The 922,746-nt window shown below is 67.9% G+C and carries 823 protein-coding genes, 2 tRNA genes, 1 other RNA gene, 3 pseudogenes and 5 riboswitches; of the genes and pseudogenes, 512 read left to right on the forward strand and 317 right to left on the reverse strand.

Going from position 1 to position 922,746, the window contains the following annotated elements; genetic code table 11:
• The first annotated feature begins 1,127 nt into the window (after positions 1–1,127).
• From OHA70_RS25525 to OHA70_RS25550, 6 genes are all read left to right on the forward strand, one after another.
• Complete coding sequence (locus tag OHA70_RS25525; protein WP_328321874.1) at positions 1,128–1,919, forward strand: class I SAM-dependent methyltransferase; 792 nt, start codon at positions 1,128–1,130, stop codon at positions 1,917–1,919.
• 423 nt (positions 1,920–2,342) lie between these two features.
• Positions 2,343–2,612 (forward strand): hypothetical protein, encoded by a 270-nt coding sequence (locus tag OHA70_RS25530; protein ID WP_328321876.1) that lies wholly within the window; start codon positions 2,343–2,345, stop codon positions 2,610–2,612.
• Entirely contained in the window at positions 2,555–3,463 is a 909-nt protein-coding gene (locus tag OHA70_RS25535; RefSeq protein ID WP_328321878.1) for a tyrosine-type recombinase/integrase, read from the forward strand. Before OHA70_RS25530 ends, OHA70_RS25535 begins: the two co-directional genes overlap by 58 nt.
• Complete coding sequence (locus OHA70_RS25540; protein WP_328321880.1) at positions 3,460–3,810, forward strand: helix-turn-helix domain-containing protein; 351 nt, start codon at positions 3,460–3,462, stop codon at positions 3,808–3,810. Before OHA70_RS25535 ends, OHA70_RS25540 begins: the two co-directional genes overlap by 4 nt.
• Positions 3,803–4,567: a hypothetical protein gene (locus tag OHA70_RS25545; protein ID WP_328321882.1), complete on the forward strand. Its 765-nt coding sequence runs from the start codon at positions 3,803–3,805 to the stop codon at positions 4,565–4,567. The genes OHA70_RS25540 and OHA70_RS25545 overlap by 8 nt, the downstream gene beginning before the upstream one ends.
• 182 nt (positions 4,568–4,749) lie before the next feature.
• A complete protein-coding gene (locus OHA70_RS25550; protein WP_328321884.1) occupies positions 4,750–5,259 on the forward strand; it encodes a hypothetical protein in 510 nt (169 codons plus the stop codon).
• Between the two features lie 152 nt (positions 5,260–5,411).
• On the opposite strand, the gene OHA70_RS25555 is transcribed toward OHA70_RS25550, so the two are convergent.
• On the reverse strand, positions 5,412–5,987 hold the full coding sequence (locus OHA70_RS25555) for a TetR/AcrR family transcriptional regulator (protein ID WP_328321886.1): 576 nt from the start codon (positions 5,985–5,987) through the stop codon (positions 5,412–5,414).
• Positions 5,988–6,028: 41 nt separating this feature from the next.
• On the opposite strand from OHA70_RS25555, the gene OHA70_RS25560 reads away from it, so the two are divergent.
• Positions 6,029–6,427, forward strand: coding sequence for a nuclear transport factor 2 family protein (locus OHA70_RS25560; protein ID WP_328321888.1), 399 nt, complete (start codon positions 6,029–6,031; stop codon positions 6,425–6,427).
• A 415-nt stretch (positions 6,428–6,842) separates the two neighbouring features.
• Here OHA70_RS25560 and OHA70_RS25565 read toward each other — a convergent pair whose 3' ends face one another.
• On the reverse strand, positions 6,843–8,186 hold the full coding sequence (locus OHA70_RS25565) for a TolB family protein (protein WP_328321890.1): 1,344 nt from the start codon (positions 8,184–8,186) through the stop codon (positions 6,843–6,845).
• A 193-nt stretch (positions 8,187–8,379) separates the two neighbouring features.
• Between OHA70_RS25565 and OHA70_RS25570 the strand changes: the two genes are divergently transcribed.
• Positions 8,380–9,348, forward strand: coding sequence for a hypothetical protein (locus OHA70_RS25570; protein ID WP_328321892.1), 969 nt, complete (start codon positions 8,380–8,382; stop codon positions 9,346–9,348).
• A 175-nt stretch (positions 9,349–9,523) separates the two neighbouring features.
• Here OHA70_RS25570 and OHA70_RS25575 read toward each other — a convergent pair whose 3' ends face one another.
• Entirely contained in the window at positions 9,524–9,892 is a 369-nt protein-coding gene (locus OHA70_RS25575) for a hypothetical protein (protein ID WP_328321894.1), read from the reverse strand.
• Between the two features lie 390 nt (positions 9,893–10,282).
• On the opposite strand from OHA70_RS25575, the gene OHA70_RS25580 reads away from it, so the two are divergent.
• Positions 10,283–10,570: a YrhB domain-containing protein gene (locus tag OHA70_RS25580; protein ID WP_328321896.1), complete on the forward strand. Its 288-nt coding sequence runs from the start codon at positions 10,283–10,285 to the stop codon at positions 10,568–10,570.
• A 229-nt stretch (positions 10,571–10,799) separates the two neighbouring features.
• Here OHA70_RS25580 and OHA70_RS25585 read toward each other — a convergent pair whose 3' ends face one another.
• Genes OHA70_RS25585 through OHA70_RS25595 form a run of 3 tightly spaced genes read right to left on the reverse strand, consistent with a single transcriptional unit; the run spans position 10,800 to position 14,030 of the window.
• Complete coding sequence (locus OHA70_RS25585) at positions 10,800–11,687, reverse strand: hypothetical protein (RefSeq protein WP_328321898.1); 888 nt, start codon at positions 11,685–11,687, stop codon at positions 10,800–10,802.
• 54 nt (positions 11,688–11,741) lie between these two features.
• The gene (locus OHA70_RS25590; RefSeq protein ID WP_328321900.1) at positions 11,742–12,980 is read right to left on the reverse strand and encodes a multidrug effflux MFS transporter; all 1,239 of its coding nucleotides are present in this window, start codon (positions 12,978–12,980) and stop codon (positions 11,742–11,744) included.
• A 30-nt stretch (positions 12,981–13,010) separates the two neighbouring features.
• Positions 13,011–14,030, reverse strand: a complete 1,020-nt coding sequence (locus OHA70_RS25595) for a zinc-dependent alcohol dehydrogenase family protein (protein WP_328321902.1) — start codon at positions 14,028–14,030, stop codon at positions 13,011–13,013.
• A 184-nt stretch (positions 14,031–14,214) separates the two neighbouring features.
• Between OHA70_RS25595 and OHA70_RS25600 the strand changes: the two genes are divergently transcribed.
• From OHA70_RS25600 to OHA70_RS25610, 3 genes are all read left to right on the forward strand, one after another.
• Positions 14,215–15,102 (forward strand): helix-turn-helix transcriptional regulator, encoded by an 888-nt coding sequence (locus tag OHA70_RS25600; protein WP_328321904.1) that lies wholly within the window; start codon positions 14,215–14,217, stop codon positions 15,100–15,102.
• Positions 15,103–15,283: 181 nt separating this feature from the next.
• Entirely contained in the window at positions 15,284–16,300 is a 1,017-nt protein-coding gene (locus OHA70_RS25605; protein ID WP_328321906.1) for a ScyD/ScyE family protein, read from the forward strand.
• Between the two features lie 261 nt (positions 16,301–16,561).
• Positions 16,562–16,930: a methyltransferase family protein gene (locus tag OHA70_RS25610; RefSeq protein ID WP_328321908.1), complete on the forward strand. Its 369-nt coding sequence runs from the start codon at positions 16,562–16,564 to the stop codon at positions 16,928–16,930.
• Here the strand turns inward: OHA70_RS25610 and OHA70_RS25615 are convergent.
• The 8 genes from OHA70_RS25615 to OHA70_RS25650 all read right to left on the reverse strand — a co-directional run bounded on the left by OHA70_RS25615 (position 16,888) and on the right by OHA70_RS25650 (position 22,936).
• Complete coding sequence (locus OHA70_RS25615) at positions 16,888–17,679, reverse strand: phosphotransferase (protein ID WP_328321910.1); 792 nt, start codon at positions 17,677–17,679, stop codon at positions 16,888–16,890. The genes OHA70_RS25610 and OHA70_RS25615 overlap by 43 nt on opposite strands.
• Positions 17,680–17,716: 37 nt before the next feature.
• On the reverse strand, positions 17,717–18,208 hold the full coding sequence (locus OHA70_RS25620; RefSeq protein ID WP_328321912.1) for a pyridoxamine 5'-phosphate oxidase family protein: 492 nt from the start codon (positions 18,206–18,208) through the stop codon (positions 17,717–17,719).
• Positions 18,209–18,218: 10 nt separating this feature from the next.
• Positions 18,219–18,881, reverse strand: coding sequence for an alpha/beta fold hydrolase (locus OHA70_RS25625; protein ID WP_328321914.1), 663 nt, complete (start codon positions 18,879–18,881; stop codon positions 18,219–18,221).
• Between the two features lie 7 nt (positions 18,882–18,888).
• Entirely contained in the window at positions 18,889–19,380 is a 492-nt protein-coding gene (locus OHA70_RS25630; RefSeq protein ID WP_328321916.1) for a hypothetical protein, read from the reverse strand.
• The gene (locus OHA70_RS25635; protein WP_328321918.1) at positions 19,377–19,943 is read right to left on the reverse strand and encodes an AAA family ATPase; all 567 of its coding nucleotides are present in this window, start codon (positions 19,941–19,943) and stop codon (positions 19,377–19,379) included. Before OHA70_RS25635 ends, OHA70_RS25630 begins: the two co-directional genes overlap by 4 nt.
• A gap of 77 nt (positions 19,944–20,020) precedes the next feature.
• Positions 20,021–21,229 carry an MFS transporter gene (locus OHA70_RS25640; protein WP_328321920.1) on the reverse strand — a complete coding sequence of 403 codons (1,209 nt, stop codon included), beginning with the start codon at positions 21,227–21,229 and terminating at the stop codon, positions 20,021–20,023.
• The gene (locus OHA70_RS25645; protein ID WP_328321922.1) at positions 21,226–22,218 is read right to left on the reverse strand and encodes a LacI family DNA-binding transcriptional regulator; all 993 of its coding nucleotides are present in this window, start codon (positions 22,216–22,218) and stop codon (positions 21,226–21,228) included. Before OHA70_RS25645 ends, OHA70_RS25640 begins: the two co-directional genes overlap by 4 nt.
• A 121-nt stretch (positions 22,219–22,339) precedes the next feature.
• Positions 22,340–22,936, reverse strand: coding sequence for a TetR/AcrR family transcriptional regulator (locus OHA70_RS25650; protein ID WP_328321924.1), 597 nt, complete (start codon positions 22,934–22,936; stop codon positions 22,340–22,342).
• A 108-nt stretch (positions 22,937–23,044) separates the two neighbouring features.
• Between OHA70_RS25650 and OHA70_RS25655 the strand changes: the two genes are divergently transcribed.
• Positions 23,045–23,596 (forward strand): hypothetical protein, encoded by a 552-nt coding sequence (locus OHA70_RS25655; protein WP_328321926.1) that lies wholly within the window; start codon positions 23,045–23,047, stop codon positions 23,594–23,596.
• On the opposite strand, the gene OHA70_RS25660 is transcribed toward OHA70_RS25655, so the two are convergent.
• Positions 23,552–26,386 (reverse strand): helix-turn-helix transcriptional regulator, encoded by a 2,835-nt coding sequence (locus OHA70_RS25660; RefSeq protein ID WP_328321928.1) that lies wholly within the window; start codon positions 26,384–26,386, stop codon positions 23,552–23,554. The two genes, OHA70_RS25655 and OHA70_RS25660, sit on opposite strands and share 45 nt — an antisense overlap.
• 124 nt (positions 26,387–26,510) lie before the next feature.
• On the opposite strand from OHA70_RS25660, the gene OHA70_RS25665 reads away from it, so the two are divergent.
• Positions 26,511–27,113 (forward strand): dihydrofolate reductase family protein, encoded by a 603-nt coding sequence (locus OHA70_RS25665; RefSeq protein ID WP_328321930.1) that lies wholly within the window; start codon positions 26,511–26,513, stop codon positions 27,111–27,113.
• Between the two features lie 112 nt (positions 27,114–27,225).
• Entirely contained in the window at positions 27,226–27,579 is a 354-nt protein-coding gene (locus OHA70_RS25670) for a VOC family protein (RefSeq protein WP_328321932.1), read from the forward strand.
• Here OHA70_RS25670 and OHA70_RS25675 read toward each other — a convergent pair.
• Together OHA70_RS25675 and OHA70_RS25680 are read right to left on the reverse strand one after the other, a co-directional pair.
• Positions 27,576–28,703, reverse strand: coding sequence for a winged helix DNA-binding domain-containing protein (locus OHA70_RS25675; RefSeq protein WP_328321934.1), 1,128 nt, complete (start codon positions 28,701–28,703; stop codon positions 27,576–27,578). The two genes, OHA70_RS25670 and OHA70_RS25675, sit on opposite strands and share 4 nt — an antisense overlap.
• Positions 28,700–29,965 (reverse strand): alpha/beta fold hydrolase, encoded by a 1,266-nt coding sequence (locus OHA70_RS25680; RefSeq protein ID WP_328321936.1) that lies wholly within the window; start codon positions 29,963–29,965, stop codon positions 28,700–28,702. The genes OHA70_RS25675 and OHA70_RS25680 overlap by 4 nt, the downstream gene beginning before the upstream one ends.
• A 47-nt stretch (positions 29,966–30,012) precedes the next feature.
• Here OHA70_RS25680 and OHA70_RS25685 point away from each other — a divergent pair, with 47 nt between their 5' ends.
• Positions 30,013–30,879 carry an exodeoxyribonuclease III gene (locus tag OHA70_RS25685; RefSeq protein ID WP_328321938.1) on the forward strand — a complete coding sequence of 289 codons (867 nt, stop codon included), beginning with the start codon at positions 30,013–30,015 and terminating at the stop codon, positions 30,877–30,879.
• 1 nt (position 30,880) lies between these two features.
• Complete coding sequence (locus OHA70_RS25690; protein WP_328321939.1) at positions 30,881–32,011, forward strand: hypothetical protein; 1,131 nt, start codon at positions 30,881–30,883, stop codon at positions 32,009–32,011.
• Here the strand turns inward: OHA70_RS25690 and OHA70_RS25695 are convergent.
• On the reverse strand, positions 32,004–32,504 hold the full coding sequence (locus tag OHA70_RS25695; protein WP_328321941.1) for a mycothiol transferase: 501 nt from the start codon (positions 32,502–32,504) through the stop codon (positions 32,004–32,006). The genes OHA70_RS25690 and OHA70_RS25695 overlap by 8 nt on opposite strands.
• A 67-nt stretch (positions 32,505–32,571) precedes the next feature.
• Between OHA70_RS25695 and OHA70_RS25700 the strand changes: the two genes are divergently transcribed.
• Positions 32,572–33,603, forward strand: coding sequence for an aldo/keto reductase (locus OHA70_RS25700; protein ID WP_328321943.1), 1,032 nt, complete (start codon positions 32,572–32,574; stop codon positions 33,601–33,603).
• Between the two features lie 12 nt (positions 33,604–33,615).
• On the opposite strand, the gene OHA70_RS25705 is transcribed toward OHA70_RS25700, so the two are convergent.
• Positions 33,616–34,188, reverse strand: a complete 573-nt coding sequence (locus OHA70_RS25705) for a hypothetical protein (RefSeq protein WP_328321945.1) — start codon at positions 34,186–34,188, stop codon at positions 33,616–33,618.
• Positions 34,188–34,892, reverse strand: coding sequence for a M50 family metallopeptidase (locus tag OHA70_RS25710; protein ID WP_328321947.1), 705 nt, complete (start codon positions 34,890–34,892; stop codon positions 34,188–34,190). The genes OHA70_RS25705 and OHA70_RS25710 overlap by 1 nt, the downstream gene beginning before the upstream one ends.
• A 112-nt stretch (positions 34,893–35,004) precedes the next feature.
• Here OHA70_RS25710 and OHA70_RS25715 point away from each other — a divergent pair, with 112 nt between their 5' ends.
• Together OHA70_RS25715 and OHA70_RS25720 are read left to right on the forward strand one after the other, a co-directional pair.
• Positions 35,005–36,900, forward strand: coding sequence for a S41 family peptidase (locus OHA70_RS25715; RefSeq protein WP_328321949.1), 1,896 nt, complete (start codon positions 35,005–35,007; stop codon positions 36,898–36,900).
• 177 nt (positions 36,901–37,077) lie between these two features.
• Positions 37,078–37,926 (forward strand): phosphatase PAP2 family protein, encoded by an 849-nt coding sequence (locus OHA70_RS25720; RefSeq protein ID WP_328321951.1) that lies wholly within the window; start codon positions 37,078–37,080, stop codon positions 37,924–37,926.
• Here OHA70_RS25720 and OHA70_RS25725 read toward each other — a convergent pair.
• The 3 genes from OHA70_RS25725 to OHA70_RS25735 form a co-directional block, all read right to left on the reverse strand.
• Positions 37,866–40,157, reverse strand: a complete 2,292-nt coding sequence (locus OHA70_RS25725; RefSeq protein WP_328321953.1) for a bifunctional SulP family inorganic anion transporter/carbonic anhydrase — start codon at positions 40,155–40,157, stop codon at positions 37,866–37,868. The genes OHA70_RS25720 and OHA70_RS25725 overlap by 61 nt on opposite strands.
• A gap of 78 nt (positions 40,158–40,235) precedes the next feature.
• The gene (locus tag OHA70_RS25730) at positions 40,236–40,643 is read right to left on the reverse strand and encodes a nuclear transport factor 2 family protein (protein ID WP_328321955.1); all 408 of its coding nucleotides are present in this window, start codon (positions 40,641–40,643) and stop codon (positions 40,236–40,238) included.
• The gene (locus OHA70_RS25735; RefSeq protein WP_328321957.1) at positions 40,640–41,536 is read right to left on the reverse strand and encodes a zinc-binding dehydrogenase; all 897 of its coding nucleotides are present in this window, start codon (positions 41,534–41,536) and stop codon (positions 40,640–40,642) included. The genes OHA70_RS25730 and OHA70_RS25735 overlap by 4 nt, the downstream gene beginning before the upstream one ends.
• Positions 41,537–41,626: 90 nt before the next feature.
• Here OHA70_RS25735 and OHA70_RS25740 point away from each other — a divergent pair, with 90 nt between their 5' ends.
• The 4 genes from OHA70_RS25740 (at position 41,627) to OHA70_RS25755 (ending at position 45,548) form a co-directional block, all read left to right on the forward strand.
• Positions 41,627–42,019, forward strand: a complete 393-nt coding sequence (locus OHA70_RS25740) for a winged helix-turn-helix transcriptional regulator (RefSeq protein WP_328321959.1) — start codon at positions 41,627–41,629, stop codon at positions 42,017–42,019.
• Positions 42,016–42,798: an SDR family NAD(P)-dependent oxidoreductase gene (locus OHA70_RS25745; protein ID WP_328321961.1), complete on the forward strand. Its 783-nt coding sequence runs from the start codon at positions 42,016–42,018 to the stop codon at positions 42,796–42,798. The genes OHA70_RS25740 and OHA70_RS25745 overlap by 4 nt, the downstream gene beginning before the upstream one ends.
• Before the next feature lie 422 nt (positions 42,799–43,220).
• Positions 43,221–44,729 carry a lysyl oxidase family protein gene (locus tag OHA70_RS25750; RefSeq protein ID WP_328321964.1) on the forward strand — a complete coding sequence of 503 codons (1,509 nt, stop codon included), beginning with the start codon at positions 43,221–43,223 and terminating at the stop codon, positions 44,727–44,729.
• Between the two features lie 120 nt (positions 44,730–44,849).
• Positions 44,850–45,548 (forward strand): SRPBCC family protein, encoded by a 699-nt coding sequence (locus tag OHA70_RS25755; protein WP_328321966.1) that lies wholly within the window; start codon positions 44,850–44,852, stop codon positions 45,546–45,548.
• Here OHA70_RS25755 and OHA70_RS25760 read toward each other — a convergent pair.
• Positions 45,542–47,059: an MFS transporter gene (locus OHA70_RS25760; protein ID WP_328321968.1), complete on the reverse strand. Its 1,518-nt coding sequence runs from the start codon at positions 47,057–47,059 to the stop codon at positions 45,542–45,544. The two genes, OHA70_RS25755 and OHA70_RS25760, sit on opposite strands and share 7 nt — an antisense overlap.
• Positions 47,060–47,180: 121 nt before the next feature.
• On the opposite strand from OHA70_RS25760, the gene OHA70_RS25765 reads away from it, so the two are divergent.
• Positions 47,181–48,056: a LysR substrate-binding domain-containing protein gene (locus OHA70_RS25765; protein WP_328321970.1), complete on the forward strand. Its 876-nt coding sequence runs from the start codon at positions 47,181–47,183 to the stop codon at positions 48,054–48,056.
• Between the two features lie 62 nt (positions 48,057–48,118).
• On the opposite strand, the gene OHA70_RS25770 is transcribed toward OHA70_RS25765, so the two are convergent.
• A complete protein-coding gene (locus OHA70_RS25770; RefSeq protein WP_328321972.1) occupies positions 48,119–48,934 on the reverse strand; it encodes a UbiA family prenyltransferase in 816 nt (271 codons plus the stop codon).
• 18 nt (positions 48,935–48,952) lie between these two features.
• Between OHA70_RS25770 and OHA70_RS25775 the strand changes: the two genes are divergently transcribed.
• The 3 genes from OHA70_RS25775 to OHA70_RS25785 are packed head-to-tail and all read left to right on the forward strand — an operon-like array spanning position 48,953 to position 51,587.
• A complete protein-coding gene (locus tag OHA70_RS25775; protein ID WP_328321974.1) occupies positions 48,953–49,999 on the forward strand; it encodes a type III polyketide synthase in 1,047 nt (348 codons plus the stop codon).
• Positions 49,999–50,526 (forward strand): isoprenylcysteine carboxyl methyltransferase family protein, encoded by a 528-nt coding sequence (locus OHA70_RS25780; RefSeq protein WP_328321976.1) that lies wholly within the window; start codon positions 49,999–50,001, stop codon positions 50,524–50,526. The genes OHA70_RS25775 and OHA70_RS25780 overlap by 1 nt, the downstream gene beginning before the upstream one ends.
• Positions 50,523–51,587 carry an NAD(P)/FAD-dependent oxidoreductase gene (locus OHA70_RS25785; RefSeq protein ID WP_328321978.1) on the forward strand — a complete coding sequence of 355 codons (1,065 nt, stop codon included), beginning with the start codon at positions 50,523–50,525 and terminating at the stop codon, positions 51,585–51,587. The genes OHA70_RS25780 and OHA70_RS25785 overlap by 4 nt, the downstream gene beginning before the upstream one ends.
• Before the next feature lie 255 nt (positions 51,588–51,842).
• Here OHA70_RS25785 and OHA70_RS25790 read toward each other — a convergent pair whose 3' ends face one another.
• On the reverse strand, positions 51,843–53,396 hold the full coding sequence (locus OHA70_RS25790) for a PucR family transcriptional regulator (RefSeq protein ID WP_328321980.1): 1,554 nt from the start codon (positions 53,394–53,396) through the stop codon (positions 51,843–51,845).
• Between the two features lie 91 nt (positions 53,397–53,487).
• On the opposite strand from OHA70_RS25790, the gene OHA70_RS25795 reads away from it, so the two are divergent.
• A complete protein-coding gene (locus tag OHA70_RS25795; protein ID WP_328321982.1) occupies positions 53,488–54,756 on the forward strand; it encodes an NAD(P)/FAD-dependent oxidoreductase in 1,269 nt (422 codons plus the stop codon).
• Positions 54,757–55,532: 776 nt separating this feature from the next.
• On the opposite strand, the gene OHA70_RS25800 is transcribed toward OHA70_RS25795, so the two are convergent.
• Positions 55,533–56,414: an oxidoreductase gene (locus OHA70_RS25800; RefSeq protein WP_328321984.1), complete on the reverse strand. Its 882-nt coding sequence runs from the start codon at positions 56,412–56,414 to the stop codon at positions 55,533–55,535.
• A gap of 47 nt (positions 56,415–56,461) precedes the next feature.
• Between OHA70_RS25800 and OHA70_RS25805 the strand changes: the two genes are divergently transcribed.
• On the forward strand, positions 56,462–57,064 hold the full coding sequence (locus OHA70_RS25805) for a helix-turn-helix domain-containing protein (RefSeq protein ID WP_328321986.1): 603 nt from the start codon (positions 56,462–56,464) through the stop codon (positions 57,062–57,064).
• Positions 57,065–57,204: 140 nt separating this feature from the next.
• On the opposite strand, the gene trxA (OHA70_RS25810) is transcribed toward OHA70_RS25805, so the two are convergent.
• Positions 57,205–57,594: a thioredoxin gene (gene trxA / locus OHA70_RS25810; protein WP_328321988.1), complete on the reverse strand. Its 390-nt coding sequence runs from the start codon at positions 57,592–57,594 to the stop codon at positions 57,205–57,207.
• An 89-nt stretch (positions 57,595–57,683) separates the two neighbouring features.
• Positions 57,684–58,559 carry an aldo/keto reductase gene (locus OHA70_RS25815; protein ID WP_328321990.1) on the reverse strand — a complete coding sequence of 292 codons (876 nt, stop codon included), beginning with the start codon at positions 58,557–58,559 and terminating at the stop codon, positions 57,684–57,686.
• Positions 58,560–58,965: 406 nt separating this feature from the next.
• Between OHA70_RS25815 and OHA70_RS25820 the strand changes: the two genes are divergently transcribed.
• The 8 genes from OHA70_RS25820 to OHA70_RS25855 all read left to right on the forward strand — a co-directional run bounded on the left by OHA70_RS25820 (position 58,966) and on the right by OHA70_RS25855 (position 69,262).
• Entirely contained in the window at positions 58,966–60,282 is a 1,317-nt protein-coding gene (locus tag OHA70_RS25820) for a conjugal transfer protein (RefSeq protein ID WP_328321992.1), read from the forward strand.
• 49 nt (positions 60,283–60,331) lie between these two features.
• Positions 60,332–60,619 (forward strand): hypothetical protein, encoded by a 288-nt coding sequence (locus OHA70_RS25825; RefSeq protein ID WP_328321994.1) that lies wholly within the window; start codon positions 60,332–60,334, stop codon positions 60,617–60,619.
• Positions 60,619–61,194, forward strand: a complete 576-nt coding sequence (locus tag OHA70_RS25830; RefSeq protein WP_328321996.1) for a hypothetical protein — start codon at positions 60,619–60,621, stop codon at positions 61,192–61,194. The genes OHA70_RS25825 and OHA70_RS25830 overlap by 1 nt, the downstream gene beginning before the upstream one ends.
• A complete protein-coding gene (locus tag OHA70_RS25835) occupies positions 61,194–64,058 on the forward strand; it encodes an ATP-binding protein (RefSeq protein WP_328321998.1) in 2,865 nt (954 codons plus the stop codon). Before OHA70_RS25830 ends, OHA70_RS25835 begins: the two co-directional genes overlap by 1 nt.
• Positions 64,059–64,243: 185 nt before the next feature.
• Positions 64,244–66,070, forward strand: coding sequence for a hypothetical protein (locus tag OHA70_RS25840; RefSeq protein ID WP_328322000.1), 1,827 nt, complete (start codon positions 64,244–64,246; stop codon positions 66,068–66,070).
• A 6-nt stretch (positions 66,071–66,076) separates the two neighbouring features.
• A complete protein-coding gene (locus OHA70_RS25845; RefSeq protein WP_328322002.1) occupies positions 66,077–66,946 on the forward strand; it encodes a hypothetical protein in 870 nt (289 codons plus the stop codon).
• Positions 66,947–66,967: 21 nt separating this feature from the next.
• Entirely contained in the window at positions 66,968–68,107 is a 1,140-nt protein-coding gene (locus tag OHA70_RS25850) for a hypothetical protein (protein WP_328322004.1), read from the forward strand.
• A 321-nt stretch (positions 68,108–68,428) separates the two neighbouring features.
• Entirely contained in the window at positions 68,429–69,262 is an 834-nt protein-coding gene (locus OHA70_RS25855; protein ID WP_328322006.1) for a M48 family metalloprotease, read from the forward strand.
• Positions 69,263–69,443: 181 nt separating this feature from the next.
• Here the strand turns inward: OHA70_RS25855 and OHA70_RS25860 are convergent, their stop codons facing one another.
• Positions 69,444–70,550 (reverse strand): winged helix DNA-binding domain-containing protein, encoded by a 1,107-nt coding sequence (locus tag OHA70_RS25860; protein WP_328322008.1) that lies wholly within the window; start codon positions 70,548–70,550, stop codon positions 69,444–69,446.
• Between the two features lie 210 nt (positions 70,551–70,760).
• On the opposite strand from OHA70_RS25860, the gene OHA70_RS25865 reads away from it, so the two are divergent.
• From OHA70_RS25865 to OHA70_RS25900, 8 genes are all read left to right on the forward strand, one after another.
• Entirely contained in the window at positions 70,761–72,245 is a 1,485-nt protein-coding gene (locus OHA70_RS25865; RefSeq protein ID WP_328322010.1) for a M4 family metallopeptidase, read from the forward strand.
• Between the two features lie 46 nt (positions 72,246–72,291).
• A complete protein-coding gene (locus OHA70_RS25870) occupies positions 72,292–73,209 on the forward strand; it encodes an oxidoreductase (protein WP_328322012.1) in 918 nt (305 codons plus the stop codon).
• A gap of 95 nt (positions 73,210–73,304) precedes the next feature.
• Complete coding sequence (locus OHA70_RS25875) at positions 73,305–74,891, forward strand: CocE/NonD family hydrolase (protein WP_328322014.1); 1,587 nt, start codon at positions 73,305–73,307, stop codon at positions 74,889–74,891.
• Positions 74,892–74,982: 91 nt separating this feature from the next.
• Positions 74,983–76,092 (forward strand): lactonase family protein, encoded by a 1,110-nt coding sequence (locus tag OHA70_RS25880; protein WP_328322016.1) that lies wholly within the window; start codon positions 74,983–74,985, stop codon positions 76,090–76,092.
• Between the two features lie 160 nt (positions 76,093–76,252).
• The gene (locus OHA70_RS25885) at positions 76,253–78,748 is read left to right on the forward strand and encodes a LamG-like jellyroll fold domain-containing protein (protein ID WP_328322018.1); all 2,496 of its coding nucleotides are present in this window, start codon (positions 76,253–76,255) and stop codon (positions 78,746–78,748) included.
• A gap of 74 nt (positions 78,749–78,822) precedes the next feature.
• The gene (locus OHA70_RS25890) at positions 78,823–79,713 is read left to right on the forward strand and encodes an aldo/keto reductase (RefSeq protein ID WP_328322020.1); all 891 of its coding nucleotides are present in this window, start codon (positions 78,823–78,825) and stop codon (positions 79,711–79,713) included.
• Positions 79,714–79,779: 66 nt separating this feature from the next.
• Positions 79,780–82,074 carry a right-handed parallel beta-helix repeat-containing protein gene (locus tag OHA70_RS25895; RefSeq protein ID WP_328322022.1) on the forward strand — a complete coding sequence of 765 codons (2,295 nt, stop codon included), beginning with the start codon at positions 79,780–79,782 and terminating at the stop codon, positions 82,072–82,074.
• A 12-nt stretch (positions 82,075–82,086) separates the two neighbouring features.
• Positions 82,087–82,156: riboswitch (guanidine-III (ykkC-III) riboswitch) on the forward strand.
• A 20-nt stretch (positions 82,157–82,176) separates the two neighbouring features.
• Entirely contained in the window at positions 82,177–82,449 is a 273-nt protein-coding gene (locus OHA70_RS25900) for a CBU_0592 family membrane protein (protein WP_328322024.1), read from the forward strand.
• Here the strand turns inward: OHA70_RS25900 and OHA70_RS25905 are convergent.
• Positions 82,446–83,327 carry a hypothetical protein gene (locus tag OHA70_RS25905; RefSeq protein WP_328322026.1) on the reverse strand — a complete coding sequence of 294 codons (882 nt, stop codon included), beginning with the start codon at positions 83,325–83,327 and terminating at the stop codon, positions 82,446–82,448. The genes OHA70_RS25900 and OHA70_RS25905 overlap by 4 nt on opposite strands.
• A gap of 196 nt (positions 83,328–83,523) precedes the next feature.
• Between OHA70_RS25905 and OHA70_RS25910 the strand changes: the two genes are divergently transcribed.
• The 3 genes from OHA70_RS25910 to OHA70_RS25920 are packed head-to-tail and all read left to right on the forward strand — an operon-like array spanning position 83,524 to position 86,500.
• On the forward strand, positions 83,524–84,558 hold the full coding sequence (locus OHA70_RS25910) for an AAA family ATPase (RefSeq protein WP_328322028.1): 1,035 nt from the start codon (positions 83,524–83,526) through the stop codon (positions 84,556–84,558).
• Positions 84,559–84,587: 29 nt separating this feature from the next.
• On the forward strand, positions 84,588–85,547 hold the full coding sequence (locus OHA70_RS25915) for a DUF58 domain-containing protein (protein WP_328322030.1): 960 nt from the start codon (positions 84,588–84,590) through the stop codon (positions 85,545–85,547).
• A complete protein-coding gene (locus tag OHA70_RS25920) occupies positions 85,547–86,500 on the forward strand; it encodes a VWA domain-containing protein (RefSeq protein WP_328322032.1) in 954 nt (317 codons plus the stop codon). Before OHA70_RS25915 ends, OHA70_RS25920 begins: the two co-directional genes overlap by 1 nt.
• Before the next feature lie 94 nt (positions 86,501–86,594).
• On the opposite strand, the gene OHA70_RS25925 is transcribed toward OHA70_RS25920, so the two are convergent.
• A complete protein-coding gene (locus OHA70_RS25925) occupies positions 86,595–89,681 on the reverse strand; it encodes a glycoside hydrolase family 9 protein (protein WP_328322034.1) in 3,087 nt (1,028 codons plus the stop codon).
• 304 nt (positions 89,682–89,985) lie between these two features.
• Here OHA70_RS25925 and OHA70_RS25930 point away from each other — a divergent pair, with 304 nt between their 5' ends.
• The 3 genes from OHA70_RS25930 (at position 89,986) to OHA70_RS25940 (ending at position 92,852) form a co-directional block, all read left to right on the forward strand.
• Positions 89,986–91,017: a LacI family DNA-binding transcriptional regulator gene (locus OHA70_RS25930; RefSeq protein ID WP_328322036.1), complete on the forward strand. Its 1,032-nt coding sequence runs from the start codon at positions 89,986–89,988 to the stop codon at positions 91,015–91,017.
• A 250-nt stretch (positions 91,018–91,267) separates the two neighbouring features.
• A complete protein-coding gene (locus tag OHA70_RS25935; protein ID WP_132193951.1) occupies positions 91,268–91,765 on the forward strand; it encodes a DUF3145 domain-containing protein in 498 nt (165 codons plus the stop codon).
• Positions 91,766–91,994: 229 nt separating this feature from the next.
• Positions 91,995–92,852, forward strand: a complete 858-nt coding sequence (locus tag OHA70_RS25940; RefSeq protein WP_328322045.1) for a patatin-like phospholipase family protein — start codon at positions 91,995–91,997, stop codon at positions 92,850–92,852.
• A 50-nt stretch (positions 92,853–92,902) separates the two neighbouring features.
• Here OHA70_RS25940 and OHA70_RS25945 read toward each other — a convergent pair whose 3' ends face one another.
• The 8 genes from OHA70_RS25945 to OHA70_RS25980 all read right to left on the reverse strand — a co-directional run bounded on the left by OHA70_RS25945 (position 92,903) and on the right by OHA70_RS25980 (position 101,683).
• Positions 92,903–93,775, reverse strand: coding sequence for a hypothetical protein (locus tag OHA70_RS25945; protein WP_328322047.1), 873 nt, complete (start codon positions 93,773–93,775; stop codon positions 92,903–92,905).
• A 103-nt stretch (positions 93,776–93,878) separates the two neighbouring features.
• Complete coding sequence (locus tag OHA70_RS25950; RefSeq protein WP_328322049.1) at positions 93,879–95,303, reverse strand: acyl-CoA carboxylase subunit beta; 1,425 nt, start codon at positions 95,301–95,303, stop codon at positions 93,879–93,881.
• A gap of 113 nt (positions 95,304–95,416) precedes the next feature.
• The gene (locus OHA70_RS25955) at positions 95,417–96,652 is read right to left on the reverse strand and encodes a beta-ketoacyl-[acyl-carrier-protein] synthase family protein (protein ID WP_328322051.1); all 1,236 of its coding nucleotides are present in this window, start codon (positions 96,650–96,652) and stop codon (positions 95,417–95,419) included.
• A gap of 146 nt (positions 96,653–96,798) precedes the next feature.
• Positions 96,799–97,047 (reverse strand): acyl carrier protein, encoded by a 249-nt coding sequence (locus tag OHA70_RS25960; RefSeq protein WP_270131318.1) that lies wholly within the window; start codon positions 97,045–97,047, stop codon positions 96,799–96,801.
• Positions 97,048–97,145: 98 nt separating this feature from the next.
• Positions 97,146–98,144: a beta-ketoacyl-ACP synthase III gene (locus tag OHA70_RS25965; protein ID WP_328322056.1), complete on the reverse strand. Its 999-nt coding sequence runs from the start codon at positions 98,142–98,144 to the stop codon at positions 97,146–97,148.
• A 1-nt stretch (position 98,145) separates the two neighbouring features.
• Positions 98,146–99,336 (reverse strand): acyltransferase domain-containing protein, encoded by a 1,191-nt coding sequence (locus OHA70_RS25970; RefSeq protein ID WP_328322058.1) that lies wholly within the window; start codon positions 99,334–99,336, stop codon positions 98,146–98,148.
• A gap of 79 nt (positions 99,337–99,415) precedes the next feature.
• Positions 99,416–100,630, reverse strand: a complete 1,215-nt coding sequence (locus OHA70_RS25975) for a PucR family transcriptional regulator (protein WP_328322060.1) — start codon at positions 100,628–100,630, stop codon at positions 99,416–99,418.
• Between the two features lie 129 nt (positions 100,631–100,759).
• On the reverse strand, positions 100,760–101,683 hold the full coding sequence (locus tag OHA70_RS25980; protein WP_328322062.1) for a LysR family transcriptional regulator: 924 nt from the start codon (positions 101,681–101,683) through the stop codon (positions 100,760–100,762).
• A 104-nt stretch (positions 101,684–101,787) separates the two neighbouring features.
• Between OHA70_RS25980 and OHA70_RS25985 the strand changes: the two genes are divergently transcribed.
• Entirely contained in the window at positions 101,788–103,002 is a 1,215-nt protein-coding gene (locus tag OHA70_RS25985) for an MFS transporter (protein ID WP_328322064.1), read from the forward strand.
• On the opposite strand, the gene OHA70_RS25990 is transcribed toward OHA70_RS25985, so the two are convergent.
• Positions 102,992–104,140: a GDSL-type esterase/lipase family protein gene (locus tag OHA70_RS25990; RefSeq protein WP_328322066.1), complete on the reverse strand. Its 1,149-nt coding sequence runs from the start codon at positions 104,138–104,140 to the stop codon at positions 102,992–102,994. The genes OHA70_RS25985 and OHA70_RS25990 overlap by 11 nt on opposite strands.
• A gap of 47 nt (positions 104,141–104,187) precedes the next feature.
• Here OHA70_RS25990 and OHA70_RS25995 point away from each other — a divergent pair, with 47 nt between their 5' ends.
• Genes OHA70_RS25995 through OHA70_RS26005 form a run of 3 tightly spaced genes read left to right on the forward strand, consistent with a single transcriptional unit; the run spans position 104,188 to position 106,912 of the window.
• Complete coding sequence (locus OHA70_RS25995) at positions 104,188–104,757, forward strand: TetR/AcrR family transcriptional regulator (RefSeq protein ID WP_328322068.1); 570 nt, start codon at positions 104,188–104,190, stop codon at positions 104,755–104,757.
• Positions 104,758–104,796: 39 nt separating this feature from the next.
• On the forward strand, positions 104,797–105,846 hold the full coding sequence (locus OHA70_RS26000) for a PHP domain-containing protein (protein ID WP_328322070.1): 1,050 nt from the start codon (positions 104,797–104,799) through the stop codon (positions 105,844–105,846).
• Positions 105,847–105,856: 10 nt separating this feature from the next.
• A complete protein-coding gene (locus OHA70_RS26005; protein ID WP_328322072.1) occupies positions 105,857–106,912 on the forward strand; it encodes a pirin family protein in 1,056 nt (351 codons plus the stop codon).
• 35 nt (positions 106,913–106,947) lie between these two features.
• Here the strand turns inward: OHA70_RS26005 and OHA70_RS26010 are convergent, their stop codons facing one another.
• Both OHA70_RS26010 and OHA70_RS26015 read right to left on the reverse strand, forming a co-directional pair.
• Complete coding sequence (locus OHA70_RS26010; protein WP_328322075.1) at positions 106,948–107,505, reverse strand: hypothetical protein; 558 nt, start codon at positions 107,503–107,505, stop codon at positions 106,948–106,950.
• Positions 107,506–107,578: 73 nt separating this feature from the next.
• A complete protein-coding gene (locus OHA70_RS26015; protein ID WP_328322077.1) occupies positions 107,579–109,042 on the reverse strand; it encodes a peptide MFS transporter in 1,464 nt (487 codons plus the stop codon).
• Positions 109,043–109,223: 181 nt separating this feature from the next.
• Between OHA70_RS26015 and OHA70_RS26020 the strand changes: the two genes are divergently transcribed.
• Positions 109,224–110,435, forward strand: coding sequence for an acyl-CoA dehydrogenase family protein (locus OHA70_RS26020; RefSeq protein ID WP_328322079.1), 1,212 nt, complete (start codon positions 109,224–109,226; stop codon positions 110,433–110,435).
• Positions 110,435–111,544 carry a dimethylsulfone monooxygenase SfnG gene (gene sfnG / locus OHA70_RS26025; protein WP_328322081.1) on the forward strand — a complete coding sequence of 370 codons (1,110 nt, stop codon included), beginning with the start codon at positions 110,435–110,437 and terminating at the stop codon, positions 111,542–111,544. Before OHA70_RS26020 ends, sfnG begins: the two co-directional genes overlap by 1 nt.
• Before the next feature lie 54 nt (positions 111,545–111,598).
• On the opposite strand, the gene aceE is transcribed toward sfnG, so the two are convergent.
• Complete coding sequence (aceE, locus tag OHA70_RS26030; protein WP_442913844.1) at positions 111,599–114,370, reverse strand: pyruvate dehydrogenase (acetyl-transferring), homodimeric type; 2,772 nt, start codon at positions 114,368–114,370, stop codon at positions 111,599–111,601.
• A gap of 279 nt (positions 114,371–114,649) precedes the next feature.
• Here aceE and OHA70_RS26035 point away from each other — a divergent pair, with 279 nt between their 5' ends.
• From OHA70_RS26035 to OHA70_RS26050, 4 genes are all read left to right on the forward strand, one after another.
• Complete coding sequence (locus OHA70_RS26035) at positions 114,650–115,096, forward strand: DUF3052 domain-containing protein (protein WP_328322083.1); 447 nt, start codon at positions 114,650–114,652, stop codon at positions 115,094–115,096.
• Between the two features lie 7 nt (positions 115,097–115,103).
• On the forward strand, positions 115,104–115,583 hold the full coding sequence (locus tag OHA70_RS26040; RefSeq protein WP_328322085.1) for a peroxiredoxin: 480 nt from the start codon (positions 115,104–115,106) through the stop codon (positions 115,581–115,583).
• A 33-nt stretch (positions 115,584–115,616) separates the two neighbouring features.
• A tRNA-Val gene (locus OHA70_RS26045) sits at positions 115,617–115,688 on the forward strand.
• 274 nt (positions 115,689–115,962) lie between these two features.
• On the forward strand, positions 115,963–126,852 hold the full coding sequence (locus tag OHA70_RS26050) for a non-ribosomal peptide synthetase/type I polyketide synthase (protein ID WP_328322087.1): 10,890 nt from the start codon (positions 115,963–115,965) through the stop codon (positions 126,850–126,852).
• 148 nt (positions 126,853–127,000) lie between these two features.
• On the opposite strand, the gene OHA70_RS26055 is transcribed toward OHA70_RS26050, so the two are convergent.
• A complete protein-coding gene (locus OHA70_RS26055) occupies positions 127,001–127,555 on the reverse strand; it encodes a hypothetical protein (protein ID WP_328322089.1) in 555 nt (184 codons plus the stop codon).
• 345 nt (positions 127,556–127,900) lie between these two features.
• The gene (locus tag OHA70_RS26060; protein WP_328322091.1) at positions 127,901–128,866 is read right to left on the reverse strand and encodes an ROK family protein; all 966 of its coding nucleotides are present in this window, start codon (positions 128,864–128,866) and stop codon (positions 127,901–127,903) included.
• A 235-nt stretch (positions 128,867–129,101) separates the two neighbouring features.
• Between OHA70_RS26060 and nagZ the strand changes: the two genes are divergently transcribed.
• Both nagZ and OHA70_RS26070 read left to right on the forward strand, forming a co-directional pair.
• A complete protein-coding gene (gene nagZ / locus OHA70_RS26065) occupies positions 129,102–130,559 on the forward strand; it encodes a beta-N-acetylhexosaminidase (RefSeq protein ID WP_328322093.1) in 1,458 nt (485 codons plus the stop codon).
• A 66-nt stretch (positions 130,560–130,625) separates the two neighbouring features.
• On the forward strand, positions 130,626–131,198 hold the full coding sequence (locus tag OHA70_RS26070) for a GNAT family N-acetyltransferase (RefSeq protein WP_328322095.1): 573 nt from the start codon (positions 130,626–130,628) through the stop codon (positions 131,196–131,198).
• 103 nt (positions 131,199–131,301) lie between these two features.
• Here the strand turns inward: OHA70_RS26070 and OHA70_RS26075 are convergent, their stop codons facing one another.
• Positions 131,302–132,498 (reverse strand): ROK family protein, encoded by a 1,197-nt coding sequence (locus tag OHA70_RS26075; protein WP_328322097.1) that lies wholly within the window; start codon positions 132,496–132,498, stop codon positions 131,302–131,304.
• An 86-nt stretch (positions 132,499–132,584) separates the two neighbouring features.
• On the opposite strand from OHA70_RS26075, the gene OHA70_RS26080 reads away from it, so the two are divergent.
• From OHA70_RS26080 to OHA70_RS26105, 6 genes are all read left to right on the forward strand, one after another.
• The gene (locus OHA70_RS26080; protein WP_328322099.1) at positions 132,585–134,246 is read left to right on the forward strand and encodes a glycoside hydrolase family 13 protein; all 1,662 of its coding nucleotides are present in this window, start codon (positions 132,585–132,587) and stop codon (positions 134,244–134,246) included.
• A gap of 827 nt (positions 134,247–135,073) precedes the next feature.
• Entirely contained in the window at positions 135,074–137,515 is a 2,442-nt protein-coding gene (locus OHA70_RS26085) for a DUF222 domain-containing protein (protein ID WP_328322101.1), read from the forward strand.
• Between the two features lie 642 nt (positions 137,516–138,157).
• Positions 138,158–139,291: a Nif3-like dinuclear metal center hexameric protein gene (locus tag OHA70_RS26090; RefSeq protein WP_328322103.1), complete on the forward strand. Its 1,134-nt coding sequence runs from the start codon at positions 138,158–138,160 to the stop codon at positions 139,289–139,291.
• A 61-nt stretch (positions 139,292–139,352) separates the two neighbouring features.
• Positions 139,353–140,078 (forward strand): zinc ribbon domain-containing protein, encoded by a 726-nt coding sequence (locus OHA70_RS26095; RefSeq protein WP_328322105.1) that lies wholly within the window; start codon positions 139,353–139,355, stop codon positions 140,076–140,078.
• The gene (locus OHA70_RS26100) at positions 140,075–141,220 is read left to right on the forward strand and encodes a bifunctional RNase H/acid phosphatase (protein WP_328322107.1); all 1,146 of its coding nucleotides are present in this window, start codon (positions 140,075–140,077) and stop codon (positions 141,218–141,220) included. The genes OHA70_RS26095 and OHA70_RS26100 overlap by 4 nt, the downstream gene beginning before the upstream one ends.
• A 220-nt stretch (positions 141,221–141,440) precedes the next feature.
• Positions 141,441–142,877 (forward strand): RNB domain-containing ribonuclease, encoded by a 1,437-nt coding sequence (locus OHA70_RS26105; RefSeq protein ID WP_328322109.1) that lies wholly within the window; start codon positions 141,441–141,443, stop codon positions 142,875–142,877.
• On the opposite strand, the gene OHA70_RS26110 is transcribed toward OHA70_RS26105, so the two are convergent.
• A complete protein-coding gene (locus OHA70_RS26110; RefSeq protein WP_328322111.1) occupies positions 142,866–143,432 on the reverse strand; it encodes a TetR/AcrR family transcriptional regulator in 567 nt (188 codons plus the stop codon). The genes OHA70_RS26105 and OHA70_RS26110 overlap by 12 nt on opposite strands.
• A 51-nt stretch (positions 143,433–143,483) precedes the next feature.
• Here OHA70_RS26110 and OHA70_RS26115 point away from each other — a divergent pair, with 51 nt between their 5' ends.
• On the forward strand, positions 143,484–143,963 hold the full coding sequence (locus tag OHA70_RS26115) for a GNAT family N-acetyltransferase (protein WP_328322113.1): 480 nt from the start codon (positions 143,484–143,486) through the stop codon (positions 143,961–143,963).
• Here the strand turns inward: OHA70_RS26115 and OHA70_RS26120 are convergent.
• The gene (locus OHA70_RS26120; protein ID WP_328322115.1) at positions 143,960–144,694 is read right to left on the reverse strand and encodes an AraC family transcriptional regulator; all 735 of its coding nucleotides are present in this window, start codon (positions 144,692–144,694) and stop codon (positions 143,960–143,962) included. The genes OHA70_RS26115 and OHA70_RS26120 overlap by 4 nt on opposite strands.
• Before the next feature lie 51 nt (positions 144,695–144,745).
• Between OHA70_RS26120 and OHA70_RS26125 the strand changes: the two genes are divergently transcribed.
• The gene (locus OHA70_RS26125) at positions 144,746–145,861 is read left to right on the forward strand and encodes an MFS transporter (RefSeq protein WP_328322117.1); all 1,116 of its coding nucleotides are present in this window, start codon (positions 144,746–144,748) and stop codon (positions 145,859–145,861) included.
• A 73-nt stretch (positions 145,862–145,934) separates the two neighbouring features.
• Positions 145,935–146,615 (forward strand): DUF899 domain-containing protein, encoded by a 681-nt coding sequence (locus OHA70_RS26130; protein WP_328322119.1) that lies wholly within the window; start codon positions 145,935–145,937, stop codon positions 146,613–146,615.
• Here the strand turns inward: OHA70_RS26130 and OHA70_RS26135 are convergent.
• The 3 genes from OHA70_RS26135 to OHA70_RS26145 form a co-directional block, all read right to left on the reverse strand.
• Positions 146,612–147,454 (reverse strand): 1-aminocyclopropane-1-carboxylate deaminase/D-cysteine desulfhydrase, encoded by an 843-nt coding sequence (locus tag OHA70_RS26135; RefSeq protein ID WP_328322121.1) that lies wholly within the window; start codon positions 147,452–147,454, stop codon positions 146,612–146,614. The genes OHA70_RS26130 and OHA70_RS26135 overlap by 4 nt on opposite strands.
• A gap of 26 nt (positions 147,455–147,480) precedes the next feature.
• Positions 147,481–147,884: RNase P RNA component class A (gene rnpB / locus OHA70_RS26140), an RNA gene on the reverse strand.
• Positions 147,885–147,892: 8 nt separating this feature from the next.
• Positions 147,893–148,261, reverse strand: a complete 369-nt coding sequence (locus tag OHA70_RS26145) for a DUF952 domain-containing protein (protein WP_328322123.1) — start codon at positions 148,259–148,261, stop codon at positions 147,893–147,895.
• 167 nt (positions 148,262–148,428) lie between these two features.
• Here OHA70_RS26145 and OHA70_RS26150 point away from each other — a divergent pair, with 167 nt between their 5' ends.
• The 6 genes from OHA70_RS26150 to OHA70_RS26175 are packed head-to-tail and all read left to right on the forward strand — an operon-like array spanning position 148,429 to position 158,116.
• Positions 148,429–151,293, forward strand: coding sequence for a fascin domain-containing protein (locus OHA70_RS26150; protein ID WP_328322125.1), 2,865 nt, complete (start codon positions 148,429–148,431; stop codon positions 151,291–151,293).
• A gap of 14 nt (positions 151,294–151,307) precedes the next feature.
• On the forward strand, positions 151,308–154,124 hold the full coding sequence (locus OHA70_RS26155) for a carbohydrate-binding protein (RefSeq protein ID WP_328322127.1): 2,817 nt from the start codon (positions 151,308–151,310) through the stop codon (positions 154,122–154,124).
• A gap of 13 nt (positions 154,125–154,137) precedes the next feature.
• Positions 154,138–155,283 (forward strand): ThuA domain-containing protein, encoded by a 1,146-nt coding sequence (locus tag OHA70_RS26160; protein WP_328322129.1) that lies wholly within the window; start codon positions 154,138–154,140, stop codon positions 155,281–155,283.
• A gap of 50 nt (positions 155,284–155,333) precedes the next feature.
• Positions 155,334–156,809, forward strand: a complete 1,476-nt coding sequence (locus OHA70_RS26165) for a S10 family peptidase (RefSeq protein WP_328322131.1) — start codon at positions 155,334–155,336, stop codon at positions 156,807–156,809.
• Positions 156,806–157,633, forward strand: a complete 828-nt coding sequence (locus tag OHA70_RS26170) for a hypothetical protein (protein WP_328322133.1) — start codon at positions 156,806–156,808, stop codon at positions 157,631–157,633. Before OHA70_RS26165 ends, OHA70_RS26170 begins: the two co-directional genes overlap by 4 nt.
• Positions 157,634–158,116, forward strand: coding sequence for a GNAT family N-acetyltransferase (locus tag OHA70_RS26175; protein ID WP_328322135.1), 483 nt, complete (start codon positions 157,634–157,636; stop codon positions 158,114–158,116).
• A gap of 67 nt (positions 158,117–158,183) precedes the next feature.
• Here OHA70_RS26175 and map read toward each other — a convergent pair whose 3' ends face one another.
• A complete protein-coding gene (gene map / locus OHA70_RS26180; protein ID WP_328322137.1) occupies positions 158,184–159,032 on the reverse strand; it encodes a type I methionyl aminopeptidase in 849 nt (282 codons plus the stop codon).
• A gap of 53 nt (positions 159,033–159,085) precedes the next feature.
• Between map and OHA70_RS26185 the strand changes: the two genes are divergently transcribed.
• The gene (locus OHA70_RS26185) at positions 159,086–159,274 is read left to right on the forward strand and encodes a hypothetical protein (RefSeq protein ID WP_328322139.1); all 189 of its coding nucleotides are present in this window, start codon (positions 159,086–159,088) and stop codon (positions 159,272–159,274) included.
• A 79-nt stretch (positions 159,275–159,353) separates the two neighbouring features.
• On the opposite strand, the gene OHA70_RS26190 is transcribed toward OHA70_RS26185, so the two are convergent.
• Positions 159,354–159,989, reverse strand: a complete 636-nt coding sequence (locus OHA70_RS26190) for a histone H1-like repetitive region-containing protein (protein WP_328322141.1) — start codon at positions 159,987–159,989, stop codon at positions 159,354–159,356.
• A gap of 314 nt (positions 159,990–160,303) precedes the next feature.
• On the opposite strand from OHA70_RS26190, the gene OHA70_RS26195 reads away from it, so the two are divergent.
• Both OHA70_RS26195 and OHA70_RS26200 read left to right on the forward strand, forming a co-directional pair.
• Positions 160,304–161,041, forward strand: coding sequence for a helical backbone metal receptor (locus OHA70_RS26195; RefSeq protein ID WP_328322143.1), 738 nt, complete (start codon positions 160,304–160,306; stop codon positions 161,039–161,041).
• A gap of 63 nt (positions 161,042–161,104) precedes the next feature.
• Positions 161,105–161,281 carry a hypothetical protein gene (locus OHA70_RS26200; RefSeq protein WP_328335323.1) on the forward strand — a complete coding sequence of 59 codons (177 nt, stop codon included), beginning with the start codon at positions 161,105–161,107 and terminating at the stop codon, positions 161,279–161,281.
• 6 nt (positions 161,282–161,287) lie between these two features.
• Here the strand turns inward: OHA70_RS26200 and OHA70_RS26205 are convergent, their stop codons facing one another.
• A complete protein-coding gene (locus tag OHA70_RS26205; RefSeq protein ID WP_328322145.1) occupies positions 161,288–161,788 on the reverse strand; it encodes an NUDIX hydrolase in 501 nt (166 codons plus the stop codon).
• A 136-nt stretch (positions 161,789–161,924) separates the two neighbouring features.
• Between OHA70_RS26205 and OHA70_RS26210 the strand changes: the two genes are divergently transcribed.
• Positions 161,925–162,827 carry an aldo/keto reductase gene (locus OHA70_RS26210; RefSeq protein ID WP_328322147.1) on the forward strand — a complete coding sequence of 301 codons (903 nt, stop codon included), beginning with the start codon at positions 161,925–161,927 and terminating at the stop codon, positions 162,825–162,827.
• Here the strand turns inward: OHA70_RS26210 and panB are convergent.
• The 4 genes from panB to OHA70_RS26230 all read right to left on the reverse strand — a co-directional run bounded on the left by panB (position 162,824) and on the right by OHA70_RS26230 (position 168,432).
• Positions 162,824–165,415: a 3-methyl-2-oxobutanoate hydroxymethyltransferase gene (gene panB, locus OHA70_RS26215; RefSeq protein WP_328322149.1), complete on the reverse strand. Its 2,592-nt coding sequence runs from the start codon at positions 165,413–165,415 to the stop codon at positions 162,824–162,826. The two genes, OHA70_RS26210 and panB, sit on opposite strands and share 4 nt — an antisense overlap.
• Positions 165,416–165,591: 176 nt before the next feature.
• Positions 165,592–167,379, reverse strand: a complete 1,788-nt coding sequence (locus tag OHA70_RS26220; protein ID WP_328322151.1) for an NAD+ synthase — start codon at positions 167,377–167,379, stop codon at positions 165,592–165,594.
• Positions 167,380–167,466: 87 nt separating this feature from the next.
• Positions 167,467–167,829 (reverse strand): nuclear transport factor 2 family protein, encoded by a 363-nt coding sequence (locus OHA70_RS26225; RefSeq protein WP_328322153.1) that lies wholly within the window; start codon positions 167,827–167,829, stop codon positions 167,467–167,469.
• A gap of 9 nt (positions 167,830–167,838) precedes the next feature.
• On the reverse strand, positions 167,839–168,432 hold the full coding sequence (locus OHA70_RS26230; protein ID WP_328322155.1) for a dienelactone hydrolase family protein: 594 nt from the start codon (positions 168,430–168,432) through the stop codon (positions 167,839–167,841).
• A 70-nt stretch (positions 168,433–168,502) separates the two neighbouring features.
• Between OHA70_RS26230 and OHA70_RS26235 the strand changes: the two genes are divergently transcribed.
• The 3 genes from OHA70_RS26235 (at position 168,503) to OHA70_RS26245 (ending at position 170,710) form a co-directional block, all read left to right on the forward strand.
• Complete coding sequence (locus OHA70_RS26235; RefSeq protein ID WP_328322157.1) at positions 168,503–169,084, forward strand: ArsR/SmtB family transcription factor; 582 nt, start codon at positions 168,503–168,505, stop codon at positions 169,082–169,084.
• 208 nt (positions 169,085–169,292) lie between these two features.
• Complete coding sequence (locus OHA70_RS26240) at positions 169,293–169,778, forward strand: hypothetical protein (RefSeq protein WP_328322159.1); 486 nt, start codon at positions 169,293–169,295, stop codon at positions 169,776–169,778.
• Entirely contained in the window at positions 169,775–170,710 is a 936-nt protein-coding gene (locus tag OHA70_RS26245; RefSeq protein WP_328322161.1) for an HTTM domain-containing protein, read from the forward strand. Before OHA70_RS26240 ends, OHA70_RS26245 begins: the two co-directional genes overlap by 4 nt.
• Here OHA70_RS26245 and OHA70_RS26250 read toward each other — a convergent pair.
• Positions 170,636–171,040, reverse strand: a complete 405-nt coding sequence (locus tag OHA70_RS26250; protein WP_328322163.1) for a hypothetical protein — start codon at positions 171,038–171,040, stop codon at positions 170,636–170,638. The genes OHA70_RS26245 and OHA70_RS26250 overlap by 75 nt on opposite strands.
• Positions 171,041–171,057: 17 nt before the next feature.
• Complete coding sequence (locus OHA70_RS26255; RefSeq protein WP_328322165.1) at positions 171,058–171,441, reverse strand: thiol-disulfide oxidoreductase DCC family protein; 384 nt, start codon at positions 171,439–171,441, stop codon at positions 171,058–171,060.
• A 147-nt stretch (positions 171,442–171,588) separates the two neighbouring features.
• Between OHA70_RS26255 and glnA (OHA70_RS26260) the strand changes: the two genes are divergently transcribed.
• Positions 171,589–172,929: a type I glutamate--ammonia ligase gene (gene glnA / locus OHA70_RS26260; RefSeq protein WP_328322167.1), complete on the forward strand. Its 1,341-nt coding sequence runs from the start codon at positions 171,589–171,591 to the stop codon at positions 172,927–172,929.
• 18 nt (positions 172,930–172,947) lie between these two features.
• Here glnA (OHA70_RS26260) and OHA70_RS26265 read toward each other — a convergent pair whose 3' ends face one another.
• Positions 172,948–173,427: a hypothetical protein gene (locus tag OHA70_RS26265; RefSeq protein WP_328322169.1), complete on the reverse strand. Its 480-nt coding sequence runs from the start codon at positions 173,425–173,427 to the stop codon at positions 172,948–172,950.
• 264 nt (positions 173,428–173,691) lie between these two features.
• On the opposite strand from OHA70_RS26265, the gene OHA70_RS26270 reads away from it, so the two are divergent.
• From OHA70_RS26270 to trmB, 4 genes are all read left to right on the forward strand, one after another.
• The gene (locus OHA70_RS26270; protein ID WP_442913911.1) at positions 173,692–176,616 is read left to right on the forward strand and encodes a bifunctional [glutamine synthetase] adenylyltransferase/[glutamine synthetase]-adenylyl-L-tyrosine phosphorylase; all 2,925 of its coding nucleotides are present in this window, start codon (positions 173,692–173,694) and stop codon (positions 176,614–176,616) included.
• Positions 176,617–176,686: 70 nt separating this feature from the next.
• Positions 176,687–177,001, forward strand: a complete 315-nt coding sequence (locus OHA70_RS26275) for an ArsR/SmtB family transcription factor (protein WP_328322171.1) — start codon at positions 176,687–176,689, stop codon at positions 176,999–177,001.
• Positions 176,998–177,432 (forward strand): SRPBCC family protein, encoded by a 435-nt coding sequence (locus tag OHA70_RS26280; protein WP_328322173.1) that lies wholly within the window; start codon positions 176,998–177,000, stop codon positions 177,430–177,432. The genes OHA70_RS26275 and OHA70_RS26280 overlap by 4 nt, the downstream gene beginning before the upstream one ends.
• A 30-nt stretch (positions 177,433–177,462) precedes the next feature.
• On the forward strand, positions 177,463–178,164 hold the full coding sequence (gene trmB / locus OHA70_RS26285) for a tRNA (guanosine(46)-N7)-methyltransferase TrmB (protein WP_328322175.1): 702 nt from the start codon (positions 177,463–177,465) through the stop codon (positions 178,162–178,164).
• Here trmB and OHA70_RS26290 read toward each other — a convergent pair.
• From OHA70_RS26290 to OHA70_RS26310, 5 genes are all read right to left on the reverse strand, one after another.
• Positions 178,145–180,805, reverse strand: a complete 2,661-nt coding sequence (locus OHA70_RS26290; protein ID WP_328322177.1) for a family 78 glycoside hydrolase catalytic domain — start codon at positions 180,803–180,805, stop codon at positions 178,145–178,147. The two genes, trmB and OHA70_RS26290, sit on opposite strands and share 20 nt — an antisense overlap.
• A 92-nt stretch (positions 180,806–180,897) precedes the next feature.
• A complete protein-coding gene (locus OHA70_RS26295) occupies positions 180,898–181,635 on the reverse strand; it encodes an SDR family NAD(P)-dependent oxidoreductase (RefSeq protein WP_328322179.1) in 738 nt (245 codons plus the stop codon).
• Positions 181,636–181,660: 25 nt separating this feature from the next.
• Positions 181,661–182,890, reverse strand: a complete 1,230-nt coding sequence (locus tag OHA70_RS26300) for a cyclopropane-fatty-acyl-phospholipid synthase family protein (protein WP_328322181.1) — start codon at positions 182,888–182,890, stop codon at positions 181,661–181,663.
• A complete protein-coding gene (locus tag OHA70_RS26305; RefSeq protein WP_328322183.1) occupies positions 182,887–183,546 on the reverse strand; it encodes a DUF1365 domain-containing protein in 660 nt (219 codons plus the stop codon). The genes OHA70_RS26300 and OHA70_RS26305 overlap by 4 nt, the downstream gene beginning before the upstream one ends.
• A 101-nt stretch (positions 183,547–183,647) precedes the next feature.
• Positions 183,648–184,907, reverse strand: coding sequence for an NAD(P)/FAD-dependent oxidoreductase (locus tag OHA70_RS26310; RefSeq protein WP_328322185.1), 1,260 nt, complete (start codon positions 184,905–184,907; stop codon positions 183,648–183,650).
• 185 nt (positions 184,908–185,092) lie between these two features.
• Here OHA70_RS26310 and OHA70_RS39800 point away from each other — a divergent pair, with 185 nt between their 5' ends.
• From OHA70_RS39800 to OHA70_RS26335, 6 genes are all read left to right on the forward strand, one after another.
• Positions 185,093–185,179: a putative leader peptide gene (locus OHA70_RS39800; RefSeq protein ID WP_363818422.1), complete on the forward strand. Its 87-nt coding sequence runs from the start codon at positions 185,093–185,095 to the stop codon at positions 185,177–185,179.
• A 133-nt stretch (positions 185,180–185,312) separates the two neighbouring features.
• Positions 185,313–186,392, forward strand: coding sequence for an ABC transporter substrate-binding protein (locus tag OHA70_RS26315; RefSeq protein ID WP_328322187.1), 1,080 nt, complete (start codon positions 185,313–185,315; stop codon positions 186,390–186,392).
• A 52-nt stretch (positions 186,393–186,444) separates the two neighbouring features.
• A complete protein-coding gene (locus OHA70_RS26320) occupies positions 186,445–187,251 on the forward strand; it encodes an ABC transporter ATP-binding protein (RefSeq protein WP_328322189.1) in 807 nt (268 codons plus the stop codon).
• Positions 187,238–188,122, forward strand: a complete 885-nt coding sequence (locus OHA70_RS26325; RefSeq protein WP_328322191.1) for an ABC transporter permease — start codon at positions 187,238–187,240, stop codon at positions 188,120–188,122. Before OHA70_RS26320 ends, OHA70_RS26325 begins: the two co-directional genes overlap by 14 nt.
• 70 nt (positions 188,123–188,192) lie before the next feature.
• Positions 188,193–188,564 carry a PLD nuclease N-terminal domain-containing protein gene (locus tag OHA70_RS26330; RefSeq protein ID WP_328322192.1) on the forward strand — a complete coding sequence of 124 codons (372 nt, stop codon included), beginning with the start codon at positions 188,193–188,195 and terminating at the stop codon, positions 188,562–188,564.
• 90 nt (positions 188,565–188,654) lie between these two features.
• Positions 188,655–189,473 carry an SCO6745 family protein gene (locus OHA70_RS26335; protein ID WP_328322193.1) on the forward strand — a complete coding sequence of 273 codons (819 nt, stop codon included), beginning with the start codon at positions 188,655–188,657 and terminating at the stop codon, positions 189,471–189,473.
• A gap of 1,061 nt (positions 189,474–190,534) precedes the next feature.
• On the opposite strand, the gene OHA70_RS26340 is transcribed toward OHA70_RS26335, so the two are convergent.
• Positions 190,535–190,828 (reverse strand): WhiB family transcriptional regulator, encoded by a 294-nt coding sequence (locus tag OHA70_RS26340; protein WP_083933465.1) that lies wholly within the window; start codon positions 190,826–190,828, stop codon positions 190,535–190,537.
• Positions 190,829–190,991: 163 nt separating this feature from the next.
• On the opposite strand from OHA70_RS26340, the gene OHA70_RS26345 reads away from it, so the two are divergent.
• Positions 190,992–191,963 (forward strand): MerR family transcriptional regulator, encoded by a 972-nt coding sequence (locus OHA70_RS26345; RefSeq protein ID WP_328322195.1) that lies wholly within the window; start codon positions 190,992–190,994, stop codon positions 191,961–191,963.
• On the opposite strand, the gene OHA70_RS26350 is transcribed toward OHA70_RS26345, so the two are convergent.
• The 3 genes from OHA70_RS26350 to OHA70_RS26360 all read right to left on the reverse strand — a co-directional run bounded on the left by OHA70_RS26350 (position 191,960) and on the right by OHA70_RS26360 (position 193,574).
• Entirely contained in the window at positions 191,960–192,496 is a 537-nt protein-coding gene (locus tag OHA70_RS26350) for a histidine phosphatase family protein (protein ID WP_328322197.1), read from the reverse strand. The two genes, OHA70_RS26345 and OHA70_RS26350, sit on opposite strands and share 4 nt — an antisense overlap.
• Positions 192,497–192,505: 9 nt before the next feature.
• Positions 192,506–192,886 (reverse strand): hypothetical protein, encoded by a 381-nt coding sequence (locus OHA70_RS26355; RefSeq protein ID WP_328322199.1) that lies wholly within the window; start codon positions 192,884–192,886, stop codon positions 192,506–192,508.
• A 160-nt stretch (positions 192,887–193,046) separates the two neighbouring features.
• Positions 193,047–193,574 (reverse strand): GNAT family N-acetyltransferase, encoded by a 528-nt coding sequence (locus OHA70_RS26360; protein WP_328322201.1) that lies wholly within the window; start codon positions 193,572–193,574, stop codon positions 193,047–193,049.
• Positions 193,575–193,829: 255 nt separating this feature from the next.
• Here OHA70_RS26360 and OHA70_RS26365 point away from each other — a divergent pair, with 255 nt between their 5' ends.
• Together OHA70_RS26365 and OHA70_RS26370 are read left to right on the forward strand one after the other, a co-directional pair.
• Complete coding sequence (locus tag OHA70_RS26365) at positions 193,830–194,915, forward strand: 3-deoxy-7-phosphoheptulonate synthase (RefSeq protein ID WP_328322203.1); 1,086 nt, start codon at positions 193,830–193,832, stop codon at positions 194,913–194,915.
• A 65-nt stretch (positions 194,916–194,980) separates the two neighbouring features.
• Complete coding sequence (locus tag OHA70_RS26370; RefSeq protein ID WP_328322205.1) at positions 194,981–197,053, forward strand: phosphocholine-specific phospholipase C; 2,073 nt, start codon at positions 194,981–194,983, stop codon at positions 197,051–197,053.
• Here the strand turns inward: OHA70_RS26370 and OHA70_RS26375 are convergent.
• Positions 197,043–197,660, reverse strand: coding sequence for a TetR/AcrR family transcriptional regulator (locus OHA70_RS26375; protein ID WP_328335214.1), 618 nt, complete (start codon positions 197,658–197,660; stop codon positions 197,043–197,045). The genes OHA70_RS26370 and OHA70_RS26375 overlap by 11 nt on opposite strands.
• Before the next feature lie 52 nt (positions 197,661–197,712).
• Here OHA70_RS26375 and OHA70_RS26380 point away from each other — a divergent pair, with 52 nt between their 5' ends.
• Positions 197,713–198,663, forward strand: a complete 951-nt coding sequence (locus OHA70_RS26380) for an NADP-dependent oxidoreductase (protein WP_328322207.1) — start codon at positions 197,713–197,715, stop codon at positions 198,661–198,663.
• A 3-nt stretch (positions 198,664–198,666) separates the two neighbouring features.
• On the opposite strand, the gene OHA70_RS26385 is transcribed toward OHA70_RS26380, so the two are convergent.
• Entirely contained in the window at positions 198,667–199,677 is a 1,011-nt protein-coding gene (locus OHA70_RS26385) for a LacI family DNA-binding transcriptional regulator (protein WP_328322209.1), read from the reverse strand.
• Between the two features lie 72 nt (positions 199,678–199,749).
• Between OHA70_RS26385 and OHA70_RS26390 the strand changes: the two genes are divergently transcribed.
• Together OHA70_RS26390 and OHA70_RS26395 are read left to right on the forward strand one after the other, a co-directional pair.
• Positions 199,750–201,108, forward strand: coding sequence for a glycoside hydrolase family 32 protein (locus OHA70_RS26390; protein ID WP_328322210.1), 1,359 nt, complete (start codon positions 199,750–199,752; stop codon positions 201,106–201,108).
• Between the two features lie 73 nt (positions 201,109–201,181).
• Positions 201,182–202,303 (forward strand): epoxide hydrolase family protein, encoded by a 1,122-nt coding sequence (locus OHA70_RS26395; protein ID WP_328322212.1) that lies wholly within the window; start codon positions 201,182–201,184, stop codon positions 202,301–202,303.
• Positions 202,304–202,312: 9 nt separating this feature from the next.
• Here the strand turns inward: OHA70_RS26395 and ybaK are convergent, their stop codons facing one another.
• Together ybaK and OHA70_RS26405 are read right to left on the reverse strand one after the other, a co-directional pair.
• Positions 202,313–202,801 (reverse strand): Cys-tRNA(Pro) deacylase, encoded by a 489-nt coding sequence (gene ybaK, locus OHA70_RS26400; RefSeq protein WP_328322214.1) that lies wholly within the window; start codon positions 202,799–202,801, stop codon positions 202,313–202,315.
• A 9-nt stretch (positions 202,802–202,810) separates the two neighbouring features.
• Entirely contained in the window at positions 202,811–203,482 is a 672-nt protein-coding gene (locus OHA70_RS26405; protein WP_328322216.1) for a helix-turn-helix transcriptional regulator, read from the reverse strand.
• A gap of 83 nt (positions 203,483–203,565) precedes the next feature.
• Between OHA70_RS26405 and folE the strand changes: the two genes are divergently transcribed.
• Positions 203,566–204,222 carry a GTP cyclohydrolase I FolE gene (gene folE / locus OHA70_RS26410; protein WP_442913845.1) on the forward strand — a complete coding sequence of 219 codons (657 nt, stop codon included), beginning with the start codon at positions 203,566–203,568 and terminating at the stop codon, positions 204,220–204,222.
• A 32-nt stretch (positions 204,223–204,254) separates the two neighbouring features.
• Here folE and OHA70_RS26415 read toward each other — a convergent pair whose 3' ends face one another.
• On the reverse strand, positions 204,255–204,572 hold the full coding sequence (locus OHA70_RS26415) for a hypothetical protein (RefSeq protein WP_328322218.1): 318 nt from the start codon (positions 204,570–204,572) through the stop codon (positions 204,255–204,257).
• Between the two features lie 304 nt (positions 204,573–204,876).
• Here OHA70_RS26415 and OHA70_RS26420 point away from each other — a divergent pair, with 304 nt between their 5' ends.
• On the forward strand, positions 204,877–206,343 hold the full coding sequence (locus OHA70_RS26420) for a 3' terminal RNA ribose 2'-O-methyltransferase Hen1 (protein ID WP_328322220.1): 1,467 nt from the start codon (positions 204,877–204,879) through the stop codon (positions 206,341–206,343).
• Positions 206,343–208,868, forward strand: a complete 2,526-nt coding sequence (locus OHA70_RS26425; protein WP_328322222.1) for a polynucleotide kinase-phosphatase — start codon at positions 206,343–206,345, stop codon at positions 208,866–208,868. Before OHA70_RS26420 ends, OHA70_RS26425 begins: the two co-directional genes overlap by 1 nt.
• 29 nt (positions 208,869–208,897) lie before the next feature.
• On the opposite strand, the gene OHA70_RS26430 is transcribed toward OHA70_RS26425, so the two are convergent.
• The 3 genes from OHA70_RS26430 to OHA70_RS26440 all read right to left on the reverse strand — a co-directional run bounded on the left by OHA70_RS26430 (position 208,898) and on the right by OHA70_RS26440 (position 211,416).
• Complete coding sequence (locus OHA70_RS26430; protein WP_328322224.1) at positions 208,898–209,476, reverse strand: TetR/AcrR family transcriptional regulator; 579 nt, start codon at positions 209,474–209,476, stop codon at positions 208,898–208,900.
• A 12-nt stretch (positions 209,477–209,488) separates the two neighbouring features.
• Positions 209,489–210,352 (reverse strand): aldo/keto reductase, encoded by an 864-nt coding sequence (locus tag OHA70_RS26435; RefSeq protein ID WP_328322226.1) that lies wholly within the window; start codon positions 210,350–210,352, stop codon positions 209,489–209,491.
• Between the two features lie 83 nt (positions 210,353–210,435).
• Positions 210,436–211,416, reverse strand: coding sequence for a carbohydrate kinase family protein (locus OHA70_RS26440; RefSeq protein WP_328322228.1), 981 nt, complete (start codon positions 211,414–211,416; stop codon positions 210,436–210,438).
• A 108-nt stretch (positions 211,417–211,524) separates the two neighbouring features.
• Here OHA70_RS26440 and OHA70_RS26445 point away from each other — a divergent pair, with 108 nt between their 5' ends.
• From OHA70_RS26445 to OHA70_RS26465, 5 genes are read left to right on the forward strand one after another with little or no spacing between them, the layout of a single operon-like run.
• Entirely contained in the window at positions 211,525–212,166 is a 642-nt protein-coding gene (locus OHA70_RS26445) for an O-methyltransferase (RefSeq protein WP_328322230.1), read from the forward strand.
• Positions 212,163–212,804 carry an ABC transporter ATP-binding protein gene (locus OHA70_RS26450; protein WP_328322232.1) on the forward strand — a complete coding sequence of 214 codons (642 nt, stop codon included), beginning with the start codon at positions 212,163–212,165 and terminating at the stop codon, positions 212,802–212,804. Before OHA70_RS26445 ends, OHA70_RS26450 begins: the two co-directional genes overlap by 4 nt.
• Entirely contained in the window at positions 212,801–214,342 is a 1,542-nt protein-coding gene (locus tag OHA70_RS26455; protein WP_328322234.1) for a DUF6297 family protein, read from the forward strand. Before OHA70_RS26450 ends, OHA70_RS26455 begins: the two co-directional genes overlap by 4 nt.
• A 50-nt stretch (positions 214,343–214,392) precedes the next feature.
• Positions 214,393–214,734 carry a PadR family transcriptional regulator gene (locus OHA70_RS26460; RefSeq protein ID WP_328322236.1) on the forward strand — a complete coding sequence of 114 codons (342 nt, stop codon included), beginning with the start codon at positions 214,393–214,395 and terminating at the stop codon, positions 214,732–214,734.
• A complete protein-coding gene (locus tag OHA70_RS26465) occupies positions 214,731–215,279 on the forward strand; it encodes an HAAS signaling domain-containing protein (RefSeq protein ID WP_328322238.1) in 549 nt (182 codons plus the stop codon). The genes OHA70_RS26460 and OHA70_RS26465 overlap by 4 nt, the downstream gene beginning before the upstream one ends.
• A 116-nt stretch (positions 215,280–215,395) precedes the next feature.
• On the opposite strand, the gene OHA70_RS26470 is transcribed toward OHA70_RS26465, so the two are convergent.
• On the reverse strand, positions 215,396–217,630 hold the full coding sequence (locus OHA70_RS26470) for an RICIN domain-containing protein (protein ID WP_328322240.1): 2,235 nt from the start codon (positions 217,628–217,630) through the stop codon (positions 215,396–215,398).
• A gap of 253 nt (positions 217,631–217,883) precedes the next feature.
• On the reverse strand, positions 217,884–218,840 hold the full coding sequence (locus OHA70_RS26475; protein ID WP_328322242.1) for a peptidoglycan recognition protein family protein: 957 nt from the start codon (positions 218,838–218,840) through the stop codon (positions 217,884–217,886).
• Positions 218,841–219,064: 224 nt separating this feature from the next.
• On the opposite strand from OHA70_RS26475, the gene OHA70_RS26480 reads away from it, so the two are divergent.
• Positions 219,065–219,451, forward strand: coding sequence for a DUF4234 domain-containing protein (locus OHA70_RS26480; protein WP_328322244.1), 387 nt, complete (start codon positions 219,065–219,067; stop codon positions 219,449–219,451).
• Between the two features lie 28 nt (positions 219,452–219,479).
• On the opposite strand, the gene OHA70_RS26485 is transcribed toward OHA70_RS26480, so the two are convergent.
• A complete protein-coding gene (locus tag OHA70_RS26485) occupies positions 219,480–220,538 on the reverse strand; it encodes an LLM class flavin-dependent oxidoreductase (protein WP_328322246.1) in 1,059 nt (352 codons plus the stop codon).
• Between the two features lie 116 nt (positions 220,539–220,654).
• Positions 220,655–222,079 (reverse strand): type I glutamate--ammonia ligase, encoded by a 1,425-nt coding sequence (gene glnA / locus OHA70_RS26490; RefSeq protein ID WP_328322248.1) that lies wholly within the window; start codon positions 222,077–222,079, stop codon positions 220,655–220,657.
• A gap of 168 nt (positions 222,080–222,247) precedes the next feature.
• Here glnA (OHA70_RS26490) and OHA70_RS26495 point away from each other — a divergent pair, with 168 nt between their 5' ends.
• Positions 222,248–222,712 carry an RDD family protein gene (locus OHA70_RS26495; RefSeq protein ID WP_328322250.1) on the forward strand — a complete coding sequence of 155 codons (465 nt, stop codon included), beginning with the start codon at positions 222,248–222,250 and terminating at the stop codon, positions 222,710–222,712.
• Here OHA70_RS26495 and OHA70_RS26500 read toward each other — a convergent pair.
• The 3 genes from OHA70_RS26500 to lipA all read right to left on the reverse strand — a co-directional run bounded on the left by OHA70_RS26500 (position 222,709) and on the right by lipA (position 225,812).
• Positions 222,709–223,992 carry a cyclopropane-fatty-acyl-phospholipid synthase family protein gene (locus OHA70_RS26500; RefSeq protein WP_328322252.1) on the reverse strand — a complete coding sequence of 428 codons (1,284 nt, stop codon included), beginning with the start codon at positions 223,990–223,992 and terminating at the stop codon, positions 222,709–222,711. The two genes, OHA70_RS26495 and OHA70_RS26500, sit on opposite strands and share 4 nt — an antisense overlap.
• Before the next feature lie 143 nt (positions 223,993–224,135).
• Entirely contained in the window at positions 224,136–224,831 is a 696-nt protein-coding gene (locus tag OHA70_RS26505) for a DUF4191 domain-containing protein (protein ID WP_328322254.1), read from the reverse strand.
• A 36-nt stretch (positions 224,832–224,867) separates the two neighbouring features.
• A complete protein-coding gene (gene lipA / locus OHA70_RS26510; protein ID WP_328322256.1) occupies positions 224,868–225,812 on the reverse strand; it encodes a lipoyl synthase in 945 nt (314 codons plus the stop codon).
• Between the two features lie 61 nt (positions 225,813–225,873).
• Here lipA and OHA70_RS26515 point away from each other — a divergent pair, with 61 nt between their 5' ends.
• The 5 genes from OHA70_RS26515 (at position 225,874) to OHA70_RS26535 (ending at position 231,235) form a co-directional block, all read left to right on the forward strand.
• Positions 225,874–227,259: a sensor histidine kinase gene (locus tag OHA70_RS26515; protein WP_328322258.1), complete on the forward strand. Its 1,386-nt coding sequence runs from the start codon at positions 225,874–225,876 to the stop codon at positions 227,257–227,259.
• Positions 227,256–227,930 carry a response regulator transcription factor gene (locus OHA70_RS26520; RefSeq protein ID WP_328322260.1) on the forward strand — a complete coding sequence of 225 codons (675 nt, stop codon included), beginning with the start codon at positions 227,256–227,258 and terminating at the stop codon, positions 227,928–227,930. The genes OHA70_RS26515 and OHA70_RS26520 overlap by 4 nt, the downstream gene beginning before the upstream one ends.
• Before the next feature lie 129 nt (positions 227,931–228,059).
• A complete protein-coding gene (locus tag OHA70_RS26525) occupies positions 228,060–228,992 on the forward strand; it encodes an ABC transporter ATP-binding protein (RefSeq protein ID WP_328322263.1) in 933 nt (310 codons plus the stop codon).
• A complete protein-coding gene (locus tag OHA70_RS26530; RefSeq protein WP_328322265.1) occupies positions 228,989–230,161 on the forward strand; it encodes an ABC transporter permease in 1,173 nt (390 codons plus the stop codon). The genes OHA70_RS26525 and OHA70_RS26530 overlap by 4 nt, the downstream gene beginning before the upstream one ends.
• Positions 230,162–230,269: 108 nt before the next feature.
• The gene (locus OHA70_RS26535; RefSeq protein WP_328322267.1) at positions 230,270–231,235 is read left to right on the forward strand and encodes a LysR family transcriptional regulator; all 966 of its coding nucleotides are present in this window, start codon (positions 230,270–230,272) and stop codon (positions 231,233–231,235) included.
• A gap of 48 nt (positions 231,236–231,283) precedes the next feature.
• On the opposite strand, the gene OHA70_RS26540 is transcribed toward OHA70_RS26535, so the two are convergent.
• A complete protein-coding gene (locus OHA70_RS26540) occupies positions 231,284–232,819 on the reverse strand; it encodes a hypothetical protein (RefSeq protein ID WP_328322269.1) in 1,536 nt (511 codons plus the stop codon).
• A 109-nt stretch (positions 232,820–232,928) separates the two neighbouring features.
• Positions 232,929–233,648 carry a lipoyl(octanoyl) transferase LipB gene (gene lipB, locus OHA70_RS26545; RefSeq protein WP_328322271.1) on the reverse strand — a complete coding sequence of 240 codons (720 nt, stop codon included), beginning with the start codon at positions 233,646–233,648 and terminating at the stop codon, positions 232,929–232,931.
• A 132-nt stretch (positions 233,649–233,780) separates the two neighbouring features.
• Here lipB and OHA70_RS26550 point away from each other — a divergent pair, with 132 nt between their 5' ends.
• Positions 233,781–235,157, forward strand: a complete 1,377-nt coding sequence (locus tag OHA70_RS26550) for a protein kinase domain-containing protein (RefSeq protein ID WP_328322273.1) — start codon at positions 233,781–233,783, stop codon at positions 235,155–235,157.
• 92 nt (positions 235,158–235,249) lie between these two features.
• Here the strand turns inward: OHA70_RS26550 and OHA70_RS26555 are convergent, their stop codons facing one another.
• From OHA70_RS26555 to lpdA, 3 genes are all read right to left on the reverse strand, one after another.
• Complete coding sequence (locus OHA70_RS26555) at positions 235,250–236,137, reverse strand: TIGR01777 family oxidoreductase (RefSeq protein ID WP_328322275.1); 888 nt, start codon at positions 236,135–236,137, stop codon at positions 235,250–235,252.
• A gap of 102 nt (positions 236,138–236,239) precedes the next feature.
• Positions 236,240–238,207, reverse strand: coding sequence for a 2-oxoglutarate dehydrogenase, E2 component, dihydrolipoamide succinyltransferase (gene sucB, locus OHA70_RS26560; RefSeq protein ID WP_328322277.1), 1,968 nt, complete (start codon positions 238,205–238,207; stop codon positions 236,240–236,242).
• Positions 238,208–238,327: 120 nt separating this feature from the next.
• Positions 238,328–239,716 (reverse strand): dihydrolipoyl dehydrogenase, encoded by a 1,389-nt coding sequence (gene lpdA, locus OHA70_RS26565; RefSeq protein ID WP_328322279.1) that lies wholly within the window; start codon positions 239,714–239,716, stop codon positions 238,328–238,330.
• A 135-nt stretch (positions 239,717–239,851) separates the two neighbouring features.
• On the opposite strand from lpdA, the gene OHA70_RS26570 reads away from it, so the two are divergent.
• Positions 239,852–240,169 (forward strand): hypothetical protein, encoded by a 318-nt coding sequence (locus OHA70_RS26570; RefSeq protein WP_328322281.1) that lies wholly within the window; start codon positions 239,852–239,854, stop codon positions 240,167–240,169.
• A gap of 256 nt (positions 240,170–240,425) precedes the next feature.
• Here the strand turns inward: OHA70_RS26570 and OHA70_RS26575 are convergent, their stop codons facing one another.
• The 3 genes from OHA70_RS26575 to OHA70_RS26585 are packed head-to-tail and all read right to left on the reverse strand — an operon-like array spanning position 240,426 to position 242,432.
• Positions 240,426–240,956 (reverse strand): nucleotidyl transferase AbiEii/AbiGii toxin family protein, encoded by a 531-nt coding sequence (locus OHA70_RS26575; protein WP_328322283.1) that lies wholly within the window; start codon positions 240,954–240,956, stop codon positions 240,426–240,428.
• Between the two features lies 1 nt (position 240,957).
• Positions 240,958–241,593 (reverse strand): type IV toxin-antitoxin system AbiEi family antitoxin domain-containing protein, encoded by a 636-nt coding sequence (locus OHA70_RS26580; RefSeq protein WP_328322285.1) that lies wholly within the window; start codon positions 241,591–241,593, stop codon positions 240,958–240,960.
• Positions 241,594–241,634: 41 nt separating this feature from the next.
• Positions 241,635–242,432 carry a carbon-nitrogen hydrolase family protein gene (locus OHA70_RS26585; RefSeq protein WP_328322287.1) on the reverse strand — a complete coding sequence of 266 codons (798 nt, stop codon included), beginning with the start codon at positions 242,430–242,432 and terminating at the stop codon, positions 241,635–241,637.
• 28 nt (positions 242,433–242,460) lie between these two features.
• Between OHA70_RS26585 and OHA70_RS26590 the strand changes: the two genes are divergently transcribed.
• Positions 242,461–243,102, forward strand: coding sequence for a GntR family transcriptional regulator (locus OHA70_RS26590; protein ID WP_328322289.1), 642 nt, complete (start codon positions 242,461–242,463; stop codon positions 243,100–243,102).
• A gap of 31 nt (positions 243,103–243,133) precedes the next feature.
• On the opposite strand, the gene OHA70_RS26595 is transcribed toward OHA70_RS26590, so the two are convergent.
• Positions 243,134–244,453, reverse strand: coding sequence for an MFS transporter (locus tag OHA70_RS26595; protein ID WP_328322291.1), 1,320 nt, complete (start codon positions 244,451–244,453; stop codon positions 243,134–243,136).
• A gap of 88 nt (positions 244,454–244,541) precedes the next feature.
• Between OHA70_RS26595 and OHA70_RS26600 the strand changes: the two genes are divergently transcribed.
• Positions 244,542–245,225 (forward strand): DUF2848 family protein, encoded by a 684-nt coding sequence (locus OHA70_RS26600; protein WP_328322293.1) that lies wholly within the window; start codon positions 244,542–244,544, stop codon positions 245,223–245,225.
• Positions 245,222–245,545, forward strand: coding sequence for a cupin domain-containing protein (locus OHA70_RS26605; RefSeq protein ID WP_328322294.1), 324 nt, complete (start codon positions 245,222–245,224; stop codon positions 245,543–245,545). Before OHA70_RS26600 ends, OHA70_RS26605 begins: the two co-directional genes overlap by 4 nt.
• Here the strand turns inward: OHA70_RS26605 and OHA70_RS26610 are convergent.
• Positions 245,542–247,035 carry a leucyl aminopeptidase gene (locus OHA70_RS26610; RefSeq protein WP_328322296.1) on the reverse strand — a complete coding sequence of 498 codons (1,494 nt, stop codon included), beginning with the start codon at positions 247,033–247,035 and terminating at the stop codon, positions 245,542–245,544. The two genes, OHA70_RS26605 and OHA70_RS26610, sit on opposite strands and share 4 nt — an antisense overlap.
• Before the next feature lie 170 nt (positions 247,036–247,205).
• Here OHA70_RS26610 and gcvT point away from each other — a divergent pair, with 170 nt between their 5' ends.
• The 8 genes from gcvT to OHA70_RS26650 all read left to right on the forward strand — a co-directional run bounded on the left by gcvT (position 247,206) and on the right by OHA70_RS26650 (position 259,260).
• Positions 247,206–248,312, forward strand: coding sequence for a glycine cleavage system aminomethyltransferase GcvT (gene gcvT, locus OHA70_RS26615; RefSeq protein WP_328322298.1), 1,107 nt, complete (start codon positions 247,206–247,208; stop codon positions 248,310–248,312).
• A gap of 267 nt (positions 248,313–248,579) precedes the next feature.
• A complete protein-coding gene (locus OHA70_RS26620; RefSeq protein ID WP_328322300.1) occupies positions 248,580–249,854 on the forward strand; it encodes an AfsR/SARP family transcriptional regulator in 1,275 nt (424 codons plus the stop codon).
• A gap of 430 nt (positions 249,855–250,284) precedes the next feature.
• Positions 250,285–251,292, forward strand: a complete 1,008-nt coding sequence (locus OHA70_RS26625) for an ABC transporter permease (RefSeq protein ID WP_328322302.1) — start codon at positions 250,285–250,287, stop codon at positions 251,290–251,292.
• A 41-nt stretch (positions 251,293–251,333) separates the two neighbouring features.
• A complete protein-coding gene (locus tag OHA70_RS26630) occupies positions 251,334–253,088 on the forward strand; it encodes an ABC transporter substrate-binding protein (RefSeq protein WP_328322304.1) in 1,755 nt (584 codons plus the stop codon).
• A gap of 93 nt (positions 253,089–253,181) precedes the next feature.
• Positions 253,182–254,174 carry an ABC transporter permease gene (locus OHA70_RS26635; RefSeq protein WP_328322306.1) on the forward strand — a complete coding sequence of 331 codons (993 nt, stop codon included), beginning with the start codon at positions 253,182–253,184 and terminating at the stop codon, positions 254,172–254,174.
• Positions 254,171–255,283, forward strand: a complete 1,113-nt coding sequence (locus tag OHA70_RS26640) for an ABC transporter ATP-binding protein (RefSeq protein WP_328322308.1) — start codon at positions 254,171–254,173, stop codon at positions 255,281–255,283. Before OHA70_RS26635 ends, OHA70_RS26640 begins: the two co-directional genes overlap by 4 nt.
• A gap of 8 nt (positions 255,284–255,291) precedes the next feature.
• Positions 255,292–256,341, forward strand: a complete 1,050-nt coding sequence (locus OHA70_RS26645; RefSeq protein ID WP_328322310.1) for an ABC transporter ATP-binding protein — start codon at positions 255,292–255,294, stop codon at positions 256,339–256,341.
• Positions 256,342–256,401: 60 nt separating this feature from the next.
• The gene (locus tag OHA70_RS26650; protein ID WP_328322312.1) at positions 256,402–259,260 is read left to right on the forward strand and encodes an AfsR/SARP family transcriptional regulator; all 2,859 of its coding nucleotides are present in this window, start codon (positions 256,402–256,404) and stop codon (positions 259,258–259,260) included.
• 39 nt (positions 259,261–259,299) lie between these two features.
• Here the strand turns inward: OHA70_RS26650 and OHA70_RS26655 are convergent, their stop codons facing one another.
• The 13 genes from OHA70_RS26655 to OHA70_RS26715 form a co-directional block, all read right to left on the reverse strand.
• The gene (locus OHA70_RS26655) at positions 259,300–260,514 is read right to left on the reverse strand and encodes a low temperature requirement protein A (RefSeq protein WP_328322314.1); all 1,215 of its coding nucleotides are present in this window, start codon (positions 260,512–260,514) and stop codon (positions 259,300–259,302) included.
• A 183-nt stretch (positions 260,515–260,697) separates the two neighbouring features.
• Positions 260,698–261,993 (reverse strand): sugar ABC transporter permease, encoded by a 1,296-nt coding sequence (locus OHA70_RS26660; RefSeq protein ID WP_328322316.1) that lies wholly within the window; start codon positions 261,991–261,993, stop codon positions 260,698–260,700.
• A complete protein-coding gene (locus OHA70_RS26665) occupies positions 261,990–262,802 on the reverse strand; it encodes an ATP-binding cassette domain-containing protein (RefSeq protein ID WP_328322317.1) in 813 nt (270 codons plus the stop codon). Before OHA70_RS26665 ends, OHA70_RS26660 begins: the two co-directional genes overlap by 4 nt.
• A 122-nt stretch (positions 262,803–262,924) precedes the next feature.
• Complete coding sequence (locus tag OHA70_RS26670) at positions 262,925–264,004, reverse strand: ABC transporter substrate-binding protein (protein WP_328322318.1); 1,080 nt, start codon at positions 264,002–264,004, stop codon at positions 262,925–262,927.
• Between the two features lie 103 nt (positions 264,005–264,107).
• A complete protein-coding gene (locus OHA70_RS26675) occupies positions 264,108–265,298 on the reverse strand; it encodes an ROK family transcriptional regulator (RefSeq protein WP_328322319.1) in 1,191 nt (396 codons plus the stop codon).
• A gap of 545 nt (positions 265,299–265,843) precedes the next feature.
• Positions 265,844–266,830 (reverse strand): adenosylcobinamide-GDP ribazoletransferase, encoded by a 987-nt coding sequence (locus OHA70_RS26680; RefSeq protein WP_328322320.1) that lies wholly within the window; start codon positions 266,828–266,830, stop codon positions 265,844–265,846.
• A 134-nt stretch (positions 266,831–266,964) separates the two neighbouring features.
• A complete protein-coding gene (locus tag OHA70_RS26685; RefSeq protein WP_328322321.1) occupies positions 266,965–267,666 on the reverse strand; it encodes a bifunctional adenosylcobinamide kinase/adenosylcobinamide-phosphate guanylyltransferase in 702 nt (233 codons plus the stop codon).
• Positions 267,659–268,465, reverse strand: a complete 807-nt coding sequence (locus OHA70_RS26690; RefSeq protein WP_328322322.1) for an ECF transporter S component — start codon at positions 268,463–268,465, stop codon at positions 267,659–267,661. The genes OHA70_RS26685 and OHA70_RS26690 overlap by 8 nt, the downstream gene beginning before the upstream one ends.
• Complete coding sequence (locus tag OHA70_RS26695) at positions 268,462–270,072, reverse strand: ABC transporter ATP-binding protein (RefSeq protein ID WP_328322323.1); 1,611 nt, start codon at positions 270,070–270,072, stop codon at positions 268,462–268,464. The genes OHA70_RS26690 and OHA70_RS26695 overlap by 4 nt, the downstream gene beginning before the upstream one ends.
• On the reverse strand, positions 270,069–271,169 hold the full coding sequence (locus OHA70_RS26700) for a CbiQ family ECF transporter T component (RefSeq protein WP_328322324.1): 1,101 nt from the start codon (positions 271,167–271,169) through the stop codon (positions 270,069–270,071). Before OHA70_RS26700 ends, OHA70_RS26695 begins: the two co-directional genes overlap by 4 nt.
• Positions 271,170–271,880 (reverse strand): SCO2322 family protein, encoded by a 711-nt coding sequence (locus tag OHA70_RS26705; protein WP_328322325.1) that lies wholly within the window; start codon positions 271,878–271,880, stop codon positions 271,170–271,172.
• A gap of 48 nt (positions 271,881–271,928) precedes the next feature.
• Positions 271,929–272,138: a hypothetical protein gene (locus tag OHA70_RS26710; RefSeq protein WP_328322326.1), complete on the reverse strand. Its 210-nt coding sequence runs from the start codon at positions 272,136–272,138 to the stop codon at positions 271,929–271,931.
• Positions 272,135–273,148, reverse strand: coding sequence for an aldo/keto reductase family protein (locus OHA70_RS26715; RefSeq protein WP_328322327.1), 1,014 nt, complete (start codon positions 273,146–273,148; stop codon positions 272,135–272,137). Before OHA70_RS26715 ends, OHA70_RS26710 begins: the two co-directional genes overlap by 4 nt.
• Before the next feature lie 101 nt (positions 273,149–273,249).
• Here OHA70_RS26715 and OHA70_RS26720 point away from each other — a divergent pair, with 101 nt between their 5' ends.
• Positions 273,250–273,576, forward strand: a complete 327-nt coding sequence (locus OHA70_RS26720; protein WP_328322328.1) for a YciI family protein — start codon at positions 273,250–273,252, stop codon at positions 273,574–273,576.
• Positions 273,577–273,585: 9 nt separating this feature from the next.
• Here OHA70_RS26720 and OHA70_RS26725 read toward each other — a convergent pair whose 3' ends face one another.
• Positions 273,586–274,176 (reverse strand): DUF3043 domain-containing protein, encoded by a 591-nt coding sequence (locus OHA70_RS26725; protein ID WP_328322329.1) that lies wholly within the window; start codon positions 274,174–274,176, stop codon positions 273,586–273,588.
• Positions 274,177–274,343: 167 nt separating this feature from the next.
• Between OHA70_RS26725 and OHA70_RS26730 the strand changes: the two genes are divergently transcribed.
• The 7 genes from OHA70_RS26730 (at position 274,344) to OHA70_RS26760 (ending at position 281,374) form a co-directional block, all read left to right on the forward strand.
• Positions 274,344–275,153, forward strand: a complete 810-nt coding sequence (locus tag OHA70_RS26730; RefSeq protein WP_328322330.1) for a PspA/IM30 family protein — start codon at positions 274,344–274,346, stop codon at positions 275,151–275,153.
• Positions 275,153–275,428, forward strand: coding sequence for a PspA-associated protein PspAA (gene pspAA / locus OHA70_RS26735; protein WP_328322331.1), 276 nt, complete (start codon positions 275,153–275,155; stop codon positions 275,426–275,428). The genes OHA70_RS26730 and pspAA overlap by 1 nt, the downstream gene beginning before the upstream one ends.
• 336 nt (positions 275,429–275,764) lie before the next feature.
• On the forward strand, positions 275,765–277,348 hold the full coding sequence (locus OHA70_RS26740; protein WP_328322332.1) for a sugar transferase: 1,584 nt from the start codon (positions 275,765–275,767) through the stop codon (positions 277,346–277,348).
• Positions 277,348–278,325: a GDP-L-fucose synthase family protein gene (locus tag OHA70_RS26745; protein ID WP_328322333.1), complete on the forward strand. Its 978-nt coding sequence runs from the start codon at positions 277,348–277,350 to the stop codon at positions 278,323–278,325. Before OHA70_RS26740 ends, OHA70_RS26745 begins: the two co-directional genes overlap by 1 nt.
• Positions 278,322–279,353, forward strand: coding sequence for a GDP-mannose 4,6-dehydratase (gmd, locus tag OHA70_RS26750; RefSeq protein ID WP_328322334.1), 1,032 nt, complete (start codon positions 278,322–278,324; stop codon positions 279,351–279,353). Before OHA70_RS26745 ends, gmd begins: the two co-directional genes overlap by 4 nt.
• A 3-nt stretch (positions 279,354–279,356) precedes the next feature.
• Complete coding sequence (locus OHA70_RS26755) at positions 279,357–280,124, forward strand: WecB/TagA/CpsF family glycosyltransferase (RefSeq protein ID WP_328322335.1); 768 nt, start codon at positions 279,357–279,359, stop codon at positions 280,122–280,124.
• Positions 280,121–281,374 (forward strand): hypothetical protein, encoded by a 1,254-nt coding sequence (locus OHA70_RS26760; RefSeq protein ID WP_328322336.1) that lies wholly within the window; start codon positions 280,121–280,123, stop codon positions 281,372–281,374. Before OHA70_RS26755 ends, OHA70_RS26760 begins: the two co-directional genes overlap by 4 nt.
• Here the strand turns inward: OHA70_RS26760 and OHA70_RS26765 are convergent.
• Both OHA70_RS26765 and OHA70_RS26770 read right to left on the reverse strand, forming a co-directional pair.
• On the reverse strand, positions 281,371–282,285 hold the full coding sequence (locus OHA70_RS26765; protein ID WP_328322337.1) for an NAD-dependent epimerase/dehydratase family protein: 915 nt from the start codon (positions 282,283–282,285) through the stop codon (positions 281,371–281,373). The genes OHA70_RS26760 and OHA70_RS26765 overlap by 4 nt on opposite strands.
• Positions 282,286–282,288: 3 nt before the next feature.
• Entirely contained in the window at positions 282,289–283,227 is a 939-nt protein-coding gene (locus tag OHA70_RS26770; RefSeq protein ID WP_328322338.1) for a ScbA/BarX family gamma-butyrolactone biosynthesis protein, read from the reverse strand.
• A 258-nt stretch (positions 283,228–283,485) separates the two neighbouring features.
• On the opposite strand from OHA70_RS26770, the gene OHA70_RS26775 reads away from it, so the two are divergent.
• Genes OHA70_RS26775 through OHA70_RS26790 form a run of 4 tightly spaced genes read left to right on the forward strand, consistent with a single transcriptional unit; the run spans position 283,486 to position 287,860 of the window.
• Positions 283,486–283,962: a cupin domain-containing protein gene (locus tag OHA70_RS26775; RefSeq protein WP_328322339.1), complete on the forward strand. Its 477-nt coding sequence runs from the start codon at positions 283,486–283,488 to the stop codon at positions 283,960–283,962.
• Between the two features lie 49 nt (positions 283,963–284,011).
• Positions 284,012–285,658 (forward strand): FAD-binding oxidoreductase, encoded by a 1,647-nt coding sequence (locus OHA70_RS26780; protein ID WP_328322340.1) that lies wholly within the window; start codon positions 284,012–284,014, stop codon positions 285,656–285,658.
• Positions 285,655–287,106 carry an MFS transporter gene (locus tag OHA70_RS26785; protein ID WP_328322341.1) on the forward strand — a complete coding sequence of 484 codons (1,452 nt, stop codon included), beginning with the start codon at positions 285,655–285,657 and terminating at the stop codon, positions 287,104–287,106. Before OHA70_RS26780 ends, OHA70_RS26785 begins: the two co-directional genes overlap by 4 nt.
• The gene (locus tag OHA70_RS26790) at positions 287,099–287,860 is read left to right on the forward strand and encodes an SDR family NAD(P)-dependent oxidoreductase (protein WP_328322342.1); all 762 of its coding nucleotides are present in this window, start codon (positions 287,099–287,101) and stop codon (positions 287,858–287,860) included. The genes OHA70_RS26785 and OHA70_RS26790 overlap by 8 nt, the downstream gene beginning before the upstream one ends.
• 100 nt (positions 287,861–287,960) lie before the next feature.
• Here OHA70_RS26790 and OHA70_RS26795 read toward each other — a convergent pair whose 3' ends face one another.
• Positions 287,961–288,269 (reverse strand): ArsR/SmtB family transcription factor, encoded by a 309-nt coding sequence (locus tag OHA70_RS26795; RefSeq protein ID WP_328322343.1) that lies wholly within the window; start codon positions 288,267–288,269, stop codon positions 287,961–287,963.
• A gap of 127 nt (positions 288,270–288,396) precedes the next feature.
• Between OHA70_RS26795 and OHA70_RS26800 the strand changes: the two genes are divergently transcribed.
• The 8 genes from OHA70_RS26800 (at position 288,397) to OHA70_RS26835 (ending at position 297,841) form a co-directional block, all read left to right on the forward strand.
• A complete protein-coding gene (locus OHA70_RS26800; RefSeq protein WP_328322344.1) occupies positions 288,397–289,878 on the forward strand; it encodes an FAD-dependent monooxygenase in 1,482 nt (493 codons plus the stop codon).
• Between the two features lie 93 nt (positions 289,879–289,971).
• Positions 289,972–290,592 carry a ScbR family autoregulator-binding transcription factor gene (locus OHA70_RS26805; RefSeq protein WP_328322345.1) on the forward strand — a complete coding sequence of 207 codons (621 nt, stop codon included), beginning with the start codon at positions 289,972–289,974 and terminating at the stop codon, positions 290,590–290,592.
• Between the two features lie 125 nt (positions 290,593–290,717).
• Complete coding sequence (locus OHA70_RS26810; RefSeq protein WP_328322346.1) at positions 290,718–291,911, forward strand: IS701 family transposase; 1,194 nt, start codon at positions 290,718–290,720, stop codon at positions 291,909–291,911.
• Between the two features lie 205 nt (positions 291,912–292,116).
• A complete protein-coding gene (locus tag OHA70_RS26815) occupies positions 292,117–293,343 on the forward strand; it encodes a 3-deoxy-7-phosphoheptulonate synthase (protein ID WP_328322347.1) in 1,227 nt (408 codons plus the stop codon).
• Positions 293,340–294,110: a 2,3-dihydro-2,3-dihydroxybenzoate dehydrogenase gene (locus OHA70_RS26820; RefSeq protein WP_328322348.1), complete on the forward strand. Its 771-nt coding sequence runs from the start codon at positions 293,340–293,342 to the stop codon at positions 294,108–294,110. The genes OHA70_RS26815 and OHA70_RS26820 overlap by 4 nt, the downstream gene beginning before the upstream one ends.
• Positions 294,111–294,120: 10 nt before the next feature.
• Positions 294,121–294,774, forward strand: a complete 654-nt coding sequence (locus OHA70_RS26825; RefSeq protein ID WP_328322349.1) for an isochorismatase family protein — start codon at positions 294,121–294,123, stop codon at positions 294,772–294,774.
• Positions 294,771–296,642 (forward strand): anthranilate synthase family protein, encoded by a 1,872-nt coding sequence (locus tag OHA70_RS26830; protein ID WP_328322350.1) that lies wholly within the window; start codon positions 294,771–294,773, stop codon positions 296,640–296,642. Before OHA70_RS26825 ends, OHA70_RS26830 begins: the two co-directional genes overlap by 4 nt.
• A complete protein-coding gene (locus tag OHA70_RS26835) occupies positions 296,639–297,841 on the forward strand; it encodes a 3-hydroxybenzoate 6-monooxygenase (RefSeq protein WP_328322351.1) in 1,203 nt (400 codons plus the stop codon). Before OHA70_RS26830 ends, OHA70_RS26835 begins: the two co-directional genes overlap by 4 nt.
• On the opposite strand, the gene OHA70_RS26840 is transcribed toward OHA70_RS26835, so the two are convergent.
• The 4 genes from OHA70_RS26840 to OHA70_RS26855 all read right to left on the reverse strand — a co-directional run bounded on the left by OHA70_RS26840 (position 297,828) and on the right by OHA70_RS26855 (position 305,530).
• Positions 297,828–299,330, reverse strand: a complete 1,503-nt coding sequence (locus OHA70_RS26840) for a fibronectin type III domain-containing protein (protein WP_328322352.1) — start codon at positions 299,328–299,330, stop codon at positions 297,828–297,830. The two genes, OHA70_RS26835 and OHA70_RS26840, sit on opposite strands and share 14 nt — an antisense overlap.
• A 49-nt stretch (positions 299,331–299,379) precedes the next feature.
• On the reverse strand, positions 299,380–301,563 hold the full coding sequence (locus OHA70_RS26845; RefSeq protein WP_328322353.1) for a LamG domain-containing protein: 2,184 nt from the start codon (positions 301,561–301,563) through the stop codon (positions 299,380–299,382).
• Between the two features lie 73 nt (positions 301,564–301,636).
• The gene (locus OHA70_RS26850) at positions 301,637–303,160 is read right to left on the reverse strand and encodes a fibronectin type III domain-containing protein (RefSeq protein ID WP_328322354.1); all 1,524 of its coding nucleotides are present in this window, start codon (positions 303,158–303,160) and stop codon (positions 301,637–301,639) included.
• 156 nt (positions 303,161–303,316) lie between these two features.
• Positions 303,317–305,530, reverse strand: coding sequence for a LamG-like jellyroll fold domain-containing protein (locus OHA70_RS26855; protein ID WP_328322355.1), 2,214 nt, complete (start codon positions 305,528–305,530; stop codon positions 303,317–303,319).
• A gap of 276 nt (positions 305,531–305,806) precedes the next feature.
• On the opposite strand from OHA70_RS26855, the gene OHA70_RS26860 reads away from it, so the two are divergent.
• Both OHA70_RS26860 and OHA70_RS26865 read left to right on the forward strand, forming a co-directional pair.
• Positions 305,807–307,453, forward strand: coding sequence for a Wzz/FepE/Etk N-terminal domain-containing protein (locus OHA70_RS26860; protein ID WP_328322356.1), 1,647 nt, complete (start codon positions 305,807–305,809; stop codon positions 307,451–307,453).
• A 10-nt stretch (positions 307,454–307,463) separates the two neighbouring features.
• Positions 307,464–308,759, forward strand: coding sequence for an O-antigen ligase family protein (locus tag OHA70_RS26865; RefSeq protein ID WP_328322357.1), 1,296 nt, complete (start codon positions 307,464–307,466; stop codon positions 308,757–308,759).
• A gap of 80 nt (positions 308,760–308,839) precedes the next feature.
• Here OHA70_RS26865 and OHA70_RS26870 read toward each other — a convergent pair whose 3' ends face one another.
• From OHA70_RS26870 to uxaC, 3 genes are all read right to left on the reverse strand, one after another.
• Positions 308,840–310,378 carry a right-handed parallel beta-helix repeat-containing protein gene (locus OHA70_RS26870; protein ID WP_328322358.1) on the reverse strand — a complete coding sequence of 513 codons (1,539 nt, stop codon included), beginning with the start codon at positions 310,376–310,378 and terminating at the stop codon, positions 308,840–308,842.
• Between the two features lie 47 nt (positions 310,379–310,425).
• Positions 310,426–310,908, reverse strand: a complete 483-nt coding sequence (locus OHA70_RS26875) for an SRPBCC domain-containing protein (RefSeq protein WP_328322359.1) — start codon at positions 310,906–310,908, stop codon at positions 310,426–310,428.
• A 91-nt stretch (positions 310,909–310,999) separates the two neighbouring features.
• Positions 311,000–312,406: a glucuronate isomerase gene (gene uxaC, locus OHA70_RS26880; protein ID WP_328322361.1), complete on the reverse strand. Its 1,407-nt coding sequence runs from the start codon at positions 312,404–312,406 to the stop codon at positions 311,000–311,002.
• 173 nt (positions 312,407–312,579) lie between these two features.
• Between uxaC and OHA70_RS26885 the strand changes: the two genes are divergently transcribed.
• The 3 genes from OHA70_RS26885 to OHA70_RS26895 are packed head-to-tail and all read left to right on the forward strand — an operon-like array spanning position 312,580 to position 315,961.
• Entirely contained in the window at positions 312,580–313,575 is a 996-nt protein-coding gene (locus OHA70_RS26885; protein ID WP_328322363.1) for a LacI family DNA-binding transcriptional regulator, read from the forward strand.
• A 2-nt stretch (positions 313,576–313,577) separates the two neighbouring features.
• On the forward strand, positions 313,578–314,519 hold the full coding sequence (locus OHA70_RS26890) for a sugar kinase (protein WP_328322364.1): 942 nt from the start codon (positions 313,578–313,580) through the stop codon (positions 314,517–314,519).
• Positions 314,516–315,961, forward strand: coding sequence for a mannitol dehydrogenase family protein (locus OHA70_RS26895; RefSeq protein ID WP_328322366.1), 1,446 nt, complete (start codon positions 314,516–314,518; stop codon positions 315,959–315,961). Before OHA70_RS26890 ends, OHA70_RS26895 begins: the two co-directional genes overlap by 4 nt.
• 84 nt (positions 315,962–316,045) lie before the next feature.
• Here the strand turns inward: OHA70_RS26895 and OHA70_RS26900 are convergent, their stop codons facing one another.
• Complete coding sequence (locus OHA70_RS26900; protein ID WP_328322368.1) at positions 316,046–317,746, reverse strand: right-handed parallel beta-helix repeat-containing protein; 1,701 nt, start codon at positions 317,744–317,746, stop codon at positions 316,046–316,048.
• Positions 317,747–318,039: 293 nt separating this feature from the next.
• A complete protein-coding gene (locus OHA70_RS26905) occupies positions 318,040–319,683 on the reverse strand; it encodes a right-handed parallel beta-helix repeat-containing protein (RefSeq protein ID WP_328322370.1) in 1,644 nt (547 codons plus the stop codon).
• Positions 319,684–319,871: 188 nt separating this feature from the next.
• Between OHA70_RS26905 and OHA70_RS26910 the strand changes: the two genes are divergently transcribed.
• The 5 genes from OHA70_RS26910 to OHA70_RS26930 all read left to right on the forward strand — a co-directional run bounded on the left by OHA70_RS26910 (position 319,872) and on the right by OHA70_RS26930 (position 324,015).
• Positions 319,872–321,083, forward strand: coding sequence for a glycosyltransferase (locus tag OHA70_RS26910; RefSeq protein WP_328335218.1), 1,212 nt, complete (start codon positions 319,872–319,874; stop codon positions 321,081–321,083).
• 160 nt (positions 321,084–321,243) lie between these two features.
• On the forward strand, positions 321,244–321,663 hold the full coding sequence (locus OHA70_RS26915) for an adenylyltransferase/cytidyltransferase family protein (RefSeq protein ID WP_328322372.1): 420 nt from the start codon (positions 321,244–321,246) through the stop codon (positions 321,661–321,663).
• Positions 321,660–322,409 (forward strand): CDP-alcohol phosphatidyltransferase family protein, encoded by a 750-nt coding sequence (locus OHA70_RS26920; protein ID WP_328322373.1) that lies wholly within the window; start codon positions 321,660–321,662, stop codon positions 322,407–322,409. The genes OHA70_RS26915 and OHA70_RS26920 overlap by 4 nt, the downstream gene beginning before the upstream one ends.
• On the forward strand, positions 322,409–322,825 hold the full coding sequence (locus tag OHA70_RS26925; protein ID WP_328322374.1) for an adenylyltransferase/cytidyltransferase family protein: 417 nt from the start codon (positions 322,409–322,411) through the stop codon (positions 322,823–322,825). Before OHA70_RS26920 ends, OHA70_RS26925 begins: the two co-directional genes overlap by 1 nt.
• Positions 322,825–324,015, forward strand: a complete 1,191-nt coding sequence (locus tag OHA70_RS26930; protein WP_328322375.1) for a glycosyltransferase family 4 protein — start codon at positions 322,825–322,827, stop codon at positions 324,013–324,015. Before OHA70_RS26925 ends, OHA70_RS26930 begins: the two co-directional genes overlap by 1 nt.
• A 118-nt stretch (positions 324,016–324,133) precedes the next feature.
• Here OHA70_RS26930 and nadA read toward each other — a convergent pair whose 3' ends face one another.
• Positions 324,134–325,315, reverse strand: a complete 1,182-nt coding sequence (gene nadA, locus OHA70_RS26935; RefSeq protein ID WP_328322377.1) for a quinolinate synthase NadA — start codon at positions 325,313–325,315, stop codon at positions 324,134–324,136.
• 114 nt (positions 325,316–325,429) lie between these two features.
• Here nadA and OHA70_RS26940 point away from each other — a divergent pair, with 114 nt between their 5' ends.
• Entirely contained in the window at positions 325,430–326,638 is a 1,209-nt protein-coding gene (locus OHA70_RS26940; RefSeq protein WP_328322379.1) for an NAD(P)/FAD-dependent oxidoreductase, read from the forward strand.
• Here OHA70_RS26940 and OHA70_RS26945 read toward each other — a convergent pair.
• Positions 326,628–327,224 (reverse strand): endonuclease V, encoded by a 597-nt coding sequence (locus tag OHA70_RS26945; RefSeq protein ID WP_328322381.1) that lies wholly within the window; start codon positions 327,222–327,224, stop codon positions 326,628–326,630. The two genes, OHA70_RS26940 and OHA70_RS26945, sit on opposite strands and share 11 nt — an antisense overlap.
• A 365-nt stretch (positions 327,225–327,589) precedes the next feature.
• Between OHA70_RS26945 and OHA70_RS26950 the strand changes: the two genes are divergently transcribed.
• The 3 genes from OHA70_RS26950 to OHA70_RS26960 all read left to right on the forward strand — a co-directional run bounded on the left by OHA70_RS26950 (position 327,590) and on the right by OHA70_RS26960 (position 331,286).
• The gene (locus OHA70_RS26950) at positions 327,590–328,684 is read left to right on the forward strand and encodes a glycerate kinase family protein (protein ID WP_328322383.1); all 1,095 of its coding nucleotides are present in this window, start codon (positions 327,590–327,592) and stop codon (positions 328,682–328,684) included.
• A 289-nt stretch (positions 328,685–328,973) separates the two neighbouring features.
• The gene (locus OHA70_RS26955) at positions 328,974–329,351 is read left to right on the forward strand and encodes a HesB/IscA family protein (RefSeq protein WP_328322385.1); all 378 of its coding nucleotides are present in this window, start codon (positions 328,974–328,976) and stop codon (positions 329,349–329,351) included.
• Between the two features lie 258 nt (positions 329,352–329,609).
• Positions 329,610–331,286, forward strand: coding sequence for an L-lactate permease (locus OHA70_RS26960; RefSeq protein WP_328322386.1), 1,677 nt, complete (start codon positions 329,610–329,612; stop codon positions 331,284–331,286).
• A gap of 47 nt (positions 331,287–331,333) precedes the next feature.
• Here the strand turns inward: OHA70_RS26960 and OHA70_RS26965 are convergent, their stop codons facing one another.
• Positions 331,334–332,773 (reverse strand): DHA2 family efflux MFS transporter permease subunit, encoded by a 1,440-nt coding sequence (locus tag OHA70_RS26965; RefSeq protein WP_328322388.1) that lies wholly within the window; start codon positions 332,771–332,773, stop codon positions 331,334–331,336.
• A 109-nt stretch (positions 332,774–332,882) separates the two neighbouring features.
• Between OHA70_RS26965 and OHA70_RS26970 the strand changes: the two genes are divergently transcribed.
• Positions 332,883–333,587, forward strand: coding sequence for a TetR/AcrR family transcriptional regulator (locus OHA70_RS26970; protein WP_328322390.1), 705 nt, complete (start codon positions 332,883–332,885; stop codon positions 333,585–333,587).
• Here OHA70_RS26970 and OHA70_RS26975 read toward each other — a convergent pair.
• The 8 genes from OHA70_RS26975 to OHA70_RS27010 form a co-directional block, all read right to left on the reverse strand.
• The gene (locus OHA70_RS26975; protein WP_328322392.1) at positions 333,570–334,385 is read right to left on the reverse strand and encodes a MerR family transcriptional regulator; all 816 of its coding nucleotides are present in this window, start codon (positions 334,383–334,385) and stop codon (positions 333,570–333,572) included. The genes OHA70_RS26970 and OHA70_RS26975 overlap by 18 nt on opposite strands.
• Positions 334,386–334,408: 23 nt before the next feature.
• On the reverse strand, positions 334,409–335,725 hold the full coding sequence (locus OHA70_RS26980; RefSeq protein ID WP_328322394.1) for an amidase family protein: 1,317 nt from the start codon (positions 335,723–335,725) through the stop codon (positions 334,409–334,411).
• On the reverse strand, positions 335,722–336,216 hold the full coding sequence (locus OHA70_RS26985) for a TIGR04222 domain-containing membrane protein (RefSeq protein ID WP_328322396.1): 495 nt from the start codon (positions 336,214–336,216) through the stop codon (positions 335,722–335,724). Before OHA70_RS26985 ends, OHA70_RS26980 begins: the two co-directional genes overlap by 4 nt.
• Positions 336,217–336,282: 66 nt before the next feature.
• Complete coding sequence (locus tag OHA70_RS26990; RefSeq protein WP_328322398.1) at positions 336,283–336,924, reverse strand: response regulator transcription factor; 642 nt, start codon at positions 336,922–336,924, stop codon at positions 336,283–336,285.
• Complete coding sequence (locus tag OHA70_RS26995) at positions 336,909–338,156, reverse strand: sensor histidine kinase (protein WP_328322400.1); 1,248 nt, start codon at positions 338,154–338,156, stop codon at positions 336,909–336,911. The genes OHA70_RS26990 and OHA70_RS26995 overlap by 16 nt, the downstream gene beginning before the upstream one ends.
• 185 nt (positions 338,157–338,341) lie before the next feature.
• A complete protein-coding gene (locus OHA70_RS27000; RefSeq protein WP_328322402.1) occupies positions 338,342–339,598 on the reverse strand; it encodes a M20 family metallopeptidase in 1,257 nt (418 codons plus the stop codon).
• Between the two features lie 86 nt (positions 339,599–339,684).
• Entirely contained in the window at positions 339,685–340,623 is a 939-nt protein-coding gene (locus tag OHA70_RS27005) for an NAD-dependent epimerase/dehydratase family protein (protein ID WP_328322405.1), read from the reverse strand.
• Between the two features lie 77 nt (positions 340,624–340,700).
• On the reverse strand, positions 340,701–342,098 hold the full coding sequence (locus tag OHA70_RS27010) for a serine hydrolase domain-containing protein (RefSeq protein WP_328322407.1): 1,398 nt from the start codon (positions 342,096–342,098) through the stop codon (positions 340,701–340,703).
• Between the two features lie 38 nt (positions 342,099–342,136).
• Between OHA70_RS27010 and OHA70_RS27015 the strand changes: the two genes are divergently transcribed.
• Complete coding sequence (locus OHA70_RS27015; protein ID WP_328322409.1) at positions 342,137–343,024, forward strand: diacylglycerol/lipid kinase family protein; 888 nt, start codon at positions 342,137–342,139, stop codon at positions 343,022–343,024.
• Between the two features lie 75 nt (positions 343,025–343,099).
• Positions 343,100–344,083 carry a serine hydrolase domain-containing protein gene (locus OHA70_RS27020; protein WP_328322411.1) on the forward strand — a complete coding sequence of 328 codons (984 nt, stop codon included), beginning with the start codon at positions 343,100–343,102 and terminating at the stop codon, positions 344,081–344,083.
• Here OHA70_RS27020 and pulA read toward each other — a convergent pair.
• From pulA to OHA70_RS27035, 3 genes are all read right to left on the reverse strand, one after another.
• Positions 344,069–349,801 carry a pullulanase-type alpha-1,6-glucosidase gene (gene pulA / locus OHA70_RS27025; RefSeq protein WP_328322413.1) on the reverse strand — a complete coding sequence of 1,911 codons (5,733 nt, stop codon included), beginning with the start codon at positions 349,799–349,801 and terminating at the stop codon, positions 344,069–344,071. The two genes, OHA70_RS27020 and pulA, sit on opposite strands and share 15 nt — an antisense overlap.
• An 83-nt stretch (positions 349,802–349,884) precedes the next feature.
• Positions 349,885–350,607, reverse strand: a complete 723-nt coding sequence (locus OHA70_RS27030; protein ID WP_328322415.1) for an SIR2 family NAD-dependent protein deacylase — start codon at positions 350,605–350,607, stop codon at positions 349,885–349,887.
• Positions 350,604–351,164, reverse strand: coding sequence for a GNAT family N-acetyltransferase (locus OHA70_RS27035; protein WP_328322417.1), 561 nt, complete (start codon positions 351,162–351,164; stop codon positions 350,604–350,606). The genes OHA70_RS27030 and OHA70_RS27035 overlap by 4 nt, the downstream gene beginning before the upstream one ends.
• A gap of 64 nt (positions 351,165–351,228) precedes the next feature.
• On the opposite strand from OHA70_RS27035, the gene OHA70_RS27040 reads away from it, so the two are divergent.
• Entirely contained in the window at positions 351,229–351,843 is a 615-nt protein-coding gene (locus OHA70_RS27040) for a hypothetical protein (protein WP_328322419.1), read from the forward strand.
• A 2-nt stretch (positions 351,844–351,845) separates the two neighbouring features.
• Here the strand turns inward: OHA70_RS27040 and OHA70_RS27045 are convergent, their stop codons facing one another.
• Complete coding sequence (locus tag OHA70_RS27045; protein WP_328322421.1) at positions 351,846–352,052, reverse strand: sulfurtransferase TusA family protein; 207 nt, start codon at positions 352,050–352,052, stop codon at positions 351,846–351,848.
• Positions 352,049–353,176 carry a cysteine desulfurase family protein gene (locus OHA70_RS27050; protein WP_328322423.1) on the reverse strand — a complete coding sequence of 376 codons (1,128 nt, stop codon included), beginning with the start codon at positions 353,174–353,176 and terminating at the stop codon, positions 352,049–352,051. The genes OHA70_RS27045 and OHA70_RS27050 overlap by 4 nt, the downstream gene beginning before the upstream one ends.
• A gap of 94 nt (positions 353,177–353,270) precedes the next feature.
• Here OHA70_RS27050 and ctaC point away from each other — a divergent pair, with 94 nt between their 5' ends.
• From ctaC to OHA70_RS27070, 4 genes are all read left to right on the forward strand, one after another.
• Positions 353,271–354,170 (forward strand): aa3-type cytochrome oxidase subunit II, encoded by a 900-nt coding sequence (gene ctaC / locus OHA70_RS27055; protein ID WP_328322425.1) that lies wholly within the window; start codon positions 353,271–353,273, stop codon positions 354,168–354,170.
• The gene (gene ctaD, locus OHA70_RS27060) at positions 354,167–355,945 is read left to right on the forward strand and encodes an aa3-type cytochrome oxidase subunit I (RefSeq protein ID WP_442913846.1); all 1,779 of its coding nucleotides are present in this window, start codon (positions 354,167–354,169) and stop codon (positions 355,943–355,945) included. The genes ctaC and ctaD overlap by 4 nt, the downstream gene beginning before the upstream one ends.
• Positions 355,942–356,337, forward strand: coding sequence for a cytochrome c oxidase subunit 4 (locus tag OHA70_RS27065; protein ID WP_328322427.1), 396 nt, complete (start codon positions 355,942–355,944; stop codon positions 356,335–356,337). The genes ctaD and OHA70_RS27065 overlap by 4 nt, the downstream gene beginning before the upstream one ends.
• 157 nt (positions 356,338–356,494) lie before the next feature.
• Positions 356,495–357,748, forward strand: coding sequence for a L,D-transpeptidase (locus OHA70_RS27070; RefSeq protein ID WP_328322429.1), 1,254 nt, complete (start codon positions 356,495–356,497; stop codon positions 357,746–357,748).
• Positions 357,749–358,269: 521 nt separating this feature from the next.
• Here the strand turns inward: OHA70_RS27070 and OHA70_RS27075 are convergent.
• From OHA70_RS27075 to OHA70_RS27085, 3 genes are all read right to left on the reverse strand, one after another.
• A complete protein-coding gene (locus OHA70_RS27075) occupies positions 358,270–359,805 on the reverse strand; it encodes a serine/threonine-protein kinase (RefSeq protein ID WP_328322431.1) in 1,536 nt (511 codons plus the stop codon).
• Between the two features lie 11 nt (positions 359,806–359,816).
• Positions 359,817–360,047, reverse strand: coding sequence for a hypothetical protein (locus OHA70_RS27080; protein ID WP_328322433.1), 231 nt, complete (start codon positions 360,045–360,047; stop codon positions 359,817–359,819).
• A 111-nt stretch (positions 360,048–360,158) separates the two neighbouring features.
• Positions 360,159–360,809, reverse strand: coding sequence for an RBBP9/YdeN family alpha/beta hydrolase (locus OHA70_RS27085; protein ID WP_328322435.1), 651 nt, complete (start codon positions 360,807–360,809; stop codon positions 360,159–360,161).
• Positions 360,810–360,869: 60 nt separating this feature from the next.
• Between OHA70_RS27085 and OHA70_RS27090 the strand changes: the two genes are divergently transcribed.
• Complete coding sequence (locus OHA70_RS27090; protein ID WP_328322437.1) at positions 360,870–361,235, forward strand: MerR family transcriptional regulator; 366 nt, start codon at positions 360,870–360,872, stop codon at positions 361,233–361,235.
• Here OHA70_RS27090 and OHA70_RS27095 read toward each other — a convergent pair.
• The 5 genes from OHA70_RS27095 to ctaE form a co-directional block, all read right to left on the reverse strand.
• A complete protein-coding gene (locus OHA70_RS27095; protein WP_328322439.1) occupies positions 361,232–362,461 on the reverse strand; it encodes a serine hydrolase domain-containing protein in 1,230 nt (409 codons plus the stop codon). The two genes, OHA70_RS27090 and OHA70_RS27095, sit on opposite strands and share 4 nt — an antisense overlap.
• Positions 362,462–362,562: 101 nt before the next feature.
• Positions 362,563–364,245, reverse strand: a complete 1,683-nt coding sequence (qcrB, locus tag OHA70_RS27100) for a cytochrome bc1 complex cytochrome b subunit (RefSeq protein WP_328322441.1) — start codon at positions 364,243–364,245, stop codon at positions 362,563–362,565.
• Positions 364,242–365,267, reverse strand: coding sequence for a cytochrome bc1 complex Rieske iron-sulfur subunit (gene qcrA, locus OHA70_RS27105; RefSeq protein ID WP_328335222.1), 1,026 nt, complete (start codon positions 365,265–365,267; stop codon positions 364,242–364,244). Before qcrA ends, qcrB begins: the two co-directional genes overlap by 4 nt.
• A gap of 26 nt (positions 365,268–365,293) precedes the next feature.
• Positions 365,294–366,160: a cytochrome bc1 complex diheme cytochrome c subunit gene (gene qcrC, locus OHA70_RS27110; RefSeq protein WP_328322443.1), complete on the reverse strand. Its 867-nt coding sequence runs from the start codon at positions 366,158–366,160 to the stop codon at positions 365,294–365,296.
• Positions 366,157–366,870: an aa3-type cytochrome oxidase subunit III gene (gene ctaE / locus OHA70_RS27115; RefSeq protein ID WP_442913847.1), complete on the reverse strand. Its 714-nt coding sequence runs from the start codon at positions 366,868–366,870 to the stop codon at positions 366,157–366,159. The genes qcrC and ctaE overlap by 4 nt, the downstream gene beginning before the upstream one ends.
• 31 nt (positions 366,871–366,901) lie before the next feature.
• On the opposite strand from ctaE, the gene OHA70_RS27120 reads away from it, so the two are divergent.
• The 3 genes from OHA70_RS27120 to trpD are packed head-to-tail and all read left to right on the forward strand — an operon-like array spanning position 366,902 to position 369,389.
• Positions 366,902–367,819, forward strand: coding sequence for a cytochrome c oxidase assembly protein (locus OHA70_RS27120; protein ID WP_328322447.1), 918 nt, complete (start codon positions 366,902–366,904; stop codon positions 367,817–367,819).
• Positions 367,820–367,876: 57 nt separating this feature from the next.
• Complete coding sequence (locus tag OHA70_RS27125) at positions 367,877–368,293, forward strand: Rv3143 family two-component system response regulator (RefSeq protein ID WP_328322449.1); 417 nt, start codon at positions 367,877–367,879, stop codon at positions 368,291–368,293.
• A gap of 10 nt (positions 368,294–368,303) precedes the next feature.
• A complete protein-coding gene (trpD, locus tag OHA70_RS27130; RefSeq protein WP_328322451.1) occupies positions 368,304–369,389 on the forward strand; it encodes an anthranilate phosphoribosyltransferase in 1,086 nt (361 codons plus the stop codon).
• Positions 369,390–369,456: 67 nt separating this feature from the next.
• Here trpD and OHA70_RS27135 read toward each other — a convergent pair whose 3' ends face one another.
• The 5 genes from OHA70_RS27135 to OHA70_RS27155 form a co-directional block, all read right to left on the reverse strand.
• On the reverse strand, positions 369,457–370,164 hold the full coding sequence (locus OHA70_RS27135; protein ID WP_328322453.1) for a hypothetical protein: 708 nt from the start codon (positions 370,162–370,164) through the stop codon (positions 369,457–369,459).
• A 1,456-nt stretch (positions 370,165–371,620) separates the two neighbouring features.
• On the reverse strand, positions 371,621–374,947 hold the full coding sequence (locus tag OHA70_RS27140) for a hypothetical protein (RefSeq protein ID WP_328322455.1): 3,327 nt from the start codon (positions 374,945–374,947) through the stop codon (positions 371,621–371,623).
• A 58-nt stretch (positions 374,948–375,005) separates the two neighbouring features.
• Positions 375,006–375,293 carry an Lrp/AsnC family transcriptional regulator gene (locus tag OHA70_RS27145; RefSeq protein WP_328322457.1) on the reverse strand — a complete coding sequence of 96 codons (288 nt, stop codon included), beginning with the start codon at positions 375,291–375,293 and terminating at the stop codon, positions 375,006–375,008.
• 76 nt (positions 375,294–375,369) lie between these two features.
• Positions 375,370–375,822: a hypothetical protein gene (locus tag OHA70_RS27150; RefSeq protein ID WP_328322459.1), complete on the reverse strand. Its 453-nt coding sequence runs from the start codon at positions 375,820–375,822 to the stop codon at positions 375,370–375,372.
• 157 nt (positions 375,823–375,979) lie between these two features.
• Positions 375,980–377,746 carry a DEDD exonuclease domain-containing protein gene (locus OHA70_RS27155; RefSeq protein WP_328322461.1) on the reverse strand — a complete coding sequence of 589 codons (1,767 nt, stop codon included), beginning with the start codon at positions 377,744–377,746 and terminating at the stop codon, positions 375,980–375,982.
• Positions 377,747–377,962: 216 nt separating this feature from the next.
• Here OHA70_RS27155 and OHA70_RS27160 point away from each other — a divergent pair, with 216 nt between their 5' ends.
• From OHA70_RS27160 to OHA70_RS27165, 3 genes and pseudogenes are all read left to right on the forward strand, one after another.
• A complete protein-coding gene (locus OHA70_RS27160) occupies positions 377,963–379,270 on the forward strand; it encodes an NYN domain-containing protein (RefSeq protein ID WP_328322462.1) in 1,308 nt (435 codons plus the stop codon).
• A 37-nt stretch (positions 379,271–379,307) separates the two neighbouring features.
• Positions 379,308–379,436: pseudogene (locus OHA70_RS39805) on the forward strand (YSIRK-type signal peptide-containing protein); the annotation flags it as partial.
• A 4-nt stretch (positions 379,437–379,440) separates the two neighbouring features.
• The gene (locus tag OHA70_RS27165; RefSeq protein WP_328322464.1) at positions 379,441–379,626 is read left to right on the forward strand and encodes a hypothetical protein; all 186 of its coding nucleotides are present in this window, start codon (positions 379,441–379,443) and stop codon (positions 379,624–379,626) included.
• A 124-nt stretch (positions 379,627–379,750) separates the two neighbouring features.
• Here OHA70_RS27165 and OHA70_RS27170 read toward each other — a convergent pair whose 3' ends face one another.
• The gene (locus tag OHA70_RS27170; protein ID WP_328322466.1) at positions 379,751–381,997 is read right to left on the reverse strand and encodes an ATP-binding protein; all 2,247 of its coding nucleotides are present in this window, start codon (positions 381,995–381,997) and stop codon (positions 379,751–379,753) included.
• 367 nt (positions 381,998–382,364) lie between these two features.
• On the opposite strand from OHA70_RS27170, the gene OHA70_RS27175 reads away from it, so the two are divergent.
• The 5 genes from OHA70_RS27175 to OHA70_RS27195 all read left to right on the forward strand — a co-directional run bounded on the left by OHA70_RS27175 (position 382,365) and on the right by OHA70_RS27195 (position 389,283).
• Positions 382,365–383,432, forward strand: coding sequence for a C40 family peptidase (locus OHA70_RS27175; RefSeq protein ID WP_328322468.1), 1,068 nt, complete (start codon positions 382,365–382,367; stop codon positions 383,430–383,432).
• 101 nt (positions 383,433–383,533) lie between these two features.
• Positions 383,534–385,087: a hypothetical protein gene (locus tag OHA70_RS27180; protein WP_328322470.1), complete on the forward strand. Its 1,554-nt coding sequence runs from the start codon at positions 383,534–383,536 to the stop codon at positions 385,085–385,087.
• Complete coding sequence (locus tag OHA70_RS27185) at positions 385,080–386,324, forward strand: M48 family metallopeptidase (protein WP_328322472.1); 1,245 nt, start codon at positions 385,080–385,082, stop codon at positions 386,322–386,324. The genes OHA70_RS27180 and OHA70_RS27185 overlap by 8 nt, the downstream gene beginning before the upstream one ends.
• Positions 386,321–387,442 (forward strand): glycosyltransferase family 4 protein, encoded by a 1,122-nt coding sequence (locus tag OHA70_RS27190; RefSeq protein ID WP_328322474.1) that lies wholly within the window; start codon positions 386,321–386,323, stop codon positions 387,440–387,442. The genes OHA70_RS27185 and OHA70_RS27190 overlap by 4 nt, the downstream gene beginning before the upstream one ends.
• A 686-nt stretch (positions 387,443–388,128) precedes the next feature.
• A complete protein-coding gene (locus OHA70_RS27195; RefSeq protein ID WP_328322476.1) occupies positions 388,129–389,283 on the forward strand; it encodes an alanine--tRNA ligase-related protein in 1,155 nt (384 codons plus the stop codon).
• Here OHA70_RS27195 and OHA70_RS27200 read toward each other — a convergent pair.
• From OHA70_RS27200 to OHA70_RS27215, 4 genes are all read right to left on the reverse strand, one after another.
• A complete protein-coding gene (locus OHA70_RS27200) occupies positions 389,272–390,747 on the reverse strand; it encodes a carboxylesterase/lipase family protein (protein ID WP_328322478.1) in 1,476 nt (491 codons plus the stop codon). The two genes, OHA70_RS27195 and OHA70_RS27200, sit on opposite strands and share 12 nt — an antisense overlap.
• A complete protein-coding gene (locus tag OHA70_RS27205; RefSeq protein ID WP_328322480.1) occupies positions 390,695–391,708 on the reverse strand; it encodes an EamA family transporter in 1,014 nt (337 codons plus the stop codon). The genes OHA70_RS27200 and OHA70_RS27205 overlap by 53 nt, the downstream gene beginning before the upstream one ends.
• A gap of 147 nt (positions 391,709–391,855) precedes the next feature.
• A complete protein-coding gene (locus OHA70_RS27210) occupies positions 391,856–392,527 on the reverse strand; it encodes a hypothetical protein (RefSeq protein WP_328322482.1) in 672 nt (223 codons plus the stop codon).
• Positions 392,528–392,541: 14 nt separating this feature from the next.
• Positions 392,542–393,438 (reverse strand): ArsR/SmtB family transcription factor, encoded by an 897-nt coding sequence (locus OHA70_RS27215; RefSeq protein WP_328322484.1) that lies wholly within the window; start codon positions 393,436–393,438, stop codon positions 392,542–392,544.
• A gap of 520 nt (positions 393,439–393,958) precedes the next feature.
• Here OHA70_RS27215 and OHA70_RS27220 point away from each other — a divergent pair.
• Positions 393,959–395,146, forward strand: a complete 1,188-nt coding sequence (locus OHA70_RS27220) for an MFS transporter (RefSeq protein ID WP_328322486.1) — start codon at positions 393,959–393,961, stop codon at positions 395,144–395,146.
• On the opposite strand, the pseudogene OHA70_RS27225 reads toward OHA70_RS27220, so the two are convergent.
• A pseudogene (locus OHA70_RS27225) lies at positions 395,143–395,319 on the reverse strand (hypothetical protein); the annotation flags it as partial. The gene OHA70_RS27220 and the pseudogene OHA70_RS27225 sit on opposite strands and share 4 nt — an antisense overlap.
• 498 nt (positions 395,320–395,817) lie before the next feature.
• On the opposite strand from OHA70_RS27225, the gene OHA70_RS27235 reads away from it, so the two are divergent.
• From OHA70_RS27235 to OHA70_RS27245, 3 genes are all read left to right on the forward strand, one after another.
• A complete protein-coding gene (locus OHA70_RS27235) occupies positions 395,818–396,375 on the forward strand; it encodes a DinB family protein (protein WP_328335224.1) in 558 nt (185 codons plus the stop codon).
• 77 nt (positions 396,376–396,452) lie between these two features.
• Positions 396,453–397,130, forward strand: coding sequence for a hypothetical protein (locus OHA70_RS27240; protein ID WP_328322488.1), 678 nt, complete (start codon positions 396,453–396,455; stop codon positions 397,128–397,130).
• 51 nt (positions 397,131–397,181) lie between these two features.
• Positions 397,182–398,678 (forward strand): PepSY-associated TM helix domain-containing protein, encoded by a 1,497-nt coding sequence (locus OHA70_RS27245; RefSeq protein ID WP_328322490.1) that lies wholly within the window; start codon positions 397,182–397,184, stop codon positions 398,676–398,678.
• 116 nt (positions 398,679–398,794) lie between these two features.
• Here OHA70_RS27245 and OHA70_RS27250 read toward each other — a convergent pair whose 3' ends face one another.
• The gene (locus tag OHA70_RS27250) at positions 398,795–399,226 is read right to left on the reverse strand and encodes a VOC family protein (RefSeq protein WP_328322492.1); all 432 of its coding nucleotides are present in this window, start codon (positions 399,224–399,226) and stop codon (positions 398,795–398,797) included.
• Positions 399,227–399,335: 109 nt separating this feature from the next.
• Positions 399,336–399,698 (reverse strand): nuclear transport factor 2 family protein, encoded by a 363-nt coding sequence (locus tag OHA70_RS27255; RefSeq protein WP_328322494.1) that lies wholly within the window; start codon positions 399,696–399,698, stop codon positions 399,336–399,338.
• A gap of 58 nt (positions 399,699–399,756) precedes the next feature.
• Here OHA70_RS27255 and OHA70_RS27260 point away from each other — a divergent pair, with 58 nt between their 5' ends.
• The gene (locus tag OHA70_RS27260; protein ID WP_328322496.1) at positions 399,757–400,644 is read left to right on the forward strand and encodes an RNA polymerase subunit sigma-70; all 888 of its coding nucleotides are present in this window, start codon (positions 399,757–399,759) and stop codon (positions 400,642–400,644) included.
• Positions 400,645–400,737: 93 nt separating this feature from the next.
• On the opposite strand, the gene OHA70_RS27265 is transcribed toward OHA70_RS27260, so the two are convergent.
• Positions 400,738–402,126 (reverse strand): S8/S53 family peptidase, encoded by a 1,389-nt coding sequence (locus OHA70_RS27265; RefSeq protein WP_328322498.1) that lies wholly within the window; start codon positions 402,124–402,126, stop codon positions 400,738–400,740.
• A gap of 55 nt (positions 402,127–402,181) precedes the next feature.
• Between OHA70_RS27265 and OHA70_RS27270 the strand changes: the two genes are divergently transcribed.
• A complete protein-coding gene (locus tag OHA70_RS27270) occupies positions 402,182–404,839 on the forward strand; it encodes a CHAT domain-containing protein (RefSeq protein ID WP_328322500.1) in 2,658 nt (885 codons plus the stop codon).
• Between the two features lie 5 nt (positions 404,840–404,844).
• Here OHA70_RS27270 and OHA70_RS27275 read toward each other — a convergent pair whose 3' ends face one another.
• The 3 genes from OHA70_RS27275 to OHA70_RS27285 all read right to left on the reverse strand — a co-directional run bounded on the left by OHA70_RS27275 (position 404,845) and on the right by OHA70_RS27285 (position 407,988).
• Positions 404,845–405,324 carry a hypothetical protein gene (locus tag OHA70_RS27275; protein WP_328322502.1) on the reverse strand — a complete coding sequence of 160 codons (480 nt, stop codon included), beginning with the start codon at positions 405,322–405,324 and terminating at the stop codon, positions 404,845–404,847.
• A complete protein-coding gene (locus OHA70_RS27280; RefSeq protein WP_328322504.1) occupies positions 405,321–405,869 on the reverse strand; it encodes an RNA polymerase sigma factor in 549 nt (182 codons plus the stop codon). Before OHA70_RS27280 ends, OHA70_RS27275 begins: the two co-directional genes overlap by 4 nt.
• A gap of 325 nt (positions 405,870–406,194) precedes the next feature.
• Positions 406,195–407,988: an AMP-dependent synthetase/ligase gene (locus tag OHA70_RS27285; RefSeq protein WP_328322507.1), complete on the reverse strand. Its 1,794-nt coding sequence runs from the start codon at positions 407,986–407,988 to the stop codon at positions 406,195–406,197.
• A gap of 105 nt (positions 407,989–408,093) precedes the next feature.
• Between OHA70_RS27285 and OHA70_RS27290 the strand changes: the two genes are divergently transcribed.
• The 6 genes from OHA70_RS27290 (at position 408,094) to OHA70_RS27315 (ending at position 413,852) form a co-directional block, all read left to right on the forward strand.
• Positions 408,094–408,993, forward strand: a complete 900-nt coding sequence (locus OHA70_RS27290) for an SRPBCC family protein (RefSeq protein ID WP_328322509.1) — start codon at positions 408,094–408,096, stop codon at positions 408,991–408,993.
• Between the two features lie 4 nt (positions 408,994–408,997).
• Positions 408,998–410,314, forward strand: a complete 1,317-nt coding sequence (locus tag OHA70_RS27295; RefSeq protein ID WP_328322511.1) for an ArsA family ATPase — start codon at positions 408,998–409,000, stop codon at positions 410,312–410,314.
• Complete coding sequence (locus OHA70_RS27300) at positions 410,311–410,796, forward strand: hypothetical protein (RefSeq protein ID WP_328322513.1); 486 nt, start codon at positions 410,311–410,313, stop codon at positions 410,794–410,796. Before OHA70_RS27295 ends, OHA70_RS27300 begins: the two co-directional genes overlap by 4 nt.
• The gene (locus OHA70_RS27305; RefSeq protein ID WP_328322514.1) at positions 410,787–411,758 is read left to right on the forward strand and encodes an ROK family glucokinase; all 972 of its coding nucleotides are present in this window, start codon (positions 410,787–410,789) and stop codon (positions 411,756–411,758) included. Before OHA70_RS27300 ends, OHA70_RS27305 begins: the two co-directional genes overlap by 10 nt.
• Positions 411,759–411,843: 85 nt before the next feature.
• On the forward strand, positions 411,844–413,022 hold the full coding sequence (locus OHA70_RS27310; protein ID WP_328322515.1) for an ROK family glucokinase: 1,179 nt from the start codon (positions 411,844–411,846) through the stop codon (positions 413,020–413,022).
• Positions 413,019–413,852 (forward strand): endonuclease/exonuclease/phosphatase family protein, encoded by an 834-nt coding sequence (locus OHA70_RS27315; protein ID WP_328322516.1) that lies wholly within the window; start codon positions 413,019–413,021, stop codon positions 413,850–413,852. Before OHA70_RS27310 ends, OHA70_RS27315 begins: the two co-directional genes overlap by 4 nt.
• On the opposite strand, the gene OHA70_RS27320 is transcribed toward OHA70_RS27315, so the two are convergent.
• Entirely contained in the window at positions 413,839–414,582 is a 744-nt protein-coding gene (locus tag OHA70_RS27320; RefSeq protein ID WP_328322517.1) for a phytanoyl-CoA dioxygenase family protein, read from the reverse strand. The genes OHA70_RS27315 and OHA70_RS27320 overlap by 14 nt on opposite strands.
• An 85-nt stretch (positions 414,583–414,667) precedes the next feature.
• On the opposite strand from OHA70_RS27320, the gene OHA70_RS27325 reads away from it, so the two are divergent.
• Positions 414,668–415,432: an SDR family oxidoreductase gene (locus tag OHA70_RS27325; RefSeq protein ID WP_328322518.1), complete on the forward strand. Its 765-nt coding sequence runs from the start codon at positions 414,668–414,670 to the stop codon at positions 415,430–415,432.
• Positions 415,433–415,667: 235 nt separating this feature from the next.
• Here OHA70_RS27325 and OHA70_RS27330 read toward each other — a convergent pair whose 3' ends face one another.
• The 5 genes from OHA70_RS27330 to OHA70_RS27350 form a co-directional block, all read right to left on the reverse strand.
• Positions 415,668–416,417, reverse strand: a complete 750-nt coding sequence (locus tag OHA70_RS27330; protein WP_328322519.1) for an enoyl-CoA hydratase-related protein — start codon at positions 416,415–416,417, stop codon at positions 415,668–415,670.
• An 18-nt stretch (positions 416,418–416,435) separates the two neighbouring features.
• The gene (locus OHA70_RS27335; protein WP_328322520.1) at positions 416,436–416,822 is read right to left on the reverse strand and encodes a VOC family protein; all 387 of its coding nucleotides are present in this window, start codon (positions 416,820–416,822) and stop codon (positions 416,436–416,438) included.
• A gap of 474 nt (positions 416,823–417,296) precedes the next feature.
• The gene (locus tag OHA70_RS27340; protein ID WP_328322521.1) at positions 417,297–418,526 is read right to left on the reverse strand and encodes an ornithine cyclodeaminase; all 1,230 of its coding nucleotides are present in this window, start codon (positions 418,524–418,526) and stop codon (positions 417,297–417,299) included.
• Between the two features lie 55 nt (positions 418,527–418,581).
• The gene (locus OHA70_RS27345; RefSeq protein ID WP_328322522.1) at positions 418,582–419,376 is read right to left on the reverse strand and encodes a hypothetical protein; all 795 of its coding nucleotides are present in this window, start codon (positions 419,374–419,376) and stop codon (positions 418,582–418,584) included.
• Complete coding sequence (locus OHA70_RS27350; RefSeq protein ID WP_328322523.1) at positions 419,369–420,133, reverse strand: alpha/beta hydrolase; 765 nt, start codon at positions 420,131–420,133, stop codon at positions 419,369–419,371. Before OHA70_RS27350 ends, OHA70_RS27345 begins: the two co-directional genes overlap by 8 nt.
• 208 nt (positions 420,134–420,341) lie before the next feature.
• Here OHA70_RS27350 and OHA70_RS27355 point away from each other — a divergent pair, with 208 nt between their 5' ends.
• Positions 420,342–421,130 carry a lysophospholipid acyltransferase family protein gene (locus tag OHA70_RS27355; protein WP_328322524.1) on the forward strand — a complete coding sequence of 263 codons (789 nt, stop codon included), beginning with the start codon at positions 420,342–420,344 and terminating at the stop codon, positions 421,128–421,130.
• A gap of 10 nt (positions 421,131–421,140) precedes the next feature.
• On the forward strand, positions 421,141–421,548 hold the full coding sequence (locus OHA70_RS27360) for a DUF2237 family protein (protein ID WP_328322525.1): 408 nt from the start codon (positions 421,141–421,143) through the stop codon (positions 421,546–421,548).
• On the opposite strand, the gene OHA70_RS27365 is transcribed toward OHA70_RS27360, so the two are convergent.
• The gene (locus tag OHA70_RS27365; RefSeq protein ID WP_328322526.1) at positions 421,541–422,698 is read right to left on the reverse strand and encodes a type IV toxin-antitoxin system AbiEi family antitoxin domain-containing protein; all 1,158 of its coding nucleotides are present in this window, start codon (positions 422,696–422,698) and stop codon (positions 421,541–421,543) included. The genes OHA70_RS27360 and OHA70_RS27365 overlap by 8 nt on opposite strands.
• Before the next feature lie 214 nt (positions 422,699–422,912).
• Here OHA70_RS27365 and OHA70_RS27370 point away from each other — a divergent pair, with 214 nt between their 5' ends.
• The 3 genes from OHA70_RS27370 to OHA70_RS27380 all read left to right on the forward strand — a co-directional run bounded on the left by OHA70_RS27370 (position 422,913) and on the right by OHA70_RS27380 (position 426,468).
• On the forward strand, positions 422,913–424,286 hold the full coding sequence (locus OHA70_RS27370) for a class II 3-deoxy-7-phosphoheptulonate synthase (RefSeq protein WP_328322527.1): 1,374 nt from the start codon (positions 422,913–422,915) through the stop codon (positions 424,284–424,286).
• 82 nt (positions 424,287–424,368) lie between these two features.
• Entirely contained in the window at positions 424,369–425,391 is a 1,023-nt protein-coding gene (locus OHA70_RS27375; RefSeq protein WP_328322528.1) for a threonine aldolase family protein, read from the forward strand.
• Between the two features lie 99 nt (positions 425,392–425,490).
• Positions 425,491–426,468, forward strand: a complete 978-nt coding sequence (locus tag OHA70_RS27380) for a ribose-phosphate diphosphokinase (protein ID WP_328322529.1) — start codon at positions 425,491–425,493, stop codon at positions 426,466–426,468.
• Between the two features lie 10 nt (positions 426,469–426,478).
• Here OHA70_RS27380 and OHA70_RS27385 read toward each other — a convergent pair whose 3' ends face one another.
• Both OHA70_RS27385 and OHA70_RS27390 read right to left on the reverse strand, forming a co-directional pair.
• A complete protein-coding gene (locus OHA70_RS27385) occupies positions 426,479–427,093 on the reverse strand; it encodes a GNAT family N-acetyltransferase (protein ID WP_328322530.1) in 615 nt (204 codons plus the stop codon).
• The gene (locus OHA70_RS27390) at positions 427,090–427,635 is read right to left on the reverse strand and encodes a mycothiol transferase (protein ID WP_328322531.1); all 546 of its coding nucleotides are present in this window, start codon (positions 427,633–427,635) and stop codon (positions 427,090–427,092) included. Before OHA70_RS27390 ends, OHA70_RS27385 begins: the two co-directional genes overlap by 4 nt.
• Before the next feature lie 57 nt (positions 427,636–427,692).
• Between OHA70_RS27390 and OHA70_RS27395 the strand changes: the two genes are divergently transcribed.
• Positions 427,693–428,646, forward strand: coding sequence for a helix-turn-helix transcriptional regulator (locus OHA70_RS27395; RefSeq protein ID WP_328322532.1), 954 nt, complete (start codon positions 427,693–427,695; stop codon positions 428,644–428,646).
• A gap of 49 nt (positions 428,647–428,695) precedes the next feature.
• On the opposite strand, the gene OHA70_RS27400 is transcribed toward OHA70_RS27395, so the two are convergent.
• Together OHA70_RS27400 and OHA70_RS27405 are read right to left on the reverse strand one after the other, a co-directional pair.
• Positions 428,696–429,559 carry a GNAT family N-acetyltransferase gene (locus OHA70_RS27400; RefSeq protein WP_328322533.1) on the reverse strand — a complete coding sequence of 288 codons (864 nt, stop codon included), beginning with the start codon at positions 429,557–429,559 and terminating at the stop codon, positions 428,696–428,698.
• A gap of 15 nt (positions 429,560–429,574) precedes the next feature.
• Positions 429,575–432,694, reverse strand: a complete 3,120-nt coding sequence (locus OHA70_RS27405; protein WP_328322534.1) for a DPP IV N-terminal domain-containing protein — start codon at positions 432,692–432,694, stop codon at positions 429,575–429,577.
• 139 nt (positions 432,695–432,833) lie between these two features.
• Here OHA70_RS27405 and OHA70_RS27410 point away from each other — a divergent pair, with 139 nt between their 5' ends.
• Complete coding sequence (locus tag OHA70_RS27410) at positions 432,834–433,382, forward strand: hypothetical protein (protein ID WP_328322535.1); 549 nt, start codon at positions 432,834–432,836, stop codon at positions 433,380–433,382.
• 7 nt (positions 433,383–433,389) lie between these two features.
• Here OHA70_RS27410 and OHA70_RS27415 read toward each other — a convergent pair whose 3' ends face one another.
• Together OHA70_RS27415 and OHA70_RS27420 are read right to left on the reverse strand one after the other, a co-directional pair.
• On the reverse strand, positions 433,390–434,601 hold the full coding sequence (locus OHA70_RS27415; protein WP_328322536.1) for a hypothetical protein: 1,212 nt from the start codon (positions 434,599–434,601) through the stop codon (positions 433,390–433,392).
• Positions 434,591–435,097, reverse strand: a complete 507-nt coding sequence (locus OHA70_RS27420; protein ID WP_328322537.1) for a SigE family RNA polymerase sigma factor — start codon at positions 435,095–435,097, stop codon at positions 434,591–434,593. Before OHA70_RS27420 ends, OHA70_RS27415 begins: the two co-directional genes overlap by 11 nt.
• 142 nt (positions 435,098–435,239) lie before the next feature.
• Between OHA70_RS27420 and OHA70_RS27425 the strand changes: the two genes are divergently transcribed.
• Entirely contained in the window at positions 435,240–436,313 is a 1,074-nt protein-coding gene (locus OHA70_RS27425; RefSeq protein WP_328322538.1) for a glycoside hydrolase family 172 protein, read from the forward strand.
• Between the two features lie 30 nt (positions 436,314–436,343).
• Here OHA70_RS27425 and OHA70_RS27430 read toward each other — a convergent pair whose 3' ends face one another.
• The 3 genes from OHA70_RS27430 to OHA70_RS27440 all read right to left on the reverse strand — a co-directional run bounded on the left by OHA70_RS27430 (position 436,344) and on the right by OHA70_RS27440 (position 439,796).
• On the reverse strand, positions 436,344–437,603 hold the full coding sequence (locus OHA70_RS27430; RefSeq protein WP_328322539.1) for a glucoamylase: 1,260 nt from the start codon (positions 437,601–437,603) through the stop codon (positions 436,344–436,346).
• A gap of 13 nt (positions 437,604–437,616) precedes the next feature.
• Positions 437,617–438,498, reverse strand: a complete 882-nt coding sequence (locus tag OHA70_RS27435) for a DMT family transporter (RefSeq protein WP_328322540.1) — start codon at positions 438,496–438,498, stop codon at positions 437,617–437,619.
• 566 nt (positions 438,499–439,064) lie between these two features.
• A complete protein-coding gene (locus tag OHA70_RS27440; protein WP_328322541.1) occupies positions 439,065–439,796 on the reverse strand; it encodes a sulfite exporter TauE/SafE family protein in 732 nt (243 codons plus the stop codon).
• Positions 439,797–439,941: 145 nt separating this feature from the next.
• Here OHA70_RS27440 and OHA70_RS27445 point away from each other — a divergent pair, with 145 nt between their 5' ends.
• The gene (locus OHA70_RS27445; RefSeq protein ID WP_328322542.1) at positions 439,942–441,006 is read left to right on the forward strand and encodes an ABC transporter substrate-binding protein; all 1,065 of its coding nucleotides are present in this window, start codon (positions 439,942–439,944) and stop codon (positions 441,004–441,006) included.
• A gap of 271 nt (positions 441,007–441,277) precedes the next feature.
• Here OHA70_RS27445 and OHA70_RS27450 read toward each other — a convergent pair whose 3' ends face one another.
• Together OHA70_RS27450 and OHA70_RS27455 are read right to left on the reverse strand one after the other, a co-directional pair.
• Entirely contained in the window at positions 441,278–442,039 is a 762-nt protein-coding gene (locus tag OHA70_RS27450) for an ABC transporter permease (RefSeq protein WP_328322543.1), read from the reverse strand.
• Complete coding sequence (locus OHA70_RS27455) at positions 442,036–442,815, reverse strand: ABC transporter ATP-binding protein (protein WP_328322544.1); 780 nt, start codon at positions 442,813–442,815, stop codon at positions 442,036–442,038. Before OHA70_RS27455 ends, OHA70_RS27450 begins: the two co-directional genes overlap by 4 nt.
• A 572-nt stretch (positions 442,816–443,387) precedes the next feature.
• Here OHA70_RS27455 and OHA70_RS27460 point away from each other — a divergent pair.
• Both OHA70_RS27460 and OHA70_RS27465 read left to right on the forward strand, forming a co-directional pair.
• Positions 443,388–444,383 (forward strand): glutathione S-transferase family protein, encoded by a 996-nt coding sequence (locus tag OHA70_RS27460; RefSeq protein WP_328322545.1) that lies wholly within the window; start codon positions 443,388–443,390, stop codon positions 444,381–444,383.
• A gap of 68 nt (positions 444,384–444,451) precedes the next feature.
• Complete coding sequence (locus OHA70_RS27465) at positions 444,452–445,519, forward strand: hypothetical protein (RefSeq protein ID WP_328322546.1); 1,068 nt, start codon at positions 444,452–444,454, stop codon at positions 445,517–445,519.
• Here the strand turns inward: OHA70_RS27465 and OHA70_RS27470 are convergent.
• The 6 genes from OHA70_RS27470 to thiO all read right to left on the reverse strand — a co-directional run bounded on the left by OHA70_RS27470 (position 445,489) and on the right by thiO (position 452,078).
• Positions 445,489–446,445 (reverse strand): alpha/beta fold hydrolase, encoded by a 957-nt coding sequence (locus OHA70_RS27470; protein ID WP_328322547.1) that lies wholly within the window; start codon positions 446,443–446,445, stop codon positions 445,489–445,491. The genes OHA70_RS27465 and OHA70_RS27470 overlap by 31 nt on opposite strands.
• 212 nt (positions 446,446–446,657) lie before the next feature.
• Complete coding sequence (pknB, locus tag OHA70_RS27475; RefSeq protein ID WP_328322548.1) at positions 446,658–448,661, reverse strand: Stk1 family PASTA domain-containing Ser/Thr kinase; 2,004 nt, start codon at positions 448,659–448,661, stop codon at positions 446,658–446,660.
• A gap of 87 nt (positions 448,662–448,748) precedes the next feature.
• Positions 448,749–449,735 (reverse strand): LysM peptidoglycan-binding domain-containing protein, encoded by a 987-nt coding sequence (locus tag OHA70_RS27480; protein ID WP_328322549.1) that lies wholly within the window; start codon positions 449,733–449,735, stop codon positions 448,749–448,751.
• A 205-nt stretch (positions 449,736–449,940) separates the two neighbouring features.
• Entirely contained in the window at positions 449,941–450,717 is a 777-nt protein-coding gene (locus OHA70_RS27485) for a thiazole synthase (RefSeq protein WP_328322550.1), read from the reverse strand.
• 9 nt (positions 450,718–450,726) lie between these two features.
• Positions 450,727–450,927, reverse strand: a complete 201-nt coding sequence (gene thiS, locus OHA70_RS27490; RefSeq protein ID WP_328322551.1) for a sulfur carrier protein ThiS — start codon at positions 450,925–450,927, stop codon at positions 450,727–450,729.
• A complete protein-coding gene (gene thiO, locus OHA70_RS27495) occupies positions 450,924–452,078 on the reverse strand; it encodes a glycine oxidase ThiO (RefSeq protein ID WP_328322552.1) in 1,155 nt (384 codons plus the stop codon). Before thiO ends, thiS begins: the two co-directional genes overlap by 4 nt.
• 42 nt (positions 452,079–452,120) lie before the next feature.
• Here thiO and thiE point away from each other — a divergent pair, with 42 nt between their 5' ends.
• The 3 genes from thiE to OHA70_RS27510 are packed head-to-tail and all read left to right on the forward strand — an operon-like array spanning position 452,121 to position 453,633.
• Positions 452,121–452,786 carry a thiamine phosphate synthase gene (gene thiE, locus OHA70_RS27500; protein WP_328322553.1) on the forward strand — a complete coding sequence of 222 codons (666 nt, stop codon included), beginning with the start codon at positions 452,121–452,123 and terminating at the stop codon, positions 452,784–452,786.
• Positions 452,783–453,208, forward strand: a complete 426-nt coding sequence (locus OHA70_RS27505) for a ribonuclease (RefSeq protein ID WP_328322554.1) — start codon at positions 452,783–452,785, stop codon at positions 453,206–453,208. Before thiE ends, OHA70_RS27505 begins: the two co-directional genes overlap by 4 nt.
• Positions 453,205–453,633, forward strand: a complete 429-nt coding sequence (locus OHA70_RS27510) for a barstar family protein (RefSeq protein WP_328322555.1) — start codon at positions 453,205–453,207, stop codon at positions 453,631–453,633. Before OHA70_RS27505 ends, OHA70_RS27510 begins: the two co-directional genes overlap by 4 nt.
• On the opposite strand, the gene OHA70_RS27515 is transcribed toward OHA70_RS27510, so the two are convergent.
• Together OHA70_RS27515 and OHA70_RS27520 are read right to left on the reverse strand one after the other, a co-directional pair.
• Complete coding sequence (locus tag OHA70_RS27515) at positions 453,611–454,312, reverse strand: YqjF family protein (RefSeq protein ID WP_328322556.1); 702 nt, start codon at positions 454,310–454,312, stop codon at positions 453,611–453,613. The genes OHA70_RS27510 and OHA70_RS27515 overlap by 23 nt on opposite strands.
• Positions 454,284–454,631: a DUF4180 domain-containing protein gene (locus OHA70_RS27520; protein WP_328322557.1), complete on the reverse strand. Its 348-nt coding sequence runs from the start codon at positions 454,629–454,631 to the stop codon at positions 454,284–454,286. Before OHA70_RS27520 ends, OHA70_RS27515 begins: the two co-directional genes overlap by 29 nt.
• A 65-nt stretch (positions 454,632–454,696) precedes the next feature.
• Between OHA70_RS27520 and OHA70_RS27525 the strand changes: the two genes are divergently transcribed.
• Positions 454,697–455,104: a helix-turn-helix domain-containing protein gene (locus OHA70_RS27525; RefSeq protein ID WP_328322558.1), complete on the forward strand. Its 408-nt coding sequence runs from the start codon at positions 454,697–454,699 to the stop codon at positions 455,102–455,104.
• Positions 455,105–455,143: 39 nt separating this feature from the next.
• Here OHA70_RS27525 and OHA70_RS27530 read toward each other — a convergent pair whose 3' ends face one another.
• On the reverse strand, positions 455,144–456,214 hold the full coding sequence (locus OHA70_RS27530) for a polyprenyl synthetase family protein (RefSeq protein ID WP_328322559.1): 1,071 nt from the start codon (positions 456,212–456,214) through the stop codon (positions 455,144–455,146).
• Between the two features lie 57 nt (positions 456,215–456,271).
• Here OHA70_RS27530 and metF point away from each other — a divergent pair, with 57 nt between their 5' ends.
• Positions 456,272–457,186, forward strand: coding sequence for a methylenetetrahydrofolate reductase [NAD(P)H] (metF, locus tag OHA70_RS27535; protein WP_328322560.1), 915 nt, complete (start codon positions 456,272–456,274; stop codon positions 457,184–457,186).
• 17 nt (positions 457,187–457,203) lie between these two features.
• On the forward strand, positions 457,204–457,734 hold the full coding sequence (locus OHA70_RS27540) for a SixA phosphatase family protein (protein WP_328322561.1): 531 nt from the start codon (positions 457,204–457,206) through the stop codon (positions 457,732–457,734).
• A 3-nt stretch (positions 457,735–457,737) separates the two neighbouring features.
• Here the strand turns inward: OHA70_RS27540 and OHA70_RS27545 are convergent, their stop codons facing one another.
• The 3 genes from OHA70_RS27545 to OHA70_RS27555 form a co-directional block, all read right to left on the reverse strand.
• Positions 457,738–459,957, reverse strand: a complete 2,220-nt coding sequence (locus tag OHA70_RS27545; protein WP_328322562.1) for a HelD family protein — start codon at positions 459,955–459,957, stop codon at positions 457,738–457,740.
• A gap of 72 nt (positions 459,958–460,029) precedes the next feature.
• The gene (locus OHA70_RS27550) at positions 460,030–461,337 is read right to left on the reverse strand and encodes a phytoene desaturase family protein (protein ID WP_328322563.1); all 1,308 of its coding nucleotides are present in this window, start codon (positions 461,335–461,337) and stop codon (positions 460,030–460,032) included.
• On the reverse strand, positions 461,337–461,948 hold the full coding sequence (locus OHA70_RS27555) for a DUF4126 domain-containing protein (protein ID WP_328322564.1): 612 nt from the start codon (positions 461,946–461,948) through the stop codon (positions 461,337–461,339). The genes OHA70_RS27550 and OHA70_RS27555 overlap by 1 nt, the downstream gene beginning before the upstream one ends.
• Positions 461,949–462,087: 139 nt before the next feature.
• On the opposite strand from OHA70_RS27555, the gene OHA70_RS27560 reads away from it, so the two are divergent.
• Both OHA70_RS27560 and OHA70_RS27565 read left to right on the forward strand, forming a co-directional pair.
• On the forward strand, positions 462,088–464,013 hold the full coding sequence (locus OHA70_RS27560) for an N-acetylmuramoyl-L-alanine amidase (RefSeq protein WP_328322565.1): 1,926 nt from the start codon (positions 462,088–462,090) through the stop codon (positions 464,011–464,013).
• 2 nt (positions 464,014–464,015) lie between these two features.
• On the forward strand, positions 464,016–464,759 hold the full coding sequence (locus OHA70_RS27565; protein WP_328322566.1) for a hypothetical protein: 744 nt from the start codon (positions 464,016–464,018) through the stop codon (positions 464,757–464,759).
• Here OHA70_RS27565 and OHA70_RS27570 read toward each other — a convergent pair.
• From OHA70_RS27570 to OHA70_RS27585, 4 genes are all read right to left on the reverse strand, one after another.
• Positions 464,756–465,034 (reverse strand): DUF1905 domain-containing protein, encoded by a 279-nt coding sequence (locus OHA70_RS27570; RefSeq protein ID WP_328322567.1) that lies wholly within the window; start codon positions 465,032–465,034, stop codon positions 464,756–464,758. The two genes, OHA70_RS27565 and OHA70_RS27570, sit on opposite strands and share 4 nt — an antisense overlap.
• A gap of 83 nt (positions 465,035–465,117) precedes the next feature.
• Entirely contained in the window at positions 465,118–465,588 is a 471-nt protein-coding gene (locus OHA70_RS27575; protein WP_328322568.1) for a YbaK/EbsC family protein, read from the reverse strand.
• A gap of 10 nt (positions 465,589–465,598) precedes the next feature.
• The gene (locus OHA70_RS27580) at positions 465,599–466,633 is read right to left on the reverse strand and encodes a DUF4037 domain-containing protein (RefSeq protein ID WP_328322569.1); all 1,035 of its coding nucleotides are present in this window, start codon (positions 466,631–466,633) and stop codon (positions 465,599–465,601) included.
• Between the two features lie 129 nt (positions 466,634–466,762).
• Positions 466,763–467,386, reverse strand: a complete 624-nt coding sequence (locus tag OHA70_RS27585) for a DM13 domain-containing protein (protein WP_328322570.1) — start codon at positions 467,384–467,386, stop codon at positions 466,763–466,765.
• Positions 467,387–467,735: 349 nt separating this feature from the next.
• Between OHA70_RS27585 and OHA70_RS27590 the strand changes: the two genes are divergently transcribed.
• From OHA70_RS27590 to OHA70_RS27600, 3 genes are all read left to right on the forward strand, one after another.
• Positions 467,736–468,095, forward strand: a complete 360-nt coding sequence (locus OHA70_RS27590; protein ID WP_328322571.1) for a DUF6504 family protein — start codon at positions 467,736–467,738, stop codon at positions 468,093–468,095.
• Positions 468,092–468,565, forward strand: a complete 474-nt coding sequence (locus OHA70_RS27595; protein ID WP_328322572.1) for an SAV_6107 family HEPN domain-containing protein — start codon at positions 468,092–468,094, stop codon at positions 468,563–468,565. Before OHA70_RS27590 ends, OHA70_RS27595 begins: the two co-directional genes overlap by 4 nt.
• 1,570 nt (positions 468,566–470,135) lie before the next feature.
• The gene (locus OHA70_RS27600) at positions 470,136–471,302 is read left to right on the forward strand and encodes a serine hydrolase domain-containing protein (RefSeq protein ID WP_328322573.1); all 1,167 of its coding nucleotides are present in this window, start codon (positions 470,136–470,138) and stop codon (positions 471,300–471,302) included.
• 11 nt (positions 471,303–471,313) lie between these two features.
• On the opposite strand, the gene OHA70_RS27605 is transcribed toward OHA70_RS27600, so the two are convergent.
• Positions 471,314–471,769: a pyridoxamine 5'-phosphate oxidase family protein gene (locus OHA70_RS27605; RefSeq protein WP_328322574.1), complete on the reverse strand. Its 456-nt coding sequence runs from the start codon at positions 471,767–471,769 to the stop codon at positions 471,314–471,316.
• 66 nt (positions 471,770–471,835) lie between these two features.
• Between OHA70_RS27605 and OHA70_RS27610 the strand changes: the two genes are divergently transcribed.
• Together OHA70_RS27610 and OHA70_RS27615 are read left to right on the forward strand one after the other, a co-directional pair.
• On the forward strand, positions 471,836–474,673 hold the full coding sequence (locus OHA70_RS27610; RefSeq protein WP_328322575.1) for an ATP-binding protein: 2,838 nt from the start codon (positions 471,836–471,838) through the stop codon (positions 474,671–474,673).
• Between the two features lie 82 nt (positions 474,674–474,755).
• The gene (locus OHA70_RS27615; protein ID WP_328322576.1) at positions 474,756–475,334 is read left to right on the forward strand and encodes a dihydrofolate reductase family protein; all 579 of its coding nucleotides are present in this window, start codon (positions 474,756–474,758) and stop codon (positions 475,332–475,334) included.
• On the opposite strand, the gene OHA70_RS27620 is transcribed toward OHA70_RS27615, so the two are convergent.
• The gene (locus OHA70_RS27620) at positions 475,331–477,136 is read right to left on the reverse strand and encodes a right-handed parallel beta-helix repeat-containing protein (RefSeq protein WP_328322577.1); all 1,806 of its coding nucleotides are present in this window, start codon (positions 477,134–477,136) and stop codon (positions 475,331–475,333) included. The genes OHA70_RS27615 and OHA70_RS27620 overlap by 4 nt on opposite strands.
• Positions 477,137–477,215: 79 nt before the next feature.
• On the opposite strand from OHA70_RS27620, the gene OHA70_RS27625 reads away from it, so the two are divergent.
• The 3 genes from OHA70_RS27625 to OHA70_RS27635 all read left to right on the forward strand — a co-directional run bounded on the left by OHA70_RS27625 (position 477,216) and on the right by OHA70_RS27635 (position 479,669).
• Entirely contained in the window at positions 477,216–478,154 is a 939-nt protein-coding gene (locus tag OHA70_RS27625; protein ID WP_328322578.1) for an aminoglycoside phosphotransferase family protein, read from the forward strand.
• A gap of 71 nt (positions 478,155–478,225) precedes the next feature.
• Positions 478,226–478,972, forward strand: a complete 747-nt coding sequence (locus OHA70_RS27630; protein WP_328322579.1) for a class I SAM-dependent methyltransferase — start codon at positions 478,226–478,228, stop codon at positions 478,970–478,972.
• Between the two features lie 232 nt (positions 478,973–479,204).
• On the forward strand, positions 479,205–479,669 hold the full coding sequence (locus OHA70_RS27635; RefSeq protein WP_328335228.1) for a DUF3040 domain-containing protein: 465 nt from the start codon (positions 479,205–479,207) through the stop codon (positions 479,667–479,669).
• A 202-nt stretch (positions 479,670–479,871) separates the two neighbouring features.
• On the opposite strand, the gene OHA70_RS27640 is transcribed toward OHA70_RS27635, so the two are convergent.
• The 3 genes from OHA70_RS27640 to OHA70_RS27650 are packed head-to-tail and all read right to left on the reverse strand — an operon-like array spanning position 479,872 to position 484,466.
• Positions 479,872–482,226, reverse strand: coding sequence for a transglutaminase family protein (locus tag OHA70_RS27640; RefSeq protein WP_328322580.1), 2,355 nt, complete (start codon positions 482,224–482,226; stop codon positions 479,872–479,874).
• On the reverse strand, positions 482,223–483,509 hold the full coding sequence (locus OHA70_RS27645; RefSeq protein WP_328322581.1) for a DUF58 domain-containing protein: 1,287 nt from the start codon (positions 483,507–483,509) through the stop codon (positions 482,223–482,225). Before OHA70_RS27645 ends, OHA70_RS27640 begins: the two co-directional genes overlap by 4 nt.
• A gap of 3 nt (positions 483,510–483,512) precedes the next feature.
• Positions 483,513–484,466, reverse strand: coding sequence for an AAA family ATPase (locus tag OHA70_RS27650; RefSeq protein ID WP_328335230.1), 954 nt, complete (start codon positions 484,464–484,466; stop codon positions 483,513–483,515).
• Between the two features lie 304 nt (positions 484,467–484,770).
• On the opposite strand from OHA70_RS27650, the gene mraZ reads away from it, so the two are divergent.
• The 13 genes and pseudogenes from mraZ to ftsZ all read left to right on the forward strand — a co-directional run.
• Positions 484,771–485,202: a division/cell wall cluster transcriptional repressor MraZ gene (gene mraZ / locus OHA70_RS27655; protein ID WP_328322582.1), complete on the forward strand. Its 432-nt coding sequence runs from the start codon at positions 484,771–484,773 to the stop codon at positions 485,200–485,202.
• A 230-nt stretch (positions 485,203–485,432) separates the two neighbouring features.
• Positions 485,433–486,413, forward strand: a complete 981-nt coding sequence (gene rsmH / locus OHA70_RS27660; protein ID WP_328322583.1) for a 16S rRNA (cytosine(1402)-N(4))-methyltransferase RsmH — start codon at positions 485,433–485,435, stop codon at positions 486,411–486,413.
• On the forward strand, positions 486,413–487,075 hold the full coding sequence (locus tag OHA70_RS27665) for a hypothetical protein (RefSeq protein ID WP_328322584.1): 663 nt from the start codon (positions 486,413–486,415) through the stop codon (positions 487,073–487,075). Before rsmH ends, OHA70_RS27665 begins: the two co-directional genes overlap by 1 nt.
• Before the next feature lie 340 nt (positions 487,076–487,415).
• The gene (locus tag OHA70_RS27670) at positions 487,416–489,422 is read left to right on the forward strand and encodes a peptidoglycan D,D-transpeptidase FtsI family protein (RefSeq protein ID WP_328322585.1); all 2,007 of its coding nucleotides are present in this window, start codon (positions 487,416–487,418) and stop codon (positions 489,420–489,422) included.
• Between the two features lie 50 nt (positions 489,423–489,472).
• Positions 489,473–491,014: a UDP-N-acetylmuramoyl-L-alanyl-D-glutamate--2,6-diaminopimelate ligase gene (locus tag OHA70_RS27675; RefSeq protein ID WP_328322586.1), complete on the forward strand. Its 1,542-nt coding sequence runs from the start codon at positions 489,473–489,475 to the stop codon at positions 491,012–491,014.
• Positions 491,011–492,405 carry a UDP-N-acetylmuramoyl-tripeptide--D-alanyl-D-alanine ligase gene (locus OHA70_RS27680; RefSeq protein ID WP_328322587.1) on the forward strand — a complete coding sequence of 465 codons (1,395 nt, stop codon included), beginning with the start codon at positions 491,011–491,013 and terminating at the stop codon, positions 492,403–492,405. Before OHA70_RS27675 ends, OHA70_RS27680 begins: the two co-directional genes overlap by 4 nt.
• On the forward strand, positions 492,402–493,478 hold the full coding sequence (gene mraY / locus OHA70_RS27685; protein WP_328322588.1) for a phospho-N-acetylmuramoyl-pentapeptide-transferase: 1,077 nt from the start codon (positions 492,402–492,404) through the stop codon (positions 493,476–493,478). The genes OHA70_RS27680 and mraY overlap by 4 nt, the downstream gene beginning before the upstream one ends.
• Positions 493,475–494,914, forward strand: coding sequence for a UDP-N-acetylmuramoyl-L-alanine--D-glutamate ligase (gene murD, locus OHA70_RS27690; RefSeq protein WP_328322589.1), 1,440 nt, complete (start codon positions 493,475–493,477; stop codon positions 494,912–494,914). The genes mraY and murD overlap by 4 nt, the downstream gene beginning before the upstream one ends.
• A gap of 15 nt (positions 494,915–494,929) precedes the next feature.
• The gene (gene ftsW, locus OHA70_RS27695; protein WP_328322590.1) at positions 494,930–496,207 is read left to right on the forward strand and encodes a putative lipid II flippase FtsW; all 1,278 of its coding nucleotides are present in this window, start codon (positions 494,930–494,932) and stop codon (positions 496,205–496,207) included.
• Between the two features lie 5 nt (positions 496,208–496,212).
• Positions 496,213–497,301, forward strand: a complete 1,089-nt coding sequence (gene murG, locus OHA70_RS27700; RefSeq protein ID WP_328322591.1) for an undecaprenyldiphospho-muramoylpentapeptide beta-N-acetylglucosaminyltransferase — start codon at positions 496,213–496,215, stop codon at positions 497,299–497,301.
• On the forward strand, positions 497,298–498,737 hold the full coding sequence (murC, locus tag OHA70_RS27705) for a UDP-N-acetylmuramate--L-alanine ligase (RefSeq protein ID WP_328322592.1): 1,440 nt from the start codon (positions 497,298–497,300) through the stop codon (positions 498,735–498,737). Before murG ends, murC begins: the two co-directional genes overlap by 4 nt.
• Positions 498,738–498,764: 27 nt before the next feature.
• Positions 498,765–499,505 carry a cell division protein FtsQ/DivIB gene (locus OHA70_RS27710; protein WP_328322593.1) on the forward strand — a complete coding sequence of 247 codons (741 nt, stop codon included), beginning with the start codon at positions 498,765–498,767 and terminating at the stop codon, positions 499,503–499,505.
• Between the two features lie 246 nt (positions 499,506–499,751).
• Positions 499,752–500,747: pseudogene (ftsZ, locus tag OHA70_RS27715) on the forward strand (cell division protein FtsZ); the annotation flags it as partial.
• Positions 500,748–501,408: 661 nt separating this feature from the next.
• On the opposite strand, the gene OHA70_RS27720 reads toward ftsZ, so the two are convergent.
• The gene (locus OHA70_RS27720) at positions 501,409–501,933 is read right to left on the reverse strand and encodes an ArsR/SmtB family transcription factor (protein WP_328322594.1); all 525 of its coding nucleotides are present in this window, start codon (positions 501,931–501,933) and stop codon (positions 501,409–501,411) included.
• Positions 501,934–501,991: 58 nt separating this feature from the next.
• Here OHA70_RS27720 and OHA70_RS27725 point away from each other — a divergent pair, with 58 nt between their 5' ends.
• The 6 genes from OHA70_RS27725 to OHA70_RS27750 all read left to right on the forward strand — a co-directional run bounded on the left by OHA70_RS27725 (position 501,992) and on the right by OHA70_RS27750 (position 506,360).
• Positions 501,992–502,966 carry a S41 family peptidase gene (locus tag OHA70_RS27725; protein WP_328322595.1) on the forward strand — a complete coding sequence of 325 codons (975 nt, stop codon included), beginning with the start codon at positions 501,992–501,994 and terminating at the stop codon, positions 502,964–502,966.
• A gap of 109 nt (positions 502,967–503,075) precedes the next feature.
• Positions 503,076–503,804, forward strand: coding sequence for a peptidoglycan editing factor PgeF (pgeF, locus tag OHA70_RS27730; protein WP_328322596.1), 729 nt, complete (start codon positions 503,076–503,078; stop codon positions 503,802–503,804).
• Positions 503,801–504,511, forward strand: a complete 711-nt coding sequence (locus OHA70_RS27735) for a YggS family pyridoxal phosphate-dependent enzyme (RefSeq protein ID WP_328322597.1) — start codon at positions 503,801–503,803, stop codon at positions 504,509–504,511. The genes pgeF and OHA70_RS27735 overlap by 4 nt, the downstream gene beginning before the upstream one ends.
• Positions 504,512–504,549: 38 nt before the next feature.
• Positions 504,550–505,059, forward strand: a complete 510-nt coding sequence (locus tag OHA70_RS27740; protein ID WP_328322598.1) for a cell division protein SepF — start codon at positions 504,550–504,552, stop codon at positions 505,057–505,059.
• A gap of 38 nt (positions 505,060–505,097) precedes the next feature.
• On the forward strand, positions 505,098–505,403 hold the full coding sequence (locus OHA70_RS27745; protein WP_328322599.1) for a YggT family protein: 306 nt from the start codon (positions 505,098–505,100) through the stop codon (positions 505,401–505,403).
• A gap of 186 nt (positions 505,404–505,589) precedes the next feature.
• Positions 505,590–506,360: a DivIVA domain-containing protein gene (locus tag OHA70_RS27750; RefSeq protein ID WP_328322600.1), complete on the forward strand. Its 771-nt coding sequence runs from the start codon at positions 505,590–505,592 to the stop codon at positions 506,358–506,360.
• A 149-nt stretch (positions 506,361–506,509) separates the two neighbouring features.
• On the opposite strand, the gene OHA70_RS27755 is transcribed toward OHA70_RS27750, so the two are convergent.
• Positions 506,510–506,983 (reverse strand): pyridoxamine 5'-phosphate oxidase family protein, encoded by a 474-nt coding sequence (locus tag OHA70_RS27755; protein WP_328322601.1) that lies wholly within the window; start codon positions 506,981–506,983, stop codon positions 506,510–506,512.
• Positions 506,984–507,029: 46 nt separating this feature from the next.
• Between OHA70_RS27755 and OHA70_RS27760 the strand changes: the two genes are divergently transcribed.
• Positions 507,030–507,509, forward strand: a complete 480-nt coding sequence (locus tag OHA70_RS27760) for a MarR family winged helix-turn-helix transcriptional regulator (protein WP_328322602.1) — start codon at positions 507,030–507,032, stop codon at positions 507,507–507,509.
• 361 nt (positions 507,510–507,870) lie between these two features.
• Here OHA70_RS27760 and ileS read toward each other — a convergent pair whose 3' ends face one another.
• Positions 507,871–511,023: an isoleucine--tRNA ligase gene (gene ileS, locus OHA70_RS27765; RefSeq protein ID WP_328322603.1), complete on the reverse strand. Its 3,153-nt coding sequence runs from the start codon at positions 511,021–511,023 to the stop codon at positions 507,871–507,873.
• A gap of 504 nt (positions 511,024–511,527) precedes the next feature.
• Here ileS and OHA70_RS27770 point away from each other — a divergent pair.
• The 7 genes from OHA70_RS27770 (at position 511,528) to OHA70_RS27800 (ending at position 520,668) form a co-directional block, all read left to right on the forward strand.
• Positions 511,528–512,142: a TraR/DksA family transcriptional regulator gene (locus OHA70_RS27770; protein ID WP_328322604.1), complete on the forward strand. Its 615-nt coding sequence runs from the start codon at positions 511,528–511,530 to the stop codon at positions 512,140–512,142.
• On the forward strand, positions 512,115–512,858 hold the full coding sequence (gene lspA, locus OHA70_RS27775) for a signal peptidase II (protein WP_328322605.1): 744 nt from the start codon (positions 512,115–512,117) through the stop codon (positions 512,856–512,858). The genes OHA70_RS27770 and lspA overlap by 28 nt, the downstream gene beginning before the upstream one ends.
• A complete protein-coding gene (locus OHA70_RS27780) occupies positions 512,855–513,787 on the forward strand; it encodes an RluA family pseudouridine synthase (RefSeq protein ID WP_328322606.1) in 933 nt (310 codons plus the stop codon). Before lspA ends, OHA70_RS27780 begins: the two co-directional genes overlap by 4 nt.
• A gap of 174 nt (positions 513,788–513,961) precedes the next feature.
• Positions 513,962–517,507, forward strand: a complete 3,546-nt coding sequence (gene dnaE / locus OHA70_RS27785; protein ID WP_328322607.1) for a DNA polymerase III subunit alpha — start codon at positions 513,962–513,964, stop codon at positions 517,505–517,507.
• Between the two features lie 22 nt (positions 517,508–517,529).
• Positions 517,530–518,195, forward strand: a complete 666-nt coding sequence (locus OHA70_RS27790) for a hypothetical protein (RefSeq protein ID WP_328322608.1) — start codon at positions 517,530–517,532, stop codon at positions 518,193–518,195.
• 46 nt (positions 518,196–518,241) lie between these two features.
• Complete coding sequence (locus OHA70_RS27795; protein WP_328322609.1) at positions 518,242–520,140, forward strand: DUF3352 domain-containing protein; 1,899 nt, start codon at positions 518,242–518,244, stop codon at positions 520,138–520,140.
• Positions 520,141–520,224: 84 nt separating this feature from the next.
• A complete protein-coding gene (locus tag OHA70_RS27800) occupies positions 520,225–520,668 on the forward strand; it encodes a hypothetical protein (protein WP_328322610.1) in 444 nt (147 codons plus the stop codon).
• Here OHA70_RS27800 and OHA70_RS27805 read toward each other — a convergent pair.
• Positions 520,661–521,194 carry a dihydrofolate reductase family protein gene (locus OHA70_RS27805; protein ID WP_328322611.1) on the reverse strand — a complete coding sequence of 178 codons (534 nt, stop codon included), beginning with the start codon at positions 521,192–521,194 and terminating at the stop codon, positions 520,661–520,663. The two genes, OHA70_RS27800 and OHA70_RS27805, sit on opposite strands and share 8 nt — an antisense overlap.
• Positions 521,195–521,323: 129 nt before the next feature.
• On the opposite strand from OHA70_RS27805, the gene OHA70_RS27810 reads away from it, so the two are divergent.
• From OHA70_RS27810 to OHA70_RS27820, 3 genes are read left to right on the forward strand one after another with little or no spacing between them, the layout of a single operon-like run.
• Complete coding sequence (locus OHA70_RS27810; RefSeq protein ID WP_328322612.1) at positions 521,324–521,686, forward strand: VOC family protein; 363 nt, start codon at positions 521,324–521,326, stop codon at positions 521,684–521,686.
• Positions 521,687–521,714: 28 nt separating this feature from the next.
• Entirely contained in the window at positions 521,715–522,584 is an 870-nt protein-coding gene (locus tag OHA70_RS27815) for a LysR family transcriptional regulator (RefSeq protein ID WP_328322613.1), read from the forward strand.
• Entirely contained in the window at positions 522,584–522,976 is a 393-nt protein-coding gene (locus OHA70_RS27820) for a DUF1801 domain-containing protein (protein WP_328322614.1), read from the forward strand. Before OHA70_RS27815 ends, OHA70_RS27820 begins: the two co-directional genes overlap by 1 nt.
• On the opposite strand, the gene OHA70_RS27825 is transcribed toward OHA70_RS27820, so the two are convergent.
• The 5 genes from OHA70_RS27825 to OHA70_RS27845 form a co-directional block, all read right to left on the reverse strand.
• A complete protein-coding gene (locus OHA70_RS27825) occupies positions 522,973–523,692 on the reverse strand; it encodes a class I SAM-dependent methyltransferase (RefSeq protein ID WP_328322615.1) in 720 nt (239 codons plus the stop codon). The genes OHA70_RS27820 and OHA70_RS27825 overlap by 4 nt on opposite strands.
• Positions 523,693–523,742: 50 nt before the next feature.
• The gene (locus tag OHA70_RS27830) at positions 523,743–524,804 is read right to left on the reverse strand and encodes a hypothetical protein (protein ID WP_328322616.1); all 1,062 of its coding nucleotides are present in this window, start codon (positions 524,802–524,804) and stop codon (positions 523,743–523,745) included.
• 65 nt (positions 524,805–524,869) lie between these two features.
• Complete coding sequence (recQ, locus tag OHA70_RS27835; RefSeq protein ID WP_328322617.1) at positions 524,870–526,717, reverse strand: DNA helicase RecQ; 1,848 nt, start codon at positions 526,715–526,717, stop codon at positions 524,870–524,872.
• Positions 526,718–526,743: 26 nt separating this feature from the next.
• The gene (locus tag OHA70_RS27840) at positions 526,744–527,190 is read right to left on the reverse strand and encodes a VOC family protein (protein WP_328322618.1); all 447 of its coding nucleotides are present in this window, start codon (positions 527,188–527,190) and stop codon (positions 526,744–526,746) included.
• Positions 527,187–528,029: a helix-turn-helix domain-containing protein gene (locus OHA70_RS27845; RefSeq protein ID WP_328322619.1), complete on the reverse strand. Its 843-nt coding sequence runs from the start codon at positions 528,027–528,029 to the stop codon at positions 527,187–527,189. The genes OHA70_RS27840 and OHA70_RS27845 overlap by 4 nt, the downstream gene beginning before the upstream one ends.
• Positions 528,030–528,199: 170 nt before the next feature.
• On the opposite strand from OHA70_RS27845, the gene ilvD reads away from it, so the two are divergent.
• Positions 528,200–530,050, forward strand: coding sequence for a dihydroxy-acid dehydratase (ilvD, locus tag OHA70_RS27850; RefSeq protein ID WP_328322620.1), 1,851 nt, complete (start codon positions 528,200–528,202; stop codon positions 530,048–530,050).
• A 24-nt stretch (positions 530,051–530,074) separates the two neighbouring features.
• On the opposite strand, the gene OHA70_RS27855 is transcribed toward ilvD, so the two are convergent.
• The 7 genes from OHA70_RS27855 to OHA70_RS27885 all read right to left on the reverse strand — a co-directional run bounded on the left by OHA70_RS27855 (position 530,075) and on the right by OHA70_RS27885 (position 534,524).
• Positions 530,075–530,383 carry a type II toxin-antitoxin system PemK/MazF family toxin gene (locus OHA70_RS27855; RefSeq protein WP_328322621.1) on the reverse strand — a complete coding sequence of 103 codons (309 nt, stop codon included), beginning with the start codon at positions 530,381–530,383 and terminating at the stop codon, positions 530,075–530,077.
• Positions 530,383–530,619 (reverse strand): ribbon-helix-helix domain-containing protein, encoded by a 237-nt coding sequence (locus OHA70_RS27860; protein WP_328322622.1) that lies wholly within the window; start codon positions 530,617–530,619, stop codon positions 530,383–530,385. The genes OHA70_RS27855 and OHA70_RS27860 overlap by 1 nt, the downstream gene beginning before the upstream one ends.
• 32 nt (positions 530,620–530,651) lie before the next feature.
• Complete coding sequence (locus OHA70_RS27865; protein ID WP_328322623.1) at positions 530,652–531,242, reverse strand: dihydrofolate reductase family protein; 591 nt, start codon at positions 531,240–531,242, stop codon at positions 530,652–530,654.
• Positions 531,239–532,084 (reverse strand): metalloregulator ArsR/SmtB family transcription factor, encoded by an 846-nt coding sequence (locus tag OHA70_RS27870; protein WP_328322624.1) that lies wholly within the window; start codon positions 532,082–532,084, stop codon positions 531,239–531,241. The genes OHA70_RS27865 and OHA70_RS27870 overlap by 4 nt, the downstream gene beginning before the upstream one ends.
• 64 nt (positions 532,085–532,148) lie before the next feature.
• Positions 532,149–533,084: an SDR family oxidoreductase gene (locus OHA70_RS27875; RefSeq protein WP_328322625.1), complete on the reverse strand. Its 936-nt coding sequence runs from the start codon at positions 533,082–533,084 to the stop codon at positions 532,149–532,151.
• A 51-nt stretch (positions 533,085–533,135) separates the two neighbouring features.
• A complete protein-coding gene (locus tag OHA70_RS27880; protein ID WP_328322626.1) occupies positions 533,136–533,759 on the reverse strand; it encodes an NADPH-dependent F420 reductase in 624 nt (207 codons plus the stop codon).
• A 30-nt stretch (positions 533,760–533,789) separates the two neighbouring features.
• Complete coding sequence (locus OHA70_RS27885) at positions 533,790–534,524, reverse strand: SDR family NAD(P)-dependent oxidoreductase (RefSeq protein ID WP_328322627.1); 735 nt, start codon at positions 534,522–534,524, stop codon at positions 533,790–533,792.
• A 137-nt stretch (positions 534,525–534,661) separates the two neighbouring features.
• On the opposite strand from OHA70_RS27885, the gene OHA70_RS27890 reads away from it, so the two are divergent.
• Positions 534,662–535,555 carry a LysR family transcriptional regulator gene (locus tag OHA70_RS27890; protein ID WP_328322628.1) on the forward strand — a complete coding sequence of 298 codons (894 nt, stop codon included), beginning with the start codon at positions 534,662–534,664 and terminating at the stop codon, positions 535,553–535,555.
• A 14-nt stretch (positions 535,556–535,569) separates the two neighbouring features.
• Here the strand turns inward: OHA70_RS27890 and OHA70_RS27895 are convergent, their stop codons facing one another.
• The gene (locus OHA70_RS27895) at positions 535,570–536,238 is read right to left on the reverse strand and encodes an LON peptidase substrate-binding domain-containing protein (protein WP_328322629.1); all 669 of its coding nucleotides are present in this window, start codon (positions 536,236–536,238) and stop codon (positions 535,570–535,572) included.
• A 92-nt stretch (positions 536,239–536,330) separates the two neighbouring features.
• On the opposite strand from OHA70_RS27895, the gene hisD reads away from it, so the two are divergent.
• From hisD to OHA70_RS27925, 6 genes are all read left to right on the forward strand, one after another.
• Positions 536,331–537,644 (forward strand): histidinol dehydrogenase, encoded by a 1,314-nt coding sequence (gene hisD, locus OHA70_RS27900; protein WP_328322630.1) that lies wholly within the window; start codon positions 536,331–536,333, stop codon positions 537,642–537,644.
• On the forward strand, positions 537,644–538,762 hold the full coding sequence (locus tag OHA70_RS27905) for a histidinol-phosphate transaminase (RefSeq protein WP_328322631.1): 1,119 nt from the start codon (positions 537,644–537,646) through the stop codon (positions 538,760–538,762). Before hisD ends, OHA70_RS27905 begins: the two co-directional genes overlap by 1 nt.
• Positions 538,759–539,358 (forward strand): imidazoleglycerol-phosphate dehydratase HisB, encoded by a 600-nt coding sequence (gene hisB / locus OHA70_RS27910; protein ID WP_328322632.1) that lies wholly within the window; start codon positions 538,759–538,761, stop codon positions 539,356–539,358. Before OHA70_RS27905 ends, hisB begins: the two co-directional genes overlap by 4 nt.
• The gene (gene hisH / locus OHA70_RS27915) at positions 539,355–539,993 is read left to right on the forward strand and encodes an imidazole glycerol phosphate synthase subunit HisH (protein ID WP_328322633.1); all 639 of its coding nucleotides are present in this window, start codon (positions 539,355–539,357) and stop codon (positions 539,991–539,993) included. The genes hisB and hisH overlap by 4 nt, the downstream gene beginning before the upstream one ends.
• On the forward strand, positions 539,993–540,553 hold the full coding sequence (locus OHA70_RS27920) for a YciI family protein (protein ID WP_328322634.1): 561 nt from the start codon (positions 539,993–539,995) through the stop codon (positions 540,551–540,553). Before hisH ends, OHA70_RS27920 begins: the two co-directional genes overlap by 1 nt.
• Before the next feature lie 80 nt (positions 540,554–540,633).
• Positions 540,634–542,031 (forward strand): alkaline phosphatase PhoX, encoded by a 1,398-nt coding sequence (locus OHA70_RS27925; protein ID WP_328322635.1) that lies wholly within the window; start codon positions 540,634–540,636, stop codon positions 542,029–542,031.
• A 72-nt stretch (positions 542,032–542,103) separates the two neighbouring features.
• Here the strand turns inward: OHA70_RS27925 and OHA70_RS27930 are convergent, their stop codons facing one another.
• Both OHA70_RS27930 and OHA70_RS27935 read right to left on the reverse strand, forming a co-directional pair.
• Positions 542,104–542,487, reverse strand: coding sequence for a YchJ family protein (locus tag OHA70_RS27930; RefSeq protein ID WP_328322636.1), 384 nt, complete (start codon positions 542,485–542,487; stop codon positions 542,104–542,106).
• Between the two features lie 12 nt (positions 542,488–542,499).
• Positions 542,500–543,279, reverse strand: coding sequence for an SDR family NAD(P)-dependent oxidoreductase (locus OHA70_RS27935; RefSeq protein WP_328322637.1), 780 nt, complete (start codon positions 543,277–543,279; stop codon positions 542,500–542,502).
• Positions 543,280–543,355: 76 nt separating this feature from the next.
• Between OHA70_RS27935 and OHA70_RS27940 the strand changes: the two genes are divergently transcribed.
• A complete protein-coding gene (locus OHA70_RS27940; protein WP_328322638.1) occupies positions 543,356–544,351 on the forward strand; it encodes a sigma-70 family RNA polymerase sigma factor in 996 nt (331 codons plus the stop codon).
• Here OHA70_RS27940 and OHA70_RS27945 read toward each other — a convergent pair.
• From OHA70_RS27945 to OHA70_RS27955, 3 genes are read right to left on the reverse strand one after another with little or no spacing between them, the layout of a single operon-like run.
• Positions 544,307–544,933: a lysoplasmalogenase gene (locus OHA70_RS27945; RefSeq protein ID WP_328322639.1), complete on the reverse strand. Its 627-nt coding sequence runs from the start codon at positions 544,931–544,933 to the stop codon at positions 544,307–544,309. The genes OHA70_RS27940 and OHA70_RS27945 overlap by 45 nt on opposite strands.
• A gap of 55 nt (positions 544,934–544,988) precedes the next feature.
• The gene (locus OHA70_RS27950) at positions 544,989–545,399 is read right to left on the reverse strand and encodes a ferritin-like domain-containing protein (protein ID WP_328322640.1); all 411 of its coding nucleotides are present in this window, start codon (positions 545,397–545,399) and stop codon (positions 544,989–544,991) included.
• Positions 545,396–545,977: a cell division protein FtsK gene (locus OHA70_RS27955; RefSeq protein WP_328322641.1), complete on the reverse strand. Its 582-nt coding sequence runs from the start codon at positions 545,975–545,977 to the stop codon at positions 545,396–545,398. The genes OHA70_RS27950 and OHA70_RS27955 overlap by 4 nt, the downstream gene beginning before the upstream one ends.
• Before the next feature lie 146 nt (positions 545,978–546,123).
• On the opposite strand from OHA70_RS27955, the gene rimP reads away from it, so the two are divergent.
• From rimP to truB, 6 genes are all read left to right on the forward strand, one after another.
• A complete protein-coding gene (gene rimP / locus OHA70_RS27960; RefSeq protein ID WP_328322642.1) occupies positions 546,124–546,645 on the forward strand; it encodes a ribosome maturation factor RimP in 522 nt (173 codons plus the stop codon).
• The gene (gene nusA / locus OHA70_RS27965; RefSeq protein WP_328322643.1) at positions 546,645–547,637 is read left to right on the forward strand and encodes a transcription termination factor NusA; all 993 of its coding nucleotides are present in this window, start codon (positions 546,645–546,647) and stop codon (positions 547,635–547,637) included. The genes rimP and nusA overlap by 1 nt, the downstream gene beginning before the upstream one ends.
• 96 nt (positions 547,638–547,733) lie before the next feature.
• Positions 547,734–547,958, forward strand: a complete 225-nt coding sequence (locus OHA70_RS27970) for a YlxR family protein (RefSeq protein ID WP_328335232.1) — start codon at positions 547,734–547,736, stop codon at positions 547,956–547,958.
• A 202-nt stretch (positions 547,959–548,160) separates the two neighbouring features.
• Positions 548,161–551,415 carry a translation initiation factor IF-2 gene (gene infB, locus OHA70_RS27975; protein ID WP_328322644.1) on the forward strand — a complete coding sequence of 1,085 codons (3,255 nt, stop codon included), beginning with the start codon at positions 548,161–548,163 and terminating at the stop codon, positions 551,413–551,415.
• 101 nt (positions 551,416–551,516) lie between these two features.
• Positions 551,517–551,954, forward strand: a complete 438-nt coding sequence (gene rbfA / locus OHA70_RS27980) for a 30S ribosome-binding factor RbfA (RefSeq protein ID WP_328322645.1) — start codon at positions 551,517–551,519, stop codon at positions 551,952–551,954.
• Positions 551,935–552,924, forward strand: coding sequence for a tRNA pseudouridine(55) synthase TruB (gene truB / locus OHA70_RS27985; RefSeq protein WP_328322646.1), 990 nt, complete (start codon positions 551,935–551,937; stop codon positions 552,922–552,924). Before rbfA ends, truB begins: the two co-directional genes overlap by 20 nt.
• Before the next feature lie 74 nt (positions 552,925–552,998).
• On the opposite strand, the gene OHA70_RS27990 is transcribed toward truB, so the two are convergent.
• A complete protein-coding gene (locus tag OHA70_RS27990; RefSeq protein WP_328322647.1) occupies positions 552,999–553,403 on the reverse strand; it encodes a PPOX class F420-dependent oxidoreductase in 405 nt (134 codons plus the stop codon).
• 86 nt (positions 553,404–553,489) lie between these two features.
• On the opposite strand from OHA70_RS27990, the gene OHA70_RS27995 reads away from it, so the two are divergent.
• Positions 553,490–554,056, forward strand: coding sequence for a TetR/AcrR family transcriptional regulator (locus OHA70_RS27995; RefSeq protein WP_328322648.1), 567 nt, complete (start codon positions 553,490–553,492; stop codon positions 554,054–554,056).
• On the forward strand, positions 554,053–555,333 hold the full coding sequence (locus OHA70_RS28000; protein WP_328322649.1) for a cytochrome P450: 1,281 nt from the start codon (positions 554,053–554,055) through the stop codon (positions 555,331–555,333). Before OHA70_RS27995 ends, OHA70_RS28000 begins: the two co-directional genes overlap by 4 nt.
• A 3-nt stretch (positions 555,334–555,336) precedes the next feature.
• Here the strand turns inward: OHA70_RS28000 and OHA70_RS28005 are convergent, their stop codons facing one another.
• Both OHA70_RS28005 and OHA70_RS28010 read right to left on the reverse strand, forming a co-directional pair.
• The gene (locus OHA70_RS28005; protein ID WP_328322650.1) at positions 555,337–556,056 is read right to left on the reverse strand and encodes a maleate cis-trans isomerase family protein; all 720 of its coding nucleotides are present in this window, start codon (positions 556,054–556,056) and stop codon (positions 555,337–555,339) included.
• A gap of 3 nt (positions 556,057–556,059) precedes the next feature.
• Positions 556,060–556,614, reverse strand: a complete 555-nt coding sequence (locus tag OHA70_RS28010; protein ID WP_328322651.1) for a dihydrofolate reductase family protein — start codon at positions 556,612–556,614, stop codon at positions 556,060–556,062.
• Positions 556,615–556,718: 104 nt separating this feature from the next.
• On the opposite strand from OHA70_RS28010, the gene OHA70_RS28015 reads away from it, so the two are divergent.
• Positions 556,719–557,624, forward strand: coding sequence for a LysR family transcriptional regulator (locus OHA70_RS28015; RefSeq protein WP_328322652.1), 906 nt, complete (start codon positions 556,719–556,721; stop codon positions 557,622–557,624).
• Between the two features lie 16 nt (positions 557,625–557,640).
• Here the strand turns inward: OHA70_RS28015 and OHA70_RS28020 are convergent, their stop codons facing one another.
• Positions 557,641–558,189 carry a hypothetical protein gene (locus OHA70_RS28020; protein ID WP_328322653.1) on the reverse strand — a complete coding sequence of 183 codons (549 nt, stop codon included), beginning with the start codon at positions 558,187–558,189 and terminating at the stop codon, positions 557,641–557,643.
• 83 nt (positions 558,190–558,272) lie between these two features.
• Here OHA70_RS28020 and OHA70_RS28025 point away from each other — a divergent pair, with 83 nt between their 5' ends.
• Entirely contained in the window at positions 558,273–559,217 is a 945-nt protein-coding gene (locus OHA70_RS28025; RefSeq protein ID WP_328322654.1) for a threonine ammonia-lyase, read from the forward strand.
• Between the two features lie 3 nt (positions 559,218–559,220).
• Here OHA70_RS28025 and OHA70_RS28030 read toward each other — a convergent pair whose 3' ends face one another.
• Complete coding sequence (locus tag OHA70_RS28030) at positions 559,221–560,642, reverse strand: serine hydrolase domain-containing protein (RefSeq protein ID WP_328322655.1); 1,422 nt, start codon at positions 560,640–560,642, stop codon at positions 559,221–559,223.
• A 38-nt stretch (positions 560,643–560,680) separates the two neighbouring features.
• Positions 560,681–560,932 carry a hypothetical protein gene (locus tag OHA70_RS28035; protein ID WP_328322656.1) on the reverse strand — a complete coding sequence of 84 codons (252 nt, stop codon included), beginning with the start codon at positions 560,930–560,932 and terminating at the stop codon, positions 560,681–560,683.
• 174 nt (positions 560,933–561,106) lie between these two features.
• Here OHA70_RS28035 and OHA70_RS28040 point away from each other — a divergent pair, with 174 nt between their 5' ends.
• Positions 561,107–562,270 carry a sensor histidine kinase gene (locus tag OHA70_RS28040; RefSeq protein WP_328322657.1) on the forward strand — a complete coding sequence of 388 codons (1,164 nt, stop codon included), beginning with the start codon at positions 561,107–561,109 and terminating at the stop codon, positions 562,268–562,270.
• Positions 562,271–562,279: 9 nt separating this feature from the next.
• Positions 562,280–562,924 carry a response regulator transcription factor gene (locus OHA70_RS28045; RefSeq protein ID WP_328322658.1) on the forward strand — a complete coding sequence of 215 codons (645 nt, stop codon included), beginning with the start codon at positions 562,280–562,282 and terminating at the stop codon, positions 562,922–562,924.
• 11 nt (positions 562,925–562,935) lie between these two features.
• On the opposite strand, the gene OHA70_RS28050 is transcribed toward OHA70_RS28045, so the two are convergent.
• The gene (locus OHA70_RS28050) at positions 562,936–564,861 is read right to left on the reverse strand and encodes a potassium transporter Kup (protein ID WP_328322659.1); all 1,926 of its coding nucleotides are present in this window, start codon (positions 564,859–564,861) and stop codon (positions 562,936–562,938) included.
• A 31-nt stretch (positions 564,862–564,892) separates the two neighbouring features.
• Positions 564,893–565,879: a GlxA family transcriptional regulator gene (locus OHA70_RS28055; RefSeq protein WP_328322660.1), complete on the reverse strand. Its 987-nt coding sequence runs from the start codon at positions 565,877–565,879 to the stop codon at positions 564,893–564,895.
• A gap of 71 nt (positions 565,880–565,950) precedes the next feature.
• Between OHA70_RS28055 and OHA70_RS28060 the strand changes: the two genes are divergently transcribed.
• Positions 565,951–566,901 (forward strand): NADP-dependent oxidoreductase, encoded by a 951-nt coding sequence (locus OHA70_RS28060; RefSeq protein WP_328322661.1) that lies wholly within the window; start codon positions 565,951–565,953, stop codon positions 566,899–566,901.
• Here the strand turns inward: OHA70_RS28060 and OHA70_RS28065 are convergent.
• Positions 566,882–568,075: an MFS transporter gene (locus OHA70_RS28065; RefSeq protein WP_328322662.1), complete on the reverse strand. Its 1,194-nt coding sequence runs from the start codon at positions 568,073–568,075 to the stop codon at positions 566,882–566,884. The two genes, OHA70_RS28060 and OHA70_RS28065, sit on opposite strands and share 20 nt — an antisense overlap.
• 109 nt (positions 568,076–568,184) lie before the next feature.
• Between OHA70_RS28065 and OHA70_RS28070 the strand changes: the two genes are divergently transcribed.
• From OHA70_RS28070 to OHA70_RS28095, 6 genes are all read left to right on the forward strand, one after another.
• Positions 568,185–569,069, forward strand: a complete 885-nt coding sequence (locus tag OHA70_RS28070; RefSeq protein WP_328322663.1) for an NAD-dependent protein deacetylase — start codon at positions 568,185–568,187, stop codon at positions 569,067–569,069.
• A 31-nt stretch (positions 569,070–569,100) separates the two neighbouring features.
• Complete coding sequence (locus OHA70_RS28075) at positions 569,101–569,964, forward strand: helix-turn-helix transcriptional regulator (protein WP_328322664.1); 864 nt, start codon at positions 569,101–569,103, stop codon at positions 569,962–569,964.
• A gap of 10 nt (positions 569,965–569,974) precedes the next feature.
• A complete protein-coding gene (locus OHA70_RS28080) occupies positions 569,975–571,270 on the forward strand; it encodes an FAD-binding oxidoreductase (RefSeq protein WP_328322665.1) in 1,296 nt (431 codons plus the stop codon).
• On the forward strand, positions 571,267–571,860 hold the full coding sequence (locus OHA70_RS28085; protein WP_328322666.1) for a dihydrofolate reductase family protein: 594 nt from the start codon (positions 571,267–571,269) through the stop codon (positions 571,858–571,860). The genes OHA70_RS28080 and OHA70_RS28085 overlap by 4 nt, the downstream gene beginning before the upstream one ends.
• The gene (locus OHA70_RS28090; protein ID WP_328322667.1) at positions 571,857–572,777 is read left to right on the forward strand and encodes an NAD-dependent epimerase/dehydratase family protein; all 921 of its coding nucleotides are present in this window, start codon (positions 571,857–571,859) and stop codon (positions 572,775–572,777) included. The genes OHA70_RS28085 and OHA70_RS28090 overlap by 4 nt, the downstream gene beginning before the upstream one ends.
• 114 nt (positions 572,778–572,891) lie before the next feature.
• Entirely contained in the window at positions 572,892–573,875 is a 984-nt protein-coding gene (locus OHA70_RS28095; RefSeq protein WP_328322668.1) for a phosphotransferase enzyme family protein, read from the forward strand.
• Here the strand turns inward: OHA70_RS28095 and OHA70_RS28100 are convergent.
• Together OHA70_RS28100 and OHA70_RS28105 are read right to left on the reverse strand one after the other, a co-directional pair.
• Positions 573,872–574,459 (reverse strand): Type 1 glutamine amidotransferase-like domain-containing protein, encoded by a 588-nt coding sequence (locus OHA70_RS28100; RefSeq protein WP_328322669.1) that lies wholly within the window; start codon positions 574,457–574,459, stop codon positions 573,872–573,874. The genes OHA70_RS28095 and OHA70_RS28100 overlap by 4 nt on opposite strands.
• A 289-nt stretch (positions 574,460–574,748) precedes the next feature.
• Positions 574,749–575,780, reverse strand: coding sequence for an SGNH/GDSL hydrolase family protein (locus OHA70_RS28105; RefSeq protein ID WP_328322670.1), 1,032 nt, complete (start codon positions 575,778–575,780; stop codon positions 574,749–574,751).
• Positions 575,781–575,901: 121 nt separating this feature from the next.
• Between OHA70_RS28105 and OHA70_RS28110 the strand changes: the two genes are divergently transcribed.
• The 9 genes from OHA70_RS28110 (at position 575,902) to OHA70_RS28150 (ending at position 586,819) form a co-directional block, all read left to right on the forward strand.
• Positions 575,902–576,864 carry a bifunctional riboflavin kinase/FAD synthetase gene (locus tag OHA70_RS28110; protein WP_328322671.1) on the forward strand — a complete coding sequence of 321 codons (963 nt, stop codon included), beginning with the start codon at positions 575,902–575,904 and terminating at the stop codon, positions 576,862–576,864.
• A 118-nt stretch (positions 576,865–576,982) separates the two neighbouring features.
• Complete coding sequence (gene rpsO, locus OHA70_RS28115) at positions 576,983–577,255, forward strand: 30S ribosomal protein S15 (RefSeq protein ID WP_164604166.1); 273 nt, start codon at positions 576,983–576,985, stop codon at positions 577,253–577,255.
• A gap of 293 nt (positions 577,256–577,548) precedes the next feature.
• Positions 577,549–579,780 (forward strand): polyribonucleotide nucleotidyltransferase, encoded by a 2,232-nt coding sequence (locus tag OHA70_RS28120; RefSeq protein WP_328322672.1) that lies wholly within the window; start codon positions 577,549–577,551, stop codon positions 579,778–579,780.
• The gene (locus OHA70_RS28125) at positions 579,777–581,087 is read left to right on the forward strand and encodes a M16 family metallopeptidase (protein ID WP_328322673.1); all 1,311 of its coding nucleotides are present in this window, start codon (positions 579,777–579,779) and stop codon (positions 581,085–581,087) included. The genes OHA70_RS28120 and OHA70_RS28125 overlap by 4 nt, the downstream gene beginning before the upstream one ends.
• A gap of 310 nt (positions 581,088–581,397) precedes the next feature.
• Positions 581,398–583,005 carry a peptide ABC transporter substrate-binding protein gene (locus tag OHA70_RS28130; RefSeq protein ID WP_328322674.1) on the forward strand — a complete coding sequence of 536 codons (1,608 nt, stop codon included), beginning with the start codon at positions 581,398–581,400 and terminating at the stop codon, positions 583,003–583,005.
• Positions 583,002–583,928, forward strand: coding sequence for an ABC transporter permease (locus tag OHA70_RS28135; protein ID WP_328322675.1), 927 nt, complete (start codon positions 583,002–583,004; stop codon positions 583,926–583,928). Before OHA70_RS28130 ends, OHA70_RS28135 begins: the two co-directional genes overlap by 4 nt.
• Entirely contained in the window at positions 583,921–584,814 is an 894-nt protein-coding gene (locus OHA70_RS28140) for an ABC transporter permease (protein WP_328322676.1), read from the forward strand. The genes OHA70_RS28135 and OHA70_RS28140 overlap by 8 nt, the downstream gene beginning before the upstream one ends.
• Complete coding sequence (locus tag OHA70_RS28145; protein WP_328322677.1) at positions 584,811–585,815, forward strand: ABC transporter ATP-binding protein; 1,005 nt, start codon at positions 584,811–584,813, stop codon at positions 585,813–585,815. Before OHA70_RS28140 ends, OHA70_RS28145 begins: the two co-directional genes overlap by 4 nt.
• On the forward strand, positions 585,815–586,819 hold the full coding sequence (locus OHA70_RS28150; protein WP_328322678.1) for an ABC transporter ATP-binding protein: 1,005 nt from the start codon (positions 585,815–585,817) through the stop codon (positions 586,817–586,819). Before OHA70_RS28145 ends, OHA70_RS28150 begins: the two co-directional genes overlap by 1 nt.
• 695 nt (positions 586,820–587,514) lie before the next feature.
• Here the strand turns inward: OHA70_RS28150 and OHA70_RS28155 are convergent.
• Positions 587,515–588,312 carry a hypothetical protein gene (locus OHA70_RS28155; RefSeq protein WP_328322679.1) on the reverse strand — a complete coding sequence of 266 codons (798 nt, stop codon included), beginning with the start codon at positions 588,310–588,312 and terminating at the stop codon, positions 587,515–587,517.
• Positions 588,313–589,402: 1,090 nt separating this feature from the next.
• On the opposite strand from OHA70_RS28155, the gene OHA70_RS28160 reads away from it, so the two are divergent.
• Entirely contained in the window at positions 589,403–590,578 is a 1,176-nt protein-coding gene (locus OHA70_RS28160) for a helix-turn-helix domain-containing protein (protein WP_328322680.1), read from the forward strand.
• The gene (locus OHA70_RS28165; RefSeq protein ID WP_328322681.1) at positions 590,575–591,117 is read left to right on the forward strand and encodes a hypothetical protein; all 543 of its coding nucleotides are present in this window, start codon (positions 590,575–590,577) and stop codon (positions 591,115–591,117) included. The genes OHA70_RS28160 and OHA70_RS28165 overlap by 4 nt, the downstream gene beginning before the upstream one ends.
• 55 nt (positions 591,118–591,172) lie before the next feature.
• On the opposite strand, the gene OHA70_RS28170 is transcribed toward OHA70_RS28165, so the two are convergent.
• The 3 genes from OHA70_RS28170 to OHA70_RS28180 form a co-directional block, all read right to left on the reverse strand.
• Entirely contained in the window at positions 591,173–592,177 is a 1,005-nt protein-coding gene (locus OHA70_RS28170) for a hypothetical protein (RefSeq protein ID WP_328322682.1), read from the reverse strand.
• 40 nt (positions 592,178–592,217) lie between these two features.
• The gene (locus OHA70_RS28175) at positions 592,218–594,143 is read right to left on the reverse strand and encodes a glycoside hydrolase family 76 protein (protein ID WP_328322683.1); all 1,926 of its coding nucleotides are present in this window, start codon (positions 594,141–594,143) and stop codon (positions 592,218–592,220) included.
• A 313-nt stretch (positions 594,144–594,456) separates the two neighbouring features.
• Complete coding sequence (locus tag OHA70_RS28180) at positions 594,457–597,057, reverse strand: glycosyltransferase family 4 protein (protein WP_328322684.1); 2,601 nt, start codon at positions 597,055–597,057, stop codon at positions 594,457–594,459.
• Between the two features lie 122 nt (positions 597,058–597,179).
• Between OHA70_RS28180 and OHA70_RS28185 the strand changes: the two genes are divergently transcribed.
• The 5 genes from OHA70_RS28185 to OHA70_RS28205 all read left to right on the forward strand — a co-directional run bounded on the left by OHA70_RS28185 (position 597,180) and on the right by OHA70_RS28205 (position 604,403).
• Positions 597,180–599,015 (forward strand): hypothetical protein, encoded by a 1,836-nt coding sequence (locus tag OHA70_RS28185; protein WP_328322685.1) that lies wholly within the window; start codon positions 597,180–597,182, stop codon positions 599,013–599,015.
• A gap of 57 nt (positions 599,016–599,072) precedes the next feature.
• Positions 599,073–599,819 (forward strand): 4-hydroxy-tetrahydrodipicolinate reductase, encoded by a 747-nt coding sequence (dapB, locus tag OHA70_RS28190; protein WP_328322686.1) that lies wholly within the window; start codon positions 599,073–599,075, stop codon positions 599,817–599,819.
• Between the two features lie 2 nt (positions 599,820–599,821).
• A complete protein-coding gene (locus OHA70_RS28195; RefSeq protein WP_328322687.1) occupies positions 599,822–600,262 on the forward strand; it encodes a hypothetical protein in 441 nt (146 codons plus the stop codon).
• Positions 600,263–600,345: 83 nt separating this feature from the next.
• Positions 600,346–602,892, forward strand: a complete 2,547-nt coding sequence (locus OHA70_RS28200; RefSeq protein ID WP_328322688.1) for an ATP-binding protein — start codon at positions 600,346–600,348, stop codon at positions 602,890–602,892.
• A gap of 161 nt (positions 602,893–603,053) precedes the next feature.
• Positions 603,054–604,403 (forward strand): hypothetical protein, encoded by a 1,350-nt coding sequence (locus OHA70_RS28205; RefSeq protein ID WP_328322689.1) that lies wholly within the window; start codon positions 603,054–603,056, stop codon positions 604,401–604,403.
• A 394-nt stretch (positions 604,404–604,797) separates the two neighbouring features.
• Here the strand turns inward: OHA70_RS28205 and OHA70_RS28210 are convergent, their stop codons facing one another.
• Positions 604,798–606,519 (reverse strand): alpha/beta hydrolase, encoded by a 1,722-nt coding sequence (locus OHA70_RS28210; RefSeq protein WP_328322690.1) that lies wholly within the window; start codon positions 606,517–606,519, stop codon positions 604,798–604,800.
• Positions 606,520–606,743: 224 nt separating this feature from the next.
• Between OHA70_RS28210 and OHA70_RS28215 the strand changes: the two genes are divergently transcribed.
• The 4 genes from OHA70_RS28215 to OHA70_RS28230 are packed head-to-tail and all read left to right on the forward strand — an operon-like array spanning position 606,744 to position 611,351.
• Positions 606,744–608,543: an ABC transporter ATP-binding protein gene (locus OHA70_RS28215; RefSeq protein ID WP_328322691.1), complete on the forward strand. Its 1,800-nt coding sequence runs from the start codon at positions 606,744–606,746 to the stop codon at positions 608,541–608,543.
• Positions 608,544–608,547: 4 nt separating this feature from the next.
• Positions 608,548–610,320 (forward strand): ABC transporter ATP-binding protein, encoded by a 1,773-nt coding sequence (locus tag OHA70_RS28220; RefSeq protein WP_328322692.1) that lies wholly within the window; start codon positions 608,548–608,550, stop codon positions 610,318–610,320.
• A 57-nt stretch (positions 610,321–610,377) separates the two neighbouring features.
• Entirely contained in the window at positions 610,378–610,917 is a 540-nt protein-coding gene (locus OHA70_RS28225) for a DinB family protein (protein WP_328322693.1), read from the forward strand.
• On the forward strand, positions 610,914–611,351 hold the full coding sequence (locus OHA70_RS28230) for a VOC family protein (RefSeq protein WP_328322694.1): 438 nt from the start codon (positions 610,914–610,916) through the stop codon (positions 611,349–611,351). Before OHA70_RS28225 ends, OHA70_RS28230 begins: the two co-directional genes overlap by 4 nt.
• 38 nt (positions 611,352–611,389) lie before the next feature.
• Here the strand turns inward: OHA70_RS28230 and OHA70_RS28235 are convergent, their stop codons facing one another.
• On the reverse strand, positions 611,390–612,172 hold the full coding sequence (locus tag OHA70_RS28235; RefSeq protein WP_328322695.1) for an alpha/beta fold hydrolase: 783 nt from the start codon (positions 612,170–612,172) through the stop codon (positions 611,390–611,392).
• Positions 612,173–612,260: 88 nt separating this feature from the next.
• Here OHA70_RS28235 and OHA70_RS28240 point away from each other — a divergent pair, with 88 nt between their 5' ends.
• A complete protein-coding gene (locus tag OHA70_RS28240; RefSeq protein ID WP_328322696.1) occupies positions 612,261–612,956 on the forward strand; it encodes a DsbA family oxidoreductase in 696 nt (231 codons plus the stop codon).
• Here OHA70_RS28240 and OHA70_RS28245 read toward each other — a convergent pair.
• Positions 612,953–613,339 (reverse strand): cupin domain-containing protein, encoded by a 387-nt coding sequence (locus OHA70_RS28245; RefSeq protein WP_328322697.1) that lies wholly within the window; start codon positions 613,337–613,339, stop codon positions 612,953–612,955. The genes OHA70_RS28240 and OHA70_RS28245 overlap by 4 nt on opposite strands.
• Before the next feature lie 52 nt (positions 613,340–613,391).
• Between OHA70_RS28245 and OHA70_RS28250 the strand changes: the two genes are divergently transcribed.
• Both OHA70_RS28250 and OHA70_RS28255 read left to right on the forward strand, forming a co-directional pair.
• Positions 613,392–614,402 (forward strand): GlxA family transcriptional regulator, encoded by a 1,011-nt coding sequence (locus tag OHA70_RS28250; protein ID WP_328322698.1) that lies wholly within the window; start codon positions 613,392–613,394, stop codon positions 614,400–614,402.
• 145 nt (positions 614,403–614,547) lie between these two features.
• On the forward strand, positions 614,548–616,068 hold the full coding sequence (locus tag OHA70_RS28255; RefSeq protein ID WP_328322699.1) for an HNH endonuclease signature motif containing protein: 1,521 nt from the start codon (positions 614,548–614,550) through the stop codon (positions 616,066–616,068).
• Positions 616,069–616,872: 804 nt separating this feature from the next.
• Here the strand turns inward: OHA70_RS28255 and OHA70_RS28260 are convergent.
• Both OHA70_RS28260 and OHA70_RS28265 read right to left on the reverse strand, forming a co-directional pair.
• Positions 616,873–617,487: a GNAT family N-acetyltransferase gene (locus tag OHA70_RS28260; RefSeq protein WP_328322700.1), complete on the reverse strand. Its 615-nt coding sequence runs from the start codon at positions 617,485–617,487 to the stop codon at positions 616,873–616,875.
• A gap of 87 nt (positions 617,488–617,574) precedes the next feature.
• On the reverse strand, positions 617,575–618,789 hold the full coding sequence (locus tag OHA70_RS28265) for a DUF418 domain-containing protein (RefSeq protein ID WP_328322701.1): 1,215 nt from the start codon (positions 618,787–618,789) through the stop codon (positions 617,575–617,577).
• A 199-nt stretch (positions 618,790–618,988) separates the two neighbouring features.
• Between OHA70_RS28265 and paaA the strand changes: the two genes are divergently transcribed.
• The 11 genes from paaA (at position 618,989) to OHA70_RS28320 (ending at position 630,756) form a co-directional block, all read left to right on the forward strand.
• Positions 618,989–619,918, forward strand: coding sequence for a 1,2-phenylacetyl-CoA epoxidase subunit PaaA (gene paaA / locus OHA70_RS28270; RefSeq protein ID WP_328322702.1), 930 nt, complete (start codon positions 618,989–618,991; stop codon positions 619,916–619,918).
• Positions 619,915–620,226, forward strand: coding sequence for a 1,2-phenylacetyl-CoA epoxidase subunit PaaB (gene paaB / locus OHA70_RS28275; RefSeq protein WP_328322703.1), 312 nt, complete (start codon positions 619,915–619,917; stop codon positions 620,224–620,226). The genes paaA and paaB overlap by 4 nt, the downstream gene beginning before the upstream one ends.
• On the forward strand, positions 620,223–620,963 hold the full coding sequence (gene paaC, locus OHA70_RS28280; RefSeq protein WP_328322704.1) for a 1,2-phenylacetyl-CoA epoxidase subunit PaaC: 741 nt from the start codon (positions 620,223–620,225) through the stop codon (positions 620,961–620,963). Before paaB ends, paaC begins: the two co-directional genes overlap by 4 nt.
• Complete coding sequence (paaD, locus tag OHA70_RS28285; protein ID WP_328322705.1) at positions 620,960–621,436, forward strand: 1,2-phenylacetyl-CoA epoxidase subunit PaaD; 477 nt, start codon at positions 620,960–620,962, stop codon at positions 621,434–621,436. The genes paaC and paaD overlap by 4 nt, the downstream gene beginning before the upstream one ends.
• A 35-nt stretch (positions 621,437–621,471) precedes the next feature.
• Positions 621,472–622,545: a 1,2-phenylacetyl-CoA epoxidase subunit PaaE gene (paaE, locus tag OHA70_RS28290; protein WP_328322706.1), complete on the forward strand. Its 1,074-nt coding sequence runs from the start codon at positions 621,472–621,474 to the stop codon at positions 622,543–622,545.
• A 101-nt stretch (positions 622,546–622,646) separates the two neighbouring features.
• Positions 622,647–624,248, forward strand: a complete 1,602-nt coding sequence (locus OHA70_RS28295) for an alpha/beta hydrolase (RefSeq protein ID WP_328322707.1) — start codon at positions 622,647–622,649, stop codon at positions 624,246–624,248.
• Between the two features lie 69 nt (positions 624,249–624,317).
• Complete coding sequence (locus tag OHA70_RS28300; protein ID WP_328322708.1) at positions 624,318–625,892, forward strand: alpha/beta hydrolase; 1,575 nt, start codon at positions 624,318–624,320, stop codon at positions 625,890–625,892.
• A gap of 84 nt (positions 625,893–625,976) precedes the next feature.
• Positions 625,977–626,771, forward strand: coding sequence for a metal-dependent hydrolase (locus tag OHA70_RS28305; RefSeq protein ID WP_328322709.1), 795 nt, complete (start codon positions 625,977–625,979; stop codon positions 626,769–626,771).
• Between the two features lie 329 nt (positions 626,772–627,100).
• Positions 627,101–628,015 (forward strand): 4-hydroxy-tetrahydrodipicolinate synthase, encoded by a 915-nt coding sequence (gene dapA / locus OHA70_RS28310; protein ID WP_328322710.1) that lies wholly within the window; start codon positions 627,101–627,103, stop codon positions 628,013–628,015.
• On the forward strand, positions 628,012–629,706 hold the full coding sequence (locus OHA70_RS28315) for a ribonuclease J (RefSeq protein WP_328322711.1): 1,695 nt from the start codon (positions 628,012–628,014) through the stop codon (positions 629,704–629,706). The genes dapA and OHA70_RS28315 overlap by 4 nt, the downstream gene beginning before the upstream one ends.
• 18 nt (positions 629,707–629,724) lie before the next feature.
• Positions 629,725–630,756: a LacI family DNA-binding transcriptional regulator gene (locus OHA70_RS28320; RefSeq protein WP_328322712.1), complete on the forward strand. Its 1,032-nt coding sequence runs from the start codon at positions 629,725–629,727 to the stop codon at positions 630,754–630,756.
• Here the strand turns inward: OHA70_RS28320 and OHA70_RS28325 are convergent.
• Both OHA70_RS28325 and OHA70_RS28330 read right to left on the reverse strand, forming a co-directional pair.
• Positions 630,698–631,570, reverse strand: a complete 873-nt coding sequence (locus OHA70_RS28325) for a hypothetical protein (RefSeq protein ID WP_328322713.1) — start codon at positions 631,568–631,570, stop codon at positions 630,698–630,700. The genes OHA70_RS28320 and OHA70_RS28325 overlap by 59 nt on opposite strands.
• A 37-nt stretch (positions 631,571–631,607) precedes the next feature.
• Positions 631,608–632,348 (reverse strand): alpha/beta hydrolase family protein, encoded by a 741-nt coding sequence (locus tag OHA70_RS28330; protein WP_328322714.1) that lies wholly within the window; start codon positions 632,346–632,348, stop codon positions 631,608–631,610.
• Between the two features lie 78 nt (positions 632,349–632,426).
• Between OHA70_RS28330 and OHA70_RS28335 the strand changes: the two genes are divergently transcribed.
• A complete protein-coding gene (locus OHA70_RS28335) occupies positions 632,427–633,014 on the forward strand; it encodes a TetR/AcrR family transcriptional regulator (RefSeq protein WP_328322715.1) in 588 nt (195 codons plus the stop codon).
• On the opposite strand, the gene OHA70_RS28340 is transcribed toward OHA70_RS28335, so the two are convergent.
• Positions 633,015–634,139 carry a fatty acid desaturase family protein gene (locus OHA70_RS28340; protein WP_328322716.1) on the reverse strand — a complete coding sequence of 375 codons (1,125 nt, stop codon included), beginning with the start codon at positions 634,137–634,139 and terminating at the stop codon, positions 633,015–633,017. It lies immediately after the preceding gene.
• Between the two features lie 106 nt (positions 634,140–634,245).
• A complete protein-coding gene (locus OHA70_RS28345; protein ID WP_328322717.1) occupies positions 634,246–634,854 on the reverse strand; it encodes an ANTAR domain-containing protein in 609 nt (202 codons plus the stop codon).
• Between the two features lie 132 nt (positions 634,855–634,986).
• On the opposite strand from OHA70_RS28345, the gene OHA70_RS28350 reads away from it, so the two are divergent.
• Both OHA70_RS28350 and OHA70_RS28355 read left to right on the forward strand, forming a co-directional pair.
• A complete protein-coding gene (locus tag OHA70_RS28350) occupies positions 634,987–636,513 on the forward strand; it encodes an alkaline phosphatase D family protein (RefSeq protein WP_328322718.1) in 1,527 nt (508 codons plus the stop codon).
• A 133-nt stretch (positions 636,514–636,646) separates the two neighbouring features.
• A complete protein-coding gene (locus OHA70_RS28355) occupies positions 636,647–638,704 on the forward strand; it encodes a prolyl oligopeptidase family serine peptidase (protein ID WP_328322719.1) in 2,058 nt (685 codons plus the stop codon).
• A 59-nt stretch (positions 638,705–638,763) separates the two neighbouring features.
• On the opposite strand, the gene OHA70_RS28360 is transcribed toward OHA70_RS28355, so the two are convergent.
• Complete coding sequence (locus OHA70_RS28360) at positions 638,764–640,128, reverse strand: aminotransferase class V-fold PLP-dependent enzyme (RefSeq protein ID WP_328322720.1); 1,365 nt, start codon at positions 640,126–640,128, stop codon at positions 638,764–638,766.
• A gap of 16 nt (positions 640,129–640,144) precedes the next feature.
• Positions 640,145–640,259, reverse strand: a riboswitch (SAM riboswitch).
• Between the two features lie 162 nt (positions 640,260–640,421).
• Here OHA70_RS28360 and OHA70_RS28365 point away from each other — a divergent pair.
• The 8 genes from OHA70_RS28365 (at position 640,422) to OHA70_RS28400 (ending at position 648,564) form a co-directional block, all read left to right on the forward strand.
• On the forward strand, positions 640,422–641,036 hold the full coding sequence (locus OHA70_RS28365; RefSeq protein ID WP_328322721.1) for a DinB family protein: 615 nt from the start codon (positions 640,422–640,424) through the stop codon (positions 641,034–641,036).
• A gap of 112 nt (positions 641,037–641,148) precedes the next feature.
• Positions 641,149–643,797, forward strand: coding sequence for an FtsK/SpoIIIE family DNA translocase (locus OHA70_RS28370; protein ID WP_328322722.1), 2,649 nt, complete (start codon positions 641,149–641,151; stop codon positions 643,795–643,797).
• A gap of 3 nt (positions 643,798–643,800) precedes the next feature.
• Positions 643,801–644,373, forward strand: a complete 573-nt coding sequence (locus OHA70_RS28375; RefSeq protein WP_328322723.1) for a hypothetical protein — start codon at positions 643,801–643,803, stop codon at positions 644,371–644,373.
• A 93-nt stretch (positions 644,374–644,466) separates the two neighbouring features.
• On the forward strand, positions 644,467–645,228 hold the full coding sequence (locus tag OHA70_RS28380; RefSeq protein ID WP_328322724.1) for a helix-turn-helix domain-containing protein: 762 nt from the start codon (positions 644,467–644,469) through the stop codon (positions 645,226–645,228).
• A 52-nt stretch (positions 645,229–645,280) separates the two neighbouring features.
• Positions 645,281–646,963, forward strand: coding sequence for a MiaB/RimO family radical SAM methylthiotransferase (locus tag OHA70_RS28385; protein WP_328322725.1), 1,683 nt, complete (start codon positions 645,281–645,283; stop codon positions 646,961–646,963).
• The gene (gene pgsA, locus OHA70_RS28390; protein ID WP_328322726.1) at positions 646,960–647,583 is read left to right on the forward strand and encodes a CDP-diacylglycerol--glycerol-3-phosphate 3-phosphatidyltransferase; all 624 of its coding nucleotides are present in this window, start codon (positions 646,960–646,962) and stop codon (positions 647,581–647,583) included. The genes OHA70_RS28385 and pgsA overlap by 4 nt, the downstream gene beginning before the upstream one ends.
• Positions 647,584–647,639: 56 nt before the next feature.
• Positions 647,640–648,110, forward strand: coding sequence for a CinA family protein (locus tag OHA70_RS28395; RefSeq protein ID WP_328322727.1), 471 nt, complete (start codon positions 647,640–647,642; stop codon positions 648,108–648,110).
• Between the two features lie 163 nt (positions 648,111–648,273).
• Positions 648,274–648,564, forward strand: coding sequence for a helix-turn-helix domain-containing protein (locus OHA70_RS28400; RefSeq protein ID WP_328322728.1), 291 nt, complete (start codon positions 648,274–648,276; stop codon positions 648,562–648,564).
• A 20-nt stretch (positions 648,565–648,584) separates the two neighbouring features.
• Here OHA70_RS28400 and OHA70_RS28405 read toward each other — a convergent pair whose 3' ends face one another.
• The 3 genes from OHA70_RS28405 to OHA70_RS28415 form a co-directional block, all read right to left on the reverse strand.
• A complete protein-coding gene (locus OHA70_RS28405; protein WP_328322729.1) occupies positions 648,585–649,004 on the reverse strand; it encodes a DUF4262 domain-containing protein in 420 nt (139 codons plus the stop codon).
• A 92-nt stretch (positions 649,005–649,096) separates the two neighbouring features.
• Positions 649,097–649,882 (reverse strand): Fpg/Nei family DNA glycosylase, encoded by a 786-nt coding sequence (locus OHA70_RS28410; protein ID WP_328322730.1) that lies wholly within the window; start codon positions 649,880–649,882, stop codon positions 649,097–649,099.
• A 3-nt stretch (positions 649,883–649,885) separates the two neighbouring features.
• On the reverse strand, positions 649,886–654,496 hold the full coding sequence (locus OHA70_RS28415; protein ID WP_328322731.1) for an ATP-dependent helicase: 4,611 nt from the start codon (positions 654,494–654,496) through the stop codon (positions 649,886–649,888).
• Positions 654,497–654,551: 55 nt separating this feature from the next.
• Here OHA70_RS28415 and OHA70_RS28420 point away from each other — a divergent pair, with 55 nt between their 5' ends.
• On the forward strand, positions 654,552–655,709 hold the full coding sequence (locus OHA70_RS28420) for an LppM family (lipo)protein (protein ID WP_328322732.1): 1,158 nt from the start codon (positions 654,552–654,554) through the stop codon (positions 655,707–655,709).
• Positions 655,709–655,903 (forward strand): DUF3046 domain-containing protein, encoded by a 195-nt coding sequence (locus tag OHA70_RS28425; protein WP_328322733.1) that lies wholly within the window; start codon positions 655,709–655,711, stop codon positions 655,901–655,903. The genes OHA70_RS28420 and OHA70_RS28425 overlap by 1 nt, the downstream gene beginning before the upstream one ends.
• A gap of 65 nt (positions 655,904–655,968) precedes the next feature.
• Here the strand turns inward: OHA70_RS28425 and OHA70_RS28430 are convergent, their stop codons facing one another.
• Positions 655,969–656,532, reverse strand: a complete 564-nt coding sequence (locus tag OHA70_RS28430) for a GrpB family protein (RefSeq protein ID WP_328322734.1) — start codon at positions 656,530–656,532, stop codon at positions 655,969–655,971.
• A 60-nt stretch (positions 656,533–656,592) separates the two neighbouring features.
• Entirely contained in the window at positions 656,593–657,387 is a 795-nt protein-coding gene (locus tag OHA70_RS28435; RefSeq protein ID WP_328322735.1) for a hypothetical protein, read from the reverse strand.
• Positions 657,388–657,637: 250 nt separating this feature from the next.
• Between OHA70_RS28435 and recA the strand changes: the two genes are divergently transcribed.
• The 3 genes from recA (at position 657,638) to OHA70_RS28450 (ending at position 660,757) form a co-directional block, all read left to right on the forward strand.
• A complete protein-coding gene (gene recA, locus OHA70_RS28440) occupies positions 657,638–658,714 on the forward strand; it encodes a recombinase RecA (protein ID WP_328322736.1) in 1,077 nt (358 codons plus the stop codon).
• A 127-nt stretch (positions 658,715–658,841) separates the two neighbouring features.
• Positions 658,842–659,933: a regulatory protein RecX gene (locus OHA70_RS28445; RefSeq protein ID WP_328322737.1), complete on the forward strand. Its 1,092-nt coding sequence runs from the start codon at positions 658,842–658,844 to the stop codon at positions 659,931–659,933.
• Positions 659,934–660,160: 227 nt separating this feature from the next.
• Positions 660,161–660,757, forward strand: coding sequence for an alpha/beta fold hydrolase (locus OHA70_RS28450; RefSeq protein ID WP_328322738.1), 597 nt, complete (start codon positions 660,161–660,163; stop codon positions 660,755–660,757).
• Positions 660,758–660,810: 53 nt separating this feature from the next.
• On the opposite strand, the gene OHA70_RS28455 is transcribed toward OHA70_RS28450, so the two are convergent.
• The gene (locus tag OHA70_RS28455; RefSeq protein ID WP_328322739.1) at positions 660,811–661,521 is read right to left on the reverse strand and encodes a hypothetical protein; all 711 of its coding nucleotides are present in this window, start codon (positions 661,519–661,521) and stop codon (positions 660,811–660,813) included.
• Positions 661,522–661,604: 83 nt separating this feature from the next.
• Between OHA70_RS28455 and OHA70_RS28460 the strand changes: the two genes are divergently transcribed.
• From OHA70_RS28460 to rny, 5 genes are all read left to right on the forward strand, one after another.
• Positions 661,605–662,189: a GrpB family protein gene (locus OHA70_RS28460; RefSeq protein WP_328322740.1), complete on the forward strand. Its 585-nt coding sequence runs from the start codon at positions 661,605–661,607 to the stop codon at positions 662,187–662,189.
• Between the two features lie 10 nt (positions 662,190–662,199).
• On the forward strand, positions 662,200–662,736 hold the full coding sequence (locus tag OHA70_RS28465; protein WP_328322741.1) for a hypothetical protein: 537 nt from the start codon (positions 662,200–662,202) through the stop codon (positions 662,734–662,736).
• Positions 662,737–662,765: 29 nt separating this feature from the next.
• Positions 662,766–663,050 carry a hypothetical protein gene (locus OHA70_RS28470; RefSeq protein WP_328322742.1) on the forward strand — a complete coding sequence of 95 codons (285 nt, stop codon included), beginning with the start codon at positions 662,766–662,768 and terminating at the stop codon, positions 663,048–663,050.
• A gap of 243 nt (positions 663,051–663,293) precedes the next feature.
• A complete protein-coding gene (locus OHA70_RS28475; RefSeq protein WP_328322743.1) occupies positions 663,294–663,908 on the forward strand; it encodes an antitoxin in 615 nt (204 codons plus the stop codon).
• Positions 663,909–664,472: 564 nt separating this feature from the next.
• Complete coding sequence (gene rny / locus OHA70_RS28480) at positions 664,473–666,176, forward strand: ribonuclease Y (protein WP_328322744.1); 1,704 nt, start codon at positions 664,473–664,475, stop codon at positions 666,174–666,176.
• A 3-nt stretch (positions 666,177–666,179) separates the two neighbouring features.
• On the opposite strand, the gene OHA70_RS28485 is transcribed toward rny, so the two are convergent.
• Positions 666,180–666,554, reverse strand: a complete 375-nt coding sequence (locus OHA70_RS28485) for a nuclear transport factor 2 family protein (RefSeq protein WP_328322745.1) — start codon at positions 666,552–666,554, stop codon at positions 666,180–666,182.
• 52 nt (positions 666,555–666,606) lie between these two features.
• Positions 666,607–667,518 carry a LysR family transcriptional regulator gene (locus OHA70_RS28490; RefSeq protein WP_328322746.1) on the reverse strand — a complete coding sequence of 304 codons (912 nt, stop codon included), beginning with the start codon at positions 667,516–667,518 and terminating at the stop codon, positions 666,607–666,609.
• A gap of 70 nt (positions 667,519–667,588) precedes the next feature.
• Here OHA70_RS28490 and OHA70_RS28495 point away from each other — a divergent pair, with 70 nt between their 5' ends.
• Complete coding sequence (locus OHA70_RS28495; protein WP_328322747.1) at positions 667,589–668,314, forward strand: SDR family oxidoreductase; 726 nt, start codon at positions 667,589–667,591, stop codon at positions 668,312–668,314.
• Here OHA70_RS28495 and OHA70_RS28500 read toward each other — a convergent pair.
• The 3 genes from OHA70_RS28500 to OHA70_RS28510 form a co-directional block, all read right to left on the reverse strand.
• The gene (locus OHA70_RS28500; RefSeq protein ID WP_328322748.1) at positions 668,311–668,595 is read right to left on the reverse strand and encodes a DUF6458 family protein; all 285 of its coding nucleotides are present in this window, start codon (positions 668,593–668,595) and stop codon (positions 668,311–668,313) included. The genes OHA70_RS28495 and OHA70_RS28500 overlap by 4 nt on opposite strands.
• A 79-nt stretch (positions 668,596–668,674) precedes the next feature.
• On the reverse strand, positions 668,675–669,838 hold the full coding sequence (locus OHA70_RS28505) for an acyl-CoA dehydrogenase family protein (RefSeq protein WP_328322749.1): 1,164 nt from the start codon (positions 669,836–669,838) through the stop codon (positions 668,675–668,677).
• An 84-nt stretch (positions 669,839–669,922) separates the two neighbouring features.
• A complete protein-coding gene (locus OHA70_RS28510; protein ID WP_328322750.1) occupies positions 669,923–670,501 on the reverse strand; it encodes a DUF1707 SHOCT-like domain-containing protein in 579 nt (192 codons plus the stop codon).
• A 61-nt stretch (positions 670,502–670,562) separates the two neighbouring features.
• Here OHA70_RS28510 and dxr point away from each other — a divergent pair, with 61 nt between their 5' ends.
• The 14 genes from dxr (at position 670,563) to OHA70_RS28580 (ending at position 683,416) form a co-directional block, all read left to right on the forward strand.
• A complete protein-coding gene (gene dxr, locus OHA70_RS28515; RefSeq protein ID WP_328322751.1) occupies positions 670,563–671,789 on the forward strand; it encodes a 1-deoxy-D-xylulose-5-phosphate reductoisomerase in 1,227 nt (408 codons plus the stop codon).
• Complete coding sequence (locus OHA70_RS28520) at positions 671,786–673,099, forward strand: M50 family metallopeptidase (RefSeq protein WP_328322752.1); 1,314 nt, start codon at positions 671,786–671,788, stop codon at positions 673,097–673,099. Before dxr ends, OHA70_RS28520 begins: the two co-directional genes overlap by 4 nt.
• 22 nt (positions 673,100–673,121) lie before the next feature.
• Positions 673,122–674,273 carry a flavodoxin-dependent (E)-4-hydroxy-3-methylbut-2-enyl-diphosphate synthase gene (gene ispG, locus OHA70_RS28525; protein ID WP_328322753.1) on the forward strand — a complete coding sequence of 384 codons (1,152 nt, stop codon included), beginning with the start codon at positions 673,122–673,124 and terminating at the stop codon, positions 674,271–674,273.
• Between the two features lie 120 nt (positions 674,274–674,393).
• Positions 674,394–676,151 (forward strand): cytochrome c biogenesis protein CcdA, encoded by a 1,758-nt coding sequence (locus OHA70_RS28530; RefSeq protein ID WP_328322754.1) that lies wholly within the window; start codon positions 674,394–674,396, stop codon positions 676,149–676,151.
• A 16-nt stretch (positions 676,152–676,167) separates the two neighbouring features.
• On the forward strand, positions 676,168–676,716 hold the full coding sequence (locus OHA70_RS28535; RefSeq protein WP_328322755.1) for a nucleosidase: 549 nt from the start codon (positions 676,168–676,170) through the stop codon (positions 676,714–676,716).
• Positions 676,717–676,767: 51 nt separating this feature from the next.
• The gene (locus OHA70_RS28540; RefSeq protein ID WP_328322756.1) at positions 676,768–677,133 is read left to right on the forward strand and encodes a MerR family transcriptional regulator; all 366 of its coding nucleotides are present in this window, start codon (positions 676,768–676,770) and stop codon (positions 677,131–677,133) included.
• A complete protein-coding gene (trxA, locus tag OHA70_RS28545; protein ID WP_328322757.1) occupies positions 677,130–677,465 on the forward strand; it encodes a thioredoxin in 336 nt (111 codons plus the stop codon). The genes OHA70_RS28540 and trxA (OHA70_RS28545) overlap by 4 nt, the downstream gene beginning before the upstream one ends.
• Positions 677,466–677,549: 84 nt before the next feature.
• On the forward strand, positions 677,550–677,708 hold the full coding sequence (locus OHA70_RS28550; RefSeq protein WP_328322758.1) for a CopG family transcriptional regulator: 159 nt from the start codon (positions 677,550–677,552) through the stop codon (positions 677,706–677,708).
• Positions 677,709–677,710: 2 nt separating this feature from the next.
• The gene (locus OHA70_RS28555; RefSeq protein ID WP_328322759.1) at positions 677,711–678,364 is read left to right on the forward strand and encodes a VOC family protein; all 654 of its coding nucleotides are present in this window, start codon (positions 677,711–677,713) and stop codon (positions 678,362–678,364) included.
• Positions 678,361–678,834 (forward strand): GNAT family N-acetyltransferase, encoded by a 474-nt coding sequence (locus tag OHA70_RS28560; protein ID WP_328322760.1) that lies wholly within the window; start codon positions 678,361–678,363, stop codon positions 678,832–678,834. The genes OHA70_RS28555 and OHA70_RS28560 overlap by 4 nt, the downstream gene beginning before the upstream one ends.
• A gap of 48 nt (positions 678,835–678,882) precedes the next feature.
• A complete protein-coding gene (locus OHA70_RS28565) occupies positions 678,883–679,707 on the forward strand; it encodes a GNAT family N-acetyltransferase (protein WP_328322761.1) in 825 nt (274 codons plus the stop codon).
• Between the two features lie 87 nt (positions 679,708–679,794).
• Complete coding sequence (locus OHA70_RS28570) at positions 679,795–681,135, forward strand: M14 family zinc carboxypeptidase (RefSeq protein ID WP_328322762.1); 1,341 nt, start codon at positions 679,795–679,797, stop codon at positions 681,133–681,135.
• Between the two features lie 45 nt (positions 681,136–681,180).
• Positions 681,181–681,552 carry a DoxX family protein gene (locus OHA70_RS28575; RefSeq protein ID WP_328322763.1) on the forward strand — a complete coding sequence of 124 codons (372 nt, stop codon included), beginning with the start codon at positions 681,181–681,183 and terminating at the stop codon, positions 681,550–681,552.
• Between the two features lie 100 nt (positions 681,553–681,652).
• Positions 681,653–683,416 carry a proline--tRNA ligase gene (locus OHA70_RS28580; RefSeq protein WP_328322764.1) on the forward strand — a complete coding sequence of 588 codons (1,764 nt, stop codon included), beginning with the start codon at positions 681,653–681,655 and terminating at the stop codon, positions 683,414–683,416.
• Positions 683,417–684,269: 853 nt separating this feature from the next.
• On the opposite strand, the gene OHA70_RS28585 is transcribed toward OHA70_RS28580, so the two are convergent.
• Positions 684,270–684,713: a PaaI family thioesterase gene (locus tag OHA70_RS28585; protein ID WP_328322765.1), complete on the reverse strand. Its 444-nt coding sequence runs from the start codon at positions 684,711–684,713 to the stop codon at positions 684,270–684,272.
• 111 nt (positions 684,714–684,824) lie between these two features.
• On the opposite strand from OHA70_RS28585, the gene OHA70_RS28590 reads away from it, so the two are divergent.
• Positions 684,825–685,604: a sulfite exporter TauE/SafE family protein gene (locus tag OHA70_RS28590; protein ID WP_328322766.1), complete on the forward strand. Its 780-nt coding sequence runs from the start codon at positions 684,825–684,827 to the stop codon at positions 685,602–685,604.
• Between the two features lie 39 nt (positions 685,605–685,643).
• A complete protein-coding gene (locus OHA70_RS28595) occupies positions 685,644–686,393 on the forward strand; it encodes a class I SAM-dependent methyltransferase (protein ID WP_328322767.1) in 750 nt (249 codons plus the stop codon).
• On the opposite strand, the gene OHA70_RS28600 is transcribed toward OHA70_RS28595, so the two are convergent.
• Entirely contained in the window at positions 686,373–687,506 is a 1,134-nt protein-coding gene (locus tag OHA70_RS28600) for a cytochrome P450 (RefSeq protein WP_328322768.1), read from the reverse strand. The two genes, OHA70_RS28595 and OHA70_RS28600, sit on opposite strands and share 21 nt — an antisense overlap.
• Before the next feature lie 126 nt (positions 687,507–687,632).
• On the opposite strand from OHA70_RS28600, the gene priA reads away from it, so the two are divergent.
• The 5 genes from priA to OHA70_RS28625 are packed head-to-tail and all read left to right on the forward strand — an operon-like array spanning position 687,633 to position 694,466.
• Positions 687,633–688,406, forward strand: coding sequence for a bifunctional 1-(5-phosphoribosyl)-5-((5-phosphoribosylamino)methylideneamino)imidazole-4-carboxamide isomerase/phosphoribosylanthranilate isomerase PriA (gene priA / locus OHA70_RS28605; RefSeq protein WP_328322769.1), 774 nt, complete (start codon positions 687,633–687,635; stop codon positions 688,404–688,406).
• Positions 688,403–690,700 (forward strand): HAD-IB family hydrolase, encoded by a 2,298-nt coding sequence (locus tag OHA70_RS28610; RefSeq protein ID WP_328322770.1) that lies wholly within the window; start codon positions 688,403–688,405, stop codon positions 690,698–690,700. The genes priA and OHA70_RS28610 overlap by 4 nt, the downstream gene beginning before the upstream one ends.
• Entirely contained in the window at positions 690,697–691,896 is a 1,200-nt protein-coding gene (locus OHA70_RS28615) for a zinc-dependent alcohol dehydrogenase (RefSeq protein ID WP_328322771.1), read from the forward strand. Before OHA70_RS28610 ends, OHA70_RS28615 begins: the two co-directional genes overlap by 4 nt.
• A 57-nt stretch (positions 691,897–691,953) precedes the next feature.
• Complete coding sequence (locus OHA70_RS28620; protein ID WP_328322772.1) at positions 691,954–693,534, forward strand: lactate racemase domain-containing protein; 1,581 nt, start codon at positions 691,954–691,956, stop codon at positions 693,532–693,534.
• Complete coding sequence (locus tag OHA70_RS28625; protein WP_328322773.1) at positions 693,534–694,466, forward strand: lysophospholipid acyltransferase family protein; 933 nt, start codon at positions 693,534–693,536, stop codon at positions 694,464–694,466. Before OHA70_RS28620 ends, OHA70_RS28625 begins: the two co-directional genes overlap by 1 nt.
• Before the next feature lie 33 nt (positions 694,467–694,499).
• Here the strand turns inward: OHA70_RS28625 and OHA70_RS28630 are convergent, their stop codons facing one another.
• Positions 694,500–694,970, reverse strand: coding sequence for a hypothetical protein (locus OHA70_RS28630; RefSeq protein ID WP_328322774.1), 471 nt, complete (start codon positions 694,968–694,970; stop codon positions 694,500–694,502).
• A gap of 136 nt (positions 694,971–695,106) precedes the next feature.
• On the opposite strand from OHA70_RS28630, the gene OHA70_RS28635 reads away from it, so the two are divergent.
• From OHA70_RS28635 to OHA70_RS28645, 3 genes are all read left to right on the forward strand, one after another.
• Positions 695,107–696,009 carry an NADP-dependent oxidoreductase gene (locus OHA70_RS28635; protein ID WP_328322776.1) on the forward strand — a complete coding sequence of 301 codons (903 nt, stop codon included), beginning with the start codon at positions 695,107–695,109 and terminating at the stop codon, positions 696,007–696,009.
• Positions 696,010–696,082: 73 nt separating this feature from the next.
• Positions 696,083–696,844: an imidazole glycerol phosphate synthase subunit HisF gene (gene hisF, locus OHA70_RS28640; RefSeq protein WP_328322777.1), complete on the forward strand. Its 762-nt coding sequence runs from the start codon at positions 696,083–696,085 to the stop codon at positions 696,842–696,844.
• Positions 696,845–696,849: 5 nt separating this feature from the next.
• Positions 696,850–697,308: a MarR family winged helix-turn-helix transcriptional regulator gene (locus OHA70_RS28645; protein WP_328322778.1), complete on the forward strand. Its 459-nt coding sequence runs from the start codon at positions 696,850–696,852 to the stop codon at positions 697,306–697,308.
• A gap of 55 nt (positions 697,309–697,363) precedes the next feature.
• Here the strand turns inward: OHA70_RS28645 and OHA70_RS28650 are convergent, their stop codons facing one another.
• Positions 697,364–697,927, reverse strand: coding sequence for a TetR/AcrR family transcriptional regulator (locus OHA70_RS28650; protein ID WP_328322779.1), 564 nt, complete (start codon positions 697,925–697,927; stop codon positions 697,364–697,366).
• A 104-nt stretch (positions 697,928–698,031) separates the two neighbouring features.
• Between OHA70_RS28650 and OHA70_RS28655 the strand changes: the two genes are divergently transcribed.
• From OHA70_RS28655 to OHA70_RS28665, 3 genes are all read left to right on the forward strand, one after another.
• Positions 698,032–698,970 carry an NADP-dependent oxidoreductase gene (locus OHA70_RS28655; RefSeq protein WP_328322780.1) on the forward strand — a complete coding sequence of 313 codons (939 nt, stop codon included), beginning with the start codon at positions 698,032–698,034 and terminating at the stop codon, positions 698,968–698,970.
• Positions 698,971–699,096: 126 nt separating this feature from the next.
• Entirely contained in the window at positions 699,097–699,606 is a 510-nt protein-coding gene (locus OHA70_RS28660) for a MarR family winged helix-turn-helix transcriptional regulator (protein WP_328322781.1), read from the forward strand.
• Positions 699,606–701,192: an MFS transporter gene (locus OHA70_RS28665; protein ID WP_328322782.1), complete on the forward strand. Its 1,587-nt coding sequence runs from the start codon at positions 699,606–699,608 to the stop codon at positions 701,190–701,192. Before OHA70_RS28660 ends, OHA70_RS28665 begins: the two co-directional genes overlap by 1 nt.
• A gap of 3 nt (positions 701,193–701,195) precedes the next feature.
• On the opposite strand, the gene OHA70_RS28670 is transcribed toward OHA70_RS28665, so the two are convergent.
• Both OHA70_RS28670 and OHA70_RS28675 read right to left on the reverse strand, forming a co-directional pair.
• The gene (locus OHA70_RS28670) at positions 701,196–702,479 is read right to left on the reverse strand and encodes an MFS transporter (protein ID WP_328322783.1); all 1,284 of its coding nucleotides are present in this window, start codon (positions 702,477–702,479) and stop codon (positions 701,196–701,198) included.
• A gap of 46 nt (positions 702,480–702,525) precedes the next feature.
• The gene (locus OHA70_RS28675; protein ID WP_328322784.1) at positions 702,526–703,113 is read right to left on the reverse strand and encodes an ArsR family transcriptional regulator; all 588 of its coding nucleotides are present in this window, start codon (positions 703,111–703,113) and stop codon (positions 702,526–702,528) included.
• Between the two features lie 74 nt (positions 703,114–703,187).
• Between OHA70_RS28675 and OHA70_RS28680 the strand changes: the two genes are divergently transcribed.
• Together OHA70_RS28680 and OHA70_RS28685 are read left to right on the forward strand one after the other, a co-directional pair.
• The gene (locus tag OHA70_RS28680; protein WP_328322785.1) at positions 703,188–703,703 is read left to right on the forward strand and encodes an RNA polymerase sigma factor; all 516 of its coding nucleotides are present in this window, start codon (positions 703,188–703,190) and stop codon (positions 703,701–703,703) included.
• Entirely contained in the window at positions 703,696–704,301 is a 606-nt protein-coding gene (locus OHA70_RS28685; RefSeq protein WP_328322787.1) for a hypothetical protein, read from the forward strand. The genes OHA70_RS28680 and OHA70_RS28685 overlap by 8 nt, the downstream gene beginning before the upstream one ends.
• On the opposite strand, the gene OHA70_RS28690 is transcribed toward OHA70_RS28685, so the two are convergent.
• From OHA70_RS28690 to OHA70_RS28710, 5 genes are all read right to left on the reverse strand, one after another.
• Positions 704,298–705,248, reverse strand: coding sequence for a GNAT family N-acetyltransferase (locus OHA70_RS28690; protein ID WP_328322788.1), 951 nt, complete (start codon positions 705,246–705,248; stop codon positions 704,298–704,300). The genes OHA70_RS28685 and OHA70_RS28690 overlap by 4 nt on opposite strands.
• On the reverse strand, positions 705,248–706,201 hold the full coding sequence (locus OHA70_RS28695) for a GNAT family N-acetyltransferase (RefSeq protein ID WP_328322789.1): 954 nt from the start codon (positions 706,199–706,201) through the stop codon (positions 705,248–705,250). The genes OHA70_RS28690 and OHA70_RS28695 overlap by 1 nt, the downstream gene beginning before the upstream one ends.
• A gap of 40 nt (positions 706,202–706,241) precedes the next feature.
• The gene (dacB, locus tag OHA70_RS28700) at positions 706,242–707,825 is read right to left on the reverse strand and encodes a D-alanyl-D-alanine carboxypeptidase/D-alanyl-D-alanine endopeptidase (RefSeq protein ID WP_328322790.1); all 1,584 of its coding nucleotides are present in this window, start codon (positions 707,823–707,825) and stop codon (positions 706,242–706,244) included.
• A gap of 112 nt (positions 707,826–707,937) precedes the next feature.
• Positions 707,938–709,137: a hypothetical protein gene (locus tag OHA70_RS28705; RefSeq protein WP_328322791.1), complete on the reverse strand. Its 1,200-nt coding sequence runs from the start codon at positions 709,135–709,137 to the stop codon at positions 707,938–707,940.
• A gap of 9 nt (positions 709,138–709,146) precedes the next feature.
• Entirely contained in the window at positions 709,147–710,034 is an 888-nt protein-coding gene (locus tag OHA70_RS28710; protein WP_328322792.1) for a MurR/RpiR family transcriptional regulator, read from the reverse strand.
• Positions 710,035–710,159: 125 nt separating this feature from the next.
• Between OHA70_RS28710 and OHA70_RS28715 the strand changes: the two genes are divergently transcribed.
• The 4 genes from OHA70_RS28715 to OHA70_RS28730 all read left to right on the forward strand — a co-directional run bounded on the left by OHA70_RS28715 (position 710,160) and on the right by OHA70_RS28730 (position 715,209).
• The gene (locus OHA70_RS28715) at positions 710,160–711,473 is read left to right on the forward strand and encodes a family 43 glycosylhydrolase (protein ID WP_328322793.1); all 1,314 of its coding nucleotides are present in this window, start codon (positions 710,160–710,162) and stop codon (positions 711,471–711,473) included.
• A 214-nt stretch (positions 711,474–711,687) separates the two neighbouring features.
• The gene (locus OHA70_RS28720; RefSeq protein ID WP_328322794.1) at positions 711,688–713,850 is read left to right on the forward strand and encodes an alkaline phosphatase family protein; all 2,163 of its coding nucleotides are present in this window, start codon (positions 711,688–711,690) and stop codon (positions 713,848–713,850) included.
• Positions 713,850–714,611 carry an MBL fold metallo-hydrolase gene (locus OHA70_RS28725; protein ID WP_328322795.1) on the forward strand — a complete coding sequence of 254 codons (762 nt, stop codon included), beginning with the start codon at positions 713,850–713,852 and terminating at the stop codon, positions 714,609–714,611. The genes OHA70_RS28720 and OHA70_RS28725 overlap by 1 nt, the downstream gene beginning before the upstream one ends.
• On the forward strand, positions 714,601–715,209 hold the full coding sequence (locus OHA70_RS28730) for a DedA family protein (RefSeq protein ID WP_328322796.1): 609 nt from the start codon (positions 714,601–714,603) through the stop codon (positions 715,207–715,209). Before OHA70_RS28725 ends, OHA70_RS28730 begins: the two co-directional genes overlap by 11 nt.
• Positions 715,210–715,232: 23 nt before the next feature.
• On the opposite strand, the gene OHA70_RS28735 is transcribed toward OHA70_RS28730, so the two are convergent.
• Positions 715,233–715,874 carry a TIGR03085 family metal-binding protein gene (locus tag OHA70_RS28735; protein WP_328322797.1) on the reverse strand — a complete coding sequence of 214 codons (642 nt, stop codon included), beginning with the start codon at positions 715,872–715,874 and terminating at the stop codon, positions 715,233–715,235.
• Positions 715,875–715,973: 99 nt separating this feature from the next.
• Between OHA70_RS28735 and OHA70_RS28740 the strand changes: the two genes are divergently transcribed.
• Positions 715,974–717,827 (forward strand): ABC transporter ATP-binding protein, encoded by a 1,854-nt coding sequence (locus OHA70_RS28740; RefSeq protein WP_328322798.1) that lies wholly within the window; start codon positions 715,974–715,976, stop codon positions 717,825–717,827.
• Entirely contained in the window at positions 717,824–719,620 is a 1,797-nt protein-coding gene (locus tag OHA70_RS28745) for an ABC transporter ATP-binding protein (protein ID WP_328322799.1), read from the forward strand. Before OHA70_RS28740 ends, OHA70_RS28745 begins: the two co-directional genes overlap by 4 nt.
• A gap of 150 nt (positions 719,621–719,770) precedes the next feature.
• Here OHA70_RS28745 and OHA70_RS28750 read toward each other — a convergent pair whose 3' ends face one another.
• On the reverse strand, positions 719,771–720,091 hold the full coding sequence (locus OHA70_RS28750) for a Fe-S cluster assembly protein HesB (protein WP_328322800.1): 321 nt from the start codon (positions 720,089–720,091) through the stop codon (positions 719,771–719,773).
• Between the two features lie 137 nt (positions 720,092–720,228).
• Positions 720,229–721,278: a hypothetical protein gene (locus OHA70_RS28755; protein WP_328322801.1), complete on the reverse strand. Its 1,050-nt coding sequence runs from the start codon at positions 721,276–721,278 to the stop codon at positions 720,229–720,231.
• Between the two features lie 183 nt (positions 721,279–721,461).
• Between OHA70_RS28755 and OHA70_RS28760 the strand changes: the two genes are divergently transcribed.
• Positions 721,462–722,328, forward strand: coding sequence for a GNAT family N-acetyltransferase (locus tag OHA70_RS28760; RefSeq protein ID WP_328322802.1), 867 nt, complete (start codon positions 721,462–721,464; stop codon positions 722,326–722,328).
• Here OHA70_RS28760 and OHA70_RS28765 read toward each other — a convergent pair.
• Positions 722,325–723,440: a dipeptidase gene (locus OHA70_RS28765; RefSeq protein ID WP_328322803.1), complete on the reverse strand. Its 1,116-nt coding sequence runs from the start codon at positions 723,438–723,440 to the stop codon at positions 722,325–722,327. The two genes, OHA70_RS28760 and OHA70_RS28765, sit on opposite strands and share 4 nt — an antisense overlap.
• Before the next feature lie 67 nt (positions 723,441–723,507).
• Between OHA70_RS28765 and hisI the strand changes: the two genes are divergently transcribed.
• From hisI to OHA70_RS28830, 13 genes are all read left to right on the forward strand, one after another.
• Entirely contained in the window at positions 723,508–723,858 is a 351-nt protein-coding gene (hisI, locus tag OHA70_RS28770) for a phosphoribosyl-AMP cyclohydrolase (RefSeq protein WP_328322804.1), read from the forward strand.
• Positions 723,855–725,345 (forward strand): anthranilate synthase component I, encoded by a 1,491-nt coding sequence (locus OHA70_RS28775; protein WP_328322805.1) that lies wholly within the window; start codon positions 723,855–723,857, stop codon positions 725,343–725,345. Before hisI ends, OHA70_RS28775 begins: the two co-directional genes overlap by 4 nt.
• The gene (locus OHA70_RS28780) at positions 725,345–725,875 is read left to right on the forward strand and encodes a Trp biosynthesis-associated membrane protein (protein WP_328322806.1); all 531 of its coding nucleotides are present in this window, start codon (positions 725,345–725,347) and stop codon (positions 725,873–725,875) included. The genes OHA70_RS28775 and OHA70_RS28780 overlap by 1 nt, the downstream gene beginning before the upstream one ends.
• A gap of 55 nt (positions 725,876–725,930) precedes the next feature.
• Positions 725,931–726,191: an HGxxPAAW family protein gene (locus OHA70_RS28785; protein WP_328322807.1), complete on the forward strand. Its 261-nt coding sequence runs from the start codon at positions 725,931–725,933 to the stop codon at positions 726,189–726,191.
• 15 nt (positions 726,192–726,206) lie between these two features.
• On the forward strand, positions 726,207–727,013 hold the full coding sequence (gene trpC / locus OHA70_RS28790; protein ID WP_328322808.1) for an indole-3-glycerol phosphate synthase TrpC: 807 nt from the start codon (positions 726,207–726,209) through the stop codon (positions 727,011–727,013).
• 53 nt (positions 727,014–727,066) lie between these two features.
• A complete protein-coding gene (trpB, locus tag OHA70_RS28795; protein WP_328322809.1) occupies positions 727,067–728,275 on the forward strand; it encodes a tryptophan synthase subunit beta in 1,209 nt (402 codons plus the stop codon).
• Entirely contained in the window at positions 728,272–729,096 is an 825-nt protein-coding gene (gene trpA, locus OHA70_RS28800; protein WP_328322810.1) for a tryptophan synthase subunit alpha, read from the forward strand. The genes trpB and trpA overlap by 4 nt, the downstream gene beginning before the upstream one ends.
• A gap of 7 nt (positions 729,097–729,103) precedes the next feature.
• Positions 729,104–729,766, forward strand: a complete 663-nt coding sequence (locus OHA70_RS28805; protein WP_328322811.1) for an SCO family protein — start codon at positions 729,104–729,106, stop codon at positions 729,764–729,766.
• Positions 729,763–730,227 carry a MauE/DoxX family redox-associated membrane protein gene (locus OHA70_RS28810; RefSeq protein WP_328322812.1) on the forward strand — a complete coding sequence of 155 codons (465 nt, stop codon included), beginning with the start codon at positions 729,763–729,765 and terminating at the stop codon, positions 730,225–730,227. Before OHA70_RS28805 ends, OHA70_RS28810 begins: the two co-directional genes overlap by 4 nt.
• Positions 730,224–730,940: a DsbA family protein gene (locus OHA70_RS28815; protein WP_328322813.1), complete on the forward strand. Its 717-nt coding sequence runs from the start codon at positions 730,224–730,226 to the stop codon at positions 730,938–730,940. The genes OHA70_RS28810 and OHA70_RS28815 overlap by 4 nt, the downstream gene beginning before the upstream one ends.
• A gap of 72 nt (positions 730,941–731,012) precedes the next feature.
• Positions 731,013–732,029 (forward strand): prolipoprotein diacylglyceryl transferase, encoded by a 1,017-nt coding sequence (gene lgt, locus OHA70_RS28820; RefSeq protein ID WP_328322814.1) that lies wholly within the window; start codon positions 731,013–731,015, stop codon positions 732,027–732,029.
• Positions 732,022–732,738 (forward strand): VIT1/CCC1 transporter family protein, encoded by a 717-nt coding sequence (locus OHA70_RS28825; protein WP_328322815.1) that lies wholly within the window; start codon positions 732,022–732,024, stop codon positions 732,736–732,738. The genes lgt and OHA70_RS28825 overlap by 8 nt, the downstream gene beginning before the upstream one ends.
• Positions 732,739–732,748: 10 nt before the next feature.
• Positions 732,749–733,558 (forward strand): hypothetical protein, encoded by an 810-nt coding sequence (locus tag OHA70_RS28830; protein ID WP_328322816.1) that lies wholly within the window; start codon positions 732,749–732,751, stop codon positions 733,556–733,558.
• Here the strand turns inward: OHA70_RS28830 and OHA70_RS28835 are convergent.
• Positions 733,522–734,379 (reverse strand): phosphotransferase, encoded by an 858-nt coding sequence (locus OHA70_RS28835; RefSeq protein ID WP_328322817.1) that lies wholly within the window; start codon positions 734,377–734,379, stop codon positions 733,522–733,524. The two genes, OHA70_RS28830 and OHA70_RS28835, sit on opposite strands and share 37 nt — an antisense overlap.
• Before the next feature lie 250 nt (positions 734,380–734,629).
• Here OHA70_RS28835 and gltB point away from each other — a divergent pair, with 250 nt between their 5' ends.
• The 4 genes from gltB to pyk all read left to right on the forward strand — a co-directional run bounded on the left by gltB (position 734,630) and on the right by pyk (position 743,736).
• Entirely contained in the window at positions 734,630–739,153 is a 4,524-nt protein-coding gene (gene gltB / locus OHA70_RS28840; RefSeq protein ID WP_328322818.1) for a glutamate synthase large subunit, read from the forward strand.
• Positions 739,153–740,619 carry a glutamate synthase subunit beta gene (locus OHA70_RS28845; RefSeq protein WP_328322819.1) on the forward strand — a complete coding sequence of 489 codons (1,467 nt, stop codon included), beginning with the start codon at positions 739,153–739,155 and terminating at the stop codon, positions 740,617–740,619. The genes gltB and OHA70_RS28845 overlap by 1 nt, the downstream gene beginning before the upstream one ends.
• Before the next feature lie 49 nt (positions 740,620–740,668).
• On the forward strand, positions 740,669–742,219 hold the full coding sequence (locus OHA70_RS28850; RefSeq protein ID WP_328322820.1) for a metallophosphoesterase family protein: 1,551 nt from the start codon (positions 740,669–740,671) through the stop codon (positions 742,217–742,219).
• Between the two features lie 74 nt (positions 742,220–742,293).
• Entirely contained in the window at positions 742,294–743,736 is a 1,443-nt protein-coding gene (pyk, locus tag OHA70_RS28855) for a pyruvate kinase (RefSeq protein WP_328322821.1), read from the forward strand.
• 192 nt (positions 743,737–743,928) lie between these two features.
• On the opposite strand, the gene OHA70_RS28860 is transcribed toward pyk, so the two are convergent.
• Positions 743,929–744,612, reverse strand: coding sequence for a transcriptional regulator (locus OHA70_RS28860; RefSeq protein ID WP_328322822.1), 684 nt, complete (start codon positions 744,610–744,612; stop codon positions 743,929–743,931).
• 170 nt (positions 744,613–744,782) lie between these two features.
• A tRNA-Leu gene (locus tag OHA70_RS28865) sits at positions 744,783–744,856 on the reverse strand.
• 119 nt (positions 744,857–744,975) lie between these two features.
• On the opposite strand from OHA70_RS28865, the gene OHA70_RS28870 reads away from it, so the two are divergent.
• The 7 genes from OHA70_RS28870 (at position 744,976) to OHA70_RS28900 (ending at position 752,097) form a co-directional block, all read left to right on the forward strand.
• Positions 744,976–745,758 carry a transcriptional regulator gene (locus tag OHA70_RS28870; RefSeq protein WP_328322823.1) on the forward strand — a complete coding sequence of 261 codons (783 nt, stop codon included), beginning with the start codon at positions 744,976–744,978 and terminating at the stop codon, positions 745,756–745,758.
• A 15-nt stretch (positions 745,759–745,773) separates the two neighbouring features.
• Entirely contained in the window at positions 745,774–746,364 is a 591-nt protein-coding gene (locus OHA70_RS28875; protein ID WP_328322824.1) for an ANTAR domain-containing response regulator, read from the forward strand.
• Between the two features lie 192 nt (positions 746,365–746,556).
• The gene (locus OHA70_RS28880) at positions 746,557–747,798 is read left to right on the forward strand and encodes a branched-chain amino acid ABC transporter substrate-binding protein (protein WP_328322825.1); all 1,242 of its coding nucleotides are present in this window, start codon (positions 746,557–746,559) and stop codon (positions 747,796–747,798) included.
• 84 nt (positions 747,799–747,882) lie between these two features.
• Complete coding sequence (locus OHA70_RS28885) at positions 747,883–748,815, forward strand: branched-chain amino acid ABC transporter permease (RefSeq protein WP_328322826.1); 933 nt, start codon at positions 747,883–747,885, stop codon at positions 748,813–748,815.
• Positions 748,812–750,506 carry a branched-chain amino acid ABC transporter permease gene (locus OHA70_RS28890; RefSeq protein WP_328322827.1) on the forward strand — a complete coding sequence of 565 codons (1,695 nt, stop codon included), beginning with the start codon at positions 748,812–748,814 and terminating at the stop codon, positions 750,504–750,506. Before OHA70_RS28885 ends, OHA70_RS28890 begins: the two co-directional genes overlap by 4 nt.
• Entirely contained in the window at positions 750,503–751,384 is an 882-nt protein-coding gene (locus OHA70_RS28895) for an ABC transporter ATP-binding protein (protein WP_328322828.1), read from the forward strand. Before OHA70_RS28890 ends, OHA70_RS28895 begins: the two co-directional genes overlap by 4 nt.
• Positions 751,381–752,097 (forward strand): ABC transporter ATP-binding protein, encoded by a 717-nt coding sequence (locus OHA70_RS28900; protein WP_328322829.1) that lies wholly within the window; start codon positions 751,381–751,383, stop codon positions 752,095–752,097. The genes OHA70_RS28895 and OHA70_RS28900 overlap by 4 nt, the downstream gene beginning before the upstream one ends.
• A gap of 101 nt (positions 752,098–752,198) precedes the next feature.
• On the opposite strand, the gene OHA70_RS28905 is transcribed toward OHA70_RS28900, so the two are convergent.
• Entirely contained in the window at positions 752,199–752,939 is a 741-nt protein-coding gene (locus OHA70_RS28905; RefSeq protein ID WP_328322830.1) for a DUF554 domain-containing protein, read from the reverse strand.
• Between the two features lie 129 nt (positions 752,940–753,068).
• Here OHA70_RS28905 and OHA70_RS28910 point away from each other — a divergent pair, with 129 nt between their 5' ends.
• Positions 753,069–753,716 carry a GNAT family N-acetyltransferase gene (locus OHA70_RS28910; RefSeq protein ID WP_328322831.1) on the forward strand — a complete coding sequence of 216 codons (648 nt, stop codon included), beginning with the start codon at positions 753,069–753,071 and terminating at the stop codon, positions 753,714–753,716.
• Here OHA70_RS28910 and OHA70_RS28915 read toward each other — a convergent pair.
• Entirely contained in the window at positions 753,679–754,104 is a 426-nt protein-coding gene (locus tag OHA70_RS28915; RefSeq protein ID WP_328322832.1) for a hotdog fold thioesterase, read from the reverse strand. The genes OHA70_RS28910 and OHA70_RS28915 overlap by 38 nt on opposite strands.
• Positions 754,105–754,200: 96 nt before the next feature.
• On the opposite strand from OHA70_RS28915, the gene polA reads away from it, so the two are divergent.
• Genes polA through OHA70_RS28930 form a run of 3 tightly spaced genes read left to right on the forward strand, consistent with a single transcriptional unit; the run spans position 754,201 to position 759,164 of the window.
• A complete protein-coding gene (gene polA / locus OHA70_RS28920) occupies positions 754,201–756,912 on the forward strand; it encodes a DNA polymerase I (RefSeq protein ID WP_328335234.1) in 2,712 nt (903 codons plus the stop codon).
• 60 nt (positions 756,913–756,972) lie between these two features.
• The gene (locus OHA70_RS28925) at positions 756,973–757,398 is read left to right on the forward strand and encodes a MarR family winged helix-turn-helix transcriptional regulator (RefSeq protein ID WP_328322833.1); all 426 of its coding nucleotides are present in this window, start codon (positions 756,973–756,975) and stop codon (positions 757,396–757,398) included.
• Positions 757,398–759,164, forward strand: a complete 1,767-nt coding sequence (locus tag OHA70_RS28930; protein ID WP_328322834.1) for an ABC transporter ATP-binding protein — start codon at positions 757,398–757,400, stop codon at positions 759,162–759,164. Before OHA70_RS28925 ends, OHA70_RS28930 begins: the two co-directional genes overlap by 1 nt.
• Positions 759,165–759,166: 2 nt before the next feature.
• Here OHA70_RS28930 and OHA70_RS28935 read toward each other — a convergent pair whose 3' ends face one another.
• The gene (locus OHA70_RS28935) at positions 759,167–759,646 is read right to left on the reverse strand and encodes an NUDIX hydrolase (RefSeq protein ID WP_328322835.1); all 480 of its coding nucleotides are present in this window, start codon (positions 759,644–759,646) and stop codon (positions 759,167–759,169) included.
• Positions 759,647–759,800: 154 nt separating this feature from the next.
• On the opposite strand from OHA70_RS28935, the gene OHA70_RS28940 reads away from it, so the two are divergent.
• From OHA70_RS28940 to OHA70_RS28950, 3 genes are read left to right on the forward strand one after another with little or no spacing between them, the layout of a single operon-like run.
• Positions 759,801–761,558 carry an extracellular solute-binding protein gene (locus OHA70_RS28940; protein ID WP_328322836.1) on the forward strand — a complete coding sequence of 586 codons (1,758 nt, stop codon included), beginning with the start codon at positions 759,801–759,803 and terminating at the stop codon, positions 761,556–761,558.
• Between the two features lie 5 nt (positions 761,559–761,563).
• Positions 761,564–762,475: a carbohydrate ABC transporter permease gene (locus OHA70_RS28945; protein WP_328322837.1), complete on the forward strand. Its 912-nt coding sequence runs from the start codon at positions 761,564–761,566 to the stop codon at positions 762,473–762,475.
• Positions 762,476–762,480: 5 nt separating this feature from the next.
• Positions 762,481–763,455 carry an ABC transporter permease gene (locus OHA70_RS28950; protein WP_328322838.1) on the forward strand — a complete coding sequence of 325 codons (975 nt, stop codon included), beginning with the start codon at positions 762,481–762,483 and terminating at the stop codon, positions 763,453–763,455.
• 3 nt (positions 763,456–763,458) lie between these two features.
• Here the strand turns inward: OHA70_RS28950 and OHA70_RS28955 are convergent, their stop codons facing one another.
• A complete protein-coding gene (locus tag OHA70_RS28955; protein WP_328322839.1) occupies positions 763,459–764,724 on the reverse strand; it encodes a polysaccharide biosynthesis protein in 1,266 nt (421 codons plus the stop codon).
• A gap of 63 nt (positions 764,725–764,787) precedes the next feature.
• On the opposite strand from OHA70_RS28955, the gene OHA70_RS28960 reads away from it, so the two are divergent.
• Complete coding sequence (locus OHA70_RS28960) at positions 764,788–766,494, forward strand: hypothetical protein (RefSeq protein ID WP_328322840.1); 1,707 nt, start codon at positions 764,788–764,790, stop codon at positions 766,492–766,494.
• Between the two features lie 58 nt (positions 766,495–766,552).
• Complete coding sequence (locus OHA70_RS28965; protein ID WP_328322841.1) at positions 766,553–766,720, forward strand: DUF2613 family protein; 168 nt, start codon at positions 766,553–766,555, stop codon at positions 766,718–766,720.
• A 22-nt stretch (positions 766,721–766,742) separates the two neighbouring features.
• Here OHA70_RS28965 and OHA70_RS28970 read toward each other — a convergent pair whose 3' ends face one another.
• Positions 766,743–767,864, reverse strand: a complete 1,122-nt coding sequence (locus OHA70_RS28970; protein WP_328322842.1) for a glycosyltransferase family 4 protein — start codon at positions 767,862–767,864, stop codon at positions 766,743–766,745.
• 107 nt (positions 767,865–767,971) lie between these two features.
• Between OHA70_RS28970 and OHA70_RS28975 the strand changes: the two genes are divergently transcribed.
• Both OHA70_RS28975 and OHA70_RS28980 read left to right on the forward strand, forming a co-directional pair.
• A complete protein-coding gene (locus OHA70_RS28975) occupies positions 767,972–768,730 on the forward strand; it encodes a class I SAM-dependent methyltransferase (RefSeq protein WP_328322843.1) in 759 nt (252 codons plus the stop codon).
• On the forward strand, positions 768,727–772,806 hold the full coding sequence (locus OHA70_RS28980; protein WP_328322844.1) for an alpha-(1->3)-arabinofuranosyltransferase: 4,080 nt from the start codon (positions 768,727–768,729) through the stop codon (positions 772,804–772,806). The genes OHA70_RS28975 and OHA70_RS28980 overlap by 4 nt, the downstream gene beginning before the upstream one ends.
• On the opposite strand, the gene OHA70_RS28985 is transcribed toward OHA70_RS28980, so the two are convergent.
• On the reverse strand, positions 772,695–773,921 hold the full coding sequence (locus OHA70_RS28985; RefSeq protein WP_328322845.1) for an acyltransferase family protein: 1,227 nt from the start codon (positions 773,919–773,921) through the stop codon (positions 772,695–772,697). The genes OHA70_RS28980 and OHA70_RS28985 overlap by 112 nt on opposite strands.
• Positions 773,918–775,717 (reverse strand): hypothetical protein, encoded by a 1,800-nt coding sequence (locus OHA70_RS28990; RefSeq protein WP_328322846.1) that lies wholly within the window; start codon positions 775,715–775,717, stop codon positions 773,918–773,920. The genes OHA70_RS28985 and OHA70_RS28990 overlap by 4 nt, the downstream gene beginning before the upstream one ends.
• Positions 775,718–775,828: 111 nt before the next feature.
• On the opposite strand from OHA70_RS28990, the gene OHA70_RS28995 reads away from it, so the two are divergent.
• A complete protein-coding gene (locus OHA70_RS28995) occupies positions 775,829–776,938 on the forward strand; it encodes a DUF3068 domain-containing protein (RefSeq protein ID WP_328322847.1) in 1,110 nt (369 codons plus the stop codon).
• Here OHA70_RS28995 and OHA70_RS29000 read toward each other — a convergent pair.
• From OHA70_RS29000 to OHA70_RS29010, 3 genes are read right to left on the reverse strand one after another with little or no spacing between them, the layout of a single operon-like run.
• Entirely contained in the window at positions 776,935–777,726 is a 792-nt protein-coding gene (locus OHA70_RS29000) for a class I SAM-dependent methyltransferase (protein ID WP_328322848.1), read from the reverse strand. The genes OHA70_RS28995 and OHA70_RS29000 overlap by 4 nt on opposite strands.
• Positions 777,727–777,735: 9 nt before the next feature.
• Positions 777,736–778,284: an SRPBCC domain-containing protein gene (locus tag OHA70_RS29005; RefSeq protein ID WP_328322849.1), complete on the reverse strand. Its 549-nt coding sequence runs from the start codon at positions 778,282–778,284 to the stop codon at positions 777,736–777,738.
• Positions 778,281–778,859 (reverse strand): TetR/AcrR family transcriptional regulator, encoded by a 579-nt coding sequence (locus tag OHA70_RS29010; RefSeq protein ID WP_328322850.1) that lies wholly within the window; start codon positions 778,857–778,859, stop codon positions 778,281–778,283. The genes OHA70_RS29005 and OHA70_RS29010 overlap by 4 nt, the downstream gene beginning before the upstream one ends.
• A gap of 143 nt (positions 778,860–779,002) precedes the next feature.
• Between OHA70_RS29010 and OHA70_RS29015 the strand changes: the two genes are divergently transcribed.
• The 9 genes from OHA70_RS29015 to uvrB all read left to right on the forward strand — a co-directional run bounded on the left by OHA70_RS29015 (position 779,003) and on the right by uvrB (position 789,504).
• Positions 779,003–779,908, forward strand: coding sequence for an SGNH/GDSL hydrolase family protein (locus OHA70_RS29015; RefSeq protein ID WP_328322851.1), 906 nt, complete (start codon positions 779,003–779,005; stop codon positions 779,906–779,908).
• A gap of 97 nt (positions 779,909–780,005) precedes the next feature.
• On the forward strand, positions 780,006–780,911 hold the full coding sequence (locus tag OHA70_RS29020; protein WP_328322852.1) for a phosphotransferase family protein: 906 nt from the start codon (positions 780,006–780,008) through the stop codon (positions 780,909–780,911).
• Positions 780,912–781,119: 208 nt separating this feature from the next.
• Complete coding sequence (gene rpsA / locus OHA70_RS29025; protein ID WP_328322853.1) at positions 781,120–782,613, forward strand: 30S ribosomal protein S1; 1,494 nt, start codon at positions 781,120–781,122, stop codon at positions 782,611–782,613.
• Positions 782,614–782,696: 83 nt separating this feature from the next.
• A complete protein-coding gene (gene coaE, locus OHA70_RS29030; RefSeq protein WP_328322854.1) occupies positions 782,697–783,311 on the forward strand; it encodes a dephospho-CoA kinase in 615 nt (204 codons plus the stop codon).
• 80 nt (positions 783,312–783,391) lie between these two features.
• Entirely contained in the window at positions 783,392–784,570 is a 1,179-nt protein-coding gene (locus OHA70_RS29035; RefSeq protein WP_328322855.1) for a PrsW family glutamic-type intramembrane protease, read from the forward strand.
• Positions 784,567–785,598, forward strand: a complete 1,032-nt coding sequence (locus OHA70_RS29040) for a hypothetical protein (RefSeq protein ID WP_328322856.1) — start codon at positions 784,567–784,569, stop codon at positions 785,596–785,598. The genes OHA70_RS29035 and OHA70_RS29040 overlap by 4 nt, the downstream gene beginning before the upstream one ends.
• Entirely contained in the window at positions 785,595–786,521 is a 927-nt protein-coding gene (locus OHA70_RS29045; protein WP_328322857.1) for a hypothetical protein, read from the forward strand. Before OHA70_RS29040 ends, OHA70_RS29045 begins: the two co-directional genes overlap by 4 nt.
• A gap of 13 nt (positions 786,522–786,534) precedes the next feature.
• Complete coding sequence (locus OHA70_RS29050) at positions 786,535–787,299, forward strand: hypothetical protein (RefSeq protein ID WP_328322858.1); 765 nt, start codon at positions 786,535–786,537, stop codon at positions 787,297–787,299.
• 99 nt (positions 787,300–787,398) lie between these two features.
• On the forward strand, positions 787,399–789,504 hold the full coding sequence (gene uvrB / locus OHA70_RS29055) for an excinuclease ABC subunit UvrB (protein ID WP_328322859.1): 2,106 nt from the start codon (positions 787,399–787,401) through the stop codon (positions 789,502–789,504).
• Between the two features lies 1 nt (position 789,505).
• On the opposite strand, the gene OHA70_RS29060 is transcribed toward uvrB, so the two are convergent.
• Positions 789,506–790,414 carry a nitrilase-related carbon-nitrogen hydrolase gene (locus OHA70_RS29060; RefSeq protein WP_328322860.1) on the reverse strand — a complete coding sequence of 303 codons (909 nt, stop codon included), beginning with the start codon at positions 790,412–790,414 and terminating at the stop codon, positions 789,506–789,508.
• Between the two features lie 73 nt (positions 790,415–790,487).
• On the opposite strand from OHA70_RS29060, the gene OHA70_RS29065 reads away from it, so the two are divergent.
• From OHA70_RS29065 to OHA70_RS29075, 3 genes are all read left to right on the forward strand, one after another.
• Positions 790,488–791,225, forward strand: a complete 738-nt coding sequence (locus OHA70_RS29065; protein WP_328322861.1) for an SDR family NAD(P)-dependent oxidoreductase — start codon at positions 790,488–790,490, stop codon at positions 791,223–791,225.
• A gap of 10 nt (positions 791,226–791,235) precedes the next feature.
• Positions 791,236–791,580 (forward strand): MmcQ/YjbR family DNA-binding protein, encoded by a 345-nt coding sequence (locus OHA70_RS29070; protein WP_328322862.1) that lies wholly within the window; start codon positions 791,236–791,238, stop codon positions 791,578–791,580.
• Positions 791,581–791,853: 273 nt separating this feature from the next.
• Positions 791,854–792,978: a TerC family protein gene (locus OHA70_RS29075; RefSeq protein ID WP_328322863.1), complete on the forward strand. Its 1,125-nt coding sequence runs from the start codon at positions 791,854–791,856 to the stop codon at positions 792,976–792,978.
• Positions 792,979–793,211: 233 nt separating this feature from the next.
• On the opposite strand, the gene OHA70_RS29080 is transcribed toward OHA70_RS29075, so the two are convergent.
• The 3 genes from OHA70_RS29080 to OHA70_RS29090 are packed head-to-tail and all read right to left on the reverse strand — an operon-like array spanning position 793,212 to position 795,951.
• Positions 793,212–794,078 (reverse strand): C40 family peptidase, encoded by an 867-nt coding sequence (locus OHA70_RS29080; protein WP_328322864.1) that lies wholly within the window; start codon positions 794,076–794,078, stop codon positions 793,212–793,214.
• A complete protein-coding gene (locus tag OHA70_RS29085) occupies positions 794,075–795,142 on the reverse strand; it encodes a mandelate racemase/muconate lactonizing enzyme family protein (protein WP_328322865.1) in 1,068 nt (355 codons plus the stop codon). Before OHA70_RS29085 ends, OHA70_RS29080 begins: the two co-directional genes overlap by 4 nt.
• A complete protein-coding gene (locus OHA70_RS29090) occupies positions 795,139–795,951 on the reverse strand; it encodes a serine hydrolase (RefSeq protein ID WP_328322866.1) in 813 nt (270 codons plus the stop codon). The genes OHA70_RS29085 and OHA70_RS29090 overlap by 4 nt, the downstream gene beginning before the upstream one ends.
• A 62-nt stretch (positions 795,952–796,013) precedes the next feature.
• Between OHA70_RS29090 and OHA70_RS29095 the strand changes: the two genes are divergently transcribed.
• Genes OHA70_RS29095 through OHA70_RS29105 form a run of 3 tightly spaced genes read left to right on the forward strand, consistent with a single transcriptional unit; the run spans position 796,014 to position 798,570 of the window.
• Positions 796,014–796,952: a cobalamin biosynthesis protein gene (locus OHA70_RS29095; RefSeq protein ID WP_328322867.1), complete on the forward strand. Its 939-nt coding sequence runs from the start codon at positions 796,014–796,016 to the stop codon at positions 796,950–796,952.
• Positions 796,943–797,623: a phosphoglycerate mutase family protein gene (locus OHA70_RS29100; protein WP_328322868.1), complete on the forward strand. Its 681-nt coding sequence runs from the start codon at positions 796,943–796,945 to the stop codon at positions 797,621–797,623. The genes OHA70_RS29095 and OHA70_RS29100 overlap by 10 nt, the downstream gene beginning before the upstream one ends.
• A complete protein-coding gene (locus tag OHA70_RS29105) occupies positions 797,614–798,570 on the forward strand; it encodes a DUF3500 domain-containing protein (protein WP_328322869.1) in 957 nt (318 codons plus the stop codon). The genes OHA70_RS29100 and OHA70_RS29105 overlap by 10 nt, the downstream gene beginning before the upstream one ends.
• A gap of 192 nt (positions 798,571–798,762) precedes the next feature.
• Here the strand turns inward: OHA70_RS29105 and OHA70_RS29110 are convergent, their stop codons facing one another.
• The 6 genes from OHA70_RS29110 to OHA70_RS29135 all read right to left on the reverse strand — a co-directional run bounded on the left by OHA70_RS29110 (position 798,763) and on the right by OHA70_RS29135 (position 811,168).
• Positions 798,763–801,699, reverse strand: a complete 2,937-nt coding sequence (locus OHA70_RS29110) for a CHAT domain-containing protein (protein ID WP_328322870.1) — start codon at positions 801,697–801,699, stop codon at positions 798,763–798,765.
• Positions 801,700–801,721: 22 nt separating this feature from the next.
• Positions 801,722–804,154, reverse strand: coding sequence for a CHAT domain-containing protein (locus OHA70_RS29115; protein ID WP_328322871.1), 2,433 nt, complete (start codon positions 804,152–804,154; stop codon positions 801,722–801,724).
• Positions 804,155–804,179: 25 nt separating this feature from the next.
• Positions 804,180–805,202: a hypothetical protein gene (locus OHA70_RS29120; protein WP_328322872.1), complete on the reverse strand. Its 1,023-nt coding sequence runs from the start codon at positions 805,200–805,202 to the stop codon at positions 804,180–804,182.
• A gap of 185 nt (positions 805,203–805,387) precedes the next feature.
• The gene (locus OHA70_RS29125; protein ID WP_328322873.1) at positions 805,388–805,612 is read right to left on the reverse strand and encodes a hypothetical protein; all 225 of its coding nucleotides are present in this window, start codon (positions 805,610–805,612) and stop codon (positions 805,388–805,390) included.
• Positions 805,613–805,683: 71 nt separating this feature from the next.
• Positions 805,684–808,209: a caspase family protein gene (locus OHA70_RS29130; protein ID WP_328322874.1), complete on the reverse strand. Its 2,526-nt coding sequence runs from the start codon at positions 808,207–808,209 to the stop codon at positions 805,684–805,686.
• Positions 808,210–808,234: 25 nt separating this feature from the next.
• Complete coding sequence (locus tag OHA70_RS29135) at positions 808,235–811,168, reverse strand: helix-turn-helix transcriptional regulator (RefSeq protein ID WP_328322875.1); 2,934 nt, start codon at positions 811,166–811,168, stop codon at positions 808,235–808,237.
• A gap of 114 nt (positions 811,169–811,282) precedes the next feature.
• Between OHA70_RS29135 and OHA70_RS29140 the strand changes: the two genes are divergently transcribed.
• From OHA70_RS29140 to OHA70_RS29185, 10 genes are all read left to right on the forward strand, one after another.
• Positions 811,283–811,606 (forward strand): hypothetical protein, encoded by a 324-nt coding sequence (locus OHA70_RS29140; RefSeq protein ID WP_328322876.1) that lies wholly within the window; start codon positions 811,283–811,285, stop codon positions 811,604–811,606.
• A gap of 44 nt (positions 811,607–811,650) precedes the next feature.
• Positions 811,651–812,358 (forward strand): vWA domain-containing protein, encoded by a 708-nt coding sequence (locus OHA70_RS29145; protein ID WP_328322877.1) that lies wholly within the window; start codon positions 811,651–811,653, stop codon positions 812,356–812,358.
• Positions 812,355–813,167: a protein phosphatase 2C domain-containing protein gene (locus tag OHA70_RS29150; protein WP_328322878.1), complete on the forward strand. Its 813-nt coding sequence runs from the start codon at positions 812,355–812,357 to the stop codon at positions 813,165–813,167. Before OHA70_RS29145 ends, OHA70_RS29150 begins: the two co-directional genes overlap by 4 nt.
• A 263-nt stretch (positions 813,168–813,430) precedes the next feature.
• Positions 813,431–814,315: a hypothetical protein gene (locus OHA70_RS29155; RefSeq protein ID WP_328322880.1), complete on the forward strand. Its 885-nt coding sequence runs from the start codon at positions 813,431–813,433 to the stop codon at positions 814,313–814,315.
• Between the two features lie 2 nt (positions 814,316–814,317).
• Positions 814,318–814,944: a 4Fe-4S single cluster domain-containing protein gene (locus OHA70_RS29160; RefSeq protein ID WP_328322881.1), complete on the forward strand. Its 627-nt coding sequence runs from the start codon at positions 814,318–814,320 to the stop codon at positions 814,942–814,944.
• 16 nt (positions 814,945–814,960) lie between these two features.
• Positions 814,961–816,181 (forward strand): hypothetical protein, encoded by a 1,221-nt coding sequence (locus tag OHA70_RS29165; protein ID WP_328322882.1) that lies wholly within the window; start codon positions 814,961–814,963, stop codon positions 816,179–816,181.
• Positions 816,181–818,082, forward strand: coding sequence for an AAA family ATPase (locus tag OHA70_RS29170; protein ID WP_328322883.1), 1,902 nt, complete (start codon positions 816,181–816,183; stop codon positions 818,080–818,082). The genes OHA70_RS29165 and OHA70_RS29170 overlap by 1 nt, the downstream gene beginning before the upstream one ends.
• The gene (locus OHA70_RS29175; RefSeq protein ID WP_328322884.1) at positions 818,079–819,260 is read left to right on the forward strand and encodes a hypothetical protein; all 1,182 of its coding nucleotides are present in this window, start codon (positions 818,079–818,081) and stop codon (positions 819,258–819,260) included. The genes OHA70_RS29170 and OHA70_RS29175 overlap by 4 nt, the downstream gene beginning before the upstream one ends.
• Positions 819,261–819,267: 7 nt before the next feature.
• Positions 819,268–821,841 carry a hypothetical protein gene (locus tag OHA70_RS29180; protein WP_328322885.1) on the forward strand — a complete coding sequence of 858 codons (2,574 nt, stop codon included), beginning with the start codon at positions 819,268–819,270 and terminating at the stop codon, positions 821,839–821,841.
• 67 nt (positions 821,842–821,908) lie between these two features.
• Positions 821,909–823,528, forward strand: a complete 1,620-nt coding sequence (locus OHA70_RS29185) for a vWA domain-containing protein (RefSeq protein WP_328322886.1) — start codon at positions 821,909–821,911, stop codon at positions 823,526–823,528.
• A gap of 6 nt (positions 823,529–823,534) precedes the next feature.
• On the opposite strand, the gene OHA70_RS29190 is transcribed toward OHA70_RS29185, so the two are convergent.
• Complete coding sequence (locus OHA70_RS29190; RefSeq protein WP_328322887.1) at positions 823,535–824,326, reverse strand: class I SAM-dependent DNA methyltransferase; 792 nt, start codon at positions 824,324–824,326, stop codon at positions 823,535–823,537.
• Positions 824,327–824,441: 115 nt separating this feature from the next.
• Here OHA70_RS29190 and OHA70_RS29195 point away from each other — a divergent pair, with 115 nt between their 5' ends.
• From OHA70_RS29195 to OHA70_RS29205, 3 genes are all read left to right on the forward strand, one after another.
• Positions 824,442–825,062 (forward strand): dihydrofolate reductase family protein, encoded by a 621-nt coding sequence (locus tag OHA70_RS29195; RefSeq protein ID WP_328322888.1) that lies wholly within the window; start codon positions 824,442–824,444, stop codon positions 825,060–825,062.
• A gap of 275 nt (positions 825,063–825,337) precedes the next feature.
• On the forward strand, positions 825,338–825,883 hold the full coding sequence (locus tag OHA70_RS29200; protein ID WP_328322889.1) for an RNA polymerase sigma factor: 546 nt from the start codon (positions 825,338–825,340) through the stop codon (positions 825,881–825,883).
• Positions 825,880–826,485, forward strand: a complete 606-nt coding sequence (locus OHA70_RS29205; RefSeq protein ID WP_328322890.1) for a hypothetical protein — start codon at positions 825,880–825,882, stop codon at positions 826,483–826,485. Before OHA70_RS29200 ends, OHA70_RS29205 begins: the two co-directional genes overlap by 4 nt.
• Positions 826,486–826,488: 3 nt before the next feature.
• Here the strand turns inward: OHA70_RS29205 and OHA70_RS29210 are convergent, their stop codons facing one another.
• Entirely contained in the window at positions 826,489–828,483 is a 1,995-nt protein-coding gene (locus tag OHA70_RS29210; RefSeq protein WP_328322891.1) for an AAA family ATPase, read from the reverse strand.
• Between the two features lie 99 nt (positions 828,484–828,582).
• On the opposite strand from OHA70_RS29210, the gene OHA70_RS29215 reads away from it, so the two are divergent.
• A complete protein-coding gene (locus OHA70_RS29215; protein ID WP_328322892.1) occupies positions 828,583–828,909 on the forward strand; it encodes an ArsR/SmtB family transcription factor in 327 nt (108 codons plus the stop codon).
• A 2-nt stretch (positions 828,910–828,911) separates the two neighbouring features.
• A complete protein-coding gene (locus OHA70_RS29220; protein ID WP_328322893.1) occupies positions 828,912–829,334 on the forward strand; it encodes a hypothetical protein in 423 nt (140 codons plus the stop codon).
• On the opposite strand, the gene OHA70_RS29225 is transcribed toward OHA70_RS29220, so the two are convergent.
• On the reverse strand, positions 829,331–830,758 hold the full coding sequence (locus OHA70_RS29225; protein ID WP_328322894.1) for a DHA2 family efflux MFS transporter permease subunit: 1,428 nt from the start codon (positions 830,756–830,758) through the stop codon (positions 829,331–829,333). The genes OHA70_RS29220 and OHA70_RS29225 overlap by 4 nt on opposite strands.
• Before the next feature lie 53 nt (positions 830,759–830,811).
• Between OHA70_RS29225 and OHA70_RS29230 the strand changes: the two genes are divergently transcribed.
• From OHA70_RS29230 to OHA70_RS29290, 13 genes are all read left to right on the forward strand, one after another.
• On the forward strand, positions 830,812–831,510 hold the full coding sequence (locus tag OHA70_RS29230) for a TetR/AcrR family transcriptional regulator (protein ID WP_328322895.1): 699 nt from the start codon (positions 830,812–830,814) through the stop codon (positions 831,508–831,510).
• Between the two features lie 4 nt (positions 831,511–831,514).
• Positions 831,515–833,977 (forward strand): excinuclease ABC subunit UvrA, encoded by a 2,463-nt coding sequence (locus OHA70_RS29235; RefSeq protein WP_328322896.1) that lies wholly within the window; start codon positions 831,515–831,517, stop codon positions 833,975–833,977.
• 58 nt (positions 833,978–834,035) lie between these two features.
• Positions 834,036–834,171, forward strand: a riboswitch (cobalamin riboswitch).
• A gap of 34 nt (positions 834,172–834,205) precedes the next feature.
• Positions 834,206–837,925: a cobaltochelatase subunit CobN gene (cobN, locus tag OHA70_RS29240; RefSeq protein ID WP_328322897.1), complete on the forward strand. Its 3,720-nt coding sequence runs from the start codon at positions 834,206–834,208 to the stop codon at positions 837,923–837,925.
• A gap of 44 nt (positions 837,926–837,969) precedes the next feature.
• Positions 837,970–838,725, forward strand: a complete 756-nt coding sequence (surE, locus tag OHA70_RS29245; protein ID WP_328322898.1) for a 5'/3'-nucleotidase SurE — start codon at positions 837,970–837,972, stop codon at positions 838,723–838,725.
• A gap of 337 nt (positions 838,726–839,062) precedes the next feature.
• Positions 839,063–839,192, forward strand: a riboswitch (cobalamin riboswitch).
• A 233-nt stretch (positions 839,193–839,425) separates the two neighbouring features.
• Positions 839,426–841,597 carry a magnesium chelatase subunit D family protein gene (locus OHA70_RS29250; RefSeq protein WP_328322899.1) on the forward strand — a complete coding sequence of 724 codons (2,172 nt, stop codon included), beginning with the start codon at positions 839,426–839,428 and terminating at the stop codon, positions 841,595–841,597.
• Entirely contained in the window at positions 841,597–842,211 is a 615-nt protein-coding gene (gene cobO, locus OHA70_RS29255) for a cob(I)yrinic acid a,c-diamide adenosyltransferase (RefSeq protein ID WP_328322900.1), read from the forward strand. The genes OHA70_RS29250 and cobO overlap by 1 nt, the downstream gene beginning before the upstream one ends.
• Positions 842,208–843,563, forward strand: coding sequence for a cobyrinate a,c-diamide synthase (locus OHA70_RS29260; protein ID WP_328322901.1), 1,356 nt, complete (start codon positions 842,208–842,210; stop codon positions 843,561–843,563). Before cobO ends, OHA70_RS29260 begins: the two co-directional genes overlap by 4 nt.
• Positions 843,560–845,029 (forward strand): 5,6-dimethylbenzimidazole synthase, encoded by a 1,470-nt coding sequence (gene bluB, locus OHA70_RS29265; RefSeq protein ID WP_328322902.1) that lies wholly within the window; start codon positions 843,560–843,562, stop codon positions 845,027–845,029. Before OHA70_RS29260 ends, bluB begins: the two co-directional genes overlap by 4 nt.
• Positions 845,026–845,640, forward strand: coding sequence for a hypothetical protein (locus OHA70_RS29270; protein ID WP_328322903.1), 615 nt, complete (start codon positions 845,026–845,028; stop codon positions 845,638–845,640). The genes bluB and OHA70_RS29270 overlap by 4 nt, the downstream gene beginning before the upstream one ends.
• A gap of 127 nt (positions 845,641–845,767) precedes the next feature.
• Positions 845,768–846,880, forward strand: coding sequence for a LolA family protein (locus OHA70_RS29275; protein WP_328322904.1), 1,113 nt, complete (start codon positions 845,768–845,770; stop codon positions 846,878–846,880).
• 128 nt (positions 846,881–847,008) lie between these two features.
• Complete coding sequence (locus tag OHA70_RS29280; protein WP_328322905.1) at positions 847,009–847,881, forward strand: ABC transporter ATP-binding protein; 873 nt, start codon at positions 847,009–847,011, stop codon at positions 847,879–847,881.
• A complete protein-coding gene (locus OHA70_RS29285; RefSeq protein WP_328322906.1) occupies positions 847,868–848,755 on the forward strand; it encodes an ABC transporter permease in 888 nt (295 codons plus the stop codon). Before OHA70_RS29280 ends, OHA70_RS29285 begins: the two co-directional genes overlap by 14 nt.
• 12 nt (positions 848,756–848,767) lie before the next feature.
• Positions 848,768–849,163, forward strand: a complete 396-nt coding sequence (locus tag OHA70_RS29290; protein WP_328322908.1) for a DUF4260 family protein — start codon at positions 848,768–848,770, stop codon at positions 849,161–849,163.
• A 9-nt stretch (positions 849,164–849,172) separates the two neighbouring features.
• Here OHA70_RS29290 and OHA70_RS29295 read toward each other — a convergent pair whose 3' ends face one another.
• Positions 849,173–850,000 (reverse strand): alpha/beta fold hydrolase, encoded by an 828-nt coding sequence (locus OHA70_RS29295; protein ID WP_328322909.1) that lies wholly within the window; start codon positions 849,998–850,000, stop codon positions 849,173–849,175.
• A gap of 73 nt (positions 850,001–850,073) precedes the next feature.
• Here OHA70_RS29295 and OHA70_RS29300 point away from each other — a divergent pair, with 73 nt between their 5' ends.
• Positions 850,074–850,667, forward strand: a complete 594-nt coding sequence (locus OHA70_RS29300; RefSeq protein ID WP_328322910.1) for a TetR family transcriptional regulator — start codon at positions 850,074–850,076, stop codon at positions 850,665–850,667.
• Between the two features lie 9 nt (positions 850,668–850,676).
• Positions 850,677–851,510 carry a putative RNA methyltransferase gene (locus OHA70_RS29305; RefSeq protein ID WP_328322911.1) on the forward strand — a complete coding sequence of 278 codons (834 nt, stop codon included), beginning with the start codon at positions 850,677–850,679 and terminating at the stop codon, positions 851,508–851,510.
• 46 nt (positions 851,511–851,556) lie between these two features.
• Here the strand turns inward: OHA70_RS29305 and OHA70_RS29310 are convergent, their stop codons facing one another.
• Positions 851,557–852,225: an FMN-dependent NADH-azoreductase gene (locus OHA70_RS29310; protein WP_328322912.1), complete on the reverse strand. Its 669-nt coding sequence runs from the start codon at positions 852,223–852,225 to the stop codon at positions 851,557–851,559.
• A 122-nt stretch (positions 852,226–852,347) separates the two neighbouring features.
• Here OHA70_RS29310 and OHA70_RS29315 point away from each other — a divergent pair, with 122 nt between their 5' ends.
• A complete protein-coding gene (locus OHA70_RS29315) occupies positions 852,348–852,875 on the forward strand; it encodes a MarR family winged helix-turn-helix transcriptional regulator (protein ID WP_328322913.1) in 528 nt (175 codons plus the stop codon).
• 1 nt (position 852,876) lies between these two features.
• Here OHA70_RS29315 and OHA70_RS29320 read toward each other — a convergent pair whose 3' ends face one another.
• Together OHA70_RS29320 and OHA70_RS29325 are read right to left on the reverse strand one after the other, a co-directional pair.
• Positions 852,877–853,530 (reverse strand): response regulator transcription factor, encoded by a 654-nt coding sequence (locus OHA70_RS29320; RefSeq protein ID WP_328322914.1) that lies wholly within the window; start codon positions 853,528–853,530, stop codon positions 852,877–852,879.
• A 3-nt stretch (positions 853,531–853,533) separates the two neighbouring features.
• A complete protein-coding gene (locus tag OHA70_RS29325) occupies positions 853,534–854,790 on the reverse strand; it encodes a sensor histidine kinase (RefSeq protein WP_328322915.1) in 1,257 nt (418 codons plus the stop codon).
• 396 nt (positions 854,791–855,186) lie between these two features.
• Here OHA70_RS29325 and OHA70_RS29330 point away from each other — a divergent pair, with 396 nt between their 5' ends.
• The 13 genes from OHA70_RS29330 (at position 855,187) to OHA70_RS29390 (ending at position 866,342) form a co-directional block, all read left to right on the forward strand.
• Positions 855,187–856,236 carry an ABC transporter substrate-binding protein gene (locus tag OHA70_RS29330; RefSeq protein WP_328322916.1) on the forward strand — a complete coding sequence of 350 codons (1,050 nt, stop codon included), beginning with the start codon at positions 855,187–855,189 and terminating at the stop codon, positions 856,234–856,236.
• 1 nt (position 856,237) lies between these two features.
• Complete coding sequence (locus OHA70_RS29335) at positions 856,238–857,035, forward strand: ABC transporter ATP-binding protein (protein WP_328322917.1); 798 nt, start codon at positions 856,238–856,240, stop codon at positions 857,033–857,035.
• Positions 857,032–857,811, forward strand: a complete 780-nt coding sequence (locus tag OHA70_RS29340; RefSeq protein ID WP_328322918.1) for an ABC transporter permease — start codon at positions 857,032–857,034, stop codon at positions 857,809–857,811. The genes OHA70_RS29335 and OHA70_RS29340 overlap by 4 nt, the downstream gene beginning before the upstream one ends.
• On the forward strand, positions 857,808–858,896 hold the full coding sequence (locus OHA70_RS29345) for an Ldh family oxidoreductase (protein WP_328322919.1): 1,089 nt from the start codon (positions 857,808–857,810) through the stop codon (positions 858,894–858,896). The genes OHA70_RS29340 and OHA70_RS29345 overlap by 4 nt, the downstream gene beginning before the upstream one ends.
• Complete coding sequence (locus OHA70_RS29350) at positions 858,896–859,291, forward strand: RidA family protein (protein WP_328322920.1); 396 nt, start codon at positions 858,896–858,898, stop codon at positions 859,289–859,291. Before OHA70_RS29345 ends, OHA70_RS29350 begins: the two co-directional genes overlap by 1 nt.
• A 58-nt stretch (positions 859,292–859,349) precedes the next feature.
• Positions 859,350–860,222, forward strand: a complete 873-nt coding sequence (locus OHA70_RS29355) for a fumarylacetoacetate hydrolase family protein (RefSeq protein ID WP_328322921.1) — start codon at positions 859,350–859,352, stop codon at positions 860,220–860,222.
• Complete coding sequence (locus OHA70_RS29360; RefSeq protein WP_328322922.1) at positions 860,219–860,926, forward strand: GntR family transcriptional regulator; 708 nt, start codon at positions 860,219–860,221, stop codon at positions 860,924–860,926. Before OHA70_RS29355 ends, OHA70_RS29360 begins: the two co-directional genes overlap by 4 nt.
• Positions 860,923–861,654 (forward strand): SDR family NAD(P)-dependent oxidoreductase, encoded by a 732-nt coding sequence (locus OHA70_RS29365; RefSeq protein ID WP_328322923.1) that lies wholly within the window; start codon positions 860,923–860,925, stop codon positions 861,652–861,654. Before OHA70_RS29360 ends, OHA70_RS29365 begins: the two co-directional genes overlap by 4 nt.
• A 3-nt stretch (positions 861,655–861,657) precedes the next feature.
• Positions 861,658–863,238 carry an FAD-dependent monooxygenase gene (locus tag OHA70_RS29370; protein WP_328322924.1) on the forward strand — a complete coding sequence of 527 codons (1,581 nt, stop codon included), beginning with the start codon at positions 861,658–861,660 and terminating at the stop codon, positions 863,236–863,238.
• Positions 863,238–863,630 carry a cupin domain-containing protein gene (locus tag OHA70_RS29375; protein WP_328322925.1) on the forward strand — a complete coding sequence of 131 codons (393 nt, stop codon included), beginning with the start codon at positions 863,238–863,240 and terminating at the stop codon, positions 863,628–863,630. Before OHA70_RS29370 ends, OHA70_RS29375 begins: the two co-directional genes overlap by 1 nt.
• Before the next feature lies 1 nt (position 863,631).
• Positions 863,632–864,540 (forward strand): amidohydrolase family protein, encoded by a 909-nt coding sequence (locus OHA70_RS29380; RefSeq protein ID WP_328322926.1) that lies wholly within the window; start codon positions 863,632–863,634, stop codon positions 864,538–864,540.
• 79 nt (positions 864,541–864,619) lie between these two features.
• The gene (locus OHA70_RS29385; protein ID WP_328322927.1) at positions 864,620–865,582 is read left to right on the forward strand and encodes a quinone oxidoreductase family protein; all 963 of its coding nucleotides are present in this window, start codon (positions 864,620–864,622) and stop codon (positions 865,580–865,582) included.
• A gap of 67 nt (positions 865,583–865,649) precedes the next feature.
• Positions 865,650–866,342, forward strand: a complete 693-nt coding sequence (locus OHA70_RS29390; protein ID WP_328322928.1) for a GntR family transcriptional regulator — start codon at positions 865,650–865,652, stop codon at positions 866,340–866,342.
• Positions 866,343–866,348: 6 nt separating this feature from the next.
• On the opposite strand, the gene OHA70_RS29395 is transcribed toward OHA70_RS29390, so the two are convergent.
• Positions 866,349–866,810, reverse strand: coding sequence for a PPOX class F420-dependent oxidoreductase (locus OHA70_RS29395; protein ID WP_328322929.1), 462 nt, complete (start codon positions 866,808–866,810; stop codon positions 866,349–866,351).
• 73 nt (positions 866,811–866,883) lie between these two features.
• Here OHA70_RS29395 and OHA70_RS29400 point away from each other — a divergent pair, with 73 nt between their 5' ends.
• Together OHA70_RS29400 and OHA70_RS29405 are read left to right on the forward strand one after the other, a co-directional pair.
• Positions 866,884–867,690: a hypothetical protein gene (locus OHA70_RS29400; protein WP_328322930.1), complete on the forward strand. Its 807-nt coding sequence runs from the start codon at positions 866,884–866,886 to the stop codon at positions 867,688–867,690.
• Positions 867,690–869,270: a DNA polymerase Y family protein gene (locus OHA70_RS29405; RefSeq protein WP_328322931.1), complete on the forward strand. Its 1,581-nt coding sequence runs from the start codon at positions 867,690–867,692 to the stop codon at positions 869,268–869,270. Before OHA70_RS29400 ends, OHA70_RS29405 begins: the two co-directional genes overlap by 1 nt.
• A gap of 198 nt (positions 869,271–869,468) precedes the next feature.
• Here OHA70_RS29405 and OHA70_RS29410 read toward each other — a convergent pair whose 3' ends face one another.
• Entirely contained in the window at positions 869,469–870,059 is a 591-nt protein-coding gene (locus OHA70_RS29410) for a TetR/AcrR family transcriptional regulator (protein ID WP_328322932.1), read from the reverse strand.
• 99 nt (positions 870,060–870,158) lie between these two features.
• Between OHA70_RS29410 and OHA70_RS29415 the strand changes: the two genes are divergently transcribed.
• The 6 genes from OHA70_RS29415 (at position 870,159) to OHA70_RS29440 (ending at position 877,881) form a co-directional block, all read left to right on the forward strand.
• On the forward strand, positions 870,159–871,184 hold the full coding sequence (locus OHA70_RS29415; protein WP_328322933.1) for an aldo/keto reductase: 1,026 nt from the start codon (positions 870,159–870,161) through the stop codon (positions 871,182–871,184).
• Between the two features lie 17 nt (positions 871,185–871,201).
• A complete protein-coding gene (locus OHA70_RS29420; RefSeq protein ID WP_328322934.1) occupies positions 871,202–872,044 on the forward strand; it encodes an LLM class flavin-dependent oxidoreductase in 843 nt (280 codons plus the stop codon).
• 70 nt (positions 872,045–872,114) lie between these two features.
• On the forward strand, positions 872,115–872,954 hold the full coding sequence (locus tag OHA70_RS29425) for an SMP-30/gluconolactonase/LRE family protein (RefSeq protein WP_328322935.1): 840 nt from the start codon (positions 872,115–872,117) through the stop codon (positions 872,952–872,954).
• A 57-nt stretch (positions 872,955–873,011) separates the two neighbouring features.
• On the forward strand, positions 873,012–876,446 hold the full coding sequence (locus OHA70_RS29430; protein ID WP_328322936.1) for an error-prone DNA polymerase: 3,435 nt from the start codon (positions 873,012–873,014) through the stop codon (positions 876,444–876,446).
• A gap of 21 nt (positions 876,447–876,467) precedes the next feature.
• Positions 876,468–877,073 (forward strand): acyltransferase, encoded by a 606-nt coding sequence (locus OHA70_RS29435; RefSeq protein ID WP_328322937.1) that lies wholly within the window; start codon positions 876,468–876,470, stop codon positions 877,071–877,073.
• Positions 877,074–877,104: 31 nt separating this feature from the next.
• Positions 877,105–877,881 (forward strand): RibD family protein, encoded by a 777-nt coding sequence (locus OHA70_RS29440; RefSeq protein WP_328322938.1) that lies wholly within the window; start codon positions 877,105–877,107, stop codon positions 877,879–877,881.
• A 99-nt stretch (positions 877,882–877,980) separates the two neighbouring features.
• On the opposite strand, the gene OHA70_RS29445 is transcribed toward OHA70_RS29440, so the two are convergent.
• A complete protein-coding gene (locus OHA70_RS29445; RefSeq protein ID WP_328322939.1) occupies positions 877,981–878,919 on the reverse strand; it encodes an aminoglycoside phosphotransferase family protein in 939 nt (312 codons plus the stop codon).
• 73 nt (positions 878,920–878,992) lie between these two features.
• Between OHA70_RS29445 and OHA70_RS29450 the strand changes: the two genes are divergently transcribed.
• The 5 genes from OHA70_RS29450 (at position 878,993) to OHA70_RS29470 (ending at position 882,664) form a co-directional block, all read left to right on the forward strand.
• On the forward strand, positions 878,993–879,265 hold the full coding sequence (locus OHA70_RS29450; protein WP_328322940.1) for a VOC family protein: 273 nt from the start codon (positions 878,993–878,995) through the stop codon (positions 879,263–879,265).
• A 128-nt stretch (positions 879,266–879,393) separates the two neighbouring features.
• A complete protein-coding gene (locus OHA70_RS29455) occupies positions 879,394–880,383 on the forward strand; it encodes a hypothetical protein (RefSeq protein WP_328322941.1) in 990 nt (329 codons plus the stop codon).
• A complete protein-coding gene (locus OHA70_RS29460) occupies positions 880,373–881,431 on the forward strand; it encodes a hypothetical protein (protein WP_328322942.1) in 1,059 nt (352 codons plus the stop codon). Before OHA70_RS29455 ends, OHA70_RS29460 begins: the two co-directional genes overlap by 11 nt.
• A 55-nt stretch (positions 881,432–881,486) precedes the next feature.
• Positions 881,487–882,059, forward strand: coding sequence for an RNA polymerase sigma factor (locus OHA70_RS29465; RefSeq protein ID WP_328322943.1), 573 nt, complete (start codon positions 881,487–881,489; stop codon positions 882,057–882,059).
• Positions 882,056–882,664: a hypothetical protein gene (locus OHA70_RS29470; protein ID WP_328322944.1), complete on the forward strand. Its 609-nt coding sequence runs from the start codon at positions 882,056–882,058 to the stop codon at positions 882,662–882,664. Before OHA70_RS29465 ends, OHA70_RS29470 begins: the two co-directional genes overlap by 4 nt.
• Here the strand turns inward: OHA70_RS29470 and OHA70_RS29475 are convergent.
• Entirely contained in the window at positions 882,661–883,851 is a 1,191-nt protein-coding gene (locus OHA70_RS29475) for an RNA polymerase sigma factor (RefSeq protein WP_328322945.1), read from the reverse strand. The genes OHA70_RS29470 and OHA70_RS29475 overlap by 4 nt on opposite strands.
• Complete coding sequence (locus OHA70_RS29480) at positions 883,851–884,219, reverse strand: YciI family protein (RefSeq protein ID WP_328322946.1); 369 nt, start codon at positions 884,217–884,219, stop codon at positions 883,851–883,853. Before OHA70_RS29480 ends, OHA70_RS29475 begins: the two co-directional genes overlap by 1 nt.
• A 162-nt stretch (positions 884,220–884,381) precedes the next feature.
• Here OHA70_RS29480 and OHA70_RS29485 point away from each other — a divergent pair, with 162 nt between their 5' ends.
• The 18 genes from OHA70_RS29485 to OHA70_RS29570 all read left to right on the forward strand — a co-directional run bounded on the left by OHA70_RS29485 (position 884,382) and on the right by OHA70_RS29570 (position 902,863).
• Complete coding sequence (locus tag OHA70_RS29485; protein WP_328322947.1) at positions 884,382–884,978, forward strand: CDP-alcohol phosphatidyltransferase family protein; 597 nt, start codon at positions 884,382–884,384, stop codon at positions 884,976–884,978.
• A 10-nt stretch (positions 884,979–884,988) separates the two neighbouring features.
• Positions 884,989–885,852: a DUF881 domain-containing protein gene (locus tag OHA70_RS29490; RefSeq protein ID WP_328322948.1), complete on the forward strand. Its 864-nt coding sequence runs from the start codon at positions 884,989–884,991 to the stop codon at positions 885,850–885,852.
• Complete coding sequence (locus OHA70_RS29495; RefSeq protein ID WP_270130514.1) at positions 885,849–886,181, forward strand: small basic family protein; 333 nt, start codon at positions 885,849–885,851, stop codon at positions 886,179–886,181. Before OHA70_RS29490 ends, OHA70_RS29495 begins: the two co-directional genes overlap by 4 nt.
• Position 886,182: 1 nt before the next feature.
• Complete coding sequence (locus tag OHA70_RS29500; protein WP_328322949.1) at positions 886,183–886,989, forward strand: DUF881 domain-containing protein; 807 nt, start codon at positions 886,183–886,185, stop codon at positions 886,987–886,989.
• A 54-nt stretch (positions 886,990–887,043) separates the two neighbouring features.
• Positions 887,044–887,424, forward strand: coding sequence for a glycine cleavage system protein GcvH (gcvH, locus tag OHA70_RS29505; RefSeq protein ID WP_328322950.1), 381 nt, complete (start codon positions 887,044–887,046; stop codon positions 887,422–887,424).
• Between the two features lie 127 nt (positions 887,425–887,551).
• Complete coding sequence (locus OHA70_RS29510) at positions 887,552–888,073, forward strand: FHA domain-containing protein (protein ID WP_328322951.1); 522 nt, start codon at positions 887,552–887,554, stop codon at positions 888,071–888,073.
• Positions 888,060–888,752 (forward strand): transcriptional regulator FtsR, encoded by a 693-nt coding sequence (gene ftsR, locus OHA70_RS29515; protein WP_328322952.1) that lies wholly within the window; start codon positions 888,060–888,062, stop codon positions 888,750–888,752. The genes OHA70_RS29510 and ftsR overlap by 14 nt, the downstream gene beginning before the upstream one ends.
• Positions 888,753–888,798: 46 nt before the next feature.
• The gene (locus OHA70_RS29520) at positions 888,799–889,290 is read left to right on the forward strand and encodes a bifunctional nuclease family protein (RefSeq protein WP_328322953.1); all 492 of its coding nucleotides are present in this window, start codon (positions 888,799–888,801) and stop codon (positions 889,288–889,290) included.
• Positions 889,291–889,469: 179 nt separating this feature from the next.
• The gene (locus OHA70_RS29525) at positions 889,470–890,063 is read left to right on the forward strand and encodes a MerR family transcriptional regulator (protein ID WP_442913912.1); all 594 of its coding nucleotides are present in this window, start codon (positions 889,470–889,472) and stop codon (positions 890,061–890,063) included.
• 21 nt (positions 890,064–890,084) lie between these two features.
• A riboswitch (glycine riboswitch) is annotated at positions 890,085–890,182 on the forward strand.
• Positions 890,183–890,255: 73 nt separating this feature from the next.
• Positions 890,256–893,105, forward strand: coding sequence for an aminomethyl-transferring glycine dehydrogenase (gene gcvP / locus OHA70_RS29530; protein ID WP_328322955.1), 2,850 nt, complete (start codon positions 890,256–890,258; stop codon positions 893,103–893,105).
• Positions 893,106–893,124: 19 nt separating this feature from the next.
• Complete coding sequence (locus OHA70_RS29535; RefSeq protein ID WP_328322956.1) at positions 893,125–894,426, forward strand: serine hydrolase domain-containing protein; 1,302 nt, start codon at positions 893,125–893,127, stop codon at positions 894,424–894,426.
• Between the two features lie 162 nt (positions 894,427–894,588).
• Positions 894,589–896,079, forward strand: a complete 1,491-nt coding sequence (locus tag OHA70_RS29540; RefSeq protein ID WP_328322957.1) for a pyridoxal phosphate-dependent decarboxylase family protein — start codon at positions 894,589–894,591, stop codon at positions 896,077–896,079.
• Complete coding sequence (locus OHA70_RS29545; RefSeq protein WP_328322958.1) at positions 896,076–897,734, forward strand: IucA/IucC family protein; 1,659 nt, start codon at positions 896,076–896,078, stop codon at positions 897,732–897,734. The genes OHA70_RS29540 and OHA70_RS29545 overlap by 4 nt, the downstream gene beginning before the upstream one ends.
• The gene (locus tag OHA70_RS29550; protein WP_328322960.1) at positions 897,715–898,269 is read left to right on the forward strand and encodes a GNAT family N-acetyltransferase; all 555 of its coding nucleotides are present in this window, start codon (positions 897,715–897,717) and stop codon (positions 898,267–898,269) included. Before OHA70_RS29545 ends, OHA70_RS29550 begins: the two co-directional genes overlap by 20 nt.
• 1 nt (position 898,270) lies before the next feature.
• On the forward strand, positions 898,271–899,563 hold the full coding sequence (locus tag OHA70_RS29555; RefSeq protein ID WP_328322962.1) for a lysine N(6)-hydroxylase/L-ornithine N(5)-oxygenase family protein: 1,293 nt from the start codon (positions 898,271–898,273) through the stop codon (positions 899,561–899,563).
• A complete protein-coding gene (locus OHA70_RS29560) occupies positions 899,560–901,293 on the forward strand; it encodes an IucA/IucC family protein (RefSeq protein ID WP_328322964.1) in 1,734 nt (577 codons plus the stop codon). Before OHA70_RS29555 ends, OHA70_RS29560 begins: the two co-directional genes overlap by 4 nt.
• A gap of 86 nt (positions 901,294–901,379) precedes the next feature.
• Complete coding sequence (locus tag OHA70_RS29565) at positions 901,380–901,925, forward strand: hypothetical protein (RefSeq protein WP_328322966.1); 546 nt, start codon at positions 901,380–901,382, stop codon at positions 901,923–901,925.
• A gap of 287 nt (positions 901,926–902,212) precedes the next feature.
• Positions 902,213–902,863: a Mom family adenine methylcarbamoylation protein gene (locus tag OHA70_RS29570; RefSeq protein ID WP_328322968.1), complete on the forward strand. Its 651-nt coding sequence runs from the start codon at positions 902,213–902,215 to the stop codon at positions 902,861–902,863.
• 15 nt (positions 902,864–902,878) lie between these two features.
• On the opposite strand, the gene OHA70_RS29575 is transcribed toward OHA70_RS29570, so the two are convergent.
• From OHA70_RS29575 to OHA70_RS29585, 3 genes are all read right to left on the reverse strand, one after another.
• The gene (locus tag OHA70_RS29575) at positions 902,879–903,034 is read right to left on the reverse strand and encodes a hypothetical protein (RefSeq protein ID WP_328322970.1); all 156 of its coding nucleotides are present in this window, start codon (positions 903,032–903,034) and stop codon (positions 902,879–902,881) included.
• 174 nt (positions 903,035–903,208) lie between these two features.
• Entirely contained in the window at positions 903,209–904,690 is a 1,482-nt protein-coding gene (locus OHA70_RS29580) for a PfkB family carbohydrate kinase (RefSeq protein WP_328322972.1), read from the reverse strand.
• 125 nt (positions 904,691–904,815) lie between these two features.
• Entirely contained in the window at positions 904,816–906,594 is a 1,779-nt protein-coding gene (locus tag OHA70_RS29585; protein WP_328322974.1) for an SCO7613 C-terminal domain-containing membrane protein, read from the reverse strand.
• 338 nt (positions 906,595–906,932) lie between these two features.
• On the opposite strand from OHA70_RS29585, the gene OHA70_RS29590 reads away from it, so the two are divergent.
• Together OHA70_RS29590 and OHA70_RS29595 are read left to right on the forward strand one after the other, a co-directional pair.
• Positions 906,933–907,607: a class I SAM-dependent methyltransferase gene (locus OHA70_RS29590; protein ID WP_328322976.1), complete on the forward strand. Its 675-nt coding sequence runs from the start codon at positions 906,933–906,935 to the stop codon at positions 907,605–907,607.
• Between the two features lie 119 nt (positions 907,608–907,726).
• Positions 907,727–908,152: a DUF805 domain-containing protein gene (locus OHA70_RS29595; RefSeq protein WP_328322978.1), complete on the forward strand. Its 426-nt coding sequence runs from the start codon at positions 907,727–907,729 to the stop codon at positions 908,150–908,152.
• Between the two features lie 65 nt (positions 908,153–908,217).
• Here OHA70_RS29595 and OHA70_RS29600 read toward each other — a convergent pair whose 3' ends face one another.
• Complete coding sequence (locus OHA70_RS29600) at positions 908,218–909,627, reverse strand: metallopeptidase TldD-related protein (protein WP_328322980.1); 1,410 nt, start codon at positions 909,625–909,627, stop codon at positions 908,218–908,220.
• Positions 909,624–911,141: a TldD/PmbA family protein gene (locus OHA70_RS29605; protein WP_328322982.1), complete on the reverse strand. Its 1,518-nt coding sequence runs from the start codon at positions 911,139–911,141 to the stop codon at positions 909,624–909,626. The genes OHA70_RS29600 and OHA70_RS29605 overlap by 4 nt, the downstream gene beginning before the upstream one ends.
• A 101-nt stretch (positions 911,142–911,242) precedes the next feature.
• Here OHA70_RS29605 and hrpB point away from each other — a divergent pair, with 101 nt between their 5' ends.
• From hrpB to OHA70_RS29650, 9 genes are all read left to right on the forward strand, one after another.
• Positions 911,243–913,864 carry an ATP-dependent helicase HrpB gene (hrpB, locus tag OHA70_RS29610; RefSeq protein ID WP_328322984.1) on the forward strand — a complete coding sequence of 874 codons (2,622 nt, stop codon included), beginning with the start codon at positions 911,243–911,245 and terminating at the stop codon, positions 913,862–913,864.
• Positions 913,865–913,873: 9 nt separating this feature from the next.
• Positions 913,874–914,470, forward strand: a complete 597-nt coding sequence (locus OHA70_RS29615; RefSeq protein WP_328322986.1) for an RNA polymerase sigma factor — start codon at positions 913,874–913,876, stop codon at positions 914,468–914,470.
• Positions 914,467–915,156, forward strand: a complete 690-nt coding sequence (locus tag OHA70_RS29620) for a hypothetical protein (protein WP_328322988.1) — start codon at positions 914,467–914,469, stop codon at positions 915,154–915,156. Before OHA70_RS29615 ends, OHA70_RS29620 begins: the two co-directional genes overlap by 4 nt.
• A gap of 58 nt (positions 915,157–915,214) precedes the next feature.
• On the forward strand, positions 915,215–915,880 hold the full coding sequence (locus OHA70_RS29625; RefSeq protein WP_328322990.1) for a hypothetical protein: 666 nt from the start codon (positions 915,215–915,217) through the stop codon (positions 915,878–915,880).
• Positions 915,881–916,030: 150 nt separating this feature from the next.
• A complete protein-coding gene (locus OHA70_RS29630) occupies positions 916,031–916,960 on the forward strand; it encodes an ABC transporter permease (protein WP_328322992.1) in 930 nt (309 codons plus the stop codon).
• Complete coding sequence (locus tag OHA70_RS29635; protein WP_328322994.1) at positions 916,960–917,958, forward strand: ABC transporter permease; 999 nt, start codon at positions 916,960–916,962, stop codon at positions 917,956–917,958. Before OHA70_RS29630 ends, OHA70_RS29635 begins: the two co-directional genes overlap by 1 nt.
• Complete coding sequence (locus OHA70_RS29640) at positions 917,951–918,952, forward strand: ABC transporter ATP-binding protein (RefSeq protein WP_328322996.1); 1,002 nt, start codon at positions 917,951–917,953, stop codon at positions 918,950–918,952. The genes OHA70_RS29635 and OHA70_RS29640 overlap by 8 nt, the downstream gene beginning before the upstream one ends.
• Positions 918,949–919,968 carry an ABC transporter ATP-binding protein gene (locus OHA70_RS29645; protein ID WP_328322998.1) on the forward strand — a complete coding sequence of 340 codons (1,020 nt, stop codon included), beginning with the start codon at positions 918,949–918,951 and terminating at the stop codon, positions 919,966–919,968. Before OHA70_RS29640 ends, OHA70_RS29645 begins: the two co-directional genes overlap by 4 nt.
• Positions 919,965–921,638 (forward strand): ABC transporter substrate-binding protein, encoded by a 1,674-nt coding sequence (locus tag OHA70_RS29650; protein WP_328323000.1) that lies wholly within the window; start codon positions 919,965–919,967, stop codon positions 921,636–921,638. Before OHA70_RS29645 ends, OHA70_RS29650 begins: the two co-directional genes overlap by 4 nt.
• 1 nt (position 921,639) lies before the next feature.
• Here the strand turns inward: OHA70_RS29650 and OHA70_RS29655 are convergent, their stop codons facing one another.
• Entirely contained in the window at positions 921,640–922,137 is a 498-nt protein-coding gene (locus OHA70_RS29655) for a phosphatase domain-containing protein (RefSeq protein WP_328323002.1), read from the reverse strand.
• Entirely contained in the window at positions 922,130–922,687 is a 558-nt protein-coding gene (locus OHA70_RS29660) for a GNAT family N-acetyltransferase (RefSeq protein ID WP_328323004.1), read from the reverse strand. Before OHA70_RS29660 ends, OHA70_RS29655 begins: the two co-directional genes overlap by 8 nt.
• Positions 922,688–922,746: the final 59 nt, after the last annotated feature.

Below are 922,746 nucleotides of genomic sequence, written 5' to 3' on the forward strand. Positions count from 1 at the left end.
GCTTGCCCGGCAGCCCTCGGCGAGGGGACCAGGGATATGTCGCTAGTCCCGCCCGCACGCCCCGCGGCCAACAGGCGGCGTGACATGGTTCGTGACATGAACTCGCGTCAACTGGAGGTGATCAAGGCGTCTAGCGGGGTACGTTCTGCACCTGCTGGAGGCTGAAGGTGGCCAGTGTTGGTGATGGCATGGCTCTCATAATCCCTGGGTCGTGGGTTCGAGTCCCACCCGCCCCACAAGCACCACCCACCCGAAGAACCCCCACGCGCCCTCCGCCGCAGGCTCCTACGTCGCCCGCCGCTCCGCCCGCTCCCACCCACCCTTGTTTGCCGCTCCTCTGTCGCGGTGACCACTCGAGTTCTCCCCGGGTCGCCCGCCTCACCCACTCCGACTTGCCGCTTCCCGTGTCGCGGTGAGTACCCGGCTGCGCCTCGTCCCTGCCGATCTATCGCAGACGACCCTGAGGCACGGCTACGGCACGCTAAAGCGATCGCGCCCCGGATGGCGCCGGAGCAGCCCTGGACGCGTTTGCACAGCAGGTCGACGAGAAGCGTGTTTCACCGGGCCGACGACGCAGGCGAGGGACTCGTTGGATGCGGTCTTGGCGGTGCCGGCGCCCAGCCGACGCGGCCAAGGCTGATCATGTGGCTCTACTGCCAGCCAGCCCGGAGGCACCGAGCGCGTCGAAGGCCACCCGTGGGTGCCCGTTAGTGATCTCGCCACATGTTGAACTGCTCGGAACAGCTCTAGGGGATCTCGTCGATGGTGCTGCAGACCTGGACTCTGATTCGGTCGATGCCATCGGGAAGGCTGGAATCGCCCATCAAGAAGTGCAAGTCCAGGTTGCTCCAGACAACCCCCACGGGAGGAGTTGAGGACAAGCCCCGAGATCTTTTGCTGGACGCTCCACGTGTCGTGGTCCCAGTGAGTCGTGGCATTCGCCGGCAGTTGACCGACAGCCGTCAGACTGATTGCTGCGGCCGATAGTGCAATACCGGGGTCCGCTTGAGCCAGGCGAGGTGCTGGACTCGAGCACGGTCAGCGGTCAGCTTCCAAACGGCCGACAGGCGTTATGCCAGTGGCAGAAGCCCTGTCGGATCGTCGACGTGAGGAGGCATTCTGAGACGATGGATCTGGGGTTTGGCGGCGAGGTTGCTGATCTGTATCACCGATACCGCCGCGGTTATCCGTCAGGGTTGATCGGCGCGTGCGTCGATGGGTTCTCGTTGACGGGCGACGATCTCGTGATCGATCTCGGTTGTGGCACGGGGCAACTGGCGACACCGATCGCCCCGCATGTTCGGGCCGTGATAGGGGTCGATCCCGAACCAGACATGCTGGTCCACGCCCGCTCAGCCGCCCAGGACCAGGGCGTCACGAGTGTGGCGTGGATGGTCGGCAGCGACTCTGACCTTCCACTGCTGCGATCACTGTTGGCTGATCAGTCGGTTGGTGCTGTGACGATCGGACAAGCACTGCACTGGATGGACCATGAGGCGCTGTTTGCCGCGGTCGGTCCGCTCCTGCGTCCTGGAGGTGGTGTCATGGTCGTGGCCAACGGGATCCCGCTGTGGCTGCAGGACTCGGACTGGTCACGGGCGTTACGCGAATGGCTGTCCGACTGGTTGGGCGGGCGTCCAACCGACAGCTGCGGCACCGACAACGCAACGCAACAGCGCTATCGCCAGAGCCTGACGGCCAATGGCTTCGAGGTCAGCAAGGTCGAGCTCGACTATTCCGACGAGCTCGACTTCGATCATCTACTCGGCGGGGTCTACAGCGCGCTACCGGTCGACCGCCTTCCTTCGCCCAAGGAGCGTCCACAGATCGCAGCGGAGCTCCGGGAAGTGCTTCATCCCTATCGGCCGTACATCGAGCAGGTCCCGGTGCGAGCCCTCCTCGGCACGAAGGTCGCGTGAGCAACCAACCAGCCATCTCCTCCCATGGGTATTTTGTCGGCTCCGCCAACTGGACATCTCCGCGGCAGGTGCCCGGTGATTGATCCCTGTCCCGGCACACGTAACAAGCTGCATCGGATGATCGATGATTCATCAGCTGCGCCCATCCGGCGCCTTCGCAGCAGGGGAGCCCTGTCGCGGTTGATTCATCTGATGCGATGCGAAGTCAACTAGCGGACATAGCGACTGTTATCGGTGGTGGACTCACGGGAGTTGCATCTAATGCAAGAACTCCCGCTCCTGGGCGATTCGGGCATCTGCGCAGGTCAGAGCGCAGTTGCTGTTGAGGTCGGCTGCCAGTTGGTGTGTCGTTCCATCCCGCGAGTGCGCTGGTCGGCATAGGGTTCGTGCGTTTAATGCAGGTTTCCACGCTGGGAGTGGCTGGTGGATGGTGTTCCGGGCTTCGTGCCGCGGGTTCTGCGGGATCCTGATGTCAGCCTGTTCCGGGCCGACGACCGGGTGTTCGAGGCGATGGTTGACGGCTGGCGCAGCCAGATGCTCGCCCGCGGCCTGGCGGTCGACACGATCAAGGCCCGTACCGGGGTCGTCGGGCGGTTCCAGGCTTTCACCGGCGACTATCCGTGGACTGGCGTCCGGTGGACATCGAAGACTTCCTCGCTGAGCTCCGCTCCCGAAGCCGGCCGATCGGGCTGACCACGCTGCGCTCCTACAGCAACGCCGTATCGATGTTCTGCGCCTACCTGACCCATCCCGGCTACGGGTGGGGCGACCTGTGCGAGCGTACCTTCGGCAACGTCCCGACCCAGATCTGCTTCGACTGGAACACCCCACGCCACACCACCGACGACGCCGTACCGCCAGCACGGCGATCGTTCACGCAAGCCGAACTGCAGCACCTGTTCGACCACATCGACGACGTCGTCGACCGCGAGTACGCCGCCGGGTCGAAGCGGTGGTTGCCGGCGATGCGGGACTCGATCGCCTTCAAGACCTGCTATGCCTACGGCCTGCGCCGCCGCGAGCTGACGATGCTCGACCTCAACGACTTCGGCCCGAACCCACACTTGCCCGACTACGGGCCGTTCGGCGCGACAACGGTGCGCTGGGCCAAAGGCACCACCGCCTCCGGACCCCGACGCCGTACGGTGCTGACCGTTCCCGAGTTCGCCTGGGTCGTCCCACTCCTGGAGTACTGGGTCAGTCCCGAGGGGCGTGGCCGGTTCCAGACCGCCGAGCGCTCGAGCGCACTCTGGCCCAGTGAGCGGTCCCACCGGGTTCATCTCGGCAGCCTCGGTGACTCCTTCGCCGGGTTCCGGCGAGCCGCCGGGCTGCCTGAAGAGCTCGGACTTCTTTGCCTGCGGCACTCCTACGTGACCCACCTGATCGAGGCCGGCTACGACCCCGCGTTCGTCCAGACCCAGGTCGGTCACGCCTACGCCTCGACCACCGGCCTCTACACGTCGGTCTCGGCCGACTTCAAACAGCGCACCGTCCGGCAGATGATCGCCCGCCGGCTCGGACAACCCGAAGGACACCGCGCATGACTGAACAGCGCAGGATCGGCTTCAAGTGGCACCTGCGTCACCTGATGGCCCAACGCAACCTCTGGAAGAGCACCGAGTTGCACGCCCTGCTCAAGTCCCGCGGCATCAACCTGTCCGAGAGCCAGGTCTACCGCCTCGTCACCGGCACCCCCGAGCGCATCCCCGCGCGCACCTTCGCCGCTCTGTGCGACATCCTCGACTGCGCCCCCGGCGACCTGTTCGAGCCCTTCGTAGAGATGCGAGCTGCGGCCACCGCCGACGCCCCGCGGCGCAGCGAAGACCTCGGTGTCCGGCCGGGCGACCCGATCGCACGCCGCGTCCGGATCGTGCCGAGCGACGATGACTAGACCCCGCACCCCGAGCAATCCGCAGCGCTGGCCCAACCCCTGCGCTCGCTGCGCCGAGCACCACGAACTCGTGGCGAACTGGCCCGATGGCCAGATCTGCCGCTACTGCTACCAGAAGGCCAAACGGACTACAGGCACCTGCGGCTGCGGCCACACCGGCATCCTGCCCGGCCTCGTCGATGGCGCGCTGGCGTGCCGGGCCTGCTCGAGGCTGCAGCACCTCAACCTCGACTGCCGAGTCTGCGGAGAAGAGGGCGAGCTGAGGTCCAAGGGCAGGTGCTGGCGCTGCGACCTGGCCCACCTCGTCGACGATCTGCTGACCAACCCCGCCACCGGGGCAATCTCCGAGCAACTGAAGCCGTTGGCCAGAGCCCTCAAGGCAATGGGACGGCCAAACAGCGGCATTACTTGGATCCGGCAGCCCCACGTGAAGCAGACCTTGCGCGCGATCGCGGCCGCCGACAAGCTGACGCACGAACTTCTCGATCAAGTGTCCGCCCCGGAGCAGTCGAAGACCTATATCCGGGGGCTGCTCGTGGAGTACGGCGCGCTGCCACAGCGCGACGAGTTACTCAGCCGCTTCGGCACCTGGTCGACCGAAGCGATCGAACACGCAACTGACCCAGCCCACCGCGACGTCATCCGCCGCTACGTCACCTGGCACCACGAACGCCGGTTCCGCAGCTCGCCGGCCGCCGTCACCCACGGAGCCTTCCTGCGGGCCAAGCAGCAGGTGACCGTCGCGATCACCTGCTGAACTGGCTCACCGAGCACAACGGCACTCTCGTCGAGCTCACTCAGACCCAGCTCGATCGGTGGCGCGCCGGCGGCAACACCACTCGGGAACTGGCCAATCCGTTCCTGCACTGGGCGATCAAGGCACAGCTGACCACGTCCACGCTGATCCTGCATCCACGGCCGGACCGCGTCGCGCCGCGCATGCCGGCGCTCGAGCAGGAGCAGCTAGTCACCGAGGTCAGCTCCGGGACTAAACTCACCACCCGCGACCGAGCCGCCGCGATCCTCGTCGTCGTGTTCGCCCAGCAGATCGAGGACGTCGTCGCGCTGACCTGGGACCACGTCGACATCAAGCCCACCAAGGTCGCCATCACGCTAGGCAAGACCGTCATCGACATCCCGCCACCCCTCGACAAACCCTTTCGTGACCTCGCCGCCACCGCGCCCAGCAACACCGCCGCCCAGCCGAACAGCAACTGGGTCTTCCCCGGCTACCGCCCCGGCGGCCACATCAATGCCGCCTCGCTCAGAGAACGGCTCCAGCGGCTGTTCAGCCCGCGCGCGGCCCGCCTGGGAACCCTTCACGAGCTGACCAAGCTCGCCCCCATCGCGATTATCGCCGACGCGCTCGGCTACACCACCCAGACCATCGAACGCCATGCCCGCGACGCAGCCTCCACCTATTCCCAGTACGTCGCCACCCGGCAGTGAACCCCCGTGACTCCAGCCTCTGGCGGTACCAGCTCGCTGTGGGTTCAGCACCCCACCAGCAGACGGGCGCTAGAAGGAGGACCTGTGACCGGGACAGCTTCCTTCAGCACTGGGTGAGCAATGGACTCAACTGGCATGCCGAGGCGGCGACGCTAGTCGAGTGCGTGCAACACGAGCATCATGGCGCGCTCGCCGCCTGTCGGGTGGACGTACGCCGCGTGAGCGGCGGCAACGATCGCCGCTAGGTCGCGGTCATCGAGGTCGTGACGGACGGTCCCCGCATCGCGGGCGCGGGACAGGAGCAGGCCCATCGCGCGGTCGAGCTCGGCGACCGGCCCAGACACCGCGGCCTCGACACCGCTCGCATCAACCTGCAGCCGTGCGGCGAGTTCGTGGGCCGCCGCTCCGTCGGTGACCAGCTGCACCAAGAAGTTCCGCAGTGCTACGCCTGCATCGTCGGCCGAAACATACGAATTCGCCGCGACCACAAGGTCTTCAACCGCTGCGGCGAGGACCGCGTCGACGAGCTCGGCTTTGGTCCTGAAGTGCCGGTGAACCGTCCCCGCGCCGACGCCAGCCCGCCGAGCGATCTCGTCAAGGGAAGCAGCGAAACCCTCCGTCTCGAACGCCTCACGAGCCGCAGCCATCACCTTGGCGCGATTGGCGACAGCATCAGCCCGTTTGGGCTCACTTGAAGCGGGGCGCTCGCCCCGTTTAGAGTTAGTCATCATCCCTATCCTTCCTCATCACTCATCTCCCAGGAGCCCCGATGCCACTGACCACCGCAGACCGGTTAGCCATTCACGAACTGGTTTCACTGCACGGGCATCTCGCTGATGACCGGCGATCCGACGACCTCGGGCTACTGCTGACGCCGGATGCGTCTTATGACGTGACTGCCTATGGTCTGGGAATTGTCCGGGGGCTGGATGCGCTCATCGAGCTGTTCAGTTCGGCGCCCGGAGACCAGCCCGTCGGGCACCACGTGACCAACGTGGTAGTCACGGCCGACCCTGATCTCGACAGCCGAGCCCGAGTGCGTTCAAAGGGGCTCTCGGTGATGGCGGACGGACGAGCGGGCAGCGTTGTGTACGAGGACGAGGTGGTGCGGACAACGAACGGGTGGCGAGTCAGCGCCCGCGTGGTCGTGCCGTCGCGGCGTGCCTGACCCGTCACCCCAATGGCCGGCCAGGACAGCGGTGACCCCTCTCCGGAGATCCGGCGCCGCGCTGCTGATCGTGCCGCGATGGGCCAGTCGAGGCGTCGCGCGGCGAACGGAACTCCCGCTACTCCAACATCCGGCGGCACCAGTTATCCAACCGGAGTAGCAGCGGATGCGAGAGCTCCGGGCTGAGGGCGATTGAGTTGTTCGCGCAGGTCGCGCGGCGATTGCTGTGGCGTTCCCTTCTGTCCGTTGGGCGTGCTGTGGTGATCGTTGCTGCAGGCACCTGAGGTTTCGTGCATTAGATGCATGATTCCGCGTCCTGGCGGGTGGCTGAATGGACGTTGTGCCTGCCAGTGAAGTGCTGGCTGAGTAGGCCGTTGACGGGAGACCGGGCTGCAGAGGGCCCGGTCTGCGGTTGTCACCTGGGGCGGGTGGCGTTCCAGAGGTATTTCTCGTAGCCGGAGGGGCCGACGTCGCCGGTCAGGTTCTTGTCGTCGGAGTCGAACGCTATGTGTTGTCCGTCGTCGGAGATTGCGGGGGCGAAGCTGCCGAGGAGGCCGCCGCCCCAAGGGTCGGTTTGGTTCTGGCGGTGCGTGACCCAGACGAGGGAGCCGGTCTTGCGGTCGAGCCGGTACACGTCGCCGAGGCTGCCCTGATCCGCGCTGGAGGTACGGCCCTGCGTCGAGAACGTCACGTACCTGCCGTCGGCCGAGATGGTGCCACTGGCACCGTTGAACGCGGTTGAGGGGTTGCCCTGGTAGTCGGCCGAGATCAGTTGCGCTCGGTTGGTGCGGAGGTCGCGGAGCCAGACGTTCGCAACCACGTCGGTGCCCATCATGCTGTAGACCGAGAACACCGCGAACCGGCCGTCACTGGAGACGTCGGCGGTGCCGTACTCGATGATGGGGGACCGCGGATCGCCCGGTACGCCGTCCGAGACCGAGCGCGTCGTGCCCTTGTCGCGGTCACGGACCTGGATGGCCGTGGGGTCGCCGCCGATGGCGGTGAAGGCCACTATGCGTCCGTTCCCGGAGATGGCGGGCTCGAGGGACGGCAGGTCTGACTGGAGTCCCGCGGCGGTCAGTGACACCCGTTCGGTGCGGCCGGCCCGGAAATTGCGGACGAAGATGTCTTGGGTGGCGTTGGTGTCGCCGGGCACGACGTTCGTCGAACTGGACTGGAAGGCGACATGGTTCCCGTCGGCGGAGATATCGGGGAAGACCGCGCCTTGGTCCGCTGGACCGTCCAGGCCCACCGAGACCAGCGCCGTACGACCGGTCCGCAGATCGCGCCGGAAGACGTCGGGGCTGTCGTTGCTGTCACCTGGGACCAGGTTCGAGGCGAACGAGTCGAAGGCGACGTACCGTCCGTCGGCCGAGATCGAGGCCTCTCGGCTGTCGCCGTTGCCCTGCACTCCATCCGGGCCGACCGAAGCCAGCGTCGTACGGCCGGTCACCATGTCGCGGACGAAGATGTCCTGCTGGCCGTTGATGTCGTTCGCGATGAGATCGCTCGCGGACGAGGCGAAGACGACGTAGCGCCCGTGTTCCGACGTCCCGGAGGCGTTGCCGTTCGCTCCGGAGGCACCGTCTCCACCGGTCCCGCTCAGTCCGACCGAGACCAGACTGATCGTGCCTGGCTGCCGATCACCACTGGCTGTCGCCGTACCACCGACCGCTCCCGCCGATGCCGCGGCGACGACGATCACGGCAAGCGCGGTTCGGATCGGCTTGTGGACGTGGGTGCTGGGAATCAGCTTCATGGTGTCTCCCTTGGACACCAGTTAGATGCACCCCGAGGGCAGGAAGTTATCTGACGAGCGCGACGGAGAGACACCGTGAGGTGCCCGTCATGCACTCGTTGCTCTTGCTACGACCGCTCTCCACACCCAGCACCGTAAGAAGAGCCGCCGACAGGTTCGGCAACAATCGAGCTCCGGCTCGCATCGTGCAGGTATGAAACCCAACCAGAACACAGCAATCCTCAAGCGCACCACGACCGTGATCGGCGGCCTCGCAATCCTGAGTACAGCTCTGGCCACAGGACCGCCGGCGCACGCATCCTCAACGGGATCGACACCGCAGGCGACGGTCCAGGCTACGGTCTGCGGCATCAAGATCGGAGAAGTGACAGCCGCCGGCGGTCTGGTGGCAACGAACTACGCCGCGACCAGACCGCCGACCCAGACGGCGTACCAGTGGGGCCCGAGCAGCCTCTACCCGGCAGGCAAGGCGCGCCTCGCGAGCTTCATCGACTTCCGGGATGCCAACGAACGCCAGGTCCTCGGCTACGTCATCCTCGGCGACGCTATGTACTTCAGCAGCTACTTCGCGAGCGCGTCCGGCGATCTCGATCCCGAGGCCGGGCCGCCGACTCTTACGCGGGTCGGCGGTGGCTGGGCGAACTACACCGCCTTCGACGTGTCCCGCTGGGCGAACTCGACCTCACACCGCACGTCCGCCTACGCGGTGCGCGACGACGGCGTACTGTCCCGTTGGACCATCGACGACCACGGCGCCTGGCGCAATCGCTGGTCGTACTCCGGTCTCAAGGGCGTGAAGTCGATCGCGGTGATCAGCAAGACGGCGACGTACGACACCCTGCTGGCAAACACCGTGACGGGCGTCCTCAAGACCATCCACATCCCGGTCAGCACTTCGCCCAAGCCAGTGATCAAGGTCGTGCGAAGCGGCACCTGGCAAGGGTTCGAGTCGCTCATCGTCACCAAGTGCGGCACCAGCGGGACGCTGCTGCTCGGCATCGACAAGGACCTGCAGAAGGGCTACCTGTACGCCGTCGGCCACGCCACCGGCACCTCCACGGTGATCCAGAGCATCGGCCTGGTCCCGGCCATCAGGTTCTACGCCCCGGTGTACTTCCGCTGGGGTGTGCCGGCGATGGACGACCCGATGAACGGCGAATGATCACCACCGTGGCCGTACTGCCGGACGGCTACACCGTACGTCCACGACACGAGTGGGCCGGAGGCTCTTAAGAACCTGTCGGCCGAGCTCGCGCCGACAGTTGCTGCCGCGATCCGCTCAAACCCGCGCTACGACGCTCTTCGAGTCCACGCTTTACGACCGGAGATGCCACCGGTTAGTGGCAGGTGAAGAAGAACCTGTCCACGTTCGCTGAGATCTCGTCCGCCTGTGGCACGCCGTCGCCGTTCAGATCGCGATAAGTGATGTGGCTACCCCCATGCAAAACCACCTGGGCTACAGGCGTGCCATCCGAGGCGTAGATCGTGCGGGGTTCTCGGCCCCCCTGCGTATTCACCGTCAACGGTCCGTTGGCGGTGAAGGAGAAGTGGGAGGTGCTGGTTCCGTAGGAGTACATGCCGTTGGGAAAGTCCACCCGGTAGGCAAACACATCGGTGCCGCTGATGTGGACGATGCCGCTGGATGTCACAACGGACTGGCCTGTGACGGTCTCGGTGGCAACGTTGGTGCCGACCAGATCCGGCAAGGAAGCACTCGGCCAGCGGACCCTCGAATGTCTCGGTTGACGTGGCAGTGAACCGGGTGACCTCCGCCGAGTTGTCCATGGCGTAGGCAGATGTGGCACCCACTAGGGACGATCCGCCCACACAACTCGCGGCCACCAGCGCGAACGCACTGCCCGCAGTCAGCACGCCTGGTGCTCGCTCAGCAAGATTTCCCAGTAAGAACAAGCGTCTGGCTCCCATGAGCCCCTCAATTAGCCGCACTGTACGCCCGAACAGGCAATCGTCCTAGGGGGCTGATCCGCTGCTCACGTCACGCAGCCCGCTGTACTGCGAAGCCGAGGGCCACCGGGATGAGTTTCAAACCGGCGGCTACTCGGACCGCCAAGGCGAGGGCTAACGAGCATAGGATCATGACAGTGACCGATGAAGAGGCTCGCGAGCTCGCATTTGCCTTCCTCGCAGACGGCAGTGACCACGTCCGCACCGGTGAGTGGGTGATCGTGGGTGCGGAAGAGCACGAGATCGCGTGGTCCGTGAGCTACCAGTCCCGCGCCTTCATCGAGTCGGGCGACATATCCCGTGCGTTGGCGGGCAACGGACCTGTCGTCGTGCCCAAGTCCGGTGCGGATCCATGGCTAGCGTGGTCGGGTCGCCCAGTGGAAGAACAGATAGCTGAGGGGCGGCCGACCCACGGCTGAAACGTACTGATCTGACGCGAGGTCAGGCTAAGACCCTATGGGCTGGGCACGGTCGGTGACTGGCCACAGCTCACCCCCGTACGACGGAGTTCCTGGCGCCGGGCCCTCGCGCGCGATCCGCGGTACGAAGATCGGGCGTCGGACCGACGGGCCACCAGTGCGAGGAGCACGGGGAAACCGTTGCCACACAACAATCCTGAGGGCCGTGGTCGTTGCCCGACCGAGGAGGTCAGTTGTTGAAGGTGGCGAGCCGCTGGTGGTGGGTGTCTCTGCGGCGTTGGGCTATGGCCGCGGTGTGGGTGGCTCGGTTCAGTGTGCGTTCGAGTTTTGTTGCGTCGCGCTGGGTGGACTGGAGTTGTCGTCTGGCGTGTTCTAGTTCGTCGGTCAGGCGGTCGATCGTGGTTTGGAGGTCTGCGGCGTGGTGCTGGGTCGCGTCGAGAGCTGATTCGGCTTCGGTGCGCGCCTGTTCGGCTTCGCGGTAGTCGGTCTCGAGCTTTTCCGTGCGGGCTTGTAGTTCTGCCCGGTGCCGCTGCAGCGTCTGGCCAGTTCTGGAGGGGGCCGGCTTCGCGGCTACTTTGGTCGCCTTCTTGGCGGGTGTGCTGCGTACGGCGCGGGGCTTTATTGGGGGGAGCTTGGCGGGGTGGCCGGTTTCGTCTATGACGCCGAAGCCGATGTGTCGTAGGGCGCTCGTCAGTTGGCCGCTGCGGAGGAGTAGGGCGGCGCCGGGGTCGATGAGTGCTGCGTCGAGGGTTTCGGTGAGGCGGTCGGTGACTGATGGGGTCACGGTTCTGCCGAGTTGCTTGGCCTGCTTCTTGGCAGAGGTGACTAGTTGCTTGATTAGGGCATGTCGCTTCGGGGTCAGGGCGCGAAGCTGGGCGCCGTCTGCGGAGAGGTGGGCTGCTCGCAGAGCCTCGCCGAGTTCGGTGAGGTCGTTGACGCCGTTGGGGTCGGTACGGACGAGCAGGTTGGCCAGCCATGCCGCGAGTGTCGGTTTCCGCAGAGCCCTGATCGCGGCGGCGGTTGCGCCGTCGGCGTTCTTGGCCAGTTGATTGCGGGCAGCGGTGAACTCGTTTGGTGTCAGGCCGTACAGCTCTATGGCCGCCGTGTCGAGATCCACCTCTCCACAGTGCCCCGGCTAACCACTGATAGTCCAGGCGTGAGAGCACGCGAATTACGTTTTAATCGAACAAAGATTCGATCTTGCAATGAGGAGGCCGGCCATGGAGACTGCGGCGCCTGCGGTGATCAGTAGGGCCATGGGGACGGCGGTGGTGGAGCCGCCGAGGCCGGCGATGGGGGCGATTGTTCCGGCGGCGACCCATTGGACGAAGCCTTGGACGGCGGATCCGGTGCCGGGGTGTTCGGGGACGGCGGCTGATGCGAGTGCGCCGCCGTTGGGAATCATGAGGCCTTGCGCGGTCATGAGGACGAAGAAGCAGGCCATGGTCAGAATCAGTGGTGTCCCGAACCACATTGCGCCGGCCAGCATGGCGATGCCCGCGGCGAGGGCGGCGATCTGCCCGGTCAGGATGATCTTGCGGGTGGAGACTCGCCCGGCAAGCCGGGCGGCGATGAGGGCGGCCACGGTCATGCCGGCGGCGTTGGCGGCGAAGTCGATCGAGTAGGCGATCGGGGAGAGCCCGTTCATGGCCTGCAGGACGAACGCCGAGGTGGCGACGTAGGCGAACAGCGCTCCCATCGCGGCACCGGCGACTATCAGGTACCCGACGTATTCGCGGTTGCCGAGGACGATCCGCCCGGCGGTGAGGAAGGTTCTCAGGCCGCCTGCGTGGCGGCGTTCGCGGGGGAGCGATTCGGGCACGGCGATCAAGACCGCCACGATCATGGCCAGTCCGAGGGCAGCAACCACCCAGAACGAGACCCGCCAGTCAGACAGTTGCAGGATGGCGGCGCCGACGAGAGGACCGACGATGGGGGCGAGACCGCCGACTCCGGCGATGATGTTGAGCACCCGTACGAGCTGGGCGCCGGTGGCGAGGTCGACGATGACCGCCCGGCCAATCACCATCGCCCATCCACCGGCGAAGCCCTGGACGAACCGGGCAGCCGTCATCACCGCGATGGTGGGCGTGAGGGCGCACGCGATCGAGGCTGCGGCCATGACGGCCAGCGCCAGGATCAGCGGCGTACGACGGCCGCGCTGGTCCGAGACGGGGCCGCCGACGAGTTGCCCGAGCGCCATACCGACGAAGAATGTGGTCAGTGTGAGCTGGACCTGCGTCGCTGTACTGGACAGGTCGCCGGCGACCTGTGGGAAGGCCGGGACGTACATGTCTGTAGCCAATGGAGCGATCGCGGTGAGGAACACGACCGTCGCCACCAGGCCCGCTGTGAGGCGGGCCTGACGACGGTCCGTGAGCCCGGTCAGTGCCGCCGTGGTGCTGCGCACGATTCCTCGGTCCTCTCGTGACAGGTGCAATCAGACGGTCAGCAGCACCTTTGTAGCGGTGCGCTGATCCATGGCTCGGTAGCCCTCGGCGGCCCGCTCCAGCGGCAGGGTGAGGTCGAAAACCCTGCCAGGGTTGACTTTGCGGTCCCAGATGAGCTGGACGAGTTCTGGCAGGAACCGGCGGACCGGAGCCGGCCCGCCGTGGAGATGGACGCCGGCCATGAACAGTTCGTCACCAGGGATCGCGACATCGTGAGAGACGCCGACGAATCCGACGTGGCCGCCAGGCCTGGTGGAGTGGATGGCCTGCATCATGGCTTCCTGCGTGCCGACGGCCTCGATCACCGAGTGGGCTCCGAGCCCGCCGGTCAGTTCCTTGACCCGGGCCACGCCGTCATCGCCGCGTTCTTCGACGATGTCGGTGGCGCCGAACTCCTTGGCCAGGGCTTGGCGGTCGGCATGGCGGCTGAAGGCGATGATCCGCTCCGCGCCGAGTTGCTGTGCGGCGAGGATGCCCAGGAGCCCGACGGCGCCGTCTCCGACGACCGCGACCGTCTTGCCCGGGCCGGCCTGGGCCGCGACGGCGGCGAACCAGCCGGTACCGAGTACGTCGGAAGCCGCCATCAGCGACGGGATCAGGTCGGGGTCGGGCATTGCCGGGGTGGCCACGAGGGTGCCGTCGGCAAGCGGGATCCGCGCCCGCTCGGACTGGGTACCGATGGTTCCCATCAGGACGCGGTGCACGCAGTAGGCCTGGTATCCGGCCTGGCAGATCTCGCAGGTGTTGTCCGAGGCCCAGAACGAGCCGACGACGAAGTCACCGACCTTGACGCTGCGCACCTGATCGCCGATCTCCTCGACGACGCCGACGTACTCGTGGCCCATCACCTGGTGGTCGACCGGCTCGGCGCCCCGGTAGGGCCAGAGGTCGCTGCCGCAGATACAGGTCGCGGAAAGGCGGATGATCGCGTCGGTCGGTTCCTGAATGGTCGGGTCGGCGAGGTCCTCGACACGGACATCGCCGGGGGCGTGCATGACAACTCCACGCATGAAAGGTCTCCTTGAACAGGTCAGATACTCGAACGGGACTGGTTGACGGCGGTCGCCGCGCGGGTCCGTCCGAGGAAGGTCATGTCTCCAGCACATCCGGTACGCCGTGCGCGGGGAAGTCACTGCTGATGGGTGTACTGCCAGTACATCCCTCCTGCGCGCTGAGCGTCGTACTGTCGATCTTGTGGACAATCGAGTCGAAGTGCGCGAGTTCCTCACCACCAGGCGCGCCAAGATCAGCCCCGACCAGGCCGGCCTGCCCGCCATCGGGCCACGGCGTGTCCCAGGCCTGAGGCGCAGCGAAGTCGCCTCGCTGGCCGGAATGAGCGTCGAGTACTACGCGAAGCTCGAGCGCGGCACCTTGGCCGGTGTCTCCTCCGGCGTCCTCGAGGCCCTGGCCCGGGCGCTGCAGCTCGACGACGCCGAACGCGCTCACTTGCTCCGCCTTGCGCACGAGGCCGACGGCAGCAACGCTGTCCTGCGCCGCCCGCGACGTCCGAAGCCGGTACCGGTTCGGGCCAGCCTGCAGTGGACGCTCGACGCCATCACCACCTCGCCCGCGATCATCGGCAACGACCGCCTCGACCTGCTCGCTGCCAACCAGCTAGGGCGCGCCATGTACTGCGACGCCTACACAGACCCGGCCAAGCCGCCGAACTTCGCCCGGTTCACCTTCCTGGACAGCGCAGCACACCGGTTCTACCCCGACTGGGAACTCGCCGCCGACATGACCGTGGCCAACCTGCGCACAGCCGCCGGCAAAGACCCCCACGACAAAGCCCTCCACGACCTCGTCGGCGAGCTGTCCACCCGCAACGACGACTTCCGGCGCCGCTGGGGCGCCCACAACGTCCGCACCCACGGCGCCGGTGTCAAACACTTCCACCACCACACCGTCGGCGATCTCACCCTGGCCTACGAAAGCATGGACCTACGCGCCGACCCCGGCCTCACCATGACCATCTACGCCGCCGAACCCGGCTCCGCCACCGAAGACGCCCTCAAACTCCTCGCCAGCTGGGCCGCCACCGCACCCGAGCAAACCCCCGCCCAAGAACAACAGCCCTCCTAGCCGGGCTACCGGACGCCGTCTGGTGTGGGTGGGGGTTGTCTCTTGACGGGGCTGGGGTGCGGGTGGAGGGTGGCGAGGTCGGTACAAGATGGTTCCCGGGTTGGCGCAGTGGGCTGTCAGATCAGGCCACCGCAGTGCGGCGACCGTTGTAGGTACTGAAGTTTTCCCAGGGGAGTACCCCATGTTTGCCGTGCGTCGGGTTGTTCTGTTCATTGCTGCCTTCGGTCTGGTGAGTGGGGTGATCGCGCCGACCGCGAGCGCGCATCACGGGCTAGGGCCGGTGGTGACTCGGCTTGCCAGCTTCGGTACTGGTGGGCTCGTGACGGGGAGCACGATCGGGCCCGATGGGGCGTTGTATGTCACGGACGGGAACGCCGGCAGCGTGTTGCGGATCGATCGTCGGAGCGGGCGGGTGAGCACCTATGCCACGGGGTTGCCGAAGACGGTATTGCCCGGTGCCATTGGTGGACCGGTTGACATCGCATTTGTTGGCCGTACCGCCTATGTGCTGGTCACCTTGGTCAGCGGTGTCGTCGCCGGTACGCCGTTCGGGGACAGCAACGACAAGAACGGCATCTACCGGCTCAAGCGGGGTGGCGGTTACACCGTTGTGGCCGACATCGGCAGTTGGTCGGTGGACAACCCGCCGGTACCGGCGATCTTCATCGACACCGGCGTGCAGTACGCGATGGAGCCGTACCGTGGTGGGTTCCTGGTCACCGACGGGCATCACAACCGGGTGTTGCAGGTCCGGCAGAACGGCTCGATCAACGAGGTCGCGACATTCGGGAACGAAGTGCCGACCGGGCTTGAAGTTGCCAAGGGCAAGGTCTTCATGACTCTGGCCGGCCCGAACCCGCACGCACCGGAAGACGGAAAGGTCCTCGCGCTCCGTCGCGGCTCGGGCCCGGTCGAGGTCGGCAGCGGAGCAAGCATGCTGATTGACGTCGAGCGTGGACCGGGCGGCAGGTTGTACGCCCTGTCGCAGGGGCAATGGAACGGTGTAGGCGAGGGCACCCCCGCCTTGCCCGACACCGGCCGGCTGGTTGTCGTCAAGCACAACGGAAGCCTGGCGCCCGTCGTCGACGTCCACGGCCATCAACTGATCCTCGACCGCCCGACCTCGATGGAGTTCGTCGGCCACACCGCGTACTTCGTGTCGGTGGTCGGCGTCGTCTACAAGATCGACAATCTCTGACCGGTACGAGACCCCTGGCGATCCCCCAAGAGCGGTCATTGTGGCTACGGTGGGCGTATGGGCAACTTGTCGGCGCTGGTGCGGGTGTCGATTGGGTGTTGGGTGGGGTTGGAGGTTGTGCTTGCGGTTCGGGATGTTGTGCGGCGTAAGGCTGGGGCGCGGCGGGATCGGGGGACTCGGGTAGTTGTTTCGCTGAGCCTTGTGGCTGCGTTTGGTGTTGGGTGGTTGATGCGGATTCGGGTGCAGGGGTTGGCTACACCTGTGCCTGAGGTGTTCGCTGGTGCAGGGGTGGTGGTGATCTGGGCCGGGCTGCTTGTCAGGGTGTGGGCGGTTTTGGCTCTGGGCAGGTCGTTCAGTACGTATGTGCAGGTGGATGATGAGCAGGCTGTGGTTACTGGTGGTCCTTACCGGTGGGTTCGGCATCCGTCGTACAGCGGGCTGCTGCTGATTTGTCTGGGGTTCGGCGTTGCTCTTGCCAACTGGTTGTCGATTGTGGTTTGTCTTGTTGTGCCTGCGCTGGGATTGTTGCCGCGGATTGCTGTTGAGGAGGCTGAGCTTGTTCGGGTGCTTGGTGAGCGCTATCGCAGCTACCAGAAGACGACACACCGGCTCGTCCCGGGATTATGGTGATGGCGATGGTGCGGAGGCGGTCTACTCGGTTGGGTAGGTCGTACAGCAACTCCTCGATGCTCTCCTCGATCGCCTGGCTGTTGCCCATCCACCAGGTGGCTGGGGTTCGGTCGAGGGAGACCAGGATGGGTTTTGAAGTCGCCGTGGGTTGTGACTGGGTCGGGGGCGATTTCGCAGAGTTTCTCGATGCGGGTCGAGAGGTCGAGGACAAGCGGTAGGCGGTCGCGGGCGAGTGAGGACCAGGGGCGGTTGCGGTACTCCGCTTCGGCGGTCCATTCCTCCCAGGTCGTGCGGGGCCAGATCGGGCCTCGCCACCAGTGTGGGAGGCCGACGTGGTTCGTTGGCTCGAGTTGGTGGATTCGAGCCATTGTCCGGCCCAGCCACTTGGAGAGGTCGTCGTCGGGGCGTAGTGGGCGGTGCTCGATCCAGGGGTAGACGCGGAAGAGCCGATCGTTGATGAGGGCAACGCAGCCCAGCCAGGGGTCGATCGGGGGGATCGGGGATGGCATGTCGATGCCGGCCTCGAGGGCTCGGAGTTCGAAGGCCATTGCGGCGGCGAGTTGGTCGGGCAGGCCACCTGGGGTGAACTCGCGGCCTCGCTCGGCCCATGCTCCCTTGACGAAGTAGCTGCCCTGGTTCGTGTCGAGGCGCCAAGTCTCGGTGGCGCCGCGTCTGACGAACTGCAGGTCGCTCAGCGGTCGGCCGAGATCGAAGGCGTGTGCGATGGCCTCGGGAGACGGTGCGTCCATGGTTCGCCAACGGGTGTCGCTGGCGCTGAGTTCCGAGTTACCGGGATTCCTGCCAGGCGTGTTCGGCGAAGCTGAAGAGGCGGTGGGGGGTCATTCTGAGCCAGGCTGTTGCCCAGTCGAGGGTGCCGTCGTTGTTGCGTTGTTTGGTGAGGGCCTCGACTTCTGGTGGGGCTGTTGGCAGGACTTCGGCGGGGCCTTCGGTGAGGACGGCGGCGTGGGTGTCGTGTTCGCCTTCTAGTACTGACAGGGCTAGCCAGGGATTGGCCTGTACGTTGCGGAGGCGGATCGCTGCGCCGAGGGTGGGGAGCCAGAAGGCTCCTGCGTAGGGCGTGAACAGGGTGGGGGCGGCATGGGCGCGGCCGTCGGCGCGGGTGGTGGATGCGAGCGCGTAGCTGCGACGGGTCAGGTACTCGGCCAGTTGGGGACCGGTGAGGCGGCGCTCCGGTGGGTAGGCATTGCGTACTGCCTGTCCGCCCTTGTCGAAGGACGCTTCTTGTAGCTGGCCTAGCCAGGTCGCCAGATCATCCATGGGTCGGATCCTAATCAGCCAGGGTGTCGAGGAGGGTTGCGAGGCTGTGGGGGTCGCGGCGGGCGATGTTGTGGCCCACGGGGATTTCGTGGAACTGCCAGGTGGGGTCGGTGCGTAGGCGTTCGGTCAACAGCGCGAACGGGGTGCCTGGCCATGGGCCGCCGCTGATGAAAGTACGGGGGAGTGTGGGTACCCCGGCCAGGGTGATGGATTGGAGGAAGCTCGGTAGTGGGTGCGGGCGGGCACGGGGGTCGAGGCCGTCGGGGACTGCTACCCAGCGGCCGTCGGTGCGGGCGCCGGCTATGAACAGGTCACGGAAGGCGTCGCTGGTCAGCGACCAGCAGGAGTCGCCGTCTTCGGGGACATAGGCGTCGATGAAGACCAAGTGGTCAAGGCGATCAGCGAGGCGGTCTGCGACTCCCGCGATGACCAGCCCGGCGTAACTGTGGCCGCACAGGGCGATGCGTGCTTCGTCGTCGCTGTTGATGATCTCGGCCACTTGGTCGATGTGGGTGTCGAGGTTCGGTGGATTCTCCAACGAGGCTGGGCCGTCCAACTCCAAGCCTGACAGGGTTACTGCCTCGACTTGGTGGCCGCTAAGGCGGAGCTCTTCGGCCACCTCGTCGAATACCCACCCGCCTTGCCAGCCGCCTGGCACCATCACGAATTTCATTGCGTCATCAGTCCCAGAGAGTTAGGCGTTGCCACGTGTGGTTGGTGATGAAGTCGCGGCGGTGCTCGGACCATTGGGACAGGGCTTCGGTGACGTCGCCGAGGTCGACTCCCTGGACCTGGTAGTGCTGCTGCGGTGAGCCGTCGCGGTACTCGAGGGAGAAGGTTCCGTCGTCGTTGCGCGCCTGGGCGAAGTAGTCGTCCCGGGCGGTGTCGACGATGACGTAGTTGCCGATGTCGCGCAGTTCCTGTGAGAGGAAGAGCGGCCAGCGCTCGGGGATGGCTGCTCGCCCTTGCGAGGTGGTGATGGCCACCACTCCGTCGTCGCTCTCGTGGTCCGGGAAGTGGGCGGCGAGTGCTTCGGAGTACAGCTGGATTTTCTCCGTGGGTGCGACGAGGGCGCCCTCAAGGTAGTGGCTGAACAAGGCTTTGAAGGTGGCAGCGGCGTTGTGCCCGCTGGTTGGGGCGTCGCCTTCCCAGATCGCGAAGTCGTAGCTCACTCGGGGGAGTATGCCGTAGAGCGGGGGCCGTACTGGTTGGGTAAGGAAGGCCAGCGTTGGGAGGCCCAGTGGGACCAGGTGGGGTGGTTGGGTGGGACGGGCGGGATGACGGAGCCTAGGAGTTCTTCGTCGTCGGGGGGTTCGAATTGGGTTCGCCAGGCTGCCAGTTCGGCGTCGGTGATGTGGAACGTTTCGTGCGGGGTGGTGCTGAAGCGGCTGGTGATGCGGTGGCGTTGTTCTTCGTGGTCTATCGGGAGGTAGACGACTTGGCTGTGGGCGCCGATGGTGGTGGCGATCCAGCGGAGGGCGGAGCGTTCGGCTTGGGACCAGAAGCCGAAGTCGAGGATGACGTTGGTGCCTAGTTCGGCGGTGCGCATGCCGACCTGGATGAGCCTGCCTTCGACGAGGTCGCGTTTGTCCGGTGGGTTCTGGTCGCCGAAGAGGGCGATCTGCCATTCGTCGGTGGTGAGGCGCAGGGCCGGGGCGGTGAGTTCCAGCTGTTTGGCGTGGGTTGTTTTGCCGGCGCCGGGGAGGCCGACGATCAGGTAGACGGTTGCGGGCATGCAGTCAGGTGTACCAGCGACGACCTTCGCCGGCGTGGCCACCGTGTCGAGCTACGTCACCATGAAGACACTCTGACTCACAGGTTGTGGGCGGCTGAGCGGGTCATCGCGGCCAGGCCAATGACGGCGAAGAGGCCGAGCGCGGCCGGGATGAGAAACACCTGGGGGAGTCCGAGAGTCGCGGCTCCGATGCCTCCGGCAGCTCCGCCCAGGGCAGAGGCAAGAGCGGTCGAGCTGACGAAGACGGCTGAGGCGGTGGCGACGGTTGTCGGCAGAAGGCGTTGGGCGACGATGATGCCGAGCGCGGCGAAGACGCCCCACGCGCCACCCATCAGGATCTGTCCCGCGAACAACCCGGCGGCGGTACCGGTGGTGGCGAAACAGATGTTGGCGCCGACCCCGAACGCAGCGCCGACGACCATCAGCCGCATCGTCCCGACCCGGCGCGCAGCGAGTACGGCCAACGGCATCAGGACGATCTCGACCAGCGGCTGAATGCCGATGATCGCGCCGCTCAATCCGGAGGGGAAATCCAGCTGCTCGTTCATGTAGATCGGCAGATATGCGTACTTGATCGGTTCCCCGGCGTAGACGAGAACGTAGAGCGCGGTGAAGGCGAGCAACGGCACCATCGCCCGTATGCCGGGTCGGCGACTACTCGATTCGGTCGTCGACCAGGCCTTGGGTGGAGTCCTGAGAACGCCCAGCGGGAGTACCTGGGCAAGGGTGCAGATCGCCGTCGCCAGCAGCATGATGCGCAGCGAGGTGTGGGCGGCCAGGAACGATCCAGCGACCGGACCGACCACCCAGCCGCCGGTCAGCGCCATCCGGACAACGGCCACCACGCCGTCGTTGCCGGGATTCGGATGCGCCTCCAACTCATCGTGGATCGCGGCGAAGAGCTGAGAGGTCGCGGCGCCGGCGAACCCGAGTACGACTGCGCTGATGAGGTACGGCATCCAAAGCTGGGTTGAGAAAGCGATCCCTGTCCACCCGGCGAATCCGGCGACGGCGCAGATGCGGAACAGGCCGAGGCGTGCGCCGGTGCGATCGGACCTTGAACCGACCAGATAGCCGATCACCGGTGCGGTCAGGCTCGTGAGATAGAAGAGTCCGGCGGCGCTGAGCGAGGCCCCCAACTCGTTGACCAGGAACGACGCGATCTGGGGTGCGGCCGCGGAGAAGCCGAGGCCGGAGAGGAACAGCGCGATGGTCGCGCCCCGGTAGAGCGGCGACGCGAGGGTCAGCCGCCAGGCCGGCGTACGGACGACCGGCTCAAGGGTCATCCGCGAGTGCTCTGCCGGACGACGAGCTCGACCGGAAACTGCTGGCGATGCCCCGGTACCAGAGAACCTTCCAGCAATAGCCGGGTGGCGGCCGCGGCCATCTCCTCGACGGGCAGGCGCATCGTGGTCAGGGGCGGGTTGGCGCAGACGGCGGCGATGCTGTCGTCGAAGCCGATGATGCTCACCTGATCGGGCACCCGCCGGCCGGTGGAGGTGATGGCCTGTACGGCGCCAGCGGCCATCAGGTCGCAGGCGATGAACATCCCGTCGATGTCCGGGTCTTGGTCGAGCAACTGTTGCGCTGCCCGGTACCCGCCAGCTTGGAGGAAGTTGCCGTCGGCGCTCAGGTCCGCGAGGCCAAGGCGTTGCACGGCACGCAGGTACCCGGTCCGTCGGTCGATGGCGCACGGGTTGAGGGCTGGTCCGTTGATGGCGGCGATCCGGCGACAACCGAGTTCGTGCAGGCGGTTCACCGCGGAGTACGCGCCGCCGATGTTGTCGGCCTGCATACCGGGAACTGATGGGTCGGTGGGCACCAGCGAGACGACTCGGCGGCATCGATGGTGGAACCTGGCCGCGAGTTCGGGAGTGATGTCGGCGAGCACGGCGCCGAGGGTGGCGTTCGCGGCGAGCTCGTCGATCGCTTCGGCGGCGTTCTCCTGGCCGATGGCGTGCAAGCGCAGTTGCGCGTTGACGCCTTCGAGGACGGGCATCATGCCGGCCAGTACCCGGCTGAAGTACGGATGGGTACCGAGCCAGCCGATGCCCGCGCCATAGCTCACCGCGATGACGTCGATGGCGCGCTGACGTCCGGTGGCCAGTGCTCTGGCTGTCTCGTTGGGTTGGTAGCCCAGCTCGCTGACGGCTGCGCGAACGCGCTCTCGCAGGGGCAAGGACGCGCCGGGCTCGTTGTTGATCACGCGGGACGCGGTCGCCCGGGAGACCCCGGCCACGCGCGCGACATCTGCGATTGTGGGCTGGAGGCTCATCGGCGGATCTACTCTCCGTTAGGGGCGTGTTCGGGCGGCGTACCGTCTCGAACGGTAGACCCGAGAGCGCTCTCAGGCGAAGAAGTCCCGCGCTCCCGCCGGCGGCAGCGTGGGGAGTCTGTTAGGCGGGTTTGGCTGTGGTGGCCGTGCGATACGTGAGGAGGCCTTCTACGCCTTGGAGGAAGGTTTCGCAGACTTGGGTGGGGTCTGTTAGGCAGCCGGTGGCCATGGCGCCGTCTCGGAGCATGATGAAGTGGCGGGCTGGGGGTTCGGGGGAGGCGTCGCCTAGTTGGGTGAAGAGGGTGGCGATGGTGGTGGCGAACCAGTCGCGGTGGGCCAGGACTGCTTGGTGGACAGGGTGTTCGGGGTCGGGGTACTCGGCGGCGGCGTTGAGGAAGGCGCAGCCTCGGAAGCCGTCGGAGGTGATGCCTGCGGTGATGGATTTCGCGACCGCCCGGATGCTGTCGGCGGCTGAGTCGGCGCCGGCGATGGCCTGGTCGAGTTGGTCGCGTTCGAGCTGGGAGACGCCCTCTAGATAGGCGAGGACCAGCTCTTCCTTGCCGGCGAAGTGCCGGTACAACGTCGCCCGCGTCACCTGGGCCTCGGCGACGATGCGGTCGATGCCGACGGAGTGGATGCCCTCCGTGTAGAAGATGCGCGTCGCCGTGCCGAGCAGCCGCGAGCGCGCCTCGGACACCCGTCCCTGAGTCTTCACCATCTGCCCGAGCGTAACAGAAAGGTAGAACGTTCTGTCTTGACAACACCGCCGGTCAGCACTCATCGTGGTGAGAGGTAGAACGTTCGGTCTCTTTCGAAAGGCTCACCCGTGACCACCATCGAAGCCACCCCGCACACCATCGCCCCAGCCCTGCGCCGCCTGTACTTCGCACGCGCAGCGTTCGCCATCGTCTGGGCCGGGCTGATGTTCGCCACCAAGTCACACCTCGGCCCGATCAGCGTCGCCCTGATCGTCCTGTACCCGTTGTTCGACGTCGCCGCCGCAGTCGTGGACACGCGTTCCACCGGCCCGTCCCGCGGCCTCTACGTCAACATGGCGATCAGCCTGCTCGCCGCGATCGGTCTGGCCATCGCCTGCTCCTCCGGAGTACCGGCGGTCCTGCGAGTCTGGGGTGCCTGGGCGGTCGTCGCCGGCCTGATTCAGCTGATCGTCGGCGCCGGCCGTCGCAAGCTGGGCGGCCAGTGGCCGATGATCCTCAGCGGCGGCATCTCCGTGCTGGCAGGGCTTTCGTTCATCGCCGGGGCTTCCGCCGACAACCCCAAGCTGACCAACGTGGCCGGGTACGCCGTACTCGGTGGCATCTTCTTCCTGATCTCAGCGATCCGCCTCGGCCGTCAACAGCCCGGTGCTGTGAGCTAAGGCGGCTGCCTCCGTGCGGGTCGTGACGGAGAGCTTGCGGAGGACTCGGGCCACATGGGTGGCAACGGTGTTGGAGGAGACGAAGAGTTCTTGGGCTATCTCCGCATTGGAGAGGCCTCGGGCCAGGACCTTCAGTACTACGAGTTCGCGGGCGGTCAGGCCATAGGAGTTTGCCTCGACCGGCGTCTCGGTCAGGCCGGCTCGCGTCGTCAAAGCGGCGATGTCCGCCAGCAAGGGCGCGGCTGACAGTTCGGTGGCCAGCGTGTGGGCCTCGGCCAGGCGGAGGCGGGCGCCAGGTTTGTTGCTGGTGGCAAGGGCTGCCGCGGCTGCGGCCGTGAGGGCCATGGCCAGGTCGAACGGCTCGGAGAGCGCGCGCCAGGCGGAGACAGCGAGGTCCCAGGACTTCATGGTGTTGGACTCGGCGGCTTCGGCGGTGCGGAGCGCGGCGGCGACGGTGGGCCAGCGGGATTCGCCGTCGGCCAGCAGGGCCCGTACTTCGTTGAGACGGGTCGTGGGCTGCCTGCGGTGGGAGCGGGAGTGGCGTTCGAAGTAGACGCCGACCAGCAGTACCCAGGCCGTTTCGTAGTACAGGACGTCCCCGCCGGCCAGAACTCGGTCGAAGTGGTCGGAGAGGATTTTCTCGGCGCCGTCGAGGTCGCCTTGGCCGGCCAGCACCAGGACGCGGAGGCTGGCGAAGAAGTGTTCGAAGGCGGCGGGGCGGCGGTCGCCGAAGGTTCGCTCGGCGATGGCGATCAGCTCGGCGGCGTAGTCGAGATCTCCACGCCTGCAAGCGATCTGGGCGACCAGGAAGCGCAGGGCAGCGTCGCTGCGAGGAGGCGGACCGTCGGCGAGGGCATCGTCGATGACGTCCAGGGCCTCGTCCCAGCGGCCGAGGTAGAACAACGCGTAGGCGCGGTTCTGCGCGAGCATGCTGCCGCGGGCGCGGCCGAGTCCCCAGCGTTCGGAGGTCTGCTGACCTGCCGCGATCAGTGCGACTGCCTCCTCGCGGCGGCCGTCCTTGTTGAGGGTCAGGCCGGCCCACTGCACGGCCGTCAAATACGTGTAGTGGTCGCCGCCGGCTTCCGCTGCCGCGCGGCAGTCGGCGTACTGCCGCAGGGCGGACTCGACGTCACCGCTGCGGTCGTCGACCCAGCCGAAGACCAGCAGTGCCGACGCGCGAAGGGCAGCATCTCCAAGCGCAAGCTCGTACGCCTCCGTGGCACAACTGGATGCGCGCGACTGCAGTCCGTCGATGCAGTGCAAGTAGGCCAGTGAGGAAAGCAGTCTGCTCCGCAGCGCATCGTCGGCACCGGCCGGGATGAGCTCGACAGCGCTCGTCAGGTCGTCGATCCCGCTGTTGTCGATCCGATTCCGCAACAGCCCTCTGGTCCCGAGGAGCCGAGCAGCCATTGCGGGCTCCTCAGCGAAGGAAACGATGGCCAGCGCCTCGGTCGCCGAGGCAACGCCTGACGTCGACTGCCCGGCCGCGTAGGCCGCTTCGACCGCGGCCAGGAGGACCTTGACCCTGGAAGCCCCGATCAGGTCAGCAGAGTCCGCGTCCCACAGGCGGAGGACTCGCTCGAGCAGGTTCAGTTGCTCGTCGTAGGCATGCTGCTGCAAGGCGATCGCAGCCGCCTGCCAAGCGGCCTGCAATGACAACGCTGGTTCGCCCGCCGCGGCCCAGTGCTCTGCCAGCGCCGCCGCTGAATCCGTACGGTCCGCAAGCGCTCGCGCATAGCCGGCATGGAGCCGACGCCGGCGCCCGGGGAGCAGCGACCCGTAGACAGCCTCGCGAATCAGATCGTGCCGGATCGCATAACCGTCGGCCGTCGCGATCAACTGGTTCCGCGCGATCAGTTCGCGCAGCGCCTCGTCCGGCGGGCCGTCGCAGACCTCGGAGAGCAGCTCGTCGGTCACTCCGGCCCCGGCGACCGCGATGGTCTCCAGTAGCTGCCGCGCTTCTGGAGACAGGTCCGCGACCCGGTCCAGTAGGAGTGTGCTGAGGTTGGCGAGCCCGGCAGGCGAAGTACCGGAGGCTCTTAAAGCCTCTACGAATAAGGGGTTTCCGGCGCTGCGTCGGTGGATCTCGGCGCTGACCACGGGATGCGCGGGCTGCCCCTCGATCGCGGAGAGCAGCGCGCCGACCTGCTGGCGGCTGAGCGGTTGCAACTCCAGCTGGACGACCTCGGCCCGGCGCCCGAGCTCCCCGAGCAACTGCCGGGTCGGATGCCCGGCCACCAGATCGCCGGTACGGACCGTGCCCACCAACAGCACCGCCCGCGGCCCGAGGTTGCGGGCCAGGTAGACGAACAGCTCCCGACTCGACGCATCAGCCCACTGCAGGTCTTCGACCAGTACTACGACAGCCCGGTCGCTCGCCGCCTGGTCGAGCAGCGTCGCCAACTCCTCGAACAGCCGGATCTGGCCGCCGTCAGCAGGAGTCAACCCGAGTTCCGGGAGCCAGGCGGCCAGCGCAGTACCGTCCGACGGGAGTGCTGCGCGCAACCGCTCAGGGCCCCAGGTACGGAGCAGGTCACGGAGTACGGCGACGAATGGGACCCATGGCGTACCGCCCGCGCCGAGCTCGAGACAGCCGCCGGACAGTACGAGCGGGTCGCCGGGCAGCGCGCTGAGCGCGGTCGACGTCAGGCGGGACTTGCCGATGCCCGCCTCGCCCGAGACGAGCACGGTGACCGACTCGCCCCGGGCAGCTTTCTCGTACGCCGCCAGGATCTCGGCCAGTTCGTCGCTCCGCCCGACCAGCTCCGGGCTGACGATTGTCGTCGGCATGCCGCCCATGGTCGCACCTGAAGGGATCGGGACCGGATGTCACCAGATCAGGTGACGACCGGGACGGGGGGCGGCGGCGAGGGTTGAGCCATCGGAACAACAACCCCTGACGGAGGAACCCGAAATGACCGACACCTCGCACCGTACCGTCGTAGCGAACATCTCCCTGACCCTCGACGGACGGGTGAACGGCCCCGGTGGCGACTACGACCAGAGCTGGGTCGTACCGCACGTGATGACCCACGTCGCACTGGCGCACATGACCCGGGTGACCGGGCCGGCGACCACGGCGCTGCTCGGCCGGAAGAACTACGAAGGCTTCGGTGGCTACTGGCCGACCGTCGCCGATGACGAGACCGCGCCGGCCGAGAGCCGGGAGTTCTCGCGCTGGCTCAACGAGGTCGACAAGGTCGTCTTCTCGACCACACTGCGCGACGCAGCCTGGCAGAACACCCGGATCGCGACCAGCGACCCGGCCACGACGGTGAAGGAGCTGCGAGGGCAGCAGGGCGGCGACATCGTCGTACTGGCGAGCACGAGCGTGATCAAGGCGCTGCTCGCGGCGGATGAGGTCGACCGGCTGTCGGTGACGCTGTGCCCGGAGCTGGTCGGCGGTGGCGTGCACCTGTTCGACGAGACGCTCACCCGCGGCTCGTGGACGCTCGCCGACTCCACCCCGACGGACAGCGGCGCCCTCTGCCTCCTGTACGACCGCAAGCGCGACTGACCGGTTCGCTTTGACGGGGTGCGCACGGTTGGGTTCTTCGTACGGTCCGACGTACTGGTGAAGCTCTGCTACCCGGACGTGATTCGTCCGGGTAGCTGGGTACCGTGCCGGCATGGCTATTGGAAAGTACCCAAGTTTCGCGCTCGACTGCCCGGATCCGGTTGCCCTGGCGGAGTTCTACGGCGCAGTGCTGGGCTGGGAAGTAACGAAGGACGACAAGTGGAGTGAGATCCGCGGCGACGGCCAATGCATCTGCTTCCAGCGCGTCGACGACTACCGCGCGCCGGTCTGGCCAGGTCAGGACGTGCCGCAGCAGATGCATCTCGACGTCATGGTCCTGGACCTCGACGTCGCCGAAGCGGAAGTACTCGAGCTCGGCGCGACCAAACCGGACCACCAGCCCGGTACTACCTTCCGCGTCTTCCTCGACCCGGCCGGCCACCCGTTCTGCCTCTGCGTCGACTAACCGTTGAGCAAGCGGGTGTCTCCGGCGGGGAGTTTGGACCACCAGTTGTTGTAGCGGGAGTAGACGGCTGGGTCGCGGTCGGCGAGGAAGGTGGTGAGCGACTCGGCCTCGGTGCGAAGGGCCTTCCAGACCTTGGCGGGTAGGCGGTGGAAGGCTGTGGCTTCGATGCCTGCGGGCGTTGGGCGCCAGAGGCCGGCGACGTGGCCGTCCACGAGGAGAGTAGGCAGGACGTCGCCGTTGGTGCGGGTGACGATCGACTTGTACTCCGTGGGCACGATGCGCGAGCGGTCCTCGTAGGCGAGCAGGGTGCTGTCCCACATGGCCATCAGGCGTGGGGGAGCGGGTGTGTCCGCCGGGGGCCGGGGAGCATCCGGTACGTCGTACAGCTCCTTGCCGTCGGGCCCTTCGAGAACGACCAGCTTGTCTCGCAGTGTTGCAATGGCGGTCTTGGCGCGGCTCCGGTGGACGGAGGCGAACTGGGCGACGTCGGGCATCGACGCCGGGCCGAATCCTTCGAGGTAGCGCCAGACGAGTGTCTCCAGGGCGCCGGTCGCCAGGTCTTCGGAGTACGGGGAAGGCTGGGGCGAGGCGACGTACAGGGGGCGTTGGCCGAAGGACCAAGGGCCGCCGGTCGGCGCGTGGAGGACGGGGACGAAGCTGCGGAGGCCCCACCACACGTCTTTGCCGGGGATGTCGCAGTGCCCGCCGATCCATTGCTCGATCTCCGCGTTGGTGCGCGGCTTGGCGGTGAACTCAAGCAGGCCGGGGATGAGTTCATGCGCGTCTCCGAGCGGCAGGCCGCCGGCGCGTGCTTGCGTCAGGCGCATCCGCAGGGTCGCCTGCATGGCGGTGTGCAGCGGTGGATGATCGTCGCGATGCACAGCATGCAAGGTGAAACGCATCAGTGTCGCCTTCACCACCTGCCCGTCGAGGAACGCGGCGTCGAGGTCGGCGGCTTTGAAGTCGAGGAGACGGTTCCAGAGCGCGACGTACGGCGAGGCCGCATGCTGCGCCTGGATGGCGACGATGCGTCGGGTGCCCTCGACGGCGCTCAGGGCCTCCCGCTTGAGCAACAGCTGCCGCGCCAGGGTGGCCCGATTGAGCTCCTCGGCACTGATCTTCATGTGCTCGGCGGGAGGTCTGCGGCGATGGTGAGCAGGCGGTCGAGGACCGAGCCGCCGGACGCGCGGCCGCCGTCGTGCTCCCACTCGTTGGTGATCCAGGTCTTGAGGTTGCCGACGCGGGCGGCCGTCTGGAGTGAGAGCCCGGCGTCGACGTACATGTCGTCATGCCAGACCGCGGCGGCGACCGGGACGCGATTGCCCTGCAGGCGCTGTACGTCGTACAGGGGGGTCCAGTCGGTCGCGCTGGCGAGGAGGTCGGCGGCCTCCTTGAAGGGCTTCAGCAGGCCGATCTCCTCGAGCATCCAGGGATAGATCATCTCGCCGGTGAAGAGGAAGTGCTCGGCGTCGCCGTCGAACTCGGCCGGACGGAGGCGCTCGGCGGACCAGTTCGTCGGCCGGTCGTCCTGGGCGTAGATGAGCTCGTGCAGGACGCTGAAGAGCGGACCAGTTCCGAACTGCGAGTGGTTCATGGCGCCGTAGAGGAACTCCGCGCCCAGTTCGTCGCCGTCCCAGGCGCTGTCGATCAGCCAGTGCAGGGTCTCCGCGTAGTCGCCCATGCCGAGGTCGAGGCCGAGCAGCTGGAACCGCCGGACGGTCAACGGGTCGCCGTCGGGGAGCCGTACTTCGTTGTCCCGCAGGTGATCCACGATCCGGCGGACCCGTTCGACGTCCTCGGGGTAGCGCTGGTAGAACGCCTCCACCTTGGCGCGTACTCGCGGATACGTCTGGCTGTAGACGTCGTCGGCGGTCGTGTCTAGACCGGGCAGACCACCCGTGATCAGGCAGGTCTTGAGGCCCTCGGGCGCCAGCGACAGGTAGGTCAGCGTGATGAAGCCGCCGTAGCTCGTACCGAGCGTCGTCCACGGCTTGTCGGGGCTGAGTTGCGCTCTGATGAACTCCGCGTCGCGCACGATCGAGTCGGCGCGGAAGTGCCGCAGGTACGCCGCTAGCTCGGCCGGGGCGAGCCTGGACGCAGTACGGGCTGTTACGGCAGTACTGCGACCTGTGCCGCGCTGGTCGAGGAGCAGCACGCGGTAGTCCTGGGTTGCCCGGCCGATCCACCCACTGGCCCCCGTGGGTCGCGGGGACGCGCCACCCGGGCCGCCCTGCAAGTAGATGAGCCAGGGCAGGTCAGCATCGACCTTGGCCGCCGCAACGACCTCACGGGCCAGCACCTCGATGGTCGACCCGTCCGGCTGCGAGTGATCGAGCGGCACGGTGAACACGTGGTCGGTGACGACAAGTCCTGGAAGTCTGGGCACCCGCCCATTGTCCCCAGTCGAGCTGAACGAGAGCTAACGTGGGGCGGGTGCGAGTAGCTACCTGGAATGTGAACTCGGTCAAGCAGCGGATGCCGCGGTTGTTGGAGTGGCTGGATGAGCGGCAGCCTGATGTCGTCTGCTTGCAGGAGACGAAGCTGGCGGACGATGCCTTCACGAAGCTGCTGGGGGACGAGCTGTCGGGGCGCGGGTATGAGAGCGCTGTGTATGGGCAGGCGCAGTGGAATGGGGTCGCGCTGCTGTCCAAGGTCGGGCTGGAGGATGTCGTCACCGGGGTTGCCGGGGCGCCTGGATTCCCTGACCCTGAGGCGCGGGCGATCGCGGCGACGTGTGGTGGGGTGCGGATTCATTCGCTGTACGTGCCGAACGGGCGGGAGCCTGACTCGGACCACTACCAGTACAAGCTGGCCTGGCTTGCTGCGTTGAAGGATGTCATCGCGGCCGGGCCGGCTGAGCAGATCGTCTGCGGCGACATGAACATCGCGCCGACCGATGCTGACGTGTTCGACCCCGCGGCGTTTGTCGGGTCGACTCACGTGACCGCGCCGGAGCGGCAGGCTCTTGCTGAGCTGATGTCGACCGGGCTGCACGATGTCGTCCGCGATCGCTGGCCGACCGAGCGGGTGTTCAGCTACTGGGACTACCGCGCCGGGATGTTCCACCAGGACCTCGGGATGCGGATCGACCTGATGCTCACCTCCGAGCCGGTCGCCGAACGGGTCAAGGCGGCCTGGATCGATCGCAAGGCACGCAAGGGCACCGGCCCCAGCGACCACGCGCCGGTGATCATCGACCTCGACACCGCCCCCGACGGCGACATCGGTCCGGTCGTACCACCGCCGTCCGCACCACGCGGCGCCAAGAAGAAGACCACCAAGCTCCCGCAGAACCGCTGACGTGAAAGGCCTCCGCCTGGCCGCGTTCGTCAGCGCGCTCTCACTGGTGATGGCAAGTTGCTCCTCAGAGGACAAAGCAGCGCCGCCGCAGGCTGTGGTGTGGACGCAGGTTGAGGTGCCGGCCGAGCCCGTAGTACTGACTGGGCATGGTGACGAGTTGCTGATCGGGCTGCGGGATCGCAGTGCGAAGCTCGTGCCGAGGTTGTTGCTCCAGCAGGCGGACGGCAGTCGGCAAGAGATCAAGGTCGAGGGCAAGAGCCCGTACGGCGTGCTGGCGACCTGGCAGTCCATCGCGTACGACGGCCAGCGGCTGGTCGCCCTCGGTGGCGCCTCGGGTGGGGCGCACTCCAACACCCGGTGGACGGTGTGGACCGGATCGAGCAAGGCGCTGACGGAGTACCCGCAGGAGTTCAACACCTTCGGCGGGCAGAACGCGGGCGGCCTGTACTCCGCGATCATCACGCCCGCCGGTGAAGCGCTCGCCGGCACCTGGGGGAGTGCGAACACCGGGCTGGACGGCGCGATCTGGTTGCCGCAAGGGCCCACCAAGTGGGTGCGCCAGTCATCGGCGAAGACGCCGTTGGAGAGTGTGCCCAAGCTGCTGCTCAGCCCGAGCTACGGCACCGCGCTCGGCGACGGAATCCTGCTGGTCGGTTCCCAGGTCCGGCTCGATTCCAAGGTCAAGCAGGAGGCCGCGGTCTGGCGCTCGACCAAGGTCAACCAGGGCTGGAGCCGGATCGAGCTGCCGGAGCTGGGGGATCGCAGTCAAGGCAACACGGCGACCTGTACCAGCGCGACGGCCTGCACCATCTCCGGCTTCGTCGACGCCAAGCTCGCGATCTGGCAGCTCGACGGTGATCAGGGCAAGCGGCTGGCGAACGTACCGGCGATCGCGGTCGGCGACAAGGACAATCTGCCGCCGCCGCTGTCCGTCGACGGGCGGATCTACCAGCTGATTGCCGAGGGCAACAAGGTGAAGGTGGTCAGCGGGCGCGACGGCAGCTGGACGGTGCAGGAGTCGACCGGACCGGAGGGCGTCGTGAAGGACGCCGCCCTGGTCGGCAAGACCCTCTACCTACTCGCCGGCCCGGCCGACAAACCTGCGTCCCTGTGGAAGACGACCCTCAGGTGAGCAGGCCGCGGACGTAGGCGGCTTGGCCTGCGTGTTGCAGGTCGTCGGAGAGCACGCTGATCAGGCGGACTCCGAGCGTGACCGGTGGGTTCCACCGCTTGTCGACGACCCTGTTGAGCTCATCGTCGGTCAGTGTCGTCAGGTACTCGACGCTGCGGTTGTGGACGGCGTCGTAGTACCCGAGAAGCTGCTCGCCGGACAGCTTGACCGCGGCGACGTCGTCAGCTGAATGCCCGTACCCGGTATCGGCCGCGTCGAACGGCAGCCCGAGCCGCTCATGCCAGCCATCGGCCGTGTAGGTCTGCTCATATCCACCCGCATCCGCCAGGTGGTCGTCCTGGATCCGGCTCAGATGCCAGACCAGCCACGCGATCGAGTTGCCGGAATCCTGCGGCCGCGTCGCGAGCGTCTTGTCGTCCAGCCCCTCGACGGCCCCGTGCACGACCTCCTGGATCCGGCCGAAGGCGTCGAGCAACAGTTCACTGGTGTTCATCGAAATCCCTTCGTCACACGGAGTCTAGTCTGGTCAGGACATTAGGTTTCTCGAGCGAGGAGCAGTCGTGGAATACCGCACTCTGGGTAGCAGTGGCACGGTCGTGTCGACGTACGCGCTGGGCACGATGACGTTCGGCAACGAGACCGACGAGGTCGGCGCGCACGAGCAGCTCGACCGGTATGTCGAGGCCGGCGGCAACTTCGTCGACACCGCCGACGTGTACACCCGTGGCGCCTCGGAGAACATCATCGGGCATTGGCTGTCCAAGTCGGGCGCCCGCGACAACGTCGTACTGGCGACCAAGGGCCGCTTCCCGATGGGGGACGGGCCGAACGATCTCGGTACGTCGCGGCGGCACCTGCGGCAGGCGCTCGACGCGTCGCTGACCCGCCTTGGCACCGACCATGTCGACCTCTACCAGCTGCACGCCTGGGACCCGATCACCCCGCTGCAGGAGAGCCTGAGCTTCCTGGAGGACGCAGTACGGGCCGGCAAGATCCTGTACGGCGGACTGTCGAACTTCACCGGCTGGCAGCTGCAGAAGGCGTGCGACCTGATCGACCGGCGCGGCTGGTCGCCACTGGTCACGCTGCAACCGCAGTACAACCTGCTGGTGCGTGAGATCGAGTGGGAGATCATCCCGGCGGCTCAGGAGAACGGCCTCGGGCTACTGCCCTGGTCGCCGCTCGGTGGTGGCTGGCTGACCGGCAAGTACTCCTTCGACGAGGAGCCGACGGGTGACACGCGGTTGGGCGACGACCCGAACCGCGGCGTCGAGTCGTGGCACCGCCGCAGCAAGAACCAGCGGGTGCGCGACGTGGTGGATGCGGTCCGCGCGATCGCCGAGGCGCGGGGCGTCTCGATGGCTCAGATCGCGCTCGCCTGGCTCGTCGACCGGCCGGCGATCACCTCGGTCATCCTCGGCGCTCGCACGATGACGCAACTCAACGACAACCTTGCGGCGGCCGGCCTGCACCTCACGGCCGAGGAGACCCAGCAACTCGACGAGGCGAGCGACCCGGGCGCGGCCGACTACCCGTACGGCGGTCCGGGCGTCGACCAGCGCGACCGCACGATCACAGGCGGCCGGGCCTAGTCCCGGTCGGGGCTAGTCCCCAACAGCTAGTCGAAGAGCGGCGTACGAGGAAACCAAAGCCCGCCGCTCTTCGACCAGCAGGCGGTCGTCGAGGTTGCGGCCTGCGGCGACCCAACGGTCGGAGTAATCCATCGCGTCGACGCGATGCGCCGCCGCCGGTCGTACCGCGTCCTTGTCAGCTGTATAGACATAGGAATAGAGGTCGACCAGCGCATCTTCGAGCTGCGCGCGGGTGACGCTGTCGTCGTGCTGATGCGCGCGATGGATCCGCCACCACTCGACCTCGAGCCGCGCGGCCTTGGCCGGATCCAAGTCCTCGGACCCGGCGACCAACGTGTAGAAGCGGCGCATGTACGCCCGCGCGCCATCCGGCTGATTGTCCGGGAAGGGCGCCCAGAGCTGGTTGGCCTTGAGTACGTACCAGGCGCCGGCGAGCGTCCGCGCCCGACTCATCCCAAACCCCGCGGCGACCATCCCGACGGAGCTGCGCAGGAACTTGATCCAATCGTGTCGGTAGTACGCCACCCAGGCATCGGTCTCGCGATTGCCGACGACGACGGGGTCGAACGACCGTGGCCCGGTCATCAGCTTGGGAGGAGTCCGGACCACACCACGCCGAGCGCGAGGCAGGCGAGCGTGAGGATGCCGAAGAAGCCGACCCAGAGAATCGCCGGTACGCCGGTGAGCCGCCGCAACTGATCTGCGTCAGAACTCCACCCGCCGCCGTGCCGCCGCGACCGTTGCAACTCCAGTACCGCACGTGGCGCCGCCAGCAACAGGAACCAGGTCAGCAGATGCGCGAACCCGGACTGCACCTGCTCCGACCCCCACCACGACACGCCGAACACGATCGCCCCGAAGGCAAGTACCGACCAGAGCCCGAACAGATTGCGGATCTGCAGCAACAGCAGAAGCAGCGCCGCGAGCAGTCCCCACAGCAACGCAACGGCGTACCCCTGCTTCAGCACGAAGGCCGCGGCGATCCCGAAGAGAGCCGGCCCCGGGTACCCGACGAGCAGCACGGCGATCATCCCCACGCCGTCGGGCTTGCCGCGCGACACGGTGACGCCGGACGTGTCCGAGTGCAACCGGATCCCGGCCAGCTGCCGCCCGACGAGCAACGCGATCAACCCGTGCGCGCCCTCATGCGCGATCGTCACGACCTGCCGCGTCTGCCGCCAGACCGGCCGCCACGCGATCAGCAGCAACGCGACGATGCCGGTCACGATCACGACCGTGCCTGAAGCACCCGGCTGCGTGCTCGTGATGTTGTCCCAAACCTCGCCCATCGCCCCATCCTTGCAGGCACCTGGTGAGGTCAGCTCCAGGGGATGTGGACGGACAGCGAGCCGTTGACAGCGATCAGGCCGGGCAGGACGGTGAGTACAAGGGGGAGAGACCATGAAGGCTGCTGCTGTTGTACCGCTGTCGCAATTTCTCGACTCGGCGGGGACGCTGACACTTGATCAGCGCAAGCTGCTCGTCGACCAATCGTTGCTGCTGCTCGAGCAGAACTACGTGCACCTGCCGCTGAAGGTCGCGATGCACGCCGTCAACCCGCTGCAGCGCCTGCGGGTGATGCGGGCCCGGATGGAACGCCACACCGCCGACACGATGGAGGCCGAGTGGCTCTTCCATCGGCAGATGTCGAGCATCTTCCACTCGGTCAGAGACCTGCATACCAACTACCTGCTGCCGGCGCCGTTCGCGGGCAAGATCGCGTACCTGCCGTTCATGATCGAGAAGTGTTCCGACGACGGCGGTGACCACTACCTCATCACCCGGACCGTCACCGGCTACACCGCGCCGCAGTTCGGGGCCGGTGCCGAGGTGACGCACTGGAACGGTACGCCGATCGCACGCGCCGTCGCTCTCAACGGCGCCCAGTTCGCCGGCAGCAACGAGGCCGCGAACCTCGCTCGCGGCCTCGAGTCCCTGACGTTGAGGCCCTTGGTGATCCAGTCGCCGCCGGACGAGGACTGGGTGACGTTGACCTACGTCGGCCTCGACGGCTCGGACCAGGAGCTGCGCGAGCAGTGGAAGGTGACGACCAACCTGCCGCCGATGACCGACCTCGACGCGCTCACGCCGGCCTCGGCGTCGATGGGTCTCGACCTGGATTCGGACGAGAAGTCGCGGGCCAAGAAAGCTTTGTACGTCCGCGAGGTCGTCGACCTGGAACGCGGCCAGAGCTCGGCCGAACTGGCCAAGCCCAAGGCAGTCGGCGGCGAGGACCTGCCGACGACGATGCCTGGCGTGTTCCGCGCCCGCGAGGTGGTCACCGCGGCCGGCACCTTCGGCCACCTGCGGATCTTCACCTTCAGCGTCACCGACCCGATCGCTTTCCGCGACGAGTTCGTCCGGCTGGCCGCCGCGCTGCCGCAGAACGGCCTGATCGTCGACGTGCGCGACAACGGCGGCGGGCACATCTTCGCGAGCGAGTTCACCCTGCAGACGATGACGCCGCGGCACATCTCGCCGGAGCCGGTGCAGTTCATCAGTACGCCGCTCAACCTGCGCATCTGCCGTCGCCACAAGGACAACCCGGCCGGTATCGACCTCGGCCCCTGGTTCGACTCGCTCGACCTCGCCACCGAGACCGGCGCCGCGTACTCCGCCGCGAAGCCGATCACCCCCGAGGACGGCGCCAACGCGATCGGCCAGACGTACTACGGTCCCGTCGTCCTCATCACCGATGCCCGCGTCTACTCGGCGACGGACATCTTCACCGCCGGCTTCGCGGACCACCAGATCGGCCAGATCCTCGGCGTCGACGACAACACCGGCGCCGGCGGCGCAAACGTCTGGACCCATGGCCTGCTGGCCACCCTGCTCAACGAGCCGCCGCCGCCGGACGAGACCTCGCCCTACGTCGCGCTGCCCAACGGGGCCAACCTGCGGGTCGCGATCCGCCGCACCCTGCGCGTCGGCGAACTGTCCGGCACTCCCGTCGAAGACCTCGGCGTCCGGCCGGACTCGACCCACCAGATGACCCGGCGAGATCTCCTCGAAGGCAACCTCGACCTGCTCGACGCAGCCGGCGCACTCCTGTCGGCGATGCCGGTCCGCCGCCTTGACGTCTCCACCAAACTCGCCGGTACGACGCTCAGCGTCACCCTGGACGTGGACGGCCTCGACCGCATCGACGTCTACCTCGACGACCGCCCGATCAGCTCCGAGGATCTCGCCGCAGACCCGATCAGCATCGACATCGTCGACGTCACCGCCGGCCAGATCCTCCGCACCGACGGCTACTCCGCCAACACCCTCACCGCCTCCCGCCGCACGGTCGTCTGACCGGCCGATCCCGCTGTGATCTCCTTCATATTCTTCGCAACTATCAGCAGATTGCGATAGTTTCGAAGATGTTAGTGAGATCACAGCTAAAACGAATGACCGTTCTTGATCTTCACCGGCCCGCAGGCGCAGGGTGGACGGTAGAGAACGAGCGTTCGGTTTCCAGGGGAGGGCGACATGGCGCAGGCAACTCTTTGCCGACCACTAGAGGACCTGCCCTCGCTGTCCCCGCCCGACGACCACCACGCGAAGCTGAAACGGGTCGTCCGGGAGATCGCACTGCTGGCCGTGCTGTTCGGCATCTACAACCTGGGCCGGCTCATCTCGGCCCATCACGCCGGCTCGGCCTTCATCCACGCGGACGAGGTGCGGCACTTCCAGGTCTGGCTCGGCCTGCCCACCGAGGCGCAGGTACAGCAGGTCGCCTTGCAGGTCCCCGACCTGGCCCGAGCCGCCAACCGGTACTACGCGATGGTGCACTTCCCGCTCACCGCCACCGTGCTGATCTGGCTGCTGATCCGTCGGCCGGCGGAGTACGCGAAAGCGCGCTGGGCGCTCGCGTCGCTGACCGGGCTGGCGCTGATCGGGCACCTCGTCTTCCCGCTGGCACCGCCGCGGATGTTCCCGCAGTACGGGCTCGTCGACACGGCGCAGCTGCTCGGCCAGTCGGTCTACAACGCTGACGCCGAGAGTGGGCTGGCGAATCAGTTCGCGGCGATGCCGAGCTTGCATGTCGGGTGGGCGTTCCTGGTTGCCGTGTTCCTGGTCCGGGCCACGAAGTCGCGCTGGCGGTGGCTGTGGATCGCGCATCCGGTGATCACGTTCGCGGTGGTCGTCGTGACGGCCAACCACTACTGGCTCGACGGGCTGGTCGCGCTCGGGTTGGCGATCCCGCTGGTGCTGATCTTCGACAGCCGGCGGGTGCGCCAGGACAGCGCACCCGCCGATGTCGCCCCGATGTCGACTCAGTTGTCTGCTGGCGGGGGAGCAGTCGTGGCGAGCTCCTCGTCGGCGCGTACCAGGTAGGGCTCGCGTTCGAGGACCAGCCGGGCGGCGGCTGCGCCGATGTCGAAGTACAGGCCGACCAGTTCGAGCCGGCCGGCCTCCTCGGCCTTGCGGACGCAGGCGAAGCTGCGGAGGTTCTCCAGTTGCACCGCCACGTTCGTGACGGACAGCTTGTCAGCCGGTGACAGTTTGATGCCTGTCACCGGGTCGATGATGTCGGGCAGCGCGGCGGACCGGCGTACCGACAGCTCGAGATGCTTCAGCCAGGTCCGCAGCGCGGAACCGTCGTTGCCGGAGGCATCGAGCGCGGCCGCGGCCGCACCGCAGTGTGAGTGACCGCAGACCACGATCTGGGCGACACTCAGTACCTCCACCGCGTACTCGACCGCCGCGTCGACAGAGTTGCTGTTCGACCCGTACGGCGGGACGAGGTTGCCCACGTTGCGGACGCAGAACTGGTCGCCCGGCCCGCTGGTGGTGATCATGTTCGGCACGATCCGCGAATCGGCGCAGGTGATGAACAACTGCGTCGGCTTCTGCCCATCGGCCGCGAGCCGCGCCATCATCGGCCGGATCGACTCGGCCGACTCCTCGAACTCGCGGATGCCGTTCAGCATCGCCGCGCGCTGGTCCACCTCCGGTACCACCTGGCGTTGCGGTTGCCAGGGGATGATCCGGCGGCCGGTGTCGCCACGCATCGCGGCCCGGAATGCCGCCCGGTTGAGGACGACCGAGCCGCCGCGCGCGAGGTGCCCGCGCCGCCAGTCCTCGATCGCCTCGTACGCCGCGTGGTCCAGGTGATCGACCTGGAGGTCCACCCGGACAGGAGCGCCCACCGGGATCGTGCGCAACGTCCTTACCAGGGAGGCGACTCCGAGAAAGACCAGCGTGCCGCGGATCCGGACGATCCACACGCCATCCTCCTCGGTCGTGGTGACCGTTGCCCTGGCCAACCGATACAGCACCCGGCCGAGCGCAAGGATGAGCCCGGCGAGCACGCCCTCGGCCAGTCCCAGGACGGCTACGCCTGCTGCGGTTACGACGTACACGAGAAGTTCGTCGTGGCGCCGGAGAGTGCGGATGTGGGCTAGCTGGACGAGTCTCAAGCCGGTGACCAGGAGGACGCCGGCCAGGGCGGCCATCGGGATCAGTTCGAGCATCGCGCCCGCCGCGAGTACGAAGACCGCGATCCAGACACCGTGCAGGATCGCCGACGCCCGGGACCGGGCACCGGCGGCGACGTTGGTGGAGCTGCGCACGATCACGCCGGTGACGGGCATGCCGCCGAGTGCACCGGAGATCGCGTTCGCGGCGCCCTGGCCGATCAGCTCGCGGTCGAGGTTGCTTCGCTTGCCGCGGTGAAGCTTGTCCACGGCAACGGCCGAGAGCAGTGACTCGACGCTGGCGACCAGGGCGATGGTCAGGACGGCCGTCGCGATCTCGAGCGGGCCGCCACCGGGCAGCGTGGGTGGGATGAGTTCCTTCAGCGGAGCGTCCGGCAGGCTGACGCGGGTGACGTCGACCATGAACGCGGCGGCCAGCGCGGTGACGGTAACCACCGCGACGAGTGGCGCGGGAACCATACGGACCTTGGGGATCCTCGGCCAGACGAGCAGGATCACCACGGTCAGGATGCCGACCAGCACGGAGCCCGCGTGATGGGCCACCAACTGTGCGGGAAGCCCTGCCACGTTGGCGATCAGGGAGCTTTGTGCTTGCCCGCCGAGCACCACGTGTAGCTGTTGCACGGCGATGGTGACGCCGATGCCGGCCAGCATGCCGTGCACCACGGCGGGGGACAGGGAGAGCGCGAGCCTGCCGATGCGGGTGACGCCCAGCAGGATCTGCAGAAGGCCGGCCGCGCAGGTGATCCCTGCGGTGGCGGCCCAGCCGAATTGCGTGGCCAGACCGGCCACGACGACCGTGAGGCCGGCGGCGGGACCGCTGACCTGCAAGGGGGAGCCGCCGAGCGCGCCGGCGACGATGCCACCGACGACGGCGGCGACGAGCCCGGCGATCAGCGGGGCTCCGGATGCGGCGGCGATCCCCAGCGAGAGCGGGATCGCGATCAGGAAGACGACCAGCGAAGCGGGTACGTCATGACGGACGATGGACCTCCACGAGCTGCGCTCGGGCGCAGCCTCGGACGGTGGCGGTGAGTGGTTGGGTGAGATGGTCGGCACGGGTCCTCCGGCGTTGGGTGCTGACAGCAACAGAACGTCGAAACAAAGGGTGTCGATCTGAGCACTCATAGTAACGGGCAGTTCAAGGCTGGACGAAGCGGTAATTCCAATTCGTTGCCTGCTGCCCTTTGACGGTTGCCTTGCCACCTAACCGGGGAAGAGCACCTGCCGGGCGTGGTCGGTGTCGAGATATTCGCGGACGGCGACGATCACGCCGTCCCGGACGGTGAAGACGCCGCCGCAGCGGTTGTCGTAGGCAACGCCGGACTTCGCGGTCGCCTGTGCGGTCCATTCGGCGAAGACCTGGTCGCCGTCGGCGAGGATGTTGGTGAGCTTGATGACCACCGGTTGGGTGGTGTCGAAGAGCTTCCCGGCGGCCGCGCCGAGGAAGTCGTCGACCACGGTGTCCCGTCCGCGCCAGGTGCCGGACAGCGGCAGGTCACCGGGGTAGGTCCACTCGACGTCGGGTGCGAAGCTCGCCCGGATGGCCGGCAGATCACCGGCCGCCACCGCCTCGACGTACCGGGTCACGACGGTCTTGGGGGTGTTCGTCACTGGTGTTCCCTTCCGAGAGTCAGTACTGCGTTACCGCGGATCCGCCGGTCGCGGAGGTCGTCGAGCACCGCGCCGGTCGTGGTCCAGTGCTCGATCCTGCCGAGCTCGGGATGCAACCGCCCGGTCGCGACGAGCCGGACGAGGGTCGCCAGGTCGGGGCCGTCGGCCGGCTCGGAGTCGTAGTGGAAGTGCTTGATGACGGCAGCCTCTGGGCCCTTGAAGAAGTCGAAGAAGTCCAGCGTCGATGCCTCGCGACTGGCCTGCCCGAACCAGATCAGCGTGCCGCCTGCCCGCAGTTTGGTGAGTGCTGCCGGAAGGCTGCGCCCACCAACCGACTCCAGCACGAGATCGAAGGGGCCGGTCGCGTCGGCCACGTCGTACGCGAGAGTCTCGGCACCGAGTTCCAGGAGCCGGGCGCCGCGTTCGGGTGAGGAGACAACCGCGGTGACCTCGGCGCCGGCGGCCGCAGCGAGTTCGGTGACGTAGTGGCCGACACCACCCGAGGCGCCGGTCAGCAGGACTCGACGGCCGAGGATGCTGCCCGCAGTACGGAGCAGTCGAACTGCCGTCAGCCCGGCCAGCGGTAGCGCGGCCGCTTGCTCGAAGGAGATCGCGTCGGGAAGTACGGCGGTCTGATGGGCCGGTACGACGACGCGCTCGGCCCAGCCGGAGTGAGGGAGGTGCGCGACGACCCGAGGGCCACCTTGGATGATCGTGCCGGCGATGTCCTTGCCTGGTCGCCAGCCCGGCCGGTCGGTCTCGAGCTGGAAGGTCTCGCCGCGGTTGACCGAGAAGGCCGCTACCTCGATCACCAGCTCGTCCGGACCCGGTTGGACCTCGTCGACCTCGGCCAGTCCGACTTCGCCGGGTCCGGTCGGTACCACTGCCAGCACTGCCCTTCTCCTTAACTAGACTCAAGGCTGAAGCTACGGATCCCGCCGGGGTTCGCGGAAGACGGCACTTTCTACTGCTATAGGCACCAAATGGATACCGACCAGGTCAGCGGCAGGTGGGACGCCAACAAGGGCGCCTGCCCGACCCGGCAGGTCCTCAGCCGGATCGGCGACACCTGGACGATGCTGGTGATCAGCACGCTCGAGCGCCACGGCACGATGCGGTCGGGGCAGCTGAAGGCGGCGATCGAGGGAATCACGCAGAAGATGCTCACCCAGACGCTGCGTCAACTCGAGCGCGACGGGGTGGTCCGGCGCGACGTGGTTCCTACGGTGCCGATCTCGGTCAGCTATACGCTGACCCCGCTGGGTCAGAGCCTGGGTGTCGCGGTCGCCACGATGCGCACCTGGGCCTACGACCACATGGACGAGATCGTTGCCGCTCGCAACGACTATGACGACCGACCGACCGCGGAGGAATGACACCAGTGGATCTGCAACTGTCCGGGAAGATCGCGGTGGTCACGGGAGCCAGCAAGGGGATCGGGCTGGCCTGTGTCGAGGCGCTGGCCTGGGAGGGGGTGCAGGTGGTTGGCATCTCACGTGATCCCGGCAACCTGGTTGCCGCCCAGAAGCTGCTCGCGGAGAAGGAGCTCGGGTTCGATGCCGAGGCGGTCGATCTGACGGATCCGGTGGCGACGGCCGGGGTGTTCGAGCGGATCGGGATCCCGGACATTTTGATCAACTGTGCCGGCGCAGCCCGGCGTACACCGCTGGCGGAGCTGGACAGCAAGGCGTTACATGCGGCGATGGAGGCGAAGTACTTCACCTATATGCATGCGACCGAGGCGGTCGTCCGCGGGATGGCCGCGCGGGGGTCGGGTTCGATCGTGAACATCGTCGGGCAGGGTGGCAAGGCGGCCAATCCGCTGCACATCGGCGGCGGTGCGGCGAACGCGGCGCTGATGCTCGCGTCCGTCGGCTATGCCAAGGCGTACGCCGATCAAGGGGTCCGGGTGAACGTGATCAACCCAGGAATGACCCGCACCGGTCGCGTCGACGAAGGCCTCGACGCCGCAGTCCGCGCCACCGGTCGCCCCAAGGAAGAACTACTCGCCGAGATGGTCGCCGAGATCCCGCTAGGCCGAGCCGCCGACCCCGCCGAGGTCGCCAACCTCGCCATCTTCCTCGCCTCGCCCAAAGCCAGCTACGTCACCGGCGCAGTCATCCCGATGGACGGCGGCGTCACCTCGGTCATCTAGGCCTCGTGACGCTGCGCGTCACCTCGGCCGTTCAAGTGCGGGGGACGTGAGAAGAGGACGGATCGCGGGCAGGCGGTCCGTCCCCTTCGCACGGCTCGGGGCTAGACGGTGATCCAGTCGATGTCGGCGATGTAGCCCGATGGGTTGGAGATCTTGAGGGAGGGTCCTCCGTGTGGGCGGAACGTGGACCGAGCCTAGGGTTGCTTAATTTACTTGGTCAAGTAATAAGCGTCGGTAACTTTAGGTGACGGATGTCTTCGCAGGCTGTAACACAACTGCCGTCCAACTGAGATCAACCTTGGCGGGGGTCTGCGGGTCTCTCTCTACGTAAGGGATCGATGACCCGTGTGAGGCGGGTCTGCCCGAACGGGAGGGGATTGATCATCAACATTTCACGGAAGTTCGGTCGTACGGCGGTGGCCGTGACCGGAGCCGCGACACTCGTCGCGCTCGCGGCGGGGGCCGCGGGCGCAGCGACGTCCACACCGCAGGCGGCGGCCCAGCCGCAGCTGAAGCTGGTGGCCGGCAGTACCGATGTGACGCTCGACCGGTACCCCGAGGGTGGCGGGGTCGTGCTCGACCTCGGCACCCACATGGTGGCCGGCGCCAAACCGATCGAGATCCGGGCGACGCGCAAGTCGTACAACGACCCGGTCGTCGGCAGCCAGATCGTCGACGGCAAGCCCAAGGCGCTGCCGGCCGGCTCGGTGACGGACTTCGGCGGCCTGGCGAAGTTCCTGCACCTGACCATCACCGATGCCACCGGCAAGAAGGTCTACGACAAGGACCGCAGCTTCTGCCTCAACGGCGAGGGCTCGCGGACCCGGCCGGACGCGCCGGCCACCTCGCCGTACCCGGAGGGGTGCAGCGCGAACCCGTTCACGCTCGGCGCGGTCTGGGGTCTGCAGGCCGGCTGGTCGTCGAACACCACCAGCTACTACGGCAACGACGAGGACGTCGACCTGCCGGAGGGCAAGTACACGGCGAAACTGACCGTCAACAAGGCGTACAAGGACTTCTTCAAGATCGGCGCGTACGACTCGGCCGTGACGCTGAAGGTGACGGTCAAGAACGTCGAGAACTGCGGCCATGGCGTCGCCGAGGGCTGCAAGCAGGCCTTCGCGAAGGCTCAGGCAGCGGCGCTCACCAAGAACGGTGTCGCGGCCAAGTCGGCGAAGATCGCGGCCAAGCCGCACACACAGCGGCCGGTCGGCAAGGCAGCGGTTCCGGCGGGTCCGAAGCCGGACCTGCGGTCGGTACCGGCGTGGGGGATCCAGGTCACCACCGGTGAGGAAGGCACGCCGGAGGCCGACAAGGACTACCTGGCGTTCTCGGCAACGGTGTGGAACGCGGGCCCGTCGCCGCTGGTGCTGGACGGTTTCCGGCAGCAGGGCAAGGACCTGATGGACGCGTACCAGTACTTCTACGACGCGAACGGCAAGGAGGTCGGGTACCAGAACACCGGCACGATGGAGTGGGACCCGCGGGAAGGCCACACCCACTGGCACTTCACCGACTTCGCCCGCTACAGCCTGCTGAGCTCCAAGCAGACCGAGGTCGTCCGCAGCCAGAAGGAAGCCTTCTGCCTGGCCGCGACCGACGCCATCGACTACACGGTCAAGAACGCCAACTGGCACCCGTCGAACACCGATCTGCACACCGCGTGCGGCAACCACGGATCGCTGTCGGTCCGCGAGGTGCTGGACGTCGGATCGGGTGACACCTACGAGCAGTTCCGTCCCGGCCAGTCCTTCGACATCACCGGCCTGGCGAACGGCACGTACTACATCCAGGTTCAGGCGAACCCGGAGAAGCGGCTGATCGAGTCGAGCACGGCGAACAACGTCGCCCTCCGCAAGGTGATCCTGGGCGGCACGCTGCACCACCGCACGGTCAAGGTTCCGCCGGTCGGTCTGATCGACGTTCCGTGATGACGCGTTAACTGCTGAACGCTGAGGCGGCCCTTCCTGGGGGAGGGCCGCCTTTGCGTTGTCCGGGTCCTGGGTACAGGTGGTGGAATGGCAGCAGCCGACACCGCAGGGAGAGCGACGATGACCGAGGAACGCCGGATCGAGGCCGAGATCCCGCTGGACGCGACTCCCGACGAGGTGTGGGAGGCGATCGCGACCGAGGCCGGCCTGACCGCGTGGTTCGCGCCGATGGACCCGGCGCCGGACGAGAACGGGGTGTCGGCCGACGGCGTCGTACTCCGCTGGGAGCCCGGTATCGGGTTCGCGATCCAGGCCGAGACGAGCGCTTTCGAGTACCTGATCGAGCCGCAGGACGACGGCTCGTCGATCCTGCGCTTCGTCCAGACCGGATTCCTGGGGGACGACTGGGAAGCGGAGTACGAGGCGACCGCGCGCGGCTGGGACCTCTACTTCCATACGCTGCAGCTGTACGTGTCGGGCTTCCATGGCGCGCCCGCCACCTATGTGGTTGCTGAAGGCCCCGCTTGGTCGGGCACGCCTGAGGCCTGGCAGAAGCTGCGCGACGCGGTCGGCGGCGAGGTCGGTACGAAGGTCGAGCTGGACGTCTACGGGCTCGGTATCGTCGTCGGAGAGGTGGACTACGACGGCCCAAGTCATCTCGGGATCACCACCGAGTACGCGATGCTCCGCTTCCACAACCGGAGCCTGCTCGGCATGCCCGTTGCCCTCGGCCACCATTACTACGGCCCCGGCCAGGACGCCAAGCGCCTTGAGGACGCCTGGCAATCCTGGCTCACGGAGTTCTACCTAGCTCAGTAGTGCAACGGCTTCTTCCTAGTACGCCGGGGTCGCGGGTGCTCAACGTCCTGCTGATGGTGCCTCCGAGCGATCGTGCGCGGCCGCTCGATCCGCGGCGCCGCCGGCCGCTCGACCCGTACTTCGGTCTGCTTCAGCCCGAGTCGCGGCGGCTGCAGCCACGGTGAGCGGGTGTCCGAGCGGACCACGACGACCCGGAACCGGCCGGTCCGGGCGAGCTTGATCCCGATCGCGATCGTCGCGATGGCCGGGATCATCCCGGCCAGCAGCAGACCGAACCGGGCACCCCAGTGCTGGGCGATCCAGCCGACGGTCGGTCCGCCGATCGCTCCACCGCCGATGAAGACCAGGTTGTAGATCCCGGCGACCCGGCCGCGGAGTCCGTCGGGAGTGGTGAGCTGAACCATCGACTGCGCAGCCGTGAGGAACATCAGCGTCGCCATACCGAGCGCGGCGAGCAGCGGCAGGAACGTCCAGAGCGACGGCTGGATCGCGGCCACCATCTCGGTCACCGCGAGGATCGAGGCGATCGCGACGAGGTTGCGCAGCCTGGTCGGCCGGACTCTCCTTGCCGACAGCAACGCTCCGGTCAGTGAGCCGACCGCAACGACGGAGTTCAGTACGCCGTACCCGGTGGCGCCGGTGTGGAAGACGCGATCCGCGAACGCGGTCAACGTGACCGGCAGGCTGATCGTGAACATGCCGTAGACACCGACCAGCGCGATCGCCCACCGGACAGCGGGCTCGTGGAACGCGTACTTCACGCCTGCTTTTAATCCATCACGGATCTTGATCCCCGCGCCGGCCTTGCGGGCAGCCTGCAGGCCGGGCATTTCGCTCTCGCGCATCATCGTCAGCGCGGTGATCGAGCCGAAGAAGGTCAGCGCGTTGAGCGTGAAGGCCCAGCCGGTGCCGACGGTGCCGAGCAGCGCGCCCCCGAGGGCCGGGCCGATCAGGCTGCCGAGCTGGAACGTCGACGAGACCATGCTGATCGCGTTGCGGAGCCGCTGCTTGCCGACGAGCTCGGTGACGAAGGACTGCCGGGTGGGGTTGTCGACGGCGGTCGCGAGGCCCAGGAAGAGGGCCAGTGAGTAGACCTGCCAGACCTGGACCTGGCCGGTGAACGCGAGGGTGGCGAGGATCGCGGCCGCCAGACCCATCGTGGACTGGGTGACCAGCAAGATCCTGCGCTTCGGGAAACGGTCGGCGATCACCCCGCCGTACAGGCCGAGCAGGAGGGTGGGCAGGAACTGGAGGGCGGTCGTGATGCCGACCGCGGTGGCGCTGCCGGTCAGTGTCAGGACCAGCCAGTCCTGGGCGATGCGCTGGACCCAGCCGCCGGTCGAGCTGACGAACAATCCGCTCACCAGGAGGCGGAAGTTACGGACCTGCAGAGCGCTGAAGGTGTCTCGGAAACCCGGCCTCTTGAGAGCGTCTTCGGGTTTCGCGGTGATGGTGCGGTGGGTGTGGAAATCGGCGACGGGGTGGACAGAACCGGTGGCCCGGGTGGTCAAGAGTCATCCCTACGGAAGTGGACTAGTCAGGGGAGGTCTCCTCCATCCTCACGGGGTGAGACCGGATTCCGACAGCGAATTACTCCTATTAGTCTTATTGCGTCCCGCAATGAGAGGTGTGATGGTGGCCTACGATCCGGACCAGTTGCGCACGTTCCTGGCGGTCGCGCAGTCGCTGAGCTTTACCCAGGCCGCGGAACGGCTGGGTATCCGGCAGCCGACGGTCAGCCAGCACGTTCGCAAACTCGAGACGGCGGTCGGGCGGCCGCTGTTCGTCCGCGACACGCGGACCGTGACGCTGACCGCGGACGGTGAGGCGATGGCCGGGTTCGCCCGGACGATCCTCGCGGCGCACGAGGAGGCGGCCGGGTACTTCACCGGCTCGGAGCTGCGTGGGCGGCTACGGTTCGGGGTGACCGACGATCTTGCGCTGACTCCGTTGCCACGGATTCTGCGGGACTTCCGGCAGTTGTACCCGCGGATCGACCTCGAGCTGACCGTTGCCCAGAGCCCCAATCTGTTGCGGCGGGTGGAGTCGGGTCATCTCGATCTGGCGTACGTCAAGCACAGTATGGGCGGTGGGTACGAGCCGAACGGGCGGGTGGTCCGGCGGGATCCACTCGTCTGGGCCGGGATCGCCGGCACCCGGATCGCGCCTGATGGGCCGGTTCCGTTGGTTGCTTATCAGGCGCCTAGTCTCAGTCGCTCGCTCGGCGTTCAGACGCTCGAGCAGGCTGGGCGGTCGTGTCGCATCACTTGCATCGTTCGCGGGGTCAATGGGGTGCTGGCCGCGGTCCGGGCGGGGTTGGGGATCGCGATCTTCGCGCGGTCGCTGATGCCGGCCGACCTGGTCGAGCCGCCGCCGAGTGCGGGGCTGCCGGAGTTGCCGGCCATCGACCTGGTCCTGATCACCAACCCACGAGCAGCCAAGGAACCCGCCGAGGCACTCACCTCGGCAATCCTCAGCAACAACGCTCCGCTCAAGCCAGCCGACTAGCCGCCCCGCGCTCCGCCTCGCCCGGCGCCCGCACACCGCGCCCGCGCCCCACCCCGGCCGCGCTAGCGGATCAGGGCGTCGCCTCGGAGGACCAGGGCGAGGATGCTGATGGCAGCCACGGCGATCGTGACGAGGAATGGCGCGTTCTTCCACAGGACGATCACGGCGAGCAGGGCGGCGACCACGATCAGGGTGAGCCAGCCGATCGCGCCCAGCGGGCCTGGCGGGGCGATCACCAGGAGGGCCGTGGCGACGGCGAGGGGTAGCGGAGCGGCGTACCGGGCTAGTTTGCCGAGGCGTTGGGGCCAGCCTTCGACGCCGGTGGCCAGGTCGTCAGCCAGATCCGGTACTACGTTCGCGAGATGGGCGCCGACTCCGAGTAGCGCCGTAGCGGCTGATGCCCACCAAGGGGCCCAGCGGTCGGCGGTGCCGAGCGTGACGAAGGACGGCAGCAGGCCGAAGGCCACGGCGTACGGGAGCCAGGAGATCCGGGTCGACTTGAGGCCGAGGTTGTAACCCCAGGCGGCCGCCACGCCGACCAGATGCGCCAGGCCGGCCAGCACGCCGCTGGCGAGCGAGAGTGGGACGCAGGCAACTACCATCGAGATCGCGCCGATCCACAGGGTCCGGCGACTCACCAGTCCGAGCACGATTGGTTTGTCGCTCCGGTGGACACTGGTGTCGCGGGGTGCGTCAATCGCGTCATTGCTCCAGCCGATCGAGAGGTGGCCGGTGAGGATTGCTGCTGCGACTAACAGGCACCCGGAGGCGTTGCGGCCTGCCGACCAGGCGACGACGGTGACCAGGGTGGTGACGGCAACGGTCGGGCCGGGATGGCTCGCCATCGCGAGCCCCTTGAGTACTCTCAGCCCGCTCACCGACCCAACGATGCCACGATGACCCGGATCGCCGCGGTGCAGGCGGCGTTGCCGCCGCATCGGTACGCGCAACAGGAGCTGACCGACGCCTTCGCCGAGATCTGCCTCCCGGACGGCAAGGGGATCGGGCTACTCCGCCGGCTGCACGCGAACGCCGGGGTGTCGCATCGGCATCTGGCGCTGCCGCTGGAGCGGTACGCCGTACTGAAGGACTTCGGCGAGGCCAACGACGCGTGGATCTCGGTGGCTGTGGACCTCGGTGCCGAGGCGGTGTCGGGTGCGCTCGCTGCTGCTGGGCTGACGGTGGATGACGTCGACGTTTTGATGTTCACGACCGTGACCGGGGTTGCGGCGCCGTCGATCGACGCTCGGGTCGCGATGCGGCTCGGGTTGCGGGAGGACGTCAAGCGGCTGCCGTTGTTCGGGCTGGGGTGTGTCGGGGGAGCGGCGGGGATCGCGCGATTGCATGACTACCTCAAGGCCTGGCCGGGGCAGGTCGCAGTACTGCTGTCTGTGGAACTTTGTTCGCTGACGCTTCAGCGGGACGACTCGTCGCTGCCGAATCTGGTGGGTGGCGCGTTGTTTGGGGATGGGGCGGCGGCCGTCGTGCTGACTGGGTCGGAGCATCCCGCCGCGGCTGGGCCGTCTGTTGTGGCGACGCGCTCGCGGCTCTACCCGGACTCGGAGCGGGTGATGGGGTGGGATGTGGGGTCCGGCGGGTTCCGGATCGTGCTGGGTGCGGATGTACCGCAGGTGGTTCGGCAGTACCTCGGTGGTGATGTGACCGCGTTCCTGGCGGCTCATGGACTGACCATTCCCGAGATCGGTACTTGGGTGAGTCATCCGGGCGGGCCGAAGGTGCTCGAGGCCGTCGCGGAGACGTTGGAGTTGAGACCTGGTGCGCTCGACCTGACCTGGAAGTCGCTCGACGCCGTCGGCAACTTGTCCTCGTCGTCGGTGCTGCACGTGCTCGGTGACACCCTCCGCCTGGATCCTTCGGGTATGGGCGTATTGCTCGCGATGGGCCCAGGCTTCTGTTCCGAGCTCGTACTCCTGGAGTGGTGATGGACTCGTCGTTGTGGTGGTACGTCGCGCTGGTGCTCGCGGTCGGGCTCGAGCGGGTCGCCGAGCTGGTCGTCTCATTGCGCAATGCGGCCTGGAGCTTCAAGCAGGGTGGAGTGGAGTCGGGCAAGGGGCACTACCCGTTCATGGTGGTGCTGCATACCGGGTTCCTGGCCGGGTGTCTGGTCGAGGCGATCGTGGCGGACCGGCCGTTCATCCCGGCGCTCGGGTGGTCGATGCTTTTGATTGTGCTCGCGGCGCAGGGGTTGCGGTGGTGGTGCATCACGGTGCTCGGGCATCAGTGGAACACCCGGGTGATCGTCGTACCGGGATTGTCGTTGGTTGCCGCTGGCCCCTATAAGTTTCTGCGGCATCCCAACTACGTCGCCGTGGTGGCGGAGGGGGTCGCGCTGCCGCTGGTGCACACGGCGTGGGTGACGGCCGTGGTATTCCTGCTGCTGAACATCCCGTTGCTGACCGTCCGGATCCGCGCGGAGGAAGCGGCGTTGGACTCTGCGCTGACAAAGTGATCGACCTCCTCGTCGCCGGCGCCGGCCCGGCTGGTGCGGCCACCGCAATCCGAGCCGCCCTAGCCGGCCTGTCGGTGGTCGTCGTCGAGCCACGCTTGATGCCGATCGACAAGGCGTGTGGCGAGGGGATCTCCTTCACTGCTGTCGAGTATCTCCAGCGCTTGGGTGTGGAACTGGACGGCCGACCGTTCCACGGCATCCGCTACCTGGACTCATCGCATGTGGTCGACGCCCGCTTCCGCCTCGGCCCAGGCCTAGGAGTACGCCGCACCACCCTCCAACGAGCCCTGGCCAACCGCTTGGCTGACCTCGATATCCCGGTCATCCCCACTCGAATCTCCACGATCACCCAAAACCAGCACTCGGTAACAGCAGCCGGCCTAACCGCCCACTACCTAGCCGCCGCCGACGGCCTCCACTCCCCAACCCGCCGCCAACTAGGTCTGGCTACCACCCCACCCCAGCGAACTCGGCAGGCGCCTCTCCGCCTTTCAGCAGCCCGCGACGCGGCGCAGCCGCGTCGCGGGCTGCGGCGGCATTACACCGTCCGACCGTGGTGTGACTTGGTGGAGGTCTACTGGTCTCGCCTTGGCGAGGCGTACGTAACTCCCGTGGCCGACGACCTCGTCGGGGTTGCCATCCTCACCTCCGAGCGCGGCTCCTTCGACAGCCATCTGGAGGCATTTCCTGCGTTGAAGCGTCGCCTGGCCGGGGCCACCGAGGCGACCTCCGTCATGGGAGCCGGTCCGCTTCGTCAGCGAGTGCGTGGTCGGGTGGCTGGCAGGGTGATGCTGGTTGGAGATGCGGCCGGTTATGTCGACGCGCTGACCGGCGAAGGGATAGCAGTGGCTTTGCGGACCAGCGCCGAACTGGTCCGGTGCGTCGAGCGCGACGACCCAGCGGCGTACGACGCTGCCTGGCGCCGGGTCTCCTGGGAGTGCCGGTTCCTCACCGGATCGTTGCTCTGGGCCCGCAACAGATCGTTGCTGGCTCCCCATATCGTCCCGGCGGCCACACGGCTGCCGAAAATTTTCGGTGCCATCGTCAACCAACTCGCCTGACGCCTGCCCCAGAACGCGCGTTGGCCCGGCGATCGCTCAGACAATCGCCGGGCCCACACGCGACCGAGCATCCTGGTGAAATGCTCGCTCGGGTTGCTCCAGCTCCCTGGTGAAGAGCTGGAACGGTCTGCCCCAGCCTCCTGGTGAAAGGCTGGGACAAGTTCTCGGTGTTTCTGAGTTAAAGATTGCCAGCCGCATGTTGCCCATCCATTGCCGGAATATGAAGCCTTGTTACCTGGCCCGGTGACCTACGTCTCAGTGCTCGGTGCGCACGGCCGCGATCTGCAGCTGGAGAGCCAGCCGTTCGCGCGGACTGGTCAGGTCGAGCCGGGCGATCTCCCCGATCCTTTTCATCCGGTGCCGCAACGTGTTCGTGTGCAGATGCAGCTCTCTGGCCGCCTGCTGCGGCTGCCCGGGATAGTTCAGCCACGCCTGCAGGGTGTCGACGAACGCGGTGTCGTGCTCGATGTCATGCCGTAACAAAGTAGCCAGCGGCCCATCGAGCTTCGTCGTATCAAGCGAGGTGACCGCCCGGTGAACAGTGAGGATGTGCCAGGCCTGTTCCACTCGCAGCGCGGGGCCGGGCGCGAGCTCACGGCGTACCAGGCCCAGCAGCTCGACCGCCTCGGCTCGGGAGCTCGGGAGGTCCGCTGCGCCACGTGCACGCCCGCCGGCGGCCGCCGTAGTACCGGGGAAGTCTTTGGCCAGGTCTATGACCAGCTTGCGCAGCCAGCGCCACGAGCCCGGCCCGTCGCCGTCCGAGACCACTGCCAGGACTGTGCCGTCCAGGTCAGCCAACTGCGGCTCACTCCAGCCATGGCGGCGACCAGTGGACTCCCAGAGATCCAGCTCTTGCGGTACGTCGTACGCAGCCGGCGAACCGAGCGCAACCACCCGCCACGGCGCCGGGGGCAGCCGTACGTCCAGGGGAGTGTCAGGGGAGAACTGCCGCAGGACAGTGCGCAGCCGGTCGATCGCACTGCGCCTGGCGACGTCCGCCTGAGCCCTGAGCCGCAGCATGTGCAGCGCAAGCACCGAGGCCGCGTTGCTGAGCTCAGTAGTCACCTCTGGACTCACTGGCCCATCCACCACGGCCCAGATAGACCCCAACCACTCACCACCGGCCCTAACCGGTACTACTAGCCGTGGCCGAATACCGTTCGGCCCGTCCGGTACCAGGAAGGGCTCACTCGACCGGGCCAACCGCCTGAAGATCCCTCGGGCCCGGAAGTGCGCGATGACCTCAGCAGGCACCCGCCTGCCGACAATCGTCGATACCCGGGTCGGGTCCGTGTCCGACACGTCATGGAGGCTCGAATACGCCAGTACGCGCGACTGGTTGTCCTCGATGGTCACGGGCGCGTCGACGATGGCTGCGGCGGCATCTGCCAGCGCGAAGAGCTCCTGGTGCACACCGGCGTCTCCAGCGGCGGGGGAGTCGGGGGCAGCGGCCCTGTCGATGACACCCCGCAGTAGCCACACCACGTGCGCCCAGGTGACCGACGGCTGCAGGGCGACCAGAGTGAGGCGCCGCTTCTCCGCCTGGGCCACTACAGCCGGGTCCTGGGCGAGTGTGGTGCGCAGGATGATGCCGGAGGCGTTTCCGACGGCACAGCGCTCCACCAGCTCTACCGCCTCCTCCGGGCTCCCGAGGCCGAAGCCCAGGACCAAGTCACCCGGCTGGCCGGTCGACTCCTCCTGCGGATCGGCGAGGAAAACGTCGCGTACCTCGCCGTCACCCTGCCCGGCGACGACGATCTCGAACAGGGCGGGTCCGACGGCGACGACCAGGTCGGGGACGGTGATCATGGAAGTTATTGTGCTCTTGCCACTGTCATCAGTGCCAGCTGTGGTGCGATCGCACCATGACAGCGGTTCCGGGCGGCCGCACCATCGATACATGGTCGCTTCCGTGCAAGGCACTCACATCGTCCCGGACCGGGTAGCCGTAGTCGGCGCCGGCATGGTCGGTCTCGCCACCGCCTGGTTCCTCCAGGAGGCCGGCATCGAGGTCACTGTGCTGGATCGCGAAGGCGTCGCCGCCGGTGCCTCCTGGGGCAACGCGGGCTGGCTGACCCCCGGCCTGGCGACTCCGCTCCCGGAGCCGGCCGTTCTCAAGTACGGCATCGGTGCGGTGCTGAGCCCCTCCTCGCCGGTCTATGTACCGCCGACGGCGAGCCCGCGGCTCATCTCGTTCCTGGCCCGCTTCGCTCGCAACAGCACCGCCTCCCGCTGGAAGACCGCGATGGAGGCGCTGGTGCCGATCAACCGGCAGGCGCTGAACGGGTTCGACGCGCTGGCCAAGGCCGGTGTCGAGGCCGAGACGTACGAGGCCAAGTCGTTCCTGGCGGCGTACCGGACCGAGGAAGAGCGCACGGTGCTGCTCGAGGAGATCGAGCACATCCACGCGGCCGGTCAGGGCATCGAGTTCGAAGCCATCACCGGTGACGACGCCCGCGAGATCGAGCCGTCGCTGTCCGACGAGATCGGTGCGGCGATCCGGCTGCACGGCCAGCGCTTCATCAACCCGGGCGAGTACGTGAACATGCTCGCCGACTCGGTCCGCGCCCGCGGCGGCAACATCGTCACCGGCGTGACGGTGAAGGACATCGTGGACGAGATCCGCGGCGTCCGGATCGTCACGGCCGACGGCGAGAGCACGGCGTACGACGCGGTCGTGATGGCGACCGGCGCTTGGCTCGGAGATCTGGCCCGGCAGTTCGGCGTACGGACCGTCGTGCAGGCAGGACGCGGCTACAGCTTCAGCGTCCCGATCGCGCACGTACCGGCCGGACCTGTGTACTTCCCGGCGCAACGGATCGCCTGTACGCCGCTGGGCGACCGGCTCCGCGTTGCCGGGATGATGGAGTTCCGCAAGCCCGACGCGAAGCTCGACCCGCGCCGGATCGACGCGATCGTGGAGGCGGCCCGGCCGCTGCTGCGGGACGCGGACCTGGACGCCCGCACCTTTGAGTGGGTGGGACCGCGTCCGTGCACCCCGGACGGCCTGCCGCTGATCGGCGCTACCGCGTCGCCTCGCGTCTTCGCCGCCGGCGGCCACGGCATGTGGGGCATCACCCTCGGCCCGATCACCGGCCAGCTGCTCGCGGAGACCATCACCACTGGTCGTACTCCGGTCGAGCTGGCCCCCTTCAACCCTCTTCGCTGAGCTTAAGAGCCCAGCCGGGCTCCTCTCCACCCGACCACCCATGAACTCCCGTCGCGGCCGAGCCGTACCCCAGCCGCCTCTTCCGCGACGGGACCAGACGGCCTCCACCCTGCAGGAGACCAACCGGCCGGCCCCGCCATCTCCCGGGGCTCCGGCAGCACCACCCCGGGCCCGCGACTCCGCGGTCCCCGGCAGCAGTACCGGGCCTGTGACCCCACAGCCCCGCAGCACCACCCCGGGAACCACAGGCCCGGGCGTACCACCCCAGGACCCCTCACCAAGGTCCCGGCGCACCACCCGGATCGCTCACCACGAGCCGGTTGCACCATCCCGGAGCCACAGACCCGGGTAGCACCAAGGGCGACGTCCCGGCCCCTGTCGGGAAGCCGCCCGGCACCACCGGCGGCCGCATCCAACGGCCGGCCAGTAGTACCGGCGAATCTTCCGCAGCAACCGGCAGATCCGCCAGCACGACCCGGTATCCGTAACGGCGCCTGCTCTGCGGATACCGGTAGCACCGCCCGCGGCTCCCACCCTGCTGGGAGACCCGCGCTGAAGTACCCGGTTTCCGAGGAGCCTTACCCACGGAACCCGGCAGCGATCCACACCCGAGCGCCTGGCGGGATCGCTACAGCAAGACCCGGCTCCCGCGATGCCGCGCGGGAGCCGGCCGCACCACCCAGCGGTCCTCGGGCGGAGGACTGCCGCACCACCCGGCTCGGCCAATGAAGCCCGAGCTGGAAGAGAGCGTGGCTCCCTCGGGAGCCACGCTCTATCTAATTCCGGGCCACCGCATCCGCCGTCGCCTCGGCTGCCTCTGGCCGCAGCGCCGTGTCCGCCCCGATCGGCTCGGCTTTATCAAGCTCTGTGAGCCTTCCGCTCAGATAGCCCCGGATCCACTGGTAGGCCTCGGCCCCCAACGGCACCCTGAGCGGTGAATCAGCCCGCTCGACGGCGTCGATGATCGCCTCAGCACCCCGCATCGGATCCCCGCTCTGCGTCCCGTGTGACGCCTCGAAAGCAGCCCGAGCCGGCCCGATCAGCGCCGCATAGTCCTCCATCGGCTGCCCCCAACTCAACGACCGCCCACCGAAGTCCGTCCGGAACGGCCCCGGCTCAACGATCGTCACCCGGATCCCCAGCGCCGCGACCTCCGCCGCCAGCGCCTCCGACATCGCCTCCAACGCAGCCTTCGGCCCCGCGTACGCCGTACCGCCCGCGCCCGACGTCACGCCCACGACCGATGACATCTGCACCACATGCCCCGACCGCCGCGCCCGCATCCCGGGAAGCACGGCCCGGGTGACCGCCAGCGCCCCGAACAGATTCGTCTCGAACGCAGCTCTCAACTCCTCGTCCCCATGCTCCTCGAACGCCCCGAGCAACGCGGACCCCGCGTTGTTCACGAGTACGTCGATCCCGCCGAACGCCTCCTCCGCCTCTGCAACAGCTGCCCCAATGCTCGACCCATCCGTCACATCAAGCCGAGCGGTCCGCACTCGCCCAGGTGCTAGCGCCTCGAGCTCAGCGATCTGGCCAAGCTCTCGAGCAGTAGCCATCACCCGATCGCCCCGCGCGGCCGCCGCCTGAACCAGTGCCCGGCCGAGCCCACTGCTCGTCCCGGTGATCAGCCAACTCCGTCCATCCTTCGCATCCATGCGGCCCAGCTTGGCGAAAAGATCGCATGGTTGTAAAGTTTTATTCGATGGACGGATTGCGTGAGCGAAAGAAGGCGGCTGCCCGCCAGGCGATGTCGGATGCCGCGACCCGGTTGTTCGAGCAACGTGGATTCGACCACGTCACGTTGAGCGAGATCGCCGCGGCGGCCGACGTCTCGGTGAAGACGATCTTCAACTACTTCGGCAGCAAGGAAGACCTGTTCTTCGACGCCGAGCCGCAGGCTCTCGAGAACCTGCTGACGGCCGTTCGCGACGGTCCCGAGGTGTCTAAGGCCCGCGCGGTCCGCAGTCTGCTTCTCGAAGGGCCGATGCTCGACCTGGGCTGCCCCTGGTCGGTTGTCGATCAGACCGTCTACGAAGGCCTTCGCGCCTTCCATGTCTGCGAGAACGAGTCGCCGACCCTCAGGGCCCGCCGGCTGGTCATCATCAACTCCTGGGCCGCGCCGCTGGTCGCGGCCACCGGCTCACCAGGCTGGGCCGCGATGCTCGTCGGTTTGCTGGCGTTCCGTCATCAGTTGCTCGTCACCGGACTGGTCGAGGCTCAGCCGATCGGCGCCATCGAAGAAGCCATCCGGGTCGATATCGGTGCCGGCCTCGACGCTCTCGACCGCGCCTACCCATCGAGCTGAGCCCGGGCGCACCGCAGTACGGCACAAGCCGGCGCGGGTCGGTGCCGGAAACTTCGGTACCGGCAAATGCAGAAACGGCCCAGACCCGGCGTACAGGTCTGGACCGCTTCCTTTATCTATAGGTGCTCAGTGCTCAGTGCTCAGTGCGTGTGCGGCTCGGTGCCGTGCTCGGCCTCGTGGGCCGCGATCTGGGCGCGAACCTCTTCCATGTCGACCGCGCGAAGCTGCTTGATCAGGTCCTCCAGCGCCGGGGCCGGCAGCGCGCCCGGCTGCGAGTAGAGGACGACACCGTCGCGCACAGCCATCAGCGTCGGGATAGAGCTGATCTGGAACGCCTGGGCCAGCTCGACCTGGGCCTCGGTGTCCACCTTGCCGAAGGTGATGTCCTCATGCGTCTCGGACGACTTCTCGAACACCGGCCCGAAGCTCTTACACGGACCACACCACTCTGCCCAGAAGTCCACCAGGACGAGCCCGTCGGAACCGACGACCTTGTCGAAGTTCTCCTGGGACAGCTCGACCGTTGCCACTACGACCTCCGAAGTTAGACGAATTCGTCATGCATAACAGCGCGGACCCCGTCAGTGTTCCCCGGTGCCGCGCGGAGCAGTACTGGGGATCAGATGGGAATGTCGATGAACGGCGACTGGTAGTCCTGCACCTCGTCCAGGATGGCAGCCGCGTCGTCAGGGCTGAGCTCGGCCCGCTCCTTCTCCGCCTGGACCATCTGTTGCAGCAGGCGGGTCTCGCCGGCGGTCGCCAGGCCGGTGATCTCCGGATGCCCGTTCAGCAGCCAGGCTGTGGCGGCCGTCACATACCGTTGCTCGTCGAACGGCCGGTACCAGGTGTCGTACGCCTTGGCCTCGCCGTCCTGCCAGTTCCGCCGGGCGATCATCTTGATCGTCATCAGCGCGGCGTCGCTGGCCTTGACCGCCTCGACGAGCGCTGCGTAATCGGCGGCGTACTTCGGATCGGTGGACAACTTGTAGTTGAGCGGCGTCAGCACGCTGTCGAAATCGAACCGGCGCAGGCCCTCGAGATGAACAGACGGTGCCTCGGCGGTGTGCCCGGTGATGCCGATCGCCGACACCATGCCCTCCTCCTTGGCCCGGATCGCGGCCTCGAGCGAACCGCCCTTGCCGGTCACCAGGTCGAGGTTCTCCAGATCGCAGACGGCGTGCATCTGGATCAGGTCGACCCGATCGGTCTGCAGCCGCTCCAGCGACCGGTTGATCTCCGACCACGCCTCGTCGTACGTGCGCCGTCCGGTCTTGGTGGCCAGGAAGATCCGGTCCCGGATCTCCGGCATCCGCGGCCCGAGCCGCAGCTCGGCGTCGCCGTAGTCGGCGGCCACGTCGAAGTGGTTGATCCCGGCGTCGAGGGCCTCCTGGATCGACGCGTCGGCACGATCCTGGTCGACCCCACCGAGTGATGCCGCGCCATAGATCAGTACCGAGCTCTGGTGCTCCAGCCGCCCTAGTCGACGAGTCTCCATCGCATGTCCTCTCAAAGGTCCTCGGATGCGTCAAACACTAGTACTTTGACCCCGCGCCACGGGAGAGTTTTCCACAGGGCGTACCGGGCGATCGGTTACTATCTGTGATCAGTTGGTTCGTTCTGTTTACCATGGTTGTTCGTACGGATATTCGAACGTCGGTTCCGTGTGGCATGGTTTGCGCTGCCTGATCGAGTGGGCGGGCATGAGAGAGGAGCTATGGCGACGGTACCGAAGGTGTCACGCTTCACCTGTCGAGGTGCAGCGGACGCAGAAGCGGGTAACAGTATGGCTGCGGGGAGCGATGGAGCTTCCGGGACCTGGGCTCAGGTCTCCCGGTGGGCAGTTGCTTGCCGTATCCTCCCGGCTACTGTCCGCGTAACTGCTGTCTGAGGGGCGGGTAGCGATGAGTTGGTGGCGAACGTTGCTGAATCTGCCGCCAAAAGGTGAGCACTGGGCGGACCAGCGGCGCACGAAGAAGGCGGGCCGGCAACGCCCACAGAACACCGCACCGGAGTGGTGGTCCCACCCCGATGGCCCGGTGTCACCTACGCCTCGCCAGGCGCAGGGGGTGGCAGCGCAGTACAGCCAACCCCAACCACCGAACTCGGGTGGTGTGATGGCGCCGCCGCGCCGCCCACAACAGCCCGGCACACAGCCCCCTGCGGGGCAGACGCCTCCGGGTGCTCCTCCTGGCCAGCCGCCGGCAGCAGCCCGTAGTACGGGTCAAGCGCCGGAGGACAGGACCAGGCCGCCCGAGCGACTCCGGCAGCGGTCACCGCACGGCGCCCACGCGGCGCCCGGCCCGGTCCGCGAGCCGATCCTCGAGCCCAACCAGACACCGTGGGCCACCGAGCCCGAGTCCTCCTTCTCCACCTGGGCGCGGCGGTTCTTCCGCGGCCTGGTGGTGGCCGTCCTGCTGCTCGCCGCCATCAGCGGCGTGCGGTCGTGGGTCCGGCCGAACACCTCCACCACCACCGGCGGCCAGACCACCCAGTCCGGCTTCCCGGCGGACGAGGCCCGCGCGGTCGCGACCCGGTACGCGGTCTCGTACCTGAACTGGGACGAGACCAACCCCGACGCCCGTCCGGCCTCGATCAGCCTCGACCTGGCCGACAAGCTGGACGCCAGGGCCGGCTGGAACGGTCAGGGCAAGCAGACCGCCGACAAGGCCTACCCGGGTGAGGTCAAGGTCGACCCGTCCGGCGTGACGGCGGTCGTCGACGTCCGGGTGCAGGTCCGGGCGTTCACCAAGTCCGGCCGTACCTTCGTGCCCGGTCCGTACACCTGGCAGCGAGTCTCCGTGCCGGTGGCGCGGACCGCCTCACGGGTCGTCGCCAGTGGCCCGCCCACCTTCGTCGCCGACGAGCGAGCTGCGTTGCCCGACAACATGCCGGGGGCCGGCCAGCCGGACGACGACCTGACCGCCGCCACGCTCAAGGACGCCGAGGCGTTCTTCAGCGCGTACGCCGAGTCCGACGAGAAGGTGGAGGCGGTAGCGGCGCCGGGTGCCGCGATCCACAGCCTGAACGGGGTGGTCAAGCTGGACGACCTGGAATCGTGGCAGGTCTACACCGGAGACGACAACGAGCGCCGGGCCAGCGCCACCGTCACCTGGGACGGGGCGGGGACCGCGACCCTCAAGCAGACCTACACGCTCACTCTTCGGCGTACTGTCGCCGCGGACGGGGCACAGCGATGGCAAGTGGCTGCCGTCGGATGACCACAGCAGACTGCCGTCCGATGACCGGAGCACCAAGGGAGATACCGCAATGATGACGCACCAACTCGTCGCGAGCGTGGCGGAGCTCACCGCGCCGATGGCCGACAGCAACGTCCCCACGGGGGCGGATTTCAAGGACTGGGTCCTGGTCATCGCGGGCAACATCTTCATCGCGATCCTCGTGTTGCGCGCGATCGGCCACTACTTCAAGCGGGAGTGGGGTGAGCTGTTCGGTCACATCGCGGCCGGCGTCCTGGTCGGTGGGCTGATCTATGCCAACAACCAGACGATCAACGTGCTCAAGGGCTTCTGGGGATTGCTGGCCGGAGGTAATTGATGCGTGTCGGCCGCACCCTGACCCACCACTTCGAGATCGAGACCCGGCAGTACGACCTGCTCGGGATCGATCTGGGAGAAGGCGCCCGCCGGCGGATGATCATCTTCGGCGCGGTGATCATCCTGGTCTGGATCGCCCTGCTCGTCCCGTTCATCGGGGTGCCGCAGAAGGCCACCGTCAGCCTGTACATCGTTCCACCGTTCGTGATAACCGCCTTCGGCTGGCGGGCGGGCAAGCACCATGAACGCCGCCGCCGCGTGACCGAGTGGGCGCTCGCCGTCCGCTACGCGTTGCGCGCCCATCGCCCGGTCATCGGACTCGGCGCCCGGGCCGCCGACAAGACGGAGTACCTGCCCTGGCGTGAGCGCGTCGCGACCCAGAAGGTGGCCAACTTGGCGAAGGCCAGAGTGACGCCTGAATGGGAACGCGAGGACGTGGTGGAGCTCGACCCGCAGGTCCGGGCCGGCGCGGAGATCACCGTGAACCAACGGGCCCGCCTGCTCGGAGCGGACCACGTGCAGAGGGTCAGCCGCAGGACATCGTCGGGACTGCATCGTTCGAATAAGGGGCACTGATGAAGATCGCTGACAAGCTCCTGAACCTGGTCGGTGTCGGCCGCGAGCGCGGCTTGCCGCCGCCACGCCTGGTCGCCATCGCCGACGGTCTGCTGGTGACCGAGCGCAGCGCCGAGGCGTGGTTCCTGATCTCGGTCGCGAACACCGACCTGGCCACCGAGGGCGAGCAGGACGCCGCGCTCGATGCCGCGGTCAGTGCCGCCGCGACCATCCTCGGCGACCGGCTCAGCCACCTGAAGGTCGTCTGGGGCCGGTCCACCGGTCAGGACTACATCGACAGCGTCACCGGCCACTACCGGATCGGCGACCACGAGGGCTGGGCGCAGACCCGCGCCGACCGGATCGACGAGATGCGGATGCCGGAGCGGTACGTCGCGCTCGGCGTGCACCTCAGCGACCGCGACCCGCGCGCGACCGCGCAGGTCCGCGGCTCGATCAGCGACGCCCTCGGTACGACCTCGTGGCGGGTGAGCGCGCGCGAGCTCGCCCACCTGGACGAACGCGTCCACAAGCTCGCCCGTCAGCTCGGCTCGACCGTCTGGCGCGCGCACACCGCCCCGGCCGAGGTGATCTCCTGGCTGATCAGTCGCGAGATGCATCGCGGCGCGGTCGCCGCACCCCGTCGCGGCCTGATCACCGGCGCATCGCTGGCCCGGCTGACCTCCGGCCGGGTCGTGCCCTACACCGACCACCTGCGCATCTACGACACCCGCGGCCAGATCGCGGCGTACACGAGTGTGCTGGCGATGACGGACTTCCCAGAGGAGCTCGAGACCCCGGGCGCGGGGGAGTGGCTGCGGACGCTGTCCGAGATCAAGGCGATCGACGACGACGGCGACGAGATCGACGTCACCGTCGAGGCCTCGGTCCGGTTCCGGGTACTGACGAAGAAGACCGCTCGGCACCTGGTCGACGAGACCCGCAAGTCGGCCAAGGAGCAGCGACGGTCGGCGGCGAAGGGTACCGCTGAAGAGACCGCCGACGAGATCGTCGAGACCGAGCGGATCATGCGCGAGGTCAAGCGCGATATCAACCGCAGCGGCCTGACCCTGGTCGAGGACCACCCACGCCTGCTGGTCAGCGCGGACACCCGCGAGGATCTCGACGCCTACGTCGATGCCGTCATCGCGCATTACGCCGACCGCGGCATCACAGTGGCCGCCGGCGCGGACGAGCAGCGGGACCTCTGGCTGGAATCGCTGCCAGGGGACCAGCTCCGGGTGCCGGATCTGGGGCATGTCCGGGAGTCGACGGCGTTCTTCGGGTCGTGGTTCTGGGGCGGGGCGTCGATCGGCGATGCGACCGGTCCGGCTATCGGTTATTTGACCGGCTCGACGCCTGGGTTGGTGCGCTTTGATGCGGCTGCCGGTTCGGCGTTGGGCGACGCGACGACGACGCTGTTCCTTGGGCGTTCGGGTCGAGGCAAGACGACTGCTGCCATGTTGGGCGGGCTTGACTCCGCTTTTGCCGGCGCTTGGGTTCCTCTCCTGGATCTAAAGGGTGATGCTGCTGGGGTGTCGGCGGTAGCCGCGGAGTACGGCGTACCGACTGCTGTCATCGAGATCACGGCCCAGTTCTCCGGTGCTGCCGATCTGCTGCGCGTACTACCTGTCGACGACGCTTTGCTGCAGGCTCCGTCGCAGCTCATGTTGCTGCTGCCGCCGCATCTGCGGGGTGCTGCCGAAGCTCCCGTCATGGCGGCGACGCGGGCCGAGATCCAATCGCCAGATCCGTCCTCCTGGGGTGTCATCCAGCGGCTGTGCGCTGCTGAGTCAGAGACCACACGGACCGTCGGCTTCGCCCTGCGCGACCTCGTCGAGACGGGTCTCGGCTCGGTCGTCGCCGGCCCGCCGTCCGGTCTGTCCTCATTGACGACGAACCCAGGCCTTTGGGTCGTCCAGATGCCCGGCCTGACCCTGCCTTCGCCGGAGTCCGCGCCTGAGTCGTGGTCCCCGATCGAACGCGTCGGCATGGCCTGCCTCCGCGGCTGCCTCGCCTGGATGGTCCGTACCACCGGCCGCCGCGAGTTCCGTGGCCGCTCGAAGGTCGTCATCGTCCCCGAGGTCCATCTGCTGACGAAGACACCCGACGGCGCCAGCTTCCTGGACTACATCGCCCGAGTCGGCCGTGCCCTCGGCGCCTCCCTGGTCCTGGACACCCAGGACCCGGCCTCGATCCTGAAGCTCCCCGGCCTGGTCGAGCAGATCACCACCCTGTTCGCCTTCAGCCTGCGTTCCCGCGAACAGGTCGACTCGCTCCTGGAACTGCTCGGCCGCCCGCAGACCGCGCCGTACCAAACCCTCGTCCGAGGCATCAACACCGCCGCCAACGGCAAGAGCATCCGCCACGGCCACTGCATCATGCGAGACCGCTGGGACGAGGTCGCCACCGTCCAGATCGACATCCCCAGCCAACGGGTCGCCGAGCTCCTCCGCACCACCCCTGAGTCCGAGCACGACCTAGAACCCACCCAGCCGATCCTCCCGCCCTACGAGGACCCCGACCCCTTCGCCGAAGACGACGAAGACCGCGCCGACGCCCTACAACCCGCCGCGGCCGCCGCCTCCCAAGCCGAAGCCCACACCCAAGAACCCGTCCAAGACACCCCCCTCCCGTCAGTCCCAGTAGTAGAAACCTCCGCTCACCACGCCCCCGAGCCCACCGCCCCCTCCAACGGCTCCTCCTCTTCCAACGGAGTGGATCACCACCACCCACCCCGCTACGAAGAACCCATCGGCCCCAACGAGGTCTACGACCAAGAAGCCGACGAAGCCGCCTACAACGAAGCCATGTACCCCGCCAACGAACCAGACCCGTCAAAGTCCAACGGCAACGGCTCCGGCAAGAAGGAGCACGTCGCATGAGATGGTCACGCCGTCTCCGCACGGCGTTCACCGTCCTCGCGATCTCCTTCATCGTCACAGCCCAGGTAGCCCTGGCCGCCGACCCCCACACCGGCCCCACCAACCCGACCGGCTTCGGCGACCTCCTACCAACCCCCGACCTGACCCACGGCGACTCCCGAACCCTCTTCGAGTCCTACAGCCCCATGCTGTACACGCTGGACTTCGATTCGGGTATCAGTGACACCTTCAACATGATCTTCAACGGTTACGCGTTGCTCGTCATGATGTTCGTCACCGCGATCACCCGTGCGGCCATCTCAGTTGGATGGTGGCTGTTCTCGTTCACTGACGTCACCTCATTGACGAGCGCTACATCGGCAACCGTCGGAGCAACAGGTACTCAGCTGGCCGGTTGGCTCCTCCCGTCCGCCTTGGCCTTCGGAGCAGTGGCTGCGTACACGCAACGGAAGACCTCGGGTAGCGCTCTTGGCCAGTTGGTGTGGGTGTTCGTGGCGGGACTGCTCAGCATTAGTTTTGCGCTGGCGCCCGGAACGTGGATCCGTGGCGTCGATGGTGCTCGGCAACTTGGTGCCGGCGCCGTGATGACCGCCTCGTCAGATGCGATGGGGCCCACGATGCAGACCCCTGTCGCGTGGCCTGAGCCAGGTTTCACCGGAACACCGAAGGACACCCTGCTCCGCAAGTCTGCTGACGCGAGCTGGCGGGGATTCGTCGTGACGCCATGGTGCATCGCCGAGTTCGGATCAATCGCCGCGTGTGAGCGTTATGGCAAGGGACTCCTCGACGTCGGCACCGATAGGGACGCCAGAACGAAGTACGTCAACGATGTCGTCGCGCCCGCTGAAGGCGGCAACGACGCGCCGACAGTCAAATGGCTCAAGGGCGACAACCCGTTCGGTCGAGTCGCCGTGGTGATGATCGCGGGCATCGCCGCGACCCTTTTCGCCTTCTTGAACATCGCGTTGGCTTTTACGGCATTGATGGCGTTCATAGGCTGCTTGCTGCTTTTGGTCGTAGGGGTGTTCTTTGCCTGTCTCTGGATCATCCCGGGCAGACCGCGTCAGTGGGGGCTGAACTGGTTCGAGGCTTTGATAGGCCTTGTTCTGCAGTCCTTCCTGGCGATGCTCATCTTCGGTACGGCGTTGACGCTGCTCACCGCCGTCTTCAGCTTGAGCGCAAGTCTTGGCTGGCTGCCCGTCACAGGTCTCGCGATTTGTGTCTTGATCGTGGGCGTCCGGGTCCGCCGTCTACTCGACAGCCTGACCAGCATGATGCGCCCGGGGACCGGAAGCATCATGCTGGGCAACCTTGCCCGCCGCGGCGCGACCGGAGCCATCCAGCGTTTGACGAGCGCGATCAGCAACAGAGGTTCGACCTCACCGACGCCATCGGAACGACCCCGCGAGGGAGCCAATCAGCCCGGCACCGGCACGCAGCGCGTTTCTACGGTTCGCGTCTTCCGGCAGGCTCCGGCAGTCGGTGCACTTGGGCGATCGACGTCATCCGGTGGAAGCCCGTACGAGTTGACGACCGGCGCGGAGCGACGGAAGCCGGAGACTGTGAGCGCCGCCGCTGCAAGTGGACCCGGTGCCAGCACCGGAACCGCCGCTCCCGAAGCAGGTGGTGTCGCTGGCGGCGGATCCGGACGCAAGTCGTCTGCCTTGAGCCTTTCGCGGACTCGGACGCGGACACAAGCGCGCGGTGAGGCTCGCCGCACCATCTCGGTCGGCACGAGCTCGGCGGGCGTCAGTACCTCAGCCGCCAAAGCGCCACGTGCTGCCTCGTCGGAGACCCAGCGCGCGCCGCGTCACTCGAAGCGGGTTCAGGCCTCCCCGGTCAGCGAACCTCGGTACGAACCGCGCTCCTATGTCCAGTCCGCCAGCTTGCGCGAAGGCCCGCCGAAGGGGGGCCCACGCCGCCGGACCACGACCGCGAAACAGCGCCGGTTCAGGGAGTACTCGCAGTTCACGAAAGACGGCGTGACTGTGCACGTACCGAAACGTCGGTGATGGGCGATGGCAGGTAGAAAGCGCGACAGAGACCCGGATGCGCGGCGGCCCGGTCAGCGTCCCCTTCCGCCGGAGCCGGACAGCTGGCGCTCCGTCGTCAACAACGACTACGACTATCCCGAGGAACTCGACGAGCTCAGCCGTCGTGAGCGGCGGCAGGCGAAGAAGACCTGGCGTCGCGACGATCATGCTGCGCGGATGGCCTGGCTGCGTAGTCAGCGGCAGGCGGAGCCGGTTTCGCCGGCCGCGATCGTTGTCCTCGTGATCATCGTGATGGTGGTGATTCTCGGTCTCGGTGGAGGCCTTCCGCGGATCCTGGGCGGAGGCGATGACAAAGAGCAGCCGGTCGGACTGCTGACCCCTGGCCAGCCGATCTCGCAGCCGACCGCTCCCGGCGCGACATCGGCCTCGACCTCGGAACAGCCAACCACCACGCCGACGCAGTCGACGCCGCCGCCGGAGACCCATCGTCCGCCGCCGACAGCGATCACCGGTGCGGTGAAGGTCGTCGAGACCTGGGCGCGAGTGTTCTACACCCGTGATCCGGCGGTTGAGAGCTACTCGCAGCTGATCAACAAGACCGCTGACTATGTCACCCCGGGACTGGCCGGCAGCTTCGCTGCTGCAGGTGATTCAACGTACGACGCATTGAAGGCAAGCAACGGGCGGTCGACGGTGGTGGCGGCAGTGGTCAGCGTTCCGCGGGCCGATGTCGCTCCGGTCGACACGGATACCCGGGTCACGCGTCTGGTGAAGGTGACCATCCAGACGACCGGCACGAAACCTCAACGATTCGATGTTCCGCTCCTGGTCACCGTGATCGCCGTAGAGGGCAAGTGGCTGATCAGTGATGTCTCCGGCGGTACCGGACCATGAGCATCGCGGGAGGAGGCCGAGATGTTCGACGCTCGTAATGCGTCTCGCGCCGGCGGCTTGATGAGCGCCGGCCTGGTTCTCAAGGCCGTCTCGGCGATGGCACTGGTCGGGGTGGTCGGCCTCTTGATGCTCGCGCCGTTCGGAGCCGCCGGCAAGCCACAGGCAGCTTGTCTGCCGCTCGCGCCGGGGCAAGCAGGTGATCCGAACACCAGCGTGAAGTTGCGTCAGAACCAGATCGCCTTCGCCAGGATCATCGACGACGTGGCCACGAAGCGAGGACTACCCGGCCAGGCCACCTTGGTTGCTCTGATGACCGCATTGCAGGAGTCTCAGCTGCAGAACCTGTCTTATGGTGACCGCGACTCGGTCGGCCTCTTCCAGCAGCGACCGGCCGCCGGCTGGGGCACCGTGGAACAGATCATGGACCCTCGCTACGCGGCGGAGGCATTCTTCGGTGGGGTCAACCCGCCGGATCCGCCAGGTCTGGTCGATATCAACGGTTGGCCGTCGATGTCCTACAACGATGCGGCTCAAGCAGTACAGGTCTCCGGCTTTCCGGATGCTTATGGCCAGCATGAGGAGGCGGCCAAGAACATCGCTGCGTCGGCGGGGATCAATCTGAATCGTCCCGGTGATCCGTACGCCGGTCGCGCAGGTGCACCACCCGGTGGTGGCGACGATGCCCAGGCGCTGACCGACAACAGCCAATGCGGACAGGGACTGGTTTCAGGCCAGCCCATCAATGGCGTGTGGCCACCTGAGCAGCAGACGATCGCCGACCCGACCGGAACTGGCGGACTGGTGACGCCGCGGACCGCCGCATGGGTCGCCCTGGCCCGCAAGTCGCTGGGAGCGCTCAGCATGAGCTGCTGGGACGCGCACGCGTGGAACCCCACCAGCGACCATCCACGCGGAAAAGCCTGCGACGTCATGGTCGGAGGCGACTCCCGCCAGTCCGCACCGATCAAGGCAGAAGGAGACCGGATCGCCAACTGGGCCGTGCAGACGGCGGCGCAGACCGGCGTCCACTATGTGATCTGGTACGGAAAGATCTGGTCCGCCAAACGCGGCACCTGGATCCCGTACAACGGCGGCGGCGTCTACGTACCAACCGACGTCACCGGCGGCCACTTCGACCACGTCCATGTGTCGCTCTACTGAGACAGTTCAAGACGTGCAGCACACTGAGATCCCACGGCTACGCCCCGATAAGGAGAGCACCTCATGAGCGGCCCGCCCGACTCGTTCGATCCGCGAGGGCCAGTTGGTGGTGACCAGCCGTACCAAGGTCCGCCCGTTCCGTACGGATCCCAGAATCCGCCGTGGCCTCCTGCCGGAAATCAGCCGTGGGGACCGCCGCCCGCGAGTGCGGACTGGCAACAGCTCTCTGGGGGGCAGCAACTTCCACAACTTCCCGGCGGAGATGACGCGCGCGGGCCTCTACGGATCGATTCTGGCATTGGAACTGCATTGGCAGCTGCGGTGCCGTGGTTCTTCTGGAGCCTCTGCGTTGTCGCCTGGTTGGGCGGCTTCTTGGGGTTCACTGCAGGCTGGATCGTGGTAGCCGTTTGGATCCTCTCAGGCGCGGTCGTCCTCGTACGGCCGGTCGAGCCGCTGATTGCCCGGCATCTGCTACGCCTGCGGTTACCCACGCTGGTGGAACAACAGCGGTTGGCACCGGCTTGGTATCAGCTGGCGCGACGGGCAAACGTCGATCCGGGCCGCTTCACTCTCTGGATTCAGGAATCAGATGACGTGAATGCGACGCCGACCCCAGGGCACACGATCGCGGTGACTCGCTGGGCGCTGTACACCCTTCCTCCCTCGCACCTGGAAGGTGTTCTGGCTCATGAGCTGAGCCATCATCTCAGCGGACGAGCATGGCTTAGCCTGCTCACCTTCTGGTATTCGATTCCTGCTCGCGTCACACTCATCGTCGTTCGGGCGCTCGGCCGGCTGATGCGCAGGGTGCCGGCCCTTGGATGTGCGGTCGTTCTCTTTGGTCTGCTCGGGTATGTCGGGATCTTGTTAATGGTGCTGATCTTCCGGCATGGCTACCTCTGGCCGTTCCTGTTCCTAACGCCTTTCGTCGCTCCACCCATCCTCGCCTGGCTAAGCCGGTGGCAGGTCAAACAGGCTGACCGCAGGGCGGCGCAACTCGGCTACGGTCGCTCCCTGGTGCAAGTGCTGTACGGATGGCAGGTACAACATCGGGAGACTCTCGGACAACGTGGTAGCCGTCGCGACGAATTCATGTCGGGCCGGCCCACCTTGACCGATCGGATTCATGTTCTTGAGACGACCTCAACCATCTGAATCCCGCCCGGGTATTGCCAGTCCGGCGACTGTCGACCTCAGAGCATAAGCAGACCGCGGCGCACGGAGTCGGATCCGAAATGCGCCGCGGTCTCATCAGCTTCAACGGTGTTCGCGCACCTCGGCCGACACGGGGAGCATATCGCTGACATTGGGGCGTTCTCTCCCTAGGTTCGTGCGTTCAGGGGAGGAAGTGGATTTCGGTGGTGGTGGCGGTGGGGGTGGTGAAGGCCAGCAGGTTTTGGGCTTCGGTTTCTATGGTGGTTCGGGTGGTGGGGGTGAGGTGGGTGAGGGGTTCTATTTCTAGGGTTGCGGTTGTTTTGGTTCGTTTGGGTTGTCTCCAGAGGGCGGTTGCGTAGCCGTTGTGGAGGACTGTGCCTTTGCTGAGGGTTTCTAGGAGGGGGCGGGGGTTGGGGGCGGGGGTGGGGTGGAAGCGGGATCGGTTGGCGTGGGAGAGGAGGAGGTTGTCGTATTCGGGGAGGAAGCGGGTGGGGACTTCGCTTTGCTCGTCGGGGAGGACCAGGTCGGGGAGGTCGTAGAGGGGGCGGTTGGTTTCTGGGTCGGTGTAGGTGCGGAGGTCCAGGCGGGCGAAGACTTCTGCTAGGTGAGTTAGGCCGGACCAGTTTTGGGCGTCGGCGACTGTGGCGGGGCCGTAGGCGGCTAGGTAGCGGAGGACCAGGGCGTCTACGTCGGGGGTGGGGGTGATGGGGGTGTTCAGCCAGAGGTCGGCTGTGGTGAGGGTGGGGTTGCCGGATTTGCCCCAGACTCCTCGTGGAGGGATTTGGATGGTGGGGAGTAGGCAGCGGACTGCGTGAGCTAGGGACGGGGCGTCTCGGTCTGGCCAGAGGGGGGCCAGGTGGTCGCGGAGTTCGGCGGCTGTGGCGGGGGCTTCGGCTAGGCGGGCTAGGCCGGCAGCGAGGACGGCTTGCATGTCCAAGCCCTCCAGGCGTTTGCCGCCGTAGGTGGTGTTGGAGTAGACCTCGCGTTCCAGGCGGGGCTGGATCAGGCCGCGCAGGGCCAGGAAGTCGCGGCTGGAGACCAGGTGGATGGTGGCTCGCATGAGGGAGCCGCGGACGGCCTGGCGGGTTTCCAGGAGGCTGGCCAGTTCCATCGGGTCGAAGTCGACCAGGCGGGTCCACAGGCCGACGTAGGGGGCCAGGGGGATCTGGGCCTGCATGCCGACCAGGTGTTCGATCGCTTCCAGAGCGGTTGCCGGGTGGCGTTCGATCAGCCACTGGCGGTCCAGGGTGGCGCGGTTCTGGGCTCGCAGGCTCAGCTTGGTGGTCATGGGAGATCCTCTCCCGGCCCAGAGGTCAACGCCACCAGTTGCCGGGAGCTTGCCCTGTGCAAACACCGGCGCCCGAGGCTAGATGTTTTCCCTTGCCGAGGCGCGGTTACGCAAAGTTTTGCTTCCCACGAAGGTGCCGGGCGAACTAGGGTCGCGACGGATCGTAGTCGTTTCACCACGGTCGTTCGCCCACCTTGGGAGGGAATGAGTATGAGGGAGCAGTCGCGTCGCCGAAAGGCGATCGCAGCCATCACCACCACTGGAGTGGTGCTGGCACTCGGAATGTCGTTCACCAGCGCGGCGGGGGCAGCGCCGGCGAGCAGTCAGGCAGCCAGCGCGGTGCCGGCGAACCTGAAGCTGATCAAGACGAAGACGTCGCTGCTCGGCAAGCACTACTGGTACCAGCAGACCTTCAAGGGTCTGCCGGTCGTCGGCGGGTACTACGCGCAGCACGTCGACAAGTCGGGCAAGGTGCAGGTCACCGACGGCCGCGACGCCGTACCGGCGAACCTCGACGTCAGTGCGAAGGTTGCCTCGGCCACCGCGACCAAGAGCGCCAACACCGCCGTCACCGCGCGCGCGGCCCGGAGCCGGACCACCGGCGGCAAGGATGCCACCCCGGCGCCGGCAGCGGCCCAGGGCGCGGCCCAGCTGGCCGTGCTCGGCGGACCGAACGCCAAGCTGGTCTGGAACGTCACGTCGCGGTCGACCGAGGGCGTCAGCCGCTCACTCGTCGACGCCAAGACCGGTACGGTCGTGGAGTCGAAGGTGATCAGCGACAACATCGACGGCACCGGCTCGGTGTTCGACCCGAACCCGGTCGTCACGCTGAAGAACGAGGACCTGACCGACCAGGACGACAAGAACCAGAACGCCTTGTTCCTGGCGCAGAAGAACGTCATCCTGCGCAACCTGGACGGCTCCGGCAAGCTCAACGGAAAGTACGTCAACATCGCCGAGGCCAAGGGCGGAGTGGCGGTCAACAAGAACAACCACTTCGTGTACCAGCGCGCCAACGACAAGTTCGAGCAGGTGATGGCGTACTACCAGGTCAACCAGACCCAGGAGTACATCCACTCGCTCGGCTTCAAGGACGTGAACAGCGAGTCGCAGGACTTCTCGATCAACACCTTCGAGGGCGACAACTCGTTCTACGACCCGTCCACCGACGTCATCACGATGGGCGAGGGTGGCGTCGACGACGCCGAGGACGCCGAGGTGATCTGGCACGAGTACGGTCACGCGATCCAGGACGACGTCGTCCCGGGCTTCGGTGAGTCGGAGCAGGCCGGCGCGATCGGCGAGGGCTTCGGCGACTACTGGGCCGTGCAGCAGTCCATCCCGGTCAGCAAGGGCTACGACATCCCGTGCGTGATGGACTGGGACGCCACGTCGTACACCGACGGCCCGAAGCACTGCCTGCGTCGCACCGACACCGGCAAGACCACCGACGACATCGACGGTGAGGTGCACGACGACGGTGAGATCTGGTCGAACGCGCTCTGGGACATCCAGAAGGCACTCGGCCGGAACAAGGCCAACAAGGTGATCCTGCAGGGCACGTTCTTCTACGCGCCGGACACCTCGTTCGCCGACGCTGCCCGGGTGACCGTGCAGTCCGCTCGCCTGCTCTACGGCAAGGCGGCCGCCGCCCAGGTGACCACAGCCTTCAAGGCGCGCAAGATCCTCTCGTAACACCAGTACTCGCTACAGCTCATGCGCTCACGACTACTGTGGGCGCATGAGCTGGAGCACCAAGGACATCCCTGACCTGAGCGGCCGTCGGGCCCTGGTCACCGGCGCGACCAGCGGGCTCGGTCTGGAGACCGCCCGCGAGCTGCTGACGCACGGCGCCGAGGTGACGATCGCGGCCCGCAACCCGGAGAAGTCCGCGCGGGCGGCAGCGAAGCTGAAGGACGCTACCGGCAAGGACGCGAAGATCCTCGACCTCGACCTGGCCGATCTGGCCGGTGTCGAAGCGGCCGCCAAGAGCTTCAGCGCGACGCACGAGACGCTCGACCTGCTGGTCAACAACGCCGGCGTGATGGCGACGCCGTACCGGCAGACCGTGGACGGGTTCGAGCTGCAGGTGGGCACCAACCACCTCGGCCACTTCGCGTTGACCGCCCGCCTGATGCCATTGCTGCTCAGGGCAAAGAGCCCGCGGGTGGTGACGGTCAGCTCGTTCATGCACAAGACGGTCAGCACCATCCGCGAGTCCGACCTCCGGGCAGAGAACGGCTATGCCAAGTGGGACGCCTACGGCAAGTCCAAACTCGCCAACGTGCTCTTCATGCTCGAGCTGGACCGCCGGGCCAGAGCAGCCGGTACTACGCTGCTGAGCGCAGGCTCGCACCCCGGCTACGCCCGGACCCAGCTGCAGACGTCCGGTCCGATGCTCGGCGGCGCCAATCTCGAGGCCCGGATCATGGGCATCGGCACCAAGATCGTCGCCCAGTCGGCGGCGGCCGGCGCCTGGCCCAGCCTGTACGCCGCGACGTCGCCCGACGTGCGGCCCGGTGCGTTCTACGGGCCGTCGTTCTTCGAGTTCCGGGGCAAGCCGAAGCTGGTCCACCCGACCAAGGCCGCCCAGGACCCGCACCTGGCCGAGCAGCTCTGGGCCTGGTCGGTCGAGGCCACCGGGGTCAGCCCGTTCTGACCCAGAGCACTCACCTAGTGACACACCGGTAACTTCGTGGTTACCCTTCGGTAAAACCGAGGAGTAACCTCGCCCTGCCCCGCCGGAGGTCATCGATGCGCAGACTCGTCGTCGCCCTAGCAGTCCTCGTCGCGAGCATCGGCCTCGCCCCGATCCCGACCCAGGCAGCTCCAGCGGGTTTCAGTACGTCGTACCAGCGCATCCCCGGCGCCGGCGGGACCGAGATCGGGGCCGTCGTACTCACCCCGACCGGCCAGGGCGCGGGCCCGTTCCCGCTCGTGGTGATGCCGTCGAGCTGGGGCGTGCCGAACCTCGAGTACGTCGGCCAGGGCAGCAAGCTGGCCACCGCAGGGTTCCAGGTGATCTCGTACAGCAGTCGCGGATTCTGGGACTCCGCCGGCGGCATCGACATCGCCGGTCCGCCGACCGTTGCCGACGTCACCGAAGTGATCGACTGGGCCGCCGACCACACACCGGCCGACACCAGCCGGGTCGCCTCCGTCGGCATTTCGTACGGCGCCGGCATCTCGCTGCTCGCCAGCGCCCAGGACCCCCGGATCAAAGCGGTTGGCGCGCTCAGCGGCTGGGCCGACCTGATCGCCTCGCTGAACCCCAATGACACGGTCAATCTGCAGGCCGTCGCCGCACTCCTTGCGCTGGGCAACATCACCGGCCGGCCCGGACCCGAGATGCAGTCGCTGCAGACCAAGTTCGTCACCGGCGACATCGACGGAGCGATCAATGAGGCGACCGCGCTCGCGCCGGTCCGGTCGGCGAAAACGGTGGTCGACCAGATCAACGCGAACCACCCCGCCGTCTTCCTGGCCAACGCCTTCGAGGACTCGATCTTCCCGCCGACGCAGTACACGGACTTCTTCACCCAGCTGACCGGCCCGAAGCGGCTGTTGCTCGCGCACGGCGACCACGCGACCCCCGAGGTGACCGGCGCGATCGGCCTGCCCAACGAGGTCTGGGACGAGCTCGCGCCCTGGCTCAAGCACTTCCTCACCGGCGCGGACAATGGCGCCGACCAAGAGGCTCCCGTCCAGCTGAAGTCGCAGCGGAACGTCTGGCGCGGCTACCCCAGTTGGGCCGCGGTCGGGACACCGACCACCTCGTACCTCACCAAGCCCACCGGCCTGTCGCGGACCGGATCCCTGCAGGGCCAGGCCTCCACCGGCTGGTCCAATGGCATCGGCGCCGGCATCCCGACAGTCGCCGACAGCGGCGTGGTCCTCATCTCGGGTGCGCTCCAAGGGCTGCTCTCGATCCCGGTAGGCGTCGCCACCCCACTCGTCGATCGCACCTTCGCCGGGGTCTGGTCGGGTCCGGCGTACAGCTCCAAGACGATCGTCAACGGAGCGCCCAGGCTGCATGTGACTGTCACGCCGAGCAAGGCCGACACCTCGCTCTTCGCCTACCTGTACGACGTGGACGCGCTCGGCGCCGGATCGCTCATCGCCCACAAGCCGTACACGTTGCGCGGGGCAACGGCCGGGCAGCCCAAGACCGTCGACCTGAGGCTCGAGGCGACCAGTTGGGAGGTGCCGGCGGGCCATCACCTGGTACTCGTCGTCGACACCGTCGATCCGCGCTACCTCGGCCGCAGCAGCGTCGGCAGCACGGTCACCTTCAGCTCACCCGCCGGCAACCCCTCATCCCTCACGATCCCGGTTGCGTAATCTGCAACATCCGTTGTGCCTCTTGCCACAGAAGCCGAGCTGGGCCACTCTTTGTGGTCGGATCATTACCTAAATGCTCGGAGGATGTGTCATGGGTACGAGCCGCCGCCAATTCCTCGGACTCACCGCCGCTGCCGTCGGCAGCGCAGCAGTAGGGGTCACGCCAGCCCTGGCCAACGCGAGTTGTCAGGCCACGGGCACCCTGTACCTCGGCACCTACACCTCCGAGCCGGGTGGTGGCACGGGCATCGGGATCGCCTCGTACGACGTAACGACCGGCCAGCTCACCTCCACCGGCGTACTGGCCGGCGTTCAGGACCCGTCGTTCCTGATCCTCTCTCCATCCGGCCGCAACCTGTACGCCGTGAACGAGCAGTCGACCGGCGGCGTAACCGCCATCGCCGTCGACTCACCCGGCCAGCTGCGCGTGCTCAATCGCCAGCCCAACGGCGGAAACGCGCCCTGCCACCTGGCCCTGGTTGCCAATGGCAAGTACCTGCTGAGCGCCAACTACGGCTCCGGCGACATCTCCGTCCACCCGGTCAAAACGGACGGCAGCCTCGGTGCCCGAACCGACCTGGTCAAGCACACCGGCACAGCACCGCATGCCCACCAGGTCCTCCAGGACCCGACCGGCAACTATGTCCTGGCCGTCGACCTAGGCACCGACACGATCTACACCTACACGATTGCCAACGGCAAGCTCTCCCTGAAGAGCCAGGCAAAGGTCAAGGCAGGCGCCGGACCGCGCCACCTCGCGTTCCACCCCAACGGCCGCTACGCCTACGCCGCCGCCGAGCTGAACAGCACGATCACTGTCTGCCAGTATGACGGCGCGACCGGCAAGGTCACCCCGGGAGCGGCCCAGGCAACGGCTCCGAGCGGCGGCCCGACGAACTACCCGGGCGAGGTGATCGTGTCGCCGGACGGCCGCTTCGTGTACCTCACTAACCGCGGCCACAACAGCGTCGCCATCTTCGCCGTCGAGTCCGGGGGAGCGAGCCTGCGGCGCATCGGTACGCCGTCCTGCGGCGGCGACTGGCCGCGGCATGTGACGCTGGACCCGACCGGCAAACTGCTGCTGGTCTCCAATCAGCGGTCCAACAACGTCACCACCTTCGCGGTCGACACCCAGTCAGGCGCCCTGACCCCGAAGACCTCCTTCACCGCCCCCATCCCGGTCTGCGTCCTGCCGGGCTGACCCCAATGACCACTACCGGTCACTCAATGTTCGATTCTGACTGAACTCTTGCCTTTTTGTTCTGGCGCGCCTTGAATGACGGGCGTGTCCGACCGGTCACGCCCCGTCACGGGAGCGTTTCCAACGGACTGACCTTTCACCGCCCACGAGAGGGAAGCCCATGAAGTTCAGACGACGTGCGGTGGCGGCCGCGGTCGCAGGCCTGCTGGCCGCGACCGCGCTCGCCTCCGGCACTCAACAGGCAGTCGGACAACCGGCCGCGCAGACCGGTTGGCACAAGGGGACCCCGCCACTGACCACGCCATGGACCGACGACGTGTCGCCCACCAACGCGCTCCCGGAGTACCCGAGGCCGCAGCTCACCCGCAAGAAGTGGCAGAACCTCAACGGACTGTGGGAGTTCGCGCCGGCCGCCACGGGGGAGGCCCCGCCGTTCGACAAGACGCTGGCCGAACAGGTGCTGGTCCCGTACCCGATCGAGTCGGCGCTGTCCGGAGTACAGCGGCATGAGGACCGGATGTGGTACCGCCGGACCTTCACCGTGCCGAGTAGCTGGAAGGGTCAGCGCCTGCTGCTCCACTTCGGCGCCGTCGACTACGACGCGAAGGTCTGGGTGAATGGCCGCCAGGTCGCCACCCATCGCGGCGGCTACGACGGTTTCGACGTCGATGTCACCAACGTGCTCAAACGATCCGGTCCGCAGGAGCTGATCGTCTGGGCCGAGGACCTCACCGACGAGACGTTCCAGCCGATCGGCAAGCAACGCGAGGTCAGCGACCACGGCATCTTCTACCAAGGCAGCTCCGGCATCTGGCGGACCGTCTGGATGGAGCCCGTCGCCACCTCCTCGATCGACCGGCTGCAGCTCACCCCCGACCTGCCGAGCAGCTCGCTGAAGCTCACCGCCGACACCAGCGGCCCGGCCGGACTTGACGTCGAAGCCACGGCGTACGACGGCAGCAAGATCGTCGGCCAGGTGAAGGGCAAGGCCGACACCGAGCTCAAGCTGCCGATCAAGAACCCCAAGCTCTGGTCGCCGGACAGCCCGTTCCTCTACACCCTCAAGGTCAAGCTGATCGACCGCGGCAAGACCCAGGACGAGGTCGGCTCGTACTCCGGAATGCGATCGGTCGGCAAGATGAAGGGTGCCGACGGCAAGCTCCGGCTGGCCCTGAACGGCAAGATCCTCTTCAACCTGTCGACCCTCGACCAAGGCTTCTGGCCGGACGGTCTGAACACCGCGCCGACCGATGAGGCCCTCGCCTTCGACCTCGTCCAGCACAAGAAGCTCGGCTTCAACACCGTCCGCAAGCACATCAAGGTCGAGCCGGACCGCTGGTACTACCACGCGGACCAATTGGGCCTGATGGTCTGGCAGGACATGCCCGCCGCGAAGCCCGACCCGATCCCGGCCGGACCCTGGCGTGACCAGTTCAAGGCCGAGCTGCGCGAGATGGTCGACGAGCACAAGAGCTTCACCTCGATCACCACCTGGATCCCGTTCAACGAGGGCTGGGGTGAGTGGGACCTGGCCGAGACCGGCCGGATCGCGGACAGCGTGAAGGCACAGGACCCGTCCAGGCTCGTCAACGCGCACAGCGGCATGAACTGCTGCGACTCGCTCGGTGACTCCGGCCGCGGCGACATGATCGACCATCACGCGTACCTCGGCCCGGCTACCTCCACCCCGGCTGGTGATCGGGTGGCGGTCGACGGCGAGCACGGCGGATTCGGCCTCAAGACCACCGACCACATGTGGTTCGGCGACGGCTTCGCGTACGAGATGACGCCCGACAAGACGACGCTCACCCGCCGGTACGTCGAGAACCAGCGCGACGTACTGCGCTCCGCCAACTCCTGTGGCATCAGCGGCTCGGTCTACACCCAGATCACCGATGTCGAGGGCGAGCTGAACGGCTTCTTCACCTACGACCGGCAGATCCCCAAGATGGACTTCGCCCAAGTACGGGCCGTCAACCAGGACATCATCAAGGGGGCCGACGGCACCGGTACGAGCGGCCCGCCGCTGCCGCCGGGCACACCAGGTGCCGACGGCATCCATTTCTACCCGCTCGACGGAACCGCGGAAGATGCCGTCGGCACCAATGACGCGACGCTGCAGAACGGCGCGGTCTTTGCCCCCGGCAAGAACGGCCAAGGCGTTGCGCTGAACGGATCCAACCAGTTCATCGACACCGGCGCGCAGCTGCTCGACACGTCCGGCAACTACACCGCGATGGCCTGGGTGAAGCTGAACAAGGCGGATGGCTCGTTCCAGACCGTCGTCAGCCAGGACGGAGATCGCGACAGTGCCTTCTTCCTGCAGTACTCCGGCGCCGACCAGCGATTCGCGATGAGCTTCCCCGGCCAGCGCGCACTCGCGCCGACCAAGCCCAATCCGGATCAGTGGTACCACCTGGCCGGCGTACGGGATGCCGCGAAGGGTGAGCTCAGGCTGTATGTCGACGGTGAGCTGGCCGCGACCAAGAGCGCGTGCAGCCTGGATTCCACCTCGACCGGGCACTCGGTGATCGGCCGGGCCAAGTTCGGTGGCAACTCGGTCGACTACCTGGACGGCACGGTCGACCAGGTGCACTTGTTCGACCGGGCCCTCGGCGATGCGGAGGTGCGCGCGCTCTACGCCTCAGGACGCTGAGAACAGATTCAAGATGCGAGGCGGTCGCAAACCCCGCATCCTGGTAGTGGTGCCGACCAGGGAGGGCCAGTCAGATGACCGCTCCGAGCCACGTTCTCAGCCCCAAGACCGCGACCAAGTTCCGGCTGCCCCGGTTCGGGCTCGGCGGATCGCCGATCGGTGATCTGCCCGGCCCGGACGGGGATGCGGTCGCCACGGCCACCATCGACGCGGCGTACCAGGCCGGCATCCGGTACTTCGACACCGCACCACGCTACGGCGGCGGGCGCTCAGAACGGCGCTTCGGTACTGCGCTGGCCCGCCGCCCCCGCGAGGAGTTCCTGCTCTCGACGAAGGTCGGCCGGACGATCGACGGCACCGCCGACTTCTCCGCCGAGGGCATTCGCCGATCCCTGCTCGAGAGCGGCGAGCGGCTCGGCCTGCGCATCGACCTGGCCTTGCTCCATGACCCGGGCGAGCATTTGCAGCAGGCAATCGAGGAGGCCTACCCGGTCCTCGACGAGCTGCGCTCCGAAGGCGTGATCGGCGCCGTCGGAGCGGCTGCCGACGACTGGCGGCTGCTCGACCGGCTCGTCCGTGACACGGAGCTTGTCGCGGTTCTGCTGGCCGGCCAGTACTCGTTGCTCGACCGCTCAGCGGCACCTCTGCTGGATCGCTGTCAGGCCAGGGGAGTACTCGCGATCGTTTCCGGCGTACTGAGCAAGCAGGTTCTCCAGATCGATCAATCCAAACAAACGACTGACCCTGCAGTCGTCCTCGCACGACGGATCTCGGCCGTCTGCGAGCGGTACGGCGTATCGCTGCCGCAGGCCGCCTTGGCCTTCCCCGGCAGGCATTCGGCGGTCGCCTCGGTGCTGATCGGCGCAGCCAGCCAGGCCGAGATCCGGGCCGATGCCGCCCTGGTCCGGCAATCGGTTCCCAGTGAGCTCTGGCGCGACAAAGAACTGCTCAGACTCTTGGACTAGCTACCTCTTGTCACTGACCCCTCCCTAGGTGATTCTGGTCGTCCGATTCCTGTGGGGGGATGTCACATGTCCAGAATCACCGTGTCCTGTCTGCGCGCCGCCGCGCTGGCCGGGCTGCTCGGCTCCGGCCTGGTCGCGGTGGCCGCGCCGATCGCCTCGGCTGCCACCATCACCGTCACCACGACGGCCGACGTCGTCAATCCGGGCGACGGCCTGACGTCGCTGCGGGAGGCGTTCACGACGGCCGGTACGAACGGAGCCGACGACACCATCGCGCTGGGCGCCGGGCTGACCTACTCGCTGACGAACTGCGCCGGGCCACTGACCCATGCCGACGGCCACCAACTCGTTGTGCAGGGCAACAATTCGATCATCGACCAGAGCTGTGACGCGGTCGGCATCATCGACAGTACGAACCACGCGGGCCGGCTCGAGCTCCAGGACCTGATCATCGACGGCGGCCCGAACGCGGCGTCGGTCGGGCTGGAGGGTGCCGCGGTCCGCTCGGACAGTGAGTTGCTGCTGTCCAATGTCGAGATCCGCAACGTGCTCTCGCCCGGCGGGTCGGTCGTCTGGTCAAGCTTCGACCATGGCATCACGCCGTACCGGCTGACCTTGAACAACAGCAACCTGCACAACAACACCGGCAGCGTCGTGAGTTGCGACAACTGCTCGGCGCATCTGGACGGTACGACGATCACGAACAACATCGGCTCGGGCATCTCACTCGTCGACGGCTACCCGCTGACGCTCGACAACTCGACGATCTCGAACAACACCCGCGCCGGGATCAGCAACACCGGCCAGGGCTTCCCGGCCAACAAGACCGAGCTGAACTTCACCCAGGTCGAGAACAACGGCCGGGTCGGCATCCGCTGTGTGAACTGCGGCCGACTCAACATGTACTCGAGCGGAGTCGCGAACAACGGACTGACCGCGGTCGACGCCCTCGGCGGCATCTCGATCTCCATGTCGCAACGCAGCGGCACCCCGGCGTCGGGGATCAACATCATGCTGTCCGGCATCTCGGGCAACAAGAGCACCGTGTCCGGCGGCGGCCTGTCCGTCACGCCGGTACTGGTCGAGGACGGCGGCAACACCGCATCGACGTATATCGACCGGACACCGATCGACAACAACATCTCGGCCGGTGACGGTGGTGGCGCGGCCATCAGCGTCGGCGACTTCAGCGACTACAAGGGCAGCTTCATCGGCAACACGGCGGCGCAGCGCGGCGGCGGCCTGGCCTTCCTCACGGTTGGCCCGGACGTGGTTCCGACGTCGTCGATGTCTCTGGACTCGAACGAGATCCAGAACAACACGGCCGGTACCGACGGAGGCGGCGTGTACGCCTTCAGCGCCGGCTCGGTCAGCGGCTTCCAGCCGATCATCTCCGGCAACACCGCGACCGGCAACGGCGGCGGCGTCAAGGTCGGCTTCGCGTACCAGGCCGCGTTCGACGGCGGCAAGTACTACGGGAACCACGCGGCCAACGGCGCCGGCCTCGACCTGGCCGCGGAGTCGGTCAAGTTCGACAAGGCGACGATCAACGACAACTCCGTCGTACCGGCGGCCGGTACCGGTGGTGGCGCGCGGATCTCGGCGATCGCGGCGAGCCTGCTGAACAGCACCGTCAACGGCAACACCGCGACCACGGGCGGCGGACTGAACTTCACCACCGCGACGAACGTCGACCTCACCCACGTGACGATGGCCGACGACAAGGCGACGACGGGCGCGCACATCGCCGCCGTACCGTCCGCCACGGTAGCCATCAGCCGCAGCGCCCTCGTCCTACCGATCACCGGTACTGCGTGCGCCGGCGTCGGCGGCGCCTTCCATGGTGTGTCAGGCGGCTTCTCCGTACTACGGGACGCCACCTGCAGCACCATCGCCTCCGACCTCGTCACGACCGCCGATCCGCAACTCGGCGCCTTGTCGAACGGCTACCCGGAAGGCCGGCTGCCCGCTGCGACCAGCCCACTCGGTGGACGAGTACCGGTCGCGAACTGCACGACCTTGGACGACCAAAGGCTGCAGCCCCGGCCGCTCGGCGCGAACTGTGACGCGGGGTCGGTCGAGTTCGCCGAGACCGTCGCGCCGCCGAGCCCGGACAAGATGCTGACGAACCTGATCGCCGACGTGAAGGCGCTGCACCTGCAGAAGGCGCTCGAGACGTCGCTGGTACTGAAGCTGGAGAAGGCCCGGACCGCGATCAAGGCCAACAACAAGCCGGTGGCGAAGGTGCTGCTGATCGCGTTCGTGGTCGAGGTGAAAGCAGCTCAATCGGTGAAGAAGATCTCGCCGGCCGCGGCCACCCAGTTGGTGACGAAGGCAACTGCGATCCGGCTCGCGTTGTAGGTACTCTGGACGGAGGCCCGCCGATCCGGTGGGCCTCCGGACGAGAAGGCGCCGTACCCGGTTCCCGACAAGACGACGCCGGTCCCTGGAGGGGCCGAGCTGATGCATGTCGTCGATGTGATCGAGATCGTTGGTGCCCTGACCGTGCTGGTGGCCTTCGCGGCCGCGCAGGCGGGACGGCTCGAGCAGAAGACCCTGTCGTACCAACTGCTGAACCTGATCGGTTCGGCGGTACTGGCGGTGATCGCCGCCGTCGAGAGCTCCTGGGGCTTCCTGCTGCTGGAAGGCAGCTGGGCGGTCGTCAGCCTGATCGGGCTGGTGAGCCTGCTCCGGCCCGCGAAGCCCAGCCCCGCGAGCCAGAACCGGTCGAGCTAGAACCGGTCGCCGGGCTGCGGGGTGCCGCCGGGGGAGCCCGTACCGGGTGAGCCTGGCGGCGGAACGGTGGTGCTCTCCGACGGACTGCCACCGGGCGTGGCCGGGCTTTCCGTGCCGCCCGTGCCGGGTGGCGGGGTGGTCGGCGTGACCGTGACCGTGAAGGTGCGGTCCGGCGGCGGAATGAGCGGTTCGGGGTCAACCTCGGGCGCGTGGCGGAACATCAACCACGCGACCAGGATCGCCACTGCCATCAGTACAGCCATCGTCAGCAGCGAGAGCGCCACCGCGAGCCAGGAGGCGGGCTTCAGCGCAGATGGCCAGGGCAGTGGCCAGAGCCGGAACAGGCCTGGGCGGCGGCGGTTCTCCCAGTAGTGCCGGAAGTCCGGCCCGCGGACCCGGCCGATCGGCGGGACCCGATCCATCAGGACCGCCGAGAGGATGTCCTCGCCGCGGCGCTCGGCGATCAGCTGCTCGTCGGCGGCCGCACTCGACCCGTCGTCCTCGCGGACCGGTCCGATGGCGGCCCAGAGCGCCACGTCCTCGTCGTCCTCGTCGTTGTGCGCGAGCACGATGCCGTCCGGCAGCTCGTCGACCGCGGTGATGAACCGGTCGCGGGCTGCCGCGTCGTCGGAGGAGCCCTCGGTCATCATCGCGACCACAGCTCCGCGTCCGGACTCGTCGGCGGCGATGTAGAGATAGCCAGCGGCGTTGGCGCCCAGTCGGCCCCGGAGCCAGAAGTCGCCGACCCGCGGCGGGTCCTCCGGCAGCAGCGGCAACGGCTCCGGCACGGCCCGCGCGGGAGCCTCGGCGGGCACCTCGGCGGGAGTGTCGGGCTCCGCCGGTACCGCCGTGTCGGTCTGGGAGTCGGTCGCGGTCATCACCTCCAATCCCACCACATCCCCGGTAGCCGTGTCGCCGCAGGCCGGAGTACGGGAGTGTTCGGATTTGAGCGGCTGGGCAGGATAGGAGGGGAGCGGGGCGGGGCGCGCGCGTGCCCAGGTCCGGCGATCTGATGGAATGGGTGGCAGTTCCCGTGCGCAGACATGGTCCACCGTGGACCCCGGAAGGACAGGCATGACCGAAACCACTGTGCCGACCGGGTCGGTGGCCCAGCAGTCGCACCTGGTCAGCGAGGCGATCAGCGAGATCAAACGGGTGATCGTCGGCCAGGAGCACATGGTCGAGACGCTGATGGTGTCGCTGCTCGCCAAGGGTCACTGCCTGCTCGAGGGTGTGCCCGGCGTCGCCAAGACGCTGGCGGTGCGCACCTTCGCGTCGGTGGTCGGTGGTTCGTTCGCCCGGATCCAGTTCACTCCCGACCTGGTGCCGTCCGACATCGTCGGCACCCGGATCTACCGGCAGACCCGCGAGGCGTTCGACATCGAGCTCGGCCCGACCTTCGTGAACTTCGTCCTGGCCGACGAGGTGAACCGGGCGCCGGCCAAGGTGCAGTCGGCGATGCTCGAGCTGATGGCCGAGCGGCAGGTGTCGATCGGCGGCCAGACCTTCCCGATGCCGAAACCGTTCATCGTGATCGCGACCCAGAACCCGATCGAGTCCGAGGGCGTCTACCCGCTGCCCGAGGCGCAGCGGGACCGGTTCCTGGTCAAGATCGACGTACCGCACCCGCGCGGGCACGAGGAGTTCGAGATCCTCCGCCGGATGAGCGTCGACCCGCCGCAGGCGCGCCAGGTGCTCAAGCCCGAGACGATCATGGAGCTGCAGCGCTCGGCCGAGCAGGTCTTCGTGCACAACCTGGTCGCGGAGTACGCCGTCCGCCTGGTGATGGCGACCCGGACGCCGGCCGACTTCCACCTGCCCGACCTGGAGCCGATCATCGAGCTCGGCGTCAGCCCGCGGGCGACCCTCGGCCTGGTGTCGGCCGGCCGGGCGCTGGCGCTGATCCACGGCCGCGACTACCTGCTGCCGAGCGACATCCAGACGATCGCCCTCGACGTGATGGGACACCGGCTCGGGCTGACCTTCGACGCGGTCGCCGACAACATCGACCCGCGCGCCGTGGTCGAACGGATCCTGGCCACCGTCCCGCCGCCGCAGCCGGTCTGGCGCGACGGTACCGACGGCAGCGGACGCCCCGAGTTCGTCTAGTGGCCAACCGACCAGACCCGCGGGCTGCGATGACGATCTCGCAGCTCGCTCCCGAGCGCGCGCTGCGCCGGCTCGAGCTGACGGTCGTCCGCCGGCTGGAAGGCTTCCTGCACGGCGAGCACCTCGGCCTGCTGCCCGGACCGGGCACCGAGCTGGCCGAGGCCCGCGAGTACCAGGTCGGCGACGACGTCCGCCGGATGGACTGGGCAGTGACCGCCCGTACTACGGTCCCGCACGTCCGCGACCTGATCGCGGACCGGGAGCTGGAGACGTGGGCGATGGTCGACCTGTCCGCCTCGATGGACTTCGGCACCTCGCAACTGGAGAAGCGCGAGCTGGCCGTGGCGGCCGTCGCCACCGTCGGCTTCCTGACCCACCGGCTCGGTGACCGCTTCGGTGGGCTGATGCTGCGCGACTCGAGCCTGCGCCGCTGGCCGGCCCGGTCCGGGCGGCTCGCCCTCTACGGTCTGCTCCGGGCATTGCTCGCGGAGACCGATCACGGAGAGCACCAGGCACGCAGCGATCTGGCCGGCGCGCTGGACTCGATGGCCCGGACCCAGCGCAAGCGCGGCCTGCGGGTGATCGTGTCCGACTTCCTCACCCCCGAGGACGGCGAGATCGACAAGCGGATGGAACCGTCCTGGGAGCGCTCGATGCGCAAGCTGACGGCCCAGCACCAGGTGCTCGCGGTCGAGATCGTCGACCCGCGCGAGCTGGAACTGCCGAACATCGGCGTCGTCCTGATCGGCGACCCGGAGACCGGAGCGATCCGGGAGATCGACACCCGCAAGCGCAGGGTGCGCGAGGAGTTCGCCGCGGCCGCGCTGGCGCAGCGGGAACGAACCAGGACGGCCCTGCGTAGGGTAGGAGCCGGACATCTGGTCCTGCGGACCGACCGTGACTGGGTCGCCGACACCGTGCGGTTCGTCCTCGCCTACCGGCGAATGGCGCCCCGCCTGCACCAACCGCCGAAGGGAGTGGCTCGCTGATGGAGTTCCTGTCTCCGGCCAGACTGTGGTTCCTGCTGTTCATCCCGGTCGTTGTCGCCGGGTACATCTTCCTGCAGCACCGGCGCGCGCAGTACGCGCTGCGGTTCACCAACATCGCGCTGCTCGACCGGGTTGCGCCGCGCCGGCCGCAGTGGCGCCGGCACCTGGCCGTCGTACTGGCCCTGTTCGCGACGGCGTCGTGCATCATCGCGTTCGCGCAGCCCAAGGACGAGGTGAAGGTGCCGCGCGAGCGGGCCACCATCGTCGTCGCGATCGACGTATCCCTGTCGATGATGGCGACCGACATCGATCCGAACCGGCTCGAGGCGGCCAAGAAGTCGGCGAAGAACTTCGTCAACCAGCTGCCGACCAAGTTCAACGTCGCGCTGGTCAACTTCGCCGGGACGGCGTCCATCATCGTGCCGCCGACGACCGACCGGGCGACCGTGCTCCGGTCGATCGACGGGCTCGAGCTCGCCGAGTCGACCGCGACGGGTGAGGGCATCTTCACCTCGCTGCAGGCGCTCACCCAGGTCCCGGCGGACCCGGACCACCCGAACGACCCGGCCCCGGCCAGGATCGTGATGCTGTCCGACGGCAAGCGGACGGTGGGCCGGACCGCGCAGGAGGGCGCTCAGGCGGCCAAGGCGAAGCACACGCCGGTCTACACGATCACCTTCGGTACGGACTCGGGCTTCATCGAGATGGACGGCATCCGCCAGCGCGTACCCCCGGACCGCGCCGAGCTGCGCAGCGTCGCCGAGATCAGCGGGGGAGAGGCCTACACGGCCGAGTCCGCGGGTGAACTCGAAGACGTCTACAAGGACATCGGCTCCTCGGTCGGCTACGACAAGGTCGACAAAGAAGTAACCTCCCGCTTCGCCGGCATCGCCATGCTCTTCACGCTGGCCGCCGCCGGCGCCTGCATAGCGTTGGCCTCCCGCTTCCCCTAACCCCGGCCGAAACTGGCGACCTTGAACACCAAACGGCGACCTCGGACAAGATATTTCCTGTCCGAGGTCGCCGTTTGGTGTTCAAGGTGACTGCTTATGTCCCGTTGATCAGGCGAACTGCCAGGTCTGGGTTGAACTGGCCAGCCGGAGTGGTGGGAGCAATCCCGCACGGACCATCCGAATCACCGGGCACCTTGATCCAGAGCAGCATCTCGGCGCCGCCACCGATTTGGCTCGGAGTGCCGAGCTTGCGGCCGGCTGGGTTGCACCACTCGCCGTTGGAGCCGTTGCCGTTCCGGCTGGTATCGATGACGAACGGTTTCGCCGTACCGAGGCTGGACCGCACGTTGTTGGCGTACGTCACCGACGCGCTGGTCGTGTAGTAGTTCGACACGTTCACCGCGAACCCACGCGCATTAGCGATCCCCGCCCCCTGCAGCCGAGCAGCCATCGTTGCCGCCGGCACCCAACCCGCGTTGCCCGCGTCGAGATACGCCCAGGTGTTAGGCGCCCGATCGTGGAACTGCTGGGTGGCGAAGGCAAGCATCCCGTTGCGCTCGGCAATCTGCGCCGCCGTCATGCACTCGAAATCACCCAACGCGTCCGGCTCGATCACCACGACCGCCGGCCGAGCACCGATCGAGTCAGCGAACGCAGCGATCCAACTCCGGTACGCCGCCGGCGACCCCGCGCCCCCACCCGAGTGCCCACCACACGCATCCCGCCCGGGCAGGTTGTACGCGACCAGTACCGGCAATTTGTCCGCGTTATCGGCGGCCCCAACGTACCCACCAACCATCGCGCCGATCGTCGTACCGGCCGGCGGATTGCCGAACCACTTCGCCGTCGGCCTGCTCGCGATATTGGTGTTGATCGTCGAAGCCCGCGAGTCACTCCCGTGGCTGTTCACCCACGCCTTGGGCGTCGAGTCAGGATTGACGTAGAACCCACTCGTCAGGTCAACCGGACTCGCAAGCAGAGCCTGCGTCTTCTGCTGCCTGGGTGACTGGCTGTCTGCGAAGGCCGTGATCCACGCCAGCGCCGAATTCCAGTTCACCGCGACTTCGTTGGTCGAGTAGGAACCGATGTTGTCGAGATAACAGGTCGCCGGCGCACACCCTTGAAGCCCGCGCTGCGCCACCGGATCCTGCAGCCCCGAGTTCGGCCCGCCCGCCATCGCTCCAGGAGCAGGCGACGGCAGCGCCGGGTCGAGCGACTTCGCCCAGAACCGGTGATGCTGGTTGTGGCTGTCCCGCTCGCCGTACCCGGTCACGTACGACTGGTTGATCGCGTTCCGCCCGAGCAGATAGTCCAGCGACTCCAACGCGCCGTCCCGGTACTTCGGCAGCCTAGTCAGCGAGTATGCCGTCGCCATGATCATCGCGTTGTTGGCGACCGCGCTGTTCGACCCCCAGACGTACTTGCCGTCCGCCGGGAGGTACGGGTTGGCGTATCCCTGCGATCGCAGATCAGCCAGGTACTTGTCCGCGACCCTCGCAATCCGGATGACCAAGCCCAAGTACTCAACCGGAGAGAGCCGCCGCGGCACCCGCGCGAGTGCGAGGTCGGCCAGCCCGCCCGTCTCCTGCCACGAGAAACCGTCCGCCGCCTTGAGATGCGTCGTGATCGCCTTCTTGTACGACTGCTTGCCGGTCGTCGCGAAGAGCTCGGCCGCGGCCCAAGAGAACTCGTCGGTGACCTTCACATCGTCGTACGCGCCACCGCCCTCGCCGCCAGCGGGCGCATAGACAGCCGGGTTGGCCTTCGCCGCACTCCATGCCTTGGTCGCTGCTGTGAGGCATCGCGCGGCCAGGTCCTTGTCCCACTTCGCATAGACCCGCGCGCAGCGGGCACCGACCGCGGCGACGTTCAGCGTGGCGGCCGTCGACGGCGGGTAGAGGTAGCGCTGCTGCGGATCGTCGGCCGGCTTGAGTGGCAGCCCGGTCCACTTCTCGTCGTGGATCTTGTGGTGCACCATCCCGGACGGCGCCTGCATCCGGAGCAGGAAGTCGATCTCCCACTTCGCCTCGTCCAGCACATCGGGAATCTTGTTGCCTGCTTCAGGAATCTTCAGCGTCTCGTCACCGGACTGCTCGTACTGATCGAGCAACTGCCACGCCGCCAGCGCCCCGTTGACGACGTACTTGCCGTGGTCACCCGCGTCGTACCAGCCACCCCGCACGTCGAGGCTGTACGTGCAGGTCCCGGGGAAACAAGGGACTGAGGTGTCACCCTTGTTCGGCGCGACGCCCAGATGCCCGGCATCGCGAGCGTGTTCAGCACCGACGTACTGGGCCTCGATCGGGATGCCGCTGCGGTTGTTGTAGAAGTACTCGAGCGCGTCCTGGGCCAGCGGTTTGTAGATGCCGTTGCCGATAGCAAAGGGCTCGCTGAGCTGGTCACCGACTGCCAGGCGATAGCCGTCGCCGGTGCCGCGGTACCGGTTGAAGTCGATCAGCTGGACGTTGGTACCGGACATCGCATCGACGCCATGCGGCTTGGTCTTGCCTTGGGCAACGACGCTGCCCGCGGTGTCGAGCAGTCGCCAGTCGAGCGGGCTGGTCTCGTCGGTGACGTAGGTGGCCCGCTTGGGCCCGCTCTGCAGGTAGCCGAGCTGGTTGACCCGGACCGGAGAGCCGAAGTCCCGTACCCCACCAGGTGGCACGACACCGCCGACGAACGAGATGTTGTCCAGACACAGCGTGTAGGGCGTGCTGCCGCCGCCGGCCTGGAAGGTGACCTGGGTGTGCTCCGCGGTGGTCGGCGACGTCCCGGTGAAGGTGAACGTCTGCGCGGTGGTCGTCACGTTGACGGTCTCGTTCAGCACGGTCGCCGTTGGCTTGGACGCGGTCTGGACGACCGCCCGGAACATGGTCGCCTCGCTGGCCGATGCCTCGAAGCGCAGTGTGTAGGGCTGGCCGCTCTCCACCGGCACGTCGTCCTGGCCGATCATCGAGTCCCACACGTTCACGGTGCCGCCGGGGACCTGCGCGCACAGCCGCCCGTCGGTGACGGCCGACGGCGTGTTCCCGCTGGTCCACCACGGACTGTTGACGCCGCTGTCGAAGTTCCCGTTCAGAATCCGCTCGTACTGCGGGCCGTCGGCCGCCGCGGCCTGAACGGCGAGGGTCGCCGGGACGAGAGTCGCTGGAAGGAGAAGGAAGGCGGTCAGGGTGGTCACTGAGCGCCTTCGGAGTGTGGTCATGCAGCTGCCTCCGGAGGGATCGCGCTGGGAGCGCTTTCAGATTTGGCCAAAGGATCAGCGGCGTCCCTGTGCATGGTGCCGAGGCCGTCTGGGCGTGTCAAGACTGAAACAAGCGGTAAACCTGCTCTTCACAACGGCCGCTCGGAGGCCTATGGTCGGCTGGAAGCGCTCCCAGTTTCCCGCCCGACGCTGACTCAGCGGCGTCACCGAGGCCTCGGCGTCCATGGGACTGGGAGCGCTCCCAAATCTCGTGACGGAGATACAGTCTCGATCAGGCAAGGTGAAGGAGAACGACCAGGTGACGATCGAGACGCCCAGGCGGCAACCGACCCTCGACGAGGTCGCCGAGCGCGCCGGGGTGTCGCGATCGGCGGCGTCCCGGGTGATCAACAACGCGCCGCACGTCAGCCGCGCCAAGCGCGAGGCGGTACGCCGGGCCGTCGACGACCTCGGGTACGTGCCCAACGCCACGGCCCGCGCGCTGGCGACCCAGCAGGCGGGGTCGGTCGTGCTGGCGATCTCGGGTGACGATCCGGCGATGTTCGCGGACCCGTTCTTCGCCGAGGTCGTCGTCGGCGTCAACTCCGTACTGGAGGAGACCGAGCTGGAGCTGATGCTGTCGCTGGCCACGTCTTCGCGGGGCCAGGCGCGACTGGAGCAGTTGCTGCGTACCAGGCAGGCCGACGGCGTGATGCTGATGTCCCTCCACGGCGACGACCCGCTCGCGGCGATCGCCGACAGCGCCTCCGTGCCGGTCGTCTTCGGCGGCCGCCCGCTGAACTTCGAGCCGCGGTACTACGTAGATGCCGACAACCGCGGAGGCGCCCGACTCGCCACCGAGCATCTCGTCCAGGCCGGCCGCCGCAAGATCGCCTCCATCACCGGCCGACTGGATGAAGGCGCAGGCATGGCCAGACTGCAGGGCTACCAGGACGCACTAGCCGTGGCCGGCCTCGGCAGCGGCTTGACCGAGGACGGCGAGTTCAGCGAAGACGGCGGCAACGCCGCGATGACCAGGCTGCTCGACCGTGCCCCCGACCTGGACGCCGTCTTCATCGCCTCTGACCAGATGGCCATCGGCGCCCTCCGCGTGCTGGCCCGCGCAGGCCGCTCGGTCCCCGGCGACGTCGCCATCGTCGGCTTCAACGACATCTCCAGCGCCCGCCACACCGACCCACCCCTCACCACAGTCAACCAACCCATCCACGCCCTGGGCCGAGAAATGGCCCGCATGCTCCTGGCCCTGATGGCCGGCGACCACCCCACCCCCCTCATCCTGCCGACCCAGCTGGTGATCCGCTCCTCGGTCTGACGCCTGTGGACAACTTCCTCCGATCCGGGCGAGCCGCGGATACGCTCAAGTTGGAAGGACAGGGCGGCGCGGCGGTGCGATGGTTGCGGACCGCATGGTTCCGGATCGCGACACGATGGTGATGTGGTTGACGCGGCGAGGTTGCTGGTGTTGGCGGGGTGGGTGGTGCAGTATGGACCTCGCCGTCCGGGATCGACGGTGGTTGTTCGAGAACGCTGGGGAAGGCGCAGCTCGAACACAGGAGGTCCCGGTGGCGACGACTCGTGGCGTTCTATACGTCCACACCGTGCCGTCAGCGTTGTGCCCTCATGTTGAGTGGGCAGCGGGCGGCATCTTAGGCGTGCCCGTGAAACTCGACTGGACGCCACAGCCCGCGGCGCAGGGAACGTACCGGGCAGAGCTGTCGTGGCAGGCCGAGGCCGGTACGGCGGCGAAGCTGGCGTCCGCTCTGCGCGGGTGGCAGAAGCTGCGCTTCGAGGTCACCGAAGAACCCAGCAACGGGGTCGAGGGCGAGCGGTACTCCTTCACGCCGACGCTCGGCGTCTTCCACGCGACCACCGGGGTGCACGGCGACATCATGGTGCCCGAGGAGCGGCTGAAGGCAGCGATGCTGAAGGCGGCCAGCGGCGAGGCGGATCTGACCGAGGAGGTCGAGCGGCTGCTCGGCCGGCCGTGGGACGACGAGCTCGAACCGTTCCGGTACGCCGGTGACGGGGCTCCCGTGCGCTGGCTGCATCAGGTGGTCTGAGCGGAACCTGAGAAGTTCAGAAGAAAGCCCGTGAGGGCAGGACAACTGGCTCGATTTGCACGATGCTATGAACAAGCTTCCCGATCATCGGGAGATAGAAGTGGCCGCTGGGCCACCGGGTGTCGGGACACCCCCGGTTGTCACACACAGCGGCCGCACCACGTGAAAGGGCGCGGACCCCAGGGTCCGCGCCTTTTCGTTTGCGCCGATTCGATGAAAGGCGACTCTCATGCGTGCATTGGTACTCGGTGGCGGGGGATCGGCAGGCAACGCCTGGCTGATCGGCGTTGCCGCCGGGTTGTTCGAGGCCGGGGTGGATGTGACCGACGCCGACCTGATCATCGGTACTTCTGCAGGCGCGACCGCTGCGGCTCAGCTCACCAGCACCAATCCAACCCAACTGCTGGCAGACATTCTCACCGCCACACCCCAGCAACGTCCGTCCAACGCTGGTGGGCCGCCGCGGGTTGACCATTTGCAGCGGACGGGCGAGATCATCGCCACGGCTGAGGGGCCGGCTGACATGCGCCGTCGGCTTGGCGCGTCGGCGCTTGAGATCGATGCCGCGTCGGATGGTTCGTGGTCGACGCAATGGCGCGCTACCGTCGCCGCGCGGCTGCCCAGCCAGGACTGGCCGCAACAGTTGGTGCACGTCACGGCAGTTGACGCTCGTACCGGCGAACCGGTCGTGTTCGACCGACACAGCGGAGTCGACCTAGCCGACGCCATCGCCGCAAGCACCGCCAGCGGCCCGCCGTACGCCATCGGCGACAGCCGCTACATCGACGGCGGCTACCGCCGCTCCAGCGAGAACGCCGATCTAGCAGCCGGCTACGAAGGCGTGCTGGTGCTCTCACCCTTCGGTGGCAGATCCCGAGCGCCGGAAGAGTGGAACATGCACCTGGCAGCCCAGATCGACGAACTACAAGCCGGTGGCAGCACGGTGGAGACCATCCTCCCGGACGCCAACGCCCTCGAAGCATTCGGCAGCAACATGATGGACCTCTCGAGACGCCCACCCGCCGCCCAAGCCGGCTACGACCAAGGCAAAGCCGCCGCCGAGCACCTCACCACCTTCTGGCACTGACCGCACCCGAGCTGGGCGCGGACCCCAGGGTCCGCGCCCTTCGTGTTGACCTACTGGCCGTAGCTCTTGGCCGTCCAGCCCAGCGAGCCGAGCGACCCGCCCTTGATGTCGGTGCCGATTCGATCGCTCTGGTTCGCGTCGAAGTAGATCGACGCCGCCCCCGCGGTGGTGATGCCGATCAACGGCCGCCCCGCCTGGTGCGACTGGCAGTAGCCACTGCTCAAGCTGCCGAACCCGGCCCACCCAGTCGACTGCAGGACGGTGGAGCCGATCGTGGCCGGGTTGGCCAGGTTGATCCGCCACTCCTTCAGCTCACCGTTGGTCTTCGTGCCGATCAGTACGTCGACCGCCGCGCTGCCGGTGCCTTCGGTGCGCTCGTAGGTCAGCGTCTTGACCGAGTCCCAGCTGGTCGTCCGCAGCGTGGTCGGCGCGGACACCACGTACTTGCCGTTCGTATAGCTGACCTTGTAGCGGTAGAGGGAGGTACCCGCGACGCGGTACAGATAGGTGCCGTTGGTGAGGATCCGGGTGCCGGCGAAGCCCGACGCCATCCGGGTGGCCGTGTTCTTGGTCATCTTCCAGACGCCGTTCGTCCGCTCACCCTGGCGCTCCAGGTCGTACAGGTAGCCGTCGGTCGGGTGCGTGACCAACTCGCTGCTGACGAAGAAGTCGGTATCACCGGCCGCACCGATCTGCTGCTGCGCGGACGGCACCCAGGCCAGCTTGTCGCCGGGGTACGAGGTAATGCTCGTCTTGCGGGCGTCATACCCGTAGGACAGTCGCTGGCCGTCGGAGCGGTAGGCGGTGGTGTACACCGCGCAGTCGGTCGGTACGTCTCCTACCGCCGCGCCGGCAGGCAGGGCGACGAGAGTGGAGCCGACGACCGCAGCGGTGACGGCGGCGGCGAAGAAGGGTTTGCGCATGGGCGGTGGTTCCTCCGTGAGTTCAGTCGAATGCTCGCCTGTGTCGACGCAGGCGATGGCACCGCCGGTTCCCTCAGGAGGCCGGCGGTACACAAGCGCTGAACTACAGCGGGATGTTGCCGTGCTTGCCGCGGACGCGGCCGCCGGACTCAGCGGCTGCGATCGCGGCGGCCAGCGCTGACCGGGTAGCACTCGGCTCGACGATTTCGTCGACGACGCCGATCTGGCGGGCTCGTTCGATGCCGCCGGCGATCTTCTCGTGTTCGGCGGCCAGCTCGGCCTCGACCTGCGGGCGCAGGTCTGGCTCGACCTCGGCCAGCCGGCGGCGGTGCAGGATGCGGATCGCGGCGACCGCGCCCATCACGGCCACCTCGGCGCGCGGCCAGGCGAACACCCGAGTCGCCCCGAGCGAGCGTGCGTTCATCGCGATGTACGCGCCACCGTAGGTCTTGCGGGTCACCAGCGTGACGCGCGGCACGACCGACTCGGCGAAGGCATGCAGCAGCTTGGCTCCCCGGCGTACGACGCCGTCCCATTCCTGACCGACACCCGGCAGGTACCCCGGTACGTCGACCAGCACCACCATCGGCACCCCGAACGCATCGCACATCCGCACGAACCGGGCAGCCTTCTCCGCCGACAACGCGTCCAGACATCCACCCAGCCGCAGCGGGTTGTTCGCGATCACCCCGACCGTACGACCGCCAAGCCGCCCAAGGGTCGTGACGATGTTCGGCGCCCACCGCTGATGCAGCTCGACACCGGACTCCTCGTCAAGCACCCCGCCGACCAACGGATGCACGTCGTACGCACGCTTGGCCGACTCCGGCAACAACCCCGACAGATCCGTGTCCGAGACCTCAGCCGATACCGACCCAGGGTTAGCGAACAGATCCGCCAACCGACGAGCCTTCTCGATCGCCGCAGCCTCGGAGTCCGTGGTGATGTGCACGACCCCAGACCGACGCCCGTGCGGCTCAGGACCGCCCAGCCGCAGCATGTCGACGTCCTCGCCGGTCACCGACCGGACCACATCCGGCCCGGTGACGAAGATCCGCCCCTCCGGCCCGAGGATCACGATGTCGGTCAAAGCAGGCCCGTACGCCGCGCCGCCGGCGGCCGGGCCGAGTACGACGGAGATCTGCGGGATCTTGCCGGAAGCCTGCGTCATCTCGTAGAAGATCTTGCCGACCGCATGTAGCGACAGCACACCCTCGGCCAGCCGCGCCCCACCGGAGTGCCACAACCCGATGATCGGCAGCTCCTCCTCGCGAGCCACCCGATACGCCTCGACGACGACCTCGCAGCCCTCGTCACCCATCGCGCCGCCCATCACGGTGGCGTCCGAGCAGAACGCGATCACCGGGGCGCCGGCGATCGTGCCCCGAGCCGCCAGCATCCCGGACAGATTGTCGGGAGTGATCAGCTCGAGCGTGCCCGGGTCGAACAAGGCGGTGAGCCGGGAGACCGGATTGCGGGGATCCTCTTCGCGCGGCAGCTTGGCCGGCTTCACAGGGGCGGTGGTCATGGGCATCTCCCGGGTCAGAAGGGTGCGGACTGCATCCGGGCTCAGGGCCGCGGACCTGAGACGAGCCGGGGCGGAAAGCCCCGGCCCGTCGTGAATCAGACCGACTTACTGCATCAGATTGATTTGAAGGCAAGGGCGACGTTGTGGCCGCCAAAGCCGAAGGAGTTGTTCAGTGCCGCGATGTCCCCGTCAGCCAGCTTGCGCGGCTCGGTCGCGATGTCGAGTTCGACACCGTCGTCGACCTTGTCCAGGTTGATCGTCGGCGGTACCAGCCGGTGGTGCAGGGCGAGCACGGTGGCGATCGACTCGACCGCTCCGGCCGCGCCGAGCAGGTGGCCGATCATCGACTTCGGCGCGGTCGCCACGGCGGTGTCGGCGACCTTGCCGAGCGCCTTGCGGATCGCGATCGCCTCGGCGACGTCACCGGCCGGGGTCGAGGTCGCGTGCGCGTTGATGTGCACGATGTCGCCGGTGGCCAGGTCGCCCTCGCGCAGTGCCTGCAGCATCGCGCGCTCGGCGCCCGAACCGGTCGGGTCCGGCTGGACGATGTCGTGGCCATCGGCGGTGATGCCGGCGCCTGCGAACTCGGCGTAGATCTTGGCGCCACGGGCGACCGCGTGCTCGTACGACTCCAGTACCAGCACACCGGCGCCTTCACCGAGCAGGAAGCCGTCGCGGTCGACGTCCCACGGCCGGGACGCGCGCTCGGGGTCGTCGTTGCGCTTGCTCAGCGCCATCATCTGGCCGAACGCGGCCAGCGGCAGGCCGGCGATCGAACCCTCGGCGCCACCAGCGACGACGATGTCGGCGCGGCCCAGACGGATCTGGTCGGCGGCCAGCGAGATGGCCTCGTTGCTCGACGCGCAGGCCGATACCGGAGTCTGTACGCCGGCCAGCGCGCCCAGCTCGAGACCCACGTTGGCGGCCGCCGAGTTCGGCATCAGCATCGGGATCGCCAGCGGTGAGACCCGGCGCGGGCCCTTCTGCAGCAGGTCGTAGTTGGCCAGCGTGGTCATCAGGCCGCCGATCCCGGTGGCGATCGCCACGCCGAGACGGGTCTTGTCCAGCTCGACGTCGGCCAGGCCGGAGTCGGCCCAGGCCTCGCGGGCGGCGACGACGGCGAACTGCGCGTTGCGGTCCAGCCGGCGGGCCTTCACCCGCTCGATGATCTCGGTGGGCTCGACAGCGGCGGGAGCGGCGATCTTGACCGGCAGCTCCTCGACCCAGTCGGCGGTGAGCAGCTTCGCCCCGGACTTGCCGGCCAGCAGCGCCTCCCAGGTGCTGGCGACGTCGCCCCCGACCGGGGTCGTCGCTCCGAGCCCGGTGATGACGACTCGGGTCTTCGACATGGTTACCTCATCCTTCGGCGTGTCAGCGAGTGGGGGAGACCGGTACGGCGTACCGGCGGGGGCTGCTGGAGCGGCGGCTCACCGGACTCTGAGGTCCGGTGAGCCCGCGACGGCTGCCAGCACGATCGAATCCTGAAGGGACTCGATCAGCCGTTCTGCGCGCGCTCGATGAACGCGACGGCGTCACCGACGGTCTTCAGGTTCTTGACCTCGTCGTCGGGGATCTTGACGCTGAACTTCTCCTCGGCGGCCACGACGACCTCGACCATGGAGAGCGAGTCGACGTCGAGGTCGTCGGTGAAGGACTTGTCCAGCTGGACGTCCTCGACCGGGATGCCGGCGATCTCGTTGACGATCTCGGCGAGGTCGGAGCGGATCTCTTCGGTGCTGGCCATCTGTGTGTTTCCCTTTCAGCTACGTGCTCTGTCGGTACTGCGAACCGGAGTCGGCCACCTGAGCCGCCCCGGACAACTATGGGCTACTACGTCCCGTACTACGGGAGCCGGACCACCTGAGCGGCGTACGTGAGTCCCGCGCCGAAGCCGATGATGAGCGCGAGGTCCCCGCTCTTCGCCTCGCCGTTCTCGCGCATGGTGGCGATCGCGAGCGGGATCGACGCGGCCGACGTGTTGCCCTGCCGCTCGATGTCGCGGGCCACCTTGACGCTGTCCGGCAGCTTCAGCGTGCGCCGCATCGCGTCCGTGATCCGCATGTTCGCCTGGTGCGGGATGAACAGGTCGAGGTCCTCGGGCTTCACGCCCGCGACGTCGAGCGCCTGCTGCGCGGTCTTGGCCATCTCGAAGGACGCCCAGCGGAAGACCGGGTTGCCGTCCATCGTGAGGTTCGGCCACTGGTAGCTGCCGTGTGCCTCGACCCAGGACTCCTTCTGGCTGATCACCAGGTGCTGGGTGCCGTCCGAACCCCAGACGACCGGGCCGATGCCAGGCTCGTCGGACGGTCCGACCACGGCCGCACCGGCGCCGTCGGCGAAGATGAACGCCGTCCCGCGGTCGGTCCGGTCGGTGATGTCGCTGAGCCGCTCCACGCCGATCACCAGCACGTACTTCGCGCTGCCGCCGCGGACCAGGTCGTTGGCCATCGCGATGCCGTAGCAGAACCCGGCGCAGGCGGCCGACACGTCGAACGCGGCAGCCGTCGGGGCGCCGACCGCGACGGCGATCTGGGTCGCGATCGCGGGGGTCTGGTACAGGTGCGTGACGGTCGCGGTGATGACGCAGCCGATCTGCGCGGGGTCGATACCGGAGTCGGCGAGGGCCTCCTTGGCCGCGTTCGTCGACATCATCAGGATGGTCTCGTCCTCGGACGCCCAGCGCCGCTCCTTGATCCCGGAGCGGGTCTGGATCCACTCGTCGCTGGAGTCGATCTGCTCCAGGATCTCCGAGTTCGGCACCACTCTGCGCGGCCGGTACGAGCCGAGGCCCAGTACTGCGGCGTGCGCCGCTCCGGTCGACTCTGCGATCTGTCCGCCCATGTCAGTTCACTCCACTCGGGTGCAGCCGCACGAGCGGCTGTCCAGGGGCGACGGGGTCGCCTTCTTCGACCAGCCACTCGACCACGCTGCCACCATGCGGCGCGCGGACCTCGACCTCGTCGCGCAGGCTCTTCACCAGCGCGACCACCTCACCGGCCTCGACGGTGTCGCCCGCCTCGCGGGTGATCTGACCCTCACGGGTGAAGGTGCCCTTCATCGGCGAGACCAGCAGCCGCCAGGTCGGCGACGCGTTGATCTCGGACGGGCTGCCGTGCTTGTCCACGAACGCGCGGGCGTCGTCGAGCTGGTCCGGCGTCTTCAGCGCGAACACCTCGACCCCCTTGAGCGCGCGCCGGGCGATCCCGGTCAGCGTGCCTGCCGGGGTCATCTCCAGGATGCCGGTGACCTGCAGGTCGGCCATCGTCTGCATGCACAGGTCCCAGCGGACCGGCGCGTTGACCTGCTGGACCAGCCGGCGCAGGACGTCGCGGCCGTCGTGCACGATCTGGCCGTCACGGTTCGAGATCAGCCGGGTGCGCGGGTCGTGCGTGGTGATGGAGCGCGCGTAACCGGCCAGCGTCTGGACGGCCGGCTCCATGTGCTTGGTGTGGAAGGCGCCGGCCACTGACAGCGGGATCAGCCGGGTCTTCTCCGGCGGGTCGGCCTGGAACGCTGCCAGCTCCTCGACCGTACCGGCGGCGACGATCTGGCCGGGGCCGTTGTCGTTCGCGGCGGTCAGCCCGTACTTCTCGAGCTTGGCGAGGATCTCCTCGCGGTCGCCGCCGAGCACAGCGGTCATCGAGGTCGGGGTCAGCGCCGACGCGGCTGCCATCGCCTTGCCGCGTTCGCGGACCAGCACCATCGCCTGCTCACCGGTGATGACGCCCGCGCCGACGGCGGCGGCGATCTCACCGACGCTGTGGCCGGCCAGCGCGCCGATCTTCTCGAAGGAGTCGCCCGGGTGCGGGAACAGCGCCAGCGCGGACAGCATGCTGGCGGCGACCAGCAGCGGCTGGGCGATCGCGGTGTCCCGGATCGTCTCGGCGTCGGCCTTGGTGCCGTAGTGGGCGAGGTCGAGACCGGCGACGGCCGACAGCCAGTTCAGCCGGTTCTCGAAGACGGGGTCGGCCAGCCACGGCTCGAGGAATCCTGGGGTCTGGGCGCCCTGTCCGGGCGCAGCGATGACGAGCACGAGAACAACTCTCCCTGAGGCAGCCGGATCGTGGAGCACAAAGCAGCACGAATTCTACCCGCAGGACTTTGTAGGGTTCCTACAAAAACGCGGATCCGGGCTCCGGGTTGAGCAGGCGCCCGAGGGTCAGTGCGACACGTAACGTGAAAGCGTCGCGGGGATTCGACGGCAGGTAGCCCGTGAGTTCGCCCACACGCTTCAACCTGTACCGGACGGTATTGGCGTGGATGAACATCGCGCGGGCCGTCGCCTCGATCGAACCGCCCGAGTCAAGGTAGGCCGAAACGGTGTCGAGCAGTACCCCGTCGCCCATTGTGAGCGGGCCGTAGACGTCCGAGGCGAGTTGCCGGCGGGCATGACCGTCGCCGGACAGCGACCGCTCGGGTAGCAGTTCGTCGGCCTGGACCGGCCTCGGAGCGCCCGGCCAGGCGGGTGCCGCGCGGAGGCCGGCGACGGCTGCCCGGGCACTCGTGACGGCCGACATCAGGTCCTTCACGACCGGCCCGACGACGATCGGTCCGGGTCCAAACCAGCCCGCCAGTTTTTGTACGATCTCGACAGGTTTGCTCGTACCACCGAGTACCACCACCAGCCGGTCGCCTTGCATCGCGCACAGGGCGTCGGCTCCCGCTTCACGGGCCGCATGCCGTACTGCGTCCGCCACGTTCGCGCTGCCGGACTCGGCCTCGAGGGCCCGCCCGACGACCACGGCCACCTCCGACGAGGTGCCTCCGGTGGTACTGGTGCCGGTCCAGCCGAGGGCGGAGGCGCGGGATCGTACCGACTCGTCGGCCTCGCCGCGGATGACCGAGTCGACGACGAGTGCTTCGAGGCGTGCGTCCCAGGCACCGCGCATCTCGGCGGCTTGGGCGTAGATGGTGGCGGCGGCGAAGGCGACCTCACGGGCGTACCGCTGCATCGACTCGCGGACGGCCGGTACGTCGTCTGCCGGGAGCAGGTCGCCGATCGTCTGCTCGATCATCTCGATCGTGGTGCGGAGCAGATCGACGGTCTGATGCAGCGAGATGACCCGGGTGAACTCACGCGGCGCCGACCCGAACATCCTGGTCGGCATCGAGGAGTGCGCCTCGGGATCGCGGAACCAGTCGACGAACGCGGTGATCCCGGACTGCGCGACCAGCCCGATCCAGGACCGATCCTGCGCCGACAACTTGCCGAACCACGGCAGCTTCTCGTCCATCGCAGCGATCGCGGCCGTCGCCAGCGCCCCGGTCGCCCCTTGCAACCGAAGCGCCCGCGCCTCATGCGCGCTGATCCTCCGCTTGGTCGCCACGCCCCGACCATACGTCGGGCAGTCAGTCGGCGATGGCCCCCACCCCACCGCACGACATTTGGGTGGTTAACCCCTCAAATGGTGGGTTGCCACCCCGGAATCAGGGGTGACAACCCACAAGCTGAGGGGTTAACCACCCAAATGGGGAGGGGCCGGCCAGGTCGGGGGCGGGGTGGGATGGCGGGTGTGGAGGAGGTGGGTGCGGAGGGTGGTGAGGGAGGGGTGGGGGTTGGTGGTGCGCCAGATGAGGGAGTGGGGGTAGACGGGGGTGGGGTTGTGGAGGTCCATGCGGCGGAGGTCGTAGTCGGTCGGCCAGCGGAAGCGGGTAAGTTCACCGACGAAGGTGGCGCGGTCGGGTTGCTCGGCCATCGCGTCGAGCATGGCGTCGAGGCCGAAGTTGGGTCCGGCCGTGTCGATCGTGAAGCCGAACTCGGCGGCCAGGTCGTCGTAGTACGCGGCCCACTCGGTGCCGGCGATGTTGCCGGGCATCCAGATGCTCTGGCCCTTCAGATCCGTAGGACTGAGTGCGGCGGCGTCTGCTTGGGGGTGGGCCGGTCCGGTGAGGAGTTGGAGCGGTTCGTCGAACACCCGCACGCTGCTCAGGCGGGCATCAATCGGATTGTGGAGGGCTCGGAAGGTGGCGTCGATGGTGCCTTCGCGGACTGCTTCGATGGCGGCGGCGCCGTTGGGGAGGTTGACGATGTCGAGGGCGACCGTCGGGTGTTCGCGGTGGAAGTCACGGACCAGGACGGCGGGGGCGAGGAAGCCGCCGATCACGTCGACGCGCAGTGGGCGGTTGCCGGGTTTCACCGACGCGAGCGCCTGCTGCTCAGCGTGCAGGAGTGCCTGGGCGTGGGGGAGGAACGTCTGGCCGTCGAGGGTGAGCTGGGCGCCACGCGCAGTACGGGTGAAGAGCTTGACGCCTAGGTGCTTCTCGAGGGCAGCGATGCGTTTGGAGACGGCCTGCTGGGTGATTCGGAGGTCGTCGGCGGCTTCCTGGAATTTGCCTGCGGACGCGGCCGCGACGAAGGTACGGACGGCGTCGAGATCCACGCCGTCTGTTCTACAGCCTCCGAGGTCCCGCACAACGCCGGGTTGTGGCTCGCCGGATCGGCGGTTGTTTGAGGCGGGGCAGGGTGACGCGGTTTGATCCTCCGGTGAGTGAGCGCGGGTTGGGGCGGCAGTTCGGCTGGTTGTGGACCTCGTACGCCGTGAGCACGGTCGGCACCTGGTTCGCCTTCGACGCGTTCCCACTGATCGCGATCCTGGTACTGCATTCCGGGCCCGGCCAGGTGTCGTTGCTGGCGGCTGCGGGTCTGGCCGTCGGGGCTGTGGTCGCGGTGCCGCTCGGGCCGTGGGTGGAGTTCCGCCGGAAGGTACCGGTGATGATCGGGATGGATCTGGTGCGCTTCGCCGCCCTGGCGACCATCCCGCTGGCGTACTGGCTCGGTTGGCTCAGCTTCGTCCAGCTGGTGGTCGTCTCGGTCGTGGTCGGTGCGGCCGACAATGCGTTCACTGCCGCGACCGGCGCGGTGATGAAGGCCGTCGTGCCGCGGTCGCAGCTGGTGGTGGCGACCGGCCGGTTCGAGTCGACGACCTGGACGGCGACGATGATCGGGCCGCCGTTGGGCGGCGCGTCGATCGGGTTCTTCGGGCCGGTGATCACGGTGGTCGTCGACGCGGTCAGCTATCTGTTCTCGGCGGTAAGCGTGCGGGCGATGCGGTTGCGGGAGAGTCCGCCCGTGCGGCGGGGTGAGCGGCTTCGGGTGGCGGATCTGCTGGACGGCTGGCGGTACATCCTCGAGCACTCGTCGTTGCGGTTGCTGTTCTTCAACGGCGTACTGACTAGTGGCTTGATCATGGCGACGGCGCCCCTGCTGGCTGTGCTGATGCTGGGGGAGCTCGGGTTCGCGCCGTGGCAGTACGCGTTGGCCTTTGGTCTGCCGTGTATCGGTGGGCTGATCGGGTCGCGGTTGTCGGCGCCGTTGGCTGATCGCTTCGGGTCGCATCGCGTCTTGATGGTGACGGGATGGCTGCGGGCTGTCTGGCTGGTTGGGCTGGTGTTCGTCCAGCCGGGGCTGGTTGGGCTGGTGACGGTCATCGCGGTGGAGCTTGGGTTGATCACTTGCATGGGGATCTTCATGCCGTTGTTCGCTGCGTACCGGTTGACCGAGACGCCTGACGATCGGGTTGCCCGGACGCTGTCGGCCTGGTCGATCTCCAGCAAGGCGGTCATCGCAGTGATGACCGCCCTGTGGGGAGTGCTGGCCGCCGTGACCAGCCCGCGGATCGCGGTACTGGTTGCCGGATTGTTGATCCTGGCAACGCCTTTGCTGCTTCCCCGGCGAGCGCTCGTCAGTTCTACGCGCTGAACGGGCCCTGTACGCCGAACGCGTGGCCGGCGAAGCGTTTCGCCATCTCGTGGTGCGTCGCGTTGTCGGGGTGCAGCTGGTCGGGCAGCGGTCGGACGGCGAAGTCCTTCTCGCCGTACAGTTCGCGCCCATCGAGGTAGGTCAGGTTGGGATCGTCCTTCGCCCTCGCCGCCGTCAGGTTCTCCAGCTCCTCGCGGATCCAGTTGAGCGTCAGGCGGCCGGGTTCGTTCGGATCGCCGGTCGCCTTGAACTGCACCTTGCCGTCGACGAAGTCCGGTGCGCCCGGCCCGGGAGTGTCCTCGTGGATCGGGCAGTAGATGGACGAGATGACGAGCAACGGCGTGGTCGGATGCCCGTCCCGGATGGTGTCGAGGAATCCGTGGACCGCCGGCCCGAACGCCCGCTGCCGCATCAGGTCGGCGTTGACCACGTTGATGCCGATCTTCACGCTGATCAGGTCGGCCGGCAGGTCGCGCATCGTCCGGGCGGTGAAGGGATCGAGCAGTGCGCCGCCGCCGAAGCCGAGGCTGGACAGCTCGACGCCGCCCTGGGCCGCAGCCAGCGCCACCCAGGTCTGGGTCGGGCTGTCCGCGTTGGATCCGTGACTGATCGAGCTGCCGTGATGCAACCAGATCCGCTTGTCACTGGTCGCCGGCTCCAGCGGGGCATTGGTGCGCAGGGCAACCAATTCGGTGCGCTCGCGGTGCGGCAGCCAGATCTCGACGACCTTGTCGCCGGGTCGCAGCTCGACGAAGCTGACCGTGGTCGGCTGGCCGGGCGTGAACTCGGTCGACCCGGTCGTCATGTCGATGGTGAAGACGTTCCCGCCCAACGCATTCGCCTGGGCCGCGAGGTTGCCGTCGACGAGCAGGTCGTAGACGCCATCAGGCTGCGCGGGCGCACCGGCGTACCGGAGCTTGGTCGGTAGTACGTCCAGCTCGATCGCGGTGGCGGTCGTCCGGAACGCGAGCCGTACTCCGGAGGGCTGCGCCTCGACCATCGCGATCTGGCCGTCGCTGGTCTGGGCCCGTGCCCAGGCGGGCAGGCGATGCGGCAGTACGCCGTACTGGGTGTGCTCCAGCTCGACCGCTCCTCGGACGAGCTGCTGATCGATCGGGGTGGTGATCCATGGACTCATAGGTACTATCCTAGAGGTCCTAGGCAAATAGATATCCGAGGAGCCGTATGCCGCGCGTGGGAATGACCGCCGACCGCCTGACCCAGGCGGCGGCCGAACTGGCCGACGAGATCGGCTTCGATAACGTCACCGTCTCCGCCTTGGCCCGCCATTTCGGCGTCAAGGACGCGAGCCTCTACTCCCACATCAAGAACGCGAAGGACCTCAGAGCCCGAGTAGCCGCCCTCGCGTTCACGGAACTGGCAGACCAGGTGGCAGCCAACATGGCCGGCCGCTCCGGCAAAGACGCCCTCTCCGCCTTCGCCAATTCCTACCGCGACTACGCCACTCAGCACCCCGGCCGGTACGCCGCCATGCAACAAGACCTAGACGCCGACGGCCCCGCCGCTCCGCCCGCCCGCCGCCACGCCGAGCTCACCCGCGCCATCCTCCACGCCTACGACCTCACCCCCGAAGCCCAAATCGACGCCATCCGCCTCCTGGGCGCCACCCTCCACGGCTACATAACCCTCGAACTACAAGGCTCCTTCCGCCACACCCCCCGCCCCACCACCACCTCCTGGCAAATAGCCCTATCCGCCCTCCACACCCTGCTGTCCAACTGGCCCGAGGACTAGCTGAGGTTGCTTGTCCGTGGGAGGCGGCATGATGGGGGGATGAGTGATCGGGCGGGTGTTGAGGCTGCGGTGGAGGCGTTGCGGCAGATTGGGTATTTCCTCGAGCGGGAGCGGCAGCCTACGCATCGGGTGAAGGCTTATCGGCGGGCGGCGGACACGATCGAGGGGTTGCCGGCGGCTGAGGTGCGGGCGCGGCGGCGGGCCGGGACGTTGACCGAGCTGGCGGGGATCGGGCCGAAGACGGAGGCCGTGATCATCGAGGCGATGGACGGCGAGACACCGTCGTACCTGGTGAAGCTGGAGACGGCGGCGGGAGAGTTGACCTCGGCCGGTGCCGGTACCAGCCTCCGCGCCGAGTTGAAGGCGGATCTGCATCTGCACTCCGACTGGTCGGACGGCGGCAGCCCGATCGAAGAGATGGCCCGTACTGCGGCCGGCCTCGGCCACAAGTACATGGCGTTGACCGATCACTCGCCGCGGCTGACCGTCGCCAACGGACTGTCCCGCGAGCGGCGGCTGCAACAGCTCGACGTGGTCGCCGAGCTGAACAAGAAGCTGGCCGACGAGCTCGACGGGTTCACGATCCTCAACGGGATCGAGGTCGACATCCTCGACGACGGCTCGCTCGACTGTGACAGCGAGATCCTCGCCCGCCTCGACATCGTGGTGGCGAGCGTGCACTCCAAGCTCCGGATGGAGGCGGAGGCGATGACCGAGCGGATGGTGCGCGCGATCGCCAACCCGCACGTCGACGTACTCGGCCACTGCACCGGCCGCCTGATCACCGGCGAACGCGGCACCCGCCCGGAATCGCAGTTCGACGCCGAGGTGGTCTTCGAAGCCTGCAAGCAGTTCGGTACCGCCGTGGAGATCAACTCCCGGCCGGAACGCCTCGACCCGCCGCGCCGCCTGCTGTCGATGGCGGTGGAGACCGGCTGCGTCTTCTCCATCGACACCGACGCCCACGCGCCCGGCCAGCTCGACTGGCAGATCTACGGTTGCGAACGAGCCGAGGAATGCGAGGTCCCCGCCGACCGCGTCATCAACACCTGGGACGCCCCGGCCCTGCTGGAGTGGGCCGCCGGGTGATACTCGGAGCATGAGCAACCTGGACGAGCATCCCACTGAAGGCGTGTGTGGTGGCGAGGGCGCCGAGGGGCCGGTGGTCGAGCGGCTCGAGGCCCGGGAGGTCGTACTCGGGCGGACGACTAAGGTACGGCGGTTGCTGCCGAACAAGAACCGCCGGATGGTCGGCGCCTGGTGCTTCGTCGACCACTACGGGCCCGATGACCTGACGGCCCGCGTCGACTCGTACGACGTACCGGGGGAGCGCGGCATGCTCGTGCCGCCGCATCCGCACACCAGCCTGCAGACGGTGAGCTGGCTGTTCGAGGGCGAGATCGAGCATCGCGACAGCGCCGGCTCCCACGCGATGGTCCGCCCCGGCGAACTCAACATCATGACCGCAGGCAACGGCATCGCCCACTCCGAGGTCTCGCTACCCGACGGCCCACCAATGCTCCACGGCGCCCAACTCTGGGTCGCTCTCCCCGACTCCCAGCGCACCACCGTCACCCCACACTTCAATGCCTACGCCGACCTGCCGACGCTCGACCTCGACGGTGCTCACGGCACGGTCATGATCGGTACGGTCGCCGGCATCACCTCACCGGCACCCGCGTACACCCCCCTCGTCGGCGCCGACATCCAACTCGACGCCGCCCGCCCCGACGACTCCGGCCGCACCGACGCCGGCCGCTCCACCACCGACCCGGGCCGCGTCGTCACCATCCCGCTCACTCCAGCCTTCGAGTACGCCGTCCTGGTGGTCGCCGGCTCATTGACCACCGGCGACCTTACGGCCGGCTTCGGCGAGATGCTCTACCTAGGCGCCGGCCGCGAAGCCATCGACCTGACCGGCGACGCCCGCTTCCTCCTCCTCGGCGGCGAGCCCTTCGAGGAGCAACTCGTCATGTGGTGGAACTTCATCGGCCGCTCCCACGAGGAAATCGTTGCCGCCCGCAACGACTGGATGGCCTCGATCGACGCCCACGGCACCGACCGTTTCCCCGCCGTCCCCGGCTACGACGGCGACGCCCTCCCCGCACCGCCGCTGCCGGCCACCCGCCTCAAACCCCGCCCGCGCTCCCGCTAGCCCGGACCGCCACCACACACCAACCCCGCGCAGGCTCAGTCGGCTGAGCGCGGGGAGGCAGAAACCGGGTGCCCCGAGGGAGGTTGGTGAGTGCTGGCGGTCCGGCGCCGCCAGTAGGCCCAGGTGAGTACCAGCAGCGCGGGACCCCAGAGCTGCAGCGGCGCATAGCAACTGATCATCAACGCCGCCGCGGCGTCACTCGAGAACGGGATGAAGTCGCGGCTGAAGACGTCCCGGAAGCCATAGGTCCAGATCGCGATCAGCGCCAGCCCACCGAGCGTCGCCGGGATGATCGCGGCGTACGGCGCCACCCGCCGCCCACCAATCCACGGAATCCACCGCGGAACCACCTCACCCCACCCCTTGACCATCCCGAAGGCAGTCAGTGCGACCGCCTCCGAGAACAGCGTCAGACAAACGATGTAGACGCCTTGGCCAACGCTCTCCACCTGCGCCGGCCGCCGGTTGTCATCCAGCATCCCCATCGACGACCCGGCGACGAGGCCGAGCCGCCACAGCCCGGACGGCAGCGTCAACAGCGGGATCACATGCGCCAGGCGGTAGGCCCAGCGTGGTACGGGATGCTCGGTCATGACACCGAGCATCCCGGGCCAGGCGGCTCAGGTCCTCACTCCGCAAAGGGATTCGGCTCCCTCCGGAGAGGGGTCAGCGTCCCGCGTGGCGGCGGATCCAAGGGGCTAGGAAGTAGAGGACGATCGCGAAGGCGATGGTGACGATCGCCAGGCCGCCGAAGTAGGCGGTGTCCGAGGAGCCTTCAGTCGCCTGCACGAGCTGGGCGGTGATCGCCTGTCCGGCTGCCGGCGCAAGGAACCACAGCGCCATCATCTGGCTGGTGAACGCCTTCGGTGCCAGCAAGGTCGTCGCAGCCAGGCCGACGGGGGAGAGGAACAACTCACCGAGCGTCTGGATGACGTAAACAAGAACCAGCCACAGCGGTGACGCCAAAGACTCTCCCGCGACCGACGACGCCAGCGACATCACCGCGAAGGAGATGCCGGCGAAGAGCAGGCCGGTGGCGAACTTCTGGCCGATGCTGGGACCGCGGTCGCCAAGCTTGATCCAGATCACCGCGAACACCGGCGCCAGCACGATGATGCTGAACGGGTTCACCGACTGGAAAAACTCGGGCGTGATCGAGATGCCGAGCACCTCGAGACGAGTCCGGTCAGCGGCGAAGGTGGTCAGCGTGGTCGCGGCCTGCTCGAAGACCATGAAGAACAGCATCGCCGCGATGAAGAGCGGGATGTACGCCCGCACCCGGCGGCGCTCGTCGGGCTCGACCAACGGGCTGCGCAGCAGCATGGTGAAGTACGCGATCGGCGCCAGGAAGCACAGGTACGAGATCGCGTCGACCACCGGCTTCGGCCCGACGCCGCCGGAACTCCAAGCGGACAAGGCGAAAACGATCCCGAGCAGGGCCAGCACGGCGACGGTGATCTTGATCATCGTCGGCCGGTCCTCGACCGTGAGCGGGTTCGGCGGGGTGTCGCCGCGACCGTGCAGCGTGCGGCGGCCGAGCAGGTACGCGATCAAGGCCAGCGTCATACCGACCGCGGCCGCCGCGAAGGCGACGTGGAAGCCGAAGTTCCGGCGCAGGAAGCCGACCACGAACGGCGCGCTGAACGAGCCGATGTTGATCCCCATGTAGAAGATCGAGAACGCCGAGTCGCGCCGGCTGTCGTCCTTCGCATACAGACTGCCGACCATCGTCGACACGTTCGGCTTCAGCAAGCCGGTGCCGAGGGCAACCAACGCGATACCGACGTAGGCCAGCCCCTCGACCGGGATCGCCAGGCACAGATGCCCGGCCACGATCACGGTACCGCCGTACAGCACCGTCCGCCGCGCCCCGAACACCCGGTCGGCGAACCAGCCGCCGAGCACCGAGAGCAGGTAGACCGACGCCCCGTAGATCGAGACGACCGCCTGGCCGAGCGACTCCCCGAGCCCGAGCCCGTGCGCCTTGTCGGTCAGGTAGAGCAGCAGGATCGCGCGCATCCCGTAGTAGCTGAACCGCTCCCACAACTCGGTGGTGAACAGCGTCATCAACCCTCGCGGATGCCCGAAGAACTGCTTCTCCTCGGACTCCACCTGTTGCGTTCCCGACACGCTCGGCTACTCCTTGTCACTCGAAAACCTTGCCCTTGACGGTAGTCGGTTGGCTTTGCCAACGACCAGTCGGGGAGTGTCCAGCGGTTGAGACGCCGTCGACGGAGCGTAAATGTCCAGTAACTTCATAGACATTGAGGTAATAGCCATCAGCCCCCACACCCGGAACGAGGACCCTTCCATGAGCACCGAGACACATGCACTTTCCACCATCACCCCGACAACGCCCGAGCAATGGATCCAGCGGGCCGCCGAGGTCGCCGCGATCCTGGCCGTCGACGCTGTCGAACGCGACCGGGCCGGCGCCACGCCGTACGACGAAGTGCGGTTGCTCAAGGAGTCCGGGCTCGTCACGCTGCTCGGGCCGACCGAGCACGGCGGTGGTGGGCAGACCTGGCCGACGGCGTACCAGGTGATCCGGACGGTCGCCACCGCCGATGGGTCGATCGGGCAACTCCTCGGCTATCACCTGCTCTGGTTCTGGGCCGCGCGGCTGGTCGGTACGAAGGAACAGATCGCGCACGTCGAGGCGGAAGCCACCAAGAACAAGTGGTTCTTCGGGGGAGCGGTCAACCCGCGGGACTCCGATGTCGTGGTGGCCGACGAGGGCAGCACGATCGTCTTCAACGGCCGCAAGAGCTTCTCGACCGGCAGCAAGGTCTCCGACGTCACCGTGCTCGAAGGAACTCTGCTCGACAGTGGGACGCATGTTTTCGCGATCGTGCCGTCGGACATCGAGGGGCTGACCTTCCACGACGACTGGGACAACCTCGGCCAGCGGCTGACCGAGAGCGGCAGTGTGAGCCTCAACCATGTCCGCGTCGGCTGGGACCAAGCGGCCGGCTTCGTCGGCAAGACCTTCGAGCCGCGCGTCTACAACACCCTGAACGTCCCGACCATCCAGCTCGTGTTCGTGAATTTCTACCTCGGCATCGCCCGGGGCGCGCTGGAAACAGCGCTCACCTACACTCGGGAGAAGAGCCGTTCCTGGCTGCACGGCGGTTACTCGACGGCGGCCGAAGAGCCTTATGTCATTGACGTGTACGGCGATCTGCAGGCGAAACTCTGGGCCGTCGAGGCACTCGCCGATGCCGTCGCGCTGGAGGGCCAACGGATCCACGAGAACGCCTGGGACGTGACTGCCGAGCAGCGTGGCGAGCACGAAGTACGGGTGGCGGCGGTGAAGGCTCGGGCGACTGAGGTGGCGCTCGAGGTGACGAACCGGATCTTCGAGGTGACGGGGGCGCGGTCGACGGCATCGCAGGAGGGGCTTGACCGGTTCTGGCGCAACGTGCGGACGCACACCCTGCACGATCCGGTCGCCTATAAGCGGCGCGAGGTCGGGCGGCACCTGCTGACCGGCGAGCTGCCCGAGCCGACCTGGTACTCCTGATGACGACGGAGCGGGTGTCGGATCAGACCAAGTTCGCGTACTGGGTGCCGAACGTCAGCGGCGGCCTGGTCACCAGCGACATCGAGCAGCGGACCGGCTGGGACTACGAGTACAACAAGTTGCTGGCGCAGACGGCTGAGCGAGTCGGGTTCGAGTATGCGCTGAGCCAGGTTCGCTACATGGCCAGCTACGGCGCGGAGTACCAGCACGAGTCGACCACGTTCAGTTTGGCGTTGCTGCTGGCAACCGAAAAGCTCAAGGTGATCGCGGCGGTTCATCCGGGGTTGTGGCAACCCGGCGTACTGGCGAAGCTCGGGGCGACGGCGGATCACCTGTCCAACGGGCGGTTCGCGGTCAACGTGGTCAGCGGGTGGTTCAAGGGAGAGTTCACCGCGCTGGGGGAGCCGTGGCTGGAGCACGACGAGCGGTACCGGCGGTCGGCGGAGTTCCTGCAGGTACTGCGCAAGATCTGGACCGAGGACGACGTGGAGTTCGCCGGTGACTTCTACCGGTTCCGCGACTTCACGCTGAAACCCAAGCCCTTGGTGGTTCCCGAGCTCTTCCAGGGCGGCAACTCGGCCGCGGCGCGCGACAACGCGGGCAAGTACTCCGACTGGTACTTCTCCAACGGCAAGGACTTCGACGGCGTCACCGAGCAGCTGCTCGACGTCCGGCGGACCGCGCGGGCGGCCGGACGGGAGGTGAAGTTCGGGCTGAACGGGTTCGTCATCGCCCGGGACACCGAGAAGGAAGCGCGCGAGGTGCTCCGCGAGATCGTTGCCAAGGCCAACAAGCCGGCCGTCGAGGGGTTCCGTCAAGCCGTCTCCCAGGCCGGCGCGTCGTCGCCCGAGGGCAAGGGGATGTGGGCGGACTCGTCGTTCGAGGACCTGGTCCAGTACAACGACGGCTTCAGCACCCAGCTGATCGGCACGCCCGAGCAGATCGCCGAACGCATCGTCGCCTACCGGCGCCGCGGCGTCGACCTCATCCTGGCCGGCTTCCTCCACTTCCAGGAGGAGATCGAGTACTTCGGCAGCCGGGTCCTCCCGCTGGTCAGAGAACTCGAAGCGGCCGCCGCCCAACCCGAGCTGGAACTCGCTACGGTGTGAAAAGAAGCGGGCCACCCCTGTCGGAGTGGCCCGCTTCGCTGTGTCCGGAGCTGACTAGGCGCCGGCGCCCTCTTGCTTGACTCCGGCGACCGCGGTCGGGTCGTCGATCCGGTACTTGCGGGCAGCCTCGGCGGCGACCTCGCGCTTGACCTCGCCGCGCTTGGCGAGGACCTCCAGGGCGGCGGCGACGATCGACTCGGCGTCCACCTGGAAGTGCCGGCGAGCCGCCGCACGGGTGTCGGCCAGGCCCCAGCCGTCGGTACCCAGCGACGTGTAGTCGTTCGGCACCCAGCGGGAGATCTGGTCCTGGACCGCGCGCATGAAGTCGCTGACCGCGACGACCGGGCCCTTGGTGTCCTTCAGCTGCGAGGTGATGAACGGGACCCGCTCGTCCTCGTCCGGGTGCAGCAGGTTGTACTGCTCCACCGCGATGGCCTCGCGACGCAGCTCGTTCCAGCTCGTCACCGACCAGATGTCGGCGGCGACCGAGTACTCCTCGGCGAGGATCTGCTGCGCCTTGCGGATCCACGGCAGCGCGACACCCGAGCCGAGCAGCTGGACCCGCGGTACGTCGTCGCCCGAGGCCGTCTCGTACTCGTTGAAGCGGTACATGCCCTTGAGCAGGGCCGCCACGTCGAGGTCGGCGGGCTCGGCCGGCTGCGCGACCGGCTCGTTGTAGACGGTGAGGTAGTAGAAGACGTCCTCGCCGTACGGCTTGTCCTTGTCCAGCCCGTAGCCGTACATCCGGCGCAGGCCGTCCTTGACGATGTGCGCGACCTCGTAGGCGAACGCGGGGTCGTAGTGCACGGCCGCCGGGTTCGACGAGGCGAGCAGCGGCGAGTGGCCGTCCGCGTGCTGCAGACCTTCACCCGTCAGCGTCGTCCGGCCCGCGGTCGCGCCGATCAGGAAGCCGCGGCCGAGCTGGTCGCCGAGCGCCCAGAGCTGGTCGCCGGTGCGCTGGAACCCGAACATCGAGTAGAAGATGTAGAACGGGATCATCGGCTCGCCGTGCGTCGCGTACGCCGTACCGGCGGCGATCATCGAGCCCATCGCGCCGGCCTCGCTGATGCCCTCGTGCAGCAGTTGACCCTTCTCCGACTCCTTGTAAGCGAGGAGCAGGTTGCGGTCGACGGCCTCGTACGTCTGCCCGTGCGGCGAATAGATCTTCGCCGTCGGGAACATCGAGTCCATTCCGAAGGTCCGGTACTCGTCCGGGGCGATCGGCACGATCCGGTGCCCGATCTCCGGGTCCTTCATCAGGTCGCGGAACAGCCGGACGAGCGCCATCGTGGTCGCCACCGGCGTCTTCTCGTTGCCCTTGGCCAGCGGCTTGTAGACGTCGTCACCAGGCAGCTTCAGCGTCTTCGGCCGGACCCTGCGCTCGGGCAGGAAGCCGCCGAGCTGCGAACGCCGCTCCATCATGTACTGGTACTCCGGCGAGTCCTTGCCGGGGTGGAAGTACGGCGGGTTGTAGGCGTCCTCGAGGTCCTTGTCCTCGATCGGCAGGTAGAGCCGGTCGCGGAAGGTCTTCAGGTCGTCCGAGGTGAGCTTCTTCATCTGGTGGGTCGCGTTGCGGCCCTCCAGCGCCTCGATCGTCCAGCCCTTGACGGTCTGGGCCAGGATGACGGTCGGCTGGCCGACGTGCTCCTTGGCGCTCTTGAAGGCCGCGTAGACCTTGCGGTAGTCGTGCCCACCACGGGGCAGCTTGCGCAGGTCCTCGTCCGACAGGTTCCGGACCATCGCCTGCAGCCGCTGGTCGCCGCCGAAGAAGTTGTTCCGGATGTACTCGCCGGACTCGACCGAGTAGGTCTGGAACTGGCCGTCCGGGGTGGTGTTCATCTTGTTCACCAGGGCGCCGTCGTGGTCCTGCGCGAGCAGCGCGTCCCACTCCCGGCCCCAGACCACCTTGATGACGTTCCAGCCGGCGCCGCGGAAGTACGCCTCGAGTTCCTGGATCACCTTGCCGTTGCCGCGGACCGGGCCGTCCAGCTGCTGCAGGTTGCAGTTGACCACGAAGGTCAGGTTGTCGAGCTCCTCGCGGGCGGCCAGGCCGATCGCGCCGAGCGACTCCGGCTCGCCCATCTCGCCGTCACCGAGGAACGTCCAGACGTGCTGGTCGCTGGTGTCCTTGATGCCGCGGTTGTGCAGGTACCGGTTGAAGCGCGCCTGGTAGATCGAGTCCAGCGCCGCCAGACCCATCGAGACCGTCGGGTACTCCCAGAAGTCGGGCATCAGCCGCGGGTGCGGGTACGACGACAGGCCCTGGTGCGGGCCGCGGGAGACCTCCTGGCGGAAACCGTCCAGCTGGTCGGCCGTCAGCCGGCCCTCGAGGAAGGCGCGGGCGTACATACCGGGGGAGGCGTGGCCCTGGATGAAGATCTGGTCGCCACCGCCCGGGTGGTCCTTGCCCCGGAAGAAGTGGTTGAAGCCGACCTCGTACAGGCTGGCCGCCGACTGGTAGGTGGCGATGTGGCCGCCGACCTCCAGGCCCTTGCGGTTGGCCTTGCTGACCATCACCGCGGCGTTCCACCGGATGAAGGCCCGGATCCGCCGCTCGATGTGCTCGTCACCGGGGAACCACGGCTCGCGCTCGGGCGGGATCGAGTTGATGTAGTCCGTGCTCCGCAGCGCGGGCACCCCCACCTGTCGCTCCCGGGCTCGCTCGATCAGCTTGAGCATCAGGTAGCGCGCTCGCGCCTTGCCGCGTTCGTCCAGCACGGCGTCGAGCGACTCGACCCACTCGCGGGTCTCGTCGGGGTCGATGTCGGGGAGCTGGGTGGGCATCCCCTCGGTGATGATGGCTGGTGGTTCGTGTCCGGAAGCCACGGGTGTCCTGCCTGTCTGTCTAGTCGGTCCTACTCCAGTGCTGAGTGATCGGAGCACTGGTAATCCTGTCACCTGACCGGAATGCGTTCTACCTGGCCTCCACAACCTCCCCCGATCTCGCCTGATCGGGTGGGTCCTACCGGACACGCGCCGTGTCCGACATGCGGATACCGGACACGCCACGGAACCCTCGTGCATACTTGCGCGACGCGGTAGGCCACGATGGACTACTGCTACTGACGCCTACCCCCGCACACCGGGGACGACGGAGGAGGACACGTGAGCGCGACCGCGGACCACGCGGACGGCAAGAGCGGCGAGCCGAACATGGCGAGCCGCCTCGGCTTCGAGAGCGGCACGGTCGTGCTGGAGCTCGGCTACGACGACGACTGTGACGACGCCTTCCGCGACGCCATCGTGGAACTGACCGGTGAGGAATTCACCGGCGACGACCCGGACGACGCAGTCGATGTCGTCCTGCTCTGGTTCCGTGAGGACGACGGGGATCTGGTCGACGCCCTGTTCGAGACGCTGACCGACCTGAAGGCCGGCGGAGCCGTCTGGCTGATGACTCCCAAGGTCGGCCGGGAGGGCTATGTCGACGCGGCGGAGATCGCCGAGGCGGCGCCGACGGCCGGGATGCAGACCACCAGCAGCCTGAGCGCGACCCCGGACTGGTCGGCGACGAAGTTGGTGCTGCCGAAGTCGCCCAAGGTCAGGAAGTGACTGCACGGTGACTGGCGTCGTCGTCCCTCGGGTCGGCAGCCAGGCACCGGACTTCACCGCCCGTAACCAGCACGGCGAGCAGTTCCGGCTCTCGGAGTACCGGGGCCGGCGCGACGTCGTCCTGGTGTTCTACCCGTATGCCTTCAGCAGGGTGTGCACGAGCGAACTCGGCGCGCTCCGCGACCGGCCCGAGCTGCTGGCCGGCGCGGAGTTCGTGGGGATCTCGTGCGACCCGATGTTCACGCTCCGCGCGTACGCCGAGGCGGAACGGCTGGAGTTCGGGCTGCTCAGCGACTTCTGGCCGCACGGTGCGATCGCCTCGGAGTACGGGGTGTTCGACAGCGACCGGGGCTGCGCTCTGCGCGGGACGTTCGTGGTCGACCAGGCCGGCCTCGTGCGCTGGTCGGTGGTGAACGAGATCGGCGCGGCCCGCGACCCGGACGAGTACGCGGAGGCGTTGGCAAGTCTTCGCCCCGATCTCGGTTAGACTTTCCGCTCCGCCTTTCACCCGGCGGAACGAGGGCGCTTAGCTCAGCGGTAGAGCGCTTCCCTTACAAGGAAGATGTCGGGGGTTCGATCCCCTCAGCGCCCACCCCTCATCCCTGCTGACTTTCTTAACAGTCAGCTGCCGGAACTGCTTCGGCCAGGTCACATTTCGGCTGGTAAGGTTCCCGTTCGTCGGCTCACGCGATGACGCACCGGGACCACTCGGTCACCCTCTTCGCGCGGCGCCGGCAACGGGGCTTTCTGTCGATACCAGCGAGACGGGCATGCCCTGAGCCCGGCTCCGTCCAGTTGGGGAGGCACGTGTTCGTGGGTCGCCTACTGACTGGCGCCTCGGTGCTCCCCGGTGTCGGGCTGGTGCGATGAGGAGCGGTGTGGACCGGCCGGCGATCAGTACCGGACCGGCGCTGATGATCCCGGCGGGGTACCCGCGCGATCTGCCCAGCGCCCTGCTGCGGGCTGCCCGCGACTTCGGTACCGCCGGCGTCGTCGAGATCGGCCCGGACGGTCGCGAGACCCGGCTCGACTTCCCGACGCTGCTCGAGCTGGCCGCGCGGATCCTGGCCGGCCTGCGTGCGAACGGCGTACGGGCTGGAGATCCTGCTGTCGTGCACTGCACCGAGCCGGTGGGGTTCTTCGCCGCGTTCTGGGCCTGCACGCTGGGCGGCATCCGGCCGCTGCTGATGTCGCCGTCGCCGGAGGGGGACACGACGGAGGAGGGGCGCGAGCGGCTGCGCAAGGTCACCGACCTGCTCGGCTGGACCGTACTGATCGGCCGCCCGTCGGACCTGCCGAACGACCTCGGGCTGCCGGTGCTCGACCCGGACGCTTTGGCCGGGCACGAGCCGACCACCGAGTTCCACCGACCCGCCGCGGACGACGTCGCAGTACTGATGATGACGTCGGGTTCGAGTACCGGTACGCCGAAGATCATCCAGCTGACCCATCGCGGGCTGGTCGAGTTCGCCGCCGGTACGCCGGCCATGCTGCCGGTGCGACCCGGGCAGACCACGCTCAACTGGCTGCCGCTGGACCACAGCGGCGCGTTCCTGCTGTACCACCTGCTGCCCGTGTTCACCGGCTGCACCAACATCCACGTCGCCACCGACTGGGTGCTTGCGGACCCGCTGCGCTGGCTGGACCTGATGGATCAGCACCGGGTGAACCACTCGTGGTCGCCGAACTTCGGCTACCGGCTGGCGGGCGCGGCGATTGCCGGCGAGCCCGATCGGCACTGGGACCTGTCGGCGCTGCGCAGCCTGGTCAGCGGTGGCGAGCAGATCACCGTGCCGGTGGTGAGCGAGTTCCTGCGGCTGACGAACCGCTTCGGCGTCGTACCGGAGACCTTCGTCGCGGCGTGGGGGATGACCGAGACGGTCACCGGCATCACCTTCGGGCGGCCAGGCCTCACGCCGAACGTGCATCGCGTACGGATCTCGCAGACCGGTGTGGTCGAGTGGGTCGACCAGCGGACCAGCGCTGGCAAGGTCGCGGTTGCCCGGCCGGGGAAGGGGCGCACGGACGCTCCCGGCGTACTGAGCCTGGTGTCGGTCGGGGCGCCCGCTCCTGGGGCGACTGTGCGGATTGTGGGTCCCAACGGCGCGGTACTGCCGGAGGGGCGGATCGGGCAGCTGCAGATCGCGTCCGCTCGGGTGACGCCGGGGTATCTCGGCAATCCGGAGGCGGACCGCGCGGCGTTCCCGGCGGGGAACTGGCCGGCGCGCAAGTGGCTGGCGACTGGGGACCAGGGGTTCATCTCTGGTGGGCAGGTGGTCATCACCGGTCGTGACAGTGAGCGGATCATCCTCAACGGCCAGACGTACTACGCCCACGAGCTCGAGGCGATCGCCGCGACTGCTCCGGGCGCCGTCGCGGGCTTGGTCGCGGCCTGCGGCGTTGCGGACGTAGCCCTTGGCACCGAACGACTCCTGATCTTCTACGCCCTCTCCTCAGAGTCAGCCGAAGGCGTCGACGAGGCGATCCGCTCCGCCATCCGCGGCCGCCTAGCCCTGGACGCCCGCGTGGTCGGCGTTCCGCGCCGCCATTTCCCCACCACCCCCGGCGGCAAGATCCTCCGCCCGCTGCTGAAGCAACGCTGGCTGGACAACACCCTGGAAACAGCCCCCGGCCCCTACGCGACCCCTCCGGTCGCTTCCCCCTACGGCGACCCCGTACGCCCCGGCTCGGTCCCTGTTTCCCGCTCCGATTACGACGAAGACCCCAGCGAACAAACCACCGAACTCCCCATAGTCCGCCTAGCCTGGCGCCGCACCCTCCAAGACTCCATCCCCCACCCACCCGAACGCCCCACCCTCGGCGCCAACCGCCACCCCGCCCCCACAGAGCCGGACACCGAAACCCACGCCAGCGGTTCTGCTACAGAACCGCCCGCCACCGCCACCGCCGGTACCACCGCGTCCACCGGCACCACCGGTACCACCGCCTCCGCCGGTACCACCGCCAGCGCCGGTACCACCGCGTCCACCGGCACCTCCGCGTCCACCGGTGCCTCCGCCGCCGACTCCATCAGCGCGGACTCGCTCACGCGAGCCGCCGGTGTCGAGTCGCCACCGGAGGCGCTCGAAGCCAACACACCCAGGCGAACCGGCGGCGCCGAGTCGACGGAGCCAACTACCGCTGAAACGCCCGCGGACGCAGACTCCGCCGCCGACCCAACACCCGTCGCCACCAGCACGGACTCGCCTGCGCGAGCGACTGCCGCCGAGCCGCCGACCGAGGCACCCGAAGCCACCACACCCAGGCGAACCGGCCGCGCCGAGACGCCAGCGCGAACCACCGCCGACGCGCTCGCGGACGCGGACGCGGACGCGGAGTCTGCCACCGACTCAACAGCCGACTCCACCAGCGCGGACTCGCCCGCGCGAGCGACTGCCGCCGAGCCGCCGACCGAGGCACCCGAAGCCAACACACCCACGCCAACCAGCGGTGCCAAGACGCCAGCGGAACCCCCTGCCGATGCACCCGCGGATGCCGCCTCCGCCTCCGACCCCGCAGCCGACTCCACCGGCCCGGACTCGCCCGCGCCCACCGGCATCGAGTCGCGGGCCGACGACGAGGCCGCCCACGACGCGGCTGCCGACTCAACCGCCGGGCCAACTGGCGTGGACCTATCGGCTGATTCCGACGGTGCGGGGACGCACGGCGGTAGGACCGGTGTCGAGTCGCGGGCTGACGATGCAGGTGTCGACTCGGCTGCCGGGTCGACTGGGGCGGAGCTGTTGGCTGATTCCGACGGCGCGGGGACGCGCGGCGGTCCGACCGGTGTCGAGGTGTCGGAGGCAACCCCGACGGACGGCCTCGCCGAGCCCACCGGCGCTGAGCCGCGGTCCGATGCCGCGGACGCCGACCCGACCGCCGGGTCGACTGACGTGGACCCGGCGGCTGAATCCACCGATGCGGAGTCGCGTGGCGGTACTACAGCTGCCGAGCCATCAGCGGGAACGCCGACTCCCGAGCCAGCGGCAACAACTACTTCCGATGTGGTTGCAGGTACCGACTCGACTGCCCGGTCCACTGGGGTGGAGCCGTTGGATGAAACCACTGGTGTCGAGTCGGGCAGCGGTACTGCCAGTGTCGACTCCCTGGCCGACGACGCAGGTGCTGACTCGGCTGCCGGGTCTGCTGGCATCGAGCTGTTGGCTGCATCGGACGGTGCGGCGCCGCACGGCGGTACTACAGCTGCCGAGCAGTCGGCGAGAACACCCACTCCGGAGCCGTCGGCGGGAACAACTACCGCCGGTGAGGTTGCGAGTGTCGACTCGGCCGTCGGGTCCACTGGCGTGGAGCCGTTGGCCGAATCCAGCGGTGCCGAGTCGCGCGGCGGTACCGCCGATGTCGAGTCGCCGGCCGGCGAGGCAGGCGCCGACTCGGCGGCGGAGTCCGCTGGCGTGGACTTGTTGGCCGAATCCGACGGCGCGGAGCCGCTCGGCGGTACTACCGATGCCGAGCCACCGGCGGAGACGCGCGGCGGTGCGACTGGGGAACTGTTGGCCGATTCGGACGGCGCGGAGTCGCGCGGTGGTACCGGCGGTACCAAGCCGAAGACCGAACCTGCGAAGACCGAACCTGCGGGGACCGAGGCTGCGGGGGCCGGTGCGCTCACCAGCGGTGCTGCTGTCGAGTCGGCGGCTGAGTCCGTTGGTGCTGAGTCGCTTGCTGGACGGGTGGTTGCCGAGACGGTCGGCGACACCGACGGTGCGGAGCTGGGCGAGACTGCTGGTGTCGAGGCGGTTCCTGCTGCGGATGTTGCTGAGTCCGAGGCTGAGGCCGTGGTCGACGTGGCCGGTGCTCCGGTGGAGGCGGCGGGACGACGTACGAAGTCTTCCGATCCTGAGGCGGAATCCGCAGTTGTAGCTGCAGCTGACGAGGCACCGACGTCCACCACCCCGGGCGGCGATGTAGCCGCCGAGCCAGCAGCAGCCGCACCCGTTGCAGCCTCGCAGCAGGCCACTCCGGACCTCGACCAAGAAACAACCCAGCTACCCGCGATCCGCGTCTCCGTCGACTCGGGTGACGCCGAGCCACCGACTGCTGACTCCGATAGCCCCGAGCGACCAACTGCCGACCTAACAAACCCTCAGGCCGACGCCGCCGACCAAGCTGAGCCCATCGAGCCGCAGACCAACGCTGCCGGGCGACCTGAGGTCGCCGAGCCGCAAGCGAACGCTGCCGAGCAAGCTGAGGTCACTGGGCCGCAGGCGGATGCTGCCGAGCAAGCGGAGGCCAACGAGCCCCAGGCCGACGTTGGTGAGCGAGCTGAGGTCGCCGAGGCGCAGACCGATGACGGCGAGCGCGCTGATCTCTCCGACCCACAGTCGGACGATGCTGAGGTCACCGAGCCTCAGACCGCTGAGGGCGAGGCTGGTGAGGTCGCTGGGGCGTCGGGGGACGATGGCGAGTCGGCCGAGGGCGGCGAGCTGCAGGTAGACGGCGTGGCGGCGGAGGTACAGGCCGTTGATGCTGAGGGCGCGGGCGTTGAGGCCGCGGATGTTGAGGCGGCCGAGGAGCGGGCTGGCGATGCCGGAGGTGCTGGTGCGCCGGCGGTTGACGGTGCTGACGGCGTACAGGCTGGGGATGCTGCTGCCTCGCCGGATGTAGCTGGAGAGGCTGCTGCGCAGGCGGGCGAGGTAGAAGCTGCCGATGCCGATGCCGATGATGCTGGCTCGGTTGCCGAGGCTGGATCGGCGGTGGTTGCTGAGGCGAGTGCTGAGGAGTTGTTGGCGGGCGACTACGTGCGCATGCTGCCTGGCGTGGTGAAGGCAGCGGGCGGGGGCGGTGTGGCCTCGGAGGCTGCTGCTGGCTCGGTGGTTGCTGAGGCGAGTGCTGAGGAGTTGCTGGCGAGCGCCTACGTTCGGATGCTGCCTGGTGTGGTCAGGGCTGGTACTGAGGGCCGGGATGCTCAGGCTGTTGAGATAGCCGAGGATGTCGACGCAACTTCTGTAGAGGTTGCGAAGGTTGGTGAGGTCGTAGCGCCTGTCGGCGAGTTGGTTGAGGCTGCCGCCGCCGAGCCTGCACCCGCGAAGGTTGTTGGGGAGCGCGCGCGGAAGAGTGGGAGACCGGCCACGAAGGCTGGTGTGGTGGAGCCGGTGGCTGTGGTTGGGCTGGCGGGGCGGTTCCCGGGGGCCGGGTCGGTGGATGAGTTCTGGGAGAATCTGCTCGGCGGAGTGGAGAGTGTCCGGCGGTTCAGCGATGAGGAGCTGAAGGAGGCCGGGGGGACTGACGCGTTCGGTGAGGAAGAGCTGGTCGCCGTCAGCGGTGCGCTCGATGACGTCGAGTTGTTCGACGCGGAGTTCTTCGGGCTCAGTGATCGTGAAGCGGAGCTGACCGACCCGGCGCAGAGGCTGTTCCTCGAGGTTTGCCAGCAGGCGCTCGAACACGGCGGGTATGCCGGAGCGTCGGGGCGGGTTGGAATTTTCGCCGGCTCGGGGATGAACCTCTACACCCAGCAGAACCAGCCGCCGGACTATCTCGCGACGCGCGTGGCTTATCGACTCGGCCTGACCGGCCCGGCCATCGGCGTACAGGCCGCTTGGTCTTCGTCCTTGGTCGCGGTTCACCTTGCCTGCCAGGCGTTGCGCAGTGGGGATGCGGATCTCGCGCTCGCCGGCGCCGCCGCGGTTCACGTGCCGCAGGCAACGGGCTACCACGCGAGCGCCCGCTCGATCCTCTCGCCGACCGGCCACGTCCGCGCCTTCGACGAAAAGGCTGACGGCACGGTCGGCGGCAACGGCGTCGCGGCGGTACTGCTCAAGCGGCTCGACCAGGCGGTGGCCGACGGCGACACCGTCTACGCCGTGATCAAGGGCTCTGCGGTCACCAACGACGGCGGCCCCGACGGCCAGGTCGAGCTGGTCGAGCGCGCGCTGGAGAAGTCCGGCGTACCGGCCGCTTCCCTCAGCTATGTCGAGGCCAACGCCACCGGTACTGCGGAAGACGACACCGTCGAGTTCCGCGCCCTCACCACGGCGCTGCGCAAGCACACCGACCAGACCGGCTTCATCACGATCGGCTCGGTGAAGCCCAACATCGGGCACCTCGACAGCGCCGCGGGCATGGCCGGCCTGATCAAGACCGTGCTGATGCTGCAGCACCGCACCCTCGTCCCGACCATCAACTACAGCAGGCCGAACCCGGCCCTACAGGTTGCCGACAGCCCCTTTGTGATCGGTACCGAGGTCCGCGACTGGGAAGCCGGTACGCCGTTGCGCGCCGGCGTCAGCGCACTCGATGCCAAGGGCACCAGTGCGCACGTGATCCTCGAAGAGGCCCCGCGCCAGATCCGTCGCGGCGAGGACGGCCCCGTCGTCCTGCCGATCTCAGCGCCCGACCCGGACGCACTGGCCGACCTGGTGACGCTGTTCCGTACCGAGCTCGAAGAGGGCACTGGGCAACGACTCATCGACCTCGCCGGTACTGCGGCAATCGGCCGCCCCGCACATCGCCACCGCATCGCCGTCGCAGGCTCCTCCGAATCCGAGCTGGCCGAAGCACTGGCGTCCGCCGCGACCGCCGAGGTACCGCGTGGCGGACCCGGCCCCCTCGGTTTCGCGTTCACCGGCCAAGGCGCTGCCCGGCGTGGGATGGCTGCAGGTCTGGCCGTGCGGTTCCCCGTTTTCCGCGCAGTCCTCGACGAGTGCGACAAGGTCTACGAAGAGGAGGTCGGCGGCAGACTGCTCGAGCTGCTCCTGACCCCGGCCGGCACTGACGACGGTGTCTGGCCGACCGAGACCGCGCAGCCAGCGCTCTTCGCCTTCGAATTGGCGCTCGCCCGCTTGTGGCAGTCGTTCGGAGTCCAGCCCGCGTTGGTGGTCGGGCACAGCGTCGGCGAGTACGCCGCGTTGTGCGTGGCCGGTGCGTTGTCCCTGGCCGACGGCGTGAAGTTGACCGCGCAGCGCGGAGTACTGATGCAGCGCGGGACCGTGCCCGGCGCGATGGTCGCCGTACGGGCCGATGCCGACCGCGTTCGCGAGCTGGCCCAGACGCCCGGTGTCGAGATTGCCGCAGGCAACGGTCCGCAGAACTTCGTACTGACCGGGTCCGAGGTGATCGTCGGGCAGCTGGCCGAGCAGCTCGACCGCCTGGAGCTCAAGTGGCAGCGGCTGGATGTCGATCGCGCGTTCCACAGCTCGCTGGTCGATCCGATCCTGGCCGACTTCGCCAAGGTCGTTGCCCAGATCAAGCTCAAGCCGTTGCGGATGCCGATGGTGTCGAGCTGGTCGGGCGAGTTGCTGGAGAGCGGTACTGCGCTCGACGGCGACTACCTGGTCGGACAGCTCCGGCAGCCGGTCCTGTTCGGTGACGCCGTCGAGGCGTTGACCGCGGCCGGGTGCCGGCGGTTCCTGGAGCTCGGACCGGATGCGGTACTGAGCCCCGCCGGCCGTCGGATCGCGCCGAACAGCACGTGGATCCCGGCGCAGCGGCTCGGCCAGGACCCGGTGCTGGCGACGATGAACGGGCTGGCCGAGCTGTACGAGCAGGGCACCGAGATCGCGTGGGCGAAGGTGTACCCGGAGAGCGGTCGCGTGCCGCTGCCGACGTACCCGTTCCGTCGCGTGCATCACCCGGTCGACGCCTCGGCGCGGCCGGTGGCGTTGGCGCAGGCGCCGGTGGTCGAGGAGGAGCGTTCGATCGAACGGAGCGGAGCGGCGCTGAAGCGCATTCCGCTGGACCCGCCGGCTTCCGACGGCGTGGTCGTGCCCATGGTCGAGGAGATCGATCTGTCGCCGTTCGCGATCCCGGCCGAGGACGATCCCGACCGGCTGAGCACGCTGACGATCGAGACCCCGGAGCCGGAGCCCGCGCCAGTGCAGCCGATCACCGAGGCTGAGCCTGTTGAAGAACAGGACGACACCCCGGCACCAGTCGCCTCAGCCGCAGACCTCTACCGGGCCTCCCTGGAGGTCGTGCTCGATCTGACCGGCGAGCAGCTGGGCCTGGAACCGTACGACCTGACGGTAGACCACACCTTCGCCGAACTCGGCGCGGACTCCCTGTCGATGCTGCGCGTCGTCGAGGAGGTCGGCCAGCGCTTCGACGTCGAGATCGCCGTCAGCGAACTCTTCGACGACCTCAACACCCCCCACAAGCTCGCCACAGCCGTTGCTTCCCGCAACCAACCCGGCGACGACGAGGTCGACCCGCTCGACCTGCTGCGCCCCGCCGAGGAGCCCGTCACCAACGCAGACCCCCGTACTGCGCTCGCCGTGCTCGGCTCAGGCCTGGCCGAACTCGCCGCAAAGGTCGACGCCGCCGCAGCCGCCACGAGCGAAGCGGAGCTCCCCGGTTCGGGAATGGCCGCGCTGATGTCACAGCAACTGCGGGTCGCCGGCCAGCTCGTCGACGGCGTCACCAAGCTGATGCACGAGCAACTCGCGCTGCTCAACGACACGGCGCAGCGGCTCGAGACAGCGCAGCAGCTCGAGGCGAAGCAAAGCGCCGCGACTCTCGAAGTACCGAGTAAGCAGGACAAGGCGGAGGCCGAGAAAGCCAAGCGGGCAAGGGATCTGGAGTACTGGCAGACCGCCCTCGAAGGCGCCCAGCCGCTCGTCCTCCCGACCGATCGCCCGCGCCCGGCCAGCGACGACGTGATCGGCACCGTCACGCACGAGCTGAACTCGGAGATCGGCGACGCTGTCTTCGCGTTCAGCCGCGACCGGCGGGTCAGCCCGTTGATGACGATGCTCGCCGCCGTCGGCACCGTGCTCGGCCGCTTCGCCGACCAGGACGACCTCACCATCGGTACCGCGGCCCTCCGTCGCCCCGGCGACTCCGCGCGGCAACCGGCCCTGCCGCTCCGCCTCGACCTCACCGGCGAGCCCGACCTGGGCGATCTCGCGCAGCGCGTCCGCGAGATCACCACCACTGCGGTCGACCACTCGACCGCCGACCTCGCCACGCTCGAGCAGGACCCGCTGTTCCAGGTGCTCGTCGAGTTCGAGGCCGGCGACGAGGAGCTCGCGCCCAGCCTCGACCTCCGCTTCCGCCTCGCGTACCACGGCGGCGGCATCACCTGTACTGCGGACTACCGCGCCGGCCTCTTCGACCACCAGACCGTCAAGCGCCTGCTCGCCTACCTCGAAGCCGTCCTGCGCCGGGCGATCGAGGACCCGCGCCTCCCGCTGCCCGACCTGATGCTGCCGATCGAGGCCGACCAGAAGATCCTGGCCGAGTTCGAGGGCGAAGCGCCGCAGACCGGTCCGATCGGTCGGCTCCGCCGGGACGCCGTCGTCGCCGGTGAGCTCAGTGGCCTGCACACCCTCTTCGAGCAGCAGGTGGCCAGGACGCCGGATGCGATCGCGCTGATCCAAGGCGACCGCGAGATCTCGTACGTCGAACTCGATCGCCGCTCGAACGCGGTGGCCTGGCAACTCGTCGACCTCGGCGTGAAGCCCGGCCAGCTCGTCGCAGTACGGGTTGCCAGGGGAGCGGAGCTCGTCGTCGCAGTACTGGCCGTGCTGAAGTCCGGTGCTGCGTACCTGCCGCTGGACCCCGGCGTACCGGAGTCGCGCTGGGCGTTCATGACCGCCGATGCAGGAGCAGTCGCGCTGGTCGGCGACGACGCGGCGCTGGCCGACAGGCTCGGGCTGCGACTGGTGCCGGTGGCAGCGGTCGACGGCGACCTGCGGTCGAAGCAGGCGCCGCCGGTACGGGCCGCGGCCGACGACATCGCCTACTGCATCTACACGTCGGGCTCGACCGGCAACCCCAAAGGCGTCGCCGTACCGCACCGCGGCCCGGTCAACCTCATCCGGCACTACCTGCGCACCAGGCGATCGCTCCGCACGCTGCAGTGGACTTCATTCGGCTTCGACGTCCACGTGCAGGAGATGTTCACCACGCTGGCCTCGGGCGCCGCGCTGGTACTGATCGGCGAGGACGACCGGTACGACCCGGACGCCGTCATCGCGGCGCTGAAGGATCACGGGGTCGAGCGGATGTTCATGGCGTTCACGCCACTGACCGCGCTGCTCGCCACGATGCGCAAGGTGCCCGAGCTGCCCGCGCTGCGCGAGATCGTCGCAGGCAGCGAGGCGATGGTCGTCACGCACAAGATCCGCGACTTCCTCGAGGCACATCCGGAGTGCACGCTCTACAACGAGTACGGCCCGACCGAGGCATCCGTGGTGACCACGATCCACCAGGTCGACCCGGACGAGGACCGGCCGTCCATCGGCCGGCCCATCGACGGCGTCGTGGTGCGCCTGCTCGACGAGGCGCTGCGGCCCGTACCGGTTGGTGCGATCGGTGAGATCCACCTGGGCGGCGTGGCCGTTGCCCAGGGCTACCTTGGCCGTCCTGACGAGACCGAGACCGCGTTCGTGAGCGACCCGGCGCATCCGGGCGGACGGTTGTACCGGAGCCGTGACCTCGGGCGCTGGCGTGCCGACGGTTCGCTGGACTACCTGGGTCGCGCTGACGACCAGGTAAAGATCCGCGGGCACCGGGTCGAGCCGGGGGAGACGGAGCACGTACTGGCCGACCTGCCCGGCGTGATCGACGCCGTGGTGGTGGCCTGTGCTGACCCGGCCGGCGACACGTGCTTGATCGGGTACGTCGTACTTGAGGACAGCGATCCCGCAGTACTGGCGAACCTCCTGCTGGAGCTCACCAAGGAGCTGCCGATCTACCTGGTCCCGGCCGACCTGATCCCGGTCGAGGACCTCCCGCTGGACGCGTCCGGCAAGCTCGACCGCGCACGGCTCCCCGAACCCGAGTGGCTCAAGGGCAGCTGACTACGTCAAAACCCCACGCACTCCTCTGCGTGGGGTTCTTTCGTTCCGGTGAAGTCGGTTCTGCACCGTGTACGGGGTTTGTGTGCCGGCGGCTACCCTCCCGCAACCTCCGGCCTACCGTCCACGATGCAGAACCCGCGCTCGATCCTCATCCCTCCTGAGGATCGACCGCACCTACCTCTGCCGCTCTCCGGCGCAGCAGCGCGTACGCGCTGATCACGCAGATGAGCAGGGAATAAACGGCCCAGACGGGTCCGACGTTGCCGAGCTCAGGTCCGTTCCCCCGGGACCCGAGTACGACCACGGCGGTGACCGCGGCGAGCGCGATCAGTGGGCCGGTCCAGCCCAGCACGCCCATCCGCACCGGCTGCTCGGCCTCGGACAGTTCGTCCGATTCCGAGGCGGCGGAGATGGCGCGTCCCCGGAGGGACTCGTGCAGGGCCGCGACGCCGCACGCGGCGGCGACGTTCAGGAGCAGCAGGCGGCCGGCCACCTCGCCGATGACGGCACCACCCGGGCCGACCGTGCCGTACACGACGGCGTACAGGTCGACCGGGACGGTGGCCGCGGTGGCGAGGACGACGACGGTCTGGAACAGCCGCGGGCGGCGTACGGAGGTACGCAGCACGCCATGGCTGACCGTCGTGGCGACCACGAGCGCGGTGAAGAAGAGTGCGAAGACGATCAGAACGGCAGCGTCCATCAGGACCTATCCCTACGGTCGAGCGTTGCCCCGGACAACGCTGGTGGACGTGCGTACATCGGTGCTGCGGTTGCCCGCGAGAGCGGCGAGGAGTCTCCTCCTCGCCGCTTACGCAAGCGGTCAATCCCTGGCATGCAGGTCCCCCCTGATTGCCCTCGGACGACGTGCCCCCACCCCGTCCATCCGTTGCATCGGAGCAGCAGGGGTCACCGTTACAAGGTTTTGGGCAATTGCGTAAAAAATGCGCAAATTTGCTCGGGAGACCCCTTTCCGCACGCCACATCTGTGTGTGAGGGGTCGCAGACCGTCAGGAGACGGTTACGGTGGCGCCAACTGCCCGGTGAACTACCTCAGCGCGATCCCCGATGGGGTGGCCGCGGGCAACAGATCCCAGCCGAGCCGGGCGGCGCCGATCAGGCCGGCGTTGTCGAGCTGGGCCGGCTCGACGGTCAGGTCGGTGACGAAAGGGAGCTGCGCCAGGCGCTTCACCCAGCGCTGGACCGGGTCGAACAACACCGGTCCCGCCTTGGCCACCCCGCCGCCGATCACGACGGTCGTCAGGTCAACGGTCACAGCGGTGGCAACGATGCCCGCCGCGAGCGCCTGCGCTCCGTCGTCGAACACCGCCAGGGCGATCTCGTCCCCGGCGGCGGCGTCCGCGGACAGTACCGCCGCGTCCACGTCCTCGGTACTGCGCCAGCCGCGACGCTTGGCCCGGGCAACCATTCTCGGGCCGCTCGCGTACGTCTCGACGCAACCGTACGACCCGCACGCGCACGCCTCGCCGTCGAGGTCGACCACGACGTGCCCGAGGTGCGCCGCATTACCGGACTGACCGAGCAGCGGCCGTCCGTCGACCACGATGCCGGCCCCCACGCCGGTCGAGACGACGATCCCGAGCAGGCTGCCGACATCGCGCCCGGCGCCGGTCCAGAACTCCCCGAGCGCGAAGCAGTGCCCGTCCACGCCCAGCGTCACCGGTACGTCGCCGACGAGCGCGCGGACCCGGTCGACCAGGGGGAAGTTCCGCCAGCCGACGATGTTCACCGGCGAGACCAGACCGTGCTTCTGGTCCAGCGGCCCGGCCGAACCGATGCCGACCGCGGCCGGCTCGGTGTCGCCCTTCACGCGGGTGATCAACTCGCCGAGCGCGGCGAACACCTGGTCGGCGTCGCCGGGCGGGGTCGCGATCCGGTCCTTGGTGAGGATCTCGCCGTCGGCCGAGACCAGCGCGGCGGCGATCTTGGTGCCGCCGATGTCGATGCCGAGCACCGTCACTGCTTCGTCGCCCATGGTCCCCCTGTCAGTCACGGTGCGGATGGCGGTCAGGTCGGGAGACAACGTTATCTGTAACCAGCCAATCCGGCGAGAGGTAGCTGGTGCTAATCATCCATGAACCCGCAGGCCAGCGCTTGAATCAGGCACGGATGAATTCTGACAACGATGGCCTTCCAAGTGCTTCAATCGGCAACAACGAGGGCAATCCTTCGCTGTCCGTGACGGGTTCAGGTAGCGATCCGGCCGTCGGCACGAGAGGGTAGGGCGCATGAGTGACCAACTGGACCGCGACGCCGCCGGCGCCCTCGTCGTCGGCTTCAACGGAACCACCGCCCCCGACGAGCTCCGCCGCGCAGTCGCCGCCGGACTCGGTGCCGTCATCCTGTTCACCCGCAACGTCGAGAGCGCCGAGCAGGTCGCGGCGCTGACCGCCTCGCTGCGCGCCGAGCGGCCGGACCTGGTGATCGCGATCGACCACGAGGGCGGCGAGTTCAGCCACCTCGCGCCCGCCAACCCCTGGCCGCTGTCCTCGCCGCGCTCACTCGGCGAGCTCGACGACGTGGACCTGACCCGTTCGGCTGCTCGCGACGCGGCGGCCACCCTCGCCTCGCTCGGCATCGACCTGATGCTCGCGCCCTCGGTCGACGTGAACAGCAACCCGGCCAACCCGATCATCTCGACCCGCTCGTTCGGTACGACGGCCGACGTCGTCTCCCGGCACGGTGTCGCCTTCGTCCAGGGTGTGCACGACGCCGGCATCGCCGCCTGCCCGAAGCATTTCCCCGGCCACGGCGACGTCACCGTCGACTCCCACCTCGCGCTGCCCCGGGTGGACCGCTCGATCGAGCAGGTGAACGCGGTCGAGCTCGCGCCCTTCAAGGCGACCATCGAGGCCGGCGCGGACGTCATCATGAGCGCGCACATCATCTTCTCGGCGTACGACGACCAGCCGGCCACCCTGTCGCGGCGGATCCTGCACGGGTTGCTGCGCGAGGAGCTCGGGTTCACCGGCGTCATCACCACCGACGCGCTCGAGATGCAGGCGATCACCGCGACCCAGTCGATCGAGGACGCCACGGTCGCCTCGATCCGGGCCGGCGCCGACCTGGCGATGATCGCGATCGGCGAGGCGGATTCGCGGGCGCTGACCGCTCGGCTCGTACAGGCGGTCAACGAGGGGACGCTTGACGCTGCTCGTCTGGCGGACGCTGCTGGGCGGGTACGCGCCTTGGCCGCGACGCTCGCGGCTCGACCTCGCCTGCCAGGGCTGGATGGAGCGCCGACCCGCGAGGTGGCTGCACGCACGGTTACGCGGCAAGACTTCCCGGGGCTCGGCGGTTCGCCGTACGTGGTGGATCTGACGCAGGGGCTCCACCCGGCCTGGAACCCGTACTTCAGCGGTCTGCCTGAGGTGTTCGCGAAGGTCGCGCCGGGCTCGGCAGGCGTAGTACTGCGCGGCGCGGATCCCGCTGCGCTGTCGGAGGCCCAGAATGCGGCTATCGGCCGGCCGCTGGTGGTCGCAGTACAGGACGCCGTCCGTACGCCGTGGATGCGCGCGGCTCTGCAGGAGTTGCTGGAGAGCCACGAGGGCGATGTCTTCGTACTGTGCACCGGCATCCCCGAGGACCGGGCGCTCGTACCGGCGGCCGTCCCCACGGCCGTCACCTACGGCCGCAACCTCGTCGTCCTGGAAGCGGCCGCCCAGCTCCTCACCCGGGTTCCTTAAGAGCTTGATCAATTCGATGGGCTAAGTTCCGGCTACGCAATCGTTTCCAGGTCTAGCGTGGCTCGGGTGAACGCTCTCGACCTGTCGAAGATCACGCTCCGGCCCCTCCAGCAGGGCGACTGGCCACGGATTCACGAGTGGGCCTCGCTGGAGGAGTCGGTCCGGTACCAGCCGTGGGGTCCGAACACGGAGGCGGAGACGGAGGCCTTCGTCGCGGCCGCGATCGCGTCCGCCCAGGTGGAACCGCGTACCCGATACGCCTGGGGCGCCACCCATCCGGTGACGGGTGTGCTCGGCATCGGCGAGCTGAACATCCGCCAGGCCGTCTGGAAACGCGGCGAGATCAGCTACGCCGTCCATCCCGACCACTGGGGCCAGGGCGTCGCCAGCGAGATCGCCCGCATCCTCCTGCACTTCGGTTTCGAGGACCGCCAGCTGGAACGCATCGAAGCCACCTGCGACCCCCGCAACTCTGCCTCAGCCGCGGTGCTGAAGCGCATAGGCATGACCTACGAGGGCGTCCTCCGCCGCACAGTCCTCATCCGCACGGGTTGGCGAGACTCCAAAATGCACAGCATGATCCGCCCCGAGTGGACCCCGCCACCGCCCACCCTGGAGCCCCGCTGGACTCTGGCCTAGCCGCCAGTCACATCTGGCGACCTTGAACACCATCTGGCGACCTTGAACACGTTATTTCTTGTCCGAGGTCACCGCTTGGTGTCCGAGGTCGCCAGTTGTGTGCCTAGCCCCGGCAGTTGAGTTGGAGGTCCAGCGCGTGTTGCTCGACGTAGTTCAGAGCGTGCCGGACTGCGCCGACCGACACGATCGTGTCGCCGAGTGACGAGACTGCGACCTGCGGTGGGGTAGTGGTGAAGGTTGCGAGTTGCTTCTCGATCTCTGGGAGCAACGCTTTCGCTGCCGTGGCGACGGCGCCGCCGATAACCACCAGCTCGGGGTTGAAGAGGATGGCCAAAGTCGCAACCACCCGCGCGGTACGACCGGCGACGTGCTGAAGGATGCTCAGGGCAACCTTGTCGCCATCGGCCGCCGCGGCGAACACCAACTCCGCAGTGACTGGGGCGCTGCCCCGCAGGCTTGTCTCCACAGCGCGATCGGCGACCGCCTTCGTACCTAGCTCGCGAGCCGTCCGGGCGATACCGGCCGTATCTCCGACGCCCTCGACGAGTTTGAGATAGACCATTTCGCCAGCCCCGCCGCGACTGCCGTGCAGCAATCGCCCGGAGTCCATCAGCCCGGACCCGAACCGCTCGCCCGCGAGGAGCACGACCAGATCGTCGACGTCACGGGCCTCACCTCGCCAGTGCTCGCCGAGCGCGGCCAGGTTCGCATCGTTCTCCAGCAGCACCGGCCAGCCGTGCAGCTCGGTGAGCCGCGTCGTCAGCCCGGCGTCGAAGCGTCGCCAGAACTCGTCGTCGACCAGGATGTTGCCCTCCCGATCGACCGGCGCGGCGACCCCGACCCCGGCCGCGAGCACCTCGGCGTCGGTCACCCGGGCCTCGCTGAGCACCTGCAGGATCGCCTCGTTGACGACCTGGGTCTGCTCGGCCGGTGTTTTCACGGCCTGGAACGAGCGACCGGTCTTGGCGACGGTCTCACCCCGCAGGTCGGAGAGCAGCACCGTGGTCTTGGATGCGCCGACGTCGATACCGAGCACGTACCCGGCCTGGCTGTTGAACTCGAATCGGCGCGAGGGCCGGCCCACCGGCGTACCGGGAGCGTCGTGACCGGGGTCGAGCTCGACCACCCAGCCCATCGCGATCAGGTCGTTGCAGACCGCGTGCACGGTGGCGCGGGTCAGGCCGGTGGCCTCGATCAGGCCGGTACCTGTCATCACGCCCGCTGTGGACAGTACGCCGAGTAACTTGCCGGCATTGACCCTGCGCAGCAGCGGCGGCGTGGCCGCGGCGGTATTCGCCATATTCCCTCTTGACCTCCTCGCGAGTACCCGCGCACAATACTGCAGAATCTAAATTTAGAGTCTATATAAACCAGAGTGAGGCGCTCTTGACCAGCACCGAGACCCAGGTGATCCGACCCGGTGACCCGACCGATGCCGACTGGTGGCGGCAAGCGGTCGTGTACCAGATCTACCCGCGGAGTTTCGCCGACTCCAACGGCGACGGCGTCGGCGATCTGCCGGGCATCATCAGCCGCGTCCCGTACCTGACCTCGCTCGGCATCGACGCGGTCTGGCTGAGCCCGTTCTACCCGTCCGCGCTCGCCGACGGCGGGTACGACGTGGACGACTACCGCGACGTCGACCCGCGGCTCGGCACGCTGAGCGACTTCGACGACCTCGTCGCTGCGCTGCACGGGGCGGGGATCAAGCTGATCGTCGACATCGTCCCTAACCACACGTCGAACCTGCACGCGTGGTTCCAGGAGGCACTGGCGTCCGGTCCCGGTTCCGCTGCCCGGGATCGGTACATCTTCCGCGACGGCGCGGGTGTGGACGGGTCCGAGCCGCCTTCGGACTGGGACTCGGTCTTCGGCGGATCGGCCTGGGCGCAGACGCCGGACGGGCAGTGGTACCTGCATCTGTTCGCGGCCGAGCAGCCCGACCTCAACTGGGACAACGCCGAGGTTCGCGACGACTTCCTCACCACGCTGCGGTTCTGGTCGGACCGTGGGGTGGACGGGTTCCGGGTGGATGTGGCGCATGCGCTGATCAAGGATCTGACCGAGCCGCTGCCGTCGAAGTCTGTTCTGCCTCGGCAGTCGGAGTCGCTTGGCGCGCACCCGTTGTGGGATCGCGAGGGCGTGCACGAGATCTACCGCGAGTGGCGCAAGGTGCTGAACTCCTACGACCCGCCGCGGTCGGCGGTCGCGGAGGCGTTCGTACCGGCTGCGCGGCGGGCACGGTATGCGAGTGCCGACGGGCTCGGGCAGGCGTTCAACTTCGATCTGCTGCAGGCGGACTGGGACTTCGGGCGCTTCCGCCAGGTGATCGAAGAAAACCTCGCCCTGGCCGAGGAGAACGGCTCGTCGTCGACCTGGGTCTTCTCCAACCACGACGTAGTCCGCCACGCCACCCGCTACGGACTGCCTCGCGATCCGGAGGGCTTGTGGCAAGACGGCAAAGCGTGGCTACTGAGTAACGGCACCGAGCCGACCGTCGATGTCGAGCAGGGGTTGAGGCGGGCGAGGGCCGCTGTCCTCCTCATGCTTGCGCTGCCGGGTTCGGCGTACCTGTACCAAGGTGAGGAACTCGGCTTGCAGGAAGTCGGCGAGCTACCGGCCGCCAGCCTGCAGGACCCGGCGTACTTCCGCTCCAAGGGCGCCGAGAAGGGCCGCGATGGCTGCCGGGTCCCACTGCCCTGGACGATCGGCGGCCTCTCCTTCGGCTTCGGCTCCGGCGGCTCCCATCTACTCCAGCCGGCCTGGTTCGGCTCGTACTCGGTAGAAGCCCAAGAGTCCGACCCAACCTCAACCCTCAGCCTCTACCGCAAAGCCCTAGCCGTCCGCCGAGGCCTGCAAACCACCGCCGGCCTCGAATGGATCGACGGCGTCGAATGGTCCCTCCACTTCACCCGCCCCGGCGGCTGGCAATCAGTAACCAACTTCGGCGCCGCCCCCATCGAACTCCCCGAAGGCGCAGTAGTCCTCTCCAGCGCCCCCCTGGACGGCGACAAACTCCCCACCGACACCACCGCCTGGCTCATCTAACCCACCCCCGACAGACCCTCCGACTTACACGGAGGGTCTGTTGCCATAAGCAACAACCAAGAGTGACAGTCAAGAGCGACAGGCAGTCCCTGCGCCGCTGTGGCTCACGCGGTGCCAGGGTGCGAGGGCGCGCTGGGGACGTGGTGCTGCGAGAGACGTCGCGGTGCTGCCGGCAAGAGCTGAGAGCAAGAGACAGTCCCCGCGGCCGCTGTGGTTGACGCGGTGCCGGGGTGACAGGTGGAGCTGGGGTCGGAGTGCTGCGGGTGACGACGCCGTGCTGACAGTAAGGGCAAGAGCTAGGGGCAAGAGCTAGGGGCAAGAGCTAGGGGCAAGGGCTAAGAGCAACGGACGGTCCCCGCTGGCGCTGTGGTTGACGCGGTGCCGGGGTGGCAGGTGGTGCTGGGCTAGTTGTGGGCAGGTTCGGTAACGACAGGTGCGGTAGTAGCTGTTCGGTTCGCGATGCGAGCAAGGGCCTCGGGACATCCGACCACCGCCGAGGCTGAGTCGTGCCCGGGGGATGGCCGGTGTTGGGTCAACTGGGTACTGGTTCGTCAGCGGCGGCTAGGGCACCTACCTGCAGGAGATGCGGGCAAGCCTCGCCAGTACGGGCTGAGCGCTGCGTGCCTGAGTGGCCGACTTGCACTGCATGGCCTGGGGTGGATTGGTCGCCGGGCGAGCAGCCAAAGCCTGGCGCTTACGCCGAGCTGCGGTGTATCGGCCCATTCAACCTACAGGTGTTCGGTCGGTTTGAAGTGGTGAGGAATTCACGTTGTGGATAAGGGGATTCCGGCCCGAAACTGTCGGCGGCCTCGTCTAGCCTTTGGGGTATGGACGATCGTGACGTGGAGACGATGAGCGACAGCGAGCTGCTGTCCGATCTCGATGTCACGCGCGCGAAACTGGGCGCTCTGGAGTCGCGCGAGCTCAAGATCTTGGACCGGTTGGAACAGAACAAGTACGCCAAGACCCTCGGCGCGCACGACCTTCCCCGGCTACTCGCCCACCGGTACCGCCTCGACCTGGCCGACGCCACCCGGCGCGTGAAGCTAGCCGTCGACCTACGCAAGTACCCGGCCGTGGCCGCCGCGCTGCCCACCCCGGGCAACGTGATCCCCGAGGACGGCGTAGTGCTGAACCTGGCCCAGGCACGCGCCATCATGTCGGCCTTGGAGCAGATCCCGAAGTCGGCGAATGTCCCGGTCGAAGAACTCGACGCGGCTGCGGCACAGATGGTGCAGGCGGCGCGCCACATGAAGCCGAACGAGTTGCAGTCGATGGGGGTGCAGGTCCGCAACATCCTCGACACCGACGGCCCCGAACCCCGCGAAGACGCCGCCCGCCAGCGTGAAGAAGTGTGGGTGACGAAAGCCGAGGACGGGGTGAAGTTCGGTGGCTACCTCGCGGGTGAGAACGCCGAGAAACTGCAGACGGTCCTGCAGACCGGCGCCAAACCCCACAAAACCGAAGACGGCGAGCTGGATCCCCGGTCGCGGGGCAAACGCCAGGCCGACGCACTAGTGGATGCCCTCGACATCGCCCTGGCCTCCGGTGACCTGCCCGCTAGGGGTGGTGTCAAGCCGCACATCACCGTCACCATCGACCTGGACGACTTGACCGATGCTGGGAAGCAGGCGACCGGTGACCTGACCTACGGCGATGGCCTGTCCGCGTCGGCGATCCGCCGCCTCGCCTGCGACGCCGGGATCATCCCGGTGGTTCTGGGTTCGGATAGTCAGCCGTTGGATGTTGGCCGGGAGAAGCGGTATGTCACCGACGGCCTGCGTAACGCCCTGAACCAGCGCGACCGGGGCTGCGTCGTCTGCCACGCCCCACCGATCTACTGCGACGCCCACCACCTGATCAGCTGGGCCGACGGCGGTGCCACCAGCCTCGCGAACCTGGTGCTGTTGTGCCGGGTCGACCACACCTCGCTGCACGACGGCCACTGGACCATCACCATCATCGACAACCAGGTCCAGGTCACCCGCCCCACCTGGGCCGACCCACCCCGACCAGACACCGGGCGAAGACTCGACTCGTCCAGCAGTACTCCCGCCACCGCACCCGCGACGACGGCCACTACCCCCTGGCCACAGTCAACCGGCACGGCCGCACCACCTGCCACACCCACACCCACACCCACACCCACGTCGGCAGATGCTGACCCCTGGCCTTCAGAGGCCACCGCCGAGGGATCCGCGCCGGCTGACGCTGAGCCCCGGCCGCCACGAGCGTCGGCGGCCGCTGACCCCTGGCCTGCGCCGACCGCCACGGGTGGACCACCTGCTACACCCGCACCCACGTCGGCAGATGCTGACCCCTGGCCTTCAGAGGCCACCGCCGAGGGATCCGCGCCGGCTGACGCTGAGCCCCGGCCGCCACGAGCGTCGGCGGCCGCTGACCCCTGGCCTGCGCCGACCGCCACGGGTGGACCACCTGCTACACCCGCACCCACGTCGGCAGATGCTGACCCCTGGCCTTCAGAGGCCACCGCCGAGAGATCCGCGTCGCCAAACGCTGAGCCCTGGCCGCCACCCGCGAAGACTGCCGCTGCCCCCTGGCCTGCACGGACTGCCGCCGAGGGATCCGTGTCGGCGGACGCTGAGCCCTGGCCTTCAGAGGCCGCCGCCGAGGGACCCGCGTCGGCGGACACTGATCGCTGGCCGCCACCCGTGTCGGAGGCCGCTGACCCATGGCCCTCAGAGGCCACCGCGGAGGGCGCCGCGTCCGTGGAAGCTGACTCTTGGCCGCCAGTCGCGACGACGGGCGCTGACTCCTGGCCTGTTCCGACCGCTGCGGGCGCAGATCTTGCGGTGGCGGATGGGAGTACCGATACCAAGTCTGCAACCATCCCCGCTCCGCCCACTCGGCCTGCTCCGCCTGCTCGGCCTGCAGCGGCTTCGGGTCCTGGTGTAGCAGCGAGATTGAACTGGCCCTACAACGACGATGCTGCTTGGATCTCCGCCGAGGAGGCGGCCGAGCTAGACCCCTGGGGTGACAACTCAGTAGACGCGGGTTTACCAGCGATGCCTGGACCGACGAGCGGATCCACTCGGGGCCGGTCTCGGGTGGGCGGCGCGCCTTGGAGTAATCCGGAGGAGGCTGCGGCTCTCGATACTTGGGGTGACGGGCCCGTCGGTGCGGTGATACCTCCCGGTGTACCCGCGCCGGCAGACACTTCCGGGGGTGGACTTGCGTGGGTCGACGAAGATTCTTGGGCCACGCCCGACGAGGCGGCCGACGTCGATCCCTGGGCCGACAGTGCGTGATACAGGCAGGTAGCTGAACGCCACAAAGCTGGCTGCCGTTCGTCGTGCACCACTCTGCTCAAGGGGAGTCTGGCTTGTTTCTGTGAGGGGAGTCCGGCTCGTTCTTGCTTGGCGGGAGTCTGGCTCGTTCTTGCTTGAGGGGTACGGCTTTTGGCCTCCGCTCTCGGTTGGTCTCCGCGGGTCATGCTCAGGTGCCCGAGCGGGTCCGTGTCGCTGGTCGCTGGTCACTCGTGGCTGGTCGCTGTTGCTGTGGCGCTGGTCGTTGTGCCTTCCAGCCGGTCAGGTCCGCCTGTGCCTGGTCTCGGCTGGCCTCCGCGGCCTGCGGGCCCGCGGATGGGGTGAGGACGCCAGTGGGCTGTGGATGACCGGTCGGGTGGCTGGTCGGTGATGGGCAGGTCGACGGGGATGGTCGGCGACGGGCGGGTCGACGGGGCTGATTGGCGATCGGCGGGTCGATGGGGGTGGTCGGGGGTGGGCGGGTCGGCTGGGGGCGGCGCCTTCTTGTGGGCGGGGATGAGCGGCTACTCGTGGTCGCGGTCGTCGTGTGGTCGCCTGACCGGTGAGAAGGTGCGTGGCTCGGTGGCCGGGGACGTTCGCAGGTACCTCGCTCGCTAGCCGTGAGGGGTGCGGCAGGATAGGGCTGTGGATGCGACGCTTGCTGATGTGCTCAAGGTTCTGGATCGGTTGTACGACCCGGCGTGGGCTGAGAGTTGGGATGCCGTCGGGCTGGTGACGGGGGATCCGGAGCAGCCGGTGCGGCGGGTGTTGTTTGCGGTGGATCCAATGCGCGAGGTGGTCGACGAGGCCATCAGCGGGGACTTCGATCTGCTGGTGACGCACCACCCGTTGCTGCTCAAAGGGGTCAGCAGTGTTGCGGCGACGACGCCCAAGGGGCGGGTGATTCACGACCTGATTCGGAGCGGTACTGCGTTGCACGTCTGCCACACCAATGCGGACAACGCGAACCCGGGAGTCAGCGACGCGTTGGCCGCGGCGCTTACGCTCACCGAGACCCAGCCGTTGAAGGCGATGCCGGGCGAGCCGATGGACAAGGTTGTCGTTTACGTGCCGGTGGGGGAGACGCAGGCGATGATCGATGCGTTGGGGGTGGCGGGCGCCGGGCGGGTCGGGTCGTACGAGCGGGCCGCGTGGAGTGCTGCTGGGGAAGGTACGTTCCGGCCGCTGGAAGGGGCCGACCCGGCGATCGGGCGGGTTGGGGAGATCGAGCGGGTGGCTGAGGATCGGGTCGAGATGGTGCTTCCGCGGGGGCGGCGACGGGCAGTCGTGGAGGCCTTGCGGGCGGCGCACTCCTACGAGGAGCCTGCGTTCGACCTGTACGAGATGGCGGCGCTTCCGAGCACGCGAGGCGGCGGGCGGGTCGGCGTACTGGCTGAGCCTCTGTCCCTCAAGCAATTCGCCGAGCTCGTCGCCGAGCGGTTGCCGCGGACGGAGCACGGCGTACGGGTGTCAGGTGATCCGGAGCGGTTGATCGAGACGGTCGCCGTGGTCGGGGGAGCCGGCGACTCGGAGTTCGACCGGGTCCGGGCGGCCGGGGTCGACGCCTACGTCACCGCCGACCTCCGGCACCACCCGGCGACCGAGGCTCGCGCGTACGACGAGGGCCCCGCGCTGGTCGATGTCGCCCACTGGGCCAGCGAATGGCCGTGGCTCAAAGACGCGGAGCGACTCCTGATCGCGGGCTTGGCAGAGCAGGGCAGTACCGTGGACACTCACATCTCGACGCTGTGTACCGATGCGTGGACCTTCAGGCTCTGAGCGGTGCATGGCTGACAACTGAACGCGATCTAAGGAGCCGACCCTGAACGCCGAGCCCGCCGTGCAACGCCGGTTGCTGGATCTGCAGGACCTCGACCTGCAGCTGGATCAGGTCGCGCACAAGCGCAAGTCCTTGCCCGAGCACGCCGCGCTGGCCGAGCTGGCGACGGAGAAGTCGGGGGTCGACCGCGAACTCGTCAGCGCCGACACCGAGGTCAGCGACCTCAAGCGCGAGCAGAAGAAGGCCGACAGCGATGTCGACCAGGTCCGCCAGCGCAAGGCCCGCAACCAGCAGCGGATGGATTCCGGTCAGGTCACCTCGCCGCGCGACCTGGAGAACCTGCAGCACGAGATCGGCTCGCTCGACCGCCGGATCTCCGACCTGGAGGACGCCGAGCTCGAGGTGATGGAGAAGCTGGAGGCCGCTGAGGTGGTCCAGGCCGACCTGCAGGGCCGCGCGGACGCGTTCGCCGGCCGGCAGTCCGAGCTGGAGGCGACCCGCGACGCCGCGCTGAAGGAGCTCGACGAGCAGCGCGCGAAGGTCGGCGAGGAGCGCGCCAAGGTGATCGCCGAGCTGCCGGACGCGCTGGTCGCGAACTACCAGAAGCTGCGCGAGCGCAACGGCGGCATCGGCGCCGCGCCGCTGGTCGGCAAGCGCTGCATGGGCTGCCGGATGGAGCTGGCGCCCTCGGACCTGGGCGCGATCAAGGCCGCCGCGGCCGATCTCGTCCTGCACCACGAGGAGTGTGGCCGGATCCTGGTACGGACCTCGGAGAGCACCCTGTGAGCAGTGGCCCGTCGCACGTCATCGTCGAGGCCGACGGCGGCTCCCGGGGCAACCCGGGGCCTGCGTCGTACGGCGCGCTGGTGCGTGACCCGGAGACCGGTGCGGTGATCGCCCAGGCCGGCGTCACGATCGGGATCGCGACCAACAACGTCGCGGAGTACAGCGGGCTGATCGCCGGGCTGGAGCTGGCCCGGGAGTATGCGCCGGACGCGTCGATCGAGGTCCGGATGGACTCCAAGCTGGTCATCGAGCAGATGGCCGGCCGCTGGAAGATCAAGCACCCGGACATGAAGCCGCTCGCGATCAAGGCGCAGGGGCTCGCGCCGTTCGGGACCGAGTGGACTTGGGTGCCGCGCGCCCAGAACGCGGCCGCCGACGCGCTCGCCAACATGGCGCTCGATGGCAAGCCGGTACCGCTCCGCCCTACTGAAGGGCCGGCGGCTGGTGGGTCGGCCGCGCAATCCGTAGTACCGGCTGAGCCTTCGGATCAGCAGAAGGCCATGCAGGGTTGGGGTGCGCAGACCGAGCCGCCGACCCAGCTGATCTTTCTGCGGCACGGGCAGACGCCGCACACTGTCGACAAGCGGTTCTCGGGGTCCGGTGGGGATGATCCGGCGTTGAGTGAGCTTGGCGAGCAGCAGGCGGTTGCGGCCGCGCAGTACCTGGCAAGGCGGGGCGGCATCGACGCGATCGTCAGTTCCCCGATGGTACGGACGAAGCAGACGGCTGCTGCCGTGGCGGAGACGCTCGGGCTCGATGTGAAGGTCGAGAAGGGCTGGGTGGAGTGCTCGTTCGGTGACTGGGACGGGCACACCTTCGCCGAGGTCCAGCAGAAGTGGCCGGAGGCCCTCAATGAGTGGATGGGATCGACCACGGTTGCCCCGCCTGGTGGCGAGTCCTTCGACGCCTGCGCCCGACGCGCACGGTCCGCGCGCGACGGCGTGCTCGCGGCGTACCCCGGCAAGACCGTCCTCGTGGTGACCCACGTGACCCCGATCAAGCTGATGGTCCGCTCGGTGCTCCAGGCCCCGATGAACTCCCTCTTCCGGATGGAGCTCGCCCCCGCCACGCTGACCGAAATCCACTGGTACGCCGACGGTCTCGCCTCACTTAAGTCCTTCAACGTCCAACCCGCACAGTAGTGCGCTGACCGGCGCCGAGGCACGCATCTCCGGCGCCCAGGCAGGCGCCTCGCTGCGTTGGAGGGCGGGGCACGATGAACACCGCATCGAGCCCCGCCCTCCGCCTTGCGATCCACCAGCCTGGACACCGGAGCTACGCACCTCAACACCGGTCAACGCACTAGTCTGACCTCAGAGCCAGGGCACGACGGGGTGCCTGGCGGATGGACGGAGTGGTCGCGTGCCGTTGCAAAGGGTGCATTTCGCCGAAGAGGTTCCGGAGGTCTTCCGGACCTCGTTGCAGGCGATCCGGCGGGAGCTCGAGGTGCCGGCGGAGTTTCCGCCGGCGGTCGTCGAAGCGGCGCTGGCCGCGGCGGCCAATCCACGGCTGCCGGAGCTGGACCGGACCGAGATCGAGTTCGTCACCATCGATCCGCCGGACTCGATGGACCTCGACCAGGCCGTGCACATCGAGCGCGCGGGCGCCGGCTACACGGTGCACTACGCGATCGCTGACGTCGCCGCGTTCGTCCAGGCAGGGGATCCGATCGACGTCGAGGCGCGCAAACGCGGCGAGACGCTCTACGCGCCCGACAAGCGCACGCCGCTGCACCCGCCGGAACTTTCCGAGGGCGCGGCCTCGTTGCTCGCCGACCAGGTTCGGCCGGCGATCCTGTGGACCATCACGGTTGACGCATCCGGCGAAGGTACCGACGTGAAGTGCCAGCGGGCGTTGGTGAAGTCGCGCGCCAAGCTCAACTACGCCGGCGTGCAGAAGGACCTCGATGCCGGTACCGCCTCAGAGTCGCTGCAGTTGCTACGTGAGGTCGGTAAGCTGCGCGAGCAGCGCGAACTCGAGCGCGGCGGCGTCAACCTGCCCATCCCGGACCAGGAGGTCGTCACCGCCAACGGCGAGTGGTCGCTGGAGTTCCGCGCTCCGCTGCCGGTCGAGGGCTGGAACGCGCAGATCTCCTTGCTCACCGGGATGGCTGCCGCGCACCTGATGATGTACGGCGAGATCGGCATCCTCCGCACACTGCCCGAGTCGCACGACGACCTCCGGCGCAAGCTGGAGAACACGGCGAAGGCGCTCAACATCCCGTGGCCCGTCGGCACGTCGTACGCCGCCTTCATTCACGGCCTCGATCCCAAGGTGCCCGCGCACGCGGCGATGCTCGCGGCCTGCACCGTACTTTTCCGTGGCGCCGGCTACACGTCCTTCTCCGGTGGGGTTCCGGAGCAACCGGAGCACGCCGCGATGAAGTCGGAGTACGCCCATGTCACCGCGCCGCTGCGCCGGCTGGTCGACCGCTGGACGAGTGAGATCTGCGTGGCGTTGTGCGCCGATGCCGAAGTACCGGCCTGGGTGCGCGAGTCGATGGACGAGATCCCCAAGATCATGGAGGACTGCGACCGCAAGGCGCACGCCTACGAACGCTCGATCGTCAGCATGGTCGAGGCCGGCCTGGTCGCCGATCACGTCGGCTCAACCTACGACGGCGTCATCACCGACGTCGACGACCGCGAACCCACCCGCGGCATAGTCGCCCTCTCCACCCTGGCGATCGAAGGCCGAGTCACCGGCACAGCCGCCCTACCCCTAGGCCAGCCAGTCCGAGTCAAGCTCACCGAAGCCGACATCACCAAGCGCACAGTCGCCTTTGAGCTAGCGCCCTAGTTGAGCGATCACCGCTGCTGTCACCCGAGTGGTATCGCCGGTAGCGAGTAGGTCGAGCAACCCGCCGCGTAGGACCGCCAGTACTTCGGTACGCCGGGCCTGCGCGGCCTTGCTGTCTTTGCCGGGTTGGACGGATTTGAAGAGGGCTAGCCAGTCCTCGACGGTGGAGCGGGCGAAGTCGGACCAGGGGCCGTCGGGGGATACCAGGGAGCGGCCGTAGGCCTCTACCCAGAGTTTCATCAGGGGGCGGCGTTCCTCGGCGGCCAGCCAGGTCCAGAGTTCTCGGGCTACTACGTCCAGGCCGGGCGGTTCGGAGTACTGGCTGGTGATTTGGTGCAGGAGTTCTAGTTCGTCGCTGCGGGCGCGCGCCAGGAGGGCACGGATCAGACCGTCTTTACTGCCGAAAAGGAACAGCAACACCCGGGGGCTCGAGCCGATCGCGGTCGCTAGTGGGCGGAGCGAGAGGTCGGCCAGCCCGTGGGTGAGGGAGTACGCGTAGGCGCGCTCCAGCAGTTCCGTCTCCCGGGCGGAAGGGGTTGGCTTCGTGGTCGTCACCGCACTAGTATCTCCTACTGAAACACTCGTGTCAGTAGATCGAGGTGGCAGATGGAGATCAGGCGGGCGGATCGGCCGGGGGATCTCGGCTGGGTGGTGCAGGCGCATGGCGAGCTGTACGCCGCGGAGTACGGCTGGGGGATGGAGTACGAGGCGCTGGTGGCGCAGATCGTCGCCGACTTCGGCAAGAACTTCGACCCGGACCGGGAGGCGGCCTGGATCGCCGAGCGGGACGGTGAGCGGATGGGCAGTGTCTTCTGCGTACGAGGCCCGGACGAAGCGACCGCCAAGCTGCGACTGTTGCTGCTCCACCCGTCGAGCCGTGGCCAGGGTCTCGGCGCCCGGCTCGTCGATACCTGCATGGCCTTCGCTCGCGAGCGTGGCTACAAGCGGATGGTGCTCTGGACGAACGACCCGTTGGTTGCCGCTCGCAACATCTACCTGGCCCGCGGCTTCAGGCTGACCGGCGAGGAGCCGCACGATCTCTTCGGCGAGGGACTGCTGAGCCAGACGTACGAACTCGACCTCTAGAACTGCTTGCCCGGCGTCTGCCCGAAGGTCCGGCGGAAGACGTCGATAAAGGCACTCGGGCTGGACCAGCCACAGCGGTACGCGACAGTGGTGACCGGTTCGCCGTCGGCCAGCAGGATCAGGGCGTGGTGCAGGCGGAGTTGCGTGCGCCATTGCGGGAACGTCATCGCAAACTCCTGCCGGAACAGACGAGAGAGCGTCCGCTCGGCGGCTCCCACCGCATGACCGAGCTGGGAAAGTGCGCGGCCGTCGGCGGGGTCGGCGTACAGGATCGCGCAGACCGCGGCGAGCCGGGGATCCGTTGCTACAGGCAACCGGATTGGTTGCTGTGGTGACAGCTCGAGTTGATCGACCAGTACGCTGCGGAGGCGTCGGCGCGCGTCGCTGGTGTCCGCGGGATCGGCCGTGTAAGCGATGATCAGCTCGCGCAACAGCGGCCCGACGGCCAGTACTGCGGGCGCGTCCAGCCCGACCGGATTGATGGGCAGCCCGACCAGATGCAGGTCGGTCGGACCGTACGCGCGATGCTCGTGGACGGTCCCGGCCGGCACCCAGATCGCCCGGGTCGCGGGCGCGATCCAATGTCCGCGATCGGTAGTCACCGAGAGCACACCACTAGCGGCGTACGCGATCTGGTGATCGTCATGCCGGTGCGCGTCGATGCCCGCGCCGGAGGCGGGCCTGCGGAGCGCGGTCGGCGCGATCGGAGCGTGGCGGGGAATCGACATCATCTGTCAGATTATCGGAAGCCGGTCAGTCGGAGGCCAGCCAGGCTGGAAGGTGTGAAGCGAAATACCGCCTTGTTGTCCGCCGGCCACGGCAGCGTCGACCTGTACCAGGGAATCGTCCCCGTGCTCCTACCGTTCCTGGTCGCCGAGCGCGGCTACGACTACCTGGCCGTCTCCGGGTTCGTCCTCGCCGCGACGCTGCTCTCCTCGGTGGTCCAGCCGGTCTTCGGCCTGCTGGCCGATCGCTGGTCGATGCCGTGGCTGATCCCCGCGAGCATGATCACGGCCGGTCTGGGCGTCGCGCTGATCGGCGTCTCCTCGTCGTACCCGTTCGCGCTCGCGGCGATCGGCCTGACGGGCATCGGCGTCGCCGCGTACCACCCACAGGCCGCCCGCACCGCGCGGTCGGTGACAGGTGGCAGCCACGTCGGGATGAGCTGGTTCTCCCTCGGCGGCAACCTCGGCTTCGCGGTCGCACCCGCCGCCGGTCCACTTCTCGCGTACTCCGGCCTGACGGCAACGCCACTCCTCCTGATCCCGGCCGTAGTGGGCGCGGCGATCACGGTCCCTTTGCTGCGATCGGGTGGCGCGGCCCGCCTGCGACCTCGCGAACTGCGAGGGGTGGACGACTGGCCGGCCTTCCGCACGCTGACGGCGATCATCGTCCTGCGCTCGATCACGTACGTCGGCCTGAGCACCTTCCTCGGCCTGTACGTCGGCCAGCGACTCCACCTCAGCACCGGAGCCAGTGCGACGACTCTCTTCGTGCTGTTCGGCGGGGGAGTGATCGGCACTCTCCTCGGCGGCCGCCTAGCCACCCGCGACGGCCGACTAGTCACCATGCGCTGGTCGTACGCCGTCGCTGCGCTCGCCCTGGCCGGAGTCGCCCTCGTCCCGACAGCCGCCCTCTTCGTCTTCGTAGCCGTGAGCGCCGTGGCCCTGTACGTCCCCTTCTCCCTCCACATCACCCTCGGCCAGGACTACCTCCCGACCCGAGTCGGCACAGCCAGCGGCGTCACCCTCGGCCTGGCGGTCAGCGCAGGCGGCGTGCTCGCCCCTGCGTTGGCAGCGGCCGCCAAAGCCACCTCACTCCAACTGGTCCTGGCTTGCCTAGCCGTCCTGCCCGCCCTTGCCGTCCTCCTCACTCGACGCCTCGCCGAACCCACCTGAGCCGCATGTCGAGCCCGCAAGCGCGGCTCCGACGTACCGGTGCGAGGTCGGCTCACCAAGAGGAGTTGTGCAGATGGAACTGCCCGAGATCGTGTCGCGGGACGAATGGCTGGTGGCGCGAAAGCAGCTGTTGGCTGATGAGAAGGAGTTCACCAAGCGCCGGGACGAGCTGAACGCGAAGCGCCGCCTCTTGCCGATGGTGAAGGTCGACGAGGACTACGTCTTCGAAGGCCCGGCTGGTGAGGTACGGATGATCGATCTGTTCGAGGGCCGGCAGCAGTTGGCCGTCTACCACTTCATGTTCCAGCCCGACTGGGACGAAGGCTGCCCGAACTGCACCTGGTTCGCCGAGGACATCGGGCAGTTGAAGGGACTGCACGAGTTGACGACCACATTTGTCGCGGTGTCGAGGGCGCCGTACGAGAAGCTCGCGGCCTACAAGGAGCGGAAGGGGTGGACCTTTCCCTGGTACTCGTCAGCGGGCAGCACCTTCAATTACGACTACCACGTGACGCTGGACGAGTCCGTCGTCCCGCTGTCCTACAACTACCGCACCAAGGCGGAGTGGGATGCGTTGCCGACCGGCGGTCTGGTCCAAGGTGAGCAGCCGTTCGACCTGCACGGTCTGAGTTGCTTCCTGCGGGTGGAGGACGACGTGCACCACACCTATTCGACATACGGGCGTGGCTGTGACTCGATGGGATTCACGACCAACGTCATCGACCTGACCGCTCTCGGGCGGCAAGGGACCTAGTTGATCAGCGCCACGATCGTTGTGCCGGGCGGGAAAGCGCGTCGGTGGACCTGGTCGAAGAGGGCGTACATCATCTTGGCTTCGTAGATCCAGTCGAGCAGGAGGCCGTGCCGGGCCTTGAAGTCGTCGATGAACGAGGTCAGGATCGGCGTCCGCTTGGCGTAGCCGCCGAAGTGGTAGCCGTCGAGCAGGCGCCAGTTGCCGACGCGCTCGCCGAAGGTTGCGTGCTGGAGAGCGACGACGTCGTCTTCCAGAGGTGCCTTCAGGACCGGTACGCCGATGGTGGGGTGGGGACCTGCGGCGAGACCCGCGAGAGTGCCACCGGTGCCGACGGCGCAGAAGAGTGCGTCGACAGGGGTGGTGAGTTCGGCGGCCAGTTCAGCGCAGCCGCGGACGGCGGCCGGATTGCTGCCGCCCTCCGGCACTAGGTAGAAGTCGCCGAACTCTTGATGCAGGCGACTTAGAACAGGAGAGGACGTCTTCAGCCGGTACGTCGCTCGGTCGAGGTACGTGAGTCGCATCCCGTTGGCGACGGCGGCGGACAGCGACGGGTTGAGCGGGAGGTGTTCCTCGCCGCGGACCACGCCGATGGTGTTGAAGCCGTAGTGACGGCCCGCCGCGGCGACAGCGCGGAGGTGGTTCGAGTACGCGCCGCCGAAGGTGAGCAAGGTGCCGGCTTCGAGAGCAGCAGGCAGGTTGTATTTCAGCTTGCGCCACTTGTTGCCCGGGATCTCGGGATGCACGAGATCGTCCCGCTTCAGCAGCACCCGGACACCGGCGCAAGCCAGCCGGTCGTCGTGCAGCTCGGAGAGCGGTGAGGGCAGCTGGACGTCGAGCACGCGTCCAAGCTTGGCACGGGTGAAGCGGAAGGGGCTGATCTGTAAGCCGGATCCTGTAATCGGCGACCATCTATCTACGGTGACCGTTGCCGGGCACCTCTAGCAGCCTACCCGTGAGCTCGGGCGGGCAGCCCTCGAACGCTCACGCGGACGACGGTTGCCCATCGCCCTTCTTGGCCTTGCTCCACGTGGGGTTTACCTAGCCTCCGCAGTCGCCTGCGGAGCTGGTGGTCTCTTACACCACCGTTTCACCCTCACCCGCACCTCGATGAACCACGGGGTCCATCCAGGCCGCTGGCGGTCTGTTCTCTGTGGCACTGTCCCGCGGGTTGCCCCGGGTGGGCGTTACCCACCACGTTGCCCTGTGGAGTCCGGACTTTCCTCGGCGCCCACCGTTGCCGGCGAACGACGCGATCGCCCGATCAGCCCCTTCCACCCTCAGGATAGGGCCTGCGCGCCCACTTCCGGCCATCGGCCGTCGGCGGCCCGCTCGTACGGGCGGACCTCGACGACGGCGTCCAGGTTCAGCGGACCGTACAGGTGCGGGAACGAGATGCCGATCGCGTCCAGATCCTCGTCGCACAGGGCCGACACCAGCAGCGAGGTGTCGATGACGAGCAGGCAGAGCGGCTCGGTCACATCGGCGTAGAAGGAGTTCGCGACCATCGCGACCTGGTCCGGGCGGGAGCAGTGGATGAACGGCGCGCCGTCGTCGAGCGACTTGCCCCGGGTGGAGATCCGGTAGCTGCCGGCCGCGCGGGCCGCTTCCCACTCCGCGACGAAGGCCAAATGCAGGATCAGAGCCATGCGCCCGAGATTATCGGTGCGGCGCCGCGCGGGCCGGGAGCGGCGCGAGTGGTTCCGGAACCAGTAGCCCCTTGACAGCACAGCGTGAGCACAGAAAGATCCGATGTCTACTGGTGATCCTCTCCGCCCCCAGGTCACCAGTCCGCTCCATCTCCAGGAGAGATCCGATGAACGACCTCCTGCGATCCCGCCTGCCTGAAAACCTGCCGAAGGTCCGCCCAAAGTCCCGTCCAAAACTCCTGCCCAGACTGCTGCTGGTGACAGCGGTCGTCGCAGGATCACTGGTCACCAGCGGTCCGGCGACAGCACTACCAGCCGCCGGTACGACGGCCTGGCAGAACGGCTCCTTCGTCGTCGACCGGCCGAACCTGGTCCGTCGCTCCGACATCATCCTCGGCCGCGCCAACCCGGCGCCGGCCGAATCACTGCCGCTGGGCAATGGCGCCCTCGGAGCGGCCGTCTGGTCCGCCGGCGGGTTCACCGCCCAACTCAACCGCACCGACACCTTCCCCGACCGCAAGTCGCTCGGCCAGGTCGTCATCCCGGGCCTGTCCCGGATGACGAGCGCCGCCGACTTCACCGGCCGGCTCGACCTGTACGACGGGATGCTCCGCCAAAGTGGTGGCGGTATGACCCTGACCGCGTTCATCCGCGCGGACACCCAGCAAGTGGTCGTCGACGTCACCGGCGCCGACCCCAACGCGACTCAGACCGCCCAGGTCAAACTCTGGACCGGCCGCAACCCGACCGCGCGCGCATCCGGCGCGGTCGCCGCACTCGCCGAGACCTGGGTCGACAACAATGGCGCCGGCGCCTCGGGCCGGACCTTCGGCTCGCTGGCCGGCGTGACGGCCGGCGGTCGCAACGTCGTCGGCTCGACTCCGAACAACCTCACCGCTCAGGTCGCCTTCCAGCCCAACACAGACGGCTCGTTCCGGGTCGTCGTCGCGGCACCCACGTGGACCGGCGGCGACTCGATCGCCACCACGAACGCAGTACTGAACGGCGCTGCCACCAGGCCCGCGAACGAAGTACGGGATGCGCATCTGCAGTGGTGGCACAACTACTGGAGCCAGGCCGGCCTGATCAAGATCAGCTCGGCCGACGGGACCGGTGACTATGTCGAGAACCTGCGAACGATCTTCCTGTACGCGAGCGCGGCCCAGAGCCGGGGCGTGCTGCCGGGATCGCAGGCCGGAGTCGCCGACCTGTTCACCTTCTCGCAGGACAAGCGCGACTGGTATCCGTCCGGCTACTGGTTCTGGAATCTCCGCATGCAAGTCGCGGCGAATGCCTCGGCCGGGGTGCCGAATCTGAACGACCCGATGTTCCGCCTCTACCAGGACAACGTCGACGCGATCGCGTCCTGGACCTCCGCGCACATGCCCGGCCGAACGGGTCTGTGTGTACCGGAGACGATGCGCTTCAACGGCAACGGCACCTACAACGGCGGCACCGACAACTCGTCGTGCGACTCGACCATCACCCCGCAGTGGAACTCGCTCACCGTCACCACCGGAGCGGAGATCGGGTTGTGGGTCTGGGAGCACTACCGGATGACCGACGACCAGGCGTTCCTCCAGTCGCACTACTCGTTGATCAAGGGTGCGGCGCAGTTCCTGCTCTCGCACGCGACCACCGGTTCGGACGGCAAACTGCACACCAGGTCGAACGCGCACGAGACGCAGTGGGACGTCACCGATCCGACCACCGACATCGCCGCGATGACGGCCTTCTTCCCAGTCGCGGTGAAGGCCGCGCAGACCCTCAATGTCGACTCGGCCCTGGTCAGCCAGCTCAATGCGGCGATCCCGAAGCTCCAGGCGCTTCCGCGCACGGACACCGCGACGCAGACCCAGCTGCTGACCCCGGCGAACGATGCCAATGGCAACACCATGATCGGGCTCTCCACCCAGCCGACGGCGGCCCGGCACAACAGCGAGAACCTCGGCCTGGAAGCGGTCTGGCCGTTCAACCTGATCGGCGACAGCGGGGCGCTGAACGCGGTCGGCCGGCGGACCTACACCTCGCGCAGCTACGTCAACGCCGCCGACTGGAGCTACGACGCGCTGCAGGCCGCCCGGCTCGGGATGCCGAGTGAGATGAAGACGGCACTGCTCGCGGCGATCAGGCAGTACCAGGTCTACCCGTCCGGGATGGCGAGCTTCACCGCCCAGCCGGCGCAAGAGCCTTACATCGAGCAGTCCGGCGTACTCGCGGCAACCGTGCCCGAGGCGCTGGCCCAGGACTACGACGGCGTACTGCGAATAGCCCCGTCCTGGCCCACGGACTGGTCCGGCGAAGGAACAGTTGCCATCGGCCACAAATCGCGCGTCCACGTCCAGATCGCCAACGGCAGCCCCACCACCGTCGCCATCTCGTCAGGCGCGAATCAGCAACTCGTCGTCCGGAGCCCCTGGCCTGGCCAGAGTGTGACGGTGCTCGACGGTCAGACCCGCGCGACCGTGGTCGGTCCGCAGACCAACGCCACCTTCACGATCCCGGCGGTGTCGGGCAAGTCCTATCTGGTCGAGAAGACGGGGACAGCGGTACAGCCGTTCCAAGCCCTCACCGGTACGCCGGCCACGGCCGCCCGCCGTTGGGACAGGGCGACCATCGGGTTGCCCAAGGCAACCTCGGGCGCCGGGACGATCAGCCTCAAGGCGCGGGCCAACGGCAAGTACGTGACAGCCGGCACCGGTACGCCGCTGATCGCCGACAGTACGACGAACGGCACGGCTCAGCAGTACGAGCTGACCGACCTCGGCGGCGGCAACGTGTCGCTCCGGGCCAAGGCCAACAACCTCCTGGTGGCAGCGGACAACGCGGGCGCCGCGCCGTTGCTGGCCAAGAACCAGGCGGTCGGATCCTGGGAGACCTTCCAGCTGATCCGCAACGGCGACGGCTCGGTCAGCTTTCGGGCCGCGGTCAACAACAAGCTCGTCTGCGCCGACAACGCCGGTACCGCCCCACTGATCGCCAACAGAGATGCGATCGGCCCGTGGGAACAATTCGACTTGATCAACAACTGAGGAGTACCACCGATATGAAGAAGAAAGGCGTCCGGCGGCTCTCGTTGTTGATCACCGCCGCACTGACCGCAGCACTCGGCCTCAGCGTCCCGACAGCCCAGGCCGGATCCACCATCCCGCCCGGCGACTATCAGCAGGTATCACTCGCGACCGGGTCGGGTGAGCTCGGCGAGGCGATGTCGCTCGCGATCCTGCCCGACCGCTCCGTCGTCCACACGGCCCGCGACGGAACAGTACGGATCACCGACGCCGCCGGTACGACGACCGTCGCCGGCCGGCTCAACGTCTACACCCACGACGAGGAAGGCCTGCAAGGCGTCGCGGTCGACCCCAACTTCGCCACCAACCGCTTCGTCTACCTGTACTACTCACCGCGACTCTCCACCCCGGACGGTGACGCGCCGACCGACGGTACCCAGGCCGACTGGGACCGGTTCAAGGGCGAACTGCATCTGTCGAGGTTCATCCTGAAGACGGACAAGACCCTCGACCTGGCCAGCGAGAAGGTCGTGCTCGCGGTCCAGAACGACCGGGGCCAGTGCTGTCACGTCGGTGGCGATCTCGACTTCGATGCCGCTGGCAACCTTTATCTGACCACCGGCGACGACAGCAACCCGTTCCAGTCGGACAGCTACACGCCGATCGACGAGCGGACCACCCGCAACCCGCAGTTCGACGCGCAGCGGACCGCGGGCAACACGAACGACCTGCGCGGCAAGCTGCTCCGGATCAAGCCCCAGCCGGACGGCAGCTACACGATCCCGAGCGGCAACCTGTTCCCGCCCGGCACCGCGCAGACCAGGCCGGAGATCTACGCGATGGGCTTCCGGAACCCGTTCCGGATGAGCGTCGACAAGCCGACCGGCATCGTCTACCTCGGCGACTACGGCCCGGACGCCGGCGTCACCAACCCGAACCGCGGCCCGAACGGCCAGGTCGAGTTCGACCGGATCACCGCACCGGGCAACTACGGCTGGCCGTACTGCACGGGCACCAACACGAGCGTCGAGACCTACAACGACTTCCAGTTCCCGAGCGGCCCGTCCGGCGCGAAGTTCGACTGCGCCGGCGGCGTCACCAACAATTCGTTCCGCAACACCGGCCAGACCAAGCTGCTCCCGGCCAAGCCGGCCTGGATCCGGTACGGCGGTGACGCGGGCACCCCGCCCGAGTTCGGCAACGGCGGCTCCGAGTCCCCGATGGGCGGCCCGGTCTACCGCTTCGACCCGAACCTCAACTCGGCGACGAAGTTCCCCCAGTCGCTCGACGGCCGGTACTTCGCCGGCGAACTCGGCCGCCAGTGGATCAAAGCCATCGAGGTGACCTCGAGCGGAGGCGTCGGCGACATCGGCGCTTTCCCGTGGACCGGCACCCAGGTGATGGACATGGCCTTCGGTCCGGAGGGAGCGCTCTACGTCCTCGACTACGGCACGGGCTCGAACAACCAGGCCCTGTGGCGGATCGACTACAAGGGCAGCACCAACCGGAACCCGATCGCCAAAGCAGCCGGTACGCCGACCTCCGGCGGCCGACCGCTGACAGTGGCGTTCTCGTCGGCGGGGAGCTCGGACCCCGAGGGCGGCGCCTTGACGTATCGCTGGACCTTCGGCGACGGCGGTACGTCGACGCAGGCCAACCCGTCGTACACGTACAACACGGCCGGCAACTTCACGGCGACGTTGACCGTGACCGATCCGGCCGGGCTGACGGGGTCGGCCAATGTCGCGATCAGCGTAGGCAACACGGCTCCGTCGGTGACGTTGCAGACACCTACCGACGGGCAGTTGTTCTCCTTTGGCGACACCGTGCCGTTCCAGGTGAACGTGACGGATCCTGAGGACGGCACGATCGACTGCAGCAAGGTGAAGGTCACTTACCTCCTCGGGCATGACGTGCACCAGCACCAGATCACCTCCAAGAACGGGTGCAGCGGGTCGATCGCAGTACCGATCGATGGTGAGCACGACCCGGCGGCCAACGTTTACGGCGTCTTCGACGCGGAGTACACGGACAACGGCGGGCTCGTCACGCACAGCGTGCGCAAGCTGCAGCCGCGCCACCGGCAGGCCGAGCACTTCAGTGCGCAGCAGGGCATTCAGCTCGCCGATCATGCTCCGGCAGAAGGCGGCAAGACAGTCGGGTACGTCGACAACGGCGACTGGATCTCGTTCACGCCGTACGCGGTGAGCAACGCGACGTCGGTCAGCGCGCGGGTGTCCTCGGGTGGCATCGGCGGAACGATCGAGATCCGGGCCGGATCGGCGACCGGGACGTTGATGGGCACGATGACGGTCGCGCCGACAGGTGGCTGGGACACGTTCACCAACGTGTCGGTCAACCTGAGCAACAAGCCGGCTGGGACGACGAACCTGTTCTTCGTCTTCAAGGGGGCGACGGGGCAGGGCAACTTGTTCGACCTAGACGCCTTCACCTTCGCGACGTCGGGGTCTACCGGCACTACGGCGGAGGGGGAGGCGTTCACGTCGCAGTCCGGAGTACAGGTTGCCGCGCACAACGGTGCGAACGGTGGGCAGACGCTCGGCTTCATCGACAACGGTGACTGGGCGGGCTACTCGCAGGTGAGTACGGCCGGCAAGACCAGCTTCAGCGCGCGGATCTCGTCGGGTGGGCCGGGCGGCACCTTGCAGGTGCGGTCCGGTTCGCAGACGGGGACGTTGCTGGGGTCTGTCGCAGTACCGGCGACCGGTGGCTGGGAGAACTTCCAGACGGTCTCCACGGCGCTGACCGGCAATGTCACCGGTCCGCTCTTCCTGAGCTTCACCGGCGGATCCGGGTCGCTCTTCGACGTCGACACCTTCACCATCTCGTGAACAGGACTCAACAATGACTACTTTTACGCGTCGTGAAGGCCTGGTGGGCGGTGCGCTGCTCGCCGTCGGCGGAGCTCTCGGCTGGCAGCCGCTAACGGCTGCCGCAAGGGCTGCGGCTCCGTACCAGGTGCTCGTCTTCAGCAAGACGGCCGGCTTCCGGCATGACTCCATCCCGGCCGGCATCCAGGCGATCCGGGACCTGGGGGCCGCGAACGGATTCACCGTCACGGCGACCGAGGACAGTGCCGTCTTCAATACCGCTCAGTTGGCGGCGTACAAGGCCGTCGTGTTCTTGAGTACGACCGGCGATATTCTGAATGCCGCGCAACAGACGGCGTTCGAGACGTACATCAACGGCGGCGGCGGGTACGTCGGGGTGCACGCGGCCGCCGACACGGAGTACGACTGGCCGTACTACGGGACGCTGGTCGGCGCCTGGTTCCACAGTCACCCGGCGATCCAGCAGGTGACCGCCAGGGTCGAGGACCGCACGCATCTGTCGACCTCGCATCTGGGCACGACCTGGGTCCGTACGGACGAGCTGTACAACTACCGCACCAACCCCAGGCCGAACGTGCACGTGCTGATCAACCTCGACGAGTCCACCTACACCGGCGGCAACATGGGCGATCACCCGATCGCCTGGTACCACCCGCAAGGCTCGGGCCGTTCCTTCTACACCGGCTTCGGGCACACCATCGAGTCGTACTCCGATCAGGCCTTCCGCAAACACCTGCTCGGCGGCATCCAATACGCCGCTGGTGTCGGAGCGACTCCACCGGTCACGTCGATCGAGGGGGAGGCGTTCACGTCGCAGTCCGGAGTACAGGTTGCCGGGCATGGGGGAGCGAGTGGTGGGCAGACGCTCGGCTACATCGACAACGGTGACTGGGCGGGCTATTCGCAGGTGAACACGAGCGGCAAAACCAGCTTCTCCGCGCGCATCTCGTCGGGCGGCGCCGGTGGCACGATCCGGATCCGCTCGGGCTCGGCAACGGGCACGGTTCTCGGCACCGTCACGGTGCCGGTCACCGGCGGTTGGGACAACTTCCAGACCGTCTCCACCACGCTGACCGGGTCGGGCAGCGGTCCGCTGTTCCTGACCTTCAGCGGCGGTTCGGGCTCACTGTTCGACATCGACACCTTCACCATCAGTTAGCCGTCGTCAGCGCCCGGGGCCTTGCTCCGGGCGCTGATAGGTTTTCGCGCATGGCTACCCCTGAGCAGACTCCGGAGACCAAGCCGCCCGCGAAGGCCGAGCCGGTCGACGACTTGGTGAGCACGCAGCACACGCTGACGGCCGGGCGGCGGAAGCTGCAGTACACGGCGACCACCGGGCGGGTCGTGCTGCGGCAGGAGGTGGTGACGGACGGGAAGTCGGACGGGCATGTGCCCAAGGCCGAGGTGTTCCTGACGGCGTACACGCTGGATGACGCCGATCCGGGGAGCCGGCCGGTGACGTTCGCGTTCAATGGTGGGCCGGGGTCGTCGAGCATCTGGCTGCATCTCGGGCTGCTCGGGCCGCGCCGGGTGGTCTCTGGCGACGCGGGCGAGCTCGCGCCACCGCCGTACGGGCTGGTGGACAACGCGGAGACCTTGCTCAAGGACAGCGACCTCGTCTTCATCGATCCGGTGTCGACCGGCTACTCGCGGGCCGTCGAGGGGGAGAAGCCGGGGGACTACCACGGCTTCACCGCCGATCTGGAGTCCGTCGGTGAGGTGATCCGGCTGTGGACGTCGCGCAACGGACGCTGGATGTCGCCGAAGTTCCTGGCGGGGGAGTCGTACGGTACGACGCGCGCCGCCGGGCTGGCCGCGCATCTGCAGAACCGGCACGGGATGTACCTGAACGGGATCATGTTGATCTCGGCGGTACTGGAGTTCGGCACGCTTGAGTTCGGGCCGGGCAATGACCTGCCGTACACGATGTTCTTGCCGTCGTACGCTGCTGCCGCGCACTATCACGGGTTGATCCCGGATCAGTCGCTGGAGGAAGTACTGGCCGACGCGGAGCGGTTCGCGGCCGGGCGGTATCCGAATGCGCTTGCTCAGGGCAACCGTGTGCCGGAGGACTACCGCGCTGAGGTGCTCGGCCGATTGGCGGCGCTGACCGGGCTGTCGGAGGATTACCTCGACCGGGTGAATCTGCGGGTCGAGCACACGCGGTTCTTCGCCGAACTGCTGCGGTCACGGCGTCAGGTTGTGGGGCGGCTGGACGCGCGGTTCACGGGCTGGGATCCGGACTCGGCCGGCGAGACCTCGACGGACGACCCGTCGTTCCGGGCGATCATCGGGCCGTACACGGCGGCGCTGAACCATTACCTGCGTGCGGAGCTCGAGTACCAGAACGATCTGCCGTACGAGTTCCTCAGCAGCCAGGCGGCGAAGGACTGGTCGTACAAGGAGTTCGAGAACAACCACGTCAACGTCGCGGAGAAGCTGGCCGAGGCGATGCGGGCGAATCCGCACCTCAAGGTGCACGTCGCGTCGGGGTACTACGACTGCGCGACGCCGTACTTCGCCACCCGGTACACGCTCGGCCGGTTGCAGATCCCGGCAGAACTTCAGGACAACATCGAACTTTGCGACTACCCGGCGGGTCACATGATGTACGTGCACGAACCGACCCGGCGGCAGCAGTCCAAGGATCTGGCCGCTTTCCTCAAGGGAGCCAGTAACCGATGACCCAACCCGCACCGGAAACCACCTACCTGACGCTGCCGGCTGATGGTGGAGGTCCGGTGCTGCCGGCGGAGGTCAGCGGTACTACATCGAAGTACCTGCAACTGATCGACCAGGCGCTGCCCGGCCAGGTGAGCGGTCTCTACCTGACCGGCTCGATCCCACTCGGCGACTACCGGCGGGGGTTCAGCGACATCGACGGGGTGGTCGTCGTCGCGTCGCCGTTGACCGACGTGTCGCTGGTACGCGAGGTGCACAAGCAGTTGCCGTCATCACCAGCTTTCGACGTCACGTACCTGACCGCCGCCGACCTCGCCGTCGCACCGGACGCCACCAAGCCGGTCGTCTTCACCCTCGACGGCGAATTCAAAGAAGCCCCCTTCGGCGGCCCGGTCTCGCCGGTCCTCTGGTCCGAACTGGCTCGCCAGTCGACCGCACTACGCACGGCCCCCGACCTCGACGTGCACGACGACCAAGAGGCCCTCGAAGCCTTCACCCGCGACAACCTCACGTCGTACTGGTCGGGCCGCTTCGACGCCCTCGAATCCGCCTTCGCCGACCACCCCGACGACGAGGTCGTAGACGCCTGGATCCTCCCGTGGGTCATGCTCGGCGTCCCCCGCCTCCACGCCCTCCTTGCCACCGGCAACATCATCTCCAAAACCGCCGCCGGCGAACACGCCCTGATCGCCTTCCCCGAATGGGCTCCTCTACTCCACCGCTGCCTGGACCACCGCTCCGGCAAACCAGAAACCTTCACCGTGGCCGACGCCAAATCAGCCATCCCCTACGGCCACAAGGTAATCACGGCCGCTCTCGCCCTGTAGATGCTGTACATCCGCGAGCCCGCCGCCGTCGCAGTCGTCCCGCCACCACCAGGCGTCTTACTACGAGAGCCGTCGCCAACCGACACCGAAGCACTCGGCCGCCTGTACTACGAGGCCTACAACCCACCTGTCGTCGACAACGAGACGGCAGGCATCGAAGACATCCGCCTCACCTTCGAAGGCACCTACGGCCCACTCAGCCTCGCAGGCAGCCGTCTGGCCTTCGCCGCCGGCGCATCCGACGAAGCGCCGACGCTGATCGGTGCGGTGCTCGTTGTAGATCGCGCTCCTTGGCCGGGCACGCCTGACTGCCCGTTTATCATCGAGGCGTTCACCTCACCCGCCTGGCGCCGCAAGGGGCTCGCCACGGCTCTGCTCACCGAGTGCATGACGCAGTCGCCGGTGCGGTACGCGTTGAATGTGCTGCCGGACAACACGGCCGCGGTGAAGCTCTACGAAGTACTGGGCTTTCAGCCGGGATAGACGCGGAAGCCTTCGAAGGTGCGGTGGTCGGGGGCTGTGGGGGTGGCGTGGGTGTACGGCGTCAGGGTCACGGCAGGGTGAGGACTTCGGCGCCGGTTTCGGTGACGAGGAGGGTGTGCTCGAACTGGGCGGTGCGGGACTTGTCCTTGGTGGTCGCGGTCCAGCCGTCGGCCCAGAGGTCGTAGTCGTAGGTGCCCAGGGTGAGCATCGGCTCGATGGTGAACGTCATGCCGGGCTCGATCACGTCGTCGAAGCGTTCGTCGTCGTAGTGCGGGATGATCAGGCCGGAGTGGAAGGCTGTGGCGATGCCGTGGCCGGTGAAGTCGCGGACGACGCCGTAGCCGAAGCGCTTCGCGTACGACTCGATCACCCGGCCGATGATGCTGACCTGACGGCCGGGCTTGACCGCCTTGATGCCGCGGTTCAGCGCCTCGCGGGTGCGCTCGACCAGCAGCCGGCTCTCCTCGTCGACATCGCCGACCAGGAACGTCGCGTTGGTGTCGCCGTGCACGCCATCGAGGAATGCGGTGATGTCCACGTTCACGATGTCACCGTCCTCGAGCGGACGGTCGTCGGGGATGCCGTGGCAGATCACTTCGTTGACCGACGTACACAACGACTTCGGGTAGTTCCGGTAGCCGAGCGTCGACGGGTACGCGCCACGCTCCACCAGGTACTCATGCCCGACCCGGTCGAGTTCGTCAGTGTTGACACCCGGCTTCGCGGCGGCGCCGACGGCTTCGAGCGCCTGCGCGGCGAGTTTGCTGGCGACGCGCATCTTCTCGACCAGTTCGGGGGACGTGACATAAGAACCGTCGTACGGTGTCGGCGCGGGCTTGCCGACGTACTCGGGACGGGGAATGGACGCGGGTACCGGACGGCGAGGCGAGATGATGCCAGGAGTGAGAAGCGACATGGTGAGATCATTCTAATGAGCCGATAAAACACTTCAGGAGGTGGTCAGCCCTTATGAGCGACGATCACAGCAACGAGTGGTACTACAACACCAAGACCGGCAAGGTCGAGCCGTACCAGGGTGAGAAGTCGGCCGACCGGCTCGGGCCGTACAGCTCTCCGGAGGAGGCCGCCCGGGCGCTGGAGAAGGTCCAGGAACGCAACGAGGCCTGGGACAACGACCCGAACTGGAACGACGACTGAGTCACCGCCTGAACACATGACCGAGGGGCGCCACCGTTCACGAACGGTGGCGCCCCTCGGCTTTAGTGCGCTGGTGCGATCAGGCCTTCTTCGCGGCGGCCTTGCGCGCCGGTGCCTTCCGCGCCGTCGTCGCCCGCTTGGCGACAGCGGTGCGCGCGGGCGCCTTCTTGGCGGCGACCTTGCGGGCCGGGGCCTTCTTCGCGGCGACCTTGCGGACCGGGGCCTTCTTGGCCGCGACCTTGCGAGCAGGTGCCTTCTTGGCGGCGACCTTCTTCGCGGGAGCCTTCTTCGCGACGGTCTTCTTCGCCGGGGCCTTCTTGGCCACGGTCTTCTTGGCCGGAGCCTTCTTCGCAACGGTCTTCTTCGCGACCGTCTTCTTCGCCGGGGCCTTCTTGGCGACCGTCTTCGTGGCGGTCACCTTCTTGGCCGGGGCCTTCTTCGCGACCGTCTTCGTGGCGGTCACCTTCTTCGCCGGAGCCTTCTTGGCCACGGTCTTCTTGGCGACGACCTTCTTCGCCGGCGTCTTCTTCGCGGCGACCTTCTTGGCCGGTGCCTTCTTCGCCGCTGTCACCTTCTTCGCCGTCGTCTTCTTCGCAGCAGTGACCTTGCGTGCGGTCGTCGTCTTCGCTGCACTGGCCTTCTTGGCGACGGTCTTCTTGGCGGGAGAAGCCTTTTTGGCTGTCGCCTTCCCTGCGGCTGCCTTTGTGGCTGGCACTCTGCCTCCTTGGTGCGCTGAGGAAAACCACGGTGGATTCCTCGTCGTCCTGATGATGACAACACTTGTGCCATACGTAAAGCACCCGAAACGTCTACACCTTAAGGCGTCCCGAAGTTGTCCGGACGTGATTTGTCTGGAATCCCTTGCAGCGTTGGGTTTTGACCGTGGTTGTAGCCTGCCGGACAGCGGGAAAGAAATGTTGGCGACACGCGCGCCGAGTTGCCGTCCAAGCACCGATTCGCTGTGCTTTCGGCACAGTGTTGTCATCGGCAACGTCTGCTCGTTGCACGTGTGAAGAGGGGTGGGAACGCATGTATGACGACCTCGGAAGGGTGGTCGAAGTACCGTCGCGAGTACGTCGTGTGGTCAGCATCGTGCCGTCTTTGACGGAGGCGATCGCGGCGACGCACGCAACTCTTCTCGTCGGTGCGACGGACTGGTGCACGCATCCCGCGGACCTCGACGTGACGCGCGTTCGCGGTACCAAGAATCCTGATATCGATCTCATTCGCGAGCTCGCGCCGGACGTCGTGATCGCGAATGAGGAAGAGAATCGGGCCGCCGATCTCGACGCGTTGCGCAGCGCCGGACTGGCCGTCTGGGTGACCGCTCCGACGACCGTCGACGAATCACTGAACTCACTGACGCGAATGCTCGGCGCGGTCGTCGGCGAAGTACCGGAGTGGCTGATCGAAGCGCGCCAAGTGTGGAGTACGCCGTACGACGGACCGCGCCGGCGGGCCCTCATTCCGATCTGGCGGCGGCCGTGGATGGCGTTGGGCCGGGACACCTTCGCGGGTGATCTGTTGCAAAGACTCGGGGTCGACAATGTGCTCGCGGAATCGCCCGAGCGCTATCCGAAGATCGACCTGACGCGCATACCGGAGTACGACCTGGTGGTACTCCCGGACGAGCCTTATGCGTTCTCACCCGAGGACGGCCCGGAGGCATTCGAGCTGCCCGCGTATAACGTCAGCGGCCGGCACCTGACCTGGTACGGACCGTCACTCGTGCAGGCACGCGCGCTGCTCACCGAACAGCTCGCGTGACCTGCGACACGATTCCTGAGCTCTCAGGTAGACGGTTAGGGAAGCCTCACCTACGCTTACGCCGTGCCGTCCATGAACGCGAAGAAGAAATGCTGCAAGGACAAGCCGAGGTGCAAGAAGTGCCCGGTGGTCCTCAAGCGGCTGGCCGACGCAGGCTGCGCGGAGCGCCTCGACCTGCGGCACTACGTCGTGGACAAGAAGCTCCCGAAGAAGGTCCTGAAGGCCGCTCGCGCTCGCTGACGCCGGCTAGGAGGCCTCGCGGTACCGGATCGCCTCCACCGCTCGCCGCAGCAGGTCGGGGATGGTCTCGTGCGCGGCCTGACCGGTCGCCTCCAGTTCGTCGGCATGCCACCAGCCGTGCGCGCTGATCGTCTCCAGTTCGAGCTGCTCCTGGTTGGCGAAGCTCACCTCGACCGTGTCGACGCCGACCGCGAAGAACGTCTGGTGCTGGATGATCGGGCAGCCGCCCCACTCGAACTCGATCGTGTTCGTCGCCACCGGCGCACCGAGCTGCTCGGCCGGCCAGACGATGCCGACCTCCTCGCGCAGCTCCCGGCTGCCGGCCTGCTCGACCGTCTCACCCGCCTCGACGCCGCCGCCGATCGTGAACCAGTACGGCGTCTGCGGTTTCAGCGGATCCCAGCCGTGCAGCAGCAACACCTTGCCGTCCGGGCGGACGGGCAGGACGCGGGCCGTCGTACGCCGGACGACGGTGCCGGGCGGTGGCAGGCGAGGGGATTCGGTCACACCTCAAAACGCTAGACGACACAGCCGGTACTACGACGCGCTGCTCGGCGCGTCACGTTGCGCCATCCGAAATCCGGCACAGTCCGAATGCGGGCATGGGGCAACGGCTGTTGAGTCGTGGTGAGAGCATCGAAACATGACTGCACGCATCGGCCTCGGACTCGCTGCGCTCGGGCGGCCCGGGTACATCAATCTCGGTCACGACCAAGACCTTCCGCGCGGCCGTGAAGTCGACGACCTGCGCAGCCTCACGCACGAGCTGCTGGAGCAGGCTTGGCAGGCCGGCGTCCGGTACTTCGATGCGGCGCGCTCGTATGGTTTGGCCGAGTCGTTCCTGGGGGAGTGGCTCACGCCCGAGCGACGCAGTCAGCTCACCATCGGGTCGAAGTGGGGCTACACCTACGTCGCCGATTGGAAGCACGACGCCGACACCCATGAGGTGAAGGACCACACGCTCGGTACGTTCGAGCGGCAATGGCCCGAGACGTTGCGCGCACTGGGTGGTCCGCCGGACTTCTACCTGGTGCACAGCCTTACGTCGGACAGCCCTGCGCTCGACGACCCGAAGCTGCTCAACCGCCTCCGCGAGCTCGTGGACACCGGCGTACGCGTAGGCCTTTCAACCAGCGGCCCGCGCCAAGCAGAGACGTTGCGCAAGGCCCTGTCCCTGAACACTCCCTTCACTGCGGTCCAGTCCACTTGGAATGTTCTCGAGCCGTCGGCAGGTCCCGCGCTGGCCGAAGCGCATGACGCCGGCTGGTTCGTCGTGGTGAAGGAAGCGGTCGCCAACGGTCGCCTGACGGCGAAGGCCGGCGAGACACCATTCAACGTCTTCGCCGAGAAGCACGGCGTAGCCCCCGACGCCCTCGCCATCGGTGCTGCCGCTGACCAGCCATGGGCCGACATCGTCCTCAGCGGCGCGACCACCCCCGAGCAACTCGAGAGCAACCTCGCCCCCGTAGTACAAGGGCCCCTGAACGAGTTCGCCCAGGAGCCCTACGAGTACTGGTCAGAGCGGTCCGCGCTGCCTTGGATCTAGAAGGTGTGCTCGTCGCTGGGGAAGGTGCCTCCGGTGACGTCGGCGGCGAAGTTGGTGGCGGCGTTGGTGAGGATGCCTCGGAGGTCGGCGTACTGCTTGACGAAGCGGGGCATCTGGCCTGAGCGCATGCCGGCCATGTCTTGCCAGACGAGGACCTGGGCGTCGGTGTCGCGGCCGGCTCCGATGCCGATGGTGGGGATCGAGATGCGCTTGGTGATCTCCGCGGAGACGTCGCCGGGGACCATCTCGAGGACGACCGAGAAGGCACCGGCATCGGCCAGGGCGACCGCGTCGTCGATCAGCGTGGCTGCCTGGTCGCCGCGGCCTTGGACGCGGTAACCGCCGATCGTGTGCTCGCTCTGCGGAGTGAAGCCGATGTGCGCCATCACCGGGATGCCGGACTGGGTCAGCTTCTCGACGGCCGGCACCATGTTGCGCCCGCCTTCGAGCTTCACCGCGTGCACGCCCGCTTCCTTCATGAACCGGACGGCGGTGTGGAAGGCCTGCTCGGGCGATGCCTGGTACGAACCGAACGGCAGGTCGGCCACCACCAGCGCACGCTCGACAGCACCCGCTACCGCACGCGACAGCGGGATCAATTCGTCGACGGTGACGCGCAGAGTCGATTCGTAGCCGAAGACGTTGTTCGCGGCGGAGTCGCCGACCAGCAACACCGGGATGCCGGCCTGGTCGAAGATCTCGGCGGTGTACTGGTCGTACGCCGTGAGCATGGCCCACTTCTCGCCGCGGTTCTTCATGTCCCGCAGGTGATGGATCCGGTACCGCCGCGGCCGCTTGCTCGCGTCTGCCGGCGTACTACCGCCGGCCGACCCGAGTGCGGAGCTCCCGCCGGCAGCACCGAGGCTGTTGCTCACGGCACTCGCCTTGGCCGCTTCCTTCGGCGTACTGGTCTCAGCAGCCGGCTCAGCGGCCGCTGCACCTGCCCGCCGGGCGCGGTGTGAACTCACGGGTGCCTCGGGCACCTGGCTCGGCGCATCCTGCTGTACGTCGGCTCGCCGCCGCGCGCCCGCGGGCCTCGACGGGGTCTCCGGCTTGATCACCGGCAGAGCACCGCTGGAAGTCGGTGCAGCACTCAACGGCGCGTTGCTCTCGTACTCCGCTGATGGATCCGACGGGTAGCCATTGGCAGAGCTGGACGCACTAGCCGGCGGTGCCGAAGCAGGCATCGGTGCAGCGCCAGTCCATCCAGTAGCTCCTTGGCCAGTGCGGTTGGCCGGACCTTCGCCAGTACTCGGGGTCGGCCCTTGGCTGGCTGCCGCCGGACGACCCGCGACGGGGCCGTTCTGCACGGGGAGCGCTCCGGTCGTACCGACCCCATTGGAGTTGGTGCCGGGAGGGCGCGAACCATTCGACGGAGGTTGAGGCGTCGAGACTCCATTGGAAGCTGGCCCACGCGACGTAGGACCGGCTTGAGTCCAGTTGGTGCTTGCTGCAGAGCTCCCGTTGGAGCTTGGGCCGCGCGACTCGGGACCGGCCTGGGTCCAACCGTTGCTCGCAGCCGAACCGTTGGAGGAGTGCGGTGTAAGGCCGTTGCCGCTCGGGCCGACGGGTGAGCCAGCGCCGGCGGCACCAGGACCCGCTGGACCCGGCCGCGTGCGCCCGCCCGGTCCTGCGGCCCCTGCGGGCCCGGCCGGGCCTGGGGGAGTGCCTGGCTCTGGTTGTCCTGGCCGGGGTGACAGAGGGCCGGTCGTGCCGTTGCGGCCGGGGCCGAAGGGTGCCTGCGGCGTTTGCTGTGGTGCACCGGGAGGTTGTTGCCGGAAGGGACCCTGCTCGGGGTACCCGCGCTCCTGGTACCGCTCTTGCTGTTGCCGTTCCAACGCCTGCCGCTCCTGAGTGGCTCGCTCCTGCGCTGCGGCACGTTCCTGTGTCGCCCGCTCTTGGGCAGCCCGCTCCTGAGCCGCTCGCTCTGCTACTGCTCGCTCCTGCGCAGCCCGCTCGGTCGCAACTCGTTCTGCCGCAACACGTTCGGCAACAGCCCGTTCCTGCGCGACCCGCTCGGCAGCAGCCCGTTCCTGCGCCGCCCGCTCCGCAGTGGCGCGCTCCTGAGCCGCACGTTCAGCAGTAGCCCGCTCAGCGGCAGTCCGCTCAGCCGCAGCACGTTCCTGCGCGGCGCGCTCTTGCCCAGCACGGTCCTGGGTCGGCCTGTCTTGGTACGGAGGGCGGGGAGCGAAGGGAGACCCTTCCTCAAACCCACCAGGCTCCGGGTACGTCTCCCGCTCACCCCAGGCAGGTGCGCCACCGTACGCCGGCGACTCGGCCTCCTGCGGATACCCGCCGGCCGGGTAGTCGCGCTCCGGCAGGAACGGGGGCTTCGGGACATACGGCTGCTGCGGCACCGGCCCGCGCTCGTACGACCGCGGCGCGTTCGGCAGCGACGGCGCAGGGTCGAGCCCGTCCAGCGCGGTCGAGCGATCCCGCCACCCGCCGTCGCCGGAGCCTGCGGCGTAGCCATAGTCCGAGCGGTGCTGATCCTCGGTTGTCCGGTTCTTCGGTCCGGTCCCGTACGGCGCCGGCAGCTCCTCATCGGCGTCGCCGTTGGTACCGGCCGACATGAAGTTGTCAACCATGGGTTCATCGTCCCACCGTCGCGGAGGGTGAGCGCTACCGGCCGACGCTGAGGGATCGCTCACACCTGACGCGTCAGGCTTCCGGCGTTCGGGCACGCTGAAGGAATCAGCCTGCTCGGGATCCTCGGGCGGAAAGAACGGACTGTCGTTGAAAGGGCGGTTTCGCCACGAGCCACTCAGGTCTCTGTCGCCTTTCTACTGACAACACGGGTCGCGTCCTCACGCCATGCATTGGTGATCGGCAGTCGCCGGTCTCTTCCGAAGGCCTTGTGGGTGATCTTCGGACCCGGAGGATACTGCCGTCGCTTGTACTCCGCTTTGTCGACCAGCTGGATTACCTTGCTGACCAGTTCGGTGTCGAAGCCGGCCGCCACCAATTCCGCCGTACCCCGATCCTGCTCGACGTAGTCGTCGAGCATGTCGTCCAGCAGGTCGTACGGCGGCAGCGAGTCGGTGTCCTTCTGGCCCGGCCGGAGCTCGGCCGACGGCGGCTTGGCGATCGCGTTCTCCGGGATCGGCGGCTGCTGGCCGCGTTCCTTGGCGTCCGCGTTGCGCCATTTCGCCAGCCGCCAGACGACGGTCTTCGGTACGTCCTTCAGCGGCGCGTACCCGCCGACCGCGTCGCCGTAGATCGTCGAGTACCCGACGGCCAGCTCGGATTTGTTGCCACAGGCAAGTACCAGGTGACCGTCGGCGTTCGACAGGCCCATCCAGATCACCGCGCGGACGCGGGCCTGCAGGTTCTCCTCGGCCAGCCCGGTCAGCCCGAGCGTGTCCAGGAACGGCTGCACCATCGGCTGGATCGGTACCACGCGATAGTTCAGTCCGGTCCGCGCGGCGAGCTCGGCCGCGTCGTCCTTGGAATGGTCGCTGGAGTAGACGCTCGGGTTGGAGATGCCGAATACGTGCTCCGAGCCGATCGCGTCGCAGGCGATCGCGGCGACGAGCGACGAGTCGATGCCACCGGACAGCCCGAGCAGGACGGACTTGAACCCGTTCTTCCGGACGTAGTCGCGCAGCCCGAGCACGACAGCGCCGTACATCTCGGCCTCGTCCGACAATCGCGGCGCCTGCGCCGACGCGATCGGCTCGTACGCCGGAAGCGCATCCTCCTGCAGCACCGTGTGCTCGATCCGGATACCTTCGTGCTCACCACCCGGCGTACCGGTTGCTGCCGGCAAGTCGAGGTCGACGACCATGCTGCCCTGCTCGAACTGCGGAGCGCGTGCGAACACCTTGCCCTGGGCATCGGCAATCAGCGAGTCGCCGTCGAACACCAACTCGTCCTGCCCGCCGACGAGGTTCACGTACGCGAGTGAGCAACCCGCCTCGCGGGCTCGCCGGGTGACGAGCTCACCGCGGACGTCGTCCTTGTTGGCCTCGTACGGCGAACTGTTGATGACGAGCAGCAGTCCCGCGCCGGCCGCCCGGGTCGCGGCCACCGGGCCGCCGTCCTGCCAGAGGTCCTCGCAGATCACCAGCGCGACGTCGACGCCGTGGATCCGGATCACCTGCAGGCTGTCGCCGGGTACGAAGTGCCGGAACTCGTCGAAGACACCGTAGTTCGGCAGGTGGTGCTTGACCGCCGACGTGACGACCTCACCGCGATGCAGCACCGCGGCCGAGTTGGTCGGCGAACCCTTCGGGCGGCCGAGCCGGTCGACGCCCATCGCCGTACCGGAAGCGCGGTCGAGGTAGCCGACGACGACCACCACCTCGCCGAGTCCCTCTTCGGCCAGCCGTCGTGCGAGCTTCTTGATCTTGGCCTGCGAAGCGTCCACGAACGACGCCCGCAACGCGAGATCCTCGACCGGATAACCGGTCAGCGCCAGCTCGGGAAAGGCCACCACATGGGCGCCCCGCTCAACGGCGTTCCGGGTCCAGGTGACGACTTTTTCGGCATTGCCGTCGACATCACCGACCGTCACGTTGAGCTGAGCGAGAGCAACCCGAAGCTGAGGCACGGCAGCACCCTACTGGTTACCGGCGCCCCCACCCCGAACCCGCCCGATTTCGTTGGCGGGCCTTTACATAGGTGCCGAGTATCCGGGCTAGGGAAGATCTTCCGGTTCGATGGCCGCGGTGTAGCTGGTGATGGCGGTCAGATAGCCCTGGGTGAATTCGTAGACGTCGCAGGAGCGGACGAAGGACGTGTTCCATTTGGCGTCGACGTACTTCGCGACGGTGTCGATGGCGACCGCGTCCGGGCCGACGATCGTCTTGAAGCGCAGGAACTGGGTGGTCGTCCGCTCGAGTTGGTCGAGCGACTGCTCACAGGCGGCCTGCACCTGATCGGTGCCCTCGAGTCGCGCCGCACCCACCAAGGTCCACTCCACCTGGGGATGCAGGAACTCGTACGTCTCCCGGAACCGATGGCTGGAGAACGCCTCAGCCACCTGCTGAATCGTCGGCATCCGCCGATGCTACTTCTTCAGGAAGTCCAGCACTCGGGTGATCAACAGGGCGGTCGCGGCTTCGTCGTACGCCGGAAGCGAAGAGTCGGTGAAGAGGTGTTTCTTGCCCGGGTAGAGGAACAACTCGGCATCGTCAGGGCTGGCGGCGATCAGAGCCTTGGCCGAGTCGAGGTCGCCGTCCTCCTCGATGAAGAACGGGTCCTCCTCCATCGCGTGCACCTGGACGGGAAGACCGGCCGGCCAGCTCTCGCTGAACTCCGACACCGGGATGCAGCCGTGCAGCAAGAGCGCGCCGCGGGCAGCCGCACTCGTCTGGGCCAACTGCTGGGCCGCCATCACCCCGAGCGAGAAGCCCGCGAAGACCAGTCCGTTGCCCAGCTCGCCTTCGCCGAGCTTCTCGCCGGCAGCGACCGCGCGATCCTTCACCACCTCGAACCCGGTCTGCCGCGCATAGTCGAGCCCCTCGTCGAGAGTGCCGAAGACCTTGCCTTCATACACATCAGGCAGATGCACGGTATGGCCGGCCTCGCGCAGCGTGCCCGCGAAAGCGCGCACCCCGTCGGTCAGTCCCTGCGCATGGTGGAACAGCACTACCTCAGCCATCGTCAAACCTCTCCAGAAGGTGAATGATCCAAGAATGTCGAACGTTCTGCGATGTTAGTCTGATCCGACCATGACAGGCAATCCCCAGGGCAATCCCCAGACCCCGGACTACGAGCTCGAGGACACCATCGAGCTGACCACGGCCGAGCAGGTGAAGGCACTCAGCGATCCGCTCCGGACGTCGATCCTGCAGTTGCTGCACGAGCGGGCCGCGACGGTGACCGAGCTCGCGGCCGCGGTGAAGCGCCCTAAGAGCACGGTGGCGCACCACGTCAACGTGCTCGCCGCTGCCGGCCTGCTCAAGGTGGTCCGTACTCGCCGGGTCCGCGCGATCGAGGAGCGGTTCTACGGCCGCGCCGCCCGGGTGTTCTTCTACGAGATGGGCCGGACCGGAACGCTGGACTTCAACGACTTCGAGGTCGCGGCGAAGGAGTCCGTCACCGCTTTCGAGGCCGGGCAGTTGCGCTCCTTCATCCGCCACGCGCGGGTCCCGGACGAGCGGGTCGGCGAGTTCTGGGCGCGGGTGCACGCGTTGGTCCAGGAGTTCGACAAGCTCCCGCGGTCCGGCGATTCGACGTACGGGTTCGTCGTCGGCGCGTACCCGGTGAACGACTATCCGGCGCTGCCGCCGCGCGAGGACGACGCGGACTGATCAGTCGAAGGAACGAGGACCCCGGTCGCGAAGTGTCCCGTGATTGCTGTGGCTTGACGCTATCGGCGCCCAGGCACGCACCTCGCGGCACTTGCCCAGCGCCCACGATGCTCCGCATCGAGGCCACTGCTCAAGCACCACGATGCACGCACCTGGACACCGCTATCGTTCAAGCCACAGCAATCACGGGACACTGGCTTGGTGTGTAATGGCGGGCGTGGTGACGAAGCAGCAGGAGTGGGCTGGGGACGTCCGGCTGGGCCCGGTGGGCAAGAGCGTCCGGGTGGTCGTGGCGCTGATCGGGATCGGCTTGCTGATCAACGGGTCGGTGCGCGCGAGTGACGACGCCTGGCCGTTCGGGCCGATGTCGCAGTACGCCGGATCGGTCGCCGACGACGCGTCGATCACCTACACCCGGATCAGCGCGCAGACCGATGCCGGTACGACGGTCGACGTGCCGCTCAACATCGAGGGCGCCGGTGTGGCCCGGGCGGAGATCGAGGCCCGTACCGGCGAGATCGTGAAGGATCCGTCGTTGCTGCAGTCGGTCGCCGACGGGTGGGCGCGCAAACACCCCGACAAGCCGAAGTACGTGAAGCTCGAGTTGATCCGCGACACCACCACGCTGGTCAAAGGCCGCGTCGAGGGCGATCCGGTCCCCGAGGTCCTGGCGACGTGGCAGGTGCGCAAATGACCAAGGTCGCCAATTGGTTCACACCCAAGATCGCGCTCGCCCGGATCGCGTGGCTGCGGACGATTCTCTATCTGTTCGTCATCCTCGACATGCACGCGTTCGTCCGCGACACCCGCCTCAAGGGCGAGCACCCCGGCCTGTACCAACCACTCCTGCTGGCCCGGCTCCTCGACCTCCCGAAGCCGTCCGTCGCCAACACGACCACCCTGTACTTCGTACTGATCGTGTTCTGCCTGATCGGCGCGAGCAACCGACTGCCCAGGCTGGCCGGCTGGATCGTCGCGCCGGCCTTCACCTGGTGGGTGCTGATCGGGATGAGCGACGGCAAGGTCGACCATGACCATCTCGCCCTCGTCGTCGCCCTCTGGGTGCTGCCGACCGTTCGGCCGCGGGTGACCAGCTGGAACCGGCGCTGGCGGCACGATGTCTCGGTCTACGCCGATCAGACCCGTTCCGAGGCGGCCGGCTGGGCGATCCGCTGCGTCCAGATCGCCGTCATCGCGACGTACTTCCTCTCCGCGATCGCCAAGCTGCGGGGCGCGGGCTGGACGCTCGCCTGGCCGGGCAGCGCGATCCTGACCTGGGCGATCGTGCGTCGCCCGCACCCGGTCGGGGAGTGGCTGCTGCACCATCCGTGGATGCTGCACGTGATGCAGTGGGTCGGGATCATCGGAGAGTTCTGCTCGCCGGTCATCCTCTGGCTCAAGGGCCGTTGGCAGCTGATGGGGGCGCTGTTCTTCATCGGCTTCCACGTCGCGAACACGGCGATCCTGCTGATCCACTTCCTGCCGACAGTCGTCTGCTGGCTGGCGTTCGCGCCGCTCGAGCGGATCGTGCCGTGGTTCCGGAAGCGCAGGTCAGACCGCGACGCCGGACAAGCCGAAGACCAGACCGAACAGGGCCGGCAGGCCAAGCAGCAGGCTGGCGCGTAGCCGGAACCGTCGCCCGCCGGGACCGGGAGTACGGACGACCCGGGAGAGCACCGCACCGGCGTACCCGAAGATCAGCGCGGCGAGCAGGATCTGCTTGGTCGGCAGACCGGCGTCGGCGTGCCGCAGGCCGAGCGTGACGAGCCCGGGGCAGCAGAACGCGAACATGCCGAACCCGAGCTCCGGGATCGGCAGCCACCGCCGTCCCAGCACATCCAGCTCGGCCGGCCGACGACGCTGGACCGACCGGATGAAGCGACCGGTGCTGAGCAGTAGGTCGGCCGCGCAGAGGATCGCAGCTATCACTAGCGCCGCATGGAAGATCGTCTGCACCAGAGGAGACTAGAGCCTCACGGCGTTTCGTGGGGAGGGAGGGCGCAGGCTGGCGTGCCGCCGGGCATCTTCTCGCGATTGTTGGCGATCAGGCGGTAGACGCCGGCGGCTACCCACCGGATCGGTGGGAGCGTGACCATCACTCCGAGCGGCCGCCATGGGCCGCCGCTGTGGATCAGCCAGCGCGCGAACGCCTGCGCCCCGCCGTGGATCGTGCCGCGTTGATCCACCCACAACACCTCGTACTGCGCCCGCTCGGCGGTCGTTCCGTACGCCGCCAGATCGGTGAACTGCCACGGCTCGACCGGCACTGCGCCGCCGAGCTTGCGCTGCAGCCAGCGGGCGCTCGTAGTACAGAAAGCGCAGTCGCCGTCGAAGATCAGAATGGGGGTGGTCGGCACGCCACCAATCTACTGCGGGCCGGATGCGCGCTATCTCTCCTTCAACACGTAACGTCTGCTTAACACGCTCGGGGCAGACTGTGTGAGGCCCTGGCTGTGCCGGTCGAATGGGCAGTCGTTTGAGACACATGAGAGGTGGACTCGCCGATGGACAAGCAGCAGGAGTTCGTGCTGCGCGCGCTCGAGGAGCGCGACGTACGGTTCGTGCGGCTCTGGTTCACCGATGTGCTCGGGTTCCTCAAGTCGGTGGCGGTGGCGCCGGCCGAGCTGGAGGGCGCGTTCGCCGAGGGGATCGGGTTCGACGGTTCCGCGATCGAGGGCTTCGCCCGGGTGACCGAGGCGGACATGCTGGCCAAGCCGGACCCGTCGACGTTCCAGATCCTGCCCTGGCGGGGCGAGACGATGGGCACCGCGCGGATGTTCTGCGACATCAACATGCCGGACGGCTCGGCCTCGTTCGCCGACCCGCGGCACGTGCTGAAGCGGACCCTGTCGAAGGCGGCCGACCTCGGCTTCACCTTCTACACCCACCCCGAGATCGAGTTCTACCTGTTCAAGTCGCTGACCGGCGCGCCCGGTACGTACCCGGAACCGGTCGACTCGTCGGGCTACTTCGACCACACCCCGCAGGGCATCGGCAACGACTTCCGCCGCGAGGCGATCACGATGCTCGAGTCGATGGGCATCTCGGTCGAGTTCAGCCACCACGAGGGCGGGCCGGGTCAGCAGGAGATCGACCTGCGGTACGCCGATGCGCTGAGCACCGCGGACAACATCATGACGTTCCGGGTGGTGGTGAAGGAGGTCGCGCTGTCGCAGGGCATCTACGCGTCCTTCATGCCGAAGCCGCTCAGCGAGCACCCCGGCTCGGGCATGCACACCCACATGTCACTGTTCGAGGGCGACCGGAACGCGTTCTTCGAGGGCGGCGCGCAGTACGGGCTGTCCAAGACCGGGCGCGCGTTCATCGCCGGGCTGCTGCACCACGCGGCCGAGATCACCGCGGTGACGAACCAGTGGGTGAACTCGTACAAGCGGCTCGCCGTCGGCGACGAGGCGCCCTCGTTCATCTCGTGGGGGCACAACAACCGCTCCGCGCTGGTCCGGGTGCCGATGTACAAGCCGCACAAGGGCCAGTCCTCGCGGGTCGAGTTCCGCTCGCTGGACTCGGCGGCGAACCCGTACCTCGCGTTCGCGCTGATGCTCGCGGCAGGGCTGAAGGGCATCGAGGAGGGCTACGAGCTGCCCCGCGAGGTCGAGGAAGACGTCTGGTCGCTGACCAGCCGGGAACGCAAGGCCCTCGGCATCAAGCCGTTGCCGAGCAGCCTCGCCGAGGCGATCTCGGTGATGGAGGACAGCGAACTCGTCGCGGAGACCCTCGGCGAGCACGTCTTCGACTTCTTTCTGCGCAACAAGCGGGTCGAGTGGCAGGACTACCGCCGCCAGGTCACCCCGTTCGAACTGAACAAGCTGCTTCCTGTCCTCTAGCCGATCCGGCTGGCGGATTCAGCTGGCTCCGGCGCGTTCGTGCGAGCTCCATCGGTCAGTTGCCGTGGAGTGGCGGTACGGCGCGTCGGTGTCTGGCGTTCTGATGGCGGTCAGGCCCGTGATTTCTACCTCGGGGGCCCGCTCGATGACGGCTGAGCCGTCGGGGGCGAGGGCGTGGACTTCTTCCACCGTGAGCAGGCCTACCGGGCGGATGCCTTCGGTGATCACCACGATGTTGCCGGGGACCACTTGTTGGGCGCGGTGGCCCTGGGGTGGGACCAGGATGCCTTCCGCGGGGGTGCGCCAGGCGCCGGGGGCGAAGCGGCGTAAGGAGAGGCCTGCTTGGCCGTCTTCGGCTGACCTTGGTGGGAGGTAAGCGGTTGCGGTGTAGTCGTAGTCGTAGTCCGGCTCGGGCGGCCCGGACACTCGCCCACCCTGCTGGGGCGTCAACCAGACCACCGTGCCCCGGACAGCGAGCGACCCCGTCATCATGACCATAACGAGCCATCATGCCGACTACAGCCCGAATATGCCAAGCCACTCCGTGTGTTGACCGCAATCCGACCGCAATCCACCCGAGATCTGACCCAACGGCCGCTTGAGGCGCCGCCCGGCAGCGCCCGCTCGACACCCCAACACGGCGGCCGACGGAGAGCATGAGCCACGCCAACTAGGCTGGCAGGCGTGGCTGAGGTGCGGAGGGTTTCCGGTGCGGGACGGTTGGCGCGGGCTGGGTTCGCGGATTCGGCGCGGGCCGGTGGGATGCTCGATCAGCTGGACGCGCTCGACGCGCTGAGCGGGCCGGACGAGCACAGTCCGATGGCCAGTGATCAGCTGATCGCATCGCTGGGGGAGTCGGCCGATCCGGATCTCGCTCTGACCGGTCTGCTCGGTATCGCCGAATCGCTGCACGCCAACGGCTTCGACCTCGCCGCGTTCGCGCGGTGTCTCGACATGGACCCCGACTTCCGGCGCCGGCTGATCTTCGTACTCGGCGCGAGTGAGGCGCTCGGACGGCATCTGAGCGTGCATCCACGGCACTGGTACGACCTGGCCGACCCAGCCCTGGCGGCGTCCCGCCCGACGCCGGACGATGTCGCCGCGTGCCTCGCGACCGCGGTCGATGCCGCCAACCCTGTCGATGCGCTGCGGGTGGAGTACAGGCGGCTCTTGCTCCGGCTGGCGTCGCGGGATCTCGCCGAAGGACTGCTCGTCGACGAGACGGCGGCCGTACTGGCCGATCTCGCCGGCGGTGCCCTGGAGACGGCGTTGCAGATCGCGCGCAACGACTATTTCACCGCGCACCCGAAGGCAGCCGACTGCCGGCTCGCGATTGTTGCCATGGGCAAATGTGGCGGGCGCGAACTGAATTACGTGAGCGACGTCGACGTACTGTTCGTCGCCGAGCCGCTCGAGGGTGAACCCGAGGCCCCGGCCCTCAAGACCGCGACCGCGTTGGCGTCCGCAACGATGCGGATCTGCTCAGCGCACACCGCCGAGGGCACGCTGTGGCCGGTCGACGCCGCGCTCCGCCCGGAGGGTAAGGCCGGACCGCTGGTGCGCACGCTCGATAGCCACCTCGCGTACTACCAGCGCTGGGCCAAGACGTGGGAGTTCCAGGCGTTGCTGAAGGCGCGTCCGGTCGCCGGTGATGCCGAGCTCGGGCAGGAGTACGCCGCGAAGACGCGCGAACTCGTCTGGTCGGCCGCCGACCGCGAAGGCTTCGTGGGTGACGTCCAGGCGATGCGGCGGCGCGTGGTCGACCACATCCCGGCGGCCGACGCGGATCGCCAGTTGAAGCTCGGTCCTGGTGGATTGCGGGACGTGGAGTTCGCAGTGCAGTTGCTGCAGTTGGTGCATGGGCGCAGTGATGAGTCGGTACGGAGCGGTACGACGCTGGTGGCGCTGGAGCAATTGACCAGCTCTGGGTATGTGGGACGGACCGACGGCGCAGTACTGGCCGATGCCTATAGGTTCCTGCGGTCGATGGAGCACCGGATCCAGCTGTACCGGCTGCGGCGTACTCATCAGGTCCCCGACGATGACGACGATCTGCGCCGGTTGGGGCGGTCGCTGGGGTTCACCAAGAATCCGATCGACGATCTGACGGCGGCGTGGAAGAAGCACGGGCTCGAAGTACGGCGGTTGCACGAGAAGCTCTTCTACCGACCGCTGTTGGCCGCGGTGGCGCGGATCCCTGGCGGTGAGGTGCGGCTGACGCCGGAGGCCGCCAAGCAGCGTCTGACCGCGCTCGGGTACGCCGATCCGGCGTCGGCGTTGCGACACATCGAGGCGTTGTCGGAGGGGGTTTCGCGGCGGTCGTCGATCCAGCGGGCGTTGCTGCCGGCGATGCTCGGGTGGTTCGCCGAGTCGCCTGATCCCGATGCCGGGTTGCTGGCTTTCCGGACGATCTCCGATGCGCTCGGGTCGACGCCCTGGTACTTGCGCCAGTTGCGGGACGAGGGCGCGTCCGCCGAGCGGCTGGCGCACTTGCTCGCGAGTGGGCGGTACGCCGTCGATCTGTTGCAGCGGGCACCCGAAGCGACGGCGATGCTCGCGGATGAGCGGGAGTTGATGCCGCGTTCCGCCGAGTCGCTGCTGACGGAGATGTCGGCGGCCGGGCGGCGGCAGGATGAACCCGTGGCCGCGGTCGCGGCGATTCGTGGGTCGCGGCGGCGGGAGTTGTTCCGGGTCGCGGCGGCGGATCTGTCCGGGTTGCTCGAGGTCGAGGCGGTCAGCGAGGCGCTGACGACGGTGTCGATGGCGACGCTGACGGCTGCTCTGGAGGTCGCTCGCCGGACGGTGGCGAAGGGCGAGCCCGAGCCGACGCGGATGTCGATCGTCGCGATGGGCCGGTTCGGCGGGCATGAGTTGAGCTACGGCTCCGATGCGGACGTGATGTTCGTGCATGACCCGTTGCCGGGTGCTTCGGAGAAGGCGGCGACGGACTTCGCCACGCAAGCGGCGACCGAGTTGCGGCGCTTGCTGGCGCTGCCCGGTGCCGACCCCGCGGTGGCAATCGACGCCGACCTGCGCCCGGAAGGCCGGCAGGGGCCGTTGGTACGGACGCTTGCTTCTTACGCCTCGTACTACGCGCGCTGGTCGGCGGTGTGGGAGGCGCAGGCGTTGCTGCGTGCGGATCCACTCTGCGGTGATCCTCAACTATGCAAGGCCTTCCGTGACCTCATCGACCCACTGCGCTACCCGGAGGGTGGAATCTCCGAGCGCGACGTGATGGAGATCCGGCGGATCAAGGCGCGGGTGGATGCCGAGCGACTGCCGCGCGGAGCCGACCCGGCAACCCACACGAAGCTGGGTCGCGGCGGACTGGCCGACATCGAGTGGACGGTGCAACTCCTGCAGATGCGGTACGCCCACCAGGTCGAAGGTCTCCGGACAACCCGCACCCTGGGTGCACTCCGAGCAGCCGTTGACGTCGGGCTGGTCCAGCCGCCCGATGCTGACATTCTGGGCCGCGCGTGGGAGATGGCCACCCGGATCCGCAACGCGATCATGCTCGTCCGCGCCCGCCCGAGCGACTCCCTTCCCAGAGACCCCCGCGACCTCGCCGCCGTGGCCCAGATCTGCGGATACAACGCCGGCGAGACCAGCCGCTTCTCCGACGACTACCTCCGCCGAACCCGTCAGGCCCGCAACGTGGTCGACCGCCTCTTCTGGGGCGACTGAAACCCGGGCGCTCACTCTCGTTCCTTCCGCTTGGTTGACAGGCAACCTTTTAGTTGCCTATTTTGGAGTGGTGGAGCTGGTGTTCAAGGCGTTGGCGGACGGGCAGCGGCGAGCGCTGCTGGATGCCTTGCGCGAAAGGAACGGGCAGACCCTGCTGGAGTTGTGCGAGCTGCTGCCCGATCTGACCCGGCAAGGGGTGACCAAACACCTGCGGATCCTCGAGGACGCGGGGCTGGTGGTCACCGTCAAGCGGGGGCGGAACAAGTACCACTACCTGAATCCGGTGCCGATCAACGAGATCGCCGAGCGCTGGATCGGCAACTACGAACGCGACAAGCTGCGCGCCCTCAGCGCGCTGAAGGCAGCACTGGAGGAGAAACCATGAGCAGTCCCGCGATGATCCACGTCACCTACATCGAGACCACGCCGGAGAAACTCTGGCAGGCGCTCACGTCCGGCGCGTTCACCCAGCTCTACTGGTTCGGCCGCCGGATCGAGTCCGACTGGACGGTCGGCTCGCCGGTCCGTTTCTACGACAGCGCCGACGACAGCCTGACCGACTCCGGTGAGGTACTGGTCTACGACGAGCCGAAAACCCTCGCCTACACCTTCAAGAACGAGACCGTCGAAGGCGAGGTCCCCGGTCGGGTCACCTTCACCATCACCCCGGCCGGCGACTCGGTCGTCAAGCTCCAGGTCGTCCACGACCAGATCACCGAGGACTCCGTAGAAGGCTGGCGCAACGGCTGGGGCCCCATCCTCGCCAACCTCAAGACCTACCTGGAAACCGGCCGCACGCTGCGGATCGAATTCTGACCAACCAGGTGGCTCGCCTACGATTGGCGGGTGGAGACGGTGGAGCAGGTGCGGCAGGCGGGGGTGTTCAGTACCGTCCGGCGGAGTGTTCGGATGACGGTGGGGCAGCAGCGGGTCTGGGAGACCAACTGGGGTCAGTTGGGGCGCAAGCTCGAGGAACTGCCGGCTGGGCATGTCGATCTGGCGGACTGGTTCGGGCGGGAAGCGCCTACCGTGCTGGAGATCGGGTCGGGGATGGGCGAGGGGACCTCGCAGCTGGCCCGGCAGGCTCCGGAGGTCAACCACATCGCGGCCGAGGTGTACCCGGCCGGCCTCGGGCAACTGATGTTGTGGGTGGAGAAGTACGAGCTCGACAACGTCCGGCTGCTGCACGGTGACGCGCTCGAGTTTCTGACGGACCACCTGCCGGCTGATTCGCTGGCCGGAGTACGGGTGTTCTTCCCGGATCCGTGGCCGAAGAAGCGGCATCACAAGCGGCGCCTGATCACGCCGCCGTTCGTGCAACTGCTCGCCTCCCGGTTGCAGCCGGGCGGAAGGTTGCATCTGGCAACGGACTGGCAGGACTACGCCGACGACATGCTCGCGATCTGCTCGGCGGAGCCGCAGCTCGTCAACGAGTACGACGGCTGGGCGCCGCGACCCGACTGGCGGCCGATCACCAAGTTCGAGTCACGCGCGCATGCTGAAGGCCGGAGCTGTCACGACCTGATGTTCACGAAGTCCGCGACGTGAAGTTCCAGTGACCTGACGGAACGGTGAAAACGCAGTACCCGTCGACGGCGACCGGCTCACCCGCATAAGGCGCCGGTACCACCGCCACGTCACCCACCGCCTCAGCCGGCACGTGCACCTCGGCCGTAGCACCAACAGGAACCTGTACTTCGAGTTGGAACACCCTCCCAACCCGCTTCCAACTCACGGCCACCCGCCCCCGCACGGTATCGGTCCGCAACGAGGCCGAATCAACCTGCGCCCGCCCGTCAGGCCGAACCAGAATCCGCTCCCACCCACCACCCAGATTCCGCAGCCCAGCCACGTTCTCCAGCAACCACTGCACCACCGTGCCCTGGAAGTAGTGATTGCGCGACCGGGTGTCCGTCTCCCACATCTCCCACATCGTGTCGGCGCCGTTGTCGATCCAGTACCCCCAACTGGGATACGACCGCTGCAAGGCAACCTTCGCCGCCACGTCGGCATGACCAAAAGCGGTGAGCACAGGCAGCAGTACGCCGACCCCGAGACACCCCGTGTTGAGATGGAACCCCCGCGCCTCGATGTCCGCCACCAGATTCGCCACCACCGAGGGAACCAGCTCATCGGGCACCATCCCGAAAGCCAGCGGGGCCGCATTGGACGTCTGCCGATAATCCGGATCCTCTGAGCTCCGGTAGACCCCATCCGAGCGGTCGAGAAATGCCCTGTTCAGTCCATCGGCCAACTCGCCGGCGGCCTTGCGCAACCGATCGACCTCGGCCGACTTGCCCAGCAACTCAGCGATCTCGGCGACGGCAAGGACAGCGCGATACAAGTACGCAGTACCGGTTAGCCGCCGGTCCTCGGGGGGCGGGCCGTCCTGGTAGCCGGGCGGGAGCCAGTCGCCGAGGACGCTCAGCGACAGCCCGTCGGACACTCGATCGAGTTCGTAGTCGACGTAGCGGAGTACGGCGTCCCAGTGGTCGGCCAGCAAGCGCTCGTCGCCGTACCAGCGGTGCATCTCGCGCAGGATGAACGGATAGACCGTCGACCATTCGGTGGCGGGGGAGAGTTCGGTGTAGCCCCAGTCACCCGTCGGCACGATGACCGGCAGCCGGCTAGTCGAATCCTGGCTCTCGCGCAGATCGCCGAGCCACTTGGTGAAGAAGCGCGCCATCCCGAGCGTGCCGGCCATCGTCGGCGCACCGACCTGGGCGTCGCCGGTCCAGCCGTTCTTCTCCATCTTCGGGGTGTCGGTCGGGATGCCGTGCAGGTTGTTCAGCACGGTCCGCCGCATCGCCTGCTCGAGTTGCTCGTAGAGCGGCTGGCTCGCACTGAAGCGACTGACCGACGGTACGTCTGAGTGCACCACCCGCATCGTCACCGAGTCGCGAGTCGGCGAGCCCGGGAAGCCTTCGAGCTGCACGTACCGGAAACCCTTGTACGAGAAGCGCGGCTCCCACTCCTCGACTCCGTTGCCCGAGGCAATGTATTCGTCCCGCTGGAAGCGGTCCTTCTTCACGTGCTGGTTCTCCGCGAAAACGGTGCCATCGGCAAGCAACCACTCGCCGTGCGTGAGGCTGATCGTTGTACCGGCCGGCGCGGTCACCCGCAGCTTGGTCCACCCGGCGGTCGTCCGCCCGAAGTCCGCGATCCATACCCCCGGCTTCGGCTGCGCAAACGAGACCGGCGCGACGTCCTCGATCACCCGGATCGGCTCATGCTCCTGAGCCCGTACCTGACCACGCGGCCCTGGTACTACGAGAGCCGCGGTCCATCCCGAGTCGTCGAAACCGGCCGCGTCCCACCCCGCCGGGTGCAGCCGCGCGTCATAGGTCTCGCCGGAGAACAACGAGTCCGACCGAGTCGGCCCGTCCGTCACCCGCCAGGCGTCATCCGTGACGATTTCGGTCACATGGCCGTCGGGGTGCTCGATCACCAACCGCGCGAGCAGTCGCGGCTCAGCGGTCCACGGCGTCTGGTGCCAGCGCCAGACGTTCGGCGTGGACATCCCGAAGAAGCCGCGCCCGAGCTCACCACCGAGCACGTTGTCGCCGGACCGCAGCAGCTCAGTCACGTCGTACGCGACCGACAGCACGGTGTCCTCATAGTCGGTGAACCCAGGATCGAGCACCGAGTCGCCGACGCGCTGCCCATTGATCCGCAGCTCCTGATAAGCCAGCCCGCTGGCATAAAGCCGCGCCCGCTCGACAGCCCCATCCAGCGCAAACGCCCGCCGCAGCAAAGGCGCCGGCACATCCTCATCCCGTACTTCGGAATCCCGCGCGCCGATCCACTGCGCCCCACCGAACCCCTCGTCGAGCAGCCCCGTCTCGAACCAGCTCGCCGTACTCCAGCGCCCCACCCGCTCCAGCCCGTCCCACAACCGGACGGCCCAGTGATAACGAGTCCGCGGCGCCAACGCCGGCCCGTCGTACTGAACGCCGAAGCTCTTTGCGGAGACAACCTGCCCGGAGTCCCACACGTCGGCGGTCTCCGGCGTAAGCAGCTCAGGTGTCGAGGCGACCAGCACCTGGTAGGCCGATTGCGTCGCGCCATACCCCGGCGCGGTCGCGATCCACCCCAACCGGGGCCGCCTGACGTCAGTACCGAGCGGGCGGTCGGCGTACTCGGTGGTGAGCTTGTCCGCGGTCAACGGTCCACCAGGGGTCCAGCTCATCAGGCAAGCTCCTCACACGGCCGGGTTGGTCCCGGAGGACCGTATGCACCCCTCCGACACCTGAGCAACCACCATGTCCTGATCTGGACAGTTCACGACCGAGGCGTGAGAGCCAAGGCCCAGAGCCGGTCGGGGACGAAGCGGGAGATACGCATCAGGAGTGACATCTGCCACGGGAAGACGATCCGGGTGGACTGTCGCTCGATCCCGTCGGCGATCGCTCGCCCGGCCTCTTCCGCGGAGACGATGAAAGGCATCGGGAAGGTGTTGTCCGAGGTCATCTCCGTTTCGACGAAGCCGGGACAGACGGTGAGCACGTCGATCCCGTCGGGGCGGAGGCGGACCCGCAGGGCTTCGAGCAGGTTGATCTGCGCCGCCTTCGTCGCTCCGTACGCCTCCGAGCCGGGCAGCCCGCGATATCCGGCGACCGAGGAGATACCGACGATCATGCCGGCGCGCTGCTTCTTCATCCGCGGGATCAGCTCGCCCAGGCAGTTCGCCATCCCGCCGAGGTTCACCTCGAGATGCTTGTTGAACGAGTCGACGTCGAAGTCGTCGCCCATCTGCTTCCAGTAGCCGGCGCTCAGTACCGCGATGTCGATCCCGCCGAGCTCCGACGCGACGACACCGGCCGCCTGCCGAACCTCGTCGGCGTCGGTGATGTCACACGGCACGGCTGTCATCCACTCGCCGGCGACCTCTTTCAAGGCGTCTGCGCGACGCGCGGACACCGCGACCTGTGCACCCCTGAGGCACAGCTCGCGGGCCAGCGCCGCGCCGATGCCCGAAGAGGCGCCGACGACCCAGATCCTGCGGCCAGTGAGTTTCATGAGTGGTTCTTCCTCGTCGGAGCCATCAGTTCTTCCTCACCAGAGCCAGTTGCGAGACCCCCAGGTACCCGGCGCGGAAACCGGCCTCGGAGTACGCCAGGTAGAACTCCCACATCCGCCGGAAGACGGCGTCGAAGCCCAGGTTCGCGACCTCGCCGGCGCGAGCGGTGAAGCGCTCCCGCCAGAGCCGGAGCGTGTGGGCGTAGGCAGGCCCGAGGTCGCGGCGATGTGCGATCTCGAGCCCGCCGGCCGCGCCCGCGACCTGCTCGATCGCGGTCAACGAGGGAATCAGGCCGCCGGGGAAGATGTACTGATGGATCCAGCCCTGGGCGTGCCTGGTGGCGAGCAAGCGGTCGTGCGGCATCGTGATCGACTGCAGCGCGAACCGTCCGCCGGGTGCCAGTAGCTGGTCGATCGTCGCGAAATACGCCGGCCAGTACTGCGCTCCGACGGCTTCGATCATCTCGACGCTGACCACCGCGTCGAACTGGCCCCGCACGTCGCGGTAGTCGCGGAGCTCGACCTCGGCGCTGACGCCGGCCTCGGCGATTCGCTTGCGGGCCAGGTCTCGTTGCTCGGCGGACAGCGTCACCGAGGTGACGGTCGCGCCGCGTTCGGCGGCCTGGATCGCGAGTTGTCCCCAGCCGGTACCGATCTCGAGGACCCGGCTGCCTTCGCGGACCCCGGCGTAGTCGAGGACGCCGTCGATCTTGCGCCGCTGCGCCGTCTCGAGGTCTTCGTTCGGGGACTCGAACCAAGCCGACGAGTAACTCATCGTCTCGTCCAGGAACGTGGCGAAGAGGTCGTTGGACAGGTCGTAGTGGCGGGCGATGTTGTTCTTGGCGCCTGCCCGGTCGTTGAGCTCGGACGACGGCATCCGCTGCTCGATCAGCTTGCGGAAGCGCTGCAGAGCCGGCGGAACGAGGTTGGTGAGGTGGTTGGCGAAGACCGTCAGCAGCTCGGCCAGGTCGGTACCGTCGGCGGCTCGCCAGTCGCCGGCCATGTAGGCCTCGCCGAAACCGATCTTGAGATCCACGCCGATCCGGTGGAAGAAGGTGTCCGAGACGATCTCCATCACTGGAGCGCCTGCTCCACCTGCACCGAGTCGGCTGCGGTTGGGGAGTAGGACGACGAGCGGGAGGTCGCGGACCGCTCTACGCAGGATCAGCCGGGCCGCGGCGGCTCGGAGTGGGCTGTACGGGGTACGGGCGATGCCTGGCCAGCGCTCGGCGTCGACGAGGGGCAGAGAGCTCATCGGACTCCTTCGGGTGGGATGTGGGGCTCGCGGTGGATCACCGGCAGGCGGCGAAGCCAGAGCACGACACCATGCATTCGGATCAGCGCCCACACCTGATAGGTGACGAAGGGTGTGAGCAGTGCCGCACTCAGCACGGTTCGCCGGGTAGCGGGGCGCGGTCGGCCGGTGAAGGCGGCAGAGAAGACCCGGCGCTCGTGCTGCACCAGGTCGATGGCTACTGAGACTCGCTCGGGGGCCAGGCGCAGCGTGACGTCGTACCGGCCGTCGACTGTGAAGAACGGCGAGACGTAGAACTCCTTGCCGAGCGTGAACCGCCCTGCGTCGTCAGGCCTCGCCAGCTGGGCGTGGCGCTCGCCGTAGGTGTTGTGGATCTCCAGCACTACGCAACGCAGCTCACCGGTGGAGGTGAGGCACCAGAAGACGCTCAGCGGGTCGAAGACGAAGCCGAACGGGCTGCGTGCGTTGGCCAGCATCAGTACGCGGTCGTCTGGGCGGAGTTGGATGCCATGGGCGGCGGTGAAGGTGGCGATGTTGTCGCGTAGGGATGGGCCGAGGCCTAGGTGGTCCTTGGCCGAGAAGCGGCGCCGGGGGAGACGGTCGACATCTACCAGCCACTGGTACGTCCGGTAGCGGAATCGGTGGCGCAGGGGCATCCGTCGCGAGTGGCTCACATGCCCCGACACGATGGCGGGCAACTGCGGGAGACCCGGCCGCTGTTGCGAGACGCCTACAGCCGATCGCTGCTGCGACTGGCTCACCACTTGGCGCCCAAGCGCTCGGCTGCTTCGACTCCGGAGCGGCAGCCGTCTTCGTGGAAGCCCCAGCCGAGGTGTGCCCCGGCAAACGCGAGGCGTGGGCCGCCGGCGGCGCGTAGTACGGGCGCTGCGGCTACTGACTCGGGGGTGAAGATGGGGTGGGCGTAGGTCATCTGAGCGATCACCTTGGTGGGGTCTACCCAGCCCTGCGGGTTCAGAGTGACCAGGTGCTCGTCGGGGCTCTGCAGGTCTTGCAGGCGGTTCATCCAGTAGCTGACCAGTACCTGTGGCTCGGCTGTGTGGCAGTCGCGCATGCGGTAGTTCCAGGAGGAACGGGCGTTGCGTGACTGCGGCAGTACTGCGGTGTCGGTGTGCAGCCAGGTCGGGTTGACCGAGTAGTCGAAGGCACCGAGCAGGGCCTTCTCCGCGGGCGTCGCATCGTCGAGCAGGTGGAGTGCTGTGTCGGCATGCGTGGCGACGACGACCTGGTCGAACTCCTCGGACCTGTCCGTGATCACCTCGACGGCGTCGTCGTGACGCAGTACGGCGCGGACCGGGGTCGAAGTACGGACTGCCTGGAGTCTGTTAATGACGGCGTCGACGTAGGTGCGTGAACCGCCGGTGACCGTGCGCCACTTGGGGGAGCCGGTGACCGTGAGCATGCCGTGGTGGTCGAGGAAGCGGAACAGGTAATGCGCCGGGTAGCGCTCAGCGTCGGCCGAGCCGGACGACCAGACGCAGGCGACCAGCGGGATGGCGAAGTGCCTGATGAAGTACGGCGTGAAGTGATGCGTGCGGAGAAAGTCGCCCCAGGTCAGCCCGTCGTCACCAGTCTCGATGACCGCCTTCGCCTCGCGGTGGAAGCGCGGTACCTCGGTGAGCATCCGCAGGAAGCGCGGATCGGCCGCGCGGCGGGGCTGGCTGAACAGCGCACGGGCACCACGACCACCGGCGTACTCGAGACCGCAGCCGTCGCAGTGCACGCTCATGCTCATCTCGGTCGGCTGGGTCTGGATGCCGAGCTCGGCGAAGAGGCGGAGCAGGCTCGGGTAGGTGCGCTCGTTGTGCACGATGAAGCCGGTGTCGATCCGCAACATGGTGCCGGCGGAATCCTGCACGTCGTGCGTGTGGGCGTGGCCGCCGGGCCGGTCGTCGGCCTCGAAGACGGTCACGTCATGGGTCCTGCTCAGCAGGTGGGCCGCGGTCAGGCCGGAGACTCCCGAGCCCAGGACCGCGGCGGTCGGACGGTCGCCGGTCATATGAAAGCCTTTCCCGCTGCATAAGTTCTGAACAAGTTCAGTGCTCTTTCGGGAGTACTTCGGAGCGGCGGCCGGATCTGATCGGTCGAGGGGTCAATCGCTTGAAATGTCTCAGATCGTGATTTGTCGTCTCACATCGCGAAACCAGAGCCCGTTGATCGACTTTCTCCGGTTTCATGGTGTGCATGCAGGTCACCGCCAACCGGCCAGCCGACGCGCTCACGCGCCGTCGGCACGTCGACCTGCTCCGCGTCGCCTCCGCAACCTGTTGACCTTCGGCGCTCTCTTCAGTGCTCTCTCTGGGCACGCCTGACCGCATCCGGTCGGGCCGGCTTCTTTCCGTCCAGCCCGCTCTGAATTTCCCGCCCGCGGCCGCTCGGCCGCCCGCATCCCGAAGGTTCTCCTGTGAGCATCACGAGCTTCCGTCCTGCCCGTGTCCTGGCCGCTTCGGCCGCCGTCCTGTCCCTGATCGCCGCCGTCGCCGGCTGCTCCCGCGCCGACGAGGGCCAAGCTGCCCCCGCCGCCGCGTCCGACAAGGGCCCGGCGACCGAGCTGCGGCTCGGCTACTTTCCGAACGTCACCCACGCGGCCGCCCTGGTCGGCCTCGGCAAGGGGCTGTTCACCAAGGAGCTGGGCAGCACCAAGCTGGTACCGACCAAGTTCAACGCGGGCCCGGAGGCTGTCGGCGCGCTGCTCGGCGGTTCGCTGGACGCGTCCTTCATCGGTTCCGGCCCGGCCATCAACGCCTACGCGAAGTCGAACGGCGAAGCCGTCCGGCTGATCGCCGGTACGACGTCCGGCGGGGCCCAGCTGGTCGTCAAGCCGACGATCACCAAGCCGGAAGACCTGGTCGGCAAGACCATCGTCACGCCGCAGCTGGGCAACACCCAGGACGTGTCGCTGAAGAAGTGGCTGGCCGAGAAGGACCTGACCACGAAGGTCAAGGTCACCAACCTGGAGAACGCGCAGACGCTGGACGCCTTCAAGAAGGGCGATGTGGACGCCGCCTGGCTGCCGGAGCCCTGGTCGTCGCGGCTGGTCCTCGACGCCGGCGCGAAGGTGCTGCTCGACGAGGCGTCGCTGTGGCCGGACGGCAAGTTCCCGACCACGGTGCTGATCGTCCGTACCCAGTTCCTGCAGGAGCACCCGGAGTCGGTCAAGCAGTTGCTGACCGGTCTGGTCGCGGCGATCGACTTCACCAACTCGGATAAGACCGCGGCCAAGACCGAGGTCAACAAGCAGCTGCTCGACCTGACCGGCAAGGCGCTGAAGCCGGCCGTGATCGACCGGGCCTTCGGCAACATCACCGCCACCGTGGACCCGATCGCGGCCCAGTTCCCGCAGCTCGCGAAGGACCAGGTCACGGCCGGCATCGCCAAGACGGCGCCGAGCGTCTCCGGGTTCGCCGACCTCGGCCCGCTGAACGACGTACTGACCAAGGCAGGCAAGCCCGCTGTCGACGCAGCCGGGCTCGACACCAAGTAGCTCGCCCCGAAGTGCCCACAGGTACGACGGTTCCGCAACGAGGAGGCAGACGATGACTGCGACAGTCGAAGCCAGCGAGACGCGCACCAGCAAGGGAGTACGGCCGGTGCGGTTTCACCAGGTCGGGAAGGCGTTCGGGCAGGGCCGCAAGTCGGTGGTCGCGCTCGACGGCGTCAACCTGGAGGTACAGGCTGGTGAGTTCGTCTGCCTGCTCGGTGCGTCCGGCTGTGGCAAGACGACGCTGCTCAACCTCGTTGCGGGGCTCGACAAGCCGACTACCGGCCGGATCGAGCTGAGCTCGTCGCGGCCCGCCGTTGTGTTCCAGGAGGCTGCGCTGATGCCGTGGCTGACTGCTGCGGGCAATGTCGAGTTGCCGCTGCGGATGGCGGGTGTGTCGAAGTCTGCGCGTCGTGCGAAGGCTGCTGAGCTGCTGGAGCTGGTACGGCTCGGTGGGGTCGGCGACAAGCGGCCGCACGAGCTGTCGGGTGGTATGCGGCAGCGGGTCGCGCTGGCTCGGGCACTGGCCTCTACTACCGACAACACCGGCTCTGATGCGGGCAAGCCTTCGCTGCTGTTGATGGATGAGCCGTTCTCGGCGCTGGACGCGATCACGCGCGACGTACTGCAGGGTGAGCTGCTGCGGATCTGGCGGGCGACCGGTACTGCGATCTTGTTCGTGACGCATGACGTACGCGAGGCGGTGCGGCTCGGGCAGCGCGTCGTACTGCTGTCGTCGCGGCCTGGCCGGGTCGTCAGCGAGTGGGATGTCGACGGGCTGTCGGGTGCGGGCGAGACCGGGGCCGTCGACGAGATCAACGGCGCTCTGCGGAAGGTGATCAGCAGTCATGCCGCAGCCTGACGTCCAGGACCGGTTGGAACCGGGGTCGGTCGAGGCCGGCCTCGACGCGCTCGACACTCCGGTCAACGCGCCGGACGGGAGCCTGCTGCGGCGGACCCTGTCGAAGGTGTGGCCGCCGATCGCGGCGATCGTGCTGTTCGTGGTCATCTGGCAGGTGCTCTGGGCGGCGGCGTTCTGGCCCGAGTTCAAGCTGCCGGCGCCGGTCGACGTCTGGTCGCAGATCTGGCAGCTGGTGACGTCGGGCAAGATCGTCGAGCTGTTCTGGGTGTCGGTGCACCGGGCGGTGATCGGGTTCGCGCTGTCGCTCGTGATCGCGGTGCCGCTCGGGCTGGCGATCGCGAACTTCAGCGTCGTCCGCCGGGGGATCGGGCCGCTGGTGTCGGGGCTGCAGAGTCTGCCGTCGGTCGCGTGGGTACCGGCGGCGATTCTGTGGTTCGGCTTGAACGACCGGGCGATCTACTGGGTCGTGCTGCTCGGGGCGGTGCCGTCGATCGCCAACGGGCTGGTGTCCGGCCTTGACCAGGTACCGCCGATCCTGCCGCGCGTCGGGAAGGCGCTCGGCGCTGGCCGGTGGGGTGGCATCCGCTACATCCTGCTGCCGGCCGCGCTGCCTGGGTTCCTGGGCGGGCTGAAGCAGGGCTGGGCGTTCTCGTGGCGCTCGCTGATGGCAGCCGAGCTGATCGCGACCTCGCCCGATCTAGGCGAGGGACTGGGCCAGTACCTGCACAACGGCATGTCGCTGTCGGACATCTCGATGGTCTTCGCCGGCATCCTGCTGATCTTCATCGTCGGCGTCGGTATCGAGCTGCTCGTCTTCCGCCCGTTGGAGAACTCGGTACTCCGCGCCCGCGGCCTCACCGGCGCCAACTGACCGCATCCCGTAACCGGCTGTCCGGCGCGAACTGGCAGCACCGATCCTCCGGTGCCCGTACTGTTGGAGCGTGGTCCGATTTCTGCCGTTCCTGATCAGCCTGGTGCTGAGCGTCTACGCGCTCTTCTCCTGCATCCAGACACGCGATGAAGACGTTCCGTACCTGCCCAAGCTGGTCTGGATCGTCCTGATCGTCTTCGTGCCGTTCGTCGGCCCGATCGTCTGGCTCCTGATGTCCCGTACCGAAGCGGTCCGCCGCGAACGAGCCGCGGTCCCCAAGGCGAAGAGGCCCACCGAACGACCGGTGGCCCCCGACGACGACCCGGACTTCCTGAGGTCGCTGGACCGGTACCGAGACCCGCGGACCACGATGAAGCCGCCGGAACCGGAACCTCAGGACAAGATCCCTGAGGACGACGACCCAGAACCCGGCAAGCCGTAGCGCCAGATTTGTCGGATGGTGTCTGGCCAGTTCGTAGCAAGGGTGAGAGACCGGCAGCGGGCCGGTCGGTCACCGAGCTGAGGTCAGATCATGGAATCCCTGGCGCGTCGCCTTTGTCAGCAGTTGCTCGAGCCGTTCCACCTCGTCGCGTACATGTCCGACGAGCCGAACGAGACGCTCGAGGCCCTCGGGTACGAGAACTACTGGCCGGGCTACTTCGCGTCGCGGTCCGCACCGCTGGGCAAGGTCCCGGCCGAAGTGGTGGACGCGATCTTCTACAACTTCGCCCCGGGCGAGGTCGCCGCCTGCGTCCCGAGCTGCTGGGAGGTCGCCACCCCGGAGGCCGCTCTCGCTGCGCGTGAAGAGGGCTGCGTGAAAGCGCTCCGGCGCATCCTCGGCGACCAGGCCGACAGCCCGGAACTGGCCCGGGCCGCTGACCTCGCCGTCCGGATCGCGCTGAGCGCGCCGATGGAAGGACGGATCCTGTACGCCGGACTGCGGTCGCTCCCCGTCCCGACTGAGCCGGTCGCGCGGCTCTGGCATGCGGCGACGCTGCTGCGTGAGCACCGCGGCGATGGACACAACATCGCGCTGGTCGCCGAGGGGATCGACGGGCAGGAGGCGCACGTGTTCGCGGCGCTCTGGATGGCGATGAAGCCCAGGGATTACGGGCGGATCAGCCTCAGCGACGAGCGACTGGCTGTGGTGATGGATGGGTTGCGTACTCGCGGCCTGCTCGACGCGGCGGGCGAGTTCACTGCCGCTGGACGTGAGACCAAGGAACGCATCGAGGCGACGACCGATGCGCTCGCGGCACCGGCGTACGCGGACCTGAAGCCGGATGAGGTGGAGCAGTTGGTCGCCGATCTCGAGCCGCTAGTGGCGAGGATCAACGCCGTCGGGTACTAGGCGTCGCAGCGACATAGATGCTCGCGTGGTCCGGCTCGCGACGCCTGCTCCGCTTCGCTCCGCCGACGCCTTCGCCGGAAGACCACCGTGGTCGCGTTGAGCGTGAAGGTGCGGTTGAAGGCGGGGTGTGGACGAAGGCCATGCCAGGCCAGCGCTCGTGTAGTCCGGCTCGCGACGCCTGCTTCGCTTCGCTACGCTGGCTGCATCGCCGGGTGGATGGCGGCGCTGGCGCGGCGTACCTGTGTGGGGCGCGGCGCGGCGTACTCGTGTCGGGTGGGCGTGGGTCGCTCGGGGCGTCAGGCGCATTGTGGGGATGGAGTACGGCGGAAACTTTTCGTCGGGTGGTGCAAGTTTGTTACCGCCGTGGGTGGCTGTGCACGCACAACCCCGTGGGTCTTCGTGGGCCGCGGCGTAGGTGGAGGCCGTTGGTGGACTTTGGTGTGCGTGGACGGGCGGGCGGCCGATGGAGGTGCAGCCGGCGGGCGCACCTCGGCTGTCGGCGTGGGCTGGCTCTGCTCGCCTGAGGGCCTCTCGGGCGTTGGTGGACGCCTTTGCACTGAGGCGCACCTCGGCGCCCATCCGCAGTACAGGGCATCTGACGCGATGCATTTGGCGTAGCGGAGCAGGCGTTGCGAGGCATTTGCCGCGCGCGTCTGAGAGCACCTTGTGGCCCAGGTAGATGCCGCCGCGGGCTGCGTGTCGACAGCTGTCTGCAGCGACAGGCGTCGACAGCTGTCGGCTCGTACTCCGAGCAGCCGATGTCGCAGGCCAGCGCCGGTGGCTGCCTCCGACTCGGTCGGCGAAGCGCAGCGGAGCTGGACTCGCGAGTTGTCTGCTCGTGCCTGGCGCGGAGTGCCGCCGGCCAGCGGGTGCTGGGGCGGCGGAGCGGTGCAGCTTGTCGCTAGCTGGGCAGGCGACAAGCTGCAATCGTTGCCAGGTGACGAGGGCCTGGGGCGAGGTGTTGCCCGATCTCATCGCGGATGAGGCCGCTGGGGGATCGGGGGCCGGGTCCGGCGGCAGGGCCGGACCCGGGTGGGTCGGGGTGGTTCACCCGGCGGCCGTCAGGCGGACTTCCTGTGTTCGGCGAGTACTACGTTGTCCCGCTCGGATTCCGTGGTCCCACCCCAGACGCCGTACGGCTCTCCGACGGAGAGGGCGTGCTGACGGCATTCGGGCTGGACCGGGCAGGTACCGCAGAGCGACTTGGCCACCATCTCGCGAGCGCGTTTGCGAACGCCACGCTCCGATTCGGGGGAGAAGAACAGCTCCGGGTTGACGTCGCGGCACGCAGACTGCGACTGCCAGTCCCACAGATCCATGAGCGGGCGGGGTAGGCGAGGCATCCCTCTCGACATGGCAACCTCCTATGACTCACCGTGAGCGCGGACGGGCGCTCGGTGAAAACTATGCTCAACTCATGCGCAGTTCAACCCTTGTTGTCCCGAAACTCCGTCGAGTTGTTATCCGCGAGCGCCCAGTTCCTCCGTTTCGGGACGTCGAGCGGGCATCATGAACGCCGTGCCGACCACCTCCGAGACCCTCACCGTCGGGGCCGCCGCGCGCCGTCTCGGAATCGCCGCGCCGACCTTGCGGAGCTGGGAGCGCCGGTACGGATTGAGCCCAAGTGCCAGGTCAGCGGGCGGTCACCGGCGCTACAGCCCGGAGGATCTGGCCCGGCTCCGGGCGATGCTGCGGCTGGTCGACCAGGGCGTTCCGACGGCCGAGGCGGCGGCCGCGGTTCGTGACCGGATCTACTCCGCCCAATCACCCACTGTGACATCCGCCACTTCCGTTGCCGAGGGCACCCTGGAGCGGTCACATGCAGTGCCCAAGCCTCTGCCGGTACGCCGATCAGCCCGGTCTCGCACGGACGGTCCGGGCAAACTGGCCGACCTGTTCGAGTTGGCGAACGCGATGGACGGCGACCGGCTCACCCATGAGGTCGCGCGCAGTCTGGACAAGTCCGGTGCGGTCGAGGCCTGGACCAGCCGGCTGATGCCGTTGCTGGTGGACGTGGGCAACCAGTGGGAGCGGACCGGCGCCTGCGTCGAGGTGGAGCACCTGGCCTCGGATGCTGTCGCCGGCGGGCTCAGGTACCACACCCGCCGTGCACTCGAGCGCCTCAAGCCCGACGACAGCGAGCGGGCGGTGGTACTGGCCTGTCTCGAGCGGGAGGACCACGCGTTGCCGCTGCTGGCGGTGGCGGCTGCACTGGCCGAGCGCGGCATCAGGGTGCGGACTCTGGGTGCAGCGACCCCGGTCAACTCGCTGTCTGACGCTGTACGCCGGATCCGCCCGGCAGCCGTCTTCATCTGGTCGAGTGCGCCCGCGACGGCCGACCGGGACGCCCTGCGCAGCCTGGCGCGCACCAGGCCGTCGTACCAGCTAGTGGTCGGCGGACCCGGCTGGGAGACGCTGGGCAAGCCCGACGGCTGGGTGAGCTCCCTAGCCGAGGCGGTCACCGCCCTGGTGACAGCGGTACGCCCCTAGCCCTCGTACCGGAAGTACACATGCCCGCCGTGCTCAACGCCGCGTTCCCCGGTCAGCGCACGGATGACCATCGCGTGCGTGATCGCCAGCACCGGCCCGTCCGTGCTCGCCGTATGCCGGGCCAGCGCCTCCCGAGCCCGTGCCCGTACTACGGACAGCGGCTCCCACGCCCGGCGGATCCCCTCCGGCCACTCGCCGTCGTACTCGTCCAGCTCCGCCTCAGCCGCCCGTACGTCGGCCACCCCTCGCCACAAGCCGCTGCTGTCCGGCAGCCAGTCGCGGAGGTCGTAGTCGACCCGTACTCCGAGCGCCAACCGGTGCCCGATGATCGCGGCACTGTGCAGCGCGCGGGTGAACGGGGAGCTGACGAGGTACGTGGCACCGATGCCACTCAGGAGGTCCGCGACCGCCTCGGCCCGCTTGGCCCCCTCTGGGGTCAGCGGAGCGGCGTCAGCGGCCATTCCGGGCCAGCCACGGCTATCCACCGGCGCATAGTCCGGCTGGCCGTGCCGAACCAGGTAGATCTGGGTCACGGGAACCTTCTACCTCAGATGTCGGGCCCCCGCCCAGCCTCTGGCGCGGCTCGGCGGAAGCGCGGAAGGATCGGACAGCGAACTCGGCGGCCGCACGTTGTGCTGCCCCCCGAACAAATGCTCCAGCTCAACCTCAGCTGGTTCGGGCCAGCCGTCGGCGTCCGCGGGGGAGTCCTCACCCTCGAGCCAGCGGACCTCGGTCGCACCCTGGTGGCCGTGGACGGCCAGTACCGACTCCAGGTCGGGCCAGACGGCCGTCGCCGGGTTCGTACCGCGCCAGCGCAGCGCCACCGACCCGTCGGTGAACACACATCCCTCGGCGACCACGCCGGTACCGGACACCCCGCTGAGGTCGCGATAGCGGACCAGTTCGAAAGTCCGCGGCCTCACCGCCCGGCCCTGCCGTGGCGCATCAGCAACCCCAAACCCCCGAGCGGACCTGCCACCGTGCTTGCACCCCTTTGAGATCAGTCCTCAGTGAAGTCCTCAACCTGTTGCGACCCTCAACGACCCACGCCCACCCCCGGTTACACCGCGAAAATCCCCCGTCTCACCCAGTGACACCTTCCGTCTCGATCTCCCGTCGCATGAAGATCCGTTCCGCCGGGTCCAGCCCCATCGCGGTCTCCTCCCGCTGGATCTCCGCCAGCCCCGGGGTGATCTCCACCAACTCCCGGAACCCCAGCCGCGCGTAGTACGGCCCGTTGAACGCGACATTCCGAAACGTACTGAGCGTCAACGCAGCCAAACCCTGCTCAGCACCCCACCGCTCAACCGCCGAGATCAGCAGCCGCCCGATGCCCTGCCGCCCATGCGCGGGATGAACGCTCACCTGCTCGATATGCGCGCAGCCGTCAACCAGCTTCACCAGCACAAAGCCGACCGCCTGACCAGACAAGTCCGCGGTCCACGCCAGCCCGGCCCGCTGGTACGCCGCGAACGCCTCGAGCGACGGCGGCGGATGCTCGGCGACGTCCGTCATCCCGATCTCGTGGAACAGCACGCCGGCTGCCTTCTCGATCGAGCGGAGCAGGGGGAGTTCGTCCACCCGGGAGAGGCGGATAGTGGTGGAGGTCATGGCCAGAGGCAACCATGACGGCCGGCCCGGTGCCACTCGATTGCGGTGGGTGATATCGTCGGCGACGTGAAGCGTTGCTATTGGCGATTTTTTGAGTGGCCGGCTGTGGTGCCGGGCAGCTCAGCCGATCGCTGACGCCTGACCAAGAACCACCAGCCGGCTCTCGAGGCAAGGACACTCGTCCTTGCCTTTTCTCATTCCCAGCCGGCGCTGACCTCGGGATCACCGCGGAGTACCGGCGGAAAGGTCCCCACCATGAACACCCTCCCGCAGCAGGCCCAGCAAGGCGCAGTCGTCGACAGACGGATCGAGAAGACCGTCCCGTTGATCACCCCGCTCGCCCTGCACGAAGAGTTGCCGCTGACCCAGCAGCTCGCCGAGACCGTCGTCGCCGGCCGCCAAGCCGTCACCGACGTCCTCAACGGCACGGACGACCGCCTGCTCGTTGTCGTCGGCCCCTGTTCCGTGCACGACGCGAAGGCCGCGCTCGAGTACGCCGAACGCCTCGCCCCGATCGCCGAGCGACTCTCCGACGGCCTGCTCGTGGTGATGCGCGTGTACTTCGAGAAGCCCCGCTCAACCCTCGGCTGGAAAGGCCTGATCAACGACCCCGGCCTCGACGGCTCCGGCGATGTGAACACCGGCCTGCGCACCGCCCGCGCGTTGCTGCTCGAAGTACTGGCCAAGGGCCTGCCGGTCGGTTGTGAGTTCCTCGACCCGATCACCCCGCAGTACATCGCGGACACCGTCGGGTGGGGCGCGATCGGCGCGCGGACCGTCGAGAGCCAGGTGCACCGGCAGCTGTCGTCCGGCCTGTCGATGCCGATCGGGATGAAGAACCGCCCCGACGGCAGCATCGCGACCGCGGTCGACGCGATCAAGGCGGCCGCCGTCCCGCACGTCTTCACCGGTATCGACCACGACGGCGCACCCGCGATCCTGCACACCCGCGGCAACCCCGACTGCCACCTCGTACTCCGCGGCTCCGACGCCGGCCCCAACTACGACGCCGACTCGGTCGCCGGTGCCACCGAACTGCTGCAGAAGGCCGGCCTGGCCGAACGCGTCGTCGTCGACGCCAGCCACGGCAACAGCCGCAAGGACCACCACCGGCAGCCGATCGTCGCGGCCGAGATCGGTCAGCAGGTCGCCGACGGGAACAAGGCGATCGTCGGCGTGATGCTGGAGTCGTTCCTGGTCGAGGGACGCCAAGAGCTCGACCCGACGAAGCCGCTCGTCTACGGACAGTCGATCACCGACGCGTGCATGAGCTGGGAAACGACCGAGACCGTGCTGGAGGGCTTGCGCGACGCCGCGATCAAGCGTCGTACGGGCGCGTGAACTTCTGAAGAAGGAACGCTCCGGGGCATCCCCGGACGGCTAGGTCCTGACCTACTGTCCGGGGCATGACTGAGATTTCCCGCCGCACTGTTCTCGGCTCCGCGGCCGGTGGGGTAGCGCTCTCGCTGCTCCCGCCGTCGCTGCACGCGGCGATGGCGCAGCCCATTCGCCCCGGTGGTCTCGACGCGATCGAGCACGTGATCGTGCTGATGCAGGAGAACCGCTCCTTCGACCACTACTTCGGCATGCTGCGCGGTGTCCGCGGGTACGGCGACCGCCTGCCCCTGCGGCTGCGCAACGGCAAGACGGTCTTCCACCAGCCGGTGACCGGTGGCGGCGAGGTGCTGCCGTTCTCGATCCGCAAGGCGGCCGCCGACGCCGGCCGGAACCCGGACGACATCCAGTACCTCGGCGCCCTCGCGCACGGCTACACCGACGCGACCCAGGCCTGGGGCAACGGCTGGAACGACGACTGGGTGCAGGCCAAGACCGCGGCGACGATGACGCACTACGACCGTCGCGACATCCCGCTGCAGTACGAGCTGGCCGAGACCTTCACCATCCTCGACGCGTACCACTGCTCGGTGAACGGCTCCACCAACCCGAACCGCAACTACCTCTGGTCCGGTACGACCGGCTACGAGCCCGGTACTACGCAACGAGCCGTCACCAACGCGGCGTACTCCTACGACCACAAGGGCTACGACTGGACGGCGTACCCGGAGCGGCTCGAAGCGGCCGGCGTGTCCTGGCAGATCTACCAGGAGTGGGACAACTTCACCGACAACGCCGTCGAGTACTTCAAGACGTTCAAGGAACTCGGCCACCGGATCCTCGCCGACGTGCCGGGCTACCGGACCACCGAGGAGTTCTACGACAAGCTCTTCGAGAAGAACCCGGCCGAGCAGGCGGCCGCGCTCAAGCTGCTCGCCGACGCGGTCGCGAAGCAGCCCGAGGCCGACCAGAAGCTGTTCTTCAAGGCGATGCACCGCAGCGAGCCCGAGTCGCTCGTACCGCGCGTGCGCGCCGACATCAAGGCCGGCACGCTGCCCGCCGTCAGCTGGCTCGTCCCGTCGGCGGTCGACTCCGAGCACCCCGGATCGTCCACGCCGGTCGGCAGCGCGAACCTCGTCTACGACCTGCTCGACGCGATCGCCTCGGACCCGGAGACCTGGTCCAAGACCGTGCTGCTGATCAACTTCGACGAGAACGACGGGTACTTCGACCACGTACCGCCGCCCGTCGCACCGCGACCCGTGTCGGGCGAGGGCGACGACTGGTACGCCGGCCGCCCGATCGGCCTCGGCCCGCGAGTCCCGATGACGGTCATCTCGCCCTGGTCTGTCGGCGGCCACGTGAACTCGCAGGTGTCCGACCACACATCGGTGATCCAGTTCCTCGAGAAGTGGACCGGCGTCAAGGAACCGAACATCAGCTCCTGGCGGCGAACAGCCTGTGGCGACCTCACCTCGGCCTTCGACTTCAAGCGCTCGCACAAGCAGCCGACGACGGACGCGCCCGGTCCGGTGCCGGCTCCCATCTCCCGCTGGAAGCCGACGCCGCCGGTGAACCAGGCGCTTCCGGTACAGGAGCCCGGCCGTCGCCCGGCTCGCGCATTGCCTTACCAGCCGACGGTTTCCGGCTTTGTTGCGAAGGGCAAGCTTAAGTTGGCCCTGGGCAACGATGGTGACAAGGCCGCGCACTTCGCGATCTACCCGTACGGCGGTGAGCTGCCCGCGCCGGCCCATCTCGACGTCGCGGGTGAGTTCGAGCAGGACCTCGCGGTCAGCGGTCCGTACGAACTCGCCGTCCAGGGTCCGAACCGGTTCTGGGCCGAGCTGGCCGGTACCTCCGATGGCGCCGCGGCCGGTCTCGACGTACGGATCAGCGTGTACCGAGGCGAGCTGCACGTCGAGCTGGAGAACACCGGCACGAAGCCGCTCACCGTCAAGCTCAAGGCCCGCGGCTACGGCAGCCGGACGATCAACCAGGACGTCCGCGGCAAACAAACCCGCAAACTCACCTGGCCGACCGACCACGGCTGGTACGACGTCGAGCTCACCACCACCGAAGACCCGACCTACCGCCGGCGTTTGAGCGGCCACCTCGAAACCGGCGCTCCGAGCATCACCGGCTGAGCGGTAGTCGTACTGCGGGAGGGAGTGGCGTCGCGACCGGGCTTGCCTGGAACGACTGCAAGATCAAAGCGGCGAACCGCCGCGACGCCGCAACCCTCAACTGTGGTGACTCTGCCCGGATGCCCTCGTTCGCCATCAGCGCGAGGGCGACATCCTCCAGCACGAGATCCTTGCGCAAGCGGCCGGCCTTCTTGGCGCGCCGGATCAACTCGAGCAGCAGCTTCAGTGAGCGATCGCGTTCGGCGGCGAAGCCCTCGGTATGCGGGAGCTGTGAGGTGAAGGCGCGAGCGAACCCGCGGTCGAGCGCATGCATCGCCATCACCTTCTCGATCACCAGACTGAATCCCTGCCACGGATCCTCGGCCGCCAGACCTTCCTCGACGACCTGCGAGCACAACTCCACCTGCTCGGCGAAGGCTGCGGTCAGCAAGTCCTCCTTGGTCTGGAAGTGCCGATAGACAGTCGCGACGCCAACCTCGGCCCGTCGCGCGATCTCCCGGATCGGTACGTCGAGACCGTCGGCGGCAAAGGCGATTCGGGCCACCACCAGGATGCGGTCCCGGTTGTCGCGGGCGTCCGAGCGGAGCTTCGTTCCCACTTGTGCCATCACTTCTCTCACTTTAGCCAAACGGACGGGGTGCTCCGTTACGTTCGGCGACATGAGAGCAATCGAGTTCAGCGAATACGGTCCGCCCAGCGTTCTTCGCGTCGCCGAGGTGGCTGAGCCACAAGCCGGTACGGGGGAGATCCGGATCGCAGTCCGGGCATCCGGAGTCTCGCCCGGGGAGACGTACATCCGCTCCGGCAGGCTGCGCGAGCTGGTACCGATCACCTTCCCGTACCGGACCGGGTTCGACGCGGCCGGTGTGGTGGATCAGGTTGGCGCGGGCGTCACCGGCGTACGGGTTGGTGATGAGGTCTTCGGGATGACGAGCATGACCGGGCGGTCAGCCAATGCCGACTTCGCAGTACTGGCTGAGTGGGCGGCCAAGCCGCCCGCCTGGAGTTGGGAGGAAGCCGGGGGAGCGGCGGGCAGCGTCGAGACCAGCACCCGGGTGCTTGACCTGTTGGGCGTCAGTTCCGGGCAGACGGTACTTGTCCAAGGCGCGGCTGGAGCGGTGGGAACGGTCGCCGTGCAACTGGCCGCCGCTCGGGGTGCGAGGGTGATCGGGACGGCCAGTGAGCGCAACCATGAACTCCTGCGGTCATTGGGCGCTGAGCCGACGACGTACGGGGACGGGCTGATCGAGCGGGTTGCCGAATTTGCGCCTGGCGGGGTCGATGCGGTGTTCGACTGCGCGGGTGGTGCGCTGCCTGAGCTCATCGCGATTGCCGGTGATCCAGCGAAGGTGGTGACGATCGCGGACTTCGGGGCGGCGGCGCACGGCGTACACATGTCGCACAGTGCGCCGGCTGACGAGACGGGGTCATCGTTGGGAGCGGCCGCGGACTCGCTCGCCGTGCACGGTCTCGAGGTGGCGGTGAAGCTTGTTGCCGAGGGCAAGTTGCAGGTTCCGGTCGCTGCCGCGTTCCCGCTCGCAGAGGTCGCCGCCGCGCACGAGCTGAGCGAGACCCGGCACGCCCGCGGCAAGATCGTCTTGCTGCACTGAGGATCAGGCGGCCGGCGGGCAGCCGCAGGAGTCGCGGTGCATGATCTCCGCCGGGAGGCGGACCGTCTGAGGCGGCGCCTCGCTGTCTGTCATCCGGCGGAGCAGGAGCTGGACCGCGCGGGCGCCGATCGCCGCCGACGGCTGGGCGATCGCAGTCATCCCAGGGCTGAACAGGTCGGCCCACGCGAAGTCATCGAAGTGCACCATGGCAAGGTCGCGAGGCACCTTGATGCCGGCTGCTTTGAAGGTGGCCATCGCGCCGATGGTCATGTCGTTGTTCGCGGCAAAGATCGCGGTCGGCGGCTCGGCCAGGTCGAGCAGTGCGAGCGCGGCGCGGCGGCCGCCTTCGCTGGTTGACGCGCCGTCGACGATCAGGTCGGGATCGACGGGGAGGTCGGCGCGATGGTGAGCCAGCCGGAAACCGCGCAGCCGCTCGGCACTTGTTGCCAGGCCGGCGATACCGGCGATCATTCCGATCCGGGTATGACCCACCGAGATCAGGTGGTCGATCACCGCCGCGGTCGACGCCTCGTTCTCGACGCCGACCTGGTCGGCGCGCAGGTCGGGGTCGATCCGGTCGACGATGACGTACGGGACCGGGTGGTCGCGGAGCAGCGGCAGGGTGAGGTCGCGCCAACCGTCGGCGGGCGCGATCACCAGGCCTTCGATGTGGTGGGCAAGCAGGTTGGCGACGGCGGCCGCTTCGTGCCGGGCGTCGTCGCGGGTGTCGACGATGAGCAGGTTCAGGCCGGCCCGGGTCGCCTCGCCGTCGATGCCCTGGACGAGATCGACCCAGTACGGATTCGAGGCGGCGGTCAGGGCCAGGCCGATCGTCTGGTTCGAGCCGGCCGCCAGCGAGCGCGCGATCGGGCGGTGCTCGTAGCCGAGCAGCAGCATCGCGTGCAGCACCTTCTCCCGGGTCGCGGCGGCGACCAGCCGGGTGCCGTTGACGACATGCGAGACCGTGCTCACCGATACGCCGGCGCTGCGGGCGACCTCGGTCATCGTGACCATCCGTCGAATGGTCGTCGCTCACCGTGCTTTGCGCAACCTTTTGCGCAAAGGCTGCGGGAGCATACTTTGGGCGTGGACAACACGGCAGCTGGTGAGTACCCGAGCTTTCCCTACCCGGCGACGAACTATCAGGAGGAAAACCGCGGGCAGTTCCACTTCAGCTCGCGCAGTGGCTGGATGAACGACGTGAACGCGCCGCTGTACTACCGCGGCGTCTACCACCTCTACTACCAGCACGCCCCGAACAGTCTCGTCTGGGACACCATGCACTGGGGTCACGCGACGAGCACCGACCTGGTGCACTGGCAGCAACGGCCGATCGCCCTCGACCCGAGCGTCCATCCCGGCGACCTCTGGTCCGGTGGCGGCGTCGTTGACACCGGCAACGTCACCGGTCTGAAGAGCGACGACGACGATCCGATCCTTGTGTTCTCGGGGACGAACGGCGTCCAGGTCTTCTACAGCCTCGACGGCGGCAACACCTTCAAGACGTTTGCCGACGGCAAGAAGGTGGCGAAGCCGAACGCCCAGACCAGCCGCGACCCGAAGGTCTTCTGGGACCCGGTCGCCAAGCACTGGGGCATGGTCGTCTGGTCCGACGAGGGCGGCAACGGCGCCGATTTCTACACCTCGTCGAACCTGCTCGACTGGACCTTCGGCTCCCGGTACCAGGCCGATTGGCTGTTCGAGTGCCCCGACATGGTCCGGATGCCACTCGACGGCGGCTACAAGTGGGTACTGAGCGCTGCCGGCGGCGAGTACGTCGTCGGCGACTTCGACGGCACGACCTTCCACCCGCTCTCGCGGACGCAGCAGAAGGTCAACCAGACCGATACCCACGCCGGCGGCCCGTACTACGCGGCTCTGACCTTCGCCAACCTGCCGGTCAAGGACCGCGTGGTCTCGATGGCGTGGCAGGGCGAGAACTTCGGCACGATCTGGACCGGCAACGCGACCTTCCCGGTCGACCAGCGGCTGAAGCAGACCGCTGACGGGCCGCGCGTCGTGAGCACCCCGATCCCCGAGATCGCGACCATCCGGACCGCGACCCGGACGTGGCAGGACCGCACCCTCGACGGCGCGAGCGCGAAGCAACTCCTCACTGACGTGAAGGCCGACACGTACGAGCTGGAGGCGACGATCGACGGACAGGACGCGAAGCGGTTCGGCTTCCGCCTGAAGTCCGGCCGCGAGGTCGGGTACGACGCCGAGGCTCAAACGCTTGACGGTGCCGCGCTGAGATCCGAGCAGGGCAAGGTCAAACTCAGGCTGCTCGTCGACCGCGGCCAACTGGAGGTCTTCGGCAACGACGGCGAGGTGTACCAGAGCTACAACGGCAACTTCGACGGCAACGACCTCGAGTTCTTCGTCGACGGCACGGTGAAGCTCGAGTCGCTCCAGCTCCATCACCTCGGTTCGATCTGGACCTAACCTCTGGTAGTCGAACGCAAGATACGCAAGGGTGGGGAGTGTTCGGGGCGATATCTGGGGAGGGATCGTTCGCGTGGATGTGCTTGCTGTGCCTGAGGACGAGTTGGATGATCTGCGGACGCGACTGCGGCGGACGCGATGGGGGACGAGTTGGCCGGGGACCGGGTGGGAGGCCGGGACCGACGGCGGTGAGCTCCGCAGGCTGGTGGACTACTGGGCAACCGGTTTCGACTGGCGCAAGCAAGAGGCCGCGATCAATGCGCTGCCTTCGTACTTCGCTGACCTGGACGGCGTGCCGGTGCACTACCTCCGGTACGACGGTGAGCACCCGGGTGCGCTGCCGATCGTGTTGACGCACGGCTGGCCGAGCTCCGTACTCGAGCTGACCGAGCTGGCGCATCGGCTCGCCACGCCCTCGCAGTACGGAGGTACGGCGGTGGACTCGTTCACCGTGATCGTGCCGTCGTTGCCCGGGTTCGCGTTCTCGCCGCAGCGGCCTTCGTTGCCGCCGGCAACTTCGACGCACGAACTGTGGCATCGATTGATGCACGACGAACTGGGCTTCGAACGGTACGCCGCGCACGGTGGCGATCTCGGCGCCGGGATCAGCGCGTTGCTCGGCCAGACCTATCCCGAGTCGGTCGTCGGCATCCACGTGCTCGCCGTCGCGAATCCGGCCGGCTACGACCCGGACGAGGTGACGCCGGAGGAGCAGACCTATCTCGACTCCGAGGCCGAGTGGTACGCCGAGGAGGGCGGCTACGAGCACCAGCAGATGACCCGGCCGCTCACGCTGAGCGCCGGGCTGTCCGACTCGCCTGCCGGACTACTCGCGTGGCTGCTGGAGAAGTACCGGGCGTGGACCGATTGCGACGGCGAGCTCAGCACCCGCTTCACCGACGACTTCGTGCTGACCCAGGCGTCGCTGTACTGGTTCACGAACTCGATCGGGACGTCGTTCCGCCCGTACTACGAGTTCCACCGCGGCCAGCGTGAGCGGGTGACCTCGGTGACGGTGCCGACCGCGATCGCCGTCTTCCCGGAGGATCTCGTCCGCCCGCCGCGCAGTTGGGCGGCTCGGACGTACAACGTCACCAGGTACACGGCGATGCCGCGCGGCGGTCATTTCGCTGCCTGGGAGGAGCCCGATCTGCTGGCCGACGACCTGATGGCCTTCTTCCACAACCTCCGCTGACGGCGACGATCAGCGCGCGATGGGAGCGGTCCGGGCCGAGGTGAGCTTGATCAGGTCGGCGGGGGAGAGGCCCAGGTCGAGGCCTCTTCGCCCGCCGGAGACGTAGACGGTCTCGTGGTCGGTCGCGCTCGCGTCGACGACCGTCGGCAGCGGCCGCTTCTGGCCGATCGGGCTGATGCCGCCGACGACGTACCCGGTGATCCGCTCTGCGGCGGCCGGGTCGGCCATCGCCGCCTTCTTGCCGTTGAGCGCGGCGGCGACCGCCTTCAGATCCAGTTGCTTGTCGACCGGTACGACGCCGACCGACAGCTTGCCGTCGACCTCGACGAGCAGCGTCTTGAACACCTGCTCCGGCTGCAGCCCGAGCGCCTCCGCGGCCTCCAGCCCGTACGACTTGGCGGCCGGATCGTGCTCGTACGAATGCGTCGTGAACGTCATGCCGGCCTTCGTCAGCGCGACCGTCGCGGGCGTGCCCTGACCACTCTTGCTCTTTGCCACGGTGGCAGCCTACGACTTCCGGGCCGGCATCAGGCGCACGCAGCAGTGGGCGGGTTGGGGCTCGAGGACGGCCTGCAAGCCGGTACCGCCGAGGCCGTCGAGCAATCCGCCGAGCAGGTGCAGGGTCATGTTGCAGACGAGGCCGGTGTGCTCCTTGGCCAGCGCCTTGAACGGGCAGTTGGCGAGGTCGAAGGCGGCGCCGTTGCGTCGCGGCTCGAACCCGTGCGCCTGCAGTACCTCGGCCAGCGGCGTACCGGGGTGAGCGCGGCCGGCGGATTCGCCGTACTCGCGGGCTCGTCGCTCGAGTGCCTGCTTCGGAGAGCCGCCGGAGGTCTCAGCGTCCTCCAATGCGGATGCCAGGAGCTGCCCGGCTACGTCGTACTGGCGCTCCGGGAAGGAGACCCCGATCTCCCGATCCGAGCGGCGGTAGAGCTTGGCCGGTCGTCCCGCGCCGGGTCCGGTACGGCCTGTACGCCGCTCGAAGACGACCGTCAGCAGGCCTTCCTCGACGAGCTTGTCGAGATGGAAGGCGGCCGTGGTCCGCGGTACTCCGAGCGCCGCGGCGGCCTCCTCGCGACTGACCGGAGCCGGCTCGGCGACGACGTGGTCGTAGAGCCGTCGTCGGGTCGGTTCGTCGAGCGCGGCGACCGCCTGGATGCTCGCGTCCGTCGGCTGGTCCACGGGATGATTCTATCGCCAACTCCCGTTGACGAAATAGTAGGCTGGCTTTTAAGGTCAGTCGTTCTCACTGCAGGAGGCGCCAAGTGACATCGATTCGTACAGAGCTCGATCCCGCCGGGCTCGACGAGCCGGCGGCAGTCCTGCGACCCGTGCCGTTGCACGTCGTCGGCGGGCGGCCGGAGATCGATCTGGACGCGGCCGAGCGTGCGGTCGCCGACCTGCTGGTGGCGCTCGGGCGGGACCCGCACAGCGCCCACCTGGCGGAGACGCCGCGGCGGGTGGCGAACGCGTACGCCGAGATGCTGACGCCGCGTGAGTTCGAGCTGACGACGTTCCCGAACGACGAGGGGTACGACGAGCTGGTACTCGCCCGGAACATCCCGGTGCAGTCGCTGTGCGAGCACCACATGCTGCCGTTCCAGGGGGTGGCCCACGTCGGGTACCTGCCGGGGGAGCGGATCCTGGGGCTGTCCAAGCTGGCGCGCGTCGTGGAGTTGTTCGCGCGTGACCTGCAGGTGCAGGAGCGGCTGACCAAGCAGGTCGCCGACTGGCTGCAGGACCAGCTCGCGCCCAAGGGGGTGGGCGTCGTGATCGAGGCCGAGCACCAGTGCATGTCGTTGCGTGGTGTGCGCGCGATCGGGTCCAAGACGGTCACGTCGGCGCTGCACGGCATGCTCCGCGACAGCCCCAGCTCACGCCAGGAGTTCTTCGCGCTGACCGGGATCTCGTCGGCCACCTGAGTTTCGGGGGGCGCGGCGTACCGGCGTACGGGTCAGGCTGAGGCCACCGCCTGGTGGTGCGTGTGGCGGCCGGTCGCCAGGATGTGCGCGACCTCCCCGGGCAGCAGGTCGGTGCCGGGGACCGGTTCCATCTCGGAGACGTCGAGCCAGCGGACGACGGTCGCGCCGCAGTGGCCGTGGACGGCGAGGATGGAGTCGAGGTCGGGCCAGACTGCGGTGGACGGGTTCTGGCCGTGCCAGCGCAGCGCCACCGATCCGTCGGTGAAGACGCAGCCTTCGGCGACCGTTCCGGTGCCGGAGACACCGCTGATATCGGCGTACCTGACGAGTTCGAACGTCTGGGGTTTCACCGGCGGACCTCGTCGGTCCGTGCTGGCCGCTGACTGGTACTGGGTCTGAAACTGGGACGGCTTGAGGGAGTTGCCATGGTCCTTTCCCCGGTGTCGGCGTGGTTCAGGGCAGTTTCGCCACAAACCGGGGACCGGTACGGACTGTCAGCGGGGAAGGACGGTCTGTAGCGACTCATCTACTGCAAATCAAGGTAGAACCAACCGCCCGGACGCGCCAGTGGTCAGCGGGCGTGTCTCATTCTTCGATCCTGATTCCTCAACAAACCAGGCGATTGATGGCCGTCGGGCGTGATCGAATACGGAAGTGTTCCTGACCATCGCCACGCGTTCCTCGGTGCCTGACGTCCCCGCGACCGATCTCGGATTCCTGTTGCACAAGAATCCGGCGCGACCTCAGTCGGTCGAGGTCGCCGGCGGGACGGCGCACGTGCTCTACCCGGAGGCGACGGCGGAACGCTGCACCGCGGCGGTACTGCTGGAAGTCGACCCGATCGGCCTGGTCCGCTCCGGCCGCGGCCGGCCTTCGGAGGGTTTCACCCTCGGCCAGTACGTGAACGACCGCCCGTATGCCGCCTCCAGCCTGCTCGCCGTCGCTCTCGGCAAACTCTTCCGCACCGCCATGAACGGCCGCTGCGACGCCCGCCCGGCCCTGGCAGCCACCGCGGTCCCCCTGGAAATCCACATCCCCGCCCTCCCTTGCCGCGGAGGGCCCACTCTGGCGACCCGCTTCTTCGAGCCCCTCGGCTGGACGGTAGACGCCCGCCCCATTCCCCTGGACCCAGAAATCCCATCCTGGGGCGACTCCCGCTACGTAGACCTCCGTCTAACCGGCACCCTCCGCCTGGCAGACGCCCTGAACCACCTGTACGTCCTCATGCCGGTCCTGGACGACGCCAAGCACTACTGGGTAGACACCGAAGAGATCGACAAACTAATCCGAGCCGGCGATGGCTGGCTCGCCGCCCACCCCGACAAAGACCTGATCTCCCACCGCTACCTAGCCCACCGCCGCAACCTCACCGACACAGCTCTCGACCGCCTGACGGAGGCCGAAGGTGACCTCCTCGAAGACGAGCCGGCCACCGAGGTCGGCGATGACCTGCCCGGCCCCGCCACTTCCGCGCCCCACGTGTCGTCTGGCGGCGGCTCTGCCTCCTCCTCGCCGTCGCTTGCCGCGCAGCGGCGGGCGACGGTGCTCGAAGTGCTGCGCGAGATTGGTGGGCACCGCGTGGGCGATCTCGGCTGTGGGGAGGGCGTTCTGGTTGCCGAGCTGCTCAAGGACGGGCGGTATGACTTGGTGGTGGCGACGGATGTGTCGTCGCGGGCGCTTGCGCAGGCTGAGAAGCGGCTGCATGTGCGGGAGATGTCGGAGCGGCAGCGGGAGCGGTTGCGGTTGTTTCAGTCGTCGGTGACTTATGCGGATGGGCGGCTGAGTGGGCTGGATGCTGCTGTGCTGATGGAGGTGGTCGAGCACGTGGATCCGCCTCGGCTGCCGGCGTTGGCGAAGGCTGTTTTCGGGGCCGCGAAGCCCGGTGCGGTGGTGGTGACCACGCCTAATTCGGAGTACAACGTGCGGTTCGAGGCGCTCAAGGCCGGAGGGTTCCGGCATGCGGATCACCGGTTCGAGTGGACCCGGCAGGAGTTTCGCGAGTGGGCTGAGGGTGTGTGTGCGACGTACGGGTATCTAGTTGAGTTTCGGCCGGTGGGGCCGGTCGACCACGAGGTCGGCGCGCCTACCCAGCTGGCGATCTTCAGGAAGGGGGAGGTGTGATGGCGACTATCGGCGTACCAGCGTTGAGTTTGGTGGTGCTGGTCGGGGCTAGTGGGTCGGGCAAGTCGACGTTTGCGCGCAAGCACTTCCTCGGCACCGAGGTGATCTCGAGTGATGTGTGTCGCGGGCTGGTGTCGGACGACGAGAACGATCAGGCGGCGACCAAGGACGCGTTCGCAGTGCTGCATTTCATCGCGGGCAAGAGACTCGCGGCGGGCAGGCTGACGGTGATCGACGCGACCAACGTTCAGCCCGACGCGCGCAAGGAGCTGGTCGCGCTCGCGAAAGAGTACGACGTGTTGCCGGTGGCAATCGTTCTCGATCCGCCCGAGGCAGTCTGTGTCGCGCGCAACGAGCTGCGTCCGGACCGGCAGTTCGGCAAGCAGGTCGTCGTCCGCCAGCGGTCGCAGCTCCGGCGCCGCCTGAAAAGCCTTAAACGCGAGGGCTTCCGGACCGTCCACACGCTATCGACCGTCGAGGAGATCGATGCCGTCAGCATCGAACGTACGAGACTCTTCAACGATCTCAAAGACCAGACCGGCCCGTTCGACATCGTCGGCGACATCCACGGCTGCCGCGCCGAGCTCGAGCAACTGCTCACCGCCCTCGGCTACACGATCACCCGCGACGCCGAGGGTCGCCCAACAGACGCGCACCACCCGCAACGACGCGCGATCTTCGTCGGCGACCTGGTCGACCGCGGCCCGGACACCCCCGGCGTACTCCGCCTGGTCATGGGAATGGTCAACAAAGGCAACGCGTACTGCGTGACCGGCAACCACGAGGCCAAGCTGCTCCGCTCGATGCAGGGCAAGAAGGTCCGCATCAACCACGGCCTCGCCGAGTCGCTGGAGCAGTTGGCCGAAGAGTCCGACGAGTTCCGCGCCGAGGTCGCCACCTTCATGGACGGCCTCATCTCGCACTACGTCTTCGACAGCGGCAACCTGGTCGTCTCGCACGCCGGCCTGGTCGAGCGGATGCACGGCAGAACCTCAGGTCGTGTCCGTTCCTTCTGCCTGTACGGCGAAACGACCGGCGAGACCGACGAGTTCGGCCTGCCGATCCGCTACCCGTGGGCCAACGAATACCGCGGTCGCGCGATGGTCGTCTACGGCCACACGCCGACCCCGGAGCCGGAGTGGATCAACAACACGATCTGCCTCGACACCGGCGCCGTCTTCGGAGGCTCGCTGACCGCCCTGCGTTACCCCGAGCGCGAACTCGTCCAAATCCAGGCTGCCGAGCAGTACTACAAGCCGGCGAAGCCACTGCACGTCCCGGCCGCCCCCGAGCGCGAGCCGGACGTCCTCGACATCACGGACGTCGTCGGCCGGCGCGTGATCGAGACCCAGACGCACGGCCGGATCAGCGTCCGCGCCGAGCAGGCCGGTGCCGCGCTCGAGGTGATGAGCCGGTTCGCGATCGACCCGCGTCTCCTCCTGTACCTGCCGCCGACGATGAGCCCGGTCGCGACCTCACCGGTACCAGGTCTGCTGGAGCACCCGGCGCAGGCGTTCGAGGCCTACAAGGGTCAGGGCGTCACCGAGTTGGTGTGCGAGGAGAAGCACAGGGGCTCGCGTGCCGTCGTCCTGCTGACCCGGGACGACGACGTCGCCGAGAAGCGTTTCGGCCTCGCCGGTCGCGGCGCCGTACACACCCGCACCGGCCGCTCGTTCTTCGACGCGATCCTGACGGACGACCTGCTACTCCGGCTGCGCAAGGTCGCCGAAGAGGCCGGCCTGTTCGAGGAGCTGGACACCTCGTGGTTGCTGCTCGATGCCGAGCTCCTGCCGTGGAGTGCGAAGGCCGGCGAGCTCCTGCGCAACCAGTACGCCGCTGTCGGCGCGGCCGCTCGAGCTTCGTTGCCAGCAGCAACGGCTGCACTCGAAGCGGCCGCCACGGCAGGGCTTGACGTGGGGGAGATGCTCGACCGGACAAAGCGTCGTACTGCGAACGCGGATCGCTTCACCGAGGCCTATCGCCGGTACTGCTGGCCGACCGAGGGACTCGACGGGGTCCGGCTGGCGCCGTTCCAGCTGCTCGCCTCCGAAGGAGCGACGTACCAGGAGAAGCCGCACGCCTGGCACCTCGCCCTGGCCGACCGGATGGTTGCCGCAGGCCCCTCTCTCGTCACGCCGACCCGACGGCTCTACGTCGACCTCGAGTCGTGGGACGCCGGGATCTCGTGGTGGGAGGAGCTGACCGGCGCCGGTGGCGAGGGGATGGTGGTGAAGCCCGCGGCCAACCTCGTCCGTACTCCGAAAGGCCTCGCGCAACCCGGGTTGAAGGTCCGCGGCCAGGAGTATCTCCGGATCATCTACGGCCCCGACTACACCGAGCCGGAGAACTTCAGCCGGCTCCGCGATCGCAAGCTCGGCCACAAGCGCTCGCTCGCACTCCGCGAGTACGCCGTCGGCCTGGAGGCGCTGGAACGAGCCGCCCGGGGTGAGCCGCTTTGGCGCATCCACGAATGCGTCTTCGCTGTACTGGCCCTCGAATCAGAACCGGTAGACCCTCGGCTCTAGCGCCCGCGTAAGCACTAGAGCCGAGGGAGTCAACCGGCGAGCAACCCGTGGAGGGCGGCCGACGAGATCTTGTCGGCCTCCTCCAGGGTCAGCTCCGCGTGGTCGGTCATCAGCCGGAAGATGAGCGGACCGAACAGCACATCGGTCGCCGTCTCCGCGCTGATCCCCGGCTTCACCTCGCCACGATCGAGTGCGCGTCGCCAAAGCTCGGCCACGGCCTCCCGTCGCTTGTCCAGGAAGTACTCCCGGAAGTACGGCGAGGCGGCCGGGTCGGCGACCGATGCCGCGAGCAACTGAGCGAAGATCGTCCCCTGCGGCCCGGCGTAGAACGCGCTGACCCGCCGAACCTGCTCGGCCAGATCGTCGGCTGCGTTCCCCTTGTCAGGAAGGGGAATCGCCGCCGCCATCTGCTTGCCGAAGGCCTCGGCCGCGATCGCCGTCCGGCACGGCCAATGTTTGTAGATCGTCGCCTTGCTCACCCCGGAGCGGGCGCTGATCGCATCAACCGTTGCGGCCGGCAACCCACCTTCTTCGAGTAACTCGGTGGTTGCCGTGAGCACCGAATCCATCGCCCGCAGACTGCGCGGGTGCGACGACTGCTCAGGCATCGTCGTGATCGCTCACTTGATCGCGTCTGTCAGGCGGGCGAACTCGTCCTCCGTCAGCTCTAGCTTCGCCGCGGCGACGTTGTCCTCGAGGTGGGCGACCGATGAGGTGCCGGGGATCGGCAGGACGACGGGGGAGCGCTTGAGCAGCCAGGCCAGGGCGAGCTGCGACGGGCTCGCCTGGTGCTGCTTGGCGATCGCGTCGAGCGGGCCGCCGGCCTTGGCGAGTTCACCGGTCGCGAGCGGGAACCACGGGATGAAGGCGAGGTTGTTCTTCTCGGCGTACTCGAGAACGTCCTCGTCGTCGCGCTGGCTGAGGTTGTACAGGTTCTGCACCGAGACGATCGTCGCGGTCTTGGCCGCTTCCTCGAGCTCGGCGACGCTGACCTGGGACAGGCCGATGTGCCGGATCTTGCCCTCGGACTGCAGGTTGGCGAGCTCGCCGAGCTGGTCCGCGACCGGGACCTCGGGGTCGATCCGGTGCAGCTGGAGCAGGTCGATCCGCTCGAGGCCGAGGTGGCGCAGGCTCAGCTCGACGGCCTGGCGCAGGTACGCCGGCCGGCCGACGGGCGACCAGGCGCCGGGACCCTGACGGGTGAATCCGGCCTTGGTGGCGATCACCAGGTCGTCGGCGTACGGGTGCAGTGCCTTCTTGAGCAGGAGGTCCGCGGTGAACGGGCCGTACGCGTCGGCGGTGTCGATGAAGTTGACGCCGAGCTCGACGGCGCGGCGTAGTACCCGGACCGCCTCGTCGGGATCGCGCGACTCGCCCCAGACCCCGGGGCCAGGGAGCTGCATGGTGCCGTATCCGAGCCGGCGCACGGTGAGGTCGCCGCCGATCGTGAACTCACCGGATGCCGCTGCGACTGCTTCGGTCATGATCAAATCTCCTAAGTGAACTGAACGTACAGTTCACTTTAGGGCGCGATCAGGCTCACGCAAGGCCGCAGCAGGCGCGGACCTCAGCCGAGTTTGAGGGTGCTGGCTGCGGTGCTGGAGGCTTCTGAGCCGTACGCCGACGCGAGGCGCTCGAGGAAGACCGTCTGGTCGAGGCTGTACTCCTGGGTGCCGACTGTCTCGAGGACGGTGGTGGCCAGGGTGCAGCCGATCTGGGCGGCGGCTTCGTGGTCGAGGCCGGCCGCGCGACCGGTCAGGTAGCCGGCGCGGAAGGCATCGCCGCCACCGGTCGGGTCGACGAGTCCGGGCGCAGGTACGGCCGGGATCTTCGCCAGGATGCCGCCGGCGTTCTCGATGACGACGCCGTCGCCGCCATGCGTGGTGACTCGGACTCCCACCCGGGACAGGATCTCGTCGTGGCTCCAGCCGGTCTTCTGGACCATCAAGCCGGACTCGTACTCATTGCTGAACAGGTACGTCGCGCCGTCGACCAGTTCGCGGATCTGCTCGCCGTCCATCCGGGCCAGCTGCTGCGAGGGGTCGGCGGCGACGTCGATCCCGTTGGCCTTGGCGAGCGCGGTGTGCCGCAGCATGCCGTCCGGGTCGTCGGCGCCGATCAGGACCAGGTCGATCCCACCTGTCGACGCGTGGATCGCGGCCAGGTCGATCTCCCGGGACTCTGCCATCGCGCCGGTGTAGAAGGACGCGATCTGGTTGGCGTCGAGGTCCGTAGTACAGGTGAAGCGGGCGGTGTGCACGTTGTCGCAGATCCGTACGTGCGAGATGTCCACGCCGGCCTTGACCAGCGCTTCGCCGTACTCCGTGAAGTCCGCTCCGACCGAGCCGACGAGCAGCGACCCCTGGCCGAGCTGGGCCATCCCGTAGCAGATGTTGGCGGCGACCCCACCGCGGTGCACGACCAGCTCATCGACCAGGAAGGACAGCGAGACCTTGTGCATCTGCTCTTCGAGGAACTGATCCTTGAAGCGCCCGGGGAACGTCATCAGGATGTCGGTCGCGATCGATCCGGCGACGGCGATGCGCATACGGGGGTCTCCTCGGAGGGGTGGTGTCGAGCGGCTGGGCAACCCGATAGAGACTACAGCCGGGCGCTATTGCCGAGATCACGACGACAGTCAGGATGGCGGGTTTCGATGGGTAGTCAGGTACAGGTCACCGACGAGCTGCACGAGTACATGGTCGCGCACGGAATGCCGCTGGACGAGGTGGCGAGCGATCTGGTCGCCGAGACCCAGGCACTGGGCGGCGTCTCCGAGATGCTGACCACCGCTGACCAGGCGGCGCTGCTGACGACGCTGACCCGGCTGGTGGGCGCCCGCCGCGCGGTCGAGATCGGTACCTTCACCGGGTTCTCCGCGCTGGCGATCTCCCGCGGGCTGCCGGCCGACGGCGAGCTGATCTGCCTCGACGTGAGCGACGAGTGGACCTCGATCGGGCGCCGGTACTGGGAGCGGGCCGGGGTCGCGGACAAGATCGACCTGCGGATCGGCGACGCGCACGACTCGGCGGCCAAGCTCGAGGGCGAGTTCGACCTGGCCTTCGTGGACGCCGAGAAGCCGGGCTACATCGACTACTTCGAGCAGCTCGTACCGAAGATCCGGCCGAACGGGCTGCTGCTGTTCGACAACACGCTGGCCGGCGGCCGGGTGGTCGGCGAGCACGCGGACGACCCGGTCGACCGCAAGGAGTTCAACGCGCACATCGCCGCGGACCAGCGGGTCGACGTGGTCATGCTCGGCATCGGCGACGGCCTGACCCTGGTCCGGAAGCGGTGACGAAGGCCGCACCCCGGTTGGCCGTCAAGGGCCTTCGGCACCTGTACGCCGAACGCCCGGTGATCGAGGACCTCACCTTCACGCTCCGAGCCGGCCGGGCGATCGCCCTGGTCGGCCCCAACGGCGCGGGCAAGACGACCGTACTCAAGTGCATCGTCGGCTCCGCCGAGCCGGCCGCGGGTCAGATCCTGCTGGACGGGTCGCCGATCGACGAGCGCGCTGAGATCGTCCGTCGCGACGTCGCCTCGCTGCTCGACGACCTCGACTTCTTCCCGGACCTGACCGCCGCCGAGCACCTGGACCTGCTGGCCCGCGCGCACGGCAACGGGACGCCGGAGGACCTGGTCGACACGGTTCTGGATGATGTCGGCCTGCTTGGCGCCGCGGACCAGTTGCCTGGCTCGCTCTCGTCGGGTCAGCGGCGGCGGCTCGCGCTGGCCACGGCGCTGGTCCGGCCGCGGAAGCTGCTGGTGCTCGACGAGCCCGAGGCCCGGCTGGACTCGGAAGGCGTCGCCTGGCTCGCTGAAATGCTGCTGGCGGAGAAGAAGCGCGGTACGTCGATCCTGTTCGCCAGTCACGACGCGGCGCTGGTGGACGCCGTCGCCGACGAGACCGTCACGCTCACCCCGCTCGCATGAGCACGGCGGACGGCCCGGTCGTCTTCGACCCGGCGGACTTCGGGGCGATCCCGTCGTCGCGGTCGTTGCGCGCGTGGATGCGGAAGGTCCGGCGCGGCAAGGCGGATCGTACGGTCTGGCAGCAGCTCGAGGACATCTACGTGATCGTCTTCGCCATCGCCATGCTCGGCGCGACCGGCGGCAACGTACTGGTCAACCTCAACGACAAATCAGCGGCCTGTACGTCGGGCTCGTGCTCCTGGCTGCTCGACACAGTCCCGTACATCCTGGTGCCGCTGCTCGTCTCCTCGATGTTGCGGGCGCTACTGAGCATCGGGCCGGTCTCGGCGTCTCGGGCCACTGCCTTTTGGCTGCTGGCGACACCAGTCGACCGGGGGTCGCTGCTGCGACCGTCGTACCGGCTGGTGATCATCGTGGCGGCCGTAGTCGGCGCGCTGGCATCTGCTGTGGGCTGGGCGCTCTTCGGGGCCGCTTGGTCGACTGTGGCCGAGGCGGCACTGCTGACGACGGTTCTGCTGCTCTTCACGACCTGTGCGACGGTGTGGGCGCAGCAGACGGCTGGGCGCTCGCGCTGGGCGTTGCGGATTGCTGACGGGCTGCTGGTTGTCGCGGCAGTGCCTGCGTTGCTGCTGGCGTTCCGACAGGAGCAGCCGAGCCAGACGGCCGGCGTCGCCATCCTGGGCTTCGACGATGTGAAGGACTCCACGCTGTCTGGCGCACCTTGGCTGTTGGTGGCTGGGTTGGCTGCGCTGCTGGTCGCGGCGGTGCTGATCTTCTTCACCAGCCGGACGCTTGGCCGACTCGATCGGCGGACAGCTGTCGCCGGGGGAGACCTGCTGGCTGGGCTTGCGGGTGCTGCGATCACGCTGGACGTCAGCTTGCTTGCTGATGTGGTTGCTGGTCGCCACTGGCGGTTGAAGGGACGTCTGCGGTCGCGGCGCGGGCGTGGGGCCAATGCGGTCGCGATGATCCACCGGGAGTTCCTGCGGGTACTGCGGTGGCCGCGGCGGCTGGTGATCGCCTTTGCTCTGCTGGTGGTTCCTTATGCGGTCGCTGGTACCGGGTACGACGTACTGGTGCCCATTGCAGCGGGTCTGGCCGGCTTCGGCGCTGTACGGCCGCTGATGGATGGCCTGCGGTCGGTTTGCCGCTCCATCGGGCTCGTCAGAGCGCTCGGCTTCGAGCTGCGCGAGTTGCGGGTGATCATGTCGGTGGTACCGGGTGCCTTTGCTGTCATCTGGGCGACCCTCGCCGAGCCTGCCCTGGGGAGCCCCTCGGTGGCGTTCGCGGTCGCGGCCGGGATGCTCACGGGTGCTGTCCGCCAGGCTTCGGCGCGGCCTCCGTCGTACAGCGGGCCCTTGGTTGCCTCCCCGATGGGCGCCATCCCGCCTGGCCTCTTCTCCACTCCGATGCGTGGCTTCGATCTGCTGCTGATCTGCCTGGCGCCCGTGCTGCTCGGCCTGAGTAGTACGTGGATCTTCGTGATCCCGGCGATCATCCTGATGCTGCTCTTCGCGATCCCGCCGAAACAGAACTGAGCGCTCAGCGTGCTTTGCGATTACTGGCGTGCACAGGTACCTTGTATCGCATGGTAGCGGAGAAGGTCTTCACCCAGCTGCGCCGCGGAACGCTCGAGTTCTGTGTGCTCGCGTTGCTGCAGGGCGAGGAGCGCTACGGGTTCGAGCTGGTCAAGGAGCTCGGTGAGGTCGACGGGCTCGTCACCACGGAGGGGACCATCTACCCACTGCTGGCGCGACTGCGGCGGGAGGGGCTGGTGGACACCACCTGGCGCGAGTCGGGGTCGGGGCCGCCGCGGCGCTACTACAAGACAACTGACCAGGGGCGGCAGGCGCTGGCTGCGTTCACCGCGGACTGGGAGCGGTTCCGGAACTCGGTCGACACCGTACTGGGGCGAGGGAGACAGGGATGAACGTACAGAACGACGCGGACCGCTTGGTGGATGACTACCTGCTCCGGTTGCGCAAGGAGGCCGAGCCGCTGCCGGAAGGCCGGCGTACCGAGCTGGTCGCCGAGGTCACCGCACACATCGCCGAGGCCCGCGCCGAGGGAGCGGTCAGCGAGAGCGAGGTCCGCGACATGCTGGCCCGGCTGGGAAGCCCCGAGGAGATCGTCCTCGCCGCCACCGACGGCCTGGTCCTCGTAGACGAGCCGAGGCTGCGCAAGCGGGACGCGGCGGCGGTGCTGTTGCTGCCTCTCGGCGGCTTCGTCGTCTTGTTCGGCTGGGTGATCGGGGTCGTGCTGCTCTGGACCTCCGACCGCTGGACCCGCAACGAGAAGCTGATGGGCACCCTGATCTGGCCCTTCGGCTACGCCATCTTGGGCGTCCTGGTCGACCACTTCGTCCCAACGGACATGCCGTCCTGGCTGGCCTGGACCGGCTGGATCATCATCATCGTCGCCCAGACCGCAACCATCTCCATGCTGTTCAGAAACGCCCAACCCCGCCGCGGCTGACCAGCTCACTCGCGGGACCGACACTCAACGCCCTGCCGCCCCTGACAGCTGCAGGGCGTTGAGTGGGAGGGGCCGGCCGCGGGGCAGATCGCGGCCGGTCCCCGATCAGTCAGGCGTTAGGGGTAACTGGTTACCTGCGCCTTGTTGTTGGCGGAGTTGGAGGGGCCGCCGGTGTTGTTGATGACGTGGGCGATGGTGCCCTTGCCGCCGAGGGAGACCGTCACCATGCTGTGGAACTTCACGCCTGGCTTGTTCGGTACTTCGAAGGCCCGGTCCGCCACGATGCTCGGATCGTCGTTGAAGACGCAGTAGCTGCCCAGCCCCCACGCCTCGTGGGTGGTGACCGAGTCGGCCACCTTGTACGCCGCATAGCCGCGGGTCGAGCCGTTCATCCACGACCCCTGGTTCGGCGGGTCGTACGGCATCTCGTTCTGGTAGAAGTACGTCCGGCCCCCGTTCCCGTTCCAGATCGTCTGGTACTTCTGGTAGTGCTCGACGAACAACCCGTACGCCGTCACGTCGTTGCCGTTGACAACCAAACCGGTGGCCGCGGTGTTCGAGTTCCAGCCGACGCCGTAGGTGTGGTCACCACGCCACAGCCAGGTGTGGTCGATGATCACGTTGTTGCTGTTGATCCGCAGCGTCTCGGTCGCCTTGCCGACGGCCGCGCCGCCGATCCGGAAGTACACGTCGCTCAGCGAGGTCGGGTTCGCCGAGTGGTTGGCCGACGAGCCGGTCGGGCCGAGCTCCATCAGCAGCGGCGAGTTGGTCGGCGCCGCGTCGATCAGCAGGCCGGCGAGCTTCACGCCGTCGACATCGGCGACGGTGATGGAGGAGGTCCCGCTGGTCGGCATCAGCGTCGCGAGTCCGAGACCCAGTACGACGGTGTTGGCGCGGTTGATCCGCAGCGTGTCACTGAGCCGGTAGACGCCCGGGGTGAACAGCAGATCCTTGCCGGCGGCAAGCTGCGCGTTGATCGTCGCCGCGGAGTCGCCCTGCTTGGCGATGTAGAACTGGCTGATCGGCAGCGACTGGCCGGCCGGGTTGCCGCCGACCCAGCCGGGGCCGGCCGAGTTCGACTTCAGGGCCGGGACGAAGACCTGGTAGTTGCCCGCGGCATCGACGTACAGGTAGGGCTTCTCGCGGACCACCGGGGTCTGTGCGACCTTGGTGTACGGCGGGTCCGGGAAGGTACCGGCCGGTGCGTTCTGCGCGCCGACGAAGACCATGTTCCAGTTCTGGCCGGTCCAGCTGCCCCAGTTGGTGTTCCGGGAGATCCACTGCTGCTGGCTGCCGGAGCGGACCTGCCCGTCGACCAGCGTGTCGGCCATGAAGCCACCGCTGGCCCAGCCGCCGTCGTCCAGGGCGAGGTTGCCCTTGAGGTGGTTGCGCCGGTACGACGCTGCCTGCGAAACCGCCCAGCGGTCGAGCCCACCAGGCGGGGTGATGGTCAGGCCCTCGGCGCCGCGCCAGAAGTTCTGGGTCGCGTTCTGCGGCGGCATCCAATCGGCCTCGACGTGCACCGCGCCGTTGATGTTGACGCTGTCCGGCGTCAGGCCGAGGCCGGCGACCTGGGTGTAGAAGCCGACGTTCGCGCTCACGTTGTAGGTACCGGGCTTGAACAGCAGCGCGATCCGCTGCTCGCCGAACTGGTTCTGCTCCTGCTGGCTGAAGACCGAGTTGAGCTTGTTCTGGATGCTGCTCTGCGACATCGACGGGTCGAAGATCGACACGTTCGGGCCGAAGTCGGGCTGACCCGCGGGCGGGTCGGTCGGGGGAGTGCCGTCCACGGGGTTGATCCTGAACGATTGGGCAGCGGTCCCGTTGCAGGTGTACTGCTGCAGCTGGAGTCCGTCAGCGGTCGAGGCACCCGGTACGTCGAGGCACTTGCCGCTGTTGCGGTTGACGAGGTGGTACGCGCCGTCGCCTTCCTCGACCGGCAGCCACTGCTGGTTGAGCCCGTTGCTGTAGGACCACAGCTGGATCGGCGCGCCGTCAGCGGTGGAGACGTTGGTGACGTCGAGCGCCTGCGCCGCGTTGCTGAGCGCGTTGACGCGGACGTACCCGTTGGTCGTCGGCTGGAACTGCCACTGCTGGGCGTTGCTGCTGTTGCACGCCTGCTGCTGGACGGCCGTGCCGTTGGCGGTGGCGGCTCCGCGGGCGTCGACGCACTTGCTGCTGTTCTTGCTGACGACCGTGTTCCAGCCGGTCGGCGAGATGGCGGCGGTGGCGTCGGAGGAGTTCGCAACGGTCAGACCGGTTGCGACCACCGCGGCCACCAGAGCCGCGGCGATCGCGGCGAACCGGCGGGTTCGCGGGGGAAGGCGGAGTGGGGCGTCTCCTGGAGTCATCGACTCTCCTGATGCAGTTCTGGGGGGCGGGAATGCGCATTCAACCGCTGCGCTCCCTAAGGAAAGCTAACTTCCCTACTTAATTCAAGAGTCAGCCTAAGTAAGCCGGAGATCCGGAACCGCTCCCGGTACAGCTACGGCGACCTCGAACCCCAAAGCGCGACTTTGAACACCAAAGGGCGACCTTGAACAAGAAATACCTTGTCCGAGGTCGCCCTGTGGTGTCCGAGCCCACCAGTGGTGGGCTCGCCGGTCAGTTCTCCGGGGTGGGTGCGGCCGGGCTGGCCGGCGTACTGGCGGCCTGGGGTGGCAACGGCGGGAAGGGGTCGAGCGGGAGGTCGTTCGGGTCCTTCGGGTCGCCCTGGTCGGTGGGATCCGCCGGGTCGACGGGATCCGCGGGGTCGGCCGGGTCCGTGGGGTCGGCGGGGTCTGTCGGGTCCGTGGGATCCGTTGGGTCGGTGGGGTTATCGGTGGGCTTGGGCTGGGTGGCCCAGACGGCGGCCGCGGCCCGGGCGGCGTCGGGGCCGTCCATCTGCCGCTCGTAGTTCTTGATGTCGAGGGCGTACTTCTTGCCCACCTCCTCGACCTGGCGGGACAGTTGCTTCTGGACCCAGAGCGCATAGGCCTGGGTGCGGGCCTCGATGAAGTTCTTCAGTTCCTGCATCTGGGCGGGAGTCATCTCGTCCTCCGGTGAGCCGCTGGGGTTGAAGTCCCCGCGGGTGATGGCGGCGCGTGCCGCCGGTCCTGGGCAGTCGGTCGGGTCGGGGCGGATCGCGGAGTGCGGCACGATCGCCGTACCGCGGGAGTACAGCCGGCGGAAGTCGGCGACGACGGCACGGGTCGTCGCCTTCATCGCGGCCGTCGGCTGCTCGCCGGTGACGAGCACCAGCAGGATCGCGCCGTACTGCTGGTTGACGGCGACATCGCCGTTGGCGCCGGACTGCTCCCGCAGGCCGCGCAGCGTCCAGGCCCGGCCGGACTGGTCGACGGCGACCTGGTAGGCGATGTCGGACCAGCCGCGATCGTCCATGTGGAACGCCTGCCAGCCGCGCAACGCCGACGCGACCGCGGCCATGCTGTGGATGGGCGTCGTCGTACCGGTCCCGGGCCAGTGGATCGCGACGCCCCGCACCCGCGAGGCGAGCAGGTTGCCAGGCCCTGGTTTGGGCGCTCGGGCACCCCACGCGGAACGTGGGAGGTAGTCGACCATCGGGACTCCTTACAGCATGTGGCGGTGCGAGTCCCACCCCTCCGGCGACAGGGAGTGGCGGTTCCCCTACTTTCGGTGATATCCACCGTACTCCGGCTTCAAACCCTCAGGGAACCTACCCATCCACACCCCACCCAGTCGAGCACTATTGCCTCTTCGCATCGCGCAACGATCCGGTGACGGGTGTAGGACGGGCCGGCACGCCGGTGGCCTACAGACTGCAGATGAAGAGCCGCAATCCTGTCGGGGTATGGCTCGGTCTGCCGTTGATCACGCTCGGCATCTACCACCTCGTCTGGTACTACAAGATCCACGCCGAGATGGCGCAACTCGACCGCCGCCGGGTCGTCCCGGTGGCCGGCCCGATGCTGGTCCTGCTGCTGCTCAGCTGGACGTTCGTCGCGCCGCTCGTTTCGTACTTCAACACAGGCAAGCGGATCGCCAACAGCCAGCGGTCGGCCGGCATCCCGGTCACCTGCAGCCCCGGCGTCGGCCTGCTGCTGATGTTCGTCTTCGGCCTCGGAATCCTGTACTACCAGTCGGAACTGAACAAGGTCACCGCCTCGTACGGCGCAACGCCGGTCGGCGCGCAGGTGGATCTGTACGCGTAGTCAACTGACGGACAAGAAGTGCGGATGGTCAGCTGGCCAGCAAGGGGAGTAGCTGGTCGCCGATGCGGATGATTTCTTCGCGGTAGGGGGTGTCGCTGAGGATGAAGTGGGTGATGCCGAGGTCCTGGTACTTGCGGATGGCCTTGGCGACGTCCTGGGCGGAGCCGACCAGCCAGGTGGTGCCGGCGCCTCCGCCGCCGTACTTGCCGGGGGCGGTATAGAGGATGTCGTCGAGGACCTCGCCGCGGTCGGCCAGTTCGAGTAGGCGTTGCTGGCCCACTGCCTTGAAGCGGCGTTCGTCGCGGTAGGTGCTGGACTCGGCCATCTTGGCGACCTTGGCCTCGGCGTCGGCCCAGGCCTGGTCGGTGGTGTCGCGGACCAACGTGGTGATGCGCAGGCCGAATTCGAGCGGCGCGTGCTCCCGGCCCAGCTCGGCGGTCAGCCCCTTCAGCCGGTCGATGCGTTCGGCGATACCGTCCAACGGCTCGCCCCAGAAGAGTTGTACGTCGGCATCGGTGGCGGCGACGCGCTCGGCGGCGGGGGATGCGCCACCGAAGTACAGGCGAGGATGCGGTCGGCCCTCGCGGACGACCGGGCGCGTTGCGACGGTCGATCCGGTGACGGAGAAGTGCTCGCCGGTGAAGGTGACGTCCTCCTCGGTCCACAGCCGCCGCACGAGCTGCAGGAATTCGCGCGTACGCCCGTACCGCTGCGCCTGGTCGCCCTCGCTGTCCCCGTACGCCGCCAGGTTGTCCTGCCCCGACACGATGTTGACCAGCAACCGCCCACCCGACAACTGATCCAGCGTCGACGCCGCGGACGCAAAATGCGCCGGCTGCCAATACCCCGGCCGAATCGCCACCAACGGCTGAAAACTCTTCGTCCGAGCAGCCAGCGCGGTCCCGACCGTCAACGTGTCAGGCCGCCCCCATCCGGTACCAAGCAACGCCCCACCCCACCCATGCTGCTCGGTGAGCTCAGCCAGCTCGGTCAACCGATCCAAGCTGTTGTGATCCCGCACCGCATCGTCACCACGATGCCCGGGCTCGACCTGATTCGGGATGTACCACAGGGTTTCGAGGCTCATACCCAGTAAATCTATTTCAATGAACTTACTCGACTTAGGCCGTCTCATCAGGTGGTAACAACGCGACGAGCCCCACCCGGAGATCCGGATGGGGCTCGTCGAGCTACAGCTGAAACTCAGACGTCGTAGTAGAGCTCGAACTCGTGCGGGTGGGGGCGGAGGGCGATCGGGGCGATCTCGTTCTCGCGCTTGAAGTCGATCCAGGTCTCGATCAGGTCCCCGGTGAAGACGTCACCCTCGAGCAGGAACTCGTGGTCGGCCTCGAGGGAGTCGATCACGGCCGGCAGTGAGGTGGGGACCTGGTTGACCGACGCGTGCTCCTCCGGCGGCAGCTCGTACAGGTCCTTGTCGATCGGGTCCGCGGGCTCGATCTTGTTGCGGATGCCGTCCAGGCCGGCCAGCAGCTGGGCCGAGAAGGCCAGGTACGGGTTGGAGGACGGGTCGGGGCAGCGGAACTCGATCCGCTTGGCCTTCGGGTTGGACCCGGTGATCGGGATCCGGATGCAGGCCGAGCGGTTGCGCTGCGAGTACACCAGGTTGACCGGCGCCTCGAAGCCCGGCACCAGGCGGTGGTACGAGTTCACCGTCGGGTTGGTGAAGGCGAGCAGCGACGGGGCGTGCTTGAGGATGCCGCCGATGTACCAGCGGGCCATGTCGGACAGGCCGCCGTAGCCGGACTCGTCGTAGAACAGCGGGTCGCCGTTGCTCCACAGCGACTGGTGGCAGTGCATGCCCGAGCCGTTGTCACCGAAGATCGGCTTCGGCATGAAGGTCGCGGTCTTGCCGGCCTCCCAGGCGGTGTTCTTGACGATGTACTTGAACTTCATCAGGTCGTCGGCCGCGGTGAGCAGCGTGTCGAAGCGGTAGTTGATCTCCGCCTGGCCCGCGGTGCCGACCTCGTGGTGGGCCCGCTCGACGGTCAGCCCGCTGAGCTCGAGGTGCTTGGTGATGTCGTTGCGCAGGTCGGCGAAGTGGTCGACCGGCGGCGCGGGGAAGTACCCGCCCTTGTACCGCACCTTGTAGCCGCGGTTACCACCCTCTTCGACCCGGCCGGTGTTCCAGGCGCCGGCGACGGAGTCGATGTGGTAGTAGCTCTCGTTCTGCTTGGTCTCGAACCGCACGTCGTCGAAGACGTAGAACTCGGCCTCGGGCGCGAAGAAGGCGGTGTCGGCGATGCCGGTCGACTTCAGGTACTCCTGCGCCTTGCGGGCGATGTTCCGCGGGTCGCGGCTGTACGCCTCGCCCGTCAGCGGGTCGTGGACGAAGAAGTTGATGATGAGCGTCTTGTCCGCACGGAACGGGTCGAGATACGCCGTCGTCGGGTCGGGCAGCAGGGACATGTCCGACTCGTGGATCTGCTGGAAGCCCCGGATCGACGAACCGTCGAACTGGAGGCCGTCTTCGAAGACCTCCGGACCGAAGGACCCGACCGGGACGGTGAAGTGCTGCATGATGCCCGGCAGGTCACAGAACCGGACATCGATGAACACGACGCCCTCGTCCTTGACGTAGGCGAGCAGCTCCTCAGCGCTGGAAAACATACATACTCCTCGGGGTGGCTCAGAGATTCATCTGAACGTAGGCCCTGCCGATTACTCGGTCGTGACCCCAGTGTTTCGCGGATGTTACGCCCAGCGTGTCCGCGCTGACCCACTGGTAGAGGGCGGGCGGGGAGTGAGATCCTCAACCGCCGCACTAGCCTGGTCATCATGGCATCATCTGCGCAATCCGGGGCAGGACCCACCGGAGATTTCCGATATCCGGGCAATCGGCTGGGTCTGCCCGAGTCCGGTCAGGGCTCCGTCGCGGGCTGGGGCCGCCGCCTCGCCGCCCTGTTCGTCGACTGGCTGGTGGCCGGTCTGATCGCCTCCGCGGTGGTCGGCAAACCCATCTGGGCCGGGGGCAACGACTTCAACACCGCACAGCTGGTGATCTTCTTCGCCATGTCAGCGATCCTGGTCGGCCTGGCCGGATCCACCATCGGCCACCGCCTGCTGGGCCTGCGGGTGATCCGTACCACGCCCGGCGGCGAGGGCTACGCCGCCCAGGTAGGCCTGCTGGGCGGCGCGCTCCGTACTCTCCTGCTCTGCTTGGTACTTCCGGCCGTCGTCTTCGACAAGGACCACCGCGGCCTGCACGACCTGGCCGCCGGCACGATCGTCGTACGCCGCTAGCCGAACCGCTTGGTGAGCAGGATCTGTACGTCGTCGAGGTACCCGGCGCGGAAGCCTGCTTCGGAGTACGCGAGGTAGAACTCCCACATCCGGCGGAAGGTCGCGTCGAAGCCGAGGTCGGCGATGGCCGGCCAGTGTTCGATGAAGCGGTTGCGCCAGATCCGGAGCGTGCGGGCGTAGTCGAGGCCCATGTGCCGGAGTACTTCGGTCTGCAGGCCGGTGTGTTGCGCGGTGACCTGCTCGATCACGTCGACCGACGGGATCAGGCCGCCCGGGAAGATGTACTTCTGGACCCAGGTGAACGTGTTCCGGGTGGCGAGCATCCGGTCGTGCGGCATCACGATCGCCTGGATGACGGCCTTGCCGCCGGGCGCGAGCCGTCGCTCGATCGCATCGAAGTACACCGGCCAGTACTTCTCGCCGACCGCCTCGATCATCTCCACGCTGAGGACCGCGTCGAAGACCCCGATCTGGTCGCGATAGTCACGCAGCGCGACCTGGACGCGATCACTCACCCCCGCGTCGGCGATCCGGCGCTGCGCGAGCAACGCCTGCTGCGACGCGATCGTGATGGCCGTCACCCAAGCGCCACGCTGCGCGGCACGGATCGCCAGGCTCGCCCAGCCGCAGCCGATGTCGAGCACTCGCGAGCCGGAAACCACGCCGGCCGCGTCAAGGATCGCGTCGAGCTTGCGCAGCTGTGCGTTGGAGAGTTCGTCGTACGACGCCGTCGCCAGGTCCGACTCGGGTTGCTGGTCGAACAGCGCTGCCGAGTACGTCAGCGACGGATCCAGGAACTCGGAGAACATCGCGTTGCTCAGGTCGTAGTGGCGGCTGATGTTCTCCCGTGCGCCGGCCCGGTCGTTCTCCTGGTCACCAGGCTGTGACCGGGTCACCAGCCAGCGCAGCGACCCGGCCCACTTCGGTAGCAGATGGCGGTCCTGCTCGGAGCTGAACCGCTGCGCGAACGGCAGCAGCAGGTCGGCCAGGTCGGTGCCCGGCTCCGGGTCCCAGTCACCGGCCAGGTATGCCTCGCCGAAGCCGGAGCCCGCGTCGTGCCCGAGCCGGTCGAGGAACGGGCCGGTCCGGTGCACCTGCATCGCCGGACCGCCCATGCCGTAGCTGCGGTTGTCGAGCGTGATGGTGGCAGGCAGATCCCGCGCGATGAAGCGCAAGGCGGCGTGCGCGCCGGCCCGGCGTACCGGATTGGAGCGCGGGGCCGCCAGGGACGGCCACGTCTCCACCGCCGGCTCGTGCACCGCGGTGAATAGATCGGTCATCTGTCTCTACCCCTGGTTTCTCATCCCGTCCCTGGTCGCACCCTAAGGCCGATCACCGGCTTCAGGGCGCGACACGAGGCACAAGAAAGTCCTCACGCCAGGGAAACGGCCGTGGGGCCGGTTACGTTACGGTCAGCGGCTCTTCAGCGCCCTTTCATGGCCTGCCGGGCGCCCTTCATGCTGCTCGGCATCGGGCCCTTGGGCATCGGTACCTGCGGGCGGACGGCGTCGAGCGCCTTCAGCCGCTGCAGCAGGTCGGTGATCTCGGACGGCTGGAGCGCCTGCGGGAGCTTCATCACGTGCTTGGTCAGCTTGCGGATGTCGATCTCGCCCTCGCCCTTGCCCGCGACGATCTGGGTCACCGGAGCGCCACCGGCGACCCGTTGGTGCTTCTTGCCCTCGGCGGCGAGCAGGTTCTTCACCCGGCTCGCCTGGCCCTCGCCGACCAGCACGATGCCCGGCCGGCCGACCACCCGGTGCACGATGTCGGCGTTCTTGGTGACCGCGACGGCCGGCGTCACGTTCCAGCCGCGGCGCAGCGTCTGCAGCGCCGAGGCGGCCGCACCCGCCTGGCCCTCGATCTGGCTGTACGCCGCCTTCTCGACCCGGCGACCGAAGATGATGGTCGCGGCCAGGAAGCCGAGCGCGACGCCCAGCGGGATCCAGACCATCAGCGGGCCGACCAGGAGGCCGAGCACGACGAACACCGCGACGACGGCCAGGAAGATCCCGGCCAGGATCAGCCCGATCCGTGGGTCGGACTTCTTGGTCAGCTGGTACGCCGACCTGATCTGCTGGAGCCGGCCGGTCTTCTCTTCGGGTGCGTCGTTCTTGGCCATCTCTACCTTTGTCCGTGTGTTCTTGTGCGGTCTGTCCTAAGCATCCTGGGTGGCGGAGGTCATCCGCGACTCCACAGCCTGACGGTACAGCCGACCGGCCCGGTACGACGAACGCACCAGCGGACCCGACATGACGCCGGCGAAGCCGATCTCCTCGGCCTCCTCCTGCATCTCGGCGAACTCCTCCGGGCGGACCCAGCGCTCGACCGGGTGGTGCCGCACCGAGGGGCGCAGGTACTGGGTGATGGTGATGATCTCGCAGCCGGCGTCGTGCAGGTCGGTCAGCGCCTGGCTGACCTCCTCGCGCGTCTCGCCCATGCCGAGGATCAGGTTGGACTTGGTGACGAGTCCGTAGTCGCGGGCCTGGGTGATCACGTCGAGCGACCGCTCGTAGCGGAAGCCTGGCCGGATCCGGCGGAAGATCCGCGGCACGGTCTCGACGTTGTGCGCGAACACCTCCGGGCGGGACGAGAACACCTCGGCCAGCTGCTCCGGTACCGCGTTGAAGTCGGGCGCGAGCATCTCGACGCCGGTGCCCGGGTTCATCGCGTGGATCTGGCGGATGGTCTCGGCGTACAGCCAGGCGCCGCCGTCCTCGAGGTCGTCACGGGCGACGCCGGTCACGGTCGCGTAGCGCAGGCCCATCTTGACGACGGACTCGGCGACCCGGCGGGGCTCGTCGCGGTCCAGGTCCTGCGGCTTGCCGGTGTCGATCTGGCAGAAGTCACAGCGTCGGGTGCACTGGTCGCCACCGATCAGGAAGGTCGCTTCGCGGTCCTCCCAACACTCGAAGATGTTCGGGCAACCGGCCTCCTGGCACACCGTGTGGAGCTCCTCGGACTTCACCAGTTTCTGCAGCTTCTGGTACTCCGGGCCCATCTTGGCGCGCGTCTTGATCCACTCGGGTTTGCGCTCGATCGGGGTCTCCGCGTTGCGCACTTCGAGCCTGAGCAGCTTCCGTCCTTCTGGGGCGATCGTCACGCCCACCAGAGTACGCGGCGCTCCGACACGCCCGGCGGCCCCACCCGTAGGCTGGGCAACCATGTCCCCCTCACAGCCCGTACTGCGCTCCGCCACGGCGGAGGCTCAGCCGCAGCCTGTGACGAACACCACCGAGTGGCGGCGGCCCGGGCCGACCCGGCGTCAGCTCCGGCAGGACGTGTTCCTCGGGCTCGGGATGGCCGTGGCCGGCGTCATCGGCACCGACCTGGCCCGGAGTACTTCGGGGTTCCCGGTCAAGATGGGGTTCGGCGGGGTTGGGGCCTACCTGCTGAGTGCGGCCGTGGCGCTCCCACTGTGCCTGCGCCGGCGGTACCCGCTGTCCGTGCTGGTCGTCGTCTCGGTGCTGTTCTTCGTCAACGGCGAGTGGAACACGTTCGCCTTCGCCGGCAACCTGGTCACCCAGGCGACCCAGTTCATGGCGATCTACGCGGCCGTCGCGTGGGCCCGGGACCGGCGCCGGATGAAGCTGACGATGATCATCGTCTTCGTCGGCATGTTCGGCTGGCTCGGCTGGGGCTTCGTCAAGGCGCTCAACGACGACTCGATCAAGGGACCGGGCGGCGGCGTGCTCTCGCCGTACGTCTCCTTCGTCCTGATGAACTTCGCGCTGAACGTCCTCTACTTCTTCGGCGCGTACTTCTGGGGCCGGACCGCGTGGGGCGTCGCCCGGCAGCGGCACGAGCTCGAGCAGCAGGCCGTCGAGCTGGCCACCCAGCAGCAGGCGAACGCGCGGCGGGCAGTGATCGACGAGCGGCTGCGGATCTCGCGGGAGTTGCACGATGTGGTCGCGCACCACATCAGCAGCATCGGAGTACAGGCCGGCGGCGCTCGGCGGGTGATGGACTCGGATCCGGACGCGGCCAAGAACGCGTTGAGCGTGATCGAGAACTCCAGCCGGACCGCGGTCAACGAGATGCGCCAGTTGCTCGGCATGCTGCGCGCGGCGGATCCGGACCTGGACGACGATCTCGGCGTACCGGCTGGGAAGGCTCCGCAGGCCGGTGCGGACCGGTTGCCCGCGCTGGTCTCGACGGCGAACGTCGAGGGGCTGTCGGTCGGCTTCCATCAGATCGGCCAGCCCGTGAAGTTGCCGGAGACCGTCTCGGTGTCGGTCTACCGGATCGCGCAGGAGGCGCTGACCAACGTCCGGCGGCACTCGACCGCCCGGAGCGCGCACGTGACGTTGCGCTATCTCGCCGACACCGCGGTCGAGGTCGAGGTGATCGACGACGGCCGGCCGAAGCATGCGCCGGTCGGCAGCCGGCTGGGTCATGTCGGCATCCGTGAGAGGGTCAGCCTGCTCGGCGGCGAGAGCGAGATCGGCCCCCGTCCGGTGGGTGGCTTCCGGGTCCGCGCGCGGATCCCGCTGCAGCCCAGCTCCGTCCCCAAGCCGGCAGAACAGCCTGAAGGAGAAGTACAAGCATGACTGAGGCCGGTACGCCGATGCGCGTCCTGCTCGTCGACGACCAGGACCTGGTCCGGGCGGGCTTCCGGATGATCCTGTCCGTCGAGCCCGACATCGAGGTGGTGGGGGAGGCCTCCGACGGCGAGAAGGCGGTCGAGCTCGCCCTCGAGCTGCGGCCCGATGTCGTGCTGATGGACGTCCAGATGCCCGGCCTCGACGGCATCGCCGCGACCCAGCGGATCGTCTCCGCCGACGCCGGCAAGGTGATCATCCTCACCACCTTCGACCGCGACGACTACCTCTTCGAGTCCTTGGGTGCGGGCGCGAGCGGCTTCCTCCTGAAGAACACCGCCCCCGAAGACCTGGTCGAAGCCATCCAGGTAGTCCACTCCGGCCATGCGCTCCTGGCCCCGGAGGTGACCCGCCGGGTGATCAAGCGATTCACCGGCGGCGGCGAACGCGTCTACCGCCCCGACCTGGTCGCCGACCTCACCGAACGCGAGCGCGAGGTCCTAGGCCTGATCGCCCGAGGCCTCACCAACACCGAAATCGCCACCTCCCTCTTCGTCGGCGAAGCCACCGTGAAGACCCACGTCTCCCGAGTCCTGCTCAAACTAGGCCTCCGCGACCGAGTCCAGGCCGTCGTCTTCGCCTACGAATGCGGCCTCGTAATCCCAGGCGACGAGCACTGAGCGTCAGCCCTGTGGGGCGGCTCGTCCCCCGTGGGGATGAGGTGGGTGATCACACTGCGGGGCGACGTGCTGCGGGGTGGTGAATCGTTAGCGTGGTGACTACTCCTGGTGATGGAGTGGATCGGGTGGATGCCTGGTTCAGGGGGCCGGAGTAGTAGAGGAACGGTGAACGGGATGCTGAGCGTTGCTGGGTTGACCCGGCGGTTCGGTGAGCACCTGGCGCTCGACGACGTCAGCTTCGACGTACTACCGGGTCGGATGACCGGGTTCGTCGGGGCCAACGGAGCCGGCAAGACGACGACGATGCGGATCATTCTGGGGGTGCTGGCGCCCAGCGGTGGCGTGGTGACCTGGAACGGCGAGCCGTTGTCGGGCGGGGTACGCCGCGACTTCGGGTACATGCCCGAAGAGCGAGGGCTGTACCCGAAGATGAAGATCCGCGAGCAGTTGATCTTCTTCGGCCGGCTGCACGGACTCGGGTCGCGTGCCGGCGAGCGGGCCGACAAGCTGCTGTCCCGGCTCGGGCTGACCGAGCGGGCGGGGGACACCCTGGAGACGCTGTCCCTGGGCAATCAGCAGCGGGTGCAGATCGCGGCTGCCTTGATCCACGAGCCGATCGCGTTGGTGATGGACGAGCCCTTCAGCGGCCTAGACCCGCTGGCCGTCGACGCCATGGTTGATCTGCTGCGCGAAGAGGTCACTCCGGAGGTACCGGTGCTGTTCTCCAGCCACCAGCTGGAGCTGGTCGAGCGGCTCTGCGACGACCTCGTGGTGTTGTCCCGGGGCAAGGTGGTTGCCGCGGGCCCCGTCTCCGAACTGGCTGCCGGGCCGACTATGACGTACCGGCTGGTCGTCGGTGGGGATGCGGGCTGGCTGCGCGATGTACCGGGGATCAAGGTGCGCGATGTCGCCGGTGCGACGGCGCTCTTCGATGTCGGGTCCGATGACGATGGGGGCCTTGTGCAACAAATTCTGCAGCAGGCGATGGGCCGTGGGCCGGTGCTCGAGTTCGCGCCCGAGCGGCAGGCGCTGAGCGACGTCTTCCGGGAGGCGACCCGATGAACAACGAGACCCTGCAGCGCCCGTGGCAGCTGGTGGCCGAGCGCGAGATCAGTACCAAGCTCCGCGACAAGACCTTCATCGGCTCGACCGCGTTCATGCTGTTCGTGGTGCTGGCCGCGACCATCATCCCGGCGCTGATCTCGGGGATGGGTGGCAAGGACAAGATCGCCGTACTCGACGATTCCGGCGCCAAGATCGTCGCTGTCGCGGATGCGATCAAGGGCGGCGACAGCTACGAAGCCACCCGTACTACGGACGTCGCGTCGGCTGAGAAGCTCGTGAAGGACGGTGACGTGAAGGCCGCGTTGCTGCCGGGCAAGGACGGGTACGAAGTACTGGGGAAACAGCGCGTCGACTCCGAGCTGCAGAACAACCTGCGCGAGGCGACCGTCAACCTCGGGATGGAACAGAATGCGGGCCGGGTCGGCCTGACGCCCGAGCAGTTGCGGGCCGGGACGCAGGTACAGGAGCGGTTGCTCGATCCGGGGCCGTTGCCTGAAGTCGTGGCCGGCTTCGTCAACATCGGGCTGGCGCTGATCTTCTACATCACCGCGCTGAGTTTCGGGATGATGATCGCGCAGAGCGTCGTCCAGGAGAAGGAGAGCCGGGTGGTCGAGATCCTCGCCGCCGCGATCCCGATCCGGGCGCTGCTGTGGGGCAAGGTGATCGGCAACACGGTGCTCGCGCTCGGGCAGATCGTGGTGATCGCGGTCGCGTCGCTGATCGGGCTGATGGTGACCGGCCAGGCGGACATCCTCAAGGTGATCGCGCCGGTGGCCGGCTGGTTCGTGGTGTTCTTCGTACTCGGCTTCGTCGCGCTGGCGGGGTTGTGGGCGGTCGCCGGGTCGCTGGCGACGCGGCAGGAGGATCTCGGCTCGACCACGTTGCCGGGGCAGATGATCCTGATGATCCCGTTCTTCTTCTCCGCCTTCGCGGGCGCCGAGGCCAAGACGGTTGCCTCGTTCGTCCCGATCGCCTCGTCGATGTCGATGCCGGGGCGGATGCTGACCGAGCACGTGCCGCTGTGGCAACCGCTGGCGGCGATCGCGATCCTGGTGGTGACGACGGTGCTGATCATCCGGCTCGGCGCTCGGCTGTACGAGCGGACGCTGCTCCAGACCGGGCGGAAACTCGGTTACCGAGAGGCGATCTCGCTGAAGTCATCCTGACTTATCGTGATAATCGGGCTGGCGTTACAGGAATTTAGTGGCCTGTGACGCAATCGCAACACGTGACGACTGTGTACCTGCGCGTGAAGTGGACTACGGTCACAACGCATGAACGTCGAGCTGCGCCACCTGCGGGTGGTGGTCCTGGTGGCAGAAGCGGGGTCCGTCGGTCGGGCCGCCCGCTGGCTCAAGGTGAGCCAGCCGAGCCTGACCGCGCAGCTCAAGCGGATCGAGTCGGCGTTCGGCGGTGAGCTGTTCGAGCGCTCCCGCACGGGTGTCACACCGACCGCACTGGGCCGGTACGCCGTGGATCGGGCGCGGGCGATCCTGGTGGATGTGGACCACTTGTCCGCGACGGTGTCGGCGATGACGGCGGTGGAGTCGAGCGCGGTGCGGCTCGGTGGGTTCCCGACGGCGCCGATGTCGGGGATCGCGAGCCGGCTGCGCGATCACGGTGAGATCGAGCAGGTGAGTATCGAGGTCGAATGGGCCACCAGCGTGCTGCTCCAGCAGTTGGAGAGTGGGCGGTTGGACTTCGCGTTGCTTCGTGAGTTCCCGGGATTCGAACTGCGGTTGCCCGGCGGGGTCGAGGCTTGCACGATTGTTGAGTCGGAGTCGGCTTACGTAGTACTGGCGGCTGATCATCCGACGGCGGTGGCGACTCGGCATCGGTCCGAGATCGACCTGGCCGAGCTGGCGGACGAGGAGTGGATCGGGGAGCCGCCGGACGACAGCGGGTTCCATGTGTTGTTCCGGGCGGCTTGTGAGCAGGCCGGGTTCCAGCCGCGGGTCGAGCATCACTCGGTGGACACGTCGGTGCTGATGGGGTTCGTGACTAGTGGTCAGGGCGTGGCGTTGATTTCGCCTACGTCGTACCGGATGTTGTCGTCCGACGTCACCACGCGGCCGTTGGCGGGGGATCCGATCCACCGGCGGCTGATGCTTGCCTGGAGCACCGAATCTCCGCGGGCGCAGATGGCGGCGGACGTGTGCCAGATGGCGATCCACGCGTATGACGAGGCGTTTGCCGAACATGCGCGGTGGGGGCAGCACCAACGCATGCACGTCGCCTGACAAACGAAAGAGCCTCCGCCGGTGGCGGAGGCTCTTCTGTTTGTTCTGCTAGCTCCTGAACTGGCCGGGGAGCTCCATCCGCTGCGTGGTGTGTTCCGGCGGGTTGTCGAACGATCCGACGAAGAACTCACCGGTGTCATCCACGTCCGGCGGATCCATCCGCTCCCGGTACTGCTGCCCCATCTCTTCCTTCCGCAACTGAGCCCGCGGCGCCTCAACCCGCGGCGCCTCGGCCTGCGGAGCTTCGGCCTGCGACGCCTCCGCGTGCGGGGCCGCAGCCTTGGGTGCCGCCGGGCGTGCGATCGGCATCGGCTGTGTCGGCTCGCCACCGTCGTCCGCCTGCGAAGGCGCACCCTGCGGTCCACCAATCTGCGGCGCGGCAGCAACGGCCCCGCCGGCAACCCGCGGCGCGACAGGCTTAGGAGCCTCCGGCTCGGGCACCGGCACCGGCTGAGCAGCGGTCTCCTCAACCTGCGACACAGGCTCCTCAACCGGCGCTTGCTGCGTGGGAGCTTCTTCAACCGGCAGGTGCTGCGGCGCGGCCTCCGCGACCGCTTCCCGCTGTGCGGGGGCTTCTTCTGCCGGTACGTGCTGCGTGGCAGCTTCTGCCGGTACGTACTGCGTGGGTGCTTCTGCAACCGGTACTTGCTGCGTGGAGGCGTCTTCTGCGGCTACCTGCTGGGTGGGAGCGTCGTGGGTGCTGACTGCTTGGGTGGCGACCTCGTCCGGTGCCTCTTCGGCCTCCGGCTCGGGGTGCTCCTCGGCCGGCACGTGCTGCGTGGCTGCCTCTTCCGCCGGTACGTGCTGGGCGGCAGCGTCTTCCGGGGCCGGTGCCTCGTCGGAGCCGTCGGCAACTGCGTTCTCGCCGGTGGGGACCATCACGGTCTCGTCGGCGTCCGTGGGGACGAGTCTCGTGTCGTCGCGATCGTCGTCGTACTCCATCGGAGCCTCGGAGCGGGAGAACTGCGCCGTCTGCTCGTCCGCCTGACTCCGCGGCCTGAACGGTGCCGGCTCCTCCTCGAACAGGTCGTCGTAGTTGCTGTTCCCGAAGTTGTTCCCGAACCGGTCGTCCGGCTGGTAGTCGCCCTCGGCAACCGCATACGCCGCCGGCTGCGGTGGTACCGGCATCTGCTGCGCCTGCACCGCGGCCTCCTGCTCACGCTGCCGGCGGTCCGCCTCGACCCGCTCGCGCTTGCGCCGTTGCACCGACCGCACGATCGACTGGATCCCGAAGATCAGCGAGATCACCGCAAGAATCGGCACCACACCGTTCCCCGTGTACTGCTTGACCCCATCGATCATCCCCGTGGTCACCCCGGGAACGTCGTTGAGGAAGTTCGTCATCCGGTTGGGGATCCAGTGCACGGTGTAGATCATCGCGCCGAAGGTCAGCGCCGCCCCGAGCGCCGCGGCGCCGGAGAAGTACGACACCACGGCCCAGAAGATCAGCGCACCGATGCCGTAGGCAAGCGCCATCTCCTTCGCGTTCAGCTTGATACCGCCGTCCGCCGCGAGGACGCCGAACATGGCCGGCCCGACGAGCGCTACCGCGATGCCAAGGAGGAAGCCGAGAAATTTGGACACATCCCCACCGTAGCGACGTTTACGCTCCGCACAGCGCAGACACTTCGCTCAATCTTTACGCTCCGCTCCGACGGTCACACCGCCGAACCGCTTGTTGCGCCCGTACGGGTCAGACAGTGAGGCCGTACGTGATACCCGCCGGGGCCGGGGTTTCCTCGTGTTCGAGGTTCGGTGTGCGCTCGTAGTCCTGCCAGGAAAGCAGCACATCGAGGTGCCGCCGAACAGGCTCGAGCACCTCGGCGATGGACACGTCCCGGCCGAGCTCCTTCGACAGCGTGGTGACGTCGGCATCGGAGATCCCGCACGGCACGATCCGGTCGAACCAGGTCAGATCGTTGTCGCAGTTCAGCGCGAATCCGTGCATCGTGACGCTCTGCGCCACCCGGATCCCGATCGCCGCGATCTTCCGCTCCCGCCCGCGATCGTCCGCCGGCACCCACACTCCGCTGCGACCCTTGACCCGCCCGGTCCGTACGCCGAGGTCGGCGCAGACCGCGATCAGCGCTTCCTCCAGCCGGCGAACGTAGTCCACGACGTACACATGTGAGGCGAGCTTCACGATCGGGTACCCGACCAATTGGCCGGGGCCGTGCCAGGTGATCTTGCCGCCGCGGTCGACGTCGACCACCGGCGTACCGTCCACTGGCCGCTCGTGTGGCTCGGTGCGCTTGCCCGCGGTGTAAACCGGTGGGTGCTCCAGCAGGATGACCGTGTCGGACCCGGTGCCGTCGGCAACCTGCGCGTGCAGGCGCCGTTGCTCGGCCCACGCCGTCTCGTAGTCGACCGCGTCGGCGCCGAATCCGGCCTCCACATACTTGATAGCCCTCACGCCTTCGAGTGTAGGCGGCCCGTCCGGCGGCTGTTCGCCGCCATCCACAGGACCCTGGCCCAAGCGGTGGCTCTGGCGGTGGCTGTGGATAACTTCCGGGGCGCCGGCGCCGATCCGGGCACTCTCTTGGGTATGGCATCCGAAGACATCTCCGGCTACAGCTTGCGCCGTGGGCTCGGGTCTGGTTCGGCCGGCACTGTCTGGCTGCTCCGGGACCTGGCCACCGGGCGGCACGCTGTGCTCAAACGCATCCCGAAATCCGCCGCCGTGGCGACGAACGAGTTCCTGGGCGACCTCGAACTCGCCCGCGGCATCGACCATCCGCATCTCGCCCGACTGCTCGAGGTCAGAGAGTCCGACCGAGAGTGGCTCCTCTTCAGCCAGTACGTCGCCGCAGGCACGCTCACGTCGCTGCTGGAGCGCCGCGGCGCCCTCTCACCAGGCGAACTGGTCACTCTCATCAGCCCACTGGCCCAAGCCCTCTCCGCCTTACACGGAAGGGGTCTCACCCACGGCCACTTGGACCTCAACGACATCATGTTCGACGCCGATGGCCGCCCGGTCATCACCGACGCCGGACTCCGCGCCTTGTCGTCGCCGACCACGCCCCAAGCCGACCTCTCAGCCCTAGGCGCTATTGCTCATCAGGCAGGCGGCACCGCCAAGACCTTCCCACCGTCCCTCTTCACCACCACGCCCGAGGTCCTCGCCCAACAAGCCCTCCATCGGGCGACTCCACTCCCCATCTCCCTCAACTTCACCCAAGACCCCGAGCCCGCCACCAAAACCTCACCCGTCACGCCGGCCACTACACCGGCGCCCGCTACGCCTGCCTCACCAGTTGCGCCTGCCATCAGCCTGCGGCGATCACAGCCACCCACCCAACAGCGCGGAAGCATCCGTGAGACCGCGCTCAAGTTCCTGCGCACCAAACGCGCCGCCTACGGCATCCTCGCTGCCTGCGGAGCCGGCGCGGTCACAACCCTCGTCATCGGCCTCCTCACCGTCGGCGTCCTCGGCCACCCCGCCCCGAACTCCACCGCCAACGCGGCCCAACCCACCCAACCCACAACCCCACACCAGTCGACAACTCCACGGCAGCCCGTGACCCCGAAACAACCGGCGGCGGATGGCAAGAAGTGGTTGCAGACCTTGCAGGCTTTGGATGTACGCCGCTCCCAGGCGTTCGCCACGCTCGACCCGACCGTGCTCAACTCCGTCTACGTACCCGGCAGCTCGCCCTGGTCCGCCGACCGAGAACTCCTCGCCACCTACCGAAAGCAGCAGCTCCGGATCGAAGGACTCCGCCTGCAGATCCAGTCCGTGACCGTGGAAAACCCCGGCCCGACAACCGTCGTACTCCGAGTCGTCGACCGCTTCGTCGCAGGCGCAGCGATCACCTCGACCGGCCAGCGAACGATCTTCCCGCCCGGAAAACCGACCACCCGCCGCGTGACTCTCACGGCAGCCGCCACATCCTGGCGCATCTCATCGATAGCCGAAGCATGACCACCCGGAGTCGCCCGCACGGGTACACATCAAGCATCGGCGCGTCAGGCAGGGGAGTCTCTGGCTGGGGAGTGTCAGGTGGAGGAGGCGCGTCAGGCGAGGGCGGACTCGAGCGCGGCTTCCGCCGTGGGGTGTTTGAAGGTGAAGGAGGAGGACAGCAGCGCGTTGGGGAGCGCGCGCTTGCTGCCGATCAGTTCCCAGGCGAACTCGCCGAGCACCGTGGTGAGCACGAACGACGGGACGGGTACCAGCGTCGGTCGATGCAGCGCGGCGCCCAGGGCCTTCGTGAACTCCTGGTTGGTGACCGGCTCCGGCAGCGTCACGTTGACCGGCCCGGACACCTGATCGTTCTCGGCGCAGTGCCGGACGGCGCCGAGCCAGTCGTCCAGCGAGACGACCGGGAAGTACTGCTTGCCAGATCCGAGCCGTCCACCGACGCCCACCCGGAACGGCAACGAGAGCAACTGGAAGGCAGGTGCCGAGCGATTGAGCACGACGCCCGTGCGCAGGGCGACGACCCGGCAACCGGCCTCGCGCGCCGGATCGGCGGCGCCTTCCCAGACCCGCACGACATCGGACAGGAATCCCTCGCCGAGTTCCGACTCTTCGGTGAGGATCTGGTCGCCGCAGTCCTTGCCGTAGCCGCCGATGCCGCTCTGGGTGATGAACACCGGCGGCCGCTCCAGCGTCGCGGCGGCCTCCGCGAGCGTGGCGGTGGTACTGACCCGGCTCTCCCGGATCGCCAGCCGGTACTTCGGAGTCCAGGGCCGGCCGATGTTCGCGCCGGCCAGGTTGATCAGCACATCGGCGTTCTCGAGAGCGACCGGATCCAGCTCTCCACGTGTGGGATCCCACTGGACCTCGCTCGGCTGCGACGGCTCACGCCGTACCAGCCGGGTGACCTGATGGCCGTCGGCCACCAGGTCACGCGCCAATGCCTTACCGAGGAAGCCGGACGAACCGGCGAGCACATATTTCACGAAACACAGCTCCGGCTTCTCGGTGAGGCCGCGTCCGGCCTGACCATGGTCGATTCGGTCAGGCCGGGGCGGCGGCCTCTGTTACTTCTGTCCGATACCGGATCAGACGTCGAACTGGGCTTCCTCGAGCCGCTGCTTGACCGCGGTCAGGTAGCGGGCCGCGTCGGCGCCGTCGACCAGGCGGTGGTCGTAGGTCAGCGCCAGGTAGACCATCTGCCGGATCGCGATCGTCTCGCCGAGCTCCGGGTGGGTGATGACGACCGGACGCTTGACGACCGAGCCGGTCCCGAGCATGCCGACCTGCGGCTGGTTCAGGATCGGGGTGTCGAACAGCGCGCCCCGGCTACCGGTGTTGGTGATGGTGAACGTGCCGCCCGCCATCTCGTCCGGCAGGACCTTGTTGGTCCGCACCCGCGCGGCCAGGTCGGCGATCTTCTTCGCCAGGCCGGCGATGTTCAGGTCGCCGGCGTTGTGCACGACCGGGACCATCAGGCCCTTCTCGGCGTCCACGGCGATGCCCAGGTGCTCGGCGGCGTGGTAGGTGACCTCACCGGCCTCGTCGTTGATCGAGGCGTTCAGCTTCGGGTACTGCTTCAGCGCGTCCACCGCGGCGAGCGCGAAGAACGGCAGGAAGGACAGCTTGACGCCCTCGCGGGCCTCGAACTCGGCCTTCTTGGCGTTCCGGAGCTTGGAGATCTCGGTGACGTCGACCTCGACCACGGTGGTCAGCTGCGCCGAGACGTGCAGCGAGTTGACCATATGGCTGGCGATGGCCTTGCGGATCCGGCTCATCTTCTCGGTCGTGCCACGCAGCGGGCTGATGGCCGCGGCCTTCGCCGCAGGGGCCGAGGCGGGAGCGGCGGCTGCTGCCGGAGCTGCGGCGGCCGCGGCCTTCTGGGCCTCGGCGGCAGCGAGTACGTCCTGCTTGCGGATGCGGCCGCCGACGCCGGTGCCCTGGACGGCGCCGAGGTCGACCGAGTGCTCAGTCGCGAGCTTGCGGACGAGGGGGGTGACGTAGTTCGGGCCCTCTGACGAAGAACCGTTCGACGACGCGGCCGGTGCCTGAGCTGCGGGCAGGGCCGGGGGAGCCGCCTGCGGCGCGGGAGCCTGGGCCGACTGCGGGGCAGGTGCCTGGTTAGTCGGTGCCTGGGCCGCGGGGGCCTGGGCGGCCGGAGCCTGGGCGGCCGGAGCCGGTGCCGACTGCGGAGCCGGAGCCTGAGCGGGCGCCGACTGCGGGGCCGGGGCCTGCGCGGCGGGGGCCTGCGGGGCCGGAGCTGCGGCGGGTGCCGGGGCTGCTGCCTGCGGGGCTGCTTGCTCGGCTGCCGGGGCGGCCGGGGCCGGGGTGGCTGCGGCGGGGGCTGCGTCGCCTGAGCCGACGATGGCTAGTTCGGCGCCTACCTCGACGGTTTCGTCTTCGGCGACCTTGATCTCCAGCAGCTTGCCGGCGACCGGCGAGGGGATCTCGGTGTCGACCTTGTCGGTGGAGACCTCGAGGAGCGGCTCGTCGACGGCCACGTCGTCGCCGACCTGCTTCAGCCAGCGGGTGACGGTGCCTTCGGTGACGCTCTCGCCCAGTGCGGGCAGCGTTACCGACGTACCGGTCGCGGAACCTGAGGACGCCTGGCCGGCGTCCGCTGCGGGCGCGGCCTGCGCCTGCGGGGCGGCCTCGGCCGGAGCAGCCTGTGCTGCCGGGGCTTCCTGGGCCGGTGCGGCCTGGGCCTGCGGCGCGGCTTCGGCGGGTGCCTCCTGGGCTGCGGGGGCTTCCTGGGCCGGGGCTTCCTCAGCCGGGGCAGCCTGGCCGTTGGAAGAGGAGTCGGGGGCGGTGGATTCGCCGGCGTCGCCGATTACTGCTAGTTCGGCGCCTACCTCTACGGTTTCGTCCTCGGCGGCCTTGATCTCCAGGAGAGTGCCGGCCACGGGGGAGGGGATCTCGGTGTCGACCTTGTCGGTCGAGACCTCCAGCAGGGGCTCGTCGACGGCAACCGTGTCACCGACCTGCTTGAGCCAGCGGGTGACGGTTCCTTCGGTGACGCTCTCCCCGAGGGCCGGCAGGGATACAGAGGTCGGCATGACGGTCGTTGCTCCTTCGTCTATTCGGTTCGAGTTCAGCCTACGGTGCCGCCCGAACCGGCGGGATCTGGGTCAGCAGGACCCGCCGGTGGGGAGGCCAAAACTTATTCGTGCCTGTGTTTACTCATGAAAGTGCAAAGGCTTACCGGCCAGCGCCATGTGCGCCTCGCCGAGGGCCTCGTTCTGGGTCGGGTGGGCGTGCACCAGCGGCGCGACGTCGGCGGGGAAGGCCTCCCAGTTGTAGATCAGCTGGGCTTCGCCGATCAGCTCGCCGACCCGGGAGCCGACCATGTGCAGGCCGACCACCGCGCCGTCCTTGGCCCGGACCAGCTTCACGAAGCCCTGGGTCTTGAGGATCTGGCTCTTGCCGTTGCCGCCGAGGTTGTAGTTGAGGATCTCGACCTCGCCGTACTTCGCCTTGGCCTGCTCCTCGGTCAGGCCGACGGAGGCGACCTCGGGCTCGGAGTAGGTGACGCGCGGGATGCCGAGCTCGTCGATCGGGGCCGGGTTCAGCCCGGCGAGGTGCTCGGCGACGAAGATGCCCTGCTGGAAACCGCGGTGCGCGAGCTGCAGGCCGGGCACGATGTCGCCGACCGCGTAGACGCCCGGCACGCTGGTCTGCAGGTGCTCGTCGACGGTGACGAAGCCGCGATCGAGCGCGACCCCGACCTCCTCGTACCCGATCCCGGCCGTGTTCGGGCCGCGGCCGACCGCGACCAGCAGCACCTCGGCCTCGATCACCTCACCGCCGGCGACGGTCACGCGGACCCCGTTGTCGTGGGTGTCGACGGACTCGAACGGCGTACCGGTCTTGAAGTTGATCTTGCGCTTGCGGAACGCGCGCTCGAGCGTCTTGCTGCAGTCGGCGTCCTCGGCCGGTACCAGCCGGGGCAGCGCCTCGACGATCGTCACCTTGGTGCCGAACGAGGTCCACGCGCTGGCGAACTCGACGCCGATCACGCCGCCGCCGAGGATCACCGCGGACTCGGGCACCCGGTCCATCGTCAGCGCGTGCTCGCTGGCGATCACCCGGTTGCCGTCGATCTCCAGCCCGGGCAGCGAGCGGGAGTACGAGCCGGAGGCGATGATGATGTTGCGGCCGGTGTACGTCGTGCCGTTGACCGCGACCGTGGTCGGCGAGGTCAGCCGTCCCTCGCCCTCGATCACGGTGATGCCGCGGGACTTGATCTGTCCCTGCAGGCCCTTGAAGAGCCGGTCGACGACGCCGTCCTTGTACTTGTTCACGCCGCCCATGTCGACGCCCTCGAGCGTGGTCCGGACACCGAACTGCTCACCCTCACGGGCCGAATCGGCCACCTCGGCCGCGTGCAGCAGAGCCTTGGTCGGGATACAGCCGCGGTGCAGGCAGGTGCCGCCGAGCTTGTCCTTCTCCACCAGAGCAACCGACATCCCCAGTACTGCGGCGCGCAGCGCGGCGGCATAGCCACCACTGCCACCGCCGAGGATCACCAGGTCGTACGTCGTGTTGCTGTCTGCCGTGTTCGTCACGAGTTCCTCCGTGGGGCGTCAAGGTCGGCGGGCGGCCCCGGATCGCGGAGTTCCGGCCCGGGCGTCATCTTGTCACCGTCAGCGGTCCGGCTCGCCTCCGGGCCGGATTTGCGGGAATGGTGGACACTTGCTCCCATGAAGTGGTTCGGTCGCCGGCAGAAGCCGGGCACGATGCGCAAGTCGGACAACCCCGACCAGGCGCACCTGCGGGAGTTCGCCCAGACACGGCAGGGTGTCGAGGGATTCGTCGAGCCGCGCACCGCGGTGACCGACTACACGCTCCTCCTGGTCGCCATCGACGGCGAGTGGACCCGCCGCCGGGTCCCCTCGGTCGCCTGGGCCCACCAGTTCGCCAACAAGATGGGCGTCCCCTCCTACGACGCGGCAGTAGTCGGCTACCCACCCCGCATGCGCGAGTACAACGCCCGCATGAAGAAGAACGGCCTCGCCTAGCCGCTCCGTGGCCAGCGGATACCGCCGGCTACAGAGCCGCGCGTGCCTTGGCCCAACCGGCTTTGACTACTGCCAGTGCGTCTGCGGCGCTGATCTCCAGCCGCAGCTGACCGCCAATGTCCCGAGTCCACTGGGCCTGGTCAGGCGCCACTGAGAACATCCGGTCGTCTGGTGGTCTGTTGGTTGGGCCGTACCGAACGAACAGCCTTGCCGCCTCGGCAATGAGATGACCGTTGGTCGCCAGGGCCCATAGGTCTTACAGATCTCGCGCAGCTGCACGGTCGAACCAAGCAGCGGTCTTCCAGGCAGCGAACGCAGGCGGGGTCGGCGTGGTCAGGCGAGCCGGTGGCGCGTCGCCGTACCGTTGAACCAGATCCACGGCGGTCACGGGCCATTTCGGGTATCCGACGGAATCGAGCAGTTGAAGTCGAACCGTCAGTCCGTCGGGCGAGCGGAGCAGGGCTGACTCCACGTCCCGTACGTCGGTGAGCGACGGATCCCAGATCAACCGCGGGTACTCCCGCCGAAGTGCCCGTGGGAGGACCACGGTCAGGAGCTCAGCCAGTTCGCTCCGGGAACCCACTGCGATCAGATCGATGTCCTCGGAAAGCCTGCCGTCGGGCAGCAGCGTGCGCGACAGTGCCGTGCCACCGAAGAAGATGACGCGATCGGCGACATGCTCGCTCAGCGCCGCCAGCAGGTGAGAGATCAGGTGGTCACGTCTGATCTGGTTGTCGGAGGCGCCGAAGCGGTCGGCGACCGCGCGGGCATCGGTTTGAGTCAGCACGTCATGGCCTTGCTTTCAGGGCTCGCTCGACCGTGCTGCGGCGGTGTTGCTGGTCGGCCAGGCGACGGAGCAGATCGAGGTCGGATCGGATCAGCAGGGCGCTGACTGCCTCTTCGGCTGCATCAGGTGCGCCGCCGAGATCCGGTCGAGAGATCAGGTCGAGAACCGTCTGCTCGATCGTCGTCACCCAGCCGTCGGCGAGTTCCGTGTGCTGGCGCTGAAGGTCCAGCCGGTCGAGGTCCCTGCGGACGAAGAAGATCTCGGCGTCGCGATCGGTGAGTTCGAGATTGCGGCGGTGGTGGGTGACCGCGACCGTGGCGACATTGATGGTTCTGGGGATAGCGGAGTGGACCCGCGCCGCACTGATTCCCATCAGCGCGGCCGCGTTCGAACGCCCGCCAGAAATCGCGACTCCCAGGGCGACCGACTCGAGGTCAGGTAGCCAGTGGGTGCCGACCAGATCGTCCGGTACTACGGCGTACAGACCGCTCGCCAGGCGTCGCAGTGCACCGCCTTCTTCCAGACGCCGGAACTCCGGGCGCGGGTGGGCGTAGATGCCCGCCGCATCTGCGGGTCGAAGTACGCGCCCGCGGCGGATCAAATCTCCCGGAACACGAGGCGCTGCGTAGGATGGCATTCAGTGTCACAACCGTAGGGTATTTGCCTACGGTAGTGACACTAGAATTCCGAGTCAATTCCCGGCTTCCCGAGGATCGGGATTCGTGCTCGCACCGTACTCACCAATTCCGTGTCCGCCGTGCCCAGCAGCAGATCCGGCGTCGCGGCCAGACGGGCGCGGGTGTGCCCCAGTGGATCGATCAGGGTGCTGCGGCCGATACCCAAGGGGTCTGTGCCCTGGGGTGGCGTCCATGCCTGATCGCAGGCCAGTAGCCACGCCTGTGCGTCCGATGCCCGTGCACGGGTCAGTAGGTCCCACTGCTCTTCTTTGCCGGGTCCTGCGCCCCAGGACGCCGGTACGACGATGAGCTCGGCGCCGGCTCGGCCGAGGTCGGTGAACTGGGAGGCGAAGCGCAGGTCGTAGCAGGTTGCCAGTCCGACCCGTACGCCGTTGACGTCGATCGTCACCAGGTCCTGGCCGGGGGCGACCAAGTCGGACTCGCGGGAGCCGAAGGCGTCGTAGAGGTGGATCTTGCGGTACGAAGCCTCGACGCCAGGCCCGGTCGCGAGCAGCGTGTTGTGCACCCGGCCGTCGTCGGACGGCTCGAACAAGCCGGCGATCACCACTACGCCCAGGTCGGCCGCGACCTTGCGCAGGCCGGTCGCGAATGGGCCGTCCAGAGGCTCGGCGACGGCGCGTAGGTCAGTGCCGAAGGCCGCCAGGGTTGCCTCGGGCAGAGCGACCAGGGACGCGCCGGCGGCAGCGGCCCGGCGTACTGCTTCGGTGGCGGTGGCTAGATTGGCCACTGGGTCCGGGCCGGTGCTGATCTGCGCTGCCGCAACACTGAGAGATGTCATCAGCCCTCCAAGGCTGTATACATTGAGTATGCAATTGAGTGGGGACTCCGGCCGAGACCGTGCCTACCAGTACCTGCGGGGGACCGTGCTGAGCGATCCAGCGGTCTCCGGGACGTTCATCAATGAGCAAGCCGTCGCCACCGAGGTCGGCATCTCCCGTACTCCGGTACGCGAAGCCCTGCTCATGTTGGCCGCGGAGGACCTGGTGCAACTCGTCCCACACCGGGGCGCCTTCGTCGCACCCGTGCCCGGCCGGGAGATCGCCGAGATGATGCAGGCCCGTGGCGTCATCGAGTCCTGGGCGGCAACTACCTGCCTGGCCTCACCCGATGGCGCACCCGTGGACGCCATGTCCGCAGTGCTCGGGCAGCAGCGTGCCATTGTCGAGGCCGGTGACGCCAAGGAGTTCATCGAGCTCGATAGCCAGTTCCACGCGCTACTGGTGGAGGCGGCCGGCAATGCCGTGCTCGGCCGGCTATACGACAGCCTGCGCGCTCGACACGTGCTGCTGGGCGTAGTGGCCTTGCAGCGGAGCACCACCAGGCGGCAGGACGTACTGGCCGAGCACCAAGCGATCGTGGACGGCCTTGCCTCCGGGGACGCAGCCGAGGCCGAGAAGGCGATCCTGCGCCACCTCGACACCACCGGCTCCATCCTTATGCAGGGCTGAATCATGCTGGGCTGAATCACGCAGGGCTGAATCATGCAGGGCTGACAGCAGTCGCGGAGATCGGCGCCACGTCGTCCTGTACCGCCCGGCCGAGCCTCAAGCCGACCAGGGTGACGACACAGGCCACCACGATGTACAGCGCGATCACATAGCCAGTACCGGTCTTCGCCAGGAAGTAGGTGAATGCCAATGGCGCCAGCGCGCCCCCGATGATGCCGGCGAAGGTGTAGGCCAGGGAGCTACCCGTGTACCGCAGCCGTGCCGTGAACTGCTCCGACACAAAGGCTGCCTGCGGTCCATACATCAGCGAGTGGAACACCAGCCCGATCACCACACCAGGCAGCACAGTCGCGAGCGAGGACGCCATCGCGAAGAACACCACACTCCAGATCGCCCCGCCGACAGCGCCGATGGCATAGATCAGCCTCCGCCCATACCGGTCGGAAAGCCAACCAGACAAGGGGATCAGCCCCACCTGGAACGCAGACCCGACCAGTACCGCCGTCACCGCCTGGCCGCGACTCATCCCCAGGTTCTTGGTCGCATAGGTCAGCACGAAGACAGCGAACATCGCATAGAGCACGTCAGGCCCAACCCGCGACAGGATGGCCGCGACGAGTCCGCGCGTCTGCGTACGCAGTACCTCGGTCACTGGCGCGGTCGGCCGATCGCCACGGGCCTCCAACTCCTTGAATACAGGAGTCTCCTCCAGCTTCGTCCGGATCAGCAGCCCAAACGCAACCAGTACTGCGGACAACAGGAAGGCAACCCGCCAACCCCAGCTCAGGAACTGGTCCTCGGACAGCAATCCGGCCAGTACCGCCAGCACGCCGTTGGCCATCAACGTGCCGAGCGGCGGGCCCACCTGAGCGGCGGAGGCCCAGAAGCCCCGCTGCCCAGCCTGGCTGAACTCACTGCTCAGCAGGACCGCTCCACCCCACTCGCCGCCAACCCCTACGCCTTGGATGAACCGCAGGAACACCAGGAGGGTCGGTGCAAGAGCCCCGGCCTGCGGGTGGGTCGGCAGTAGCCCGATGAAGAAGGTGGCGATGCCGATCAGCAGCAAGGTCGCGACCAGCACCTTCTTGCGGCCGATCACGTCACCCAGTCGGCCGAAGATGATGCCGCCGAGCGGCCGGGCGATGTAGCCGACCGCGTACGTGCCGAAGGCCTGCAGTGTGCCGGTGAGCGGCTCGCTGCCCGGGAAGAACAGGTCACCGAAGACGAGCGCCGCGGCGGAGCTGTAGACGGCGAAGTCGTACCACTCCAGCGACGTGCCCGACAGGCTCGCCGCGAAGGCTTTGTACAGACTCCGGCGATCACCGGCGACTGGGGCGGTGGGATTGGACATCGGGGTGGACCTCCTCGCGTCGTTGCTCCATACTTGCTGTATACAACGTGTTCACGCAAGCCCTGACTCGAATTCAGTGGAGGTTCCAGTGCCCGAGACCCTGCGATTCACGCTCCCGGACGGCTCCGAGCGGCAGATCGACGTCCGATATGCGCTCAACGCGGGCTACGCCGGCCGTGACACCCAACAGGTGCAGCACCACGTCGACGAGCTCGCGGAGCTGGGTGTGCCAGCCCCGACGCGGATCCCGACCCTGTACCCGCTGCCGGCCAGCCTGGTGAGCCGGCCGGACGTAGTACAGGTGCCACACGGCAAGACGTCGGGTGAGGCGGAGTGGGCGCTGGTTGTGGGGGATGGGCCGGATGACCTGCTGCTCACGGCCGCCTGCGACCACACTGACCGGGCGCTGGAAGTACACGGGGTCGCATGGAGCAAGCAGTCGGCACCTGATGTGCTCGGCGACGTGGCATGGCCGCTCAACGCGATCGAGGGTGAGCTGGACGAGTTCACGCTCAAGGCGTGGGTGCGGCACGGCGATACCGAGCAGCTGATCCAGGACGGCACGCTCGCGCAGTTGCTGCCGCCGTCGTACTGGGTGAAGGAGCTGAGCGACCGACTGGTGCCGGGCACGGTGGTGCTGAGTGGGACGATCCCGATGATCGCCGGCGTCGACCAGTTCGCCGACGCGTGGCGGGTCGAGCTGACCGACCCGCGCGGCGTGACCAGCCGGATCGACTACAAGGTCGAGCAACTTGCGGAGGCGTGGGAATGAAGGCCGAGCACGAGTTCTTCGCAACAGCCGGAGTGCCCTGGACGGACGCCGCCCCCGGCATCACTCAACAGCTGCTCACTGAAAGCGCCACCGACGGCACGCTGACCAGGATCGCTCGATGGGCTCCAGGGACCACGACAGGCGACGAGGTGATCAGGCACGAGTACTTCGAGGAGGTCTACCTACTCGAGGGCTCGCTGACCGACCTCACCCTCGGCAAGACCTTCACCAAGGGCGACTACGCAGCTCGCCGGCCCGGTATGCCGCATGGGCCGTACCGGACCGACGAGGGCTGCACAATGCTGGAGACCCGCTATTAGCTAGCGGCAGCGGCGAGCTCGACCAGGGTGCGGACCGAGTAGCCGGTACCACCGCTGGTCGTGTAGCCCGTCGGCCCGCCGTCGTTGAAGGCCGGGCCGGCCACGTCGAGGTGCACCCAGTCGATGCCCTCGGCAACGAAGTCGCCGAGGAAGGCGGCCGCTGCCAGAGCGCCGCCCCAGGGCTCGCCGGTGATGTTCGCCAGGTCGGCGATCTTCGAGTGCGAGCGCAGCTTGTCGAGCATCTCCGACGGGATCGGCAGCGGCCACATCGCCTCACCCGCGGCGACGGCGGCGTCGACCACCCGGTCCCGGGCGACGTCGGTGTTGGCGAACGCACCGGCCACCTTGGTGCCCAGGGCAACGACACACGCGCCGGTCAGGGTGGCCACGTCGACGATCAGGTCAGGCTGGTCTTCGGAGGCCCGGACCAGCGCGTCACCGAGTACGAGGCGGCCCTCGGCGTCGGTGTTGAGCACCTCGACCGTCTTGCCGCCGTACATGGTGAGGACGTCGGACGGGCGGGCCGCCGAGCCGGACGGCATGTTCTCGGCCATCGCGGCGTACGTGGTCACCTGGACCGGCAGTTCGAGCCGCGCGATCGCGACGGTGGCGGCGATCACCGCGGCGGCGCCGGCCATGTCGGACTTCATGCTGATCATCCCGCTGGCGGTCTTCAGCGACAGGCCGCCCGAGTCGAAGGTGATGCCCTTGCCGACGAAGGCCAGGTGCGTGACCGGCTTCTTCGGCGTGTAGGTCAGCTTGACCAGCCGCGGCGGGTTCGTGGAGCCCTGGCCGACGCCGAGGATGCCGCCGTACCCGCCCTTGGCGAGCGCCTTCTCGTCCAGTACCTCGACCTTGACGCCGTACTCCTTGCCGAGCTTGACCGCGTGCGCGGCGAACTCGGCCGGGTGCAGGTCGGACGGGGGAGTGTTCACCCAGTCGCGGACCTGGTGGACCGCGTCGGCCGTCACCTCGGCGCGCTCCAGCGCTGCCTTGGCCTCCCGGCTGCGGGCCAGGTCGGTCAGCACGACCACGTTGCCGGGGGCGTCGGTGCTCGCCTCGGACTTGTACGCGTTGAAGGTGTACCGGCCGATCAGCGCGCCCTCGGCGATCGCCCGGACGCACTCGGCGTCCGGCGTCGGCAGCGCGAACGCGATCGACTGGCCGGTCTTGGCGGCCCGGACGCCGATTCCCGCGGCGACCCGCAGATCCTCGGTCTTCAGCGCGCCGTCCGGGGCGGCGCCGAGGCCGACCGCGATCACGATGGCGGACTTGCCGGGCTTCGGGCCGGGGACCTTGGTGACCTCGCCGGACTTGCCGGTGGCGCCGAGGCCGGCCAGCACCTCCACCAGCTTCCCGCCGTACGCGGCGTTCAGCGACTCGGTGCCGGCGGGCAGAGTGACGCCGCCGTCGAGCTTGACCACGCCGATCACCAGGACGTCGGTCTTGACGCCGGCCGGATCGGACTTGCTCAGGGTGATGGTGCTCACGAAATCCTCAGTCCTCCTTGACCGGGTGGCAGATGCCGGTCGTGACGTTACGTGAATGCTGCCTCCGCATGCTACGCGTCACAGCTCCATGAAACAGACACAGCATCCGACTCTCAGGCAGTGATGTCGGCCGCATGCGGCGTAGCCGCTCGTCCGGTAGGTTCCGGTTCATGACCGAGTCGCAGCCGTTGAAGAAGTCCCCGTTGCACGAGCGGCACGTCGCCCTCGGCGCCAAGTTCGCCGAGTTCGGCGGCTGGGAGATGCCACTGGAGTACAGCGGGGTCGTCGCCGAGCACACCGCGGTCCGGACCTCCGTCGGCGTCTTCGACGTCAGCCACCTCGGCAAGGCGACGGTCAAGGGCCCGGGCGCCGCGGCGTACGTGAACTCCTGCCTGACCAACGATTTGGGCAAGATCACCCCCGGCCAGGCGCAGTACACGCTGTGCTGTGCCGAGGACGGCGGCGTGGTCGACGACCTGATCGCGTACCTGCATGCAGACGACGACGTGTTCCTGATCCCGAACGCTGCCAACACCGCCGAGGTCGTCCGCCGGCTTGCCGAGCAGGCGCCGGACGGCGTCGTGGTGACCAACACCCACGACGACTACGCGATCCTGGCCGTCCAGGGCACCGACAGCGACGAGGTGGTCAAGGCGATCGGCCTGCCGACCGGCCACGACTACATGTCCTTCGCCGTTGCTGACTTCTCCGGTACGCCGGTAGTCGTCTGCCGCACCGGCTACACGGGTGAACGCGGCTACGAGCTGGTAGTGCCCAATGAGGCAGCGGTTGCCGTCTTCGACGCGCTACTGAAGGCAGGGGAGCAGTACAACCTCGTACCGGCCGGGCTGGGCGCTCGCGACACGCTCCGGACCGAGATGGGCTACCCGCTGCACGGTCAGGACATCTCGCCGGAGATCACGCCGGTCCAGGCGCGTTCGGGCTGGGCCGTGGGCTGGAAGAAGGAGCACTTCTGGGGCGACGAGGCACTGCGTGCGGAGAAGGCGGCCGGCCCGGCCAAGATCCTGCGTGGCCTGCGTGCAGTCGGCCGTGGCATCCCGCGTCCTCACATGACGGTCGTGAACCCCGAGGGCACCAGCCTGGGTGAGGTGACGTCCGGGACGTTCTCCCCGACGCTCAAGAAGGGCATCGCCCTGGCGCTGCTCGACGCAGCGGTCAAGGAAGGCGACCAGGTCGCAGTAGACATCCGCGGCCGGCAGGAGGCCTTCGAGGTCGTCAAGCCCCCCTTCGTCACCGTGCACGTCCGCGAAAGCTGACCTACCCGCCTGCGGCGGCGAACCCGGGTCACTGAGACCCGCGGTTCGTCCCGCACCCGCGGAGCCGCAGTACCACGACAATGAGCCTGTACTCCGTACGCACTCACGCACCATCCCCGCCCCGGCTGCGAAGCGGGCGTGAGCAGGCTGGACACCAGCCCAAGCAAAGCTGTTGCCAGTACTACCGGGTGACTCCTCCACGAGCGCATAAGCGCAGCCTGTGCCAGATCTGTTACCCACCGCCTACCACCGAGCTACTCTGCGCAGGTGGATTACCGCTTGCTGGGTCCGGTGGAGGTCTGGGCGGCTGGGCGCAAGGTGGAGCTCAAGCGGAGGCAGGAGCGGTTGCTGCTTGCCGTCTTGCTGCTGGAGCCGGGGAAGGTCGTACCGACTGACCGGCTGATCGGGTTGCTGTGGCCCGAGGAGCAGCCGGGGAACCCGAAGCGGGCACTGCAGGTCTATGTGTCCCGGCTGCGCGCAGTACTGATGGATGCCGAGCTTCTGGGCGAGGCCGGCGGGTACGTGCTCAAGGGAACCGCTGGTCGGACCGATGTCGAGAAGTTCGCCGCGCTGGTCGAGCGGGCCCGGGTGCTGCCGGATCTGGCGCGGCGCCGGGAGGTACTGGTCGAGGCGTTGGCGCTGTGGCGTGGACCGGCGCTGGCGGATGTCGCCTCTGAGGATGTCCGGCGCAGGCTGTGCAGCGGGCTCGACGAGTCGCGGTGGGCGGCGCAAGAGTTGCGGCTGAAGACCGAGCTTGCGCTGGGACGCCACCAGGAGTTGCTCCCCGAGCTGGCGGAGCTCACCAGTGCCGAGCCGACGCGCGAAGGCCTGGCAGCGGCCCGCATGCTGGCGCTGTACCGCTCCGGAAGACAGGCCAACGCCTTGGCTGTCTATGCCGAGCTGGTACGCCACCTGGACGAGGAGTTGGGCGTCGAACCCGGCCAGGAGATCCGTGACCTCCAGGTCGCCATGCTCCGCCAGGACGAATCCCTGAACCTCACGCCACCCGAGACCGGCCCGCGAGAGCTCCCCGCCGACGTGAGCCTGCTGGTCGGCCGTGACGAACTGCTGGACGAGTTGGCCAAGGTACTGGCGAGCGCGGGCCGGGGGAGCGGCGTACCGGCTGTTGTCTGTCTCTATGGCGCCGCCGGGACCGGCAAGTCGGCAACTGCTGTCCGGCTCGGCCATCGGCTTGCTGACGACTACCCGGGCGGACAGCTCTTCGCCCGGCTGCAGGACGTCAACGGCGAGGCCGTACCTCCGAGCACCGTCCTAGTGCGACTACTGCGCTCACTGGGCGTCGACCCCAAGACCTTCCCCGATTCCCTGGAGGAGCGGTCGTCCCTGCTCCGGAGCACGCTGGCTGGCCGCTCCGTCCTCCTGGTCTTCGACGACGCACTAGATGCCGGCCAGTTGCGGCCACTCATGCCCGCCGACGGCCGGTGTGCAGTCATCGCCACCTCACGCCAACCGCTGCTCGGTCTCGAGGACGCTATTCACCGCGAGATTAATCCGGCCGATGACCAGAAAATTCTGGATTAGACCAGATCGAATAAATGTCCGGACCTGACCGGCCGGGAATTCATAGCCGGCTGGAATTGGTGCACCGATATGACAATTCTGAGACATTTCACTCCGCAGTAGGTCGGGCACGCTGTGTGAAAATGTGGCACAGAATGGTCAGTGACGGCGCTGTGCCGACGCTATTCGCGTAGGGGTGTGCGCGGAGCGTAACTATTGGGTGCAAATGTTCCGGTCCGGTACGCGCTCCGGTAACGATTTGTGCACTGGTGGCGGAACCCGCTGGTTTTGGTGTCGGAGTGTCGGGCAGGCTAGCGCGCGGCTCCGGACGATCCGGCCTTGTCAAGCGAATTTGACTGCATGGCCCTCCGGAGCAAAGGCTCGGCACGATCTACAGACCGCCGCCGGGCCTGAACCCCGGAATTCTGGCTGACCAGCTGACGGAGCACGCATGAGTATTGGGTCACCCGACTCGACCGTAGGTGTCGAGGACAACCCGTCGTCGGCCGAGCCGGTCCGCCCGGCCTCGGTGGCGCACGGCAAGTCCCCGACCCGGATCGCGATGGACCGGCTGCGCAAGGACAAGGTCGCGATCGTCTGCGCCGCCCTGGTGCTGTTCTTCATCCTGATCGCGATCTTCGCGCCGCTGCTGACCAAGCTCGAGGGCGCCGACATCGGCACCTTCAACACCGACCTGGTCGACGAGTTCGGCTACCCGACGATCCTGTCGAACGCCCAGCACTGGTTCGGGGTCGAGCCGAAGACCGGCCGGGACAACTTCGCCCGCTGGGTCTACGGCGCCCGCCCGTCGCTGATCGTCGCGTTCGTCGCGACCGTGATCGGCACCGTCGTCGGTGTCGTGGCCGGCCTGCTGGCCGGCTTCCTCGGCGGCTGGGTGGACCGGATCATCTCCTGGCTGATCGACTTCGTGCTCAGCCTCCCGTACCTGCTGTTCGCGATCGCGATGGTGCCGATCGTGGAGTCGCTGCGCGGCGGTTCGTTCAACCTGAGCCCGGACCAGCAGGCCTCGACCCGGTTCTTCGTCCTCATCTTCGTGCTCTCGTTCTTCGGCTGGGCCGGCCTGGCCCGGATCATCCGCGGCGAGGTGCTGTCGCTGCGCGAGCGCGAGTTCGTGCTGGCCGCGAAGGCGATCGGCGTACCGACCAGCCAGGTCCTGTTCAAGGAACTGCTGCCGAACCTGGTCGCCCCGATCGTCATCTCGGCCTCGCTCGCGCTACCGGCCTACGTCACGGCGGAGGCGGGCCTGTCCTTCCTCGGCGTCGGGCTGATCGAGCCGATCCCCTCGTGGGGTCAGACCATCTCGAACGCCACCAACTGGTTCAAGGCGGACCCGCTCTACCTGTGGCTGCCGGTGCTGGGCATCACCATCCTGGTGCTCGCGCTGGCCCTGCTCGGTGACGCGGTGCGCGACGCCTTCGACCCCAAGACTCGTCGGTAGCCCGGCGTTTGCCCCAGCGGCAGAAAAGGAGAAACACGACAATGCAGTGGAAACGGATCACCGCGGTTTCGGCGACGGTCATGCTGGCCGTCGCGGCCTGCGGCAGCCCGTCGGCGACGAACAAGCCGGGTAGCAACGCCACCATCGGCGGTGCGCAGGTCAAGGCGACCGACGCGACCGCGAAGGGCCCGGCGCCGGAGGTAGCGGGTGCCAAGAAGGGCGGGACGATCTCGATCCTGTCCGACGTCACCCCGGACAGCTTCGACCCGACGAACACCTACTACGTCGACGGCAACCAGATCGAGAAGCTGTACTTCCGGGCGCTGACGCAGTACAAGCTGGACGACAAGACCCAGAAGCCGGTCCTGGTACCGGACCTCGCCGAGGACCTGGGCACCAAGTCGGCCGACGGCCTGACCTGGACGTTCAAGCTGAAGAAGGGCATCAAGTACGACGACGGCACGCCGGTCAAGGCGGTCGACTACGCGTACGCGATCAAGCGGTCGTTCGCGCACGAGCTCTACGATGCCGGACCGGCCTACCAGATCCAGTTCTTCAAGGACGGCGACAAGTACAAGGGCCCGTACGACGCCAACGGCAAGAACTACGCCGGTGTCGAGACGCCGGACGACTCCACCCTGGTCATCCACCTGGCCAAGAAGTTCGACGACCTGCCGTTCTACGCGGCGTTCCCGATGTTCACCCCGATCCCGGAGGCGGCCGACACCAAGAAGGAGTACGAGCTCAAGCCGAAGTCGACCGGCCCGTACAAGGTCGTCTCGCTGACCCCCGGCTCGGAGCTGAAGCTCGTCAAGAACACCAACTGGGACCCGGCCACCGACCCGGTTCGGCACCAGTACGTCGACGGCTTCGACTTCAAGTTCTCGCAGGACCTGGTCAAGGTCCAGCGGCAGATCCTGGCCAGCTCCGGCACGGACGCCAACGCGCTGAACTACAGCAACCTGGACGCTTCGCTGCTGAACGAGGTCAAGGACCCGACGCAGATCATCAAGGGCGACCAGCCGTGTGTGATCACCTTCTCGATGGACACCCGGAAGATCCCGTTCGAGGTCCGCAAGCTGATCGGTGAGGCGTACCCGTACAACGACTGGCGCAAGGTCGCCGGCCTGACCCCGGACACCGCGGTCCCGGCCTCCACCTACCTGCCGCCGGCCGTCCCGGGCTACGAGAAGTACGAGCTCCCGGGCCTGAACGGCACCGGCAAGGGTGCTCAGGACCCGGCCATCGCGCAGAAGGTCAAGGACAAGCTGAAGGAGCTCGGCAAGGAGAACTTCGAGCTCAGCTGGTACTACTCCAACGACAACCCGATCACCACCCAGGTGAACGCGCTGCGCACCCAGGCCTTCCAGAAGGCCGGCTTCAAGGTCCGCACGATCGGTGTTCCGTCGGCGAAGATCCGGACCCTGATCGGCAAGCAGGACGCGCCGGTCAACATCGGCAAGTCCCCGGGCAGCTGGTGCTCCGACTGGCCGACCGGTACCAGCTGGTTCCCGGTGCTCTACAAGTCCGATGCGATTGCCCTGGGCAACAGCCAGGGACAGCTGCAGGACCCGAAGCTGGACGCTGAGATCGACCGCGTCGCGGCCCTCAGCCCGGAGGAGCAGCTGAAGGAGTGGAGCAAGGTCGACAAGATGATCATGCAGGACTACCTGCCGTCGATCCCGCTGTACTACTCGGCCAGCGCCTTCCCGGTCGGCAAGAACATCGGTCACGCGGTCAACGACCCGACGCAGGGTATGCCCGAGTTCACCTCGTTGTTCCTGAAGCAGCCCTGATCGGTGCTGCCGCAGGCAGCTGTCTGATCTGAATGAAGGGGTGATGACCGGACCCAGGTCCGGTCATCACCCCGACCGGTGAGGAGAAACCTCGTGCTCTACTTCGTGGCGCGTCGGCTGGTGAGCGCGCTCAGTGTCGTGCTGGTCACGCTGGTCGCGACCTTCGCGTTGTTCTTCGTCGCCCCGACCGACCCGGCCGCGGCGATCTGTGGTGAGCGCAACTGCACCCAGGAGCGCTACAACGACATCAAGGAAAACCTGCACCTCGACAAACCCAAGGTGCAGCAGTTCGCCGAGTACACGGTGGGGATCTTCGCCGGCCGGACCTTCACGACCTCCGGGGTGGTGCAGGAGTGCAGCGCTCCCTGCCTGGGTTTCTCCTTCAAGAGCAACCGGCCGGTCACCGACATGATCAAGACCCGGCTCCCGGTGACGGTCTCGCTCGTTCTCGGGTACGCCGTGATCGTGCTGACGGTCGGCGTCGCGATCGGGTCGATGGCCGCGAAACGCCGCGGCACGACCGGTGACCGGGTACTGATGAGCAGCACCCTGATCCTCAGCTCGATCCCGTACTACATCGTCGCGCTGATGTTGTCGCTCTACCTGACCGTGCTCTACCCGATCCTGCCCAGAGGCGGCTACACACCGCTGACTGAGAACCCGGCCAAGTGGTTCACCGGGTTGCTGACGCCCTGGCTCATCCTCGGGATCTACAGCTGTACCCAGTACGCCCGGTACTCGCGCGGATCGATGGTGGAGACGCTGAGCGAGGACTACATCCGGACGGCGCGGGCCAAGGGCCTGTCCGACCGGGTGGTCACCTACAAGCACGCGCTGCGGTCGGGCCTGATCCCGGTCGTGACGATCTTCGGTCTGGACATCGCCGGCAGCCTGGCCGGCGCCATCTTCACCGAGCGGATCTTCGACCTGCCCGGGCTAGGCAACCTGGTACTGGAGAGCCTGAAGAACTACGACCTGCCGGTCATCATGGGCACGGTGCTGATCTCTTCGGTGATCCTGGTCGCGATGAACTTCCTGGTCGATGTGACCTACAGCGTGATCGACCCGAGAGTGAGGCTGGCGTGACGACACAAGACCCAGTCCGCAACGACGCCGTTCGCAACCCTTCGGTCGCGACCCGGGAACGCCGTTCGGGCCTGACGCCGAGCGGCGAGACGCCGTACCTCGAGGTCGAGAACCTGACCGTCCGGTTCCCGACCGCCGACGGTCTGGTGAGTGCCGTGAACGGGCTCAGCTACGCCGTACCGCTGGGCCGGACGCTCGCGATCGTGGGCGAGTCCGGTTCCGGCAAGTCGGTGTCGAGCATGGCCGTGATGGGCCTGCACGACCCGAAGCGGACCCAGATCACCGGCTCGATCCGGCTCGGCGGCGACGAGCTCGTCGGGATGCCGGAGTCGGAGCTGATGAAGGTCCGCGGCGACGCGGTGGCGATGGTCTTCCAGGACCCGCAGTCGTCCCTGCACCCGCTCTACACGATCGGCGCGCAGATCACCGAGGCGTACCGGGTGCACCACAAGGTGTCCAAGGACGTCGCGAAGAAGCGCGCCCTGGAGATGCTCGACCTGGTCGGCATCCCGAACCCGATCCGCCGGTTCAAGCAGTACCCGCACGAATTCTCCGGCGGTATGCGGCAGCGCGCGATGATCGCGATGGGCCTGGTCAACGACCCGAAGCTGGTGATCGCCGACGAGCCGACCACCGCGCTCGACGTCACCGTGCAGGCGCAGATCCTGGACCTGCTGAACACCCTGCAGAAGGAGTTCGGCTCGGCGATCGTGCTGATCACGCACGACCTGGGCGTGGTGGCCGAGATGGCCGACGACGTCCTGGTGATGTACGCCGGCCGCTGCGTGGAGTACGGCACGGCCGAGGACGTACTGGCCCGGCCGCGGATGCCCTACACGTGGGGCCTGCTGGAGTCGATCCCGACGGTCTCAGCGGCCAGCGAGAAGCTGCGCCCGATCAAGGGTCTGCCGCCGTCGTTGCTGGCGCTGCCGGACGGCTGTTCGTTCAACCCGCGTTGTCCCTACAAGGACCGGGTCAAGGGCGACCGCTGTACCACTGACCTGCCCGAGCTGCTTCCGGTCGACGGTGCCGGCGCGCACACGTCCCGTTGCCACCTGCACGACAAGGCCTCGATCTACGAGGCCGAGGTCGCGCCGAGACTGGGCTGAGGAGAGAGATGAGCGACACGACGCGTCCGGCGGACGCAAACACCAGCCCGCTGCTGCAGATCCGCGACCTCAAGATGCACTTCCCGATCAAGGAAGCCGCGGGGCTCGGCCGGACCAAGAAGGTCGTCCAGGCTGTCGACGGGGTGAGCTTCGACCTGAAGCCGGGCAGGGTCCTGGGCCTGGTCGGTGAGTCCGGTTGTGGCAAGTCGACGACGGGCCGGATGATCACCCGGCTGCTGACCCCGACGGCCGGCCAGATCCTGTTCAAGGGCACGGACATCGCCCGGATGAAGGAGAAGCAGCTGCGCCCGTTCCGGCGGCAGCTGCAGATCGTCTTCCAGGACCCGTACAGCTCGCTGAACCCGCGGCAGACGGTCAGCAACATCCTGACCACCCCGCTGCGCGTGCACAACCTGGTCCCCAAGGGCCAGGAGCTGGCCCGGGTCCAGGAACTGCTCGAGCGGGTCGGGCTGAACCCCGAGCACCACAACCGGTACCCGAACGAGTTCTCCGGTGGTCAGCGCCAGCGGATCGGGATCGCCCGGGCGCTCGCGGTGGAGCCCGAGGTGATCATCGCCGACGAGCCGGTCTCCGCGCTCGACGTCTCGATCCAGGCCCAGGTGATGAACCTGATGGAGGACCTGCGCCGCGATCTGGGCATCGCCTTCGTCTTCATCGCGCACGACCTCGGCGTCGTCCGGCACTTCTGTGACGAGGTCGCGGTGATGTACCTGGGCAAGATCGTCGAGCAGGGCCCGCGGGACCAGATCTACAACGCTCCGCAGCACCCCTACACCCAGGCGCTGCTGTCGGCCGCTCCCGATCTGGGCACCATCCGTGGTACCCCGCCGAAGGAGCGGATCCGGCTGGTCGGTGACGTGCCGTCGCCGATCGACCCGCCGAGCGGTTGCCGGTTCCGGACCCGCTGCTGGAAGGCCGAGGACATCTGCGCCACCCAGGAGCCGCTGCTGATCGCCAAGCCGAAGTCCGGCCCCGGCCACGCGGCCGCCTGCCACTTCGCCGAGCCAAAGGTCGACCTGACCGCAGCGACTGCGTAGTTATCCACAGGAACGCCCTGCTGACAGAACTTTGTCAGCAGGGCGTTCTACTGTTCACCCATGGACTTCCGTTTGCTGGGGGCAATCGAGATCTCCGGCCAGGCGACCGCCCTGCGCCGGCAGGAGCGGTCGTTGCTGGCGATCTTGTTGCTGAGGGCAAATGAATCGGTGCCGCTCGCGGAGCTGGTCGATCTGTTGTGGCCGGATGATCCGCCGGCCGATGCGCGTGGGTCACTGCAGGTCTATGTCTCCCGGCTGCGCAAGGCGTTGCCAGGCATCACGATCAGCAGCAACGCCGTCGGGTACGCCGTACAAGTGGAGGCTAAGTCGGTTGATGTAGAGCGCTTTCGGCGTCAGGTGGCTCTGGCGCGCAATGAGCCAGACCCGGTACTGCGGGGTGACGGCCTGCGGCGGGCGCTTGAGGTTTGGCGTGGGGAGCCGTTGGCTGACCTGGTGCCGCAGGAGACCCGTGAGCGGTTGATCGCGGGGCTGGTCGAGGGGCGTGCGGCTGCAGTCGAGGATCGAGTCGAGGCGGATCTGCAAGCGGGGCGGCATGAGCAGGTCGAGGGTGAGCTGGCCGGTCTCGTTCGCGAGCACCCGCAACGCGAGCGGTTGATGGCGGCATGGATGACGGCGCTCTATCGTGCCGGCCGCAAATCCGAGGCGTTGCGGGCGTACCAGGAGTTGGCCGGACGGCTGGCCGAGGAGTTCGGGCTGGATCCCGCTCCTGCGCTGCGCAGGCTCCATCTGGCCATCTTGCGCGACGATCCGAGCTTGCGACCGGAGACGGCGATCCGGGCCGAGGGCACCGTGCCGCGAGAGTTGCCGGTGGACATCTCGCTGCTGATCGGGCGTGACGACCTGCTGGCCGACGCCGGACGGGTGCTGACCCAGGGCGATCGTGCTCAGCCTGCCGTCTACTGCCTTTGGGGTGGCGCCGGCGTTGGGAAATCGGCGGCCGGAACGCGGATCGGCCATCTGGTGGCGGCGTCGTTTCCCGACGGACAACTGTTCGCGCGGCTGCAAGACGTCGGGGGAGAGGCGGTGCCTGCCGGCGCATTGCTTGGGCGGATGCTGCGCTCGCTCGGGGTCCAGCCTGGCGCGGTACCGGCCTCGGCCGCCGACCGGGCGACGATGTTCCGCGAACGGACCGAGAGCCTGGCTGTTCTCGTGCTGCTGGACGATGCGCTGGATGCCGGGATCGTTGCCCAGTTGCTGCCTACTGGTTCGCGTTGTGCCGTGCTGGTCACCTCACGCAAGCCGTTGCCGGAGCTGACCGAGGCAGTACATCGCCAAGTCACGCCGCTGGACGCAACGACGAGCCACGCCCTGCTGACCCGGCTGATCGGTCGAACGCTGCGCGACCGTTTGACTCTGGACTCGGTGGCCGAGCAATGTGTCGGTCTCCCGTTGGCACTGCGCATCGTCGGCTCGCGGTTGGCGTTGTCCGGCGACGATGCGCTGCAGTCGATCGCCCACGCGCTGGCCGACGACGACCAGCGGCTCGACTCGATGGTGGCCGGGGACCTCGCAGTACGGACGAGCCTGGGTCGCACCATGACGCTCGCCGACCCGCAGGCCCGGCAACTGCTTGAACGCCTCTCCCTGGTGGGCATCACCGAGTTCCCGTCCTGGGTGGCCGCGCCGCTGCTGGACTGCGACGAAGCGACCGGCGCTGCCGTCTTCGAGCGCCTGGTCGACCTGGGCCTGGTCGAACTCGTCCACGACCAGCGGTACAAGATGCACGCGCTTGTCCGCGCTTACGCTGCAGAACAACTGGCGTTGGCCGGCGACCGTGACGAACCACTTGGGAGGTATCTGCAGGCCGTACTGCGCCTGGCCGGCCTGGCGGACAACAGCCTCCCGCACGGACTCACCCTCACGCTCCGCTTGGCGGTGCCGGACCGGCCACGACTACCGGCCGCGGAGGCGGATGCCATCGCCGACCCAGGCCCGTGGATGGACGGCAACTGGCCGTTGATCCGGGCGGCGGTCTTCACGGCTCTCCAAGCCGGCCGACAGGTCGAGGCGGCCGAGTTGGCGCTCCGGCTGAACGGCTACAGCGTGATCGCGGCGCTCGATGATCTCCGGGCGGAGGTGCTCTCAGCAGCCAGGGAAGCGGTCAAGGAGTCCGGCCCGCTGGAGCTCTACGTCCGGCTGGCGTTCGGCCTGCTTCCGGCGTTGGAGCTGTCGCCCGCAGAACGCCTGGCGGCAGGTGAGGAACTGCTGGAACTGTCCGAGCAGCTCGGCTCCACCGAGCTCCAGGTGCGGGCGATGTTCCACATCAGCATCGGCGCCAACCAGAGCATGGATCTCGATCGGGCCCAGGAGGTGACGACCAAGGCCCTCGAGCTGACCGAGCAGCCCGACGGGCCGGTGGACCTGCGCGTCTTCGTCCTCCAGCAGTTGTCGATCATCGCCGCCGAGCGGCACGACTTCGAGGCCGGGGCCGGGTGGGCGCGCGAGCTGCACGCGATGGCGCCGCCGGGCACGATCAGCGAGGGCGACGGGCTGTTCCTGCTCGGCGAGAACGAGCTCGAGCTGGGCCGGTACGACGACGCGATGGCGACCCTCACCCGCGCGGCGGACATCTATGGTGCCGTGGGCAACGACTTCACCGTCGCCCGGGTGCGGACCATGATGGCCCTGGTGGCCAGCCGGACCGGTGACACGGCGCTCGGCCGGGAGCTGCTCGACCAGGCGATCGACTGGGACCGGCACCACCCCGGAACCAATCTGATGGAGGTGGTCGAGTTGATCGAGGCCGATCTGGCGATGGCGCTCGGCGACGTCGAGGGCAGCCGGCGGACCAGGCTGCGCCTGATCGAGGAGGCCGGGGCGAGCGGCAAGACGACGCTCCAGCAACAGATCCAGCACATCCTGGACACCGATCCCAGGGACCCGGCCAACCACAGCTGATCGCAAAGTCAGGCCTGCTCGCCGTGCCGGAGGGCAAAGTCAGGCGTGCTCGCCATGCCGGAGGGCTTCGCGTTCCTGGGCGAAGCGGACGGACTCGAAGGCGACCAGACCGGTCAGAAGGACAGCCAGTACTGCGAGTTGGCCGAGCGCCGGCACGTGGAGGAGCAGCGGCAGGGCGGCGACGCAGAGGGCGGCGGTGATCAGGCGGCTGATGCCGAGCTGATGGGTGGTACGCCATTTGAAGCCGACGTGGCCGAGGAGGTAGAGCACGACGCCGAAGAACAGCGCGTACAGGCCGATGCCCTTCAGCGGGTCGTCGAGGTGGTGGTGCTCGGTGTCACCGACGTATTCCAGGACCTTCTTCAGGCCCAGCGCGAGCAGCACGATGCCGGCCACCATCGGGAAGTGCAGGAAGGTGTACGCGTCGCGGGCGAGCTTGGGCCGGGTCTCCGTCGGCTCGGCCGCGAGTGCCCGCTCGCCGTAGATGACGGTCGCGTCGAAGTAGATCCACCACAATGCGGCGGCGACGATCAGGCCGAGCACCGAGGCGACCAGGATCGGCCAGGAGATCGGCAGGTCGGTGACGCCGACGCCGATCGCGACGATCGACTCGCCCAGCGCGATGATGACGATCAGCCCGTGCCGCTCGGCGAAGTGGGCCGCAGAGCGCAGCCGCCAGCCACGGGCGTCGACAAGGTAGGTACCGCCGTAGTCCGCAGCCAGTGCGGCCGCCCAGATCAGGGTCTGCGTGGTGCCGTGGAACTGGGACGCGACGAGCAGCAGCGCCGTAGCGGAGACCATCGCCGGGGCGAACCGTGCGAGCGTCCGGCGCAATACCGGGTCGCCGTCGGCTATCAGCCAGAACAGCCACAGGTGCATCGCCCGGAAGACGAAGTATGCGACCGCGATCACCACTGGACCGGGTAGTCCACCAGGCAGGTCGTGGAAGGCCTCCGGGATGGCCAGCGCGATCACGAACATCGCCCCCATCGCGGCCAGCATGACGCCCCGGATCGAGCCCTCGTCGGCTTTGACCAGGTTGCACAGCCAGGAGAACCCGATCCAGCTCCACCACAGCAGGCCGATCAGCAGCACGCCCCGGATCACCCCGGACCAGGTCAGGTCGTGCGCCATCAGCGCGGTGATCTGGGTCAGCGCGAAGACGAAGACCAGATCGAAGAACAACTCCAGCGTGGTGACCGAATGGTTTTCCGAGGTGGCCTGGGCCTTGATCGGCGTCCGACGTGTGTTCATGCGCCACATTCTGCACAGCAAAGGGCCCGTGGCAACCACCCTCGGCCGCCACGGACTCGGAAGGCGATAACCGCTGGTACCGGGAAAGAGAAACGGATCGCCACCCCGGGCGGGGAGTGGCGATCCGTTCGTTGGAACGGCGGGCTGCTACCGAGGCAGGGGTCAGGTAGCAGCCCACCGGGTCTAGGCCCTGCCGTGCGCCTGACGGCTGCGGCGGCTGAGGGAGTCGATCGTGACGGCGATCAGCAGGACGCCGGCGGTCACCATGAAGCGAACGCTGGAGTCGAGGCTGAGCAGGGCCAAGCCGTTGGCGATCGACATGATCACCAGCGCGCCGAGCAGTGCGGAGTACGCCGAGCCACGGCCACCGAAGAGGCTGGTACCACCGATGACGGCGGCGGCGATCGCGTTCAGGTTGGTGTCCGCGCCACCGCTGCTCTGGTTGACGGCGATCAGCCGGGCCGCGCCCAGGATGCCGCCGACGGCAGCGAAGGTCGAGCAGGCGGCGAAGACCGACAGGTAGATGAACCGGACGTTGATACCGGCACGGCGAGCTGCCTCGACGTTGCCGCCGACCGCCAGCACCGAGCGGCCCCAGCGAGTCTGCCGGATCATGAAGTCGGCGGCCACCACGAGAGCGACGAACAGCAGGAACATCGCCGACACACCGCGGTCGCCGTTCAGCACGAGGACCGGGACGAACAGCACGAGCGCCAGCGCGACCGCCTTGATCGCGATCATCGACGTCGGCGCGGCGGACAGCCCGGCCTTCGTCCGGGAGCTGCGCGTCCGCAGCCGGCTCAGGACGTACAAGGCGACGACCACAGCGACCAGCACGTAGGCGACGGCCGGCGGCAGGAAGTCCTGGGTCGCGAACTTCACGATGCCCGAGTCGAACGGGATGTTCAGCGTGCCTTCCTTGCCCAGCACCAGCAGTTGCAGACCGAGGAAGCCGAGCAGACCGGCCAGCGTGATCACGAAGCTCGGTACGCCGAATCTGGTGAAGAGCGCGCCGTAGAACAACCCGATCACCAGACCGAGCAGGGCCGCGACGACCAGCGACAGCACCAGCGGCCAGCCCTTGTTGACGAACGTCACGCCCAGCACCGCGGCGGCCAGACCGCTGACCGAGCCGACCGAGAGGTCGATCTCGCCGAGCAGCAGGACCAGAACGATGCCGAGGGCAATGACTCCGACCGAGGTGGTCTGCAGGGTCAGGTTGACCAGGTTGCGGCTGGTCAGGAAGGAGCTGTTGGCGATCTGGAAGACCGCCCAGATGATGATCAGGCCGATCACGACCGGGACCGAGCCCAGGTCGCCGGAGCGCAGCCGCGAGGTGAAGGCGGAGACCGCGCCGCCGATGCCGTGGCTGGCGATCAGGCGCTCGTCCTGGAGATCGGCGGGCAGTGCGGCCGCGTCGTGCGTCTCGGGCACAGCGTCCTGCACGGGTGCCTGCGATCCGTCGACCGGGGTGGTCATGATGCGGAACCTTCCTGCTGGGTCCGGCGCGCCGCGCGCTCGGAGACTGCGTTGTCCGTGGCACCGGTGATCGCGGCGATGATGTCCTGGGACTTCGTCTCGGCGACGTCGAAGACCCCGTTGTTGCGGCCCAGGCGCAGGACCGCGACCCGGTCCGCGACCGCCATCACGTCGGCCATGTTGTGGCTGATCAGGATCACCGCGAGGCCACGCTCGCGGAGGCGCTCGACCAGGTTGAGTACCTCGGCTGTCTGCGCGACACCGAGGGCGGCGGTCGGCTCGTCGAGCATCACGACCTTCGGCTGGCCGAGCAGGCTGCGGGCGATCGCGACCGTCTGGCGCTGACCGCCGGACAGGCTGGCGACCGGGATCCGGACGCTGGGGATCTTGGCGGACAGCTGGCGGAGCAGTTCCCAGGAGGAGCGTTCCATCTCGACCTCGTCGAGCACCTTGCCCTTGCGCAGTTCGCGACCGAGGTACAGGTTCGCGACGACGTCGAGGTTGTCGCACAGGGCCAGGTCCTGGAACACGGTGGCGATGCCGAGCTGCTGAGCCTCGGCCGGGCTGTGCACCCGTACCTCCCGCCCGTCGAACACCATCGTGCCGTCGTCGGCGGTGTAGACGCCGGCGATGGTCTTGACCAGCGTCGACTTGCCGGCGCCGTTGTCGCCGACCAGGGCGAGCACTTCACCAGCGCGCACGTCCAGCTCGATGTTCTTGAGCGCCTGGACGGCGCCGAAGCGCTTGGAGACACCCCGTAGCGCCAGCACCGTGCCGGCGGCCGTGACAGGGGTGGGTGTGACAGTCATCGATCAGCCTCCTGAGGGCTTGCTATCCGGCTTCGGTCCGGGTGGGCACTGGGTGCCCACCCGGACCTCGGCTCTGCTTGGTCACGGCCCGGGGGCGGGCCGGTATCCGTTGAGGCCGGGAGTTACTTGAGGCCGGCGGCAGCGCAGGCCGCGGCGAACGACGCGGTGCAGATGTCGGAGACCTTGTAGATGCCGTCCTTCACCACAGTGTCGTTGATGTTGGCCTTGGTGACGGCGATCGGGTCGAGAATCGTGGCCGGAACACCCTTGAAGTCACCGGTCGACTCGGCCTTGCCGCCGTTCGCGAGGGCAACGGCTGCCTTGGCGGCGGCGGTGGCCTGCGGCTTGACGGCCTTGTAGATCGTCATCAGCTGGTCGCCGGAGACGATCCGCTGGATCGCGGCGAGCTCGGAGTCCTGACCGGTGACCGGCGGCAGCGGCTTCACGCCACCACCCTTGAGGGCTGCGATAGCGCCACCAGCGGTACCGTCGTTGGCTGCGTACACGCCGATCAGGCCGGACTTGATGGCGCTGAGCTGCCCTTCCATCCACGCCTGGGCCTTGTCCGGGCTCCAGTCCGGGGTGTCGAACTCAGCGGCGATCTTGAAGCCGGAGCTGTCGAGCACGCTGTGCGCGCCCTTCTTGAAGTCGGCCGCGTTCGGGTCGGTCGGCGAGCCGTTGATCTCGGCGATGTTGCCCGACGTCTTGCCGGCCGCCTTGAGGGCGTCGACCAGGGTCTGCGCCTGCAGCTTGCCGACGGCCTCGTTCTCGAACGAGACGTAGTAGTTCGCGCCCTCGATGAAGCGGTCGTAGGCGATGACCGGGACGTTCTGCGCCTTCGCGGCGGCGACGACACCGGCGGCGGCCTTGCCGTCGACCGGGTCGAGCACGAGGACCTTGGCGCCCTGGGTCAGCGCGGCCTCGGCCTGGGTCTGCTGCTTGGCGGCATCCTGGTCGGCGTTGCTGTAGATCAGCTCACAGCTCGCGCACTCGGCCTTGAGGGCCTCGGTGAACAGCGGGCGGTCGAGCGCCTCGTAGCGAGTCGTCTTCGACTCGGGGAGCAGCAGGGCGATCTTGCCGCCCTTGCTGTCACCGCCGCCAGCGGTGTCGGACTTGTCGTCCGACCCACAGGCCACCAGTGAGAGGGCAAGGGCCGATACGGCGATGCCGAGGCCGACAAGACGGGTTGGTGAGACGGACATAGAGCGACTCCTTGACGTGAGGGCCCGAGTAGGCCTGAGCAGAGTCAAGACCCAGAACCGACTTGACGTCAAGGCTTGAATTCAAGAAATAGACATATCGTTGTTACACGGTTGTCTCGAGCGCCCTGGCTGTCCGGGCATGGCTCAGCACGGATGCCAACTGAATGGCACCGAGCACATCCGCATCGTCACCGAGCTCGGCCGGCCGGAGCTCGACGGTGGCGGCGGCGCTCGGGATCGCGCATCGGTCGAGGGCCTCGCGCAGCGGCAGCATGATCAGCTCGCCGGCCTCGGCCATCTTGCCGCCGACCACGATCACCTCAGGGTTGAACAGGTTCACCAGACCCGCGATCGCGACCCCGACCCGGCGGCCCGCGTCCTCGATCACCCTTCTGCAGCCGAGATCACCGGCCAGGGCCCGGGTGACGATGTCCCGGAGTCTGAGTGCTCCGTGGGAGGCCTGCAGGCTCGCCAACAGCGCGCGGGAGCCGACGAAGGTGTCGAGGCAGCCGCGGTTGCCGCAGCGGCAGATCGGGCCGTTCTCGTCGATGGTGAGGTGGCCGATCTCGCCCGCAGTACCGGCTGAGCCGCGGAAGACCTCGCCGCCGAGCACGATGCCGGCGCCGACGCCGTAAGAGAACTTGATGTAGCAACCGTGTTTCACGCCGCGCAACGCGCCTTCGCGGAGTTCACCTAGTGCAGCCAGGTTGGCGGTGTTGTCGAGCGCGACCGGGGCGCGCAGGTGGCCGGCCATCGCCTCGGCGACGTTGACGCCGCGCCAGCCGGGCAGTACCGCGTCGGAGCCGGCCTCGCCGCTGACCGAGTCGACCGGCGCGGGCAGGCCGAAGCCGATCGCGCCGATGTCCTCGACGCTCGCGTTGACCGTCTCGCAGAGATCGGCGAGCAGCCGGGCGGCGCGCTCCATCCCGTCGTCGGCGACGTGGTCGGCCTGGAGCGGCATCAGTTGCTGGGCGAGGATCTCGCGGCTCTCGGAGGCGATCGCGACCCGGACGTCCCGCTCGCCGAATGCGACCCCGGCCAGCAGCGCTCCGCCGGAGGCCAGCGACACCAGTACTGCGCGGCGGCCGTTGCGGATGCTGCGGGACAGCCCGACCATGCCGGCCTGGTCGAGCTCCTTGACCATGTTCGACACGGTCGCGGCGGACAACCCGGAGGCCGCGGCGATCTCGACCTGCGTGAGCGGACCGTGCTGCCGGACAACCCCCAGGACGCGCTCGCGGTTGGCTTCGCGGAGCGAAGCCTGCGAGCCAGGCGCTGGGCGGGTTGCGTTCATTACATAAAGATAACGGATCGCGGGCGATTCGTTCCCGAACTGCCGTAATGGAATCTCCGGGTAACCGTCACGTGTCCTCACCGTTACGCGTAGTGCTGCCCACCCCCGTGCCGGAAAGGACACTAATGCACGCCCCCCTGCCCTGATCCCGGCGACCCGCGCCAGCCACCGATGAGAGCGCACACACCCGCCACCCACCACTCACCACCCGCCACTCACCACCCGCCCGAGTCCCACCCGCCGCCTCACTCCGCCGCCATTTCGGTGGACAACCCCTGAGATTGTGGGTTGCCCGCCGGGATTCAGGGGTGGCAACCCACCAATTCAGGGGTTAACCACCGAAATGGTGAGCGAGCTGCCAGCCGCCGCGTGCTGCCGGTGGGCCTTGGCTCTCTGCTTCGCCGGCACCTCAACTCCTGCGTGCGGATTTCTTACGGTCGGGAGTGAGTACCTTGAACACCATCTGGTGGGTGTGGACAAGGTGTGCGGTGTCCGAGGTCACCAGATGGTGTTGAAGGTCGCCAGTGCGGGGTGGGTTGGGGCGGTTAGGTGGTGAAGGCCAGCACCAGGAGCGTCGTGGGGAGGGCGAGTTCGACGGTGGCGCCGAGGGTGTCGCCGGTGATGCCGCCGAGGGATTTCCTGGTACGCCGGGTCGCGGCGAAGCTCAGCAAGACGGCTGCCAGCACCGCGATGGCGGCACCGAGGATGGTGAGGTCGAGCGTGGACAGGCCGAGCCAGTGCGCCAGTTGGGTATTGCCGGGGGAGTAGTTGAAGGTGCTGTCGTACGGCCGGCTGGTGGGCGGGTAGGACTGGCCAGTGACGATGCTCAGGGTCTCGTGGGCTCGGTCCTGCGAGGAGCCGCCGCTGAAGAGGCCGCCGACTGGGATGCTGCCCTCGTCGCTGTACGACCACCAGCCGAGGGCCGTGGAGCGGGAGGCGAGCCAGCCGACGGTGGCGGCGCCGGCGGTGGCCACGAGGGTGAGTAGCAGGGCGGCGTACGGGCGGACTGTGCCGGCGACCATGGCGCCGAGGCCGTCGGGGCGGGCGGACGGTACCGAGGTGCGGCAGGACCAGGGGAGGGTGAGGCGGCTGGCGACGCCGGCAATCAGCAGTGCTTGCCAGCCGAAGCCGTTCTGGACGCAGGCCTGCAGCGCGGCGACGTCGATCAGCAGCACGGCCGCAATCGAGACGACACCGAACGGCCCGATATCGCTCTGCTTCATGATCCGCAGCTTGGTCTCGCGATCACGCCGGCTGCCGAACCCGTCAGCGCTGTCCGCCAGCCCGTCCAGATGCAATACACCTGATAAGGCCATCAGCACGATGACTCCCAGTACCGCCGCCAGCAACGGCGCATCGGGCTTCACCCGGTGGGCCCCATAAACCACCAGCCCGGCAATCCCACCCAGCACCAACCCCACCAGCGGAGCCAGCGCCATCGCCCGCCCGGCCACCCGCCGATCGACGTTCCCCGGCGTCCCCGCAGGCAGTACCGACAACGTCCCGAACGCCAGCCTCAACCCATCAACCATCTAGCGACCCTCCCAGCCGACGCAGAAACCATCCGATCGCTCACCTAGCTGACCCCCACCACCCGGCCGCGCTTGCGGCCAGCCCTCACCACCCGGCCGCGCTTGCGGCCGACCGCCACCCGCGCGGTCGGCGGTCAGAGCGCGACGGTCCGGCCAGCGACGCACCACAGCACCGTCTCCGATCGTCTGGCGAGGGTAGCGTTCACGCGGCCCATCAGGTCGCGGTAGAGCCGGGTGCCGGCGTCGGCGGGTACCACCCCGGACCCCACTTCGTTGCTCACGGCAACCACCAGCCTGGTGGTTGCAGACCAGGCGTCGGCGAGGCGCTCGATGCGTTTCTCCACCTCGGCTGCCCGGCTGTAGTCGCTCCAGACCTCGCACTCGTCCATCGTGCGGGCGAGCCAGAGCGTGAAGCAGTCGATCAGCAACGGCGGTCCGGCCGTCTCCAGCAGCGGGACGAGGTCGATGGTCTCGACCAGCCCCCAGGACGCGGGTCGCCGGGAGCGATGGAGAGCGATTCGCTCAGCCCACTCCGGATCAGCAGACCCGTCTCCTCCGGTAGCCACATAGATGGTGTCAGCATGGTCGGCCAGTAGTCGCTCCGCTTCGGTTGACTTGCCAGAGCGAGCACCGCCGAGCACCAGCATCCGTTGCGCCGCCATTGGCGCCGTCCACGACAACTGCTCGCCCGCAGGCGTCAGTACGTCGTACCGGAGGCCGCTGACTGTCCTGGTCGTCGTCACCTCGTAGCCGGCCGCAGCGACGACTCCGTCGGCGCCGAGGCGGAGTACGCCGTCGACCACCGCGCCGTCGGGTCCAGTGATCAGCTCAGCCACGAGGACCCCTCTCGAAGACGACCGGTACGTCGAAGGCGGCCTTCCGGGCGGTTCGGCGGAAGGCGTTGAGGATCGGCCGACCGAGTACCAGCACCAGTACCGCGCAGAGCACTCCGCGCGGGATGTCCCACCCCAGCGACGTCGCCACCACGAACAGCCCGTACCGATGCAGGTTGTCCACCAGCGAGTCGCCCGGGATGAAGGAGAAGTCGCTGCCGAAGGTGGCGTAGGGCCAGAACCAGAGGTTCATCACCAGCCCGTAGAGCACCCCCGCGACCATCGAGTACGCCGCCAGCAACAGCAACTCCAGCCGGCCACCTACCCGCGGCAGCAACCCGGCAAAGCAGCCCACCCACGCGCAGGCGAACATCTGGAACGGCATCCACGGCCCGACCCCGCCACTGACCAGCGCTCCGGCCAGCAACGACACCGCCCCCAGGACGAACCCGAACCCGGCACCGAACGCCCGCCCCGCCAGGATCAACAGAAAGAACCCAGGCTCAAGCCCTGCCGTCCCAGGCCCGAGCGCGCGCAACGCAGCCCCCACTGCAGCGAGCATGCCGAGCAGCGAGATCACCTTGGCGTCGATCCCGTCCTCGGCCAGCTCAGCCAGTACTACCGCCACCAGCAACGGCAGCAGCAGGACAAAGAGCCAAGGCGCATCAGTCGTATGCCCAATAGCCGACTCCCCGCCCTGCGAGGTAGACCAGAGCAGCGGCCACCCAAACGCCAGGACGCCTACAACAGAGGCGAGCACGAGGGTCGCCGTACTGCGGGGCTTGAGCTGGACGAGTCTCACGACGCCCGTTCCAGCGCAGTGGCGACCTCGCCGACGGTCAGGAACGGCAGTGGCGCCAGGATCTTCGCCACCTGCGGAGCAAAGGCCGGAGAGCCCGCGATAACCGTCGCAGTCTCGCCATCACTCACCAACTCGCCCTCAGCCAGCACCAGCACGCGGGTAGCCACCTCAGCCACCATCTCGACGTCATGCGTCGACAGCACGACGGCGTGCCCGGCCAGTGCCAGCTCCCGCAGGATCTCGACGAGCCGATGCTTGGCGCCGTAGTCCAACCCGCGAGTGGGTTCGTCCAGGAGCACCAGGGGAGGAGCGCCGCACAGTACGACGGCCAGCGCCAGGCAGAGCCGTTGTCCCTCGGACAGGTCGCGTGGATGCAGCTGGTCGTCAATGCCAGGCGCAAGCCGGTCCAGTACTGCCCGACAGCTCCCCGCCGCCACCCGAAAGTCCCTGTCGGCCCCTGCGCATTCATCAGCCACCGTGGCGGCGTACAGGAGGTCGGCGGGCTCCTGCGGCACCAAGCCGACCGCCTTCACCAACTGCGCCGGCCTAGTACGCCGTGGGTCGGCCCCGGCCGCACTAGCGCTGCCAGAGCGCGGTTGGACGAGTCCGACGAGTGCATTGAGCAGTGTGGACTTCCCTGCACCGTTCCGACCCATCAGTGCGACGACCTCGCCGGACCTGATGCTCACCGACACCCCACGCAGCGCAGGCGTGTTGCCGTAGGACACCACCAGGTCCTTGCACGAAGCCAGCTCCCGCCCCTCGACAGCGACGGGCCTCAGCGGTGCCAGGTTGGTCAGGCGGGATCGCAGGGCCACTGCAGCTCGACGGGCGTCCCGCACCGACAGCGGCAACGGTGACCAGCCGGCAAGGCGGCCTAGCTCGACCACGGGTGGTGCTACCGGCGCAGTGATCATCTGGTCGGCCGGGAGCCCAGTAGAGACAGCCCCGGAGCCCCCAGGCACCTCGATCACCCGGTCGGCGTACTGGATGACCCGCTCGAGCCGGTGCTCCGCCATCACGACAGTGACGCCCAGATCGTGCACCAGCCGCTGCAGTGCGGCCAAGACCTCTTCTGCGGCCTGCGGGTCCAGCGCCGAGGTCGGCTCGTCCAGGACGAGGATCGCCGGGTGAGAGGTGAGCGCAGCCCCGATAGCCGTCCGCTGCCGCTGCCCGCCCGACAACGAGGTCAGTGCCCGGTCCCGTACGTCGGCAAGCCCCAGCAAATCAAGGGTTTCCTCGACCCGCCGCCGCATCACGTCCGGTGCGATCCCGAGCGACTCCATGCTGTACGCGAGTTCGTCCTCGACCGTGTCGGTGACGAACCCGGCCATCGGGTCCTGCCCGACGATGCCAACCACGTCGGCCAGATCGCGCGGCCGGTACTCGCGGGTGTCCCGGCCGTCGACGAGCACTCGTCCGGCAAGCGTCCCGCCGGTGAAGTGGGGGACCAGCCCGTTGATGGTCCGCAGCAGCGTGGACTTGCCGGAGCCGGTCCGGCCGATCACCAGCGCCAGCTCGCCCTCCGGGATGGTGAAGTTCACGTCCCGGACAGCGGGCTCGGTAGCGCCGGCGTAGGTGACCGTCACGCGGTCGAACTCAATCATGCCGGCACCAGCTCACGTGGTCGTCGGGTCAGCGGCGGTGCGGCCACCGCTGGAGCGAGGCCGAGCAGCAGGCCGATCACCGGCAGCACCGGCACAGGCGGAACCACCAGGGGACCCGGCAGCACCAACCCAGCAACTCCGCGAGCGGAGGCGACGATCATCACCGCGGCCGCCAAAGCGCCGGACAAGACAACCAGCCACTCAGGCAAGGCCCAAGGATCCGGGCGGTAGCGGGTACGAGTCACCCGCTGGCGCCCGACGGCCATGGCTCCGACCGCGAGCAGCAACCCAAAGGCCAACGCACCTGCGGCGACAGGGAACGCCATGGCGTCAGTGAGCAGCGCGTAGACACCCAGAGCGATCCCGAGCAGCCCAAGGAGTACGGCACCACCAGTGATCCGCCGCTGCCGTCGGGGGACCTGCGCTGTTCGCCCGTAGCCACGGGAGTCCATTGCGGCGGCCAACTCGACCGACCTGTCGAGAGCGCCTTCCAGGACGGGCATGGCGGTCGTACGGAAGGAACCACGAGTGCGGCCGCGGAGGCGTCGAGCGGCCCGGATACGGCGGGCATCGGTGACCAGTTGCGGCGCGAAGGTCAGTGCGACCACGCAGGCCACACCCATCTCGTACAGGGCACCCGGTAGGGACTTGAGCAGCTTGCGCGGGCTGGCCAGCGCATTGGCCGCGCCGATGCAACAGAGCATCACCGCGAGCTGGCCACCGTCGTACAGGGCGGTGAGTACTGCTTCGGCGGTCACCTCGCCGCCGAGCTTCACGCCGTTTGCCCAATCAGGTAAGGGGATCTGCGGCAGTGTGAACAGGACGGTGTTGCCTTGCGAGCGGGTCGACAGCAACGCCTGCAGCACTACCCGGATGCCGATGACGACCAGGCCGAGCTTGAGGAACGCCACATAGCTGTTCGCCCAGGGAGCGTCGCTACGCCGGGCAGCGACCACGAAGCCGGCTATCACCAGGATGAGGAGCAGCAAGACAGGGTTGCGGGTCCTGCTGGCGGCTACGGCCAGCCCCAGGGCCCACAGCCACCAGGCCCCGGGGTGCAGAGCCCGGGGCAGGTCGGGACGATTGACAGCGCGCACCTATTGCTTCAGGAACTTCGTACGGCGGCGGCTGGTGAGGTACCCGCCGACGGCGATGAGCAGAATCAGAATCCCACCGGCCCACCCCACCTTACTGCCCTTGGCCGGCTGGGCGTCAGCCGAAGGCGACGGCGTGGCCGAGGGGGCAGGGGCGGCTCCGACCGCCGGGCCGATCTCCAGCTTCACCTGCTCGTCCGTGGCCGGCACCTTGATGTTCTTGACCTGGTCGCCGCAGCCCGTCGCCGGGTAGCCGCCGATCCCGCAGGTGAGGCCCTTCTCGATCCGTACCGGCTTCACCGCGGCCAGGACCTTCGCCCCGGTCGCCTTGAGGTCGGTGACGACACAGGTGCCGCTGGCCGGGGGAGGAGTCGCACCGGCGGTCGAGTCGGCCGCAGTACCGGGGTCGATCACCAGGGCTACCCGCTTCTTGCCGGTCTCTGCCGGTGTGGACCCACAGATGGTCGTGAAGTCGCCAGCAGCCCGGGGCACGCGCGGCTTGGCGCCACCCACGGCGAACCGCCAGCCCTCTACAGCGCCGTCAGTCGGTACTACTGCCTCGGAGCCCTTCTGCGCGAAGGCCCATTGTCCGCCCGTGTACTGGTAGTAGCCCCAGAAGCGGTACCCGTCCTCGGCGTGGGCTGTGGTGGTGACCGTGCCCGCGAGTAAGAGGCCGGTCATGAGGGTGAGGACCAGTCGCTTAACAGCAATCATGGCCCGGAGCCTATCTCCCAGGTTCCGGGCCACGACTGCTACAGCTGGTTACTCCTGGGCGGCCAAGCTCATCGGGCCGTAGACCTCGCGGCCGTCCTCGAGCAGGTAGACCTGCCCGACACCCTTCTCGGCCAGCTCGCGCCAGATCTCGCCCAGCCAGCTCTCGGCGTCGCCCTGGGCGGAGAACTCCGTGCCGGTCAGGTCACCCGGGTCGGCGGCCTCACCGGTTGCGGTCTCGAACCGCCACGTCCAGCTCATCGGCCCGGCCGAGTCTGCGGGGAGTTCTGCGCGGTCTTCGCCGGATCCCGCTCGACGATGCCGCCAAGGGTTTCGTCGATCCGCTTGAGCAGCCCGTCGTCGAGCTTCACGCCGGCGGCCTTCACGTTCTCGGTGACTTGCTCGGGCCGGGAGGCACCGGTGATCGCCGAGGAGACATTCGGGTTCTGCAGCACCCAGGCGATCGCGAGCTGGGACAGCGACAGCCCGGCCTCGGCCGCGAGCGGCTGCAGCTCCTGCACCCGGGTCAGCACGTCGTCGTTCAGGTAGCGGCTGATCATGTTCGAGCCACCCTTGTCGTCGGTCGCCCGCGACCCGGCCGGCAGCTCGGCGCCCGGCTTGTACTTCCCGGTCAGCACTCCCTGCGCGATCGGCGAGAAGACCACCTGACCGATGCCGAGCTCCTCCGAGGCCGGTACCACCTCGGCCTCGATCGTGCGCCAGAGCATGCTGTACTGCGGCTGGTTGGAGACCAGCGAGATGTGCAGCTCACGAGCCAGCCGGTGGCCCTCCTGGAGCTGCTCCGCGGTCCACTCCGAGACCCCGATGTAGAGCGCCTTGCCCGAACGGACGACGTCCGCGAACGCCTCCATCGTCTCCTCGAGCGGCGTCTCGGTGTCGTACCGGTGGGCCTGGTAGACGTCGACGTAGTCCGTCTTCAGCCGCTTCAGCGACGCGTTGATCGACTCGTGGATGTGCTTGCGGGACAGCCCGACGTCGTTCGGTCCGCCCGGCCCGGTCGGCCAGTACACCTTGGTGAGGATCTCCAGGGACTCGCGCCGCACGCCCTCCAGCGCCTCACCCAGGACGGTCTCCGCCTTGGTGTTCGCATAGACGTCCGCGGTGTCGAACGTGGTGATCCCGGCCTCCAGGGCCGCCTTCACACAGGCCTTGGCCTGTTCGTTCTCCACCTGCGAACCGTGCGTGAGCCAGTTCCCGTACGAGATCTCGCTGACCTTCAACCCACTGTTTCCGAGATACCGAAAGTCCATGCCCTGACCCTACTGCGAGAAACTCTGGGACGCGGTGTCGATCCGGGCGGGTCCGCATCGTGTGAGTGGTGACCCGTACGACGGAACGAGAGGTGAGCGCCATGACGCAGTACCTGCTGGGAGTGGTCCACGTGGACGGCGAGTCCGACGAGCACGAGCGTGGTGACGTCGCGAAGCTGAACGAGGAGATGGTGGCCAAGGGCGTCTGGGTCTTCGGCGGCGGCCTGGACGCCCGGACGACCGCGTCGGTGGTCCGCGCCCACCAGGGCGACGTGCTGATCACCGACGGGCCGTTCGTGGAGAGCAAGGAGTACATGGCGGGCTTCTGGGTGATCGAGGCGCCCGACCTGTCCACGGCGCAGGAGTGGGCGACCCGGGCGAGCAAGGCCTGCGCCCGCCCGATCGAGGTCACCCCGTTCGACGCCTGATCCGACGAGTTACGCGGGCTTCTCGCCGCGGGCGACCATCGGCTTCGGCAGCCGCCAGCGGCGCATCTGCATCGTCCGGCGGACCGCGTAGAAGCCGATGCCCTTGGCCGACTCGTTCGGGAACTTGACCTTGACGGCCCGCTTCAGGCCGCCGGTGACCAGGAACCAGTCGCCGGCGATCGCGACGATCATCAGCAGGAAGAGGATGTTCACCAGGCCCGGCAACCAGGGGAAGGCCTGAGAGAAAACGACCCCGACCAGGGAGATCACCAGCAGCACCGGCAGGGCGAACTCCATCACCGACCAGCGGGCGTCGACGTAGTCGCGGGCGAACCGGCGGACCGGGCCCTTGTCGGCGGCGGGCAGGTACCGGTCGTCGCCGGTCTTCATCGCCTCCTGCATCTTGCCGCGCTCGGTCCGGACCTTCTCCCGCCGGTACGCGGCCGCCTCCTTGCGGTTGCGCGGCTTCTTCAGCGCGGCCTTGCGGGACGCCTCGGCCTCGCGCCGGGTCGGGGTCGGACGGCCCTTGCCCCCGACCTTCGGCTGGGGGGCCGCGGCCTGCGTTTGGGACGATGTCTCAGACTTGGTACGACGGAACACGGGGACTGAACCTCATTCGGGAACTGGCGACGCCGGTCTCGGGGTGGTCCCCGGACCTTTGGTCCACTTTATCCGGGCCGGTCCTGATGGTGTGGTGACCCGCAGGGACATAGGGTGGTTGACACGCACGCCGGGTCACCTCCGGCACAGAAGGGGTACGGATATCGATGAGCATCTTCAGGCGGGTGTCGACGATCTTCAAGGCCAAGGCCAATTCGGCTTTGGACAAGGCTGAGGATCCTCGCGAAACCCTTGACTACTCGTACCAGAAGCAGCTCGAACTGTTGCAGAAGGTGCGCCGGGGTGTGGCCGACGTGGCCACCAGCCGCAAGCGGGTCGAGTTGCAGGCGTCGCAGCTGCAGTCGCAGTCGCAGAAGCTGCAGGACCAGGCCCAGAAGGCGCTCTCGATGGGCCGGGAGGACCTCGCTCGCGAGGCACTGACCCGCAAGTCCGGGCTGCAGGGCCAGATCGACGACCTGACCACCCAGCACGCCCAGCTCCAGGGCGAGGAGGAGAAGCTCACCCTCGCGTCGCAGCGGCTGCAGGCCAAGGTCGAGTCCTTCCGCACCAAGAAGGAGACGATCAAGGCCACCTACACGGCCGCCGAGGCGCAGACCCGGATCAACGAGGCCTTCTCCGGCATCTCCGAGGAGATGAGCGACGTCGGTCTGGCGGTCCAGCGGGCCGAGGACAAGACCCTGCAGATGCAGGCCCGGGCCGGCGCGATCGACGAGCTGCTCGCCTCCGGCGCGCTCGACGACGCCTCCGGTTCGTCCAAGGACAGCATCACGCTCGAGCTCGAGCGGATGTCGACGGGGTCGGACGTGGAGTCCGAGCTCGCCGCCCTCAAGGCGCAGATCGCCCCGACCGAGGCGCCCAAGCAGATCGCCCAGGACGCGCCCGGCGCGGCCCAGCCCCAGCAGCCGGCTCAGCAACCCGTGCAGCAGCCGGTCCGACCGCAGGATGGAGACGCGTGATGATCGTCCGGATCATGGGCGAAGGTCAGTACCAGCTGGCCGACGAGAAGCTCGACCAGCTCAACCTGGTCGACGCCGACCTGGAGAAGGCCGTCTCGGCCGGAGACGAAGAGGGTTTCAAGACCGCCTTCGCCGCGCTGCTGGCGTTCGTCCGGGCCGGCGACAAGGTGCCGGACACCGAGCTGCACGACTCGGACGCGATCCTGCCTCCGGGTGACAGCACGCTGGCCGAGATGCGTGAACTGATCAGCGGAGACGGCCTGATCGCGGGCTGACCTCTGCTTGCTTACCCCTTCGTGATCCGCGGGTCCGCTCAGGCGGTCCCGCGGATCTGCGCGGAGGCCCTGCCCCAGGCGAGGGAAATCCTTTGCCGAGAGCAGGAAAACCCTCGGACGGAGCGTTGGAAAAACCCTGTGCGTAACGCTTCCCAACACTCCGTAGTTACTACTGTCGGACCTGCTGTGCGCGTAGTACCCTCGGTGAACTGCCGTCGACGGGACGGTGTACTTCACGGCTTTGCGCTTCTGGGTCCACTGGAGATTGTGACAGAGTGTGACTCAAACCGCGGCCGGTTCACCGGGGGGTGACTAAGGGTGACGGATCATGCCGTCATGGGGGAAGCCGCGTCTGATGCAGACGCGACCATTACTACGGGCCTGTCGTCGACAGGCCTGCCATCAGCGACGTTGCAGACCACTGTGGTGCCGTCGGAGTACTTCGATCGGCGCCGCCCGGTCTGGGTGGTGCCGGACTCGGTGCCCGCGATCGTGCCGCGGTCGGCCCGGCTCACCGAGCCGCAATGGGTCGCCGTCTACCGCTGGGCAGCTCTCGGGGGAGACCTGCTCGCGGCCGTGATCGGCGTCTCGATCGCCTTGCTGACCAGGTTCGGCTACCAGGTCGGCGGCGCCTACCTGGTCTTCGGCAGTTTGTTGCCGTTGGCATGGGTCGCGGCGGTGGCGATGTCGAAGGGCTACGAGCCACGGTTCTTCGGCGCCGGTCCGGACGAGTTCCGCTCGATCCTGCGCTCGGGCGCCGGGCTGACGGCCGTCGTCGCGATCGTCTCGTACGCGACCAGGACCGAGATCGCCCGCGGCTTCGTCGTCCTGGCGATCCCCGCGACCGTGCTGCTCGCCCTGCTGCTGAGGTACGGCCTGCGCCGCGACCTGAGCCGCCACCGGTACCGCGGCCGCTGCATGCGCCGGGTGCTGGTCGTCGGCCGCAACGGTCAGGCCTCGACCTTGAGCGAACACCTCGAGAAGCGTCCCTCGGACGGTTTCCGGGTGGTTGCGACCTGTCGCCCGCGTGGCGACGGCAGGCCGCATCGCGAGCACGATGCCTTGCTGCTGGGCCCGGACGAGCTGGACGAGGCGGACATCATGGCCGCCGTCGACCGGCACGCCGTGGACGTCGTCGCCGTCGCCTCCGATCCTGACCTCGCCGGTCAGTCCCTGCGCCGGCTGTCCTGGGCCCTGGAACAGCGCGGCGTCGAGCTGATCGTGTCGCCAGGCATCATCGAGGTCGCCGGTCCGCGGATCTCCGTCCGTCCGGTCGCCGGGCTCTCGCTCCTCCACCTGGAGCGCCCGTCGGTCAGCGGTGGACCGCACCTGCTCAAGGGTGTCTTCGACCGGATGCTCGCGCTGATCCTGGTGATCGTGCTGTCGCCGCTGATGCTCGGCCTCGCCGTCGCGGTCCGGTTGAGCAGCAAGGGACCGGTGCTGTTCAAGCAGCGCCGGGTCGGCCGCTCGGGCGAAGAGTTCTCGATGCTGAAGTTCCGCAGCATGTTCGTGGATGCCGAGCAACGACTGGGCGACCTGCACGCGCTCAGCGACGGCAACGGGATGCTGTTCAAGATGCGCGACGATCCCCGCGTCACCGGCCTCGGCCGGATCCTGCGCCGGTTCTCACTCGACGAGCTGCCCCAGCTCATCAACGTGCTGCGTGGCGAGATGTCGCTGGTCGGCCCGCGTCCGCCGCTGCCCCAGGAAGTCGCCCTGTACGCCGCCGACGACACCCGCCGGATGCTGGTGAAGCCGGGCCTGACAGGGCTGTGGCAGGTCAGCGGCCGCAGCGACCTGTCGTGGGAAGAGTCCGTCGTTCTCGACCTGCGCTACGTGGACAACTGGTCGATGACGCTGGACCTGCTGATCTTGTGGAAGACGGCCCGCGCGGTGATCCGCGGGTCAGGTGCCTACTGATGGGGAATGCAATGACGAGTGTCGACCGGGAGGGCCGGCTGGACCGGAACGCCCGCGTGTACGTCGCGGGACATCGCGGCCTGGTCGGCTCGGCCATCTGGCGCAAGCTGGAGGCGGAGGGCTTCGCCGACCTGATCGGTGCGACCTCTAAGGAGCTGGACCTGCGCGACCGGGACTCCACCTTCGCGTACTTCGCCGAGCACCGCCCGCAGGTGGTGATCGACGCGGCCGCGAAGGTCGGCGGCATCCTGGCCAACCGGGACCATCCGACCGAGTTCCTCAGCGACAACCTGCGGATCCAGGTCAACCTGATGGACGCGGCGCTCGACGCACGGGTGCCGCGGTTGCTGTTCCTCGGGTCGTCCTGCATCTACCCGAAGTTCGCCGAGCAGCCGATCAAGGAGTCGAGCCTGCTCACCGGTGAGCTCGAGCCGACCAACGACGCGTACGCGATCGCCAAGATCGCCGGCATCATGCAGGTCCAGGCGGTCCGCCGCCAGCACGGACTGCGCTGGATCTCGGCGATGCCGACCAACCTGTACGGGCCGAACGACAACTTCGACCTGACCAGCTCGCACGTGATGCCGGCCCTGATCCGCCGGTTCCACGACGCGAAGCAGACCGGCGCCGAAGAGGTCGTCCTGTGGGGGACGGGCACGCCGCGCCGGGAGTTCCTGCACGTGGACGACCTGGCCGACGCGAGCCTGCACCTGCTCGAGCAGTACGACGAGCCGGGCCCGATCAACGTCGGTGTCGGCACCGACGTGACGATTCGTGAACTCGCCGGCATCATCGCCAAGGCGGTCGGCTACGAAGGCGCCATCGGCACCGACCCGTCGAAACCGGACGGCACGCCGCGCAAGCTGCTCGACGTGAGCAAGCTGAGCGCCCTGGGCTGGAAGCCCGGTATCGACCTCGAGGAGGGCGTGGCCAGTGTCTACGCCTGGTACCTCGCCAACGGGAGGAACGACGCATGACCACTGGGGGACACACACCAGAGCACGCCGCAGCAGGGGGTACTGCGAAGAAGGCTCTGATCACCGGTATCACCGGCCAGGACGGTTCGTACCTGGCCGAGCTGCTGCTCAGCAAGGGCTATGAGGTGCACGGCCTGATCCGCCGGGCGAGCACGTTCAACACGCACCGGATCGACCACCTCTACACGGATCCGCACGAGCAGGACAAGCGCCTGTTCCTGCACTACGGCGACCTGACCGACGGCTCGCGGCTCGTCACGCTGCTCGCCTCGATCCAGCCCGACGAGGTCTACCACCTGGCCGCGCAGAGCCATGTCCGGGTCAGCTTCGACGAGCCGGAGTACACCGGTGACACCACCGGGATGGGCACCACCCGGTTGCTCGAGGCGATCCGGATGATCGGGCTGAACTGCCGCTTCTACCAGGCGAGCAGCTCGGAGATGTTCGGCGCGACGCCGCCGCCGCAGAACGAGGAGACCCCGTTCTACCCGCGCTCGCCGTACGGCGCGGCCAAGCTCTACGGGTACTGGATGACCCGCAACTACCGCGAGGCGTACGACATGTTCGCGGTCAACGGGATCCTGTTCAACCACGAGAGCCCGCGCCGGGGCGAGACGTTCGTGACCCGGAAGATCACCCGGGCAGTCGCGCGGATCAAGCTCGGCCAGGAGAAGCGGCTGTACCTGGGCAACCTGGACGCCTGCCGCGACTGGGGCTACGCGCCGGAGTACGTCGAGGGCATGTGGCGGATGCTGCAGCACGACAAGCCGAGCGACTACGTGGTCGCCACCGGTACGTCGTACTCGGTCCGCGACTTCGTCTCGATGGCCTTCGAGCACGCCGGGATGGACTGGGAAAAGTACGTCGACTACGACCAGCGCTACGAGCGGCCGACCGAGGTCGACTCGCTGATCGGCGACGCGTCGAAGGCGCACGCCGAGCTGGGCTGGAAGGCCCAGGTGCACGTGCCGGAGCTCGTCCGCATCATGGTGGACGCCGATCTCGCCGCCCTGACCCGCGAGGACTGACCGATGACCGCTGAGACACAGGACCGCGTCGACGTACTGGGCATCCATGTCAGCGTCACCGACATGGAGCACACCGTCGGTACGTTCGCTCGCTGGATCGACGGCGGCGAGCGGCACCTGGTCTGCGTCTCGGACATGAACGCGCTGCTGCACGCCCGGGCGGACAAGCAGCTCACCGAGGTCTACAACACGTCCGGGATGACCCTGCCCGACGGCATGCCACTGGTCTGGGCCGGCAAGAAGGCCGGCTTCGACCGGATGGACCGGGTCTGTGGGCCGGACCTGATCGAGCGCGTGATGGCGGAGGCCGAGCAGCGTGGCTGGTCGCAGTACTTCTACGGGGGTGCCGATGGCGTCGCGGAGAAGCTGCGGGACACCTTCACCGCAAAGCATCCCGGGCTCAAGGTGGCGGGCGTCTACTCACCGCCGTACCGGGCCCTGACGGCCGAGGAGGACGACGAGATCGTCGCCCGGCTGAACGAGGCGAATCCGGACATCATCTGGGTCGGGCTCGGCGCGCCGAAGCAGGAGCGCTGGATGGCCGAGCACCGCGACCGGCTGGACGCGGCGATCCTGATCGGCGTCGGCGCGGCCTTCGACTTCCACACCGGCCGGCTCGACCGCGCGCCGGACTGGATGCAGCGAGCCGGACTCGAGTGGAGCTACCGGCTCTACAAGGAGCCGCGCCGGCTCTGGCGCCGGTATGTGCTGGGCATCCCGAGGTTCGGGGTGGGCATCCTGCGGAAGCCGCCGAGGCCCGTCTCATCTTGAAATTGTCGAAGCTGGCCGGTCCTGCCGGCCGGGCGGGCTGGGGGCTCGGCGACCAAGCGCTGTCCAGCCTGAGCAATCTGGCGGTCGGAGTCCTGGTCGCACGCAGTGGCACCGTGTCGGACTTCGGGATCTACGCGCTCGCCTTCGGCGGGTACACGATCGCGCTCAACGTCTCCCGGGCCGTCGCCACAGAACCCTTGTCGGTAAGGCATTCCGGCGACCGCAGCCCAGCCTGGGAGCGAGCCGTCCGGGCCAGTACGGCGACAGCGCTGTTCGCGGGGCTGATGGGGATGGTGGTCGGCCTGGCGATCGCGTTGTTCCCCGGCGTACCGTCCAAGGGCGTTCTGCTCGCATTCGCCATCACCCTGCCGGGGCTGCTCCTGCAGGACGCCTGGCGATGGGCCTTCTTCGTCGTGGGGGAGGGGCAGAAGGCTTTCCTCAACGACCTGATCTGGTTGCTCGCGATGGGCGCGATCTTCGGCGGGCTTTACCTGGCCAACGCGGACACGGCCTTCTCGCTGACACTGGGCTGGGGCCTGGGTGCCGTGATCGCCGCGGTGGCCGGCCGATTCCAAGCTGGGGTGAGCCCACGGCGGCAGTTGATCAAGGAGTGGCTGCTCACCCATCGCGATCTCACGCCCAAGTACGTCGGGGAGATGCTGGCCGTGAGCGGCACGATCCAGGTGTACATGCTGGGTATCACCGTGGCCGCCGGACTGGTCGCCACGGCCGGTATCCGTGGTGCGCAGGTACTGCTCGGCCCGGTGAACGTGCTCAACCAGGGGATCCGCATGATCGCGGTGCCCGAGGCAGCGCGTGCACTGAAGCACTCGTACCGGCGTCTATGGCTGGTAGGCCTGGCGATCTCGCTAGGGGTCGGTGCTGGTGCCCTGGCCTGGGGAGCTGTCTTCTTGCTGCTCCCGGAAACCGTGGGGGAGCACCTGCTCGGCCCTGGCGTCTGGACTCAGGCCAGGACGGTACTAGTGCCAGTGATCCTGCTGCAGGCGCTGGGAGCGTCCAACGCGGGCGCCTTCGCGATCCTGCGTGCGTTGACGGCCGCTACCCGGGGACTGCGGGTCAGGCTGATCTCGTCGATCATCCTGATCACCATCGGCGTCGGTGGAGCCTTCCTGGAAGGACCCAAGGGTGCTGCGTGGGGTCTCGCCGTCGCCTCTTTCTGCACGCTCCTGCTGTGGTGGAACGAAGCCCACCGAGCCATCGCCGCCCACCGAGCGGCGAACCCGCGCTAGCTCTGGCGGTACCAGTCGAGGCTGCGCGGGAACCGGTCGGTGAAGCCTGGGCCGGGGTCGCAGGCGGTGTCGCGCCAGAGGCTGGCGCTCTCGAACCAGTGGTCGGTGGCGATCATGTCGAGCGCGTGCGTCGAGCCGCCGATGGCGGTCAGCTGCGCGGCAGCCTCGTCGTACGTGAGACTCGAAGGTCCGCCGGAAGTCGTTGGCAGCAAGGCGGAGACGGCCTGCATGAGCTCGGCCACGGGCACGGGCAGTGGGTGATTCCCGTGGTAGATGGTCGAGGTGAGTGCCGGGGCCAGAGCCAGGCCGGCGAGACCCTGCGCGAGGTCCTCCACCTCGACCATCGACACTCGCGCCGGCCAGCCGTCGACGTCGGCGCGCAGCGTGCCGAGCAGTTTCACCAGTCCGGGAATGACCCAGCGGTCGCCGTCGCCATAGACGAGATAGGGCCGTACGACGACACCACCTGCAGCCAGGACCTCGTGTTCCGCGGCGAGCCTCGTGCGGCTGGCCACGGACAAGGGTGCTGGTACGAGCTCGTCGGGTGAGGCGTTGCGGTACACGCCACGGCCGTACACGCTCGCGGTGCTCAGGTAGATCACCCGGCTGACGTTGGCCCTAGCCGCCACCCGGAGCAGCGCCTGGGTGCCTTCGACGTTCACCGCGTTGCTCGCCGCGGGCGTGCCGCCGATCAGGGACGCGCAGTGGATCAAGACGTCAGCACCGTTGCACAGCCTGGCCAGCGACCCCGGGACGGTGAGATCGACCGGTAGCACGACACTGCCGTCCGGTGCGTCCGGTATCTCCTTGCGATGACTGGCGAGACGGAGACTGACGTCAGGCCGGGTGAGTGCCCGAACGACTTGTCTGCCGACGAATCCGGTCGCGCCGGTGATGCTGACCGTCGTCATCTGTCAGTGGACCGGCTGGACGATCACGGTCGAGGTGAAGACGGCTTCGCCCTCCTGGGTCGCGGTCACCTCGATCGGCGTCCGGCCGTCGTCGCCGGTCTCGCCGCGTGCGGTGCTGACCACACACGGCTGGTCCAGCTCGGTGTAGCGCAAGAACTGGATGTCCAGTGCGACCGGGAGCACCGACTCCGGGAAGGACGCGGCGATGGCGGCCTGCCGAGCCGCTTCCAGTAGCAGCATTCCCGGTACGTGGTCGAGCGGATGATCGAACAGCGCCGGGTGCGAGAGGTCGACCCGCAGTTGACGGACGCCGTCGTCGAACGGGGTCAGTACGACGTCCCGCGGGTCCGTCCGGCCGACGGCGACCGGGCACTCCGGTTCGAGCTCGGGGAGCGGGCCCAGGACCCGATCGGCCCGGAGCCGGCGGTAGACCGAGGGCGAAGTACAGGTGTACTTGGCGTGGCCTGAGCCGGCCAGGACACCGTCGCGGAGGAACTTCACCTCGTAGCGCATGCCGGTGAGGCGGTCGCCGCGGCGGACGATGTCGTGACAACTGACCTGGAGCTCGAGGTCTGTCGGCGTGGTGGAGACGCGCAGGGCCTCCGGGGTCGTCTCGAAGGACAGTTCGGAGACCAGGAACTGGTGGCCGAGCGGTACTCCGAACTCGGTGTGCGCCAGCAGAAGCCCTGCCTGGCGGACGGTTTCGGCGCCGAGCATCGGATCCTGGCAGCGGTGCCCGGCGACCGGTGTGTAGAAGGAATGGCAGCGCGGCCATTGAGCCGTGACGGTGAAGTTGTCCGGGCCGTCGGCGTGCCAGGAGGTGAGCAGCACCTCGGCGACGGCGGCGCGATGGACGTACTGGCTCGGCACGGTGCTGGTCAGCACCGGGATCGAAGCCGTCAGCGGGCCGCGATCCGCGGCGATGGCGATCGGTGTGGACATGCTCGTCGGACCCCTCTATCGAGTCGGCGGCGCGAGGCCGCCCGACTCCCCTCGGTACCGGCCAGGCGGGGCCGGTGTCTAGCAAGATACATACCGGCCGGTCTGCTCTCCACCCGGGGACTCGTTGTCTCACGGACGGCGTCCCGGTACCCGGATTGGACCTGACTAAGTACCGGAGCGCTCGTTGTCCGGCTCAGCGGCCGCGTGTGACCGTGGCGACGGCAGTAGATCCCCGCGACGACCCGCATTGGAACGACCATGACCACACCAGTCCCAGCCATCGTGCCGACGGACCCGAGCCGCTCACGGCTGTGGGGCGTCGGCTCGATCGTGACCACCTGCCTGACCGCGGAGGAGTCCGCGGGGGCGCTCGGGATCACGCACTTCGCGGCCAAGGCCGGTGAGCGGGCACCGAAACACATCCACACCCTCGAGGACGAGATCTTCATGGTCCGCGGTGGCCACGTCGTGGTGACCGCGGGAGAAGAGACCTCGAAGATCGAGGGCGCCGGGGTGGTCTTCCTGCCGCGCGGTATTCCGCACTCCTATCTGGTCGAGTCCGACACGGCCGACTTCTACGTGATCACCACCCCCGGCGGGTTCGAAAGGTTCTTCGCCGAGGCCGGTTACCCGCTCGACCTGGGGGCAGCGGCACCGGTAGGCGATCGCTGGTCACCCGCCCGCACGCAGGACTTCGCCGAGCAACTCGGCCTCGGCCTGCTGTGGCCGAGCTGACCTCATCCACCCTTCGTTCCCGCCCGAACCCAGGAGAGACCGAAACACCATGCTGAACAGACGACGCTTCCTCGCCAGCGGCGCTGCCGCCGCGGCGGGTACTGCTGCGCTTGCCACCCAGGGCGCCCCGACGGCGGAGGCACTGCGCACGACAGACGCTGTCACCGTGCTGCCCAGTGATCCGCGGTACGCCGACCTGGTGGTCGGCAACAACTCCCGCTGGGTCGGCCGACCCGAGTCCGTCCGACTCGTCACCACCACCGCCCAGGTAGTCCGGGCCGTCCAGGAGGCGGTCAGCGCCGGCAAGCGGATCTCGGTCCGCGGCGGCGGCCACTGCTACGCCGACTTCGTCTTCAACCCGGCCGTCCAGGTCGTCATCGACACCTCGCAGATGACCGCGGTCAGCTACGACGAGGACCGCAAGGCGTTCTCCGTCGAGGCCGGCGCGACGCTGCTGCGGGTCTACGAGTCGCTGTACAAGGGCTGGGGAGTCACCATCCCCGGCGGTATGTGCTACTCGGTCGGCATGGGCGGCCACATCAGCGGTGGCGGCTACGGGATGCTCTCGCGGCGCCACGGCCTGACCGTCGACCATCTTCAGGCCATCGAGGTCGTCACGGTCGACGCCAGCGGCCGGGCCCGCGCGGTCATCGCGACCCGCGAGTCCAACGACCCCAACCGTGAGCTCTGGTGGGCCCACACTGGTGGTGGCGGCGGCAACTTCGGCATCGTCACGCGGTACTGGTTCCGTACACCCGGCTCGACCGGGTCGGATCCCGCGCAGCAGCTGATCCACCCGCCGCGCGAGGTACTGGTCAGTGGTGTCGGTCTGCCCTGGAGCTCGCTCACCCCGGCCGCGCACAAGTCGCTGGTGCGCAAGTTCGGCGCGTTCCACGCCCGCAACAACACACCCGACAGTCCGTACGCCGCGCTCTGCAGCTTCCTGATGATGAACCACAAGTCCAATGGGTCGATCGGTCTGCTGACCCAGATCGACGCCGGCGTACCGAACGCGGAGCGCCTGCTGCAGGACTACCTCACCGACCTCACCGCCGACCTGGACATCCAGCCGCTGCACTCGCCGGCCGGTGAGCTCGGGCCGCTGCCTGAGTTCTTCACGCCGCAGCGCCTGCCGTGGCTGTCGTCGGTCAAGCTGCTGGGCACCAGCAACCCGACCCTGACGAACCCGACCCTGCGGGGCCACCACAAGTCGGCGTACCTGCGTCAGGGGCTGACCGATGACCAGATCGCGGCGATGTACCGGCACCTGACCCGGGAGGATCACCACAACCCGGCGTCAATGGTCGTGCTGCTGTCGTACGGCGGCAAGATCAACAGCGTCCGCTCCGACGCGACCGCCTCGGCGCAGCGGGACTCGCTCTTCAAGGGCCTGTTCCAGAGCTTCTGGGGCGACCCGGACGACGACGCGGTCAACCTCGCCTGGACCCGCGACGTGTTCCGTGACGTCTTCGCGAGCACCGGTGGCTACCCGGTTCCGACGCCGACCGGCCAGACGGACGGCTGCTACATCAACTACCCGGACAGCGACATCACCGACCCGGCGCAGAACAGGTCCGGCGTTCCGTGGCACACCCTTTATTACAAAGACAATTACCCACGGCTTCAGCGGGTCAAGGCCGCATACGACCCGCGGAACATCTTCCGGCACTCCCAATCGATCGGCTTGCCATCATGACCTCAAGATCCAGCAGCGTCCAATCAACAGGTGGCGCTTTCGCGGTCCTGGCCTCGGTCCAGTTCGTGCTCATCCTCGGGATGACCGTGCTGAACGTGGCGCTGCCCGACATTCAGCAGGAGTTCGGCCTGAGCCGGGCCGAGCTGGTGCTGTTGAGCGCGTCGTACGGGATGTCCTTCAGCGGCCTGCTGCTGCTCGGCGGCAGGCTGTCGGACCTGTACGGCGCTCGCCGGGTCTTCATCGTGAGCACCGCCCTGTTCGCGATCAGTTCGGCCGCCGCCGGTCTCGCGCCCGGGTTCGGGGTGCTGCTGTCGGCCAGGTTCGTCCAGGGGGTCGGTGCTGCGTTCGCGGTGCCCGCAGCGATGGCACTGGTCGGCCTCGTGTACTCCGAGCCGGCCAGGCATGCCCGGGCGATGGCTGTCTGGGGTGGGCTCGCGGCGTTCGGTGGTACGGCGGGCATGTTGCTGTCAGGCGTTGTCGCCTGGTGGGACTCGTGGCGCTGGGCGTTCGTCGTACCGGTAGCGGTCTCCGTGGTGGCGGTGGCGCTCGCGTCGCGGATGCTGCCGCAGGGTGAGACCGCGCCGCGTGAACGGGTCGACATCCTCGGCGCGATCTTGGTCACCGCGGGCATCACCGTCCTGGGCTACGGCCTGGTCGAGGCTCCCGAGCGTGGCTGGACCTCGCCCCTGGTGCTCGTGACGTTGATCGGCGGCGTGGTGCTGCTCGGGCTGTTCGTCCTGGTTGAGACTCGGGTGAGCCGTCCGCTCCTGCCGCTGGCCTTCCTCTCGTCGCCGCGCCGGGCAGTGGCCCTGCTTGCCGTCTTCCTCGGCGCTGCCGGCATCACGACGATCTTCTTCATGCTGTCGCTGTACTTCCAGGAAGTACTGGGCTACTCGCCCCTGAAGGCCTCCGCGGCCTTCGTCCCGTTCGGTCTCGCTCTGGTAGCGACCGGTTCGAACGTCGGACGCCTGGTGGGCCGCTTCGGCCCGCGCGTCATCACGCTCGCCGGTCTGGTCGTCTGCGCGGCCGGACTTGGTGCGCTGAGCCTGATCAGCACCACCACGCCGTACGTCGGGCCGGTACTGGTCGGCCTGATCGTCTTCCCGGTCGGCGTCGGCATGGTGTTCGCCGGCGCGACTGTCTCGGCCACAAGCGATGTGCCCGCTGGACAGGCTGGTCTGGCCGGTGCGGTGGCGACGACCGCACTGGAGATGGGGCCTGCCGTCGGACTTGCCATCCTGGTCACAGTGGCCGCCGCCCGGACCGACGGGTTGACCGCCAACGGGACGGCCGGCGCCTCGGCGCTGACGTCCGGCTACAGCTTCGCACTGGCCATCGGGGCCATTGCGTTCCTGCTCGCGGCCGCCGGGTTCGCCGTACTGCGCGGACCGCGGGCGGTTGGTACCGAAATTCCCACGCTACAAGAAGAAGGAGCAGTACATGACTGATCGTTTCGGGGGCAAAGTCGTTCTGGTCACCGGTGCCGGTAGCGGCATCGGCCGGGCCAGCGCCCTCGCGTTCGCGCGCGAAGGGGCCACCGTGGTGGCAGCGGCGCGCGGTAGTGAGGGAATCAAGGAGACGGTCGCGCTGATCGAGGCGGCCGGCGGCAAGGCGAGCGCCGTCGAGGCCGACGTCAGCAAGGCCGACGACGTCGCCAACCTGGTCCGGACCGTGGTCGAGCAGCACGGTGGACTCCACATCGCGCACAACAACGCCGGTGTCTTCCCCAAGCCGGGACCGGTCGGCGACATCGACCTCGAGGTCTGGCAGCCCGCCATCGACATCAACCTGACCGGGCTGATGCTCTCGCTGAAGTACGAGATCCAGCACATGCGGGAGAACGGTGGTGGCGCGATCGTCAACACCAGCTCGAACATCGGTGCCCACGGCCGCCGTCCCGGGATGGCCGCCTATGCCGCCTCGAAGGCCGCCGCGAGCACGCTGACCCGGGTCGCCGCGCTGGACCACATCAAGGACGGCATCCGGATCAACGCCGTCAGCCCCGGTGCGACCGACACCTCGATGTCGCTCCGTCCGGGCGAGGACGCCGAGGGTCGCGCCGAGCGGCTCGCGAGCGTCGTGCCGATCGGCCGCGTGGGCGGTACCGAGGAGATCGTGTCGGCCGTGCTCTGGCTGGCCTCGGACGAGGCCGCGTTCGTGGTCGGTCACGACCTGGTCGCCGACGGCGGTGTCACCGCCTAGCACTGAGTAGATGGTAGACGCATTCGTTGCGTCCTAGGACGATCGGCGGGGCAGAGTAGCAGCTGTCCCGCCGATCTTTTTGCCCTGTAATACAAGGGTTTCACGACGAGTGGTGCGCCGTCAGGATCGTGGCGACCAGGCCGGGGAAGCGGGCGTCGAGGTCCTCGCGACGCAGCGACAGCAGCAGCTCCCGCCCGGAGGCGCGCTGGTTGATCACGCCGCTCTCGCGCAGCACCCGCCAGTGGTGGGTGAGCGTCGACTTCGAGACTCCCTCGACGATCGCGCCGCACGGGTACTCCCCGCCGCCGGCGAGAACCTGCAGCACTGTCATCCGCAGCGGGTTGCCGAGAGCGGCCAGGACGTCCTCGAGGCGGATCTGGTCACGGGTCGGGTGATGTGGCTCCAGCACGGCAGAAAGTGTACGCGGACAACCGTACTGACTAACTCCGTCAAGCCTGGTTGACACCCGTTGTGGGCGAACTGTACGACTATCCACGTACGGTCATTCATTCCACGGCTTTCTCTGGGGGAGTCTCATGCCGATCACCGCCTATGACTTCGATGTAGTTGTGGTGGGAGCCGGCCCAGTCGGCTCCCTGCTCACCGCTGAGCTGGCGCTGCAGGGCGTCCGCGTCGGTCTGCTCGAGGCGCTCGTCGCGCCCACCGGCCGGTCCAAGGCCGGCACGCTGCATGCCCGCACTGCTCAGGTTCTCGAGCGGCGCGGGCTGCTGGAGCTGGTGGCGGTGAACCAGTCCGGTCGCGGTCCGGTCCCGTTCCACTTCGCAGGCATGTTCGACCTCGATCTGGCCGAGGTCGTCGACGAGGGGCCCGCGATCGTGGGGAGCCCGCAGGCGTACGCCGAGCGCGTCTTCGCCGAGCAGGCCATCGGTCGCGGGGCTGAGGTCTTCCGCGGCGAGGAGGTCGTCAACCTCACCGATCACGGCGACCATGTGTCGGTGCAGACGGCCGAGGGCCGCTTCACCGCTCGGTACGTGGTCGGGTGCGACGGCCCGCGCAGCGCAGTGCGGAAGAGTGCGGGGATCCCTTTCACCGGTACGGAGGCGACCGTCGCCGCGATGCTGGGGGAGGTGCAGCTGCTGGATCCGTACAACGCTCCGCAGGGCTGGCAGCGCAACGAACGTGGCTGGACGATGGTGTCGGCCTCGCTCCGTGGACCGAGCCGGATCTTCGCCTACGACTTCCGTGGGCCGCACGAGAACCGGGACGCTCCGCTGACGCTGGAGGAGTTCAGTCAGACCGTCGACTACATCGCGGGCCGGCATGTGCCGATGACCGACGCCGGCTGGCTGACCAGGTTCGGCGACGCGGCGCTGCAGGCAGAGCAGTACCGCAAGGGCAATGTCTTCGTGGCCGGTGATGCCGCGCACGTGCATTTCCCGGCCGGCGGCCAGGGCGTCAACCTCGGTCTGCAGGACGCGCTCAACCTGGGCTGGAAGCTGGCCGCGGCGGTGCACGGCTGGGCGCCACCCGGTCTGCTGGACACGTACCACTCCGAGCGGCACCCGATCGGCGCGCGGGTGCTGTGGAACGTACGGGCGCAAGTCGCCCTCATGCAGCCCGACCCACGAGTCGACTGGCTGCGTGACCTGTTCCGCGAGCTGATGGGACTGGATCAGGTGAACGAGTACCTGGGCCGGATGATCAGCGGTATGGATGTCGCGTACGACGTGGGCCTCCCGGATGCGCCGCTGGCCGGTGAGCTGGCGCCGGATCTGCGCTTGAAGACCAGCGAAGGAATCATCACCGTGGCGCGGCTTCAGCACGAGGGGAAGGCGTTCTTGCTGGATCTCGCCGCGCGGGCGGACCTGCGAGCCGTGGCGGCCGGACGGCCGGACCAGCTGGAGGTGGTGAGTGCCACTGCCGACTCCTGGGTCGGCACTGACGCGCTGCTGGTGCGACCCGACGGCTACGTGGCCTGGAGCGCTCGCGGCCGCGACGACGACCCCATCACCCTCGACCGGGCCATCGCCCGCTGGTTCGGTCCAGCGCTGGTCTGATAGAAATATACAGACCTTACGGTCTGGTTTCACGCTGGTTTGCCCTGGTCTTACCCTGGGGCGAACCCGTCGGACCGAGGGAGGATGGATTCAGTGGCCCAGCAAGAGCGCGCGATCAGGACCCGGCAGGTGCTGCTGCTGGCGGCCGCGTCGGTCTTCGACGAGGTCGGCTACGACGCGGCCAGTATCAGCGAGATCCTGAACCGCAGCAAGATGACCAAGGGTGCGCTGTACTTCCACTTCGCCTCCAAGGAGGCGCTGGCCCTCGGCGTGATCGACGCCCAGACGGTCGATCTGGAGCTGCCCGAGACCGGGTCGAAGCTGCAGGATCTGGTCTGCCTGACCCAGCTGATCGCCACCCGGCTGCAGACCGACGTAGTGCTTCGAGCGGGGGTCCGGCTGACCGTCGAGGAGCGCACCTTGAACCTGCTGGGCGCCAGCCAGGCGAGCCCGTACGCCAAGTGGATCGAGATCTGCGGCGGGCTGCTGGCCGAGTCGAAGGAGAACGGCGAACTGCTCGGGCACGTCCAGCCCGCGGCGGTCGCGGAGCTGGTGGTGGCGTCGTTCACCGGCATCCAGCTGGTCTCCCAGGTCTACAGCCGGCGAGACGACCTCGCCGAGCGCCTGAGCACCTTCTGGCGGTACCTGCTGCCGGGGATCGCGGTGCCCGGAGTACTGCCGCATCTGGCCACCGAGCTGTCGCTCGCGCGCTGACGCCCCTGCCGTCTCAGGCAAGTTAGTTCCAAATTTGGGCGCTGGACAGAAACCGACCCTTTGGTTTGTTATGCTTTCGTATCCGACGGCAAGTGAGGCTCTGTCGGTGTGGAGGGGACGGGATTGTGTCAACGCGTTCGGTCATTCAACCGGCCTCGTCGATCGGTCAGCTCGAGGACCCGGTCGGTGAGTTCTACGGTCCGTTGTTCGCGTCGCTGCCGCGACGGGGGCAGCGCGCCACCGCGATGCGCTACGTGCATGGTCTGTTGACGGTCCAGGGGCGCAAGACGATGCGCTCACTCGCCGAGCAGTACGGCGGTGACGCCGAGCAGCAGCGGATGCAGCACTTCATCAGCAACTCTCCCTGGGACTGGATGCCGGTTCGCCAGGCACTGCGGGCCCAGTTGCAGCACAGCCTGGAGCCGCAGGCCTGGGTGGTCCGGCAGATGATCGTGCCGAAGGCAGGCAACCACTCCGTCGGGGTGGGGCAGGCCTTCGTCCGGATGCTCGGCCAGACCGTCAACAGCCAGCAGGCGTTCGGCGCGTGGGCGGCTTCGGAGACGGCGAGTACGCCGATGAACTGGCGTCTGCAGCTGCCCGAGGCCTGGGTGACCGACACCGATCGGCGTCGCCGGGCAGGGGTTCCGGAGCAGCAGGCCGAGACGTTCCCCGGTGAGGCAGCCTGCCGGTCGGTGCTGGATCTGGTCGACGGCTACCGGGACGCAGATCCGCTGCCGGCCGTACTGAGCGTAGGGTCACTCGACCTCGTCGCCGCCTTGCGGGAGTTCCGCGCCGCCGGAGTACCGGTGATGATCCAGGTCGGGGCAGGTCTGCAGTTGGCCGGAGCGGATGCCCGGCTGCAGAACCAAGCTGGTGAGTTGATCTCCGCCAGCAGGCTGGCGGATTCGGCCGGCGTCCTGCGCCGGCAGGTCTACTGGCTGGACCCGCAGCTCAGGTTGAGCCGAAGCTGCGCGGCGGCCATCCGGGTGATGCTGCCGACCCCGCAGGGCCGGCTGTCGCTGCTACTGCTGGCCGAGTGGGACAGGCCAGGCCCCAAGCCGGACAGATTGTGGCTGACCGATGTGACCAGCCGGTCGACGGCGGAGCTGCTGCGGTTGTCCAAGCTGGTCCCGCGGGTGGACCAGGATTTCGAGGCGATCGCCAAGGACGTCGGCATCCAGGACTTCGAGGGCCGCAGCTTCCAGGGCTGGCACCGGCACGCGACCCTGGCATCGATCGCACATGCCGTCCGCGCGCTGGCCGAGGCGGGCCAGACGCGTGTGGGGCTTGACGAAACGGCCTTGCGAGCAGTGTCCTGACGTACTGACCCAGCAGCACTCCGAACCCCTGATCCGCAGCCGCGGGTCAGGGGTTTTTCGTTGCCCCATTACAACGCTTGCTTGAGGAAGTGACCAAGTAACGGTGAGGTGACGAAGTCCGGTCGAATCCCTACTTCGCACCGCCCGGCCAAGCGATCTTTGTCCAGGCAGACAAGAGACTTTCGTTCGTTCTGAGGAGGATCCAGTGAGCGGTGCGACAGCCGGATACAGCAATCTCGCAGCGGACCCGCTGGCGGAAGCCGGGGTGGATCGTGAGTTTCTGCGATCGCTGCCGGCCGTTCAGCAGCCGGAGTGGCACGACGCCGCCCAACTGGCGGCGGTGACGAGCGAGCTGGAGGAGGCCCGGCCGCTCGTCGACGGGACCGAGATCGACACCCTGAAGGCGTTGCTCGCCCGGGTGGCGGCCGGCGAGCTGAACGTCCTGCAGGCAGGGGATTGTGCCGAGGACCCGGCCGAGTGCACCCCGGAGGCGGTCGCTCCGAAGGCGGCACTGCTCGACGTACTGGCTTCCGTGATGTCTTTGAACGCCGGCCGCCGCGTGCTCCGCGTCGGCCGCATCGCCGGCCAGTTCGGCAAGCCCCGGTCGAAGCCGACCGAGCACGTGGACGGCCAGGAGCTGCCGGTCTTCCGTGGCCACATGGTGAACGGGCCCGAGGCGGACCCGGTGTCGCGCCGGGCGCAGCCGGAGCGGCTGCTCGCGGGGTACCACCTTGCCGCAGCGGTATCCGGTGCGCTGCGGGACCGCGGTGCAGCCGGCGATCCTGTCGCGCACGCGCCGATCTGGACGAGCCACGAGGCGCTGCTGCTTGACTACGAACTGCCGATGATCCGTCGCGACTCCGACGGCCGCGCGCTGCTCACCTCCACGCACTGGCCCTGGATCGGCGACCGCACCCGTCAGGTGGACGGCGCGCATCTCACCATGCTCGCGATGGTGGCGAATCCCGTTGCCTGCAAGGTCGGACCGAGTACGACGGCAGACGACCTGCTGGCCATCTGCGAGCAACTGGACCCCGACCGCGAGCCCGGCCGGCTGACGCTGATCAGCCGGATGGGTGCGAACGCGCTGACCGACCGGCTACCGCCGCTGGTGGCTGCGGTGCGGGCCGCCGGACACCCGGCCATCTGGATGTGCGACCCGATGCACGGCAACACGATGAGCACGCCCAGTGGGTTGAAGACCCGCCTGGTCGAGCGGGTCATCCAGGAGGTACGGGACTTCCAGCGCGTAGTACCGGCTGCTGGTGGTGTGGCTGGTGGGCTGCACCTGGAGACGACGCCGACGGGCGTGACCGAGTGCGCCGATGACCTGAACCGCCTCCACGAGGTGGGCGACGTGTACACGAGCTTCTGCGACCCGCGGCTCAACCCGAACCAGGCGATCACCGTCGCCAAGGAGTGGCAGTCATGAAGGGCAAGGTAGCTCTCGTAACCGGCGCGGCCGGCGGCATCGGCGCTGCGGTGATCGAGTCGCTCGCCCGCGAAGGTGTCATCGTCGCGGCGGCCGACCGGTCCGAGCAGGTGCTGAAGGAGCAGGTCGAGCTGCTCGTCGCGGACGGGCTGCGGGCCGAGGCGTTCGGGCTCGACATCACGTCGAGCCAGGATGTCGCCGCTGTGGTGGACGAGGTCGAGCGCAGGCTCGGTCCGATCGACTACTTGGTCAACGGCGCCGGCGTACTACGGCTCGGCACCACTCGCGAGCTGACCGACGAGGACTGGGCCAGCACGTTCGCGGTCAACGCCACGGGCACGTTCTACGTCTCGCGAGCCGTGATCGAGCGGATGGCCGGCCGTCGTTCCGGGGCGGTCGTCACCATCGCGTCGAACGCAGGCAACACGCCCCGGACCGAGATGGCCGCGTACGCCGCTTCGAAGGCCGCCGCTGCGATGTTCACCAAGTGCCTCGGGCTGGAGGCCGCGGAGTACGGGATCCGCTGCAACGTGGTGGCGCCGGGTTCGACCGACACCGCGATGCTGACCAGTCTCTGGAAGGACGGCGCCGGCCCGGAGAGCTCGATCGCGGGCACCCCGTCGGCGTACAAGCTCGGTATCCCGCTGCGCAAGATCGCCCAGCCGGCCGACATCGCGGCAGCAGTGCTGTTCCTGCTGTCGGACCAGGCCGGACACATCACGATGCACGACCTCACGGTCGACGGCGGCGCAACCCTAGGCGTGTAAGGAGGACATGATGGCTGGAATTCCCCTGATCGAGACGTACGAGATGCCGGTGGCGAGCGAGTTGCCGGACAACATCGCCGGGTGGCAGGCGGACCCGGCGCGTGCGGTGCTGCTCGTCCATGACATGCAGCGGTACTTTCTCCGGCCGTTCGGCGACGCGGCACCGGTGAAAACCCTGGTGCACAACGCCGCACGGCTTCGCAAGGCGGCCGCCGAGCTCGGTATGCCGGTGGCCTACACCGCCCAGCCGGGCGGGATGACCGTGGAAGAGCGCGGCCTGCTCAAGGACTTCTGGGGTCCCGGCATGACGCCGTCGCCCGAGGACCGTGCGCTGGTGCCCGAGCTGGCTCCGGCCGAGGGCGACTGGGTGTTCACGAAGTGGCGGTACAGCGCCTTCCACAAGAGCGATCTGCTCGAGCGGATGCGTGCCGCGGGCCGCGACCAGTTGATCGTCTGCGGCGTGTACGCGCACGTCGGTGTGCTGATGAGCCTCTGCGACGCCTTCACCAACGACATCGAGGCCTTCCTCGCCGCTGACGCCGTCGCCGACTTCAACTCGGCGTACCACCAGACGGCTCTCATGTACGCCGCCGAGCGCTGCGCCGTCGTCGCGCCGACCGACGTGTTGCTCGGGTCCCTGGTCGCCGAGGAGGTCCTGGTATGACCGCCCTGCTCGACCAAGTACTTGCTGATGGCAACGGTGTACCGCCGTTCGCGCTGCTCTACCGACCGGAGACAGCCGGCCGTGATCGGGTCGACCTGATCGTGGGGGAGTCGGGCGCGGTCGAGACGCTGGCCGACATCCCGCTGGCTGCGGACGCACCTGCAGGGCAGCACGAGACGCTGGTCCTGGTGCCGTACCGCCAGCTCGCCGAACGTGGTTTCCAGTGCACCGACGATGGTGCCCCGCTGCTGGTGCTACAGGTCGCCGAGCAGGCCGTCGTACCGCTCGACGAGCTGATGCGACGGTTGCCGAACCTGCCGACGCCGCTGGTCAACGGGCGGTTCGACGTCGAGGACGAGACGTACGCCGAGATCGTGCGCCGGGTCGTCGAGGACGAGATCGGTACCGGCGAGGGCGCGAACTTCGTGATCAAGCGGTCGTTCACGGCCGAGATCACCGGGTACGGCGTCGCCCACGCGCTGTCGTTCTTCCGCCGGCTGCTGAGCTCGGAGACGGGCGCGTACTGGACCTTCGTCGTGCACACCGGCGACCGGACCTTCGTCGGCGCCACCCCGGAACGGCACGTCAGCGTCTCCGGCGGTACCGCCGTGATGAACCCGATCAGCGGCACCTACCGTTATCCGGCCTCCGGCCCGACCCTCGACGGCGTGCTCGGTTTCCTTGCTGATGGCAAGGAGACCGACGAGCTCTACATGGTTGTCGACGAGGAACTCAAAATGATGGCCCGCGTCTGCGACGGCGCCGGCACGGTCGTCGGCCCGTTCCTGAAGGAGATGGCCCGGCTGGCCCACACCGAGTACCTGATCGAGGGCCGGACCAGTCGCGACGTCCGCGAGATCCTGCGCGAGACCCTGTTCGCGCCGACCGTCACCGGTAGCCCGCTGGAGAGCGCCTGCAAGGTGATCAGCCGGCATGAGCTCAATGGCCGCGGCTACTACAGCGGCGTGGTCGCGTTGATCGGCTCGGACCCGGCCGGTGGCCGGACGATGGACTCTTCGATCCTGATCCGGACCGCCGAGATCTCCAGCGCCGGCCGGCTCTCGATCGGCGTCGGCGCCACGCTGGTCCGGCACTCGGACCCGTTGTCCGAGGTGGCCGAGACGAGGGCGAAGGCGGCTGGGCTGCTGGCCGCGCTGGCCGGCGGTACCGGTTCGCGGTTCGCGGATCATCCGGAGGTTCGTAGCGCCCTGCAGGGTCGCAACGCCGGTATCTCCGGCTTCTGGTTCAACGACCGGTCGTTGCCTTCGGCAAGGCCTGACGATCTGGCCGGCCGGAGCGTGCTGGTGATCGACGCGGAGGACACCTTCACGTCGATGATCGCGCACCAGCTGAGCTCGCTCGGCTTGACGGTCACCGTTCGGCGGTACGACGAGCCGTACCGGATCGAGGATCACGACCTCGTCGTGGCCGGTCCTGGGCCTGGCGATCCGGGGGAGTTGCAGCACCCGAAGATCGCGCACCTGCAGGGCACGATCAAGCGGCTGATCGCGGAGGAGCGCCCGTTCCTGGCGGTCTGCCTGAGCCACCAGGTGCTCTGCGGTGTCCTCGGGCTGGAGGTCGAGCGCTGCCCGAAGCCCAACCAGGGTGTGCAGAAGGAGATCGACCTGTTCGGCCGTCCGACCCGGGTCGGCTTCTACAACACCTTCGCCGCACGCTCCGCGACGGACCGGATCGGCGACGTCGAGATCAGCCGGAACCCGGTGACGAACGAGGTGCACGCGCTGCGCGGACCGCGGTTCGCGTCGATGCAGTTCCATGCCGAGTCCGTGCTGACCGAGGAAGGCGTGCTGTTGCTGCACGACGCCTTCAGCCGGTTGCTCGCCAGCAATGTGCTGGTGTCCCGATGAGCACGATCCTGGTCGCCGGGGGTGGCATCGGCGGACTCGCGACGGCGGTGTCGCTCGCCGAGTGCGGCCACCGGGTCGTCGTCCTCGAACGGCAAGCGGCTTTCGCCGAGCTCGGCGCCGGTATCCAGATCGGCCCCAACGGGTTCCGGGCGATGGACCTGCTCGGCATCGGCGACGAGGTCCGCGAGCGGGCGGTCTACATCGACGAACTGCGATTCATGGACGGTACTACCGGGCAGCGCGTGCAGAGTCTGCGACTGGACGACGACTACCGCGCCCGCTTCGGCAACCCGTACGCCGTAGTCGCCCGCGCCGACCTGTATGCCCCACTGCTCGCCGCGGCCCAACGGTCACCGCTGATCGAGCTGCGGAGCGACTGCGCGGTATCGGGCTATCAGCAGGACGCGGACGGCGTCACCCTGCAGCTGGCCAAGGGCGAAAGTATCCGGGGCGACCTGCTGGTCGGTGCCGATGGCATCAGGTCCACGATCCGGCGGCAACTGGTCGGCGACGGCGAGCCGCGGGTGTCAGGGCACACCATCTACCGGTCCGTCATCCCGATGGAGCTGGTCCCCGAGGACCTCCGCTGGCACGCGGTCACCCTGTGGGCCGGGCCGAAGTGGCACTTCGTGCACTACCCGATCGCCGGTGGGACGCTGCTGAACCTGGCAGCCACTCGAGACGACAGCGCGTCAGTGGCGGTGGCAGGTCAGCCGGCCGAGCGTTCACACGTGCTCGGGCAGTTCCCGGATCTGGGCGAGACAGCCCGGCGACTGCTGGAGCTCGGGGCCGACTGGCGGGTCTGGGTGCTCTGCGACCGGGACCCGATCACGGAGTGGTCCGATGGCCGGGTAGTCCTCCTCGGCGATGCTGCGCACCCGATGCTGCAGTACGCGGCTCAGGGCGCCTGTATGGCCCTCGAGGACGCCGTGCTGCTGGGTGAGCTGCTCGACTGCCCGGACGGCGAGGCGCAGTACCAGCTGGAGCGGTTCGTCGAGGCCCGGCGCGATCGCACTGGGCAGACGACCCTGGTCGCGCGGGAGCTCGGGACGCAGCTGTACCACCCTGCCGGCGAGGCCAGGGTGGTACGCAACGACATGCTGTCCGGGCTGTCGGTCGAGCAACTACAGGACAAGGTCGCCTGGCTGCACGGGTTCGACGCCGCCCGGGTACCAGATCTGAGTTCTAGCGGACGGTGACGGTCGCGAAACCGCCTCGGACGGTGTTGTTGCCGTCGGAGACCTCGATCCGGTACATCTGCGAAGTACCGGACGGGGCCGTGGTGTCGGTCAGGGTGACGTTCGGGCGGCTCCAGAAGGTGGAGTTCGCCGTCGTGGTCGCGACGACCGTGTTGGAGCCGCTCCGCAGCAGCCGGTAGGTCAGGGTGATGTCGTCCTTGTCCAGCGACGTCTGGACGGTCGCCTGCACCCGGCCGGCCGTCGTACTGGACAGGGTCGGCAGGACCGGGCCTAGCGGCGCAGCGCCCGCACCCAGGTTGGTGAAGCGGGTCAGGCCCTGCTGGCCTGCTCCGTTGACCGTGGTGAAGTCGCCACCGACCCACAGGTCCGAGCCGCCGGTTGCCGAGACGAGCGGGCCGACCTCGGTGGGCGGGCCTGCGTTCGTGTTCGGGAACCAGGGACCGAGGCTGCCGTCGGCTGGGTTCTGCAGGAGCAGGAAGTGGGCTCCAGTGCCGTCCGGGAAGGCCCCCGGGCAGCTGTGCGCGTGCGAGCCCTTGAACAGCCAGCCGTTGACCATCGTGATCGTCTCGGTGGCGCCGAGGCAGGTGTTCTTCCAGACCAGGTTGCCGGTGGCGATGTTCGCCGCCCAGGTCCCGTCGAAGCAGCCGCCGCCGTCACCGGCGTTGGAGAAGTACACGACCCCGCCGCTGGTCTCGATGTCCTTGACCCGCGTCGTGCAGCCCGGCTTCGGCACCGGCACCGCGGTAGAAGCCGCGAACGGCAGCAGTGCGCCGGTCGAGTTGTCGACGCTGGCCACGGCCCAGTGGGCCACGCCGCCGACCTTGGCGAAGGTGCCGCCCAGGTAGACCTTGGAGTTGTCGTCGGCCGCGTCGATCGCGTAGACATCTGCGTCGGCGTTCGGGTTCCACGGCAACAGACTGCCGTCGACCATGCTGATCGCCGCGGCGCGGTTGCGCGCGACGTTGTTGACCAGGCCGAACGAGCCACCGAAGTACAGGCTGGTACCGCCGACAGCCAGCGTCTTGACCCGGTACGAGACGTTCGGCTTGATGTTGGGCAGCAGCGCTCCCGTGGTCGCGTCGAAGGCGGCGATCCGGTTGCGGACCTGGCCGTCGACGCGGGTGAAGTCGCCGCCGATGTAGATCTTCGAGCCATCGGGCGACGCCACGATCGACCAGACGAAGTTGTTCACGTCGTGGTTGAAGGTGGTGTCGAGCGCGCCGGTGGTCTGGTTGAAGGCCGCCAGGTAGGTCCGGACGGTCTGGCTGGTGCCGGGTGCGGCGCCAGGCGGGCGGACCCGGGTGAACCGGCCGCCGACGAACGCCTTGCCCTTGGCCACCGCCAGACCGAGCACGCTCGCGTCGGTCTGCCAGGTGGAGCCCGCCACCGCGGTGAGCGAGGCTCCGGTACCAGGTGCCGGCAGCGCGGGCAGGATGGCCAGCGCGAGCCCTGCCGCACCGAGTGCAGCAGTGATTCTTCGTAATCTCATGTGTGTTCCCCCCTTGGGAGTGCCGGACCCCCTCCGGCACTCCCTTTATCTAGCGAGCGTCGTAATGCGTTACGACTTGGTCCGCATCCAGCGCGATCGGGTAGACGGCGACCTCGTCGACAGTGCCGTTGATGCCGGCGTTGGACGGGCCGTTCGGCCAGCCGCCCAGGTTGTCGGCGCCGATCCGCCAGTAGCCGGTGTAGCCCTCAGCGGCCGCGGTGTTCTGGGTGCCCTGCAGGACACCGTCCAGGTAGAAGTTCTGCGCACCCGGCGAGAACGTGCCGACCACGTGGTGCCACTGGCCGTCGTTGGTGCCCGGCGCCGAGCTGATCGTCCGGGTCGAGCCGTCGTACAGGCCGAACACCACCGTGCCGTCGTTCTGCAGGTAGATGTGCCGGTCGTACTGACTGCTGGTCCCGTTCGCGCTGTTGCCGAAGCCAACGATCTTGCCGCCGCCGGTCGAGGTGGTCTTGTACCAGGCCTCGACGCTGAAGTTCTGCGGCTGGCTGAACACGGTCTGCCCGATCATCCGGCCGGACCCGTCGAAGTCACCAGCGGTGTTACCGCCACTGGTCAGTACGCCGGGAACGCCCAGCGTCACCCCGGAGTACGGGCCGGTGTTGCCCTGGCCGGACGAGTCGGTCGCGTTGGCCGTCCCATTGGCCTCACCGAGCCGCCAGTACGCCGTCGGGCCGTCCGCCATCACCTGCTGGTCGTACGGGGCGTCCACGCTGGCCACGGTCACCGCTGCCGAGTAGTCACCGCGCAGGGTGTTGTTCCCGTCGGTCACCTCGATCCGGTAGACCTGCGAGGAGCCTGGGGTCAGCCCGGTGTCGGTGAAGGACAGCCAGGGCCGGTTCCAGAACCGCGAGTCGGCCGTGTACGTGGCAACGACGGTGTTGCTGAAGCTGCGCAGTACCCGGTAGGTCAGCGTGATGTCGTCGTTGTCGACGACGGTCTGGAAGTTCACCTTGACCTGGCCGGCCTTGTAGCTGACCGGGACGACCTTGGCCGGCTTGGCCGGGGCCGCGCCTGCTCCGGTGTTGGTGAAGCGCGCCAGACTCTGCTGACCGGCTCCGTTGACCGTGGTGAAGTCGCCGCCGACCCAGAGGTCGGTACCGCCGGTCGCGGACACCAGTGGGCCGACGACGGTCGGGCCGCCGGTGTTGGTGTTCGGGAACCAGGGACCGAGTTCACCCGTGTCGAGGTTCTGGGTGAGCAGGTAGCGACCTGCTCCCTGCGGGAACCCGTTGCCGCCCTGGTAGCTGCAGTCGTGGGCGTGCGAGCCCTTGTAGAGCCAGCCGCTCACGACGGTGACCGTCTCGGTCGCGCCGAGGCAGTTGCTCCGCCACACCAGGTTGCCTGAGGCGACGTCGGCCGCCCAGGTCCCGTCGAAGCAGCCGCCACCGTCACCGGCGTTGGCGAAGTACACCCGGTCGCCGCTGGTCTCGATGTCCTTGACCCGCGAGGTGCAGCCGGCGTTCGGAGCCGGTACTGCGCTCGCCGCCGCGAAAGGCTGCAGGGAACCGTCAGTCGGGTCCAGACTTGCCACGGCCCAACTCGAAGTACCGTTGATGGTCGCGAACGTGCCGCCCACATACACCTTGCTGCCGTCGTCGGCCGCGTCGATCGCGTAGACGTCGTTGTCCGCCTGGGGAGCCCAGGGGAGGAGCGCGGCAGTGCTCGTGGTGACCGCCGCCAGGCGCGGCCGGGCGATGTTGTTGACGAGCCCGAACGAGCCGCCCAGATAGACCGTGCTGCCGGAGACGGCGAGCGCCTTGACCCGGTACGACACCGACGGCTTCCAGTTGGAGACCAGGGCGCCGGTCGCGGTGTCGAACGCGGCGACCCGGTTGCGGGTCTGGCCGTCGACAGTGGTGAAGTCGCCGCCGACGAAGACCCGGGAACCGTCGGCCGTGGCCGCGATCGCCCAGACCATCCCGTTCAGGGTGTGGTTGAACCCGGTGTCCAGCGCGCCGGTGCTCTGGTTGAACGCGGCCAGATAGGTCCGCGCGGTCTCACTCGTGCCGGCTGCCGCACCCGGTGGCCGGACTGTGGTGAATCGTCCCCCTACGTACGCCTTGCCGTTCGCCACCGCGAGTCCTTGCACGCTGGCGTTGGTCTGCCACGCCGGACTCGTCAGAGCCGACAGCGAAGCGCCGATGCTCTGGGCCGGTGCTGCTGGTGACAGCAACGCTGCCACCAGCAGTCCGCCCAGCGCGAATATCCCCACCTTCTTCAAGACATCCCCCCTCAAGGATGTACTCCCAGGCCGCCTGGTGCGGCCGGGAGTCACATGCCCGGGCTCACTTCACCTTCACGGCGATCGCCGGGCCCTTCATGATGTTTCTTCCGTCGTGGATCTCGACGTGGTAGCTGACCGACTGGCCCTTCTTGACGCCCTTGTCGACGACCGTGATCGTCTTGCGCGTCTGCCAGTAGTACGTGGTGAACTTCTGCGAGCTGATGTTGGTCGCCCCGCGGAACACGTTGTAGGTCAGAGTCAGGTTGTCCAGGTCGTAGCTGTCCTTGAAGCTGATGGACACCTGGTTGGTCACTGCGGTCGACAGGGTCGGGACCTTCGGTGCCGCCGGCGCCGCGCCCCCCGCGGCGTTGGTGAACCGGGTCAGGCCCTGCTGGACCTTGCCGTTGACGTGCAGGAAGTCGCCGCCGACCCACAGGTCGTTGCCACCGGAAGCGAACGCCAGCGGGCCGACCTGGGTGGTGCTGTTCGGGTTGGCGTCGGTGTTCGGGAACCACGGCCCGATCTTGCCGTCGATCCCGCTCTCCACCAGCAGGTAGTGCGTGCCGGTCCCGTCCGGGAAGGCGCCGCTAGAGCTGCAGTTGTGGGCGTGCGAGCCCTTGTAGACCCAGTTGCCGATCGCCTTGATCGCCTCGGTCGCGCCCAGGCACTTGTTCTGCCAGAGCAGCTTGCCGGTCGCGGCGTCCGCGGCCAGCACGCCGTCGTAGCAGCCGCCGCCGTCGCCGCCGTTGGAGACGAAGACCTTGGTACCGAGCGTGTCGATGTCCTTGACCCGGGTGGTGCATTTGAGCGTCGGCTTCGGGATCGCCGCCGCGGCCGGGAAGGCGAACGCGTTGCCGCGGCCGTTGTCGACCATCGCCAGCGAGTAGTGGTCCTTGCCGTTGATCGTGGTGAACGGCCCGCCGACGAACACCCGGGTGCCGTTGTCGGACAGGTCGATCGCGTACACGTCGTCGTCGGCGTTCGGGTTCCACGGCAGCAGGTCGCCCTGGATCAGCCGGACCGCGGCCAGGTGGTTGCGGACGGTGTTGTCGACCCGGCCGAACGAGCCGCCGAAGAAGACGCTGTTACCGAAGATCGCGATCGCCTTGACCCGGGTCGCGACGGACGCGTCCCAGGCGGAGACCAGCTTGCCGGTGGCAACGCTGAACATCGCGATGTGGTTGCGCTTGATCCCGTTCACGGTGGTGAAGTCGCCACCGATCACGACCCACTTGGCGTCCGGGCTGGTCGCGATCGCCCAGACGGCGCCGTTCAGCTTCGGCGCGAACGCCAGCGGCGCGCCGGTGGTCCGGTTGAAGGCGGCCACATAGGTACGGACCGCCTCACCCTGGCCGGCCGCCTTGCCGGGCTGCCGGATCCGGGTGAACAGGCCGCCGGCATAGACCACATTGCCGGCGGTCGCGAGCGCGTTCACGCTGGAGTTGGTCTGCCACGACGTCTGCTTGATCGCCGACACGGCCGAACCGAAGCCGCCGTTGGCGGCTTGGACCGGTGGCCCGGACGGGATCAGCGCCGCGGCGAGCACCGCGGCGACCGTGACAACTGCCAGAACTAACTTCTTCATCAACTTCCTTAGGACTGGGCGGGGGGAAAGTCCATTAGCGTCCGTAACCTAGCGCCGGTGGGAACCCGACTGGAAGTCAGGCTCCCACCGGCGTTATGACTTTGTGCTATGAAGCTTTCGCCGTCCGCTCAGCGTGCGCTTCCGCGTGGCTGCTGGTCAGCCGGCGTTGTAGTGAGCTGTGACCTGGCCGGCGGTGAGCGCGTACGGGTAGACCGCCGCTTCGTCGATGACCATGCCGGTCTGGGTCGCGCCGCCACCTGACCAGCTGCTGGTGGTGTCGTTGCCGACTCGCCACCAACCGTAGTACAGGGAGGCCTGCCCGATCGTCTGGCTGCCGGCCAACACGCCGTCGATGTAGAGCTTCATCGCGCCGTTGTCGTAGGTGCCGACCGCGTGGTGCCACGCGCTGTTGTTCTTGTTCGACACGCTGTTGATGGTGCGCTGGGTGCCGTCGTTGATACCGAACGTGACCTGGCCGTTCGAGCGCAGGTAGAGCATCCGGTCGTTGGCGCTGCTGTTCCCGGTCTTCGAGTTGCCGAAGCCGATGATCCGGCCGCCGCGGGTGATGCTCTGCTTGAACCAGGCCTCGACGGTGAACTGCTGCGGGAACGAGTAGGCCTTCTCGCCGATCATCCGGCCGGTGCTCGAGCTGGTCGTCGCCGCCGTGTTGCCGGCCACCTTGCCCGCGGTGCCCAGCGTGATGCCGCTGAACGTGCCGTTGTTGCTCTGCCCGGAGGCGTCCACCGAGGTGGTCGTGCCGAGCGCCTCGCCGAGCCGCCAGTACGCCTGCGGCCCGTCGGCGTTGACGATCTGGTCGTACGCCGTGCTCGCGGTGCTCGCCACCGTCAGCGGGTCGGAGTAGTTGCCGCGGATCGTCGTACTGCCGTCCGAGACCTCGACCCGGTAGTTGGTCACCTCACCCGGCGTGACGTTCGTGTCGGTGTAGTGCAGCCAGGGCCGGTCCCACGGCGTCGACTTGGCGGACCAGGTCGCGATCGTGGTGTTGCTGAAGCCCTTGAGCAGCCGGTACGTCAGCGTGCTGTCGTCGTTGTCGTTGACCGTCGGGAAGTTGATCTGGACGACACCCGGCTGGACCGAGTACGGGAGCAACTTGGCCGGCTTGGCCGGCGCGGCGCCCGGGGTCGCGTTGGTGAAGCGGGTCAGACCCTGCTGGGCGACACCGTTCGTGTGCAGGAAGTCGCCGCCGACCCACAGGTCCGAGCCGCCGGTCGCGAACGCCAGCGGACCGACGTTGGTGGTGCTGTCGGGGTCCGCGTCCGTGTTCGGGAACCAGGGGCCGAGCTTGCCGTCGACCGGGTTCTGGCTGAGCAGGAAGCGGTAGCCGAAGCCCTGAGGGAAGCCGCCGGCGCCCTGGTTGGCGCAGTCGTGCGAGTGCGAGCCCTTGTACAGCCAGCCGTTGACCATCTTGAGCGCCTCGGTGGCGCCCAGGCACTGGCTCTTCCACTTCAGAGCGCCGGTCGCGATGTCGGCCGCCCAGGTGCCGTCGAAGCAGCCGCCGCCGTCACCGCCGTTGCCGAAGTACACGGTGTCGCCGCTGGCGTCGATGGTCTTGACCCGGGTGGTGCAGGAGCCGTTCGGCGGCGGGACCGCGGACGAGCCCGGGAAGGGCAGGACCGCTCCGGTCACCGGGTCCAGGCTGGTGACGGTGTTCTGGCTGGTGCCGTTGACGGTGCTGAACTGGCCACCGGCGTACGCCTTGGAGCCGTCGTCGGCCACGTCCACGGCGTACACGTCGCCGTTCACGGAAGGCGCCCAGGGCAACAAGGTGCCGGTGTCCGCGGTCACCGCGGCGAGCCGGAGCCGGTCGACGCCGTTGACGAGCCCGAACGAGCCGCCGAAGTACACGGTGCTGCCGGAGACTGCGATCGACTTGACCCGGTACGAGACCGAGGGCTTCCAGTTCGCGACCAGCGCGCCGGTGGCGGTGTCGAAGGCGGCGATCCGGTTGCGGGTCTGGCCGTTGACGGTGGTGAAGTCACCGCCGACGAAGATCCGGGACCCGTCGGCCGACGCGGCCACGGCGTACACCTGGCCGTCGAGGACCGGGTTGAACGACGCGACCAGGTTGCCGGTGGTCGAGTCGAAGGCCGCCAGGTACGCCTGGCCGACCTCGTTGCTGCCCAGCGGCGAGCCGGGCGGCCGGACGCTGGTGAAACGCCCACCGGCGTACGCCTTGCCCGCGGCCACGGCGATGCCCTGCACGCTGGCATTGGTCTGCCAGACCGGGCTGTCCTGCGCGGAGAGCGAGGCCTCGATGCTCTGGGCCGACGGTGCGAGCACCATGATGCCGGCCCCCGCCAGCAGCGCTCCGACTGCGCCCAGGCGCGCGAATAGCCATCTCTTCTTCATCCTGCGGTGTCCCCCCTCGGACAGGCGCCTACCCCGGCGCCCTACAAGTGATTCCCGTTGTTCGTGATCCCCAGAATTCCCCCGAGAACAGAGTAGGCCACAGAAAGTGAGCTTTGACCAGTCACCAAACGGTTATCGTCGGCGAGTTGCCAGCTTTCGTCACGTTGCGTGAACGTTACGGACGATTGCCGCTCCACCCTTGCGATGCCTATATCCTGGCCCCGGCAAGGAGCCGGTCACCTCGCGTGACCAGTGTTGGGAAATTGGGGGACCGGAATGGAACCGGGCACTGTCGTCTGGCGGGACACCGCACAGTCACTGCTGAGGCACAAGTGGCTGATCATCGGATGTGTCCTGCTGGGGATCGGCGGCGCCGCCTTCTTCTCGCTGTCGCAGACCGTGCGCTGGACCGCGTCGAGCCAGGTGGTGATCGGGCCGGCCGTACCACCGGCCCTGGTCGGCAATCTGCCGACCGGCACGGACAAGACCGGCCCGCTCGGCCTTGATCTGCCGGCCGAGACGCAGGCGCGGGTGATGGCCAGCCCGGCGATCCTGCGGGAGGTCGCCAAGTTCCTGCAGATGCCGACCACGGACGACTCGATCCAGTCGCTGGCGAGCGTGACCCGGGTCAAGGCGGTCACCGACAACGCCTACCTGATCACCATCGACGGCCCGACCGCCGAAGAGGCGGTCCGCCGGGCGAACGCGATCGCGCAGATCTACCTGGCGCAGCGCAGCCGGGAGGCCAAGAACCTGCTGGTCACGCTGGCCAGCCAGGCCACCGACCGGGCCAAGACCGCGAACGCCCAGTCGAAGAACCTGGTCACCCAGATCAACGAGGCGCAGGGGCGTGGCGACACGTCGGGCGCGAGTTCGCTGCGTGACCAACGGGTCGGCCTGGCCACCGAGGCTCGGCAGGCCGCTGACGAGGCAGCCGCGATGAACAAGGCGCTGACGGGTGTCGGCGCGAGCAGCACGCTCGTCACGCCGGCCACGACGGACACCGCGTCGTCGTCCCCGTTGGTAGCGCGCGACATCACCGTCGGCGCGATCCTCGGCCTCGTGCTCGGGTTCGGTCTGGCCTTGCTCAGCACGCATCTCAGCCCGTTCATCCTGACCCGCGACCAGGCTGCCCGCTCCGCCGGTGCGCCGGTCATCACCACGGCGATCGGCTTCCGGCGGTACCGGCTCGGTTTCCGGTTGCGGTTCTGGCTGCGGGCGACTCCACAGTTGCCGGCCGCGGAGACGATGGCGCTGGGCACCGAGGCGAGTGGCGCGCTGGCGCGGCGTGAGCTGAACCCGAAGGGCATTGGGGCCAGCGGCGCCGGTGCTCTGCTGGTCGTTTCTGCTTCGCCCAACAGGAATACCGCGGGGATCGCGCTGGCGATGGCCGAGGCGAGCGCGCGCGATGGTCGCGAGACGTTGCTGGTGCTGGCCGATCTGCGCAGTGCGCCGGTGCTTTCGCACGTGACCGACCACGAGGGTCTGAGCGACCTCGTCACGGAGCCGGCGCCGACTCGCGCGGTACGGGCTCGCAAGATGTTCCGGCCTGGCACAGTGGCCGACCTGTACGTCCTGCCTCCGGGGCTGAGCCACGACGAGTCGGCGCTCGCCGTCGCGCCGTCGCTGGTGCCCGGCATCGTGGCTGACCTGCCCCCGGGCTACTCGGTCGTCGTCCACGGACAGGCCTCTGTCGGCCGGCACGGGATCTCGCCGCTGGCCTCTGCCGTCGATGCGTCGGTGGTGGTGGTACAGGTCGGTCAGGACAAGGAGACCGAGCTGAGCCGTCTCACGGCGGCCCTGAAGTTCGCGGGGGCGCCGGTGCTGGGCGTCGTACTGATCGGTGCTTCGAAGCACGACGAGACGCTGGGCATCCCGGCGAACTTCACCCCGGCCGAGACCTCCGCTCTGCCGCTGCGCTGATGGGGCTGGGATGACGCTGACGGCACCGCCGGTGCCGGGAACGGTCGAGGAGCCGGACAGCACCAAGGCGAGCTGGCTCTGGATCGCCATGTGGTGCCTGCTGGTGCTCGGCGTGCAGCCCTGGTCCTCGCGCGCCGCGGCGCCACAGGGGTCGACGGGGTCGACCAACAGCCTGATGAAGGGTGTGCTGCTCGGCGGGATCTTCCTGATCTGTCTGGCGGCGACGAAGCCGGGGTTCCGGACCCGCTCGAGCCCGGCCACCACGATGTACGTGGTCTATGCGCTCTTCGCGACGGCGACGGCGTTCCTGCTCGCCGATCCGGGCGGCCCGCTGCTGCGGCTGGCGCGGCTGATGATCGGTCTGGTGCTGCTGCTGATGCTGTGGCGGCCGTTGATCCGGGTGCCGGAGCGGTTGATCCGCGCGCATCTGATCGCGCATCTGCTGCTGGCGCTGACGGTCGTGCTCAGCGTCATCTGGCGGCCGACGGTGGCCTGGAGGCCGCTGACTTCGTTCGGTAGCGGCTACCGGCTGCAAGGCGTGCTGATCCCGATGCTGCCGCCGCGGGTCGGGGAGGTCGGCGCACTCCTGCTGGGGTTGGCGATCATCGCGTTCTTCGCCCGCAAGCTGTCGTTCGTACCGGCCAGCGTGTTGATCGGCCTCGGCGTCGTACTCGTCGCTGCCAGCCGGACCCGGACGGCCGCGGCGGCGATCGCCGTCGGTCTGGTGCTGGCCTTGTTCCTGACGCGGAAGACCTGGTTCGCCCGGATCGCCTCGATCTCCGTACCGGCCCTGATGGGGCTGGCGTTCCTGGTGGTTCCGACGCTGCACAACTGGTTGCTGCGCGGGCAGGGGACCAAGCAGATCAGCTCACTGAGCGGCCGGACCACGAGCTGGCACTACGTGATCGACGAAGATGTCTCGCTGCAGACCGCCATCATCGGCCACGGCCTCGGCAACAAGCGCGTCCTGCTGCGTCGTGGCGAGGGCGACATCGACGTGATGGCGATCGACAACAGCTGGCTGAGCCTCTACTGGGAGACCGGCCTGCTGGCCGTCACCATCGTGGGGATCGCCTTCATCATCGCCTGGATCTCGGTCCTCCGAGCCCCTACGCCGTACGTGAAGGCCAGCGGCGCGTTGCTGCTCGGCTATGTCTCGGTGGCGTCGCTCAACGAGAGCGGCCTGTCCGACCTGAGCTCGATGACCCTGCACCTCCTGGTCGCCGCCGCGGTCTGCGACGCCGACCGGATGAGAGCCAGAGCCCATCCACCTCCACCGAAACCCCCCAAACAGCGCTGGGTCTAGCCGCGGCGACACCCAGCCCCGCCACCTGCTCCGGCTGGCGCCGCACCCGGCAACAGCGCTCGCCGGCCGCCGGTGTGCTCTCAGCTGGAGACGCTGTCCTTGTCGAAGCCGGCGGCCTGCCACTGCTCCCAAGTCATCGTCGCGCCGCGGTAGGCGAACCGCTCAGCCTGCCGATCGCCGATCCGGTAGCTGTTCCGGCTGAACCGGATCGCACCGTCCGCGGCCGGCGACTCCTTGTTCTCCACCACACCGGTGCTGGCGGACTTCTCGTCCATCACCACCTGGTTCGCCTCGATCAGCACGTCCTTCAGCACGTACTGCCCGCGCGGCCCGTCGCCCCGGGTCCGCGACTGGATCGCGATCCCGTTGCGGTTGTCCTTGATCAGGTTGCCCACCACGGTCACCCCGGCGGACGTGTTCACGTTGATCCCGCCGCCGTCCCACAGGCTCGGCCCCGACCCGCGCCCGGTCCCGAACCCGTTGCCCTCGACAACATTCTCCGAGATCTCCGCCTGGTAGCTGATCTCGTACCGGATCCCGTCGGCCGCGTTGTCCCGGATCCGGTTCCCGACGATCTTCCGGTCGTACTCCGCGATGTCGCTCCACATCCCGATCCCACGGTTCGCCACGATGTCGTTGCCCGACACCTCACCGGACGACCGCGTCGACTTGATCCCGCCCGACTCCCAGTCGGCGATCCAGAACCCATCGGTGTTGTTGCGCGTCACCAGATTCCCGGTCAGCTTCACGTCGGCCGAGTGGTACTGCCCGATCCCGAGCTGCCCGTTGTCGGCCACGGTGTTGGCACTGACCGTCGCCCGGTCGCCCTCGATCACCATCACCCCGACCGCATGGTTCCAGCGCACCTCGTTGGCGACCACCTTCCAGCCGGTACCAACCTGCAGCGCACCACCTTGCGGCAGACTCGCGAAGTGCTCGATCGTCAGCCCGCGGACAGTCACATCCTGCGCGGACACCTCGATCGCCGTCCGCGTCCGCGACATCTCCACGTCTTTCCCGGCCGGATCGTCAGCCAGGTAAAGGGCATTGGCCTGATAGTCGCCGTAGAAGGTGCCGGCTTTGAGCTCGTCGAGACTCATCACCCGCGTCAGATGCACGCCGCCGACGAAGACCTGCTCGCCGAGCTGGCAAGGATTGGTCTTCTCGTCCTCGCACTTGCCCTTCAACTTGTACTGCGCGGGCAACACGTTCCGTGCCACCCACTGTCCGTCGGCGGGCTGCCATTGGCTCAGTTGCACCGACCCGGTCAGGACCGCGCCTTCGCTGCTGGCCAACGTCGATCCGTCCGTCGGCCGGATCGCCCGCGCGATGCGATGCAGCCCCTTGCTGAAGCAGAAGGTCTTGCCGCCGGGACTGGCGTCGATCACCTGCTGCGGATCTGTGCCGACCGGGATCGCCACCCCGACGCACTTGGCCTTCGCAGCCGCCGGCCCGGTCGGTCCGAGCTTGATGCTCGCTGCCGCCGGAGCACCCGTCGGCACTGCGACGGTCGGCTGACCCGGGTCCGGATCCGGTGACGCTGCCTTGTCGTCGGTACATCCAGCCAGCAAGAAGACGGCAAGCACAACACCACTCGCCGACCTGAACCCGCGTCCCATCAATTCCCCCACACCCAGCCGACCCCAGAAGTTGCCCAACTATAGGTTCACCACGGATCGGGCAGTCCCGCGCCCGTGGTGATCAAGCTGTGCAGACTGCCGTTGACGTAATGCCGCCAGGCCGTCGAGCACGCCCCGAAGCACTCGACCTCGGGCACCAACCCGAGGTGGGTGAACCGGAGCTCGGCACCCGTGACGGCCGCGTGCCCAGGACCTCGTGGATCGGAACCGCTGCCGTCTGCTTCCGGCGTGATGTCGAAGACGATCTGGCTGCCGGTCCACTCGCTCGGCTCGGAAACGAACGCCAGCTTGCTGTCAACGACCTGCCAGACCACGCGACGCCCCGGCTCGAGCTCGACGACGCGCTGCAGGCTGAAGTGCTGGGGGAGATGCCGGTACGCGAACTCGGCGCCGACCTCGTCCGGTCGCCCCTCGATCTCACCGGTCCACCAGGCGCCGACGTTCAGGACGGCGGCGTAGACCTCCTCCGCGGACTGCGGAACGGTGAAGGTCGTCGAATAGTCAGCCATGGTGATCCCCTCTTTCTGCAACAATTGGTTGCATGAGAGTAGATCAGCTCTGACAGGATATGCAACCATCGATTGCAGATGCCGCGAAGAGTCAGCGTACGTACGTGGTGCGGGCGAGGTTGTAGGCGAGGTCTTGGGCCACCTGGAAGGCGTCGTCTTCCTCCAGGCGGTGTTCGACGACCAGCTTGGCCAGGTAGCCGGCGTCGATGCGGCGGGACAGGTCGTGGCGGGCGGGGATGGAGAGGAAGGCGCGGGTGTCGTCGACGAAGCCGGAGGTGTTGTAGAAGCCGGCCGTCTCGGTCACGAGGTCCCGGAACCGCCGCATGCCGTCGGGGCTGTCGAGGAACCACCAAGGTGCCCCCAGCCGCACCGACGGGTAGACGCCGGCGATCGGCGCAAGCTCGCGCGAGTACGCCGTCTCGTCGACGGTGAACAGCACCAGCCGGAACCCCTCGACATGCCCGAACCTCTCCAGCAGCGGCCGCAGCGATCGCGTGAACTCGGTAGCCACCGGGATGTCATGCCCTTGGTCCGGCCCGTACATCCCATGGATCTCCGAGTGATGATCGCGTAGGACGCCCGGATGGAGCTGCATCACCAGCCCGTCTTCAGCCGACATCGCCGCCATCTGGAACAACATGTGCCCAGCAAACGCAGCCGCGTCCTCAGCGGACACCTCGCCCTTTAGTGCCGACTCGTAGATCCGCGCGGCCGCCGACTCGTCGAGGGGCGTCGCAGCCGCGCTCAAGTGCCCGTGGTCGGTCGCCAGCGCCCCAGCCGCGATGAACGCCTGCCGCCGTTGCCGCAGCGCGTCCAGATACCCGGCGTACGACGAAGTGTCGACCTCTGCCCGTACGCCGAGGTCGCGCGCGAGCTGACCCCAGCCCGGCCGGTCGAGGTGGACGACCGCATCGGGCCGGAACGTCGGGATCACGCGACCCGGGAGGTCGGCCGCAAGCTTCGCGTGGTGCGCCAGATCGTCGCTGGCCGCATCCGTGGTGGAGATGACCTCGATCCTGAAGCGGTCGAGCAGCGCGCGCGGCCGGAACTCAGGCTCGGCCAGCCGTGCCGAGATCTCGTCGTACAACTCGTCAGCGGTCTCCGCCGACGGTGCGACCTTCAGCCCGAGCACCTCGGCGAACTCGTGCTCCAGCCAGTACCGGCTCGGAGTACCGAGGAACAGGTGCCAGTGCGAGCAGAACTCCCGCCAGATATCGCGCGGCTCCGCAGTCCGTACGCTGTCGCGCCGCGGCAGCCCGAGTCGGTCGGGGGAGACGCCCTGGGAGACCAGCATCCGGGTGACGTAGTGATCCGGCACCACCAGCAGGTCGGCCGGGTTGCCGAAGGCCTCGTCGGTCGCGAACAGCCCGGCGTCGACATGCCCGTGGAAGCAGAGCAGCGGCAGGTCTTTGGTGGACGCGTGGATCCGGCGGGCCACCTCACGTGCCTCGCCAGCGGGCAGGGCGCGGTCCGGGTGAGGTTGCAGGGCCTTCGGCATGAGTCCTCCGGGAGAGTCGGGCTGCAACAAACTTTGAAAAGCATTGCAGCCGGTGCAACGCAGGTCAACAAGGGGAAATGCTGATGAACGTGAGGGAAGTGGAGCCAGCTTGACACAGGATTGCAACCGATTGCAGACTCAGTCCACGGCCCGAGACCCCGCGGAGGTGGCAGATGCCGGCGACCATTCGCGACGTGGCCCGACTGGCCGGAGTGTCGCCGTCGACCGTGTCCCGCGCGCTCTCGCTGCCGGACGTGGTGAGCGCCGCGACCCGTAACCGGGTGCAGCAGGCCGCCGCGCAGCTCGGGTATCAGCCCAACAAGGCCGCGCGTGGCCTGATCACCGGCCGGACCGGCAACATCGGCCTGGTCGTCCCGGACCTGGCGAACCCGTTCTTCCCGAGTGTGGTGAAGGGGGTGCAGGCCCGGGCCCGGTCCAACGACCTCGCTGTCTTCCTCGCGGACACCGACGAGGACGCCACCGCCGAGGTCGGACTGGTGCACGCCTTGGCCAAGCAGGTCGACGGGCTGATCCTGTGCTCGCCCCGGGCGGGCGACGACGAACTGATCGCGGTGGCCCAGGAAACGAACGTCGTCCTGGTGAACCGGCTGGTCGAAGGAGTTCCCGCCGTTACCTTCGACAACGGTGGCGGGATGCGGCAGGCGATCGCCCATCTCGCCGCGCTCGGCCATCGCAGGATCGCCTGGGTCGGCGGGCCGGCCACGTCGTGGTCGAATTCGCAGCGCTTCATCGGACTGCACGCCGCAGCGGTGGACTGCGGGGTGGAGCTGGTCCCTGCCGGGCAGTTCGCGCCGACGTACGAGGGTGGCGTGGCTGCCGCGGACCAGGCGGTCGCGACAGGGGCGACTGCCGTGGTGACTTACAACGACCTGGTGGCGATCGGGTTGCTGGCGCGGTTGCACGCTCGCGGGATCGACGTACCGGGAGAGGTGAGTGTGCTCGGTATCGACGACATCGCGATGGCAGGCATGTCGCGGCCGGCGCTGACCACGGTACGGCTGCCCAAGCAGAAGGCCGGTGAGCTCGCCGTCGAACTGCTGCTGGAGCTCCTCAACAACCCGAACGAAGACCCCGACGCAAGCCCCGGTCGCCGTGTTCTGCCGGGTGAGCTGATGGTCCGGGACTCCACCGGCGTGAGAAGGGCGTAGCCATGGCGATTCCCGACGTACTCGTGATCGGCGAGATCCTCGTCGAGCTGAGCTCCACCGAGCCGCTCGACGCCGGCACCGCGCTGACCCTCAACTTCTCCGGCGACGCGCTCAACGCGGCGGCTGCGGCGGCCGCGGCGGGTGCGCACACGGCGTTGCTCGCACGGGTGCCCGACGACGAGCTGGGTGACCGGCTGCTCGAAAGAGTGGTTGCTCTGGGCATCGATACGTCGCAGGTCCTGCGAGTGGCCGGCCAGCACGGTCTGTACTTGCAGCATGCTGATCCGTCCGGGGCGCGCGAGTTCACGTACGTACGCCGGGGGAGCGCCGGCTCAGGATTGGGTCCCGGTGATCTGCCGCTCGACCTCGTTGCCAAGGCGGGCGCGGTGCTGGCGAGTGGAATCGCCTGCGCCATCTCCCCACTGTCGGCGAAGGCGGTGCGGGTCGCAGCCTCCACCTCGCGCTGCTTCGTCTACGACTCCAACTGGCGACCGCGCCTGGTCAGTGCAGCCGGCGCAGGCGATCACCTGCGGGCACTCGCGCAGTACACGCGACTCGTCACCCCTGGCTGGCCAAGCGAGGCGCAGCTGGTCACCGATGCGACGGACCCGGTCGCGGCTTGTGCGGCGATCAGAGCACTCGGCGTTGACGCAGTCGCGCTGACTCGCGGCGCCGACGGGGTGCTGCTGGACGATGGCGGCCGGATCGTTGAGGTACCGGTGATACCGGCGCCTGCGGTTGTCGATCAGACCGGCGCGGGCGACTCGTTCGCCGGCACGGTGACTGCGCGGCTCGCGCTCGGGGATGCGTTGGAGGAGGCGGTTCGGCTCGGTGTCGCGGCGGCCTCGCTCTCGGTCAGCGGCCTCGGCGGTACCGGCCACGTGGCAACCCTGGAAGAGATCCGCGCCCACGCAGCCAACGGAACAGCGGAGGTATCTGCATGACTGCCCGGCTCAGCCTGACAACTCTGCCCGCCGCCCAGCGACCCGCTGTGGTGCCGAGCAAGATCGGCGTCGTCCATCTCGGGCTTGGCGCGTTCCATCGGGCGCACCAGGCGGTGTTCACCGAGGAGGCGGCGATCCGCACCGGCGAGACCGGCTGGGGGATCAGCGGCATCAGCCAGCGGTCAGCCACAGTCCGCGAGCAGCTCGCTCCACAAGATGGCCTGTATTCCGTACTCACGCGTGGGCTGGGCGATCCCAGTCTTCGGGTGATCGGGAGCATTCGCGAGGTGCTGACCGCACCGGAGGACCCGGCGGCCGTGGTGGCGCGGATCGCGGACCCGGCTGTCTCGGTGGTGACGCTGACCGTTACCGAGAAGGGGTATCGGGCGGCGGCGCAGGGCGGGCTCGATCTGACCGATCCGGAGATTCAGGCGGATCTGGCCGGGCGGGCGCCGCGGACTGTGGTGGGGCAGTTGGCGGCTGGGTTGGTACGGCGTGCCGAGACTGGGGCTGGGCCGCTGACGGTGCTGTCCTGCGACAACTTGGTGGCCAATGGCCCCTTTCTCCGTCGGCTGATGGAGGACTACGCCGCTGCATCGACGGTCGGCAAGCTGTTGGTGGAGCAGTTGGAGGTCGCTCGGTTCCCGGCCAGCATGGTGGATCGGATCGTTCCGGCGACGACCGACGCCGATCGGGATGAGGCTGCGGCGCTGCTCGGAGTACGGGATGAGGCGGTGGTTGTTGCGGAGCCGTTCCTGCAGTGGGTGATCGAGGATGACTTCGCGGGGGCTCGGCCGGGCTGGGAGAAGGCGGGGGCCATTCTCACGGGTGATGTCGCGCCGTGGGAGCAGGCGAAGCTCCGGATGCTCAACGCGACCCACTCGATGCTCGCGTATCTCGGTGCTTTGCGCGGGTACGAGACGATCGCCGAGGCTGTGCGCGACGAGGAGTTGGCTGGGCTGGCCAACGAGTTGATGACTATCGACGTGATGCCTACGTTGACGCCGCCGGAGGGGCTCGATCTGACGGCGTACGGCGCATCTGTGCTGGAGCGGTTCGCGAATCCGGCGCTCAAGCACCGTACGGCGCAGGTGGCGATGGACGGTTCGGTGAAGCTGCCGGTCCGGTTGCTCGGTACCGTCCGCGATCGCCTCGCCGCCAACGCGGAGCCCAGGCTGGCCGGTCTCGCCGTCGCCGCGTGGATGGTCTACGTCGCCGGGGGAGTAGATGCCAAGGGCAACGTCCTCGAGCTCGACGACCCGCAGTCCGCCAGGCTCCAAAAAACTCTCGCCGAGTCCGGTGTCGGTCGAGGAACTCAGCTCAATGGACCTTCGGTCGTCGATGCGTTGCTGGGGGTCGAGACGATCTTCGGCGATGACCTGCGGGACAACACGGTCTTTCGTGAGTTGCTGATCGACCAGGTCGGAAGCCTCACCAGGTAAAGGCAGCGGCCGCCGCGAGATGCTGCTCGCGACGGCCGCCTCCTGTGCCCGGCAACCCCTGGGAGAAGCGGCCGGGTGATCGGGTCAGCCGGTGGTGAACTGGCTGTCGGTGTCCAGACCGGCGGCCTTCCATTCAGCGGCGCTGAACCATTGGCCGAACTTCTGGAAGCGATCGGCCGTCAGGCTGTCCAGGACGTACGTGTTGGCCTTCAGCAGGACCTCACCGGTGGGGATCGCGGCGCCCGAGTTCTGCACCATGCCGGTCGAGGTGGTGCCGCCGCGCATCGTCACCTTGTTGCCGGTGACCGTCACGTCGCGCAGGAGGTTCAGACCCCAGGGGCCGTTGCCGCGGGTCCGCGACTGGATCGAGATGCCGTTCACGTTGCCGCTCAGCGTGTTGTTGCGGACCGTCACGTTGGTCGACGTGTTGATGTTGATGCCGCCGCCGTCCCACAGCGACTGGCCCGACCCGCGCCCGGTGCCGAGCCCGTTCCCGGTGATCGTGTTGTTCTCGATCACGCCGTTACGGCCGATCTCGTAGCGGATCCCGTCCGCGGCGTTGTCGACGATCTGGTTGTCGCTGAACACCCGGCCGTCGTCGTACGCGTCGCTCCACAGCCCGACGCCGCGGTTCTCCTTGATCAGGTTGCCGCTGACGGCGCCGTTGGTCGACCAGGTGGTCTTGATGCCACCGGACTCCCAGTCGGCGATCCAGAACCCGTCGGTGTTGTTGCCGCTCACCTGGTTGCCGACGATCCGGCCGTTCGTGGTGCTGTACTGGCCGACGCCGAGCTGTCCGTTGGCCCGGATCAGGTTCTTGTCCAGCACCGCGCCGTCCGCGTTCACCAGCATCGCGCCGACCGCGTGGTTCCAGCGGATGTCGTTGGCGAACACCCGCCAGCCGCTGGCCAGTACGACCGCGCCCGACTGCGGCGCCGAAGCGAAGTGCTCGACCGTCAGGCCGACGATGGCGACGTTGGTGGCGCCCGACTGGATCGCGGTCGGCGTCTTGGACATCTCCACCGACTGACCGGACGGGTTGTCGCCCAGGTAGACGGCGTTGCCCGCGTAGTCGGCGTAGAAGGTACCGGCCGCAACCTTGTCGCGGGTCTTCACCCGGGTCAGGTGCTTGCCGTTCACGAAGACCTGCTCCCGCAGATAGCAGATGTTGGCGGCGTTGTCCTCGCACTGCCCGCTCATCCCGTACGCCGCGGGCAGCACCCCGCGCGTCACCCAGTCACCGTTGTCGGCGGCCCAATTGGTCAGCGGGATGGACCCGGTCAGAACGGCGCCCTGGTCGCTGGCGAGCGTCGAGTTCGCCTTCGGCTGCAGGGTGCGGTTGATCCGGTGGACGCCGGCCGAGAAGCAGAACGTCGTACCGGTCGGGGCCTTGTCGATCACGTCGGCCGCGTTCTGGTCGGTACTGATCGTGGTGCCCTTGCAAGCCGGGGCCAGCGAAGGACCGGCCGGGAACGAGCCAGGCGGCAGCGTCGTGGTCGGCGGCGCGGTCGGCGTCGGCGTGGCGGTGGGCTTCGTGGTGGTCGGCGTCGCCGTGGGGGTGGCAGAGGTAGCGGTGGGCGTCGGGGCGGGCGTGGTGGGCACGCTGGGGGTCGGGCGCGGGGTATGGCGGGGCGGCCTCGGTTTGTGGGGCTGATCGCCCGGCAGGATGCCGGACTTGTCCTGGCCGAATGCGGACGCCAAGTTGCTCCGCGTCCCGGCCACGATCCCCGTCAAGGCGACCGCACCGGCTGCCGCGACGCAGATGATGGTCACTGACTTCTTCACTGACGACCCTCCGGGGGTTGGGTACCTATTTCTGCACCCCCCTGGTGCGGCCTTCCCCAGAAGACTACTACCAGCAGTAGTCGTGGCACTACGCAAATGGTTGCGTTGGCCCCCCAATACCGACCAGGCCTCCCCGCAAGCAGGGAAATCGGCATTCTTCCGAGTCAGTTGCCCCAGGCGTGCAGAGGTTGATATCGGCACACTGTTGCTGGGTGCATCAATTGCGCTCTGTTATCGAAACTGCGCTCCGTGATGCTTGCCCGGGGCATCGGGCTCGGGAGTGTCGTACGGGCTCAGCTCGTCGAGAAGCTCCCTGAGGTGTCGAGGCCGGCACTGCGCCAGCCGATGGCGGTGAGCTTGGTACCGAACTTGCTGAACCGCTGCGCGGCCAGCTTGTCCAGCAGGTAGGTGTTGGCGCTGAAGGTCAGCTGCCCGGCCGGGACCTCGGCGCCGGAGTTCTGGACCATGCCGGTCGCCTGCGTGCCCCCGGTCATCCCGATCGTGTTGCCGGTGACGTGCACGTTGCGCAGCAGGTACCGGCCCCAGGGACCGTCGCCGCGGGTCCGGGACTGGATCGAGACGCCGTTGACGTTGCCGGACACGGTGTTGTTCCGGACCGTCACGTTCGACGAGGTGTTGACGTTGATGCCGCCGCCGTCCCACAGCGACGTACCGGAGCCGCGGCCGGTGCCGAAGCCGTTGCCGGTGACCGTGTTGTTCTCGATCACGCCGTTGCGGCTGATCTCGAACCGGATCCCGTCCGCGGCGTTGCTGACGATCTTGTTGGAGCTGATCGTCCGGCCGTCGTCGGCGACGTCCGCCCAGAACCCGACGCCCTTGTTCGAGCGGATCAGGTTGGCGCTGACGGTGCCCGACGAGCGCGTCGACTTCATCCCGCCGGATTCCCAGTCGGCGATCCAGAAGCCGTCGGTGTTGTTGTACGTGATCACGTTGCGGGTGACGTTCGCCTTCAGCGAGTTGTACTGGCCGAGGCCGAGCTGCCCGTTGTGGTGCACCAGGTTGCGCTCGACCTTGGTGTTGTTGGCCTTGACCAGCATCAGGCCGACCGACTTGTTCCAGCGGACCTCGTTCGCCTTCACGGTCCAGTTGGGGCCGGAGACCAGCGCGCCGGCCTGGGCCGGGCTGGCGAAGTGCTCGATGGTCAGCCCGCGGACGGTGACGCCGGGCTGGTTCGACTCGATCGCGGTCGCCGTCTTGGACATCTCGACCTTGTGTCCGGCCGGGTTGCTGCCCAGGTAGATCGCGTTCGCGGCGTAGTCGGCGAAGAACGTGCCGGCCTTGACCGCGGCCGCGGAGGCGACCCGGGTCAGGTGGGTGCCGTCCACGAAGACCTGCTCGCGCAGGGAGCAGATGTTCGCCTTGTTGTCCTCGCACTGCCCGGCCTTCCCGTACGCCGAGGGAAGCGCACCGTGGTTGACCCAGCGCGTACCTGACTTGGCCCAACTGGTGAGGGGCACCGAGCCGGTCAGTACCGCGCGGGCGGAGCTGGCGATCGTCATGTTCGCCTTCGGCCGGATCGTCTGACTGATCCGGTGCAGACCTGAGGCGAAGCAGACTGTTGAACCGGCTGGCTGCGAGTTGACCACTGCCTGGGCGTTCTGGCCGGGCTTGATCAGCACGCCGCTACAAGGACCAGCGACGGCTGGGCCTGCGTCGGTCTCGCCGATCGTGGGCTCGGTCTTGGCCGGCGGTGTCTCCGGCTCGGCCTTGGCCGTCTTGCTGGGAACAGGCTTCTTGCTCGGGACAACCTTCTTCGGCGGTGCGACCGTCGGGGGCTTGCTCGAGACGGTGCCAGGGGCCTGGGTCGGTTTCGCAGTCGGGTGTTTCGAGGGGAGGACTGCCGATCCGGACGGGCCGTTCTGGGCCGTTTCGCGTGACTTCTCGGCCGATGCCGCGTTCTTGAGATGAGAGATCACTGGGTAGGCGACTGTAACGACGGCCAGCGCCATGGCGATAAGGGCAGCGAATAGCACCCTTCTCGACTTAATCCTGCTCAAAGCACCCTCCGGGTGTCTCGGCGCGCGGTAGTTCATCCCCAGGTGCGGCCTGTCAAGTACCTGTTGTCACCACTACGAGACTTAAGGTGGTGTCCATGCGGGTCGCCATGTTGCACAACCGTTACCGTTCGGGTCAACCCAGTGGCGAGAACACCGTGGTTGATCAAACGGCTGATTTTTTGCGTAGTTCAGGACATGAAGTTGAGATCTATGCGCAGCACAGCGACGACATTGCGCAAATGAGCCGAAAAGATCGCGCGCTGTTACCGGTCCGCTCCGTTTGGTCATTCGCCGCCGAACGCGATTTAACATTCCGATTGCAATCCGCGCGTCCGGACATCGTGCATGTGCACAACACTTTTCCGCTGTTCAGCCCTTCGGTACTGCGGGCCGCGGCCCGCCAGGACCTTCCGATCGTCGCCACGTTGCACAATTTCCGGCTGATGTGCGCCAACGGAGTGCTGCAGCGCGACGGCGGCCCCTGCGAGTCCTGTGTCGGCAAGATCCCGTGGCGTGGCGCGGTCCACGGCTGCTACCGCGACTCGAAGGTGCAGAGCCTCCCGCTCGTCGCCGGGATCACCGTGCACAACACCCTCCATACCTGGCAGCGGTACGTCACCACGCTGATCGCGCCGTCGGAGTTCGTCCGGTCGAGATACATCGCTGGCGGGTTCGACGCCGATCGGATCGTGGTGAAGCCTCACGCGGTTCCACACGACGGCGTAGTACGGGAAGGTGCGGGGGATGGCGTCGTCTTCCTCGGACGGCTGACCGAGGAGAAGGGCTTCGCCGACCTGTTGAAGGCCTGGGACTCGTCGCTGGGGGAGCTCAAGGTCATCGGCGACGGTCCGCTCAGGGCTGAGGCGGAGGAGCGGGCCAGTCGCGACTCGTCGGTCAAGGTGCTCGGTGCGCTGCCGTGGGCCGAGTGCATGGAGGTACTACGGTCCGCGCGCGCCCTCGTAGTACCGGCTCGGTCGTATGAGACGTTCGGACTCGTGGTGATCGAGGCGTTCGCGAACGGAGTACCGGTGGTGGCGTCCCGAATCGGGGCGCTGGCGGAGCTCGTCGAGGACGGCGAGACCGGCGCGCTGGTCGCTCCCGGCGACACGGAGGAGCTCCGAAAGGCCCTGGGGTTGCTCACCGAGCCGGCGACTTCGATAGCCTTCGGCCAACGAGCACGTCAGGTCTATCTCGACCGCTTCACTCCGGAGCGCGACTTGACGGCCACGGAGAGGATCTACACCGATGCGATCGCGCGGCACGCGGCCGACCCACGGACCGGCCCGCGCAGCCAGGCACGCCGCCCGGCGAATAGCTAGGCGAGTGGCGATTACTCGGTGTAAGGTCAGCCCAGACGTGGGGGGTCACGTCGGTCATTGGTGGGACCCGGTTGTCGGTATGTTCACCGGGAGTTCGTCTTTCAACTCGCCCGGGGGGCGATGGGGCAGGGCCCGCGGGGGCTCAGTGGGGGAGTACAAGGTGCCGCAACGCATCGGTTATCTGATCGGGGTCTTCGACCTGTTCCACGTCGGCCATCTGGACGTGCTGGAGCGGGCGAAGCAGCAGTGTGACCATCTCGTCGTCGGTGTGCTCACCGACGACTGGGCGGTCGACGCCTGGGGTGCGCGACCGTTCGTGCCGATCGTCGAGCGGGCGCAGATTGTCGAGCAGTTACGCTGCGTAGACGAGATCGTCGTGGTGGACGGGGTCGAGGCGGCCCTCGAGTTCGCCGACGGCGTCGTCTTCGCCGCGGACGGTACCGACGGAGTGCTCGGTCCTGATGAGCTGGACGGGATTCCGGCCGGCCGGGTCAGCGTGCTGACGTCCGGACGCGGTTCCCGGAGCCAGATCCTGCGTGCCGCGATCGACCAGCGGCAGTCACGCAGTTCGGTCGCATGAGCCGGCGCTCCATCGGAGACGTCGTCGGCGAACTTTCGCGCGCCCAGAAGCCGTCCGCCGGCACCCCGGCGTACTCGCGCTTCGTGAACCGGCGGATCGGCCGGTACCTGGCCGCGGGTGCGTTCCTGGCCGGCCGGACGCCGAACCAGATCAGCCTGACCAGCGGGTTCTGCTCACTCGTCGGCATCGTTCTCATTGCCACCATCTCGCCGAGCCTCCCGCTTGCGCTTGCGGTGACCGTCTTGCTGGTGCTCGGCTACGCGTTCGATTCCGCCGACGGGCAGTTGGCCCGGTTGCGTGGTGGCGGCTCCCCGCTGGGTGAGTGGCTGGACCATATGATCGACTGCGTCAAGATCGCCTTGCTGCACAGCGCAGTACTGATCTCGTTCTACCGGTTCGATGCCTTCAGCAACGAGCTGGTGCTGCTCATCCCGCTCGCTTATCTGTGCGTTTCGGCGGTGCTGTTCTTCGGGCTGATCCTGATCGACCAGCTTCGCCGCCGGCATGGCGCGAGCACGGCCAACGTGCGCGGTGACTCCGTGCTGAAGTCGTTGTTGATAGCACCGACCGACTACGGCGTACTCTGCCTGGTCTTCCTGACCTTCGGCTGGCCGCGGCTGTTCACCACCCTGTACGGCCTGTTGCTGGTCGCGAACCTGCTCTTCCTGCTGGCCGCGATCGCCAAGTGGTACAGGGAAATGGCCGCGCTGCAGCCGGCTCCGCGCAGTACCGGGGTGAACGGCTGATGGGCGTCGTCGGGTATGCGCCCGGGGTCTACGACATGTTCCACATCGGCCACCTGAACATCCTGCGCCGGGCCAGCGAGCACTGCGACTACCTGATCGCCGGCGTGGTCGAGGACGACGTGGTGACCAGGATCAAGGGCCGTCGGCCGGTCGTCCCGCACGACGAGCGGATGGAGGTCGTCCGGGCGATCGGCCTGGTCGACGAGGTGGTCAGCGACTGGTCCAGCGACAAGTTCGAGATGTGGAAGCAGTTGCGCTACGACGTGCTCTTCAAAGGTGACGACTGGAAAGGCACCGAGAAGGGGCAGCGGCTGGAGAAGCTGCTCGGCGAGGTCGGTGCCAGCGTGCACTACTTCCCGTACACCGCCTCCACTTCCAGTACGGATCTCCGCAGGCTCCTGGAGGGGACGCTCTGATGTCGACCCGGCCGAAGATCCTGCTCAGCGCTTACGCCTGCCGGCCGAAGGGTGGGTCCGAGCCGGGGGCCGGCTGGGCCTGGGCGAAGGCCGCGGCCCGCGATCACGACGTCTGGCTGATCACCCGCGGCAAGTTCGCGCACGAGATCACCGAGGAGTTGGCCGCCCGGCCGATTCCGTCGCTGACGGTGGTACCGCTGGAGCTGCCGAAGTGGGTGCTCAAGCTGCGCCGTCGGCACGCGGACGTCTATTGGTACTACCCGCTTTGGCAGCGGCTAGCCGGCCGCACAGCCGAGCGGCTGCATGCCGAGCACTCCTTTGACGTCATCCATCACCTGACCTTCGCGACCGACTGGATGCCCGCGGGCGTCGTCCAGCTGTCGACCGCCAAGGTGATCTGGGGACCGGTCGGCGGCTCGACCACGGCGCCCTTGTCGATGGCCCACTGGCTGGGCTCGAAGGGCGTGCTCAACGAGCTGGTACGCCGCGGTTACACCGGCCTGATGCGCCGGCTCGTCGGCCGCAAGCACGCGCTGAACGCGGACCTGGTCGTTGCCCAGAACAAGGATGTCGCCGAGTACTTCGGCAAGTACGCGCGCGAGGTGACCGTCCAGCCGAACGTCGCGATCAGCCGGTTCGCCGCCGCTTCTGGGCCACGTGAGCCCTATGGCGCGCCTGGCGTGAAGACGGCTGTGTTCGTCGGCCGGATGATCCCGTGGAAGGGGCTGCTGATCGCGATCAGCGTCCTCGCCCGCCCGGAAGCCGCTAACTGGGAGCTCCGCGTCATCGGCGACGGCCCCGACTGGCGCCGCGCCGAACGGCTCGCGGAGGAACTCGGCGTACGGGACCGGGTCGAGTTCGTCGGCCAGCTCCCACGCGAAGAAGTCCTGACTGCATTCCTGCGCGCCGACGCGATGCTCGCCCCCGCCCTCCGCGAGGCGGCAGGCTGGGCCGTAGCCGAAGCCCTGGCCAGCGGCTGCCCGGTCGTCTGCGTCGACCGCGGCGGCCCCTCAGTCATCGTCTCTCCCGAAGACGGCGCCGTCGTCCCCTGGAAAGGCGACGTAGTAGGCGGCCTAGCCAAGGGTCTGGCGTCCCTGAACGGCCGCATCGACCCAGTAAACCGCTGGGCCCCCGAACGCCTCCCAGAAATCCTCGCCGACTGGTACAGCACCACCCGCGTCCCGCACTAGCCGCCACATCCGGCGACCCCCGGACACGAAACGGCGACCTTGAACACCTAACGGCGACCTTGAACACGAAATAACGTGTCCGAGGTCGCCGTTAGGTGTTCAAGGTCGCCGGAGTTGCTCAGTCCTTGGCGGTTTTGCCGGGGAGGGCGAGCATGCGGTCCAGGGCGATCTTGGCGTACTTGTTGGTGTCGGGGTCGACCTTGATCGGGTTGACGACGTGGCCGGCGACCAGGTTTTCCAGGGCCCAGACGAGGTGGGGGAGGTCGATGCGGTTCATCGTGGCGCAGTAGCAGACCGTCTTGTCGAGGAAGACGATGTTCTTGTCGGTGTGCTGCTTGGCCAGCCGCTGGACCAGGTTGAGCTCGGTGCCGACCGCCCACGACGTACCGGGCTCGGCCTTGGCGATCGTGTCGATGATGTACTCCGTCGAGCCGACCAGGTCGGCCTTCAGGACCACCTCGTGCTGGCACTCTGGGTGCACGATCACGTTGACGCCGGGGACGCGGCTGCGGACGTCGTCCACGGACGCGGCGGTGAAGCGGCCGTGCACCGAGCAGTGCCCGCGCCACAGGATCATCTTCGCCTTGGCGAGCTGCTCGCTGGTGAGGCCGCCGCCCGGCTTGTGCGGGTCGTAGACGACGCACTCGTCGAGGCTGATGCCCATCTTCTGTACTGCGGTGTTGCGCCCGAGGTGCTGATCGGGCAGGAACAGCACCTTCTCGCCCTGCTGGAAGGCCCAGTCGAGGGCGACGTCGGCGTTGCTCGAAGTACAGACCGCTCCGCCGTTGCGGCCGCAGAACGCCTTGATGTCGGCGCTGGAGTTCATGTAGGTGACCGGCACGGTGACGTCCGCGACGCCGGCGTCGGCGAGCGCGTCCCAGGCCGCCTCGACCTGCTGGATCCGGGCCATGTCGGCCATCGAGCAGCCGGCCGCGAGGTCGGGCAGAATCACCGTCTGGTTGTCGTTGGTGAGGATGTCGGCGGACTCGGCCATGAAGTGCACGCCGCAGAAGACGATGTACGGCGCGTCCGGCCGGTTCGCCGCGTCCCGCGCGAGCTTGAACGAGTCACCCGTGACGTCGGCGAACTGAATCACCTCGTCGCGCTGGTAGTGGTGCCCGAGGACGAAGACCTGGTCACCGAGCGCCGCCTTGGCCTTCAGCGCTCGCTCGACGAGATCGGGGTCGGAGGCCGGCGGCAGCGCGCCGGGGCACTCCACCCCGCGCTCCGAATGTGGGTCGGTGTCGCGGCCCAGGAACAGCAACGGGAGAGACTTCGAGCCCTCTGCAATGGTTGTCACGACACCCATCGTGCCACGCACCTGCCCTTCGATTTCATGGCCCACGTCACTGCTCAGCATGCGAAATCTTGTGCACGGAAGCACAAGCGCGAACGGTTGTGCGAGCATCGGCAGATGGCTGACGTGATCGTGGTTGGGGCAGGGGTGGCCGGACTCAACTGCGCGATCGGGCTGCAGCAGAAAGGCCTCACCGTCACGGTGCTCGAAGCGGCCGACGAGGTGGGCGGCCGGATCCGGACCGATCTGGTCGACGGTTTCCGCTGCGACCACGGCTTCCAGCTGCTCAACCCCAGCTATCCGGCCGTTCGCCGGTATGTCGATCTGCCCGCCCTCGAGCTGCAGTCCTTCGCCGCTGGGGTCGCGGTCGGGGGAGACGCCGGTACTACGACAGTCGCGGACCCTCGGCGCGAACCGGGACTCATCGGGCGCTCGCTCTTCAGCGGCTACGTCCGGCCGCTCGAATTGGCCCGCCTCGCCGCCTGGGCAGCTCCCGCGTTGGGTCCCGTGCCGCGTCTGCTCGGCGGCCGCGACATGACGTTGGCCGAGTCGCTGGATGACGCCGGGGTCGACGGCCGGCTGCGGTACGAGATTCTTGAGCCGTTCCTGGCCGGCGTACTGGCTTCGGATGACGGGTCGACGTCCGCTGCCTTCGTGCGGCTCCTCCTCCGCGCCTTCCTGCTCGGTACTCCGGGCCTGCCGGTCGCCGGCATGTCGGCGTTGCCCCGGCAACTGGCCGCTCGGCTGGCCGAGCCGGTGCGTACCGGCGTACGGGTGGAGGCGGTGACCGGGCGTTCGGTGAAGACCGCTGAGGGCGAGCTGACCGCCCGCGCTGTGGTGGTGGCTGCCAACCCGACCGCAGGCCTCACCGACGTGCGGCCTCCTCGGATGAAGGGGCTGAGCACGTACTGGTTCGCCACCGATGCGGCGCCCCGGGCAGACAAGCTCCTGGTCGTCGACGGCCTCCGCAACGGACCTGTGCTCAACACGGCGGTCATCTCTAACGTGGCGCCGTCGTATGCGCCGCCTGGACGCCACCTGGTCCAGGCCACCACCCTCTGGCCCACAGAGGCCACTGAGGCCGAGGTACGAATCCAACTGACTCGCCTGTACGGCCGCTCGGCTGGTGCATGGGACCTGCTCATCCGCCACGACATCCACGAGGCACTGCCCGAACAGCCCGCTCCACTCGCCGCCCGCCAACCCGTGGCCCTAGGCGACAACCTGTTCGTAGCAGGCGACCACCGAGACACAGCCTCAATCCAGGGCGCCCTAGTCTCCGGCCGCCGCGCAGCCAACGCAGTAGCCGCCACCCTCACCTCTTGAGCGCTGCCCTGCAGGCGTGATCAGCAGCCCGCGTCGTCTCGGGCAGACGGTAGGACGGCGTCAGATGCAGGGTGTGCGCGACCGCCGTCGGCAGATCCACCCGATGCCCCACCGACACAAAGACCGGCTTAACCGCCTCCCGCGTCCGAACGACCGCACCCACCACGTCACCGTCAAGCACCAAATCCGAACTGGCCCCACGCCCGGCCGCAGGCTCTGAGAACTCCCCGACAAACGCATTCTTGGCCACCCCGATCGTCGGCAGCCCCGTCAGCACCCCGAGATGACAAGCCAGCCCAAACCGCCGCGGATGCGCGAGCCCTTGCCCATCACAAACCAACAGATCCGGCGTGACGGACAACTTGCCAAGCGCCTCCAGCAACACCGGAACCTCCCGAAACGCAAAGAGCCCCGGCACATACGGAAACGTCGTCCGGCCCAACACAGTGGCCCGATCCACCTCGGCAAGGCTCTGCCCATCCAGCACAACCACGGCCGCTGCGAGCTCGTCCCCGTCGTAAGCAACATCCAGCCCCGCGACATACCGGGTGCTGCTGGGCGACGGGCCGGGCCCAGTTGTGTCCACCCACCCATGAAGCTCTTCCTGTACCGCAATCGCTTCAGACGCTGTCGTAGGCCAGTCCACGCCGCGGACGTTACCGCGCCCAGCGGGCGGCCTAGATGGTGTCCCGCACGACAGGAGGTACTCGGTTGGTGGGCCGGGATCGGCCGGTGGCTGAGCGTGGGGAGAGTGCCAGGCGGCGACTACCTCCTGTCGAGCGGGACACATGAGGTCTAGAGCCAGGGCCGGGTGGGCTCAACAGGTCGGCCGGCGTGGTGGGTAGGGGTGGGGTCGAGACGGTGGGCGAGTTACGAGTACGGGTGGGGTAAACGCTGTCCGGAGGTTGGTGGGTGACAGGGGAGCGGGTGGGGGTAGGGGAGGATGTGGGTATGCGCGTGCTGATTGCTCCGGACAAGTTTGCTGGGACGTTGACGGCTGTGGAGGCTGCGGCTGCGATTGAGGAGGGGTGGCGGCGGCGGGATCCGGGGGCTGTGGTGTTGGTGGCGCCGATGGCTGATGGGGGGCCTGGGTTCATTGATGTGCTGGCGGCGGTGGTTGATGGGACGCTGCTGTCGGTGACGGTGCGGGGGCCGTTGGGTGAGGACGTGCCGGCGACGGTGCTGGTTGCGGGGGAGACGGCGTACGTCGAGACGGCGCAGGCGTGTGGGCTGCATCTCGTTGAGCCGGGCGATCGCAGGCCGGAGGACGGGTCGACGTACGGGGTTGGACAGCTGATCGGCGCGGCCGTGGATGCCGGCGCCAAGCGGATCATCCTGGGGCTTGGCGGGTCGGGCACCAACGACGCGGGTGCGGGGCTGCTCGCGGCGCTCGGGGCGACCTCGGAGGGCGGCAGTCTCGAGGCCGGTGCGAAGGGGCTCGAGAAGCTGACCGCAGTGGATCTTGAGCCCGCGCGAACCCGGCTGGCCGGGGTTGAGTTCGTTGCCGCGAGCGACGTCGAGAACCCGATGCTCGGGCTGCGCGGCGCTACCAACATTTTCGGTACTCAGAAGGGCATCACCGATGAGCGCAAGCCCGCGGTCGACGGCTACCTGACCACCTTCGCGGAGCTCGCAGGGCGTAAAACCGCAGATCAGAAGGGTGCCGGGGCCGCCGGCGGGCTCGGGTACGCGTTGCTGTTGCTCGGGGCCGAGCGGGTCTCCGGGATCGATCTGGTCGCGGAGCTGACCGGCCTGGAGTCGAAGGCCAAGCAGGTCGACCTCGTACTGACGGGCGAGGGCGCATTCGACTTCCAATCCCGCGACGGCAAGGTGATCTCCGGAGTCGCGAAGGTCGCGAACGATGCGATGCGGCCTTGCGTAGTACTGGCCGGCAAGGTCCAGATCGGCGCCCGCGAGATGCGCACGATGGGCGTCGAATCGGCCTACTCGCTGGTCGACGCGGTCGGTGAGGAGCGCGCCTTCGCTGACCCGCACGGCTCGCTGGCCACCGTCGCCGAGCGCGTCGCCAAAACCTGGGCCCGCTGAGGCACGCTAGCCGCGCGAGAACCGGCTACCTCGGACACCCAACGGCTACCTCGGACATGAAATAACCTGTTCAAGGTCGCCGGATGGTGTTCAAGGTCACCGGAGGTGATCGGTACGCCGTGCGCCGGGCTGGTCTCAGGGGGGAGGCGTGGAGTTGATCCCTGAAAATGGTGTGCGACCATGGGAATGGTTCGGGATCAGCCGATGTTGCCCCGAATGACAGCGGACTTTCCGCGCGTGGCCGCCTGCCCAAAGCGGCCGGGCGCTCATGAGATGACTGGAGTCAGGAATGACTGAAGCGCAGACCGAGGCAGTGCAGACTGCGGAGGGCACCACGACGGGCAGCGGCATTCTGCTGACCGACGGCGCCGCCGCCAAGGTGAAGGCGCTGCTGGACCAGGAAGGTCGCGACGACCTGGCCCTGCGGGTCGCCGTACAGCCGGGCGGTTGCTCCGGGCTGCGGTACCAGCTGTTCTTCGACGAGCGTCAGCTCGACGGCGACGTGGTGACCGACTTCGGTGGCGTCAGCGTCGTCACCGACCGGATGAGCTCGCCGTACCTCAAGGGTGCGTCGATCGACTTCGTGGACACGATCGAGAAGCAGGGCTTCACGATCGACAACCCGAACGCGACCGGCTCCTGCGCCTGCGGCGACTCGTTCAACTGAGCTAACCCCACAAGCCCCGTTCACCGGTACTCCGGTGAGCGGGGCTTTGGCATGCCCGGAAGCGCCGATCCCCAGCGGCTCGAAGGCCGGATCCAAGGCCCGGGTGCAGGCCGTGTCGCGGACCTTCGCTGAGCGCAGTTCCATCCGGAGTGTGACCTGTGCAAGCGCTTGCCGAAAACTCTTCCCGGCCCCGGATACCGGGTGTTAGCGTCCCCTCGCTTGGTGTGACTTGCGCCATACCTACCTGGGGAGAATCACGTGGGCTGGATCCAGAACTATCAACCGGCCGGCCCCCTGTGGCTCTCGGCTTTGGTGGCCGCATTGCCGGTGGTCGTCTTGCTGGTCGCACTCGGAATCGTGCGGCTTTCGGCGCCGCTGTCGGCCGCGCTCTCGCTGCTCACCGCACTCGGAGTCGCGCTGCTCGCGTACGGGATGCCGGCCAAGCTGGCCTTCGACTCGGCGGCGATGGGCATCGTCTTCGGTGTCTGGTCCGTCGCATGGATCGCGTTCCACGCCGTCTACTTCCACAACGTCACCGTGGCCACGGGACGGTTCGAGCAGATCAAGGCGGTACTGGCCGGGTTCAGCGAGGATCGCCGGCTGCAGGCGCTGCTGATCGCGTTCGGATTCGGCGCGCTGTTGGAAGGCATCGCGGGCGGTGGCTCGCCGATCGCGATCACCGCGGCGATGATGGCGGCGCTCGGCTTCCCGTCGATCCGCGCGGTGGTACTGGCCCTGCTGGCCAACACCGCGCCGGTGGCCTTCGGCGGCCTCGGCAACCCGCTGATCGTGCTCGGCCGGCTGACGGCTCCGATCCTCGGCATGAAGCAAGATCAAGCCACCGACCTGTACTCCGCGATGGTCGGCCGGCAGCTCCCCTTCCTCGCCCTGATCGTGCCGGCGTTCCTGGTGATCGTCATGGCGGGCTGGAAGCGGATGCTCGAGGTCTGGCCGGCCGTACTGACCACCGGCCTGACCTTCGCCGTGATGCAGTACGTGACCTCGAACTTCATCAGCCCCAGCCTCGTCGACGTGATCGCGGCGCTGGCCGCGATGGGCTCGCTCTGGGTGCTCACCCGCTTCTGGGAGCCGCCGACAATCTGGCGCTTCGACGACGAGACCACCCCAGTGGAACAAAAAGTCGGGCTCAGTACCGGCGCGCTCACCGCCTGGATGCCGTACGTCATCCTGATCGTCGCGATCTTCGCCTCCCGGATCGGCTCCATCATCAAGAACCTGCCGACCTGGCTGGACCTGAGCGCGCTCCTCCACCGTGCCGACTGGAAGTTCCCCTGGCCGGGCCTGCACAACGAGGTCATCCAGCACGCCCCGATCACCGCCAAGGACGCCCCGTACGCCGCCACGATCACTATCGACTGGCTCTTCTCACCCGGCACGATCGCCTTGATCGCAGCCCTCATCGCCGGATTCGCCATGGGAGCCAAGCCGGGCCTCCTCTTAGCCACTTACCGCAAGACTCTCCACCAAATGCGCTGGGCCCTGCTGACCATCTTCATGATCCTCGCCATCGCGTTCGTCATGAACTACTCCGGCGCCACCCAAACCCTCGGCCTCGCACTGGCCACCGCAGGCGTGCTGTTCCCGGTGTTCTCGGCGTACATCGGCTGGCTAGGCGTATTCCTCACCGGCTCGGACGCATCAGCCAACAGCCTGTTCGGCCCGATGCAGGTGATCTCAGCCCAGCAACTCCACATCAGCCCGATTCTGGCCGGCGCCACCAACACCGCCGGCGGCGTAATGGCCAAAATGATCTCCCCGCAGAACCTGGCCATCGGCGCCACCGCGATCGGCCAGGGCGGCAAAGAAGGCCAACTACTCAGAATGACCTTCTGGTGGTCCCTAATCCTTGCCTTCGTAGTCGGCATCATCGCCTTGGTCCAGGCAACGGTCCTGACCTGGATGATCCCGGGCTGACAAAGCAACAGGCCGGCCCCAGCAAAGGGGCCGGCCTGCCGAGCGCATCAGTGAGCATGTACGCCTTCACGCGCCCGCTTGGGGAGGGCGAAGGTGACCAGCAGGCTGACGATGAAGAGTCCGACGGCGACCAGGACGGCCGTCTTGGTGGCGCCGAGGAACTGGTGTTCCGGCAGGAGCTGGAAGAAGATCGTGCCGATCACCGCGACGCCGATCGCCCCGCCGTACTGCTGCATGGCGGTCAGTACGCCGGAAGCCGAGCCCGCCGCCTGGTCGTCGATCGACGCCAGGATGATGTCGAAGAGCGGAGCGAACACCATGCCCGCGCCGATCCCGGTCGCCAGCGTGGCCGGTACGAGATTCCAGATCGTCGTCGCGTCGCCGTGCACGTGCAGGGTGAACCAGACTCCGACCATCGCCACCGTCATCACCACGATGCCCAGCTGCAGCGCGGTCCGGCCCAACTTAGGCGCCAGCAGCCCGCCGGACAGCGGCGCGCCGATCGCGATCCCGAGGGAGAACGGCACCATCGCGAGGCCGGCCTTCAGTGGGCTGTAGTGCAGTCCGAGCTGGGTGAAGAGGTTGAAGACCAGCATGAAACCGGACATCGCGAGGAAGAACGTGGAGATGACGCCGAGCCCTGCGACGTACCCGCGGTTGCGGAACAGCGACGGGTCGATCACGGGGTTGCCGGACCGGCGCTCACGCCAGCCGAACAGGGCGAAGACGGCGACGGACGAGATCAGCATCGCGATCGACCAGGCCGGCCAGCCGAGCTCACGGCCCTGCACCAGCGGGTAGATCAGGAAACCGGAGGCAAGGCTGATCAGGAGCACGCCGAGGGTGTCGAGGCGTCGTGCCCCCTTGGCTTTCACTTCCGGCATGTAGCGGAGAGCGCCGAAGAGCGCGAGGATCCCGATCGGGACGTTGATGAAGAAGATCATCCGCCAGCCGGCGTCGAACCAGTTCGCGTCGATCAGCACCCCGGCGATGATCGGGCCGGCCACCGCGGACAGCCCCATCACCGGACCGAACAGGCTGAACGCCTTGCCGATCTCGGCCGGTGGGAAGACCGCCTTCAGGATGGCGAAGCCCTGCGGGATCATCACCGCGCCCAGCAATCCCTGGGCGATCCGGCTGCCGATCAGCAGCTCCGGCGAGGTGGCGAACCCGCAGAGCGCCGAGGTGAGGGTGAAGCCGGCCGCGCCGATCAGGAACAGCCGGCGCCGGCCGACCAGGTCGCCGAGCCGGCCGAAGGTGACCAGCCCGATCGCGAAGGCGAGCGTGTAGCCGGCCAGCATCCACTGCATCGCCGCCTCGGAGCCGCCGAGGTCGGCCCGGATCGAGGGGGCCGCGATGTTCACGATGGTGGCGTCGACCAGATCCATGATCTCGGCGACCAGCACGGTGCCGAGCACGATCCAGCGCCACTTGTACGCCGGGGAGGTGGCCGGCGCGGCCGGTTCGGCCAGGGTTTGGGTGCTCATCGGTGGCGCCCCTTCCAGAAGTCGGTTGTCGAACGGTGTTCGCTCACGAACACTGTTCTACGCTCGTACGGTGTTCGTGTCAAGTACGGTGTTCGCTACAGTGGTCTCCATGAACCAGTCGCCGTGGCAACCCATCAGCCCCGAGAAGCCGGCCCGGCCGGTCCGCGAGCCGCTCAGCCGGGAGCGGATCGTCGACGCGGCGCTGAGCGTTCTGCTCGATCAGGGCTACGAGGCGGTCTCGATGCGCAAGGTCGCCCAGGTGCTGAACACCGGGCCCGCCTCGCTGTACGCGCACGTGGCGAACAAGAAGGAGCTCGACCAGCTGATGCTCGAGCGGGCGGCTCAGGGCATCGAGCTGGAGGAGCCCGATCCGGAGCGCTGGCAGGAGCAGCTGAAGGACTCGATGCGGCAGATGCTGAGGATGATGCGCGCCTATCCCGGGGTCGCGCGGGCGGCGATCGGTCAGGTTCCGCTCGGTGAGCGCGCGCTGGAGAGCAGCGAGAACATGCTCGGCATCCTCAAGGCGGGCAAGCTGCCGGACCAGGTCGCCGCCTTCGCGGTCGACCTGATCCCGCTCTACGTGACCGCCACGGCGTTCGAGGAGAGTGTCCAGCGGGCCGACGACTGGACTGAGGCGGACATCGCCGAGTTCGTCGGGGGGCTGCGCCGGTTCTTCGACGGGTTGCCGCGGGAGAAGTTCCCGCTGATGGTCTCGCTGGCTGCCGCGCTGACCGCGGGTACCGGCGGCGATGAGCGGTTCGAGTTCGGCGTACAGGTGATCGTGGCCGGCCTGGCCTCACTCGCCGAGAACTAAAGGCTCCTGTAGCTCCGTCACCCAGGCTGTTGGGTCGTCGGGGCAGTCCAGGTAGAGCTCGCGGGACGGACTGCTGGAGCGGTGGCCGTTGTCGTCGATCCAGCGGGCCAGGGCCTGCCAGGCCGTCAGTACCTCGTCGATGCGCCCGCGATGGACGAGCGTCGCGGCGCGGGTGGCCGGTAGGTCGACCACCGTCAATCCGTTGAGTGCGGCATCGGAATCGACGGCGGCCGGTACTGCGGCATGCACTATCACCTCATCGCCGGAAGCCTCGTAATAGCAGGTCAGTCGCCCGCCCGGCCGGACTCCAGTTGCCTCAGGCAACCGTTGTCCGAGCTCGGCGCAGAGCGGATGGACGACCAGCCCGATGTCGTCGGGCGTGAAGCTGGCGGCAGTACTGGACAACTCGACGAATCGGGACGCCGGCAGGTCCTTGACCACGACCGCGGGTACGTCGTCGCCTTGCTCGATACTGCGCAGCCGCGACTCGACCTGCGTCAGCCGCGCGGCGCTCTCGGCCACGGCGGACTCGAGTTCGGCCCGGCGCAGCGACAACATCGCCCGTACCTCCACCAGGCTGATCTCGTCGGCGAGCATCGTCCGGACCTGCTCGAGCGTGAAGCCCAGATCCTTCAGCGCGACGATCCGGTTGAGGTCGGCGAGCTGGGCCGCATCGTAGTTGCGGTACCCGGTCGCATCGTCGACGTGGGCCGGCCGGAGCAGTCCGATGGCGTCGTAGTGCCGCAGCATCCGCACCGACACCCGGCCGTGCCTGGCGAAGTCCCCGATCGCGAACATCGCTCTCCTTTCTCTGAGGGGAGTTAACCAGCCGCGAGCTCGGCGAAGGTGATCGCCGTGTCGTCCTCGTGGAACGCGCTGATCACTTGAGCCCCGACGGGCAGGCCAGCTGTGGGGATCGGCATACTCACCGCGGGCAGGCCGGTCAGCGAGGCATGCGAGATCCAGAACACCTGCGCGTCGTACGGCCGGCCGTCGATCGTCCGTTCCTCGAAGGGGCGATCGTCGTGCGGGAAGGCGGTCGTGAAGCTGGTCGGGCAGAGGAAGACGTCGATGTCTTGGAAGTACGCCTGCCAGGTCGCCCGGGCCGCCATCCGCCGGCGCTCCTGCTCGATGATCTGGGGGAGGGGCGCGAAGTCGGAGTCCTCGCCGTGCAGTGCGAAGAACAGCCCGATCTGGAAACCGAAGTCCTCGGCCTGGTCTGATGGATCGACGCCTTCCGGCCAGCCCTCGACGATCTTCACGCCTTGGCTCGCCAGCGCGTCGATCTTGTCGGACAGGGCCTTGCCGACCTCGTCGGTGACGGGCGCATCGGGGTGGTCGAGGACGACGCCGACCCGATAGTCGGTCAGCCTGCGATGCCTTGGCGGTTCGAGATGCCACGACATCGCTTTGCCGGTTGGGCCGCCGGTGACTTCCAGGGCTGTGCGGAGGTCGGCGGCTGATGATGCGAGGGGGCCGAGGCTCGATGGGTTGGGGAACTCGGTGATGGGGGCGGGTGGGCCCGGGGGCTGGAAGCCGTTCAGCGGTACTACGCCTGCGGTGGGCTTGAGGCCGTAGACGCCGCAGTAGGCCGCGGGGAGGCGGATGGAGCCGACCAGGTCGGAGCCGTACTCCAAGTACGTGAGGCCGGCGGCCAGTGCGGCGGCTCCACCTCCGCTGGAGCCTCCCGGAGTACGGGCGGGGTCGTGGGGGTTGTTCGTACGGCCGTAGAGCTCGTTGGCCGTCTGGCCGAAGTCGCCGAGCATGGTGTGGACGTTGCTCTTGCCGACGATGATCGCGCCGGCACTCTTCAACCGCTCGACCAGCGTGGCATCAGCGGGCGGGAGGTAGTCGGCAAAGGCCGGGTCGCCCCAGGTCGTGTGCAGGCCGGCCACGTTGATCGCGTCCTTCACGGTCATCGGTACGCCGTGCAGCGGGCCGAGGTCGGCGCCTGAGGCAACTGCCTCGTCGGCGGCGGTGGCTGCCTGCAGCGCGTACTCGGGGCGCGTCTCGACGATCGCGTTCACGGTCGTATCGGCGGTGATCCGGGCCAGCAGGTCTTCGGTGAGTTCGCGGGAGGAGGCCTGGCCGGCGCGGATCGCGGCGGCTGCCTGGTTCGCGGTACAGAGTCTGTTCATGGCGTCAGCTCTACGGTCTGACACGGTGTCAGGGTCAAGCGCTGCCGGTACGTCGGGTCGGTGAGCGTCCGTCGGAGCTGCGCGTCCTGGATCGCCTCCGCGCCGAGGACCGCAATCCGGCGGAGGCCTTCGGGCGGGTTGGTAAGTACCTCATGGCGTGCCCGGCGACCCGCCCCGGTGAGCCCTGGGAACCACCTCAGCGCCAACCCCCGAGCAGCAAGCATGCCGCGGGTTGCCCTCATAGCCTTCGACTCAGCGACCGCGTCGACGATGGATTCCAGCTCCAAGCCAGCGCTCGGCACGACGTCGAGCACCGCCTGCTCAAGCGCGTCACCCCAACCAACTTCGTCCAAGCGGTGGGCCCGGCCGTCCGCGCCGATCTCGAGCTGCTCCGACTGGCACAGGGCGAGTACGGCCGTCAGCACAGCCCGCCTCGGCCCGCCGCAAAGGTAGGACAACTCGTGCAGCGACAGCGCAGCCGCTCTCGTCATGACGCCCTCCCGTGGCTCTTTGGCCAGTTGGACCTGTTTCACGAGCCGCTGGTTCCCAAGTTCGGGCTAGGTCTTGTTCAGGTAGGCGAGGACGGCCAGGACCCGGCGGTTGGTGGTGGTGTCGTCGGTGATCGACAGCTTGGCGAAGAGCGCGGTGGTGTGTTTGCTGACCGCGCTTTCGCTGAGGAAGAGACGCTGGCAGATCGCCTGGTTGGACAGGCCTTCGGCCATCAGGGCGAGGACCTCGTGTTCGCGGTCGGTGAGCCGGCCGAGCCTCGGGGTTCGGTTGTTGAGGAGCTTGGCGATCACAGCGGGATCCATCGCGGTGCCGCCGGCGGCGACGCGTTCCAGGGCGTCGATGAACTGGTCGGCGTCGAAGACGCTTTCCTTGAGCAGGTAGCCGATGCCGCCGGTGCCGTCGGCAAGGAGTTCGCGAGCGTAGAGCTGCTCGACGTGCTGGGACAGGATCAGGACCGGCAGACCCGGTACTTCGTTGCGCGCGGCAAGGGCTGCGCGCAGGCCCTCGTCAGACTGGGTCGGCGGCATCCGGACGTCGACGACGGAGACGTCCGGCCGGAGCTCCAGCAGGGCGGTGAGCGTCTCGGGGCCGGTGCTCGTGGTCGCGACGACCTCATGCCCGTAGGCCTCGATCAGTCGGACCATGCCGTCGCGCAGGAGGTAGAGGTCTTCGGCTACAAGGATTCGCATGGCACCACCATTCTGACCATGGTCGGGCCGCCGGGTGGGCTGGTGATCTCGCACACGCCGTCGAAGACCGCCAGCCGGCGTTGCAGACCGTCGAGTCCGCCACCTCTGCGCGCGGAGGCGCCGCCCTTGCCATTGTCGGAGACTTCGACGATCAGGGTAGAGGTACGCGTGAGGTTGATTCGTACTGATGTTGCGCGGGCGTGTTTGGTCGCGTTGGTGAGTAGTTCTGCGACAGCGAAGTACAGGGCGGACTCGATCGGTGGGTCGAGGGTCAGCCGGCCGGCGGCGCTGACGGTGACCTCGAGTGGACTGTCGAGGGCGAGGGCCCGGACGGCGTCGACGAGGCCGCGTTCGTTGAGGACCGGTGGGTTGATGCCCTGGACCAGTTCGCGGAGCTCGGTCAGTGAGGTGGCGGCGCCGGCACGGGCCTCGCGCATGAGGGCTTTGGCCTGGTCGGGGTCGGTCTCCATCAGCTTCTCCGCGGTGGCCAGGGCGAGGCCGAGTGCGACCAGCCGGGCCTGGGCACCGTCGTGCAGATCGCGTTCGATCCGGCGGATCTCGGCGGCCTGCGCGACCGTGCTGTCGGCGCGCTGCGCGGTCAGTTCATCGACTCGCTCTGCCAGCACCTGCTCCTGCGACGGCTGCAAGAACCGGACGGCCACAGGCTCGGCGGTGCGCCATGCGTAGGGGGAGATGGTGAGGGCGGCGATCAGGCCGAGTACGCCGACCATGGTGAGCCCTGGCCGGATGATCGCGAGGACCACCAAGGCGATCCCGGCCGGTGGGACGGCGGCGACCAGGCCGATGGCGAACGGGGCGATCCCCAGGAACCGCAGGTCGCGCCAGGTTGCGGGGTCGCGCCACAGGTTCGCGAGTTCCTGGTCCTCCTTCGCTTCCTTACTCGTGGAGGAGTACGAGCGGCCGTTCCACCAGTAGCCGGTGGACATCTGCGTCACCGGCGCGGGCTCCAGGTAGCCGCCGGGGATGACGGTGCCGGTCCAGCGCGCGACGAAGTACCGGATCATCCGGCAGATCGGCCGCGCCAGCGTGAACGTACCGACGGCAGCCAGCACCACGGGCGCGATCAACGACCACGGATTCCCACCCCACCAGACCCAAACCACCGCCGCGACCGCCCAGACGGCCGGCACCAGCATGGTCACGCCCACCAGAACGCAGGCCCGCCCGAACCCCACGCAGAGCTTGGCCGCCCACGACGCCACCTGTCCCATGTACTCCTCCAACTGCCGGTACGACTTCCTGCCTCCACTCTGTACCGCCCGACCCCGGATCCCGACCGGATTTGGACGACAGTAGGTCTAGCCCCACCGCGTCGGACGGCCGGCCCCCGCGCGATGCTCGCGAACGCGATGCTGACCGGGTCGGCGTCCTCGCCTTGCCGATCATCAAGCAGTTCCTAGCCAAGGAGGCGTAACGCAGTCAGTGCGTACGCTCTCGCGGCGACCACGAGCTCATCGATGCCGACGGATTCGTCGGCTCGGTGGGCTTGGGTGGTGACTGAGCCAGGGCCGAGGACGACGACCGGTACGCCGAGGTCGCGGGCAATGAAGCCGCCGTCGCAAGCCGCGGTCCAGCCGCCGAGGGGGAGTTGCGGGCCGCCGGCATCGGTGAGGGCAGCGTCGGTGGTGGTGACCAGGTCTGCGTCGGCGGGCGTGAGGAAGGCGGGCATCTCCATCGGCATCTCCAACTCCACCGAGAGGCCGCGGGCCTCGAGGTTGAGGGCGGCGACCCGGGTCTTGAGATCGTCGAGGACAGCGTCGGGTGATTCGCCTGGGAGGAGGCGGCGGTCGGCGACGAGGACGCACTCGGCGGGAACGATCGAACCGCCGGTACCACCCTGGATCTGGCCGACGCTCCAGGTGGCCGCGCCGAGCAGCGGGTGCGGCGACTCGGCCAGCTCGGCATGCAACCGCTCGATCTCGGCCACTACGGCGGCCGCGCCGTAGATCGCGTTGGCGCCGTCGGCGGGGTTGCCCGCGTGGCAGGCCTTCCCGTGGATCTCGACGCGGAGGTACGAGTCGCCGCGCGCGCCGATGATGGTCTGCAGGTCAGTCGGCTCCGCCGTGATGCACCCAAGCCACGAGCCGCCGACGCCGCCGATGCCGGCCCCGCCGATGCGGTCCCTGCCGATGCCGTCGGCGCCGCCGCCGGTGCCGCTGGTGGTGCGCCCTGCGGCATCGACGTACGCGCGGATGCCCTTGCCGGTTTCTTCTTCGTCCATCAGGGCGGCCAGTTCGACCGGGCCGCTCAGCTCGACACCACGCAGGGCCGCGAGAGCTGCGAGCGCGGCTGCCAGACCGCCTTTCATGTCGGAGGCGCCGCGGCCGTAGAGGCGGCCATCGATGAGTTCGGCGCCGAAGGGGTCCTTGGTCCAGCCGTCGCCGATCGGTACGACGTCGGTATGGCCGAGCAGGAGCAGACCCGGTCCGTTGCCACCGGCAAGCGTGATGCTGACGTTGTCGCGGCCGGGCTCGACGCGGGTGGCGACGACGTCCAGGTCGAGCTCGATCGCGGCCGCGCTCAACGCGGCGACCGTCGCCGCCTCCTCGCCGGGCGGGTTCTGCCCGGTCGCCCGCAACAGGCTCTGGGTGATCCGGACGAGGAGCTCCTCGTCGACACGATCGAGGACGGACTGTTCGGCGGGAGTGATCATGAGCCCAGTTTCGCAGTGGAAGCCGCGCCCAGCCGGGACGCGGCTTCCGGGATCAGCTCAGTTGCTGATGGCGGCCGACCCGTGCGTCATAGGCCGTGCCGGAAGCCCTGTCGCCAGCTTGCGTAGCCGGGCTGCCAGCAGAAGGCGTCCTTTGCCTTGCTGTTGTCCGCGCCGCGGATCTGGGTGAAGGCCGAGACCGCCGCCTCGCCGGCCGCCAGTTTGGCCAGCCACACTGGGATGTGGCGGGGCGGCTTCGCGCCCAGGATGCGGGCAAGCTCGGGTAGCCAGACCGCTACGGAGGCCGGGTCGTCGTCGGCGATCTGGTAAATGCCCGGGTCGCCCATCGTGACCGCTCGGACTGTTGCGTCGGCCGCGTCGTCGTAGTGGATGAAGGACCAGATGCCCGACCCGTCGCCGATCAGCGGCAGCTTGCGCGCGCGGATCAGCTCGACCATTTCGCCACCCTTGCCGATCGCCCCGGTCGGGCCGTAGAAGCTCGCGTACCGGAGTACGAGACCCTCGAGAGCCTGGTCGCCGGTGACGGCCGCCTCGAGCTGGCGGATGCCGGCCATTGTCTTGGCAGTCGCCGCGACCGGTTCGGCATCCAGCGGGACGTCCTCGGTCTTGGTCGGCGAGCCACCACGCTGCAGGTTCCAGCCGGCGTAGCTCTGCACGATGATCCGCCGTACGCCGGCAGCGTGCGACGCGGCGAGCAGGTTGTCCGTGCCCTCCGTGCGCAGCCGATTGGTCAACGCGAAGCTCTCGTCGAACTTCTTGAAGTCGATCCCGGACTTCAACGCGGTCATCTGGTGCACGACCACCTCAGGCTGCACGGACCCGACAGCCGCCTTCACCGCGGCAGCATCCAGCCCGTCCGCCAGTACCACCTGAGCACCCTGCGCCCGTACGCCGGCCGCGCCCGACTCGGACCGGATCATCCCGGTCACCTCGTGCCCCGCCGCGATCAGCTTCGGCACCAGCGACCGTCCGAGCCCGCCGGTCGCGCCCGCCACCAACACCTTCATCTCATCCTCCGTCTCACTGTCTACGACCCAGGGACACGGCGGACGGCGGGCCTGTGACTATGACCCGCGTCACGTCCTCAGCGCGAGCGCAGCGTCAGCTCCGGTGGCCAGAACGAGACGTTGAAGCGCAGGTCGATCTGCAAGGCGTCGCCATCGACCCGGCAGCGCATCGTGACGACGTACGGGGTCTCGAGGTAGCGGACGATCGCGACGAAGGTGTCGCCATCGCCGTACGCGCTGGTGACCAGCCGTTGTGGCGTGTCCTGCAGCTTGTCGAGATCCTCCCGCCATGGGCCGGCGGCGAAGACCAGCTCCTGCGTCCTGCCCGCGGACACCTGGGCCTCGTCAGCCAGCGAGCCGGGCACGAGGGTGAAGGTGCCGGTGCCGTCAGAGTCGAGCTGCACAGCGGCGATCCCCATCGGGTTGGGGTCGAACTCGTACCTCCGCCCGTCGCCGCCAGGGGTCGGACCGGCCGGCGGTAGCAACTCCAGCCGCGGCGGTCGCGCAGTACCGTCGCCTGCCTCGCCCTGCAGAGCGGGAAGCAGGTGCTCCCAGATGATGTCCATGACGGCCTGCATGTTCGGCGAGGCGCTGGTGATGACGAGCGTCGTGTCGTGATCGGGGAAGACCAAGCAGTACTGACCGAAGGCGCCGTCACCGCGGTAGGCGTTGTTGCGGGCGCGCCAGAACTGGTAGCCGTACCCCTGCCTCCAGTCCGGGTTGACCTCGACGGAGTTGTCGACCTGCTTCTTCGTCGCCTCGTCGATCCAGGCGGCAGGTACGAGCTGCTTGCCGTCCCACTCGCCGCGCTGCAGCAGGAACTGGCTGAACCGCGCCAGCGACTCGGTGCTGATGCTCAGCCCCCAGCCGCCCAGCGTGACGCCCTCCTTGGACGTCGGCCAGGTCGCCTCGCCGATGCCGAGCGGCTCGAACAGCCGAGGCCGCAGGTAGTCGAGCAGCGTCTCGCCGGTGACCTTCTGCAGGATCGCCGACAGCATGTACGTCGCGCCGGTGTTGTAGACGAACGGAGCGCCCGGCGCATGCCCGACCTCCAGGCCGAGGAAGGTGCGGATCATCCGCTCGTCCCGGCCGAGCGCCTCGATGGTGTCCTGGGTGTGGCCGGTCGACATCGTCAGCAGATGCCGGATCTCCATCGCGGCCAGGTTGTCGCTGACCTCGGCGGGCAGCTCGTCCGCGCTGAAGAACGACACGACCTTGTCGTCGATCGAGAGCTTGCCGTCCTCGACGAGCAGCCCGATGCCCATCGAGGTGAAGCTCTTCGAGATCGAGAACAGCAGGTGCGGATCCTCGATCCGGTACGGCGCCCAGGCCTCCTCGAGCACCACCTGGCCGTGCCGGACGAGCATCAGCGTCTGGATCTCCTGCTCGGACGCGTCGAGCGCGCCGACAAAAGCATCCAGCGCGGCGGCGGATAGACCCTGGGCTTCTGGGGTAATGCGTGGAAGGCTGCTCACCCTGTGCACGCTATCTCGTCGAACGGACAAAAAAACACGTGACTACACGAGCGGCTGTGATCCTCAACCCGGTCAAGGTTCCGGACGGATTCCGCGACAAGGTCGACGCGGCGCTGACCGAGCGTGGGTACGCCGACACGGTCTGGCTGGAGACGACCGAGGAGGACCCTGGTTCGTCGATGGCCAAGGACGCGATCGCGCAGAGCGTCGACCTGGTCGTGGTGGCCGGTGGCGACGGGACCGTCCGGGTCGTCTGCACCGAGCTGGCCGGGGCCGGCATCCCGGTCGCGGTACTTCCCGCAGGTACCGGCAATCTCCTGGCCCGCAATCTCGGCATCTCCCTCGACCTCGACACCGCGTTGGCCCAGCTGCTGGACGGCAGCGAGCAGTCGATCGACAGCGTGGAGGTCAAGGGCGACGACCTGGCCGACCGCTTCGTGGTGATGGCCGGCCTCGGACTCGACGCCGCGATCATCGCCGACGCCCCCGACGGCCTGAAGAAACACGTCGGCTGGGCGGCCTACGTGGTCTCGACCGTGAAGAACCTCAACCACCCCTTCGTCCGGGTGGAGATCACCATCGACGACCGGCCACCGGTACGCCGCCGCGCCCGGACCGTCGTGATCGGCAACGTCGGCACTCTCCAGGCCAACATCCCGCTGCTCCCGGACGCGAAGCCCGACGACGGCAAGATCGACCTGGTCGTGCTGGCCCCGCGCCGGGTCAGCCACTGGCCCCGGCTCGCCCTGAGCCTGGTCGTCAAGCGGGTCCAGGAAGGCCGGCACATCGAACGCTTCACCGGCCAGACCATCCAGGTGAAGGCATCGACGACCGTCCGCCGCGAACTGGACGGCGACCAGATCTCCAACGGCCGCATCCTCACCGCGACGGTCGACCCCGGCGCACTGGTCGTCCGCGTGCCCTGAGTTGTCGACCTCTTCCCTGCTGATGGAAGGCAGCGGCCGGAGGCGGTCCGAGTATCCGCTCGTAGGGTGGCCGGCATGCAACGGATCCTGGATCGTCTTGTCGAAGCCGGTGCCACCGGCGTACTGATGCACTACCGCGGCCAAGGCCGCGAGTGGCGCGGCTCAGCCGGGATTGCCGACCTCGAGTCCCGTCAACCGGTCGACCCCGACGGCTGGTTCCGGATCGGCAGCGTCACCAAGACCTTCACCGCGACGGTCGTCCTGTCGCTCGTCGCCGAGGGCCTGGTCGACCTCGATCAGCCCATCGAGCACTGGCTGCCCGGCGTCGTACCGTCCGGCGACGGCATCAGCGTCCGCCGTCTCCTCAACCACACGAGCGGCCTCTACAACTACACCAACGACCTCCCCGACTCGGCGCGGATCGTGCGAGAGCGCTTCGACCACTGGGAGCCGCAGCGGGCGTTGGGCCTGGCGTTCGCGCACGAGCCGCTCTTCGCGCCGGGCGCGGAGTGGTCGTACTCGAACACCAACTACACACTGCTCGGTCTGCTGATCGAGGCGGTCACCGGCGGCTCGTACGCCGCGGCTGTGCGAGCAAGGGTGCTGGAGCCCTTGGACCTCGGCCGGACCAAGGTCCCCGGCGACGAGCCAGAACTGCCCGAGCCGCATGCGCACGGCTATCTACTGGTCGACGACGAGTCCGTTGATCTGGACGAGCTGAATCCATCGCAGGCCTGGGCGGCCGGCGGACTCATCTCGACCGCCGCCGACCTCAACAAGTTCTTCGCCGAGCTGCTGGCCGGTGAGTTGCTTCCTCCGGAACAGCTCGAGTCCATGCTCACCACAGTCGGCGACTACGGCCTCGGAATCGGGCGGAGGCAGTTGGCCGACGGGACGGTGCTCTGGGGGCACAACGGCGGGATCTTCGGGTATCTGACCAGCAGCTTCCACAGCCGCGGCGCCGACCGTCAGTGCACGATGTCGCGCACGACGGTCGACGCCGGATCACCCGATGGGGACGACCTGGTGGCCGAGATCTTCCTGTCAGGGCTGGACTAGTACTGCGACCGTCCGGGCCGGGACGGTTGCCGTGCCGGTCGCCGCGGTCCAGGTGGTTTGTTTGACGGTGGCATCCGAGCCGGCGGCTTGGACGGGGGAGAGGGACAGGTTCGCCCCGGTCAGCCCCGGGAGTTGCTGGGTGACTGGTGAGCCGGTGGTGTTGAAGACGACGACCAGGCCCTTCAAAGCCGGGTCGACGTTCGGGCCGACGGTGTCGTCGATGCGCATGACGACCACGCCCGGCTTGGCGGCCGGGGTGCCGCTCAGCGGATAAGAGAGCTTCTGGTTGATGAGGTCCGCGGAGCCCAGCCGGAACAGCGGTGTGGAGAAGCGGAGTTTCAAGAGATCAGCCGCGGCCGCGCTGGCCGTGGTCACGTCGGCCTGGGAAGGCTTCAGTGCGGGGTTGGCCAGGAGCGGCTTCATGAAGGGCCACTTGGCTTCGTTGTCCGCCTTCGGGGGCAGGCCGTGGCCGAAGCCGTTGTCCGCGCCCGTCCAGTCGAGGGTGTTGAACCAGTCGCCCGAGTCGTAGGAGTTGCGGTCGAGCGACTTGCTGCGCAGCAGGTCCGCGCCCGCATGCCAGAACGACGGTGTCTGGGCCAACGCGGTCGTTGCCAGCGACAACGTGTTCATCCGGACCCGGTCGGCCATCGGCAGCGTCGCGGGCAGCTTGTAGGTTAGCGAGTCCCACAACGTTTCGTTGTCATGGGCATCGACATAGCTGATCACCTCGACCGGCTGATCGGCGTACCCGGCGGGTGAGCCGTTGTAGTCCACCCCATCACCCCGTACTTCGGTCCCGCTGTCGGCCGAGCGGAAGGTGAACGACCGGAGGTTGCCCGCCAGCCCGAGCTGGACCAGGTCGGTGTCATGCGCGAGGCGCTTGGCCTGCTCGGCCGGTGTGCCGTTGATCGGAGCGCCGTTCGGGTCGCTCGCCGCACCGGAGCCGAAGCCCTGCACCCGTGGGTCGTCGTCGAACGGGCCGCCACCGCGGACCGCGTCGCGCATCCGGTCGGAGAAGGTGCCGATCCCGGTACCACCGAGGTTGCCCTGCGACGCCTGCACGAAGAGCGCGTTGTTCGCGACCTCGCCAAAGTTCCAGCCCTCGCCGTACAGGTAAATCTTCTTGCCGTCGACTCCGTCCTTGGCCAGGGTCAGCTTGTCCAGGGCCGCTCGGACGTTGAGCAGATTCGCCTTGCTGTGGTGGCCCATCAGGTCGAAGCGGAAGCCGTCGACGTGGTAGTTGCGGGCCCAGCTCACGGTGCTGTCCACCATGATCTTCTCCGCCATCGCGTGCTCGGTGGCGATGTTGCTGCAGCACGTCGACGTCTCCACGCCACCGGTCTTGTTCAGCCGCTGGTAGTAGCCAGGGACCACCTTGTCCAAGATGGACGTCGGCGCCTGACCGGCGGCCGGCGTGTGGTTGTAGACCTGATCAAGCACCACGCGCAGCCCGGACTTGTGCAGCCCGCCGACCATCGTCCGGAACTCGGAGACTCGCGAGATCCCGTCCTTCGCCGTCGCGTACGACCCCTCGGGCGCGAGCCAGTGGTACGGGTCGTAGCCCCAGTTGAATCCGTCCTTCGCGGCGACAGCGGTCACACACGCCTGCTGCTGGTCCGAGTCGGCCGGATAGGACTTGAGGTCGCAGGCCGGCGTCTGCTGCCCGGTCTCGGGGATCGAGGCGATGTCGAACGTCGGCAGCAGGTGCACCGTGTTCAACCCGGCCCGGGCGAGCGACCGGAGGTGCTTGGTGCCGTCACCTTCGTCCGCGAACGCCAGGTACGTCCCGCGATGAGCCGCCGGCACGGACGTGTCGTTGATCGAGAAGTCCCGCACGTGCAGCTCGTAGATCGTCGAGTCGACCGCCCGGGCCAGCTTCGGCGACGGCGTACTGGTCCACAGCGCAGGCTTGCCTGCCTGAGCTTCGAGATTCACCGCCACCGAGTACTCCGAATCGGTGCTGAGCGCAACGGAGTACGGATCGGTGACGACGTTCGTCTCCACCTTGCCCGTGCTTGGCGCATACACCTGCACCTCGAACCGGTAGAGCGAGTTCTCCCAGGTCCGCCGCCCGTCAGCGGTCCACGAACCATCCGTGTTGCGCTGCATCGCGATCCGCTGGGACCCGAGCAGCAGCGTCACGTTCTGCGCCGTCGGAGCCCACAGGTTGAACTGCGGAGTTCCACCCCGCCAGACCACGCCGTACGAGCGGTCCGCCGCAGCGCCGTACAGATCATCCAGTACTCCGGGGATCTGCACGCCCGTTGCGTCGAGCAACCGTCCGGCATCGTCGTACTGCGCCAGCCCGAGCTGCCCGGTGAGGATCTTCTTCGCGTCGCCGTGATCCAACCTCAGTGCGACGTACCCGGCCAGCGCTGGGAACTTCGCGAGCACCTTCGGGGGAATGCCCTTGGCGTCGACAGTCAGTCCGGCAGAGGTGCCGCCGATGTCGTCGGCGTCCACCGCGAGCGACCCGGTAGGCGACCAGTGCAGCCGCCAGCGCGACCGCTCCGGGTGTGCGACCGGCGGTACCGCGAGCAGGTTCTTGCCGAGCCAGTACGCTTTGGCCTGCTTGAGATCCGGCTGCGCGCCGGGCTTGGAGGTCGTCACCGTGAGCACGTGGGTCGCGAGGACGTACGAGAACGTGACGACCAGTCCGTCGCCGGGAACGGTGATCGGGATGTTGGCTCCGGTCGGGCTGCCCCCGGCGCCGTAGCTCTCGTCCCACGAAAGGCCGTGTGCGACCTTGGCCTCATAGCTGCCTGCTCCGATCTTGCTCGTCGACCAGGTGAAGGTACCGTCGCCGTCCTGATCGGTCAGCCAGGGACGCATGCAGTCCGGCGACCAGTCGGCCGGGCAGCCGAGCTCGGACTGGAACGACCCCGGCACGGTGACGATCGGGCCTTCGGCGGTCGAGGTGACGAAATGCCGTCCGTGCTCGTAGTAGAAGGTGACCGGGGTCGCCGGGGCGGTGTAGGAGATGTTGCCGCCATTGAGATTGCCGCCGGCGCCGTAGTTCTCGTCCCACGTCTTGTTGATGGCTGCCTTGTACGCGTGCTCGCCGGCCGGGATCGTGTAGGTGCCCTTCCAGACCTGGTCCTTCGGGTCCAGCGTCAGTTGCGCCTGGTCGCAGTCGGGCGACCAGTCCGCGGCACAACCCATCTCGCTGTTGTGATCACCCGGCACGCTGACGTTGGCCGGCTGCGACACGGGGTCCTGGCCGCCTCCACCGCTCGGCGGCGCTGGGGCGTCCCCGACGATTCCGTACGAGCCTGACACCGAGTAGTTGCCCGAGGCGTCCTTCAGGACTGCCCGGTACTCGAGCATGGTGCCCTTGGGGAGCTTGCTGACGTCGTGGAACACCCGGTACGGCGCGTTGTCGTCGGTCCCGAGGCGCTGCCAAGCCGTAGTACCGACTGGGCGGTAGCCGAAGGTCACCGTGACCGGGGTGTTCGCCGGGACGGCCGCTGCGATCTCTGCGCGGCCGCTGACCACTGCACCCGGCTCAGGCGAGCTCATGTACACCGGGGGAGCTGCGTGCCGGCGGGGGAGCTGCTCGGTCGCCTTGTAGACGTAGACCGACAGCGGAGGCACCGTAGCGACTACACGGCCTTCCTCATCGGCCCGGAGCTGCTGGCCGCCACCGTAGATCCACCTGAAGCGGCCGTTCTCCATGTACGTCGGGATCGTCGCCGTCTTAGCCGTCGTGGCGTTGTTGGCGATCACCAGGTACTCCGTGTTGTCCTTCCCGAACCGGCTGAAGGCGTAGAGCCCGCCGGTGTTGGAGGAGTAGCGGTGTACCTGGGTACCGTCGGCCAGCGTCGGGTACTTCGCCCGCAGCTCGGCCAGCCCCGCGATGTGCTTGTACATCGGGGAGTTGGTGTTGAAGCTGTCCTTGCTGCCGATCGTGGAGGTACCGGTGCCGTCCACGACCTCGTCGTCGGTGTAGTCGGCGGTCTTGGTCGCGAACATGTCCTGCCGCGCGTCCTTGTCGCCGCCCGGACCGGTGAAGCCCTGCTCGTCGCCGTAGTAGATCACCGGCTGGCCGCGGGTGAGGTACATCAGCGAGTGGGCCAGCTCGTCGCGCTTGAGGAGTTCGTTGCCATTGGCACCGGATTGCTTGATGAAGGTACCGACCCGGCCCATGTCGTGGTTGCCGAGGAAGGTCGGCAGTTGGTAGGCGTTCGAGTCGGCGTCGGTGTAGTAGTCGTCGTTCGCGTAGAGGTCGCGCAGCTTCGTGCTCGGGTCGCCCTTCGCGAAGGCGACCGCGTTCTGCTGGAACCCGAAGTCGAGGGTCGCCTGCAGCGCGCCGGCCGTCGTGTACGTCGACATGAACTTCGGATCGGCGTCGTAGACCTCGCCGAACATGAAGAAGTTCTTGGTGCCCTTCGCCTTGGCCGCCTCGAGGATCTTCGGCGAGAACTTCTGCCAGAACTCCAGGTTGACGTGCTTGACGGTGTCGATCCGGAAGCCGTCGATGCCCAGCTCGGCCCAGGTCTTGTAGACGTCGATCATCCCGTCGCGAACCTTCGGCTGCTCGGTGAACAGGTCGTCCAGCCCGACGAAGTCGCCGTACTCCGCGGACTCGCCGGCGAAGGTCGAGTCGCCGCGGTTGTGGTAGAGCGTGGGGTCGTTCAGCCAGGCCGGCTGCTTGACCGTCGCGTCCGCCGGGGTCTTGAAGATCGGCACGTTCGGGAAGGACGTCTGTGCGTCCAGCGGCGGGAAAGTGTCGGTGCCGGCGTACAGCTTGTCGTCGAAGACGTTGCCATTGGCATCCTTGTAGGGCGACGTCGACTTCGGGATGTAGCCGTACTGGCCGGACTGGTAGGCGATCACGTCGGCGGTGTGGTTGGTGATGATGTCGAAGAAGACCTTCATCCCCTTCTTGTGCGCCAGCGTGATCAGCTGCTGCATGTCGGCGTTGGTGCCGAGGTGCGGGTCGATCTGGGTGAAGTCGGTGATCCAGTAGCCGTGGTAGCCGGCGCTCACGTTCGCGCCCTCGCCCTGGACCGGCCGGTTCTTGAACGACGGGGTCAGCCAGATGGACGTCGTACCGAGGGACTTGATGTAGTCGAGCTTCTGCATCACGCCGGCCAGGTCGCCACCGTGGTAGAAACCCTTGTCCGTCGGGTCCAGGCCCGTGGTCAGCCGATCGCCGGTGAGGCCGCCGGAGTCGTTCGCCTTGTTGCCGTTCGCGAACCGGTCGGCCATCAGGAAGTAGAAGCGTTCCTTGGTGAGGTCCTGCCGCAGACTCGGCGACGCCAGCGCCTTATCGGCAGCCGTGACTGCAGAGCCGGCCAGCACGACAGGCTTCATCGAGACGACGTGGCTCGTGTCGTCGTAGCTGAACTCGACCTTGGCGGGCCCTTCCAGCCGCAGCGGGATGTTGGCGCCGTTGAGCACGCCGCCGGCGCCGTAGTTCTCGTCCCAGGCACCGTTGACGGTCACCTTGAACTCGTAGCTGCCTGCCGGGACGTCGAACACCTTCGTGTACGGCGCGGCGACTCCCAGACTGGTCGCGGCACAGCCCGGATCCCAGTCGCCTGGACAGCCCAGCTCGCTCTGCAGGGAACCGGCGACCGTGATCACCCGTTGCGCCTGTGCCGTCGCCTGTTGTGTCGCCGTCTGATGTGCAGTCGCGGTCGACGCTGTCCCCAGCCCCAGCGCGATCACCGCCGCCACTGTCACGCCTGCAGTCCATCGCCTGAAACCACGCATGTCGGTCCCCTCCCACGCCCATTGCGACCTGCCGGGGACGCTAACTCGCTCCCCAGCCCGAAGGAAGGCCTGGAAGGTCGCGGTCAGGTGACGAGGGCGGGGAGGGTTTCCTCGATCGGGGTGGTGAGGACGGCGGTGGCCTCTTCGTCGTACGGGGTGGGCTCGGCGTTGAGGATGATCAGGGGAATGCCTGCGCGGAGGGCCAGGTCGCAGAAGCCGGCGGCTGGGTAGACCTGCAGGGAGGTACCGATGGCCAGGAAGAGGTCGGCGGTTCGGGCGGCTGTCGAGGCGGCGTCGAGGACCGATTGGTCCAGGGACTGGCCGAAGGAGATGGTGGCGGATTTGAGGATGCCGCCACAGGCCTCGCAGGACGGATCGGGGTCGCCTGCCTCGAGGCGGGGGAGGACGTCGGCCATGGGGATGCGTCGTGCGCAGGTTAGGCAGCCGACGTACCAGACGGTGCCGTGGAGTTCGTGGACGGTTTTGGAGCCGGCCTTTTGGTGCAGGCCGTCGACGTTCTGGGTGATCAGGCCGGTGAGGCGGCCCTGGCGTTCGAGGTCGACCAGGGCGCGGTGGCCGGCGTTGGGCTCGGCGTCCCAGGCGGCGGCCATCCGGCGGAACTTCCACGCCTCGGCCCGGACCTCGGTCGAGGCGACGTACTCGTCGATGTCGAACATCGCCTGCGCGGCCGGATTCTTCGTCCACAGGCCCTGCGGACCGCGGAAGTCCGGGATTCCGGAGGCGGTGGAGATACCGGCACCGGTCAGTACGGCGATCCGCTGAGCCTTCGAGACGAGATCGGTCACGCCCCCGAAGGTAGCGCCTTCCAGTCGGGAGCCACTACCGCCATCACGATCTCGTCGACCCACTCACCGTCCCAGCGCAGAGCGTCACGCTTGACGCCCTCGGTGACGAAACCAGCCTTCTCGTACGCCCGCTGAGCCCGCGGATTGAAGGAATACACGCCGAGCTCGATCCGATGCAGCCCGAGCTTCTCGATCCCGTACCCGACGATCAGCCGGGTCGCCTCGGTGCCCAGCCCGCGCCCCTGTCCCGCCGGTCCGATCAGGATCCGGAAGTTGCAGCTCTCATCCCCCGGACTCCACTCATTGAGCACCGCCTCGCCGACGACGGTGTTGCTCGCCCGATCGACGATCGCCAGATCCAGCCGATCCGTCTGCTCGCCCCTGGTCCGGTACCACTTCCGCGCCGCCTCTTCCCCGATCTCCCCACGACTCCCGGTGAACCGCACCACCTCGGGATCGTCCATCGCAATCTGCATCGCCGGGTAGTCGTCCTCAGTCACCGGCCGCAGCTCGACCAGCTCACCAGTCAGCGTCGGCTTGAAGGAAAAGTCACTCATGCCCGGAAGCTTGCCCGGCCCGAAAAGGATGGCCAACCCATTTCCCCAAGCCCTACCCTGCGCCATGACAGCTTTCGGGGCGCGACTACTCACAGCCGTCCTGCTGCTGTCCCTCGTCGCCTGCGATCCCGATCCCACGATCCCGCGATCGGATCAGGCCCAGCGGTCGAGCCCTACGCCGACGCTGCCAGTGATGTCTGGGACCGCACCGGCGACAGGTGGAGCGGCGATCCCCGCGGCGTCCGGTACGGCGAGCTGTGCCGACCCCAAGGGTGAGGTGAAGGGCGTCGACCTCACCTCGGTCCGGATCAGCGGGGACGGCCACCGGCTGACGATCGTCTTCCAGCTCGCGCGTGCGCTACCGGCGAACGGCTATCTGAGCCTCGCGGCCACCGGGTCCGCTGATCTGTCGGCCATCTACTTTCTGAGCCCGGACAAGTCCGGAAAGCTCAAGCAGTTCTACTGGGACTTCAACCAGCCGCCCGTCTATGTGAACGACTTCCGGATCGTCGGCCCGACGATCACGCTGGTCTTCCCGGCCGAATCGATCAAGGGATTTCCGGTCCGCTGGGTCTGGCACGCGGCGGTCGGAGTCGTCCGAGCGGACTCAAGCAGAGTCGAGACCGACGCGTGCCCGGACGTCTCGAAGCAGATCGGGCTGAACAAGTTTCCCGGGTGAGGTCAGCTCAGGCGGCGTACGACGTACTTGTCGCCGGCCGCTGAGACGAGTTCCTGGGCGCGCATCCGGCACCAGGCGGGGATGTCGGTGGCGGCGGCTGGGTCGTCGGCCAGGACGGTGATGGTGTCGCCGATCTGGACGCTGGGGAACGCCTGGGCGAGCTTGATCACGGGGAGTGGGCAGAGCATGCCGCGGCAGTCGAGCGTCACATGCCCACCTCGGCTCGGATGCGGCTCACGATGCCGGGGAGCACAGTGGCGAAGCGGTCGACCTCGTCGTGGGTGCTGGTGCGTCCCAGGGAGATACGGACGTTGCCGTGGGTGAGGACGCCCATTGCCGCCAGTACGTGGGACGGGCGGAGCGTGCTCGCAGTACAGGCTGAGCCGCTCGACACGGAGAAGCCCTCGGCGTCCAGGGCGGTGACCAGCGCCTCGCCGTCGACGTACAGGCAGGAGAAGGTCAGTACGTGCGGCAGCCGGTCGTCCGGGTCGCCGACCACCTCGACATCGGTGATGTCTGCCGCGACCCGGTGGCGCAGCTCGTCGATCCACGCGCGGTGCTGCTTGTTGAGCTCAGCGGCCTCCAGTAGGCGTGCCTGCAGAGCTGCTGCGGCCGCTAGAGCAGCAGGGACGTTCGGGTGGCCGGGGGAGAGGCCGTCCTCCCGCTCATCCACCGGCCAGGCCGGAGCGAGCCGCGTGCCTTTCCGCACTGCGAGCAACCCCACACCCGCCGGCCCGCCCCACTTGTACGCACTCGCTGTCAGTGCGGACCACCCAGCCGGTACTACGTCATGCGCGACCGAGGCCGCCGCGTCGACGAACAGCGGCACCCGTGCGGCTGCACACGCCTCGGCCAGCTCCCCGATCGGCTGGCGAGTGGCAACCTCATGGTTGGCCGACTGGAGAGCAGCGACGGCTACTCCCGGTTGCTGGACCGCTGCCTTGAACGCCTCCAGGTCGACCCGTCCAAGGCTGTCGACAGCCACCTCGTGCGCAGTACCGGCCGCTGCCGCCGCGTGAAGTACCGCAGAGTGCTCGACCGCAGAGTGCACGACGATGTCGCCGACCCGACGCCGGGCGGCAGTCACAGCGAGCAATCCACCATGGATCGCGGCCGTCCCCGACGTGGTGAAGAACAGCTCGTCCACCCGTACTCCGAGGCCTTCGGCCAGCACCGCGCGGGCGTTGTCGAGCAGCAGTCTGGCGGTCCGTCCCTCGTGGTGAAGCCGGGCCGGATCGGCCCACCCGGAATCCAATGCCGAGAGCAACACTTCCCGCGCTGCCGGATGTAAAGGTTCGGCTGTCGCGGCGTCCAGGTATGCACGGTTGCTCACACGGGAAACGCTAAGCCCTACCTATGCGCGGAACCGCCGGAGGTGTCCAGTAGTGTTCTGTCGTCAGTCTCACCTGGGAAGGGAAAGGCGCCCCGTGGGTTCGAACGGCACGCCCGGAGTGGTGCGCGCAGCAGGTCTGAAGAGGGCCCGCGCCGCGGTACGTCCGGCGAAGCGACGCCTGCTGGTGGCGACGTCAGTAGCGGTGGGCACGTTGGTGCTGACCGGCTGCTCGTCGGAGACCACCGAGCAGTGGAAACGACTCGGTCTGCCCCCGGGCGCATCCGACCGTACCGAGGCGATGAAGAGCCTCTGGATCGGCGCCTGGATCGCCGCTCTGATCATCGGTGTCCTCACCTGGGGCCTGATCCTGTACGCCTCGGTCCGGTACCGCCGGCGCAACGAGGACGCGCCGCGGCAGACGCGCTACAACCTGCCGCTCGAGGTGCTGTACACGCTGGCGCCGTTCGCGATCATCGGTGTGCTCTTCTTCTACACCGTCGAGCACGGCAACAAGATCACCGCGATGTCCGACAACCCGTCGCACACCATCAACGTGGTCGGCCAGCAGTGGCAGTGGACCTTCAACTACAAGGACACCGTCGACGGGCAGGAAGGCGTCTGGGAGACCGGCACGCTGGACAACCCCGCGACGCTGTGGCTGCCGGTGAACGAGTCGGTGCACTTCGACCTGACCTCGCCGGACGTCATCCACTCCTTCTGGGTGCCGGCCTTCTACTTCAAGCTCGACGTCATCCCGGGCCGGACCAACAAGCTCGAGCTGACCCCGACCAAGACCGGCACCTTCGCGGGTAAGTGCGCGGAGCTGTGCGGCCTCTACCACAGCCGGATGATCTTCACCGTCAAGGTGGTCACGGCCGAGGAGTACCAGACGCACCTCAAGGAGCTGGCCGCCAAGGGCCAGACCGGGGCGGCGACCGGTGGCCAGGACGCGACGACCATTCCCGGCACCGGGAAGCAGGAGGGCGAGAAGTGACCGACATCGCCGAGCGCACAGGCGCCATCGGTGCGGCGACCGCACTGCCCAGGCGGCGCAGCAAGGGCCAGATCGCGGTCAAGTGGCTGACCACCACCGACCACAAGCTGATCGGGCACCTGTACCTGATCACGTCGTTCGCGTTCTTCCTGATCGGCGGCGTGATGGCGCTGCTGATCCGGGCCGAGCTGGCCAAGCCGGGTCTGCAGATCGTCAACGAAGAGGTCTACAACCAGCTCTTCACCATGCACGGCACGATCATGCTGCTGCTGTTCGCGACACCGCTGTTCGTCGGTTTCGCGAACGTGATCATGCCGGTCCAGATTGGTGCTCCTGACGTTGCGTTCCCGCGGCTGAACATGTTCAGCTTCTGGCTGTTCCTGTTCGGCGGCCTGATCACGATCAGCGGCTTCTTCACGCCGGGCGGCGCGGCCGACTTCGGCTGGTTCGCCTACGCGCCGCTGTCGAACGCGGTCCGTTCGCCGGGTGTCGGCGGTGACCTGTGGATCATGGGCCTGTGGATGGCCGGTCTGGGCACCATCCTGGGTGCGGTCAACTTCGTGACGACCATCATCACGATGCGCGCCCCGGGTATGACGATGTTCCGGATGCCGATCTTCACCTGGAACATCCTGGTGACGTCGATCCTCGTTCTGATCGCCTTCCCGATCCTGGCCGGCGCGCTGCTGATGCTGGAGGCGGATCGAGCCTTGGGGGCTCACGTCTTCGACGCGGCCAATGGCGGGCCACTGCTGTGGCAACACCTGTTCTGGTTCTTCGGGCATCCCGAGGTCTACATCATCGCGCTGCCGTTCTTCGGCATCATCACCGAGATCCTGCCGGTCTTCAGCCGCAAGCCCGTCTTCGGCTACATCGGCCTGGTCGGCGCGACGCTGTGGATCGCGGTCCTCTCGGTGGCGGTGTGGGCACACCACATGTTCGTCACCGGGGCGGTGAACCTGCCGTTCTTCTCGTTCATGACGTTCCTGATCGCGGTGCCCACCGGGGTGAAGTTCTTCAACTGGATCGGCACCATGTGGGGCGGCTCGGTGTCCTTCGACACCCCGATGCTGTGGTCGGTCGGCTTCCTGACGACCTTCCTGTTCGGCGGCCTGACCGGCGTCATCCTGGCGTCGCCGGCGCTGGACTACCAGCTGTCCGACTCGTACTTCGTGGTCGCGCACTTCCACTACGTCGTGTTCGGCACCGTGGTGTTCGCGATGTTCGCGGGCTTCTACTTCTGGTGGCCCAAGATGACCGGCCGGATGCTGGACGAGAAGCTCGGCAAGCTGCACTTCTGGCTGCTGTTCATCGGCTTCCACACGACCTTCCTGGTGCAGCACTGGCTGGGTGTCGAGGGAATGCCGCGGCGCTACGCGTCGTACGGGGCGAACGAGGGCTTCACCACGCTGAACGAGGTCTCCAGCGTCGGCGCCTTCATCCTCGGCCTGTCGATGCTGCCGTTCTTCTACAACGTCTACAAGTCGCGCAAGTCGCCTCTCGTCGGCGTCGACGACCCGTGGGGCTGGGGCCGCTCGCTCGAGTGGGCGACCAGCTCCCCGCCGCCGCGGCACAACTTCGTCAGCCTGCCGCGGATCCGGTCCGAGAGCCCCGCTTTCGACCTGCACCACCCGGAGATCGCGATGGCGGAGTACCCGGACAGCGGCGCTCCCCGGGACAACCTGCTGGATGCCGGCGAGGACCAGGGCCGGGTCGAGAACCTGGAACGCAACATCGCGGCCGGCAACGGCGCGGACGGAGAGGGTAAGGCATGAAGGCGGAGGCCTGGGTCTTCGGCATCCTGACGGTGTTCGTCCTGATCGTGACGCCGATCTACTGGATCATGTCCAACGACCCCACCGGCACCACCGCACTGGTGATGACGTTCTTCCTGTCGCTGCTGGTCGCGTTCTACCTGTCGATCACCGGCCGCCGGATGGACGCCCGGCCGGAGGATCGCAAGGAAGCCGAGATCGTCGAGGGAGCCGGTGAGCTGGGCTTCTTCCCGCCGTACTCGTGGTGGCCGCTGTACTGCGCCGGCACCGTCTCGGTGATCGTGCTCGGCATCGTCTTCGGCTGGTGGCTGTTCATCGTCGGCGCCGGCATCGGCATCGTCACCCTCAGTGGCTGGGTGTTCGAGTACTACCGGGGTGACCACGCTCACTAAGTCGGCGGATTCGTAAACTTTTCCGGCTTGCCGGACGTCACCAGTACAGCGGGCCGTGGGGGCTCCGCCGTGCTGGTGACGTATGCAGTGCGTGGTTAGGACCGTCCGGCGAGCTAGGCTTCGCCTGGCGGCTGACGTTATCTCAGGGGAGCTCAGGGTGTTGAGTAGTACGGTCCGTAAGCACGGCCTCGCCGTGGCGGGGATCTGCGCGGTACTGCTGGTCGGTACTGCCTGCAGCGACACGAAGGCGGCCGATCCAGCACCGTCCGCGGGGAACACGCAGGGCAGCACGAACCCGAGCGGCGCCCCGTCGACGCCCGGCTCGAGCAGCACGCCCTCCAACGACCCGGGCGCGGCAAACGTCCAGATCGTCCCGGCCAAGGGCGCGTCCGCGGTCAAGCCCGACGCGCCGGTAACGGTGACGAGTGCCGGTGGTGAACTGTCCGACATCACGCTGAAGGACTCCGACGGCAACAAGATCGACGGCAGCCTGAACGAGGACAAGTCCGTGTGGACCGCAGAGCCCGGCCTCAAGCCGGGCGCGAAGTACACGCTGTCCGGTACGGCGAAGGGCACCGACGGCGCCACCATCCCGATCAGCTCGGACTTCAAGACGATGTCCGCGACCGGCGGCAAGCTGAAGGCCTCGGTCGCGCCGCTCGACGGTGAGACGGTCGGCGTCGCGATGCCGGTGCAGATCTTCTGGAACAACCCGGTCAAGGACAAGGCCGCGGTCGAGAAGCGCCTCAAGGTGACCACCTCGGTCCCGGTCGAGGGCACTTGGTCCTGGCAGAACAGCAAGCAGGTCAACTACCGCCCGAAGACGTACTGGCCGGCCGGCACCAAGGTCACGGTCGACATCAAGACCCAGGGCGTCAACGCCGGCGGCAACATCTGGGGTTCGGCCAGCCGCAAGATCAGCTTCACCATCGGCAAGTCGGTGGTCAGCAACGTCAACGTCAAGAAGCACTCGATGACGGTCACGATCAACGGCAAGCTGGCCCGGACGATCCCGATCACCGCGGGCAAGGACGGCTTCACCACCCGCAGCGGGGTGAAGGTCATCATGGAGAAGTTCAAGACCAAGCGGATGGACGCCGCCACCATCGGCATCAAGCCGGGCGACCCGAACTACTACAACATCAGCAACGTCCAGTGGGCCCAGCGGGTGACCAGCTCCGGCGAGTTCGTCCACGGCGCCCCCTGGTCCGGCGGCGCCCAGGGCAGCGCGAACGTCAGCCACGGCTGCGTCGGCATGAGCCTCAAGGACGCCCAGTGGTACTTCAACCAGACCCTCCGAGGCGACCCGGTCGTAGTCACCGGCACCACCCGCCACATGGAAAAGGGCAACGGCTGGACCGACTGGAACGAAACCTGGGCCCAGTACAAGGCCGGCTCCGCCCTCGCCTGAACTTCTTAACAGCAGCCGACCGATACTCCGGTCGGCTGCTGTTTGCGTTGGTACTACGCCCCCACGCCAGCGCCCGCTCGCTCCTGCGCCGCTCACTCCCGCGCCGGCTCCCACCCACCCGTGCAGGCGCTCCTACGTCGCGCGGTGGGACCACCTGGGTGGCGCACCCTGATGGGCTCCAGCAGCTCCTGAGCGCCCGGGCACGGTGTACCCCACGTCGGCCACCCCGACCCACCCGTCGCCTGCCCCAAGCCAGCGCCCGCTCGCTCCTGCGTCGCTCACTCCCGCGCCGGCTCCCACCCACCCGTGTAGGCGCTCCCATGTCGCGCGAAACGCGACCACGCCGGTGGTGTCCCCCTACATGGCTCGAAGTCACCGATGAGTGAGGCGCCTCCGTGCCGACCACGTCGCTGACGGACTAGCAGCCAGCTTGCGTGGGACGCCGGCGTTGCCGCCTCTAATGCATCGTCGCCGTGCACCGGTCCGAGGTGTCCGCCGCTTGTCCAGGGCGGTCTAAACCGTCAGTCAAGCTGGCCAGGGTCATCGAAGATGCCTTCACCGCTGAACAGGTCCACGATGTGATGGGCTTTCAAAATCTGCATCCGGGCAAGCAATGGGATGAAACCTACCGTTTGGCCACTATTCATCCGGATGGCGCCTGCATCGACTGCCCCCCAGGTGGAAGGCGCCAGAGGTTCGTTTGGCCACGCGTCATTGTGGGCGAACTGTGCGATATGCCAGGTAATTGAGTCGTCGTCACCAGAGGTGGCGAGCAGATTCGCGAGGCGTGCGCCGGGCTCTAACTCTTCGTCAGTCGTCAATCTGAGCTCGCCGATGAGGAGCAGCGGCGCCATGTCGCCGGTGAAGACCTCCAGACTCGCGATCAGTTGCCGGTCGTCGAGAGTCATCCGCCACATCGCATTCTCATCGATGCCGGATGTGGTCTCTGGCACGGCCCGCTGGGCGAGGGACGTCGCGTCGTTCCAGATCAGGTTGAGAGCTAATGTCGCCTGGAATCTCTGAGCCTCCCGGGCAGAGATCTGCTCCATTCGTGCCTGCTGCTCCAGCTGGAGTCTCGTGGCCTTCGCATGGTGTTGCTGCATCCGCTGTTGGCCGGCGGTGAGTTGTCGATCACCGCGAAGGCGATCGAGCAGATCTTCGGCCTGCCTGGGCCGACTCCCTGGATCCTTTGCCAATAGTCGATAGATGAGGGCGCTCAGTACCGCGTCCAACTCATCTGGGAGCGCCGGTATCCCTCCAGCATGTTGCGCCGCGAAATCGGGTCCGGGGAAGGCGACATTCCCTGTCACTGCCTCGAAAGCTACGCAACCGAGAGCGTAGAGATCACTCGAACGGGTGGTCCGCGCCGTCCTGAAGACCTCAGGAGCTCGATATTCGAGGGTTCCCGTACCCATCCAGGTGTGAGTAGCAGTTGCGACATCGAGAATCCGCGAAATACCGAAGTCGGCAAGGCACCACCTGCCGTCGTGCTTGAGGATGTTCTGCGGCTTGATGTCGCGATGGACGATGCCTGCGGTGTGGATATCGACCAGGCCGTTCGCGACGTCAATCACCACTTGACGGACCTCGGCCAGCGCCAGGCCATCGGGATTGGCTGAGATGACCTCTGCCAGGCTCGGCGTTGCTACCGGCATGACGATCAATAGAGCGTCGTTGACATACGCCCAGTCGACGATCGGTACCAGGAAACGTGACTTCGAGCCGGCGAGCAGTTGAGCTACCTCAATTTCACGGTTGACCTGCTTTCGCTCGATAGCCTCACGTTGCGGATCATCCGTACGAATCTGGACCCGCTTGACGGCCACGGGCTCCCTGTTCTGATCCAGGCCACTGAACACCTGACCCTGGCTCCCCGGTCTGCCAAGAGGCGCGGTGGTGTCATACCAGAACCGGGCTCCAGTCAGCCCCTGGAAGGCTTCCAACCCCTCCAAGGCTTGCTCTGTGCTCTGCTGGCTAGCGGCCAGTGCCTTCCGGAGTTGCTCCCCTATCAATTGGCGTTCGGCATCGACCTCTCGATACAAGTGCTGAACTGGCACCTTGCCACCGACTAGATCGCGATGCCTCGGAGACTGCGATTGTGCGACAGATGTCCGGTCCAAACCCAAGGCGAAGAGAACGTCCTCAGCCGCCGAACGCCATCGGACATATCGCTGATAGAGATCCGTGGCGGCGTCGGCATTGGACCGACCTGCTGAAGGTTGTTCTGGCCGTCCTGGATCACACTTTTGACGCGACTGGCCAGATGGTCGAGCGCGCTCGGCTCTTCGCTGGTGCTCACCGACCAAGTTTGTCAGCCTAAATCGACAATTTGCGCAGCGTTCCGACAATCGCAGGCGCAGCCGAGACGACAAGCGCACGCTCTGGTCAGCGACCGCGACGAGCGGATGGCTCAAGTTGCCGGAGATTGCAGAGCAGACGGGGATGTACGGGGTACGCGCGAGCGAAATGGGTCCTGAGAGCGGCAAGTTCCACTCGGTTGTGATGAGAACGAGGCGAGGGCTTGGGGAAGGGTGGTGAAGCCGTCGGAGGTGAGGAAGTGGCCAGCCGCAGGAATGATCTTGGGGGTTGTGCCGAGGAGAGCCGCCAGGCGGTCGGTGTGGGGTGCGGGGACGTATGGGTCGGCGTCTGAGCGGATGAGTGTCAGCTGGTCGACGTTTGCGCTGACCCCACCCAGGGGGCAGCCGTCGGCTATGTAGTCGTCTAGTTCTGGGAGGGCGGGGAGGGGGTCTACGAAGCCGGCTACGAGGACCAGGGTGCCTAGGCGCCAGGGGGTGGGGAGCGCGTTTAGGTGGCGGAGGACGGTTAGGCAGCCGAGGCTGTGGGCGATGATGGTCGAGTTTTCGTCGGGGGTGCCTACGGCGGTACGGACGGCTGCTGCCCAGCGGGTGGGGTCTGGGTGTTGCGGGTCGGGGAGGCGGGGGATCGTGGTGGGGATTCCGTCGGCCTCGAGTTGATCGGCCAGCCAGCCGAACCAGTGGTCTTCGGGGGTTGCGGCGTAGCCGTGGATGATTGAGGCGCGGCGGTGGGTTGTTGCTGTCATGGTGCAGGACCGTAGGGGTTCACGTCAGCGTGAAGGTCAAGCGATGAGCGGGAGGCGGTAGTGCTGATCAGCGAGTTGGCTGAGATGACCGGGGTGAGTACGCGGGCGCTCAGGCACTACGAGGAGCAGGAGCTGCTGGTACCGGCCCGCAACAGCAACGGGTACCGGAACTACGCCGAATCCGACGTCACCCGGGTAGCCCAGATCAGGACGATGATCGCCGCCGGCATCGGAACGTCGACCATCCGGCAGTACCTGGATTGCGCTCGTACCGGCGAGCACGGCACAACCCTCGAGCTGTGCCCTCGCCTGCGGGCCGAGCTGGACTCCCTGGCGACCCGCCTCGACGCTAGACAAGCCGAACTCCGCGACACTCAACGACATCTGAGCGGTCTCGCATCGCGGAGTTCGTCAGCCAGCGGTTAAGCGCAGAAGACGGCCGTGAGGAGCTTGGGGAGGGCTGTGTAGAAGGCGGTCGGTACGTCGATCGCAGCGTCCCCGGACGTTACGGAGGCGGTCATTGTGCGGGTGCCGTCTGCGTTGCTGTACATGAGGGCGCCGTAGCCGCCAGGCGGGCTGCCGTTGTGTTGGTAGAAGGTTCCGCCGCACTGGGGGCCTAGGTCCTGGATGAAGAGGCCGTAGCCGTAGCCGAGGGTGCCGTAGGGAGTGCGCATCTGGGTCAGTAGTGGCTCAGGCACAAGCTTTCCAGTCATCAGGGCACGGATGAAGGTCTGCAGGTCGGCAGTGGTTGAGCGCATGTCGCCTGCCCCGGCTAGGAGCGACAGGTTCTGGCGGGTTACGTCGACAACCTTCCAGTCGGCGCCGTCCTGGTAGCGGTAGTAGCCGTGGGCGTGGGGTCCGGGTAGTTGCGGGCTGTTGCCCGGTACGGCGGTGTCGCGCAGGCCTAGTGGTCGCAGGATGCGGCGCTGGACCTCACCGGCGTACGAGTGGCCGGTGACCTTCTCGATCAGGAGTAGGGCGACCGTGTAGTTGGTGTTGGAGTAGCTCTGGCCGGTACCAGGCGCAAACCGGGCTGGCTTCGACAGCGCGAAGCGGACCAGCTCCTCCGGGCGGTAGCTCCGGTACCGGTTCTCCACCCAGTCCTTGCCGACCGCTGGGATCCCCAGCACGGTCGTACCGTTCTCGTAGAGCTCGCCGGTGTAGTTGAACAGGCCGCTGGTGTGCTGCAGGAGCATCCGCACCGTGATCCGCGGGTCGAAGCCGTAGCGGGGGAGGTAGCGGGCTACCGAGGCGTCCAGGCTGAGCTTGTGCTCGGCGACCAGCTGCAGCACCACGGTCGCGGTGAAGGTCTTCGTCACACTGCCGACCCAGAACCGCCCGTCGGTCGGCGGCTTCGCGTCGTCGCCCAGCTTCCGTACGCCGGCACTGCCGACCCAATCGCCACGCTGGTCATGCACCCGCAACTGGATCCCACTGAACCCGGCGTCCACGACGGCCTGCAACGCCGCCTGCAGCTCCGGCCGCTCCGTACCGGCTCCAGGAGCCCCCAGGACCGCAGACGAGCCTGTATCGCCCCCAGGCGCGCCTGTACGGGCCGCTGCCGCCCCTGGAGCGCCCAACCCGGCCAGGAGCCCAACAGCCAGCCCAGCCGCCGCTATCCGCCGTAAGAACCTGCTCTGTGATCTCTTCATGCCGCCAACGATCACGAACCGCCCTGACACCGCCCCGCCACCGCCCTGACACACAGAAAAGCCCCGGCCGGAGCCGGGGCTTTTCTGAGCGAAGCTGCTGATCAGTGGCGCGTGACCTCGTGTGCGGTGCCCTCGTCGAGCTCCACCGTGCCGGTGGCGCCCTCTACCGCCTCGTGCTCGTCGTGGTGACCGTGCGCGTGGGCTTCCGCGATCTCGGCGGCCGTCGGCTTCTGGACCGCGTCGGCGAAGTAGAACTTCGACAACCGGGCCCGGACCTTGTTGAGCGCCCGCTTCGGAGCCCGTACGCCGTTGTCGTCCGTCTCCGGGCCGATGTCCAGCGGGAGCAGCCGGTCGCGGGCCGTCAGCTCGTACGCCTCGTAGTTCGAGATCGGGGTGTGCTTCTCGTAGTACTCGCCCTCGGGGGTCCGGACGATGATGCCGGACTCGAGGCCGTGCAGGATCCGATCGGTGTCGGAGCGCTGCAGCGAGATCGCGATCCGCCGGGTGGCCCAGAACGCGAGCACCGGGCCGAGGAAGACCGCGAACCGCAGGAACCAGGTCACGTTGTTCAGCGAGACCCCGAAGTGGGTGGCGATCAGGTCGTTGCCACCGCCGATCCAGAGCAGGCCGTAGAACGTGATGAACGCGGCGCCGATCCCGGTCCGGGTCGGCATGTTGCGCGGCCGGTCCAGCAGGTGGTGTTCGCGCTTGTCGCCGGTGATCCAGCCTTCGATGAACGGATACAGGGCGACCAGGGTCACGAACGCCGGCGGGATGATCAGCGCCGGTATCAGCAGGTTCCAGCTGAGCGTGACTCCCCAGAAATGGCTCTCGAACCCCGGCATCAGCCGCACGGAGCCCTCCAGCCAGCCCATGTACCAGTCGGGCTGGGAGCCTGCGGTCACCTCGGCCGGGTTGTACGGGCCGTACAGCCAGACCGGGTTGATCTGCAGCAGCGCGCCCATCAGGGCGGTGATGCCGAAGACGACGAAGAAGAAGCCGCCGGCCTTGGCCATGTAGACCGGCATCAGCGGGTAGCCGACGACGTTCTTCTCGGTCCGGCCGGGACCCGGGTACTGCGTGTGCTTGTGGTAAACGACCAGGAACAGGTGGGCCGTCACCAGAGCCAGGATCAGGCCCGGGATCAGCAGCACGTGCACGGTGAAGAACCGGGAGACGAACTCGTCGCCGGGGAACTCGCCGCCGAAGATGAAGAAGGTCAGGTACGAGCCGACGATCGGTGACGCCTGGATCATGCCCTGGGTGATCCGCAGACCGGTACCGGAGAGCAGGTCGTCCGGCAGGCCGTACCCGATGAAGCCCTCGATGATGCCCAGGAACAGCATCCCGAAGCCGATCACCCAGTTGAGCTCGCGCGGCTTGCGGAACGCGCCGGTGAAGAAGATGCGGAGCAGGTGGACCATCATCGAGGCGACGAACAGCACGGCCGCCCAGTGGTGGATCTGCCGCATCAGCAGACCGCCGCGGATGTCGAACGAGATGTCCAGGGTGGAGGCGTAGGCCTCCGACATGTGCAGGCCCTTGAGCAGGCTGTACGAGCCCTGGTACGTGACGTCGGCCATCGACGGCTTGAACCAGAAGGTCAGGAAGACACCGGTCAGCAGCAGGATGATGAAGCTGTAGAGCGCGATCTCACCGAGCATGAAGGACCAGTGGTCGGGGAAGACCTTGCGCAGGTTCTTCTTCCCGATCTTCCCGATACCCAGCCGGTCGTCGACCCATTTGACCGGTGCCGGAAAGTCTTTGTCAGACACGGTTGTCACCCTCGTTCCCAGAAGCTCGCGCCGACCGGCTCGTTGAAGCCGCTCTGCGCGACAAGGTAGCCCTCTGCATCCACGGCCAATGGTAGCTGCGGCAGCGGACGGGCGGCGGGGCCGAAGACGACCTTGGCACCGTCGGCCAGGTCGAACGTCGACTGGTGGCACGGGCAGAGCACGTGGTGCGTGGTCTGCTCGTACAGGGAGATCGGGCAGCCCACGTGGGTGCAGATCTTCGAGTAGCACAGGATGCCGTCGATGCCCCAGTTCTCCCGGCCGGCCGGCGTCCGGATCTCCTCCGGCTTGATCCGGACCACGATCACGGCGGCCTTGGCCTTCTCGTTCTGGTAATTGACCGCGCTCTCCTCCTCGATCGGGGCGAGGTTGGCCGGTGCCGCGTTGACCAGCTGGCCGACGATCAGGTCGGAGGGCTTGATCGGGCGGAGCGTGACGTCGTTCACGACCCGGATGCCCTTGGCCCAGATGGTCGTGTAGAGGCTGCGGCCCGGCAGCGGGCCGAGGTCGCGCAGGAACACGATGGCCGGCAGCCCGAGCAGGCCCATCGAGGCGATCAGCGACCGGCGGATCAGCTTCCGGCGGGTGAAGCCCGACTCGGCGGCGCCGACCTGGAAGGCCTCCATGATCTCGGTCTTCTGCTGCGGCGTGGAGTGCGCGTCGTGCCGGTCCTCGGCGATCTCGGTGTCGACCATCAGCTTCTTGGCCCACTGGATCGCGCCGGCGCCGACCAGGAACAGTCCCACGCCGAGGCAGAGGCCGAGGGTGAGGTTGTTCGCGTTGCCCGACAGCGGCCCGAACTGCAGCGTCGCGTCGCGCGGGATCGCGAAGTACGCGACGCAGGAACCCAGGAAGAGCAGTCCGGCCAGGCCGAACATCGTCGAGACCTGACGCTCGACCCGGTCGGCTGCCTTCGGGTCGATGTCGGTGATGCGCAGTTCGTGCGGCTCGATACCCGGATCCGGGATCGGCTCCGCCAGGACGACCTGGCTGTCGTGCCCCTCCCCGCTCACCGCGGGGAGATTGGCCTTCTCGTCGCTCACTCTGCCTTCACTCCCTTGGCCTTGACGCCCTTGGCGCCGATCCAGACCGCCACGCCGACCAGCAGGCCGATACCGACCAGCCAGCCCCACAGACCCTCGGAGACCGGGCCGAGCCGGCCGAGACCGAAGCCACCCGGGTCCTTCTGCTCCTGCAGTGCCTTCAGATACGCGATCACGTCACGCTTGTCGTCCGGCTGCAGGACCTGGTCGGAGAAGACCGGCATCTGCTGCGGGCCGGTGAGCATGGCCTCGTAGATGTGCTTGGGGTCGACGTTCATCAGCGACGGGGCGTAGCGGCCGTTCGGCAGCGCGCCACCCTTGCCGGCGAAGTTGTGGCACGCCGTGCAGTTGGTCCGGAACAGCTCGCCACCGCGGGTGACCTGCTCGTCGGTGACCTTGCTGATGTCGTACGAGTCCTCGGCCGGTACCGCGGGGCCGGGGGCGAGGCTGGCGACGTACGCCGCGAGCGCCTCGATCTCGGCCGGGGTGTACGCCGGGGTCTTGCGCGGGATCTGCGCGCCGGGCTGCATCGCGGGCATCCGGCCGGTACCGACCTGGAAGTCGACCGCGGCGGCGCCGACACCGATCAGCGACGGGCCGGCGAACTTGCCCTCGCCGTTGCCACCGCCTTCGGCGTTCAGTCCGTGGCAGCTCGCACAGCCGACCGCGAAGAGCTTCTTGCCCTCTTCGATCTGCTGGGTCTGGGCCGAGGTGTCCGCCGTCGCGTTGTCAGGGGCGAACGCGGCGTACGCGGAGCCCACCGCCAGGAGGCCGAACAGGAGCACGACGAGGCCGGCTGACCGGTGCCGTCGTCGCGCGGAGAGGAAGCGCGCCGGTGACAAGGAAAGTCTCTTCTCACTCATTTGAGCAGGTAGATGGTCGCGAACAGGGCGATCCAGACCACATCGACGAAGTGCCAGTAGTACGACACGACGATCGCGGAGACGGCCTGTTCGTGGGTGAACTTACGAGCCATGTACGTCCTGGCGAGGACGAACACGAAAGCGATGAGACCGCCGGTCACGTGCAGACCGTGGAAACCGGTGGTCAGGTAGAAGACCGATCCGTACGCCGACGACGAGATCGTCACGCCCTCGTGGACCAGGGTCGCGTACTCCGTGACCTGGCCGGCGATGAAGACCGCGCCCATCAGGTACGTGAGGATGAACCACTCGCGCATGCCCCAGGAGCGGACGTTGCCGACCGAGCCGCTCCGGCCGACCTTGCCGTGCTCGGCGGCGAAGACGCCCAGCTGGCAGGTCACCGAGGACAGCACCAGGATCGTCGTGTTCACGGCCGCGAACGGGACGTTGAGCATCTCGGTGGAGACGTCCCACAGCGATGCCACCCCCTCGGTCGCCGCGGCGGTCGTCACCGACCGGATCGTGAAGTACGCCGCGAACAGGGCGGCGAAGAACATCAGTTCGCTCGAGAGCCAGACGATCGTGCCGACACTGACCATGCTGGGACGGTCGTGGTGTCCGTGTTCACGAGACGCTGGGAGCGCGGTTGCAGTGGCCACGGCGTCATTATGTCGGTCCAGGTATCTGACAGCACGCCCACCCCCATGCATGTCGCCGACTTCCTGTTTCTACTGTTGACAGGTGCTTCCCCTCCATGCCGGACCAGGCGACCAGATCGAGCCGTTCACCGCGGTCCGGCTGCTGACCGCCTGGACCTTCGAGCCGGTGCTACTCAGCGTGATCGTGGTCGTCGGCGCCCTGTACCTGTACGGCGTCCACCGGCTCAAGGCCCGCGGCGACAAGTGGTCGAAGGGCCGGACTTTCTCCTTCGTCGGCCTGGGGCTGGGCAGCGCGGTGATCGCCACCCAGTCGGCGCTGGGCACGTACGACACGGTGCTGATCAGCGTGCACATGGCTCAGCACATGATCCTGTCGATGCTCACCCCGCTGGCGATGGCGCTCGGCGCGCCGGTGACGCTTGCCCTGCGCACCCTTCCGCAGCGGCCCCGCGGATGGTTGCTCTCCGTATTGCATTCGCATGTCGCGAAGGTGCTCTGTTTCCCCCTGGTGGGCTTCGTCCTGTTCGTGCTGAGCCCGTGGGCGCTCTACTTCAGCGGCTGGTACGACGCGACGCTGCGGTCGACCGGCCTGCACGACCTGCTGCACGTCCACTTCATCGTTGTCGGTTCGTTGTTCTTCTGGCCGCTGCTCGGGCTGGATCCGGTGCCCGGCCGGGTGATCTACCCGTTCCGGCTGCTGCTGACCTTCCTGACGCTGCCGTTCCATGCGTTCCTGGGGATCACGATCATGTCCGCGAACCGACTGATCGCGGAGGACTGGTACACGAGCTTCGGCCGCTCCTGGCCGCCATCGCCGCTGCGCGACCAGTACATCGCCGGCGGGCTGCTGTGGGGTTCCGGCGACATCGTCGGGCTGGTCTTCTTCGGGGTGCTCTTCGTCCAATGGGTGCGCCAGTCCCAGCGTGAGGCCAAGCGTGAGGACCGCCGGCTCGACCGGTTGGAGGAACAGGCGCGCAGAGCCGGCCAGCCTCCCCGGTAGCATTCGCGGTGTTCGATATGGGTCCGTTGGTAACAGACAACAGCTTGGGATGAATCGATGAGTTCAGAGCGTCCGCTGAAGGTGCTGGTCTACAGCGACGACCGCACCACCCGGGAGTCCGTCCGGCTGTCTCTGGGCAAGCGGCCTGCCGCCGATCTGCCCGAGCTCGAGTACTTCGAGTGCGCGACCGAGCCGGCCGTCATCAAGCTGATGGACCAGGGCGGCATCGACCTGGCCATCCTCGACGGCGAGTCCGTCCCGGCCGGTGGAATGGGGATCGCCCGTCAGCTCAAGGACGAGATCTTCCAGTGCCCGCCGATCCTGGTACTGATCGGCCGCCCGCAGGACGCGTGGCTGGCCACCTGGTCGCGTGCGGAGGCAGCTGTCTCGCACCCGATCGACCCGGTCCGGCTGGCCGAGGCGACCGCGGGGCTCCTCCGCGAGCGGGTCGCCAAGCTGCCCGCGACCACCTGATCCCGGCGCTGTGTCCGCCCCGCTGGATACCCCCGCCGGTACTACGCCTGGCGGCCGTGCGCTGACCTGGTCGCAGGTGCTCAACCCGTTGCTCCGGCATGAGGACCTCGACGCCTCCGCGACCGCTTGGGCGATGGAGCAGATCCTGTCCGGCTCCGCCTCACCCGCCCAGCTGGCCGGGTTCGTGATCGCGCTGCGTTCCAAGGGTGAGACGGTCGCCGAGGTCGAGGGCATGGTCGCCACCATGCGCGAGTTCGCTACGCGCATCGACGTACCGGGCCGGACGCTCGATGTCGTCGGTACCGGCGGTGACCAAGCCCACACTGTGAACATCTCCACGATGTCGGCGATCGTCGCGGCCGGGGCCGGAGCGAAGATCCTCAAGCACGGCAACCGGGCGGCGTCGTCTGCTTGCGGTTCTGCAGATGTGCTGGAGGAGTTGGGGATTCCGCTTGATCTCACTGCGGCGCAGGTTGAGGCCGTGGGGGAGCGGGCGGGGATCACGTTCTGCTTCGCTCCCGCATTTCACCCGGCGCTGCGGCATGCGTCCGTACCGCGTCGTGAGCTCGGGGTGCCGACGACCTTCAACATCCTCGGGCCGCTGGCCAACCCGGGTAACCCGTCGGCGCTGGCCGTCGGCGTGGGGGACGGGCGTGTCGCAGGGCTGATGGCCGGTGTGCTGGCTCGGCGGGGGATCGATGCGTTGGTGTTCCATGGCGATGACGGGCTCGATGAGCTGACCACGCGGACGACGTCGCAGGTGTGGACGGTTGGGCGTGGGGCGGTCGAGGGGCCGGAGACGCTGGATCCGCGGGAGCTGGGGATCGCGCCGGTGCCGATCGAGGCGTTGCGGGGTGCGGATGCGACGTACAACGCGAAGGTCGCGCGGGCTTTGCTCGATGGCGAGACGGGGCCGGTGCGTGACGTCGTACTGCTGAACGCTGGGGCGGCATTGGCCGCGCATGAGGGGAGTACCGGGCCGTTGGTGGCGCGGATCCGCTCGGGGATGGACCGGGCGGCCGAGGCGATCGACTCCGGCGAGGCGAAGAACGTGCTGGACCGCTGGATCGACGCCTGCGTGGCTGTTCGTTCCTAGCTTTTGCTGGAGAGTTTTTGCTGAAGAGCCCGCCGCCCCGCTGTTGCTGGGGGAGGCGGGCTCTTTGTCAGCCGCCGATCTTGATCTCTTGGACCTTGGCGCGCCAGACCGGGATCCAGTTCGGCGTACTGCCGGCGATGTCGGCGATCACGAAGTCGGCGGTGCCGTCACCGCGGTCGATCACGGCAGCCATGATGTTGGAGTAGGTCTCCTTGAGCTTCGGCACCTTGACGACCACCTTGATGGTCAGCTCGTGGCCGGCATGCCCGTCGACCGTGATCGGGGTGTGGGTCGCCTTGCCGATCAGCTTCACGTTCGGGTCGTACAGCTTGACGATCGCCGCACTGGCCGCCTGAACGGTCGCTTCCTTCAGACCGACCGGCGTACTGACGACCTTGATCTTCGGGTTGAGCCCACCGAAGGCGACATAGTTGCCCCACCGCGCGTTCTTGCCGTCGTACTTGTCGTGCACGGTGAACCAGGTCGCCGCGCCACCGAGCAGGCCGACGCTCTCGCCACTCCCGTTGTCCTCCCAGTCGGTCCCCATCAACGGCATGGTGTCCTTGTTGAAGGCAACGATGTTCGACCCGAGCACCTGCCCCTCCGGCGGAGGCGGCGTAGTAGGCGCCGCCGACGGACTGACCGTCTGCAACGGCTCACTCTTAGCCGAAGGCAACGAAACCGGCGTGACGGCATCAGCCTTGTCCCAAATCCAATTCACACTGACCCCGGTCACCACCAGGGCGCCGACCACCAACGCCGCAACTCCAACCAACCGTCCGTTCCGCCCACCACCCCCGCCTCGCCCGGGATCAACAACCCCATACCCGTCATCCCCACCAGACAAGGCCTCATCAACAGGCGCACCCCACGCACCCACCGGCGCCCCGCCAGCCGCCTGCCCACCAACCGGCGCCCTACCAACTGGCGGTCCACCTACCGGTCGTCCACCCGTCGGTGAGCCACCCACCGACGGCAACTGCCCACCGCCCAAAGCCTGCGCTTGCCAGCCAGGTCCAGGGCCACGGGGCGGCCCTCCCGCCGAGCCATACGCGCCCGACTGATCACCAGGCCTGCCCGGCCCCCTCTGACCACCAGACCCCGGTGTTCCGGCCGGACCGTAGCCACCTTGTCCATAACCCTGCGGAGCCCCCTGCATAGGAGAATGCGGCTGGCCGGGCGATCCCGCTTGCCCATACGGCCCCGGCTGCCCCGGCGCCCCAACCTGCCCATGCGGAGCCGATCCACGAGACCCATACTGCCCCTGCGGACCTGCCTGCCCTGGGCCTGGCGTACTAGGCGCAACGATCTGACCGGACCGTCCTGGTTGAGTAGCAGCGCCATACGGCCCAGCCTGCCCAGACCCCTGCGACCCGCCCTGGCCCTCCTGGACACCCGGCCCACCGGGACCACTCGGCCCACTAGGAACGCTTGACCCACCAGGACCGCTTGCTCGACCCGGACCAACCGAGGCTCCCGGCCCCGGATGCCTTTGCGCCTGTACTTGACCAGGTTGGCCTTGCCGACCTGTTGGACGCATCGGCGGCCCGTAGCCACCTGCCTGCGAGCCTTGCCCAGGTACAGCTCCCTGCATGCCTACGCCCGGCTGCGGCTGCGGCTGGCCGGCTTGTGGGCGGCCGGGCTGTGGTGCTGGCGCGCCTTGCGCGATACCGGGCTGCGGTGCCGACCCGCTCTGCGGTTGACCTGGCTGCGAGGGTCCACCTTGCGGTCCAGTTGGCCTTTGCGCGTTCTGCGGGGGACCGGCCTGGGGCCCACCGAGGTGCGAGGTCGGAGCCTGCGGTCCGGGGGTGTACTGCGCACCCTGCTGGCTAGGCGCCGGCTGCGAATCCCGGAAGGACTGCTGCGGCTGCTGGTGAGCCCTCTGCGGCTGGCCAGCACTCTCGCCGGGTACGGCGGGCCGCTCAGCCGCAGTACCGGCTACTCCGGGAGCCGATGCCGAAGGTGATGCTGGAGCTGGCGCGCGAGTCGGAGTAGGAGCCGGTACTGGCTCCTGTGCTGATGCACGGCGTGGTGGGGGAGGTGGCGGCGCGGGCGCGCGGGACTGGCCCAGCAGCGGATCCGAGGCCTCCAACCCGTCCTCAGTAGCCAGCCTTTCCGCACCGCTGGGCGACGGTGGTTCTGCTTCCGCGAACCAGTAGTCAGTGGGGGACGGGTCGGTTGGGGGCGGGGGTGGGGCGCTGTGGCGGGCAGGGGGGCGGGGTGGTTCGTTTTCAGCCAACGTTGATTCCCTTGTAGACCTGGCTCTCGGCCGTCCTCAGATCCGGCCGGTTGGTGGGGATGTCACTGATGTAGGCGACCGCGGTGCCGTCGCCGAGGTCGAAGACCGCGACCGTCAGCAGGAGGACCGACTTGACCTTGGGTGACTTCGCCGTGACGGTCTCCTGGTAGTACCAGCCCGCCTTGTCCGAACGCTTGATCGCGCCGTTGCGGACAGCCTTGTAGGTGACCGGGATGTTGCCGTAGTTCCAGGTGTGCACCTGCCCGAGCAGTACCGCCGCCGTCGCCTTCGGATCGCCGCTGAACGGAGTCTTGTTGCCGAGGGCACCGACGAACATGTCCGCGTACCAGTCGTTGCTGCCGTCGAAATCGGCCTGCAGTGTGACGTACTGGCCGCTGGAGTTCAGCAGTTGCGGGATCAGCCGCTTGCGGTCGGACCAGCCGTTGCCCTGGCGCGGGAAGGAGATCGCGTCGGACGTGATCCGGTTGCCCTCGTGGAGCTTGGGGTCCTTCGACTGGCCCGGCTTGACGTTCGGGTTCGTCGGTGCGGTGCCGGTGGGCGTCGGGGTCGGGTCGGCCGTCTTCTTGTCGCCCTGGTTGGTGATCAGGAAGATCGCCGCCACGATGAGCAGGACGAGCGAGATCGCCCCACCGACGATCAGCGGCGTCTTACCGCCACCACTCTTGCGCGGCTCGCCACCCTGCGGTCCACCGCTCTGAGGTCCTCCACCACCGCCCTGCCAAGGCGAAGCTTCACCAGCCTGCTGCCCGCCCCACTGCGTACCAGCCTGCTGCTCCGTCGCCTGCGAGCCACCCCACTGATCAGTACTCGTCTGCTGCGCCGCAGAGCTACCCCACTGCCCCGCATCAGCTTCCTGTACTCCGCCCGTACCCCAACCATCATCACTCGCCGGCGCTGCCCCAGAAGTACTCCAACCAGCAGCCCCACCCTGCTGCCCGCCAGAACCCGCCCAGCCACCCTGCTGCCCGCCAGCCTGCCCCCAGCCCGCAGCCCCGTTCGCCTGTGCTCCAGCCTCACCCCAACCCGCGCCACCTACCTGCTGCGCGCCCGAGCCTGCTGCGCCAGCTCCCTGCGCGCCAGAGCCCCAGCCGTTCTCACCAGCCTGCGGCGAACCGGTACCCGCCTGCTGCACGCCACCCGAAGCCGAACCCTCACCACCGGCCGCCTGCGGACCAGTTCCCCAGCCCTCCGCACCAGACTGATGCGGGCCAGATCCCCAGCCTTCCGCGCCGGACTGCTGCGGGCCCGAACCCCAGCCCTCCGCACCAGACTGCTGAGCGCCGGAACCCCAGCCCTCCGCGCCGTTCTGGGTGCTTAGCGTGCCCCAGCCGGCGGCTGTTGTCTGCTGATTGCCCGATGCGCCTTCGGCGTTCGCCGTGCCATCTGGCGCGCCCTCGGTACCGGCCTGAGGCCCACCGGATGCACCCCAACCGTCAGCACCAGCCTGCTGCCCACCGGCCTGCTCCCAGCCGGCAGCACCAGCCTGCTGGCCACTTGCCTGTCCCCAGCCGGCAGTACCGGTCTGCTGGCCACCGGCCTGTCCCCAACCGGCAGCACCGGTCTGCTGGCCACTGGCCTGGTCAGAGCCTGCAGTGCCGGTCTGCTTGTCTTCGGCTTGCGTCCAGCCGTCTGTGCTGGCCTCCTGGCCAGCGGCCTGCGTCCAGCCGTCTGCGCCAGCCTCCTGGCCAGCGGCTTGGGGCCAGCCTCCAGCGGCGGTCTCCTGTGGGCCGGACTGGTTCCAGGCGCCTGCGGTCGACTGCTTGGTGGGGGAGGCGTTCTGCTGGTTGTTGCTGGTGTTGGATTGCTGACCGGCAGTCTGCTGTCCGCTTGAGGTCTGCGCCGAGGTCTGGTCGTCAGCACTCACCGACGAGTCAGCAGCGCCCTGAGACGTCGACGGCCCGTGGTCGGAGGCGGCCAGGTCGTCACCAGCTGCCCAGGGATTGCTTGCAGACTGCTCGCCGGACGGCTGACCGGTCTGCGACCAGCCGTCAGCAACCGTCTGGTCGTCGGTCGCTGGTCCGTTCTGGGACCACCCGTTGGCGGCACTCTGAGGCTCCTGACCCCAACCACCAACGGCTGCACCCTGGGTGCCGCCCGCTTGACCCCAACCGCCCTCAGTACCCGTCGAAGCACCCTGCTGCCCCGAGCCGTCCTCCTGCGTGGTTTCCGAGTCGCCCTGCTGGCCCCACGGAGTCACCGGTGTCGCGGCCGATTCACCCTGCTGGCCCCAGGGGGCGACCTGCGTCGTCTCCGAGTCAGCCTGTTGGTTCCACGGCGTGACCTGCGTGGCGTCTGCGTTGCCTTGCGGGGGCCACGCGTTGACCTGCGTCACCTCGGCGTCGCCGCTCTGCTGGCCCCAGCCGTTGTCGGTCGGTGCCGAATCGGGCTGCTGGCTCTGGCCGTTGTCAGGTGTGGAGGCGGCCTGCTGCCCCCAGCGGTTGTCGGCTGGCGTCGCAGCGGGCCGCTCGCCCCAGCCGTTGGTGGCGGGGATTACCTGGGTGGTGTCTGTGTCTGAGGTTGGTACCGGGTCCCTTGGAGTCGGCGCGACGGTCGGCGGCTCGGTCCAGTTGGTGTCTGACCAGGATTGCGCCTCCGGCTCAGGAGTCGCCGCTGGCGAAGTACTGGATGAGTTGGGCGCCAGCTTGAGGGTCCAGCCGGTCTGCTGGGCCGGCTCGGCCTCGGCTTCGGCCTGCTCCTGGGTGATGGGCTGGGCATCGTCCGGTACCGGGCGCTGGGTCCAGTGGTTCGCGGCTTCCGGTATCGGCGTCGGCGCCATCCACGTCGACTTCGCCTTCTCCGCCGGAGTCAGCCCCGCAGTAGCCGAACCCGTCGATCCGCTCGAGCCGTCACCGCCCGCCGAGTCATCCGATACGACCGAGTCATCCGGTACCACCGACACGCGGGGGGCTGCCGGGCCGTCCGCACTCGCCTTGAAGGCCGAAGCGGTGCTGGGTCCGGACTCAGCGGTAGCCGGCCAGAAGCTAGCCGTGCCGGACGCGGACGCGTTGGATGCAGAAGGCGTAGCACCCGACGCGGGGCTGGAAGACGTGCCACCGGAAGCAGCAGGCGTCCCGCCTGACACCGCGGCTGTGCCGTCGGATGCGCTCCGGAGCGTGGAGGCTGGGCCCTGGGACGCGCTACCTGAGGTGTCGGACGCGGCGTCCTCGTCCGCAGGAGCGGAGTCGGCGGCCGGCTCTTCCTTGTCGGTGCGGTTGGTCCATTGCGTCCCGTTCCACCAGCGGATGGTGTTGGGCTGTCCGGTGGGGTCCGGATACCAGCCGGCGGGAGGGTTGCTCATGCGTTCACCGTAACTTCAGCGCGTGTCAGTCAGACCGTGGAATTCCGCCCCGGAAACCTCAGAAACCCGATTCCTCGCCGAGGCTGAAGGCTGCCTCCAGGTCGTGCGTCGAGTAGGCGCGGAACGCGATGTGCGTCTCCGTGCTCAGTACGCCGGGCACCCGGTTCACGTGGTCGGGGATGACGGTCGCGAGGTCGTCGTGGTGGGCGACCCGGATCATCGCGATCAGGTCGAGCCCGCCGGTCACGGAGTACACCTCGCTGACGCCCTCGATCGCGGCCACCTGCTCGGCGACCTCCGGGATGCGCGCGACGTCGGCCTTGATGAACACGATCGCGGTGACCATGTCGTCCTCTCCTCGAAACCAGCCCCCTACCGCGCTGAAGCATAGTGCCGACCCCGCCTGTGCCGCCCAAGCCGGTTCAGAACTTGGGGAACCGTGGAGCCGACAGCACCCGGTAGTTGTACGTCCGCCCGCCGGCATGATCGATCAGCACCTTGAACCCAGCCTCGCGGAGCACCTCGCACAGCGCCCGGACGATGATCTCCGAGGCGTTCACCACGTACGAGAACAGCCCGCTCGTCACGTCCTGGGTCAGCACCTTCTCGACGTACTCCGGACTGCCGGTGACCGGCGGATCCCAGTCGATGGTGACCCCGAACGGCTCGACCGTGTTGACCCAGATGTGCGCGCCCGGCGGCAACCCCTGCGGATCACCACCCGGTACTACGGCAGCCGCGAACCCCATCCGCTCCAGCTCGCGCCGCACCTCCTCGGCCAGCTTCTGCCAACTCTCGATCGCATCGTCGGGCGCCCGATAGCCCGGGCCGCCGTGCCGATGCGAGGGCGTGAAGAACTGGAACGGATCAGTCACCCCCCAACTTTGCCATGACGCCCGACTGAGCAGCCGCCGCAAGCGATTCGTGGACAGGCGAGGGGCCGTCCTCGGACGACGCCTCGAATGTGGACGGCCGAAGACCGTCGTACCCGGTCGCTGTCGAGAGGATCAGGGAGCCGCAGCCGATGGCTGCCTAGCGGGCGGTGGCGCCTAGGGGGCGCATTCTGCGACGACGTTCGCTCGGGTGGTGGTGAGCCTCCGAGTGGGAATTGTCCAGCCGGGCCACATGCCGGCCGGCACCGCTGATCGGGCAGGTCCACGTGCCGTCCATCTCGACCAGCCGGATGCCGGGGGAGTCGAGCCAGCGCAGTACCAGCTCAATCTCCTCGGGTGAGGCCGAGGCGACAGGCCCGATGCCCGGCAGGACCGTCTCGGCCGAGGCGCGCAGCATCTCGAGGTACTTCCGGGGATCCGTTCCACGCGGGCTGATCCCGGCCGCCGCGAGCCGGCCGCGGCGGATCACGTGCAGCTCCCACCCACCGTCCTCGGTCCGCCGAGCTGCGCAGATCTCCGCGCACCCGGTGACGGACGCCATCCGCTGCATCTTCGCGCTGCTCCGGACGAACGCGCTCAACCGATCACGCTGCACGGCCGCATCCTCAAAACGCTCGTCCGCCGACAGCACATCGATCCGCCGATCGAGCGCAGCGACCACAGGCGCCGGATCCTCGGTCAGCGCCGACCGCAACCCGATCACGAGCGCCCCGTACGCCTCAGCAGAAACCCGCCCGTCGCAAGGCGCCACGCACCGACCCATCTCGGCCAGCACACACGGCGAACCCGCAGGCGACTTCGACATCCGATCCGTGCATTGCCGAATCGGGAACGCCTCGTGCAGCGCCGCCATCGCCCGCTCGGCCGTCTTGCGTGAACTGAACGGCCCGAGATACCCAGCTCCGTCATCCCGCACCTGCTTCACCAGCGACAGTCGCGGGAACGGCTCGACCGTCACCTTCAGCCAGTGCTGCCGCTCAGGAAACTTGGATCGCCGGTTGTACCGCGGCTTGTGCTCGGCGATCAGCCGCAACTCGCGTACCTCCGCCTCAAGCGCAGTACCGCACTCGATCCCGCGGACGCCGGATGCGATCCCGATCATCTCGCCGATCCGGGTCCGTTGCTCCGACGCGGTGAAGTACGACCGGACCCGGTTGCGCAAATCCTTCGACTTGCCGACGTACAGGACCTCGCCGCGATCGTCGGTGAACAGGTAGACACCAGGTGCATGCGGCAACGACTCGGCCAGATGTCGCTTGGCCCGTACCTGCGGCGCCACCCGGGACGAGAACGTCTGCAGGTCCTCCAGCGTCTGCACACCGAGCGATCCGACCCGCTCGAACAATCCATGCAGTACGTCGACCGTGGCGCGCGCGTCGGACAGGGCACGGTGGTTCGGCGTGACCGTTGTCCTGAACAACTTCGCGAGCGTGCCCAGCTTGCAGTTCGGCGTCTCGTCCGGCGTCAGCACCCGGCGGGCGAGTTGCGCGGTGTCGACGACGGCGAAGTCGGGCCAGTCGTACCCGTGCACCTGGGTGTCGTGCTTGAGGAAGCCGACGTCGAAGGGCGCGTTGTGAGCGACCAGCACGCAGCCCCGGGCGAATTCGAGGAAGGCCGGGAGTACCGACTCGATCCGCGGCGACGAGGCGACCATCCGGTCGGTGATCCCGGTCAGTACGGCGATGAACGGCGGGATCGGCTCGGCCGGATTGACCAGCGTCTGGAACTCCGCGACCAGCTCGCCGGCCCGGACCTTGACCGCGCCGATCTCGGTGACGCCCGACTCACCGGGCGCGCCACCGGTCGTCTCCAGGTCGACGACGCAGAAGGTGACGTCGCGCAACGGCGTACCGAGGTCGTCGAAGCTCGGCTGGACGCCGCGGATCGGCGAGCTTTGACTGCTCATGCCGACGACGCTAGAAGCCGCCACCGACAATTCCCTCCCGGGACACGCGACTTCGGTGAAGCATCAACAACAAACAGCGTGGCTGACGGGGGCGAACCGACTACGCTCTAGGCATGCGTACACAAGCGATCACTGCGATTCCGGGCCGCGCGCCCGGTCGTTGTGGTCTGCATCACTGGCTGTGCCAGGGGGCCGTTCCGACCGGACTGCGGACCGGTGGCTGAGGCAGGCACCGCCGCGAGCTCCGCTGCCACCACCTTGCCCGAACCCGTGCGGCAACGGGTTCTGACCTTGGCCGCCCAGGCGTTGGGGCAGTTGCCCGCGACAGACATCCCGGCTCCGCTGCGGCGGTTCGCCAGCTTCGCGCCCGGCAAGCGCGCGAAGCTCTCGGCGTCCGTACTCGGCCCGATCCTCGCGACCGACGACCATTTCCGCAAACTGGTCGCTTTCGAGGTACGCCGTGGGCACCCCGAATTGGGTGACGCAGTCGCCGACGGACTCGCAGTGCCGGCCGCCGAGCCGACGGAGGTCGCGGCACTCGCGTACCTGCTCAGGCCGGACGACTGGGAGCAGCGGGTCGCCGATGCCGCCCAGTTGCCGCCGGAGAAGCCCGGCGTCGACGAGGACGCCGTCACGCGCCTGCACGACCAGCTCGACCAGGCCCGCACCGAGACCCGCCAGGTGCGTGAACGCCTGCGCGAGCAGGTCACCGAGCTGAAGGCCGAGAATGTCACCCTCCGCCGCAAGCTGAACGAAGCACGCCAACGGATCACCGGCCTGCAGACCGATCTCGAACTGCGCACGACCGAGGCCGCGACCGCTGACGCACGGGTTGATGCTGCCCGGGCCGAGGTCGAGCGCGAGGTGCGCAAGCTCCGGGCCCGGATCACCGAACTCGAGGCGGTCGAGCACGCGGCCCGCCGTACTGCGGGGCAGGAAAAGGAACTGGCCTCGACCAGAACCCGCCTGCTGCTGGACACCTTGGTCGAAGCAGCGGGAGGACTCCGTCGCGAGCTGACCCTGCCGCCCGGGGGAGACCTCCGCCCGGCCGACACCGTCGCCGGCGTCGAACCCGCGACGGCGCCCGTCGGCCGTACCGCGCCGGCCGACGACCCGACGCTCTTCGACGAGCTGCTCGCGCTGCCGCAGGTACATCTGATCATCGACGGCTACAACGTCACCAAGACCGCCTGGCCGAGCACCCCGCTGCACTCCCAGCGCCAGCGCCTCGTCACCGCGCTCGGCGCCCTGGTCGCGCAGCGGCGGATCGAGGTCACTGTCGTCTTCGACGGCGCGGAGCTGTCCGGCCCGGTCCAACTGAACCCACCGCGCGGCGTCCGCGTCCGTTTCAGCCCCGCCGGCGTGATCGCCGACGAGGTGATCCGCCAGCTGGTCCGCGCCGAGCCGCCAGGCCGCCCGGTCGTGGTCGTCTCCACCGACCGCGAAGTTGCCGAGAGCACCGTCACGATGGGCGCCCGCGCCCTGTCCGCCACCACCCTGATCAACCGCATCGCCCGCGGCTGAAATCGGGGCCGTAGCGGGCCGGTGACACGCGGTCCGCAGAAAACTGTCGGTGGGGGTCTTTAGCGTCCTTCTCAGCCGGATGCAAGTCCGGGTGCTTCCCCACCTTGGAGGACGTTGTGCTGATCGACTGCGACGCGTGTGCGATGAGAGGCCCCGGCTGCCGTGACTGCGTGGTCACCGTGGTGCTCGGCATGCCACCCGAGCAAACCTCACTACGTATCGACGACGAAGAACTAGCTGCCCTGGACGTCCTCGCCCAATCCGGCCTGGTCCCACCACTACGCCTGGTGCACGCCGTCAGCAGCGTCGAGCCAAGTGTTGCTGGAGAAGGCGAAACGGCCGCCGACGCGGTCTGATTGCCTCAGAACTGCCGGTCAGCCGCCTGTTGCCGGCGATAGGCCGCAAATAGCGTTTCTCCCCGTCAGCAAGGACGAATCTGGGGAGAGAACGATGCAAGACGACACAGGGTGGGGCTAAGAGTCAGGTCGACGTGTGGGGCAGCTGGTCCAGCGCGGTCTGCAGCTCCAGCCGGCGGGGATCGCCGAGTTCATCGGCGACCCGCAGGGCGGCCAGATAGGCAGCTCTCGCCTCGCCGGTCCGGCCGAGTTGTACCAGTGTCCTGGCGACGGCTTCATGACCGCTGATCTGACCGTTGGGGTTGTTGGTCCGCTGCGCCAGGGCGGCGCTCTTGCGGAACCAGGCCAGCGCCTGCTCGGGCTCACCGCTGAGCCGCAGGATCTCCGCCCGGGCGCCGATACAGGCCGTCTCGACATCCGTCGCACGCAACCGCCGGCTCATCGGCAGCACCCGTTCGAACGCGGCTTCGGCCAGTTCGAGCTGCTCCCCGCGCAGGTGGATGAAGCCGGTGTTGAGCAGCGCGAGCATGGCGCCGTACTCGTCGCCGTCCTCGTCCGCGATCTGCACGCACGCCGCGTAGTACCGGACCGCGGCGGCGTCGTCGCCGCGATCGGCCGCGAGGATGCCGAGGGTGCTGAGGGCTCTGGCAAGCGGTAGCCGATGGTTGCCTTCGCGCGCGATCGCCGCGGCCTTCTCCAGCTGTTCCTGTGCCTGGTCGAACTCGCGCAACTCCCGGTACGCGACACCGAGACCGCAGTGGAGAATGCCTTCGCGTTCCTTGTCGCCGAGCCGCTCGGCCGCGACCAGCGCATGCTGGTGGGTCGCCAGCCAGACCGGCCAGACCTTCCTGATGCTGAAGAAGTCGATCATGCTCGTCGGCAACTGGACAGCATGCCGGTCCTGCCCTGACCAGACCGCCAGTTCCACCGCGTCCGCGATGTTGGCCAACTCGTCGGCGCACCACTGACCGGCGGCCTCGGGCGTTCCGAAGGACTCCGTGATCACGCCGTCCAGTGCGGGGTCCACCGGGGTGCGGACACGCGAGGGCCGAAGGGCGAGGTTGGCCGCCTCAGCTGCCTGGAGGTAGTAGTCGAGTGCCCGGCGCACAGCCGCCGCGTCCGGCTCCGCGCATCGCTGCGCGAAGAGCTTGACCAGGTCGTGCAGATCGAAGCGTCCGTCAGCTCGCTGCTGGACCAGATTGAGCGCTGCCAGCCGCTGCAACCGGCCCTCGGCCAGCTCGGTCGGCGAGGCCATCAGGGACGCCACCACGTTCGTGCCGAACGTAGTACCGGGGAGCATGCCCAGCCGGCCGAAGAGCAGCTTCAGCTCGTCGGGAAGCCGGTCGTAGGACAGGTGGAAGGCCGATAGGACGGACGCGGCCGGGTCCTCCGGCAGCGAGAGACGTTCGAGCCGGCCCGGTGCCGCCAAGGCGTCGGCCGACTCGCGCAAGGTGTTTTGCTCACCGAGTGCGATCCCCGCTCCGACCACCCGGATGGCCAGTGGTAGTCGGCCGCAGAGGTCGATGATCTCGGCCGCGGCCCCGCGATCGCCGTCCACCTCTTCGGCGCCCACGATCGCCCGGAGGAGTTGGCCCGCCTCGGATTCGGTCATGGCGTCGAGCAGCAGCGGCTTCGCTCCGTCGCGAACGACCAGCCCGGCCAGCCGCTCGCGACTGGTGATGACGGTCGCACAGCTGGGCGATCCCGGCAGCAGCGGCCGGACCTGTTCGGCGGTGGCCGCGTTGTCGAGCACGATCAGCAGCCGCCGATCGGCGACCAGAGAGCGGAAGAGCGCTGACCGTTCGTCCAGGGCTGCGGGCTGCTCGCCCGGAGCGACTCCGAGCGCGCCGAGCATCCCGCCGAGCGCCCGGGCGGGATCTAGCGGGGTGTGCCCGGGCGTGAATCCGTGCAGATCGACGTACAGCTGGCCGTCCAGGAATCGCGCCGACGCGCCGTGGGCCCAGTGCACTGCCAGCGCCGTCTTCCCGCTCCCGCCGATGGCCGTGATCGTCACGATCCGGGCCGACGGGCGGTCCGAGACGAGCTCGTCCAGCTGCCGCAGCTCGGCGAACCGGCCGGTGAAGTGCACGTCGGCGGCCGGCAGTTGGTGCGGCGCGTTCGACGGCTGCTGGCCGGTGGCCGGCGGGGGAGCGTCGGCGGCGACCAGCGCGAGCAGCTGCCGGGTCTCGTCGGCGGACAGATCGAGCGCGGTGGCGATCAGCCGGATCGACTTCGCCCGCGGCCTGGCCACCCGGCCGGCCTCGACCTCGCGCAGGGAGCGCGCGGACAGCGAGGCCTTCTCGGCCAGTTCCTCCTGGGTCAGTCCACCTCGCCGGCGGAAGGCCCGGATCTGCTGGCCGATCTCGGTCACGGGCCGTCCTCTCAGAGCCGACGACAGGTGCTGCCGCGCCATCTTAGTGACACCCGCTCACGCTCTGCATCAGCGGGCGTGGCCAGCAGTGTCGGGGGGAACGCTGCTGGGAAAGGCGAAACGGCGGCCTGCGTGGTGCGAACACGTCAGTACAAAGGGCGTTCGCGACGTTAAGTTTGGATCAAACCAGAGGGGCGAATTGCACCGGTCACGAATCGGTTACTACTGTTACCTCTCGTTGCCTCACAGTGTCGGTCGACCAGGCCGGACGGGCAGCGAAGATCTAGCCGAGGGGTGACCGACCGGCCGTACCGGCCAGGTGGGTTGACGGGGACGGCGTCGAGCAGAGGAAGGGACCGACCGGGCTGTGTCCATCGGCCGCACGAAGCGCTTCAAGGGAATTGCCCTCGCCGCCATCACCTCCACCGCAGTCGTCGCTGGAGTGATCTTCATCCAGAGCGGGGCGGACGCGGATCAGAAACCGACCTTGGAGCAGGCGAAGGCCCAGGTGGCCGCGCTGCAGACCAAGGCGGCGGACGCCGGTGAGGCGGCCAACGACCTTCGTGGCCAGATCACCGCCGCGCAGATCCGGGTCAAGGCGCTGCAGGCCGGGATCGCGAAGCAGCAGGTGCAGGTCGACGCGGTCAAGCGCCAGATCGGCTCCCTCGCGGTGGCCGGGTACCAGACCTCCGGGATGACGACGACGGCGCAACTGCTGCTGTCGACGAACCCCGACCAGTTCCTCAGCCAGGCCTCCACCGCGCAGGCGTTCGCCGGCCAGCAGAACTCGGCGCTCCGCCGGTTCCAGTCGGCCCAGGGCAAGCTCGCCGACCTGCAGGCCAGTCAGCAGAGCGAGCTCGCCGCGCTGCAGGCCGTGCAGTCCCAGCAGGACGGCCTGAAGAAGCAGCTGCAGGCCAACCTCGACGCCGCCGAGAAGGTGCTGAGCAAGCTCAGCGACGCCGAGCGCGACCGGATCAACCAAGAGAACGAGAAGGAAGCGCAGAAGGCCCGCAACGAGCGCCCGACCCGCAGCGGCGACCGGACCTCCGAGGACCCCGAGAACAACACCCCGGTACCGGCCAGCGGCCGCGCGGCCGCGGCTGTCGAGGCCGCGATGAACCAGCTCGGCGACAGCTACGTCTGGGGCGCCGACGGCCCGAGCTCGTTCGACTGCTCCGGCCTGACGATGTACGCCTGGGGCAAGGCCGGCGTCTCGCTCTCGCACTCCTCCAAGGCGCAGTACGGCGAAGGCCGCCACATCAGCCGCGGTGACCTCCAGCCCGGCGACCTGGTCTTCTACGGCTCGCCGATCCACCACGTCGGGATGTACATCGGCAACGGCCGGATGGTGCACGCGCCGAACCCGGGCAAGCCGGTCAAGACCGACGATCTCGACTACATGAGCGGCTACACCGGCGCGGTCCGCCCGGGCTGAGCCCACTCAAGGCATGCACTACGGCTCCGGGGGACCAACACCCCCGGAGCCGGCTCGTTGTTCACGCCCATGTTTGACTGTCGTCCCAGGAGGACACTGAAGTGACTCCTGTTACGGGGGCAGGCGAGCAGCGAGGGGCTGAGGTGGTCGACGAGCGCGGCAGTACGCTGCCCCCTGCTGGCCACGACGGTGCCGTCGACGAGTTCAGCGAGCATCGGGTTTCGCCGTCCGAGCAGACCACGATCCAGATCCCGGCGCAGCATGCGGTCGGGGAGGGCCCTGGGCGCCCGACCGCGATCCAGGTCGTGAGCAGCTGGTCGTCCGCGCACGGGCCGATCGTCAAGAAGGTCGCGCTCGGCGTCGCCGTCTGCCTGGTCGGTGTCGCCGGGTTCGCCGGACTCCGCAAGATCGCGGACGCTCCCGCCGCTCCCGATGCCCGGGGCAACAGTACGCAGGGCCCAGGCGCCGACAAGTCCACCCCGGACGAGGCGGCCGAGGGCGTACGCCGGGCCGCGGCGGGCCAGGCCGTCCTGCAGAAGATGGCCGACGCGATCGACGAGAAGCGCAAGGCGTCCTTCCTCGACACCATCGACCCGAAGGCCACCGCGTTCGACGCGCAGGCCCGGACGATCTACAGCAACCTCGGCAAGTTGCCGTTGGCCACCTTCCAGTTGCGTTATGTCAGCGACGATGTCGGCGCCCTGCCGCCCGACCGGCAGAGTGAGCTCGGCGGTACCGAGTCCTGGCTGGCTCAGGTCGAGGTGTCCTGGCAACTCAGCGGATTCGACGCCAAGCCGGCCCGCGAGACCCTGCCGGTCACCTTCGTCACGCGCGACGGTACGACGTACGCGGCATCCTTTAGCGAGCGCTTCGTGGCCGGCCAGCGGCGGCCGATCTGGGCGCTCGGCGGGATCGAGGTCGCCAAGGGTGAGCACAGCCTGGTGATCAGCCTCGACTCACAGGCCGACGCGGACGATTACGCGACCGTCACGGACCGCGCGGTCTCGTCGGTGACGAAGGTCTGGGGCAAGAACTGGAAGCAGAAGGCGGTCATCTACCTGCCCGCCAAGCAGTCCGACATGGAGTACGTGCTCGGCGCCCAGCCAGGCACCTACACCCAGATCGCCGCGGTCACGATGGCCGAGCTGGACACCCCGCTGACCGGCGCGCCGACCCGGATCGTCGCCAACCCGAAGCTGTTCGAGGAGCTCGGCCGGCAGGGCCGCCGGATCGTGCTGACCCACGAGACCACCCACGTCGCCTCGACCGCTACCGCCTCGCCGGTACCGTTGTGGCTGGCCGAGGGTTTCGCCGACTACGTCGCCTTCACCGCCGTGTCCGTCCAGGACGAATCGGCGGCGAAGGAGCTGTTCAAGGCGGTCCGGGCCGGCAAGACGCCGAAAACGCTGCCCACCCCGGAAGCGTTCGCCGCCTCGTCGGCCGACCTGCCCCAGGCCTACGAATCGGCCTGGTTGGCCTGCCGGCTGATCAGCGAGCGGGAGGGGCAGAGCAAGTTGGTCCAGTTCTACCGGGCCGTGCACGTGTCGAAGAGCCGCACCGGATTGGCCGATGCCTTCAAGACCGTGCTCGGCACCACCGAGCAGGAGTTCACGGCCGACTGGCAGAGGTACCTGAAGAGGCTCGCCGGTGTCTGAGCGAGCCGCCAAACTGGCTCCGGTCGGAGCTGCCCTGGTGCTCGCTGCCGCCCTGGTCGTCGTGATCGTCACGACCACGCCCTGGCACCTGATCGACCTGCCGAAGCCGGACGCCGCGCTCGACTTCAGCACCGCCGAGATCGACCAGCAGAACCAGTTCCGGCACGAGTTGTTGCCCTGGTCAACGGTCTCCTGGATCCTCTCGCTGCTGGTCCCGCTGACGATCGGCTTCAGCCCGCTCGGCCGCCGCCTGTACGCCGTGACGCGGATCCGCCGCTGGTACCTGGCTGTCCCCGTCGTGGTGCTCGGGCTGGGCCTGATCGCCAGCATCATCACGCTGCCGACGGACGCGATGGCTGAGCGGGTCACCCGGAAGTACGGGCTGTCCACCGAGGCGTGGGATCTGTGGCTGCGCGACCGGTTGGTCAATTGGTTGCTGATGTCACTGGCTTTGGTTGCCATCAGCCTCGGATTGATTGCCTTGGCCAAGCGATGGAAGACCTGGTGGTGGGCGCCGGCGGCGATCGCCTGCGCGGTCCTGGTGCTCGGTGTCTCGTTCGCCTACCCGGTGATCGTCGAGCCAAGGTTCAACGACTTCACTTCGATGCCGGCCGGTGCGCAGCGGGACGAGTTCATGCAACTGGCGCAGCAGGACGGCGTACCGGTCAAGGATGTGCTCGTCGCCGATGCGTCCAAGCGGACGACGACGGTGAACGCGTATGTGTCCGGCTTCGGGTCGACGCGCCGGCTGGTCGTCTACGACACGCTGCTCAAGGATGCGACGCCGGCGCAGGTGCGGTTGGTTGTCGCGCATGAGCTCGGGCATGCCGCCGAGGACGATGTCCTGCACGGGACTTTGGTCGGCGCGCTTGGCTCGGCCTTCGCGATTGTCCTGTTGAGGTTGTTGCTCGGGGCCCGGGTCTCCGATCCACGCCGTACTGCGCTGCTGCTCGCGCTGATCGTCGCCGGTACGACGCTCGCGTCGCCCGTGCAGAATCTGGTCAGCCGCAAGATCGAGGCTCGCGCGGACTACCACTCGCTGCAGCTCACCAAGGATCCAGCCGACTACATCGAGATGCAGCGCGAGCTCTCGGTGCGCAACATCACCGGGCTGGAGCCGAGTCGCTGGCGCTACTGGATGTTCGCCAACCACCCGACGCCGCCGGAGCGGATCGCGATGGGGCGGGCGTGGGCTACTGAGCACGGCGAGACAGTTCCTCCACTGGTCAAGAAGTGACGGTTCTCGTTGTCACCAACGACTTCCCGCCACGGCAGGGTGGGATCGAGACGTTCGTCCGGTCGTTGTGCTCGGAGTTGCCCGACCTGGTGGTGCTGACTTCGCGGATGCCGGGTGCCGCGTCGTATGACGCTGGGCTGCCGTTTCCGGTGGTCCGCGATCGGACGTCGATGTTGTTGCCGACGGCCCGCGTGACGCGGAGCGCGGTACGGGTGATGCGGGAGTACGGGGCTGATCGGGTCGTGTTCGGTGCCGCGGCACCGCTCGGGTTGATGGGGCCGGCGCTGCGGAGGGCGGGTGCGCGGCGGATCGTCGCGCTCACTCACGGGCACGAGACGTGGTGGGCCGGTACGCCGGGAGCGCGCCAGGCACTCCGACGAATCGGGGATGCGGCCGACACGATGACGTCGGTCTCGGGCTGGTGCGAGGAGCAGATCGCGCCGGCCCTCTCCGTCGATGCCGCTGCCCGGATGCGGCGGCTGACGCCCGGCGTCGACACGTCGAGGTTCTTCCCCGGCTGCGGGGGAGAGCAGGTCCGCAAGGGTCTCGGCCTGGAGGATGTCCCGGTCGTGGTGTGCGTCTCGCGGTTGGTCGCGCGCAAAGGCCAGGACACGCTGATCCAAGCCTGGCCCCGCGTACTCGCCGATGTCCCCGATGCCGTCCTACTCCTCGTCGGCGGCGGCCCCGACCGAGACCGCCTCGAAGACCTGGCCCGGCAGACCGGCGTGGCGCACGCTGTCCGCTTCACCGGCGCAGTCCCGTGGGAGGACATCCCGCCGTACGTCGATGCCGCCGACATCTTCGCAATGCCCTGCAGAACAAGGCGTTTCGGCCTAGAACCAGAGGCCCTCGGCATAGTCACCCTAGAAGCCTCCGCCACCGGCAAACCAGTCCTAGTAGGCGACTCCGGCGGAGCCCCCGACACAGTCCGCCACGGCCAAACCGGCTACCTGGTCGACCCCTACAACCCGGTAGCCACCGCAGTCCGCATCACCGAACTCCTCACCAACCCCGCCCGCGCGAAAGCAATGGGCGAGGCCGGCCGCGAATGGGTGCGGGAGACGTGGACCTGGTCGGGGTCCGGCCTGCTGCTGAGAGAGCTGCTGGACCTCCGCTAACCCAGCCCAGCCCCGTCCCGCCCCCCCCGCTCCGGCCCCGCTCCGGGCCTACGCCTGCCCCGTCCCCGGCCCCCGCTCCGGGCCTACGCCTGCCCCCCCGTCCCCGGCCCCGGGCCTACGCCTCGCCCTTCAGCCGCCCAGCCCCGGCCCACGCCCTCGCCGCCCCGTTTCGGTGGTTAACCCCTCACCTTGTGGGTTGTCACCCCGGAATATCGGGTGGCAACCCACAACCTCAGGGGATAACCACCCAAATGGGGCGGCGCCTCGAGGGCCCTCGCGCCCCCGGGGGCCCGCGGGTGAGAGGACGAGGGCGGAGGGGCGAAGGCGGAGCGGGCGGGGGCGTACGCCCTGGGCTGGGGACGGGGCGGAGCGGGCGAGGTGGGGCCGGCGGTCGGGCGGAGCGGGCGAGGTGGGGCCGGGGGACGGGGCGGAGCGGGTACTGCGGGGCGGTGCGACTGAGGGGGAGGGGCGGGTGGGGCTGGAGGTGGTGGACGGCGAGGGGTGATCATGTACTGTTGGTGACATGCATCAGATGTCTTTCGTCGCAGTAGCCGTACGAGCTTCGTGCTCTCCGGCTGCCGCTGCCTGACATCTTCTTCACCCCAACCGGCGACCGGAAACGGTCCGCCGGTTTTTTGTTGCCCCGGCTCGTTTCTGGTCATCTCACAGGACAAGGAACAACCGCGATGACCATCGACAAGACCTTCATCGACTTCTTCCGGCGCAACGGGCACATCCCCACCACGGGGTCCTCGCTGATTCCGCGCCCCGGCGACCCCGTGCTGTTCACGACCTCGGGCATGCATCCGCTCACGCCGTACCTGGAAGGCGATCCGCATCCACTCGGACGACGACTGGTCGGCGTGCAGCGATGTCTGCGGACGACCGACCTCGACGAGGTGGGTGATCCGACCCACCTGACCGTGTTCGAGATGCTCGGCTCCTGGTCGCTCGGCGACTACGGCACCGAGCAGACGCTGCGCTGGGGATTCGACCTGCTGACCGAAGGCTTCAAGATCAGCAAGGACCGCCTGTACGTGACGGTGTTCGGCGGCGACGACCAGGTCCCGCTCGACCAGGAATCACTCACTACCTGGCAGGACCTCGGCCTGCCGATCGAGCTGACCACCGACGACAACTGGTGGTCGAACGGCCCGACCGGACCCTGCGGCCCCGACTCGGAGATCTTCGTCTGGACCGGAGACGGCGACCCGGAGGGCACCCCGACCACCGACGACCGCTGGGTCGAGGTGTGGAACCACGTGATGATGCGGTACCGCCGCCTCGACAACCACGAGCTGCAGCCGCTGAGCCAGCAGAACATCGACACCGGCCTCGGCCTCGAGCGCCTGACCATGCTGCTGGAGGGCAAGAGGTCGGTCTACGAGACAACCCTGTTCGAGCCGTGGACGCGGATCATCCCTCAGCTGTGGAAGCTAGACGAGACCGACGAGCGGATCGTCATCGACCACCTGCGGTCGAGCATGGTGATCATCGGCGATGGCGTGCACCCGTCGAACACCGGCCGTGGCTACGTGCTGCGCCGGCTGATCCGCCGCGTGCTCACCCTGCTCTGGCGCTCCGACGACAGCCGGACGCTGTCCGATCTGCCGATGGAGCTGTTCGAGCACACCGGCGAGCACTTCCACCAGGGCGAGGTGCTCACCCTGGTTCGGCGGATCCTGATCGACGAGGAGATCCGATTCAGCAACCTGCTCGAGCGCGGCCGCCGGATCCTCAGCCACGAACGCTTCCAGAAGACCCTCGACGACTCCGACTTCGACTACCTCCACGAGACCCACGGCTTGCCCCGCGATCTCGTGCTCCAGTTAGTTGCTTGAAATCCAGAGCGCCAGCTCAGCAGCCCGCGGGTTCTCCACCAGTCGGGTGGGGAGGCCGAACGTCATCACCGGCCGGGTGGTCGTCTCGTACGCCGACCAGCCCGGCCGGCCCGTCGTCGCAAAGGACACCCACGCGGCATGCATCGAGTCGGCAACTGACTGCGGCGGCTCAGCGCCGTACAGGGGAGAGGTCGCCGTCGCCAACGTGTCGAACACGAACGGCAACTCAAGCGCATGGCACGCGTGCAGCCCATCGAGCGCCGACTGCCAGTCGAACTCGTACAGGTACGCCGTCGCATGCGCGCGCTGGGCTAGCGCGAGCTGGAGCGTCGGCAAGCTGAAGAACCCGTCGCTGACCACCGCGCTGAAGACCTCACCGGGCGACTCATCAGGCCGGTTCGCCGCGTATACCGCCGCGATCGCCGGATCGATCCCCAACCGGCTGAGCAGCACCGGCAACGCCTCGGCGGTGATCGCGGCTGCCATCCCGGACGGAATCGAGAAGAGCCGCATCTCCTCCGTCGTCGTACCGATCAACAGATCGACCCCGGCTGCGGAGCCGGCCGCGATCGCGTCCAGCGGCCGCGTTGGTACTGAGTCGTCGATCACCGGGAAGAACGGCATGATCCCGCCACCCGCGCTGACCACGGTCGCACCCCAGCGCGCCGGATCCGGGTTCTGCCGCAGCTCCGCCGCCACCACGCGTTGCGCGGCGAGCAGCTCCTCGATCGCCACCGAGGTGAACCCGGCCGCAGTCGAATCCACCCCGAGCCGCTTCGCCACCTCCGCGGTGATCACGGCGCCATCCGCAGCGAGCGCCGTCGCAGTCGCCGAACCACTCTGCACGATCGCCTGCTGGAACAGACCGGTCGCCGACGGCATCGACATCAGCGTGGCGACACTCATCCCACCCGCCGACTGACCGGCGATCGTCACGCGTCCCGAGTCGCCGCCGAACGCCGCGATGTTCTCCTGCACCCACCGCAGGGCCGCCACCTGATCGAGCAGCCCACGGTTGCTCGGGGCATCCTTCAGCACCCCGAAGCCCTGTACGCCGAGCCGGTAGTTGACCCCCACCAGGATCACGCCATCACGGGCGAAGGCGGTTCCGTCGTACGCCGGAATCGCATTGGACCCGTTGCGGAAGGCGCCGCCGTGGAACCAGACGAGCACCGGCAATCCGGTCCCGCCTGGCGTCCACACGTTGAGGTTGAGGAACTCCGGTCCTGCCGTCAGGGGGTTCGTCAGCAGTACGTCGTACGGGGGCTCGTACGGCGGCTGCGGTGCGGTCGACCCCAGTGTGATCGCATCCCGTACTCCGTCCCAGGCTGGCGGCGGCTCGGGTGCCTGGAAGGCCTTCGGGCCAGCCGGGTCGGCGGCGTACGGGATGCCTAAATAGGCGGTGATCCCGTCAGTGGTCGTGCCCCGGAGCTGCCCCGACGATGTCACCGCGATGGAGTCCATACAGGTCATCATCCCCTGCCGGCGGTACCTCCGGCGGTGCGACCTTGCCCACTGACGACTGCGCGACGAAGGCGCCGAGCAGCACGATCGCGCCACCGATGATCTGGTTGGTGGTGAGCGTCTCGTTGAGCAGAATCAAGGCGAAGATGCTCGCCGCCACTACCTCGAGGTACGCGACCGCGCCGCCGATCGCCGCCGACAGCCGCTGTACCGCCGCAGCGCCGGCCAGGTAGGCGACGACTGTGCTGACCACGATCAGCCAGGCCGCGAAGATCCAGCCCGGTGCGGACCGGTCGCCGATCGCGATCGTGTCGGTGAGGGTGTGCCACGGGATCGTCCACGGCACTGCCACGACGGTCAGCGCGATCGAGCCGACGACACTGCCGGCCGCCGTCATCACGAGCGGGTCGGCGATGCCGGTGAGCTTGTCGATCAGGATGAAGTACGTCGCCTGGCAGGCGGCCGCGCCGAGTCCGGCGAGCAGGCCGATCAGGTCGAGCTTGAGGCCGGACCAGATCTCGACGACTGTCGCCAGGCCGACGAGCGCGATCGCGACGCCCAGTACGGCCGAGCGCGGTACGGCGACCTTGCGGCCGAACTTGAGCCAGCCGACCACGAGCAGCGGGCCGGAGAACTCCAGCAACAAGGCGATCCCGACTGGGAGCCTGCTGGCAGCGACGAAGAACAGGGTCTGGCAGCCGGCGATCCCGGTCAGGCCGTAGAGAACGAGCTGCGGCCAGGAGCGTCGCGCGGCCGCAACGCCGGCGCTGCCGCGGAAGATCAGTACCAGCGGGACGAGGATGACGGTCGCGCCGAGAATCCGGATCCAGGCCGCCTGTTCAGGCGACATCCCGGCCTCGATCAGCGCCTTCGCGAACGGCCCCGATCCGCCGAACGTGATCGCCGAGAACACGGCGAAACCCAGTCCGACGGACTTGGTCCGCGCAGCGTCGTGTGCCATCCCTGTTCCACCTCCACGTGCTCTCCCAGCCTTCAGCAGGCCGGGAACCTGTACATGGGCGTAACACTCTCACACTCATTACAGGGCCGTCGAGAGCTTTGCCGAGGCGTGGACGGGCGCCGCCAGGGCATGTGGATGAAGAGGCGGTCAGAGCACGTTGACGGCGCGGGCCGCGACGACCGCGATGGTCAGCAGCGCCATCGCGGACTGGAACCCCATCAGCGTCTTGACTCGGGCGGTGAGCGGCATCGTGTCGGTCGGGCTGAACGCGGTGGACGCCGTGAACGCGACGAAGAGATAGTCGGTGAAACCGGGGAGCCAGCGTTCCCAGCCGGGGAGATCAACGGTCATCTGTGGAAAGAGCAGATCCGCGCGCTCTTCCTCGTGCTCATGCTCGGGCATCCGCGCGAACGGACCGCCCCGGTCGATCTCCCAGTACCAGAGCGCGAACGCGACCACGTTCGTCACCCAGATCAGCAGCGCGGCCTTCACCAGCACCCTGCCGTCCGCGGTCTCACCGGAGGCGAGCAGGACGATCAGGCTGATCAGGTAGACGGCGTTGATGGCGACGAGTACCGCGACCAGGACGAGCTCGATCCAGCGCAACCAGGTCTCGTCGCGGCGCAGGTGGAACGGATTCGTCCAGATCAACGGAATCAGCAGCGCGCCACCGATGGCCGGCATGATCCACCGCGGCGCTTCCATGATCTGCGCCGGCACCGCCAGTTGCAGCCCAAGCGCCACAATCACGGCCAACGAAGCCGGCCACCGCCGAGTGTGCCGATCACTGCGCGCAGGTGCTTTCGGGACCTTGCTCATCCAAGCATTCTCACTCACCCGATGGACGCATCGACCACGGCTTGCCCGACCTCGGTACGCCGATAGTGCACCTGATGCCCCGTACGCCGCCGAGTCGCCAGCCCGGCTGCGTGGAGGGCGGACAGGTGCTCGGCAACTGTCGCCAGGGCGAGCCCGTACTGCGCCGCTAACGCGGTGGTCGTCGCCGGCGGATCGAGTGCGACCAGCAGGGTGGCGCGGGTGCGGCCGAGCAAGGTTGCGAGCGGATCGGGTGGGGCCGGCGCGTCGGACCAGAGGCGAGCGGAGCCGCGGGCCGGGTACACGAGAGTTGGCTGATAACCGTCTGCGGTGACGACGACAAGGAATGGCCAGGCGAAGGCGCCGGGGATGAGCAGGAGACCCTCGCCGGTCAACTCGTGATCGGGGGAGTTGTAGCGGGAGGCAACCAGTTGGCCGTCCTGCCAGGTGAGCGTCGGATGGAGATCGTCGAAGAGCTTCGCCAGCCCGCCCGAGGTCAGTTGCGCGCCGCGGTGCGCGATGTCGTCGTCGAGCACGCGGCTGATCATCGCCCAGTCCGGCCGGATCAGCGTCTCCCACGCGCTCTCGATCTGATCCGCCATCCGCTCTCGCGTTCCCGAGAGATCAGAGAGCATTTTCTCGATCTCCGGAGCACCGGGGTTGTTCTGCCCGTCCCGCGACCAGATCAGCTCCTGCCGCACCCGCTCCAGCGGCGTACTCCGAACCCGCGCGATCTCCGTCGAGAACTTGGCCCGCGAAGCCCGCGGTGGCGGCGTCAAAAAGTCAGGCGTAAACCCGAACCGAGGCTGGACCGCCCGCAACAACCCCAATTCAAGGCCAGCCGCCAACTCCGCCTTACCCTCCACCCAAGGCGAGTACAACGGCCGATACCGATGCAGATTCAGCACCCGCACCGCCGACATCGTCTCCCACAACGGCGAAGTCCCAAACCGACACCGCAACGTGTCAGCCTGACTGAACCGCAACACCGTCATCTTTCGGTCACACCCGAAAACATACCCCGCCAAGAGCTACAGACAAGAGCAACTGGCAAGAGCAACTGGCAAGAGCAACTGGCAAGAGCAACTGGCAAGAGCAACTGGCAAGAGCAACTGGCAAGAGCAACTGGCAAGAGCAACAGACAGAGTCCCCAGTTGGCCTGTGGTTGCTGGAGGCGGGGGGCCGCCAGAAGTGCGGGGTGACGATGTGGTGGTTACGCAGGCGATCTAGCTCAGGTAGGTGTCCGGTGGGGTATTGGGCAGGCTCCCGGGGGAGACACGCAGGGAGACAGAGGTCGGCTACGGGACAGGCTGGCGCAGGTTGGGAGCGGCCAAGGGGCTTTGGGTTGGGTGGAGCTGAGTGATCCAGATGGCTTACTTTCGGTCACAGCCGATGGAATACTTTCCCCGTGCTGTCCGGCTTCACGCTCGGCGCGTGAGTACAACTTCTTCGGGCGTTGGGTATCGCGCTGTGCTGCGTGTGCCCGGGCTGACCAGCGTCTTCGTTGCCCATGCCGTGTCCATGGCCGGTACGGTGGCCGCGCAAGTCGCGCTTTCCATCCTGGTGTTCGAGCGGACGGGGTCGCCGCTGTTGTCGGCGCTCGTTCTGGTCTGCTCGTTCCTGCCGTATGCGCTCGGTGGGATCGCGCTCTCTTCGGTGTCTGATCGGTTTCCGGCGCGGCGGGTGTTGGTTTGCTGTGATCTGGTGAGTGCTGCTTGCATCGCGGGGATGTTGGTTCCGGGGCTGCCGGTGGGCGCTCTCCTGGGGCTTTTGTTGCTGACGGGGGTTGTGGCGCCGGTGTTTGCGGGGGCTCGGGCGGGGAGTTTGGCGCAGTTGCTGGATGCGGAGTTGTTTCCGGTGGGGCGGTCGTTGCTTAGGGCAATTGCTCAGGTGACGGTGCTGGCCGGGTTCGCGGTGGGGGCGGTGGCGGTTGCGGCGGTGGGGCCGACTTGGTTGCTGGCGCTTGATGTGGTGACGTTCGTGGCATCGGCGGCGCTGATCGGGTTCGGTACGCCGTACACGCCGGCGGTTGGGCGTACCGGGAACACCGTGCAGGACTCGCTGACTGGGTTGAGGTACCTGTGGGGCAACATCCCGTTGCGTCGGTTGATCCTGCTGTCGTGGGTGGTGCCGGCGTTTTCGTCGATGCCTGATGGGCTTGCCGTCGCCTACACGGCGCAGACAGGGGCGGCGACGACGGCCGCGGGAGCGCTCTTCGCCGGGTACTCCGTCGGAGGCATCCTCGGCGAGCTCGCCGCAGCCCGCCTCACGCCAGACACCCGCCGGCGACTAGTGATCCCGCTCATCCTGCTCAGCCAGACTCCAGCGATCGCCTTCATCGCCGAGCCGTCCGTCCCGATCGCCGCCGTCCTCCTGGCGATCTCGGGCAGCGGCTACGCGTTCAACCAGGGGATCGATCCGCTCATCCTCAACGCCACCGGTACGGAGTACCGGGGCCGCCTTTTCACCGTACAGACAAGCGGCCTGATGGCGATCCAAGGCGTAAGCATCGCCCTGGCCGGCGCGATCGGCACGGTACTTCGTCCGAACCTCACCATCTGCCTAGCCGGCCTCATCGGCACCACCGTCACCTTGCTCCTGGCCAGAAGAGCGCTGAGCTAGGCGCTCGACCGCACGATCAAAGGCGCGGTGACAAGGCGGCCGGGCTGGTCGGCACCGCCGTTGATCTCTGACAGGGCGCGAGTGAAGAGGCAGGCAGCGATGTCGCGCAAAGGAATCCGCGCAGTCGTCAGAGGAGTGTCGAGCATGCTGGCGAAGGGGAAGTCGTTGAAGCCGGTGACCGCTACCCCATCCGTGCGAGAGGCGGACCACGGTCAGGTCCGGCGCCTCCTCGATCCGGGTGACCAGGTGCGCGAGCTCCTCCACGGAGTCCGGATCGATCAGGTTCACCGGTCCGTTCTCGAACACCACCCGCCAGTACGACGCCGAGAGCTCATCCACGCTGAACTGAGTAGTACCCACCGATGAAGCCTCCTTCGACCCGGACCTCCAGCTTCCCGCCGATCGGCCCTCCGGCGCACCAGTGAGTCTCACTGGGGTTTCACCCGAAATGGTCCGTGCCCGATGTCAGACTGCCCGCCATGGACGACTTCGTACGGTCGGATGACTCCCCGAGGAACGAGTTTGTTGATACGGATCTTCGGGGCGCTCGGTTTGTTCGGGCTGATTTGTCGGGGGTGGTGATGCGGGCGGTGCAGGTTGGTGGGGCTGATATTGATGCGCCTTGGTTGCTTGAGGGGGGCGACAGGCTGCTGGTCAATGGGGTTGATGTGGTGCCGTTTGTGGAGGGTGAGTTGAATCGGCGGTTTCCCGGGCGGGCGTTGCGGCGGGCGGGGGATCCTGAGGGGTTGCGGGCGGCTTGGGCGGCGCTGGAGCGGGTGTGGGAGGGAACGCTTGAGCGGGCTGCGGGGATGCCGGCGGGGACGGTTGACGTCTCGGTTGATGGGGAGTGGTCGTTCGCGCAGACGTTGCGGCATTTGGTGATGGCGACTGATGTTTGGTTGCGGCGGGCGATTCTGGGGGTCGAGCGGCCGTTTCATCCGATCGGGCAGCCGAATGCGGAGTACGAGACCGATGGGAACGACATGTCGGTCTTCGCGACGGGTCAGCCGTCGTACGACGAGGTGCTGCGGGTCCGCGCCGAGCGGGTGGGGATGGTGCGGGCGTTCATCGACGGTGTCACCGCTGAGGAGCTGGCGACGGTCCGGGCGAATCCGCATGCGCCTGAATATCCCGAGAGCACGTTGTCGTGTTTGCACACCATTGTGGAAGAGGAGTGGGAACACCACCGCTACGCGGTGCGCGATCTGGACGCCATCGAGGGGAAGTAGCGCGGGAGAGTTCCTGATCTGGCTGTGGGTCTTGCCACAGGCGGGTGGGGCTCGCGGGATGTCACGATGTCCGCAGCATGGTTGAACAGGGGTGGTCTCGGGTGGTGCGGGCGGCGTTGTTCGCCGTTGTCTGCGTGCTGCTCACTGCGCTTGGTCACGTGCTGATGTCCGGTGCATCGCTGCCTTGGTGGGCGGTTGCCGGTGCGTTCGTCGGTGTCTGGACCTGTGGCTGGTGGCTGGCTGCGTACGAACGGGATGTCGTCTCGGTGACCGCGATCGCGGTCGCCGTGCAAGCTGTCCTGCACGTCGGCTTCACCATCGCCGAGCTGGTCGGCTCGGCAGGTCCCGTGGATCCGCAGCCGGCGATGGCGGCAACGAGTCCGGCCCTGCACGTCCACGGGATGACGCACGGCGACGCAATGGCGCAGGCCCAGGGAGTGGCCCACGCCCAGGGGATGGCGCATGGCGGCGGGATGATGCTCGGGGGCATGCTCGGGATGTTTGCTGCCCATCTTGTGGTGGCGCTGCTGAGTGGTCTTTGGCTGGCGTACGGCGAACGGGCGGTGTTCGGTGCCATCCGGTGCGCCGCGCAGCGGGTCCGGGCGTCGTTGACGCTGGTGAACCGGGTGTCCGCGCCGCTCGGGCTGCCTCGAATCCAACCGGGTCAGGTGTTCCAGGTCCGGACCATGCGACAGCTGCGTCTGGTCCACGCCATCGTTTCCCGGGGTCCGCCCGCCGGGGTCGCTGTCGTTTGACAGCTCGACCCACCCGTCGCTGAGCCCCCTGTGGCCGCGGCGGGTACGGCCATGCCTGCCCGGCGGGCCGTAGTGCGATCGGATCCGGCCGGACCGCCGGATCGTGGATTCCTGGAGAAGCAGATGCAACGTAGTGGTGATGTGGCAACAAAGGTCGGTAGCGCGCCGGAGAGGCGAACTGCCGGCGCCAGGGGAGCCGGGCTGTTCCGGGCCTTCTGGCGATGGCATTTCTATGCGAGTTTTCTGGTCATCCCGGTGGTGCTGGTGCTGGCGGTGACCGGTTTGATCTACCTGTTCCGGTTCCAGATCGAGCCGGCTCTGCATGCCGATCTGATGAAGGTGCAGCAGCCGGCCGGATTGCGGGCGCAGCAGTACGACACTCAGCTGGCTGAGGTGAAGAAGGCGTTTCCGGATGCGACCGTGCTGTCGATGACCGAGCCGTCCGGCCCCGATCGGTCGACCGTCTTCTCGGTGGAGACCGCGGACGGCGCCACCGAGGACGTGTTCGTTGATCCGTACCAGGGTCAGGTACTGGGGTCGCTGGATCCGGACTCGACGCTGTCGGGTGGTGCGATCCTGCTGCACGGCGAGTTGATGGCCGGTCGCTGGGGTGACGCGGTCATCGAGATCGGTGCCTGCTGGGCGCTGGTGATGGCGATCACCGGGTACTACCTGTTCGTCCGTGGGAGGGTCGCTCGGGCGCGGCGACGGACGGCCGAAGCCGCGGGCGCCGTACTCCGGTCGCGGCACGCGCTGACCGGGTCGGTGCTGGGAATCGGCCTGCTGTTCCTGATCGTGTCGGGCCTGCCGTGGACAGGAGTCTGGGGCGCGAAGGTGCAGCAGATCGCCACCAGCCAGGGCAGCTCCATGTGGGGCGAGGATCCTGGCGCGCTGTCGAATCCGACGTCGACCCTGGACGAGTCGCTACCGCACAGTCACGCGGTGCCCTGGGCGCTGGGGGAGTCGAAGGTACCGAAATCGGATCCGAACCAGGACCGTCGTTCGGTGGCCACCATCGACACCGCGGTGGTCGTTGGCGTCCAGAACGGTCTGGCGCGGCCGCTGACGATCGCGCTGCCCGCGGGCGAGGAGGGCGTGTACTCCGTGATCGGATACGCCTTCCGGAACCCGGCCAAGGAGCGGACGCTGCACGTCGACCAGTTCGGTGGGCAGGTGGTCTCGACGTACGGCTACCAGGACTACCCCTTGCTGGCCAAGACGGTCGCCCAAGGGATCGCGCTGCACGAGGGCCGGCGACTGGGCACCGCGAACATGGTTCTCACCACGGCGTTCTGCCTTGGGGTGATCTTCATGTGCGTCTCCGGCCCGCTGATGTGGTGGCGCCGTCGCCCGAAAGCGGCCGGGGCTGTCGGTGCGCCGCGGGGCCGGCTGCCCTTGAAGGCGACGCCGGTGCTCGCAATCCTCGTGGTCGCGCTGGCGTTGTTCCTGCCGATGTTCGGGATCACGCTGCTACTCGCCCTGCTGCTCGACCAGTTGGTGATCCGGCGAACCCCGAGACTGCGCGCCTGGTTCAACACCACCGACTGAAACGCTGAGCAGCAACGGCGCCAGCGACGGCGCCGTTGCTGCTCAGGTCGGGGTGTTCATCAACAGGGTGACGTAGGCGTCCGGCCGGGCTCTTTGGGAACTTCTTGTCGGCGGGGTCAGGGGCGGGTGCTGGACTGGCGGGCCTCGAGGATTTCCACGTAGTGGGGGTTGTGCATGATGCCCAGGACGTTGCCGAAGGGGTCTATCACCGAGGCGGTGGTGAAGGTGCTGTCGCCGTGGGTGGTGATGGGGGTGTATTCCTTGGCGCCCATGGCGAGGAGCTTTTCGAGGGTGGCGGGCAGGTCGTCCACGTGCCAGTGCATGACGGCGCCGCCGGGGGTGTTGGAGGCGCCGGGAGGGGCGTACTTGCGGTCGATGAAGCCGAGTTCGTCCTCGTCGTCGCCGATGCGGAACTCGAAGTACGCGGGCGGGGCGGGAGCGGGCGGGAACTGGAAGTACGCCTCCTGGCCGAGTAGTTCGGCGTACCAGTCGCGCGCGGCGGCGAGGTCGTCGGCATAGAAGCTGATGGTGGCGAATCCTCGGAACATCGGGCTCTCCCTGGGGTCTCGAGGTGGTTGTTCACCTCGTTGACACCAGCATGCCTGGCAAAGTGCTCACCAAGTGATCACTTTGATGAGGACTATCAGTGAACGGCTTCTAGGTGTTCGCCGCCGCGCGGGCCTGTTCGAAGGGGAGGCGGTCGAAGATGATGCGGAGTTCGGTGATCTTGCCGTCCCGGACGGTGTGGAGTTCGGCGCCGGGGGCGTCGGCGACCGGGTGGGTGCTGGTGCCGTACATCAGCATCGCGGTCGTGTCGTCGCCGTACGAACCCAGCAGCTCCGCCTTGACCAGGATCCGCGAGAACGGCTCCATGAAGGCGCGGAACGCCTCGGCGCCCTCCAGCCGTCCGGCCGGTGCGTGACAGACGAGGTCGTCGGCGAGGTAGGTCATCGCCCGGTCGAAGTCATGGCCGGTCCAGGCCTCGAAATAGGCGAGGACGGTCTCCAGTGGTGTTGTCATACAAAGGTAGACACCACGGCCGGACCGATCGGAACGGTCGGGCTGGCACGATGTGGGGATGCAGAGCTTCGAGGAGCTGACTTCGCGGTACCACCGTGAGCTGCACCTGCACTGCTACCGGATGCTCGGGTCGACCACCGACGCCGACGACGTACTCCAAGAGATCTTGCTGGCCGCCTGGCGAGGGCTGCCCGACTTCGAAGAACGCTCGTCACCGCGCACCTGGCTGTACAAGATCGCCACCAACCGCTGCCTCAACGCGATCCGCGACAGCAAGCGCCGCCCGCTGCCCGAGCCTCTGCCGCCGTTCGAGCCGCCGGAGCCGACCCGCCGCGGTGATGTCACCTGGCTCCAGCCTTACCCCGATGACCATCTGGAAGACCTGCTCGTCAAGCGCGAGCACATCGAGCTGGCCTTCATCACCGCACTCCAACGGATGCCCCCGCGCCAGGCCGCCGCCCTGATCCTGGTGGATGTTCTCGACTTCACGACCGCCGAAGTCGCCGACCTGCTGGACACCACACCGACAGCAATCAAAGGCGCACTCCAACGGGCTCGCGCGTCACTGCACAGCCCGCCCCCGCCGCGAGACGCCGAGACCGAACGGGACGTCGCCAAGCGCTTCGCCGAGGCCTTCATGGCCGATGACATCGAGACCATCACCACTCTGCTCACCGACGACGCCTGGCTGGCGATGCCACCGGCACCACACGAGTACGTCGGCCCGCCAGCGATAGCCGCCTTCCTCCAAGCCAGCGCCGCCGCCCGCACCGGCTGGACCCCATTGCTGGAACCCATCGGCGAGAACATGCACCCCGCCTTCACCCTCCTCTTCGTCAACAAGTCAGGCCGCCGGTACACGGGCTATCTCGTACTCACGGTCAGCGGCGATCGCATCAGCACCATCACCCGCTTCATCGACCGCTCTTGGCCCGACCTCGCATGACCCGAGTGGCGGAGTGGGCCTTGGGTGACGAACTCGAACTCGTACCAAGCGCCAACGAAATCGAGTTCGCCACCCTGCCGATGAGCTGAAGGACTACTCAGGCAGCAATACCGCCCCGACCCCGGGTTGGGCGTTCTGCTGCGCCTCCTTGATGAGCGCGGCCGCCGCCTCGGTGCCGTTCTCGCCGGTCTGGGTCATCCGGGCGGCGATCAGCCCCGCAACGATCGGCGTACTGAACGAAGTACCACTCCATCTGGCCATGCCGTAGAACCGCTCCACCCGAGGCGGCTGGTTCGGGACCACGTTCGGCGGTTCGTGGTACTGGTAGCTGCCGACCGGGAAGGCGTTGACGAGATCCTGGCCCGGCGCATAGACGTCCACCCAGCCGCCGAAGTTGCTGAACGGCGCCCGTCCCTGCCAGCTGGTGGAGAGCGCGCCGACCGAGACGCTGAACGGCGACGCGGCCGGCCAGAACGGCTTCCGGCTCGAATCGTTGCCTGCCGCAACAACCAGGGCGACGCCCTTGTGGTGGCTCAGCCGCAGTTCGTTGAAGACCCGGAAGCTGAGCAGCCCGGTCGCGTCGTAGGCGTGGGTACCGGCCGACATGCTGATGATGTCGGGGTAGTCCTGGTTGAGGACGGAGTCGAGCGCCATGACCAGGTCCGACTCCAGTGCCGAGCCGCCGAAGTTCAGCACGCCCCGGACCACGACCTCGGCCCGCGGTGCGACGCAGCGGATGAGTCCGGCGATGAAGGTCCCATGACCTGCGTACTTTTCCAGGGTGTCGCCGACCTGCGCGTAGTCGGCGTCACCGGTCACGCCCTCGAGCCACGGGCTGCGCAGCGGAGCGGCCGCGTCGAACCCGGTGTCGACCACGACGACCTTCACCCCGTCGCCGGCTCCGCGATCCGGGGTGTAACCGGGGTACGGCGAGCTGACGGCCGGTACCGGTTCGGGCTCGGTCGCGGGACATCCGGCACCGTTGCCACACAGTGGGACAACATGGTTCAGCGCGGCGCTGTCCCGGCCGGCGCCGTTGATCGACACCGACCGTCCGTTGATGTCCCGCCGGCCGCCGACGGTGACGTACTCCAGTACCTCGATCGTGTCGATGTCCCGTTCCGGCGACAACCGGACGAGCCGAAGGCCCGCGAGCACAGGCTCGACCAGTTGACGCTCGGCCTGAGCTTGACTGGCGTCCGCGTCCGTCCGGCCCTGTTCGCCTTCGGAGGGGAACAGTCCGAGCTCCACGAGGATGGCGCGCACCTCGTAGAAGTACTCCTGCCGGACGAGCAGAACGCCTTCCTCATAGAGGAACTCGGTATCCCCGGCACCGGTTCCGATCGCGACCCGCCAGGGCGCCTTGCCCCGTCCACGGCCGTAGCTTTCTTGAATGGTTCGTCGCTGCTCGGCCCACGGCGTATCGGGTACATCCTTCGCCTCGGCGGCCGCCGACTTTTCGCCCGAATTGTCTTGCTGCATTACCCCTCCAGAATTCGTCATGCAGTTTCAGTGCGCTGCAACCTAGACTCAACCCGTGTCAGTTGCCAGTGGCGACCCCCGTACAGGCCGTCAGCATGCTCCTGACGACCTGCTTCGACTCGCGGTGGCCCGGCCTGCCGAGGCGATGGCTGCGGCGAGCAAGCTGCTCAGCCAGTCGCTGGATCCGCGGAGCGCGTCGATCGCCCACCAGGCGAAGGGCATCGTGCTGCGCGACTCGGGGCAGGCGGTCGAGGCCATCGCGGAGCTTCGCCGGGCCGTTCGGTTGGCCGGCAGGTCCGGCGATCCGGAGCGGACCGCCGATGTCGAGGCGACCCTCGGGCTCACCTTGGGGCTGGCCGGGCGCGCGGCCGAAGGACTCGCGGCCCTGGACAAGGCCGTTGCGCTCAGCAATGGGATTCACGGTGGACGCGTCCTCATGCGCAGGGGATATCTGTTGCGGGTGCTCGGCCGGTACGACGAAGCGCTCGCCGACCTTCGCCGGGCAGTCAAGGTACTGCGCGCAGGGGGCGACCGCATCTGGGAGGCGCGCTCGCGCACCCACCGCTTCCTCGTGTACGCCGCTCTCGGGCAAGCGACCCGTGCGGACCACGACCTGGTGGTCGCCGAGCAGTTGCTGACCGCCGAGGGGCAGGACCTGGAGTCGGCGATGGCGATCCACAACCGGGCTGATCTGGCCTATCAGAGTGGTGATCTGCCAGAGGCGCTCGGATTTCTCGACGAGGCGGCGGCTCGCTATGCGGCGCTGCAGACGTCCTGGCCGAGCTTCGCCATCGACCGATCGGCGGTACTGCTCGCTGCGGGGCTGGCGTCCGAAGCCCTCTCGTGTGCGGAGGAGGCGCTGGCCAACGAGACGGGCATGGGAACCGCAAGGGCTGACCTGCTCTTCGCCGCGGCCCAGGCTGCGCAAGCTGCAGGACAGCCGGCTCTGGCCGGGGAACGCGCTGCGGGAGCTGCCGAACTCTTCCGGCGACAGGGCCGGCAGAGCTGGCAGGCTCGGGCATCCTTTGTCGTGCTCCAGTCGCGGTACGCCGCTGGGCAGCGTGGTGCTCGCCTGAGCACTCAGGCCGGCCGGCTGGCGGATCGGCTTGATGAGCTGCACTCCACTGAGGCGGCCTCCGCGCATCTGTTCGCGGGTCGGCTGGCCGCAGAGGTAGGTCGTCAGGATGAGGCGGATCGGCACCTTGCGACCGCTGCTCGCTTCCGTCACCGCGGGCCTGCGTACGGTCATGCTGCGGGTTGGCTCGCGCAGGCGTTGCGGGCGGAAGGTCGGGGCGCCACCGCTGCGACGCTGATCGCTTGTCGACGGGGGTTGCAGGCTGCTGGGGATCATCAACGTTCGCTGGCTGCGCCTGAGTTGCGCGCGCATGCGGCGGCGTACGGGACCGAGCTCGCGGCCCTCGCCCAGCGTCACGCCGTACGACGAGGCGACGCCCGCATGTTGTTGCGTTGGAGCGAACTGTGGCGGGCAGGTGCATTGGCCGTACCACCGGTGCACGGACCCGATGATCGTGAACTCGCCGAGGAGCTCGCCGCCCTCCGCAACGTCACCTCCCGACTCAACGAGTCCGAGCCAGGCCCCGCCACCGACCGCCTCCTCACCGACCGCACCCGCCTCGAATCCGCCATCCGCTCCAGAACCCGCCGCCTCGCCGCTCATCCGCCTACTACCCCAGCAGAAGCGGGGGAGGCGGGTGATCTCGAGGAGTTGCTGGGTGGCCTGGGGGAGTACCGGCTGGTTGAGCTGACTGAGGTTGATGGTGAACTGTTCGCGATCACCGTGATCGGTCGGCGGGTCCGGATGCATCGGGTCGGGCCGGTGGCCGGGGCTGTGCGGGAGATCGAGTTGGCCAGGTTCATGCTGCGCCGGCTGGCTCGGGGCCGACCGCCGGCCCGGGCGCTGGAAGCCCTTGAAGCAGCGGGCCAGCGCCTTCAGCAAGTGCTCCTCGGCCCAGCCGCCGCCGACCTGCACAGAGCGGACCCAGGGGGAGCCGACCTGGGCGGCGCTCCCGTCATCGTCGTTCCCCCCGCTCGACTGCAGTCCGCGCCCTGGGCGATGTTGCCGGCGTTGGGGGCGGTTCCGCTGACAGTGGCGCCCTCCGCGGCGTTGTGGCTGAAGGCCGGCCGCACGCAGGCCCCGTCGCGTCGCCGCGTGGCGCTGGTCGTCGGTCCTGGTCTGGACGGCAGCGGCAGCGAACTCGAACTGATCAACAAGGGCTACCCGGATGCGGTCACGCTGCTCGACGAGAGCGCGACCGCCGAGGCCGCGCTGACCGCGCTCGACGGTGCCTGGACCGCGCACATCGCCGCCCACGGCATCTTCCGCACCGACAACCCGCTCTTCTCCAACTTCACCCTGCACGACGGCCCACTGACCATCTACGATCTTGGCCGCCTGCGCCGGGCCCCACAAAGACTCATCCTGTCCAGCTGCGAGTCCGGCGTCGCAGCCGCCGTCGGCGCCGACGAGCTCCTCGGCGTCGTCTCCGCACTGGTCCCGCTCGGTACGGCCAGCCTGCTCGCCAGCGTCGTACCGGTGAACGACGCCGCCACCGCCGGCCTGATGGTCGACTTCCACGAACACCTGCGGGGCGGAGCATCCTTCGGTACTGCGTTGCACGCGGTCCGGGCGAGCATCGCCGACGATCCGGTCATGCTCGCCACCGCGTTGTCCTTCGTCGCGCTCGGGTGCTGATCCCGTCAAAGCATCACCCAGGCGGTACTGACCGAAGCACCCGTTGCCGACCGGCAGCGCACCCTGATCGGCCCACCGGACAGGCCGTCGACCATGAAGCGTCCGAGCTCGTCGGTGGGCAGCGCGACCCGGTGACTGTCGCCGTACTCGAGTAGGCAGTCCACTGGTGCGGTACCGATCACCTGGCCGATCAACGTGAGGTCGTCGCCATCCCGCACGACCTCGAGCTCGACCTGAAGGTCGCCGCTGTCGAAGGAGAGCAGGCGATCCTCGTCGGCATCGACCGCACCTTGCCGTACCAGCTCGAACTCCAGCTCCGGCTCGGTGGCCGCGGAGTCGGCAACCAGTTCGGCCAGCTCGCTGTCCAGGTCGCGAGTGCTGAGCGCTGCCCGGGCAGCGGCTGTGACGTGCTCCGGTACGGCGTCCAGCTCACCGGCCAGCCGGCTGAGCTGGGCCATCAGTTCGTCGTCATCGAATGTGTTCATGGCAAGGCCAATCGGCGAAGGTCAGCGATACAACGCTGGCGGGACGGGCCGATACTTCCGACCGGCATGTCGAGGGCGACCGCGACTTCGGCGTACGGCGGAGGTGGATCCGCCATCAAGACGCGCAGCAGAGCCTGGCAACGCGGCTTCAGTGCACGGAACGCTCGCCACAGAGCGGAGTCCTGCTCGGTCTTCAGCAACCCGGCGTCGAGTGGAGCGGCGTCGTCGTCCGGCAGGCTGTCCCAGTCGGTCTCGGTCGGCGTCGGCACCCGGCGTCGGAGGATCGCGAGGCACTCCCGGCGTACGGTCGTCGCCAGCCAGCTGCCCAGGTGTTCCGGATCGCGCACGGTGTCCAGCCGTTCGACCAACCGGAGCCAGGTCGTCTGGACGGCGTCGGCGGCATCGTCGTTGCCGAGTCGCATACTGCGGGCCACCGACCACAAAAGGTTGGTGTACCGCGCCGTCAGGGCGTTCCAGGCCGCTTGGTCAGTCGCCTGCGCTCGCTTGACGAGCTCGGCAGTGCTGACATCTCGCAGCAGATCCATTGCTAAGACTCCGGTTCTGTCGGCGGCCCCGCCAACCGCTCAGTCATTGTCGCGGTTGGGACGGGCTCCGTCCACGGTCTTCCTCTGTTGCCTCACAGGAGGCGACCGGCGACCCACAGATACCAAACCTGCCGAAAATATCCGGGAATCGGACGTATCAAGCGCGTATTCCGCCCCTCTAGTTCTACAAGCCGGTGATCACAAACGCGACCGGTAGTGCCTGGAGGGGGAAGGCGCGACTCTGCGGTGGCATCAGGGGGCCACCGCAACCCTGCGGTGGCGTTGGAGGGTGCGCCACCGCGGGGCACGGGTCGTTCAGCAGGAACTACTTCTGGTAGAGCGCCTCGACGTCGGCCTCGTGCTTCTTCATCACGATGTGGCGGCGGAGCGAGAGCTTCAGCGAGAGTTCGCCGTTCTCCTGGGTCCAGTCCTCTTCCAGGATGCTGAACTTCTTGATGCCTTCGGCCTTCGAGACGGCGGTGTTGGCGTCGTCGATCGCGGTCTGGATCTCGGCGATCAGGTCCTTGTCGTCCACCAGGACCGACATGTCGTTCGGCTTGCCGTGCTTCTCGGCCCAGGCCGGGATGGTCTCCGGGTCGATCGTGACGAGGGCGGCGATGAAGGGTTTGCCGTCGCCGACGACCATGCACTGGCTGACCAGTGGGTGCAGGCGGATCCGGTCCTCCAGCACCGCGGGGGCGACGTTCTTGCCGCCCGCGGTCACCAGGATCTCCTTCTTGCGCCCGGTGATCTTGATGAACCCGTCGGCGTCGAACTCGCCCAGGTCGCCGGTGTGGAACCACCCGTCCGAGTCGATCGCGGCAGCCGTCGCCTCGTCGTTCTTCCAGTACCCGAGCATGACCTGCCCGCCCTTGAAGCAGAGCTCACCATCGGCGGCCACCCCAACGGTCACCCCAGGCAGCGGCTTACCGACGGTCCCGACCCGGATGTCGTCCGGCAGGTTCACGGCCAGCGCAGCAGTCGTCTCAGTCAGCCCATAACCCTCAAGCACCGGTACGCCGATGCCGCGGAAGAAATGCCCGAGCCGGTTACCCAGCGGCGCCCCACCCGAGACCGCATACTCCACGCGCCCACCGAGCACCGCGCGCAGCTTGCCGTAGACGAGCTTGTCGTAGAGCGCGTGCTTGGCCTTCAGCCCGAAGCCCGCGCCACCCTTGTCCTGCGCCTCCGAATACGCGATCGCCGTCTCGGCAGCGGCGTCGAAGATCTTGCCCCGGCCGGCCGAGTGCGCGGTCTGCGAAGCAGTGTTGAACACCTTCTCGAACACCCGCGGCACGCTGAGGATGAAGGTCGGCTTGAACTCGCCGAGGTCCGGCACCAGGTTCTTCACGTCGGCGGTGTGCGCGACCTTGACCCGCATCAGCACGCAGCCGACCTGGATGATCCGGGCGAACACGTGCGCCAGCGGCAGGAACAGCAGCGTGGATGCGCCCTCCAGCTTGAACAGGTCGGGCAGCACCTTCGTGGCGGTGCCCAGCTCGTCCATGAAGTTGGAGTGGCTGATCTTGCAGCCCTTCGGCCGCCCGGTCGTACCGGACGTGTAGATCAGCGTCGCGAGATCGCCGGGCACGACCGCCGTACGCCGCTTGTCCAGCTCGGCGTCCGTGATCTCCTGCCCGAGGACCGTGAGCTGGTCGACCGCGCCCGACTCGATCTGCCAGACCTCCTGCAGCGACGGCGCCTCGGTCCGGGCGGACTCGACGACGACGCCGTGCGCCGGGTTCTCGACGATCGCGACGACCGCTTCGGAGTCGGTCAGGATCCACTGGATCTGCGATGCCGACGAGGTCTCGTAGATCGGTACGGTGGCCGCGCCGATGCTCCAGATCGCGTAGTCGATCAGGGTCCACTCGTACCGCGTGGCACTCAGCAGTGCGACCCGGTCGCCGTGCTTGACCCCGGCCGCGATCAGGCCCTTCGCCACCCCACTGACGTGCTGCGCGAACTCCGCGGCGGTGATGTCCAGCCAGCCGCCACCCTTGACCCGCCTACTGAACACCGCGGTGTCAGGATGGGACGAAGCGTTCGCCCAGACGGCATCGCTCAAGCTGCCGGTGGTCGGCGGCTCGATCACAGCAGGGGTGGTGAACTCACGCATTCGCGTCTCCTCAGACGGTTACGAATGGACAACTCAATCGCACGCTACCGTCAACCTACCCACAAGTAGTCAGATCTGTGACTCACTGGACACCAGGAATCAGGCATGCCGGCGCTAGACATAAGTTGCGACGATCTCCTCGTCGCCGAACCAGCCTACGTTGCCCAGCGACTCGGCGCGGACACCCTGTGGAAACAGTGGTGGCCGGACCTGAGCCTGATTCCGTCGGAGCGTCGCGGCCTGGAAGGTGTGCGCTGGGCGGTGACCGGCGAGGGCATCGGTACGGCGGAATGGTGGCTCGAACCGGTCCGAGACGGAGTGATCGTCCACTGGTACCTCCGGATCGACCCGGTCAAGGCGGTCGGTGAACGCCGGCTGGCGAAACTGCGGGAGCGGTACGTCGCGCAGTACCGGACCAACATCTGGCGGCTGAAGGACGAACTCGAGCAGGGCCGCGCCGCGGGTGAGGGCAGGACGCAGTCCGAAGCCGCGATAGTCTCATCGCTGGACCCCGAGGGCGTGGCCTCCGGTCAGTCCTGGCAGAACCCGTCCCGGCAGCGAAGAGGTGAATCGATGGCAGAGCAGACCACCTCGACCATCGTCGTGAACGCGACCCCGAAGGCGATCATGGCGGTGATCGCGGACTTCGAGGCGTATCCGGAGTGGGCGGACTCGATGCGCGAGACGCAGGTGCTGTCCACGGACGAGGCCGGCCGGCCCAAGCAGGTCCGGTTCAAGGTGGATGCCGGGGCGATCTCCGACGAGTACACGCTGGACTACGTCTGGTCCCGCAACGAGGTCACCTGGACGCTCGTCCAGGCCAAGATGGTCAAGGGCATGGACGGCTCGTACGTCCTGCGCGACCTGGGCGACCAGGGCACCGAGGTGACGTACCGGCTCGCCGTCGACGTGGCGATCCCGATGATCGGCCTGCTCAAGCGCAAGGCCGAAAAGGTCATCATCGACACCGCCCTGAAGGGCCTCAAGAAGCGCGTCGAGTCCTGATCCAGTGACTCGGATTCTGCTTTACACGGGTAAAGGCGGCGTGGGGAAGACCACCTCTGCTGCCGGTACTGCGACGCTCGCCGCGTTGCGGGGGCTGCGCACGCTGGTGCTGTCGACGGATGCCGCGCACTCGTTGTCGGATGCATTCGACAGCGAGGTCGGTGGCGAGCCGACCGAGATCGACAACCTGCTGTTCGTCCAGCAGATCGACGCGCAACGCAGGTTCGAGCGCTCCTGGGGTGACATCCAGGCGTACCTGCGCTCGGTGCTGAACGTGATCGGCGTCGACCCGATCGAGGCCGAGGAGCTGACCGTGCTGCCGGGCGCCGAGGAGGTGCTCGCGCTGCTCGAGGTGCGTGACCACGTCCGGTCCGGCCGCTGGGACGTGATCGTCGTCGACTGCGCGCCGACCGCCGAGACGCTGCGGCTGCTCGCGTTGCCCGATGCCCTGACCTGGTACTTGGGTCGCATCTTCAACGCCGAGCGCAAGGTCGTCCGCGCCTTCCGGCCGTGGCTCAGCAAGGCTTCGGGGCTGCCGATGCCCGACGACACTGTCTTTGACGCACTGCGCCGCCTGCAGGGCGACCTGGCCGACATCCGCACCTTGCTGACCGGCCCCGATGCCTCAGTACGCCTGGTACTGACCCCTGAAGCCGTCGTCGTCGCCGAGGCCAGGCGCTCGCTGACAACCCTGTCCCTGTTCGGGTATCGCGTCGACGGCGTCATCGCGAACCGGGTCTTCCCGACGGCCGGCGCCGACAACTGGCGACGGCAATGGGTCGCGGCGCAGCGGGGGATTCTCGACGATGTCGCCGATTCGTTTCGCCCGCTGCCGATCTGGGAGTCGCCGTACCGTGCCTGCGAGCCGGTCGGGGTCGAGGAGCTCGCGGCGTTCGCGGTCGAGATGTACGGCAAGGACGACCCGTTCACCCGGGCGACCGACGAGACCTCGTTGTGGGTGGACCGGCATATCGACACCGACGGCCGCACGTACACGCTGACCATGCCGCTGCCGCTCGCGTCGGCAAGCGACCTGGAGCTGGCGCGGCATGGCGACGAGCTGATCATCACGGTCGGTTCGTACCGGCGGGTGATTCCGTTGCCGGCTGCGCTCGCGCGCGGAGTTGTCGCGGGCGCAAGGCTGGATGACGGGCGGCTGCAAGTGCGCTTCGCTCCGCGTGAGCCGCTGCCGCGGGCGATGGACCTGCCGCCTGCGAACGGTTCGCTGGACTCGGTCGAGGGGCTGGCGCAGGAGATCCGTGAGCAGATGAGCCAGCAGTTCGACAACGAGCCGACGGCGATCTCGGAGGGCACCAGATGACCAAGGAGCCCGTCGGCTCGGTCGCCGAAGAGGCAGCCAAGCTGTTCGCGGTACTTCAGCAGGCCGCCCGCCACGACGAGCCGCAGCCTCGCCCGACCCGCGACGCAGAACCGGCCGATGCTGAGCCCGCCGACGCTGAGCCCGAAGTTGACGCGGCGTACGAAGTACCGGATGAACCGCCGGCCGCTGAAGAGCACCAGCACGGTACGTCGCGCAGCGGGCCTGAGTGCCAGTGGTGTCCGCTGTGCCAGTTGATCTCGAAGGTGCGAACCACCAGCCCTGAGACGATCGAGCAGCTGTCGACTGCGGCGGCCGGGGTGCTCGGATCGGTACGGTCGCTGCTGGAAGCCGCCGCGGACGCTGCGCGGCAGGCCCGGGAGGACGCAGAGTCGCGGACCGCCAAGGCCAAGGAACCCGAACGGCCCGCCCGGTCCCGGGTGGACCGGATCGACGTGAGTGAGGACCCCGAACCATGGGATTGAGCATCGGCATCGACGTCGGCGGCACCAAGATCGCCGCGGGCGTCGTCGACGCGGACGGCACGATCATCGCGCGCACGCACCGCGACACCCCGGCCGACTCGGTGGACGCGACGGCGGCGGCGATCATCGACGCGGCCGCCGAGCTGATCAAGGACCACCAGGTCGAGGCGGTCGGGATCGGCGCTGCCGGGTTCGTCTCGTCGGACCGCTCGACCGTGCTGTTCGCACCGAACCTGGCCTGGCGGGACGAACCGCTCGGGGCACGGATCGGCGAAGCGCTCAAGGTACCCGTGGTGGTCGAGAACGACGCCAACGCGGCTGCGTGGGGCGAGTTCGCCTTCGGCGCCGCGAAGGATGTCGAGCACATGGTCTGCCTGACGGTCGGTACCGGGATCGGTGGCGGCGTGGTGATCGGCGGCGAGTTGCTGCGCGGTGCTCACGGGGTCGCGGCCGAGCTCGGGCACATGCGCGTCGTACCGGGCGGGCATCGGTGTGGTTGTGGAGCTCGTGGGTGCTGGGAGCAGTACGCGTCTGGGCGGGCGTTGGTCCGTGAAGGGCGCGCGCAGGCTGAGTCTGGATCGTTGGCGGCGGCGCAGATGCTGAGCGTTTGCGGGATCACGGATCCGGCTGAGCTGACCGGGCCGATGATCACCGAGGCCGCGGCTCAGGGCGATCCGTGCGCGGTGGAGTTGCTGGACGACCTCGGGCGGTGGCTGGGCGAGGGGCTGGCGAGTATCGCGACGCTGTTCGACCCGAGCACGATCGTGATCGGCGGCGGGGTGAGCGCGGCCAAAGAGCTGATCATCACCTCGGCCAGGACCGCCTTCGAGAAGAACCTGCCGGCCAAGGCGAACCGGCCGCATCCGGCCTTCGGCCTCGCCGAGCTGGGCAACGACGCCGGCCTGATCGGCGCCGCCGACCTGGCCCGCAAACCGGCTCCGGCACCGGAGAAACAGCGTTGAGGCGACTTTGCGTTTTGGGGGCCGGCGTCTCGGCACTAGGTAGGCTTGCCGTGGAATCCGGGGGATTCATCAGGAGGGTCGAGCGATGGCTCTGACGCAGGCGCTGACGATCGGGATCGACATCGGTGGCACCAAGGTGGCCGCCGGGGTGGTTGATCCAGAGGGCAACATCCTGGACCGGTTGCGCCGGGACACACCCACCAAGGACCCGCGCGAGACCGAGGACGCGATCGCCGAGATCGTGCACGACCTCGAGTCGCGGCACGACGTGATCGCGGTCGGGATCGGCGCGGCCGGCTTCGTCGACGGCACCCGCTCGTCCGTACTGTTCGCCCCGCACCTGGCTTGGCGGCACGAGCCGCTGCGCGACGCCGTCGAGCGCCGTCTTGGGCTGCCCGTGGTGGTCGAGAACGACGCGAACGCGGCTGCCTGGTCGGAGTGGCGGTTCGGCGGGGGGCAGGGTGAGAGCCACCTGGTCTGCGTCACGCTCGGTACCGGTATCGGCGGCGCGATCCTGAACGACGGTGCTCTGCAGCGCGGCAAGTTCGGTATCGCCGGCGAGTTCGGGCACATGCAGGTGGTACCGGGCGGGCACCGCTGCGAGTGCGGTAACCGTGGCTGCTGGGAGCAGTACGCGTCGGGTAACTCACTGACCCGCGAGGCCCGTGAGCTGGCGCTTTCCGGTTCGCCGGTGGCGCACAACCTGTTGCGCGCGGCTGATGGCGATCCGCGCAAGATCAACGGGCCGATGGTCACCAAGCTGGCCAAGGACGGCGATCCGGTGGCGATCGAGTTGCTGGAGGATGTCGGCCGCTGGCTCGGCATCGGGCTGGCCAACCTCGCCGCTGCGCTCGACCCCGGCACGTTCGTGATCGGCGGTGGCGTGTCGGACGCGGGGGAGTTGCTGCTCGCTCCCGCGCGTGAGGCGTTCAAGCGGACGCTGACCGGGCGTGGGTTCCGGCCCGAGGCGCGGATCGTACGGGCAGTACTGGGTCCTGAGGCCGGTATGGTCGGAGCGGCCGACCTGGCTCGTGAAGAGGCGACCTGGCTGCGTCGGGTGCGGGTCAAGACGACTGCGGTGACGGCGAAGACGGCTGCCGCCCGGAGTGGACGATCGACCCGGTTGGAGCGGGCTGCCCGCAAGTCCGTCGGACGGCGTACCGGCATGCGAACCGCCGAGCCCGTCCTGAAGGAACCGGCACTGAAGGAATCGACGCTGAAGGAACCAGCGCCTGCCGAGCTGAACGGCGACACCGAGGCATGACGGAAGGCCCGGAGCCGGTTGCCGCAGGCAATGGCATGTCGGGTGGCCCCGAGCCGGTTGCCTCAAGCAATGGCATGTCTGGCGGGCCGGAGCCGGTTGCCGCAGGCAATGAAGGGCGTCCGGCCGGCCCGTCGATGCGGGTGCTCTCGTACAACGTGCACCGCTGGGGCGATGACCGGGAGGCGCTGGCTCGCGTCGTCAAAGCCTGCGCGCCGGACGTCATGCTGGTCCAGGAGGCACCGACCTGGTGGGGCACCCGGCGCAAGCGCGAGGCGATGGCCGCGACGTTCGGCCTGCGGTACATCGCTGCCTCGGCGCGCAACGCGATCTTGGTTGCCGATGGCATCGACCTCGCGGATCCCTTGCACTGGAGGGTTTGGCGGCCGTTCGTCCGCCGCCGCTTCCGCTTCATCGCGACCCAGCTCCCCGGCGGATCCGTCGGCGGCCGGACCTCCCTCGGCGGCGTACCGCTGGCCTTGATCGTCTGCCACCTCGGCCTGCACATCCGCGGCCGCCAGCACGAGCTCGAGCAGGTACTCCAGGGTTGCAAGTCCTTCAACTTGCCCTACCTACTGGTCGGCGACCTCAACGAGGAGCCCGGCGGCCCGGTCTGGGATCGCTTGGCCGCCGAGGGCCTGACCGACCTGGGCGTCGACGCGGGCAACACCTTCCACTCCGACAACCCGGTCAAGCGCATCGACGGAGCCCACCTCTCACCAGGCCTGGCCGGCCGAGTGATCCCCCTCGAAACCATCGAAGGCATCACCCGCCCCGACCTGGCAACCGGCTCCGACCACCTCCCGATGCTGGTCGAACTCACTCTGCCCTGAACTCGCTGAGCGGATCGACCACCACGTCGCGCCAGCGATGGCGGTGCCCATGGGCTTGCAGGCGGTAGTAGATCGTCTCGCGCCGATCCGGCCCGGTGTTGCCACCGATGTTGTGGCCCAGCAGGTAATGGGCGAACAGCACGCTCCCCGCAGTACCGAAGGTCTGGATCTGCTCGCCGAGCTCGATCTTCGGGTACGGCGCACCGCTGGTGTCCTTCGCCAGGTCGGTCAGGGCATCAGCTCCGTGCTCGGCCAGATACTCACCGAACCGCAGATGCGTGCCCGGCCATACGTGCAGATTGCCGTGGTACTCCTCCAGCTGATCGGTCAGCCAGACCCCGGCAAGCATCGAGAACGTGCCCGGCTGACCATCGTCCATGGGCGGACTCACCCCGTCGACATGCGGCGATCCGGGCCGATGCGACCACGGCGGGATCGTGGTCGCGATCTGTGCGAAGTCCGGCTCGTCGACGCCCAGCTCCGGCCTGACCAGCTCGGCCGCGAGCGGCGCGACCGTCTCCCGGTAGAGGTCGAGCAACGGATGCTCGCCGTCCTCGAACCGCGGCCAGGCGAAATGGAAGCCGACGTGCCCCGGCTCCGGCGGCTGCTTCGCCAGCTCGGCGGCGACCAGGTCCCGGCCGGTCGCGAGCTGCTCGTCGGTGAGTACGTCCGGAACCACCACAAAGCCCTGCTCGCGGAACGTCGTGCGTTGCGTCGCGGTGATCGTCATGACCTGCAGTGCAGCAGTCGTCGGCTGTCCACAGCAACCGAATAAAGCCTTGGTGAAACGGAGCAGCCGCCGCGAGGATGACGTCATGAGCGAGCTGAAGCGGCCGGTGGCGTTGGTGACGGGTGTGGGGCGACGGGCCGGGATCGGGGCGGGGCTGGCGGAGCGGCTCGCGGCGACCGGGTGGGACATCGCGTTCACGTTCCTCGGCCGGTACGACGACGACAAGCCGTGGGGGCCGGATGTGGAGGCCCGGGCGGAGATCACCGCCCTGCTGGAGAAGGAAGGCGCGCGGGTGTTCTCGGTGGAGGCCGACTTCGAGGATGTCGCCGCGCCGGCCGAGGTGTTCCGAGCGACCAACGAGACACTGGGATCCGTACAGGCGCTGGTGATGTCGCACTGCGAGTCGGTGGACAGCACGATCCGCGACACCACAATCGAGAGCTTCGACCGCCACTTCGCCGTCAACACTCGCGCCTCGTGGCTGCTGATCAAGGCATTCGCCGACCAGTACTCCGCGCCCTTCGGCGACGGCCGCATCGTCGCCCTGACCAGCGATCACACCGCAGGCAACCTCCCGTACGGCGCGAGCAAAGGCGCCCTGGACCGCATCGTCCTAGCAGCCGCCGCCGAACTAGCGGATCTAGGCACCACCGCCAACGCCATCAACCCAGGCCCCATCAACACCGGCTGGATGACACCGGAACTGGTCGACCGCTTCGCCACCGAAAACCCACTCAAACGCCCCGGCCACCCCCGCGACACCGCCAACCTGGTCGCCTTCCTCTGCTCCCCAGAAGGCGGCTGGATCAACGCCCAACTCCTCCACAGCAACGGCGGCTGGGGAGAGTAACCCCCACCCTTCGACACCGGCTGCCGCCACACCCATGCCCCACTTCCCCCGACCCATCGCCGTTCGTCACCACGTCCACCTCTTGCGGGCTTGAACACCAGCTGGCGACCTTGAACACGTAATAACTTGTTCAAGGTCACCAGTTGGTGTTCAAGGTCGCCAGTTCGTGTTGAAGGTTGCCGGGTGGTGGCAGAGTCCACAAGATGTGGCTCGGCACCTCGCTGTGGGTGGCGGGTTACTTCTTCTTGCGGTTCAGGAAAGCCAGCATGGCTTCCTGGGCTGCGGGGGAGCCGAAGAGGCTCGCGGACAACTCGGCCAACTCGGTGCCTCGGGCATCGATATCGGCGAGGAGTTCGCGGTTGAGCAACTTCTTCGACTCGCGCAGACCTTGCGGTGCGCCTTTGAGTAGCGACTTGAGGGTTTCGGAGAGGGCGTAGTCGACTTCAGCGTCGGGGACCGACTGGGTGACCAGACCTAGGTTGGCAGCTTCGACGCCATCGAAGCTGTCGCCGGTGAGGAAGGTGAGGGAGGCGGCGCGATCGGTCAGGCGGGGAATAACCGTCAGGGAGATCGTCGCGGCGGCCAGGCCGAGGCGTACCTCGGTGAGGGCGAAGGTCGCGCTGTGGCCGGCGATACTGATGTCCGACGCGGCAACAATGCCGATGCCACCGGCTCGTACCGGTCCGGCGACCCGGGTGACGATCGGCTTGGAGTTCGCGACGATCGCGCGCTGAACGTCGACCATCCGCTGCGCCCCGACCTTCATGCCGACCGACGTCGCCTCGGACAGATCAGCGCCCGAGCAGAAGACATCCAGCGCCGACCGGACCACGATCACGCGGACTGCATCATCCGAGTCGGCCGTCTCCAGGTGGGCCAGCAGTTCGCTGGTGAGCTGCTGAGAGAGCGCGTTCTTGTTGTGCGGCGAGTCCAGCGTGATCGTCGCGACGCCGTCAACAACCGCCAGGTGCACCAGTTCCGTCATGGAACCCATCCTGCCTGCTCAACCCAGATACAGGCAGAACGGATGCCCATCTGGGTCGAGCATCACACGCACGTTGTCCTGCGGCTGGAACTCCGGCAACTCCGCCCCGCACCCGACAGCGTGCGCAACCGCCTCATCGAGCGAGTCCACCTCCAGATCCAAATGGAGCTGCATCTGAGGCTTCCCCGCCTCAGCCGGCCAGACCGGACGCTCGTACAGCTCCTCACGCTGAAAAGCCAGGTTGTACCCAGCCTTCTCCGAAGGCGCCAAGCTGACAAAGTCGGAGTCATCATCCGAGGGATAAAGCGTCCACCCGAGCAGCCGCTGGTAAAACCCAGCCAACGCCGCCGGATCAGGCGAGTTGAGCACCACACCAAACCAATGAGCCTTCGTCCTGAGAACCATCCCACCACGATGGCACGCCCCACCGACACAATCCTCCCGACGAGTGCCCGACCGCCCCACCCGTACTCCCGTCGCGGGCTGAAGAATGGTGCCCACCCAAACTACTGCCGGTGAAGCGGCCAGCGCCGTGCGACTCGTGACGGTGCATATGCCAGAGGCCGTCGCGGGGCTGGTGTGATGGCCCAACCCTGCTCGCATGAGCGGCTAGAGCGTTGCGCCCGCCCGTACTCGCCCCAACTCGGCGTCGGGAGGAGCTCCCCGTGATGGGTTCGCATCGAGGCCGATCCCCGAGGCTGATCCGGTGCGTAGGGCCGCGAGAACGGCGGGCAATCACCCCGGCCGAGAAGGCGCGGCCGACCGGCGTGGCGGCGAGTCGTATGGCGCTGGACGGGTGCGCCGCATGTGGTTCGGCTGGGCACCATTCGCCAGCCCCGCAACGGGAGTACGGGTGGGGCCGACTACCTCAGCTCGGACCTACTTGGCGTCGGCGTACGTGGGGGAGAGTTCTCGGGCTAGGTGTTCGATGAAGAGGCCTACGTCGGTGACGATTCCGCGGGCTTGGGCGGAGCCGCGGTCGGCTAGTTTGGTGACGGTGGCCGGGTTGATGTCTACGCAGGTGAGCGGGACCGACGCAGGCAGGATGTTGCCGGTGGCAACTGAGTGGAGCATGGTGGCGGCCATCAGGCAGTAGCCGACGCCCTCGAGTTCGGCGCGCATCGCTCGCTGGCCGGCCAGTACGTCGGTGTAGACGTCCGGCAGCGGGCCGTCGTCGCGGACCGAGCCGACCAGGACGAACTTGTTGCCCTTCTTGACCAGCGCGTGCATCACGCCCGAGGTCAGTACGCCGGTCTCGACGGCCGCGGCGATCGAACCGGCCTTGCGGATCGTGTTGATCGCGCGGATGTGGTGCTCGTGCCCGTGCTCGACCCCGCGACCGCGAGCCAGGTCGACGCCGAGCGACGTACCGTACAGAGACGATTCGATGTCGTGGGTGGCGAGCGCGTTGCCGGCGAACATGACGTCGACGAAACCCGCCTCGACGATCGCGACCATCGCCGGCGCGGCGCCGGTGTGGACGATGCCCGGGCCGCCGACCCAGAGCACCTTCAGCCCGGCCGCCTTCGCCTCGCGCATGCCCTCGGCGACCTGCTTGACCAGGACGCCCTGCGGCTTCTCGCTGGACACGTCCGACTCCATGAAGCCGAACGACTCCTCGCTGCTCGCGACGATCGGGGGAGTGACCTTGACGCCCTGGGCGCTGGAGATGATCCGCATCCCGGCCTTGACCTCGGACATCGGGATGGTCCGGACGTCCTCGCCCTCGACGAGCAGGCCGCAGTCCATCTCGGGGTTGCGGACCGATACCCAGTGGCCGTTCAGCCGGACACTGGTCGGCAGGTTCGTGGTCGAGTAGAAGCCGTCCGGGAAGACGCCGTCCTGGAGTACTTCGGAGATCTCCGGCGTACCGGGGTTGACCAGGTTGGCGCCCTTGGTCTGGATCCGCATCAGGAGGCGCTGGAGCGCTTCCTCGTCCTCGGCGCCGACGGTCATCCGGACGGTGGACGGGTCGTCCTTGTCGTAGCCGAGGTCGAACTTGTCCAGCGTGTACTCACCGCCGTACCCGCGGATGTCGTCGAGGACCCGGGAGAGCAACCCGGTATCCATCAGGTGGCCGGTGATCTCGACCGTCTCGGTGACCTGCACGGGTGCCTCCCTCGGCTGTTCTCGTCGGATTGTCCGACGATCTGCAGCCTAACGGTTAGACGACTGCGCCATCGTCCGGGGTGTCTTCCGGGGGCAGCCGGTCCTTCATCCGGATCACCAGGGTGAGGAATCCGCCGATGAAGCCGACCACCGCGAGGGTGGTGATCCGGCCGGTGCCGAAGTCGAGCAGCGCGGCGAGGATCAGCAGCACCGGACCGCCGATCAGCCCGAGCCAGGCGGCGCGGCTGATCCAGTCGAGCTTCGGGCCTTTCGGCGGCTCAGGCGGTACGAAATGCTCGTGGTGATCCTCGGTACGCCGGGCCGGCGGCTCCTCCGGCGGATCTTCATCGGTGTCCCCGACGATCAGCCCAGCCGGTACGTCGATGAGCGGCTCGTACGACCCCTCATCCACATCCTCACTCGCAGGCCACCGCGGTACCGGAGTCGCGTCATGCCCCTCCGCCGCCGGCAGATTGAACTGCTCCACCAAAGACGCCCACTCAGCATCCTCAGTACTCCGAGCAATCACCCCCCGAGCCCGAACCTCGGCCTCAGCATCAACAAATATCTCCTCGAACCCCACCGGAATCCGCGGCGGAGCAACCTCGTCGGCCTTCGCGGGCGCAGGCGCGGTTGTCTCGGAGACGGCTGTGCTCTCTGGTTCGGTACCAGCCTCGGCGTCTACCTCAGCCGATTCCTTCGGTACGTCGTCCGCCGCTGCCTCGACCGGCGCCTCGGAGTACGCCGCGATGCCTGCTTCGGCGAGGGCGGTGAGGACTGGTTCGGCTATTTGGGGGTCTATGCCGCCCATGGAGGTGTAGGTCGATGCGGTCAGGCCGTTGTCATGCATCGGCGGATACCCGGTGGATGAAGGTGGTGGTGTCGGCGAAGATGCGGGGTGCGTCGTTGTCCAGAGTGGCCACGTGGTAGCTGTCCTCGAGCAGGGTTTCGGTTACGTCGCGGGACGATATCGACGCCAGGATCGACCGGCCCGAGCTCGGTTCCACGACATGATCGACAGTACTGCGGAAAAGCAGCACCGGCTGGGTGACTTTGGCCAGATCCGCCCGGGTGAGCGTCCAGAGCTGCGAGAGCGAGTGCAGCGCGCGCAGCGGCATCCGGGAGTAGGCGCCCTCGTCGACGTCGGGCTTCTTGATGTCGTTCGAGATGCCGGGGAACGACGGGACGAGCCGCTGCAGCACCGGGAGCAGGACGAGTCGCTTGTCGTCGGTCTGCACGGACGGGTTGACGAGGATCACACCCGAGATGTCTGCCCCGTGCTGCTCGGCGAGCCGTAGTACCAGACAGCCGCCCATCGACAGGCCGGCCACGAACACCCGGTCGTGCTCCTTGCGCAGCCGCTCCAGCTCGTTGTCGAGTACGGCGTACCAGTCCTGCCAGCGGGTGTTGTTCATCTCCTGCCAGGTCGTACCGTGCCCAGGCAGCCGCGGCACCGCGACTCCGTACCCCGCTGCCGCCAGGTGCTCGCCGAACGGCCGCATCGACCGTGGTGAGCCGGTGAAGCCGTGGCTCAGCAGGACCCCGGTCGCGGCGTTCGCGCCGGATCCTGGGCTGCGGAACTCCTCCGCGTGGGCTTGCACTGGCACGGGTACTCCTCGACGGGTCGCAATGATCCAACAGATGCCAATGGTCGCAGCCGCAGGGCCACCCGCCCACCCCGCGAAGGGTGTCGTCAGTGACTCGTGACCGACATCGCACCCAGTCTGCAACGAGGGGACAACACAGAGTGCAACCCGCCTATTCCTGGCGGTCACGTTGCTTAGGGAGGATGGTGGAACGTAGGCTCTCGGCCGAGTGACGGAGGTGAAGGCGTTGCTGTACCTGTTCCTCAGGCGGTTTTTCGTCGGACCGATTGCGAAGCTCCTCTTCCGTCCCAGGGTCGAGGGGCTGGAGAACATTCCCTCGACCGGGCCGGCCCTGCTGGTGAGCAACCACCTGGCGTTCACCGACTCGGTGTTCCTGCCGGTCGCGGTGCCGCGCCAGATCATCTTCCCGGCCAAGTCGGAGTACTTCACCGCGCCCGGGCTGAAGGGCCGCCTGATGGCGACCTTCTTCCGCTCGATCGGCCAGATCCCGATCGATCGCTCCGGCGGCCGCGCCTCGCTGGCCGCGCTGAACACCGGGCTGGAGATCCTCGCCAAGGGCGAGCTGTTCGGCATCTACCCCGAGGGCACCCGCTCGCCCGACGGCCGGCTCTACAAGGGCAAGACCGGCGTGGCCCGGATGGCGATCGTGGCCGGCGTGCCGGTCATCCCGGTGGCGATGATCGACACCGAGAAGCTCAACCCGCCCGGCTCGGTCTGGCCGAAGTTCCTGATCCGTGAACCCGGTCGCCGGCTGCCGAGGCTGATCCGCCCCGGCGTGTCGATCGGCAAGCCGCTGGACTTCTCCCGGTACGAGGGGATGGAGCGCGACCGGTTCGTACTGCGCTCGGTCACCGACGAGATCATGTACGCGATGATGGAGCTGTCCGGCCAGGAGTACGTCGACATGTACGCCGAGAAGGCCAAGGAGCTCATCAAGGCCGGCGAGTCGGTCGACGAGCACATCAAGCCCCGCCTCGGCGACACCAAGGCGTCCTGACCCAGCCTCGATGACTGAAGCCTCCATGGATGGCGACCTCAACGTCCTGGGCGAGCAGCTCCAGGAGTGCGGCACCGACCCGGTCACCGGCTTCTTCCGCGACGGTTGCTGCACGACCGGCCCCGAGGACCTCGGCAGCCACACGGTCTGCGCGGTGATGACGACGGAGTTCCTCACCCACCAGGCCGGCGTGGGCAACGACCTGTCCACCCCGCGACCCGAGTTCAACTTCGCCGGATTGCGGCCGGGCGACCGCTGGTGTGTCGTCGCGGCCCGCTGGCTGCAGGCGTACCACGCCGGCGCCGCGGCTCCCGTAGTACTGGCCTCCACCCACGCCCGCTCCCTCGACACGATCCCCCTGAGCGTGCTGCGAGAGCACGCGGTGGATGTTCCACCGGATCTCAGCTCGCTCAGCTAGCCGGGGGGAGGGTTTGCGCCCGGGTTGGGGAGGATTTTGCCCTCGAATGGCGGTATTTGCCTCCCCGGATCTGGACAGGATCCTCCCCAAGTGCACAGGTGGGGGAGCAGGGGCGAGGGGCGCCGGTCCAGCCGCGGTGGTGCAAGGCGGTCACCACTTGGGCCGCGGTTTCGCAGGGGTGGCCGACCAACTGGTACCCGAACCGCAGCGTGAGCTTTCCGCTCGTCGCAGCGGCGTTGTCCCGGCTCATGTCACGCCAGCGAGACAGCGCGTCGGAGTGGCCTAGCCGGCCGTCGAGTTCGACGATCACGCCGTACGGCGAATACTCGACGTCGCGATAGACGACGCGCTTCGAGGGGCTGACCGAGGCAGCGGTCGTAGGCCCGGCCGTGGTGGAGTGGCCGGCAGCGGCGGTGCCGGCAGTTGGGACGGCTCGGACCTGGCGGTCGGCAACGGGCAGGCCGTGAGCCCGCTCGACCCGGTGGAGGTAGCACTGTTCGAGGAACGACTGCACGCCGTCTGCCGCGTCGAGCAGGATCTGCCGGATGGCCTCTCGACCGGGCAGCTGCCCGAGCGTCTCCAGTTCGGCCAGCAGTCGTTGTGGAGATGTCCGGCGCTGGCGACAGGCGTCCAGAAGCATGGCTGCTTGCCGTGCGGTCTCTCGTTCCCGGCTCGCGGTTGTCAGCAAGGCGACCTCCAGCCGTACGGTCGGTGGCCTGCGAGTCGGGTGCAACCGCGAATCGAGCTCGCGCCAGCGGGTGACGAGAATCATTGCCCGGGGATCGAGGCGACGCGCATGGGGCACGGCCAGGTGGATCGGGTCGGCGTCATCCCAGTCGCCCTCCAACCCGTAGTACCGGAGAGCGGTCTTGCCGGTCAGGGCAGCGTCCGGCCCGCAGGCGAGCCAGGCAGCCCACAGCCTGGTTTCCCACGGCAACGGACCGGTGAAGTCGACGTACACGCCGTGATGCACCCGCTGCAGTTGCCGCACCCGGCACCTCCGTTGGAGCACCTTGTCGGTGATCCCGTACTCCAACGCCTGCGCCCGGCTGAAGGCCCCCTTCTGCCGCTGCCGCAACTCCACGAACAACCGAACCGACTCATCACCCGTCAACGCCGCCGGTACCTGCCCCTGCTGATCGTTCTCCACACAGACAAGATGCCCTCGACCTCCATCCCCGGCGCCCCCCTCCTCACGCCCTGTGGACACCCCAGCCCGGGGAGGGTTTTGGTCGACGCCGGGGCGGATCTTGCCCCCGGAGCGGGGTATTTGCCTCCCCAAGTGCGTCAGGGCGGTGAGGGGCGGCAGCTGGAGGGGTGAGACGGGCGGGCGGAGGGCGAGAGGCCTGGAATAGGCTGGGGGTATGCAATTTGCGACGTTGAGTGCGGGGGAAGTGCCTGGGGTTCCGACTCTTGAGGAGCTGCGGGCGATGAAGCCGCTGCAGCAGCCCGAGTGGCCGGATCAGGGTGCGTTGGAGCAGGTCATCGGGCAACTCAGGACGTTGCCGCCGCTGGTGTTCGCGGGTGAGTGCGACGACCTGACGACCAAGATCGGTGCCGTCGCGCGCGGTGAGGCGTTCCTGCTGCAGGGTGGTGACTGCGCCGAGACGTTCGACGGGGTGACCGCCGAGAACATCCGGGCCAAGCTCCGGGTACTGCTCCAGATGTCCGTCGTACTCCAGTACGCCGCGAGCGTGCCGGTCGTGAAGGTCGGGCGGATCGCCGGGCAGTACGCCAAGCCGCGCAGCTCGGGCGACGAGACCCGCAACGGCGTGACGCTGCCGTCGTACCGGGGGGACGCGGTCAACGGGCTGGAGTTCACCGAGAAGTCGCGGATCCCGGACCCCGAGCGGCTCCGTGGCGTCTACAACGCGGCCGCCGCGACGCTCAACCTGACCCGCGCGTTCACCACCGGTGGGTACGCCGACCTGCACCAGGTGCACGCCTGGAACACCGACTTCGTGAAGTCCTCGCCGGTCGGCCAGCGCTACGAGCAGCTGGCCGGTGAGATCGAGCGGGCGCTCGCCTTCATGCGCGCCTGCGGGGCGACCGCCGACGAGTTCAAGACGGTCGACTTCTACGCCTCGCACGAGGCGCTCATCCTGGAGTACGAGCACGCCCTGACCCGGATCGACTCGCGGACCGAGCTGCCGTACGACGTGTCCGGGCACCTGCTCTGGGTGGGGGAGCGGACCCGCCAGCTCGACGGCGCGCACGTGGAGTTCCTGTCGACGCTGAGCAACCCGCTCGGCGTCAAGATCGGCCCGACCACGACCCCGGAGTACATCCGCGCGCTGATCGACAAGCTGAACCCGAAGGGCATCGAGGGCCGGCTGACCTTCATCACCCGGATGGGCGCGGGCAAGATCCGCGACGGGCTGCCGCCGCTGCTGGAGGCGGTCCGCGACCACGGCTCGCCGATCGCCTGGGTCTGCGACCCGATGCACGGCAACACCTACGAGACGCCGAACGGCTACAAGACCCGCAACTTCGACGACGTGATCGACGAGGTGCAGGGCTTCTTCGACGCGCACGAGCAGGTCGGCACCTGGCCGGGCGGCATGCACATCGAGCTCACCGGCGACGACGTCACCGAGTGCCTCGGCGGCGGCGAGGAGCTGGTCGCCGAGGACCTGGTCAACCGCTACGAGACCGCCTGCGACCCCCGCCTCAACCGTCACCAGTCGCTCGAGCTCGCCTTCCTGGTCGCCGAACGCCTCCGAGGCGCACGAGCATGAGCCGGTACTACGCAACGCCGGCGGTCGGCGCGATCGCCGGCGTTGCGTCAGCGGGTCGCCCGGCGACGGGAGCGTGTGCGGCGTGATCGACCTTCGCTCCGACACGGTGACCAAGCCGTCCGCGGGGATGCTGGCGGCGATGACGAGTGCTCCGCTCGGGGACGACGTGTACGGCGAGGACCCCACGGTCACCGAGCTCGAGGAAACGGTCGCCGCGCTGCTCGGGCATGAGGCCGGACTCTTCACGGTGACCGGCTCGCTGGCCAACATCCTCGGCGTCCGGGCACTCGTTGCTCCGGGCTCCGAGGTTCTCTGTGAGGCGAGCGCTCACATCGCACGAGCCGAACTGGGCGCACACGCCGCCGTAAGCGGAGTCACCACGCGGACCTGGAGCGCACCGGGCGGCCAGATCGACCTGGACCAGATCCGCGCCCTGATCGCCCCCGACCTCGGCCCGTACTTCGTGCAGACGGCAGCCGTCTCGGTCGAGAACACCCACAACTTCGGCGGCGGCGCGATCCAGCGCTCGTACGACGCCCTGGCCGACGAGTTGGACTCGATCGGCATGCCGCTCCACCTCGACGGCGCCCGGCTGTGGAACGCATCGGTCGCCTCGGGCATCTCGATGAAGGCGTATGCCTCCCGAGCAGCCGCCGCCAGCGTCTGCCTCAGCAAAGGCCTAGGCGCCCCGATCGGCTCCGTGCTGGTCGGCTCGGCCGAGCTCGTCAAGGAGTCGCGGGTCTGGCGCAAACGCCTCGGCGCCGGCTGGCGGCAGGCCGGCGTACTGGCTGCGGCCGGTCTCTACGCGATCCAGAACAACGTCGAGCGTCTAGCCGAGGACCACGCCAACGCCCGGCAGATCGCCGAGATCCTCGCTGACGCGGCCCCCGGCTCGATCAAGCCGGACCAGGTCGACACCAACATCGTCGTCGCCGACCTTGCCGCCACCAGCAAGACGGTCGCGGAGGTCGTCGCGGGAGCGAAGGCGGAGGGCGTCCTGGTCGGCGGAGTAGGCGCTACGCAACTCCGCCTGGTCACCCATCTGGATGCATCGGCCACGGACTGCCGCCGCGCAGCCGAAGTGGTCGCAAGTCTCTTGCACTGATGGCAGTTCGCAAGATTCCGGTACCACCTGCCGGGTGCTGACAGTTGCCGGTCGGCAGGTACGCTCAATGCTGTCTGGTCGGTCAGTTCGGGGAGTGCCGTGCGAGAGATCGTCGTGTTCAGTGGCAGTGCCCATTCCAGCCTTGCCAAGCAGATCTGCGCCGATCTCGGTGTGGACCTGTCGCCGGTGGAGATCCACCGGTTCAGCAATGACTGCCTACAGGTCCAGCTGCAGGTGAACTGCCGCCAGCGGGACGTCTACATCGTCCAGCCGCTGGTTCCGCCGACCCAAGAGCACCTGATGGAGCTGCTCTTGATGATCGACGCCGCCAGGGGTGCCTCGGCCGCTCAGATCACCGCGGTGATGCCGCACTACGCCTATGCGCGCTCGGACAAGAAGGACGCGTCGCGGATCTCGATCGGCGCCCGCCTGGTGGCCGACCTGCTCGTCGCGGCCGGTGTCGACCGGGTGCTGACGATGACGCTGCACGCACCCCAGGTGCACGGGTTCTTCTCCGTACCCGTCGACCACCTGACCGCGATCGGCGTACTGGCCGAGCACTTCCGCGGTACCGACCTCACGAACACCGTTGTCGTCAGCCCCGACCTGGGCAACGCGAAGACCGCGACCCAGTTCGCCCGGCTGCTCGGCCTGCCGGTCGCCGCGGGCAGCAAGCAGCGGCTGTCCGACGACCGGGTGGTGATCGACGCGATCGTCGGCGACGTGGCCGGCAAGAAGGCGATCATCCTGGACGACGAGATCGCCACCGGCGGCTCGATCATCGAGCTGCTCGACCGGCTGAAGGACCTCGGCTGCACCCAGGCCGCCGTCGCGACCACCCACGGACTGTTCGCCGGCAAGGCGGTCGAGCGGCTGCGCTCGCATCCGTCGATCACCGAGGTGATCAGCACCGACACCGTGCCCCGCCCGGACGGCTTCCCCGAGCTGCAGGTCAGCTCGGTCTCCGGCCTGTTCGCCGAGGCGATCAAGCGCATCCACGACGGCGAATCGGTCAGCAGCCTCTTCGACGGCGTCGACCCGACCCACGCCCCACCGCAGCCCAAACTGCCTTTCTAGCTGTGCCGTTTTAGAGGTCGATCCGCATCACATAGCGCCGCAGCGTCGGATGGCTGACTTCCTTGAAGCCGGCCTCCTCGAAGACGCTGTAGTGCCCGACATGCAGCTCACCCCACGGCACGTCCTTCCCGGCCGCCGGCAGCATCGGATACCCCTCCAATGCCCGGGCACCACGCTCCCGGGCGTAGTCGATCGTCGCGCGAGCCATCCCGTAGCTGACCCCTCGCCGCCGATACCCGAGCCGCGTGACGAAGCAGGCGATGACCCAGACCGAGTCGTCCTCCTTGTCCTCGTTGCGGCCCTTCCACGGCACCGGCGTACGCCCGAGGAATCGCGGGTACGCCGTCCGCGGTTCCACCGCACACCACCCGACCGGCTCGTCGTCAAGGTAGGCGACCAGCCCACTCGTCTGCCGGGCCCGCGGGTTGTCGCAGTTTGTCTGCTCCCGCATCAGCCCGGCCCGCTCGGGCTCGGTGGTCACATTCCACATCCACCCGCGCGTCTTGAACCGCTGGCAATGACACTGCCCGGCGTCGCTGTCGCCCAAGACGGCCTGCAGGTCCTCCCACGACGCCTCGTTCGCCGGCCGGAACGTCAACTGCTCGGCAACGGAGTCGAGCGTCATCGCGGCGGCTCTTCACCGGTCAGCCCGTCCACCGTCTCGCGGATCAGGTCGGCGTGGCCGGCATGGCGGGCGTACTCCTCGATCAGGTCGATCAGAAGGCGGCGCAGGGTCGGGCTTTCGCCCCGGGAGTTCTTGTACTCCGCGAAGTGGTCCAGCCCGCCGTCAGCCAGCGCCCCGGCGACCGCTGCTCGCGAGCGGTCGGCCGCAGCGTTCCAGAGGTCGTAGAGCTGCTCTGCCGTGTCGTCCGCGGCCGAGTGCCACTCCCACTCGGAGTCGGCATCCCAGTCGACCGCGTCCCAAGGCGCTCCCAGTTCCGTCCCGAGCAGCCGGTGGGTGAAGTACTCGTCCTCGCACAGCCCGAGGTGCTTCAGCAGCCCGCCCAGAGTCATCGTCGACGGCGGATGCGACTTCTGCAGGCCGGCGGAGTCCAGGCCGCCGCACTTCCAGGCGAAGATCCTGCGTTGCCGCTCCAGCGAGCCGAGCATGGTCTCGAGCTCGGTCCCGGCGATCGGCGCTTCGTGCGGAAGGTTGTGATCAGTCATGATCCGGACGTTAATATCCAATGCGGACGTTCTGCTTCCGGGAAGGGAGGTTGACTGGTGATTGTGGACGAACTGAGCCCGACCGCCAAGGCGTTGATGGCGCTGGAACTGATCCAGGACAACCCCGGGATCAGCGGTGAGCGCCTCGGCCAGCGGCTCGGCGTGACGGACCGCGCCGCCCGGCGGTACGTCGGAATCCTGCGCGAGGCCGGCATCCCGATCGAGTCCACCCCGGGCCGGTACGGCGGGTATCGCGTCGGCCGCGGATTCCGCCTGCCGCCGTTGATGTTCTCAACCGCCGAGGCACTCGGACTGATGATGGCTGCGCTCGAAGGCCACCACCGTGCGTCCGACCCCGAGGACCCGGCCGGGAGCGCGCTCAACAAGATCATCCGCGTACTACCGAAGCCGGTCGCCGAGCCCGCCGAGTCGATGCGCCGGATCGTCACCCCACGCCAGGCGGCTGAGGGCACCTACCCGAACCCGGAGACGACCGCAGCCCTCGTCCAAGCCTGTACTGCGGCCCGCCGCCTCCGCATCGGTTACACCAGGGGAGACCGCGACCCGATCACGATGGACGTCGACCCGTGGGCCGTCTCCGTCCGTCAGGGACTCTGGTACCTCCTCTGCTGGTCTCACACCAAGGACGCCCAGCGAGTACTCCGCGTCGACCGCGTCACCACCACCGAGCTGCTGGACGACACCTTCGACCCACCCGAGGACCTGAACCCCGTCACTGCCATCGAGGACCACTTCGCCCAAGGCTGGCGCTATCGGATCGAGGTGGTGATCGACGCGCCACTCGCGGAGATCGTCCTGGCCCGCAAACTCGGCCGGCTGGAACCGATCGACGAGACGCACACCCGGCTCATCGGCAGCACCGATGAGCCGGACTGGTACGCCTACCGCCTTGCGTTGCTCGAAGCAACCTTCTCGGTGATCGAGCCACCCGAGCTCCGCGAGGCACTCCACACCCTCGGCCAACGCCTCCTCAAAGCCTCCGAAGGCTGATCACCCGGCACAGGCAGATGTCGTGCGGAAATGTCGGCGTCGGAGGTACTTAACCGAGTTCGAGCGTCGTGGTCGCGAAGATCCCCGCCTGATCCACGTACGGCGGCGGGCCGCCCGCGTACATCCGCGCGCACTCAAAACTCGGCGACAGCCCGAGCTTCTCAACCAGCTTGACCCCAGCCGCGTTCACATCCGGTACGTCGATCGCCACCTCTTCACCCGGCGTTGCGAGGCCGGCCACGACCGCCTCCGCGATGCCATCCGAAGCTGCGTAGAGCGGTCCGATCCGCGCGCCGCTGTCGGTCGGCCGCAGAACGCCGAAGCCGACCAACTCACCGTCCTCAAGCGCAGCCACCGACCGATGCCCCGGCAAATTCACCCAGAGCGCCAGAAACGCCTCCCGCTCCGCCGGAAAGAACCGCCGGTCATACTCAGCCACCTGCCGAAACGGCACCGTCCGCCCATCCACCAACACAACCCCCGCCGGCCCGCCGCCTCCACCCGCGGCGGCGAAGCCGGCGTGTGGTGTGCCGGAGTAGCGGATGTGGTTGAAGGCGTGCTTGAAGCCCGACTTCCGGTAGTTGTCCTGTTGATCGACGACGCCGTCGAGTCCGATCGTGCGCTCGGTGAGGTGCGCCATCACCGCCTGCCAGAGAGCGATCCCGTAACCCTGCCCGCGCATCTCCGGCCGCGAGATGTAGAACCCGAGGAACCCGTACTCCCGCCCGTACCGAACCCCCGAGCAGCAAGCAATCGGCGAACCATCCACCCGGCCGACCAAGAACCCCGACGGGTCGGCCGCGCAGAACGCCAGCATGTCCGATCGCCCCGGATCCCACCCTTCGTCCGACGCCCACTGCCGCATCATCAAAAGCTCCGCCGCACTAGCCGCCGAGATCCCCAGGTCGCTCATAGGAGCGAGCCTATTTCACCCTTCGCAACACAACCGGTGCAGCCACTCCGGCTCGTGCCACCAGTACTCCGGGTCATGCGCGTGTGCCTGCTCAGCAGTCAGCGGCTGCGGGACGTTGCTAGCAGCAACCAACGCGGGTACCACCGACTGAGCCGTGAAGGGCGCGAGCAACTGCTCGACAGTGTGCAACTTCCCAGCCAGCATCACCTGCTGAGTCGCTGCCGCATGCGTGATGTCCGCCAGCGGATTCCCCCGTACGAACGACAGGTCGGCCTGCGCACCCGCCCGGACGACGCCGAGCTTGTCCTCGAGCGCCAGCCACTTGGCCGGATTCCGCGTCGCGGTCGTCAGCGCCTCGTACGGAGTGAACCCACCCGCCACCATCGATCGCAGATTGGCGTGCAGCGAGATGGCGGGATTGTCCAGCGGCGAGTCCGTACCGGAGATCACCAGCCCACCACCCCGATGGATCCGCAGCACCATGTCGACGTTGCCCGCGAGTAGGGCCCGCGTGGTCACCCCAGCCGGCCCGGCCGCCGCGGACACCTTGGCCTGCAATGCGGCGTACTCCCACGCCGGATACAGCGTCGTCGTCCGCACATCGTTCACCAGCGACGGATCATCGACGTGCGCCATCGTCGAGTTGAACAGCGTCGGCGTGACCGAGAGCCCCGCCTTGGTGAAGAGCGTGACGACATCGCCGTACGCCCGACCCAGCCGGCTGACCGTATGCGAGTAGCCGAGCCGGTTGGTCGCGCCGGTGTGCTCCATCCCGTCCATGCCGAGATGCTCAGCCGGGTACAGATAATGCGACGACAACTGCAGACCGAGCCGATGAACGGCCGCGATCACCCGCCGCTGGTACTCGACCGGCAACCGCACATACGTCTTCACCAGGTCGTATGCGAGCCCTTCGACCCGGTCGAGCTCCATCCCGAGCTGCCGCACCGACAGCGTCGGTCGCATGAAGTTGTAGTAGACCCGCGACCCGTCGATCGCCTCACCGGTCGCGAAGTACCGCGGCCCGGTCAGCGACCCGTGCGAGAGCGCTTCCCGAGTCTCCTGCATCTGGTACGCCGGATCGCCCGGCGACCGTGTTGTCGTCACCCCGTACGCCAGCCAGACGTTCCCCTGCCGCGAACCCCAAGCGCGCCCTCGCAGATGCCAGTGGACATGCGCATCGATCAGCCCGGGCATCACGGTCAGCCCGCTCGCGTCGATGTCCGCCTTGCCGTGATGCGGCCGGACAGCAGCGATCTTCGAGCCGTCCACGACGATGTCGACGTCTTGCCGCAGCTCCTTGGCCCGACCGTCCCAGAGTGCCCCGGCGTGGATCGTGACGTGCTGGTTGATCGTCGGGCGCTGCCAGTGCAGGTCGAGCTTGACCGTCTGGGGCCGTGAGCCACGCCGGTCTGTCCGGCGGAGGTGTCCGTTGTGCAGGTAGAGCAGCGTCTGATCGTCCTGCCAGACAGGCGAGTCCGTTGCCTCTGAGGTGACTGCGCGTGGGCTGCCGGTGAAACGGCCGCGACGGTCGACGGGTGCGACGTACAGGAGACTCTCGACGACGAAGGCGAGCCACTTGCCGTTGGGGGAGAAGGCCGGCCCGTCGTCGCCTCGCGTCGCGAGGGAGCGGAAGGGCATTGGTTCGACGTACTCGAGAGCGGTGGATGCGACATCGACGTACAGGAGCTGGCTGGTGCCTTCGCGGAAGCGCTTCGAGAACGGCTTGACCGCGCCGAGCACGATCGTGCTGCCATCGGCGGACCAGCTCACCCGGCCGGGCTGGAAGAGCGTCGGGGTGAGCTGCCGGACCTCGCCCGACCCGAGGTCGAGCACCCAGGCAATCCCGTCCTGGTCCTGGTAGGCGATCTGCTTGCCGTCGGGGGAGTAGCGCGGCGCGGTCTGGGCTCCGGGCAACGATGAGAGCTTGCTGTCGGCGCCGGTCGCGAGATCGTGGGACCAGAGATCGGCCGTGCCGTCGCGATCACTTGCGTAGAGCAACGTCTTGCCGTCCGGCGCGAAGTCCGGATCGGAGTTGAAGTAGCCATCAGCAACGATCTTGCGTGGTTGCCCACGGCCACTGGTTGCCGCCAGCCAGAGGGCGTTCAGTGCCCGGAAGGCGAGCCAGCGGCCGTCGGGGGAGACGGTCGGGCAGGCGATACCGAGGACCGGCCGGCGCTTGGTCGATTCGAGCTCCGGCGACTTCGGCCGCGGCCGGCGCGACGTCACCGGCACGACGGCGGTGAAGGCGACGACGGTGTCCGCATTGAGTTTCCGTACCAGGCCGTCAGCCGTGTAGAAGAGTTCGCCGGTGGAGTCCCAGGAGGGCGGCAGGGCGAAGACGTCCTTCCCGCTCGTCACCGCTTGCTCGCCGATCGCCAGGTCGCTGGCCGCGCCGGTCAGCCGTGCGTAGGCGAGCTGCCCGGTGGGTGAGTACGCCGGTCCGTAGACGGTGCTGCCGGTGCGCGCTGCGACCGCAGTACGGCGTTGTCCCGTGGTCAGATCCAGCTCGATGATCGAGGACGCGTCGACGGTGAACGCGATCTTCTTCCCGTCGGGGGAGTAGACCGGCTCGGCCTCTTCGCTCGGATCGTCGGTCAGCGCGACGATCGCGCCGGTGGCGAGGGTGAGCCGGTGGATCCCGTAGCTCCCGTTGCCACCGCGGTCCGACGAGAACACCACCGACTTCCCGTCGGGCGCGATCATCGGCTCCCGATGATCGAAGCGCCCGGTCGTCAGCTGCCGCAACCCGGACCCATCAGGCCGGATCGTCCACAGGTGGAAGTTCCCGTCCCGATAGGACTGGAAGATGATGCTGGCGCCATCGGGCGCCCAGCGCGGCCGGGTCGCATCCTGCAGGTCATCGGTGAGCCGGCGCGACTGGCCGCCCGCGGCCGGCGTCACCCAGATCGCCGTCACCAGGTCGAACGCCAGCCATCGCCCGTCAGGCGATACCGACACCATGAAGTTGGTTCCCTGGGTCAGGCTCGCCGATCCTCCGGTACTTCGAGGCGCGGCGGCCGGTGAAGCGTCGGCGGAGCCGATCGGCAAGGCGCCGGCGACGGCCGCTCCACCAGTCAGCTGCAGCGCCCGGCGCCGCGACACACTCCAGATTCCAGGGTCCTCGGTATTCATGACAGCGTCCAATCCCTCGGGGCGGTGGGGACTCCTTCGAACCTGCCACTGCGATCCGGATCCGTTGAGGCCGCCCGGCGTGCCGCTCGATGAACGGCCGGTTCGCTGCGACGAACGGCAGCGCTCTATCGTCGGCGCCATGAAATCTGTGTCGCCCAAGGCCCGGGCCGTATCACCCAAGGCCGGGGCTGGGATCGCCGCCGCCGCATCTGTGGTGATCGCGCTGGCCGCCGCTCTCGCGGTCGACAGCCGCCTCGACCGCCACTGGATCCTGCGCGGGATCACGCTGGTGGTCGCGCTGGCCTGCGCGGCCGTCCTGCTGGCCGACAATGCCCGCAAGGCCCGCGTAATCATCGGTTTGGTCGGGGTGGTGATGTTCGGCGTGATCTTCCCGGTGAGCTCGACCACCTGGTCCCAGCCCCCGGAGATCAAGTTCGCCCTCTCGGTAGCGGACGACGCAAAGGCCGCGGCCCAGAAGCAGTCCGCCAGTACGGTCACCATCGCCGACGTCAAGGCCGCGGCCGAATCCCGCGGCGGCGCCGTCGGCACCCTCAAGACCGACCGCAGCCCGACGGTCCGCGGCGCCGACGCCTACCCGCTGATCATCCGCGCGAAGCAGGACCAGGGCCGGCCCTGGTCCTGCCTCACCTTCGTACACGGTCTGGACGCCAAGGTTCGCGCCTGCTGATCAAGCCTTACCTAGGGGCCGGGATCGCCTCCGCGGCGTCGAACCAGGTGGTCAGGTCGGTCGTGCTGCGGGCGAGCCGGAGAGTGTGAGCCACCTTGACCAGGTCGGCCTGATTGACGGTGCCGCCAAGGCTCTGGATGGTGACCTGTACGCCGTGCCCTTCCATCCGGACCGCCGTCTTCGGATCCTTGCCCGGGGTCGGTCCGGAGCCGCTGTCACCCGCGATGCCGTCGCCGACGAACCAGGCGTCCATCCCATTGATGTTCAGGTCGGGTTTCGGCGTCGGCCCCTTTGACAGGGAGTTCCAGAACTTGCTGGTGTTATAGGTGATTCTCAGGTCGTCACCCGGCTTCGGGTCCCAGGGCGAGTGCCGGTAGGACGGATCCTTCGCCCGCGGCCGGTAGCCCGTCGAGGCGTCGCCATCGGACAGCACGGTGATGAAGTTCTGTCCGGACCCGGCAACCTCACCGATCGGGCTCTGGTACGTGACCCGGTTCGGTGCGAGCCCCGCCGGCAGGAAGCCGATCTTGTACGGCGAATCGAGCCGTCCGCCGGTCGAGATCGCCCTGGCCAGCTGCAGCGCTTTCGGCAGATCGACCCTCCAGGGGCTGTCGAGCTGGGGGATCCGGGGCGTGCCCTTCTCGAGCTGCGTCTCGCAGCTGACCAGTGCCCACAGGCCACGGGCCGGCTGCCAGGCGACGGTCTTCACCGGATAGGTCATGAATCCCTGCATGAGACCGCTGTCCGGCTGAGGAACGAGCGGCTTGTCCTTGGTCGAGGTGATGATCCGGCCCTTCGCGCCGTTGATGTCCACCGTCGGGCTGTCGACGGGGATCGTCGTCGGGTCGAAGTCGCCGTTGCGATGCGCGGTGACCAGGCAGCTCGCACCCCACGGACCTCGAGCCTTGTCGAGCTCCCAGGACTGCCGGTTGGGGGTGCTGACGCGCGGATTGATCCGCATCGACTTGAGCGTCGGCACGTTGATCCAGGGCGTCCAGGCGGAGGCAGGGGCCGGCTGGGCCGCCTGCTCGGCGGAGATCAGTAGAGGCCCACCGATGGCAGCGGCGGCGGTCGCGAGAACGGCGCCAAGGACGAGCGGTGTGCGGGTTCGGCGTACCGGCTTGGTGTCGGGGGTGAGGGCGGCGAGGATGTCGTCGGCCGTCGGGGCCGAGTCGGCCAGGTGGTCGAAGGCGGTGCGGAGGTCTTCCTCAGTGCGCATGGGTTACTCCGGTGTGCTGAAAGGATGTGGGGTTGGCGAGCTCGATCCGGAGGGCGGCCAGGGCGCGGGAGGCGTGGGCGCGGACGTTGCTGGCGGAACAGCCGAGGGTCTCGGCGATCTCCGGATCGGACAGTCCGCCGAAGTACCGGAGTACGAGTACTGCGCGTTGGCGGCGGGGGAGCTTGGCGAGCTCGGTGATCAGCTCGTCGCGGTCGGCCTGCTGGTCGGCGTGGTCGGCGACCGACTCGCTCGCGAAGATCTCCGGCCGGGGAACGAACCGGGACCACTTGCGGCGCCAGGACAGGTACTCGTTGACCACCATCCTGCGCAGGTAGGCATCAGGGCTGTCGGCCGCGGCGACCCGGTCCCAGTGCCGGTGCGCCTTGATCGCGACGTCCTGCACCAGGTCCCCGGCGAGATCGCCGGATCCGCACAGGACGGTCGCGAACCTGAGCAACTTGGGCAGCCCCACCCGGGCCCATTCGTCGAACGTCACGCCGTCTCCTCGTCCGGGCCGGCTGGTGCCGGCCTGTACCACTAAAGACTGCGCCCGGGTCGGATCTGCTGTCCCGCTCTGGTGACCAGAGTGTGAGAAATCGATTTCTGATCCTGCGGTGGCGGAACTTAGGCTCGGGCGCATGACTTTTCCGAACCTGTCCGGGATCAGCGCGGTCGTCGACGTCCAGACCCGCTCCATCAGCGCGGAGAACCCGACCGGCGAACCCGGCCAGGGCGGTCGGCGTACCGAGGGAACCGGGGCTCACGCGTCGCGCGAGCTCGGGGTCGGCTGGAAGGTGTCGCCGTCGATCGAGATCGCGGCGGGGGAGACGGTGACGCTCGCGGACATCGCGGGGCCGGGCTGCGTCACGCACTTCTGGCTCACCACGCACAGGGACAACTGGCGTCGGCTGGTCCTGCGCGGTTACTGGGACGGCGATGAGGAGCCGGCGATCGAGGCTCCGGTGGGGGACTTCTTCTGCTCCGGGTGGGGGCAGTTCGCGCAGGTGAATTCGCTGCCGGTCGCGGTGAATCCGAATGGTGGCTTCAACTGCTATTGGGAGATGCCGTTTCGGTCGCAGGGTTTGCTGACGCTCGAGAACACGGCCGACACGTCCGTGGTCGTCTACTTCCAGGTGGACTACTGGCTGGGTGCGGTTGCCGAGGGATCGGCGTACCTGCACACGCAGTGGCGGCGGAGCAATCCGCTGGCTTCTGGAGCCGTGCATACGCTGTTGGATGGCGTGGAGGGACCGGGGCATTACGTGGGGACGTATCTGGCGTGGGGTGTGAACAGCAGCGGGTGGTGGGGTGAGGGAGAGGTCAAGTTCTACGTCGACGATGACGACGAGTTCCCGACGATCTGTGGGACGGGGACCGAGGACTACTTCGGCGGGGCGTGGAACTTCGACCTTGGGGCGGACCGGGGTGGGTACACGGAGTTCAGTACGCCGTACCTCGGGTTGCCGCAGGTTCTGCGGCCGGACGGGCTGTACCAGAGTCAGCAGCGGTTCGGGATGTACCGGTTCCACCTGCCTGACCCGATTCGCTTCCGGACGCGGCTGCGGGTCGACGTACAGGCGCTGGGGTGGCGGTCGGGTGGGCGGTACCTGCCGCTGCAGGACGACATCGCGTCGACTGCGTTCTTCTACTCCACTGCTACGTCCACTGCGCGGCCGCTGGCGCCGACTGCTGACGTGATGGAGATCTGCTAGCTGCCTTAGGGGAATGGCAGCGGGTGCTCTTTAGGGGATTGGCAGCGGGTGGTCTAGTGCTGAGGCGGTGAGGACGACCAGGGCTGTGGTCCAGGCGAGGGGTGCTTCGCCGGCTGGCTTGAGGTCGCGGTTGACCTTCTCCGGGAGCGAGCCGGTGGTGGTGCGGTGGGCGTCGAGCCAGGCGAGCAGGTGGTTCGCCGTACCTTGGTCGCCACGGGCGGCCGCGCTCAACGCGAACAGGGCGGTCTGTGGAGTCCAGGTGACTCCGTCGGTGCGCCATTGCTCGCCTGGGGTGACGCCGCCGTTGGGCTGGGTGAGTACGTCGCGGGAGTGCTCGATTGCCTTCGTCACGACGTCGCGGGCCGGCGCGAAGGGCGGGCCGAGGACGGTGACGATCGCGTCTGCGCCGCCTTCTAAGGTGATCGGTTCGATGCCGGGCTCGAGGAAGCTCGTTGCCTTTGCAGGCGTGCGTGGGTAGGTCGGACCGAAGTGCTTGTCGGTTGCTTTGGCGAGTCGGTCGAGTGCTGTTTGCCAGTGTTCTGTTTGGTCGCTGTGTTTGAGAGTTCTCGCTATCGCGATGCCGGAGCGGAGACCGGTGAGGAGTGGGGCGATGGTACCTAGGGTGACCTGCTTTTCCGGGCGCTCCCAGTAGTCGGGGGAGGGGGCCGGGAGGCCGCTCTTTTGGAGCTCGGCGACGATCTGGTCGCCTGACTCTTTGACCATCGGCCAGTACTTGGCCATCGGGTTGGTGCTTTCCGCGCCGCTTGCTTTCGGCTGGGTTTGTCCGCAGAACCAGGTTGCCCAGAGGACCCAGCCTGAGCCGTCGAGTTGGGGCTCGCGGCCATCTTGGGGTTCTTTGCCATCCGGAGCGGAGTACCGGGCGGCCCAGCGACCTTGGGTTGGCCTTATTTTGTTGAGGAATCCGAGTACTTTGTCGGCTTCGGTGTACTGGCCGACCGAGCAGCGCGCGGCCGCGACGAACGACGCGTCCCGCGGCCAGACGAAACGCCACGGCCCGTTCCAGCCGGCCAGGGTCGCGCCGTCGGGGAGAGTGAGGGCGTCGAGGTCGATCAGGGCGTCGCGGATCAGCTCTGGTCTTGCCAGGTCAGCCGAGTTGGTCGGTTCCTCGATGCGGGTCGGGCCGGCGCGGCCGGTGATGCCCTCGGCAACTAGTTGGGGTTGGGGGTTGCGGTGGAGGTTGGATGCGGTGCCGGTGGCGAGGACGGCGAGTAGGAGTGCGATCACGGCGTACGGGAACCAACGCACGCGTCGCGCGCTGTTGTCGCGCATCTCGCCCTCCCTTCTACTGTCCTAGGTGCTGGACCTCGGCCTCGAACTTGCGCCGGGGTGCCAGTTCGACCAGGTACATCGCCGACATGACCAGTGCGCCGCCGATGAGCATCCGGCCGGTCACACTCTCCGTTCCGAAGACTACGGCGAAGGCCGAAGCGAACACCGGCTCCATTGTCATCGCGATCGCTGCCCGGGTCGGTGTGAGGTGTGCCTGCGCCCAGGTCTGCACGATCAGCGCGACCGCGCCGGCGATCAGGGCCATGTATATGACCGCGATCCAGTCTCCCGCACCGCTCGGCAGCGAGAACCCACCGGGGATGGCGCCGACGCCGCAGACAACGGTGATCGTAACCATTTGCAACGCCGACAACCCGAACGCGTTCGATGGCGTCGACCAGGCCCCGAGCCCGATGATGTGCAGCGCATACAGCCCCGCCGAGGCGAGCGTCAGCAGCTCACCGGTCCCCATGCTGAACCCACGCAGCGACAGCACGCCGAGCCCCACGGTCGCCAGCACGACCGCGACCCACGCCCACTTGCCGATCTTGTGCCGCAGAATCACCGCGGCCAGGAGTGGGGTGAAGACGACATACATACCGGTCACAAACCCGGACACACTGGCTGATGTGTGCCTTAGTCCTTCGGTCTGCACGAGCTGCGCGACGCCGTACATGATGCCCAGGGCAACACCTCGGCCTCGATCCAGCCGGCTGAGCTTGGAGATCGCCGGCGGATGAATCGCGATCAACGCGACCGCCGCGATCGCGAACCGCAACGCCAGGTAATCGGCCACGTCCATCCGCGTCAGCAGATCCTTGGTCAAGAAGAACGTCGACCCCCAAGCCGCCGCCACCGCAAGCAAGGCCAACACAGCAACACGCGACCGATTCACTACCAAAGCCTCTCAGACACCTGACGCATCCAAGGAATCGCGTGCCTGTGAGTACCCCCACGCTGCTTCGCTGTTCGCTCCTTCGTCGCTCACTACTCGGCGTTCCCACCCACCCTTGGTATGCGCGCCTGCGTCGCGCGGATTTGAGAGTAGGCACCCTCGGGCCGTGGGCTGACTGTCTGGCGGGCTTGCTGGGAGCCGGAGTGCTCCGCCGTGGGGTGCTGGCCCGCGGTGCCCCGCCTTGCTGTCCATCCCTGCACTACGCAACTAGGTGGAAACTTTTCGTCGTCAGGTGCAAGTTAGTTACCGCGTAGAGCGGCGGTCCAAGGCCTGGTCGGCGAACTGGCGACCAGATGCGACAAGTTCCGTACCCGGTTGGCGCGCCAGAACGTCGAATACCCGCAGCGCGGCCGAACGACTGCACAACTCGCTCGCCGGCATGGAACGGACGGGCGACGGACTCGTGATCATCACCTACACCGCCGCCTCAGACAGCCCCACCGCCTAGGCGCTCCGCATCCTGTCCAACTGGGCCACCACCCCCACGCCCCTGTCCTGCCGACAGGTCAGCCGCCAGTCAGGAGGAGTAGGAGGCCGGAGATGATGAGGCCTGCTTCGACGAGGATGACGAAGACGTTGACGGGTAGTCGGTCGAGGACTTTCTTGCCGGTCCAGGCGCCGCTGGCTGCGGCGGGTGCGAGCGCTAGGCCGATCAGCCCGGTACGCCAGGTGAGGACGGCGGCTGCGCCGAAGACGACCAGTTTGGTGAGATGCATGACGACTGCCGAGGCGGCTTCCGTTCCGATGTAGGCGCCGCGGACCATACCGCGAGCTAGGAAGAACGGGGCAACCATCGGACCGACGCTGCCGACCAGCGCCGAGCCGAATCCGGACGCGGCACCCAATGCGGCGAACCCACGATCGCCGACCCTGGCAGTGTTTGGGCGCACCCGGCGCCAGACGACCATGGCGAGCAGGAACAGTCCGATGACGCGGGTCAGGGCTTGGAGCGGTGCGCTGGTCAGCAACAGCGCACCGGCCACCGCGGCGGGTACGGCGCCGGCGGCGAAGATCCTGACGAGCCGCCGGTCGACTTCATGCCGGTTGAACCAGACCCGGCTGCCGTTGCTGGCCAACTGCGCGACTGTCAGTACGGCGACCGCGTCGCGAGGACCAAAGACCGCGACGAAGACCGGCAAGAGCAAGACACCGCCACCGAAGCCTGCGACGGCCGACAACAACGCAGTACCGAACGACGCAACAATCAAGAGTGCGCCCAGCAACAGCTCGCGCGTCATAGCGCGAGCCTCGCAGACAGCGGGGTTCGGTTGCCTTAGGCGTCGCGATGCCGGCTGTGGTAACTAACTTGCACGGAGCGACAATTAGTTTCCGTCCAGACCTATAGGTCAAGGGCGCTGCATCCGAATTCGGGAGACCTGACGCATGACACTGCCGGCCGTTCAGATTGGTGTGGTTGCGCCGTTGAGTCGGCCTGGGTGGGTTGAGGCTGGGGCGAATTTGGTTGCTGGGATGGAGCTGGCGGTTCGGGATGTGAATGAGGGTGGGGGGATCGCCGGGCGGACGTTGGAGTTGGTGGTGCGGGATACCGCTGCTGATCCGGTGAAGGCCGTGGCAGCTGTCGACGAACTGGCTCAGCTGGGGGTGGCTGCGTTGGCGGGGGAGTATCACAGCGTTGTCGCTCATGCGGCTGCTGCGAGGGTCGATGCGCTCGGGGTGCCGTTCCTGTGTTCTTCGGCGGTACTTGATGCGCTTACCGAGGAGCCGACCGACTGGGTTGCGCGGATTGCGCCGCCGCAGTCTCGGGGGTGGCGGCTCTACGCGGATTACCTGCTCGTCGCGGGACACAGTCGGATCGCAGTGGCGGCACAGCCGAGTGTGTACTGGGCAACCGGTACCGGCATCCTGCGGGAGTACTTCACCGAACGCGGCGGCACCGTCATCGAACTCGACGCAAGCGCGCTCACTCCCACAGCCTTGTGCGACGAGCTCGTCGACAGCGGCGCGACAGCTCTCCTCCTGCTGGTCGGCCACCCGGAGCCGGCCGTGCCGATCGTCAAGGCTGTACGCCGAGATCAGCGTCTCGCCGGGATCCTGCTGGGCGCTCCGGCCGGCCAACCGGAGTTCGCCGAATGGGCGGAGCTGCTGGGCGACGATGGCGCCGGGATCCCCTTCCTGCGCTACCTTCCCGAGCACCTGACCCCGCTCGGCGTACGAGTCCGCGAGCAGTTGCCGGAAGCCCCATCTTTCGTCGCGTTCGAGGGCTACGACACGATCACCGTCCTCGCCGACCTACTGCGCTCCCACGGCCCCGACCGCGACCGCATCGCGGCCTCCTGGCCAACCGTCGACGTCGACGGCACCCGCGGAAAGATCCAATTCGCTCGCGTACCAGGCATCACCGTCTGGCAATGGCCAACAACCCCCATCCAGATCGTCGACCGCGACCCAGCCGCCCCCGATCGTTTCCGAATCCTCCACACCGCCTGACCCCGCTCGATCTCAACGAGGACTGGGGAGGATCTTGCCCCCGGATCGGCGCAATCGCCTCCGCAACTGCGGGCAGAATCCTCCCCAAGCCCAATTCAGACGCTGTGGCTGACGGAGACGACGGTTGTCGGCATGGGGCGGACCACTCGACGGCGGCGCGCCTCGCACACCGCAACCTCCGCAGCACAGTCACCTCGACGACGGCGTGCCCGAAAGTCGTGTGCCTCGCCGGATGAGTACTCCGGCGAGGCACACGTGGGGGATGACTGGGCTAGGCGATCTGGCGGCGGTACGTGCGGATTGCGAAGAGGTAGCCGACGATGAGGATGCCTAGGCACCAGGCCAGGGCGGCCCAGATGTCGTTGCCGACGGGCTGTTCGGCGAACAGGCGCTGGATGGTGTTGACGATCGCGGTGACCGGCTGGTTCTCGGCGAAGGCGCGGACCGGGCCCGGCATCGTGTCGGTGGGGACGAAGGCCGAGCTGATGAACGGCAGGAAGATCAGCGGGTACGAGAACCCCGCGGCGCCGTCCACCGACTTGGCCGACAGACCGGCGAGGATCGCGATCCAGGTGAGGGCCAAGGTGAAGAGCAGCAGGATCCCGGCCACTGCGAGCCAGGCGAGCGGGCCTGCTGAGGTACGGAATCCCATCACCAGGCCGACCAGCACGATGATCACGACCGAGATCGCGTTGGCGACCAGTGAGGTCACCACGTGTGCCCACAGCACCGACGAGCGGGCGATCGGCATGGAGTGGAACCGCTCGAAGATGCCGCTCTTCATGTCGGTGAACAACCGGACGGCCGTGTACGCGATGCCCGACGCGATCGCGATCAGCATGATGCCCGGCAGCAGGTAGTTGATGTACTTCTCGTTGCCGGTCTTGATGGCTCCGCCGAGCACGTAAACGAACAGCAGCATCATCGCGATCGGGGTGAGCGCGGTCGTGATGATCGTGTCCGCGCTGCGGAAGATGTGGCGGAGCGATCGGCCCAGCAGTACGCCGGTGTCGCCCAAGAAATGCGTTGTCATGACTGGACCTCCTTGCGGTCGTTCCCCACCAGCGCGAGGAAGATGTCTTCGAGGGACGGCTGCTTCTCGACGTACTCGACCTTGGCCGGCGGGAGAAGCTGCTTGAGTTCGGCGAGCGTGCCGTTGGCGATGATGCGGCCCTGGTGCAGTACCGCGATCCGGTCGGCGAGTTGCTCGGCCTCGTCGAGGTATTGCGTGGTGAGCAGCACGGTCGTGCCACTCTTGGCCAGCTCCTGCACCACCTTCCACACGTCGATGCGTGCTTCGGGGTCGAGCCCCGTCGTCGGCTCGTCGAGGAAGATCACCTGCGGCTGCCCGATCAGGCTCATCGCGATGTCGAGCCGCCGGCGCATACCACCGGAGTACGTCGAAACCTTCCGCGAACCCGCATCGACGAGGTTGAAGCGAGTGAGCAGCTCGTCGGCCACCTGACCGTGGTTCTTCAGGTGCCGCAACTTGGCCACCATCACCAGGTTCTCGCGACCGGTCAGAATCTCGTCGACCGCCGCGAACTGCCCGGTCAAGCTGATCGACTCGCGTACCCGGCGCGGATCAGCCGCGACATCGAACCCGTTGACGGTGGCAGTACCGGCATCCGACTTCAGCAAGGTCGACAGGATCCGCACGATCGTGGTCTTGCCCGCTCCGTTCGACCCGAGCAGCGCGAAGATGCTCCCCGGCGCCACCTCGAAGTCCACACCCTGCAGCACCTTCAACTCCTTGAACGACTTCTCCAGCCCCCGTACCTGGATCGCCGCGCCTTCTACCGTCGCCATCAGACCGCTCCAACCGTCGCCATCACCAATGTGCTCATGACGACCATGCTGTCGCTCGCCCCTGACACGGCGCTGACACGGAGCACCCGCGAAAAAAGACCCCCACGCTGCCTCGCGGTCCGCTCCTACGTCGCTCCCCGCTCGACGCTCCCGCCCACCCGTGGTTTGCGCTCCTACGTCGCGCGGCTCGAGAGTCGGCACCCGGCCGCCCGAATCCGACCCGCCATGAGCTGACCCCGCCCCGATCGGCGGAAACGCGCACGCGATGTACCTGCTCTGGGGATGGCGAGTGGCCGGGCGGTTTACGGATGGAGAGCCGGTTATGGATGCTTTGGTGAGGGAGCTTCGCTAGCCGGCGCGATCTTGCCCGTTCGGTTCGCGGCACCTGACGGCGGAGTGCGCGGCCTCGTTAGCTCGCGGCACGGAGGGCCCTTTGCCTGGCGGGTGCCTACTCCCGGTTCGCGCGACGTAGGAGCGCAGACCATGGGTGGGTGGGAGCGCCGAGTAGTGAGCGACGGAGGAGCGAGCGGCGAGGGGGCGTGGGGGATGCTCCGGTGGGGCATGCTGGTGGGGTGAGTGCTAAGGGTGAGTACAGCCGGGACAGTGACTACATCTCTACTCGGGTTACCGCGGATGGGCGGGATGGGTATCCCGTGGAGGCGGGGCGGTATCGGTTGGTGGTGGCTCGGGCTTGTCCGTGGGCTAATCGGGCGATCATCGTGCGGCGGTTGCTTGGGTTGGAGGATGTGTTGTCGATCGGGTTTTGTGGGCCGACGCATGATGAGCGGAGTTGGACGTTTGATCTTGATCCGGATGGGGTGGATCCGGTGTTGGGGATTCCTCGGTTGCAGGATGCGTATCTGAAGCGGGATCCGGAGTATCCGAAGGGGATCACGGTGCCGGCGATCGTTGATGTGCCGACGGGTGCTGTGGTGACCAACGACTTTGCGCAGATCACGCTGGACCTGTCGACGGAGTGGACGGCGTACCAGCGTGAGGGGGCTCCCGACCTCTACCCGCAACAGTTGCGCGGTGAGATCGATGAAGTTGCCAAGCGCATCTATACCGAGGTCAATAACGGGGTTTACCGGTGTGGGTTCGCGGGGTCTCAAGAGGCTTACGAGGCGGCATACGACCGGTTGTTCGTAGCGCTCGACTGGTTGTCCGAGCGGCTACAGGATCAGCGGTATCTCGTGGGGGACACGATTACCGAGGCGGACGTGCGGTTGTTCACTACGTTGGTTCGGTTCGATGCGGTGTACCACGGGCACTTCAAGTGCAATCGGAACAAGCTGACCGAGATGCCGGTGCTGTGGGCGTACGCGCGGGATCTGTTTCAGACGCCGGGGTTCGGTGACACGGTCGACTTCGTGCAGATCAAGGAGCACTACTACGTGGTGCACACCGGGATCAATCCGACGCAGATCATCCCCAAGGGGCCGGATCTGTCGGGCTGGCTCACGCCGCACGGGCGGGAGGCGTTGGGTGGCCGGCCGTTCGGTGACGGTACGCCGCCGAGCCCGACCAGCGGCGGGGAGCAAGTACTGGCGGGCCACGGCGCCGGCTGAAGACCGGCCAGCCGCAAGCCTCGGCCTGCACCAGCAATCCAGGCCCAGTTGCGGCCTAGGCTTGGGTTATGAGCTTCTCGCAGGCTGGGTCGAATCGTCCGGAGTGGTTCAAGGTTGCTTCGGCTCAGGGCGGGGAGGGGGTAGACACCCCCGCCGGTGTGCCGGGCGGGGACTCCGACGTGCAGGAGCGGCAGCGGCAGGGGGCGGTTTCCCAGGCTGGGCCGCCTGGATTGAGCCGGTTGCTCAGTAGTGAGGAGCGGCGAGCGGTGGCTCGGGCCGCTGGACGGCCGAATACCGCCGCGGCGGCGCTCCGGGATGTGGTGACCGATCTTGATCTGATGCTGCTGCAGGCGGCGAAGCATGTGCGCGACAGCGGCGGGAAACGGTCCCGCCGCAAGTTCCGGAAGGCCGTGCCGCAGCTCGTGACGGCGGCCGAGTTGGCTGAGCTGCCGCTGGGTGAGGTTGCTGAGTTCCTCGGGGTCTCGGCGCAGGTGATGGACGAACTGCTGCCCCGCCTGGTCGAGGTCGGTGGGATCGGTCCCGATGACCGGGCCGCGGTGTTGCAGGGGATCGAGGAGCTGAGGGATCAACTGCAGCAGGTCCAGATCGGGGTGGATCACTCGCTGCTCGACCGGTTGATCGGCGTGGTCCTGCGGTTCACGCTGCTGATCGGGATTGCGATCGCGGCGACACCGCTCGGCGCGTTGGCGGTCGGGGACCCGGTGATGAACGAGGCGATCAAGACCGGCGTGATCGCCTTGGTGGCGCTGGCCCTACAACAGTTCGCGGACCTGGTCGCGGCTGCCCGTGATCGAGACGCCGACCAGACGCTGGCGACCGAGGCACATGCCGCGCTGCTCGCCGAGTTGACGGCTGCGGCGAGCCTGGCCGACGTACCGGCGTACGACGGAGAGCATGCGGTACTGCGGTTCCGCCTCGAGTTGCGCTGTGCCCGGGCGCGAGTCGCCGTACTGCCGCTGACCTGGCCCGACAAGGAGCAGTACTGGCTCGAGCTCGACCAAGTACTGCGATCCCTGCACAACGCGGAGTTCACCGACTTCGACGTCCAACGCCGCGTACTCCGAGAGCTGACCCCCTCGAACGGTCAGGGTGCCGGTACCTCGGAGAACGGCTGACCGTGGAGGTCGGCGAGGAAGGTCAGGAGCGCTTCGGTTACCTCGGCCGGGCGTTCCTCGGGGATCCAGTGGCCACAGCCTGGTAGGTCTAGTACGCCGCGGAGGTCGGGGACGATCTGGGGGAGTTGCTCGATGAAGTCCGGCGGGTAGAAGGTACGGACCACGTCGTCCCCGCCGGTGATGAAGAGGGCCGGCGGGGTGATCTGCGCGCCTTGCCAAGCTGCGGTGAGCGCCCAGTTGCGGTCCATGTTGCGGTACCAGTTCAGCGGGCCGGTGAACCCGTTTCGCTTGTACTGCCTGGCGTACTCGTCGATGTCGTCCTCGGTCAGCCAGGACGGAAGCTGGTCGACGTCGCGGGTGCCCGCGAGGAAGCCGCCGCCGGTGTTCACCGAGCTCAGGCCGGCCATCACGCGGCGGAAGCTCTGGGGGAGATCCGCGTTGAGTTCGGCGTCGGCGATACCGGGTTCCTGGAAGTAGATCTGGTAGAAGTCCGGGCCGAAGTTTTCACGGACAGATGTGAGAGTCGGTACCGCTCCACGCTGCGTCGGAGGTACGGACAACCCCGCGACGCCACGTACGAGATCCGGCCGTAGTAACGCCGTGTGCCAGGCGACCGGGGCACCCCAGTCGTGGCCGACGACCACGGCGCTCTCCTCGCCGAGCGCGTGGATCAGCGCGACGACGTCACCGACCAGGTGAAGGATGGAGTAGTCGGTGATTTCAGGCGGAGCGTCGGTACCGCCGTAGCCGCGCTGGTCCGGTGCGACGACCCGGTAGCCAGCGTCGGCCAGCGGCTGGATCACGTGCCGCCAGGCGTACCAACTGTCGGGGAACCCGTGCAGCAGCAGGACCAAAGGTCCTTCACCCTGCTCGGCGACGTGCATGGTCAGACCGTTGACGCTCAACTCGCGGTGAACGAGGCTCAAGATGGACTCCAATCCAAGTCATCCCGAGGCTATCTCGTTGCACAACGCAACAGTCTTGAGGGCCATCGACGTACGCAGACAGCGAGAGCGAAAGTAGGCACTCGACAACGATGAGGCGGAGGTCTCGCGAGCTGCCCGGGTTGCGCTTCGCTGCTGCGGCTCAGGCATGTAGAGCGCCGGAGCGACGGAGGAGCAAGGCAGCGTGAGTGTTTTTACAGGACCGTGACGGTGATGGTGGTGCCTGGTTTGGCCATTTGGCCTGCGGCGGGGGATTGGCCGGCTACCAGGTTGAGGCCCAGGTTGAAGGGGGCTTTTTCGACCTTCACCTGGAAGCCGGCCTCGGTGAGGATCTTTTCGGCGTCGGCTAGTTTCTTGCTGCGGACGTTCGGGACCTTCCGCAACGCCGGGCCCTTGGAGACGACCAGCGCGACCTTGTCCTTGGCGAAGAGCGTTCCGTTGTTGGGGGTCTGGGAGATGACCCGCCCCTCAGGGATCTGCTCGTCGTACTGGTCGGTGCGGGTCACCGTGAAGCCCGCCTTCTTCAGCGTTCGCGTCGCCTCGCGGACCGGCTTGCCGGTTTGGTCCACCACTGTGATCGGGCGCTTGCCCTTGCTGATGGCCAGGTTGACCGAGTCGCCGGGCTTCATCACCGAGTCGAACTTCGGCGAGAAGATGATCACCCGGCCGGTCGGGATGGTCTCGCTGTAGGCCTGGCTGATCTGGCCGACGTTCAGCTTGATCGATTCCAGCGCGCGTCGAGCCGCGTCCTCGTCGAGTCCCTTGAGTTGCGGTACGCGGTAGCGCTCAGGACCCTTGGAGACGGTGAGTTCGACCTCGCCCTCCTTGCGGATCCGCGAGCCGGGCTCGGGGTTGGTCGCCATGACCGCCCCCTTCGCTACGTCCTCCGAGTAGTCCTGGTTCGCCAGTTTGGTCGTCAGCCCGTACTTTGCCGCCTCGGTGTTCGCCTCGGCCGCCGTCAGGTTCAGCAGTACAGGCGTCGAGGTGTAGCGGTGTACGCCGTAGAACCAGGCCGCCGACCCGACACCGATCGCCAGCGCCAGTACTGCGATCAGCGCGATGAACCCCCGCCCACGACGCTCAGGCCGCCGAGCCACCGGCGCACCACCAGCGCCCGGCCCACCACCTGCGCCCTGCCGAGTCGCCGACAGTGGTCGCAACTGGGGTTGAGCAGGCTCGTACGGTACGACGATGGTGTCGTTGCGCGGCGGCTGCTCCACCCGCTCGACGTAGGCGTTGCCGCGTGAGTACCCGTCGTCGTACTCGTTGTCCTGGCGCATCTGCTGGATCGGCACGGTGAGGTCGCCGGTCAGCTCGGGATCGTCCGGCAGCCCTTCCTCGATCGCGCTGCGGACCCGGTGGACCTGACGGCTGAAGACCCGCGCGTCGGCCGGCCGGAGATCGCGGTCGCGCGCCGTGGCCCGCTGCACCAGCGCATCGACGTACGGGGGAATGCCCGGTACGAGTTGCGAAGGCGGCGGTACATCGGCGTGGACGTGCGCGTACGCGACCTGGATGGGCGTATCGCCGGTATGGGGCTTGCTGCCGGTCAGCAACTCGTACAGGAGGATCCCGGACGAGTAGACGTCCGACCGTGCGTCGGCGCGGCCGTCCGTGACGAGTTCGGGGGCCAGGTACGAGACCGTGCCCATCAAGAGGCCCTGGGTGGCCGTGTTGCCGGTCGTGGTGACCGCGCGGGCGAGGCCGAAGTCGGCGACCTTGACGGTGCCGTCGTTGGAGATGAGTACGTTCTCGGGCTTGATGTCGCGGTGCACGATGCCGGCGTCGTGGGCGGCCGAGAGCGCGGACAGTACGGGCGCGAGCAGGTCCAGCGCCCGCGCGGGCGGGAGCGGGGCCTGCTGGCGGATCACGTCGCGGAGCGTGCGGCCGGGGACGTACTCCATCGCGAGGAAGAGCGTGTCCTCGTCGGTGCCCTGGTCGAAGACTGCCACCACGTTCGGGTGCGAGAGCTTGGCGGCGGCCCGGGCCTCGGCGACGAACCGGCGGCCGAACTCGGCGTCGTCGCCCATCCCCAGATGCATCACCTTGAGCGCGATGATCCGGTCGAGCCGCATGTCGAGGGCCTCGTAGACGGTCGCCATGCCACCCTTGGCGACGCGTGAGCCCACGCGGTACCGCCCGTCGAGCACTCGCCCGACAAGGCGGTCGCCCACCTGGGTGCCTACGTCTTCCGTCACTTGCGGTGAGCCGCCTCTCAAAGCTGTCTGCCCTGAGAGTGTAAATAAACCGCAAGGTCGTCCCTCCACCGCCGCGCCGCGCGACCCTTACCGGAGCGGGTTATAGCCCTTCTCGAAGCTCGCTTTCAGGCGGAGAACGCTCTTCACGTACTGCTTGGTGTCCGGGTACATCCCGTTCTTACGGACGCCGCCGAGGCCCTGGTAGTAGCCGGCCACCGCGATGTCGAGCTTCGCGGCCGAGGTCAAGCGATTGAGCAGGACGACACCGGCCGTGACGTTGTCCTGGGGCTTGAGCAGGTCGAGCCGGCGGCCGACGAAGCTGGAGGCGAACTTCCCGGTCGACGGGATCACCTGCATCGTGCCGATCGCGTTGGCGGGGGAGACGACCCGCTGCTTCCAGCCGGACTCCTGCCAGGAGATCGCCAGCGCCAGCTCCGGGTCGACGTGGTAGCGCTTGGCCGTGTGGATGATCATCGTCCGCATCTGGGCCCGGGTCGGCAGCTTGCGCTTGCTCAGGGCGGCGCGGTTGGCGTCCGCGGCCGAGACGATGTGGTCGGCGTACGTACGGCCGGCGAAGGTGTTGTTCTTCTTCTTGCCGGACTTCTTGGCGACGGGCTTCTTAGCGACCGGCTTGGCGACGATCTTGACCGGGATCAGGATCTTCTTGCCGATGTAGATGTGGTCGCTGACCTTCAGGCCGTTCGCGGCCAGCAGGTTGGCCTGCGAGCAGCGGAACCGTTTGGCCAGCTTGCTGACCGTGTCGCCGGCCTTCACGACGTACGGGACCCGGCCGAGCTGTGAGCGCTTCTTGACCGGGCTCTGCTTCGGCGCCTTGCCCGGCAGTTGGAGCACCTCGCCGGCATAGATGGCGTTGCCGTTGCCGGGCAGATTGTTCAGCGCGACCAGCGTCCGGACGTTCGTCCCGTACGTCGCCGCGATGTGGCTGAGCGTGTCACCGTGCTTCACCTTGTACTGGCCGAGGCCGGGCGATCCGGCCGTGATCACTCCGGCCGCGAGCACCGGGACCGCAAAACCAGTCGTTACCCGCAGGACCTTTCGCCACGTGTTGCCCATCTTTCCATCTCCCCGTGTGAATGTCCCTTGACGGTAAGTGGTGGTACAGATGTGACAACAGGTGCGCATGGGTCGTTTGTTACGGCTGTGATGAAAAGGTAACAATTTAAGGCTGAACTACACGATTGTGGTTCACAATCGAGTGTTTGCCATCAGCAACTGGTGCCAAGGGCATCCAAAACAGAAAGACGAAAAACGGAGGTTGTTAGAGGGTGGCTCTGCCGTCCAGCGGTGACGAGGCCTGTGCGGAGTGGTAGCGGCGCGGGATCCGGCCGGCCAGCAACGCGTTCCGTCCGGCCGTCACGGCGTCGCGCATCGCGGCGGCCATCAGGGCCGGCCGCTCGGCTCGGGTGACGGCCGTGGCGAGCAGTACGGCGTCGCAGCCCAGCTCCATCGCCAGGGTCGCGTCACTCGCCGTGCCGATGCCTGCGTCGAGCACGATCGGTACCTTGGCCGCCTCGACGATCATGCTGATGTTGTGCGGGTTGCGGATCCCCAGACCCGAGCCGATCGGCGACCCGAGCGGCATCACCGCCACACAGCCGACCTGCTCCAGCCGCCGGGCCAGGATCGGGTCGTCGTTGGTGTAGGCAAGCACCGAGAACCCGTCGGCAGCCAAGATCTCAGCCGCATCCAGCAGCTCCACCGGGTCGGGCAGCAGAGTGTGGTCGTCCGCCACGACCTCGAGCTTGATCAGGTCGGTCTCCAGGGCCTCCCGCGCCAGCCGCGCGGTGAGTACAGCTTCGCCGGCGGTGAAACACCCGGCAGTGTTCGGCAGTACTGCGATGTCGTGCTTGCGGAGCACATCGAGGACAGACCCCTGCTGGCTCGGGTCGAGCCGCCGCAACGCCACAGTGGTCAGCTGAGTACCCGAAGTGACCAGCGCCTCCTCCAGTACCTCGAGACTCGGCGCGCCGCCCGTACCCATCACCAGCCGCGACGTGAACTCGCGACCCGCGATCACCAGGGTGTCGTCACTCATTGTTCCTCCTCAACCGCCCTGGACCGCGGTGAGGATCTCCACCCGGTCCCCTTCGGCCAGCGTCGTCCCGGGCCACTCTGTCCGGGTCACCACAGCCTCGTTCACCGCTACGGCCACGCCGACCGGGCTGCGAGCCCAGCGCTCGACCACCTCGGCAACAGTCGTTCCAGCGGTGATCTGCTCAGTACTGCCGTTGACGAGCACGTTCATGGCGACACCCTAACTTCGGTGAAGCGGCTTGCTTGGAACGGTGCCGCCAATGCGGGGAGGACGCCGGTATGGACCGTCTCGGCGATGATCTGTGCGGTAATCGGAGTGAGCAGTACCCCGTTGCGGTAGTGCCCGGTAGCCCACAGCAGGCCGTCGATGCCAGAGGGTCCGAAGATCGGCGCATTGTCGGGCGTAGCCGGCCGCAACCCGGCCACTGCCTCCACAAGCTCCAGCTCGTCGACCAGAGGCAGGATCATCCGCGCATCCCGCAGGAGCGCGAACACCCCACCAGCGAGGACCCGAGTGTCATAGCCGAGCTCTGAGGTCGTTGCACCGACCACTAGCTCGCCACCGGGCCGCGGTACGAGGTAGACGGCAAAGCCGCGAGCAGTGGCCCGCACTGTGTGGCTGAGAGCGGGCCGGTACGCCGGGGGCACCCGTAGTCGCAGGATCTCGCCCTTGAGCGGCCGGACCGGGACCCGAAGCTCGGCCGGGATGCCGTCCAACTGCGATGACCACGGGCCGGCCGCTGCGATGACGTGGCCGGCGTGGATCGTCGAGCCGTCCTCCAGCTCGACGCCGACTGCCGTGGTACCGGTGATCAGGACTCGGTTGACGCGTTGGCGGACCAGGGCCACGCCGGATAGCTCGGCGGCGCGGAGCAGGGTGGACACTGCTTGGCGGTTGTCCACCGAGTGGTCGCCGGGGACCCAGACGCCGGCGGTGACTCCTGCGGCGAGTAGGGGTTCGCGTTTGCGGGCCTCGCGGCCGGAAAGCTCCTCGACCTCCAGCCCGAGCCTCCGCTGGTAGTCGGCCAGCCGGCGGATCGCGGCCGCATCGTCGACGTCGTACGCGACCGAGAGAGTGCCGGTGCGATGAAGGCCGGCGGATTCACCGGTCAACTGCTCCAGCTCTGCAGCGAAGGAGGGCCAGGCGGCGACGCTGGCCAGGTTGAGGGCGAGCAGCGCGTCCTCGCCGTACTCGACCTCGGTGACCGGTGCGAGCATGCCGGCCGCGACCGAAGAGGTCTGACTGCCGGGTGTCGGGTCACATACCGTCACCTGGATACCGTCTGCAGCGAGTCGCCAAGCGGTTGCGAGACCGATCAGCCCCGCGCCGATGATGACGACATCGCAGGTTCGCTCAGCCATGCCGCCAAGACTACGTCTGTATACACATGGCAGGCTGGGCCTGTGATTGAGCACACCGCAGACGCCGGGCTGCGTGACCGGCTGGCCGACGCCCACCTCTATCTCTGCACGGATGCGCGGGAGAAGCAGGGCGACCTCGAGCAGTTCCTGGACGCAGCCCTGGGTGGTGGCGTCGACATCGTGCAGCTGCGGCAGAAGGACTTGGAGGCTGCCGATGAGTTGGCCGCCCTGGAGGTCTTTGCCGACGCCTGCAAGCGGCACGGCAAGCTGCTCGCCGTCAACGATCGCGCCGACATCGCCTTCGCCGCGGGAGCCGACATCCTGCACCTCGGCCAGCGGGACCTGCCGGTCCGGGCAGCGCGGGCCATCACCGGGATGGAGCCGGTGATAGGCCGCTCCACTCACACCTTCAGCCAGGTGAACGCCGCTGTCGATGAGCACGGCTCGGACTACTTCTGCGTCGGCCCGACCTGGGCAACCCCGACCAAGCCCGGCCGTGCCGCCGCCGGGCTCGAACTGGTCTCGTACGCCGCCAGTCGCCAGTCCGCCAAGCCATGGTTCGCCATCGGCGGGATCGACCTGGAACGGCTCGACGAGGTCGTCGAGGCCGGGGCGACGCGCGTGGTTGTAGTACGGGCGATCACGGACGCTGATGACCCGGCCGAGGCGGCAGGGGAGTTCAGTCGGCGGCTCCGGAGTGCCGGATGATCAACAACCCGAGGACTGCCCGGATCATCGCCGCAGTGGTCGTCGCGATGCTGGTGATCACTCTTGCCGCGTCGCTGTTCGGCTGTAGCTCGTCGGACTCCGCGACCAAGGAGAAGCTGAGCAAGGACCCGGTCAGTGGCCTGATGTTCGTCTCCTCGGCCGACCTGCCAAAGGAGGCCCAGCAGACGCTCGCACTGATCGACAAGGGCGGGCCGTACCCGTACAGCCGCGACGGGATCGTCTTCGGCAACTTCGAGAAGCTCCTGCCCAAGCAGAACAAGGGCTACTACCACGAGTACACCGTGAAGACTCCGGGCGAGAAGGACCGCGGTGCTCGCCGGATCATCGCCGGTAAGAGCGACGAGCGTTACTACACTGACGACCACTACAAGTCGTTCCGCCGGATCCAGGAGGACGGATGACCCAGCTGCGCGCGCTGTTGAGCGACGGCCTGCGCCCGGGCGTCTACCGGTGGCACTCCAAGCTCACTGCCGACGAGGTACGCCGTACCGCCACCGACGCCGGTTGGAGCCTGGTGCACCTCGACACGACGGGTGTGCACGACAAGGCAGGCTTTCTGGACGTGTGTGCGACCGCCTTCGACCTACCGCGCTGGTTCGGCCGCAACTGGGACGCACTGGCCGACTCGCTGGGGGACAGGTCGACCGGAGAGCCGGAGATCGTGCTCTGGGACGGCTGGCGCGAACTGCTCGACCATGACCACGACACGGTCGACGTGGCGCTCCAGATCTTCACCGAGGACGCCAACGAGTCAGGTCAGCTCCGGGTGCTGCTCCGCGAGGCCGACGACGTACCAGACCTGGTTACCGAGGTACCGGTGCTCTAGGCAGCCCGAACCGAGCCGGTACTCCGGCACTGAACGCCACATGGTCTGGTGGGCGGCTGCTGAGCCCGCCTAGTCCTACGGAGGCGAGCAGCCCGCGATCCTCGAAGGTCTGGAGCTCTGCTCGCTGCAGGACCCAGGGCGGGTGCTCATTGGGCATGTACCAAGTACGGCCTGCCCTGCTGAGGTGTAGACCCCAGCGGGCCGTCAGGAAGTGCTCTAGCGGGCCAAGCTCGAGCTGGTCGCCTACTAGCGTCTCGATCGTGCTGCTGGCGTTGATGCGGGGCCAGCGCAGGGATGTGCTGTAGGTATGGCGGTCGCCCGTCGCGTGGTGCTGCATGCGTGCCCAGCGGTAGGGGATGCCGAGGGTGCTGCGCGATCCGGCCACCAGGGGGAGCCAGTTGGCGTCGAGGCTGAGGAAGACGACGCCACGGCGGCCGGTGCTGTCCACGGAGTACAGGCGGACGTTGGTCTCCAGGAAGGACCTGAACATGACCATCCGGAAGGGCACCAGGCCAACGTATGTCCGTCCCTCGAACGTGTCGGGCCTGGTGCCTGCCGGGAAGTAGTGCGCGACGCTGGCCGGCTCTACTGCCCAGTGAATGAAGGACAGGTCGAGCCACTGCTGCCGGAGGACGCGTGGCCGGGCTAGCTCAGGCGCCTGCGGCCAGGTCTCGGTCATGGAGGCAATCTAGCCCCGCCTGATCCGGTACGAACCGCAGCTCCCGCCCGCGGTTCGCCTCCCGCACCCAGTCCCGGAATGACGTACTAGCCGCTTCATGAGCCGAGACGTCGCCGAGCACGATCAGGCCCATCCGGTAGTTGACGAACTTCTGCACGATCGCGCCTGCCAGCCCACTGCTCAGCTGGAAGAACTCTGCCGGCAGCAGCTCGACCGGCACGACCACCGTGTCGGCCTCATGCGCGTAGTGCGCCTCCGCGATCGCGTCGACCGCATCCCGGTCGTTGGCGATCGCGGCGGTCGCAAGATAGGTCCGCAAAGTACCGTATCCTTCCCTGAAGAGTGATTTATAGGGAATTCTAAGGCATCTGATAGGGATCTAGCGTGTTGTTTTCGGTCGAGCAGGTGGCGGAGCAGCTGGGGCTGCATGTGCGGACGGTGCGGAACTACGTCCGCGACGGCAAGCTGAACGCGGTCCGGATCGGGAAGCAGTACCGGATCAGTCGGGAAGATCTGGAGGCGTTCACGGGGATTGCGGCGGTCGACGACGGCGGCCCGAGCGAGCGGCGGGTGGAGGTGTCGAGCATCGTGCAGGTCGATGCGATCGACCGGTCCGGCGCCGACCGGATCAGCACGCATCTGCATGCGGCGGTCAACCAGGGCGGCCTCGGGCGGCTGCGGGTCGAAACGGCGTACGACGAAGACCGCAGCAGCCTCAAGCTGATCATCCTCGGCGATCCCGAGGTGACCGCCGACCTGCTGCGGATCGTCAGCCTGCTGGCGAAGGCCTAGCTGGCAGCGAAGGCCTTGCTGTCGGAGGTGGCCTAGCGGTCAGAGGTGGCGGGCAGTTGCGGCGATGGCCAGGTCGGCGAGGGCCTTGCGGGAGGTCTCGTCATCGATCGGTGAGCGCTCGAGCGCGTCGAGGGCGTCCTCGGTGCGCTCGGTGATCAGGTCCTCGCACGCCTGGACCGCACGGCTGTCCTGCAGGATCTCGCGCAGCAACTGGATCTGGTCGTCGTCCAGGTCCGGCCGCCCGAAGAGCCGGTCGAACTCGGCCAGCTGCACCTCCGAAGCATGCTCGACCGCGTACGCCGTGAGCACCGTCCGCTTGCCCTCCCGCAGGTCGTCGCCGGCCGGCTTCCCGGTCAGTGCCGGATCGCCGAAGACCCCGAGCAGGTCGTCACGCAACTGGAACGCCTCACCCAACGGCAGCCCGTACGCCGAGAGCGCATCGATCAGGTGTTGCCCACCGCCGCCCAGAGCCGCACCGATGTGCAGCGGCCGCTCCACCGTGTAGGTGGCCGCCTTGTACCGCAGTACCCGGAGAGCGCGGTCCATGTCGGCTTCACCCGAGGCCTGTGCGACCAGGTCGAGGTACTGCCCGGCCGTCACCTCCACCCGGACGGCGTCGAAGAACTTGGAGGCTGCCGCCAATGACGCCGCGTCGAAGCCCGACGTGTGCAGCATCTCGTCGGCCCAGATCAGGCAGAGGTCGCCGAGCAGGATGGCTGCCCCGATGCCGAAGCCGACCGGGTCGCCGCCGTTGCCGGTCTTCTCCGACCGGGCCCGCTGCAGCGCCTCGAACCGTCGATGAGCCGCCGGTGCTCCCCGGCGTACGTCGGAGGAATCCATCACGTCGTCGTGCACGAGCGCGCTGACGTGCAGCATCTCCAGGCTCGCCGCAGCCTTCAGGATCGGCTGCTTCGGGTCGCCACCCGCGGCCCGGAATCCCCAGTAGCAGAAGGACGGTCGCAGCCGTTTACCGCCGCTGGTCGCGTCGCGGGCGGCCTGGACCTGCTCCTCGAGCTCCGGTCCGATGGCGGAGAGCCGCACCTGCTGGACGTCCAGGAAGGCAGTCAGAGCGGTCTGGATCTCGGTCGGGATGTCTGCGTCGGCATACACGTCTCGGAGGGTAGTCGGTCCGGGCACGGAGCCCCACGCCCCGGTAGCCTTGACCTCATGGCAACCGGTCTCCCGTCCACCCTCCCGGGCAGTACGCCGACTATCCGCGAGCTGTTGTCGAGCGGTGAGCCATCCTTCTCGTTCGAGTTCTTCCCGCCCAAGACGCCCGAGGCGGAGGAGGTGCTGTGGCACTCGATCCGCGAGATCGAGCAACTGCGCCCGACCTTCGTCTCGATCACGTACGGCGCAGGCGGCACGACCCGGGACGGCACCATCCGGGTCACCGAGCGGGTTGCCCAGGACACGTCGTTGACACCACTCGGGCACCTGACCTGTGTGTCGCACTCCCGCGACGAGCTGCGCTCGGTCGTCGGCGCGTACGCCGGATCCGGAGTGCGCAACGTCCTCGCCCTGCGCGGCGACCCGCCGGGTGGCCCGTCGCAGCCGTGGGTGGCGCACCCCGAGGGGCTGAACCACGCGATCGAGCTGGTCGAACTGGTCCGTGAGCTCGGCGACTTCTGTGTCGGTGTCGCGGCCTTCCCCGACAAGCACCCGGAGGCGGCGGACCTCGAGACCGATGCCCGCGTCCTCGCGGCGAAGGCGGCGGCCGGCGCCGACTACGCGATCACCCAGATGTTCTTCGGCGCGGACGACTACTTCCGGCTCGTCGAGCGGGCCTCGGCGCTGGGCTGCGACATCCCGATCCTGCCGGGCATCATGCCGGTGACGAACCTCAAGCAGATCGAGCGGATGGCGTTGCTGACCGGGATGGCGCTGCCGACGGTGGTGACCGATCGGCTGCACGCGGTCGCCGACGACCCGGCCGCGGTACGAGCCGTCGGCATCGAGATCGCGAGCGAGCTGTCCGACGCGCTGCTCGCCGGTGGCGCGCCAGGCATCCACTTCATCACCCTGAACCGCTCGACGGCGACCCGTCAGGTCTTCCGCAACCTGCAGCCAGCGGTTGTCTGAAGCCCTATCCTGATCCGATGGCTGACCCGTCGGATCTCCTGATCGACCGCACCCTGGTACTGCTCCGGCATGCGAAGGCGGTGCCGCCCGAGTCGATGCCCGACCTCGAACGGCCGCTCGCCGACCGGGGCCGGGCCGACGCTGCCGCGGCCGGCCGCTACTTGGTTGCCCAAGGCATCGAAGCCGAGCTGGTCCTGTGCTCGCCGTCGATCCGGACCCGGGAGACGTGGCAGTACGCGGCCGAGGCCGGCGCACTGGCCACCGATGTCTGGTACGACCGGCGGATCTACAGCGCCGGCACCGACGAGCTGCTCGAGGTCATCTACGACGTACCAGTCGAGGTCCGGACGGTGGTCATGGTCGGCCATGCCCCGGGCATCCCGTGGCTCGCGGACGAGCTGGCGCTGAACGGCACCAGCCCGAACCGCGTCGAACTCACCCAGAAGTACCCGACCTCAGGCCTGACGGTCCTGCACACCACCAGCCGCTGGGCCGACCTAGCCGCGGACGACGCCGACCTGGTCGACTACGTCATCCCACGCGGCTAAACCTCAGGTCCGGGCCGTCGGCAACCAGTGGGTAGAGCTGTTGATGGTAACCATCCGTTGCGTGGCTCGGGTCAGTACGACATAGAGGGCCCGTACGCCGCCCAGTGTGTCGCTGACGATGCGGTCCGGCTCGACCACGACGACTGCGTCGTACTCGAGGCCCTTGGAGTCCAGCGGGCTTAGTGCCACCACGCGGGAGTCGCCCAGCTCTTTGAGCACCGAGTCAATTGCCGGCCTGAGCGCCGGCGGAACGATGACGCCGACGGTGCCCTCGACCAGCTGCAGGAGCTCACCAGCGGCATCGGCGGCCGCCTCGGCGACCTTGCCCGCGTCGAAGATCCGGTGCTCGGGATCCACGCCGGTCTGGCGTACTGCGTTCGGCAGGTCGGCGTCGGGGATCTGCTGCCGGATCACCTCGCCGGCGAAGGCGTAGATCTCCGCCGAGTTCCGGTAGTTCGTCGAGAGCCGGAACGTGTGCCGCTGCAGGTGCGACAGCATCGAGTCCATCGCCGCGCGTGCCTCGGCCGGGTCGGGCCAGGAGCTCTGCGCCGGGTCGCCCACGATCGTCCAGCTCGCCTGCGGGCCACGACGCGTCACCATGCGCCACTGCATGGGGGAGAGGTCCTGTGCCTCGTCCACCAGCACGTGCGCGTACTCGTCCGGCTCCTCGGCCTCTGCGGCCGCGATGGCCCGCTGGCGCCGCTCGGAGGTCGTCAGTACCTCGTTGACGCCGTCCGAGAGCCCCTCGAGCCAGTCGAATTCCTCGTCCTTGCCGGCCTCGACCACAGGTGGCCGCCCGAGCAAGTTGCTCAGCTCATCGAGCAGTGCGACGTCCGCGATGGTGAACTCGCTCGTACTACGAATCGCCGCCGCCAGCTGGTCGATCTCCACTGGGGTGAAGTCCCCACGCGACCAGCGCTGTGCTCGCCGGGAGTCGCCCAGCCAGCGCAGTACAGCGCCAGGGGTGAGCACTGGCCACCAGGCCGCGAAGAACTGCTTGTATGCGGGCAGGTCCGTGACGATGTCGCCGAACGACTCGCGGTCGCCGTAGACGCCGTTGCGCAGGTCATCGGGGAACCGCTGCCACAGGGCGGCCACCAGGCCCTTGCGGGCTTCCGACCCGGCCTTGTTGCGCGGAGTACGACGCAGTGCGTTGCGGCGGACGTTGTCGAGCTGGTTGGCGTCCAGCTCGACCGTGGCGCCGTTGATGAACACCCGGAGTGTGGTGGGCGCATCGGGCACCCGGTCGCGGGCTGCCCGGGAGAGCAGGCCAGTCATCCGCAGGGAGCCCTTGATGGCCGCTACATCCGCCTCGTCGACGGCAGTAGCGCGTACGCCGTCTACGAGCTCGCCTACCGCTCGCAGCGACACGGTGTTCTCGCCGAGGCTGGGGAGCACTCGCTCGATGTAGGCCATGAAGGCTGCTGACGGGCCGACCACCAGGACGCCGCCGCGTTCGAACCGCCTGCGGTCGGAGTACAGGAGGTAGGCGGCGCGGTGCAGTGCCACGACCGTCTTGCCGGTGCCTGGGCCGCCGCCGATGACGGTGACGCCGCGGGCAGGGGCCCGGATCGCCTCGTCCTGCTCGGCCTGGATGGTGGCGACGATGTCACGCATCGTGTGGCCACGTGCACGCGACAGGGAGGCCATCAGGGCGCCTTCACCCAGTACAGGCAGGTCCGAGGGGGAACGCTCGGGTGCGAGCAGGTCGTCCTCGAGCCCGGCGATGCGGGGGCCCTTGTTGCGCAGTACGCGGCGCCGGACGACCTTCAGCCGGTCGGTCGCGGTGGCGCGGTAGAACGGCTCGGCGGCCGGGGCACGCCAGTCGATGACCAGTGGCTCGTACTCTGCGTCGCGGACGCCGATGCGGCCGACGTACAGCTTCTCCAGGTCCGCTGCGGCCGGTACCGGCTCTGTCTCGTCGCCCTGGTCGGAGTCGAGCCGGCCGAACACCAGGCCCTCGTGCTCGGCGTCCAGCTCGGCGATCCGTCGAGCCGCGGCGAACACCAGCACGTCGCGCTCGTACAGGCCGGTCTGCTCTTCGTCGCGGACCCGGCCCACGTTCTGGGCCTGACCGCGCTGGTGCCCTTCGACCGCGATCCGGGACGCTGACCGGGCGGCTTCGGCGACCCGTTCGTAGACCCGGTCGACGTGCTGCTGCTCGGCCTCGAGCTCAGCTCGCTCGACGTTCTCGAGATCGGTCGACGTGGGGGATTGATCCACCGGGGTCCTCTCTACTGCCGGGATACCTCCCCGACACGGCACACATGAACGACCAATCTTAATGCGCCGCGATCAAGCTTTGCCGACGGCGTCCGCGACGATCGCTGCGCCGAGCGTGGTAGCGGGTACTCCGACCCCTGGATGGGCACCCGCGCCGACGCAGTACAGGCCTTTGACGGGGGAGGTGTTCGCCGCCCGACGCCGGGCGGTTTTGTAGCCCTCCCAGGCCACTCCGGCCCACCAGGAAGGGGAGGTCTGCCGGGAGACGACCTTGTCCCGGATATGGAGTCCTCTGGCGACCAGGAGGTCCAGTACGTCGTCAGTGGGGTAGCCGTGGACCAGTACCGACCAGGCCTGATGCCCAGCGGGGGCCTTGCCGCCAGTACGGACCACCACCGTCGGCTTGCCGTGCAGGACGGTCTCGAAGGGCAGGGACGGCACTGGGTCCTTCAGGCCTAGATGAACGACATACGCGGCCTGGGCCTGGTGGGTGGAGAGCACCTTGTGCCGGACCTTCTTGGCCTGCGGGTCGTCGACCAGTTGCCCGTAGAGATCGCGTGGGTCGATGTCGCTGACCACTACCTCGGCGGGGAGCGTCTTGCCGTCCGCCAGCCGGACACCGGTCACCTGGCCGTGGTCCGTGTCGACCCCGACGACCTCTGCGTTGGTGTGGACGTCGATCTTGCGTTCGCTCGCCCGCTGCGCGAGAGCATCGGCCAGTACGCCGAAACCGCCGTCGATCGTCCAGCGGCCGAACGTGCGCTCCAAGTAGGACCACACCCCGACGTAGCCCGGCGTGAGCTTGGGGTCGGAGCCGTGCTGGATCGCGTAGTACCGCAGTACGGCGCGGGCGCGCTCGTCGTCGAGGGAGCGCTGCGCAGTGCGCTCCAGCGACTGCCACGGCTTGAGGCTGCGGATCGTGGCCAGCGGCAGCTTGTCCATCAGCGGCGGCTCCAGCGAGGTCTTGCGCAGGATCTGCCAGGTCTCGCCGTACTTGTCGACCAGGTCCGTCCACTGCTTCGCCGTCTTGTCGTCAGCGAGGTCTGCCCAGGCCTCTGACTGCAGTGCTCGGTCACCGACCGGCAGGTCGAGTACTGAGCCGTCAGTGAAGAGGTGGCGACGCGGCTCGGTGATGGGCTCCAGCTGGGCCAGGCTCTCGATCGGGCGACCACTCTTGCGGAACAGGTCACGCAGGGCGGCCGGGAGCGTAGTACTGGCTGCTCCTGCGTCCCAGCTGAATCCGTCGGCCTCTACCCGGCCGAGGGCGCCGCCCAGGCGGTCGTCCTTCTCGCAGACGGTGACCTGGTGGCCGAGCTTGGCCAGCCGTACGGCGGTGGCGAGACCGGCTAGGCCGGCCCCGATGACGATCACGCGGGCCATCAGACTGCACTGCTCCCAGTTGCTGGATTGCTACGGCTCTCCCGCCAGGCGCGGAACCTGGCGAGTCCCCGGCGGATCGCGCGGAACGCGAAGTACACGGAGATCAGCCCGATCAGCAGCAGGATGGCGGCGATGATCAGGGCTGCGGTCGGGTGGAACGCGGCGAGGGAGACGACGCCGGCGACCGCGACGTCCTCACCGGACGAGGCGGCGATGTTGGTGACCGGCTCGGGCGAGGTGTTGATCGCTAGCCGCAGGCTCGACTTCACCGCGTGGGACAGCAGTGCGACGACGCCGCCGGTCGTGGCGATGAACGCCTGGTGCAGGCTGCTCGCCTGGCCGGCCAGCAGGGCGGCGATGATGGCGCCGACGGTCGGCCGGATCAGCGTGGAGACCGCGTCCCAGGCCGAGTCGATGTACGGGATCTTGTCGGCGACGAACTCGAACGCGAACAGGGCGCCGGCCGCGATCAGCACACCGTTGGTGGTGAGCGCGTGCGGTACGTCGTCGACGCCGGCGAACCGGCCGAGCAGACCGAGGATCAGCACGCAGGCATAGGCGTTGATACCGCTCGCCCAGCCGGTCGTGAACGCCAACGGCAACGCTTCCATGGCCCCTCGCTTGTCGTCAGAATCGAACGCTCTGACCTCAAAAATGGTTAACCGTTGACATCCGGTCTCGCGCGACCCAGAGTGAACGGGTTGCCGGTCTGAGTGACCGTAGTCCCATCAGGGTCAGGGAGAACAGAACATGCGTCGTCGTCCGAAGATTCTCGCCGCACTGGCAGTGGTAGCGCTGCCCATCAGCATGACCGGCGTGTCGTCAGGTGGTCCACCCGCGGCGACCGCTGCGACGCCGGGGCCCGCGTCCGCCGCGGCGGCTGAGGCGTTCCGATCCGCCGCGGCGAAGTACGGCGTACCGGAGTCCGTGCTGATGGCTGTGTCGTACGCCGAGACGCGGTGGGACGACCACCAGGGCAAGGCCAGTACGTCCGGTGGCTACGGGCCGATGCACCTGACGGCTGTGGCGCCGAGTGAGCTGATGGAGCGGTCCACTGGCGAGCAGTTGGCCAAGGGGGAGTCGCTGCGGACGTTGTACACGGCATCGAACCTGACCGGGCTCGATCCCGTTGCACTGCGCAATGACACCGCTGCCAACATCGCTGGTGGTGCAGCGCTGCTGGCCTCCTACCAGCGGTCGCTGAAGCTGCCTGTGGGCGCCTCTACCTCCGCGGCTTCCTGGTACGGCGCAGTGAGCACCTATGCCGGGGCATCGGACCGTACTAGCGCCGCTGGCTTCGCCGACGACGTCTACGCGATCCTGGCTCGCGGTGCGGCCCGTACTACCAACACCGGCCAGCAACTCGTCATGCCGGCGCTCAAGGTCACGCCGGACAAGGCGCAGTTGGCCAAGACTGCTCTGCCACTGGCCAAGAAGGCGGCTGCTGCTACCCAGTGCCCGGCGCAGCTTGCTTGCGAGTCGCTGCCGGCGCCGTACTCGCAGTACGGGCCCGGTGCTGGTGACTACGGCAACCATGACCTGGCGAACCGGCCGAAGACGGGCAAGATCGACTACATCGTCATCCACGACACCGAGGGTGGCTGGCAGGGCACGCTGAACCTGATCCAGGACCCGACGTACGTGTCGTGGCAGTACACGATGCGCTCGTCCGACGGGCACGTCTGGCAGCACGTGAACGCCAACGACGTCGCCTGGCACGCGGGCAACTGGTACGTGAACATGCACAGCATCGGGATCGAGCACGAGGGCTTCGCCGCCCAGGGCGCGACCTGGTACACCGAGGCGCTCTACCGCAACTCGGCCAAGCTGGTGAAGTACCTGGCCAAGCAGAACAACATCCCGCTCGACCGGGCGCACATCATCGGCCACGACCAGGTGCCCGGCACGGTGCCGTCGACAGTGGCGGGGATGCACTGGGATCCGGGACCGTACTGGGACTGGGAGCACTACTTCGACCTGCTGGGCGCACCGATCTACGGCCACAGCATCTTCCCGGTGAAGGCCGGCACGACGGTCACCATCAAGCCGGGCTTCGCCTCCAACCAGCAGGTGGTCACCGACTGCACCACAGCCGGTCAGCCGTGTGCGCCGCAGGGCACCAACTTCGTCTACCTGCGCCAGGCGCCGGACGACGCGGCCCCGCTGGTCAAGGACCTCGGCAACCGGCCGAACGGTGCGGACAGCACCACGCAGGTGTCGGACATCGGCGGGCGGGCGGCTGCTGGTTCGCAGTACGTGGTCGCTGAGCGCTCGGGCGACTGGGTGGCCATCTGGTACCTGGGTGCCAAGGCTTGGTTCAAGAGTCCTGCTAGCGCGCCCGACGCCTTCGCCAAGCCGGGGCTCGTGGTGAAGCCGAAGGCGGGCAAGACGTCCGTACCGGTCTATGGGCGGGCCTACCCGGAGCAGGCCGCTTACCCGGCCGGTATCCCGTACCAGGCCGTCACGCCGCTGCAGTACTCGATCAGTGCGGGCCAGGCCTACCCGGTGGGTGACGCGAAGATCGAGACGGACTACTACCGCGCCACGACGTTCGCCGGTCAGCCGCCGACGGATCACGTGCAGGTGCTCGGTAAGGACCGCTACTACCAGATCTGGTTCGGCCACCGGATGGCATACGTCCGTGCCGCTGATGTGGACCTGAAGCTAGCCTACTGACCATGCCCTACGACGAAGCCGTCCAGCGTCTGCTGGACGGCTTCGTCGCGTCTCTGCCATCGGTGGTACCGCTGCGTGCGCTGTGGCTGCATGGATCGCTTGCACTGGGCGACTATCAGCTCGGGGTCAGCGACCTGGACTTGATTGCTGTTCTCGACGGGCCGGTTGGCGATGCTTCGGGGTTGCAGGCGCTTCATCGCTCGCTGGAGGCAGCGCATCCGTTGGCGAGTGGGCTGCACTGCAGCTACGTGCGTGTGGATCAGTTGGCTGACGCGTCGCTGCTGCATCCGACCTGGGCACACCGGGAGTACTTCGAGCGGCCGGTGACGGCTGTGACCCGGCGCGAGTTGATGCTGGGCGACCTCAGCATCTATGGGCCTGCGCCGTCTTCGTTGCTTCCGGCAACTAGTGATGCGGAGCTGGCGGCGTTCGTCCGGGAGGACCTGGAGACGTTCTGGTACCCGGCTGCCCGCAAGTGGAAGCGCTGGTGGGCGGACGTCTGGGTCGACCACGGCCTCATCACCGTCGCCCGGGCCGGCGTCACCCTGACCGACGGCCGCCTGATCACCAAGCGCGAGGCCCTTGAGCTCCTGCCGTCGCTCGGAGCCCCGCCAGCGATCGTCGCCGATATCTACGACCGTCGGTACGGAGGCGCGGCCTTTCGTCGCAACCCGGCGTCGCGCCTTCGCCGTGGCCTGCTTGCGCGACGCTTCGTCCGGACGACCATCGACGGCTTGCTCGCCTAGCTGTGCCTTTGGGTGAGGTGGACCTTCACCTCGTCGCCGGCCTGGCTCTTGCCGAGTTGCTTGCACAGGGCGGCGCGTAGCGGCATCCAGTGCGGGCCGGCGCCTGACGGCATCAGCGTTGCGTCGTACGGGTGGCCGTCGACCGTACCGGTCACCTTCACTGCCTTCCTGGTGCCCAGCACCTCGGCCGAGTCGGGCACGGTGAGGTACGTGGCGAAGGCGCCGTCCTTCTCGATCACTGCCGTGAACTCGTGGTCCAGCGGTCCCTGCGTCATCGTCGGTTCCCATCTGTCGAGCGGTTGTTGCCAGATGAGACTCCCGCCGGGCGCCGGACTCATCGGTCCGGCGCTGACGAGTTTCAGTTGACGGTGATCGGGGTGCCGTTGGTGACCTTGAGCAGCTCGGCGTACGAGGTCGGGAAGACCGAGTGGGGGATGCCGGCGGCCGCCCAGACCTCGGCGTACTGGTCGAGGGTGGTGTCGACCAGTGTGCGGACCTGCTGCGGGTGCCCGACCGGTGCGACCCCGCCGATCGACTGGCCGGTGTGCTCCTTCACGAACTCCGGCGTCGCGCGGCGGAGCTTGCCGATACCCAGCTCGGCGGCGACCTTCGCGGTGTCCACCCGGTGCGCGCCGGACGTCAGGATCAGTACGGGGGCGCCGTCGCCGTCGAAGATCAGGCTGTTGGCGATCGCGCCGACCTCACAGCCGAGCTCCTCAGCAGCGGCGGCTGCGGTCGGTACTGCGTCGTCAAGGATCTTGATCTCACCAGTGGCACCGGCTGCCGCCAGTGCATCGGCCACCCGCTGGACATTGGGATGAGTGCTCACGTGCGGAACCCTACTTCTCGTAGATGCTGATCAACTTGCGGTAGGCCTTGGGATTGCTCAGTACTGCGGTGTTGTCGGCGAACTGGCCGATCGCCCCGACCAGCCCGAGCTCCCGCACCTGCTGGTCCTTCACTGCTTGCAGGCAGGCCTGCACGAACCGGTCTGCGCCGAGCACGATCGCCGGGCGCTCGTGGTACTGCTGCGGCTCCACGTCGACGGGTGTGGTCAGCCTCAGCGCGTTGAACCGGACCGCTGCCTTCCGGTACGCCGATGTGAGCGCGCGCTCGCGCTCTGCGAAGGTGCCGGCTTTGAGTGTGTCTTCTAGATCGCGGTCCAGCCCGTCCGGGTGGCCGAGCTGGGCGAAGGCAGTGCCGAGCCACTTCGTGTAGGGCGCGTAGGTGCGCTCCATCAGCAGGGCCAGCCGCATCAGGTCGCGGGTGAGACGTGCTGCGACTACGCGCGAGCCGAGCTCGTCCCCGACCTCGGAGGTGCGCTGGACGAAGGACTCCTCCTCAGCGATCCGGGACCACTGGCAGGCGATCATCCAGCGCCAGAGGTCATCCGGGTACCACCGGAGCTCGTCCCGTACCACCTGCAGCCGTCCGTCATCGGCGTACACCTGACCGCTGACCACCCCGAGCAGCTTCTGCTGCGGAGTCACCAGCCAGTCCTGGAGGCTCAGGTGGCGGCCGTTGAGCACACCGAGGTGCTCCTCGAGCCAGGCGTCGACAGTGGTGACCGTGATGTGGTGGATCGGCTCTTGGGTGTCCCAGCCGAAGCGGACGGGGTGCCCGCGGTACTGCGTCGGCAAGCCTTGCTCTACTGCGGTGGTGACGTGGTCTACCTGGTAGGCGTCGACGAAGACGTGCAGGCGCGGGCCCCAGCCGTGGTCCATCGACCTCTGGGTGTCGTAGCCGAGTACGTCTGAGCCCCAGCCTAGTAGGCCTGCTGCGTAAGGGGTCCCGGTCAGCAGCGGGCGGATGATCTCGTCGTGGAAGCCCTGGCTCAGGGTCCGCGCGGAGATGAAGGCGCTGCCGGTGGTCATGGGGCTGACAGTAGTTCGGGGGAGTGGGTGGGTACATCCGGTTTTAGGTGAACTCAGGGGGTGCCTGGCGTACCGGCGTCCCGGGTTCTGGCGTCCCGGCCTCCCGGCGTCCGGCCCCAGGCCCCAGGCTCACGTGAGCGCTGCGGCGCCGAAGGAGACGTTGAAGCGGTTGCACCAGATGGAGACGCTGCGGAGGGCGGTCAGATCGACGTCGGCGGGGATCGCGTAGTTCTGGTTGCCCTGGTTGCCTTTGAGCTGGCCGAGGCTGCGGTACCGGCCGTCGTCGAAGACGTGCCAGCCGGGTCTGCCCTCCACCACCTTGGCGTCGCTGAGCCAGACCTCGAGGTCTGGGCCGTCGGAGGTGGCCAGCGCCTCCAGGCGTAGTACGCGGGAGCCGTTGGGCAGTTCGAGGACTGAGGCGGTACCGGTGGTGCGGTGCTCGTGGGTGATGAAACTGCCTTTGGCGAGCTGTCTTGGGGCGCTTGCCGTCGTGGTTGCCGTCGTAGTTGCCGGAGTGCTTGGCGGCGTCTGGAGTGGGGTCGCGGCGGGGGTCTGGCGGCGGCCGCCGGAAATTGTCGGTGGCGCCGTCGAGGATGTGGTCATGGAGATCGGATCGGCGCCCGGAAGCGCTTCGTCGACCACCTTGCCGGTGAAGAGCCGCCAAGGCTGGAAGAGCGGCAGCGCGACGGCTGCGACCACGGCGGCGACCGCCACGGTGGCGACAGCGAGGGTACGGCGGCGGGTGCTCGGCATCGATCGGCTCCAGTCCGTCACCCGGCGGGTCCGGGTGCTGGCTCCAGTCTGGCCGCGGGAGCACCCGTCGCGGCCCGCCGGCCGCTTACGTCCCGTTGACGATTGTCGGCGGGCAGGGTTACGCTTTCAGTGTTCGAACAGATGTTCGATTGCCGCCAGGCCGGTCTCGTCGGGAGACCGGGCGCCGGCGATCGGAACGACTGAAGGACTCCGGTGCGGAGTTGCGGCCGCATCGGTAACCGGTGGTCCCGGTGGGCCGGGCGCCGAGGTGGACCTCGACCCCCACCTGGCGCCCACCCACCGGGCCGCTGACCAGGGGAAGAAGTTCGCGCACAGGAGGCGATGCAGCATGTGGGAGTTCGATGAGTCCGTCGAGGTGCGTTCAGACGTCGTGGACGGGATCGAGACTCCACAGCAGTTCCTGTGGCGCGGACGGCTATGGCGGGTCTGTGCGGTCGAAGCCCACTGGGTGGAGACGGCGGCCTGGTGGGAGCGTGGCGTGATCGGCGCCGGCGTAGGCGCCGCGACGGCAACCGCGATCGCGGGATCATCCGCTTCCGTCGGTGTGCTGGATGCGGATTGGGGGCCGCAACGGGCGGTCTTCCGCGTGGAGGCAGGGTGCGGCCGGCATGGCCGGCGGGAGATGTTCGATCTCGCGCACGACCCGGACTCAGGACGTTGGCAACTCGAGAGGGTGACGGACCGATGACAGTTTCACCGGTTTCGCCGGCAGCCGCCGGCTCAGCCAGCCGCGATCTATCCCGGGCGCGGACCGCGCTCACCGAGGCCCGCGAGGCCGACGACCACCTGATCCGCTACTCGAGCGCCCACGTGGCCGCCCTCCGAGTCGCCGCCGCGGTGCTCGCCGTCCGAGCCCGCCCGGCCCGCTCCGGCGCCCGCCGTCGCGTCCAGCGCAACGCTTGGGTGCTGCTGTCCGAGGTAGCCCCCGAGTTCGGCGAATGGGCCTCCTTCTTCGCCGCCGGCGCCACCCAACGCGCCGCCGCCGAAGCAGGCCTCGAACGAGCCGTCACGACCCGCGAGGCCGACGACCTCGTCCGCGCCGCCGAAACCTTCTACGAGCTGGTCGAATCCAGCCTCAACCTCACCACTCAACCCGTCCTCCCCAGGGCTTCCGACCCCCAGTCAGTCCTAGCCCAACCCTGGATGCAGGCAAGCTAACCCGCCCACATCCCCACCAACGCAGCGCCCGCGGGCCCCCGTCCCGCGGGCGCTCGCCTATCCCCACCCCATGCACCCAAACCACCCCACGCACCCAAACCACCCCACGCACCCGAATCAGCCCCCACACACCCGAATCAGCCCCACGCACCCGCCGCGTCCGCTCCTGCGCCGCTTCCGCTCTGGGTGCTCCCGCCCGCCCGGTGTGTGCGCTCCTACGTCGCGCGGTGCGACCACGCTGATGATCACCTGCTTGCCGGGCTGCAGGTGGTTCCGAGTGGTCGCCCGGGTGAAGGAGTACTCCGGCGCTATCTACGTACAGCTGCTCGTGTCTCGGACACCGGGGCTCCTGTGGTGGTCGGCCGGGGTTAGGTGAATTGCATCGGGTGGGTGGATTCCCGCGCCCGCTGCGTCCACTCCTGCGTCGCTTCCGCTCTGGGCGCTCCCGCCGCCCTGGTGGGCGCTCCTGCGTCGCGCGGTGCGACCGCCGAGGCGGCACGTGGTTGCTAGCCGGCAGGTGGTCCGAGTGATCGGCCGGGTTGAGTGCTCTGGCGTCGCGCGGCTTGACCGCCGTGCCGGGCGCGCTGTTGCCAGACGGTCGGTGGTTTGCATGTGCTCGCCCAGATGCGCAGGCGCGTGCAATCGTCGTACAGCAGCTCGTGTGCCGTGCTCGCCGGCTGTGCCGGTCGTCGGGTTGGGTGAGTGGCATCTGGTCGACGCACCTGTCGCGCCCGCTCCTGCGCGTCGCCCCCGCTCTGGATGCTCCAACCCCCCTGGTGGGCGCTCCTACGTCGCGCGGCTCGAACACTGCGGTGGTCGCCAGGTTGTTGGACGGCGGGTGGTCCGAGTGCTCGCCTCGGTGAGTAGTCCTGCGCGATCGTGCTGGCCCAGGTGAGTACGGCTGCGCGGTCGGCGTGCAGGTGCGTCGGGCTGTTGCGTTGGTCGGCCGGGCGCAGGTGGTGGGGAGACTTTTCGCGGAGCTTGCGGAGGGAATTCGCCCGCAGAGGGGGTATTTGTCTCCCCAGTCTCCGGTCGCGGGCGGCTGGTAGTCCGTCGGGAATGGGGCGACGGAGGACGTTGGGGCTCTAGCCCGGGTTGGCGCCGCGGCTTGACGCGGTGGTGACCTCTCGGGCGAGTGTGTCTGGTGGAGTGGTTCCGACGCACCCGCCGCGCCCGGTCCTGCGTCGGGTGGCTCGATTGTGGTGGTGAGCGTGCTGTTGTCGGGCAGTCGGTGGTTGCGGTGCTCTCCCGGGTGGGCATGGCTGCGCTACCGGCGTACGGGACCGCCCTGGGTTCGGTTAACTCGCGGGTGTGGTCGTCGGGATTTCCAGGCACTCGACGGGGTCCGATTGTGCGGATTGGGTGGGCTGGTGATCGTCTGGATCTCAAGCGGTACCTGGCGTCTGGAAGCTGCCTAGGCCGTCGGCCATGGTCGGGTTGTTGCCCTAGGCAATGTTCTGGGGCTGGGCCTTGGGTGGGGTTCGGGGGAGCCGCATTGACTGCGCGCTTGATTCATTCACCTATTGTGCTAGTAGACTAGTTATATGTTTCTAGTCGAGGGGAAGGTCGAATGGTCAGTCGTCGGACCACGCTCAAGACCGGTGCCGGGGTCGTCGCCGTGGCTGTTGGAGGCGGTGGGGTGCTGGGGGCCAGCCCGCGTCCTGCCTCTGCGGAAGAGATTGCTACCAGCGTGGAGCCTGATGCTGCTGGGTTGCAGGAGGTTCTCGATGAGATGGCTTCGTCGGCGGCGTCTGGGGTGTTGGCTGAGGTGCGGGGTGGTGGTCGGGTTTGGCGGGGGAGTGGTGGGGTTGCTGAGCTCGGGGAGGGGAAGCCGGTGGTTGCCGGCGGGCGGTTTCGGGCGGGGAGTATTACCAAGTCGTTTGTGGCGGCTGTGGTGCTTCAGTTGGTTGGGGAAGGGCGGCTTCGGCTGGGGGACAGTGTTGAGCGGTGGTTGCCTGGCGTGGTCGCCGAGGGTGGGCGGATCACGGTGCGGCAGTTGCTGCAGCACACCAGTGGCATCGTGAACTACACGAATACCCGCGCGTTTCGCACTCTCTACGGCGGGGTTGACCAGGTGGTTGGGCTTCGCGATCGGACCTGGACTCCGCAAGAGTTGCTGAAGTTCACGGCGGGGGAGGCGTTGCTGTTCGAGCTTGGTACTTCGTGGATGTACTCGAATACCAACTACATCCTGCTCGCTCTGGTGATTGAGCGGGTGACTGGCAATCACTACGCCAGGGAGGCTGAGCGGCGGGTGCTGCGTCCGCTGGGGTTGCGCGGGACGGAGTTTCCTGGGCGTCGGTCGGTGATCGTGGGGTCTCATGCGCATGGGTATCTGCCGCGACGGGTGGGCGATCAGGTGGAGCCGGTGGATATCACCAGGTTCAATCCGTCGGTTGGTGGCGCATCGGGTGAGGTGGTGTCTACTGCGGCTGACCTCAACCGGTTCTTCCGTGCGTTGGTCACCGGCAGGTTGCTTCGGCCGGAGCAGCAGAGGGAGCTGCTGCAGATTCGGAGTACTGGGCGGGATTACGACTACGGGCTTGGGGTGGAGACCAAGGTGGTCAACGGCACGCGGCTGTGGGGGCACGAGGGTGACATCTTCGGCTATCAGGCTGCGTCCTGGAGCACGGAGGATGGGCGGCGGCAGCTGACTGTTTCTTACAACCCGTGGGGCAGCGGCGATCCTGAGTCGTTCATTGAGCGACTGCTTGCCGTTGCCTTCCGCAACAGGTAGCAGTGCATTCGCTAGATCGGGAGGGTGAGTGGTACGCGGAGGTCGGGGCCGTCGTTGTTGAGGAGGACGGAGGCCTCTAGGGCGCGGGCGCGGTAGAGGCGCAAGGGGTTTGGTGTTTGTAGGTGTTCGGGGGTGAAGGTGGTCAGGTCGGGGAGGCGGCTGCGGTAGGTGGGCGTGCAGCGGATTAGGTCGGAGTCGGGGACCTGTTCGGCGTGGGCGGTCAGGTAGACGGCTTCGGCAGTGAAGACCGGGCGCTGGGAGTCGTAGATGACGATGGCGACCTCGGGGCGGGCGGTGAGGTTGAGGGAATGGCGGCTGTCCGGGCGGGAGACCCAGTAGATGTCGGTACCGCCGTCGGGGGTGAAGTACACGGGAGATGCCCAGGGCCGGCCATCGCGGTCGGCGGTCGCGAGGGTCAGGTAGTGGTTGGCATCGATGATGCGGCGAGCTGTGTCTTGTGGGGTCATGACGCCAGCCTCGTACGGCGGTGAAGCGCGCGCATCCGTGACCACCACGGACATTAGAGTGCCGGAATGGAGTGGCGGGAGCAGGTTTCGGCGCGGGAGGGCGAGGTGCTGGCGGCGATCCGCGGGCACCAGTCGAACGCGCAGATCGCTGCTCAGCTGGATCTGTCCATCCGTACGGTGGAAAGCCACGTGGCTTCGTTGCTGCGCAAGGCCGGCGTACCGGACCGGCGGACGCTGGCGGCACTCGCGGACGCTTCGGCTGCGGGCGGGGCGACAGCCAGTTCCGCAGCGCGTGGAGCCGGTACTACCGGTGCGCCCGCCGCCGCGGGGCTGCCGGTGTTTCCGACGTCGTTCGTCGGGCGGGAGCAGGAGCTGGCCGCGGCATCGACGGCGCTTGAGCAATCGCGGCTGGTCAGTCTGGTCGGCGCTGGTGGGATGGGTAAGACGCGGCTTGCTGTCGAGGTGGCCGAGGGGCTGGAACGCGATGTTTTGTTCGTCGATCTGGTGCCGGTGCGAGCTGGTGGTGTCGGTCAGGCGGTGGCTCAGGTTCTTGGTGTCGTCGAGAGGCCGCCGGGGACGCCTGCTGACGCGGTGATCGACCGGCTGCGGAGCGAGCGGGTTCTATTGGTGCTGGACAACTGCGAGCACGTCATCGCCGAGGTGGGGGAGCTGGTCGCGCGGATCCTTCGGTTGTGCCCGCAGACGACGATCCTGGCGACTAGTCGCGAACGGCTTGCGGTGCCGGGGGAGCGACTCGTTCAGGTGCCTCCGCTCGGTGATGAGGCGGCGCGGCTCTTCCTGGATCGTGCGCGGGCTACCGATCCGGAGCTTGTCGCTGAGTCGGCGGAGGTTGAGCAGCTGTGTGTCGCGCTTGACGGGATGCCTTTGGCGATTGAGTTGGTGGGCGCGCGGACCGCGTCGCTGGGTGTGGATGGTGTGGGCGCTGCGCTGGATGACCTGTTGCGGTTGATCTCCGGTGGTCGCGGTCCGGATGAGCGGCATCATTCGCTCGGGGATGTGATCGGCTGGAGCCTTGAACTGCTGGATGATGACGAGCGGGTGTTGTTCCGCCGGCTGGGGGTGTTCGTCGGTGGGTTCGATCTTGATGCTGTTGCGGCGCTGAACCCGGAGCAGGGGCGAGGTGCGGTTGCCGACCTCATCGGCAGGTTGGTCGACCGGAGTCTGGTCGTGCACAGGCGGGTCGGTGCGGCTACTCGTTGGTCGTTGTTGGAGACGGTCCGGGCGGTTGCTCTGCGCGAGTTGGAGACGAGTGGTGAGGACGTCGGACCGCGCTACCTGCAGTGGGCCGCCGCCACGGCTGCCCGGATGGAGGCACGGATCGACCACCTGGAAGCCGCCGAATTCGACGCAGTCGCCGACGACCTACGCCACGCCCTGACGCAGGCGGTCCGGGGCGAGACAGCAACGGAGGGGATACCAGGCGGTACCGCGTCGGCCGGAGGGTCGGGCGGTGCGGCGTACTGGCTGGCTAAGGGGTTGGGGCGGCTTAGTTTTGGGCGGGGGCAGGTGATGGCGGCGGACGAGCACTACCGGACGGCTGCCGAGTTGGCGCCGGATCCGGCCGCGGCGGCGGAGGATCTTGGGCTGGCTGCGTCTGTTGCGCTCACGACGGCCAATGGGGAGACCGCCTTCGGGTTGTTCATGCAGGCGGCGACTCGCGCCGACAGCGCAGGGGCGCGGGCAGTGGCGCTTGCCTCGGCGGTGGTGGCTGCCACGCGGTTCTCGATGGCGTTCACCGAACCGGTTCCGCGCGATCGCCTGGTCGCGTTGCTGGAGGAGGCGACCGCACTGGCCGACCCGGCGGACGAGCGGTCCGAGGCAGTACTAGCGATGGCGCGGGCGTGGGTGTCGGGTGAGACGCCGCTCGAGCCGGACCTGGAGTTGTCGCGAGCCGCAGTGTCGGCGGCACGGCGGTCCGGCGACGACGCGCTGGTGTTGGGAGCCTTGGACGCGCTGGGCACTGCACTGGCCAACGCTGGGCGGTTGCGCCAGGCCCATCGGCTGTCGGACGAGCGGCTCCGGCTGGCTGCCACTGCATCCCGGTTCGAGCCAGCGGTCGCGGCCGAACTGGTTGACCTCTTCCATGTGGCTTCGACGTCTGCACTGGCCGCCGGGGATCTACCGGCCGCCGCGAGCATTGCTGAGCAGGCGTCTCGGGACGGCGCGGTCGCGACGCATCCTGCGATCGTCGCGCCGAGGCTGATCCGGCTCTGCGGGCTGAGTGGCCGGTTTGATGAGGCACTAGCTCAGGCCGATGTGCTGTGGGACGGCTGGTTGTACGCCACGACAGCCGGTGTTGAGTCGGAGCTCTCCTCGCTCCGCGGGGACTGGCCGGCCTCGGCGGCGGCGATCGTGGCACTGGTACACGGACTGCGCGGCGACGGCCCGGCCTTCGAGGAGTGGCGGTCACGCGCCCGCCGCATGGCTCACGTAGCCGACGCAGCCGACTCCCTCGCCCTTGCAGCAGCCGCCGCCTTCAGCGACGCCCGAGTCGCCGCACACACGGGCCGGTACGCCGATGCGCCGCAGCTGGTCGCCGCTGCGCTGGTGCCGTTCGCGGAGAAGTGGTGGATGGCCTATGCCCACGCAACCGGGGCGGAGCTAGCAGTGGTCGCGGGGTTGCCCGATGCTGCCGAGCGACTCGCGGAAGCCGGACCAGCTGCGGCGGAGAACGACTGGGCGGCTGCCTGCCTCACCAGGGCGACCGCCCGACATACCGGTGACCCGCAGCTGATGGCCGAGGCGGTGATGAGGTGGGAGCGACTCGGCGCCCGCTTCGAACACGCCGTCACCCTGCTCCTCCTACCGGAACGGTCCGCAGAAGGACGCTCTGAGCTGGCCGCTCTCAAGGCCGCGATGCCGGGTCATCAGTGGATTCCGTAGTGGCCACGGATGTCCTGCGGCCGCCCAGCCGACAGGCTTGAGGCATCCCGCAAGGAGCGGGAACAAGGCCTGAGGAGGAGTCATGGGAAAAGTAGCCGTGAGCATGTCGATGTCGCTGGACGGGTTCGTCACCGGGCCGCACGACAGCCGGAAGAACCCGCTGGGCGAAGGCGGCGAGGTCCTGCATCACTGGCTCGGCCCCACCTCGACCCCCGCCGACCAGGCGGTGCTCCAGGAGATGGTGGACGGTGCCGGCGTGATTCTGATGGGCCGGCGGTCCTACGACATCTGCGTCGGCGACGGCGGTTGGGGTGACGGCGGCCCGGCCGGCCAGGTTCCCTGCTTCGTACTCACCCACAACCCGCCGGCCGAGGCGCCGGACGTCTTCACCTTCGTCACCGACGGCATCGAGAGCGCCATCGCCCAGGCGCAGGCCGTGGCGGGGGATCGTGTGGTCGGACTGCATGGCGCCACCGCAGCCCAGCAGGCGTTGGCGGTTGGCCTGCTCGACGAGATCCAGGTCCACCTGGTGCCGGTACTGCTCGGCGGGGGCGTCCGCCTGTTCGACCTACTCGGTGCCGACCCGGTCAACCTGGAACGCGACCGCGTTGTCGAGGCCGGCAGCGGGGTGACCCACCTCCGCTACCGCGTCATCCGCTAGCGCCCGGTACCACCGGAGTACGGGCCGTCCGGCGCGGTGCTGGTGTTCAGGTTGCTCGCGTAGTTGTTGTTGGTGATCTGGATGTCCGTACTGCCGGTGAAGACGAACAGTGGGGAGGTGTACGGCGGGTGGGTCGGTCCGTCGAGGCGGCGGATCGTGTTGCCGGTGAAGTGGAAGCCGGCCACGCTCTTGGCGTTGACCACCGTGAGGTCGCCGACGTCGAAGGTGTTCGCCACGACGCTGATGTTGTGGTGCACCGGGCGGGCCGGATCGATGTCGCGGTTGGTCGGCTCGATGAAGATGACCGGTTCGGCGGGCCGGACGAACTCGTTGTCCCGGATGGTGACGTCGGTGACGGGACCGGATTCGTACCACTGGTAGGCGTCCGAGGAGATGTAGATGCTGGCCATCGACATCGCCTCGAAACGGTTACCGGTGATCAGTACCGGCTTGCGGGTGGTGACGAGGATGCCGCGGGTCGGCACGTTGCGGAAGATGTTGCCGGCGATGACGACCGACGGCGTGTAGGTGAGGTTCTCCGCGACCGTGCCGCCGATCTCGATCGCGTCGGGGAGCGGCCGGTCGAAGGTGACGGTCATCGTGGTCAGCGGTTTGGCGTGATCCAGCCCGCTCGGCCCGTCGACAGCGGTGACCACGGCCCGGCCATCAACGAGCGGGAACATCGTCAGCTTGTCGACGAACTCCACCTCGTCGCCCGGATAGAACTGCGGGAAGCCGGCTGTCTGCGGGTGTTCGTAGGAGAACGCCACCTCCTCCGGCGCCGGCCTCCCGATGACCTCGAGATACGTCCCGTGGATGTTGATCGGATCGTCGTGCGGACCGTCGAAGACGTTGTCCGTGATGGTGACGTCGCCCTTGATCCCGGACAGCTGGACGAAGTCGGCGAACGAGGCAGTGGTCCTACCGGACAACGGATCCGGCGCGAAGTTCACCCGATCGATGGTGAGGTTCTCGCTGAACTGACCGACAACTCCAAACGTTTGCAGGTAATGGGCATCGAGCGCTCGCAACGTGACATCGCGCGACTCCCAGATGAACGCGCCCGGCTCCTCCCGCTCGATCAGCCGCATCTGATAGACGAGCCCACCATCACCCGGCGCCGTACCGATCGCGTAGTCGATGCGGATCCGCTGCCCATCGAGATCGACCACGTCGGCGACGTCGGTAAACAAAGGATTGTCGTCGCGCCAGGTCCGCCGCTCCACCGGGTCATGAACCTGCGTGTACTCAAGTTCATCGACGCCCGACCAGTACGGCGTACCGGTGACCGGACTCGTCTCGCCGAGCCAGGTGACGTGGTTCCCGCTGACCACGTACGGGCTGCCGGCCGGGACCGCCAAGATGCGGTAGGCGTACCCATCGGCTACTCCCGCGTCGGCGACCGTCACGTCGACGACCTTCGGAGCGGCGTAGTCGAAGGAGAAATTCGTGAACGTCACCTTCGACGAACGGATCGCCGCGAAAGCCGTCTGCAGCCCGTGATAAACGAGCTTCGCTCCACGCCCGTCCACGACGACGTCGTGCATGTCCTCGACGAGCAACCCGATCTTCTTGTCCCGGTACCGCTGATCGGCCCCGACCGTGTTCGACACGTACAGCTCACGCGTCTCCGCCTGCTCGGGATACAGCTGGAAGGTGCCTTCACAGAACTCGATCCGTACCGGCCGGCCAAGACCCTTGGCATGCCGCAGCGCCGCGGCGACGGCCGGCGCGGAGTCGGCCCGCCCGGTCGGATCGGCGCCAAAGGCAACCACATCGAGAAGCTCCGGAACTGACGCCATGACCGCCATGATCCTCGGCCCGGGAGTTCCGGGGAAAACCGGTGTCGGTCCCTGGGCGACCGCGCCTACGCTCGGCCGGGTGAAGTCGCCGCCCATTCGTCACGCCGCGATCCAGAACTGGCTGGGTGGCGATGCGGTCGTCGTCGGGATCGGGCGACGGACGGCCCTGATCGGTGGTGCGACGGCGCCGGTGGTCGAGCGGGTCGAGATCGCGTACGAGACGAGCGGGCAACCCGGTCTGGTCGACGTGGTCGCCAAGCGGGCGACGCGTGGCGAGGAGGCTGCGCTCAACAGCCTGGACGTCGTCGAGCCGGTGTTTCCGGACTTGATCGACTCCGGCATCGATGAGGACGGCCCGTGGATTGTCGTGCCGTTCGAGGTCGGTGGGGTGATCGGATGGACCGCTGAGCCACCCGCGGTCGTGTACGCCGCTCTCGCGCGGCTGCACCTACGGCACCTCGGTCGGGTCGACGAGTTGCCGGCGGAGATTCCACAGGTCGACGAGCAGTTCCTGAGGTCGGCGTTCACCGGGTTCGCGCCGGGTGGCATTGCCAGAGCAGCACAACTCGGGCCGCACGCGGTGTTCGACCGGGCGCTCGAGTTGCTTGCGCGGTTCGCCGAGGACGAGCGGTTGCTGCTCGGGCTGGAGGTCCTGCCGGCGACGCTGATCCACGGCGACGTGTACGGCGACAACGTCATCGCGGCGGATCCCGGGGAGTCGAGGCCGCCACGGTTGATCGACTGGGGGAGTGCTCGGGTGGGGCCGGCCATGCTCGACGTGGTGATGGCCGCTCGGCGGGCGGGCGTTGCGGCGTACGAGGAAGCGTGGGCGGCGAAGGCCGGTACGCCGATGGACGAGTGGCTGGTGGCGACGGGTACGGCCTGGGCGACCGCGGTGAGCAACGCGACGTTCGTCGGTGCGACTGCTGAGCGGTCGGTCGAGGTTGCCGAGTTCCTGCTCGACGAAGCAGAGGAAGCCATCGACCGCCTCGGTAGGCAACTGTCGCGTCGTACCTGAGGTGAAGCGGGTGGGTGCTCGGCCAGTAGGGTGTGGCTCGTTGTGGTGTTGTCGCGAGGAGGGGCTTCAGGATGGTCGACCGACGTCGGCGCTCGGTGCGAACGGCGCTGGTTGCCGAGGCTCTCCGGGTCGCACTTGCGGGCCGGGCCCGAATCGACCCCGGGGCAGGTCTGGACATCGTCGACCTCGGCGGCGGTACCGGCGGTTTCGCTGTACCGCTCGCGGTTGAAGGTCACCGCGTCACCGTGGTCGACCCCAGCCCCGACGCACTCGCCTCGCTCGAACGGCGCGCTGCCGACGAAGGTGTGAGCAAGCTCGTCCGTGGTGTCCAGGGCGATGCTGCCGAGCTGCCCGAGGTCGCGGGGGCGTCGACCGCCGACGCGGTCCTCTGCCACGGTGTACTCGAGGTCGTGGACGACCCGGTCCAGGCTCTCCAGGCGATGGCCTCCGTACTACGGGAAGGCGGCGTACTCAGCCTCCTGGTTGCCCAACGCAACGCCGTGGTCCTGGCCCGCGCGCTGGCCGGGCACCTGACCGAGGCACGCGTCGCACTGCAGGACGCCGACGGCCGCTGGGGACCGACCGACCCGATGCCCCGCCGTTTCGACGAGGCGGGCATCATCGCCCAGCTCGCCGAGGCCGGCTTCATGGTGCACACCGTGCATGGCGTGCGTACGTTCGCCGACTTGGTCCCGGCCGCGTTCGTCGACTCCGAGCCGGGCGCCCCTGAAGCTCTGGCCGAACTCGAGCGAGCCGCCAGCCAGCACCCCGCCTTCCGCGCCCTCGCACCTCAGCTGCACATCCTCGCGACGCGCTGAAGCCGGCCAGCGGGTAGGTCAATCGTTCGTACGACGCTCTGGTCGGCCGGGGACTGCCTTTCCGGGCGCCATGCGGCGCTCGGAAGATGGTTACTTGCTGTATCCGAGTGGGGTCGACACGCCGGATGAACACTCGCCTCCCAGCGCTGAAACCGGTGCCGGAGGAGCGGTTACAGCGCGGAGTTGCCGGACCGTGACGCGCGGGACAGGCGGTCAGGGTTTCGTGGACCGCATGGTCGGCCTAGACTGGACTCGGCCTATCGAGATCGCGCTCACCATGGAGGGATCGACGGTGCCCCTCTCGGAAGAAGAGCAGCGCCAGTTCGAGCAGCTCGAACGTGCCCTCGCTGCGGAAGACCCGAAGTTTGTTTCCGCCATGCGAGGCACCAATGTGCGCTTGTACTACAAGCGCCGGGCAGTGCTTGCCGGCGTTGGATTCGTGCTGGGCATCGTTGTACTGATGACCGGTGCGATCATTCCCAACACCATCATCGGAGTCATCGGCTTCGTCATGATGGTCGCCTGCCTGTACGTCGCGGCGCTGAGCATGAAGCGGATCAGCAACGCGAGCGACGGCGACGACCTGCCGCCGCCTCCGCCGCAGTCCAAACGGCACCGGACCAGACATGACTCGTCCGGCAGCTTCATGGAGCGGATGGAAGACCGCTGGCGCCGCCGCCGCGACGAGGACCTCTGACCCTCCGCCCTTCCTGAGCCACACCCGCGCGTCTGCGCCGGGTGTGGTTCTGCATTCGCCGGTACTACGTACGCGCGGCTCGGGCCTCGCTGTCGGCTGCGCGTCGCTGCCTGGCCTGGTTAGCTTCCACCCGCCCCACGCCAGCTCGTGGTCCAGAATGCTGCCGGGCGGGGCGGGTGAAAGCAGTTGTGGTCCAGGTGGGCTAGCTGGCGTGGCGGCGGGGGAGTAGGGCGCTGCGGATCCGGGCCAGGAGGAGGTCGAACTCGTCCAGGAGGTCGGAGGCCTCGGAGCTGCCTCGGTTGAGGTACCAGCGCCAGGACGGTGGCAGCAGTCTGGCGCGCCACCGACGGAGGAAGCGGGTGTCGATCCAGAGTGCCTTGCGGACTTCCTCGGTCTCGGAGCGGAGGTCGGGGTACGAGTCGCCCAGCCCGGCGTACCGCATGGCTTCGACGCCGCGGGCCAGCCGGAGTGCCGCGGGTTGCGTCTCCTCCGGGACCTTGGTGACCAGCCAGTCGCCGAGTTGGCGAGGTGTCGCGATCTCCGACCAGTCCAGGCCGAGGTCGCGAGCGGTGTCGCGGACCTCTGCCCACAATCCCTCGATACCGATCCGGCTCGGTGGCCGGCTGTACCGCTTCCGCCTGGTCAGCGTGCGAACCAGCCACGGCACCCCGAGCAACAGGATCACCGCCAGCGAGAGCCCGATGATCTTGGCGCCGCCGTTGGTGAACCAGTTGCCGCCACCGACCGGGACGAGACCGTTGTCCTCGGGCAGGTTGCGCTTGTCACCCGGCCGCTCGGTCTCGGGGTTGTTGGTCGAGCCCGGAGTCGTCGGCGCCGTGGTCGGCGCGGTCGTCGGGTTGCTCGGGGTGAGGTTGTTCGAGTTGGTCCAGGTCGGCGTCGTCGCGGCCCGTACCGACGGGGTCGGCTCGAAGCGGACCCAGCCGGAGCCCTCGAAGTACAGCTCGGGCCAGGCGTGCATGTCGTGCATCTTCACGACGTGCTGGTTGTTCTTGCCCGCTTGCCCCGGCAGGAATCCGATCCCGACCCGCGCCGGAATGCCGAGGGTGCGGGCCAGCAATGCCATCCCGGTCGCGAACTGCTCGCAGTACCCGGTCTTGTCCCCGAAGAGGAATTTGTCCAGCGCGCGCATGCCACTCGAGCTGTCCGCCGCCGTGCTGTAGGTGAAGTCGCTGCCACGGAACCATTCCTGCAGCTCGGTCGCCTGCAGGTAGTGGTTGCCCTTCGCATTGGCGGTGATCTGCTGGGCCAGCGCCTTGAACTTCGGGTCAGTCCGCTCCGGCACGTCGCTGGTGGTCTGGTCGGGCTCGCCGCCGGGGATGCTCTCGTTCAGCTCCTCCGCGGTCGGCTTCAGGTCGTACCAGCTGAGGTTGAAGTCCTGGCCGCCGACGACGCTGCCGTTGGTGGACAGCACGTCCAGCGTGCTCGCGTCGAACTTCCAGTTCTTCTTCAGCGAGATCGTCCGCAGCGGATACGGCACCGGCGCGAACTGCGACCGGAAGCTGCGGCTGACCTGGATCTTCAGCTTGTTCTCCGGCACCTTGCTCAGGTCGCCGCTGTAGCCGGGCGGTGGGCTCAGCGGATCGTTGCCGATCTTCTGGCCCTCACCCGAGTCCGACCTGCGCCAGGTGTTGCCGTCGAAGAGGTCCAGCGCGGTCAGCCGCAGATAGACACCCTCCGACGGACCGCCGGTGTAGGTCAGCGCAGTGACGTTGTCGCCACGCTTCAGGTTCTTGCCCATGTCCAGCATCGTGTCGTTGGGGGAGACGATCGCGCCGGTACCTGTCCCGCCACCGCCGGCGACGCCGTTCCCGATCACGCCTTCCGGCAATGCGGGGATCAGCGCCGGAAGTAACGCGGCCAGTGCAACGACACTCAGGCCGATCCGTCGCCCGGCCTGGCCGAGCGCGGAGGCCTCGATCGGCTCGGCGGCGTCCAGGTGAGATACCCCGGAGATCCGGCGTCCCCACCGACTGAGCCTCGTTCGTCCTTCGGCCGACAACAGCACGATGTAGCCGACCGCCGGCGGGATGAAGAGCAGAGCGGGCAGGCCGCCGTGCACGGTCGCCGCAGGCACGGTGTACATCGTCAGCAGCAACAGACCGGCCCAAGCTGCCTGCCTGATCTGTACTGCGACCAAGTGGATCAGCAACCCGGCCACCGCGATCACCGTCGACGCGAACAGCAGCAGGTGTCGGTCATAAGGCAGCGGCGCGCTGAAGCGGTTGATCGAGTTCATCGCGTCGACCGTCTGGTCGTTGAAGGCCAGCACCGTGGCCTTCCACGGGATCAGGCCCCACTTCATCGTGTTGTGCAGGAACGACAGCGAGATCAGCTCGATCAGCACCAGCAGCTGCACGAACGGTACGACGATGCGCGGCGCCCGCCAGTTCTGCAGCCCGATCCCGACCGCGGTCACGATCGCGCAGAAGAAGGCGCTGATGAACAGGAACGGCCCGGAGAACACCGGCGTGAGCACGAGGGCGCCGAGCACGGTGGCGACCCAGGCGGCGATGGAGATCCTGACGTGACCGGTCATGCGATCCTTCCGCTTCGTAGTCCTAGGGTGGACCACACGGTCGGGAGATGGTCTCCGCGCTGCACTCTGGCGACTCGCCAGCCGTTGCGGCGCAGTTCGTTCTCGGTGGCATCAGTGGCCGCGGTAAGCCGGGCGGCCTTCTCGGTGCCCTCCGCGCCCACTGACCAGCTTGCCGCATCGAGCAAGAGCGCCACTCCGGTCGCTTGGGTGGTGCGCCAGCGATTGAGCGAGGTGACGTCTTCGCTGTTGCAGGCGCCGACGATGGCGACGACCAGGCTGGGCTCTTGGATGTGCCGGTCGACGGTCAGCAGCGGGCCGATCTCGGCGTACTTGTGTTCCTCCACCGTCGCGCACTCGGTCAGCAGGTGCTGGCTGGTGAGCGGCTGGTGGATCGCAGTCGAGCTGCGGTGGCTGATCGCCGACAGCGTGGTCGGCCCGCCGAGCAGGGTGGTGACGTAGCCGCGCCGGATCCGGTCGATCCCGACCGAGGCCGCAGCGCTCACCGCCCACTCGAGACTGGACGACGGCCCGTGCCCGTGGTGCGAGATCGTGCGTGCGTCCAGGAAGATCGCGCACCGGCTCTGCCAGGGCTGCTCCTCCCGGCGAACCATCATGGCGCCACGCCGCGCGGTCGACCGCCAGTGCACCCGGCGCAGATCGTCGCCGTCGCGGTACTCGCGAACAGTCGCGTCCTCTTCACCCGCCGACGCGATGGCGCGCGGCCGGTTCTCGCCCGACCCCGCACGATCAGCTCCCAGCCGTACTTCGGGAAGCTGGTAAACCCGTGGCGTCACCAGCAGGTGCTGACTCCGGGTGAACGTCCGGCTCGTCTCGACCAGCCCGAACGGGTCGGCGACCGTCAACATCAACGGCCCGACCTGGAACAGTCCACGCACATCGGACTTCACCGGATAGGTGACCGTGCGCTTCCAGTTCGGGCTGACCCGGTCGACGACGAATCGCGGGCGGTGCCCCAGTACATATGGAATGCGGTCCTCGAGCAGCAGCAGCCCAGCCGGCATCCGGCCTTGGTTGGACAGCGTCAGCTCGACCGTCGACGGAGTCCCCACCGGGACCTGGTCCGGAGCCAGGCTGCGCCGTACCTGCAGGCGCAACCGGGTCCGGCCGACAACAAGTGCCGCCACGAGCGGCAGCGCGACCAGCAGGATGCCGACCCGCAGCAGGTCCTTCTGGCCGAGCAGCAACGCACAAAGAGAAGCAGTGATCCCGGCTGCGACGAACGCCCGCCCCCGGGTGGTCAGTCCGCGCAAAGCCTGCCGCATGTCTCAGTCCCGACGCGTGCGGGGCAGCGGCACCGAGGCCACGAGCCCGGAGATGATGTCAGCCGCTCCACGTCCACCCAGGTGGGCTTCGGCGGCCGGTAGTACTCGGTGTGCGAGGACTGGTACGGCGAGCTCCTGGATGTCGTCCGGGAGGACGAACTCGCGCGAGTCCAGCGCGGCAGCTGCCCGGGCGGCCCGGACCAGGTGCAGCGTGGCGCGCGGGCTGGCGCCCAGGCGCAGCTCCTGCGAGCGGCGGGTGGCCCCGACGAGCGCGACGGCGTACTCCTTCACCGACTCCGACACGTGCACCGAGTGCACTGTCTTCACCAGGCGGAGGATCTGCTGTCCGTCGGTCACCGGCTGCAGCGACTCCAGCGGCTCGGCGGCGGCGTGCCCGTCGAGCATCCGCAGCTCGGCGGCCGGCTCCGGGTAGCCCATCGACAGCCGGGCCATGAAGCGGTCGCGCTGTGCCTCGGGAAGGGGATAGGTACCTTCCATCTCGATCGGGTTCTGCGTCGCGATCACCATGAACGGCGCCTCGAGCTGGTACGTCGTCGTGTCGACGGTGACCTGGCGCTCCTCCATCGACTCCAGCAGCGCGGCCTGGGTCTTCGGTGAGGCGCGGTTGATCTCGTCGCCGACGACGATGTTCGCGAACACCGCGCCCGGCTTGAACTCGAACTCGCGGTTCTCCTGGTTGAAGACCGACACGCCGGTGATGTCCGACGGAAGTAGGTCCGGCGTGAACTGGATCCGGCGCACGGTGCAGTCGATCGATCGGGCCAGTGCCTTGGCCAGCATCGTCTTGCCGACGCCGGGCACGTCCTCGATCAGCAGGTGTCCTTCGGCGAGTAGCACGGTGACGGCTACTTCGACCACATCGGGTTTGCCTTCGATCACAGTCTCGATGGCTCGGCGGACCCGTCCCGCCACCTCTGTCAGCTCGTCGAATTCCATGGCCGAGCTGGTCGCGGTGGTGCTCACCCTGAGTCCTCCCCATTGGTTGTTGGCCGACTCATTCTGACCCGGCGTAGGGGTCGGGCCTAGATCTCCGTGCGTTTCGTTACCAGTCGTTTCGGCGTTCATCTAATTCGCCCTCACCCGTTGTTGCCGGTTCGTGACCTCCAGCGTACGGGGGAGCGAAACGGGGCGAATCTGGTTGACGGTGGGGCAAAGTGGAGTAAGGTGGAGCGCAGTGGTACTGAAATGGTGGACAACAAGCTCGACCTGAGACGGAGAGTCCGCAACGGGGAGGTGGAGCGTGTTCCTTGGAACGCACTTCCCCAAGCTCGACGACAAGGGCCGACTGTTCCTGCCGGCGAAGTTCCGCGACGAATTGGCTGAAGGCCTGGTGATCACCAGAGGACAGGAGCGGTCGCTGTCGGTGTGGCCCGAAAGCGAATTCGTGCAGATGACCGAGCAGTTGAAGCAGGCTCCGATCACCAACAAGGGTGCTCGGGACTACCTACGGATGTTGTTCGCCGGGGCCTCCAACGAGGTGCCGGACAAGCAGGGCCGGGTCACCATCCCGCCGATGCTTCGCGATTACGCAGGGCTGGATCGCGACTGTGTCGTCATCGGGGCGATGAACAGGGTGGAGATCTGGAACACGGAGAACTGGAACACGTACTCAGCGGCACAGGAGCAGGCATTCGCCGACCTGTCCGAGGAGGTACTGCCCGGAATCTTCTGACCAGCCCGAGGTAGCACCGGATCGTCCGGTGAGATCACGGGTCCGACTTCCGACCTGAGTGTTGGCGTCACTTCCCCGGCGCCAAGGCATCAGGTACTTCCCCGGAAGGCGAACCCGCGATCTGACCGGACGAACCAGCGGCCGCCCCCATCTGTGAAACGGCAGAGTGCTCCACCACCGCCCCTCGCACGGAATGCAAGGCCGGCAGGTAAGAGCTATGGAGGGTCGAGATGGACGGTGCTGAGCGCGGAGCAGAGGGACGCCATGTCCCGGTCATGCTCGACCGCGTCGTCGCGCTGCTCGCTCCCGGCCTGCAGCACCCCGGTGCCGTCCTGGTCGACGCCACCCTCGGACTCGGCGGACACGCCGAAGCCTTCCTCCAGCGTTTCCCCGACATCCGCCTGGTCGGCCTCGACCGCGACCCGGAGGCCCTGCGGCTGACCGGCGACCGGTTGGCGCCGTACTCCGAGCGCGTCACGCTGGTGCACGCCGTGTACGACGAGCTGCCCCAGGTGCTCTACGACCTGGGCATCCCGGCGATCGACGGCATCCTCTTCGACCTCGGCGTCTCCTCCATGCAGCTCGACGAGGCCGACCGTGGCTTCGCGTACTCGCAGGACGCGCCGCTCGACATGCGGATGGACAGCACCGCGCCGACCACGGCCGCGGACATCCTGAACACCTACAGCTCGGCCGAGCTGGCCCGGATCCTGTTCCAGTACGGCGAGGAGAAGTTCTCCCGCCGGATCGCGGACCGGATCGTCAAGGCCCGCGAGACCGAGCCGTTCACGAACAGCGCCCGGCTGTCCGAGCTGGTCCGCGACGCGATCCCGCAGGCGGCCCGCCGGACCGGGGGACACCCGGCCAAGCGGACCTTCCAGGCACTGCGGATCGAGGTCAACGGCGAGCTCGAGGTACTCCGTCGCGCTTTACCCGCTGCTGTTGCGTCGCTGGCGCTGCACGGCCGGATCGTGGTGATGAGCTACCAGTCGCTCGAGGACCGGATCGCCAAGCAGGTATTGGCCGCCGGCGCGAAGAGCGACGTACCGGACGACCTGCCGGTGATCCCGGCTGGTCATGAGCCGTACCTCAAGTTGCTGACGCGTGGAGCGGAGAAGCCGACGGAGGAAGAGGTCGCGGAGAACCCGAGGGCTGCATCGGCCCGGGTCCGAGCGGCGGAGCGCGTACGCGAGAAGGGGTTGGTGGCCTGATGAGCACTGTGTTCAGCCCGTCGAAGGCACGGGTCACACCCGCGCAGCCGGTGGTCAAGCAGGAGCCGAAGCTCCGGGTCGTCTACGGAGCGCCGTTCCGGCCGCCGCGGATGCCGTTCGTCATCTTCGTGGTGGCGCTGCTCGCGGCCGGCCTGGTCGGCCTGCTGCTGCTCAACACCGAGCTGCAGCGCGGGACGTTCCAGGTGACCAGCCTGAACAACCAGGCCGATCAGCTGCGCGACCAGCAGGAGTCGCTGGAGAAGCAGGTCCGCACGCTGGAGTCGCCGCAGAACTTGGCGGATCGGGCGGTACGGATGGGCATGGTGCCGAACCCGAACCCGGTGTTCCTGCGGCTGTCCGACGGCAAGGTGCTCGGAGTACCGGCCGAAGGTAAGGCAGGAACCGCCAAGTCGATGTTCGGCCCGGCGCTGCCGGCCGCGACCACGCCGGTCGTGCCGAAGCCGCCCGTCAAGCCACCGGTTGCCAATAAGCCGGCCACCAACAAGCCGGCGACGGCCACCAAGCCACCGGCGACCACCACCAAGCCACCGGCGACGACGAACAAGCCGCCTGCCACCAGCACCAAGCCGCCGGCGAACAACAAGCCGGCGACCACGAACAAGCCCGCGACTACTGGGGCCGACACGACGACCGGGGGATGATCGGATGACGGAGCGACGGGGCAGCGAACCGCCACGCAAACGCGGCGGCGACCCCGGCCGGGAACCCCCGCGCCGAGCCACCCCGCCGCGCCGTCCGTCCGCTACGGACGGCACACGCTCCGGTACTCCGCGCCCCAAGAAGCCTGCTGTAGATGGTGAGCCGCGCAAGCGCCGTCCAGCTCCAGGCGATGGAGAGCCACCACGCCGTCGCCGCCCTACTGCTGCTGAAGCAAGCGGTGGTACACCCCGCCGGGCAGGGCCCGGTGCTGAGGGGCGGAAGGCGGCTGGACCGCGCAAGGCCACGGGAGAGCCTCGCAAGTCTGCTGCTCGGAGCGGTGAAGTGCGACGGACTCGTCCGGCTGCGGCCGGCGATGCGCCTCGGCGTACGGCGAAGAAGGCTGCCTCTGCCGGTACGGCGAAGAAGGCGGCTGCCGCGCGCCCAGTGAAAGCAGCCCGGCGTACTGGCGAGCCGCCGCGTAAGCGTCCGGCCAGTGGGGGACCGCGGAAGCGGCCGCCGCAGAACCGGCGTCCACCGCGACAGCCGAAGGTGAAGAAGCCGCCGCGCACGTTGAAGCTCGGCCGTCCCGCGCTCCGGCTGCGGATGACGTTCGGGGTGATGGCGTTCGTGCTGTCGCTGTTCGCCGGCCGGCTGATCCTGCTGCAGGGCGTCGACCCGGACTCCTACGCGCTCGCCGCGACCAAGGAGAACACCAAGCCGTTCGTGCTGCATGCGACCCGCGGCGCGATCCTGGACCGCAACGGCGTGCCGCTGTCGGTCTCGGAGGACGCGGTCGCGATCACCGCCGATCCGACCCAGACCGCGCCCGTCGCCGCCCAGCTGGCCAGCCTGCTGACCTCGAAGATCCCCGGTACGACGTACGCGAAGTTCTACGCCGACCTCACCCTGAAGAAGCGCTACGTGCTGCTCGCGCACCAGGTCAGCCCGCAGACCTGGAACCAGATCACGGCCGAGATCAAGAAGCAGAACGCCTCGATCGCCGAGCAGAACAAGGGCAAACCGGCCGAGGCCAAGGCGCCGCTGCTGGTCGGCCTGTTCACCGAGTCCGACCCGATCCGCAGCCACCCGCTCGGCTCCGTCGGCGCCAGCGTGGTCGGCGTGGTCGGTGACGAGGGCAAGGGTCTGGCCGGCCTGGAGTACGGGCTGAACGACAAGCTGTCCGGCTCCGACGGCAAGGCGATGTACGAGGTCGACACCAAGGGCAACAAGATCCCGAACGCCGACCACACCGTCGAGGAGCCCAAGCCCGGCGTCAGCGCGCAGCTCACCCTGGACTCCGACCTGCAGTGGTTCGCCGAGAAGCGGATCGAGGAAGCGGTCAAGCAGTGGAAGGCCGAGTCCGGCACGGTCGTCGTGATGGACGTGAAGACCGGCGAGCTGGTCGCGATGGCCAACTACCCCGGCTACGACCCGAACAAGCCGCTCAAGGGCCAGTCGCTGAAGAACAACGCGCTGGAACAGGTCTACGAGCCGGGCAGCGTGCAGAAGGTCGTCACGATGGCCGCGCTGGCCGACGCGAACAAGATCTCGCTCGACACCAAGCTCGAGGTGCCGGGCAGCATCACCGTGCAGCGGCGCAAGATCAAGGACCACTTCGACCACGGCGTGCTGAAGCTGACCATCGCCGGCGTGATCGCCAAGTCCTCGAACGTCGGCACCATCATCGCCTCCCGCGAGATGCCGATCCCGCAGTTCGTGAAGTACCTGCACGACTTCGGTTTCGGTGAGCCGACCGGCCTGGGCTTCCCCGGCGAGAGCCGTGGCGTGATGCCGCCGGGTGACGAGTGGCCCGAGCTGACCCGCTCGACCGTCGCCTTCGGTCAGGGCCTGGCCGTGAACGCGGTCCAGATGACCGCCGCGGTCAACGCGGTGGCCAACGGCGGCATCTACGTACCGCCCAAGCTGGTCAAGAACTACGTCGACTCCAACGGCAACGACATCGCCAACCCGTCCGGCCCGTCGCGTCGCGTGGTCAGCGAGACCGCCGCCAAGGAGGTCGGCACGATGATGGAGTCGGTGACCGCTGACGGCGGTACCGCGCTCCAGGCGGCCATCCCGGGCTACCGGGTCGCAGGCAAGACCGGTACGGCGCAGGAGACCGGCGAGGGTTGCGAGGGCTACTGCAAGTGGGCGACCTCTTTCGCCGGATTCGCCCCTGCCGACAACCCGCGCTTCGTTACGTACGTCGTACTGCAGAACCCGACGAACGGCCGGGGCGGTGGTTTCCAGGGAGGTCCGGTGTTCCGCGACGTGATGAGCTACGCGCTCCAGAAGTACGCAGTACCGCCGACTGGCGCGAAGCAGCCCAACGTCCCGCTGACCTGGTGACGCCGGGTCAGGTAGGTGAGACAGGGCCCGGAGCGGTAACCTCTGGGCCCGTGTCCACCCCAACCGCCGCAGGCGGCGCCGTTGCCGCGATCAGGCCCCAACGGACCGTGCCGGTCAGCCTCGCCGACCTCGTCCAGACCGCCGGAGCGCGAGCCTCGACGGACCTCGCTGACGTCTCGGTGACCGGTGTGTCACTCGACTCGCGCTCGATCCATCCGGGCGACCTGTACGCCGCCCTGCCGGGACTGGTGACGCACGGAGCAGCCTTCGCCGCCAACGCGCAGGCAGCCGGCGCTGTCGCAGTACTGACTGATCCGGAGGGGGAGGAGCGGGCGCGAGCCACTGGGCTCCCTGTACTCGTGGTCGCCAAGCCGCGCGACGTGCTCGGCGCTGTCGCCAGCCGTATCTACGGCGAGCCGACGAGCGGCCTGCGCCTGCTGGGCATCACGGGTACCAACGGCAAGACGACGACGAGCTTCCTGCTCGACTCCGTACTGCAGAACATCGGCAAGTCGGCCCTGATCGGCACGATCGAGACCCGGATCGGCGACGAGGCGGTCAAGAGCGCCCGGACCACGCCGGAGGCCACCGATCTGCAGGCGTTGTTCGCGGTGATGCGCGAGCGGTCCGTCGCCTGGTGCGCGATGGAGGTCTCCAGCCACGCGCTCGCGATGGGCCGGGTGGACGGCGCACGATTCGCGGTTGCCGGGTTCACCAACCTGACGCAGGACCACCTGGACTTCCACAAGACTTTCGAGGAGTACTTCGCCGCCAAGGCGTCCCTCTTCACCCCTGAGCGGTGCGACCTCGCCGTCGTGAATATCGACGACGAGTACGGCCGCCGTCTCGCCGCGCAGACGGTCGTTCCGCTGGTGACCGTCTCGACCACCCGCGACGCCGACTGGACCGTCGGCGGCACGCATCAGTCCGAGCACGGCACCACGGTGATCGACATCCAGGGGCCGGACGAGGCGCTGACCGTCGAGATCGGGCTGCCGGGTGACTTCAACGTGGCGAACGCCTTGCTGGCGACGGTGATGCTGCGGCAGGTCGACGTACCGGCTGAGGCGATCGCTGCTGGGTTGCAGCACGCCCCAGTACCGGGCCGGATGGAGACCTTCACCCGGGCCGACGGTCTGAGCGTGATCGTCGACTACGCGCACACGCCTGATGCAGTCGAGCTGGCACTCAAGGCAGCCCGTACCGCCACCAAGGGCAAGTTGTTCGCGGTGGTCGGCTGCGGCGGCGACCGTGACCCCGGCAAGCGGCCCGCGATGGGCGCGGCGGCTGCCCGGGCGGCTGACGTCGTGATCGTCACCGATGACAACCCGCGCAGCGAGGACCCGGCAGCGATCCGAGCCGCGGCCGTCGAAGGCGCGCGGGCAGCGGTCCCCGAGGTGGACCTGCAGGAGGTCGGCGACCGGCGGCGGGCGATCGCCACCGCGATCGGACTGGCCGGACCCGGCGACACTGTGGTGGTGCTCGGCAAGGGCCACGAGACCGGCCAGGACGTCGGCGGCGTGATCCACCCGTTCGACGACCGGCAGACCGTGCGCGAGCTGATCGCGGCGACCGGAGAGGCAGCAGTGTGATCCCCCTCAGTTGTGCCCAGATCGCCGAAGCGGTCGGCGGTGAGCTGGCCGGGGTGGACCCCGCCGCGATCGTCGACGGCAGCGTCGAGCGGGACTCCCGCCAGATCACCGCGGGCGGACTGTTCCTCGCCTTCGCCGGTGAGAACGTCGACGGGCACGATTTCGTCCCGGCCGTCACCGAGGCCGGCGCGACCGTCTCCATCACCACCCGGCCGGTCGAGGGCAGTCCTTGCATCGTCGTGGCTGACGTACAGACGGCGGTCGGTGAGCTTGCGAAGTACGTCATCTCGCAGCTGCCCGACCTGACCGTGATCGGCCTGACCGGCTCGCAGGGCAAGACCAGCACCAAGGACCTGATCGCCCAGCTGCTCGCGCCGTACGGCCCGACGGTGGCCGCGGTCGGCTCGATGAACAACGAGATCGGTCACCCGCTGACCTCGCTGAAGGCGGACCTGACGACGCGCTACCTGGTCGCCGAGATGGGCGCCCGGCACGTCGGCGACATCACCTACCTGTGCCGGATCACGCCGCCGAAGGTCGGGCTGGTGCTCAACGTCGGCCACTCGCACATCGGTGAGTTCGGCAGCCAGGACGCGATCGCCGTCGCCAAGGGCGAGATGATCGAGGCCGTACTTCCGGGCGGCACCGCCGTACTGAACGCAGACGACCCACGCGTCGCCGCGATGGCCGGCCGGACGAGCGAGAAGGTCGTGCTGTGGGGCGACGCTCCCGAAGCGACCGTCCGGGCAACCGGGGTTGAGCTCGACGCGCTGGGCCGGGCGGGCTTCACGCTGCGGCTCGGTGGCGAGGAGCACGCGGTGCAGTTGCAGGTCGTGGGGGAGCACCAAGTCGCCAACGCGTTCGCCGCGGCTGCCGCAGTACAGGCTGTCGGGCTGACTCCGGCGCAGATCGCGGAGGGGCTCAGCACTGCGACGGCCGCTTCCAAGTGGCGGATGGAAGTCCACGAGCGCGCCGACGGCGTGACAATCATCAACGACGCGTACAACGCCAACCCCGAGTCGGTCCGCGCGGCGCTCAAGGCGCTGGTCGCGATCGGCAGGGCCCGCAACGCCCGTACTTGGGCAGTGCTGGGCCCGATGGGTGAGCTCGGCGACGCCCATGCCGAAGAGCACGACGGCGTCGGCCGACTCGTCGTCCGGCTGGACGTGCAGCGGCTGCTGGTGGTCGGTGAGGGGGCCCGCCCGATCCACCTCGGCGCCTCGCTGGAAGGATCCTGGGGCAACGAGTCGGCGTACGTCGACAGCATGGACGAGGCACTCGAGTTGCTTCGCAAGGAATTGCAGCAGGGAGACGTGGTGCTGGTGAAGGCGTCCCGATTCGTCGGGCTGGACCGGCTGGCGACCGCCCTGCTCGAGGAGGCTTCGCAGTGATCTCGATCCTGTTGGCCGGCGCCATCTCGATGGTGCTGACGCTGGTCGGCACCCGCGGGGCGATCACCCTGCTGGCCCGCCGTGGGTACGGTCAGGAGATCCGCGACGACGGCCCGACCTCGCACCACACCAAGCGCGGTACGCCGACGATGGGCGGCACCGTCTTCATCGTCGCGACCATCGTGGGCTACTTCGCGGCGAAGATCTTCACCGGCCGGGCGCCGAGTGCCTCCGCGCTGCTGGTGCTGTTCCTGTTCGCCGGGATGGGCGCGGTCGGCTTCCTCGACGACTTCATCAAGATCTTCCGGCAGCGCAGCCTGGGCCTGCGCAGCAAGGCGAAACTGGCCGGCCAGACGATGGTCGCCGTCGCCTTCGCGGTACTGGCCCTGCAGTTCCCCGACGAGCGCGGGCAGAAGCCGGCCTCGCCGTTCATCTCGTTCATCCGCGACATCGAGTGGCTGCACCTGCTGCCGGTCCTGGTCGTGATCTGGATCCTGCTGCTGATCGCCGGTATGTCCAACGGCGTGAACCTGGCCGACGGCCTGGACGGCCTGGCCACCGGCGCCTCGATGATGGTCTTCGGCGCGTACACGCTGATCTGCATCTGGCAGAACAACCAGAATTGCGCGACCGCGCCGGGCTCGAAGTGTTACGAGATCCGCGATCCGCTCGATCTGGCGGTCGTCGCGGCTGCCCTCACCGGCGCCTTGTTCGGCTTCCTGTGGTGGAACGCGTCGCCGGCCAAGATCTTCATGGGTGACACCGGTTCGCTGTCGCTGGGTGGCGCGGTGGCCGGCTTCGCGGTGATGACCCGGACCGAGCTGCTCGTCCTGCTGCTCGGCGGCCTGTTCGTCATCATCACCGCCTCGGTGATCCTGCAGGTCAGCTGGTTCAAGATCACCAAGAAGACCGGCGGTGTCGGGAAACGGTTGTTCCGGATGGCGCCACTGCAGCACCACTTCGAGATGCTCGGCTGGGAGCAGGTGAACGTGGTGATCCGGTTCTGGATCATCTCCGGCCTGTGCGTCGCCATGGGGCTCGGCTTGTTCTACGCGGAATGGGTGGCCGGATGAGCCTCACGACACGGACCGACGACGGCTGGGCGACGACGCGCTTCGTCGTACTGGGCTTCGGTACCGCCGGTTACGCGTGTGCTGACTCGTTGCTGCAGGCGGGTGCTGAGCATGTCACCGTGCTCGACGATCGCGACAACGAGGCGCTGCGCGAGAAGGCCTTGATCCTCGAGACGCTGGGCGCCGACATCAACCTCGGCGAGGGCAGTACTGCGGCGCTCCCAGCTGACGTCGAGGTCGTCGTCACCTCACCTGGCATCCCGCCGCACGCGCCACTGCTCGCGGCCGCTGTCGAGCGTGGGATCCCTGTCTGGAGTGAGATCGAGCTCGCCTGGCGCCTGCGCGATCCCGCCAACGCGGCGCCCTGGCTGTGCATCACCGGTACCAACGGCAAGACCACGACGGTCCAGATGCTGACCTCGATCCTGACCGCGGCCGGCCACCGGGCAGTTGCCGCGGGCAACGTCGGGCTGCCGTTGCTGGAAGCCGTGATGGACCCCGAGCCGTACGACGTGATCGCGGTCGAGCTGTCCAGCTACCAACTGCACTTCACCGACTCGATGTCGGCGCACTCGGCCGCCGTCCTGAACATCGCGCCCGACCACGTCGACTGGCACGGCACGATGGACGCCTACGCCGCCGCGAAGGGCAAGATCTACGAGAACTGCCAGGTCGCCTGCGTCTACAACGTCGAGGACCCCGCGACCGAGCACCTCGTCGAGGAAGCGGATGTGATCGAGGGCTGCCGCGCGATCGGCTTCACTCTCGGTACGCCGGCGATCTCGATGCTCGGCCTGGTCGACGACCTGCTCGTCGACCGCGCCTTCGTCGAGCAGCGAGCCAGTTCGGCGCTCGAGATCGCGGCGCTGGCCGACATCACGCCGGCCGCACCGCACAATGTCGCGAACGCGCTGGCGGCGGCTGCTTTGGCGCGAGCATTCGGCGTACCGGCCTCGGCTGTCCGTGACGGGCTGCGGGTGTTCCGGCCGGACGCGCACCGGATCGCGACCGTCGGCGAGGTTGCCGGGGTCAACTACATCGACGATTCCAAGGCCACCAACCCGCATGCCGCGCAGGCCTCGTTGCTGGCCTACGAGCCCGTGGTGTGGATCGCCGGCGGACAGGCCAAGGGCGCGACCTTCGACGAGCTCGTGATCGCTGCCAAGGAACGGTTGCGGGGCGTCGTACTGCTCGGCCAGGACAAGGTCGTGATCGCCGAAGCACTTGCCCGACACGCGCCGGATGTGCCGGTGATCATCGTGGAGGCAACGGACACTGGTGCCATGGAGACCGTGGTGGGGGAGGCGACGAAGCTGGCACAGGTGGGTGACACCGTGCTGCTCGCGCCGGGCTGCGCTTCTTGGGACATGTTCGCCAACTATGGAGCCCGCGGAGACGCCTTCGCCGAAGCCGTACTGCGGCTGGGCGACAACTGATCCGGAGGTGATCGGGTGACGATCACGGATCAGTCCAAGAACAAGGCCGACGAGTCGGCCGAACGGCCCTGGCTGACGGCCATCAAGGACGTCCTCGACCGGCCGCTGACGTCGTACCACATCCTGCTCGGCGCAGCCGGTCTGCTGCTGGTGCTGGGGATCCTGATGGTCCTGTCGGCCTCCAGCGTGCAGTCGCTGCGGACCACCGGGAACAGCTACACGATCTTCTACCGGCAGCTGATCTGGGTCGGCGTCGGTCTCCCGATGGCCTATGTCGCGTCCCGGATGACGCCGCGGCACTTCCGGATGCTCGCCTACGTCGCGTTGCTGGGCTCGGTGTTCCTGCTCGTCCTCACCTACATCCCGGGCATCGGCAAGGAGGTCAACGGCAACACGAACTGGGTCAGTTTCGGTGGTCCGTTGCAGATCCAGCCGAGTGAGTTCGCCAAGCTGGCGCTGGTGATGTGGTGCGCGGATCTGTACGCCCGCAAGCAGAAACTGCTGACCCAGTGGAAACACCTGCTGGTCCCGATGGTGCCGGTCTGCGGTCTGGTGATCGCGCTGATCGTCGGCCAGCACGACCTCGGTACGTCGCTGGTGCTGATGGCCGTGATGATCGGGATGATCTGGGTGGTCGGCGCGCCGACCCGGCTGTTCGTGGCGATGATGGGGATCGTCGGCTCGATCGCCGCGTTCTTCGTCAGCCAGGAGAGCTACCGGATGAAGCGGGTGACCCAGTTCATGGACCCGTTCGCCGACCCGAGCAACGTGGGCTGGCAGGCCTATCACGCCTTCTACGCGCTCTCCACCGGCGGCTGGTGGGGCGTCGGGATCGGCAACAGCCGGCAGAAGTGGGGCAACCTGCCCGAGGCGCACACCGACTTCATCTTCGCCGTGATCGGTGAGGAGCTGGGCCTGATCGGCTCACTCACCGTGCTCGCGCTGTTCCTCGCGGTCGCCTACGCCGGGGTCCGGATCGCGACCCGGAACACGGAGCCGTTCGTCCGCTATGCGAGCGCCGGAATCACCGTCTGGCTGCTGGCCCAGACGCTGGTCAATCTGGGTGCCGTGATCGGTTTGCTACCCATCGTGGGTATCCCGCTTCCGCTTTTGTCGTACGGTGGGTCCGCACTGCTGCCGTCGCTGATCGCGATCGGCATGTTGCTGTCCTTCGCGAAGGCGGAGCCCGGCGCGCAGGCCGCCCTCAAGGAGATCCGGCGGCCTCGGTTCGGGTGGATGTCTTCGTGGCGCACACCTGGCCGTACCGGCCGTGAGAACACGCGGGAGCGTTGAAAGCTGTGCCGAGCATCGTCCTGGCCGGTGGGGGAACCGCCGGCCATACTTCCCCCCTGATCGCTACCGCCGACGCCCTGCGCCGGATCGACCCGACGATCGAGATCATCGCGCTCGGGACCGAGCGTGGCCTCGAGGTCCGGGTCGTGCCCGAGGCCGGGTACCGGCTCGAACTGATTCCGCCCGTCCCGCTGCCGCGCAAGCCCACGCCGGCGCTGTTCGCCGTACCGGGCAAGATGCTCAGCTCGGTCAGCGCGGCCCGCAAGGTGCTCGACGAGGCCAAGGCGGACGTGCTGGTCGGCTTCGGCGGGTACGTCTCCACCCCGGCGTACGTCGCGGCCTGGCGCCGCAAGACGCCGATCGTCGTGCACGAGGGTAACGCGACCCCGGGCATCGCGAACAAGTTCGCCGCCCGCTACTGCACCGAGACGGTGATCACCTCCTTCCCCGGTACGGACCTGCCGCACGCCCAGTACGTCGGGCTGCCGATCCGGCGGGCGATCTCGACCCTCGACAGGGCCGCGTTGCGGGCCGAGGCACGCGAGTTCTTCGGGCTCGACCCGGACGCACCGACCGTGTTCATCACCGGTGGCTCGCAGGGTGCCCGGCAGCTGAACGAGGCGTTCGGCGGGGCCGCGGCCGATCTGCTCGCCGCGGGGGTCCAGGTGATCCACGCGATCGGCTCCAAGAACAGCCTCGAGGTCACCCAGACCGGGCCGTATCCGTACCGGGTGCTCAACTACATCGACCGGATGGACTACGCCTACGCCGCCGCCGACCTGGTCGTCTGCCGTTCGGGTGCGAACGCGGTCACCGAAGCGTCCGGCGTCGGCCTGCCGGCCATCTACGTTCCGTTGCCGCACGGTAACGGTGAGCAGCGCCAGAACGCCAAGGCAGTGGTTGAGGCCGGCGGTGGCCTGCTGGTCGACAACGCCGAGGTGACTCCGGACTGGGTTCGCGCGACGGTTCCGCAACTTCTGCACGACCGCGAGCGTCTGACAGCCATGTCCAACGCAGCCAAGGGTCTGATCAAGCTGGACGCCGACGACCGGTTGGCGCAGATCATCCTCGATGTGGTGAGGTCTTCCTCGTGATCGTCACCGCACCTGACAGCCATCTGCCCGCCGAGAAGCTCGGCCGGGTGCACTTCGTCGGTATCGGCGGCGCGGGCATGTCCGGGATCGCCCGGATCATGGCGGCCCGCGGCATCGAGGTCTCCGGCTCGGACGGCAAGGACGGCAAGGTGCTCGGCGCCCTGCGGGCCCTCGGCGCGACCTGCTGGGTCGGCCACGCCGCTGAGCATGTCGCCGAGGTGGACACCGTCGTCGTCTCGACCGCGATCCGCGAGAACAACCCCGAGGTCGTCGCCGCGCGCGCCGCGGGTATCCCGATCCTGCCGCGCGCTGCCGCGCTGGCCTCGGTGATGGTCGGCCGCCGCACGATCGCGGTCGCCGGTACGCACGGCAAGACGACCACGACGTCGATGCTGACGGTCGCGTTGCAGCACTGCGGCGCGGACCCGTCGTACGCGATCGGCGGCAACCTGAACGAGTCCGGCTCGAACGCCCACGACGGCAGCGGCGACCTGTTCGTCGCGGAGGCCGACGAGTCCGACAAGTCCTTCCTGACGTACAGCCCCGAGGTGTCGATCGTCACCTCGGTCGAGCCCGATCACCTGGACAACTACGGCGACGAGGCCAGCTACCGGCTCGCCTTCGAGCAGTTCTGCGATCGCGTTCTGCCCGGTGGCTTCATGGTCGTCTGCTACGACGACGCGGGCGCCCGGCAGTTGGTCGAATTCGCCCGGGCGAAGGGCATCGACGTACGGACGTACGGCGAATCGCCCGATGCGGACACCCAGGTGACCGAGCTGGTCGCGAGCGGCTCGACCCAGTCCTACGTGCCGGTGTTCCACGGCCGCAAGCTGCCGGTGGTCAACCTGCAGCAGGCCGGCAAGCACAACGCGCTCAACTCGGCAGCGGCGCTGACCGTCGGACTTGGGCTGGGCTTCTCCGCCGCCGACCTGGCCGAGGGGCTCGCTGCCTTCACCGGGACCGGCCGGCGGTTCGAGTTCAAGGGCGAGGAGGACGGTGTGCGGGTGTTCGACTCGTACGCCCACCACCCGACCGAGATCTCTGTCGACCTGGCCGCGGCCCGGACGGTGGCGGGGGAGGGGCGCGTAATCGTCTGCTTCCAGCCGCACCTGTTCAGCCGGACCCGGATCTTCGCGACCCAGTTCTCCGAGGCGCTCTCGCTGGCCGACGAGGTCGTCGTGATGGACATCTTCGCGGCCCGCGAGGACCCGGAGCCTGGGATCACCGGCGCGTTGATCGCCAACCACATTCCGCTGAAGCCGGATCAGGTCAGGTTCGAGCCGTCCTGGTCCGCCGTACCGCAACTGATCGCGGACCTGGCCGAGCCGGGTGACCTCGTGGTCACTGCGGGTGCCGGCGACGTGACGCTGATCGGACCCGAGGTACTCGGCCTGCTGGCCGAGCGGGCCGCCCTCACGGCAGCGGCCGCGGAGTGATTCGGTGGATCCGGTGGTGAGCGGGGGATGAGTCAGAGCACTGACCTTGCCCGGGCACAGGAGCGGTTCGCGCGCCGGCAGCGGTTGGTGCGCTGGCGCGGCTGGCTGCCCTGGGCGGCCGGCGGACTGGTCGTCCTGCTCGCCGGGTTCATCGCCTGGTTGTTCTACTTCTCGTCCGTGCTCGCGGTCTCCGGGGTGAAGGTGGCCGGCGCCGATACGGTGCCCGTGGCAACTATCACCCAGGTGGCCGCGGCACCGCTGGGAACACCGCTGGCCAAGGTCGACCTGGCCGCGATCGCGGACCGGGTGCGGACGATCCAGTCGGTCGCGGACGCACAGGTGACCAGGGCCTGGCCGAACCAGCTGAAGATCGTGGTGACCGAGCGGGTGCCGGTGGTGGTGGTCACCGACGGCAGCAACTTCGAGCTCGTCGACGCGACCGGGGTGGCCTTCAAGACGGTGCCGGCCCGGCCGGTGGATCTGCCCGAGGCGCTGGTGGTCGGGACACGGCGGGAAGTCACGATCAGTTCGGTGGTGAAGGTTTCGGCGGCTTTGCCGGAGACGTTGCGGGCCCAGGTGAAGTCGATCTCGGCGGCGTCGCCGGATTCGATCACCCTCAACCTCGGGTCCACGGTGAAGGTGGTCTGGGGCAGCGCCGATGACAGTGAGCGCAAGGCCGAAGTACTCAGCGTGCTGATGAAGCGGGACGCGAAGGTCTACGACGTCTCGGCGCCCGATCTCCCTGTCACCAAAGGGGAAAAGAAGTGAGCGTGCCCACATCGGGCACACATCGTGGTACGGGCGGCGAGGCGCGTGGACATTGCCGGAGCGTCTCCCGTAGCGTTCGAGGGAATCTAGGGTTGACAGAACTCTAATCGTGTACTTGAGGTAAAGGCCCTTCTGAGGACAAAGCAGTCACCGCCGAAGCGATCGGTGGGCGGGAGGGTCCCGGCAGGCGCAGCTCGGACGGCCAACTGGCCATAACGGGAACAGAACGAGGCGAGAGGCGCGGACGTGGCGGCACCGCAGAACTATTTGGCACTCATCAAGGTCGTCGGCATCGGCGGAGGCGGCGTCAACGCCGTCAACCGGATGATCGAGCACGGTCTGAAGGGCGTTGAGTTCATCGCCATCAACACGGACGCCCAGGCGCTGTTGATGAGCGACGCGGACGTCAAGCTCGACATCGGCCGGGAGGAGACCCGGGGCCTCGGCGCCGGCGCGAACCCGGCGATCGGGCAGAAGGCCGCCGAGGACCACGCGGAGGAGATCGAGGAGGCGCTGAAGGGCGCCGACATGGTCTTCGTCACCGCGGGTGAGGGCGGTGGCACCGGTACCGGCGGCGCGCCGGTGGTGTCGCGGATCGCGCGCTCCCTCGGGGCGCTGACGATCGGTGTGGTGACCCGGCCGTTCTCCTTCGAGGGCAAGCGCCGGGCGACCCAGGCGGAGGACGGCATCGCCGCGCTCCGCGAAGAGGTCGACACCCTGATAGTCATTCCGAATGACCGCCTCCTCACCATCTCCGACCGCGCCGTCTCCGTGCTGGACGCCTTCAAGCAGGCCGACCAGGTGCTGCTGCAGGGTGTCTCCGGTATCACCGACCTGATCACCACGCCCGGCCTGATCAACGTGGACTTCGCGGACGTCAAGGCCGTCATGTCCAACGCCGGCTCGGCGCTGATGGGCATCGGCTCGTCCCGCGGCGAGGACCGCGCGGTGGCGGCGGCCGAGGCGGCCATCTCGTCTCCGTTGCTGGAGGCAAGCATCGAGGGCGCGCACGGGGTGCTGCTGTCGATCGCGGGCGGCTCCGACCTGGGGCTGTTCGAGATCAACGAGGCGGCGCAGCTGGTCTCCGAGTCGGCGCACACCGACGCGAACATCATCTTCGGCGCGGTGATCGACGACGCGCTCGGCGACGAGGTCCGGGTGACCGTGATCGCGGCCGGCTTCGACGGCGGGATGCCGAAGCGCCGCGAGCAGGCGATGAACCAGGCCCGCCCGCAGAACAAGCTCCCGGCCGCTGGCGGCGACGTCGCTACGCAGGGCGTTCCGCGCGCCGCGCAGCAGGAGGCTCAGGCTCAGGCGCAGCAGCCGGCCAACCAGCCCCCGCCGTACGGCACGCCGCCGGCTTCCACGCCTGCAGATCCGGCCGGTCAGAACGCTGGCGGCCAGGACTCTGGTGGCCAGGGCGCTGGCCAGGCTGCTGGTGGGCAGGCCGCTGGGCAGGGTGGTTTCGGACAGGGTGCGCCGGCTGGCTCGCCCGCGCCGAGTTACCAGCCGCCGGCGGGTACGCCGACCGACGACACCGTGCCGGTGCCGAACACGGACCAGAACCGGGGCACCACGCACTCGGCCCGTCCGCAGGCCGGTGAGCCGGTCCGTACCGCGCAGCCGACCGGCCAGCCGTCCAACCAGCCGCCGGTGCCGCACACGCCGCCTCCGACCCAGTCCACGCCGGCTCAGCACTCCTGGCCGACCACCGGCCCGTCGAACGCGCCCGCGTCCCAGCCGGCTCCGCAGCGCCAGCCGCGCAAGCCCGACAACGACGAAGACGACCTCGACATCCCGGACTTCTTGAAGTAACTCAGAACAGCTTGAGGTGCACCGGGTCGGTGCCGGCGATCAGCCGGTGCCGGCCCGGTTTCCGTTGACCGGTGTCCGTCGGGTGGGGTCAGCTGGGCGGGGTCGGCTCGGGCTGTTGGGGGCGGTAGACCGAGACGACCACGCCGTAGCGGGCCTCTCCGGGGCCTGCGTCGACCAGGTCGTGGACCAGGTTGTCCAGGCGGGCCTGGAGTTCTTCGGCTTGAGCTTCGGTCAGCCGGATGTTGCGGAGGTTGAGCATCGGCTGGCCGGTCGACGACTGCAGCTCGGCCGCTGCCGCTTGCAGGGCGATCGCTGAGTTCGCGCGCTCGCCTTCGCCGGTGAAGTCGAACAGTTTCGCCGCGCGACGGTAGTACTGCTCCGTTCCTCCGCGCACCTGGCGGGTCTCCACGACCCGGACCATGCCGGCGTCCCGTAGTACGCCGAGATGGTGCGCGACGTTGCCCTTCGCCGTACCGAGCGAGGTCGCCAGCTGGCTGATCGTCGCCGCCTCCTGGCCAAGCGCGAACAGCAGCCGGTGCCGCAGCGGATGCCCCAGCGCCTTGAACTGCTCCGCGGTCGAGATCTCCAGCCGGTCTGCCATGTCGTCGGTCACAAAATCAAGCGTCAAGGGTTCTTGACGCTTTGTCAATCCCGGTGCTTGAATCCTCGGCATGCGCACAGACGAGATCACCGAACTGATCGACCGGCTCGCGACCCTGGTCAGCGAGCTCTACGTTTTCCCGGAGGTCGGCGCCGAGATCGCCGCCCGGCTGAAGAAGGCCGCAGCGGACGGCCGGTACGACACACTGGCCGAGCCCGAGGAGCTGGCGGCCCGGGTGACGGCCGACCTTCAGGAGGGCAACCAGGATCGCCACCTGCGGCTGAAGTTCCACGTCGACGAGGTGGTCGACGAGACCGATCCGGTCGCGGAGGACGCGGCCTGGCGACGGCATGCCGAGCTGACGGCGGGCGGGATGGCCCGGGTGGAGCGGCTGGCCGGCAACATTGGTCTACTCGAGATCCGCCCGCTGATCTTCGATCCCTCGCATGCCGGTGCCGCCGTGAGTGCCGCCATGTCGTTGCTGTCAGCAACGGATGCGCTGGTGATCGATCTGCGCCGCTGCCTGGGTGGTTCGCCTGACATGGTGGCGTTCCTGTGCAGTCACCTGTTAGACGGGGAGCCGGTGCACCTGAACGATCTGGTCACGCCCGCCGACGGCACGGTCCGCCAGTTCTGGACCAACCCGTACCTGCCCGGCCCGCGCTTCGGTGGTACCAAACCGATCTGGGTACTGACCAGCTCGACCACGTTCTCGGCCGCCGAAGAGCTCACCTACGACCTGCAGCAACTCGGCCGCGCCACCGTCATCGGCGAACGCACCGGCGGTGGCGCCCACCCCCGCGACGGCTTCAAACTCCACCCCCACCTGGAAGCCACCATCCCGATCAAACGCGCGATCAACCCCGTCTCCCAAACCAACTGGGAGGGCGTCGGTGTGGTGCCCGATGTCGAAGTACCGGCCGACGACGCCTTCCCCGAGGCCTACCGCCAAGCCCTCGACCACGTCCTCACCCTGGCAGCCGATCCAGCACGTCGCGCCCTCACCGAGGAGGCCGCCGCAGCCCGCCAATTGCTGCGACCTTGAACACCAACCGGTGACCTCGGACACGGTATTTCGTGTTCAAGGTCACCGCTTGGTGTCCGAGGACACCGCTTCCGCGCCGCGGGAGTCGTGTGCCGGATAGCCTTGACATGTGTTCGGTTATGACGAGGTTTTCGATGGGGCCCGCTTCGCCTTCACCGATCGGTTCGGGGGAGCGAGCCAACCGCCGTACGGGGAACTGAACCTGGGCAGTGCGCAGGGCGACGAGGCCGCCGCGATCGCGGAGAACTTCCGGCTGATCGCGACCGAGTTCGGCGTCGCCCCCGAGCGCGTCATCCGGGTCAACCAGGTGCACAGCCCCGACGTCCACGTGGTCGGGCCCGGCGATACGGCCATCGACCCACGCCCGCGAGCTGACGCGATGGTGACCACCCAGTCCGACGTCGTGCTGTGCGTCCGCGCCGCCGACTGCCTGCCGGTCCTCCTCGCAGACCAGACCAACAAGGTGATCGGCGCGGCGCACTCCGGTCGTCGAGGGATGTATTCAGGCGTCGTACCGGCAACAGTCGCCGCTATGCGCGCTCTCGGCGCCGGCCACATCACCGCCGTCCTCGGCCCGTACGCCTGCGGCAACTGCTACGAGGTACCGGCCGAGATGCGCGCCGAGGTCGCGGAGCGGGTGCCCGCGTCGTACTCGGAGACGAGCTGGGGGACCCCGGCGATCGACGTAGCCGCCGGGGTCGAGGCCCAGCTGGCCGAGCTCGACTGCACAGTCATCCGCGCGACCGCCTGCACCATCGAGTCGGAGAACCTCTACTCGTATCGCCGTGAAGGCGCCGTCAGCGGTCGGCTCGCCGGCCTGATCAGGTTGGCCGCGTGACGCGCGAAGAGGAGCTCGGCGAGAACCTGAAGGCGGTCCGCGAACGTATCCAGGCGGCCTGTGTGGCGGCTGGGAGGCCCGAGGGGGCCGTCACCCTGGTGGCGATCACCAAAACCTTCCCGGTCAGCGATGTACGGGCGCTGGCGGCGCTCGGAGTACAGGACCTGGGCGAGAACCGGGAGCAGGAGCTCAAGGTCAAGGCGCCGGACTGCCAGGACGTCACCTGGCACTTCGTCGGGCAACTGCAGTCGAACAAGGCCCGTTCGGTCGTCCGCAACGCGTCGGTGCTGCACTCGGTCGACCGGTCGTCGCTGGTGAAGGCGCTGTCCCGGGCCGCGGTCGACGAAGGCCGCGTACTGCGCTGCCTGCTGCAGGTGAGCCTGGCGGAGTACGGTCGGGACGAGGTGGCGACCGGGATGAGTCGTGGCGGGGTCGCGCCTTCCGAAGTACCGGCTCTGGCCGCTGAGGTCGCCGCGGCGGACGGGCTGGAGCTCGGGGGAGTGATGGCTGTGGCGCCGCTCGGCTCCGACCCCGACGAGGCGTTCGCCGGCCTGGAAGTCGTAGCCTCCCGGCTACGCTCCGAACATCCGGGCGCCGACTGGATCTCGGCCGGGATGAGCGGCGATCTGGAGGCCGCGATCAGGCATGGGGCGACACACGTTCGGCTCGGGCGTGCATTACTCGGTACACGTCCTCCACTGGGCTAGTGTCGACATCGAGACTCGACACGAAGGGCTGGAGGGCCATGAGCGGCGCGTTGCGCAAGATGGGTGTGTACCTCGGCTTGGTCGAGGACGGCGAGCGGTACAACGCGCGCTACGACGACGGCTATGACGACGAGTACGACGAAGAGGCCGTCGACGGGGAGTCCGACGAGACCGCGCCCGTCCCGGTACGACCGGACGAGCAGGTCGGCACCGTCAGCAAGTTCCCAGATCGACGTGGCGTGACAGCGACATCGCCGGAGGTTACCGAGTTGGCCCGCATCACCACCGTGCACCCGCGCAGCTACAACGAGGCGCGCGTGATCGGTGAGCACTTCCGTGACGGCACCCCCGTCATCATGAACCTGACCGAGATGGACCACGCGGACGCCAAGCGGCTGGTGGACTTCGCCGCCGGGCTGATCTTCTGCTGCCGTGGCTCGATCGAGCGGATCACCACCAAGGTCTTCCTGGTCTGCCCGCCGAACGTGACGCTGGCCGCGGAGGAGAAGGAAAAGATCGCCGCCGACGGGTTCTACAACCAGAGTTGAGGACGTGGCTTCGGCCGTCTTCTACACTCTTGTCTGACATGGATGCTCTCGTGCTCGTCCTCGGTGTTCTCTACTACGTGCTGCTCGCCTTCTTCCTGGCGCTGGTGGCGCGGTTCGTTCTGAGCCTGATCGTGATGTTCGCGCCGCAATGGCACCCGAAAGGGCCACTGCTGTTGCTGTTCGAGCTGATCTACTCGGTGACCGATCCGTTTCTGCGGCCGCTGCGGCGGATCCTGCCGCCGATCGGTGCCGGTGGCATCCGGGTCGACCTGTCGATGCTGATGCTGTTCGTCCTCGTCTCGCTGGCGATGTCGATCAACACCACCGCGATCAGGTCGATCTGACCCGGTGACGACTAGCGTGAGGATGCGAGTAGCTGGGTAGGAACCGACCCGGAAACATCGACCATGGGGAACGTTATCGACTGCCCGGATTCCGCCAGAACACAACGAAGCGATAACGTGATCTACTGAGTCGCCGAGGTCCAGGCCACGACGACTCCGCCAAGACACAGACAAACGAGGTGAAAGATGCCGCTGACGCCGGATGACGTCCGCTCGAAGCAGTTCACGCCCGTCCGATTGCGGGAGGGCTACGACGTCACTGAGGTCGACTCCTTCCTCGACGAGGTCGAAGCCGAACTCGAGCGACTTCTCGCCGAGAACGAGGAGCTGCGGGCCAAGCTTGCCGCGGCCCAGCGTGCCGGCAGTGGACAGGAACGACCGGTGGTCGACCAGACCGCCGCCCTGCCGCCTGTCGTGCAACAGCCCAAGCCGGCCCCAGTGGTCGTCGAGAAGCCCAAGGAAGAGCCGCCGCCAGTCGTCGCTCCGGTTGTAGCCGCCGCGGGGGCTGCTGCGGCAGCAGGAACCGTCGGCGACGCCTCCAGCTCCGCGGTGCGGCTGCTGGAGATGGCCACCAAGCACTCCGACGACCTGGTCCAGGAGGCGAAGGACACCGCCGACAAGATCATCGGCGAGGCCCGCGCCAAGGCCGAGCGGCTGGAGAACGAGGCACGTGGCAAGGCCGACCGGATGACCGGTGAGGCCCGCGCCCGCGCCGAGAAGCTGGACGGCGAGATCGCCGAGCGCCGCGCGCAGATGCTCGGCACGCTGGAGAAGCAGAAGGGTCAGCTCGAGCGCACCATCGACGACCTGCACGCGTACGAGCGTGAGTACCGCAGCCGCCTGAAGACGTACTTCACCGAGCAGCTCAAGGCGCTCGGCAACGGCGACGACACGCTCAGCCCGCGCAACGGCTTCCGCCCGGAGGCCCGCGCCCAGGCTCACGGCCACGGCGTTTAAGCACTACGAGTTGTGAAGTAAGTACCTGGTCTTTGGCGTGACTAGGGGCGGTGCTAATCCGGCAGCACCGCCTCTTTGTCATGTCCGGACTTTTCTGACTCAGGGTTGTTCATTCGTGACTAAGGGTCCCCACTGCAGGCCGCCGGAATTCACGGCCAGCTGAGTGGGGCCTTCTGTCCGCTGAGGGTGGCGACGTCGGTGATCCGCATTCGATAGGGCGTCAGTCTCAGAAGCGAGACGATTTCGCTCGACGGTCCATCTTGGAAGACCGACCAGAAGTCGAAGCCCAGTGGTGCGGGGGCTTCTCGGTACAGCTCCCAGACGCGTTGCCGGGTCGGCACGTCGTCGATCCACTCCGCCTGACAGTCCGCGCTCGCGGTGTCGTGAGTGGGATCCCAGTAGCTGCAGCTCAGGTACGGCGAACGGCCCAGGTGGGCCACCTTGACCGGAGTCGGCCTGGTGACGATCCAGCCGACCAACTGGTCGCCGTCGAACTCCCAGTAGGGATGCAGGATCCGCGACCGCGGTCGGCCGAGCCGGTCGACCGTCGCCACCGTGCACCAGACGATCCGGTGCGCCATCGCGAGGAACTCTTTCTGCACGCTCTCAATTTCCACAACCATGGTTGTAGATTACTTGATGCACAACCGCGGTTGTACAGTTCTCGGCATGGCAGATTTCGACCCGGCCGACGCGGACCTCTCGTTGGCCTCGCTCTTCGCCGGCTGGGCGCTGGCCGACGAACTCCAGCGTCGCCTCGGCGCCGACGGTTTCGAGGACTCCCGCTTCGCCGACGGGGTGATCTTCCAGCATCTGGTCACGGCACCTGTGACGATCAGCACCTTGGCCGACCTGCTCGGCGTCACCCAGCAGGCTGCCTCGAAATCGGTCGCCGACCTCCAGAAACGCGGCTATCTCTCCCGAGCCCCCGACCCCGACGACGCCCGCGCCAAGCTGGTGACCCTCACCCCTCGCGGCCAAGCAGTCATCGCATCCGCCCGCAAACACCGAGCCGCCATCGAGCTGGAACTCCAAGAGTCACTGGGCGCCGCCCGCATCGATGCGGCCCGCCTACTCCTGATCGACGTACTCCACCACCTGAACGCCACCCCAGCCCTACGATCCCGCCGAGTCCGCCCACCCACCTGACGCCATTCCCACCCGCAGCCCCGCACCCGCCGTCGACGCCGCGCCGGCCCGCGGCCGCCGGGATTGGTTGCTATGCGCAACGGGGACCGACGTCCAGCACATCGATACCCGCCGAGCAAGCGCTTACCTGGCCAGAGTGGGCTGATTTGCAGGGCTATTGATGTGCTGGCGATCCGCCCAGACCGGCGGCCACCACGCGACGCCCGTGGTGGCCGCAAACGCTGCCCTCGGCACCATCCGAGCACGCCATCTGAGGGGTTGACCCCTCAAATGGTGGGTTGTCACCCTCGGTTCAGGGGTGGCAACCCACCACGTCGGGGGTTAACCCCTCAAATGGTTCGCGTCGGGATGAGGGGAGGGGCTAGGCCTTGGTGAGCCAGTAGGTCAGGCCGAGGTCGTTGTCGGTCCCGGTGGTCAACGCCTCCGTCGCCGGCGGTGCCGACTGAGTGAGGGTGGTGGCGAGTACCTCGCGGCCGATCTCGTCCGCATGCTTGCCCAGGGCATCGGAAAGCTCCGAGTCCGTGCTGGTCAGCCAGACGGTGATCCGGTCGGAGACCTCGAGGCCGGAGTTCTTGCGGGCCTCCTGCAATGTCCGGACCACCTCGCGGGCGAGGCCGGCCTGCTTGAGCTCCGGGGTGATTTCGAGGTCGAGGGCAACCGTCTCGCCCTGTTCGTTGACGACCGACCAGCCTTCGCGGGGGCGCTCCGACAGCAGCACCTCGTCGGCGGAGACCTCGACGTCGGCACCGTCGACCTGCACGGTCGCAGTACCGGACGCCTTCAAGGACGCCGCCAGACCAGCCGCGTCGGCGGCGGCGATGGCGGCCGCGACGACCGGGGTCTGCTTGGCGAAGCGCTTGCCTAGCTCGCGGAAGTTGCCCTTCGCCGAGTAGTCGATCAGGTCCTCGCCGGCCGACGACAGCGGTGCGACCGCGCCGACGTTGAGTTCTTCGGCGATCTCGCGCAGCAGTTCGTCGTCCAGATCGGCGATCGCCGCCGACCCGACCAGCGCGCGACCGAGCGGCTGCCGCGTACGGACCTTCGCCTCGGCCCGAGCCGACCGGCCCAGCTCGACGACCCGTCGAGCCATCGACACGTGCGTCGCCAGCCGGTCGTCGATCACGGTCTCGTCGTACTCCGGGAACGCGGCTAGGTGCACCGACTCGGCCAGCCCCGGCGTGACCGGCCGGAACACGTCCTGCCAGACCCGCTCGGTGACGAACGGCGTCAACGGCGCCATCAGTCGCGTCAGCACGTCGAGCGTCTCGTGCAGCGTGGCCAGCGCTCCGGCGTCGCCCGCCCAGAAGCGACGGCGCGAGCGGCGTACGTACCAGTTGGACAGCACGTCGACGAACTGGCTGATCAGCGCGCCGAGCTTCTGCGTGTCGTATGCCGCGTATGCCTCGTCCGTGTCGCGGACCAGCCGATGCGTCTCGCTCACCAGCCACCGGTCGAGCACCGACCGCTCGGCCACCGGGGGAGCGGCGTCCGTCGGCGACCAGTCGGCCAACCGGGCGTACAGGGCATGGAAGGCGGCCGTGTTCCAGTACGTCAGCAGGACCTTGCGGACGATCTCGTTGAGCACGTTCGGCCCGATGCCGCGCGCCTTCCACGGCGAGCCGGAGCAGGCCATGAACCAGCGGACCGCGTCGGCGCTGTGGTTGTCCATCAGCGGGATCGGCTCGAGGATGTTGCCCAGGTGCTTGGACATCTTCCGGCCGTCCTCGGCCAGGATGTGCCCGAGGCAGACGACGTTGCGGTAGGACGACTCGTCGAAGACCAGCGTGCCGATCGCCATCAGCGTGTAGAACCAGCCGCGGGTCTGGTCGATCGCCTCGGAGATGAAGTCCGCCGGGTACGACTTCTTGAACTTCTCCCGCGACCCCTCGGCCCACGGGTAGCCCCACTGCGCGAACGGCATCGCGCCCGAGTCGTACCAGGCGTCGATCACCTCGGCTACCCGGGTCGACTCCTCGCCACAGGTCGGGCAGGCGAAGGTGATGTCGTCGACGAACGGCCGGTGCGGATCGGTCGCGCTCAGGTCGCGGCCGGCCAGCTCGCCCAGCTCGGCCAGCGACCCCACGCAGACCTGGTGGTCGTCGGCGCAGCGCCAGATCGGTAGCGGCGTACCCCAGAAGCGCGAGCGGGAGACGGCCCAGTCGATGTTGTTGCGCAGCCAGTCGCCGTACCGGCCCCACTTGACCGAGTCCGGGTACCAGTTGGTCTTCTCGTTCTCGCGGAGCAGCGCGTCCTTCACCTGGGTGGTGCGGATGTACCAGGAGGGGAGCGCGTAGTACATGACAGGGGTGTGGCAGCGCCAGCAGTGCGGGTACGGGTGCTCGTACGGCACGTGCTTGAACAGGACGCCCCGGTCGCGCAGGTCGTTGACCAGGTCCTCGTCGGCCTTCTTGAAGAACTGCCCGCCGACCAGCGGCACGTCGGCCTTGAAGGTGCCGTCGGACTCGACCGGGTTGACCACCGGCAGGTTGTAGGCGCGGCTGACGATGAGGTCGTCGGCACCGAACGCGGGGGACTGGTGCACGAGACCAGTACCGTCCTCGGTGGTCACGTACTCAGCCAGTACTACGTAATGCGCCGGCTCAGGGAATTCCACCAGCTCGAACGGCCGCTGGTACGTCCAACGCTCCATGTCGCGTCCGGCGTACCGGTCGGTGACGGTCCAGCCCTCGCCCAGTGCGCTCAGCAGCGGCTCAGCCACGACCAGCGACTCGGTGCCGTCGGTGGCGACCACATAGTCGACGTCCGGGTGGACAGCGACGGCCGTGTTGGAGACCAGGGTCCAGGGGGTCGTCGTCCAGACCAGGAGCGAGGCCTTGTCGGCTAGTGGGCCCGAGGTGAGCGGGAAGCGGACGTAGACCGACGGGTCGACGACGGTCTCGTAGCCCTGCGCCAGCTCGTGGTCCGACAGGCCGGTGCCGCAGCGGGGACAGTACGGAGTGATGCGGTAGTCCTCGACCAGCTGACCCTTGTCGTGGATCTGCTTGAGCGACCACCAGACCGACTGCACGTACTCCGGGTCCATCGTCCGGTACGGGTGCTCCATGTCCACCCAGTAGCCCATCCGGGTGGTCAGGTCGGCGAAGGCGTCGACGTGGCGTAGTACCGACTCGCGGCACTTGGCGTTGAACTCCGCGATGCCGAAGGCCTCGATGTCCTTCTTGCCGCTGAAGCCGAGCTCCTTCTCCACCGCGACCTCGACCGGCAGGCCGTGGCAGTCCCAGCCGGCCTTGCGCTCGACCGAGAAGCCCTTCATCGTCCGGTAGCGCGGGAAGACGTCCTTGAAGACGCGCGCCTCGATGTGGTGCGTGCCGGGCATGCCGTTCGCGGTCGGCGGGCCCTCGAAGAAGGTCCACGGCTCACCGCCGGCGGTCTGCTCGAGACTCTTGGCGAAGGTGTCCTGGTCGTCCCAGTGCGCGAGCACGTCGCGCTCGATCGCGGGCAGATCGACCTGAGCCGGGATCTGCTGCCACGGGGTGCTGGGTGTCTCCGCCATGTTCCTTCGTCCTTCGTCGAGCGTCGTGCTTGCTGGACGAAGGGACGAGGCCTCGGCGTCGTCGCCGGGCTCCGCGGTACCACCCTCCTTGGCCGGTCCGGGGGGACCTGCCCACTTCGTTACGCTCCGCTGCCGGGTCTAGTGAGTCCGTGAGGACCGTTCTTCCGGCGGCTCCGGGGTGATCGCCCCATCACTGCCTTGCGGTGTGCGGGCCCAGTGTACGACTTCGTTCCATCCGGCTACGAATCGTTAATCACTGGTCAGGACAAGGTTCGTCCCCCACAATGCTCGTGCGGGTTGCTGAGACGGTGCCGAAACTTAAGCAATTGCTTGCTGAAGAAGCTCCGAGACGCGGCTGTGACGCGCGGAACATCGAGTGGGCTTGAAGAACCGACTACCGTATGTCCACGGTCTGCGCGTCGGGCTGGCACGTGGCCTTCACGTGACCTACTGTCTTGCGACCAGTCCGCTTCAGTCTCCGACGAAGGCAGGGGGTAGCCGGCCATGGCTACATCGGCTCCGAAGAAGTCCGCCCCCAGACGTCCCGCCGCGGCCTCGAAGAGCGCCGCGAACTCCGCCGAGCCGGTCACCACGAAGGCCCCGGCCCAACAGCCTTCAGCGAAGAAGGCCGCTGCCAAGCAGACTCCGAGTAAGAGGGTGGCCATGAAGACGAACGAGAACCGTACCCCGGCGACAGCGCCGGCCAAGGTGCCGGCCAAGAAGGCCGAGAACTTCACGGTCAAGGACGGCGAGACGCCGTGGACCGCGGCCGAGATGGAGGAGCTGCGCGGTGAGCTCGAGGCCGACGCGATCCACCTGAAGGAAGAGATCCGCGACGCCGAGCAGGAGATCGTCGGACTGCTCCGCGACGGTGGCGACGGGGCCGGCAACGACCAGGCCGACGTCGGCTCGACGACGCTGGAGCGCGACCACGAGATGTCGCTGGCCCGGAACGCGAGCGACATGCTCGACCAGATCGAGCGCGCGCTGTCCCGGATCGACGACGGCACCTACGGCCTCTGCGAGAGCTGCGGCAAGGCGATCGGCAAGGGTCGGCTGCAGGCGTTCCCCCGTGCGACACTGTGCGTGTCATGCAAAGAACGCGAAGAACGCCGCTGAGCGACACCACCCCGTCCCACCTGCCAGGGGACGAGACCCCGAAGACCGAACCGGCCGACCTCGAGTCGGCCGGTTCCTCCTCGTCTCCTGCGGAGAGCGCCGGCGTAGCCGGCAGCTCGGCAGCGGCCGGCGGCGAAGCCGCATTACCGGCCTCCGCCGCCAGCGCTGACGAGGCCTCCGGCGACCCCGCCTTTTCCGCGCCGCCCGCCGGCGCAGCCGGCGGGCGGCGCGTGTTGGTGGTGTTGTTCGCCGTGGTTGGACTGCTGGTGCTCGGGCTTGATCAGCTGACCAAGGTGCTTGCCCTGCATCATCTGACGCCGGGGGAGCCGGTCAATGTCATCGGCTCGTTGCTGAAGTTCAATCTGATCCGGAATCCGGGAGCGGCTTTCAGCTTGGGGTCGAACCTGACGCCGGTGATCAGTGCGATTCAGATCGTCGTGGCGGTGGGGGTGGTTTACCTGTCGCGCAAGCTGGGGTCGATCGGGTGGGCGGTGGCGTTCGGGCTGTTGTTCGGGGGCGCGATCGGGAACATCACCGACCGCGTGTTCCGGGAGCCGTCGCCGTTCCATGGGCATGTGGTCGACTTCCTGCAGACGCCGCACTGGGCGATCTTCAACGTCGCGGACATGGCGGTTACCTCCGCCGCGATCCTGCTGGTGATCCAGACCCTGCGCGGAATCCGGCTCGACGGCAGTAAAGACGTGGGGAAGAAATGAGCGGCGACGCACGCACGGTGATGGTTCCCGACGGGCTCGCCGGTGAGCGGCTCGACGCCGCCCTGTCCCGCCTGTTCGGAGTCTCCCGGACCAAGGCCGCCGAGATGATCGAGTCCGGCCTGGTCCAGCTGGACGGCTCCCCGGCACTCAAGTCCTCCCGCGTCTCGGCCGGCGGCATGCTCGACGTCGAGCTGCCCGCGCCGCCGGGTGAGATCAGGGTGGTACCGGAGACCGTCGACAACCTACGGATCGTCCACGACGACGACGAGATCATCGTGGTCGACAAGCCGGTCGGAGTCGCCGCCCACCCGTCACCGGGCTGGACCGGCCCGACCGTGATCGGCCACCTCGCCGGCGCCGGCTTCAGCATCTCGACCAGCGGAGCGGCCGAGCGTAAGGGCATCGTGCACCGGCTCGACGTCGGTACGTCGGGCCTGATGGTGGTCGCCAAGACGGAGTACAGCTACACCGTGCTCAAGCGCGCCTTCAAGGAGCGCACGGTCAAGAAGATCTACCACGCGCTGGTCCAGGGTCACCCCGACCCGTTCACCGGCACCGTGGACGCCCCGATCGACCGGCACCCGCACCACGACTACAAGTTCGGCGTCGTCGCGGGCGGCAAGCCCAGCGTCACGCACTACGAGACGCTCGAGGCGTTCCGCTTCGCCACCCTGCTCGAGATCACCCTGGAGACCGGCCGGACGCACCAGATCCGCGTCCACATGTCCGCGATCGGGCACCCGTGTGCCGGCGACCTCACCTACGGCGCCGACCCGGTCCTCGCCGAGCGCCTCCAGCTCTCCCGCCAATGGCTCCACGCCATGCGCCTCGGCTTCACCCACCCCGGCAGCGGCGAGTACGTCGAGTACACGTCCGAGTACCCGGACGACCTCGACAACGCCCTGAACCAACTCGCCGGCGACCAGTAATTCCCTGTACTACGGCCAGCGGCGGACCGCCGACTGGTGTGGAACTGGTGTCGTCCACGACCGGATATCGGGCGGCCGATCCGGCCGTCGGTGAGCCGATTCAAAGACTGTCCATGGCCCCGCATAGGCTGGCGCAGTTCCACTCATCAACGCCTCTGGGAGGTCTGCGAAGACATGGCGTCCAGCGACAGTTTCGTGCATCTACATGTGCACACCGAGTACTCGATGCTGGACGGCGCCGCGCGGATCGACGAGTTGTTCAAAACGGCCCAGGAGATGGGTCAGCCGGCCATCGCGACCACCGACCACGGCTTCGTCTTCGGGGCGTACGAGTTCTGGAAGACCGCCAAGAAGTACGACGTGAAGCCGATCATCGGCGTCGAGGCGTACCTGACGCCGCACACCCACCGCAGCGAGCGCAAGCGGGTCAAGTGGGGCGACGCCAACTCGGGTCGCGACGACGTCTCGGGTAGCGGTGCGTACACGCACATGACGCTGCTGGCGAAGAACACGTCGGGCATGCACAACCTGTTCCGGATGTCGTCGCTGGCCAGCCTCGAGGGCTACTACTTCAAGCCCCGGATGGACCGCGAGCTGCTGCAGACGTACGGCAAGGGCCTGATCGCGACTACCGGCTGCCCGTCGGGTGAGGTGCAGACCCGGCTGCGGCTGGGGCAGTACGACGAGGCCATCAAGGCGGCCGCCGAGTTCCGGGACATCTTCGGCGCGGAGAACTACTACTGCGAGCTGATGGACCACGGCCTCGGCATCGAGCGCAACATCCAGGGCGACCTGCTGAAGCTGGCCAAGGAGCTCGGCCTGCCGCTGGTCGCGACGAACGACCTGCACTACACCAAGCCCGAGGACTCCGTCGCGCACGCGGCGCTGCTCTGCGTGCAGTCCGGCTCGACCCTGTCCGACCCGAACCGGTTCAAGTTCGACGCGAACGAGTTCTACGTGAAGACCGCCGCTGAGATGCGCGAGGTCTGGAAGGACTACCCGGAGGCCTGCGACAACACGCTGCTGATCGCCGAGCAGTGCGACGTGAGCTTCACCGAGGGCGAGGGCCGGTTCATGCCGCGCTTCCCCTGCCCGGACGGGCACAACGAGGAGTCCTGGTTCGTCGCCGAGGTCGAGACCGGCCTGCACAAGCGCTACCCGGCCGGGGTTCCGGACCACGTACGCAAGCAGGCGGAGTACGAGATCGAGGTCATCACCTCGAAGGGGTACGCGGGCTACTTCTTGGTCGTCGCCGACTTCATCAACTGGGCCAAGGAGAACGGCATCCGGGTCGGCCCCGGCCGTGGTTCCGGCGCCGGGTCGATGTGCGCGTACGCGATGCGGATCACCGACCTCGACCCGCTCCAGCACGGCCTGATCTTCGAGCGCTTCCTCAACCCGGAACGTATGTCGATGCCCGACTTCGACATCGACTTCGACGACCGCCGCCGCCCTGAGGTGATCCGGTACGTCACCGAGAAGTACGGCGACGACCGGGTGGCGATGATCGTCACCTACGGAACGATCAAGGCCAAGCAGGCGATCAAGGACGCCGGCCGGGTGCTCGACTACCCGTTCGCGATGGGCGACCGGATCACCAAGGCGATGCCGCCGGCCGTGATGGGCAAGGACGTGCCGCTGTCTGGCATCTTCGACCCGCAGCACAAGCGGTACTCCGAGGCGGGCGAGTTCCGCCAGCTGTACGAGGCGGACGCCGACGTGCGCAAGATCGTCGACACCGCCCGCGGCCTGGAGAACCTGAAGCGCCAGTGGGGTGTGCACGCGGCCGGCGTGATCATGTCCAGCGAGCCGCTGATCGACCTGATCCCGATCATGCGCCGCGACCAGGACGGCCAGATCATCACCCAGTTCGACTACCCGAGCTGCGAGACGCTCGGCCTGGTCAAGATGGACTTCCTGGGTCTGCGCAACCTGACGATCATGGACGACGCGGTCAAGAACGTGGAGGCCAGCCGCGGGATCAAGCTGGACCTGGACGCGCTCGGCCGCAGCCTCGACGACAAGCCGACCTTCGAGCTGCTCGGCCGCGGTGACACGCTCGGCGTCTTCCAGTTCGACGGCGGCCCGATGCGGGCGCTGCTGCGGCTGATGAAGCCGGACAACTTCGAGGACATCTCGGCCGTCGGCGCGCTCTACCGGCCAGGCCCGATGGGCGCGAACAGCCACACGAACTACGCGCTGCGCAAGAACAAGCAGCAGGAGATCAGCTACCCGCACGACGAACTCGCGGTCGCGCTCGAGCCGATCCTCGGGACGACGTACGGGCTGATCGTCTACCAAGAGCAAGTCATGGCGATCGCCCAGCAGCTCGGTGGCTACACGCTCGGCAAGGCGGACCTGCTCCGCCGGGCGATGGGCAAGAAGAAGCGCGAGGTGCTCGACGCGGAGTACGTCGGCTTCTCCGAGGGTATGAAGGCCAACGGCTTCTCCGCCCAGTCGATCAAGGCGCTGTGGGACGTCCTGGTCCCGTTCTCCGACTACGCGTTCAACAAGGCGCACTCGGCGGCCTACGGGCTAGTCTCGTACTGGACCGCCTACCTGAAGGCGAACTTCCCCGCGGAGTACATGGCCGCAGTTCTGACGTCCGTGAAGGACGACAAGGACAAGATGGCCATCTACCTGAACGAGTGCCGCCGGATGGGCATCAAGGTGCTGCCGCCGGACGTGAACGAGTCCGACTCGGACTTCACCCCGGTCGGCACCGACATCCGCTTCGGCATGTCCGGGATCCGCAACGTCGGGGTCAACGTGGTGGCCGAGATCGTCGCGGCCCGCCAGTCCGAGGGGCGGTTCACGGACTTCGTCGACTTCATCGACAAGGTGTCGCTGCCGGTCTGCAACAAGCGCGTGATCGAGTCATTGGCCAAGGCCGGCTCGTTCGACTCGATGAATCACGCCCGGCGCGCGGTCGTCGCGGTGCACGAACAGGCCGTCGACGAGGCGATCGACCTCAAGCGGAACGAGGCGCACGGCCAGTTCGACCTGTTTTCGATGGGCGACGACGACGAGCCGGCCGACGGCAACAGCCGGCTGACCGTGAGGGTGCCGGAGATCGAGGAGTGGGACAAGGCGACCAAGCTGGCGCACGAGCGCGACATGCTCGGCCTGTACGTCTCGGACCACCCGCTGTTCGGCGTCGAGCACGTGCTCACCAACAACACCGACTGCACGATCGGTCAGCTGCTCGCGGACGAGGACCGGCCGGACGGCACCAAGGTGACGATCGGCGGTCTGGTCACCGCGGTCCAGCGCAAGGTGAACAAGCGCGGCGACATCTACGCGATCGTCACCATCGAGGACCTCGAAGGTTCGATCGAGGTGATGATGTTCTCCTCGGCGTACCAGTTGCACGCGCATCTGCTGAGCAACGACGCGATCATCATGATGAAGGGCCGGATCCGCCGACGCGACGACCGCGTCGAGCTGAGCGGTGACGAGGTCACCGTGCCCGACCTGACCCAAGGCCCGAGCGGCCCGGTGGTGATCACGATGCCGGTCAACCGGTGCACGCCGCCGGTGGTCGACCAGCTCCGCGACGTACTGCAGTCGCACCCCGGCATGACCGAGGTGCAGTTGCGGCTGCAGGCACGGCAGAAGACGACGGTGATGCGGATCGGCGACCGGTTCCGGGTGACCCCGACCTCGTCGCTGATGGCGGATCTGAAGGCGTTGCTGGGCCCGTCGTGCCTGGCGGGCTAGCGGGACCTGCAAGACTGGCAATGTGAGTCAGCCAGTAGACAACCCAGACCTGACCGGGGCGGCGGGGCGGGGCAGAGATATGCACAGCCCGTCCGCGTACGGCCAGAGCTACGGTCAGCAGCCGTTCGGTACGCCGGTAGTGGTCGAGGAGCCCAAGCTGCCGTGGAGCAGGGCGATCGCCGTGACGATTGCCGTCTTCCTCGTCGCCGGTGCGATCGCCGGCTGGGCCTGGCAGCAGTTCTCGCCGCTCGCGCAGTACACGGTGGACGAGAACGGCGGGTCGCTCGGTGAGGAGCAGATGACTAAGGTCTTCGGCCCCGACGGCACCTTCACCGCGATCGGGTTCCTGGCTGCGCTGGTGCTGGGCGCGTTGCTGTTCTGGTGGTTGCGCAACTACGGTCCGTGGGCGGTCAGCATCGTCGTACTCGGTTCGGCGCTCGGATCCGGGGTTGCCTGGGGTGTCGGGATGCTGCTGGGGCACGACCCGCTGCAGGCGCGGCTGGAGACTGCCAAGCCGGGGGATCTGCTGGACGCGCCGCTCGAGCTGCACACGTGGACGCCGCTGGCTGCCTGGCTTGTTGGCGCTGCGCTGGCGGCGGCCATCATCGCTGCCTCGACGTGGCGGGCAGATCCCGTTGCAACCGGATCGGTATCTGGCGCGTCCGAATCCTCACCGCAGGTGCATTAGCCTGTTTCGGCCGGTGGTGAGGCTACCGGCGACGTGAGGGGGCCATATGTCTGACAACACCAATCCGCCGACCGGCGGGCACCACCAAGGTGCCGCTGGCGGCCAGCAGGGCCCATACAGCGGCCAGCCGCAGAACAATCCGTACGCTCCGCAGGGCCAGCAACCAGGCTATAGCGGTCAGCCCGGCCAGGGCGCGCCGTACGGCCAGTCGCAGCCCGGCCAGTCGCAGTCCGGCCAGCCTGGACAGCCGCCGCAGGGTGGGCCGTACGCGCAGCAGCCCCCGCAGTACGGGCAGCAGCCGACGCAGGGCCAGCAGTACCCGCAGTACGGCCAGCAGCCGCAGGGCCCGCAGTACGGGGGAGGGCAGCCGGGGCAGTACGGGCAGCAGCAGCCTCAGGGGCAGCAGTTGTGGCCGCAGCCTGGTTCGCCGGACTACCCGCAGCAGACGCACGGTGGCGGCGGACAACCACCGTACGGATCGCCCGAGACCATGCAGTGGCAGCCGGAGCCGAAGAAGCGCGGCAAGCTGATCCCGCTGGTCGCAGGGGTCGCGGTCGTCGCAGTAGTCGCCGGCGGTGGCATCTTCGCCTACGGCAAGCTCGCTGGTGGCGGTCAGCCGGCGGAGGTTCTCCCGGGCAACTCTGTCGCCTACGCGCGGATCGACCTGAACCCGTCAGCCGGCCAGAAGGTCGCCGCTGTCCGGTTCATGCTCAAGTTCCCGTCGGCCAAGGAGAAGATCGGCCTGACGAGCGACAAGGACGACCTGCGCCAGAAGCTGTTCGACCTGATCAAGAAGGACGCCGGCGACGATCTGGCCGACGTCGACTTCGAGAAGGACATCAAGCCCTGGCTGGGTGACCGCGCGGGTGTCGCCGCGGTGCCGGGCAAGCAGGGCGACGAGCCGGACCCGGTGGTCGCGGTCGAGGTCAAGGACGAGAAGAAGGCGACGGCGGGGCTCGACAAGCTGTTCGCCAACGAGGACGAGAAGCCCGGCCGGGTGTTCACCGACGGCTATGTGCTGCTGTCGGAGAACCAGGCGATCGTCGACGCGGCCGTTGCCAGCAGCAAGGACAGCCCGCTGTCCGAGAACGCGACCTTCAAGGCCGACATGGACGCGCTCGGCGAGCAGGGCTTCGTCTCCCTGTGGGCGGACATGAAGGGGCTGTCGGCGATGGCTCCGAAGGGGCTCGCCGGCAAGGGCTCGACGTTGCCCGAGGGAAGTGCGGCGGCAGCGCTGCGGTTCGATTCGCAGTACGTGGAGCTGAAGGGCATCGCGCGCGGCGACAAGTCGATCAAGGTCGGCTCGGCGAACGCCGGTGACCAGATCGCCAAGCTGCCCGACACGACCGCCGGGGCGTTCACGCTGTCCGACGGCGCGAACCTGGTGGACACGATCTGGACTCAGCTGGAGAAGACGGCCGGTGGGGACCTCAACCTGCCCGAGCTGACGAAGGGCTTCACCGACGAGTACGGGCTGGTTCTGCCGGACGACCTGAAGCCGCTGCTCGGCAAGAACCTGACGGTCGCGGTCGACAAGGACAGCAGCAACGGCCCGAAGATCGCCGCCCGGATCGAGACCGACCCGGCCAAGGCCGAGTCGGTAGTGGACAAGGTGACCGAGCTGATCCAGACCCGCTCGCCGGTGGGGGAGATCCCGATCAAGAAGGCGAAGGACGACAAGACCCTCGTCCTCGCGACCGATCAGGAGTACGCCGACCAGGTCCTCAAGGGCGGCAACCTCGGCCAGTCCGAGAGCTTCAAGCAGGCGGTACCGGACATGTCCGGCGCACTCGCGGTCGGCTACGTCGACTTCGCCGCCATCGGCTCGCTGGACGAGAAGATCGGCACCGACAAGGACTACGCCGCCCTCCGCTCAGCCGGCCTCACCAGCCGGGTAACCGGCGACGGCCAGGCCGAATTCACCCTCCGAGTAGTAGCCAAGTAACTCAACCGCCAAAGCCCGGACAGCCGACAACGGCTGTCCGGGCTTTCGCCATTCGACGACCCTCGGACCAGGCACCCTGGCCCGGTGGAGAAAACCAACCACCGCCCACGCCCCGTCACCCAGTACGGCGTGGAGCAGATCGGCACCTGGCCAACCAAGCTCTACGGTCTGGCGGTAGAAGGAGAGCCCGACCCCGTACTGCTGCATGCCGCACGAATGTTCGCCGCAGTAACCTTGCCACCCGACTCTCATGGGCGGGCCGCTTTCGTGATCGCCCACCGCGCCCGCCCCGCAAACTTCGTGCTCATCTACTGGTGGAGCAGCGAGGTCGACCTGTCCCTGGCCTACTTCCGTTCACCGCTGGACCGTCCGACCGCTCTGGCACCCATGCAGGCGTTCTCTACCGGCTGCGTCTGGGAACTGGCCCTGACCGAGCACGAGCGCGCGGCCTGGGTCCGGCACCTGCTCACTGGCGACCCGGATCTCGAGGGCTACCTCAGCGAAGTACCGCCGACAGAAGTCAGCTAGTCAACCGGTAGCGCAGGTTGGTGGATCTGCCGACCTGGGTGCTCGAAATGGGTTCGAGGGTGACCACCGGGCCGGTGCTCCGGAACAGCGGGATGCCCTGGCCGAGTAGCACCGGGGCGATGTGGATGAAGATCTCGTCGAGCACGCCTGCCTTGATGCATTGGGCGGCAATGGTTCCGCCGAGGATCAGCAGGTCCTTGCCGTCGGCTGCCTCCAGCGCGGTCTTGATGACCGGGCGGATGTCGCCGCTGACGAACGTGTACGCCGGGTTCGTCTCGTCGGTGGGTGGGTTGTGGGTCAGTACGAAGATCGGCCCGCTGTAAGCACCGCCGTACAGCTTGCTGCCCGCCTGCCGCCCGATCTCGTACCCGTGCCGCCCGGCCAGCGCCGCGCCCGACGTCTTGGCCACCTCCATCCCTTCCGGCTGCGGCCCGCTGTCGGCCACTTTCATCCACTCCATCGAGTGCTCCGGGCCGGCGATGAAACCGTCGAGCGACATCGTCACGTGGTACAGGACCTTCGCCATCGTTCTGCCTCCTTGGTCGGGGTTCGAACATCAAGACGAGCGGGGCGGCGAAAACTCATCGGTGGAGCGTGTCGAAATCTGCCGGGCGGTCTCTACCTAGGGGTAAAGACACCCTAGGAGGAACCCGAAATGCACCACATCACCGCCGTCCGGACCGTCGCGATCCCCGTTGCCGACCAGGACCAGGCGCTGGAGTTCTACGAGCGCAAGCTGGGCTTCGAGAAGTTGATGGACGCGCCGCTGCCGCAGCTCGGCGGGCGCTGGCTGGTTGTCGGTTTGCCGGGCGGGGCGACCTCAGTCGCGTTGTTGCAGGCCGCGGCGGTCGGCGTCGACACGGGCATCCGGCTCGCCACGACGGACGCTGCCGCCGCCCACGCGGCGCTCACCGAGCAGGGCGTCGAGACGAGCGAGCTGATCTCCTGGCCGGGGGTGCCGCCGATGTTCACCTTCACCGACCAGGACGGCAACCGGCTCTACCTCACCCAGGAGTAATACCCTGCAGGTATCAGGAGGTGGCGCTATGGACGTCGATCTGCGCAAGGTCCGGTACTTCGTCGCAGTGGCCGAGGAGCTGCATTTCGGCCGCGCGGCGGAGCGGCTGCACATCGCTCAGCCGGTGCTGTCGCGGCAGATCCGGGCGCTGGAGGACGAGCTCAAGGTCCAGCTGTTCGTGCGTACCAAGCGGGCCACCGAGTTGACCGAGGCCGGGCGGCAGTTGCTGGAGGACGGTCGCCCGTTGCTCGCCGCGGCCGAGGCGGCCCGGGTCCGGGTGGTCCGGGCGGCGCGGCCGGCGGGCACCTTCACGATTGGTTTCATGCCGGGCATCACGGTGACGACGGCAGTGCGCGCTTTCACCGCGCAGTACCCGGAACTCACGATCGAGCTGGTACGGACGTCCTGGCACGACCAGATCGAGGTACTACGGGATGGTCGCGCCGACGTGAGCATCGTGCGACTGCCGATCGACCAGCAGGGACTGACGGTTCGGCCGTTGTTCGAGGAGCCGCGGGTGGTGATGCTGCCGACGGACCATCGGCTGGCGGGCAAACCGTCCCTCCGAATCAGCGACCTCGCCGATGAGCACCTGCTGCAGGACCCTGACGCCGTACCGGAGTGGCGCGACCTCGCCGTCGAGCTGCGGGAGCGGCGCCCCGGGCGGGTGCCCGTCTTCCACAACGTCGAGGAGAAGCTCGAACACGTTGCTGCGGGCAACGGAATCTCGGTCCTGCCCCTCTCCACCGCAAGCTTCTACACCCGCCCGGATGTGGTCGCGGTGCCGATCGAGGACATCGGCCCCAACCACGTCTGCCTGGCCTGGAGCGCCACCCGCCGGGCCCGAACCATTCACGACTTCGCGGAGATCGCGGCCGGACTCACCTGGAGCATCTGATGAGCTACGAGAAGGACCCACGGGTCGACGACTACATCGACAAGCTGCCCGACTGGCAGCAGGAGATCTGCCACCGGGTGCGCGACCTCGTGCACGCCGCCGACCCCGAGCTCGAAGAGACGATCAAGCGCACGGTCCAGCCGTACTTCGTGCTGCAGGGCAACGTCTGCGCCCTGCTGGCAGCCAAGACCCACGTCAACATTTTCCTGTACGACGGCGCGATCGTCCCCGATCCGGACGGCATCATCACCGGCGGCCACGACAACAAGACCGCCCGGATGATCTCGATCCACGAGAACGAGCCGATCAACGAGCCGGCCCTCAGCACGATGCTCCGCCAGATCATCACCAACAACCGCGCTGGGGGCTGGCGCAAACTCAAGAACGCCTAGCGCCCTGCTGCCATTGCTCGGCAGCTGAAGTAGAGGACTCCCGCGGCCTCCTTCCAGACCGGTTTGTCGCCGACGGGTTCGGCCAGGCGGGTGAGCTGCAGGCCGGCGCTCACGAGGGTGTTGATGTAGGTGGACAGTGTCCGGTGGTAGGAGACCCGCGGCAGGATTTCCCAGCGGGTGAGGCTGGTGTGCGGGCCTTCTTCGAAGTAGCGGCCGGCGATCCGCCGATAGGTGCCTTCGACGTGGTCGACCAGGTCGCCGTGGGCGGGTGACTTGTAGCAGGGATGGATGATCGAGGCCACGAACCAGCCGCCGGGCTTGAGGATCCGGGCGACGGATCGGATGGTGGGCTCGAGTTCCGGGATGTCCATCAGGGCCATGTGGCAGGCGACGCCGTCGAACGACGCGTCGGCGAGTGGCTGGAGATCGTGCGCGTTGCCGTGCAGGTACTCGATCCCGCGAGGTGTCTGCGCTTCGAGTGCGCGGGCGTGGGCGAGCATCGGCTCCGAGGCGTCGATGCCGACCACTTGTGCGCCGAGGTCGGCCAGTCGGCGGGCTTCCCGGCCCTGGCCGCAGGCGACCGCCGCGACTCGTTGGCCGCGGGGGTCGCCCACCAGTTCGTCGAAGGTCGGGTCGTCGAGGCCGGCGCCGTCAGGATCGACGGTTGCGTGATAGACGTCAGCCAGTTCGTCGTACGAACTCGTCAGGTTGCTCATGTCCGGTCCAACGGCGGGACCGGCGCCTGAGTTTCCTCGTCTGCTGCGAGCTAACAGCCGGCCGCCGTCAGACCGTGGCCGGCATCGGGCTGGTGCTTTCCGACGGAGATGAACGGCTTCTCGAATCCGTCGGGTGTCGTCTCGGCAGCGACGCCGACGGTCCAGAGACATTGGCCGACCTTGGCGCTGCCCTGCAGGTAGCCGGCGCCGGGCGGGGTAGTGGTGCGCACGAACTCCTTGCCTGCTAGTTCGGCGACCAGCGGCTCACCGGTGTTCGGGTTGCCGCCGACGGCGATCGCCTTGCCGTCGAGAAACTCGAGTTCGTGGAACTGCCCGGTGGCGACTGGCGTGCCGAGCTGCGTCCACGCCTTTCCGTCGAAGTGCAGGGCGAGCGGCTCACGCCAGTTCGCCAGGCTCGGCTTCTCGCCGACGGCCCAGATGTCGTCCGGCGCCTTGACGACCAGCTCGGCCACCTCGAGCTGCCGGCCGTCAAGAAGGTCCACCGGTAGCTCCACCTTGGTCCAGCGGGTGCCGTCGTAGCGGGCGACTCCACCGATGCCGGCCGCCCAGATCTCCTTGCCGACCACCTTGAGATCGTCGATGTAGACGATGTGCTGGAGACCTTCGCGGGGGAGCTCCTGCCATTTGCCACCGGCGTACCGGAGCACGCTGGTCTGGTCGCCGTACCGTCCGACCAGCAGCCCGTCGTCCTGCGTGGCGAGCGCGGTGTACTGCGCGTTGTCGTCTCCAGCAGGGTTGTCGACCACCTTCCAGGCGCTGCCCTTCCAGTGCTGCAGGATGGGTTGCGTCGCCGCGCCGTCCTCGGTCGCACCGGCCGCCCAGACATCGTCAGCCGACTTCACCAGTAGGTCGTCCAGCCGGCCGTCCGGCACCGGCTGCTTGGTCTGCTGCCAGGACTTGCCGTCCCAGCGCACCGCCAGCGGGTGGAACTTGAGCGAGCCGTCCTTGCCCGGTTCCAGGTTGATTCCGACGCTCCACAACGAGCCGCCGGCCTGCTCCGTCGTGTAGAGCACAGCGTTCTCGGGACCGGTCGGGGTCACCGTCCAGTCGATCGGCGCGGGCGCCGCCAGGCCGCCCACGGTAGTTGCCAACAGCAAAGAAGAAACGATTGTTTGCATACCCACTCAGACGCGGTGGGCAGACAATCGCGTCACACCTACTCCGCGGCCAATGCCTCCAGCACGCCGTCGCCGTACTTCGCCAGCTTGTTCTCGCCGACGCCACTGATCTTGCCCAGCTCGGCGAGACTGCCCGGCAGATCGGTAGCGATCTGCCGCAGCGTCGCATCGTGGAAGATCACGTACGCCGGTACGCCCGTCTCCTTCGCGACGGCGCCCCGCCAGGCGCGCAGCCGCTCGAAGATCGGCTCGGCCTCGGGGGAGAGGTCGACGACAGCCTTCTTCTTGCCACCACTCGACCGCGAACTGGACCGTGCCACGCGCTCCGGCTCCCGGCGCATCATCACGTCGCGCCGGCGGCCGAGCACCTCGGCGCTCTCTTCGGTGAGCAGCAGCGTGCCGTAGTCGCCTTCGACCGTGAGCAGCCGTTGGGCGAGCAGTTGGCGGACGACGCCACGCCACTCTGTGTCCTTCAGCTCCGTACCGATGCCGAAGACGGTCAGGTCGTCGTGCCGGAACTGCTTGACCTTGTCGGTGGTCTTGCCGAGCAGGATGTCGATCACCTGGCCGGCCCCGAACTTCTGGTTGCGCTCGTGGTGGAGCCGGTAGACCGTCGAGAGCAGCTTCTGCGCCGGGATGGTGCCGTCCCATGACTCCGGCGGGGTGAGGCAGGTGTCGCAGTTGCCACAGGGCTCGCCGGTCTGCCCGAAGTACGCGAGAAGTTGTTGCCGACGGCATTGAACTGTCTCGCACAACGCGAGCATCGCGTCGAGATGCGTGCCGAGCCGGCGCCGGTGGGCGGCGTCGCCCTCGGAGGTGTCGATCATCTTGCGTTGCTGGACGACATCCTGCAGTCCGTACGCGAGCCAGGCTGTCGACGGCAGGCCGTCACGACCCGCCCGGCCGGTCTCCTGGTAGTAGCCCTCGACCGACTTCGGCAGGTCGAGGTGCGCGACGAACCGGACGTCCGGCTTGTCGATGCCCATCCCGAAAGCGATCGTCGCGACGACCACCAGCCCGTCCTCGCGCAGGAACCGCGACTGGTTCTTCGCGCGGACCCGGCTGTCCAGACCCGCGTGGTACGGGACCGCCTCGATGCCGTTCTGGGTCAGGAAGGTGGCCGTCTTCTCGACGCTGTTGCGGGACAGGCAGTAGACGATGCCGGCGTCGCCCGCGTGCTCGGTGCGCAGCAGGTCGAGCAGCTGCTTCTGCGGGCTGTCCTTCGGCACGATCCGGTACTGGATGTTCGGCCGGTCGAAGCTCGCGACGAAGTGCTTCGCGGACTTCAGGTTCAGCCGCGTCGCGATCTCGGCATGCGTCGCCTCGGTCGCCGTGGCTGTCAGCGCGATCCGCGGGACGTCGGGCCAGCGCTCGTGCAGCTCCGACAGCATCAAGTAGTCGGGCCGGAAATCGTGCCCCCACTGCGAAACACAGTGCGCCTCGTCGATCGCGAAGAGCGCGATCTTGCCCTGGTCGAGCAGCCGCGTCGTCGCCTCCACCCGGAGCCGCTCGGGCGCCAGGTAGAGCAGGTCGAGGTCGCCGGACAGGAACGCCTGCTCGACCTCGCGCCGTTGCTCATAGTCCTGCGTCGAGTTGAGGAACCCGGCCCGTACGCCGAGCGCCGTCAGCGCGTCGACCTGGTCCTGCATCAACGCGATCAGCGGCGAGATGACCACCCCAACACCTGACCGGACCAGCGCAGGGATCTGGTAGCAGAGCGACTTGCCACCACCCGTCGGCATCAGCACCAGGGCGTCACCGCCACCGACGACGGTCTCGATGATGTCCTGCTGCTCACCCCGGAACGAGTCGTACCCGAACACCCGGTGCAAGACCTGCAAGGCCTCGCTCGAGGTGTCGTCCAGCGGCTGGGTCGTCTCTGTCACCCGGCGATTCTACGGAGATCCCGAAATCACTGCTGGCCACCTGTGGACAACGCGCCGATCTCGCCGCGATAGGTGCCGATGCTCCACACGTTTCCCTCCGGATCGGCGACGCTGAAGCCGCGCGATCCGTAGTCCTCCTCACGCATCTCCCGTACTACGGTCGCCCCCGCCGCGATCACCTGCGGCCACAACGCGTCCGGGTCCGCGCAGACCAGATAGACCGACTGCAGCTGCCCGGCCAAGTGGTCGAACTCGTTCGGCTCGGCGTTGCGATCGACCGAGCTGACCATCACCCCACCGCCGGCCGGCCAGGCCAGCTCGGCATGCGCGATCGACCCTTCGGCGACCCCGGCGTACGAGGCGACCAGAGTGAACCCCAGCCCTTCGGTGAGGAACTTGAGAGCTGCCTGACCATCGCGATAGACCAGCGTCGGCCAGACCCCGATCACGGTGTCGTTCGTCGTCGTGTTCATACCCCCGACTCTGCAACGGCGGTCCGGTTGTCGTCTTGGACGAATGGGAGCTCTTCGGTCATCCACTGCCGCGGCGAGCACCCGGCGATCGCGTGCCATTCACGGGTGAGGTGCGCCTGATCGGCGTACCCGAGGTCGGCCGCGAGATCCGCCAGGCGGGTCAGCGGCCTTGCCTTGAGCCGCGAGACGGCCCGCTCAAAACGTAGTACCCGGGAAGCGACCTTCGGGGCCAACCCGTACTCCGCGCGGAACTGCTCGGTCAGATGCCGCCGGCTCCACCCGACCTCACCAGCCAGCTCCTGTACGCCGATCCCGCCCGCAGACTCACACATCCGTCGCCAAGCCCAGCCGAGCTCGGCCCGTGGCGCACCGATCGGCTCGTCTCGCCACGACTCGAGCAGCAGCCGTTCCACGATGTCAAAGCGCTCATGCCAGTGCGGTGTCGCGCGAAGCCGCTCGCCGACCTCCTGCGCCGGCATCCCGAACAGCGTGTCGACGTCCAGGATCGTGGTGGCGAGCTCACCCGACGGCAGACCCAGCAGCGCCCGCGACCCCGCCGGCGTGAGCGCGAGCTGGATGCCCGCCAGATTGGGGGAGTCCCCGATCCGCACAGCCGTCGAATGCAACCCGCTGACAACGGTCTGGTACTTCTCCACCGGCGAATCCGGCCAGGCGATGCCGAGCGGCTCGTCCAGGCTGATCACGATCGTCAGGTACCGCGAGGGCAGACCGCGATGCAGCTCAAGCGGGGCACCGCGGTAGGCGTAGCCGGTGAGGTCGCCGAGATACGGGCGCAGGGCCGGATGAGCCCTACGCACGTGATGCTCGAAGCCCGCCATCTGCCCAGGCTAAAGCCGCCCGGGGACAAAAGCTCGGGGTCGTCCACAGACCCCGAGATACGTGGTGGCGGCGAGCCGGCCATCCGTCATACGGGACCGGCGTTTCGGCATCTGGACCCGGGGTGGCACCATGACAGACAGTCGTTCGCAGCTGATTTGGAGAGATCGTCGTGCCTGAACTGAGGTCCCGTACCGTCACCCACGGCCGCAACATGGCCGGCGCCCGCGCCCTCATGATGGCCTCCGGCGTCGCCCGAGAGGACTTCGGCAAGCCGATCATCGCGGTCGCGAACAGCTTCACCGAGTTCGTCCCGGGGCACACCCACCTGCAGCCGGTCGGCCGGATCGTCTCCGAGGCGATCCACGCGGCCGGCGGGATCGCCCGCGAGTTCAACACGATCGCGGTCGACGACGGTATCGCGATGGGCCACGGCGGGATGCTCTACAGCCTGCCGTCCCGCGACCTGATCGCCGACTCGGTCGAGTACATGGTCGAGGCGCACTGCGCGGACGCGCTGATCTGTATCTCGAACTGCGACAAGATCACCCCGGGCATGCTGATGGCCGCGCTCCGGCTGAACATCCCGACCGTGTTCGTCTCCGGCGGCCCGATGGAGGCCGGCCGGGCCACCCTGGTCGACGGCACCGTGCGCAAGCTGGACCTGATCGACGCGATGTCCGAGGCGGTCAACGAGAACGTCTCCGACGAGGACATCCTGCGGATCGAGGAGAACGCCTGCCCGACCTGCGGGTCGTGCTCGGGCATGTTCACCGCGAACTCGATGAACTGCCTCGCCGAGGCGATCGGCCTGGCACTGCCGGGCAACGGCTCGGTGCTCGCCACCCACACCGCGCGCAAGGCCCTGTACGAGAACGCCGGCCGCACAGTCGTCGAGATCACCAAGCGGTACTACGAGACCGACGACGAGACCGTGTTGCCGCGGACCGTCGCGTCGCGAGCCGCGTTCGAGAACGCGATGGCGCTGGACATCGCGATGGGCGGCTCGACGAACACGATCCTGCACCTGCTCGCCGCGGCCCAGGAGGCCGAGGTCGACTTCGACCTGGACGACATCAACGCCGTCTCCCGTCGCGTGCCCTGCCTGGCGAAGGTCGCGCCGAACGTCGCCCCGGGTGGCACGTACTACATGGAGGACGTGCACCGCGCGGGTGGCATCCCGGCGATCCTCGGTGAGCTGTACCGCGCCGGGTTGCTGAACGAGGACATCCACACCGTGCACAGCGCCTCGATCGACGACTGGCTGAAGAACTGGGACGTCCGCGGTGGATCCCCGTCGGCCGAGGCGGTCGAGCTCTGGCACGCGGCCCCCGGTTGCAAGCGGTCGGCCACGGCGTTCTCGCAGTCCGAGCGCTGGGAGACGCTGGACACCGACGCGGCCGGCGGGTGCATCCGCGATGCGGCACATGCGTACTCGGTCGACGGCGGTCTGGCAGTGCTGAAGGGCAACCTCGCGGTCGACGGCTGCGTGGTGAAGACGGCCGGCGTGGACGAGTCGATCTGGACCTTCGAAGGCCCGGCCGTCGTGTGCGAGTCGCAGGAAGAGGCGGTCGAGAAAATCCTCGCCAAGGCGATCAAGCCCGGCGACGTCGTCGTCATCCGCTACGAAGGCCCGAAGGGTGGGCCGGGGATGCAGGAGATGCTCTACCCGACGTCGTTCCTGAAGGGCCGCGGGCTGGGCAAGGTCTGCGCACTGATCACCGACGGCCGCTTCTCCGGCGGTACTTCGGGATTGTCGATCGGCCACGCGTCGCCCGAGGCGGCGTCGGGCGGGACGATCGCCTTGGTGGAGGACGGCGATCGCATCCGGATCGACATCCCCGGGCGCTCGATCGAGTTGCTGGTGGCTGACGACGTACTGGCTGCTCGCCGGGACGCTCTGGGTGGGGTCTATGCGCCCAAGGCACGTGACCGCAAGGTGTCGGCGGCGCTGCGGGCGTACGCCGCGATGGCGACCAGCGCCGACAAGGGCGCAGTACGGGACGTCAGCAAGCTCGGCTGAATCGTCGGCAAGCTCGGCTGAATCTCAGAGGGACAGCTCGAGGTCGAAGGCGAGGGTGATCGCCTCGGCCAGCGCCTCCTCCTGCTCGGGGAGGAGGTAGCCGATCAGCCGGCCCAGCTGGAGTTTCGGGATGGTCTGGATGTTGTCGCAGCTGATCGCGCTGGGATGATCCAGACCGTTCTGGCTGCCGACCAGTACCTCGGTCGACAGGCCGCGGATGGTGCTGGTGATCGGGGCGACCGTGACGTTGGTCAGCCGCGGCCTGATCAGTTCGCGGGTCAGCACGACGACCGGGCGGGGCTTGTCCAGGCGCGCGATGTGCAGCGGTCGCATCAGTCGAGATCAGTCAGTACTGTCCCGCCGGCGGCGACCGCCAGTCCGTCGAGGTCCTCGTAGTCTCCGTGGGCCGCGAGGATGGCCGCGTCCCGTTCGGCCAACTCGCGGCGCCGCTCCCGCTCCATCGCGCGCGCGACCACTGACGCCCGGCTGGACGCCTTGTTGTCATCGACCAGCCGGTCCATGAACTCGACGAGTTCGTCCGGCAGGCGCACTGTGATCTGCTTGCTCATACCAGAACCATACCGGTCTGGGATTCAATTCTCTACCGCACCCTGTCGTAGACCATGGCCAGCTCGCCCAGATCGCCGGTTTCCTGGTGGGTGACCTTCCACTGGGTGGCCGGCAGTCCGTCCTCGAAGAGGTGCTGACCGCCGCCGGCGATCTGCGGCGTGATCATCAGGTACAGGCGGTCGAGCTGGTCGGCTGCGAGCAGGGCCTTGATGATGCTGGCGCTGCTGTTGACCAGGATCTCGCCTTCGCCGGTGCTCTTCAGTTCGGTGATGACCTCGGCGGCCGGCGCGTTCACCAGGCGGGTGCGTTCCCACGGGGACTCGGTCAGGGTGGTGGAGAAGACGACCTTGTCGGTGTCGCGAAGCCACTTCGCGTAGCCGCGGTCGCGCGGGTCGGCGTCCTCGTTGTCGGCGACCGATGGCCAGAAGCCCAGGAATCCTTGGGCGTTGAGCCGGCCGAGAACGGCGGTGGTCGCGTTCTCGTACAGGCGGGTCATGTGGTCGCGGGCCACGTCGGTGGTCGCGTAGGGGATGATCGCGCCCAGATCCATCGCACCGCCGGGGCCGTTGTAGCGGCCGTCGAGCGAGATGTTGAGGTTGGCGGTCACCAGGCGGTCGGTCATTTCGTACTCCTTGTCGGCGTGGCGCTTGAGGTGTCGGTGGCGGCGAGAGCCGCCGCGAGTTTGTCGAGGCTCTGGCCGAAGCCGAGCTCGATCCCCGCGATGAAGTCGGCGGAGTCGATCGTGCTGTCGGTGATCCGCAGCTCGACGTCGAGCTCCGTGCCGGCGTCGGTCGGCCGGAGGGTGTAGCTCGTGTGGGCGGTGAACGCGGTACGTCCGTCAGGAAGCACAGGAGAGTTGCGATAGGCGAGGTGCTCGCCCGGCCGGATGTCGGTGACGACTCCTTCGGAGCGCCCGGCGACGAGGTCGGAGCCGTCGCTGTCTTCCGCGTCGCGGTACTCGAGGATGATCCGGCCGCCTGGTCGTGCTTCGAAGACGAGCTCCGAGACGCGGAGATCCTCGGGCGCCCACCACTGGGCCAGCAGGTCGGCCTCGGTCAAGTATCGCCAGACCTGCTCGGCTGAGGTGGGCAGTGAGTGGAGGAAGGTGAAGGAGCGCCCATCGGCCCAACCGGCCTCCTCCGCCGCGAGTCGCTCGGCGTCGAGGCTGATGCCGTGGCGGTCGAAGGTCTTACGTGCGCCTTGATCCGTGGCGTCGGCGAGCTGGCTGAGGGCGGCTGCCAGTTCGCGGAGCGGATCGGGCTGGAGTGCGTAGATGCGGCGCTGGCCGGTCCGTTGCGAGGTGACGAGCCCGGCGCGCTCCAGGGTCTGCAGGTGCTTGGTCGTCTGCGGCTGCCTTGCCTCAGCAAGCTGAGCCAGCACACCGACCGACCGCGGCCGCTCGGCCAGCAGGTTCACGAGCCGCCATCGAGCCGGGTCGGCGAGCGCGGTGATCAGTGCGTCCATGGCTCAAAGCATTCACCATGAAGAATATTCTTGTCAAGGAATATGTTGAGTATTCTTGGCGCCGTTAGCCGGCGGGGAAGTAGTGGCCGTTGTCCAGATCGGCGAGTAGGCCGGGCTGGGCGGGTTCCCAGCCGAGGGTCCGGCGGGTGATGAGGTTGGACGCCGGGTAGCTCTGCGTGACGAGGTTCGCGAGGAACCCGAAGTACCCCGGCACCATCAGTTCGTCCATGGGAATGCTCACGGCGGGCAGCCCCAGGCGGCTGCCTATGGCCTCGGCGATCTCGCGCAGCGGGATAGCCCCGTCCCCGACCGCGTGCCAGTATCTGCCGGCCGGCCCCTTCTCCAGCGCCACGCGGAACAGGGAGGCGACATCGCGGATGTGCACGGCGTTCCACGGGTTCGCGCCGTCGCCGGGGTAGCCGGCGAACCCCTTCTCCTTCGCGAGCGCGATCAGGATGGGGAGGAAGCCGGCCTGATCGGTCGTGCCGTGCGCGATATTGGCAATCCGTACGACCGACGACCGCACTCCCTGCTCGGCGAGGCCGATGACGGCGGATTCCACGGCATTGCGAACCCTGAGAGTGCCCTGGTGCTCATCGCCGACGAGCTGGGCCGGATCCTCCTCGGTGACCGGCCGGCCCAGTTGCCCGGGTGAGCCGATGCTCCCCGCCGCGACCAGCGGCTTTCCGGATCCCGCCAGCGCCTCGCCGTACGCGTGCATGATCGGCAGCTCCGCGGCGGCCACGGCGTCCATCCCGCCGGTCACCAGCAAGTCCTGCCGGTGCGCGACGTGGATGACGCCGTCGGAATCCGCGGCCGCCTCCTTGAGCCCGTCGAGATCCTGAAGGTCGCCGCGTCGCACCTTCGCGCCGAGCGCGGACAGCGCCGCCGCGGCGGTGTCCGACCGGGCCAGCCCGGTCACCTCGTGCCCGGCGGAGATGAGCTCGGAGATGATGTACGAACCGGAATGGCCGGTTCCGCCAGTGACGAAGACGTGCACGCTGCTGCTCCTTGTGAATTTATGCGGCGAAGAATTGCGGTACGAGTCTGCTCAGTCGGTGAATTCGTTGACGCCGAGGGCGAAGTCCCAATGGCCGACGCCATTACCGGCGAGGCTCACCGTGACCAGGCCCATTCCTTCCAGCCAGTGCGCCATTTTCAGGCCGCCGGCATCCAGCGGGCGCAACCCGAGGCTCTCGATGAATGTCGCCAGATCCGCTTTGGCTTGCGCATTGTCGCCGGCCATGAAAACGGTAGGCCGGCCCTTCTCCAGGACATTGCGGAAGATGGTGTTGAACGCCTTCACCACGCTGGCGCCGGCCGGGGCCACCTTGGCGACCTCCTGCGCGACCGAGGTCTCGTCGCCGTGCGCCAGACCGTCGAACGTGGCGTTGAAGGGGTTGCTGATGTCGACGATGACCTTGCCCGCGAGGGCGTCTCCGTACTCGGCGACGACCGGTACGACACCCGCGAACAGGAGGGCGGTGATGACGATGTCCCCGGCCGGGACGGCGCCCCACTTGCCTGTCGTCGTGCCGCCGCCCAGAGCCTTGGCCAGGTCGTCGGCCTTGGACTGATCGCGTCCCATGACCTCGACGGTGTTGCCGCCTTTGACTGCGAGCGTGCCGATGGCGTGGGCCATGTTGCCCGTCCCGATGAGGGTGATGTTGCTCATGAGCTGTGCTTCCTTTGCTGTTGTTGAGGTTCAGATGGCGGTGGTGCCGCCGTCGGCGACCAGCTCCAGGCCGTTGACGTAACTGGAGTCGTCGGAGGCGAGGAACAGGGCGATGGTGGCGATTTCTTCGGGGCGGCCCATCTCGCCGCGCGGGATGAGCGACTCGAAGGCGGCTTTGGTCGCCTCGTCGAACAGCTCTGCCTGCTTGGCGGTGGCGACCTGGCCGGGGGTCAGCACGTTGACCCGGATCTTGCGGTCGCGCAGTTCGTTGAGCCAGACCCGGGCCCAGGCCTGCTGGACGGCCTTGCTGCCCGCGTAGAGGCTCCAGCCGGGGTAGGCGCCGAGGGATGCGTTGGATCCGGTCATCAGGATCGAGCCGTTGTCGTTGATCAGCGGCAGTGCCTTCTGCACGGTGAACAGGGTGCCGCGCGCGTTGAGCGAGAAGGTGCGTTCGAACTGTTCCGGGGTGATCTCGCCGAGGGCCGCGGGTTCGCCCATTCCGGCGCTGGCCCACAGCACGTCGATCGAGCCCTTCTCCCGCTTCACGGTGTCGTACAAGCGGTCCAGGTCGTCCAGCTCGGCCGCGTCACCCTGGACGGCGGTGACGTTGCGGCCGATCAATTCGACGGCCTCATCCAGGGCGTCCTGTCGCCGGGCCTGGATGAAGACGTGCGCTCCTTCCTCGACGAACAATTTGGCACCGGCCAATGCCATACCGGTGGATCCGCCGGTGATCACCGCTACCTTGCCTTCGAGCTTTCCCACGATCTATTTGCCTGCTTTCTGGAATTCACTGTGGTGCTGTTGCTTGCATATCAAGGCTGTCATTGGCCTGAGCGGCTGTCCAAGACCTCTTTTCGACGCGGTGATAGCTTGGAGGCATCACCGAATCGGGAGGTGCCATGGATCTGGACCTGCGCAAAGTGCGCTACTTCCTCGCCGTCGCCGACCAGTTGCACTTCGGCCGCGCCGCGGAGGAGCTGCATATCGCGCAGCCGGCCCTGAGCCGCCAGATCCGCGCGCTGGAACAGGATCTCGGCGCCTCGCTGTTCATCAGGGATCGCCACGGAGTGGCGCTGACCGACGCCGGCCGGCAACTCCTGGCCGACTCCGGTCCGCTGCTCGCCTCCGCGGACGCGGTCCGCCGCCGGGTGACCGTGGCCGCCCACGGCAGCCGGCGACTGGCGATCGGTTTCCGGACCGGTATCCCGGTCATCCCAGCGGCTCAGGTGTTCGAGGCCCAGCATCCGGACGTGGCCGTGGACGTGCAGCGGATCGAATGGGACGACCAGGCCGCGATGCTGCTCGACGGCCGCCTCGACGTCGGCTACGTGCGGCTGCCGATCGACGAGACCGGCCTGCGCGTGATCCCGCTGTACGCGGAGCCGCTCATGGTGGTGCTGCCCGCGGGCCACCGGCTGGCCGGCAAGGAGGAGGTCACCGAGGCCGATCTGGCCGGTGAACCGCTGGTCTGGCATGCCGACCCGAGCACGCACCCCACCAGGCGCCCGCATCCCGACTCCGGGCTCCGGGTGCGCGGCGTGGAGGAGAAGCTCGAGCACGTCGCGGCCGGCCGGGGCATCTCATTCGTGGCGCGTTCGGAGACGCTGTTCTACTCACGCCCGGACATCAGCTACGTGCCCGTGCCGGAGCTCGCGCCCGACCAGGTGTGCTTCGCCATGCCGGCATCCCGCACCTCGCCGCTGGCCGAGGACTTCTTCACCGCGGCGCAAGCGACGGCCGAGATCACGGCCGAATGCGGAAACTACGAGGCTTATTCAGGCGGTCAAGCCTGAGGCTGTGGACAGCCTCAGTTGGGGGACATGTCCGACCAGGCGACGTCGACCGCCGGGAGGGACGGGAGGGCCTTGATGGCGGAGAGCTCCGTGTCGAGGAGGCCGACCAGCTGGGCCAGCCGGGTGGTGGTGTCCAGGGCTTCCAGGAGCTTCTGACGATCCGGGGTGACCAGGGTCATCGCGGCGGAGATCAGGTACGAGAGCGTGCCCGGGTCGTCGGGGAGTGAGCCGATGCGCAGGCCGGGTTGCGAGATCTCGGTGACAGCTGCGGCGTACCGGCGGAAGCGCTCGACCGCGACGGTCGCAGTGCCGAGGGGGTCGTCGCCCGGCTCCTCGTCGAGCCATTCGACGTCCGCGACCAGGTAGTCGCCGCCGCTGTCGAGTTCGGCGACCTTGAAGCGGCGGTTGCCGGTCAGGGTGATCTCGACCGGGCCGTCGTCGTCGATGTCGAGGGAGATCTCCGAGATCGTCGCCGCGCAGCCGGTGCCGTACAGCGACCGGAACACCCGGTCACCGAGCTCGTACCCGTCCCGGACCGCCACCGCGCCGCAGACCATCTCGCCGCCGTTCTCGACCAGGTCGCGGATCACCGACCGCCCCTGAACGTCCGTGACGGGGATCGGGAGCACCAGCCCAGGAAAGATCACTGTCTCGACAGTGAGAAGCGGCAGGCGGGAGTCCATACCAAGGAGCCTAATGGCAACGACCGGGGACCGTGGTCCGCGCAGCAGACGGCGCGCGGGAGCCGGGGGAGCGGACCACTAGACTGGCGCACATGATTCGCCGCGTCGACCTGCGGGGCCGAGTGGCAGCCGGAGAGGTTCTCGACCTCCAAGCCCTGGTCCCCCGAGCCGTATTCGACGTCGAGGCCGCCCTCGACGTCGTTCGACCGATCTGCCTGGACGTCCGTCATCGCGGCCTCGAGGCGATCAGGGAGTACGGCGAGAAGTTCGACCATGTGGCGGTGAAGGACCTGCGGGTCCCGGCCGAGGCGCTCAAGACCGCCCTGGAGGAGCTCGACCCGGACGTCCGCAAGGCGCTGGAGGAGTCGATCCGGCGGGTGCGCGAGGTCAGCCTGGACGAGCGGGGGAGTGACGTCGAGTCGCAGCCCGCGCCGGGTGGCCGGGTGACCCAGCGGCTGGTGCCGGTGCAGCGGGTCGGGCTCTACGTGCCCGGCGGCCGGGCGCCGCTCGCGTCGAGCGTCGTCATGAATGTCGTACCGGCTCAGGTCGCCGGCGTGACGTCACTGGCTTTGGCGTCGCCGCCGCAGAAGGAGTTTGGTGGCCTCCCGCACCCGACCGTGCTCGCTGTCTGCGCGATGCTCGGGATCGACGAGGTGTACGCGATGGGCGGCGCGCAGGCGATCGCCGGGTTCGCGTACGGCTTCGAGGGGTGCCGCAAGGTCAACCTGATCACGGGACCGGGCAACATCTACGTGGTCGCGGCCAAGCGGTTCCTGCAGAGCGAGGTCGGGATCGATTCCGAGGCAGGTCCGACCGAGATCGCCGTACTGGCCGACGACTCCGCCAACGCGGCGCACGTCGCCGCCGACCTGATCAGCCAGGCCGAGCACGACCCGATGGCGGCCAGCGTGCTCGTCACGCCGAGCGAGGCGTTGGCGAAGGCTGTCGAGGCTGAGCTTGCGGTCCAGGTGCCGAAGACCAAGCACTCGGAGCGGGTTACCGAGGCGCTCAACGGGCAGCAGTCGGCCGTAGTACTGGTCGATGATCTGGAGCAGGGCACGGCCGTCGTCGATGCGTATGCGGCCGAGCACCTCGAGATCCAGACGGTCGACGCCGAGGAGCGTTCGCTGCTGATCAGCAACGCCGGCGCGATCTTCGTCGGCGGCTGGTCGCCGGTCTCGCTGGGCGACTACTGCGCCGGCTCGAACCACGTGCTGCCGACGGCGGGCTGCGCGTGCCACTCGTCCGGCCTGTCCGTGCGCAGCTTCCTGAAGGCGATGCACGTCGTGAACTACACCCGGGAGGCCCTGCAAGAGGTCGCCGGGCACGTGGTCGCGCTTGCCAACGCCGAGGATCTTCCGGCCCACGGCGCCGCCGTGTCGGTCCGTTTCCCGAGTGAGGACTGATGGGTCGTTTCGATGGGCTGCCGATCCGCGACGAGCTGAAGAGCTTCGAGCCGTACGGCGCACCACAGCTGGACGTCCCCGTCCTGCTCAACGTCAACGAGAACCCGTACCCGCCGAGCGAGGCCGTCGTCGCGGACATCACCGCGTCGGTGGCCGAGGCGGCCCGCGGGCTGAACCGCTACCCGGATCGCGAGTTCATGGCTCTGCGCGCCGACTTCGCGGCGTACCTGGGTCGTGAGTCGGGCGCTCAGCTCGCGGCCGAGCAGGTGTGGGCGGCCAACGGCTCCAATGAGGTCATGCTGCATCTCCTGCAGGCCTTCGGCGGACCAGGCCGTACTGCGCTGTCGTTCGCCCCGACGTACTCGATGTACCCGGAGTACGCCCGCGACACCAACACCGCCTGGGTCACCGGGCGCCGCTCCGAGGACTTCACCCTCGACCAGAGCAAGGCGCTCGCGGCGATCTCGCGGCACCGGCCGTCGGTCGTCTTGCTTGCCTCACCCAACAACCCGACCGGTACTGCGCTGCCGATCCAGCTGATCGAGGCGGTCGCCGCCCGGACCGCCGCGATCGGGGCGGTCCTGGTGGTCGACGAGGCGTACGCGGAGTTCCGGCGTACCGGTACGCCGAGCGCGGTCACGTTGTTGCCGTCGTACCCCAACCTGGCGGTGGCCCGGACGACGTCCAAGGCCTTCGCGTTGGCGGGGGCACGGGTCGGTTACCTTGCCGCGAGCAAGCAACTGATCGATGCCCTGCGCATCGTCCGGCTGCCGTACCACCTGTCGGCGGTGACCCAGGCGGTCGCGCGGGCGGCGTTGCGGCACTCCGACGAGCTGCTCGGCCGGGTCGAGCAGCTTCGGACCGAGCGCGATGAGACAGTGGACTGGCTGCGGGCGCAGGGGCTGCGCGCGGTCGATTCGGATGCGAACTTCGTCCTCTTCGGTACCTTCGCCGACCGGCACGCGGTGTGGCAGTCGCTACTGGACGACGGCGTACTGATCCGCGAGACCGGACCGAACGGCTGGCTGCGGGTGTCGATCGGTACCGGCGCCGAGATGGCCGCCTTCCGCGCCTCGCTGGAGAAGGTGCTCAAGACTGATCTAGGAAGGTCTCTATGACACGCACGGCCCGGATCGACCGGGAGACCAGCGAGTCCAAGGTGCTCGTCGAGCTCGACCTCGACGGGACCGGACGCGCGGACATCTCCACCGGCGTCGGCTTCTACGACCACATGCTCAACGCGCTGGCCAAGCACGCGCTGCTCGACCTGCACGTGAACACGGTCGGCGACCTGGAGATCGACGCGCACCACACCGTCGAGGACACCGCGATCGGCATCGGCCAAGCTTTGAAAGAGGCGCTGGGCGACAAGCGCGGGATCCGCCGCTTCGGTGACGCGACTGTGCCGCTGGACGAGGCGCTCGTGCACTGCACGGTCGACCTGTCCGGCCGGCCGTACTGCGTGCACACGGGTGAGCCTGACGGGCAGGTGTACGCGATCATCGGCGGCGACTACGCCGGCTCGCTGACCCAGCACGTGTTCGAGACGCTCGCCTTCAACGCGGCGATCTGCATCCACATCCGGGTGCTGTCCGGCCGCGACCCGCACCACATCGTCGAGGCGCAGTTCAAGGCGTTCGCCCGGGCGCTGCGGGCCGCCGCCGAGCTCGACCCGCGGCAGCCGGGCATTCCGTCGACCAAGGGCGCTCTGTGAAATCCGTCGTCCTGCTGGACTACGGCTCGGGCAACATCCGCTCGGGGGAGCGGGCCCTGCAGCGGGTCGGCGCCGACGTCACGGTGACGTCCGACTTCGACGAGGCGCTGAACGCCGACGGACTCCTGGTCCCCGGCGTCGGCGCCTTCGAGGCCTGTATGAACGGGCTGAAGGCCGTCCGCGGTGACGAAATCGTCGACCGCCGGCTGACCGGTGGCCGGCCGGTGCTGGGTATCTGCGTCGGCATGCAGATTTTGTTTGCCAAAGGCATCGAACACGGCGTCGAGACCGAGGGCTGCGAGCAATGGCCCGGCGTGGTCGAGCGGCTGCAACCGGTCCGCGGCGAGCCGGTCCCGCACATGGGCTGGAACACCGTCTCGGTCGACGGCGCGACCAAGCTGTTCGAGGGGATCGAGAAAGAACGCTTCTACTTCGTCCACTCGTACGGCGTGCGCGACTGGCATCTCGTCGACACGTGGGCCGCGGTCAAGCCGACGGTGACCTGGACGGAGTACGGCGGCGATCGCTTCGTCGCCGCGGTCGAGAACGGCCCGCTGGCCGCGACCCAGTTCCACCCCGAGAAGTCGGGCGACGCGGGCGCCGAACTGCTGGCCAACTGGCTCCGGTCCTTCTAGTGCCGTACTACGTCCACGGTGAGGACCAGCCCGAGGTACTGGACGGGTTGATCGCGAACGGCGAGGCGCACTGGTCCTACATGGATCGGTTCAGTGATCGGTTGATCCTGCGCGGGCCGACGCTGTCCGGTGACGGCGAGGAGCACACCGGGAGCGTGCATGTCGTCGACGTGGACGATCGTGCTGCGGCCGAGCGGTTCGCGTACGAGGAGCCGTACTGGGTGGCCGGGTACTACCAGCCGCTCACGGTCGTACGGGCCGTGGTGCTGCTGGATCGGACCGAGGACAAGCCGCGTTCCTTGGTGACCGCGGAGTGGGAGCCGGTCGAGCTGATCGCCCTGGCGCCGTCGTTCCTCGAGGACGACCGGCTGAGCTTCGTGGCGCTGCTCGTCGAGGACGACGGTTCGCGCTCCATCGGCATCGTCGCGGCCGCCACCTCCGTACCCTCCGAGGCAGCTGACGTGATCCGCCCGGCAGCCGACCAGCTGACCGGTGGAGCGCCGATGTCGGTCACTGCCCGTCGCTGGCAGCGGGGCGGTCGCTCACAGAGCGATTCCTGACACGCAGTCTCTTGCCGTTCGGCTGTCGTTCACCGTAAGTTCACTGGCGACCACTGCTTGTGCTGACAAGGAGACCGCCTGTGACCGTCGAGAATCCCCTGTCCAGACGTCAGTTCGTCGCTCGTGCCGCCGCGGCAGGTGTTGCCGTCAGTGTCGCCGGGTCGGTGGAAGCGCTTTATACGGCCGAGCCCGCGCTGGGTACGTCCGGGCCGAAGGTCGGCTACGGACCCCTGCTCCCGGACCCGAACGGCATGCTCGACCTGCCGAAGGGGTTCAGCTACAAGATCGTCTCGCGTGAAGGCACGGTCCGCCCGGACGGGCTCCAGGTGCCGTCCCGCTTCGACGGTACGGGGACCTTCCCCGACCGGAACGGCGGCAGCCGGCTGGTCCGCAACCACGAGTGCAGCCCGACGGCCGCGATCAAGGTCGTCGCTCCGCCCGAGCGCACCTACGATCCGGGTGGCGCCGGTGGAACCAGCACGCTGATCGTGGACCGGCACAATCACGCCACGAAGGAGTACATCAGCCTCGGCGGTACGGCGATCAACTGCTCCGGTGGCCCGAGCCCGTGGCGCACCTGGCTGACCTGCGAGGAGACCGAGCTGAAGGCCGGGGTGAGCGGCTACACCAAGGATCACGGCTTCATCTTCGAGGTCGACCCGTACGACGATCGCCGCAACCTGCACCCGACGCCGCTCAAGGAGATGGGCCGGTTCCAGCACGAGGCGGTGGCGATCGACCCCTCCACCGGCATCGTCTACGAGACCGAGGACGCGTTCGTCGCACCGCTCGGCGGCTTCTACCGCTTCCTCCCGAACCGGCCGCGGGGTGGCTGGGGGAGTCTGCGGGCCGGCGGCGAGCTCCAGGCCATGCACATCGACGGGTTGCCTGACCTCTCCGTGGTACAGGAGCCCGGCACGCTCTTCCACAACGTGCAGTGGGTGAAGGTGCCCGACCCGCTGGCCACCACCGAGTCGGTGCGCGCGCAGGACTACGCGAAGCCGATCACCGGCGGCTACAAGCTGGAGGGCTGCTGGTGGGGCGCGCTGGACCGCTGCGTGTACTTCGTCTCGTCGTTCGCCCGGACCGAGCTCGGTCCGAAGATCGACCACGACGGCCAGGTCTGGAAGTTCGACCCGCGGCGGAAGACGCTGCGCCTCGAGGTGATCTTCACCCGTCCGTCGCCCGGCTCGGACGACCCCGAGTTCGATGCCCCCGACAACATCACCATGTCGCCGTACGGCGGCCTGATGATGTGCGAGGACGGCCTCGGTGAACAACACATGCTCGGTACCACCGAGGACGGCCAGGTCTTCAAGTTCGCCCGCAACCGGGTCAACAACGGGACCCCCGAAGCCCCGGAGTACGGCGAACTGACCGGCGTCGGCTTCTCCGCCAACGGCCGGACGATGTTCTTCAACATCTACACCCCCGGCATCACCTTCGCCGTTACCGGCCCCTGGCGCCGCCGCCGCTGACCCCCGCCCCACTGACCCGCCCCTGCTGGCCGTGCCCCCCGCCCCGAGGCACGGCCGGCACCGGTCTGTCGGTCAGCTGACCGGTCCGTCGTACACCCAGTTGCCGTTCTCGCGGACGAAGTGGCTGTTCTCGCTCTGGTCGCCGGGTTGGCTGTCAGCGATGTAGTTGGCACGGAACTCGACGGTGCCTTCGGTGTGGAAGGCCGTGCCGGCGGTGGTGTTCAGGATCTCCAGGCTGGTCCACTCGATGTCGTCTTCGAGGTGGAGTTCGCGCGGGCGGGTCGCGGAGTACCAGCTGCGGAGCAGGTACTGCGCATCCCGTACTGCGAAAGCCGAGTAGCGCGAGCGCATGAGCTGCTCGGCGGTGGCTGCTTGCCTGCGGCCGTCGTGGATACCGCCGCAGCAATCGGCGTACACGGCATCGAGGCCGCAGGGGCAGGCGGTGCGTTTGACCATCCGGCGATTGTGTCAGTCGTCCAGGCTGCCCATCGTCAGGTTGACGGTCGTGCCGGTCAGGCCGCTCGCCTTGTCGGAGGCGATGAAGGCCGCCAGGCTGGCCATCTCTTCCAGCGTCATCAGCCGTCGTGGGTGGGTCCGGGCGGCGAGCAGGTCGAGCCATTGGTCCCAGGTCAGGCCGGTTGCCTTGGCCCGGGGTTTGAAGGCGTCCTTGATCGTGCGGGTCTCGGGCATGCCCTGCGGTCGGAGGCCGACCACGCGCACGCCGTACTGCGCCAGCTCGGCGGACAGGTCTCGGGTGAGCGCCTCCTTGGCGGCCATCGCCGGGCCGTACCCGCCGACCAGGGGGAGACCAGTGCGCGAGTGGAGTGCGGTGACGGTCATGATCACCCCTGACTCCTGCGCGACCATCCGCCGGGCCGCCAGGCGGGCGGTCAGGAAGTACGACAGCCCGTACTCCGTAAGCGGCTGGCTGAAGTGCTCGGCCGCCAGCTCCGTCAGCGGGACACCGACGATCGTCGCGTTCGGGAAGCCGACCGCGTTGAAGGAGATGTCGACCCGGCCGGCCTTCGCCACGACCGAGTCCAGATGGCTGTCGATCGCCCGCTCGTCGAGCGCATCGACCTCTGCTGCCTCGGCGCCCTCGAGGTCCTTGGCAACCGCCTGGACGGACGCGAGCCGGCGGCCGGTGAGGAACACCCTGGCCCCTTCGAGCGCGAACGCCCGGGCCACCGCCCCACCGATCCCGCCGCCGGCCCCATAAACCACTGCAACCTTGTCTTTGAGCATCATGGCCATACAGACACCGCGACCCGGCGAAACCGGGCGCCCAGTTCCAGTCGCGGCCGGTGTCCATACAGTGGTGAAGGTGACGCAGGAGCTGATCGGCAGAGCGCGAGCCGGGGACGGTACGGCGTTCCGCGAGCTCACCGAGCCGTACCGCCGGGAGCTGCAGGTCCATTGCTACCGGATGCTCGGCTCGCTCCAAGATGCCGAGGACGCCCTCCAGGACACGCTGCTCGCCGCCTGGCGCGGCCTCGACAGGTACGAGGGTCGCGCCTCCCTCCGGACCTGGCTCTACCGGATCGCCACCAACCGCTGTCTCAACGCGCGACGCTCAGCGAGCCGTCGCCCGGCCGAGGAGTGGAACATGCCGTCCGTCGAGCCGCCGGCGCCGACCCGGTACGGCGAAGTTGCCTGGCTCGAGCCGTTCCCGGACGCCTTGCTCGATGGAGTGGTTGCCCCTGGCCCGGAGTCGAGCTTCGAGCAGGGCGAGGCGATTTCGCTGGCGTTCGTCGCCGCAGTACAGGCGCTGCCTCCGCGTCAGGTCGCAGTACTGATCCTGCGGGACGTACTGGGCTTCCGGGCGAGCGAGGTGGCCGGGATGCTCGATACGACGGTCGAGTCGGTCAACAGCGCGCTCAAGCGGGCCCGCTCCGGCCTCCGGCAGCGGCTCCCCGAGCGTGAGGCGGCTCCCGGATCAGACACCGAACGACTGTTGACGGCCAGGTTCGTCGACGCCTACGAGTCGGGGGATGTCGAGGCGCTGGTGGCCTTATTCACCGATGACGTGTTCGTCTCGATGCCGCCGATTCCACTCGAGTACGAAGGTCGGGACGCCGCGGCCCGGCTGTTCGGCGGCATCTTCAGCTCGGGACGCCGGGTCGACCTCGTGCCGACGCGGGCCAACGGTCAGCCGGCCTTTGCGGCGTACCTGCGCGCTGCCACCGGCAATCGGCACGCCGGCGGTCTGTTCGTGCTGACCCTGGCTGGCGGGCAGATCTGTGCGTTCACACGCTTCGACAGCAGCGTGTTCCCGTCATTCGGGCTGCCGCTCTCGCTCCCTGGCGCCGGAGGCGAGTAGGTACTGGCCGGTGGCGTAGGTGGACATCACCAGGACGCCGCGGCCGGGGAAGTCGCGGCCGGCCAGGCGCATGGCGATCAGCGCGTCGGAGATGAGGAACAGGGCGCCGCCGAGGCCGCTGCGCTTGCCGTGCCAGCCAGAGGCGACAGCGGTTGCCGTGAGCAACAATGCATAGGCTGCGACGGGGACTCGCTGGGAGCCGAGATCCTTTGACAGCAACGCGATCAGGGCGGCCCACAACGCGCCGTACGCGGCCAGTACTCGCCACGATTTCTCGCCGGGCTTGGTGAGGTACACGGCTAGGTAGCAGGCATGTGCTGCGGCGAAGGCGGCGATGCCGGCGAGTTGCAGGTCGGTCTCCAGCAGGAGGTCGCCGGCCGCCGACGCGAGCAGCGCGGCCTGGATCAGCGGGGGGATGTCCTCCTGCGTCCGCGTCCAGGAGAGCAGCAAGGGCATCAGCGTCACCTTGCTCGTCTGCTTCAGCAGTTTGATGTCGACGGCAACTGCTGCGACATGGATCGCCACCGCACCCCAGTACGCCGCCAATCGCCGCCGCCCGCTAGCCAGCTGTCCCAGCTTCATGCGCCGGAGTCTCCCGTACTCCGGTGTCGTACGGGCTAACCCTCGGTGACGAGCTTCAGACAGCGCCCGGGAACGCGACCGGCGCGCCGCCCCAATTGAGTTGGGTCGTCGACGTGGTGATCAGTGTCTGGATCGCCAGCGCACGGACCTGGTCCTGCTCGGCACCCTCGACCAGGTCGGCGTAGACGGCCGCCAGCCGGCGCTCGATCACCAGGATCAGGCTGCTCGCGGTCTGCGGGGTCGTTACGGCCAACGGCAGGTCGTACGCCGGTTCAGCGGCCACCGGCTTCTCGCCGGCCGCGGTGAGGAGGGCGGCGAGCTTGTCGCGCTGCCGACGGTGCTGCTCGTACAGCTCGTTCGCGGCCCGGAACTTCGCTCCAATGAGCTTGCCGCCGGCGACACCCACGCCGTACAGGGCAGCGTGCTCACCGGCCAGGGCCGCCTGGAGGGCTTCGACTTGGCTCACTGGGCGGCCTTCTTCTTGACGGTCAGCGACGTCGCCAGCTGGCTCTCGGCAGCGGCGACCATGGCGAGCAGGCGCGCATTGGGCCCGGACAGCTTGGCCGCGGCGATCGCGTGGGCGACGGACAGCTTCTGCTCCCTCGTAGCCAGGTCGGCCATCGCAGCCGCGGACCCCTTCGGCAGGGCAGGCAGTGGGGGAGCGGTGGCCGGCGCGGCCCCCGACGCCTCGTTGAGCTTCGCCAGATGCTGAGCGTGGTACTTCGCTGCGGTCGTGAGCTGGGTGCGCAGCGCGGGGTAGAGCTTGCTCGCCGCCGTCAGCCGCTGGGCGACTTGGGCCACCTGACCGGCCGCCGCGGACATGGCCGCGACCACTGCGGGGTCGGTGCTCGGCGTCGGCTTGCCGTCCGGGCCCTTGGTGCTGCCCTGCGTCTCGCCACCCCCGGCGCCTGGTTGAGCAGCGTCGTCCTTGCAGCCTGCGAGCAGGGCCGTAGTACCAGCTGACAGGGCAACTGTCCGCAGCGTGGTCCGTCTGGATACCAGCGCTGCCGACCAGCGAGTGAGGGGCTCAGGATCGTTCGGCATAGGCCGAAACCCTATCCCGAACGGAGGTATGTGCTCGGCCACTTCGGTGGGCCGGATATGGTGGGCTACTGCCCTCGGTCGGATCGCCGAGGTGCACGGCGCTGCAGAACGCGGTGTCACAACTGGAGAGAGAGGCAGGTCTACCTGTGAGCCGAAGGACTGACCACACGGACCCCGAGAGCCTCGAAAACTTCCTGCGCCCGATCGTCGCCCAGTTCGGTTGCGACCTCGAGGCCGCCGAAGTCACGCCGATCGGCAAGCGCCGGCTCCTGCGGGTGCTGGTGGATCGCGACGGCGGTATCAACCTGGACGACGTCGCCGACGTCACCCGGGCCATCTCGAAGGCGCTCGACGCCGACGAGGTGATGGGCAACAGCGCGTACACCCTCGAGGTGTCCAGCCCTGGTGTCGACCGGCCGCTGACGCTGCCGCGGCACTGGCAGCGCAACGTCACCCGCCTGGTCGAGGTCACCCTGGTGGCCGGCGGCAAGGTGACCGGCCGGATCAAGTCCGCCACCGACGAGGCGGCCGAGCTGGACGTCAAGGGCCGGCCGCGGACGATCGCGTACGGCGATGTCACCAAGGCCAAGATCCAGATCGAGTTCAACCGGCCAGCCGGCAACGACGAAGCAGAATCCGCCGCTGACGGCGTGCAAGAGGAGAACTGATGGATATCGACATGGCCGTCCTGCGGTCCCTGGAACGCGAGAAGGACATCGCGTTCGACATCGTGGTCGAGGCGATCGAGCAGGCGCTGCTGGTGGCGTACCACCGGACCGAGGGCGCTCAGCAGCAGGCCCGGGTCGAGCTGGACCGCAAGAGCGGGCACGTCACCGTGCTGGCCCGGGAGCTGGCCGAGGACGGCACGGTCGCGCGCGAGTTCGACGACACGCCGGCCGACTTCGGCCGGATCGCCGCCACCACGGCCAAGCAGGTCATCCTGCAGCGGCTGCGCGACGCCGAGGACGAGGTCCGGTACGGCGAGTTCGCGGGCAAGGAGGGCGACATCCTGTCGGGCATCGTCCAGCAGGGCCGCGACCCGCGCTCGGTGATGATCGACCTCGGCAAGATCGAGGCCGTACTGCCGGCGCCGGAGCAGGTGCCGGGGGAGAAGTACGAGCACGGCTCCCGGCTGCGGGTCTACGTGGTCGGCGTCCGCAAGGGCTTCAAGGGCCCGCAGATCACCGTCTCCCGGACCCACCCGAACCTGGTCAAGAAGCTGTTCGCGCTGGAGGTACCGGAGATCGCCGACGGCACCGTCGAGATCACCGCGATCGCGCGCGAGGCCGGGCACCGGACCAAGATCGCCGTCCGGACACTGAACCCGTCCGTGAACGGTAAGGGCGCCTGCATCGGCCCGATGGGCCAGCGGGTGCGCAACATCATGCACGAGCTGCACGGCGAGAAGATCGACATCATCGATCACAGCGACGACCCGGCGACGTTCGTCGGGAATGCGCTGTCGCCGGCCCAGGTTTCCTCTGTCGAGGTCATCGACGCGGCGGCACGCGCCGCGCGGGTCGTCGTACCGGACTATCAGCTGTCGCTCGCCATCGGCAAGGAGGGGCAGAACGCCCGCCTCGCGGCCCGGCTCACGGGCTGGCGGATCGACATCAGGCCGGATACGGATGTGACTCGTGAGGACGAGAAGGTAGACTGATCTCTCGGTCGGTCGACTGAGTCGTCACCACACCCTGAGGAACTGAAGATTCACACTGCAGACGCGCGCCCTGAGAGGGTTCAGGAACGCACCTGCATCGGGTGTCGGAAGCGGGACAGTCCGGCTGATCTGCTGCGGATGACGGTTTCCGGAGGACGTGTCCTCCCGGATCCCGGCCATCGGGCACCCGGCCGCGGGGCGCATCTGCACCCGGTGACCGAGTGTCTCGACCTGGCCGAGCGGCGAAAGGCGTTCCCACGGGCCTTCAAGGTCCCGGGTCCGCTTGATCTTTCGCTCGTACGGGCACAGGTGGAGCAGTGAGCTGTAACAAGAAGTGCGGCCGCCCGGCCGCCCATGGCTTCGGCCATGAAGTACCGGTTCAGAGGCATGAAGGCGGGTCATCGACTCATGACTACTCGATGAGTGTCCAAAAGTGATGGATACACAGCGATGAGTGCAATGCGATGAGCATGTACGTCAGCTAACGGTCCGCGCCCCCAAGGCTCGGACCAGAGGGAGAGTAGTGGCAAAGGTCCGAGTCTACGAGCTCGCGAAAGAGCTCGGAGTTACCAGCAAGGTCGTCCTGACCAGGCTGAACGACATGGGAGAGTTCGTCCGATCGGCGTCCTCGACGATCGAGGCACCCGTCGTCCGACGGTTGGCGGAAGAGTTCGAGAAGAACCCGCCGAAGAAGCGCGCGGCCAAGACGGCCGCCGCCAGCACCTCAGCAGCGCCGCAGGCGACCGCACCGGTCACCCCGGCCGCGCCGAAGGCACCGAGCGCTGAGTCCAGCGCGCCGGCCCCGGCCGCGCCGGCTGCTCCGGTCAAGGCTGAGCCCACGGTGGTTGAGACCGCCGCGAGCACGGCTACGTCCGGCGCCGAGGTCACCGAGTCGGCCACACCGGCCGCCTCCACCCCGGCCCCGGCAGCTGCCGAGACCAGCACGTCCGCCCCGGCACCGGCTCCGGCCCGCCCGGCGGGCTCTGCGCCGTCCCCGGCCCGTCCGGGTCCGCGGCCTGGCCCCAAGCCCGGTCCGCGCCAGGAGACCCCGGCCGCTCCGGCGTTCGAGGCTCCGGCGGCCAAGGCTGCCGAGGCTCCGGCCGCTCCGGCACCTGCTGCTCCGGTGGCAGAGGCTCCGGCCGTACAGGAAGCACCCGCAGTAGAGGCTCCTGCCGCCTCCGCGGCGCCGTCGGCTCCGGCCGGTCAGCGTCCCGGCCCGGCAGCACCGCGTCCGTCGGGTGACTCCGCACGTCCGGCACCGCGTCCCGCGGGTCCGGGCGGCAACGCTCCGCGTCCTGGTGGCGCGCCGCGTCCGGGTGGTGCCCCCCGTCCGGGTGGCGCACCGCGTCCGGGAGCTCCCGGTGGCGACCGTGGTGGTCGTCCGGGTGCACCGCGTCCGGGCAACAACCCCTTCAGCTCGACCCAGGGCATGCAGCGCGGTGGCGCACGTCCGGGTCCGGGTGGCGCTCCGGCGGCCCCGGCCCAGGGCGGTACTCCGGCAGGCATGCCGCCGCGGCCGGCACAGGCCCGTAGCGGCGGTTCCGACCGTCCGCGTCCGTCGGGTGGCGTTCCGGGCGCTCCGCGTCCGAACCCGGCGATGATGCCGAAGTCTTCAGCCGGTACCTTCACCGGCCGTCCGTCGGGTCCCGGAGGCGGTTCTGGTGGTCCCGGTGGTGGCGGTGGCGGCCGTGGCCGTCCCGGTGGCGGTTCCGGTGGTCCCGGTGCCGGCGCAGGCGCCCGTCCGGGTGGTGGCGGTGGCGGTGGCGGCTTCCGTCCGGGTGGTGGCCCCAGCGGTCCCCCCGGTGGTGGCGGTGGCGGTCGTCCCGGTCCGGGTAACCGTGGCCGTGGCGGAACGCAGGGTGCCTTCGGGCGTCCGGGTGGTCCGGCCCGTCGTGGTCGCAAGTCGAAGCGCGCGAAGCGCCAGGAATTCGACAACATGCAGGCTCCGGCCGTCGGCGGCGTGCGCGTCAAGCACGGTGACGGCGAGGTCGTTCGCCTTGCCCGTGGTTCGTCGCTGACGGACTTCGCCGAGAAGGTCGGAGTCGACCCGGCATCGCTGGTCCAGGTGCTGTTCGCCCTGGGCGAGATGGTGACCGCGACCCAGTCGGTCAACGAGGAGACCCTCGAGCTGCTCGGCACCGAGCTGAACTACGACGTTCAGGTCGTCTCGCCGGAAGACGAGGACCGCGAGCTGCTGGAGTCGTTCGACATCGACTTCGGTTCCGACGAGGGCGACGACTCGAACCTGGCGGCCCGTCCGCCGGTCGTCACCGTCATGGGTCACGTCGACCACGGTAAGACGAAGCTGCTGGACGCGATCCGGCACGCGAACGTCGTGGCCGGCGAGGCCGGTGGCATCACCCAGCACATCGGTGCGTACCAGGTGACGACCGAGGTGGACGGCAAGGAACGCGCCATCACCTTCGTCGACACCCCGGGTCACGAGGCGTTCACCGCCATGCGTGCTCGTGGTGCGCAGGCCACCGACATCGTCATCCTGGTGGTCGCGGCCGACGACGGCGTGATGCCGCAGACGATCGAGGCGCTGAACCACGCCCGCGCGGCCGGTGTGCCGATCGTGGTCGCGGTCAACAAGATCGACGTCCCGGCGGCCGACCCGGTCAAGGTCCGCGGTCAGCTCACGGAGTACGGGCTGGTTCCCGAGGAGTACGGCGGCGACACCATGTTCGTCGACGTCTCGGCGAAGTCGCGGATCAACATCGACGGCCTGCTCGAGGGCGTCGTCCTGACCGCGGACGCGGCACTGGATCTCCGGGCCAACCCGGACATGCCGGCCCAGGGTCTCGCGATCGAGGCGCACCTGGACAAGGGCCGTGGACCGGTCGCGACCGTGCTGGTCCAGCGCGGAACGCTGAAGGTCGGCGACTCGATGGTCGCGGGTCCGGCGTACGGCCGGGTCCGGGCGATGCTCGACGAGCACGGCAACTCGGTCGAGGAGGCCCTGCCGTCGCGGCCGGTGCTCGTCCTCGGTCTGACCGCCGTGCCCGGTGCCGGTGACAAGTTCCTCGTGGTGGAGGACGACCGGATGGCCCGGCAGATCGCTGAGAAGCGGGAAGCCCGGGCTCGTGCGGCGGCCAACGCCAAGCGGCGCGCACGTCGTACCCTCGAGGACTTCATGGCCTCCATGGAGAAGGGGCAGACGCAGGAACTGCTGCTCATCCTCAAGGGCGATGGCTCCGGTTCGGTCGAGGCGCTGGAAGACGCGCTGGTCCGGATCGAGGTCAGCGACGAGGTCTCGCTGCGCGTCATCGACCGTGGTGTCGGTGCGATCAACGAGAACGACGTCAACCTGGCGATCGCGTCCGACGCCGTCATCATCGGCTTCAACGTGCGGCCTGCGGGCAAGGCCGGCGACCTGGCCGAGCGTGAAGGCGTGGACATCCGGTTCTACTCGGTCATCTACGCCGCGATCGACGACATCGAGGCGGCCCTGAAGGGCATGCTGAAGCCGATCTACGAGGAAGTCACTCTGGGTCAGGCGGAGATCCGCGAGATCTTCAAGTCGTCGAAGGTCGGAAACATCGCCGGTTGTTGGGTCACAAGTGGCCTGATCAAGCGGAATGCGAAGATCCGGTTGATCCGCGACGGCGCGGTGGTCGTCGAGAACGGCGAGCTGTCGTCGCTCAAGCGGTTCAAGGACGACGCGTCCGAGGTCCGCGAGGGCTTCGAGTGTGGTCTGACCGTGCAGAACTACAACGACATCCGGATCGGCGATGTCGTGGAGGCGTTCGAGCTCCGCGAGAAGGCTCGCAGCTAGTTCGCAGTACTGCTCTAGTAACGTCCGGAGTGACGGGTTTGGCTACCGTCACTCCGGACGTTGCGCATGAATGACGTGAAAGACAGAGGGAGTGAGCCCTGATGGGTGAAGCAAGGGCGAAGCAGTTGGCCGACCGGATCCAGGTCCTGGTCGCGGAGCTGCTGGAGCGCCGGGTCAAGGACCCGCGGCTCGGCTTCGTCACCGTGACGGACGCCAAGCTGACCGCCGATCTGGGCGAGGCGAGCGTCTTCTACACGGTGTACGGCGGCGAGCAGGACCGGGTGTCGACGGCCGCGGCGCTGGAGTCGGCCCGTGGGCTGATCCGCAGCGAGGTCGGCAAGGCACTGGGCCTGCGACGGGCTCCGAGCCTGGCGTTCTACCTGGACGCGGTACCGGAGACGGCCGGCCAGATCGAGGAGCTGCTGGCGAAGGCTCGGCAGGCGGACGCTGAGGTGGCGAAGGCCGCTGCAGGCGCCAAGCCGGCCGGCGACGCCGACCCGTACAAGCACCGCGAGGACGATGACTCCGACGACGAGTGACGCCGTGGACGCGCCTGTCTCCTCCGCCTCGGAGGACACGGGCGCGTCCGCTGCCTCCGGTACTCCAGCTGTTGCCTTCGATGCGTCTGTTGCCGATGGGATTGTGATCGTCGACAAGCCGGCGGGGCTGACCTCGCATACGGTGGTCGCTCGGGTGCGGCGGCTGGCGGGGACCCGGAAGGTGGGCCATGCGGGGACGCTGGACCCGATGGCTACCGGCGTACTGGTGGTCGGGCTGAACCGGGCCACGCGGTTGCTGGGGCATTTGCAGCTGGCCTCGAAGTCGTATGACGCGACTATGCTCCTTGGTGCCACGTCCTCCACGGACGACGCTGAAGGGGAGCTCACCGTCTCGGCCACTCCTGCGGCTTTGGCTGAGGTGACCGCCGAGGCGATCGAGACGGCTGTCACGAGCTACCGCGGCGAGATCTCGCAGGTGCCGTCGAAGGTCTCCGCGATCAAGGTCGACGGGAAGCGTGCGTACGAACGCGTCCGGGCGGGCGAAGAGGTCGCGCTGAAGGCCCGCACCGTGACGATCAGCCGGTACGACGTACTCGACGTACGAACTGTTGCCGACGGCATCGAGGTCGACATCTCCGTCGACTGCTCGAGCGGCACGTACATCCGGGCGCTGGCCCGCGACCTCGGCGCCGACCTCGGGGTTGGCGGACACCTCACGGCGCTTCGCCGTACCCGGGTAGGTGCGTTCGACATGTCGTCGGCGCACACGCTGGAGGAGCTGGGGGAGTCGTTCACGATGCTCCCGATCGCAGACGTCGCCGCCGACACGTTCCCCCGCTTCGACGCCGACGCCGAACAAGCAGCAGCCATCCGTACCGGCCGCCCGCTACCCGGCCTGAAACTAACTCCCGACACCCAAACCGCCATGTTCGCCCCAGACGGCACCTTCCTGGCCCTGTACGAACCCTGCGGCCCCCTAGCCAAACCCACCGCCGTCTTCGTCAGCTAGCACCACACCCCACCGCTCCTGCTCCGTCGCCCGCTGCGCAGGCCTTGCCGGTGCCTTCCCGGTGTGGAGCTGGGTCAGTTGGGTGGTGGGTCGAGTTGGGTGGTGAATTTTGCCGGGCGGATGGTGGTTGCGTAGCGCGGGGTGCCGGGTGGTTCGATGTCCGTCCAGTCCCCGGTGTACTTCTCCGCGATCGCCCGCTCCAGCTTGAGGGCGGGATCCGGGGTGAGGTCGGTGATGGTTCCGCGGAGTTCGATGTAGTGGGTCGGGCGAGCGGGGTCGACCACGACGAGGGTGATGCGAGGGTCGCGGCGCAGGTTGCGCAGTTTCTGGCGGCCTTCGACGAGGCTGATGTGGACGGCACCTCCGTCCCAGAGGAACCACAGAGGCGTGGTCTGTGGTTCGCCCTGCTTGCCCAGGGTCGAGACGAAAGCCACCGCTGTCGAGTCGAGCAGTTCATGAAAGGCCACCGGGATCTCCATCCCGGCAGAGTACGGCGCGGGTAGGTCCGGGTCGTGGCTGCTGCTCAGCACTGCCCGCGGTTGAACATGCTTGTACAGTGCTGAACATGAGTGTTCGGGTGCGGCGGTCGTTGCTGGATGTGGCTGTGGAGGTGCTTGTTGCCGAGCCGGCGGCCTCGTTGGCTGAGGTTGCGCAGGCTGCGGGGATCGGGCGGACGACGCTGCACAAGCACTACGCGACTCGGGATGACCTCATCAGGGCGGTTGGGCATCGGGCGATCGATCTGTGTGAGGAAGTGATCGCTACCGCCGAGCGTTCGACGGCCGACGATGGTGGGCTGCGGGCGTTGACCGAGGCGATGGTGCCGATCGGGCCGTACCTGGCGTTTCTGTGGCGGAATCCGAGTCTTGATCGGGCGGAGGACATCAGTGAGCGGTGGTGTGCGGTTGAGCCGCGGGCGCTCGCGGTGCTCAAGCGGGCGCAGGTGCGTGGTGTCTTGCGCGGCGATGTGGCGGACTTCTGGTTGCTGCAGACGTACTACTCGCTCGTCTATGTCGCGGCCGATTCCATCGACTCCGGGCATTTGGCGCCGCGCGACGCTCCCAAGCTGGTCGTCGACACCATCATCGGCGGCCTGGGCACACCCAGAGGCCTCGCGGAAGGATCGCAATGACCAAGCTCAGCCAGACCCTGTCGTTCGCCACAAGCCTTTATCGGCAGCGCCTGAACACCCTGTGGACCGGCTATGTCCGGGATGATCCGATGGCGTTGTTGCAGTTGCGGCCGGGGCGGGACAACCCGTATCTCATCTACGAGCGGATCCGCCGGGGCGGCCCGTTGGCTCCCACGCGGCTGGGGAACTGGGTGAGTACAAGTCATCCGGTCTGCAAGTCGGTACTACGGGATCGCCGCTTCGGCGTACGCCCGGCAGGCACCCCGATCGGCGAGACGCCCACCGACGAGGTCGATCTGTCCTTCCTCGACATGAACCCGCCGGATCACACTCGCCTGCGCAGGCTCGCCCAACCGGCGTTCAGCCCCAAGCAGATGGCCGGCTACCGGCCGCAGATCGAGGGCACGGTCAATCAGCTGCTGGATCGAGCGACTGGAAGCTTCGATCTCGTCAGTACCTTGGCCGCGCCCTTGCCGATCGCGGTCATCACCAACCTGCTGGGCATCCCAGCGGCGGACGCGGAGAATTTCTCCCGCTACGGGACCGTCATCGGTGGCGCGCTCGACGGGGTTCAATCGCTGTCCCACGCTGCCCGGCTGCAGAAGGCTGACGCCGAGTTGAACGCGTTGTTCACGGAGCTGTTCGCACTCCGCCGACGCGAGCCGGCCGATGACATCATCTCCCGATTGGTCGCCGCGGAAGGCGATCAGATCCAGCCCGGCGAGATGCTGCCGATGTGCATTCTGCTGCTGGTCGCAGGCTTCGAGACGACGGTCAACCTGATCGGCAACGCGGTCAACGCTCTGCTTGACAACCCCGAGCAATGGGATGCGCTCTGTGCGGATCCGGCAACCATGGCGGCCAAGGCGGTCGAGGAGACGCTGCGATTCGACCCGCCTGTCCAACGGACCGGCCGCTTCGCCCTGGAACCGCTCGAGCTGGCCGGAAAGCCTGTCCACAAAGGGCAATTCGTCGTCACCCTGCTCGGCGCCGCCAACCGTGACCCCGACACATTCCCCGACCCCAACCGCTTCGACATCACCCGTGACCACACCGCCGACCACCTCGCCTTCTCCAGCGGTATCCACTACTGCGTCGGCCAGCCCCTCGCCCAACTCGAAGCCACCATCGCGCTGCAGACCCTCGCCGAACGCGCCCCCACCCTCCGCCGCACCGGCCCGACCCGCCGCCGCAACTCCAACACCATCCGCGGCCCCATCCACCTCCCGGTCCGCAATGCCACCCCCGTACGCCGAGCCTCAACCGCGACCCGCTGACTCCTACGCGCTGAACAGCCGTCCGAATCCGTCGACCCGGAGCTTCGTTCCGGTCGCCGCCAGGATCGCCCAGAGCAACACCTGGTTCGCCTCGAGCACCAATTGCCCGGTACGCCGTTCGAGCTCCTCGATCGCGCGTGCCGCACGAAAGCCGTTGCCGGCGATGAACACCGCCTCGGTCGAGGCGTCCACCCGATCGCTGACGTACTCGATCACCTGCTCAGGCTGCACCTCAGCCGGGTCCGTGGGGAGCGTTGTCGCGGTCAACGTGATGGCGTCGAGTCCCTGATCGCGGAAGTACCCCGCGCCAAGGTCTCCCACCTCCGACTCGAACCACGGCGGATGGATCAGCGCGACCCGGCGTACGCCGAAAGCCTTCAACGCCTCCACAGCAGCAATCCCGCTCGACACAACCGGTACGCCGGCCAGCTCCTGAACACGTCCGACCAGGCTGACCTCGGACGCGTACCCGATCGCGTATCCGGACGTAGTCGAGGCATAAGCGATGACGTCGACCGAAGCCTCGCGCAGCGACTCAACGGCCGGCCGCAACGCCGCGAGTGTGGCGAGCGCGCGAAGCTCAGTAGCCGCAGTTGGCGGCATCGGAGTGGTGTCACCGCGTCGCTCTACGCGTGCGACCACCACGTCCAGCATCGCCATCGCGGGAATCTCGACCTCGGGCCCCGCTGCGGCATGCGGCGTCAGCACCCCAACCGTGAGCACCGCTCAGGCGTGCTGGGGGCGGTAGGTGTGGACGACGATGCCGCTGGGGAACGGAGTGGTCTCCACGAGGTCCAGGTGCCGTGACTCCGAAAGCTGGTCGAACAGCGCCTGTCCGCGGCCCAGGATCAGCGGCTGGACCAGAAGGCGGTACTCGTCGATCAGGTTCGCGGCGGCCAGCGCGCCGGCCAACCGGCGACCACCCCAGACAATCACGTCCTGGCCGGGCTCGGCCTTGATGGCCGCGATCTCGGTCGCGAGGTCGCCGCGCGCGACCCGGGTCTCGGGCCAGCCGGCTTCGGCGTCGCTGAGCGACTTGGAGAACACGATCTTGGGGATGTCGTTCATCGGCTGCGCGTATGCGTCGTCGGACTGCGGCCAGAAGGATGACATCTCCTGGTACGTGACCCGGCCCATCAGGTGGGCACCGGCCTTGCGGACCCGGTCCAGCTTCCACTGCTTCAGCGCAGCGCCTTCGGGGATCGCGACTCCCGGGTGCTCACGGTCGCTGCCGACGAACCCGTCCAGCGACATCGACATGTACAGAATGACGTCTCGCATGGCTGCCTCTCCTTGCTCTCGTTGGCTCCTGCCTCGACGGTCGCAGGCGGGCAGCCGGGCATCAAGGCCGGTTTCGGGTATCCACCGTGTAGCGTGGCTTCACGATGGTCGACGTCGAGCTGCGAGAACTCCGCCTGTTCCTCGTACTGGCCGAGGAGCTGCACTTCGGCCGTACTGCGGAACGCCTCGGCCTCACCACCTCGCGAACCAGCCAGTCGCTGCGAGCCCTCGAGCGCAAGCTCGGCGGACGGCCCTTGTTCGACCGCACCAGCCGCGTCGTCACCCTGACCGCCGCCGGACGTGCCCTGCACGACGAACTCGCACCTGTTGTGACCGGCCTGGACAACACGCTCGCCCGCGCCCAGACGCGAGCGACCGGCCCGGGGCTGATCCGCCTGGGCGTCCTCAACGCCGCCTCCGGCACCCTCGTCTTGAACAAGGCGGTCACGCTCTTCGAAGCCCAGTACGAAGGCGCTTCCGTACGCCTGATCGCGACCCCTTTGAACGACCGGCTCGGCCCGCTCCGCCGACGCGAGGTGGATCTGCTGGTGACGCGACTGCCCCTCGACCAACCCGACATCGCGATCGGTCCGCTGCTCTCCCAGGACGAGCCCCGCGTGCTCATGGTCGCCACGGACCATCTACTCGCCGGCCGGCGCGACGTCTCGGTGGAAGACTTCGCGGACTACCCGGTGCGGAGGCCATCCGACGTGCCGGAGTTGGCAGAGGTCAGCTGTCCGACTCACACGCCCAGCGGCCGCCCGATCGTGCCGTTCGATCTGCAAGTCAACGACATCTCTGAGCTGCTCCTGCTCATCGCCCAGGGCCGGCTGATCCACCCGACCGTGGCCCCGTTCGCGGAACACTTCCGGCACCCGGGCATCGCGATCGTGCCGGTACGGGACCTCCCGCCCTCATCGACCGCACTGGCCTGGCTGAAGGGGCAAGAACATCCCGCCCGCGACACCTTCGTCGCCACCGTCGAACAGGTCCTCGTCCGGCCCACCTGATGTGCAAGACCGGAAGCTAACGAGGTTCGAACGGAGACGATGAGGCGGCGGTGCGCTTGATTCGGACCTGGGCGTCCGCGGCGGCTTTGCGGTGCCAGCGTGCGCGCTGCCACCGCTGGAGTACTGATCGTCGGCGGCGAGTGTCGAGGTCTTGGGTCATTGCCGTCCGCAGGGCGCTCGTGGTCAGCATCAGGTCTGTGTAGGCGCCAGCGGTCAGCACCCCGTCAGGCGATTTGTGCTGGAGGACGGCGTCGAGCAGTTCCTGGACATCGCCGTACCGGGCGCGCGCCGACTCCGACATGAAGAGTCCGCCCTTCGAGTAGTACCAGGTCCGGTACGACTCGTGGAGCTGCTCGAGTTGGCCGCGCGTCGGCTCGGTGCGCGGCCAGCGGGGCACAGCACCGGTGGCCTTCCACAGCTCTGGATAGGCCGCTAGCCGTTGATCGCGAAGGTTCTCGTCGATCCCCGCGCGCGTGGAGATCCAGCTGTTGACGAGCGCGATCACCCCGGCGGTCAGCAACGCAAGGACCCCGGTCACCACGCCGCGCGTCAGTTCGGTCGACATCAGTCGCAGTTTGGACCCGGTCCTCGCCCTGAACAAGAGCTAGCGTGGGCTGCTTGGTCGGGGTGGCGATCGGGGAGGTTGCGGTGCGGTTGGAGCTGGCGCGAATTCTCCAGGCTCGTGAGCAGATCGATCCGGTGTTTCGGGAGACGCCGCAGTACGACTGTGGGGCGCTGGGGGAGGTGCTGGGGTGCCGGGTGATCTTGAAGGTGGAGACGGTGAATCCAGTCCGATCCTTCAAGGGGCGTGGGACGGAGACCGTTCTGAGCAGGCTGCCGGGAGCCGGTGCTGTGGTTTGCGCGAGTGCGGGGAATCTCGGGCAGGCACTCGCATACAGCGGGCGGCGGCGGGGGATCGAGGTCACGGTGGTCGCTTCGGCGGCAGCCAATCCGCTGAAGATCGAGCGGATGAAGGCGCTTGGTGCCACCGTGGTGCTGGTGGACGGCGAGATCGAGGCGGCTCTCGAAACCGCCGAACGGTTTGCTTCTGAGACAGGCGCGTTCTTGGTTGAGGACAGCAAGGACATCGGTACCTGCGAAGGAGCAGCAACGATCGGAGTCGAGCTTGCTGAGCTGCCTGTTGAGCTCGACTCGGTACTGATCTCGCTGGGAGCTGGTGCGATGGCTTCTGGCGTGGGGTTCGCCGTGAAGAGTCTCTGCAAGACCACCGAGGTCATCTGCGTCCAGCCGGAGAAGGCCCCCGCGATGACGCTGGCCCTGCGTGCCGGTCGCCCGGTCGAGGTCGGCGCCCCGGAGACCATCGCGGATGGTGTCGCCGGCCGGTACGTCATCCCGGAGGTACTCGAGGACCTGACTGCAGTCGCGGACGACGCGGTCCTGGTGACCGAGGAGGGCATCGTCGAGGCGATGCGCCTGCTCTACCTCCACGCAGGCCTGGTGGTTGAACCGGCCGCGGCCCTCGGAGTCGCCGCGATCCTGGAGTCCAACGGCCGCTTCAACGGCAAGACAGTCGCCACCATCCTCTGCGGAGGCAACGTCACCCCGACCGATTTCGCTCGCTGGATCCGGTAGGGCTTACGCGACGTCGGGCCTGGTCATCAAGGGGGAGCGCAGGTGTAGTACCAGGTCGGGGCCGGTCAGCGGCACGGTGCTCCAGGTCGCGACCGCCTTCTCCGCGTCGATCACCAGCCGGACCCGATGCGGTGTGGTGATGACGTAGAGGTCGGCTACGAACACCTCGTCCTGCCAGGCGCCGGTTGCGATGAGGGGGCGGCCGAGGGGTGAGCTTTCGCGCCAATCCGTGTGGCCGACTTCGAGTGTGAGGGATGAGCCGAGTTGTAGGTGCCAGCCGCCGGGGATCGGGTCGAGGGTGACAGGGGTTCCGTGGGGGAGGGCCGAGTTCTCGGGGGTGGCGTCGATCGTCGCCGCGGCAGAACGCAATGGAGCGGCTGACCCCGGTACCGGGGTGAGGGACAGCTGCCGCAGGCGATCGGCGAGCCGTTCGTCGTCTTCGGGGGTTGCAGCGTCAAGGCCGGGCAGGAGGGTCTCCCAGAAGAGGCCGGGTAGGACGTCTGTTGGATCGACGGCGCCGGTCAGGGCGATGACGAGGTCGTGGGACGGTACGACCACGCAGTACTGGCCGAGGGTGCCGTGGCCGTGGAAGCCGTGCCGCGAGATCCAGAACTGGTAGCCGTACCCGCACAGGAAGTCGGGGTTCTGCGGCCAGTTCGGCAAGGGCGGCGTCTCGATGTGCGGTCTGGTCGCCAGCTCCAGCCATTCGCGCGGTACGAGCTGGCGACCAGCCCAGACACCGCCGTGCAGCAGCAACTCGCCGAAGGCGGCGATGGCCTCGGTCGTGAGGTGCAGTCCGTGGAAGCCGAAGGCGGCGCCGCTCGCCACCCGGTCCCACTCGGCGCCTTCGATGCCCATCGGCGCAAACAGTCGCTCGTCGAGCAGCTCCGGCAGACCGCGACCGGTGACCCGCTCGACCATCCGGGCCAGGATGTAGGTGGTCGAGTTGTCGTAGGTGTGCCGAGTCCCCTCAGGCTCGGAAAACTCCACCCGCAGGAAGCCCTTCGTCAGGTCGTCCGGTTCGAGCTCCCAGGCCTCGACGAGCGAGTCATCACCGTGGCCGGCCGTCATGGACAGCAGATGATGGACGGTGATGCGGCGTCCCTGCTCCGAGATGTCGGCCGGTACGTGATCGGGCAACACGTCGACCACCAGATCGTCCAGCGAGAGCAGCCCGTCGGCGATCGCGAGCCCCACCGCGACCGAGGTGAACGACTTGGTCAGCGAGTAGAGCAGGTGCCGGCGATCGGCCGAGTACGGCGCCCACCAGCCTTCGGCGACGATGTGTCCCCGGTGGACGATCATGAGCGAGTGACACTCGATGGACTGCTCGTCGAGCCGGTCCAGCAGCATGGCGATCGCGCGACTCGACACCCCTGAGGCGGTCGGTGTCGAGCGCGGCAACAGCGGGCGCTGGGAGGACATGCAAGGACCGTAACAAGGCCGCACAATCGAATTACGGGTCAGCGGCTGTTGCGCCGGCGGAGGAGCTTCTTCAGGCCGTACGTGGACTGGAAGAGCATCACGACGCCGCAGACCGCGATGATGATGAAGAGGATGGTCTGGTTGCGGTCGGGACTGCCGCCGAGTAGTTCGGTGCCGCTCCAGATGAGGAGCACGCCGGCGGCGGCCAGGGTCAGGTAGCCGGTGGCGAGGTTCTTCGGCGTGAACTGCCACCACGGTTCGTCGGCGGGCCATACGGGCTTGTCGTTCATCGGTCTTCTTCCTTTCGGCGGGGTTCGTTCGGTACTTCGAAACTACGAGCGCCACCGGGCCGGAGCATCGACCGCGCGAACGAAACCGCGCGATGGACCTCGTACTTCTGGCCAGGTACCCAACTGGCCCCGTGGTTGACGTCGGCAACCAACGGAACCAGGCATGCTGGAGCCATGACCCGTACTACGGCAGCGCCGCCCGGCCACCTGCGCTGGACGCCCTTCGGTGTCGAGGTCGTGCTCCTCTGGCTGGCCCTGTTCGCCGACGGCTGGCTGAACTACGCCGGCCGCCCCGTCGGGGACGTCGCGATCCTCGCCGTTCGGCTGGCTGCCATGGTCATCAGCGGCCTGATCGTGGCGGTGGTACTGATCAGGCACAGGTTCCCGCGTCTCGTCCTCGGCACGTTGGCGGCCTCGCTGGCGTCCCTGCTGGTCACCGTGGTCGCCGTCCAGCTACTGGCCGCGGAAGATCGGCAGATCATCCGGCCATCGGTCGCCGAGGTGCTCGGACTGGCCATCCTGGTCGGGTCGATCTGCCGCAAGTCGGCGCCCCGCCAGGCGATCCCGTTGGCCGCGCTCGCCGGGATCGCGATGACGTTGAACCCTCTCCTCCGACCGGGGATCGACTCCGACTGGGCGCTGCTCGCAGTTCCGGCCGCAGTGCTCTGGGGCGCGAGCGTAGGAGTCGGCCTAGTACTCCGTGATGCCGACAACCTCCGCCGTACCGCCCAGACGACAACTCGCGAGCTCGAGCGACTGAACCTGGCCAGGGAGCTGCACGACTTCGTCGCCCACCACGTGACCGGGATCGTGGTACTTGCCCAGGGCGCCCAAATGTCGCCGCGCCACAATCCCGCAGTACTGGCCGAGATCGAGGAGGCCGGTACCGAGGCGCTGACCGCGATGCGCCGGCTGGTCGGCATGTTGCGGACGGACACCTTCGCCACCCTCACGGATGCGTTGAAGGATGCTTGCGGCAACGATGAGTCGGTACGGCTGGCCAGCCAGGACTTCGTCGTACCGGCCGAGTTGATCAGCGCGGCGCACCGGATCACGTTGGAGGCGCTGACCAATGCCCGCCGCTATGGCGAACCCGGTACGCCGATCGACGTGACAGCTCGTCCTGGCCGTGGGGTGCTCGTGCTGCAGATCGCCAATCAAGTTGCTGCAGGCAACCATGGTGAGGAGGCGCGTGGTGGCGGTTCGGAGTACGGGCTGGTCGGGATGCGGGAACGCGCGGAGGCGGTGGGAGGTACGTTGATGGCCGGTCTCGATGTGGGTGGCAACTGGTTGGTGACTGCGGTACTGCCGCTGCCCGACGAGCGGTCTTGGATCTAGGAGCTGATGATGGTCACGCGGGTGTTGATCGCCGACGATCAGGCGATGGTTCGGACCGGGTTCCGGTTGATCCTCGAGTCGGAGCCTGGGCTGGAGGTGGTCGGCGAGGCCGGCGACGGCGACGAGGCGGTCCGGCTGGCTCGCGAGTTGCGGCCGGATGTGACGCTGATGGACATCAACATGCCGCGCATCGACGGACTCCAGGCGACCCGGTTGCTGGCCGGTCCCGGCGTCGCCGAGCCGCTGCGAATCGTTGTTGTGACGACGTACGACCTAGACGAAAACGTCTACGCCGCCCTCCGCGCCGGCGCCTGCGGCTTCCTGGTCAAGGACGCCGGCCCGCGCCTGCTGATCGAGGCCGTCGAGGCTGCCGCTCAAGGTGAATCAATGGTCTCGCCATCGGTCACCACCAGGCTGCTCGAACAATTCACCCGCGGCGCCAAGCCAGTCGCCGAAAACCCCCTGACCGACCGCGAAACCGAGGTCGTCAAGGCCGTCGCCCGCGGCCGTACCAACAACGAGATCACCGACGAACTCGTCGTCTCCCTCTCCACCGTCAAGTCCCACCTGTCCAGCGCCCAACGCAAACTGAACCTCCGCAACAGAACAGAACTAGCCATCTGGGCCTGGGAAAACCACCTGGTCGGGCAGTAGCCCGGCGCTGATCAGACGTCGATGCGGGAGCCCATGATGACGACGCGGTCGCGGGGGAGGCTGAAGTACTCGGCCGCGTCGGCGGTGATGCCGGAGGTGGCGATGAAGAGGCGTTTGCGCCAGCGGGTCATTCCCGGCGCGTCGCCGAGACCCAGTTCGATCGTCGACAGGAAGTACGACGTGTCGTCGAGGTCGGCGGACATCTCGGAGCTCTTCTCGGCCGCCAGGCGGAGTACTGCGGGAACGTCCGGCGTCTGCATGTAGCCGAACCGGGCGGAGACGTGGATGATCCCGTCGTCGAGGTGACCGAGGTCGTCGACGGTGATGCTGTCGGCGACGTCGACGTGCGGGACCGGGTCGGTCTCGATCGACAGGATGAGGACGTGCTGGTGCAGGATGTGGTTGTGCTCGACGTTGGCGCGCATCGCTAGCGGCACGCTGGTCTTGCTGCGGTTCAGGAAGACGGCGGTACCGGCCACCCGCAGCAGTGGTGGCGACGACTCGTGGAGCTCGTCGATGAACTCGCGGAGCGGACCCTCCCGCTGCTCGCGCCGCTGGGTCACGATCACCCGGCCGCGTTGCCAGGTGGTCAGCACGGTGAACACCGTGATCGCGATGATCAGTGGCAGCCAGGCGCCGTGGGCGATCTTGGTTAGGTTGGCCGCGAGGAAGAGCAGCTCGACGGCGAGGAAGATCGTGGCCCCGGCGATGACCAGCCAGAGCGGCTTCTTCCACTGGCGTCGCACGATGTAGAAGAACAGGATCGAGTTGATCGTGATCGTGCCGGTGACGGCCATCCCGAAGGCGAACGCCAGCGCCGCCGAGCTCTCGAAGGCGAAGACCAGGGTGAGTACCGAGATCATCAGCGCCCAGTTGACCCACGGCACGTAGATCTGGCCGATGGCTTCCTCGGAGGTGTGCGTGATCCGCAGCCGCGGCAGGTAACCGAGCTGCACTGCCTGGTGGGCAACTGAGAAGGCGCCGGTGATCACGGCCTGCGAGGCGATCACTGTGGCCGCGGTTGCGAGCAAGACCAGCGGCAGCGTGGCCCAGCCCGGTACCAGCAGGAAGAACGGGCTGCTGATGTTGCTGGAGTCCGAGAGGATCAGCGCGCCCTGACCGAGGTAGCTCAGGACGCAGGCGGGGAAGACCAGGAAGAGCCAGGCCCGGCTGATCGGTCCGCGGCCGAAGTGGCCCAGGTCCGCGTACAGGGCCTCGGCGCCGGTGATCGCCAGTACGACCGCGGCCAGCGCGAAGAACGCGATCGCGAAGTGACCGGTCATGAAGCCGATCGCGTAGGTCGGCGAGAGCGCCTTGAGGATCTGCGGGTGATCGATGATGCCGCCGATTCCGGCCACGCCGATCACGGTGAACCAGAGGACCATCACCGGCCCGAACGAGCGGCCGATCTTCGCGGTGCCGAGCCGCTGGACCGCGAACAGCACCAGGATGATGGTCGCAGTGATCGGTACCACCCAGTCGTCGAATCCGGGCTGGACCACCTTCAGACCCTCGACCGCCGACAGCACCGAGATGGCCGGCGTGATCATCGAGTCGCCGAAGAACAGCGAGGCGCCGAAGATGCCGAGCCCGGCCAGGATGTACTTCGTCCGGTTGCTGCCGGGGACGGCCTTGCCTCGGATCAGCGTGATCAGGGCCAGGATGCCGCCCTCGCCGTCGTTGTCGGCCCGCAGCACCAGCAGCACGTACTTGACCGTCACGATCAGCGTCACCGACCAGAAGATCAGCGAGATGATCCCGAAGACGTTGTCGGTCGACACCGGCACCGGGTGCGGGTCGCTGGGGTTGAAGACCGTCTGGATCGTATAGATCGGACTGGTCCCGATGTCGCCGAACACGACCCCCAGCGCCCCCACCATCAGGGCAGCCTTCGCCAGCGTCCGGGGACCGCCCACGGCCTTCTCCGTCTGAGTCACGAGGGAATTCAACCACCCGGCAGACCCGACGTCAGGAAGCGTCGGCTCCGGTGCGGAAGGTGCGGCGGTAGGCGATGGGGGAGACGCCGGTGCTCTCGCGGAGTTGTTGGCGCAGGTTTGTGCCGCTGCCGAGGCCGGTACGGTCGGCGATCTGGTCGACTGTCAGGTCGGTGTCCTCCAGCAGTTGACGGGCGTAGTCCAAGCGCTGCATGGCCAACCAGGTGCCAGGGCTTACACCGGTCTCGGCGCGGAATCTGCGGGTGAAGGTCCGGACGCTCATCCGGGCGTGCGCGGCGAGCTCGACTAGGCTCAGCGGTTGCCCGAGTTGCTCGGCAGCCCAGGCGCGGGTGGCCGCGGTACCGCCGTCTTGTCCGGGCGGGATCGGGCGTCGGACGTACTGGGCTTGGCCGCCGTCGCGTCTCGGCGGTACGACGCACGCGCGGGCGACGGAACTCGCGACGGCGCTGCCGTGGTCGTTGCGGATGACGTGTAGGCAGAGGTCGATACCGGCTGCTACTCCGGCGGAGGTCAGTACGTCGCCGTCGTCGATGTAGAGGACGACGGGGTCCACCTGTACCGCGGGGAACAGTTGCTGGAACTGCTCGGCCTCGGCCCAGTGAGTCGCGGCGGGCCGGCCGTCGAGGAGTCCGGCGGCGGCTAGTACGAAGGCACCGGTGCAGATCGCGAGGAGGCGGGTGCCGGGGCGGATGTGCTTGAGGGCGCGGCGTACGTCGTCGTCGAGCAGGCCGTCGTCGTCAACGATGTCGTGGAGCAGCTGGGTGGGCGGGATCACGATGGTGTCGGCGGTGGCGAGCACCGAGGCGTCGTGCTGGACGGTGATCGAGTAGTCCTCGGCGGTGCGGATGGGCTCGCCATCGATGGTGCAGGTGATCACCTCGTACAGCCGGTGGTCTTCTGCCGAGACCGCGCCGCCGAAGATCCTCGACGGGATGGCGAGCTCGAACGGGATGACGCCCGGCAGCGCCAGGACGGCGACGCGATGCGGCTGTGCGGACATGGCCCGATAGTTTCACATGATGTCCATCGGGCCAGTAGGCAGAGCGGGTGGGCAACCGAAAGACTCGGGCCATGACGACGATGCAGGCTGTGGTGGCGCAAGGGATCGGTGGACCTGAGGTCTTGAGTCTGCAGGAGGTGGAGCGGCCGGTGCCGGGGCTGACCGAGATCCTCGTGCGCGTCCATGCGGCTGGGATCAATCCGACGGACTGGAAGGCCCGCGCGCTTGGAGGCCGGCTGGCCGACGGGGATTCTCCGGTGATCCTGGGGTACGACGTGGCCGGCGTGGTCGAGGAGGTCGGCGGGGGCGTGACCTGGCTTCGCGTGGGGGACGAGGTGCTGGGGATGCCTCGGTTCCCAGTGCTTCCGGGTGGCTATGCGGAGTACGTCGTTGCTCCGTCGCGCCAGTTCGTCCGGAAGCCGGCGGCGCTGAGTTTCGAGCAGGCGGCAGGGTTGCCGCTGGCTGCGCTGACCGCCTGGCAGGGCTTGGTCGATACCGCGCGATTGAGCTCAGGACAGCGGGTACTGGTGCACGCGGCGGCCGGCGGCGTCGGCCACTTGGCTGTACAGATCGCCAAGAGTCTCGGCGCGTATGTCATCGGCACCGCTAGCGCGCCCAAGCATGACTTCGTCCGCTCGCTCGGCGCCGACGAGGTCATCGACTACCGGGGTGTGGACTTCGTCGACGTACTACGAGAGCGCCCGGTCGATGTGGTTTTCGACCCGATCGCGGGCGACACCAGCCTGCGATCGGTGCATGTGCTCAAGGACGCCGGCACGCTCGTCTCCATCCTCGACGTCGAGGACGACGCGGCGGCCGAGGCGAAGCGACGCGGCATCCACGCCGACTTCACCTTGGTGGAGCCCGACCGCCTGGCCCTGACCGCCATCACCGACCTGGTCGAGCAGGGCCGGTTGCGGGTGGAGATCGACTCCGTGTTTCCGCTTGCCGAGGCGGCCGACGCGCATCGCCGGGGAGAGACCAACCAGGCCAGCGGCAAGATTATTCTCCGCGTTTGCTGAGGATGGCGAAGGCAACTGTGGCGAGGGCGGTCAGGGCGGCGGGGAGGAAGAAGACGTGGGGGAGGCCGATGGCTGCCACGCCGAGGCCGCCGGTTGCGCCGCCGATGGCTGAGCTGACGGGGATCGAGCTGAGGAAGATACCGGAGGCTGTGCCGACGCCTTCGGGGTAGAGGTGCTGGGCGATGGAGACGCCGAGTGCGCCGACGCAGGCCCAGAGGCCGGCTGTGAGTGCTTGGCCGACGAACAGTGCGACTACGGAAGTACTGGTTGCGTAGGCGAGGTTGCCGGCGAGGCCGAGGGCGGCTCCGACTGTCATCACCGGCATCGCGCCGAAGCGGTCGGCCAGGCGGGCGACGAGCGGGAGCATGAGGAGCTCGAGCAGAGGTTGGATGCCGATGACCGCGCCGCGCATCGTGTCGGAGACGTGGAGTTGTTCGGCCATGTAGATGGGGAGATAGCCGAACTTGATTGTGTCGCCGGTCATCGCGAGGACGCAGATCGCGGTGAAGACGAGCAGCGGCATCATGTGATCGATTTGTCGCCGGCTCGTGGGGCTCGGGATCAGGGTGACGTCGTCGTACCGCGCCACTCGCTGGCGGCCGAGCGGGATCATCTGCGCGAAGACGCAGGTGGCGGTCGCCACCAGGAGAGCGCGCAGACCGAACTCGCCACCGAACCAGCTGCCGGCGACGGGCCCGATGATCCAGCCGATCACGAAGGCCATCCGGACGGCTGCGATGACCCGGTTGTCCGCCTTGGTTGGGTGCCGGCTCAGCTCGTCCCGGCAGGCGGCGAACAGTTGCGCCATCGAGCCGCCGGACACGCTCAGCGCGATCGCACTGATCACGAACGGCAGCCAGACGGTGTTGGCGGCCGCCATCGCGAGCCATCCGACGGTGCCGACCAGCGCGCAGATCCGGAACCAGAGGAGCCGCTCGGGAGTACGGTCCGACAACCGGCCGACCAGGTATCCGGCGATTGGGGCCGCGAGGTTGGTCACGTAGTACAGGCCGGCGACGGGTAGTGGCGTGTGCAGTTCCCGTACTAGGAAGAGGGTCAGCTGGGGTGTGGCCGCTGACATCCCGATCCCGGCGATCAGCAAGGCCAGGAAGGCACCCCGGTAGACCCGCGACCGGAAGACGATCCCCAACGCAGACTCGGACCGGTCGAACATCACCCTCCAACCCCCGTCAACACTCCCCAAACCCTATCCGGGGCCGTCCGCGGGCTGGTCCGCCGTCTCGCCGAGCGCCCGCGTTGCCGGGTCGACGTACTCTTGGGGGGTGCGTTCCCGTCCCACACTGACCTGGTCTCCTGGGCCTGATGTGCTGTCGCTTGCTCCCGGTACTACGGACGTCGCGCCCGTTGTCGACGTGGTCGGTGGTGGGGGCGTGGTGGTGTTGAGCGGGGCTGGGATCTCGACCGAGTCGGGGATTCCGGATTATCGGGGTGAGACGGGGAGTCTGCGGACTCATACGCCGATGACGTACGGCGACTTCGTGGGGAGTGAGTCGGGGCGGCAGCGGTACTGGGCGCGGAGTCACCTCGGGTGGCGGACGATCGCTCGGGCTGATCCGAATGCGGGGCATCGGGCGGTCGCCGCGTTGCAAGCCCAAGGGTTTGTCGACGGCGTGATCACCCAGAACGTCGACGGGCTGCACGGTGCCGCGGGCGCGCGGGACGTGATCGAGCTGCATGGCAATCTCGATCGGGTGATCTGCCTGGACTGCCGGCAGACGACTCCGCGGGAAGAGCTCGATCGGCGGCTGCGCGCGGCCAACCCGGTCTTCGACGGCCAGGCGACCAGGATCAACCCCGATGGCGATGTCGAGCTGCCCGACGAGGTGGTCAAGGACTTCCATCTCGTTGACTGCACCAACTGCGGGTCCGAGCTGCTCAAACCGGATGTCGTCTTCTTCGGCGAGAACGTTCCGAAGACCAGGGTCGAGCGCTGTTACCGGCTGATCGACGACGCCCGCGCGGTGCTCGTCCTCGGTTCCTCGCTGACCGTCATGTCCGGCTTCCGCTTCGTCCGGTACGCCGCGAAGGCCGGCAAACCCGTCCTGATCATCAACCAGGGCATCACCCGAGGCGACCCGTACGCCGCGGTACGGGTGAACCTTCCGCTCGGAGAGGCGCTCACCAGCCTCACCGGCGCACTCCTCTGAGGACGGCCTTCCCGGGTGCGAGGATGCCGTCGTGGAGTCCTACGTCGAGCATCCGCCGCTGCCGGAACTGGCGACGATGGTGCGCACGGTGTGGATCCAGCGCACCGGCGATACGGCGTACGAGCAACGACATCTGCCCACCGGCGGCGTCGAGATCCACTTCCCGATCGGCGGACGCCCGCAACTCGTCGGCCCGCTGACCGGTCCCGAGGTCGAGATCATTCCGCCGCACACCACGATCGTCGGCGTACGGTTCCTTCCGGGCACCCCGCCACCGCTCCCGACCGTGCTCGACGACCTGGTGGATCAGCGGCTCGGCCTCGCGGACCTGTGGCGCGACTCGGCCGACCGTCTCGTGGAGACAGTCGCTGCGGCCGGTACGCCGGAACGCGGGCTGCTCCTCCTGCAAGCCGATCTTCTGCAGCAGTTCCGGCGTACCGGCGTGGACCTGCTGGTCGGTGAGGCCGTGCAGGCGTTGATGCCCTGGCGCCCGGTCAACATCGACAGCCTGGCAAACCACCTGGCGTTGTCATCGAGCCAACTCCGTCGCCGTTGCCTGCAGGCGGTGGGGATGAGCCCGAAGGTTCTTCAACGGACCCTGCGATTCCAGGGCTTCCTCGCATTGGCTCAAGCCGGTGCCACCGCCAGCGGTCGACGCGGTGCGGACGGAATGGCAGGACTCGCGATCGACGCCGGGTACGCCGACCAGGCTCACCTGAGCCGGGAATGCCTCCGTCTCACGGGCGTCACCCCGACCCAGCTCCTCGGCGGCGACATCGAGCGGTGCATGTGCGGCCACGACCACTCCGCGTCGTACCAGCCCTTCCTCGCCACCCGCGACAGGCCGTTGCGGGTGCACGATTTGTTCAAGACCGGGGCGGTAGGCCGCTCGTAGATTCGGGCTCATGCCCGACCTGGCCGCGACTCTCGATGGCGAGTTGTTCAGACCCGACTCGCCGGGCTACGACGCTGCCCGCCGACCGGTCAACGTCGCCTACCAGGATGTGCGGCCGCGGCTCGTGGTTCGCTGCCGCTCGGTCTCGGACGTCGTCAACGCGGTGCGTTATGCGATTCGTACCGGAGACCGTGTCGCGCTTCGCGGCGGCGGCCATTGCTTCGCTGGCCGCTCGTCGACGGACGGGATCCTGCTCGACCTGTCCGGCCTCGACGGCATCTCGGTCGCAGGCGAGATCGCCACGATCGGAGCCGGCGCCCGGTTGGCGCAGGTGTACTCCGCGCTTCACACCCACGGTCGCACCTTGCCGGTCGGATGCGGTCCGACCGTCGGCATCACCGGGCTCACACTCGGCGGCGGGATCGGCCTGCTCGGACGGCGGTACGGCTTGACCTGCGATCGGCTGATCGGAGTACAGGTCGTGCTCGCAGACGGCAGCGTCGTGGACTGCGATGAGGACCACGAACCGGACTTGTTCTGGGCTCTGCGTGGTGCGGGTGGCGGTCAGTTCGGCGTAGTGACGGTACTGCGATTCGCCACCGTCCCCGAGCCGCTGACGACTCGCATCGAGGCGCGCTGGTCCGGCGTCGCTCTCGAGGAGGTCGTCGCGGCCTGGCAGGCCTGGGCGCCGGACGCTCCGGACCAACTCACCGTCAACCTCAGCGTCGCGTCGGAGCCCGGCGTGCCGATGGAGGCGACCTTCTTCGGCGCCTCGCTCCTCGGGGAGGAACCGACCCGTGAGCTGCTGCATTCGTTCGTCTCGTCGGCTGGTCGGGCCGACTCGATGGAGTTGCGTGCGGGCCTGCCCTTTCAACGTCTGAAGGGCACCTTCGCCGACCCGCGCGGTGTTCCCGCCGTACGGATGCGGTCGGAGTTCTTCTCCCGTTCGATGTCCGAGCGCACCCTCGGGTCGCTGCTGACCCAACTGCGCAAGGGCGGACGGGAGATCGCCTTCACCGCGATGGGTGGCGCCTACAACCGGGTCGCCGAGGACGCGACCGCGTTCGCCCATCGCGGCGAGCGGTTCCTGCTCGAACACATCGGCGAGGCGGACGATCCCTGGGTCGACGAGTCCTGGGCGACGGCCCACGTCGACGGCTCCGGCCGGGTGTACCCCAACTTTCCCGACCCAGCGCTTCCCGACTGGGCTCCGGCGTACCACGCAGGCAACTATCCACGGCTGGTCGCGGTCAAGAACGCCTACGACCCGGACCGGCTCTTCACCTTCGTCCAAGGAGTGTCATGAGCAAGGTTTTCAGCGCGTTGTCGGTCTCGGTCGACGGGTACATCACCGGGCGGGATCCGGGCGAGGGGCGTGGGCTCGGCGACGGGACGATGCTGTTCGACTGGTACTTCGCTGGGGATACGCCGAGCAAGGAGTTCGATGGGTTCAAGTTGAGTGCGGCGAGCGCGCGGGTGTTCGACGCGTTTGCCGCGCGGGTCGGGGCGAGCCTCGCCGGGCGGAACACGTACGACGACTCCGGCTGGATCAACGGCGGGACGCCGCATCCGAACGCGCCGCTGGTCGTGCTCACGCATCGCCCGATTCCGGGGACGAGGGATCGTCAGACGGTAGTCACGACCGGCATCGAGGACGCTGTCGCGGCCGCACGCGAGCTCGCCGGTGAGAAGGACGTCGCGCTGATGGGCGGTGGCGTGGTGACGGCGGCGCTCGAGGCGGGGCTGGTCGATGAGTTGGTCCTGCATCAGGTGCCGATCCTGCTGGGTGGGGGCCGACCGTTCTTTCAATCGTTGCCTTTGCATGTGGGCTTGCGGCTCGTCGAGGCAGTACCGGCGGATGGCGTGACGCACCTCCACTACGAGGTGATCCGATGATCCTCGTCACCGGAGGGCTGGGGATGATCGGCGCGCAGACGGCTCGGGCGCTGGTGGAGCTGGGGCAAGAGGTTGTGGTCACGGCGTACCGGCGTACCGAGGTTCCGTCCTTCCTGGCCGGCAAGGTCGTCGTGGAGTCCCTCGACACCAACGACCGGGACGCATTCCTTGCCCTCGGCAAGCGGTATGAGATCTCGGACCTCGTCCATCTGGCCGGCACCGTCCCCGGCGAGGACGCGGTCGACTACTTCCGTACGGACCTGACCGGTCTGCTCAACGCGCTGGACGCTGCCCGCGCGTGGGGTGTTCGCCGGTTCGCGGTCGCGAGCAGCATCGGCGTGTACATAGGCCGGCCCGAGATCCCTTGGCACGAAGAGCTCTCGCTTCCCAGCGTGGCCTATCCGCACTTGATCATCGCGTTCAAGAAGGCGGTCGAGCCGTTGGTGACGCACAGCCTCCAGGGCACGGACATCCAGCCGGTACTTCTCCGGATCGGAGGTACGTGGGGACCGCTGATGGACCCGGAATCACCGTTCAACCCCATCCCGGCGTGCGTCAGCACACTGCGCCGTGGCGAGACGCCGCGCCCCATCTACGCTGGCGACGGCGGCGACAACTGCTATGCCCCGGACGCCGGCCGCGCGATCGCCCTGCTGATGACAGCGGAGACGTTGCAGCACGACACCTACAACATCTCCAACGGCCGCCGATCCATGAACAGCGAGGTCGTGGACGCACTGCAGGCAGCCTTCCCCGACGCTCAGCTCGACGTCATCCCCGGCAGACAGAACGGCCCCGGCGACGACCCGTACCTGGACATAACCCGCCTCACCGCCGAAACCGGCTTCACCCCCACCTACGACGTCCCCACCGCAATCACCGACTACCTCACCTGGCGCACCACCAACCCCCGCTGACACTTTGTGCTCGACGTGAGTGTTCTGGACCGGCAGGAATGCTCAGGTGGAGCACAAGGTGGCGCAGCCGGGAAATGCGTGGCGGGCTTGTGGGGGCGTCGATACGCTGCGTGGATGGCTGAACTGGTGTCGAAGCGGGCGCAGGTGGCGCGCAATCGGCGTACTGCCGTCCAGGCGCTTGCGGACTATGCGGTTGACGAGCCGCGGCTTTCGTTTGTTGCGCATGGGGAGAACACGACGTTCAGGGTGGACTCGCGGGACGGCCGGTTCTTGATGCGGGTGCATCGGCCCAATCGCCATGGTCCGGGGGTTGATTCACGGGTTGCGGTGGGTGCGGAGCTGGATTGGCTGGCGGCGTTGCGGGCTGAGACGGAGCTGAGCGTGCCGTCGCCGGTTCGGGCGCGCAGTGGGGAGTGGACGACCGTCGCCGATGGACGGGTCTGCTCGGTGCTGGGGTGGCAAGGTGGGCGGATGCAGGCGGCTCATCCGAAGGCCGTGCACTTCCGGCGCTTGGGCGGCGTGCTTGCACGGTTGCATGAGCATGCATCGGGATGGACTCCACCCGCCGGGTTCGTGCGGATGCGGTGGGACTGGGAGACGTTCTTCGGCAACACCATGGAGTACGGCGGTGTGTCCGCGGCCGACTGCTGGGACCTGCTGCCGGCGCCGGTGCGGGTGCAGTTCGACGAGGTCGCGCGCCGGATGCGCATCGTCATGGCAGACCTCGGGACGCAATCGGATGCGTTCGGGCTGATCCATGCCGATCTGCACTTGGAGAACGCGCTGTTCGACGGCGATGCGGTGCGGATCATCGACTTCGACGACTGTGGCTTCGGCTACTGGCTCTACGACCTCGCAGTACCGCTGTGGGACAGTCACCACCGCGACGACTACCCCGCCTACCGCGCGGCGCTTCTGGAGGGCTACGCGCAACACCGCGACCTACCCGGCCTCATACACCTGGATGACTTCATCGCCACGCGGTACGTCGCCGTCGGTCTCTGGTTCGCCGGGATGGCCCAGGTCAACCCGGCGTTCGCGGCCGACCTGGACAAGACGATGGACTACGTCCGGCGCTCACTCGATCAAATGCTCTAGAACAGCTTCCACTGCCCCTCGGAGACGACCTCGACCGTACCGTCGACGACTTTGAGCGCGGACGCGTCGTCGATCGCGTACGTCGGTACCGGGATCCGCGCCGCCCACTTCTCCGCGTTGGCGGCTGAGGCGTCGAGGTGGTGCGGGTGCTCGAAGTGCGGGATCACCGCGAAGTCGACGAGTCCGGCTCCTTGCCCGGTGACCAGAAGTCGCTCGACGTCACCTTGAGGCGTGGAGAGGACGACTTCCTCCGACTTCAACGGTCCGTCGCTTCCGCGCGGCGGCTCGGTGTAGGTCTCGACGAAGGTGGAGGCGGTCGCGATGCTTCCGGCGCTCACCCCCACGTAGACCGCCTCGGACCGGAGCTTCGGCAGGAGATCGGTCAGCCCCGAACGCCGCATCCAGTTGGCGAGGAACATCGGGTCGCCCCCACAGACCAGCAACGCGTCGGCGTCACGGACCGTCGGCACCCAGGCGTCCTCCTCAATGCTCGGCAGCACGGACAGCTCCAGCACCCCCAGCGACTTCCACCCCAATTCGGCCAACCGCCCCGGCGCCTGCCCGGCGATCGCACGCTGCGCCATGTAGGGCCCACCACGAAAAGGGATGGAGGGCCGTAGGGATGATCAGCGCATTCGCCTCACCGATCGGCTTCCCCAGCAACTCGACCAACGCGTCCTGAATGCTGTCGTTCTCCACACCGGCAGAAGTCAGTAGCAGCCTCATAACACCTTCCCTGTCCTCGGATGAGCGTCTTCTACCCTGCAACGAACAGCCCCACCCCGATCCGACAGCACCCCCGGAAATGAGCACCGGACCGGTCCCTTGCGTGAAAGGGGCCGGTCCGGTGTCCGCCGTACGGATTGGAAAGGGTCAGCGTTGCGCGCCGGTCCGTAGGCGGTTCAGGGTGGCCTTGGCGGCCGGGGTGGAGTTGGAGCTGGTGGCCTTGCGGCTCAGTTGGCGGGCTTCTGACGCCCATCGCGTCTGTTCGGCCGCGGTGATCGTCGTCGGAGTGCCGGTCAGCTTCTTGTAGGTCAGCGACGCGACGCCGGCCTGACCTTCGTACCGAGGGTGGTAGTTCAGCGCCCGGAGCAAGTTGATGTCCTTGCCCTGGATCCACGCCTGCCCGTCCGGAGCGCACGCATCGTGCCCGGTCGATGGCCCGAAGGTGTCGACGTAGACCGCCCCGCCGGCCGCGGCCGCGCCGGACACCGCTTGGTTGAGCTTCTGCTCGACGGAGTACAGATAGGCGTAGTCCCCGTCGGAGAACGGCAGGATCGCGGGACATACGCCCTTCTCCGGCGCGATCTTCGGATACCCGACGAGTACTACGGTCGCGCGCGGCGAGCGGAGCTTGATCCCCTTCACCACCTCGGTGATCCGCGCCTGCGTCTGCACCAGCTTCGCCGCCAGCGTGTCCACGCCGTCGACCGTGAAGTGCTTCTTGCACGGAGACCCGGCCGGATCAGCCGCGCGCAGACCAGGGCAGGTCTCGGTGATGTCGCCGAAGACTCCGAAATCGTTGCCACCTATCCCGACGGTGACGAGATCGGTGTCCGGCCGCAGCGCGTCGAACTGGGGTGGGAACGTGCCGAGCGGCGTGCTCTGCGGCTGGGTCATGTTGGTGGTGTCCGCGCCACCGCAGCTGACATCGGCGAAGGACGTCACCCGCAGCTGGGCCGCGAGTTGCTTCGGATAGTTGTTCGACGAGCGCAGGCAGCCGAGCGACAGGATGTCGGGCAGCGGCACCAGCGGCGCCGACGAATAGGAGTCGCCGAGAGCGACGTACTTACTGAAGGTGACGGGCGCGAAGGCCGGGGCGGCAGCCTGAGCGGTACTCGTGAGGGACATCGAACCAAGCAGTGCCACCGAACTGCAGGCGGCGACGAGGCGCTGAACTTTCACGGAACCTCCGAGGATGCGAAAGAAGTGCGGCCCCACCCTAAGTTGAGTCACGGCCCGATTACAAAGGGTGACGACGGGACCTGTTGATACACCTCGACCGGGCACATGGAATCCTTCTGCCATGCATGTCTGGCACGGTTTGGGCGAGGTGGACCCGGGGTTCGGGCCGTCGGTCGTCACCATCGGCAACTTCGACGGCGTGCACCGCGGTCACCAGGAGGTACTGCGGCACGCCAAGGCGCGCGCGGCCGAGCTGGGTGGGCTGCCGGTGGTCGCGATGACGTTCAACCCGCACCCGATGGCGGTACTACGCCCCGGGCACGCGCCCGCGATGCTCAGCGAGCCCAGTCAACGGGCCGAGCTGCTCGGCGCGGCCGGCGCGGACGCGGTACTGATCCTGCCGTTCGACAAGGACGTCTCGAACTGGTCGCCGGAGGAGTTCATCGACCGGGTCCTGGTCAAGACCCTGCACGCCAAGGCGGTCGTGGTGGGGGAGAACTTCCGCTTCGGCCACAAGGCCGCGGGTCACGTCGACACGCTCGTCGCGGCCGGTGCGGCAGCCGGGTTCCAGGTCGAGGGGCTGAGCCTCTCGGGTGACGCCCAGCCGTGGTCCTCGACGTACATCCGGGACCTGATCGCCAAGGGCGACGTCGAAGGCGCCGCGGAGGCGCTGGGCCGGCCGCTCAGGGTCACCGGAGTCGTGATCGAGGGCGACAAGCGCGGGCGCGAACTCGGCTATCCGACCGCCAACATCCCCGCCCTGCCTGGCGCGGCGGTTCCGCTCGACGGCGTGTACGCCGGCTGGCTGACCGTCCTCGAACCGGCGCCCGGCGCTCCGCAGTACGCCGAACCGCTGCCGGCCGCGATCAGCGTCGGCAGCAATCCCACCTTCGACGGTGTGGACCGCCGGGTAGAGTCGTACGTGCTGGACCGCGACGACCTCGAGCTCTACGGCTCGAAAGTCGCGATCGACTTCGTCACCCGCCTGCGCGGCACCCAGATCCGTTTCGACACCATCGACGACCTGCTGGTCCAGATGAAGCTCGACGTCGATGGGGCACGCCGAATCCTTACCCAGAATTAGGGTGACGCGTCCACGGACTGATACCCTGGGCGCTGCCGTCTGAACGGCCGCGGATCGAGAGTGCCCGGGTGACATAAGCCCCGGTGCGCCGCGCAACGGACATCGAGAGGATCACTACGTGTCGTCAGCCAATCCTGAGGCGAAGAAGAAGATCATCGGCGAGTACGCCCTGACCGAGGGCGACACCGGTTCCCCCGAGGTCCAGGTCGCGCTCCTCACGCACCGCATCGCCGACCTGACCGAGCACCTGAAGGAGCACAAGCACGACCACCACAGCCGTCGTGGTCTGCTCCTCCTGGTCGGTCAGCGTCGCCGGCTGCTGAACTACCTGTCGAAGAAGGACATCAACCGCTACCGGTCCCTGATCGAGCGGCTCGGCCTTCGCCGATGACGTCGTGAGAAGCGGCCACCGCATTCCTGGTGGCCGCTTCTCGCGTATCCGTACGTCAGTACGGAGCCCCGCACAGCCGTGCGGAACAACTGAATAATCAACGACAACGAGACGACGCGAGACGCGTACCGGGCCGACGACCGGTCCTCGGTAGTGGCCTTCGGGACAGCGCTGAACAAGCGCCCCACCCGCGGGCCTCGATCGAAGACCGGCACACCCCCGGAAGACTCGCGCCTCACAGTCGTCTCAAGTGACGAGAGGGGTATCCCGTGTCGGGATCCACAAACGCGCCCATGGAGGGCGCAGAGTTCGCTGAAGCCGTCATCGACAACGGCAGCTTCGGCACCCGCACCATCCGCTTCGAGACGGGCCGTCTGGCCCGGCAGGCCGCCGGCTCCGCCGCCGCCTACCTCGACGGCGACACGATGGTGCTCTCGGCCACCACGGCCAGCAAGAAGCCCAAGGACCAGTTCGACTTCTTCCCGTTGACGGTGGACGTCGAGGAGCGGATGTACGCCGCCGGCCGCATCCCGGGCTCGTTCTTCCGTCGCGAAGGCCGTCCTTCCGAGGAAGCCATCCTGACCTGCCGGCTGATCGACCGCCCGCTGCGGCCGTCGTTCGTCTCCGGCCTGCGCAACGAGATCCAGGTCGTCATCACGGTCCTGGCGCTCAACCCGGACAAGCTGTACGACGTACTGGCGATCAACGCCGCGTCGATGTCCACCCAGATCGCCGGGCTGCCGTTCTCGGGCCCGATCGGCGCCACCCGCGTCGCCCTGATCGACAAGCAGTGGGTCGCGTTCCCGACGCACACCGAGCTCGAGGACGCCGTCTTCGACATGGTGGTCGCCGGTCGTGTCACCGAGACCGGTGACGTCGCGATCATGATGGTCGAGGCCGAGTCCACCCCGGGCACCTTCGACGCCGTTGCCGCCGGCAAGCAGGCGCCGACCGAGGAGATCGTGGCCCAGGGCCTCGAGGCCTCCAAGGCGTTCATCAAGATCCTGGTCGACGCTCAGTCGGAGCTGGCGGCCAAGGCCTCCAAGCCGACCGGCGAGTTCCCGGTCTTCCCGGACTACCAGGCCGACGCGTTCGACGCCGTCGAGGCCGCTGCCACCGAGGAGCTGACCCAGGCCCTCACGATCACCGGCAAGCACGACCGCGAGGACGCCACCGACGCCGTCAAGGCCGCCGTGGTCGCCAAGCTGGCCGAGTCCTTCGAGGGTCGTGAGAAGGAGCTGTCCGCAGCCTTCCGCTCGCTCACCAAGAAGCTCGTCCGCAACCGGGTGCTGACCGAGAAGGTCCGGATGGACGGTCGCGGTCTGGCCGACATCCGCCCGCTCAAGGCGCAGGTCAAGGTGCTGCCGCGGGTGCACGGTTCCGCGATCTTCGAGCGCGGCGAGACCCAGATCATGGGTGTCACCACGCTGAACATGCTCCGGATGGAGCAGCAGCTCGACACGCTCTCCCCGGAGACGCGCAAGCGCTACATGCACAACTACAACTTCCCGCCGTACTCGACCGGTGAGACCGGCCGGGTCGGTTCGCCGAAGCGTCGCGAGATCGGCCACGGCGCCCTCGCCGAGCGCGCCCTCGTGCCGGTGCTGCCGTCGCGCGAGGACTTCCCGTACGCGCTGCGTCAGGTGTCCGAGGCGCTCGGCTCGAACGGCTCCACCTCGATGGGCTCGGTCTGCGCCTCGACGCTGTCCCTGCTCTCGGCCGGTGTGCCGCTGAAGGCCCCCGTCGCCGGTATCGCGATGGGCCTCATCTCCGGCGAGGTCGACGGAAAGCTCGAGTACGTCGCGCTGACCGACATCCTCGGCGCCGAGGACGCCTTCGGCGACATGGACTTCAAGGTCGCCGGTACCAAGGACTTCGTCACGGCCCTCCAGCTGGACACGAAGCTCGACGGCATCCCGGCCAGCGTGCTGGCCGGCGCGCTGACCCAGGCCAAGGAAGCCCGCCTGACCATCCTCGACGTGATGGCCAAGGCCATCGACGCCCCGGGTGAGATGAGCGAGTTCGCGCCGCGGGTCATCTCGGTCAAGGTCCCGGTCGACAAGATCGGAGAGGTCATCGGCCCGAAGGGCAAGATGATCAACCAGATCACCGACGAGACCGGTGCCGACATCTCCATCGAGGACGACGGCACGGTGTACATCGGTGCGACGGACGGCCCCTCGGCCGACGCGGCGCGCGCGATGATCAACGCGATCGCCAACCCGACCATGCCGGAGAAGGGCGAGCGCTACCTGGGAACGGTCGTCAAGACGACCAACTTCGGTGCGTTCATCTCCCTGCTCCCCGGCAAGGACGGTCTGCTGCACATCTCGAAGCTGCGCGGCCTGGCCGGTGGCAAGCGGGTGGAGGCCGTCGAGGACATCCTGTCCGTCGGCCAGAAGCTCCAGGTCGAGATCGCCGAGATCGACGACCGCGGCAAGCTGTCGCTGATCCCGGTGCTGGACGAGGACGCCAAGGCTGAAGAGGCCAAGGCTGATGACGCAGAGGTCGCTCCCGCCGAGTGACACGTGCCATCACCAGCACGCTGCTGAGCTCGGAGGCAGGCGGTCCGGTCAAACGGACCGTCCTGCCCTCCGGGCTCCGCGTGCTTTCCCAGTCCGTACCGGGCTTCCGCTCGGTCACTTTCGGCGTATGGGTCGGGGTCGGCTCGCGCGACGAGCCGGTCCATCTGTCCGGCGCGACGCACTTCCTCGAGCACCTGCTGTTCAAGGGCACCGAGCGGCGCGACGCGATGGAGATCTCGGCGTCCCTGGAGGCCGTCGGTGGCGAGATGAACGCGTTCACCGGCAAGGAGTACACCTGCTACTACGCCCGGGTGCTCGACTCCGACCTGCCGCTGGCGGTCGACGTGATCTGCGACATGATCACCTCGGCGACGCTGACGGAGGAGGACATCGAGAGCGAACGGGACGTGATCGACGAAGAGATCGCGATGCACGCCGACGAGACGTCGGACCACATCCACGACCTGTTCGCCGAGCAACTCTGGGGTGAGACCCCACTCGGCCGCTCGATCACCGGTACGCCGGAATCGGTGGCCGGCCTGACTCCTCGCCAGGTCCGCGGCTGGTACCGCCGCCGCTACCTGCCCGAGAACATCGTCGTCTCGGTGGCCGGCAACGTCGAGCACTCCGATGTCGTTCGCCTGGTGCGCAAGGCTTTCGAGCGCCACTGGATGACTGCTGAGGCGGAGCCTTCGCCGGTACGGCCGGAGGCTAAGCGTCGCGTTCCGACGTACGGGGGAGTGGAAGTCCACCACCGCGACGTCGAGCAGGCGCATCTCGTGCTCGGCATGCCCGGCCTGGTCCGCAACGACGAGCGCCGGTACGCCGCTGGTGTGCTGCACGGCATCGTCGGTGGCGGGATGTCGTCGCGGCTGTTCCAGGAGGTGCGCGAGAAGCGTGGCCTCGCGTACTCGGTGTTCACCTTCGGCTCGGCGTACGCCGACTCCGGCATGGTCGGTGTCTATGCGGGCTGCCTGCCGAAGAAGGCCCCCGAGGTCCTCGAGGTGGTCCGCTCCGAACTGGCGAACATTGCCAAGGGCAACATCACCCCCGACGAACTCCTGCGTGGCAAGGGCCAGATGCGCGGCTCCGTCGTCATGGGCCTCGAGGACACCGGCGCCAAGATGACCCGCATCGCCAAGGCCGAACTCGTCTACGGCGAACTCCCCACCGTCGACCAGATCCTGCACCGCATCGACACCGTAACCCTCGACGACGTAGCCACCCTGGCCGCCGACCTCTACGCCGGCGCCCAAACCCTCACCGTCATGGGCCCCTTCAACGACAAAACCCTCTTCACCGTCTAACCCCTCGAACCGCGGCTTACCACTTGGTAGGCCGCGGTTCGTTGCGTCTCCGGCCTTGTCTGACAGAACTTCGATGGGCAATCTACGGAGCGTGATGATGCTCGCTGAGGTCTGATGACTTGGGGTAATTGGGGTGGGTTCTTGACCGATGCAGGCGGAGTGTGCCGTGGGTGCTCTGAGGTCTCGTTAAGGTCACGCGTTTGTTACTTGCCTCTGGATTGGGCCTGACAACGTTGACATCGCCAGTTTCGACCAGCCAACATGGCGGCTATTCCGCCTACCGGCGCTCCGCCGAGGAAGTTGGTTCGACGTGCGACGAGTCACTGGTGTTCTGGGGGTGACGCTCGGTCTCGCACTGGTGCTCACCGGCTGTGGCGATGGCAAGACCAGCGGCTCGGGGTCGGGTGGGGCCAAGAGCGAGGTGATCGCGCTCGCCGCGGATCCGCTCGACTTCATCAACCCGCTGAACGAGAACGGCAGCCCGGGCATCCAGGTCGCGCAGGCGATGTTCGCGCCGCTGGTCGCGACCGACCCGAACACCGGCAAGGTCGTCAACGTGATGGCCGACTCGGTCACCCCGGACAAAACCAGCCAGACCTGGACGATCAAGCTGAAGGCCGGTAACAGCTTCCAGAACGGTCAGCCGCTGACCGCGAAGGACTACATCGACAGCTGGAACCTGACCGCCGAGGGCGCCAACGCCTGGGACAACAACGGCTTCTTCTCCAAGGTCGAAGGCTACGAGGCGCTGAACCCGCCGACGGCCGAGGGCGCGACCCCGAAGCCGACCTCGGTGAAGGCGCTGAGCGGCCTCAAGCAGGTCGACGACCTCACCTTCACGGTCAAGCTCAAGGTGCCCTTCTCGCAGTTCGGCCTGACCCTGCAGTACCTCGGCCTGGCGCCGCTGCCCGAGGAGGTCCGCAAGGATCCCGACGCGTACAAGCGCAAGCCGATCGGCAACGGCCCGTACAAGCTGGACGGTGACTGGAGCAACGGCGGCGACATCAAGCTGGCCAAGTGGGACGGCTACAAGGGCCCGAACGCGCCCGAGGCGGATGCGATCACCTTCCGCTTCATCCCGAACGCGGACACGGCGTACAACGAGTTCCTGGCCGGCACGGTGGACTTCGTCGACGTACCGGCGACCAAGATCAAGACCTTCAAGACCGACGCGCCGGACGGCTGGGTGGCTGGTGAGAGCTCCGGCGCCAACTACCTGGTGATGCCGGACTGGGACCAGCGGTTCAAGAACCCCAAGCTGCGGCACGCTTTCTCGATGGCGATCGACCGCAAGGCGCTGGCCGATCTGGTCGGCCTGGCGACCCCGTCCAACGGGTTGATCTCGCCGGACATCAACGGCTTCCGCGCCGACGCCTGCAAGTACTGCAACTTCGACGCGGCGGCGGCCAAGACCCTGCTGGCCGAGGGCGGCGGTTTCTCCGGCCCGGTGAACATCAACTACAACACCACGTCGGCGACCGGTCAGCTGTTCGCCGAGGCGATCGGCAACATGCTCCGGCAGAACCTCGGGCTGGAGGTCAAGTACACCGGCAAGGTCGGCTCCGAGCTCACCGAGCTGGCCCAGCAGCGCAAGCTCGACGGGCTGCGGTTCGGCGGCTGGGGACACGACTACCCGTCGATCGAGGACTACCTGACGCCGATGTTCAAGACCACCGGTGACGCGAACTTCGCCCACTACAGCAACCCCGCGCTGGACGCCCTGCTCGCCAAGGGTGACGCGGAGCCGAACCCGGAGGCCGCGATCAAGCTGTACCAGCAGGTGGAGGACATCGCGCTGGAGGACATGCCGCTGATTCCCTTGTACGCCAAGCAGAACGCCTACCTGCACTCGGCCAAGATCGAGCCGCGGGTGTCGAAGTACACCGGCGTCCAGGCGCTCTACTCAACGTTCAAGTGACCCGGTTCGTCCTGCGCCGCATCCTGGCGGCCGTGCCGATCGGCCTGATCGTCACGCTGGGGGTCTTCGCGCTCGTGTTCGCGATGCCCGGAGACCCCCTGCGTGAGCTGGCCGGTGACAAGCCGATCCCGGCCGCGGTGATGGCGGCCAAGCGGGCGCAGTTCCACCTCGACGACCCGTTCGTGGTGCAGTACCTGCTGTCGATGAAGGACATCTTCACCGGCAACTTCGGTACTACGTTCGCCGGCGCCGACATCGCTTCGCAGCTGCGACTGCGGATCCCGGTGACGCTCAAGCTGGCCACGATGGGCCTGATCATCCAGTGGATCGCCGGCCTGCTCTTCGGCCTGTACGCAGGGTTCAAGCGCAACGGGGTCGTCGACCGGATCCTGCTGCTCGCGACACTGTTCATCCTCGCCGTACCGCTGCTGGTCGTGTACTTCGCTGCGCAGTACGTGTTCGGTGTGGAGTTGAAGTGGCTGCCGGTGTCAGGGATCGCGCACGGCTATCCCATGTCGTACCTGCTGCCCGCGGTCTGCATCGGCCTGACCGGGTTCGCCGGCCTGGCCCGGCTGACCCGGACCTCGATCGTCGAGACCGCGAACGCGGACTTCGTGAAGACGGCCCGGGCCAAGGGGCTGGGGGAGCAGCGGATCCTGTGGGGTCACGTGCTGCCGAACGCGTTGCTGCCGATGGTGACCTTCATGGGTGTCGATGTGGGTGGCATCTTCGCGGGCGCGTTGCTTGCCGAGAGCATCTTCAACCTGCCGGGGCTGGGTCAGTTCATGTTCCAGGCGATCAAACTGAAGGAGGGCGGTGTGGTCGTGTTGCTGTCCACGCTCGCCTTCGTGATGTTCATCGCCATCAACCTGATCGTCGACATCATCTACGGCGCGATCGATCCGAGGGTGCGCAATGTCTGAGACGCAGGCGATCTTCGAGGCCGAGGCCGCGGACCTCGGTGGGCGGACGCTGTCCAACCGCGAGTTACTCCGGGCATTGCTCCGCAAACCGCAGTTCGTGCTCTGTACGGTGCTCGTGCTGACGTTCTTCCTGATGGCCGCCGTGCCGCGGATCTTCACCTCCACCGATCCACGGTTCTGCGAGCTGGGCAGGTCGCAGCAAGGTCGAACTGGTGGCCATCCCTTCGGTTTCGACGTGCAGGGCTGCGATTACTTCGCGAACGTCATCTACGGTGCGCGGCCTTCGGTGCTGGTCAGTGTCGTGGCGAGTATCGGCGGCTTCCTGATCGCGGCCGTCCTGGGGTTGCTGGCCGGGTACTTCCCGGGGTTTGTGGACAACCTGATCTCCCGTACCGCCGACGTGCTGTTCTCGCTGCCGGGGTTGGTCGCGCTGATCGTCGTACTGAACTCGGTCCCGAACCGGAGCATCTGGATCATCGTCGGGGTCATCCTGCTGACGTCCTGGCCGCTCGGGATGCGGTTGATGCGCTCGACGGTCTTCTCCGTGCGGAACCGGGAGTTCGTACTGGCCGCGCGGTCGGTGGGTGTGCCTCCGCTGCGGATCCTGCGCAAACACGTGTTCCCGAACGCGATGGCGCCGTTGCTGGCGACAACTACTTTGGGCGTCGGCGGGCTGGTCGGGCTGGAGGCGATCCTGACCTTCCTCGGCGTCGGGTTGCAGCCGCCGTCGATCTCGTGGGGTTCGCAGTTCGGCGTCGCGGCGTCGTACCGGGATGCACCACACCTGTTCATCTGGCCGGCGCTGTTCATCTCGACGATGACGATCTCGTTCATGATCATCGGCGACTCGATCCGCGACGCCCTCGACCCGAAGTTGATGCGATGAGTACGCCGCTTGGTGAAGTACTGCTGCAGGTCGACGATCTGTCGGTCGAGTTCGACACTCCGCACGGGGCTGTCCGGGCCGTCGACGGGGTCTCGTGGCAGGTCCGGGCGGGGGAGACGCTGGCGATCCTGGGGGAGTCGGGGTCGGGGAAGAGTGTGTCCACTCAGGCGCTGACGGGGATCTTGGAGATGCCGCCTGGGCGGATTGTTTCCGGCACCGCGAAGTACCGGGGTGAAGATCTGATCGCGATGACGGTCAAGGAACGGCGGAAGATCGTCGGGGACCGGATCACGATGGTGTTCCAGGATTCCTTGTCTGCTTTGAATCCGGTGCAGTCGGTGGGCAAGCAGATCGCCGAGTGTTATCGGGTGCATCGGGGGCTGTCGAAGTCGGACGCGATGAAGCGGGCGGCGGAGATGCTGGATCAGGTGCGGATTCCGGCTGCTGCCAAGCGGGTGCATGACTATCCGCACGAGTTTTCCGGTGGGATGCGGCAGCGGGTGATGTTGGCGATGGCGCTGGCGTTGGATCCCGACGTACTGATCGCTGATGAGCCGACGACCGCTCTCGATGTCACTGTGCAGGCGCAGATCCTGGAGTTGATCGAGGAGTTGCAGGCTGAGCGGGACATGGGGGTTGTGCTGATCACGCATGACCTCGGGGTGGTTGCGGATGTCGCGGACAACGTCGTGGTGATGTACGCCGGGCATGTGGTCGAGCGGGCCGCTACGGCTGCGGCGCTTGAACGTCCTCTGCACCCTTATACGGAAGGGCTGCTGGGGTCGATGCCGTCGGCAGACCTGAAGGGTCAGGAGTTGCCGACGATCCCTGGTACGCCGCCTTCGTTGCGCGCCATTCCGTCTGGGTGTGCCTTCCGGACCCGGTGCCCGGAGGCTATTGAGGACTGTGCGCTGGTGGTGCCGCCGTTGCTGACGATCGCGCCTGGCCGGGACGCCGCGTGTATCCGCCGTACGTCGATGCCTGCGCAGGAGGCGGTCTGATGAGTGACGAGTTGCTGCTGGCAACCAATCTGGTGAAGCACTACGACATCAGCCCGGCGTTCTCCTTCAGCCAGAAGACTTTGGTGAAGGCGGTTGACGGGGTCGACCTGGTGCTGCGTCGTGGGGAATCGCTCGGGATCGTCGGCGAGTCGGGATGTGGGAAGTCTACGCTGGTCCGGCTGCTGGCTGCATTGGAGAAGCCGACGTCGGGTTCCGTTCTGTACGGCGGTGAGGATGTCAGCAAGATGGGCGGCCGGGAGCTTCGGCGGTGGCGGCGGAACGTACAGGTCGTCTTCCAGGACCCGTACTCGAGCCTGAATCCGCGGATGCGGGTCGGCGAGATCGTCGCGGAGCCGCTGGAGGTGCATCCGGATGTGTCGCGTGGGCTGGATATCCGTGCGCGGGTGCGGGAGTTGCTGGAGCTTGTCGGCCTGCGGGCTGAGGACGAGACACGGTTTCCGCATCAGTTCTCGGGTGGTCAGCGGCAGCGGATCGGGATCGCTCGCGCTATCGCGTTGAACCCTGACGTGTTGCTTTGCGATGAGCCGGTATCGGCGCTTGATCTGTCGGTGCAGGCGCAGGTGGTGAACCTGCTCATGCGGTTGCAGCGGGAGCTCGGGCTCAGCATCATCTTCGTGGCGCATGACTTGTCGGTGGTACGGCATGTGTCGGATCGGGTTGCGGTGATGTACCTCGGCCGGGTGGCTGAGCTTGGTGAGCACCACCAGGTCTACGACGTACCGGCTCATCCCTACACCCAGGCTCTCTTGTCCGCTGAGCCCGGCCTAGCCCGCCAAGGCCGCAAACGCATCGTCCTAGCCGGCGACCCACCCTCCCCGGTCTCGCCCCCGTCCGGCTGCCGCTTCCACACCCGCTGCCTCCGAGCCGAGGCCCGCTGCTCAGTAGACGTCCCAGAACTCCGCCAAATCCCCTCCGGCCAAACAGTCGCCTGCCACTTCGCCGAAGACGCCCAAACCACCTACGCCTCCACCCTCACCCACTAGTACTCACCCACGCCGGCACCTCCGCTCGCTCCTCCGTCGCTCACACGGCGCTGAGCTCCCACCCGCCCCCGGGCGCTGGCTCCTGCGTCGCCAGCTTGGTGACAGCGGCCTGGTTGGCCGGGGTGCTCGCGGTGGCGTGGCTAGTGTGTGCGGATGCTGTCGGGCGCGAGGTACTCGCCCACGCTGGCGCCTCCGCTCGCTCCTTCGTCGCTCACACGGCGCTGAGCTCCCACCCACCCCGGGCGCTGGCTCCTGCGTCGCCAGCTTGGTGAGAGCGGCCTGGTTGGCCGGGGTGCTCGCGGTGGCGTGGCTAGTGTGTGCGGGTGCTGTCGGGCGTGAGGTACTCGCCCACGCTGGCGCCTCCGCTCGCTCCTTCGTCGCTCACACGGCGCTGAGCTCCCACCCACCCCGGGCGCTGGCTCCTGCGTCGCCAGCTTGGCGACAGCGGACTGGTTGCCGGGGTCCTCGCTAGGTGAGGCTGGTGTGTGGTCGGCGCAAGCGATGTCAGGTGCAAGGCCCGATCACACTACGGGGTGACTATCGGATGGTCGCAGTGCTCGCAATTCGAGGCGTAGCCCCACTTCACCCAGGTCTCCTTTCCACAGTACTTGTTCGGACAACGAACCTTGACGTTCTCTCCGACTTTGGGCATGTCGACTCCGATCGTTCGGGTGCTTAGGTGGATATCCGGAATGTCAGGGCTGAATGGTGCGCGCAGTGACACGCCCGTCGTCGTAATAGGACACGCGCACCTGACCTTCGATCCTGGTGAAATTGGAATCGATGTCAAGAATTATCATGCCGTTCGTGTCCATCAAGACCTCGAGTAGATGTGATTCACGGGCGACACGTATGCTCGACGGCGCTGTGTTCGTGATCACTACAGTTCCGATGCTGCCCTCGGTATACACGCCAGTTTCGCCGCGGTACTCCTCGGTCAGCTTGACGCGATCGCCTTCGCGGTAGCCGTTGATGTCGGGTTTCTGCCAGCTAGCCATCAGTACGTGGCTACCTTGGGCCGCGACATAGGTTTCGCGGTTCGCTGGCGACAGTGCCTGCTGTTCGGTGCCTGACAGGTTGTTTGCCAGATCGCGCTGATACTGGGCGAGGCGCGATGCATCGAGTTCGGTGCCGATTTCGAATGGCCGCGGTTCTGTGGTGGTTGGGCGGCTGGCCGGCCGAAGTCGCTCGTCGTTCTGTCGCATCCACTCGACCCGTTCCATGGCCTCCCGGATGTATTGCTGTTTGTACTGCTCGACGAGGTACTCCATGTATGTCGCCGTGTGAGTCGGGGTTGTTGGTGCGGGATGTGCTGGTACCTGCAGGGAAGAGGCGGCTGGAGAGGGTGTGTTTGAGGCCGATCGCCGTGGATGCTCCGGGTGCCGGCAATGCTCGGGATGGCGAAAACTCTCCAAGAAGAGCGTGATCGGCCAGGCGGTGCCGAGCAGCGTCGCGGACAGCAGCCCGGGATTGGCCTGCACGCCCTTCTCCATGTGTATCGATGTCCCGCAACGCCGTACGTAGTATCGGCACGAGTTCACGAAGGCGCCGATAATCCAGACAATGATCAGAAAACCCCCCATTGAAACCCCTCTTTCACAGGCCTGCGAGGCGAGACGCTTCGGTACGCGTCGCATCGCCACTACCCCCGCTTGAAGTCTGCCCCACCCACTGCCAAGTGGGTAGTCATTGTCAACGGGAACTTTCTTTACATAGGTTTGGCCGGCACGTGGGTGATTCCCAACGACGCTTGAGTCGGTGCGCAAGGATCAGCTGCAGTAACTATCCATAGTTGGTTCGCCTGACGCGTGGCAGGCTATCGGCTCAAGACTTTCGGGAGTTGCATCTCCTGCTTCCAAGATCGAAGACTGTTGCAGTCATCAGATCTATCGGTACGCCACCGCGCGGTAGGTCCCCAGTGCGGGTCAGGTGCGGAGACGCCACCGTCCGTATGGTCGGCCGCCTTCGCTGCAGCTCGTTCCTGTGTCCGACGTACTCGCTGAGATTCAGCGCTACTCCGAGAACGACGTTGTCGCGCGCGAGCTACCTGTCTGTGCGCGTGGTCCAGCTAGTTCGCGGGCCTAATGACAGGCCGCGATCACGGCTGTCCATTTCAGAGTCTCCCGCGTTCTGCCTGGTAGACCTGCGCCCTGCACTACCGTTGCCGAACTTTTGGAGGTTTGAGGATTGATGATGACGGGTGAGCTGTGGCCAGCTGAGGGACTGCCGAGCTCGATCGCCGTGGGCGAGTGATGTTTCCGTTGCGGGGGTAGCCGCACTTGGGGTGTGTCGGTTTGCTCCTGCCACTCTCCTTCGGTTGTGTTCTGGCCGTGTTGCTCACCCTCGGAGGGTCCGACGGCACACCGATGGTCCTGCTGCTGGTGCTCTGCTCTTGCCCTGGCAGGTGGAGAACGTCGTGAACACTTGCGCGCAGGCTGCCAGAATCACCAGAGTCTGACGCGTTGGTGTCCGGTCTCGGGCGCCCACTGCTGGCGTGGCGCTGCGTCCCGTGTTCGGCGCGAGCGGTCAGGAAGACATAGAAGCTGTTGGGATTTTCCCAACAGACAGCTTATGCTTGAGGGTATGACCAGAGATGGGGACTCCGGCAGTACCGCTCGCGGTGTTGGTGATCCGGGTGCTGGTGGCGGTTCCGTCGGGGAGCGGGTTCGGGCTTCGATTCCTTTGCATTTGAGTCAGCGGAGGTTGGCGCCGGAGATTGGGATGACGCATGACGCGCTGTCTCGTGCGCTTAACGGGCAGCGGCACTTTTCGGTGTTGGAGATTGCTCGGTTGGCCGACTATCTCGGTCTCGACACCCATTGGCTGATCACCGGTGAGCAGGATCCGTATCGGGTGCGGCTGGCGGCGCGGCATACCTGGGGGAAGAGTTCGGCTGATCAGGAAGAGCAGGATGCGGCGATCATCGCTCGCGTTGTCGAGACGTATCGCGCGGCGTACGCGGCTGAAGGTGTGGGCTCGACGTCCATGCGGCTTCCTGCTGATCCGAGCGAGCTGCGGGCGATGCTTCCGAGCGCCGATGTCAGGGGTTTGTCGGAGCAGGTCGAAGGCGCGTTGGGCATCGACATCGTGCGGGACCCGGGGCTGTCCACCGACTACTCGTTCCGGATCGGTGAACACGCAGTCATCCTGTTGAAGAGCACCATCTATTGGTTCCGGGCCAACTGGTCGATCGCGCACGAGCTCGGTCATCTCGCGCTGGGCCATCATGTCCGCGACCGAACGACGGCTGCGGAAGAGGCGCCGGCTGACGCGTTCGCCAGGGAGTTCCTGCTTCCCGAAGTAAAGGTACGTGCGGTGGATTGGCGGACCGTCGATCTCGGTGAGCTTGCACGATGGGTATGGGATGCCGGGGTTTCGACAGCCGCACTGTCCCATCGGTTACGCCACCTGAACCTGGCGACCTCCAAGCAAGTGCAAGAAGCGCTCAAGGAGACGACTCCGAAGTTGATGCGGGCGCATGTGGAGCAGCTTCGGAACAATCGTGTGCACGGAGATCCGATCTGGGAGCGCGAGAACGCGACGACTGGGCGGCAGTTTCCCGAGCACCTGGTTGCTGCACTCACCGAACGCGTTGAGGTTGGCGAGGCAGACCCCTACCTACTGGCCTGGGTCCGTGAGGTACCGGTCGACGACCTCTCCTGGCCTGAGCCGGATGTCGATGCTCCTTTGGCTGATCAAGAGACACGCAGGGGCGAGGAGGACGACTCGCACTGGTTCGACCTGCTTGAAGAACGGTGAATGAACGCATCCTCGAGTGGCAGCTGCTTGAGGAAAAGAAGCTCGCGACGCGCCTTCAGTGCTTCCAGTGCACTGAGCCCTGGCCGACCACACCGGGTGGTCGCCGCCTGCCACAACACCCGCGTCGCTGGGAGTGGGACGCTCAACGGCACGTCAAGAATCTCAACCAGCTGATGCGTCCGGGCGACCGGGTATTGATCGGGGTGGACACCTCTACAGGCGTGGCGGTCGACGCTGCGGTCGTACACCTGCGGTTTTTGGTCGACGGCGCCAAGCTCGTCGCCAAGATCGAGGTCGGCGCTGTGGCCATGTCGCATCGGGGTCCGGATCCGCCGTACCTGGGCGACGAGATCATGGACGTAGCCGTCGCCGAGGCAAGGGCCGCGATGCACCAGCAGGACTGCACGGTCGGCCTTTTGGCCGGGTTCATCCACGTCGACAACAAGGCGAGCATGCGGATGGCCGCGCGAAATGGGTGGGAGCCGCAGGACGCACCGACCGAGGCGGGCTACGTGAGGTGGGCGCGGCGTCTGAACTGATGGCCGGTGTGGCCGGCGTTTCAGCTGACTCCTGTGGCTGCCCAAGGCGTGGCCTTTAGGTGGTGGATTGGTCGGAGTTTCGGTCTAGGCGGTCTCGGCGGTCTTGTTCTCGTTTGGAGTAGGCGGCTGCTCGGATTGCCTCGTCCGATTCCAGGCCGGAGCCTAGGCCGCCGCCTACGGTTGCGGCGGAGGCGACGAACCAGGCTAGGACGAAGAGGTCTGCGTGGCCCGTCGGGTTCTTGAGATAGCCGCCCATCACGTCAGGGTCGAGGATGAAGTATGCCCAGGCCAGGTTCACCACGTAGAGGGCGGTGTAGCAGATGAGGACGCCGACCGTCAGGGTCAGCAGGGTCGAGCCGTTGTAGAGGCGGGATCTTTCGCGGGCTTGCGGGGAGTCGTCGTCGGGGCGGTCCCACAGTTCGCCGTCGATCACTAGCCAGCCGACGACGAGTGCGATCGAGGCGATCGTCGCGACGACCAGGCGCCACCACGACATCGAGTCGGCCAGCAGCCAGACCGTGGAGTTGACCGTAGCCACGGCGCCAGTTGCCAGCGCGGCCACGAGCGCGGACTTCAGGCCCGGTACCAACAGCCACGGACGGTTGGCGAGCACCATGCCTACGAGCAGGCGCCAGCGGCCGCGCCGCTGCGGGAGGGCCACGTGGTGCTGATCCATCGGGTGAGGGTCTGACATGCTGCTGATCAGGGAGCGCACTGCCCGACGGGTGCGGGCCTGCATCCGAAGCCCACCCAGCGCAGGCAGTGACAGTACTGCCGTCCGTTGCTCTGGATCGGTCTCGACTAGCAGGTGCCGGCCCTCATGGTCGTGGAGTGGTAGTTCGGTCAGACCGACGACGAGGTCCCAGTCATGTTCGCGGGCCCGGTCCTGCAGCCGACCCACCGCGGCGCCGACGTCCTCAGAGCCGATGGTGAAAGGCTCACTCACGACGGTGATGTCCCAGTGGCCGCTGCCGTCGGGTGGCCTCAGGTCGGTCAATCTCCTGGCGATCTCAGTCGGTGCGGCTGGATCGGCCACCAGTCCGACGCGGATGGGTTCCATACCGGCCCCGTACCCCATTCACTGCGGAGACACGCAGAGCTCAGTCGTGTACGGCGGTCACGTGGTAGACGCGGCCGCCCCAGCCGTCGTCGGGGAAGGAGTCGGCGATGCGGATGTAGGTTGCCTTGTCCGGGCCGAGGTGAGGTGTTAGGTCGAACGTTCTGGCCGCCTTGTTCTCGCCGTCGTGGAACTGCTGGGTTTCGGTCGCCAGGGTGGTCCAGTGCTGGCCGTCGCCGCTGGCCTGGATGACGAACTCGTTGTCGATCGTCAGGGTCGCGGAGGCCGTGGTGGTGTCTGCCGGGAACGGGAAGCGGTAGACGAAGTACGAGTGGCCGTCGGCGAAACGGTTCTGGATGCCGTTGCTCTGTGAGCCGTCCGCGTCCCACAGCCAGGGAGTCTCGGCCGCCGTACCGGTGTCGAAGTCGGCGGTGTTCGCGATCAGGATGTCAGCTCGGGTGCTGAACGACAGCTGCGATCCGGACGTCGCCGTCGCGGTCACCGAGTAGCGACCGTCCGGCGTACCGGCTGGAATCGTCACGTCGAGCTTGACGGACGAGTGCACCGGTACGGCGTTGCCGTGGGGGCGAAGTGCGACGTTCGAGCGTGGGGGAGTGACGGCCCATCCCGACGGGGCAGCGGCTCGTACGGCGACTTGGAGCGGCTCGTGTCCCGTGGCCTGGATGTTGACCGTCAGCTTCACGTGGGTGGCGGCGCCGGTCGACGGCATCACCACCGGAAGGGCCGGATCGGTCGTGGCCGACAACGACCGTACTGGCGGGGTGGACGGTACGGCAGCGATCAGCGCGCTGAGGGCGCTGGCCTGGGTACGCCAGTCGAAGACGTTCGGCTCGGCGCCTGACCATTGCTCGCCCAACCTATCGGCCGCGTCCCGGTCGTTGCCCCAGACCGTTGCGGCCTGCTGGGCAACGAAATCGGTGTAGCGGCGATCGTGCGTGGTGTCGGCGAGGTCCATCCAGTAGCGCATGAAGATGCCCTTGAACTGCTTGCCGTTGTCGTCGCATGTGCGGCCGGGTGCATCGCAGTACTCCGTCAGGACGCCGTTGGTCACCAGCCCACCCGGGGCGATCGCCGCGTCGGCCAGCCGTCGTACCGTGGTCAACAGCTTCGGGTCGTGGGTTGCTCGCCACAGTTCGAGGCCGGCGCCGATGGCCAGGCCCTGGTTGTAGCTCCAGACCGTGTCGCCGTTGCTCTGGCAGTCGTCCTTCAAACCGTCGTTGACCAGGCCGGCGGAGTTGATCATGCCGCTGGCGGTGAACCAGTTCCAGCCCTCCTTCGCGCGACCGAGCCAATGCTTGTCACGCGGCAGGCGGTTGTGGAGTTCGGCGGTGAGGCGGATCCACAGCCCGTTGGTGACAGCGTTCTTGTAGGTGCGTTCCCCGTTCCACCAGACGCCGCCGCCACAGGTGCTCGGGTCCCAGTAGCCCTCGACGTACTCCGCGATCGTGACCGCCATGTCGAGGTACTTGCGGTTCTTCGTCAGGTCGTACGCCTGGATCCAGGTCAGGCCCCACCACTCGGAGTCGTCGATGGCGCGGCTGGTGAAGTTGCCGAGCAGCGGATCGCCGGACAGGTACCCCGCCGGGAACACGCCCTTGTCCTTCTCGAAGGTGTTGTCCAGCTGGGGAAGGTAGCGCCGGTCGCCGGTGCGTTCCATGTAATCGCCGACGGTCTGCAAGGCAACCGCGGAGTTCCACCAACTCGACGGGAACCATGCCTTGTTCGGTTCGTAGGAGCTCATCACCTCGTCAGCCGCGACGCGGGCCCGAGCGGTCGCCGTCGGGCCAGTGGCGGCTGAAGCCGCTGGAGCCGCACCGGCAGACGGTGCGGCCAGTGCGGCGGCAACCAGGACTGCTCCGGCCATCAGTACCTGCAGAGTTCGGGCAGCACGAAACACGGCGATGATCTCCTCGATGACTTCAGGCGGGCGAGGTTGGAAACGTTTCACTGAACTGTCGAGAAGTATCGTCGCCTCCGAAGACAACGCTGTCAATGGTCCGTGACGGACGTGAGTTCACGGAGCCACCCTCGCCCCGGTGACCGCGGGCATGGAGGAGCTGGTCGGCTTGTCCAAGGAATCCGAGTCCAGCGCCCACGCCACCGCCGGGGCGCACGGTCTCGTGGTCGCCAAGGAGCTGACCGGCAAAGCAGCCTGACCCGCCGGCTGGTTGCTTGAGGCAACGGGGGGCGTCAGGTCGGAGACTTCATCGACGCAGTGATCGACTCCCTCGGCACCTGGCGGTAACCGGATGGGAGGAACGTCAGCTGGCCGGTGGGTTGATGAAAGTGGAGAGGGCCTCGGCTGATTTGCGGCCGTCGTGGATGGCTTTGACGTAGTCGTAGCCCGCTTGCGCGGCTGTGCGCGCTGGGGCCCGGTCGGTCACGAGTTGCTCGATCACGTCGCGGAGGGTCTGGGGAGTTGCCTCGACGATGGGCAGTTGGGCGGGTAGGAGGTCACGGACATGCTTGGCGACGTGCCCGACCGTGACCCGTCCGGCGGCCATTGCCTCGACGGCGAAGGCGCCGTAGGTACCGAGTAGCAGCTGATCCACCACGATGTCCGCGTCCTGGACGAGCTTGCTGAGCTCATCGTGCGAGACACCTCCGATCCGCTGGTACTCGATCCGGCCGTCAGCCTGCAGTTCGGACAAGACGGCATCGATCCCCGCCGTCCCCTTCTGATCGGTCCTGGACAGCGCATGGAGGACGACCGGAACGTCACGCTCGAGTACCGGCTGGGTGACCGGATCGCTGTCGAGGTTCACGGCCGCGGGCAGCCAGATGGCTCCCTCGACGTAGTCGAGGAGATCAGGTGTGGCGACGAATCGGGGCCCGTCGTAGTCGGCCAGCAGCTCCCGAAGCCGGTCGACCGCCGCCTGCAACAGGACCGTCCCGCGATTGGTGGGGTCGGCGAACGGCGAGTGGGGGTAGAGGTCTCGGTGCTGGGCCGGATCCCGCACCTCAGGCCCGTGGAAGACGACGCCGTGTTTGATGCCGGCGGCGTCGAAGAGCTGGAGGTCCTTGCTGAACCAGGTGCTCTCCGAGTCGCCGAGGATCGGACGGCCGCCTTCGGCCAGTACGTGGGAGACGTTGTTGAGGAAGTAGTCGGTGGTGGCGACCTTCCAGTTGAGACTGGAGGTGTACCGCTCCCGCTTGATCGTCCAGTCGGCAGGCAGGTCGTGTTTGCCTGCCTCGATCCGCATCGACATCCCGAAGACGCCGGGGTGGTTGCGTTCGATCGCCTGCGCCCAGCGCCCGGCCTGGCCGGCCGTGTTCAGAGGACCGATGAAGACCTGTGGCGGGGCGGGCGGCGCGGTCGCAGGCAGGGTCTGGCCGACGAGGTCGCCGTACAGCTCTCGCAGATGGCCGGCCTGGCCCTCCCAGGACATCTCGCGTTGCAACTGCGGATCGGCTGCCCGCTCCCGGTACGGGGCAGGGTTCGCCAGGACGCGGGTGACCTTGGCCGCGAGATCCTTCGGGTTCTCGACCTCGAAGACCTCGCCGACTCCCGTCTCGTTCATGAACTCGGTCAGGCTCTGCATGTTGCTGGTCACCACCGGCAAGCCAGCGAACAAGTACTCGAAGACCTTGTTGGGCAGGGCCATCTCGTGGCTGGGATAGCGCAAGATCGGGATGAGGCCGACATCGGCGGTACGCAGGAACGGGACTACTTCTCCGGGGCCGACCGGGTTCAGGTAGTGCACCCGATCCTCGACCTGCAGCGACTCCGCCAGGTCGCGGAGCTCTTGGACCGGCTTCGTCCCGATCGACGGGACGCAGACCACGGCGAGGTGCACGCCGGGCAGGTCCAGGAGCGCCTGGATCGCGGTCTCGACGCCGCGGGCGTGGGTGATACCGCCGCTGTAGACGATCAGCGGAACCTCGGCTGCGAGCCCGGTCCGGGCGCGCAGGTCGATGATCTCGGCCGAGTCGTCGAACTGGCTGGGGGTGTTCATGATGACGGTCGGTTCACGCTTCAGCCTATGGTCGGCTTGCAGGGCGCGAGCGATCGCCGGGCTGACAGTGATCACCCGGTCCGCGGCGCCGATGTTCTCCCGCTCGTGCTGGGCCCAGGCAGCGATGAACCGGGGCGTCCGGCCGCCGTACCTCGAGAGTCCCTTGACGTACTCGTGTGCGTCGTAGACGACCTCGAGTTTGCGACCCCGCAACGCGGCGCGGCCGGCGGCCCGCGCCGCCACCCCGATCAGGTGCATGTCGTGGGCGTGCAGGACGTCCGGTGCCAGCTCGTCGATCACGTCCGCGAAGATGTTCTCGTAGTCATAGGCTTCCGGTACGACGCGTCGCCAGTCGACCGGCCACGCGACCTGGCCGAGCCGCTCGTCCCACCATTGCCAGACGGACCGGAACCGCTCGTGCTGAGGCTCGGTGGCCGCGTCACGAGCCGTGGCTCCCCGGCGGGCCAGGTTCAGGGTCCGCTTCCGAAGGCCCCGGCCCACTACTCCAAACCGATAGCGCAACGGACTGATCGATCCCGCCTTGCGGTCAGCAGTGGCACGACCTGACGCGGCCTTGAGGTCGGCGAAGCGGGCGTCGATCGCGAGCTGCCGGGCAACTGGAAAGGTGTGGTGCCGGTAGCCCACGAAGGGGATCCGCCGCGCCCGCCGTCTGGCCCGGCGCCGGTTCCGGCCGTCGCGCAGCGGGAAGGCACCCGGCAGCCGCATCATCACGATCCGGCCGTCCAGAGATTCCAGCGACTCCGTACCGCTGGCCGATACCCCGAGCAAGGTCACCCGCAGACCAGTACGAGCCAGCGCCACCGCTTCCTTGAGCACCCGCGCGTCGTTGCTGATGTCGTTGGCGACCATCATGAGCACGTGTGGTTCGGTGGGTGTCGACCTCATCGTGCCCGCGTCTCCTCAGGGAGAATGTACTGATCCGGAGTATCTGCGACCTGGCTTCGGTCAAGATCGAAGCATCGTAGCTCCTCGGATCCCGCGGAAGCGCGCAAGTGTAATGTTCTTCGGTGAGTCCAGATCCGGTCACCGACAGCAGGAAGGCCTTCGCGGTGCGTAGTCGTGGCCTTCCGGTGGTCCTGCTGGTGCTCGGGGTGGCGGTGAGTTCGACCTGGATCGTCACCGCCGCGCGAGGTGTCGGCTACGGATTCGACATCACCGACGAGGGCTACTACCTGCTGTCCTACCGCTGGTGGAGCAGCAATCCGCTGGCGCTGACCGGGATCCAGTACATCTACGGGCCGATCTTCCAGTTGCTGCACTGGGACATCGAGAAGCTGCGGATCTTCCGGCTGGTGACGGTCGTCCTCGGGCACGTGTTCTTCGGGTGGAGCTTCATGCGCTGGCTGCGGGTCCGCCGCCCGGACGCGCCGAAGACCAAGCTCTGGGAGTACGCCGGAATCGCCGCGATCCTGGCGGCCGGCGGCATGACCTACAGCTGGCTTCCCCTGAGTCCGGGCTACAACGACGTCATCCTGCTCGGCGCCCTCACCGCGGTGTCCTGTGTGCTCTGGTCCGCGACCGCCATCGAGCAGGACAAGAAGCCGCCGATCTGGGCACTCACCCTGGCCGGCGTGGTGATCAGCGTGATGGTGCTGGCCAAGTGGTCGTCGATCGTCGTGCTCGCCCTGATCGTTGTCGCCGCGATCGTCGTGCTCAGCGCGCAGGGGTCCCAGGCGGTTGCCCGGGGCATCGTCTGGGCGCTGGCCGGCGCCACCGGAACCGCCGTTCTGGTGCAGCTGCTGGTCGTGTCGCTGACAGACGCCATCCCCGGCATCCTCGCGGTCAACCGGTTCATCGCCGGCAACTCCTACACCCCGGCCACGCTCGTGCAGATGTACTGGACGACCGGAATGCGCCTCGTCGAAGAGACGGTCAAGCAGCACTTCCCACTCTTCATTGCCGCAGCGGTCGCCGTGGCCGTCCGAGGCCGCAATCCCGTACTCCGAACAGCCACCTGGCTCATCACGGCCGCCACCCTCGCCTGGTCGATCCACCAGGCACTCGACAAGGGCGGCCTCCACGGCGGCTCGCCCAACAACGGCAAGTTCCAGGTCACCCTGCTTGCCGCCGTACTGGTTGCCATCATCACCACGGTCGTCGCCTTGATCACCCGGCAATGGACACCAGGCAAGGAGAATCCTCGATCCTGGGTGATCCTCGGCCTGCTCCTCGTGCTCCCGTTCGTGCAGGCGTTCGGGACCAACACCGCGATCTACACGATCGGCTTCAACGCCTTCGCTGCTTGGGCCGCGCTGATGATCGCCGCCCTGACCGGCATCGACAAGGCCCCGCTGGTCGCCCGGACGGCAACAGCCCTGGTCACCGTCTGCGCGCTGGTCGCCGTCGGCTCGATCGCGTACGGCGGCCAGGTTCTCCACCCCTACCGATCCCCACCGCGCAGCGCCCTCACCACGGCGACCAAGCTCAAGCCACTCGGCGGTCTCGAGCTGGCACCGGACACGGCAGCGAAGTACACGGCTCTCGACGAGCTGCTGAAGCCGTACACGACCCCGTCCGGCCGGCCGATCATCGCGCTGGACAAGATGGCCGGCATCGTGTTGATGCTGCGTGCCCGCCCGTTCGGCGAGGCGTGGGTGGCGCCGAAGGAGCGCGAGCGGACCGCCGCCGGTATCACCGAGGTGTGCTCCACGAAGGAGCCCTGGCCCGGGAATCGCCAGCCGTTGTTGTTCTTCAATCGCCCGGTCAGCCAGCTGGAGATCGACGCGTTGCGGACCTGCGGGCTGGACTTCGATGTCGACTACAAGTTGATCGCCCCACCTGCGACGACGATGAACCTGCAGATCTACGTCCCGACCGCCGAGCTGGCCAGGCACACTCCCTGATCGCAACCCCGCCAAGGCCCAGTGAGATCCTGGTGTCCCACGCGAGGAAGGGTACGGATGATCAAGGTTGCGGTGCTGGGCGCCAAGGGCAAGATGGGCGCTCAGACGTGCCAGGCTGTTGAAGCCTCCGACGATCTGGAGCTTGTTGCCGCCCTCGACCAGGGTGATGACCTGGACGAGCTCACCAACGCAAAAGCCGAGGTCGTCGTCGACTTCACCCGGCCCGAGGTCGTGATGGACAACCTCGGCTGGTGCATCGGGCACGGCATCCACGCCGTCGTCGGTACCACCGGCTTCACCGACGAGCGCCTGACGACCCTGCGTACCCAACTCGAGGCCAACGCAGGTACCGGCGTACTGATCGCCCCCAACTTCTCCATCGGCGCGGTGCTGATGATGCAGTTCGCGGCCAAGGCAGCCCCGTACTACGAATCGGTCGAGATCATCGAATTGCACCACCCCGACAAGGTCGATGCACCCTCCGGTACTGCGCAGCGCACCGCGCAACTCATCGCCGAGGCTCGCAAGGCGGCCGGCTCAGCCTCGATCCCGGACGCCACCAGCACCGGGATCGAGGGCGCGCGCGGAGCCGACGTCGACGAGATCCGCGTGCACAGCGTCCGCCTGCGCGGGCTCGTCGCGCACCAGGAGGTCCTGCTCGGCGACGTCGGCGAGACGCTGTCGATCCGGCACGACTCGATGCATCGCGAATCGTTCATGGCCGGCGTGCTGCTCGGAGTACGGAAGATCGTCGGAACGCCCGGGCTCACCGTCGGCCTGGAGCACTTCATGGACCTCAGCTGAAAATGACGGCCAAGCGGGTAGTAGTGGTGATCGCGGTGGTCTTCATCGCGTACGCCGGGCTGCTCGGCTGGCGTGGTGTCCTGCTGATCGGCACCGGCGACCCGGTCGCGATCGTGCTCGGCATCGCGGTGCTGGTGATCCCGCTCGTCGGGCTGTACCTCGTCTGGCGCGAACTCCAGTTCGGCCGGCGGACCGAGGCGCTGGCCAGAGAGTTGGCCGAGTCGGGCGGGTTGCCGGTCGACGACCTGCCGAGGCGGCCGTCGGGGCGGATCGACCGGGCGGCAGCGGACGCCGCCTTCACGAAGTACAAGGAAGAGGCCGAAGCGGCGCCGGACGATTGGCGGGTCTGGTTCCGGCTGTCGACCGCCTACGACGCGGCCGGCGACCGCAAACGGGCCCGCGCCTCGATGCGAACGGCGATCGAGCACCGTACTGAGCGGTAAGCCGGGAGTTTCCTGGGAGTTGGCTGGGAACGTCCGGCGCAGCCTGACAACGCGGTGCGGATCGGGATACCTTCAGGGTGTGCGTGGCGACCGCCACGGACGAGGTCGGAGACTGGGTGGGCCGTCCTTTGCCTTCAGACGGGTCTCGCCGCGGCTCGGACGACGCCCAGGCAACGGGTTTCGGTGATCTTCTCCGCCGGCACCGGCGCGACGCCGGATTGTCACAGGAGGGACTGGCGGAGCTCGCCGGTCTGAGCGTCGACGCCATCGCGGCGCTCGAGCGAGGTCGTCGACGAGCGCCCAGACCGCACACGCTCAGGCTGCTCGGAGACGCTCTCCACCTCGGTGCGCCCGATCGCGCCCAGCTCACCGCCGCTGCCCGCCGCGACGACAACGTCGTGCCCCGCTCGGCGATGCGTCCGGCACCGGTTCCGGCGAACGAACTGGTCGGCCGTGCGGACGAGCTCACCGAGGTCGGCCGGCTCGTCGGCGAACGCGTCACCCGGCTGATGACGCTGAGCGGTCCGGGCGGCGTGGGCAAGACCCGCCTTGCGCTCGCGATTGCCGCCGAGGTGGCTCATCAGTTTGAGGACGGCGTCTGCTGGGTGCCGCTTGCCCCGGTCTCGGATCCGGCCGCGGTCGCTCCGGCGGTGGCCGCGTCGACCGGACTGCACCCGCTCGACGGGGCCCGGCTGATCCAGGAGATCGCCGAGCAGATCGGCCGGCGCAACCTGCTGCTCGTCCTCGACAACTGCGAACACGTCGTCGCCGACACCGCGACGATCTGCTCGGCGTTGCTCGAGCTCTGCCCGAACCTCTCCATCCTCGCCTCCAGCCGCGAGCTGATGCGGATCGCCGGCGAGAGCGTGTACGTCGTCCAGCCGCTCGCCCTGCCGGAGACGAACGCTCAGCTGGACACCTCGCCCGCGGTCAAGCTGTTCATCGACCGGGCGACTGCCCGTGGGCATGAGCCGCTTGAGCAGCGTGAGCAGGTGGCCCGCGTCGTACGCCGCCTCGAAGGCATGCCGCTCGCGATCGAGCTGGCCGCCGCCCGCACGAACGTCCTGACCGTCGAAGAGCTCGCCGCCGAACTGGAGACCTCCTTCGGCATCCTGGCCGGCGGCTCCAGTACTGCGGGGCCGCGGCAGCAGTCCCTGTACGGCGCGATCGGGTGGAGCCATGACCTGCTGACCCCGCAGGAGCGCGAACTCTTCGCTCTGCTGTCGGTCTTCGTCGGCGGCTGGACTCTGAACGCAGCGGCCGCTGTGCTCTCCGGCACGGTCGTGCCCGGTCCACTTGAGCGAGCACGGGCGCTTGACCTCACCAGCCGGCTCGTGGACAAGTCGTTGATCCGGGTGAGCCGCGATCGGGGCATCGCGCGGTACGACATGCTCGCCGTGATCCGCGAGTTCGCCGCCGACCAGCTGGCCGCTGCCGGACGTACCGAGGAGATCGCGCGGAGCCACGCGGCCTTCTACATCTCGCTCGCCGAAGAGGCCGAGGGCCATCTGCGCGGCGCGAACCAGGCCGACTGGCTCGACCGCCTCGACGGTGAGCTCGACAACCTCCGCGCCGCGATGTCGTGGTCGTTGAGATCCGGTACTGCGGGCGAACCCGTTCGCCTCGCAGGTGGACTGTGGTTGTTCTGCTACCTGCGAGGCCACTACGCCGAGGGCAGCGAGTGGCTCGAGCGCGCGCTGGCCCTGACCGGCTCGGACGGGGTCGAACCGCAGTACCAGGCGAAGGCGGCGCTGGGAGCGGGGATGCTGGCCTTCCTGCAATGCGAGTACGGCGTGGCGACGACGCGACTGGAGTCGGCGCTCACGCAGTACAAGGAGCTCGGGGACACAGCCGGTACTGCGCTCGTCATGCAGAGGCTCGGGGGAGTGGCGCGTGAGCGTGGCGACTACGAGACGGCGGAGAACCTGCATTGCCAGAGCTACGACCTGTTCGAGAGTCTTGGCGATCGGTCGGGGATGTCGTGGGCGCACAACCATCTTGGGTTTGTCGCCTGGTTGCGTGGGGATCTCGAGATCGGGGCGCGGCGATGCAAGCGGGCTCGGGACAGCTTCCGGGTGCTCGGCGACGGTGAGGGGCTGGCCTGGTCGCTGATCAGCTTGGGCACGATTGCGCAGTACAGCGGTGAGCTGACCGAGGCCGAGGACCTGCTGCTGGAGAGTCTGGCGCTGTCGCAGCGGCTCGGGTATCGCGAAGGGGTCGCGTGGTCGCTCAACCAGTTGGGGATCGTCGAGCGGCGGCGCGGGTTCACCGATCGAGCGGTGCACCTGCTCGACGAGAGCCTGGCCGAGCATCGCGATCTGGGTGACCGGTGGCGGACCGCGAGCGTGCTGGAGGAGCTGGCGACGGTTGCTCAGCAGCGGGAGCGGACGGAGTACGCGGCGTTCTTGATCGGCGCGGCTGACGGGATCCGTGAGGTGATCGGCGCGCCGGTACCGCAGGTCGAGAAAGCGGACCAGCTCGCCACCCGCCGCGCCATCGAGCAAACCCTCGACCGTCGCGCCTTCCGGGCAGCCTGGTCTGCCGGCCGCGCAGCCCCGCTCGCCGCAGTAGCCGACGGATACCCCGGGGCGGGCGGCGCCGGCGCTCCGGACCGCTCGAACCGCCTCTGAACCCGTCGCCGGCCGCGACCGGGCTCTGGCAGTCGGAACGGGTCCGGTACGACGCGAAGAACCGGCTCGTCTACACCGCGGACGCCGAGGGGAACCGGATCCCCGACTTCAGCTACGCCGGCTACAAGTACGGCGACAGCCCGATTCCGGATGTCTTGACCGTGACGACGATCAAGCCGATCGAGGGCGACAACACCGCTCATCTGCAGGCTGCGATCGATGAGGTTGGCCAGCGCATCCCCGACCACAGCGGCTTCCGCGGCGCGCTACTGCTTGCCCCCGGCAGCTACCCGGTCGCCGGCACGCTCCGGGTGAACCGGTCCGGCGTCGTACTCCGCGGTTCCGGCGACGGCGCCGACCCCAAGCGCAGCACCATCATCCAAGCGACCGGCAACACGCCTGTCTCGCGGGATGTGATCGTGCTCGGCGGCAGTACGAGTAAAGGCTGGCGCGGCCAGGTACCGGGCACCAAGACCGACATCACCAGCGACTGGGTGCAGGTCGGATCCCGCTCGTTCGAGGTCGCCGACGCCAGTGCGCTCGAAGAGGGCGACAACATCATCCTGATCCACCCGTGCACCGAGGCCTGGCTCGCCGCGGTCGACCACGGCGGTACGGCGACCGACGACGGCTGGACCGTCGGCAGCCAGCCGATCACCTACAACCGGTACATCCAGTCGATCCGCGGCAACACGGTGACGGTCGATGTGCCGCTCTTCGAGCATCTGCGGCGCGAACTGGCCCAGTCCTACCTCTACGTCTGGGACCGCGCCGGCCTGGTGACCGGCGTCGGGGTCGAGAGCCTGCGGATCGACATCCAGTTCGCGGGCGACCCGGATGTCGACGAGGCGCACGCGTGGGTCGGCGTGAAGGTTCGCCAGGTCGAGGACGCCTGGGTCCGGGACAGCACCTTCCTGCACTTCGCGAAGGCCGGCGTCGAGACCACCGAGGCCACCCGGGTCACCGTCCGGAACTGCCGCGCCCTCGATCCGGCCTCGGTCGTCACCGGCCGTCTCCGCTACAACTTCAATTGCGAGGCGTACTCCCAGCAGGTGCTGTTCGTGGACTGCAACGCCACCAAGGCCCGGCACGCCTTCATCTCGAACGGCGCCAGCAGCGCCTCGGGCATCGTGTTTCTGCGCGGTACTTCGGAAGGCGCGCTCGCGTCGAGCGAAGGCCACCGGCGCTGGAGCCAGGGACTGCTCTGGGACAACCACCGCGACCTCGCGCCGCGGGTCCGTCTCACGCTGGGGATCTACAACCGGGGCGACTACGGCACCGGGCACGGCTGGGCGACCTCGCACTCGGTGGGCTGGAACTGCGACACGGGCACCGCCAAGCTCGTCGTCCAGAAGCCGCCGACGGCGCAGAACTACGCGATCGGCTGCCGGGGAGTGGTCACCGGCGACGGCCCGTTCAGCCAGCCGGCCGGCTACATCGAGGGTGCGAACCGTCCGGGTCTGTTCCCGCCGTCGCTCTACCAGGCGCAGTACCTGGATCGCCATCAGTGAGGTTCGATCACAGAAAAAGCCTCGCGAGGCACCACGACCTGGGGGATCGAAGGTACCTCGCGAGGGATCTGGGAGCCGGGATGCTCCATCGATGAACGAGGTCCCGGCCGGCTGCGTTTCTGTCTGACCCCCCAGGCAGTCCCCCCACCCCACAGCCGGCCGAAGCCGCGTTCGGCGATCTCACCTAGCATCGGGCCCTCCCGGCCGATGCCCGGTTATCCCGCGCTGACTCAAGGTTGCCGTGGTCACGCTGCGTGGCACAGGGACGGAACCCTGACATGACCCTGACAAACGCAGGGTGACAACGAACGCCTCGTCATATTCTCGCGGATCGTGACGAGATGTTCGCTTTCCGTGCGGTGGGAATGGCAGTAATTCGCCACCGCAATAACGCTCAGTGCAGATATCCCGAGACGGCTTTGGTGAATCCGGCAATCCGGTTCAGTGGCGTGCCGGTATCACCCTCGTCGTCGGATTGCGGTACCGACGGGGCCGGAATTCCCTCGCCCTTGCAACTGACGTCGTGGGCCGGCGCCACCCCGGTGGTGAGGAAGGTGTTGATGATCTTGTCGGCGCACTTGTTCACGCCGCCGTAGATGCCGTGGTCGCCTTCGCCGGTGATCGTGAGCAGCCGCGACCCGGCGTACCGCTCGTGCGCCGCGGTGGCCAGCGAGGCGTTGGTGGCGGGGTCGTGCGAGGACTGCACCATCAACGTCGTCGGCAAGCCTTTGCCGGTCGGAGTCGGCATCTCGAGGGCCGGCCGATCCCAGTAGAAGCAGGGGTTCTCGTTCATCGTCCAGCCGATCAGCGGGTACTTCGGGCCGAGGTCGGCCGCGAGGTCGTCGCCGGTCTCACGACCCTGCGGCCAGGCGGTGTCGTTGCAGGTGACGGCCGTGAACGTCGCGCTCTCCGCGTCGTCGGCGAACGCCTGGCCGACCGGCGGCAGGCCGACCGGTCCGCGGGTCGCGCGCCGGACGAGCTCCTGCTGACGAGCCAGCGGCAATGCGTCGACCTTGCGTTGTGCCGCCTTCGGCCCATCGGCAGTCTGTGCGGCCGAGAGTCCGCGGAGAAATGCGAGATCCAGCGCGAGCGACTGGAAATCCATCTTTGTATACATATCCGAGGAGACGATCTGATCGAGCGCGTTCTGGTCGTAGGTGATCTTCATCGACCCGTCCAGGAACTCCTCGACGGCCGGCTGCTTTTTGAGTTCCCGGCGCAGCCGCTCATAGGTCCTGATCACCAAGCGTGGCGATGAGCCCAGGTGCAGCCGGTCGTCGTACTTCGCCGCCCACGGAGCGAAGTCTTCGCGGAAGCGCCGCTCGAACGCCTGCGGCTGCGCCTCGAAGGTCTCCGACCACGGCCGGGTGAAGTCCGTGTTCGAGTCGAGCACGAAGCGACCGACGTGGGCCGGGAAGTAGGTCTGGTAGTACGCGCCGAGCCAGGTGCCGCCGGAGTACCCGAGCCAGTCGATCTTCTCGTAGCCGAGCAGTTGGCGGATCAGGTCGATGTCCTGGACGGTCTGCGCGGTGTTGACATAGGGCAGCAGTCCGCGGGACTGGCGTTCGCAGTACGGGCGGTTGAGCATCGCCGCTTCGGAGATCAGGTTGAGGTTCTCGCTGTCGCGGTCGCGTGCGTCCATGGTGAAACCGGGGGCGCCTTCGCAAGTGACGTTGGAGCTGTCCCCGGTGCCGCGCGGGTCGAACCCGACGAACAGGTGATCCTTGCCGAGGCCGGCCTGACTGGCCAGGTACGGCGCCATGCCGAGCCCGGCTCCACCGGGTCCACCGGGATTGCCGAAGATGACGCGGCTGGGCTTCGCCTTGCTCTTGCCGGCCGGGGCCACCTTGCTGACGGCGAGGCCGATGTCGTTCCCGGAGTACTGGTTGGACCAGTCGCGCGGGGCGACGATCTTGGCGCAGTAGGTCCGGTACTCCGGGTCGCCACACTGCGTCCAGGTGAGCTTCTGCTTCAAGTACCGGTTGGCCACTTTGTTGGGGCCCGACTGCACCCGCTCCGAGCCGGTCTGCAACGAGGCGGTCGCCCCGGAGCCCGGAATCGCGAGCAATGCGGCGGTACTGATACCCAGGGCGACGGCCAGGGTACGGAACTTCATAGATTCTCCAAGGACAGCCAAGCGTGATCGGACCGTCGCAATCTGTCATGTCACGCACTGCGGGTCGAGCACCACCCCCGGCCCGTCGCCGATCGCCTCGGATGCTAAGGGCGCAAGCTCATTCCGGACTGGACAGGTCTCCGATTTTGGTCGTCACTCCGCGCCGTGCGGGGGCTGTGGAAAACCAGGGCGAGAAGGTGGCTGTAGGAACTAGCATCTGGTCGATGCGGATGCTGCTGAGGTACGCCTACCGGGTGGTGCCGGGTGCGACCGTGGCGACGTTGCTGCTCGCGCTGGCGTCGGCGGCCTCGGCGGCGGTGCTCAATCTGCTGATCGGGCGGGTGGTCGGGGCGCTGCCCGGCGTACTGGACGGCGGACCGGTCGGCGGTGCCTTCGTGGCACTGTTTGTTGCTTTCGGCATCGTCTTTGTGCTGGGCGGGGTGCTGCCCGAGGTGTTGTCGACAGCGCAATGGATGCTCGCGCAATCCGCCGCATATGACCTGTGGCCGCGGCTCGCGTCGCCGTTGCTCGCGCCGCGGCGGATCGCTCATCTGGACGATTCGGTCGTGCTGGACGAGGTCGAGCGGGCGCGTGGTGGGCACGGGTGGGCGATCGAGGCAACGATTGGCCGGGTGGTCGGGTTGTTCTCCGCCCGGGTGATGTTGATCGGTCAGACGGTGCTGGTCGGGGCGCTCTTCAATTGGGTCGTCGCGGTGGTGCTCGCGGGGGCCGTCTTGCTGACGGAGCGGCGCTACCTGAAGAAGCTCGACGGTGAGCTCGAGGCGTACCAGGGGATGACGGAGGATCAGCGGCGAGCGCAGTATCTGTTCGAGTTGGGCACTGACGAGGGTGCGAAGGAGTTGCGCGTCTTCGGGTTGCACGGCTGGCTGGTCGACCGGTATCGGACCGAGTGGACGGAGGCGATGCAGGAGATCTGGCGCACTCGGCGGTCGGGCGCGATCCGCGGGATGATTCCGCTGGCGGGTTATCTGCTCGTCTTCGCTGCCGCGATCCTGTACGTCGCCCTGCGGGCCGGCCGCGGCGATCTCGGTGTCGCGCAAACGGCGACAGTGCTCCCGGCGATGTTGACGCTGGCGGTGAGCATCTCGCCGTATACCGCGCTGCAGGTGAGGCGTGGCGTTACGGCGTACCGGGCGATGCTTCACGTGCCGGTGCTGATCGCTGAGCGGCATCCGGAGACGGGCTTGGTGGAAGCCGATCTCAGTGAGGCGCCGCGGGAGGTGATTCGGTTCGAGCAGGTTGGGTTCAGGTACCCGGGGAGTGATCGCGATGTGTTCGACGGGCTTGACCTTGAGCTGCGTAGTGGTGAGGCGCTGGCGTTGGTCGGGGTCAATGGGGCGGGCAAATCGACGTTGGTGAAGCTGCTGACGGGGACGTACCAGCCGACGCGCGGGCGGATCACCGTCGACGGTGTGGACCTCGCGACGCTTTCGCCTGCTGCGCTGGAGGTCTGGCAGCGGCAGGTCGCCGCCATCGCGCAGGACTTCGTCCACTTTCCTTTGTCCGTCCGGGACAACATCGGCTTCGGGCGGATCGAGCGGTACGACGACTCGGTTGGTCTGGTGCGAGCGGCGTCCGGGGCCGGAGTGGACGACCTGATCGATGGGCTGCAGCTTGGCTGGGACACCGTGCTCGACAAGGCCTGGGAGGGCGGGGCGGACCTATCCGGTGGGGAGTGGCAGCGGATTGCGCTGGCTCGGGCGCTGTTCGCCGTACAGGGCGGGGCGAAGGTACTGGTGCTCGATGAACCTGCTGCCGCGTTGGATGTTCGGGCGGAGGCGCGGCTGGTGGCGGAGTACCTGGATCTCACCCGCGGGTTGACGTCGCTGATCATCTCGCACCGGTTCTCGGTGGTCCGGGACGCGCATCGGATCTGCGTGCTCGACGGCGGCCGGATCGTTGAGTCGGGGACTCACGCTGAGCTGCTGAGCCTGGGCGGGCGTTATTCGGTGATGTTCCGGTTGCAAGCTGAGCGCTATCTGGGGGGCTCCGAGGATGCGTGAGCAAATGCGGACCTTGTGGCTGTGGTTGATGACGGGGTTGCGGGCGGCGCCGTTCCACTCGACGGCGCTGGTGGTCATCCTCTGCCTGCAGGCGGCGATCGCGCCGGTGCGGACGTACGGGGTGAAGCTGATCCTCGACGGTGTGGGTGGGGCTGGTGATGGGCCGATTCGGTTGGGTGTGCTGGTCATTCTTGCGACCTTCGCGGTGGCCTTCGCGGCGACGTCGGTCGATGGGTATCTGGAGAGTGCCGGTGCGGATCGGGTCGAGCGATGGGTGCTGTCCGACATCCTGCGGCTGACCACGCACATCCCCGGCATCGAGCAGCATGAGCGGCCGGACGTGGCGGATCGGCTGGCTCAACTCCGCGACGGCGCTCGCGAGTTGGGGTGGGCCGCCGTGGTGCTGTTCCAGTTGATCTCGACGGGCGTCACCATCGCGCTCGTGGTGGCGATGCTCAGCGGCGTACATCCGATCTTCGGTGTCCTTCTGGTACTGGCCTTTGGGCAGGTGTGGGCCGCGAACCTCGACTCGAAGTGGATGCAGGAGGCGATGGAACGGATGCAGCCGTACGGGCGGCTGGTGCGTTCCTTGGCCGAGCTCGCTCGTGATCCGCGGCAGGCGACCGAGCTGCGCGTCTTCGGCCTCGGCCCGACGCTGCTGTCCCGGATCCGGTCGCTGTCGGGGACCATGTACGCCGATGAGCGGCGGGCGATGGTTCGCGGGCTGGTGGTCGTCACGCTGGCCAAGACGGTCTTCCGGCTCGCGTACCTCGGTGCCGTGGTGTACCTGATCGTGTTGGCGGGGCGAGGGGCTGCGTCTGTTGGGGACCTGGCCTTGGTGGTGCTGCTTGCTCCACAGGTTGATGGGGCTGCGTCGGAGGCCGGTGACGGGGTCAGCCGGATCGGGGGCGCGCTGCGGAGCTTTGGGCGGTATCGCTGGCTGCGGGACTATGCGTCGGCGCATGACTGGAAGTCGAGCGTGGGGTTGGCGCCTGGGCGGTTGGTTCATGGCATTGAGTTGCGCGACTTGTCCTTCGCTTACCCGGGTACGGATGCTGTGGTGCTGGACTCGGTCAATCTGGTGATCCCGGCGGGGACGAGTGTGGCGCTGGTGGGGGAGAACGGGGCTGGGAAGTCGACGTTGGTGAAGTTGCTGTCGCGGATGTACGACCCTTCCTCTGGCTCGATTCTGGTGGACGGGGTGCCGTTGTCGACGATCGATCCGGTGGCCTGGCGGGAGCGGTTGTCGGCGGGGTATCAGGACTTCGTCAAGTACGAGTTCGCCGCGCGTCTCGTGGTGGGGGTCGGCGATCTTTCGCGTCTTGATGATGAGTCGGCTTTGCGGGCTGCGTTGGCGCGTGGGGAGGCTTGGGAGCTGGTTGAGTCGTTGCCTCGCGGGCTGGAAACGCAGTTGGGGACGCGGTTCTCGGAGAGCTCGGAGCTGTCGGGTGGGCAGTGGCAGCGGCTCGCGCTGGCTCGGGCGTTTCTGCGCGAGCGCCCGCTGGTGCTGCTGCTCGACGAGCCGACGGCTGCACTCGATCCCGAGGCGGAACACGCTTTGTACGAACGATTCGCGGAGGCGTCGCGGGTGGCGGCTGCGGAGACGGGTGGGATCACGGTGCTGGTCTCGCATCGGTTCTCGACCGTGCGGATGGCGGATCTGATCGTGGTGATGGATCAGGGGCGGGTGGTCGAGGTCGGGAGTCACCGGGAACTGGTTGCGGCGCGGGGGCGGTACGCGGAGCTGTTCGAAGTACAGGCTCGGGCGTATCGCTGACGTTTTTGTCGGTCGTTGGTTCTAGGGTCTTGTCGCATGGGCGACTGCGGAGATTTGGTGATCGGGCAGCTGGAGTTCTACTGGGACTTTCACCTGCGGCCGCGGCTGGAGGGGCTGACGGACGAGGAGTACCAGTGGGCGCCGGCGCAACCGAGCTGGACAGTGCGTGCGGACGCCTCTGGCCAGGTGGTGCTTGACGCCGAGGATCCCGAGCCGTCGCCGCCGCCGGTGACGACGATCGCCTGGCGGCTGGTGCATGTCGCGGTCGGCTGCTTCGCCGCTCGCTACAACACCTTCTTCGACGACACGATCGACGCCCCGATGTGGGACCCACGTCACCGCCCAACCGACCTGCCGGTAACGGCCGACGCCGGTCTGGCCTTCATAGACCACTGGTACGCCAAATGGCACGACGCCATTCGCTCCCTGGATGACGCGGCACTGGCCGCGCCCCTAGGCCCCAAGGGCGGCCCCTACGCCGACGACTCGATGCTCGCCCTGATCGTCCACCTCAACCGCGAGACCATGCACCACGGCGCCGAAATCTGCCTACTCCGCGACCTCTACCGCGCTGGCTACGGAACAGCAACCGCATGACCGCCTTCGACCTGCACATCGTCTTCGACTGCGCCAACCCGGACCTGGTCGCCCGCTTCTGGATGGAGGCCCTAGGCGGCTACGACTTCCCAATGCCCGTCCCCGACGGCTTCACCACCTGGGACGACTGGGCCGACGCCCAAGGAATCCCCGTAGACCAACGCCCCACCACCCGCACCCTGGTCGACAAGACCCGCAACCGCCCCGACATCTTCTTCCTCAAGGTCCCAGAGTCGAAGTCCGGCAAGAACCGCCTACACCTGGACATCAAGGTCGCGCCCGGCCTCACTGGCGCAGATCGGCTTTTGAAGATCAAAGCGGAAGGCGAGCGGCTGACTGCCCTCGGCGCCACCCTCCTCCAGACGATCGACGAACCCGACAGCTTTCACCTGATCATGCAAGACCCCGAAGGCAACGAGTTCTGCGTGGCCTGATGGACCCACTCTGCACTGGCTGGCCAGCACCACCTGCGCTAACCGCGCAAGGCTGCGAAGATCTCCCGCTGGGTGGTGTCGTCGGGGTCGTGTCCGCCTTCGTACCGGTGTTGGCTGGCGTTGGGAATGTTGCTGAGTAGCCATTCGGCATGAGCAGGGCTGGAGTTGTCGTCCTTCGATCCAAACCGCACATCGACCGGTACGACGATGTCCCGCAGCTCGAACCCCCAAGGCTTGCTCAACGCCAGATAGTCGTCGATCCAGCCGTCCAGCCCGTCGACACAGGCCGCCCGCATCCGGTCGTACCGGCCGCCGTCCGGTACGTCGGTGCCGAACTCGCGCAGGATCTCGGGGCCTCGGCGGCCGAGTTGCTCGCGGAGGAACGCTTCTCCGCGGCGGGCGTCGGCCGGCCAGTCGAGCGATGCGAAGGCCGTAGTGCCTGGGGCCGCGATCGCCGAGACGGTGCTGCAGTGGATCACCCTGTCCGGGAGTAAAGCTGCGGCCGCGAGCGCGTGCGGTCCGCCGCCGGAGAACCCGGTGACCGCGAAGTGGTCCCATCCGTGCGCATCGGCCAGCAGTGCGACGTCAGCCGCCGCGTCGGCGACGGTTCGGCCGGGTTGGCGATCGGAGCCGTAGCCCGGGCGGCCGTGGAGCAGTACTCGCAGGCCGGTCTCCTCGATCGCGGTGATGACATCCGGTCGCTCCCACCGGGTGCCCGGCGTCCCGTGATGTGCGATGACGGGCACACCTGCCTCATCGCCGTACAGGCAGTACCTGATGGTGCGGCCGTCTGCGGTCACGACCTCATGGGTGGGAGTCACTCGGTCGTTCAACCACCCTCGGAGTCAATCGGACCACGGTCCGGTTGTGTGGTACCGTGGGTTTTCCATTGTTTTGAAGGGGAAACTGATGACTGTTGCTGTCGCGCCGGGGACCATCGTCGTGTACTCGGACATCTGGTGCTCGTTCGCCCATCTGGCTGTGCATCGCCTGCACAAGACGCGGGCCCGGCTGGGGTTGGAGGAGCGGGTGGCGTTCGATCACCATGCATTTCCGCTGGAGTTGCTGAACGGGCACAGCAGTCCGCGGCCGGGTACGGATTCCGAGGTATCGGCGATTGGCCGCCTCGATCCTGAGGCCGGTTGGAAGCTATGGCAGGCGCCCGACTGGACTTATCCAACGACCACGCTGCCCGCGCTGGAGGCCGTGCAAGCAGTCAAGGAGCAGAGTCTTGCCGCGAGCGAGGCGCTGGATCTCGCGCTGCGCAAGGCGTTCTGGGTCGACAGCCGCTGCATCAGCCTGCGCTCGGTACTACTCGACGTCGCCGCAGATACCGGTGCAGTCGACGTCGACCAACTCGCAGCCGCCCTGGACGACGGCCGTGCCCGCAGACTCGTGATGGCCGACTTCGCCGTCTCCCAGACGGACGCGGTTCAGTGCAGCCCGCACCTGTTCCTTGCCGATGGCACCAATGCCGCCAACCCCGGTGTAGAGGTCCACTACACCGACGCCTACGGCACCGGCTTCCCGATCGCCACAGCCGACGACCCCACCATCTACGAGTCGCTCCTACTGCGGGCTGCTGGAGCTCTTCAGGCTGTTTAGACCTCGATGCCGGTGTGCGTCTGGATGTGCTCGGGAAGCGGGTCGTGGGTGTCGCCGGTGGTGGGGGTGTTGGCGGGGTCGATGACGAGGATCTGGGCGCCGGCGGGGGAGGAGGGGCAGTGGTAGATGCCCTTCGGGACGACGAAGAGGGAGCCGGCCGGGAGCGTGACGACGCGCTCGTCAGGGTCGCGGACGCCGATGGTCAGTTCGCCTTCGAGGACCAGGAAGAGTTCGTCGGTGGTGTCGTGGACGTGCCAGATGTAGGAGCCCTTCACATGTGTCACCCGGACGTCGTAGTCGTTGATCCGCGCGGCGATCCGCGGGCTCCACAGGTCGTCGAAGGTGGACAGGACGGCGCGCAGGTCGATCGGTTCGTTGGTCACCTCACCAGTCTCACCGGGTGCGTTCCGGACGCGTGAGTGCTAGGAATAGCGCATGTCGAAACAATCCTCGCAACGGCCGCAGCGGCAACCGCAAGAGTCGGGGCGGCCGCATCGGGTTGCGGTGATCGTGGACGAGAGTTCCAACCCGTTCGAGCTCGGCGTCGCGACCGAGTTGTTCGGCCTGCGCCGGCCGGAACTGGATCGCGAGTGGTATGACCTGGTCCTCTGTACGCCGGAGCCGGCCGTCCGCATGCACAGCGGCTTCTTCACGCTGACCGGCGTCGCCGGACTCGACCAGGTCGACAACGCGGACACCGTCATCGTCCCGAATCGCCCGGATCCCGAAGTACCGCCATCGCCCGCAGTCCTCGACACCGTACGCCGGGCTGCCGCGCGCGGCGCCAGGATGGTGAGCTTCTGCACCGGCGCCTTCACCCTCGCGGCAGCCGGCGTACTGGACGGCCGCCGTGCCACCACGCACTGGCGCTGGGTCGAACTCTTCGCCGCCATGTACCCCGAGGTGAAGCTCGAACCCGACGTACTGTTCGTTGACGAAGGCAACGTCCTGACGGCCGCCGGAAGTGCTGCCGCACTCGACCTCGGCCTCCACCTGATCCGCCGCGACCACGGCGCCGAGGTAGCCAACGCCGTCAGCCGCCGTCTCGTCTACACCGCCCACCGCGACGGCGGCCAACGCCAGTTCATAGACCAGCCGGTACCACCGGTAGCCGACACCTCATTGGCTCCGCTCCTCACCTGGGTCCGCGAAGAACTGGCCAGCCCATTGACAATCGCCGACATCGCAGCCCACGCCGCGATGAGCCAGGCCACCCTCCACCGCCACTTCCAAGCAGAACTCGGCACAACCCCTCTCGCCTGGCTCACCGCCGAACGAGTAGCCCTAGCCTGCCGCCTACTAGAAGCCGGCGAGATCCGCCTAGACGCAGTAGCCCGCCAATCCGGCCTAGGCACCGCAACCAACCTACGCATCCAACTAAGACGCCGCACCGGCCTAACCCCCAGCAACTACCGCCGCCGCTTCGCCCTCAACGCAACCGGGTGATCGGCAGCCGCCTCTACCTCGCGCTCGTCCACAGGCGCGCACGTCCTGTGCATAACCTGACCGCTTCCGGCCAATCGTGGATCCCTTATAAACAAGGGCCTTCCGGGTTCGAAAACTGTCGGTGGGGCTGTCTAGAGTTGTCGGTATGGAGATCTCGCAGCTGCGACCCACCTGTCTCCAGAGTGACGACGAACTCATGGTCACTCTGGACACGGTTGTGGCTGCCCGCAGGCAGCTGAACACGGTCTACCTGGACCTGGTCAGAGATGTCGAGTCCCGGGGTCTCGCCCCCGAGCTCGGCGCCAACAACACCGTCGAACTCCTCGAGCTACGCCACCGCCGCGATGCCTCCGAGATCCGTAGCGATCTCAAGTTCCTCAAGTACCTCAGCAAGTACGGCATGGTGGCCGCCGCTCTCGCCTCGGACGAAGACCCATTGGGTTTGACCGTTGAACAGGCGAAGGTCATCGTCTTCACCTTGGAGAAGGCGCCTGCGACCGTACCGGTCGAGGATCTCGAGGTCGCTGAAGACCAGATGATCGAGGTCGCGCGCCACCTGACCCCGGGTGACCTGCGGGACTTCGGCCGCCAGGTCCTCGATCGGTTGGACACCGACGGGCCCGAGCCCGCCGAGGAGGAGGCGTACCAGAGCGAGAAGCTGTGGATCCGCCGTGCCGATCATGGCGTGAAGTTCGGTGGGTTCCTGGCGGGTGCGAATGCTGAACAGTTCAAGACCGCGATCCACGACCTCGCGAAGCCGCACCGGACTGTTGATGGTGAACTCGACCCGCGCTCGCACGAGAAGCGCCAGGCTGACGCGTTGACCACGATCCTCGACATCGCCACCGGCGCTGACCCGGTGACCGGCGTGCCTGGAGTTCCGCATCTGACCGTCACCATCGACTTCAACGACCTCAAGGCCCTCACCGCGGCCGCCGTGGGCGAACTCGTCTTCGGTGACAACCTCTCCGCCTCCGCCGTCCGCCTCCTCGCCTGCGACGCAGCGGTGTTACCGATCGTCCTCGGTACTGATTCCCAGCCACTGGACGTCGGGATGGAGTACCGGTTCGTCACCCGCTACATCCGCCGCGCCCTCAACCGCCGCGACAAAGGCTGTGTCATCTGCAAAGCCCCACCCTCACACTGCCACGCCCATCACATCATCCATTGGATCGACGGCGGCCCGACCTCGATCTCAAATCTCGTACTGCTCTGCGCCGCCCACCACCGCGCCGTCCACGCCGGCCACTGGTCAGTCACCATCACCAACGGCACCGTCCAGATCACCCGCCCCGACTGGACCATCCCCACCCCATCCCGAATCCCCCTGTCCCTCATCACCACATCACCTTGGGATGCCCCGCCAAACCCAGACGCCAGGGGCGCGCGGCCGACTTCGCCCTGGGGCACCACGCCTGCCTCGGATGCCCGCCGAGCCGCGGGCACCTTGACCCTGGACGGCACAGCCGCCAGTTGGCTCGCGCCCACAACCGCCGCCTGGTCCATCAACACCGATCCCCACAACCCCCACCCCAACCGGCGACACAGCACTACCGCCCCCACCCCAGCCAACCCCGCCGCCAGAGGCCTGTCCTGGCTAACCCCCGAAGCCGTCGCCGACCTCAACCCCTGGGGCGAAACCGGCACCCCCTCCACCGGCCCGTAACACCCACCACGCCACGGCCCCACCATCCCCAGCGCCGCCCGCCTCCGGCCCGACGCCAACCACCCACGCCCACAATCGCCCAGGCCCTCGCCGCCTCCGAGCACGCCAGGCGACAAGCAAGCCACCTCGTCCCATGCAGGTTGGCCACCTGGTCCCACGCAGGTTGGGACGCTGGTCCTGGAGCGCCTCAGGTAGTACAGGCTTGGCGAGGTGCCGACGGCTGAGCAGATCAAAGATGCGAGCCTGATCTGGGAGGGGCATCGGCCAACGCTTCCACTGCCCACCGATGTCTTGATTCGAGTCGGCTGACGACCAATGCCGATGGCTATCCTGTTGGAGTGGCGCTAGGGCGAGGCAAGACGGAGCATGCTGGTGCTCGGGATATGTCCCGTAAGCATGGGCATTGGGGTCATGCCGAGGAGGCCAAGGAATGGGCTTCGCGGGCTCGTCGGCGGGATGAGAAGCGTGAGATTGATGATGCTCGCCAGCAGACGAACGTGACGCCTGATCCGAAGTAGGTTGTGTCATTGCGCGTCGCACGGCTGAGGATGCACGGGCTTGACGATGGCGCTCGCCGATGAGGCGGCGGTCAAACATGGCGCTCCGGGTTATCCCGAGTTCGCTCGTACCACCGCAGGCGTCTGATGGTCGACGCACAACTGGCACGACTCCCGTAATCGGGCGGTCCTGCGTGTTGCATAGGCGGCCAACCTGGTTCGCGTTGGCCAATGCCGTGCGCGCCTTGTGGTTCGGGTGGGCTCAAGACTCTGGCTCGGCGAGCGGGTACGGGTGGGGCCTAAACACTTACTCGTCGGTGGAGGGGGAGGTGTGTAGGCGGACTTGTTTTACTCGGACTGATTCGTCGCCGTAGAGGTCTAGTTCTCGGGTGGCGCCGTCGGGGGCCCAGCCGGAGTCGGTGTAGAAGGCTCGGAGGATGTCGTCTGTGGTGTTGACCCAGACGGTTACTCGCTGGAATTTGTCGGCTTGGGTGGTGTCGACTACTGCGTTGAGGAGGCGGGAGCCGTGGCCGGCGCGGGTGGCTGACGGGTCGACGGCTAGTTCGGCGACCAAGGCGTCGTGGCGTTGGTCGGCGTCTGGGTCGTCGGAGGCGGTAATTGCTGCGAAGCCGACGATGGTGCGGCCGGCCAGGGCTACCAGGACTCGGTTGCGGGCCTCGCCGGGGGCGATGAGGGCGGCTCGCCATTGGGCGGCGAATTGTGCGGGGTTGAGGTCGGCTAGGACGTCCGCGGGGAGTAGGCCCTCGTAGGCGCGTCGCCAGGCTGCTACCTGGATTTCGCCGATGGCGTCTGCCTCGGCGGGTAGGGCCAGGCGGACGCTTGACTCGGCGATCGGGTCCTCGGTGGTGCCCATCGAAGTCAGGCTTTCCGGTTCCGGTACGCCGAAGTCGTCGTGGTTCATGCGGACATCCTTTCAAAGGGCAAAACAAAGACCTCCAGCAGGACACCCGTCGGGTAGGTGTCCTGCCGGAGGCGGCTCAGAGAGGGATCAGTAGACGAGCTTTCGGAGGAGGGTTTCGGCGGGGCCGCGGTACGAGTGCTTCTTCATCTGGTAGGCGGCGATCACCGAGATCGTCCAGACCAGTACTGCGGCGCCGAAGGCGGTCCAGGCGGTGCTGCCGAGGCGGTCGCCCAGGTTGAGGGTGAAGGGGGCCAGCAGGACCATCCAGGAGACCGACTGGAACAGGTAGCCCGACATCGACCGCTGGCCGAGGGCGGAGATCGCCTGGACCGGCATGCCCAGCTCAGCCGGGCGACGGTTAGCGGTGAGCTTGCCGACTAGGAGAGCGAAGAGGGCGATGTAGCCAGGTCCACCGAACTGACCGCTGAGATCGTGGAGGAAAGCGAGCTTGCTGATCGCGGCCTCGTCGACGTGCAGCCAGCCGGCGGCGACCAGGGCGAGCGGCAGACCGCCGAGGACGGTGATGCTCATCGCAACGGCTGCCACCCGGGTCAGCAAAGTTTTGTGAGCCAGCGGGTTCTCCAGGATCTGCTTGCGAGCGGCCCAGATGCCCAGCCAGACGATGACGGTGAAGCCGAGTACGAAGGCGGTGTGCGCCGGGTACTCCTGCAGCCGGTGGATCAGGCTGGAGCCGTAGCTCGTGGCGGCCAGCGACGGGTTCGGGCTGTTCGTCATCGACTGGCCCGGTCCCGAGTTGATGACGGCGAGCGCGGCCATCCCTGCAGTGACGATCACGTAGACGACCTGGGCACCCCAGATCCACAGGACGATCTTGTGGAACCGGTCGCCGCGGTTCAGCAGTAGCAGCGTGCAGATGATGCCGACCAGGCCGTACGCGCCGAGGAAGTCCCCGAAGTACAGGAGCGTCGCGTGCGCCAGGCCGAAGGCGACCAGCCAGGCGTTCCGCTTCAGCAGGATCTTCCGTACGCCGCTGACCGACGTCCCGGAATTGCGTTGGCGCCGGGCGAGCTGGACCAGGCCGTAGCCGAACATCACCGCGAAGACCGGGTACGCCCGGGCGTCGACCAAGGTGATCTTGAGGAAGTTCAGGATCCGCTCGAGACCGTGCGGGGTGCCGTTCAGGCCGGGGCTGCCGGCGAAGGCGAAGTTGGCGGCGTTGGCCAGGCCGATCAGCAGCAGCATCGCGCCGCGGATCAGGTCCGGCGCCAGCGCGCGCTCGGCGCCGGTGACCGGGCCGCGATGGTCGGTCGCCACCGGCTGTGAGGTGATGAGCTGCGTCACGGGGATTCATCCCTTTCAAGGACCGTCGAAGAACTGTGGAGGGGTTGAGCTGTTGACCACAATCCTGATCCCGCACAGGCCGCCAACCCAGTGGCCTGAGCCCACACCTGAAGGTGGACCTAGCACCCCCACGCAGCATGTTGTGACACTTCTCGTCCGATCTGCAGAAAAAGTGTCACAAGTCGGCTATGCTCGGCCCATGGACAGCTTCCAGGCGACGATCGACGCAGACGGCCGGATCGAGCCGCGCGACGCGATGCCCGAGGGGTACCGCAAGACCCTGATCCGGCAGATCGCGCAGCACGCGCACTCCGAGATCATCGGTATGCAGCCCGAGGGCAACTGGATCAGCCGCGCGCCGTCACTGCGCCGCAAGGCGATCCTGATGGCGAAGGTTCAGGACGAGGCCGGTCACGGCCTCTACCTGTACGCCGCTGCCGAGACCCTCGGGGTGGACCGGGCGGACCTGCTCGACCTGCTGCACGAGGGCAAGCAGAAGTACTCCAGCATCTTCAACTACCCGACGCTGACCTGGGCCGACATCGGCGCGATCGGCTGGCTGGTCGACGGCGCCGCGATCGTCAACCAGGTCCCACTGTGCCGCTGCTCGTACGGTCCGTACGCGCGGGCCATGGTCCGGGTCTGCAAGGAGGAGTCGTTCCACCAGCGGCAGGGGTTCGAGATCCTGCACACGCTGTGCAACGGCACCGACGCGCAGAAGGCGATGGCGCAGGACGCGCTCAACCGCTGGTGGTGGCCGAGTCTGATGATGTTCGGTCCGCCGGACGCCAGCTCGACCCACTCCGAGCAGTCGATGGCGTGGGGGATCAAGCGGCACAGCAACGACGAGCTGCGGCAGCGCTTCGTCGACATGACCGTGCCGCAGGCCGACGTGCTCGGTATCCGGGTGCCCGACGACGGCCTGACCCTCGACGAGGAGACCGGCCACTACAGCTTCACTCAGCCCGATTTCACCGAGCTGTATGAAGTTGTCAAGGGCAACGGTCCGTGCAACCAGGAGCGGCTCGCGCACCGGGTCAAGGCACATGAGGACGGCGCCTGGGTCCGCGAGGCAGCAGCGGCGTACGCCGAGAAGCAGGCCGCCAAGGCGCAGGGGAGTGCCGCATGAGTGAGACGACAGGAACTGCTGCGCGCCCGTCGGTCGAGCCGCTCTGGGAGGTCTTCGTGCGTTCGCGCCGCGGGCTCTCGCACGTCCACGTGGGCAGCCTGCATGCGCCCGACGCGACGATGGCGCTGCGCAACGCCCGCGACGTCTACACCCGTCGCCAGGAGGGTGTCTCGATCTGGGTCGTGCCGGCCACTGACATCACCGCGTCGAGCCCGGACGAGAAGGACGAGTTCTTCGACCCGGCCGCCGACAAGGTCTACCGCCACCCGACCTTCTACACGGTCCCGGAAGGCGTCGATCACCTGTGACCGACCTCTTCACCTACACGCTCCGGCTCGGTGACGACGCGCTGATCGCGGCGCAGCGGACCGCCGAGTGGATCGCGGCCGCCCCGCAGCTCGAGGAGGACGTTGCCCTGGGCAACATCGGCCTCGACCAGCTCGGCCAGGCCCGGTCGCTGCTGCAGTACGCCGGCAAGATCGAGGGCGCCGGTCGTACCGAGGACGACCTGGCCTACTTTCGCGACGAGCGTGACTTCCTCAACGTCCAGCTCACCGAGCTGCCGAACGGCGACTTCGCGCACAGCATGGCCAAACTCCTGTACTTCGCCACGTACCAGCATCTCCTGTACGACGAGCTGCGCAACTCCGCCGACGAGACCCTCGCAGGTGTCGCCGGCAAGGCGGTCAAAGAGGTCGCGTACCACGTCGACCACGCCACCCAATGGGCACTACGCCTCGGCGACGGCACCGAAGAGAGCCACGCCCGGATGCAGGCCGGCCTGCAAGAAATGTGGCCCTACACAGCCGAACTCTTCGCCTCCGACGACCTGGTCCAGCGGCTCGACGTCGCTGTCGACCCGTCGACGCTGGAGGAGGAGTGGCTGCGCCGGGTCACCGAGGTGATCGACGCATCCACGTGTGAGCGGCCGACCTCGTCGTACCAGCACAGTGGTGGCCGCGAAGGCCGTCATACCGAACACTTCGGGTACCTGCTCGCCGAGCTGCAGCACGTCGCCCGCTCGCATCCGGGCGCGACGTGGTGACGGACACCGCGATCTTCGAGGCAGTCGGGGAGGTCGCGGATCCCGAAGTACCGGTGCTGACGATCGCCGATCTCGGCGTTCTGCGCGGCGTCCGGCACGAGGGCGACGAGGTGGTCGTGACGATCACCCCGACGTACTCCGGCTGCCCAGCGATGGACCTGATCAAGCACGAGGTCGAGCTCACCCTCGACTCGCTGCACCTCAAGGGTCGCGTCGAGACTGTGCTGTCGCCGGCGTGGACGACGGACTGGATGAGCGACGAGGGCAAGGCCAAGCTCACGGAGTACGGGATCGCGCCGCCGACTGGCCGTCGTGCGGTCGGCGGGCCGGTATCGCTGAGCCTCACCATTCGATGCCCGCTGTGCGGTTCGCCGGACACCACCGAGCTGAGCCGGTTCGGATCCACCTCCTGCAAGTCGCTCTGGCGGTGCAACTCCTGCCGGGAGCCTTTCGACCACTTCAAAGACCTTTGAACATCCAACGCAGCAAGGCGATCTAGATGACGACGATGACCAGGCGCAGGGCGACCTTCCATCCGCTGGCAGTCAAGGCGATCGACGAGATCACCGACGACTCGGTGGCGATCACGTTCGACGTCCCGGCAGAGCTTGCGGCGGAGTATGAGTTCGCCGCAGGACAGCACCTGACGGTACGGCGTACCGGCGACGACATCCGCCGTAGCTACTCGATCTGCTCGCCGGCCGGCTCCGGCGTACTGCGGATCGCGGTCAAGCGGATCCCCGGCGGCGACTTCTCGTCGTACGCGTCGACCGCGCTCAAGGTCGGCGACACGATCGAGGTGATGACGCCGCTCGGCCGGTTCGGGACGCCGCTCGATCCCGCGCACGCCAAGCACTACGCGTTCATCGCCGCCGGCAGCGGGATCACCCCGGTGCTCTCACTGGTCGCGACCATCCTGCAGGTCGAGCAGGCCAGCCGGGTCACCTTGCTGTACGGGAATCGCACGGCCGGCTCGGTGATGTTCTCCGACGACCTGGCCGACCTCAAGGACCGGTACGCCGAACGCCTGCACCTGGTGCATGTGCTGTCGCGGGAGTCGACCGATGTCGAATTGTTCAGCGGACGGATCGACAAGGATCGGCTGGGCCGGATGATCGACACGATCCTGCCGGTGAAGTCCGTCGACGAGTGGTTCCTCTGCGGACCGTACGCGATGGTCGTCGGCGCACAGGAGCTGCTGATCGACCAGGGCGTGGCCCGCGAGGACGTACATGCCGAGCTGTTCCATGTCGGCGACGAGGCACCGGTGGCCCGGGTCGAGGAGACCACGACGGACGCCGAGGCGGCCGAGGTGACGGTGATCCTCGACGGCCGCCGCTCGACCTTCCCGCTGGGCGAACACGGAAAGGCAGTGCTCGACGCAACCCTCGCAGTACGGACGGATGCGCCCTTCGCCTGCAAGGGCGGAGTTTGCGGGACCTGCCGGGCAAAAGTCGTCGACGGTACCGTCCGGATGGACACCAACTGGGCCCTCGAACCCGACGAGATCCGCGCAGGCTACGTGCTCACCTGCCAGTCCCACCCGACCAGCGAGAAGGTCACCCTCGACTTCGACGCCTGAACTGACTGCAACAACCTGCAACCAGCTCTGCTGTACCTGGTCATCGGCCTGTCCCTGCAGCAGAATCCAGGGCTCTTCTTCCTGAGTCTCTGGGGGCCGTGATGTCACGACGATGGACCACGCTGGCGACGATCGGTGCACTGGTCGCGGGGCTGCTGACCATGGTGCCGGCATCGGCTGCACCCAGCGCGGAGGCGACCAGTACCGGCGCCCAGGTTCCGAAGCTCGACTGGAAGCTCTGCAGCGAGCAGTTCCCGGAGTACGACTGCGCCACCGCCATGGTGCCGATGGACTACGACGATCCCCACGGCGCGAAGGTCCCGATCGCGTTGGCCAGGTTGCGCGCCACCGACCCCGAGCACCGGATCGGCTCGTTGTTCCTGAACCCGGGTGGCCCCGGCGGAACCGGCGTCGAGTTTCTCGAGGGCCTCGGACCTTGGCTCTACACGGATGAGGTGCGGGCCCGCTTCGACCTGATCGGGTTCGACCCGCGTGGGGTGGCGCGCAGTGCTCCGCTGACCTGCTTCAAGTCCCAGGAGGAGGCTGACGCGGCGAAGGCGCCGTTCGCCTTCCCGGTCACACGCGCCGAGGAACGCGCGTGGGTCGGCTTCGACCGCGCCTACACGGACGCGTGCCGCAAGAACGCCGGCCCGATCATCAACCACATGTCCACCGCGAACGTCGCGCGCGACCTGGACCTGCTGCGTGCCGCGGTCGGGGACAAGCAGCTGACCTACGCCGGTTTCTCGTACGGCAGCTACATCGGTTCGGTCTACGCGAACCTGTTCCCCGACAAGGTCCGTGCGCTCATCATCGACGGTGTCATCGACCCGGTCTCCGACGCCACCGGTCGTGGCCTCGAGTGGCTCACCAAGTCGCCGGAGGCGCGGCTGAAGAGCGAACAGGGTGCGTACCAGTCACTGCTCCAGTTCTTCAAACTCTGTGACACCAGCACCAGCCCCAAGTGCGACTTCGGCGACGGCAACTCGAAGGCCGCCTACGACGCTCTTGCGGCCCGGCTGCTCAAAGACCCCCTCGAACTGCCGGACGGCACAGTGGTCACCTACGCCGACCTGGTGCAGGAGACCCTCAACGACCTGTACAACGCGGGGACCTACCACACGCTCGCCCGGTACCTCCATGCCATCGACACCGGGACCGTGCCCGAGGCCAAAGCCCTCCAGACCGAGACCCCGTACTACCAAACGTCCGAAGGCTTCAACGGCGTCTGGTGTACAGACTCGCTGAGGCCCGCCCACCCCTCCGCCTGGGCCAATGCGGCCCGTACCGCTGACCGCAACTGGCCGTACTTCGGTCGCCCGTGGAACTGGTCGGCCAGTGTCTGCGCCAACTGGCCGGGCCACGACAGCGACCGTTACCTAGGCCCGTTCAATAAGCGCACGGCCAATCCGATCCTGGTCATCGGCCAGCGCTGGGACCCGGCCACGCCCTACGAGGGCGCCGTCAGTACCTCGAAGCTTCTCGGCAACGCCCGCCTGCTGACCGTCAACGGCTGGGGCCACACCTCGATCCTCACCTCGAGGTGCGCGGATACCAAAGCCAGCGCCTACCTCCTGACCGGCGCCCTGCCGAAGGCCGGAACGGTCTGCCAGGTCGAGGGCACCCCCTTCCACGAAGGCCCTGCCCAGCTGGCCAAGACAAAGCCCACTTGGCAATGGACACCGGGCAGGTTGGTGTCATGACCGCTCCAACAAGCTGTGCATGAGGCAGAATCCGAACTCTGTAACTGTCCGCTCACGGGGGGTTCATAGATGTCTCGACGTTGGAAGGCGCTGGCTACGGCCGGCGCGCTGGTTGCCGGTCTACTGAGCGTGGTGCCTGCATCCGCTGCTCAGGGTGTACCGATCCCGAAGCTGGCGTGGCATGCGTGTGAGGCGGCGGCCTACGAGTGCGCGACCGCGAAGGTGCCGCTGGACTACGACAACCCACGCGGTGCGACCATCTCGCTCGCGGTGAGCCGGATCAAGGCGACCGACCCCAAGCGGCGGATCGGCTCGCTGTTCCTGAACCCGGGTGGTCCGGGCGGCTCGGGCGTCCAGTTCCTCCAGTCCGTCGGGCAGGACCTGTACTCCGATGAGGTCCGCGCCCGCTTCGACCTGATCAGCTTCGACCCGCGCGGTGTGGCCGGTAGTACTCCGCTGACCTGCTTGAAGACGCAGGAGCAAGCCGAGGCGGCGACCGCGCCCTTCCCGTTCCCGGCGACGGCTGCCGAGGAGAAGGCCTGGGTCGGCTTCGACCGTGCCTACGCCAAGTCCTGCAAGAAGTACGCCGGGCCGATCATCGACCACATGTCGACGGCGGACGTCGCGCGTGACATGGACCTGCTGCGGCAGGCAGTGGGGGACAAGAAGCTGACGTACGCCGGCTACTCGTACGGCACCTACATCGGCTCGGTCTACGCGAACATGTTCCCGGACAAGGTCCGCGCGGTGATCATCGACGGCGTCATCGACCCGGTCTCGGACGCCACCGGCCGCGGCCTCGAATGGGTCCGCAAACCGGTCGACGCCCGGCTGGAGAGCGAGCAGGGCGCGTACCAGACCCTGCAGGAGTTCCTCCGGCTCTGCGACGCCGGCGGCCCGAACTGCGCCTTCAGCGCCGGCAACCCGAAGGCCCGGTACGACGCCCTCGCGGCCAAGCTGCGCAAGCACCCGCTCGAACTGCCCGACGGCGAGATCGTCACGTACAACGACATGATCAGCCAGACGCTCGGAGGGCTCTACGGCGCCGACACCTTCCCGGCGCTGGCCGAGTACCTCCAGGGTCTCGCCACCGCGTCGGCCAGCAAGGTCAAGGCAGCTCGCGCGGCACTCGACGAGCCGACATACGAGCAAGGTGCGGAAGGGTTCTACGGCGTGTGGTGCACCGACTCGCTGAACCCTGCCAGCTCGACGTACTGGGCCAGCAGCGCCGCGGCGGCGGACAAGAAGTGGCCGTACTTCGGGCGCGCCTGGATCTGGAGTTCGAGCATCTGCGCGCGCTGGCCGGGACACGACGCGGACCGGTACCTCGGCCCCTTCACCAAGCACTCCGCCAACCCGGTACTGGTGATCGGCAACCGCTGGGACCCGGCGACCCGGTACGAGGATGCGGTCAGCACGTCGAAGATCCTCGGCAACGCGCGGCTGCTCAGTGTCAGCGGCTGGGGACACACCTCGCTGTTCTCGTCCTCCTGCGCGGACAGCAAGGCGAGTGCCTATCTGCTGACCGGTGCGCTGCCGGCGAAGGGCACGGTCTGCAAGCCTGACGCTGTCCCGTTCGCTCAAGTTGAGGCCAGGTCGGTCAAGGCCAAGGCGCCGTACCAGTTCAGGCCGCCGACGCGCTGACCTCCCTTGCGTGTGGCTCCCCAGAAGTGTCGTGGGTCGCTGAAAGAATCGGCGGCTCACGACTGATGGGGGTGGGGCGCCGTGATGGGGCGTTCGCATGCGTTGTCCGGTTGGTGCGCAGGGCTCGCGGTCGCGCCGCTGGTGGGCCTGACGACGGTCGCCGAGGTGGTGCCGTTCGCCGCCGCGACAGCCGGCTATGCGTTGCTGCCGGACCTCGATCATCCGGGTGCGGGTGCGTCCCGGTTGCTCGGGCCGATCACTGGGTTCGTGTCGAGCGTGGTGCGCGCCTTCTCGAGTTTGCTGTACTCGCTGACGAAGGGGCCGCGCGACGAGGACAGTACGGGTCAGCACCGGCATGCGAGTCATACGCTGGCGGCCGCGATCGCGCTGGGCTTCGCGACGTCGAGCGCCGGCGCGGCGGGTGGCTGGCGCGCAGTACTGGCCGTTGCTCTGGTCGGGTTGCTGCTGGCCGCTGACGCGCTCGGCGACTGGGTTGTCACGCTGGTACTGGCTGCCGGCGCCTGGACGATCGCGGGCACCTGGTTGCCGGGTGAGTCGGCGGTCCACAACCTGCACTCCGGGCTGGACGGGATCGGCAAGTGGATCGGCGTCGCTGTCGCTGTCGGCATGTTCGTGCATTGCCTGGGCGACAGCCTCACGCGGTCCGGGTGCCCGTGGCTGTGGCCACTGCCGATCCGCGGCGAGACCTGGTACGAGATCCGCCTGCCGCGACTGCTGCGCTTCCGCACCGGCGGCTGGGTGGAGAACCTGCTGATCGTTCCCGTACTGGTCGTCGCGGGCGTGTTGCTGCTGCCGGGCGCGATCCAGTTCCTGGCGGACGTCTTCGACGCGGTGGGTGTGAGTGTGGCGCGCCGCTAGGGTCCGACCAGCGGCCGGCGCACCACACTCACCAGGGGGACGCCTCTTGCTGAACCCAGTTTCACCCGTGCAGCATCCGCCTGGCCCAGGATCTGCCTGTCCGAATCCGGCATGGCAAGAACCTGACGCGCGGATAAGTGAACGGATAGTGAAGAGGTGATCGCGGAGAGTACTCGCAGGAAGTTTTTCGGATTTTTTTGGTGGAAGCTGTAACGACTACTGGGCCTGGCCCGATAGGACGAGTGAGCCTGGTGGCTGCCCGGACCCCCGAGCGGACAGCCACCAGGCCTACTCATTTCTTGAGGCGCTGAGGGCGGTAATCTGAGCCCATGTCCTCTAGCGCAGACACCGCCGTCACGGCCCTTCCTTTTGGAAGGTTGACCACGGCGATGATCACCCCCTTCAAGCCCGATGGTTCGCTCGATCTCGATGCGGCGCAGAAGGTGGCCGGCAAGCTGGTCGACGAGGGCAACGATTCCCTGATCGTCAACGGCACCACCGGTGAGGCACCGACCACAACTGACGAGGAGAAGGTGCTGATCATCCGCGCCACCCTCGAGGCGGTCGGCGATCGCGCGAAGGTCGTCAGCGGGGTCGGTTCCAACAACACCGCCCACAGCGTGGAGGCCGCGAAGGCCGCTGAGGCCGCCGGCGCACATGGCCTGCTCGTGGTCACGCCGTACTACAACAAGCCCCCGCAAGAGGGCATCAAGCTGCACTTCACGGCTGTCGCCGACGCCACCGGGCTGCCCGTGATGGCCTACGACATCCCCGGCCGGGCCGGTGTGCCGATCACCACCGAGACGCTGCTCGCGCTGGCCGAGCACCCGCGCATCGTCGCGGTGAAGGACGCCAAGGGCGATGTCGCCGCGACGACGAAGGTGCTGGCCAATTCGGACCTGTACTACTACTGCGGTGCGGATGAGCTGAACCTCGCCTGGCTGGCAATGGGCGCCGTCGGCATCGCCAGCGTCGTCGGGCATGTCGCCAGCCCGCAGTACCGGCAGTTGATCGACGCCGTCGTCGCGGGCGACCTGGAGACCGCGCGACGCATCGACCGGCAGCTGGTCCCCGCTGTCGAGGCGATCATGACGAGGACGCAGGGCGCCATCATGGTGAAGGCCGCGCTCAAGCTGGCCGGCGTGATCGAGCACGCGACGCTGCGCGCGCCGTTGGTCGAGGCGACGGGCGAGCAAGTCGACTGGCTCACCACCGATCTCAAGACGGCAGGACTGATTGCATGAGCCACCCGCACCCCGATCTGCAAGCGCCGGGCCCACTCGCGCCCGGCGCGCTCCGTGTCATCCCGCTGGGCGGCCTCGGCGAGGTCGGCCGGAACATGACCGTGTTCGAGTACGACGGCAAGCTGCTGATCGTCGACTGCGGAGTGCTCTTCCCGGACGAGAACCAGCCCGGCGTCGACCTGATCCTCCCGGACTTCCAGCCGATCCGGGATCGTTTGGACGACATCGTGGCGGTCGTCCTGACGCACGGGCACGAGGACCACATCGGCGGCCTGCCGTACCTGCTCCGCGAGCGTGGCGACATCCCGGTGGTCGGCTCGCAGCTGACCCTGGCGCTGCTCGAGGGCAAGCTCAAGGAGCACCGGCACCGCAACGTCCCGCAGCAGACCGTCGTCGAGGGCGAGACGGTGCGCTTCGGCCCGTTCGAGTGCGAGTTCGTCGCGGTCAACCACTCCATCCCGGACGCGCTCGCGGTCGCGATCCGTACTCCGGCCGGCCTGGTCCTGCACACCGGCGACTTCAAGATGGACCAGCTGCCGCTCGACAACCGGATCACCGACCTGCGCGCGTTCGCCCGGCTCGGCGAGGAGGGCGTCGACCTGTTCATGGTCGACTCCACCAACTCCGAGGTGCCCGGCTTCACCACCCACGAGCGCGACATCGCGCCGGTGCTCGACGGCGTGTTCAGCAAGGCGTCGAAGCAGCGGATCATCGTCGCCTGCTTCGCCTCGCACGTGCACCGGGTCCAGCAGGTGATGGACGCGGCCGTGAAGCACCACCGCAAGGTCGCGTACGTCGGTCGCTCGATGGTGCGCAACATGGCGGTCGCCCGGGATCTGGGCTTCCTGACCGTGCCCGGCGACACGCTGATCGACATGCGCGAGCTCGACAACTACCCGCCCGAGCAGGTCGTGCTGGTGTCCACCGGTTCGCAGGGCGAGCCGATGTCGGCGTTGTCGCGGATCGCGGCGAACGACCATCACGTAGTACAGATCCAGCCGGGTGACACCGTCGTCCTGGCGTCGTCGCTGATCCCGGGCAACGAGAACTCGGTGTTCCGGGTGATCAACGGGCTGACCCGGCACGGCGCGAACGTGATCCACAAGGGCAACGCGCTCGTCCACGTCTCCGGCCACGCGTCGGCGGGCGAGCTGCTCTACTGCTACAACATCGTGAAGCCGCGCAACGTGATGCCGGTGCACGGCGAGATCCGGCACCTGCACGCGAATGCCGAGTTGGCCCGGCAGACCGGCGTACCGGAGGCCAATGTCGTCGTGGTCGAGGACGGGGTGGTGGTCGACCTGGTCAACCGCAACGCCGTCGTTGCGGGCAAGGTCGAGTGCGGCTACGTGTTCGTCGACGGCTCGACCGTGGGCGATATCACCGAGACCTCGCTGAAGGACCGGAGGATTCTCGGCGACGAGGGTTTCATCTCGGTGATCGCCGTGATGGACTCTGTCACCGGCAAACTGATGGCCGGGCCGGAGATCCAGGCGCGCGGGTTCGCCGAGGACGACACTGTCTTCGACGAGCTGCGGCCGAAGATCGAGGCGGAGATCGAGAAGGCGATCGGGAGCGGGGTGGACGACATGTACCAGCTGCAGCAGGTGATCCGCCGCGTGGTCGGCAAGTGGGTCAGCGACACGCACCGTCGCCGGCCGATGATCATCCCGGTCGTCGTGCAGTCCTAACAGAGGGGTGGGCCAGTTGTGAGTATCACTGGTGTGAATGGAGCCGGGCAGCGCCGGCCCACCATGAAAGAGGTCGCGGCCCGGGCGGGCGTGGCGCTCAAGACCGTCTCCCGGGTGGTCAACGAGGAGCCGAACGTCAGCCCGGAGCTGACCGCGAAGGTCCAGGCCGCGATCAAGGACCTGAACTACACGCCGAACGAGAGCGCCCGGATGCTGCGCCGCGGCAAGACCGGCACGATCGCGGTCGTCATCCGCGACATCGGCGACCCGTTCTTCGCCTCGCTCGGCCGTGCGGTCGAGCTGTGGGCGCGGGGGAGCGGTTCGGTCGTGATGATCGGGCTGACCGACGAGGACCCCGAGCGTGAGCGGGACGTCTGCCTGGAGTTCGTTGCCCGGCGCCCGGATGCGCTGATCATGGCGCCGATCGGGGAGACCCAGGACTACCTGGCCCCGCACGTGGACGCGGGCATGGCGGTCGTGACGATCGACCGGCCGGCGCACGGGATCGAGGCCGACGCGGTACTGGCCGACAACGCCGGTGGCATCGACCAGGCGATCGATCACCTGGTTCGGCAGGGGCATCGCCGGATCGCGTACCTCGGTGACGACGAGCGGATCTTCACGGCTCGCGAGCGCGTCGTGGCCTACCGGGCCGCGATGGCTCGGCACCGGATCGACGTCGACGAGGACCTGGTCCACCTGTCCGAGCCGACGACGGAGGGGATCGGGATCACGCTGTCCGCAGTACTGGACCGCCCCGAGCCCGCGACGGCCATTCTGTCGGCGAACAACATGACGACTGCGGAGGTACTGCGGGGGATGGCGGGCCGGCGCGATCGCGTGGCGCTGGTGTCGTTCGACGACCTGGCGCTCGGCGACCTGCTCAGCCCCGGACTGACCGCGGTGGCGCAGTCGGCCGACGTGATGGCCCGTACTGCGATCCAGCTGATGACCGAGCGGCTGCCCGAGCCGCACCGTCCGGGCCGGACGGTCAGGGTGCCGGTGAAGTTGACGATTCGCGGCTCGGGGGAGATTCCTCCGTCGAGCTGACCTCGCCGTACCGGGCAAGGGCCAGGGCGGCCGCGATCGCTAGCGCGAAACCGGCCGCCGCCGGTACTACGAACCCATGGCGGGTCCGGTCGCCCAGCGCCAGGATGCCGACGGCGGCCGGGAAGACTGTCTCGCCGACGACGAGCATGGCCGTCGCGGTCGTGATGCTGCCGCGTTGCAGCGCCGAGGCGAAGAACAGCATCGCCCCGGCCCCCGCGACGACGGCCGTGTACACGGCGGGCTCGGTGAGCAGGTCGAGCAGTTTGAAGCTGGGGATAACCCGCCCCGAGATCGCCACCACACCAAAGCTCAGCCCGGCGACCAGGCCGAGCAGCGGTGCCCGCAACCTCTTGGGTGCCAGCCCTGCGGACAGGCCGATGGCGACGAGCGCCAGCGTTGCGATGACGAGGCCCCAGCGGAAGCCGCTGCCGATCGAGGCGGCGCCTTCGCTCTCCGCGGACAGCCCGAGCAGCCCGAGGCCGACGCAGACAGCGCCGACCGCCGCCCACTCGCGGCGGCCCAGCCTGATGCCGAGGAATCGGGCGGCTACCGCGGTGACGGCGAGGCTGGCGGCCAGCGCTGCCTGGACGACGAAGAGTGGAAGCACCTGCAGTGCGGCCAACTGGAACCCGAATCCACACAGGTCAAGCCCGATTCCAGCCATGAACCGCCACTGCCCGATCACCCGGACGAGCAGCCGGGGATCGACGCCCTCACCACCGCCGGGCGTCGCCGTGGCAGCCATCGACTGCATCACCGACGCCAGGCCATAGGCCAGAGCGGCAGCCAGGGCGCACAGCAATCCCCACCACATACGCCTCACACTACGGGGACCGAAGCTCGCCCATTCTTCAGGCCTTGAGGAAGGCGAGGACTGCCTCGGCCAGCTCCTCCCGATGGCTCGCCAGCGCATGGTCGGTGGGGAACAGGTGGTGTTCGGCATTCTTGTACGCCTCGACCAGCGGCAGGTGATGCTGCTCCGGCGGGGCAGCCGCGTCCCGGCTCGCCCCGATCAGGAGGACGCGGCGATCGGCCAGCTGGGGCGCGAGATCGGCGAGTCGCCATTCGGGGCCGTGGGCAACCATCTCGTCGACGAGCGCGCGGCCGCTGGTCCCTTGCAGCGGGAGCAGGTCGCCGTCGAACGGTTCGACGTACTGGTCGGGATCAGGTGCGGTACCGGCGGCGCCGAAGTCGAAGCCCGCGATCGATACGACCGCCGGAATCGTCGGGTCGGCCGCGACGGTCTGCAGGGCGGCGAACCCACCCATGCTGTGGCCGATGACAGTGAGCCTGGTGGCATCGACGCGCGGATCCGCGCGCAGTTGCTCGACCGCGGCCGCCGCGTCCTCGAGAACGTTGCTCCAGGCCCATGTCCCGGCCGCTCCCCACGAACCGCGGTAGTGGAAGATGAGCGTCGCGTAGCCGGCTCGCCGAAGGACGTGCGCGAGATCGAAGTTGCGCTCCCAGCCCGGAAAACCGTGCAGCAACAGCACGGCCGGATGCGGCCCGTCGCCCGCAAACAGGTGCAGTACTCCGGGCAGCTCATGACCGCCGCTGGAGACGGTGAAGGTAGTGGTGCTGGCGTACGTCAAGCGACACCTCATCTGATCGAACCGACCGGTACCATCGCAACGTTAGCAAGAGATGAGGCCGGTCGGTACCATCTCCCCATGCCCGTCGCCAAAGGAACCTCGCTCGACCCCGACAGGACCCGGGCGGCCATGCTCGACGCCGCCACCGCCGTCTTCTACGAGCGCGGGCTGGACGGAGTCGGAATCGCCGAGCTGTGCTCGTCGGTCGGAGCGTCCAAGGAGACCCTCTACCGGCACTTCGGCTCGAAGGACGGGCTGATCGCCGCTGTCCTGCAGGCGCGCAGCGATCGCAACAACGCCTGGCTGCGGCGAGCGGCGGAGACGGGTGGGGATGACCCGGTCGCTCAGCTGACCGCGGTGTTCGGCGTACTGGGGGAGTGGTTCGACCAGCCGGACTACCGCGGGTGTGCGCTGGTGAACGCGGCGACCCAGCGGCATTTCGAGCCGGCCCGCAGCATGGTGGTCCGACATCTCGACGGCTATCGGGCCTTACTCGCCCAGATCGCTGCCGCGGCGGGCGTGCCCGACCCGGACCGGGTCGGGGGTCAGTTGCTGATGCTGCTGGAGGGCGCGACCGTGATGGCCGACCACCTCGCTCTAGGTAGGGCCGCGGCCGATGACGCGCTGGCCGCGGCGCTGCCGCTGCTCAGCCCAAGTACAGGCTGATTACTTCCGGTACTGGCTGACCAACGGGCACGCGAACGGGTCGCGGGCGCGCAGGCCGACGTTGTTGAGGTAGTCGACGACGATCTTGTACGACTCGAGGAACGCGACCTCGGTGTACTTCACGCCGTGCAGCTGGCAGTACTCGCGGACGATCGGCTGGACCTGGCGCAGCGTCGGTCGCGGCATGCTCGGGAACAGGTGGTGCTCGATCTGGTAATTGAGCCCGCCCATCGCGAAATCGGTGAGGACGCCGCCGCGGATGTTGCGCGACATCAGCACCTGGCGACGGAGGAAGTCGATCTTCATCGTGGCCGGCACCAGCGGCATGCCCTTGTGGTTCGGCGCGAACGAGCCACCGAGGCAGACCCCGAAGACGGCCAGCTGCAGGCCGAGGAACGCGCTGGCCTTGCCGAGCGGCAGCACGACGTACAGGGCGGTCACGTACAGGCCGAGCCGGGAGACGACGACTGCCGCCTCGACCCGCTCCACCTTGGTGGCGCCGCGACGGAACAGGTGTTGGAGGCTCGACACGTGCAGGCTGAGGCCCTCGAGCGTCAGCAGCGGGAAGAAGAGCCAGCCCTGGCGATCCTGGTACCACTTCATGAAGCCGCGCTTGCGCTTGGCCGCGTGGTCGGGCGTGAAGGCAACGACGCCGATGGCGATGTCGGGATCCTTGCCGAGCTGGTTCGGCGCGTTGTGGTGCTTGCTGTGCTTGTTCTTCCACCAGGTGATACTCATCCCGGCGAGGCCACCGGCCAGCAGGCGGGCGGTCCAGTCGTTCCAGGCGGCGGAGTGGAAGATCTGCCGGTGCGCGCTGTCATGGCTGAGGAACGCGACCTGGACCAGGATCAGCGCGAGGGCACCGGCCATCAGCAACTGGAACCAGGAGTCACCGAGCAGGATGAATCCGGTGATGACACCGCCCAGCGCGGCCAGTACCAGGCCGATGCGGGTCCAGTAGTAGGTGTAGCGGCGTCGCAACAGGCCCAGATCCCGGACCGTGTGCAGCAGGTCGCTGTAGAGGCTCGCGTACTTCTGTTGCGGCCTTTGGGGGTGCGGGTCTTCGGCAAGCAGTTGCGACAAGGAGAACGCCCCATCCGGAGTGCATCGGTCGAGATGCGCCACCGGGTCCAGGGCAGCGCCACGAGAAGAGTGGCTGTAGCACCCAACGGAACCACGCTGGACGACCGTACGCAACCGACCGCTCGGTAGGGGCGTGGCGTGCTCAGGCTCAGGGAGTCGGCAGGCTCGCGGTCAGCAGTGTGCCGTCGAGCACACCTCTGGCCACCGCCTTCAACCCGCAGCCCTTGCCCCGGGCGTACGAGCGCATCGCCGCGAAGGCCTCCGGCAGGGTCAGGCCGGTGCGTTCGGCAAGCATTCCCTTGGCCTGTTCGATCAGGATCCGGCTGTCCAGCGCCTGTTGCAGCTGCCCGCACAGCTCTTGCCGGCCGCGGTGTTCGCGCTCGTGCAGCAGGCCGATCGTGGCCATGTCGGACAGCGCTTGCCCCAGCGTCAGCTCCTGCTCGCTGAAGGCGGTGTGGTCGGTCCGGTACAGGTTCATCGAGCCGATCGCCTTGCCCCGCAGGCACAGCGGGAGCACCTCGGTGGTCGGGTAGCTCGGGAGCTCCGTCTCAACGAGCTTGGCGGGGGAGTCGGCGGCGGCGAGGACGCGGAGTATGTGGCCGTCGCCGGTCAGGTCCAGGCCGACCGCGTCCACCTCCAGCAGTTCGACCGTCGCCTCGGCGAGCATGCCCAGAAAATCGGCCAGCTCGAAATCGTCGCCGAGCGTGTCGGCGAGCTTGATGAACACCTCTGTGAGGCGTTGTTCCCTGGACTGCACCGGAATTCCCTTCGACCCTGTGAGACTCAATCATCAACGCCTGCGCAAGCCCCCGGTGCTACCTCGGGCAAGTTGTTACTTAGTTCGTTCCGCAGTCACCCGGACGTCACTCCGGAGGAGCACCTTCGGCTCATGAACTTGAGCCGCCGCCAGCTCCTGGCCGCCACTGCCGTCGCGGGTGCAACTGCCGCAGTACCGAGCGTTACCGCCGCCGCTTCCGTCGTACGCCGGGACCGGCCCGCCTTGCCGTCCGGAATCATGTCGGGTGACGTCACGTCGAACTCGGCCGTCGTCTGGTCGCGTACCGACCGCCGTGCCCGCCTGACCGTCGACCTGACCAGCAATGGCCGGTTCGACCGGGCCGTGCGGCTGCGCGGCCCGATCACCTCGGCCGACCAGGACTACACGGCCCAGCTGCCGCTGCGTGGTCTGCGCCCCGGTCAGCGCTACGACTACCGGATCGGCTTCGAGGACGCCTACGGCCGCCGCGGCGAGACCATCGAGGGCTCCTTCAGTACGCCGGGCCGCAATCGCCCCGTCAGTTTCGTGTGGACCGGCGACACGGCCGGCCAGGGCTACGGCATCAACCCAGACATCGGCGGCATGATCGCGTACAAGGCGATGCACCAGACCCGCCCCGACTTCTTCCTGCACTCCGGCGACAACATCTACGCTGACGGCCCGATCGCGGCCTCGGTGGCGATCCCCGACGGCACCACCTGGAAGAACGTGGTGACCGAGGAGGTCAGCAAGGTCGCCGAGACGCTGGCGGAGTACCGGGGGCGGTACAAGTACAACCTGCTCGACCACAACCTCCGCGACCTGTACGCCGATGTGCCGATCGTCAGCCAGTGGGACGACCACGAGACGCTGAACAACTGGTACCCCGGCGAGATCCTGACCGACGACCGCTACACCGAGAAGCGGGTCGACGTGCTGGCCGCCCGGTCGCGGCAGGCGTTCCTGGAGTACCTGCCGATGGTGCACACCGCCGGCCGCAACCGCATCTACCGCAAGGTGAGCTATGGCCCGCTGCTCGATGTCTTCTGCCTCGACATGCGGACGTACCGCGGCGCCAACCCGGCACCGGGTGTGGCAGGGTCGGTCGCGATGCTGGGTGCCGAGCAGGCAGCATGGCTGGTTCGCGAGGCCGCCGCTTCCAAGGCGACCTGGAAGGTGATCGCCAGCGACATGCCGCTGGGTCTGCTGGTGCCGGACGGTACCGAGATCGAGGCTGTCGCCAATGGGCTGGCGGGTGCGCCCGGTGGTCGCGAGCACGAGATCGCCTGGGTGCTCTCGCAGTTCAAGCGCCGGAAGGTCAAGAACACGGTCTGGCTGACGGCGGACGTGCACTACTGCGCCGCGCACCACTACGACCCGTCCCGGGCGGCCTTCACCGACTTCGACCCGTTCTGGGAGCTGGTCGCCGGTCCGGTCAATGCCGGTACGTTCGGGCCGAACGCGCTGGACCCGACCTTCGGGCCTCGGTTGGAGTTCGTGAAAGCAGCTGACTTCCCCAACCAGCCGCCGTCGGGTGGCAACCAGTTCTTCGGGCACGTGTCGATCGACCCCCGGTCCGCGGTCTTCACCGCCTCGCTGCGAGATCTCTACGGCAAGGTGCTCTGGCGCAAGGACCTGCCACCGGCCCACCACCACTGACAACTCTGGGGAGCGGCCCGCTCACCAGTCCGGATGCCTAGCGCGGGATGCCGCCCGCTGAAGGCCTGGTGAGCGGGACGCGCAAGGGAAAACAGGCTTTAGTGGCCCGGCAGGCCGTACTAGGTTGGCTCGCATGAGCTACCCAGAGAGTCGCCGTGACGAGACTGTCGTCGACACCCTGCACGGACGCGAGATCGCCGACCCGTACCGCTGGCTGGAGGACGCAGACTCCGCCGAGACCAAGGACTGGGTCTCCCGCCAGAACTCTGCGACCGAGACCGAGCTGTCGAGCTATCCAGAGCGCGCCTGGTTCCAGGAGACGATGACGGCGATCCTGGCGCGCCCGCGGGCCGGAGTACCGGTGCGGAAGTCCGGCTGGTACTTCGTCGGCCGCAACGACGGCACCCGGGCGCAGGACGTCCTGTATGTCGCCGACTCCCTGCAGGGACTGCTCGAGGGCGGCCGGGTCATCATCGACCCGAACAAGCTGTCCGTGGACGGCACTGACTCGCTCGGCAACTTCACCGTCAGCCCGGACGGCCGGTACTTCGCCTACGGCGTCAATGAGAGTGGGAGCGACTGGACCACCTTCCGGCTGCGTGAGGTGGCTACTGGCGCCGACGTGGACGACATGGTGACTCGTGCCAAGTTCTCCGAGGCAACCTGGCTGCCGGACTCATCGGCGTACCTCTACCTGCACTACCCGGCCAGTGGTCGCAGTGAGGGCACCGAGACGCAGGCACTCGGTGGTGGCCAGTTGAAGCTGCACAAGGTCGGTACACCGCAGGACGACGACCAGCTGATCCTGAACTTCCCGGACAATCCGCAGATCTTCATCCAGCCCGAGGTGTCCGACGACGATCGGTACCTCGTGGTGACGCTTGCCGAGGGCACCGATCCGGCGACGCGGCTGTGGGTCTATCCGCTGGCCGACGGCGGGCTGGGGGAGCCGATCAAGGTGATCGACGAGTTCCGCGACGAGACGCTGTTCGTCCGGATGTCCGGCGACCAACTCGTACTGCGGACCGACCGCGACGCATCCCGGGGCCGGGTGGTGACCTCGGATCTGGCCGGCAACTTCACCGACCTCATCCCCGAGGGCGACAACGCCTTGCTGACCGTGAGCGGCACGTTGGCGGGGCTTGCCGTGGTGACCCTGGTCGACGCGCAGCCGGTGCTCGCGCTGCACTCCTTGGAGGGCGGCGACGGCCAGGTGGTGCCGGTGCCGGGTGGGGGCTTTGTGGGGTTGAACGCGTCGACGAAGTACGACGAGCTGTTCATTGGCTTGTCGTCGACCACGGATCCGACGGTCGCGTATGTGGTCTCGGCTGAGACGGGTGAGTTCCGGGCGCTGCCATCGTTGGTGCCGGCCGGTGTCGGCTTCCTGTCGCCGGACATCACCGTGAGCCGTCGGGTCGAGCCCGGGCGGCAAGTGCCGTACTTCCTGATCAGCCGGGCCGACCTGACCTTCGACGAGCCGCGGCCGACGTTGATGTACGGCTACGGCGGCTTCGGCATCCCGATCATGGCCGACTACCGTCCGGGCTGGCCGGCCTGGCTTGCGGCGGGCGGCGTACTGGTGATCACCAACTTGCGTGGCGGTGGGGAGTACGGGAGCTCCTGGCATGACGACGGGCGGCTGCGGAACAAACAGAACGTCTTCGACGACTTCATCGCGGTCGGGGAGGACCTGACCAAGACCAAGGTCAGTACACCGGCGCAGCTGGCCATCCACGGCCGCAGCAACGGCGGACTGCTCGTCGGAGCGGTGATGGCCCAGCGGCCGGACCTGTTCGCGGTGGCGCTGCCCGGTGTCGGCGTGCTGGACATGCTGCGCTTCCACCTCTTCACTGTGGGCGCTGCCTGGGCATCGGACTTCGGACTGCCCGACGACCCGACACAGTTCGAGGACCTGCTGGCCTACTCGCCACTGCACAACCTGCGCGACGGTACGTCGTACCCGGCGACTCTGGTCGTCACCGGCGACCATGACGACCGGGTGGTGCCACTGCACAGCCACAAGTTCATGGCGACCTTGCAACACGTTCAAGCTGGTAGTAGTCCGGTGCTCAGCAGAATCGAGGTCAACACCGGTCACGGCTTCGGTAAGCCCGCGGCCATGGTTGCCTCGGAATGGGCCGACCTGCTGGCGTTTGCCGCTCACCACACAGGCCTGCAACCGGACGCCTGACTCTTGGGGTTCGCGGCTGGGCCGAACGGTGGCCCGGCCGCGGGCGAGTCAGGGTTGTTTCACCAGATCTTGGGGGCGATGAGGTCGCGGGGGTCGTTGTGGGGCTGACAGCCGTGCGGCGTCTCGTCGTACTGGGTGGTCAGGCCGCTGGTCGCCAGGGTGCGCACGGCGTTCACGAGACGGTCGACGTGCTCGCGGGTCGTACCGAGGCCGAGGCTGGCCCGGACGGCCGTGGCCTCCGGCGAGTCGGCGAGCAGGTGGCCGACCAGCGGGTGCGCACAGAACTTGCCGTCCCGTACGCCGATCCCGTACTCCGCCGAGAGCGCTGCCGACACCAGCGTCGAGCTGACCCCGTCGATGGTGAAGCAGACCGTGCCGACCCGGTCAGCGTCGGCGCCGAAGATGTCGTACGTGTTTACGCCGGCGATCTGGGCCAAACCGGTGCGGAGCCGGGCGAGCAGGCTGCGCTCGTGCTGCTCGATCGCCTCGCGGTGCTGGGTGATCGCGGCGCAGGCGGCGGCCAGTGCGATCGCGCCGATCACGTTGGGGGAGCCGCCTTCGTGCCGGGCCGGGCCTTCGTTCCACACGGTCGTGTCGCTGGTCACCGCGGCCGTCGCGCCGCCGCCCAGCAGGTACGGGTCGGCTGCGTTGAGCCAGTCGGCCCGGCCGATCAGCGCGCCGGCACCGTACGGGGCGTAGAGCTTGTGGCCCGACAGTGCGACCCAGTCGACGTCCAGCTCCTGGATGTCGACGGCGCGGTGCGGGGCGAGCTGCGCGGCGTCGAGGCAGACGCGGGCGCCGTGGGCCTTGGCGACGGCGGCGATCTCGGCGATCGGGAAGATCTCGCCCGTGACGTTCGACGCGCCGGTGATGACGACCAGGCGGGGACCCTCGGGTGCTTCGCGCAGCGCGTCGGCAACTGCGGTCACCGCTGCGGTGGGGCTGGTCGGCGCGGCGAGCCTGGTGGTGCGCTCGGCGGGCCAGGGGAGAAGGGCTGCGTGGTGCTCGGACTCGAACACGATCACGGTCGCGTCGGCCGGTACGGCGCGGGCCAGCAGGTTGAGTGCGTCCGTGGTCTGCCGGGTGAAGATCACCTGGTCGGTCTCGCGGGCGCCGACGAAGCCGTGCACCTCGGCGCGGGCCCGCTCGTACCACTGGGTGGTGATCCGGGAGGCGTAGCCGTTGCCACGGTGCACCGACGCGTACGACGGGAGCGCGGCCTCGACCGCCGCTCGCACCGACTCCAGACACGGCGCGCTCGCACCGTGGTCGAAGTTCGCGTAGTCCGTCACGCGACCGTCGGCCAGCGGGACCAGCAGGTCGCTCGCGACGGTCGCTGGGATGTTGCCGGTGGTGAGCTTGCTGATCACCGGCCGGGTGGTCACGGCGGTGTTGGAAGGCTCGAGGATGGAGAGGATCGACATGGTTCTGCTCCCGGGTGGTCCGCACTTGCCGAATCGGGGTATCCGAACGGCCGGGTCCTCACCCGGGGCACCCCACCGCGGAGGAGGGTTGCCGGCCAGCGAGCCGGGGCTTGACGCTGACACTCATGACCTGCCGAAGACGGTAACCAACGATCCGTGGTCTGCGCCAGCAGCTATCTCAGTGTTTGGGATACTCGCACGTATCGTGAGACGGTAGGCGTGCGCTGCGAGGCTTTTGTGGTTGTTGCTTGATGCAATGGCCCGGGGGAGTGGCGTCGGGAGAGGATGCGCGGATGACCTGGATCGCACCTGAGGTCGAGCGGCCCGAGGGCTCGCTCGTCGCGCCCGAGCAGGAGTTGCTCGCCGGCTACCTGAACTTCTACCGGACCACGCTGCTGTACAAATGCTCCGGTCTGACCGCCGAGCAACTGGCCGCGCGGCCGTCGCCGCCCTCCAACCTCTCGCTGCTCGGGCTGATCCGGCACCTGACCAAGGTCGAGCGGATCTGGTTCCGCATCCACTTCGCCTCCGCCAGGCCCGCTCCCGCAGCGCCCGCACCTTCCGCCGCGCCCGCGCCTGCCCCCGCATCTTCCGCCGCGCCCGCCTCCGCCTCTGCCCCCGCCTTTGCCGAGCCGGCTGAGCCGGTCTTCGACCCGGCGCTGGGCAAGGACGCTGACTTCGAGTTGATCGACGCGAGTCGCGCCCAAGCGGAGTACGAGGCCCTGATCGACGAGTGGGCGCTGTCCGACAAGGCCGCCGAGGGCTACTCGCTCGACCAGCAGTTCACCTTCCGTGACGAGGTGTCCTCGCTCCGGATGATCTACATCCACCTGATCGGCGAATACGCCCGCCACTGCGGCCACGCCGACTTCCTCCGCGAACACCTGGACGGCGTGACCGGCGCCTAATGCCGGCGCTTGGACACGCCCGGCCGCGGGGGGCTGTGACGCTACGGATGGGGCGGTGTGATCGGCGTGTGACACGTGTGACTCGAGTGGTAGTCGGGGTAGCCTGCTAGATATGGCTACCCGCACGTCTTCCCCGGCGCGGGCGCGGAAGTCGGCAGCTAGCAGCCCCGCATCGGGCCGCTCGGCAGCTGGTGGCCGCTCCCGTCCGTCAGGCGCCCAGAAGCGTGGGCAGAGCACGAAGCGCAGTGGTACCACCGCTGCGCGGACTGCCGTACCCAAATCCACTGGGGCCGGCCCGTTCGCGGCCGCCATGCTCGCCCTCGCCAGGGGGCTGGTCAAGGTCTGGATCGGGATCGCCCACCTGCTCGGCAGCATGGTCCGCGGCATCGGCCACGGCGCCCGTGACCTCGACCCCGCCCACCGCCGCGACGGCGCCGGCCTCACCCTGATCGGCCTGGCGTTCGTAGTGGCCGCCGCGATCTGGTGGGACATGCCCGGCGCGGTCGGCAAGGGCATCCGGGTGGCGGTCGGCGGCAGCGTCGGCATGCTCGGCTGGGCCGTCCCGCTGATGCTCCTGTTCATCGCGCTGCGCACCATGCGTCACCCGGACCGCAATGGCCCGGCCGGACGCCAGGTGATCGGCTGGACCGCGGTTTCGCTCGGAGTGCTCGGCCTGGTCCACATCGCCAACGGTCTGCCGCGTCCCGGCAACCCGTCCGACGGCAGGCTGCAGGACGCCGGGGGAGCGATCGGTTACGTCGTCTCCTCGCTGCTGTCCGACCTGCTCACGCAGTACGTCGCAGCGCCGCTGCTGGTGCTCCTTTCGCTCTTCGGCGCCCTCGTCGTCACCGGTACTCCGATCTATGCGATCCCGTTGCGAGTACGCGCGGCGTTCGACGTACTGCTCGGACGTACTGAACTCCCGGCCGACGCGCCCTCAGTGGCTGCGGCCGCCGACGACACCGTGCGTCTGACGCGCAAGGAGCGCCGCGCGAAGGCTGCTCTGGACGACGACGGTGAGCCGACCGTCAAGCCCTACGACTCGCCGGTGCTCGAAGGCCGCGAGATCAACAAGCGCGGCCGCAAGAAGGCGCCGATCGAGACGGACGAAGAGCCGTACGACGTTGACGCGGACGCCGCTGCAGCAGCTGCCGCCGCGGCACCCCCGATCTATGGCGCGGTCGCCGGTGCGATGAAGGCCGGCTCCAAGAAGGACCCGGAGCCTGAGTCGGTCGTCGAGCCGCCTCCGCACACGCCGCTCCCGCAGCGGGTGGAGCAGCTCAGCCTCTCCGGTGACATCACCTACACGCTGCCCGACGGCCAGATGCTCAAGCCTGGTTCGGTGCACAAGGCCCGTACGAAGGCTTCGGACGCGGTCGTCGACCGGCTGACCGAGGTGTTCGACCAGTTCGGCATCGACGCCCAGGTCACCGGCTACACGCGCGGACCGACAGTCACGCGGTACGAGGTGGAGCTCGGCTCCGCGGTCAAGGTCGAGAAGGTCACCGCGCTGTCGAAGAACATCGCGTACGCGGTGGCCTCGGCCGACGTCCGGATCCTGTCGCCGATCCCGGGCAAGTCCGCGATCGGCATCGAGATCCCGAACGTGGACAAGGAGATCGTCAGCCTCGGCGACGTGATCCGGTCCGCGACCGCGCGCAACGACCACCACCCGATGGTGGCCGGGCTCGGCAAGGACGTCGAGGGCGGCTTCGTCGTCGCCAACATGGCGAAGATGCCGCACCTGCTCGTCGCGGGTGCGACCGGCTCGGGTAAGTCGTCGTTCGTCAACTCGCTGATCACCTCGGTGCTGATGCGGTCGACGCCGGACGAGGTCCGGATGGTGCTGGTCGACCCCAAGCGGGTCGAGCTGAACAACTACGAGGGCATCCCGCACCTGATCACGCCGATCATCACCAGCGCGAAGAAGGCGGCCGAGGCGCTGCAGTGGGTCGTCCGCGAGATGGACATGCGCTACGACGACCTGGCGGCCTTCGGGTTCCGGCACGTCGACGACTTCAACAAGGCGGTCCGCGGCGGCAAGATCAAGCCGCCGCCGGGCAGCGAGCGCGTCCTCACGCCGTACCCGTACCTGCTGGTGATCGTCGACGAGCTCGCCGACCTGATGATGGTCGCGCCGCGCGACGTCGAGGACTCGATCGTCCGGATCACCCAGTTGGCCCGGGCCGCCGGTATCCACCTGGTGCTGGCCACCCAGCGTCCTTCGGTCGACGTGGTGACCGGTCTGATCAAGGCGAACGTGCCGTCCCGGCTGGCCTTCGCGACCTCGTCGCTGGCGGACAGCCGGGTCATTCTGGACCAGCCCGGCGCGGAGAAGCTGGTCGGCCAGGGTGACGGGCTGTTCCTGCCGATGGGCGCGAGCAAGCCGATGCGGATCCAGGGCGCCTGGGTCACCGAGAACGAGATCCGGGCGGTGGTCGAGCACTGCAAGGAGCAGCTGCAACCGACGTACCGCGAGGATCTGATCGCACCGACGGGGCCGAGCAAGGACCTCGACGACGAGATCGGGGACGACCTCGACCTGGTCGTCCAGGCGGCCGAGCTGATCGTGTCCACCCAGTTCGGCTCGACGTCGATGCTGCAACGTAAGCTCCGGGTCGGTTTCGCCAAGGCGGGCCGGCTGATGGACATCCTGGAGAGCCGGGGTGTGGTCGGGCCGAGCGAGGGTTCCAAGGCCCGCGACGTACTGGTGAAACCGGACGACCTAGAGGACTTCGTCGCCACATTGCGAGGAGAGTGACCCGTGACCGCCCATACCGCGATGCCCCGGTCTGAGCAGCACGCTGTCGACACCGATCCAGCCACCCACGAGTTCACCGTCAAGGCCTCCCAGAAGGTGCACGGAGCCCTGGCCGTCGGCGCCGGCCTGGTCGCGATCGGTTTCGCGACCTCGGCGTCGACCAGCCCCACCGGCGTACTGCGCTGGATCGCCGCGGCAGCTTTCGTCGTGCTCGCGGTGATCTGTGCGCGGGCGATGACCGTCGGGGCGATGCTGGTCGCCGACGAGGTCGGGATCCGGTTGCGGATCCGCAACGAATGGATCGGCACCCGATGGGAGGAGATCGAGGAGGTCACCGTGCTCAAGCGGCGGCACCCGCTCGATGACGGCCGGATCGCGGTCCACCTGTTCGACCCCGGACCGGTGCTCAGCGAGATGCCGGCCGCGACTCGCAAGGTCACCGATGCCAACCGGCGGCTGACCGGCACCTCACTCGCGGTACCGTTCGGGTTGACGGCAAGGCCGTCCAACGGGGAAGTGGTACAGGCTCTGCACATGCTGGCGGACACCAGGTGTCCGGTCAGGGAACAAGTCTGAGCCTTGCGTGACCCCGTCGAGCCCAGGGCGTTGACTGTTGTGACGTCGGCGTACTGGTAGCCAACTTCGTAGACGGTGGAGAGGTGGTGGGGCGTGAGCATCGGCAGCGAGCTCACGGCGGCCCGCGAACGGGCCGACATGACGATCGAGCAGCTGAGTACGTCGACCCGGATCAGATCCGGGCTGCTCGCCGCCATGGAGGCCGACGACTTCTCCCGCTGCGGCGGTAATTTCTATGCCCGCGGTCACATCCGGTCGATCGCGCGTGTGGTGAAGGCGGATCCGGAAGCCCTGCTGGCGAAGTTCGACGAGGCGAACCCGGCACCGCAGCCGGACCGCGTCCGTCGGGAGGAGCGCGCGAGCGACAAGCGCCCGATCCTGCACTCGGCCCGCCCACGCTGGGGACTCGTCCTCGGCGCGATCCTGGTCGCCCTGATGGGCTGGGGCATCATGCGCCTCTTCACCCTTCCCAGCGACGTCGAGGCCAACGCCTCCAAGACGACTCCGACGGCGGCCGTCACCACCCCCGCGCCCAAACCGTCCGCCAAGCCCACCGCGAAGCCGACCACCCCCGGGAAACCGCAGAAGCCCGCTGCGCCCCTCCGCACCAAGCTCTCCCTGACCGCCCGAGGCGACGGCTCCTACGTCACCATCCGCAACTCAAAGGGCCTCAAACTCTTCCAGGGCGTCCTCGGCCCCGGCTCCACCCAAACCATCAACTACGCCGGCGAAATCCGCGTCACCTTGGAAAGCGGCGGCAACATCACCGTCTACATCAACAACACCAAGGTCACCCCACCCGCCAAACGCTTCACCATCCTCCCCACCGGCAAAATAGCCACCCCCGAAGACTGACCCCGCTGCGCCAATTTCGATGCGGTCGGGGGAGGGGTCATACTCGGGGGTGATGACTACGACTCCCACCACCGTTGCCCTGGTCACGCTGGGCTGTGCTCGTAACGACGTCGACTCCGAGGAGTTGGCCGGCCGGCTCGAGGCCGGTGGTTTCCGGCTGGTCGAGGATGCCGCCGAGGCAGACACCGTGGTGGTGAACACCTGCGGATTCGTCGAGGCCGCCAAGAAGGACTCGGTCGACACCTTGCTCGCCGCCTCCGACTACAAGGAGTCCGGCCGCACGCAGGCCGTCGTAGCAGTCGGCTGCCTGGCCGAGCGGTACGGCGAGCAGTTGGCCGAGGCGCTCCCGGAGACCGACGCAGTGCTCGGCTTCGACGACTACGCGGACATCTCCGACAAGCTCCGCTCGATCCTCGCCGGCACCAAGCACCAGTCGCACGTCCCACGCGACCGCCGCAAGCTCCTCCCGCTAGCCCCCGCCGACCGCGCGAACGCCCACGGCGTAGCAGTCCCCGGCCACGGTGACAGCGCCAAGCAGGGCGACGCCGGCGAGCAGAACCCGAACGGCGCCACAGCTCCCGCTGCCGAGCAGAGCCTGGACAGCGAGGCCGGTGCTGCCGCGAAGCGGAGGATCAACGGTGATGTTGCCGCCGAGGTGCAGGCCCAGCGTGAGCAGGGCCTCAAGGGACGTACGGTCAAGGCCTCCGAGCCGACTGAGCTGACCATCGACGCTCCTGACCTAGCTTCCGCTCCGGCCAGCGGTCCGCGGATCGTTCGGCGCCGGCTCGACGGTGGGCCGATGGCTCCGTTGAAGCTGGCGTCCGGTTGCGACCGCCGGTGCGCGTTCTGCGCGATCCCCGCCTTCCGTGGCGCCTTCGTCTCGCGCCGCCCGACCGAGGTACTCGGCGAGGCGCACTGGCTGGCCGAGAACGGCGTCCGCGAGGTCTTCCTGGTCTCCGAGAACTCCACCTCGTACGGCAAGGACCTCGGCGATCTGCGCCTGCTCGAGACCCTCGTCGCGGAGATCGCCGAGGTACCGGGCCTGACCCGCGTCCGCGTCTCGTACCTCCAGCCCGCCGAGATGCGCCCGACCCTGATCACGGCGATGGCCTCGACCCCCGGCGTCGTCCCGTACTTCGATCTCTCCTTCCAGCACGCGTCCGGCCCGTTGCTGCGCCGGATGCGTCGTTTCGGTGACTCCGAGCGTTTCCTCGAACTGATTGCGCAGGTCCGCGCCCAGGCGCCGACGGCCGGCATCCGGAGCAACGTGATCGTCGGCTTCCCGGGCGAGACGGAGGAGGACGTGGACATTCTCTGTGACTTCCTTTCCCGCGCCGGCCTCGACGCGATCGGTGTGTTCGGCTACTCGGACGAGGACGGCACCGAGGCCGAGACGTACGACGGCAAGCTCGACGAGGACACCATCGCGGCCCGACTGGACCGCGTCACCCGGCTCGCCGAGGACCTGACGTCGGCCCGCGCCGAGGACCGGATCGGTGAGACCGTCGAGATCCTGGTCGAGTCGATCGACGGCGACACCGCCGAAGGCCGCGCCGCCCACCAGGGCCCTGAGGTCGACGGCTCGACGACACTCACCGGCTTCCCGGCGGACCTCGCGATCGGCGATCTGGTCACCGCCGAGGTGGTCGGGACCGAAGGCGTCGACCTGATCGCCGCCTTCGCCGCGCAGGTACGCACCCGAGAGGGCGTTCCGGCAGCTAACCTGACCGCGTGACCATCCCGCCGACGAACCCGGTGCCGCGCGCCGCCGCCGGCCAGCTCAGCGCGCCCAGCGCCTGGAACGTGGCGAACGCGCTGACCGTCCTGCGGCTGGTCCTGGTGCCCTTGTTCGTCTGGCTGTTGCTCCGCGACGTCGGCGCGAGCGACGGCAACCGGCTGCTCGCCACCGCCGCCTTCGTGGTCGCGATCGTCACCGACCGGTTCGACGGCGATATCGCGCGCCGCTGGAACATGGTCACCAACTTCGGCAAGATCGCCGACCCGATCGCCGACAAGGCACTCACCGGGGCAGCGTTCATCGGTCTGTCGATCCTCGGCGATCTGCCCTGGTGGGTCACCGTCGTCGTGATGGTCCGTGAATGGGGTGTCACCGCCCTCCGGTTCTGGGTGATCCGGCACGGCGTGATGCCGGCCAGCCGCGGCGGCAAGCTGAAGACGGTCCTGCAGGCGATCGCCCTCGGCCTCTACCTCCTTCCCTGGCACTCGGTCGCTGTCGTGCACTGGACTGCGATCGTCTTCATGGCCGCCGCCGTCATCGTCACGATCGTCACCGGTATCGACTACGTCGGCCGCGCTCTCCGCCTCAGAGCCGCCGCGAAGCGCCCCCTCCAGTGACCGCGAACCAGGCCCAGGTGCCAGCCGACTCCGCTACCATCGGCGGATCTCCGGAGGTGTTGCTGGGGCTGGTTGCGCGGTTGAAGGAGCGCGGGGAGACCCTCGCGACGGCGGAGTCGCTGACCGGCGGCATGGTCGGTGCGGCACTGACGGACGTGCCAGGCGTGTCAGCGGTCTATCGAGGCGGAGTCGTCGTCTATGCGACCGACCTGAAGGCGACTCTGGCCGGCGTGCCCGCGGACCTCCTGGCCGATGTGGGCCCGGTTCATCCGGACACGGCCGCTGCCCTGGCCACGGGCGTCCGAGAGCGCCTCGGGGCCACCTACGGGCTAGCCACGACCGGTGTGGCCGGACCGGACCCGCAGGCCGGCATCGAAGCCGGCACCGTCTACGTAGCGGCCGCCGGACCAGGCGCGGTACGGGTGCGGAAGTTGGCTCTGAGCGGTGACCGGGCAGCTGTCCGGCAGGGCAGCGTGCGGGCCGTCCTGGAACTCGCTGCCGAGTTGGTGGCGGAAGAACTGGCTTGATCGGGGTGTTGAGACCACCATGGGAACAGGTAGGGCAGACTGGCACGGCGCACCGAAGCTGGACATTGCGAGGAGTAGTGACCCGGCAACGGGTACCGTTGGTCCCCACGGTCGAGCTACGGTGCGAGTAGGTTCGGTCCGACAGGCGGAAGGGAGAAACCTCATGGTGCTGGTTCGTGGCCTCCTGGGCGACGTCCTGCGGCGCAAGCGGCTGCGCCAGGGGCGCACTCTGCGCGAGGTGTCCGCCGATGCTCGGGTCAGCCTCGGCTACCTGTCGGAGGTCGAGCGCGGCCAGAAGGAGGCGTCGAGTGAGTTGCTCGCCGCCATCTGCATGGCGCTGGAAGTACCGCTGTCCACGGTCTTCGCCGAGGTAAGCGAGGATCTGGCCCGCGAAGAGGCTCTGGTGCTGGCCCATCCGGCGATCGAGCCCGAGGTCGTTGCCTCCGCTGCCTGACCCCGGCAGCTCGTGGACGTTCATCGTCCGCTCTCCAGCCATGGCGTCCTGGTCGGCCAGACAAGCTGCAGTGCTTCGATCGGTGGCTCCTCGGGGCGTCTGAACATCGTGTTCGCCGTGTAGAGGTGCGTCGTCGAGTCGGGCACCCGGAGCAGTCGCGGCTCCAAGAACTCGCTGAGATCGGCACCTTCGTCGAACCGCCGCCCGGACAGCACCGCCTCCGCCAGCGGCTGGAACTCGTGGGCGACAGAGCCCGGATGGCAGTTGAAGGTGATGAACTCCGGATGCCCGTGCAGGCTCAGCCCGAGCGTGTAGGCGTAGGCCGGATTGCGGCTGTCCGCGCCCTCGATGAACTGCACCGTCCAGCCGTGCTGCCGGATGTTGCTGAGCAGCCGCTGCTCGTACTCGGGATTCGTGATGCCGCCGCAGATGTCGCACATGAAGCTCTCCTCTCGGATTCGAACAAATGTTCGACTCGTCAGGGAAGGTATCCGGTTCTCCGTCGGATCAGCGGTTCATCCACAGGCGGATCTCAGGGCTCGGGCTGGCAGGTCGGGCACCAGTAGCTGACCCGCTCTCGGGGCGGCTCGCCGATCGGCGCCGTCCGGATCGTCGTCCGGCACCGCCGGCACGGTTTGCCTGGCCGCTCGAACACATACGACCGCTGACCAGGTCGATCTACCCCAGTCGTCACTTGGGCAGCATGCCTTAGATTCGCCTTCATCAGCCGGCGGCTCAGGTCGACCGCTGCCGCCAGGTCGACCGACGCCACCGTCCGCCACGGGTGAAGGCCGAGCAGGAAACACACCTCGGTCCGATAGAAGTTGCCGATTCCGGCGAGGTTCCGCTGATCCAGCAGCGCCTCACTGATCGTCCGCTCCGGTTGGGCCGCCAGATTGGCCAGCGCGAGCTCCCGATCGAAGCTGGGCGACAACAGATCCGGCCCCAGATGACCTACCACGGTGTCTTCCGACTCGGTCGCGACCAGCTCCAGCACCGGCAGCCGATACCCCACGGCCGTCCAGTCAGCGGTCTTCAGCACGGCTCGCACCTGATGATCCGGACCGCCTTTCCAGGATTCGCCCGGCCGGTACAGATGCCAGCTGCCGTCCATCCGGAAGTGACTGTGGATCGTCACGCCAGCCGACAACCGCATCAGCAGATGCTTGCCCTTCGCAACGACCTCGAGCATGGTCCGTCCGCTGAGGTCCGTCGTGGCGAGCGTCGGCACCCGGAAGTCCGTCTCCGTCAGCTCATGTCCACCCAGGGCTTGGTCGAGCCGCTTGCACGCCCGCCAGACGGTATCTCCCTCAGGCATGGCTCAGGCCCGGAGCCGCAGCCCGCGCGGCGTCGCGTGGAATCCGGCCTTGGCCAGCGCGTCGCCGAACGCCGTATGCCGCACCTGCTCGCCATCGGCCGTCTCCACGCTGAGCTTGCCCAAGTGCCCGTCCCTGATCGCCAGCGCCAAGGCATCCACCGCCGGTTGCAGCAGCTCCGGGTCTTCGGTGAAGCTCAGCACAGTCCGCCCGCCACGCTCGACGTACACGATCAGCCGTCCGTCGACGAGCATCACGAGCGCGCCGGCCTTCCGTCCCGGTCGATGCCCGCCCGCGTTCTCCCGCTCAGGCCAAGGCAGAGCAGCGCCGTAGGGATTAGCCGGATCAGAAGCAGCCAGTACTACGGCCCGCGCCGCCGGCTCCTCCTTCGCCCTACTGCCCGACGACGACCCACCAGTCGGCAACTCGGCCATCGCCCGCAGACGGTCGACCGCACCCGGCAAGGCGAACTGCGCAGCCCCCAACCCGGCCACGAAGTACCCACGTCGGCATCGCCCGGACTCCTCGAATGCGCTCAGCACCTTGTAGACCGCGGCGAACCCGCCCGGCGTCCGCTCGGTGATGACCGAGCCACGCGTGACGATCCCATAGCGGTCCAGCAGCGTCTCCGCCGCAGCGTGCGCCCGTCGGGTCGCGTCCTCGTTGCGCTCGGGCAGCAACGACCAGCGTCCGCCCGCCGTGGGTGGACCGCTCCGAGCAGGCATCGCCGGACGCCCTGGCCTCAAGGCGCGTCCGGGTCGAGCGCGAGGCGCAGTACGTCGGGTCCGATGGGTGCCTCGCCCTCCGCCGACCAATGACCGGACCGGCGCCAGGGTGTCGTTGGTCAGATGCCCGGCCCAGACGAGATCCCACAGGATGCCGACGAGCGTCTCGTCATCGACCACCCCGGCCGCCGCGCCCACCGCATCGCTCAGTTGCCGGAAGAAGAACGCACCGCCCCCGGCCAACGCGTCCAGCACGGCCTGATGCGTCTCGCCGACCTCGAACGACGGATCCGGATCGGGCAGCGTGAGATCGCAGTTGTCCGCGAGGTGCAACGAGACCCAACCATCGGTACCAGGAAGCGAACCGGACCCAGCCCACACGATCTCGCCGGTCGCCGTCAGCTCGTCCAGCATCGACGGTTGATACCCCGGCACGCGCGACGGCAGCACGATCGACTCCAGCGCCGACGCAGGGACCGCACAGCCTGCCAGTTGCTCAACAGCACCCAGCAGTACGTCGTACCCCCGGCCGCGACTGCTGGTGATGCCTTGCCACGCGGGCAGGAATCGCGCCAGCGCGGACGGATCGACCGGCTCGACCTCCTTGCGCAGCGCGGCGAGCGACCGGCGGCGGAGCAGCCTCAGGATATCGCTGTCACACCACTCCATCGCGATCCCGCCAGGCAGGAACTCACCCTCGACCACCCGCCCGGCTGCTGCCAGCCGGCGCAAGGTGTCGGACACGACCGCCACGCCGATGCCGAGGTTCGTCGCGAGATCGATGGCACGGAAGGGACCGTGGGTCCGGGCATAGCGAGACACCAGGTCGCCCATCGGGTCGGCGACCGACTCGGCATGCGCCTCGGCGATACCGGGCGGCAGCGGTACACCGAGCGCATCACGCAACCGCGCGACGTCCTCCACCACGGCCCACCGGTGTTCACCCGCGATCCGCACCCGGACCACCCGGCGGGCGGCGGCGAGTTCGGTCAGCCAGGCTTCGGCATCCGAGCCGTCGACGCAGCGTTGGGACGCCTCGGACAGGGACAGCGGACCGATCAGCCGTAGTACGTCGAAGAGGCCTTCGCCGTTGCGGGCGCGCCGGTCCTCGGCGAGGCGTTGCAGCTCGGCCTCTGTGCGCAGTACGACCTCGGCGTCGAGTAGTTCGCGCAGCTCAGTGCGGCCGAGCAGCTCGGACAGCAGGCTTTGGTCGAGCGCCAGCGCCGCCGCGCGCTTCTCAGCAAGTGGGGTGTCGCCCTCGTACATGAAGGCGCCCACGTAGCCGAACAGCAGCGACTTCGCGAACGGCGAGGCCTCGGGTGTCTCCACCTCGACGACGGAGATCCGTCGCTCGCTGATGCCCGTCAGCAGGTCCTTGAGCGCGTTCAGGTCGTAGACGTCCTGCAGCACCTCGCGCAGCGTCTCGAGCACTATCGGGAACGAACCGTATTTGCTTGCCACGCTCAACAACTGCGCCGACTTCTGCCGTTGCTGCCACAGGGGCGATCGCTTGCCCGGGTTTCGCCGGGGGAGCAGCAATGCGCGCGCCGCGCACTCACGGAAGCGGGCTGCGAACAAGGCCGAGCCGCCAACCTCGTTAGTGACCAGATCCTCGATCTCGGCCGCATCGAACAGCACGAGATCGGCACCCGGCGGCGGCTCATCCGTCTCCGGCAGACGCAGCACGATGCCGTCGTCACCGGAGACCGATTGCGCGTCCATCCCGTACCGCTCGCGGAGCCGCGCGGCGATCGCCAGCGCCCAAGGACCGTGGACCTGACCCCCGTACGGCGAATGGATGCAGACCCGCCAGTCGCCCAGCTCGTCCCGGAACCGCTCGACCACGATGGTGATGTCGTCGGGCACCCGGCTGGTCGCCTCGCGTTGCTCACCGAGGTAGGCGACCAGGTTGTTCGCGGCGTACTCGTCGAGGCCGGCGTCGCGTGCCCGCTTGACCGCCTTCGCCGGCGGCAGCGCGGCCATGGTCCGGACGAAGGCGCCGGTCGCGGCACCGAGCTCGGCCGGGCGACCGACGGCGTCGCCCTTCCAGAACGGCAGTCGCCCCGGCTGACCTGGCGCCGGCGAGACCAGTACGCGGTCGTGGGTGATGTCCTCGATCCGCCAACTCGACGCGCCCAGCGTGAAGACGTCGCCGACCCGGGACTCGTAGACCATCTCCTCGTCGAGCTCGCCGACGCGGTGGTTGGTCGACTCGCCGACCAGGAACACGCCGAACAGGCCGCGGTCCGGGATCGTACCGCCGCTGGTCACCGCGAGCCGTTGCGCGCCGGGCCGGCCGGAGATCTCGCCGCTGACCCGGTCGAACACGATCCGCGGACGCAACTCGGCGAACTCGTCCGACGGGTATCGCCCTGACAGCATGTCCAGCACACCGTCGTACGCCGAGCGCGGCAATGACGCGAACGGGGCGCAGCGGCGTACCAGTGTGTAGAGCTCGTCCACGTCGATCGTGTCGAGTGCGACGATCGAGACGATTTGCTGGGCCAGCACGTCGAGCGGGTTGGCCGGGATGTGCAAGCTCTCGATCAGGCCGTCGCGCATCCGCTGGACCACCACGGCCGTGTCGACCAGGTCGCCGCGGAACTTCGGGAACAGCACGCCACGGGAGACCGCGCCGACCTGGTGACCGGCGCGACCGACCCGCTGCAGCCCGCTCGCGACCGAGGGCGGCGCCTCGACCTGGATGACCAGATCGACCGCGCCCATGTCGATGCCGAGCTCGAGACTGCTGGTCGCCACGACACAAGGCAGCCGCCCCGACTTCAGATCAGTCTCGATCAGAGCTCGCTGCTCCTTGCTGACCGAACCGTGATGAGCCCGGGCGATCAGCGGGGGAGCGGCCAATGATGCGCCGGATTGAGCCATCACCTGGGCAGGTGATCCCATCTCGGGCAGTTCGAGCTCAGCGCGCTCGGCGGCGATCTCGTTGAGCCGGGCGGTGAGTCGCTCTGCCAGCCGCCGGGAGTTGGAGAAGACGATCGTGGACCGGTGCGCCGAGATCAGATCGAAGACGTGCTCCTCGACATGCGGCCAGATCGAGGCGTGCCGCGGCGGCCCGGCGGCCGATCCGGAGGTCTCGATCTCGGTGTTCGCCAGCTCGGCCATGTCCTCGACCGGTACGACGACGCTCAGGTCCCACTGCTTGGTGAACTTCGGCTGGACGATCTTCACGGGCCGCTCGCCGCCGAGGAACCGGGCGACCTCCTCAACCGGCCGCACGGTCGCGGACAGGCCGATCCGCTGGGCGGGCTTGGGCAGCAGTGCGTCGAGCCGCTCGAGCGTGAGGGCGAGATGCGCACCGCGCTTGGTGCCGGCGACCGCGTGCACCTCGTCGATGATGATGGTCTCCACGCCGCGCAGCGACTCCCGCGCCTGCGAGGTGAGCAGGAGGAACAGCGACTCGGGGGTGGTGATCAGTACGTCGGCGGGCTTCGTGGCGAACCGTCTGCGCTCGTTGGCCGGGGTGTCGCCCGAGCGGACCGCGACCTCGACGTCGATCGGTGCCTCGCCCAACCGCCGCGCGGTCTCCCGGATGCCGATCAGCGGCGCTCGGAGGTTGCGCTCGACGTCGACCGCCAGTGCCTTCATCGGCGACACGTAGAGCACCCGGCAGCGCAGCTTCGGATCATCCGGCGGTGGGATTGTGGCGAGCCGGTCGAGCGCCCAGAGGAAGGCCGCCAGCGTCTTGCCGGAACCCGTCGGGGCGACCACCAGCGCGTCCCGGCCCGCTGTGATCGCGTCCCACGCCTCGAGCTGGGCCGGGGTGGCCGCCTCGAAGACGTCGTCGAACCACGCCCGGGTCGCGGGCGAGAATCGGCTCAACGCGCTGGATTTCTGCACGATGCCCATCTTGCCCGGCCGCTCCGACATTTTCCGGTCGGACCTTGACCGCGGGCTGTCCCCGGCTTCTGGAATGATCGTCGGCATGAAGAACCGCGTGCGCCTCGCGCTCGTCATCATCGCCTGCCTGGTCGGCCTGACCGGCTGCGTGAAGCTCGATGGCGACCTCAAGGTCAACTCCAACGAGACCGTCTCCGGCAGCATCAAGATCGGCATCGACAAGCAGCTGGCCAACTCCAGTGGCCAGTCCCTCGACCAGATCCGGGACGCCGTCACGAAGGGCCTCGAGCAGACCGCCACCGAGGGGGTCAACTGCAAATCCTTCGAGGACGACAAATACCTCGGCTCGGACTGCTCGTTCGACAACGTGCCGTTCCGCGAGATGGGTCAGTCGACCGATGAGGGGGTCGGGTTCCGCAAAGAGGGCGACAAGTTCTTCGTCTCGGTCAAGGACCTGGGCCTGGGCAGCAACACGGGTGGCATCACGCCGGTGGTGAACTTCAAGATCACCATGCCGGGCAAGATCCTCGAGCACGACTCGGGCGCCAAGGTCAGCGGCCGCACGGCGACGTACGACAGCCTCGACAAGCTGGGCAAGGTGTCGCTGACGTCCGAGGCGGGCAGCAGCTTCCCGGCCTGGGCGCTGATCCTGATCATCGTGCTCCTGCTGCTCGGCGGCGGTGCCGTGGCCTTCTTCGTACTGCGTGGTCGCAAGGCCAAGACGCAGCAATACGGCCAGTACGGGCAGTACCCGGGTCAGCCGCAGGGGCAGTGGGGTCCCCAGTACGGCGGCCAGCCGGGGGCGCCTGGTCAGTACGGTCCTCCTCCCGGCCAGCCTGGCTATGGGCAGCCAGGTCAGCCTGGTCCGTACGGGCAGGGCCAACAGGGGCCGTACGGTCAGCCGGGGCAGCCGCCGCAGCAGTACGGACAGCCTGGTCCGGGGCAGTACCCTGGGCAGCCGCAGCCTCCGCAGCAGGGTCAGCCCGGCCAGTGGGGACCGCAGCAACAGCCGCCGCAGCAGGGCCAGGGTGGTTGGGGTCAGCCGCCTCAGGGACCGCCTGCTCCAGGTCAGCCTCCGCAGGGGCAACCGCCGCAGGGCCAGCCTCCGCAAGGGCGGCCGCCGCAAGGACAGCCCCCGCAGGGACAGCCGCCTCAGCAGGGTCAAGGTGGTTGGGGTCAGCCGCCGCAGCAGGGCGGACAGCAAGGTGGCTGGAACCGGCCGCCGGACAACGATGGGCAGTAATGAGACTGACGGAGTTCTGGACCCGGATGGACAGCCATCTGGGTCCTGCCTACTCGCGAACCTGGGCTGAGACCCAGGCGCTGAGCGGGCTCGGCGGCCGCACGGTCGACGAGGCCCTCGCCGACGGCGAGGCCGCCAGAGAGGTCTGGCGCGCCGTCTGGGCGCACCTCCAACTCCCGCCCAGCGAGCGCTAGCCCGGTAACAACTTCCGCCGGGCCAGCTCCAGCTCCTGCCGGCAGTGGGGCAGGCGGCAGTGGGGTCAGGCGGTCCAGTCGGTCCGTGCGGCCCAGTCCTCGGCCGGCAGGTAGATCAGGTCGCAGACCGGGTCCTTCAGATCGGCGTACTCGCCGACGGACTCCAGCGGCAGGGTCGCAGCGCGCCGCTTGAACTCGCCGTACGCCGCAGCTGTGTCCGGGTGTGCGCGCAGATAGTCCCTGAACAGCAACGCGTACCGCTGGTTAGCGCGGCCGGTCACGCGCAGGTGCAGGTTCACCCGGCGGCGGTACAGGGGCTCGACCACGAGTCTCTTGACCCACTGGAACTCGTCCTTGGGTAGCCCGGGCACCGGGTGGTCGCGGCGAGGCGGCCTGGCCTCCCAGTCAGCCGCGGCCAGAAGCTGCACGGCGTCATCCAGCTCGGACTCGGCAGCGACCGACGCCTGGATGTCCAGGATGTCCTTGGCCGCCAGACCCGGCACAGAGGTCGAGCCGATGTGGTCCACCCGCACGACCTTGTCGCCGAGGATGTTGGTGATCACCTGAGCCGTCTTGTCGAACTGCGCAGCCCAGGTCGGATCCGGATTGACGATGGCGATCGCGCTCATGAGGTGAATCATTGCAGCGACGTGGTGGCACAGACAGTCCTTATTCGGCAGGCGGCACCCTCATTCGACGGGCTTCACCCGGAACGCGCTGGTGCTGAGCAGCTCGGCAGCGGCGTACGCGGCCCGGCGGATGCCCTTGCGTTCGTCGAAGAATCCGCCGACCACGCCGACGGCCGGGAGCTTGCCGAGCATCCTGGCGCTGATACTGCCGCGTGGGCGGTCCTCGAACACCTCTCCGAGCCCGCCGAGGAGCTTGCTGATCCGCCAGACGAGGCGGACACCCTTGCGCAGTCCGCCCTCTTCCGAGTCGTCGCCCAGCCCCAGTTGCACCGCGACGTCCTTGCCGGCCGTGGTCGGGTCGTCGTAGCGGAGTACGTCGTCCAGGGTGATCGGACGCGCGGTGAGCACTCGGGCCATCACTGCGGTCCGGTCCGCATGCGCGTCGACGCCGTACTCGCGGCAGACCGCACCGATCACCATGGCCTGTACGGAGGCGCCGAGGGTGTCCTTGATCGGCAGGGCGTCCGCAGCGGCGCCACTGAGCCGGGGGAGACCCGCCACCACGGCAGCGAATCCGCCGAGCCGCTCCACCCACCAGTCGCAGCGCTTGGCCAGCGGCAGCGTCGGCCACTCGGCGTGTCCGGGCACCTTCATCCGCAGCAGCCGGTCGACCGCGAGGATCAGGCCCTTCTCGGCCAGGTTGGGTTGCTCCTGGGCGGAGTACTCGGTCAGGATGCCCCGGATGCCGAACGGGTCCTGGGTGCGGAGCGCGTCGAGAACCGAGTCGATGCCGAACTCGACCCGGCTGAGGGCGAGCACGACGGCGGAGTCGGGGACGTCAGGGCGGTCGGTCACGTCCGCCAGGGTAGGGACTGGGCGGGCCGGCCACGATCTCCGGGGTCCATCGGCGTGTCAGTTGTGATTCGAACAGGTGTTCGGGCTATTTTGTGCCGTACGAGTTCCGCGGATCGGCCGGGTTTGTCCACAGATTCTCTCCGGCACCGAAAACTGTCCGTCGGAACCCATACCGTCTCTGGCGACAACGAATTTCCTCCGGGCAGCTGTGACAGCGGCCCCGATAGTAGATGGGTTAGGTGGCAGTCACATGGCTGGTGCAGCGGCGAAGGATGACCGCAAGGTCGCGGATCGCGAGAAGGCGCTGGCGACCGCGCTGACGCAGATCGAGCGGAACTGCGGCAAGGGTGCGGTGATGCGCCTGGGCGATCAGGAGCGGGCGAAGATCGAGGTCATTCCGACCGGGTCGATCGCGCTCGACATCGCGCTCGGGATCGGCGGCCTGCCGCGCGGTCGTGTGGTGGAGATCTACGGCCCGGAATCCTCCGGTAAGACGACGGTCGCACTGCACGCGGTGGCGAACGCGCAGCGGGCCGGCGGGATCGCGGCGTTCATCGACGCGGAGCACGCGCTCGACCCGGACTACGCGCAGAAGCTGGGCGTCGACACCGACGCCCTGCTGGTCTCGCAGCCGGACTCCGGTGAGCAGGCGCTGGAGATCGCCGACATGCTGATCCGCTCCGGCGCGATCGACATCGTCGTGATCGACTCGGTGGCCGCGCTGGTGCCCCGGGCCGAGATCGAGGGCGAGATGGGTGACAGCCACGTCGGTCTGCAGGCCCGGCTGATGAGCCAGGCGCTGCGGAAGATGACCGGTGCGGTCAGCGGGACCAACACCACCGCGATCTTCATCAACCAGCTCCGCGAGAAGATCGGCGTCATGTTCGGCTCCCCGGAGACGACGACCGGTGGTAAGGCGCTGAAGTTCTACGCCTCGGTCCGGCTGGACGTCCGCCGGATCGAGTCGCTGAAGGACGGCACCGACTTCGTCGGTAACCGGACCCGGGTCAAGGTCGTGAAGAACAAGGTGGCCCCGCCGTTCAAGCAGGCCGAGTTCGACATCATCTACGGCCTGGGCATCAGCCGTGAGGGCAGCCTGCTGGACCTCGGGGTGGAGCAGGGCTTCGTCCGCAAGGCCGGCGCCTGGTTCACCTACGAGAGCGATCAACTCGGTCAGGGCCGGGAGAACGCGCGGAACTTCCTGCGCGACAACCCGGATCTGGCCAACGAGCTGGAGAAGAAGATCAAGGACAAGATGGGCATCGGGGTGGCAGCGGAAGCACCGGCCGACGCCAAGGCTGCGGCCGAGGTCGATGTCGACTTCTGATCACAGCTCGTCTCCCGGCGACGATCGTCCGGGCAGCTCCGGGCCGGCCAGTTCCAGGGGCCTGCCGGAGTTGCCCGCGGGAGTTCGCCGGGGACTAGCGGGTATCACCCCGCCGAAACAGGCGCCGGTGAGTCCCGACCCAGAGGTGGAACGAGTTCCGGTCCGCCCCCTCCCGTGGTCCCTGGAGGAGAAGACCGGAGCACCCAAGAAGCGCTCCACCCGATCCAGCAAGTCGGCTCGTACTGCCTCTGGAAAGTCTGGCCGTGCAGCCTTCGGCGACTCCGACCGTGTCAGGGCCGGCCGAATCGGCGGGAGTCGCTCGTCCGATGACGGCGCCTTCGACGCGTTCGAGGGGCAAGTGGACGGCATGCCGGACTGGGCCGTCGGCGAGCCTGGTACCACTGCGTCAACCGGCGCTACTCGCTCAGCAATCGGCAGTACCTCAGCTGCCGACGGCACGTCAGCTGCCGACGGCATCTCAGCTACCGGGAGCACCTCGGTTGCCAGCGGCTCTCCTGCTCTGCCCGGGGTCGACGGGGCAGGCGGTGTCGGTGTGGGGCCGTTTGAGGGTGCGAGTGATGATGCGGCGGCCGGGGCTGGTGCTGGGTTGTCGACTGGCGGTGGTCGGCGGCGATCTGGGATGCGGGGGAGCCGGAAGTTCGGGGGGAGGCGTCCGAGTGAGGTTGCGGATGCCGAGGTTGATGAGTTCGCGGATCCGCATTCGACGGCGCGGACGATCTTGCTCGACAAGCTGAGCGGGCAGCCGCGGACCCGGGCCGAGCTGGCCGATCTGCTGGCGGAGCGGGAGATTCCCGACGAGGTGGCGGGCGAGGTGCTCGACCGGTTCACCGAGGTCGGGCTGATCGACGACGCTGCTTTCGCCAACGCCTGGGTCGAATCACGCCATCGCGGCCGCGGTCTGGGCAAGCGCGCGCTCGCCCAGGAGCTTCGCCGCCGTGGAGTCGACGACGAACTGGCTCGCGACGCCATCGAAGAGATCGAGCCCGACCAGGAAGAAGCCACCGCGCGCGCCCTGGTCCGCAAGAAGCTCCGCTCGATGCGCTCCCTCGAACGCCAGGTCGCCATGCGCCGCCTCATCGGCATGCTCGCCCGCAAGGGCTACTCAGGCGCCCTGGCCATGACCGTCGTCAAACAAGAACTAGCCGCCTCCGACGAAGAACTCCCCCTCCTCAACGACTCCGGCCTAGAAGCCGACTAGCAGTCGCCCGCGCGATTCGTCCCCGTGGATGGCCAGGTGCGGATCGCAGCCGGGCAGCCTCGCAGTATGACGGTGACCCAGCGGTGTGGGTGGCCGGGGCGTCCGAGGTCGATCCCGTAGGCGGTGAACGGACGATCGCTGGAGGTGTTGTGAAGGCGGAGAACTGGAGGACCGCGACGTTTGCTGGTCATCGGCTCCGGTATGCGGTGATGGGGAGCGGTCCGGCGGTGGTGCTACCGAAGAAGGACCGCGGCTCCTATGTTCCGTTCGAGCGACTCTCCGGCCAGTACACGATGGTGCAGATCGAGCCGCTCAGGTTCGGCCGGAGCGACCGCCCAGACCCCTATCCATCGGTCGGCATCCACGAGCAAATCCTTGCGGTGTGCGACCAAGAAGCCATCCCCGAGTTCGCGGTGTGGGGCTTCTCGCAGGGTGGCGCCATGGCGTGCGCGATCGCTCAAGCAACCCCGCGAGCCCGCCTGGTGGTGTGCGGTGGGTTCAACGTGCTGCGGGGCATGTCCGACGCGTGGCTTGCCCGGATGAACCGGGAGCTTCGGATCCCGGTCGGCAGCCGAGCATTCTGGAGTTGGTTCCATCGCTACGACTGGCATGCGGAGCTTCGCCGGATGGCAGTACCGAAGCTGATGTACTGGGGCACGCTGGATGCGCAACGAGTCTCGCTGAAGGACCAGTACATCCTTCAGGGGCTCGGGATCGAAGTCTTTGAGTTCGCCGGTCTTGACCACGGCGGCTGTGGCTTCGGTGATCCGGGAAGCCCTGCGACCGACTTGGTGGCCGACTGGCTGCAGCGCCATGGATGGTGACCTGCGCGGCGAGGATGGTGACCTGCGCGGCGATCCAGTCGGGGGACGGCGAGTTACCTGCTGGTGTTGCGAGCGTCGGCTGCTGTGAGGCCGACGCGCATTGCGTCCTGCTCGCCGGGCTGCCATGGGCCGGAGGCGGCTAGGGGGATGTCGGTCATGAAGCGGCGCTCGGGTTCTGGGATCCGCGCTACGACGAGGTCGGGGTCTTTGGCGGCGGTGGCGTAGAGGTTGGGGCCGTCGGCGTAGAAGAGGTCGGCTACTACGAGTCGATTGTCTGCGCCGCGCATGACGTTGGACGGGTTGTTGTCCAGCGGGCCGCACCAAGGGAGCTCGTTCAGGGCGCGGGTGTGGATGCGGCAGATGATGTCCACGAGTTCGGCGACTTCTGGTGAGCGGGTGCTGATCGCTTGGTGGAAGGCGATGGCTTCGGGTTGGGGGACCGGGCGGAGCCATTCCATGAGTTGGAGGTCGCCGCCGCCGGTGAGGCGGCGGTGGGCGAAGAGCTCTGGGACCTGGCGGGTATGGGCGGCCTCTCGGTAGAGCGCCGCGGAGTACGGGCCGGTTGGGTCGAAAGGGCTGATGCGCGCGGCAACTGTGCCGTCCGGTGAGCGGAGTGCGATTGCCCAATCGCCGGCGCCGCAGGGGGTCCAACCCGCGGCGAGGAGCCAGCGTTCGGCGTCTCGGTGAGTGGCTTCCGGCTCGATCAGCGCGAGTGTTTCCGCAATCAACGCAGGCGTCCCGCGGTGTGCTTCCTCCGACGTCATGGCGTGGAGCATAGGCAACTACTGGTCGATGCCGCGCCCGAATTAGGACCAGACGAGAGCTTCCGGAGTGCCAGGATCGAGCCATGCCGTTTGCGGATGAGATTGGGCCGGCCGGGGTTGTTGTCGTCGACTACCGATCGGACTGGCCGGGGGAGTTCGAGTCGCTCGCGGAGCGACTGCGATCGATGTTGGGGAGTCGGGCCTTGGCTGTCGACCATGTTGGGTCCACCTCGGTGCCTGGGCTGCAGGCGAAGGACTGCATCGACGTACAGGTCCGGGTGGAGTCGCTGGACGAGGAGGAGCTCGTACGGTTGCTGTCGGCAAGTGGGTTCAGGTGCCGGCCGGAGGCGTGGAATCGGGTCGAGGTGTCCAGTGGTCAGGAGTGCCGGAAGTTGGTGTTCGCGCCGCCAGTCGGTGGGCGGACGTGCAATGTCCATCTCCGGCGGGGTGATGGGCCGAACGCCCGGTATGCGTTGCTGTTCCGCGACTATCTCCGGGCTGACGACGCTGCTCGCGCCGGGTGGGGAGCGTTCAAGAAACGGTTGGCTGTGAGTGTTCCCGACTTGATGGACTACGGCCAGATCAAGGCACCCGCGACCGAAGTACTGATGGCAGGCGCCGAGCGCTGGGCACTTGATGCCGGCTGGTCCCCGCGGTCGGCTTGCTAGGGGAGCTCTAATGCATCGGGTTGTGGTCATTGGAGTGGCCGGCGCGGGGAAGTCGACTGTCGCGCGTGGGCTGAGCGAGCGGCTGGGGGTTCGGCATGTCGAGCTCGACTCGATTTTCTGGCAGGCGAACTGGACCAAGCTCGAGCATGGCGAGTTCGAGGCGCGGGTTCGGGAGGCTACCCGGACCGGAGGGTGGGTTGTCGATGGCAACTACTCCGAACGGATCCGGGCGATCGCCTGGGGTGCGGCCGACACGGTGGTGTGGCTCGACCTGCCGCGCGCTGTGGTCATGTGGCAGCTGGTACTCCGGACAGCGCGGCGGATCGCCTCTGGGGCAGAGCTGTGGAACGGGAATCGGGAGGGCTCTCTCCGCGACCAGCTCAGCCGGGACCCTGCCCGGTCAATTCTGTTGTGGTCCTGGCGTACGTACGGTCCGACGAAGGCTGAGTACGGTTTGGCGATGCGGAATCCGGAGTTCGCTGACCTGCGTTTCGTGCGGCTGAGGTCGCGCAGGGAGATCAAACGGTTCCTGCGCTCGGTTCTCTGAGCGGGTTGATGAAGGTGGAGCATGGGGGCATGGCTGATTTCAGCGGTGATCGGGAGACTCTTCGGGGTTTGGCGGACGACGGTAACGAGAAGGCGCTGGATCGGCTGGCTGAGCTTGCTGATGAGCGGGCGGATGTTGACGAGCTGAGCGAGCTGCTGGATGAGGGGAGCATGCGGGCGGGGGAGTTGCTGACTCGGCGGGCGGTTGCTGTGCGTGATCTGCGGGAGTTGCAGCGGATCTCGGATGCCGGGTACGACGAGGCTGGCGAGGTGCTGGATCGGCTGCTCGACGGGTCGCCGGACGCGGCGGGGTAAAGCGCTCAGGGCGAGGTGGGGACGAGGCCCGGGCGACGGTTACGCGGCGTGACGTCGTGTGGTGGAAACCCGGGTCGAGGGGCGGGTGACGGGTGGGTTTCGTGGAAGGGGACGACGGGTTAGCGGCGAGGGACGTTGACGGGTCGGGGCTGACGGTGTCTGATCCGAAGTACGGATCACTTTGTGCGGTCCGTAGGCTGGGATTTTCGTCCGATCCGCCCCTGACACCTCTCGGAGGGTGCAATGAACGATTTCCAAGACCAGGCGAAGAACTGGCTCCGGAATGTCGTCAAGCAAAACCCGGACAAGATCAAGGCAGGCGTGGAGAAAGCCGGCGACCTGATCGACAAGCAGACCGGCGGAAAGTACGCCGACAAGGTCGATTCGGTGCAGGAGAAGGTCGGCACCTATGTCGACTCCCACGCCGAGCAGCCCACTGGCGGCCCCGGGACCACCTCGACCGAGCAGAGCAGCGAGGACACCACCACCGCAGACGCACCCACGGCCGGAGCCGATGAACCTACGGCAGAGCCTGCCGATTCTGTACCAGACCAATCCGCAGGCCCCGGTACGGCTGACGCCAACGGGACCGCTGAGGCTGCCCCGGACGCCGTCGATGAAGCCACGCCTGAGGCGGAAGGCACCGTCGACGAGGTAGCACCGGAGCCCAGCGTCGATGAGGCTGGGTCGGAGGTTGACGAGGCTGCCCCTGACGCGGTGGATGGCACCGTTGTAGGCGGAGAGACGCCTGACGTCGCCGAGAACCCGAGCAGTTCAGCCGGCTCCGGTACCGAGGGCGCCGAGACGGGCAGTACCGCGACCGGTACGTCGGACGGCGGGCTCCCCGGCCCGAGGTAACACCCCGTAAGACACGCCAGCGACCCGGGCTCTCCCTGCCGCCAAGCAGGAGGAGACCCGGGTCGCTGGCGTTCGGCCGCGGCCTCATCTGGGCCGCTCGGCGTCGGACCATGTATGTAAGAGGCACCGGGCAGTCTGGGCGATGGAGTGGGGCGGCGGTGTGTGACTGGGTGGTCAGCAGGGGGTGATGGAGGGGTGGGGTGGGGGGAAGGTCTCGATTTGGATGGGGTTCTGGTGGGTGGGTGTTCGTCTTGACCCTGTGGATAGCCGCGCCTAGCCTCGGAATCAGTAAGGGAGCACTCCATCGCGAGATGGCGTACATATAGCAGCGGCCGGCTGGACCGGCCGGACAAACCCGGGCCATGACCAACACCATGGCGCGGGGACGTGAGACCAACGCTCGACCGAGCTGCCGCATAGGACGACCCGGCCCAGCCGGGGTGTTTGCAGCACCGCCGAACCGGGTGGTGCTCTTCGTCGTACCGTCCTGCCGATCGCTGTGAATCTCCCTTCGACGCCGACAACGTCACGCCCTCGGGCGCGACTCGCAGAGGGGAGACGCCGATGTCACTCGCGGCCATGCCGACGGCGGCATCTGTGGGGCTCGTCCTGATCGGGTTGCTGATCGTCGGCCTGCTGGCCTGGATCGGCCTGACGCTCTCCCGCCGCAAGGTCGCCGACCAGTCCGCGGCCTTCAGCGCCGCCGAGGCGAACGCCAAGCTCGAGGCGGCCACGATCACGTCCGGCGCCAAGTCCGCTGCCGAGCTGGTGACTCGGCAGGCGGAGGAGGCGGCCGCCGTACTCCGCGTCCGCACCGAAGCGACCGAGCAGCGCGCGGAGGAGATCCGGCGTGACGCCGAGACCCGTGCGTCCGAAGTACGGCGCGAGGCTGAGCAGCGGGCGTCCGACGTCCGCCGGGAAGCCGAGTCCGAGGCGCAGTCGATCCGCGAGGACCTGCGCGAGCAGCGGCTCGAGATGGAGCGCCGCGAACACCGGCTGACCGAGCGTGAGGAACGGCTGGACGAGCAGCACCGGGGGATCGAGGAGCGCCAGAGCGAACTCACCACCCAGCTCGCCGAGCTCGACCAGCGCAAGGCCGAGATCCGCGACCTCGAGGACGAGCGGCGCCGGATCCTGGAGGGCGTCGCCAACCTCACCACCGAGCAGGCGAAGGCCGAGCTGGTCGCCGCGATCGAGGCGGAGGCGAAGCGGCACGCGCACACGATCGTCCGCGACATCGAGCGGCAGGCGCAGGACGAGGGCGAGATCAAGGCGCGCAAGATCATCACCGGCGCGGTTCAGCGGCTGGCGTCGGAGCAGACCAGTGAGTCGGTCGTGTCCGTGGTGCATCTGCCCAGCGACGACATGAAAGGCCGGATCATCGGTCGCGAAGGCCGCAACATCAGGTCCTTCGAGCAGACCACTGGCGTCAACCTGATCATCGACGACACCCCCGAGGCGGTGCTGCTGTCGTGCTTCGACCCGGTACGCCGGGAGACGGCGCGGCTGACCCTGGATTCGCTGGTGCTCGACGGCCGGATCCACCCGAGCCGGATCGAGGAGATCTACGAGCGCAGCAAGGGTGAGGTCGCCGAGCTGTGCGAGCGGGCCGCCGAGGACGCGATGGCCGATGTCGGCATCACCGATCTGCATCCCGAACTGGTCCGCACGATGGGCCTGCTGAGGTACCGGACGTCGTACGGGCAGAACGTGCTCAAGCACCTGGTCGAGTCGGCGCACATCGCCGGCATGATGGCGGCCGAGCTGGGCCTGGATGCCAAGCGGTGCAAGCGGGGCGCGTTCCTGCACGACATCGGCAAGGCGCTGACGCACGAGTCCGAGGGCAGCCACGCGATCGTCGGGGCCGAGCTCGCCCGCAAGTACGGCGAGGACGATGATGTCGTGCACTGCATCGAGGCGCATCACAACGAGGTCGAGGTGCGGACCGTCGAGGCCGTACTGACCCAGGCGGCTGACGCGGTCAGCGGTGGCCGGCCGGGTGCGCGGCGTGAGTCGCTGGAGGCATACGTGCAGCGGCTGGAGCGGCTCGAGGAGATCGCGATGCATCACGAGGGCGTCGAGAAGGTCTTCGCGATGCAGGCGGGCCGCGAGATCCGGGTGATGGTGCTGCCGGACGCCGTCGACGACATCGCCGCCCAGGTGATGGCACGCGACATCGCCAAGCAGGTCGAGGAGGAGCTGACCTACCCGGGCCAGATCCGCGTCACCGTAGTCCGCGAGTCCCGCGCCACCGAGGTCGCCAAGTAGTTTCTATTCGGCGTACTTCGAGCGCCAGGCCGGTGGTTCGAAGGGGGCGCCGTAGATGCGGGTCTCGCGGGCGATCCGGCCTTCGGTGAACTCGACGATGTTGGCTACGTGGTAGATGTCGCCGTTGTAGTCCGAGCGGCCGAGGATGACGAAGTGGTCGCCCGCGCCGGTGATTCGGTGGATTGTGATCGATGGGGGTGAGGGGTACTCACGTTGCATCGCGCGCATCTTGTCGCGGCCGATGATGCGTTCGCCGGATTGGGGCATTTCGAGGATGTAGTCCTCGGTGCGTAGTTCGTGCTCGGCTTCGGCTGACAGCGCTAGTTGGCCGTCCATCGGCCAGAGGCGTTCCAGTAGTGCACGGTTCTTGTCGGTCATCTCGACCACCCGCCCTTCTGCAGCCAGCCTGCCCCAGAGCCTTCAGCCAGCCTTAAACCGCTTCCAGTTGCCGGGCCACGGCCGCAGGAACCCGCAGGCCGGTGGCCTGCGCCGACGCGACGAACTGCGAGACCAGTACGTCGCCCCGCCCGGCCGTCAGCGCGACCACGTCCCGTGACTGCGCCGGATCGAGCCGATGCACAGTCCCCGCAAACCCGGCCGGAACCCCACTCACCGGTACGACGGCAGCGCCCAACCCCGCAGCGGCAAGGGCAGGCGCCGACGTCGTCTGCCGAGTGCGGATCACCACCTCGGGCGATACCTGATGCTCGGCGAAGAGCCCGTCGAGCCAGCCGGCCAGGCCATGCGGACCGGCGTACTGGATCACCGGGTAGCCATGGAGTGCGGCAAGTGGGACAGGTCCGGGTTGATCGCCGAGTGGGTCGCCGGTGCAGAACACGATGACCAGCTCCTCGCTCATGAGTAGTTCGACGGCGCCGTCCCAGCGGGTCGGGCGCGGGCAGATGGCGACGTCGATCTCGTCAGCGGTGATCATCGCGGCGAGGGCGTCGGCGCTGTTCCGCTCCTGCAGGACGAGCCGTACCCGAGGGTGACGCCGTCGCCAAGCGCGCAGCAGCGGAGCCACGAGGCCGGCCGTCATCGAGCCCGCGCAGCCGACCCGGAGCTGCCCCTCGTCCAACGCGGTAACCGCCCGCCCAGCCTGTACTACGAGATCGGCCGACTCCAGAGCCGCACGGGCATGCCGCAACGCCTCCCGCCCGGCGGTGGTCGGGCGAATGCCGCGGGGGAGCCGCTCGAGCAGCGGAGAGCCGAGCTCGTTCTCCAGTACTGCGATCTGGTGCGACAACGAAGGTTGCGACAGATGCAAGGCAGCGGCAGCCCGGGTGATCGACCCGGCCTCGACGGTGGCGACGAAGCACTCCAGGGCTCGCAAGGTAGGCATAGGAGAAGCCTATGGCAAACATCGAAAACTGGTCTTTGCGTCGATGGCGCCAAACGCCGAGGCTGGACGCATGACAACAGCGACGGAACTCAACGGCAAGCAGATCCTCATCGTGGCGGGCGGTTCGGGTATCGGCCGGCAGCTGGCCCAGGACGCCGTCGACCAAGGCGCCCGGGTGACGATCACCGGCCGCAGCGCCGACGCAGTACAGAAGGTTGCCGACTCGATCGAGGGCGAGGTGGCCACGGCGGTCGTTGACCTGGGCAACGAGGACTCGATCGCGGAGCTGGCGACGGAGCTGGCCCGCCGCGACGTCGTCGTCGAGCATCTGATCTCGCTGGCCAACGCGCCGGCGAAGGGCCCAGTGGAGAAGCTGGAGCGTGAGGCGATCGCCAAAGCGTTCGACGCGAAGGTGATCGGTGCGCTGCTGCTGGTCAAGCACCTCCGGCCGACGACCTCGGTGACGCTCTTCTCCGGGATCGTTGCCTGGCGCCCCAAAGCCGGGATGGCCGTGACGGCGACGACCAACGGCGCGGTCGCCTTCCTGGCTCAGGCGCTCGCGGTCGAGTTGGCACCCGTCCGGGTCAACGCGGTCTCGCCAGGCATCATCGACTCAGGCGCCTGGGATGGGCTGGGGCCGGACAAGGACAAGCTGTACGCCGACGTCGCGGCGAAGAACCCGGCCCGCCGGATCGGTACCACCGAAGACGTCTCGACAGCGGTCCTGAGCGCGATCACCAACCCGTTCCTGACCGGCACGGTCCTCCACCTCGACGGCGGCGCCCGCCTGGTCTAGGACTCCTTCGGAAGGTGGCTGGGAGTGACGTCGATCGGCTCCTGGATCGCGTACTCGTGCGGCTCGGTCGTGTACTGCTCCTCGACCGACGGTTTGATCAGCTCGATCTCCTCGTCGTGCTTGGCGTTCGCCAGCCGGTAGGAGAACCAGAGCCCGAACACGCCGCCGAGCATGATGATGATGCCGACCGCGGCGAGGTCGATCCGGCTGGTCGTGTCTCGGACGGCGAAGGCGATGATCGCCCCGACCGCGATGAGTGCAATGCCCCCGTTGATCCTCATCGTCACCTCCAGGTGACTGTCCGTGGATGCTTCCTTACGCTAAGTACCCGATCTGTCGATTCCCAACCATTCCGGCGGCTCAGCGGAAGGCGGATTGGCCGGTGAGAGCCTGGCCGATGACTAGTTGGTGGACCTCGGAGGTGCCTTCGTAGGTGAGGACTGACTCGAGGTTGTTGGCGTGGCGCATGATCGGGTACTCGCCGCTGATTCCGTTGGCGGCGAGGATCGTGCGGCACTCGCGGGCGATGGCGATCGCCTCGCGCACGTTGTTGAGTTTGCCGACGCTGACCTGCTCCGGCCGCAGCGTGCCCTTCTCCTTCAGCCGACCGAGGTGGACCGCGAGCAGGATGCCCTTGTTCAGCTCGACCGCCATGTCGGCGAACTTCGCCTGCGTCAGCTGGTACGCCGACAGCGGCTTGTCGAAAACCTGCCGATCGGCCGCGTACGAGACCGCCGTCTCCAGGCAGTCCCGCGCCGCGCCCATCGCGCCGAAGATGATCCCGAACCGCGCCTCGTTCAGACACCCCAACGGCCCGGACAGCCCGCGAGCCTCAGGCAGTAGAGACGAGGCCGGCAGCCGTACGTCCTCGAAGATCAGCTCCGACGTCACCGACGCCCGCAGCGACATCTTCCGGGTGATCTCCGGCGCCGAGAATCCAGGCGTCGAGGTCGGTACTACGAACCCGCGCACCCCGTCATCCGTCCGAGCCCAGACGACCGCCACATCGGCCACCGACCCGTTGGTGATCCACATCTTCGACCCGTTGAGCACCCAGTCGTCGCCGTCGCGCCGGGCGTTCGTCCGCATGCCACCGGGGTTCGATCCGAAGTCCGGCTCGGTCAGCCCGAAGCAGCCGATCGCCTCGCCGGCGGCCATCCGCGGCAGCCACTCGGTCTTCTGCTCTTCACTGCCGTACTTCCAGATCGCGTACATCGCCAGCGAACCCTGGACGCTCACCAGCGACCGCATCCCCGAGTCAGCCGCCTCGATCTCCAGACAGGCCAGCCCATAAGCCACCGGCCCGAGCCCGGCGCAACCGTAGCCGGTCAGGTGCATGCCGAGCAGGCCGAGCGAGCCCAGCTCCTTCGCGAGATCGCGCGCCGGGATGCTGGCCGACTCGAACCACTCGGGCAGGTGCGGCCGCAATTGCTCGTCCGCGAACCGCCGGGCGGTCGCCCTGATGGCGACTTCCTCTTCGGTGAGCAGCGAGTCGACGTCTACGAGATCCAGCGAAACCGTCATGCCCACACGCTAACGGCAACAGCGCCGCCACACCCTGCAGAAAACCTCACACTTCAGGGTGGGGTTGACCTCACCGAAGGCGCGTCACTTGCTGTACCAAGGCCACCACCAGTGCCGCTTGCGCGGATGCCGCACGACGATCGAGCCGTGCCGGGCCTGACCGGTGACGACCAGCCGGACACTGCCGGCCGTCGGCGCGGTCGCCTTGTTCTTCGCGGCGCTGTGGACCATGTCCACGTTGTCGATGTCGACGCTCCAGCCGCGCGGCACGACCATCACCACCGAGCTGTGTTTGGCGTGCGCCTCCACATGGACCTCGCGCCAGCTGATCACCGCGTCGGTGAAGTCGAGCTTGACCGACGAGTGCTCGGCGACCGCGGTCACCCGCTCGGGCACGATCCAGGCGCCTTCGCGCTTCTGGGCGCTGTGCTTGGCGCGGATGGTCAGCTCGGCCGCGGCGCTGCCGTGCGCGACCGGCAGCAGGTCGGCGGTCGCGGTACGGAGCTCGATCTCGGTCTTGGCCGAGTAGATCTGCGTCAGCCGCTCGTCCATCTCCTCGAAGTCCAGCCGGCCGTCACCGTGGGCCTCCTGGATCACCGCGGCGGCGCGCTCACGGTCCTGGTCGGATGCCCTGCGGGCGGGCGGCGGCTGTTCCAGACTCATGGAGCCAACCGTAGCGCTGCCGGGAGCCGACCGGGGACGAGTACCTGTGACAATAGGTCGCGTGAATCAACGCACTGTCGTCATCCTCGGTTCGACCGGCTCGATCGGGACGCAGGCCCTCGAGCTGATCGGGCGGAACCGGGATCGGTTCCGGGTGCTCGCGCTGTCCGCGGGCGGTGACAACGTTGCGTTGCTCGCGCAGCAGGCGCTGGAGTTCGAGGTCGAGGTCGTCGCGGTCGCCAAGGCCACCGCGACCCAGGATCTGCAGCTGGCCTTCTACGCCGAGGCGCAGAAGCGCGGCTACTCCCAGGGGCAGTTCCGGATCCCGAAGATCATCACCGGCCCGGACGCCTCCACGGAGCTGGCCGGCCTGGCGTGCGACGTAGTACTGAACGGCATCACCGGATCCGTTGGCTTGCAACCCACCCTGGCCGCGCTCGACGCCGGTACCACCCTCGCGCTCGCCAACAAGGAGTCACTGGTCATCGGCGGCCCGCTCGTGGTGAAGCGGGTCAAGCCGGGTCAGATCGTCCCGGTCGACTCGGAGCACAGTGCGATCGCCCAATGCCTCCGCACCGGTACCGCCGACGAGGTACGCCGCCTCATCGTGACCGCGAGCGGCGGACCCTTCCGCGGCCGCACCCGAGCCGAGATGGCCGACGTCACCCCCGAGCAAGCGGCGAACCACCCCACCTGGGACATGGGCCCGGTGATCACGATCAACTCCGCCAACCTGATCAACAAGGGTCTCGAGGTGATCGAGGCGCACCTGCTCTACGGCCTCCCGATGGACCGGATCGAGGTCGTCGTCCACCCGCAGTCGATCGTGCACTCGATGGTCGAGTTCGTGGACGGCTCGACCATCGCCCAGGCCTCGCCGCCGGACATGCGGCTGCCGATCGCGCTCGCCCTCGGCTGGCCTGAACGGATACCGGACGCCGCTCCGCACTGCGACTGGACCAAGGCGGGCTCCTGGGAGTTCGAGCCGCTCGACAGCGAGGCGTTCCCGGCCGTCCAACTGGCCCGTGAGGCGGGGGAGCGGGGCGGTACCGCTCCAGCCGTACTGAATGCCGCCAACGAGGTCTGCGTCGAGGCGTTCCGGAGCGGCCGGCTGCCGTTCCTGGGGATCGTCGACACCGTGGCCCGGATCGTGACCGAACACGACGTACCCTCGTACGAGGAACTGTCCGTCGACGACGTGCTCGCCGCGGACGCATGGGCCCGCGCGCGGGCCCGAGAACTGACCGGCAGCACGAACGAGCAGGGCCAGGAGACCACACAGGTATGAGCGCACTCCTCACTTTCGTCGGCGTGGTGCTGTTCGTGATCGGCATCCTGGTGTCGGTCGCGCTGCATGAAATGGGTCACATGCTGCCGGCCAAGGCGTTCGGCATGAAGGTGACCCAGTTCTTCGTCGGCTTCGGCAAGACCGTCTGGTCGGTCAAGCGCGGCGAGACGGAGTACGGCTTCAAGGCGATCCCGGCGGGTGGCTTCGTCCGGATCATCGGGATGATGCCGCCGGCCAAGGGGCAGGACCCGACGAAGGTCCGCAAGGCCAACACCGGGCCGATCCAGTCGCTGGTGGAGAACGCGCGCACCGCGGAGTACGAGACGATCGATCCCGCCGACAACGGCCGGCTGTTCTACCAGAAGGTGTGGTGGAAGAAGCTGATCGTGATGGCGTCCGGCCCGCTGGTGAACGTGCTGATCGCTTTCCTGCTGTTCGCCGGCCTGTTCATGTTCTACGGCGCCAACGTCGCCCAGACCACCGTCTCCACCGTCACCGACTGCGTGATCCCCGCGTCGGAGGCCTCGAAGCCCGGCCGGGTCTGCACGCCCGCCGACAAGGAGTCGCCGGCCAAGGCCGCCGGGTTCCACGTCGGCGACAAGATCCTGAGCTTCAACGGCACCACCATCAACTCATGGGACGACCTGACGCCGCTGATCCGGTCCAACACGGACAAGCCGGCCACCATCGTGGTCGAGCGCGACGGGCAGCAGCAGACCCTGAAGACGAACACCATCCTGAACCAGGTGGTGGAGAAGGCCGGCTCGGACAAGTACGTCTCGGTCGGCTTCCTCGGCGTCTCGCCGGAGCAGAAGGTGGTCCGGCAGAACTTCGGCTTCGTCGTCGACAAGATGGGCGAGCTGACCGTCGCCACGGTCAAGGCACTCGGCAACTTCCCGCAGAAGCTGGTCGGCGTGGCCAAGTCGATCGTCGGCGGCGACCGCGACCAGGACAGCCCGATGAGCGTCGTCGGCGCCAGCCGGGTCGCCGGTGAGGTGGCCTCCAACAACGACCTGACCGGTGGTGAGCGGATCGCCTTCCTGGTCTCGCTGCTCGCCTCGCTGAACCTGTTCCTCGCGCTGTTCAACTTCATCCCGCTGCTGCCGCTGGACGGCGGCCACATGATCGGCGCGATCTGGGAAGGCATCCGGCGCGGCTTCGCCAAGCTGCTCGGCCGGCCCGACCCCGGGTACGTCGACGTGGCGAAGCTGCTGCCGATCGCGTACGTGGCCGCCAGCGTCATCGTGGTGATGGGCGTGCTGCTCGTCGTCGCCGACATCGTGAACCCGATCAAGCTCTTCAACGGATAACTCTCAACCGGACAAAGGAAAAATGAGCATCTCCCTGGGCATGCCCGCGCTGCCTCCGCCGACCCTCGCCCCGCGCCGCAAGACCCGCCAGATCAAGGTGGGCAAGGTGCTGGTCGGTGGCGACGCGCCGGTGTCGGTGCAGTCGATGACCACCACGCTCACCTCGGACGTCAACACGACGCTGCAGCAGATCGCCGAGCTCACCGCGGCCGGCTGCGACATCGTCCGGGTCGCCTGCCCGTCGCAGGACGACGCCGACGCGCTGCCGGAGATCGCCAGGCACTCGCAGATCCCGGTGATCGCCGACATCCACTTCCAGCCCAAGTACGTGTTCGCCGCGATCGAGGCCGGCTGTGCGGCGGTCCGGGTGAACCCGGGCAACATCCGTAAGTTCGACGACCAGATCAAGGAGATCGCGGCCGCCGCCAAGGACCACGGCACCTCGATCCGGATCGGCGTCAACGCCGGCTCGCTCGACCCGCGGCTGCTGAAGAAGTACGGCAAGGCCACGCCCGAGGCGCTGGTCGAGTCGGCCGTCTGGGAGGCGTCGCTGTTCGAGGAGCACGACTTCCACGACTTCAAGATCTCGGTCAAGCACAACGACCCGGTCGTCATGGTCAAGGCCTACCAGCTGCTGTCCGAGGCCGGCGACTGGCCGCTGCACCTCGGTGTCACCGAGGCCGGGCCCGCCTTCCAGGGCACGATCAAGTCGTCGGTGGCGTTCGGCGCGCTGCTGGCTCAGGGCATCGGCGACACGATCCGCGTCTCGCTGTCCGCGCCGCCCGTCGAGGAGGTCAAGGTCGGCCTGCAGATCCTGCAGTCGCTGAACCTGCGCGAGCGCAAGCTCGAGATCGTCTCCTGCCCGTCGTGCGGTCGCGCGCAGGTGGACGTCTACACGCTGGCCGAGCAGGTCACCGCGGGCCTGGAGGGCATGGAGGTTCCGCTCCGCGTCGCGGTTATGGGCTGCGTCGTGAACGGACCGGGTGAGGCCCGCGAGGCCGACCTCGGGGTTGCCTCCGGCAACGGCAAGGGCCAGATCTTCGTCAAGGGCGAGGTGATCAAGACGGTGCCCGAGTCGATGATCGTCGAGACGCTGATCGAAGAGGCGATGCGGATCGCCGAGGAGATGGGCGAGTCCGTCGACGGCGGCGAGCCCACCGTGACGGTCGGCTAGATCCTCGTACTCCGGGCAGTATCTGCTGTAAGGGCGGCGTAATCGGCGCCGCGCCCATCCGGGCACACCCTCCGTACCGAAGTACCAGCGACCTTTGTTGCTGACTTCGGATGGAGCCCCATGATCACCTTGGCCCTCATCGGACTGCTGGGTGGGTTGATCACGGGTGTCTCACCGTGTGTCCTGCCGATGCTGCCGATCATCTTCTTCGCCGGTACCACCGGCAAACCTGAGGCTCAGCGCAAGACCGCAGTCGGCGACAGCAACGTGCTGGTCGAGGAAGTCGCGGTGGGCAAGCCGGCCCGGGACTGGCGGCCGCTGAAGATCATCGCCGGGATCGTGGTCAGCTTCAGTGTCTTCACGCTGGCCGGTTCGGTGATCTTGTCGGCGCTCGGTCTGCCGGACGACTTCCTGCGCTGGGGCGGGCTGATCATCCTCAGCATCGTCGGTCTCGGCCTGATCTTTCCCGCGCTCGGGCACTGGATCGAGAAGCCGTTCTACCGGCTCCCCAAGATCAACCGGAACAACAACGGTGCTTTCGTCCTCGGGCTGGGCCTCGGGACCTTGTACGTTCCGTGCGCTGGGCCGGTGCTGGCGGCAATCACCGTTGCGGGTGCGACCGGGAACGTGGGCTGGCGGACGGTGGTACTGACCGTGTCGTTTGCGATGGGTGCTGCGTTGCCGTTGCTGATCTTCGCGTCGGCCGGGTCGCGGATCTCGCAGCGGGTGAAGGCGTATCGCGATCACCAGAAGGGTTTCCGGATCGCCGGTGGTGCGGTGATGATCGCGCTGGCCGTCGCGCTCGCGTTCAACGTCACCGATGTCATCCAGCGGTCGCTGCCGAGCTATACCAGCGGGCTGGAGAAGAAGGTTGCCGAGAACAAGACGGTGCAGGGTGCGCTGGCGCCGGCGATCGGGGTCGGTGGTGAGGAGTTGGCCAAGTGCACGCCGGGCGCGGCCGAGTTGGCGACGTGTGGTGCGGCGCCGGAGTTTCGCGGTACGCAGAAGTGGTTCAACACTCCTGACGGCGCGGCTGCGACGTTGGCCGAGTTGAAGGGCAAGGTCGTGCTCGTCGACTTCTGGGCCTACTCGTGCATCAACTGCCAGCGGGCCACCCCGCATCTGCTCGCCTGGGACAAGGCGTACAAGTCGCTCGGGTTGCAGATCGTCGGGATCCACTCGCCGGAGTTCGCGTTCGAGAAGGACGCCGGGAACCTGCAGTCGGCGATCCGCAAGGAGGGCATCGGCTATCCGGTCGGTCAGGACAACAACCTCGCCACCTGGACGGCGTACCGCAACCAGTACTGGCCGGCGAAGTATCTCGTCGATGCCGGTGGCACCGTGCGGTCGATCAAGTTCGGTGAGGGCGACTACGGCCAGACCGAGGACCAGATCCGCCAGCTGCTGACTGACGCCAACCCCGAGATCAAACTGCCGGCTCCCGTCGACGGCACGGTCAAGGCCGACTCGATCGGTGCCGAGGGGACCACGCCCGAGACGTACCTGGCCTACTCCCGCTCGACCAACCTGAACGGCACTGGCAAGCTCACCCCGAACAAGACCGTTGCCTTCGGCCTCAATCCTCAGCAGCCGAACGACACCTACAGCCTCGGCGGGAACTGGGCCGTGGGCACGCAGAACGTGACCTCGACCAAGGGCTCGCAGGTGCGGCTGAACTACCAAGCTGCGAAGGTCTTCCACGTACTGTCAGGCCAGGGCACCGTGACCGTGTCGATCCCGGGCCGGCCGGACAAGACGATCACGGTCCAAGGCACACCGAACCTGTACGAGCTGGCCAGCGCGCCGCAGCCGGAGCGGCAGACGATGACGCTGACCTACAGCTCAGGCGTCTCCGCCTTCACCTTCAGCTTCGGGTGACCGGTACCCTCGCCGCGTGACGGAGTACATGGTGATCAGCGCGACGCGCGGCGAGGCTCGGTACGTTCCGGAAGGCATCCCGGTGGTCATCACGGGAGTCGGCAAGACCGCGGCGGCGGTGATCACAGCGCAGGCCCTGGCCGGCCGCGACACCAGTGACCTCACGGTCCTGAACGTCGGTACGACGGGAGCGCTGCGCGACGGACTGTCCGGCATCTACCTGCCGAGTGAGGTCGTCAACCACGACCTCAACGCCGAGGCGATCCGGGGGATCGGGCTCGACCCGCAGGAGTCGATCTCGATCGAGGGTGGTGACGGCACGGTCCTTGCCTCGGGCGACGTCTTCGTCACCGACCCGGTCCTCAAGGCACGGCTCGCCGAACGCGCTCACCTGGTCGACATGGAGGCGTACGGCGTCGCCTTCGCCTGCCGCCAGTTCGGCGTACCGATCCGCCTGATCAAACACGTCTCCGACTCGGCCGACGAGGCCGCGATGGACTGGCCGGCTCTCGTGGACGCGAGCGCCAAGGTCCTGGGCGATTGGCTCCGAGCCGAACTATCCTGACTTGACCTTGACCCTGGGGGCAGGGTTTAGCGTCGGGTCAAGGAGGCGGAGATGCGGATCGGGGATTTGGCGGCTGAGGCCGGGGTGACGATCAAGGCGGTGCGGTACTACGAGTCTCAGGGGCTGCTGAAGCCCCGGCGGGAGGCGAACGGGTACCGGGCATACGGCGCCGAGGACGTGATCGTGGTCCGTGAGGTGAAGGCCTTGTTGTCGCTCGGACTGACCGCGGAGCAGACCTACCCGTTCATCGAGTGCCTGCGGGCCGGCAACGACCGGGCGGATGTCTGCCCGGCGTCGCTGACCGCGTACCGGGCACGGATCACCGAGGTGGACCGCCGCATCGCCGAGCTGACCGAGTTGCGGATCAAGCTCGCCGACCTCCTGACCGATGCCGAGAACTGGAGGACCAAGGGATGACCGAACTACTCGTGGCCGACGAGACGAACTTCGATGAACTGGTACTACGGGCCGCCAAGCCCGTCCTGGTGGACTTCTGGGCCCAGTGGTGCCCGCCGTGCCACCAGATCGTCCCGATCCTGCAGCAGATCGCGGTCGAGCGCGCCGACCGGCTGACCGTGGTGAAGGTGAATTCCGACGAGAACCCGGCGATCTCCGCGAACTACCGGGTGATGGCCCTGCCGACCCTGATGCTCTTCCAGCACGGCGAGCTGATCTGGTCGGTCGTCGGCGCCCGCCCGAAGGCCAAGCTGCTCAAAGAACTGGACGATGCGCTGCTGGCCGCCGTCTGATCCGCTCAACCGTTAGCAAGCCCCCTGGCCATCCTTGGCCAGGGGGCTTGTTTGTTAGCTCGCTAGATTGCTAGCATCCTAGATATGACCGAAGAGGCTGCCAAGAAGGCGCAGTTCAACGTGTACCTGCCACCGGAGCTGATCCGGCGGATCAAGCACCAGGCGATCGACGAGAGCACGAGTTTGTCTGCTCTGGTCGAGCAGGCGCTAACGGACTATCTCAACGGGAACGGGAAGGGATGAGCATGAACGACGTGGTGATTCGTGCGCTGCGGTTCACGGACGACGTGCAGGCGATGCGGGCGTTCCTGGAGACGCTGGGGTTGCGGTCCCGGATCGAGTCCGAGAGCGGGATCTGGATCGACATGGTCGCGGGGCGCGGGATGATCGCGCTGCACGATGCGGCTCGGAGCGATACCGGTGGCGAGCCGGGGCAGACGAGGCTGACCTTCGAGGCCGATGACATCGATGAGTTGCTGGAGCGGTTGGTTGCCGCCGGCTTCGAGGAGGTGAGCATCTTCGACGAGGCTTTCGGGCGCGTGTTGACGGCCAAGGGGCCGGATGGTGCGGGGTTGTGGATCGATGAGCGGCACAAGGATCTGTACGGCTACAAGCTGCATGATGCGCAGCCGGACACTCGGTGGTCGGTCACGCCGGTGCTCGCCGTCTCGGATCAGGCGGGATGGGAGCGGCTGCTGGAGACGCTGGGTGGGGACAACCCTGAGTTGGCGAGATTCCGGCCGGCGGGCGGGCCCGAAGTACAGATCGAGTTGACCACCACAGAGAGCCTCGATGAGGTTGCCGAGCGGCTTGCGGCGACCGGCTATCGGGCTGAGCACGTCGACGGGGGTTTGGCTGTGGTTGATCCGGACGGGCAGACCTTGCGGGTGCGCGGATGATCAGCGTGCGCGAGGCGACGGTGGATGATGTCGACGCGGTGCGGGAGATCGGGTTGACGACCTGGCCGGTCGCGTACGACGGGTTGGTGTCGCCGGAGTTCATTGCGGATGGTCTAGCCCAGTGGTGGTCGCCCGAGGTCGTCGAGCGCGGCATCACGCGCGGCATCACTCTGGTCGCGGTCGTCGACGAGCGCGTTGTGGGGATGGTCGGCCTGGGGCAGGAGGCCGGCTTCTGGGTGATGTGGAAGCTGTATGTGCTGCCCGGGTATCAGGGGCAAGGGGTGGGGAAAGCCCTGCTGGACGGGGCGATCGGGGCGCTTCCGGTGGGGACGGATCAATTGTTGCTCGATGTGCTGGTCGGCAACGAGCAGGCGATCCGGTTCTATCGCAAGAACGGTTTCGGGGCGCCTCGTAGTACGCCGGACCGGGACCTCGGGGACGAGCTGATCTGGATGGCTCGCGCGCTCTAATCGACCCATTGCGCGCCACAGCGGCCGTAATCGGCTAGGTTCTGCGGCGTGGGCGTACGGGTACTGGGTCCTCGCGACCTCTCAGCAGCGAGGGCCGTCATCGCCCGCGATCCGGTCGTGAACGTCTTCGTCGACTCCTTGGTCCAGGCGTCCGGACTCGATCCGCGCCGCGGCGCCGAGGTCTGGGGATACGTCGAGAAGGGCGAGCTCGAGGCGCTCTGTCACGCGGGCGGCAACATGGTGCCGGTCGGAGCGGGGGAGGCCGCGCTGCGTTCGTTCGCGGCGTACGCGTTGCGGCGAGGACGCAACTGTTTCCAGATCCTCGGGCCGGCTCGTGCTGTCGACCAGTTGTGGACTGCGCTCGAACCGCATTGGGGACCGGCCCGCGAGGTCCGTGACGAGCAGCCGTTCATGGTGATCGAGGGGCCGCCGGCGATCGCGCCCGATCCGTTGGTGCGCGCGGTCGAGCCGGTGGAGCTGGGGATTCTGTACCCGGCATGCGTCGCGATGTACACCGAGGAGGTCGGGGTACCGCCGCAGACCGGGCCGGATGGCACGTTCTACCGGTCGCGGGTCGCCGAGTTGATCCGGGCTGGTCGGGCGTTCGCGCGGATCGAGGACGGCAAGGTCGTGTTCAAGGCCGAGATCGGCTCGGTGGGTAGTGGGGTTTGCCAGATCCAGGGCGTGTGGGTCGACCCCGAGCGACGCGGGCAGGGGCTGGCCGCTCCTGGCATGGCGGCTGTGGTGGAACTCGCGCGCCAGATCTCGCCGGTGGTGACGCTTTATGTGAACGCCTTCAATACGCCGGCGCGAGCGGCGTACGAGCGGGTGGGGTTCCGGACCATCGAGACCTTCGCGACGATCCTGTTCTAAGGCTGAGCGCTCATTGTGATGGCGCGGTGACCGCAGGTGAGGTTTGCTGTTCGGCAGCGCCGCCCCGCCCAGCCGAAGGAAAACTGAATGCGAAAACTCGCTGTGTCATTGGCCGGACTGGCCACCGTCGCGATCGCCGTCGCCGGCTTCGCGCCTGGTCCCTCTGCCGCCACGCCCATCCCTCTAGCGGAGAAGGCTGACACCACACCTTCCTACTATTCGCTCAAGCTGCCCGCCGGGGTGACTGTCGCCGATCTCGTTCGCGACGGCTACGACATCTCCCACGGCCACGGCTCTCGCCCGATCCTGGTCGCCACCCCGGCCGAAGTCGCCCGTCTCCGCGACCGTGGCGTGGTCCTCGGCAAGACCGGCAACGTCTACCAGCCAGTGATCCGCGCAACAGCAGCCGGTACTACGTACTACGGCGGCTACCACACGTCAGCGGGCCATGAGCAACACAATGCGGCCGTCGCCGCGGCCCATCCGGATCTGGTGAAGCTGTACGACATCGGCGACTCGTGGAAGAAGACCAAAGGGCAGGGTGGGCACGACATCCAGGCCCTCTGCATCACCAAGCTCACCACCGGCGACTGTGCGCTGAACAGCACCGGCAAGAAGCCGAAGTTCGTCCTGCATACCCAGATCCACGCCCGTGAGGTGGCGACCGGCGAGGTCGCGTACAAGTGGATCGACCTGCTCGTCGGCTCGTACGGAACGGACCCCGAGATCACGTCGCTGCTGGACACCCGCGAGCTCTGGGTGATCCCGATGGCGAACCCGGATGGTGTCGATGTGGTCGCGTCGAACCCGACGCAGCCGGTGATGCAGCGCAAGAACGTCGACAACTCCGCGGGTGGCTGCCCGGCCGCCGATGCCGGTGTCGACCTGAATCGCAACTCGAGCTTCCAGTGGGATGTGCAGCAGGGCGGTCCGTGCGACGAGACCTATCCCGGCAAGAAGTCCGTGTCGGAGCCGGAGACGGTCGCGGTCCAAGGCTTGCTGGACAAGATCTTCCGCGACACCAAGGGTGGCGTGAGCGAGCCGGCCGCTGCGGATACCACTGGGGTTTTCCTGACGCTGCACAGTTTCGGCAACGACATCCTCGCGCCGTACGGCTACACGAACACGGCCGCGCCGAACAAGGCGGCATTGGTTGCCCTGGGCAAGAAGATGGGCGCGCTGAACGGGTATCCGGTGTCGACGGGTGACGGAGGGGTCGGGTACTTCGCTCCGGGGGCTACGGATGACTGGCTCTACGGGACGCGCGGCGTACCGTCGTACACGTTCGAGATCGGGCCTGACTCGGGGAGCTGTGGCGGGTTCTTCCCGTCGTACTCGTGTTTCACGAGCACTTTGTGGCCGGCGCAGAAGCCGGCTCTCCTGTACGCCGCTCGCGCTGCTGCGACGCCGTACGGGAAGCTGCCGTAGAACTTGCCTTACCCGCGGGTAACACGATCCGCTAAGGTCACCAATATGAGCAGACGGAGCAGGAGCACGACCGGGCTGGCAGTGTTGTTCGGCGTGATGGGCGTGCTGCATTTCGTGAAACCGGAGCCGTTCGAGCGGATCGTGCCGCACCAGCTGCCGCGCAAGAAGGAGCTCGTCTACGCCTCGGGCGTCGCCGAACTCGCCTGCGCGGCCGGGCTGTTGCACCCGCGGACGCGGCGTCCGGCAGGCCTGCTCAGCGCTGGTCTGCTGGCCGCCGTGTTCCCGGCGAACGTGCAGATGGCGCTCGACCTTCAGCGGAAGGGATCGCCGCGGGCGAAGGCGATCGGATTCGCGCGGCTGCCACTGCAGATCCCGCTGATCCGGGCGGCGCTGAAGGCGTCCCGCGAGGGGCGTTGAGGCGGGGCTGTGGAAAAGTGGTGAGAGTACTGGCCGTCGGCGGATATCCTCTTTGCCGTCAGTAGTTCTTCCACCACTCGTTCACTGCTTGGAGACTCCCGTGATTCTGCGCATGTCGTCGCTGTTCCTTCGCACCCTTCGCGAGGACCCGGCGGACGCGGAGGTCCCGAGCCACCGGCTGCTGGTCCGGGCCGGCTACATCCGTCGCGCCGCGCCCGGTATCTACACCTGGTTGCCGCTCGGCCTGAAGGTGCTGCGCAACGTCGAGAACATCGTCCGCGAGGAGATGAACGCGATCGGCGCGCAGGAGCTGGTCTTCCCGGCGCTGCTGCCCCGCGAGCCCTACGAGGCGACCGGCCGCTGGACGGAGTACGGGCCGAACATCTTCCGGATCAAGGACCGCAAGGGCGCCGACATGCTGCTCGGGCCCACGCACGAGGAGATGTTCACCCTCGTCGTGAAGGACCTGTACTCGTCGTACAAGGACCTGCCGCTGTCGATCTACCAGATCCAGAACAAGTACCGCGACGAGGCGCGGCCGCGGGCCGGGGTGCTGCGCGGGCGTGAGTTCGTGATGAAGGACTCGTATTCGTTCGACATCGACCAGGACGGGCTGCAGGCGTCGTACGAGCTGCACCGCAAGGCGTACATCGCGATCTTCGACCGGCTCGGCTTCGACTACGTGATCGTGGCCGCGATGTCGGGCGCGATGGGCGGCTCGGCGTCGGAGGAGTTCCTGGCGATCGCGGAGAACGGCGAGGACACCTTCGTCCGCTCGCCGGGTGGCTACGCGGCCAACGTCGAGGCTGTCGTGGTGCCGCAGTCGCCGGCTCTCGACGCGTCGGGTGTGCCTGCCGCTGAGGTTGTGGACACGCCGGACACGCCGACCATCGACACTCTGGTCGACGCGCTGAACGCGAAGCATGCCCGGGTCGACGGTCGCGAGTGGACGGCTGCGGACACGTTGAAGAACGTGCTCGTGATGCTGGTGCACCCCGACGGCACGCGCGAGCCGCTGGCGATCGGCGTACCGGGCGACCGGAACCTCGACGAGAAGCGGCTGGGCGCGCAGGTCGAGCCCGCCGAGGTCGTCGCGTTCGAGGAGTCGGACTTCGAGAAGAACCCGGCGCTGGCCAAGGGCTACATCGGCCCCGGCGTGCTGGGGTCGGAGAACGCTTCGAAGATCCGGTACCTGCTTGATCCCCGCGTTGCGGAGGGTTCGGCGTGGGTGACGGGTGCGGACAAGACCGGCTACCACGTGATCAACCTGGTGCACGGCCGCGACTTCACCGCCGACGGCACGATCCAGGCGGCCGAGGTGCGCGACGGCGACGAGGCGCCCGACGGTTCGGGTCCGCTGTCGTCTGCGCGCGGCATCGAGATGGGTCACATCTTCCAGCTGGGCAAGAAGTACGCCGAGGCACTGGACCTCAAGGTGCTCGACCAGAACGGCAAGCTCGTCACGGTCACCATGGGTTCGTACGGCGTCGGCGTTACCCGCGCCGTCGCCGCGATCGCCGAAGGCAACCACGACGACCTCGGCCTGATCTGGCCCCGCGAGATCGCGCCGGCGGATGTCCACTTGGTTGCCACCGGCAAGGATGCGGACCTGTTCGCGAAGGCGGCGTCGATCGCTGCCGAGCTGGAGGCGCGCGGCCTGACGGTGCTGTACGACGACCGCGAGAAGGTCTCACCTGGCGTGAAGTTCAAGGACGCCGAACTCCTCGGCATCCCGACGATCGCCGTTGTCGGCAAGGGCCTGGCCGACGGCACGATCGAGGTCAAGGACCGTCGCTCCGGCGACCGCACCGACGTCCCGGTCGCCGACATCGTCGACCACCTGGTCTCCGTCGTCCGCGGCTGACCACCTGCTCAACCCCAACCGCCGCTCTCACCTTCGGGTGAGGGCGGCGGTTGCTGTTTGTTACTACACCCACGCACCCGCCGCCGTTCGCTCCTGCATCGCTCACTGCTCTGGGCGCTCCCGCCTGCCCGTGACTGCGCTGCTGCGTCGCGCGAGGGCGCCACGGTGGTGGGGAGCCCCTTGTTGGGGTGCTGGTTGCTGGGTGTGCTCCGCGTCTGCCTCCGGTTGGCTTGGTGTGCTGGTCGACAGGAGGTAATTGCGTCGGCGGGGTTCACCCCGGCCTGCCGGGCACGGAAGCATGCACTACCTCCTGTTGTCCGGGACAGTCGCTCTCGCGGCAGGGTCCAAGGTGGTCGCCGAGGCGCCCCCGAGCTACGAACGGTGGGGAGGATTTTCGCCGAGGCTGGGGAGGCGATTGCCCCGAATCTGGGGCAGGATCCTCCCCGCTGCCACCGAGCGAACCGGGTGGGGAGTCAGCGGTTGGCCGTCGTGCTGGCGGTCGGTTGGTGGTGCTCGCTCGTAGAGCGGTCGTTCTTGGTGTTGCTCGTATTGGGTGCCCCGACGGGGCTACGGCTGGGGGCGGAGGCCGTCGAGGATCAGGGCGAGCATTCGGGGGGAGCGGTCGTGGGGGCCGATGGGGGTGCGCCAGAGGGCTGCGGTTAGTTGGAGGAAGTCGCCGGGGTGGGGGACTCGGGTGGACAGGCAGATAGCGACCGCAGGGTGGGTGGTGTCCCGCTCGACAGGAGGTGGTCCTGTCGGGCGCGGAGGTTCACGCTCAGGACCATCTCGCTGGGCGGGAACCAGGTACTACCTCCTGTCGAGCGGGACGGCGGGACGGCGGGTCGCCTGGGGGTCAGCGGTCGGCTCGGGCCTCGATCTGGATGAGGGTTTGTTGGCCGGTGGCTATCAAGGAGCGGTTGGGGCCGGTGACTGCGTAGACCTCTAGGCGGCAGACCGACAGTGTTCGGCCGGCCTTCAGGACTTCGCCGACGGCCTCCAGATAGTCGCCTTCGGCGGGGGAGAGGAGGTTGATTTTGTATTCGACGGTGAGGACCGAGGTGTTGTCAGGGAAGAGGGTGAAGGCTGCGTAGCCGCCGGCGCTGTCGGCGATGGAGCTGGTGGCGCCGGCGTGGAAGTAGCCGTGTTGCTGGGTGACCTCGGGGCGGCTGGGCAAGACGATGTGAACACGGCCGGGGCCGATGTGGCTGAGGCGGGCGCCCAGGTGGGACATCAGGCCTTGGCGGTCGAAGCTCGAGCGGATGCGTTCCTGGATTGCTGGGCTCGCCTGCTCGTCCAAAGGAGCTCTCCTTGCGGGCTGCGTCACATCGAAGGGTGTAAGGGTAGAGCGGGACAATGGGCTTACCGGATGATGGAACCGTGACCGATTATCGCCGCCCCGAGGGCTGCCGTGCCTGACATCTCCGTGTGGACGCTGGTCTTTCTGGTGGTTGCCGCCTTCTCGGCGGGCTGGATCGACGCGGTGGTCGGTGGCGGCGGGCTGATCCAGTTGCCGGCGATGTTGCTCGGGCTGCCGAATGCTTCGCCGGCGCAGATTCTGTCGACCAACAAGATCTCGTCGTTGTTCGGTACGACGACCAGCGCGGTCACCTTCGGCATCAAGGTGAAGCCCGATCGGCGGACAGTGTTGCCGCTGGCCGGGCTGGCCGCGATCGGGGCTGCAGGCGGCGCGCTGGTGGCGACGCAGATACCGATGACGTGGTTCAAGCCGATCGTGCTCGTCCTGCTGATCGGTGTAGCGCTCTACACCTGGTTCAAGCCGGATCTCGGGTCCGCGACCGTACTGCGCCTCGACGGCCGGGCCCACTACGTCGCCGCCAGCCTGGTCGGGTTGCTGATCGGGTTCTACGACGGCGCGGTCGGGCCCGGTACCGGCTCGTTCCTCATCTTCGCGCTGGTCGGCCTGATGGGCTACAACTTTCTCCGCGCCAGCGCCAAGGCCAAGATCGCCAATGTCGCCACGAACCTCGGCGCCATCCTCGTCTTCGCCGCCCACGGCGCTCCGCTGTGGCGGCTCGGCCTGATCATGGGCGCGGCCAATATGCTCGGCGGTCTGCTCGGCGCCCGTACTGCGGTCGCCCGCGGCTCGCGTTTCGTCCGGGTGATCTTCCTGGTCGTCGTCTCGGCGCTCATCCTTCGCCTCGCCTACGACGTGTTCTGGCCCCGATAACGCGATGCCGAGCGAGAACGCAGTCGCTAGGCTCGCGAAATGGTGGACTATGACGCTCGGCTACATCAGGTCTACGCCCAAGGACGCGCACTCCCCGCAGACAGCCTCGATACCTGGATGCAGGCAGCTGCCGGATTCGCGCCTCCCACCCGCCCACTGACAGTCCTCGATCTCGGCTGCGGCATCGGCCGCTTCACCCCTGCGCTGGCCGACACGTTCGGCGGTCCCGTGTACGGCGTCGAGCCGTCGGCGCGGATGCTGGAGCAGGCGATCGACCACCCCGCCGTCACCTACCTCGAAGGATCCGCCGAAGCGATCCCACTACCCGACGAGACGTGCGACCTGGCCTGGCTCTTCCTCACGATCCACCACTGGACCGACCCCCTCCAAGGCCTAAAAGAAGTCGGGCGAGTACTACGCCCAGGCGGCACCGTCATCCTCCGCACCCAGTTCGGCGACCGGATGCCGGACCTCTACTGGTACCGGTACTTCCCGAGCGCCCGCCGAGTCGACGCGGCCATGTACCTGCCCTTCGACGAGATCCGGGCGCTCGCCGCGCTAGCCGGACTCCACGCCGAGGAGGAGCCGCACTGGGTCGATGTCACCGAGCCGCGGACCCAGCGAGCGACGTACGAACGGCTGAAGTTGCGGGCGTTCTCGACCTTCGAGCACATCGCCGAGGACGAGCTCGATCGCGGGTTCGCCGAGTTCGAACGCGACGCGGACGCCAACCCGGACCATGAGGTACCCGCCTTCCCGGCGGGCGTTCTACTGCTCAACCGCAACTGACCACGTCACATTGACCGCTGAGGGCTTCCGGAAGACGAGCCCGTGCGGCGGGGGAGAGGCCGGCTCGAGTCGCAGGTCAGGCAGTCGCGTGAGCAACGCGGTGATCGCGCTGACCGCCTCGAGCCGGGCCAGGTGCATACCGAGGCAGATGTGCGGCCCGCTGGCGAAGGCGAGATGGCGACGGGCGTTGCTGCGCTGGACGTCGTACCGGTCAGGATCGGGGAAGACGGCTGGATCGCGGTTCGCTCCGGCCAGCGAGACGCTGACGAAGTCGCCACGCTTGACCTCAGCTGACCCCAGGGAGACGTCGCGGGTCGCATAGCGATCGACGACAGCCGCGGCAGGCTCCAGGCGCAGCGACTCCTCGATCGCGTTCGGGATCAGCGAGTGGTCCGCTAGTACCAGAGCCAACTCTGAAGGGTTGGTGAGCAGATGCCAGAGGCAATTGGTGATCATCCCCTCGGTGGTCTCGATGCCGCCGAACATGAGCACGGCGGCATTGGCGACCACCTCATCGGTCCCCAGCCCGGCAGAAGCGGCCTCGGCGATCAGCGAGTCCGAGTGATCGATGCTCCCGGCAACATGTTGGTGAAGTTTGGCGAACGCCGCGGCACCCTCGGCGGTAACGGGCAGCCCGGCCGCGATCCCGCTGACCGACGAGGAGATGTCCTGGTACCAGTCCAGCACCGTCGCCGCATCGGCCCGCTCCAGTCCGAGCGAGTAAGCGACCACCGCAACGGACAACGGACCAGCGACCGTCGTCCGGAGGTCGGCCGAACCCAGCGCGGAGATCGCCGAGACGAGCCGATCGGTCTCCTCCGAGACGACCGACGTGAAGCGCGCTCGAGTCTGCGCCAGGCTGAACGGATGCTCGAACGGCGCCCGGTGCTCAGCGTGCACGGAACCGTCCAGCGACAACATCGACGGCCCCACCACCTGCGCCGTCGAGAAGCGCGGGTCATCGACAGTGAATGTCTCCGGATCCCGCATCACTTCCATCGCGAGCGCCCGGCTGGCCACCACCCAGCCACCCAGCGCATCACTCCATCCGACCGGGCGCACAGAGGCGAGGTACGGATGCGGATCGGTCTCCAGCTCAGCCACGGTGGTCATGTCGTACAGCCTACGGTTGGTACATACCACTAACACCACTGGTATTGCTGCGACAGATCCGATCTCAACGACTCAGCGGGGCACTGGGTTACAAAACCGCCAACTGAGCCATCTAGGGTGTGGGCCATGTCTGTGTCTGACTCGGCCCCCACCCCGCCGCCCCGGTCTGGGACTCTGGTGCTGCTCCCTGCCGTAGATGTGGCGGATGGGCAGGCTGTTCGGTTGGTCCAGGGCGAGGCCGGGAGTGAGACCTCCTACGGCGACCCGCTGGCTGCTGCGATGGCCTGGCAAGAGGCCGGTGCGGACTGGATCCACCTGGTCGACTTGGACGCCGCGTTCGGCCGTGGCAGCAACCGTGAGCTGCTCGCCGAGGTGACCGGCAAGCTCGACGTACAGGTTGAGCTGTCCGGCGGCATCCGCGACGACGACTCGCTCGAGGCTGCGCTGGCGACTGGCGCGCGTCGCGTCAACATCGGCACCGCCGCACTCGAGGACCCGGAGTGGTGCGACCGGATCATCCAGCAGTACGGCGACCGCGTCGCGATCGGTCTCGACGTCCGCGGCCGCACGCTGGCCGCTCGCGGCTGGACCAAAGAGGGCGGCGACCTGTACGAGGTGCTGGAGCGGCTCGAGACAGCAGGCTGTGAGCGGTACGTCGTCACCGACGTCACCAAGGACGGCATGCTGCAGGGCCCGAACCTCGACCTGTACCGCGACCTGTGCGCGCGCACCGAGAAGCCGATCGTCGCTTCCGGCGGCGTCTCCAGCCTGGACGACCTGCGCGCGCTGAGCACGCTGGTCAGCGACGGCGTCGAAGGCGTCATCGTCGGCAAGGCCCTGTACGCCGGCGCGTTCACCCTGACCGAGGCACTCGAACTCACCCGTGGAGGCGACAAGTGAGCCTTGCCGACAAGCTGGCAGGCAAGAAGGTCCTGGTCACCGGCATCACCGGATTCGTCGGTGAGGCACTGCTGCACCGGATGATCGGCGACCTGCCCGGTACCACCGTGGTCGCGATCATCCGTCCGAAGGGGTCCCTCAAGGGCACCGACCGGATGGCGCAGATGCTCAAGAAGGACATCTTCAAGCCGTTCTACGGCGAGGGCACCCCGTACGCCGACGCCGCCGAGCTGACCGCCGCCCGGGTCGAGGTCGTCGAGGGCGACCTGTCCGACGTACCGGCGCTGCCGAAGGATCTCGACATCGTGGTGCACTGCGCCGGCGACGTCTCCTTCGACCCGCCGATCCACGAGGCGTTCACGACCAACGTGCTCGGCACCAAGAGCCTGCTCGAGCGGATCGTCGAGGCGAGCGAGGGCCGCCCGGTCCACTACGTGCACATCTCCACCGCCTACACCGCGGGCCGTCGCCGCGGCGCGATCCCGGAGGCCCCGGTCGACCACACCGTCGACTGGCGCACCGAGGCCGAGGCCGGGATGGCGATGAAGGCGCGGATCGAGGAGACCTCGCGCAGCGCCGCGATGCTGATCAAGTTCCGCAAGGAGTCGGAGAAGCTGCACCGCCGGGCCGGTCACCTGACCGCCGCGGCCGACACCGAGCGCCGGCGGACCGAGTGGGTCGCCAAGAAGCTGATCGAGACCGGTACCGAGCGCGCGCGCAGCCTCGGCTGGACCGACTGCTACACCTTCACCAAGGCGCTCGGCGAGCGCGTCGTCGAGGAGTTCGCGGCCAAGCTGCCGACCTCGATCGTCCGGCCGGCCATCATCGAGTCCGCGGTGCAGAGCCCGCACCCGGGCTGGATCGAGGGCTTCAAGATGGCCGAGCCGCTGATCCTGGCGTACGGCCGCGGTGAGCTGCCGGAGTTCCCGGCCAGCCCCGACTCGGTCGTCGAGATCATCCCGGTCGACCACGTCGTCGGCGCGATCTGCGCGGTGATGGCGACCGAGCCCGAGCTGTCGAAGCCGGAGTACTACCACGTCAGCTCCGGCGCCCGGAACCCGCTGACCTTCGAGCAGCTGTACGCCGGCGTGCGCGCGTACTTCTCCAAGCACCCCTTCGACCTGGGCGAGCGCGGCGCGGTCCGGCTGCCGGTCTGGAAGTTCCCCGGCGGGGACTCGGTCGAGAGCATGCTGCGGTACGGCGAGAAGGCGCACAAGATCGCCGACCAGATCATCATGCACGCGCCGCGCGGTGAGCGGACTCGCAAGTACGCCCGCGAGCTGGACGTGCAGAAGCGCCGGATCGACTTCCTCCGCCGCTACATGGACCTGTACTCCGAGTACGCGCAGGCCGAGCTGCAGTTCATCGACGACAACGTGCTCGCCCTGCACAACGCGCTCGAGGGGGACGACCGGGAGACCTTCTGGTGCGACACCTCGATCGTCGACTGGCAGCACTACCTGCAGGAAGTGCACTGCCCGAGCGTCACCGACTCGCTGCGCCGGCTGGACGTGGTCCGGAAGAAGCGCAACAAGTCGCTCGCGGAGTCGGCCGGCGTACTGAAGAAGGTGCAGCCGTCCGACGACGCCGAGATCATCGCCGCGTTCGACATGGACGGCACGCTGCTGTCGTCGAACGTGATCGAGACCTACCTGTGGATGCGGCTGCCCGAGCTGGACAGCCACCAGCGGGTCGGTGAGATCGGCGCGATGCTGCGCAAGCTGCCGAAGCTGATCTCGGCCGAGCGCAAGGACCGCGGCACCTTCCTGCGCACGATCTACCGCCGGTACCAGGGTGCCGAACTGGAAGAGCTCAACCACATCGTCGACGAGGTGCTCGCCGGGCACGTGCTCGAGCGGCTCAGCGGAGCGGCCGTCCGGCGGATCCGCGAGCACAAGGCGGCCGGCCACCGGACGATCCTGATCACCGGTGCCGTCCGGCCGCTGACCAGGCCGCTGGACTCGCTGTTCGACGAGATCGTCGCGGCCGACCTGGCCGTCGACGACCGCGGTCGCTGCACCGGGTACCTGACCGGCCCGCCGCTGGTCGGCGAGTCCCGCGCGGCGTGGATCAAGCACCGCGCCCGCGGCACCAACATCGACCTGTCCAAGTCGTACGCCTACGCGGACAGCCACTCGGACCTGCCGATGCTGACCACCGTCGGCAACCCGGTCGCCGTCTCGCCGGACGTGTCGCTGTTCCGGGCAGCCCGGGCCGCGCGCTGGCAGATCGTCGACTGGAAGACACCCGCCACTTCTTCGCGTCTGGAGATCCCCGGGGTGAACGCCCGATGATGCTCGCCCTCGAGATGTACCGCTCACCGGCCAAGTTCCTGGCCGCGAAGGCGATGGGAAGCCGGGTGCCGGCCATCCTGACCGGCCCGGCCGCGCCGCTTCGCCTCGTCACGATCGACGAGCCGAGGGCCGACCGGGAAGGCTGGGCACGGATCCGGCCGATCCTGTCCGGCATCTGCGGCTCCGACCTCGGCATGGTCACCGGTCACACCAAGCTGTACTTCTCCGCGCTGGTGTCGCTGCCGTTCGTACCGGGTCACGAGATCGTCGGCGAGCTGCTCGACGACTGCGAGGACCTGCCGAAGGGCACCCGGGTAGTGATGGACTCGGTCCTGACCTGCGCCGCCCGCGGCGTGGAGCTCTGCGAGAGCTGCGTGTCGGGCCGGACCAGCCTGTGCGACCGGATCACCGTCGGCCACGTCTCGCCCGGACTCCAGACCGGCTTCTGCCAGGACACCGGTGGCGGCTGGGGCAACGTCATGGTCGCCCACCGCAGCCAGCTGTACGCCGTACCGGAAGGCCTCTCGGACGAGCGGGCAGTCCTGGTCGAGCCGCTCGCCGGAGCCGTGCACACCGCGTTCCGGGCCAACGTCCAGCCGGGTCAGTCGGTCCTGGTCAGCGGCGCCGGCGCGGTCGGGTTGTTCGCGACCCTCGCGCTGCGTGAGCTGACCCAGGCGGGCCGGATCACCGTCGTCGCCAAGCACCCGAAGCAGCGTGAGCTGGCCCGTGCCTTCGGCGCGAGCGATGTGGTCGCGCCCGACGAGGTCTTCCGTGGCGTTCGCCGGGCCACCGGTGCGTTCCGGTTGAAGCCGGAGATGAACGCCAAGGAGTTCCTGCTCGGCGGTGTCGACGTCGCCGTCGACGCGGTCGGCAGCAAGGACTCGATCGACACCGTGCTGCGGGTCACCAAGGCCGGCGGCCGGGTGGTACTGGCCGGGATGCCGTCGACGGGTGCGGACCTTTCGCCGGTGTGGTTCCGTGAGTTGGAGCTGACCGGTACGTACGCGTCCTCGCGGGAGGAGCCGAACGGGCGCCCTGCCTTCGAGACCGCGCTGGAGATCGCCCAGAAGGCTCCGCTGGACGGGGTCGTCGGGGCGAAGTACCCGCTCTACCGGTGGCGTGAGGCGCTCGACCACGCCCAGTCCGCCGGCCGGCTGGGCACCGTGAAGGTTGCTTTCGATGTGAGGGCCTCATGATCGCCACAGCCACAGTTGTCGCTGCACCGTTGAACGTACGACGAGAGAGGTTCTGACATGTCTCGGCCAGGGTTTGTGCTTGAGGTGGACGACCGGACGCCGCCGCTGCTCGTGCACAACGGTGAGGGCTTCCTGCTGGAGCGGTTCCCGCTCGGTACCCGGGTGGTCTACCCGCCGGAGTCGCTGCCGGCGGTGCGCGACGTCGAGGAAGCGATCCAGAACGCGCTGCTGCACCCGATCGAGTCGGAGCCGCTGCCGGAGCTGCTGACGCCGGGGATGCGGCTGACGATCGCCTTCGACGACATCTCGCTGCCGCTGCCGCCGATGAAGAAGCCGGACATCCGCCAGCGGGTGATCGAGGCCGTGCTGACGATGGCCGCGGACGCCGGCGTCGACGACGTCGAGCTGATCTCCGCGAACGCGCTGCACCGCCGGCTGACCCCGAACGAGCTGCGCGAGATCGTCGGCGAGCGGGTCTTCCGCTCCTTCTTCCCCGACGGCAAGCTCTACAACTTCGATGCCGAGGACGCCGACAACCTGACCCACCTGGGTCAGACCAAGCACGGCGAGGACGTCGAGATCTCCAAGCGGGCGGCCGAGTCCGACCTGCTGGTCTACGTGAACGTGAACCTGGTGGCGATGGACGGCGGCCACAAGTCGACGTCGATCGGGCTGGCGTCGTACAAGTCGCTGAAGCACCACCACAACAGCCACACGATGATCCACTCGCGATCCTTCATGGACCACAAGGCCTCGAAGATGCACCACTCGGCCTGGCGGATGGGTGAGGTGCTGACCGAGCACGTCAAGGTCTTCCAGATCGAGACGACGCTCAACAACGACATCTTCGGCGGTGGGCTGGAGTTCCTGCAGAAGCGCGAGTGGGAGTGGTCGATCAAGGACCAGGCCACGATGCTCGGTGCCAAGCGCGGCCTCGCGCTGGCCCCGGCCAAGGCCCGGCGCAAGATCTTCCAGGACGTCCGCTCGAACTACGGCCTGACCGGGATCAACGCGGGCAAGATCGAGCCTGTGCACGAGAAGACCATCGAGGCCGTGCACAAGCAGCAGCTGGTCGAGGTGCAGGGGCAGTCCGACGTCGCGATCATGGGCGTGCCGTTCGTCGGCCCGTACAACGTGAACTCGGTGATGAACCCGATCCTGGCCGCCTGTATGGGCCTGGGCTACTACTTCAACTCCTACCGGGGCCAGCCGATCGTGCGCAAGGACGGCGCGGTCATCCTGTACCACCCGGTGGACTACGAGTTCAGCCAGCTGCACCACCCGTCGTACGTGGACTTCTTCGAGGAGGTGCTGTCGGAGTCGACCGACCCGGCCACCATCGAGGCGAAGTTCGAGAAGCAGTACGCCGAGGACCCGTGGTACATCCACCTGTACCGCACCTCGAACGCGTACCACGGCGTGCACCCGTTCTACATGTGGTACTGGATCAGCCACGCGCTGGACCACTGCGGCGACATCGTCTGGGTCGGCGCGAACCGCAAGACGGTCGAGCGGATGGGCTTCCGGTCCGCGTCGACGCTGCAGGACGCGCTCGAGATGGTCAGCCACTCGGTCGGCCGGTCGCCATCCATCACGTACCTGCACAACCCGCCGCACCTGCTCGCGGACGTCCGCTGATGGGGGCGAACCTGGTCAAGTTCAGCCGGGACACCGCGCGGGACGTGAAGCAGGTCGCGCGCGGCTTCCGCTGGGGCCGTCGTCAGCAGGTGCCGCGGTCGGCCGAGCCGTACGTGGTCAAGAAGGAGTCGTCGGTCTTCCCGACCCGATGGGCGCGCACGCCCGCGGCGATCGCAGTACGGGAGGTCCTGCAGAAGGGCGCTCTCAACTCGGTACTCCGCTTCGAGGTGAACCCGCAGGTGAGCGGGCTCGACTCGCTGCGCAAGGTGCACGGGCCGGCCGTCATCGTGGCGAACCACTCGTCGCACCTGGACACGCCGCTGGTGCTCTGCACGCTGCCCGACGACATGCGTCGCAAGACCGCCGTCGCGGCCGCGGCCGACTACTTCTTCGACACCTGGTGGCGGGCGACCGCGTCGGCGATCGTGTTCAACACGTTCCCGATCGAGCGTCGTGGCGGCAAGCTCAGCGCGACGCCGGGCGACCTGCTCGCGGACGGCTGGAACGTCGTCGTCTTCCCCGAGGGCACCCGTTCGCCGGACGGCTGGATGGAACGCTTCCGGATGGGCGCGGCCTACATCGCCGTAGAACAAGGCGTTCCGGTGATCCCGGTCGGCATCAAGGGCTCCTTCGCCGCGATGCCTCGCGGTCGCGGCTGGCCGGTGCCTGGTCGTCCGACTGTCGCAGTACGGTACGGCGATCCGCTGTACCCGGCCGAGGGTGAGAGCGCCCGCGATTTCGCGCCGCGGATCAAGGCCGCCGTGTCTGCGCTGCTGGACGAAGAGGCAACCACCTGGTGGGAGGCCCGTCGCCGGGTCGCCGCTGGCGCCTCGCCATCGCAGTCCGGCCCTGACGCCGCCCGCTGGCGTCGAGTCTGGGCATCCACCACACCAGTCAAACCTGCGGAGCAGAAGCGCAGGGCCTGGAAGTAGAAGAAGGGCGGCCACCGAGCCGCCCTTCTTCTTTCAGTCTGCTTGGTCCAGTTCGTACAGGCGGGTCTCCAGCAGCGGGCCGATCTGCTCCATGGTCGCGCCGAGATCGAGCCAGGACCGTTCGCGCGCCTCTGGTTCATCCATCCCTGCGATGGCCAGCGTGTACACGCCTTTCAGGACGTCCCGCTCACCTGAAGGCCGCACGACCGCCAGGATGAACTCCACCGACAGACCAGTCCGTACCACCTGAGCCCGGCCCGAATCATCCGGCAGCGGCTGGCCGCCAGTCACGAACGCCGGCTCACCGGTGAACTTCAGCCACTGGACCTTGGCACCCGCGACCTGAGCCGCCAACGACAGCTCGATACTGTCCTGCACAACCTGCCCCGGATCCTCACCCAGCCACTCGAGCCAGTGCCCCGGCTCCGTGAGCGCACTGAAATCGTCTCGCTCCGCTGGTTGCTCCTCGTTGGGCTTCTTCTGCCACGGTCTCGGAAATTTCACCGGGCAAGTCTGACCCATCGGCCGGGCTGGCCGGGGATGACGTACGGTTGGGGTATCGGAGTAGAAACGTGCCTTCGGAGCACGCGTATACGCGGCATCGGATGATCCGCCACTTCTTTCCGAGAAGGAGTGCGTGATGAAGGCTGCTCAGTTCAGCACATTCGGTGGGCCGGAAGTCCTTGAGATCGTGGAGCTGCCCGATCCTCATGCTGGTGCCGGCGAGATCCGCATCCGGGTCCATGCCGCCGGGATCTCCGCTAGCGACTGGAAGAAGCGCCAGGGGCTGATGGACGAGGAGTTGCCGCAGACCTTGGGGTATGAGGCCGCGGGGGTGGTCGACGAGATCGGCGATGGTGTCTCCGGGGTAGCGATCGGCGACCGGGTCTTCGGAGCCTCGCCGTACGGCGCCGCGCAGGCGGAGTTGGCCGTACTGGCTTACTGGGCAGCGATTCCCGAGGCACTCGACTATGCGAGTGCTGCCGCGATCCCCGCGTCGGCCGAGACGGCGGCGCGCTCGCTCGACCAGCTCGGTGTCAAAGCGGGCAGCACCGTACTCATCAACGGCGCATCCGGCAGCGTCGGAATCGCCGCCGTCCAACTCGCAGTGGAACGCGGCGCGCGAGTCATCGGCACCGGCAGCCCAGCCACCCACGACACCCTCCGCTCCCTGGGCGCCGAGCCGGTGGCCTACGGCGACGGGATGTCCGATCGCATCCGCGCCATCGCTCCGGCAGGTGTCGAGTTCGCGCTGGATGTAGCCGGCAGCGGCGTGCTTCCCGAACTCGTCGAGCTGACCGGCGCCACCGAGCGAGTGATCACGGTCGCCGATTTCCAAGGCGCACAGCAGACCGGCGTCCGCTTCAGCCGCGGCGATACCGGCCGCGCCACCTACGTACTGGCCCAGGTAGCCCAGCTGGCCAACGCCGGCCACTTCGTCATCCCGGTCGGCCGGACCTTCCCGTTGACCGGCATCGCCGAAGCACACCGAGTCGGCGAAGCCGGAACAGTACGCGGCAAGCTGGTCCTCACCATGGATTGACTGCAGGGGACTCGCGGGTCCCGCGGGTGGGATTTGGTGCTGGCGGCTAGCTGTGCTCGGTAGGCTTTGTCGCGTGAGCCTCGCCGTGCGTGTGATTCCTTGCCTGGATGTTGATGCCGGGCGGGTGGTCAAGGGTGTCAACTTCGCCGACCTGCGCGACGCCGGGGACCCGGTGGAGATGGCGCGGCTGTACGACGCCGAGGGGGCCGACGAGCTGACGTTCCTCGACATCACCGCGTCCTCGGGGTCGCGCGAGACGACGTACGAGGTGGTCGGACGGACGGCCGAACAGGTGTTCATCCCGCTCACCGTGGGTGGTGGCGTGCGCGAAGCAGCCGATGTCGACCGGCTGCTGCGGGCGGGGGCGGACAAGGTCGGCATCAACACCGGCGCCATCGCTCGGCCGGCCGTGATCGAGGAGATCGCGCACCGGTTCGGCAACCAGGTGCTGGTGCTGTCTCTCGACGTACGCCGCTCCGCTGGGCAGCCGAGCGGTTTCGAGGTGACGACCCACGGTGGCCGGAAGTCGGCCGGGCTGGACGCGATCGAGTGGGCTCGCCGCGGTGCCGAGCTGGGCGCCGGCGAGATCCTGCTCAACTCGATGGATGCCGACGGCACCAAAAAGGGTTTCGACCTGGAGCTGATCCGGGCGGTCCGCGCGGTGGTCGACGTACCGCTGATCGCCAGCGGGGGAGCGGGGTTGCCCGAGCACTTCCCGCCGGCGGTCGAGGCGGGGGCGGACGCAGTACTGGCGGCCAGTGTCTTCCACTTCGGTGAGCTGCGGATCGCGGACGTGAAGAAGGCCCTCCACGACGCCGGCGTCGTGGTCAGGTGAGCGACATGGTGACCGAGAACAGCCAGCGGCTGGTCGCGGACGTCGAGCACGAACTGTCCAACCTGTTCCGCCGGTCGCGCTCGGCCCAGATGATGATGGCTCGTCGCGTCCACCCCGAGATGGACGCAGCTGGCTACGCGCTGATCTCGCAGATCGAGTTCGGCACCGCTTCCGGCCGTACGGGCGTACGCGCTTCCGACGTCGCCCAAGCCCTAGGCCTCGACAAATCCACCGTTAGCCGCGGCCTCTCCCAGCTCGAGTCCCTAGGCCTGATAGAACGAGTAGGCGACCCCGACGACGGCCGAGCCCGCCTCCTCCGCCTCACCGAAACCGGCGCCGAACGCTTCGGCGCCATGCGAATCCAGCGCCAGGTCGAGTTCCGCGCCCTCCTAGACCGCTGGGAAACCCCAGACCTAGCAGCCCTGGCCCGCCTCCTGGCCCGCCTGAACCTAGACCTCAGCTAAGTACTACGCCCTGCCTCGCCCCTTCTCCGCCGACGCTCCACCAGCCCTCGGCAGTTCAGTGATCGGGCGAGTGCAGTCCCGTCAGAAGCAGAGCCAGCAAGGTGCGGATCGCATCGGGCCGTCGATCGGCCTGCGTGCGCAGCGAGGAAATCGCCATCAGGCCTACGCGGACATCTTTGACAGAGATCCCTCGCCGCAGGACCCTCTGCCGGCGTGCGCGGGCGACGAGTTGCTCCAGTGCCGCAGCGTGGGCCTGCCGGTCGTTGCGGAACGCGCCGCCTGCCGTGTGTGAGCCCAGCAGGGCCTCGTTGAGGCCGGGGGCCCGGATCTGGTGTTCCGCGAACTGGCGGATGACTCCGCTGAGCGCGGTCCAGGCGTCCGGCTCCGACAGTGCCGCCTCCATGTCAGCCCGGCAGGCCGCAACATCCCCGGCAAGGGCCGCGCTGACCAATTCCGTGCGGGTGGGGAAGTGTCGGTACAGCGTCGCGATGCCCAGGCCGGCCCGCCGCGCAATCTCGCGCATGGATAGGTCCACGCCGTCCGCGGCGATGGCCTGACGGGCGGTCGCAACGATGTGTGCACGGTTGTCGGTCGCGTCGGCCCTGACTTTCCGAGTCACTTTCCTCCGCCTCCCTCTCAGTTGCTCCCGAAGTGGAACAGGGTGTTCAGGAAACATGCTTACCTCATCGAAGCGCCCGGAGACTCCGGTCGGGAGAGGTGATCATGTTTGCTGTGCAGTTCCAGCGGTTCGGCCCGCCCGAGGTCTTGACCCTGGGCCCCGCGCCCGAGCCGCACCCCGGTCCTCACCAGGTGCGGATCGCCGTCAGGACCGCGGCCGTCTCACCCGTCGACCTCGGACTGCGCGCCGGCTCGTCCCCCATGAGCAAGAATCTCGACCTGCCACACATTCCCGGCGTCGATGCCGCCGGAGTGATCGACGAGATCGGCGCCGGGGTAACGGACTACGCCGTCGGTGACGAGATCTTCGGCGCGGTCGACGTCGCACAACTGGGCGGAGCGAGCGCGCAGTACGCGGTCCTGGACTTCTGGACGCACAAACCACCCGGCATGACGTGGGCCGAAGCCGGCGCGGCGGGCACCGGCATCGAGACCGCAACCCGCGCCCTCGACCTGCTCGACATCAAGGAAAACTCCACACTGCTGGTCGACGGTGCGGCCGGCGGCGTCGGCAGCATTGCCGTGCAGCTTGCGGTGGCACGCGGTGCCCGCGTGATCGGCACCGCACGCCCCGACAGCCACGCGTTCCTCAGGCAACTAGGGGTGGAACCAGTGGACTACGGGCACAACCTGCCCGCCCGCATCCGCGCGCTCACCGCCGCTCCGGTCGACCGGGCACTCGACGTCGCGGGGGCCGGATCGCTGAGTGAACTGATCGAGCTGACCGGTGCCGCGGACAGCGTCGTGACGCTGGCCGACTTCAAGGCTTCAACCTACGGAGTTCGGCTGTCCACGGGCCGTCTCGGCGGCCAGCCCGACGGCGTTCACGGACTCACGTCAGCCACCGCACTCGCCGATCAGGGCCGCTTCCATGTTCCAGTCCGGGGCACCTACCCGGCGCATCAGGCAGCACAGGCACATGAGGCAGCCGCACGACCGCCCCGACGGGGAAAGATCGTCATCGATATGACCCACACCAGTTAGACCACGACCGAACGACTGAGCGCTCTACTGGTAGCACCCTCCTATTTTGGCCACAGTCAGTAGTTGATAGCCGGCCTACTGCGCATATGGTTACGGAAACCAACTAAATATGTATATAGTTGGGTTATGCAACTAGTCCAGCAGACCTCTGTCCCGGAGGTAGAGCGGGATACGCCGGCCCATGAAGTGCTCGACGGGGTCAGTTCGCTGATCCGGGCCGTGCGTTGTATCGAGCACCGGCACCTGTGGCCCGATCTGGGGCTGCGGCGGGCCGACGCGAGTGTGCTGAAGGTTCTGGCCAAGGACGGCGAGCAGCGCGGTGGTGAGATCGCCACCAAACTGGGCGTCGACGCCTCCGTCGTGAGCCGCCAGCTGACCGCGCTGGAAGCCGACGGCCTGGTGAGCCGTCGGCCCGACCCGGCCGACGCCCGGGTGTCCCTGATCCAGCTCAGCGAGCCCGGCCGGGACCGCCTGCACGCCCTGTACGCCGGTTACACCCGGCAACTCCGCTCCGCGCTGGCGGACTGGGACGACGACGAACTGGCCGCGGCTGCCGCAACCCTGCGCCGCGTCGCCGTCGCCGTCACCGAGGCCGCCGAGTTCGCGAAGCACCCGAACCCTTCGACTGGAGACTGATGACTGTCACCGAGACCCGGCCGCAAGCGCCCGCTGCGCCGGAACTCACCCACCGCGAGATCCTCGAGATCCTGGTCGGGCTGCTCGCCGCGCTGTTCACGGCGATGCTCAGCTCGACGATCGTCAGCAACGCCCTGCCGACGATCATCGCCGATCTCGAGGGCACCCAGACGCAGTACACCTGGGTGCTCACCGCGAGCCTGCTCGCCACCACGGTGTCCACCCCGATCTGGGGCAAGCTGTCCGACCTGATGAGCAAGAAGCTGCTCGTCCAGGTCGCGATCAGCGTGTTCGTGATCGGCTCCGCCCTGGCCGGTATGGCCCACAGTGTGCCGTTCCTGATCGGCGCTCGCGTCCTCCAAGGCCTCGCCATGGGCGGCTTGATGGCCCTGGCCCAGGCGATCATCGGTGCGGCGATCCCGCCCCGCGACCGCGGCCGGTACTCCGGTTACATGGGCGCCGTGATGGCCGTGGCCACCGTGAGCGGCCCGCTCATCGGCGGCGTCATCGTCGACACCTCCTGGCTCGGCTGGCGCTGGTGCTTCTACGTCTGTGTCCCGCTCGCCGTGATCAGCCTGGTCATCCTGCAGAAGTACCTGCACCTGCCGCTGTTCAAGCGTGAGGTCAAGGTCGACTACCTCGGCGCGGTGCTGATCAGCATCACCGCCAGCCTGCCGCTGCTCTGGGTGACCTTCGCCGGGCACGACTTCGACTGGATCTCCTGGCAGTCCGCGTTGTTCGTGGGCGGCACGATCGTCTTCGGCATCCTCACCGTCATGGTCGAGAACCGGGTCCGCGAGCCGCTGGTTCCGCTCAAGGTCGTCCGCCAGCGCACCACCGCGCTCGCGATCGTGGCCAGCATGGCGGTCGGCGTCGCGATGTTCGGCAGCGCGCTCTTCCTCGGCCAGTACTTCCAGGTCGCCCGTGGCTACAGCGCAACCGAGGCCGGGTTGCTGACCATCCCGATGATGCTCGGTTCGTTCATCGGCTCGGTCGGCGCCGGCCAGATGGTGAGCCGGTTCGGCAAGTGGAAGCGGTACCTGATCGCCGGCGGCATCCTGCTCACCGTCGGCCTGGGCATCCTGGGCACGATCGACCACACCAGCCCGTACTGGTACGTCGGTCTCGGCATGCTCTTCATGGGCATCGGGATGGGCATGATGATGCAGAACCTGGTGCTCGCGGTGCAGAACACCGTGGACGTCAGCGAGATCGGAGCGTCCAGCGCGTCGGTGGCATTCTTCCGGAGCCTCGGCGGAGCAGTCGGTGTCGCGGTGCTCGGTGCGGTCCTGGCTACTCGAGTCAAGGACCTCCTGATCCAGGGCGTGCTGCACGGTCCGGGTGGCGCGGCCGCGGCTGCCAAGCTGCAGTCGGGTGGTTCGGACGGTACTAGCCTGCTGGACGTCAACCACCTGCCCCCGCAGCTGGCTGAGCTCGTCCGTCAGTCCTACGGCGACGCGACCGGCCGGATCTTCCTGATCGCGGCGGCTTGTGCGCTGGTCAGCTTGATCGCTGTCCTGTTCATCAAGGAGATCCCGCTCCGCCGTACGGTGGCGAAGCTCGATGAGCCGATCGAATTGGACTGACCTTCACATCGCCGGCGGTTCGAGACCCTCGAGGTCGCGGGTCCGGATGATCGGCGAGGGGAGCAGCCACAGTACGGCGAAGAGGCCGCCGGCAGCGGAGATCAGCAGCGTCTCCCGGACACCCAGCCAGGTGCCCAGGAGACCGCCGATCACCGCGCCGAGCGGCCTCACCCCGTAGTTGATGCTGCTGAACGCGCCCGCCACCCGGCTGCGCATGTGGTCGTGGATGACGGCCGCTTGCAGTGAGTTCAGCGGGATGTCGAAGCACATCACCGCGAACCCGCCGACGAACTCGGCCGCCGCGAGCGTGGCCGCCCGCACCCAGACCGGTCCGTCGGCGAGAACGACGATCCCCAACGCGGCCGGGAAGACCGCCGAGCCGAGCGCGATCAGCCGGCCGGCGCCGATCAGCCGGGCCAGCCGGTTGGCGGCGAGCGCTCCCACGAGCCCACCGCTGGCGCCGACGCCGAACGCGACACCGATGGTGCCGGCAGACAGGCCCAGGTTGCGGCTCGCGAACAGCACGAGCAGCGCCAACCCGATCATGTTGAAGAAGTTCACCGTCGTCGCGCAGCCGAGGCTGGCGCGTAGGTACGGATGCTTGAGCAGGTACTTCATCCCGGCCCGTGCCCTGGTCAGCAACGGCTCGTCGCCGTCGTCGGCGTCGCCGGGCTCGACCTTCAGGCGGCTGACCTGCAGGGCGGAGAACAGGAACGACAGCGCGTCGACGAGCAGGGCGATCGGCGCGGTCAGCCATTGGATCAGCAGGCCGCCGACGGCTGGGCCGGCGATGAACGAGATCGACCTGGTCGAGGCCAGCTTGCTGTTTGCCTCCAGGTATTGCTCGCGCTTGACCAGTCGTACGAAGAAGGACGCGTAGGCGGTGTTGAAGACGACGTGCGCGGTACCGGCGAGGATGGCGATCGCGTAGAGCTGGCCGAGGGTGAGGATGTCGAGCCAGTACGCGACCGGCAAAGACAGCAAGAGAACCGTCCGGGTGAGGTCGGCCGCGATCATCAACGGCCGCTTGTCGCGGTGCTGGTCGACCCAGGTACCGATGAACAACGAGGCGAGGTTCGGCAACCACACCGCTGCAGTCAGAAACCCAACCTGGCTTGGGGATGCGTTCAGCAGAGTGACCGCGATCAAGGGCAGAGCGAGCTCGCTGATCCGATCGCCGAACTCCGAAACTCCCTGAGCCGACCAGAAAGTCCGGAACTGCCGGTCACGCCACAAACTCGGCGCCAGTGGGGCCGGGGGCTGGGGTGGTTGGGCGGGAGTGGTCATGGTGATCCTCACGGCGGGTCAGGTGGTTGCTTGGGCAACGCGTGCGTCAGGTGGTTGCTTCGGGCAACGTCATGCGGATTAGGCGGACGGGGTGGGCGTCGGTGGGGGCGTTGGATTCGCCGCGTTGGACGTACGGGGCGAGGAGGTCTTCGATGGCGTTTTCGATGGCCTCTGCCTCGGCGAGGGTGATCGTCAGGAGGGTGTTCGATGAGCCGGTGGAGCGGCTCCAGGCGGGGTCGAGGACGGGCTCGGTGTCGGAGAGCCATTGCTGGACGTGGTCGAGGGCCTGGCTCATCATTTCGGTGCGGAGCATGCGGCCGGCCTCGGCGCCCTCCGGCGTCTCGGGCATCTCGAAGCGGAACCCGCGGGCGACGGCCTTCCACCAGCGCTGGCGCTTGTCGGAGCCGCCCTCCGGGGGAGGGCTGTCGCTGACCAGACCGAACGTCTCGAGATGCCGCAGGTGCCAGCTCGTCACCGACGGCGACGCGCCGACGTGCACCGACAACTGGGTCGCCGTGGCCGGTCCGTTCTTCTGCAGATAGCTGAGCGCGGCGAGCCGGACGGGATGCGCCAACGCACGCATCGCCTGCGGGTCGGTGATCTCGAAATCGCCGTACGGATTTCTGAGAGACATGTTTCGAGAGTAATCTCTCACATCTCGATCCGGCAAGAGTGGAACCGAACAGGGGAGCAGCGCGTGTTAGGGGTGTGAGGGAGTTCGACGGCGATCCGGCAACCGAGGTGGCGGCGCTCTACCGCCGTACCTGGCCACGCCTGATCGGCCTGCTCGTCTCGATCGGCGCCACGCGTGCCGACGCCGAGGAGATCGCCCAGGACGCGTACGTGAAGCTGCTCGACCGCTGGGACAAGATCAGCCGGTACGACGACCCCGACGCTTGGGTGCGAACAGTCGCGGTACGCGCGCTCGTGAGCCGCCTCAGGCGCCAGCGGGTCGCCACGCGCGCACTGGCCAAGCTCACCGGCCGCACTTCCGAGGTACAGGGTCCTGATAGCGATGCGGTGGACGTAGCCGCGGCGCTCGCGCGGATCACTCCGTCGCAGCGGGCTGTCGCTGTCCTGTACTACGTGACGGACCTGTCGATCGAGCAGATCGCCGACGAACTGCAACTGCCGCGCGGCACCGTCAAGTCGCGGTTGGCGCGTGCCCGCCAAGCCCTTGCGCCATTGCTCGAGGTCGAAGAGGAGGTGCCTGGCCATGCCTGATCCGGAGACCGACCTGCTGACCGAGTACGTCGATGCGCACACCCCCGAGGAAGCGCGCCCCTTCGAGTACGTCGAGCGCGCCCTCCACCGGCGCCGCCGCACCCGCAAGGTCGCAGCCGTCGCCGCGGTGATCGGCCTGGTCGGCGGAGCGGCGACAGTCACCGCGCTCGACCGCCAGGGCGCCGACCAGAGCCCAGCCGTTCCGCCAACCGTCACAACCTCAACACCGAGCGACCTGGATGTCGGCCCTCCGCCGCAACAGTTCAAGCAGGGCACGACGCTGCTGACTCTCGACCACGAGATCGACGTGACCAGGGCCTATCCCGACCCGGCCACCACCGATCGCCTGATCGTCGAAGCCTCCCGCGGCGACTCAGAAGCCTGCGTCCCGCACGTGGTCGTCCGAGTCCTCGCACAGGACGCGAAGACCGTCCGCATCGCCGCCTACCAGTACTCCGTGCTGCCTCAGTCGGACGAAGGCATGCAGTGCTACAGACCAGAAGGCAAACCCTTCAAGGGCATCCTGGACCTCCACTGGGAATTGGCCACCCGCCAGGTGATCGCCGGCACCACCGGCAACCGCATCGTCCTCAACTAGAAACCAGAGACCTGCAGCGTCTTCCGCCACCGGTCGTTGACGATGTCCGGCCGCATCCCCACGCCCAGATACAGCCCGACGGCCGGCGTCGGATTCGAGCTGTCCACGTGCAACAAGGTGCCGCTGAGCCCCGCCGCGGCATCGATCGCGAACTGATCCCGGAGCAGCCACTTCGCCAGCCCACGACCACGGGCCTGAGCCAGTACGCCGATCCGCCCGATGTACCCGCAGTTGTCCGAACTCACGAAGTTGCGATCGAACTCGCGGACCGCAACCGGCTCGCCATCCAGCTTGAGCACAGTCAGCTGATCCCACGAGAAGGTCGACCGCGCCTCCCGGGACGCCACCCATTTCCCGTACTCCGGCGGGCTCGACGACGGCTGCCCATCGAACGACTCCACGATCAGCCGGTACGCCGTCCGCCGGGTCCCCTCATCGACCGCACCGCTCCGAACCACGACCCCCGCCGGCACAACTGGCCGGTCGACCGGCCCGGTGTGCTCGATCTTCATCCGCTGGATCGAGGTCTCATGACTGAAGCCACGAGCGGCGGCGAGCTCAGCCACCAACTCGTCAGCGCCCAGCACCGAGATCCGCACCAGCTGCTCACTCAGGCCGGCATCGCGAGTCGCCTCAGCGGCGCGGGCGATCGTGCGGTCCATCAGCCAGTCGGCGACGGCCCGGTCGGCCGAGGTGAGCTCGATGCCGACGCAATCCGGTCGTTGCACGACTGCCGCAGTACCGGCGATCGCGCCGTCGATGGAGACCAGCCAGCTGTCCGTGGTGAGGTCGACCTGCGGATTGCGCAGGAAGTCCTCGACACCTTCCAGGCTGTACTGATGAATGCCGATCAGCGCCACGCTGCGAGCAGCCAGATGCTGCTGGACTGCCCCGATGTCATCGAGCTGCATCGGGCGATAGGTCGCGCCGGCCGGCAGGTCGGCCATCAGTCGACCGCCAACGCGCGCCGCCAGACGTCGATGACCAGGACCGGCTCCATGCCGACGGAGAGGTAGAGGCCGAGGGCAGGCGTCGGGTTGTTGGTGTCGACGTGCAGGATCGTGCCGGTCCGTCCGGCCGCGGCATCGACGGCGAACGCGTCGCGCAACAGGAACTTGGCCAGCCCACGACCCCGAGCATCCTTGAGCACCCCGAGCCGGCCGACGTAGTTGCAGTTCTCGTCCTCGATGAACTGGTCGTTGCTCTCGATGAACCCGACCACCCGTCCGTCCAGCTCCAGCAGACTCAGCTGCGACCAGTCGAAGGTCGACTGGGCATCCCGCGCCGCGAACCACTCCTCGTACGACCGCGGCGTGAATCCGAACTGCCCGGTGAAGGTCTCGGTGAACACCGCATGCGCCTCGCGCCGGGTCGCCTCGTCGGGCGCGCCGCGACGGAGCAGCAAGCCTTCCGGTACCTCCGGCGCGGCCACCGGCCCGGAGTGGTCGATGCGCATCCGGTGGTACGTCGTACCGGGAGCGAAGTCGTTGCCGGCGAGAAGGTCACGCTTCGCCGTATCGGTGCGGTAGACGCCGATGTCGAGTGACACCTCTGCGTGCCCATGCTCGCGGGCCAACTCCTTGGCGCGCCCGAGGATCTCGCCCAGCAGCCAGTAGGTGATGGCGGGATCGGCGCTGTAGAGGTCGATGTCGAGCAGGTGATGATCGCCCTGGCCGGAGACCGTGCCGTAGCCGGTCAGCGTCTCGCCGGTGAAGACCAGCCAGGCATCCTGGTCGAGGTCGAAGCCGGGCTCGCCGAGCTCGTCGGCCATGTCGTCGAGGGTGAAGTCGGCGGACCCGATGGCCGCGAGGTTGCGCGCCGCGACGAGCCCGAAGATCGCCTCCGCGTCGTCCTTGGTGGGCCGGCGGAAGGTGTGCCCCGTGGGCAGTGCGGCAGTCATTCCCACATCGTGCTGAACGACTGCCGCACTGTCTAATCGATTAGCGGCCCTTGATCCAGTCGTTTCCGGGGTCACCGGGGCCGGTGCCGTCATCGGAGGACAGCGCCTTGCCGGCAGCGGGCTTGATCGGGGTGACGGGTGCCTGGTCGGTCCAGGAGGCGAGCGTGACGCCGACCGCGTCCTCGACCGAGCGCGGGCTGGTCAGGTAGTTGTCGGTGATCATCGAGAAGACCAGCTTGCGGCCGTCCTTGTTCGTCACGTAGCCCGACAGCGCCGTGACACCGGTCAGCGAGCCGGTCTTGCCGTGCAGGTTGTTCGCGGCCGGAGTGCCGGCCATCCGGGTCCGCAGGGTGCCGCCGGTGAAGCGATCCGGGTTGCCCGCGATCGGCAGCGCGTCGTACCACTGCTGGAACCACGGCTCCTTCTCGGCGGCCAGCAGGATGTCGGTGACGCTCTTCGGCGTCACGTTCACCTTGCGGGACAGGCCGGAGCCGTCGGACAGCCGGATCGTCGAGGTGTCCACGCCGACGCTCTTCGCGTACGCCGTGACGATGCCCAGGCCGGTCGGCCAGCTGCCGTTCGCCTTCGTGACCGCGCCCATCGCCTTGACCAGCGTCTCGGCGTGCATGTTGTTGGAGAGCTTGAGGAACGGGTTCATCAGCTCGCCGAGCGTCATCGACTCGTCCCGGGCGAGCTGCCTGGCCGCGGCGGGGGTTGCCGCCTCGCGGATCTTGCCGTCGACCTTGACTCCCTCGGCGGTGAGGGCGCGCCGGAAGACGTCAGCGGCGTACAGCGGCGGCTCCCAGACGGTGACCCAGGTCGAGCCGAGGCCGGCGCCGAGTGGCAGCGAGCCGGTGATCCGGACGATGTTCGTGCCGTGATCGCGCTCGATGTTCAGCGTGTCGGCGGACCCAGCCGCGCCCGTGGTCGCGGTGTTGATCAGCTTGAGTACGCCGTTCGCCGGGCGGAGGTTGAGCTGGACCGGTGCTCCGGCCGTCGCGCCGGGCCGGCTCTCGACGATCGCCGTACCGGAGTCGAGGTCGCCGTTCGGGGCGAGCGTCAGGGCGGAGATCTCGGCGCTGTAGTAGAACGGCTCGTCGTCCCAGGCCCAACTGTCGCCCAGCCGCACGTGGTCGAAGTACGTGTCGTCGGCGATCAGGTCGCCGTCGACCCTCTTGATCCCGGCCGCGGCGATCTGCTTGGCCAGCCCGACGTAGTCGCTCTCGAGGGCGCTCGGGTCACCGAAACCCTTCAGATAAAGGTCTCCCTGGAGCTTCCCGTTCTTCTTGACCGGCGCGGTCGCCAGTACGTCGGTGTGGAACCGGAACCCGGCCCCCAGCGTGTGCATCGCGGCCGTCGAGGTGAAGAGCTTCGTGTTGGAAGCGGGCACCAACCGGGTCGAGCCGTTCCGGTCGTACAAAGTCTCGCCAGTCGTCGCATCCCGCACGAGCAGCCCGACCTGCGAACCCTGGAACCGCGAATCGGCCAGCAATGTGTCCAACTGCTGCTGTAACCCGGTCGCCTGAACCTGCTGTACTGCGGCCGGCGCGCCGGCCGACTGCCCCACCAGCCCGGCCGTCGCAGCCACTGCCGCGGCGACGGCCACCAAGCCGCGACCGGACACTCTAGGTAATTTCCTCACAAGAACCCCTCAAGCTTTGGCGGAATCCAACTACCCCGGAGTCTCCATCGCGCTGCCCGTCCGGTCCAGCGATCATGCCCGATCGGTTGGGTCGTCAGAGCACGAACGGATTGGTCCCGGTGGTTGCGAGCAGGTACCAGGCCGTTGCGCCGGTGTGGAGCGACGCGTAGTAGAGGTCGCCGAAACCGGTGTCCAGGCCGTCGGAGGAGGCGGAGACGATGCCTTTGCCATCGGCGTTGGGGGCATGGAGCTGGGCGTCGCGCAGGCTGGCCAGGTAGGTGTTGATCCGGGCCTGGTCACCGGGAGCGCGACGGACCTTCAGGGCGGTGACGAGGTGGGCGGTGCCTTCGAACCAGACCTTGCTCGTGTCGGTGTTGCTGAAGCTGATGCCGGTGAAGCCGCCGTCGGACGCTGCCAGGTTGGTGATCACCCAGTCGACCGCCTGGCTGTAGCGGGGGTCCCGGGTGGCGAGATACGCCCAGGCCTGGACGTCGGCGGGGATCGGGTAGTGGTTGATCGTCACGCCGTCGGGGTTGGTGCCGGTCCAGAGCATCCGGCCGGGGTTGTCCCACATCGCCCGGACGAAGGCGAACGCCTGCTGGGAGCGAGTCGACCAGACCCGGTCGCCGGTCTGCCGGTTGAGCATCGCGAAGAAGGCGCCGATGTCGATGTTGTGCTCGGTCGCCTTGAAGGTGAGCGGCTGGTCGTCCGCGCCGCGGCCGCCGGTGTAGCCGGGGATGCCGGCCGCCGACCAGGTCTTCGACTGGATCCAGTTCGCGGCGGTGAGAGCGCCGTTCAGGTACTTCCGTTGGCCGGTGCGTTGGTAGAGATGGCACAGCGCCATGCCGACCCAGGCCTGGTTGCCGGAGTAGGCGGCGGGGGAGCCGATGTACGGGGTGCCGTCGGCCGTGATCAGCGGATTGGGCTGGTATGACGCTCGGGTGCGTCCGTCGGCGATCGGGTCGTGCTGCTGGACGTAGAGGAGGACGTCGCCGAGGACTTTCGCGCGAGTGAGTTGGGCGGCGGAACCCTCGTGGATCAACGCGATGATGGCGAGGGCGTCGTCGTACAGGAAGGACGAGACGAAGTTGATGCCGGCGAAGAAGCCGCCGGTGTAGCTCTGCGGGACGCGCAGGGTGGTGCCGGTGCCGTACTGGTCGATCTTCTCGGCCAGAAAGGCGAAAGCTGCCGCCTCGGACGAATTGACGCGGTGGGCGGCGAAGGCTGACGGAGCTGCAAGACCGGTGCCTACGGCAACGAGTCCGGTGAGGACGGTACGGCGGGAAGTGATCACGGGGTTCCTTCAGCTGGGTGTAGTGCGGCGGCGCTTCGGCTTCGGGGTCCGGTGGGGATCGATGGCCGCGGCGGTGGTCTCGAGGGCTTCCAGCGTGCGGGTGTGGTTGAGCTGGGCGACTCGGGTATAGAGGACGTCGAGGACGAGTAGCTGGGCGTGGCGGTCGGCCAGGGCGTCGGCGGGGGCGGCGCCGGATTGGGCCGTGGTGACGATCAAGTCGGCCTCGGCGGCGAGGGTCGAGGTCCGGTCGTTGGTGATGGCGACTGTTCGGGCGCGGTGGGCGGTTCGGAGTACGTCGATGGTCTCGGTGATCTGGCCCGAGTGGGAGATGCCGATCACCAGGTCGCGCTCGTCGGCGAGGGCGACCGCGGTGAGGGCGCCGTGGACCTCGGGCCAGCTCCAGCAGGCGAAACCGATGCGCTGGAGCCGGATCCGCAGTTCGTCGGCGGTGATCGCGCTGGTGCCGACGCCGAAGAGGTGGATGGCGCGGGCCTTGGTGACTGCCTCGGCGACCTGGTCGATGGCTGCCAGGTCGAGCTGATCCGCCGTACTGAGCAGCGCCTGGGTGTTGGCGGCGACGATCACCTTGAGGACCTGGTCGAGGTCATCGGCCGGGTCGATCTGCCGGCCGATGTCGGTGCGCCAGCGACTCGCGCCGGACCGGCCGACCTGTTCGGCGAGCGCGACCTTGAGCGCGGCGAACCCGGACAGCCCGGCGGTATGGCAGAAGCGCGTCACGGTGCCGGGGGAGGTGCCGGTCCGGTCGGCCAGGTCGGTGATGGTGAGCCGTGCGGCCTCGGCCGGCTCGGCCAGCAGGAAGTCGGCGATCCGGACCAGCGCGCCGCCCATCGCAGGCCTGAGCTCGCGCAACCGGTGCAGGATGTCGAGGTCGTCCATGTCGAAGCAATTTCCATGACGGGCGGTCAGATGTCAATGGATCGAAATAATTTCCAGCTCTCGATTCTCAGGTGAATCGATGTAAAAGTGGGTCGCACAGGTACCGCCCCACCTGAGGAGCTCCCATGCGCAGCAGCAAGATCCTCGCGGCCATCGCCGCCTTGGCCTTACCCCTGGTCCTGCTCAATCCACCCGCCCAAGCCGCGGTCCAACGCACCACGGCCGCCGCCTTTCCGGCCGACATCATCGGCGAGGACTTCCCCGATCCGGACATCTTCGAGAAGAACGGCACCTGGTACGCCTACTCGACCAACAACGGCCGCGGTCACGTACCGGTCGCCTCCGCCCCGAGCGCCAACGGCCCCTGGACGATCCGCGGCGACGCGATGCCCGGCGGCCCGTCGGCCGGTTGGGCGCAGGCCGGACGCACCTGGGCGCCGGACGTCTACCCGAACCCCGACGGCAGCTTCACCCTCACCTACACCGCCTGGCACAAGGCGTCCGGTCGTCAGTGCATCGGCGTCGCCACCGCGAACTCGGCGCTCGGCCCGTTCACCCCGGTCGGCAGTCAGCCGCTGATCTGCCCGCTCGACAAGGGCGGCGCCATCGACGCGAACACCTTCGTCGCGAACGACGGCACCCGGTACCTGACCTGGAAGAACGACGGCAACGCGCTCGGCCAGCCGTCCACCCTCTGGCTCACCCGTACGACGAACAACGGCACGGCCCTCACCGGCGGCAACACCGCGATGCTCACCTCGAGCGGCGTGATCGAGGCGCCCGACCTGGTCCAGCGGGGGAGCCAGTTCGTCCTCTTCTACTCCGGCGGCGGCTACAACGACTGCAACTACCTGACCTCGTACGCGACCTCGCCCAGCCTCAACGGCCCCTGGACGACGGCCTTCCGCCCCCTGATGACCACCGCCAGCTTCGACAACCACGTCTGCGGTCCCGGTGGCGCTGACTTCGTGGGTGACAAGGTCTTCCTGCATGGCTGGGTCAATGGCTCGAGACACCTGTACGTCGCTGACCTCGGCTGGGCGAATGACTTCCCGGTGGTCCGTGGCAGCCGGGTCCGCACCGAGGCCGAGCGCGGCACCCTCAACCACTGCTCCGTACGGACGGGCGCGGCCGGTGCATCGCAGGGCGCGGTCGCGGCGTACATCGACTATGCGGACTCGTGGGTCCAGGTCTCCGTATTCGCTCCGTCGGCCGGCGGCTACACGCTCTCGGTCGGCTACGCGAACGGCATGGGCGCGACGGCCAGCCACGGTGTGGTTGTCAACGGCAACAGCCAGGGCACGATCAGCTACCCGGCCACTGGCTGGGACAACTGGCACCTGGCGGCAGTACCGATCACCCTGAACGCAGGCTGGAACACCGTCCGCCTCACCAAAGGCACCCTCTACACCGAAGTCGACTACCTCGAACTCCAATAGCCCCGCCCCGCCCCGCCCCGCCCCGCCCACCCCGCCCCGCCACGCCCCGACCCGCCCCCGACACATCTCAGGGGTTAACCCCCGAGTTTGTGGGTTGCCCCCTGAGTATCTGGCTGGGCAACCCACCGTTTGCGGGGTTAACCCCTGAAATGGGGGGCGGGGATCGTAGGCTCAGAGTGGCAGAGATGGGCGAACGGGGAGTTCGAAGTACCTGATGGCAAAACCACCCGAGCAGGTTTCCAGCGATCGGCGGCAGCGGCGGCCGGTGTGGCTGGACCTGCGCCGTACCACTCGCGGCCTGCAGGCGATGATCCTCGGCGGGCTCGCCTCGCTGGTCTCCCTGCTGATCACGTTCTGGACGCTGCCGCAGATCAGCAGCAGCGACGGTGCCTGGCCGATCCTGCGGCTGGTCGTGATCCTCGCGGTGGTCGGGCTGATCGTGCGCTGGATCCTGGCCGGGATCGCGGTCCTGATCGGCTCGGTCGGGGTGCTGGTCGGTGGGCTGCTGAGCCAGTTTGCCGTCGTCTACCTCGGCGTCACGATCGATCCGGGTGTACACCTGCACGGCGGTCCCGAGGCCGCGCTGGTGGTCTCGATCGTGATGTCGTCGGTCAGCGCCTTCGTCGGCTGGATCGCGTACGCGGGCAGTGACGACGCCTACGTGTCCGAGGTGATGCGGGTCGTCCGTCGCCGGGCCCGCCGGATCGAGGCCGCGCCGAGGACCGGGATGCTGATCATCCAGATCGACGGGCTGTCGGCGCCGCTGCTCAACTGGATGGTGATGTCGGGCAACCTGCCGCATCTGGGTGGCTGGATCCGGGAGGGCAGCCACTCGATGGTCGAGTGGCACACCGGCGTACCGGCGACCACGCCGGCCAGCCAGGCGGGCATCCTGCACGGCGGATCCGGCCAGATCCCGGCCTTCCGGTGGTACGAGAAAGAGACCGGCCGGGTGATGGTGACGAACCGCGCCCGGGACGCCGCCGAGCTCGAGGCGCGGATGTCGACCGGCCGCGGCCTGCTCGCCGACGGCGGCGCGAGCATCAGCAACAACTGGTCCGGCGACGCGCCCAAGTCGGAGCTGGTGTTCAGCCGGGCGGCGTTGCCGACCGGTCGCAGCCGCGGGTACGTCCGGTTCTTCTCCAGCCCGCAGGGTGCCGCCCGCGGGCTCGTGCTCTGCGTCGCCGAGATGATCAAGGAGCTCCATCAGGCTCGCCGGCAGCGAGTCCGCAACCTGGTCCCGCGGGTCAACCGCGGCGGGTCGTACATCTTCCTCCGGGCCATCTCGAACGTCCTGCTGCGCGATCTGAACGTCTCGCTGATCACCGACGAGCTGGTCAAGGGCACCCCGGCGATCTACTGCGACTTCGTCGACTACGACGAGGTCGCGCACCACGCCGGCCCGACCCGGCCCGAGTCGCTGCAGACCCTCGAAGGGCTCGACCGGGTGCTCGGCGCGCTCCAGCGGATCATCGACCTGCTGCCGCACTCGTACGAGATCGTGGTGCTGTCCGACCATGGGCAGAGCCAGGGCTCGACCTTCCTTCAGCGGTACGGCCGAACCCTCACGCAGGTCGTCGACGAGCTGGTCGACACCACAAAGGAACCAGTTGCGGCGACCGGCCGGTCCGAGGGCTGGGGACCGGTCAACGCGTTCCTGACCGAGCTGACCATGCGCACCAGCGTGGGCGGCAAGGTGACCCGCAAGGCGCTGCACGGCAAGGCCACTCGGGGTGAGGTCGAGTTCGGGCCGGCCGACTGCGAGCCGCCGATCGCGGCCGACGAACAGATGATCGTCACGGCGTCGGGCAACCTGGCCCTGATCTACCTGGCCAGGACTCCGGGACGGGTGCCGCTGGAGGAGATCGAGCTGCTCCATCCGCGGTTGATTCCGGGGCTGGCGACGCATCCAGGGATCGGATTCGTCGTGGTGGAGACGCTCGCTGAAGGGCCGGTCGCGATCGGCCGGGCGGGCGTGCACGTACTGCGCTCAGGCAGGATCGAGGGCATCGACCCGCTGGAGCCGTACGGCCCGATGGCGGCGGCGTCGATCCTCCGGCAGGCCGAGATGCCGCACAACGGGGACATCGTGGTGATCAGCCGGCTGGACGAGTACACGAGTGAGGTGGCCGCGTTCGAGGAGCTGGTCGGCTGCCACGGCGGGATCGGCGGCTGGCAGACCGAGGCCGTCCTGGTCCACCCGCGCCGCTGGGTCGTCGACGAGCCACCCGTAGGCTCCGACGCGGTCCACCACCTCCTGATCAGCTGGCTCGACCAGCTCGGCCAGCGCAAGTCCGCTGAAGCTGAGGCTGAGGTTGAAGCTGAGGTTGAGGCCCGGTTGGAGCGTTCGTCGGATGCAAGCGTGGAGGCCGGATAGTGCGGATCACCTGGTGGGGGCACAGCAGCACCACCATCGAGGAGAACGGCACCCGGCTTCTGACGGACCCGGTGCTGACCTCCCGGATCGCGCACGTCCGCCGCCGTCGCGGCCCAGCGCCGACGCCCGAGGCCGGCCGGTGTGACGCAGTACTGGTGTCGCACATGCATGCCGATCATCTGCATCTGACGTCGTTTCCGAAGGTGTCGCCGGATGCCGCGTTGGTCGTACCGCGGGGTGCGGCCAAGCTGATCGAGGCCCACAGCGGCTCGTTCTACTCGGACCGTTGCATCGAGGTTGCCCCCGGCAACCAGCTGCGGATCGGCAAGCTCGACATCACCGTCGTCACCGCCGACCATGACGGCCGGCGGCTGCCTTGGTCGGCGCATCGCGGACCGGCCCTCGGCTTCCGCGTCGAGGGTTCGCCGAGCGTCTGGTTCGCAGGAGACACCGACCTTTACGACGGCCTGGCGGCTGAGGTGTCCCCAGTGGATCTGGCGCTCGTGCCGGTCGGTGGCTGGGGACCGTCGCTCGGGCCGGGTCACCTCGACCCGGTACGGGCTGCCGAGGCGGTACGCCGGGTCGGTGCGCGGATCGCGATTCCGGTGCATTTCGGGACGTTCTGGCCGATCGGGTGCGACCGGTTGCGGCCGGATCTGTTCCTGCCGCCGGGGGAGGAGTTCAAGAAGGAGATGGCCTCGGTGGACTCCGCCGTCAACGTGGAGCTGCTCGTGCCAGGGGAGTCGACGAATGTTGAGTGATGACTTCGGTTGGGTGTACCTGGCTGCGCTGGCCGGTGCGGTGCTGATCGGTGCGGTACTGCCGATCCTGCCGACCGGTGCGGCGGTGTCGGCGGGCGCGGTGCTGGCGTCGCACAGCAATCCGATCGGGCTGGTGGGAGTACTGATCGCTGGTGCCGGTGGTGCGTACGTGGGCGATTTGATCGTGTACGCCGGTTGCCGGGCGGGCGGGGAGAAGCTCGCCAAGCGGATCGGGTGGCTGCGGAACAACGCGTCGCTCGATGCGCTGCGGGTGCGGCTGGCGGAGCATGAGATCACTGTGTTGCTGACGTCACGGCTGATACCCGGCGGGCGGGTGCCGGTGCTGCTGGCGGCCGGGCTGGCGGGGTATCGGTGGCACCGGTTCGCTGTGGTGGATCTGATCTCGTCGTCGTTGTGGGCCGTCGTCTACATGGCCATCGGGTTGCTTGGGTATGCGTTGTTCCCGAAGCCTTGGCAGGGCGTGGTCGCCGCGATCGCGCTGGTGCTGCTGACCACGGTGGTCAGCAGCCTGATCCAGCGCTGGCGGAAGAAGTCTGCCGCCGCGAAGCAGCCGACGGGCGAGCCGGTCACCGACTGAGTCGGCGACGGTCGCATCTGCGGTTACATTCCGAAGGACGCTGCCTGGAGCCGCTCGACTGCGCCCGGCTCGCCGTCCAGGCTGACCTGGGCGACCGGCTGGCGGCCGAAGCAGAACAGGACCAGTTCGACCGGCTCGCCGGTGATCGTGACCGAGCCGTCGGCGGTGGGCTTCTTGGCGACCGACTCACTGCCGTCCGGCAGGCGGAGTACGAGCCCGGTGGGTGCCTTGCGGGTCATCGACTTGGCAGCAAGCTTCACCAGCCGCCACAGCCCTTGCTGCTGCTCGGCGGGCAGCTCCCGGACGGTGAAGTCGGGGACCGCGCGGCGGACATCCTCGTGGTGCACCAGGTACTCGCTGGTGTTGAGGTTGTGCCCGAGGCGGGGGATGCCGTAGATCGAGAGCCGCGGCGGCCCGTTGCGGACCTTGTCGACGACGCCGGTGAAGCCGAACTTCGCCTTCGCCTGCTCCATCCGGCGAGCCGTCGTGTCGGCCAGCCCGGCGATCATGATGCCCGGCTGCGCGATCGGATCGTTCTCCCGGACGTACAGGTGGGCCGCGAGATCGGCCGTCGTCCACCCCTCGCACAGTGTCGGCTGGTCAGGCCCGACTTGGTCGAACAGGTCACACAGGGCGAGTCGTTCTACCTTGCTGTAGTCGGTCACAACTCGATCGTAACTGTCGGAAACCAGTGGCAGAATGTCAATCGTTGTCAGTCTCGTGGCTGGCTACGGTCCTGACAGTGTCGTCCTAAGGATGTTTGCGTGCCACAGCCGAAGGTTCCCAGCAAGGGGAGCGTGACCCGGCGAGGGTTCGCGGTCCTGCGAGTGGCGATCTGGGAAGAGCCGTGGGTCTTCACCTGGTCGGTGGCCGCGAGCGCGCTGTACGGCGCGATGACGGTCGCCGACGGCTGGGGGCTGGGCTGGGCGACCGACCACGTGATCCGGCCGGCGCTGGAGCGGGGCGACACCACCTTCGGCGCCGTCGCCTCGCTGATCGCGTTGTTCCTCGGGATCGCGATCCTGCGGGCCATCGGCGTGGTCGGCCGGCGGATCGGGGCCGGCGTGATGCAGTACCGGCTGCAGGCGACGTACCGGCGCCGGGTCACCCGGCAGTACCTGAAGCTGCCGCTGGAGTGGCACCACAAGCACCCGACCGGCCAGCTGCTGTCCAACGCGAACGCGGACGTCGAGTCGACCTGGTACCCGATCGCCCCGCTGCCGATGGCGGTCGGGGTGATCGCGATGCTCGGCTTCGCCATCGCCGCGATGTTCGCCGCGGACGTCTGGCTCGCGCTCGTCGGCTGCCTGGTCTTCCCGCTCGTCTTCGTCGCGAACGTGATCTTCCAGCGCACTCTGCAGCCGCTCGCCACCCGCGCCCAAGAGCTTCGCGCCGACGTTTCCGAGGTCGCGCACGAGTCCTTCGACGGTGCCCTGGTGGTCAAGACGCTGGGTCGCGAGGCGGCCGAGACCGAGCGCTTCCGCGGGCCGACCAACGCTTTGCGCGACGCGAACATCGCGGTCAACAGGGCACGCGGCGCGTTCGACCCGGTGATCGAAGGGTTGCCGCGGGTCGGCGTACTGGCGGTGCTGCTGGTCGGGGTCGGGCGGGTTCGCTCGGGCGCGGCCGATGCGGGTGATGTGGTGCAGGTGGCGTTCCTGTTCACGCTGATCGGCTTCCCGATCCGGGCGTTGGGTTGGGTGCTTGGTGAGCTGCCGCGGTCGGTCGTCGGGTGGGATCGAGTGCAGCGCGTGCTCACGGCTGAGGGCGGGATGGAGTACGGCTCGCTGAAGCTCACAGCGGCGTCGGCGGCCCGGCTCGAGGTGACCGACGTGCGCTTCGGGTATCTCCCCGATCGCGACGTGCTCGCCGGGGTCGACTTCGTGGTCGAGCCCGGGCGGACGGTGGCTGTCGTCGGGCCTACGGGGTCCGGGAAGTCGACGATGACGACGCTGCTCACTCGGCTGGTCGATCCCGAGGAGGGATCGGTCGTAGTCGACGGGCTGGACTTGCGGGAGCTGGCTCGCGACGAGCTGGCCGGGTCCGTGGCGCTGGTCGCGCAGACCGCTTGGCTGTTCGACGACACGATCCGAGGCAACATCACGCTCGGCGGGGAGTACTCCGACGAGGACGTCTGGGACGCGTTGCGGATCGCGCAGGGCGACGGCTTTGTGAAGTCCTTGCCGCACGGGCTCGACACGAAGGTGGGGGAGCGCGGGACGACATTGTCCGGTGGGCAGCGGCAGCGGATCGCGCTGGCCCGGGCTCTGGTCCGGCGGCCGCGCTTGCTGATCCTCGACGACGCGACCAGTGCGGTTGATCCGCAGGTCGAGGCACGGATTCTCGCGGGGTTGCGGACCGCAGTACAGGGTGCCGAAGCGGCGACGACGGTGTTGGTGATCGCCTATCGCAAGGCGACGATCTCGCTGGCCGACGAGGTGCTGTTCCTGGACGAAGGGCGGATCGTCGACCAGGGGACGCATGTCGAGCTGCAGGAGCGCTCGGCGGCGTACCGGGACCTGGTGGACGCGTACGAGAAGGATGCGGCGCGGCGTGAGGAAGAGGCCGCGCTCGAAGCAGAACTTGATGATCTCGACTCCGAAGGAGCGTCCGCGTGAGCGCCGTATCGTCCAGCCGACTCGATGCCGGCGACAACGCGGGCGGCCTGGAGACGCTTCGCCAGGGGCTGCGGGTGTCGCCGGAGCTGGCGCGTGGCTGGTGGATCACGGGGTTGCTCGCGCTGACGATGACCGGCGGGCGGATCGTCGTACCGATCGCTGTGCAGCAGACCATCGACAAGGGGTTGTCGGGTCCCGGTGGGCCGGACATGTCGTTCGTGGCGTGGATGTGCGTGGCGTGTTTCGGCGGCGTGCTGGTGACGGCGTTCGCGTCGTACCTGACGACGGTGCGGCTCGCGACGAACTCCGAGCGCGGGCTGGCGACGATGCGGATCAAGGCGTTCCGGCACGTGCACGACCTGCCGGTACTGACGCAGAGCACCGAGCGCCGGGGTGCGCTGGTCAGCCGGGTGACGTCCGATGTGGACACGGTGTCGCAGTTCCTGCAGTTCGGCGGGTTCATCTTCCTGGTCAGCATCGGGCAGATGCTGCTCGCGACCGTGGTGATGTTCGTGTACTCATGGCAGTTGGCGCTGGTCGTGCTGATCTGCTTCGTGCCGTTGTTCGCCAGCCTGAAGTTCCTGCAGCGGTTGATGTCCGCGGCGTACGGCGTGGTCCGGGCGAAGGTCGGCGAGATGCTGTCCGCGATCGCGGAGCCGGTGGTCGGGGCGCAGGTCGTCCGTGCGTATGCGATCGAGAAGCGCACGCAGGAGCGGATCGACGCGTCGATCGAGGACTACCGCAAGACGGCGACCAAGGCGCAGGCGATCACCGGGATCACGTTCTCGATCGGTGGCCTGGCGGCGGGGCTGGCGAATGCCGGCGTACTGACCGCAGGGGTGCTGCTCGGGGTGGACGGTCACGCGACGCTGGGCGAGATCCTGGCGTTCATGTTCCTGGTCGCGTTGTTCTCCGACCCGGTGCAGATCGCGACCCAGGTGCTGACCGACGCGCAGAGCGCCTTCGCCGGCTGGCGCCGGGTGCTCGGCGTGATCGCGACGCCAGCTGATGTGGTCGATCCGGGTGAGGACGGTGTGCATCAGGAGCGTGGTCCGGTGACGGTTGAGTTCCGCGATGTGAACTTCGCCTATCCCGACGGGGAGCTGGTACTTCGTGATGTCGACGTCCGGATCGAGCCGCATCGCCGGGTGGCGGTGGTCGGCGAGACCGGGTCGGGCAAGACGACGTTCGCCAAGCTGCTCACGCGGTTGATGGATCCGACGTCGGGCGCGGTACTGCTCGACGGGGTGAACGCGCGTGAGATCGCGTTCGCGTCTTTGCGTGAGCGGGTGGTGATGGTGCCGCAGGACGGTTATCTGTTCGACTCGTCCCTGGCCGAGAACGTCCGCTTCGGCCGCCCCGAGGTCACCGACGCCCAACTGCTGGACGCCTTCGAGTCGCTAGGCCTCACCGACTGGCTGGAATCCCTGCCCGACGGCCTCGACTCCCCAGTCGGCCAACGCGGCGAATCCCTCTCAGCCGGCGAACGCCAGCTGGTAGCCCTCGTCCGAGCCAACATCGCCGACCCGGACCTCCTGGTCCTGGACGAAGCAACCTCAGCCGTAGACCCCGGCACCGAAGTCCGAGTCAACGCCGCCCTGGAACGCCTGATGACCGGCCGAACCTCAGTCACCATCGCCCACCGCCTCTCCACCGCCGAAGCCGCCGACGAAATCCTCGTCTTCGACGACGGCCGAGTAGTAGAACGAGGCCCCCACGCCGAGTTGGTGGTTGCCGGCGGCGTCTACACCAACCTCCACGACAGCTGGATAGCCCAACGCTCAGCCCTCTAGCCCCGCCACCCAGGTCGGCCCCGCCATCCACGCCAGCTCGGCCTCACGACCCACCACCGGCGGCTCCTGCGTCCACCTCCAACAACAGCATCGCGAGCAGTCGGCGCAGCCGACTGCTCGCGATGCTGTTTCAAGCGAAGAACGAGGTAGTTAGTGCGCAGGCGCACTGCCGTTTTCGCGGCCGGCGCCCGGCTGGGGGACGAGGAGGAACTCGACGCCGCCCTTGTCGTCTACCGCCGCGTCGAGGATCTTGTCGTCTAGTGCGGCCGCCGCGTTGGGCTCCAGGAAGACTCGGGCCCCGCTCTCCTCGACTACCTGGTCGCCCTGGGCCGGCGACTCGGTCGTGGTCACGGCCAGCGCGGGGTCGGCCGGGTTCTCCTGCGAGATCCGGACCCCGGCACCCTCAGGAGCGCCCTCGACGCCCGTGATGCTCTTGATCACCAGAGTGGCGTTCTCAGTCAGGGTAAGCACTTGCTCTCCTAGCATCGATTGCGGTGAACCCGCCCCGTGCCCCTTCGATCGATCCCCAAACAGCCGTCAACAGACGACCTTGTGCTTGACCTGAGCATCTGGCGCCGGCTGATTCGCTCAGGTGGAGCACAAAGTGGTCATCCCGTGGCGTCGAGGTCGGGGATGGCCTGGGGGCGCGGCCAGTGGTGGGGGTCGTGGGGGTCGGTGGTCCGCCAGGTGGGCGTGGGGCCGGTACGCCGGGTGCCGCGGGCGAAAGCGGCTTTCAGGCGCTCGGCGAGTTCGTCTGGACGCAGTACCGCGTCCTCCCAGCCGAAATGGACCAGCTCCAGATCGCGATCGGCGAGCCGCTGGTCGCGCTCGAAGGCACGCCGGAGGACCCGCCGGCGCTGCTTGACCGTCGGTGCCTCGAACTTCGCCAGGCCATCCGCCTCGGCGATCGTCCGGAACTGCGGCCACCAGAAGTCCACCCGCTCCTCGCCCCACCACTGACCGTCCCAGAACTGCGCCTGCAGGACCGGCGCCGGAAGCCCGGCTTCCTCGAAGACAGCTCGCGCGATCGACTCCAGGGCCGACTCCGATCGGGGGTCGCCGAACGCGATGGCGCGCTGCGCTCTCCGGATACCGGGCCAGCGCCGTTGGCGCCGTAGTACCAGCTCGAGTTCTTCGCGACGGACCGCGACGGCGAGTGCGTGGTCGACTGTGACGATTGCTTCGGGCAGGGGTAGCTCGCGGGCGAGGTCGACGGTGGTTCGTGCGATGGAGGTGACCGGCAGGCCGCTGAGGGTTCGCCGGTCGGCGGGTGGCAAGCCGGCGCGGCGTAGTACGAGGTTGTCGCGTTTCTGGTTGCGCCGGTTCGGGCCTGGTTCGCAGGTGAGCCAGACAGCGGCGGTGGATACCGGTATGTCGGCGGCGCTGCTGCTCCACACGCGCAGGTTGTTCAGCTCGGCTGCCGTGTGGTGGCTGACGACCGACCGCGGATGCGCGGCCAACGCACAACGGATCTCAGCCAGTCGCCCATCGAGTCCCCCGGCGAGATACCTCCCGTGGACTCGCTGCAGGCTGCCATTGCGGATCAGGCGTTGTATGTCGTGATCGCGCAGGCCGAGCTCCCGGAGTTGCCCATGGCGCAACGGCTCGTCGAACGCCGCCCGCAGGCCATCCCGCACCTCCTCCAGAAGCCTCTCCACCCCAAGATCCTCCCCGCCACCGCCCACCCGCCGCACCCTCGCCTTCCGCAGCCTGTGGAAAAGCCGACTTTGTGCTCCAGCTGAGCAAAACAACCGGTCCGATTTGCTCAGCTGGAGCACAAAGTCCGCACCGCAGGGAAAGTCGGATGCGTTCTGTCGGTTGGGTGGTGTGGGATGGGCGGTATGACGATCTGGTTGGGGACGCCCGAGGTGGCCGGGCTTGCGGGTGTGGCGGCGAAGCTGGCGGAGTGGCAGAGCGACGGTGGGGTCTTTCAGCTGCACCCGGGGGATCTCGGGTGGTACTGGCGGTTCGGCGTCGAGCGCACGGCGGCGGCTGTGCGCGTGTGGGAGCGGGACGGCGAGCGGGTCGCGATCGGGATGCTGGACGAGCCTGATCTGCTGCGCCTCGCGTTCGCGCCGGAAGCGCTCGACGACGAGGAGCTGGCCCGCCGGATCGTCGATGACTGTTCCGATCCCGGGCGCGGCGTGCTGATCGAGGGCAAGGTGTACTTCGAAGCGCCGACCGCAGGCGTGATCCAGGAACTCCTCACCAAAGACGGCTGGACCCTGGACGAGCCCTGGCAGCCGCTGCGGCGCGACCTCGCCGAGCCGGTCGAGGACGGCGGCCTCACCATCGAGACAGTCGGACCGGACAGCGCTGCCGAGCGCACAGCGATCCAGCGGGCCTCGTTCGACGGCTCAACCTTCACCGACGACCGCTGGCACGCAATGGCAGCCGGTACGCCGTACGCGACCGCCCGCTGCCTGCTCGGCCGCGACGCCCAGGGCACCGCCGTCGCGGGCGTGACCGTGTGGTCAGCCGGCGAAGGCAAGCCCGGCCTGCTCGAGCCGATGGGTGTCCACCGCGATTACCGCGGCCGCGGTTACGGCCAAGCGATCACCCTCGCGGCGGCCGCAGCCCTCCGCGAGCTCGGAGCGTCGAGCGCAGTCGTCTCGACGCCCTGCTTCAACGTCGGCGCGGTCTCCACCTACGAATCCGCCGGGTTCACCCCACTCGCCCAAACCCGCGACCAGGTCCGCAACAGCTAGACGGCGGCGGCCTCGTCGCTGGCGCGAAGCACCCGAAGAATGTTGCCGCCGGCAAGCTTTGCCAGGTCCTCGTCGCTCCAGCCACGGTCGGCCAGGGCGTAGAACAGCGACGGATACGACGCCACATCCGGCAACCCGTCCGGGAACTCCGGGCAGCCGTCGTAGTCGCCGCCCAGCCCGATATGGTCGACGCCGGCCACCTCGCGGACGTGCTCGACGTGTGCCACCACGTCCTCGAGCGTGATCCGGGGCTTCGGCACGTCGTACGCCTCTTTGAGCTTCTTCTGCTGAGCCGGCACCAACGGATCGAGGTCGAGCGAACCGGCCACCTCGCGGGCGCCGGCCACCCAGTCGACGTACGCCTGCGATACGAAGTACGGGACGAACGTCACCATGCAGACGCCATCGTTGCCGGCAAGCGTCTGCAGGACGTCGTCGGGCACGTTCCGCGGTACGTCGCAGACCGCGCGGGCCGACGAGTGGCTGAAGATCACCGGAGCGCTCGTCACGCGGAGCGCGTGCCGCATCGTGTCGGCCGAGACGTGCGAGAGGTCGACCAGCATGCCGATCCGGTTCATCTCGCGGACGACGTCCTCACCGAACGAGTTCAACCCACCGAGCACCGGCTCGTCGGTCGCCGAGTCGGCCCAGGAGACGTTGTTGTTGTGGGTCAGCGTCATGTACCGCACGCCGAGCGAGCGCATCACCCGCAGGACGCCGAGCGACTCACCGATCGAGTGGCCGCCCTCCATCCCCATCAGGGAAGCGATCCGGCGCTCCTTGAAACAAGCGTCGACATCGTCAGCGGTGACGGCGAGCTGCAGCGCCTCCGGGAACCGCGCGACCAGTCGGTGCACAAAGTCGATCTGCTCGAACGTACGGCGTACCGAGTCCGCGTCCTGCGGCACCCACAACGACCAGAACTGCGCCGCCACCTGCCCGAGCCGCAGCCGGGGGAGGTCGGTGTGCAGCTTCGGCACCGAGATGCTCAGGTCGTACTTGTCGAGGTCGTACTCGGCCAGCTCGTAGAAGGCGATCGGGAGATCGTTGTGGCCGTCGACCAGCGGATGGTCCTGCAACAGTCCCTGCACCCGGGCAACACTGGAGGTCATTGCGCCATCCTGTCAGGATTGCCCGCAGCTCGCACGGGCTGAGCAGGGCGCGGTCACGGTGCCCCGCATGGTGCGAGACAATGGACACGTGGACACCGAGGAACTCACCTTCGACGCGGCGGGCCTGATCCCCGCGGTGGTGCAGCAGTACGACACCCGCGAGGTGCTGATGGTCGGCTGGATGAACGCCGAGGCCGTACGCCGGACCGCCGCGACCGGCCGGAGTACCTTCTGGTCGCGCAGCCGGCAGGAGTACTGGGTCAAGGGCGAGACGAGTGGCCACCGGCAGCACGTGAAGCAGATCCTCGTGGATTGCGACGCCGACACCCTGCTCGTCCTGGTCGACCAGGAAGGCCCCGCCTGCCACACAGGTACCCGCAGCTGCTTCGAGCACGGTGAGATCGAGGTCAAGGCATGAACTCTCCGGACCTGGAGACCTTCCGCGAGTACACGAAGGACCGCCGGGTGATCCCGGTGACGCGCAGGCTGCTCGCCGACGCGGAGACTCCCATCGGCGTCTACGGCAAGCTCGCCGCCGAGCGCGAGGGCACGTTCCTCCTGGAGTCGGCGGAGAACGGCGGCGTCTGGTCGCGGTACTCGTTCATCGGCGTCCGCAGCGCCGCCACGCTGACCGAGCGCAACGGCGAGGCGGTCTGGAGCGGCAACCCGCCGGTCGGCCTGCCGCAGACCGGTGACCCGCTGCAGGCGCTCCGCGAGACGCTGGAGATCCTGCACACGCCGCGGCTGCCCGATCTGCCCCCGTTGACCGGCGGCATGGTCGGCTTCCTCGGGTACGACGCCGTGCGCCGGCTGGAGAAGTTGCCGGACACAACGATCGACGACCTCGGCCTGCCCGAGCTGACTTTCCTCTTCGCCACCGATCTGGCAGCGCTCGACCACGAGACCGGCGAGATCTGGCTGATCGCGAACGCGGTCAACTGGGACGACTCGGACGAGCGCGTCGACGAGTCGTATGCAGATGCCGTCCGCCGGCTCGACGCGATGGAGCGCGACCTGGCGCAGCCGACCCCGTCGTACGTCGTCAGGGCGGACCGCAAGGCGCTGCCCGACCCGCACCGGCAGCGGTCCAGCGCGGAGTACCGGGAGGCCGTGGAGACCGCCAAGGAGGAGATCCGGGCGGGGGAGGCGTTCCAGATCGTCGTCTCGCAGCGATTCGAACTGCAGACGTCGGCGAGCGCCCTCGACATCTACCGCGTGCTCAGAAGGTCCAACCCGAGCCCGTACATGTACCTCGTGCGCCTCGATGGCTTCGACATCGTCGGCTCCAGCCCCGAGGCGCTGGTGAAGGTCACCGACAACAAGGTGATCCTGCACCCGATCGCGGGCACCCGCCCCCGCGGCGCGACGCCGGAGGAGGACCGGGCGCTGGAGGACGAGCTGCGCGCGGACGCCAAGGAGCGCGCCGAGCACCTGATGCTCGTCGACCTGGGCCGCAATGATGTCGGCCGGGTCTGCGCGCCGGGCACGGTCGAGGTGGTCGACTTCATGGACGTCCGCCGCTACAGCCACGTCATGCACCTCGAATCGACCGTCACCGGACACTTGCAGGCGGGCAAGACCGCTTTCGACGCGCTCACGGCGGCCTTCCCGGCCGGAACGTTGTCGGGGGCACCCAAACCGCGCGCGATGGAGATCATCGACAAGCTCGAGGTCACCCGCCGCGGCGTCTACGGCGGCGTGGTCGGCTACCTCGACTTCGCCGGTGACGCCGACACGGCGATCGCCATCCGCACTGCGGTCCTCCGCGGCACGACGGCGTACGTCCAGGCAGGCGCGGGCATCGTCGCCGACTCGGACCCTGCCTCGGAGGACGCAGAGTGCCGGACCAAGGCCGCCGCGGTCCTGAACGCAATCGCAGTCGCCGGCACCTTCTCCGAGGTCTGATGCGCCCGCAAAGACTGGTTGACCTGCTGGCCCTGGTGGCACTCGTGCTGCTGGCGCTCTCGGCGTACCTGACCTGGTCGATCGCCGACCCGGGCAGTGGCAGAGCGGTAGTGCACTTCAACGGGTACGCCGTGACCCGCGCGCCCGTGACGCTGGCACTGGCCTCAGCAGTGGCCGTGATCATCACCAAGCTCGCCGGTACTGCGCTACGCCGGGTGCTGTCCGGCCTCATCGTCTTCATGGGCGCTGGAGCCATCGGAGTGGCCCTGCAGGTCCGCCCGAATGCAGCGGAGCTCGGCAGGCTCCGGCCCGAGCTCAGCCAAGCGGTGACGGACTCGGTGACCTTGAGCACCGGCCCGGCGCCCTGGCTGGCCCTGGCAGGCGGTATCGCGCTGCTGGCGGCGGGCATCGTTGCCGTGTCGACGGCGCATCGATGGCGCCGTCCCACGCTGAGGTACGAGCGTGATCCGGCCGTCACTCCGGCCGATCAGTGGAAGGCGATCGACGCAGGTGAGGACCCGACGGTCTGACTGTCGGAGGCAACCGCCACAATAGGACGGGACGACGACGAGGAGTGGCCCAACGATGGACAATACGACGACGGATCAAGCGGTGACCTACGAGAGCGACGAAGCTCACGCGGGCGGCCTGCACGGCAGCTCCCCGGCGGCCTGGACCGCCGTGGTGATCGTGCTGGTGGGATTCACGCTCGGAGCCATCGCGATGGTGATGGGGCCGAACTGGCTGTTGTTCTGGATCTCGGCCGGGATCGCCGTCGCCGGCGGCCTGGTCGGCAAGGTGATGCAGCTGCTCGGCTTCGGTGTCAAGTCCGACGACCACCACTGACGGGCGGAAACAGACATGACTGTGCTTGACGACATTCTCGCCGGGGTCCGGGAGGACCTCGCGGAGCGCCAGGCGCTGGTCAGCCTGGACGACCTCAAGCAGGAGGCCCAGCGCAAGCCGGACGCCAAGGACCCGATGCCGGTGTTCCGCGGCGACGGGATCGCGATCATCGCCGAGGTGAAGCGGTCCAGCCCGTCCAAGGGCGCGCTGGCCGACATCGCCGACCCGGCCGCGCTCGCGTCCGAGTACGCGGAGGGCGGCGCCGCCGCGATCAGCGTGCTGACCGAGAAGCGCCGGTTCGGCGGCAGCCTCGACGATCTGCGCGCGGTCCGCGGGCGGGTCGACGTACCGGTGCTGCGCAAGGACTTCGTGGTCTCCTCGTACCAGCTGTGGGAGGCCCGCGCGGCGGGTGCCGACATGATCCTGCTGATCGTGGCGGCGCTCGAGCAGGAGGCGCTGGTCTCGCTGATCGAGCGGGCCACGTCGATCGGGCTGACCCCGCTGGTCGAGGTGCACGACGAGGAGGAGACCCTGCGTGCGGTGGACGCGGGGGCCCAGGTGATCGGCGTCAACAACCGCAACCTGAAGACGCTGGAGGTGGACCGCTCGACCTTCGCGCGGGTCGCGCCGGTGATCCCGACCAACCTGATCCGGGTGGCGGAGTCCGGTGTGCGTGGTCCGCATGATGTAATCGAGTTCGCGCGCGCCGGGGCCGATGTCGTCCTCGTCGGTGAAACCCTGGTGACCGGCCGCGATCCGCGGGCCTCGGTCGCCGATCTCGTCGCTGCGGGATCGCACCCCGCCATCCAGCAGCGTCACTAGACGTCAGAGTTTCCCCTGCCTCAGCAGGGGAAACTCTTCTCTGGAGGCTTGCAATGACTGCTGTGCTGCCTGACCAGCTCGGGCACTTCGGCCGCTTCGGCGGCAGGTTCATGCCGGAGGCCCTGATCGGGCCGCTCGACGAGCTGACGGTGGCCTGGCAGGAAGCAATGGCCGATCCGGAGTTCACCGGTGAGTTCGAGCGGATGCTGCGCGAGTACGCCGGCGTGCCGAGCCTGCTGTACGACGCGACCCGGCTCTCGGAAGTCGCCGGAGCCCGGATCCTGCTCAAGCGCGAGGACCTCAATCACACCGGCGCGCACAAGATCCGCAACGTGCTCGGCCAGGCGCTGCTCACCAAGCGGATGGGCAAGACCCGCGTCATCGCCGAGACCGGCGCCGGCCAGCACGGCGTCGCCACCGCGACCGCGTGTGCCTACCTGGACCTCGAGTGCGTCGTCTACATGGGCGAGGTCGACACCGAGCGGCAGGCCCTGAACGTCGCCCGGATGAAGCTGCTCGGCGCCGAGGTGATCCCGGTCAAGACCGGTAGCCGCACGCTGAAGGACGCGATCAACGAGGCCCTGCGCGACTGGGTCTCCAGCGTCGACAACACCCACTACCTCCTCGGTACTGCGGCCGGCGGTCACCCGTTCCCCGCGATGGTCCGCGACTTCGTCCGGGGCATCGGCGACGAGGCTCGGGCGCAATCGCTCGAGCTGCTCGGCCGGCTGCCCGACGCGGCGGTCGCCTGCGTCGGTGGGGGTTCGAACGCGATCGGACTGTTCGCGGCATTTGTGCCCGACGCTGATGTGAAGCTGTACGGCATCGAGGCGGGTGGCGACGGGTACGAGACCGGTCGGCACGCAGCCACGATCACGGCCGGGCAGATCGGCGTACTGCATGGCGCCCGGTCCTACCTGTTGCAGGACGACGACGGGCAGACCATCGAGTCGCATTCGATCTCGGCCGGGCTCGACTACCCGGGCGTCGGTCCCGAGCACTCGTGGCTGGCGGAGACCGGGCGAGCGTCGTACCGGCCGGTGTCGGACGCGGACGCGATGGAGTCGTTCCGGCTGCTCGCCCGGACCGAGGGCATCATCCCGGCGATCGAGTCGGCGCACGCGATCGCGGGCACGCTCGAGATCGTCAAGGAGCTCGGCCCCGACGCGACCGTCCTGGTCTGCCTGTCGGGCCGTGGTGACAAGGACATGGACACGGCCGGCGAATGGTTCGGCCTGATCGACGGGAACGGCAAGGCATGAGCGACCTAGTTGCCTTGGGCAACGCTGGAGCGGCGATCCGCAAGGCCAACGACGAGGGCCGGGCCGCGCTCGTCGGCTACCTGCCGGCCGGGTACCCGACTATCGACGGCGGTATCGACGCGATCAAGGCGCTTGTCGACGGTGGCGCCGACGTACTCGAGATCGGCCTGCCGTACAGCGACCCGGTGATGGACGGGGTGACGATCCAGCGCGCCGCCGAGATCGCCCGGGCCGGCGGCCTGCGGACCCGCGACGTGCTCGCCACGGTCGAGAAGCTCGCCGCGTACTCCGACGTACCGGTGCTCGTGATGACGTACTGGAATCCGGTCGAGCGGTACGGCGTGGACCGGTTCGCCGCCGATTTCGCGGCGGCCGGGGGAGCGGGGCTGATCACGCCCGACCTGGTCCCCGATGAGGGGGCCGAGTGGATCGCGGCGGCCGACAAGCATGAGCTGGACAAGGTGTTTCTCGTCTCGCCATCGTCGACGGATCAGCGGATCGCGATGACCACGGCGAACTGCCGGGGCTTCGTCTACGCGACCGCGGTGATGGGTGTCACAGGCGCTCGCGACCAGACGTCCGATCTGGCCGCGCCGCTGGTGAGCCGGACGAAGGCAACGACCGATCTGCCGGTCGGCGTCGGCCTCGGCGTCTCCAACGGGGATCAGGCGGCGGCCATCGCGAAGTACGCGGACGCGGTGATCGTCGGCTCGGCCTTCGTGAAGGCGCTCGACGCGGGTGGCGCCACCGGCGTACGGGAACTGACGGAAAGTCTCGCCGAAGGCGTCCGGCGGGAACCCCGCGAGCCCGTTGAGCGTTGAACCGTCCGTGAGTCGAACCAGGAACGCGGCTGTTCTCCTCGCCGCGGTGGCTCTGCTTGCCCTCGTGGGCTGCAGCGGCGGACAGAAGCAGACGGCCAACAACCCCGGCGGGGCCATCATCCGGACCCCGGCAGGTGATCCGAGCGGGTTGCGGGGGGCAACCTTGGACCGGCCGTACGCGCTGCCGGCCAAGGTGCTGACCGATACATCGGGCAACGACTTCAACCTGGTCACCTCGACCAAGAAGCCGGTCACGCTGGTCTTCTTCGGCTACACCAACTGTCCGGACGTGTGCCCGACGGTGATGGCCGACGTGGCGTCCGCGCTGACGAAGCTCGACGAGTCGGTGCGGGACCAGGTGCAGTTGCTGTTCATCACTACCGACCCGGCGCGGGACACGGGGCCGGTGATCCGGAAGTACCTGGACCGGTTCGACCCATCGTTCGTCGGGCTGACCGGGTCGCTGGGGTCGATCAAGGACATCGCCAAGGCGGTCGGCGTACCGGTCGAGGGGATGCAGAAGCTGCCCTCGGGTGGGTACGAGGTCGGCCACGGCGCGCAGGTGCTCGGGTTCGGCAAGAACGACAAGGCCGGGGTGCTCTGGCTGTCGAACGCGGCAATCGGTGATCTGGCGCACGACTTCGGCAAGCTGGTGGAGGACAACCAGTGAAGTCGTGGGTGTCGCTGGTCGCCCGGCTGCTGCTGGGTGGGGTGATGCTGGTCGCCGGTGCGCTGAAGGTGACCGATCCGGAGGCCGCGACGCAGGCGGTCCGGGCTTATGAGTTGCTGCCGCAGGGCTTTGATGGGGTTGTCGGGCTGCTGTTGCCGTTCCTGGAGATCGGGATCGGGCTGCTGCTGATCGTCGGCTACGGTGTTCGGGCCGCTGCGGTGGCGGCCGGTGTCTTCATGGTGTTGTTCATCGCCGCGGTGTGGTCGGCCTGGGTTCGTGGCCTGGCGATCGACTGCGGCTGCTTCGGCGGTGGCGGCCAGGTCGCGCCCGGCGATACGAAGTACCTGCAGGAGATCCTGCGGGATGTGGGGCTGCTGGTGGTCGCGGGGTGGTTGTTCGTCAACCCGCGCAGCAGGTTCGCGCTCGAACCGGAACCCTCGACAGGAGTCGTCGCCTCGTGACCAACAGCAAGAAGAAGAGACCCGCCAGTCCTTTGGTGGTGGAGCCGCAGAAGCGCCGCCTGCCGGTCGGGTTGATCGTCGTCGTGGGCGTGGTGGTGCTGGCGATCGTCGCGGCCGTCGGGGTCGACTACTGGCGCAAGCACTCGTCGGTCGACGTGACCTCGAACGGGCAGACCGAGCCGGCCGTACTGACCGGTCCGGGGACCAACGGCGAAGGTGTCAAGGTCGGCAAGGACAGCGCGACGACGAACGTCGACCTGTTCCTGGACTTCCGCTGCCCGCACTGCGCGGAGTTCGAGAAGGAGACCGGGCCGGTGCTCGACCAACTGGTCGAGGACGGGACGATCACGCTCACGTACTACCCACTGAAGTTCGTGAACCCAGGTGCCTCGCCCCGGCTGGCCAACGCGTTCGCCGCGGCCGCCGCGAGTGGCAAGGCGCTGAGCTACGCCGACGAGATCTACGCCGACTTCACCAAGGCGTGGACCGAGGACCAGCTGATCGAGCTGGGCAAGAAGCTCGGCATCGACGACGCCAAGTTCGAGACCGCGATCAAGGACAACAGTTACGCGGGCTGGCTCGAGTCGATCAACAAGACCTCCAACGATCGCAAGGTGGAAGGCACCCCCACCGTGTTCGTGAACGACAAGATGCTGCAGGGTGACCAACTCACCGTCGACGGCCTCAAGGCCGCCATCAGCGGTATCAGCTGACGCTCCGTCCCCCAATCGTGACCACGGGGTTGGTGGTCGCGATCGGGGCGGGTCGAGTAGGGTCCGACTGCCATGTCTAGTCTCGTGCCCGCCGTGATCATCCCGGCGTTCATCCCCAGTCCCAGCCAGGGTGTCTGGCACCTCGGCCCGCTGCCGTTGCGTGCGTACGCCATCTGCATCCTGATCGGCATCTTCGCCGGCTACTGGCTGGGTCGCCGGCGCTGGATCGCCCGCGGCGGCTCGCCGGAGGTGCTCGCCGACATCATCATGTGGGCGGTGCCGTTCGGTCTGGTCGGCGCCCGGATCTACCACGTGATCACCGACGCCGAGCTGTACTTCGGTGCGGGCAAGCACCCGATCGACGCGCTGAAGATCTGGCACGGCGGGCTCGGCATCTGGGGCGCGGTCGGCTTCGGCTGCCTCGGCGCGTGGATCGCCTGCCGCCGCCACAAGGTGCCGTTCCTGGCGGTCGCCGATGTGATGGCGCCGGGGATCGCGCTGGCGCAGGTGGTCGGCCGCTTCGGCAACTACTTCAACCAGGAACTCTTCGGCCGCCCGACGAACCACTGGTGGGGCCTCGAGATCGACCCGGCCCACCGCCCGGACGGTTTCGCCGACTTCGGCACCTTCCACCCCACGTTCCTGTACGAAGCCATCTGGAACCTGGGCGTCATCGCCCTGGTCATCCTGATCGACCGCCGCTTCAAACTGGGCCACGGCCGGGCCTTCGCCCTGTACGTCGCCGGCTACACCGCCGGCCGCGCCTGGATCGAAAACCTCCGCATCGACACCGTCAACGAGTTCGCCGGCCTCCGCCTGAACGTGTGGACCGCGATGATCATGTTCGTCCTCGCCGTCGCCTACTTCATCCTCGCCACCCGCCTCAAGCCCGGCCAAGAAGACATCACCGCCACGCCAGCCGCCCCCGCCTCACCGGACGCCGACTCGGTGGAAAACCCAGCCACCACCCCCGAGGCGGCGGTTGAGGCAGACCCGGCCACCGAGGCGAATGTGGTTGAGGAGATCGGCCCGCACAGCCCGGTGGAGGGTGACGTGAAGGTCGACTCCACCGACGGATCCCGTGACTGAGATCTCCGCCGAACACTCCGGCGACCACACCCACCGCGACGTCACCGGCGGCTGGCTGAGACCAGCCGTCTTCGGCGCCATGGACGGCCTGGTCTCCAACTTCGCGTTGATCGCCGGCATGGACGGCGGCACCGACAGCGGCTCCAAGTTCATCGTCCTCGCCGGACTGGCCGGCCTAGCAGCCGGCGCCTTCTCGATGGCGGCAGGGGAGTACACCTCAGTAGCCTCCCAGCGAGAACTGGCAAGAGCCGAGATCGACGTAGAACGCCGCGAGATCCAGCGCCACCCCGCCGACGAGGAACGCGAACTCTCCGAGACCTACCAGCAAAAGGGCCTCGACCCGGACCTCGCGGACAGAGTCGCCAAGCAGTTCCACGCCAACCCGGACCAGGCCCTCGAGGAACACGTCCGCGAAGAACTGGGCATCGACCCCAACGACCTCCCCTCACCAGTCGTCGCAGCAGGCTCGAGCTTCATCTGCTTCGCAGTAGGCGCCTTCATCCCGCTCCTCCCGTACCTCCTCGGCGCCAGCTCCGTCATCCCCGCCCTGATCATGTCCCTCACCGCACTCTTCATCTGCGGCGCTGTGGTCAGCCGGGTAACGAGCCGCTCCTGGTGGTACTCAGGCCTCCGCCAACTCCTCCTCGGCGGCGCTGCGGCAGCCCTCACCTACGGCGTCGGTACTTTGGTCGGCCCGGGCATCGGCTAGTGTCTCGCGGGTGTTTCCCGCGGCGATCGACGACCGGCCAGACCAGTTCCTCTACCAATTCGGCGACGTGTTCGCGCGTTTCGGCGCCGACACGCAGGACTCCGGCAACGTCTCGTACGGCGTACAGGTCGCCGGCCAGCGGTACTTCATCAAGACCGCGGGCGACCCGTCCGACCCCGAGCCGTTCGCCAAGTTCGAACGGCGCGAGGCAGGCCTGCGCAACGCAGCCCGGCTGGCCGAGGCGGTCGCCCATCCGCTGTTGCCGGAGTACCACGGCCTGATCGAGTCGCCGGCCGGTCCGTCGCTCGTCTACGAATGGCGCGACGGCGAGCACCTAGGTACGCGGCAGGACAACCCGACCAGCGCGTTCCAGCGTTTCCGCGCCCTCCCCATCGACCAGCTGACCGCCGCGCTCGACCAGCTCTTCGACCTGCACGATCTGCTCAGCAGCCAAGGCTGGGTCGAGGGCGACTTCTACGACGGCTCGCTGCTCTACGACTTCGGCACCCGGCAGCTCACCGCGATGGACCTCGACGACTACCGACTCGGTGCCTACCGCAACGACATGGGACGGATGTTCGGCTCGTCCAGGTTCATGGCGCCCGAGGAACTCTCCCTCGGCGCGCCGATCGACGATCGCACCACCGCCTTCGTGATGGCCCGTACCGCGCTGATCTTCCTCGCCGACGGCACCCTCGACCGCGCGGCCTTCAACGGCTCCGACGCCCAGTACGCCGTACTGCAGGAAGCCGTGACGACCAGATTCCCCAGCTACCAGGCGTTCTACAAAGCCTGGCGAGCAGCCTCCTCGACCACCTGAGCCAACCGGCACAGCCGCTCGATGTGGTCACCTGGCTCGACCTGGCCCAACGACCATGCCGCCCGGGCGACAACCGTGATCGCAGCAGTCAGTACCGCCCCACGCCGTACCGCGTCGTCCGGCCAGCTCGACCGACTCCCGCTTTGGTAGGCAGGCAGCAGTACGTCGATCGCCGCCTCGGTGGATGCCACCAGATACCCGAGATCGAACCCCAGCGGCCCGATCCCGAACTGCTCCCAGTCGACCGCCATCACCTCGTCGCCTTCGCGCCCGAGCAGATTCACCGGATGCGCGTCCCCGTGCACCACCTGCTGCGGCAACCGATCGAGCTCATCCATCAGCTCGTCCCGGCGCTCCCACAACACGCCACAGTCCCGTCGAAGCCCGGCCGGCAACCGATCCTCGAGCACCAGCCGCGCCCAGCCGGCGTCCCTCTCGTCGCCCGCCAGCCGATCCCGCAGAATCCGCCGGGCGAACCACTCCGCCGGTTCGAACTCGTTCAGCCCGAACCGCCCGAGCGCCAACGCCAACTCCGCAGGCTCAAACGAGACCTCTGAGACCGCCGCGCTCCAAACGGTCACACCGTCTGGATCGCTCTCGACCTTCACACACCGAGGCCCGCGCAGCCCGACGGACCGTTCAACCACCCCGTGAGCAGCTACCTCAGCCTGCCGCCGCCAGTACGCGTAGTGATCCGCCCGCTCAACCCCCGGCAGCAACCGCTTGGCCACCAACCCGTCCGGAGTAAGCCAAACCCCGCCGTTGGACACGCCCGTCCCCGCGGTCAGGGCAGTCCAGTCACTGTCCGGCTCCCAGTACATCCACCAAGATCTACCACCTGTACAGGCAACTCACCTGAAATATTCACCCCACCGCCCCGATCGATGTCACCATGGGTAGACAGCGGAGTGAGCGCTTGCTTACACGCCGTGATTGTGGACTGTGAAAGGCGTTCTGACGGTGGGATGAGAGTCCACCTGATGGTCGTCATGAGGTAGTCTCGGGACTCCCGGCTTGGGCCAATGTTGTCCCGCGGCCAGTAGTTGACCGTAGGACGACGGGAGCCCCTGAATGTATGGTCGCCCCCCATTCCCCAGCGAGGGCCTGTACGACGGACGCCACGAGCACGACGCGTGTGGTGTGGCCTTCGTAGCAACCCTCACCGGTGAACCGAGCCACGACATCGTGGCCAAGGCTTTGACCGCCCTGCGCAACCTCGAGCATCGCGGTGCGTCGGGTGCCGAGCCGGACTCCGGCGACGGCGCCGGCATCCTGATCCAGATCCCGGACGCGTACTACCGCAAGGTGTGCGACTTCGAGCTGCCGGTCGCCCGCAGCTACGCGACCGGTATCGCCTTCCTCCCGCAGGATCCCGACGACGCCTCCAAGGCGATCGCCCGGATCGAGGAGCTGGCCGCCGAGGAGAACCTGACCGTCCTGGGCTGGCGCGAGATGCCGACCACCCCGGACCTGCTGGGCGCCACCGCGCGTTCGGTGATGCCGGTGTTCCGCCAGCTGTTCGTGGCGGCCAAGGCCGGTCGCGTGCTCGGCCTGGCGCTGGAGCGGATGGCCTTCCGGCTGCGCAAGCGCGCCGAGAAGGAGACCGAGACCTACTTCCCGTCCCTGTCGGGCCGCACCATCACCTACAAGGGGATGCTGACCACCGACCAGCTGGACAAGTTCTTCCCCGAGCTGACCGACCCCGACCTCGCCTCGGCGATCGGCGTCGTGCACTCGCGCTTCTCCACCAACACGTTCCCGTCCTGGCCGCTGGCCCACCCGTACCGGTACATCGCCCACAACGGCGAGATCAACACCGTGCAGGGCAACCGGAACTGGATGCGGGCCCGCGAGGCGCTGCTCGCCAGCGACCTGATCCCCGGCGACCTGGAGCAGCTCTACCCGATCTGTACTCCGGGAGCCTCCGACTCCGCCTCGTTCGACGAGGTGCTGGAGCTGCTCCACCTGGGCGGCCGGTCGCTGCCGCACGCGATGCTGATGATGATCCCGGAGGCGTGGGAGAACGCCACCACGATGGATCCCAAGCGCCGCGCCTTCTACGAGTTCCACTCGACCCTGATGGAGCCGTGGGACGGACCGGCGTCGGTCGTCTTCTCCGACGGCACCAAGGTCGGCGCGGTCCTCGACCGCAACGGCCTGCGCCCCTCGCGGTACTGGGTCACCGATGACGGGCTGGTCGTACTGGCCTCCGAGGCCGGCGTACTCGACATCGACCCCGCGACCGTGGTCCAGAAGGGCCGGCTCGAGCCGGGCAAGATCTTCCTGGTCGACGTCGAGGGCCACCGGATCATCACCGACAACGAGGTGAAGTCGGCGCTGGCCCGCGAGAACCCGTACGACGAATGGCTGCACGCCGGCCTGATCCGGTTCGACGACCTGCACGAGCGGGAGCACGTCGTGCACAGCCACGCCTCGGTCACCCGGCGCCAGCAGGTGTTCGGCTACACCGAGGAAGAGCTGCGGATCCTGCTCACCCCGATGGCCAAGACGGGTGCCGAGCCGATCGGCTCGATGGGCACCGACACCCCGATCGCCGTCCTGAGCGACCGGCCGCGGCTGCTGTTCGACTACTTCGCGCAGCTGTTCGCACAGGTCACCAACCCGCCGCTGGACGCGATTCGCGAGGAGCTCGTCACCTCGCTGTCCTCGTCACTCGGGCCGGAGGCGAACCTGCTCAACCCGGGGCCCGCGTCCTGCCGTCAGGTGGTGCTGCCGTTCCCGGTGCTCACCAACGACGAGCTGGCCAAGCTCCGCCACATCAACCTGGACGGCGACCTGCCCGGCCTCGCGACGACTGTGCTGCGCGGCAACTACGTGGTCGAGGGCGGCGGTGCGTCGCTCAAGGCCCGGCTCGACGAGATCTGCGCCGAAGCCGACGCAGCGATCGCGGCCGGCGCCCGGATCCTGGTGCTGTCCGACCGGCACTCCAACGCAGAGCACGCGCCGATCCCGTCGCTGCTGCTGACGGCCGCGGTTCATCACCACCTGGTGAGGGAGAAGACCCGCACCCAGGTCGGTCTGGTCGTCGAGGCCGGCGACGTCCGCGAGGTGCACCACGTCGCCCTGCTGATGGGGTACGGCGCCGCCGGAGTCAACCCGTACCTGGCGCTGGAGTCCGTCGAGGACCTCTGCCGCCGCGGAACGTACTTGCCGGGTATCGAGCCCGACCAGGCCGTCCGCAACCTGGTGAAGTCGCTGGGCAAGGGCGTGCTCAAGGTGATGTCCAAGATGGGCGTCTCCACCGTCGCGTCGTACACGGGCGCGCAGATCTTCGAGGCCAACGGTCTGGCCCCGGACCTGGTCGAGGAGTACTTCACCGGTACCTCCTCCAAGCTCGGCGGGATCGGTCTCGACGTCATCGCCGAGGAGGTCAGGCGTCGGCACCTCCGGGCGTACCCGGCCGACGGCATCCTCAGCGCACACCGTGCGCTCGACGTCGGTGGCGAGTACCAGTGGCGGCGTGAGGGCGAGCCGCACCTGTTCGACCCGGAGACCGTGTTCCGGTTGCAGCACTCGACCCGCACCGGTCGGTACGACGTGTTCAAGCAGTACACGTCGCGCGTCGACGAGCAGTCCGAGCGGCTGATGACGCTGCGCGGTCTGTTTGGCTTCAAGTCCGGCCGCGAGCCGATCTCGATCGACGAGGTCGAGCCGGTGTCGGCGATCGTCAAGCGGTTCTCGACGGGTGCGATGAGCTACGGCTCGATCAGCGCCGAGGCGCACACCACCCTCGCGATCGCGATGAACCGGCTCGGCGGCAAGTCGAACACCGGTGAGGGCGGCGAGGACTCCGACCGGCTGCACGACCCGTCCCGGCGGAGCTCGATCAAGCAGGTGGCTTCGGGTCGCTTCGGCGTCACCTCGGAGTACCTGACGAACTCCGACGACATCCAGATCAAGATGGCGCAGGGCGCGAAGCCCGGTGAAGGTGGTCAGCTGCCGGGGCACAAGGTGTACCCGTGGGTGGCCAACACGCGGCACTCCACACCTGGCGTCGGTCTGATCTCGCCGCCGCCGCACCACGACATCTACTCGATCGAGGACCTGGCCCAGCTGATCCACGACCTGAAGAACGCGAACCCGCTGGCTCGGGTCCACGTGAAGCTGGTCTCGGAGGTTGGCGTCGGCACGATCGCCGCAGGTGTGAGCAAGGCGCATGCGGACGTCGTACTGATCTCCGGGCACGACGGTGGTACCGGTGCGGCTCCGCTGACCTCGCTGAAGCACGCGGGAGGGCCCTGGGAGCTCGGTCTGGCCGAGACCCAGCAGACCCTGCTGCTCAACGGGTTGCGGGACCGGATCGTCGTCCAGACCGACGGCCAGCTCAAGACCGGCCGGGACGTCGTCGTTGCGGCACTGCTCGGGGCTGAGGAGTACGGCTTCGCCACCGCTCCGCTGGTCGTCTCGGGCTGCATCATGATGCGCGTCTGCCACCTGGACACCTGTCCGGTCGGCGTAGCGACGCAGAACCCGGTGCTCCGCGAGCGCTTCGCGGGGCAGCCCGAGTTCGTCGTCAACTTCTTCGAGTTCATCGCGGAGGAGGTCCGGGAGTACCTGGCCGAGCTTGGCTTCCGCACGCTCGACGAGGCGATCGGGCATGCCGAAGTACTGGACATCAAGCGCGCGGTCGACCACTGGAAGGCTGACGGGCTCGACCTGTCGCCGATCCTGCACGTGCCGTCGCTGCCGGAGGGTGCTGCACGGCACCAGACCGTCAAGCAGGACCACGGGCTCGACAAGGCGCTCGACAACGAGCTGATCCGGATCTGCGCGCCGGCCATCGACAACGGCGAGCCGGTCCGGGCGCAGCTGGCGATCCGGAACGTGAACCGGACCGTCGGCACCATGCTCGGCAACGCGATCACCAAGAAGTACCGCGCGGCCGGACTGCCCGACGGCACGATCGACCTGACCTTCACCGGATCGGCGGGCAACTCGTTCGCCGCCTTCGTGCCGCGCGGTGTCACGCTCCGGCTGGAGGGCGACGCCAACGACTACGTCGGCAAGGGCCTGTCCGGTGGACGGGTGGTGATCCGCCCGGACCGCGACGCGCGGTTCGACGCGGCCGACCAGATCATCGCCGGCAACGTGATCGCGTACGGCGCGACCTCGGGCGAGCTGTTCATCAATGGTGGCGCAGGGCAACGATTCTGTGTCCGGAACTCCGGTGCCACCGCGGTCGTCGAAGCGGTCGGCGACCACGCCTGCGAGTACATGACGGGTGGTCGCGTCGTCGTCATCGGCGCGACCGGCCGGAACTTCGCGGCGGGCATGTCGGGCGGCGTGGCCCACGTGCTCGATCTGGACCCAGCGCTGGTGAACCCGGAGCTGGTCGACCTGCTCCCACTCACCGAGGCGGAGTCCGAGCTGTTGCACGACCTGGTCCGCAGGCACCACGAGGAGACCGGTTCCGAGCGCGCTGAGAAGCTGCTCGGCGACTGGACCGCCGCGGCTGCCCGCTTCACCACGGTGATGCCCCGTGACTATGCCCGCGTACTGGCAGCCAAGGCGGCTGCCGAACGTGACGGGCTGGACGAGGACGCCACCACGCGAGCGATGATGGAGGCCATCTGATGGCTGACCCGAAGGGATTCCTGACCACCCAGCGCGAGGTCGCCGACCGTCGCCCGGTCGAGGAACGCAAGCAGGACTGGAAAGAGGTCTACCACGGTGGGCCCGGCAAGGCGCTGCTGCCGATCATCACCAAGCAGGCGGGCCGCTGCATGGACTGCGGCATCCCGTTCTGCCACTCCGGCTGCCCGCTGGGCAACCTGATCCCGGAGTGGAACGACCTGGTCTGGCGCGACGACTGGACCGGCGCGATCGAGCGGCTGCACGCGACGAACAACTTCCCGGAGTTCACCGGGCGGCTGTGCCCGGCACCCTGTGAGCCGGCCTGCGTGCTCGGCATCAACCAGGAGCCGGTCACGATCAAGAACGTCGAGGTCGCGATCATCGACAAGGCCTGGGAGTCCGGCGACGTCCGGCCCCAGCCGCCGGAGTGGCTGACCGGCAAGACGATCGCGGTCGTCGGCTCCGGCCCGGCCGGTCTTGCGGTCGCGCAGCAGTTGACGCGGGCAGGTCATACCGTCGCCGTCTACGAGCGCGCCTCGGCGCCGGGTGGGCTGCTGCGGTTCGGCATCCCCGAGTTCAAGATGGAGAAGGCGCAGGTCGAGCGCCGGATCCAGCAGATGAAGGAAGAGGGCACCGTCTTCCGCTCCGGCGTCAACGTCGGCGTGGACGTCACCGGGACGCAGCTCAAGCAGCGGTACGACGCTGTCGTGATCGCCACCGGCGCGACGGCGGCCCGCGATCTGCCGGTACCGGGCCGCGAGTTCGGCGGCATCCACCAGGCGATGGAGTACTTGCCGCAGGCCAACAAGGTCGCGCTGGGGGAGACGGTCGAGGATCAGATCGTTGCCACCGGCAAGGACGTGGTGATCATCGGTGGTGGCGACACAGGTGCGGACTGCCTCGGTACCGCGCATCGCCAGGGTGCTCGCAGCGTCACCCAGCTGGAGATCATGCCGCGGCCCTCGGAGGAGCGCCCGGCCGGCCAGCCGTGGCCGACGTACCCGATGATCTACCGCGTCGCCTCGGCTCACGAGGAGGGCGGCGACCGCGTCTACGCGGTCTCCACCAACAACTTCGTGGCGGATGCTGACGGCAACGTTTCTGGTCTGGACCTGGTCGAGGTCGAGCTCGTCGAGGGTCGCTTCACTCCGGTACCGGGGAGCGAACGCACCATCCCGGCGCAGCTCGTGCTGCTCGCGATGGGCTTCCTCGGCCCGGAGAAGGAAGGCTTCCTCGAGCAGCTCGACGTCGAACTGGATGAGCGCGGCAACGTCAAGCGCGACAAGTCCTACCAGACCTCGGTCGACGGCGTCTTCGCCTGCGGTGACGCCGGTCGAGGCCAGTCCCTGATCGTCTGGGCCATCGCCGAAGGCCGCTCCTGCGCCGCCGGTGTAGACGCCCACCTCACCGGTTCCTCCACCCTGCCCACCCCGATCCCACCCACGGCCCGCCCGCTGGTGGTCTGACCGCGCGCCGAGATGCACCTGCTTGATCCAGCGCAATAGGTTGGGGACCGTGTTTCGACGGCTGGTGACCAGGGCCCGGGTCCGCAAGGCAGTGCCGTGGGCCCTGCTGGTGCTGCTCTGGTTGCTCGTGTCGGTATCGATCGGCCTGCTCGGATTCGCCAACGACTCCGAGCGGGTCACGATCGGCGCACACGCCGCCAACGTGTCACCGACCTTCGACAACCACGCCACCCTCGACCTCGGTGCCGTACTGCCCCGTCTCCGCCTGCAGACCGACCTGCCGGCGGACCTCGGCCTCAACATCGACATCCAGGAAACCGACGCCGACAACCTCACCGAACTGCTCAACCGGGATGCCCTGATCGCCTCCCAGCCCGACGGTGAGATCGCCCGGATCCGCCAGGTGGTCCGCGAGATGGCCGTCGACAACGCGGTCGCCGGCGCAGGGTCAGGCCTGTTGGTGGCAGTGATCGTCGCAACCGCCTGGGCGATGATCGGGCCCCGTCGCCGGCGTGAGCTCTGGAAAGCCCTGCACAACTCCGAACGCCGGGTCCAGCACCGCGCGGTCGTCATCCTCGTCGCGATGCTGACCACGATCGCCTCCATCTTCGGCCCTGCCCAGATGCGTACCCCCGAAGCTGCCCCGACCACCTGGCAACCACTCTCGAAGCTGCTCCCCGAACTCTCCTTCGACGACCGCCTGAAGAACGTCGAGGTCGCATCAGGCTTCTCCACTACCGGTGGGGTCGGCGTGATCCGTACCGCCGTCGAGACCTATGAACGCTCTACCGAGTTCTACGGCCAGCTCCGCGACCGAGTGAGCCGGGTCGGCGGCCGGATCCATCAGGCGGCCGAGGGGGAGACCGTCGCGCTACTGGTCTCGGACCGGCACGACAACATCGGTATGGACCCGTTCGCCGCCGAGGTCGCCAAGGTCGCGGGCGCGAAGGTACTGATCGATGCAGGCGACGACTCGTCCTCCGGGCAGGCGTGGGAGGTGTTCAGCATCAACTCGCTCGCCCAGCACTTCAAGGACCTCAAGGTGGTCGCCGTGGCCGGCAACCACGACGCCGGCGGGCACATCGAGGACGCGATGCGGAAGAACAAGTTCACCGTGCTCGACAGCAAGCCGGTCGAGGTCGAGGGGATCCGCTTCCTGGGCGACAGCGACCCCACCAGAACCGGTCTCGGCAGCGCGGACACACCTGGCGACGAGACGACGGTGGAACAGTCCAAGCGGCTGGCCGACGTGGCCTGTGACCAGCCCGAGGACGAGCGGATCTCGACCTTCGTCGTCCACGACCCGGCATCGTTCCAGGACACCGCGAATCGCGGCTGCGCGTCGCTGCTGCTGTCCGGGCATCTGCATCGCCAGGTCGGGCCCGAGACGAAGATCCTCGCCGAGAAGGCAGTCACCACGTACACCAACGGGACCACCGGCGGAGCGGCGTACGCGTTCGCCCTCGGGTACACCCTGCGGCGGCCGGGCGAGGTCACCCTGATCACCTACGTGAAGGGTCAGCCGACCGGTCTGCAGACCGTCACGGCCGAGCTGACCGGCGAGGTCACCGTCGGCACGTACAAGCCGCTGGCCAACTGATACAAGGTGTTAACCCACCAGTAACGGGGGCGGACCAGCGGCGCAGTGGTCTTGTAGGAGTAGGGTTTTGTGACGTGCGTCGCGCAAAGATCGTTTGTACGCTCGGCCCGGCTACGGCCGCCCCTGAGCGCATCCTGGAACTCGTCCAAGCAGGCATGGACGTCGCAAGGCTGAACCTGAGCCACGGCGCCCACGCCGAGCATGAGCGCATCTACCACCGGATTCGCGCTGCAGCGGAGGAGACCGGCAAAAACGTCGGCATCCTCGTCGACCTGCAGGGCCCGAAGATCCGGCTGGCGGAGTTCGCCGAAGGCAAGGTCACCTTGACCTACGGCGAGCGCTTCACCATCACCACCCGGGAGGTTCCCGGTGACGTGAACATCTGCGGTACGACGTACGACGGGCTGCCCGGTGACGTCAATCCGGGCGATCAGCTGCTCATCGACGACGGCCGCATCGCTCTGGTCGCCGAGGAGGTGACCGAGACCGACGTGATCTGCCGGGTCGTCGTCGGCGGACCGGTGTCGAACCACAAGGGCATCAACCTGCCCGGCGTCACGGTGAGCGTGCCGGCGATGTCGGAGAAGGACGCCGAGGACCTGCGCTGGGCCCTGCACCTGCCGGCCGACATGATCGCGCTGTCGTTCGTGCAGCGCGCGGCCGACATCCAGATCGTGCACAAGATCATGGACGAGGAGGGTCTGCGCCTCCCGGTGATCGCCAAGATCGAGAAGCCGCAGGCAGTCGCCAACCTGGACGAGATCATCGAGGCCTTCGACGGCTTCATGGTCGCCCGCGGCGACCTCGGCGTGGAGCTCCCGCTGGAGGAGGTCCCGCTGGTCCAGAAGCTGATCATCGACCAGGCCCGGCTGAACGCGAAGCCGGTGATCGTCGCCACCCAGATGCTGGAGTCGATGATCTCCGCCCCGCGCCCGACCCGGGCCGAGGCGTCCGACGTCGCCAACGCGGTGCTCGACGGCGCCGACGCGGTGATGCTGTCCGGTGAGACCAGCGTCGGCCGGTTCCCGATCGAGACGGTCAAGACGATGGCCCGCATCGTCGCGTCGACCGAGCAGCACGGCCTCGGCCGGGTCGCCGAGATCGACTGGGAGCCCCGTACCAAGGGCGGCGTGATCGCCAAGGCAGCAGCCGACGTCGCGGACCGGATGGAAGCGAAGTACCTGGTCGCCTTCACCCAGAGCGGCGACACAGCGCTCCGCCTGGCCCGCTACCGCACGGAGATCCCGGTCCTGGCCTTCACCCCTGTCCCGTCCGTCAGCGCCTGGCTCAGCGTCGTCTGGGGCATCGAGACCCACATCGTCCCCACCGTCCAGCACACCGACGACATGGTCCGCCAGGTAGACCAACGCCTCCTGGAACTGGGCAAGCTCCAAAAGGGCGACCTGGTGGTCATCGTCGCCGGCTCCCCACCCTCCATCCCCGGCTCCACCAACGCCCTACGAGTCCACCGAATGGGCGACGCCATCGGCGGCGCAGCCCCGGCATACCGCGACTGAGAGAACCAGCAACACCAGAGGCGGCCAGTCACCCAACTGGCCGCCTTTGCTGCATCCGCGGCGACCTTGAATACCTTCTGGTGACCTTGAACAGGTAATAACTTGTTCAAGGTCACCAGAAGGTGTTCAAAGACAGCACTCCTTGTACGCCGGCGGCGCTCCTGCGTGTATGGAGAAGCCGTCGTTGGTGGCTTAGGACTTCGGGCCCACATGCCGGTCGAGTGCGGCGACGCCTTCGCGTCTGGCAACCGAAAGGGCATTGTGCCGGGGCATTCGCCAAGGGATGGCGAGCAGGTCCAACGCCCATTGGCAGAGCGCCATGATGTCGGCGGACTCGTTGGAGAATTGGTAGCGCGGGTATTCGTAGCGCTTGAGTTCGCCGGCGACGCGTCGGGTCGCCCAGTTCGCCACACGGCAGCCGTCCGAGTGGAAGAGGCCTCTGAGGAACAGTCCGGGTTCCTCGATGACGATATCCCGCTGCCAGCCGGTCAGCTTGATGTCGCGGAGGTGCTTCGGGCCGTGACCGTGCTGAGGGAAGTGGCAGGGCCAATGCTTCCAGTACGAGACGACTGAGATGTATCCGATTGCCTGCGCCCGATGGACCGGGCGAGTTGGGTGGACGGCGCGGATTGACGCCTCGACCTCGTCGATCAGCCGAGGGTATTTGTTGTCGCAGGCAACTCGGAGGGCGTAGACCTGCTTCTTGCCGGGCGACAGACAGCCGTCGCCGAGGTACAGGCCGAGTAGGTGTGCGTACGGACCGGCAGCCGGTCGCCCGTTGGCGCAGATGGGACAGCCGGCCGGGTCAACCTCGGCTGCCTTCCGGTCCCGCCAGTCACGGAGAGTAGCGCGGCTGACCCTGAGAAGGCGACTCACAGCACTCAAGGTCTCACCAGCCGCGAGTAACTCGCGTGCTCGCCGTCGCATGCGTCCGTCGTACACAGGACGAGCGTTCCAGCCCGCACCGACATGTTCTGGAGTGGAAAGTAAGAAGCCTCGAACCCGCGAGGGTTCGAGGCTCGGCGAGGTCCTTGGACTTCGCTGCGTGCCCTGGGTGGGATTCGAACCCACACTGAACGGGTTTTGAATCCGTGCTCTCTGCCAGTTGGAGTACCAGGGCGTGCTCAGAGATCTTAGCCCATGCCCGGGCTGAGGTTCACGCAGGTACGGCCGTAGATGTCCCTCAATGTCGGTGCGGATCTAGCAGGAAATGTCGGTGGTCGTTGGAAGCCTGGTGGCATGCCTCACTTCAGGTCGCAGGAGATGGTGGACTCCGCGTTGCGGATGTCGGACAACGGGGTCAGCGATCGGGCCAACGCCGAGATTCATGGCGTTGCGGTGAAGACGATCAAGAGGTGGCGGCGGCAGTACCAAGAGCTCGGACTGCCTCGGGGGACGAGCTTTCGGCCGACGCCGTGTCCGCGGTGTGATGGTGCTGAGCTCGACGAGGCGGCCTACGCGTTGTTGTTGGGCTGGTATCTCGGGGACGGGCACATCGTGGCGGCGAGGCGTGGCGTCTACACCCTGCAGATCGCGAACGATCAGAAGTACATGGCGCTCAGCGAGGAAGTCGCGGCGACGATGCGGTTGGTGAAGCCGACGGCGAGTCCTTGCTTGCGGGGCGGCTCGACGGCGACCCGGATCGAGGTGCGGTGGAAGCATTGGCCTTGTTTGTTTCCTCAGCATGGGGTGGGGCGGAAGCATCTGCGGAAGATCGAGCTGGTGGGGTGGCAGCGGGAGATCGTTGCCAAGTACCCCGAAATGTTGCTCAGGGGTTTGTTTCATTCGGACGGGTGCCGGATCGTGAACTGGGCGACCCGGCCGCTCGCGGGTGGGGAGATCAAGCGGTACGAGTACGGCCGGTACATGTTCTCCAACGAGTCGGAGGACATCATCGGCATCCTGACCGACGCGCTTGATCTGCTCGCGATTCCGTGGCGATTGCCGCGGCGGAACATGGTCGCCGTCAGCCGGAAGGAAGGTGTTGAGGCGCTTGATCGGTTCGTCGGGGGGAAGAGGTGAGGGGGGATCGATAGGGTGGACCTTGTGAATGCTAAGCGGGTGGTGATTGCGGAGGATGAGGCGCTGATCCGGATGGATCTGGCGGAGATGCTCGAGGAGGAGGGGTACGACGTTGTCGGGCAGGCGGGGGATGGTGAGGAGGCCATCCGGCTGGCGACGGAGCATCGGCCTGATCTGGTGATCCTGGACGTCAAGATGCCGAAGCTGGACGGGCTGAGTGCGGCGGAGAAGATCGCGGGGGAGCGGATCGCTCCGGTGCTGATGCTGACCGCGTTCTCGCAGCGGGAGCTGGTCGAGCGGGCCCGGGACGCCGGGGCGATGGCGTACCTGGTGAAGCCGTTCTCCAAGGCGGATCTGCTGCCGGCTATCGAGATCGCCGCCTCCCGGTACGTCGAACTGGCCGAGCTGGAGCGTGAGGTGGCAGACCTCGCCGAGCGGCTCGAGACCCGCAAGCTGGTCGACCGGGCCAAGTCGGTGCTGCAGACCAAGTTCGGGCTGACCGAGCCGGACTCGTTCCGGTGGATCCAGAAAACCGCCATGGACAAAAGAGTTTCCATGCGTCAGGTCGCCGAGTTGGTTGTTGACGAGGCGGGTAGTGACGACTGAGTCACTCTCTGCTCACTGTAAAGCGGCGCTGGGACGGCATTAACAGTCGTCACTGACGCCCATGCTGCTTACAGCGGTAACGACCTCACAACACACGCTCCGTGACGTTCGCTTGTGATGCTGCTCGCGGTCTAACCTGCGGGTGCTCGCGGCATTCGCGGGAGTCCGGGGGTTTGCTCGGACTATCCAGACATGGGAGGAACAGTGCAGCAGCGTTCCGTAGTACGGGTCGGCGCGACGCTGATCGTTGCGTCGATGGCCCTGACTGCCTGCGGTTCACGCAGCAAGGACGACAACGCCGGGGGCGGCGATGGCGCGACCAAGACCGCCAAGATCGGCGTGATCGCACCTTTGTCAGGCGACCTGTCGGCGCTGGGTCTGGGTATCCAGCACTCGGTCGAGCTGGCTATCAAGCAGGCCAACGACACCAACGCGATCCCGGGCTGGAAGCTCGAGGTCGACGCGAAGGACGACGAGGCCAAGCCGGACCCGGGTAAGAACGCCGCCACCTCGCTGGCCGGCGACAAGGACGTCATCGGCGTCGTCGGAACGCTGAACACCAGCGTCAGCCAGCAGGTCCAGCCGGTCCTGTCGACCGCCAAGATCGTTCAGGTCTCGCCGGCCAACACCGGTCCCGGCCTGACCCAGGGCGTCGACTGGCAGAAGGACCCGAAGCGTCCGTACGCGTCGTACTTCCGTACCTGCACCACCGACGCGGTCCAGGGCCCGTTCGCGGCCCGCTACCTGTACGAGACGGCCAAGATCACCAAGGTCGCCACGGTGCACGACAAGAAGGCGTACGGCCAGGGTCTGGTCGGCACCTTCACCGAGGAGTTCAAGAAGCTGGGCGGTACGGTCGTCGAGGCCGAGACCATCAACCCGGACGACTCGAACTACCAGGCCGTCGTGACCGCGATCAAGCCGAGCGCGCCGCAGGCCATCTACTACGGTGGCGAGTACCCGGCCGCCGGGCCGCTGTCGCAGCAGATGAAGGCCGCCGGCCTGAACGTCCCGCTGATGGGCGGCGACGGCATCTACGACCCGAAGTACATCACCCTGGCGGGCAAGACCTCCACGGGTGACCTGGCCACCTCGGTCGGCGCGCCGGTCGACGCGCTGGCGTCGGCGAAGAAGTTCGTCACCGACTACGCCGCCGAGAAGTACCCGGAGCCGTACGCGGCCTACGGCGGTTACTCCTACGACGCGGCCAACGCGATCATCAACGCGCTGAAGGTCTCGCTGAAGGACGCCAAGGACGTCGAGTCCGCGCGTCAGGCCACCATCGACGCGATGAGCAAGGTCAGCTTCGACGGCGTCACCGGAAAGGTCGCCTTCGACCAGTACGGCGACACCACCTCCAAGGTCCTGACCGTCTACAAGGTGGATGCCGGCAAGTGGGCCACCGTGGAGACCAAGGACTTCGAGACCAAGTAGTCGACCCATGACCCGGGGGTGGGACGCACCACGTCGTCCCACCCCCGTGGCATGCCGCAAACTCAAGCCAGTTGGGAGGTCGACGTGGACCTGTTCTTTCAGCAGCTCGTGAACGGGCTGACCCTTGGATCGCTGTACGCCCTGATCGCGGTCGGGTACACCGTCGTCTACGGCATCGTTCAGCTCATCAACTTCGCCCACGGCGAGGTCTTCATGATCGGTGCGTTCGGCGCACTGACCACGTACCTGTTGTTCTTCGATGGTCAGACCGGCGTCTGGATCCTGCCGATCATGATCATCGGCGCCATGATCGCCTCGGTCGGCACCGCGGTGCTGATGGAGCGGATCGCGTACCGTCCCCTGCGGAACGCGCCCCGCCTCGCACCACTGATCACGGCGATCGGCATCTCGGTCTTCCTGCAGGAGTTCATCCGGCTCTTCTACGAGAAGATCCCGGACTTCCCGAGCGCCAAGCAGCGGATCCCGTTCCCGCAGCTCGACGTCGTCAGCGGCACGGCCGTCGAGGTCGGCAGCGTGACGATCCAGCGGTCGGCGATCTTCACTGTCGCCGCGCTGATCATCTGTTCGGCACTGCTCTGGTACTTCATCACGCGGACCCGTCTGGGCCGTGGCATGCAGGCCGTCTCGCAGGACCCGGACACCGCCCGGCTGATGGGTATCAACGTCGACCGGATCATCGTCGTGGCGTTCGCGCTCGGCGCTGTGCTGGCCGCCGTCGCCGGTGTGTCCCAAGGCCTGCAGAACAACAACATCGACTTCCGGATGGGCTTCCTGGCCGGTCTGAAGGCGTTCACCGCCGCGGTGCTGGGCGGTATCGGCAACATCCAGGGTGCTGTGGTCGGTGGTCTGGTGCTCGGCGTCGTCGAGGCGATGGCGACCCAGTTCGGCCTCGGCGGTAGTACCTGGAAGGACGTCTGGGCGTTCGTGATCCTGATCCTGGTGCTGGTCTTCCGGCCGCAGGGCCTGCTCGGAGCGAGGGTGGTGGATCGCGCATGAGAATTCCCAACCTGCCCGAGAGCTTCACGACCAAGCACGCCGCCAAGGGCTGGCCGCTCGGCCTGGCCGGGGTGGCGCTGCTGATCATCGGCTCCTTCCTGTCCTGGAGCTACGACGACCAGATCCTCGGCGACCTGTCGCTGAACCTGTACCCCGGCGGCCTGCAGATCCTGGCCATCATCGGTGCGGTCCTCGGCCTGTTGCTGCTGCTCACCGCCAAGGGACCGCTCGAGTCCCGGATCGGGCCCTGGCTCGACGCGGCGCTCGGACTGCGGGCCCTCGGTCTGTGGATGCTGATCTACATGGTGCTGGTACTCGTTGCCATCACCACCGATTCCGACGGCCTGATCAACGTCAACCCGGGTGGCTGGGTGTCCTTCGTGGGCGCGCTGCTGCTGTTCCTGGGGGCGCGAGTCGTTCCGTTGCGCGAGCACCGTGACCTGGCCGCGGCGCGGGCGCCGGGCTGGGCCGAGGTACTCGCGATCGCCGTCGTGATGGCGGGTGTCCTGTTCGGCGCGGCCTACGCGCTGGGCCGCGAGGACGCCTGGTCGTTCGTGCTGTTCCTGGTCTTCGCCGCCGGCATCATCGCGATGATGGTGCGGACCGGCATCCTGACCTGGTTCGGTCACGTCGCCCAGCGGCAGAAGAAGGTCCTCACGCTGTCGGCGTTCCTGGTCGCGTTCCTGTTCCCGTTCACACAGAACGGGTCGGACGCGAACATGTCGATCGCCACCCAGGTCCTGGTCTTCGCCGCGACGGCGATGGGCCTGAACATCGTGGTCGGCCTGGCCGGCCTGCTCGACCTCGGGTACATCGCGTTCCTCGGCTCCGGCGCCTACGTCGCGGCCACGATGTCGCAGTCGGCGTTCGCCACCATCGGCTGGAAGCCGCCGTTCCTGGTGGTCGTCCTGCTCGGTGCGAGCGTCGCGGCGATCCTGGGCCTGATCATCGGTTCGCCGACGCTGCGGGTCTCCGGTGACTACCTGGCGATCGTGACGCTGGGCTTCGGTGAGATCTTCCGGTTCTCGATGTTCAACCTGGACGGCAACAACGGCCCGAACCTGACCAACGGCCCGAACGGTGTCCCCGGCATCCCGGACCTGGAGATCGGCAGCTTCAACTTCGGTGCCACGCACACCATCGCCGGGATCGATCTGGGCAGGTTCTCGAACTACTACTTCCTGCTGCTGATCCTGATCGGCGGTGTCATCCTGGTCTTCTCCCGGCTGAACGACAGCCGGATCGGCCGCGGCTGGGTCGCCATCCGCGAGGACGAGAAGGCCGCCGAGGCGATGGGTGTCAACGTCTTCGGCCTGAAGCTGCTGGCGTTCTCCGTCGGCGCTTTCCTGGCCGGCCTGGCCGGCACCATCAAGGCGCACCAGGACGGTGCGGTCAGCCCGGACCAGTACGTCTTCCTCGAGTCGGCGTTCCTGCTCGCGGCGATCGTGCTGGGCGGTATGGGTACCATCGCCGGTGTGTTGCTAGGAGCAACGATTCTGAAGCTGCTGCCGGAGAAGCTGCGGTTCTTCTCGGAGTACCGGCTGCTGTTGTTCGGTCTGCTGCTGGTGCTGATGATGCGGTTCCGTCCTGAGGGGCTGGTCGCCAGTAGACGGCGGCAGCTGGAGTTCCACGAAGAGGACGAGGAACTCGCGGTGGCGATCGAGCACGAACTGGTCGAGGAGGCGAAATGACCGTCACGGAGGAAGTGAGCAGCGCCGTACCCGCCAGTCCGCAGGTAATCCTGGAGGCCTCCGGGGTGACCATGCGGTTCGGCGGTCTGCTGGCGGTCAACGACGTCAACCTGACCGTCCGCGAGGGCGAGATCGTCGGTCTGATCGGCCCGAACGGGGCCGGCAAGACGACCTTCTTCAACTGCCTGACCGGTCTGTACAAGCCGACCGGCGGCCAGGTCCGGTTCGCGGGTAAGCCGTTGCAGCCCAAGCCGACGGCGGTCGTCAAGGCCGGGATGGCCCGGACGTTCCAGAACATCCGGCTGTTCGCGAACATGACCGCGCTGGAGAACGTGATGGTCGGGCGCTACTGCCGGACCAGCGCGGGCGCGCTCACCGCGGTCCTGCGCGGGCCGAAGTTCCGGCGCGAGGAGCGGGCCACCCGGGCCCGCGCGCAGGAGCTGCTCGACTTCGTCGGGCTCGGCAAGTCGGCCGAGCACCTGGCCCGCAACATGCCGTACGGCGACCAGCGGCGGCTCGAGATCGCCCGCGCGCTGGCCACCGACCCGAAGCTCATCCTGCTGGACGAGCCGACGGCCGGTATGAACCCGCAGGAGACCCGGCAGGCCAGTGACCTGATCTTCAAGATCCGGGACTCGGGCCTGTCCGTCGTGGTGATCGAGCACGACATGCGCTTCATCTTCAACCTGTGCGACCGGGTGCTGTGTCTGGTCCGCGGCGAGGCGCTGGTCGAGGGCACCCCGGGTGAGGTCCAGTCCGACCCGCGGGTGATCGAGGCGTACATCGGCACCGGCGAGGACGACGACGAGGACGAGGTGGACACCACCGCGGCCCACGTCCAGGACAGCACTGTGGCCGACGAGGAGGGCAAAGCATGACCGCGATGCTCGAGGTCAAGGACCTGGAAGTCTCCTACGGCAAGATCGTCGCCGTGAAGGGGATCAGCTTCTCGGTCGAGCAGGGCCAGGTCGTCTCGCTGATCGGCACCAACGGCGCCGGCAAGACGACGACGCTGCGGACCATCTCCGGCCTGCTGAGGCCCAGTGGTGGCGAGATCACCTTCATGGGTCAGCGGATCGACAAGGTGCCGGCCCACGACATCGTCACGATGGGGCTGGCGCACTCACCCGAGGGCCGGCGGATCTTCCCCCGGCTGTCGGTGGAGGAGAACCTGCTGCTCGGCGCGTTCGCGCGCAACGACCACGGCGCGATCCGCAAGGACCTGGACGCGGCGTACGAGCTGTTCCCGATCCTGGGGGAGCGGCGCAAGCAGCCGGCCGGTACGTTCTCGGGCGGTGAGCAGCAGATGCTCGCGATGGGCCGCGCGATGATGAGCAAGCCCAAGCTGCTGATGCTGGACGAGCCGTCGATGGGGCTGTCGCCGATCATGATGAAGCGGATCATGTCGACGGTCACCGAGCTGCAGAAGCAGGGCACCACGATCCTGCTGGTCGAGCAGAACGCCCAGGCGGCGCTCAAGCGGGCCGACTTCGGCTACGTGCTCGAGGTCGGCCAGATTGTACTGTCCGGCTCGGGCCGCGAGCTGCTCGTCAACGACGACGTGCGCAAGGCGTACCTCGGCGAGGACTAGCACCCGGCAGTACTGGTTGCCTTGAACACCCAATGGGGACCTTGAACAAGTTAATAACTTGTTCAAGGTCCCCGTTGGGTGTCCGAGGCAACAACTGCTGGTCAGTTGCGGATGACAACGAGCAGCTGGACCAGCAGCGGCGCGACGATCAGCGCCGGCAGCAGGTCCGCGACGGCGATCTGCTTGATCTTGAGCAGCCGCAGGGCCACGCCGACCAGCAGCAGCCCGCCAGTGGCGCCCAGCGCGGTCACGTGGGCCTCGGGAAGGACGTCGCCCAGTACTGCGCCTACGGCCGTCATCAGCCCCTGGATGACCAGTACGACGACCGCGGAGGCCGCGACGCCCCAACCCAGCGACGCGGCGAACGCGATCGAGGCGAAGCCGTCGAGTACCGACTTGAGGTACAGCTGATCGGCGCCGCGCCCCAACCCGTCGGACAGCGCGCCGAGGAAGGTCAACGGGCCGACGCAGAACACCATCGACGCCGAGACGAAGCCCTCGACGAAAGTGCTTTCGCTGTCACCACGGCTGAACCGGTGCTGCATCCAGGCGCCGAACCCCTCGAGCCGCTGCTCGATCCGCAGCAGCGACCCGGTGATGCCGCCGATCAGCATCGCGCCGAGCACGATCAGTACCGGCGCACTGTCCCCGACGGCCTTGCTCAAGGCTTCATCGCCGACTGTGAGTGCCGAGCTGATCGCGATCAGCAGCGTGACCAGGCCGAGTGCGTCGGTGACCAAATCGCGGGTCCGGTGCTGCAGCCGGTGACCGATCAGGACGCCAAGGACCGAGCCGATGAGCACCGTCGCGACGTTCACGACAGTACCGATTCCGATGAACAAACCTGGTCTCCCGTTTCGCTTCGCGCCAGCTTTGCAACGGACCTTCGAAGCCCTACTGTTGCGCGGGGGATGAGCGTATCCGCTCATATCTGTTCACCTCGGGGGTGGATCAGAATCTAGGAGGGCCACGTGGCACCAGCCATCGAGGTGCGCGACGCCCGTCCGGACGACGCCGGTGCTCTGGTGACACTGTGGAGCGAGATGGCGCTCGGAGCCGGACACCAGGCCCGCTTGCTGGCCGCGCCGTCCGTGGAGTCCGCGCAGGCCTCCGTGGCCAAGCACGCGGACGACCCGTCGGGCCGGCTGGTGGTCGGTGAGATCGACGGCGAGCTCGGCGGGATGGCGTACCTGCGTCAGACACCGATCAGCCCGCTGCACGACGAGGTCACCGTGACGGTGGAGTACTTACACGTCAGCGATCATGCCCGCCGGCACGGCCTGGGCAAGGCGCTGATCGCCGAGGCGGCCGCGTGGGCCGAGCACGAGAACTGCCCGCATCTGGCTGTCGTCGCTCCGCCGGTCGCGCGCGAGGCGAACAGGTTCCTGGCCCGGTTGGGGCTGGGGCAGGCCGGCGTACTGCGGTTCGCGAGCACGCATACCGTGCGGCGCCGCCTCGCGGCCGAGCATGCGCCCAACCTGCTGGCCCTGTTGTCGTCGCGGCGTTCCGTGATGGCCCGCCGTGCGCAACTCGCCCGCTCACCGCTGGCCGAGGACCACGGCGACGAACAGTACGACGAGTTCAGGCTCCCGGCGGCGCCTGAATCAGCTGGCACGTGATCCGCGCGGTGCAGACCCGCTTGTCCCGCTCGTCGGTGATGACGACCTCGTACGACGTAGTGGTACGGCCCAGATAGATCGGCGTGGCCACGCCCGTGACGACGCCTTCGCGGACCGCCCGGTGATGGGTCGCGTTGATGTCGACACCGACAGCGACCTTGCCGTACGTCGCGGCGTGCAGCGCGGAGCCGATCGACCCCAGGCTCTCGGCCAGCACGCAGGACGCGCCGCCGTGCAGCAGTCCGTACGGCTGGACGTTGCCCTTGACCGGCATCGTCGCGACCACCCGCTCGGGTGCAGCCTCGGTGATGACGATGCCCATCAGGTCGAGCAGCGTTCCTTCGGTGGACATCCCCGGCAGGTCAATGCCCGTCTTCTCATCACTCATGACAGAAGGCTACGTGAGCCCCAGCGTGCGCGTGCGAGAACTGTCGGCGGGGTCCACTAGAGTCGGTACGTGGCTCCTGAAACAGACTCCTCGACGATGACCAAGGACCCGGGCACGGCGGTGGACGGCTCCACCGCGCGACCGCGGATCCTGCTGCTGGACGGGCACTCGCTCGCGTACCGGGCGTTCTACGCGCTGCCGGTGGAGAACTTCTCCACCACCACAGGTCAGCACACCAACGCGGTGTACGGGTTCACCTCGATGCTGATCAACATGCTGCGCGACGAGCAGCCGACGCACATCTGCGTCGCGTTCGACGTGTCCCGCAAGACCTTCCGGGCCGAGCAGTACACGGAGTACAAGGCCGGCCGGTCGAAGTCCCCGGACGAGTTCAAGGGGCAGGTCTCGCTGGTCAAGGAGGTGCTGGAGGCGCTCCGGATCCCGACCACCGAGATCGACGGCTGGGAGGCCGACGACATCATCGCCACGCTCGCGACGCAGGCCGACGAGCAGGGCTTCGAGGTGCTGATCAGCTCCGGCGACCGGGACTCGTTCCAGCTGATCAACGAGAACGTCACGGTGCTGTACCCGAAGCGCGGCGTCTCCGAGATCGCCCGGATGGACCCGGCCGCGGTCGAGGCGAAGTACGGGATCCCACCGCGGCTGTACCCGGACCTGGCCGCCCTGGTGGGGGAGAAGAGCGACAACCTGCCGGGCGTGCCCGGGGTCGGCGACAAGACCGCGGCGAAGTGGCTGAACCAGTTCGGCTCGCTGAACGACGTGATCGACCGGGTGAACGAGATCAAGGGCAAGGCCGGCGAGTCGCTGCGCGAGCACCTCTCCGACGTGATCCGGAACCGGCAGATCAACGAGCTGGTCCGCGACCTGACGCTGGACGTGACAGTCGACGATCTGGTCCGGCACCCATGGGACCGGGACAAGGTGCACACGCTGTTCGACAGCCTGGAGTTCCGGGTGCTGCGTGAGCGGCTGGTGGCCGAGCACGAAGAGGTCGAGGAGACGATCGAGGAGGGCTTCGACCTCGAGGGCACGCAGCTCAAGCCCGGTGAGGTCGGCGCCTGGATCAAGGAGCACGTCTCGACCGGCGCGCGGACGGGTGTCGCAGTACAGGGCAGTTGGGGACGCGGTACGGGCGAGATCACCGGCCTGGCGCTGGCGACGTCGACGGGTGCGGCGGCCTGGTTCGACCCGGCTGTGCTGACCCCGGACGACGACTCGGCCTGGCAGGCATGGCTGGCCGACCCGAAGCAGCCGAAGGCGTTGCACGACGCGAAGGGCCCGCTGCTCGGGTTCCTGGAGCGCGGCTGGTCGCTTGGCGGGCTCACGTCCGACACCCAGCTGAGCGCTTATCTGGTCCGGCCGGACCAACGGTCGTACGACCTGGCCGACCTGACTGTGCGCTACCTCAAGCGTGAGCTGCGCACCGAGGAGGCCGAGAACGGGCAGCTCAGTTTCGACGACGTCGAGGGCGGCCCGGCCGCCGACGCGACGATGCTGCGTGCCCGCGCGATCGCCGACCTGGCCGACACGCTCGACGCCGAGCTGGAGAAGCAGGCCGGTACGCAGCTGCTCGCCGATGTCGAGTTGCCGCTGATCGACGTGATCGCGGCGATGGAGCGGGACGGTATCTCGGTCGACCGGCCGTACCTGGAGGAGCTCGAGGCGCGGTTCGCCACGGGCGTGCGGGAGGCGGCGACCGCGGCGTACGAGGTGATCGGCAAGGAGATCAACCTCGGGTCGCCGAAGCAGCTGCAGGTGGTGCTGTTCGACGAGCTGCAGATGCCGAAGACCAAGCGGACCAAGACGGGGTACACGACCGACGCGGACTCGCTGCAGTCGCTGTTCGAGAAGACCGAGCACCCGTTCCTCGCGTACCTGCTGGCGCACCGGGACGCGACCCGGTTGCGGCAGACGGTCGAGGGGCTGCTGAAGACGATCAGCCCGACCGACGCGCGGATCCACACCACGTTCAACCAGACGATCGCGGCGACCGGGCGGCTCAGCTCGACCGACCCGAACCTGCAGAACATCCCGATCCGGACCGAGGAGGGTCGCCGGATCCGCGAGGCGTTCGTCGTCGGCGAGGGCTTCGAGGCCTTGATGTCGGCCGACTACAGCCAGATCGAGATGCGGATCATGGCGCACGTGTCGGAGGACCAGGGCCTGATCGACGCGTTCAACTCCGGGATGGACTTCCACTCGGTGACCGCGTCCCGGGTGTTCTCGGTCGAGCCGTCGGCGGTGACGCAGGAGCAGCGGGCCAAGATCAAGGCGATGAACTACGGCCTCGCGTACGGCCTGTCGGCGTACGGTTTGAGCCAGCAGCTGAAGATCGGCGTCGACGAGGCCAAGGGCCTGATGGACGAGTACTTCGAAGGCTTCGGCGGGGTCCGCGACTACCTGCGCAGCATCGTGCTCGAGGCCGGCAAGAGCGGCTACACCGAGACCATCCTCGGCCGCCGCCGCTACCTGCCCGACCTGACCAGCGACAACCGCCAACGCCGCGAGATGGCCGAGCGGATGGCCCTCAACGCCCCGATCCAGGGTTCGGCCGCCGACGTCATCAAAATGGCGATGCTCAAGGTAGACGCCTCCCTGAAGTCCTCCGGCCTGAAGTCCCGCATGCTCCTCCAGGTCCACGACGAACTGGTCTTCGAAATCGCCCCGGGCGAACGCGAAACCCTGGAGGAGCTGGTCCGCCGCGACATGGGCGCCGCCGTCGAGATGGCCGTCCCGCTGGATGTCTCGGTGGGTGTCGGCCGCACCTGGCACGAGGCGGCCCACTAGTAAGCAGTTGCGTAGGAAAATCGGGCGGTCTCTTCTTGGGTGTGCTGTTAACGTAAGTACGTGCGTACCAATGAAGAGGCCGCTCGACAGATCCTTCACGGCGCCGCATTGCTGGCGACCCGGGCCAGGGCCGAGCGCGCAGGCAAGATCACGCTCAGCCAGACTGGCGTGCTGCGCCACCTGGCGCACAGCGGAGCGCTGACTCCCGGCGAGCTGGCCGAGCGCCTCCGGACCCAGCCGCAGTCGCTGTCCCGGGCGTTCGCCGCGCTCGAGGACCAGGACTGGATCCGCCGCCGTCCCGACCCGGCCGACGGCCGTCAGTCGTTGCTGGAGATCACGCCGGCCGGCACCGAAGTACTGGCTGCGGAGATGCGGCCGCGGGAGCTCTGGCTGGCCGGTGCACTGGAGTCGTTGACCGAGGCGGAGCGGGACTTCCTCGTCGTGGCGGCCGGACTGCTGGAGCGGCTCGCGACGGAAGAGTACTGATGGTCGCCACCCTGAGCGCGGACGTCAGCGTCGACAAGGCCCCGGTCCGCCGCATCGCGGGTCTGTTCCGGCCCTACCTGGCCTCGATCTCCGTTCTCCTGCTCGTCTCGGTCGTCCAGGGAGTGGCGGGAGTGACCTCGCCGTTCATGGTCCGCGAGATCGTCGACAAGGCCCTCCCGCAGCGCAGCGCTTCCCTGGTCTCGTTGTACGCCGGAGGCATGGTCGCAGCCTCGGTCCTGACCGCCGTCCTCGGGGTGGCGTCGACCCGGCTGTCGAACGTGATCGGCCAGGGCGTGATCCACGATCTGCGGACCAGCGTGTACGACCACCTGCAACGGATGTCGCTCGGCTTCTTCACCCGGACCCGGGCCGGCGAGGTGCAGTCCCGGCTCGCCAACGACATCGGCGGCGTCGACAACGTGGTGACGAACACGGCCAGCTCGGTCGTCCAGAACGGGATGGCCGCGCTCACCGTCGCGATCGCCGCGTTGGTGATGAACTGGCGCCTGGCTGCTATATGCCTGGTCGTAGTACCGGTGTTCCTGGTGTTCTCGTTCCGGCTCGGACGGCAGCGGCGCATGATCGCTCGAGGCCGGCAGCGGCAGCTTGCCGGAATCACGGCTCTGGTCGAGGAGTCGCTGTCGGTGGCCGGGGTCTTGCTCGCGAAGACGCTGGGTCGCCAGCGGGCGCTGTCCGACCGGTTCGCGGACGAGTCGCGGGCGCTGACCAAGACGGAGCTGGAAGCGGCGATGAGTGGGCAGTGGGTGATCTCGAGCCGCCGGGCCAGCCTGACGATGATTCCCGCACTCGTCTACCTGGTCGCCGGACTCACCTTGGCGCACGGCGCAGCGGTCTTCTCGATCGGTACGGTGGTCGCCTTCACCTCGATGCTCAATCGGCTGGTCGCGCCGGCCACGGCCTTGCAGGGCATCGGCACCACCGCGTCCACCTCGATGGCGCTGTTCGGCCGGATCTTCGAGGTGCTCGACCTGCCGATCGACATTCAGGAGAAGCCGAATGCCCGCGCGCTACCCCGGCCGCGGGGCGAAGTACGGGTCTCCGAGGCATCGTTCCGGTACGCCGAAGACGCGGCCTGGACGTTGTCCGACATCGACTTCGTCGTCGCGCCGGGCACGACGACCGCGCTGGTCGGCGAGACCGGCTCGGGCAAGACCACGCTCGCGTATCTGATCGCCCGGCTCTACGATCCCGGGCGCGGACAGGTGACGATCGACGGGGTCGACCTGCGGGACCTGAAGCTGTCGTCGATCTCCGACGCGGTCGGGCTGGTCTCGCAGGAGACCTATCTGTTCCACGAGTCGGTCCGTGAGAACCTCCGGTTCGCCGCGCCCGGCGCAACTGACGCCGACGTTGTCGCAGCCGCCCGGGCCGCCCGTATCCATGACCTGATCATCGGGCTGCCCGACGGCTACGACACCGTCGTCGGCGCTCGTGGCTACCGGTTCTCGGGTGGTGAGCGGCAGCGCCTGGCGATCGCGCGGATGCTGCTGCGCAACCCGCCGATCCTGATCCTGGACGAGGCCACCAGCGCGCTCGACAACGAGACCGAGCGGGCGGTCCAGGCGGCGATCGACGAACTGGCACGGAACCGGACCACGATCGCGATCGCCCACCGGTTGTCCACGGTTCGCGACGCCGAGCAGATCCTCGTCCTGGACCACGGCCGGATCGTCGAGCGCGGGACCCATCAAGAGTTGCTGGCTCGCTCAGGCCGGTATGCCCAGCTGCACGGCACCCTCAGCTGAACCTAGGCGGGCCGGCCGGTGTAGCGGGGGAGTGGGTCTGAGGTGCGGGCGTTGGCGATGTAGGTCAGCTCGCGGTCCTGCAGAGGCGGCAGATCGTCGAGCGCGAACCACGTGACCTCTAACGACTCGTCGTCGTTGACGCGCGCCTCGCCTCGGAGGGGGCGGCAGCTGAAGCAGAGGTCGAGGAACTGGATCTGGTCGCCGTTCGGGTAGGCGCCCGGTGGCAGGGTGTCGATGCTGACCAGGCGGATGATCTCGGCCTCGACGGCCGTCTCTTCCTGGATCTCGCGCAGCAACGCGGGCGCCGGCTGCTCGCCGGGCTCGAGGATTCCGGCGGGGAGCGACCAGCGGCCGGTGTCGGCCCGGCGTACCAGCAGGATGTGCTCGGCGTCGTCCAGGACGACGCCGGTGATCCCGGTCAGCCAGAGGAGATCGTGACCGATCTTCTCGCGCAGGGCGAGGATGAACTTCGGGGTCGTCATGGCTCATACCCTAGGCGCATCATCCGATACTTTCTGTAGAAAAGTAATGACCGCAGGTGATCAGCCCTTCCCTGGTTAAACGTTATGTGTCAGTCTCCCGAATCACGGATCCGAGATCCTATTGGATATCTCATCGTCTGCATCGGGAGGCAGGATGCAAGAAGACCTGAGACCAGCCGGGGTGAAGCGACGCTCGTTCGTCGCTGGAGCACTCGGAATCGCGGCGGCCGGCGGGAGTGGACTGCTCAGTGGCTGCGGATCGGGTGAGCAATCGGCCGGTGCCAGTCCCGAGAGTCTGAGCGCGCCGCCCACGCCGCTGGGCGCGAAGAAGACCGGCATCAACTATCCGCCCGGGTACGTCGGCCCGGTGGCCCGCGAACAGCGCCCGATCGTCACCGAGCCGGCCACCTTCACCGTGGTCGTGCCGCAGAACCTGACCGTCGGCGACTGGTCGAAGAACGCCTTCACGCACTGGATGGAACAGAAGACCGGGATCAGGATCCAGTTCCGCCAGGTGGCCGGCAAGGGCGACGACCCGGAGACGATGACGAAGGTCAACGCGATGATGGCCGCGGGCGACATCCCCGATGCCTTCCTGGGCATCACGTTCACCCGCTCCCAGCTCTACCTGTACGGCGCGCAGAACCTCTTCGTCGACCTGGATCCGTACCTGGACAAGTACGCCCCGAACCTCCAGCACGCGATGAAGGACTACCCCGAGGCGCGCAAGCTGATGGTTGCCCCGGACAAGGGCATCTACAGCTTCCCCGACATCAACGACTGCTACCACTGCCGTGCGTCCAACGGCCGGACCTTCCTCAACGCCGACTGGATCCGCAAGGTCGGCCTGGCGATCCCGAAGACGACCGACGAGTTCCGCGAGGTGCTGACCGCGTTCAAGAAGGCCGACCTCGGCGGTCGTGGCAAGACGGTCCCGTTCGCCGGCTTCAAGGAGGCTCCGCTGGACACCTATTTCATGAACGCCTTCCTCTACAACCCCGGCGATCCTTGGCTGGTCGTCAACGACGGCAAGGTCGAGGCCAACTACGTCAAGGACGAATGGCGCGACGGGCTCAAGTACCTGCGCAGCCTGTACGCCGACGGCCTGCTGAACAAGGACATCTTCACCGCCGACCAGGACCAGATGAACCGCTACGGCAACAACCCCGGCGCCCCGGTGATCGGCGGTGCGCGCGCCTACTACTGGGGTTCGTTCCTCACCATCGACCAGACCGACCCGAACGCGCGCTGGCACCAGTACGAAACCGTCCCGCCGCTGGAGGGACCGAACGGCACCCGGTACGCCGCCTGGGACTACCTCAAGGTCGGCCTCGAGGTCTCCACTCTCGTCATCACCCGCAAGTGCCGTCGCCCCGACCTCCTGGTCCGCTGGGCCGACTTCCAGATGGATCTCGAGGCCGTACTGCGCTCTTACGCCGGCCCCGACTTCCGCTGGTCGGTCAAAGGCGACAAGGGCATCAACGGCAAGCAGTCCATCTACGGCTTCGACGCCACCTGGGATTCCGACGCGACCAAGGGCAAGACCTGGGACCAGTACGGCGTGATGTACCGCTCGGGCGACTTCCGCCTGGCCGAGCGGGTGAATCCGCAGAAGGCGACGTTCGAGTCGCCGCTGTACACGCAGACCCGGGATGAGCTCTTTCCCTACAAGCAGCCGATGGAGATGCAGTTCCCGCCGGTCACCCTGGAGGCCGACCAGGCCGCGCAGGACGCCGAGATCGGCCTGAACCTGAAGGGTGAGGTGACCACCTCGCTGGCCAAGTTCGTCACCGGCAAGCTCGATCCGAACGATGACGGGCAGTGGCGCGATTACACCGACCGCATCAACAAGATCGGGCTGCGGCCTTATCTGGAGATCCAGCAGGCCGCCTACGAGACCTACCAGGGGTGACTGCGATGGCAACGGCAACGGACGCGCCCGCCCCCGTGCGCGAGACCCGGTCCGACCGGATCGTGATGATCTGCAACTACACCGCGCTCGGCCTGTTCACCCTGGCCGTGCTCTATCCGCTGGTCTACGTGGTCAGCGCCTCGCTGAGCGATCCGAAGAACGTTGTCTCCGGCAAGGTCTGGCTCTGGCCGGTCGGCTTCAGCGTCGAGTCCTTCAAGGCGGTCTTCGACTACGACTCGATCGTCAGCGGCTTCGGTAACTCCGTCGTCTACGCCGTCGGCGGCGCGCTGATCGCGACCGTGCTGACCCTGTTCGCGGCGTACCCGCTGTCCCGCAAAGGCCTGCCGGGCAAGGGATTCATCATGGCCCTGTTCGTCTTCACGATGATGTTCACCGGCGGCCTGATCCCGACCTACCTGGTGGTGGACCGGCTCGGCCTGCTGAACACCCGCTGGGCGATCATCCTGCCGGCCGCGCTCGCGGTCTGGAACATGATCATCACCCGGACCTACTTCCAGTCGACCATCCCCGAGGAACTGGTCGAGGCCGCGAAGGTCGACGGCTGCACCGACTTCGGTTTCTTCTGGCGGATCGTGCTGCCGCTGAGCAAACCGATCATCGCGGTGAACCTGCTCTTCTACGCCGTCGCGCAGTGGAACTCCTGGTTCAACGCGCTGATCTTCCTGACCAACGAGCACCTGTTCCCGCTCCAGCTGGTGCTGCGCCAGATCCTGATCCAGAACAACTTCGACCCGTCCCAGGTCCGCGACACCGCCGAGCTGATCCGGATGAAGGAGCTCCAGGAGCAGCTCAAGTTCTCGCTGATCGTGATCGCCACCATTCCGCCACTGCTGATCTACCCCTTCGTGCAGAAGCACTTCGTCAAGGGGGCCATGGTCGGCTCGTTGAAGGGCTGACGCCGATGGCCACGGACACTCTGGTACGACGTACGCCGGCGCGCGCAAGCAGCCGCCCGGCCAAACAAGGTCTCGGCCTGGCCGCCAGGATGCGACGCAACTGGCAGCTGTACGCGATGCTCACGGTGCCGCTGATCTGGCTGGCGATCTTCGCGTACTGGCCGATGTACGGCGCGATCATCGCCTTCAAGGACTACAACGTGGTCGACGGCATCCTGGGCAGCCGCTGGGTCGGCCTCAAGCACTTCGAGCGGTTCGTCGAGTCGTACCAGTTCTGGCGGCTGATCAAGAACACGCTGATCCTGCACCTGTACGAACTGGTGGCGACGTTCTGGCTGCCGATCCTGCTCGCGCTCGGGCTCAACATGGCCCGGCGACGGTGGTACCGGCGGTCGGTGCAGCTGATCACCTATGCACCGCACTTCATCTCGACCGTCGTCGTGGTCGGCCTGATCGTGGTGATCGTCGACCCGAACAGCGGTGTGCTGAACCACCTGCTCGGCCAGTTCGGGATCGGGCCGATCGACGTACTGAGCAATCCGGACTACTTCCGGCACCTGTACGTCTGGTCCGGCGCCTGGCAGACGATGGGCTTCTCGGCGATCATCTACCTGGCCGCGCTGACCAGCGTCGCACCCGAGTTGCACGAGGCGGCGATCGTCGACGGCGCGTCCAGGCTGCGCCGGGTCTGGCACATCGACCTGCCGGCGATCCGGCCGGTGGCGGTGATCCTGCTGATCCTGAACATCGGCTCGATCATGTCGGTCGGGTTCGAGAAGGTGCTGCTGTTGCAGAACACGCTGAACCTGCAGACGTCGGAGGTGATCGACACCTACGTCTACAAGCTCGGCTTCGCGTCCCAGGTGCCGCAGTTCAGTTATGCCGCGGCGATCGGGCTGTTCCGGTCGGTGATCGGCCTGGTCCTGCTGGTGCTGGCGAACACGCTGGCGCGGAAGTTCGCCAAGTCCAGTCTCTGGTGAGTACTACGCCCTGTCGGCCGTCTGGCGATGCAGCCCGGTGGCCAGGACGGCCGACAAGGCGATCGCGCAGGCAGCTGTCATCCCGGCCAGGACCTTGATCGCGGTGAAGCCGGTGGCGAGGTCGGCGCCGATGACGATGAGGGCGGCGATCGCCAGGACGGCCAGGCCGATCCAGATCACCAGGGCGGCACGCTTCTCCTGCTGGGCGATCGCGGCGTACACGACCAGCTGCAGAACGGCGTACGCCGAACCGGCGAGCGCGAAGATCCACGCGAAGTCACCTAGGGCCGGGTACTTATCCTTGCCTCCGGCAACCGTCACCACTAGGTCCGGCAGCAGCAGGGCGCCGAGGACGCAGCAGACCCCGAGCGCTGCGACCGCCTGGATCGCCCGACGCAGCCTGAGTGTGTCGCCGGGGGAGCTGGCCAGCGCGGGGAACACGGTCACGATCACGAACTGGGGCAGGAAAAGGCATGCCTTGGCGACGATCACGCCGGCCGCATAGTACCCACTGTGCTCGCCATCCATCAGCCCCCGGGCGAGCAGGGCGTCCGCGTTCGCGATGGCGAAGAAGGCCAGCAGTGCGTGCGTACCGTGGATCGTCTCCCGCAACGCTTCCTTGACCTGCTCCGGCGTACCACCGGCAGACCCGCGCAGCAGGAAGGACCCAACCAGCGGCGGCAGCGCGGCCCCGACAGTGACCCCGATCATCGCCGCAGTCACGCTCGGGTGGATCACCAGCGCCCCGGCCCCGAAGGCGAACCGCCCAACCCCGACGGCCGTGTACATGGCCGCCAACTCGGTCCACCGCTCGCTACCCTGCAGCACGCCGAGCTGCGACCCCATCAGCGTCAGCCCACCGAGCGTAGGCGCCAGCAGCACGACCGCAAGCACCGAGTCGATGTGCAGCAGCCAGATCAGCAGCGGACTGGCCACCAGACACACCACAGTCAGCCCAAGCGCCGACCGCCGCCCCGCCCGCAACAACGAATCCGCCAACGCCTCCCGGCCAGGCCCGGCGTGGGTGGCGATCCGCCGCGCCCCGGATGCCTGCAGCCCGAGCGGCACCACGTTGCCGATCAGCAACAGTCCGAGCAAGGCCACCACAGCGCTGAATTGCTCCGGTACGAGCCGGTGCACAGCAAACAAGGTGAAACCGTAAGCCGCTACGTTCATGATGGCCATGCCGACCGCTACCACGGTGGCGCTGCGCAGGAAGCCGAGCTTCGGGGCGGCCGGCTGCTGGGCGGGAGTCATCTCAGAGGTCATCCGGCTTCTGTTCTGCTGGCTGGCGGGTAGGTTGCGCTGAACGATAGTTGCGAGGAGGTAGGCGTGGAGGGGGGATCCACCCGGCTGGGCCGGCTGTTGCCGTGGACCTGGCCGGTACTGCTGGCCATGCTCATCACCGTGCCGCTGCTCGCTCCTGGGTACGTGGTCGGCTACGACATGGTGTTCGTGCCGGACCTCACGCTACGGCTTGACCTGTTCGGAGTCACAACCGCCTTGCCGCGTGCCGTCCCCTCGGACGTACTGGTCGCGGTGCTGGACGAGGTGGCGGGCGGCCAGGTGCTCAACAAACTGGTGCTCATCGCGATCCCGCTCCTGAGTGGCCTGGGCCTGACCGCCCTGTGGCGGCACCTAGGCCTAGGCGGCCCGCTGGCCGGCGCTGCGGCCACGACGCTCTACGTGTGGAACCCGTTCGTCGCCGAGCGGTTCCACCTGGGCGCGTGGGCACTACTCCTCGGGTACGCCGCTCTGCCGTGGCTAGTGCGCGCTGCGCTCCGACTCCGTGAAGGCAAGGGCTTGCCAGGCTTCCTGCTCGCCGCCGCCGGATGCGCCCTGACCGCCTCGGGCGGAATCACCGGCCTACTGCTGGCAGCGCTGACCCTCCTGTGGCCAGGAGGGGACCGGCGCCTGACACGGCGTGCACTGCTCGGGGCAGCTCTCTTGAATGCCCCCTGGCTCGTCGCCGGGCTGGCGCGGAGTGCTCCCGCTATCTCGGACCCTGCCGCCGTTCCGGCCTTTGCGGCGCGGAACGAGGGGTACGGCGGCACTTTGCCGACCCTGCTCACCTTGGGTGGCGTCTGGAACGCGGACGTGGTTCCCGACAGCCGTGGCCAGTTGGTACCGGTCGTACTGGGGTTCCTGCTGCTGGTGGTTGCCGTCGTGGGCATGGTGATCTGGTGGCGGCAGGGGGAGCACCTTGTCCGGGTACTCGTGGTCGCAGCCGTCCTAGCCGTGGTGGTGGGGATGGCAGGCGTGGTGGCACCTGGGTTCATGGCTTGGGCGGTGCGAGAGGTGCCGGGGGCCGGCTTGTTCCGGGATGGCCAGCGGTACCTCGGTCCTCTGGTCCTGCTCGAGTCACTCGCCTTCGGCGTCGCGCTGGCCGCCGTACTCCGGGTTGTGCCGTTGAAGTGGGTAGTGGGCGCAACTGCCGCGCTGGTCCCGATCGCTGCGATGCCCTCGCTGGCTGGCGGTGACGGGCTCAAGGCAGCGCAGTACCCGGCTGACTGGGCGGAGGCCCGGCGCGTGCTCGCGAGCGACAAGGGGACGGGGGAGTTCATCCCATGGCCGTTCGAGTCCTACCGGGCGCCGGCCTGGAACGCCCGGCGCCCGGTGCTCGACCCGATGCCTCGCTACTTCTCCAGAGCCTCGATCGTCCCTGACGAGCTGATCGTCGACGGCCGCCGACTGCCTGGGGAGGATCCCAGAGCAACAGCGATCGCGACGGCCCTGCGGGAGTCTGTCCGCGCCGGCGTCGACCCGACCGGCACTCTGCAGCAGCAAGGTGTCGGCTGGATCGTCGTCGACCGCGATGCCGGCGGCCCGTCGCCGCGTGACATGTCCCCACAACTCATCGAGGAGTTCAGCGGCCCGACGGTCACCGTCTTCCGCATCGCCGGAACCCCCACCCCGCAAGGCACTCGCCCCTGGGTCGTCATACTCGTCCTGGCCGCCTGGACCCTAGCTGGTGCTGTACTAGCGGCCGCCGCAGCAGGAGCAATCACAGAACTCCGCAGAGTCCGTTCCAAGCTCTAGCGAAGTTACTAGCCGGTTGTTACCATCCGGTTTACTTGTCTAGGAGGGGACACGCTTCATGGGAACTCTGATTGGTGCTGTGTTGGCGATCATCGCCGGCATGGCCGTCTCGACCGCCGCTGTCGTCGGGGTAGTGCAGACGGTGAAGGACGAGCCGAAGGCGCCCGCTGGCCAGACCAGCACGGGCCAGGTGGACGTCCCGCTCGTCAACTACGGGGACAAGTAGCCAGTACTTCCAGCAAGGCCGGTCAGCGAACGCTGGCCGGCCTTTCTGCTGCCTCGACCTGGCCGGTGAGGACACGGTCGAACCCGCCGACCGTGGCCGACCAGGTGAAGTTGCCAGCTGACGCGAGCGCTCCTGCAGACAACCTGCGGCGGGTGGCCTCGTCCTGCAGCAGCGACAGGATGGCGGTGCCGAACTCGGCCTCGGAGTCCACCAGGAGCCCCGTGGCGTCGTGCTGCACCGACTCGGTCGGTCCGCCCGCACTGCGATAGGCGACAGTCGGTACTCCGTGCGCCGCGGCCTCGCCAACCACCAGCCCCCAGCCCTCCTTCAGGCTCGGCAGTGCGAGCACCCAGGCCTCGTCGTACGCAGCGTGCTTGTCGTCCTCGCTGACATGCCCACGGAGCTCGACCGCGTCCTGCAGTCCGCGCGACTCGACGTACGAGCGCAGTGAGTCCTCCCACCAACCAGACCCGACGACCAGCAGACGTGCGTCTGGCAGCACCTTGCGGGCCTCGGCGATGGCGTCCACTGCGTGCTCCACCTGCTTGTGCGGAACGATCCGCCCGACACAGACCACAGTCGGCGCAGCGGCCTGCGGTACCTGACGGGGAGGCGCAGGGTCGGTCCCGTTGTGGATCACGTCGATGCGCGCCCGATCCACACCGAGTGCCTGCAGTTCATCGCGCGACGCCGACGACACGGTGACGTAGCGGCAGTCGCTGTAGAGCCGGGGCGCCACGCGGGACTCAAGCCACCAACCGAGTCGCCCCTTCCAGCCCGGGTACACGACCTGCCATTGCTCCTCGTGTACGTGGTGGACGAGCACGACGACGCCGGTACGACGTACGAGGCGGGTAAAGAATGGCAGCCCGTTCTGCACGTCGATGACGTGGTCGGGCCGGTGCAGCAACGTGTAGAGCAGGCCGCGGAGGTAAACGGTCACTTTGCTGCCGCGGTACAGGTACCTGACGTCGTGACGGCGTGCCTCGCGCGGGCTGCCGGGGTAGGCCGCGCAGAGCATGGTGACCGACCAGCCCATCGCCGCAAGGCCTCTCGCGACCTCCTCCACACACCTCTCCGAACCGCCCCCCTCGGGGTTCGTCGTGTCCCGCCAGTTCAGCAACAGCACGGTCTTCTCGCGCACGTGTAGGGCCCCACCTTCCGCTAGTCCGCCCCCGCGGATGAGGCCGCGAGGTTACCAGGGAGTAACGATGTCCGCCAGAGGTCGCGATATCGGTTAGGGTCCGGCCTGTGTCCGAAGCGATTCCGAGCCCTGTGACCACCGTCGGCTGGACGGCCGATCTCGGCCGCGCCGTGCGGTTGTTCAAGGCGTTCGGGGTCGAGCAGACCGACCCCGACCGGTTCTACGGAACGCTCGCCGCCGACTCGGTCGGCCAGCTCTCGGCGTACGCCGATCTGCGCGGCGCGCGGATGCTCGACGTCGGTGGCGGTCCCGGCTATTTCGCCGACGCCTTCCGCGCCGCGGGTGCGACCTACTACGCGATCGACTCCGACCTCGGCGAGCTGAGCGGACGCGGCGAGCCGGTGCCCGGCACCGTCCTGGGCAGCGGGATGGCGTTGCCGATCGGTGACGGACAGATCGACATCTGTTTCTCGTCGAACGTCCTCGAGCACGTGCCGGACCCGTGGCTGATGGCCGACGAGATGGTCCGTGTCACCAAGCCGGGCGGCACGATCTTCTTGTCCTACACCGGCTGGTGGGGACCGCACGGCGGCCACGAGACGGCCCCCTGGCACTTCCTCGGCGGTCATCGCGCAGCGCGGCGTTACGAACGCCGGTTGGGCAAGCCGCCGAAGAACAAGTTCGGTGAGTCGCTCTTCCCGATCACCGTCGCCGGCGGGTTGCGCTGGGCGCGCTCGTGCCGCGACGCGGAGCTGGTGGCCGCGTTCCCGCGGTACCACCCGCGCTGGGCGTACGGCGTACTGGCGGTGCCCGGAGTGCGGGAGTTCGCGACCTGGAACCTCGTCGTGGTGCTCCGGCGCCGATGAACAAACCCGGCAACGAGAAGGTGATCTGGCGGACCCGGTTGGTGCTGGGCTGCTTGGTTCTGATCGCCCTGTGCTTCCATCAGGCGCCGGGCAAGATCGTCCCCGACACCAAGCTCGACCTGACCGCCGGACCCGGTCAGTTCCTGGCCCGTTCGCTCCACCTGTGGGATCCGCAGGGCGCGTTCGGCCAGCTGCAGAACCAGGCTTACGGCTACCTGCTGCCGATGGGACCGTTCCACTGGCTGCTGGACGCGATGTCGGTACCAGGCTGGGTCACTCAGCGGCTGTGGTGGTCGCTGGTGATGTGCGTGGCCTTCCTCGGGGTCTGGAAGCTCTGCGGCGCACTGGGGTACGGCGTGCCGTGGGCGCGTTTCGCGGCCGCCATCTTCTACGCGTTGTCCCCGCGGATGCTCGGCGAAGTAGCGGTCACCTCGATCGAGGTCTGGCCCCTGGCGATGGCCCCCTGGGTCCTGCTGCCACTGGTGACTCCCAAGGCGCGCTCCGGCTGGTGGCGGATCGGCTGGTCCGCGGTGGCGTTCGGACTGGTCGGGGGAGTGAATGCGGTGGCCACGGGGGCGACCCTGGTGCTCCCGGCCCTGTGGCTGCTCACCCGGCGGGTGGACAGGTCGAGCCTCAAGGTCGCGGCCGGCTGGTTCGGTTGCGTGCTGCTGGTCTCGTTGTGGTGGCTGATCCCGCTGGGGATCCTTGGCCGTTACAGTCCACCCTTCCTGGACTGGATCGAGAACGCCGCGATCACGACCAGCAAGGCGAGCCCCTTCGAGTCCTTCCGCGGTACGTCGCAGTGGCTGAACTACCTGCAGGCAGGAGACGGCCCGACCTGGCCAGCCGGTTGGCTGTTCGTCACCCAGCCGGCCCTGATCCTCACCTCCGCCGCTATCGCTCTGATCGGACTGGTCGGTCTGGCGATGGGCACCCTGAAGCACCGGGGCTTCCTGCAGCTCTCACTGGCCGCTGGTCTGCTGCTGGTCACTCTTGGGCATGCAGGTACGGCTGGCTCGCCATTCGCTCCCCAGCTGCAGGACCTGCTGGACGGGCCGCTGGCTGCACTCCGCAACACCCATAAGTTCGAGCTGGTTGTACGGCTGCCGCTCACACTGGCCGCAGCCCACGCACTGACCCGGCTGACCAGCTGGGCGGCCGCCCGTGGCGTCCACCGCCGGATAGTGCCGGCCTTGGCGGCTTGCTTGGTTGTCTCGGTCGCTACGCCTGCGGTGTTCGCCCAGCTGCCCAGGCCTGAGTCGTACCAGGCGATTCCGGCTCATTGGCGTGAGGCGGCGACCTGGCTGGACAGTCAGCAGACGGTCGGCAGCGTTCTCGTAGTACCGGCTGCGTCGTTTGCTGACTTCACGTGGGGTTCCACCAAGGATGAGCCGTTCCAATCGCTGCTGAAGCGGCCGATGGCGGTCAGAGACGCGGTACCGCTGGGATCAGCCGGTACTACGCGCTGGCTGGACGAGGTGGAGCGGCGTCTGGGCTCCGGCGTCGGCGACAAGACCTTGCAGCAGGCCTTGGCCAGGGCAGGCGTGAGATACGTGGTCGTCCGGAACGACCTCCGCCTCGATGCGCAGGTGAGCCCGACCCTGGCCGTCCACGAGAGCCTTGCCGACGCAGGCATCAAGCGGGTCGCGTACTTCGGCCCGCCGACCGGCAGCTCCATCGAGCAACCCCGCTTGACGCTCGACGAGCACACCCGCCTGCCGTTCCCGAGCGTGGAGATCTACGACGTCGGCCAGACCAGTGCCGCGCGGCTGGTCCCGCAGTCGCAGCTGGTCGAGGTGCGTGGCGCTCCCGAGGACGTACCGGCCGTGCTGACGGCGCTGGGCGGCAACCGCGAGGCAGTGACCAGTACTGACGCCAAGGGGCTTGGCAAGCTTCCACTCGTCCAGACGGACGGCTTGCAGCGTCGAGAGGTGTCCTTCGGCAGGGCTGCGGACAATGCGTCGCCGGTGCTGACAGCGGATGACCCGGGTCGGCAGAAGAGGCGCACGCTCGACTACGTCGTCGATCCCGCGGCCGTGCTGACAGCGAGATCGTGGGCCGGTGGCGTTACCGGCGTACAGGCGTCCTCGTCGGCCGCGGATGCGGACGCGACGCTGAGGCTCGGGCCTGGCAACGGGCCGTCGGCCGCGGTGGACGGTGATCCCGCTACCCGGTGGGTCTCCGGGAACTTTGGCCGCAGCAGTGGGGAGTGGCTCGAGCTGACGTTCGCTGCACCACAGTCGCTCGATCATCTCCAGGTGCAGTTCTCGTTGGCCGCGCCGACCGGGGAACCGGTTCGTACGGTGAAGGTCGACACCGATCGGGGCTCGGTGACGTCGGCCGTCCAGGGCACCGGCGCCCCACAATCGATCTCGGCGCCACCTGGAACCACCCAGCGGCTGCGGATCACCGTCGGCGTCACTGATGGGAAGAACCCCAACGGAGTCTCGATCGCTGAGGTTTCGGTGCCTGGGGTGACACCGGTGAGCAGGCTGATGGTTCCGGCCGGGCCGGATCGTCAGCCCGACGCGCTGGTCTTCCGTAACCAGCAGGTCGGCCGATCGGCCTGTCTGCACTCCGGGGCTCGGCCGTTGTGCCGGGCAGGCAGCGCGCGCGACTCCGAGGAGGCAGAGGGGCTGCTGCGCAGCGTCGAACTGCCCACTGCAGCGGCCTATCGAGTCGTGGGCACGGCGCTGCCGAAGGACGGTGCGGCAGTTGAGCGCCTGCTCGACCGCCGGGCGCCGATCCGGGCAACTGCCTCGTCCCGCGCGGTCACCGCCCCCGAAGGACGGCCGGGCGCGGTGGTCGACCGCGACCTCGGCACCGGCTGGGTGGCCGGTTTCGACGACCTGCAACCGACCCTGACCTTGCGGCTGCCCGGGGCGAGGAGAAAGCCCGTCAACGGATTGCAGTTCCTCAACGACCAGTACCTGGCGGCGTCGCGGCCGACCAGCGTCTCGGTCAGCTTCGACCGCGGGCCGAAGGCCGAGTACAAGATCGACCCGGAGGGCTACATCACCTTTCCCGCTGGGACCACGGTACTGAGAGATATCGAGCTGACCCTCGCCAGCGCCGAACAGTCTGTCGATGTGGATTCCGGCAGTGGATTCGCCCGGTACCTTCCAGTCGGCGTCTCCGAGGTGCGCGTCCTGGGCGTCGACGAGCTTCGCAAAGCGGTCGACCCGAAGACGGTGACCGGATCGCTGTGCGGCTTCGGCCCGCCGGTCCGGGTGGACGGCGTGGATTTGCCCACGGCACTCACCGGAACGGTCCGTGACGTGCTGCAGCGGCGACCGCTCACCTTCACGCTCTGCCAGCAAGGCAGTGTCCAGCTGCAGGCCGGCAGGCATTCGATCGACGTCACGGCGAGCCCCGACTTCGTACCGGTCGAGGTCAAGCTGAGCCGTCCCGGCTTCAGCGCCACGGCCAGTGAACCGATCAAGAGTGTGGCTGTCTGGCGCCCCACTCCGGCGTCGATGACGCTGGAGGTGCCGCACGCGGACGAGCAGTCGGTACTGACGGTCGCGCAGAACTTCAACGTGGGCTGGGAGGCCTACGACAGCAGTGGCCACAAGCTGGTCCCGCTACGGATCGGCGGCTGGCAGCAGGGCTGGATCCTCCCAGCCGGGCCTGAGCAGATGGTCACCGCGCAGTTCACGCCGGACCGGAACTACCGCGCCGGACTGCTGGTCGGGCTGGCCGCGTTCTTGGGCGTACTGGGGCTGGCGATCTTCGCTCGGCGACGCGCGCGGCGCAGAGGGCACGTGCTGCGCGAGGCCAGCCGCATCGGCCCTTGGGTCGCTTCGGTGCTTGCCGTCGCGGCCGGAACCTTCATGGCTGGTTGGATCGGCTTTGCTGCCACCGTGGCCGCCGCTGTGGTCGCCTGGGCGCTCGACGGCCGCCGGTTGGTCAGCGTCGCAGTCCTGGTCGGCGCCGTCCTGCTGGGCTCGGTGGTGGCAGCGGTTCAGCCCTGGCCGGCCGGTGGAGCGGGCCTCACCTCGGGCTTCGTCCAGTCATCGATCTTGTTCGGCTGCGCGCTGGCGCTGCTGGCCAGGCCGGTACCGGAGACGTCGTAGGTCCGGTCTCTCCGGCCCCGGCGCATGATCGGCCGCTCCATCCCGTAGTAGCTCGCAGCGGCCACCCCTGTCGTCGCCACCACCGTCGCCCAGAAGAGCAGCGCGAAGTGTCCGCTGAACAGCTGCTTGTCGAAGAGTCGCTCGACCAGGCTCAGCACGATCAAGTGATAGACGAAGACGCTGTACGACAGATCGCCCGCGACATGCCCGATTCTGCCGCCCAGTACTCCGGCCGTTCGGCGGGTCGGGCTGATCGCCGGGAACAGCGCGCAGGCGGCGATACCGGTGTAGAGCAAGCACTTCACGAACGCCTGCGCCGGCGTCGGCACACTGAGACCGTACGGACCCGCGATCGGCGTAGTGGCGATCAGGAACAGCGCGATCCCGATACCCCAGACGGTGCCGGGGATCTTGGCGAGCGTGTCCAGCGCGGACGGGCCGAGTCGGCCACTGGTCCGGGCGACCTGCCACAGCGCCATGCCCATGCCGACCGCGAACCAGCCGATGTAGCCGGGCAGCCACAGGCCCGCCAGGCTGTGGTCCGTCGCGTTGATGGCGGCCATCCAGGCCGGACCGAGCAGTGCGAACCCGAACAGCACCGCCAGCCGCCAGCGCACCCCTCGCCGGGTGGGCCGCTCGTAGCTCGTCAGCAACTTGGCGATCAGGGGCAGCAGCAGGTAGAACGCCACCTCGGTCGCGAGACTCCACAGTTGCGACAGGCCGGGGACAGACGGACCCTCGACATAGATCTGGGTGAAGGTCGCGTGCCGCAGGTAGTTCAGCCAGCCGATCGTGTGATCGTGGGGCAACAGGACGGCGGCGAGCAGTACCGCGACCCAGAGCGCAGGCACGATCCGCAGCGCCCGGTTGCGCAGGTACGGCAGCAGGCGGGGTGGCTCGCTCTCCTCGAACCAGGCGACCACATGCGGCCGGTACAGCAGGAAACCGGAGATGGCGAAGAAGAGCGCGACCCCGACGTCCAGCCTGGCCAGCAGCCCGGCGAACGGCCCGTTCAGCGACGTGCCGCTCTGGAAGCCGACATGGGTGGTCAGTACGGCGAGGGCGCCGATCGCGCGCAGCCCGTCGAGGGCCGGGAACCTCGGTCGTCGCGTCACGATGCCACCGGCAGGCCGAGCTGGAACTCGCCCAGACAGACGGTGTCGTCCGGATCCACGGCCCGCAGCCGGACGGCGGTCGCCTGGATCAGGTCGGACTGACCGAAGTACATCGTGGTGAACCCGGTCGGCCAGGAGTGATCCGGCAGCGGCATCGGTACGACCTTGCCCTCGGCATCGATCAGCTCGGCCTGCACCCGGACCTCCTGGTTGGTGAGATAGGACAGCTTCGCGAACCAGCGGGTCGGACCCTGGTCGGGCCCGACCTTCCGGAGCGGCAGCGTCACCGGCGACGTGCCTTTCAGCTCCTTCGCGCAGCCGCCAGGAGTGTGCGACGTCGCCCAGACCTTCAACGTCGACGGCCGGACCTCACCGGTTTCGGTCACGAGGTACGGGTCGGCGCCCGGACCCTGGAGCCGGAACGGGATGCCGGCGGTGCGGAGGACGGTGGAGAGCCGGTTGTCGGCCGCGAGCAGCCCGGAGATCTTCGAGGGCAATGAGACGTCCCAGAGGCTGACCGACGGGCCGGCCTTGTCGAGCTCGGCGGCGACGTTGTCGAAGTACGGACGAGCGGGGTTCTTGCCCCAGCTCTGGGCGAAGCCGGCGTCGGAGACGACGACTCCGGCGGTCCAGGCGACCAGGCAGCAGGCGATGGCCGCGGCTGTCGGCCGGGCCCAATCGAGGCGTGGGCGGATCGATCGCGCGGTCAGGACGACGGCCAGCGTCAGTGGGATCGAGCTGTCCGACCAGTAGTGGTAGTGCACGGTGAAGACCGAGCCGAAGAGCGCGGAGCGCCCGTACGACACCAGAAGCCACGTTGTCAGTACATAAGCGAGCAGAGATCCCCACAGCAGCAGGACCCGGCGGTCCAGGCGCCAAGCGGCCAACAGCAAGACGACCAGGACGAGGGCGCCCAGCACCACGGCCGCGATGGGTGCGTCGGCGATACCGAACGGGGTGTCGAACGAAGCCCAGCGCCACGGCCCACCAGCCAGCGTCCCGATCGGTACTGCGAACGCCCGGCCGCCCTGCCCGAGCAACTTGCCGAAGCTCGGCCAGCTGCCGTCGGACGGATTGCCGTGCGTCCCGTAAAGGATGCCAAAGGCAACGACTGGTACGACGAACGCGGCGCCGAGCGGCCAGCTCTGCCGCAGCCACTGGCGCAACGGCACCTTGCGCAGGTAGAGCGCCAGGGCGAGTGCTGTGGCCATGATCAGGCCGGACTTCTCCCAGCAGGCCAACGAGATCAGCAGTGAAAGGGGGCCATAGGCAACTGCCCGGCGGCGATGTCCGGCGTACCAGTCGACCGTGGCGTGCAGGATCAGCAGGCCGAAGACATGGGCGGGCAGATTGTTGACGGCGCTCGACAGCGACATGAAGGACGGCATGCTGACCGGGGCCAGCGCGTAGAGCACTGTGCCGGTGAGGACCCACCAAGTCGAGCCCAGCAAGCGGAGCAGCAGGAAGCCCATCAAGGCGATGGCCAGGGCTTGCATGAGCACTCGCCAGGCGACGGTGAGGTCGTAGTTCAGCGGGGCCAGCTGGGCGAAGACCGCGTAGACGAAACGCAGGCCGGGGGCGATGTGGTCGTTGACCGGGGTGAGCAGGTCGTTCGGCGCGAAGCCCTTGCCGCCCTGCACCATGAAGTCGAGGTCGTCGCTCAGCCAGGAACCCCGGCGGGCCAGCAGTCCGAGCACGATCGCCTGGACGGCCGCGACGGCCACCACCGCGACCCGCAGTACCGCCTCGTCCGGAGCGGCCCGTAGCCTTCCGGTCGCCCCCCAGATCGCACTCATGTGGCCGGACTATATGACAGTTCGGCCACTGCGGGATTTTCTGGCCACTGGTCTCTGTTCAGGGCCCCTACTCGCTGGTAGCGTCCCGCGAACAGACCGGGAGGGGTTGTTGTGGGGAATCGCAGTCGTGCGCTGGTGATCGCACTGGGGATCTTCTTCGTGGGGATCGCCGCACTGGCCAAGTTCTACGCGTATCCGACGCTGTCGGTGGCGCCACCGGACCAGGTCGCGCACACGGTGTCGGAGGGTCCGGACGCGACCTTCTTCAGCGCCAAGGAATTGAAGAAGAAGGACAACGAGACGCTCGAGGCACGGCGGACGGTCCGCGGTGACGTGAAGGCGGCCGAGGACATCAGCAAGAAGCTGAACCGCAAGGTGGTCGTCTTCGACACCGTCGTCGTCACCGACAACACGAAGAACTACCAGTTCCCCGACGACAAGTCGCAGACGGACAAGATGCCGCTGAGCTTCGTCCAGGAGCGGGTCGTGCTGGACGCGCACACCGGCGAGTCGGTGCGCTGGGCCGACAAGGACACGGGTGAGTACATCTCCACCACCTTGGAGAAGGCGGACCGTAAGACGGCCGAGAACGGTGGCGACCGGTTCTTCCACGGTCACGACGGACTGGTGCTGAAGTTCCCGTTCGGGACGAAGAAGCAGACGTACCAGTTCTGGGACACGTCCACCCGCAAGGCGTGGCCGATCAAGTACCAGGGCACGACCGAGCTGTACGGGCTGAAGGTCTACAAGTTCGTCCAGGAGGTGCCGAAGCAGAAGCTGGAGGCCGCCGAGCGGCTGAAGATCCCCGGTTCGCTGCTGGACGAGCCGGGCACGCCGGCCATCGAGGTCGACCGGATGTACTCCAACACCCGGACGCTGTGGATCGAGCCGATCACCGGCGCCATCATCAAGGGCGAGGAGAAGCAGCTCGCCGAGCTGCAGTCCGACGACCAGAAGACGCTGACCGCGACCGACGTGACGATCGCCTACGACGACGCGACCGTGCAGAAGAACGTGAAGGGCGCCAAGGAGAACGGCATCGAAGAGGGCGGCTACAAGGCCAAGGCCGCTCAGCTGCACCTGATCGGCTTCTGGGTGCCGCTCGTGTCGCTGATCATCGGCCTGCTCTTGCTGGGCCTGGTGGTCGCCCTGCAGCTGCGGGCGCGGCCCGCCGCCGCTCACGCTGGGGCCGAGGCGACGGAGCCGGACGAGAAGGACTAGTTCTTGTGGGCGGACCAGATCGCGGTACCGGGTACGAGCCGGCCGCGGTCTGGTCCCCAGCCACCCCAGGTCTGGGTGTTGGCGGCCGGCCACTCGGGTTCGAGTAGGTCGTCGATGACGAAGCCCGCGCCGGTGAGAGCGCGGATCCAGTCGCCGGTGGTGCGGTGGTGCTCGGCGTAGACGGGAGTGCCGTCGGCGTCGACCTCGACGTACGGGGTGCGGTCGAAGTACGACTGGGTGATCCGCAGACCGGCAGGCGTCGGGTCGTCCGGCATGCTCCATCTGATCGGGTGGGTCACCGAGAAGACGAGAAGGCCGCCCGGCTTGAGGGTGCGGGCGATCTCGCTGAGCGCCGCCTCCGCGTCGGCGACGAACGGCAACGCGCCGAACGCCGAGCAGGCGATGTCAAAGGTGTTGTTTTCAAAGGGAATCGCGACCGCATCGGCAGCAACAGTCCGTACTCCGACCCCGGTACGCCGATCCAACTGCCGCCCGACCCTCAATTGCTCCACTGAGATGTCGAAGGCAACCACGTTCGCGCCCTGCCCGACGAGCCATCGCGAGCACTGCGCAGCGCCACAGCCGACCTCGAGCACCCGCTTGCCCCGCACCGGCCCGAGCAACTGCGCCGCGGCCTCGTCGACTCCCTCGGGACACCAGATGAACTTGTCGTCCCCGAGAAAGTCGCCGTGCTCCTCGAGATACTCCTCGGCCGCCGAGTCCCAATAGGTCCGGCTGGCCTTGGACGTCTCCGGCTCGCTCAACTCCACCCGCCGCGGTTCCACCACGCGCGCAGCCTATCCGGCGGCCCGCGCGGCCAGCGCCCGGTTCATCGCGTCGAACTGAGGCTTGATGGTGTCGTTCAGCATGCTCACCGTGAACGGCACGGCGACGCCGTTGAACCTCTCCTCCTGGATGAGCTTCGAGCGCCCGCCCGGCAGGGCCTCGATCCGGAACGAGTGCTCGCCGTTGAAGATGCCGCCCGGGGCGATCTTGCCGATCCAGCGGAGCTCTTTGCCGGGGTCGACGGTGAGCAGTTCGGGGGTGAAGGTTGTTTCGTCGCCGTTGGTGTCCTTGAGGACGTTGGTGATGGTGGCGCCGGTCTTCAGGTCGCCGGTCGACGAGATGATGAACGGGTTCCAGTCGGGGTAGGCCGCGCGATCCGCGAGCACCTTCCAGACCTCGTCGGGTGTCGCGTCGATCTCGATCTCGGTGTGCAGGACGGTCGTGTGGGCAATGGCGTAGACGCAGTAGCCGGCGAGCAGTACTGCGATCGCTCCCAACGCGCTCAGCACGCGCCGACGGACCGGGGATTTCTTCTTGGCGGGCGTGGTGGTGGCGGTCATCTGGGCTCCTCAGGCTCTTCAGGGCCGAGGACGCTGCGCACGAGCGTCCTCGCGTAGTCGGGGGTCAACGGCCCGCCCGTGACGAGCAGCCGGTAGTACAGCGGGCCGACGAGTTGGTCGACCAGGACAGCGGGGGAGACGTGGTCGAGTACGACGCCGGCCTCCTGGGCCTTGGCGACCACGGCCGTCACGGCTCGGTGGCGCTCGGCCCATAGGGCGCGGACGCTTTCGCCGACGCGCGGTTCGCGAGCAGCCGCGGCGGCCAGGTCGGCGATCAGGGTCGCCGGGGTTGCGGCGAGGTTGGCGGTGATCGCGGTGACCAGCTTGGTCAGGTCGCCGCGCGGATCGCCGGACGGCTCGAACGGGACCTCCTCGCGCAGGTTCGTGATCAGGGCGACTACCAGTTCGGCTTTGGAGGCCCAGCGCCGGTACAGCGTCGTCTTCGCGACCCCGGCCCGCTCGGCCACCCGATCGATCGACAACGCGTCGTACCCGCCTTGGCGGATCTCCGCCGCCGCGGCCGCGAGCACTCTGCCCTCGATCGCGCTGTCACGCGGTCTGCCTCGTCCAGCCATCTCGACTCCTTTTACGCTACTGCAGTAGCGTAATTGATCTTCGGAAAGTTGTCAGCCCCCAGCTCTTGCCGAAAAGGTGAGTTTTCTTCAAGCTGACTCGTACTGTTACCGACCAGTCACTTAACGTTGAAGGCGGGCAGCACATGCAGAAGAGATCAGTACGTGCCCGGATCGTCGCGGTGTTCGCCGCGACCGGGTTGCTGGTGGCCGGCCCGGTTGCCGCCACCGCTCAGGCGGCTGAGGCGCCGCCGCTCGTCTATGTCGCGATGGGTGACTCCTACGCCGCCGGCTCCCTGGTGTTGCCGGCGAAGGAGTTGTTCACCTGTGCGCGCTCGGCGGTCAACTACGCCTCGTTGATCGCCCAGCAGGTCCACCCCGCGGCGTTCCGCGACGTCACCTGCGGCGGAGCCCTGACCACCCACTTCGCGCAGCCGCAGCCCGGGATCATCACCGGCACGGCGGCACCGCAGTACGACGCGCTGAGCGCCGACACCACGCTCGTCACGGTCGGGATCGGTGGCAACGACATCGGCCTGGTCGGACTCGCGGTCTCCTGCGTAAACCTGCTGCCGCAGCCGGTCGGGAAGTCCTGCAAGGCGACCAACACGGCCGGCGGCGTCGACAAGCTCGCCCAGAAGATCGACGCGTTCGCACCGACGTACGGCACGGTGATCGAGCAGATCCGGCAACGGGCGCCGCACGCGAAGATCCTGATGGTCGGCTATCCGACGGGCATCAAGAAGGGCGGCTGCTGGCCGGTCGTCCCGGTCTGGGCAGCGGACGCGGACTACCTGCAGGCGGCGCTGACCCGGCTGAATGTGCGGATGGCCGAGCAGGCTGCGGCGCACGGTGCCACGTACGTCGATCTGGCGACGCCCAGCGTCGGGCACGACATGTGCAAGGGCATCGCGACCCGGTGGATCGAGGGGCTCATCCCGAGCATCCCGACCAACGGGCTCGTCCCGCTGCACCCGAACGCGGCCGGCCTGCGAAACGCAGTACCGACGGTCCTCGCGGCGGCCGGACTTGCAGCACCCACCAAGGCGTAGCCCACCGCTGTCGCCACGCTCAGCCCGCCGGTGAGGATGCGCTCGCCGGCGGGTTGGTGTGTGGTGGGTGTCCGTGCCGTGCGGCAGGATGCGCGGCATGGACGACTTCGGCGCGATCGCGGCCAGTGCGGTGCCCCTTACCGGCGGGTACGGCGGGGAGACCTTCGCGGTCAGCGCCGGCGGTGAGGATGCCGTATTGAAGCTGTACGGCAAGCGTCCCGCGCGAGCGGCGGTGGATGCCTCGCTGATGCAGCTCGTGCGCGGGCTGCTCCCGGTGCCCCGGGTGCTCGACGCGATGCCGGACCCCGCTGGCGACGGTGCTCCTCCTTATGTCTTGTACGAGCGCCTGCCCGGCGTGAATCTGGAGACCTACCTCGAGACGGCCGGGGACGCGGAGCGGCGGAAGGTGGGGGAGCAGCTCGGTGAGCTCCTCGTGCGGCTGAGCGGGATGCCATTCCTGAGCTTCGGCGACTTCGTCGGGCGGGAGTTGGCGATCGAGTCGTTCGGGGTGGGCGACCTGGAGGAGTTCTTCGGGGCGCATGCCGGAGCGATCGGGCTGACGCGTGAACAGGTCGACCGGTTCGCCGGCGTGATCGACCAGGCGGAGGATCTGGCCGCGACCGGGGTGGATCGGTTCTGCCTGGTGCACAGCGACTTCAACCCGAAGAACCTGCTGGTCGATCCGGCGACCGCCGAGCTCACCGGGCTGATCGACTGGGAGTTCGCGCATGCCGGGTCCGTGTACGCCGACCTGGGCAACCTGCTGCGGTTCAATACCGACCAGGTACTCGCGGAGGCTGTGCTGCGGGTCGTACGGGCCGGTTTCGACCTCGGGGACAGGCTGGTCGAGCGGGCGCAGGCGGCGGATCTGTGGGCGCTGATCGACCTCGCCGGCCGGCCCGCGTCGAACCCCGTCGCGGCCGCGGCGAACGCGCTGATCACCCGGATCTGCGACACGGGTGAGCTCGCGGGCGGCCGTCCCGACCCGGACGTCGTACATTGAGACGAGTGGCACGTCGAGAGACCTCGGCGGGCGGCCGGTCGCTACCGGGTGCCCCGGGTTGCCGTGCCCTCCGTCATACACGTATTCTGTGAGATGCGCTATGGGCCCGCGCGACCTCGGACGGAGCAGGCTCGTGCTCGCACTAGCGGCGATCCAACGGCCATAACGCACCCGTACGACACCATCAGCCCACGGAGCAACTCACCACATGACGGCCAGCATCGAGGCACCTCTCGACCCCGCAGTACGCACCACCCCGCAGGTAGCGGTCAATGACATCGGGTCGGAGGAAGACTTCCTCGCGGCGATCGATCTGACCATCAAGTACTTCAACGACGGCGACATCGTTGAGGGGACCATCGTCAAGGTCGACCGGGACGAGGTTCTCCTCGACATCGGTTACAAGACCGAAGGCGTCATCCCGTCGCGCGAGCTGTCGATCAAGCACGACGTCGACCCGAACGAGGTCGTCAACGTCGGCGACCACGTCGAGGCCCTGGTTCTCCAGAAGGAGGACAAAGAAGGCCGCCTGATCCTTTCGAAGAAGCGCGCCCAGTACGAGAAGGCCTGGGGCACGATCGAGAAGATCAAGGAAGAGGACGGCGTCGTCACCGGTACCGTCATCGAGGTCGTCAAGGGTGGACTCATCCTGGACATCGGCCTCCGCGGCTTCCTGCCCGCCTCGCTCGTCGAGATGCGTCGGGTCCGCGACCTCCAGCCGTACGTCGGCCAGGAGATCGAGGCGAAGATCATCGAGCTCGACAAGAACCGCAACAACGTGGTTCTGTCGCGTCGCGCCTGGCTGGAGCAGACGCAGTCCGAGGTGCGGATGAACTTCCTCACCCAGCTGCAGAAGGGCCAGATCCGCAAGGGTGTCGTCTCCTCGATCGTCAACTTCGGTGCGTTCGTGGACCTCGGCGGCGTCGACGGTCTGGTGCACGTCTCGGAGCTGTCCTGGAAGCACATCGACCACCCGACCGAGGTGGTCGAGGTCGGCCAGGAGGTCACTGTCGAGGTGCTGGACGTCGACATGGAGCGCGAGCGCGTCTCCCTGTCGCTGAAGGCGACCCAGGAAGACCCGTGGCAGCAGTTCGCCCGGACCCACCAGATGGGCCAGATCGTGCCCGGCAAGGTCACCAAGCTGGTTCCGTTCGGTGCGTTCGTCCGCGTGGAGGAGGGCATCGAGGGTCTGGTGCACATCTCCGAGCTGGCCGAGCGTCACGTCGAGATCCCGGAGCAGGTCGTTCAGGTGAACGACGATGTGATGGTCAAGATCATCGACATCGACCTCGAGCGTCGCCGGATCTCGCTGTCGCTGAAGCAGGCCAACGAGGGTGTCGACCCGGTCTCCGACGACTTCGACCCCACGCTGTACGGCATGGCGGCGACGTACGACGACCAGGGCAACTACGTCTACCCCGACGGCTTCGACCCGGAGACGGGCGAATGGCTCGAGGGCTTCGACGCTCAGCGCGAGGAGTGGGAGCGGCAGTACGCCGAGGCCCACACGCGCTGGGAGGCTCACAAGAAGCAGATCGAGGACGCCAAGACCGCGGACGTCGAGGCCGGCGAGGCCTCCACGTACTCCTCCGCCACCGGCGGCGGCACCGCTGCTCCGAAGGACGACGCACCCGCTGAGGGCGCGCTCGCTTCCGACGAGGCGCTCCAGGCTCTCCGCGAGAAGCTGACCGGCCAGGGCTGATAGTTCCTTGTAGTACCTGCAGGACCCGAGACCCCCGCACCCCCGTACTGGGTGCGGGGGTCTCGCCCTTGTACGGTGCAGGCGTGCTGAGAGTTGGATTGACCGGCGGGATCGGATCGGGCAAGAGCTCGGTGTCGGCGCGACTGGCTGCTCGTGGAGCCGTCGTGATCGACTCGGACCTGCTGGCCCGCGAAGTGGTTGCCCGGGGCACCGATGGGCTGGCCGAGGTGGTCGCGGTGTTCGGTGACGTACTGACCGCCGACGGCGAGCTGGACCGGCCGGCCGTCGGGCGGATCGTGTTCGGCGACGAGGTCGCCCGGCGCAAGCTGGAGGCGATCATCCATCCGCGGGTGCGGGCGCGCGCGGCCGAGATCGAGAGTGGCGCGGCAGGTGATGCCGTCGTCGTCCACGACATTCCCTTGCTGGTGGAGACCGGGCAGGGCGGCAACTTCGATCTGGTGCTCGTGGTCGACGTACCGCAGGAGGTCCAGCTCGAGCGACTTCAGCGGGATCGCGGGATGACTGACGAGGAAGCGAAGGCCCGGATCGCCAGTCAGGCAACGCGGGAACAGCGGCTGGCGGTCGCGGATCTGATCGTCGACAACGCCGGCGACCTGGCGCAGCTGGACGCCCGGATCGAGGAGCTCTGGCCCGAGCTGCTGAGCCGGGCAGGACACGGTCCGGCCACGAAAAGGTGACCCTTGGGCGGGAAATGATGAATCCGGGCCGAGCTGTACGAGAATCTTCCGGTCCGTCAGTCCAAGGTTGGGAGGATGGCGTGGAGTGTCCGCGCTGTAGCTCTGCTGTTCCCGAGGTCTCGCATTTCTGCCACCACTGTGGCAATGATCTGCAGACCGGGGACGCCGAGCGCAAGAAGGCCTACGCGGCCAGACCGGATGAGCCGGTGGCTTCGTTCAAGCTGGTCTCGACGATCATGCCGCAGGGCGCAGGCCGCCAGCCGTACACCTACCGGGTCGCGCTGGGGATCGCGCTGCTGCTGACGGTCGTGACCGCCGCGCTGGGCGCGCTGCCGGTCGCGATCATGATCGCGGCCTTCGCCATCCCGATCGTCTACATCCTCTACATCTACGACGTGAACCTGTGGGAGGACGAGCCGGTACCGGTCGTCGCGGCGGCCTTCGTGCTGACCGGCGTACTGGCCGCGGTCTTCACCTGGCTCTGGTCGGACAAGATCGGCCTGTCGACCGACCTGATCGGCGGCAACTCGGGCAGCCCGTCCGGGCGCGACCTGCTGATCGTGATGCTGCTGGTGCCGGTCGTCTCGGAGCTGATCCGGCAGATCGGCCCGCTCTACCTGGCCTCGCGGCCGCGGTACGACGACCTGATGGACGGCTTCACGTTTGGCGTCGTGGCCGGTGTCGGGTTCGCCTGCTTCGAGACGCTCGTCCTGCACTGGGGCTGGATCAGCGGCGGCTTCGCCGGTCCGGGCAGCAGCGCGGGCACCTGGATCTCGGTCGTCCTGCTGCAGGGGTTCGTGAAGCCGCTGATCTACGGGTCGGCGACGGGTCTCGCGGTCGCGGAGTTCTCCGGGCTGGGAGAGAAGTACGACGGGTTCACCCCGCGCTGGGTGGTCGGCCTGATCCAGGCGATGGTCGTGAACGCGCTGTTCCAGGGTGGTGTCTACCTGCTCGGCTTCGTCGGCGGGCACGGCTCGACGATCGGCGCCGTGCTCGGCGTGGTCTGGGGCCTGGTACTGCTCGGCGCGCTGATCATCCGGGTCCGTACCGTGCTGCACAAGGGCCTGCTGGAGGCGGCCCTTGAGTCCGCCGCTCGCGGTGGCTCGAACCATGCCTCGGGCGAGCTGGCGTTCTGCTCGCGCTGCGAGATGCCGTTGCTGCCGCACTCGGACTTCTGCTCCGCCTGTGGCAACTCGGTCCGTTCCGTGCCGAAGTCCGAGCGTGGAGTGGCAGTTCAGACTGGGGAGACGCAGGGATGAGCAACCAGCAACCGCCGTACGGAGGCCAGCCGGGACAGCAGCGGCCACCGCAGGGACCACCGCCTGGCTACGGCCAGCCGCCACAGGGTCCGCCGCCTGGCTACGGGCAACCGCCGTACCAGGGCCAGCCTCCGCAGGGACGGCCGCCGCAAGGGCCGCCGGCTCAGGGCCAGCCGCCGCAGGGACGGCCGCCGCAGGGACCGCCGCCTGGGTATGGGCAGCCGCCGTACCAGGGGCAGCCTCAGCAGTACCCCGGCCAGCAACCCCCTCAGGGGTACCCGCCGCAGCAGCAGCCGGGCTATCAGCAGCAGTACCCGGGCCAGCAGCAGTGGGGTCAGCCGGGCCCGCAGTACGCCGCCGGTGGTGGCGGCAAGGGTCCGAACAAGATCCTGCTGCTCGCCGGTGGAGGCCTCGCCGCGGTAGCCGTCATCGGTGTCGTGCTGGCGTTGGTGTTCGGTGGCAACGACAAGAAGATCGACGCGGAGCCGAGCGTTCCCACCACCACGCAGCCGACGACTGAGCCGAGCACCGAGCCCAGTACTGAGCCAAGTACCGAGCCCAGTACGCCGGCCGACGACACCGGCATCGACGTTGCCGAGGGAGTCCGCGTCACCCCGGCCCCGGGGTACAAGCGCGAATCGCTGCCGAAGTACACCGGCGTCTACCTGCTCAACAAGGGCGAGGCCTACTTCATGGTCAACGCCTTCAAGCCGAACCCGGGTGAGACCCCGGCGACGGCACTGGCCAGCCTGTTCACGGTCGAGACCAAAGGCCTGACTCAGGTCAAGAAGAACAAGCCGTTCGAGGACTCGCCCACGACCGGCAACGTCAAGTACCTGGCGTCGCAGAGCTACAGCGCGGTCTCGACCAGTCAGAGCGGCACACTGAAGATCGTCGGCCTGGTCGGTGTGATCCAGCGCAAGGACGGCGTCCTGACGATCATTCAGGTGTACGGGCGGCAAGATAAGCAGGCCGCGGTCCAGAAGGCCGTTACCACGATGCTGGATTCGGTGATCAAGAGCCAGTGAACGGTAAGCGCGACAAAGGCCAGCCACCCCGCAACCCGTGGGTGCGGAAGACCGACGCCGAGGAGGACGAGGAGTCCACCACCCCGGAGCCGGAGCTTCCGCCGTCCCCGTGGTCGCTGGAGGTCCCCGCACGCCCACCGTCCCCCTGGGACACCCCAGAGGCCGGTACTGCGGGCTCGGCGCCGTCCACGTGGGACACGACCGCCACGGCGGCTACCCCAGCAGTGGGCGGCACCGGCGTACAGGGTGTTAGTGAGACTGAGGCGCCGTGGGGCGACCGGGTGGGGCCGCCGTCGCTGCGGCGGCCTGAGCCGGTCAAGAAGGGCTTCAAGCTGCCGCCGGTGGTCATCCCCATCGTTGCGGGTCTCGCTGTCGTAGTACTGGTTGCTGTTGCGCTTGTCCTGCTGACCGGAGGAGACGACAAGGCCGACCCCGGCCCGGTGCCGACGGTCACGCCGAAACCGTCGTACACGCCGCCGTCGAACGCGCTGCCCGTCCAGTTCGGCGTCTCGATCGTGCCGGCGCCGGGCTGGAACGTCGTCGCCAAGGAGACGAACGGCAAGCAGGTCGCCATCTACGGACCGGACGGCGCTCCCCGTGCGTTCCTGTGGGTCCGGCAGAAGCAGAACGTCACCGCGAACGCGTTCGTGGTCGGCATCGTCGAGGGCGAGACGAAGGACAAGATCGCCAAGCTCGACAACGTACGGAACCTGCAGTGCCCCAAGGACGTCTTGGTGGAGTGCGTTGCGCTCTCCTACACCATCACCCCGAAGCCCGGCGCCTCGATCAAGGGCGACGTCGAGGTGTACCGGCGCAAGGACGGTGTGGTCACCGCGCTGGACTACCAGGCCGGGGCGGACTTCGCGGCAACCGCCGATCCCGCGGTGGCGGCGATGAAGCAGTCAGTGCTCGACAGTCTTTGAGTGAGGGGCAGAAATGAGCCAGCAGTACCGAACCCCGCCGCCTCCGCCCGTGCAGGGCGGATGGGGTCCGGGCCCGATCGGGCCGCAGTTCCGGCAGCCCAAGCCGTCGAAGACGCCGTGGATCGTGATGGGCTGTGCCGTGCTCGCGGTGCTGCTGATCGCGGGCGGCGTGGTGCTGATGGTGAGCGGCAAGGACGACGACGGTACGCCGGCCGCCGGCGCGACTCCCGCGCCGGTCGGCACGCTGTTCACCCCTGAGCCGACCGCGCCGCCCAAGACCAAGGGCCCTAACGACGTCGGGGTCGAGGTCGGCAAGGGGGTCTGGTTCACGCCGGCGAAGGGGTGGCTGCAGGGACCGGACAAGACGGTCGGCGGCCAGTACTGGATCCTGCAGGAGAACCGCCAGGGTGGAAAACGCCGCGGCTTCATCGACGGCTATTTCTGGGTCCGGCAGACGCAGCTGTACGACGCCAAGGCGTTCGCCGAGCATCTGGTCGACATCGAGTCGAACGGGTACAAGAACGTCAAGATCGGCAAGGGGACGGCGCTGGAGTGCGCGGCGCCGGTGCTGAAGTCCTGCTACACGGTCACGTACACCGCGGACGTGCCGACGATGAGCGGGAAGCTGCTGCCGTTCAAGGGCTTCATGACGGCGTACGAGGACAAGTACGGGCAGGTCACCGCGACCGACGTGGGACTGGAGACCTCGGTGTACGACCGGCGGGCGAAGGATCTGGCCGCGATGAACGAATCGGTGGTCAAGAGCTACTCCGAGTAGCCGCTGACGTCCGCTCTGGGCGGATTTTCGGAAACTGCCAGACCGGGGCGGTGGGGTGGGGAATGAAAAGTGTCGGCGGCGGGTCGTACGGTGGGTGGCATGAGACAGGTCACCGATCTCCAGCGTATGGTCGCGCCCCTCAAGGTCGTGTCCGACTTCGATCCGGCCGGCGATCAGCCGGCCGCGATCGCCGAGCTCGAGCGCCGGATCAACGCGGGCGAGCAAGACGTGGTGCTGCTGGGCGCCACGGGTACAGGTAAGACGGCGACGATGGCGTGGCTGGCGGAGAAGATCCAGCGGCCGATGCTGATCCTGCAGCCGAACAAGACACTGGCCGCCCAGTTCGCCACCGAGCTACGGCATTTCTTCCCGGAGAACGCGGTCGAGTACTTCGTCTCGTACTACGACTACTACCAGCCGGAGGCGTACGTCCCGCAGACGGACACCTACATCGAGAAGGACTCCTCGATCAACGAGGAGGTCGAGCGGCTCCGGCACTCGGCGACCTGGTCGCTGCTGACCCGGCGCGACGTCGTCGTCGTGGCGACCGTGTCGTGTATCTACGGTCTGGGCTCAGCGGATGAGTACCTGAACCGGATGATCCACGTGAAGGTCGGCGACGAGATGGACCGCGACGGTCTGCTCCGCAAGCTGGTCGGCGTGCAGTACGCGCGCAACGACCTGGCCGGCACCCGCGGCACCTTCCGGGTCCGCGGCGACACGCTCGAGGTCTTCCCGGTCTACCAGGAGCTGGCCGTCCGGGTGGAGTTCTTCGGTGACGAGATCGAGCGGGTGATGACGCTGCACCCGCTGACCGGTGAGGTGCTGAGCGAGGAGGACGAGCTCTACATCGGCGCCGCGACGCACTACGTGACCGCGCCCGAGAAGATGGAGCGCGCGATCACCAGCATCGAGGCCGAGCTCGAGGAGCGGCTGGCTGAGCTGGAGCGTGGCGGGCAACTGCTGGAGGCCCAGCGGCTGCGGATGCGGACGACGTACGACATCGAGATGATGCGTCAGATCGGCACCTGCTCGGGCATCGAGAACTACTCGCGGCACACGGACGGCCGCGAGCCCGGTACGGCGCCGCATTGCCTGCTCGACTACTTCCCCGAGGACTTCCTGCTGGTGATCGACGAGTCGCACGTGACCGTGCCGCAGATCGGCGGGATGTACGAGGGTGACATGTCGCGGAAGCGGACGCTGGTCGAGCACGGTTTCCGGCTGCCGTCGGCGATGGACAACCGGCCGCTGCGCTGGGAGGAGTTCCTGGAGCGGATCGGCCAGACGGTCTACCTGTCGGCGACGCCGGGGCAGTACGAGCAGGACAAGTCGGACGGCCACGTCGAGCAGATCATCCGCCCGACGGGTCTGATCGACCCCGAGGTGATCGTGAAGCCGACCAAGGGCCAGATCGACGACCTGATCCACGAGATCCGGATCCGGACCGAGCGCAACGAGCGCGTCTTGGTCACCACGCTGACCAAGAAGATGTCGGAGGACCTGACCGACTACCTGCTGGAGATGGGGATCCGAACCCGCTATCTGCACAGCGAGGTCGACACCCTCCGCCGGGTCGAGCTGCTCCGCGAGCTGCGGATGGGCGAGTACGACGTCCTGGTCGGCATCAACCTGCTGCGTGAGGGACTCGACCTGCCAGAGGTCTCGCTGGTCGCGATCCTGGACGCGGACAAGGAAGGCTTCCTGCGCTCGGGCCGGTCGCTGATCCAGACGATCGGTCGTGCCGCCCGAAACGTCTCGGGCGCGGTCTTCATGTACGCCGACAAGATCACCCCGTCGATGGAGCAGGCGATCGAGGAGACCAACCGTCGCCGCGCGATCCAGGTCGCGTACAACACCGAGCACGGCGTCGACCCGCAACCACTGCGCAAGAAGATCGCCGACATCACCGACATGCTCGCCCGCGAGGACGCCGACACCGCCGAACTCCTCGGCAACGGCCGCACTCAATCGCGCGGCAAGGCCCCGGTCCCCGGTGGCGGCAAACTCAAGGCCGGCGAGAAGGCACGCGAGCTGGCAGGCGGCCTCCCGTCGTCCGACCTGGCCGACCTCATCCAGCAACTGACCGACCAGATGCACAACGCGGCGGCCGAGCTTCAGTTCGAGGTGGCCGCCCGCTACCGCGACGAGGTCTCAGAACTGAAGAAGGAACTCCGCCAGATGGTCAACGCCGGCGCCAAGTAGCTCAGGCGCTGCCCTCGTTGACGGTGAGGGTGAAGATGTCCGGTCGGCTGTAGTGGCCGACCGGGTCGAAGTCGAGGAACGAACGGTCGCGGTCGGCCAGGTCGATCTCGGCCAGCAGGACGGTCTCGCCGGCCCGCGCTGGGCCGGCGAGGATCTCGCCCAGCGGGGAGATGATCGTGCTGCCGCCGTTGATGAGGATGGTGTCGGGGGAGTCGCCCTGGATGGGGTGAACGTCCTCCGGTAGGTCGGCGCGGGTGAGGTACTGGTTCGCGCTGATGACGAAGCAGCGGCCTTCGAGGGCGATGTGACGCATGGTGGACTGCCACTGGTCGCGATCGTCGACGGTCGGGGCGCACCAGATGTCGATGCCCTTGGCGTACATGGCCTGACGGAAGAGCGGCAGGTAGTTCTCCCAGCAGATGGCGGCGCCGAGTACGCCGGACTGGGTGCGGACGGCGGGCATGGTCGAGCCGTCGCCTTGGCCCCAGAGGTAGCGCTCGGCGGCGGTCGGCAGGAGTTTGCGGTGCTTGGCGGCCAGACCGTCGGCGGGGGCGAAGAAGAGGGCGGTGCAGTACAGGGTGCCGCCATCGCGTTCGATGACGCCGGCGACGAGGTCGACGCCGAGCTGGCCGGACAGTTCCGCGAGTCGGGCGGTCTCGGGGCCGGGTACGGCGATCGCTGCCTCGCGGTACCGCCGGAACATCTCCCGTCCTTCGGTGGACCGCGACCCGACGGTCACCCCGAAGTCGACACCCTTCGGATACCCACCGAGGAAGGCCTCAGGCAGCACCACCAACCGCGCGCCGGATGCGGCAGCTTCGCGGATGAACCGCTCTCCCTTGGCGAGCGTCGCGGGGGTGTCGAACAGGACCGATCCAGCCTGAACAGCAGCAACGACAACGGAAGCCATGCCCGGAGAGTACTTCGTCACCGACGGTCGGCGAGTCGGTACGACGTGTTGGCGGCGGCCATATTCTCGATCGATGAGCACTCAGGAGCTGTCCGGGCAGAAGGCCCTTGTCACCGGAGCGACGTCGGGAATCGGGCGTGCGATCGCGCGCAGTCTGGCGACTGCGGGAGCTGAGGTCCTCGTCACCGGACGGCGGGCCGAGCTCGGTGCCGAGACGGTCGCGCTGATCGAGGCGGATGGCGGTCGCGCGACGTTCGTACCGGCTGATCTGGGGGAGTTGGACCAGGTCGAGCGGTTGGCGCAAGAGGCTGGCGATGTCGGGATTCTGGTGAACAATGCCGGGTTCTACCCGATGGTTCCGACGACAGCGCTGTCGGCTGCGGAGTACCAGTCGGTGTACGACGTGAACCTGCGCAGCGCGTACTTCCTCACCGCCGCGATCGCGCCGCGGATGAGCGCGGGCAGCGCGATCGTCAACGTCTCCTCGACCGGCGCCCAGATCGGGATGGCGATCGCGGCGGGCTACAGCGGCAGCAAGGCGGCGCTGGAGTCGATGACCAGGTCGTGGGCGGTCGAGTTCGGGTCGGCCGGTATCCGGGTGAACGCCGTCTGCGCCGGCATGATCAAGACCGACAAACTCCTGGAGCTCGTCCCCGAGGAAGGCATGCAACAGGTCAGTGCGCCCTGGCCGCTCGGCCGCCCCGGCCTGCCGGAGGAGATCGCTGAGGTCGCCCTCTTCCTCGCCTCACCTCGTGCCAGCTACGTCACCGGCGCCGTCGTCGTAGCAGACGGCGGCCAGACGATCTCCTAACCTGCTGGTTATGAGGCTGACCGCAGGGGAGTTGCTCGAGCACTGTCTGGCCAAGCCGGGGGCGTGGCAGGACGAGCCGTGGGAAGGGGATGTCGTCGCGAAGGTCGGGGACAAGATCTTCGCGTTCCTCGGCTCCGGGGCGGCGGTGGGGGTGAAATGCGGTGGCAACCGGGATGAGGCCGACGAGTTGGTCAATACCTATCCCGATGATGTGTGGAAGTCTCCGTACATCGGGAGGTCCGGCTGGAACACGGTCCGGCTCGGCGCTTCGGTGCCGGACGAGGAGCTGCTCGAACTCGTCGATACGTCGTACGAAACGATCGTCGCGAAGCTGCCGAAGGCGAAGCGGCCGTAGCTCCGTCCGCTACAACCTGACGCCTCAGGGAAGATATTCCCGTTGCTCGGCGTGATCATTCCGACACAGTTCGGCAGCGCGGCCGATTTGGAAACTTCGACATCGACCAGCGAGAATAGTGTCTGTTGAAGGGGAGTATTCCTTCGCGGCGGTGTCGTCATCACGGTCCAGGAGTTCAGCTCCGGCCCGGTACCGCCGGTCAGGTTCGGTTGATCGAGCCTGGCGGAAGAGACCTTCGGAGTCCGATTTTCGTCTGAGCTCCGGAGGTTTATTGTGCACGTTGCCGACTACGTCTGGTACATCACGGTCGGGGTGCTGCTCGCACTGCTGGCCTTTGATGTCTTCGTCATCGGCCGTCGGCCGCACGAACCGAGCACCAAAGAATCGGCCCGGGCGATCATCTTCTACGTCTCGCTGGCGATCGTCTTCGGGCTCGGCGTCTGGGTCTTCTCCGGTGGCCGGTACGCCGGGGAGTTCTTCGCCGGCTGGCTCACGGAGTACAGCCTGAGCGTCGACAATCTGTTCATCTTCCTGATCATCATGGCCAGGTTCCAGGTGCCCAGGAAGTACCAGCAGACGGCGTTGCTGGTCGGCATCATCCTGGCGCTGTTCTTCCGCGGCATCTTCATCGCCGTCGGCGCGGCCGCGATCAACGAGTTCTCCTGGGTCTTCTACCTGTTCGGTGCGTTCCTCGTCTACACCGCGATCCACCTGGCCAAGCAGGGTGAGAACGACGACGAGGACTACAAGGAGAACGCGGTCATCCGGTTCGCCAAGAAGCGGCTGAACGCGACCGACGAGTACAACGGCGTGAAGCTGACTGTGGTGCAGAACGGCAAGCGGCTCGTCACCCCGATGGCGATCGTGATCATCGCGCTCGGTACGACGGACCTGCTGTTCGCGCTGGACTCGATCCCCGCGATCTACGGTCTGACGCAGGAGCCGTTCCTGGTCTTCGCCGCCAACGTGTTCGCGCTGATGGGTCTGCGGCAGCTGTACTTCCTGCTCGGCGATCTGCTCCGGCGGCTGGTCTACCTGTCGCTCGGCCTGTCGGTCGTCCTCGCCTTCATCGGCGTGAAGCTGGTCCTGCACGCGATGCACGAGAACGAGCTCCCGTTCATCAACGGCGGCGAGCACATCAAGTGGGCCCCCGAGATCCCGATCTGGGTCTCGCTCGGCTTCATCATCGTCACCCTCGGCGTCACCACGCTGCTCAGCCTCCACAAGTCCCGCAACATGCAGTCGACGCCGGCGGTCGAGGCTCCGGCTGACGCCGAGGCCGGCACGCCGACCAACGCCGCTGCCACTCAGGCGGGGGGCGGCGAGCTTGACGAGGCAACTCGCGCCGAGCTCGAAGGCTTGAAGGCTCCGGAGCAGTCAGACACCAAGAAGTCCTAGCCACTGAACGATGCCGGCGTCCGATCCCTGCGGGGATCGGGCGCCGGTTCGCTGTCGCCGCCGACGCGCATCTCGGGGGTTAACCCCCGAGATGGTGGGTTGCCTAGCCGGAATCTGACGAGGCAACCTCCCATCTGAGGGGTTATCCCCTCAGATGGGGCCGGGCGCGGCCGGGGTCCGGCGGGGCTGGGGTCGGGCGGGGACGGGGCGGGTGGGGTGGAACGGGGGGAGGGTTACAGGCGGGCGGTGGCGACGAGGGTTTTGCGGCGGTCGGGGAGTAGGGGTTCGTTTTCCAGGCGTTTGCCGGTTTCGGAGGCGTGGAGCATGCCGGCGGGGGAGACGAAACCTACGTGGTGGACCCCCTTGCCGGGGCGGCCGAAGAAGTAGAGGTCGCCGGGCTGGGCTTCGTCGGTGGGGATGTGCTCGAGGGCGTCGCACTGGTCGTGGGCGTCGCGGGGGATCCGCTGGCCCAGCACCCGGTTGACGGCGTGGACCAACCCCGAGCAATCGAGCCCGTACGCCGAAGTGCCGCCCCACAGGTACTCGAGACCGAGGAACAGCGACCCCAGCCGGATCCGATCCTCCGGTACTGCGGGCGAATCGATCGCGCGCAACACCTCGTCCGCAAGCCACCCAGAGCCGCCATCAGGCAACGCGACCCGGGTGAACCCGTCAGCGTGGTCCACCGACGCCAGTACCGTCGCGAACGACAGGTCAGCCAGATGACCCGATCCAGGCTCGGCAAACAGCTGGGCAGTCGGCACAGCCACGGCAACCGGCGCAGTCGCGGCCCCCGGCAGCTCACCGAGATGGCTCGACGGCACCCAGCCCGGATACCCGAGCTCATCGGCCGACGACGGCTGCCACGGCGCGATGATCTCGGACCAGCCGTCGCGCTCGGACCGTACGAGCACCGGCTCGGCGAACAGCAACTGGGTCAGCGTCCGGCCGTGCAGTCCCAGTCGGGTCTCGGTGTCCATCGCCTTGGCCCAGGCGGCGACATCGGGCTGGGCGGCGATCGCCGGAGCATCGATGTCACGCGGCGCATCCGGTGAAGTCCATACGGTGCTGACCGGAACTTTGTTAGAAACTAACTTCATGAGGCCAAGCCTGCCACGCCGAGTCCAGCCGCCGTCGGCAGGTGGATCGTTGAGCTCTCATAACGCACCCCGCCGACCACCGGCGACTCCTTCAGCCACCAGGCGGCATCGAGGTCATTGACCGCCGTCGTCGGGTACGCCGCAACGAGCGCAGCCGCAGCCCCGATCCCCACCTGACTCTCCATCATCGACCCCACAATCGCCCCCAATCCATGCTCTCGCGCCAACTCCAGCAACGTCCGAGCGGTCGCCAACCCACCACACTTGGCCAGCTTCACATTGACCAGATCAGCCGCACCCAGCCGGATCACCGCCACCAGATCCCGTACGCCGTACACCGACTCATCGGCCAAAATCGGCGTACTCACCCGGTCAGTGACCCACGCCATCCCCTCGAGATCCGCCGCGACGACCGGCTGCTCGACCAACTCGATATCGCACCCCGCATCCTCCAAAGCGCGAATCGCGTTCACCGCATCCCGCCGGCTCCACCCCTGATTCGCATCGAGCCGTAGCCGCGGATCAGGCCCGATCGCCTCCCGCACCCGCCGAACCCGCTGGAAGTCAGCCCGAGCATCGCCCGTCCCGACCTTCACCTTCAAGACGTCGAACCCATCAGCGATCCGATCGACCGCCGACGCGGCCAACGCCTCCGCATCCCCGACGGACAACGTCACATCGGTGCGCACCGACGAGACGGTCGACCCGAGGAAGCCGTGCAAGGTCTGTCCCCGCCGACGCGCCACGAGGTCGTGCAGAGCGACATCCACAGCCGCCTTCGCCCCGAAGTTGCCTTGGACGGCACCCTGGATCCGGCGCAACGCCTCGGTGAAGTCGTCGGGTTCCAGCCCGTCGAGCGCGGACGCGATCGGACCTTCGGCGCAGGCCTGGGCGCCGGCCAGCGATTCGCCGGTCACCTTCCAAACCTGGGGCGCCTCGCCCCACCCGCTCAGCTCGCCGTCCGTCAGCTCGACGAGCAGGGAGTCGGCGCTGGTCGCAGTACGGAGTGCAGTGATGAAAGGGGTGTGCAGTGGCGCGGAGACCAGGTGGGTGGTGAGTTTCACCGGATCGCCTCCAGCTCGTGTCGGTGGTTCCAGGCTTCCACAGCGATCTCGGCGATCAACTGCTGCGCCTCGGAATCGGGCAGCTCGGACGTCGTGCAGACGACAAGTACGAAAGGCGAGGCATCGGAAGGCCGGACGATGCCGCCGTCGTGCCGGATCCGGAGGTCCCAGCCGTTCTTGTGCTCAACGCGAGTATCGCTCGGCAGCAGCGCCGGGATCTCGCCGTTCCACGTATTGCCCGCCAGCAAGTCCCGCACATACGAACCGGCCGGTGTCTTGTCATTGCCCACCGCAACCAAAACAGCGGCGAGATCGGCCGGGCTCATCAGATTGCTGATCCCCGCCGCCTGCGCTCCCGCGTCGTCGATGCCGCGCCGAATCACGCTGGCGCCAGACCCGTACTCGGCCAGCACAGCGTTCGCCGCATCCACCCCGGTTTGCTCCAACACCAGATCGGTGGCGAGATTGCTCGACCGCGTGATCATCTCGGTGGCCAGCCAGCCCAAGGTCACCTGCTCGCCGAGATGCGTCCAGGTCGCCGGCGCCTCGTCCTCGGCCGGATTGACCCCGAACCGGCCGCCCGCCGCCGAGGCGAAGTCGTTGTGCACGGCCACCGCCTGGTCGAGCGCCAGCTCACCGGCCTCGACCAGCCGCATCATCGCGATCGCGACCGGCAGTTTCATCGTGCTCGCGGCGTAGTGCGTGCGCTCCGCGTGGTGCCGCAACACCGCTTTGCCGTCGAGCCGCCCCAGCCAGACACCGAACTCACCCCGCCCGTCGACCCCACGGAGTTGGTCTGCAATTCCCATGATCGTCACCCTTCCACACCTGGGGCACCCTTGAACTTGCCGGGCCTGGCAGACTTCCGGGAGTGTCCAGAGCGCTAGGTCTTGTCCTCGGCTTCGCCGCCGATCGCTGGCTGGGCGACCCACGCCGCTTCCACCCGGTCGCCGGCTTCGGTCAGGTCGCCGGGCGGCTCGAGCGCAGCCTGTACTCCGATTCACGCGCAGCCGGTACGACGTACGCCGCCCTCCTCATCGCCTCCGTAACAACCGTCGGCGTGGCAGCCGAAAAGCTGACCACGGGCCGCCCCATTGCGCGGACCGTGCTGACCGCGGCCGCAACCTGGGCAGTCCTGGGCGGGCGGAGCCTAGAGCGCGAGGCCGAGGTAATGGCCACTTACCTGGACGCGAAAGAAATCGAGGAAGCCCGCGGCCGACTCAGCTACCTCTGCAGCCGCGACGCGACTGATCTCGAAGCGGACGAGCTGGCCCGGGCCACAGTCGAGTCGGTGGCGGAGAACACCTCCGATGCGACCGTCGCGCCGCTGGTCTGGGGTGGGTTGCTCGGGATCCCCGGGCTGATCGGCTACCGCGCGGTGAACACGCTCGACGCGATGGTCGGCTACAAGTCGCCGCGCTACCGCAACTTCGGGTGGGCGTCGGCGCGACTCGACGACCTGGTCAACCTGGCACCGGCGCGCGTCTGCGCAGTACTGGCCGGCCTGGTCTCGGGCCGACCTGGCGAGTCCTGGCGGGTCTGGCGGCGAGACGCTCCCGGCCATCCGAGTCCGAACGCGGGTCCGGTCGAGGCGTCCTTCGCCGGGGCGCTCGGGTTGCGGCTGGGTGGGGTCAATTCCTACGGTTCCGAGGTCGAGGATCGGGGAACGCTCGGCGACGGGTTGCCGCCGACGGTCGCGGACATCCGGCGTACCGCGTCACTCGCCCGGCGCGTCGCCTACGCGGCGGCAGCGGTTGCGGCGATCGTGGCGTTGCGTCCGAAACGGGGAGGGGAGTCTGAATGCATCTGACCCAGCGGCCGATGCGGATCGTGCTGATCCGGCACGGCGAGTCCGAGGCGAACCTGGACAAGGCGATCTACGAGACGGTGCCCGACCACTCGGTCCCGCTCACCGCCCATGGGCACGAGCAGGCGGCCGAGGCGGGCAAGCAGTTGCGCGAGGTCTTCGAGGGCGAGCCGGTACGCGTCTACGTCTCGCCGTACCTGCGGGCGCTGCAGACGCTCGACTCGCTCGGGCTGGACGACCTGATCGGGATCGCCCGGGAGGAGCCGCGGCTGCGTGAGCAGGACTGGGCGAACTACCAGGACACCGAGGACATCGTCCGGCAAGAGGCGCTGCGGGACTCGTACGGGCACTTCTTCTACCGGTTCACGCACGGCGAGTCCGGCTCGGACGTGTACGACCGGGTGTCGAGCTTCCTCGAGACGATGCACCGCGACTTCGAGACGCCCGACTCGCCGCGGAACGTATTGCTGGTGTCGCATGGGCTGACCATGCGGCTGTTCTGCATGCGCTGGTTCCACTGGTCGGTGAAGTTCTTCGAGACGCTGCGCAACCCGGGCAACGCGGAGACCCGCGTCCTGCTGCGGCAACCGGACTTCCGCTACAAACTGGACCGGCCGTTCGAACAATGGACCGAGCACACTCCGACTGAGAGGGAGCGATCGGCATGGTTGTAGAACAGTCCAGGGATGCCGCCGTCGAGCTGCTGGCCGCGTTGAGCCCGGAGCTGCGGGCGAAGGCCAAGGCGCCGTTCGACACGCCTGACCATCAGGTCTGGACGTACCTGCCGGGCGATCGTCCCGGGGTGACGCTGGGGGAGTTGTCGGTCGAGCAACGGCGGCTCGCCTCCCGCTTGCTCGAGATCGCGTTGAGCGAGCGCGGGCTGGCGGATGCGCGATCGGTGATGTTCACCGAGGCGCTCCGGCGCGGACTGCCGCAGGCCGAGCCGGGGTCGACGGTGGATGTCGGGTCCGAGCAGCGGTACTTCCTGCGGGTGCTGGGCGATCCGTCGGGCATGGATCCGTGGGCTTGGCGGCTCAACGGGCACCACATCGCGTTGCATGTGACGTTCGTGTCGGGTGCGATCGGGTTCACGCCGCAGTTCTTCGGGTCGGAGCCGGCGATGGTGTTGTCCGGGCCGCATGAGGGGTTGCGGACACTCGCGGCCGAGCAGGATCTGGGGTTCTCGTTCTTGGATTCGCTGGAGGCTGGTCAGCGGGAGCTCGCGATCGTCTCCGACACGGCACCGGCCGACATTCTCACCCGGTACGACCCGGTCGCTGACCCGCACGTTCTGCTGCGCGGCCTTCCGTACGGGGAGCTGACGCCGGAGCAGCGGCAACTCTTCAGCCTGCTGCTCGGTCAGTACATCGGCCGCGCGGCAGGGCCGATCGGGTTGCAGACGTGGCAGGACATCACGGAGCAGGGGATCGAGCGGCTGACCTTTGCCTGGGCCGGTGCGACGGCGCCGGGCGGCGGCCATTACTACTCGATTGCCGGGCCGACGTTCTTGGCGGAGTACGACAACACCCAGAACGACGCCAATCACATCCACTCAGTCTGGCGTTCGCTGACCAACGACTGGGGCACCGACCTCCTGGCCGCCCACTACGCGGCCCACTGACTTCAGGTGGGTTGCGTCACTCCTTGCCTCGTGCTGCATGCTGCGAAGTCGCCGCAATCGGCGTTGGAGTTCAGCCGACAGCTCGTCCGGGTCGGCGCCGGCCTCGATCCGCGCGGAGACCGCGTCGTGTAGCTCTTGAAGGAACATGTCTGTTAGACGCTCTCTGAGATCGACCATGGCGGTGGTCCGTCGTCAGAGACCGCGGCAGGCCAGCGCGGCCCAGAGCGCCGGACGGGTCAGGTCGACCGTTTCGATGGTTCTGAGGTGGGGGCCGGTCAGCAGTGGCGGCAGGTCGCGCTCGGGGTCGAGCATCCACCGGTGGACGGCGTTCACCGCGGCCGCCGGCGGCAGGCGATGATCGACGAGCATCAAGTGCGTCATGAAGAGGGCGAGCTCGGCGAACCGCGGTGGGACCGGCTGCTGCCAGCCGATGACGCTGGAGAAACCCACGTCGAGGAACGCGTCGGCGGCCGAGGCGAACTCCTCGGTGTCCGGTTTGGCGAGAACGACCAGTCCGTTGCCGTGCACGTCGTCGTCGCGCAAGGCGAGCACGTCGCCATCGGCCAGCAGGAGTGCCGGCCCGCCATCCTGTCGGAGCCCGCAGGCCAGATGAGTCGTCGATGCGCCGGACAGACTGTTTAGCACTTCGTCTCTCGTGCCGGCAGCGTCCACCAGCTCGATGGCTCGACCCACACAGGTCGACCGCGGGTAGAACAGACGCCGCAGCACCATGACGTCGGCCATCTCCGAGTCGCGGTCACCTCGGGGGTTGACCACGAACAACGCAGCGTCCGGGACCGGCGCGGGCGGGCGGCCGGCCAGGTCGATCACGCGTCTCCCGGACGACACATAGGCGACGCCTACGTCCCGGGCAAGGCGACGGCCTGCACCGGTGCGTACGGCAGGCATGGCGAGTCTGCTGAGGTTGCCGGTAGCAACAACGAAGAGACTGCCGGTGCTCCACCGCCCCGTGATCGCCGACCAACCGGGGTCGTCCAGCAGCAGCGGATCGATCACCGGTACGTTCGCGAGCACATCGACACGGTCGGTTTCCGCATCCAGGCACAACACCCCGGCGGTCCTGCCCGCGTCATCGGTCGGGTGAAGGTAGACGAGCGCCTTGGCTCCGGCCTTCCGAACCGCGGTGGCGACCTCGGCAGGCACCGGCACCTCGACCGCCGGCGAGGCCTGAGGATCGATACCGAGAACGACGCCGAGAACGTCCTCCGCGGTCGGCACTGGTACGCCGGATGCCGCCGCTGCGACTTCGAGCGCGGTGAACGCCTCCGCAGCGTGCGCCTCGGCCAGCATCTGTCCGGCGAACCAGGCGGCGCTCACGGTGTCCTGTCCGCCGCCGTCCAACGCGTTCATCCCAGCATCACGGCTGCACTCGGCATCTCCAGGCGCTCCGCGTCGACGGTAGGCCGTCGCGAGCCGCCACCACGATCGAGTGCGCAGCCCCATCCACTCGTCACCGAGTTGCTCGGCCGCGGCGGACAGTAGCCGGGTGGCCAGGTCCAGCGCCGAATGCTCCGAAACCAGCTCGAGACAGCTCGCGCCGACCACCGCGGCGTACGGTGGCGAAAGGACATCTCCGGCGAGCTCGTCGACGACCTTGCGAAGGGCCTGGGCGTCATCGTGAACTAGTGCGTCGAGCAGGCTGATGAGTCCCTTGGGTGCCGGTCCCGCGAGCGTGCGGACGGTGTCGGCGTCGAGCGCCCGGATTGCCGCCGCGAGCCGTACCTGTTGGACCGCGGTCGACAGCGCGGCGTACGCGAAATGATCGCTCGGGATGGCCGCGACAGCAGCCTCGAGTGGGCCCGCGTCGGCGTCGAGGCCACTGGTCACGACGCGACACAACTCGCTGAGCGCGACCACCGGAGCCGAGCGCGTGGAGACCTCCGCCGCGAACTCCGCGAAATGGCCACTGATCGTCGCGGCCAGCGGTCGTACTTCGTCCAGCATGCCGCCGAGCGCTTCCACGATCGCGGCAGCGGCCGGGTGGTGCGGCGGGACGAATCTCGCCGCGGCCTGGAGCTGCTTCGCTGCGGCATCGCTGACACCGGTCTCCTCCGCATCACCCCATCCGCTACCGTCACGCTGCTCCCGCATACACAGCCCGCAGGCCGCCACCAAACGATCAAGGCCTGCCTCAAGCTGGTAGCCGTCCTCAGCTGCGGCGACCGCTCCGACGGCCGCACCGACAAACGCGTCCAAGTCCGCGGCTTCGACCTGCTCCGGACCCGCTTGCAGCAGAACCAGCACCTGCTCCCAGGCAGGCCGTTCGGGAATTTCTGACAACTCCGCCAACCGGCTCCGCGCGGCCTGCCGAGCGGCGTCCGGTACGGGCGGGGCAACCCGGGCCGGCTCCGCTCGCCGTGGCCGCAAAGGAGGCGCCACCGGAGTCGAGCCGCGCATCGTGGCAACGGGATAGTCGACTGTGTCGACCGTGTCGAAGCTGACGCCGAAGGACATCGGCGAAGGCACTCCCGCGCTGCCCAGCAAGGCGAACGACCCGCCGCCCTGTTGCATCTCCTGCACCATCGCCATCGCGCTCATCATCTTGCCGAGGTCGAGGCTCGCCAGATTGCCGCTGAGCATCGGCAGAATGGCCTCGGCCATCGTGAGCAAGGTCTTGACCAGAGTGGTCAGCTGAGGGCTGAGCTCCGGACCGGCAATTACCTCCTGGAGGTACTGGATAGCCTTGTCCGCGTCAGCCTTCGACGCGTCCGATGTCCCACCCAGGAAGCCGCCGCGCGCTGCCGCAGGGGTCAGTGCCTCCGTCGCCCGGTTCAGATGCAGCTGGCCGAGGGTCACCCGCGTCGTCGTGAGCTGTACCGGCGGCAAGGCCGTACTGGCGAGCGCCTCGCCCAGCCGCTCGATCCCTCTGTCCCGGTCGTCCGTCGAACTCCCGTGCGCGCCGTGGCGGGCCGTCAGAAGCCAGCCGAGTTGCGCGGCGATCTGCCCGCGGACCGGGTCGTTGGGGTGGACGAGGCGATAGGCCTGGTCGAACGCGGCGATCGAGTTGTCCAGATCGGCCCGTGCACTTGGGGTCCCCGGGCCCGCACGCCAGTAAGCCATTCCGTGCTTCTGACCTTGCCGGACCCACTGCTCGACGGTCTGGTCCATCACATTGCCACCTTCCGGTTGGTCATTGTCCCGAGTGGACGAAGCCGGCCCACGAGGTGATGCGGGTGGGGTCGGTGTCCGCGAGCAGGCGGCGCAGCGGTGCCGGCATGTCCGGCGGTGGCGTACGGCCGTCGTCCAGCATCCACAACTGCGCCTGGCGGAGCGCGTCCCACGGGAGACAGCTCTTGGTGATCAGGAAGTGGTGGAACATGTACATCAGCAGCGAGGTGTCCCGGTCCGGGATGCTCCACTGGGTCGACAGCACCGACCGGGCGCCGGCAGCGAGGAACAGTGTGCCGAGGCTGTACGCCTCGTCATAGCCGTGAATCGACTGCCCGGTGTGACATCCGGCCAGCACCACCAGGCTGACGGGGTGCCGCTCGACGTCCAGGACACCGATCAGCTCCTCGGCAGTGAGGTTCCCGCCGGCCAGGAGCAGATGGGACGACGCCTTACCTGGATCGGTCTTCCTGTCTCCGTGGGTGGCGAAGTGGATCGTCGTTCCGGCGTGCGATCCCGCTGCCCGCAGCCACGCGCGAACCTGGTCGGGGGTGCCTGCGCCCGAGCCGCTGACGGTTCCATCGGGCCGGCGGCCGAGATAGGTCGCGCCCGGATAGAACGTCCGATGGATCGCGTACGCCTCGACGCGTGCCGACAGCAGATCCGGCACCGGCTCGCCCGTCGGCGGGTCTGCCACCATCAGCCCGGTCGCTGTGTGTGGTATACGTTCGGCCGCCGCTGAGGCGCACAGCATCCGGGCCGACGCTGCCTGCGAAAGAGCAACGAGCTCTGTCAGGTACGTCCCGTCGGGCCGTCGGGCCGCTTGCCACGGAACTCGCGCCAGATCGCCCATCGGAATGAGCACGAGCCGCGGCACCCGGCCCGACCCGTCGCCGAGAGCCGACTCGACGATCGGACCCATCGCGGCCTTCCACGCCCAGCCACACAACGCGTCGAGCCGCTCGGCGAAGTCTGCCGTCTCAGCCTGACCGACCTCGCGGCTACTGCGCAGCGCCCTGTCGGTTGCGGCCACGGCGGCGAGATACCGCTCGATCTCCGTCTTCTCCCCGATCGTGAGATCGGGCAGCGTGAGAAACCAGGGCTGCCCCTCGGCAGGAGCGATCACCGCCCAGCCCGTCAGCGGCGGCTCAGCGGGCACCAGGTAGACCAGAGCATCGACAGCGAGACCTCCCAGCGCATCCTGGATCTCTTCCAGGGTTGGCGGATCGAGTAGGTCGGTGTCGCGGGTCAGTACCTCGATGACGTCGTCCCGAATCCAGGCCGACGGCTGCTCCTCCGACCTCCACCGCTCGGCCAACACGTCCTCGCCGGCATCGGTAAGGCGGGTGTACGGATCGCGCAGCTCGGTCGCCGCGAACAACAGGAGGCCCCGGCCGGCGTCCAGCGCGCGCAGCGCGCCCTCGGTGTCGCCATCGATGAGACAGCGGGTGGCTGATTCCTTGGCATCGCGTGCGGCGTCCTCGGCAGTCGAGCGGGCGGCGCCCGGATTCGGCTGCGACATCACCTGCCAGGCGTAGCCGCGCAGCCCGTCCATCGCGATGAGGTTCGACGAGCTGCCCTCCCCGCGACGCCGAAGGTACTGGGACAGCATGTCGTTGACCAGACTCCAGTGTGGATGGGAAGGCCCGCCGGCCAGCTCCCGCGCTTGCTCCAGCACAGCGATCGCTTCGTCCACATCGCTGAGTGATCCGGTGACCTCCGAGCGGCGGTAGACGGCCGTTGCGAGGCCGACCAGGTAGAAGACGTTCTGTTGGTGATTGCCGGACAAGGTCACGGCCTCCCGTAGATCAGCGATGGCTCTGTCGATCTGTCCGCGGTCCAGCCCGCCGTGGGCCAATACGTTGCAGGCAGCGGTGAACAGGCACATCGCACGCTCGATGCCGGTGGCGTCCGGGCGGTTCGCGAGCTCGCGAACCGCGTCGAGCCGGCGCTCGCGTACGTCGACGTCAGGATCCGGCGCATCGTCGTCCATTGATCGCATCAGTTCCGACACGAGGGTGATGTCCGAGATCAGCTTCCGGACGATCGGCGAGTCCGGCAGATCCTCGGAGCGCTTCAAGAGATCGGAGGTCAGGGCGCGGGCAGCGGCCGTGTCGCCACGCAAGTGGGCTTGTACTGCGTCCAGGTACTGCGGCGCCACCTCCATCATCGGGCCGGCCTGTTCGCCGGCCACCTCACTGAGGTTTTCGAGCACCCGGAGCATCCCACCCACGTCGGTGACGGGTGCGATCGACAGCTTGATTACCAGCCGGGTGGACTCGACCAGAGCCTGGATCTGCGAGTCGTCCGCGAACTGCACCGCCAGCTGCTCCACCTCGGCCAAGGCCGCGCGGGGATCGGCCAGTTCCTGGTTGGACGCCGCGGTCTGCACCTCCATCATCCGGGCTGCGGCCCGCGCCCTCGGCCAGTTGGGATCCGTGGTCGATCCGTCCATGCGATGTTCCTCCTCGATCCGCCTCCTACTGTTCTGACGGACGGTCGAGGTTTCCGAGCAGCTCGAGGGTCGCTGTGACGATTCGCTTGAGCTTGACCGGGTCGTCGATCAGGTCGGCGACCTGGTCGAGGTCGCCCTCGTCGGTAGGTGTGTTCTCCAGGTCGTGGCCGGCCGGCCGGCCGCCGAACACCTCGGCGAGCACCTCGGTGACCACCGTGGTGGCGTCCTCGCCGCGGTTGATGCGCGTGGTCATGACCTCGATGGAAAGGCCCGCCAGCTCACGGAGTACTGACTCGTCACGCTCGTGCCGGCTCACCAGGGGAAGTGGCGTCGGGTCGGTGTCCGCGGTGGTGTTCGACGGGTACCAGACCTGCGCCTGCTTGCGGCCGAGCGGGCGCTCGACGTACTTCTCGTACCAGGGGAGCCGTCGGCGCATGGCGGCCAGAACGGTCTCGACCTCGGCGGCGACGACGGCCTCGCCGGCAGTGTGGCCACCGGTGATTCCGGCCCGCCTTTCGGCCAAGGCGCCCAGCGGCCACAGTGCGGATCCGGCCGTCGCATCGGCGCCGACCCACTCCAGGATCGCCTTGGCCAGGTCGACCAGCCAGGGGTCCCGGCCGAGCACGTCGGCGAGCCACGCGGGTACCCGGGGCTTCTGCGGTGCGCCGAGTTGGCCGCGGCGTACGCGGTGCGCGTCGACAGTGGCCCGAAGGAGGCGCGAGGTGAGCCAGCCTTCGAGGGTCGTGATCGGCAGGTCCGCGTGGGCGAACAGGTGGTCCACGACCGCGTCGACGTCGTTGTGGTAGCGCTCCAGGCAGTCGGGCAGCAGCCGCTGCATCTTGCCGGCGCACTGGTAGTGGTGCCGCTTGCGCTCGACCGGCCTGGTAACCCGCTCGTACACGAGTGGCCCAACGATCTCGGTGGCGCCGGCCCGCAGCCTGCGCTGCTCGTCGCGGGATCCGTCCCGGAACCGCTGGGTAAGCTCTCCGGTGGTGGCCAGCCGGCGTACCTCGTCCGCGTCGGCGGACGGTTGCTCTGGATAGGTCACGGCGAGCGCTCCTCTGCATCGACGTCGCCGTCGCAGCGGCGCTTGCACCGAGCGTGGAGGTCCGCGGAACCGTGAGAAATGCGGTCAAAAAGAGATACGGGAAACTACGTACGCGTCCCGGAAAAGGTGCTGGCATACGTACGGGCCGGGTCCTGAGCGGACCCGGCCCGAACGTCACCGGTCGGTCAGGACATCTCGCTGGGCTTCGGTCCCTTGGTGAGGTCGAGCACGACGCTGGCGGCGGCCGCGCCGTTGAGGAAGACCGTGACGGAGTGCCCGGCGGGGTCGTAGAGCTGGAGTTCGACCGTGCTGCGATTCATCATCGCGTCGCGGACGAGCCGGACGATGCCGTCGGCGTCCGCGTCGGCGATGCCCCACTCCTGCTCGCCGATGGTGAGTTTCTTGTTCATCCTGGCGCTACCTTTCGATGGTGCTCGTGAACGAGCGATTGGTTGGTTGGTTTGTTGTTCCGGACGGCTCGTCAGGCCACCGCCTCGACCGAGAAGGTGAAGGTGAAGTCCTGCGGGTGCCGCTCGTGGCGGCCGATCCCGAACTGCTCCTGCGCGAGCAGCGACGTGCGGTAGAGCCCGACGTTCTGGCCGACGACGCCGGTCAGCAGCTCGTACGCCGTGTTCACCAGCACCGCGCCGGCGCTCGCCGCAGCCACTGCGAGGGCGGCATGCGGCGCGGCCATGACGAGTCCGCCCACACCGGCCAACGCCGCTCGTCCCTCAGCGCTGTCGAGCTTGCTGGCCAGCAGGTCGCTGAGCGCGAGGCTGCCGGTCGCGTCCCGGGAGACCCAGACCGCGATGTCCAGGAACTCCACCGCAGGCCCGTGGTAGATCAGCAGGTTGTCGAGCGGCAGCCGTTCGTCGTCGCGGATGTTGCTGAATCGCGTGGTCTCGGCCCGGTAGACGGGTTGGGCACCGGCGCCGCCGGTCAGCACCATCGCGTCGACCCGGATGTCGGCGCTGCGCAGTGCCCGGTTGCGGTGCACGATCAGCTCGGCGATCCGGACCGCGACCTTGCTCGGCGCGGGGTCGCGCGGTGAGAGCAGACGTACCGGCTGTTGCGGCCGGTCGTCGATCAGGAACTCCGGCCGCTCCGCGGTGGGCGGCGGGGTCGGGCTCAGCGTGAAGTCGATCGACTCGACCGAGTAGCGGACCGACGCGGCCGGAGCATCGCCGACCTCCCGGCTGGCGCCGGTGACGATCTGGCTCAGCAGACGCTCGAGTCCTGACGCGTCCGCACGCAGACGGGGCGCGATGCCCTCCCGGGCGCCGTGCTGCCGCAGTACTCCGACATCGACCGGTCCGTCGCTGATCAGGACGAGGACCGACTCCGGCCGCGCGACCGTCTTCTCGGTGCCCTCGGGCCAGTGCATGTCGACGCCGGTGAGTTGCCCCAGGTCGTCGCTCCAGCCGTAGGTGTATGAGGCCCGTGGAGCCAGCCGAACGCCGCCCGGGTCAGAGCCGTTGAGGATCGAGATCGCGGAGGTCACGCCGATGTCGATCAGTGACACGAACACCGCCTGCTGGCCGTTGTTGCGGAGCCGGAAGAAGACGCGCTCCTGGTCGTAGGCGAAGAGCAGCGCTCCCGTTCGATCGAGTCGCTCCTCCTGGCCGTCCCGGACCCGGCCCCACTCGATCACTACGTCGTGCTCCAGCGGTTTGGTGGGATCGCCGGCCAGTCGCCGCAGAGCCTCGGCCTGAGCGATCCGCTGCAGGTTGGCCATCACTGAGTTGATGCCGGTCGCCGTTGGCTGGTGCGGCCGATGCAGCGGCACACCACCGTCCTGGACCACCAGCTCTCCCTGAGCGTCGACGACGACCTCGATGGGCGTCGGTCCGTCGGTGACCGCGTCGGCCTGCCGCAGGAGCGGCCGCAGCGCTATCGCCTCGAGCAGCTCCTTGGTCACCGGGTGATCCTGAGGCAGCTGTACCGGCAGAGCTGGTGCTCCGGCGTGAGTGCGGTGCGCGCGGGCGTCGAGGGGCAGTGCCTGCCCGGCCCTCTCGAGCCGCAGTTGCGCGACCGCTGACGTCGGCAGAAGGCGATCCACCGTCGCGTCGCCGAAGGCCGGTCCGTCCTTCGGTCCCGTGGCAGTCGACGGCATGATGGCAAACTGGTCGCCGAGTTCGACACCGAGCAACGGCGCACCGAGCAGTTGGATGCGGTCCGGTCCGTCGGCTACGACCGGCAACGTGGCCAGCGGCTCCAGATCGGTTGTCTCGAAGGGCTGCCGGTCCGACGGCCCTTCCGCCTCCGGCCGCTGGATGGGCGCCATCTCCTGTACGTCCCGGCGGACGACGTCAATGAGAGTGGACCAGCTGACGCGCAGCCCTTCCGATTCGCGAAGAGCCCGGGACAAGGCATCGGTCATCAGCCCCATCGTCACGCCGTCGCGGTTGGTCGCCTCGTAGGAGGACTCCGACGGCGAGCAGGCAACCACTCGGACGGCTCGCGGATTGCTGACGAGGTGGCGCTGGTGCACCGGCAAACCATTCTCCACCAGCCTCTTGAGGTGCCGCTCGAGAACCTCGTACGTCGGCTTCCAGGTCACCGGCCGGAGCAGCGTCTTGACCCGCAGGTTGGAGTTGCGGGACATGTGTGCGGCGTGGCAGCAGTCGAGGACGACTGTCGCGTTCGGCACCTGGGCGGTGAGCCGGGCAAGCAGCACGGACAGCTCGACACCGGTGACACCGCGGAAGTCGTCGTTGTCGGAGTCGACGTAGTCGTCCGGCAGGATGAACTGAAGCTCCGGGCCGTCCGGCGTCAGCAGCCGGCCGCCATGGCCGCTGTAGTAGACCACGACGGCGTCGCCCTCGTCGCTGTCCTTGATGAGCTTCTCGTACGCGTCGAGCACCGCGGCCCGGGTGGCGTGTGGTGTGACCAGGCGTTCGATCTCGAAGCCACGCGGTTGCAGAGCTCCCGCCATCGCCTCGACGTCGTTGAGCACACCGGTCAGGTTGTTGGTCTGCGCACCGATAAGAAGGGCTTTTCGCGTCATGCCCGTCTCTGACGGACAGTCCGCGTCAGTCGAACAGGTTCTCCTGGTGCGCCTTGGCGATTGCCTCCGGACCGCTGTTCACGCCCATCTTCTGGTAGATCGTTCCGAGCTGGGTTGTGGTCGTTCGCGCCGCCACGCCCCGCGCGGCGGCGATCTGCGCGGTGCTCTTGCCCTCGGCGCGCAAGCGCAACGTCTCGAACTGTGCTTCGGTCAGTCCGTACGGCCGCCCGATCCGCTGGGCCTTCTCGACATCGAGCCCGATTCGGTCGGCCAGCACGGCAACCTTCCTGCGCAACGGCTCGGCACGCAGCTTCACTGCCATCTTGTACGCGTCCCGCAGGACCGGCCGTGCGTCGCTGCGGGCAGCTGTCCTGACCATGACTGCTGCCTCGCGGAATCGCGCGTAGGCGGCCGGATAGGGCCGGTTCAGCTTGATCCAGCCCGCGACGATCTTGTTCCACCCGGCGGCGGTGTCCAGACGCTGGATTCGTTGCCGCTCTGCCGCGCACAGCCTGATGAGTTGATCCATCTCTTTCGTCGGCCGCTCGGGTTTGGCATCCGATCCCTCGCGGGCGAGCCAGTCGCCGACGGCCATCGCGGTGGTCAGCTGCGCGTCCTTCGCACCCTGGCGGGTCGCCTGATCTGCCACGCTGCGCAAGCCCACGGCGCAGAGCCGCAGCCGCTCCAGCGGGTTCTCGCTGTCTCGTACCGCCTCGAGCCCGAACTTCACCTCGTCGACGGCGCGGCCGAGGTCGCCCTCGCCGAGCGCCAGCTCGGCCTGGACCGTGTGCAGCGGTCCGAGGAAGCGTGGGTCCTCGCCGAGCTCGACGCCGGCGATCGAGGTGAGCAGCTCGCGCGCCTGGTCGTACTCGCCGCGGGCCACCTTGACCTCGGCGAGAGTCAGGCGCGGGTAGAGGCTTTCGCCCACCGGCCGGCCCAGCGACACCTCGGTGATGATCTCCTCGGCCTCGTCCCACCTGCCCAGCAGCACGAGCGAGACGCTGGCGGTGTTGGCCAGCAGGATGCCCCGACGACTTCCCGCCAGATCGAGCTGTCGCGCCTCTTCGAGTCCCTGTCGCGCCATGTCTGCCGCCTCTTCCGGCCGGCCGGCGTTCTCCAGGACGAGTGCGAGGTTGCCGTAGGCACGCAGCAGGTCCTCGATGTGATGGACCGAGTGGGCGATCTCGAGCGCCTCCTCCAACCGGCCCACACCGTCGGCCTGGCCGAGCATGCACATAGCCAGGCCGGAGGTGTTCAGCGCACGGCCCTGCTCTGGCAGGGAATCGATCTCGCGCGCCATGTCGAGCGCTCTGTTCGCCTCTTTCAGGCCGTCGTCGTAGCGACCAGCTTGCAAGTAGGACAGGGCGATCCCGGTGAGGACGCGTGCCTCTGTCGCCGAAGGTGGCTGCTCGGCCAACAGGCGTGCGGCCTGATGGGAGGTCTCGACGGATTCCTTGGTCTGACCGGCCTCCCACAGGTAGGTGGCGAGCCGCTCCTGCAGCTCCCCGAGCCGACCTGTCTCGCCCTCGGCCTCCTCGATGGCCTGCCGGATATGTTCGACGGCCCGATCGACGTGACCGGACCAGCGGGCAGCGTCGGCCGCCTCGATCAGCAGCTGGATCTTGTCGACACCCGCCAGAACCTCCGGACCGTCAACCTGCTGCCACAGCTGCAGCGCCCGGCCGAACTGGGTCTCCGCGGACGGGAAGGCCAGCGTGCGTGCCGCGAGCTGCCCGGCCTGCACGGCGGAGGTCAGTGCCTTCGGCCGGACGTCTGCCTGGTACCAGTGGCTGGCCTGCTCCGCGATCGCCGAACCTTCGGTGAGGCTCAGTTGCGGATCTGAGGTGAGCGCCTCCGCCATCGCCGTGTGCAGGTCGACCCGAGCGTCGCGGACGGTCGCCTGGTACACCGCCTCGCGCTGCAGGGCGTGCGGGAACTGGTACACGTCCCTGTTCTGGCCGGGTGTCAGCAACTGTCGGTCGAAGCAGTCCTGTAGTGCTTTGTGCAGTACCTCGGTCTGCAGACCGCTGACCGTGCGCAGTAGTTGGCGACTCGTCGCACGGCCGGCAACGGCGGCCACTCGCAGCACCTTGAGCGCGTCCTCGCTCAGACCGTGCAACCGGGCGAGCAGCAGCGATTGGAGGTTGTCCGGGAGCTGGACGTTGTCGGGGTCCGCCAGCGCGCCGCTGGCGATCAGTTGCTCGGCGTAGAACGCGATTCCCTCGGACCATTTCAGGCAACGCTCGACCAGCACGGGGTCGACCCGGCCACTGAGCTTGGCGGTGAGGAACACTCTCAGCTCGTCCTCGGTGAACGGCTCCAGCTGGTGCCGCTCGGTCCGGCGCAGGAACTCGGTTGCGGCCAGCAACCGCCACAACGGGTTGTCGAGGTTCACCTCGCTCTTGCGGTAGGTGCAGACGAGCAGCAGCCGCCGGTCGTCCTGGCGGGCCTGGCCGAGGTGCCGCACCAGGTCGAGCGTCGACGGATCCGCCCAGTGGAGGTCCTCGATGACCAGCACGACCGGGGCGTCCGCACCGAGGTTGTCCAGCATCCGGCGTACCGCGAGGAAGACCTGTTGGGGGCTGGTCATCGATTCGCTGCCGAGATCGAAGAACGTGGTCAACCGCTCGTACGCCGGTCCGCCGAGCTCGAGCGCCCGCTCCGGGCCGTGCCGACGGCCGAACGTCTCCAGCAGCTCCAGCAGCGGCCCGTACGGCATCGGATCACCGAAGTGCTCCTCGCAGCCACCGATCAGCACATGGGCGCCGCTGTCTTCGGCCGCCGCCGCGAACGTCGCGACCAACCGGCTCTTGCCGACCCCGGTGTCACCGCCGAACAGCACGGTCTTGGCCTGACCGTCCCGCACATCGATCAACCGCTGCGCCAACAGTTCCTGCTCTTTACCCCTACCGACGAACTCCGCGTCCCGAGCCACGCTCAGCGCCTCCCCGACTGTCACCGACCGTCATCAACCTAGGCGATGATCCGCCCTGTCCGTAGCCCTCGACAACCCCTCGTGAGCACTGTCCGTCAGATATCCCACAACAGATGCCAACGCAATGGGAGGCCAGACGTGCGGATAGCTTTGCTGGGCCTGGCGACCCTTTGCCTGGGCGGATTGATCGCGCTGTCGGCCGCGCGTTCCCGGCGGAGCTCTCCGAGGGAACGGATCACCGCATCGCCCTCGCTGCCGACGGCAGCCATGATCGCGGTCGCCCGAACCCATTTCGTCGACGGCGGCGGGTACATCGAGATCGGTGGCGTCCTCGCCTGGGCCTCGGCCGACCCGGTGCTGCGGATTCTTCCCGGCCAGGTCCTTGATCACGAGCCGGCCGGAGACGGCCACACATTCACGGTGTCCATTGCCGACTCAGTACGGGAGGAACAACACCCATGAGCCATCCTCTGACTCGAACCGTGCGCGCATCCCACAGTCGCGGCTTGATCACTCTGGTTGTCGACACCTCCGACTCGATCGCGCAGATCGGCGCGCTCGATGGGCTCAACAGTTCGCTCCGGGACTGGGGAGACGAGATGCGCAAGGACGCCAACCTGCAACGGATCGGTCAGGTCGCAGTGGTGACGTTCGGGCCCGACGTGCGAACGATCGACGGGAGCGGCGCGAGCCTGAGCACGCCGGCCGATCCCTTCGTCGATGTGGCGCGGTTCAACCCGCGCGAACTGTCGACCGGTGGCTTCAGTCCCATGCTGGAGGGGATCGAGCGCGGAATCGATGTCATCCGTGACGGTGCCCGGGCTCTGGATCGGCAGAATCTGCTGCTGGCCTGGCGTCCGACGCTGTGCCTCATCTCCGATGGGGCGCCGACGAGGATCGACGGAAGTCCGACCAACCGGCTGCGCGAGGTGACTCAGCGACTACGGGCCGAGGAAGACGCGCACAATCTGGTTTTCTTCGCGATCGGAGTTCCCGGAGCCGACGACCAGGCGTTGCGAACGCTGGCCGGTCCGGACGGCTACTACCGACTCGCGGAGGTGAACTTCATGCACGCTCTCAAGCTGTTGTCAGCCAGTGTCGTCCCGAACCGCTCCACGTCCGGCAACTCGGCGGAAGAGATCAAGCGGGACGCCCGACAGGATGTCGAGCAGAATCCAGGGTATCGGGACTGGCTGGTCGGCGCCGAGAAATGACAGATCCGTTTCCACCGCACTGGCGGATCGTCGGTGCGAGCGTGCCGGGGAGCCGCCATGCGGCTGTCGCCCAGGTCAACCAGGACTCCTGGCTGTACCGGCAGGTCACCGACGAAACGTTCGTGCTCGCTGTGGCGGACGGGGCCGGTTCCAGGCCGCGTTCCGCGGTCGGGTCCCGGCTTGCCGTGGAAGCGGCCTTCGCGTCAGCGTGCGCGGTGCTGCCGTTGCGGGCGCCTGAGCAGAGACAGGACTACGTCGAGCTGGCCGGTCGTTGGGCAAGCGGATGCCGGACAGCGTTCACCCGGGCGACGGAAGCGACCGCCGGAGCTCTGTCGGCCGGACACCGCGACGGTGCGACGTCGGACGATTTCGCCACCACCTTGCTCGCCGTGCTGGCTATGCCGCCGTGGTACTGCTACCTGACGGTCGGCGATTGCTTCGCCGTCGTGTACCGCCGGCCCGACGGACCACGCCTGGTCGTCCCACCGCTAATGACCGGCTCGCGTGGGGTCACTAGGTTTCTCACCACACCGGAATCCGCCACGAAGATGTCCTTCGGGGTGATCGACGAGCCCAGTCTCTCGGGGCTGGCGCTGTGCTCGGACGGCTTGATCGAGGCGACGCTCGACGTCGCCCGGAGTGCCGACGGCGGGTTGTGCTATCTCGCCCCGGCCGATTTCAGCGGATTCTTCGAGGCCGGCATCGACATCGACTGGACCGGCACCGACCTCGCGGCCGGCCTCGCCTCGCCGGAGTACGCAGCCGCCTCCGGCGACGACATGACCATGGTGCTGGCGGTCCGTCGGTGAAGTACTTCACCGACAGCGGCAGCGAGCTGCGGATCGGCCCGGGGATCGCCCGCGGGCGCGAGGGAACGGTCTTCCGTCTCCTCGGCGCCGACCAGACCTGCGTCAAAATCTATGGTCGCCCTGATCCACAGCTGGGGAACCGGCTGACGGCTGCGATCGCGCAGCCGCCGGCACGGTGGCGCGCTGATGCTCAGCAACACCGATATGTGGCTTGGCCCCGGGCGGTGGTCTACGACGCCGAGGGCCGCGCTGCGGGGTTCCTGATGGCCGAGGTCCGCGGTGTTTCGCTGGTGCACCTGTACGAGGCGGATTCGCGGGCCGACGCCCTCGACGATCCCACCTGGGCTACCTGTGTGGCGATCGCGCGGGAGATCGCGGTGATCTTCGGCGCGCTGCACCCGTCCATCGTCGTCGGGGACGTCAGTCCCAACAACGTGCTGGTCACCCGGGCCGGCCGGGTCTGCCTGATCGACTGCGACAGCATGCAGTACACCGATCCGACGACCCGCCAGGACTGGCCCGCGCGGATGGTCACGGCGGACTACGCCCCCTACAGCCCCGGTGGGCAGACGCGACCGCTGACTGCCGACCATGATCTGTTCGGACTGGCGATTCTCATCTGTGAGCTGCTGATGGCAGGGCAGCATCCTTACGACGGCCGACCGGTCGGCGCCGACCGACCGGAGGGAAGAGCCGGCAACATCAGGCTCGGGGCGAACCGGCTGACCCGTCCCGCAAGCCTGGGCGATCGTCCGGGCCTGATCCCGGCGACGATCCTGCCCAGCGGCATTCGCCGGCTGATCATGGAAAGCTTCACTGCTGGGACGCAGGCTTCGCCAGGACGCCCGAGCGCGCTGGACTGGGTGCGGGCGCTGGATGGGCTCACCAACCAGATCACTGCCTGTGGGCGATCGGTGTACCACCGATATCCCCGCTACCTGGGGCGCTGCATCTGGTGTGACCAGGTCAGAGCCGGCATCGGAGACTACTTTCCGCCCCCGACGGTTTCACCTCCCCGGCAGTCGACATCCGAATCGAAGCGATGGGTCCGCAAGCCCCCTCCACCCGACTACGGCCACCGGCCGAAGCCAGGGACGCCCCCGTTGCCGACCTGGCCGGATCCGCGCAAAATCTGGAAGGAACGTTGACCATGGCCGATTCAGTTGTCCGGCTGGCAGAGACACATCCACGCTGCACCGTGCTCGGCCCGGGGACGCGATTCGCCGTGTGGGTGCAGGGATGCCCGCTGAACTGCCGCGGATGTACGAGTCCGACCTGGATCCCGCAGGCCGGCGGCGTCGAGATCAGCGTCGGGGAGCTCGCGGATCGGATCATCGATCAGGCGATCGATGGACTCACGCTCTCGGGCGGCGAGCCCTTCGCCCAGGCCGGTGCGCTGGCCGAGCTGGTGCGGCGGGTACGGGCTACCCGGGATCTCTCGGTGATGAGCTACACCGGCTACGTCGTGGAGCATCTGCGCCGCCATGGTGATGCCGCCCAGCACCGGCTGCTGGAGTCGCTGGACATTCTTGTCGACGGCCCCTATCTGGACGATCGCCACGCCGTCCTGCGCTGGCGAGGGTCGGCGAATCAACGCCTCCACTATCTGACCGATCGCCACCAGCCGGAACCCGACGACGACAGCGCCGGTCTGCAGGTCGAGCTCGGCGCCGATGGCGGGATCAGATGGCTGGGCGTCCCGCCTGTCCGTCAGTTCCGGGTGGAGTTCGAACGTCGGCTGGGGCTGGCCCCGGCTCTGCCGCCCGAACAACCCTGACGAGGAGACGGTACGGATGAGCGGATCACCGAAGTACAGCAGTGTCGCCCTTGCCGCGGCGCGACGTGCGCAAGCGGCCGCGGAGCGGGCCCAGCGCGCCCGCCGCCGCGAGGAGGAGCTGCAGCGGCGTCTGGCCGCGGCCCTGCAGCTGACCCGGACGACCACCGCCGCCCGATGCGCCTCCCTGGCCTCGCGCGCCGCTGGTTTGGGCCAGGAGGCGACCGAGCAGATGGCGTCGGTGCGGCAGACCGCGGCCGAGATCGCCGGCGCTTCGAACCAGCTCGCGCTGGCGGCCGCCGGCCGTCGGCTGGACCTGCTGGAATGGCAGATCGACGCTCTGTCCGACGCGATCGGGCTGCGGCAGGAGGCGGCCGCCTCGGCACGTCTGGCGCAGTTGGCGGCCCAGCTCGGAACGATCCCGCGAGCCGAGCGTCTGCACCTGGATGCGGCCGGCGGGCAAGCCGCCGAGCGCGCGCTCGATGCGGTCGCCTCGGCCCCGGGCGTCCCGTCCGGGCAGAGCCTCGACAACGCTGCCCGGCGGGTAGCCGAACACCTCGGCCGGGTCCGTAGCGCGCAGGCCGAACGGGCGACCGTGGTGCGCGAGACCGAGCTTCGGATCGAAGAGCTGAGCTCGAGGCTCGGCGTGCTGGAAGCCGACGGGCGCGACCTGAGCGTCAAGCTCGAAGGTGCGGAGTTCGCCCACGACTACCTCGACCGGCTGCGCAAGGTGGTCGCCGATGGCCGTCTCGGCGAGCTGTCCACCCTGTTGCCTCAGGCCGTCGCGGCGGTCGACCGTACCGAGCAGACGTTCGATGAGGCGGTGGACCGCGTGATAGAGCGCCGTCGCATCCTGGCGTCCGTCGTCGCGGGCCTGCCGGACCTGGGGTTCGGCGTGATTGCCGACAGTCTCGTGGAGCAGCCGGACGGATCGGTGTCGGTACGGGCCCAGACGGTCCGCGGGCAGACGCTCGACGTTCTCGTGCACGACGGTGAAGACGGGCCCCACGAGGTCCTGTACTCCAGCTCGGAACTGGAGTACGAGGAGACCGCTGGAGGTATCACCGGAGCCACTTGCGGCAGCCTGGTGGACCTGGCCGGAGCCCTGAACGACAGGGCCGGCCAGGCCGGCTACATCACGGGAAAGGTGTCGTGGGACGACGGCGGTCCCGACCCGGATTCAGGTTCCACCAGCATCGTCCGGCCCTCGGTTGCCGGATCGACGCGGAACGCCCGCTGATGAGCGTCCTCGAGACCTCCGGGTTGCCCGGGTCGCTGTGGCTGCAGCGGTTCGGGCATGAGGTCAACCGGCATCGACACATTCTCATCCACGGCAACATCGAGGATCTGGTCCGGTCGAACAACCGGTACGACACCTTCACGAATGCCGTGTTCGACGTGCTGCAAGTACTCGGGTTCGCAACTGTGGCTCGCTACAGCGTCGCTGAGGGCCTGACCTTCCCCGACGAGTCTCATCGGCAACAGGTCGAGCGATTGTCTGCCCAGAACGCGTCCGCGTCCGTGACGTCCACAGCAGGCGTACCGGACCGAAAGAGCCGGATCACTGCCGCGCGGGAGCAGAGCCAGGAGCAGATGCGCGGCACGCAGCAGCCCAGGCCGCGCAACCCGGCCGAGGCGCTGGCCGCTCTGGTTCCGATGCTGACCCAGACCACGGCGCCGTGCGCCGTGATCATCGACTCGCCGGACCTGCTGATCGGGCCGGCCGGCCAAGTCACGGACCAGTTCCCGGCCCAGGTCGCCTACGTGCGGCACCTCCTCCAGGTCGCGGCGACTCCCGCTCCGGGGAACCTGCGCAACACCCTCGTCTTCGTCGCCCGGGGTCTGACCGACGTGCCGATCTGGCTGCGGGAGAGCCCCCACGTGGCGGTCGTTCCCGCGGAGGTACCGCGGATCGAGGAGCGACGGGCGCTGCTGGCGGAGACCGTGCCGTCCTACCATCGGGGCGGCGAGCTGTCCGATGAGTCGCGGGACCAGGCCGTGTCGGCACTGGCCAATCTCACCGATGGCATGACGATCATGGACATCCAGTCGTTGACGGCAACCTCCCGCACAGCTGGGATCGAGGCCAGTGACGGGCGCCGTCTGCTCGCCCGGCATCGTTTCGCCCTGCGTGAGGACCCCTGGGAGAAGCTCGACGAGGTCAAGATCCGTGGCGCGGAGCAACTGCTGGGCCGGCGGGTCGTCGGTCAGGAGCACGCCGTACGCGAGGTCAGCAACGTCCTGGCCAATGCCCGGGTCGGCATCGACTTCGTTGCCGAGGGCACCGACAGTAGCCGTCCGAAAGGAGTCTTCTTCTTCGTCGGCCCGACAGGGGTGGGGAAAACCGAACTGGCGAAGGCGATCGCCGAGCTCGTCTTCGACGACGAGACGGCGATGCGGCGGTTCGACATGAGCGAGTACATGCAGGAGCACGCCAGCGAACGATTGACCGGGTCCCCGCCCGGATTCGTCGGCCATGAACAGGGCGGTGTGCTGACCAACTGGATCTTGGAGCGGCCTTTCAGCGTGGTGCTGTTCGACGAGATCGAGAAGGCCGATCCCAAGATCTACGACAAGTTCCTGCAGATCATCGACGACGGCCGGCTGACCGACGGGCAGGGGCGCACCGCGTACTTCTCGCATTCCATCATCATCTTCACGTCCAACATCGGCGCCGCCGGCCTACCGGCCGATCCGACCTACGAGGTGGTCGCGAAGCACTTCCGTGACGAAGTGAAGGAGTACTTCGAGAAGCGGGAGCGGCCGGAGTTCCTGGGCCGCCTGGGTGGTGGCGTGATCCCGTTCGACATGTTGCGTCCGGCTGTCGTCGGCCAGCTGGTCGGCAAGCTGCTGGACCAGCTGGTCACCTCGGCCCTGGCCAAGGGGTTCGAGCTGGTGATCGACCGAGCGGACATCACCCGGGAGGTCGAGAAGCATCTTCTGGGTGCGGCACCTCGCTACGGAGCGCGGGAGATCTGCAGGCCGATGCTCGAGCAGTGGATCCAGGTCCCGCTCAGTCGCTGGATCCTCCAGCACTCGCCGGCTCCTGGCACTCGCATCCGGGTCTACCGGACGACCGAGTCGCCTCCGTTCGCCATCGAAGCCGACAACGACCATGCGACCGAGGGGTACCTACCATGACCACCACGAACGAGCAGGAAGACTGGTTCCACGAAGAGAACCGGGACCCCAGTCCGAACGGCCGACGCACCGACCCCACTCCGCCGGCTGCGACTCGTGCGCCCGAACCGGTAGTCGCCGGCGTACCCGTTCCGGCCGAGGAACCGACGCTCCTCGTCGACCCGGACCAGCGCAGGTACGAGCCGATCACCGAACCGGCGATGGCGCCGCCCACCGTCAACCCGTGGGAGCAGGACACCGACAGCGACGAGTTGGCGCCGCTGGCGATTCCGACTACCGCGCGCGCTCCGCAGGACGCCGTACAGATAGGGATCTGGGGGCAGCCTGAATCCGGTAAGACCACGTATCTCGGCGCGCTGCGGATCGCCGCCGCGCAGCAGCAGGGCAGGCTCGGACGATGGACGGTGTCCGGGTTGGACGATCCATCGTCGAACTTCCTGGTGGAACAGGCCGAGCGGATGACCCGGCAGCGGCGGTTTCCGGAGCCCAGCCTGGTGGAGGAGACGCTGAGATGGTCGTTCAACGGCCGGGCGCCCGGCCGGTTCGTACGCCGGCCGGTGGAGTTCGTCCTGTCGGTTCAGGACGCCCCGGGCGAGGCGTTTCGGCAGGGTCCGTTGATGCAGCGGGTCGTCGACCATCTGGCCCGCTCCCGCGGTCTCATCTACCTTTTCGATCCCATCACACTGAACAGTTCCAACATCGAGTACTTTGACAAGACGCTGCAGATGCTGTCGGCGAGCTTGCGGGCGGGCAGCCGGCTGCGCAAAGGCAAGCTGCCGCACTACCTGTCCGTGTGCGTGACCAAGTTCGACGACCCGGCGTTCTTCACCCGGGCCGTGCACGAGGGGTGGGTGACCCAGGACAGCACCGACCAGCGCCTTCCGCGCGTTCCGGACGATCGGGCGGAGGCGTTCTTCGACTGGGTGTGCCACGTGCTGCGGCGGCAGGGCGCACCCCTGATTCGTGAACTCATCCGATCGAACTTCGATGACGTACGGGTCAGGTACTTCGCGACTTCGTCGGTCGGTTTCCGGCTCAACGATCAACAGGTCTTCGACTTCCGTGACTTCCGTAACGTCGACGTGACGGCAGATCACGACCGGCGCATTCGCGAAATGGTGCGCCCGATCAACGTCCTGGAGCCGCTGATCTCGCTCGAACGCCGGATCAGGGGGTAGGGGTGCCGTGTCCACGGACGAGAACACCGCTCGGCCTGAGAACACAGTGCTGGCCGGGTGGGCGGTGGTCAGCAAGAGACTCGATCCCTCCGGCCGGTTGGCGATCGACGGCTACGAAATCGTCGGGACCAGCGGCAGCATGGCCTTCGCGCAGTCGCTGCAGGGAGCTTGTCTGACCGGAACACCTTCCAGCACGGCTGTCGACACCCAGGACGCGCTCCCTTGGGTGATCGTCACGGCCGGAGGCTCGCTGGGGGCGGTCACGGCGATGAGTGTCGTGACCTCGAGCACGATCCGCACCGAGGGCGGCCGGCCGGTGACGCCGACGCGGCTCCTCTGGACGAACTGGGCGGACGCTGCGCGCTGTCGGATGTCCTGGTCAGCGATGCTGACTGCGCATCGATCACTGCGCTGGTCGGACACCATCCTCCCAGCTGATGCGCAGGGTGCTCCGGTCGCCGTGGAGATCGCCGACACGGCTGCCGGCACGGTAGCCGACGACATCGATCGGTTCGGGTTCGACTGGGTCGCCGGCCTGGCCGGGATGGTCCTGGACGGCCGGCGGATCGCGATCGTCGCGGAGACGACGCCCCTGCCGGGTGTCGACGAGCGCTTGAAACTGTTCGACGCGGTGTGCGGTCTGCTGCCGTACGGGTACCGCGCTCGGTTCAGTGCGGCGAGTTGGGCCAAGGCGAACGTCGAGTCCGGCATTCTCCTGGTCTTCTCCGACGCCGTGGCCAAGGACCAGCGCAGGGTCGGGTGGCAGTCTCCAGCTCCGCAACCGCACAGTTCAGATGCGACGGCCTATGTCGAGACGCTGCTACGCCTCAGGCATGGCGAGGCGAGGTTCTCCAGCTCGGACATCGTGCAGCATCTGCTGGGGGAGTCGGATCCACGGCGCTGCGGTGATGCCGCCGCCGCCCTGACAGGTCTGCTGCGGATGGACCTACCGCGCGAGACCGCTCGTCTGATCCGGTCCGGTCGAGGCAGCGTCGCGAACGTCCGGTTGGCGCTGAGCGAGCATTCGCTGGACAGCCTGCCGTCCGAGATCGCCCAGACGCTGGTGCAGTTCTTGGCCGACAGCTCCGGACGGTCTGCGGAGGCAGCCGACCTGTTGGTACAGGTTTGGTCCCCCGAGACCGAACGCAGGCTGGGAGCCTACGGGCGTTCGTTCCTGACGCCCGCAGGCCTGCCCCACCTGTACACGTGGTTCGAGTTGGCCGATCGCGCCGGATCGATGTCGAAGCTTGCCCTACTGCGAGAACTGTTGCGGCCGACCGCCACGGTGCCGGATCTGACGCCTGAATCCGCGGACACTGCCGTGCGATTGCTGGCACAGTTCACCGGCGCGATCAATGATGTGGCCATTCAGCGAGTGATCGTCGATCAACCTGGCGTCTGCGTCGGCCTGCTGCGGAAGATCCTGGACCGCTCGATTTCGACCGCACGGGCCGTCGGGCTGATCCAGGACTGGCTACGCGATCACTCCGCCGAACGACGTCCGTGGCTGGCGTCCTTCGGCTTCGCCATCGGGCGGGGCGAGCCGACAGACGAGCAGTGGCGGACCCTGCGGACGATCGACGACCGGGTTTGGCGTGTTCTGCTGCAGATCGCCGCATCCGAACGGCACTCGGAGCGTGTTTTCGCTTCGATGTGGCCGTTCCTCGTGGACCGGGCCGGCAGTGAGACGACACCGAACCGCGACGCGGCCTTCGAGGCAGAGCTGGAGGCGATGACGCCGACGAGCTGTGGTCTGTCGAGTGCGGAGTGGCCTCGCATCGACTTGATCAACCTCGTCCGTTTCGGCTCGATGCCAGGCCTCAGGACTGGCGTGGTGCCGATCGATGCCTACGGGGGAGTATTCGGCGCGGCGTGGTACAGCCCCAATCTCGCCGACCGCCGGGCTGCCCTGAACCAGCGTCTGGTGGCGGAGATGTTCCCTCGGTCCGGTACTGCGGACCAGGCCACCCTGCTGATGTCCGTTGTAGCGAGCAACGACCCCGAACTCACCCAGCTCGCCGCGCAGGCGATCGCCCGGGAGATCGACAGACGCCCGGCCGCTTTCGACTCGGTGGTCTTCAGCCCGGAATGGATCGACCAGATCCGCGGTTTCTCCGCCAAGGAGGGTTTCTGGGCCTACCAGGCACTGCGCACCCTGGCCGGGACGAGCCCCGCCACTCAACAGATCGCCGCTGGATACGCGCAGGGTCTCCGGGTCGGTCTGAGCCACAGCACCCTGGAGAGAGCGCTGCGCCAGTGGTTCCGCGGTCAGTCGCCGCAACTGATCGAGCAGCTCCTGATCGACCTCTTGGACAACGACGCCGCGAACGGCGCCGAAATGCTACGTCGCTCCGTTGTCGACGGGCAGTACGGCGTTCCCACAGCGGAGCGCTGGCGCGACTTCGTCCAGGATCGCCAGATGCTCGCGCAATGGCTCGTCGGCAAAACCAAGCCGCCGAGAAGAAGGAGAGCTGACTCCGGTACCGGAGGAAGGATCGGCGCTGCGAGAAAGCGCATCGGAAGCATGCTTCCAGGCTTCAAAGGTGCCGACGGCGACCAGCGCCCGGCTGCAGACAACTGACGGAGACACGACCATGACCGCGATCCGACCGGGTTTCACCGCACACTCTGTCCGCACACTGCGGACGTTGTCAGTCTCGCTCATTGCGTTGTTCGCCGCCGTGGGTTTGGCGGCTGGGCCGGCGATGGCCGACCCGGCGCCGCCGACTCGTGACCAGATCTATCGCCAGCTCGGCGTCGACGCCGTGACGGCCGACTACATCGTCCTGGTGGACACCTCCGGCTCGATGGCCGCGAGCGGTCGCTACAGCAACGTTCGAAGGGTCTTGGGCAGCTTTCTGTCAGGCTTGGCGCCGAGCGACTATGTCGCGCTGTACACCTTCGACACCGCACCGCAACGGCGCTACGCCGGTACCGCCGCCAACCGCGCCGGAATCCTTGGCGCGCTGCCTGCCGGCCCGACTCCGAATGGGTCGACCGACATCGGCTCGGGGATCGAGCAAGCCCTCAACGAACTGAATCGAGCGGGTGCCGCAGACATCGCCACAGTCGTCTTGTTGACCGATGGTCAGCAGGATGCGCCTGCGAGTTCGGCGTACCGATCGATTGCCTCCCCGGCCTGGCAGACACTGAAGACCCGGGCGCGGTCGCTGAAGAAGACCTGGCTGGGAGCGTATGCCCTTCCGCTGATGGCTCAGACCGGGGCGGCGCTGCTGCAGCGGGTCATCCCGAGCACGGTCGTTCTGCAGCCTGCCAACGGGCCTGCTCTGGTCAAGTACCTCGACCAGTCCAAGCAAGCGGCCCGATTGGCCAAGGCACGTTCCCTGCTGGCGGGCGACCTCGGCAAAGGTGTGCGGGTGACGTGGACTGCGACGCAAACGGATCCAAGTGCAGGTACTGCGACACTGCGTGCGGACCTGTCATCCCTGACACAGCGGGTGCCAATCACAGTGTCGGACCTGCACGTCAACGCGAGCCAGGGGGTGACCTGGACCGGATCGCCGCCCTCGGCGGTGATCCTCAAACCGGGTCAAACCCGATCCTTCGTCCTTCAGGTGCGTCGGACCCCCGGCTTCAGTGCCAAACTGTGGCCGCATCAGGTCTCAGATTCGGCTCCGATGTCGCTGGCCGGGCGAGTTGGTTCGCCCTGGGCGAGCGCCCTCGCCCCGGACATCGCCTTGAAGGTACCGGGGCAGATCAACAACAGCGGCAACACCCAGGTTGCCAAGCAGGTCGGATCTTGGAAGGCGGTGGGAATCGCCGGCGGCGTGTTGGCCGTGATCCTGTTGGCGTTCGCCCTGGCTCTGTACCTTCGGGCCTTCCCGCGGCTGCCGCGGGGAGCAATCGGTATCTACGAGGTCGGCGGTCGTGGAAGCGACGGGTTTCGGCGGATCGACCAGATACCGGTCAGGGGGCGTCGTTTCGAGCACACCAGCCAGGCTGCCGACGCCGTCATCGAAGTACGGGGCCGACGCGTTCCGGCCTCGAAGTTCGCCACCAAGCACATCGGGTTGGAAGCCACCGTGGCACGCAACGACTCCCGGGGCACATCGCGCCATACGATCCGCCCCGGCCACGGCGGGTTGGTCAGCGGCTTCTACCTGCTACACGTACGGCAGGGCGACGATGTTCCAGGCCGACTGCGAGTGAGCAACGGTCAGGACGAAATCGCCGAAGGGTCGCTTTGGGCGATGCGCGAATCACCGGACAACGGCGCCGATGCCTTCGATCGCGCTGAGGTTCGCTGAGCCCGGCTACTGGACCGACGAACCGGGAGACGCGGCGATCCCCGCCACCGGTGGTACCAACGCTTGAACGTTGGGTTTGCGCCAGACGGAGACGTGGCTTTCGCTGTCGGCGGTGAACGGGGTCCGGTGCCAACCGGCGTACCGGGCTTCGAACTCGAGCCCGGCGAGCTGGGCCATCAGGTCGCATTCGGCCGGCCAGATGTAGCGGAAGTTGCCCGCGGAGTACCGGGTCGTGCCGTCGGGCTCGGTGAAGTAGTGGTGCGACGCGCAGGCCTGGGTCGCGAGGTCGTACGTGTCGAAGACCAGATGTCCGTCGCCGAGGGTCATCGGTACTGCGGACTGCCCGGGCGGCATCCGGCGGATTGCGGGCACCCACAACTCGATGACGAAGCGGCCGCCGGGCTTGAGGTGGCGGGCCGCGTTGCGGAAGCACTCGACCTGCTCGGCCTGGGTCCGGAGGTTCGAGATGGTGTTGAAGACGAGATAGACCAGCTCGTACTCGCCGGGCACTCGCGTCGTCGCCATGTCGCCCATCACGACGGGCAGCCCGGGATCCTTCTGGCGCAGCTGAGCCGCCATCGGCTCGGACAGCTCGATCCCGGTCACCGCGACGCCGCGGCCGGCGAGCGGGATCCCGACCCGGCCGGTACCGATCGCGAACTCCAGCGCCGGACCCGACCCGGCCAGCCCGGCCAGGAAGTCGACCGTCGGCTCGATCACGTCCGGCGTGAACATCTCGGCGGACGACGCGTCGTACCGCGTCGCAGTGTCCTCGTCCCACACTTCGCTGCTAGTCATCGCCTAGCAGCCTGCTGGTTTTGGGGTGATCCTGTCCATCGAGTTTTCCATGTCAAAGGCGGCCGGCCGGCTCCGACTCAGGGGTGAAAGCAGGCTTCTTCGAAGGAGAAAGATCATGGCGAAGGTACGCGTTCACAACTTCACGATCACGGTGGACGGCTATGCCGCCGGCCCGAACCAGCGGCTCGACGTGCCGTTCGGGGACGGTATGGACGGCCTGCACGACTGGATGAACGCGGCGATGGAGGACGCCGCGACCGGCGTCGACGCCGAGCGGCTGAGCCGATGGAACGACAACGTCGGCGCCACGATCATGGGCCGGAACATGTTCGGTCCGCAGCGCGGTCCCTGGGAGGACGAGTCCTGGACCGGCTGGTGGGGCGCCAACCCGCCGTACCACCACGCCACCTTTGTCCACACTCACCACCTCCGCCCCGACCTTCCGATGGAGGGCGGCACCACCTTCCACTTCACCGACAACCCGATCGAGAAGGTCCTCGAACAGGCCGTCCAGGCGGCCAACGGCCAAGACGTCGTCATCGCCGGCGGCGCCGCAACGGTCCAGCAGTACCTCCGCGCCGGCCTGATCGACGAACTCAACCTGGTCATCGCCCCGGTCCTGGCCGGCGCCGGCATCCGCCTCTTCGACAACCTGGACGGCGCGCTGTCGGCGTACCGGGTCTCCGAACAAACCAGCTCCACCACCGCCGCCCACGTACGCCTGGTCCGCCGCTAGCTCGTACTGCGAAAGTGCCCCACGCGGCCTCCACCCACCCCGTTCGCGGGCTCCTCCGTCGCCCCCACGGCGAGCGCCGGGTCGAATCACCTGCATCTCGTGCCGCTCGACAGGAGGTAGTCGATGGGTTCCTAGGGCGCTTGAGCGTGAATGGTTCCTCGGCGTACGCCGTACAGGGGTGCACTACCTGTCCGTAGGAACGCCACCTGAAAGGATTCGGGGCTTGCCGGACATGCATTGGTGTGACTTCCATGGTCGGGCGAGAGGATGTGCGGGTGCGCGAGGCTCGCTTTGAGGTGTTGGTGGGGGTGGTGGGGGCGCCGGTGCATCGGTATCTGGTGCGGCGGGCTGATGCCGATGCCGTTGATGATGTGCTGGCCGAGACGATGCTGGTGCTCTGGCGGCGGATCGATGAGGTGCCGGGGCTTGGCGACGGTACAGCGGTCGATCCGGATGAGGTACTGCCGTGGTGCTACGGGGTCGCGCGTGGGTGCTTGGCCAATGCGCGGCGGGCCGAGGGGCGACGGCTGCGGCTGGTGGAGAGGTTGGCTCGTACGGCCTCGGAGTTGCCGACGGCAACCACTGATCATGCTGAGCTGTACGAGGCACTCAAAACTCTCGGTGAGCTGGACCGCGAAGTCGTGCTGTTGTGGGCCTGGGAGGGACTGCCCCCACGGGGGATCGCCGAGGCGACCGGGCTGTCCGCGAACGCCGTCAGCATTCGGTTGCATCGGGCAAAGAAAAGGCTGGCTGTGCTGCTCGGGCGAAAGAACGTGGTCGGTGCCGGACAGGAGAAGGGTAAAGGAGGGAGCGAGCTGTGAACGATGACGAACTGCTGGCCCAGCTGAAGGCGGCCGACCCGGCATCGGATGCTCCCGAGCCCGATCTCGATCGCCTCTTGGAGGCCACGATGACCACGGACACCGAAGCCCGGCCCAGCACGACCACCCGCCGCCGCTGGCTGCCCGCCGTCGCTGCTGGAGTACTGCTTGCTGCTGGGGGAGTCGGCTGGGCAGTCGCTGGCAACTCGGACAACCAGCCTGTCGCCGGCCCGCCGACCAGCGCTGTCAGTACGCCGGCAGCAGTCCTCAAGCTGACCGTCGGCGCTGCTCCCAACGCCAAGTGCCGCGCGGTAGAGGTGGCAGACCTCCAAGGAATGCAGACCGCCTTCGCCGGTACCGCGACCGCGATCCAAGGCGAAATGGTCACCCTGCATGTCGACCACTGGTACAAGGGCGGCAACGCCACCACCGTTGAAGTCCAGTCCAACGCCGACGCCGTCACCACGCTCCTCGGCGTCGACTTCAAGGTCGGCGGCACGTACCTCATCACCGCCACCAACGCTCAGGTCAGCCTCTGTGGCGAAAGCGCCCCCACCAACCCGGAGCTCCTCAACCTCTACAAGCAGGCCTTCGGAGGCTGAGACTCAGGTGCCCGGCCGCTGCAGCAAGTAGTCCTCCGCGCGCATCGAGGTAGCTGCGTGGACGTCCTCGGGGAGCAACGTCCGCAGGTCCTGCTCCGTCAGCGTCTCGGGATCGCGCAGGGCGAGCCGGGTCGCCTGGTTGGAGATGGCCTCCTCGAGCATGTTCCGGATGAATCGGCCGTTGCCGAAGTTGTGCCCACGCGGAGCGGCGGGGATGAACTTGCGAACCACAGTCAGTACCTCCTGGCTGTGGATCATCCCCTTCTGCTTCGCCTGCAGCTCGAAGATGGCGACCAGCTGATCGGTGTCGTACTCGCTGAACGACAGCAGTTTCGGGAACCGCGACGCCAGCCCGGGGTTGGAGTCCAGGAACCGCTGCATCTCGCGGTGGTACCCGGCGACGATCACGACGCACTCGTCGCGGTAGTCCTCCATCATCTTCAGCAGCGTGGCGACGGCTTCCATGCCGAAGTCGCCGGGGTTGTTGTCCGGTACCAGGGTGTACGCCTCGTCGACGAACAGCAGCCCGCCGAGCGCCTCCCGGAACTTGGCCGCCGTCATGGGCGCGGTGGTACCGACCCCAGAGCCGACCAGGTCGGAGCGGTCGACCTCGACCACATGGCCCTTCTCAAGTACGCCCAGCTCTTTGTAGATCCGCGCGAGCAGCCGGGCGATCGTCGTCTTGGCCGTACCGGGCTTGCCGACGAACACCATGTGCCGCGCCCGATCCTGCGTCGGCAGCCCGAGCTCCTTGCGCCGTTGGTTGGTCCGGATCTCCGCCACCATCCGCCGCACGGATTCCTTGATCGACTCCAGCCCGATCAAGGCCTCCAACTCACCGATGGCCCCGGCCTGCTCAGCCGCCGGTACTACGGGAGTGGCCGGCGCAGGTACAACCTTGCTCACCGGCGTCGGTTCCGGCACCACCTGGGGCACGGCCTGCCGCACCACTGTCGGCACGGCCTGTGGTGCCGACCCGCCATCGAGGTGCTCGAAGAACGCACCGAGGTCAGGCACCTCGGGATCCGGCCACGGCCCGTTCTCGAGTACGCCCGCCAAGTGCACCGATACCCGCGTAGCCGCCGCCGCCCAAGTCCGCGCGAGCACCCGCTGATCCTGTGCGATCGCCTGTCCCAGCCACTCAGCGTTGCGGCCCAGCCAATCGCGCGGCTCGAAGCCATCCCTCAACTCGGCCAGAGCGTGCTCGACATCCCACCCGTCAACCCCAAGGATCTGCCCAACCTCCGCAGGCTGCCCGTCGAGTCCGGACGCCCGGATCAACCGCGCCAGCAACCGCGAGAAGTCCGGCGCCTCGTCATCGACAACGACCGCCGCCAACTTGGCGTGCACGTCGTGCAACGTGTCGAGCGAGTACTTCAGTGCAGCCTCTGAACCGGCGAGCTCCGGCAGTACTGCGCGCTCCGCGTCGCTGAGCACCGTCGTCCGCCAGAACTGCGCGATCGTGTCGTAGTCGGCGGCGACATGCATCCGGGTCGCCTCGCGATCGCCCAGCACCCGATCGAACCCAGCAGTCAACGCCCGAGCGCGAGCCGCCATCGGCGGAGCGTCGACGAACAGGCTCACCACGTCACGCGACAACTGCAATGCTTGCCGTCGGCCCTCTTCGGTGAAGCTCCGGGCACCGGACAGCACCAGCAACGGCCAGTCGGTCGCCGCGACCCGGACGACGTGTCCGGAACCCAGCCACGCCGCCGGGCGATAGAAGTCGCGGGTCAAGATCGCGCTGACGTCGGCGTATTCGCCGCGGAGTACCGGGATCCAGCCGGTCAGCAGTGGCGCGATCTGATGCGCGAACCACACCGCCGCTGGCGTCCCCTCGACGAACTCCGGAAAAGCCCCCGGCCGCAGCGCCGTCGGATCATCGGCCCACGCCCGGAGCTGCCCCCGGACCCCCGCCAGCCAACCATCCGGTACTTCCCAGGCCTGCTCAGCCGTGAGTACGTCGAGCACGCGCGCTCGCCGAGTGTGCTGCTCCACGAATTTCCTCTCCTAGCCGACCTCCAGGCCCGCCCACTTTAGTGCGTCAGGGTCCTTCACGTCTTGCGAATAGTTAACTGCCGATGTAACTATTAATCCATGGACGACGAGGTTGATCGCTTCTTCGAGGTACTGGCTGATCCGACGCGGCGGCAGGTCGTTCGGTTGCTAGGGGAGGGGCCTCGGCGCGCTGGGGAGCTTGCGGTGGCGACCGGGGCGTCGGCGCCGGCGATGAGCCGCCATCTTCGGATCTTGCTGGCCGCCCGGCTGATCGACGACGAGCGGGTGCCGGATGACGCGCGGCTGCGGGTGTTCCGGCTGCGGCAGGAGCCGATGGTCGCGGTACAGGCGTGGCTCGATCAGGTACAGGCGCATTGGCAGGAGCAGTTGGGGGCATTCAAGCGACACATCGAACAGGAGAAATGACGATGGTCAAGCAGTCAGCGTCCGCGGTGGTCGAGGTCGCGACCGATCCGGACACCGCGTTCCGGGTCTTCACCGACGAGATCGACCTGTGGTGGGTCCGCGGGCCGATCAACTTCTTCGATGCCAACCGCGCGATCGGGATGCAGATCGAGCCCGGCGTCGGCGGCCGGATCCTCGAGGTCTATCGGTACGCCGATGCCGCCGGTGCCGAGGATGTCCTCGAGATGGGGCAGATCACCGAGTGGGAGCCGGGCAAGTTGATGGCTTATCGCAGCTCGGTGGACGACACCGAGACGGAGGTCCGCTTCGAGTCCTTCGAGGGTGGGACCCGGGTGAGCGTCGAGATGACGCTGGTTCCCGGTGGCGAGAAGGCGTTCTACTTCTGGCCGAACGTGATCGGCTGGTTCGCCGACCGACTTGCCTAGGCGCTCCGCTTCGGGAGGAGCCAGACCAAGGCGAAGGTAACGCTGAAGAAGACGGCAGCGAGGGCGATCACTAGTTCGCCTGCATGGTTGAAGGGGATGGCGCCGCCGTGGTTGACGCGGGCGAAGAAGACGGTGCCGAGGGCCGCGACGCCGATGGCGCCGGAGAACTGCTGGACGGCGTTGAGCATGCCGGCGCCGGTACCGACTTCTTCGGCGGTCGCTGCGCCGAGGATGAAGTCGAAGATCGGGACGAACACCAGGCCGGTGCCGAATCCGATCAGCAGAAGCGACGGAGCCAGCGTCCACGAGGTGAGGTGGGTGTTCGCGACGGTCCACCACAAGACGATCAGGCCGATGACTGCGATACCGAGGCCGAGATGCAGAGTGGCGCGGCCGATTCTCTGGGCGAGTACGGCGCCGGCGAGCGTTACAGCGACGGCGCTGCCGAGCGCCCAGGGGATCAGGGTGAGGCTGGTGTGCAGCGGGGTCCAGTGCAGGCCGAGCTGTAGAAGCAGATTGAGCGCGAGCTGGAATCCGCTCAGGGATGCGTAGAAGGCGCCGGTGATGGCGAGGCCGGCGACGAAGCTGCGCTTGGTGAACAGCGAGGGCGTGATCACTGGGTGCTTGCTGCGTCGTTCGGAGGCGACGAACAGCGCCAAGGAGACGATTGAGCCGGCCATCGACAGGTAGGTCCACAGTGGCCAGCCGAGTTCGCGGCCTTGGATCAGCGGGATGATCAGCAGCGCCGAGGACAGAGTGAGGAGAGCGACGCCGCCGAGGTCGAGTCGGGCGGTCTCGTCCTCACCGGTCTTGGCGGGCAGGATTCGCCAGGCGAGGGCCAGGGCGACGATGCCGATCGGCACGTTGATCAGGAAGATCGAGCGCCACTGGCTGCCGAACAGGTCGAGGTGCAGCAACCAGCCGGCCAGGATCGGTCCGGCGACGGTCGCGAGTCCCATCACGGGACCGAACGGGATGAGTGCTTTGCGCAGCAACTGCGGTGGGAAGACGACCTTCACCATCGCGAAGCCCTGCGGGATCATCACGGCGCCGAACAGTCCTTGCAGGATGCGTGCGGTGATCAGGAAGGCGACACCGGGGGCCAGGCCGCAGGCGAGCGAGGCGAGGGTGAAGCCGGTCATGCCGAGCAGGAACAGCCGGCGGCGACCGAACAGGTCACCTAGTCGGCCGGACGTGATCAGGCCGATCGCGAAGGCGGCGGTGTAGGCGGTGAGGACCCATTGCAGGGTCGTCTCACTACCGCCGAGGTCGGCGCGGATGGATGGGCCGGCCAGGTTGGCGATCGTCGAGTCGATCACGTCCATCACGTCGGCGATGAAGACGACGGCGAGGACGAGCCAGGCCTGGCGCAGAGGAAACGGAGCGATACTCGACGCTTCTAACGAACGTTGTTCTATAGTCACGAACTAAGTTCTACGCTTGGAACATTGTTCGTGTCAACTGTAGGGTCGGTCACATGCCAGTCGATCCGAGAGAACGCCGTGCCGCCCGCCACGCTCAGCCGGCCGCAGCGCCGGTCCGCCAGACCCGGCGCAAAGACCCGATCACCGTCGACCGGATCACCGACGCGGCGCTCGAGGTCGTCGCCACCCAGGGGTACGACGCCCTGACGATGCGGAGCGTCGCCGCCGTCCTGAACACCGGGCCGGCCTCGCTGTACGCGCACGTCGTCAACAAAGCGGACATCGACGAGCTGATCATCGGCCGGCTCTGCTCCCAGCTGGTACTACCAACACCCGACCGGTCGGCCTGGCGCGAGCAGATCCACGACGTCTGCGCCCAGGCCCGCGACCAGTACCTGAAGTACCCCGGCATCTCCCGCGCCGCCCTGGCGATGGTCTCCACCAATCTCGACGTCCTACGCGTCAACGAAGGAATGCTGGCCATCTTGCTTGCCGGCGGCATCGAATCGCAGACGGCAGCCTGGGCCATCGATGCCCTCTGGCTCTATACCTGCGCCTACGCGCTGGAGCGTTCGCTGGTCGCACAGCATGAGGACTGGGTGGTCAGCCGCAAGGATTTGGTCGAGCGGTTCAGCGCGCTGCCCGCCGATCAGTTCCCCCAGATCCGGCGCCATGCGTTCCAGCTGACGGCCGGCATGGGCCATGAACGTTTCGACTTCACGCTGAACCTGATGATTGCCAACCTACGATGACCACATGCATTGGGGCGAGCAGGTCGCAGTACGGGGTGCCCGGGTCCACAACCTGAAGAGTGTCGACGTCGACGTGCCGCTGCGGCAGCTCGTCGCGCTGACCGGCGTGTCCGGGTCGGGCAAGTCGTCGCTCGCGCTGGGGGTGCTTTATGCGGAGGGTTCGCGCCGGTACCTCGAAGCCTTGTCCTCGTACACGCGTCGGCGGCTGTCACAGGCTGCTCGCGCGGACGTCGACGCCGTTGACGGGGTGCCGGCCGCGATCGCGCTGCACCAGCGTCCCGCAGTACCGGGTGTTCGCAGTACGTTCGGCACCGCGACGGAGCTGCTCAATTCGCTGCGCTTGATGTACTCGCGGCTGGGGGAGCACCTGTGTCCCAACGGCCATCGCGTGAAGCCGACGCTCGAGATCGCGTCGACCGCGCATCTCACCTGTCCTGAGTGCGGCGAGCGCTTCGCAGTACCGGGTGCGGAGTCGTTCGCGTTCAACAGCGATGGCGCCTGCGAGACATGCGCGGGCACGGGCGAGACGCGGCAGATCGACCAGGATTCGCTGGTACCGGACGAATCGCTCAGTATCGCCGACGGTGCTGTGGCTGCTTGGGGTTCGTTCGGCGCCGGCCTCCTGCCTCAGGTGGTCGCCCAGCTCGGCGTGCGAGTAGACGTGCCGTTCCAGGAGCTGACGCCGGCCGAACGCGAGATCGTGCTGCACGGCGAGGAGACCAAGCGGACAGTTGTTGTCACGAGCAAGAAAGGCAACGCCTTCGAGCTCAACGCGACCTACCGCAACGCCAACCGGGTGATCGAGGACGCGCTGTCCAACGCCCAGAGCGAGAAGTCGCTCACCCGCCTCGACCGCTTCGTCCACGTCGCCGAATGCCCGGCCTGCCATGGCTCCCGACTCAACGAACGCGCGCGATCGGTACCCCTGAACGGCGTCACGCTCGACGTCGTCTCGACCTGGAGCCTCGACCGTACGACCGACTTCGTCCGCTCGTTGCCGGCGGCCGCGCCGACCGAACTCACCCGGATGGCGGAGCAGATCGTCGACGCGTTCACCCCGACCGCCGAACACCTCCTCGGGCTCGGACTCGGTTACCTGTCGCTCGGCCGGGCGTCGCGCACGCTCTCGACCGGCGAGCTGCAGCGAGTACAGCTCAGCCGTACTCTGCGGAGCAGCGCGACCGGCCTGCTTTACGTCCTCGACGAGCCGTCCATCGGGCTGCACCCGAGCAACATCGACGCCCTGATGACGGTCGCGCGCCGCCTGGTCGAGACCGGGAACTCCGTGGTCCTCGTCGACCACGACGTCCGGGTACTGCGCCATGCCGACTGGCTGATCGAGATCGGCCCGGGAGCCGGCGCGCACGGCGGCGAGATAGTTGCCACCGGCACCGTCGCGGACCTGTCCAAGTCGCCCACGTCGGTGATCGGCGGCTTCCTCAGCGGCCAGGAGCGGACGGTCATCCGCCCCCGCGTGCCCCTCGACGACGTCTTCGAACACGGCCGGATCCGCCTCGAGACCGGCCCCCGCTTCACGCTTCAGGCTCTCGAAGCCTCGTTCCCCTTGCTGCGGCTGACGGCGGTCACCGGTGTATCCGGCTCAGGAAAGACGACGCTCGTACTCGATAGCCTCGCCGCGGCGCTGACCGGCCACGCGCCGAAGCATGTACGGCACCTGGATGCCGGCGGCATCGACCGTACCGTCATCGTCGACGCCGTCCCGATCGGGCGCAATGTGCGCTCCACCGTGGCGACGTACAGCGGCGTCCTCGACGACCTCCGCCGGGCCTTCGCCGCCACCCCCGAGGCGCGGGCGCGTGGCCTCAAAGCAGCGGACTTCTCCTACAACACCGGCAGCCTGCGCTGCCCCCAATGCGACGGTACCGGCCAAATCTCCCTGGACGTGCAGTTCCTCCCCGACGTCGATATCCCTTGCCCCCTGTGCGAAGGCCGCCGCTACAGCCCCGACGCCGACACGATCACCCTCGACGGCCTGACCATGGCCGAAGCCCTGTCCCTGAACGTCGAACAGGCCCGCACAAAGTTCACCACCCTGCGGAAGATGCAAGCCCGCCTACGCACCCTCGACGAGGTAGGCCTCGGCTACCTCCTCCTGGGCGAGGCAACCCCAGCCCTCTCCGGCGGCGAGGCCCAACGCCTCAAGCTCGTCGCCGACCTCGAGAAGCCCCAGCAAGGCACCCTCTTCATCTTCGACGAACCGAGCGTCGGCCTCCACCCCGCCGACATCCGAGTCCTCCTAGCAGTCTTCGACCGCCTCATCACCGCCGGCGCCACCGTCATAGTCATCGAACACGACCTGGACATGATCGCCAACGCCGACTACGTCCTAGACCTAGGCCCCGGCGGCGGCACCCAAGGCGGCCAAATCGTCGCCGCCACCACCCCCGCCCTCCTCCCACATATCAAACAAAGCCTCACCGGCCAGTACCTCCGCCGAGTTGACTGATCGGAGCGTCGGGCGGGTGAGCGATGGAGGAGCGAGCGGGAGCCTGGCCATGGGGGAGTACATCTCCGTCGACTAGAGTCGGCGATGTCATCGACGGCTGATGCAGGAACCCGGTGTGAGTCCGGGGCGGTCCCGCCACTGTGACCGGGGTAGACCCGGGAGTCAGGAACTGCTGCTGTCGTACCTGCCACCTGGGGCGTGGACACCCCGAGGAAGGACCGGCCGCGCGTGCCCGCGAACCTTTTGCTGCTCTCCACCGCCGATACCGACTTGCTGGCCGCTTCGCAAGCGCAAGCCGGCTGGAAGGTCGCCAACCCGGCCCGGGTCGAGCTCGATGGCGTTCCCACCCTGCTTGACGGCGTCGAGGTCGTAGTGGTCCGCCTGCTGGGCGGTCGCCGCGCCTGGGAGGAGGGTCTCGACGCCGTCATCTCCTCGGGCATCCCCACGGTCGTACTGAGCGGCGAGGCAGCCCCCGACGCCGAGCTCATGTCGATGTCGACCGTCCCCGCCGGCGCCGTCACCGAGGCCCTCGCGTACCTCCGCGAGGGCGGCTCCGAAAACCTCCAAAACCTCGCAGGCTTCCTCCGAGACACCATCCTGCTCACCGGCGACGAGTTCGACCCACCCAAAACCCTCCCGACCTACGGGATCCGCGCCGGCCGTACCTTCGCCAAGGACCACAGGCCAGTAGTCGGCATCGTCTACTACCGCGCCCACGAGATTTCCGGCAACACCGCCTTCGTCGACGCCCTCGCCACCGCGATCGAGCAGGCCGGCGCCCAGCCCCTTCCCCTGTACTGCGGAACGCTGCGCGGCCTAGACCCCACGCACGAAGACAACGCCGACCTCTTCACCCTGCTCAAGGAATGTGACGTCCTAGTCACCACCCTCCTCGCAGCAGGCGGCACCGTCGCCTCCAACGCAACAGCTGGCGGCGACGACTCCTGGGACGCCGGCGCGCTCGCGTCCCTCGACATCCCTCTCCTTCAAGGCCTCGCGCTGACCTCGACCAGGGAGCAGTGGCTCGAGAGCGACGCCGCGATCAGCCCGCTCGACGCCGCCACCCAGGTCGCGATCCCCGAGTTCGACGGCCGCCTCATCACCATCCCGTTCTCCTTCAAGGCGTACGACGCCGAGGGCATCGCCAGCTACGCACCCGACGAGGAGCGCTGCGCCAGGCTCGCCGGCATCGCAGTAGCCCAGGCCAAGCTCCGCCACGTAGAACCCAAAGACAAGAAGCTAGCGCTCGTACTCTCGTCGTACCCGACCAAGCACGCCCGGATCGGCAACGCCGTCGGCCTCGACACGCCGGCCTCAGCGGTCGTCATCCTCGGCCAGCTCAAGGACGCCGGCTACGACCTCGGCCCCGACCTCAACCTCGACGAACTCCAGGGCGCTGACGGCGCCGACGGCCTGATCCACCGGCTGATCGCGGCCGGCGGTCACGATGTCGACTGGCTGACCGACGAGCAGCTGTCGAGCGCAGTCGCGAAGATCCCGCTCTCGACGTACCAGCACTGGTTCGGCAAAACCCCCGAAACGTTGCAGCAAGCAATGATCGAGGCGTGGGGTGAGGCACCCGGTTCCCTGTACGTCGACCAGTCCGGCCCCGAGCCGGCGATCGCTCTGGCGGCGCTCCAGTTCGGCAACGTAGTACTGATGATCCAGCCGCCCCGCGGATTCGGCGAGAACCCGGTCGCGATCTACCACGACCCGGACATGGCGCCGTCGCACCACTACCTCGCGGCATACCGCTGGCTCGAGGCGCCCGTAGAAGAGGGCGGTTTCGGCGCCCACGCGGTCGTCCACCTCGGCAAGCACGGCACGCTGGAATGGCTGCCGGGCAAGGGCATCGGTATGGCCGCAGACTGCGCGCCCGACGCCGTACTGGGCAACCTTCCGCTCGTCTACCCGTTCATCGTCAACGACCCCGGCGAGGGCACGCAGGCCAAGCGCCGCGGGCATGCGGTGATCGTCGACCACCTGGTACCACCGATGGCGCGCGCCGAGACGTACGGCGACATGGCCAAGCTGGAGTACCTGCTTGACGAGTACGCGACGGTCTCGGCGCTTGACCCGGACAAGGTCCCGACCCTGCGCGCCCAGATCTGGACCCTGATCCAGGCCGCCCAGCTGCACCATGATCTGCACACGTCCGAGAAGCCGGAGGACGAGGAGTTCGACGAGTTCGTCCTGCACCTCGACGGCTACCTCTGCGAGATCAAGGACGTCCAGATCCGCGACGGGCTGCACATCCTCGGCGGCGGGCCGGACGGCGAGGCACGGGTCAACCTCGTTCTCGCGGTATTGCGTGCGCAGCAGATGTGGGGTGGCGTCTCGGGCGCCGTGCCCGGGTTGCGGGCCGCGCTCGGCCAGACCTTCGGCGTCGACGAGGCTGCCATGCTGGAGAACCCGGGCGTCGCAGTACCGGAGCTGAAGGACCTCGCGACATTGGCTGATCTCCCCGCCGTGAGCGGTGCCGACGGTGTGGACCTGCTGGAGGCCGTCGCGCGCAAGCTGGTCGTCGGGATGGAGACGCTCGCGTGGGATGCCGCCAAGGTCCCGGTCGTCATCGAGGAAGTACTCGGGCGCTCATCAATCCAGGTTGAGAAGTCGTTGCAGTTCGCGGCGGATGAGGTCGTACCGCGGCTGGCCCGCACCGGCGATGAGCTGACCAACGTACTGCGCGCGCTCGCCGGCCGATTCGTCGAGGCCGGCCCGTCGGGTTCGCCCACTCGCGGCCTGGTGAACGTCCTGCCGACCGGACGGAACTTCTACGCGGTCGACCCCAAGGCGATCCCGAGCCGCAACGCCTGGGACGTCGGCGTCGCGCTCGCCGACTCGCTGCTCGCCAGGCACAAGGCGGAGACGGGGGAGTGGCCGCGATCGGTCGGCCTGACCGTCTGGGGAACGTCCGCGATGCGCACCCAGGGCGACGACCTCGCCGAGGTGCTCTGGCTGCTCGGCTGCCGCCCGGTCTGGGACGAGGCTTCGCGCCGCGTCACCGGGTTCGAGGTCGTCCCGCTCGAGGAGCTCGGCCGGCCGCGCGTCGACGTGACGATCCGGATCTCGGGCTTCTTCCGGGATGCGTTCCCGCATGTCGTCTCGCTGCTCGACGAAGCGGTCCGGACAGTCGCCGCGCTGGATGAGGATGCCGAGAGCAACTACCTCCGGGCGCACGTCGACGCTGATGTTGCTGCTGGCAACGACATGCGCTCGTCGACCGCGCGCGTGTTCGGGTCCAAGCCCGGCTCGTACGGCGCTGGGCTGCTGCCGCTCGTTGACGCGCGCAACTGGCGTACCGATGCTGAGCTGGCAGAGGTCTACGCGGTCTGGGGCGGGTATGCGTACGGCAAGGACCTCGACGGCGCGGAGGCTCGCCCGTCGATGGAGCGGGCCTACGCTCGGATCCAGGTCGCGGCCAAGAACGCGGACACCCGCGAGCACGACATCATGGATTCGGACGACTACTTCCAGTACCACGGGGGCATGGTCGCGATGGTCCGGCACCTGACCGGTTCCAACCCCAAGGCGTACATCGGCGACTCCGCAGTACCGGCCCAGGTGAAGACTCGGAGCCTGGAAGAGGAGACCAAGCGCGTCTTCCGGGCCCGCGTGGTGAACCCGCGGTGGATGGCGGCGATGCAGCGGCACGGGTACAAGGGCGCCTTCGAGATGGCGGCGACGGTGGACTACCTGTTCGGGTACGACGCCACGGCCGGCGTGGTCGACGACTGGATGTACGAGACGCTGACCACGGAGTACGTCGCGAACCCGGAGATCGCCGAGTTCTTCCGCAAGTCCAACCCCTGGGCGCGGCACGGGATCGCCGAGCGGCTGCTCGAGGCCGCCCAGCGTGGATTGTGGGCCGAGCCGACCGAGGAAGCACTGGAAACCCTGCGCACTGCGGTTCTGGAAACAGAAGGTGACATCGAGGATCGCGGCTGAGACATCCGGCCGCGGCGACGGCCAGGGTGTGATTGGGTGGACGCATGGCGCCCGAACAGCTGAGAGTCCTGGTCACCAACGATGACGGCTACGAGTCCCTGGGGATCCAGGCGCTCGCTGCGGCCATGGAGGGCCTCGGCCATGCGGTGCAGGTGGTGGCGCCGTGGGACGACCAGAGCGGCGTCGGCAGCTCGCGCGCCGGGATGATCGGCAAGGCGGTCGCGTCGAAGACCGGTGAGAACGGGTTCATCGGGATCGACGGGACGCCGGCGTTGGCCGTCACACTCGCCCGGCTGGGCGCGTACGGGCCGTCGCCTGATGTGGTCGTATCCGGCATCAACAACGGGCAGAACATCGGCCCGATCCTGCACTCCGGTACGGTCGCCGCCGCGCTGACCGCCTCGAGCCAAGGGTTGTCGGGGCTCGCGATCAGCATCGACTCGGAGGACCCGCAGCACCTCGACACGGCGGGCGCGGTCGCGGCGGAAGCGCTCTCCTGGCTGCTGGAGCAGCCGCAGGGCACGGTCATCAACATCAACGTTCCCGACGTACCGATCGCTGAGCTGAAGGGCGCTCGTTGGGCGCGGCTCGTTGGTTATGACCGGTCCCGGCTGGTGCTGGAGAAGGCGCCGACGGGGGAGCCGGTGGTCGGCCTGGTACTGCGTGAGCCCCCGACCGAGACCGACACCGACGAGGCCTTGCTGCTCGCCGGGTACATCACCGTCACCCCGATCACCGGCGTCGGCGAACTCCCCGGCGACTCGGCCGCCACCCACCTCTCAGCCGCCTTCACCAACTGACACATCCGCCACACCCACCTTCCCCACCGCCCCACCGCCCCGCGAGCGCCCACCGCCCCGCCGCCACGCGAGCGCCCACCGCCCCGCCGCCACGCGAGCGCCCACCGCCCCGCCGCCACGCGAGCGCCCACCGCCCCGCCGCCACGCGAGCGCCCACCGCCCCGCCGCCACGCGAGCGCCCACCATTTCGGTGGTTAACCCCCGAGCCGGTGGGTTGCCTCCCGTGCATACAGGGTGGCAACCCACCACTTGAGTGGATAACCCCCGAAATGGTGGACGCTTGGGGCGGTGAAGATCGCCACAGGGCTCCCGGCCGTACGCGGGGTGGTTGGTGTGGAATGATCGCCGGGACGGTAGTGGAGGAACACCGGTGACGGCCTGAGACGGCCGGATTCCGGGGCGGTCCCGCCACTGTGACCGGGGTCGTTCCCGGAAGCCAGGACATCTGCTGCCGTCCGCCAGGGAGCGCTCTCCGCGCGCCCGGCGTGCCAAGTGCCGAGGCGGGCGTGGACACCCGCGGGACGAAGGGACACCACCCGTCATGCGGTCTGCTCCAACCGGATCAACCCCCTCGAACAGCAACGAGCCGCCGCCTCCGGCCGGCCAGCGCCCGCCCGCCCCCGCCGTCGGCCAGCGCCCGCCCGCCGCTTCCGTCGGCCAGCGCCTGACTGCTGGTTTCCCCTTCACAGCGGTGGTCGGCATGTCCGACCTCCAGTTGGCGCTGATTCTCGCTGCGGTCTCGCCGGCGATCGGGGGCGTGCTGATCCGGGGCGAGAAGGGCACGGCGAAGTCCACCGCGGTCCGGGCACTCACCGAGATCCTCCCCGCCGTAGACGTCATCGAAGGCTGCCGCTTCTCCTGCGACCCAGCCAACCCCGACCCGACCTGCCCCGACGGTCCGCACCCGTCAGACTTCAGCTCTCAGGCCCGTCCGGCCCGCCTGATCGAGCTGCCCGTGGGCGCGACCGAGGACCGTGTTCTTGGTTCCCTCCATCTCGAGCGAGCGCTCTCTGAGGGCGTGACCGTCTACGAGCCGGGTCTGCTGGCTGCCGCCCACCGCGGGTTGCTGTACGTCGACGAGGTCAACCTTCTCCACGACCACCTGGTCGACGTACTGCTCGACGCCGCGGCGATGGGCCGCGCGACCGTCGAGCGCGACGGCGTCTCGATCACCCACCCGGCGCGCTTCGTCCTGGTCGGCACGATGAACCCCGAGGAAGGCGAACTCCGCCCGCAGCTCCTCGACCGCTTCGGCCTGACCGTCGACGTCGTCGCCAGCCGCGACCCCGCAGTACGGGTCGAGGTGATGCGCGCGCGACTCTCGTACGAGGCCGACCCGACTGCCTTCATCAACCGGTACGCCGGTGCGCAGGCCGAACTGTCCGAGCGCATCGTCAAAGCCCAGTCCCGTCTGGCGGACGTGATCCTCACCGACGCCGCGCTGCGCCAGATCGCCGAGATCTGCGCCTCCTTCGACGTCGACGGCATGCGCGCCGACCTCGTCACCGCCCGCACTGCGGTCGCGCACGCTGCCTGGTCGGGCCGGACTGTCGTCGAGGTCGAGGACGTCCGAGCCGCCGCCAAACTAGCCCTCCCACACCGCAAACGCCGCAACCCCTTCGACGCCCCCGGCCTGGACGACGACCAACTAGAACAAGCCATCCAAAACAGCACCCCACCGGACGACGACCCCGACGACGACCCAGACGGCGGTCCCGACGGCCCGCCCGGCGGGAACCCGGATGGTGGCGACTCGAACGGCGACGACCCCGACAACACCCCGCCGACCGACACCGACCGCGCGCCGAACACCGACGCCGAACTCGACCGCCCCGACGCGACCCAACCGCCGACGAACGCCTCCGATCCGGACCAGACGAAGAACCCGGGGAGCGCTCTCCCCGGTCCGGCACCGATCGGCGAGGTCGCTGCCAGCTCCGAGCCGTACAAAGCCCGCCTCCTGAGCGTGCAATCAGCCGGCGCAGGCGTCGCCGGCCGGCGCTCCAAAGCGCTCACCGACGTCGGTCGCGTCGTCGGCGACCGCCCCCGAGCCGGCCGAGAATCCGGCCGCCCCCACCTCCTCGCCACCATCCGCGCCGCCGCCCCCCACCAACACGCCCGCGGCCGCTCACTCCCCGGCAGCGCCGATCGCGATGGCGCCGGCCCTGGTCGCACTGCCCCCGGTAGCACCGGCCCTGGTCGCACTGCCCCCGGCAGCACCAGCGCCGGCCCCGGCAGTACTGGTCTGGCCCGCTCGGGTGGCGGCCTTGCCGTCCGCGCCTCCGACGTGCGGCTCGCCGTTCGTGAGGGCCGCGAAGGCAACCTCGTGTTGTTCTGTGTGGACGCGTCCGGCTCGATGGGGACGAAGAAGCGGATGACCGAGGTCAAAACAGCGATCGTCTCGCTGCTGCTCGATGCCTACCAGCGCCGCGACACCGTCGGCCTGGTCACCTTCGCCGGGGCCGAGGCAACAGTCGCCCTCCCGCCGACGGGCAGCGTCGAGACCGCAGTGCGGCGTCTTGAGTCCCTGCCCACCGGCGGTCGCACCCCGCTGGCCGAGGGATTGCTGAAGGCTTCCGACGTACTCCGAATCGCCGCGATCCGCGATCCCCGCAGGCGTCCCTTGCTCGTCCTCGTCACCGACGGTCGCGCAACTGCCGGTGACAAGGCGTTCGCCAGGGCCAAGCAGGCCGCTGGCTGGCTCGGGCAGCAGGGGATCGCTTCGGTCGTGGTCGACTGTGAGCCGCGCCGCGGAGTCCGGCTGGGACTAGCAGGGGAGTTGGCCGCCGATCTCGGCGCGGAGTACCTGGATCTGGGAGAAGTTGCCGCGGGCAATCTTGTTCGCGCGGTCACCGATCGGAGCGCCGCCTGATGCCGCAGGGACAGCCAACCGTCGTACCGCAGGACGGCCTGACCACCCGGCAGCGCCGGAACCGGCCGCTGCTGATGGTGCACACCGGTGAAATGAAGGGCAAGTCGACCGCCGCGTTCGGGATGGCGCTGCGCGGCTGGAACCAGGGCTGGAACATCGGCGTCTTCCAGTTCGTCAAGAGCGCGAAGTGGAAGGTCGGCGAGGAGAGCGCGTTCCGGGCCCTCGGGAAGTTGCATGAGGCAACGGGTGAGGGCGGCCCGGTCGAGTGGCACAAGATGGGCGAGGGCTGGAGCTGGTCCCGCAAGGCCGGCACCGAGGAGGACCACGCCGCCGACGCGCTCGAGGGCTGGCGCGAGATCCAGCGCCGGATCGCCGCCGAGACCCATGACCTCTACGTGCTCGACGAGTTCACCTACCCGATGAAGTGGGGCTGGGTGGACGTCGACGAGGTGGTCGAGACGCTGACCAACCGCCCGGGCCACCAATACGTGGTGATCACCGGCCGCAACGCTCACCAGAAGCTGCTCGACGCCGCCGACCTGGTCACCGAGATGACCAAGGTCAAGCACCCCATGGATGCCGGCCAGAAGGGCCAGAAAGGCATCGAGTGGTGATTCCACGGGTGGTGATCGCGGCGCCGTCGTCCAGCGCGGGTAAGACGACGGTTGCGGTCGGATTGATGGCTGCGCTGCGGCGGGCCGGGCACACGGTGGCCGGGTTCAAGGTCGGGCCGGACTACATCGACCCGGGCTTTCACGCGGTGGCGACCGGACGGCCGGGGCGCAATCTCGATCCGATGCTGTCGGGTGAAGAACGGGTCGCGCCGCTGTTCGCACATGGGAGCGTGGGCGCGGACATCGCCATCGTCGAGGGCGTGATGGGCCTGTACGACGGCGCGCTGGGCACTGAGGGGTACTCGTCGACCGCCCACGTCTCCAAGTTGCTGCAGGCACCGGTCGTGCTGGTGGTGGACGCATCGGCGGCCGGTCGCAGTGTTGGCGCGGTCGTCCAGGGGTTCGTCGCTTTCGACACCGGCGTGCGCATTGTCGGGGTGATCCTCAACAAGGTTGGCTCCGACCGGCATGAGGCCGAAGTGCGGGCAGGGGTTGCGCCAACCGGCGTACCGGTTCTCGGTGTACTGCGTCGCGATACCCGGCTGACCGTTCCCAGTCGGCACCTCGGACTCATCCCCGCCGACGAGCAACGCGAGCAGGCCGTGACGGCAGTCGACGCCGCCGCCGAACTGGTGAAGCAAGGCGTCGACCTGGAAGCCTTTGTCGCCGCTGCACGTGCGGCCACTCCGCTCGATGTGATCGCTTGGGATCCCGCCGCAGAGGTGGCCCCGGCCGAAGAAGGCCGCCCGGTGATCGCCGTGGCCGGTGGCCCGGTCTTCTCCTTCCGCTACACCGAGACCGCCGAGCTGCTGACCGCCGCCGGCGCCGACGTCGTCACCTTCGACCCGCTGCATGAATCCTTGCCTGAGGCAACATCAGCGCTGTACCTCGGCGGCGGCTTCCCGGAACTCCACGCGGAAGCGCTCTCCGACAACGTCGCGCTCCGCGACCAGGTCGCTGCCGAGATCGCCGCCGGCCTGCCGGTCGTCGCCGAGTGCGCCGGCCTCCTGTACCTGTGCCGCGAACTCGACGGCCACCAACTCACCGGCGTCCTCCCCGCCAAGGGCCAGATGACGAGCCGCCTCACCCTCGGCTACCGCACCGCGATCGCCGCCTCGACGACGGCGATCTTCGACGAGGGCCGCCGCGTGCACGGGCATGAGTTCCACCGGACCACTGTGGAGTTCGACGAGGACGTCCCGGCCGCCTGGTACCTACCGGGCGGCAAGCAGGAGGGCTTCGCGCGAGCCCAGATCCACGCCTCCTACCTCCACCTGCACTGGACGGCCACGCCCGACGTCCCGGCCAGGTTCGTGGCGGCCGCACGAGTCCACGCGGGGCTGGAGAAGTGAGCCTCATCCTAGGCATCGGCCTACGCTCCGGTACGTCGTACCGGGAGCTCCGTGACCTCGTGGACTCGGCGCTGGTCTCGCTGCAGCCGGCAACCGTGAGCCAAGTGGTCACAGTCGACGGCAAGGAGACAGAGCCCGGTCTGCAGCGACTAGTGGCCTCACTGGGAGCGACGCTGTTCACCGCGACCAAGCTGGAGCTCTCTCAGCAACCAGTACCGACTCCCAGCGAGCAGGTCGACCGCCTGGCCGGTACTACGAGCGTCGCCGAGGCAGCTGTCATCCTCAGCGGCGCCGAGCTCGTACTACCGAAGCAGGCCTCGGCGCGAGCAACCGTCGCCGTCGGCCGGCTGCCAGAGACGGCCGGTGGCGCGGCGGGCGCAGCCGGTGAGGCGTCGGCCGCGGGGGTGACACCTGCTCCTGGGTATGCGGTGGGGGAGCGGGACGTAGTTCACCGGGTACTGGCAGAGCGGCGTGATGTGAGGCGTGGGTTCCTGGACCGGCCTATTGCCGATGACGTGCTGACCAGAGTGCTGGAGTCGGCACATCGGGCACCTAGTGTCGGCCTAAGCCAGCCGTGGGACTTCCTGCTGATCAAGGACGTCGCTACCCGGCGGAAGATCCATGACCTCGCCTCTGCGCAGCGCGACGCCTTTGCGGCTTCACTACCCGCCGACCGGCGCAGCTCCTTCGACGGGTTGAAGATCGAGGCGATCCTCGACACTCCGCTGAACATCGCCGTCACCTGTGACCCAGGGCGAGGTGGCCGGCACGTACTGGGTCGGCATGCGGATCCACGGACCACCTGGTTCTCCGCGGCCATCGCGATCCAGAACCTGTGGCTGGCAGCACGCGCGGAAGGGCTCGGCGTCGGCTGGGTGTCCTTCTTCGAGCCTGGTGAGGTCGCAGCGGTACTGGATCTGCCTTCGCACGTTGAGCTGGTCGGGTACCTCTGTATTGGTCACGTGGTGGAGTTCGCTGCGGCCCCGGAGCTGGTGAGGAGCGGCTGGGCTGCTCGGAGGCCGCTGTCGTGGGCAGTGCACCAGGAGTCATGGGGACAGCGCGGGTTGCCGGGTGTGGAGCCCAGTGCCGTGATTGCTGGGGATGCTGCTGCGGCGACAGGCGTAGTACGGGCTGTAGGTGCACAGGTGGTTCGCATGATCGTGGCTGAGGTCGCGGCTGCCAGCTATCTGGAGCAGGCGGATGCGCTCGTAGTACAGGTTGGTACTGAGAAGCCTGCTGCCGACTACGGAGTGCTGTGGCGTCCTGCACGGACAGTGGATGAGGCTGTCGAGCTAGGCGTGGAAGTAGCGCGGGATCTTGTGCTGCAAGGGGTTGGGGCGATCCAGCTGGAGCTGGTCTCGGACTCGGCGCATGCGGCCGGACTGGCGCGCGGGGTGCGGTTGGGGGCGCTGGCCTGCGGAGTGGTCATGGATGAGCCGGTGGAGGTGAAAGACTCCTCTGCATGACCGTCCCACCCCAAGGCCCTGCGCCTATGTACGTTCCCGCCTTCTCGATGAAGCAGCGGATCACCCTGATGGCGAACAGGTACGAACTGCTCACCACCAACCCGGATGGCACCGACGGGCCGCTGCTGGCGTTCGCGCAGCAGAAGCGGATGGCGTTCAAGGAGCAGGTGACCTTCTACGCCGACGACACCAAGGCCCAGGCGGTCTTCTCCTTCAAGGCCCGCAAGCGCCTCGACCTCGGGTCGGGGTACGACGTCTTCGACGCGAACGGCCAGCCGATCGGCTGGTTCAAGAAGGAGTTCGGCAAGAGCCTGCTGCGGTCGAGCTGGCAGCTGACCAGCCCGGGGCTGGAGTCCGACGGCAGCGAGCGGAACCCGACGATCGCGATCGTCCGGCGGATCTGGCAGTTCGTCCCGTTCGTCGGCGAGATCCCGCTGCCGTTCATCTTCCACTTCGACTTCAAGGACCGCGCCACCGGTCAGCCGGTGCTGTCGGTCGAGCGCAAGATCTCGGTCCGCGACCGGTACCGGGTGAGCGTGCAGGACCCACGGCTCGACTTCCGGGTCGCCGCCGCGATGACGGTCGCGCTGGACGCGCTGCAGAGTCGCTGATCTGTACTACGCCCGCAGTACGTTCCGCACCTGGACGTACTGCGGGCGTAGCTGTCTGCTCACTCTTTTGGGTGAACGGACCCTGAGCCGCTTGGTTCGGCGGGTGCGCGGTGCGAGTCTTGTAGACATGGGTGCAGCGAAGCGCAGTCGACGGTGGTTGGTGCCGGTCACGGCAGTCGCAGTGGTGGCAGGGGTGGGGGCGTTCGGGCCGATGGTCGCGGACGCGTCTCCAGACCTGCCCGGGATCACCGCGCAGGAGCTGCTTGCCCGGGTGCAAACGGCGAAGGTCGACGGTCTGTCGGGCACGGTGAAGTCGTCGACCGACCTCGGTCTGCCGACGCTGCCCGGGATGGACGGCCAAGCCACCCAGTTCCTCGACCTGCTGACCGGTGACCACACCGCGCGGGTCGCCTTCGCCGGACCTGACAAGGCACGGGTCTCGGTGCTCGACAACATGGCCGAGCGGGTGCTGACCACGGACGGCAAGACCGCGTGGGCCTATGACTCGGCCAAGCGCGAGGCGACCAAGATCGCAGTGCCCGCGCATACGGCCAAGCCGGAGGTCGCACCGGAGAAGCAGACCTATGACCCGCAGGCGGTGGCGCAGAAGTTCCTGGCCGCGATAGACCCGACCACCAAGGTCGAGGTCAGCGGCACCGAGAAGGTGGCCGGCCGTGACGCGTACAAGCTGCGCCTGGTGCCGAAGACGGACCAGACCACGGTCGGCTCGGTGACGCTGGCGGTCGACTCCAAGACCTGGGTACCGCTGCAGGTGACCGTGATGCCGCGGACCGGCAAGGACCCGGCCGTGCAGCTCGGGTTCTCGGCGGTCTCGTTCGACGTACCGTCCGCGAGCACCTTCGCGTTCACGCCGCCGAAGGGTGTGAAGGTGACGGAGCAGAAGGTCCCGTCGAAGGCCCCCGGCAAGAAGACCCCGCCGATCGTGCCGAAGCCCGGCGCCCCGAAGCCGTCCCAACCGTCCCAGCCGTCTACGGACCGGCCGACCGTTGTCGGCGAAGGCTGGAACGCCGTCGTCGAGCTCCACGGCAAGGCCCAGACGGGCAACCCCGCTCTCGACCAACTCCTGGCCAAGGCGCCGACCGTGCAGGGCACGTGGGGCAGCGGCAAGATCCTCTCCACCAAGATGGTCAACGCCCTGATCACCACCGACGGCCGCATCTTCGCCGGCCTGGTCACCCCAGAAGCCCTGCAATCCGCCGCCGCCAAGGCCCCCCGCTGACCAACCAGGCGACCCCGGTGCCCGACGTGACCCCAACCCGCGGTGAGCCAACCTCACCACCCACCGACCCAGCCGCTCCGATTGTCACGCAGGGGCTCACCAAGCGGTTCCGGGGTGGGCAGGTGGCGGTGGACTCGATTGATCTGGTGGTGCCGGCGGGAAGTGTCTTCGGTTTTCTCGGCCCGAACGGGTCGGGCAAGACGACGACCATTCGGATGCTGCTCGGGCTGATTGCACCGACCTCGGGGTCGGTGGAGCTGCTGGGTGAGCCGATGCCGAAGGCGCAGCTGTCCGTGTTGCCGCGGGTTGGAGCGCTGGTCGAGGGGCCGGCCTTCTATCCGTTCTGGACCGGGCTGGCGAATCTGCTGCGGTTCGATGCGGCTGACCGGACGGCCGATCCGCGGACGCGCAAGCTGCGGGCGGGGCAGGCGTTGGAGCGGGTTGGGTTGTCGAACGCGGCGGGTAAGAAGGTTCGCGCCTACTCACTCGGGATGCGCCAGCGCCTCGCGATCGCCGTCGCGCTGATGCAGCGCCGGGACCTACTGGTGCTGGACGAGCCGACCAACGGCCTCGACCCGCAGGGCACTCGCGAGGTTCGGACGCTGATCCGCGAGCTGGCTGACGACGGTACGACGATCTTCACCTCCACCCACTTGCTGGCCGAGGTCGAGCAGGTCTGCACGCACGCTGCGGTGATGAGCCGTGGCCGGATCGTCCGCCAGTCGACGATGGCGGAGCTCCGATCCGAGCTGCGTCCGCGGCTGGTGGTTCGCACGCCCGACCTCGAACAGGCGACGAAGACGTTGACCAGCCTCGGCGTCACCGACGTACGGCGGCTGGAAGAGACCGTCGACGGCGATGCCGGCGAGCTGCCGATCGACAAGCTTGCGGCCGCGCTCGTCGCCGCGGACGTGCGGATCCACGGCTTCAATCTCGAGCACCCCAGCCTCGAGGACGCCTTCGTGGCGCTGACCGGGGAGGGCTTCGATGTCGCTGAGTGAGACCGCGGACCGACGCGACCTGGGCACGGTGGCTGATCAGAACGTGCGACGGCCGACAGCCGGGCGGCACGCGATCGCGTTGTTCGCCTCTGAGCTGCACCTGGTGTTCGGACGAGCCCGGACGTGGGTGACGCTGGCGGTGCTGGCCGGTGTGCCTGTGCTGGTCGGGGTTGCGATCAAGCTGTCCGGGGCCGAGGGCGGCGGCGATGGTTTCATCGGCCAGGTCGCAGGCAACGGGTTCTTCCTGGTGGTCGCGAGTCTTGGGTTGTCGCTGCCGTTCTTCTTGCCGACCGCAGTGACCGTGGTGGCGGGGGAGTCGCTGGCGGGTGAGGCAAGTCTCGGCACCTTGCGCAACATGCTGACGGCGCCGGCCGGGCGGTCGCGATTGCTCGCGGCGAAGTTGGTGGCGCTGGTGGTGTTCTGCCTGGCCGCGACGATGACGATCTGGCTGTCCGGACTGATCGCGGGCGTGGTGCTGTTCCCCGTCGGTGATGTGGTCCTGTTGTCGGGGACGACGGTCTCGCTGGCCGATGGACTGCTGCGCGCGTTCGGGATCGCGATCCTGGTCGCGTTGTCGTTGCTCGGGCTGGCCGGCGTCGGCCTGTTCGTGTCGTCGCTGACCTCGACGCCACTCGCGGCGATGGCGGCGACGTTCGGCGCGTTCATCGTGTTCGGCATCCTCGGGGCGATCCCGCAGATCTCCGAGATCCACCCGTGGCTGTTGATGTACGGCTGGCCCTCGTTCGCCGACCTGCTTCGAGATCCGCCGTACTGGGACGCGATCGTCCGCAACCTCCTGCTGCAGGCCGCCTACCTGTTCGTCTTCTACACCGCAGCCTGGGCCCGCCTCACCACCCGCGACATCAACAGCTAGATACTCGTCCGTATGTCTGTCACCAGCCCGCCAGTCGGCCGGGTCGCCAAGCGGGTGTCCTGGGCTGCGCTCGCAACATTCCTACTGGCCTTCGTCGTGCTCGAAGTGATCAACCATGGCATCCCGGCGCTGGTCGCCGCGGTCCTGTTCCTCATCGTCCCCGACCTGCCGATGCTCATCGGCGCCAGCACAGCAGCCCGCGGCAAGCTGTCGCCGAAGGCCGTCCCCTACTACAACCTCGTGCATCGGCCCTGGATCCCCTTGGCCGTCTTGGTTGTCTACAGCGTCGGCGCCCTTGGCGACTGGGTCCCACTGTTCACGGCGGGGCTTGGCTGGCTCACACACATCGCCTTGGACCGAGCTTTCGGCTACGGCCTTCGCGAACGAGACGGCAGCAGGCGTGTCTGAGCAGAACTGCTAACCACCTGCGGCGGTGCGGTCGGTGGTGAACCAGGTGGCCGCTTGGTCGGCGATGATGCGGGCCAGCTCGTTGGGGGCGTCGTGGGCGATCAGGTGTCCGGCGGTGGGCACTCGGGTCACTGCGACTGCTGGGTTGGCGGTGCGGAAGCGGTTTACCTCGGCGTCGGTCAGGGGCGATGTCGGTCCGCCTCTGACGATGAGGATGGGGAGCTTGAGCATCGTGGCTGTTGTGAGGAGTTCGGGGCCGTGGTTGAAGATGTCCTCGACGAGGGGATCGTGGGTACGGAGGCAGCGGTCGTCGAGCCAGGCGCGGACGCGGACCGGATCGGGGTTGGGTACGACGTCGACGAGGATCAGGCCGGCGACACCTTGCGCCACGCCTGGGTCGGCGAGGGACGCGATTGCGGCCAGCCCACCAAGCGAAGCGCCGACCAGGACGACCGGGCCCACCTCGCTCCGGATCATCGTGGTCACGTCCTCCGCAATAGGACCGAGCCTCGTCGCCTGCCCGGAGCTCTCGCCGTGTCCACGCAGGTCATAGGCCACGGTCCGCAGAGGCCGGAGCGAAGAGCTGCTGGGCCGGCCGGCGCCAGTTCCGGTAGGCCGGCCGGTCTGTCCTGGAGGCCGACTGGCTGATCCCGGAGGTCGGCCGGTCTGTACCGAGGGCCGGCCGGGCGGATGCTCGCGCTGGCTCAACGCCCCCGCGACTGGTGCCCACACGCTGCGGTCTTCACCGCCGGCGTGGAGTAGCAGGAGAGTTGGGCCGGTGCCGGTGGCCGTGCCTCGGAGTTGGGCGTCGGGGCGGGTGAGGGTGAGTTCGGTCATGGGCGGACCTCCATACCTTGGGTTGTCAAGGTAAGTCTTGCCGCCTTGAGGGGTCAAGGTAGAGTCCAGGCCTATGACGACGCAGCGCACCCGACGATCGCCCGAGGAAGCTCGCCTCCTCATCCTGGACGCTGCAGCGGCGCTGCTCGCCGAGGGAGGCGTTGCAGCCGTACAGGTTCGGGCGGTCGCGGCGCGGGTGGGGATGACCGATGCGGGCGTGACGCATCACTTTCAGAGTCGCGACAACTTGCTGCGGGAACTGCTTCGGCATGGTGGGCGGCAGTTGCGGGGCGCGCTGGAGGAGACGCTCAGTAGGTGGCTGGGGGAGGACGCCGAGCTGTACGAGCTTGTTGAGGCGCTCGCGGGGTTGTACCGGCGGGGATACGGCGAGCTGGCGGTCGCGTTGCATGCGGCCGGTTGGCGGGATCGTGGCAGCGGGATGCTGGATCCGGTGGTGCAGGCTCTTCATGAGCTTCGGCCGCGAGGGGCGTCGATCGAGGACACGCGGCTCGCGGTCGCGGCTCTGCATCAGGCGATGGCGACTGAGTCGCTCTACGGGAGCGCCTTCCGTCGGAGCGCTGGACTTACCGGTACGGCGGCGAGTGACTCGGGTGCGCAGCTCCGGTGGTGGACGCGCCAGCTCCAGCTCGCGCTCGGAATGGCTTAGTGTCCGGGTGTGCATCCCGAGTTGGTTTCTGTGCTGCGTTGCCCGGTCTGCGGTGACGGGCTGGCGCTCGTCGGCCGCACTGCGAATTGCCCGCAGCGGCACGCCTTCGATCTGGCCAAGCAGGGCTACCTGAATTTGTTGCCCTCGGCGTCCAGTGGGATCGACGGCGATTCGGCCGAGATGGTCGAGGCTCGGGAGCAGTTCCTTGCCGGCGGGTTCTACGAGCCGGTACGCCAAGCCCTGATTGCTGCGGCCAAAGAGCCCAGTGGCGGCCTAATCGTTGAGGTTGGTGCCGGTACCGGCTACTACCTGGCAGGTGTGGTTGCGGCCGGCAATGGGCGGTCGGGGATTGCGCTGGATGTTTCCCGGTACGCCGCCAGGCGAGCGGCGAAGGTGGATCCGGAGCGAGTCGGGGCCGTGGTCTGCGATGCGTGGCGAGAGCTCCCGATACGGGATGGCGCTGCCCGGGTTGTGCTCAACGTGTTCGCCCCTCGGAACGCCACGGAGATGGCCCGGGTCCTGGCGCCGGACGGGACGTTGCTGGTGGTGACTCCCAATCAGGGGCACCTTAAAGAGCTGGTCGAAGTACTGGGGCTGGTTCGGGTGGATGAGGAGAAGGAACGGCGGCTCAGCGAGTCGCTCAAAGGGTCGTTCACCCGGATCGGCAGCGAGATCGTGGAGGTCGCGATGCAGCTCGACCACGAGGCGGTCGAGCGGCTGGTGGCGATGACGCCGAGTGCGCGCCATACGCAGAAGGCCGAGTTGGCGGAGCGGATCGCAGTACTGGCTGATCCGGTCGAGGTGACGCTGTCGGTCACCCTGTCTACCTGGCAAACCGTCTGATCAAGCGCCGGCTCGAGCACGGCACTGAAACAGACGCAGCGGCGTACTAGGCAGCGGCGCCGGTGAGTTCCTTGGCAACGGCGACCGCGTGCTCCTTGGCGCTGACGTGCGCCTCTTCCTCAGCGACCTTCGATGCCGGGATCAGTTCAGCCATCGCCGGGGTCACCGAGGCGAGCGTGAGCTCAGCGACGGCCTTGCGGATGTTCATCCCGAAGACGTCACCGAAGATGCGCTCCAGGTACGGCGTCGCGTGGTCCCAGCCCTCGCGCGGAGTGCCGGAGCCGTAGCCGCCGCCACGGGCGAGCGTCATGATGATCGGCTTGCCCGTGAGCGGACCTGGGCCTTGGGCCAGCTCCATCTCGGAGAGCAGCACATCCATCCACGTCTTCACGTGCTGGGAGATGCCGTAGTTGTAGAGCGGTACTGCGAGCAGCACCGCGTCGGCGTTCTTGATCTCGGCGATCAGGTCCGCGGCCAGCGCGAGCGCCTCGGCGGTGTCTGCGCGGTCAGCGTCCGGTCCTGCGTCCAGGCCCATCTTGGCGCCGATCACCGCCGGCCAGACGTTGGACGGGATCGGGTGCCGACCGAGGTCGCGCCGGACCACGACGCCGTCCGGGTGCTCCGCCTGCCAGGCAGCCTCGGCGCTGTCGGCGAGCGCGCGGCTGACAGATCCGTCGACCCGGATGCTGGCGTCGACGCGAAGGAGGGTGGTCATGTGGTTCCTCTCAGAATGCTGGGGGCTGCTCAAAGTGAGCTGTCCTCAAGATAGTCTGATGAACAGAACATATTCAAGCCAGATCGTATTCCGGGTGGCGTAGACCACGTACGATGGGTGTCATGAGCAGTTCGTCGCCCGAGGTGGACGCCCGGGCAGTCCGCGGCACTCCGGTCGAGGACGACCTCGGCTGGGCGCTGGGCGTCGTCTTCCGGCGGTACGCGAAGGCCGCCGCCGATGCGCTGACCGACATCCCGGGCGGACCGCGCGGCTATCAGGTGCTCGCCACCACGATCAGGGAAGAGCCGAAGCGCCAGCTCGATCTGGCGGCTCAGCTGGATGTCGACCGCACGGTGATGACCTATCTCCTGGACGACCTGGAGAAGGCCGGGCTGGTGCAGCGTCAGCCGGATCCGACCGACCGCAGAGCCCGGCTGATCGCGCCGACCGAGCAGGGCAAGGAAGTGCTCTGCGATCTCGAGCGCCGGCTCCAGGCGCGCGAGGACCTCGTCATGAGCGGTCTCGACGACGGCGAGCGGATGGTCTTCCGGATGCTGCTCCAGCGGATCGCGGCCCAGGCCAACCAGATCGACCCACTGCGCAACGCCTGTGCCCTGGCCGAAGAGACCGTCGACCCAGCCGACACATAGATCAGCGCAGCGGGACGAAGCCGGATTCGTACGCCTGGATGACGGCTTGCGTCCGGTCCCGGGCGCCCAGCTTGGACAGCAGGTTGGCCACGTGGGTCTTGATCGTCTGTACGCCGAGGATGAGCTCGCCGGCGATCTCCGCGTTGGATAGCCCGCGCGCCATCAGGCGCAGGACCTCCTGCTCGCGCTCGGTCAGCTGGAACTCGTCCAGCCCCGTCGACTGACCCTGCTCGGCCACATGCGCGAGCGCCAGCGCCCGGATCGCCTCGGGGAACAGCAGCGACTCGCTGCCCGCGACCGTACGGATCGCCGCGATGATGTCGTCCGGGGGAGTGCGCTTGAGCAGGAACCCGGACGCGCCGGCCCGCAGCGCGTCGTACACATAGTCGTCGTTCTCGAAGGTGGTCACCACCAGCACCCGCGGAGCCGGGTCGAGGCCGTCCAGCAGTAGCCGGGTCGCCTGGATGCCGTCGACGGCAGGCATCCGGACGTCCATCAGGACGACATCAGGCTGGGTACGCCGAACCACCGGCAGCACCTCAGCGCCATCCCCGGCCTCGCCGACGACGCGCAGGTCGGGCTCCGCGTCGATGATCGCGCGCAACCCGCTCCGGATCAGCGGCTCGTCGTCCACCACGACTACAGAGATCTCCACCAGTTATCCCTTCGTTGTGACGGCGACGGGCAGTGTCACCGCGAGCCGCCAGCGATCCGCGACCAGGCCGGCCTCGACGGTGCCGCGGAGTACGGCGACCCTTTCACGGATACCGGCCAGTCCCCGGCCGCCGCCCGAGTGATCAGCGGCGCCTGCAGTGACCGGGTTGGTCAACTCCAGCAGCAGCCCGGACTTGTCCAGGTTGATCAACAGGTCGACACTCACCTCGCCGGCCGGTCGCCCCGCGTGCCGGATCGCGTTCGTGAGGCCTTCTTGGATGATCCGGTACGCCTCCCGCGAAACGGCGGCGGGCAACTGCTCAAGATCCCCGGTACGCCGTACGCCGACCGTGATGCCGCCGGCCCGAGTCGCCTCGACCAACCGGGTGAGGTTGCCGAGCGTCGCCTGCGGAGCCGTCGCAGACCCTGGCCGGCGATCGTCACGGAGCAGCCCGAGGACGTGGTCTAGATCGGCGAGCGCGGCCCGGGCAGACGTCTCCATCGCGGCCAGCGCCGTCTCGGCGAAGGCGGGATCGGTCGCCAGCACCTTGCGCGCGGCGGCCGCCTGGATGGTGACCAGGCTGAGCGTGTGGCCGACGCTGTCGTGCAGCTCGCGGGCCAATCGGTTGCGCTCGGCAAGGGTTGCCGTCCGGCGTTCGAGCAGCTCGATCCGCTCGGCCGGCGTCGGTCCGAGCAGCCGCGGCGCGGCGTACGCGAGCAGGGCGCCGATCCCGGCGGACAACAGGATCAGCCCGATCACCGCCGCGATGGTTGCCAGCGGCATCCAGAAGTCGGTCCATCGGCCGGTGGTCGTGTAGTCCACGCCGGGGATCAGCTCGCGCCGATCGGGGGAGCGGAAGGGTGCCGCGATCAGGACGGCGCCGAGACCGAAGACGATCGTGGAGAGCACGCCGACGAAGCCGCCGGCGGCCAGGTGCAGGCAGAACCAGGTCGTCGTCCGGCGTCGTTGCGGCCAGGTCCGGGACGGGCCGAGCGGCCGCTCCTCGAAGCGGACGCCGAGCAGCGACTCGACCGCGATGCCTTCCACTTCTCGTACGGCGGGCAACGTGCCCAGTACGAGCGGCGGGACGACCGCGATCAGGATGACGAAGATCGCCGACAACACCGGCGGGAGGTCCAGGCCCTCGAGCAGGGACGCCAGACCGCTGTCGACCAGGATGAAGGCGAGCACCAAGGCGGCGCCGAGCAGCAGGTAGACCCATCGCAGATAGGTCGACCCCCGGACCAGCACGTTCGCCACCCGGCCATCCTTCCAGCCCGCCGGTCTGCCCACCTCCCTCGGCCGGGGGATACGTTTGCAGGTCTGGGTCGGTTCCCGGTGCGCGAGAGCGTTTGCATGATCGAGATCACAGTTCGGGCGGGTTTACACAAATTTGTCCTGGACCGACCCGGTTGGTCCTCGATCGACGTCGCGATCTGCTGTCCGGACGGGTACGGTCTGTGGTCGGGGCGGGGTGCTGGTCCGGTGACGGAGCGGCATGGGGAAACGGCTCCTGGACGGGCGGCAGTCGGATTCTGAGGGGATCCGGACAGTGTTGGACAGCACACGTAAAGACACTGTGAAGTCCCCGAGGGGCCGATTGACCACCCTTCCATATTTGATGTTTGATCAAATATCGGAGAGGAGAAGTCCAGCATGAGGTTCAGACGTTCGGCCGTCGCCCTGGTCGCAGTGCTTGCACTGGCCACCGGGATGAGCGCGTGCAACGACGACAGCAAGACCGGCACGAACGGGGACGCGAAACTGGAGAAGGTCAGCTACCTGACCTCTTTCGGCACCTTCGGCCGTGAGGCCTATGCCTATGTCGCCCTGGACAAGGGCTACTTCAAGGATGCCGGCTTCGACGTGACGATCACGCCGGGCAAGGGCACCGTCGACGTGATGAAGATCGTGGCCGGCGGTCAGGCCGACTACGGGATCGGCGACTTCACCGCGCTGATGATCACGCTGGCCAAGCAGAAGCTTCCGGTCACCACGGTCGGGATGATCCAGCAGAAGTCGATGGCGGCGATCGTCGGCCTGCAGGGCGGTCAGATCAAGGACCGCGACCCGAAGTCGCTGATGAAGGCCAACGGCGAGAAGACCCGGATCCTGGACCAGCCCGGTTCGACGAACCAGGTGACCTTCCCGCTGTACGCCCAGCAGGCCGGGGTGGACAAGTCCAAGGTCGAGTTCGTGCCGTCCCCGCCGCCGGCGCTGGCCGGGCTGCTCGCCGCCAACAAGGGTGACGGCATCGGTCAGTTCGTGGTCGGTGTCCCGCTGGTCGAGGCGGCCGACAAGGAGAAGCACCGCAAGGCCGTCGTGCTGCCGTACGGCGACAAGGTGCAGGACCTCTACGGCAACGCGATCATCGCCCGCGATGACCTGGTCAAGGACCACCCCGCCCAGGTGCAGAAGTTCACCGCGGCGCTGCTCAAGGGCATGGACACCGCACTGGCCGACCCGGCCGCGGCGGCGAAGATCCTGAAGAAGTACGTTCCGGACACCAATGAAGAGGTGGCCGCCAAGGAACTCGTGCTGATGAAGCCCTACGTGAAGCCGGACGGCTACAAAGGGGTGCCCGGTGGGGTCGAGACCGATCGCATCGAGCGCGTCATCGCCGACCTGGTCAAGTACAACGTCATCCAGCCGGGTTCGATCAAGCCCACCGATGTGGTCGACACCGACCTGACTCCCAAGGGCTGACATGATCCGGCTGGACGGTGTGGGGCAGGTCTTCGAGGGCCGCGGAGGAGAGGTCCGCGCGCTCGAGGAGATCGACCTGCACGTCCAGGAGAACGAGTTCGTCACGGTGATCGGCCGGTCCGGTTGTGGCAAGTCCACACTGCTCCGGCTGATCGCGGGACTGTTGCCGCCGACGTCCGGCGGGGTCGAGGTGGCCGGTGAGGCCGTCACCGGTCCCCGCCGGGACGTCTCCTTCATGTTCCAGCGACCGGCCCTGCTGCCGTGGCGGTCGGTGGTGTCGAACGTGATGCTGCCGGTGGAGATCTCCGGCGGCGACTCCGAGCGCGGCAAGGCGCAGTACCGGGACCGCGCGCACGAACTGCTCGAGCTGGTCGGGCTGAAGGGCTTCGAGAGCCGGCTCCCGCACGAGCTGTCCGGCGGCATGCAGCAGCGGGTGTCGCTGTGCCGGTCGCTGATCCGCAGCCCCAAGGTGATGCTGATGGACGAGCCGTTCTCGGCGCTCGACGCGCTGACCCGGACCGAGCTGTCGGCGGAGCTGCAGCGGATCCAGATGGAGTTGGCCACCACCATCGTCTTCGTCACCCACTCGATCGAAGAGGCCGTCGTACTGGCCGATCGGGTCGTCGTGCTGACGCCCCGGCCGGGCCGGTTGCGCGAGATCGTCGAGATCGAGATCCCGCGCCCCCGCACCCTGGGGCAGAACGCCCACCTGGCCGAGGTGGCACAGATCAGCGCGCACCTGCACAGCCTTTTGTCCGAGCAGGAGCGCCCCGTCGACCTGCCCGAGGCACGGCGATGACGAACCGTTCCTGGCTGACACATTCCCGTACTGCGGCAGTCCTGCTGCCCATCGTCGGCCTGATCCTCGCGCTGGCTCTGTGGTGGGTGGCCACTGTCGTCTTCTCGGTCGACTCGTACCTGCTGCCGAACCCGGGTGAGGTGGTGAGCAGCTTCGCCGACCAGCCCGGCTACCTGCTCGAGAACACCTGGATCTCGCTGGTGGAGACCGTCGAGGGCTTCGTGCTGTCGATCCTGGTCGGCGTACCGGTGGCCCTGCTGATCGTCCGGTCGGTCGTGGTGGAGCGGTTGCTCTACCCGCTGCTGCTGGCCGTCAACGCGATCCCGAAGATCGCCATCGCGCCGCTGCTCGTGGTGTGGTTCGGTTTCGGTCAGTGGCCGAAGGTCCTGATGGTGTTGCTGGTCTGCTTCTTCCCGATCGTGATCTCGACCGCCAGCGGGATGAAGTCCACGCCGGCCGAGCTGGTCGAGCTGCTCAAGTCGCTGAACGCCAGCAAGACGCAGGAGTTCTTCAAGCTGCGGCTGCAGTACGCGCTGCCGCAGATCTTCACCGGGCTGAAGGTCGCCATCTCGCTGGCCGTGATCGGGTCGGTGATCGCCGAGTTCGTCGGCGCCACCTCCGGCCTGGGATATGTGATCACCAGCTCCGGCGCCAGCGCCGACACCGCGCTGGCCTTCGCCGCGATGACGCTGCTCAGCATCATGGCCATCATCTTGTTCTACGGACTGGTACTGCTGGAACACCTGCTGCTCCCGTGGGCGCGGGAGACCAGGTGACCACCCAGGCCTCGGACGCCGACCGCCGCGTACTCGTCCGGCCCGCGTGGCTGGAAGCGACCGTCTCCGGCGTCTTCACCGCCCTCGGTTTCGAGCCGACCGACGCGACCCGGATCGCCGTCGCGCTGGTCGAGGCAGACCTGCGTGGCGTCAGCTCGCACGGCGTGATGCTCGTCCCGATGTACGTCGAACGCCTGAACGCCGGTGGGGTCACCCGGGAACACGAACTCGACATCCTGCACGACGCCGGCGCGGCCCTGGTCGCGGATGCGCGCGGTGGGATGGGTCAACTCTCCAGCCCGCAAGCGATGGGCCATGCGATCGAGCGGGCCGGCCGGTACGGGATCGGTCTGGTCTCGGTCCGCAACGCGCACCACTTCGGCGCGGCCAGCCGGTGGGCGATGCAGGCTGCGCAGGCCGGTTGCGTGGGCATCGCGATGTCGAACACCACGCCGCTGATGCCGGCGCCCGGTGGGGCGGAGCGGATCGTCGGCAACAACCCGCTGGCGATCGCGGTACCGACGGAGGCCGGCTCGGGGATCGTGCTGGACATGGCGTTGTCGGCCGTTGCCTTGGGCAAGATTCGGCTGGCGGCCTCGGCAGGGCGGCCGATTCCGGACAGTTGGGCCACGGACCAGTCCGGAGTACCGACGACGGATGCTGAGGCCGCGGTACTGGGGATGTTGCTGCCGGCTGCGGGGCACAAGGGGTTCGGGCTGGCGTTGATGATCGACGTGCTGACCGGAGTACTGAGTGGTGGCGGTTGGGGCGACCAGGTGCGGCCGCTGTATCGCGAGCCGGATCGGCCGAACGACTGCGCGCATCTGTTCCTCGCGATCGACCCGGAGTTGCTGGGTGGGATCGATGGCTTCCGGCAGCGGTCGTCGGCGCTGGCGGCGAAGGTACGTGGCAGTGCGACCGCTCCTGGGGTGGAGCGGCTTTACCTGCCGGGGGAGATCGAGGCCGATCGCGCCGCGAAGCAGCGGCGGAACGGCGTACTGATCGAGAGGTCGGGACTGGACGGCTTGCTGCAGGCCGCGCGTGCGGTCGGCGCCGTCGTCCCGACGGGAGGGGTGCTGAGCTGATGGCGAAGACACAACTGACGAGCGCGGCGCTGCGGAGCCCGAACGGGGTCTTCTCGCAGGCGACCACGATCGAGGCGACCGGCCGGCTGGTGTTCGTGTCCGGGATGACCGCGCGGACGCCGGACGGCACGATCGTCGGCGTCGGCGACGTCCGGGAGCAGACCCGGCAGGTCTGCGAGAACGTGCGCGCCGCGGTCGTCGAGGCCGGCGGCACGCTGGACGACGTCTGCCGGGTGGACGTGTACGTCCGCAACATGGAGGACTTCGGCAAGATCCACGAGATCCGCGCCCAGTACTTCCACGAGCCGCTGCCCGCCTCGACGATGGTCGAGGTCAGCAAGCTGGCCCACCCTGACTACCTGATCGAGATCTCCGCGATCGCGGTGATCCCATGAAAGGCAACACGCAGCCGGGGAGGGGTGATTCAAGTGCGCGGCGTCGAGTGGACCTGAGATGCGGTTCGTGACGATCGAACACGGCGGGCGTGAGTGGCCCGCCGTACTGGACGGCGAGGACGTCGTTCTGTTGCAGGCTTCGGACCTGGTCTCGGTGATCGAGGCGGGTCCGGCCGGAGTGGTTGCCGCGCGCAACGAACTGATCACCGGCGAACGGTTGCCGTTGGCATCGGTATCGTTGCGCGCGCCGTTGCGGCGGTTCCGCCGTGACGTGCTGTGCACCGGCTGGAACTACTGGGACCACTTCGAGGAGAGCAAGGGCAAGCGCGACGGTCAGGACGTCGACCGGCCCGAGCACCCGACCTTCTTCACCAAGGGCCCGGACGTGGTGATCGGCCCGTACGACGAGATCGCGTACGACCCGGCGATCTCGGCCAAGTGGGACTACGAGGCGGAGCTGGCGCTGGTGATCGGCAAGGCCGGGCGCAGCATCCCCGTCGCCGATGCGCTGGACCACGTCTGGGGCTACACGCTGGCCAACGACGTGTCGCAGCGCGACCTGCAACGCCAGCACGGTGGCCAGTGGCTCAAGGGCAAGAGCATCGACCAGACCATGCCGCTCGGCCCGTGGATCGTCACCGCCGACGAGTTCGGCGACCCGCAGGACGTGCACCTGCAGTGCCTGCTGAACGGCGAGGTCATGCAGGACGCCTCGACCAAGCAGATGGCCTACGACGTGGCGACGCTGATCAGTGAGCTGTCGTTCGGAATGACGCTGCGCCCAGGCGACCTGCTGCTGACGGGTACTCCCGCCGGCATCGGCAACGCCCGCGAGCCGCAGGTGTTCCTGGCCGAGGGCGACGAGGTAGTGACCCGCGCGGACAAGATCGGTGAGCTGCGCAACAAGCTGGTCTACCGGGAGCTCGCATGAGCAGCCGGTTGGAGCTGCTGCCCGGTGGCGGTCGTGGTGGACGCCGTACGTTGGCAGAGACGGCCGCTGCCGAGTTGCACCAGCTCATCCTGTCGGGCGAGCTCCCGAGCGGTACTCCGCTCCGGTTGGTCGAGCTGGCCAACCGGCTGGACATGAGCCAGATGCCTGTCCGGGAAGGCCTCCGCCGGTTGGAGGCGCTCGGGCTGGTCGACATCATCCCGCACAAGGGCGCTTGGGTTCGGGAGCTGTCGCTGGAGGACCTGCACGACACCCATGAGACTCGGCTCGCGCTGGAGAGTCTCGCAGTACGGGCTGCTGCTGAGCACTTCGGCGAAGAGGACGCAGAGAAGGCTCGCCTGGCACTGGCTGAGCTACTGCAGCTCTCGCGGTCCGAGGACTCCATCGGGGCGCGGCAGGCACATGCTGACTTCCACTTCGCGCTTTACCGGGCTGGTGGGTCGCAGTGGCTTGCCCGGGCTATCGAGCCGGTGTGGCAGAACAGTGAGCGCTACCGGTTCGGTAGCCGGCAGACGGCTTTGCAGATCGAGCGGAACCGGCAGGAGCACCAGGCGATCCTGGACGCCTGTGTCGCCCGTGACGCCGACGCTGCCGAGCAGGCCTTGCGCAATCACCTGGCTGGCGCGGTACAGCGGATCACCGAGACGATGACCTCCAAGCACTCACAGCGCGAGGGGACGTCATGAAGGTGAGCTTCGACGCGACCGGCGAGGTCGTGGTCATCACAGGTGGAGCGCAGGGCATCGGTGCAGCCCTGGCTGCGGCCGTGGTTGGTTGCGGCGGTACTGCGGTGGTCTTTGATGTTGTCTCCGGGGCTGTCGTTGGTGTCGAGTACGTGCTCGTAGACGTATCGGACCGGGCCGCTGTGCTCAAGGCAGTGGATGGAGTAGTCGAGCGGCACGGGCGGATTGACGGACTGGTCGCCGGGGCCGCAGTACAGCCGCGTTCGGCGGTCTTGGACACGACTGCTGAGCAGTGGACCCGCACGCTCCAGGTGAACCTGGATGGCGTGGTCTGGGTCTGCCAGGCGGTGGTGCCGCACATGGTCTCTGCGCGCAGCGGGTCGGTGGTCGTCTTCACGTCGGGGATGGCGGTGACCGGGTTCCCGGGCGCTGCGGCGTACGCGTCGAGCAAGGCGGCGCTGGGGGCCTTCGCCCGGTCGCTGGCCGCCGAGGTGGCCGAGCACCGGGTCCGGGTCAACGTGATCGCACCGGGGGTGATCGACACCGAGCAGTTCCGGTCTGCCAACATCGGTGCCGACTTGGAGCACTGGCGTGACACGACTGGGATCGGCGATGCCGAGGATGTGGTCGGCCCGTTGCTCTTCCTGTTGTCCGACGCGGCTGCGATGACCGGCTCGCAGCTGACCCGTGAGCGGGTCTTCGCCCGGCTAGAGACCTTCGAGGAGAGCTGAGAGTTGCCCACTGACCAGCAGCTGCCCGTGGCCGTCGTCGGCGCCGGGCCGATCGGCCTGACGACGGCCCTCGGCCTGGCTCACTACGGCGTGCCGTTCGTGCTGCTCGAGGAGGACGCGGTGCTCTCCTCGGACACCAAGGCCGGTACGACGCTGACCCGGACGCTGGAGATCTGGGACCGGTACGGCGCCGTCGAGGGCATTCTCGCGGCCGCGCTCCGGATCGACGAGATCGGCGACATCGACCGGGCCACCAACACGCCGCGCGCCTCGGTACAGCTGGCCGAGCTGGTCAACGACACCCAGTTCCCGTTCGTGATCAACCTGCCGCAGCAGACCATGGAGCCGATCCTGGAGGCCGCACTCTCTGGTGGCACGCTGCTGAAGCAGCACAAGCTGGAGTCGTTCGAGGTGCTCGACGACCGGGTGGTGCTGACCGTCTCGACGGTGGATGGTCTGCAGCAGATCGAGGCGTCCCACCTGCTCGCCTGTGATGGCGGCAAGAGCAAGGTGCGGGACGCGCTCGGCGCCACGGTGTCGGGGGAGACCCTGCCCGAGCGGTACATGCTGATCGACGTCGTGGTCGACCTGGACGTCTCGAACGCTCGCGACTACCCGTACCTCGCCTACTTCTCGGACCGGTCCGAGTGGATGGTTTTGATCCGGCAGCCCAACTGCTGGCGCTTCCTCTTCCCGCTCGCCGAAGGTGCTGAGCAGCCTGGTGAAGAGGACATGCTGGTCAAGGTCAAGCAGTTCATCGGCGAGGTGGACCGGATCGAGCTGCTCGGCTCGGTCGTCTACAACGTGCACCACCGGGTGGCCGACCACTGGTCCGCGGAGCGCAAGGTGTTCCTGATGGGCGACGCGGCCCACCTGATCACACCGATGTGGGCACTGGGCCTCAACACCGGAGCGCTGGACGCGTCCAACCTGCCCTGGCGGCTTGCCTGGGTACTACGCGGCTGGGCCGACCCGTCGCTGCTGGATGGGTACGAGCAGGAGCAGCGGCCGGTTGCCATCAACGGGTCGGGCGAGATGGCCGAGGCGGCTCGCAAGTACATGTCCCACCAGCGGGGTGCGGTGACCGCGGCCGGGAGTGATTGGGCGACGGCGTACACGCGCACGCTGCTCGGTGTACGGCTGGATGTGGATGGGGAAGGCGACTGGTCGATGGTGATGACCAGTGCTGAGCCGCCTGCGGTCCGGGCCGGCGACAGGGCGCCTGACTTGGCGCTGCAGGGTCCTCGTGGGCGTCAGACGATCCACGGGTTGTGCCGGGAGTCCTTTGTCGCGCTGTACTTCACGGACGTACGGCGTCGGCCTGCTGTGCCTTTGAACGACTCTCCGGCTCTGAAGCACTATGCGGTGTCGCGGTGGGATGCGCCGCTGGACTCCGGGCTTCGGGACCGCTCGCTGTTCGACCCGGGCAGCATCGCGACCAACCGGTACGGCGTACCGGCTGAGACGGTTGTACTGGTGCGGCCGGATGGGCATATCGCTGCAGTGGCGCCTATGGCTGATGGTGTGGCCGAGGAGCTCTACACCGGGATCACTGGCCGGCCTGTGCCGCGGGAGGGGCTCTGATGAGTTCCTTCGACGAGCAGTTGAGCGAGGTGCTGCTGCAGACGGATGACCTGGAGTGGGTCGAGAAGTCGCTCGCCGGGTTGTCGCACAAGATGCTGTGGCGGGATCCGGCTTCCGAGGCGTCGATTGCGCTAGTGCGCTTCGAGAAGGGCTCTGGGATTCCGGAGGCGCATCAGCACGCGTCGAACCAGTTCATGTTCTGCCTGTCCGGCCGGTACGTGTACCTGCCGACGGGGACGACGCTGACCAAGGGCAGCTTCTACTGGAACCCGAAGGGCGTAGTACACGGGCCGACGATGGCAGAGGAGACCTCTGTTCTGCTCGAGGTGTACGACGGGCCGCACTACCCGGTACGGCCGTCCTTCTACGACAACGACGAGGACGCTCGCTGACATGGCCGGCTGGGACGTCCACACCCACCTGATACCGCCGACTGTGCTGTCGGCGGCTGGCCGGCGTGCCTTCGGGCTGGCTCTCGAGGACGGCTTCCTGCTGGTCGACGGTGAGCGGCTGCCGTTGAAGCGGCTGGCCGATCCGGCGGCGCTGCTGGGGTGGATCGATGAGCAGGGCCTGGACGGCGCCGTGGTCTCCGTACCGCCTGCGCTGTTCCGCTACGACCAGGGCGTCGAGTGGGCAGAGCTGGTCAACCAGGGGCTTCGTGAGCTGGCTACGCCGCAGCTGCGTGTGCTGGGGCAGTTGCCGCTTTCGGATGCTGCCGCTGGAGCGGTGGCGGCTGAGTTGGCGAGTGAGGGCGCCTTCAGCGGCTTCGCCCTCGGTACTGCGGGCTACACCGGGCTGGACCCGGTCTGGGAGGTGCTCCACTCGCTGGAGGCCTTCACCTTGATTCACCCGAGCCACAGCCACGACGAGCGGCTCGGCAGGTACTACCTGTCGAACCTGCTGGGGAACCCTTACGAAACAGGGCTCGCCGTGGCGGAGCTGGTGTTCGGGGACGTGGTCGGTCGCTTCCCTGGCATCAGGTTCTGCCTGTGCCACGGTGGCGGGGTCACGGCGGCTCTGGCTGGCCGGTGGCAGCGCGGGATCGACACGGAACGACCAGGGATCGAACCACTCTCGCTGTCGGTGGCCGAGGCGCTGCAGCGGTTCTACGTGGACGACCTGGTGCACGACGACGCAGTACGGGCGTTGCTGGGGGCGACCTTCGGGGCCGAGCGGGTGCTGGCCGGTAGTGACTGGCCGTTCCCGATGGGCGATCAGGTGGACCGAGGCCGGGCGGCAGCTCGATCAACGGTGTGCGAACAGCTCACCCGGCCGTTGAAGAAGGGGGCCGTTTCAGCGTGAGAAGGCCTTTTCGGCAGGACCGAGATGTGATCAGATATCAAATCCAGGTGGGGACTATGCGGACGAGTGGGGTGGCAGCATGAGCGCACGGAGGGCTTACGTGCTGCGCTGCTACGGGCCCGGCCAGCAGCTGAAGGTCGAAGAGGTGGAGTTGATCGCCGGGGAGGGCGAGACGCTGGTGGAGATGCAGTACGCCTCTGTCACCCAGCTCGACCGGACAGTGCTCGCAGGCAAGCTGGCACAGCAGCAACAGCCGCCGTTCGTACCAGGGTCCGAGGGTGCTGGGGTAGTGGTCAGTTCAGCCGTCTACCAGCCCGGTACTCCGGTAGTGGTCCGTGGTGGGGGACTTGGCGTCTCCAGGCCGGGTACTTGGGGGCAGCTGGCCGTAGTACCGGATGCATCGGTGCACCTGTTGCCTGCTGGGCTGGATCCGGCTGCAGCTGTGTCCATGCTGGGTGCTGCGTTGACCGCGCACACCGCAGTACGGCGGGTCGGTCAGATCGTGGAGAACGAGACTGTGGTCGTCACTGGCATCACCGGGCTGGTCGGTCGGCTGTGTGCCGCCGTATCCCGGGCAGCTGGGGCGATGAAGGTGATCGGCCTGGCACGGAGCGATGAATCGGTCGAGCACCTGCAAGGGCTGGTGGACCAGATCGTGCGCGTCGACGAGCTGGGCCAGGTCGGCCGTGAGCTGCCCTGGTGCAACGCGGCGATCGACACCGTCGGTGGACCGGTCACCAGTGGGGTGATGAGCCACATCACCCCGGGCGGACGGCTCGTGGCGCTCGGGTACACGGCAGGGGAGTTCGCCACTCTCGACCTGCACCAGCTGATCGGCCGGGACCTGCGGGTGCTGCCGGTGAACATGCAGCGGACAACGATCGAGCCTGGCACGGTCACCCAGGTACTGACCGACATCGCACCGGCAGGAGTCCGGCCGGCCCTCGAGGTCGTGGCGGCGCCGCTCGCGGAGGATGCCCTGGATCTCCTGGCCAGCGGACCTGCCGACCGACGCGTCCTGCTCGATCTGGGGCGATTCTGACGAACAGTTCAGCTACGGTTACCTCCCAGATGCGCGTGCAGTGATGGAGAGAGGCAGCCCACACCCCATGACCCGACGACTCGAGCTCACGCCCGGGGGACCGAGCGGCCGGCGCACACTCGCGGAGGAAGCCGCCGCGGAGCTGCACGAGCTGATCCTGTCCGGTGAGCTTCCGAGCGGTACGGCGCTGCGGCTGGAGGAACTGGCCAAGCGACTCGACATGAGCCAGATGCCGATCCGCGAGGGGTTGCGCCGGATGCAGGCGCTCGGGCTGGTCGAGATCGTGCCGCACAAGGGCGCCTGGGTTCGCGAGCTGTCGATGGAGGATCTGCGCGACACCCACGAGACCCGGATCTCGCTGGAGACTCTGGCCGTCCGGGCCGCCGCGACCCGCTTCAGCGAAGCGGACGCGACGGTCGCCCGGGCGGCACTGGCCGAGCACGTGCGGCTGTCGAAGGTGGGCGACATCATCGCCTCGCGGCAGGCGCATACCGAATTCCACTTCGCGATCTACCGGGCCGGTGGCTCGCGGTGGCTGCCACGGGCGATCGAGCCGGTGTGGCAGAACAGCGAGCGGTACCGGTTCGGCTCACGGCAGACGAAGGCGCGGATCGAGCAGACCCGGCGTGAGCACCAGGCGATCCTGGACGCCTGTATGGCGCACGACGAGCCCGGCGCCGAAGCGGCATTGCGGGAACACCTCGAAGGCGCCATGCAGCGCATCACCGAGACGATGGCCCGCCGCTACAACAAGGACTGAGGCTTCTCAGGCCAGGTGGGCGGGGAAGCCGCCGGTGGCTACTGGGCCCCAGCGCTCGGGGGTGATGCGAATGAGGCATTTGCCCTGCTTGCGCATCGCCTCGCGGTACTCGTCCCAGTCGGGGTGCTCGCCGGAGATCGCGCGGTAGTAGTCGACCAGGGGCTCCACTGCGTCCGGCAGATCGATCACCTCGCCGCTGCCGTCGATCTGCACCCACGGGCCGTTCCAGTCGTCGGACAGCACCAGCACGCTGGTCTGCGCGTCCCGCTTCACGTTGTTGCTCTTGGCTCGCCCGGGGTACGACGAGATGACGATCCGCCCCTCCGAGTCGACCCCACCTGAGACCGGCGAGGCCTGCGGCGTACCGTCCGCGCGGCGGGTGATCAGCAACATGTGATGACGCGGCCGGACGAACTCCAGCAGCGCGTCGGTGTCCACCTGGGTGTTGGTCGCAATCGATCTCGGCATGCCTCTACCTTCTCACTTCCTGCGGGCGATCCTGAGATTGACAGGAGTCGAACAGGTGTTCGAACATGGGGGTGTGACGGGGACTTCTGCTACTGAGCTGCCGGCGCGGGTGACCGCGCTGGATCAGGCGCGCACGCTGCTCGCCCGGGCCAAGGAACAGAAGGCCGCCCGGCTCCTCCAAGCGTCGGAGGAAGCCGTGGTGCCGACCGTGCTGGCGCCGCGGACGACCGAGACGCGGGTCCAGCAAGCGCTGGACACTGCCACCGTCGACCGGGCACTGCCTACTCTGCCAGCCATCGCCGACCTTTTGCCCGGCGCCGTACTACGAGGTGGCTCGGTGTACTCGGTGCGCGGGTCGACCGCGCTCGTGATGGCGATGATGGCCGGACCGTCCGCCGAGGGGGCCTGGTGCGGAGTGGTCGGGATGCCGTCGTTCGGTGCGGAGGCGGCCCGTGGTCTCGGGGTCGACCTCGAGCGGCTAGTGCTCGTCCCTGAGCCGGAGCGCGACTGGCTGAGCGTGGTGGCGGCGCTGGTCGATGCCCTGACGGTGGTCGTGGTCCGGCCGCCAGGGGAGGTGACTCCGGGGGAGGCCTCCCGGCTATCGGCACGGCTGCGTACTCGCGGGGCGATGCTCATCGCGGTCGGCTCCTGGCCGGGGAGTGAAGCCCGCCTGGAGGTCCAGGCCAACGCGTGGACCGGTCTCGGTGAGGGCGAGGGGTACCTGACCGGCCGCCAGGCGACCGTCGCGGTCACCGGCCGAGGCGCCGCCGTCCGCCCTCAACTGCACCACCTCTGGCTGCCGGCCTCCGACGGCACCATCGGCCGGATCGAGTCGGCACAGCCACTCGAAGACCCGGCTCGTTGGGAGGCGGTGAGCTGATGACTCGGACGATGGTGGTGTGGGTGCCGGACTGGCCGGTGACGGCGGCGGCTTCGGCTGCTGGGTGTTCGCCGGAGGCGCCGGTCGCGGTGCTGGCGAAGGGGCGGGTGCTGGCCAGCTCGGCGGCTGCCCGGGCTGAGGGGGTGCGACGCGGGTTGCGGGCCCGGGATGCACAGTCGCGGTGTCCGGAGCTGGTGGTGCTGAAGTACGACCCGGTGATCGATGCCCGGGCCTTCGATCCGGTGATCGGCTGTCTGGAGGCGCTCACCCCGGGCATCCAGGTGATCCGGCCGGGGATGTGCGCGTTGAAGGCGCGCGGTCCGAGCCGGTTCTACGGGAGCGAGTCCGTCGCCGCGGAGAAGCTGCTCGACCGGCTCGAGACGTTCGACGTACCGGGTGGGCGGGTCGGGATCGCCGATGGGCCGTTCGCTGCCGAGCAGGCGGCACGGGGGAGCTCGGCGCGGACGCGGGTGCTGGTGATCCCGGGTGGCGGGTCGGCGGAGTTCCTCGCGCCGCTCACGGTCGACACCCTCGAGCGGCCGACGCTCACCGACCTGCTCCGGCGGCTCGGGCTGCGGTCGCTCGGCGCCTTCGCGCAGTTGCCCGCGACCGAAGTACTGACCAGGTTCGGGCCGGACGGGGCGTTCGCGCACCGGCTGGCCCGCGGTGACGACGACCGTCCGGTGGTGGCTCGGCAGGCGCCCCTCGAGCTGACCCGCAAGCTCGACTTCGAGCCGCCGGTGGATCGGGTGGACCAGGTGGCGTTCGCGGTGCGCGCGGTCGCCGACGAGCTGATCGAGAAGCTGACCAAGCTCGGCCTGGTCTGCACCACCTTGCGGGTTGAGGTCGGGACCGAGTCGGGCCGGGTGCACGAGCGGGAGTGGCTGCATCCCCGCTGGTTCAGCCCTGCGGACCTGGTCGACCGGGTCCGCTGGCAACTGCAGGGCAGTGGGACGGCGACCAGCGAGCTGACGTCGGCGGTGGTGCGGATCCGGCTGATCCCGGAGCAGGTCGACCCGGTCGGCGCCCACGTCGATGGGCTCTGGGGAGGCGGGCCCGACGAGCGGATCCACCGAGCGCTGTCACGGGTGCAGAGCATGCTCGGCCACGGCGGAGTCGTCTCGGTGGTGGTCGGCGGCGGCCGCGGTTTCCTGGAGCGGCAGACCTTGATCCCTTGGGGAGATCGTCCGGTGCCAGCCAACCCTCCGGAGCTCCCATGGCCCGGCGCGATCACTGGCACCGGGAGTCGCTGGCCGACGCCGGCGCCCAGCTCGATCTACCCGAAGCCGAAGCCGGCCCTTGTCCTCTCGGCGGACGGCCGGCAGGTCTCGGTGAGCGCCCGTGGCGTCCTGTCGGGCGCTCCGGCGGCCTTCCGGTTCGAGCCGTCCCCACAAGTTGCTGATAGCAACAAGCTCCACCCGATCACCGCCTGGGCCGGTCCTTGGCCGGTGGACGAACGCTGGTGGGACTCCGACGGCGAGAACCGCCTGGCCCGCTTCCAGTTGGTAGGCGCAGACGGCCGCGCCTGGCTCTTCGCAGTACGCAACAACCAATGGTGGACAGAAGCGAGCTATGACTGACCAGTGCTGCCGATGCTCCGGTAAGCGGGAACTGTCCTGCGGCCGACGCCAGCTGCTCACCAACCGCCGGCAACGACTACCTTTCCAACGGCACCTGTGGTGCGCGCGAAGACACCTGCTCGCCGCCCATCGCCAGCGACGACACTTGGCTGCCCAGCATCATCTGTTGTGCGCCAGGCGCCATCTCCGGGCCGCCTGTCAGGCCTGGGTGCGGAGGCCCGCGACGAGGAGTTCGACCATCCGGCGGGCGTTGTAGCGGGAGTCGCCGTAGTCGTCGCCGGCGCAGAGGTTGCCGATGGCAAACATCAGCTCGAAGGCGTTCAGGTCGGTGCGGACCTGGCCGGCTGCCGCGGCCTCGTCCAGTAGCTGGGCACACACCGGCACGAGCCGATCGATGAAGCTGCCGTGCAGCGTCTGATAGGCCGAGTCGCCGGACTGCATCGCCTTCGCGAGGCCGTGCTTGGTGACCAGGAAGTCGACGAACAGGTTGATCCAGCTCGCCAGGGCCGCGTACGGCGTACTGGAACTGGCCAGTAGTGCCGGGCCGGCCTCGACGCAGGCCTCGACCTGGTGCTGGTAGACCGCGACGATCAGGTCGGCCCGGGTCGGGAAGTGGCGGTAGATCGTCCCGACGCCCACGCCCGCCTTGGCTGCGATGTCGCGCACGGGCACCTCGACGCCGGAGGTGACGAAAGCCGCCGCGGCCGCGTCCAGCAACGTCTTCTCGTTGCGCCGGGCGTCGGCCCGTTTCCGCGGCGCGGGCGCCGATCCGACCTCGGTCTCAGCCACGCACAACCCCTCCCGCTTGATAACCGGAACATGGTTCCGTATGTTGGTTATCGGAACCACGTTCCGCTTCTCCTTGAATGATGCCAGAAAGGGACAACCATGCACTACCGCACCTTGGGCCGGACCGGAGTTCAGGTCAGCACCCTCGCGCTCGGCGCGATGAACTTCGGCCAGATCGGCCGCACCACCCAAGACGAGGCCACCGCCATCGTCGACGCCGCCCTCGAGGCCGGGATCAACCTGATCGACACGGCCGACATGTACGGGCAGGGCGAGTCGGAGGAGATGGTCGGCAAGGCGATCGCCGGCCGCCGCGACGACCTCGTCCTGGCCACGAAGGCGACCATGCCGATGGGCGACGAGCGCAACCATCGGGGCAGCTCGCGCCGCTGGCTGGTGACCGAGCTCGACAACAGCCTGCGCCGCTTGGGTGTCGACCACGTCGACCTCTACCAGATCCACCGCTGGGACCCGACGACCAGCGATGAGGAGACCCTGTCGGCGCTGACCGACCTGCAACGCGCCGGGAAGATCCGGTACTTCGGTAGCTCCACCTTCCCGGCGTACCGGATCGTGCAGGCCGAGTGGGCCGCTCGGGAGAACCACCTGAGCCGCTATGTCACCGAGCAGCCCAGCTACTCGATCCTGCAGCGGGGGATCGAGACGCATGTCCTGCCCGTGACCGAGCAGTACGGACTCGGTGTACTGGCGTGGAGCCCGCTGGCCTCTGGCTGGTTGTCGGGTGCGGTCCGGGCGGGCCAGGAGATCACCACGAGCCGGGCGACCGTCGTACCGGCGCGGTTCGATCTGAGCATCCCGTCCAACCAGGCCCGGCTCGACGCGGTGGAGAAGTTGGCGAAGGTCGCCGACGCGGCCGGGCTGACGATGATCCAGCTCGCGCTCGGGTTCGTGACCGCGCACCCGGCCGTCACCAGCGCCCTGATCGGTCCGCGCACCCTGGAGCACCTGCACTCGCAGCTGGCCGCCGCCGACACCGTGCTCTCCGCCGACCTGCTCGACGCCATCGACGAGATCGTTGCCCCCGGCACCGACCTTGCGCCGGCGGAGAAGTTCGACGCCCCGCCCTCGCTGCTCGACCCGTCGCTGCGGCGTCGACTCGCATGACCATCAGTTTTGGGATCATGACCGCTCCGCAGCAGGTTCCGTACGACGACCTGCTGCGGGTCTGGCGGGAGGCCGACGCCATCCCGGCGATCGAGCACGCGTGGCTGTTCGACCATCTGATGCCGATCGGTGGCGACCCGGCCGGACCGATCTTCGAGGGCTGGACGCTGCTCTCGGCATTGGCTGCGCAGACTGAACGACTACGCCTCGGCCTGCTCGTGACGAGCAATCGGTTCCGGCCGCCCGCGATGCTGGCGAAGATGGCCACGACGGTGGACATCGTCTCGGGCGGGCGGCTCGACTTCGGGATCGGCGCTGGGTCTCGGCCCAGTCTGCCGGCGGCTCGGCGCGAGTACGACGCGCATGGGCTGCCGTATCTCGACGCGACCGAGGCTGTGGAGAGTCTGGGTGAAGCGTGCACGATCATCCGGCGGCTGTGGACCTCGGCCGAGCCGTTCGACTTCCACGGTAACCGTCATGAACTCACGGGCGCGTTCAGCAATCCGAAGCCGGTCCAGCATCCACACCCGCCGATCCTGATCGGTGGCCGGTCGCTGGCGACCCTGCGGGTGGTCGCCGAGCACGCTGACATCTGGAATCACACCGGCGAGGATCTGGACGATGCTGTCAGCCGGAGTGCCGTGCTGGATCGGTACTGCGCCGAGATCGGCCGGGATCCGTCGGCGATCAGGCGGTCGATCCATCTGCCGGTCTCGTACGACGATCCGGCCGCCACGCGCGGGGCTATCGGCAAGGCCACCGCGGCCGGCTTCCAGCACGTCATCCTCAGTCTGCCGGCGCCCTTTCCCGTCGGTGTCGCCGAGTGGGTTGCCGAGGAACTCATCGCCCCTTCCGTGTAGTTGCTGTCGATCCGCAGGTCCGCCACTCGTGTAGAGGGTGAATGTTTGCTCGATGAAATGAGGTGGCGTGATGTCCGAGCCGAAGGTGTTGCTGAGTGGGTTGGGGATTCCCGAGTCGCCGCGCTGGCATGACGACCGGCTGTGGTTCTGCAACTGGATCGACCAGCAGGTGGTGGCCGTCGATCCGGACGGCAAGGCGGAGTACTTCGACGTACCGGTCGAGCAGTTGATGGGATGGTCCATCGACTGGCTGCCCGATGGGAGATTGCTGACGACGGGCGACAAGCTCCGGCGCTATGAGCCGGACGGATCGGTGGTCGTGCTGGCCGACCAGAAGGCGAACGAGATCGTGGTGGACGGGCGGGGCAACGCCTATCTCAACGGCGCGGACTTCGACTTCGCCGGTGGTGAGGCGCCCAAGCCCGGCTTCATCAAGCTGCTCACGCCGGACGGCCGGCTCCGCGAGGTTGCGGGGGACATCCAGTTCCCGAACGGCATGGTCATCACTCCGGACAACCGGACCCTTGTCATCTCCGAGTCGTTCGCCGGGCGGCTTACCGCGTTCGACATCGAGCCGGCCGGCGGACTGTCGAACCGGCGGGTCTTCGCCGAGGGGCTCGGGCCGGACGGCATCTGCCTCGACGCGGAGGGGGCGATCTGGGTATCGACCGGTGGCTCCTCGGTCGTGCGGGTGATCGAGGGTGGCGAGGTCCTGGAACGGGTCGAGCTGGCTTCGGAACGGGCTCCTTTTGCGCTCGCGCTTGGTGGTCCGGACGGGCGGACGTTGTTCGTCATGACCGCCGAGTGGCGCCCGGGGGACAGTATCGGAGACAACCTCGGGCGGTTGACCGGCGGGCCTCGTACGGGCGAGGTTCTGGCGTTCGAGGTCTCGGTGCCCGGCGTGATTTGACTCTTTCGAACAAGTGTTCGAACATCGGGGTATGGCGTCAGGTAGCGGAGTTCTCTGATGGGGTGGGACAACCCGCCGATTCCGTGGTCGGAGTTGGAGCGGAAGTTGTCGAACCGGTCGCGGCCGCCCGCGCCCGCGGACGAGCTGCTGGACGCCGACGGGGGAGACGGGCCGGCCTGGTCGCGGCACCGGCCGCCGTACGATCCGGACCCGGCGGACAAACCGCGCCGCCCCGACGGGCCGGTGGTGCCGTACGCGGAGCTGCACTGCCACTCGTACTACAGCTTTCTCGACGGCGCCTCCTCGCCGGAGCAACTGGTGGAGGAGTCGGTCCGGCTCGGGCTGAACGCGCTCGCGCTGACCGACCACGACGGGTTCTACGGCGTGGTCCGGATGGCCGAGGCGGCGGAGGAGTACGACGAGCTCCAGACCGTGTTCGGCGCCGAGCTGTCCCTCGAGCTGACCAAACCGCAGAACGGGACGGCCGATCCCGAGGGCAGCCACCTGCTGGTGCTGGCCGAGCGCCAGGAGGGGTACCACCGGCTGGCCGGCGCGATCACCGAGGCGCAGTTGCGCGGCCAGGAGAAGGGTCGTCCCGTCTACGACCTGGAGGAGCTTGCGGCGATCGGCGGGGACCACTGGCTGATCCCCACCGGTTGCCGCAAGGGCCTGGTCCGCCGTGCGCTCGAGCTGGGTGGTCAGGCCGACGGGCCGGCCGCGGCGGCGCGTGAGCTCGACCGGTTGACCGCGTTGTTCGGCAAGGACCGGGTGGTGGTCGAGCTGATCGACCACCAGTTGCCGGCGGACAGCACGCGCAACGCGGTGCTGGCCCGGCTCGCGGCCGACGCGGGGTTGCCAGTGATCGCCACCAACAACGTGCACTATGCCCAGCCCCGGCGGCACAAGCTCGCCGCCGCGATCGCCGCCGTCCGGGCTCGGCGCAGCCTCGACGCGATGGACGGCTGGCTGCCACCCGCCGGCACGGCTCACCTGCGCTCGGGGGAGGAGATGCTCGCCCGCTTCCACCGGTACGACGGGGCTGTCGCTCGGACCGTCGAGCTGGCCAACCAGCTGGAGTTCAGCCTGCGGGCGGCCAAACCGAGCCTGCCGCGTCAGGAGGTGCCCCAGGGGTACGACGAGATGGGCTGGCTGGAGAAGCTCTGTGAGGACGGGGTTCGCAAGCGGTACGCCGACAAGCCGAGGTACCGCGACGAAGCCGTCGCCAGGGTCAAGCGTGAGCTGAAGGTGATCAGGAGCCTCAAGTTCCCTGGGTACTTCCTGATCGTGCGCGACATCGTCATGTTCGCCAAGCGGAAGGGGATCCTCTGCCAGGGCCGGGGATCGGCGGCGAACTCGGTGGTCTGCTACGCGCTGGAGATCACCGCGGTCGACCCGGTGCAGTACGACCTTCCCTTCGAGCGGTTCCTGTCCGCGGCGCGGGACGAGGAGCCCGACATCGACGTCGACTTCGACTCCGACCGGCGCGAGGAGGTGATCCAGTACGTCTACGGCAAGTACGGCCGGCGCAACGCGGCCCAGGTGGCGAACGTGATCACCTACCGCCCGAAGCTCGCGGTGCGGGACATGGCCAAGGCGCTCGGGTTCAGCACCGGGCAACAGGACGCGTGGTCCAAGCAAGTGGACGCGTGGGGTGCGGTGCGCAGCAGCGTCGACCACGACATTCCACCTCCAGTGGTGGCGCTCGCCGAGGACCTGCTGAAGTTCCCGCGGCACCTCGGCATCCACTCCGGTGGCATGGTGCTGACCGACATCCCGGTCGGGCACGTGGTGCCGGTCGAGCACGCCCGGATGGAGAACCGGACCGTGCTGCAGTGGGACAAGGACGACTGCGCCTGGATGGGGCTGGTGAAGTTCGACCTGCTCGGGCTCGGCATGCTGGCCGCGCTGCAGTACGCGATGGATCTGGTCCGCGAACACCTCGGCGAGGACTGGAACCTGGACACGATTCCGAAGGAGGAGCGGGGCGTCTACGACCAGCTCTGCAAGGCGGACTCGGTCGGGGTGTTCCAGGTGGAGAGCCGGGCCCAGATGAGCACGCTGCCCCGGTTGCGGCCGCGCAGCTTCTACGACCTGGCGATCGAGGTGGCGCTGATCCGGCCCGGCCCGATCCAGGGTGGTGCGGTGCATCCGTTCATCCGGCGCAAGCTGGGGGAGGAGACGATCACCTATCTGCATCCCGCGCTGGAGCCAGTGCTGAAACGGACCCTGGGCGTGCCGCTGTTCCAGGAGCAGCTGATGCAGATCGCGATGAAGGTCGGCGGTTGCAGCGGTGAGGACGCCGACCTGCTCCGCCGCGCGATGGGCTCCAAACGCGGCGTGGAGAAGATCTCGTCGCTGAAGACCAAGCTGTACGACGGGATGGCGGCGAACGGCATCACCGGCGACACCGCGGACGAGATCTACGAGAAGATCGAGGCCTTCGCGAACTTCGGGTTCGCCGAGTCCCACTCGATCAGCTTCGCACTGCTCGTCTACGCCAGCACCTGGCTGCGGCTGCACTACCCGGCGGCCTTCCTCGCCGCGCTGCTCCGGGCCCAGCCGATGGGCTTCTACTCCCCGCAGTCGCTGGTCGCCGACGCCCGCCGGCACGGCGTCGAGGTGCTCCGTCCCGACCTGTTCACCTCCGGCGTCCATGCCACCCTCGAGTCCGGCGCCGGTGAGGTGGTTGCTACCGGCAATGATTCTTGCCTGGTGAGGGAGCAGCCGCCGATCGGGGATTTCGATCCGACGGTGCCGTTCGACTCGGACCTGCACCGGCGCGACGGCCGGCTCGTGGTGCGGCTGGGGCTGGCCGGGGTGAAGTCGGTCGGGGTGCCGGCGGCGACCACGGTCGTCGAGGAACGCGAGAAGAACGGGCCGTACGCCGATATGGCGGATCTCGTCCGGCGGACCGGGCTGACCGCGGTACAGCTGGAGGCGCTGGCGACAGCGGGGGCGTTCGACTCGTTCGGGCTGTCGCGGCGGCAGGCGTTGTGGAACGCGGGACGTGCTGCCGAGGAGCGTCCGGGGCATCTGTCCGGCGTGAGCAGCTCTGGTCCACCGCCGATGCTGCCCGGGATGACCGGAGTGGAGACGACGATGGCCGACCTGTGGGCCACCGGCATCTCACCCGACGACCACCCGATCCGGCATGTCCGCGCCGCCCTCGACGAGCGCGGCATCCTCCGCGCGAGCCAGCTCTCCACCGCCGAGGACGGCAGCCGTGTCTACGTCGGCGGCGTGGTGACCCATCGCCAACGTCCCGCCACCGCGGCCGGCGTCACCTTCCTCAACCTGGAGGACGAAACCGGCATGATCAACATCGTCTGCTCGAACGGCGTCTGGAACCGCTACCGCCGGATCGCCCGCGAATCCAGCGCGATGATCATCCGCGGCCGCCTCGAACGCTCCCAAGGCGTCACCAACCTGGTAGCCGACAAACTCGAACGCCTCCCACTGGCCGCCAAGACCACCTCCCGCGACTTCCGCTGACCGCCCACTAGCCTGACGGTTGTGGATGACCTTGCTGCTCAGGCGAAGTTGTGGGTGCAGAAGTGGCGGTGGTACCAGCGGAATTCGTTGCCGTGGAATCGGGGGCGGATCCACTGGGAGCTGATGCGTCGTGGGGCGTTCGCGCGGTGGCCATTGCACGGGAACGTGCTGGAGGCGTTCGCGGACGGGCGGCTCGAGGTCGGGGCGCAGACGATGTTCGAGCCCAATGTGTGGATCACGATGGGCGATGAGGGACGGGTGCGGATCGGCGAGGGGACGTTCCTGAACATCGCGGTGATGGTGGCCGCGCACGAGTTGGTCGAGATCGGGTCGCACTGCATGCTGGCCAACGGGTGCTTCGTGACGGACGCCAACCATCGCTTCGACGATCCCGACAGGCCGGTCCCGTGGCAGGGGTTCGATTCCAAGGGGCCGACGCGGATCGGGGACAACGTCTGGCTCGGTGCGAACGTTGTCGTCACCAGCGGGGTGACGATCGGCGATCGGTGCGTCATCGGCGCCAACAGCGTCGTCACGCAGGACATCCCCGCGTACTCGATCGCGGCGGGTGCGCCGGCGAAAGTGCTGCGCACCATCACGTACGAGAGCGCCGCGACGGACGGCTGAATTGTCGGTGGCGGCCGGTAGTACTGGGTGAATGGAACAGATCGGTCGACCCAGGGTTGTGGTCTCGGTGACGATGTCGGTCGACGGACGGGTCACGCTCAGCCGCGATCGGCTGCTGATGGACGAGAGTGCCTCGAAGGTCTGGCAATCGTTGGCGCCTGCCAGTGCCCAGATACTCGACAAGGCGCGCTCCGCACAGCTCGACAGCCTGTATCAACCTGAGGCGATCCTGGAGGGCAGCGGCTCGTTGGTCGCTGACTCTGCCGGACCGCTGACCGATCTGCCGACCGAGTTCGACTACTCGGTGGACCTGCTCTACAGCGATTTCCTGCCCGATGAGGTGGTCAAGCGACCCGGTCATGAGAAGTGGTTCGTCGTCGTCGACAGCCGCGGCCGGGTCACCTGGGAAGACGAGGACCACGGGGAGTGGGACGTCCTGGTGCTGGTCGCGCATTCCACTCCGGCGGCTTATCTCGCGCATCTCCGGACCCGACGCATCTGCTACTTGGTTGCCGGTGACGAACGGGTTGATCTCGCCGTCGCGCTGGGGCGCATGCGGGACCGGTTAGGTGTCAGTTGCGTCTTGTCCACAGCCGGCGGCGGGCTCAACGGCGCGTTGCTTCGGGCCGGTCTGGTTGATGAGATTCAGCTTCTGGTGCTTCCGGCTGTGATCGGCGGGCTCGGCACCCCGACGGTGTTCGACGGTCCTGAGCTCGGCGATCACGACCTGCCGACGCGACTGGAGTTGCTCTCCAGCCATACCGAAACAGACGGCATGCTCTGGCTCCGCTACAAGGTGGTCCGATAGAACACCCGCGCTGGCTCGTTGCTCGCTCCTCCATCGCGCGGGAACGAGAGTAGGCATGAGTGCCCGAGCGAGCGGGCCGAGGGTCGACCGTCTGGCGGGTTAGGTCGGGTGGGGTGGGGTTAGGTGGTTTATGAGGGTTTCGACCAGGGTGAGGAGGTTGGTGCGGGCTTGTCCGGCGCGGCCTCGACGGTAGCCGTTGTGGTGGCCCCAGAAGGCGGTTTGGACTGCGTGGAGTTGGGCCCAGCGGCCTACGCGGGTGCGGTCCAGGTGGGCGGCTTCAGAGAAGATGTCGAGGGTGCGGTGGAGGCGTCGGCCCGCGTCGGGGATGGTGAGGATGGTGAGGGCGCGGGTCTTGAGGAGGGTGCCGGCGTCGTAGGCGGGATCTCCGGCGTAGCCCTTGGGGTCTACTGCCAGCCAGGGTTCGCGGTCGGAGCGGAGGATGTTTTTGCCGTGGAAATCGCCGTGGATGACCAGGTTCGGTTGCTTGCGAGCGAGTTCCTGGATTGTTGATCGTGCGGCATCGAGCGCAGCGACAGGAAGTCCGTGGTCCAGCTCTCGGGCGTCCCTCTCGAGCTCCTCCTCCCAGGAGTCCGCTTGAGCCTGTAGGCGGGGGAGTACGGCAGGGGCGGGAACGGCTAGCCGCTGGCTCAGGCGGCCTGCTACCTCGGCGATCTCGTCCTCGTCGGTGAGGGAGGCGAGCGTTACCGGGTGGGCGCGTTCGAGGAGCATCGCGAAATGCTCGTCGTCGCGTTCGTACAGTTCGACGGCGCCGCGGCCCTGCCAGGTGGCGAACGCGTCGGGCTCGTACAGGTTGCCGGGGTGGGGGAAGGACACCTTCAGTACTGCGGGTCCCGCGCCTCTTCGTAGTACCGGAACGATGATCCCGACGCCGCCGAACATGACGGCGCCGTCCGGCTCGCAGTTCCAGCGCTCGAGTAGTTCGGCGACTAGCGAGGGGAGCGCGTCGAGCCACGGAGTACAGGCTTCGCCCTCACGAGCGACTGTGGTGCGAGTGAACTCGGCCGGGACGACGATCATCCGGATCAAGCTACCTCGCTGACGGAGCACTGATCTGGCCGAGCGCTAACTTCGGAGGATGCACAGAAGCCGAGTGTCTACTTTTCTGATCGACGTCCCGCGGGAGCAGGCGACGGAGGCTGCGACGTTCTGGTCGGCGGCCTTGGACGCGACGCCGGAGAGTGAGCCGGGCGAGCCGCAGTACACGGATTTGAAGGGAGCGTTGCCGGGGTTCGTGCTGGCTGTTCAGGCAGTGGATGACGAGCCGCGGTACCACCTCGACATCGAGACCGACGATGTCGCCGCTGAGGTTGCTCTGCGTCATCCCGCTCCACAGTGCGCCGGAGGACTTCGCGGCGCACGCTAATACGTGGGTGTAGGTGATTACCTTTCTGATCACGGGCAGTCGGCGATCAGAAAAGTGATCACGGGAGATGCTTTGGTTGCTGGTGGCATGGACTAAGGAGAACACCGTGCGCACCTAGGGTCGGGTGGGTGAAGACGGTATGGCGGGCGGTGGGGTTGTTTTGGTTGGCGCCGTTGGTGGGGGAGTTCCTGCTCGGGAATCAGCCGGTGACCGAGTTGCCGTCGATCTTGTTGTTCGCGCCGATGTACGGCGGTGGCGCGTTGCTGATCCGGGAGGTGGCACGGCGGGCCGGGATCGGGTGGACGGGGATCGTGCTGCTGGCAGCGGCGTACGGGCTGCTTGAGGAAGGGCCGATCGACCAGATGCTGTTCAACCCTGGGTACCTCGGGCTGGACAGCTTCGCAGGGTTTGCGCTGGTCCCGGGGCTCGGGGTGAGTGTGTCGCTGGTGCAGGGGACGGTGACGCTGCACACCATCTGGAGCATCTGCGTGCCGATCGCGCTGGTCGAAGGGTTCGCCCCGGAGTCGACGCGGCCCTGGCTTGGGCGGCTGGGGCTGACGGTGGTCGCGCTGATCTTCACTCTCGGGTCGACGTTGCTGGGGGTCATGCAGGCGGTCGGCTTCCACTTCGTCGCGTCGCCGGCGCAGTTCGCGGGCTCGGCGGTGGCTATCGCAGTACTGGTCGTCCTTGCCTTCGTACTGGGCCGGCGTGCAGGTCATCGGCGTACGGGCAAACCGGTGCCGAGCCCGCTCAGAGTAGGAGTAGTGGCCTTCGCGGCGACCAGCCTCTACTGGGTGGAGTCCGAGTTCCTCCCGGACGACTGGCTCCCCGAGTGGGTCTCCATAGCGTGGTGGTTCGTCCTCTTCGGCGGTACTACGGCCGCGATCGTCCACTGGTCGCGTGGCAAAGGCTGGGGCCCCCGCCACCGCCTGGCCCTCGCCACCGGCGCCCTACTGACCTACGCCTGGGCCGGCTACTCCCACGCGAGCGACATGGACAACGTCTCGCTACCCATAGCTCTACTCGGCAACACCCTCTTCGCCCTCGCAGCAGGCATCCTGGTCCTGATCCTCTGGCGAAGACTGGGGACGCCGAGAGGGGTGGAGCATGTCCGGTGACAGCATCAAAGAGCTGTCAGTACCAAGCGAGCTAGGGGTAATTGCCGACCTGGCACCAGTGGACGGCCAGGACCGGCCCGTATGGCTGGTGCTGGGGGAGGACGGCCAGATCAGCCGGTGGGACCTCGAGACTGGTGAGCACACGCCTGTCGGGATCACCACCGTCCCGTTGGAGCCAGACCATGATCCGTGGGACGGGCATGAGCTCCGCCGCCACCTCCATGCGTCCAGCGACGGCTCCTTCGCCGCGGTGGTCAATGACTTCGGCCGGTGCGGCGAGGTGCTCGACCTGCGGACCGGCGAGCTCACGTTGACCCTCGACAACGAGAGCGACGATCTGGAGACGGTGCCGTTCTCGCTGGCGTTCGCGCGACACAGGGGACGGGATGTCGTCATCCACCGCGCCGATTGGAACCGGCTGGACGTGTCGGACCCGGCGACAGGGAGGCTGCTCACCGATCGGGCGAGTCCGGTGCAGACCGAAACCGAGCACTCGCCGGAGCATTATCTCGACTACTTCCATGGCGCCTTGCGGGTGAGCCCCGACGGGCGGCAGGTAGTCGACGACGGTTGGGTCTGGCAGCCCGCCGGATTCCCGACCGTGTGGAGCCTCGAGCGCTGGATCGAGGACAACGTGTGGGAGTCCGAGGACGGTCCGACCAGAATCGAACTGTGCGACCGGGGGTACTACTGGAACCGCTCGGTGGTCTGGATCGACTCGGTCCGGGTGGCTCTCGAAGGGCTCGGTGACGACGACGCCAACAACATGTTGCCCGGTGCACGGATCTTCGACACCAGCCGGCGTACTCAGCTGCCGGGATGGAAGGCGGAGACAGCCCTGGAGTTGCCGGCCGTCGACGGACCGGCCGGGCGCTTCTTCAGCGATGGCGTCAGCCTGTTCAGCTCGGCCGAGACCGGGTTGTCGAAGTGGGACCTGGAGAAAGGAAGCCTGATCGAGGAGTGGGAGGGGTTCTCGCCGACCCACCACCACCGGGGTGCTGGGCAGTTCTTGCAGCTGGCCGACGGACTGGTCCGGCTCTGGCCGTAACGCGGTGCCGGGCTCGGGCCAAGTACTGGTGTAAACCGAGGCGAGAGGGTGGGTAGTGGCAGAACTACTGGAGATCGGGCGGGATCCCGCCGCGTTCGAGGCGTTCTATCGGGAGCACATCGAGAAGGTGCAGCGGTTTGTCGCCCGGCGAGTGGATGATCCGTTCCTGGCGGCCGACCTGACCGCCGAGGTCTTCCTCGCGGCGATCGACTCCGCGCACAGCTACCGGCCGGGCCGCGGTACGCCGACCGGGTGGCTCTACGGCGTTGCGCAGAACGTGGTCTCGTCAGAGCGGCGCAGGCAGGCCAGAGAGCTGAGGGCGAACCAGCGTGTCTCCGGGCGAAGGTTGCTGACGCCGGACGACGTGAGCCGGCTGGAGGAACGCATCGACGCCGAGGAGGGTGCACGCACGCTCCTGCGGGCAATGGACGAGCTGCCCGACGGCGAACGCGCGGTACTGGAGTTGGTCGCGCTGGATGGGATCTCACCGCAGGAGGCGGCGCAGGTCCTCGGTATCCGGGCCGCCACCGCAAGGGTCCGGCTGCATCGAGCCCGTACCCGGCTGCGTGACGGCATGCCACCGCCGATCACCTCACTCGCCGACATCACATCGGAGGCCACCTCATGAAGACATTCGAAGACGAACTGCTGACCGAACTCAAGACCGTCGTCGCGGAGCGAACCCACGCCGAGCCGACCGTAAAACGCAGGCGTCGCCTGGTCGTCGGCCTGGCTGCCGCCGTGACGCTGGCCGCCGGTACTGCGATCGCCGTACCGCTGATCGGTGGCGACAAGACCACCGCGACCGCGACCGCGACGACGTTCTCGGTGACGAGGGCGGCGGACGGCACAGCCCAGCTGACCATCACCGGCCAGGACCCGGATGAGCTGGAACGGGCCTTCGCGAAGACCGGGATCAAGGCAGAGGTGACGTTCCTGAAGCCAGGCGAGTACTGCCGCCGTACTCCGGTCGGCCAGAGCTCGCCAGAGCACATGCTGATCCGCTATTGGCTGGCCTTCAACGTGGCGAAGGCGGGCGGGCCTGGCGACCAGCTCCCCCGGCCGAAGTCCCGTGGCTGGACGCTGATCGTCGAGGCACCCACGCAGCAAGAGGTCCGGGTACGTCCCACCGATGGCGGGGACGGCGTGTATGGCGGGCTGGGCAAGAAGGACGCCCTCTCGGTCGACTTCCTGAAGGACGGCACCTTCGGCCCCTGCGTGGTGAGTCGCTAGAGCGAACCGGCGCGGCCGAGTAGGTACTGCTGCTCGGGGCCGCTGAGCGTCAGCCGGGCAGCGAGGCGGTACGCGTCTCGGGCGGCAGCGCTGTCGCCCGAGAGCTCGAGCAGATGCGCCCGGACGGCTTCGACCCGGTGGTGGTCTTTCAAAGCTGGGTCGATGGTGGCGAGGCGTTCGAGCCCGTACTCCGGGCCATGGACCATCGCGACCGCGACGATGCGGTTCAAACTCACCATCGGACCGGGGGCCAGCGTCTCCAGCAGCTCATAGAGGACGAGGATCTGGCGCCAGTCGGTGTCCTCGGCCCGGGCCGCCTCATCGTGTACTGCGGCGATCGCCGCCTGCAGCTGGTACGGGCCGATCGGTGCCGTCCGCAACGTGCCCGAGATCAACTCGGTGCCCTCGGCAACAAACCCACGGATCCACAACGACCGGTCCTGCTCGGGCAGCGGGATCAGCGCGCCGTCCGCCGACGTACGGGCCGGGCGGCGCGCGTCGGTCAGCAGCATCAGCGCGAGCAGCCCGGCGACCTCGCCCTCCGACGGGAGCTGGGCGAACAGCTGCCGCGCCAACCGGATCGCCTCAGCACTCAGCTCGACCCGCTGCAGGCTCTCACCCGAGCTGGCCGTGTAGCCCTCGTTGAAGATCAGATAGAGCACCTGCAGTACTGCGGCCAGCCGCTCCGGCAGCTCATCAGGCGGCGGCATCCGGAACTCCGCGCCCTGCTTCTTGATCGAAGCCTTGGCCCGGCTGATCCGCTGGCCGATCGTCGACTCCGGCACCAGGAATGCGCGCGCGATCTCGCCCGTGGTGAGCCCGCCGACCGCCCGCAATGTCAGCGCGATCTGCGACGGGGGAGTGAGCGACGGATGGCAGCAGAGGAACAACAGGGTCAGAGAGTCGTCAGAACCAACGGGCGCAGGCTCCACCGGCTCCAACGAAGCGACGGTCTCCTCGCGCCGGAGCCGGGCCGCTTCGCTGCGCAGCATCTCGATCCGCCGGCGCGACGCGACGGTGATCAGCCAGCTGCGCGGATTCTCGGGCAGCCCGTCGACCGGCCACTGCTGCGACGCGGCCAGCAGCGCCTCCTGGACGGCGTCCTCGCAGGTGTCGAACCCGCCGTACCGGCGTACCAGCGGGCCGACGATCTGCGGGGCGAGCTCCCGCAGCAGCTGGTCGATCATCAGCTGAAGGAACTCAGGTCCCGGATCGGCCGGACCTCGACGATGCTGAACGGCGCCTCCGGGATCTGCGGCACGATCTCCAGCGCACGCTCCATCGAGTCGCAGTCGAGCAGGTAGAACCCGGCCAGCTGCTCCTTCACCTCGGCGAACGGCCCGTCGGTGGTCATCGGCTGACCGTCGCGGAACAGCACCTGCTTGGTCGCCGCCGGATCGCCCAGCGAGTGCGACACGACCAGCTCGCCGCTGGCCGCGAGGGCGTCGTTGAGGGCGGTGTAGCCGGTCATCGACTCGGCCTTCTGCTCGTCGGACAGCCCGTCCCAGACCTGCCGCGACTCGGGATTGCCGTAGATCAGTACCAGAAACTTCACCGTCCCACCCTAGGACCAGCGGAGGCCGCACTACGGCTGATCTCGATCAGGTCACCGCCGGTGTGGCCGGGGCATGGCCCGGTACCGGGCCCAAGTACAGTAACGACCGGGACAGGGGCGCCGTTCGCGGTCGCCCGATTCGCAGAGCTGGGGGAGGATCGCGTGCCGGACTTGGAAGTGTCCGACCGGGTACTGACGATCCCGAACGCACTGAGCTTCATCCGGCTACTGGGCGTACCGCTCTTCCTCTGGCTGATCCTTGGGCCGAAGGAAGACGGCTGGGCGCTGCTGGTGCTCGCGATCTCGGGCTTCACCGACTGGGCCGACGGCCAGATCGCCCGCCGGATGAACCAGACGACCCGGCTCGGCCAGATGCTCGACCCGGTCGCAGACCGGCTCTACATCTTCGCCACCGTGCTCGGCCTCGCGCTGCGCGACATCATCCCGTGGTGGCTTGCGATCGCGCTGCCGTTGCGGGACCTGCTGCTCACCTTCGCCCTGCCGGCCCTGCACCGCCGGGGCGTCAACGCGCTGCCGGTGCATTTCCTCGGTAAGTCCGCGACCTTCTGTCTGCTGTACGCGTTCCCGTTGCTGCTGCTCGGTGATGGGGACAGCACACTCAACCTGCTGGCCCGCGTCTTCGGCTGGGCCTTCGCGATCTGGGGTACCGCTCTGTACTACTGGGCCGGCGCCCTGTACTTCGCACAGCTGCGCCACCTGATGCAGACCGTGAAGCCGATCAGCAACCAGGCGGGCTAAGGGCGATCCCGTGACCCAGTCTCCACCCGGCCAGTCCCCACCCGGCCAGTCTCCACCCGGGCAGCGACGCGTCGACGCGTCCATGTCGTTGCTGAACAACCTGATGGCCCACCCGCTGGACGAGGGGTACGCCGTCGCGGCCCGGCAGCGGCCGGCCCAGGGTGACAAGGCCAACAAGTCGCGGCACCGGATCATCCTGGTGATCGCCCTGCTCTTCCTCGGTTTCCTGCTCGCCGTCGCCGCGTCGCAGAACTATCGCAGCGCGCCCGAGGCGGAGAAGCAGCGCAAAGAGCTGATCACCCGGATCAACACGGCCGACAACCGGTTGACCGACCTGCGGGGCCAGCAGACGAAGCTCGCCGACGAGGTCCGCGGTCTGCAGGCCGGTGGGCTGAGCAACACGAGCGAAGGCGCCGCGCTGCAGCAGAAGCTGAACGACCTCGAGCTACAGGTCGGCGCGGTCGCGGTCACCGGCCCGGGCCTGAAGGCCGTCGTCGACGACGCCAAGGACTCAGACGACAAGCAGGGGCGGCTGCTCGACGTCGACCTGCAGCAGTTCGTCAACGGTCTGTGGACGGCCGGCGCGGAGGCGATCTCGGTGAACGGTCACCGGCTCACCACGCTGACCGCGATCCGCGGTGCGGGCAGCGCGATCACCGTCGACTACAGTTCGCTGACCCCGCCGTACACAGTGCTGGCGATCGGGGACACCGCGACCATGCCGGCCCGGTTCGCGCAGAGCTCGGGCGGCCAGTGGGTGCAGTACCTGGTCTCCAATTTCCATGTCCGGATGACGATCACGACGGAGGATTCCTTGCTGGTGCCAGCCGATGCCACCATCGCGCTGCGGTACGCGAAGGTGGGCGGGAGATGATCGCCGTCCTCGGCCTGGTGATCGGCGTCGTCGTCGGTCTGCTGGTCGCTCCCGACGTACCCGACTGGGCGCAGCCCTATCTGCCGATCGCGGTGGTCGCCGCGCTCGACGCGGTGTTCGGCGCTCTGAGGGCGTTCCTGGACGGCATCTTCGACGACAAGGTGTTCGTCGTCTCGTTCGTCTCGAACGTGCTGATCGCGGCCCTGATCGTGTACCTGGGCGACCAGCTCGGGGTCGGCTCGCAGCTGTCCACCGGCGTCGTGGTCGTGCTCGGGATCCGGATCTTCACCAACATGGCCGCGATCCGGCGTCACGTCTTCAGGGCCTGAGATGAGTACCGACGACCCGTTCCCGCCGCCGGAGCCGGCCGAGCCGACGCCGATGCCCAAGCCGAAGCCGAAGGTGCCGAACCTGGCGCTGCGGCGGCTGCGGACCGGCTTCAAGCCGTCCCGTGGGCAGGCGATCGTGGCTGTCGTGCTGGCGCTGGTGGCCTGTATGGCGGTCGTCCAGGTCCGGGTGAACCGGGCCGACGACGGCTACCAGAACGCCCGCCGCGAGGACCTGATCGCGATCCTCGACGGCCTGGGCCAGAACACCCGGCGGCTGGAGACCGAGATCACCGAACTGGAGGCGCGCAAGAACACGCTGACCTCCAGCGCGGACAAGGCGCAGACTGCCCGCGAGCAGGCCGAGCAGCAGGTGCGCGTGCTCGGCATCCTGGCCGGTACGTTGCCGGCCGTCGGCTCTGGGGTCCGGATCACGCTGACCGACCCGGAGGCCAAGATGCAGTCCAGTAACCTGCTGGACGCGATCGAGGAGCTCCGCGACGCGGGCGCCGAGGCGATCCAGATCAACGGCCAGGTCCGGGTGGTGGCCAGCACCGATCTGGTCGACGATCCGCCCGGCGTGAAGATCGACGGTGAGAAGGTGCAGTCGCCGTACGTGATCGAGGCGATCGGGGAGTCCCACAACCTGGCCGAGGCGGCCAACTTCCCCGGTGGTCTGGTGAGCGAGGTGGAAGGCCCGCAGATCGGTGGCCGGGCCGAGGTGAGCGAGCTGCCGAGCCTGTCGATCACCGTCTTGCACACGCCGGAGGAGCATCGTTACGCTCGCCCGGCACCGAGCCCGACAAAGTAGCCCCCCAGTAGACCCATTGCCTGGCAGTTTCCATTGGAAGAAAGAGGGACCGAGGTGTACCCCGAAGACCTGAAGTACACGGCCGAGCACGAGTGGGTGAAGGCCGGCGACGGCCCGGTGCGGGTCGGTATCACCGACTTCGCCCAGGACGCGCTCGGCGACATCGTGTACGTGCAGCTGCCCGAGGTCGGCACCGCTGTCCGGGCCGGCGACTCCTGTGGTGAGCTGGAGTCGACCAAGAGCGTCAGCGACCTGTTCGCGCCCCTCAACGGCACCGTACGGGCCGTCAACGAGGCGCTGGCCGACCAGCCCGACCTGGTCAACACCGACCCGTACGGCGAGGGCTGGCTGCTCGACATCGAGGTCGACGACGACGACGAGATCGAGGCGTTGATGGACGCCGACACGTACAAGGGCCAGCTCGACCAGAGCTGAGCGGCAACAACTGGTAGGTTCTGTCGGACCTCAACCGCCGGTCGAGGGTTGGGGCCGCAGGCCACACTTGTCATCACGGGGTCAACGAGAACGTCGCCGGACCGCCGGCGATCGGGAGGATCACAGCATGCCGTTCTGCAACCAGTGCGGGCACGAGAACTCCGAGGGCAGCCGGTTCTGCTCGCAGTGCGGAACGATGCTCCCTGGCGCGGACCGTCCGGTGACCGCCCCCGGGGTGACCGACACCGCGATGCTCGCACCGATCAGCATCGAGCCGGAGACCGAGCGGTTCGACGCCGGCGAGAGCCTGTCCGCCGAGGACGAGGCCGCGGTCGGCGCGCTGCCGCAGGGCTCGGCGCTGCTGATCGTCCAGCGCGGCCCGAACGCGGGCAGCCGGTTCCTGCTCGACGTCGACGTGGTCACCGCCGGCCGGCACCCGGACAGCGACATCTTCCTCGACGACGTGACAGTCTCGCGTCGGCACGCGGAGTTCCGCCGCGACCCGCAAGGCGTCAAGGTCCGCGACGTCGGCAGCCTGAACGGCACCTACGTGAACCGCGACCGGATCGACGAGCTGCAGCTGTCGAACGGCGACGAGGTGCAGATCGGCAAGTACCGCCTGGTCTACTACGCCAGTGGTCAAGCCTGAGCCGGACGGCTCCGCTGTAGGCAGCAGCATCGGTGAGGTGCTGCAGCTTCTGCAGGCCGAGTTCGCCGACGTCACCATCTCCAAGATCCGCTTCCTCGAGGCGGAGGGGCTGGTGACGCCGGCCAGGACCGCTTCGGGGTACCGCAAGTTCAGCGCGGCCGACATCGAGCGGCTGCGCTATGTGCTGACCGCGCAGCGCGACCAGTACCTGCCGCTGAAGGTGATCAAGGACCACCTGGGTGCGATGGATCGCGGGTTGCGTCCGCCTGCGCCTGGTGGCCGGCCAGCAGCGCCGGAGAAGTTGCCGCAGCCCGCGGGTCTGCCTGATGCCGAGGACTTCTCGACGTACGGGACCGAGCTGAAGCTGACGCGGGACGAGCTGCGTGAGGCGGCCGGCATCACGCCTGAGTTGCTTGAGCAGTTGGAGAGTCACAACCTCGTCGTGGCCCGGGGCAACCACTACGACGGCGACGCGATCCTGATCGCCAAGGCGGCGGCCGAGTTCGCGCAGTACGGGATCGAGCCGCGGCACCTGCGGCCGTTCCGGGCTGCCGCCGACCGTGAGGTCGGGTTGATCGAGCAGGTGGTCCAGCCCCGGCGGGACGACAAGACGCTCGAGCTGGCAGCGCTCGCGGTTCGGTTGCATGCGGCACTGGTCCGCTCCCGGCTCACCCGCTGACCCCGGCGGGGCAGCCCCGGCCTGGCCCGCAGAGTAGGCTGAAGGAGTGCGCGAAGTCGACGTGGTCGGAGTCCGGGTTGAGATGCCTTCGAGTCAGCCGATCGTGCTGCTCCGGGAGGTCGGCGGCGAGCGGTACCTGCCGATCTGGATCGGCGCGGCCGAGGCGAGCGCCATCGCGTTCGCCCAGCAGGGGATGGAGCCACCCCGGCCGCTGACCCACGACCTGTTCGCGGAGACGATCCGGATGCTCGGCCACACGCTGAGCCAGGTCCGGATCGTGAACCTGACCGACGGCGTCTTCGAGGCGATCCTGGTCTTCGACGACAAGACCGAGATCTCCGCCCGCCCGTCCGACTCGATCGCCCTCGCGCTGCGGACCGGTACGCCGGTGTTCTGCACCGAGGAGATCCTGGCCGAGGCCGGCATCCCGGTCCCGGACAGCGAGAACGAGGACGACGAGGTGGTCGAGGAGGAGGAGGTCGAGCGCTTCCGCGAGTTCCTCGATCACGTCACACCGGAAGACTTCGACAAGAGCTGACAGGTAACGATTCGTATTGGATCCGCGACACGCATCCGGCTCCGGGCCGTTGTCGTTGACCCGGCCTGAGCGGCGGCTTACCTTGAAGGAGTCGTGGGGGTGTTGTAACTCCACGGATGTGATCCGTTCCAGTCGGTACCCAGGGAGGCTCAGGCGTGACACGCACCGGCGACACTGATCTGACGGCGCAGTCGACGTCCGAAGCACACGCCGAGGCGGCCGTCACCGCCGGCGTTCAGGGTCTGCTCTTCGAGGACGACCTGAAGCCGATGCCCGACGACGTCGGCTTCCGCGGCCCGACGGCCTGCGCCGCGGCCGGTATCACCTACCGCCAGCTGGACTACTGGGCCCGTACCGGACTGGTCTCACCGTCCGTGCGCCCGGCGACCGGTTCCGGCACCCAGCGGCTCTACGGCTTCCGCGACGTCTTGTTGCTCAAAGTGATCAAGCGGCTGCTCGACGCGGGCATCTCGCTGCAGCAGATCCGCAGCGCCATCGCCCACCTGAGCAAGCGTGGCATCGATGACCTGACCCAGATCACCCTGATGAGCGACGGCGCCTCGGTCTACATGTGCACCTCGCCCGACGAGGTCATCGACCTGCTGGCCGGCGGCCAGGGCGTCTTCGGTATCGCCCTCGGCGGCGTCTGGCGCGAGGTCGAGGGGTCGCTGTCGGAGCTGCCGACCGAGCGTCTCGACGCGCACGGCGAGACCGGCGACACGCACGCCAACGACGAGCTCGCTGCCCGCCGCCGTGCCCGCATGACGGGCTGAGGTACCCTCGTTCTCAGCCGTACACAACACTCGGGAGAGTCTCAGCCTGCTGTTTGGCTGGGCGCCGAAGGGGCAATTCCTCCCCGGAACCTCTCAGGCCCATGGACCGAGTGTCTTAGGCGACTCTGAAGCGCGCGCCGTGTGACAGAGGGGGAGGCCACCGGCAATTGTCAGCAACGGAGCCTCCTCACGATGACTGAAACCCCTGCACAGGTATCGGCCGTGTTCGCCGACCGCCACATCGGACCACGCCAGGACGAGATCGCGCGCATGGTCGAGACCCTCGGGTACGCCGATGTCGATGCGCTCGTCGATGCCGCGGTGCCTGCCTCGATCCGCTCGACCGAGCCGCTCCGGCTGCCCGAGCCGGCCTCCGAGGTCGACGCGCTGACCGAGCTGCGGCAGCTCGCCGCCCGCAACAACGTCGCCACCTCGATGATCGGCCAGGGGTACTACGGAACCTTCACCCCGTCGGTGATCGTCCGCCGCCTGGTCGAGAACCCGGCCTGGTACACCGCCTACACGCCGTACCAGCCGGAGATCTCCCAGGGCCGCCTCGAGGCGCTGCTGAACTTCCAGACCGTCGTCTCCGACCTGACCGGTCTGCCGACCGCGAACGCGTCGCTGCTCGATGAGGGCACCGCCGCCGCGGAGGCGATGACGCTGGCGCACCGCTCGAACCGGAAGAGCAAGAGCAACCGCTTCCTCGTCGACGCGGACTGCTTCGCGCAGACGATCGCCGTCGTCCAGACCCGGGCCGAGGCGCTCGACATCGAGGTTGTCGTCGCCGACACCACCGAGGGCCTGCCCGAGGGCGACTTCTTCGGCTTCCTGGTGCAATACCCGGGTGCCGGCGGCGTCGTCCGCGACCTCAAGCCGTTGGTCGCCGCGGCTCACGAGCGCGAGACCCTTGTCGCCGTCGCGTCCGACCTGCTCGCCCTGACGCTGCTCGAGGCGCCGGGCGAGGCGGGGGCCGACATCGTCATCGGGTCGTCCCAGCGCTTCGGCGTCCCGCTGTTCTACGGTGGCCCGCACGCTGGGTTCATGTCGGTGCGCGCCGGGCTGGAGCGCTCGCTTCCGGGTCGGCTGGTCGGCGTCTCGGTTGATGCGGATGGCGCGCCGGCGTACCGGTTGGCTCTGCAGACGCGTGAGCAGCACATCCGCCGTGAGAAGGCGACCTCGAACATCTGTACCGCGCAGGTGCTGCTCGCCGTCGTCGCCTCGATGTACGCCGTCTACCACGGTCCCGAGGGGCTGAAGGCGATCGCCGAGCGCGTCCACCGCAACGCGGACAGCCTGGCCGCATCGCTCAAGGCCGGTGGCGTCGAGGTTGTGCACGACCAGTTCTTCGACACCGTGCTCGCCAGGGTGCCCGGTCGGGCGGCTGACGTCGTCGACACGGCGCGGCAGAACGGCATCTGGGTGCGTGAGGTCGACGCGGACCACGTCGGGATCTCCTGCGACGAGAAGACCGACGCGACGGCGCTCGTCGGGGTCTGCCGTTCCTTCGGCGTGACGTACGACGCGACGCTCGGTGGCAACAACCTCGCCGAGACGGTCACCCGGACCTCGGAGTACCTGACGCACCCGGTCTTCAACACGCACCGGTCCGAGACGGCGATGCTGCGCTACCTGCGCAAGCTGTCGGACTACGACTACGCTCTCGACCGCGGCATGATCCCGCTCGGCTCCTGCACGATGAAGCTGAACGCGACCACCGAGATGGAAGCTGTCACCTGGCCCGAGTTCGCCGACATGCACCCGCTGGCGCCGATCGAGGACGCCGCCGGTTACGTGAAGCTGATCAGTCAGCTCGAGCGCTGGCTGGCCGAGGTGACCGGCTACGCGAAGGTCTCGATCCAGCCGAACGCCGGCTCGCAGGGTGAGCTCGCCGGACTGCTCGCGATCCGCGGCTATCACCGGGCCCAGGGCAACGAAGACCGCAACGTCTGCCTGATCCCGGCCAGCGCGCACGGCACGAACGCGGCCTCCGCGGTGATGGCGGGCATGAAGGTTGTTGTTGTCAAGGGCAACGATGACGGCACGATCGATCTGGCCGACCTGCGTGCCAAGGCCGACGAGCACGCCGACAAGCTGGCCGCGATCATGATCACCTACCCGTCCACGCACGGCGTGTACGAGGAGAGCGTGACCGAGGTCTGCCAGATCGTCCACGACCACGGCGGCCAGGTGTACGTCGACGGCGCGAACCTCAACGCGCTGCTCGGGCTGGCCAGGCCGGGTGAGTTCGGCGGCGACGTCAGCCACCTGAACCTGCACAAGACGTTCTGCATCCCGCACGGTGGTGGCGGCCCGGGTGTCGGTCCGGTCGCGGTCGCCGCGCACCTGGCCCCGTACCTGCCCAACCACCCGCTGCTCGACCAGGCCGGTCCCGAGTCGGGCGTCGGCCCGATCAGCGCGGCACCGTTCGGCTCGGCCGGCGTACTGGCGATCTCCTGGGCGTACATCCGGATGATGGGCGCGGAGGGCCTGACGTCGGCGACGAAGGCTGCGGTGCTGACCGCCAACTACGTGGCCAAGCGGCTCGAGGACGCCTTCCCAGTGCTCTACACGGGTGAGAACGGGCTGGTCGCGCACGAGTGCATCCTGGATCTGCGGCCGATGACCAAGGAGACCGGCATCACCGTCGACGACGTCGCGAAGCGGCTGGTCGACTACGGCTTCCACGCGCCGACGATGTCGTTCCCGGTGGCCGGCACGCTGATGGTCGAGCCGACCGAGTCCGAGGATCTTGGTGAGCTGGACCGGTTCTGCGACGCGATGATCGCGATCCGGCACGAGATCGACCGGGTCGCGGCGGGGGAGTGGCCGGCCGGCGACAACCCGCTGGTGAACGCGCCGCACACCGCGTCGTCGGTGATCAACGACAAGTGGGAGCACGCCTACACCCGCGAGGAGGCCGCCTTCCCGCAGTCGGTCGACCGGACCACGAAGTACTGGCCGCCGGTCCGCCGGATCGACGGCGCGTACGGCGACCGCAACCTGATCTGCTCCTGCCCGTCGCCGGAGGCCTTCGAGTAACCCAGGCATACTTGTGCGGGTGACTGACGTACGTGCTGACACCGCAGCGGCCCTGTACGCCGAGATCGCGGCAGCCCAGAGTGAGACCAAGCTGCCGTCGATCACGGCCGGTGTGCTGAAGGACGGCGCACTGGCGTGGACCGGGTCGCGCGGGCAGATCGTGGACGGTGAAGGGCTCGCGCCCGGGCCGGACGCGCAATACCGGATCGGGTCGATCACCAAGACGCTTACCGCGATCCTGGTGATGCAGTGCCGCGACGACGGGCTGCTCGCGCTGAACGATGCCGTGGGCAAGCATCTGCCCGGGGTTGCGTTCGGCGACCTGACCATCCGGCAGTTGCTCGCGCACTCGGGCGGGATGAACGCCGAGCCCGAAGGCCCTTGGTGGGAACGCAATCCAGGCGTTTCGTTCGAAGCGCTGACGGCGGCGATGGACGAGTCGCAGGCGGCCGGCAGCCCCGATCGGCGGCATCACTACTCGAACCTCGGCTACGCGTTGCTCGGTGAGGTCGTCGCGCGTCTTCGGGGTGCCGCATGGATGGAGCTGGTGGCGGCCCGGATCCTTGACCCGCTGGAGATGCGGCGGACGACGTACTTCCCGGTGACCCCGGCCGCCAAGGGGTTCTCGGTGCATCCGTTCAGTGGGCGGCTCGACCTGGAGCCGGCGTACGACTCGGGTGCGATGGCGCCGGCCGGGCAGTTGTGGAGCACGATCGAGGACCTGGCGAAGTACGCCGCGTTCTGGATCGACCCCGGCTACGAAGTACTCAACCGGGACACCGTCGACGAGATGGCGGCGCCGGCGGCCGCGGATCCGCGTGAGGCACTGACCGCGTCGTACGGGCTCGGGCTGCGGATGCATGCCGACGACCCCTATCTCTTCGTCGGCCACACCGGCTCGATGCCGGGCTTCATGGCCGGGCTCTTCGTCGACCGGGGCCGCCGCATCGGCGCGGTGACGCTGGCCAACTCGACGTCCGGCAGATGCGCCTCGGTGCCCCTCGACCTGATGCGCATCCTGGCCTCGTACGAGCCGCCGCTGCCCATCGAGTGGGTGCCGGAGCCGGAGCTCGCCCAGGGCGAGGAGCTGCTCGGCCATTGGTACTGGGGCAACACCCAGATGACGATGACCGTCGCCGGCGGCATCCTGCAGCTCACCACCGGCTACCCGTGTCGTTTCTCACCCATCGGCCCAGACCTCTACCGCGGCCGCGACGGCTACTTCGCCGGCGAACGGCTCCGGGTGATCCGCGACGGTGACGTCGTCAAGCAGCTGGATCTCGCCACTTTCACGCTCACCCGTACCCCGTACGGCCGCTGAGTCGTTCACCCAGCACCCCGCCTCGTCAACTCGGACGAGGCGGTTGTTGCTGTGTTTCATCACGCAGGTCACCCCGGTTGACACGCACAGCTTCGAGGTTAGTAGGTTAGGGCTACCTAAGTAAGGGCTGCCTTACTCGACAACTTTCCCAGGAGAAGCTGGATGTCGTCCCTCGACGCACCCCATAGTCCCTTCGATCGCGATGAGCGTGTGGTGGAGCTGCATCGCTGGCCCCTGGCATCGACCGTGCGGGACAGCAAACGGGGACCGTTGCCGGCCGGTACGCCGGCCGCCGTCCAGCAGCGGACTGCCGAGCTGCTCGGTGCGCCGCGGGTCCCTTCGACGGGGGTCGGCGAGTCGGCGGCGCTGGACCTGATCGCCGGACTGCTCGATCGGGATGGGATCGATCTCAGCCACCCGCACGCGGCCGCGCATCTGCAGCCGCCGGTGCTCCAGGTGGCCGTCGACGCCGATGCGCTGGCGTCCGCGAGCAACGCGTCGATGGACACGTACGACTCCGGGCCGGTGACGCTGGAGATCGAGCGCTGGGTGGTCCGGGCGCTCGCGACGATGGCCGGTTTCGGGCCGTCCGCCGATGGCGTGCTCACGCCTGGTGGGTCGATCTCCAACCTGCTCGCGGTGCTGATCGCCCGCGACAATGCCGCCGCGGCGGTCGGTATCGACGTACGGCGCAATGGGCTGGCCGGGTTGGAGAAGCCGGTGGTGTTCTGCTCGGAGCTGGCCCACTTCTCCGTGCAGCGGGCTTGCGCGGCGCTCGGTCTTGGCGAGGACGCGGCCATCACGATCCCGGCCGACGGCGACTTCCGGATGCGCTTGGACATCCTGGGCGACGAGCTGGCCAAGCCGGGCCGGACGCCGCTCGCGGTGATCGCCACGGCCGGTACCACCGACTACGGCTCGATCGACCCGATCGCGCAGATCGCGGGGCTGGCACGGCAGTACGGGGCATGGGTGCACGTGGATGCGGCGTACGGGTTCGGCGCGCTGTTCTCGGACCGGCTCGCGCCGCTGCTCGCTGAGCTTCCGTGCGCCGACTCGGTGACGCTGGACCTGCACAAGATCGGCTGGCAGCCGGCCGCGACCAGCATGCTGCTCGTCGCCGACCGGGAACGGTTCGCCTCGCTCGGCCGCTCGGTGGAGTACCTCAACCCGGCCGACGACATCGACTCCGGACTGGACGGGTTGCTCGGCCGCAGCCTGCAGACCACCCGGCGTCCGGACGCGGTGAAAGTCGCGACCACGCTGACCGCATACGGCCGGGCCGGACTGGGCAAGATGCTCGACACCTGTCACGAGCTCGCGCACGCCGCCGCGGCCCGGGTCGTTGCCGACAGCAACCTTGAGTTGCTGGCACCGGTGACCCTGACCACGGTGTTGTTCCGGGTCGCCGGGCAGGGACTGGCGGCGGCCGAGCTGGACGCCGTCCAGGGTGAGGTCCGGCGCCGGTTGCTGACGTCGGGACGGGTGCTGATCGGCCGGACCAGGATCCCGGCCCGGGGCGGCCGCCCGGCGGCGGTCGCGTTGAAGTTGACGCTGCTGAACCCGAATGCCACCGCGACGGACATCGAGGAACTGCTCGACCAGGTCGTGGCCACCGGTCACGACGTCCTGCCTCGCGAAGGAGCAGCGTGATCTCACCCACCTCAGTGGCGGTCGAAGCTCATCTCAACGCGATCCTGCGGTGCTACACGCGGGAGACCTCCGTGCCAGTCACGGCCGGCCCACTGACGCTGGCGGTCGGCTCGTCGACCGTGACGGCGACAGTGCTGCACGCGTCGAGAACTGGGTTGCACGGCTTTGCCGAGGTACGGGTCGACGGCGTGCCGGTAAGTCCGGAGGGGTTGGTGCGACTGCTGTCGGTCGACGCCGACCCGGCCGAGATCGACGACCTCGCGGCCCGTACTGCGGAGTCCGTCCGGAACGTGACGGTCTTCGTGGCCGACGGCGGTGAGCGTGGCCCCGGACGCTTCCTCGAGGCCGAGCAGGCACTGCTGTTCGGCCATCTGAACCACCCGGCTCCGAAGAGCCGGGATGGGTTGAGCGGTGCCGAGCTGGCGGAGTACTCGCCGGAGCTGGGTGGCCGCTTCGCGGTGCACTGGTTCGCAGTGGACGCCGAGCTGGTGTCCTCGGACCAGGTGGCCGGCGCGCCATCACTGCAGGGACTGGACGCCTTGCAGCTGATGGCCGCGCTGGCCGGCATCACGCCTCCCGACGGCCGGGTGCTGGTACCGGCGCATCCCTGGCAGGCCGGTGACCTGGTCAAGCGGCCGCGAGTCGCCTCACTGATCGCCGATGGGCGGATGGAGGCGCTGGGGCCGCTGGGTGCGAAGTGGTACCCGACCTCGAGTCTGCGCACCGTGTACCACCCGGATCTGCCCGTCATGCTCAAGCTGTCGCTGGGGCTGCGCATCACCAACTCTCGCCGTGAGTCGACACCGACGGAGCTGCGGCGAGGCCTGGAGATCAACCGGTTGCTGGACGCCGCGTACAACGCCGGTACTGCGACGGCGCACCCGCGGTTCTCCATCGTCCGGGACCCGGCCTGGGTTGCACTGGATGAGGGTGGGCCGCTGTTGACCGGGCTGGACGTCGCTGTGCGCGAAGTACCGGCTGCTGTTGACAGCTATGCGTGTCTGGCCGGGCTCGTGGCACCGCGGCCAGGTGAGCTCAGTCGTCTTGGGGCTGCTGTCGCAGGTCATGGGGACGGTGGAGCAGAGGCGTGGGTGGCGTCGTACGTGGACGAAGTACTCGTACCGATGCTGCACCTGTACGCCGAGACGGGGATCGGGCTGGAGGCCCATCAGCAGAACACCCTGGTACGGCTGGACGACGCAGGGCGGGTTGCTGGTGGGGCCTACCGCGACAACCAGGGCTACTACCTGGCTTCGTCGTACCTGCGTGGGTTGCTGGACGTGACTGGGTTGAGTGACTCGACCCTGGCTGTGGTGGAGGACGTGATAGTCGACGACCGGCTGACGTACTACCTGCTGCACAACCAGGCGCTTGCAGTGGTGGGCTCCCTGGCCGTCGACGGGCTGGCTGACGAGGATGCGCTGCTTGAGGTCGTCCGGGATCGGCTGTCGGAGGCGCTACCGGCGTTGAAGACTGCTGGGCCTAGTGGAGACCGTCTGGCGCAGCGTTGGCTGTCCGCCGCCCAGCTGCCTTGCAAGGCCAACATGATGACCCGGCTGCGCGGTATCGACGAGGTAGTCGCACCGCTGGACGCGCAGTCGGTCTATCTGGACGTACCGAATCCCCTGCGGTTGGGTGCGCGCAGTGAAGTGTGATGTCGCGCCGCTGTTGCACCTGGACGGCGGCTTCGATCTGCGGCCCGCCGCCGCGTCGGATGCTTCGACCGTCGCCTGGTGGATGGCGCAGCCGCATATCCAGAAGTGGTGGTGCCAGGACTGGTCGGTCGAGCGGTGGGCGCAGGCGATCGAGGGGCAGCTCGCGGGCGAGCACTCGATCCCTTGTCTCACCACTGTCGACGGTGAGGACTTCGCCTACCTCGAGCTGTACAGGGTGCGGCACGACCGGCTGGCGGAGTACTACGCCTGGCAGGAGCACGACTGGGGCGTACATGTGGCCATCGGCGACACCGACCGGCTCGGCCAGGGCCTGGGCCGTCGGCTGCTGCGAGCGCTCGCCGATGCCCTGCTGCGGGCCGATCCGCTCAGCCAGCGGGTAGTCGCCGAGCCCGATGTCACCAATCTTCCGTCGGTCCGCGCGTTCGAGGCGGCCGGCTTCGTCACCCAGGGGGAGCTGGAGTTCCCCGAGAAGAAAGCACTACTGATGGTCCGCACCCGGACCGTGGAGGCCTGAGATGACTACCGAGCCGTACGACGTGATCGCCATCGGCTGTGGCCCGTTCAACCTGGGGCTGGCCGCGCTGGCCAGTGGCTTGGACGATCTGAAGCTGGCGGTACTGGACAGCCGGCCCGAGTTCACCTGGCATCGCGGGCTGATGTTCGGCGACGCGATGCTGCAGGTGTCCTTCATGGCCGACCTGGTCAGCCTGGTGGAGCCGGCGCATCCGCTGTCGTTCCTTTCGTACCTGCGCGATAACGACCGGCTGTACCAGTTCTACGTGCGGGAGAAGTTCCACCCGACGCGGCGCGAGTACGAGGCGTATCTGCGCTGGTGTTCGGCGCAGCTGGACTCGCTGCACTTCGGGCACCACGTGTCGGAGGTGGTGTTCGACGGGGACGCGTTTGTGCTGACCGTGGAGCGCGCTGGGACGGTTGAGGTGTTCAGGGCTCGCCATCTGGTGCTGGGCGTTGGTACTGAGCCGGCAGTACCCGCTGCGCTTGCCGACTTGCCGGAGGAGCGGTTCCTGCACTCCGCCGACTACCTGTTCCGCCGGGAGGACCTGCTGCGTGCTGGACGCGTGACAGTGGTCGGGTCGGGGCAGTCCGGTGCTGAGTGCGCACTGGACCTGCTGCGGGCCAATGCCGAGGGTGGGCCGGGTGTTGCGTGGCTGACCCGCACAGCGGCGTACACGCCTCTGGATTACTCCAAGCTGGTACTGGAGATGACTACGCCTTCGTATGTGGACTACTTCCATGCGCTGGGGGAGTCGACGCGGGACCGGCTGGTCAAGGATCAGTGGCGGCACTACAAGGGCATCTCCTCGGACACCTTGGAGGAGATCCACGACGTGCTCTACCAGCGCGACCTCAATGCTTCGGCGGTCGCGCCTGTCGAGCTGCAGGTAGGGGTAGCCGTGGAGTCGGCGGTGGCGCGGGCTGACGGCATCGAGCTGACCATGCGGCACGCTGACAGCGGGCGGACCTTCCAGCACGTGACGGACGCGGTGGTGGCCGCTACTGGCTACCGCAATCGTCCACTGCCGTTCTTCACGGCTTTGGACCCGCTGGTGCACAGAGATGCCGCTGGGCGGTGGGTGGTGAACCGGGACCACAGCATCAGTACCGATAGCCCGCTTACTGGTCGACTGTTCGTCGCTAACGCGGACCTGCACAGCCATGGTGTCGCGGCTCCCGACCTGGGCATCGGGGCCATCCGCAACGCCACGATCCTCAACAGTGTGGCTGGAAGGGAGATCTTCCGGCTGCCCAAGTCCACGGCGTTCACTAGCTTCTCCATCCCGGGATGACCTGGGCGTCGAGTTCTTCCGCGCTGCTGGCGAAACTCATCTCGCAGCTCTGCACGGAGGACCTGCTCCGGCCTGACGGAGATCGCTTGTCGTTCGGTGCGGCGACCTATTCGTTCTCCGCGAGCCGTGGTGGCTTTGGCAGCTACCAGGTGGTCGCTGGGTCGGTACGGCGTACAGCGGCCGGCATCCTCGGCAATGACGAGAGCGAGGAGGCCACTGACCCAGTGCAGTTCCTGGTGGATGCAGCGGGTGCCCTTGGGCTCTCGGGCTCCACCGTCGCTGGGTATGTGGCCGAGCTGTCCAGCACGTTGGCTGCCGACGTACGGATTGCTTCTACTGCTGTGCCTAATGTTGATTTGGTGGGGTTGTCGCACACTTCGCTTGAAGGGCACCTGACCGGACATCCGCTGCTAGTGGCCAACAAGGGCCGGCTGGGCTTCTCTGCCTCGGACAGTCTCCGCTACACGCCTGAAGCCCGTACTCCGCTCCGCCTGGTCTGGCTGGCCGTGCGGCGAGGGCTGGCCGAGTTCCGGGGGACTCCGGAGCTGTCGGAGCACTCAGTCCTCAAGCAGGAACTTGGCTCGACTTGGGACGCCTTCCGCTCCCAGTTGGTCGACCCTGACTCCTACGTGTGGCTCCCTTGCCATCCGTGGCAACTCGACCACGTAGTAGCGACCCAATGGGCGCGAGAGCTGGCCACCGGCGAGATCGTCGTGCTGGGGGAGGGGCCGGACGATTACCTGCCGAGCCAGTCGATCCGAACCATGGTCAACACCTCGCAGCCCGACCGCTACCAGGTCAAGCTCCCCCTGAAGATCCTGAACACCTCTGTGTACCGGGGCATCCCGCCGCATTGCTCGCTGGCGGCGCCGATGGTGACTCAATGGCTGCGCGGACTCTGGCACCGGGATGAGGTCTTCAACCGCCTGGGGACCGAGTTGCTGGGCGAGGTCGCGTCGGTGACTGTGCGGCATCCGCAGTTGTCCTCTGGCGTTCCGTATCAGTGGACGGAGACGCTTGGCTGCATCTGGCGTGATCCGCTGACGACGCGTCTGGCCGCGGGCGAGACTGCTTGGCCGCTGGCCGCAGTACTGCATCGAGATGCCGATGGGGAGCCGTTGGTGGCTGCCCTGATCGGCGAGGCTGATGCTGAGGTTTGGATTGCTGAGCTCATCTCGACCCTCATCCGCCCACTGCTCCACCTCATGCACCACTACGGCATCACCGTGAACCCGCACGGCGAGAACCTCTCCATCATCTGCGGCCCCGACGGCCTCCCGTCCCGCCTGGTGATCAAGGACCTCATCGACGACGTCAACATCTCCACAGCCCCGATCCCGGCCCGAGGCCCCGAACCCGACTCCCACGACCGAGTCCTCCCACGCAAGCCGTGGCACATCCTCCGCCAGTACCTCGTCGACGCCCTGTTCCTAGGCGTCCTCAGCCCATTGGCAGACGTCCTTGCCAGTTCCGATTTGGTTGCTCCTGACAAACTCTGGTCCCTCCTCCGCGGCGAGATCGAGGAGTACGCCCGCGCCCACCCGCAGTACCAAGACCGCCTGGAAGCCACCGCCCTCCTGGAAGAAACCTTCGCCCGCTACCCCCTCAACGGCTACCGCCTAACCCTCGGCTACACCGACCTGGACACCCGCCCACCCATCCCTGTCACCGGCCGAATGCCCAACCCGCTGCACGGAGTGCAAAGCATCAGACCAGCTCGCGAGTGGTAACTGGCATCTGGCCCGCTCGTTGGATACTTTGTGGCGTGCGCCACACTGCGCACGCAGTTCAACTCCCCACAGAAGGTCCTGAACCAGTGTCGTTCACCGGCAGCCTGAGCCGCCCCGTCACCTCCACCACCCCGTCGCTCCACAGCCGCTCGTACCCCCGCTGGACCGACGACCTCCCAGGCCTCCGAAAACGCCTCCAGGACGCCTGGTCCGACAAAACAATCCACGAAAGCTTCAAGAGCCCCGCCGGCATCCAGGTAATGCCCTCCCACGGCCAATGCGGCGTCAGCTCAGCCTGGCTGATCGAAACCCTGGCCGCCGCCCACGTGCGTGATCTCAGCTACTGCTACGGCGACGTCTACTCGATGGACGAGCCCGAGCGCATCGAGATCGAGCGGCACTGCTGGGTCGAGGTGATGTACGGCGAGGACCGACTGGTCGTCGACCTGACCGGCGACCAGTCGGAGATCCTGCGGGCACACCCGGTCGTCAGCGAGTGGCATGACGAGCTGCAGACAGTCCTGCGCGTCAACTACCGCCCGAAGCACCGGATGACGCCGCTGCAGCTCAAGTACGACCCAGTTCGTACCCGCCTCGCCATCCTCAAGCAACTGCTGGAAGCCAAGCGCTGACCTTGTCCGCCCTCACCATCAGCACGGATCCTGTCCGCAGGCCGGCTGGACTACAGACGAAATTCTCGCTCGACGAGTGCCGCGCTCCTGATTCACCGTTCACTGAGCTGGTCGCCCGCTCGGCGACGGCTCATCGGGTCGAGCCGCGGGCGCTTGCCGTCCGTACGCTGCTCCACCTGCCCCGAGTGGCCGGCCACAACGGCCGGTTGACCGGGCGGCAATTGGACGCGGAGTTGCACCACTGTGCGGTCGGATTGCGGGCGGACCAGGCTGAGATCCTGGATTTGATGCCGACCGACTCCTATGCCCTGCAGGATCTCCGGTTCGTCTCCTACGACGCCCAGAATGCGGCCAATATATTCAGTCACCTGCATTATCTGCGGAGCGCGCGGGCAGGCTCGAAGAATTACGCGCTGGTCGATCCGCTGCACGGCCGGCCGGTGTCCTTGTGCAGCGTTTCTCCGCTCGAGTGGTCGGTGGTCGGACGGCAATTGCGCAGCCAGTTCGGCGTGCTGCCGGAGCGGGTGTGGGACGTGTCCCGGGTTTATTCGTTCGACCTGGCGCCGGCCAATGCGATCTCCTTCCTGCTGGCCAAGGTGCGCACCGCCGTGCGGCAGAGTGAGCCGACGGCGGAGCTGCTGGTGACGGCAGTCGATCCGAATCTGGGCTTCACCGGCTCGAGCTACCGGGCGGCGAATTGGCAACAGTGGATGGCGATCCGGGCTCGTCCCTACCTCTATCTCGATCGCCGCTACGTCAGTCCGCGCAAGCTGCGGGAGGGCTACGGTACGGCGAACCTGGCCGAGGTGCGGGCGCAATCCGGAGCGATTGTCGAGCAGAGCCGGGCGACGCTGCTCAATTCAGCGATCTACTGCTGCCGGATCAAGGGCGAGACCGAGGTCGTACCGGCAGGGGATCAGCGGCTGCTCCGTCGCTGACCCCCTCCGGGTGCCTCAGCTGGCCAGGCTGACCGCGAAGCTGTAGATGCCGAAGCAGAAGATGGTGACGACCACCATCAGGAGCGCCAGCAGGATCTGCTTCCAGAAGCGGTAAAGGATGGCGGCCACGATTCCCATCAGAATCATTACCACTGCGTGGTTGTCGGTCATCGGTATCCCTCACTTCCGTTTGCCTCGAGCGGTTTTGTTTTCAGTGAACAGCACGGCAATTGGGTGTCAATGTGATTTAATGGCGCGGGCTGAAGCCGATCTTCGCGCCGGTCCAGCCGCCAATTGGAAGCCGTCGTTGCCAATTGGCAACGGTCCAGCCCGAAATGGCAGGGGTCAGCGGCCGGCTCGGGCGCTGCGGAGCTTCCGATCGATCCGGTCCCGGTCGGGCATCGTCGTTGAGTGCGTGTGGTCCTCGGCGACGCAGGCCATCGCTGCGGTGGCCCACTCGGCGACCGTGTCGGTGAAGGTGCCGTCGTCGATCAGCTTCGCGGCCAGCGCGGCGCAGAAAGCGTCCCGGGTGCTCGAGGACTCCTTGAACGGCGACGAGACCGTCGGCAGCCGGTCGATGCGCGGAGTGGTCTGCGAGTAGACGAGCCCGCCGCCGTAGCCCAGCAGGCAGAGAGTGCCGACGCCTCGCTCGAGCAGATGTTCTCCGACCCGGTCGGGGTCGAAGCGGCTATGGCCGGCCGGGATGTACCGCTCGAGCTCCCACGCATGAGCGACGAGGAAGTCGATCTGCGACAAGGCCAGCCGGGAGATGCCGCCGTCGGCGTAGGGCTGTCCCGGAGTGACGATCACCGTCGGACCCGAGTGTTCGTCCGGGTGGGCCAGGTCCGTGGCACGCTGGAAGGTCTCGCGCGGCACCTCGAAGGTGAGCAGGACCGCGTCGCAGTCGGCGATCTGGCGGGCGAGCAGGTCGAGATCGCGGACGCCCAGATTGATCTCGCCGGAGTTGCGCCAGACCGCCGCGATGCTGTCGCCTAGTCGCAGCTCGAAGACGCCGGTCATCGGCGTCCGCGCACCGCGGACGATCTTGAGCAGCGAGGTGTCGACGTTCTCGGCCCGCAGATGCTCGACGATCTCCTGACCGAACCGGTCGTCGCCGAGCGCCGCGACCAGGCTGACCTTGAGCCCCAGCCGGGCGGCGGCAACGGCCTGGCTCACACCTTTGCCACCGGGGGTTATCAAGCAGTCGTCGGCCAGCGTCGAGGTCTCGTGCTGCGGGATCAGTTTGGTCCGGAAGACCACATCCATCACCGCTCCACCGACCACGATGACGCGGCCGGACGGTGCCACCCGCGGCGTGCCCGGAGGTACCGGAGCTGGTTCTGGTACTACGAGGGGGTGGTTCTCGGGCTGGAGCAGCTGCCGCGCCAGCTGCCGTAGTACGTCGGACTCCATCGTTCCCCGAAGTGTCCGGTCACTGGGCGGATGGCTGGGCACCAGCCCCATCGCGAGGTGCAGATGACGCCAGTTGTTCAGCAGAGTGGCTCGGCGGCGTCCCAGCGAGTCCGCCCGGAGCGCCTGGATCACCTTCTCCTCGAGGCCGTACTGCGAGTAGCCGTCACCCAGTACGCCGAGGCCGAGGACCGCGTCGGCGACGATCTGGTGAGTACCGTCAGTGGTGTCGCGAACGCACTGGGCGACCACCTGCAGTGCGGCCAGCGCGGGGTCGATGTCCTGCAGCCGGGCGAAGTCCTGGACCAAGGGGATCTTGAGCAGCGGTGCGACGTCGCTCTTCCTGGTCGTGGTCTGCAACCGCTCTAGCACCAGACCGTCACGCGCCCGAAGCTTCTCCAGTGCATGAGTCAGCACAACGGCATCGGACGAGTCCAATTCTTCGCGGTTGGCCATTCGCCCCCCGGCGCTGTTGTCTGTCGTCTCCAGTATCGGAGAGAGCCGGGCTCACCGCAGCCGCTCCGGAGTGGCGACGGCCCGGATCAGCGCAGCGAGGTTAGCCAGTGGGCTGCTTGTTTGGCGGTTTTTAGGTGGCGTTCATAGGTGGCTCCTACTGTCAGGAGGATTAGGCCGGCGGTGGCCAGGGTGATCCAGCGGGGGATCAATGGGGCTACCTCTAGGAATTGCCAGAGGGCGATTTTCAGGAGGACGGTGGCGCCGATGATGAAGGGGGCCTGGAGGGAGTAGCGGGTGCCGATGAGGATCACGGCTACGGCGGCGGCTACTACGAAGGTGGTGCGGAGGTAGTCGTAGTTGCTGTTGGCAACTAGGGCGGAGGGGGCGAGGGCCAGGAGTAGGCCGGGGCCTAGGTAGATCCAGCTGGGTTGGGTGCGGTAGGCGTAGATGCCGATCGCGAGGATGACCGCCGCGGGAGGCAGGGTGAACCATTCGAGGGTGGTGGCGGTGGTTCCTAGGGCGAAGGCTGTGTTGGCGAGGGATAGGAGGAGGCCGGCCAGGAGTAGGGCGGGGCGGCGGGTGGGACGCATGCCGTAGGCAACTAAGGGGGCTGCGGTGATGGTGAGGACGATGCCGGTGATGGTGGGGCGGGTGTCGATGAGGGCGATGGATTCGGCGATGGCTGTTGCGAAGGTTGCGGGGATCAGGAGGGCACGTTCCAGGTCGCCGTTGCTGACCGGGCAGGCGGTGGAGATCGAGGTTGCGCCCACCACCGATAGCAGGATGGCGCCGGTCCAGAGGGTGAAGAGGCCGTCGTAGGTGGTCAGGACGATCGCTAGTTGAGCGGCGATGCTGGCGGTGATCGCTGCGGTCGGTGGGTTTAGGCGTTTGCGCCACGCGGCGACCAGGGCCAGGGCAGCGACGGTGGCGGAGATCAGGCCGAGTTGCACGAGGTCGTCGGCGGCGGCGCAGACGACGAAGTTGACTAGGGCAACGACTGTCGTCGCGGTCCAAAGCATGGTGGTCCGCTTGAGCATCAGGAGAGCTGCCAAGGCGAGGACGGTGGCTAGGGCAGTGTCGAGCCAGCGGCCGGTGGTGGGGATTTGGGGGAGGCAGGTGGCTAGGGCGAACGCGGCTGCCGCAGTACAGGCTGATTCGCCGAGGGCTGGTGGGAAGGAGAAGGGAAGCGCGATCGTGCGGAGCAGGAGGATGCCGACGGCTGCTGAGAGGCAGATGACAGCCGTTGTGGCGATGACGGGGGAGAGCGCTGCCGCCGAGTCGAGGCTGATGAGGATGCGGCCGCAGCCGGTGATCATCAGGCCCCAGAAGACGACGGCGGAGCAGAGTGCGCCAGTGATGCGGATGAGCTTGGTGCTCTTGGACGTCCAGTAGAGGGTGATCGCTACCTGGATGAGCAGGCCGAGCAGGAAGGGGGCGAGGGCTACGCGGTCGGCCAGCAAGAAGGGCAGCGGGAGTTGACCGATGATGACGACGGCGACACCGTACGTGATCACGCTGGGTGCGATGCGTGACAGCAAGAGGTTGGTCGCGGCAACTATCGCGGCGGCCAGGCCGAAGTAGGTGAGGCCGTCCATCGTGTCTGGGGAGATCAGGCCGAGGGCGCGGGCGCCGTACAGGTCGACCGTGAGCAAGCCGCTGCCGAGAATGGCCAGCGCTTCAGCGGTACCAGTGAGCTTTCGGCGTGCTATAAGGACGGATCCGGCCAGGGCCAGTGCGGCGAGGGTGGCGATGATCGAGGCCTGGACGGGGACGGAGAGACTGTCCCAGGTGACGGCTAGGAAGGTGACGCCGGCGGCTAGCAGGAGGAGTACGCCGAGGCTGAGAAGCGTTGCTTGCGGGCTCAATCGTCTGCGTGGGCGGGGCGCGCGGCGTGGCTTCGGCAACGGTGGCGGGCGCAAAGGGCCTTGCTGACCTGGGAGTTTGTGGACGGGCATAGGGGGCGGCGGTGGTACCGGTCGAGGGACGGCAACCGGCGCCGGTGCGGCCAGATGGATGTCCACTCCGAGCTGGGTGTGGCAGACAGGGCACTGGAAGGTGTTCATCTGGCGTCCTCCTCGATCGTCCAGCTCACTATCGCCAGGTGGAACGGGTGGACGCTTGAGTACGTCTACTCAGTTCGTCGCGTAGGCTGCTGCGGGTCTGCCGGTTCGCAAAGACCGGCGAGGCGAACACGGGGAGCAAGATGAAGACTGGATACGTGGAGCTCGCAAGGGCTCAGCAAGAGCGATGGCAGACGGCCTACGAGCAGCATCCGAGCCTGCACGGCGCGGACCCGTCGGCGGCGGCCCGCTGGACGGCGAAGCTGTTCGGTGCCGCAGGCATCGATGACGTGCTGGAGCTGGGCGCTGGGCAGGGCAGGGACGCGTTCTACCTTGCCAGGCAGGGATTCAGCGTGCATGCCACCGACTTCAGCGACTCTGCGCTGGACCAGCTCCGGCTGGAGGCGCAGCGCGAAGGGCTGGACGACCGGGTCACCGCGGCCCTGCACGACGTCCGCGACCCGCTGCCACCGGCCGACGCGACGGTCGGCGCGGTGTACGCGAATGTCCTGCTGAACATGGCCTTCTCGCGCACCGAACTCCGCAGCCTGGTCAACGAGATCCGCCGGGTACTACGCCCTGGCGGGCTCTTCGTGTACACGGTGTGGTCGACCGATGACAGCCGCTTCGGCCACTGCGTCGAGATCGGCGACGGACTGTATGCAAAGGACGGCTTCGCCGGCCGGTTCTTCGACCTCGATCTGGTGCAGGAACTGGCCGACCGCTGGGAGCTCGGCGGCGCCGATCCGTACGAGGAGAACGGCCGCCGGCTGTGGCGGGTCACCCAGGCGAAACCGGCTCCGCTGATCTCAAGTTGACTGTAACTACGGCGTGCCGTGTTGCGATCTGGTCACTGAAGCGAAACCTTGCATTGACGAACCAAGTGGGTACCGACAGGCTCGGTCCGCGTTCACTTTCGACCATCGGAGAAACACCCATGCAGTGGTACACAGATGTCATCAAGAAGTACGCCGAGTTCAGCGGCCGTGCGCGCCGCAAGGAATACTGGATGTTCGCGTTGTTCAACGTGATCATCTCGCTGGTGCTCACCGCCATCGACAACATCGTCGGCACCACCTTCGGTTCGGCGAACCAAGGTGTACTGAGCACGATCTACTCCCTGGCAGTGCTGGTCCCGTCGCTGGCCGTCGGTGTCCGCCGGCTGCACGACACCGGACGCAGCGGTTGGTGGATCCTGATCAACCTCGTTCCCTGTGTCGGCTGGATCGTCTTCCTGGTCTTCGCGATCCAGGAGGGCAACGCGGGAGACAACGCGTACGGTCCGGACCCGAAGGCCGCCGAGCGCTTCGGTCCCGGTGGCGAGCCGGGCTACCCGGGCTACCCGCCGGCGCCCCAGGCCTGATTGCCTGACGCAACTGCAGAGGCCCGGCATCCCGTACTACGGGATGCCGGGCCTCTGGCGTTGGGTCAGGATGCCTGGCTCACGCTGGACATGTTGAAGTCCGGCACCAGCAGCGGCGGGGTCGCCGTCCGGGAGAAGTCGTCGCCCCACTCCCGGGACAAGGTCGGCACGGTCGCGCCGGCGGCCGTGAACCGTGCGAGCAGGTCGACCGGGCTCTCGTTGAAGCGGAAGTTGTTCACGGCACCAGTCACCTCCCCGTTCTCGACCAGGTAGACGCCGTCCCGGGTCAGTCCGGTGAGTAGCAGCGTTTGCTGGTCGACCGGCCGGATGTACCACAGCGACGTGAGCAGCAGGCCGTGGTCGAGTCCAGCGACGAGGTCTTCCGTCGTACCGGAGGCGCCGTCGACCGAGAGCACGTAGTTCTCGATCTCCGGGGTGACCGCCGGTGCGCCGGTGAGGTCGGCGGTGAAGCGGCTCTGCATCAGGTTCTCGAGCTTGCCGCCGCGGATCCAATCGGTCGCGCCGAGGGCGAGGCCGTTGTCGAAGACGCTGGACGAACCGCCCGACGCCCGCGCGACCGCGAACGGGAAGGTCTCCAGCCCGGAGAGCCGCGGATCCGAACGCAGGTTGACGGGCTGCGGGAACAGCACCTCACCGATCCGGGTGCCGCCGGACGGCTTCGAGAAGACACTGCGGCCTTCGTGGGCGTCCCGGCCGTCGAGCTCCCAGAAGAGGAAGGTCGTGAGGTCGGCCACGGCTGCGGGCGGGAGCACCGTCGGGTGCCGGCCTGCATCGACCGAGACCGTGCGGGTTGCCCAGCCGAGCCGGCGGGTGAGCTCGGCGTCGATCGCGAGCGGGTCGATGTCGCTGAAGTCGCGGGTAGCTGCGCCGGCCCAGGCCGACTGGCTGAGGTCGCCTGACTTGCCGGTGGCCGAGACGAAGCCCCGGGGGAGGCTGTGCCGCAACCGGAGTCCGGTGGACGAACCGACGTACAGGGTGACTACCTCGTGGTCGGCGAAGCCGTAGAGCCAGCGGCTCTCCTTGGTCGCCCGGGTGAGCGTCTCGCCGAGTGCGGGCGCGAAGTCGGCGTACACGTTGACGGAGGTCTCGTCGGGCTCTTCATCCCAGCCCTCGCCAACAGTGCCCTCTACAAGCGGCCGGGCGTCTTCGGCCGGGCTGGACTCGCGTGCCGCGGCTACAGCGGCTGAGACGAGCTCCTGCAGGCTGGCGTCAGTAGCGGACGAGCGGCCGATCACGCCGGCCGCAGTGCCCTCTCCTGCGCCGACAGTGGCGATCACTGTGACCCGGGAGCCGCGCATGGCGCCGTTGGTGGTCAGGGTGTTGTTGGCCCAGCGCAGGTTGGCACTGGAGGTCTCAGAGACCAGTACTACGCAACCCGAGGCCCCTGCGGCCGCAGCCAGGTGCAGGCCGCGCTCGATGGTGTCCTGCGGGCTGAGCTGAATGGCGGACGTCACCGGCCGGCCTCCTGCGTGGTGTTGAGAATGCGGACGTCGCGGAACAGGGCGGACGGGCAGCCGTGGGTGACGGCACCAGATTGGGAGGGCTGCGCCTTGCCGCAGTTGAGGGCGCCGCCGAGCACGTACGTCTCGGGGCCGCCCACTGCCTCCATGGAGCCCCAGAAGTCGGTGGTGGTGGCCTGGTAGGCGACATCGCGCAGCTGGCCGTCCAGCTTGCCGTCGGTGATCTTGTAGAACCGCTGCCCGGTGAACTGGAAGTTGTACCGCTGCATGTCGATCGACCACGACTTGTCGCCGACGATGTAGATGCCGTTCTTCACCCGGCTGATCAGCTCCTCGGTCGAGGGGCCGTCCACAGCGGGCTGCAGGGACACGTTGGCCATCCGCTGGATGGGGATGTGCCCGGAGGAGTCGGCGTACGCGCAGCCGTTGGAGCGGTCGGTGCCCAGTACGTCCTGGTTGACCTTCGCCATCCGGCGGTCCACCTGGTACCCGACCAGGACCCCGTCCTTGACCAGGTCCCACTGCTGGCCGGCCACGCCCTCGTCGTCGTACCCGACGGTGGACAGGCCGTTCACCTGGGTACGGTCGCCGGTCACCTGCATGACGGGTGAGCCGTACTTGAGGCTGCCCAGCTTGTCGAGGGTGGCGAAGCTGGTACCGGCGTAGTTGGCCTCGTAGCCGAGTGCGCGGTCCAGCTCGGTCGCGTGGCCGATCGACTCGTGGATGGTCAGCCACAGGTTGGTCGGGTCGATCACCAGGTCGTAGTTGCCGGCCTCGACGCTCGGGGCGGCCATCTTGTCGGCCAGCCAGACGGGGAGCTGGGCGAGCTCCTCATCCCAGTTCCAGCCGGTACCGGTCATGTACTCCCAGCCGCGGCCGGCCGGCGGCGCGCAGCTGGCCATGGTGTCGAACCGGCCGGTCTCGGCGTCCACTGCCGTCGCCCGGACCTTCGGACCGATCCGTACCCGCTGCTGCGTGGTGGAGGTGCCTTCGGAGTTCGCGTAGAACTTGCACTCGTTCACCGACGACACGTGCGCGGTGACGTGGGTGACGGCGTCGTGTTGGAGCAGTTGGTTGCTCCAGCCGACCAGCAACGCGACCTTCTCGGCACGGGGGAGGCTCAGCGGGTCGATCTCGTACGCCGAGACCCAGGTGACGTCGTCGTAGACCGGCTCGTCGGCGAGCTCGATCGGCTCGGAGTTGATCGGCCGCGAGACCTGAGCCAGGTGCACGGCCTGCTCGGCCACCCGGACGGCCTCGTCGGTCGTCAACGCGACACCGGCGGCGAACCCCCAGGTCCCGTCGTGGATCACCCGGACGGCCAGGCCGAGATCCTCGTCGTCGTGGGCACTCTCGAGCACCCCGTCCCGCACGCTGATCGACTCGGACCGGATCCGCTCCAGGCGGAACTCGGCGAAGGTGGCCCCCAGATCCTTGGCCCGCTGCAAGGCAGCACCGGCCAACTCATGTCGGGGAAGGGCTAGGAAGGTCGCATCGACTTCAGGCACGAATGCGACCCTAGGCCATCGCCGGTACGACGCTCATCCGATATCTGTGTCGTGCCTGCGCGGTGGTGGCTGGGTGGTGGCGGTCGGCTAGCGTCGGCGCTGTGCTGTTGCCTGATCCGTCGGTGCCTGGGGCCGACCTGCCTGTTCGTGCGGTGCTGCCCGCGACCGTTGAGGCGGTACGCCGGCACGGCACGGCGGTGCTGGTCGCGCCGCCGGGGTCGGGGAAGACATCCCTGCTGCCGCTGGCTCTCGCCGATGCTTTGCCGGGCACGATCATCGTGGCCGAGCCGCGGAGGATGGCGACTCGGGCTGCGGCGACCCGGCTGGCGATGTTGGTGGGTGAACCGCTCGGGCGGCGGATCGGGTACGCGATGCGGGGTGAGCGCAGCGGCGGGAAGGACCTCCGGGTGGAGGTGGTGACGACCGGGCTTCTGGTACGCCGGTTGCAGCAGAACCCGGAGCTGCCCGGGGTGGCCGCGATCGTGATCGACGAGTGCCACGAGCGACATCTCGATGCCGATCTGCTGCTGGCGCTGTGTGTCGATATCCGCACGAACTTGCGGGAGGATCTCGCGATCGTCGCGACGTCGGCCACCGCGGAGACGGTCAAGCTGAGCCGCGTACTGGGCACCGGCGCGGGTGCAGGCGGAGGCGCGGGCGAGGGTGAGGCGGCACCGGTGGTGACGGCGTCGGCGGCGATGTTCGGGGTGGAGATCGAGTGGGCGCCGCCTCCGGTGCCGGTGCCGATTCTGCCTGGCGGGCGGGTGGATCCGCGGTTGCTGGATCACGTTGCCGCGGTCGTCCGGAGGGCGTTGGCCGATAACGAGGGCGACATCCTCGTGTTTGTGCCAGGAGAGGCTGAGATCAACGGCGTCACACGCCGGCTGGCCGGGCAGCCTGAATTGCTTGTGGGGTCTGGTGCAGGGGCTCGGGCGGTTGTTTTGCCGTTGTTTGGGCGGCAGTCTCGGGCGGAGCAGGAGCGGGCGTTGGCGCCGGGGGTTGGGCGTCGGATCGTGGTGACGACCTCGGTGGCGGAGAGTTCGTTGACGGTGCCTGGGGTTCGGGTGGTGGTTGATTCGGGGCTTGCTCGGGAGCCTCGGACTGATCAGTCGCGGGGGCTTGGTGCGTTGGTGAGTTGCCGGGTGTCGAAGTCGTCGGCCGATCAGCGGGCCGGTCGTGCTGGGCGGGAGGCGCCTGGACGGGTCTACCGGTGCTGGTCCGCGACCGATCACGCGCATCTCGACGATCATCCCGCGCCGGAGATCGCCACCGCTGATCTCGCGGCCTTCGCGCTGGACCTTGCCGCGTGGGGTGCGCCGGGTGGTGACGGTCTGACGTTGCTGGAGCAGCCGCCGGAGGTGGCGATGAGCGCGGCGACCGAGCTGTTGCATCGCTTGGACGCCATCGACGACAACGGCCGGATCACCTCCAGGGGACGGCAGATGGCCGCGATCGGCGCCCACCCCCGGCTGGCCCGCGCGTTGCTGGATGGCACGTCGCGAGTCGGAGCCGACCGAGCCCGCGAGATCGTCGCGCTGCTCTCCGACGACTCCGGCCGAGACTTCGGCGACGACCTCCCGGCCCGCTGGCGTTCCCTCCGCCGAGGCACCGACCGCGCCGCCACCGCCCGCTGGCGAGAAGAAACAAAACGCCTCGGCCGCGGCTCGGAACCAACGACAGCCGGAGGCTCCCGGTCGACGGCCGATGGCGCTTCGGCCGGCCAGTCGGCGGGAGGTGCGGCGGGCGTAGTACCGGATGATTTGGCGGCGGGGATTGTTGTTGGGTTGGCTTATCCGGATCGGATTGCTCGGGCTCGGGAGGTGGACTCGGCGACTTATCAGATGTCGGGTGGGACGGGGGCCGTGCTGGATCCGCAGTCGGGGTTGCGGAGTACGCGGTGGTTGGCGATTGCGGTGGCGGATCGGGCGCCGGGCAGGGCTGACGCGCGGATTCGTTCTGCGGCGCCGATTGATGAGGCGACGGCTCGGGATATCGCTGGTGATCTGGTGTCGACCACAGATCAGATCCGGTGGGATGACGGGCGGATCGTGACCCGGCGGGTGGAGTCGTTGGGTGCGATCGTGCTCAATGACGTGCCGCTGACGAAGCCGGATCCGTTGCTGGTTCAGGCGGCTGTTCGCGATGGGCTGCGCCGTAGCGGGCTCGGCGTACTGCGATGGTCCGAGGCCGCCGACTCGTTGCGCGAGCGGCTCGCGTTCTGCCACGCGCACCTCGGTGAACCTTGGCCCGCAGTCGACGACGCGGCGTTGCTGGCTGGCCTCGACGACTGGCTCGAGCTCTCCTCGGTGCGTGGCGCGCGCGATCTCGCCCACCTCGACGTCGCCACGGCGCTCCGGCGACTTCTGCCATGGCCAGCCGCCACCCGGTTCGGAGAGCTCGCGCCGGAACGCATCCAGGTGCCGTCCGGATCTCAAGTGCGCCTCGCGTACGACGGTGCCGAGCCGCCGGTCCTCGCGGTCAAACTGCAAGAGGTCTTCGGCTGGACGACGACCCCGACCGTCGCGGACGGCCGCGTCCCGGTGGTACTGCATCTGCTCTCGCCCGCAAGACGCCCGGTCGCCATCACCAGCGACCTCGCCTCCTTCTGGGCTCAGGGCTACCCCCAAGTGCGAGCCGACCTCCGAGCCCGCTACCCCCGCCACCCCTGGCCCGAGGACCCCCTGACCGCTCCACCCACCAAGCGAGTCAAACCCCGCCAGTAGCTGGAACCGATGGCCCCACAGAGGTGTAGTGAGGGCGTAGGCAGCGAATGGGAGGCCGGGATCGGCGAGTTGGGCGAGGCGGAGATTCTGGCTCGGGTGCGCGGTGGGGAGACGGCCGCGTACGGCGAGTTGGTGCTGATGCATGCCTCGGTGGCGAAGCGGACGGCGGTGTTCCTGGGGGCCGGCGCTGATGCGGACGACGTGGTGCAGGAGTCGTTCGTGAAGGCGTTCCGGGCCCTAGGGTCATTCAGGGACGGCGCGACGTTCCGGCCTTGGTTGCTGCGGATCGTAGCTAACGAGACGCGCAACCTGATGCGGTCGCGAGGCCGTCGGGCGAAGCGCGAGGAGCTGGCGGTACTGCCGGAGGCGGTGCTCGATCCGGCGGATGAGGCGGCCGACGCTGAGCGGCGTGCTGAGTTGCTGGCGGCGGTACGGGGTCTGCCTGAGCAGTACCGGCTCGTGGTGACGTGCCGGTACCTGCTGGAGCTGGATGAGCAAGAGACGGCCACAGTCCTGGGCTGGCCACGAGGGACCGTGAAGTCGCGGCTGCACCGGGCTCTGGGGCGGCTACGGACGCAACTACCTGACAGGGAGGTGCAGCGATGACGTCATTGGAAGATGAGCTCCGGGCGCTCGGCCGCAGCGCCGCAGTGCCTCCTGTTGCGGACGGGCTGGCCGCAAGAGTGCTTGAGCGGGTTGCAGAGCCTCCGGTACGCCGTAGCTTCGGCGCGGCTCTCCGGAGTCGCTGGCGTTCGCTGTTGGCCCTCCTAGCGATCTTGCTAGCGGGTGCGCTCGTCGCCGAGCCAGTGAGGGCGCAGGTGGCTGAGTGGCTCGACATTGGGGGAGTGGAGGCCGTGCAGGTGCCTAGTGGGCCGACGACTGCTCCAGGGGCTCCGGAGGTGGTCGGAGATCTGACCGTGGCTGAGGCTGCCAAGAGTGCTGGGTTCACACCGGTGGTGCCCAAGGCACTGGGGACACCGAAGCATGTCCAAGCATCCGCTGGGTTCGTGGCGATGAGTTGGCGGACGGCGACTGGCGTCGTACGGCTGGAGCAGTTCCAGGCGGAGCCGCAGCCGTACTACTTCAAGAAGTACTACTCAGAGCTGGAGTATGTGCAGTCCATCGACGGCTACTGGTTCAGTACGCCGCACGAGCTCGTACTGGTGAAGAAGACCGGTGCCGAGCAGACAGTGCGGGTCGCGGGGCCGACACTGGTCTGGGTGCGGGATGGAGTGACGTACCGCCTCGAGGGTGTGCCGGAGAAGGATCGCGCGGTCGAGCTAGCCCGGTGATACGGGAACCAGCTGGCGGCTAGCGGTGTATCAAGGGCAGTCGAGTGAGGAGACCGCCATGAAGCACTGGGTACGCCGTACCGTCCTGCTGATCGTCCTGGGTATCGCCGGCGTCGGCACCCTCCCCGCCCACGCGGGCGGTCCGACCAGCGTCCTACTGAGCCGCCCGGACTCCGGCAAAGTGGTTGCCGCCGGCTACGACGACAAGTCGTACACCGAACTGCAGGAGCTGCTGACCACGGAGCCCAAAGGCCCTGACGACGGTGTGGACCATGCCGCCGGCACCTTCGTCCGGGCGACCTGGCTGATCCACGACATGACCCCATGGCGCCTAGACGTCATCTACCCCGACGCACCAGGCGGCCCGTGGATCGCGACCACCCAATCGGACCTGGGCACCGGCACTCTCCCGGACAAGCCGGTCTGGCACCGCGCCGCCGACGACGTGAAGCTCGTCAAACTCCTGGTCGGCCTCGGCCTGCTCCACGGCAAAGGCCACGACAATGCCGTCGGCGGCCCCACGATCCTTCCAGCGGCCCCGCAAACCCCGGCCGAGGTAGCCGCCGTGGACGACACCCCCACCACCACGGTCCTGAAAACGGAGCAGAAGCCGCTCCTCGGCTGGCGCTGGTCCATCCCCGGATTCCTGGCCGGCGCGGCCGCCGCCTACCTCCTGATCCGCCTCCTCCCACGCCGCAACTGGCAACTCGTCGACGAGGAGTAGTACACCGGTAACGCAGCGATCGGCGAGGCTTGACCAAACCCTTGTGCGTGGACTGACATTCTCATCATTCAAGATGTGGTGTGGATGGTGGGAGACTCTGGCCTACCGTCATTCGGCTTGGGGTTAAGTCCATCGTTGTCAGGAGTGCTAGTGAGTTCCTCGGTCGCTGCGGCCGTCTCACCGACCCGTCAGGCATTGCGTCGCGTGCGACGGGACCGGAGCGCGCGGTTGGGGGCGTGGCTGGTACTTGTCCTGGTGCTGGTCGCCGCCGCCGCGCCATTGCTGGTGAAGCTGGCCGGCCAGGACGCGTACACCTACAACATCGGGCTGCTCGACCCCGCGCGCGGTAATGCCCCGCGCGGCGCGGTCGGCGGTCTCAGCGCCGACCACTGGTTCGGCGTCGAACCCCTGACCGGCCGCGACCTGTTCTCGATCGTCGTGCTCGGCCTGCGCACCTCGCTGTTCATCGCGCTCGCCTGCACCGTCATCACGACCGTGCTCGGCACTCTCGTCGGGATCAGCGCGGCCTACTTCGGCGGCTGGTACGACGCGGTCGTGTCCCGCCTGCTGGACTTCCTGTTCGGCTTCCCGTCGCTCGTCTTCATGATTGCCCTCGGCATCATCGTGCCGACCGGCTTCCCGCGCTGGCTGCTGCTCATCCTGGTGATCAGCGTCTTCGGCTGGGCCGGTCTGGCGCGGCTGATCCGCAACCAGGCCAGGTCGCTGGTGACCCGCGAATTCGTCGAGGCGGCGCGCAGCGTCGGGTCGGGTGGCTGGCACGTGATCACCCGGGAGCTGCTGCCGAACCTGCTCGGCCCGGTCCTCGTCGTCGCGACCATGTCGGTCCCGGGCTACATCGGGCTGGAGGCGGGACTGTCGTTCCTCGGCGTCGGCATCCCACCGCCGACGCCGGATCTCGGCCGGTCGATCTCCGACTCGATCGTCTGGGTCTACACCGGTACGGACCCGTGGTTGCTGTTGTTCCCCGGCGCCGTGCTGTTCATCGCGGTCCTGGGCTTCACCCTGCTCGGTGACGGCGTCCGTGACGCCTTCGACGTACGGCTGCGGAGGACGAACTGATGCCCGACCTCCTCTGGTTCCTGATCCGCCGGCTGTTCTCGACCGTGCTCGTCCTGCTCGCGCTCAGCCTCGCCGTCTTCCTGATCTTCTACGCCCTCCCGGCCGACCCAGCGACGCTCGGCTGCGGCAAGCCCTGTACGCCGGACCGCCTGGAGCAAGCACGGCACTTCATGCAGCTGGACCAGAGCACCATCCAGCAGTACCTGGCGTTCCTGAAGGGCATCGTCGGCGGGCGGACCTTCGGTGAGGGCGGCGCCGCCGTGCAGTGCAACGCGCCCTGCTTCGGGTACTCGTTCCCGCTGGCCCGCCCGGTGACCACGCTGATCCTGCAGCGTCTTCCGGTCACAGCGTCGATCGCGATCGGCGCTGCGGTGATCTGGCTGATCGTCGGCGTCTCGCTCGGTGTCGGCGCCGCGCTCCGCCGGGGCAAGCTGTTCGACCGGCTCGCGGTCGGCGCAGCGCTGATCGGCGTCGCGTCCCCGGCCTTCCTGGTCGGCCTGCTTGCCATCCTCGTCTTCGGGTTCTGGCTGAACATGGTCCCGGTGAACGGCTACGTGCCGCTGACCGAGAGCCCGGTCGACTGGGCCTGGCACCTGGTCACGCCCTGGCTGGTGCTGGCCGCGATCTCGGCCTCCTCGTACATCCGGCTGACCCGTTCGCAGATGCTCGAGGAGATGAACCTCGACCACATCACCACCGCCCGGGCGAAGGGCGCCGGCGAGCGCCGGGTCGTCTACGTGCACGGCCTGCGCGGTGTACTGGTACCGATCGTCACCATCTTCGGCCTGGACCTCGGCGGCCTGCTCGGCGGTGCGATCCTGACCGAGAAGGTGTTCAGCATGCAGGGCCTCGGCGAGTTGCTGATCAGCGGTGTCAGCCAGCTCGATGTCGCGGTGGTGGTCGGCGTGACGCTGTTCGCGGCGTTCCTGGTGATCCTCGCCAATCTCGTGGTGGACCTCCTGCACGGCGTACTGGACCCAAGGGTGACTCATGGCTGACCGTCCCGTTCTGGAGGTCCACGACCTCCATGTCACCTTCAGTACCGAGGGCGGCCCGGTCCCTGCCGTGGCGGGGATCGACTTCGCGGTCGCACCCGGCCAGACGCTGGCGATCGTCGGCGAGTCCGGCTCGGGCAAGAGCGTCTCGTCAGCCGCGGTGATGGGCCTGCTGCCCAGCAACGCCGAGGTCGGCGGCGAGGTGCTGCTGGGCGGGCGTGAACTGGTGGGCCTGCCCGCTGACGAACTGCGCAAGATCCGCGGCAACGACATCGCGCTCGTCTTCCAGGACGCGCTCTCCGCGCTCAACCCGTACTACTCCGTCGGCTGGCAGGTCGCCGAGGCCTACCGGCTGCATCACGACGTGTCGAAGAAGGAAGCCTTCCAGCGGGCAGTCCGGATGCTTGATCTGGTCGGCATCCCGGCGGCGGCGCAACGGGCCAAGGACTATCCGCACGAATTCTCCGGTGGCATGCGGCAGCGCGTGGTGATCGCGATGGCGCTGATCAACGACCCGAAGGTGCTGATCGCCGACGAGCCGACGACGGCACTCGACGTCACCGTGCAGGCGCAGATCATGCGGCTGCTGGAGGACGTGCAGAAGGAGTTCGGGACCGCGCTCGTACTCATCTCGCACGACCTCGGGGTGGTGGCGGAGGTCGCGGACGACGTACTGGTCATGTACGCCGGACGCGCGGCCGAGCGTGGCTCGGTGAAGGACCTCTTCTACCGGGCAGCGCATCCGTACAGCCTCGGCCTGCTCGGCGCGATGCCACGGGTCGATGTACCGCCGCGGCATCGGCTCACGACGATCCCCGGCAGCCCGCCGTCGCCCGGCGCGATCAAGACCGGCTGTGCGTTCCAGCCGCGCTGCGCGTATGCGAGCAAGGTGGGGGAGCGCTGCGTCACCGAGCGTCCCGAGCTCACCCCGCGGCCTGGCGAGGGCTATCACGAGGCCGCCTGCCATCTCGGCCGCCGACCGGAGGTCACCCCATGACCGAGCCGACCACGCAGGACGAACTGCTCCGCCTCGACGGCGTGAAGAAGTACTTCGGTCTCGGTACCGCGCCCTGGCAGCGCTCTCAGTCGGTGAAGGCGGTCGACGGGATCGATTTCGTCGTCCGCCGGGGGGAGACCGTCGGCCTGGTCGGCGAATCGGGATCCGGCAAGTCCACCCTGGCCCGGCTCGCGACCCGGCTGCTGGATCCGACCGCCGGCAAGGTGTTCATCGGTGGTCAGAACGTCACCACCTGGCGGGGCCGCAAACTCCGCCCGGTCCGCCGCAAGATCCAGATGGTCTTCCAGGATCCGCAGGCCTCGCTCAACCCGCGCCAGTCCGTCGGCACGATCCTCACCACCCCGTTCCGGGCGCAGGGAGTCCGTCCGACCCGCGCGCAACTGGTCCAGCTGGTCGGCCAGGTCGGCCTGTCCGAGGAGCACCTCGAGCGCTATCCGCACGAGTTCTCCGGCGGCCAGCGGCAGCGGATCGGGATCGCGCGAGCCCTGGCGGTGAAGCCCGATCTGCTCGTCTGTGACGAACCGGTGTCCGCGCTCGACGTCTCGGTGCAAGCCCAGGTGCTCAACCTGCTGGCCGATCTGCGCGATGAGCTCGGCCTCTCCTACGTGCTGGTGGCGCATGACCTCGCGGTGGTTCGCCAGGTCGCCGACCGGCTCGCCGTGATGTACCTCGGCACGATCGTGGAGGAGGGGCCGGCGGCCGAGGTGTACTCGTCGCCGGCCCATCCCTACACGCGCGCGCTGCTGTCCGCCGTACCGGTGCCCGACCCAGGTGCGGTCCGGGACCGGATCGTGCTCAAGGGCGATGTGCCGACTCCGATCGACCCGCCCTCCGGGTGCCCGTTCCGGACCCGGTGCTACAAGGCCGAGGACATCTGCGCGACCACCCGGCCAGTGCTCGAACCAGTCGCCGGCGGCGCGCACCGGGTCGCCTGCTACTTCCCCGAGACCCCCATCGAACTCTCGAGCCCCCCAATGTCTGAGAGGACACTATGAAGCGCACCACCCGAGCGGTCGCGGTCGCGGCCGCACTGGCGTTGGCGGTCACTGCCTGCAACGCCAACGACAAGTCCACCCCGAGCGGTGCCGACACAGCGGCCGCCGGGCCGGGTGGCACCTTCCACATCCTCACCACCAGCAAGGAACTCAGCCTCGAGCCGGCCAAGAGCCAGAGCCTGGGGATCAGCGCGATCCACCTGGTGCTGCGCGGCCTGACGTCGTGGAAGACCAACCCGGACAAGTCGACGGAGCTCGTGCCCGACCTGGCCACCGACATCGGCCAGCCCAGTGACGGCGGCAAGACCTGGACGTACAAGCTGAAGCCCGGCCTGAAGTACGCCGACGGCTCGCCGATCGTTGCCGCTGACATCAAGTACGGTGTCGAGCGCTCCTTCGCCCCCGAGCTGTCCGGCGGTCTGGGCTACCACAAGTCGCTGCTGGCCGGCGGCCAGAAGTACACCGGGCCCTACAAGGGCGGCGAGCTCGCCTCGATCGAGACCCCGGACGAGTCCACCATCGTCTTCAAGCTGGACAAGGCCTTCGGTGACTGGCCGTGGATCGCCAGCATGCCGGCCTTCGCGCCGGTACCGAAGAAGGCCGACACCGACCCGGCGCACTACGGCGAGAAGCCGGCCGCCAGCGGTCCGTACCAGGTCAAGTCGTACGCGCCCGGCTCGAAGCTCGAGCTCGAGCGCAACCCGAACTGGGACAAGGCCACCGACCAGGCGCGCACCGGTCTGCCGGACTCGGTCGTCTACGACATGGGCCTGCAGGGCGACGTGATCAACCAGCGGCTGATCTCGGACTCCGGCGACGACAAGTTCGCCGCCACCACCGGTACGTCGGTACCGGCCGCGCTGATCCCGAGCGTCACCGGCAACCCGGCCGTGAAGGCGCGGGTGGCCACCTCGCCGTCCGGCGCGCTGATGTTCCTGGCGATGAACAACAAGCGCCCGGCGCTGGCCAACCCGGCCGTCCGCAAGGCGATCGAGTACGCCGTGGACAAGCAGGCCGTCCAGGTCGCCGAGGGCGGCCCGGAGTTCGGTGGCGAGATCGCCACGACGCTGATCACGCCGGGCATCGAGGGCTACAGCAAGTACGACCAGTACGAGGCGCCGCCGCAGGGCGACCCGGACAAGGCGAAGTCCATGCTGGCCGCGGCCGGGGTCAGCAACCTGAAGCTGACCATCGTCGCGGACTCCGAGTCCGGTACGCCGGTCGCGCAGGCGATCCAGCAGGGCCTGAAGCGGGCCGGGATCACCGTGACGATCAAGCCGATCCCGTCCGAGGCGCTCTTCGACTGGGTCACCGGGCCCAAGGGCGACTACGACCTGAACGTGTCGAGCTGGCTGCCGGACTTCCCGAGCGCGATCGGCAACATCCAGCCGCTGTTCGCGTCGTCGGAGATCGGCAACGGCGGGTACAACCTGGCCCGCTACTCCAACCCGGCGGTCGACACCGCGATCGCCGCCGCGACCGGCGAGCAGGACCGGGCCAAGGCGGCCGGCCTGTGGGGTGCGCTCGACAAGCAGGTCATGGCCGACGCTCCGGTCGTCCCGCTGCTCTACGCCCGCAACGCGTTCCTGCACGGCTCGAAGGTGCAGAACTTCTACCTGCCGGCGTACCCGCCCTACCCGAACACGCTGATCGTGGGCCTCAGCAAGTAACTCAGGTACGTCCTTCTGTTTCCTGAGCTTCGAAGAGGGTCGGCTGGGTCTCGGCATCGAGTCCCCAGTCGGCCCTCATCACGGTGTAGCCGGCTTTTTCGGCGGCGGCGCAGACCTTCACGTCGTCGTCGACTAGTACTGCGACCTGCCGCTCCTGCGCGAGTGTCCGGAGCCGGGCGAGCTTCATCATGGCCGATGGGCGGCGGTCGTTGTTGCCGCGCATCAGCAGCTTGCCTTCGGGGAAGCCGTTGTCCTCGAACCACTTCACAGTGTCCCGCCGGAGCCGCTCGGGCCGCCCGGTCAGGTAGACGATCTCGTGGTCCGCCGCCAGCGTCGTCGCGACCGCGAGTCCTTCGTCCAGTACGGCGTCGTCCTTGGCGTGGGCGAAGAACGAGTCCCAGTCCTTCGGCTTCTTGTCGAGAAACTTGATCCGCTTGCTGGTGTCGGACAAGGTCGCGTCGATGTCCAGGACGGCGTACGGGCGTGGTTCATCAGGCACGAGCCCCAGCTTCCCAGGTACTCCGATCGATCGCGTACTCGACCTCGCCGTACTCCGTCCCCGGCAGCGGGTCGTCGAACGCCACGTGGAAGACCCGGACGAACCGGAGCCCCGACTTCGCCATCACCCGCCGCGACCTGGTGTTGACCGCCATCGTGTCCGCGACCACCCGGGTCATCCCCAACGTGCCGAACGCATGGTCGATCAGCGCACGGGTGCCCTCGGTCGCATACCCCTGACCCCAGGCCGACCTGGTCAACCGGTATCCGACGTCGACAGTCCCCGCCTCGCCAGTCGGCTGCAACCCGAACCACCCGACGAACCGCCCACTCGACGTCTCGTGCGCCGCGAAGGTCCCCAGCCCCGGATGCGTCTCGTACCGCGCGAGGATCTCCGGCAGCACCTTCCGCTCCACCTCGTCCCGCGGCGTCGGCTCACCGGTCAGGTACCGCATCACCTCCGGATCGGAGTCCAGCTCCACCAGCAACTCGACATCCCCGCCCGTGAAACGGCGCAGTACCAGCCGCTCGGTCTCGAGATAGGTGTCCATGAAGTGATCCTCGCGACCCTGATCCGCCGCTTCAACTCGATTTAGTGTTCGAATGGCGG

It is taken from the genome of Kribbella sp. NBC_00382 (assembly GCF_036067295.1).
Lineage (GTDB): Bacteria > Actinomycetota > Actinomycetes > Propionibacteriales > Kribbellaceae > Kribbella.

Excerpts from the sequence above, each read along its gene's own strand:
- OHA70_RS25525 (WP_328321874.1), top strand. The coding sequence starts at position 1,128 with ATGGATCTGGGGTTTGGCGGCGAGGTTGCTGATCTGTATCACCGATAC.
- OHA70_RS25540 (WP_328321880.1), top strand. The coding sequence starts at position 3,460 with ATGACTGAACAGCGCAGGATCGGCTTCAAGTGGCACCTGCGTCACCTG.
- OHA70_RS25545 (WP_328321882.1), top strand. The coding sequence starts at position 3,803 with ATGACTAGACCCCGCACCCCGAGCAATCCGCAGCGCTGGCCCAACCCC.
- OHA70_RS25550 (WP_328321884.1), top strand. The coding sequence starts at position 4,750 with ATGCCGGCGCTCGAGCAGGAGCAGCTAGTCACCGAGGTCAGCTCCGGG.
- OHA70_RS25555 (WP_328321886.1), bottom strand. The coding sequence starts at position 5,987 with ATGACTAACTCTAAACGGGGCGAGCGCCCCGCTTCAAGTGAGCCCAAA.
- OHA70_RS25560 (WP_328321888.1), top strand. The coding sequence starts at position 6,029 with ATGCCACTGACCACCGCAGACCGGTTAGCCATTCACGAACTGGTTTCA.
- OHA70_RS25565 (WP_328321890.1), bottom strand. The coding sequence starts at position 8,186 with ATGAAGCTGATTCCCAGCACCCACGTCCACAAGCCGATCCGAACCGCG.
- OHA70_RS25570 (WP_328321892.1), top strand. The coding sequence starts at position 8,380 with ATGAAACCCAACCAGAACACAGCAATCCTCAAGCGCACCACGACCGTG.
- OHA70_RS25580 (WP_328321896.1), top strand. The coding sequence starts at position 10,283 with ATGACAGTGACCGATGAAGAGGCTCGCGAGCTCGCATTTGCCTTCCTC.
- OHA70_RS25595 (WP_328321902.1), bottom strand. The coding sequence starts at position 14,030 with ATGCGTGGAGTTGTCATGCACGCCCCCGGCGATGTCCGTGTCGAGGAC.
- OHA70_RS25605 (WP_328321906.1), top strand. The coding sequence starts at position 15,284 with ATGTTTGCCGTGCGTCGGGTTGTTCTGTTCATTGCTGCCTTCGGTCTG.
- OHA70_RS25615 (WP_328321910.1), bottom strand. The coding sequence starts at position 17,679 with ATGGACGCACCGTCTCCCGAGGCCATCGCACACGCCTTCGATCTCGGC.
- OHA70_RS25620 (WP_328321912.1), bottom strand. The coding sequence starts at position 18,208 with ATGGATGATCTGGCGACCTGGCTAGGCCAGCTACAAGAAGCGTCCTTC.
- OHA70_RS25625 (WP_328321914.1), bottom strand. The coding sequence starts at position 18,881 with ATGAAATTCGTGATGGTGCCAGGCGGCTGGCAAGGCGGGTGGGTATTC.
- OHA70_RS25635 (WP_328321918.1), bottom strand. The coding sequence starts at position 19,943 with ATGCCCGCAACCGTCTACCTGATCGTCGGCCTCCCCGGCGCCGGCAAA.
- OHA70_RS25640 (WP_328321920.1), bottom strand. The coding sequence starts at position 21,229 with ATGACCCTTGAGCCGGTCGTCCGTACGCCGGCCTGGCGGCTGACCCTC.
- OHA70_RS25645 (WP_328321922.1), bottom strand. The coding sequence starts at position 22,218 with ATGAGCCTCCAGCCCACAATCGCAGATGTCGCGCGCGTGGCCGGGGTC.
- OHA70_RS25650 (WP_328321924.1), bottom strand. The coding sequence starts at position 22,936 with ATGGTGAAGACTCAGGGACGGGTGTCCGAGGCGCGCTCGCGGCTGCTC.
- OHA70_RS25660 (WP_328321928.1), bottom strand. The coding sequence starts at position 26,386 with ATGCCGACGACAATCGTCAGCCCGGAGCTGGTCGGGCGGAGCGACGAA.
- OHA70_RS25665 (WP_328321930.1), top strand. The coding sequence starts at position 26,511 with ATGACCGACACCTCGCACCGTACCGTCGTAGCGAACATCTCCCTGACC.
- OHA70_RS25670 (WP_328321932.1), top strand. The coding sequence starts at position 27,226 with ATGGCTATTGGAAAGTACCCAAGTTTCGCGCTCGACTGCCCGGATCCG.
- OHA70_RS25675 (WP_328321934.1), bottom strand. The coding sequence starts at position 28,703 with ATGAAGATCAGTGCCGAGGAGCTCAATCGGGCCACCCTGGCGCGGCAG.
- OHA70_RS25695 (WP_328321941.1), bottom strand. The coding sequence starts at position 32,504 with ATGAACACCAGTGAACTGTTGCTCGACGCCTTCGGCCGGATCCAGGAG.
- OHA70_RS25705 (WP_328321945.1), bottom strand. The coding sequence starts at position 34,188 with ATGACCGGGCCACGGTCGTTCGACCCCGTCGTCGTCGGCAATCGCGAG.
- OHA70_RS25710 (WP_328321947.1), bottom strand. The coding sequence starts at position 34,892 with ATGGGCGAGGTTTGGGACAACATCACGAGCACGCAGCCGGGTGCTTCA.
- OHA70_RS25715 (WP_328321949.1), top strand. The coding sequence starts at position 35,005 with ATGAAGGCTGCTGCTGTTGTACCGCTGTCGCAATTTCTCGACTCGGCG.
- OHA70_RS25720 (WP_328321951.1), top strand. The coding sequence starts at position 37,078 with ATGGCGCAGGCAACTCTTTGCCGACCACTAGAGGACCTGCCCTCGCTG.
- OHA70_RS25725 (WP_328321953.1), bottom strand. The coding sequence starts at position 40,157 with ATGAGTGCTCAGATCGACACCCTTTGTTTCGACGTTCTGTTGCTGTCA.
- OHA70_RS25740 (WP_328321959.1), top strand. The coding sequence starts at position 41,627 with ATGGATACCGACCAGGTCAGCGGCAGGTGGGACGCCAACAAGGGCGCC.
- OHA70_RS25745 (WP_328321961.1), top strand. The coding sequence starts at position 42,016 with ATGACACCAGTGGATCTGCAACTGTCCGGGAAGATCGCGGTGGTCACG.
- OHA70_RS25755 (WP_328321966.1), top strand. The coding sequence starts at position 44,850 with ATGACCGAGGAACGCCGGATCGAGGCCGAGATCCCGCTGGACGCGACT.
- OHA70_RS25765 (WP_328321970.1), top strand. The coding sequence starts at position 47,181 with ATGGTGGCCTACGATCCGGACCAGTTGCGCACGTTCCTGGCGGTCGCG.
- OHA70_RS25775 (WP_328321974.1), top strand. The coding sequence starts at position 48,953 with ATGACCCGGATCGCCGCGGTGCAGGCGGCGTTGCCGCCGCATCGGTAC.
- OHA70_RS25780 (WP_328321976.1), top strand. The coding sequence starts at position 49,999 with ATGGACTCGTCGTTGTGGTGGTACGTCGCGCTGGTGCTCGCGGTCGGG.
- OHA70_RS25790 (WP_328321980.1), bottom strand. The coding sequence starts at position 53,396 with ATGATCACCGTCCCCGACCTGGTCGTCGCCGTCGGACCCGCCCTGTTC.
- OHA70_RS25795 (WP_328321982.1), top strand. The coding sequence starts at position 53,488 with ATGGTCGCTTCCGTGCAAGGCACTCACATCGTCCCGGACCGGGTAGCC.
- OHA70_RS25800 (WP_328321984.1), bottom strand. The coding sequence starts at position 56,414 with ATGGATGCGAAGGATGGACGGAGTTGGCTGATCACCGGGACGAGCAGT.
- OHA70_RS25805 (WP_328321986.1), top strand. The coding sequence starts at position 56,462 with ATGGACGGATTGCGTGAGCGAAAGAAGGCGGCTGCCCGCCAGGCGATG.
- OHA70_RS25815 (WP_328321990.1), bottom strand. The coding sequence starts at position 58,559 with ATGGAGACTCGTCGACTAGGGCGGCTGGAGCACCAGAGCTCGGTACTG.
- OHA70_RS25820 (WP_328321992.1), top strand. The coding sequence starts at position 58,966 with ATGAGTTGGTGGCGAACGTTGCTGAATCTGCCGCCAAAAGGTGAGCAC.
- OHA70_RS25825 (WP_328321994.1), top strand. The coding sequence starts at position 60,332 with ATGATGACGCACCAACTCGTCGCGAGCGTGGCGGAGCTCACCGCGCCG.
- OHA70_RS25830 (WP_328321996.1), top strand. The coding sequence starts at position 60,619 with ATGCGTGTCGGCCGCACCCTGACCCACCACTTCGAGATCGAGACCCGG.
- OHA70_RS25835 (WP_328321998.1), top strand. The coding sequence starts at position 61,194 with ATGAAGATCGCTGACAAGCTCCTGAACCTGGTCGGTGTCGGCCGCGAG.
- OHA70_RS25840 (WP_328322000.1), top strand. The coding sequence starts at position 64,244 with ATGCTGTACACGCTGGACTTCGATTCGGGTATCAGTGACACCTTCAAC.
- OHA70_RS25845 (WP_328322002.1), top strand. The coding sequence starts at position 66,077 with ATGGCAGGTAGAAAGCGCGACAGAGACCCGGATGCGCGGCGGCCCGGT.
- OHA70_RS25850 (WP_328322004.1), top strand. The coding sequence starts at position 66,968 with ATGTTCGACGCTCGTAATGCGTCTCGCGCCGGCGGCTTGATGAGCGCC.
- OHA70_RS25860 (WP_328322008.1), bottom strand. The coding sequence starts at position 70,550 with ATGACCACCAAGCTGAGCCTGCGAGCCCAGAACCGCGCCACCCTGGAC.
- OHA70_RS25865 (WP_328322010.1), top strand. The coding sequence starts at position 70,761 with ATGAGGGAGCAGTCGCGTCGCCGAAAGGCGATCGCAGCCATCACCACC.
- OHA70_RS25870 (WP_328322012.1), top strand. The coding sequence starts at position 72,292 with ATGAGCTGGAGCACCAAGGACATCCCTGACCTGAGCGGCCGTCGGGCC.
- OHA70_RS25875 (WP_328322014.1), top strand. The coding sequence starts at position 73,305 with ATGCGCAGACTCGTCGTCGCCCTAGCAGTCCTCGTCGCGAGCATCGGC.
- OHA70_RS25880 (WP_328322016.1), top strand. The coding sequence starts at position 74,983 with ATGGGTACGAGCCGCCGCCAATTCCTCGGACTCACCGCCGCTGCCGTC.
- OHA70_RS25885 (WP_328322018.1), top strand. The coding sequence starts at position 76,253 with ATGAAGTTCAGACGACGTGCGGTGGCGGCCGCGGTCGCAGGCCTGCTG.
- OHA70_RS25890 (WP_328322020.1), top strand. The coding sequence starts at position 78,823 with ATGACCGCTCCGAGCCACGTTCTCAGCCCCAAGACCGCGACCAAGTTC.
- OHA70_RS25895 (WP_328322022.1), top strand. The coding sequence starts at position 79,780 with ATGTCCAGAATCACCGTGTCCTGTCTGCGCGCCGCCGCGCTGGCCGGG.
- OHA70_RS25900 (WP_328322024.1), top strand. The coding sequence starts at position 82,177 with ATGCATGTCGTCGATGTGATCGAGATCGTTGGTGCCCTGACCGTGCTG.
- OHA70_RS25905 (WP_328322026.1), bottom strand. The coding sequence starts at position 83,327 with ATGACCGCGACCGACTCCCAGACCGACACGGCGGTACCGGCGGAGCCC.
- OHA70_RS25910 (WP_328322028.1), top strand. The coding sequence starts at position 83,524 with ATGACCGAAACCACTGTGCCGACCGGGTCGGTGGCCCAGCAGTCGCAC.
- OHA70_RS25915 (WP_328322030.1), top strand. The coding sequence starts at position 84,588 with ATGACGATCTCGCAGCTCGCTCCCGAGCGCGCGCTGCGCCGGCTCGAG.
- OHA70_RS25920 (WP_328322032.1), top strand. The coding sequence starts at position 85,547 with ATGGAGTTCCTGTCTCCGGCCAGACTGTGGTTCCTGCTGTTCATCCCG.
- OHA70_RS25940 (WP_328322045.1), top strand. The coding sequence starts at position 91,995 with ATGCGTGCATTGGTACTCGGTGGCGGGGGATCGGCAGGCAACGCCTGG.
- OHA70_RS25945 (WP_328322047.1), bottom strand. The coding sequence starts at position 93,775 with ATGCGCAAACCCTTCTTCGCCGCCGCCGTCACCGCTGCGGTCGTCGGC.
- OHA70_RS25950 (WP_328322049.1), bottom strand. The coding sequence starts at position 95,303 with ATGACCACCGCCCCTGTGAAGCCGGCCAAGCTGCCGCGCGAAGAGGAT.
- OHA70_RS25955 (WP_328322051.1), bottom strand. The coding sequence starts at position 96,652 with ATGTCGAAGACCCGAGTCGTCATCACCGGGCTCGGAGCGACGACCCCG.
- OHA70_RS25960 (WP_270131318.1), bottom strand. The coding sequence starts at position 97,047 with ATGGCCAGCACCGAAGAGATCCGCTCCGACCTCGCCGAGATCGTCAAC.
- OHA70_RS25965 (WP_328322056.1), bottom strand. The coding sequence starts at position 98,144 with ATGGGCGGACAGATCGCAGAGTCGACCGGAGCGGCGCACGCCGCAGTA.
- OHA70_RS25990 (WP_328322066.1), bottom strand. The coding sequence starts at position 104,140 with ATGAGTCCATGGATCACCACCCCGATCGATCAGCAGCTCGTCCGAGGA.
- OHA70_RS25995 (WP_328322068.1), top strand. The coding sequence starts at position 104,188 with ATGCCGCGCGTGGGAATGACCGCCGACCGCCTGACCCAGGCGGCGGCC.
- OHA70_RS26000 (WP_328322070.1), top strand. The coding sequence starts at position 104,797 with ATGAGTGATCGGGCGGGTGTTGAGGCTGCGGTGGAGGCGTTGCGGCAG.
- OHA70_RS26005 (WP_328322072.1), top strand. The coding sequence starts at position 105,857 with ATGAGCAACCTGGACGAGCATCCCACTGAAGGCGTGTGTGGTGGCGAG.
- OHA70_RS26010 (WP_328322075.1), bottom strand. The coding sequence starts at position 107,505 with ATGACCGAGCATCCCGTACCACGCTGGGCCTACCGCCTGGCGCATGTG.
- OHA70_RS26020 (WP_328322079.1), top strand. The coding sequence starts at position 109,224 with ATGAGCACCGAGACACATGCACTTTCCACCATCACCCCGACAACGCCC.
- sfnG (WP_328322081.1), top strand. The coding sequence starts at position 110,435 with ATGACGACGGAGCGGGTGTCGGATCAGACCAAGTTCGCGTACTGGGTG.
- OHA70_RS26050 (WP_328322087.1), top strand. The coding sequence starts at position 115,963 with ATGAGGAGCGGTGTGGACCGGCCGGCGATCAGTACCGGACCGGCGCTG.
- OHA70_RS26055 (WP_328322089.1), bottom strand. The coding sequence starts at position 127,555 with ATGGACGCTGCCGTTCTGATCGTCTTCGCACTCTTCTTCACCGCGCTC.
- nagZ (WP_328322093.1), top strand. The coding sequence starts at position 129,102 with ATGAGTGACCAACTGGACCGCGACGCCGCCGGCGCCCTCGTCGTCGGC.
- OHA70_RS26075 (WP_328322097.1), bottom strand. The coding sequence starts at position 132,498 with ATGGCGAATACCGCCGCGGCCACGCCGCCGCTGCTGCGCAGGGTCAAT.
- OHA70_RS26085 (WP_328322101.1), top strand. The coding sequence starts at position 135,074 with ATGGACGATCGTGACGTGGAGACGATGAGCGACAGCGAGCTGCTGTCC.
- OHA70_RS26115 (WP_328322113.1), top strand. The coding sequence starts at position 143,484 with ATGGAGATCAGGCGGGCGGATCGGCCGGGGGATCTCGGCTGGGTGGTG.
- OHA70_RS26120 (WP_328322115.1), bottom strand. The coding sequence starts at position 144,694 with ATGATGTCGATTCCCCGCCACGCTCCGATCGCGCCGACCGCGCTCCGC.
- OHA70_RS26130 (WP_328322119.1), top strand. The coding sequence starts at position 145,935 with ATGGAACTGCCCGAGATCGTGTCGCGGGACGAATGGCTGGTGGCGCGA.
- OHA70_RS26145 (WP_328322123.1), bottom strand. The coding sequence starts at position 148,261 with ATGGCTCTGATCCTGCATTTGGCCTTCGTCGCGGAGTGGGAAGCGGCC.
- OHA70_RS26150 (WP_328322125.1), top strand. The coding sequence starts at position 148,429 with ATGAACGACCTCCTGCGATCCCGCCTGCCTGAAAACCTGCCGAAGGTC.
- OHA70_RS26155 (WP_328322127.1), top strand. The coding sequence starts at position 151,308 with ATGAAGAAGAAAGGCGTCCGGCGGCTCTCGTTGTTGATCACCGCCGCA.
- OHA70_RS26160 (WP_328322129.1), top strand. The coding sequence starts at position 154,138 with ATGACTACTTTTACGCGTCGTGAAGGCCTGGTGGGCGGTGCGCTGCTC.
- OHA70_RS26165 (WP_328322131.1), top strand. The coding sequence starts at position 155,334 with ATGGCTACCCCTGAGCAGACTCCGGAGACCAAGCCGCCCGCGAAGGCC.
- OHA70_RS26170 (WP_328322133.1), top strand. The coding sequence starts at position 156,806 with ATGACCCAACCCGCACCGGAAACCACCTACCTGACGCTGCCGGCTGAT.
- OHA70_RS26175 (WP_328322135.1), top strand. The coding sequence starts at position 157,634 with ATGCTGTACATCCGCGAGCCCGCCGCCGTCGCAGTCGTCCCGCCACCA.
- map (WP_328322137.1), bottom strand. The coding sequence starts at position 159,032 with ATGTCGCTTCTCACTCCTGGCATCATCTCGCCTCGCCGTCCGGTACCC.
- OHA70_RS26185 (WP_328322139.1), top strand. The coding sequence starts at position 159,086 with ATGAGCGACGATCACAGCAACGAGTGGTACTACAACACCAAGACCGGC.
- OHA70_RS26195 (WP_328322143.1), top strand. The coding sequence starts at position 160,304 with ATGTATGACGACCTCGGAAGGGTGGTCGAAGTACCGTCGCGAGTACGT.
- OHA70_RS26210 (WP_328322147.1), top strand. The coding sequence starts at position 161,925 with ATGACTGCACGCATCGGCCTCGGACTCGCTGCGCTCGGGCGGCCCGGG.
- panB (WP_328322149.1), bottom strand. The coding sequence starts at position 165,415 with ATGGTTGACAACTTCATGTCGGCCGGTACCAACGGCGACGCCGATGAG.
- OHA70_RS26225 (WP_328322153.1), bottom strand. The coding sequence starts at position 167,829 with ATGCCGACGATTCAGCAGGTGGCTGAGGCGTTCTCCAGCCATCGGTTC.
- OHA70_RS26230 (WP_328322155.1), bottom strand. The coding sequence starts at position 168,432 with ATGGCTGAGGTAGTGCTGTTCCACCATGCGCAGGGACTGACCGACGGG.
- OHA70_RS26235 (WP_328322157.1), top strand. The coding sequence starts at position 168,503 with ATGACAGGCAATCCCCAGGGCAATCCCCAGACCCCGGACTACGAGCTC.
- OHA70_RS26240 (WP_328322159.1), top strand. The coding sequence starts at position 169,293 with ATGGCGGGCGTGGTGACGAAGCAGCAGGAGTGGGCTGGGGACGTCCGG.
- OHA70_RS26245 (WP_328322161.1), top strand. The coding sequence starts at position 169,775 with ATGACCAAGGTCGCCAATTGGTTCACACCCAAGATCGCGCTCGCCCGG.
- glnA (WP_328322167.1), top strand. The coding sequence starts at position 171,589 with ATGGACAAGCAGCAGGAGTTCGTGCTGCGCGCGCTCGAGGAGCGCGAC.
- OHA70_RS26265 (WP_328322169.1), bottom strand. The coding sequence starts at position 173,427 with ATGGTCATGATGACGGGGTCGCTCGCTGTCCGGGGCACGGTGGTCTGG.
- OHA70_RS26270 (WP_442913911.1), top strand. The coding sequence starts at position 173,692 with ATGCTCGATCAGCTGGACGCGCTCGACGCGCTGAGCGGGCCGGACGAG.
- OHA70_RS26280 (WP_328322173.1), top strand. The coding sequence starts at position 176,998 with ATGAGCAGTCCCGCGATGATCCACGTCACCTACATCGAGACCACGCCG.
- OHA70_RS26290 (WP_328322177.1), bottom strand. The coding sequence starts at position 180,805 with ATGAGCTGGACCCCTGGTGGACCGTTGACCGCGGACAAGCTCACCACC.
- OHA70_RS26295 (WP_328322179.1), bottom strand. The coding sequence starts at position 181,635 with ATGAAACTCACTGGCCGCAGGATCTGGGTCGTCGGCGCCTCTTCGGGC.
- OHA70_RS26300 (WP_328322181.1), bottom strand. The coding sequence starts at position 182,890 with ATGAGCTCTCTGCCCCTCGTCGACGCCGAGCGCTGGCCAGGCATCGCC.
- OHA70_RS26305 (WP_328322183.1), bottom strand. The coding sequence starts at position 183,546 with ATGCCCCTGCGCCACCGATTCCGCTACCGGACGTACCAGTGGCTGGTA.
- OHA70_RS26310 (WP_328322185.1), bottom strand. The coding sequence starts at position 184,907 with ATGACCGGCGACCGTCCGACCGCCGCGGTCCTGGGCTCGGGAGTCTCC.
- OHA70_RS39800 (WP_363818422.1), top strand. The coding sequence starts at position 185,093 with ATGCAGGTCACCGCCAACCGGCCAGCCGACGCGCTCACGCGCCGTCGG.
- OHA70_RS26320 (WP_328322189.1), top strand. The coding sequence starts at position 186,445 with ATGACTGCGACAGTCGAAGCCAGCGAGACGCGCACCAGCAAGGGAGTA.
- OHA70_RS26325 (WP_328322191.1), top strand. The coding sequence starts at position 187,238 with ATGCCGCAGCCTGACGTCCAGGACCGGTTGGAACCGGGGTCGGTCGAG.
- OHA70_RS26335 (WP_328322193.1), top strand. The coding sequence starts at position 188,655 with ATGGAATCCCTGGCGCGTCGCCTTTGTCAGCAGTTGCTCGAGCCGTTC.
- OHA70_RS26340 (WP_083933465.1), bottom strand. The coding sequence starts at position 190,828 with ATGTCGAGAGGGATGCCTCGCCTACCCCGCCCGCTCATGGATCTGTGG.
- OHA70_RS26360 (WP_328322201.1), bottom strand. The coding sequence starts at position 193,574 with ATGACCTCCACCACTATCCGCCTCTCCCGGGTGGACGAACTCCCCCTG.
- OHA70_RS26365 (WP_328322203.1), top strand. The coding sequence starts at position 193,830 with ATGAACACCCTCCCGCAGCAGGCCCAGCAAGGCGCAGTCGTCGACAGA.
- OHA70_RS26370 (WP_328322205.1), top strand. The coding sequence starts at position 194,981 with ATGACTGAGATTTCCCGCCGCACTGTTCTCGGCTCCGCGGCCGGTGGG.
- OHA70_RS26375 (WP_328335214.1), bottom strand. The coding sequence starts at position 197,660 with ATGGCACAAGTGGGAACGAAGCTCCGCTCGGACGCCCGCGACAACCGG.
- OHA70_RS26380 (WP_328322207.1), top strand. The coding sequence starts at position 197,713 with ATGAGAGCAATCGAGTTCAGCGAATACGGTCCGCCCAGCGTTCTTCGC.
- OHA70_RS26385 (WP_328322209.1), bottom strand. The coding sequence starts at position 199,677 with ATGGTCACGATGACCGAGGTCGCCCGCAGCGCCGGCGTATCGGTGAGC.
- OHA70_RS26425 (WP_328322222.1), top strand. The coding sequence starts at position 206,343 with ATGGCGACTATCGGCGTACCAGCGTTGAGTTTGGTGGTGCTGGTCGGG.
- OHA70_RS26430 (WP_328322224.1), bottom strand. The coding sequence starts at position 209,476 with ATGCCTGAGCAGTCGTCGCACCCGCGCAGTCTGCGGGCGATGGATTCG.
- OHA70_RS26435 (WP_328322226.1), bottom strand. The coding sequence starts at position 210,352 with ATGACCGAAGCAGTCGCAGCGGCATCCGGTGAGTTCACGATCGGCGGC.
- OHA70_RS26440 (WP_328322228.1), bottom strand. The coding sequence starts at position 211,416 with ATGCGCATCGCCGTCGCCGGATCGATCGCGACCGACATCCTGATGACG.
- OHA70_RS26445 (WP_328322230.1), top strand. The coding sequence starts at position 211,525 with ATGGGTAGTCAGGTACAGGTCACCGACGAGCTGCACGAGTACATGGTC.
- OHA70_RS26455 (WP_328322234.1), top strand. The coding sequence starts at position 212,801 with ATGAGCACGGCGGACGGCCCGGTCGTCTTCGACCCGGCGGACTTCGGG.
- OHA70_RS26460 (WP_328322236.1), top strand. The coding sequence starts at position 214,393 with ATGGTAGCGGAGAAGGTCTTCACCCAGCTGCGCCGCGGAACGCTCGAG.
- OHA70_RS26465 (WP_328322238.1), top strand. The coding sequence starts at position 214,731 with ATGAACGTACAGAACGACGCGGACCGCTTGGTGGATGACTACCTGCTC.
- OHA70_RS26470 (WP_328322240.1), bottom strand. The coding sequence starts at position 217,630 with ATGACTCCAGGAGACGCCCCACTCCGCCTTCCCCCGCGAACCCGCCGG.
- OHA70_RS26475 (WP_328322242.1), bottom strand. The coding sequence starts at position 218,840 with ATGGTCGACTACCTCCCACGTTCCGCGTGGGGTGCCCGAGCGCCCAAA.
- OHA70_RS26480 (WP_328322244.1), top strand. The coding sequence starts at position 219,065 with ATGAAGAGCCGCAATCCTGTCGGGGTATGGCTCGGTCTGCCGTTGATC.
- OHA70_RS26485 (WP_328322246.1), bottom strand. The coding sequence starts at position 220,538 with ATGAGCCTCGAAACCCTGTGGTACATCCCGAATCAGGTCGAGCCCGGG.
- glnA (WP_328322248.1), bottom strand. The coding sequence starts at position 222,079 with ATGTTTTCCAGCGCTGAGGAGCTGCTCGCCTACGTCAAGGACGAGGGC.
- OHA70_RS26495 (WP_328322250.1), top strand. The coding sequence starts at position 222,248 with ATGGCATCATCTGCGCAATCCGGGGCAGGACCCACCGGAGATTTCCGA.
- OHA70_RS26500 (WP_328322252.1), bottom strand. The coding sequence starts at position 223,992 with ATGACCGATCTATTCACCGCGGTGCACGAGCCGGCGGTGGAGACGTGG.
- OHA70_RS26505 (WP_328322254.1), bottom strand. The coding sequence starts at position 224,831 with ATGGCCAAGAACGACGCACCCGAAGAGAAGACCGGCCGGCTCCAGCAG.
- OHA70_RS26515 (WP_328322258.1), top strand. The coding sequence starts at position 225,874 with ATGTCCCCCTCACAGCCCGTACTGCGCTCCGCCACGGCGGAGGCTCAG.
- OHA70_RS26520 (WP_328322260.1), top strand. The coding sequence starts at position 227,256 with ATGACTGAGGCCGGTACGCCGATGCGCGTCCTGCTCGTCGACGACCAG.
- OHA70_RS26525 (WP_328322263.1), top strand. The coding sequence starts at position 228,060 with ATGCCTGGTTCAGGGGGCCGGAGTAGTAGAGGAACGGTGAACGGGATG.
- OHA70_RS26530 (WP_328322265.1), top strand. The coding sequence starts at position 228,989 with ATGAACAACGAGACCCTGCAGCGCCCGTGGCAGCTGGTGGCCGAGCGC.
- OHA70_RS26535 (WP_328322267.1), top strand. The coding sequence starts at position 230,270 with ATGAACGTCGAGCTGCGCCACCTGCGGGTGGTGGTCCTGGTGGCAGAA.
- OHA70_RS26550 (WP_328322273.1), top strand. The coding sequence starts at position 233,781 with ATGGCATCCGAAGACATCTCCGGCTACAGCTTGCGCCGTGGGCTCGGG.
- sucB (WP_328322277.1), bottom strand. The coding sequence starts at position 238,207 with ATGCCGACCTCTGTATCCCTGCCGGCCCTCGGGGAGAGCGTCACCGAA.
- OHA70_RS26570 (WP_328322281.1), top strand. The coding sequence starts at position 239,852 with ATGAAGTGGTTCGGTCGCCGGCAGAAGCCGGGCACGATGCGCAAGTCG.
- OHA70_RS26580 (WP_328322285.1), bottom strand. The coding sequence starts at position 241,593 with ATGCCATCCTACGCAGCGCCTCGTGTTCCGGGAGATTTGATCCGCCGC.
- OHA70_RS26585 (WP_328322287.1), bottom strand. The coding sequence starts at position 242,432 with ATGACATCTCTCAGTGTTGCGGCAGCGCAGATCAGCACCGGCCCGGAC.
- OHA70_RS26590 (WP_328322289.1), top strand. The coding sequence starts at position 242,461 with ATGCAATTGAGTGGGGACTCCGGCCGAGACCGTGCCTACCAGTACCTG.
- OHA70_RS26595 (WP_328322291.1), bottom strand. The coding sequence starts at position 244,453 with ATGTCCAATCCCACCGCCCCAGTCGCCGGTGATCGCCGGAGTCTGTAC.
- OHA70_RS26605 (WP_328322294.1), top strand. The coding sequence starts at position 245,222 with ATGAAGGCCGAGCACGAGTTCTTCGCAACAGCCGGAGTGCCCTGGACG.
- gcvT (WP_328322298.1), top strand. The coding sequence starts at position 247,206 with ATGACCGAGTCGCAGCCGTTGAAGAAGTCCCCGTTGCACGAGCGGCAC.
- OHA70_RS26625 (WP_328322302.1), top strand. The coding sequence starts at position 250,285 with ATGAGTATTGGGTCACCCGACTCGACCGTAGGTGTCGAGGACAACCCG.
- OHA70_RS26630 (WP_328322304.1), top strand. The coding sequence starts at position 251,334 with ATGCAGTGGAAACGGATCACCGCGGTTTCGGCGACGGTCATGCTGGCC.
- OHA70_RS26645 (WP_328322310.1), top strand. The coding sequence starts at position 255,292 with ATGAGCGACACGACGCGTCCGGCGGACGCAAACACCAGCCCGCTGCTG.
- OHA70_RS26650 (WP_328322312.1), top strand. The coding sequence starts at position 256,402 with ATGGACTTCCGTTTGCTGGGGGCAATCGAGATCTCCGGCCAGGCGACC.
- OHA70_RS26655 (WP_328322314.1), bottom strand. The coding sequence starts at position 260,514 with ATGAACACACGTCGGACGCCGATCAAGGCCCAGGCCACCTCGGAAAAC.
- OHA70_RS26660 (WP_328322316.1), bottom strand. The coding sequence starts at position 261,993 with ATGACCACCCCGGTCGACGGATCGCAGGCACCCGTGCAGGACGCTGTG.
- OHA70_RS26665 (WP_328322317.1), bottom strand. The coding sequence starts at position 262,802 with ATGACTGTCACACCCACCCCTGTCACGGCCGCCGGCACGGTGCTGGCG.
- OHA70_RS26670 (WP_328322318.1), bottom strand. The coding sequence starts at position 264,004 with ATGTCCGTCTCACCAACCCGTCTTGTCGGCCTCGGCATCGCCGTATCG.
- OHA70_RS26675 (WP_328322319.1), bottom strand. The coding sequence starts at position 265,298 with ATGAACGCAACCCGCCCAGCGCCTGGCTCGCAGGCTTCGCTCCGCGAA.
- OHA70_RS26680 (WP_328322320.1), bottom strand. The coding sequence starts at position 266,830 with ATGGTTGATGGGTTGAGGCTGGCGTTCGGGACGTTGTCGGTACTGCCT.
- OHA70_RS26695 (WP_328322323.1), bottom strand. The coding sequence starts at position 270,072 with ATGATTGAGTTCGACCGCGTGACGGTCACCTACGCCGGCGCTACCGAG.
- OHA70_RS26705 (WP_328322325.1), bottom strand. The coding sequence starts at position 271,880 with ATGATTGCTGTTAAGCGACTGGTCCTCACCCTCATGACCGGCCTCTTA.
- OHA70_RS26710 (WP_328322326.1), bottom strand. The coding sequence starts at position 272,138 with ATGAGCTGGACGTGGCGGTTCGAGACCGCAACCGGTGAGGCCGCCGAC.
- OHA70_RS26715 (WP_328322327.1), bottom strand. The coding sequence starts at position 273,148 with ATGGACTTTCGGTATCTCGGAAACAGTGGGTTGAAGGTCAGCGAGATC.
- OHA70_RS26720 (WP_328322328.1), top strand. The coding sequence starts at position 273,250 with ATGACGCAGTACCTGCTGGGAGTGGTCCACGTGGACGGCGAGTCCGAC.
- OHA70_RS26730 (WP_328322330.1), top strand. The coding sequence starts at position 274,344 with ATGAGCATCTTCAGGCGGGTGTCGACGATCTTCAAGGCCAAGGCCAAT.
- pspAA (WP_328322331.1), top strand. The coding sequence starts at position 275,153 with ATGATCGTCCGGATCATGGGCGAAGGTCAGTACCAGCTGGCCGACGAG.
- OHA70_RS26740 (WP_328322332.1), top strand. The coding sequence starts at position 275,765 with ATGGGGGAAGCCGCGTCTGATGCAGACGCGACCATTACTACGGGCCTG.
- OHA70_RS26745 (WP_328322333.1), top strand. The coding sequence starts at position 277,348 with ATGGGGAATGCAATGACGAGTGTCGACCGGGAGGGCCGGCTGGACCGG.
- gmd (WP_328322334.1), top strand. The coding sequence starts at position 278,322 with ATGACCACTGGGGGACACACACCAGAGCACGCCGCAGCAGGGGGTACT.
- OHA70_RS26755 (WP_328322335.1), top strand. The coding sequence starts at position 279,357 with ATGACCGCTGAGACACAGGACCGCGTCGACGTACTGGGCATCCATGTC.
- OHA70_RS26765 (WP_328322337.1), bottom strand. The coding sequence starts at position 282,285 with ATGACGACGGTCAGCATCACCGGCGCGACCGGATTCGTCGGCAGACAA.
- OHA70_RS26770 (WP_328322338.1), bottom strand. The coding sequence starts at position 283,227 with ATGTCCACACCGATCGCCATCGCCGCGGATCGCGGCCCGCTGACGGCT.
- OHA70_RS26775 (WP_328322339.1), top strand. The coding sequence starts at position 283,486 with ATGACCACACCAGTCCCAGCCATCGTGCCGACGGACCCGAGCCGCTCA.
- OHA70_RS26780 (WP_328322340.1), top strand. The coding sequence starts at position 284,012 with ATGCTGAACAGACGACGCTTCCTCGCCAGCGGCGCTGCCGCCGCGGCG.
- OHA70_RS26785 (WP_328322341.1), top strand. The coding sequence starts at position 285,655 with ATGACCTCAAGATCCAGCAGCGTCCAATCAACAGGTGGCGCTTTCGCG.
- OHA70_RS26790 (WP_328322342.1), top strand. The coding sequence starts at position 287,099 with ATGACTGATCGTTTCGGGGGCAAAGTCGTTCTGGTCACCGGTGCCGGT.
- OHA70_RS26800 (WP_328322344.1), top strand. The coding sequence starts at position 288,397 with ATGCCGATCACCGCCTATGACTTCGATGTAGTTGTGGTGGGAGCCGGC.
- OHA70_RS26820 (WP_328322348.1), top strand. The coding sequence starts at position 293,340 with ATGAAGGGCAAGGTAGCTCTCGTAACCGGCGCGGCCGGCGGCATCGGC.
- OHA70_RS26825 (WP_328322349.1), top strand. The coding sequence starts at position 294,121 with ATGGCTGGAATTCCCCTGATCGAGACGTACGAGATGCCGGTGGCGAGC.
- OHA70_RS26830 (WP_328322350.1), top strand. The coding sequence starts at position 294,771 with ATGACCGCCCTGCTCGACCAAGTACTTGCTGATGGCAACGGTGTACCG.
- OHA70_RS26835 (WP_328322351.1), top strand. The coding sequence starts at position 296,639 with ATGAGCACGATCCTGGTCGCCGGGGGTGGCATCGGCGGACTCGCGACG.
- OHA70_RS26840 (WP_328322352.1), bottom strand. The coding sequence starts at position 299,330 with ATGAGATTACGAAGAATCACTGCTGCACTCGGTGCGGCAGGGCTCGCG.
- OHA70_RS26850 (WP_328322354.1), bottom strand. The coding sequence starts at position 303,160 with ATGAAGAAGTTAGTTCTGGCAGTTGTCACGGTCGCCGCGGTGCTCGCC.
- OHA70_RS26855 (WP_328322355.1), bottom strand. The coding sequence starts at position 305,530 with ATGAAGAAGAGATGGCTATTCGCGCGCCTGGGCGCAGTCGGAGCGCTG.
- OHA70_RS26860 (WP_328322356.1), top strand. The coding sequence starts at position 305,807 with ATGGAACCGGGCACTGTCGTCTGGCGGGACACCGCACAGTCACTGCTG.
- OHA70_RS26865 (WP_328322357.1), top strand. The coding sequence starts at position 307,464 with ATGACGCTGACGGCACCGCCGGTGCCGGGAACGGTCGAGGAGCCGGAC.
- OHA70_RS26870 (WP_328322358.1), bottom strand. The coding sequence starts at position 310,378 with ATGGGACGCGGGTTCAGGTCGGCGAGTGGTGTTGTGCTTGCCGTCTTC.
- OHA70_RS26875 (WP_328322359.1), bottom strand. The coding sequence starts at position 310,908 with ATGGCTGACTATTCGACGACCTTCACCGTTCCGCAGTCCGCGGAGGAG.
- uxaC (WP_328322361.1), bottom strand. The coding sequence starts at position 312,406 with ATGCCGAAGGCCCTGCAACCTCACCCGGACCGCGCCCTGCCCGCTGGC.
- OHA70_RS26885 (WP_328322363.1), top strand. The coding sequence starts at position 312,580 with ATGCCGGCGACCATTCGCGACGTGGCCCGACTGGCCGGAGTGTCGCCG.
- OHA70_RS26890 (WP_328322364.1), top strand. The coding sequence starts at position 313,578 with ATGGCGATTCCCGACGTACTCGTGATCGGCGAGATCCTCGTCGAGCTG.
- OHA70_RS26895 (WP_328322366.1), top strand. The coding sequence starts at position 314,516 with ATGACTGCCCGGCTCAGCCTGACAACTCTGCCCGCCGCCCAGCGACCC.
- OHA70_RS26910 (WP_328335218.1), top strand. The coding sequence starts at position 319,872 with ATGTTGCACAACCGTTACCGTTCGGGTCAACCCAGTGGCGAGAACACC.
- OHA70_RS26920 (WP_328322373.1), top strand. The coding sequence starts at position 321,660 with ATGAGCCGGCGCTCCATCGGAGACGTCGTCGGCGAACTTTCGCGCGCC.
- OHA70_RS26925 (WP_328322374.1), top strand. The coding sequence starts at position 322,409 with ATGGGCGTCGTCGGGTATGCGCCCGGGGTCTACGACATGTTCCACATC.
- OHA70_RS26930 (WP_328322375.1), top strand. The coding sequence starts at position 322,825 with ATGTCGACCCGGCCGAAGATCCTGCTCAGCGCTTACGCCTGCCGGCCG.
- OHA70_RS26940 (WP_328322379.1), top strand. The coding sequence starts at position 325,430 with ATGGCTGACGTGATCGTGGTTGGGGCAGGGGTGGCCGGACTCAACTGC.
- OHA70_RS26950 (WP_328322383.1), top strand. The coding sequence starts at position 327,590 with ATGCGCGTGCTGATTGCTCCGGACAAGTTTGCTGGGACGTTGACGGCT.
- OHA70_RS26955 (WP_328322385.1), top strand. The coding sequence starts at position 328,974 with ATGACTGAAGCGCAGACCGAGGCAGTGCAGACTGCGGAGGGCACCACG.
- OHA70_RS26965 (WP_328322388.1), bottom strand. The coding sequence starts at position 332,773 with ATGAGCACCCAAACCCTGGCCGAACCGGCCGCGCCGGCCACCTCCCCG.
- OHA70_RS26970 (WP_328322390.1), top strand. The coding sequence starts at position 332,883 with ATGAACCAGTCGCCGTGGCAACCCATCAGCCCCGAGAAGCCGGCCCGG.
- OHA70_RS26975 (WP_328322392.1), bottom strand. The coding sequence starts at position 334,385 with ATGTTCGCGATCGGGGACTTCGCCAGGCACGGCCGGGTGTCGGTGCGG.
- OHA70_RS26980 (WP_328322394.1), bottom strand. The coding sequence starts at position 335,725 with ATGAACAGACTCTGTACCGCGAACCAGGCAGCCGCCGCGATCCGCGCC.
- OHA70_RS26985 (WP_328322396.1), bottom strand. The coding sequence starts at position 336,216 with ATGACGAGAGCGGCTGCGCTGTCGCTGCACGAGTTGTCCTACCTTTGC.
- OHA70_RS26990 (WP_328322398.1), bottom strand. The coding sequence starts at position 336,924 with ATGCGAATCCTTGTAGCCGAAGACCTCTACCTCCTGCGCGACGGCATG.
- OHA70_RS26995 (WP_328322400.1), bottom strand. The coding sequence starts at position 338,156 with ATGGGACAGGTGGCGTCGTGGGCGGCCAAGCTCTGCGTGGGGTTCGGG.
- OHA70_RS27000 (WP_328322402.1), bottom strand. The coding sequence starts at position 339,598 with ATGATCACTCCCGCCGAACAGTCCGTCCTCGATCGTGTCGACGAGGAG.
- OHA70_RS27005 (WP_328322405.1), bottom strand. The coding sequence starts at position 340,623 with ATGAAGGTGTTGGTGGCGGGCGCGACCGGCGGGCTCGGACGGTCGCTG.
- OHA70_RS27020 (WP_328322411.1), top strand. The coding sequence starts at position 343,100 with ATGCAACGGATCCTGGATCGTCTTGTCGAAGCCGGTGCCACCGGCGTA.
- pulA (WP_328322413.1), bottom strand. The coding sequence starts at position 349,801 with ATGCGTGGTTTCAGGCGATGGACTGCAGGCGTGACAGTGGCGGCGGTG.
- OHA70_RS27035 (WP_328322417.1), bottom strand. The coding sequence starts at position 351,164 with ATGAGTGACTTTTCCTTCAAGCCGACGCTGACTGGTGAGCTGGTCGAG.
- OHA70_RS27040 (WP_328322419.1), top strand. The coding sequence starts at position 351,229 with ATGACAGCTTTCGGGGCGCGACTACTCACAGCCGTCCTGCTGCTGTCC.
- OHA70_RS27065 (WP_328322427.1), top strand. The coding sequence starts at position 355,942 with ATGAAGGCGGAGGCCTGGGTCTTCGGCATCCTGACGGTGTTCGTCCTG.
- OHA70_RS27085 (WP_328322435.1), bottom strand. The coding sequence starts at position 360,809 with ATGACAGCAACAACCCACCGCCGCGCCTCAATCATCCACGGCTACGCC.
- OHA70_RS27095 (WP_328322439.1), bottom strand. The coding sequence starts at position 362,461 with ATGAAGAGATCACAGAGCAGGTTCTTACGGCGGATAGCGGCGGCTGGG.
- qcrC (WP_328322443.1), bottom strand. The coding sequence starts at position 366,160 with ATGAGTGAGAAGAGACTTTCCTTGTCACCGGCGCGCTTCCTCTCCGCG.
- ctaE (WP_442913847.1), bottom strand. The coding sequence starts at position 366,870 with ATGCATGGGGGTGGGCGTGCTGTCAGATACCTGGACCGACATAATGAC.
- OHA70_RS27125 (WP_328322449.1), top strand. The coding sequence starts at position 367,877 with ATGAGTTCAGAGCGTCCGCTGAAGGTGCTGGTCTACAGCGACGACCGC.
- OHA70_RS27140 (WP_328322455.1), bottom strand. The coding sequence starts at position 374,947 with ATGAGCAACCCTCCCGCCGGCTGGTATCCGGACCCCACCGGACAGCCC.
- OHA70_RS27145 (WP_328322457.1), bottom strand. The coding sequence starts at position 375,293 with ATGGTCACCGCGATCGTGTTCATCAAGGCCGACGTCGCGCGCATCCCG.
- OHA70_RS27155 (WP_328322461.1), bottom strand. The coding sequence starts at position 377,746 with ATGAGCAGTCAAAGCTCGCCGATCCGCGGCGTCCAGCCGAGCTTCGAC.
- OHA70_RS27195 (WP_328322476.1), top strand. The coding sequence starts at position 388,129 with ATGACCATCGACAAGACCTTCATCGACTTCTTCCGGCGCAACGGGCAC.
- OHA70_RS27200 (WP_328322478.1), bottom strand. The coding sequence starts at position 390,747 with ATGGACTCCATCGCGGTGACATCGTCGGGGCAGCTCCGGGGCACGACC.
- OHA70_RS27205 (WP_328322480.1), bottom strand. The coding sequence starts at position 391,708 with ATGGCACACGACGCTGCGCGGACCAAGTCCGTCGGACTGGGTTTCGCC.
- OHA70_RS27210 (WP_328322482.1), bottom strand. The coding sequence starts at position 392,527 with ATGAGCAAGGTCCCGAAAGCACCTGCGCGCAGTGATCGGCACACTCGG.
- OHA70_RS27240 (WP_328322488.1), top strand. The coding sequence starts at position 396,453 with ATGGTTGAACAGGGGTGGTCTCGGGTGGTGCGGGCGGCGTTGTTCGCC.
- OHA70_RS27245 (WP_328322490.1), top strand. The coding sequence starts at position 397,182 with ATGCCTGCCCGGCGGGCCGTAGTGCGATCGGATCCGGCCGGACCGCCG.
- OHA70_RS27250 (WP_328322492.1), bottom strand. The coding sequence starts at position 399,226 with ATGTTCCGAGGATTCGCCACCATCAGCTTCTATGCCGACGACCTCGCC.
- OHA70_RS27255 (WP_328322494.1), bottom strand. The coding sequence starts at position 399,698 with ATGACAACACCACTGGAGACCGTCCTCGCCTATTTCGAGGCCTGGACC.
- OHA70_RS27260 (WP_328322496.1), top strand. The coding sequence starts at position 399,757 with ATGCAGAGCTTCGAGGAGCTGACTTCGCGGTACCACCGTGAGCTGCAC.
- OHA70_RS27265 (WP_328322498.1), bottom strand. The coding sequence starts at position 402,126 with ATGCAGCAAGACAATTCGGGCGAAAAGTCGGCGGCCGCCGAGGCGAAG.
- OHA70_RS27275 (WP_328322502.1), bottom strand. The coding sequence starts at position 405,324 with ATGAACACATTCGATGACGACGAACTGATGGCCCAGCTCAGCCGGCTG.
- OHA70_RS27280 (WP_328322504.1), bottom strand. The coding sequence starts at position 405,869 with ATGGATCTGCTGCGAGATGTCAGCACTGCCGAGCTCGTCAAGCGAGCG.
- OHA70_RS27285 (WP_328322507.1), bottom strand. The coding sequence starts at position 407,988 with ATGCGTGAGTTCACCACCCCTGCTGTGATCGAGCCGCCGACCACCGGC.
- OHA70_RS27290 (WP_328322509.1), top strand. The coding sequence starts at position 408,094 with ATGCCGGCGCTAGACATAAGTTGCGACGATCTCCTCGTCGCCGAACCA.
- OHA70_RS27300 (WP_328322513.1), top strand. The coding sequence starts at position 410,311 with ATGACCAAGGAGCCCGTCGGCTCGGTCGCCGAAGAGGCAGCCAAGCTG.
- OHA70_RS27305 (WP_328322514.1), top strand. The coding sequence starts at position 410,787 with ATGGGATTGAGCATCGGCATCGACGTCGGCGGCACCAAGATCGCCGCG.
- OHA70_RS27310 (WP_328322515.1), top strand. The coding sequence starts at position 411,844 with ATGGCTCTGACGCAGGCGCTGACGATCGGGATCGACATCGGTGGCACC.
- OHA70_RS27315 (WP_328322516.1), top strand. The coding sequence starts at position 413,019 with ATGACGGAAGGCCCGGAGCCGGTTGCCGCAGGCAATGGCATGTCGGGT.
- OHA70_RS27320 (WP_328322517.1), bottom strand. The coding sequence starts at position 414,582 with ATGACGATCACCGCGACGCAACGCACGACGTTCCGCGAGCAGGGCTTT.
- OHA70_RS27325 (WP_328322518.1), top strand. The coding sequence starts at position 414,668 with ATGAGCGAGCTGAAGCGGCCGGTGGCGTTGGTGACGGGTGTGGGGCGA.
- OHA70_RS27330 (WP_328322519.1), bottom strand. The coding sequence starts at position 416,417 with ATGACGGAACTGGTGCACCTGGCGGTTGTTGACGGCGTCGCGACGATC.
- OHA70_RS27335 (WP_328322520.1), bottom strand. The coding sequence starts at position 416,822 with ATGGTTCTCAGGACGAAGGCTCATTGGTTTGGTGTGGTGCTCAACTCG.
- OHA70_RS27345 (WP_328322522.1), bottom strand. The coding sequence starts at position 419,376 with ATGCATGACAACGGCCTGACCGCATCGACCTACACCTCCATGGGCGGC.
- OHA70_RS27360 (WP_328322525.1), top strand. The coding sequence starts at position 421,141 with ATGACTGAAGCCTCCATGGATGGCGACCTCAACGTCCTGGGCGAGCAG.
- OHA70_RS27370 (WP_328322527.1), top strand. The coding sequence starts at position 422,913 with ATGCAATTTGCGACGTTGAGTGCGGGGGAAGTGCCTGGGGTTCCGACT.
- OHA70_RS27385 (WP_328322530.1), bottom strand. The coding sequence starts at position 427,093 with ATGACGCTCGACTCCGTTGCCGAGCAGTTGACGTTCCGGCCGGCGAAC.
- OHA70_RS27390 (WP_328322531.1), bottom strand. The coding sequence starts at position 427,635 with ATGACTGATCACAACCTTCCGCACGAAGCGCCGATCGCCGGGACCGAG.
- OHA70_RS27400 (WP_328322533.1), bottom strand. The coding sequence starts at position 429,559 with ATGAGCGACCTGGGGATCTCGGCGGCTAGTGCGGCGGAGCTTTTGATG.
- OHA70_RS27405 (WP_328322534.1), bottom strand. The coding sequence starts at position 432,694 with ATGAATACCGAGGACCCTGGAATCTGGAGTGTGTCGCGGCGCCGGGCG.
- OHA70_RS27410 (WP_328322535.1), top strand. The coding sequence starts at position 432,834 with ATGAAATCTGTGTCGCCCAAGGCCCGGGCCGTATCACCCAAGGCCGGG.
- OHA70_RS27415 (WP_328322536.1), bottom strand. The coding sequence starts at position 434,601 with ATGCGCACTGAGGAAGACCTCCGCACCGCCTTCGACCACCTGGCCGAC.
- OHA70_RS27425 (WP_328322538.1), top strand. The coding sequence starts at position 435,240 with ATGACTTTTCCGAACCTGTCCGGGATCAGCGCGGTCGTCGACGTCCAG.
- OHA70_RS27430 (WP_328322539.1), bottom strand. The coding sequence starts at position 437,603 with ATGCGCGACAACAGCGCGCGACGCGTGCGTTGGTTCCCGTACGCCGTG.
- OHA70_RS27440 (WP_328322541.1), bottom strand. The coding sequence starts at position 439,796 with ATGACGCGCGAGCTGTTGCTGGGCGCACTCTTGATTGTTGCGTCGTTC.
- OHA70_RS27445 (WP_328322542.1), top strand. The coding sequence starts at position 439,942 with ATGACACTGCCGGCCGTTCAGATTGGTGTGGTTGCGCCGTTGAGTCGG.
- OHA70_RS27450 (WP_328322543.1), bottom strand. The coding sequence starts at position 442,039 with ATGACAACGCATTTCTTGGGCGACACCGGCGTACTGCTGGGCCGATCG.
- OHA70_RS27455 (WP_328322544.1), bottom strand. The coding sequence starts at position 442,815 with ATGGCGACGGTAGAAGGCGCGGCGATCCAGGTACGGGGGCTGGAGAAG.
- OHA70_RS27465 (WP_328322546.1), top strand. The coding sequence starts at position 444,452 with ATGAGCTTCTCGCAGGCTGGGTCGAATCGTCCGGAGTGGTTCAAGGTT.
- OHA70_RS27480 (WP_328322549.1), bottom strand. The coding sequence starts at position 449,735 with ATGGGCAACACGTGGCGAAAGGTCCTGCGGGTAACGACTGGTTTTGCG.
- OHA70_RS27485 (WP_328322550.1), bottom strand. The coding sequence starts at position 450,717 with ATGAGTGACGACACCCTGGTGATCGCGGGTCGCGAGTTCACGTCGCGG.
- thiS (WP_328322551.1), bottom strand. The coding sequence starts at position 450,927 with ATGAACGTGCTCGTCAACGGCAGTACTGAGCAGATCACCGCTGGAACG.
- thiO (WP_328322552.1), bottom strand. The coding sequence starts at position 452,078 with ATGGCTGAGCGAACCTGCGATGTCGTCATCATCGGCGCGGGGCTGATC.
- OHA70_RS27505 (WP_328322554.1), top strand. The coding sequence starts at position 452,783 with ATGATCAACAACCCGAGGACTGCCCGGATCATCGCCGCAGTGGTCGTC.
- OHA70_RS27510 (WP_328322555.1), top strand. The coding sequence starts at position 453,205 with ATGACCCAGCTGCGCGCGCTGTTGAGCGACGGCCTGCGCCCGGGCGTC.
- OHA70_RS27515 (WP_328322556.1), bottom strand. The coding sequence starts at position 454,312 with ATGACCGAGACCTGGCCGCAGGCGCCTGAGCTAGCCCGGCCACGCGTC.
- metF (WP_328322560.1), top strand. The coding sequence starts at position 456,272 with ATGGCAACCGGTCTCCCGTCCACCCTCCCGGGCAGTACGCCGACTATC.
- OHA70_RS27540 (WP_328322561.1), top strand. The coding sequence starts at position 457,204 with ATGGCTGACCCGTCGGATCTCCTGATCGACCGCACCCTGGTACTGCTC.
- OHA70_RS27550 (WP_328322563.1), bottom strand. The coding sequence starts at position 461,337 with ATGGCCCGCGTGATCGTCATCGGGGCCGGCCTAGCCGGTCTCGCCACC.
- OHA70_RS27555 (WP_328322564.1), bottom strand. The coding sequence starts at position 461,948 with ATGGAAGCGTTGCCGTTGGCGTTCACGACCGGCTGGGCGAGCGGTATC.
- OHA70_RS27560 (WP_328322565.1), top strand. The coding sequence starts at position 462,088 with ATGCGTCGTCGTCCGAAGATTCTCGCCGCACTGGCAGTGGTAGCGCTG.
- OHA70_RS27565 (WP_328322566.1), top strand. The coding sequence starts at position 464,016 with ATGCCCTACGACGAAGCCGTCCAGCGTCTGCTGGACGGCTTCGTCGCG.
- OHA70_RS27570 (WP_328322567.1), bottom strand. The coding sequence starts at position 465,034 with ATGACGCAGGGACCGCTGGACCACGAGTTCACGGCAGTGATCGAGAAG.
- OHA70_RS27580 (WP_328322569.1), bottom strand. The coding sequence starts at position 466,633 with ATGACCACCGGCAGCGCCTTCATCTCCGCGCGGACCCTGAGCCAGGGC.
- OHA70_RS27585 (WP_328322570.1), bottom strand. The coding sequence starts at position 467,386 with ATGCCGAGCACCCGCCGCCGTACCCTCGCTGTCGCCACCGTGGCGGTC.
- OHA70_RS27590 (WP_328322571.1), top strand. The coding sequence starts at position 467,736 with ATGTGGGAGTTCGATGAGTCCGTCGAGGTGCGTTCAGACGTCGTGGAC.
- OHA70_RS27595 (WP_328322572.1), top strand. The coding sequence starts at position 468,092 with ATGACAGTTTCACCGGTTTCGCCGGCAGCCGCCGGCTCAGCCAGCCGC.
- OHA70_RS27600 (WP_328322573.1), top strand. The coding sequence starts at position 470,136 with ATGGTCAGTCGTCGGACCACGCTCAAGACCGGTGCCGGGGTCGTCGCC.
- OHA70_RS27605 (WP_328322574.1), bottom strand. The coding sequence starts at position 471,769 with ATGACCCCACAAGACACAGCTCGCCGCATCATCGATGCCAACCACTAC.
- OHA70_RS27610 (WP_328322575.1), top strand. The coding sequence starts at position 471,836 with ATGGAGTGGCGGGAGCAGGTTTCGGCGCGGGAGGGCGAGGTGCTGGCG.
- OHA70_RS27615 (WP_328322576.1), top strand. The coding sequence starts at position 474,756 with ATGGGAAAAGTAGCCGTGAGCATGTCGATGTCGCTGGACGGGTTCGTC.
- OHA70_RS27620 (WP_328322577.1), bottom strand. The coding sequence starts at position 477,136 with ATGGCGTCAGTTCCGGAGCTTCTCGATGTGGTTGCCTTTGGCGCCGAT.
- OHA70_RS27630 (WP_328322579.1), top strand. The coding sequence starts at position 478,226 with ATGGTCGACCGACGTCGGCGCTCGGTGCGAACGGCGCTGGTTGCCGAG.
- OHA70_RS27635 (WP_328335228.1), top strand. The coding sequence starts at position 479,205 with ATGGTCGGCCTAGACTGGACTCGGCCTATCGAGATCGCGCTCACCATG.
- OHA70_RS27640 (WP_328322580.1), bottom strand. The coding sequence starts at position 482,226 with ATGACCGGTCACGTCAGGATCTCCATCGCCGCCTGGGTCGCCACCGTG.
- OHA70_RS27645 (WP_328322581.1), bottom strand. The coding sequence starts at position 483,509 with ATGCGGCAGGCTTTGCGCGGACTGACCACCCGGGGGCGGGCGTTCGTC.
- OHA70_RS27650 (WP_328335230.1), bottom strand. The coding sequence starts at position 484,466 with ATGGAATTCGACGAGCTGACAGAGGTGGCGGGACGGGTCCGCCGAGCC.
- rsmH (WP_328322583.1), top strand. The coding sequence starts at position 485,433 with ATGGACGGTGCTGAGCGCGGAGCAGAGGGACGCCATGTCCCGGTCATG.
- OHA70_RS27665 (WP_328322584.1), top strand. The coding sequence starts at position 486,413 with ATGAGCACTGTGTTCAGCCCGTCGAAGGCACGGGTCACACCCGCGCAG.
- murD (WP_328322589.1), top strand. The coding sequence starts at position 493,475 with ATGAGCCTCACGACACGGACCGACGACGGCTGGGCGACGACGCGCTTC.
- OHA70_RS27710 (WP_328322593.1), top strand. The coding sequence starts at position 498,765 with ATGAGTCAGAGCACTGACCTTGCCCGGGCACAGGAGCGGTTCGCGCGC.
- OHA70_RS27725 (WP_328322595.1), top strand. The coding sequence starts at position 501,992 with ATGCGCACAGACGAGATCACCGAACTGATCGACCGGCTCGCGACCCTG.
- OHA70_RS27740 (WP_328322598.1), top strand. The coding sequence starts at position 504,550 with ATGAGCGGCGCGTTGCGCAAGATGGGTGTGTACCTCGGCTTGGTCGAG.
- OHA70_RS27745 (WP_328322599.1), top strand. The coding sequence starts at position 505,098 with ATGGATGCTCTCGTGCTCGTCCTCGGTGTTCTCTACTACGTGCTGCTC.
- OHA70_RS27750 (WP_328322600.1), top strand. The coding sequence starts at position 505,590 with ATGCCGCTGACGCCGGATGACGTCCGCTCGAAGCAGTTCACGCCCGTC.
- OHA70_RS27755 (WP_328322601.1), bottom strand. The coding sequence starts at position 506,983 with ATGGTTGTGGAAATTGAGAGCGTGCAGAAAGAGTTCCTCGCGATGGCG.
- OHA70_RS27760 (WP_328322602.1), top strand. The coding sequence starts at position 507,030 with ATGGCAGATTTCGACCCGGCCGACGCGGACCTCTCGTTGGCCTCGCTC.
- ileS (WP_328322603.1), bottom strand. The coding sequence starts at position 511,023 with ATGGCGGAGACACCCAGCACCCCGTGGCAGCAGATCCCGGCTCAGGTC.
- OHA70_RS27770 (WP_328322604.1), top strand. The coding sequence starts at position 511,528 with ATGGCTACATCGGCTCCGAAGAAGTCCGCCCCCAGACGTCCCGCCGCG.
- lspA (WP_328322605.1), top strand. The coding sequence starts at position 512,115 with ATGCAAAGAACGCGAAGAACGCCGCTGAGCGACACCACCCCGTCCCAC.
- OHA70_RS27780 (WP_328322606.1), top strand. The coding sequence starts at position 512,855 with ATGAGCGGCGACGCACGCACGGTGATGGTTCCCGACGGGCTCGCCGGT.
- dnaE (WP_328322607.1), top strand. The coding sequence starts at position 513,962 with ATGGCGTCCAGCGACAGTTTCGTGCATCTACATGTGCACACCGAGTAC.
- OHA70_RS27795 (WP_328322609.1), top strand. The coding sequence starts at position 518,242 with ATGTCTGACAACACCAATCCGCCGACCGGCGGGCACCACCAAGGTGCC.
- OHA70_RS27805 (WP_328322611.1), bottom strand. The coding sequence starts at position 521,194 with ATGGCGAAGGTCCTGTACCACGTGACGATGTCGCTCGACGGTTTCATC.
- OHA70_RS27810 (WP_328322612.1), top strand. The coding sequence starts at position 521,324 with ATGCACCACATCACCGCCGTCCGGACCGTCGCGATCCCCGTTGCCGAC.
- OHA70_RS27815 (WP_328322613.1), top strand. The coding sequence starts at position 521,715 with ATGGACGTCGATCTGCGCAAGGTCCGGTACTTCGTCGCAGTGGCCGAG.
- OHA70_RS27820 (WP_328322614.1), top strand. The coding sequence starts at position 522,584 with ATGAGCTACGAGAAGGACCCACGGGTCGACGACTACATCGACAAGCTG.
- OHA70_RS27825 (WP_328322615.1), bottom strand. The coding sequence starts at position 523,692 with ATGAGCAACCTGACGAGTTCGTACGACGAACTGGCTGACGTCTATCAC.
- OHA70_RS27840 (WP_328322618.1), bottom strand. The coding sequence starts at position 527,190 with ATGAACACGACGACGAACGACACCGTGATCGGGGTCTGGCCGACGCTG.
- OHA70_RS27845 (WP_328322619.1), bottom strand. The coding sequence starts at position 528,029 with ATGGCGGGCTTCGAGCATCACGTGCGTAGGGCTCATCCGGCCCTGCGC.
- OHA70_RS27855 (WP_328322621.1), bottom strand. The coding sequence starts at position 530,383 with ATGCGACCGCTGCACATCGCGCGCCTGGACAAGCCCCGCCCGGTCGTC.
- OHA70_RS27860 (WP_328322622.1), bottom strand. The coding sequence starts at position 530,619 with ATGAGCAAGCAGATCACAGTGCGCCTGCCGGACGAACTCGTCGAGTTC.
- OHA70_RS27865 (WP_328322623.1), bottom strand. The coding sequence starts at position 531,242 with ATGACCGACCGCCTGGTGACCGCCAACCTCAACATCTCGCTCGACGGC.
- OHA70_RS27870 (WP_328322624.1), bottom strand. The coding sequence starts at position 532,084 with ATGGACGCACTGATCACCGCGCTCGCCGACCCGGCTCGATGGCGGCTC.
- OHA70_RS27880 (WP_328322626.1), bottom strand. The coding sequence starts at position 533,759 with ATGAGCAACATCACCCTCATCGGGACGGGCAACATGGCCCACGCCATC.
- OHA70_RS27890 (WP_328322628.1), top strand. The coding sequence starts at position 534,662 with ATGGATCTGGACCTGCGCAAAGTGCGCTACTTCCTCGCCGTCGCCGAC.
- OHA70_RS27895 (WP_328322629.1), bottom strand. The coding sequence starts at position 536,238 with ATGGACTCCCGCCTGCCGCTTCTCACTGTCGAGACAGTGATCTTTCCT.
- hisD (WP_328322630.1), top strand. The coding sequence starts at position 536,331 with ATGATTCGCCGCGTCGACCTGCGGGGCCGAGTGGCAGCCGGAGAGGTT.
- OHA70_RS27905 (WP_328322631.1), top strand. The coding sequence starts at position 537,644 with ATGGGTCGTTTCGATGGGCTGCCGATCCGCGACGAGCTGAAGAGCTTC.
- hisB (WP_328322632.1), top strand. The coding sequence starts at position 538,759 with ATGACACGCACGGCCCGGATCGACCGGGAGACCAGCGAGTCCAAGGTG.
- OHA70_RS27930 (WP_328322636.1), bottom strand. The coding sequence starts at position 542,487 with ATGGTCAAACGCACCGCCTGCCCCTGCGGCCTCGATGCCGTGTACGCC.
- OHA70_RS27935 (WP_328322637.1), bottom strand. The coding sequence starts at position 543,279 with ATGATGCTCAAAGACAAGGTTGCAGTGGTTTATGGGGCCGGCGGCGGG.
- OHA70_RS27945 (WP_328322639.1), bottom strand. The coding sequence starts at position 544,933 with ATGAAGCTGGGACAGCTGGCTAGCGGGCGGCGGCGATTGGCGGCGTAC.
- OHA70_RS27955 (WP_328322641.1), bottom strand. The coding sequence starts at position 545,977 with ATGCCGAACGATCCTGAGCCCCTCACTCGCTGGTCGGCAGCGCTGGTA.
- nusA (WP_328322643.1), top strand. The coding sequence starts at position 546,645 with ATGGATATCGACATGGCCGTCCTGCGGTCCCTGGAACGCGAGAAGGAC.
- rbfA (WP_328322645.1), top strand. The coding sequence starts at position 551,517 with ATGGGTGAAGCAAGGGCGAAGCAGTTGGCCGACCGGATCCAGGTCCTG.
- truB (WP_328322646.1), top strand. The coding sequence starts at position 551,935 with ATGACTCCGACGACGAGTGACGCCGTGGACGCGCCTGTCTCCTCCGCC.
- OHA70_RS27990 (WP_328322647.1), bottom strand. The coding sequence starts at position 553,403 with ATGGAGATCCCGGTGGCCTTTCATGAACTGCTCGACTCGACAGCGGTG.
- OHA70_RS27995 (WP_328322648.1), top strand. The coding sequence starts at position 553,490 with ATGAGTGTTCGGGTGCGGCGGTCGTTGCTGGATGTGGCTGTGGAGGTG.
- OHA70_RS28000 (WP_328322649.1), top strand. The coding sequence starts at position 554,053 with ATGACCAAGCTCAGCCAGACCCTGTCGTTCGCCACAAGCCTTTATCGG.
- OHA70_RS28010 (WP_328322651.1), bottom strand. The coding sequence starts at position 556,614 with ATGCGAGACGTCATTCTGTACATGTCGATGTCGCTGGACGGGTTCGTC.
- OHA70_RS28015 (WP_328322652.1), top strand. The coding sequence starts at position 556,719 with ATGGTCGACGTCGAGCTGCGAGAACTCCGCCTGTTCCTCGTACTGGCC.
- OHA70_RS28020 (WP_328322653.1), bottom strand. The coding sequence starts at position 558,189 with ATGTCGACCGAACTGACGCGCGGCGTGGTGACCGGGGTCCTTGCGTTG.
- OHA70_RS28030 (WP_328322655.1), bottom strand. The coding sequence starts at position 560,642 with ATGTCCTCCCAGCGCCCGCTGTTGCCGCGCTCGACACCGACCGCCTCA.
- OHA70_RS28035 (WP_328322656.1), bottom strand. The coding sequence starts at position 560,932 with ATGAACGACAAGCCCGTATGGCCCGCCGACGAACCGTGGTGGCAGTTC.
- OHA70_RS28040 (WP_328322657.1), top strand. The coding sequence starts at position 561,107 with ATGACCCGTACTACGGCAGCGCCGCCCGGCCACCTGCGCTGGACGCCC.
- OHA70_RS28045 (WP_328322658.1), top strand. The coding sequence starts at position 562,280 with ATGGTCACGCGGGTGTTGATCGCCGACGATCAGGCGATGGTTCGGACC.
- OHA70_RS28055 (WP_328322660.1), bottom strand. The coding sequence starts at position 565,879 with ATGTCCGCACAGCCGCATCGCGTCGCCGTCCTGGCGCTGCCGGGCGTC.
- OHA70_RS28060 (WP_328322661.1), top strand. The coding sequence starts at position 565,951 with ATGACGACGATGCAGGCTGTGGTGGCGCAAGGGATCGGTGGACCTGAG.
- OHA70_RS28065 (WP_328322662.1), bottom strand. The coding sequence starts at position 568,075 with ATGTTCGACCGGTCCGAGTCTGCGTTGGGGATCGTCTTCCGGTCGCGG.
- OHA70_RS28080 (WP_328322665.1), top strand. The coding sequence starts at position 569,975 with ATGCCCGACCTGGCCGCGACTCTCGATGGCGAGTTGTTCAGACCCGAC.
- OHA70_RS28085 (WP_328322666.1), top strand. The coding sequence starts at position 571,267 with ATGAGCAAGGTTTTCAGCGCGTTGTCGGTCTCGGTCGACGGGTACATC.
- OHA70_RS28090 (WP_328322667.1), top strand. The coding sequence starts at position 571,857 with ATGATCCTCGTCACCGGAGGGCTGGGGATGATCGGCGCGCAGACGGCT.
- OHA70_RS28095 (WP_328322668.1), top strand. The coding sequence starts at position 572,892 with ATGGCTGAACTGGTGTCGAAGCGGGCGCAGGTGGCGCGCAATCGGCGT.
- OHA70_RS28100 (WP_328322669.1), bottom strand. The coding sequence starts at position 574,459 with ATGGCGCAGCGTGCGATCGCCGGGCAGGCGCCGGGGCGGTTGGCCGAA.
- OHA70_RS28110 (WP_328322671.1), top strand. The coding sequence starts at position 575,902 with ATGCATGTCTGGCACGGTTTGGGCGAGGTGGACCCGGGGTTCGGGCCG.
- OHA70_RS28120 (WP_328322672.1), top strand. The coding sequence starts at position 577,549 with ATGGAGGGCGCAGAGTTCGCTGAAGCCGTCATCGACAACGGCAGCTTC.
- OHA70_RS28140 (WP_328322676.1), top strand. The coding sequence starts at position 583,921 with ATGTCTGAGACGCAGGCGATCTTCGAGGCCGAGGCCGCGGACCTCGGT.
- OHA70_RS28145 (WP_328322677.1), top strand. The coding sequence starts at position 584,811 with ATGAGTACGCCGCTTGGTGAAGTACTGCTGCAGGTCGACGATCTGTCG.
- OHA70_RS28150 (WP_328322678.1), top strand. The coding sequence starts at position 585,815 with ATGAGTGACGAGTTGCTGCTGGCAACCAATCTGGTGAAGCACTACGAC.
- OHA70_RS28155 (WP_328322679.1), bottom strand. The coding sequence starts at position 588,312 with ATGGAGAAGGGCGTGCAGGCCAATCCCGGGCTGCTGTCCGCGACGCTG.
- OHA70_RS28160 (WP_328322680.1), top strand. The coding sequence starts at position 589,403 with ATGACCAGAGATGGGGACTCCGGCAGTACCGCTCGCGGTGTTGGTGAT.
- OHA70_RS28170 (WP_328322682.1), bottom strand. The coding sequence starts at position 592,177 with ATGGAACCCATCCGCGTCGGACTGGTGGCCGATCCAGCCGCACCGACT.
- OHA70_RS28180 (WP_328322684.1), bottom strand. The coding sequence starts at position 597,057 with ATGAGGTCGACACCCACCGAACCACACGTGCTCATGATGGTCGCCAAC.
- dapB (WP_328322686.1), top strand. The coding sequence starts at position 599,073 with ATGATCAAGGTTGCGGTGCTGGGCGCCAAGGGCAAGATGGGCGCTCAG.
- OHA70_RS28195 (WP_328322687.1), top strand. The coding sequence starts at position 599,822 with ATGACGGCCAAGCGGGTAGTAGTGGTGATCGCGGTGGTCTTCATCGCG.
- OHA70_RS28210 (WP_328322690.1), bottom strand. The coding sequence starts at position 606,519 with ATGAAGTTCCGTACCCTGGCCGTCGCCCTGGGTATCAGTACCGCCGCA.
- OHA70_RS28215 (WP_328322691.1), top strand. The coding sequence starts at position 606,744 with ATGCGGATGCTGCTGAGGTACGCCTACCGGGTGGTGCCGGGTGCGACC.
- OHA70_RS28220 (WP_328322692.1), top strand. The coding sequence starts at position 608,548 with ATGCGGACCTTGTGGCTGTGGTTGATGACGGGGTTGCGGGCGGCGCCG.
- OHA70_RS28230 (WP_328322694.1), top strand. The coding sequence starts at position 610,914 with ATGACCGCCTTCGACCTGCACATCGTCTTCGACTGCGCCAACCCGGAC.
- OHA70_RS28240 (WP_328322696.1), top strand. The coding sequence starts at position 612,261 with ATGACTGTTGCTGTCGCGCCGGGGACCATCGTCGTGTACTCGGACATC.
- OHA70_RS28250 (WP_328322698.1), top strand. The coding sequence starts at position 613,392 with ATGTCGAAACAATCCTCGCAACGGCCGCAGCGGCAACCGCAAGAGTCG.
- OHA70_RS28255 (WP_328322699.1), top strand. The coding sequence starts at position 614,548 with ATGGAGATCTCGCAGCTGCGACCCACCTGTCTCCAGAGTGACGACGAA.
- OHA70_RS28260 (WP_328322700.1), bottom strand. The coding sequence starts at position 617,487 with ATGAACCACGACGACTTCGGCGTACCGGAACCGGAAAGCCTGACTTCG.
- paaA (WP_328322702.1), top strand. The coding sequence starts at position 618,989 with ATGGACAGCTTCCAGGCGACGATCGACGCAGACGGCCGGATCGAGCCG.
- paaB (WP_328322703.1), top strand. The coding sequence starts at position 619,915 with ATGAGTGAGACGACAGGAACTGCTGCGCGCCCGTCGGTCGAGCCGCTC.
- paaE (WP_328322706.1), top strand. The coding sequence starts at position 621,472 with ATGACCAGGCGCAGGGCGACCTTCCATCCGCTGGCAGTCAAGGCGATC.
- OHA70_RS28295 (WP_328322707.1), top strand. The coding sequence starts at position 622,647 with ATGTCACGACGATGGACCACGCTGGCGACGATCGGTGCACTGGTCGCG.
- OHA70_RS28300 (WP_328322708.1), top strand. The coding sequence starts at position 624,318 with ATGTCTCGACGTTGGAAGGCGCTGGCTACGGCCGGCGCGCTGGTTGCC.
- OHA70_RS28305 (WP_328322709.1), top strand. The coding sequence starts at position 625,977 with ATGGGGCGTTCGCATGCGTTGTCCGGTTGGTGCGCAGGGCTCGCGGTC.
- dapA (WP_328322710.1), top strand. The coding sequence starts at position 627,101 with ATGTCCTCTAGCGCAGACACCGCCGTCACGGCCCTTCCTTTTGGAAGG.
- OHA70_RS28315 (WP_328322711.1), top strand. The coding sequence starts at position 628,012 with ATGAGCCACCCGCACCCCGATCTGCAAGCGCCGGGCCCACTCGCGCCC.
- OHA70_RS28325 (WP_328322713.1), bottom strand. The coding sequence starts at position 631,570 with ATGTGGTGGGGATTGCTGTGCGCCCTGGCTGCCGCTCTGGCCTATGGC.
- OHA70_RS28335 (WP_328322715.1), top strand. The coding sequence starts at position 632,427 with ATGCCCGTCGCCAAAGGAACCTCGCTCGACCCCGACAGGACCCGGGCG.
- OHA70_RS28350 (WP_328322718.1), top strand. The coding sequence starts at position 634,987 with ATGAACTTGAGCCGCCGCCAGCTCCTGGCCGCCACTGCCGTCGCGGGT.
- OHA70_RS28355 (WP_328322719.1), top strand. The coding sequence starts at position 636,647 with ATGAGCTACCCAGAGAGTCGCCGTGACGAGACTGTCGTCGACACCCTG.
- OHA70_RS28360 (WP_328322720.1), bottom strand. The coding sequence starts at position 640,128 with ATGTCGATCCTCTCCATCCTCGAGCCTTCCAACACCGCCGTGACCACC.
- OHA70_RS28365 (WP_328322721.1), top strand. The coding sequence starts at position 640,422 with ATGACCTGGATCGCACCTGAGGTCGAGCGGCCCGAGGGCTCGCTCGTC.
- OHA70_RS28370 (WP_328322722.1), top strand. The coding sequence starts at position 641,149 with ATGGCTACCCGCACGTCTTCCCCGGCGCGGGCGCGGAAGTCGGCAGCT.
- OHA70_RS28385 (WP_328322725.1), top strand. The coding sequence starts at position 645,281 with ATGACTACGACTCCCACCACCGTTGCCCTGGTCACGCTGGGCTGTGCT.
- OHA70_RS28400 (WP_328322728.1), top strand. The coding sequence starts at position 648,274 with ATGGTGCTGGTTCGTGGCCTCCTGGGCGACGTCCTGCGGCGCAAGCGG.
- OHA70_RS28405 (WP_328322729.1), bottom strand. The coding sequence starts at position 649,004 with ATGTGCGACATCTGCGGCGGCATCACGAATCCCGAGTACGAGCAGCGG.
- OHA70_RS28410 (WP_328322730.1), bottom strand. The coding sequence starts at position 649,882 with ATGCCTGAGGGAGATACCGTCTGGCGGGCGTGCAAGCGGCTCGACCAA.
- OHA70_RS28415 (WP_328322731.1), bottom strand. The coding sequence starts at position 654,496 with ATGTCGGAGCGGCCGGGCAAGATGGGCATCGTGCAGAAATCCAGCGCG.
- OHA70_RS28420 (WP_328322732.1), top strand. The coding sequence starts at position 654,552 with ATGAAGAACCGCGTGCGCCTCGCGCTCGTCATCATCGCCTGCCTGGTC.
- OHA70_RS28425 (WP_328322733.1), top strand. The coding sequence starts at position 655,709 with ATGAGACTGACGGAGTTCTGGACCCGGATGGACAGCCATCTGGGTCCT.
- OHA70_RS28430 (WP_328322734.1), bottom strand. The coding sequence starts at position 656,532 with ATGAGCGCGATCGCCATCGTCAATCCGGATCCGACCTGGGCTGCGCAG.
- recA (WP_328322736.1), top strand. The coding sequence starts at position 657,638 with ATGGCTGGTGCAGCGGCGAAGGATGACCGCAAGGTCGCGGATCGCGAG.
- OHA70_RS28455 (WP_328322739.1), bottom strand. The coding sequence starts at position 661,521 with ATGACGTCGGAGGAAGCACACCGCGGGACGCCTGCGTTGATTGCGGAA.
- OHA70_RS28460 (WP_328322740.1), top strand. The coding sequence starts at position 661,605 with ATGCCGTTTGCGGATGAGATTGGGCCGGCCGGGGTTGTTGTCGTCGAC.
- OHA70_RS28465 (WP_328322741.1), top strand. The coding sequence starts at position 662,200 with ATGCATCGGGTTGTGGTCATTGGAGTGGCCGGCGCGGGGAAGTCGACT.
- OHA70_RS28470 (WP_328322742.1), top strand. The coding sequence starts at position 662,766 with ATGGCTGATTTCAGCGGTGATCGGGAGACTCTTCGGGGTTTGGCGGAC.
- OHA70_RS28475 (WP_328322743.1), top strand. The coding sequence starts at position 663,294 with ATGAACGATTTCCAAGACCAGGCGAAGAACTGGCTCCGGAATGTCGTC.
- rny (WP_328322744.1), top strand. The coding sequence starts at position 664,473 with ATGTCACTCGCGGCCATGCCGACGGCGGCATCTGTGGGGCTCGTCCTG.
- OHA70_RS28485 (WP_328322745.1), bottom strand. The coding sequence starts at position 666,554 with ATGACCGACAAGAACCGTGCACTACTGGAACGCCTCTGGCCGATGGAC.
- OHA70_RS28490 (WP_328322746.1), bottom strand. The coding sequence starts at position 667,518 with ATGCCTACCTTGCGAGCCCTGGAGTGCTTCGTCGCCACCGTCGAGGCC.
- OHA70_RS28495 (WP_328322747.1), top strand. The coding sequence starts at position 667,589 with ATGACAACAGCGACGGAACTCAACGGCAAGCAGATCCTCATCGTGGCG.
- OHA70_RS28500 (WP_328322748.1), bottom strand. The coding sequence starts at position 668,595 with ATGAGGATCAACGGGGGCATTGCACTCATCGCGGTCGGGGCGATCATC.
- OHA70_RS28505 (WP_328322749.1), bottom strand. The coding sequence starts at position 669,838 with ATGACGGTTTCGCTGGATCTCGTAGACGTCGACTCGCTGCTCACCGAA.
- OHA70_RS28510 (WP_328322750.1), bottom strand. The coding sequence starts at position 670,501 with ATGAGTCTGGAACAGCCGCCGCCCGCCCGCAGGGCATCCGACCAGGAC.
- OHA70_RS28520 (WP_328322752.1), top strand. The coding sequence starts at position 671,786 with ATGAGCGCACTCCTCACTTTCGTCGGCGTGGTGCTGTTCGTGATCGGC.
- ispG (WP_328322753.1), top strand. The coding sequence starts at position 673,122 with ATGAGCATCTCCCTGGGCATGCCCGCGCTGCCTCCGCCGACCCTCGCC.
- OHA70_RS28530 (WP_328322754.1), top strand. The coding sequence starts at position 674,394 with ATGATCACCTTGGCCCTCATCGGACTGCTGGGTGGGTTGATCACGGGT.
- OHA70_RS28540 (WP_328322756.1), top strand. The coding sequence starts at position 676,768 with ATGCGGATCGGGGATTTGGCGGCTGAGGCCGGGGTGACGATCAAGGCG.
- trxA (WP_328322757.1), top strand. The coding sequence starts at position 677,130 with ATGACCGAACTACTCGTGGCCGACGAGACGAACTTCGATGAACTGGTA.
- OHA70_RS28550 (WP_328322758.1), top strand. The coding sequence starts at position 677,550 with ATGACCGAAGAGGCTGCCAAGAAGGCGCAGTTCAACGTGTACCTGCCA.
- OHA70_RS28555 (WP_328322759.1), top strand. The coding sequence starts at position 677,711 with ATGAACGACGTGGTGATTCGTGCGCTGCGGTTCACGGACGACGTGCAG.
- OHA70_RS28560 (WP_328322760.1), top strand. The coding sequence starts at position 678,361 with ATGATCAGCGTGCGCGAGGCGACGGTGGATGATGTCGACGCGGTGCGG.
- OHA70_RS28570 (WP_328322762.1), top strand. The coding sequence starts at position 679,795 with ATGCGAAAACTCGCTGTGTCATTGGCCGGACTGGCCACCGTCGCGATC.
- OHA70_RS28575 (WP_328322763.1), top strand. The coding sequence starts at position 681,181 with ATGAGCAGACGGAGCAGGAGCACGACCGGGCTGGCAGTGTTGTTCGGC.
- OHA70_RS28595 (WP_328322767.1), top strand. The coding sequence starts at position 685,644 with ATGGTGGACTATGACGCTCGGCTACATCAGGTCTACGCCCAAGGACGC.
- OHA70_RS28600 (WP_328322768.1), bottom strand. The coding sequence starts at position 687,506 with ATGACCACCGTGGCTGAGCTGGAGACCGATCCGCATCCGTACCTCGCC.
- priA (WP_328322769.1), top strand. The coding sequence starts at position 687,633 with ATGTCTGTGTCTGACTCGGCCCCCACCCCGCCGCCCCGGTCTGGGACT.
- OHA70_RS28615 (WP_328322771.1), top strand. The coding sequence starts at position 690,697 with ATGATGCTCGCCCTCGAGATGTACCGCTCACCGGCCAAGTTCCTGGCC.
- OHA70_RS28620 (WP_328322772.1), top strand. The coding sequence starts at position 691,954 with ATGTCTCGGCCAGGGTTTGTGCTTGAGGTGGACGACCGGACGCCGCCG.
- OHA70_RS28625 (WP_328322773.1), top strand. The coding sequence starts at position 693,534 with ATGGGGGCGAACCTGGTCAAGTTCAGCCGGGACACCGCGCGGGACGTG.
- OHA70_RS28635 (WP_328322776.1), top strand. The coding sequence starts at position 695,107 with ATGAAGGCTGCTCAGTTCAGCACATTCGGTGGGCCGGAAGTCCTTGAG.
- OHA70_RS28645 (WP_328322778.1), top strand. The coding sequence starts at position 696,850 with ATGGTGACCGAGAACAGCCAGCGGCTGGTCGCGGACGTCGAGCACGAA.
- OHA70_RS28655 (WP_328322780.1), top strand. The coding sequence starts at position 698,032 with ATGTTTGCTGTGCAGTTCCAGCGGTTCGGCCCGCCCGAGGTCTTGACC.
- OHA70_RS28660 (WP_328322781.1), top strand. The coding sequence starts at position 699,097 with ATGCAACTAGTCCAGCAGACCTCTGTCCCGGAGGTAGAGCGGGATACG.
- OHA70_RS28665 (WP_328322782.1), top strand. The coding sequence starts at position 699,606 with ATGACTGTCACCGAGACCCGGCCGCAAGCGCCCGCTGCGCCGGAACTC.
- OHA70_RS28670 (WP_328322783.1), bottom strand. The coding sequence starts at position 702,479 with ATGACCACTCCCGCCCAACCACCCCAGCCCCCGGCCCCACTGGCGCCG.
- OHA70_RS28675 (WP_328322784.1), bottom strand. The coding sequence starts at position 703,113 with ATGTCTCTCAGAAATCCGTACGGCGATTTCGAGATCACCGACCCGCAG.
- OHA70_RS28685 (WP_328322787.1), top strand. The coding sequence starts at position 703,696 with ATGCCTGATCCGGAGACCGACCTGCTGACCGAGTACGTCGATGCGCAC.
- OHA70_RS28690 (WP_328322788.1), bottom strand. The coding sequence starts at position 705,248 with ATGGCCGACCTGCCGGCCGGCGCGACCTATCGCCCGATGCAGCTCGAT.
- OHA70_RS28695 (WP_328322789.1), bottom strand. The coding sequence starts at position 706,201 with ATGACTGCCGCACTGCCCACGGGGCACACCTTCCGCCGGCCCACCAAG.
- OHA70_RS28710 (WP_328322792.1), bottom strand. The coding sequence starts at position 710,034 with ATGGACGACCTCGACATCCTGCACCGGTTGCGCGAGCTCAGGCCTGCG.
- OHA70_RS28715 (WP_328322793.1), top strand. The coding sequence starts at position 710,160 with ATGCGCAGCAGCAAGATCCTCGCGGCCATCGCCGCCTTGGCCTTACCC.
- OHA70_RS28720 (WP_328322794.1), top strand. The coding sequence starts at position 711,688 with ATGGCAAAACCACCCGAGCAGGTTTCCAGCGATCGGCGGCAGCGGCGG.
- OHA70_RS28730 (WP_328322796.1), top strand. The coding sequence starts at position 714,601 with ATGTTGAGTGATGACTTCGGTTGGGTGTACCTGGCTGCGCTGGCCGGT.
- OHA70_RS28760 (WP_328322802.1), top strand. The coding sequence starts at position 721,462 with ATGACGATCTGGTTGGGGACGCCCGAGGTGGCCGGGCTTGCGGGTGTG.
- OHA70_RS28765 (WP_328322803.1), bottom strand. The coding sequence starts at position 723,440 with ATGACCTCCAGTGTTGCCCGGGTGCAGGGACTGTTGCAGGACCATCCG.
- hisI (WP_328322804.1), top strand. The coding sequence starts at position 723,508 with ATGGTGCGAGACAATGGACACGTGGACACCGAGGAACTCACCTTCGAC.
- OHA70_RS28775 (WP_328322805.1), top strand. The coding sequence starts at position 723,855 with ATGAACTCTCCGGACCTGGAGACCTTCCGCGAGTACACGAAGGACCGC.
- OHA70_RS28780 (WP_328322806.1), top strand. The coding sequence starts at position 725,345 with ATGCGCCCGCAAAGACTGGTTGACCTGCTGGCCCTGGTGGCACTCGTG.
- OHA70_RS28785 (WP_328322807.1), top strand. The coding sequence starts at position 725,931 with ATGGACAATACGACGACGGATCAAGCGGTGACCTACGAGAGCGACGAA.
- trpC (WP_328322808.1), top strand. The coding sequence starts at position 726,207 with ATGACTGTGCTTGACGACATTCTCGCCGGGGTCCGGGAGGACCTCGCG.
- trpB (WP_328322809.1), top strand. The coding sequence starts at position 727,067 with ATGACTGCTGTGCTGCCTGACCAGCTCGGGCACTTCGGCCGCTTCGGC.
- trpA (WP_328322810.1), top strand. The coding sequence starts at position 728,272 with ATGAGCGACCTAGTTGCCTTGGGCAACGCTGGAGCGGCGATCCGCAAG.
- lgt (WP_328322814.1), top strand. The coding sequence starts at position 731,013 with ATGTCTAGTCTCGTGCCCGCCGTGATCATCCCGGCGTTCATCCCCAGT.
- OHA70_RS28835 (WP_328322817.1), bottom strand. The coding sequence starts at position 734,379 with ATGTACTGGGAGCCGGACAGTGACTGGACTGCCCTGACCGCGGGGACG.
- gltB (WP_328322818.1), top strand. The coding sequence starts at position 734,630 with ATGTATGGTCGCCCCCCATTCCCCAGCGAGGGCCTGTACGACGGACGC.
- OHA70_RS28845 (WP_328322819.1), top strand. The coding sequence starts at position 739,153 with ATGGCTGACCCGAAGGGATTCCTGACCACCCAGCGCGAGGTCGCCGAC.
- OHA70_RS28870 (WP_328322823.1), top strand. The coding sequence starts at position 744,976 with ATGCCTCACTTCAGGTCGCAGGAGATGGTGGACTCCGCGTTGCGGATG.
- OHA70_RS28880 (WP_328322825.1), top strand. The coding sequence starts at position 746,557 with ATGGGAGGAACAGTGCAGCAGCGTTCCGTAGTACGGGTCGGCGCGACG.
- OHA70_RS28890 (WP_328322827.1), top strand. The coding sequence starts at position 748,812 with ATGAGAATTCCCAACCTGCCCGAGAGCTTCACGACCAAGCACGCCGCC.
- OHA70_RS28895 (WP_328322828.1), top strand. The coding sequence starts at position 750,503 with ATGACCGTCACGGAGGAAGTGAGCAGCGCCGTACCCGCCAGTCCGCAG.
- OHA70_RS28900 (WP_328322829.1), top strand. The coding sequence starts at position 751,381 with ATGACCGCGATGCTCGAGGTCAAGGACCTGGAAGTCTCCTACGGCAAG.
- OHA70_RS28915 (WP_328322832.1), bottom strand. The coding sequence starts at position 754,104 with ATGAGTGATGAGAAGACGGGCATTGACCTGCCGGGGATGTCCACCGAA.
- polA (WP_328335234.1), top strand. The coding sequence starts at position 754,201 with ATGACCAAGGACCCGGGCACGGCGGTGGACGGCTCCACCGCGCGACCG.
- OHA70_RS28930 (WP_328322834.1), top strand. The coding sequence starts at position 757,398 with ATGGTCGCCACCCTGAGCGCGGACGTCAGCGTCGACAAGGCCCCGGTC.
- OHA70_RS28935 (WP_328322835.1), bottom strand. The coding sequence starts at position 759,646 with ATGACGACCCCGAAGTTCATCCTCGCCCTGCGCGAGAAGATCGGTCAC.
- OHA70_RS28940 (WP_328322836.1), top strand. The coding sequence starts at position 759,801 with ATGCAAGAAGACCTGAGACCAGCCGGGGTGAAGCGACGCTCGTTCGTC.
- OHA70_RS28945 (WP_328322837.1), top strand. The coding sequence starts at position 761,564 with ATGGCAACGGCAACGGACGCGCCCGCCCCCGTGCGCGAGACCCGGTCC.
- OHA70_RS28950 (WP_328322838.1), top strand. The coding sequence starts at position 762,481 with ATGGCCACGGACACTCTGGTACGACGTACGCCGGCGCGCGCAAGCAGC.
- OHA70_RS28955 (WP_328322839.1), bottom strand. The coding sequence starts at position 764,724 with ATGACCTCTGAGATGACTCCCGCCCAGCAGCCGGCCGCCCCGAAGCTC.
- OHA70_RS28965 (WP_328322841.1), top strand. The coding sequence starts at position 766,553 with ATGGGAACTCTGATTGGTGCTGTGTTGGCGATCATCGCCGGCATGGCC.
- OHA70_RS28980 (WP_328322844.1), top strand. The coding sequence starts at position 768,727 with ATGAACAAACCCGGCAACGAGAAGGTGATCTGGCGGACCCGGTTGGTG.
- OHA70_RS28990 (WP_328322846.1), bottom strand. The coding sequence starts at position 775,717 with ATGAGTGCGATCTGGGGGGCGACCGGAAGGCTACGGGCCGCTCCGGAC.
- OHA70_RS29005 (WP_328322849.1), bottom strand. The coding sequence starts at position 778,284 with ATGACCGCCACCACCACGCCCGCCAAGAAGAAATCCCCGGTCCGTCGG.
- OHA70_RS29010 (WP_328322850.1), bottom strand. The coding sequence starts at position 778,859 with ATGGCTGGACGAGGCAGACCGCGTGACAGCGCGATCGAGGGCAGAGTG.
- OHA70_RS29015 (WP_328322851.1), top strand. The coding sequence starts at position 779,003 with ATGCAGAAGAGATCAGTACGTGCCCGGATCGTCGCGGTGTTCGCCGCG.
- OHA70_RS29020 (WP_328322852.1), top strand. The coding sequence starts at position 780,006 with ATGGACGACTTCGGCGCGATCGCGGCCAGTGCGGTGCCCCTTACCGGC.
- rpsA (WP_328322853.1), top strand. The coding sequence starts at position 781,120 with ATGACGGCCAGCATCGAGGCACCTCTCGACCCCGCAGTACGCACCACC.
- OHA70_RS29040 (WP_328322856.1), top strand. The coding sequence starts at position 784,567 with ATGAGCAACCAGCAACCGCCGTACGGAGGCCAGCCGGGACAGCAGCGG.
- OHA70_RS29050 (WP_328322858.1), top strand. The coding sequence starts at position 786,535 with ATGAGCCAGCAGTACCGAACCCCGCCGCCTCCGCCCGTGCAGGGCGGA.
- uvrB (WP_328322859.1), top strand. The coding sequence starts at position 787,399 with ATGAGACAGGTCACCGATCTCCAGCGTATGGTCGCGCCCCTCAAGGTC.
- OHA70_RS29060 (WP_328322860.1), bottom strand. The coding sequence starts at position 790,414 with ATGGCTTCCGTTGTCGTTGCTGCTGTTCAGGCTGGATCGGTCCTGTTC.
- OHA70_RS29065 (WP_328322861.1), top strand. The coding sequence starts at position 790,488 with ATGAGCACTCAGGAGCTGTCCGGGCAGAAGGCCCTTGTCACCGGAGCG.
- OHA70_RS29070 (WP_328322862.1), top strand. The coding sequence starts at position 791,236 with ATGAGGCTGACCGCAGGGGAGTTGCTCGAGCACTGTCTGGCCAAGCCG.
- OHA70_RS29080 (WP_328322864.1), bottom strand. The coding sequence starts at position 794,078 with ATGAAGTTAGTTTCTAACAAAGTTCCGGTCAGCACCGTATGGACTTCA.
- OHA70_RS29090 (WP_328322866.1), bottom strand. The coding sequence starts at position 795,951 with ATGGGAATTGCAGACCAACTCCGTGGGGTCGACGGGCGGGGTGAGTTC.
- OHA70_RS29100 (WP_328322868.1), top strand. The coding sequence starts at position 796,943 with ATGCATCTGACCCAGCGGCCGATGCGGATCGTGCTGATCCGGCACGGC.
- OHA70_RS29105 (WP_328322869.1), top strand. The coding sequence starts at position 797,614 with ATGGTTGTAGAACAGTCCAGGGATGCCGCCGTCGAGCTGCTGGCCGCG.
- OHA70_RS29110 (WP_328322870.1), bottom strand. The coding sequence starts at position 801,699 with ATGGACCAGACCGTCGAGCAGTGGGTCCGGCAAGGTCAGAAGCACGGA.
- OHA70_RS29115 (WP_328322871.1), bottom strand. The coding sequence starts at position 804,154 with ATGGACGGATCGACCACGGATCCCAACTGGCCGAGGGCGCGGGCCGCA.
- OHA70_RS29125 (WP_328322873.1), bottom strand. The coding sequence starts at position 805,612 with ATGAACAAGAAACTCACCATCGGCGAGCAGGAGTGGGGCATCGCCGAC.
- OHA70_RS29130 (WP_328322874.1), bottom strand. The coding sequence starts at position 808,209 with ATGACGCGAAAAGCCCTTCTTATCGGTGCGCAGACCAACAACCTGACC.
- OHA70_RS29150 (WP_328322878.1), top strand. The coding sequence starts at position 812,355 with ATGACAGATCCGTTTCCACCGCACTGGCGGATCGTCGGTGCGAGCGTG.
- OHA70_RS29155 (WP_328322880.1), top strand. The coding sequence starts at position 813,431 with ATGGCCGAGGTCCGCGGTGTTTCGCTGGTGCACCTGTACGAGGCGGAT.
- OHA70_RS29160 (WP_328322881.1), top strand. The coding sequence starts at position 814,318 with ATGGCCGATTCAGTTGTCCGGCTGGCAGAGACACATCCACGCTGCACC.
- OHA70_RS29165 (WP_328322882.1), top strand. The coding sequence starts at position 814,961 with ATGAGCGGATCACCGAAGTACAGCAGTGTCGCCCTTGCCGCGGCGCGA.
- OHA70_RS29170 (WP_328322883.1), top strand. The coding sequence starts at position 816,181 with ATGAGCGTCCTCGAGACCTCCGGGTTGCCCGGGTCGCTGTGGCTGCAG.
- OHA70_RS29175 (WP_328322884.1), top strand. The coding sequence starts at position 818,079 with ATGACCACCACGAACGAGCAGGAAGACTGGTTCCACGAAGAGAACCGG.
- OHA70_RS29190 (WP_328322887.1), bottom strand. The coding sequence starts at position 824,326 with ATGACTAGCAGCGAAGTGTGGGACGAGGACACTGCGACGCGGTACGAC.
- OHA70_RS29195 (WP_328322888.1), top strand. The coding sequence starts at position 824,442 with ATGGCGAAGGTACGCGTTCACAACTTCACGATCACGGTGGACGGCTAT.
- OHA70_RS29215 (WP_328322892.1), top strand. The coding sequence starts at position 828,583 with ATGGACGACGAGGTTGATCGCTTCTTCGAGGTACTGGCTGATCCGACG.
- OHA70_RS29220 (WP_328322893.1), top strand. The coding sequence starts at position 828,912 with ATGGTCAAGCAGTCAGCGTCCGCGGTGGTCGAGGTCGCGACCGATCCG.
- OHA70_RS29230 (WP_328322895.1), top strand. The coding sequence starts at position 830,812 with ATGCCAGTCGATCCGAGAGAACGCCGTGCCGCCCGCCACGCTCAGCCG.
- OHA70_RS29235 (WP_328322896.1), top strand. The coding sequence starts at position 831,515 with ATGCATTGGGGCGAGCAGGTCGCAGTACGGGGTGCCCGGGTCCACAAC.
- surE (WP_328322898.1), top strand. The coding sequence starts at position 837,970 with ATGGCGCCCGAACAGCTGAGAGTCCTGGTCACCAACGATGACGGCTAC.
- OHA70_RS29250 (WP_328322899.1), top strand. The coding sequence starts at position 839,426 with ATGTCCGACCTCCAGTTGGCGCTGATTCTCGCTGCGGTCTCGCCGGCG.
- cobO (WP_328322900.1), top strand. The coding sequence starts at position 841,597 with ATGCCGCAGGGACAGCCAACCGTCGTACCGCAGGACGGCCTGACCACC.
- OHA70_RS29270 (WP_328322903.1), top strand. The coding sequence starts at position 845,026 with ATGACCGTCCCACCCCAAGGCCCTGCGCCTATGTACGTTCCCGCCTTC.
- OHA70_RS29275 (WP_328322904.1), top strand. The coding sequence starts at position 845,768 with ATGGGTGCAGCGAAGCGCAGTCGACGGTGGTTGGTGCCGGTCACGGCA.
- OHA70_RS29285 (WP_328322906.1), top strand. The coding sequence starts at position 847,868 with ATGTCGCTGAGTGAGACCGCGGACCGACGCGACCTGGGCACGGTGGCT.
- OHA70_RS29290 (WP_328322908.1), top strand. The coding sequence starts at position 848,768 with ATGTCTGTCACCAGCCCGCCAGTCGGCCGGGTCGCCAAGCGGGTGTCC.
- OHA70_RS29295 (WP_328322909.1), bottom strand. The coding sequence starts at position 850,000 with ATGACCGAACTCACCCTCACCCGCCCCGACGCCCAACTCCGAGGCACG.
- OHA70_RS29300 (WP_328322910.1), top strand. The coding sequence starts at position 850,074 with ATGACGACGCAGCGCACCCGACGATCGCCCGAGGAAGCTCGCCTCCTC.
- OHA70_RS29310 (WP_328322912.1), bottom strand. The coding sequence starts at position 852,225 with ATGACCACCCTCCTTCGCGTCGACGCCAGCATCCGGGTCGACGGATCT.
- OHA70_RS29315 (WP_328322913.1), top strand. The coding sequence starts at position 852,348 with ATGAGCAGTTCGTCGCCCGAGGTGGACGCCCGGGCAGTCCGCGGCACT.
- OHA70_RS29330 (WP_328322916.1), top strand. The coding sequence starts at position 855,187 with ATGAGGTTCAGACGTTCGGCCGTCGCCCTGGTCGCAGTGCTTGCACTG.
- OHA70_RS29335 (WP_328322917.1), top strand. The coding sequence starts at position 856,238 with ATGATCCGGCTGGACGGTGTGGGGCAGGTCTTCGAGGGCCGCGGAGGA.
- OHA70_RS29340 (WP_328322918.1), top strand. The coding sequence starts at position 857,032 with ATGACGAACCGTTCCTGGCTGACACATTCCCGTACTGCGGCAGTCCTG.
- OHA70_RS29350 (WP_328322920.1), top strand. The coding sequence starts at position 858,896 with ATGGCGAAGACACAACTGACGAGCGCGGCGCTGCGGAGCCCGAACGGG.
- OHA70_RS29355 (WP_328322921.1), top strand. The coding sequence starts at position 859,350 with ATGCGGTTCGTGACGATCGAACACGGCGGGCGTGAGTGGCCCGCCGTA.
- OHA70_RS29360 (WP_328322922.1), top strand. The coding sequence starts at position 860,219 with ATGAGCAGCCGGTTGGAGCTGCTGCCCGGTGGCGGTCGTGGTGGACGC.
- OHA70_RS29365 (WP_328322923.1), top strand. The coding sequence starts at position 860,923 with ATGAAGGTGAGCTTCGACGCGACCGGCGAGGTCGTGGTCATCACAGGT.
- OHA70_RS29375 (WP_328322925.1), top strand. The coding sequence starts at position 863,238 with ATGAGTTCCTTCGACGAGCAGTTGAGCGAGGTGCTGCTGCAGACGGAT.
- OHA70_RS29380 (WP_328322926.1), top strand. The coding sequence starts at position 863,632 with ATGGCCGGCTGGGACGTCCACACCCACCTGATACCGCCGACTGTGCTG.
- OHA70_RS29385 (WP_328322927.1), top strand. The coding sequence starts at position 864,620 with ATGAGCGCACGGAGGGCTTACGTGCTGCGCTGCTACGGGCCCGGCCAG.
- OHA70_RS29390 (WP_328322928.1), top strand. The coding sequence starts at position 865,650 with ATGACCCGACGACTCGAGCTCACGCCCGGGGGACCGAGCGGCCGGCGC.
- OHA70_RS29395 (WP_328322929.1), bottom strand. The coding sequence starts at position 866,810 with ATGCCGAGATCGATTGCGACCAACACCCAGGTGGACACCGACGCGCTG.
- OHA70_RS29405 (WP_328322931.1), top strand. The coding sequence starts at position 867,690 with ATGACTCGGACGATGGTGGTGTGGGTGCCGGACTGGCCGGTGACGGCG.
- OHA70_RS29415 (WP_328322933.1), top strand. The coding sequence starts at position 870,159 with ATGCACTACCGCACCTTGGGCCGGACCGGAGTTCAGGTCAGCACCCTC.
- OHA70_RS29420 (WP_328322934.1), top strand. The coding sequence starts at position 871,202 with ATGACCGCTCCGCAGCAGGTTCCGTACGACGACCTGCTGCGGGTCTGG.
- OHA70_RS29425 (WP_328322935.1), top strand. The coding sequence starts at position 872,115 with ATGTCCGAGCCGAAGGTGTTGCTGAGTGGGTTGGGGATTCCCGAGTCG.
- OHA70_RS29430 (WP_328322936.1), top strand. The coding sequence starts at position 873,012 with ATGGGGTGGGACAACCCGCCGATTCCGTGGTCGGAGTTGGAGCGGAAG.
- OHA70_RS29440 (WP_328322938.1), top strand. The coding sequence starts at position 877,105 with ATGGAACAGATCGGTCGACCCAGGGTTGTGGTCTCGGTGACGATGTCG.
- OHA70_RS29445 (WP_328322939.1), bottom strand. The coding sequence starts at position 878,919 with ATGATCGTCGTCCCGGCCGAGTTCACTCGCACCACAGTCGCTCGTGAG.
- OHA70_RS29460 (WP_328322942.1), top strand. The coding sequence starts at position 880,373 with ATGTCCGGTGACAGCATCAAAGAGCTGTCAGTACCAAGCGAGCTAGGG.
- OHA70_RS29470 (WP_328322944.1), top strand. The coding sequence starts at position 882,056 with ATGAAGACATTCGAAGACGAACTGCTGACCGAACTCAAGACCGTCGTC.
- OHA70_RS29475 (WP_328322945.1), bottom strand. The coding sequence starts at position 883,851 with ATGATCGACCAGCTGCTGCGGGAGCTCGCCCCGCAGATCGTCGGCCCG.
- OHA70_RS29495 (WP_270130514.1), top strand. The coding sequence starts at position 885,849 with ATGATCGCCGTCCTCGGCCTGGTGATCGGCGTCGTCGTCGGTCTGCTG.
- OHA70_RS29500 (WP_328322949.1), top strand. The coding sequence starts at position 886,183 with ATGAGTACCGACGACCCGTTCCCGCCGCCGGAGCCGGCCGAGCCGACG.
- OHA70_RS29510 (WP_328322951.1), top strand. The coding sequence starts at position 887,552 with ATGCCGTTCTGCAACCAGTGCGGGCACGAGAACTCCGAGGGCAGCCGG.
- gcvP (WP_328322955.1), top strand. The coding sequence starts at position 890,256 with ATGACTGAAACCCCTGCACAGGTATCGGCCGTGTTCGCCGACCGCCAC.
- OHA70_RS29540 (WP_328322957.1), top strand. The coding sequence starts at position 894,589 with ATGTCGTCCCTCGACGCACCCCATAGTCCCTTCGATCGCGATGAGCGT.
- OHA70_RS29555 (WP_328322962.1), top strand. The coding sequence starts at position 898,271 with ATGACTACCGAGCCGTACGACGTGATCGCCATCGGCTGTGGCCCGTTC.
- OHA70_RS29560 (WP_328322964.1), top strand. The coding sequence starts at position 899,560 with ATGACCTGGGCGTCGAGTTCTTCCGCGCTGCTGGCGAAACTCATCTCG.
- OHA70_RS29570 (WP_328322968.1), top strand. The coding sequence starts at position 902,213 with ATGCCGACCGACTCCTATGCCCTGCAGGATCTCCGGTTCGTCTCCTAC.
- OHA70_RS29575 (WP_328322970.1), bottom strand. The coding sequence starts at position 903,034 with ATGACCGACAACCACGCAGTGGTAATGATTCTGATGGGAATCGTGGCC.
- OHA70_RS29590 (WP_328322976.1), top strand. The coding sequence starts at position 906,933 with ATGAAGACTGGATACGTGGAGCTCGCAAGGGCTCAGCAAGAGCGATGG.
- OHA70_RS29595 (WP_328322978.1), top strand. The coding sequence starts at position 907,727 with ATGCAGTGGTACACAGATGTCATCAAGAAGTACGCCGAGTTCAGCGGC.
- OHA70_RS29615 (WP_328322986.1), top strand. The coding sequence starts at position 913,874 with ATGGCCCCACAGAGGTGTAGTGAGGGCGTAGGCAGCGAATGGGAGGCC.
- OHA70_RS29620 (WP_328322988.1), top strand. The coding sequence starts at position 914,467 with ATGACGTCATTGGAAGATGAGCTCCGGGCGCTCGGCCGCAGCGCCGCA.
- OHA70_RS29625 (WP_328322990.1), top strand. The coding sequence starts at position 915,215 with ATGAAGCACTGGGTACGCCGTACCGTCCTGCTGATCGTCCTGGGTATC.
- OHA70_RS29635 (WP_328322994.1), top strand. The coding sequence starts at position 916,960 with ATGCCCGACCTCCTCTGGTTCCTGATCCGCCGGCTGTTCTCGACCGTG.
- OHA70_RS29640 (WP_328322996.1), top strand. The coding sequence starts at position 917,951 with ATGGCTGACCGTCCCGTTCTGGAGGTCCACGACCTCCATGTCACCTTC.
- OHA70_RS29645 (WP_328322998.1), top strand. The coding sequence starts at position 918,949 with ATGACCGAGCCGACCACGCAGGACGAACTGCTCCGCCTCGACGGCGTG.
- OHA70_RS29650 (WP_328323000.1), top strand. The coding sequence starts at position 919,965 with ATGAAGCGCACCACCCGAGCGGTCGCGGTCGCGGCCGCACTGGCGTTG.
- OHA70_RS29660 (WP_328323004.1), bottom strand. The coding sequence starts at position 922,687 with ATGGACACCTATCTCGAGACCGAGCGGCTGGTACTGCGCCGTTTCACG.